Source organism: Bdellovibrio bacteriovorus HD100 (assembly GCF_000196175.1).
GTDB classification, from domain to species: Bacteria; Bdellovibrionota; Bdellovibrionia; order Bdellovibrionales; family Bdellovibrionaceae; genus Bdellovibrio; species Bdellovibrio bacteriovorus.
Map to the genome: position 1 here is coordinate 1777704 of NC_005363.1, position 922746 is coordinate 2700449.

The 922746-nt window shown below is 50.7% G+C and carries 864 protein-coding genes, 7 tRNA genes, 1 pseudogene and 2 riboswitches (2 of these 874 running past the window's edge); of the genes and pseudogenes, 424 read left to right on the forward strand and 448 right to left on the reverse strand.

All coding sequences use genetic code 11. From position 1 onward, the window contains the following. On the forward strand, nt 1–501 hold the 3' portion of the coding sequence (locus BD_RS08430; protein WP_011164309.1) for an enoyl-CoA hydratase/isomerase family protein. The gene continues 297 nt to the left of window position 1, outside the view; only the last 501 of its 798 coding nucleotides appear in the window; the start codon falls outside the window, past its left edge; its stop codon occupies nt 499–501. A 5-nt stretch (nt 502–506) separates the two neighbouring features. Then, nucleotides 507–3746 (forward strand): fused isobutyryl-CoA mutase/GTPase IcmF, encoded by a 3240-nt coding sequence (icmF, locus tag BD_RS08435; RefSeq protein WP_011164310.1) that lies wholly within the window; start codon nt 507–509, stop codon nt 3744–3746. Between the two features lie 72 nt (nt 3747–3818). Here the strand turns inward: icmF and BD_RS08440 are convergent, their stop codons facing one another. The 4 genes from BD_RS08440 to BD_RS08455 form a co-directional block, all read right to left on the reverse strand. After that, nucleotides 3819–5363, reverse strand: coding sequence for a sensor histidine kinase (locus BD_RS08440; RefSeq protein ID WP_011164311.1), 1545 nt, complete (start codon nt 5361–5363; stop codon nt 3819–3821). Nucleotides 5364–5518: 155 nt separating this feature from the next. Then, nucleotides 5519–5764 carry a GlsB/YeaQ/YmgE family stress response membrane protein gene (locus BD_RS08445; RefSeq protein WP_011164312.1) on the reverse strand — a complete coding sequence of 82 codons (246 nt, stop codon included), beginning with the start codon at nt 5762–5764 and terminating at the stop codon, nt 5519–5521. 146 nt (nt 5765–5910) lie between these two features. Continuing rightward, a complete protein-coding gene (locus BD_RS08450) occupies nt 5911–7524 on the reverse strand; it encodes a hypothetical protein (protein WP_011164314.1) in 1614 nt (537 codons plus the stop codon). A 140-nt stretch (nt 7525–7664) separates the two neighbouring features. Beyond that, on the reverse strand, nt 7665–9209 hold the full coding sequence (locus tag BD_RS08455) for an NAD(P)/FAD-dependent oxidoreductase (RefSeq protein ID WP_011164315.1): 1545 nt from the start codon (nt 9207–9209) through the stop codon (nt 7665–7667). Between the two features lie 108 nt (nt 9210–9317). On the opposite strand from BD_RS08455, the gene asd reads away from it, so the two are divergent. Continuing rightward, nucleotides 9318–10151 (forward strand): archaetidylserine decarboxylase, encoded by an 834-nt coding sequence (gene asd / locus BD_RS08460; protein WP_231839333.1) that lies wholly within the window; start codon nt 9318–9320, stop codon nt 10149–10151. Nucleotides 10152–10157: 6 nt separating this feature from the next. On the opposite strand, the gene BD_RS08465 is transcribed toward asd, so the two are convergent. Beyond that, complete coding sequence (locus BD_RS08465; protein ID WP_231839334.1) at nt 10158–11081, reverse strand: hypothetical protein; 924 nt, start codon at nt 11079–11081, stop codon at nt 10158–10160. A gap of 70 nt (nt 11082–11151) precedes the next feature. Further along, on the reverse strand, nt 11152–11514 hold the full coding sequence (gene queD, locus BD_RS08470) for a 6-carboxytetrahydropterin synthase QueD (protein WP_038449129.1): 363 nt from the start codon (nt 11512–11514) through the stop codon (nt 11152–11154). Between the two features lie 29 nt (nt 11515–11543). On the opposite strand from queD, the gene BD_RS08475 reads away from it, so the two are divergent. Next, complete coding sequence (locus tag BD_RS08475; protein WP_041583529.1) at nt 11544–12038, forward strand: 6-pyruvoyl trahydropterin synthase family protein; 495 nt, start codon at nt 11544–11546, stop codon at nt 12036–12038. On the opposite strand, the gene BD_RS08480 is transcribed toward BD_RS08475, so the two are convergent. Further along, nucleotides 12028–13086 carry a BP74-related protein gene (locus tag BD_RS08480; RefSeq protein ID WP_011164320.1) on the reverse strand — a complete coding sequence of 353 codons (1059 nt, stop codon included), beginning with the start codon at nt 13084–13086 and terminating at the stop codon, nt 12028–12030. The genes BD_RS08475 and BD_RS08480 overlap by 11 nt on opposite strands. A gap of 185 nt (nt 13087–13271) precedes the next feature. Here BD_RS08480 and BD_RS08485 point away from each other — a divergent pair, with 185 nt between their 5' ends. Together BD_RS08485 and feoB are read left to right on the forward strand one after the other, a co-directional pair. After that, the gene (locus BD_RS08485; RefSeq protein ID WP_011164321.1) at nt 13272–13502 is read left to right on the forward strand and encodes a FeoA family protein; all 231 of its coding nucleotides are present in this window, start codon (nt 13272–13274) and stop codon (nt 13500–13502) included. After that, complete coding sequence (gene feoB, locus BD_RS08490) at nt 13478–15394, forward strand: ferrous iron transporter B (protein WP_011164322.1); 1917 nt, start codon at nt 13478–13480, stop codon at nt 15392–15394. The genes BD_RS08485 and feoB overlap by 25 nt, the downstream gene beginning before the upstream one ends. Here the strand turns inward: feoB and BD_RS08495 are convergent. The 6 genes from BD_RS08495 to BD_RS18470 are packed head-to-tail and all read right to left on the reverse strand — an operon-like array spanning nt 15391 to nt 21257. Further along, nucleotides 15391–16557: a glycosyltransferase family 4 protein gene (locus BD_RS08495; RefSeq protein ID WP_011164323.1), complete on the reverse strand. Its 1167-nt coding sequence runs from the start codon at nt 16555–16557 to the stop codon at nt 15391–15393. The genes feoB and BD_RS08495 overlap by 4 nt on opposite strands. Further along, nucleotides 16545–17531 (reverse strand): dTDP-glucose 4,6-dehydratase, encoded by a 987-nt coding sequence (gene rfbB / locus BD_RS08500; protein ID WP_011164324.1) that lies wholly within the window; start codon nt 17529–17531, stop codon nt 16545–16547. Before rfbB ends, BD_RS08495 begins: the two co-directional genes overlap by 13 nt. Nucleotides 17532–17534: 3 nt before the next feature. After that, nucleotides 17535–18422 carry a glucose-1-phosphate thymidylyltransferase RfbA gene (gene rfbA / locus BD_RS08505; protein WP_011164325.1) on the reverse strand — a complete coding sequence of 296 codons (888 nt, stop codon included), beginning with the start codon at nt 18420–18422 and terminating at the stop codon, nt 17535–17537. Further along, complete coding sequence (gene rffA, locus BD_RS08510) at nt 18423–19559, reverse strand: dTDP-4-amino-4,6-dideoxygalactose transaminase (protein WP_011164326.1); 1137 nt, start codon at nt 19557–19559, stop codon at nt 18423–18425. A gap of 41 nt (nt 19560–19600) precedes the next feature. Further along, nucleotides 19601–20269, reverse strand: a complete 669-nt coding sequence (locus tag BD_RS18465) for a methyl-accepting chemotaxis protein (RefSeq protein WP_011164327.1) — start codon at nt 20267–20269, stop codon at nt 19601–19603. Next, nucleotides 20262–21257 (reverse strand): MCP four helix bundle domain-containing protein, encoded by a 996-nt coding sequence (locus BD_RS18470; RefSeq protein ID WP_330935308.1) that lies wholly within the window; start codon nt 21255–21257, stop codon nt 20262–20264. The genes BD_RS18465 and BD_RS18470 overlap by 8 nt, the downstream gene beginning before the upstream one ends. A gap of 190 nt (nt 21258–21447) precedes the next feature. Between BD_RS18470 and BD_RS08520 the strand changes: the two genes are divergently transcribed. The 6 genes from BD_RS08520 (at nt 21448) to BD_RS08545 (ending at nt 26867) form a co-directional block, all read left to right on the forward strand. Then, nucleotides 21448–22344, forward strand: a complete 897-nt coding sequence (locus BD_RS08520; RefSeq protein ID WP_011164329.1) for a hypothetical protein — start codon at nt 21448–21450, stop codon at nt 22342–22344. A gap of 123 nt (nt 22345–22467) precedes the next feature. Continuing rightward, complete coding sequence (locus tag BD_RS08525) at nt 22468–23202, forward strand: efflux RND transporter periplasmic adaptor subunit (protein ID WP_080558997.1); 735 nt, start codon at nt 22468–22470, stop codon at nt 23200–23202. Then, nucleotides 23202–23954: an ABC transporter ATP-binding protein gene (locus BD_RS08530; RefSeq protein WP_011164331.1), complete on the forward strand. Its 753-nt coding sequence runs from the start codon at nt 23202–23204 to the stop codon at nt 23952–23954. The genes BD_RS08525 and BD_RS08530 overlap by 1 nt, the downstream gene beginning before the upstream one ends. After that, on the forward strand, nt 23951–24691 hold the full coding sequence (locus tag BD_RS08535) for an ABC transporter ATP-binding protein (protein WP_011164332.1): 741 nt from the start codon (nt 23951–23953) through the stop codon (nt 24689–24691). Before BD_RS08530 ends, BD_RS08535 begins: the two co-directional genes overlap by 4 nt. Further along, nucleotides 24688–25794, forward strand: coding sequence for an ABC transporter permease (locus tag BD_RS08540; protein WP_011164333.1), 1107 nt, complete (start codon nt 24688–24690; stop codon nt 25792–25794). The genes BD_RS08535 and BD_RS08540 overlap by 4 nt, the downstream gene beginning before the upstream one ends. Then, entirely contained in the window at nt 25791–26867 is a 1077-nt protein-coding gene (locus tag BD_RS08545) for an ABC transporter permease (protein ID WP_011164334.1), read from the forward strand. Before BD_RS08540 ends, BD_RS08545 begins: the two co-directional genes overlap by 4 nt. Here the strand turns inward: BD_RS08545 and BD_RS08550 are convergent. Beyond that, entirely contained in the window at nt 26848–27348 is a 501-nt protein-coding gene (locus tag BD_RS08550) for a hypothetical protein (RefSeq protein WP_011164335.1), read from the reverse strand. The genes BD_RS08545 and BD_RS08550 overlap by 20 nt on opposite strands. A gap of 95 nt (nt 27349–27443) precedes the next feature. Continuing rightward, nucleotides 27444–27590 carry a hypothetical protein gene (locus BD_RS18245; protein WP_011164336.1) on the reverse strand — a complete coding sequence of 49 codons (147 nt, stop codon included), beginning with the start codon at nt 27588–27590 and terminating at the stop codon, nt 27444–27446. Nucleotides 27591–27655: 65 nt separating this feature from the next. On the opposite strand from BD_RS18245, the gene BD_RS08555 reads away from it, so the two are divergent. From BD_RS08555 to BD_RS08565, 3 genes are all read left to right on the forward strand, one after another. Next, a tRNA-Gly gene (locus BD_RS08555) sits at nt 27656–27731 on the forward strand. 128 nt (nt 27732–27859) lie between these two features. Continuing rightward, nucleotides 27860–28168 (forward strand): hypothetical protein, encoded by a 309-nt coding sequence (locus BD_RS08560; protein ID WP_038449153.1) that lies wholly within the window; start codon nt 27860–27862, stop codon nt 28166–28168. 29 nt (nt 28169–28197) lie between these two features. Continuing rightward, on the forward strand, nt 28198–28677 hold the full coding sequence (locus BD_RS08565; protein WP_011164339.1) for a VOC family protein: 480 nt from the start codon (nt 28198–28200) through the stop codon (nt 28675–28677). Between the two features lie 46 nt (nt 28678–28723). On the opposite strand, the gene BD_RS08570 is transcribed toward BD_RS08565, so the two are convergent. Beyond that, the gene (locus BD_RS08570; RefSeq protein WP_011164340.1) at nt 28724–29527 is read right to left on the reverse strand and encodes a TIGR02147 family protein; all 804 of its coding nucleotides are present in this window, start codon (nt 29525–29527) and stop codon (nt 28724–28726) included. Between the two features lie 186 nt (nt 29528–29713). Here BD_RS08570 and BD_RS08575 point away from each other — a divergent pair, with 186 nt between their 5' ends. The 3 genes from BD_RS08575 (at nt 29714) to BD_RS08585 (ending at nt 31668) form a co-directional block, all read left to right on the forward strand. Then, the gene (locus BD_RS08575; RefSeq protein ID WP_011164341.1) at nt 29714–29971 is read left to right on the forward strand and encodes a hypothetical protein; all 258 of its coding nucleotides are present in this window, start codon (nt 29714–29716) and stop codon (nt 29969–29971) included. 38 nt (nt 29972–30009) lie between these two features. Beyond that, on the forward strand, nt 30010–31476 hold the full coding sequence (locus BD_RS08580) for an anion permease (protein ID WP_011164342.1): 1467 nt from the start codon (nt 30010–30012) through the stop codon (nt 31474–31476). 105 nt (nt 31477–31581) lie between these two features. After that, nucleotides 31582–31668, forward strand: a tRNA-Leu gene (locus BD_RS08585). Between the two features lie 161 nt (nt 31669–31829). Here BD_RS08585 and BD_RS08590 read toward each other — a convergent pair. The 3 genes from BD_RS08590 to BD_RS08600 all read right to left on the reverse strand — a co-directional run bounded on the left by BD_RS08590 (nt 31830) and on the right by BD_RS08600 (nt 35300). Beyond that, entirely contained in the window at nt 31830–34451 is a 2622-nt protein-coding gene (locus tag BD_RS08590; RefSeq protein ID WP_011164343.1) for a delta-60 repeat domain-containing protein, read from the reverse strand. Nucleotides 34452–34639: 188 nt separating this feature from the next. Next, on the reverse strand, nt 34640–35056 hold the full coding sequence (locus tag BD_RS08595) for a hypothetical protein (protein ID WP_011164344.1): 417 nt from the start codon (nt 35054–35056) through the stop codon (nt 34640–34642). A 61-nt stretch (nt 35057–35117) separates the two neighbouring features. After that, a complete protein-coding gene (locus tag BD_RS08600) occupies nt 35118–35300 on the reverse strand; it encodes a hypothetical protein (RefSeq protein ID WP_144313820.1) in 183 nt (60 codons plus the stop codon). 179 nt (nt 35301–35479) lie between these two features. On the opposite strand from BD_RS08600, the gene BD_RS08605 reads away from it, so the two are divergent. The 4 genes from BD_RS08605 (at nt 35480) to BD_RS08620 (ending at nt 39350) form a co-directional block, all read left to right on the forward strand. Continuing rightward, nucleotides 35480–37015, forward strand: a complete 1536-nt coding sequence (locus tag BD_RS08605) for a sigma-54-dependent Fis family transcriptional regulator (RefSeq protein WP_050792941.1) — start codon at nt 35480–35482, stop codon at nt 37013–37015. A 154-nt stretch (nt 37016–37169) separates the two neighbouring features. Then, nucleotides 37170–38387, forward strand: a complete 1218-nt coding sequence (locus tag BD_RS08610; RefSeq protein WP_011164347.1) for a hypothetical protein — start codon at nt 37170–37172, stop codon at nt 38385–38387. 77 nt (nt 38388–38464) lie between these two features. Then, complete coding sequence (locus tag BD_RS08615; protein ID WP_231839335.1) at nt 38465–38761, forward strand: hypothetical protein; 297 nt, start codon at nt 38465–38467, stop codon at nt 38759–38761. Nucleotides 38762–38882: 121 nt separating this feature from the next. After that, entirely contained in the window at nt 38883–39350 is a 468-nt protein-coding gene (locus BD_RS08620; protein ID WP_011164349.1) for a hypothetical protein, read from the forward strand. On the opposite strand, the gene BD_RS08625 is transcribed toward BD_RS08620, so the two are convergent. The 5 genes from BD_RS08625 to BD_RS08645 all read right to left on the reverse strand — a co-directional run bounded on the left by BD_RS08625 (nt 39304) and on the right by BD_RS08645 (nt 43830). Continuing rightward, a complete protein-coding gene (locus tag BD_RS08625; RefSeq protein WP_011164350.1) occupies nt 39304–40389 on the reverse strand; it encodes a hypothetical protein in 1086 nt (361 codons plus the stop codon). The genes BD_RS08620 and BD_RS08625 overlap by 47 nt on opposite strands. Nucleotides 40390–40399: 10 nt before the next feature. Then, nucleotides 40400–41203 (reverse strand): DUF4423 domain-containing protein, encoded by an 804-nt coding sequence (locus tag BD_RS08630; RefSeq protein ID WP_011164351.1) that lies wholly within the window; start codon nt 41201–41203, stop codon nt 40400–40402. 108 nt (nt 41204–41311) lie between these two features. After that, nucleotides 41312–42070 (reverse strand): S1 family peptidase, encoded by a 759-nt coding sequence (locus BD_RS08635; protein ID WP_041583530.1) that lies wholly within the window; start codon nt 42068–42070, stop codon nt 41312–41314. A gap of 109 nt (nt 42071–42179) precedes the next feature. After that, complete coding sequence (locus BD_RS17970) at nt 42180–43310, reverse strand: sensor histidine kinase (RefSeq protein ID WP_011164353.1); 1131 nt, start codon at nt 43308–43310, stop codon at nt 42180–42182. 79 nt (nt 43311–43389) lie between these two features. Next, nucleotides 43390–43830 (reverse strand): hypothetical protein, encoded by a 441-nt coding sequence (locus tag BD_RS08645; protein WP_011164354.1) that lies wholly within the window; start codon nt 43828–43830, stop codon nt 43390–43392. 275 nt (nt 43831–44105) lie between these two features. Between BD_RS08645 and BD_RS08650 the strand changes: the two genes are divergently transcribed. After that, a complete protein-coding gene (locus BD_RS08650) occupies nt 44106–44849 on the forward strand; it encodes a DUF4423 domain-containing protein (RefSeq protein WP_011164355.1) in 744 nt (247 codons plus the stop codon). A gap of 58 nt (nt 44850–44907) precedes the next feature. After that, the gene (locus BD_RS08655) at nt 44908–45579 is read left to right on the forward strand and encodes an SOS response-associated peptidase (RefSeq protein ID WP_080558999.1); all 672 of its coding nucleotides are present in this window, start codon (nt 44908–44910) and stop codon (nt 45577–45579) included. Between the two features lie 5 nt (nt 45580–45584). Here BD_RS08655 and BD_RS08660 read toward each other — a convergent pair whose 3' ends face one another. Both BD_RS08660 and BD_RS08665 read right to left on the reverse strand, forming a co-directional pair. Then, a complete protein-coding gene (locus BD_RS08660) occupies nt 45585–45932 on the reverse strand; it encodes an FKBP-type peptidyl-prolyl cis-trans isomerase (RefSeq protein ID WP_011164357.1) in 348 nt (115 codons plus the stop codon). A 103-nt stretch (nt 45933–46035) separates the two neighbouring features. Continuing rightward, entirely contained in the window at nt 46036–46512 is a 477-nt protein-coding gene (locus BD_RS08665) for a hypothetical protein (RefSeq protein ID WP_226988126.1), read from the reverse strand. 148 nt (nt 46513–46660) lie between these two features. Between BD_RS08665 and BD_RS08670 the strand changes: the two genes are divergently transcribed. The 7 genes from BD_RS08670 (at nt 46661) to BD_RS08700 (ending at nt 51198) form a co-directional block, all read left to right on the forward strand. Then, on the forward strand, nt 46661–47410 hold the full coding sequence (locus BD_RS08670; protein WP_011164359.1) for a hypothetical protein: 750 nt from the start codon (nt 46661–46663) through the stop codon (nt 47408–47410). Nucleotides 47411–47542: 132 nt separating this feature from the next. Then, the gene (locus BD_RS08675) at nt 47543–47920 is read left to right on the forward strand and encodes a hypothetical protein (RefSeq protein WP_011164360.1); all 378 of its coding nucleotides are present in this window, start codon (nt 47543–47545) and stop codon (nt 47918–47920) included. A 416-nt stretch (nt 47921–48336) separates the two neighbouring features. Then, nucleotides 48337–48528 carry a hypothetical protein gene (locus tag BD_RS08680; RefSeq protein WP_011164361.1) on the forward strand — a complete coding sequence of 64 codons (192 nt, stop codon included), beginning with the start codon at nt 48337–48339 and terminating at the stop codon, nt 48526–48528. A gap of 63 nt (nt 48529–48591) precedes the next feature. Next, entirely contained in the window at nt 48592–48831 is a 240-nt protein-coding gene (locus BD_RS08685; RefSeq protein ID WP_011164362.1) for a hypothetical protein, read from the forward strand. Nucleotides 48832–48886: 55 nt separating this feature from the next. Beyond that, entirely contained in the window at nt 48887–49195 is a 309-nt protein-coding gene (locus BD_RS08690) for a hypothetical protein (RefSeq protein ID WP_011164363.1), read from the forward strand. 74 nt (nt 49196–49269) lie between these two features. Next, a complete protein-coding gene (locus tag BD_RS08695) occupies nt 49270–49935 on the forward strand; it encodes a hypothetical protein (protein ID WP_011164364.1) in 666 nt (221 codons plus the stop codon). Next, complete coding sequence (locus BD_RS08700; protein ID WP_157865678.1) at nt 49936–51198, forward strand: APC family permease; 1263 nt, start codon at nt 49936–49938, stop codon at nt 51196–51198. A gap of 8 nt (nt 51199–51206) precedes the next feature. Here the strand turns inward: BD_RS08700 and BD_RS08705 are convergent, their stop codons facing one another. Next, on the reverse strand, nt 51207–51578 hold the full coding sequence (locus BD_RS08705; RefSeq protein WP_011164366.1) for a hypothetical protein: 372 nt from the start codon (nt 51576–51578) through the stop codon (nt 51207–51209). 165 nt (nt 51579–51743) lie between these two features. On the opposite strand from BD_RS08705, the gene BD_RS08710 reads away from it, so the two are divergent. Beyond that, complete coding sequence (locus tag BD_RS08710; RefSeq protein WP_011164368.1) at nt 51744–53057, forward strand: TolC family protein; 1314 nt, start codon at nt 51744–51746, stop codon at nt 53055–53057. On the opposite strand, the gene BD_RS18170 is transcribed toward BD_RS08710, so the two are convergent. Both BD_RS18170 and pgsA read right to left on the reverse strand, forming a co-directional pair. Continuing rightward, nucleotides 53054–53194, reverse strand: a complete 141-nt coding sequence (locus tag BD_RS18170) for a hypothetical protein (protein WP_011164369.1) — start codon at nt 53192–53194, stop codon at nt 53054–53056. The two genes, BD_RS08710 and BD_RS18170, sit on opposite strands and share 4 nt — an antisense overlap. Nucleotides 53195–53203: 9 nt before the next feature. Next, the gene (pgsA, locus tag BD_RS08715; RefSeq protein ID WP_011164370.1) at nt 53204–53764 is read right to left on the reverse strand and encodes a CDP-diacylglycerol--glycerol-3-phosphate 3-phosphatidyltransferase; all 561 of its coding nucleotides are present in this window, start codon (nt 53762–53764) and stop codon (nt 53204–53206) included. 58 nt (nt 53765–53822) lie between these two features. Between pgsA and BD_RS08720 the strand changes: the two genes are divergently transcribed. From BD_RS08720 to tsaE, 16 genes are all read left to right on the forward strand, one after another. Further along, entirely contained in the window at nt 53823–54245 is a 423-nt protein-coding gene (locus BD_RS08720; protein ID WP_011164371.1) for an acyl-CoA thioesterase, read from the forward strand. Continuing rightward, nucleotides 54224–55186, forward strand: coding sequence for a class II fructose-bisphosphatase (gene glpX, locus BD_RS08725; RefSeq protein ID WP_011164372.1), 963 nt, complete (start codon nt 54224–54226; stop codon nt 55184–55186). Before BD_RS08720 ends, glpX begins: the two co-directional genes overlap by 22 nt. A gap of 15 nt (nt 55187–55201) precedes the next feature. Continuing rightward, nucleotides 55202–55495 carry a hypothetical protein gene (locus tag BD_RS08730; RefSeq protein ID WP_011164373.1) on the forward strand — a complete coding sequence of 98 codons (294 nt, stop codon included), beginning with the start codon at nt 55202–55204 and terminating at the stop codon, nt 55493–55495. A 201-nt stretch (nt 55496–55696) separates the two neighbouring features. Beyond that, nucleotides 55697–58327, forward strand: a complete 2631-nt coding sequence (locus BD_RS08735) for an RCC1 domain-containing protein (protein WP_157865679.1) — start codon at nt 55697–55699, stop codon at nt 58325–58327. A gap of 87 nt (nt 58328–58414) precedes the next feature. After that, nucleotides 58415–58900, forward strand: a complete 486-nt coding sequence (locus BD_RS08740; protein WP_011164375.1) for a hypothetical protein — start codon at nt 58415–58417, stop codon at nt 58898–58900. A gap of 65 nt (nt 58901–58965) precedes the next feature. Next, on the forward strand, nt 58966–59397 hold the full coding sequence (locus tag BD_RS08745; RefSeq protein ID WP_011164376.1) for a type II toxin-antitoxin system RatA family toxin: 432 nt from the start codon (nt 58966–58968) through the stop codon (nt 59395–59397). Continuing rightward, nucleotides 59387–59764, forward strand: a complete 378-nt coding sequence (locus BD_RS08750) for a hypothetical protein (protein ID WP_011164377.1) — start codon at nt 59387–59389, stop codon at nt 59762–59764. Before BD_RS08745 ends, BD_RS08750 begins: the two co-directional genes overlap by 11 nt. Nucleotides 59765–59820: 56 nt before the next feature. Beyond that, complete coding sequence (locus BD_RS08755) at nt 59821–60051, forward strand: hypothetical protein (protein WP_231839336.1); 231 nt, start codon at nt 59821–59823, stop codon at nt 60049–60051. Between the two features lie 72 nt (nt 60052–60123). Continuing rightward, nucleotides 60124–61473, forward strand: a complete 1350-nt coding sequence (locus BD_RS08760; RefSeq protein ID WP_011164379.1) for an NAD-dependent succinate-semialdehyde dehydrogenase — start codon at nt 60124–60126, stop codon at nt 61471–61473. 1 nt (nt 61474) lies between these two features. After that, nucleotides 61475–62425 carry a tRNA lysidine(34) synthetase TilS gene (tilS, locus tag BD_RS08765; protein WP_011164380.1) on the forward strand — a complete coding sequence of 317 codons (951 nt, stop codon included), beginning with the start codon at nt 61475–61477 and terminating at the stop codon, nt 62423–62425. 96 nt (nt 62426–62521) lie between these two features. Further along, complete coding sequence (gene ftsH, locus BD_RS08770; protein ID WP_011164381.1) at nt 62522–64459, forward strand: ATP-dependent zinc metalloprotease FtsH; 1938 nt, start codon at nt 62522–62524, stop codon at nt 64457–64459. Nucleotides 64460–64535: 76 nt separating this feature from the next. Further along, a complete protein-coding gene (gene cdaA / locus BD_RS08775; RefSeq protein WP_011164382.1) occupies nt 64536–65345 on the forward strand; it encodes a diadenylate cyclase CdaA in 810 nt (269 codons plus the stop codon). Next, nucleotides 65345–65767, forward strand: coding sequence for a CdaR family protein (locus BD_RS08780; protein WP_011164383.1), 423 nt, complete (start codon nt 65345–65347; stop codon nt 65765–65767). Before cdaA ends, BD_RS08780 begins: the two co-directional genes overlap by 1 nt. A gap of 1 nt (nt 65768) precedes the next feature. After that, entirely contained in the window at nt 65769–67142 is a 1374-nt protein-coding gene (glmM, locus tag BD_RS08785; RefSeq protein WP_011164384.1) for a phosphoglucosamine mutase, read from the forward strand. Nucleotides 67143–67179: 37 nt separating this feature from the next. Then, nucleotides 67180–67905, forward strand: coding sequence for a pyridoxine 5'-phosphate synthase (locus tag BD_RS08790; RefSeq protein ID WP_011164385.1), 726 nt, complete (start codon nt 67180–67182; stop codon nt 67903–67905). 1 nt (nt 67906) lies between these two features. Next, nucleotides 67907–68350 carry a tRNA (adenosine(37)-N6)-threonylcarbamoyltransferase complex ATPase subunit type 1 TsaE gene (tsaE, locus tag BD_RS08795; protein WP_011164386.1) on the forward strand — a complete coding sequence of 148 codons (444 nt, stop codon included), beginning with the start codon at nt 67907–67909 and terminating at the stop codon, nt 68348–68350. An 11-nt stretch (nt 68351–68361) separates the two neighbouring features. Here tsaE and BD_RS08800 read toward each other — a convergent pair whose 3' ends face one another. From BD_RS08800 to BD_RS08815, 4 genes are all read right to left on the reverse strand, one after another. Continuing rightward, the gene (locus BD_RS08800) at nt 68362–69009 is read right to left on the reverse strand and encodes a thermonuclease family protein (RefSeq protein WP_011164387.1); all 648 of its coding nucleotides are present in this window, start codon (nt 69007–69009) and stop codon (nt 68362–68364) included. 89 nt (nt 69010–69098) lie between these two features. Further along, complete coding sequence (locus BD_RS08805) at nt 69099–69596, reverse strand: hypothetical protein (RefSeq protein WP_011164388.1); 498 nt, start codon at nt 69594–69596, stop codon at nt 69099–69101. Continuing rightward, entirely contained in the window at nt 69593–71272 is a 1680-nt protein-coding gene (locus tag BD_RS08810) for a protein-arginine deiminase family protein (RefSeq protein WP_011164389.1), read from the reverse strand. The genes BD_RS08805 and BD_RS08810 overlap by 4 nt, the downstream gene beginning before the upstream one ends. A gap of 2 nt (nt 71273–71274) precedes the next feature. Beyond that, nucleotides 71275–72729: a hypothetical protein gene (locus BD_RS08815; RefSeq protein ID WP_157865680.1), complete on the reverse strand. Its 1455-nt coding sequence runs from the start codon at nt 72727–72729 to the stop codon at nt 71275–71277. A gap of 209 nt (nt 72730–72938) precedes the next feature. Between BD_RS08815 and BD_RS08820 the strand changes: the two genes are divergently transcribed. Genes BD_RS08820 through BD_RS08850 form a run of 7 tightly spaced genes read left to right on the forward strand, consistent with a single transcriptional unit; the run spans nt 72939 to nt 80848 of the window. Next, entirely contained in the window at nt 72939–74144 is a 1206-nt protein-coding gene (locus BD_RS08820; protein ID WP_011164391.1) for a cysteine desulfurase family protein, read from the forward strand. Then, a complete protein-coding gene (gene mnmA / locus BD_RS08825) occupies nt 74137–75219 on the forward strand; it encodes a tRNA 2-thiouridine(34) synthase MnmA (protein ID WP_144313823.1) in 1083 nt (360 codons plus the stop codon). The genes BD_RS08820 and mnmA overlap by 8 nt, the downstream gene beginning before the upstream one ends. Beyond that, entirely contained in the window at nt 75204–76547 is a 1344-nt protein-coding gene (gene mtaB / locus BD_RS08830; protein ID WP_050792912.1) for a tRNA (N(6)-L-threonylcarbamoyladenosine(37)-C(2))-methylthiotransferase MtaB, read from the forward strand. The genes mnmA and mtaB overlap by 16 nt, the downstream gene beginning before the upstream one ends. After that, nucleotides 76544–77248, forward strand: coding sequence for a ribonuclease III (gene rnc / locus BD_RS08835; RefSeq protein ID WP_011164394.1), 705 nt, complete (start codon nt 76544–76546; stop codon nt 77246–77248). The genes mtaB and rnc overlap by 4 nt, the downstream gene beginning before the upstream one ends. A 1-nt stretch (nt 77249) precedes the next feature. Continuing rightward, the gene (gene era / locus BD_RS08840; protein ID WP_011164395.1) at nt 77250–78161 is read left to right on the forward strand and encodes a GTPase Era; all 912 of its coding nucleotides are present in this window, start codon (nt 77250–77252) and stop codon (nt 78159–78161) included. Further along, entirely contained in the window at nt 78139–79488 is a 1350-nt protein-coding gene (gene der, locus BD_RS08845) for a ribosome biogenesis GTPase Der (RefSeq protein WP_011164396.1), read from the forward strand. The genes era and der overlap by 23 nt, the downstream gene beginning before the upstream one ends. After that, nucleotides 79481–80848 (forward strand): sodium-dependent transporter, encoded by a 1368-nt coding sequence (locus BD_RS08850; RefSeq protein ID WP_011164397.1) that lies wholly within the window; start codon nt 79481–79483, stop codon nt 80846–80848. Before der ends, BD_RS08850 begins: the two co-directional genes overlap by 8 nt. A gap of 10 nt (nt 80849–80858) precedes the next feature. Here the strand turns inward: BD_RS08850 and BD_RS08855 are convergent, their stop codons facing one another. Then, nucleotides 80859–81629, reverse strand: a complete 771-nt coding sequence (locus BD_RS08855; RefSeq protein ID WP_011164398.1) for an outer membrane beta-barrel protein — start codon at nt 81627–81629, stop codon at nt 80859–80861. A gap of 110 nt (nt 81630–81739) precedes the next feature. Further along, on the reverse strand, nt 81740–82294 hold the full coding sequence (locus BD_RS08860) for a glutathione peroxidase (RefSeq protein ID WP_144313824.1): 555 nt from the start codon (nt 82292–82294) through the stop codon (nt 81740–81742). 173 nt (nt 82295–82467) lie between these two features. On the opposite strand from BD_RS08860, the gene BD_RS08865 reads away from it, so the two are divergent. From BD_RS08865 to mpl, 5 genes are read left to right on the forward strand one after another with little or no spacing between them, the layout of a single operon-like run. Beyond that, nucleotides 82468–83772 (forward strand): hypothetical protein, encoded by a 1305-nt coding sequence (locus tag BD_RS08865; RefSeq protein WP_011164400.1) that lies wholly within the window; start codon nt 82468–82470, stop codon nt 83770–83772. After that, a complete protein-coding gene (gene purB, locus BD_RS08870; protein WP_041583531.1) occupies nt 83769–85052 on the forward strand; it encodes an adenylosuccinate lyase in 1284 nt (427 codons plus the stop codon). Before BD_RS08865 ends, purB begins: the two co-directional genes overlap by 4 nt. 3 nt (nt 85053–85055) lie before the next feature. Continuing rightward, a complete protein-coding gene (locus tag BD_RS08875) occupies nt 85056–85985 on the forward strand; it encodes a S66 peptidase family protein (RefSeq protein WP_011164402.1) in 930 nt (309 codons plus the stop codon). Beyond that, the gene (locus BD_RS08880) at nt 85985–87046 is read left to right on the forward strand and encodes a serine hydrolase domain-containing protein (RefSeq protein ID WP_011164403.1); all 1062 of its coding nucleotides are present in this window, start codon (nt 85985–85987) and stop codon (nt 87044–87046) included. The genes BD_RS08875 and BD_RS08880 overlap by 1 nt, the downstream gene beginning before the upstream one ends. Beyond that, entirely contained in the window at nt 87015–88457 is a 1443-nt protein-coding gene (gene mpl, locus BD_RS08885; protein WP_231839337.1) for a UDP-N-acetylmuramate:L-alanyl-gamma-D-glutamyl-meso-diaminopimelate ligase, read from the forward strand. Before BD_RS08880 ends, mpl begins: the two co-directional genes overlap by 32 nt. Nucleotides 88458–88511: 54 nt before the next feature. On the opposite strand, the gene BD_RS18500 is transcribed toward mpl, so the two are convergent. Further along, complete coding sequence (locus BD_RS18500; RefSeq protein ID WP_080559000.1) at nt 88512–89150, reverse strand: transposase; 639 nt, start codon at nt 89148–89150, stop codon at nt 88512–88514. A gap of 208 nt (nt 89151–89358) precedes the next feature. Here BD_RS18500 and mutS point away from each other — a divergent pair, with 208 nt between their 5' ends. After that, the gene (gene mutS, locus BD_RS08895) at nt 89359–91860 is read left to right on the forward strand and encodes a DNA mismatch repair protein MutS (RefSeq protein WP_157865682.1); all 2502 of its coding nucleotides are present in this window, start codon (nt 89359–89361) and stop codon (nt 91858–91860) included. Nucleotides 91861–91909: 49 nt separating this feature from the next. Beyond that, nucleotides 91910–94219 (forward strand): [protein-PII] uridylyltransferase family protein, encoded by a 2310-nt coding sequence (locus tag BD_RS08900; protein ID WP_011164407.1) that lies wholly within the window; start codon nt 91910–91912, stop codon nt 94217–94219. Nucleotides 94220–94274: 55 nt separating this feature from the next. Here BD_RS08900 and BD_RS08905 read toward each other — a convergent pair whose 3' ends face one another. Beyond that, complete coding sequence (locus BD_RS08905) at nt 94275–94469, reverse strand: hypothetical protein (protein WP_011164408.1); 195 nt, start codon at nt 94467–94469, stop codon at nt 94275–94277. A gap of 84 nt (nt 94470–94553) precedes the next feature. After that, nucleotides 94554–94817: a hypothetical protein gene (locus tag BD_RS08910; RefSeq protein WP_144313826.1), complete on the reverse strand. Its 264-nt coding sequence runs from the start codon at nt 94815–94817 to the stop codon at nt 94554–94556. Between the two features lie 240 nt (nt 94818–95057). On the opposite strand from BD_RS08910, the gene BD_RS08915 reads away from it, so the two are divergent. The 5 genes from BD_RS08915 (at nt 95058) to BD_RS08935 (ending at nt 98644) form a co-directional block, all read left to right on the forward strand. Beyond that, nucleotides 95058–95528: a hypothetical protein gene (locus BD_RS08915; RefSeq protein WP_011164410.1), complete on the forward strand. Its 471-nt coding sequence runs from the start codon at nt 95058–95060 to the stop codon at nt 95526–95528. A 99-nt stretch (nt 95529–95627) separates the two neighbouring features. Then, entirely contained in the window at nt 95628–96434 is an 807-nt protein-coding gene (locus tag BD_RS08920; protein ID WP_011164411.1) for a phosphatase domain-containing protein, read from the forward strand. Nucleotides 96435–96441: 7 nt separating this feature from the next. Beyond that, a complete protein-coding gene (locus BD_RS08925) occupies nt 96442–97254 on the forward strand; it encodes a hypothetical protein (protein ID WP_011164412.1) in 813 nt (270 codons plus the stop codon). Nucleotides 97255–97268: 14 nt separating this feature from the next. After that, nucleotides 97269–97703: a SufE family protein gene (locus tag BD_RS08930; RefSeq protein ID WP_011164413.1), complete on the forward strand. Its 435-nt coding sequence runs from the start codon at nt 97269–97271 to the stop codon at nt 97701–97703. Nucleotides 97704–97774: 71 nt separating this feature from the next. Next, nucleotides 97775–98644 (forward strand): trypsin-like serine peptidase, encoded by an 870-nt coding sequence (locus BD_RS08935; protein ID WP_011164414.1) that lies wholly within the window; start codon nt 97775–97777, stop codon nt 98642–98644. Nucleotides 98645–98716: 72 nt separating this feature from the next. On the opposite strand, the gene BD_RS08940 is transcribed toward BD_RS08935, so the two are convergent. Beyond that, on the reverse strand, nt 98717–99034 hold the full coding sequence (locus BD_RS08940; RefSeq protein WP_011164415.1) for a hypothetical protein: 318 nt from the start codon (nt 99032–99034) through the stop codon (nt 98717–98719). Nucleotides 99035–99205: 171 nt separating this feature from the next. Next, nucleotides 99206–99904 (reverse strand): YebC/PmpR family DNA-binding transcriptional regulator, encoded by a 699-nt coding sequence (locus BD_RS08945; RefSeq protein ID WP_011164416.1) that lies wholly within the window; start codon nt 99902–99904, stop codon nt 99206–99208. Nucleotides 99905–99986: 82 nt separating this feature from the next. Between BD_RS08945 and BD_RS08950 the strand changes: the two genes are divergently transcribed. After that, entirely contained in the window at nt 99987–100778 is a 792-nt protein-coding gene (locus tag BD_RS08950) for a DUF455 family protein (protein WP_011164417.1), read from the forward strand. Here the strand turns inward: BD_RS08950 and BD_RS08955 are convergent. From BD_RS08955 to BD_RS08990, 8 genes are all read right to left on the reverse strand, one after another. Then, nucleotides 100775–101791: a lipid A deacylase LpxR family protein gene (locus BD_RS08955; RefSeq protein ID WP_011164418.1), complete on the reverse strand. Its 1017-nt coding sequence runs from the start codon at nt 101789–101791 to the stop codon at nt 100775–100777. The two genes, BD_RS08950 and BD_RS08955, sit on opposite strands and share 4 nt — an antisense overlap. Before the next feature lies 1 nt (nt 101792). Further along, a complete protein-coding gene (locus tag BD_RS08960) occupies nt 101793–102530 on the reverse strand; it encodes a pseudouridine synthase (RefSeq protein ID WP_011164419.1) in 738 nt (245 codons plus the stop codon). Then, the gene (locus tag BD_RS08965; RefSeq protein ID WP_011164420.1) at nt 102527–102916 is read right to left on the reverse strand and encodes a 6-carboxytetrahydropterin synthase; all 390 of its coding nucleotides are present in this window, start codon (nt 102914–102916) and stop codon (nt 102527–102529) included. The genes BD_RS08960 and BD_RS08965 overlap by 4 nt, the downstream gene beginning before the upstream one ends. Further along, entirely contained in the window at nt 102913–103659 is a 747-nt protein-coding gene (locus tag BD_RS08970; RefSeq protein ID WP_157865683.1) for an SDR family NAD(P)-dependent oxidoreductase, read from the reverse strand. Before BD_RS08970 ends, BD_RS08965 begins: the two co-directional genes overlap by 4 nt. Before the next feature lie 302 nt (nt 103660–103961). After that, the gene (locus BD_RS08975) at nt 103962–104183 is read right to left on the reverse strand and encodes a hypothetical protein (RefSeq protein WP_038449220.1); all 222 of its coding nucleotides are present in this window, start codon (nt 104181–104183) and stop codon (nt 103962–103964) included. A gap of 172 nt (nt 104184–104355) precedes the next feature. After that, complete coding sequence (locus BD_RS08980) at nt 104356–105558, reverse strand: EAL domain-containing protein (RefSeq protein ID WP_011164423.1); 1203 nt, start codon at nt 105556–105558, stop codon at nt 104356–104358. 12 nt (nt 105559–105570) lie between these two features. Next, nucleotides 105571–107034 (reverse strand): peptide ABC transporter substrate-binding protein, encoded by a 1464-nt coding sequence (locus BD_RS08985; RefSeq protein WP_011164424.1) that lies wholly within the window; start codon nt 107032–107034, stop codon nt 105571–105573. A gap of 116 nt (nt 107035–107150) precedes the next feature. Beyond that, entirely contained in the window at nt 107151–108317 is a 1167-nt protein-coding gene (locus BD_RS08990) for an acyl-CoA dehydrogenase (protein WP_011164425.1), read from the reverse strand. A gap of 363 nt (nt 108318–108680) precedes the next feature. Between BD_RS08990 and BD_RS08995 the strand changes: the two genes are divergently transcribed. The 7 genes from BD_RS08995 to BD_RS09025 all read left to right on the forward strand — a co-directional run bounded on the left by BD_RS08995 (nt 108681) and on the right by BD_RS09025 (nt 114514). Next, nucleotides 108681–109343 carry a site-2 protease family protein gene (locus tag BD_RS08995; protein WP_011164427.1) on the forward strand — a complete coding sequence of 221 codons (663 nt, stop codon included), beginning with the start codon at nt 108681–108683 and terminating at the stop codon, nt 109341–109343. A gap of 146 nt (nt 109344–109489) precedes the next feature. After that, entirely contained in the window at nt 109490–110488 is a 999-nt protein-coding gene (locus BD_RS09000; protein ID WP_011164428.1) for a segregation and condensation protein A, read from the forward strand. Nucleotides 110489–110496: 8 nt separating this feature from the next. Continuing rightward, the gene (scpB, locus tag BD_RS09005; RefSeq protein WP_011164429.1) at nt 110497–111963 is read left to right on the forward strand and encodes an SMC-Scp complex subunit ScpB; all 1467 of its coding nucleotides are present in this window, start codon (nt 110497–110499) and stop codon (nt 111961–111963) included. Continuing rightward, nucleotides 111938–112513 carry a hypothetical protein gene (locus BD_RS09010; RefSeq protein ID WP_041583533.1) on the forward strand — a complete coding sequence of 192 codons (576 nt, stop codon included), beginning with the start codon at nt 111938–111940 and terminating at the stop codon, nt 112511–112513. Before scpB ends, BD_RS09010 begins: the two co-directional genes overlap by 26 nt. Further along, complete coding sequence (locus BD_RS09015) at nt 112510–113409, forward strand: HTTM domain-containing protein (protein ID WP_011164431.1); 900 nt, start codon at nt 112510–112512, stop codon at nt 113407–113409. Before BD_RS09010 ends, BD_RS09015 begins: the two co-directional genes overlap by 4 nt. Beyond that, a complete protein-coding gene (locus BD_RS09020; RefSeq protein WP_011164432.1) occupies nt 113410–113919 on the forward strand; it encodes a TlpA disulfide reductase family protein in 510 nt (169 codons plus the stop codon). A gap of 112 nt (nt 113920–114031) precedes the next feature. Beyond that, nucleotides 114032–114514 carry a hypothetical protein gene (locus tag BD_RS09025; RefSeq protein WP_011164433.1) on the forward strand — a complete coding sequence of 161 codons (483 nt, stop codon included), beginning with the start codon at nt 114032–114034 and terminating at the stop codon, nt 114512–114514. On the opposite strand, the gene BD_RS09030 is transcribed toward BD_RS09025, so the two are convergent. From BD_RS09030 to BD_RS09045, 4 genes are all read right to left on the reverse strand, one after another. Beyond that, nucleotides 114504–115424: a hypothetical protein gene (locus BD_RS09030; protein ID WP_011164434.1), complete on the reverse strand. Its 921-nt coding sequence runs from the start codon at nt 115422–115424 to the stop codon at nt 114504–114506. The two genes, BD_RS09025 and BD_RS09030, sit on opposite strands and share 11 nt — an antisense overlap. 92 nt (nt 115425–115516) lie before the next feature. Continuing rightward, nucleotides 115517–116515 (reverse strand): ribonucleotide-diphosphate reductase subunit beta, encoded by a 999-nt coding sequence (locus BD_RS09035; protein WP_038449231.1) that lies wholly within the window; start codon nt 116513–116515, stop codon nt 115517–115519. Between the two features lie 140 nt (nt 116516–116655). Continuing rightward, on the reverse strand, nt 116656–119061 hold the full coding sequence (locus BD_RS09040) for a ribonucleoside-diphosphate reductase subunit alpha (RefSeq protein ID WP_011164436.1): 2406 nt from the start codon (nt 119059–119061) through the stop codon (nt 116656–116658). A gap of 490 nt (nt 119062–119551) precedes the next feature. Next, on the reverse strand, nt 119552–120559 hold the full coding sequence (locus BD_RS09045; protein WP_231839108.1) for a TIGR01212 family radical SAM protein: 1008 nt from the start codon (nt 120557–120559) through the stop codon (nt 119552–119554). Nucleotides 120560–120598: 39 nt separating this feature from the next. Here BD_RS09045 and BD_RS09050 point away from each other — a divergent pair, with 39 nt between their 5' ends. After that, on the forward strand, nt 120599–121354 hold the full coding sequence (locus BD_RS09050; protein WP_011164438.1) for an MnmC family methyltransferase: 756 nt from the start codon (nt 120599–120601) through the stop codon (nt 121352–121354). Nucleotides 121355–121418: 64 nt separating this feature from the next. Continuing rightward, nucleotides 121419–122132 carry a substrate-binding periplasmic protein gene (locus BD_RS09055; RefSeq protein ID WP_011164439.1) on the forward strand — a complete coding sequence of 238 codons (714 nt, stop codon included), beginning with the start codon at nt 121419–121421 and terminating at the stop codon, nt 122130–122132. On the opposite strand, the gene BD_RS09060 is transcribed toward BD_RS09055, so the two are convergent. From BD_RS09060 to BD_RS09070, 3 genes are read right to left on the reverse strand one after another with little or no spacing between them, the layout of a single operon-like run. Further along, the gene (locus BD_RS09060; RefSeq protein ID WP_011164440.1) at nt 122133–124115 is read right to left on the reverse strand and encodes a C45 family autoproteolytic acyltransferase/hydolase; all 1983 of its coding nucleotides are present in this window, start codon (nt 124113–124115) and stop codon (nt 122133–122135) included. Then, a complete protein-coding gene (locus tag BD_RS09065) occupies nt 124112–124678 on the reverse strand; it encodes a LysE family transporter (protein WP_011164441.1) in 567 nt (188 codons plus the stop codon). Before BD_RS09065 ends, BD_RS09060 begins: the two co-directional genes overlap by 4 nt. Beyond that, nucleotides 124675–126195: a GH3 family domain-containing protein gene (locus BD_RS09070; RefSeq protein ID WP_011164442.1), complete on the reverse strand. Its 1521-nt coding sequence runs from the start codon at nt 126193–126195 to the stop codon at nt 124675–124677. Before BD_RS09070 ends, BD_RS09065 begins: the two co-directional genes overlap by 4 nt. Before the next feature lie 143 nt (nt 126196–126338). On the opposite strand from BD_RS09070, the gene BD_RS09075 reads away from it, so the two are divergent. Beyond that, complete coding sequence (locus tag BD_RS09075; RefSeq protein WP_038449244.1) at nt 126339–126845, forward strand: TetR/AcrR family transcriptional regulator; 507 nt, start codon at nt 126339–126341, stop codon at nt 126843–126845. Here the strand turns inward: BD_RS09075 and BD_RS09080 are convergent. Beyond that, the gene (locus BD_RS09080) at nt 126842–129748 is read right to left on the reverse strand and encodes an outer membrane lipoprotein-sorting protein (protein ID WP_231839109.1); all 2907 of its coding nucleotides are present in this window, start codon (nt 129746–129748) and stop codon (nt 126842–126844) included. The genes BD_RS09075 and BD_RS09080 overlap by 4 nt on opposite strands. A gap of 329 nt (nt 129749–130077) precedes the next feature. Between BD_RS09080 and BD_RS09085 the strand changes: the two genes are divergently transcribed. After that, nucleotides 130078–131487 (forward strand): hypothetical protein, encoded by a 1410-nt coding sequence (locus BD_RS09085; RefSeq protein WP_231839110.1) that lies wholly within the window; start codon nt 130078–130080, stop codon nt 131485–131487. 6 nt (nt 131488–131493) lie between these two features. Here the strand turns inward: BD_RS09085 and BD_RS09090 are convergent, their stop codons facing one another. Further along, nucleotides 131494–132804, reverse strand: coding sequence for a hypothetical protein (locus BD_RS09090; RefSeq protein WP_011164446.1), 1311 nt, complete (start codon nt 132802–132804; stop codon nt 131494–131496). Nucleotides 132805–132866: 62 nt separating this feature from the next. Further along, nucleotides 132867–133550 carry a PilZ domain-containing protein gene (locus BD_RS09095; RefSeq protein ID WP_011164447.1) on the reverse strand — a complete coding sequence of 228 codons (684 nt, stop codon included), beginning with the start codon at nt 133548–133550 and terminating at the stop codon, nt 132867–132869. A gap of 75 nt (nt 133551–133625) precedes the next feature. Here BD_RS09095 and BD_RS09100 point away from each other — a divergent pair, with 75 nt between their 5' ends. Continuing rightward, nucleotides 133626–134207: an NADPH-dependent FMN reductase gene (locus BD_RS09100; protein WP_011164448.1), complete on the forward strand. Its 582-nt coding sequence runs from the start codon at nt 133626–133628 to the stop codon at nt 134205–134207. A 306-nt stretch (nt 134208–134513) separates the two neighbouring features. Beyond that, entirely contained in the window at nt 134514–136379 is a 1866-nt protein-coding gene (locus tag BD_RS09105; protein WP_231839111.1) for a potassium transporter Kup, read from the forward strand. On the opposite strand, the gene BD_RS09110 is transcribed toward BD_RS09105, so the two are convergent. Continuing rightward, nucleotides 136376–137515: a patatin-like phospholipase family protein gene (locus BD_RS09110; protein ID WP_011164450.1), complete on the reverse strand. Its 1140-nt coding sequence runs from the start codon at nt 137513–137515 to the stop codon at nt 136376–136378. The genes BD_RS09105 and BD_RS09110 overlap by 4 nt on opposite strands. Before the next feature lie 402 nt (nt 137516–137917). Between BD_RS09110 and BD_RS09115 the strand changes: the two genes are divergently transcribed. Then, entirely contained in the window at nt 137918–138508 is a 591-nt protein-coding gene (locus tag BD_RS09115; protein ID WP_011164452.1) for a YceI family protein, read from the forward strand. 60 nt (nt 138509–138568) lie between these two features. On the opposite strand, the gene BD_RS09120 is transcribed toward BD_RS09115, so the two are convergent. Further along, nucleotides 138569–139483, reverse strand: a complete 915-nt coding sequence (locus tag BD_RS09120) for a bestrophin family protein (RefSeq protein WP_041583534.1) — start codon at nt 139481–139483, stop codon at nt 138569–138571. A gap of 221 nt (nt 139484–139704) precedes the next feature. Here BD_RS09120 and BD_RS09125 point away from each other — a divergent pair, with 221 nt between their 5' ends. After that, the gene (locus tag BD_RS09125; RefSeq protein ID WP_011164454.1) at nt 139705–140310 is read left to right on the forward strand and encodes a hypothetical protein; all 606 of its coding nucleotides are present in this window, start codon (nt 139705–139707) and stop codon (nt 140308–140310) included. Nucleotides 140311–140325: 15 nt separating this feature from the next. Here the strand turns inward: BD_RS09125 and BD_RS09130 are convergent, their stop codons facing one another. Next, nucleotides 140326–140616, reverse strand: coding sequence for a hypothetical protein (locus BD_RS09130; RefSeq protein ID WP_144313828.1), 291 nt, complete (start codon nt 140614–140616; stop codon nt 140326–140328). A 411-nt stretch (nt 140617–141027) separates the two neighbouring features. Between BD_RS09130 and BD_RS09140 the strand changes: the two genes are divergently transcribed. Then, the gene (locus tag BD_RS09140) at nt 141028–142005 is read left to right on the forward strand and encodes a hypothetical protein (protein ID WP_011164456.1); all 978 of its coding nucleotides are present in this window, start codon (nt 141028–141030) and stop codon (nt 142003–142005) included. A gap of 138 nt (nt 142006–142143) precedes the next feature. Here the strand turns inward: BD_RS09140 and BD_RS09145 are convergent, their stop codons facing one another. The 10 genes from BD_RS09145 to BD_RS09190 form a co-directional block, all read right to left on the reverse strand. Further along, on the reverse strand, nt 142144–142707 hold the full coding sequence (locus tag BD_RS09145; protein ID WP_231839112.1) for a M23 family metallopeptidase: 564 nt from the start codon (nt 142705–142707) through the stop codon (nt 142144–142146). 149 nt (nt 142708–142856) lie between these two features. Beyond that, on the reverse strand, nt 142857–144104 hold the full coding sequence (gene glyA, locus BD_RS09150; RefSeq protein ID WP_011164458.1) for a serine hydroxymethyltransferase: 1248 nt from the start codon (nt 144102–144104) through the stop codon (nt 142857–142859). A 101-nt stretch (nt 144105–144205) separates the two neighbouring features. Then, entirely contained in the window at nt 144206–144682 is a 477-nt protein-coding gene (locus BD_RS09155) for an RpiB/LacA/LacB family sugar-phosphate isomerase (RefSeq protein ID WP_011164459.1), read from the reverse strand. A gap of 3 nt (nt 144683–144685) precedes the next feature. After that, the gene (gene fabF, locus BD_RS09160; RefSeq protein WP_011164460.1) at nt 144686–145957 is read right to left on the reverse strand and encodes a beta-ketoacyl-ACP synthase II; all 1272 of its coding nucleotides are present in this window, start codon (nt 145955–145957) and stop codon (nt 144686–144688) included. Nucleotides 145958–145963: 6 nt separating this feature from the next. Next, nucleotides 145964–146200: an acyl carrier protein gene (acpP, locus tag BD_RS09165; RefSeq protein ID WP_011164461.1), complete on the reverse strand. Its 237-nt coding sequence runs from the start codon at nt 146198–146200 to the stop codon at nt 145964–145966. Nucleotides 146201–146315: 115 nt separating this feature from the next. Continuing rightward, nucleotides 146316–147065, reverse strand: a complete 750-nt coding sequence (gene fabG / locus BD_RS09170) for a 3-oxoacyl-[acyl-carrier-protein] reductase (protein ID WP_041583536.1) — start codon at nt 147063–147065, stop codon at nt 146316–146318. Between the two features lie 78 nt (nt 147066–147143). Beyond that, nucleotides 147144–148118 carry an ACP S-malonyltransferase gene (fabD, locus tag BD_RS09175; protein WP_011164463.1) on the reverse strand — a complete coding sequence of 325 codons (975 nt, stop codon included), beginning with the start codon at nt 148116–148118 and terminating at the stop codon, nt 147144–147146. 3 nt (nt 148119–148121) lie between these two features. Beyond that, nucleotides 148122–149117, reverse strand: coding sequence for a beta-ketoacyl-ACP synthase III (locus BD_RS09180; protein ID WP_011164464.1), 996 nt, complete (start codon nt 149115–149117; stop codon nt 148122–148124). Nucleotides 149118–149147: 30 nt separating this feature from the next. Beyond that, nucleotides 149148–149333, reverse strand: coding sequence for a 50S ribosomal protein L32 (rpmF, locus tag BD_RS09185; RefSeq protein ID WP_011164465.1), 186 nt, complete (start codon nt 149331–149333; stop codon nt 149148–149150). Between the two features lie 72 nt (nt 149334–149405). Beyond that, nucleotides 149406–149963 (reverse strand): YceD family protein, encoded by a 558-nt coding sequence (locus BD_RS09190; protein WP_144313829.1) that lies wholly within the window; start codon nt 149961–149963, stop codon nt 149406–149408. Nucleotides 149964–150136: 173 nt separating this feature from the next. Here BD_RS09190 and BD_RS09195 point away from each other — a divergent pair, with 173 nt between their 5' ends. After that, complete coding sequence (locus BD_RS09195) at nt 150137–151000, forward strand: alpha/beta fold hydrolase (RefSeq protein WP_011164467.1); 864 nt, start codon at nt 150137–150139, stop codon at nt 150998–151000. A 44-nt stretch (nt 151001–151044) separates the two neighbouring features. Here BD_RS09195 and BD_RS09200 read toward each other — a convergent pair whose 3' ends face one another. Next, a complete protein-coding gene (locus BD_RS09200) occupies nt 151045–151305 on the reverse strand; it encodes a metal-sensing transcriptional repressor (RefSeq protein ID WP_041583537.1) in 261 nt (86 codons plus the stop codon). A gap of 35 nt (nt 151306–151340) precedes the next feature. Between BD_RS09200 and slc39 the strand changes: the two genes are divergently transcribed. After that, the gene (slc39, locus tag BD_RS09205; RefSeq protein WP_011164469.1) at nt 151341–152663 is read left to right on the forward strand and encodes a ferreportin; all 1323 of its coding nucleotides are present in this window, start codon (nt 151341–151343) and stop codon (nt 152661–152663) included. 3 nt (nt 152664–152666) lie between these two features. Here slc39 and BD_RS09210 read toward each other — a convergent pair whose 3' ends face one another. The 4 genes from BD_RS09210 to BD_RS09225 are packed head-to-tail and all read right to left on the reverse strand — an operon-like array spanning nt 152667 to nt 155713. Then, on the reverse strand, nt 152667–153599 hold the full coding sequence (locus tag BD_RS09210) for an ABC transporter substrate-binding protein (protein WP_011164470.1): 933 nt from the start codon (nt 153597–153599) through the stop codon (nt 152667–152669). Next, nucleotides 153596–154357 carry an ABC transporter permease gene (locus BD_RS09215; RefSeq protein WP_011164471.1) on the reverse strand — a complete coding sequence of 254 codons (762 nt, stop codon included), beginning with the start codon at nt 154355–154357 and terminating at the stop codon, nt 153596–153598. Before BD_RS09215 ends, BD_RS09210 begins: the two co-directional genes overlap by 4 nt. Continuing rightward, a complete protein-coding gene (locus tag BD_RS09220; RefSeq protein WP_157865685.1) occupies nt 154354–155100 on the reverse strand; it encodes an ABC transporter ATP-binding protein in 747 nt (248 codons plus the stop codon). The genes BD_RS09215 and BD_RS09220 overlap by 4 nt, the downstream gene beginning before the upstream one ends. 1 nt (nt 155101) lies before the next feature. Next, entirely contained in the window at nt 155102–155713 is a 612-nt protein-coding gene (locus tag BD_RS09225; RefSeq protein WP_011164473.1) for a 2OG-Fe(II) oxygenase family protein, read from the reverse strand. Nucleotides 155714–155905: 192 nt separating this feature from the next. Between BD_RS09225 and BD_RS09230 the strand changes: the two genes are divergently transcribed. Continuing rightward, a complete protein-coding gene (locus BD_RS09230) occupies nt 155906–156238 on the forward strand; it encodes a hypothetical protein (RefSeq protein WP_011164474.1) in 333 nt (110 codons plus the stop codon). Here the strand turns inward: BD_RS09230 and BD_RS09235 are convergent, their stop codons facing one another. Then, nucleotides 156239–156772, reverse strand: coding sequence for a tyrosine-type recombinase/integrase (locus BD_RS09235; RefSeq protein WP_011164475.1), 534 nt, complete (start codon nt 156770–156772; stop codon nt 156239–156241). A 332-nt stretch (nt 156773–157104) separates the two neighbouring features. Here BD_RS09235 and BD_RS09240 point away from each other — a divergent pair, with 332 nt between their 5' ends. From BD_RS09240 to BD_RS09265, 6 genes are all read left to right on the forward strand, one after another. Further along, on the forward strand, nt 157105–157746 hold the full coding sequence (locus BD_RS09240) for a hypothetical protein (protein WP_231839114.1): 642 nt from the start codon (nt 157105–157107) through the stop codon (nt 157744–157746). After that, nucleotides 157743–159485: an arginine--tRNA ligase gene (argS, locus tag BD_RS09245; protein WP_011164477.1), complete on the forward strand. Its 1743-nt coding sequence runs from the start codon at nt 157743–157745 to the stop codon at nt 159483–159485. Before BD_RS09240 ends, argS begins: the two co-directional genes overlap by 4 nt. A 113-nt stretch (nt 159486–159598) precedes the next feature. Beyond that, on the forward strand, nt 159599–160729 hold the full coding sequence (locus BD_RS09250) for a Glu/Leu/Phe/Val family dehydrogenase (RefSeq protein WP_011164478.1): 1131 nt from the start codon (nt 159599–159601) through the stop codon (nt 160727–160729). Nucleotides 160730–160863: 134 nt separating this feature from the next. Further along, entirely contained in the window at nt 160864–161670 is an 807-nt protein-coding gene (locus tag BD_RS09255; protein ID WP_011164479.1) for a tetratricopeptide repeat protein, read from the forward strand. 12 nt (nt 161671–161682) lie between these two features. Further along, nucleotides 161683–162831: an outer membrane protein assembly factor BamB family protein gene (locus BD_RS09260; protein WP_011164480.1), complete on the forward strand. Its 1149-nt coding sequence runs from the start codon at nt 161683–161685 to the stop codon at nt 162829–162831. Between the two features lie 9 nt (nt 162832–162840). Further along, nucleotides 162841–163221 (forward strand): hypothetical protein, encoded by a 381-nt coding sequence (locus BD_RS09265; protein ID WP_011164481.1) that lies wholly within the window; start codon nt 162841–162843, stop codon nt 163219–163221. Here BD_RS09265 and BD_RS09270 read toward each other — a convergent pair. The 3 genes from BD_RS09270 to BD_RS09280 all read right to left on the reverse strand — a co-directional run bounded on the left by BD_RS09270 (nt 163199) and on the right by BD_RS09280 (nt 167615). Then, nucleotides 163199–165511 (reverse strand): Fic family protein, encoded by a 2313-nt coding sequence (locus BD_RS09270; RefSeq protein ID WP_011164482.1) that lies wholly within the window; start codon nt 165509–165511, stop codon nt 163199–163201. The genes BD_RS09265 and BD_RS09270 overlap by 23 nt on opposite strands. A 143-nt stretch (nt 165512–165654) precedes the next feature. Then, nucleotides 165655–166836 carry an aminotransferase class V-fold PLP-dependent enzyme gene (locus BD_RS09275; protein WP_011164483.1) on the reverse strand — a complete coding sequence of 394 codons (1182 nt, stop codon included), beginning with the start codon at nt 166834–166836 and terminating at the stop codon, nt 165655–165657. Between the two features lie 2 nt (nt 166837–166838). After that, nucleotides 166839–167615, reverse strand: coding sequence for an NADAR family protein (locus BD_RS09280; protein WP_011164484.1), 777 nt, complete (start codon nt 167613–167615; stop codon nt 166839–166841). Between the two features lie 135 nt (nt 167616–167750). On the opposite strand from BD_RS09280, the gene BD_RS09285 reads away from it, so the two are divergent. Together BD_RS09285 and BD_RS09290 are read left to right on the forward strand one after the other, a co-directional pair. Next, nucleotides 167751–169109, forward strand: a complete 1359-nt coding sequence (locus BD_RS09285; protein ID WP_011164485.1) for an MBL fold metallo-hydrolase RNA specificity domain-containing protein — start codon at nt 167751–167753, stop codon at nt 169107–169109. Between the two features lie 223 nt (nt 169110–169332). After that, the gene (locus tag BD_RS09290) at nt 169333–169917 is read left to right on the forward strand and encodes a hypothetical protein (protein ID WP_041583734.1); all 585 of its coding nucleotides are present in this window, start codon (nt 169333–169335) and stop codon (nt 169915–169917) included. Between the two features lie 62 nt (nt 169918–169979). Here the strand turns inward: BD_RS09290 and BD_RS09295 are convergent, their stop codons facing one another. The 4 genes from BD_RS09295 to BD_RS09310 form a co-directional block, all read right to left on the reverse strand. Beyond that, on the reverse strand, nt 169980–170516 hold the full coding sequence (locus BD_RS09295) for a hypothetical protein (protein WP_011164487.1): 537 nt from the start codon (nt 170514–170516) through the stop codon (nt 169980–169982). 1 nt (nt 170517) lies between these two features. Next, complete coding sequence (locus tag BD_RS09300; protein ID WP_011164488.1) at nt 170518–171237, reverse strand: YjjG family noncanonical pyrimidine nucleotidase; 720 nt, start codon at nt 171235–171237, stop codon at nt 170518–170520. A 56-nt stretch (nt 171238–171293) separates the two neighbouring features. Next, on the reverse strand, nt 171294–172013 hold the full coding sequence (locus tag BD_RS09305) for a substrate-binding periplasmic protein (RefSeq protein ID WP_041583538.1): 720 nt from the start codon (nt 172011–172013) through the stop codon (nt 171294–171296). A 96-nt stretch (nt 172014–172109) separates the two neighbouring features. Further along, complete coding sequence (locus BD_RS09310; protein ID WP_041583539.1) at nt 172110–173438, reverse strand: hypothetical protein; 1329 nt, start codon at nt 173436–173438, stop codon at nt 172110–172112. Between the two features lie 228 nt (nt 173439–173666). Here BD_RS09310 and BD_RS09315 point away from each other — a divergent pair, with 228 nt between their 5' ends. Then, complete coding sequence (locus BD_RS09315) at nt 173667–174236, forward strand: hypothetical protein (protein ID WP_011164491.1); 570 nt, start codon at nt 173667–173669, stop codon at nt 174234–174236. Here the strand turns inward: BD_RS09315 and BD_RS09320 are convergent. The 9 genes from BD_RS09320 to BD_RS09355 all read right to left on the reverse strand — a co-directional run bounded on the left by BD_RS09320 (nt 174233) and on the right by BD_RS09355 (nt 180119). After that, nucleotides 174233–175078: a D-alanyl-D-alanine carboxypeptidase family protein gene (locus tag BD_RS09320; RefSeq protein WP_231839115.1), complete on the reverse strand. Its 846-nt coding sequence runs from the start codon at nt 175076–175078 to the stop codon at nt 174233–174235. The two genes, BD_RS09315 and BD_RS09320, sit on opposite strands and share 4 nt — an antisense overlap. Nucleotides 175079–175106: 28 nt before the next feature. Further along, on the reverse strand, nt 175107–176078 hold the full coding sequence (locus BD_RS09325) for a phosphotransferase enzyme family protein (RefSeq protein WP_157865686.1): 972 nt from the start codon (nt 176076–176078) through the stop codon (nt 175107–175109). Nucleotides 176079–176139: 61 nt separating this feature from the next. Beyond that, nucleotides 176140–176577, reverse strand: a complete 438-nt coding sequence (locus BD_RS09330) for a hypothetical protein (RefSeq protein WP_050792913.1) — start codon at nt 176575–176577, stop codon at nt 176140–176142. 111 nt (nt 176578–176688) lie between these two features. Continuing rightward, nucleotides 176689–177723 carry a hypothetical protein gene (locus tag BD_RS09335; protein WP_041583540.1) on the reverse strand — a complete coding sequence of 345 codons (1035 nt, stop codon included), beginning with the start codon at nt 177721–177723 and terminating at the stop codon, nt 176689–176691. Nucleotides 177724–177735: 12 nt separating this feature from the next. After that, a complete protein-coding gene (locus BD_RS18175) occupies nt 177736–177879 on the reverse strand; it encodes a hypothetical protein (protein WP_157865687.1) in 144 nt (47 codons plus the stop codon). A 158-nt stretch (nt 177880–178037) separates the two neighbouring features. Further along, the gene (locus tag BD_RS09340; protein WP_330935309.1) at nt 178038–178484 is read right to left on the reverse strand and encodes a DUF2784 family protein; all 447 of its coding nucleotides are present in this window, start codon (nt 178482–178484) and stop codon (nt 178038–178040) included. Continuing rightward, nucleotides 178450–178761: a KH domain-containing protein gene (locus BD_RS09345; protein ID WP_011164497.1), complete on the reverse strand. Its 312-nt coding sequence runs from the start codon at nt 178759–178761 to the stop codon at nt 178450–178452. The genes BD_RS09340 and BD_RS09345 overlap by 35 nt, the downstream gene beginning before the upstream one ends. A 5-nt stretch (nt 178762–178766) precedes the next feature. Continuing rightward, nucleotides 178767–179672, reverse strand: a complete 906-nt coding sequence (locus tag BD_RS09350; RefSeq protein ID WP_011164498.1) for an alpha/beta fold hydrolase — start codon at nt 179670–179672, stop codon at nt 178767–178769. 48 nt (nt 179673–179720) lie between these two features. Beyond that, entirely contained in the window at nt 179721–180119 is a 399-nt protein-coding gene (locus BD_RS09355) for a hypothetical protein (RefSeq protein ID WP_011164499.1), read from the reverse strand. Nucleotides 180120–180270: 151 nt separating this feature from the next. Between BD_RS09355 and BD_RS09360 the strand changes: the two genes are divergently transcribed. Continuing rightward, entirely contained in the window at nt 180271–180972 is a 702-nt protein-coding gene (locus tag BD_RS09360) for a hypothetical protein (protein WP_011164500.1), read from the forward strand. A 61-nt stretch (nt 180973–181033) separates the two neighbouring features. Here BD_RS09360 and BD_RS09365 read toward each other — a convergent pair whose 3' ends face one another. Then, the gene (locus BD_RS09365; RefSeq protein ID WP_011164501.1) at nt 181034–183958 is read right to left on the reverse strand and encodes a M28 family peptidase; all 2925 of its coding nucleotides are present in this window, start codon (nt 183956–183958) and stop codon (nt 181034–181036) included. Nucleotides 183959–184021: 63 nt separating this feature from the next. Here BD_RS09365 and BD_RS09370 point away from each other — a divergent pair, with 63 nt between their 5' ends. Then, on the forward strand, nt 184022–184651 hold the full coding sequence (locus BD_RS09370; RefSeq protein ID WP_011164502.1) for a hypothetical protein: 630 nt from the start codon (nt 184022–184024) through the stop codon (nt 184649–184651). On the opposite strand, the gene BD_RS09375 is transcribed toward BD_RS09370, so the two are convergent. Continuing rightward, nucleotides 184648–185058 carry a hypothetical protein gene (locus BD_RS09375; protein ID WP_231839116.1) on the reverse strand — a complete coding sequence of 137 codons (411 nt, stop codon included), beginning with the start codon at nt 185056–185058 and terminating at the stop codon, nt 184648–184650. The two genes, BD_RS09370 and BD_RS09375, sit on opposite strands and share 4 nt — an antisense overlap. Before the next feature lie 92 nt (nt 185059–185150). Between BD_RS09375 and BD_RS09380 the strand changes: the two genes are divergently transcribed. Beyond that, nucleotides 185151–186317 carry a class I SAM-dependent RNA methyltransferase gene (locus BD_RS09380; protein WP_011164504.1) on the forward strand — a complete coding sequence of 389 codons (1167 nt, stop codon included), beginning with the start codon at nt 185151–185153 and terminating at the stop codon, nt 186315–186317. Here BD_RS09380 and BD_RS09385 read toward each other — a convergent pair. From BD_RS09385 to BD_RS09395, 3 genes are all read right to left on the reverse strand, one after another. After that, nucleotides 186294–186863: an RDD family protein gene (locus BD_RS09385; RefSeq protein ID WP_231839117.1), complete on the reverse strand. Its 570-nt coding sequence runs from the start codon at nt 186861–186863 to the stop codon at nt 186294–186296. The genes BD_RS09380 and BD_RS09385 overlap by 24 nt on opposite strands. A 78-nt stretch (nt 186864–186941) precedes the next feature. Beyond that, entirely contained in the window at nt 186942–188771 is a 1830-nt protein-coding gene (locus tag BD_RS09390) for a hypothetical protein (RefSeq protein WP_231839118.1), read from the reverse strand. A gap of 63 nt (nt 188772–188834) precedes the next feature. After that, entirely contained in the window at nt 188835–189569 is a 735-nt protein-coding gene (locus tag BD_RS09395; RefSeq protein ID WP_011164507.1) for a PilZ domain-containing protein, read from the reverse strand. Nucleotides 189570–189642: 73 nt separating this feature from the next. Between BD_RS09395 and BD_RS09400 the strand changes: the two genes are divergently transcribed. Then, nucleotides 189643–190611 (forward strand): hypothetical protein, encoded by a 969-nt coding sequence (locus BD_RS09400; RefSeq protein ID WP_011164508.1) that lies wholly within the window; start codon nt 189643–189645, stop codon nt 190609–190611. A 72-nt stretch (nt 190612–190683) separates the two neighbouring features. Here the strand turns inward: BD_RS09400 and BD_RS09405 are convergent, their stop codons facing one another. Together BD_RS09405 and BD_RS09410 are read right to left on the reverse strand one after the other, a co-directional pair. Next, on the reverse strand, nt 190684–191298 hold the full coding sequence (locus BD_RS09405; protein ID WP_011164509.1) for a L,D-transpeptidase family protein: 615 nt from the start codon (nt 191296–191298) through the stop codon (nt 190684–190686). Nucleotides 191299–191511: 213 nt separating this feature from the next. Beyond that, a complete protein-coding gene (locus BD_RS09410; protein WP_038449297.1) occupies nt 191512–193080 on the reverse strand; it encodes a hypothetical protein in 1569 nt (522 codons plus the stop codon). 111 nt (nt 193081–193191) lie between these two features. Here BD_RS09410 and BD_RS09415 point away from each other — a divergent pair, with 111 nt between their 5' ends. Together BD_RS09415 and ttcA are read left to right on the forward strand one after the other, a co-directional pair. Then, the gene (locus tag BD_RS09415; RefSeq protein WP_011164511.1) at nt 193192–194247 is read left to right on the forward strand and encodes a mechanosensitive ion channel family protein; all 1056 of its coding nucleotides are present in this window, start codon (nt 193192–193194) and stop codon (nt 194245–194247) included. Next, nucleotides 194231–195010 carry a tRNA 2-thiocytidine(32) synthetase TtcA gene (gene ttcA / locus BD_RS09420; RefSeq protein ID WP_011164512.1) on the forward strand — a complete coding sequence of 260 codons (780 nt, stop codon included), beginning with the start codon at nt 194231–194233 and terminating at the stop codon, nt 195008–195010. Before BD_RS09415 ends, ttcA begins: the two co-directional genes overlap by 17 nt. On the opposite strand, the gene BD_RS09425 is transcribed toward ttcA, so the two are convergent. Together BD_RS09425 and BD_RS09430 are read right to left on the reverse strand one after the other, a co-directional pair. Beyond that, the gene (locus tag BD_RS09425; RefSeq protein WP_011164513.1) at nt 195007–195483 is read right to left on the reverse strand and encodes a YcnI family protein; all 477 of its coding nucleotides are present in this window, start codon (nt 195481–195483) and stop codon (nt 195007–195009) included. The genes ttcA and BD_RS09425 overlap by 4 nt on opposite strands. A gap of 81 nt (nt 195484–195564) precedes the next feature. After that, nucleotides 195565–196176: a glutathione S-transferase family protein gene (locus BD_RS09430; protein ID WP_038451872.1), complete on the reverse strand. Its 612-nt coding sequence runs from the start codon at nt 196174–196176 to the stop codon at nt 195565–195567. Nucleotides 196177–196307: 131 nt separating this feature from the next. Here BD_RS09430 and BD_RS09435 point away from each other — a divergent pair. Beyond that, nucleotides 196308–196383, forward strand: a tRNA-Val gene (locus tag BD_RS09435). 115 nt (nt 196384–196498) lie between these two features. Further along, nucleotides 196499–197299: a M48 family metallopeptidase gene (locus tag BD_RS09440; RefSeq protein ID WP_231839119.1), complete on the forward strand. Its 801-nt coding sequence runs from the start codon at nt 196499–196501 to the stop codon at nt 197297–197299. Between the two features lie 2 nt (nt 197300–197301). On the opposite strand, the gene BD_RS09445 is transcribed toward BD_RS09440, so the two are convergent. Together BD_RS09445 and BD_RS09450 are read right to left on the reverse strand one after the other, a co-directional pair. After that, nucleotides 197302–197697, reverse strand: a complete 396-nt coding sequence (locus BD_RS09445; RefSeq protein ID WP_011164516.1) for a hypothetical protein — start codon at nt 197695–197697, stop codon at nt 197302–197304. 124 nt (nt 197698–197821) lie between these two features. After that, a complete protein-coding gene (locus BD_RS09450) occupies nt 197822–199105 on the reverse strand; it encodes an acetyl-CoA C-acetyltransferase (protein WP_011164517.1) in 1284 nt (427 codons plus the stop codon). A 125-nt stretch (nt 199106–199230) separates the two neighbouring features. On the opposite strand from BD_RS09450, the gene BD_RS09455 reads away from it, so the two are divergent. From BD_RS09455 to BD_RS09470, 4 genes are all read left to right on the forward strand, one after another. Next, complete coding sequence (locus BD_RS09455) at nt 199231–199785, forward strand: TetR/AcrR family transcriptional regulator (protein WP_011164518.1); 555 nt, start codon at nt 199231–199233, stop codon at nt 199783–199785. Between the two features lie 200 nt (nt 199786–199985). Beyond that, on the forward strand, nt 199986–201884 hold the full coding sequence (locus tag BD_RS09460; RefSeq protein ID WP_011164519.1) for a lipoprotein N-acyltransferase Lnb domain-containing protein: 1899 nt from the start codon (nt 199986–199988) through the stop codon (nt 201882–201884). Beyond that, nucleotides 201884–202282, forward strand: a complete 399-nt coding sequence (locus BD_RS09465) for a hypothetical protein (protein WP_011164520.1) — start codon at nt 201884–201886, stop codon at nt 202280–202282. The genes BD_RS09460 and BD_RS09465 overlap by 1 nt, the downstream gene beginning before the upstream one ends. A 105-nt stretch (nt 202283–202387) precedes the next feature. After that, nucleotides 202388–203398 (forward strand): LLM class flavin-dependent oxidoreductase, encoded by a 1011-nt coding sequence (locus tag BD_RS09470; RefSeq protein ID WP_011164521.1) that lies wholly within the window; start codon nt 202388–202390, stop codon nt 203396–203398. Here BD_RS09470 and BD_RS09475 read toward each other — a convergent pair. From BD_RS09475 to miaB, 12 genes are all read right to left on the reverse strand, one after another. After that, a complete protein-coding gene (locus BD_RS09475; RefSeq protein ID WP_157865688.1) occupies nt 203395–205059 on the reverse strand; it encodes a substrate-binding domain-containing protein in 1665 nt (554 codons plus the stop codon). The genes BD_RS09470 and BD_RS09475 overlap by 4 nt on opposite strands. A gap of 229 nt (nt 205060–205288) precedes the next feature. Next, nucleotides 205289–206218, reverse strand: coding sequence for a hypothetical protein (locus tag BD_RS09480; RefSeq protein ID WP_011164523.1), 930 nt, complete (start codon nt 206216–206218; stop codon nt 205289–205291). 13 nt (nt 206219–206231) lie between these two features. Next, nucleotides 206232–207404: a hypothetical protein gene (locus BD_RS09485; RefSeq protein ID WP_011164524.1), complete on the reverse strand. Its 1173-nt coding sequence runs from the start codon at nt 207402–207404 to the stop codon at nt 206232–206234. Between the two features lie 2 nt (nt 207405–207406). Then, on the reverse strand, nt 207407–210946 hold the full coding sequence (dnaE, locus tag BD_RS09490; protein ID WP_011164525.1) for a DNA polymerase III subunit alpha: 3540 nt from the start codon (nt 210944–210946) through the stop codon (nt 207407–207409). A 72-nt stretch (nt 210947–211018) separates the two neighbouring features. After that, the gene (locus BD_RS09495; RefSeq protein ID WP_041583542.1) at nt 211019–211987 is read right to left on the reverse strand and encodes a hypothetical protein; all 969 of its coding nucleotides are present in this window, start codon (nt 211985–211987) and stop codon (nt 211019–211021) included. A gap of 138 nt (nt 211988–212125) precedes the next feature. Continuing rightward, nucleotides 212126–213646 (reverse strand): glutamine-hydrolyzing GMP synthase, encoded by a 1521-nt coding sequence (guaA, locus tag BD_RS09500; protein WP_011164527.1) that lies wholly within the window; start codon nt 213644–213646, stop codon nt 212126–212128. A 2-nt stretch (nt 213647–213648) separates the two neighbouring features. Beyond that, nucleotides 213649–215112 (reverse strand): IMP dehydrogenase, encoded by a 1464-nt coding sequence (gene guaB / locus BD_RS09505; protein WP_011164528.1) that lies wholly within the window; start codon nt 215110–215112, stop codon nt 213649–213651. Nucleotides 215113–215189: 77 nt separating this feature from the next. After that, nucleotides 215190–215699 (reverse strand): gamma carbonic anhydrase family protein, encoded by a 510-nt coding sequence (locus BD_RS09510; protein ID WP_011164529.1) that lies wholly within the window; start codon nt 215697–215699, stop codon nt 215190–215192. Nucleotides 215700–215718: 19 nt separating this feature from the next. Continuing rightward, nucleotides 215719–216888 carry a patatin-like phospholipase family protein gene (locus tag BD_RS09515; RefSeq protein ID WP_041583543.1) on the reverse strand — a complete coding sequence of 390 codons (1170 nt, stop codon included), beginning with the start codon at nt 216886–216888 and terminating at the stop codon, nt 215719–215721. 58 nt (nt 216889–216946) lie between these two features. Further along, nucleotides 216947–219187, reverse strand: coding sequence for a cation:proton antiporter (locus BD_RS09520; RefSeq protein ID WP_011164531.1), 2241 nt, complete (start codon nt 219185–219187; stop codon nt 216947–216949). 18 nt (nt 219188–219205) lie between these two features. Beyond that, complete coding sequence (locus tag BD_RS09525; protein ID WP_011164532.1) at nt 219206–219763, reverse strand: bifunctional nuclease family protein; 558 nt, start codon at nt 219761–219763, stop codon at nt 219206–219208. 2 nt (nt 219764–219765) lie between these two features. Then, nucleotides 219766–221127 (reverse strand): tRNA (N6-isopentenyl adenosine(37)-C2)-methylthiotransferase MiaB, encoded by a 1362-nt coding sequence (gene miaB, locus BD_RS09530; protein WP_011164533.1) that lies wholly within the window; start codon nt 221125–221127, stop codon nt 219766–219768. A 94-nt stretch (nt 221128–221221) separates the two neighbouring features. On the opposite strand from miaB, the gene BD_RS09535 reads away from it, so the two are divergent. From BD_RS09535 to BD_RS09545, 3 genes are all read left to right on the forward strand, one after another. Then, nucleotides 221222–221848, forward strand: coding sequence for a hypothetical protein (locus BD_RS09535; RefSeq protein WP_011164534.1), 627 nt, complete (start codon nt 221222–221224; stop codon nt 221846–221848). Nucleotides 221849–221965: 117 nt separating this feature from the next. Beyond that, complete coding sequence (locus tag BD_RS09540) at nt 221966–225736, forward strand: tail fiber domain-containing protein (protein ID WP_041583544.1); 3771 nt, start codon at nt 221966–221968, stop codon at nt 225734–225736. A 96-nt stretch (nt 225737–225832) separates the two neighbouring features. Continuing rightward, nucleotides 225833–226588: a substrate-binding periplasmic protein gene (locus tag BD_RS09545; protein WP_041583545.1), complete on the forward strand. Its 756-nt coding sequence runs from the start codon at nt 225833–225835 to the stop codon at nt 226586–226588. 70 nt (nt 226589–226658) lie between these two features. On the opposite strand, the gene BD_RS09550 is transcribed toward BD_RS09545, so the two are convergent. The 3 genes from BD_RS09550 to BD_RS09560 form a co-directional block, all read right to left on the reverse strand. Continuing rightward, nucleotides 226659–227138 carry a hypothetical protein gene (locus tag BD_RS09550; RefSeq protein ID WP_011164537.1) on the reverse strand — a complete coding sequence of 160 codons (480 nt, stop codon included), beginning with the start codon at nt 227136–227138 and terminating at the stop codon, nt 226659–226661. Beyond that, nucleotides 227133–227230: riboswitch (purine riboswitch) on the reverse strand. Its footprint overlaps the gene before it by 6 nt. 257 nt (nt 227231–227487) lie before the next feature. Then, nucleotides 227488–228384, reverse strand: a complete 897-nt coding sequence (locus BD_RS09555; protein ID WP_011164538.1) for a hypothetical protein — start codon at nt 228382–228384, stop codon at nt 227488–227490. Between the two features lie 65 nt (nt 228385–228449). Next, nucleotides 228450–229430, reverse strand: a complete 981-nt coding sequence (locus tag BD_RS09560; protein WP_226988144.1) for a DUF4097 domain-containing protein — start codon at nt 229428–229430, stop codon at nt 228450–228452. Nucleotides 229431–229563: 133 nt separating this feature from the next. Between BD_RS09560 and BD_RS09565 the strand changes: the two genes are divergently transcribed. From BD_RS09565 to BD_RS09580, 4 genes are all read left to right on the forward strand, one after another. Next, complete coding sequence (locus BD_RS09565) at nt 229564–230739, forward strand: thiolase family protein (RefSeq protein WP_011164540.1); 1176 nt, start codon at nt 229564–229566, stop codon at nt 230737–230739. 5 nt (nt 230740–230744) lie between these two features. Beyond that, nucleotides 230745–231443: a CoA transferase subunit A gene (locus BD_RS09570; protein ID WP_011164541.1), complete on the forward strand. Its 699-nt coding sequence runs from the start codon at nt 230745–230747 to the stop codon at nt 231441–231443. 9 nt (nt 231444–231452) lie between these two features. After that, on the forward strand, nt 231453–232109 hold the full coding sequence (locus tag BD_RS09575) for a CoA transferase subunit B (protein ID WP_011164542.1): 657 nt from the start codon (nt 231453–231455) through the stop codon (nt 232107–232109). 145 nt (nt 232110–232254) lie between these two features. After that, a complete protein-coding gene (locus BD_RS09580) occupies nt 232255–233238 on the forward strand; it encodes a cyclic nucleotide-binding domain-containing protein (RefSeq protein WP_011164543.1) in 984 nt (327 codons plus the stop codon). Nucleotides 233239–233303: 65 nt separating this feature from the next. Here BD_RS09580 and pyk read toward each other — a convergent pair whose 3' ends face one another. The 5 genes from pyk to BD_RS09605 all read right to left on the reverse strand — a co-directional run bounded on the left by pyk (nt 233304) and on the right by BD_RS09605 (nt 238728). After that, nucleotides 233304–234791, reverse strand: a complete 1488-nt coding sequence (gene pyk / locus BD_RS09585) for a pyruvate kinase (protein WP_011164544.1) — start codon at nt 234789–234791, stop codon at nt 233304–233306. A 5-nt stretch (nt 234792–234796) separates the two neighbouring features. Beyond that, a complete protein-coding gene (locus BD_RS09590) occupies nt 234797–236473 on the reverse strand; it encodes a hypothetical protein (RefSeq protein ID WP_011164545.1) in 1677 nt (558 codons plus the stop codon). A gap of 86 nt (nt 236474–236559) precedes the next feature. Continuing rightward, nucleotides 236560–237297 (reverse strand): hypothetical protein, encoded by a 738-nt coding sequence (locus BD_RS09595; RefSeq protein WP_038449321.1) that lies wholly within the window; start codon nt 237295–237297, stop codon nt 236560–236562. 1 nt (nt 237298) lies between these two features. Further along, a complete protein-coding gene (locus tag BD_RS09600; RefSeq protein WP_011164547.1) occupies nt 237299–237973 on the reverse strand; it encodes a tetratricopeptide repeat protein in 675 nt (224 codons plus the stop codon). Between the two features lie 41 nt (nt 237974–238014). Next, nucleotides 238015–238728, reverse strand: coding sequence for a hypothetical protein (locus BD_RS09605; protein WP_144313831.1), 714 nt, complete (start codon nt 238726–238728; stop codon nt 238015–238017). Between the two features lie 171 nt (nt 238729–238899). Here BD_RS09605 and BD_RS09610 point away from each other — a divergent pair, with 171 nt between their 5' ends. Beyond that, complete coding sequence (locus BD_RS09610; protein ID WP_011164549.1) at nt 238900–239172, forward strand: HU family DNA-binding protein; 273 nt, start codon at nt 238900–238902, stop codon at nt 239170–239172. Here BD_RS09610 and BD_RS09615 read toward each other — a convergent pair. Both BD_RS09615 and BD_RS09620 read right to left on the reverse strand, forming a co-directional pair. Continuing rightward, on the reverse strand, nt 239165–239569 hold the full coding sequence (locus tag BD_RS09615; RefSeq protein WP_011164550.1) for a DUF4339 domain-containing protein: 405 nt from the start codon (nt 239567–239569) through the stop codon (nt 239165–239167). The genes BD_RS09610 and BD_RS09615 overlap by 8 nt on opposite strands. Beyond that, nucleotides 239566–241200 carry a ChaN family lipoprotein gene (locus BD_RS09620; protein ID WP_231839121.1) on the reverse strand — a complete coding sequence of 545 codons (1635 nt, stop codon included), beginning with the start codon at nt 241198–241200 and terminating at the stop codon, nt 239566–239568. The genes BD_RS09615 and BD_RS09620 overlap by 4 nt, the downstream gene beginning before the upstream one ends. An 82-nt stretch (nt 241201–241282) precedes the next feature. Here BD_RS09620 and BD_RS09625 point away from each other — a divergent pair, with 82 nt between their 5' ends. Beyond that, on the forward strand, nt 241283–242491 hold the full coding sequence (locus tag BD_RS09625; RefSeq protein ID WP_011164552.1) for a fused vitamin K epoxide reductase/thioredoxin: 1209 nt from the start codon (nt 241283–241285) through the stop codon (nt 242489–242491). Between the two features lie 34 nt (nt 242492–242525). Here the strand turns inward: BD_RS09625 and BD_RS09630 are convergent, their stop codons facing one another. After that, complete coding sequence (locus BD_RS09630; RefSeq protein WP_011164553.1) at nt 242526–243116, reverse strand: hypothetical protein; 591 nt, start codon at nt 243114–243116, stop codon at nt 242526–242528. 141 nt (nt 243117–243257) lie between these two features. Between BD_RS09630 and BD_RS09635 the strand changes: the two genes are divergently transcribed. After that, entirely contained in the window at nt 243258–244391 is a 1134-nt protein-coding gene (locus BD_RS09635; RefSeq protein ID WP_011164554.1) for a coiled-coil domain-containing protein, read from the forward strand. On the opposite strand, the gene BD_RS09640 is transcribed toward BD_RS09635, so the two are convergent. Further along, on the reverse strand, nt 244388–244714 hold the full coding sequence (locus BD_RS09640; RefSeq protein ID WP_011164555.1) for an STAS domain-containing protein: 327 nt from the start codon (nt 244712–244714) through the stop codon (nt 244388–244390). The genes BD_RS09635 and BD_RS09640 overlap by 4 nt on opposite strands. Before the next feature lie 124 nt (nt 244715–244838). Between BD_RS09640 and BD_RS09645 the strand changes: the two genes are divergently transcribed. Next, nucleotides 244839–247247, forward strand: a complete 2409-nt coding sequence (locus BD_RS09645) for an LPS-assembly protein LptD (protein ID WP_144313832.1) — start codon at nt 244839–244841, stop codon at nt 247245–247247. Here the strand turns inward: BD_RS09645 and BD_RS09650 are convergent. The 10 genes from BD_RS09650 to ffh all read right to left on the reverse strand — a co-directional run bounded on the left by BD_RS09650 (nt 247244) and on the right by ffh (nt 253147). Next, entirely contained in the window at nt 247244–247582 is a 339-nt protein-coding gene (locus BD_RS09650; RefSeq protein WP_050792914.1) for a hypothetical protein, read from the reverse strand. The two genes, BD_RS09645 and BD_RS09650, sit on opposite strands and share 4 nt — an antisense overlap. Nucleotides 247583–247614: 32 nt before the next feature. Beyond that, a complete protein-coding gene (locus BD_RS18505; RefSeq protein WP_011164558.1) occupies nt 247615–247908 on the reverse strand; it encodes a YraN family protein in 294 nt (97 codons plus the stop codon). 58 nt (nt 247909–247966) lie between these two features. Beyond that, nucleotides 247967–248584, reverse strand: a complete 618-nt coding sequence (locus BD_RS09660; RefSeq protein WP_048349745.1) for a ribonuclease HII — start codon at nt 248582–248584, stop codon at nt 247967–247969. Nucleotides 248585–248748: 164 nt separating this feature from the next. Further along, complete coding sequence (gene rplS / locus BD_RS09665) at nt 248749–249120, reverse strand: 50S ribosomal protein L19 (protein ID WP_011164560.1); 372 nt, start codon at nt 249118–249120, stop codon at nt 248749–248751. Between the two features lie 50 nt (nt 249121–249170). After that, nucleotides 249171–249755, reverse strand: a complete 585-nt coding sequence (locus tag BD_RS09670; protein ID WP_011164561.1) for an RNA methyltransferase — start codon at nt 249753–249755, stop codon at nt 249171–249173. Then, nucleotides 249748–250575 (reverse strand): tRNA (guanosine(37)-N1)-methyltransferase TrmD, encoded by an 828-nt coding sequence (gene trmD / locus BD_RS09675; RefSeq protein ID WP_011164562.1) that lies wholly within the window; start codon nt 250573–250575, stop codon nt 249748–249750. The genes BD_RS09670 and trmD overlap by 8 nt, the downstream gene beginning before the upstream one ends. After that, nucleotides 250568–251086, reverse strand: a complete 519-nt coding sequence (gene rimM, locus BD_RS09680; RefSeq protein WP_231839123.1) for a ribosome maturation factor RimM — start codon at nt 251084–251086, stop codon at nt 250568–250570. Before rimM ends, trmD begins: the two co-directional genes overlap by 8 nt. A gap of 108 nt (nt 251087–251194) precedes the next feature. Next, the gene (locus BD_RS09685; protein ID WP_038446499.1) at nt 251195–251434 is read right to left on the reverse strand and encodes a KH domain-containing protein; all 240 of its coding nucleotides are present in this window, start codon (nt 251432–251434) and stop codon (nt 251195–251197) included. A 64-nt stretch (nt 251435–251498) separates the two neighbouring features. After that, the gene (gene rpsP / locus BD_RS09690) at nt 251499–251747 is read right to left on the reverse strand and encodes a 30S ribosomal protein S16 (RefSeq protein WP_011164565.1); all 249 of its coding nucleotides are present in this window, start codon (nt 251745–251747) and stop codon (nt 251499–251501) included. Nucleotides 251748–251815: 68 nt separating this feature from the next. Beyond that, nucleotides 251816–253147 carry a signal recognition particle protein gene (gene ffh, locus BD_RS09695; RefSeq protein ID WP_226988149.1) on the reverse strand — a complete coding sequence of 444 codons (1332 nt, stop codon included), beginning with the start codon at nt 253145–253147 and terminating at the stop codon, nt 251816–251818. A gap of 230 nt (nt 253148–253377) precedes the next feature. Here ffh and BD_RS09700 point away from each other — a divergent pair, with 230 nt between their 5' ends. After that, nucleotides 253378–253647 (forward strand): hypothetical protein, encoded by a 270-nt coding sequence (locus BD_RS09700; RefSeq protein WP_011164567.1) that lies wholly within the window; start codon nt 253378–253380, stop codon nt 253645–253647. A 349-nt stretch (nt 253648–253996) separates the two neighbouring features. Beyond that, nucleotides 253997–254500 carry a hypothetical protein gene (locus tag BD_RS09705; protein ID WP_011164568.1) on the forward strand — a complete coding sequence of 168 codons (504 nt, stop codon included), beginning with the start codon at nt 253997–253999 and terminating at the stop codon, nt 254498–254500. A gap of 54 nt (nt 254501–254554) precedes the next feature. On the opposite strand, the gene BD_RS09710 is transcribed toward BD_RS09705, so the two are convergent. The 4 genes from BD_RS09710 to BD_RS09725 are packed head-to-tail and all read right to left on the reverse strand — an operon-like array spanning nt 254555 to nt 258110. Continuing rightward, nucleotides 254555–254809, reverse strand: coding sequence for a hypervirulence associated TUDOR domain-containing protein (locus BD_RS09710; protein ID WP_041583546.1), 255 nt, complete (start codon nt 254807–254809; stop codon nt 254555–254557). Between the two features lie 6 nt (nt 254810–254815). Further along, complete coding sequence (locus tag BD_RS09715; protein ID WP_011164570.1) at nt 254816–255589, reverse strand: ABC transporter permease; 774 nt, start codon at nt 255587–255589, stop codon at nt 254816–254818. Further along, complete coding sequence (locus BD_RS09720; RefSeq protein ID WP_011164571.1) at nt 255586–256503, reverse strand: ABC transporter ATP-binding protein; 918 nt, start codon at nt 256501–256503, stop codon at nt 255586–255588. The genes BD_RS09715 and BD_RS09720 overlap by 4 nt, the downstream gene beginning before the upstream one ends. Beyond that, nucleotides 256503–258110, reverse strand: a complete 1608-nt coding sequence (locus BD_RS09725) for a peptide chain release factor 3 (protein WP_011164572.1) — start codon at nt 258108–258110, stop codon at nt 256503–256505. The genes BD_RS09720 and BD_RS09725 overlap by 1 nt, the downstream gene beginning before the upstream one ends. Before the next feature lie 301 nt (nt 258111–258411). Between BD_RS09725 and trhO the strand changes: the two genes are divergently transcribed. Continuing rightward, nucleotides 258412–259464, forward strand: coding sequence for an oxygen-dependent tRNA uridine(34) hydroxylase TrhO (trhO, locus tag BD_RS09730; protein ID WP_011164573.1), 1053 nt, complete (start codon nt 258412–258414; stop codon nt 259462–259464). A gap of 85 nt (nt 259465–259549) precedes the next feature. Here trhO and BD_RS09735 read toward each other — a convergent pair whose 3' ends face one another. After that, complete coding sequence (locus tag BD_RS09735; protein ID WP_011164574.1) at nt 259550–260521, reverse strand: hypothetical protein; 972 nt, start codon at nt 260519–260521, stop codon at nt 259550–259552. Nucleotides 260522–260658: 137 nt separating this feature from the next. Between BD_RS09735 and BD_RS09740 the strand changes: the two genes are divergently transcribed. Together BD_RS09740 and BD_RS09745 are read left to right on the forward strand one after the other, a co-directional pair. Continuing rightward, nucleotides 260659–260735: transfer RNA gene (locus tag BD_RS09740), tRNA-Met, on the forward strand. 153 nt (nt 260736–260888) lie between these two features. Further along, nucleotides 260889–263984 carry a beta strand repeat-containing protein gene (locus BD_RS09745; protein ID WP_011164575.1) on the forward strand — a complete coding sequence of 1032 codons (3096 nt, stop codon included), beginning with the start codon at nt 260889–260891 and terminating at the stop codon, nt 263982–263984. Between the two features lie 4 nt (nt 263985–263988). Here BD_RS09745 and BD_RS09750 read toward each other — a convergent pair whose 3' ends face one another. Next, complete coding sequence (locus tag BD_RS09750; protein WP_050792915.1) at nt 263989–264285, reverse strand: hypothetical protein; 297 nt, start codon at nt 264283–264285, stop codon at nt 263989–263991. Nucleotides 264286–264510: 225 nt separating this feature from the next. On the opposite strand from BD_RS09750, the gene BD_RS09755 reads away from it, so the two are divergent. Beyond that, on the forward strand, nt 264511–265626 hold the full coding sequence (locus BD_RS09755; protein ID WP_011164577.1) for a calcium:proton antiporter: 1116 nt from the start codon (nt 264511–264513) through the stop codon (nt 265624–265626). 9 nt (nt 265627–265635) lie between these two features. Next, the gene (locus tag BD_RS09760; RefSeq protein WP_011164578.1) at nt 265636–265842 is read left to right on the forward strand and encodes a SlyX family protein; all 207 of its coding nucleotides are present in this window, start codon (nt 265636–265638) and stop codon (nt 265840–265842) included. On the opposite strand, the gene BD_RS09765 is transcribed toward BD_RS09760, so the two are convergent. From BD_RS09765 to BD_RS09775, 3 genes are read right to left on the reverse strand one after another with little or no spacing between them, the layout of a single operon-like run. Further along, nucleotides 265839–266336, reverse strand: a complete 498-nt coding sequence (locus BD_RS09765; protein WP_041583548.1) for a hypothetical protein — start codon at nt 266334–266336, stop codon at nt 265839–265841. The genes BD_RS09760 and BD_RS09765 overlap by 4 nt on opposite strands. 36 nt (nt 266337–266372) lie before the next feature. Then, nucleotides 266373–266813, reverse strand: coding sequence for a ribonuclease H family protein (locus tag BD_RS09770; RefSeq protein ID WP_226988150.1), 441 nt, complete (start codon nt 266811–266813; stop codon nt 266373–266375). A gap of 26 nt (nt 266814–266839) precedes the next feature. Then, nucleotides 266840–267454, reverse strand: a complete 615-nt coding sequence (locus BD_RS09775; RefSeq protein ID WP_011164581.1) for a response regulator transcription factor — start codon at nt 267452–267454, stop codon at nt 266840–266842. A 139-nt stretch (nt 267455–267593) separates the two neighbouring features. On the opposite strand from BD_RS09775, the gene BD_RS09780 reads away from it, so the two are divergent. The 5 genes from BD_RS09780 to lon all read left to right on the forward strand — a co-directional run bounded on the left by BD_RS09780 (nt 267594) and on the right by lon (nt 272828). Then, nucleotides 267594–268481, forward strand: coding sequence for a 3'-5' exonuclease (locus BD_RS09780; RefSeq protein WP_011164582.1), 888 nt, complete (start codon nt 267594–267596; stop codon nt 268479–268481). A 155-nt stretch (nt 268482–268636) separates the two neighbouring features. Further along, nucleotides 268637–269584 carry a histidine kinase dimerization/phospho-acceptor domain-containing protein gene (locus tag BD_RS09785; RefSeq protein ID WP_011164583.1) on the forward strand — a complete coding sequence of 316 codons (948 nt, stop codon included), beginning with the start codon at nt 268637–268639 and terminating at the stop codon, nt 269582–269584. A 31-nt stretch (nt 269585–269615) separates the two neighbouring features. Further along, complete coding sequence (locus BD_RS09790) at nt 269616–269978, forward strand: sensor histidine kinase (RefSeq protein ID WP_157865690.1); 363 nt, start codon at nt 269616–269618, stop codon at nt 269976–269978. Continuing rightward, nucleotides 269975–270382, forward strand: a complete 408-nt coding sequence (locus BD_RS09795) for a response regulator (protein WP_011164585.1) — start codon at nt 269975–269977, stop codon at nt 270380–270382. The genes BD_RS09790 and BD_RS09795 overlap by 4 nt, the downstream gene beginning before the upstream one ends. Nucleotides 270383–270446: 64 nt before the next feature. Continuing rightward, on the forward strand, nt 270447–272828 hold the full coding sequence (gene lon, locus BD_RS09800) for an endopeptidase La (protein ID WP_011164586.1): 2382 nt from the start codon (nt 270447–270449) through the stop codon (nt 272826–272828). Here the strand turns inward: lon and BD_RS09805 are convergent. After that, nucleotides 272803–274599 carry an SLC13 family permease gene (locus BD_RS09805; protein WP_041583549.1) on the reverse strand — a complete coding sequence of 599 codons (1797 nt, stop codon included), beginning with the start codon at nt 274597–274599 and terminating at the stop codon, nt 272803–272805. The genes lon and BD_RS09805 overlap by 26 nt on opposite strands. A 221-nt stretch (nt 274600–274820) precedes the next feature. On the opposite strand from BD_RS09805, the gene BD_RS09810 reads away from it, so the two are divergent. From BD_RS09810 to BD_RS09825, 4 genes are all read left to right on the forward strand, one after another. Next, nucleotides 274821–275486 (forward strand): PilZ domain-containing protein, encoded by a 666-nt coding sequence (locus BD_RS09810; RefSeq protein WP_011164588.1) that lies wholly within the window; start codon nt 274821–274823, stop codon nt 275484–275486. A 77-nt stretch (nt 275487–275563) separates the two neighbouring features. Further along, nucleotides 275564–275893, forward strand: a complete 330-nt coding sequence (locus BD_RS09815; RefSeq protein ID WP_011164589.1) for a hypothetical protein — start codon at nt 275564–275566, stop codon at nt 275891–275893. 1 nt (nt 275894) lies between these two features. Next, on the forward strand, nt 275895–276662 hold the full coding sequence (locus BD_RS09820; protein WP_011164590.1) for a nitroreductase family protein: 768 nt from the start codon (nt 275895–275897) through the stop codon (nt 276660–276662). 6 nt (nt 276663–276668) lie between these two features. Next, nucleotides 276669–277706: an AI-2E family transporter gene (locus BD_RS09825; RefSeq protein ID WP_011164591.1), complete on the forward strand. Its 1038-nt coding sequence runs from the start codon at nt 276669–276671 to the stop codon at nt 277704–277706. A gap of 61 nt (nt 277707–277767) precedes the next feature. Here BD_RS09825 and BD_RS09830 read toward each other — a convergent pair whose 3' ends face one another. Further along, a complete protein-coding gene (locus tag BD_RS09830; RefSeq protein WP_041583550.1) occupies nt 277768–279384 on the reverse strand; it encodes a fumarate hydratase in 1617 nt (538 codons plus the stop codon). Nucleotides 279385–279856: 472 nt separating this feature from the next. Here BD_RS09830 and BD_RS09835 point away from each other — a divergent pair, with 472 nt between their 5' ends. Further along, a complete protein-coding gene (locus tag BD_RS09835; protein WP_011164593.1) occupies nt 279857–281398 on the forward strand; it encodes an MFS transporter in 1542 nt (513 codons plus the stop codon). Between the two features lie 152 nt (nt 281399–281550). Next, nucleotides 281551–282522 (forward strand): universal stress protein, encoded by a 972-nt coding sequence (locus BD_RS09840; RefSeq protein WP_011164594.1) that lies wholly within the window; start codon nt 281551–281553, stop codon nt 282520–282522. Here the strand turns inward: BD_RS09840 and BD_RS09845 are convergent. Then, nucleotides 282519–283034, reverse strand: coding sequence for a response regulator transcription factor (locus BD_RS09845; protein ID WP_144313843.1), 516 nt, complete (start codon nt 283032–283034; stop codon nt 282519–282521). The genes BD_RS09840 and BD_RS09845 overlap by 4 nt on opposite strands. A 605-nt stretch (nt 283035–283639) precedes the next feature. Here BD_RS09845 and BD_RS09855 point away from each other — a divergent pair. Together BD_RS09855 and BD_RS09860 are read left to right on the forward strand one after the other, a co-directional pair. Then, entirely contained in the window at nt 283640–284266 is a 627-nt protein-coding gene (locus tag BD_RS09855; RefSeq protein ID WP_011164596.1) for a TetR/AcrR family transcriptional regulator, read from the forward strand. 61 nt (nt 284267–284327) lie between these two features. Beyond that, nucleotides 284328–285326 carry an NAD(P)H-dependent flavin oxidoreductase gene (locus BD_RS09860; protein WP_011164597.1) on the forward strand — a complete coding sequence of 333 codons (999 nt, stop codon included), beginning with the start codon at nt 284328–284330 and terminating at the stop codon, nt 285324–285326. Here BD_RS09860 and BD_RS09865 read toward each other — a convergent pair. After that, the gene (locus BD_RS09865; protein WP_226988152.1) at nt 285312–285791 is read right to left on the reverse strand and encodes a DUF4442 domain-containing protein; all 480 of its coding nucleotides are present in this window, start codon (nt 285789–285791) and stop codon (nt 285312–285314) included. The two genes, BD_RS09860 and BD_RS09865, sit on opposite strands and share 15 nt — an antisense overlap. A 237-nt stretch (nt 285792–286028) precedes the next feature. On the opposite strand from BD_RS09865, the gene BD_RS09870 reads away from it, so the two are divergent. Beyond that, on the forward strand, nt 286029–286241 hold the full coding sequence (locus tag BD_RS09870; RefSeq protein ID WP_041583551.1) for a hypothetical protein: 213 nt from the start codon (nt 286029–286031) through the stop codon (nt 286239–286241). 4 nt (nt 286242–286245) lie between these two features. Here BD_RS09870 and BD_RS09875 read toward each other — a convergent pair whose 3' ends face one another. The 3 genes from BD_RS09875 to BD_RS09885 are packed head-to-tail and all read right to left on the reverse strand — an operon-like array spanning nt 286246 to nt 287852. Then, the gene (locus tag BD_RS09875; protein ID WP_011164599.1) at nt 286246–286641 is read right to left on the reverse strand and encodes a DUF1634 domain-containing protein; all 396 of its coding nucleotides are present in this window, start codon (nt 286639–286641) and stop codon (nt 286246–286248) included. Beyond that, on the reverse strand, nt 286638–287453 hold the full coding sequence (locus tag BD_RS09880; protein ID WP_011164600.1) for a sulfite exporter TauE/SafE family protein: 816 nt from the start codon (nt 287451–287453) through the stop codon (nt 286638–286640). Before BD_RS09880 ends, BD_RS09875 begins: the two co-directional genes overlap by 4 nt. Before the next feature lie 9 nt (nt 287454–287462). Continuing rightward, nucleotides 287463–287852: a hypothetical protein gene (locus BD_RS09885; RefSeq protein ID WP_226988153.1), complete on the reverse strand. Its 390-nt coding sequence runs from the start codon at nt 287850–287852 to the stop codon at nt 287463–287465. Between the two features lie 50 nt (nt 287853–287902). Here BD_RS09885 and BD_RS09890 point away from each other — a divergent pair, with 50 nt between their 5' ends. Continuing rightward, the gene (locus BD_RS09890; protein ID WP_011164602.1) at nt 287903–289141 is read left to right on the forward strand and encodes an MFS transporter; all 1239 of its coding nucleotides are present in this window, start codon (nt 287903–287905) and stop codon (nt 289139–289141) included. Nucleotides 289142–289144: 3 nt separating this feature from the next. Here the strand turns inward: BD_RS09890 and arfB are convergent, their stop codons facing one another. Both arfB and BD_RS09900 read right to left on the reverse strand, forming a co-directional pair. Continuing rightward, on the reverse strand, nt 289145–289546 hold the full coding sequence (gene arfB / locus BD_RS09895) for an alternative ribosome rescue aminoacyl-tRNA hydrolase ArfB (RefSeq protein ID WP_011164603.1): 402 nt from the start codon (nt 289544–289546) through the stop codon (nt 289145–289147). Further along, complete coding sequence (locus BD_RS09900) at nt 289543–289992, reverse strand: OsmC family protein (RefSeq protein ID WP_048349861.1); 450 nt, start codon at nt 289990–289992, stop codon at nt 289543–289545. Before BD_RS09900 ends, arfB begins: the two co-directional genes overlap by 4 nt. Nucleotides 289993–290133: 141 nt before the next feature. Here BD_RS09900 and BD_RS09905 point away from each other — a divergent pair, with 141 nt between their 5' ends. Continuing rightward, complete coding sequence (locus BD_RS09905) at nt 290134–291717, forward strand: Rnase Y domain-containing protein (RefSeq protein ID WP_011164605.1); 1584 nt, start codon at nt 290134–290136, stop codon at nt 291715–291717. Nucleotides 291718–291845: 128 nt separating this feature from the next. Beyond that, nucleotides 291846–292271: a response regulator gene (locus BD_RS09910; protein WP_011164606.1), complete on the forward strand. Its 426-nt coding sequence runs from the start codon at nt 291846–291848 to the stop codon at nt 292269–292271. Nucleotides 292272–292338: 67 nt separating this feature from the next. Here BD_RS09910 and BD_RS09915 read toward each other — a convergent pair whose 3' ends face one another. After that, nucleotides 292339–292911 carry a hypothetical protein gene (locus tag BD_RS09915; protein WP_041583552.1) on the reverse strand — a complete coding sequence of 191 codons (573 nt, stop codon included), beginning with the start codon at nt 292909–292911 and terminating at the stop codon, nt 292339–292341. Nucleotides 292912–293118: 207 nt separating this feature from the next. Between BD_RS09915 and BD_RS09920 the strand changes: the two genes are divergently transcribed. The 3 genes from BD_RS09920 to BD_RS09930 all read left to right on the forward strand — a co-directional run bounded on the left by BD_RS09920 (nt 293119) and on the right by BD_RS09930 (nt 295931). Next, nucleotides 293119–294150: a hemolysin family protein gene (locus BD_RS09920; protein WP_011164608.1), complete on the forward strand. Its 1032-nt coding sequence runs from the start codon at nt 293119–293121 to the stop codon at nt 294148–294150. Between the two features lie 141 nt (nt 294151–294291). Next, nucleotides 294292–294768: a hypothetical protein gene (locus tag BD_RS09925; protein ID WP_011164609.1), complete on the forward strand. Its 477-nt coding sequence runs from the start codon at nt 294292–294294 to the stop codon at nt 294766–294768. After that, nucleotides 294765–295931: a cation:proton antiporter gene (locus BD_RS09930; RefSeq protein WP_011164610.1), complete on the forward strand. Its 1167-nt coding sequence runs from the start codon at nt 294765–294767 to the stop codon at nt 295929–295931. Before BD_RS09925 ends, BD_RS09930 begins: the two co-directional genes overlap by 4 nt. Nucleotides 295932–295949: 18 nt before the next feature. On the opposite strand, the gene BD_RS09935 is transcribed toward BD_RS09930, so the two are convergent. The 4 genes from BD_RS09935 to mutM all read right to left on the reverse strand — a co-directional run bounded on the left by BD_RS09935 (nt 295950) and on the right by mutM (nt 301119). Then, a complete protein-coding gene (locus BD_RS09935) occupies nt 295950–297170 on the reverse strand; it encodes a chloride channel protein (RefSeq protein WP_011164611.1) in 1221 nt (406 codons plus the stop codon). A 106-nt stretch (nt 297171–297276) separates the two neighbouring features. Beyond that, nucleotides 297277–299727, reverse strand: a complete 2451-nt coding sequence (locus tag BD_RS09940) for an acyl-CoA dehydrogenase (protein ID WP_011164612.1) — start codon at nt 299725–299727, stop codon at nt 297277–297279. A 226-nt stretch (nt 299728–299953) separates the two neighbouring features. After that, nucleotides 299954–300169 carry a hypothetical protein gene (locus tag BD_RS09945; RefSeq protein ID WP_011164613.1) on the reverse strand — a complete coding sequence of 72 codons (216 nt, stop codon included), beginning with the start codon at nt 300167–300169 and terminating at the stop codon, nt 299954–299956. A 137-nt stretch (nt 300170–300306) separates the two neighbouring features. Continuing rightward, nucleotides 300307–301119, reverse strand: coding sequence for a bifunctional DNA-formamidopyrimidine glycosylase/DNA-(apurinic or apyrimidinic site) lyase (mutM, locus tag BD_RS09950; RefSeq protein WP_038449462.1), 813 nt, complete (start codon nt 301117–301119; stop codon nt 300307–300309). Between the two features lie 221 nt (nt 301120–301340). Between mutM and BD_RS09955 the strand changes: the two genes are divergently transcribed. The 6 genes from BD_RS09955 to BD_RS09980 all read left to right on the forward strand — a co-directional run bounded on the left by BD_RS09955 (nt 301341) and on the right by BD_RS09980 (nt 306563). Beyond that, nucleotides 301341–302228, forward strand: a complete 888-nt coding sequence (locus tag BD_RS09955) for a hypothetical protein (protein WP_011164615.1) — start codon at nt 301341–301343, stop codon at nt 302226–302228. Further along, on the forward strand, nt 302228–302851 hold the full coding sequence (locus BD_RS09960) for a hypothetical protein (protein ID WP_011164616.1): 624 nt from the start codon (nt 302228–302230) through the stop codon (nt 302849–302851). The genes BD_RS09955 and BD_RS09960 overlap by 1 nt, the downstream gene beginning before the upstream one ends. Further along, nucleotides 302848–304266: a pre-toxin TG domain-containing protein gene (locus BD_RS09965; RefSeq protein ID WP_011164617.1), complete on the forward strand. Its 1419-nt coding sequence runs from the start codon at nt 302848–302850 to the stop codon at nt 304264–304266. Before BD_RS09960 ends, BD_RS09965 begins: the two co-directional genes overlap by 4 nt. Continuing rightward, on the forward strand, nt 304263–304652 hold the full coding sequence (locus tag BD_RS09970) for a hypothetical protein (RefSeq protein WP_011164618.1): 390 nt from the start codon (nt 304263–304265) through the stop codon (nt 304650–304652). Before BD_RS09965 ends, BD_RS09970 begins: the two co-directional genes overlap by 4 nt. 151 nt (nt 304653–304803) lie before the next feature. Then, nucleotides 304804–305448, forward strand: a complete 645-nt coding sequence (locus BD_RS09975; protein WP_011164619.1) for a hypothetical protein — start codon at nt 304804–304806, stop codon at nt 305446–305448. After that, on the forward strand, nt 305445–306563 hold the full coding sequence (locus BD_RS09980) for a hypothetical protein (RefSeq protein ID WP_011164620.1): 1119 nt from the start codon (nt 305445–305447) through the stop codon (nt 306561–306563). Before BD_RS09975 ends, BD_RS09980 begins: the two co-directional genes overlap by 4 nt. A 6-nt stretch (nt 306564–306569) precedes the next feature. Here the strand turns inward: BD_RS09980 and BD_RS09985 are convergent, their stop codons facing one another. After that, a complete protein-coding gene (locus BD_RS09985; protein ID WP_038451909.1) occupies nt 306570–308276 on the reverse strand; it encodes a sensor histidine kinase in 1707 nt (568 codons plus the stop codon). Nucleotides 308277–308370: 94 nt separating this feature from the next. Between BD_RS09985 and BD_RS09990 the strand changes: the two genes are divergently transcribed. Then, on the forward strand, nt 308371–309084 hold the full coding sequence (locus tag BD_RS09990) for a VC0807 family protein (RefSeq protein WP_011164622.1): 714 nt from the start codon (nt 308371–308373) through the stop codon (nt 309082–309084). A gap of 229 nt (nt 309085–309313) precedes the next feature. On the opposite strand, the gene BD_RS09995 is transcribed toward BD_RS09990, so the two are convergent. Next, nucleotides 309314–310063 carry a hypothetical protein gene (locus BD_RS09995; protein ID WP_048349747.1) on the reverse strand — a complete coding sequence of 250 codons (750 nt, stop codon included), beginning with the start codon at nt 310061–310063 and terminating at the stop codon, nt 309314–309316. Nucleotides 310064–310173: 110 nt separating this feature from the next. Between BD_RS09995 and sohB the strand changes: the two genes are divergently transcribed. From sohB to BD_RS10025, 6 genes are read left to right on the forward strand one after another with little or no spacing between them, the layout of a single operon-like run. Then, complete coding sequence (gene sohB, locus BD_RS10000) at nt 310174–311193, forward strand: protease SohB (RefSeq protein WP_011164625.1); 1020 nt, start codon at nt 310174–310176, stop codon at nt 311191–311193. A 13-nt stretch (nt 311194–311206) separates the two neighbouring features. Further along, nucleotides 311207–312175: an ABC transporter ATP-binding protein gene (locus tag BD_RS10005; protein WP_011164626.1), complete on the forward strand. Its 969-nt coding sequence runs from the start codon at nt 311207–311209 to the stop codon at nt 312173–312175. An 18-nt stretch (nt 312176–312193) separates the two neighbouring features. Then, nucleotides 312194–313177 carry an ABC transporter ATP-binding protein gene (locus BD_RS10010; protein ID WP_080559027.1) on the forward strand — a complete coding sequence of 328 codons (984 nt, stop codon included), beginning with the start codon at nt 312194–312196 and terminating at the stop codon, nt 313175–313177. 34 nt (nt 313178–313211) lie between these two features. Next, the gene (locus tag BD_RS10015) at nt 313212–314903 is read left to right on the forward strand and encodes a peptide ABC transporter substrate-binding protein (protein ID WP_050792917.1); all 1692 of its coding nucleotides are present in this window, start codon (nt 313212–313214) and stop codon (nt 314901–314903) included. A gap of 26 nt (nt 314904–314929) precedes the next feature. After that, a complete protein-coding gene (locus BD_RS10020; protein WP_011164629.1) occupies nt 314930–315901 on the forward strand; it encodes an ABC transporter permease in 972 nt (323 codons plus the stop codon). An 11-nt stretch (nt 315902–315912) separates the two neighbouring features. Beyond that, complete coding sequence (locus tag BD_RS10025) at nt 315913–317127, forward strand: ABC transporter permease (RefSeq protein WP_011164630.1); 1215 nt, start codon at nt 315913–315915, stop codon at nt 317125–317127. Nucleotides 317128–317130: 3 nt separating this feature from the next. On the opposite strand, the gene BD_RS10030 is transcribed toward BD_RS10025, so the two are convergent. Continuing rightward, a complete protein-coding gene (locus tag BD_RS10030; protein ID WP_226988154.1) occupies nt 317131–318027 on the reverse strand; it encodes a TIGR02285 family protein in 897 nt (298 codons plus the stop codon). A gap of 202 nt (nt 318028–318229) precedes the next feature. Here BD_RS10030 and BD_RS10035 point away from each other — a divergent pair, with 202 nt between their 5' ends. The 3 genes from BD_RS10035 (at nt 318230) to BD_RS10045 (ending at nt 320097) form a co-directional block, all read left to right on the forward strand. Then, the gene (locus BD_RS10035) at nt 318230–318703 is read left to right on the forward strand and encodes a hypothetical protein (RefSeq protein ID WP_011164632.1); all 474 of its coding nucleotides are present in this window, start codon (nt 318230–318232) and stop codon (nt 318701–318703) included. 73 nt (nt 318704–318776) lie between these two features. Continuing rightward, on the forward strand, nt 318777–319016 hold the full coding sequence (locus BD_RS10040; protein WP_011164633.1) for a Sec-independent protein translocase subunit TatA/TatB: 240 nt from the start codon (nt 318777–318779) through the stop codon (nt 319014–319016). A 58-nt stretch (nt 319017–319074) separates the two neighbouring features. Next, the gene (locus BD_RS10045; RefSeq protein WP_011164634.1) at nt 319075–320097 is read left to right on the forward strand and encodes an alkane 1-monooxygenase; all 1023 of its coding nucleotides are present in this window, start codon (nt 319075–319077) and stop codon (nt 320095–320097) included. Here BD_RS10045 and BD_RS10050 read toward each other — a convergent pair. From BD_RS10050 to greA, 3 genes are all read right to left on the reverse strand, one after another. Then, the gene (locus tag BD_RS10050; RefSeq protein ID WP_011164635.1) at nt 320057–320854 is read right to left on the reverse strand and encodes a glycerophosphodiester phosphodiesterase; all 798 of its coding nucleotides are present in this window, start codon (nt 320852–320854) and stop codon (nt 320057–320059) included. The genes BD_RS10045 and BD_RS10050 overlap by 41 nt on opposite strands. Further along, complete coding sequence (locus BD_RS10055; protein WP_144313845.1) at nt 320854–322755, reverse strand: AsmA family protein; 1902 nt, start codon at nt 322753–322755, stop codon at nt 320854–320856. The genes BD_RS10050 and BD_RS10055 overlap by 1 nt, the downstream gene beginning before the upstream one ends. Nucleotides 322756–322849: 94 nt before the next feature. Beyond that, complete coding sequence (gene greA / locus BD_RS10060) at nt 322850–323338, reverse strand: transcription elongation factor GreA (RefSeq protein ID WP_011164637.1); 489 nt, start codon at nt 323336–323338, stop codon at nt 322850–322852. Nucleotides 323339–323467: 129 nt separating this feature from the next. Between greA and BD_RS10065 the strand changes: the two genes are divergently transcribed. After that, nucleotides 323468–323731: a (2Fe-2S)-binding protein gene (locus BD_RS10065; protein WP_011164638.1), complete on the forward strand. Its 264-nt coding sequence runs from the start codon at nt 323468–323470 to the stop codon at nt 323729–323731. Here BD_RS10065 and BD_RS10070 read toward each other — a convergent pair. After that, a complete protein-coding gene (locus BD_RS10070) occupies nt 323728–324165 on the reverse strand; it encodes a (2Fe-2S)-binding protein (RefSeq protein WP_011164639.1) in 438 nt (145 codons plus the stop codon). The two genes, BD_RS10065 and BD_RS10070, sit on opposite strands and share 4 nt — an antisense overlap. Nucleotides 324166–324274: 109 nt before the next feature. On the opposite strand from BD_RS10070, the gene gloB reads away from it, so the two are divergent. Next, the gene (gene gloB / locus BD_RS10075; RefSeq protein ID WP_011164640.1) at nt 324275–325030 is read left to right on the forward strand and encodes a hydroxyacylglutathione hydrolase; all 756 of its coding nucleotides are present in this window, start codon (nt 324275–324277) and stop codon (nt 325028–325030) included. Here the strand turns inward: gloB and BD_RS10080 are convergent, their stop codons facing one another. Then, nucleotides 325031–326401, reverse strand: coding sequence for a TIGR01777 family oxidoreductase (locus BD_RS10080; protein WP_011164641.1), 1371 nt, complete (start codon nt 326399–326401; stop codon nt 325031–325033). A 9-nt stretch (nt 326402–326410) separates the two neighbouring features. Continuing rightward, nucleotides 326411–327718 (reverse strand): cryptochrome/photolyase family protein, encoded by a 1308-nt coding sequence (locus BD_RS10085; RefSeq protein WP_011164642.1) that lies wholly within the window; start codon nt 327716–327718, stop codon nt 326411–326413. A 48-nt stretch (nt 327719–327766) separates the two neighbouring features. Here BD_RS10085 and BD_RS10090 point away from each other — a divergent pair, with 48 nt between their 5' ends. Together BD_RS10090 and BD_RS10095 are read left to right on the forward strand one after the other, a co-directional pair. Further along, on the forward strand, nt 327767–329167 hold the full coding sequence (locus BD_RS10090; protein WP_011164643.1) for an ABC1 kinase family protein: 1401 nt from the start codon (nt 327767–327769) through the stop codon (nt 329165–329167). Continuing rightward, nucleotides 329168–329659, forward strand: a complete 492-nt coding sequence (locus tag BD_RS10095) for a TlpA family protein disulfide reductase (RefSeq protein WP_011164644.1) — start codon at nt 329168–329170, stop codon at nt 329657–329659. Nucleotide 329660: 1 nt separating this feature from the next. On the opposite strand, the gene BD_RS10100 is transcribed toward BD_RS10095, so the two are convergent. The 5 genes from BD_RS10100 to BD_RS10120 form a co-directional block, all read right to left on the reverse strand. After that, nucleotides 329661–330905, reverse strand: coding sequence for an EF-hand domain-containing protein (locus BD_RS10100; protein ID WP_041583553.1), 1245 nt, complete (start codon nt 330903–330905; stop codon nt 329661–329663). Nucleotides 330906–330924: 19 nt separating this feature from the next. Further along, entirely contained in the window at nt 330925–331911 is a 987-nt protein-coding gene (locus tag BD_RS10105) for a hypothetical protein (RefSeq protein ID WP_011164646.1), read from the reverse strand. Then, a complete protein-coding gene (locus tag BD_RS10110; protein ID WP_011164647.1) occupies nt 331908–332369 on the reverse strand; it encodes a hypothetical protein in 462 nt (153 codons plus the stop codon). The genes BD_RS10105 and BD_RS10110 overlap by 4 nt, the downstream gene beginning before the upstream one ends. After that, complete coding sequence (locus BD_RS10115) at nt 332369–335356, reverse strand: hypothetical protein (RefSeq protein WP_011164648.1); 2988 nt, start codon at nt 335354–335356, stop codon at nt 332369–332371. The genes BD_RS10110 and BD_RS10115 overlap by 1 nt, the downstream gene beginning before the upstream one ends. A gap of 227 nt (nt 335357–335583) precedes the next feature. Further along, nucleotides 335584–336516 carry a cation diffusion facilitator family transporter gene (locus tag BD_RS10120; protein ID WP_011164649.1) on the reverse strand — a complete coding sequence of 311 codons (933 nt, stop codon included), beginning with the start codon at nt 336514–336516 and terminating at the stop codon, nt 335584–335586. A gap of 89 nt (nt 336517–336605) precedes the next feature. Between BD_RS10120 and BD_RS10125 the strand changes: the two genes are divergently transcribed. Beyond that, nucleotides 336606–337514: a COX15/CtaA family protein gene (locus tag BD_RS10125; RefSeq protein ID WP_011164650.1), complete on the forward strand. Its 909-nt coding sequence runs from the start codon at nt 336606–336608 to the stop codon at nt 337512–337514. Here the strand turns inward: BD_RS10125 and BD_RS10130 are convergent. Then, on the reverse strand, nt 337507–338124 hold the full coding sequence (locus tag BD_RS10130; RefSeq protein WP_011164651.1) for an LON peptidase substrate-binding domain-containing protein: 618 nt from the start codon (nt 338122–338124) through the stop codon (nt 337507–337509). The two genes, BD_RS10125 and BD_RS10130, sit on opposite strands and share 8 nt — an antisense overlap. Before the next feature lie 79 nt (nt 338125–338203). Here BD_RS10130 and BD_RS10135 point away from each other — a divergent pair, with 79 nt between their 5' ends. Further along, nucleotides 338204–338593 (forward strand): thiol-disulfide oxidoreductase DCC family protein, encoded by a 390-nt coding sequence (locus tag BD_RS10135; RefSeq protein ID WP_231839125.1) that lies wholly within the window; start codon nt 338204–338206, stop codon nt 338591–338593. Here BD_RS10135 and BD_RS10140 read toward each other — a convergent pair. Then, nucleotides 338578–338997, reverse strand: a complete 420-nt coding sequence (locus tag BD_RS10140) for a (deoxy)nucleoside triphosphate pyrophosphohydrolase (protein WP_011164653.1) — start codon at nt 338995–338997, stop codon at nt 338578–338580. The two genes, BD_RS10135 and BD_RS10140, sit on opposite strands and share 16 nt — an antisense overlap. Nucleotides 338998–339146: 149 nt before the next feature. Here BD_RS10140 and BD_RS10145 point away from each other — a divergent pair, with 149 nt between their 5' ends. From BD_RS10145 to BD_RS10155, 3 genes are read left to right on the forward strand one after another with little or no spacing between them, the layout of a single operon-like run. Continuing rightward, entirely contained in the window at nt 339147–340754 is a 1608-nt protein-coding gene (locus BD_RS10145; protein ID WP_011164654.1) for a Na/Pi cotransporter family protein, read from the forward strand. Further along, nucleotides 340751–341098 carry a DMT family protein gene (locus BD_RS10150; protein WP_080559001.1) on the forward strand — a complete coding sequence of 116 codons (348 nt, stop codon included), beginning with the start codon at nt 340751–340753 and terminating at the stop codon, nt 341096–341098. Before BD_RS10145 ends, BD_RS10150 begins: the two co-directional genes overlap by 4 nt. A gap of 43 nt (nt 341099–341141) precedes the next feature. Next, a complete protein-coding gene (locus BD_RS10155) occupies nt 341142–342731 on the forward strand; it encodes a hypothetical protein (protein ID WP_011164656.1) in 1590 nt (529 codons plus the stop codon). Between the two features lie 69 nt (nt 342732–342800). Here the strand turns inward: BD_RS10155 and BD_RS10160 are convergent, their stop codons facing one another. Next, nucleotides 342801–344975, reverse strand: coding sequence for a heavy metal translocating P-type ATPase (locus BD_RS10160; protein WP_011164657.1), 2175 nt, complete (start codon nt 344973–344975; stop codon nt 342801–342803). A gap of 6 nt (nt 344976–344981) precedes the next feature. After that, nucleotides 344982–345263: a metal-sensitive transcriptional regulator gene (locus BD_RS10165; protein WP_011164658.1), complete on the reverse strand. Its 282-nt coding sequence runs from the start codon at nt 345261–345263 to the stop codon at nt 344982–344984. A 143-nt stretch (nt 345264–345406) separates the two neighbouring features. Here BD_RS10165 and BD_RS10170 point away from each other — a divergent pair, with 143 nt between their 5' ends. The 4 genes from BD_RS10170 to BD_RS10185 are packed head-to-tail and all read left to right on the forward strand — an operon-like array spanning nt 345407 to nt 350592. Then, nucleotides 345407–348532 carry an efflux RND transporter permease subunit gene (locus BD_RS10170; protein ID WP_041583554.1) on the forward strand — a complete coding sequence of 1042 codons (3126 nt, stop codon included), beginning with the start codon at nt 345407–345409 and terminating at the stop codon, nt 348530–348532. Next, the gene (locus BD_RS10175) at nt 348529–348927 is read left to right on the forward strand and encodes a hypothetical protein (protein WP_011164660.1); all 399 of its coding nucleotides are present in this window, start codon (nt 348529–348531) and stop codon (nt 348925–348927) included. Before BD_RS10170 ends, BD_RS10175 begins: the two co-directional genes overlap by 4 nt. Nucleotides 348928–348938: 11 nt before the next feature. Then, the gene (locus BD_RS10180) at nt 348939–350153 is read left to right on the forward strand and encodes a TolC family protein (protein WP_011164661.1); all 1215 of its coding nucleotides are present in this window, start codon (nt 348939–348941) and stop codon (nt 350151–350153) included. Nucleotides 350154–350163: 10 nt separating this feature from the next. Beyond that, a complete protein-coding gene (locus BD_RS10185; RefSeq protein WP_011164662.1) occupies nt 350164–350592 on the forward strand; it encodes a hypothetical protein in 429 nt (142 codons plus the stop codon). Between the two features lie 82 nt (nt 350593–350674). Here BD_RS10185 and BD_RS10190 read toward each other — a convergent pair whose 3' ends face one another. The 8 genes from BD_RS10190 to queA form a co-directional block, all read right to left on the reverse strand. Then, on the reverse strand, nt 350675–351244 hold the full coding sequence (locus BD_RS10190; RefSeq protein ID WP_038449502.1) for a DUF366 family protein: 570 nt from the start codon (nt 351242–351244) through the stop codon (nt 350675–350677). Nucleotides 351245–351249: 5 nt separating this feature from the next. Further along, nucleotides 351250–351945 (reverse strand): 7-cyano-7-deazaguanine synthase QueC, encoded by a 696-nt coding sequence (gene queC, locus BD_RS10195; protein WP_011164664.1) that lies wholly within the window; start codon nt 351943–351945, stop codon nt 351250–351252. Continuing rightward, nucleotides 351942–353669, reverse strand: a complete 1728-nt coding sequence (recJ, locus tag BD_RS10200) for a single-stranded-DNA-specific exonuclease RecJ (protein ID WP_011164665.1) — start codon at nt 353667–353669, stop codon at nt 351942–351944. Before recJ ends, queC begins: the two co-directional genes overlap by 4 nt. A gap of 9 nt (nt 353670–353678) precedes the next feature. Beyond that, nucleotides 353679–354617, reverse strand: a complete 939-nt coding sequence (secF, locus tag BD_RS10205; protein WP_011164666.1) for a protein translocase subunit SecF — start codon at nt 354615–354617, stop codon at nt 353679–353681. A 9-nt stretch (nt 354618–354626) separates the two neighbouring features. Beyond that, entirely contained in the window at nt 354627–356321 is a 1695-nt protein-coding gene (gene secD, locus BD_RS10210; protein WP_011164667.1) for a protein translocase subunit SecD, read from the reverse strand. Next, a complete protein-coding gene (gene yajC / locus BD_RS10215; protein WP_226988156.1) occupies nt 356321–356662 on the reverse strand; it encodes a preprotein translocase subunit YajC in 342 nt (113 codons plus the stop codon). Before yajC ends, secD begins: the two co-directional genes overlap by 1 nt. Nucleotides 356663–356862: 200 nt before the next feature. Beyond that, entirely contained in the window at nt 356863–358017 is a 1155-nt protein-coding gene (gene tgt, locus BD_RS10220) for a tRNA guanosine(34) transglycosylase Tgt (RefSeq protein WP_080559002.1), read from the reverse strand. 4 nt (nt 358018–358021) lie between these two features. Continuing rightward, nucleotides 358022–359062, reverse strand: coding sequence for a tRNA preQ1(34) S-adenosylmethionine ribosyltransferase-isomerase QueA (gene queA, locus BD_RS10225; protein WP_011164670.1), 1041 nt, complete (start codon nt 359060–359062; stop codon nt 358022–358024). A gap of 83 nt (nt 359063–359145) precedes the next feature. Between queA and BD_RS10230 the strand changes: the two genes are divergently transcribed. Continuing rightward, the gene (locus BD_RS10230) at nt 359146–359994 is read left to right on the forward strand and encodes a DMT family transporter (RefSeq protein WP_144313846.1); all 849 of its coding nucleotides are present in this window, start codon (nt 359146–359148) and stop codon (nt 359992–359994) included. Nucleotides 359995–360066: 72 nt separating this feature from the next. Beyond that, nucleotides 360067–360489 (forward strand): hypothetical protein, encoded by a 423-nt coding sequence (locus BD_RS10235; protein ID WP_011164672.1) that lies wholly within the window; start codon nt 360067–360069, stop codon nt 360487–360489. 530 nt (nt 360490–361019) lie between these two features. Here BD_RS10235 and BD_RS10240 read toward each other — a convergent pair. From BD_RS10240 to BD_RS10255, 4 genes are all read right to left on the reverse strand, one after another. After that, nucleotides 361020–362516: an FMN-binding glutamate synthase family protein gene (locus BD_RS10240; RefSeq protein WP_041583555.1), complete on the reverse strand. Its 1497-nt coding sequence runs from the start codon at nt 362514–362516 to the stop codon at nt 361020–361022. 145 nt (nt 362517–362661) lie between these two features. Continuing rightward, a complete protein-coding gene (locus BD_RS10245; protein WP_011164675.1) occupies nt 362662–363252 on the reverse strand; it encodes an outer membrane beta-barrel protein in 591 nt (196 codons plus the stop codon). A 27-nt stretch (nt 363253–363279) separates the two neighbouring features. Further along, nucleotides 363280–363822: an OmpA family protein gene (locus BD_RS10250; protein WP_011164676.1), complete on the reverse strand. Its 543-nt coding sequence runs from the start codon at nt 363820–363822 to the stop codon at nt 363280–363282. 50 nt (nt 363823–363872) lie between these two features. Next, nucleotides 363873–364421 carry a hypothetical protein gene (locus tag BD_RS10255; protein ID WP_011164677.1) on the reverse strand — a complete coding sequence of 183 codons (549 nt, stop codon included), beginning with the start codon at nt 364419–364421 and terminating at the stop codon, nt 363873–363875. 421 nt (nt 364422–364842) lie between these two features. Between BD_RS10255 and BD_RS10265 the strand changes: the two genes are divergently transcribed. The 7 genes from BD_RS10265 to BD_RS10295 all read left to right on the forward strand — a co-directional run bounded on the left by BD_RS10265 (nt 364843) and on the right by BD_RS10295 (nt 370583). Next, on the forward strand, nt 364843–365697 hold the full coding sequence (locus tag BD_RS10265; protein WP_011164678.1) for a YihY/virulence factor BrkB family protein: 855 nt from the start codon (nt 364843–364845) through the stop codon (nt 365695–365697). Further along, a complete protein-coding gene (locus tag BD_RS10270; protein ID WP_011164679.1) occupies nt 365675–367288 on the forward strand; it encodes an FAD-dependent oxidoreductase in 1614 nt (537 codons plus the stop codon). Before BD_RS10265 ends, BD_RS10270 begins: the two co-directional genes overlap by 23 nt. After that, on the forward strand, nt 367248–367682 hold the full coding sequence (locus BD_RS10275) for a BON domain-containing protein (protein ID WP_038449519.1): 435 nt from the start codon (nt 367248–367250) through the stop codon (nt 367680–367682). The genes BD_RS10270 and BD_RS10275 overlap by 41 nt, the downstream gene beginning before the upstream one ends. A 122-nt stretch (nt 367683–367804) precedes the next feature. Then, a complete protein-coding gene (locus BD_RS10280) occupies nt 367805–368062 on the forward strand; it encodes a hypothetical protein (RefSeq protein ID WP_011164681.1) in 258 nt (85 codons plus the stop codon). Nucleotides 368063–368090: 28 nt separating this feature from the next. After that, nucleotides 368091–368387: a hypothetical protein gene (locus BD_RS10285; RefSeq protein ID WP_011164682.1), complete on the forward strand. Its 297-nt coding sequence runs from the start codon at nt 368091–368093 to the stop codon at nt 368385–368387. 158 nt (nt 368388–368545) lie between these two features. Continuing rightward, a complete protein-coding gene (locus BD_RS10290) occupies nt 368546–369238 on the forward strand; it encodes a BON domain-containing protein (protein ID WP_011164683.1) in 693 nt (230 codons plus the stop codon). Nucleotides 369239–369464: 226 nt separating this feature from the next. Next, on the forward strand, nt 369465–370583 hold the full coding sequence (locus BD_RS10295) for a DegT/DnrJ/EryC1/StrS family aminotransferase (protein ID WP_038449523.1): 1119 nt from the start codon (nt 369465–369467) through the stop codon (nt 370581–370583). Here the strand turns inward: BD_RS10295 and ligD are convergent. Together ligD and ku are read right to left on the reverse strand one after the other, a co-directional pair. Further along, on the reverse strand, nt 370567–372891 hold the full coding sequence (ligD, locus tag BD_RS10300; protein WP_041583557.1) for a DNA ligase D: 2325 nt from the start codon (nt 372889–372891) through the stop codon (nt 370567–370569). The genes BD_RS10295 and ligD overlap by 17 nt on opposite strands. 5 nt (nt 372892–372896) lie before the next feature. Next, the gene (ku, locus tag BD_RS10305; RefSeq protein WP_011164686.1) at nt 372897–373727 is read right to left on the reverse strand and encodes a non-homologous end joining protein Ku; all 831 of its coding nucleotides are present in this window, start codon (nt 373725–373727) and stop codon (nt 372897–372899) included. A 199-nt stretch (nt 373728–373926) separates the two neighbouring features. On the opposite strand from ku, the gene kdsA reads away from it, so the two are divergent. Further along, nucleotides 373927–374781, forward strand: a complete 855-nt coding sequence (gene kdsA, locus BD_RS10310; protein ID WP_038449527.1) for a 3-deoxy-8-phosphooctulonate synthase — start codon at nt 373927–373929, stop codon at nt 374779–374781. 56 nt (nt 374782–374837) lie between these two features. Here kdsA and tsaA read toward each other — a convergent pair whose 3' ends face one another. Both tsaA and ileS read right to left on the reverse strand, forming a co-directional pair. Then, nucleotides 374838–375587 (reverse strand): tRNA (N6-threonylcarbamoyladenosine(37)-N6)-methyltransferase TrmO, encoded by a 750-nt coding sequence (tsaA, locus tag BD_RS10315; RefSeq protein WP_011164688.1) that lies wholly within the window; start codon nt 375585–375587, stop codon nt 374838–374840. Beyond that, nucleotides 375587–378757 carry an isoleucine--tRNA ligase gene (gene ileS / locus BD_RS10320; protein ID WP_011164689.1) on the reverse strand — a complete coding sequence of 1057 codons (3171 nt, stop codon included), beginning with the start codon at nt 378755–378757 and terminating at the stop codon, nt 375587–375589. The genes tsaA and ileS overlap by 1 nt, the downstream gene beginning before the upstream one ends. 220 nt (nt 378758–378977) lie before the next feature. On the opposite strand from ileS, the gene BD_RS10325 reads away from it, so the two are divergent. Beyond that, nucleotides 378978–379697, forward strand: coding sequence for a hypothetical protein (locus BD_RS10325; protein WP_011164690.1), 720 nt, complete (start codon nt 378978–378980; stop codon nt 379695–379697). A 30-nt stretch (nt 379698–379727) separates the two neighbouring features. On the opposite strand, the gene BD_RS10330 is transcribed toward BD_RS10325, so the two are convergent. Both BD_RS10330 and BD_RS10335 read right to left on the reverse strand, forming a co-directional pair. Further along, entirely contained in the window at nt 379728–380417 is a 690-nt protein-coding gene (locus tag BD_RS10330) for a carbonic anhydrase (protein ID WP_041583558.1), read from the reverse strand. A gap of 111 nt (nt 380418–380528) precedes the next feature. Further along, nucleotides 380529–380798: a hypothetical protein gene (locus tag BD_RS10335; protein ID WP_157865691.1), complete on the reverse strand. Its 270-nt coding sequence runs from the start codon at nt 380796–380798 to the stop codon at nt 380529–380531. A gap of 430 nt (nt 380799–381228) precedes the next feature. On the opposite strand from BD_RS10335, the gene BD_RS10340 reads away from it, so the two are divergent. Continuing rightward, nucleotides 381229–381723 (forward strand): Type 1 glutamine amidotransferase-like domain-containing protein, encoded by a 495-nt coding sequence (locus BD_RS10340; RefSeq protein WP_050792918.1) that lies wholly within the window; start codon nt 381229–381231, stop codon nt 381721–381723. Nucleotides 381724–381920: 197 nt separating this feature from the next. On the opposite strand, the gene BD_RS10345 is transcribed toward BD_RS10340, so the two are convergent. Next, a tRNA-Leu gene (locus tag BD_RS10345) sits at nt 381921–382003 on the reverse strand. Nucleotides 382004–382563: 560 nt separating this feature from the next. Here BD_RS10345 and BD_RS10350 point away from each other — a divergent pair. The 4 genes from BD_RS10350 (at nt 382564) to BD_RS10365 (ending at nt 387491) form a co-directional block, all read left to right on the forward strand. Continuing rightward, nucleotides 382564–383700 (forward strand): carboxylate-amine ligase, encoded by a 1137-nt coding sequence (locus BD_RS10350; RefSeq protein WP_011164695.1) that lies wholly within the window; start codon nt 382564–382566, stop codon nt 383698–383700. A gap of 29 nt (nt 383701–383729) precedes the next feature. Then, nucleotides 383730–384902 carry a hypothetical protein gene (locus BD_RS10355; RefSeq protein ID WP_011164696.1) on the forward strand — a complete coding sequence of 391 codons (1173 nt, stop codon included), beginning with the start codon at nt 383730–383732 and terminating at the stop codon, nt 384900–384902. 118 nt (nt 384903–385020) lie between these two features. Further along, nucleotides 385021–386031: a gamma-glutamyl-gamma-aminobutyrate hydrolase family protein gene (locus BD_RS10360; RefSeq protein ID WP_157865693.1), complete on the forward strand. Its 1011-nt coding sequence runs from the start codon at nt 385021–385023 to the stop codon at nt 386029–386031. 56 nt (nt 386032–386087) lie between these two features. After that, nucleotides 386088–387491: an aldehyde dehydrogenase family protein gene (locus tag BD_RS10365; RefSeq protein ID WP_011164698.1), complete on the forward strand. Its 1404-nt coding sequence runs from the start codon at nt 386088–386090 to the stop codon at nt 387489–387491. A 5-nt stretch (nt 387492–387496) separates the two neighbouring features. Here the strand turns inward: BD_RS10365 and BD_RS10370 are convergent, their stop codons facing one another. The 4 genes from BD_RS10370 to BD_RS10385 form a co-directional block, all read right to left on the reverse strand. Then, nucleotides 387497–389716 (reverse strand): cation:proton antiporter domain-containing protein, encoded by a 2220-nt coding sequence (locus tag BD_RS10370; protein ID WP_011164699.1) that lies wholly within the window; start codon nt 389714–389716, stop codon nt 387497–387499. A 137-nt stretch (nt 389717–389853) separates the two neighbouring features. Further along, nucleotides 389854–391473, reverse strand: coding sequence for a S8 family serine peptidase (locus tag BD_RS10375; protein WP_226988158.1), 1620 nt, complete (start codon nt 391471–391473; stop codon nt 389854–389856). 334 nt (nt 391474–391807) lie between these two features. Continuing rightward, nucleotides 391808–392533: a dolichyl-phosphate beta-glucosyltransferase gene (locus tag BD_RS10380; protein WP_011164702.1), complete on the reverse strand. Its 726-nt coding sequence runs from the start codon at nt 392531–392533 to the stop codon at nt 391808–391810. Then, the gene (locus BD_RS10385) at nt 392533–394623 is read right to left on the reverse strand and encodes a site-specific recombinase (protein ID WP_011164703.1); all 2091 of its coding nucleotides are present in this window, start codon (nt 394621–394623) and stop codon (nt 392533–392535) included. Before BD_RS10385 ends, BD_RS10380 begins: the two co-directional genes overlap by 1 nt. Nucleotides 394624–394740: 117 nt before the next feature. Between BD_RS10385 and BD_RS10390 the strand changes: the two genes are divergently transcribed. The 4 genes from BD_RS10390 to BD_RS10405 are packed head-to-tail and all read left to right on the forward strand — an operon-like array spanning nt 394741 to nt 397027. After that, nucleotides 394741–395298 (forward strand): thioredoxin family protein, encoded by a 558-nt coding sequence (locus BD_RS10390; RefSeq protein ID WP_011164704.1) that lies wholly within the window; start codon nt 394741–394743, stop codon nt 395296–395298. After that, nucleotides 395295–395717 (forward strand): FixH family protein, encoded by a 423-nt coding sequence (locus BD_RS10395; protein WP_011164705.1) that lies wholly within the window; start codon nt 395295–395297, stop codon nt 395715–395717. The genes BD_RS10390 and BD_RS10395 overlap by 4 nt, the downstream gene beginning before the upstream one ends. Beyond that, on the forward strand, nt 395718–396611 hold the full coding sequence (locus tag BD_RS10400) for a hypothetical protein (protein ID WP_011164706.1): 894 nt from the start codon (nt 395718–395720) through the stop codon (nt 396609–396611). Nucleotides 396612–396619: 8 nt separating this feature from the next. Then, nucleotides 396620–397027 carry a FixH family protein gene (locus BD_RS10405; RefSeq protein ID WP_011164707.1) on the forward strand — a complete coding sequence of 136 codons (408 nt, stop codon included), beginning with the start codon at nt 396620–396622 and terminating at the stop codon, nt 397025–397027. On the opposite strand, the gene BD_RS10410 is transcribed toward BD_RS10405, so the two are convergent. Further along, nucleotides 397024–397347, reverse strand: a complete 324-nt coding sequence (locus tag BD_RS10410; protein ID WP_038449553.1) for a KH domain-containing protein — start codon at nt 397345–397347, stop codon at nt 397024–397026. The two genes, BD_RS10405 and BD_RS10410, sit on opposite strands and share 4 nt — an antisense overlap. A gap of 299 nt (nt 397348–397646) precedes the next feature. Here BD_RS10410 and BD_RS10415 point away from each other — a divergent pair, with 299 nt between their 5' ends. Then, the gene (locus BD_RS10415; RefSeq protein ID WP_038451922.1) at nt 397647–398210 is read left to right on the forward strand and encodes a HutD family protein; all 564 of its coding nucleotides are present in this window, start codon (nt 397647–397649) and stop codon (nt 398208–398210) included. Here the strand turns inward: BD_RS10415 and BD_RS10420 are convergent. Genes BD_RS10420 through mbhE form a run of 7 tightly spaced genes read right to left on the reverse strand, consistent with a single transcriptional unit; the run spans nt 398207 to nt 405119 of the window. Continuing rightward, on the reverse strand, nt 398207–399880 hold the full coding sequence (locus BD_RS10420) for a glycoside hydrolase family 13 protein (protein ID WP_011164710.1): 1674 nt from the start codon (nt 399878–399880) through the stop codon (nt 398207–398209). The genes BD_RS10415 and BD_RS10420 overlap by 4 nt on opposite strands. Nucleotides 399881–399907: 27 nt before the next feature. Further along, the gene (locus BD_RS10425; RefSeq protein ID WP_011164711.1) at nt 399908–400237 is read right to left on the reverse strand and encodes a cation:proton antiporter; all 330 of its coding nucleotides are present in this window, start codon (nt 400235–400237) and stop codon (nt 399908–399910) included. Beyond that, nucleotides 400234–400491: a monovalent cation/H+ antiporter complex subunit F gene (locus BD_RS10430; RefSeq protein ID WP_041583559.1), complete on the reverse strand. Its 258-nt coding sequence runs from the start codon at nt 400489–400491 to the stop codon at nt 400234–400236. Before BD_RS10430 ends, BD_RS10425 begins: the two co-directional genes overlap by 4 nt. Further along, on the reverse strand, nt 400488–400826 hold the full coding sequence (locus BD_RS10435; RefSeq protein WP_011164712.1) for a Na+/H+ antiporter subunit E: 339 nt from the start codon (nt 400824–400826) through the stop codon (nt 400488–400490). The genes BD_RS10430 and BD_RS10435 overlap by 4 nt, the downstream gene beginning before the upstream one ends. Next, nucleotides 400823–402283: a complex I subunit 5 family protein gene (locus BD_RS10440; protein WP_011164713.1), complete on the reverse strand. Its 1461-nt coding sequence runs from the start codon at nt 402281–402283 to the stop codon at nt 400823–400825. The genes BD_RS10435 and BD_RS10440 overlap by 4 nt, the downstream gene beginning before the upstream one ends. Next, on the reverse strand, nt 402280–402576 hold the full coding sequence (locus BD_RS10445) for a sodium:proton antiporter (RefSeq protein WP_011164714.1): 297 nt from the start codon (nt 402574–402576) through the stop codon (nt 402280–402282). The genes BD_RS10440 and BD_RS10445 overlap by 4 nt, the downstream gene beginning before the upstream one ends. Then, a complete protein-coding gene (gene mbhE, locus BD_RS10450; RefSeq protein ID WP_330935310.1) occupies nt 402573–405119 on the reverse strand; it encodes a hydrogen gas-evolving membrane-bound hydrogenase subunit E in 2547 nt (848 codons plus the stop codon). The genes BD_RS10445 and mbhE overlap by 4 nt, the downstream gene beginning before the upstream one ends. Between mbhE and BD_RS18250 the strand changes: the two genes are divergently transcribed. Continuing rightward, complete coding sequence (locus BD_RS18250; protein WP_162145200.1) at nt 405052–405228, forward strand: hypothetical protein; 177 nt, start codon at nt 405052–405054, stop codon at nt 405226–405228. The genes mbhE and BD_RS18250 overlap by 68 nt on opposite strands. Nucleotides 405229–405387: 159 nt before the next feature. Further along, complete coding sequence (locus BD_RS10455) at nt 405388–406467, forward strand: DUF3943 domain-containing protein (RefSeq protein WP_157865694.1); 1080 nt, start codon at nt 405388–405390, stop codon at nt 406465–406467. Here the strand turns inward: BD_RS10455 and BD_RS10460 are convergent. Beyond that, the gene (locus BD_RS10460) at nt 406464–407069 is read right to left on the reverse strand and encodes an HAD family hydrolase (RefSeq protein WP_011164717.1); all 606 of its coding nucleotides are present in this window, start codon (nt 407067–407069) and stop codon (nt 406464–406466) included. The genes BD_RS10455 and BD_RS10460 overlap by 4 nt on opposite strands. A 99-nt stretch (nt 407070–407168) precedes the next feature. Between BD_RS10460 and BD_RS10465 the strand changes: the two genes are divergently transcribed. The 4 genes from BD_RS10465 to BD_RS10480 all read left to right on the forward strand — a co-directional run bounded on the left by BD_RS10465 (nt 407169) and on the right by BD_RS10480 (nt 412269). Continuing rightward, nucleotides 407169–407768 (forward strand): class I SAM-dependent methyltransferase, encoded by a 600-nt coding sequence (locus BD_RS10465; protein ID WP_011164718.1) that lies wholly within the window; start codon nt 407169–407171, stop codon nt 407766–407768. Between the two features lie 141 nt (nt 407769–407909). After that, on the forward strand, nt 407910–411437 hold the full coding sequence (locus BD_RS10470) for a hemagglutinin (RefSeq protein WP_231839129.1): 3528 nt from the start codon (nt 407910–407912) through the stop codon (nt 411435–411437). 82 nt (nt 411438–411519) lie between these two features. Continuing rightward, complete coding sequence (locus tag BD_RS10475; protein ID WP_011164720.1) at nt 411520–411945, forward strand: hypothetical protein; 426 nt, start codon at nt 411520–411522, stop codon at nt 411943–411945. 9 nt (nt 411946–411954) lie between these two features. Further along, nucleotides 411955–412269, forward strand: a complete 315-nt coding sequence (locus BD_RS10480; RefSeq protein WP_011164721.1) for a hypothetical protein — start codon at nt 411955–411957, stop codon at nt 412267–412269. 45 nt (nt 412270–412314) lie between these two features. Here the strand turns inward: BD_RS10480 and BD_RS10485 are convergent, their stop codons facing one another. The 14 genes from BD_RS10485 to BD_RS10550 all read right to left on the reverse strand — a co-directional run bounded on the left by BD_RS10485 (nt 412315) and on the right by BD_RS10550 (nt 424587). Then, complete coding sequence (locus BD_RS10485; RefSeq protein WP_011164722.1) at nt 412315–412611, reverse strand: hypothetical protein; 297 nt, start codon at nt 412609–412611, stop codon at nt 412315–412317. Between the two features lie 22 nt (nt 412612–412633). After that, nucleotides 412634–414712 (reverse strand): copper-translocating P-type ATPase, encoded by a 2079-nt coding sequence (locus BD_RS10490; protein WP_011164723.1) that lies wholly within the window; start codon nt 414710–414712, stop codon nt 412634–412636. A gap of 203 nt (nt 414713–414915) precedes the next feature. Beyond that, nucleotides 414916–415197 (reverse strand): hypothetical protein, encoded by a 282-nt coding sequence (locus tag BD_RS10495; protein ID WP_011164724.1) that lies wholly within the window; start codon nt 415195–415197, stop codon nt 414916–414918. Between the two features lie 123 nt (nt 415198–415320). Further along, nucleotides 415321–415623, reverse strand: coding sequence for a hypothetical protein (locus BD_RS10500; RefSeq protein WP_038449577.1), 303 nt, complete (start codon nt 415621–415623; stop codon nt 415321–415323). Next, complete coding sequence (locus tag BD_RS10505; protein WP_041583560.1) at nt 415610–416059, reverse strand: hypothetical protein; 450 nt, start codon at nt 416057–416059, stop codon at nt 415610–415612. The genes BD_RS10500 and BD_RS10505 overlap by 14 nt, the downstream gene beginning before the upstream one ends. Before the next feature lie 117 nt (nt 416060–416176). Continuing rightward, nucleotides 416177–416250: transfer RNA gene (locus BD_RS10510), tRNA-Cys, on the reverse strand. A 62-nt stretch (nt 416251–416312) separates the two neighbouring features. Beyond that, nucleotides 416313–417764 carry an ATP-binding protein gene (locus BD_RS10515; protein WP_038449581.1) on the reverse strand — a complete coding sequence of 484 codons (1452 nt, stop codon included), beginning with the start codon at nt 417762–417764 and terminating at the stop codon, nt 416313–416315. 82 nt (nt 417765–417846) lie between these two features. Then, nucleotides 417847–418725, reverse strand: coding sequence for a site-specific tyrosine recombinase (locus tag BD_RS10520; RefSeq protein ID WP_011164726.1), 879 nt, complete (start codon nt 418723–418725; stop codon nt 417847–417849). A 93-nt stretch (nt 418726–418818) separates the two neighbouring features. Then, on the reverse strand, nt 418819–419445 hold the full coding sequence (locus BD_RS10525) for a hypothetical protein (RefSeq protein ID WP_011164727.1): 627 nt from the start codon (nt 419443–419445) through the stop codon (nt 418819–418821). A gap of 125 nt (nt 419446–419570) precedes the next feature. Continuing rightward, a complete protein-coding gene (locus BD_RS10530) occupies nt 419571–420341 on the reverse strand; it encodes a hypothetical protein (protein ID WP_038449586.1) in 771 nt (256 codons plus the stop codon). A 432-nt stretch (nt 420342–420773) separates the two neighbouring features. After that, nucleotides 420774–421961 (reverse strand): SpoIID/LytB domain-containing protein, encoded by a 1188-nt coding sequence (locus tag BD_RS10535; protein WP_080559003.1) that lies wholly within the window; start codon nt 421959–421961, stop codon nt 420774–420776. Between the two features lie 92 nt (nt 421962–422053). Further along, nucleotides 422054–422806, reverse strand: a complete 753-nt coding sequence (locus BD_RS10540) for a slipin family protein (RefSeq protein ID WP_011164730.1) — start codon at nt 422804–422806, stop codon at nt 422054–422056. 12 nt (nt 422807–422818) lie between these two features. Next, on the reverse strand, nt 422819–424093 hold the full coding sequence (locus BD_RS10545) for an NfeD family protein (protein ID WP_011164731.1): 1275 nt from the start codon (nt 424091–424093) through the stop codon (nt 422819–422821). Then, complete coding sequence (locus BD_RS10550; protein WP_011164732.1) at nt 424090–424587, reverse strand: hypothetical protein; 498 nt, start codon at nt 424585–424587, stop codon at nt 424090–424092. Before BD_RS10550 ends, BD_RS10545 begins: the two co-directional genes overlap by 4 nt. A 148-nt stretch (nt 424588–424735) precedes the next feature. Between BD_RS10550 and BD_RS10555 the strand changes: the two genes are divergently transcribed. Further along, the gene (locus tag BD_RS10555; RefSeq protein ID WP_011164733.1) at nt 424736–424939 is read left to right on the forward strand and encodes a hypothetical protein; all 204 of its coding nucleotides are present in this window, start codon (nt 424736–424738) and stop codon (nt 424937–424939) included. Here the strand turns inward: BD_RS10555 and BD_RS10560 are convergent. After that, entirely contained in the window at nt 424936–426132 is a 1197-nt protein-coding gene (locus BD_RS10560) for an MFS transporter (RefSeq protein ID WP_011164734.1), read from the reverse strand. The genes BD_RS10555 and BD_RS10560 overlap by 4 nt on opposite strands. 77 nt (nt 426133–426209) lie before the next feature. Here BD_RS10560 and BD_RS10565 point away from each other — a divergent pair, with 77 nt between their 5' ends. Continuing rightward, on the forward strand, nt 426210–426614 hold the full coding sequence (locus BD_RS10565; protein ID WP_041583561.1) for an Ig-like domain-containing protein: 405 nt from the start codon (nt 426210–426212) through the stop codon (nt 426612–426614). On the opposite strand, the gene murJ is transcribed toward BD_RS10565, so the two are convergent. The 3 genes from murJ to uvrB are packed head-to-tail and all read right to left on the reverse strand — an operon-like array spanning nt 426615 to nt 432128. Further along, nucleotides 426615–428177: a murein biosynthesis integral membrane protein MurJ gene (gene murJ, locus BD_RS10570; RefSeq protein ID WP_011164736.1), complete on the reverse strand. Its 1563-nt coding sequence runs from the start codon at nt 428175–428177 to the stop codon at nt 426615–426617. It abuts the gene before it with no gap. Beyond that, a complete protein-coding gene (gene uvrC / locus BD_RS10575) occupies nt 428174–430066 on the reverse strand; it encodes an excinuclease ABC subunit UvrC (protein WP_011164737.1) in 1893 nt (630 codons plus the stop codon). The genes murJ and uvrC overlap by 4 nt, the downstream gene beginning before the upstream one ends. Further along, nucleotides 430053–432128: an excinuclease ABC subunit UvrB gene (uvrB, locus tag BD_RS10580; protein ID WP_041583562.1), complete on the reverse strand. Its 2076-nt coding sequence runs from the start codon at nt 432126–432128 to the stop codon at nt 430053–430055. The genes uvrC and uvrB overlap by 14 nt, the downstream gene beginning before the upstream one ends. Before the next feature lie 124 nt (nt 432129–432252). Here uvrB and BD_RS10585 point away from each other — a divergent pair, with 124 nt between their 5' ends. The 3 genes from BD_RS10585 to BD_RS10595 all read left to right on the forward strand — a co-directional run bounded on the left by BD_RS10585 (nt 432253) and on the right by BD_RS10595 (nt 435653). Next, nucleotides 432253–434559 (forward strand): penicillin acylase family protein, encoded by a 2307-nt coding sequence (locus BD_RS10585; protein ID WP_231839131.1) that lies wholly within the window; start codon nt 432253–432255, stop codon nt 434557–434559. Between the two features lie 11 nt (nt 434560–434570). Continuing rightward, entirely contained in the window at nt 434571–435086 is a 516-nt protein-coding gene (locus BD_RS10590) for a DUF3617 domain-containing protein (RefSeq protein WP_011164740.1), read from the forward strand. Nucleotides 435087–435161: 75 nt separating this feature from the next. Continuing rightward, nucleotides 435162–435653: a hypothetical protein gene (locus BD_RS10595; protein WP_011164741.1), complete on the forward strand. Its 492-nt coding sequence runs from the start codon at nt 435162–435164 to the stop codon at nt 435651–435653. Between the two features lie 81 nt (nt 435654–435734). On the opposite strand, the gene cysS is transcribed toward BD_RS10595, so the two are convergent. From cysS to recG, 7 genes are all read right to left on the reverse strand, one after another. After that, nucleotides 435735–437183, reverse strand: a complete 1449-nt coding sequence (gene cysS, locus BD_RS10600) for a cysteine--tRNA ligase (protein WP_011164742.1) — start codon at nt 437181–437183, stop codon at nt 435735–435737. 12 nt (nt 437184–437195) lie between these two features. Beyond that, on the reverse strand, nt 437196–438668 hold the full coding sequence (gene gltX / locus BD_RS10605; protein WP_011164743.1) for a glutamate--tRNA ligase: 1473 nt from the start codon (nt 438666–438668) through the stop codon (nt 437196–437198). A gap of 146 nt (nt 438669–438814) precedes the next feature. Continuing rightward, on the reverse strand, nt 438815–439309 hold the full coding sequence (locus tag BD_RS10610) for a CarD family transcriptional regulator (protein WP_011164744.1): 495 nt from the start codon (nt 439307–439309) through the stop codon (nt 438815–438817). Between the two features lie 213 nt (nt 439310–439522). Further along, nucleotides 439523–441658 carry a S8 family serine peptidase gene (locus BD_RS10615; protein WP_011164745.1) on the reverse strand — a complete coding sequence of 712 codons (2136 nt, stop codon included), beginning with the start codon at nt 441656–441658 and terminating at the stop codon, nt 439523–439525. Nucleotides 441659–441743: 85 nt separating this feature from the next. Beyond that, complete coding sequence (locus BD_RS10620; RefSeq protein WP_011164746.1) at nt 441744–442148, reverse strand: hypothetical protein; 405 nt, start codon at nt 442146–442148, stop codon at nt 441744–441746. A 118-nt stretch (nt 442149–442266) separates the two neighbouring features. Next, complete coding sequence (locus BD_RS10625; RefSeq protein WP_157865695.1) at nt 442267–445269, reverse strand: RCC1 domain-containing protein; 3003 nt, start codon at nt 445267–445269, stop codon at nt 442267–442269. A 274-nt stretch (nt 445270–445543) separates the two neighbouring features. Further along, entirely contained in the window at nt 445544–447631 is a 2088-nt protein-coding gene (gene recG / locus BD_RS10630; RefSeq protein WP_041583743.1) for an ATP-dependent DNA helicase RecG, read from the reverse strand. Nucleotides 447632–447873: 242 nt separating this feature from the next. On the opposite strand from recG, the gene BD_RS10635 reads away from it, so the two are divergent. From BD_RS10635 to BD_RS10650, 4 genes are all read left to right on the forward strand, one after another. Continuing rightward, nucleotides 447874–448818, forward strand: coding sequence for an HD-GYP domain-containing protein (locus tag BD_RS10635; RefSeq protein ID WP_041583564.1), 945 nt, complete (start codon nt 447874–447876; stop codon nt 448816–448818). Continuing rightward, nucleotides 448819–449196, forward strand: a complete 378-nt coding sequence (locus BD_RS10640; protein ID WP_011164750.1) for a hypothetical protein — start codon at nt 448819–448821, stop codon at nt 449194–449196. Between the two features lie 110 nt (nt 449197–449306). Continuing rightward, nucleotides 449307–450038, forward strand: a complete 732-nt coding sequence (locus tag BD_RS10645; RefSeq protein ID WP_011164751.1) for a hypothetical protein — start codon at nt 449307–449309, stop codon at nt 450036–450038. A 105-nt stretch (nt 450039–450143) separates the two neighbouring features. Next, the gene (locus tag BD_RS10650; RefSeq protein WP_011164752.1) at nt 450144–451403 is read left to right on the forward strand and encodes a U32 family peptidase C-terminal domain-containing protein; all 1260 of its coding nucleotides are present in this window, start codon (nt 450144–450146) and stop codon (nt 451401–451403) included. A 31-nt stretch (nt 451404–451434) separates the two neighbouring features. Here the strand turns inward: BD_RS10650 and BD_RS10655 are convergent, their stop codons facing one another. The 3 genes from BD_RS10655 to BD_RS10665 form a co-directional block, all read right to left on the reverse strand. After that, on the reverse strand, nt 451435–451929 hold the full coding sequence (locus BD_RS10655) for a hypothetical protein (protein ID WP_041583565.1): 495 nt from the start codon (nt 451927–451929) through the stop codon (nt 451435–451437). Then, nucleotides 451920–452669 carry a ParA family protein gene (locus BD_RS10660; protein WP_011164754.1) on the reverse strand — a complete coding sequence of 250 codons (750 nt, stop codon included), beginning with the start codon at nt 452667–452669 and terminating at the stop codon, nt 451920–451922. Before BD_RS10660 ends, BD_RS10655 begins: the two co-directional genes overlap by 10 nt. 97 nt (nt 452670–452766) lie before the next feature. Further along, nucleotides 452767–453579 carry a S1 family peptidase gene (locus BD_RS10665; RefSeq protein ID WP_226988166.1) on the reverse strand — a complete coding sequence of 271 codons (813 nt, stop codon included), beginning with the start codon at nt 453577–453579 and terminating at the stop codon, nt 452767–452769. Nucleotides 453580–453778: 199 nt separating this feature from the next. Between BD_RS10665 and BD_RS10670 the strand changes: the two genes are divergently transcribed. Genes BD_RS10670 through BD_RS10680 form a run of 3 tightly spaced genes read left to right on the forward strand, consistent with a single transcriptional unit; the run spans nt 453779 to nt 457341 of the window. Further along, nucleotides 453779–454261: a DUF3465 domain-containing protein gene (locus tag BD_RS10670; RefSeq protein ID WP_231839133.1), complete on the forward strand. Its 483-nt coding sequence runs from the start codon at nt 453779–453781 to the stop codon at nt 454259–454261. Continuing rightward, nucleotides 454258–455145 (forward strand): trypsin-like serine peptidase, encoded by an 888-nt coding sequence (locus BD_RS10675; protein ID WP_011164757.1) that lies wholly within the window; start codon nt 454258–454260, stop codon nt 455143–455145. The genes BD_RS10670 and BD_RS10675 overlap by 4 nt, the downstream gene beginning before the upstream one ends. 54 nt (nt 455146–455199) lie before the next feature. After that, nucleotides 455200–457341, forward strand: coding sequence for an ATP-binding protein (locus BD_RS10680; RefSeq protein ID WP_011164758.1), 2142 nt, complete (start codon nt 455200–455202; stop codon nt 457339–457341). Here BD_RS10680 and BD_RS10685 read toward each other — a convergent pair. The 4 genes from BD_RS10685 to BD_RS10700 are packed head-to-tail and all read right to left on the reverse strand — an operon-like array spanning nt 457275 to nt 461067. Then, the gene (locus tag BD_RS10685; protein ID WP_050792919.1) at nt 457275–457727 is read right to left on the reverse strand and encodes a YiiD C-terminal domain-containing protein; all 453 of its coding nucleotides are present in this window, start codon (nt 457725–457727) and stop codon (nt 457275–457277) included. The two genes, BD_RS10680 and BD_RS10685, sit on opposite strands and share 67 nt — an antisense overlap. Next, nucleotides 457718–458563 carry a sulfurtransferase gene (locus BD_RS10690; protein ID WP_011164759.1) on the reverse strand — a complete coding sequence of 282 codons (846 nt, stop codon included), beginning with the start codon at nt 458561–458563 and terminating at the stop codon, nt 457718–457720. The genes BD_RS10685 and BD_RS10690 overlap by 10 nt, the downstream gene beginning before the upstream one ends. A 49-nt stretch (nt 458564–458612) precedes the next feature. Continuing rightward, entirely contained in the window at nt 458613–460091 is a 1479-nt protein-coding gene (lysS, locus tag BD_RS10695; RefSeq protein ID WP_041583566.1) for a lysine--tRNA ligase, read from the reverse strand. A 52-nt stretch (nt 460092–460143) separates the two neighbouring features. Further along, nucleotides 460144–461067 carry a class I fructose-bisphosphate aldolase gene (locus BD_RS10700; RefSeq protein ID WP_011164761.1) on the reverse strand — a complete coding sequence of 308 codons (924 nt, stop codon included), beginning with the start codon at nt 461065–461067 and terminating at the stop codon, nt 460144–460146. A 178-nt stretch (nt 461068–461245) separates the two neighbouring features. Here BD_RS10700 and BD_RS10705 point away from each other — a divergent pair, with 178 nt between their 5' ends. Continuing rightward, the gene (locus BD_RS10705; RefSeq protein WP_011164762.1) at nt 461246–461806 is read left to right on the forward strand and encodes a NifU family protein; all 561 of its coding nucleotides are present in this window, start codon (nt 461246–461248) and stop codon (nt 461804–461806) included. Then, nucleotides 461793–463136 carry an MATE family efflux transporter gene (locus BD_RS10710; RefSeq protein ID WP_231839135.1) on the forward strand — a complete coding sequence of 448 codons (1344 nt, stop codon included), beginning with the start codon at nt 461793–461795 and terminating at the stop codon, nt 463134–463136. Before BD_RS10705 ends, BD_RS10710 begins: the two co-directional genes overlap by 14 nt. A 7-nt stretch (nt 463137–463143) precedes the next feature. On the opposite strand, the gene BD_RS10715 is transcribed toward BD_RS10710, so the two are convergent. The 3 genes from BD_RS10715 to BD_RS10725 all read right to left on the reverse strand — a co-directional run bounded on the left by BD_RS10715 (nt 463144) and on the right by BD_RS10725 (nt 469551). After that, complete coding sequence (locus BD_RS10715) at nt 463144–465903, reverse strand: hypothetical protein (protein ID WP_157865696.1); 2760 nt, start codon at nt 465901–465903, stop codon at nt 463144–463146. Nucleotides 465904–465988: 85 nt separating this feature from the next. Further along, nucleotides 465989–467353: an MFS transporter gene (locus BD_RS10720; protein WP_011164765.1), complete on the reverse strand. Its 1365-nt coding sequence runs from the start codon at nt 467351–467353 to the stop codon at nt 465989–465991. A gap of 110 nt (nt 467354–467463) precedes the next feature. Beyond that, nucleotides 467464–469551, reverse strand: coding sequence for an AarF/ABC1/UbiB kinase family protein (locus BD_RS10725; protein ID WP_011164766.1), 2088 nt, complete (start codon nt 469549–469551; stop codon nt 467464–467466). A 285-nt stretch (nt 469552–469836) separates the two neighbouring features. On the opposite strand from BD_RS10725, the gene BD_RS10730 reads away from it, so the two are divergent. Next, nucleotides 469837–472350 carry an NHL repeat-containing protein gene (locus tag BD_RS10730; RefSeq protein ID WP_231839137.1) on the forward strand — a complete coding sequence of 838 codons (2514 nt, stop codon included), beginning with the start codon at nt 469837–469839 and terminating at the stop codon, nt 472348–472350. A gap of 8 nt (nt 472351–472358) precedes the next feature. Here the strand turns inward: BD_RS10730 and BD_RS10735 are convergent, their stop codons facing one another. Then, complete coding sequence (locus tag BD_RS10735) at nt 472359–473150, reverse strand: MOSC domain-containing protein (RefSeq protein ID WP_041583568.1); 792 nt, start codon at nt 473148–473150, stop codon at nt 472359–472361. 156 nt (nt 473151–473306) lie between these two features. Between BD_RS10735 and BD_RS10740 the strand changes: the two genes are divergently transcribed. Beyond that, the gene (locus BD_RS10740; RefSeq protein ID WP_011164769.1) at nt 473307–473639 is read left to right on the forward strand and encodes a DUF4242 domain-containing protein; all 333 of its coding nucleotides are present in this window, start codon (nt 473307–473309) and stop codon (nt 473637–473639) included. Nucleotides 473640–473708: 69 nt separating this feature from the next. On the opposite strand, the gene BD_RS10745 is transcribed toward BD_RS10740, so the two are convergent. Then, nucleotides 473709–474680 (reverse strand): deoxyhypusine synthase family protein, encoded by a 972-nt coding sequence (locus tag BD_RS10745; protein ID WP_011164770.1) that lies wholly within the window; start codon nt 474678–474680, stop codon nt 473709–473711. Between the two features lie 143 nt (nt 474681–474823). Beyond that, nucleotides 474824–475876 carry a class I SAM-dependent methyltransferase gene (locus BD_RS10750; protein ID WP_226988170.1) on the reverse strand — a complete coding sequence of 351 codons (1053 nt, stop codon included), beginning with the start codon at nt 475874–475876 and terminating at the stop codon, nt 474824–474826. A gap of 142 nt (nt 475877–476018) precedes the next feature. Here BD_RS10750 and BD_RS10755 point away from each other — a divergent pair, with 142 nt between their 5' ends. Both BD_RS10755 and BD_RS10760 read left to right on the forward strand, forming a co-directional pair. Then, nucleotides 476019–476855, forward strand: coding sequence for a hypothetical protein (locus BD_RS10755; protein ID WP_011164772.1), 837 nt, complete (start codon nt 476019–476021; stop codon nt 476853–476855). A 155-nt stretch (nt 476856–477010) separates the two neighbouring features. Then, on the forward strand, nt 477011–477784 hold the full coding sequence (locus tag BD_RS10760; RefSeq protein WP_011164773.1) for a hypothetical protein: 774 nt from the start codon (nt 477011–477013) through the stop codon (nt 477782–477784). A gap of 8 nt (nt 477785–477792) precedes the next feature. Here the strand turns inward: BD_RS10760 and BD_RS18265 are convergent, their stop codons facing one another. The 3 genes from BD_RS18265 to BD_RS10770 are packed head-to-tail and all read right to left on the reverse strand — an operon-like array spanning nt 477793 to nt 479577. Continuing rightward, entirely contained in the window at nt 477793–477939 is a 147-nt protein-coding gene (locus BD_RS18265) for a hypothetical protein (RefSeq protein ID WP_011164774.1), read from the reverse strand. Further along, entirely contained in the window at nt 477936–478790 is an 855-nt protein-coding gene (locus tag BD_RS10765; RefSeq protein WP_038449626.1) for a tRNA threonylcarbamoyladenosine dehydratase, read from the reverse strand. Before BD_RS10765 ends, BD_RS18265 begins: the two co-directional genes overlap by 4 nt. Continuing rightward, nucleotides 478768–479577 carry a TatD family hydrolase gene (locus tag BD_RS10770; protein ID WP_011164776.1) on the reverse strand — a complete coding sequence of 270 codons (810 nt, stop codon included), beginning with the start codon at nt 479575–479577 and terminating at the stop codon, nt 478768–478770. The genes BD_RS10765 and BD_RS10770 overlap by 23 nt, the downstream gene beginning before the upstream one ends. An 80-nt stretch (nt 479578–479657) precedes the next feature. Here BD_RS10770 and BD_RS10775 point away from each other — a divergent pair, with 80 nt between their 5' ends. Next, entirely contained in the window at nt 479658–480716 is a 1059-nt protein-coding gene (locus BD_RS10775; RefSeq protein ID WP_011164777.1) for a hypothetical protein, read from the forward strand. Between the two features lie 55 nt (nt 480717–480771). Here BD_RS10775 and BD_RS10780 read toward each other — a convergent pair whose 3' ends face one another. Further along, nucleotides 480772–481410 carry a DedA family protein gene (locus BD_RS10780; protein ID WP_038449629.1) on the reverse strand — a complete coding sequence of 213 codons (639 nt, stop codon included), beginning with the start codon at nt 481408–481410 and terminating at the stop codon, nt 480772–480774. A gap of 132 nt (nt 481411–481542) precedes the next feature. Here BD_RS10780 and BD_RS10785 point away from each other — a divergent pair, with 132 nt between their 5' ends. Then, nucleotides 481543–482394 carry an RluA family pseudouridine synthase gene (locus tag BD_RS10785; RefSeq protein WP_011164779.1) on the forward strand — a complete coding sequence of 284 codons (852 nt, stop codon included), beginning with the start codon at nt 481543–481545 and terminating at the stop codon, nt 482392–482394. Here the strand turns inward: BD_RS10785 and BD_RS10790 are convergent. Further along, nucleotides 482391–483311, reverse strand: coding sequence for a hypothetical protein (locus BD_RS10790; protein WP_011164780.1), 921 nt, complete (start codon nt 483309–483311; stop codon nt 482391–482393). The two genes, BD_RS10785 and BD_RS10790, sit on opposite strands and share 4 nt — an antisense overlap. A gap of 149 nt (nt 483312–483460) precedes the next feature. Here BD_RS10790 and BD_RS10795 point away from each other — a divergent pair, with 149 nt between their 5' ends. Continuing rightward, nucleotides 483461–484648, forward strand: a complete 1188-nt coding sequence (locus BD_RS10795) for an endonuclease/exonuclease/phosphatase family protein (RefSeq protein WP_011164781.1) — start codon at nt 483461–483463, stop codon at nt 484646–484648. 71 nt (nt 484649–484719) lie between these two features. Here BD_RS10795 and BD_RS10800 read toward each other — a convergent pair whose 3' ends face one another. The 5 genes from BD_RS10800 to BD_RS10820 form a co-directional block, all read right to left on the reverse strand. Next, nucleotides 484720–485670 (reverse strand): hypothetical protein, encoded by a 951-nt coding sequence (locus BD_RS10800; protein WP_144313850.1) that lies wholly within the window; start codon nt 485668–485670, stop codon nt 484720–484722. 83 nt (nt 485671–485753) lie between these two features. Continuing rightward, a complete protein-coding gene (locus BD_RS10805) occupies nt 485754–486935 on the reverse strand; it encodes a THUMP domain-containing class I SAM-dependent RNA methyltransferase (RefSeq protein ID WP_011164783.1) in 1182 nt (393 codons plus the stop codon). Nucleotide 486936: 1 nt separating this feature from the next. Next, nucleotides 486937–487956, reverse strand: coding sequence for a hypothetical protein (locus BD_RS10810; RefSeq protein WP_226988171.1), 1020 nt, complete (start codon nt 487954–487956; stop codon nt 486937–486939). Nucleotides 487957–488016: 60 nt separating this feature from the next. Next, nucleotides 488017–490350: a hypothetical protein gene (locus tag BD_RS10815; RefSeq protein WP_144313851.1), complete on the reverse strand. Its 2334-nt coding sequence runs from the start codon at nt 490348–490350 to the stop codon at nt 488017–488019. Continuing rightward, nucleotides 490340–491707 carry a hypothetical protein gene (locus BD_RS10820; RefSeq protein ID WP_011164786.1) on the reverse strand — a complete coding sequence of 456 codons (1368 nt, stop codon included), beginning with the start codon at nt 491705–491707 and terminating at the stop codon, nt 490340–490342. The genes BD_RS10815 and BD_RS10820 overlap by 11 nt, the downstream gene beginning before the upstream one ends. A 120-nt stretch (nt 491708–491827) precedes the next feature. Here BD_RS10820 and BD_RS10825 point away from each other — a divergent pair, with 120 nt between their 5' ends. Next, on the forward strand, nt 491828–492874 hold the full coding sequence (locus tag BD_RS10825) for a glycosyltransferase family 9 protein (protein WP_011164787.1): 1047 nt from the start codon (nt 491828–491830) through the stop codon (nt 492872–492874). Continuing rightward, nucleotides 492871–494163 carry a 3-deoxy-D-manno-octulosonic acid transferase gene (locus BD_RS10830; RefSeq protein ID WP_011164788.1) on the forward strand — a complete coding sequence of 431 codons (1293 nt, stop codon included), beginning with the start codon at nt 492871–492873 and terminating at the stop codon, nt 494161–494163. Before BD_RS10825 ends, BD_RS10830 begins: the two co-directional genes overlap by 4 nt. Nucleotides 494164–494359: 196 nt before the next feature. Here the strand turns inward: BD_RS10830 and BD_RS10835 are convergent, their stop codons facing one another. From BD_RS10835 to BD_RS10880, 10 genes are read right to left on the reverse strand one after another with little or no spacing between them, the layout of a single operon-like run. Continuing rightward, nucleotides 494360–495382 (reverse strand): hypothetical protein, encoded by a 1023-nt coding sequence (locus BD_RS10835; RefSeq protein WP_011164789.1) that lies wholly within the window; start codon nt 495380–495382, stop codon nt 494360–494362. Nucleotides 495383–495384: 2 nt separating this feature from the next. Continuing rightward, the gene (locus tag BD_RS10840; protein WP_011164790.1) at nt 495385–496980 is read right to left on the reverse strand and encodes a tetratricopeptide repeat protein; all 1596 of its coding nucleotides are present in this window, start codon (nt 496978–496980) and stop codon (nt 495385–495387) included. Further along, nucleotides 496977–497684: an outer membrane beta-barrel domain-containing protein gene (locus BD_RS10845; protein WP_011164791.1), complete on the reverse strand. Its 708-nt coding sequence runs from the start codon at nt 497682–497684 to the stop codon at nt 496977–496979. The genes BD_RS10840 and BD_RS10845 overlap by 4 nt, the downstream gene beginning before the upstream one ends. Next, the gene (locus BD_RS10850; protein WP_011164792.1) at nt 497681–498841 is read right to left on the reverse strand and encodes a hypothetical protein; all 1161 of its coding nucleotides are present in this window, start codon (nt 498839–498841) and stop codon (nt 497681–497683) included. The genes BD_RS10845 and BD_RS10850 overlap by 4 nt, the downstream gene beginning before the upstream one ends. A gap of 3 nt (nt 498842–498844) precedes the next feature. Then, on the reverse strand, nt 498845–499975 hold the full coding sequence (locus BD_RS10855) for an AgmX/PglI C-terminal domain-containing protein (protein ID WP_011164793.1): 1131 nt from the start codon (nt 499973–499975) through the stop codon (nt 498845–498847). Then, complete coding sequence (locus BD_RS10860; protein ID WP_011164794.1) at nt 499972–500238, reverse strand: hypothetical protein; 267 nt, start codon at nt 500236–500238, stop codon at nt 499972–499974. Before BD_RS10860 ends, BD_RS10855 begins: the two co-directional genes overlap by 4 nt. Beyond that, nucleotides 500235–503225 (reverse strand): tetratricopeptide repeat protein, encoded by a 2991-nt coding sequence (locus BD_RS10865; RefSeq protein ID WP_011164795.1) that lies wholly within the window; start codon nt 503223–503225, stop codon nt 500235–500237. The genes BD_RS10860 and BD_RS10865 overlap by 4 nt, the downstream gene beginning before the upstream one ends. Before the next feature lie 52 nt (nt 503226–503277). After that, nucleotides 503278–503775, reverse strand: coding sequence for an ExbD/TolR family protein (locus BD_RS10870; protein WP_226988172.1), 498 nt, complete (start codon nt 503773–503775; stop codon nt 503278–503280). A 10-nt stretch (nt 503776–503785) separates the two neighbouring features. After that, nucleotides 503786–504241: an ExbD/TolR family protein gene (locus BD_RS10875; protein ID WP_011164797.1), complete on the reverse strand. Its 456-nt coding sequence runs from the start codon at nt 504239–504241 to the stop codon at nt 503786–503788. Between the two features lie 16 nt (nt 504242–504257). After that, nucleotides 504258–504962 carry a MotA/TolQ/ExbB proton channel family protein gene (locus tag BD_RS10880; RefSeq protein ID WP_038449640.1) on the reverse strand — a complete coding sequence of 235 codons (705 nt, stop codon included), beginning with the start codon at nt 504960–504962 and terminating at the stop codon, nt 504258–504260. Nucleotides 504963–505356: 394 nt separating this feature from the next. Here BD_RS10880 and BD_RS10885 point away from each other — a divergent pair, with 394 nt between their 5' ends. The 6 genes from BD_RS10885 to BD_RS10910 all read left to right on the forward strand — a co-directional run bounded on the left by BD_RS10885 (nt 505357) and on the right by BD_RS10910 (nt 512921). Beyond that, nucleotides 505357–506685, forward strand: a complete 1329-nt coding sequence (locus tag BD_RS10885) for a chloride channel protein (RefSeq protein ID WP_011164799.1) — start codon at nt 505357–505359, stop codon at nt 506683–506685. Further along, complete coding sequence (locus BD_RS10890; protein ID WP_011164800.1) at nt 506682–507053, forward strand: hypothetical protein; 372 nt, start codon at nt 506682–506684, stop codon at nt 507051–507053. Before BD_RS10885 ends, BD_RS10890 begins: the two co-directional genes overlap by 4 nt. 90 nt (nt 507054–507143) lie before the next feature. Continuing rightward, complete coding sequence (locus tag BD_RS10895; protein ID WP_231839139.1) at nt 507144–507614, forward strand: hypothetical protein; 471 nt, start codon at nt 507144–507146, stop codon at nt 507612–507614. Between the two features lie 213 nt (nt 507615–507827). Continuing rightward, the gene (locus tag BD_RS10900; RefSeq protein ID WP_011164802.1) at nt 507828–508961 is read left to right on the forward strand and encodes a hypothetical protein; all 1134 of its coding nucleotides are present in this window, start codon (nt 507828–507830) and stop codon (nt 508959–508961) included. Continuing rightward, a complete protein-coding gene (locus tag BD_RS10905) occupies nt 508948–512244 on the forward strand; it encodes a hypothetical protein (protein WP_011164803.1) in 3297 nt (1098 codons plus the stop codon). The genes BD_RS10900 and BD_RS10905 overlap by 14 nt, the downstream gene beginning before the upstream one ends. 65 nt (nt 512245–512309) lie before the next feature. Beyond that, the gene (locus BD_RS10910; protein WP_050792942.1) at nt 512310–512921 is read left to right on the forward strand and encodes a hypothetical protein; all 612 of its coding nucleotides are present in this window, start codon (nt 512310–512312) and stop codon (nt 512919–512921) included. A gap of 46 nt (nt 512922–512967) precedes the next feature. On the opposite strand, the gene BD_RS10915 is transcribed toward BD_RS10910, so the two are convergent. After that, on the reverse strand, nt 512968–514071 hold the full coding sequence (locus tag BD_RS10915; RefSeq protein ID WP_011164805.1) for an alkaline phosphatase D family protein: 1104 nt from the start codon (nt 514069–514071) through the stop codon (nt 512968–512970). 95 nt (nt 514072–514166) lie between these two features. Beyond that, nucleotides 514167–514907 carry a helical backbone metal receptor gene (locus tag BD_RS10920; protein WP_231839141.1) on the reverse strand — a complete coding sequence of 247 codons (741 nt, stop codon included), beginning with the start codon at nt 514905–514907 and terminating at the stop codon, nt 514167–514169. Between the two features lie 167 nt (nt 514908–515074). Here BD_RS10920 and BD_RS10925 point away from each other — a divergent pair, with 167 nt between their 5' ends. After that, complete coding sequence (locus tag BD_RS10925) at nt 515075–516367, forward strand: enoyl ACP reductase FabMG family protein (RefSeq protein WP_011164807.1); 1293 nt, start codon at nt 515075–515077, stop codon at nt 516365–516367. A gap of 4 nt (nt 516368–516371) precedes the next feature. After that, nucleotides 516372–517214 carry an MBL fold metallo-hydrolase gene (locus BD_RS10930; protein WP_011164808.1) on the forward strand — a complete coding sequence of 281 codons (843 nt, stop codon included), beginning with the start codon at nt 516372–516374 and terminating at the stop codon, nt 517212–517214. Here BD_RS10930 and BD_RS10935 read toward each other — a convergent pair whose 3' ends face one another. After that, entirely contained in the window at nt 517215–517943 is a 729-nt protein-coding gene (locus BD_RS10935; RefSeq protein WP_144313853.1) for a hypothetical protein, read from the reverse strand. Nucleotides 517944–518012: 69 nt separating this feature from the next. Here BD_RS10935 and BD_RS10940 point away from each other — a divergent pair, with 69 nt between their 5' ends. The 9 genes from BD_RS10940 to BD_RS10980 all read left to right on the forward strand — a co-directional run bounded on the left by BD_RS10940 (nt 518013) and on the right by BD_RS10980 (nt 525680). After that, nucleotides 518013–519155, forward strand: coding sequence for a phospholipase D-like domain-containing protein (locus BD_RS10940; protein ID WP_011164810.1), 1143 nt, complete (start codon nt 518013–518015; stop codon nt 519153–519155). A 45-nt stretch (nt 519156–519200) separates the two neighbouring features. Further along, the gene (locus BD_RS10945) at nt 519201–519806 is read left to right on the forward strand and encodes an ATP/GTP-binding protein (RefSeq protein WP_011164811.1); all 606 of its coding nucleotides are present in this window, start codon (nt 519201–519203) and stop codon (nt 519804–519806) included. Further along, complete coding sequence (locus BD_RS10950; protein ID WP_011164812.1) at nt 519806–521584, forward strand: hypothetical protein; 1779 nt, start codon at nt 519806–519808, stop codon at nt 521582–521584. Before BD_RS10945 ends, BD_RS10950 begins: the two co-directional genes overlap by 1 nt. Nucleotides 521585–521602: 18 nt before the next feature. After that, nucleotides 521603–522334, forward strand: a complete 732-nt coding sequence (locus BD_RS10955) for an SGNH/GDSL hydrolase family protein (RefSeq protein WP_011164813.1) — start codon at nt 521603–521605, stop codon at nt 522332–522334. A 149-nt stretch (nt 522335–522483) separates the two neighbouring features. Further along, nucleotides 522484–522957 (forward strand): hypothetical protein, encoded by a 474-nt coding sequence (locus BD_RS10960; RefSeq protein ID WP_011164814.1) that lies wholly within the window; start codon nt 522484–522486, stop codon nt 522955–522957. A gap of 17 nt (nt 522958–522974) precedes the next feature. Then, the gene (locus tag BD_RS10965) at nt 522975–523535 is read left to right on the forward strand and encodes a JmjC domain-containing protein (protein WP_038449659.1); all 561 of its coding nucleotides are present in this window, start codon (nt 522975–522977) and stop codon (nt 523533–523535) included. Next, on the forward strand, nt 523528–524706 hold the full coding sequence (locus BD_RS17975; protein WP_050792920.1) for a GNAT family N-acetyltransferase: 1179 nt from the start codon (nt 523528–523530) through the stop codon (nt 524704–524706). Before BD_RS10965 ends, BD_RS17975 begins: the two co-directional genes overlap by 8 nt. Before the next feature lie 133 nt (nt 524707–524839). After that, a complete protein-coding gene (locus BD_RS10975) occupies nt 524840–525070 on the forward strand; it encodes a hypothetical protein (protein ID WP_011164816.1) in 231 nt (76 codons plus the stop codon). A 217-nt stretch (nt 525071–525287) separates the two neighbouring features. Further along, entirely contained in the window at nt 525288–525680 is a 393-nt protein-coding gene (locus BD_RS10980; protein WP_011164817.1) for a hypothetical protein, read from the forward strand. 14 nt (nt 525681–525694) lie between these two features. Here the strand turns inward: BD_RS10980 and BD_RS18180 are convergent, their stop codons facing one another. The 6 genes from BD_RS18180 to BD_RS11005 all read right to left on the reverse strand — a co-directional run bounded on the left by BD_RS18180 (nt 525695) and on the right by BD_RS11005 (nt 534275). Continuing rightward, nucleotides 525695–525874: a hypothetical protein gene (locus BD_RS18180; protein WP_144313854.1), complete on the reverse strand. Its 180-nt coding sequence runs from the start codon at nt 525872–525874 to the stop codon at nt 525695–525697. 250 nt (nt 525875–526124) lie between these two features. Beyond that, nucleotides 526125–526838 carry a hypothetical protein gene (locus BD_RS10985; protein ID WP_011164818.1) on the reverse strand — a complete coding sequence of 238 codons (714 nt, stop codon included), beginning with the start codon at nt 526836–526838 and terminating at the stop codon, nt 526125–526127. Next, nucleotides 526835–529576, reverse strand: coding sequence for a PKD domain-containing protein (locus tag BD_RS10990; RefSeq protein WP_011164819.1), 2742 nt, complete (start codon nt 529574–529576; stop codon nt 526835–526837). Before BD_RS10990 ends, BD_RS10985 begins: the two co-directional genes overlap by 4 nt. Nucleotides 529577–529960: 384 nt before the next feature. Then, complete coding sequence (locus BD_RS10995; RefSeq protein WP_011164821.1) at nt 529961–531889, reverse strand: response regulator; 1929 nt, start codon at nt 531887–531889, stop codon at nt 529961–529963. A 100-nt stretch (nt 531890–531989) separates the two neighbouring features. Next, complete coding sequence (locus BD_RS11000; protein ID WP_041583569.1) at nt 531990–532460, reverse strand: hypothetical protein; 471 nt, start codon at nt 532458–532460, stop codon at nt 531990–531992. A 30-nt stretch (nt 532461–532490) separates the two neighbouring features. Then, nucleotides 532491–534275 carry a SpoIIE family protein phosphatase gene (locus BD_RS11005; protein WP_231839143.1) on the reverse strand — a complete coding sequence of 595 codons (1785 nt, stop codon included), beginning with the start codon at nt 534273–534275 and terminating at the stop codon, nt 532491–532493. Between the two features lie 166 nt (nt 534276–534441). Between BD_RS11005 and BD_RS11010 the strand changes: the two genes are divergently transcribed. From BD_RS11010 to BD_RS11020, 3 genes are all read left to right on the forward strand, one after another. Continuing rightward, nucleotides 534442–536610 carry a FecR domain-containing protein gene (locus BD_RS11010; RefSeq protein WP_011164824.1) on the forward strand — a complete coding sequence of 723 codons (2169 nt, stop codon included), beginning with the start codon at nt 534442–534444 and terminating at the stop codon, nt 536608–536610. After that, nucleotides 536607–538556 carry an ATP-binding protein gene (locus tag BD_RS11015; RefSeq protein ID WP_011164825.1) on the forward strand — a complete coding sequence of 650 codons (1950 nt, stop codon included), beginning with the start codon at nt 536607–536609 and terminating at the stop codon, nt 538554–538556. The genes BD_RS11010 and BD_RS11015 overlap by 4 nt, the downstream gene beginning before the upstream one ends. Before the next feature lie 170 nt (nt 538557–538726). Continuing rightward, a complete protein-coding gene (locus tag BD_RS11020; protein WP_011164826.1) occupies nt 538727–539308 on the forward strand; it encodes a superoxide dismutase in 582 nt (193 codons plus the stop codon). Here the strand turns inward: BD_RS11020 and BD_RS11025 are convergent. The 3 genes from BD_RS11025 to BD_RS11035 form a co-directional block, all read right to left on the reverse strand. Next, nucleotides 539305–539856, reverse strand: a complete 552-nt coding sequence (locus BD_RS11025) for a helix-turn-helix domain-containing protein (RefSeq protein ID WP_231839145.1) — start codon at nt 539854–539856, stop codon at nt 539305–539307. The genes BD_RS11020 and BD_RS11025 overlap by 4 nt on opposite strands. Nucleotides 539857–539933: 77 nt before the next feature. Beyond that, on the reverse strand, nt 539934–540338 hold the full coding sequence (locus tag BD_RS11030) for a response regulator (protein WP_011164828.1): 405 nt from the start codon (nt 540336–540338) through the stop codon (nt 539934–539936). A gap of 59 nt (nt 540339–540397) precedes the next feature. Then, entirely contained in the window at nt 540398–541174 is a 777-nt protein-coding gene (locus BD_RS11035; RefSeq protein ID WP_038451948.1) for a ChaN family lipoprotein, read from the reverse strand. Nucleotides 541175–541413: 239 nt separating this feature from the next. Between BD_RS11035 and rpmG the strand changes: the two genes are divergently transcribed. From rpmG to BD_RS11050, 3 genes are read left to right on the forward strand one after another with little or no spacing between them, the layout of a single operon-like run. Beyond that, nucleotides 541414–541593 carry a 50S ribosomal protein L33 gene (gene rpmG, locus BD_RS11040; RefSeq protein ID WP_011164830.1) on the forward strand — a complete coding sequence of 60 codons (180 nt, stop codon included), beginning with the start codon at nt 541414–541416 and terminating at the stop codon, nt 541591–541593. A gap of 6 nt (nt 541594–541599) precedes the next feature. After that, nucleotides 541600–542136 carry a dCTP deaminase gene (dcd, locus tag BD_RS11045; RefSeq protein WP_011164831.1) on the forward strand — a complete coding sequence of 179 codons (537 nt, stop codon included), beginning with the start codon at nt 541600–541602 and terminating at the stop codon, nt 542134–542136. Beyond that, on the forward strand, nt 542118–542765 hold the full coding sequence (locus tag BD_RS11050) for a hypothetical protein (protein WP_011164832.1): 648 nt from the start codon (nt 542118–542120) through the stop codon (nt 542763–542765). Before dcd ends, BD_RS11050 begins: the two co-directional genes overlap by 19 nt. A 76-nt stretch (nt 542766–542841) precedes the next feature. Here BD_RS11050 and BD_RS11055 read toward each other — a convergent pair whose 3' ends face one another. From BD_RS11055 to BD_RS11070, 4 genes are all read right to left on the reverse strand, one after another. After that, on the reverse strand, nt 542842–545901 hold the full coding sequence (locus BD_RS11055) for a hypothetical protein (protein ID WP_011164833.1): 3060 nt from the start codon (nt 545899–545901) through the stop codon (nt 542842–542844). After that, nucleotides 545891–547324 (reverse strand): hypothetical protein, encoded by a 1434-nt coding sequence (locus BD_RS11060; protein ID WP_011164834.1) that lies wholly within the window; start codon nt 547322–547324, stop codon nt 545891–545893. The genes BD_RS11055 and BD_RS11060 overlap by 11 nt, the downstream gene beginning before the upstream one ends. Before the next feature lie 168 nt (nt 547325–547492). Continuing rightward, nucleotides 547493–548233 (reverse strand): alpha/beta fold hydrolase, encoded by a 741-nt coding sequence (locus BD_RS11065; protein ID WP_011164835.1) that lies wholly within the window; start codon nt 548231–548233, stop codon nt 547493–547495. Next, on the reverse strand, nt 548220–549236 hold the full coding sequence (locus tag BD_RS11070) for a M14 family zinc carboxypeptidase (protein WP_011164836.1): 1017 nt from the start codon (nt 549234–549236) through the stop codon (nt 548220–548222). The genes BD_RS11065 and BD_RS11070 overlap by 14 nt, the downstream gene beginning before the upstream one ends. Before the next feature lie 138 nt (nt 549237–549374). Between BD_RS11070 and BD_RS11075 the strand changes: the two genes are divergently transcribed. After that, nucleotides 549375–550178 carry a DUF1338 domain-containing protein gene (locus BD_RS11075; protein WP_011164837.1) on the forward strand — a complete coding sequence of 268 codons (804 nt, stop codon included), beginning with the start codon at nt 549375–549377 and terminating at the stop codon, nt 550176–550178. 35 nt (nt 550179–550213) lie between these two features. Here the strand turns inward: BD_RS11075 and BD_RS11080 are convergent, their stop codons facing one another. Further along, entirely contained in the window at nt 550214–550861 is a 648-nt protein-coding gene (locus BD_RS11080; RefSeq protein WP_011164838.1) for an HD-GYP domain-containing protein, read from the reverse strand. Between the two features lie 171 nt (nt 550862–551032). Here BD_RS11080 and BD_RS11085 point away from each other — a divergent pair, with 171 nt between their 5' ends. Continuing rightward, a complete protein-coding gene (locus BD_RS11085) occupies nt 551033–551695 on the forward strand; it encodes a hypothetical protein (protein WP_011164839.1) in 663 nt (220 codons plus the stop codon). A 1-nt stretch (nt 551696) separates the two neighbouring features. On the opposite strand, the gene BD_RS11090 is transcribed toward BD_RS11085, so the two are convergent. Continuing rightward, on the reverse strand, nt 551697–552326 hold the full coding sequence (locus BD_RS11090) for a hypothetical protein (RefSeq protein WP_011164840.1): 630 nt from the start codon (nt 552324–552326) through the stop codon (nt 551697–551699). Nucleotides 552327–552628: 302 nt separating this feature from the next. Here BD_RS11090 and BD_RS11095 point away from each other — a divergent pair, with 302 nt between their 5' ends. Both BD_RS11095 and BD_RS11100 read left to right on the forward strand, forming a co-directional pair. Further along, on the forward strand, nt 552629–553024 hold the full coding sequence (locus BD_RS11095) for a hypothetical protein (protein WP_157865698.1): 396 nt from the start codon (nt 552629–552631) through the stop codon (nt 553022–553024). 114 nt (nt 553025–553138) lie between these two features. Further along, on the forward strand, nt 553139–553861 hold the full coding sequence (locus tag BD_RS11100) for a rhomboid family intramembrane serine protease (RefSeq protein WP_011164843.1): 723 nt from the start codon (nt 553139–553141) through the stop codon (nt 553859–553861). A gap of 70 nt (nt 553862–553931) precedes the next feature. Here BD_RS11100 and BD_RS11105 read toward each other — a convergent pair whose 3' ends face one another. From BD_RS11105 to BD_RS11145, 9 genes are all read right to left on the reverse strand, one after another. After that, nucleotides 553932–554837 (reverse strand): hypothetical protein, encoded by a 906-nt coding sequence (locus BD_RS11105; RefSeq protein ID WP_011164844.1) that lies wholly within the window; start codon nt 554835–554837, stop codon nt 553932–553934. Between the two features lie 55 nt (nt 554838–554892). Further along, nucleotides 554893–557994, reverse strand: a complete 3102-nt coding sequence (locus BD_RS11110; RefSeq protein WP_011164845.1) for a S8 family serine peptidase — start codon at nt 557992–557994, stop codon at nt 554893–554895. Next, nucleotides 557991–561392: a hypothetical protein gene (locus tag BD_RS11115; RefSeq protein ID WP_011164846.1), complete on the reverse strand. Its 3402-nt coding sequence runs from the start codon at nt 561390–561392 to the stop codon at nt 557991–557993. Before BD_RS11115 ends, BD_RS11110 begins: the two co-directional genes overlap by 4 nt. A 188-nt stretch (nt 561393–561580) precedes the next feature. Then, nucleotides 561581–562633 carry a hypothetical protein gene (locus tag BD_RS11120; RefSeq protein ID WP_041583572.1) on the reverse strand — a complete coding sequence of 351 codons (1053 nt, stop codon included), beginning with the start codon at nt 562631–562633 and terminating at the stop codon, nt 561581–561583. 149 nt (nt 562634–562782) lie between these two features. Further along, nucleotides 562783–563484, reverse strand: a complete 702-nt coding sequence (locus tag BD_RS11125) for a phosphatase PAP2 family protein (protein WP_011164848.1) — start codon at nt 563482–563484, stop codon at nt 562783–562785. Then, entirely contained in the window at nt 563481–564047 is a 567-nt protein-coding gene (locus tag BD_RS11130) for a phosphatase PAP2 family protein (RefSeq protein WP_011164849.1), read from the reverse strand. The genes BD_RS11125 and BD_RS11130 overlap by 4 nt, the downstream gene beginning before the upstream one ends. Nucleotides 564048–564058: 11 nt before the next feature. Continuing rightward, the gene (locus BD_RS11135) at nt 564059–564718 is read right to left on the reverse strand and encodes a hypothetical protein (RefSeq protein WP_011164850.1); all 660 of its coding nucleotides are present in this window, start codon (nt 564716–564718) and stop codon (nt 564059–564061) included. Nucleotide 564719: 1 nt separating this feature from the next. Beyond that, a complete protein-coding gene (locus tag BD_RS11140; RefSeq protein ID WP_011164851.1) occupies nt 564720–565328 on the reverse strand; it encodes a DUF3943 domain-containing protein in 609 nt (202 codons plus the stop codon). A gap of 266 nt (nt 565329–565594) precedes the next feature. Next, complete coding sequence (locus BD_RS11145; protein WP_226988177.1) at nt 565595–567643, reverse strand: hypothetical protein; 2049 nt, start codon at nt 567641–567643, stop codon at nt 565595–565597. Between the two features lie 144 nt (nt 567644–567787). Here BD_RS11145 and BD_RS11150 point away from each other — a divergent pair, with 144 nt between their 5' ends. Next, nucleotides 567788–568510: an FAD-binding oxidoreductase gene (locus BD_RS11150; RefSeq protein WP_011164853.1), complete on the forward strand. Its 723-nt coding sequence runs from the start codon at nt 567788–567790 to the stop codon at nt 568508–568510. Further along, nucleotides 568503–569402, forward strand: coding sequence for a DMT family transporter (locus tag BD_RS11155; protein WP_041583573.1), 900 nt, complete (start codon nt 568503–568505; stop codon nt 569400–569402). The genes BD_RS11150 and BD_RS11155 overlap by 8 nt, the downstream gene beginning before the upstream one ends. Here BD_RS11155 and BD_RS11160 read toward each other — a convergent pair. From BD_RS11160 to folE2, 7 genes are all read right to left on the reverse strand, one after another. Then, on the reverse strand, nt 569386–572727 hold the full coding sequence (locus BD_RS11160) for a hypothetical protein (RefSeq protein WP_041583574.1): 3342 nt from the start codon (nt 572725–572727) through the stop codon (nt 569386–569388). The two genes, BD_RS11155 and BD_RS11160, sit on opposite strands and share 17 nt — an antisense overlap. Beyond that, entirely contained in the window at nt 572720–573001 is a 282-nt protein-coding gene (locus BD_RS11165; RefSeq protein WP_011164856.1) for a hypothetical protein, read from the reverse strand. Before BD_RS11165 ends, BD_RS11160 begins: the two co-directional genes overlap by 8 nt. Before the next feature lie 208 nt (nt 573002–573209). Further along, nucleotides 573210–574241: a DUF475 domain-containing protein gene (locus tag BD_RS11170; protein WP_041583746.1), complete on the reverse strand. Its 1032-nt coding sequence runs from the start codon at nt 574239–574241 to the stop codon at nt 573210–573212. 98 nt (nt 574242–574339) lie between these two features. Further along, complete coding sequence (gene uvrA, locus BD_RS11175) at nt 574340–576940, reverse strand: excinuclease ABC subunit UvrA (protein WP_011164858.1); 2601 nt, start codon at nt 576938–576940, stop codon at nt 574340–574342. Between the two features lie 151 nt (nt 576941–577091). Next, nucleotides 577092–578369 (reverse strand): hypothetical protein, encoded by a 1278-nt coding sequence (locus BD_RS11180; protein WP_231839148.1) that lies wholly within the window; start codon nt 578367–578369, stop codon nt 577092–577094. 349 nt (nt 578370–578718) lie between these two features. After that, nucleotides 578719–579216: a Fur family transcriptional regulator gene (locus tag BD_RS11185; RefSeq protein ID WP_011164860.1), complete on the reverse strand. Its 498-nt coding sequence runs from the start codon at nt 579214–579216 to the stop codon at nt 578719–578721. Nucleotides 579217–579314: 98 nt separating this feature from the next. Beyond that, nucleotides 579315–580229 (reverse strand): GTP cyclohydrolase FolE2, encoded by a 915-nt coding sequence (gene folE2 / locus BD_RS11190; RefSeq protein ID WP_011164861.1) that lies wholly within the window; start codon nt 580227–580229, stop codon nt 579315–579317. A 174-nt stretch (nt 580230–580403) separates the two neighbouring features. On the opposite strand from folE2, the gene BD_RS11195 reads away from it, so the two are divergent. From BD_RS11195 to BD_RS11205, 3 genes are read left to right on the forward strand one after another with little or no spacing between them, the layout of a single operon-like run. Beyond that, on the forward strand, nt 580404–580973 hold the full coding sequence (locus tag BD_RS11195; protein ID WP_011164862.1) for a Maf family protein: 570 nt from the start codon (nt 580404–580406) through the stop codon (nt 580971–580973). Continuing rightward, nucleotides 580970–581374, forward strand: a complete 405-nt coding sequence (locus BD_RS11200) for a cytidine deaminase (RefSeq protein ID WP_011164863.1) — start codon at nt 580970–580972, stop codon at nt 581372–581374. The genes BD_RS11195 and BD_RS11200 overlap by 4 nt, the downstream gene beginning before the upstream one ends. 24 nt (nt 581375–581398) lie before the next feature. Continuing rightward, nucleotides 581399–582118: a substrate-binding periplasmic protein gene (locus tag BD_RS11205; protein WP_011164864.1), complete on the forward strand. Its 720-nt coding sequence runs from the start codon at nt 581399–581401 to the stop codon at nt 582116–582118. On the opposite strand, the gene BD_RS11210 is transcribed toward BD_RS11205, so the two are convergent. Continuing rightward, nucleotides 582115–583194 (reverse strand): endonuclease/exonuclease/phosphatase family protein, encoded by a 1080-nt coding sequence (locus BD_RS11210; protein ID WP_157865699.1) that lies wholly within the window; start codon nt 583192–583194, stop codon nt 582115–582117. The two genes, BD_RS11205 and BD_RS11210, sit on opposite strands and share 4 nt — an antisense overlap. 198 nt (nt 583195–583392) lie before the next feature. Here BD_RS11210 and BD_RS18185 point away from each other — a divergent pair, with 198 nt between their 5' ends. After that, complete coding sequence (locus tag BD_RS18185) at nt 583393–583533, forward strand: hypothetical protein (RefSeq protein ID WP_157865700.1); 141 nt, start codon at nt 583393–583395, stop codon at nt 583531–583533. A 31-nt stretch (nt 583534–583564) separates the two neighbouring features. Further along, nucleotides 583565–583801 carry a hypothetical protein gene (locus BD_RS11215; protein WP_011164866.1) on the forward strand — a complete coding sequence of 79 codons (237 nt, stop codon included), beginning with the start codon at nt 583565–583567 and terminating at the stop codon, nt 583799–583801. Here BD_RS11215 and BD_RS11220 read toward each other — a convergent pair. Further along, entirely contained in the window at nt 583798–584310 is a 513-nt protein-coding gene (locus tag BD_RS11220) for a hypothetical protein (protein ID WP_231839150.1), read from the reverse strand. The genes BD_RS11215 and BD_RS11220 overlap by 4 nt on opposite strands. A gap of 131 nt (nt 584311–584441) precedes the next feature. Beyond that, entirely contained in the window at nt 584442–585479 is a 1038-nt protein-coding gene (locus BD_RS11225; RefSeq protein WP_011164868.1) for a SurA N-terminal domain-containing protein, read from the reverse strand. Between the two features lie 109 nt (nt 585480–585588). On the opposite strand from BD_RS11225, the gene mreC reads away from it, so the two are divergent. The 6 genes from mreC to BD_RS11255 all read left to right on the forward strand — a co-directional run bounded on the left by mreC (nt 585589) and on the right by BD_RS11255 (nt 592189). Then, complete coding sequence (gene mreC, locus BD_RS11230; RefSeq protein WP_011164869.1) at nt 585589–586734, forward strand: rod shape-determining protein MreC; 1146 nt, start codon at nt 585589–585591, stop codon at nt 586732–586734. Then, nucleotides 586731–587267 (forward strand): hypothetical protein, encoded by a 537-nt coding sequence (locus BD_RS11235; RefSeq protein ID WP_011164870.1) that lies wholly within the window; start codon nt 586731–586733, stop codon nt 587265–587267. Before mreC ends, BD_RS11235 begins: the two co-directional genes overlap by 4 nt. Then, entirely contained in the window at nt 587264–589249 is a 1986-nt protein-coding gene (mrdA, locus tag BD_RS11240) for a penicillin-binding protein 2 (protein WP_011164871.1), read from the forward strand. Before BD_RS11235 ends, mrdA begins: the two co-directional genes overlap by 4 nt. A 2-nt stretch (nt 589250–589251) precedes the next feature. Beyond that, nucleotides 589252–590376: a rod shape-determining protein RodA gene (rodA, locus tag BD_RS11245; RefSeq protein WP_011164872.1), complete on the forward strand. Its 1125-nt coding sequence runs from the start codon at nt 589252–589254 to the stop codon at nt 590374–590376. 348 nt (nt 590377–590724) lie between these two features. Then, nucleotides 590725–591444 carry a lytic transglycosylase domain-containing protein gene (locus tag BD_RS11250; protein WP_011164873.1) on the forward strand — a complete coding sequence of 240 codons (720 nt, stop codon included), beginning with the start codon at nt 590725–590727 and terminating at the stop codon, nt 591442–591444. Nucleotides 591445–591628: 184 nt separating this feature from the next. Beyond that, nucleotides 591629–592189: a hypothetical protein gene (locus BD_RS11255; RefSeq protein ID WP_011164874.1), complete on the forward strand. Its 561-nt coding sequence runs from the start codon at nt 591629–591631 to the stop codon at nt 592187–592189. Nucleotides 592190–592256: 67 nt separating this feature from the next. Here BD_RS11255 and BD_RS11260 read toward each other — a convergent pair whose 3' ends face one another. The 5 genes from BD_RS11260 to BD_RS11280 form a co-directional block, all read right to left on the reverse strand. Then, on the reverse strand, nt 592257–592904 hold the full coding sequence (locus tag BD_RS11260) for an iron-containing redox enzyme family protein (RefSeq protein ID WP_011164875.1): 648 nt from the start codon (nt 592902–592904) through the stop codon (nt 592257–592259). A gap of 30 nt (nt 592905–592934) precedes the next feature. Beyond that, complete coding sequence (locus tag BD_RS11265; protein WP_011164876.1) at nt 592935–593612, reverse strand: hypothetical protein; 678 nt, start codon at nt 593610–593612, stop codon at nt 592935–592937. Nucleotides 593613–593745: 133 nt separating this feature from the next. After that, on the reverse strand, nt 593746–594417 hold the full coding sequence (locus BD_RS11270; protein WP_231839153.1) for a hypothetical protein: 672 nt from the start codon (nt 594415–594417) through the stop codon (nt 593746–593748). A 147-nt stretch (nt 594418–594564) separates the two neighbouring features. Further along, nucleotides 594565–594891 carry a thioredoxin gene (gene trxA / locus BD_RS11275; RefSeq protein ID WP_011164878.1) on the reverse strand — a complete coding sequence of 109 codons (327 nt, stop codon included), beginning with the start codon at nt 594889–594891 and terminating at the stop codon, nt 594565–594567. Nucleotides 594892–594962: 71 nt separating this feature from the next. Further along, nucleotides 594963–595985 carry an ANTAR domain-containing protein gene (locus BD_RS11280; protein WP_011164879.1) on the reverse strand — a complete coding sequence of 341 codons (1023 nt, stop codon included), beginning with the start codon at nt 595983–595985 and terminating at the stop codon, nt 594963–594965. Between the two features lie 138 nt (nt 595986–596123). On the opposite strand from BD_RS11280, the gene lptF reads away from it, so the two are divergent. After that, nucleotides 596124–597227 (forward strand): LPS export ABC transporter permease LptF, encoded by a 1104-nt coding sequence (gene lptF / locus BD_RS11285; RefSeq protein ID WP_011164880.1) that lies wholly within the window; start codon nt 596124–596126, stop codon nt 597225–597227. Nucleotides 597228–597399: 172 nt separating this feature from the next. Here lptF and BD_RS11290 read toward each other — a convergent pair whose 3' ends face one another. Genes BD_RS11290 through BD_RS11300 form a run of 3 tightly spaced genes read right to left on the reverse strand, consistent with a single transcriptional unit; the run spans nt 597400 to nt 600584 of the window. Continuing rightward, nucleotides 597400–598347: a DNA-processing protein DprA gene (locus tag BD_RS11290; RefSeq protein ID WP_011164881.1), complete on the reverse strand. Its 948-nt coding sequence runs from the start codon at nt 598345–598347 to the stop codon at nt 597400–597402. A 44-nt stretch (nt 598348–598391) separates the two neighbouring features. Beyond that, on the reverse strand, nt 598392–600029 hold the full coding sequence (locus BD_RS11295) for a LysM peptidoglycan-binding domain-containing protein (RefSeq protein WP_231839155.1): 1638 nt from the start codon (nt 600027–600029) through the stop codon (nt 598392–598394). 27 nt (nt 600030–600056) lie between these two features. Continuing rightward, nucleotides 600057–600584, reverse strand: a complete 528-nt coding sequence (locus BD_RS11300) for a tetratricopeptide repeat protein (RefSeq protein ID WP_011164883.1) — start codon at nt 600582–600584, stop codon at nt 600057–600059. 315 nt (nt 600585–600899) lie between these two features. On the opposite strand from BD_RS11300, the gene BD_RS11305 reads away from it, so the two are divergent. After that, nucleotides 600900–601802 (forward strand): ComEC/Rec2 family competence protein, encoded by a 903-nt coding sequence (locus BD_RS11305; RefSeq protein WP_041583575.1) that lies wholly within the window; start codon nt 600900–600902, stop codon nt 601800–601802. Then, on the forward strand, nt 601799–602530 hold the full coding sequence (locus BD_RS11310) for a ComEC/Rec2 family competence protein (protein ID WP_011164885.1): 732 nt from the start codon (nt 601799–601801) through the stop codon (nt 602528–602530). Before BD_RS11305 ends, BD_RS11310 begins: the two co-directional genes overlap by 4 nt. Before the next feature lie 10 nt (nt 602531–602540). Here the strand turns inward: BD_RS11310 and BD_RS11315 are convergent, their stop codons facing one another. Beyond that, nucleotides 602541–602792, reverse strand: a complete 252-nt coding sequence (locus BD_RS11315) for a hypothetical protein (protein ID WP_011164886.1) — start codon at nt 602790–602792, stop codon at nt 602541–602543. A 150-nt stretch (nt 602793–602942) separates the two neighbouring features. Next, on the reverse strand, nt 602943–604049 hold the full coding sequence (gene ald / locus BD_RS11320) for an alanine dehydrogenase (protein WP_011164887.1): 1107 nt from the start codon (nt 604047–604049) through the stop codon (nt 602943–602945). Nucleotides 604050–604348: 299 nt separating this feature from the next. On the opposite strand from ald, the gene BD_RS11325 reads away from it, so the two are divergent. Beyond that, nucleotides 604349–606001 (forward strand): hypothetical protein, encoded by a 1653-nt coding sequence (locus BD_RS11325; RefSeq protein ID WP_011164888.1) that lies wholly within the window; start codon nt 604349–604351, stop codon nt 605999–606001. 234 nt (nt 606002–606235) lie between these two features. Beyond that, complete coding sequence (locus BD_RS11330; RefSeq protein ID WP_041583576.1) at nt 606236–606490, forward strand: hypothetical protein; 255 nt, start codon at nt 606236–606238, stop codon at nt 606488–606490. Nucleotides 606491–606540: 50 nt separating this feature from the next. Here BD_RS11330 and BD_RS11335 read toward each other — a convergent pair whose 3' ends face one another. From BD_RS11335 to ruvC, 7 genes are all read right to left on the reverse strand, one after another. Beyond that, nucleotides 606541–607266: a hypothetical protein gene (locus tag BD_RS11335; protein ID WP_226988182.1), complete on the reverse strand. Its 726-nt coding sequence runs from the start codon at nt 607264–607266 to the stop codon at nt 606541–606543. 89 nt (nt 607267–607355) lie between these two features. Next, nucleotides 607356–608264 carry a UDP-3-O-acyl-N-acetylglucosamine deacetylase gene (gene lpxC / locus BD_RS11340; protein WP_011164890.1) on the reverse strand — a complete coding sequence of 303 codons (909 nt, stop codon included), beginning with the start codon at nt 608262–608264 and terminating at the stop codon, nt 607356–607358. Between the two features lie 21 nt (nt 608265–608285). After that, on the reverse strand, nt 608286–609290 hold the full coding sequence (locus tag BD_RS11345; protein ID WP_038449723.1) for an asparaginase: 1005 nt from the start codon (nt 609288–609290) through the stop codon (nt 608286–608288). Nucleotides 609291–609524: 234 nt separating this feature from the next. Beyond that, nucleotides 609525–612911, reverse strand: coding sequence for a Calx-beta domain-containing protein (locus BD_RS11350; protein ID WP_011164892.1), 3387 nt, complete (start codon nt 612909–612911; stop codon nt 609525–609527). A 109-nt stretch (nt 612912–613020) separates the two neighbouring features. After that, nucleotides 613021–614010 carry a Holliday junction branch migration DNA helicase RuvB gene (gene ruvB, locus BD_RS11355; RefSeq protein ID WP_011164893.1) on the reverse strand — a complete coding sequence of 330 codons (990 nt, stop codon included), beginning with the start codon at nt 614008–614010 and terminating at the stop codon, nt 613021–613023. Next, nucleotides 614007–614597 carry a Holliday junction branch migration protein RuvA gene (ruvA, locus tag BD_RS11360; RefSeq protein ID WP_011164894.1) on the reverse strand — a complete coding sequence of 197 codons (591 nt, stop codon included), beginning with the start codon at nt 614595–614597 and terminating at the stop codon, nt 614007–614009. The genes ruvB and ruvA overlap by 4 nt, the downstream gene beginning before the upstream one ends. Beyond that, the gene (gene ruvC / locus BD_RS11365) at nt 614594–615094 is read right to left on the reverse strand and encodes a crossover junction endodeoxyribonuclease RuvC (protein WP_226988183.1); all 501 of its coding nucleotides are present in this window, start codon (nt 615092–615094) and stop codon (nt 614594–614596) included. Before ruvC ends, ruvA begins: the two co-directional genes overlap by 4 nt. Before the next feature lie 85 nt (nt 615095–615179). Between ruvC and BD_RS11370 the strand changes: the two genes are divergently transcribed. From BD_RS11370 to BD_RS11390, 5 genes are all read left to right on the forward strand, one after another. Continuing rightward, the gene (locus tag BD_RS11370; protein WP_011164896.1) at nt 615180–616007 is read left to right on the forward strand and encodes a tetratricopeptide repeat protein; all 828 of its coding nucleotides are present in this window, start codon (nt 615180–615182) and stop codon (nt 616005–616007) included. Between the two features lie 66 nt (nt 616008–616073). Next, a complete protein-coding gene (gene efp, locus BD_RS11375; RefSeq protein WP_011164897.1) occupies nt 616074–616640 on the forward strand; it encodes an elongation factor P in 567 nt (188 codons plus the stop codon). 89 nt (nt 616641–616729) lie between these two features. Then, nucleotides 616730–617791, forward strand: a complete 1062-nt coding sequence (locus BD_RS11380) for a hypothetical protein (RefSeq protein ID WP_011164898.1) — start codon at nt 616730–616732, stop codon at nt 617789–617791. Further along, nucleotides 617788–621756: a translocation/assembly module TamB gene (locus BD_RS11385; protein ID WP_011164899.1), complete on the forward strand. Its 3969-nt coding sequence runs from the start codon at nt 617788–617790 to the stop codon at nt 621754–621756. Before BD_RS11380 ends, BD_RS11385 begins: the two co-directional genes overlap by 4 nt. Continuing rightward, a complete protein-coding gene (locus BD_RS11390) occupies nt 621753–624542 on the forward strand; it encodes an outer membrane protein assembly factor (RefSeq protein ID WP_011164900.1) in 2790 nt (929 codons plus the stop codon). Before BD_RS11385 ends, BD_RS11390 begins: the two co-directional genes overlap by 4 nt. A gap of 12 nt (nt 624543–624554) precedes the next feature. On the opposite strand, the gene BD_RS11395 is transcribed toward BD_RS11390, so the two are convergent. Beyond that, the gene (locus BD_RS11395) at nt 624555–625223 is read right to left on the reverse strand and encodes a hypothetical protein (protein WP_157865701.1); all 669 of its coding nucleotides are present in this window, start codon (nt 625221–625223) and stop codon (nt 624555–624557) included. Nucleotides 625224–625323: 100 nt separating this feature from the next. Continuing rightward, nucleotides 625324–625587 carry a helix-turn-helix domain-containing protein gene (locus BD_RS11400; RefSeq protein ID WP_038451964.1) on the reverse strand — a complete coding sequence of 88 codons (264 nt, stop codon included), beginning with the start codon at nt 625585–625587 and terminating at the stop codon, nt 625324–625326. Nucleotides 625588–625821: 234 nt separating this feature from the next. Here BD_RS11400 and BD_RS11405 point away from each other — a divergent pair, with 234 nt between their 5' ends. From BD_RS11405 to BD_RS11425, 5 genes are all read left to right on the forward strand, one after another. Continuing rightward, nucleotides 625822–626595, forward strand: a complete 774-nt coding sequence (locus BD_RS11405; protein WP_011164903.1) for an acyl-[acyl-carrier-protein] thioesterase — start codon at nt 625822–625824, stop codon at nt 626593–626595. Then, nucleotides 626592–627125 carry a DOMON-like domain-containing protein gene (locus BD_RS11410; RefSeq protein WP_011164904.1) on the forward strand — a complete coding sequence of 178 codons (534 nt, stop codon included), beginning with the start codon at nt 626592–626594 and terminating at the stop codon, nt 627123–627125. Before BD_RS11405 ends, BD_RS11410 begins: the two co-directional genes overlap by 4 nt. A 95-nt stretch (nt 627126–627220) precedes the next feature. Further along, a complete protein-coding gene (locus BD_RS11415) occupies nt 627221–628729 on the forward strand; it encodes an MmgE/PrpD family protein (RefSeq protein ID WP_011164905.1) in 1509 nt (502 codons plus the stop codon). Nucleotides 628730–629240: 511 nt separating this feature from the next. Then, nucleotides 629241–630140 carry a methylisocitrate lyase gene (gene prpB, locus BD_RS11420; protein WP_011164906.1) on the forward strand — a complete coding sequence of 300 codons (900 nt, stop codon included), beginning with the start codon at nt 629241–629243 and terminating at the stop codon, nt 630138–630140. Nucleotides 630141–630349: 209 nt separating this feature from the next. Beyond that, a complete protein-coding gene (locus tag BD_RS11425) occupies nt 630350–632164 on the forward strand; it encodes a methyl-accepting chemotaxis protein (RefSeq protein WP_011164907.1) in 1815 nt (604 codons plus the stop codon). Here the strand turns inward: BD_RS11425 and BD_RS11430 are convergent. Both BD_RS11430 and sugE read right to left on the reverse strand, forming a co-directional pair. Beyond that, nucleotides 632161–633966, reverse strand: coding sequence for a methyl-accepting chemotaxis protein (locus tag BD_RS11430; protein ID WP_011164908.1), 1806 nt, complete (start codon nt 633964–633966; stop codon nt 632161–632163). The genes BD_RS11425 and BD_RS11430 overlap by 4 nt on opposite strands. 131 nt (nt 633967–634097) lie before the next feature. After that, entirely contained in the window at nt 634098–634433 is a 336-nt protein-coding gene (gene sugE, locus BD_RS11435; protein ID WP_038449738.1) for a quaternary ammonium compound efflux SMR transporter SugE, read from the reverse strand. 23 nt (nt 634434–634456) lie between these two features. Further along, nucleotides 634457–634522: riboswitch (guanidine-III (ykkC-III) riboswitch) on the reverse strand. 134 nt (nt 634523–634656) lie between these two features. Here sugE and BD_RS11440 point away from each other — a divergent pair. The 3 genes from BD_RS11440 (at nt 634657) to BD_RS11450 (ending at nt 638735) form a co-directional block, all read left to right on the forward strand. Further along, on the forward strand, nt 634657–635676 hold the full coding sequence (locus tag BD_RS11440) for a lipoate--protein ligase (protein WP_011164910.1): 1020 nt from the start codon (nt 634657–634659) through the stop codon (nt 635674–635676). 200 nt (nt 635677–635876) lie between these two features. Next, nucleotides 635877–637007, forward strand: a complete 1131-nt coding sequence (locus BD_RS11445) for a metallophosphoesterase family protein (protein ID WP_011164911.1) — start codon at nt 635877–635879, stop codon at nt 637005–637007. 78 nt (nt 637008–637085) lie between these two features. Beyond that, a complete protein-coding gene (locus BD_RS11450; protein WP_011164912.1) occupies nt 637086–638735 on the forward strand; it encodes a hypothetical protein in 1650 nt (549 codons plus the stop codon). Here BD_RS11450 and BD_RS11455 read toward each other — a convergent pair. Continuing rightward, the gene (locus tag BD_RS11455; protein ID WP_011164913.1) at nt 638732–639100 is read right to left on the reverse strand and encodes a DUF1304 domain-containing protein; all 369 of its coding nucleotides are present in this window, start codon (nt 639098–639100) and stop codon (nt 638732–638734) included. The two genes, BD_RS11450 and BD_RS11455, sit on opposite strands and share 4 nt — an antisense overlap. A 185-nt stretch (nt 639101–639285) precedes the next feature. Here BD_RS11455 and BD_RS11460 point away from each other — a divergent pair, with 185 nt between their 5' ends. Next, nucleotides 639286–640452 (forward strand): bifunctional 2-methylcitrate synthase/citrate synthase, encoded by a 1167-nt coding sequence (locus tag BD_RS11460; protein WP_011164914.1) that lies wholly within the window; start codon nt 639286–639288, stop codon nt 640450–640452. A 50-nt stretch (nt 640453–640502) separates the two neighbouring features. On the opposite strand, the gene BD_RS11465 is transcribed toward BD_RS11460, so the two are convergent. Continuing rightward, a complete protein-coding gene (locus BD_RS11465) occupies nt 640503–641075 on the reverse strand; it encodes a hypothetical protein (RefSeq protein ID WP_011164915.1) in 573 nt (190 codons plus the stop codon). A gap of 110 nt (nt 641076–641185) precedes the next feature. Here BD_RS11465 and BD_RS11470 point away from each other — a divergent pair, with 110 nt between their 5' ends. Beyond that, entirely contained in the window at nt 641186–642253 is a 1068-nt protein-coding gene (locus BD_RS11470; RefSeq protein WP_011164916.1) for an alkaline phosphatase D family protein, read from the forward strand. Here BD_RS11470 and BD_RS11475 read toward each other — a convergent pair whose 3' ends face one another. From BD_RS11475 to BD_RS11485, 3 genes are all read right to left on the reverse strand, one after another. Then, nucleotides 642254–642838, reverse strand: coding sequence for an alpha/beta hydrolase family protein (locus tag BD_RS11475; protein ID WP_050792921.1), 585 nt, complete (start codon nt 642836–642838; stop codon nt 642254–642256). Between the two features lie 103 nt (nt 642839–642941). Beyond that, a complete protein-coding gene (locus tag BD_RS11480) occupies nt 642942–643328 on the reverse strand; it encodes a group III truncated hemoglobin (RefSeq protein WP_011164918.1) in 387 nt (128 codons plus the stop codon). A gap of 99 nt (nt 643329–643427) precedes the next feature. Further along, on the reverse strand, nt 643428–644387 hold the full coding sequence (locus BD_RS11485; protein WP_011164919.1) for a hydrogen peroxide-inducible genes activator: 960 nt from the start codon (nt 644385–644387) through the stop codon (nt 643428–643430). 197 nt (nt 644388–644584) lie between these two features. Here BD_RS11485 and ahpC point away from each other — a divergent pair, with 197 nt between their 5' ends. From ahpC to BD_RS11500, 3 genes are all read left to right on the forward strand, one after another. After that, complete coding sequence (ahpC, locus tag BD_RS11490) at nt 644585–645151, forward strand: alkyl hydroperoxide reductase subunit C (RefSeq protein ID WP_011164920.1); 567 nt, start codon at nt 644585–644587, stop codon at nt 645149–645151. Nucleotides 645152–645337: 186 nt separating this feature from the next. Next, nucleotides 645338–646903 (forward strand): alkyl hydroperoxide reductase subunit F, encoded by a 1566-nt coding sequence (ahpF, locus tag BD_RS11495; RefSeq protein WP_011164921.1) that lies wholly within the window; start codon nt 645338–645340, stop codon nt 646901–646903. A 111-nt stretch (nt 646904–647014) separates the two neighbouring features. Continuing rightward, the gene (locus BD_RS11500) at nt 647015–648994 is read left to right on the forward strand and encodes an alpha/beta hydrolase family protein (protein WP_011164922.1); all 1980 of its coding nucleotides are present in this window, start codon (nt 647015–647017) and stop codon (nt 648992–648994) included. Nucleotides 648995–649039: 45 nt separating this feature from the next. Here the strand turns inward: BD_RS11500 and BD_RS11505 are convergent, their stop codons facing one another. Further along, complete coding sequence (locus tag BD_RS11505; RefSeq protein ID WP_011164923.1) at nt 649040–649396, reverse strand: VOC family protein; 357 nt, start codon at nt 649394–649396, stop codon at nt 649040–649042. A 26-nt stretch (nt 649397–649422) separates the two neighbouring features. Here BD_RS11505 and pepN point away from each other — a divergent pair, with 26 nt between their 5' ends. Continuing rightward, a complete protein-coding gene (gene pepN / locus BD_RS11510; RefSeq protein ID WP_011164924.1) occupies nt 649423–652044 on the forward strand; it encodes an aminopeptidase N in 2622 nt (873 codons plus the stop codon). A gap of 290 nt (nt 652045–652334) precedes the next feature. Here pepN and folE read toward each other — a convergent pair whose 3' ends face one another. Next, nucleotides 652335–653063, reverse strand: a complete 729-nt coding sequence (gene folE, locus BD_RS11515; RefSeq protein WP_011164925.1) for a GTP cyclohydrolase I FolE — start codon at nt 653061–653063, stop codon at nt 652335–652337. A gap of 65 nt (nt 653064–653128) precedes the next feature. Next, nucleotides 653129–653806: a PilZ domain-containing protein gene (locus BD_RS11520; RefSeq protein WP_011164926.1), complete on the reverse strand. Its 678-nt coding sequence runs from the start codon at nt 653804–653806 to the stop codon at nt 653129–653131. Nucleotides 653807–653885: 79 nt separating this feature from the next. Between BD_RS11520 and BD_RS11525 the strand changes: the two genes are divergently transcribed. Both BD_RS11525 and BD_RS11530 read left to right on the forward strand, forming a co-directional pair. Continuing rightward, a complete protein-coding gene (locus BD_RS11525) occupies nt 653886–655049 on the forward strand; it encodes a hypothetical protein (protein ID WP_231839158.1) in 1164 nt (387 codons plus the stop codon). A 9-nt stretch (nt 655050–655058) separates the two neighbouring features. Further along, nucleotides 655059–655691: a hypothetical protein gene (locus tag BD_RS11530; RefSeq protein WP_011164928.1), complete on the forward strand. Its 633-nt coding sequence runs from the start codon at nt 655059–655061 to the stop codon at nt 655689–655691. A gap of 38 nt (nt 655692–655729) precedes the next feature. Here BD_RS11530 and BD_RS11535 read toward each other — a convergent pair whose 3' ends face one another. The 6 genes from BD_RS11535 to BD_RS11560 form a co-directional block, all read right to left on the reverse strand. Continuing rightward, nucleotides 655730–656209 carry a YceI family protein gene (locus BD_RS11535; RefSeq protein WP_011164929.1) on the reverse strand — a complete coding sequence of 160 codons (480 nt, stop codon included), beginning with the start codon at nt 656207–656209 and terminating at the stop codon, nt 655730–655732. Nucleotides 656210–656261: 52 nt separating this feature from the next. Continuing rightward, a complete protein-coding gene (locus BD_RS11540; protein ID WP_048349756.1) occupies nt 656262–657275 on the reverse strand; it encodes a hypothetical protein in 1014 nt (337 codons plus the stop codon). A gap of 92 nt (nt 657276–657367) precedes the next feature. Beyond that, on the reverse strand, nt 657368–658627 hold the full coding sequence (locus BD_RS11545; RefSeq protein ID WP_011164931.1) for a hypothetical protein: 1260 nt from the start codon (nt 658625–658627) through the stop codon (nt 657368–657370). A gap of 10 nt (nt 658628–658637) precedes the next feature. Then, complete coding sequence (locus BD_RS11550; RefSeq protein WP_011164932.1) at nt 658638–660050, reverse strand: hypothetical protein; 1413 nt, start codon at nt 660048–660050, stop codon at nt 658638–658640. Between the two features lie 25 nt (nt 660051–660075). Next, nucleotides 660076–660753 carry a hypothetical protein gene (locus BD_RS11555; RefSeq protein ID WP_011164933.1) on the reverse strand — a complete coding sequence of 226 codons (678 nt, stop codon included), beginning with the start codon at nt 660751–660753 and terminating at the stop codon, nt 660076–660078. Between the two features lie 3 nt (nt 660754–660756). Further along, a complete protein-coding gene (locus tag BD_RS11560) occupies nt 660757–662601 on the reverse strand; it encodes a hypothetical protein (protein ID WP_231839159.1) in 1845 nt (614 codons plus the stop codon). A 389-nt stretch (nt 662602–662990) separates the two neighbouring features. On the opposite strand from BD_RS11560, the gene BD_RS11565 reads away from it, so the two are divergent. After that, a complete protein-coding gene (locus BD_RS11565; protein ID WP_226988188.1) occupies nt 662991–663830 on the forward strand; it encodes an outer membrane beta-barrel protein in 840 nt (279 codons plus the stop codon). Then, nucleotides 663830–665470, forward strand: coding sequence for a BNR-4 repeat-containing protein (locus BD_RS11570; protein WP_011164936.1), 1641 nt, complete (start codon nt 663830–663832; stop codon nt 665468–665470). Before BD_RS11565 ends, BD_RS11570 begins: the two co-directional genes overlap by 1 nt. A gap of 51 nt (nt 665471–665521) precedes the next feature. Here the strand turns inward: BD_RS11570 and BD_RS11575 are convergent, their stop codons facing one another. Next, nucleotides 665522–666322 carry a S1 family peptidase gene (locus tag BD_RS11575; RefSeq protein ID WP_011164937.1) on the reverse strand — a complete coding sequence of 267 codons (801 nt, stop codon included), beginning with the start codon at nt 666320–666322 and terminating at the stop codon, nt 665522–665524. 226 nt (nt 666323–666548) lie between these two features. Here BD_RS11575 and BD_RS11580 point away from each other — a divergent pair, with 226 nt between their 5' ends. From BD_RS11580 to BD_RS11590, 3 genes are all read left to right on the forward strand, one after another. Then, entirely contained in the window at nt 666549–667217 is a 669-nt protein-coding gene (locus BD_RS11580) for a hypothetical protein (protein ID WP_011164938.1), read from the forward strand. 161 nt (nt 667218–667378) lie between these two features. Then, nucleotides 667379–669097 (forward strand): DUF2785 domain-containing protein, encoded by a 1719-nt coding sequence (locus BD_RS11585; protein WP_011164939.1) that lies wholly within the window; start codon nt 667379–667381, stop codon nt 669095–669097. After that, complete coding sequence (locus tag BD_RS11590; RefSeq protein ID WP_011164940.1) at nt 669094–669609, forward strand: hypothetical protein; 516 nt, start codon at nt 669094–669096, stop codon at nt 669607–669609. The genes BD_RS11585 and BD_RS11590 overlap by 4 nt, the downstream gene beginning before the upstream one ends. Before the next feature lie 57 nt (nt 669610–669666). Here the strand turns inward: BD_RS11590 and BD_RS11595 are convergent, their stop codons facing one another. Beyond that, nucleotides 669667–671175, reverse strand: coding sequence for a flavin monoamine oxidase family protein (locus BD_RS11595; RefSeq protein ID WP_231839160.1), 1509 nt, complete (start codon nt 671173–671175; stop codon nt 669667–669669). A 31-nt stretch (nt 671176–671206) separates the two neighbouring features. On the opposite strand from BD_RS11595, the gene BD_RS11600 reads away from it, so the two are divergent. From BD_RS11600 to mgtE, 4 genes are all read left to right on the forward strand, one after another. Beyond that, the gene (locus tag BD_RS11600; protein ID WP_011164942.1) at nt 671207–671836 is read left to right on the forward strand and encodes a 2OG-Fe(II) oxygenase; all 630 of its coding nucleotides are present in this window, start codon (nt 671207–671209) and stop codon (nt 671834–671836) included. Further along, on the forward strand, nt 671833–673626 hold the full coding sequence (locus tag BD_RS11605) for an ABC transporter ATP-binding protein (RefSeq protein ID WP_011164943.1): 1794 nt from the start codon (nt 671833–671835) through the stop codon (nt 673624–673626). The genes BD_RS11600 and BD_RS11605 overlap by 4 nt, the downstream gene beginning before the upstream one ends. Continuing rightward, nucleotides 673619–675481 (forward strand): ABC transporter ATP-binding protein, encoded by a 1863-nt coding sequence (locus BD_RS11610; protein WP_011164944.1) that lies wholly within the window; start codon nt 673619–673621, stop codon nt 675479–675481. The genes BD_RS11605 and BD_RS11610 overlap by 8 nt, the downstream gene beginning before the upstream one ends. Before the next feature lie 75 nt (nt 675482–675556). Next, the gene (gene mgtE, locus BD_RS11615) at nt 675557–676900 is read left to right on the forward strand and encodes a magnesium transporter (protein ID WP_011164945.1); all 1344 of its coding nucleotides are present in this window, start codon (nt 675557–675559) and stop codon (nt 676898–676900) included. A gap of 57 nt (nt 676901–676957) precedes the next feature. On the opposite strand, the gene BD_RS11620 is transcribed toward mgtE, so the two are convergent. Beyond that, nucleotides 676958–678844 carry a S8 family serine peptidase gene (locus tag BD_RS11620; RefSeq protein ID WP_011164946.1) on the reverse strand — a complete coding sequence of 629 codons (1887 nt, stop codon included), beginning with the start codon at nt 678842–678844 and terminating at the stop codon, nt 676958–676960. Nucleotides 678845–679014: 170 nt separating this feature from the next. Here BD_RS11620 and BD_RS11625 point away from each other — a divergent pair, with 170 nt between their 5' ends. Then, on the forward strand, nt 679015–679626 hold the full coding sequence (locus BD_RS11625; protein ID WP_038449775.1) for a DUF502 domain-containing protein: 612 nt from the start codon (nt 679015–679017) through the stop codon (nt 679624–679626). Continuing rightward, on the forward strand, nt 679626–681032 hold the full coding sequence (locus BD_RS11630; RefSeq protein ID WP_011164948.1) for a hypothetical protein: 1407 nt from the start codon (nt 679626–679628) through the stop codon (nt 681030–681032). Before BD_RS11625 ends, BD_RS11630 begins: the two co-directional genes overlap by 1 nt. 21 nt (nt 681033–681053) lie before the next feature. Here the strand turns inward: BD_RS11630 and BD_RS11635 are convergent, their stop codons facing one another. Beyond that, nucleotides 681054–686015: a tail fiber domain-containing protein gene (locus BD_RS11635; protein ID WP_041583577.1), complete on the reverse strand. Its 4962-nt coding sequence runs from the start codon at nt 686013–686015 to the stop codon at nt 681054–681056. Beyond that, the gene (locus BD_RS11640; RefSeq protein ID WP_011164950.1) at nt 686008–686229 is read right to left on the reverse strand and encodes a hypothetical protein; all 222 of its coding nucleotides are present in this window, start codon (nt 686227–686229) and stop codon (nt 686008–686010) included. Before BD_RS11640 ends, BD_RS11635 begins: the two co-directional genes overlap by 8 nt. A 250-nt stretch (nt 686230–686479) precedes the next feature. On the opposite strand from BD_RS11640, the gene BD_RS11645 reads away from it, so the two are divergent. Together BD_RS11645 and BD_RS11650 are read left to right on the forward strand one after the other, a co-directional pair. Continuing rightward, nucleotides 686480–687265 (forward strand): TIGR02147 family protein, encoded by a 786-nt coding sequence (locus BD_RS11645; protein ID WP_157865704.1) that lies wholly within the window; start codon nt 686480–686482, stop codon nt 687263–687265. Beyond that, nucleotides 687262–688335, forward strand: a complete 1074-nt coding sequence (locus BD_RS11650; RefSeq protein WP_011164952.1) for a hypothetical protein — start codon at nt 687262–687264, stop codon at nt 688333–688335. The genes BD_RS11645 and BD_RS11650 overlap by 4 nt, the downstream gene beginning before the upstream one ends. A 66-nt stretch (nt 688336–688401) precedes the next feature. Here the strand turns inward: BD_RS11650 and BD_RS11655 are convergent, their stop codons facing one another. Beyond that, a complete protein-coding gene (locus BD_RS11655) occupies nt 688402–688956 on the reverse strand; it encodes a hypothetical protein (protein WP_038449782.1) in 555 nt (184 codons plus the stop codon). Between the two features lie 160 nt (nt 688957–689116). Then, on the reverse strand, nt 689117–690661 hold the full coding sequence (locus BD_RS11660; RefSeq protein WP_011164954.1) for a M17 family metallopeptidase: 1545 nt from the start codon (nt 690659–690661) through the stop codon (nt 689117–689119). A 117-nt stretch (nt 690662–690778) separates the two neighbouring features. Here BD_RS11660 and BD_RS11665 point away from each other — a divergent pair, with 117 nt between their 5' ends. The 4 genes from BD_RS11665 (at nt 690779) to BD_RS11680 (ending at nt 693150) form a co-directional block, all read left to right on the forward strand. After that, the gene (locus tag BD_RS11665) at nt 690779–691747 is read left to right on the forward strand and encodes an endonuclease/exonuclease/phosphatase family protein (protein ID WP_144313980.1); all 969 of its coding nucleotides are present in this window, start codon (nt 690779–690781) and stop codon (nt 691745–691747) included. A gap of 51 nt (nt 691748–691798) precedes the next feature. Continuing rightward, complete coding sequence (gene apaG, locus BD_RS11670) at nt 691799–692188, forward strand: Co2+/Mg2+ efflux protein ApaG (RefSeq protein WP_080559028.1); 390 nt, start codon at nt 691799–691801, stop codon at nt 692186–692188. 115 nt (nt 692189–692303) lie between these two features. Beyond that, entirely contained in the window at nt 692304–692612 is a 309-nt protein-coding gene (locus BD_RS11675; RefSeq protein WP_038449787.1) for a hypothetical protein, read from the forward strand. Further along, nucleotides 692584–693150 (forward strand): GNAT family N-acetyltransferase, encoded by a 567-nt coding sequence (locus BD_RS11680; RefSeq protein WP_011164957.1) that lies wholly within the window; start codon nt 692584–692586, stop codon nt 693148–693150. Before BD_RS11675 ends, BD_RS11680 begins: the two co-directional genes overlap by 29 nt. Before the next feature lie 10 nt (nt 693151–693160). Here BD_RS11680 and BD_RS11685 read toward each other — a convergent pair whose 3' ends face one another. Continuing rightward, a complete protein-coding gene (locus BD_RS11685; protein WP_038449791.1) occupies nt 693161–693361 on the reverse strand; it encodes a hypothetical protein in 201 nt (66 codons plus the stop codon). Nucleotides 693362–693479: 118 nt separating this feature from the next. Between BD_RS11685 and BD_RS11690 the strand changes: the two genes are divergently transcribed. The 5 genes from BD_RS11690 (at nt 693480) to BD_RS11710 (ending at nt 699980) form a co-directional block, all read left to right on the forward strand. Beyond that, a complete protein-coding gene (locus tag BD_RS11690) occupies nt 693480–694172 on the forward strand; it encodes a TIGR02147 family protein (RefSeq protein ID WP_231839161.1) in 693 nt (230 codons plus the stop codon). Between the two features lie 8 nt (nt 694173–694180). Next, nucleotides 694181–694861 (forward strand): hypothetical protein, encoded by a 681-nt coding sequence (locus BD_RS11695; protein ID WP_011164960.1) that lies wholly within the window; start codon nt 694181–694183, stop codon nt 694859–694861. A 55-nt stretch (nt 694862–694916) separates the two neighbouring features. Then, complete coding sequence (locus BD_RS11700) at nt 694917–697754, forward strand: LVIVD repeat-containing protein (RefSeq protein ID WP_011164961.1); 2838 nt, start codon at nt 694917–694919, stop codon at nt 697752–697754. Nucleotides 697755–697882: 128 nt separating this feature from the next. Continuing rightward, nucleotides 697883–698647 carry a type IV pilus modification PilV family protein gene (locus tag BD_RS11705; protein WP_041583580.1) on the forward strand — a complete coding sequence of 255 codons (765 nt, stop codon included), beginning with the start codon at nt 697883–697885 and terminating at the stop codon, nt 698645–698647. Nucleotides 698648–698660: 13 nt separating this feature from the next. Next, entirely contained in the window at nt 698661–699980 is a 1320-nt protein-coding gene (locus BD_RS11710; RefSeq protein WP_011164963.1) for a hypothetical protein, read from the forward strand. A 46-nt stretch (nt 699981–700026) separates the two neighbouring features. Here BD_RS11710 and BD_RS11715 read toward each other — a convergent pair whose 3' ends face one another. After that, nucleotides 700027–703473, reverse strand: a complete 3447-nt coding sequence (locus BD_RS11715) for a tail fiber domain-containing protein (RefSeq protein WP_436628884.1) — start codon at nt 703471–703473, stop codon at nt 700027–700029. 308 nt (nt 703474–703781) lie between these two features. Between BD_RS11715 and BD_RS11720 the strand changes: the two genes are divergently transcribed. Next, nucleotides 703782–704225 (forward strand): pseudoazurin, encoded by a 444-nt coding sequence (locus tag BD_RS11720; RefSeq protein WP_041583582.1) that lies wholly within the window; start codon nt 703782–703784, stop codon nt 704223–704225. A gap of 228 nt (nt 704226–704453) precedes the next feature. Here the strand turns inward: BD_RS11720 and pdxH are convergent, their stop codons facing one another. The 5 genes from pdxH to BD_RS11745 form a co-directional block, all read right to left on the reverse strand. Then, complete coding sequence (gene pdxH / locus BD_RS11725; RefSeq protein WP_011164967.1) at nt 704454–705044, reverse strand: pyridoxamine 5'-phosphate oxidase; 591 nt, start codon at nt 705042–705044, stop codon at nt 704454–704456. A 3-nt stretch (nt 705045–705047) separates the two neighbouring features. After that, entirely contained in the window at nt 705048–705743 is a 696-nt protein-coding gene (locus BD_RS11730; RefSeq protein ID WP_011164968.1) for an FKBP-type peptidyl-prolyl cis-trans isomerase, read from the reverse strand. Between the two features lie 103 nt (nt 705744–705846). Next, nucleotides 705847–706986: a tRNA 2-selenouridine(34) synthase MnmH gene (mnmH, locus tag BD_RS11735; RefSeq protein ID WP_041583583.1), complete on the reverse strand. Its 1140-nt coding sequence runs from the start codon at nt 706984–706986 to the stop codon at nt 705847–705849. Next, on the reverse strand, nt 706976–708028 hold the full coding sequence (selD, locus tag BD_RS11740) for a selenide, water dikinase SelD (RefSeq protein ID WP_011164970.1): 1053 nt from the start codon (nt 708026–708028) through the stop codon (nt 706976–706978). Before selD ends, mnmH begins: the two co-directional genes overlap by 11 nt. Beyond that, on the reverse strand, nt 708025–708270 hold the full coding sequence (locus BD_RS11745; protein WP_011164971.1) for a Sec-independent protein translocase subunit TatA/TatB: 246 nt from the start codon (nt 708268–708270) through the stop codon (nt 708025–708027). Before BD_RS11745 ends, selD begins: the two co-directional genes overlap by 4 nt. 92 nt (nt 708271–708362) lie before the next feature. Here BD_RS11745 and BD_RS11750 point away from each other — a divergent pair, with 92 nt between their 5' ends. From BD_RS11750 to BD_RS11775, 6 genes are all read left to right on the forward strand, one after another. Then, nucleotides 708363–708773, forward strand: a complete 411-nt coding sequence (locus BD_RS11750; protein ID WP_011164972.1) for a hypothetical protein — start codon at nt 708363–708365, stop codon at nt 708771–708773. A gap of 35 nt (nt 708774–708808) precedes the next feature. Further along, complete coding sequence (locus BD_RS11755) at nt 708809–710926, forward strand: LTA synthase family protein (RefSeq protein WP_050792943.1); 2118 nt, start codon at nt 708809–708811, stop codon at nt 710924–710926. Continuing rightward, nucleotides 710907–711593 (forward strand): response regulator transcription factor, encoded by a 687-nt coding sequence (locus BD_RS11760; protein WP_038449804.1) that lies wholly within the window; start codon nt 710907–710909, stop codon nt 711591–711593. The genes BD_RS11755 and BD_RS11760 overlap by 20 nt, the downstream gene beginning before the upstream one ends. Next, nucleotides 711571–713028, forward strand: coding sequence for a sensor histidine kinase (locus BD_RS11765; RefSeq protein ID WP_011164975.1), 1458 nt, complete (start codon nt 711571–711573; stop codon nt 713026–713028). The genes BD_RS11760 and BD_RS11765 overlap by 23 nt, the downstream gene beginning before the upstream one ends. 86 nt (nt 713029–713114) lie before the next feature. Next, on the forward strand, nt 713115–713336 hold the full coding sequence (locus BD_RS11770) for a hypothetical protein (protein ID WP_011164976.1): 222 nt from the start codon (nt 713115–713117) through the stop codon (nt 713334–713336). A 128-nt stretch (nt 713337–713464) separates the two neighbouring features. Beyond that, nucleotides 713465–714349 carry a transposase gene (locus BD_RS11775; RefSeq protein WP_041583584.1) on the forward strand — a complete coding sequence of 295 codons (885 nt, stop codon included), beginning with the start codon at nt 713465–713467 and terminating at the stop codon, nt 714347–714349. Between the two features lie 15 nt (nt 714350–714364). Here BD_RS11775 and BD_RS11780 read toward each other — a convergent pair whose 3' ends face one another. The 9 genes from BD_RS11780 to BD_RS11820 form a co-directional block, all read right to left on the reverse strand. Next, a complete protein-coding gene (locus BD_RS11780) occupies nt 714365–715831 on the reverse strand; it encodes a fibrinogen-like YCDxxxxGGGW domain-containing protein (protein ID WP_011164978.1) in 1467 nt (488 codons plus the stop codon). An 18-nt stretch (nt 715832–715849) separates the two neighbouring features. Continuing rightward, complete coding sequence (locus BD_RS11785; RefSeq protein ID WP_011164979.1) at nt 715850–717277, reverse strand: fibrinogen-like YCDxxxxGGGW domain-containing protein; 1428 nt, start codon at nt 717275–717277, stop codon at nt 715850–715852. A gap of 4 nt (nt 717278–717281) precedes the next feature. Beyond that, complete coding sequence (locus BD_RS11790; protein WP_011164980.1) at nt 717282–721532, reverse strand: tail fiber domain-containing protein; 4251 nt, start codon at nt 721530–721532, stop codon at nt 717282–717284. A gap of 230 nt (nt 721533–721762) precedes the next feature. Next, on the reverse strand, nt 721763–725449 hold the full coding sequence (locus BD_RS11795) for an ABC transporter transmembrane domain-containing protein (protein WP_011164981.1): 3687 nt from the start codon (nt 725447–725449) through the stop codon (nt 721763–721765). A gap of 238 nt (nt 725450–725687) precedes the next feature. Then, complete coding sequence (locus BD_RS11800) at nt 725688–727499, reverse strand: PAS domain-containing hybrid sensor histidine kinase/response regulator (protein WP_011164982.1); 1812 nt, start codon at nt 727497–727499, stop codon at nt 725688–725690. A gap of 84 nt (nt 727500–727583) precedes the next feature. Further along, nucleotides 727584–728873 carry a putative Na+/H+ antiporter gene (locus BD_RS11805; protein ID WP_011164983.1) on the reverse strand — a complete coding sequence of 430 codons (1290 nt, stop codon included), beginning with the start codon at nt 728871–728873 and terminating at the stop codon, nt 727584–727586. A gap of 82 nt (nt 728874–728955) precedes the next feature. Continuing rightward, nucleotides 728956–729249, reverse strand: a complete 294-nt coding sequence (locus BD_RS11810) for a hypothetical protein (protein ID WP_011164984.1) — start codon at nt 729247–729249, stop codon at nt 728956–728958. Continuing rightward, entirely contained in the window at nt 729246–729977 is a 732-nt protein-coding gene (locus BD_RS11815) for a hypothetical protein (RefSeq protein ID WP_011164985.1), read from the reverse strand. Before BD_RS11815 ends, BD_RS11810 begins: the two co-directional genes overlap by 4 nt. A 98-nt stretch (nt 729978–730075) precedes the next feature. Then, nucleotides 730076–730921 carry an HNH endonuclease family protein gene (locus tag BD_RS11820; protein ID WP_011164986.1) on the reverse strand — a complete coding sequence of 282 codons (846 nt, stop codon included), beginning with the start codon at nt 730919–730921 and terminating at the stop codon, nt 730076–730078. Nucleotides 730922–731037: 116 nt separating this feature from the next. Here BD_RS11820 and BD_RS11825 point away from each other — a divergent pair, with 116 nt between their 5' ends. The 5 genes from BD_RS11825 (at nt 731038) to nrdD (ending at nt 735943) form a co-directional block, all read left to right on the forward strand. Beyond that, on the forward strand, nt 731038–732030 hold the full coding sequence (locus BD_RS11825) for a hypothetical protein (protein ID WP_011164987.1): 993 nt from the start codon (nt 731038–731040) through the stop codon (nt 732028–732030). A gap of 41 nt (nt 732031–732071) precedes the next feature. Then, on the forward strand, nt 732072–732773 hold the full coding sequence (locus BD_RS11830; RefSeq protein ID WP_011164988.1) for a Crp/Fnr family transcriptional regulator: 702 nt from the start codon (nt 732072–732074) through the stop codon (nt 732771–732773). 10 nt (nt 732774–732783) lie between these two features. After that, the gene (locus tag BD_RS11835) at nt 732784–733428 is read left to right on the forward strand and encodes a Crp/Fnr family transcriptional regulator (RefSeq protein WP_011164989.1); all 645 of its coding nucleotides are present in this window, start codon (nt 732784–732786) and stop codon (nt 733426–733428) included. A 152-nt stretch (nt 733429–733580) separates the two neighbouring features. Further along, a complete protein-coding gene (gene nrdG, locus BD_RS11840; protein WP_011164990.1) occupies nt 733581–734048 on the forward strand; it encodes an anaerobic ribonucleoside-triphosphate reductase activating protein in 468 nt (155 codons plus the stop codon). Further along, a complete protein-coding gene (gene nrdD, locus BD_RS11845) occupies nt 734045–735943 on the forward strand; it encodes an anaerobic ribonucleoside-triphosphate reductase (protein WP_011164991.1) in 1899 nt (632 codons plus the stop codon). Before nrdG ends, nrdD begins: the two co-directional genes overlap by 4 nt. Here the strand turns inward: nrdD and BD_RS18350 are convergent. The 7 genes and pseudogenes from BD_RS18350 to BD_RS11875 all read right to left on the reverse strand — a co-directional run. Beyond that, a pseudogene (locus tag BD_RS18350) lies at nt 735885–736946 on the reverse strand (NnrS family protein); the annotation flags it as partial. The gene nrdD and the pseudogene BD_RS18350 overlap by 59 nt on opposite strands. Before the next feature lie 85 nt (nt 736947–737031). Continuing rightward, nucleotides 737032–737169, reverse strand: coding sequence for a hypothetical protein (locus tag BD_RS18190; RefSeq protein ID WP_011164993.1), 138 nt, complete (start codon nt 737167–737169; stop codon nt 737032–737034). Between the two features lie 114 nt (nt 737170–737283). Further along, complete coding sequence (locus tag BD_RS11855; protein WP_011164994.1) at nt 737284–738732, reverse strand: methyl-accepting chemotaxis protein; 1449 nt, start codon at nt 738730–738732, stop codon at nt 737284–737286. 129 nt (nt 738733–738861) lie between these two features. Then, the gene (locus BD_RS11860; protein ID WP_011164995.1) at nt 738862–740691 is read right to left on the reverse strand and encodes a nitric oxide reductase activation protein NorD; all 1830 of its coding nucleotides are present in this window, start codon (nt 740689–740691) and stop codon (nt 738862–738864) included. Between the two features lies 1 nt (nt 740692). After that, nucleotides 740693–741463 (reverse strand): CbbQ/NirQ/NorQ/GpvN family protein, encoded by a 771-nt coding sequence (locus tag BD_RS11865; RefSeq protein ID WP_011164996.1) that lies wholly within the window; start codon nt 741461–741463, stop codon nt 740693–740695. Continuing rightward, on the reverse strand, nt 741460–742785 hold the full coding sequence (locus tag BD_RS11870; protein WP_011164997.1) for a cbb3-type cytochrome c oxidase subunit I: 1326 nt from the start codon (nt 742783–742785) through the stop codon (nt 741460–741462). Before BD_RS11870 ends, BD_RS11865 begins: the two co-directional genes overlap by 4 nt. 7 nt (nt 742786–742792) lie before the next feature. Then, on the reverse strand, nt 742793–743476 hold the full coding sequence (locus tag BD_RS11875) for a c-type cytochrome (RefSeq protein WP_038449822.1): 684 nt from the start codon (nt 743474–743476) through the stop codon (nt 742793–742795). A 162-nt stretch (nt 743477–743638) separates the two neighbouring features. Between BD_RS11875 and BD_RS11880 the strand changes: the two genes are divergently transcribed. Beyond that, on the forward strand, nt 743639–744367 hold the full coding sequence (locus BD_RS11880) for a Crp/Fnr family transcriptional regulator (RefSeq protein ID WP_038449825.1): 729 nt from the start codon (nt 743639–743641) through the stop codon (nt 744365–744367). After that, nucleotides 744309–744824 carry a hypothetical protein gene (locus BD_RS11885; protein ID WP_231839162.1) on the forward strand — a complete coding sequence of 172 codons (516 nt, stop codon included), beginning with the start codon at nt 744309–744311 and terminating at the stop codon, nt 744822–744824. Before BD_RS11880 ends, BD_RS11885 begins: the two co-directional genes overlap by 59 nt. Nucleotides 744825–744866: 42 nt before the next feature. On the opposite strand, the gene BD_RS11890 is transcribed toward BD_RS11885, so the two are convergent. The 4 genes from BD_RS11890 to nirK form a co-directional block, all read right to left on the reverse strand. Beyond that, nucleotides 744867–745124, reverse strand: coding sequence for a DUF2249 domain-containing protein (locus BD_RS11890; RefSeq protein ID WP_011165001.1), 258 nt, complete (start codon nt 745122–745124; stop codon nt 744867–744869). A 64-nt stretch (nt 745125–745188) separates the two neighbouring features. Beyond that, on the reverse strand, nt 745189–745791 hold the full coding sequence (locus BD_RS11895; protein ID WP_011165002.1) for an SCO family protein: 603 nt from the start codon (nt 745789–745791) through the stop codon (nt 745189–745191). 12 nt (nt 745792–745803) lie between these two features. After that, entirely contained in the window at nt 745804–746523 is a 720-nt protein-coding gene (locus BD_RS11900; protein ID WP_231839163.1) for a formylglycine-generating enzyme family protein, read from the reverse strand. Nucleotides 746524–746562: 39 nt separating this feature from the next. Next, nucleotides 746563–747978, reverse strand: a complete 1416-nt coding sequence (nirK, locus tag BD_RS11905; protein ID WP_011165004.1) for a copper-containing nitrite reductase — start codon at nt 747976–747978, stop codon at nt 746563–746565. 228 nt (nt 747979–748206) lie between these two features. Here nirK and BD_RS11910 point away from each other — a divergent pair, with 228 nt between their 5' ends. The 9 genes from BD_RS11910 to BD_RS11945 all read left to right on the forward strand — a co-directional run bounded on the left by BD_RS11910 (nt 748207) and on the right by BD_RS11945 (nt 757471). Continuing rightward, complete coding sequence (locus tag BD_RS11910) at nt 748207–750603, forward strand: heavy metal translocating P-type ATPase (protein ID WP_011165005.1); 2397 nt, start codon at nt 748207–748209, stop codon at nt 750601–750603. Then, a complete protein-coding gene (ccoS, locus tag BD_RS11915) occupies nt 750600–750755 on the forward strand; it encodes a cbb3-type cytochrome oxidase assembly protein CcoS (protein ID WP_011165006.1) in 156 nt (51 codons plus the stop codon). The genes BD_RS11910 and ccoS overlap by 4 nt, the downstream gene beginning before the upstream one ends. Continuing rightward, nucleotides 750752–752872, forward strand: a complete 2121-nt coding sequence (gene ccoN, locus BD_RS11920; protein WP_011165007.1) for a cytochrome-c oxidase, cbb3-type subunit I — start codon at nt 750752–750754, stop codon at nt 752870–752872. Before ccoS ends, ccoN begins: the two co-directional genes overlap by 4 nt. Then, on the forward strand, nt 752869–753033 hold the full coding sequence (locus tag BD_RS18075) for a cbb3-type cytochrome oxidase subunit 3 (RefSeq protein ID WP_011165008.1): 165 nt from the start codon (nt 752869–752871) through the stop codon (nt 753031–753033). The genes ccoN and BD_RS18075 overlap by 4 nt, the downstream gene beginning before the upstream one ends. A gap of 1 nt (nt 753034) precedes the next feature. Beyond that, nucleotides 753035–753592 (forward strand): cbb3-type cytochrome c oxidase N-terminal domain-containing protein, encoded by a 558-nt coding sequence (locus BD_RS11925; RefSeq protein WP_011165009.1) that lies wholly within the window; start codon nt 753035–753037, stop codon nt 753590–753592. 3 nt (nt 753593–753595) lie between these two features. Next, nucleotides 753596–755002 (forward strand): cytochrome c oxidase accessory protein CcoG, encoded by a 1407-nt coding sequence (gene ccoG / locus BD_RS11930; protein WP_011165010.1) that lies wholly within the window; start codon nt 753596–753598, stop codon nt 755000–755002. Continuing rightward, nucleotides 754999–755640 carry a sulfite exporter TauE/SafE family protein gene (locus BD_RS11935; RefSeq protein ID WP_011165011.1) on the forward strand — a complete coding sequence of 214 codons (642 nt, stop codon included), beginning with the start codon at nt 754999–755001 and terminating at the stop codon, nt 755638–755640. Before ccoG ends, BD_RS11935 begins: the two co-directional genes overlap by 4 nt. Before the next feature lie 175 nt (nt 755641–755815). Further along, complete coding sequence (locus BD_RS11940) at nt 755816–757138, forward strand: OmpA family protein (RefSeq protein WP_011165012.1); 1323 nt, start codon at nt 755816–755818, stop codon at nt 757136–757138. Between the two features lie 9 nt (nt 757139–757147). After that, nucleotides 757148–757471, forward strand: a complete 324-nt coding sequence (locus tag BD_RS11945) for a transcription regulator (RefSeq protein ID WP_011165013.1) — start codon at nt 757148–757150, stop codon at nt 757469–757471. Nucleotides 757472–757499: 28 nt separating this feature from the next. Here the strand turns inward: BD_RS11945 and BD_RS11950 are convergent, their stop codons facing one another. Further along, the gene (locus tag BD_RS11950) at nt 757500–758177 is read right to left on the reverse strand and encodes a protein-L-isoaspartate O-methyltransferase family protein (protein ID WP_041583586.1); all 678 of its coding nucleotides are present in this window, start codon (nt 758175–758177) and stop codon (nt 757500–757502) included. Nucleotides 758178–758220: 43 nt separating this feature from the next. Here BD_RS11950 and BD_RS11955 point away from each other — a divergent pair, with 43 nt between their 5' ends. From BD_RS11955 to gltS, 5 genes are all read left to right on the forward strand, one after another. Further along, nucleotides 758221–759177 (forward strand): hydrogen peroxide-inducible genes activator, encoded by a 957-nt coding sequence (locus BD_RS11955; protein WP_011165015.1) that lies wholly within the window; start codon nt 758221–758223, stop codon nt 759175–759177. A 154-nt stretch (nt 759178–759331) separates the two neighbouring features. Continuing rightward, nucleotides 759332–759838 (forward strand): Dps family protein, encoded by a 507-nt coding sequence (locus tag BD_RS11960; protein ID WP_011165016.1) that lies wholly within the window; start codon nt 759332–759334, stop codon nt 759836–759838. 34 nt (nt 759839–759872) lie between these two features. Then, nucleotides 759873–760619 (forward strand): ZIP family metal transporter, encoded by a 747-nt coding sequence (locus tag BD_RS11965; protein WP_038449845.1) that lies wholly within the window; start codon nt 759873–759875, stop codon nt 760617–760619. A gap of 104 nt (nt 760620–760723) precedes the next feature. Then, nucleotides 760724–762262 (forward strand): methyl-accepting chemotaxis protein, encoded by a 1539-nt coding sequence (locus tag BD_RS11970; protein ID WP_011165018.1) that lies wholly within the window; start codon nt 760724–760726, stop codon nt 762260–762262. A 39-nt stretch (nt 762263–762301) separates the two neighbouring features. Further along, nucleotides 762302–763486 (forward strand): sodium/glutamate symporter, encoded by a 1185-nt coding sequence (gene gltS, locus BD_RS11975; protein WP_011165019.1) that lies wholly within the window; start codon nt 762302–762304, stop codon nt 763484–763486. Nucleotides 763487–763560: 74 nt separating this feature from the next. Here gltS and BD_RS11980 read toward each other — a convergent pair whose 3' ends face one another. The 3 genes from BD_RS11980 to BD_RS11990 form a co-directional block, all read right to left on the reverse strand. Continuing rightward, nucleotides 763561–764826 carry a P-loop NTPase family protein gene (locus BD_RS11980; RefSeq protein ID WP_011165020.1) on the reverse strand — a complete coding sequence of 422 codons (1266 nt, stop codon included), beginning with the start codon at nt 764824–764826 and terminating at the stop codon, nt 763561–763563. Further along, complete coding sequence (locus BD_RS11985; RefSeq protein WP_041583587.1) at nt 764823–765578, reverse strand: DUF4423 domain-containing protein; 756 nt, start codon at nt 765576–765578, stop codon at nt 764823–764825. The genes BD_RS11980 and BD_RS11985 overlap by 4 nt, the downstream gene beginning before the upstream one ends. Nucleotides 765579–765685: 107 nt before the next feature. After that, on the reverse strand, nt 765686–765961 hold the full coding sequence (locus BD_RS11990) for a KH domain-containing protein (protein ID WP_011165022.1): 276 nt from the start codon (nt 765959–765961) through the stop codon (nt 765686–765688). 224 nt (nt 765962–766185) lie between these two features. Between BD_RS11990 and BD_RS11995 the strand changes: the two genes are divergently transcribed. The 3 genes from BD_RS11995 to BD_RS12005 all read left to right on the forward strand — a co-directional run bounded on the left by BD_RS11995 (nt 766186) and on the right by BD_RS12005 (nt 768720). After that, the gene (locus BD_RS11995) at nt 766186–767082 is read left to right on the forward strand and encodes a trypsin-like serine peptidase (RefSeq protein ID WP_011165023.1); all 897 of its coding nucleotides are present in this window, start codon (nt 766186–766188) and stop codon (nt 767080–767082) included. A gap of 61 nt (nt 767083–767143) precedes the next feature. Further along, a complete protein-coding gene (locus BD_RS12000) occupies nt 767144–768244 on the forward strand; it encodes an NAD(P)H-dependent oxidoreductase (RefSeq protein ID WP_011165024.1) in 1101 nt (366 codons plus the stop codon). Nucleotides 768245–768366: 122 nt separating this feature from the next. Next, entirely contained in the window at nt 768367–768720 is a 354-nt protein-coding gene (locus BD_RS12005; protein ID WP_144313855.1) for a hypothetical protein, read from the forward strand. Between the two features lie 73 nt (nt 768721–768793). On the opposite strand, the gene BD_RS12010 is transcribed toward BD_RS12005, so the two are convergent. Next, nucleotides 768794–769564 (reverse strand): S1 family serine peptidase, encoded by a 771-nt coding sequence (locus BD_RS12010; RefSeq protein WP_011165026.1) that lies wholly within the window; start codon nt 769562–769564, stop codon nt 768794–768796. A 276-nt stretch (nt 769565–769840) separates the two neighbouring features. On the opposite strand from BD_RS12010, the gene BD_RS12020 reads away from it, so the two are divergent. From BD_RS12020 to BD_RS12045, 6 genes are all read left to right on the forward strand, one after another. After that, nucleotides 769841–771370 (forward strand): carboxylesterase/lipase family protein, encoded by a 1530-nt coding sequence (locus BD_RS12020; RefSeq protein WP_011165028.1) that lies wholly within the window; start codon nt 769841–769843, stop codon nt 771368–771370. Nucleotides 771371–771490: 120 nt separating this feature from the next. Then, nucleotides 771491–772954 (forward strand): xanthine dehydrogenase small subunit, encoded by a 1464-nt coding sequence (locus BD_RS12025; RefSeq protein WP_011165029.1) that lies wholly within the window; start codon nt 771491–771493, stop codon nt 772952–772954. Beyond that, nucleotides 772945–775272, forward strand: coding sequence for a xanthine dehydrogenase molybdopterin binding subunit (gene xdhB / locus BD_RS12030; protein WP_011165030.1), 2328 nt, complete (start codon nt 772945–772947; stop codon nt 775270–775272). Before BD_RS12025 ends, xdhB begins: the two co-directional genes overlap by 10 nt. Then, nucleotides 775265–776056: a xanthine dehydrogenase accessory protein XdhC gene (gene xdhC, locus BD_RS12035; RefSeq protein WP_231839164.1), complete on the forward strand. Its 792-nt coding sequence runs from the start codon at nt 775265–775267 to the stop codon at nt 776054–776056. The genes xdhB and xdhC overlap by 8 nt, the downstream gene beginning before the upstream one ends. Beyond that, entirely contained in the window at nt 776053–777813 is a 1761-nt protein-coding gene (gene adeD / locus BD_RS12040; RefSeq protein ID WP_011165032.1) for an adenine deaminase, read from the forward strand. Before xdhC ends, adeD begins: the two co-directional genes overlap by 4 nt. Before the next feature lie 114 nt (nt 777814–777927). Beyond that, entirely contained in the window at nt 777928–778911 is a 984-nt protein-coding gene (locus tag BD_RS12045) for an extracellular catalytic domain type 2 short-chain-length polyhydroxyalkanoate depolymerase (RefSeq protein WP_011165033.1), read from the forward strand. Here BD_RS12045 and BD_RS12050 read toward each other — a convergent pair. Beyond that, nucleotides 778908–779321 carry a group II truncated hemoglobin gene (locus BD_RS12050; RefSeq protein WP_011165034.1) on the reverse strand — a complete coding sequence of 138 codons (414 nt, stop codon included), beginning with the start codon at nt 779319–779321 and terminating at the stop codon, nt 778908–778910. The two genes, BD_RS12045 and BD_RS12050, sit on opposite strands and share 4 nt — an antisense overlap. Nucleotides 779322–779460: 139 nt before the next feature. Here BD_RS12050 and BD_RS12055 point away from each other — a divergent pair, with 139 nt between their 5' ends. Both BD_RS12055 and BD_RS12060 read left to right on the forward strand, forming a co-directional pair. Next, nucleotides 779461–782292 carry a hypothetical protein gene (locus tag BD_RS12055; protein WP_011165035.1) on the forward strand — a complete coding sequence of 944 codons (2832 nt, stop codon included), beginning with the start codon at nt 779461–779463 and terminating at the stop codon, nt 782290–782292. Between the two features lie 21 nt (nt 782293–782313). After that, nucleotides 782314–784959 (forward strand): adenylate/guanylate cyclase domain-containing protein, encoded by a 2646-nt coding sequence (locus BD_RS12060; protein ID WP_011165036.1) that lies wholly within the window; start codon nt 782314–782316, stop codon nt 784957–784959. Between the two features lie 32 nt (nt 784960–784991). Here BD_RS12060 and BD_RS12065 read toward each other — a convergent pair whose 3' ends face one another. Both BD_RS12065 and BD_RS12070 read right to left on the reverse strand, forming a co-directional pair. Continuing rightward, nucleotides 784992–786989: a tetratricopeptide repeat protein gene (locus tag BD_RS12065; protein WP_231839165.1), complete on the reverse strand. Its 1998-nt coding sequence runs from the start codon at nt 786987–786989 to the stop codon at nt 784992–784994. 30 nt (nt 786990–787019) lie between these two features. Further along, nucleotides 787020–787937 carry a FecR family protein gene (locus BD_RS12070; RefSeq protein WP_011165038.1) on the reverse strand — a complete coding sequence of 306 codons (918 nt, stop codon included), beginning with the start codon at nt 787935–787937 and terminating at the stop codon, nt 787020–787022. A 251-nt stretch (nt 787938–788188) separates the two neighbouring features. Here BD_RS12070 and BD_RS12075 point away from each other — a divergent pair, with 251 nt between their 5' ends. From BD_RS12075 to BD_RS12085, 3 genes are all read left to right on the forward strand, one after another. Beyond that, nucleotides 788189–790864, forward strand: a complete 2676-nt coding sequence (locus tag BD_RS12075) for an RCC1 domain-containing protein (RefSeq protein ID WP_011165040.1) — start codon at nt 788189–788191, stop codon at nt 790862–790864. Nucleotides 790865–790989: 125 nt separating this feature from the next. Further along, on the forward strand, nt 790990–791610 hold the full coding sequence (gene udk / locus BD_RS12080; RefSeq protein ID WP_011165041.1) for a uridine kinase: 621 nt from the start codon (nt 790990–790992) through the stop codon (nt 791608–791610). Nucleotides 791611–791771: 161 nt separating this feature from the next. Next, entirely contained in the window at nt 791772–793478 is a 1707-nt protein-coding gene (locus BD_RS12085) for a GMC family oxidoreductase N-terminal domain-containing protein (RefSeq protein ID WP_231839166.1), read from the forward strand. Here the strand turns inward: BD_RS12085 and BD_RS12090 are convergent. Next, complete coding sequence (locus BD_RS12090; RefSeq protein ID WP_050792922.1) at nt 793475–795262, reverse strand: pyridoxal phosphate-dependent decarboxylase family protein; 1788 nt, start codon at nt 795260–795262, stop codon at nt 793475–793477. The two genes, BD_RS12085 and BD_RS12090, sit on opposite strands and share 4 nt — an antisense overlap. 205 nt (nt 795263–795467) lie before the next feature. Here BD_RS12090 and BD_RS12095 point away from each other — a divergent pair, with 205 nt between their 5' ends. The 6 genes from BD_RS12095 (at nt 795468) to mtnN (ending at nt 800537) form a co-directional block, all read left to right on the forward strand. Further along, on the forward strand, nt 795468–797531 hold the full coding sequence (locus tag BD_RS12095; RefSeq protein ID WP_011165044.1) for a TonB-dependent receptor family protein: 2064 nt from the start codon (nt 795468–795470) through the stop codon (nt 797529–797531). Between the two features lie 85 nt (nt 797532–797616). Further along, complete coding sequence (locus tag BD_RS12100) at nt 797617–798234, forward strand: hypothetical protein (protein WP_011165045.1); 618 nt, start codon at nt 797617–797619, stop codon at nt 798232–798234. Between the two features lie 80 nt (nt 798235–798314). After that, on the forward strand, nt 798315–798689 hold the full coding sequence (locus BD_RS12105) for an META domain-containing protein (RefSeq protein WP_011165046.1): 375 nt from the start codon (nt 798315–798317) through the stop codon (nt 798687–798689). Continuing rightward, a complete protein-coding gene (locus BD_RS12110) occupies nt 798686–799426 on the forward strand; it encodes a substrate-binding periplasmic protein (RefSeq protein ID WP_011165047.1) in 741 nt (246 codons plus the stop codon). Before BD_RS12105 ends, BD_RS12110 begins: the two co-directional genes overlap by 4 nt. A 32-nt stretch (nt 799427–799458) precedes the next feature. Further along, nucleotides 799459–799815, forward strand: coding sequence for a zinc ribbon domain-containing protein YjdM (locus tag BD_RS12115; RefSeq protein WP_011165048.1), 357 nt, complete (start codon nt 799459–799461; stop codon nt 799813–799815). Next, nucleotides 799815–800537 carry a 5'-methylthioadenosine/S-adenosylhomocysteine nucleosidase gene (mtnN, locus tag BD_RS12120; RefSeq protein WP_011165049.1) on the forward strand — a complete coding sequence of 241 codons (723 nt, stop codon included), beginning with the start codon at nt 799815–799817 and terminating at the stop codon, nt 800535–800537. Before BD_RS12115 ends, mtnN begins: the two co-directional genes overlap by 1 nt. 17 nt (nt 800538–800554) lie before the next feature. On the opposite strand, the gene BD_RS12125 is transcribed toward mtnN, so the two are convergent. Genes BD_RS12125 through BD_RS12135 form a run of 3 tightly spaced genes read right to left on the reverse strand, consistent with a single transcriptional unit; the run spans nt 800555 to nt 801839 of the window. Then, nucleotides 800555–801163, reverse strand: a complete 609-nt coding sequence (locus BD_RS12125; protein ID WP_011165050.1) for a M15 family metallopeptidase — start codon at nt 801161–801163, stop codon at nt 800555–800557. Then, nucleotides 801160–801555 carry a hypothetical protein gene (locus BD_RS12130; protein ID WP_011165051.1) on the reverse strand — a complete coding sequence of 132 codons (396 nt, stop codon included), beginning with the start codon at nt 801553–801555 and terminating at the stop codon, nt 801160–801162. Before BD_RS12130 ends, BD_RS12125 begins: the two co-directional genes overlap by 4 nt. Then, complete coding sequence (locus tag BD_RS12135) at nt 801552–801839, reverse strand: hypothetical protein (protein WP_231839167.1); 288 nt, start codon at nt 801837–801839, stop codon at nt 801552–801554. The genes BD_RS12130 and BD_RS12135 overlap by 4 nt, the downstream gene beginning before the upstream one ends. 199 nt (nt 801840–802038) lie before the next feature. Here BD_RS12135 and BD_RS12140 point away from each other — a divergent pair, with 199 nt between their 5' ends. Further along, entirely contained in the window at nt 802039–802428 is a 390-nt protein-coding gene (locus tag BD_RS12140; protein WP_011165053.1) for a hypothetical protein, read from the forward strand. A gap of 1 nt (nt 802429) precedes the next feature. On the opposite strand, the gene BD_RS12145 is transcribed toward BD_RS12140, so the two are convergent. The 6 genes from BD_RS12145 to BD_RS12170 all read right to left on the reverse strand — a co-directional run bounded on the left by BD_RS12145 (nt 802430) and on the right by BD_RS12170 (nt 807173). Continuing rightward, nucleotides 802430–803224, reverse strand: coding sequence for a hypothetical protein (locus BD_RS12145; RefSeq protein ID WP_011165054.1), 795 nt, complete (start codon nt 803222–803224; stop codon nt 802430–802432). Between the two features lie 109 nt (nt 803225–803333). After that, the gene (locus tag BD_RS12150) at nt 803334–803705 is read right to left on the reverse strand and encodes a response regulator (RefSeq protein ID WP_011165055.1); all 372 of its coding nucleotides are present in this window, start codon (nt 803703–803705) and stop codon (nt 803334–803336) included. After that, a complete protein-coding gene (locus BD_RS12155) occupies nt 803702–804124 on the reverse strand; it encodes an Hpt domain-containing protein (RefSeq protein ID WP_011165056.1) in 423 nt (140 codons plus the stop codon). Before BD_RS12155 ends, BD_RS12150 begins: the two co-directional genes overlap by 4 nt. Before the next feature lie 76 nt (nt 804125–804200). After that, a complete protein-coding gene (locus tag BD_RS12160) occupies nt 804201–804707 on the reverse strand; it encodes a hypothetical protein (RefSeq protein WP_157865706.1) in 507 nt (168 codons plus the stop codon). 149 nt (nt 804708–804856) lie between these two features. Continuing rightward, the gene (locus tag BD_RS12165; RefSeq protein ID WP_011165058.1) at nt 804857–805927 is read right to left on the reverse strand and encodes an NADH:flavin oxidoreductase; all 1071 of its coding nucleotides are present in this window, start codon (nt 805925–805927) and stop codon (nt 804857–804859) included. Nucleotides 805928–806030: 103 nt separating this feature from the next. Next, on the reverse strand, nt 806031–807173 hold the full coding sequence (locus tag BD_RS12170; RefSeq protein ID WP_011165059.1) for a winged helix-turn-helix domain-containing protein: 1143 nt from the start codon (nt 807171–807173) through the stop codon (nt 806031–806033). Between the two features lie 203 nt (nt 807174–807376). Between BD_RS12170 and BD_RS12175 the strand changes: the two genes are divergently transcribed. Then, nucleotides 807377–807751, forward strand: a complete 375-nt coding sequence (locus BD_RS12175; RefSeq protein ID WP_041583590.1) for a hypothetical protein — start codon at nt 807377–807379, stop codon at nt 807749–807751. A gap of 9 nt (nt 807752–807760) precedes the next feature. On the opposite strand, the gene ftsH (BD_RS12180) is transcribed toward BD_RS12175, so the two are convergent. From ftsH (BD_RS12180) to BD_RS12190, 3 genes are all read right to left on the reverse strand, one after another. Beyond that, the gene (ftsH, locus tag BD_RS12180) at nt 807761–809608 is read right to left on the reverse strand and encodes an ATP-dependent zinc metalloprotease FtsH (RefSeq protein ID WP_011165061.1); all 1848 of its coding nucleotides are present in this window, start codon (nt 809606–809608) and stop codon (nt 807761–807763) included. 114 nt (nt 809609–809722) lie between these two features. After that, nucleotides 809723–810205, reverse strand: coding sequence for a hypothetical protein (locus BD_RS12185; RefSeq protein ID WP_011165062.1), 483 nt, complete (start codon nt 810203–810205; stop codon nt 809723–809725). Continuing rightward, complete coding sequence (locus BD_RS12190) at nt 810202–811056, reverse strand: SDR family oxidoreductase (protein ID WP_011165063.1); 855 nt, start codon at nt 811054–811056, stop codon at nt 810202–810204. The genes BD_RS12185 and BD_RS12190 overlap by 4 nt, the downstream gene beginning before the upstream one ends. Nucleotides 811057–811157: 101 nt before the next feature. Here BD_RS12190 and BD_RS12195 point away from each other — a divergent pair, with 101 nt between their 5' ends. Together BD_RS12195 and BD_RS12200 are read left to right on the forward strand one after the other, a co-directional pair. Next, entirely contained in the window at nt 811158–811613 is a 456-nt protein-coding gene (locus BD_RS12195) for a hypothetical protein (RefSeq protein ID WP_038449902.1), read from the forward strand. Continuing rightward, nucleotides 811610–812977, forward strand: a complete 1368-nt coding sequence (locus tag BD_RS12200) for a GAF domain-containing protein (RefSeq protein ID WP_011165065.1) — start codon at nt 811610–811612, stop codon at nt 812975–812977. Before BD_RS12195 ends, BD_RS12200 begins: the two co-directional genes overlap by 4 nt. Nucleotides 812978–813197: 220 nt before the next feature. Here BD_RS12200 and BD_RS12205 read toward each other — a convergent pair whose 3' ends face one another. Beyond that, nucleotides 813198–813779 (reverse strand): hypothetical protein, encoded by a 582-nt coding sequence (locus tag BD_RS12205; protein WP_041583591.1) that lies wholly within the window; start codon nt 813777–813779, stop codon nt 813198–813200. Nucleotides 813780–813894: 115 nt separating this feature from the next. Here BD_RS12205 and BD_RS12210 point away from each other — a divergent pair, with 115 nt between their 5' ends. The 5 genes from BD_RS12210 to BD_RS12230 all read left to right on the forward strand — a co-directional run bounded on the left by BD_RS12210 (nt 813895) and on the right by BD_RS12230 (nt 818691). After that, nucleotides 813895–814281, forward strand: a complete 387-nt coding sequence (locus BD_RS12210; RefSeq protein ID WP_157865708.1) for a hypothetical protein — start codon at nt 813895–813897, stop codon at nt 814279–814281. A gap of 110 nt (nt 814282–814391) precedes the next feature. Continuing rightward, nucleotides 814392–815309 (forward strand): type I restriction endonuclease, encoded by a 918-nt coding sequence (locus BD_RS12215; RefSeq protein ID WP_011165067.1) that lies wholly within the window; start codon nt 814392–814394, stop codon nt 815307–815309. A 20-nt stretch (nt 815310–815329) separates the two neighbouring features. Next, complete coding sequence (locus BD_RS12220) at nt 815330–815752, forward strand: NfeD family protein (protein ID WP_011165068.1); 423 nt, start codon at nt 815330–815332, stop codon at nt 815750–815752. A gap of 15 nt (nt 815753–815767) precedes the next feature. Then, on the forward strand, nt 815768–816691 hold the full coding sequence (locus tag BD_RS12225; RefSeq protein ID WP_011165069.1) for an SPFH domain-containing protein: 924 nt from the start codon (nt 815768–815770) through the stop codon (nt 816689–816691). Between the two features lie 41 nt (nt 816692–816732). Continuing rightward, nucleotides 816733–818691: a DUF2075 domain-containing protein gene (locus BD_RS12230; RefSeq protein ID WP_011165070.1), complete on the forward strand. Its 1959-nt coding sequence runs from the start codon at nt 816733–816735 to the stop codon at nt 818689–818691. 128 nt (nt 818692–818819) lie between these two features. Here the strand turns inward: BD_RS12230 and BD_RS12235 are convergent, their stop codons facing one another. Next, nucleotides 818820–819473, reverse strand: a complete 654-nt coding sequence (locus BD_RS12235; protein WP_041583593.1) for a hypothetical protein — start codon at nt 819471–819473, stop codon at nt 818820–818822. Nucleotides 819474–819528: 55 nt separating this feature from the next. After that, nucleotides 819529–820632 (reverse strand): tyrosine-type recombinase/integrase, encoded by a 1104-nt coding sequence (locus BD_RS12240; RefSeq protein WP_011165072.1) that lies wholly within the window; start codon nt 820630–820632, stop codon nt 819529–819531. Between the two features lie 263 nt (nt 820633–820895). Here BD_RS12240 and BD_RS12245 point away from each other — a divergent pair, with 263 nt between their 5' ends. Further along, complete coding sequence (locus BD_RS12245) at nt 820896–821444, forward strand: hypothetical protein (RefSeq protein ID WP_041583594.1); 549 nt, start codon at nt 820896–820898, stop codon at nt 821442–821444. Between the two features lie 12 nt (nt 821445–821456). Here the strand turns inward: BD_RS12245 and BD_RS12250 are convergent, their stop codons facing one another. Then, nucleotides 821457–826175 (reverse strand): DNA primase small subunit domain-containing protein, encoded by a 4719-nt coding sequence (locus BD_RS12250; RefSeq protein WP_011165074.1) that lies wholly within the window; start codon nt 826173–826175, stop codon nt 821457–821459. 155 nt (nt 826176–826330) lie between these two features. On the opposite strand from BD_RS12250, the gene BD_RS12255 reads away from it, so the two are divergent. Beyond that, entirely contained in the window at nt 826331–827431 is a 1101-nt protein-coding gene (locus BD_RS12255) for an SIR2 family protein (RefSeq protein WP_011165075.1), read from the forward strand. 15 nt (nt 827432–827446) lie between these two features. On the opposite strand, the gene BD_RS18195 is transcribed toward BD_RS12255, so the two are convergent. Beyond that, nucleotides 827447–828094 (reverse strand): hypothetical protein, encoded by a 648-nt coding sequence (locus tag BD_RS18195; protein ID WP_011165076.1) that lies wholly within the window; start codon nt 828092–828094, stop codon nt 827447–827449. Nucleotides 828095–828407: 313 nt separating this feature from the next. Then, nucleotides 828408–828484: transfer RNA gene (locus BD_RS12260), tRNA-Met, on the reverse strand. A gap of 256 nt (nt 828485–828740) precedes the next feature. Between BD_RS12260 and BD_RS12265 the strand changes: the two genes are divergently transcribed. From BD_RS12265 to BD_RS12275, 3 genes are all read left to right on the forward strand, one after another. Continuing rightward, complete coding sequence (locus BD_RS12265; protein WP_011165077.1) at nt 828741–830180, forward strand: hypothetical protein; 1440 nt, start codon at nt 828741–828743, stop codon at nt 830178–830180. 90 nt (nt 830181–830270) lie between these two features. Then, complete coding sequence (locus BD_RS12270; RefSeq protein ID WP_011165078.1) at nt 830271–830786, forward strand: hypothetical protein; 516 nt, start codon at nt 830271–830273, stop codon at nt 830784–830786. An 11-nt stretch (nt 830787–830797) separates the two neighbouring features. Next, nucleotides 830798–831256 carry a hypothetical protein gene (locus tag BD_RS12275; protein WP_011165079.1) on the forward strand — a complete coding sequence of 153 codons (459 nt, stop codon included), beginning with the start codon at nt 830798–830800 and terminating at the stop codon, nt 831254–831256. 30 nt (nt 831257–831286) lie between these two features. Here BD_RS12275 and BD_RS12280 read toward each other — a convergent pair whose 3' ends face one another. Both BD_RS12280 and BD_RS12285 read right to left on the reverse strand, forming a co-directional pair. After that, nucleotides 831287–832012, reverse strand: a complete 726-nt coding sequence (locus tag BD_RS12280) for a HEAT repeat domain-containing protein (protein WP_011165080.1) — start codon at nt 832010–832012, stop codon at nt 831287–831289. Between the two features lie 5 nt (nt 832013–832017). Continuing rightward, nucleotides 832018–832995, reverse strand: a complete 978-nt coding sequence (locus BD_RS12285) for a hypothetical protein (RefSeq protein WP_011165081.1) — start codon at nt 832993–832995, stop codon at nt 832018–832020. 91 nt (nt 832996–833086) lie between these two features. Here BD_RS12285 and BD_RS12290 point away from each other — a divergent pair, with 91 nt between their 5' ends. The 3 genes from BD_RS12290 to BD_RS12300 are packed head-to-tail and all read left to right on the forward strand — an operon-like array spanning nt 833087 to nt 835844. Next, complete coding sequence (locus tag BD_RS12290) at nt 833087–834442, forward strand: dihydroorotase (RefSeq protein WP_011165082.1); 1356 nt, start codon at nt 833087–833089, stop codon at nt 834440–834442. Continuing rightward, nucleotides 834439–835017 carry an inner membrane-spanning protein YciB gene (locus BD_RS12295; RefSeq protein ID WP_011165083.1) on the forward strand — a complete coding sequence of 193 codons (579 nt, stop codon included), beginning with the start codon at nt 834439–834441 and terminating at the stop codon, nt 835015–835017. Before BD_RS12290 ends, BD_RS12295 begins: the two co-directional genes overlap by 4 nt. Beyond that, nucleotides 835014–835844: a DUF6279 family lipoprotein gene (locus BD_RS12300; protein ID WP_011165084.1), complete on the forward strand. Its 831-nt coding sequence runs from the start codon at nt 835014–835016 to the stop codon at nt 835842–835844. Before BD_RS12295 ends, BD_RS12300 begins: the two co-directional genes overlap by 4 nt. Here the strand turns inward: BD_RS12300 and BD_RS12305 are convergent. Both BD_RS12305 and BD_RS12310 read right to left on the reverse strand, forming a co-directional pair. Beyond that, nucleotides 835832–836647, reverse strand: a complete 816-nt coding sequence (locus BD_RS12305) for an enoyl-CoA hydratase-related protein (protein WP_011165085.1) — start codon at nt 836645–836647, stop codon at nt 835832–835834. The two genes, BD_RS12300 and BD_RS12305, sit on opposite strands and share 13 nt — an antisense overlap. Before the next feature lie 177 nt (nt 836648–836824). After that, nucleotides 836825–838366: a S8 family peptidase gene (locus BD_RS12310; RefSeq protein ID WP_011165086.1), complete on the reverse strand. Its 1542-nt coding sequence runs from the start codon at nt 838364–838366 to the stop codon at nt 836825–836827. 172 nt (nt 838367–838538) lie between these two features. Between BD_RS12310 and BD_RS12315 the strand changes: the two genes are divergently transcribed. The 3 genes from BD_RS12315 to BD_RS12325 are packed head-to-tail and all read left to right on the forward strand — an operon-like array spanning nt 838539 to nt 840982. Next, on the forward strand, nt 838539–839330 hold the full coding sequence (locus tag BD_RS12315) for an undecaprenyl-diphosphate phosphatase (RefSeq protein ID WP_011165088.1): 792 nt from the start codon (nt 838539–838541) through the stop codon (nt 839328–839330). Between the two features lie 2 nt (nt 839331–839332). Further along, complete coding sequence (locus tag BD_RS12320) at nt 839333–840475, forward strand: mechanosensitive ion channel family protein (RefSeq protein ID WP_011165089.1); 1143 nt, start codon at nt 839333–839335, stop codon at nt 840473–840475. A 15-nt stretch (nt 840476–840490) separates the two neighbouring features. Further along, nucleotides 840491–840982: a hypothetical protein gene (locus tag BD_RS12325; RefSeq protein ID WP_011165090.1), complete on the forward strand. Its 492-nt coding sequence runs from the start codon at nt 840491–840493 to the stop codon at nt 840980–840982. Between the two features lie 54 nt (nt 840983–841036). Here the strand turns inward: BD_RS12325 and BD_RS12330 are convergent, their stop codons facing one another. Then, nucleotides 841037–842236: a coiled-coil domain-containing protein gene (locus BD_RS12330; protein ID WP_157865709.1), complete on the reverse strand. Its 1200-nt coding sequence runs from the start codon at nt 842234–842236 to the stop codon at nt 841037–841039. Between the two features lie 475 nt (nt 842237–842711). On the opposite strand from BD_RS12330, the gene BD_RS12335 reads away from it, so the two are divergent. The 4 genes from BD_RS12335 (at nt 842712) to rdgB (ending at nt 845537) form a co-directional block, all read left to right on the forward strand. Further along, nucleotides 842712–843236: a hypothetical protein gene (locus BD_RS12335; protein WP_157865710.1), complete on the forward strand. Its 525-nt coding sequence runs from the start codon at nt 842712–842714 to the stop codon at nt 843234–843236. A gap of 112 nt (nt 843237–843348) precedes the next feature. Next, a complete protein-coding gene (locus BD_RS12340; protein WP_011165093.1) occupies nt 843349–844134 on the forward strand; it encodes an N-acetylmuramoyl-L-alanine amidase family protein in 786 nt (261 codons plus the stop codon). A gap of 71 nt (nt 844135–844205) precedes the next feature. Then, nucleotides 844206–844937 carry a ribonuclease PH gene (gene rph, locus BD_RS12345; protein WP_011165094.1) on the forward strand — a complete coding sequence of 244 codons (732 nt, stop codon included), beginning with the start codon at nt 844206–844208 and terminating at the stop codon, nt 844935–844937. Then, on the forward strand, nt 844938–845537 hold the full coding sequence (rdgB, locus tag BD_RS12350; protein WP_011165095.1) for an RdgB/HAM1 family non-canonical purine NTP pyrophosphatase: 600 nt from the start codon (nt 844938–844940) through the stop codon (nt 845535–845537). Between the two features lie 60 nt (nt 845538–845597). Here the strand turns inward: rdgB and BD_RS12355 are convergent, their stop codons facing one another. Beyond that, the gene (locus BD_RS12355) at nt 845598–846008 is read right to left on the reverse strand and encodes a hypothetical protein (RefSeq protein WP_011165096.1); all 411 of its coding nucleotides are present in this window, start codon (nt 846006–846008) and stop codon (nt 845598–845600) included. Between the two features lie 436 nt (nt 846009–846444). On the opposite strand from BD_RS12355, the gene rsgA reads away from it, so the two are divergent. The 6 genes from rsgA to BD_RS12390 all read left to right on the forward strand — a co-directional run bounded on the left by rsgA (nt 846445) and on the right by BD_RS12390 (nt 852739). Continuing rightward, nucleotides 846445–847554, forward strand: coding sequence for a ribosome small subunit-dependent GTPase A (rsgA, locus tag BD_RS12365; RefSeq protein ID WP_231839169.1), 1110 nt, complete (start codon nt 846445–846447; stop codon nt 847552–847554). A gap of 110 nt (nt 847555–847664) precedes the next feature. Beyond that, the gene (locus BD_RS12370; protein ID WP_173362281.1) at nt 847665–848609 is read left to right on the forward strand and encodes a ribose-phosphate diphosphokinase; all 945 of its coding nucleotides are present in this window, start codon (nt 847665–847667) and stop codon (nt 848607–848609) included. A 59-nt stretch (nt 848610–848668) separates the two neighbouring features. After that, nucleotides 848669–849307 carry a 50S ribosomal protein L25 gene (locus tag BD_RS12375; RefSeq protein ID WP_011165099.1) on the forward strand — a complete coding sequence of 213 codons (639 nt, stop codon included), beginning with the start codon at nt 848669–848671 and terminating at the stop codon, nt 849305–849307. Between the two features lie 211 nt (nt 849308–849518). After that, entirely contained in the window at nt 849519–850082 is a 564-nt protein-coding gene (gene pth, locus BD_RS12380) for an aminoacyl-tRNA hydrolase (RefSeq protein WP_011165100.1), read from the forward strand. 35 nt (nt 850083–850117) lie between these two features. Next, nucleotides 850118–851218 (forward strand): redox-regulated ATPase YchF, encoded by a 1101-nt coding sequence (gene ychF, locus BD_RS12385; protein ID WP_011165101.1) that lies wholly within the window; start codon nt 850118–850120, stop codon nt 851216–851218. Between the two features lie 51 nt (nt 851219–851269). Beyond that, nucleotides 851270–852739: an amidase gene (locus tag BD_RS12390; RefSeq protein WP_011165102.1), complete on the forward strand. Its 1470-nt coding sequence runs from the start codon at nt 851270–851272 to the stop codon at nt 852737–852739. A 1-nt stretch (nt 852740) separates the two neighbouring features. Here the strand turns inward: BD_RS12390 and BD_RS12395 are convergent, their stop codons facing one another. Genes BD_RS12395 through BD_RS12405 form a run of 3 tightly spaced genes read right to left on the reverse strand, consistent with a single transcriptional unit; the run spans nt 852741 to nt 856839 of the window. Next, entirely contained in the window at nt 852741–853565 is an 825-nt protein-coding gene (locus tag BD_RS12395; RefSeq protein WP_011165103.1) for an ABC transporter permease, read from the reverse strand. Next, nucleotides 853562–854449 carry an ABC transporter permease gene (locus BD_RS12400; protein WP_041583757.1) on the reverse strand — a complete coding sequence of 296 codons (888 nt, stop codon included), beginning with the start codon at nt 854447–854449 and terminating at the stop codon, nt 853562–853564. Before BD_RS12400 ends, BD_RS12395 begins: the two co-directional genes overlap by 4 nt. Nucleotides 854450–854490: 41 nt before the next feature. Further along, nucleotides 854491–856839: a transglycosylase SLT domain-containing protein gene (locus BD_RS12405; protein WP_231839170.1), complete on the reverse strand. Its 2349-nt coding sequence runs from the start codon at nt 856837–856839 to the stop codon at nt 854491–854493. Nucleotides 856840–856932: 93 nt separating this feature from the next. Here BD_RS12405 and radA point away from each other — a divergent pair, with 93 nt between their 5' ends. The 3 genes from radA to BD_RS12420 all read left to right on the forward strand — a co-directional run bounded on the left by radA (nt 856933) and on the right by BD_RS12420 (nt 859851). After that, the gene (gene radA, locus BD_RS12410) at nt 856933–858324 is read left to right on the forward strand and encodes a DNA repair protein RadA (RefSeq protein WP_011165106.1); all 1392 of its coding nucleotides are present in this window, start codon (nt 856933–856935) and stop codon (nt 858322–858324) included. Nucleotides 858325–858349: 25 nt separating this feature from the next. After that, nucleotides 858350–858742: a Crp/Fnr family transcriptional regulator gene (locus tag BD_RS12415; protein ID WP_011165107.1), complete on the forward strand. Its 393-nt coding sequence runs from the start codon at nt 858350–858352 to the stop codon at nt 858740–858742. A 65-nt stretch (nt 858743–858807) separates the two neighbouring features. Further along, nucleotides 858808–859851: a substrate-binding domain-containing protein gene (locus BD_RS12420; protein WP_011165108.1), complete on the forward strand. Its 1044-nt coding sequence runs from the start codon at nt 858808–858810 to the stop codon at nt 859849–859851. Between the two features lie 30 nt (nt 859852–859881). Here BD_RS12420 and BD_RS17980 read toward each other — a convergent pair whose 3' ends face one another. The 3 genes from BD_RS17980 to glpK all read right to left on the reverse strand — a co-directional run bounded on the left by BD_RS17980 (nt 859882) and on the right by glpK (nt 862880). Further along, nucleotides 859882–860604 carry a beta-sandwich domain-containing protein gene (locus BD_RS17980; RefSeq protein ID WP_050792923.1) on the reverse strand — a complete coding sequence of 241 codons (723 nt, stop codon included), beginning with the start codon at nt 860602–860604 and terminating at the stop codon, nt 859882–859884. 74 nt (nt 860605–860678) lie between these two features. Beyond that, nucleotides 860679–861395 carry a PilZ domain-containing protein gene (locus BD_RS12430; RefSeq protein WP_011165110.1) on the reverse strand — a complete coding sequence of 239 codons (717 nt, stop codon included), beginning with the start codon at nt 861393–861395 and terminating at the stop codon, nt 860679–860681. Between the two features lie 3 nt (nt 861396–861398). Further along, nucleotides 861399–862880: a glycerol kinase GlpK gene (gene glpK, locus BD_RS12435; protein ID WP_038449973.1), complete on the reverse strand. Its 1482-nt coding sequence runs from the start codon at nt 862878–862880 to the stop codon at nt 861399–861401. Nucleotides 862881–862907: 27 nt separating this feature from the next. On the opposite strand from glpK, the gene BD_RS12440 reads away from it, so the two are divergent. Then, nucleotides 862908–863678, forward strand: coding sequence for a lysophospholipid acyltransferase family protein (locus BD_RS12440; protein ID WP_011165112.1), 771 nt, complete (start codon nt 862908–862910; stop codon nt 863676–863678). 17 nt (nt 863679–863695) lie between these two features. On the opposite strand, the gene BD_RS18255 is transcribed toward BD_RS12440, so the two are convergent. The 9 genes from BD_RS18255 to gpmA all read right to left on the reverse strand — a co-directional run bounded on the left by BD_RS18255 (nt 863696) and on the right by gpmA (nt 872652). After that, nucleotides 863696–863875, reverse strand: coding sequence for a hypothetical protein (locus BD_RS18255; RefSeq protein ID WP_038449975.1), 180 nt, complete (start codon nt 863873–863875; stop codon nt 863696–863698). A 13-nt stretch (nt 863876–863888) separates the two neighbouring features. Next, on the reverse strand, nt 863889–864296 hold the full coding sequence (locus BD_RS12450) for a hypothetical protein (RefSeq protein ID WP_144313862.1): 408 nt from the start codon (nt 864294–864296) through the stop codon (nt 863889–863891). A 125-nt stretch (nt 864297–864421) separates the two neighbouring features. Continuing rightward, on the reverse strand, nt 864422–865666 hold the full coding sequence (gene hutI / locus BD_RS12455; protein WP_041583596.1) for an imidazolonepropionase: 1245 nt from the start codon (nt 865664–865666) through the stop codon (nt 864422–864424). A 49-nt stretch (nt 865667–865715) separates the two neighbouring features. After that, nucleotides 865716–866159, reverse strand: coding sequence for an Hsp20/alpha crystallin family protein (locus tag BD_RS12460; protein ID WP_011165115.1), 444 nt, complete (start codon nt 866157–866159; stop codon nt 865716–865718). Nucleotides 866160–866298: 139 nt separating this feature from the next. Continuing rightward, a complete protein-coding gene (locus BD_RS12465) occupies nt 866299–867453 on the reverse strand; it encodes an EF-hand domain-containing protein (RefSeq protein WP_011165116.1) in 1155 nt (384 codons plus the stop codon). 24 nt (nt 867454–867477) lie between these two features. Beyond that, nucleotides 867478–868455, reverse strand: a complete 978-nt coding sequence (locus BD_RS12470; protein WP_011165117.1) for a pilus assembly FimT family protein — start codon at nt 868453–868455, stop codon at nt 867478–867480. Beyond that, entirely contained in the window at nt 868452–868940 is a 489-nt protein-coding gene (locus BD_RS12475) for a type II secretion system protein (RefSeq protein ID WP_011165118.1), read from the reverse strand. The genes BD_RS12470 and BD_RS12475 overlap by 4 nt, the downstream gene beginning before the upstream one ends. Beyond that, nucleotides 868937–871642, reverse strand: coding sequence for a hypothetical protein (locus BD_RS12480; RefSeq protein ID WP_157865962.1), 2706 nt, complete (start codon nt 871640–871642; stop codon nt 868937–868939). Before BD_RS12480 ends, BD_RS12475 begins: the two co-directional genes overlap by 4 nt. Nucleotides 871643–871905: 263 nt before the next feature. Beyond that, nucleotides 871906–872652, reverse strand: coding sequence for a 2,3-diphosphoglycerate-dependent phosphoglycerate mutase (gene gpmA / locus BD_RS12485; protein ID WP_011165120.1), 747 nt, complete (start codon nt 872650–872652; stop codon nt 871906–871908). Between the two features lie 165 nt (nt 872653–872817). Here gpmA and BD_RS12490 point away from each other — a divergent pair, with 165 nt between their 5' ends. The 3 genes from BD_RS12490 to lpdA are packed head-to-tail and all read left to right on the forward strand — an operon-like array spanning nt 872818 to nt 878216. Beyond that, the gene (locus BD_RS12490; RefSeq protein WP_011165121.1) at nt 872818–875523 is read left to right on the forward strand and encodes a 2-oxoglutarate dehydrogenase E1 component; all 2706 of its coding nucleotides are present in this window, start codon (nt 872818–872820) and stop codon (nt 875521–875523) included. Nucleotides 875524–875544: 21 nt separating this feature from the next. After that, nucleotides 875545–876804 (forward strand): 2-oxoglutarate dehydrogenase complex dihydrolipoyllysine-residue succinyltransferase, encoded by a 1260-nt coding sequence (gene odhB, locus BD_RS12495; protein WP_011165122.1) that lies wholly within the window; start codon nt 875545–875547, stop codon nt 876802–876804. 2 nt (nt 876805–876806) lie between these two features. Next, entirely contained in the window at nt 876807–878216 is a 1410-nt protein-coding gene (gene lpdA, locus BD_RS12500) for a dihydrolipoyl dehydrogenase (protein WP_011165123.1), read from the forward strand. Nucleotides 878217–878329: 113 nt separating this feature from the next. Here lpdA and BD_RS12505 read toward each other — a convergent pair whose 3' ends face one another. The 5 genes from BD_RS12505 to BD_RS12525 form a co-directional block, all read right to left on the reverse strand. Next, entirely contained in the window at nt 878330–880849 is a 2520-nt protein-coding gene (locus BD_RS12505; protein WP_041583597.1) for a hypothetical protein, read from the reverse strand. A gap of 8 nt (nt 880850–880857) precedes the next feature. Further along, nucleotides 880858–881109 (reverse strand): hypothetical protein, encoded by a 252-nt coding sequence (locus BD_RS12510; protein ID WP_231839171.1) that lies wholly within the window; start codon nt 881107–881109, stop codon nt 880858–880860. 116 nt (nt 881110–881225) lie between these two features. After that, a complete protein-coding gene (locus tag BD_RS12515) occupies nt 881226–881675 on the reverse strand; it encodes a hypothetical protein (protein WP_226987807.1) in 450 nt (149 codons plus the stop codon). A 93-nt stretch (nt 881676–881768) separates the two neighbouring features. After that, a complete protein-coding gene (locus BD_RS12520; RefSeq protein ID WP_041583599.1) occupies nt 881769–882188 on the reverse strand; it encodes a hypothetical protein in 420 nt (139 codons plus the stop codon). After that, nucleotides 882158–883597 carry a hypothetical protein gene (locus BD_RS12525; protein ID WP_011165129.1) on the reverse strand — a complete coding sequence of 480 codons (1440 nt, stop codon included), beginning with the start codon at nt 883595–883597 and terminating at the stop codon, nt 882158–882160. The genes BD_RS12520 and BD_RS12525 overlap by 31 nt, the downstream gene beginning before the upstream one ends. Nucleotides 883598–884024: 427 nt before the next feature. Between BD_RS12525 and BD_RS12530 the strand changes: the two genes are divergently transcribed. Beyond that, entirely contained in the window at nt 884025–885908 is a 1884-nt protein-coding gene (locus BD_RS12530) for a hypothetical protein (protein ID WP_011165131.1), read from the forward strand. Nucleotides 885909–885916: 8 nt separating this feature from the next. On the opposite strand, the gene BD_RS12535 is transcribed toward BD_RS12530, so the two are convergent. The 3 genes from BD_RS12535 to BD_RS12545 are packed head-to-tail and all read right to left on the reverse strand — an operon-like array spanning nt 885917 to nt 888221. Beyond that, nucleotides 885917–886480 (reverse strand): hypothetical protein, encoded by a 564-nt coding sequence (locus tag BD_RS12535; RefSeq protein ID WP_011165132.1) that lies wholly within the window; start codon nt 886478–886480, stop codon nt 885917–885919. Beyond that, on the reverse strand, nt 886477–887496 hold the full coding sequence (locus tag BD_RS12540) for a hypothetical protein (RefSeq protein WP_011165133.1): 1020 nt from the start codon (nt 887494–887496) through the stop codon (nt 886477–886479). The genes BD_RS12535 and BD_RS12540 overlap by 4 nt, the downstream gene beginning before the upstream one ends. Then, nucleotides 887487–888221, reverse strand: a complete 735-nt coding sequence (locus BD_RS12545) for an outer membrane protein assembly factor BamD (RefSeq protein ID WP_011165134.1) — start codon at nt 888219–888221, stop codon at nt 887487–887489. The genes BD_RS12540 and BD_RS12545 overlap by 10 nt, the downstream gene beginning before the upstream one ends. 147 nt (nt 888222–888368) lie before the next feature. Between BD_RS12545 and BD_RS12550 the strand changes: the two genes are divergently transcribed. The 3 genes from BD_RS12550 (at nt 888369) to BD_RS12560 (ending at nt 890914) form a co-directional block, all read left to right on the forward strand. Next, nucleotides 888369–889658 carry a hypothetical protein gene (locus tag BD_RS12550; protein WP_231839172.1) on the forward strand — a complete coding sequence of 430 codons (1290 nt, stop codon included), beginning with the start codon at nt 888369–888371 and terminating at the stop codon, nt 889656–889658. Between the two features lie 9 nt (nt 889659–889667). Next, nucleotides 889668–890363 (forward strand): hypothetical protein, encoded by a 696-nt coding sequence (locus BD_RS12555; RefSeq protein ID WP_011165136.1) that lies wholly within the window; start codon nt 889668–889670, stop codon nt 890361–890363. A gap of 194 nt (nt 890364–890557) precedes the next feature. Further along, nucleotides 890558–890914 (forward strand): hypothetical protein, encoded by a 357-nt coding sequence (locus BD_RS12560; RefSeq protein WP_231839173.1) that lies wholly within the window; start codon nt 890558–890560, stop codon nt 890912–890914. Between the two features lie 3 nt (nt 890915–890917). On the opposite strand, the gene BD_RS12565 is transcribed toward BD_RS12560, so the two are convergent. The 6 genes from BD_RS12565 to BD_RS12590 form a co-directional block, all read right to left on the reverse strand. Next, nucleotides 890918–891718, reverse strand: a complete 801-nt coding sequence (locus tag BD_RS12565; protein WP_011165138.1) for an ABC transporter ATP-binding protein — start codon at nt 891716–891718, stop codon at nt 890918–890920. After that, a complete protein-coding gene (locus tag BD_RS12570; RefSeq protein WP_038450002.1) occupies nt 891718–892539 on the reverse strand; it encodes an ABC transporter permease in 822 nt (273 codons plus the stop codon). Before BD_RS12570 ends, BD_RS12565 begins: the two co-directional genes overlap by 1 nt. 6 nt (nt 892540–892545) lie before the next feature. Beyond that, the gene (locus BD_RS12575) at nt 892546–893577 is read right to left on the reverse strand and encodes an ABC transporter substrate-binding protein (RefSeq protein ID WP_011165140.1); all 1032 of its coding nucleotides are present in this window, start codon (nt 893575–893577) and stop codon (nt 892546–892548) included. A gap of 292 nt (nt 893578–893869) precedes the next feature. Beyond that, a complete protein-coding gene (gene hutU / locus BD_RS12580) occupies nt 893870–895516 on the reverse strand; it encodes a urocanate hydratase (protein WP_038450005.1) in 1647 nt (548 codons plus the stop codon). A gap of 66 nt (nt 895517–895582) precedes the next feature. Beyond that, nucleotides 895583–897118, reverse strand: coding sequence for a histidine ammonia-lyase (gene hutH / locus BD_RS12585; RefSeq protein WP_011165142.1), 1536 nt, complete (start codon nt 897116–897118; stop codon nt 895583–895585). A 211-nt stretch (nt 897119–897329) separates the two neighbouring features. Beyond that, complete coding sequence (locus BD_RS12590; RefSeq protein ID WP_011165143.1) at nt 897330–897851, reverse strand: outer membrane beta-barrel protein; 522 nt, start codon at nt 897849–897851, stop codon at nt 897330–897332. Nucleotides 897852–897985: 134 nt separating this feature from the next. On the opposite strand from BD_RS12590, the gene BD_RS12595 reads away from it, so the two are divergent. Further along, nucleotides 897986–898525, forward strand: a complete 540-nt coding sequence (locus tag BD_RS12595; RefSeq protein ID WP_011165144.1) for an NUDIX domain-containing protein — start codon at nt 897986–897988, stop codon at nt 898523–898525. Here BD_RS12595 and rpe read toward each other — a convergent pair. Genes rpe through lptG form a run of 4 tightly spaced genes read right to left on the reverse strand, consistent with a single transcriptional unit; the run spans nt 898471 to nt 901770 of the window. Beyond that, on the reverse strand, nt 898471–899103 hold the full coding sequence (gene rpe, locus BD_RS12600) for a ribulose-phosphate 3-epimerase (protein ID WP_011165145.1): 633 nt from the start codon (nt 899101–899103) through the stop codon (nt 898471–898473). The genes BD_RS12595 and rpe overlap by 55 nt on opposite strands. A gap of 1 nt (nt 899104) precedes the next feature. Further along, a complete protein-coding gene (gene fmt / locus BD_RS12605) occupies nt 899105–900061 on the reverse strand; it encodes a methionyl-tRNA formyltransferase (protein WP_011165146.1) in 957 nt (318 codons plus the stop codon). Beyond that, complete coding sequence (def, locus tag BD_RS12610) at nt 900058–900663, reverse strand: peptide deformylase (protein ID WP_011165147.1); 606 nt, start codon at nt 900661–900663, stop codon at nt 900058–900060. The genes fmt and def overlap by 4 nt, the downstream gene beginning before the upstream one ends. A gap of 27 nt (nt 900664–900690) precedes the next feature. Then, the gene (gene lptG, locus BD_RS12615) at nt 900691–901770 is read right to left on the reverse strand and encodes an LPS export ABC transporter permease LptG (protein ID WP_011165148.1); all 1080 of its coding nucleotides are present in this window, start codon (nt 901768–901770) and stop codon (nt 900691–900693) included. 54 nt (nt 901771–901824) lie between these two features. Between lptG and BD_RS12620 the strand changes: the two genes are divergently transcribed. Genes BD_RS12620 through BD_RS12645 form a run of 6 tightly spaced genes read left to right on the forward strand, consistent with a single transcriptional unit; the run spans nt 901825 to nt 906363 of the window. Further along, nucleotides 901825–902925: a response regulator gene (locus BD_RS12620; protein ID WP_157865713.1), complete on the forward strand. Its 1101-nt coding sequence runs from the start codon at nt 901825–901827 to the stop codon at nt 902923–902925. Between the two features lie 50 nt (nt 902926–902975). Further along, complete coding sequence (gene nadC / locus BD_RS12625; RefSeq protein ID WP_011165150.1) at nt 902976–903800, forward strand: carboxylating nicotinate-nucleotide diphosphorylase; 825 nt, start codon at nt 902976–902978, stop codon at nt 903798–903800. After that, complete coding sequence (locus BD_RS12630) at nt 903800–904555, forward strand: biotin--[acetyl-CoA-carboxylase] ligase (protein WP_011165151.1); 756 nt, start codon at nt 903800–903802, stop codon at nt 904553–904555. Before nadC ends, BD_RS12630 begins: the two co-directional genes overlap by 1 nt. Nucleotides 904556–904566: 11 nt before the next feature. After that, the gene (locus BD_RS12635) at nt 904567–905118 is read left to right on the forward strand and encodes a thioredoxin family protein (RefSeq protein WP_011165152.1); all 552 of its coding nucleotides are present in this window, start codon (nt 904567–904569) and stop codon (nt 905116–905118) included. 4 nt (nt 905119–905122) lie between these two features. After that, nucleotides 905123–905659: a GyrI-like domain-containing protein gene (locus BD_RS12640; protein ID WP_011165153.1), complete on the forward strand. Its 537-nt coding sequence runs from the start codon at nt 905123–905125 to the stop codon at nt 905657–905659. After that, complete coding sequence (locus BD_RS12645) at nt 905659–906363, forward strand: cell wall hydrolase (protein ID WP_011165154.1); 705 nt, start codon at nt 905659–905661, stop codon at nt 906361–906363. The genes BD_RS12640 and BD_RS12645 overlap by 1 nt, the downstream gene beginning before the upstream one ends. Here the strand turns inward: BD_RS12645 and BD_RS12650 are convergent. Further along, nucleotides 906360–907079, reverse strand: coding sequence for an SIMPL domain-containing protein (locus tag BD_RS12650; RefSeq protein WP_226987810.1), 720 nt, complete (start codon nt 907077–907079; stop codon nt 906360–906362). The two genes, BD_RS12645 and BD_RS12650, sit on opposite strands and share 4 nt — an antisense overlap. Before the next feature lie 181 nt (nt 907080–907260). Between BD_RS12650 and BD_RS12655 the strand changes: the two genes are divergently transcribed. Next, on the forward strand, nt 907261–907905 hold the full coding sequence (locus BD_RS12655) for an OmpA family protein (protein WP_011165156.1): 645 nt from the start codon (nt 907261–907263) through the stop codon (nt 907903–907905). 150 nt (nt 907906–908055) lie between these two features. Next, on the forward strand, nt 908056–908376 hold the full coding sequence (locus BD_RS12660; RefSeq protein WP_011165157.1) for a hypothetical protein: 321 nt from the start codon (nt 908056–908058) through the stop codon (nt 908374–908376). A gap of 41 nt (nt 908377–908417) precedes the next feature. Here the strand turns inward: BD_RS12660 and BD_RS17985 are convergent, their stop codons facing one another. Both BD_RS17985 and BD_RS12670 read right to left on the reverse strand, forming a co-directional pair. Next, the gene (locus BD_RS17985; RefSeq protein ID WP_050792924.1) at nt 908418–908780 is read right to left on the reverse strand and encodes a KH domain-containing protein; all 363 of its coding nucleotides are present in this window, start codon (nt 908778–908780) and stop codon (nt 908418–908420) included. Nucleotides 908781–908908: 128 nt separating this feature from the next. Then, entirely contained in the window at nt 908909–909319 is a 411-nt protein-coding gene (locus BD_RS12670) for a hypothetical protein (RefSeq protein ID WP_011165159.1), read from the reverse strand. A 245-nt stretch (nt 909320–909564) separates the two neighbouring features. Between BD_RS12670 and BD_RS12675 the strand changes: the two genes are divergently transcribed. The 3 genes from BD_RS12675 to BD_RS12685 all read left to right on the forward strand — a co-directional run bounded on the left by BD_RS12675 (nt 909565) and on the right by BD_RS12685 (nt 911844). After that, entirely contained in the window at nt 909565–910197 is a 633-nt protein-coding gene (locus tag BD_RS12675; protein WP_038450015.1) for a hypothetical protein, read from the forward strand. A gap of 133 nt (nt 910198–910330) precedes the next feature. After that, complete coding sequence (locus BD_RS12680) at nt 910331–911083, forward strand: DUF4423 domain-containing protein (RefSeq protein WP_157865714.1); 753 nt, start codon at nt 910331–910333, stop codon at nt 911081–911083. Next, nucleotides 911080–911844, forward strand: coding sequence for a hypothetical protein (locus BD_RS12685; protein ID WP_011165162.1), 765 nt, complete (start codon nt 911080–911082; stop codon nt 911842–911844). The genes BD_RS12680 and BD_RS12685 overlap by 4 nt, the downstream gene beginning before the upstream one ends. A gap of 46 nt (nt 911845–911890) precedes the next feature. Here BD_RS12685 and BD_RS12690 read toward each other — a convergent pair whose 3' ends face one another. Then, nucleotides 911891–912469, reverse strand: coding sequence for an HD domain-containing protein (locus BD_RS12690; protein ID WP_011165163.1), 579 nt, complete (start codon nt 912467–912469; stop codon nt 911891–911893). Nucleotides 912470–912685: 216 nt separating this feature from the next. Between BD_RS12690 and BD_RS12695 the strand changes: the two genes are divergently transcribed. The 6 genes from BD_RS12695 (at nt 912686) to BD_RS12720 (ending at nt 917944) form a co-directional block, all read left to right on the forward strand. Continuing rightward, on the forward strand, nt 912686–913165 hold the full coding sequence (locus BD_RS12695) for a hypothetical protein (protein ID WP_038450018.1): 480 nt from the start codon (nt 912686–912688) through the stop codon (nt 913163–913165). Between the two features lie 81 nt (nt 913166–913246). Further along, entirely contained in the window at nt 913247–914869 is a 1623-nt protein-coding gene (locus tag BD_RS12700) for an FAD-dependent oxidoreductase (protein ID WP_011165165.1), read from the forward strand. A gap of 14 nt (nt 914870–914883) precedes the next feature. After that, nucleotides 914884–915291 carry a DUF3703 domain-containing protein gene (locus BD_RS12705; protein ID WP_011165166.1) on the forward strand — a complete coding sequence of 136 codons (408 nt, stop codon included), beginning with the start codon at nt 914884–914886 and terminating at the stop codon, nt 915289–915291. A 92-nt stretch (nt 915292–915383) separates the two neighbouring features. Continuing rightward, nucleotides 915384–916592, forward strand: coding sequence for a hypothetical protein (locus BD_RS12710; protein WP_011165167.1), 1209 nt, complete (start codon nt 915384–915386; stop codon nt 916590–916592). Nucleotide 916593: 1 nt separating this feature from the next. Continuing rightward, entirely contained in the window at nt 916594–917085 is a 492-nt protein-coding gene (locus BD_RS12715) for a hypothetical protein (protein ID WP_011165168.1), read from the forward strand. Nucleotides 917086–917161: 76 nt separating this feature from the next. Further along, the gene (locus tag BD_RS12720) at nt 917162–917944 is read left to right on the forward strand and encodes a substrate-binding periplasmic protein (RefSeq protein WP_011165169.1); all 783 of its coding nucleotides are present in this window, start codon (nt 917162–917164) and stop codon (nt 917942–917944) included. A 67-nt stretch (nt 917945–918011) separates the two neighbouring features. Here the strand turns inward: BD_RS12720 and BD_RS12725 are convergent, their stop codons facing one another. Next, complete coding sequence (locus BD_RS12725; RefSeq protein ID WP_011165170.1) at nt 918012–920270, reverse strand: aconitate hydratase; 2259 nt, start codon at nt 920268–920270, stop codon at nt 918012–918014. Between the two features lie 85 nt (nt 920271–920355). On the opposite strand from BD_RS12725, the gene BD_RS12730 reads away from it, so the two are divergent. The 3 genes from BD_RS12730 (at nt 920356) to BD_RS12740 (ending at nt 921761) form a co-directional block, all read left to right on the forward strand. After that, nucleotides 920356–921063, forward strand: coding sequence for an NAD-dependent deacylase (locus BD_RS12730; protein WP_011165171.1), 708 nt, complete (start codon nt 920356–920358; stop codon nt 921061–921063). A 172-nt stretch (nt 921064–921235) separates the two neighbouring features. Further along, entirely contained in the window at nt 921236–921460 is a 225-nt protein-coding gene (locus BD_RS12735; RefSeq protein WP_231839342.1) for a type II toxin-antitoxin system YoeB family toxin, read from the forward strand. Then, entirely contained in the window at nt 921450–921761 is a 312-nt protein-coding gene (locus tag BD_RS12740) for a helix-turn-helix transcriptional regulator (RefSeq protein WP_011165172.1), read from the forward strand. Before BD_RS12735 ends, BD_RS12740 begins: the two co-directional genes overlap by 11 nt. Nucleotides 921762–921840: 79 nt before the next feature. Here the strand turns inward: BD_RS12740 and BD_RS12745 are convergent, their stop codons facing one another. Both BD_RS12745 and BD_RS12750 read right to left on the reverse strand, forming a co-directional pair. Further along, a complete protein-coding gene (locus tag BD_RS12745) occupies nt 921841–922164 on the reverse strand; it encodes a hypothetical protein (RefSeq protein WP_011165173.1) in 324 nt (107 codons plus the stop codon). Between the two features lie 173 nt (nt 922165–922337). Beyond that, complete coding sequence (locus BD_RS12750) at nt 922338–922610, reverse strand: peptide methionine sulfoxide reductase (RefSeq protein ID WP_011165174.1); 273 nt, start codon at nt 922608–922610, stop codon at nt 922338–922340. Nucleotides 922611–922739: 129 nt separating this feature from the next. Between BD_RS12750 and BD_RS12755 the strand changes: the two genes are divergently transcribed. Further along, on the forward strand, nt 922740–922746 hold the 5' portion of the coding sequence (locus tag BD_RS12755) for a hypothetical protein (RefSeq protein ID WP_011165175.1). It continues 524 nt past the right edge of the window; 7 of the gene's 531 nt are visible here — the first part of the coding sequence; its start codon is at nt 922740–922742; its stop codon lies beyond the right edge, outside the window.

Sequence of the window (922746 nt, forward strand, 5' to 3'; positions counted from 1 at the left end):
CTTTTGAAAATCCCGGTGATCGCTGCGGTGAACGGCTTTGCCCTGGGGGGCGGCTGTGAACTGGCGCTGGGTTGTGATTTCATCTATGCCGCTGAAAATGCGAAATTCGGTTTGCCGGAAGTTTCTTTGGGATTGATCCCAGGCTTCGGTGGCACGGTTCGTATGGCGCGCGCGGTGGGTTCCCGTCGTGCCCGTGAGTTGACTTATACCGGTGGCATGATCACCGCGGCAGAAGCTTTGTCTGCAGGTCTGGTGAACAAAGTCGTTCCTCAAGCGGAACTGATGAACACTGTGATGAAAACTGTTGAGGCTATTTTGGCCAAAGCGCCGATTGCCGTGGGTTCTGCGAAGTTCTCCATCAATCAGGCTTGGGACATGGACGTTGAAGAAGCGCAGAAAAATGAAGCAAGAATCTTTGCGGAACTTTTCACTTCTGAAGATGTTAAAGAAGGCACGGGTGCCTTCATCGAGAAACGCAAAGCTGAATTTAAAGGTCGATAAGACATATGGCATACACACCGAAGAATCCGATCCGAATTGTCACTGCAGCCGCTCTGTTTGACGGCCATGACGCCAGCATCAATATCATGCGCCGTATCCTTCAGGATATGGGTGCGGAAGTCATTCACCTGGGGCACAACCGCTCGGTGAGTGATGTGGTGAAGGCCGTGTTGCAGGAAGGCGCCCAGGGCGTCTGCATCAGCTCCTATCAAGGGGGCCACATGGAGTACTTCAAGTACATGAAGGATCTTCTGGATGAAGCCGGTGCCGGTTACGTGAAAATCTACGGCGGCGGCGGCGGTGTGATTGTCTTTGATGAGAAAAAAGAACTTGAGGCCTATGGCATCGCCCAGATCTTCCACCCGGAAGACGGTCGTCGCATGGGTCTTGAGGGCATGATTGAAATGATCATCAAGGGTTGTGATTTCGACCTGCTGGAAAAGCAAAAAGAATTCAAAACCAAAAAGAACATCTTTAACGGCGACACCGTTCCTTCTGTGGAACTGGGTGTGGCTTTGACCGCGATTGAAAACGGTCACAAGGATTTCTCTTTGAACGCCTTTGGTCTGGAGTCTTTCAAAGCCAACAAAGAACCTCTGGTTTTGGGTATCACCGGGACCGGTGGTGCGGGTAAGTCCTCTTTGATTGATGAAATGGTGCAAAGATACCTGAATGCGTATCCAGACAAGAAAATCGCCGTGGTGTGCGTGGATCCATCCAAGCGCAAAACTGGTGGTTCCCTGCTGGGGGATCGTATTCGTATGAACTCTTTGTCCCGCAACCGCGTGTTCATGCGCTCGGTGGCGTCCCGTGGTTCAGGTCGCGAGATCGCTTCTTCTTTGCCGGACATTCTGAAATTTATCCGTCAACTGGACTTTGATTTCGTTATCGCCGAAACCTCTGGTATCGGTCAGGGGAATATGGCGATCACGGAAGTCAGTGATATGTCCATGTACGTGATGACCTCTGATTTCGGTGCGCAATCACAGTTAGAGAAGATTGACATGATCGATTTCGCCGACCTGGTGGCGGTGAACAAAGCCGACCGTCGTGGGGCGCTGGATGCTCTTCGTGATGTGACCAAACAATATAAACGTTCTCGCAAGATCTTTGATGAAAAGGTCGAGGTTCCGGTCTTCCTGACTCAGGCCTCCCAGTTCAATGATGGTGGCGTGAATAAATTGTTCTTCCGTTTGGCTGATATCCTTGAAAGCAAGCAGCCAGGCAAATGGGTTGTCAATGCCCAGTACAAGAACAACATCCTGTCTGCGGAAGAGCATGTGATCATTCCGGCAGACCGTCAGAACTATTTGGCGGAAATCACTTCCACCATTCATAAATACAAAAAGCGCACTGAAACTCTGGCGGAAAAAGCGTCCCAGCTGGGTGGTTTGCAAAAAGTCGCGCCTTTGTTGAATGCAGATCCTGCGACCGTGAAAAAAGTGGAAGCGGACCTAAGCTCTGAGTTCACTGCGGAAGAACTGGATCAACTGAAAAACTTCGAAGGTCTGATCAAGACCTATTCCGGTGATGAACTGGTGTTCAAAGTCCGTGACAAAGAACTGCGTCAGCCAATGGTGCGCGAATCCCTGTCCGGCACTAAAATCCGCCGTGTGGTTGTTCCTAAGTTCAAAGACTGGGGCGATCGCTTCCGTTATTTGAAACTTGAAAACGTGCCGGGGGAATTCCCGTTCACGGCCGGCGTGTTCCAGTTAAAACGCGCCGATGAAGACCCTAAGCGTATGTTCGCGGGCGAAGGAACTCCAGAGCGCACGAATCGTCGTTTCCACTATCTTACAAAAGGCGAGACGGCACACCGTCTTTCCACGGCATTTGATTCCGTGACCTTGTACGGTCAGGATCCAGATCAGCGTCCGGATATCTTCGGTAAAGTCGGGGAGTCTGGTGTTAGCATCTGTACTTTGAACGACATGAAAAAGCTGTATGCGGGCTTTGATCTGATCAACCCGAATACTTCCGTGTCCATGACTATCAATGGTCCTGCACCAATGATTCTGGCCTTCTATTTCAATACTGCGATTGATCAGCAGGTTGAAAAGAAAGAAAAAGAACTGGGTCGCAAGCTGACTGAAAGCGAGTGGAATGATCTGGCCGTCTGGACCCTGCAACAGGTTCGTGGGACGGTTCAAGCTGACATCCTGAAAGAAGATCAGGGTCAGAACACCTGCATCTTCTCTATCAACTTCGCCTTGAAGATGATGGGCGACATTCAAGAGTACTTCGTTCGCAGCAAAATCCGTAACTTCTACTCTGTCAGTATCTCCGGATACCACATTGCGGAAGCGGGCGCGAATCCGATTTCTCAGTTGGCGTTCACGCTGTCCAATGGTTTCACGTTTGTTGAATACTATCTGGCGCGCGGTCTGAAGGTGGATGACTTCGCTCCGAACCTGTCCTTCTTCTTCTCCAACGGTCTGGATCCGGAATATTCCGTATTGGGCCGTGTGGCTCGTCGTATCTGGGCTGTGGCGATGCGTGACCTGTATAAGGGCAACGATCGTTCTCAGAAGTTGAAGTACCACATTCAGACGTCGGGTCGTTCCCTGCATGCGCAGGAAATTGACTTCAATGACATCCGCACGACTTTGCAGGCGTTGATTGCTCTTTATGACAACTGCAACAGCTTGCACACGAACGCGTACGATGAAGCCATCACCACACCGACGGAAGAATCTGTTCGTCGTGCGATGGCGATTCAGCTGATCATCAACCGTGAATTCGGCATGACCATGAATGAAAACCCAATGCAGGGTTCATTCTTCATCGACGAGCTGACGGACCTGGTAGAAGAAGCGGTCTTGAATGAATTTAAAAAAATCAACGAACGCGGTGGCGTTCTGGGTGCAATGGAAACGCAGTACCAGCGTTCCAAAATCCAGGAAGAGTCCCTGTACTATGAGCGCCTGAAACATGATGGCACTTTGCCGATCATTGGTGTGAACACCTTCATCGATCCAAAAACGATGGCGGCCGATTACGTTCCACCTAAGATTGAACTGGCGCGCGCGTCTTACGAAGAGAAAAACGCTCAGCTGGATAACGTCCACAAGTACCAGGAAGATCATGCCTCCGAAGGTGCCAAGTCGTTGCAGAATCTGAAAGACACCGTCCTCAGCGGCGGCAACATCTTCGCAGCCCTGATGACCGCAGCAAGATATTGCAGCTTGTACCAAATGACTCAAGCCCTGTACGAAGTCGGTGGCCAATACCGCCGTAACCTCTAAAAGGTGCCTGGTTGTTTTTTCTGGCAATAATGCGTTAGAAGCTCAAAGGGCTGCCATTCGGCGGCCCTTTTTTTATTTGGAAGTTGGCAGGGTGATCTTCAGGGTGGCCCCTTGGATTTCGTTGCCGCTAAGACGGTTTTCGATGTTCAGAGTGCCGTTGTGAAGGTCGGTGATGGCCTTCATGATCACGGAACCCAGGCCCAGCGAGAAATGTCCGTTCTTGGTGATCTTTCTGCCGCGGAATTCCCGACGCTGACCGAAGGTTTTCAAGGCTTCTGCATCCAGACCCTGGCCGTTATCGGAAATCTCGATGGTCAAAGAATCAGAACTTTCATGAATGCGCACGTCCACGGTGGACTCGGCATAGCGTTCGGCATTTTCAAGGCCATTGCGGATCAGACGCTGGATCAAGTGGCTGTCACCCAGAACCGGTGGCACGGTGCCACCTTCAAGGCTCCATTTGATTTTTGAGTCGCTGTGCTGGCGATGGCGGACTTCCTGGGTCAGCAGATTCATAACGTCTATGCGCTCGGTGCTGGCTTTGAAGTGTGGTTCATCCAACGAGGCGATGGTCATTAACTGCTCAATCAGATCCTTGAAATAGTCAATTTCGCGAATCAGGACATCAAACAGCTCTCCGCGTTTTTCCGCGGACAGTTTGTCATGGTGGATCTGCAGGGTCTCAAACGAAGTTTTTAAGCTGGTCAGCGGGGTGCGCAGATCATGTCCCATTTCCTGCAACAATTGTTTGCGGGTTCTTTCGGTGGCGTGGATACGACCCACCAGTTTTTCGATTTCTTCCGCCATCCGGTTGAAGTCCAGCATCAGACCTCCGAATTCGTCCAGGCGGTGAATTTCAAAACGCGCTTTAAGATCGCCTTCTTCCAAGCGATGAAGAACCGAACGGGCTTCCAGGGACTTCCTGCGCATATAGAAAAACAGCGACGCGATCGCCAGAATCAGCGCAATCACGATCATCGCGGAAGTCAGTATGGCTTGAGTGATGATCAAATTCCCCAGCATCGGGCGCGGGGGTTCTTTGATGATCAGGTAAAGCTCGGTCTCGGTGTTCAGGCGGATTACAATTGTAGGGTTGCCAATGCGGAAGAAGTTTTCCGTGGTGACAAATTCTTTGCTGGAGGTCGGGTGCGGCAGGTCTTCCCAAGCCTGCGCCAGAGCAGGTGAATGCTTATAGATCAACACCTGACCCTGACCATTTACGATCCAGGAATCCATATCCATGTGCGGAGGTCGAGGCCCCCGATGATCCGATCCGGGGCCTCCGGGTCCTTTAAAGGGCGGGTGAGGAGGCCGGCCTTCACGTGGAGGAGGTGGTGGTGGCATCATCCCAGCCAAAGGCGGCGGCGGGGGCCCCATCATCGGCGGGCGGAAATCGCGGTCCATGCGCAACAGGTCTTTGTGTTGCGAAACCTGGTCTGCGGGAACCTTCTGCAGTTTCTGTTCGATAGATGAAGCATAAAAGCGCAGGAATTCATCACGGAATCTGGCACCTTGAATGGACATGATACGATTCATGAACAACAAAGAAATCAGACTTAAAACCACCGCGATGGTGATGCTGAAAAGCGAAACTTTGATGAGAGCATTTTTGTTCATGGCTGAGACACCTTCATGAAGAGTATCGGATGAAAATTCATTCCACTCATCATAAATTTAAAGCCACAATTGTTGAGTGTTTGTGGAAAGCCCCCAACTTCAGCCGAAGACGGGCCTGAACCAGAGTCTTTGTCTTGTTTTGGGATGAAAAAGGTCTAGCGTTTGGTCAGCATGCGGGCCAGGAACAGCACAATCATCGCTCCCAGAACCGACGCGATAAAACCAGCCCCTTCACCCACTTCGTACCAGCCCAAAGCACTTCCAACATAGGTTCCCACCACCGAGCCTATGATTCCCAGAAGAGTGGTCATAATGAATCCGCCGCCATCTTTGCCCGGCATCAGGAATTTCGCAATTAAGCCCACGACAAAACCGATGATGATGGTCCAGATGATGCCCATGACTTCCTCCCTGGTGGAAGTTTGATTTTAGAAGTGGGCTTCGGGGAAGTCAGAAAGTCTTCAGCGCTTTTGTGGAAGAACAAGGCTCAAATAAAAACGGCCCCGTTCCCATAGGTGGAGGAACGGGGCCGTAACCTTCAGGACCGTTAGAAGGTTTTATTCACGATAAATTGAACTTTTTGAGAACCCAGGTACTGAGCGCTGTCACGACGAACCACAAGGTCCATGTAAAGCTTAGTGCCTGCCGCCGGATTTACCGGGATGGCTTTCAGGGCAATACCCAGCTCGCCATTAGCCAAAGTGATGGCCTCACGAGTGAAATTCTTTTCGGCCAGCCATTCGATTTTACCATTGGAAAGTTTTTTCCAGACAACCAATTTGTACTGGGACTGAACCTCTTCCAAAGCAGCGGTCTGATCGCGGATGATCACCACGCGTTCAGCGCCGGCACCATCAATACGAACCAGTTGAACCATGGCAGAGTTCTTCAAAGACTGAACCTCGTCCTGATCCAGCTCTTTTTTCTCGTAGCTGGCAGTCTGGTCAAAGCTCAAAGCACCTGAAGCGACATTGGCGCCGTGGCGTTCTACATGCAATTGCACCGTGTATTTGCCCTCACGAGCCAGACCCGGGACTGCCACTGCAAATGCTTTTGCTTCAGTGGATTGCAGGCGTTGTTCGAACAATACGGCCTGGCTTTGCTGATCGCGAACTTCCAAAGTATACACGGAAGTCACACGAGGAGCGGCCACGGTTTCTGTGAACAGAATCTGTCCCTGACCTTTATTGAACTGCAACTTCAGGCCAACAACGGATTTTGTTCCGGCGTTGGATTCGTTCCATTTCGGGGATGTTTTCAGGACGAAGACTTTTTCACGACCATCCTGACGAACTTCAGCAATCTCGTAGGCAAAGATCGAAGAGTTCACTTTAATCTGAACTTCCGGAGCCGCTTCAGTGCCACGCAGAACAACCTGAACGGTTTCTTTTTCGCCAGCCAGCAAAGCTGCTTCCTGAGGGAAGATTACAGCCACTGGTTGAGTGTACTGATGATCAAACACTTCACGGTAACGAGTCACGCAGCAACGAACTTCGTCACGGTATTTAGTGACAGTGCGGGTGCGGGCTTCAGAGCGGTACTTGGTCACAGTGCGAGTGCGCTGTTCCTGACGGTAGCGAACTTCATCACGCCATTTGGTCACCGTGCGAGTTTTGCGAACGCGCTCGTAACCGCATTCACGGTCGGTGTAGGGAACCTGACGGCAGGAAGGGATATCCCGGCAAACGCGAGGACCTTCGGTGCATTCGTTGCGGGTTTTACAGATGCGCTCACCGCGGGCGTTGGTGCCACACTCCGTGATCGGTTGGCAGGTGCGACCACCAGGCTCACACAGTCTTTCGTTGGAGCATTCTTGGCGATATTTAGTGACGTTGCGACACTGGTATTCAGAGTCCCAGTATTCCTCATAGTCGGTGTAGGAAACACGCTCGGTGTAAGGAACCTGTTCGTAGTAGGTCTCAGTGGTCTGATAAGGAACATCTACATAGTAGGTTTCTTCAGCCTGATAGGGAACTTTCTCGGTGTAATTGTCCTGATAAGGTTCCTGTCGATAAACGTTTTTGGAAAGTTCACCGCGAACAGTCAGTGCGGTGTCAGATGTGCGGGTCAGCAGGTCTTGGGTCTTCTCTGTCGGAGCAGCGATGGCTGAAGCTCCGATCATCAGAGTCACAATGACTCCGATTAGTGGTTTAAAGTGCATGTTTCCTCCTCCAATTTGGACAATCGAAGGAGTTTGCAATCATCAAGCCAACCCAAAAGGTACCTGCTTACTTTTGCTGAAGCAGCGCATAAGAAAAAGTCACCAGGCACCTTTTGGAGGAAGGCTTTTGAGGGGATTTCTTATAGTTGTGCGATGATCTTTTCGGCGATGCGGATGCCGTCGCAGGCAGCCGAGGTGATTCCTCCGGCGTAACCGGCGCCTTCACCTGCAGGGTACAGACCTTTGTGTGATACGCTTTCCAAGGTTTCATCGTCACGGGTCACGCGAACCGGGCAACTGGTACGGGACTCGATGCCGTACACTTGAGCCTCTTCAGTTAAGAAGCCCTTCATGCTGCCTTGGAATTTTTCAAAACCTTCGCGCAGGCGAGTCACCATGTGCTTTGGCAGCAGTTCATCCAGACGAATGTTCAATGCTCCCGATGGGGAAGACCCCGGGCGCAAGGCGCGTGGACCCGTCTTGGAGTTTGTCCCTTGCAGGAAGTCCATCAGGTTCTGAGCCGGAAGTTCCCGTGTGCCACCAGCAGCCACAACGGAATTAAAAGCGCGGGTTTCAAGTTCACGGCGCATCTTCATGCCACCAAAAACGTCATCCCCAAAGTTTTTGTCGTGGTCAATACTGATCACGATCGCCGCATTCGCATACGGAGAGTTGCGGTTGTAGTTACTCATCCCGTTGCAGACGATGCCGTCGGCTTCAGTGCCGGAAGAAAGAACGTAACCCCCCGGGCACATGCAGAAGGAATAGACCCCGATGCCGGTTTTGTTGTCGTGATGAGCCAGTTTATAGTTGGCTGCACCCAGCTTGGGGTGTTCAGAGAACTGGCGGTATTGAATTTTATTGATGGAAGCTTGTGAGTGCTCCACGCGAAGCCCCATGGCGAAGGACTTACCATCCAGTTTCACGCCAAGGTCACGCAGGTGATTGATCATGTCTTCGGCCGAGTGGCCGGTGGCCATCACAACGTGCGGGGATCTGAATTCAGTGCCGTGTTCAGTGCGAACACCGACAACTTGTGTGCCTTCGGTCAGAACCTCTGTGACCTGGGTGTTGAAATGAATTTCGCAACCATTGGCGCGCAGGAATTCACGCAGTTTTGGAATGACTCGGCGGATACGGTCTGAACCCACGTGCGGATTTGACAACCACTGGATTTCTTCAGGGGCACCGAACTGCACCAGGCGATTCATCACATAGGGAATGTGCGGGGACTTGATACGGGTGATCAGCTTGCCATCGGAATAAAGACCTGCACCACCTTCGCCGAAGCAAACGTTATTGCGCGGGTCGAGTTTGCCATAACGCCAGTACTGATTGATTCCTTTGATCCGCTCGCCGCTGTCAGAGCCGCGCTCAAACAACACGCAAGGCACGCCTCTTTCCACAAAGCGCAACGCCGCAAACAGACCCGCCGGGCCGGTGCCGACGATCAGGGGTTTTTCTTTGGGGTTTTCAATCTTTTCAAGTTTGAATTCCGGCAGTTCCAAAGTTTCGCCTTTTTCGGCGACCTCGACGGTATAAACGAAATGCGGGGAGTGGGAACGGCGAGCATCCACGGATTGGCGCAGAATGCGATAAGGACCATGTTCAGGGACAAGCCACTGCAATTTTTCTTCTAGGTCGTTATCAATAGGGATTTCAAGATTCTGAATAATCTTGGACATTCTGCCTCCGGGACCTTTTTAGGGTCCAAATTAGGGTCTGATTTCAATACACTGTACTAGAAAGTCCTTTAGGTGACAAAGGGGTCTATTGCAGATATAAAGATTTCTATGTCAGCAATTACCAGAATTCTACCAAAACGTCGTCTTAGCCGCTGGGTCGGTCACTTTATGCACTGGAAGGGCCCTTCTTTGTGGGCACGCCTGTCTATCCGGGGCTTTGCGTGGCTTTATAACATCGATCTGGCCGAGGCGGAAAAGTCCTATGACCAATATCCCTCCATTGGTGAATTCTTCGTTCGCCGCTTAAAAACCGGCATTCGCCCTGTGGGCACCGGTTGGGCGGTTCATCCGGCTGACAGTAAAATCACGCAGGCCGCTGCCATTGATAACGGCACTTTAATTCAGGCCAAGGGTCTGACTTACAAGCTGAAGGACTTCACGCAAGATCCGGACTGCGATAAGAAATGGGCCGGCGGCTTCTTTATGACCTACTATCTTTGCCCGACGGACTATCACCGTGTGCATTCTCCGGTGGATGGAAACATCACCGATGTTCGTTATATGCCAGGTGAATTGTGGCCGGTGAATGAGTGGAGCACAACGAACGTTCCGGATCTGTTCTCCGTGAACGAACGCGTTCTGGTGGAGATTGAAACGGATCTGGGGCCTGTGGGTGTGGTCTTTGTTGGCGCCACCAACGTGGGTCACATTGTGCTGAGCTTTGATGAAAAAATCCGCGGAAATCAAAAAGGCCCTCATATCTTTGAGCACAAACACTACAGCCCCGAGATCCCGGTACACAAAGGATCTGAGCTGGGTATGTTCCGCATGGGTTCCACCGTGGTGATGTTGTATCCTCCGAGCTTCCGTCAGAAGTTTGAAGGTCACATGAATCTGGGGCCATCCGTGCGCGTGAATGCCGATCTGATCAAAAATCCATAAATTGGATCACGGGCATTTTTGAAAATTACGACAGGTTTTAGAGGAGGTGTTTTGTACCTCCTCTTTTGTTAGAAGTCTGCGACGGTTGTCGAAATGATATTGAACGGTGTTTTTAAACACCTCGCGCGACCAGGGTAAAATCGGCTTTGCCGCATCAGGATGGCCGCGAACATCCCATTCCCGGTAGGGGCCACCGACCCAGTGGAACATTTTTTCCGGATCCCAGAAATTTAGAACAATGTGCTCTTCGTGCGTGGATGCCCAGGGACGGTCTTGGCCGCGCAGATATCCCAGGAAGCTGATGCGGGCCCGTTCTTGTTTCACGCTCAATAGCTCCAAGGGGATGCGCAGTTTTCGCTGCCAGGCTTTGCGCAGGTTTTCAGAATCCAGCCCCAGAATGCGCAGGAAGCTTACGGCAAAAGCCGAACATCCGGCACCTTGCCCCAGCAGTGGATCTGATCTTAATCCGCCGTAGATATTGATCAGCCCCGTGGTGTGATAAAGATCCACATAACGGCGCAAACGGGCGCATTGATCTGAAGTCAGAATCAGTCGGAATTGTCGGGCGTAACCTTTTTCAATCAGCGGTTTTAGCCAGGACAGAATTTCTTGTTCCGAGTAGCTGCGCCCGGTCTGATTGATCAGCATGGTGTCCAGGGAAACCCCCTTCACCAGAAAGTCCCACAGATAGGCACCGTTGGATTTAATCGACGTCATGCCCCGGTAAACAGGTCTTTCCCGGCCACATTGCAGTCGGATGTTCACGTGGGAAATCGGATGGGGATAATCTTTTCCGTCGACTTTGGCGTTGAGGTTTCTGGTCATGCTGCGCACCAGGCGTCCCGGACTTTGCCAGTTCAAAGGTTCTGGCGCGCGATAAATCAGCAGATCCAGATGATCCGCGAAGCTTTGGGGTGGAAAAAGGAGCAAAAGAAAAATCAGAAGTCCCTGCATGGGGCCCAGTATTTCATGGGGTTCATTTGCAGGGACAGAGGCGTGCTTAAATTACAGGGTAAGAGCACTCGGTGGCCGGGGTTTCAGCCACTGTGACTTTCACCAGCGTTGGCAGAAACGGGCGGGCTTTGTCATACAGCCATTTTGCCAAAAGTTCGGAAGTCGGGTTTTCAAGTCCTGGAACTTCGTTCAAAACGCGATGATCAATCTGGTCTAACAGGGGCTTCATCAGGGCCTGGATGTCGTTGTAATCGATCACCCAGCCAATTTTGGGATCAAGGTCACCCACCAGAGTCAGGATCAGTTTAAAGCTGTGCCCGTGCATACGAGAGCATGGATGGCTTGCCGGCAGGTGAGGCAGGAATCGCGCCGATTCAATTTGAAAATGCTGTTTCAGTTCGAATTTCATGCTAATACTATAGTCATTCCGAGGTGAGTATGTCCACGACCACATTGCATTTGGCAAAACAAAATTTCAAGTTCTCTGCCGCGCACTTTCTGATCTTTGATGAAACACACGCGGAGCGCCTGCACGGACATAACTATCAGGTGAAAGTCGACATCAAAACGCCTTCCGAAGAAGAACTGCATTCTGACGGTTACTTCCTTGATTTCAATGTATTTAAAAAATACATCAAGGCCCGTTTGGATCAATGGGACGAGATGGTGCTGTTGCCAGAAAAGCAAAAAGACATGAAATTCAAAAAAAACGGCCCGTCACTGGAAGTGACTTTCCGCGAGCGGTTTTATGCTTTCCCCGCCAATGAAGTCACCCTGCTGTCAGTGACCAACACCAGCGTGGAACAATTGTCCCGCCTGCTGGCAGAAGAATTCTTTGCTGAGTTCAAAAAGTATGGCGTGAAAAGTGTGCGCGTTTATGTTGCGGAAACCGCAGGGCAGGGCGCCTCCACGGTCGTGCCATCTAGGGCTTAAGTTTGCCGCTGGAAACTTCAGAGGCTGACAGTTCGCGCACCACGCGATAGCGCCAGAAGCAGATACGTCCGCCTTCATTAAGTTTTTGCTCCAGACGCTCTTCGGTCAATTCAGGACTGCCATCGCAATCGATATGCGCAAAGTCCGCAAAGGCATCCACACGGTTCACCGACCATGAATAAGGGGCCTTGTCGCGGGAAAGAAACGCACGGTTGAATCCGCCATTTCCCAGTTCAATTCCAGCCACCACGATTTTTTCCAAATTCGGGTTGCGAATCTGCTCACGAGCTGTGGCGATGGTTTCAGGTTTATCCAGAGCAATCACAAAGGCTTCATCAGCTTGCGGATCTTTGGTTGAAACCAGGAAGTAAGTTTTGGTGGTATCCGCCGGCAATGTCACAGGTTTTAACGCCACCGACGGGCTGACCTGTTCGCCCGAGCCGTTGTCATAACTAAGCACCGAATGCAGGCGTTCTGCTCCTTGGACTTCAATACGGGCCACGGTTTGATTCAAGTTCCACTTGAATGCTGATGTATCATAATACTTCTCAAGTGTGATTTCCTTTTCGCCAATTACGGCGCCCAGGCGGTTGAAGGCTTTCAGGCGAACAGAGTTTGGTTTCAAGTAAAGGTTCAACAAGTGAAGCTTCACACTTTGCACGGAAGACGGCAGCCAGTGTGTGACTTCCGGTGAAGTGGTGTCAGTTAAAGGAGTGCTAAAAGAATCATCGCAAACACTTGAAACTTGAACGACATTTTTATTCCAGGCTTTAAGGGAAAAAGCCTGGGCTTCCGGCAAGAAGCTGGTGCCGCGGATTTTGATCTGGGATTTGGCCTCCAGGTCGTGATGACGTTCATCGATTTCAGCGCCATAGCGCACCTGGGTCCACACGCGCTGGGGTTCGTTGGTTTTGTTGGTTACAAACAGGGTCAGGTGCTCTGGAGCGCACAGCGAGGGGCTGTAGAATACCTGCGAGGCTCCGGCCGTGAAGGAGGTTGTCAGGATCAAGCTGCCAATACCGATTGAAGTCTTAATACCAAAATCCATATAGACTTCGGATCGGTAGGCTGGTTTTGAACTTAACCAAAGGTCCTAAAAACCAGACTTAGGCCCCGATAAAGTGAGGTATTTTTAGACTCATTTTCAATTGGCTTTCAATGGTTCAAGGGGCCGTCAAAGGACTTCCCTTTAGCTCCTAGACCCCTTAACTAACCATATCGTCAGGGGAAAACATGAATTTACACGACATGACAATCAAGTCGGGACAGTCCGTAGAAATCACCGGTTTTGCTGGTGAGGATGTTTTGCGTGAACGTCTGCACGAAATGGGTTTAAGAGTCGGCTCTATCATCACTATTTTGGGGAAAGCTCCGTTTGGCGGTCCCTTGCTGATTCGTTTCAACACAAGTTTCCTGGCTTTGCGAAAAGAGGAGGCGTCATGCGCGCTGGTGATGCTGAAGTAAAAGTTGCTGATAAATGTGTGGCCCTTGTTGGCGCACCGAACTCTGGTAAGACTACGCTTTACAATTGGCTGACGGGGTCCCGTTTCAAGACTGTGAACTATCCGGGGGCCACCGTTGAGTTCTCTTTGGGGCATCTGGCGTCTCATCTGGGGGTGGGTCTTCAGGCTATGGATACGCCGGGGACTTACAGTCTGCATCCCAAAAGCGCGGACGAGTGGGTGACTCTTCGCTCGATTTACGAAAACCCGAAAGTGGATAAAATCGATGGCATCATTGTGGTGGTGGACGGCACTCAGTTGTCCCGTCACCTGCAACTGGTGATGCAGATGAAAGAAACCGGTTTCCCGATGATGGTGGTTGTGACCATGTCGGATCTTTTGCGCCGTGAAGGTGTTCATCTGGATGTGGCTTATCTGGAAAAAACCTTCGGCTGTCCGGTATTGAACTTTGATGGACTGCTGGCCGGTGGCTTGCTTGAGATTGTGGCGGAGGCAAAAAAACTGGGTTCTTCCCAAAAGCCTTCACGCCCCGTGCCGTGGAGTTTTGCCCAGCAGGAAGAAAAACTGAAAGAGTGCGAGCGCATTGCGCAGGAAGCTCTTCAGCATAAAACAGATCATGCGCAAGAGCGTCTGAATCGTATTGTGGCGACAACTGAAAAGCTGGATCGGGTTCTTCTGCATCCGTGGTTTGGAATTTTGTTCTTTATTCTGATCATGGGCGGTCTGTTTGCCAGTGTCTTCTGGTTGGCGACGCCGTTCATGGATTTGATCGACGGCTGGTTTACAAGTGTTGCGGAAACTGTGGCGAACTGGGGACCGGGCACACTGTGGGCGGATTTCCTGGCTAACGGCGTGGTGACCAGCTTTGCCGCATTCATGGTCTTTGTGCCGCAGATTTTCATTTTGTTTGTGGCTATTGGTTTGCTTGAAAGCACCGGGTATCTGGCGCGTGCGGCAACTTTGATTGATCGTCCGTTCTCGGCCCTGGGGATGAGTGGTCGTTCGTTTGTTCCTTTGCTGTCAGGCTTTGCCTGTGCGGTGCCGGCGATTATAGCCACCCGTAACATCCCATCCACCAAAGACCGCCTGATCACGGCCTTTGTGGTGCCTCTGATGAGCTGTTCGGCGCGTCTGCCGGTGTATGCTTTGTGTATTGCGTTCTTGTTCCATGGTGAATCGGCGCTGTATGCCGGTCTTGCGATGGCGGGACTTTATCTGGGTTCTATCGTGGTCGGAGCCCTGGCGGCAGGTATCATCAGTAAATTCATCCCGCGCACGGAACCGTCTTTCTTTATGATGGAACTGCCCATTTATCGCAGACCGAAGGTGCGAGTGATCTTGCGTCAGGCATGGACGCGCACTTTGTCATATGTGAAGCGTGCAGGTCCGATCATCTTTACCTTCGCAGTGATTATCTGGGTGGGGACAACCTTCCCGAATTACCAGACTGAAGACGCTCATCAAAAGCTGGAAGAAAGCTACGTGGGACGTGCTGGTAAGTTCATCGAACCCGTGGTGCAGCCGATGGGTGTGGACTGGCGCGTGGGTGTGGGCTTGATTTCAGCCTTTGCCGCACGAGAGGTGTTTGTGTCTTCTATGGCGGTGACATTCAATATTACCGACACCGATGAAGATTCCCAGCAGCAGGCTTTGTTGACCCAGATGAGCAGTGCCACCAATGCCGCCGGTGAAAAGATCTTCACGGTCAGTTCGGTTATTGGTCTTATGATCTTCTTCCTGATTGCCCTGCAGTGTATGTCCACGGTGGGTGTGCAGATTCGTGAATCCGGTTCCTGGAAGTTTGCGATGATGCAACTGGTGGTCTTTAACGTCGCAGCCTACGTTTTGGTTGTGGTGGTCGTACAGTCTCTGAGATTCCTGGGCGTTCCTTAACGGACGCCCTTCATCAAATCTTTGTACAATTTAAGTGTCTGCTCTTGGGTGCTTTGCCAGCGGTGCTGGTGCAGGGTCCAAACGCGGGCTTTTTTGCCCTGTTCACGGGCCATTTCTGGATTCTGTATATAAAACTTCAAAGCCTGAGCAAGACTCTTTGGATCTTTGGGTTGTACCAGATAGCCGCGTTCATTTTTGCCGACCTGTTCGGTTGTTCCGCCGGCATCAGTGCCAATCACAGGCTTTTCCATCAGCATGGCATCCAGAACGCTCAACGAGTATGTTTCGTTGTAGGAAGCCAGGATAAACACGTCCAGGGCATCAATGTACGGGATGTAGTCGCGTTGGAAAGGAATGCGATGCAGGTGTCCTTTCAGGCGCGGTTCCTGCTGTTTTTGCTCAATCCAGTTTTTTAATTCCAGTGATTGCGCCTCATAGGTCACCTGACCGTTGCTGTCGCGGCTTTCAATCGTGGGGTCACCCACGATCACCATATGAATCTTTTGAACTTCGTCATCAGTCAGGTGATCCAATGCTTCGACCAGTTCTCGAACGCCCTTGCCAGCGTCCAGGCGGCACAAAGTTCCAAAGGCAAGCTCGGCAGGTTTAAAACCCAGCTTTTCACGCAAGGCCAGTCGGCCTTCGGGGTGCGGGTTGAACTCTTCTGTTTTTCGCCCGTAGCGCATCAAGGTCAGTTTGGATGGTGCAATCGGGAAGTTCTTGCGAGCTTCGCTTAAAACAAATTCCGAAGACGAACACAAAGCATCGACTTTGGAAAACATCCAGCGATGGAACAAGTCATTCTTCGCCGGGGCGTTCATGTACAGATTATATACGTGCTTGGGTGTGGATGAATTCCAGCGCGCCAGTACGCAAGCCCACATGTCCAGACGGGTGTGGGACTGCAGGTGAGTGATTCCGTTTTCGCGCACAATCTTGCGAATCAAACGGGCTTCCTGCAGTTTGGAGATTTTTTTCTCGGGGAAAGTGATGACTTCCACCGAGGTTTTCTTTAGCTCTTCGGCCACACGTGAGTGGGCCGAGCACAGCACACGCTGATTCAGGCCGGTTTCAGCCAGCTTCTGAATCAGTTCGGTCGTGTAAATTTCAAGCCCGCCCCAGCTTAGGGACTGGATGCAATGAAGAACCTTTATTTCGCCCATAGGGATTTAAAGTGCTCAATGGTCTTGCCAAGGCCTTCTTCTTCAAAACGCACGGTCGGATTCCATCCCAGTTCTTTCTGTGCTTTGGAATAGTTGATCGCATAGCGGAAATCATGCCCCTTACGATCGGTCACAAAACTCAACAAAGACTCTGGCTTGCCCAGGTGTTTTAGAATTATCTTGGCAACATCCAGGTTCTGGCGTTCCGAGTTTCCACCCAGATTATAGACCTCGCCGGCTTTGCCTTTGGTGAAGGCCAGCCATACACCTTCGTTGTGGTCATCCACATAGATCCAGTCGCGGATGTTCATGCCCGTGCCATAGATAGGCAATTTTTCGTTGGCCAAAGCACGTTTGATCATCAGCGGGATGAATTTTTCTTCCACCTGGTAAGGACCATAGTTGTTGGAGCAGCGAGTGATTACGACTGGCATTTTATAGGTTTCAAAGAACGCACGGCACATCAGATCCGCACTGGCTTTGGAAGCGCTGTACGGGCTGTTCGGGGAAATTGGAGTTTCTTCCGTAAAGGCCGGATCTTCCATTTGCAAAGTGCCATAGACTTCGTCAGTGGAAACTTGCAGGTATTTGAAGGCCGGGTTCTCTTCAAAAAGATTCAAGCTTTCTTTAAGAAGATTCAAAGTGCCCAGAACATTCGTTTCAACGAAGATGTTCGGGTTTTCAATCGAGCGATCCACGTGGGATTCGGCCGCAAAATTCAAAACTCCGCTGAAGTTGTATTTCTGGAACAGTTCGTGAACCAGCTTGGTGTCACGGATGTCGCCTTTAACAAAAGTCAGGTGCTTGTGTGCATCCAGTTCGGGCTGAATGTTTTCCAGGCGGCCGGCATAAGTCAAAGCATCCAGAATGACAAAGTCATACTGAGCCTTGATGCTGTCGCGGCAGGTGATGGTCTTGATAAAGTTGGATCCGATAAAGCCGGCACAACCGGTCAGCAGAACAGTCTGTTTCATGAACTAGATTTCCTCAGTGATGATTTTTTCAAGGTAACTGCGGTAAGAGCATTTCGGCAGATCAGCCGTGATCTTTTGCAGTTGGTCCAGAGTGATGAATTTCATGCGGTAAGCGACCTCTTCCAGGCAGGCCACTTTCATGCCCTGACGTTCTTCGATGGCGCCAATGAATGAAGCCGCATCCAGAAGTGAACGTGGAGTGCCCGTGTCCAGCCATGCCAGGCCACGATACATCATTTCCACTCCCAGAGTGTCTTCATTGTGATAGCTCAGGATCAGGTCCACGATCTCAGTTTCACCACGCGGGGAGGGCTTCAGGGCTTTTGCACGTTTAGCCACAGTTTTGTCAAACAGGTACAGGCCCGGGATGGCGTACTGGGATTTTGGAGCTTTGGGCTTTTCTTCGATGGATTTAACTTTTTTGGTGTTCTTGTCGAACTCAACCACGCCATAAGCAGAAGGATCCGCCACATAGTAGGCAAACACACGGCCATTCAGGCCACCAGCTTTTTCTTTCTGGGCCTTGATTGCATCGCGGAAGAAGGTCAGGTCGCCATAGAACAGATTGTCCCCCAGCATCAGGCAGACATCGTCGTTCCCGATAAAGTCTTCACCCAGCACAAAGGCTTCCGGCAGACCATTGGGCTTTTCCTGAACCACATATGAAAGTTTGATGCCGAATTGGGAGCCATCACCCAAAAGTTTTTTAAACAAAGGCTGATCGTCCGGGGATGTGATAAGCAGAATGTCTTTGATTCCGCCCAACATCAGAATGCTCAGCGGATAATAGATCATCGGCTTGTCATAGATGGACTGAAGCTGTTTGGTCATGACCCGGGTCATTGGGTAAAGGCGAGAACCGGCTCCGCCGGCAAGAATGATACCCTTCATTTATTTCCCCTTAAAAAATTTATTAACTTCGTCCAGGACGAACTGAGCATCCGCCGCTGTCATGTCCGCCCACAAAGGCAGTCGCAGCAAACGGGCTGAGTGATCATCAGTGACAGCCATGCTGCCGCTGACTTTGCCGTATTTCAAACCCGCCGGAGCAGAATGCAAAGGCACATAATGGAATGTGGACTGGATTCCGGCTTCTTTCAGGTGGGTCCATAGCTCAATGCGCGTCTGCATAGTAGGTAGCAGGAAATAGAAGATATGCGCGTTGGCTTTGGCCTCCGCAGGCACGGTCATGCGCTGGACTTTGCCAGCAGCTTCCAGATCCGCCATGCCGGCATAGTACTGCTTCCAGATCGCCATACGGCGGGCCGTGATTTTTTCGCCCTCTTCCAGTTGGGACAAAAGAAAAGCAGCTGAAAGCTCGGACAGCAGATAGGAAGACCCTTTGTCCTGCCAGGTGTATTTGTCGACTTGGCCGTTCAGGAATTGCTGGCGATTGGTCCCCTTGTCGCGCACGATTTCAGCGCGCGCCACCAGACGGGGATCGTTGATGGTCAAGGCACCGCCTTCGCCGCAGACGATATTTTTGGTTTCATGGAAGCTGAAAGCGGCCATATGGCCCCAAGCTCCCAAGGCTTTGCCCTTGTAGGAAGCAAAGATGCCCTGAGCCGCGTCTTCAACCACCCAGATGTTGTTCTTGTTCGCAAGGTCCATGATTTTGTCCATCTCGCAGCCCACGCCGGCATAGTGAACCGGCATGATCACGCGTGTGCGGGCGGTGATGGCTTTGGCAATGGCATCGACATCGATGTTCATGGTCTTGGGGTCCACGTCGACAAAAACCGGGATGGCGCCATACAGGGCGACAACGTTGGCAGTGGAAGTGAAAGTGAAAGATGGCAGGATGACTTCATCGCCCGGACCGATATCGGCCAAAACCATGGCCATTTCCAGAGCCGAGGTGCAAGACGGGGTGATGACGGTCATCAAGGTTGGAAGGTTCTTGTTGAACCATTCCGTGCATTTTTTATTGAACTGACCTTCTCCACTGAGTTTTTTGTTGGAGATGGCTTGAGAAATGTACTTCTCTTCGTTCGAGCTTTTAGGCGGTAGATTGAATGGAATTTTCATGCTCCCCCATAGTAGCGCAAGCACCAAAGGGGAGCAAAGAATTAAAAGCCGTCGGTGGTGCCTACTTTGCCACGGGGCTCGTCATCATCAAACGGGATGACGGAGCTGCTCTGTGACTTTTTCTCCACGCGCGGAGTCGGGACAGCGGACTTGGTTGTTTTCTTCGCAAACGGAATGACCTTTTTGTCGGCAGAAGGGCGGGCCGGAGCCGCTGCTTTTGCGACAGGGACTTCGTGCTGGCCGGATCCTTGGATCACTTCATTCAGGCTGAAGACCATGCCCTGCATTTGCTGGGCTTGAGCACTGATTTCCTCCGAGGAGGCCGCGATTTCTTCCGAGGAGGCTGCGTTGGCCTGGGCCCCTTGATCCAGCTGGTTCATGGCTTTGCTGATCTGTTGGATGCCGGTGGTTTGCTCAGAGCTTGCCGCCGCAATTTCATTGTTCAGATCGGCCACCTTTTTCACCGAGGTGACGATGGTCTGCAAAACTTCTCCAGAGCGGTCGGCGATTTGCGAGCCACGATCGACTTTTTCAACGCTGTCTTTGATCAAAACGTTGATGTCTTTAGCGGCACTTGCGGAGCGTTGCGCCAGCGCGCGAACTGCCTCAGCTACCACAGCAAAGCCCTTGCCTTGTTCACCGGCGCGAGCGGCTTCGACAGCCGCGTTCAGCGCCAGAAGGTTGGTCTGGAAGGCGATATCGTCAATCACGCTGATGATTTCCTCGATCTTTTTTCGAGGACTGGGAAATATCGTTCATGGATGAAATCAGCATTGTGATTTCATTCTGACCTTGTTCTGCCGAGTCTTTGGAAGACTGTGACAGCGTTGCGGCTTGTTTTGCGTTGTCCGAATTCATTTTCACCATCGAGGACATTTCTTCCAAAGAGGCGACGGTTTCTTCCAGGGACGCTGCGGCCTCGGTCGAGGACTGGGACAGTGTTTGGCCTGCGGCCGTCAACTGGGTGATCGCGCCGGAAACCTGTTGACCAGCTTCAGAAAGACCTGTGGCAATCGCGCTGACGGTGTTGGAAACGCGATAAGCGATCCACATTAAAATACCGAACACCAAGGTGGCACAAAGAGCGGAGATCAGCATCAGCAATTGTGTCTGAAACTTGCGTTCCTCTTGTTGTAGCTTGTCATTCGCAATCGAGATCTCGCGGTAAAGCTTCATGTTGGCGGCGATGGCGTCCTGGTAGGCGATGGCCATCACATGCCATTCACCACCGTTCATTGCGGTGTGAACTTGTTTGTTGGCGACAGCATTATTTTGATCAAGCAGATAGATCATCTGTTCTGTTAACTTATAGAAGGAGTCTTTGATGGACTTGGGTTTTTCCCAGTTTTTGGCTTCTTCTGGAGTGAACTTGGTGGAAGCATAAACTTCTTCGAACTTTTTAAACTCATCAAAGGCACTGCGCGCGCGTTTAATGAAACTTTCGCGGGACTTCTGGTCTTCATCATTGGCCAGGGCGGCCCAGATAAAGTAGCCAATACGCGCTCGCTGCATACCCAACTGACCCAAGGCATCCATATTTGGAACGACTTCTGTGTAGGCGCCTGTCAGCATGGTCCCAAGGCTGTTCATGGAACGCCAAGAAATGGTAGTGAGGACAGCGAATGCTATCACTGGCAAGATTGCAGAGAACAACAAACGCCCGCGCAAACCGCGGAACCAAGATGAGGACGAATTCATGAACGACTCCTTAAATATGGAAAAACTATGCAGGATTCTGATCGTCAAATTCATTGCGGTTCTTTAATCAAAAGAGCTTGTTGTAATGCAGGACTAAGGTGCAGTGCTTCATAACTTATTTAAATGTTTGAGTTTGTCCGCATCATGTTGATACGCTTTTTGAACGTCTAGACTCAAGGAGGGGAAAGTCATGACAAAAACGACACTACGTCGTGCGTTAGCCGGTGTTGCATTGGTTGCAACTGTAGGCTTCACACACCAAACAGCGACTACGGAATCTGCGACACTATGCTCCGGATTCGTTCCAGAGAACAATTTGTACATCCCAGAAGGTGTTTTCACCGTGGGTGGTATCACAGAACAACAATTCAACCAGGTTTTGGACCGTCTTGAAAGATTGTTCGCCAAGGACGTTGAAGCGATGGGGGATCGCTTGAAAATCAACCGTCTGTGGAGCGACGGGACTGTTAATGCTTCTGCGCAAAGATCCGGCAACACGCAAGTGTTGAACATGTACGGTGGTTTGGCTCGTCACCCGGCGACAAACATCGAAGGCTTCGCTTTGGTGGCTTGTCATGAGTTCGGTCACCACAACGGTGGCGCTCCAAAAATGCAAAGCTGGTTCGGTGGCGCCTGGGCGACCAACGAAGGTGGCTCTGACTACTACGCTTCTTTGAAGTGTTTGCGTCGTTTCTTTGCTGAAGACGACAACGCCGCGATCCTGAAGGATCTGCAATTGGATCCAACAGCTGAAGCCGCTTGTACGGCTCAGTTCCCGGATGAACAAGATCGCCTGATCTGCCTAAGAACTTCTTTGGCTGGTCAATCTGTGGCGAACCTGTTCCAGGCTTTACGTAAAGAAACTTCCGCTCCAACATTCGGTACGCCGGATAAGAACGTGGTTTCCCGCACAGACGACAGACACCCAGCGACTCAGTGCCGTTTGGACACTTACTTCGCAGGTATGTTGTGTGTGGCTAAAGAAAGCGAAAAGCTAAGCAATTCTGATTATAAGTCAGGTTCTTGCTATGCTCCTCGCGATACAGCGGGTGTGCGTCCTCGTTGCTGGTTTGCTCCAACCAACTAGGATTTTCGACATTTCCTAAAAAACCAAAAAGGCCGGGGACTCCCGGCCTTTTTTTTATTGTGTGTCAGCACGAAGCCCTGGCCAGATTTGCGCCGTTGGTCCCTGAGGCGATAGGCTTCGTTCATGTCCCGAAAAAAGCTGGTCCCGCTTCTTATTATCTGCGTTCTTCTGTTACTGGCTTATCTCATCAAAGCTTTTGTTTTTTCCCGTGAGTTTGCGTATGCCGGCACCGTGGAGGTCACCAAGGTGGATATTCCGGCGCGGGTGTCCTCGGTGATCTCTGATTTTCCGGTGAAAGAGGGACAGATCGTGGCCCAAGGGCAGTCGGTAGTGACGCTGGACTGTGAAGAGATCCGTCTGGGTTATGATCTGGCCCGCAAAAACTATGACCGGGCTGTGGCACTTTATCGCAGTGGCAGTATCGCTCAGGACAGTTACGATCAGATTAAAAATAAAAAAGACGAAATTGAAACCCGTTTCAAGTGGTGTGAAGTGACTTCCCCCATTAAAGGGACGGTGCTGACCACTTACTTTGAACCCGGGGAAATGGTTTTGCCAGGGGCAAAACTTTTGACCGTGGGGGATTTGGATGAAGTTCATGCATACTTCTATCTGCCTCATGACCGCATCGCCCTTCTTAGAATGAATCAGAAAGTCACCGCACATCTTCCAGAAATGGATGACAAGGAATTTGAAGGAGTTGTGGCCTATATCAACCCCGAGGCCGAGTTCACTCCGAAGAATGTGCAAACCCGCGATGAACGGACGCGCCTGGTGTACGCCGTGAAGATTCGTTTTGCAAACAGCGAAGGCATTCTTAAGCCCGGAATGACCCTGGAGTGGATGGCGGAGGACTGATGTCTGGCTCCATCTCCATCGAGGTTCGGGATCTCGTTAAAAAGTTGCGCACGACAGAGGCCCTGAAGGGATTGAGCATGAATTTTTCTGCCGGGGTGATTCACGGGGTGATCGGACCGGAGGGGGCTGGAAAGACCACATTTTTGCGGCATCTTATGGGGCTTCTTAAAGCTGACGGGGGGGCGATCCGTTTCATCAGTGAAGGAAAGAAGACCGAGTTTTCCCAATTGCGTGAACGCATTGCCTATATGCCCCAGACTCAAAGCCTTTATCCAGAGCTGAGTGTTCATGAGCACCTGGAATTTTTCCGGACGCTATTTCGTTTGCCTGACCAGGAATACAAAACCCGCAGGGAAAAGCTTTTGCGAATGGCCCGGCTGGAAGAATTCACCGATCGCCTGGCCTCGCAGCTTTCCGGCGGGATGTACAAAAAGCTTGGCTTGATTTGTTCTTTGCTGGCTTCTCCGCAGGTTCTGCTGCTGGATGAACCCACCAACGGGGTTGACCCCTTAAGTCGCCGTGACTTCTGGGAGCTGTTGTATGAACTGGTCAAGGGCGAGGATGTTCTGATTCTGGTCACGACCTCGTACATGGATGAGGCGTTGAAGTGCGAAGTGGTTCATCTTTTGTTTGATGGGAAATCCCTGCTTGAAGGACCGCCGTCTGAAATACTGCGCCAGAAAAATTGCCGCACATTTGATGAGGTCTTTTTGCAATACGATGCCCAGAGTGATCTTCAGGAGGCTCTGTGAACAGCGTCGAGGTTCGGGATCTTTCCGTGAAGTTTGGAGACTACTATGCGGTGAAGAATATTTCCTTCACCGTCCGGCGCGGGGAGATCTTTGGATTTCTGGGGGCCAATGGGGCGGGTAAGACCACCACCATCCGGGTGCTGTGCGGCTTGTTGTTGCCCAGTCATGGTGAAACCAGGGTCTGTGGACTGGATGTGCAGCAAAACTCTTTCGCGGTGAAAAAGAAGGTTGGCTATATGTCGCAGAAATTCACCTTGTATGATGATATGACCGTGGCCGAAAACTTTTCATTCACCGGTTCTTTGCGCAAGATTGCAGATGCGCGGTTGAAGGAACAAAAAGACCGTCTGTTGCAGTTCATCCATTTTAGGGCTTCAGAAAACACCCTGGTAAAAGATCTGCCGGGTGGAATCAAACAGCAGGTCAGTCTGGTCTCGGCTCTCTTGCATGATCCCGAGATTGTTTTCCTGGATGAACCCACGGCGGGTGTCAGTCCCGCCTACCGCCAGCGCTTCTGGTCCCTGATTCAGGAGCTGGCCACCTCTGGAAAGACCGTGTTTGTGACCACTCACTATATGGACGAGGCGGAACGCTGTCAGCGCATTGCCTTGATGCGCTCCGGAGAGTTGATTGCCCTGGAAGCCCCGGAGGGTCTGAAAAGAAAGAACTTCCCGGATCGTGATCCCCGTGATGTCAGTCTGGAGGAGGTCTTTATCGCAGAGGTGGAGGGGCAATGAAACTTCGGGCGATAATGGCCATTGCACAAAAAGAGGTTTTTCACATTGTGCGCGACCCTTTCACATTGGCTTTGGCGCTGGGAATGCCGGTGATCATGGTTTTGTTTTTTGGATTTGCCATCGAATTCAATATGGAGCGGATTTCGCTGGCGGTGCATGATTCCAGCAAGACTCAGAACTCGTGGCTTTTGCAAAGGATCTTTACCAGTTCCGGGTACTTTCGTTCACACGCGGTGTTTAGTCCCGCTGAAGCCCAGCAGGCCTTGGATGAGGGGCGTGCGCATGCCGCCTTGTTGATTCCACCAGGCTATGCGCGGGATTTGAAACCGTTTCAGGAAAGTGCGGTGCAGATTCTGGTGGATGGAGCTGACAATTCATCGGCGGGCTCCATTCTGGGGTATCTGGGAGGCATTCAAAAAAGTGCGAACCGGGCCGAGTTTGGAGCCTTCCGTGAACCGATAGAACTTAAGACGCGTTTTTTGTTTAATCCGGAACTTAACAGCCGCTGGTTTGTGGTGCCGGGTCTGGCGGCGGCAATCATCGCGATTCTTTCCATTTTGCTGACGGCACTGACTGTGGCGCGGGAATGGGAAAATGGCTCGATGGAACTATTGCTTTCCACGCCGGTCAGTCCCGTGGAAATCATTCTGGGAAAACTTCTGCCTTATTCACTGATGGGCCTTGTGGCGGTGCTTTTTGTTTTCCTGATGTCGCAAGTGGTGTTTTCGGTGCCCTTTCGCGGGAATTTTCTGTTGTATCTGCTGGCGTGTTTGATTTTTCTTTCCACTTATCTGGCGCAGGGTTTGTTGATTTCAGTCATCACCCGCAAGCAGCAGATGAGCATGCAGTTTGCGATGCTTTCAGGGTTGCTGCCAACAATTCTGCTGTCGGGATTTATTTTTCCGGTCGAGCACATGCCGAAGTTTTTCTTTTATTTTACCATGCTTTTACCGGCCCGGTGGTTCATTGAAATCAGCCGGGCGTTGTTTTTACAAGGGGCCGGTTTCTTCAGCATCCTGCCATCATTTCTGGCCTTGTGCGGGTTGTTTGTTTTGATGATCACTCTGGCGACAAAAAAGTTTAAACGGGATGTGGAGCCTTGAAGACGCTGCTGGGTTTTATTAAAAAAGAATTTCGGCAAACCTTGCGTGACCCACGAATGCGCATTCTGCTTTTTCTGGCCCCTTGTGTGCAACTGACGATTTTTGGTGTGGCCTTATCCACAGAGGCCAATAACATCCGGCTGAGTCTGGTGGGGGCTCCGAACGATTCTTCGCTGCAGGAGTTGCATCGTAAAGCTCTGGCGTCGGGGTGGTTTGTTCCTGCAAAACCCAGCTTGAGTGATCCCTATGAACAGATTCAAAAAGGGCAGGCTGATGCTGTTTTGATTGCGCCCACAGGAGGTCTGGATCGGGCCTTGGGGCGTAAAGAGGGGGAAGTGCAGCTTTTGATCAACGCGACCAATGTCACCCGCGCGCAGGGCATTGAGCGCTATATGGGAAGTATTTTGCGATCGTTGCATCCACAGGATCCGCCGCTGCAGTTTGATGTGCGTGTGCTTTATAATCCCGCAATGCGCTCGGCGCTGTTTTTGGTGCCGGGGGTGATGAGCATGCTGGTGTGCCTGATCACAATTTTGCTGACCAGCATGTCTATCGCCAAGGAAAAGGAGCTGGGCACTTTTGAAACCTTGATTTCCGCCCCGGTGTCGCCTGAGGAAGTGATTCTGGGTAAGACGGTCCCTTTTGTGCTTTTGGGTTTAAGTAACATTCCGCTGATTGTGGGGGTGGCGGTGGTGTTGTTTGGTATGCCCATGCGCGGAAGTCTTTGGATGTTGCTGTTGGCGGCTGTCGCGTTTGTGTGTTGCACCGTGGGAATTGGGCTGTTCATATCGACCGTCGCAAAAAATCAGCAGCAGTCAATGATGGGCGGATTTTTGTATCTGTTTCCATCGGTGCTGCTGTCGGGAATGGTCTTTCCGGTTGAAAATATGCCCTGGGCGCTGCGGATTTTTTCTTATATCAATCCGCTGACTTATTTCATTGAACTCTTGCGAAACATAATGCTTAAGGGCGGGGACCTGCGCCTGATCGCGGTGAATGTTCTGATACTTGTGGCGATGGCTGTCCTGGCCATCACCGCAAGCTGGCGCCGGTTTAAAACGACGCTGTCATAGGATGTTGTCCAGCGCCCGGCTGTGGCCGTGACAGGGTCGACAGGCGCTCTAGATCCAACTCGATCACATCCAGCGTGCCGTAGCTGTCTGCGCGCAAGTGGATTGAAATGTGATAAAGATCATCCGAGGTGCGTTTCATGATCATGACTTCACCGTACCCATAAGAGTCGCGTTCGAATGCCGCGTAGACATCGCCTTTTTCGCAGTACCGGCTGTGGGGGTGGTTGCGGGTTGAAACAGGCAGGCCAAAGGATCGTACATATTCTTGTTGTCCCTCCCAGCGTGAGAAGTACAGGGCGGTGGCATCACTCATCGGATGCACGGTCATCTGCGAATATTCACACAGGGATTCGTGGGGTTTGGCCCCCAGGTTTTCGCAGGAAAGGACGCGGTAAGTTCCTTCCATGTTGGTGAAGAGAGACGCGCTTGCAGGCAGAGTTGCAACGAGGAAGGGCAGTGTCCAGATCCAAAGCTTGAGCATAGGGGGTCTCCTAAAATATGTTTAGGGCCCTTTTATGTGATTGAACGTCAGAGTCATCTTTTAAGCAGGCAACCTAGATGACGATTTCGACAGGTCTATTGAGGATTGCTCAACACTGGTGGTGGAGCCGGAGTCTTTTGTTTTTGATGCTGACCCCAAATATAGCCCGTAAAATAGGCAATGCAGCCTATGAGAGCAAAAATCATCCATTTTTTGATGCGACCAACCAATAAAGTTTTCATTTTTTTGATTTTTACCCGTTGACAATAGGGTCAGGCAACAGTAATTTTGTGTCTCTCGAAACGATGCGGGAGTAGCTCAGTTGATAGAGCGATGCCTTGCCAAGGCATAGGTCGCGGGTTTGAGCCCCGTCTCCCGCTCCAATTTTTCTTTAAATTGGAGTGACCGCATCCGAGACATTCAAAAAAAACTTTAAACCCCTGAAGAAAACTTCAGGGGTTTTTTTATTCCCAAAATCCCGTATTCTAAAAATCAACAAAGGAGCGTCCTGGTGGGGCTGTTGGAAATGATCTATGCAGTGATATTCAGTGTTGCGGTTGTGATCTATGTTGCATCCACTGTTCAGTATCGACGTCTGATGGGCGCAATGGAAAAGATCGCACAAAGATCCGGCCTGCGTCTGGAGGAGTCCCTGCAGGGGGTGAAAAGAGCTCGCGAGATTCACTCTGCCGTGGGGTCGGCTTCTTCCAAACAATTGCTGGATAAAATCGAAGCAATGATCCCGGCCTTCATGCTGCGTTTTCGCGTGGTCGTGGGGCTTGGGGTTGTCGGTTTGGTTCTGGTTCTATTTAAGATGTGAAAAATAAATCACGTATCAAGGAGAGTTCCATGACGGAGTTAGTAACTTGTGTTTGGTTCGATCACGGCGAGGCCAGCAAAGCCGCGGCTTTTTATGCAAAGACATTCCCGAATAGTGAAGTGGGGCGCGTAAATACAGCTCCCGGTGATTTTCCCGGCGGCAAGAAGGGCACGGAACTGACGGTGGAATTCACCGTGCTGGGCCGCAAGTTTGTGGGTCTGAATGGCGGCCCGGTTTTCAAGCCCAATGAGTCCGTCAGTTTTATGGTCATCACTGAAAGTCAGGAAGAGACCGATCGCTATTGGAACGCCATTCTGGAAAACGGCGGGATTGAAAGTGCCTGTGGATGGTGCAAGGATCGCTGGGGCTTTTCATGGCAGATCACGCCCCGGATTCTGCTGGAGCTGACAACGAGTTCTGACAGTGCAAAGGCCCAGCGGGCTTTCGAGTCCATGATGACAATGACCAAGATCGACATCGCCACTCTTGAGGCGGCTGTGCGAAAGTGAACCTTTAAGCTTGATAAAAAAAGGCGCAGTCTCCTGCGCCTTTTTTTTAGTGTGGTTGTACGTCGGTCATTTCAAAGAAGCTTGTTGAAAGTGCGAACAGAGAGTCTTTGTTTTCGCTGTTCTGAAGTTCCTGCATCACTTCCAGGCGGAACTGGCGAATTTTTCCAGCAATCTCTTTGGCCTTTTCGCGGCTGGTGGGAACCATGGTGCAGCCCATGTCCCAGCGGCGTTTGTTGTCAGCACTCATCGCCTCAGTGGCTTTGGTCTGCATCTGCATGAAATAGTTGCGGGCCGCCTCGGAAGATCCACCATAGCTGGAGGAATACTTGGCATCATTCGAAGTCCATTTTCCGTCAGCAGTCTTTTCAATCAGCTTCATGGCCTCAAGGCGCTCCAAAGCTTTTTCTGTGACATCGGTCAGAAGGCCCAGGCGCTGGGCAATATTTTGAATTGTCGGGTCAAAATCTTTCAATTTCAGGATTTGAGTGATGGCGGTATAGTACCAGTCAGAAATCACCGCAAATTGATCTTCACCAATTTTTTCAAAGACCTCTTCCCGGGCATTCACACGTTGTAACGCCATCTCGCGAAGCACGGCGCTGCGGGCGTGTTCAGACAAAGCCAGATCCACAAAGAATTCACGCTCGGAAGGGGATAAGTTCAGTTTTGTTGCAAGATTGACAGCGCGGCTTTCAGACAAGCCGACTTTTCCGTTTAAAATCTCAGACAGGCGAGAACAAGGAACTTCCAGATCACGAGAGAAAGCGCGAAGGGAGTAGGAGGGATTTTTGCGCTGGCGTCGTTCCAGTTCTTTCAGGATAAAGTCTCTGTAATGATGTTTTTTGGTCATGAGAGCTCCTCTTTAGTGAGGCTCTTTATATATATGAATTTTGCTGTGTCCACTAGGGGAGCGACTCTAGTTCTGCATTTTGTTCCAAAAGTTTCCACGAGATTCCGGTTTTGGAACCTGTCGTGAATCTAGACACTTAAGTAAGAATTGCATGGAGAGCTCGGTTGCGTGTTGAGGACGCTTTAAATGCGATACGAAGGTGCTTTCACATCGCAAGGGTGCCTTTTGAATTCATTGAAATCGACTGTTGCTGTTGCCGTGGTTTTGCTTTTGTCTTCGGTGGCTTTTGGTAAAGATTGCACAGTTTTGGTGTCGTCCCACTATCGCGATGAGCTTCGTGAAGTCATTCGCAGTGAACTTTCCGGTCAGGGTGTGACAGCGCTTTTTGCCGATGAGCTTCAGGTGCAATGTGGTGAAAAACTACTTCCTCTGAGGGGGGCTTAAAGCATATCCTGTTTGTAAATTCCAAACCGGGGATATGAATGAAGCTGCCTCATGTGAAGATTGTGCCGGCCGTTATCGCATTTTTTGTGACCTGTCTTTTTTGGTTCGTGATTTCCCCGCCGGAAGGGGTCGACCTCAACGCCTGGCGTTTGCTGGGGATCTTCGTCGGCACCATCACAGCTATCATTGGTAAAGCGCTTCCTATCGGTGGTGCTGCCATGATCGGGATCCTGCTGGTGGGTATCACTCAAGTGACCAGTCCCGGAAACCCGGGTAAAGCCATGGGCGATGCACTCAGTGGGTATTCAAACACTCTGATCTGGCTGATTGGTATTTCGTTCTTTATTTCCCGCGCTTTCATTAAGACCGGCCTGGGTTCCCGCGTGGCTTATTACTTTGTTCGCGCCATTGGGAAAAAGACTCTGGGGATCAGCTATGGGCTGTCTTTTGCCGAGTTGGTGCTGTCGCCAGTCATGCCAAGCAACACCGCTCGCGGCGGTGGCGTGCTTTACCCAATCAATCGCTCCATCTCAGAATCCATGGGATCACGTCCGGATGAGGCGACAAGGTTGAAGGTCGGCGCCTTCCTGACTTTGGTGGCCTATCAGATCAACGTGATCACGTCTGCGATGTTCATCACGGCGACCGCGCCCAATCCTTTGGTGACGGCGGGGATTCGTGACATTGCCAAGATCGATGTGTCGTGGGCGCAGTGGGCGATGGCGGCCTTTGTTCCGGGCTTGCTGGCGATTCTGATCATCCCGTGGGTGTTGTTTAAGCTTTATCCTCCTCAGATCAAAGAAACTCCGGATGCTGCTGGTTATGCCAATAAAAAATTGCAGGAACTGGGGCCGCTCAGACTGGATGAAAAGATACTGATTGGCGTCTTCTTCCTGCTGCTGTTTATCTGGGCTGGGGGCCCTGAGTTGTTGTCGTCAGATCCGCTGTTTAAGGTGGATGCAACCGCTGGAGCGTTTGTGGGGCTTGGGGTGCTTCTGTTTAGCGGGGTCCTGACTTGGGATGACCTGCTGAAAGAAAAAGGCGCCTGGGACACGGTGACTTGGTTCTCGTCCCTGGTGATGTTGGCGACGTTCCTGAACAAGTTGGGCGTGGTGGCCTGGTTCTCTAAAACTGTCGAATCCTCGATCGCGCACTGGGGCCTGGGGTGGATGGAGGCGGCCGCTATTTTGGTTCTGCTTTATGTGTTCATCCATTACTTCTTTGCCAGCAACACGGCTCATATTTCGGCGCTGTTTGCTTCGTTCTTTGGGGTCGGGGTGGCCTTGGGGGCTCCGCCATTGATGTTTGGTCTGTTTCTGGGCTTTGCTTCCTCGTTGTGTGCCTCTTTAACTCACTACGGGACGGGGTCGGCTCCAGTGCTGTTTGGGTCTGGGTATGTGACAATGGGAGAGTGGTGGAAGTGGGGCTTTGTGGTGACACTTCTTAATCTGCTGATTTTCGCTGGTGGTTGTGCTGTTTGGTGGAAGGTTTTGGGGTATTGGTGAGTCTAAAAGCCTAAAACTTGGGCAACTTGCAAATCCTTTTATGACCTTCTGCGAAAACTGTTTTCAAAGCGGGGGAAAGCGTACAAGATGGTTCTTCATTCCAGCGCGCGGGTGGTGGAATTGGTAGACACGCAGGTCTCAGAAGCCTGTGGGAGAAATCCTGTGGGGGTTCAAGTCCCCCCTCGCGCACCAAACAAAATAAGCCGACTTTGTCGGCTTTTTTTTGTTTTATCTGTCTGCACTCCAGCTTTGCTGGAGTAGGTTCTGAAGTTTCCCGCCTTCGATGTTTGTTTTGGGGTTTGTCGTTTGCTGCCGACGGCAGAAAACTCCGTATGAGTCCTCTCCTGCGATCATTATTTAAATATCGACAGTGAGGTTTCTGTTTTGCTAGGACTCCAATCGTTTTTTATGCAGTGGAGTCCGTGAACACTTGAGAAAGAGCAATTATTAAAATAAACGGGATTCGGCACCTCGGTCACAAATGTGGTCGATACTGGTGCTGAAGTGATATTTATTTTGCTGAAGGACATTAAGAAGTTCTCGTCTTCAGTTTCCGTGTAGTTAGCAGCAATAATGTTCTTACGGACTTCGTCGTAATAGAAATCGGCACTATGCCAGATTCTGTCTGTCAGATTTCCACCCGGGTGCACAAGGCCATCTTCTCCAAAACTCGTGTCCACCGCGCCTGTGTTCGTAAGCTTCACTAAAGCACTCACCCCAAAGTCTTCGTTTTGTTCATAGACCGAAACATAAAGATCGCCATTGAACAGATGCATTTTGTTGATCTCAACGAATTCTGTAAATTGTCCGGAAAATTCAGTTTCTGCAAGAGCTCCAGTTGAATTGAAGTCTGTGTCCGGAGAGAGGTCTAAATTATACCGTCGTATGATCATGGTCTCGCTTCCCGGTGCGTCGCCACTCATAAGGTAAACCTTGTTATGGATATCATCCACTATGATCGTGGGCTCGTTACTGCGCCCATTGTCCGCGGGGGCAAGGATCTTAATCGTATTTGATGTTTGGGGATCTTCCCAGGGCGCTCCGGTCTGCGAGTGGACTTTCCAAAGGGCGGTATGAGGTTCTCCGTTAGCAATATCAAAGATATATGCTGTCACATAGAGATGTAGATCAGGTCCCATCGCCATTTGACCGTTTCTGGTTGAGGTCTCGAAGTCCTCGTCCCAGGGCAATTCCATGATGCCTCCGACGCCAAAGTTCGAATCCGGACTGCCATCAAGTGAGTACTTGAAGATTCTGAGATTTAATTCGTAAGAATTGCTGTCAAAGTACTCAGCCAACAAATAGATTCCATCACTGATGATCATCTTTGCGGCGAGAACTCTTTTGACAACGAAGAATCCTGAGTCACCAAAATTAGTGTCTGAGTTTCCATTGGGAAGTGTTTTATGAATTACCAAAATGGGGCCGTCATTGCCGGTCTGTGCAGAATAAACGGCATAAAATGCGCCATCGTGGAATTGTGAGTGCGTTGGCTCCAAGTTGACTATTTGCAGATACTTTTCAGAGTTTTCTTTGAATCCGTTCTCTCCATAGGTGTTGTCCATGGTTCCTGAGGTTAAAAGCTTTGCAGAAACCAGATTGCCTTTTTGGCTCGTCGATGCATCTCTGATGACGAAATTATTGAAAACTGTAATGGATTCGTCACTGTTGAAGACGGCAGCACGGGGATAGTCCCAGGCATCTCTTTCGAAATCTATAAATGCGATTCCGGCGATTCCGTAAGATGCGTCAAGGCTTCCATTGGGTAAAAGCTTGGCGATAAAGGTGTAATTTGAATCGGCGGCATCCAGAGAGGTGCCGTGGATGAATATGTTTCCTGCAGAGTCGATAGCCAATATTCTCACATAGTCGGCTCCACCGCCAAATCCCGCGACGTCTTTTAACCTTTGTACGCCGTCGCCGTCAAAAGTGTTATCTAATGTGCCATTAAGATTGTATCGCAAGATAACTCCATCCAGATCTGGGAAATTGGGGCCTTCGCCTGCGATATAAATTTTATTGTCGTGAATTTTGATGTCGTGGAACGTGTCCCAGGCCTGGGCGGGGCTGTCATAGCGTACAAGGCCTGAATTACCCCAGGTACCGTCTATGGCACCCGTAGCTAGAACTTTATAGATTACGCCAGAGTATCCCGAAATGTCGCCATAGATCTGCCCGGTGATATAGAGTGAACTATCAGGAGCAATAGAGGCGGCACTCAAATGCATATCCCGAAAATTCTCCCCAACGACAACAGGAGGATTGAAAATCAGTCGGCCATTGTTAGCGTAGTTGGTGTCAAACGTACCGTCTTCTTTAATTTTAAAGATATACCCTAGGTATCCAGTGCCATTAAAGTTGCCGGGACCTATTATGAAGTATCCTGAGGCATCTGCCAGAATTCCTCTGACATAGATCGGCTCGGTTAGCTCAAAAACGAAAAGTCCGCTGTTGCCAAAAGTGAGGTCAAGGCTTCCAGATGAACTAAATCTGGCTATCGCAATGGCGTAGTTACGTCCGTTGGCATTCCAGTCACCTTCCAGACTCCAGCCCACAAGAATGTTTTGATTGGAATCCTCACTGACATAGATCGCATTGAATCCGTTGTATGTTGGAACGGTTGGTAGCGAGATGAGACCATTGTTACCAAACGCCGTGTTGACACTGCCGTCAGGGCGAATTCGCATCACGACGGGGCCACTATTCACTACAGCAGCGACAATTCTGTCGCCCGAGGCACTCAGGATGGCGCGTTCCACGGATTCAGTGGCGTCGAATTCATAACTCCAGTTTATTGCACTGGTTTTTGATAGTTGTCCTAAAAAGTTGCTTCCGGAGGGAGCGGAGGGGGCTTCGGCAGAACCTGTTAAATCGGTAAAGCTCGCGCTGAGAGTGCAGCCAGCAAAAACGAAGACTGTTACAAAAAATAACAGAAAAGCACGCAAATAGGTGTGCAAAGTTCCAGATACGTCCATGCTTGCTTTTCGGCTTTTTATTCGGCTTTCATTATTTATTAAGGATTTATTGAGTTTTTCTCATTGTACTGTCTCAGGTTGGGACGGAGGGGTTTGTGTACCTTTGGAGGCAAGTTTCTGGGTCGCAGAACATGACCCAGAAACTTGCTGAGGACCAAAACAATTTAATCAATTAGACCGGCGCGGACTTATTTTTTCTCGATGGCTAAGACCAATCCTAAGATTCTGCTTTCGTCGTTATAGCGAAGGATGATGTTCGACTTTGGAGACGAGAATTCATTCAGTAGATCTCCCATGGACATACCCAGGCGAAGAGCGCTTTCTTTGGTCAGGACTATTTTGCCTTTTTCAGTGACGACGACGATCGCAGGGGAAGCATTTATCAGATCCCCTGACTTGTTGTAAAAGTCGGCGTTGCTAACCAGCGTGGCGCTTTTGACTTTTCCGTTCAAATACCCAGAATTAGGTTTCTTTGCCTGCTCCAGACAAAAAACATCCGAAACGGAGGGTTCGCAATTAAACCCCAGATCCATGACCTTCACCGTAGAGGCCAGGGATGTAGAAGAAATAGCCAATAGACAAAAAGCGGCAATCGACGCTCTCATAAGACAACCTTTGTTTTAATTTAAACTCAATCAGTCGTCTAAAGTGCATGAACCGTGCTCATTACTTGGCCTCAAGAGCGGTCAGAAACTGCTTCTGTTTTTTGTAGGCTTTGAACAGTTCATAGTACTGCTTCAGCTTTCTTTCCTTGATGCTTTGTACGGTTTCTTCGTGGGCTTCCTGCCACAGGAATCTTAGTTCACGGTCCATGCGATCAAGTTGTTGGGGAACGTTGTCTTTGTTCATATTTAATCCTTTTGTTTGTTTCCAAAGTTTCATGAACTTAAGTTGCGAATCCCGGGCCTAAGCGTAAGGGCTTGAAAACTTTTAGGTCTTAAAATGGAACGCCCACAATCGGTGGCTTAAATGTGGAAAGTGTTGTTGGCAGCCTACTTTGGTTGGCAGGATCTGCCGATAACAAGAACATGTCAAAATCACATGAGCTTCTTAAGTTTATAGGGGACTCCGCGCAAATTTTCTTTGAACAACAGGCAGGGGAAAGTCTCATTTCGCGAATTTTGGATCTGTGTATTCAGGCCACCGGCGCCGATCGCGGGACGATCTTCTTTGACTCGCAAATAAACCTGGAACAGCACTTCAAATACCTGAATAGTTATATTGCCACCGGCATCCGCAATCAGACGATCGTGATCAACACAGATCAGGGTATTGCCGGGAAGGTGTTCCGTACGCGCAAAAGTTATTTCTCAAACTGTGTGGCCCAGGACAAGGATTTCTATCTTGGCGTCGACAGCAAGACCGGATATCAGACGGAAAAAGTTCTGGCGGTTCCGTTGCACTGGAAAGACGGGAAAGTCATCGGTGTGATCGAGGTTCTGAATAAGGCCGATGGTGACTTTGATGAAACCGACCAGCACGCCTTGGAAGCTTTATCCATGCTGGCGGCGGTGGCTTTTGAAAACTATGAAGTCCATCAGAAGAACGAAGAATCCGAATCGGCCATTGAACACCGCAAGAACATCTGGCGCAAAAGTATTTCTTCTGTCAGCTTGCACTCCAAAGCTCCCGAATTGCAAAAGATCTATGATCACATCGGGGACTTCGGTAAGTCGGACTCAAATATCCTGATCACCGGGGAAAGTGGTGTCGGTAAAGAGGTGATCGCAAGACTTGCGCATCACCATTCCAGTCGTCGGGACGGACCTTTTATCGCCATCAACTGCGCGGCGATCCCAGAGTCCCTGTTTGAGGCCGAACTTTTTGGTGTGGTCAAAGGGGCGGCGACGGGGACCGTGGCTCGCCAGGGGCAGATTGAGCTGGCGCACCGGGGAACTTTGTTCCTGGATGAAATCGGCGAAATGCCGGTGGAGATGCAGGCCAAGCTCTTGCGGGTTTTGCAGGAAAGAAAAGTGCAAAGGCTTGGTTCCACTGAGTCACCGAAGGCTGTGGACTTCCGTTTGATCTGCGCGACCAACAAACATATTGAAGCGCAAATTCAGCAGGAAAAATTCCGCGAGGATCTTTTCTATCGTATCAATGTGGTGAATCTGCAGATCCCGTCGTTGCGTGATCGCAAAGGCGATATTCCAGAGCTGGCTCAGGCCATTTTGGAACAGCTTCATAACAAGCGTGGTTGGAAGCTCAAAAGAATCAGTCCCGAAGCATTGGACCGCTTGATTGACTATCACTGGCCCGGAAACATCCGGGAGCTGGAAAATAAAATTGAAAGTGCCTGCCTGTCTGCGGGGGATCGCGCGGTTTTGTTGCCGGATGATTTCCAGTTTAAAGCCCGACCACAGTTAAGTGTGGTGCCGGACGCCCAAGAAGATTCACTGAAGCGGTTTGAGAATTTAAGCTTGCGTGAGGCCCGCGAGGCCTTCGAAGCTGAGTTTGTTCAGCGGGCTATTCAGGGTTCATTGGGAAATAAATCTGAAGCGGCCCGCCGCCTGGGTGTTTCCCGTGAAGGTCTCAGAAAGATACTTATTAAGAAACCCGCCTAGATTCCACCGGCAGTTGGCGCCAACCTGGCAACCACGGTGGGCGTCTTGATTTAAGATTGTAGTGAAATTGTGGACTTAGCCGTTGGCCGGATCCTTGCCTTAAGGAAAGTAGCGCAGACGAAATTGCGTGAAACTTTAAACAAGGAGAGAGTTCGTGTTATTCAATAAAGAAATCAGAAAAGTCCTGTCCGTAGCAGTTCTGTTCCACGTCGCAACCCTGGTGGCCTGCCAAGGTAAAGTCGATGAAGTCGTTGAATCCCCATCCATCACAGTTTCTTCGGACAAGCCCTCCACAGTTGTTGGCGCGGTCCAGGGAGTGATTGTTGAGGTCGGTAACGGTCTGGTCAGTGACGGGTCATCTCAAAGTGTGCAAGGTAAAATTCAAGCGCAGAATGTAAATGCCTTGTGTAACGAGCACGCCATGCCTTTGGATGAACAAGGTGGCTATATGGACAGTCAGGGGCCGGATTATCCTTCGCGTTTGTTTTACTGTAAACTTGCGCAAAACAGCGGATCTCCGGACTCCATTCCGGGTTCGTTCCAGCAGATCAAAGCCATTTCCTGTATGCTTGAAAAAGTGGGCATCGTTTACGACGATCAGGAACGTCAGGTCAGTGTGACTCCGGACACCTCCTGCTTCACGGCGCAGCAGCTGGAGAATATGCAGATCCAGGCCATGACTATCTCTGTGCGGGCTTCAAAGCCGGCCTTCTTTAATACCTACTATGACTCTGGGATTTCCATGACGATTCCGGGAATGGGTTTTTATCGAGTCGCAGCGAAGCTCAGTGGTACTAAGATGGAGTTCTTGACTCATGAAGATCAGACTTCTGTTCAACCGGATAAAACCGGGACTTTTGCTGCCAGCTTTGATTTGCTGACAGGTGAGTTGAAGTACGAAAGTCGCGGCGACCGTTTCCAGTGTACGGAACAAGGTGGTAATTGCGGTTGGTCCCGTCACGAGCGTTTGTTGGCTCAGGTGGGTATGACCAATGGTGAAATCACGTCTGTGTCTAAAATCGAAGCCATTGCCGGTGAAATCTATGGTGACGGCAACTGGTACTCGGCCCGCGTTTCCACGATCAAGGGCAGTCTTGCAAATGGTTTGAAGGCCCGTTATTTCATGGTGAACTCCAACACCAGTGCAGATCTGGGGGATGCGACGAAGTACTCTGAAGTTGTGAACAACCGTTGCTACACTCATTCTTCAGATCAGGCGGATTGCAGCGCGAATCCAGGTATTGAATTGCCACAGGAGGCCAGTTTCAAATTCAACCTGCATCCAAGCACGCAGTACACTTCGACTCAAGCCTGGGTTTCCCAGCTGACGGGCTTAAGCTTCACGGGTGTTAATTTCAATGATGTTCAGTAATTTACATTCCAAAGGGGGCTTCGGCCCCCTTTTTCTGGTCTTTTGGGTTCTTGGAAGGAGCTGATAGCATGGAGTCTATGAAAAATTCATTGATGCAGTTTTTTGTCTTTTGCAGTTTGCTTTCAGGATGTGGTCTTAAGGTGATCAATCCCGCCGATCAAAATCCCAACAAGGGAACTCTGGCTCTGGATATGTCTGGCGATGGACCCAAGCTGGTGGAAACATTCACGTGCAAACTGGTTTCGCAAGGCAGCCGATTCTTTGGCTTTGGCAAGAGCGAAGAAGAGGCCCGCAAGGATGCCATGGGCAAGTGTCAAGGCCGGACACTTTTGTCTTTCTGTGAGAAGGAAAAGATCACCTGCGAAAAGAACTAAAAGTGTTGCAGGCCGCTTAGTTTGCAACGACATTATTACCTGAACCTGCCGAATGGCAGGTTTTTTCTTTATTCGGGTCTGAAACGTGGTTATTCCTCCATTCACATTCTTGGAGGAAACTATGCGTGTTCTTGTATTGCCTTTCATCGCTTTGTTTGCTTTTGCGGCCCAGGCCCAGACAATGTCTTTGGATGCCCCTGAATATGCCAAGCACTTTTGTGTAAAGCAGGGCGATGTGCAGAATCTTGTGGTACCCTCTGTTCGCGCCGTCATCAGAAAGGCCTACACCACCCAAGTCCTTCTGGATGTGCTGGACGCGGATTGCAAAGGCCACAAAGTGATGCCAAAGTCCTCCAATCGTTTTTCCAAACCTTCTTTGATGGACTTCAGTGAGGTGCGCGCGATCGCAGCATCACCTCGTATCTTCCGGGCCAATGAGTTCTCTTATCAGGTAGTTTTGGAGTTCTATTCCGACGTTCTGGCCATGGGCGAGCGCAACTTTCTTTTGAAGCTGTACGCTCACGATGGCAGTGTTTATCAGATTACTGTGACGACCCGTGATGGGGGAACATTTCTTCAGGCTTACTAGGTACGGGGCCGCTGTACTCCGGGCTTTCAATAATCCCGGTGTGCAGTTGACCATCGGGGCAGAAGGTCACAGCCCCATTCAGATTGGACAGCAAGACTGTTTTGCCGTTCAGGATGAACGGGGTTTTGCTTTTTACAGAGCCTGACATAAGGTTTCCGTTGGGGTGGAACTTTAAAAGGAGCGTTCGTGACAAGGGGCCATCGTGGGATATCGGCAGGGACTGGCCATTGAAGGTGAAGACATAGTTGTCGACACTTGTATACAGGAAGGACTCAATCTTTCCATTGGGGTGGAAGTTCACATATTTGCCTTTGATATTCTGACCGTGCAGTTCGCCGCTCCAGACCATCGCCGTTTTTAGATTTCCATCTTCATGGTATTGAGCCGCTTCCAGTCCCACGGCATATCCGTGATAGTCGACGTGTTTCAGACCGGCCGTACGCACCAGATCCAGCATCATGCGGCTGTCGAAATTCTTCATCAGACTGGAACTGACCACCTGATTGAAATAGCGCACGCCCGGGGACGAGGTAAATCCTGACTCTATAGCTTCGCGATAAATCAGCTCATGCAGAATCAGTCCGGCTTTGTCAGCTTCGCTGAGTCTTTCAAAAAGACGCACATCAATCACATAGCGCTGGTCACCCGGCATGATCAAGGCGGTGGGACGCTGGATGGCGATTTGTTGAATATTGCACACCTCCGGGATGATCACCACACCGGAGTCCCGGATCGGCAGGAATTTGCCGATAAAGAACCACTGGGTTTCAGCATCAAAGGTGTGGAACCACTTTTTGTACATCTTGGCTCGGGTCGGGTTTACGTTTTCCAGGCGATGCAGGACGTAGTAAACCTTTTGCTGGAAGCTCATCGAATCATTGCCAAGATCCAGGGCAATGCCTCGTTGTTCTTCGGCTTCATAGTAGTCCAGCAGGCGCAGTGAATCCCCGCAGGAGATCACATTACCTCCATTGCCGACCCAGTCGCCGCCAGCCACGGACATCAAAGAATAAAAAAGAAGATGAATCAATGCCGCCATGATGAAACTCCTATTTTGCTTTCGGGGGAAGAAGAGGGAAACACTGCAGGTTCACGCGATAAAGCTCGCCCTTTCTGGATTGTTCGTCCAGTTCGAACACATCATCGCGAAATTTCAAAGTCAGTTTCTTAAGTTTTTTATAGCGCTTGTCATCCAGAGCCACAGTAAGAAAGGAGTAGTCCCGTTCCTGTACCGGCACCCGCGCAATCATCTGTCTGGCAAGCTCCAGAGAGTTCAAGTGCGCCTGCTGCAGCGAGCGGGAGGGGATGTCGTGCGGCGAATACAGGTTTTTGTGAGTGCGTTCCCACACGGGGCCCTTTCGGGTGATGACCTGAAGGTCTTGCAGTGTTTGCAGACACGCGTTCACGCGCTCTGCCGGGATTCCGGTTTTATTGGCAATCCATGTCGTGTTGCTTTTGAAGTCTGCCAGCCGAAACACCGCCAGAATCACAAAGTGCTCCCATTCGTCAAAGAGCACGGCATACTGGCTGGGATCCAGTTTGAACGAGGATTCGGCGGGTGGTTTGTTGACCCCGAGACTTAAGAGAAACTGTTCCTGATCTTTGGGGGTCAGCGAAAGTTTTTGCATGACTTTCGCAGCTTCCTGCAGCGGAACCAGGCGTTTTCCTTTGATGATTGAGGACAGGGTGCCGGGATTCATCTCCAGAAACTGCGCATAGGAGCGCAGGGAATAGCGTTTGTTTCTGGTTCTCTTGGCCAGAAACTGCTCCTGAAGTTTGAGTGCAAAATAAGGCAGATTCTCAAGTCCCGACATAAGGGTCGCAGAACTAACAGCCTCTTTAAGTTCGATCAAGATTACATTGGAACTCGGTCCAAATCACCATAGCTTTGGAATTATTTGCCACTCACTATTGAAAAGATGATGTGAAACTCAATATTTCGCAAATGTAAGGAACTAAGTTCAGCGAGGGAGGATGCTTTCAATCCATGGTTTTAAAGTGGCTGTGCTCAGGTAAAGCCCGCGATAAAAGCACGGGTCTATGTCAGGTTGATTTTTTGGGAATTGCACCAAAGAGGCAATTCCCACTTGAAGCCATTCGTTTTCACCGCCAATGAAAGCGGGCCCTCCGGAGTCTCCTGAGCAGATTCCTCCGGTTGTGGATTGGTCCACAGTGAAAGTGAGCTGATCCGAAGAGATTTCGTAGATGGACAGTCGGGACTTTCTTAAGGTGCCCATCTTGCCAAGGCTATTGTTGATTCCTTTGTGTAATCCAAAACCGACGGCCAGGACTTCGGTAAAATCCAAGGTTTGATCGGGAATTTTGGTGATTTTCACTTCCGTCGGCAATGCGTCTTCCAGAAGCAAGATTGCAGCATCCAAAGTGGGATGAAAAAGAACTTCCTTAACATAATGTTTCGAGGTCTTTGTTTCATCTTTATAGACCACCGTGCGTGTAATATCGAAGATGTTCATGCAGTGGGCCGCAGTTAAAACGGCCAGATGATTCAGGGCTGTCCCTGAGCATTTGAAGAGACTGACGCCTGTGTCGGTATTGCGAATAGTTTTGATCTGCACGAGATGTCTGTACAGCCCTTCGGTGCTGGCTACGGCTTCACCGTCTATAATGGCGCTTTCAGTAGAAGGGAGGGCGCGACTGGGGGTCGGTCTTTGGCAGCCCAGGACGACTAGGCAGACTGCAATTAAAACGATGTGATTCATAAGATCCCCTTTTTTTTCTTGAGGGGACATTACTGCAAACAATTTCTAATTTGAACGCCAAGTCGGCAAGTGTGCAAATTTTATTGGTCGTACAGGTTGTGCGTCCGATTTACCCGCCGAGAGTGAAGGTGAAAGTGGAGCCCATTCCTGGCGTCGAATCCGCCCGGATTTTGCCATGGTGTAGTTCTACGATTCTTTTGCAGGTGGCAAGTCCGATGCCGGAGCCCTGATACTCTGAAGGTGCGTGAAGTTTTTTGTAAAGATCAAATATTTCTTCCTTTTTGGCGGGATCGAAGCCAATCCCGTTGTCTTTGACGATGAATTCCCAGTTTCTTCCAGTGAAGTTGGCACTGATTCTGATGTCCGGTGGTTTGGGGCTTCGAAATTTCAGCGCATTAGCAATCAAGTTTTGAAACAGTTGTGTAACCAGCGGAGCATCACAGAGCAGGACCGGCAGCGGTTCTATTGTGATGCGGGCCTCAGTCGCCTCGATCTGGTCATGAAGGTTCTCGACGGCCGCTTTGGCCAGCTGATCTACGGGAATGGATTCAAACACGCGTTCTGACGACCCGAGACGGGCGTACTCAAGCATGGTATCAATCAGGGTGTTCATGCGATGGGCGGCGGCGCTGACTCGACTGAGCATTTGCCCCCCTTCCGGGCCCAGTTTTTCTTGGAATTCCTCGTCCTGAAGGGAATCCACAAAACCAATGATAGTCGCAAGAGGGGACTTTAGATCGTGAGCCGCGACAGCCGCAAAGTGGGTCAAAGCGACATTGCTGGATTCTGCGCTGGAGAGGGCATTGTTCATTTCTGCATTTTGTGCCAGTACAAACTCTTTGGCGGCGGCGGTGATGGCGGCGTCGATAGCCTGATCCAGCAGGGTGCGATCTTCGTGGGACAGTTGACCTGTGCTGAGCAGAACTTCCACGACCACCTCCCGCAAAACACTGAACTCCTTCAGCAGAGCGGCAAGATGGTAACCTTGCTGAGCGGCTCGCTCTTTATCCTGCTGGTGGGCGAGATGGGCGGCCTCCTTCGCTGCAATCGAGGGGTCTTTGCGGGCCAAGACGGCACTAAGGTGGTCCACGAAGTTTCCAAGCGACTGCTGCAGGATGGGGGCTGTTGTTGAGTCAGGAGCAGAAGAATCTGCCCAAACCCGGGCCGTCCATATTTTTTCGATGGATTGTTTGTTTTGTCGAAGCAGTTCAGCCGAGGATGCAGAGTGCGGCTCAATCATGGGCTCACCTATAGGCCAGATGTTTCCCTGAATAATCCGCTATTTTCCGAAGATTCCCAATGTGTTTGTTGGCATTGAGTTAGGGGCTTTCTGGGTGGCAGTCCTTGAAGCTCAGGTTGTGGTTTCGGGTTCCTGACTGATAGTAAGAGTTGACGATGTAGTAGCCATCTTTTTTCTCTTGATCATAGCGGAAGTCCACGGTCAGGTAGTCAAAGCCGTGAGCTTCTTTGTCCAGCTGGCAGGTGGTCAGAATCTGATGGATGCCTTTGAATTCAAAAACACTCTGGTCGCATCTGTCGGTTTTTGGATGGATGGTGATCCCGCCAGTCAGATTTTCTCCTTGCAGCTCCTCCGATTTGAAGATGTTGCCGCTTTCATCATAGATATCATGGCGGAGTTTCTGAAAATCTTCTGATAAAACGACTTTTTCGTTGTCCCAGTTTTCGGAAGTGCAGACGATGTTTGCGGCCCCGGTTGCAGGGCTCGCGGCTATTATCAATGCAAACAGTGTTATTTTCATGGGACCCGCCTATTTTGAAACGTGCCTCTATCGTTGTAGGGCGTGTGTTGAGAGTCAATGCTGAGATCTGGCGAGTGACATGGTGTCATGGGATATTACCAGCAATTTGCAATAAAAACTGTTTCTGCGTTTGATGTGAACATGTACTGTTCCGTGAATATCGTTGAATGAAAGTATTGTTCCCTGACCGGGAGGCGAGGAACTAAACGATCACATAAGACTTGCAACTGGTGCCAAAAAAGTTAAAAAAATCTCAAGGTATTTTTTGGAGTTGTATGTCGAATCCGTTCGGTAATTTTTTGAAAAGCAAGCTCGATGAAATTCAAAAACGAAATCCACGTTTTTCTTTCCGTTCCCTGGCAAAAAAAGTGGCGATATCTCCAGGATGTCTGAACGAACTTATGCATGGCAAAAGACCTTTGAGTGAGTTTTATGCCAGTAAAATTGTTCTGGGCCTGGAGCTGGGAGTGGAAGAGCGAAATCAGGTTTATGCAATGATAGCCACCCGTTCCCGTAAATTTGGAGTGCAGAAGCGCCTGACAGAGCAGCAGTTGGAGTTGATCTCCAGCTGGGAGCACTTTGCGATTTTAAACCTGATGCGTATTCGCCAGTTTCAATCCAATGAAAAATGGATCAGTCAACGGCTGGCCATCCCTCTGGAGAAAGTGCAGCACAGTCTGGATCTGTTGATGAATCTGGGATTTATCAAAATGCAAGGGACCACATTCGTGCGCACCGTGGCCAGTCTGGGGACGACGTCAGACATTCCCAGCCATGCGCTGGTGCAGGCGCACGTTTCAGATATGCAAAAAGCCATTGAGGTGCTCAAAGTCACCACGCCGGATCGCCGGGACTATTCTGCGATCACCATGGCTTTTAATCCTGACAAGATGACCGAAGTCAAAGCTCTGATTAAAAAATTTCGTCAGCGTCTTTCCCTGCTGGCGGAAGAAGGCGAGCCTTCGGAAGTCTATAATCTGAACATTCAGTTCTTTCCGTTGACCGTTCCTGTTCGCTAACCTGCGCTTGACTTGATGTTGGTGTCTTTTGGTGTCAGAATCATGTTCGAGGTGGGTGATGTGCGCCAGGTATGGATCTGCGGATGAATTCAATTTGTTGATACGGACTTATCATCTGAAGTTGCCAGAGGTGATGGTTCTGCCTCAGGAAATCATTTATCCCCACACTCCGGCCCCGGTCATAGTGAAAGGCCGGGAGGGGATGGGGGTAAGGATGATGAATTACTCCCTGATACCCTCGTGGTCTGACGTGCGAAAACCCAAATTTGCCACTTATAATGCCCGCATTGAAGAAGTCCTGAACAAGCCCTCCTGGCGTGAGCCATTCAAAAGCCGCCACTGCCTGGTGCCGGTGAAATTCTTTATTGAGTCTGTCTATGAAGGTCCCTACGCCGGTCATAATATTGCCATTGCCGCCAAAGATCAGCATCTGCTCAGTGCGGCTGGTATCTGGGATTCTTGGACGGATCGAAGAACCGGAGAAGTGGTCGAGTCTGTGGCCATACTGACGGGCCCTCCTCCAGAGGATGTGTTGGCTGCCGGCCATGACCGCTGTCCCATTTTTCTGGCTGACGCTCATTGGGAGGAGTGGCTTTCCGCGCACAAGACCGCTCAGCAATCCGTGGACTTTTTAAAGAACACCCGCGAAGTGATAGAGTTTTCTTTCACAGAGCGGGAGGTCCTGAAGAATCACTCCCGTCAGATGTCTCTGTTTGAGGATGGCGAGTAAAACGCTTATTCGCGCGGACGGGCCTCGATCAGCTCGACATGAAAAATAAGATTGGAATGGGGCTTGATGAATTTTCCGATCTGACGTTCGCCATAGGCCAGGTGGGCTGGCACATAGATGGTGCGTTTACCACCTTCTTTCATACCCAGAAATCCGAGGCTCCAGCCGGCGATGACTTTCTTGGAACCCACGACAAATTCAAAAGGACGTCCATGATCATAGCTGGAGTCAAACTTGGTTCCGTCCTCCAGAAATCCTTCATAGTGGCAAAACACCAGGGCGCCTTTGCTGGCGGTCTGGCCGGTTCCAATAACGGTGTCAGTGATTTTTACTTCAGGCAGTTCCGATGTCATGGGGGACATCCTACGAAAAGTGCGGGTCCGGGGCAATCGTGAAAATAAAAAAAGGCGCTGACTTTTCAGCCAGCGCCCAGCATAAGACCTTGTTTAAAAAGTCCTATTTGCAGGTTTCGATGTATTTGTTTACGGAAGAAACCGGACGCTCACGTCTCCAGTCAGCCTGCTCGTATTTGTACTGAGTGTAAGAAGTGGAGTACATGGTGTCTTTCATGACAGAGCTCACGCAGCGTGGGTAAGCAGAGTCATTGCGGTTCCATTTTTGGCAAACTTCTTTTTTGGTGAAAGCAGAAACAATTTTGGTCGTCGCAGGAACGGTAACCATTTTGCGGCCGACACATACTTTTTTAGGACGAGTGGAGTCAGAGTAGTCTGTTTTTACAGAGTCGCAAGTTTCAACAGTGTGCTGAGCCACGAAGATTTTGAAAGAATCCTTGTTTGCATTCAGGCAGATTTGCTGAGCTGTAACATAGCCACGAGCTGGGATGTAGGGGTTGGAAGAGCTGTTGTAAACGATTTCAGTGGCAGCAGTAGCCAAAGTCGGCAACATCATAAGCATAGCGATCATCAGTTTCATAAAAACTCCTTTTGTTTTGATGTCGAGATGTTTGACATAGATAAATTTCCCAGACAAGCCGTGCTCCATGAAAACCTTTCACTGCCCTTGTGAACGTTCACTAAACCTGTGAACGGTTGGTGGGACCTTGAGGTATAAGGGTCCCACGATGAACAAGTCTGATATTCTGAACTACAAGGATTATCGCGCCTTTCTGGCGGACTATAACAGCTGGCGCAGTGAAAACCGCGCAGGCTGGAGTCTGTCCGTGTGGACTCGTCATCTGGGTCTTTCCTATCCGTCCGCTCTGTCGATGATTCTGAATCGCAAGCGCCATATCGGCGACAAGCTGCTGGAAACCATGTGCCAGTACTTTGAGTTCACCGAGCTTGAAAAGAATCACTTCGCCAATCTGGTAAAGTACGAAAAATCCATCGAAAGCAGCACACTTCGTATCATGGTCCTGAATCATCTCGACGGGGATAAGAAAAACTCTCTCGCCCGCTATATCGTGCGCGAAGGTCTTCGTATGCCTCGCTTTGAGGACGCCGAAAGTCTGGCCGAGTTGCTGGGGCCGATTCTGGGGATGAAGACTTCGGAGGTTCTGGCTTTGGAGCCCGGTGTTCCGGAAAAGCCCGATCCCAAGTCTATGCACCAGGAAGTTCTGGGTCTGCTGGAACGATCCTTTGATTTGGTTCCCAAAGAGTCCCGCCAGTATTCGACCAACTTCATCCGCATGGAACGTTCGCGCCTGCCAGAGGCTATTGCACGCCTGCGGGCCTTCCAGCGCGAGTTCATCGCAGAGTTTGACTCGGAGGCGGGGGAGTCCCTGGTGTGCTTCCAGAACGCCGTTTTTGCAATGCTGAAAGAGTCTGCTCCGGGCGAAGAGACTTTGCCTTCTTCCAAGAAACTGACCTGATCGTTCCGCGAATTTCCGCCTATATTGCGCTTTTCAGAGCTGCGGCATCTATTGAGCCGGGCATCTATTGTTCGTATAGTTTTTGGCGTGAATAGAGAATTGGAAATTTTAACGAAAGGTTTTCCTGTGAAAATGCTTCTGACTGCTTTTGTTTCTTTGTTGTCTTTGTCTGTGACGGCGCAAGCCGCTGTTATGCAGGTGGACTGTGTTGGTGGTGACACCCAGATTACTGCCAACCTGATTGTTGAAGGTCGCAAGGTGACAGGTTTTGTGGCTGCGGCAGGTGCCGGCGTTGAAGCTTTCCAGGCAGATGCCCATGGCTCCTACATCTTCTACAAAGCGGGTGAGTACTACACAGATTTCGATCTTGAGATCATCGAGTTCTGGGGCATTTCCGGTGATCAGTCTGTAGGCTACAAGTCCTACACCGATAAAAACGGCAAATTTGTTCAAACTGTTCTTGTGAATAAAAAAGCCGTTAATGCCCAGTGCATGATCGGTAAGCAATAGTCCTTCGAATGCAAGGATGACTTTAATTAAGGCGTGGGGGACCCCTCTGCGCCTTTTTTATTGGTTTTCAGTCATGCAAAACACGCATATCTGGATTCCGACTATGCAGTCGCTAGGCGAGGCCCTTTTTGTTATCTTGCTTTCAAGAAGCAATTACAAAAAAAGGAGGCTTCCATGATGGGATTTATTGAATCTCTAAAAGTGAAACTGTTCGGACCATCCGTACTAGAATGCCTGGCACATTTAGACTAGGCCCACTTTGGCCGTAGACTGTGGCCGTGAACAAGCCCGCTAAAAACAGCGGGCTTTTTTATTTTCTGGATACTGGACCTTTGATATCGCTGCTTTTGTACACCGGTCCAGCACCATCTGACTCTCCGGGGCTTATCATAGGGTAGGTTTAAAGGGAGGTCTTTATGGCAACCAATAAAAACTTTAACGAAAGAAACGCGGAAAAAACCGGCAGCACAAAACAGCCTGCCAGCAAACCCGCAGAACGAACCGAAAGAACTGAAAGAACACAACAGCCTTCCCATAAAGAAGGCGATAACAGAAGTTCCCGCTCAACCACAGAAAGATACTCACGCGATGAGGAATCGGAAGAGTAGTGACTTTTAGTTTAAGGCAATAGAGAGGCACCCATAGCCTCTCTTTTGTTGTGGAGGTGTCTTATGAAAGAAGCAATGTCTGTGGCGCCAGCATCGCGCCGCCTGCCTCTGACCGCACTGTTGGGTATTTTTGGCGGAGCTGCGCTGGGGTATTATGCCTATCGCAAATACAAACCCTCGGGCCGGCAAGAGCAAGAGCATCCTCATGAAGAGCACGAGGTCGACACTTCTTCCGAGGATTCATTTCCGGCCAGTGATCCGCCATCGTGGAACAGTGGGCATGCGACCCGCTGGGAGGATTAGAGGGCTTGCGTCTTTTACGGTGAGATGAGAAGCTTTTGCTTTTGGAGGCGTTCTTATGCGGATCCGGCAAGTGGGTTTTTCATCACGTCTGAAGGCTCATCGCAAACTTCTGACTCTGGAAACTTTGAAATTTATTGTCGAGTTCTTCAAGGACCGCGATGCCCGGATGGCGGCGTTGCGGTCGGGTGTGCCTGAAAGCTACGCCTCCCGGCAGGGGCAGTGGCTTAAAAAGCATCCCATCGTACTTGCTGCGATGGAGGCGGATCTGGATGAACGTGACATGCTGAAGCTGGAAAAAGCCCTGGCAGAGATCGACCGCCAGATGGAAATCTGCAAAGAGATTCTGGGCCTGCAGGACTTTTAGTTGTTATTGTATTTTCCCCGACAGGCTACCGCCTGATTATAATGTCACTAAACTGAGGGCAAAAGAGGTGACCTATGGCGCACGGCTTTTTCTTTTCAACGACCCTCGGTGTTCTTCTTTTCAGTTTGCAACTTTTCGCCGCCACTCCCAAGGAAGCAGAGCTGGTTCTGGATCAGGCTCATCAAAAGATGATTCTGCTGGTAGAGGGCCTGTTTAATTCCGGGCAGATAACAGAGATCGACAAGCTGCTTCTGGTTTCGGATTTGAATGGCTATAAGACTGCTTACAAAACCTATTCCAGCGCAGCGGCGCAGGCTCACACCTATCTGAAAAACAAAAAACAGCGCGAGGACCATTACGCCAATAAGATTCTGTACATTGCCTCTAGGCTGGAGAATCTGGCTGCGAATCCCGCCGGAAATATCACAGACGTCACCGAAGAGGTGACTGACTTTGTGCCAGCGGACAGCAAGTGTGGCGTGCCGGTGGATCTTCCCTGCGTGGCCCACGAAGTGGAGCTGCGCATGGACACGATCTATTTGAATATCAACAAGCGGAATTCCAAGGTGCGGGCCAAATTTAAAAGTGTTGCAGATCGTGGATTGCATGCCGCTGAACTTTATGCGCGCATACTGGCTTCGCTGCGCACTGATGGCGGGGCTATGTATCCAACCGAGTATATCTACGGTAAAGACCGTCTGGTCATGAGCGTGAAGCAGGAAATTGAAGAGGGTTACTAGGTGAAAAGAACTCTGGGACTTGTGATGTTGGTTTTTTATGCCACGGGCATGATCCTTGGGGCGGGGGTGTATTCGGTGATCGGTAAGGCTGCCGGGGTAGCTCAAGAGGGATTGTGGCTGAGTTTTATTTTGGCGGCGCTGGCGGCTGTGTTGACGGCTCTGTCCTATGCTGAACTTGCGACACTTTTTCCCAAGGCGGGGGCGGAATATGTTTATATGAAAGAGATCTTTCCGCAAAGAAAGATCCTTTCTTTTCTTTGTGGTTGTCTGATGATCTTTGCCGCTATCATCACGGCTTCGACGGTGTCGCTGTCATTTGCCGCTTATACTCAGGACTTTTTCAAGGCCCCGGAAATGCTGGTCGCCATAGTCTTGCTGGGTTTTTTCACTCTGGTGAACATCTGGGGGGTGCGCGAATCCGGATGGGTGAACATTGTGTTCACCCTGGTTGAGCTATCGGGGCTGGTGATATTTATTTTTGTCGGTTTACGGCAGCCCGATTTCGGCAAAGTCCTGTCAGTTCCAGTTTCCTGGGGCGTGGTGACCGGAGCGTCTTTGATTTTTTTTGCTTACCTGGGGTTCGAGAGCATGGTGAATCTGGCTGAAGAGGCAAAAAAGCCTGATAAGAACATTCCCCGCGCGATTTTGCTCAGTCTTTCGCTGACCACGGTCGTCTATGTGGCGGTCAGTCTGGCGGCGCTGGCGATGATGAGCCCCGGGGATTTGCAAAAGTCGGATGCTGTCTTAAGTGCAGCCCTGCAAAAACATTCTCCAGAGGCGGCAAGGGCCTTGGCGGGGATTGCGTTGTTTGCCACAGCCAACACGGTGATGATCGCCTTGCTGGGGGCCAGTCGAATCAGTCTGGGGATGGCGCGGGGAAGGGATTTGCCGAAGGTTTTTTCCAAAATATTACCCCAACGGCAAAGTCCGTGGCTTTCTTCGTTGTTGGTTTTTTTGCTGGCATTGTTGTTCTTGCCATTAAAGAAAATCGAAGTGCTTGCCAGTGTTTCTTCGTTTGTGACGATCGTGGTTTTTATCATCATCAACGGAGCGGTGGTGTATCTGCGCCGGAAAGAGCCTCAGCGAAAGCGCCCTTTTCGGGTGCCAGGGGCCGTGGCTGGATGGCCGGTGCTTCCCATACTGGCGGCAGGTATGGCGTTATTCTTTTTGTTTAACTTTGAAGAGCAGGTGTACTACGTCGGGGTGGGGATTGTGATCTTTGTGCTTGTGGTTTATCAGGCGCTGCATTTTCGCCGCGCCTGAAGGGGGCCTTACTTGGCTTTTTCTTTTTTGCAGGTTGGATAAATCGCCTGGCCTGACCAAGTTCCATCTTTGCAGGTTAAAGTGTCAGAAATGCAGATTTCATCTGCTGGTACAGAAGGCTTAAGCCAGCCGGTGGCTTTTCCGCCGTCAGGAATCGTACCCAGTGGAGTGTCGCAGCTTCGTTTTTCGCTGATCACGGGGGCTGATTTTGAAGGTGACGCTTCAATGGCTGTGGGCGCCGCGCCCTCATACAAGCGTGTACCGCCGCCAGGAGGCGGTGAGGCTTTTGGCAGCTCTGTTTCAGATGCAGACGGGGCCTTGGGTTGGCTGGAGCAGCCGGCAACTAGAATCATTGTGGCAATCATGATGAGTGTTTTCATATTCTTAGTGTGCTTTCAATCATGGCAAATTAACAAGTTCCAATTTGTGTTTTCACGTTGTTCGCAGGTCCAAAGTTTGAGTCCGGCGCAGATGTTTGCGTGCGAGCTGACAAAGGGATTTCTTGGCTCTTGGTCTTCACTGGAAAATGACTTGTACTCAAGGGCATGCGCCATAGGTACTTTTTTAAAGCCCTTGTTATATTTTTGTTGGGAGTCCCGGTCCGGACTCAGGCTGCGGGACTCTATCTGCAGGATGCTGTGAATGAAGCCCTTTTAAATTCACCCAAAGTGCAAAAATCCGAATCTCAGTTCCGCGAATCCAGCTGGAAAAAGACCGAGTCCTATTCTGGCTTTTTGCCGACACTCTCGGCTCAGGCCAGTTACCTCTTTGACAAGAAATATGCGCTGATCGATGTGAATATGAACGGGGTCCCTTTGGAAATCCCCCAGGTGGTCCCGACCACGAATCTCTATTTGACTGCGCAGTGGTCCGTCTTTGATGGGTTTGCCAGCACCAACCGCTATCTCAGTGCCGAGGCGTTTCAGGAGTCGGCAAAAAATGAATTTGACTGGGTCCGCTTTCAGATCCAGCGCGAAGTGACGATGCTTTTCTATAAGGCTCTGGCTGCCAAAGAACTGCAAACCGTGGCCGAGCAGAACGTGCGGGCTTTGGAGGATCATTTGAAAGATGTGCGCCTGTTTAAGAAAGTGGGCTCATCCACCGACTATGATGTTTTGCGCGTTGAAGTTCAGATGAGTGAGGCGCAGTCCGAACTTTTGCATGCCACAGACAATGTTGAACTTTCCCGGGGACGCCTGAGTGAAGCTTTGGGCCGGGAGCAGGATGTCGCATGGGTGGAGGGCACTTTGCCGCGCTTAAGTCCGGAGTTGGTGGCGAAGCTGGATAAGGCCACGCTTGAAGACCGCAAAGACTTGCAGGCTTTGCGCCAGCGCGCCGAGGGCTTTAAGTACCAGGAAGATTCAGCGGAAAAGTTCTGGGTTCCGCGCATTGCTCTGATGGGGCAATACCAGTACTACAACAACCGCGATGAACGTTTTGATGACTATGACCAGTTTCGGGATGCCTATCAGGTTGGTGTGACTTTGAACTGGAATCTGTTTGATGGAATGACCTCGATTTCACGTTCAAAGCAGAGTATCGAGCAGAAGTATCAGGCTGAAAAGACCCTTCGTCAGGCGCAGTTAAAAAGCCAGCGGGATTTTGCTATGTGGAAGAAGCGGTTTCTGTATTTCTGTAAAGTGTATGAAGCCCGGCTGAATGACGTTTCCAAATCAGAGGAAAGTGTCCGTCTGGCGCGGGAAGGGCGCAAGGCGGGGGCCCGAACCAACACGGATGTGCTGGATGCAGAGGCGGAACTTTATCGGGCCCGGGCGGGGGCGGTGAATGCCCAGGTGGGCGCCATTGAGGCGATCGTCAGCCTGGAGCTTAGTACCGGTCAGCAACTGGTGAATTTTTAGCGAATGGCAGAAATAATTGTGGCGCTGGCGAATTGGATCGGGCTTTGCGGCTTACCGGAAGACAGCTTCACCCAGCTGCATAGAAGCAAAGCCAGGAAAATGAAGAACCAGTTACTTGGGGTTAGCTGCAAAAGCATATAAGTCCATTAGTCTTTACGACTTTTTAGATAGCCTAAATAGTACTCAACTCCGCTTGTTATACTCAAAATGACGCTCACCCACAAGACTCCGTACCCGATTTTGTCCAAATACGGGATATGGGGCTCTAGGTTTCCAATAATTACAATAGGGATGGCCACCATCTGCATGGCGGTCTTCCATTTGCCCGCGGGTTTGGCCGCAATAATGATTTGATCTGCCGCAGCAACGGAGCGGATGCCCCCGATAAAGTTGTCCCGGGCCAGGATGATGATCACCATCCAGGCGTCAATTTTGCCCTGAGCCAGTAACATGGCCAGAACGCTGGTGACCAGGATTTTGTCGGCAATTGGGTCCATGAATTTGCCGAAATTACTGACGGCGTTGTATTTGCGGGCATAGTAACCATCATAGTAATCGGTGATGGAGGCCAGAATGAAAAAGCAGGCAGCAGCGACATTCCATCCAAGAGTGTTGGGCCACATCAGTGCCACAATAACAGGCACAAAGAACACCCGGCTCAGGGTGATTCTTGTTGGAAGATTCTTCTGAAATTCTGTTACTGCCACAAACTCTCCAATCGCTTCGCGCTGGACTAAAGGTAGCAATTTAGACTAGAAAGAATCAATGTTTATTCATCGCCACAAAGTGCAGTTTTACGAAACCGATCTTATGGGTATTGTTCATCACAGCAATTACCTCAGATTTTATGAGGAAGCCCGCGTTGCCTGGGCCCATGCTCACGGTTTGTTGGATTACCAAAAGCCGGGTTCGGCGAGTCATTTTGCGGTCTATGAAACTCAGGTAAAACATATGAAACCCACTTTCTTTGGGGACGACCTGGAGATTGAAGTGCAGGCGCGCTGCGAAGGCAACCGACTGGTATTCCAGTACCGTCTGCATGGACGCGGTAATGAAGTGTGTTCTGTTGCAAAGACGGTTCACGTCCCCCTGGGGTTGGATTTAAAACTACTAAGATTCCCGGCAGATATGAAAGCCATTGTGAATAAAGAATTGGAGAAAGAAGCATGGATCGAAACCTGGCTTTAGAATTCGTACGTGTGACCGAAGCAGCTGCTCTGGCTTCCGCCCGCTGGGTGGGACGCGGCGAGGAAAAACCTGCGGACGCAGCAGCCGTGGACGCCATGAGAAAAGCTTTCGACATCATCAACATGGATGGCACCGTGGTGATCGGTGAAGGAGAGCGCGACGAAGCTCCCATGCTTTATATCGGCGAAAAAGTCGGCACCAATTCAGGGGACGCTCCGGCGTTGGACATTGCTTTGGATCCATTGGAAGGAACCACGATCTGTGCCACCGGTGGTGTGGGTTCTATTTCTGTGATCGCGGTCGCTGAAAAAGGAAAATTCCTGCACGCTCCGGACACCTACATGGATAAAATCGCCTGTGGTCCCGCCGCCAAGGGCGTGATCGACATTGATAAATCTGCGACTGAAAACATCCATGCTGTTGCCAAGGCTTTGGATAAAGCGGTGAATGACCTGACTGTTGTAATTCTGAACCGCCCTCGTCACGAGGCTTTGATTGCTGAAGTGCGCAGAACTGGAGCCCGTATTCATTTGATCGGGGACGGAGATGTTTCCGCGGCAGTGGGTGCGGCGTGGCCTGATTCCGGCATCGATCTTTTGATGGGTGTTGGTGGTGCGCCGGAAGGTGTGATCTCTGCGGCTGCCATGCAGTGCCTTGGGGGGGACTTCCAGGGCCGCCTGAAGTTCCGCAATGAAGAAGAACGTGCTCGTGCGACTCGCATGGGGTTGAAAGATCTGGACAAAAAATTCACCGTGGACGAACTGGCTTCCGGTTCTGTGATGTTTGTGGCGACTGGTGTGACAGACGGGCCTTTCCTGAAAGGTGTTCGCTTCCTTCCGGATGGTAAAGCCAAAAGCCATTCTGTGGTGATGCGTTCGCAGACCGGCACCATCCGCACCATTGAAGCCTTCCACGATCTGTCCCGCAAGCCGAGCAAATAGGCAGGGTTTTTAGAGATGGCGACGTCGCTTCACTGTTTTAACTGCAATAAAGAGCTGACATTCCCCGGGAATGTCGGCCGTCGCGATGAATGCCCTCATTGTCGTTCGGATGTTCATGTTTGCAAAAACTGCGAACACTACGACGTAAAAGTTTATAACGAATGCCGCGAAACTCAGGCTGACGTGGTCCGCGAAAAAGACCGCGCCAACTTCTGCGATTATTTCACGCCTCGCAAAGGGGCGAATTCTGCGGAAGATAAAAAAGCAGCCTTAAGAGCCGCGGCTGAAGCGTTGTTTAAGAAAAAGTAGCCGATTCAGGTTCCATTGAAAAACGTCTCAAAGTGATTCAGTTTTTTTATGGCCTGGAGCCCATGCAACAGTACTTCTGTCATTTAATGCTCCAGAAATCCAGTTTGTCGTTCAATATGCCGAAATGTGAGTATGGGCCTATTTTGTACGTGCAGGACTCACCTTTACGGCGCTATTCTTTTTTTCATCTCATTCTGGCTGATGGGTTGCACCCTCTCGGCGTCGTTGACCTCTGAAGGTGTATTTTCATCGCCCCAGGATATTCAAATCGTTGAACAGGCCGGCACCCAGTCCTTTTCCAAACTGGACAGTTTTAAGAAATTCAAACTGATTTCTCAGAAACCGATTGAGGCCTCGACCCTGGATGCCTCGGACCTCATTCAAAGTGGTACGGCCAAGGGGCTGGTGATTGTGGTGGAGCCTTCAGATTCTCCACTGGAGTATGATGTGTTTGTTTCAGTGTCTTCTCAGGAGGGCACTGTGGTTTTGGAGTTGCAGGAAGGGGCTGTTGATTTTCAGGATGGCACCCAAAACACCGCCACTCAGTCCGAAGTGTCGGTGAGCACCTTTGCTTCCAAACAGTCCCGCCTGGCTTTGGGTGAAGAGTACCTTTGTTATGTTGATAAAGATAAAAAGATCCGCTGCCAGGGAAGTTACTACGGTGGACAAACCGGCATCGGTGACAGCAGCTATGGTGAGATGTACACGGGCCAGTTGGTGAACACCTCTTTGATCACGGGCTCTGGGAATTTCGTCAAAGCTTCCGGGGCCAGTTATTCCAGTTGTGCGCTTTCGCAAGAAGGCCTGCTTTATTGCTGGGGGGATAATTACGCGGATGAGCTGGGGGTTGGTACCGGAACGATAGAGGTGCTGCAGCCGACACCTGCTTTGATGACGAATGTAACCGGAGAGGCGAAGTTTGTAGATTTTGCGATGGGATATGAATCCGTGTGTGCGATTTCTGCGGCGGGGGATTTGTATTGTTCAGGGGCTGTTTCCCCGGCCTTCCTGGGTCTTTTGACCAAAGTGGATCTGGCGGGGTTGGGAGCTTCCCTGGGCAAAGTGGTTCAGGTGGCCGTGGGTGAAGGTTTTGTCTGCGGTCTTTCAGAGTACGGCAAAGTCTTTTGCTGGGGAAAAAATGATTTGGGGCAATTGGGGAATGGGACCTTGGTGGACAGCGCACTTCCAGTGTCACCAGACTACTCGGGGCTTTCCGGTGTTCCTAAGTTTATCCATCTGGCTTCTGGCGGCAGTCATGTCTGTGCGGTGGCTGTCGAGGGGCAGATGTATTGCTGGGGAGCAAATGCTCATGGGCAGCTTGGAGATGGAACCAAGACCGATCGCTCCACCCCAGTCTTGGTGGCCAATGGCGCCTTGCCTGTAAATGAAAAGTTTCAGGCTGTGACAGCCAGTCATGAGGGGTCTTGTGGCACCTCTGCGCAAGGGCAGATTTACTGCTTCGGTCAGAATTGGCACTTCCTTTCCGGGAATGGCAGCTCTGCTGAAATCTTAACCCCCACGCTGGTAGACAATTCGAACCTTCCTGGAGGAGTGAACTTCCGGGAGGTCTTTATGCATGAAGGGCGCACCTGCGCTAGCTCCAGTGAAAATAAGCTTTACTGCTGGGGAAGTCCCTACAATGAGGCGTCGTTCCGGGATCACGAGGCCTTTGCTCCGGTTGAGATAAGTACGGAGGTGTTGCCGTCGGGTCAGTATTGGGCCGATGTCAGTTCCGCCGAACTGGAGTTGGGTTTGGTCCTGCGTTCTTCAGATGGGACCGCTTATGTGTGGGGACGCGGCCGTCCTGGCACTACAGATACGGACTTCGTTCCAAAACCGTTGGACACGTCCACGATGAGCGGCAGCACTAAATTTAAGAAACTGGCCATGGGTAATTGGGCAATCTGCGGTATTTCAAATGACGACATTCTTCATTGCATGGGCAATGGAACGAGTGTGGGGCAGGGCGGGACGGCGACCAGTCAGGCGACCCTGGATCCGGTGGACACGACTGGGATGACTGGGGCGACCACTTTTGCTGATGTTGATATGGGCAAGTACACCGCCTGTGGCGTGGCGACAGATGGTGTGGGCTATTGTTGGGGAGGCGCCGGTTTTTCTCCGTCCTTGTACAACTCGATCCTGGGGAATGGTTCTTCGACCATTAGATACCGACCTCATCCTGTCAATGTGACGGCGATTCCAGGCTCCAAACTTTTCACAAAGATTGTTGCCGGAGAATATCATGCCTGTGGTTTGATGACAGACCAAAAGGTGTATTGCTGGGGGAACTCGGTTTATAGCCGGTCCGGGCACAGCAGTGCGTTTTCCGTCTATACACCTCAGGCCTTGGATACGTCAGGAATGACGGGGTCGACTTTGTTTGCAGATATCCACGGGGACGATGAATCTTTTTGTGGTATTTCCACAGACGGAATCACTTATTGCTGGGGTGATTCCAGCGGTGGGCAGTTGGGAAATAACAGTCTGGTCACTTCAAACACACCGGTACCCGTTTCTGTCGCGGGGCTGGCTTCAGCACCGGCTCCTCTGATGGTGAAATCCTTCGCTCGTTTTAGTTGTGGAATTTTGGACTCGGCGATCAATATTTACTGCTGGGGCGAAAGTGTGCCGGCGGGTTTGTCGCCCGCGACCAGCGCTGTGCCCGTACTGATCAACAAGGGTTCGATGGCAGGCACTCCCGTCAGTATCACCGGAGGCAAAAATCTTTACGTGAAAACTTCAGCCAATAAAATTTACTGCATTGGCCGAGATTGCAATCAAGGCGTGGAAAGAATCATTCCCACCCGCCAGTATTTCGAAAACTACTAAAAAGGTTCCTGGTTCTTTTTTAGGCCCACACTGCGTTAACTATTTTTGGTTCTTTAGTCTGTTCGTTTTTTGGATATGCTTTAAGGCATGAAAAAACTGATCGCATCCATTTTTGTTTCTGTTCTGATGTTGGGTTCCACGGTCTTTGCATCGGCCTCCCAGTGGGAAAAACTAAATCAAATCATCAAAGACTCGGGCACGGTTTCAGAAACCCAGTTTGGGATTTATCTGACCTTGTCCAGCATTGTTCCTATCGGCAGTGAGGGCGCGCGCCAAGCAGATTATCTGAGTGCCGTGGGCGGATATGATGAGCAGGGTCAGTTTCATGCGGGTCATTTGGAAGGCGTTTCCGAACAATGGCTGATCAATGGTGATGGCAATTGGTCTATCGATCAATGGTTGTTCCGCGTTTCAGTGGATGGCGAGATTGACTGGATCGCGCATTATCACATGTTGCAAAAGCCCAACGGCACGATGATCAGCCATGATTCATTGATCGTGGACGATGGCCAGGGTGAATCCAAGTGGCATTCCTGGGTCGAGGATTGGTACGCACGCACAGGTGCGATGTAACATAATCGTTTTTGGTCTAGGCCTGCTGTTGACTCGATGCTTTGAAATCGACACACTAAAGGCCTATGGCAAAAGCATCCACAACCGAAGTTTTCAACTGCAGCGTCGAGCAATTCTTCAATATCATCTCTGATTACGGCAAGTATCATGAGTTTCTGCCGGAAGTGAAAAAGTGCACGGTTCTTAAAACCGAAGGCAATCGCAAATTGGTGGAATACAATGTTTCCGTCGTAAAAAGTTTCAAATATTCTTTGTGGATGACGGAGTCCGCGCCCAAAAGCATTTCCTGGGAATTTGCATCTGGCGATGTGTTCAAAACATCTGTAGGCTCATGGAAGCTGGAAGACGAAGCTGGTAAAACCCGTGCAACATACACAGTGGAAGCCACCTTCAGCATGTTTGTTCCGGGTCCGATTGCCAATGCCCTGGTCAGTGTGAATCTTCCGAATATGATCAGCAGCTATCACAAGCGAGTGAAACAACTTTATGGCAACTGATGGAAGCAAAAAAGACGACAAGGACAATTCGGGGGACCTGAAAGGTCTTCTGGGTGACACGGTAAAAAAGGTTTTCACCGCCGGTGTCAGCGCGGCGTTCATGACCGAAGAAAGCCTGCGGGCCTATGTCTCTGAGTTGAAGCTTCCCAAAGAAGCCTTGAATTTGCTGATTCAAGGGGCGCAAAAATCCAAGGACGAAGTCACTCAACGGGTGACCAAAGAGATCGTCGGGATCATACAGAAAATTGACTTTGTCAAAGAGGCCTCCAAATTCGCAGAGACCCACAAATTCAAAATCACTGCCGAAATCGATATCATCAAAAAGGATGCATCGTCCTCCAAAGACGAATCCGACGAAAAAGCCTAAAATACAAGCCCAAGGTCTGTCTCAAGTTGAGACGGACTTCTGCCGAAGAGTTCAGCATGGAACAACTTATTCTTAGTCTGATCTCTGTCGTTTTATTCTGCCTTTGCTGTCACCAGTTCATTCGCACGATGGTAAAGCCCATTCCCATGCTGGCGTCGGAAAGACCCTATGCCCGGGGTGCCATGCAGCTTGGCAAGTTCTATAAGTCAGTGGCCTGGGGGACGATGACCATGGCGTTTCTGGGCGGCCTTGTGGTTTCCTTCCAGCAGGTTTTTCTGACTTTGTAGTTTGCACCTTTGATGCGCCGAGAGAGGCGCATCTTTCACTCTTGTGGCAGCCTTGAATTTTCGGAGGTTGTCATGAGCGCTTTTAAAACCGTCAATCCCGCCACAGGCGATGTTCTTAAATCCTACAATCATCTTTCCTGGCCAGAGACAGAAAAAAATATCGAGCAAGCCGCCAAAGACTTTCAAATCTGGCGCAAGGTTTCGTTTAAAGATCGCGCGGAAGTGCTGCTGAAGCTGGCGCAATCCCTGCGCACTCATAAGTCTGAACTGGCGCAAATGATGAATCAGGAGATGGGAAAGCTCATCGCCGAAGGGAAAGCTGAAGTCGAAAAGTGCGCCGTGACTTGTGAATACTATGCCAAAGAGGCTGAATCCATGCTTAAAAATCAGCTGGCGGCCTCGTCCCCTTACAAACATGCCGAAGTCAGCTTTCAGCCGGTTGGGGTGGTTTTCAGTGTCATGCCGTGGAATTTTCCTCTGTGGCAGGTGATTCGTTTTGCCGCTCCCGCATTGATGGCCGGCAATGTGATTCTGCTGAAGCACGCGGATTTGACGGCGGGCACTTCAGAGTTGATTGGCAGAATCTTCAATGATCTGACTTCAGAATATAAACTATTGCGAAATATTCAGGTCAATCATGAGGTGGCCGCCCAGGTGATTGCTCATCCCGTTGTGCACGGGGTGACCTTTACCGGCAGCAGTCAGGGCGGCCGGTCTGTCGCTGTCGAAGCTGCCAAGAATTTGAAAAAAATAGTCCTGGAGCTGGGGGGCAGCGATGCTTATCTGGTTTTGGAAGACGCGGATGTTGAGGCCGCCGCCAAGGCGTGTGCGAAAGTGCGTCTGGTGAACTGCGGGCAAAGCTGCGTGGCGGGGAAAAGGTTTATCGTGAACGAAAAAGTTGCCAAAGACTTTATCCATCACTTCACTAAAGAGATGAAAGAGGCGGAACTGGCGCCGTTGGCTTCCGTGAAGTTTCAAAAATCCATCGTTGATCAGGTGGAAAAACTGAAAAAATGGGGCGGCAAAGTGGTTCTGGGTGGTTCTGCTCCGCAAGGGGCGGGGGCGTTTTATCCGGCCACGGTGGTGGTTTTTGAAAAAGATCATCCCGAAGTGCACCGGGAAGAAATCTTCGGTCCGGTGGCATCTGTGTTTATTGTGAAAAACACGGAAGAGGCTTTGGCAGTGGCCAACTCATCGCCTTACGGTCTGGGGGGTGGAGTCTTTACTCGAGACGTAAAAAAGGGCAAAGAGCTGATTGAAAAAGAGTTGCAGGCCGGTTTTGTCGTGGTGAATGATTATGTGAAGTCGGACCCGAGGATCCCGTTTGGCGGAATCAAAGAATCTGGCTACGGCCGCGAATTGGGTCATTTTGGAATCATGGAATTTGTGAATATCAAAACCGTCGCGGTAGCGGGGGAGTAGAGTGAAACTGTCAAAGGCCAAGCAGGATCTGGATCATCATGTATGGAAGCTGATCAAACTTCATTCGCTTCAGGATAAAAAGATTCTGGTGGCGCTTTCCGGTGGCACCGATTCGGTGGCTTTGCTTCGCAGTTTGACGAAGGTGCACAAAAAGAATCTGCTCGGGGCCTGTTATTTTCATCATGGAGAGGACTCGAACCAGGAATACCGCAAAGAAGCCCAAGAGTTTTGTGAAAAGCTTTGTAAGAAGCTCGAAATTGAATTCTACCCATTGCGCGCCTCGCAATTGGCTAAATCCGAAGCTGAATATCGCGAGCTGCGTTATGAGGCCTTGGATCGCCTGAAAAAGGAGCAAGGGTTCGAACTTGTGGCCACGGGGCACCATCGGGATGACCTGCTAGAGACGCGTCTGATTCGTTTGATTCGCGGCACAGGGGCTCAGGGGTTTGCGGCAATGCATGTTTTGCGGGATGGTCTGTTTCGTCCACTTTTGGAGATTTCCAAGAAAGAGCTTAAAAAGTATCTGCGCGAAGAGCGTCTGCGAAGCTTTGAGGACCCAACTAACAAGGCCCTGGACCCTTTGCGTAATTGGCTGCGGGAGGAGTGGCTGAAATCCCTTGAAAGGCGCGCCAGAGGCTCGACTGCGGCCTTAGCCCGGTCTTTGGAGACCATTGCTCAAGAGATTGAAAATCGCCCCTGGGGAGATTTGCTGGGGCAGAATGAGGCTTATAAGACACAGGGGTTGCGCAGGTCTTTTTACCTCACATTGAGTCCGTTTGAGCAAAAAAGATTGCTGGCTCAGTACCTGTTTTCCCTCGGGAAACGAGATTTTTCGCAATCTCACCTTGAAGAAATTCAAAAGCGCCTGGACAAGTCGCAAAAAGTGATCACATTCAAAGTCGCTGGGTGCCAATGGGAAGTTAACGCAGAGCAAATCAAGGTCCAGTCCTGATTTGAGAGGACTGGTTTCTCACTCTAAAGTTTCTTTTTTTGAGAGGGCATTCATGCTACCCTTTGGGGGTATTACCTTCGACTGAAAGGAACTGAAATGCGATCAACCCAGAAAACGCTGGCTCTATGGTTCTTCCTGATCATCATGGCTGTGTTTCTATTTCAAGCCTATGAGAGCAAGCAACAAAAAGCGATTGCTGACTTTAATTTTTCCAAATTCACTGAAGCCGTAAAGGCCGGTGAGGTGGCGACGGTCACCTTCCGTCAGGACACCAGCGAAGTTGTTGGTGAAATGAAGCCGGAGTTTGAAAAGAAATACAACGGCACTCACTTTTCCATCGTCGGGAACACCCAGGATGAGGGTTATAAATTCCTGCAACAACATGGCATTACGCCCAACTATGAGCGCGCTGACAATGGTGGCTTCTTCCAGTCATTGCTTGTGAACTGGCTTCCATTGATTCTGATCGTAGCGATGTTCCTGTTCATCATGCGCCAGATTCAGGCCGGTGGCGGCAAAGCCATGTCCTTTGGTAAATCCCGCGCCCGTCTTCTGACGGAGCATAAAAACCGTGTGACCTTCAAAGAGGTTGCCGGAGTGGATGAAGCCAAAGAAGACTTGCAAGAGATCGTGAGCTTCCTGAAAGACCCTAAAAAATACACCAAGCTGGGTGGCCGCATCCCTAAAGGGGTTTTGCTGGTGGGTTCTCCAGGGACTGGTAAGACCTTGCTGGCTCGCGCCGTTGCGGGTGAGGCGGGCGTTCCATTCTTCACAATTTCCGGTTCTGACTTCGTCGAAATGTTCGTCGGTGTCGGTGCCAGCCGTGTTCGTGATTTGTTCGAACAGGGTAAAAAGAATGCTCCATGTTTGATCTTTATTGATGAGATCGATGCTGTCGGTCGCCATCGTGGTGCTGGTATGGGTGGTGGTCACGATGAGCGTGAGCAGACTCTGAATCAGTTGCTGGTCGAGATGGATGGTTTTGAATCTTCTGAAGGTGTCATCATGATCGCGGCAACCAACCGTCCTGACGTTCTGGACCCTGCGTTGCTTCGTCCAGGTCGTTTCGACCGTCGTGTGATCGTGAACAAACCGGACCTTAAAGGCCGTGAGCAGATCCTTGCGGTTCACATGCGCAAGACTCCACTGGGGCCTGATGTGGATGCTTCCAAAATCGCACGTGGTACGCCGGGCTTCTCGGGTGCGGATCTTGAGAACCTTGTGAATGAAGCTGCTCTGGTGGCCGCTCGTTCTGACAAGAAGTATCTGGAAATGGAAGATTTCGAAAAAGCGAAAGACAAAGTCACAATGGGTGCGGAAAGACGCTCTATGGTGATTTCTGATGAAGATAAAAAAGTCACTGCGTACCATGAAGCCGGCCACACGCTGGTGGGTAAAAAGCTTGTTGGCTTGGATCCAATCCACAAAGTGACCATCATCCCTCGTGGTATGGCTCTGGGTGTGACTCAGACGTTGCCTGAAAAAGAAAGCGTGTCTTTGTCCAAATCCAAAGCTGAAAACATGATCGCCTTCCTGTTTGGTGGTCGTGCGGCTGAAGAACTGATCTTTAAGGACATCACCACTGGCGCCGGCAACGACATCGAACGTGCGACTGAAATCGCCCGTCGTATGGTGTGTGAATGGGGTATGAGCAAGCTGGGTCCTTTGGCTTATGAAACCCGCGACAATCCGGTGTTCATGGGTATGGGCTATGGCAACAAGTCCAAAGAGTACTCTGATGCAAAAGCGCAAGAGATCGACACTGAAGTCGAAAAGATCATCAAGCACGGTTACGATATTTCTATCCAGATTCTGCGTGACCACCAGGATGCTCTGGAGCGCCTGACTCAGGCTTTGCTGGAGTACGAAACCATCGATGGTCATGAAGTCGATATGCTTGTGAATGGCGCGGCAGTTGCGGAAATTGAAAAATACCGCAATGCCAAAAAAGATTCCAACGCGGCCATTATGAACGCGGCGGAAAAGAAAGGATCTGGAGATCCGGTGGGTAACACCGGCCCGGTGACGATCTAAAAATTCTGAAACCCAATCTGCCGACACTCCGTCGGCAGAGCCTTTTTGACGACAACATTTTTACAAAGGCATCTTGATGTTGCAGCAGTTTGTCGACAACCTCGTGTTTATAGTTCAGCACTTGCGGGTGCAGGATGCTATCGACATGCTCCTGGTTTGGATGGTTGTTTATCGCATTCTGGTTCTGATCAAACGAACCGGGACGATCCAAATGCTTTCCGGCCTGGGGGTTCTGGCGATCGGATACATCCTCAGTATCTGGCTGGAGCTTTTCACCTTTAATTGGATTCTTGAAAAATTCTTCTCCAATCTGTTTGTGATCGTGGTTGTCCTGTTCCAGGGCGAGATTCGTCGTGCGCTGGCTCATATCGGCAGCAACCCGTTCTTCAGTGATGCGTCTACAATCCAGGAAACTCAGGTGATTGAAGAGATCGCCAAGGGTATTATCCTGACTGCTCAAAAGGGCTTCGGCGCATTGGTGGTGGTGGAACGTGAAATCGTCATCGATTATCACATTGAATTCGGAACCGAGATGGATTCCAAGGTGTCCGCGGAATTGCTGGCTTCGATTTTCCACCCGGAAAGTCCGATGCACGACGGAGCTGTTTTAATTCGCAATGGTAAAATTCATTCTGCCGGTTGCTTCCTGCCACTCAGTAAAAATCCGGCTCTGGATAAAAACCTGGGGACCCGTCACCGCGCGGCTATTGGTTTGACTGAAGAAACTGATGCTTTGGTGTTCGTGGTTTCTGAAGAAAACAAATCCATTGGTATCGTTCAAGGGGGGCACTTGAGTCCCAACGTGGAATTGGGTGACATCCGTAAAGCTCTTTATGAAACCTTCGGTCTTAAGTACAAGGCCTTCTCTCAGCAAGGGGAGGTCTAATGAGACGTCGTTGGTCGAATGTTATCACCGAGAACTTCAGCTACAAAGTTGTGGCGTTGTTTATTTCGTTGATCCTGTGGCTGACCATTTTGGGTCGCCGTGATTTTGTTCTAAGTAAAAATATTGATATTGAGCTGATCACCGCTCCGGGCACCCATGTGGTGGCTCAGACAACGGATCATATCAAGGTGAAGGTTTCAGGTCCTCGTTCTTCATTGAAAAAGTTCCTGGAAAGTTCCCTGGCTCAAAGTATCACACTGGACATCTCGCAAAGAGGTGAAGGTGTGGTGAACGTGGACATCCCACTCAGCAAAATTGAAGTGCCGCTGGGTGTGCGAATTCTGGGTGTCCGTCCAAATCAAATTCAAGCTGAAGTGTTGCAGATAAAGGAAAAGCCCCGTGACGAACAAGAAAGCCGATAAAGTGGAAAAGAAAACAAGACTGTTTGGAACTGATGGTATTCGCGGGACTGCGAATCAGTATCCGATGACTCCGGATATGGTTGTGAAGATCGGTCAAGCCATTGGTTATCTTTTGCGTAAAGAAGCTGAAGAAAAATCCTCCAGCGTGCGCAAAGTGGTTATTGGAAAAGACACGCGTTTGTCCGGTTATATGATCGAGCAGGCCTTGGCTTCTGGTTTGAACTCCATGGGTGTGTTCGTGCAACTGGTGGGACCACTGCCGACTCCGGGTATCGGTTACTTGACCAGAACGATGCGTGCGGCGGCGGGGATCGTGATCTCGGCGTCTCACAATCCATTCCATGATAATGGGATCAAAGTGTTTGGTTCTGATGGTTTTAAAATCTCTGAAGAGATGGAGCGTGAAATCGAGCGTCTGGTGCTTGAAGAAGACCTGACGCCACTTCTGCCTCCAAGCAAAGAAATCGGCCGCACTCGCCGTATCGAAGACTCCCAGGGTCGTTATATCGTTTACGTGAAAGGCACATTCCCTCTGGAGTATACTCTGGATGGTATGCGTATCGTATTGGATACGGCCAACGGGGCTTCATACAAAGTTGCTCCATCCATCTTCCAGGAGCTGGGTGCGGAAGTCATCCAGCTGGGTGATGATCCCAATGGCACAAACATCAATGACAAAGTCGGTGCTTTGTATCCACAAAAGCTGGCTGAATCCGTTTTGCACTATCGTGCGGACGTGGGCATCAGTTTGGATGGGGATGCGGACCGTGTGATCATGGTGGATGAAAAGGGCGAGATCGTAAACGGAGACCGTATTTTGGCGATCTGTGCTTTGCACATGAAAGAGCGTGGCTTGCTGAAAGGTGACACTCTGGTGGCAACTCAGATGTCAAACTTCGGTCTTGAAAAGCGCATGAATGAAGCGGGCATCAAGCTTGTGAAAACCGGCGTAGGTGACAAGTACGTGGTCGAAGAAATGCGTAAACACGGTTACAACCTGGGTGGCGAGCAGTCTGGCCACATCATCTTCCTGGATCACACCACAACGGGGGATGGCTGTATCGCGGCGTTGAGTGTTCTGGCGGTGATGAAACAAACTGGCAAGAAGATGAGCGATCTGAATCACGTCTTTGAGGACGTTCCGCAAATCCTGATCAACTGCCGTGTAAAACGCCGTGCCGAGCTTTCTGAGCTTGCCGGCTACAATGACATGATTCGCAATATTGAAAAGAAACTGGCTGGCAATGGCCGCGTCTTCGTTCGTTTCTCTGGCACCGAGCCGGTGATTCGTGTGTTGGTCGAGGGAACTGAAAAAGCTCAGATCACTCAATTCGCGGAAGAAATCGCCTCTTTCCTGGAAAAAGAACTGTCTTAATTAAAGGGGGATGGCAGTTCTGCCATCCTAAAAATCTATGAAACATAAAATTCGTTTGGGTGTAAATGTGGACCACGTGGCGACGCTTCGTCAGGTGCGTGGTGGGACAACGGCTTATCCTAATTTGCTGGATATGGTGAAAAAGTCCGTCAAAGGTGGCGCGGAACAAATCACGATTCATCTTCGTGAAGACCGCCGTCATATTCAATTGGAAGATCTTAAAGTGCTTTCCAAGCATTGTTCAGTGCCGCTGAATCTGGAGATGGCAGCGACCTCTCAGATGGTGACTTACGCCAAGAAATACCGTCCAGACTGGGTGTGCTTCGTCCCGGAAAAGCGTGCTGAGCTGACAACTGAAGGCGGCCTGGATGTAAAGAAAGGCTTTAAGAAAATGTTCCCGATGGTTGAAAAGCTTCAGCGCATCGGTATTGAAATTTCCATGTTTATTGAGCCTTCCCTTGAGCAGGTTGAAGCTTCTTATGAGATTGGTGCGGATGCCGTTGAATTCCACACCGGCAAATGGGTGATGCTAAAAGGCGCTCGGAAAGCCGCTGAATGGAAGCGTCTTTGTGATGCCGCTGAATGGGCGCACTATCTGGGTTTGAATGTGCACGCAGGCCACGGGCTTGATTATGAGCACTCCAAGCTTATCAATAAGTTGCCGCATCTTCAGGAAGTGAATATTGGGCATTCTCTGGTGTGTTATGCACTAGAGCATGGTATGGAAGAATCTGTTCGTAAGATGAGAAAAATCCTGAAATAATATGACCATTCTGAATTCCCAACACATCCTAAAAAACCTCCAGGAGCTGAAAAGCTTCTGGCAGGATTTTTTGCCGCACCTGAATGACCGCTGTATTTTGCTGATGAGCGGGGATGTCGGTGCGGGTAAAACGACGTCGGTGCAAATGATTGCCGGCGAGTTGGGAATGCGCGATGTTCAGTCACCAAGCTTTGCCATTCATCTGCGCTATGAAAACGCGGAAGGCAAAGCCATGGATCACCTGGATCTGTATCGCCTGAAAGATGATGATGATCTGGAAAGTTCCGGTTTCTGGGACCTGTTTGCCCAGAAAAATTCACTGATTATTATCGAATGGGCGAACCGCCTGGATTTCGATTATCTGCCACTCAACTGGCAGCGCATCGAGGTGCGCTTCGAAAAACTCAGCGACACCGAAAGAAAAATCACCACCCGCCAAGTCTAATAGGTGATGCGTTAGTTGTAGCCGTTTTGATAGGCCATTTCATAGTTCGGGAAGAAGACTCGTTTCCAGACGGGGATCTTGTTGATCTCTTCTGGTGGGACGACCTTTTTTAGTTCCAGATCGCCGACTGGATTTCTGCCCACTTGCTTTTGCACACGCATGCGGAACTGATAAGGCTCTTGGGTGTCGCGATAGTCGTTCGAGAAGATGCCCAGACGGTTGTCGTAAGCTTCTTTGGAAGCTTTGCTGTAATCACTCACCACACGTTTTTCAAACGGGTAGATGAAGTAAATCATACCCCAGCCGTTTTTAAGCATTTCGATATTAAGTTCAGTTTTACCATTCAGCAAGCGACCCAGGATGCGCCCGTGTTTGTCGATCTGGCTGTCTTCGCTTAAGGTGATGATGCCGTCGGCCGGAATCAGGGATCGCAGGAAATCGCGCGCGGCCAGAGCTACATCGCCTTGGGTTTCTTTCATAAAGTCCACTTCCGGAGTGTCCACGCCCATCAAGCGCACTTTAACTCGGGTGTTGCTTGAAACATCCACCGCTGTCAGAGTGTCGCCGTCATGGACACTCAGAACTTTAATGCGTGTGCCTTGGGCCCAAAGAAGAGAAGGAAGAAGCAGGACAATGAAAAGAACTGAAAGGTTTTTCATGGCCCTGAAAAGTAGCGGATTTAAGGTGAAAACTCAATAGTGGCAGGGGGATAACGTATTAATTTCCCGGCCTATTTTGTGAGACGGGCTTATCTTGTTCCTGAGCCGTTTTTAGAGGCTGCCGCTGGAGGATGGAACTTATTTCCAATTCCGTGGCTCTTCAGGTTGTTGACGGTTTCTTTGCACTCTGAACGAGCCCCGCGGTGACGCCAGGACAGTTGGGCTGATCCTTTGGCATCTGGATGAGCATCAACAAACAGTTCTACGCGACGGCGCAGGTTGCGATGAAAAAGCTTTTCCTGAGGCGAGCATCCTGCCGGTGTCATGCTGAAGATGATCCTTGCGATGCGACTGCGAGAGGCATCCTGAACCGTTTCAACGGCCATCGGGCACACCACGGTTTCAGATTCAGACTTGATGGTGATTGTGGCGTGGTCCAGGTCCTCGATATTAATTCCTGCAGAAAGGTTTTTAGCTTGCAGCCACTCGTCCTGCAGCTGACAGGAATACATCAGTTTTTTGCTCTGAGCTTCAGCGGTAAAAATGAATCCGAAAACGAACGTGGCCATCAGAATGGAGCGGATCATTTGGTGCCTCCTTGAGGGCGGCAATAGCGCATGGTGTGGCTGGAACAGTGCAGATTTCCATTCATGGAATGGGCAAAATGCGTGTCGATATAGTCAGTTTTAAGACCGAGACCTTTGATCGACGAATCGATCTCCGCTTTAAATGCCGGGTTTACAGGTTCCGGCAAAATGAAGGTGTCTTCCACAATATCCCCATTGGTGGGGTTGGGGAAAATAGAGTCCGCGGATCCATTCACATATTTCGGCGTATTGCTGTCATAGTCCATCTCCCCAATGAAAAGATCGGGAAGCTCCACGGTTTTGGGGCTGCATTGCGGATAGGATTTTTTAACCTTTGCCAGCAGTTCTTTTTTGAATTTCTGAGTCGCTTCTTCAATGGAAGCATTGAATTCTTTAAATTCAAAATCCTCTTCGATCAGGTCGGCCAGGTCCTTGTTGGTCATATTATAGCAGTCCATGGCATCCTGGATGCTGGAAGAACTCTTGATCATCCCGGATTGGCGCATCAGCGCACGGCGACGGTTTAGGCGAGCGTATTTTTCTTCACGGCGGCTGCGCTCCAGGGCAGGATCGTCTATGCCACCTTCAGAAATTCTTTCCAGATATTCCTGCATACGACGGGATTCAGCATCTTTTAGTGGTTGAACCGTGGCACCAGCAGAAACGGGTGGCAGAATGATTTCAAACAAGAACTGACTGACTCCGCGGGAACGTTTTTCGCGGGATTTTTCCGGATTGCCACCATTGTTTTTCAGGGCTTTGCTGTAAGAAAATTCCTGACAAATATAGGTGTACGGGGTCTGACTCATTCGCGCCAGGGCTTCATCCGGAGTCAGGTGCGAAAAATCAAAGGCTCGGCCTTGCGGGTTTTTCTTAAGCAGGTCCAGTCCCTTTTTGGGGCTGGCAAAGGCCAGACTGAAATCGCAAGGGGCTTTTTGTGTTGGATCTTTCAGGGTTTTGAAGAACTCATCAGTGTGCCCGACACTTAAAAAATCAGACGGAGTCAGTACGGCCATGGCGGGGTTTTCGCAAGTGACTTTGGCGTATCTGTCCCATTCGTCACCCTCGAAGTGATCAGATCCAATCAGGCAAAGTCCATTGACGGCTTCGATATTGCCGCCACTGTGCCCGGATTTGTACGGGTTGTTGGTCAGCTTTTGCCCCTCCTGAAAAGAGCAATCCTTGCTGGATTGTTTTATCAAGTCAGCAAAGGCGTTGCCGTGGCGGCCATAGCCTTGGACTTCGCGCAAGACGGGCTTTCCGGTCTTGGCATCAAAGAAGCTTTCAAAGTAATCCTGCTGCCAGTTCCAGCGACTGTTGGTTTTCACGCGGCTCAGGCCGGAAATCCATTGCTGGGCGGTGGCCTGATTCGGAGCCTGTTTTTTGATCTCCCGCACGACTTCATCCCAGGTTTCATCAGTCACGGCCAGAAAGAATTGCGGTGGCTTTTGAGATTGGGCTTTTAAAACTTTGGTGACGTATTCTTTGACGTAGCGGGGGCCACCCATATCGTCAGACACGGTGGCGGCCATTATCGGAAAATTTTCAGAAAGCAGTTTGCTGCCGCCAGCAGGACACAGTGGAACATCGGCGGCCATCGGGTTGTGCTGGGAGCAGGAATTTGCAGAAGCCTCAGTCAGAAAGAAACTCAGGAGGATCTGCAGGAAAATGGTCATGATTATGCCGCCTGCAGACCTTTTGTGAATTCACCGGAAAGCTTTTCAGCCAGAGTCAAAGAGACCTTGTTGTAAGCCGCTTTTTCTGCAAAGCCCATCAGCATGCCCACCAGTTTCTCATTGATAATGATGGGAGTGACAGTCACGTGATCGGGGATGCGACCCTGATTCCAGCCATCAAAGAACTTCTCGTTGATCGCATTCAGGGAGATATAGCCGTGATACGGTTTTTGAGTTGTCGCCACGATATTGAAAATACTTGGAGTTTGCAGTGGGAAGCGCATGGAAGTGTCCTTCATGCCCTGGAAATTTTCATCCCAGGCAAAGGCGGTCATCTGCGTTTCCTGTTCGTCCAAAGTCAGGATCATGGACTTTTCAAAGTGCACTTTCATCTGGCTTAAGATCGTTTTGATTTTTTCATTCAGCAAAGCGGCATTTTTCTTTTTGATTTTTTCCAAAGCAAAATGACCACTGGCCACCGGATTGATGGTTGGCTTGGCCACACCCGCCGGACGTGGAGTGATTGCAATGGGTTTGTTGCTGAAGCTGTCCTCAAATGGCGGTGGCATTTCAGCTTTAGGCGGAGGCGGTGGAGGCGTTGCGCGTTTTGGCGCAGAGCTTTCCACGGCGGTCGCCGCAACGACTGGCGCTGATTCCGTCGGTACTGTCGCAGCAGGCGCCGGCGTTAGCGGAGTCAGCGGAGACAGAGGAGAGATCACAGTTTTAAGCTCAGTCTCGGGAGTTTCAGAGGAAACGGCCACCGGCTCAAGAACCGGAGCAACTTGCGCAGGTGCTTCCGCGGATGGACTCAAAGCCTCAAGACGAATCACGGTCGGACCGTCAAACAGGCCATCGAGTTTTTCGCCACCAGTTTCGCCCAATTGAAGCTCATCCTCACTTAGAGGCTGGAATTCCGGAGCTGCTTTGGAGTCGGTTTTTACGCCCAGATCCTCGAAAGAGAAGCTGTCGGAAGCTTGTTTGGTCGTGGTAACAACGGAAAGATCGATACCCTCTGGGGCTTCTTCGGCCACCGGGGTTGCCGCAGGGGCTTGGTGTCTTTCCGGGTGCAGCAGGTTCCAGGTGGCTTCCAGATTTTCATAGGTCGCCAGAACCAGAATACTGGAAGGCATGGAAGGAAAATCCTGCGGCGGCTGAAGACATGCTACGATGAGGGATCCATCCCACTCCGCCACAGGCAGACACTCCGCAGACCACGGATAATGGGTCGCCCACTTCGCGAACATTTCCTGGGACACGGGAGTTTCTGTAAAAAATCGTGACTGAAGCAAAGGCAGTTTATGGTGAGTCATTGCCCAACGAAGATAGTCTTCAGAGCTCAGGCGTTGCTCCTTGATTGCGTAAGCCAAGAGGCTCAGAGGCGTAGCGCTTTGTTCAAAGGCTTCGGTAAGTCCTTGAAGTTGCTCTTTAAAATGTTCAAACCATAAATGATGACTCATCCCTGTGTTTATCGGAATTCCTGTTAAAAACCTGAGTGAAAACTGAGGTCTAGTCCAGTTAAGCCCCGAAAAATCCTCGGTCGGCCCGGAAAACAGGCAGAATCGGGGTGTAGAAATTTCCCGATCTGTTAACGCAGTGGACACCCTAAAAGGGCAAATTATCTTAGAGGTTCTCAATACTTAAGAACTGTGATAGGTTCCGGCAGCTTATGATACAGACCAAGGTCCTTCATTATTTCGATCACAACGCCACGACTCCGGCGTGCAAAGAGGTTTTGGAATCTCTGCCCGAGTTCGCGCAAGCTTGGGGGAACCCAAGTTCCATCCATTGGGGTGGTCGGCAGCCGAAGAATATTCTGCGTGACGCGCGCAAGGCTGTGGCAGAAATGGTGAATGCAAGTCCGCTGGAAATCATTTTCACTTCCGGTGGCAGTGAAGCCAACAACACCGTTTTGAAAGGTCTGCTGGAATACTACCAGACAGCACAGTTCCTGACTCCGGAACAGCGCAAACGCACTCACTTCATGAGTTCTGAAGTGGAGCACCCAAGCATCATGAAAACCATGCAGCACCTGAAAGATCTGGGCGCACGCGTGGATTTCATTCCGGTGAATCGTCAGGGGCAGATCGATCTGAAATTCTATGAAGAACATCTGAGCGAAGAGACCGCCCTGGTGTCCGTGATGTTTGCCAATAACGAAACCGGCACATTGTTCCCGATCAAAGAGATGGCCGAGATGGCACATAAAAAAGGCGCGCTCTTCCACACGGATGCAGTTCAGGCCTTCGGTAAAGTGCCGGTGAACCTGAAAGAACTGAATGTCGACTTCGCTTCTTTCTCTGGTCATAAATTCTATTCCGTCAAAGGAACTGGGGTTTTGTATGCGAAGAAGGGTAACAACGTCACACCTTTGATTCACGGTGGAGCGCAGGAAAGACATCGTCGTGGTGGCACTGAAAACACACTGGGCATTGGTGCTCTGGGTGTGGTGGCCAAACGTGCGCCGATGATTGCGGAAAAAGCCAAAGCCTTGGCTGTTCTTCGCGATCACATGGAAGCGCGCATTCTTTCTGAAATTTCCGAAGTGACGGTGACTGCCGGGGAAACTCCGCGTTTGCCGAACACAAGTTCATTGGTACTGAAGGGGGCTGACGGGGAAACCATGTTGATGTCTTTGGATATCAAGGGCTATGCGGTTTCCACCGGGGCTGCTTGTTCTTCCGGGAATCCCGAGCCAAGCCCGGTGCTTCTGGCCATGGGTCTGACCCGCGATGAAGCGCAGAACAGCCTGCGTGTCAGTCTTGGCTGGGACAGCACTCTGGAGCAGGTGGATTCGTTTGTAGATACATTGAAAACAGTAGTGGATCGCTTGCGATCCTTGAACGACGACAAAGGAGAGACTTGTCATGTCTAAAGGGAGAGTCCTTGTTGCTATGAGCGGAGGCGTGGACAGTTCCGCCGCGGCTGCGCTCTTGGTCGAACAGGGTTATGAAGTTATTGGAGCCACGATGCAGGTCTGGGATTATTCCACCTGCGATATCGAGGAAGGAAACGGCACATGCTGTTCCAGTATCGACGTGGATGACGCTCGTGCCGTGGCCGACCGTCTGGGTATTCCGTTTTATGTGATCAACTGCGAAGCAAAATTCCGTGCCGCGGTTATTGATCCTTTCTTGAAAGCCTACCTGGAAGGGCAAACACCGCTTCCATGTGTGAACTGCAACACCTATTTGAAATTTGATCACTTGGTTAAAAAAATGCGTGAGCTAGAGTGCGACTATATCGCCACTGGCCACTATGCCAAAATCGTTTATGACGACAAAGGCAAAGCCTCTATCCACACATCCACGGATGACTGGAAAGATCAGACTTACTTCCTGTTCACGATTGATCCAGAGCTGGTGCCGAAACTTTTGTTCCCGGTGGGCGACATGAAAAAGCCGCAGGTGCGTGAGTATTCTGAAAGCCGTGGACTGGTGACTGCGCGCAAGAAAGATTCTCAAGGAATCTGCTTTGTCGGTAATCAAGGGTATCAGAACTTTATCAAAGACCACGTGAAGTCCGAAATTCTGGCCAGCAAAAAAGGTCTGATCAAGCGCTTCCCGGAAGGTCAGGTGATGGCTTCTCATGAAGGCATTCACAACTACACCTATGGTCAATCCAAAGGCCTGGGCATGGATTACCACGAAAAGCTGTTCGTGATTAAAATAGATGCCTCTGACAACACGGTCTGGGTGGGCGAAGAAAAACATCTTTTCGCCAACGAAGTCGATGTGGTGGATCCAAAGCTGCTGGATGAAATCCAGGACGGCGAAATCATGAATGTGAAGATTCGCTATCAGCACAAAGGGGCTCCGGCTCAGGTTATTAAAACGGCCAGCGGCTTCAAATTGAAATTCACAGAGCCTCAGCGTGCGGTGACTCCGGGTCAGGCTGCCGTGTTCTATCGTGACAGACAGCTCGTGGGGGGCGGATGGATCACTCTATGAAGTATCAGGTCCACACTTTCGGCTGTAAGGTGAACACTTATGACGCCGGCCTGATCCAGAAAAACCTGAACGCCAGTGGCTTCATGCCGGTGGTGTCCGGCCAGAAAGACGCGCGCATTCACGTGCTGAATACCTGTGCCGTGACTGCGGAAGCCACGAAAGAGGCCGTTCGCTACATCCGTCGTTTGAAAGTGAAAGATCCTTTCTGCACGATCGTGGTGACAGGCTGTGCGGCGCAAGTTGATACCGGGTCATTCTCGAGTCTTCCAGGGGCTGATCTTATTGTGGCCAATTCCCACAAAAGCAGTCTGCCGGATCTTTTGAACAAGCATTTCCGTGGTGAACTGACTGAAAAAGTCTTTAAATCCAACATCTTCAAAAAAGAAGATCTGGAAGCCGGCGGTGGTATTGAAAAACAACACACCCGCACCTTCCTGAAAATTCAGGATGGCTGTAACAGCTTCTGCACCTATTGCATTATCCCGTATGCTCGTGGGAAAAGCCGTTCTATCCCGGTGGCGGATCTGGTGAATCGTATCAATGATCTGTATGCGGAAGGCTCACGCGAAGTGGTGCTGACCGGTGTGCATATTGGGGATTACGAAGACCAGATCGGGGACCGCAAATACGTGATGGAAGATCTGCTGGAAAATCTTCTGGCAAAAACCAAAATGCCACGTTTCCGTCTTTCAAGCCTTGAGCCGGTGGAAGTGTCTGAGCGCCTGCTGGATCTTTATCAGGACTCACGTCTGTGTCCGCATTTCCACATGAGCATTCAAAGTGCCAACACGGATGTGCTTTTCCATATGAAGCGCAAATACACGCAAGAAGACGTGCAAAAATCTCTGCGCGCGATTGCGGACCGTGTTCCAGGCAGCTTTGTTGGGATGGACGTGATCACGGGTTTCCCAACTGAAACCGAAGAGCAATTCCAGGACACTTATAACTGCCTGAAGGATCTGCCGTGGACCAAGCTGCACGTATTCCCGTACAGCGAACGTCAGGGCACTCGTGCGGCGGCCATGGATGTTTCTGTGTATCCGCATGTGCGCGCGGAAAGAGCGGCCCGTCTGCGCGAACTGAGCATCGCCCGTTACACGGAGCAAGCCCAGAATCAGATCGGCAGCACCAAGCGTGTACTGGTCCTGAAAAATGCCGCCAAAGGCGGACAGGGTCTCAGTCATGATTACTGGCCAGTGGATATCGCAGGTGCGGAAAGCTTCCTGGATCACTGGGCAGGGCAGGAAGTTGATGTGAAAGTCACAGGCTATGATCATTCCAACAAACAACACATGGAAGGTCATCTGATCGGCGAGGTGCTCTCATGATCGATCAGGGGCGAAAGAGTCTGGAAGAGCGTGTAGGACATCAATTTAAAAACCCGGCACTGCTGGAAAGAGCGTTGACCCACAAGAGTTTTGCCAACGAGCTGAGAAACACCGTTGAGCACAATGAAAAGCTGGAATTTTTGGGTGACGCTGTTTTGGATCTGGTGGTGGGAGAGTTTTTGTATGAAAAATTCCCGACCGACACCGAAGGTGGTTTGTCAAAGAAACGAGCCAGTATTGTTAATGAAGAGGTTCTGTCCGAACTGGCATTGGAAATGGGTTTAAATAAACTCATGCAACTGGGAAAGGGTGAAGCCCTGACCGGGGGCGCGCAGAAGCCGCGCCTGATAGCCTCTTCGTTTGAAGCCATTGTCGGGGCGTTGTACCTGGATGGTGGGTTTGAAGTGGCTCGCAGCTTTATTCGCCAGGAGTTTGTTCCTTTGGCGGACCGGGTCTGCGGGCATGAGGACTTCGAGCGGGATTATAAAACCCGTCTGCAGGAACTGGTGCAGAAGTCCTCGAAAGAAACGCCACGCTATGAAGTGCTGGCGGAAGAAGGACCTCCGCATGATCGTGAGTTCCTGGTTTGTGTAAAAGTAAAAGAAGATGTCTGGGCTCAAGGGCGGGGCCGCAGTAAGAAAAACGCCGAACAAATGGCGGCAAAGAATGCCCTTGAGATGAAGTACAAGGAGACGAATTAAGATGAGTTACAAAGCTGGATTTTTAGGTCTGATCGGACAGCCGAACGCGGGGAAGAGCACATTGATGAACTTCCTTGTGGACGAAAAGGTCTCTATCGTCTCTTCAAAACCTCAGACAACCCGCCGCCGCATTCTGGGCATCTGGAGCACAGAAAAAGGTCAGGTGATCTTTGTTGATGCACCGGGTTTGATCAAAGCTGATGAAGGTTTGAATGGTTTCCTGGCACAGGAAGCCCATGATGTTATCAACAGCTCTGATGCTTTGCTGGCGATCATTGCCGTGGATGAGGAAAAACCGGAAAACGCAGAAAAGGTCATCGACCTGGTTTCCAAAAGCGGCAAACCATGGATCGCCGTGATCACCAAAACGGATATCGAGGAAAAAGCCCACCGTGTGATGATTCTTCGCAAGATGGTCGAGGACAAGGGCGGCAAAGCCTTCTCTGTGTCCGTGAAAGATTCCAAAAACGACCAGGAAGAGCGTGAAGCACTTCTGATTGAGTTCATGGAATTGCTGCCAGAATCTCCGGCGCCTTTGTATGACACTGAGTTGTTTACAAATGAAAACGTGCGTGAAATGGCCGCGGAAATCGTCCGTGAGCAGTGCTTTGAGGCCCTTCACCACGAAATCCCGTATTCTATCGCGGTTCGTATCGTGAAGTTTGAAGAGGACGCGAAGCCGGTTCCAAAGATCTATGCAGAGATCGTGGTGTCCAAAGACAGCCACAAGGCGATCGTGATCGGAAAAGGCGCCAGCGTGATCAAACAGATCGGTATGGAAGCCCGCAAGGAAATTGAAAAACTGATGGGAGAGAAAATCTTCCTGGACCTGAACGTGGCATCCAAGCCCGAGTGGTTCTCCAATAAACGCATGATGAAGGAGCTTGGATATGTCGTCGACTCTAAAGACTGATTTCTCGCCGAAAGTGGCGATCATCGGTCGCCCGAATGTCGGTAAATCAACACTGTTTAATATCATCACTGAAACCCGCAAAGCCGTGGTGAAAAACCAGGCGGGGGTTACTCGTGATATCATGATCGAACCTGTCGATATCTGGGGCAAACAATTTGACCTGATCGACACGGGCGGTATCACCGAAGCTGGCGACATTTTCTCCAAGCTGATCAAAGAACAGGTGACTGAGTTCCTGCACTCTGTGGATTTGATCGTGGCGGTGATGGATGGTCGTGTGGGCCTGGTGCCTGAAGACCGTGACATCATTCGCGTCGCCAAACAAACCGGCAAACCGTTCCTTCTGGTGATCAACAAGGTCGACAGTGACCAGGATCAGGACATGGCCAAAGCTGACTTCTATGAATTCGGTGTGGACGTGGTTGCCGCTTCTTTCGAGCAGCGTCGTGGTCTGGCTGAAATCCTTGAGTGGGTGGTAAAACAGATCCCTGAAAATCCAGGGACTGTGAAAGAGGGCATGAATATCGCCATCGTCGGTAAACCGAACGTGGGAAAAAGCTCTATCTGTAATGCGATCCTGGGCTACAACCGCATGATCGTTTCTGATATCGCGGGCACCACAATTGATTCTGTCGATTCCCCCTTCGTTTATAACGACAAAAAATACACCCTGGTTGATACCGCGGGTCTGCGTCGTTCGGCAAAGCGTGAAGAGGATCTGGAGATCATTTCCGCCTTCAAATCCCAGGAAGCCATTCGTCGCGCGGACATCGTGCTGTTGATGGTGGATGGAACTGTCGGCCCGACAGACCAGGATGCGCGCATCATGCAGGCGATTCTGGAGGATCACAAAGGTGTGATCGTCGTGGCGAATAAATCAGACTTGGGTGGGAAGGAAGTTCCTGAATACCGCAAGACTTTCCGTGAACAGGTGGAGCGTGTGTTCCACTTCTTCACTGACGTGCACATTGTCTTCACCAGCGCCAAAACCGGTTACGGTCTGGAAGACCTGTTTGAGATGATTGAAAAAGTCGCTCATCAGATGACCTTCCGTGTTCCAACGGCAGAGCTGAATGACTTCTTCTTCGAAACCATCCGTAAAGCTCCGGCTCCGGTTTGGGGTACGACGAACGTGAAGTTCTATTATCTGACTCAGACCTATCAGCAGCCTCCGGCATTTATCGCGTTTGCGAATCATCCGGATGGTGTGACGAACTCCTATCGCCGCTTCCTGATTAAGCACATTAAAACGAACTGGGACCTTCACGGGATGCCGATTCGTATCTTCTGTATGAAATCACGCCGTGGTGGATCGGATAATGGCTAGTAAACGCGGCTCATGGAAAACACGCTATGGATTCTATCTTCTGGCCATCGGCTCTGCCTGTGGTTTGGGGAATCTGTGGCGTTTTCCCTATGTCGTGGGCGAAAATGGGGGCGGTGCCTTCATTTTGCTTTATGGTCTGCTGGCTTTGGCCATCGGCGCTCCGCTGTTGATTGCCGAGCTGATGCTGGGTAAAGGCACGCGCCGTTCGGTGATCGTCGCTACCCAGCAGATGAGTGCCAAGACCGGCGTGAATTTCCGCTGGGTCGGGCGACTGGCCGTGATGGTCAGTATTGTCGTCTTGTCTTATTACTCAGTGATCAGTGGCTGGGTTTTGCACTTCTTAACCCAATTCCTGGTGTCTTTATTTTCCAGCCCCGAACAACTGACTGACAAAACCAATCTGGCAGCTTTGATGTCTAACGGCTGGCTGCAGTTGATGCTGGCCAGTGCGCACATCCTGATCACGGTGGTTGTGGTCGTCAAAGGGGTGCAGCAGGGGTTGGAGCGCTGGATCGGGTACACCATGCCGTTATTTGCGGTGCTGGTTATTATTCTGGTCATGCGTTCTTTCTCGCTGCCTTCAACTCCGGAAGTGTTGCGCTTCCTGTTTTATCCGGACTTTTCAAAGCTGAGCTGGGATTCCATCAATCACGCTCTGGGGCATGTGTTCTTCACGCTTTCAGTGGGCTTTGGCACGATGGTGACCTTTGGTTCTTACATGCGTGAAGAAGACCACGTTCCGACCGCGGGTTTCCGTGTGACGATCGTGGATACAGTGATTTCCTTGGTGGCCGTGGTGATGATTTTCCCGGTGGCGTTCCAGGCGTCCAATGTGCCGCTGACGGATCCGGCGTTGATGTTTGAGGTCTTGCCGAAGTATCTGTTGGGAATCCGTGGGGGCACGCTGTTTGGTCTGGCGTTCTTTGCGTGTCTTTATATGGCAGCGCTGAATGCCAGCATTGGTTTGCTGGAAGTTGTCGTGTCCAATTGGGTGGATGCCAAGAAAGAAATGGAGCGTGGCAAGGCGACCTGGTATTCCGGGGCGATTGCTTTGATGCTGACGGTTCTGCCGGCGCTTTCAAGTTCGATCTTTAAAGACATCCGCGTGGGTGGCCGTTCGTTGATCGAAAATCTGGATTCATTGCTGATCAACTGGCTGCTGCCGTTGGTGGCGCTGGGTATTTTGATCGCCTTCAATCGCGGGGTTTCAGACAAGGAAAAAGAGCTGGGCTTTGTCGACAAGGACAAGTTCGTCAGCTATTCAATGTATCCGCATTGGATGTTTGTTTTGAAGTGGGCAGGCCCGGTGGTGATTATCGTGGGCCTTTTGCTGCAAGTTATTGGGGTTTTTGTCAGTTAGACGGGGATGATTAGAAGTTCATCCCCAGGATCACCAGGAAGTTATAGAAGTCACCGGTCAGATTCTTATCCAGCTTTTCAGTTCCATCCACGTAGGACTTGTTCTCGTCGCTGAAGTTCACATAGTGATAAGTCCCTTGCAAGCCCAGGTAGGCTTTTTTGCGCATCAAAGGGATCTCCAGACCCGCACCGATATCAAAACCCATTGTTGAGTCACGGCTGAAGCCATCAAGGCCCGCAATCGTGTAAGTGCGATAGAACTGACCCAAACCGCCCAGGATGTACGGATTCAGATCCGCAAGGCCTCGGGTCACGTTCTGGGTGTTCATGTAGTATTTCAAATCAAAGTTCACGGCGGTGATGGACACGTTTCCTTCGTAAGTTTTGGATTGGTTATTTACGGAGAATTTCACCGCGTGATCACCCGTCTGGAAGCCCAGGCTCATCGCCAGACGCAGATCAAAGAAGTAAGTCAGGAAAATACCAAAAGTCGGAGCCGAGGAATACGCATCAGCAAAGTTGCCGGTAAAGCCGCGCATACCGCCGGCAAGACCAATTGTAAAGAAGCGGCCGTTACGGAAGAAATTGATGTCAGCTTCTTCGTCGGATTCTTCTTCAAATTCAGAATAATCAGTGAATGGATCGTAAGCTTCGTCCGCGTCAACTTGGGAAATCAGATAGGATTTGTGATCAGACTGGGCCAGGGATTTTGAGGGTAGGCTAAGCCCCAAAGCAAGTAAAATCAGAAGGCTGTATGTAAGTGATCGAGCTGTGGTTTTCACAAGGTCCCCCTCTTGATATTATCGAATCAAAAGGGGCAAAACTTCAAAGCAAAGTATCAAAACGGAGTCCAGAAATCTGCGGATTGTCTCGCTTTGGGACACCGGCCTTTTTAGAGGGGTTCGTTCAGGGCTTTTTCCACGGATTTTGTGATGGAGTCCGAGGATGGTTTGGTGATGGAACTCCAGCGTTCGACCACCTGACCTTTGCGGTTGATTAGGAACTTTTCAAAGTTCCAGGCCACGTCTTTAAAAATCAAACCCGGTTTTTGTGTCGTCAGGAATTGATAAACCGGCTGGATGTCTTTACCGCTGACCGGTGCTTTATCAAACAACGGGAAGGTCACGCCAAATTCCTTGGCGGCAAAAGTCTGAACTTCGTCGTTCGTTCCTTTTTCCTGTTTGAAATCGTTGGAAGGAAAACCCAGAACCACGAAACCGCGGTCTGCGTATTTTTTGTACATTTCTTCCAGCTCTTTCAGTTGGGGAGTGAACCCGCATTGTGAGGCGGTGTTGACCACCAAAACGACCTTGCCCCGGTACGTGGAGAAGTTGACCTTTTTGCCGGAAAGCGAGTTCGCGGAAAGATCAAAGAAGCTCGATGGTGTGTCCTTGGCCCAAGCAAAGGAAGTGCACAAAATTAGGGCGATAAGAGTAAAAATACGCATGGTTTCCCCCTGATGAGCGTATTCTAGAGGGGGCGGGGGTAAATCACAAGAAAAAGCCCTGGGAAAGCCTTTGGATGCAGTGCGCACCTTTGACTTTATCAATTCGTGATTTTCTAATCATTAAGAGCCTTTAGGATTCTAATTCAATTCAAAAACAGGAGATTATCTCGGCGATGGAACTGGGCAGTCCCGTTATCTTGATTTCAGCATTTGGTCGCGGTCATTGGCTGGCGGCGGCCTTGGCGAAAGAAGGTATCAAAACAACTCTTGTTGATGTGTCTTCAAAGCTGGGCGTGTGGCCCTCTGAAGATGTTGAAGGTCCTTTTGGATTTCTGCGCAACGAACGCGTTTCTGAGTCCCAGCTCGAGCGTCTGTATGCGGATGATCCTTACGATGAAGTTTCCAACGGTTTTACGTTGTGGCTGAAGGAGGGTCCTTTTGAATTTAAAGGTCCGGTCAGCAAGTACAAACTGGATCAGTCTTCATTGGCAGCACCAGTCAAAGAAATCATCGCCGGTAGCAGTGCGGATAAAGCTGCGAAAAATCTTTACAAGCATCTTGAAGCTTTGAGTTTTGATCAGAGCTGGATTTTGCATCTGGCACATCAGTGGGCGGGCACCACTTATGCCCCGAATGCGCGCGGCGCTTCTGTGGGGGCGGCAGTTCCATTGTCATCTTCGTTCCTGGTTCGTCAGGCGACTCGCAATGGTCTTGAAAAATCCCTGACCTGGCTTGCCAGCAAAGGGGTTGAAGTCATGCGCCCGCACCAGATCATGGACGTGTCCTTTGGGGGTGGCAAGTCCATCACCGGGCTTGAGCTGTCCGGTGAAAAGCAGGGCTTGTTCCGTCTGGAGCAGATCATCTGGATGCTCTCCAGTGAAGAGACTTACTTCCTGAATGAACGCCTGGGGAAATACTTCTTCCCGGAAGGGGCTTTAGAGCCTGAATGGTGCTGGGTTCGTTACCGCGTGGGTCTGCAACAATGCTTTGAGCGCGATCGCCTGCCACTGCACACACTGGTGGTGGATGATCTGTCTTCGCCATGGACTCATGAAAACATGATGGTCCTGCAAAGAACCTCTTTGGCAGACCAGTTTGATGTGTGGATGCGAATTCCGACCGTGCAGCGATTCAATAAAGAATATCTGACTGTGCGCAGTGACCGCATGAAGAAACTTCTGACAGCGCGCATGTCGTTGTCGGAACCGCAGATCCTGAGCTTCCCGCAGGAATATTATTATACCTATGCTCAGCTGGGGGCTTCCCGCTTCCCGGTGTTCGGTGAAAAGCAGACGTCCCGTCGTGGACGGGCGGGTTTTGGCAATCTTCATCTGGACGGGCCCGAAGTGTGGCCCCATTACAGTTGGGGCGCATACTTTGACAATCATGAGCGCATCCAGTTGCAAATTGTGAACTGGTGGAAAGAAAAACTTCTGAAAGAGCAAAAAGAGAAGAAGCGAAAGGAACAAAATCCGTGATTGAGAGATACACCCGCCCGGAAATGGGCCTTCTTTGGGACGCCGACCACAAGTTCGGAAAAATGATGGAAGTTGAAATTGCGGTGGCGCAGGTTCAATCCCAGCTTGGCATCATCCCCAAGAACGCAGCCAAGATCATCGCTCAAAAAGCTCGCTTCAACGTAAAAAGAATCTCTGAAATCGAACGCGAAACCAAACATGACGTGATCGCCTTTGTTTCAAATCTGGCAGAAAACGTCGGCCCGCAGGGAAAATTCATCCACTACGGCATGACGTCTTCGGATGTTCTGGATACGGCCTTCAGCTTGCAGGTGCGCGAAGCCGGAGTCGTTCTGATGAAATCCATCGTCGCTCTGGAAAAATCCCTGAAAACCCTGGTGACCAAGCATGCGGAAACCCTGTGTGCCGGACGCACCCACGGCATGTTTGCCGAGCCGACCACTTTCGGATTCAAGATGGCGGGCTTCCTGGCTGAAGCCCAGCGCAATAAAAAACGTGTGAAAGCCGCTCTTGATAATATGATGATTTGCAAACTCAGCGGTGCGGTGGGGACTTATTCTTCTCAAGCTCCAAAAATTGAGTCTTTGGTGGCTAAAAAGCTGAAATTGAAAACTGAAACCATCGCAACTCAAGTGATCCCGCGCGACCGTCATGCCGAGATGCTTTCAGCCCTGGCTTTGTTCGGAACAGGCCTTGAACGCCTGGCCGTAGAGCTTCGTCATCTGCAGCGCAGTGATGTGGCCGAAGTGACTGAAGGCTTTACCAAGGGCCAAAAGGGCTCTTCAGCGATGCCTCACAAGAAAAACCCAATCAGTGCGGAAAACATAACCGGCCTTTCCCGTTTGCTGCGTGGTTATGCCATTGCCGGATTTGAAAACGTGGCACTTTGGCACGAACGCGACATCAGTCATTCCTCAGTGGAGCGCGTGGTGTTCCCGGATGCCTTCATCGTGGCGGACTATGCCTGTAATCGTATGAGCATTCTGTTGGATGGTCTGGATGTGAACAAGAAGCGCATGATGGACAATATCGAAAGTTCGCAAGGACAGATTTTTAGCTCCCATGTGTTGCTGGCGCTGATTCAAAAAGGAATGATTCGTGAGGAAGCGTATGCTTTGGTGCAGCGTCTTTGTCATTCTCTGTCTTACGGAGAACATCTGAAAGACAAACTTTTGGTGGACGATCAGATCCAGAAGCTTTTGAAGCCCAAAGAGATCGACGAGATCTTTACCGGCAAAAAACACAAAAAAGCCATCAAAGACATCATCAAGAGAGTATAGACAATGAATTGGAAGTTTTTGAAAGAAAATGATGTGATTGATGTGGTGGCCCCGGGCTATCCTTCCAAACCTGAAGAGGTGGAAGGGGCGCGTGCGTTTCTGGAAAAATGGAATCTGCAGCCACGCATTCCCAAGGGCATCATCAAGCCGCACTTCCTGCACGCTCACGAAGACGAGGCGCGCTGGCAGTTTATGAAGGCCGCCATTGAATCCAAGGATTCCCGGGTGATCTGGTGCTTGCGAGGTGGCTATGGCAGCAATCGTCTGATTCCTTTCCTGGCTAAAATGAAGAAACCGAAAGAGCCGAAACTTCTGATTGGTATCAGCGACATTTCGTCTTTGCACACTTTTGTAAATCAGGAGTGGGGCTGGTCCAGTCTGCATGCACCATTGTTGGACCGCCTGGGACGAAATCTTGTTTCTGCCAAACATGAAAAAGAAATTCATGACATTCTGTTTGGAAAAACCCGCCAGGTTGAATTCAAAAAACTGAAACCTATGAATGAGGCTGCTCGTCAGGTGAAAACCCTGAAATCCAAAATCGTGGGTGGCAATCTGACGGTTTTGCAGTCCACACTGGGAACACCGTGGCAGGTCGATGCGGATCGCCGCTTGTTGTTTGTCGAGGACATCGGTGAGCGCGGCTATCGCATTGATCGTATGTTTGAACAGTTCCGTCAGGCCGGCATTCTGAAAAAATGTCACGGCATTGTGCTGGGTGATTTCATTGGGGGCAATGAGCCCAATGGCACCGAAGATAAAACTCAATTGGTCTTTAAACGCTGGGCTGCGGATTTGGAAATTCCGCTCTTTAAGGGTCTTGAAGCCGGACATGCTCCGGTGCAAAGACCTGTGCCCTTTAATACTCCCTGTGAACTGGTGATGGCGAATAACCGCACCGTTTTGACAATCGATACCGGAGGACGTCCATAATGAAATTTTCTGTATTGGAAAAAAATCTGATCACTCAACTTGAAGACCGCATTCGTGACACCACTCCGGGTGTGATGGTGCGTGCTTATCAGGGCGGCCGTATCATCTGTGATGTGGCGGTGGGTAACACTTATGCCTATTATGATCTGGCAAGTTTGACGAAAGTGATTTTCACGACTCAGGCCATGGTTCAGGCTTTTGAGGCGGGCAAGTGGAACTTTGAAACCAAAGTGGCGGACCTTCTGCCGTGGTTTGCGCACAAAGAAACCCGCATCACCGAGCTTTTGACCCACAGTTCAGGTCTGGCTTGGTGGTTGCCGTTGTATCAGGAGATCAACACCTCTTTGCCGCGTGATAAACGCCGTGAACAGCTGCAAGGCATGCTGCAAAATCTGAAAATTGAAAAGCAAGACACGGCGGTTTATTCCGATGTGGGCTTTTTGGTTTTGGGCTTTATCATTGAAAAGATTTACGACAAATCTTTGGATGATGTTTGGACTGATATCAAAAACAAATTCTATCTGGGCACAACATTGGAGTTCCATCCGGATAACAAGGCCGCTCACAAGGCTTCTTTGTATGCGCCGACCGAGGAATGCCCGGTTCGTCGCAAGCTGGTCCAGGGTGAAGTGCATGATCTGAATGCGTGGGCGCTGGGTGGGGTTTCCACTCATGCGGGTCTGTTTGGCAGTATTGATGATGCAGGCTGGTTCTCGTTGCACCTGCGTTCGCACTTGATGGGGATTGCCCGCTATTCCATCCGCCAGAAAACAGCTCAGCTGTTTGCCAAAAGAGCTTTGCCGGAAGGCAAAGGGGACTGGGCCATGGGTTACATGATGCCAACGCCGGGTTCTGCAAGCTGCGGGACTTATTTCTCTTTGGATTCTATTGGGCACACAGGCTTTACGGGAACTTCCGTTTGGTATGATCCAAAGATGGACTTGAGTGTGATCATTCTGTCCAATCGGGTCCTGTACGGATCTGATAACAAAGCCTTTGGCAAATTGCGTCCGGAAATTCATAATTGGATTGTTGAAAACTACAGAAGAAGTGGACTTTAAGATGAATATCAAACCAGGCAGTCACATTCACTTGATGGGTATTTGCGGGACGGCGATGGCCTCCATGGCAGGTCTTTTGAAAGACCGTGGCTTTAAAATCACCGGCAGTGATTCCAATCCGTATCCTCCGATGTCAACCCAGCTGGAAAGTCTGGGCATCAGTATCATGAAAGGCTACAAAGCCGAAAATCTGCATCCGAAGCCGGACTTCGTGATCGTGGGGAACGTGATTTCTGCGAGCAACGAGGAAGCTCAGGAGCTGATGAAGCTGGGCATCCCGTATACTTCTTTGCCAAAAGCGATGGGTGAATTCATCATCGAAAATCGTGAAAGCGTTGTGATCTCCGGTACACACGGGAAAACCACAACAACTTCCATGATGGCGTGGGTGGCAGAAAATGCCGGAGTAAAACCGGGTTTCCTGATCGGGGGGATTCCGAAGAACTTCTCTCAAAGTTTCAAAAATCCGGAAGACAATTACTTCATCATCGAAGGTGATGAATACGACACGGCCTTCTTCGATAAAGTTCCAAAGTTCATTCACTATCGTCCAAAACACGTGATCCTGACTTCGGTGGAGTTTGATCACGCGGATATCTATAAAGACCTGGATGACGTGAAAAAATCCTTCGCTCGTTTGATGGATCTTCTTCCTGAAAATGGAACGTTGCTGGCTTGCGCGGAAGACGCCAATGTGATGGAGCTTCGCAAGCTTACCAAGTGCAAAAACTCCTTCACTTACGGCTTTGGCGCTGAGGCGGATTTCCGTGCGAAGATCATGTTCCAAAACGCCAATGGTCTGGGCTTTGAAGTTCATCACCGTGGCGAGATCATGGGCCCTTATGCTATGCAGATCACGGGTGAATACAACGTCCTGAATGCCACAGCTGTTGTGGCGATGTCCAAGATGCTGGGCTTCTCTGAAAACCGCATTCAGATCGCATTGGAATCCTTCGAAGGTGTGAAGCGCCGTCAGGAAATTCTGGGTGAACCCAACGGTATTTTGGTGATTGAAGATTTCGCCCACCACCCAACAGCGGTGCGTGAAACAGTGAAAGGCATTCAAAAGAAATACCCGGGCCGCAAAGTGTTCTCGGTGTTTGAGCCAAGAAGTGCGACGTCCCGCCGTAAAGTCTTCCAGAAAGACTATGTGGAGGCGTTCAAGGGCTCTCACGAAGTTCTTCTGGCAAAAGCTTTTGATCAGACCAAAATCGACGAAGAAAACCGTTTCTCCACGCATGAGCTGGTCGATGACCTCAAGAAAACCCATGTGACCGCAGCGGACTTCGATACAGCTGACGACATCGTCGCAGCCTTGAAATCCAAAGCCCACAAAGGCGACGTCATCCTAATCATGAGCAACGGCGGCTTCGACGGCATCTACACCAAACTCCTAAAAGCCCTCGAATAAAAAAGGTACCTGCTTACTTTTGCATAAACGCCGCGTCGGTCTTCTCTCCTGATCTTAGTAAGGTAGAGAAGTGAGTCGATGCGGTCGCTGATTCTTTCTAATTGTAGGAATTTTAAATTCCGATTTTCGAAGAGCCTTTTGTACTATCTCCTTGTCTCGTGGATCCGGAGCTGCGTTTAGCCAGGACAAAATTGAATCTGGCGATTCAAAGAGTGTGTTGTCCGGATAAATCGGGAAATTCAGTCTGTGCATGCCCAGCGAAATAGACAGAGTTGAATGTGGGTAGTCCTGAACTTTACTGCATAGGCCTGCCTCGACGGGATTTCTATAAACGTACTTGTAGGCATGTAGATAGTGGAGCGGATTGCTGATCAAGGTCTTGTGATACCTGCTCCCGTAAATTTGGTTGATTATTCCTGCCTTGGTACTCATGTGTCGGCTGGTCTCTTTCATGAAGTAATTCATGGCTTCGCCAAGATTCTGCTGTGGATCCCGTACGATCATGTGAAAGTGATTGTCCATTAAGACAAACGATAGAATTTCAATTCCATAAGCATGAGAAATAAAGAAGAGATAGTCCTCCATTATGGACCAAACCTCTGAACGCGCTATAGGAAACCACTCGCGGTTTCGGGCGCGAGCAACTATGTGATATGGGTGATCGGCCGAGGCCGGAACTATCTTTCTAGGCATGGCAAGGTTGTTTTGCAAAAAAGAGGTTAAATCTGACGGCAAAATAGGCAAATTCTGGAGCGATAGAGTGTCTGGATTTCGGCGCAACGCTTCTGCAAAAGTAAGCAGGTACCTTTTGAGGGGCGCGGTGCGTTATTTGGGTTTTTTGGGTGAAAGTGGGGCGGGGTTTCGTTAGTTTTTTTGGCCTATGTCGAATCTTACGCCGCTCATGAAACAGTTCTGGGACATCAAGTCTGTCCACCAAGATAAAATCCTTCTTTTTCGTATGGGGGACTTCTTTGAGATGTTCTTTGATGATGCTGTGAAAGCAGCTCCGGTGCTGGGAATTGCGCTGACTCAAAGAAATAAAAAATCCCAGGACGAAACGCCGATGTGCGGAGTGCCTCATCACTCTATCGCAGGTCCGATCAATAAACTTCTGGCCGCGGGATTCAAGATCGCCATCTGTGATCAGTTGGAAGATCCGAAACTTGCCAAAGGTATCGTGAAGCGTGGTGTGACCCGCGTTTTGACGCCGGGGATGGTTTATGACTCTGACACTCTGGACGGCACAAAGCCGCACTATCTGGTCAGTCTTGATTCCGAATCTTTAAGCTTCCTGGATACAACAACGGGCGAGGCATTCTTCTTCCGCTCTAAAAAGACCACAGAGCTCTTGCGCTTCCTTCAGATTCTGCCGGTGGCGGAGATTGTGATCGCTAAAGAAGATGAATCCCTGCTGACGGGTGTGGATGGTGTGCTGATCAGTCACCACGAAGACATCGCAGATCTGCTGCATCCGCTTCTTAAAAACGAGGCGCCGATGTCGGCAGCTCGTTTGGTTTCTTATGTCGGCAATATGTCTGGCGAAGAATCCCTGGCGACCATTTCTCCGTTTGTGATGCGTGATCTTGAGCACCGTCTGGAAATCTCCAGCACGACACTTCGTCACCTGGAAGTTTTCTCGACCTACAAAGGTGAAGGTCTGGGCAGCTTGTTCCACGCCATCAACCGCACGCAGACCTCTGCGGGCAGCCGTTTGCTGCGTCAGTGGTTGAGCTTCCCTTTGCGTGACCTGAACGCAATTGAGCAACGACTGAATTCAGTCGAGTTCTGGCGCAATCATGTTCTGGAGCTTAAACGCGTTCGTCAGATCCTGGGTCAGATGGGTGATATCGAAAGACGTCTGGGTAAGATTTCCCAGCCTCAGTGCAATGGTCGTGATCTGCTGGCTTTGGCGGGCAGTGTGCACGCCGGAATCAGTGCTTTGGAAGTCCTGGTTCACGCCACCGGTGGCAAGGCGAACTTTGAGGGTCTGCGCGAGCTGGCTTATAAAATCGAGCGCACTCTGGTTGAAGATCCACCTTTGGCGACCAAGCAGGGTTATTTGATCCGTACTGGTGTGTCTCCGGAACTGGACGAGCTGATTGAGCTTTCCACCAATGCGCAGGCCATGGTGTCTCGCATGGAAGCTGAGGAAAAAGAAAAGACCGGTATTTCCAGTCTGAAGATCCGTTACAACAACGTCTTTGGCTATTACATCGAAATCACCAATTCCCATAAAGACAAAGCGCCGGCGCACTATCAGCGCAAGCAGACTTTGACCAATGCAGAACGCTATTGCACAGATGAACTGATCGAACTTGAAAGAAAAGTTCTTAGCGCCAACACCAAGCGTGCGGATCTGGAATTTGAATTCTTTGAAGCTCTTCGTAAAGAGATCCTGGCTCAGTGTCCGGGACTTTTGGCTTTGGCGCACGAGTGCAGCGAAGTCGACGTGGTGGCAAGCCTTGCATGGCTGAGCCTTGAGGAAAAATACGTCCGTCCGAAATTCTCGGCTGACGGTTCTTTGAAAATGAAAGCCAGCCGCCACCCGGTGGTTGAACAGACCGTGAAAAAGAACTTCGTTGCCAACGATCTGGAGCTTCGCCAGCATTCCTGCCTGTTGCTGACAGGTCCCAACATGGCCGGTAAATCGACATTCATGCGTCAGGTGGCTTTGAATGCCATCTTGGCACAGATGGGTTCTTTCGTTCCGTGTGATGAAGCTGAAATGCCGATCTTTGATGCGATCTTCACCCGTATCGGGGCGAGTGATCAGTTGTCTGAAGGTCTTTCCACATTCATGGTCGAGATGACTGAAACATCCGCGATGCTGAAAAATGCCACCAAAGATTCTTTGGTGATCCTGGATGAAGTGGGTCGTGGGACCAGCACCTTTGATGGTATGTGTCTGGCGCAATCCATCCTTGAGCATCTTTTGAGTGACGTGAAGGCTTTGACCTTCTTTGCAACTCACTATCACGAACTGACGTCTTTGGATCAAAGCTTTGGTCAGATCACCAATGCCCACATGACAGTGGCAGAAAGAAACGGCGAGATCCGCTTCCTTCATACCCTTGTAAAAGGCCCGGCGTTGAAATCCTACGGGGTTCAGGTGGCCGAGCTTGCGGGTTTGCCAGCAACCGTCACCAAGCGTGCCAAAAGCCTTCTGCGTGACATTGAATCCAAGCGTGTTCAGGCCAGCAGCCAGTTGTCGCTTTTGGATTCTTTGACCGCTGAAGATCCGTACATCGAGGCTGTTGAGGTTGTGGATCCGGAAACGGCCCGCCGTGGTGAGACCATGAAGTCCCTGATGGAAGAGCTGCAAAAGTTCCCACTGATGCAGACAAGTCCTCTGGATGTTATGAATCAGGTCGCTAAATGGAAAGAGATCGTCGAGCGCGTTTAGACTTGAGTCGGCTGGCAAATTCGGTGATCCTTTAAAGTCAGAGGACTTTATGGCCCACAAGACGTTTTTGACAGCCGAGCAGTTTCAACAGGCGCAGGAAATCCTGACTCCCCCTCTGATGACACCGGACGGGGATGTGCGCCAGGTGTTTTGTTTTTCCTCGGAAAGTCTGTCCCACTGGCTGGGCACCAAATTAGAAGAAATACTGAAAGAAAACCCACAGTGGCGCGACACCCATCCCATCATGCTGGGGTCCTGGGCCCGGGGGGAACTAAGTCCTAAATCCGATATCGACATCCTTTTTTGTGGCGATGAGGCGCAAGTCAAAGCCTTCACCGATCATCTGCATGAGCGTGGTTTAAAGCTTCGCTATCGCATGCCTTTGAATATGGAAGACTGGACCGAAGGGGTTGAGGCCTTCGACATTCTGGCGCTGTTAAAAGCAAAGCCTTTGACGGCCGAAGGGGCCCGAAAGCTGTTTGAACAGCAAAAGAACATCTGGGCCCGTAAAAAGCATTTTCGTCGCATTCTGCTGAAAGCTGTTAAGGACGAACGCAAGAACCGTGAAAAGCGTTTTGATTCCATCACCAACTATCTGGAGCCCAGTATCAAATTTGGCCCCGGAGGTTTGCGGGATCTGGAGCAGGGTCTGCAGATCTATGAACTGTTCGCGGAAAAGTTCAACAATCCCGGCCACGCCCTGAATGTGCTTCAGTACTATCGCAGTTATTTCCTGAGCTTGCGGCAGAAGCTTCATCTGGATGGTCACGGTGATATTTTATCCAGTGCCGTGCAGTTTGATCTGGGAAAATGGATGGGCTTTAAATCCCATAAGGACTTCATGCGCAGCCTGCAAAGAGGTCTGTCTCGTGTGAGCTTCTATTCAGACTGGATTGTTGAAGTTGCCGAAGCTTCGGAAAAAGACCTGCGCAAAATTGAAAGTGGCACTTTTAAAAAGTTCGAGGATTTTTTAACTGCGTTACATAAGAGTTCGCGCGTTCTGGTGCAAAAGAAAGTCCGCGAGAATCTGGATTCTCTCATCCCGGATAAGTTGGTGAAAACCATGGCCAAACGCCGCGGTAAAGCACTGGATGAAGTTTTGGATGTGAAAGAATCCGACGAGTTCCTGGTCAGCGTGTTTCGTTCCCGCCTGATCGACAAGCTGGTGCCAGAGGTCCGCCGTCTGGTGGGTTATGTTCAGCACGATCAGTATCACAGATTCACGGCAGATTCCCACATCATGCAGGCTTGTCGTGAAGTAAAACGTATCTATAAAAAGCCCTCTGAATTGGGGCCGATGAAATTCATCAGCAAGGATCTGACCAAAGAAGACTGGAAGATTCTGACCTGGTCCTGTTTGTATCACGATCTTGCCAAGGGTCTTGAAAGTGCCGAGCACCATTCAGACTTGGGCGTGATGATTGTTGAAAGAGATTTCAGAAGCTACGGATTTTCAAAAGCTTTCACCGATGAAGTGAAGTGGATGGTGCAAAACCATCTGGAGCTTTCGCAAGCCGCCTTCCGCAAAAACCCGAAGGACCCCAAGGTCTGGCAGGAGCTGCGTGAAAAAGGAATTTCTGATGCGCGTCTTCTTCGTTTGGCGCTGTTCACGGCGATCGACATTCGCGCCACCAATCCCGAAGCGTGGAATGACTGGAAAGCGAAACTTTTAAAGGACTTGGTCTTAAATCTTCAATCCAAACGTGCGCAGAACTATTTTGATTTCGAGTCGTTAAAGAAACGCAAGAAGTTGAATCTCAGTGCTGAAGTGGTGGAAGAGCTGGGCCTTCAGCTGCTTGAAAGTGTTTCTTTAACAGATCTGGTGGATGACTTGAAGAAAGCCGAAACCAGCGAGGTCTCGTTAAAACCACGCATGCTAAAAACCCGCAAAGGCGAGCTGTGGATCCGCTTCCACGAGAAAAAAGACCGTCGTGGTCTTTTGAGTGACTACGTAGGCCAGCTTTATTCTTTGGGTCTGGGGATTCGACACGCCTCCATTCATACGCTGCCCAAGGTCGGCGTCTATGACTGGTTCCAGGTGACCAGTTCCCGCAACCTTGCAGCTCTGTCCAAGATGATCGAAAATGCGTCGGTGCAAAGCAAGCCCGTGCCGGCGGTGAAGTTTGATACGATTCAGATTGTCAGTGCGGATGATAAGGAATGGGTGGTCAGCTTTAAGGGGGCCGATCAGCCGGGGTTGCTCGCATCTGCCGCCAAAGCCTTGAGTGATGCGGGGATGAGTATCAAGTCCGCCCGCGTGCACACGTGGGGTCGTCAGGTGGATGATATTTTTGTAGTGAAGCCATCAGGCGATGCCCAGGAACTGGTGAAGAGTCTTTCTGAAAAGCTCGGATCTTAGTAGCCCCTAAAAACAAAAAGAGCCCTCTGGGGGCTCTTTTAATTTCAACTACAGACTAGTTGTTTTTCTTTTTCGCCGCACCAGTGATACCGGTGTGGTTTCTCCAGTTGTACTCTGGATCTGTTTTGGTGCGGTTGTGCCAAGCTTCCCATTTTTTCTTAGGAAGTTTGTGAGAGACCTGACCCTTTTCATCAAAGATGTCTGGATCTTTACCTACCAAAAATTGACCGATGGACTTCAGAATACCCATTTATAACCTCATTGAATTGCTATCCCAATATAAGCGAGCAAGGGGGCTCGAGCAAGATAGCAAGGTTTATGAGTGCGGCGCGTCTTAGGAGCGTGGGTTGGCGCAAACGTCGATGATATCCAAACCACGGTCTTCGGAAACCTTGCCAGCACCTTTGTAGAAGCTGAAGCACTGTTGGGCGGCTTGTTCGTAAGCTTCTTCGTAGCTGCCTGCGGATTTTTTAAGTTCCAGAGTCTGGCCGGAAAGTTTGTATTTAAACGTGTATTCTTTAGAGGCGGCATCGCGGCTGCTCCATGCGAAGGAAGTGCAAGAGAAAGCCAGGATTGCGATAGTGATGAATGTTTTCATAAGTCCCCCTTGGTCAGGTTTCATGTTCTTGCTTTTACATAGAGCAAGGGGTGCGCCATATAACCGGCCCTCATGCCATAAAAATGCCTTATAACATACTGAAATAACTGATCTATTTCATCTCATAGTGAGGCGTCTCAAAGGGGTATAAAGGAAGTCGACAGGTGACATGTTAGGGAATGCGGTTGATAAACTTTTGGACACTGCTAAGCTTTGATAAAAACCAACAAGGACGTTTCTATGAGAGTTTTTCTTTTTGCGCTTTTGCTTCTGACAGCGACGACATCTCAGGCCGGAACCCGGGGTCAGTTTTTGGGAATGCAGCTGATCGTGAATATCGCGTCGGTCATGTATGACGGCTCCAATGACAGTTCTCCGCATGTGCTTTTCGAGGCGATGAACCGGCCCGAGCAGGACTCTATGGTGGGGCGTGGAAAGGTGCTGGAAGCTCCTCAGAAAGTGCTTAATTTCATCTGCGCCCGTAAAGGTGAAAACAACTATCATTGTGCCATCTATATCCACCAGTCGCCGCTGGCACGTATTGGACCGGGAATGGCGCATTTCGAGGCCCGTGGGGCTGAGGCTCGCGCCCTGTTTGAGCAGTTCCACACCCAGGACAATCGCTTTTCCTTCCGTGATGGCGATGGACTGTTCCTGATTGAGGCCACACCAGAGCGATTTGTGATGAAATTTAACGCGAACGGCGTTTAGTTTCGCACCATTTCCTGTAATTACTTTGCCCCCGAAAAAGGCCCTTTGAGTGAGGGCCTTTTCTGTTATAGAACCTTCGCTAGCCGGAGGTTTAACCAAATGAAAACATGGATTGCTTTTATTTTGCTGTTTGTGGGCTTGTCAGCCCAGGCGCGCACTCTTTTGGTCAGTGATGTCGATGACACGATCAAGCTGGCTCATATCAAAGATTTGTCCGAGGCCGCCAGATACGCTTTTGACTCCAAAAGCCGTTTTGCCGGTATGAGTGAGCTGTATCACCTGATCGCCAAAGATCAGCCGGATCTTGAGATCGTTTATCTGTCCCGCGCACCGGACTGGTTCATGGGGCGTACTCACAGAAAGTTCCTGGAAAACGGCAACTTCCCGGATGGCGAGTATATCAACCGCACCAACTATGATTCAGATGTTCATAAGATCTACACACTAAGAGAAGTCATGGCGAAAGTCCGCCCTGACAAAGTCATCTTTGTTGGTGACAACGGTGAGCAGGATCCAGAGATCTACAAACAGATTTCAGAAGAGTTCGCCGGTCGTGGTGTTGAGTTTCATCAGTTCATTCGCGTGGTCTATCCTAAAACCAACATTCTGCTGGTCCAGGCCGAAATGATGCTGGAAGGCCAGACGGCGTTTGTGACTCCGGTGGAAGTGGCGCTGGATCTTGAAAAAGCCGGCATCCTGAAATCTTCTTCCGTGCAAAATCTGATCAAGGCCGTATTGCCGAAAATTCTGGATGAGCCCAACTACACCGCGGAAGGCGAAGTGGCGTTCCCGTATTTTGTGAACTGCCGTGATATGGTGTGGAAGTGGGATGATGCGATCACCCGTTTTGATGGCGTGAAAAGCGTTAAAGACCGTATCGTGAACCGTTGCAAGCTTCGCCCTTAGGATAAAGATGTTATTAAAGTACCAGCTTCCCCGCATTTATGAAAACATCCTGCCGCGCGAGATTCTGAATTTCGCGCCGGAAGAAAAAAAGGCCACCTGTGATGCCTGTGCGATGTCGCGCCCGCAGAACAAGGCCAAGATTCATTATCGCGCGGATCTGAAGTGCTGCACCTTCCATCCTTTTTTGGCGAACTATATGGTCGGGGCGACCTTCCTGGACAGCAGCGCCACCGAAGCTCACCGCATCTTCCGCGACAAGATTGAGCGCCGTGAATACGCACTTCCGATTGGTTTGGTGGCGCCGGTAAAATACCAGGTCCAGTTCAACAACCGTGAAGAAGGTGACTTCGGTCAGCGTGAAGACTGGCTGTGCCCGTACTACAACAAGGAAAGCCAGAACTGCAATGTGTGGCGCAACCGAGGGGTTGTCTGCACGACGTTCTTCTGCAAAAGCTCTTACGGGAAGACGGGTCTGAAATTCTGGGAAAAGTTCAGTAATTATCTCTGGTATGTGGAGCTGGCCCTGTTGGAAGAGGCCCTGGCGATGCTGGATTTTTCCCCGCGCCAGGTGATGACTTTGTTGGACTATCACAATCGATTTGACGGCACAGCGGCCGAAAAAAAGTCCTGGGTGATCCCGGAAAAGCTCTCTCGCGAGCTGTGGAACGGGTATTATGATGATCAAGAGGGCTTTTACAAAAAGAGCTTTGAGATTGTGGCTAATTTGGATAAAAGTGCCTTCCATGAATTGATCGGCGAGCAGGGACAGTCTCTGGAAGAAGAGCTTTTCACCATACTTCCCAAGCTGAAAAGTGAATAAGCAGGGTTAGAGATATGACTATTCAAGAAAAACAAAACAAGGTTATCCAGGACTTCTCCGCTCTTGCGCAGTGGGAAGACCGCTACAAGAAGATCATCGACATGGGTAAGGCTTTGCCAGAAATGCCCGAGTCTTTGAAGACCGAGCAGAACGTGGTGAAGGGGTGCCAGTCCCAGGTCTGGTTGTCGGCGTCCTTGAATGATCAAGGGCAAGTTCACCTTCAGGGGGACAGCGATGCTTTGATCGTGAAGGGACTGGTGGGTTTGTTGTTGAATGTTTATTCCGGCGCCACACCTTCAGAGATTTTGGCGACGCCACCCGAGTTTTTAAAAGCTTTGGGGTTTGAAGGAAATTTGTCTCCAAGTCGCGCCAACGGTCTGCACTCGATGTTGAAGCAGATTAAGCTCTATGCGACGGCTTTCGATTATTTGTTAAAAACAAAAAAATAGTTGTTTTTCCCTGTCACATTACACAAACTTGTAATGGTGGATGTTCATGATGAGCGTCCAGAGGGGACAAAGTGAAAAGGAATTCATTGGTCGCGTCCATCAGTGTCGCGGTTGCAGCAACGTTCTCAGTCGGTTTTGTTAATATCACTCCAAAAGTTATTTATGGCGAAGACAACCGTGTGGACGTGTATCAGGTCCAGCGCGCTGACATTCGTGAAATCGCGGATTCCACTGTGGCTTTGATTCCATCCCGTGCTGTGGTTCGTGATGCTCAAGGCAACTTCAAAATCAACACCACAACTTACGGTCACGAATTGGATCTTTGTAAATCCGAGCCGTTCTTTGATCAGCCGACAGCGGCAAATTGTTCGGGCTCTTTGGTGGGTGATGATTTGATCGCAACAGCCGGTCACTGTATCAGCACCAAAGATTGCGGCACGTACAGTTTTGTTTTCGGCTTCCGCATGCTGGATGCGAAAACAGCTCCACAGACGATTTCTGCTGACGATGTTTACACTTGCAAAGAAATCGTGGCTCGTGAATACACATCCGCTCAGGATTACGCATTGGTTCGTTTGGACAGACCGGTTCGTGGTCACCGCGTATTGGCGATCCAATCGACTCCAGTACAACCAGGTGATGATATCTATGTTGTGGGTCACCCATCCGGTTTGCCAACCAAGATTGCTGATGGTGCGAAAGTTCGTTCCCAAAAGAACGGCTACTTCGTAACTAATCTGGACACTTATGGTGGCAACTCTGGTTCTGCTGTCTTCAATGCCCGCACGAATGAAATCGTGGGAATCCTTGTTCGTGGTGCACAGGACTTCGCCTATGACCGCGTAAATCAGTGCACAGTCAGCAACCGTTGCACTGATGATGGTTGCCGTGGTGAAGATGTGACAAACATCTCTTTCATCTCTCAGGCTTTGAAACAGTAATAGAATTTAAGACTTTAAAACGAAAAACCCACAGCTTCCTCCGAGTTGTGGGTTTTTTGTTTTTTCAGGCCGCTACTGATATCTCAGAGGTCGGCCTGGTTCAGCAGGATCCGCGGGTCTGATAGGCTGAGCTTTAATAGCTCCTTCAGCAGGGCAGTCGCGGGTGCTGCTTTCAAGTCGGGCCATATCACTCAGTTTGTCCCGATGAGCTTCTCCGGCACAAGGCAGAAGAGGGGATTCTTTCTGAGTGTTGGCAGGTTTTCGTTTCAGTTCCTCACTTGTCACTGTGGTGCTGGACGCGTTCTTATCAGAGGACATGCGCTCAGGAGCCCCTTTGACAAATTGAGGAATGATCATCAGAAGAGCCGTTAACCACAGGGCAAATTTCATAACGACCTCCTTTGCAGTTCCATTATAGCGCAAACAGGCCAGGGGAGTTTCTCAGGTGAAAATAGATGGATTTCGAGATGTGAGTTTGCCGAAAGGCAGACTTTAGGATAGCCCTTGGTCGGGTGAAAATAAAAGGGGAGGTTGTGAAACCTCCCCTTTGGGTATGCCCTGTTAGATTGTCGCGTGAACGCGGTGAGTGTCGTCCATATCATCAAGATAGTTCAGGAACTCTTCCACGTCTTTTCTTTGTTCGTCAGAAAGCTCGGTGATGTTCTTGGCTTTATAGGACAACTCCCCTTTGGTGACTTTCCAGCCACGGGAAGTCAGGGCCTCACGAACGGCATCAAGGTCGTCAGCCGCAGTGAAGAACTCGTAAGTGCCTTCGTCTGCGAAGACTTCGTTGGCGCCTGCTTCAATAGCCTCTTCATCTGGATCGAAAGAACCTTCTTTGGTGCCTTCAATCAGGCCCACGCGCTCAAACATCCACGCCACGGAACCCGACTCACCCATGTTCCCGTCGTGAGACTTGAAGGCGTGACGCATGTCCGGAGCCGTTCTGTGTTTGTTGTCCGTTTGGCATTCCACGATCACACCGACTCCGTGAGGGCCGTAGCCTTCATAAGTCAGCTCTTCGATCACCTTGCCGTCATCCAAAAGTCCCGCACCTTTTTTGATGGCGCGTTCAATAGTGTCATTCGGGCAGGAAACTTTCTTGGCAGCATCAATCGCCATACGAAGACGAGCATTGGCATTGGGATCAGGGCCACCAGCTTTTGCAGCAACAGCAATCTCGCGCGCAAGTTTGGTGAATATTTGGCCTTTTTGTTGAGCTTTCTCAACTTTACCGGCGGTTTTCCATGATTTACCCATATATCTCCTTCTTAGGCTTGGGACTTATTGCACCAAATCAGTAAATATTTGGCAAGAAAGGGAGCGGGATGTAAAAGGGGCTATGTTCAGTTTTTTGGTCCCGGATGTGTGGGAAAAAATAGACAATATTGAAAAGTCCTGTGAGGAAGCCTTTAAACTCACTCAACCCTGGACACAGATGCCTGAAGATCCGGCAAGGGACGTCCTTTTGCTGCACCCGAAGCTTCACCCCCCGAAAAAGGGCTTTTCTTCTGCCGAAGGGCAGGCTCGCATGCTGCATGACCTGGCCAATATCGAACTTCAGGCCATGGAGCTGGGTGTAAGAACCCTGACTGAATTCCCCGACGCCCCCCAGGGCTTCAAAGAAGAACTGGTGGCCATCACCGTGAATGAATCCGAGCATCTGCGCATGTGCCTGGAAGGCATTGAATCCCTGGGTTTCAAATGGGGGGACTGGCCGGTGCATTCAGCACTTTGGCGCGCCGTCAGTGTGGAAGACACTTTGCTGGATCGTATCCTGATTGTGCATCGCTATCTTGAAGGAAGTGGTCTGGATGCAGGGGATACATTGATCCGCCGTCTGGAAGGCCTGGGATCGAATGGTCCGATTCAAAAGATCGTAAAGCAGATCAACCACGATGAAATTGGGCATGTGAATTTTGGTTCGGAATGGTACCGCGAAATTTGCCGTCAGAAAAAAATGGATGCGGGCGAGGACTTTTTCACGCGCATGGCGGATTTGCGTCTGCGCCTGCCAAAGCGTATTGAGCCGGTGAATCGCGTTTTGCGCTCCAAAGCCGGTTTCACGGATGAAGAGATTCAGTATTTTGAAAACCTGCGCCTTGATTTCATGAACAAAGATAAAAAAGTCTAATCCAGATCCCGATAATACGACAGAGTCAGGGAGGCGAAGCTGTGGAAGTTTTCACGTTCCTCAAACTCTGGCGACACGGTGACGAATCTCCAGATAAAGCTGAAATTCATGTATTGTAAGCCGTAACCAAATTCGGTTTCCGCCACAAAAGGGATGCGTGTCACGTGCGGCCCATTGTGAAAAACACTGCCATCAATAAAAATATTGTGCCCGATCAGATTGCCGCGGGCGGCGCCGTAGACATAGGCTCGCCAGGGCAGCTCGGAATTGCTTTCCCGAGGATCTTTGATCATGTCACCATCAGAGGCTGAAGGTCGGGTGGGACCAAAATCATTGGGAATGTTCACCCCCAGGCGGCCAATTACGCCGGCATGAGCGGCGATCAGGGCATTTCCCAGCGAGGCCCCCGTATAGGGAATCACATCAAACATACGGCCTGTGGTTTTATCCAGGACGTCGACAAAGCGGACTTTTTGAAAATAGGAAAGTTGGATGATGGGTTCTGTCTCAAGCTGGTTGTCCCAGCCTTGAGCTCTGGGAACTCCGATCAGGTCATGGAAATCATTCTGCACCTGCTCACCCATGGCCGGCGGGCCGACGACTCCCAAATCCAGCTCTAGACTGTGGCTGTGGGTTTCTGTTCTGTAGTTGGCCGTGAAGCCCAAGTACAGCCAGGCGGCGTAAGGGCGGTCATCCAGGATGGGCTCTGTTTGGTCCGTGTCCTCTGGTGTGTAGATTTTCTGGTTCAGCGAAATGCCGAAATTCGTGGTGGATTGGGCCAGTTCTTTTTTTAGCGTTTTGGACCAGTCGGTGAGTGTCGGGGCCCAGCCAGGAATAGTGTCTTCGGCATAGACATAGGAAAAACGAAACCCGTTGGTGTAGCCATCATCAGAGTTCGGGCCCCCCAGTCTGCGGGTGTCATTTTCAATCGTGGCGGTGTAGGATTCACCTTTGCTGGCGGCGATAGCCAGCGGGCTGAATCCTGCTAAAACAAACACCGCCAGCAATAACACCCTAATCAAGATGCTCATCCTCTTCAAGGAAGCGCCATTGACCTTCAGGTAATTGGCCCAGACGGATTTTTCCGATGCGCACCCGCTTAAGACCGGTGACCTTCAGGCCCACCAGTTCGCACATGCGGCGGATCTGACGTTTTTTTCCTTCCTGCAGAATAAAGCGCAGCTGATCTTCATTCAGCCATTCGACTTTCGCAGGTTTGAGTTTTTTGCCGTCCAGAGACAGGCCGAAATTCAAAAGCTTCAGTTTGTCCGGCGGCAAGGTTCCCTGAACACGCACGATGTATTCTTTTTCGACTTTGGATTCTTCGCCGATGATTTTTTTGGCGATGCGTCCGTCCTGGGTGAACAGCAGCAGCCCTTGCGAATCAATATCCAGGCGGCCAGCCACAGCCAAGCCTTTGAAGTGCTCCTCTTTCAGGCGGGTTTTGGAATTTCCGAACTGATTTTGCGGAGTGATCAGTTTGATTGCCGGTTGATAAGGAGGTTCCGGCTGGGCGGAAACATAACCCACGGGTTTATTCAGTAAAATCGTCGCCAGTCTTTTTTGTTGTTTCAGCGCCTGGGCCTCCAGGGTGATCTTCACATCCGGGCTGACCTTGGTGCCCAGCTGACTGACAACCTCGCCATTGACCATGACAAGACCACGGGAAATATAATCATCAGCTTCGCGGCGGGAACAGATGCCTTTTTCAGCCATCAGTTTGGAAAGGCGTACTTTGTTGTCTTCGCTCATAGGCGGATCTCCGTCCAGATGTTGTCCATCTCGTAAAGGCGCAGATAAGAAATCTCTTCGGACTTCACCTGACTTTTTAGTTTTTCCAGAAAATAAAGACAGATGTTTTCTGTCGTCGGGATGTTTGTTTTAAATTCCGGAATCACAAAGTTTAAATGCTCGTGATCCAGAACAGCGGTCAGGTTGTTTAAAACAGACTGATAATGCTGCTGTTGTTGTTTCCAGCTGTCGTTCTGACAATGAAAGCCTGCTTCCAGCATATAGTTGTGCCCATGTCCGTACTGTGTGTAACAGCGGCCAAAGGTTTCGCGGTTTTTATGCTCGTCCCATTGGGGTTGAGCATAAAAGTGCGCAGCGCTGAAAGGGCTTTTCAGGGTGATAATCATGTCAGGTTGATCCCGCCATCCACGGACAGCACCGCTCCGGTGGTCCAGGATGAAAGATCCGAACCCAGGAAATAAACCGCACGGGCAATGTCTTCCGGTTTGCCGATGCGACCCAACGGTTGTAAACCGCCCATCTTGTCCAGCGTCGCTTTTTTCTGATCTTCCGGCAAAGCATGGAACTGGTGAATCGGGGTGTCGACCAGACCTGGACACACGCAGTTGGCGCGGATATTCAGTGGTCCGCCTTCCAGGGCCAGACTTTCTGTCCAGTTCACCAAGGCGGCCTTCACCGCCGAATAAGCAGACGTCGGGCCTTGAGGGCGCAGCCCCAGTGTCGAGGAGATATTCACGATGCTGCCGCCACCTTGTTCTTTGAAGTACGGGAAGAAAGCGCGAACAATGCGCAATGGTCCCAGCATGTTAACTTCAAACTGACGGCTCCACAGTTCATCACTTCCGGATTCAGTGGTGTTGCTTTCATAGATGCCGGCATTGTTCACCACGCACTCCACGCGGTGGATTTTAGCCCCCATAACCTCGCCCAGGCGTTTGTTCAAAGCCGCTTCATCAGACAGGTCACAGGAAACGATGGAAGCGCCACTTCGGCATTTCAAAGCCACGTCCTGCAGGCGCTCTTTGTTGCGACCCATAAGATAGACAAAGTATCCGTTTTTGGAAAATTCGATCGCGGTGGCAGCACCGATGCCGCTGCTGGCGCCGGTGATAAGGACGGCTTTTTTCAAGTTGGACCCCCGAACCCCCACTCCGACTTCGTCGGAGCGTAAATGGATTTGAACTGGACTTATGGTAGCAAAAGTAGGGGCCGAAGAGAAGTTATGTCCATGCGCGAAGCGACGTCTATCGGAATAAAGTTCTTCTTTGTCGGTCTTTTGATCTTCGGGGCCTTTTTCAGCCATTTTTAACCCCGGCCACGCCGAGGAGGCTGGAGTGCCGGCAGGCACGCAAGCTGGACTGGCGTCATACCAAACAAAAAAGCCGGGTGGGAGCCCGGCTTTTAACGGATGAATTCGAAATAGGAACGGCGTTAAGCCACTTTTTTGGCTGCCGTGTAGTGATAGAACTTCTTGTCGAAGTCTGGTGCCTTCATGCCTTCTTTAGTGATCAGGCCGGCTTTAAACCAGTCAAAGTGCTCGGCGCAGAAACCTGCTTTTTCAGATTTCTTTTTGCAGCCTTCGCCGCAGCAACGGGCAGATTCAAGGGAAACGACATTGTTTGGGATCTGTTTATCAAATTTTTTGTCAGCCATACGTGTGACCTCCAGATGAAATCTTAAGCTGGTTGATTGTCTTAAGACATAAGACTTATCGGCGAAGGTCTTGCGGACTTTAGGAAATCTTCTCAAGTTTAGAAGTCTCAGTTTGAGACACGTATTGGCGATTTTACGAAGGAATAAGGCCTCCTCTTCAGAGGCCTTGCGGTTAGATCAGCTTTAAGAAGCGGCCCAGATCAACGGGTTTAGAGAACAAATAACCCTGACCAAAACGAGCGCCCAAGGTTTCAAGCACCAGCGCTTCTTCGTGGTGTTCGATGCCTTCTGCGATGACTTCAATATCCATGGCGTGCGCCAAGTGGATGATCGAACTGACCACGGCTTTGGATTTTGGATCACTCAGGATCTTCATCACGAATGAACGGTCGATTTTCAGGAAGCTGATCGGCATCTGGGTCAGGTATTGCAGACCCGAGAAGCCGGTCCCGAAATCATCAATGGAAATTGCATAACCCAGGCTGCGGCACTGGTTCAGAGCATCAATGGCGATCGCGCCATCCATCATGATTCTTTCGGTCATCTCAAGTTTGATGTTCTGAGTGTGCAGGTCATGCTTTTCACGCAGATCCTCCAGGTTGTTCACGAAATCAGAATGCGTGAACTGACGGCCGGAGATATTGATGCTCATCATGAAATCATCAGCCATGCGCTCTTTTTTATTCAGACGCAACTGATCCTGAATGGTGCGCAGATCCTTCAGGGCCTGATTGATAATCCAGTGACCAATCGGAATCACCATCGATGAATTTTCGATGATATCGATGAAAAGATTCGGGGAAACCAACCCATGCTGCGGGGAGTTCCAGCGCAAGAGCGCCTCGCAACCCGTGATGGTTTTGTTTTTCAGATTCACGATCGGCTGATAGAACAGTTCAAATTCCTTGTTCTGGAAAGCCTGGAAGATCTGGTTTTCAAGTTTGATCTGATCAAGGGCACTCTGAGTTCCATCGTCGCCAGCGCCCGAATTGTCGAATTCAACCTCAGAGATGCGAGAACCACCAGGGCCGCCGATATTTTTTCGGCGCAGACGTTTGAGTAAAACACGCATCAGAAGCTGAACGACTTTGTCAGCGGTGGAGACGCGTTCCAATACCTGTTGTTTGGTGACGATGGCCAAGCGGACATCTTCCAAAGCGCGCACACTGGCAGAGCGGTTTTGATTGTCGATCAGGGCCATTTCACCAAAGATTTCGCCTTCCCCCAGGATGGTTAGGGGAATTTCCTCTTTGTCTTTGGTGAGATAAATCAGCACCCGTCCTTTTTCGATGATATAGGCGCAGTCACCTGCATCGCCTTCGCTGAAAATGATCTGATCTTTGTGGATGTCGACGGACTGAGCTGCTGCATTCATATGAGTTTTATTCTAGGGTCTTTGGTGCAGGTTGGACAAGTCCAGCTGATTCATTTGATTCAGTTTCCATCCCGTGAATTCGGGCTTGGCCAGCATCGAGAAATGAATGGCTCCCAGCGGAATCAGCAGGTGTCTTTGCATCAGGAAGTCCATGCCGGCCTGACACCATTTCTTTTGCTCCTGGGGTTTTTCCGCCTTCGCAAGTGAGGACAAAATGTTTTCATACTCTGTCGACTTTAAGCGGATGTAGTTTTCCGGGCTCAATGGCGCAAAGGTCTCTAAGGCCGCAAGGCAGGTCGGACGATCCGGAGCCACACCTTTACGGAACACCGCCGGAGGGTTCTGCTGCAGGATTTGCAGATAGACTTTGTTTTCGCGGGACTCCAGATGCGTTTTCAGGCCTGCGTTTTTCAGCCACTGGTTTTGCATCCATTCGGTGGCGCGTTTGTGATCTTCACCGCCAAGACTTGAGAACATCAAAGTAAAGGTTGAAGTGTTCTGAATCTTGGGAACTTTCTTTAAGTCAAAGTCGTAACAAGGCGCTTTTTCCGGAAACCAGGAATCCGGAACCCCCATGCAACCGGGGCGGCCTTCAGAAGAGAAAATCTTCTGAAGCTCCACGTAGTTCAAGGAATACGTGAAGGCTTTTCTTAGGTCTTCTTTGTCGGCCAACTCGGGTCCAAACCCCAGATAGTCCAGACGGGTGACCGGAATCCAGTGAAAGTCCGGGCGCTTTTTATGGCTGGGAATGAACAGCGTCGGAAGTCGGCGCAGGAACTGCAGTTCGTTCTTTTCATAAAGCTGCAAAGCCACGGTGTCTTCTTCGATGAACAAAAACTCCACATTCGGACGCTGCGGGTGTCCGCCCTGATAGGCCGTGTTTGCGGCCAGGATGATCTTTTGCCCTTTTTTCCATTCAGCCAGTTTGTACGGGCCGGAATACGCGCCAAGATCTGCCTTGGTGGGTGCCAGTAAGAAGCTTGAAAGATTGTATTCAAAATCAGGGTCTGGTTCCTGGAATTCAAAACGCAAAGTCAGGGCATCCGGCGCCGAAACTCCCAGTTCGCCGGCTTTGGCTTTGCCAGCATAAAAATCCTGAGCCTTTTTGATTTTGAAAAGCAAATCCGCGCGCGGAGCTGCGGATTTGGGATCGAGAATCTTTTTATAGGTGCGCAGGAAGTCTTCGGAAGTCAGAGGTGTTCCATCGCTCCAGCGCAGATCTTTTTTCAGGCGGCAGGTCAGGTTCTTTTTCTTGTCACGGGTGCAACCGCTGCCAAGATCCGGAACCAGGCCCTTTTGGTCATCAAAGGTGAAAATATTGCGATACAGATTTCCCAGCAGGTAACTGGAGGCTGAAGTCTTTTGTTTGTTTGGATCCAGGCTGCCTGGCTCATTGGCAAGATGCAGGCGAAATGCCTTGGGGTTGGCAGAGGCAAAAACGGGAAAAACCAGAAGAAGTGCTAGGATGATTTTCATGCTTTTAAGACTAACTTAAGGGCGGGATGATTAGAAGCACGAAAATGACCGGGAAAAATCATAAAAAAAACGGCAGGGGATGCCTGCCGTTTTTGGGTTTCAACTGAGGGATTGAACTATTTGTCCAATTCCATTTTTGCAATCGTTTGCAATTGCATGTTGGTTGTACCTTCGTAGATCTGACCGATCTTTGCGTCACGCCAGAATTTCTCAACTGGATATTCTTTGGTGAAGCCGTTACCGCCGAACAAGTCGATGGCTTTGGAAGTGATTTTCTCTGCCGCGCGGGAAGAGTAAAGTTTCGCCATAGCAGCGGCTTCGATGAAGTCCAGGCCCGCGTCTTTCAGGCGAGCGGCATTGTAAACCATCAAACGAGCTGCTTCCAGCTCTGTGCGCATTTCTGCCAACTGGAACTGAACGCCCTGGAAGTGAGCGATTGGTTTGCCGAACTGTTCACGACCTTTTACGTAACCCAAAGCCGCTTCGTAAGCGCCTTGAGCGATACCGATCATCTGAGCGCCGATACCGATGCGGCCTTCGTTCAGTGTTTCAATTGCGATTTTGTAGCCTTTGCCGACTTCGCCCAAAACGTTTTCTTTTGGAACTTCGCAGTTTTCAAACAGCAATTCGCAAGTGGAAGAAGCGCGGATACCCAGTTTGTCTTCTTTTTTACCAACTGAGAAGCCTTTGAAGCCACGCTCAACGATGAACGCCGTGATGCCTTTGTAGCCTTTTTCAGGCGCCATGTTGGCAAAAACGATAAAGATGTTAGCTTCGTTACCGTTGGTGATCCACAATTTGGAACCGTTCAGAACCCATTTGTCACCTTTGTCTTCTGCTTTCAATTTCAATGCGAAAGCATCAGAACCGGAAGAAGATTCAGACAAAGCGTAAGCGCCCACGTCTTTGGAAGCCATCTGGCCCAGGTATTTGGATTTCTGAGCTTCAGTACCCCATTTAAGGAAGGCATTTGTTGTCAGAGTGTTTTGAACGTCTACAAGAACGGAAACAGAACCGTCCACGCGGCCGATTTCTTCAACTGCCAGGCAGGCCATGAAGAATGTGGAGCCAGCGCCGCCCCATTTTTCAGGAGTCTCGATACCCATCAAACCCATTTCGAAAAGCTTCGTCAGGATTTCTGGTTTCATCTTGGCTTCTTCGTCCATGTGAGTCACATGAGGTTTGATTTCGGATTCTGCAAAAGATCTTACAGCATCGCGGAACGCCATTTCATCTTCAGAAAGTACAGTCAGCGCCGGACGCGCATGAGTCATATCAGACATCTTATTTCCCTTCGATCGGAAGCCCAGCCCTAGGAGCCTTACCGCCTCATTGGCTTCGGACAGTCCTCGCGGACGCCATTCCCTTTGGGAATGTGGCTGCTGCGGAACTCGCCACTGAGCCAGTAAGGCTCCTAGGGCTGGGCTTCAGTTCTTGTTAAAACGTGTTCAGAACCGTTTTAAATCTGTTTTAAAACTGTTTGTAAAAACGGGGGTCACGGTAACGTTTTTGGCAGATTTATTCAAGACCTTGGAATGATGGGAGCTTTTCTCTTAACAAGCTGTGTTAAGCTGAATTGCACTTTAAATGTGCAAGTGTTTTATCGCACTAGACATGAGTCTAGGTGTGTTTTAGCGTGAGGTTGTATGGATATGATGGAAATCGGCGCCAAGATTGGTGTCTACTTTATTCCTTTTCTTTTTGCACTTTGCTTCCACGAGTTTGCGCACGGTTGGGTGGCGCGTCTACGTGGGGACAACACTGCGGAGCAGATGGGTCGTTTGACTCTGAATCCGGTGGCACACATGGATTTGATCGGGACGTTGATTCTTCCGATCGCGGCCATTGTATTTTCTTCGCCGATCTTTTTTGGTTGGGCGAAACCGGTGCCGGTGAATTCCCGCAACCTTAAAAACCCTCGTGTGGATATGTTCTGGATCGCTTTGGCGGGTCCACTTTCGAACATCCTGCTGGCGTTTGTGGGCGCTTTTGCGATTGCTCTGGTGGCCAAGTACTACTCTTTCGGCATGTATGCCAAAGGGGCGGTGGCGATTCTTCAGACCTTTATTGTTACCAACATGTTCCTGGCTGTTTTCAATCTTTTGCCGATGCATCCGCTGGATGGTGGCAAGGTGCTGGCGCGCTTCCTGCCTGCCAGCTTGAATTATAAGCTTGAACAGAATGAACACATCACCAGCATGGTTTTGATGGTGCTGGTGTTGACGGGGATGTTGCGCTTCCTGGCTGAGCCGGTGATCTGGAGTTCTCAGCACCTGATCAATCTTGCATTGAATGGGGTGGGGGTTTAAGGCTTTGCTGCGGCGCAAACGCGTCGGGTGGGGCCTTTAAAGAGTTGTTGAATAATCCAAAGCCGCTTGATTCAATCTTCGGCGTTTGGACGGGGACTGCGAAGTGCGTTCCGGTTTTAGTGAAAGGGTAGAGGGGACCATCTTTCATGAGTATTACAGTACAGTTGCCTAAATTCGAAGGACCTCTTGGACTTCTTCTTTACCTTATCCGTAAAGAGGAAATGGACATCATGGATATCAAAGTCCATGAGATCACCAAACAATACCTTGAATATATCAAATTGATGAAAGAACTGGATCTGGAAGTTGCCGGAGAGTTCGTGGCCATGGCTGCGACTCTGATCCAGATCAAATCCCGCATGCTTTTGCCTCAGTACGACGAAAACGGCGAAGCTATCGAAGTTGAAGATCCGCGCAAAGAGCTGGTTCAGAAACTTCTTGAATACCAAAAGTACCAGGAAGCAGCGAAGCTTCTTTACGATCGCCCGCTGGTGGGTCGTGATGTGTGGTTGCGTGGAACCCGTGAAAAGCTGGATGAAAAAGAAGAGGAAATTGTTCTTGAGGACAACGCCCTGTTCTCTTTGATCGCCAGCTACCGTCGTATTTCCCGTGCAGTTAAAAAGAAAATTCACCAGGTGGCGGCGAAAGCCCAGTCCATCTCCAGCCGTATCCTTGAAATGAAGGATCGTCTGATTGTCGGTCAAAGAACCACAATGATGGAGATGGTGACGGCAACGGAAGACCGCGCCCGCCAGGCCCTGATCACCTTCCTGTCTTTGCTTGAACTGGGTAAAATGGGCTTTGTGGGTCTGTATCAGACCGAAGCTTATTCTGACATCTGGGTTGATACCAAAAAACCGATCGAAACTGACGTTTTGAGCCGGGTTGAAGAGTACGATTCCATGCGCGCTGATGAAGTTGCGGCAAAAATGATGGAAGAAACCAAAAAGATCGACGCTGACGAAGATCTTTTGGCGGAGAATGAAGAAACTGAAGAAGAAAACAACCAGCTGCAAATGGACTTGGGTGCTGGTCTCACAGACGACATCGCTTTTGTTGATACAAATGTCGATGATATCGCCACGGACGACGAAATCTTGGCTGCTGAGAGTGAATTGTTTAAAGATGACGTGACGGAAGTGTAGAGGGGACCATGTCTGAAGAAAAAGACGATTTGATCAACGAAGAAATGAATCACGCTGAAGAATCTGAAGGCTTCGAAACTGAAGCTGACGTTGAAACTGACGAGCTTTCCGCCGATGGCATTGAGTCCGACGCCTCTGTATTCCTGCAGGAAGAAGAGGAATCGGAAGGTTTCCTTCCGGAAGTGTCTGATGATGAAGTGGACGCCCTGGAGGCCACTGCAGAAGAAGACGAAGTGTCTGTCGACGGCACGGAGCTTGACGGTTTTGATTCCGCTGAAATTGAAGAAGTGGAATTCGTCGAGGAAGAGCGCCTTGAAAGCATCGTGGAAAGCGTGCTGTTTGCTTCAGACAGACCTGTAAGTCTGGCTTCTTTGAAACTACTGTTCAAAGGGACCAACATCCGTGGTGACAAGATCCGCCGCGCCCTGGATCAGCTGGCCGTTGAATACGCTGGCGGCCGTCGTGGTGTGACCCTGGAAGAAGTTCCGGGTGGATACCAGCTGCGCACTAAAATTGACAATATGGAATTCCTGAAGCGCACATTGAAAGCGCGTCAGTTCAAACTTTCCGGCCCGGCTTTGGAAGTTCTTTCCATCGTGGCCTATAAACAGCCGACCGTGAAAGCGGAAGTGGACGAAATCCGCGGCGTTGAATCCGGTCACTTGCTGCGTGCTTTGATGGAGAAAAATCTGGTTTGCTTCGAAGGTAAATCTGAACTTCCAGGCCGTCCTATGCAGTACGGCACCACCAGAAAGTTCCTGGAGATCTTTGGTCTGAGAAGCTTGAAAGAGCTTCCAACCCTGTCCCAGATTGATGAGCTTCTGCCGGATGGTATTGATGAACAGCAGGCGGAAGAAAAACCGACTCTTTCCACCATCACCGATAGCATGTCTGAAACTTACATTGGTTCTTACTCTCAAGGAGAGGAAGAGCTGATGAAGATCCAGGAACAGCTGGAGGACATCGCGACTTCTTCCAACTTCTTTGAGGAAGAAAAGCGCCGTCAGGCTGAAAAACGTGATCAGGAACGCGCTCAGAACATCCGTGATGCTTTGGCATTCGGCGAGCCGGTTTCCACTCGTGATCAAAACTGGCTGACGAAGTACGATGAGGCTTTGGCTGCGGGAACCACTTTGGTGGCCATGGCAGCTGAAAAGAAAGCCGCTGCTTTGGAAAACATGAAAAAGCCGGCAGTGACTGCTGAAAACGGCGAAGAAATCTCTGAGGAAGGATCTGAAGAGACTTTGGAAGCTTCCATGGACGAATCCGAGAGTGAATCTCTGGACGAATCCACCGACGGGGATGATTCCGAGCTGGAAGAAGCTGTCGTAGCATTTGATAACGACGAAGATCTGGATGAGGCTTCAGACGATCAATTATTCGCTGACTCTGATGATGAATCTTCCGAAGAAGAAGAGTTGCCATTCCTGGGTGAGGCGGACGACATTGATGAAGAAGGTGAAGCTTCTGTTTAAGACTCTTCTGAGTCTTTGGATCGTATATAATATCTTTGTGATGTTGGTGATGCCCAATGTGGGTGCCTATTTCGGGCGGGTGACTGCAAACGTGGTCACCCCCTACGCCAACACGGTGGGTTTGAATGCCGGGTGGAATTTCTTTTCCCCCGAGCCAGCCCATCCCATGTATCTGAAATACACAGTCAATTATCTGTACACCGAAGGTGAAAACGCCGGCGAAGAGGCCAAAGAGCCGGTTTATGGTTTTTTCCCTTTGGAAATCGCCAAGGATGACCGTCCTTTGCCGAACATCACCCGCAAGCGTGAGTGGGCTTTGATGCGCTATATGGTGCTGGATCCCAAGCGCCTGCGCGTGCTGATGGGGCCGTGGTTCTGCCGTCAGTATCCGGGTGCCACTTCGGTGGATATGGAGCACGTGATAGAGACCATTCCATTCCTGGATCAGGCCGTGCGTTTCCGTGAAGACAGCGTCAGTGATCTGTCCAAAGAGGTCCAGTACATTCGGGAATCCTATTCCTGCGCGGGTGGGGATGAGGAGAGTTTATGATTAAAAAGCTCTGGGCTCATTGGGATCAGTTCTGGTTTGCACCGCAAAGTCTGCTGGGGCTTGCCTCTATGCGGGTCATGTTGTGTGCGACTCTGCTGTATATGAATCTGACCCGTTTCTATAATTTGGAATTTTACACCGATTCCAGCTGGATTCCGCGCAGTCGTGCGCTGGAAGTGATGCCGGAACTGGGGCGGCCGTTGTTCTTGTGGACGTTCTGGCCGGACAGCATGAACTTTGTCATGAATCTGGTGTTGGTGGTGCTGTTGGCGCTGCTGACTGTGGGGATTGGCGGCCGCTGGTTGATGTGGATTGCCTGGATCATCAATGCCGGTTTCCTGCAAAGAAACTACGCTGTGAACTTTGGTGCGGATGTGATCGGGGCTTTGTTCCTGTTTTATATGTCCTTCACGCAAAGCTGCGAACGTTTGAGTGTCGTGAATCTGGTGCGCAGAAAAAAGACGTTCCAACTCAGCGACACGGTCAGCTCGATGATGATTCGCATGATGCAGGTTCAGATTTCTGTGATCTATGCTTACACCGGGTGGGAAAAACTCAAAGGTGGCAGCTGGTGGGACGGAACCGCTTTGTGGAGTGTTCTGGCAAATCCCCAGATGACCACGATGGACTTTTCCTTCCTGCGCCACTTCCCGTGGGTGATCCCGGTGATTGGTTATGTGACGATTCTGTTTGAGATTTATTTCCCGGCGATGGTGGCCTGGCCCAAGACTCGTTACCTGTGTTTGTTGTTGGGACTTTCGTTCCACGCGGGGATCGGTGTGTTTATGGGGTTGATCCCTTTTGCCACGGTGATGGTGTCCACGTACTTCCTGTTCCTGGATCCGCAGCTTCTGGAAAAGACGCTTGAGAAAACCCGCTCTGTGGTGCGCCTTTAAATGAACAAAGCCCTGATTGGAAAAATCGTAAATGGACTGCTGGTTGTGGCAGTCTTGTGGGTTCTGATCAATCGCCTTCCGGGTGTCATTGAAAACTTCAGAAAACAAAATCAGCCTGCGCCGTCCTTTGCCGTGCCTTTGCTGGATGGAACCTTGTTTGAATCAGAAGAAACGGGGAAGGCTCTGGTGGTGGTTTTTTGGGCCACATGGTGCGGCCCTTGTGAAGTGGAGCTTTCTCGTCTGCAGAAGCTGATTGATGATAAAGTTATCCCGGCGGACTCGGTCCTGGCCGTTTCCAGCCTGGAGGATCGCCATCTTGTTCAGAAAACCGTGGATCAGCGGCGTTATAGTTTCCTGGTTGGGGTGGATATCAGCGGTCAGGTGGCCGGTCTTTATGGAGTTCGCGCCACGCCGACGACGGCTTTGCTGGATAAGAATCATCAGTTAACCTGGATCACGACAGGGTTGAGTCCGTTGTTGGAAGTGAAAATCCGGGGGCTTTTTAAGTAAAACCGCCTTTATCGCAATTTGGGACGGGGAAAATGTCTCAAAACTGGACCTGATGAAAAAACTCGTTTAAGCGTCCCTGCACCTCATTTATTCTATAAAGGTGGGGGAGCTCATGAGATCAGTACGATATTTTGCAGGACTTTCAAGTCTTTGTCTTCTGTTGGCGGCCTGTCAGCCAGTTGAAGGCGATTCACTGTTGACTGATAAACAAAATGATTCCAGCACTCATACGCTGGATAAAACTCCCAAATCAGAAGAACTGACAGTTCAGCTTTTCTCTCCCACGATCAACATGAAAAACACAGACACCAAAGCCGAAATCACCGGCGAGTGCTATGTTTCGACTTATCCTTCCCACAGACTGATTGTGATGAATGGCTCCACACAAATGAGCCTGGTGGACACAAATCCGGCAACGGCAGCCAATGCCAACTATGCCACTTGTAAAAACGGGCGCTTTAATTTCTCGTTGAATATTGCATCTTTGGCTTCCGGCGTTTACAGCCTGCGAATCATCATGCAGGCCTTCGATGCGGATGGAAATGCCGTGATGAACGAAGCCCGGGCGGCTCCGACGTTCACTCTTACAAAATAAAATTGAAATCGTTTTTTAGTTTCAAAGGTGCTTCCTGATCCTTGGTTTCAAGAATCAGCGTGTCCTTCAGTTCCAGATCGCGGATGAAGTCGGCGCGTCTGTGCAGTGGAATTTCTTTTCCGGTCACTGTTGAGAAGGTCGAATTAAAGGGAGTGCCCAGCAGTCCCTTTTCCTGGTGCTCCACATTGGTCAGAACCTCAAGAATCTCCAACGCCAGTTCCTTCTGGGTGGAGTTTGCCGGGATGGCGGCTCCCCAGATTAAGAGGGCGCTTAAGAACGGGTGCGTGCCTCCGCGGAAGTCGCGATTCAGCGGCGTTTCAACAGCACCCTCATCACTGGTTTTGCTCAGTTGATCCAGTTGCAGGGTCAGGATTCGTTTGCTGTTAATTTGCTCCAACAAGCCCTGTTCTTTCCAGGTCTGAAAGTGTTTTAGCAGCAGATCTTCATCCGCCAGCAGAAACAAGAAGGTCTCTTTTTTGTTTTTCAGATAATCCAGGAAGGTTTCATCCAGTGGAGTATCGATCCCGGTCTTCATCCAGTAAATGGGCAAAAAAGTGAAGGTCTCGGGGTTGCGGCTTTTTACGAAATCCGTCGACACTCGTCGCAGCAGTTCCCCTTGAATGCCGGCCACATTGGCCAAAAGATTCTGGTGCGCCAGAGTGTTGGCCCAGTACGAAGGCAGAAAGATCAAATCGGCGGAAGGACTTGCCACCACGTTGGCCAGCATGGATTCCCAGTCACGGGTCACTGTGACGGAAAAACGCACATGAAGTTCTTCTTCCAGTTCCTGACGCAAGTTCATCGGGAACAGGACTTCATCCGTGGTCAGAACTGAAATTTTCCGGGGAGTGCTGAAGTAGCTTCGAGAAATGCCTTGGGGCAGGACTCCGTGCAGAAATCCCACCCCCATGCAGATTAGAAAAAAGAAGATCCAAAGAATGTTGCTTTTCAGATGAAGTCCAGTCTCCGCGCCTGCCGGCGCTACGACATCCTAGCCGTAGGCTAAAACGCTTCGTCGAAGGCAACTGCGCCGGATACGCCTGTTTGGTATGCGGAAACGCGTCTTTCGAAGAAGTTGGCAAGTTCTTGCATGTCCTGAAGTTCCATGAAGATGAACGGATTCTTCACGTTGTAGCGTGGAGCAATGTTCAGGCTTTCAAGGCGTTGATCAGCGCAGTACTCAAGATATTGTCTCATGTCTTTCGCAGACAGGCCGGCAACACCCAGGTTCAGTACGTCGTGAGCAAACTCCATCTCGCATTCGATGGCGTCTTCAAGCATTTGCACAACCATGTCTTCCATTTGCTGGTTGAACAATTCTGGCTCTTCTTTGCGAGCTGTTTTAACAACTTCGATCGCGAAGGCCATGTGCATGGACTCATCACGGAAGACCCAGTTGGTACCAGACGCCAAACCAGCCAAAAGACCTTTGGAGCGCAGGAAGTAAACGTAGGCGAAGGCTGCATAGAAGAACAGACCTTCAACGCAAGTTGCGAAGCAGATCAGATTCATCAGGAAGCGGCGACGATCTTCGATCGTGTTCAGCTCTGTCAGTTCGTTGATGGAATCAATCCACTTGTAGCAGAAGTCGGCTTTCTTTTTGATGGACGGAATGTTTTCAACAGCTGCGAAAGCTTCCGCGCGCTCATCTGGATTTGGAATGTAGTTATCCAAAAGTGTCAGATAGAACTGAACGTGCAAAGCTTCTTCATAAAGCTGACGGGACAAGTACATGCGACCCTCTGGAGAGTTCACGTGCTTGTAGAGGTTCAACACCAGGTTGTTACCCACGATAGAGTCACCCGTTGCGAAGAAAGCCACCAAACGACGGATCAGATGTTTTTCTGATTCAGTCATTTTGGAGTGCAGGTCCACAAGGTCTGTAGAGAAATCAACTTCGTCCACAGTCCAGGTGTTCTTGATCCCGTTTTTGTACATTTCGTAGAAAATCGGGTATTTCATCGGGCGCAAAGTCAGGTCAAAGCCAGGATCCAAAATCATAAAAAACTCCAAAAAAAGTACGCGCTAAAATGCGCTGGTTTAGCTTGTGGGACTGTCGTCCCGTCAGCTCTCCGCAGCTGCCGCTGCAGGTTCGGCTTCGGGGGCTTGTGCCCCCTTAGCACTCCGCGGGCAAGCCGCGATTACTGACAAGCTTCGCAGGCTTCTGGGTTTTCCAGGGAGCATGCGATGACTTCTGCGTCAGAGTAAGACTTCTTGGCTTCTTGAGCAGGAGCTGCGTCCATCATGCTTTCAGAAGCTGTTGGATTTGCAGAGTTGCTGGAAGCTTTCACAGTCGTTTTTGCGATTTTGGTCGCAGGACGAGAGCGAAGGTAATAAGTCGTCTTCACACCTTTTTTCCATGCATACATGTACATGGAGGAAAGTTTGCCGATAGTCGGGCTTTCCTGGAACAAGTTCAAAGATTGAGCCTGATCGATGTAGGCGCCACGGTCGGCAGCCATATCAACCAAGGACTTCATCGGGATTTCCCAAACAGTGCGGTACAATTCCTTGATTTGTGGAGGAATCATCGCCACGTCCTGGATAGAGCCGTCCTGAAGTTTGATTTCGTTACGAACTTCCTCAGTCCAGATGCCCATCGCTTTCAAGTCACTCACAAGGTACTTGTTGATCTGCATGAATTCTCCGGAAAGAGTCTCACGCTTGAACAAGTTGGAAACTTGCGGCTCGATCGCTTCGTAGCAACCCACGATGGAAGCAATAGTTGCTGTTGGAGCAATCGCGATCATCAAAGAGTTTCTCAGGCCGTGCTTTTTGATTTTCTCTTTCAACTTCTCGAAACGCTCTGGTTGAGAAGGTGTCACACCCCAAAGGTCGTATTGCAACAAACCTTTGGCTGCTTTTGTCTGCTCGAAGGCGCCGTGAGGGCCGTGTTTTTCAGACAATTCACAGGAAGTAACCAATGCATTGTAATAGATCTCTTCCTGAACTTTAGCAGAAAGATCACGAGCCGCTGCAGAGTCAAACGGAAGCTTCATAAGGAACAAAGCATCCTGCAGACCCATCACGCCCAGACCCACTGGACGCCATTTGTGGTTGGAGTCCTGAGCTGTTGGGATCGGGTAGAAGTTGATGTCCACAACGCGGTCCAGGTATTTCACAGCCGTGCGAACAGAACGAGCCAGTTTTTCGAAGTTGAACTGACCGTTTTCCACGTGGCGAGCCAGATTCACGGAACCTAGGTTGCACACTGCAGTTTCTTTGTCAGAGGTCACTTCAAGGATCTCTGTGCACAGGTTGGAAAGGTGGATCACATTTCCAGCTTCGCCAGTCTGGTTGGCTTTCAAATTCGCATGGTCTTTGAAAGTCATCCAGCCGTTACCAGTCTGAGCCAATGTTTTCATCATACGGCTGTACAGGTCGCGAGCTTTAAGTTGTTTAATGTAAAGTTTCTTTTCTTCGGCTTCAACGTAAGCTTTTTCGAACTCTTCACCGTAAGTGTCCACGAAATGAGGAACCACTTTCGGGTCGAACAAAGACCACATCGCATCAGCTTCAACGCGCTTCATGAACAAGTCTGGAACCCAGTTTGCCAAGTTCAGGTTGTGCGCACGTTTTGCTTCGTCACCCGTGTTGTCGCGAAGTTCAAGGAACTCCTCGATGTCACCGTGCCAAGTTTCAAGATAAACGCAGGCTGCCCCTTTACGTTTACCACCCTGATTGACCGCCGCAACGGAAGAATCCATTGTTTTCAGCCAAGGGATGATACCGTTGGAGTGACCGTTGGTTCCTTTGATCAAAGAACCACGGGAACGAACGCGGGAGTAAGCCACGCCGATACCGCCGGCGAATTTGGACAGAAGGGCGATGTCCGTGTATTTCTGATAGATGGCAGACAAGTCATCGCTTGGAGAATCCAAAAGATAACAAGAAGACATCTGCGGACGCATGGTTCCGGAGTTGAACAAAGTCGGGGTGGACGGCATGTAGTCGTGAGAGGAGATCAAGCGATAGAACTCGATAGCCTCTTCCACGGATTGCGCCAGACCGCAGGCAACACGCATGAAGAAGTATTGAGGAGTCTCAAACACCTGACGAGTTGTTGGGTTTTTCAACAGATAACGGTCGTAAACAGTTCTTAGACCGAAGTATTCGAAACGGTCTGTTCTGTACGGCTCGATAGCTGCGCAAAGAGCTGCCTTGTTGGTTTCAACGAATTTGTAAGTGTGCTCAGCAAGAAGACCTGCCTGATAGCCGAAGCTGACAGAGTCCGCGAAAGATTGGATCTTCTGAGAACGAACTTCTTCGTCAATATATGTGGAAAGAAGGCGGGCCGCCAGACGGGAATACTCTGGGTCTTCGCCGATCAGCAAAGAAGCTGTCTGGATGCAAAGGTTATCCAATTCCTTTGTGGAAGCGCCGTCGTAAAGACCGCTGATCGCCTTGGTGGCAACACGCAAAGGATCCACCTGAGTCAACCCCTGGCAGTTCTTGGTTACGCGCTCAACGATTTTTGTCACGTCCACTGGCTCCAGTGTGCCATCGCGCTTTTTAACTCTCATGATGTGAGCTGTTGTTTCCAACATGGCTGTATCCCCTCTGCCCAGTTCCGTTTGGGCAAAAAAATCCCGCCCCAAGATCTTCACCCCTCGCAAAGACTTAGGTCTGGTTAAATGCATATATAAAGTTGTATGGTAATTGGTGAGAACGAAGTTGCTAATCCTTAGCTGTTTCCCTTGAATCCCCCTTAGTTGCCTTTCGGCTTGCCACTATATCTAGTGGTCTCTAATTGGTGACATATCCATATGCCGGGTATCTCTCTCAATTCCGATCTTGTAATTCTTTCGGAGATGTTTCAAGAACAATTTTAAAAATAACGCCGATTTTTTTGTGACGTTGCCCATCAAATAAGCAGAAAAAGACTTCCCCTTGACTCATCTGTCGTGCAAACAAAACTGGCAAGAGCTTGTAATTTTACCTCGTAAAACTAAAGTCCAGTGCTGAAACCTTAAATTTGGGGGCTTAAAGCTGAAATTTCCCTGTACTGATCTTACACAATCTTAAATTGTGCAGAAACTAGGCACGGACTGCGTCTGTTCTTTGGGATTTTTCGAACAAACGTTTCTGCAAAAGCAGGTCGGACTCGTTCAAAGCGGCAAAGTTTTGGGACTGGTAAGAGCCATGGGAGCGCAAAACATCGATAATATGCTGATGTATTCCCATCTTGTTTCTTGTCCACTCGGGGGCCACAAGTTCATCCCAGCGCGAAGAGTACGCCGCCAGACGGTGCAAAGCCAAACGCGGGGAAAGATGCTGCAGGAACAGCTCCACACGGCGTGTGTAGGTGTCTTTGTCGATCGGTAGGAATTCACCCTTGTGATACATCTCTTCCAGAGGTGTGTTTTTCAGAACGTGCAGGTTGTGCAGTTTTACGTTGGTGATCGGCAGATCGTTGCAGATCTTCGCGGTTTCAATGATCTGTTCATCAGTTTCCGTGGGACTTCCAAAGATCAGATGAATGCCCAGATCCACGGTCGTGGAGGAAGCGATTTTGTTAATGGCCGCGATGGAATCTTCTGCCGTGTGCCCCCGGCGCATGAACTCCAGCTGATCATTATAGAAGCTCTGCACACCCAGTTCGACCGCCACAAACGATTTTTCGTGATACTCCTGCCACAAGTCCAAAACAGACTTGGAAAGGCAGTCCGGACGGGTGCCCACGGTGAAGCCTTTCACCCAGGGGTAAGACAAAGCCACATCGAAATTGTTTCTAAGAGCGGACACCTTGGTGAAGGTGTTGGTGTAGGCCTGGAAATAGATCAAAAACGCCTTGGCGTTGTACTTGTTGCTGATAATACCGTGGTACTTTTCGATCTGTGCACGAAGTTCCATGGAAAGGCTTTCGGCGTTGGCGGCAGAACCCCAAACATCGCAAAACACGCAAGTCTGCATGCCTTTCAGGCCACGGCGGTTCGGGCAGTCGTCAACAACAGCAACTGGCACCTTATAAACCTTTTCACCAAAGAGTTTATTGTAGTGCTCACTGATAGTATGATAGGGAACCCCTAACCAGCCTTTTTCCATAGGCACTTTTACAGGTTTTTTCTGCGGGAAGTCAATCAAATGAAGTCTTGGGCCGATATTGGATTTGAAATTGAGATCACAGGTGATGAAAGTCCCAGTTTACGTCTGTTGGAATCCATCGATGGCGCCACGGATCGCGGCGAAACCATGCATCACTCGGGCGGAGCCTGCTCTGAAACGCTGATGATCTATGGGCAGCCCGCAGCGCAGGTTCTGCAGAAAGTCCAGAAACCTCATTTTCTGGTAGTGGGCCTGGGGCTTGGTTACATTGAACTGGTGATCGCCCGTGAAGCTTTACTTATGGGAAAAACCGCGGCTGATGTGGGATTGATCACAAGTTATGAAAGCGTGCCAGAACTGCGCGAGTTTTTTGTTCAGTGGCTGCATGAGGATCGTGCGAATCTTCATCCGGAAGTGCTGCAGACCTATGATCAGGTTTTGCAAAGTATTTGCCGCCACACGGATCTGGATCCGCAGGATCTTAAGTTTTTCTTGAAAAATCACTTCTCTGACATCAGTAAAATCAGCGGAGCGCTTTCTGCCGACGTGGAGTTGGTGTCGAAATATCACTGCATATTATATGATGCCTTCAGCTCCAAGACGTCTCCGCATCTTTGGGAGGAAGAGTTCCTGAATAAGATTCTGCGCGAAGGGGCTGAAGAGAAAAGCCTTCTGACAACCTATGCTTGCAAGGGCAGTTTGAAGCGCGCTTTGAAATCCCAGGGCTTTGAAGTGGTCCTGCGTGAGGGGTTTCAAGGCAAACGCAACTCCACTTTGGGTCTTAAAAGCATCTAAATTTGTAACGTTACCCGGGTTGAAAAGACCTTGCTAAATACCATCAATAAATCTTTACTTAGTTATGTCTTTGTTTGCGCACGTAACAGCTTTGCTGATTTTGACGTCGGTGGCATCGGCCAAGCCGATAGTTCTGGCGACGTTCGCCATTCCCTTGATGGTGGAAAGTCCCGAGCGCGGACTTTTTGTGAATCTCACCCGCGAAATCGCGAAACGCAATTCCCGACAGATTGAGATCCTGGTTTATCCCACGGGGAAAACCCTTTTGGCATTTTCCAACAATAAAGTCGACGGTTTCTTCCCGGCTCTGGATGTGTATGTCCCCCAGGCCACGGCCAAATCCACCGCTTTCTATCGTAAGGTGGACTATGTCTTTTACAAAAAGGACAAACCCCTGAGAAGCCTCAAAGATCTTGAAGGCAAAAAGGTCGGTCTGACCTTCCGCTATCCTTATGTCAGAGAGCTCATCGGCAATAAAAAGATCCGCTTTGAAATGGCGGCCGACGATGTGCTGAATATGAAAAAGTTGGGCAAGGGACTGATTGATGCTTTTGTCGTGGAAGAGCGTTCAGGGTTGAAGGCACTGCAACTCAGCGGACAGAAGCAGATTGAGTTTGATCGAAACCAGCCTCTGTCAGAGCAGGTCGTGTACTATGCGTTTCAGGACAACGAAGACGGCAAACGTCTTGCCGATATTTTTTCTAGGACCATTGAGTCCATGAAAAAAGACGGCAGCCTCGATCGGGTCCTGACTGAGACCGCCACCACCCCACCTTAGCTATTCCACAGTTCCCAGACGGATCTCGGCATCAAGGACAATGTACAATTGTGCCTCTTCGCCCAAACTCCACTGCAAATCATAGAGTTCACTTTGGCGAGGGTATTTGGAAATCAAACCTTGTAACAATCCTTGCGCTTCCTGACGGAAAGCTCCTTGGGCAGCCCGGGATTGTTTTGCCTGAGGCTTCAGGGTTTCCGCGCGGAATCTCCACAGATCCAGCTGGAAGTTTTCATAGTCATGAAGACCTGAACCCAAACGCGCAGAGATCGTATTCAGACGCTCTTGTGCTTCCGTCAGATCGGTGTAGGCGATATCGCGCTGACCGCTCATGATGTTCTTCGCCGCGCGCAGAACCTTGATCCGGGCCCACATGAATTCATACGGGAATTCAAACACGCCATCTTGAGCGGCTGTGGCCGAAGCAGTTTCAAGCAACGCCAGGGTGCGATCCAGACCTGCGATAGAGCTGTGATCCTGTTCATTGGCGAGATAAGCCTGAATATAGTACTTCATGGAGTCATACCAGGCAGGCTTCGTTGGGTCTTCCCACGCTTTGGTGGTTCCCAGAATCTCGACCGGAGCCTTTTGTCCTGGACCCAGCAGGCGGAAGCCCACAAAGTGAGAACGGTTGGTCGGGTAAGTTTCAGCCACACTCATCCACCATTGCATGCGACCTGGTTGCATCACGTGCGTCGCTGCTGTGTACAGTTTTGTGGTGGTGCGACCAAAGGATCTGGCGCCCACCAGCTCGTCGGTGTGACCACTTAAACGATTGATCACCCATTGGGCATCAATTTTTCCGAAATCTTCATTCAGTGTGCGTTCGACATGGGCCAGACGCGCACGGGTTTCCAGGGTTTTATTCAGGCTGTATTCATAGCCTTCCTGGCTGGTTTTGCCACCCAGGAAATGATTGCTCTGGCCCAGGAATTTGTTCTGGGCACGACGAGCCACCACCACGGTATCTCCACTCAACTCTATGGAAGCGGATTCGTCGGTTTTGGCGTCTGAGATAAAGAACGTCCACGCCCCAAAGCCCTTGCGGGTCTGGATCATGGCAATAGCTTCATTCAGGTTGCGTGCTTTCAACAGAACGGAATGCAGCAGGTAAGGGGCGATGTCGGATTCACCACGATCATAGCGAATCTGGGTGCCCTCGGTTTGCAGCTCATGCAAGCTTACGGAAAGACCGTGGCTGTTGATGCCACTGATGCCGCCGGCATAGTGCAGGCCCGCAGAGCCCAGACCCACCGACGTGGTTCCGTTTTTCTGACGGTTGATCACGATGACCTGTTCAGGTTCATAGAAACCCAAAAGGCCTGTGTCGAAGTTGCGACCATGAAGAAGGGCTCCATCTCTGGAGCTGCTCGCAGATGCACTGATCCCTGTGCAGCCCATTTTAATGGATCTCAAACCCTGAGCCAGCAGCTTGAAGGGCTTCGCCAGAGTGTTCCCGATAAAATAAGGTGCACAAGAGGCAAAAACCTTCAGGGCTCCTTTGCGGGGGCTTTCATCCATCTGTCTTTGCATGGAATCAGCAAAGATAGAGAATTCCACCATGTAATTGCTTTCTTCAAACGCGCCCCAAGACACCTGGCTTCCGGCGTCTTTTAATCCGCGGTGCAGATTCTTCAAGCCCGTTTTGAATTCATCAGAAACGCTGGCGCGATAGTTGTCGATCACACATTTTTTAATCAACAGAAGTTGGTCCTGGGATTTTTTGTCCAAAGCTGAAAACGCGCGTTCGGTTCTGACCTGAACACCCTTCAAGACACCAGCCTCGATTTCTTTTTTCAGGAAATAGCCATGGAAATAGGCGGTCTCGGAAAAACCACCCTTCAGGTCCAGCACATGCACAGATTTAGAGGCTCCCGGAGCCTGACAGACAAAGTGTTTTTGACCTTGCAGTTCATTTTTAAGAACACAGTCCGCAAAAGCCGAACCGGGAAGTAAAAGAGCCAGAATAAGAAGACGCTTCATAGAATCCCCACAGAAAGGTAAATTGAAAAGCAGAAGAAACCGCAGGCAGCCACGATTTCGATTTTTCTTAAGAATTTTTTAATAGGTCCGTGCAGTCTTTTTAGCCCCCACAAAAGAGCCAGGAAGCTGACTACGAAGGTCAGAAGATACACGACAACTCCCAGCCACAGGGACTGCGCCTCACGCAAGTGAACGAACAAACCGGCATAGATCAGGACCAGATGGAAGTTGGAAAGTGTCAAAGCCAGACTCTTGGTGAATCCCTGATGGGGGATTTCAAGTGACGCTGGCTGCTCTTTGGAAAGCAGAACTTTCAAAGAGTAAGCTGACAGCACCAGGGCGGTCATTGCGGTCAGGGTGACCTTAAGCCATTCCTGGTGAAACAACGGGCTTTTTAGCAGGGCCATTGCCAGAAGGATGTAGGCCACATCCCCCAGTAAAAAGCCTGCAATCGAGGACCAGGGCCAGGTGCGGCGGGACACCAGGCTGCGAATGATACTGAAGCTTGCCGGCCCCAGCGCAAACGCAGATAAAAATCCCACCGAAATCATCCACAGAATCATTGGGCAAGTCCTGTCTGTTCCAGATTGGTGCGGATGAAGTTCAGATATTCTTCCGCGGTCTCGAATGTGGTTTTCATTTTGAACTGACCGCGGCTGCGGTTTTTTTCAAAATACGCCTGCAGATAGTCTGCATTCATGATCTGCACTTGTGCTGGGCCCAAAACACCCACTTCGCGGCAGTCATGGTAGTCGCCATTAAGCTTTTGCATCTGTTGATCCAAAGTGGCTGCCAAAGATTCCACGTTAATGTTCGCTTTTTCTGGAACGAACAGTGTCCAAAGATAAGCCGCTTTGCCGTTATTCAGAACCGGAGACAGGAAGAAGTGGCGCATATCCACATTAAGAGAGTTTTTGGTATTCAAATAACAATCCAGAATTTCATCATCGCTGACTTTCTCTGCGGCCAGGTTCATGCCAGTGGACTTGCGGCCGACAAACTCAAACACCAGATCGCCGTTGTTCAGGTCAAAGCTAACAACATCTTTCATGCAATAGTGAATCATTCCATTCGGAGTGCCGACGTTCAGATAGTAAGCCACGCCCATTTCGATCTGGTGCAGGCCCACGTTCTTTTTTGGTCCATTGACCGGAGTGAAAGAATAAATCAGGTCCGGGTTCAGGAAATAGCGCTGACGGCCGTTTTCATACTTTTCGTATGGCAAACCGATAGCAGCCTCTGTTGCCGCATATACGCCGTAATAGTTCAGTTCATGGCCCACCAGACGGTCAATACGCTCCTGGTATTGTTTGATCGGGGTGGCTGCATAAACGAAGACTTTCAGGTTCGGCCAGATTTCATTGATGTGAGTCTTGCCGGTTTTTTGCAAAACCGCCTCAAAGATAGAGATGATATAAGTAGGGATTCCGCTCACCACTTGAATGTCCTGCTGGATGGATTCGTTAACCAGCATTTCAATCTTTTTGTCCCAGTTGGAAATAGCCAGCACCTCCCGGCAAGGGAAGGTGTTTTTGGCCAAAGCCTTTGGAACACGGGTGGACAGAATCCCGGAAATGTAACCAAATTTAAAACCATTTTGCGAATACAGGTACGGATCAGATCCGAATGTCAGGCGTCCTGCTTGAAGCAGATTGATGTTGGGCTCCAGAGTCGACAACTTGCTGGCGATACGCTTCTGGGATTTGATGAACATGCGGATCATGCGTTCATTATAAGGTACTCGTTTGGAGTCCTTGCCAGAGGTGCCGGAAGAAAGACCGAAATAGTCCGCTTTGTCTTTAAATAGAATGTCTTTATGACCTGCGGCGATCATGTCCACATACGGCGCATATTCGTCGTAGCTCAACACGGGAACGTGGTTCACAAACTCTTCATAAGAGTGAATGTGGGACAGGCGCAGGTCCTTATAGATGCGGGTGCCGGTCATGGCGCGCTTCAGACTGGCAAAGTTCTTCTCTTGTTTAGAGAGCAGGTCTTGATGATTCACGGTCATTCTTTGACCGTATGTTTTCAGGTATTTTTGACCCAGGGACTGGACAACATGATTCACTGCGAACATAAAAAACTCCTTCGTTGGAATGGAGGCAATCTATTTCGATTTAGGGCCGTTGTCGCTTTAACGCGTTGACAGTAAATGAGGGTTTTTGTCGAATTCGCCACCTTCCATTGACAGAATTCGGGAGTTTTTGTCAAAATTGCAGGATGGCAACTCAATCGAAGGAAGAAATCTATTTTGCGGTCTGTAACGCTATCCTGAAGATGGAAGTGGCCAAAGGCCATTTGCAATGGACCTTGTCTGATATCTCCAGGGAATCCAACGTCACCCGGTCCTTGATTTACTACTATTTCGGGAAAGAGAAGGACAAGGTTCTTGAAGAGGCCTATAAATTCGTCATCTCTCATATCTTCAATATGGAGCGCACCAAGACCGTCGGCATCCGAGAGCGCCTGCGCGACGTCCTGCGGGACGTGAAAAACATGCCGTACCTGTTCGTGCTTTATTATCTGGAGAAAAATGCCGGGACCCAGTTCGGCAAAATGATCAACGAGGCCGAGGCTTTGTTGATGAAAGCGATGAAAATCGAGTTCCCGACTTTAAGTGAAATCCAGATCCTGGAGATTTATTTAAAGGAGCTTGGAGCCATCGCGTTCCAGCTGCCGCCGGAACGGGTCGATGATCTGTTTGCTGATTACATCAAAAAGAATTAGTCCTCTGCCAGCGCTTTCGGTGTAAAGCGCGCAGCCGTCAGGCCCTGGTCAATCTTCACCTGGGACAGGACGATGACGGTGGCTCTTTTATTCTGCACATTCTTGATACTGATTTTGGAGGCGCGCATCTTGCCGCCTGCGACTTTTTTGTATCCGGTAAAGTCCAGGGTTTTCAGAAGCTTTCCCTGTTTGTCGAAGCATTCCACCTTCACCGGCACATAGTCTGTGGCTGAAACATAGCTGATGATTTTGGAATAGGACGGGGAGGTTGTGTTTACATCTGACTCGACAATCAGGTATTTCTTTCCGCCAATCTCAGCTTCTTTTTTGATGACGTTTTGTGCGCCCTGATCACGGTTGAAATCAAAGTCTTCGGTTGAAAGCTCTGAACCCAAAATGCCCCCCTGGCCTGACTCTCCGGTCAGGCGGCGAGTTTGTTTGGTGGAGGGAAGGTATATCCACTTGTCTTCCTGCTCCCCCTTTAAGGTGGCCAGCAGGGCGGTGCCCTTGAGGTCCTGGGGTTTTTGCATGCGCACCAAAAGATAATGTTCTTTTTTCTGCGGGCTGAAGCGCCAGATCTTCATTTCGCGGTCTTTGCTTGAGCCATCCGCTTCGATGATCTTCATCTTCACCAGAAACTGTTCATCCCGGGAGCGCAGACGCTGACTCATTTCCTCTCCCAGTTTTTCCGTAGTCAGAGGTTGGGCGTGTGTCGGGATCGGGGCCAGTGCCACAAATATTGTCAAAAGGATCATTGCGGATGTTGCCATGACTTTCTCCTTTTTCCACGGTACGGGAGCCAGCAACCAAGGGCAACTTTTCAACAGCGTTGGAAGAAGAATCAAATCCCCCACCAGACCCGCGAGCATTGACAAGAGCATGTAAAAGCCAAAGATCCGGTTCATGGCAAAATACGAAGCCAGGAACACGGAGAAGCCGGCAAGCAGGGTCAAACTTGATATCAGACAAGGATTCCCTTCTCGCCACAGGGTCTTTTCGATTTCGAGTTCTTTGCTATTAGACTTTTTCTGCATATAACGAAGGCGTTCGAGCAGATACACTGTGTTGTTAAATGCCAATCCCAGGGCGATTGAAAAGATAATGGCAATACTGGGTTTGATGGGAGTTTCTGAGATCGCCAAAAACCCCAGCAGGGCCGCCGGCGGGACCAGATTGGGGATGCAGGCGACCAGAGCCCAGCGCACCGAGCGGAAGACAAAAACCAGCACCAGAGCAATCGCAATCATCGAGTGCCAGAAGCCAAAGATCAGTTCCTTGGAAAGCTCATTGTTCAGATGATGAATCGTCGAACCCATGCCGGACACTTCGACAGACATTTGCGGGAAGGCGTTGGTGGCCTTTTCGCGGATTCGCTCCACTACCTGGCTCAGTTGATTCGAGGGCAGATCAAAGGTGCGCACAGAAATACGGGTATTGGCCGAATCGGTGGTCAAAAAGTTTTTCAAGGGGCTGGCACTGCTTAAGGAATAAAGGAAGAAAATCTCTGCTGTCGAAGAGCGGCTGGCGGGCAGTCTGGAGTGGTGCAAATTGGCCGCCGCCACCAGGTCCGGCAGACCCACGACGCTTCCCACACCCTCAATCTCTCGGAGTTCCACTAAAAGCTGATCCAGCCTTGCCATCAGTTGTGGGTCGTTCCAGGAATCGGAAGGCCCTTTGACTTCAACATCCACTGGAATCATCCCACCCAGTTCGCGGTCGATGGTTTCAGTCGACAGGCGCACCTGATGATTGGCGGGAAGGTCGTCAAACAAACGCGCTGACCAGGACAGTCCTTGCCCTTTGATAGCCAGAGCAGAGCAGACCAGGACAATCAGGAAAGCCCATATGCCGGAACGACGGAATAAATACAGTCCCCAGCGCGCTTTGGCCCAGGCCCAGTCGCGGGCTTTGGGTCCCTGCATGAAATAGAGCATGGGGAACAGCATCAGCGTGGTGACCAGCCAGCCGATCACGATGGCAATTGCCGCCGTGACACCATAGTCGCGAATCAGAGGGACCTTGGTCATCAGCAGACTTAAAAAACCGATCATGGTGGTGGTCGAGGCAAAGAAATTGGGTCCCAACAGGACTTTGAAGGTGTAAATCACACGTTCCTGGTGAGTCAGGTGGGGCTGGTTCTTTTGTTCTTCGGCGTACCTTAATAAAGTATGAATGATCAGTGAGACCACATCCACCGTGGTCAAAATTGGAATCGTGCTGGAAAGAACAGAAAACGGAAAGCCAGCCAGAGCCATCACCGCAAGAACCACAATGTTCGCACAAAGAATAATGACAAAGGAGATAATCAGTGGGGACCAGTTGGCAAAGATCAGCCCCAGCACCAGAAAGCAGGCGATGAATCCCAAAACCACAAAGTTGCGTATCTCAGTCTGTAGCAGGACGCCGACATCCGTCTGTACGGCGGGGGTGCCGCCGATTTCAATGTGCGCAAATGGCACAGCTGCTGTGGCGGTGACTTCCAGGTTCTGGCGCAAATGCAGAAGGTCTTTGGTGTTCAGGGCTTTGATGTTTACAATGACCGACGCCGTGCGGGCATCCTGTGATATCAACGTTGGAGAGATCAGAGGGTTTGCCAGCGTCTCACGACGCCAGTTTTTTTCCGGAAGATTTTGCAGCAGGGGGCCGACGCTCAGGCCGTCACTGTTATTGACGGCGCCTTGGACGGTGGCCAGGCTCAGAGTGTTTTTCACCCCCGGAAAGTTGGCAAGAAGTTCTGTGAGTCTTTTCAGATTTTCAATTTTGTCTTTGGCGAACCAGTTTTCGCCCGGGTCTTTGATTTTGGCGGTCACGATGAAGGGTTGGGCCTCGGACAGCTGAAAGACCTGTTTGGTGTGTTCATCTCTTTGCAGAAGTGGATTATCCGTTGGAAGAAACTGCTTCAAACTGTACTGCGTTTGTAAACCGGGAAGCGCGAACAGACTAAGGATGGTGGTGAAAAAAACAAAAAGAAGAGTAGAAATGCAGAGTGTTTTGACGGAAACTTTTGAAAATAATTTGGCGATTGTCGTATTTATCATTGGAATGTCTTCTTTCGATTCTGCTTAAAAAAGTTCCTTTAGATTTTTCAGTTGAAGCCGTAACTTAGAAACAGATGCCTGACATGATGAGGAAACGAAGTTCTATGATGACAACAAAACTATCGGCCACGCTACTCACATTCTTAATAACTGTACCCGCACTTTCTAAAACAGTTGTTGAATCAGAGTTCGAATTGAAACTACCTAGACAATTTCAACAAAGTTTAATTGAAGAAAAGTGGAAAACACTCACGACTCGGGAGTTCTCCGCAAACTGGCAATTTCCTGATCAGCGGGTTGTAAGTCAGGCCATCCCGGTTGATATCAAAGGCATCGCCATCGATATCAAGACCCGCCTTGAAAAGCCCTCCCTGAGCGGATCCCAGAGCGCGCTGGAACTGTCCTCCAAAGGTCTGGCAGCGCAACTGAAGATTGCAGAAGTCGTGGTGGATCACGTGGTCGAGCGCAATGTGGGCGGCATTATCGGTCGCTTTCGTGTCCAGGCGCAATGCAAGGATATCGTTCTGAACATGAAGTCAGGCGAAGGTCAGTTTGCAATGAAAGTGACTCCGAATGTGGGCGGCACTCAGGCCGGTGCTAATGTGGATACGGTGTCCTTGTCCTGGAACCCGGGGGCCTGGGTGGTGGCCGGGAATGTGCAATGTTCCGGAGCGGAAGGTTTTTCCGACATCTTGATGAATGAGGTGACCAAGATCACCAATGACTCTGCCAGTTTCGTTGAGCCCCAGAAAGAGCTTATTAAAAGTTATGTGCAGAAATATCTGGAAGGTGCGACTTTTGATTTTTCAGGAATCCGGAAACTGGTGCTGGCTCGTCCGGATATTGAAGTTTCAATGAGGGTCCACGACTTCAAGGACCTCGGCACGGAAGGTTTGCTGGCTAAAGGAACTCTGGAGGTGATCTTCACTCGTGTCGCTGAAGACTCCCACAAGGTTTTGAAGCTGGACAAAGAGGCTGCGGCAACGGCAAGTTCGGCATCTTTGCGACTGCCCAAGGATTTTATCAATGTGGTGTTGGGAGAGGCTTATAAAGGAAATACGTGGATGCATCAGATCAGCTCCAACCGGCTTCCGGGTTTTTCCACCATCATGGGTTCGCGCTTTGTGCAGTTTTTTATCTGGCCAGAGTTGATGAATTATTCCAAGTCTGCGAAGTTCCTGTTTGATTTATATTCTGACAAGGACGTGCAGATCACGGGAACCGGCCTGCAGTATTCGGTGAAGGCTTCCATGTACGCCAGGATGCAGGCGCCAAAATCCGGGGCTTATATTCCGTTTATGAACTTCAGTTTGCCATTCACCTCCAAGGTGACTTTGAAGCTGGATGGCGGGAAGGTGCAGGCGAAGTTTGTGAATCCGACTCTGGGAATGACGGGGATGTATGATTCGACGTATGTCTCCCGTTACAGCCCATCCCGTCGTTTCAAGTCTTCAACAATCCGGGATCGGATAATTGATTCCCTGTGGGGGCAGACCGTCAGCATGACCTTGCCGGAGATTCCGGTGGCAGAAGGTTTGTCGTTGCAGGTGCAAAAAATGCTGACCACGGATTCGTCGGATCTGGTGCTGCAACTGACGCCATGAAACAGATTAGAAAGAACGACTGAGCGACACTGAATACGAGTCGTTCTTTCCATAAACCCCTAAAGGTGTTTCGGCGGCTCCCTGAATCAGGTCCGCCGTCACGCTCACAACCCAGGCATCAAGGAAGCGACGGCTCAGGCCGTACTGTTGATAGGTGCTGCCATGAATGCTGTCATAGAGTCCCAAAAGATTGAAACCCCAGACTTCCTTCCATGTTATACGTCCGCCGGCCATATAGGCGCTTCGAAAAATTTCTGTAATCGAAAGATTCGAGTCGTTTTTCTTTTCTGTATTCACAAATGAATATTGAAGAATTCCTATCAGCAGACCGCTTTCTCCCAGCGGGAAGGTTTTTTCAAGGCCCAGCACATTTTCATTGGTCCACTCCTGCAGGTTGGGATTGTCTTCAAGGCTTTGTGTGTAGCTGCCAACAGCCTTAAAAAGCATGTTCCACTGATTCATCACCAATGAAAGTCCCGTCTGGCGGATGCGATAGTTATAGGTGTTCAGCAGGACATCAGGATCCACGTCGATCACGGTTTTCGGTGAAACCTGCACAATCGTTCCGGTGACCACAGGTTCCACGAACGGAAAGCTGGCAGCCCCTTCATATCCGGAAAGGGCCACATCGACAAACTCCCCCCGGCGCTGCAGGCGGAAGGCATAGTTGTTATCCAGGGCATTCCCCAGGGTCTGCCGGGATGAGTAGTCATAACGAAGATTGTCGGGAAGATTCAGCAGCAGATCATTGTCGGCCGTCTGGGGGACGAAAATTTCACGGGGAAGCCAGCGGCTTTCAGTGCCCGGCAGGATCGAGCCGCGATTTTGAGGGATGTAAATCAGATCCAGCTCCCAGTTGCCCATGCTTTGTGAGTACAACAGCGACAAGGCTCCCAGCTTGCGGCTGCGCAAAGGATCAAAATATTGTCTTGAGTTCACGATATCCACCGGATTGTAGCCGTCGGTCACTCCCCAGGTGATAAGATTATATCCCGCCTGCAGGGACGTGCTTTCAGTTTGATAGCGGATGTGGGCTTCGGAAGGATCAAAGAAATAGCGTTCTTCTTCAGAGTTGTTGTTCGGAGTCGCGACAAAGACGGGTTTTGCGAAGAAGCGCCAGGACTCCAGATACTTCCAGTGATAAATCGGGATCAGCTCCAGATCGTAAAGCTCGGAATTGGTGTCTTCGCCATATTCTTCCGGATAGGCCGTGGCTTCAAGTTTTGAATCCAAATGCAGGCTCCACTCTGTTTTGCGGGCGGCAAAAACAGAGCCGGGCAGGAAGAGGATGACTAAAATGGGAAGCAGCCATGACATTCCTGATAGATCATCATAGCCCCGGACTTTTTTCCATTTAAAGAACTTTGATAGATGGCAGTTTAAACCATGGCAAACTTGCGCACGTATTCAATGATAGAGCTTTTGAATTCTTCCGGCAGGCCGACAAATCGGAGTCCCGCATAGCCGTCATTGCCGACATAGACCACTTCGCAAGTTGTGTTGATCGTCACAAACAGATTCGGGCTGGTCAGAGTGCCTTTGAATCGTTCCCCAATTTGCAGGTTTTGGGCATCATTGACTCCCAGGCCCCCTTCACTGATGGAAATCACCCGGCAGCTGAATTCGCCTTTGGGACTTTCGCAGGCCAGGGTGCCCACCATTGGCACGCGGGGGTGGGACCGGCGACTGATGCCGAGGTCATCCACGATACGGGGAATGGAATAGATTTCCTTCCACACATTGGAGTTGTCGGAGCAAACATCCACTGTGGAATAATCGGTCATGCCTTTGAGAAAAGAAATCAGGGCGGAGTATTTCATCGGTGGATGGTCTTTGCCTTCCACACGAACTTTCCAAAGTCCCTCGGGTTCATTGGCGGCCACCGCCACCTGGCTTGAGTCTTTCACGGCCTGGCGCCATTTTGTCGGCGTCATCCATTCGCTTTGGCCGCGCCCCCAGATCTGAGCTTCTTTGGCGGAGGCCACACGGGATTCCACTTCCTGAACATCGAAAGGGCCGTTGACCTGTCCATCTGTAAGCACGAACCAGTTTTTTGGATTCACGATGAAGCTCCTCGCAGTTGAGTCTTGTGTTTTATTACAGCGAAAGGTATATGACTTTGTCTAGGAGAATTACTCATGAAATATATCATCGCCGGTACAGACCGTCCCGATTCCAACACTCTTAAAGTTTCCAAAATCATCCAGGGAATCTACAAAGAGCTGGGCGAAGCTGTTGAGATCATCGATCTGAAAGAGCTGAAGCAGCATTTGCATGACGACATTCACTATGGCAAACCTTCGGAGGCTTTGCAGCCCTACATCAACAAAGTTCTGGGCAGTGATGGTCTGATTGTGGTGTGTCCAGAGTACAATGGCTCTATGCCAGGCATCTTGAAATATTTCATTGATCACTTGAAGTTCCCGGAGTCCTTTGAATACCGTCCTGTCTGTTTTGTCGGTTTGGGTGCGATGTTTGGAGCTCTTCGTCCGGTGGAGCATCTGCAGGGGGTTTTCGGATACCGCAATGCCTTTATCTTTCCAGAACGGGTCTTTATGATGAATGTCTTTAAGATCATCAATGCTGAAGGGCAGTTGACGGACGAGCTGATGAAGTCCCTGTTGGTCAAGCAAGCCAAGGGGTTCCAGAAGTTCGCAGAGGCCTTGAAGACCTACAAATTAGATGCGAACTCGTTTATTGAGAGTAAGAAGTCGACGTAGGTTGTCGGCTGGCGATCAGTCGGTCGTGAACGCGGCCCTCAAAGTAGATCAATCCCAGGATCAAGAGGGCTGCCAAAAACCATTTCGAGCGAAAAAGTGCATTCCGTGCCATAGATCTATGGTCTCAAAGAGCCTAAAATAAAGGCAACTGAACTTCGTGTAATGTGGGCAAGATGCGTCAATCTTGCATGGGGACTGCTGACATCACGGATGAACTTAACTAGACTAAAACCTTGTTTCGACAACTTAGACGGGGTTTTTGGTATCGAAAATTCAGGCCATCACAAAAATAGTTCCAATGTTTTAATGCTCGCATTAGGCGCCCTTGGTGTGGTGTTCGGCGATATCGGTACAAGTCCTCTGTATGCATTGAAAGAGTGTTTCGGTCACTATGGTTTGGCGCCCACGCCAGAAAACGTGATCGGAATATTGTCTTTGATCTTCTGGACGCTGGTTCTTGCCATCTGTATCAAGTACATGGCGTTTGTCTTAAGAGCAGACAATAAAGGTGAGGGGGGGATTCTTTCCCTGATGGCTCTGGCTGTGCGCAGTCAGCAGTCCAAGGATGTTTCGCGCCGGCGCTGGACCATGACGATCATCGGTCTGTTTGGAGCGGCCTTGCTTTATGGTGACGGTATTATCACTCCGGCGATCTCAGTGCTTTCGGCGATGGAAGGTCTCACCTTGGTCGCTCCACAGTTTAGTCCTTACATTATTCCTCTGACTATTTTTGTGATGAACGCCCTCTTTCTGATGCAAAAGTACGGCACGGCTCGTATCGGCGTTATCTTCGGTCCGATTCTTCTGATTTGGTTCACTGTTCTGGGCTTGTTGGGTATTCGCGGGATGGCGAAAAACCTGCATGTCTTTGAAGCTCTGCTGCCACATCATGGGATTGAGTTCCTGATGAACAATGGGATGGCGGGTTTCCTGGTGCTGGGGTCGGTGTTTCTGGTTGTGACCGGAGGCGAGGCCTTGTATGCGGACATGGGGCATTTTGGTAAACGACCAATTCGTCTGGCGTGGTTCTTTGTTGCTTTACCAGCCTTGGTATTAAACTACTTCGGTCAAGGGGCTTTGCTGCTGAACAATCCTGAGGCTGTATCCAATCCTTTCTATATGCTGGCGCCAAAATGGGCTCTGCTTCCGATGGTCATGCTTTCTACGATGGCCACGGTTATCGCATCCCAGGCGTTGATCACCGGGGTGTTTTCCATCACTCGTCAGGCAATCCAACTGGGTTTCTGTCCGCGCGTGAACATCATTCACACTTCCAGTCAGGAGATCGGTCAGATCTACATTCCAATTGTGAACTGGTCCATGTTCATCGGTGTGATCTGGCTGGTGTTGACATTTAAGACCTCCAGCAATCTGGCGGCAGCCTATGGAATTGCTGTGACTGGTGCGACGATGATCACCACAATCCTGGCGTTTGAAGTGGCTCGTCAAAAATGGAAATGGAGTCTGCTGAAGTCTTCGGCCATTTTTGGCAGCTTCCTGGTGATGGATCTGGCCTTCTTTGGTGCCAACGTTCATAAGATCCCGCATGGGGGCTGGGTGCCGTTGGTTATTGGGGCGATCATTTACCTGTTGATGACGACCTGGCAAAAGGGCCGTCAGATTTTGTTCCGACGTCTTAAAGAACGCTCCATGCCTATTGAAGACTTCTGCCAGAAGCTTCTGCGTGAGCCTCCACTGCGAGCTCCGGGCACGGCGATATATATGGCCGGTGACCCTTGGGGTGTTCCAGCACCGCTGCTGCATAATATGAAGCACAACAAGGTTCTGCATCAGCGCGTGGCGATCCTGACGATTCAGACCAAAGAAGTGCCGTTTGTTTCCAAGCGCGATCGCATTTCCATTCAGGAAGTGATTCCGAATATCTACCGCATTATCGCCAACTATGGCTTTATGGAAATCCCCAAGATGAAACATATTCTTGAGGCCTGCCGTCAGCGCGATATCAACTTTAACGTGAATGAAACCACGTTCGTGCTGGGACGCGAAACCATCATCGCGGAAAAAGGACCGAATCGTCCGGGCGAAGCAGGGATGGCACACTGGCGTGAACGTCTGTTTGCCATCATGTCCAAGAATGCCCAGCGACCGACGGCGTTCTTCCGCATCCCGCCGAATCAGGTGATCGAAGTGGGAATTCAGGTCGAGATCTAGTCATCATGGAGCAGGCGAACAACCTGCTCCCGGACATTGATGCCATCCTTGTATCCAATTTCTATCAGATCTGCCGAATAGGATTTTTCAAACAACAGAAAGCTGGCAATCTCGCTGGCTTCCTGCAAAGTGCCCAGGCCCCGCAGCAGATAGCGAATCATCGGGGGCAGGTTTTCTGTTTTCATCGAAGCGATTTCACCCAGGTCAATAGAGGGTGAAATCCACAAGTGTCTTATGGGCTTTACCGATACATGCTCCAGCTCGCTGGCAGAAATTTTTTGCAGATTTAAATTAATCCTTTCAAGGCGTTCAATGTCGGCCTCCAGACCATCCATCATGACAGTGTTCAGTATAACGCTGACGACCCGGGCGATGGAGGGGGGCTCATGGGTGTTCACATGCTTTGAGGCAAAACAGATGTCCTGTTTTTTTCGCACCCCAATGGCGATCAGTTTGCGCGCGCCCATGTAAATGGCCGGCGCACAAGGGGACTGGTTGCGAATACTGCCGTCACCAAAAAATCTGCCGTCCACGGTGGTGGGCGGAAACAACAGGGGAATCGACGCCGAGGCTATGACATGATCCGCGGTGATCTTTTCAGTGAGTCCGACTTTGCGCACGCGGGTCCAGGTGGGGATGTTGTCCTCGCCTTGAATGAAGGTGACGGTTGAGGTGGTGAAATAGTCCAGAGCCGAGATTGCCACCGCCCGGAATCTTTTGGCGTCGATATTTTTTTGAATATTGTTAAAGTCACAGTTTTTTCTGATGAGCTCGTGCAACGGTTTGGTCTCGAGCAGCGAGCGATGGGGTGAGGATTTTTTCATTCCTCCCATGGAAAGATCCATCAGCCACTGAAGGCCTCCTTTGGACAGCGAAAAAATATCGCTGACATAAACCTGTTCCGCACTGATGCCGGTCCAGAGCTCCGTGAGTTTGGCTGTCGCATTGCCAATATGGCAGTTGTCGGCCGTGGTTAAGAAGGCGGTGTTGATGGCTCCGGCGCTGACTCCGGTGTAATAAGAAAAAGGATAAGCAATACCTTCTTGCCGGCTGATTTCTGCCAGCGCGTTGATAACTCCGGCTTGATAGGCGCCGCGTGCGCCGCCACCGGATAGGACAAGACCGAGGGAAGACAAATGGGCCCCCTTTCATTCTTCATTGATTTTAAGAGACATCACGGGGCGCGGACAGACGTTTTCTGGACTTGCAGAAAAATACAGATAAGCGATACTGAGCGTGAACAAGGCCACAGTAATCTTAATTCGGTTGCTGGTCCCATTGAAGGGAAACCTGCCTTGTAAAAGGGAGTCAGTTCGACTCCCTTTCTATTTTCCCCGCCGCCGCGTGAAATTCCCAAAGACCTGAAGCAGCATCCTTAATTCGGATTGAATATTTAGGAGTGCATTGAATGCAATGTCCTGTGTATTGGATTTAGGGAGAGGTTTTCTTTTCTGTATTGATCTCTGTTACATTATGCGGGAAAGTTTTGATGGTTAACAGTGATGTTAAATAACGGGAATTGCGAAGGAGAAAATGCAATGCTTAAAACTGTTTTTGCTGCGTTCGTATTTGTAGTTGCTGCTCATGCACAAGCGGCTGATGTTTATAAAATTGATACCAAGGCCAGCACTGTGGCATGGAAAGGCACCAAGAAAGTGGGCGACTCCCACAATGGTGGTATCTCCGTGAAAGAAGGCCAAGTGACTGTCGATAAAGGTCAGTTGACTGGTGGTAGCGTGGTTGTTGACATGACTACAATCACAAACGAAGACGTGAAAGATGCGGGTTATAACAAAAAGCTGGTAGGTCACTTGTCCACTGAAGATTTCTTCAACGCCGGCAAGTTCCCCACGTCCACTTTCAAGATCACGTCCGTGGCTCCATCCAAAAACAAAGGTGAAGTTCTGGTGAAAGGTGATTTCACAATGATCGGTGGCACACACCCTATTGAGTTCCCTGCAAAAGTGACTGTTGATAAAGGTGTTGCAACGGGTGAAGCTGTTGTGAAAATCGACCGCACCAAATGGGGTCTGAAATACGGTTCTGGCAACTTCTTCAAAGAACTTGCGGGTGACAAAATCATCAACGACGAGTTCGAGCTGACATTGAAACTTGTTGCGAAGAAATAGTTTTTTCCAAAAAGAAAAACGAAAAAAAGGCATCACGAAAACCCGTGATGCCTTTTTTTATTAGTTGAACACGTACTGGCCCTCGTGATTGCGTGGCAGGGCTTTTTCACCGCGCATTTCCTGCACGCTGGACTCGATGGTCTCGCACATTTGATTCAATGCCAGGTCATTGTCTTCGGTCCCAAAGGGCTCTTCGATCTGGTTTACAATGGCATCCAAAGCCATAAACGTATAAGCCACAAAAGTGCAGATTGCCGGTGTCATCCAGCCAATACTGTCCATCAGGCCGAAAGGTAAAAGCACACAGTAAATGTATACAGTTCGATGCAGAAGGACCGCATAAGGATAAGGAATCGGGGTGTTGGAGATGCGTTCGCAGCCCCCCAGAATCTCGGACATGTCGTTCAGATTCTTGTCAAACATCCCAGCCGTGATGCTGTCGATGCGCCCGGCATTCTTCTGATCTGACACCCACTGGCCCAGATGGCGCAGCAGCACGGCCGGTTTATACTCGACCTGGGAAAGTTCAGAGGCCAAGTCCGGGGTCAGGCGTTTCAAGTCCGTCGTTGCATCGGTCTTTCGCAACTGGTGTTTGGTGCAATAGGCAAAGGCGATGAGCAGCTGCAGGAATCTGCGGCTTTCGCTGTCGTTGGCGGTAAGTCCGGTGAGTGTCAGTGCCTGGCGGGAAAGTGAGCGTGAAACATTCAGCAGCGAACCCCAAAGTTTTCGCCCTTCCCAGAAGCGATCATAGGCGGCCGAGTTGCGAAAACCCAGAAAGATCGCCAGTGCAATACCCATCAGCGTGAAAGGTGTGGGATTCAGGGAAACCTTCACTGAAAAAAACACGCCGTGGAAGTAAAGAACCAGAGCGGAAAGCAGAAAGATAAAAACAAGGCGCGGCAGGATCTCGGGCAGAACCGAGCCCTTCCACACCAGCAGCATTTTGAACCAGTTGTATTTGGGCCGAATGACCATTGTGAACACCTCGATCAAATAAGCGTAGGCCCCCAGAGTGTGTCTGTCAAAGAGCTGGGCGACAGGGGGCGCAAAGTGTTCAAACCGGGGTGGGGTGTTTTATCCTGAGACGTGTTTCAAGCTGAGAATAAGGAAGGATTTCCGCAAGTTCTGCGTTTGGGGCTTTTGGCTGAGGCTTTGCATTTTCAAAGTCTGAAGTCCCATCGAACAAGGAGTGGCCTATGAAGAAAACCAAAATGATCTTTGCAGCTTTGCTGGCAGGCAGTCTGATGACGGCGTGTGCGAAGAAAGACTCTGAGTTCGCCGCCCGCTATGCAAAAAACAAGATGGGTGCAAGCGTTGTTGATGGCGCAAAAACCCAGGAGGCGGGTGAGCAGGCCGCAGCCCAAGGGTTGGAAGCCGACATTGTTGGAGTCAAAAGATACTGGACACCGCAAGGGCAGCCCGGTCCCCGCGTGGTGATGGCAACCATCCTGATCAACAACACCGAGTTCCCGGTGACCAGTCATCACTACAGCACCGAAATCGTGGATGGCAGCGTGGATGTGAACGGGTACAATGTTCGCTATCATGCCATGTGCGGAAACGATGAATGCAATCCCTATTATGCGGCGATGGAAGTCTATCAGAACGGGCGCATTGTGATTCAGGAAGGCATCCGTATTTACTTTGATAAAACCAAACCCGAGCACCAGGATCTTTATCAGTGGCTTTCTCCGGGCAATGAACTGCCTTTAATGGGTTCAAGCCAGGCGGACCCTCGCGGGATGGTCGGGTACTTGAATCAGGCTGTCACAGGCGGCAGTTCTTCAGGCCTGATTAAGTAAGATTTTTTATAGAAGCTATTTTAAGGAAGAGTCTCTTGCGGCGCTCTTCCTTTTTTCGTTTTGGATTTGCTGATCCAACAGTTCGGACAGGAAGTTGTGGCGGCTCTTCACCTGGCTGTCGATCTTGGCCAGGCGGCTGGCGAGATTATTAAACAGCTTCTCGACCTCGGAATCGTTTTCCAGTCGTCCTTCCTCTTCTTTAATCTCTTCAATAAGGCGCTCCACAATGAACAGGGCGCCGTTGAGGTTGACTCCGACATCATGCAGAAAAGCCCGTTCGCGGCTGAGTTCTTGAGCATCGGCCATAAGAACCTCCTTCATATTAGTATTCAAAGGGCTGGCAGAATCGGCAACTTGTAGGTTTACATGGGCCAAAGTGGCACTGAATTTTCTTCATATGCTTCTGTCATTTGAACAGGTTGAAAGTGTAATGATACAAAAGGATACCACCTCAAATTGGCAAAAATGTCCTCAAATCAAATTTAAGTGGGGATGGCGCAACGATTTTTTAAAAATCCGTCAAGATTTGCTTTGCCGCTCGACCAAAGTCATGGCACCTTACTTGCTTATTGGCCTATGTGGCTCCAATTTGGGACCATTTTTGGCAAAAAGGATCTGGGGGATAATCCGGGGTCTGAACGAGATGATTGAAAATTAAACGTCGAAAGACGGAAAAGAAAAAAGAAACATAATTAACCATTATCGAAAGGGAAAACAGTGAAAACACAAATTTTGATGTCACTGATTTTGGCGGGGTCTTTGGTTTCTGTTGCTGCTCAGGCAGAAGAACAAAACCAAAATGCAAACACTAGCACTGTAAAAGTGTCTGATGTTCAAAAGTCTGAAGAGAAAAAAGAAGACATTGACCAGGAGATCACGAATGCTCGTATGCGTTCTGAGCTTGGTTCCAAGTCTCAATGGTCTTTCAAATCCAGCCTTGGTTACAACGGCGGCTCTTTGCAAAAACCTTTCGATTCTATCCGTCCTAACTACCGCGCTTCTGCGACAATCGAGTCTTTGACTGCTTTGTCCGGTAACGTAGGTGTGAACTACCGTGTATCCAAAGGTGGTAACCTTTCCTTCGGTACTGGTGTAGTTATCATGGCTCCACTTGAAGGCGACATCACTAAGGATTTCCAAGATCCTCGCGCTTCCAGAAAAGGTGCTGATGTAAAACGTACTCAAGTTTCCACTCCATACATGGACTACAGCCACGGTTACCGTGCAATGGACATGCAGATGATCTCCAGCGTGACTTACTCTCACTACACTGAAGAAGATCAAACTGATTACTACAACCTGATGGGCAACCTGTCTGTAAGCCAAACTGTGCTTGCTGACTTCGGTGATTCCAAATGGCAAGGTGGCGTGTCTTTGTCTCTTGATAAAGATATCGCTAAAGGTTCCTTCGACGTTGCTGGCGACTCTCGCTATGACTACGGTGTAGGTCTGTTCCCGTTCGCTGAATACGCTTTCAACGACGACTACTCTTTCAGAACAGTATTTGGTTATTTCCAATTTGCTAAGTACGAAGAGCAAGGTGACCTGATCCAAATGGAGCCATACCAGTCTATGGGTGTTGGTATCTCCGTTACTCGTGACATCTACGTTTATCCAAACGTACAGTTCACTCCAAAAGACATTCGTGCAGACAGAACAAACGTAGCAGTTTCTGCTAACTTGAACTTGTTCTAATTCCTGACGGAAATTTGGAAAACTAAAAAGGCTGCCCTCCGGGGTGGCCTTTTTTATTTCTTAAACATAAAGACGTTCATCTTGGACGTTTCGGAAAATAAAAAACCCGCTTTTATGAGCGGGTTTTGTTTTTAAGATTTACAACTGAGCGGTGACTGAAGGAAGCAGCGGAAGCGGGTCTATCGGTCCGCGGTCCTTCCTGACTTCAAAGTGCAGGTGAACCCCGGTGGCGCGTCCTGTGCGGCCCATGGCGCCAACAACTTCGCCCTGACGGACCTTCTGGCCCTCAGAGACCAGGATCTTGTCAAAGTGGGCATACAGTGTTGCCCAGCCGTTGCCAGATTCGATCAGGACCATCTTTCCATACCCACGGAACTCACGACCTGCATAGATCACTGTGCCGGCCTGGGAGGCCAAAATAGGCGTTCCTTTAGGTGCTGCCAGGTCAATGCCCAGATGCGGACGACGCTTGTTGGGTAAGAACCCACGGGTCATGCGCGCACGATCCACAGGCCAATCAAAGGTCAAAGACTGTTCGATACGGGGGCTGTGATCTGAAGCGGCCACGCGGGCGCTATTGCCGCCGTTGGGTGCCAGATATTCGCGTGAAAGGGGTGTGTGAAAAGTCGTACAGGAACCCAAAGTTCCCAACGTGACAATGCATCCTGCAATTTTAACGAGCTGATTCCATCCTGGTGTCATGGATTGAGTATACGACATAAGCCCTTGGATCCAAAGAATTTTTTGACCAAAGACCAGCTTAAAATAAAGGCATTTTCACTATTGAAAACACAAAAAAAGCCCCCAGATTTCTGAGGGCTTCGTAATACTTTGTCAGTTTGAGACTGCGATTAGTAAATCGGGAACTGCTTGCAAAGCTCTTTTACTTCTTCATGCACGCGGTTTTTCACACCAGCATCTTCAGCGTTATTCAGAACTTGGCCGATCCATTTCGCAATTTGCTTCATTTCCGCTGGACCCATTCCACGTGTGGTCAAAGCGGGAGTTCCGATGCGAACACCACTTGTGACAAATGGAGAGCGCTTTTCATTTGGCACAGTGTTTTTATTCACAGTGATGCCAGCTTCATCCAAAGAATTTTCTGCCAGCTTCCCCGTGATTTCTCGATCGCTCAGATCCACCAGGATCAAATGGTTGTCAGTGCCGCCGGTCACAAGCTTGAAGCCTGCAGACAAAAGCTCTTCTGCCAGAACTTTTGCGTTGCTAACCACTTTGCCGGAATAATCTTTAAACTCTGGTTTAAGAGCTTCGCCGAAGGCCACGGCTTTACCCGCAATCACGTGCTCCAACGGTCCACCCTGGATACCAGGGAAGATGCGGGAGTTCATGGTCTTGGCTTTTTCTTCTGAGTTCGTCAGGATCATGCCGCCACGAGGACCGCGCAAGGTTTTGTGTGTGGTCGTGGTGATGTAGTCAGCATAAGGAACCGGGGACGGGTGATGGCCTGTTGCCACAAGACCTGCAAAGTGAGCCATGTCCACCAGCAGTTGAGCGCCGACTTCGTCTGCGATCTCTTTGAATTTTGCAAAGTCCAAGGTGCGCGGATAAGCACTGTAACCCGCAATGATCAGTTTCGGCTGAACCTCTTTCGCTGTAGCGCGGATTGTATCATAATTCAAACGACCTGTTTCCGGATCCAGCTTGTACGAAGCTGCTTTGAACAGCATCCCGCTGAAATTCACCGGAGACCCGTGAGTCAGATGCCCGCCGTGAGAAAGATCCATGCCCAAGATAGTTTCACCCGCTTTGCAGGCCGCCAGGTAAACACCCATGTTGGCCTGGGATCCAGAGTGTGGCTGGACGTTGGCATACTGAACGCCGAAAAGTTTCTTTGCTCTTTCAATCGCCAGGGATTCAACTGTGTCCACGTTTACGCAGCCGCCATAGTAGCGTTTGCCTGGATAGCCTTCAGCGTACTTGTTGGTCAGGATAGAGCCCTGAGCTTCCATCACAGCTTTGGAGGTGTAGTTCTCAGAAGCGATCATTTCCAGTCCGAACTGCTGACGTTCAGATTCTTTGTTGATGGCGGCCAGAATTTCCGGATCCACTTGGGCTAAGCTGAGTGAAGTTGAATGCATAGACGGACTCCTTAACGCAGGTTCAAACCGCGCCTTGATTTTAGTCGTGATGTTAAATCAGATGATGAAAGTATCCCTTGAAAGACAGGAATTTAAAAGTCTCAACAACCAGTGTCGCTTGAAAGCTTGTCGACGCGCTGTTGGTGGCGTCCACCGGCGAAGGATGTCGACAGGAACGTTTGCAGCATCTTCACCGCATCATCAGGGGATGTGAAACGTTCGCTCAGGCAAAGAATGTTGGCGTTGTTATGTTCCCGGGACAGACGGGCGATGTCGGTATTCCAGCAAAGCGCCGCACGGATTTGTGGGAACTTGTTGGCGCGAATGGCCATACCCTGGCCGGAGCCACAGATCAAAAGACCCAAAGCCGGGCCTTTTTGAGAATCAATCAGGTTGTTTTTTTGATTTTGAAGCTCCACTTTAACAACTTCACGGCACACCTGATCGGCATAGTCCGGATAGTCGACAGAGTCAGCGGAGTGAGTGCCCATGTCCTTCCATTGGATATCTGGAAGAGCCGCCATCACTTTAAGTTTTAAATCCAACCCAGCGTGATCGCAACCAACATAGACAATCATTTCTTATCCTTCGTATTTAGAGAAGATCATGGAGGCGTTGGTTCCACCGAAACCAAAGCTGTTGTTGATGACATTGGTGATTTTACCTTTACGTGCCTCATTAGGAACGTAATCCAAATCACAGTCTTCACTTGGATTTTCCAAGTTGATCGTTGGAGGAGCCACCTGGTCGCGAATTGCCATCACACAGAAAGCAGATTCAATTGCGCCAGCTGCGCCCAACGCGTGACCCATCATGGACTTGGTGCTGGAAACCCAGACCTTTTTCGCATGATCACCCAGCAGGCGTTTGATTGCCGCGGTTTCAAGGCCGTCACCCACCGGCGTACTTGTGCCGTGAGCGTTGATATAGTTGATGTCTTCCGCTTTCAGACCGGAGTCTTTCAAAGCCATGGACATCGCCGCATAACCACCAGCGCCTTCCGGAGCCGGGGAAGTCATGTGGTAAGCATCGGAGGAAACTCCGTAGCCTGTGATTTCGCAAAGAATATTGGCGCCACGTTTGACCGCGTGCTCAAGGGATTCGATGCAAAGAACCGCCGCACCCTCTGCCAAAACAAATCCGTCACGGTCTTTATCCCAAGGACGGCTGGCTTTTTCAGGAGCATCGTTGCGGGTGGACAGGGCGCGCATGGAAGCAAAGCCTCCAACAGCCAGTCCGCAGATCGTGCTTTCTGCGCCACCTGCAAGCATCACATCAGTCACGCCGTCGCGAATATAGCGAACCGCATCTCCGATAGAGTGAACACCTGAAGCACACGCGGAAGTCACAGAATAGTTAGGACCTTTCAGTCCCAATGAGATCGTCACCTGACCCGCGGCCAGGTTCGTGATCACAGAAGGGATGAAGAACGGACTGATACGGCCCGGTCCTCTTTCCTTCATTTTTATGGCGGTTTCTTCGATGTTCGCAAGACCACCGATACCGACACCAATAATCACTCCCGCTTGATTCTTCACTTCTTCGGTCAGTTCCAGCTTGGCCATTTCCACGGCCATTTTGGAAGCTGCGATCGAGTAGTGAATGAACTCGTCCATTTTCTTTTGCTCTTTTTTCTCGACGTATTGGTCTGTGTTGAAACCTTTTACTTCGCCGGCAAAAGTCACATCGAAGCCTGTCGTGTCGAATTTGGTGATCTTGGCGATCCCAGATTGACCACGGATTGCGGCAGCCCAGCTGTCCTCAATGGTATTACCAAGGGGAGTGACTGCGCCTACTCCGGTGACGACAACTCTTCTTTGTGGTTTGGATGGACGTTCAAATCGGGAGTTCATAATGAATTAAGCTTTTCCTTTTTTCTCAAGGTAAGAAGCTACGTCTTGAACTGTCTTCAGCTTTTCAGCGTCTTCGTCAGGGATTTCAAGATCGAATTCTTCTTCCATTGCCATCACAAGTTCAACGATATCCAAGCTGTCTGCGCCCAGATCGTCGATGAAAGAAGCTTCCGCTTTAACTTTATCTGGATCTACGCCAAGTTGTTCAACGATGATATCTTTAACCTTTGGATGAATAGCCATTTATGCCTCCTAATAGTGCGTTCAATATTACTTAAATTACAAGTCTAGTCTAGTGTTAGAACTCTATCATGTCGCTCCTAGGCGATATGAAGTATTCGCGAGTTTATTCGCGAGCTTAGTTCATGTGCATTCCGCCGTTCACATCCAAGGTGTGACCGGTGATGTACTTGGATTCGTCGCTCAAAAGGAAGCGCACGGCTTGCGCCACGTCGGATCCTTCGCCGATTTTTGCCAAGGGAATTTTCTCCATCATTTTGGATTTCACATCTTCAGAAAGAACATCTGTCATTTCCGTTGCGATGTATCCAGGGGCCACGTTGTTCACGCGCACATTGCGGGAACCCAGCTCCAGCGCCACGGATTTGCTAAACGCAATCGTGCCGGCTTTGGAAGCGGCATAGTTTGCCTGACCGGCGTTGCCAGTCTCACCAATGATAGACACGATGTTCACGATGGAACCTTTGCGCGCTTTCATCATGGGTTTGGTAAAGGCTTTGGTCACCAGGAAGGTGCCGCGCAGGTTGGTGTTCACCACAGAATCGAAATCTTCTGATTTCATGCGCAGAAGCAACCCGTCTTTGGTGATGCCGGCATTGTTCACAACGCCGTCGATGTCGCTCCATTTTTCCAGAATGTGATCTACAGCAGAGTTCACAGATTCTTCGTTCGCGATGTCCATTTTGATGTAAAAGTGACCTTCGCCGGTCAAAGAGTGAGCCACCTGTTGAGCGGCCTCTTCGCGGGAAGAGTAAGTGAAGGCAACTTGAGCGCCTTCATCAGCAAGAAGCTTAACGATAGCAGCGCCAATTCCGCGGCTGCCACCAGTGACAACAATTTTCTTTCCTTGAAGCGACTTTCCGCTCATGTGCAAAATCCTTTTAAGCAATAACCTGTGTTGTTTTCAGCACACTTTGACCGAACTCCGAATAAAGCTCAAGAAATTTTAATGACTCGTAGCTTTCAGAAATTCTTCAATAATTTTCACATCTTCGATGGAAGTTGTGGTCATGACTTTGAAGAAATCTCCATCAATTTTTTTAAGCAGACCTTGAAGGACTTTACCAGCGCCACACTCGATAACTTGAGAGTGACCCATGCCTTTAAGAACTTCCATGCTCTGAGTCCAGCGCACAGGGGCTGACACCTGACGAATCAGATTTTCACGCAAGATGGAACCATCGGTTTCAGCTTTGGCGTGGAAGTTTTGAATGATCGGGAAGGCCGCCGTTTCAAATTTCATCGCGGTCAGGACTTCTCTCATCTTGTCTTCGGCCGGCTTCATCATTTCACAATGGAAAGGCGCTGAAACCGTCAGTGGGATGAGCTTTGCGCGTTTTGGCGCTTCCGCAAAAATCGCTTCTGGCTTGAAATTGTCCTTCAGCCAGTTGATGGCTTTTTGAGAACCAGAGATAACGATTTGTCCTGGAGAATTGAAGTTGGCAGCTGACAGAGGGCCCACGCCGGAGTTTTTCACAACGTAGTTACACAGTGTCTCGACCTGATCAGGCTCAAGGCCCAAGACAGCGACCATTCCGCCTTGACCCACAGGAACTGCAGACTGCATCGCCTGACCACGGGTTTTCACAGCACGCATGGATTCGTCAAAACGAGTCACACCGGCTGCAACAAGGGCCGCGTATTCACCGATAGAGTGACCGGCCGCCACAGAGGCTTTTACGCCGAACTCTTTCGTCAGCACACGTTGAGTGGCTGTGGAAACCAGCAGCAGTGCCGGCTGTGTGTTCTCGGTCAAAGCCAAGTCGGCTTCAGAGCCCTCGAAGCACAGTTTTTTCATGTCTTGTTTCAAAGCTTCAGAACCTTCTTCGAAAGTTTCTTGAGCGATCTTGAAGTTTTCAAACAAAAAGCGGCCCATGCCAGGTTGCTGGCTGCCTTGTCCTGGGAATACAAGTGTAAACATTTTTTAGTACCTCAATAGAATACTGCCGGAAGTAAGACCTGCACCGAAGGCGGTAAGCAAAATAGTCTGACCCCGTTTGATCTTGCCGTTTTTAACAGCCCAATCGAATGCAAGAGGGATGGAAGCAGCGGATGTGTTACCAGTTTCCTGAAGGTAGACAATCACGCGTTCCATTGGGAATTTAAATTGATCAGCAACCGCTTCAATAATGCGCTTGTTGGCCTGGTGAGGAACAATCCAGTCGACCTGTTCAGGTGCAACCTTGTTGTGCTCCAGAGCCTCCTGGCAACAGGACGCCATCGTGCGAACCGCGTTCTTGAAGATATCACGGCCCTTCATGGTCATGAAGTTCAGACCTTTGTCGATAGCCTCGTGAGATTGCGGGATTTTGCTGCCACCGGCTGGAAGGATCAGAAGATCCGCCAGAGTGCCGTCGGCACGCAGGTGAGAGCTTTCAATAACGTTTGTCTGGCCTTCGGCTGCACGGGACATGACCCACGCACCAGCACCGTCTCCGAAAAGAATGCAGGTTTCGCGGTCTTTGTAGTTCATGTAGCGGGAAAGGACTTCCGCACCGATAACCAGGATGTTTTTATACATGCCTGTGCGGATGAATTGGTCGGCAATGCTGACGCCGTAAAGGAAGCCGGAGCAAGCTGCGTTCAAATCCACAGCCATGATGTTTTTTGCTCCAAGTTTCGCTTGGACAAAGCACGCAGTGGACGGCATCTGATGGTCACCAGTGACGGTGCCCACCAGAATCATATCGATATCTTCGACTTTAAGATTAGCGTCTTCCAGAGCGCGCTTGGCGGCGATGACACAAAGATCAGAAGTGGCCTGATCTTCAGAGGCGATATGGCGGCGTTCGATCCCGGTTCTTTCAACGATCCACTGATCGTTGGTTTCTACCATTTTTTCCAGATCCTTATTTGAAAGAATCTTTTCCGGTAGATAGGAGCCTATCCCTGAAACTCGAGATCGATACATTCCTGCCATGGAGTCAACCTATTCTGTTATGAAGCGAGATTACTTCGCTGCGCTGATTTGTTTGCCTTTGTAGTACAAAGCACCGTCAGCACCTTTGTGTGCGCGGTGAGGGCGAACAAGTTCACCAGTCTTTTTTTCTACAGCGATAGCTGGAGCAGTAAGACCGTCGTGAGAGCGGCGCATGTCACGCTTGGAGCGGGATGTTTTCTTCTTAGGAGTTGGCATTTCAAACCTCGTTTTAAATCAGTATTTAGCAAAGCACGTTAATTTAACCAAAGAACAATAAAAATCAACAATTTAATTGAGTTTTAAATTCTTTAGAGCTGCAAATGGATTCTGCGGCTTTTCCACAGGCATTTGTTCGTTGTAGATAAGACCTTGTCCTGACTCGGGAATTCTGCAATCTGAGGGTTTCCCGTCTTCGCCAATTTCCGGACATGCCGGATTAAAAGGCGCAGCAAGAGCCACCACTTCATGCAGGAATTCGCTCATATCAAAGACCATGTTCTCGTATTCAGAAACCTCAGGACCGCCCTCTGGCAGATCGCTGACGTGGTTCACCTTGGAATACTTGCTGGCGCGGGGCTGTTCGCGCTTGGGGATCAGGATTTCGTGGAATCTTTCGTTGACCGGCAGATTGAAATCATTACCGCAGCGGGAGCAGACTTCCGGGGATTTGGTCTTGATTTTCCCGGTCAGCTCGAAGTCCTTGGAATTCAAAGGTTTAATGAAAAACTCAGCATCGTAGACGTTTTTGCCCACGATGTCGGCCAAAACCGCATTGGCTTCGCCAGTTTGAGTGGTCCAGTGATAGGCGCGGCCTTCTTCTGGGACTTCAGTCAATTTGATCTTCATAGAAACTCCTCGGGTTCCCCAAAAGGCCTCTCGGGGCCCACAGTGCATTGTAATAGGGGAACGGAAGTTTGTAGTTAATTTGAAGCGGTTGGTCAAGGACTGATTTCGTCCAGTGGGCCTTGCGGGCCCCCACGGTGGGAGTAGGCTTTAATTGGAAGCAAAAGGGGGTCTATATGGCTACTTTAAAACTGCATGGACATGAGTATTACTATGAAGATCATGGCCCCAAAGACGCCCCCTGCATCGTGCTGAGTCCTCTTGTTTATACAGACACCACTGTTTATGAGCCCATCGCCCGCATCCTGGCGGATGACTATCGTGTGATCACCTATGATCACCGCGGCTTGGGTCGCAGTGAACACACTGTCAGCCCCAGCCTGGAAAGCAGCGCCAAGGATGTGGCCGCGCTTATTGAGCAACTGGGTGTCGGACCCTGCCACTTTGTAGGGAACTGTCTGGGAGCCTATATCGGCCTTCGACTGGCCATCCATCGATCTGACCTGTTGAAAAGCTGCACTTTGATGGGTGCGGTCGCTGAAGGTGAAAGTGACGAAACAATCAAAGCCATGGAAGGCTTTGTCGCCAATATCAAGAAAGAAGGTATGAAAGCCGGAGTCAATGACTTCGCCAAAATGTGGTTCGGAGACACTTTCCGCGCCACGAAAGATCCTATTCAAGTCAGCCGTCGTGAAAAATGGCTGAGTCATATCAAACACATGAAACCAGACGAAATGGATTCGGCTTTGCAGATCTTCCGTCGCACCGACATGAGTGAAGACCTGAACAAAGTCCATTGTGCCGTTCTGGTTCTGGCCGGTGACGAGGATTCACCTTCCAATCTGGAAGCTTACCGCCGAATGGCGAAAGCTCTTCCGGCTGGTGAATACAAAACCATCCACCACGCGGGCTTTGCCCTTGTGATCGAACAACCTGAAGAGGTCGCCGAAAACATCCGCACCTTCGTGGGCAAAGTGGAACGTCATCTGCAACATCAATACAAACAAGCTCCACGGGACTTTGACGCCCGTATGATGTGATGAAGTTGAGCTCCAAAGCCCTCTCGAAAGAGAGGGCTTTCTTATCAGATATACTTGGTGATTTCCTTGATTTCGTCCAAATCAAGTTCCTCGTGGTTGCCATCCAGGCAGTGCTCAATGTGATCGTGAATATAAACGCTTTTTGCTGCTGACAAAGCCTTGGTGACGGCATGCAGTTGGCGGGCCACATCCACGCACGGGCGTTCGTCAGCAATCATTTTAATAACAGTTTCCAGGTGGCCTTTGGCGCGTTTCAGGCGTTTTGAGACATCCTCGTGACTTGCGTGTTGCTTTTTGTGTGACATGAATCTAGCATCCCCTCCCGGGGGATAGGATGTCAATGAAAGTCCAGAGCTTGTTGCGAATTGAAACCCAACTGTTGTTGGGAAGATTGTTAACCAGATCCGGGGATCAGGCCTGGGACTTTGTGGTGCCATTTGCTTTGTTGGTGATCTTTCCTGGGAAGCTGCAGGTCGCGGCGTTTTACTATCTTATAGTGAAGATCGGGACCTTTCTTTTGACCCCTTCCAGCGGGAAATGGATCGACACTCATCCGCGCATTCAGGTGGTGAAGTGGGGAGTCTGGCTGCAGTTCTTTGCCATTCTTGCCGGCATGGTGTTTTTTGGAATGCTGGATGGTCTTGTTCGTGCGGGCGGCCGTGAGTCGTGGCTGTTGTCTGTCCTTTTTATCGCTCTGGCTTTGTCGGGGGTGATGGCTTCATTGGGGTCGCAGATCACAGACATCTCAGTTGGGAATGATCTGGCGCCATCCCTGGTGGCCCCGGAAAAACTGACCCACTTCAACAGCTGGTTGCGCCGAATCGATCTGGCCACCGAGGTGGGGGCGCCCATCCTGGCCGGAGCTTTATTTGCATTTCACCCAGAACAACTTCCGCTGGCTGGTTTGTTCCTGATTGGTCTTTGGAATCTGGTTTCTTTTGTTCCTGAATACTTTCTTTTGCGGAATGTGATTCAAAGGTCGGGCTTGAAGATCAAGGTTCTGACGGAGGCGCAAAGCTGGAAAGACACTTTTCACATCAATCTGCGCGGCTCTTTCAGCGATCCTATTTTCTGGCTGATCTTAAGTTATGCGTTGTTGTGGCTTTCGGTGTTAAGTCCTCATGGGGTTTTGCTGGCAGCCTACCTGAAGGATGAGATGAGACTTCCCGAAACAGAGATTGGCCTTTTCCGTGGGTTGGGTGCCGTCTTTGGTTTGATCTCCACTGTGAGTTTTCCCTATCTGGTCCGTCGCCTGGGATTGATCAGCAGTTCAAGATGGCATCTGGGATTTCAGGGAGTGACACTGGGAATTGCAGTCACCGCTTTTGCGATGGGATCGACGGCCTCGGTCTATGTGTTTTTGGGATGTATTCTGCTTTCGCGGGTGGGTCTTTATGGGTTTTCCAACGGGGAGTTTGAACTTCGCCAAAGACTTATCCCTGAAGGGCGTCGCGGGGAATTGAACTCGCTAAGTTCTTTGACCACAACGTCTGCCACCTTGATTTTATTTTCGGCCGGCAGTTTGCTGCCACAAACGGAAGACTTTAAGTATCTGGTTTATGTCTCACTTGCCGCCGTGCTTTTGGCAAATGTGGTTTTTATCAAATGGTCCAGCAGGCAGGGCGTGGTGACATCAGGCGCTGCTGAACCCGTTGAATCCTGAAGTTTATTTTACGTAAAGGTCTGCGGCTTTTGGAGTGGACTTGATCAGTTTTAGTTTTTTCATCTGCTGAACCAGGGTGTCCCAGCGGTCATCGGTCATGGAGCCCACAGTAGTACCAGCTGTTTCAATCAAGGGCTTTTGAATATCGGCGGCCTTGTTAAAAGTCTCCAGATCAATGGCTTTGTTCAATTTGGCCATGTGTTCATTGGTGGCTTTGGGATCTTTCAGATAGTGCGCCCAGCCTTCGCGCGTGGCTGCCAGAACCTTTTGTACCAGCTCCGGTTTGTTTTTCAGGGTTTCTTCCGTGGTGGCTAGTACCACCAGGTAAGGATTAAAACCTTCATCCGCAATCAGGAAGTTTTTAACTTTGGCGCCGGCTTTTTCGGCGCTCAAAGGCTCAATGGTGATAAAGCCCTGCTGGGAAAAGGTCATGTCGTTGACAAAGTTGCTAACTCCACCCAAATAAGGCACGACACGGACTTTGGGCTTTCCGAATTTTTGCACCAAATACTGATAATATGGCAGCCCTGATTGCATGGACAGGAAGCCTTCGTTGGTGAAAACATCCTTCAGGCTTTTAAAGTTTCTTTCTGCGTGGGTCATCACGATGTAAGGGGATTTTTGATAAACCGCGAACAGGGCTTTGACCTTGTTCACTTTGTTTTTGTCCTGGGAAATGATCAGTTCATCGGCGCTGACGATGGCAAAATCAACTTTGTTGTTTGCAAGCATCTGCACGGTGGGTGTTCCAGACCCGCCCTCAAGCACTTTTACATCCAGACCTTGCGCTTTATAGAAGCCCTGCAAAGAGGCGGCGTAGAACCCACCAAACTCAGGCTCCGCTTTCCAGTTCAGTGCCAATGTCACAGGAGTGTTGGCAGCAAAGGCTGTCGATGTCATCAGCATAGAAAATAAAAGGGTGATAATGGTTTTCATAATTCTCCTTGTGTGGAAGAGGCCAGGGGGCGGCGGCTAAGTATAAATTTATGAAGCAAAGCCCAGGTGCCCATTAAAAGAAGTCCCATCAGTGATAACAACAAAAGGGCGCCAAAGACAATATCGACCCGCTGTTGGGTGCGCGCAGAATCAATCAGAGCACCCAAACCCCCGCCAGCCACAAACTCCCCGGCGATGGCACCGATAATCGACAGACCGGTCGAGATTTTAAGGCCGGAATAGATATAGCTGTAAGCATGGGGAAGTTTTAACTTCCACAGAGTCTGCATACGAGTGGCGCGGTAAATCCTGAATAAATCTTTTTGTGATTCACTGACACTTTCAAGACCCATCAGGGTGTTGGCGATAATCGGGAACAGTGAAACAATAAAACTTGAAGCAATGACGGTGGGGGCACCAAAGCCGAAATAGATCACCAACAAAGGGGCAATCGCAATGATTGGCACTGTCTGGAAAAACACCGCAAACGGCAAAATCGCCCGCTTCAAGGTTTCCGACATTGAAAACACAAATGAAATCAAGCCGCCCACAAGAACACTTAAACCCAATCCCGCAAGAACATTGATCAGGGTTTCTTTGAAGGCCACCGCAAAATCAGCGCGAAGCTCCTGCAAAGTTGCAACGATCATGGAAGGGGAGGGAAGCAGGGTCTCACTCACCCACCCGCCACGAACCAGAATTTCAAGACTTAAGGTCAACACAATAAAACTGATAAAGGCCGGCAGAAAACGTTTCATGCGCGCAGCCTTTCAGAAAGCCCTTCAACGATCTTATTGAAGCCTTCGGAGGTTCTTAAGTGTTCCTGCCGTCTTTCTGGCAGCGCCAGTTTTTGGTCAAAGACGATGGGCGCTCCCGGCCCTTTGAGCATCACCACTCGTTCAGACAAAAATGCGGATTCAAACAAAGAATGCGTCACAAACACGACCGTCATACGTTCGGAATGCCAAAGCTCGTGAAGCTGGTTTTGCATTTCAAAGCGGGTGCTTTCATCCAAAGCCGCAAAGGGTTCGTCCATCAACAAAAGCTTTGGGGAATTGACCAGCGCACGCGCCAAAGACACACGCATCTTCATCCCGCCGGACAATTGATGCGGGAAAAGATGCTGGGCCTCTGTCAGGTGGACTTTTTTCAGTGCCGCCTGGACTTTGTTTTTGCGTTCTTCATCCGGCAGGTTTTTAAAAGCATGATTCAGTTCAAAAGGCAGATGCACGTTTTCATTAACGGTTCGCCACGCCAGCAGGTTGGGTTCTTGAAAGACAAAACTGGAAGGGGCGTCAGGCAAGGTCAGTTTTACACTGCCAGAACTGGTGGCCTCAAGTCCTGCCATAAGTCTTAACAGTGTGGACTTGCCGCACCCTGAAGGTCCGACAATTGAAATGAACGAACCGGGTTCGACCATCAGGTCCATGTTTTCAATCACAGACCTTTTGCCGAAGCTTTTGTTCAATTTTTCAATTTGAATCCCCTGGGCTCCGCTCACTTTACACCCAGTCGTAGTTAAAGCTGATGCTGATGCGTTCTTTGTCCGAATCATTTTTGGGTACTTCATGGCGCAGCCAGGATTCAAACAGCACCACATGGCCTTCCTGAGGCTCTAGTGAGTGATAGCGCTGGTTGTGTACCTTGGCGTTGTGTTTGCGTGGTGGTGACGCCATAAACGAATCCAGACGCGGGTCCTCGAATTTGATCGCCGAGCAGTTTTTCGGCGTCTGAACATAATAAGTCCCGCTGATTACAGACAGTGGATGCAAGTGCATGGTGTGAATAACGTCGGTGGGCATAATGTTCACCCAGCACGAAGACATGCGCAGTTCTTTCGGGTCGATGTCCATTTCAAGATGTTTTACGAACTTGCGAACGTGCTTGTTGATTTCTTTTTCCAGATCCCCAAAGGTGGATGAAAACTGGTGCAATTGGCTCATGGAACCGTAAGAGGTGAAGCCGCCTTTGTAGTTCTTTTGCGACCAGACCTGACCTTCTTCATCGACTTCGGCAATTTTCAGGGACTCTTGCTTGAGGTCCTTGTTCAGGGATTTGTCTTTGCTCGCCAAAGGAGCATAGTAAACGAAGGTGGGGAAGAGTGTTTTTATCATTTTGAGACACCTAAATGCTTGTAATTGCGTGCTTTCAACATAGGTCTAAATCTGTGTCATTACAAGAATTGATAACTACTTCTTTGACAGTTGTAAGGGGCTTTTGCGGCGGAGCGACCTCTAAAGCAATAGAATCGCTGCCCGGGTGGCATCCCCCTTGCTTTATAAGTCTGTATCAGCAAGGAGCTAAGTATGAAGAAGCAAGTAGTTATCGCCGTAATGACCCTGATCCCAGCAATCAGTTTTGCCAAGATCTCGGATTTCAACGCTTTGATCAGCGAGAATTCCAAGGCGCAAAACGAGCTTCATAATACGGTTCAACACAACCTGGAAGCGTCCCGCGAACAAGCCGCAGCGGCGGAAGTGCGCGAGCGTATCGTGGTGGTGGAAAACTCCGGCTCTTCTTATAATGCTCCAACTAAAAAAGACCTTTTGGCCTTCAAAAAGGAAAAGATCAGCCACCGCGCTTCGGAAGAAAAGCAGTTTGACCGCTTGGCTTCTGAAATCCGCGGTATGGAAGAGTAATTAAAGAATCAACTTACGTAGCTCTTGCTGAGAATATACGTAATCTGCATAAACCATGGTGTTGGTGATGTTTCGATGTCCCAACGCCACCTGGACCAGTCGCAAATCCTTCGTTTTCTGATACAGCTCAATCGCAAACGTGTGCCTTAAAGCGTGAAACTTCTTTGGTACGGGGCGATACATTTCCCAGACCTGATAAAGCCGATTGTACGAAATAGGAAAAACCGACGTTCCGCCCTGACTTTCGGCGAAGCGATGAAGTCGGCTGAAAAGATCGGAATGAACCGGAATTTCGCGGTCATTCGACCCCTTTAGGCCTCTAATGAATATGCTTTCATCGTAGGGGTTCAAATCTGCCCGTTGGATATTGAGAACTTCCTGAGCCCGGGCCCCGGTCCGCAAAGCCGTCCAAATCATCAAACAATTGCGGGGATCCTTGTCCTGAAAATCCGTGAGGATTTTTCGCAAACGTTCTGATTCGGGTGCGAGAAGATACTTGTTCTTATTAAGTTGATACCGAGGTGCCGTGGCCATAACTCATCATTCAAAAGTCGAGATGGCTTTGACAAGGGGATAATCGCAACGCGTCGCATCCAAATTGTTGATAGGTAAATAATTTGTGTTTAGTTGCGATGCGCCGATCATATACACGGTGCGCCATGAGACAACACCCAAATATGCTGCGTAAAAATAATCAATAAAAACAGATACTTAATACTAATGCTTATAACTATAAGCTTTAGGCGGATTTGAAAAAGGGGTGCCCAGGGTACCCTTGGAAAGATTCTTTTGTGGTTTCAATGACTTAGCTTGACCCTGTAAAGACCCTTCTGGAAAGATATCTGTATTATACAACGCTATTTATTGTGAATAACAACACAAATATTGCGAAATACAACGGTCCAGAAGGGGTTTGTATGCAGGATGAGATCCAGGGTCCAGGTGAGGATCAGCTTCAAAAGGGGGCGTTTGACGAGGGGTTTATCGAGGATGATTTGAACCCCCGATCCAAGACGTCTTTGCGTATGAATTACGAAGCTCAGGTGGCAGTCATCCAAAGGCAGATCGGCAATCTGGAACAAATTCGGGGGGATTTAGGGCTTTCCCAACGCAAAATTTCGCAACTTTTAATGGTCGATCCATCCAGTTGGACCCGCTGGGTAAAACAAGGCGATGAAGCTCCCCCGCATATTTGGAGAGCTTTGCAGTGGTATTTGGCCCTGCGGGAAAAGATCCCCGGGCTCACGCCGAATTATTTCCTGGGTTCCAGCCCCCAGGTTCTGCATCAAAAAGCCCTTCAGGAAGTCGATTTGGAACGTCAGGCCCGCCGCGAAGAGATTGAAAAGCTGTCTTTAGAGCTTCGTGGAGTGTTTTCTGAGCGTGAAAAGCTGAAATCAGAGCTTCAGGAATTGAAAAAAGACCTGAAATTCCACAGAAATATCAGTATAGTTGTCCTTCTTATTGGTCTGGCTTGGGCTGGCGTATTTTTCTTCTGGAAAGGTCTATGATTAAACACGACTCCATTCGATTGCTTGCGACGAACTTACTTAAAGATGCGATTGGCCGCGCTTATCCGGATTTTTCTGCTTCTGAAGACGATATTTATAAGGCTTTGGTAAATCCCCCAAAATCAGATCTGGGTGACCTGGCTTTTGGTTGCTTCATTTTGGCGAAGGCATTGAAAACTGCTCCTCCACAAGTGGCCACGGCAGTTGCCGCTCAAATGAAAGGGGCCACCGCGGTAGCGGCGGGTCCTTATATTAATATCCGTTTTGACGAACAAACTCATGGTGAACAGGTGTTGGCGACGATCCTGGATGGCAGCTATTTCAAAAAGCCGCTGATGGAAAAATCCCCTAAAACCATGATCGAATATTCCCAGCCAAACACGCACAAAGAACTTCACGTGGGTCATATGCGCAACCTTTGTTTGGGCGACGCGATTGTTCGCATGCTTCGTTATAGCGGCCGTGAGATCGTTTCTTCGACCTTCCCGGGCGACATGGGTACGCACGTGGCGAAGTGTCTTTGGTACATGAAAAAACACAATCAAGAGCCAGTGCCTGAAACTGAAAAAGGCGAATGGCTGGGCCGCATGTATTCCAAGGCCAATTTGCTGTTGGAAGATCAAAACGGCACACCTCAGGAGGACATCAACCGCCAGGAGCTGACGGCAATCTTGCATCAGTTGGAAGGCAAAACCGGTCCTTATTATGACCTGTGGTTAGAAACCCGCGAATGGTCCATCGAATTGATGAAAAAGGTCTATGCCTGGGCGGATGTGACTTTTGATGAATGGTACTTTGAATCTGAAATGGATTCTCCGTCGGCGGCTTGGGTGAAGCAACTGTATGCTGAAGGCAAGCTTGAGATGTCTCAAGGGGCCATCGGTAAAGATCTGGAGTCTGAGAAATTAGGCTTCTGTATGCTTTTGAAATCCGACGGCACGGGTCTTTACGCGACGAAAGATTTGTTGTTGGCAAAACACAAGTTTGAAGATGTGAAGATTGAAAAAAGTGTTTATGTCGTCGACATGCGCCAGGCTTTGCACTTTAAACAGGTCTTCCGCGTTTTGGAAATCCTGGGCTTTGAGCAGGCGAAAAACTGCTTCCACCTTCAGTACAACTATGTCGAGCTTCCGGATGGTGCGATGAGTTCCCGTAAGGGCAATATCGTTCCGCTGCGTGAACTGGTTCACCGCATGGAAGATCACGTGAAGACCACGTACCTGAGTCGCTATAAAGGTGAATGGTCTGAAGAGGATGTTGAGAAGATCGCCGGCCAAGTGGCCAAAGGTGCTATTTTCTATGGCATGCTTCGTATGGATACGAACAAAAAGATCGTCTTTGATATGAACGAATGGTTGAAACTGGACGGAGAGTCCGGTCCGTTTGTGCAATATTCTTACGCACGTATTTCCAGTCTGGGGCGCAAGTTCCCGCGCACGGCCGGTGCAAAAATTGACTGGAGTCGCCTGAATCACGCTTCTGAAAGACAGCTGATGCAGTCTTTGGGGGGCTTTAACACGGCGGTCGCGGCGGCAGCGGAAAACTTCAAGCCTTCAGCGATTTGCACTTATTTGTATGATCTGGCGAAGAGCTTTAACGTCTTTTATCACGAGTGCCCGATCGGCACAGAAGCTGACGTGGCAACGCGCGAAGCTCGCCTGGCATTGAGCGAAGCAGTCGGTTTGACTCTGAAAAATGGTCTGGCGGTTTTGGGTATGCCTGCACCGGAAAAAATGTAGTTTTAGATGAGAAAACAGGCCTCCAAATGAAAATCTGGAGGCCTCCGCTTATACCCCGCATTAACGCTAGTCTTTTTACTCAATTGGACCCATGATCGTCCGGCAATTCAAAAATGAAGGAGCCTACATTGGGAACTTTTGAGATTATCTCTAAGCATGGTGATCATGAGCAGGTTGTTTTCTGTAACGACCCTCATGTTGGTTTGAAAGCGATCATCGCTATTCATAACACCTCTTTGGGGCCTGCACTTGGCGGCACCCGTATGTGGAACTACAAGAACGAAGACGAGGCTCTTGTTGACGTTCTTCGTTTGTCCAAAGGTATGACTTACAAAGCTGCTGCTTCCGGCCTGAATCTGGGTGGTGGTAAAGCAGTTATCATCGGCGATCCTAAGACTCAAAAGTCTGAAGGTTTGTTCCGCGCTTTCGGTCAGTTCGTGAACTCTCTGAATGGTAAATACATCACTGCTGAAGACGTTGGTACGTCTGTCCAGGACATGGAGCACATCTACATGGAGACTCCTTGGGTGACTGGTATCCCTAAGGATTTCGGTGGTTCCGGCGATCCATCTCCATACACTGCACACGGTGTATTGATGGGTATTAAAGCTTCCGCTAAAGAAAAATTCGGCACAGACTCTTTGAAAGGCATCCATATCGCCGTTCAAGGTCTGGGTAACGTGGGTTCCAACCTGGTGAAATACCTGGTTGAAGAAGGCGCTGTGATCACAGTGGCTGATATCGACATGAACCGCACCAAAAGCGTGGCTGACAAGTTCGGCGCAAAAGCGGTGAGCTCTGACGACATCCTTTTCACTGAGTGCGACATTTTGGCTCCTTGCGCCCTGGGCGCCATCGTGAACGATCAGACGATCACGAAGCTTAAAACCAAAGTTATCGCTGGTGGCGCGAACAACGTATTGGCTGAAGCCCGCCACGGTGACCAGTTGAAAGAACTGGGCATCTTGTATGCTCCAGACTATGTCATCAACGCTGGTGGTTTGATGAACGTCTTCGTTGAGCTTGAGGGCTACTCTCCAGAGCGCGCCTTCGAAAAGACAAAACGCGTTTACGACAACATCCTTAAAGTTTACGAAATCGCAAAACGTGACGGTATCGGTACCCACACTGCTGCGGACCGTCTGGCTGAAGAGCGTATCAACACAATTGGTCGCCTGAAACAGCGCCACCCGGGCAAATCTTCCCGCGCGTTCACCACACTGCGTGAAGTGCACAACAGATAGTTTTAAAGGGGTCGAAAGACCCCTTTTTTTATGCGCCGAGTGATAGCATTCATTACGGCCCGTTTTCTTGACATCCCCTCGGGACCAAAGAACAATCTTTCCTCGTAAGTATTTATTAACAGCGAGGAATTATCTTGAGCACTAAAATTTCTAAAGACGATTTGAAGTCCCCGGATCAGGTCACTCAAACTTTGAGAAAAGGTTTTGTCTGGACCACTGGTCACTCCAAAATTGTAATCGCAGCCGTTGCTGCCTTCATCGTGTTGGGTGTGGGTTATTCCATCGCCACTTACTTGTCTGACAAAAAAGAAATAGCTCAACAGGAAAAATACTTCCTGCTGGAAAAAGCCTATAGCGCGAAAAAGCAAGGCTTTGAAGAAGCCGCTCGTGCTGAGCAGATCAATGCTCAAAGCAAAGACAAAAAGAACGTTCCTGCCTTCGATCCGGCTAAAAAAGCTTCCGGCGACCTGCAGAAGGACTACGGCACGATCGTGGCGAACTTTGAATCCTTCATCAATGACGCTCCAAAGACCAAAGCGGCTCAAATGGCAGCTTTGAACCTGAGCGAAATCTATCTGACTTACAAAAAAAACGATGAAGCTTCGGCCGTATTGGCGAAAGTCGAGCCGGGCCTGAAAAGCGGTGATGTTCTGACAGCTTTGGTGCTGATGCAGACTGGTAATATTCAAGCGGACAAAGGTGACTGCAAAGCGGCTGTTGAAAAATGGCAGAAGCTGGCTGACACCAAGGCTTTGGCGTTTGCTCATGATGAAGCTAAATTGCGCATGGGTCTTTGCTTTGAATCCATGAACGATCTGGCAAAAGCCGAAGCGCTTTACACTGAGATCGCTAAAAAAGAAGACATGAACACAACTGACTTCGCGGCAGCCAAAGAAGCGCAGAAATACCTGCGTTTGCTTAAAGCCAAGAAGAACCTTTAATCCGGGGAATTCATGAAGATTGTCCTGTTCGGAACTCTATTGCTGACACTGGTTGGATGCACCACTTTAAACTCGGGTTTGGAGAAATGGAGCTCTTTAAACAACAGCAAGCGTGAGTACGAGGTCAAGGCCGCGTGGATCCGTCGCACCACTGAAAAAGACAATCTGGGCTTCCGCAAGATCAACCGTATGACGCCGGTTCTGGCCGGCGATCTGGTGATCCAGGGGAATGGTCTGGACGGTATCGTGGCCTACAGCCGCGACAACGGTCAGGAACGCTGGAGACTGCCGATTGAAAACGGTGCTGAACCCAGTGCAACCCTGATCCGGGATCGTCTGTTTGTGGGTGCCAGCGATGGAAACTTCTATTCCATCGAGGCCAGCACGGGCACCGTCCAGTGGACGTTCAACACCAAGTCTGAAAATCTGGCGGCACCGCTGCTGGAAGACGGCATCGTGTACTTCCTGGCGGGCAACAGCGTGTTTTATGCGCTGGATGCAGCGACCGGACGTCAAATCTGGTTGCACTCTCGCCAGGACACGTCCCAGTTCTCTATCCGCGGGGGCAGTCAGGCCGCTTTAAACAATGGTATTTTGTATGTGGGCTTCTCTGATGGCTCTGTGGTGGCGTTGAATGCGAAGACGGGTTCTTCCCTGTGGGAAGTTCAACTGAACCGCAATAAGCGTTTCCGTGACATTGATGCGACCCCGGTGGTTGAGGGCAATCAGCTTTATGTGGCGGGTTATGACGACAAGCTGTATTGCCTTTCTGTCGACAAAGGTGAAGTCCTTTGGCGCATCGAAGGTGGCGGCTATAGCGGTGTCACGGTGGTCGGCGACAAATTGATCTATCCAACGACCAACGGCGAAGTCCAGGCTTTGAACAAGGCTTCTGGCGACAAGTTGTGGTCTTATAAGCTGAAGGACGGCATTGCAACGCAGGTAAGAACCTACAAAGGGGTCCTTGTGTTCGGTGAATCCCAAGGCTCTTTGCGCTTCCTGGATGCCAATGCCGGCACCGAAGTGGGATCTTTTGAGCCGGGTCGTGGAATCCTTTCCTCCCCCCAAGTGGATGAAAAGGCGGGCCGAGTTTACTTTATTTCCGGCGAAGCGAATTTGTATGCGATCGACGCCGGATGGATCAGAACCCCTTACTTTTAGGAGTAAGTCATGAAAAAGCTTTTGTTGGTTTTGTCAGTTATGGGATCTTTGGCAGCGTGCAGTCACGGGAACTGCCGCGCCCAGAAGGAAGCTCAGAAAAACGCCCCTAAAAGCGAGGTTGTTGTGGAAAAATCCAAAGCCACGGATCGTGTGAAGGTGTTTAAGTACGACGGATCTTTGCAGTGCGGTCAGGGTAAAAAAATCGCCCCGGCTGAAATGCAAAAAGACCTCAAGGGTATTGAGGTCTTTTCTTCATCCAATCAGAATGACGGGATGATGCGTATTCAACTTTGCGGAAGCCCGACAGGCAACGCCAATGTCTACGAGATCGATCGTAAGGACCTGGACGCTGCCCTGAAGCTGGGCTTTAAAGAGTGGTTGGCTGAATAAGCAAACGCTCTTTGATTCTTTCTGTCGGGAGAGGACCTTCTCCCGGCACGTAGCGACCATCGATCACCATCACTTCATTTGGTTTCTCAACGTTTCTTAGAAGCGTTTCCATTACTTTACCAGCGGCATCCAGTCTTTGGATCAGCATCACCGCATCTGGATCTGTACCACCGATACCCATAACTTCTGCCTGACGGCCGTACGTGTAGGCGAATTCAGGGTCGAATGCTTTCAGACGGCCCAGATCCACGTCTTTCATCGCTCTGTAAGAAGCCACGTTGATACGGGACTTCAACTGGGACTGAAGAGCTGGATCCATGTGCTTGCCGTATTCACCAACAACCATCGCACCCATTGCGAAGGCTTTACCGACCACTTCACGTTTGGAAGTGGAGTAACCATAGGACACACCGTACTTCGGACCGCTTCTATGGTGGTCAATGGCCATTTCAACCATGTCACCATTCAGAGACTCTTTGTTATACAGAGCAAAGTCATTCTTGATCGCCTCGACCAGCGGAGTGCCGGAACGAAGTGCTCTTAATACACTGTTGGACACCAGGTGAGATGTTGGTTTTTTGAAGTAATCCAACAGCTCTTGACGAGTCGGCTCTTTGGTTCTGTTGGAAAGACCGCGCCATACCAGCAGCTCTTTGTCATACCAACGGTTCATTTTTGCATCCCAAAGGGCTTTGGAACCGGAACGATTTACACCGAACAGATCAATAAAGTCAGGATCCACCAGGCGCAGGCCGATCTGGCGTTCGCCATCTTTATCGTGGATGTAGCGCACTGTTTTTGATCTGTAGTATTCAACGAACAGGTCTGCAATACGGGACATGGCACGCAGACGGTTGTTCTGGATCTCAACTTTCAGTTCAGGGTGGGCCTGAACCAGGGTTTTGATGAAGGCGTTGAACTGCTCACTGTCAACTTTTGCTTGAGCGTAGTTTTCAACGACTTTGGTTTTGCCCTGTTGTTTCAGGGAGATGTTCACCATTTCTGGCAGGCCTGGATACAGCAACTCTGGAGAGTGCTCTACAGTCAGACCATTTTTCACACGGAACAGAACATCGGCTTGCAACTGGGCGTTGTTAACAACACCTTTGTGAACGTATTCGCGCCATTCTTTCTGGGAAACCTGAACATCCAGGAAAGGATCCACCAGGCGAACTGGAGGCAGGCCTTCTTTTGTCAGAAGATAGTTCATCAACAAACGAGTCGTACGGCCGTTGCCATTCAGAACCGGGTGGATTGCCACCAGGTCACGCTGAAGGTCCGCTACGATGTCGATATATCTGTGTTCATTAATACCGATTTTAACTTCGCCCAAAGCGGCGCGCTCAGCATTGAATCTTTCGAAACGCTGTTCGACCAGAGCTTTTGTGAAGGCTTGCTCCAGGGCTGCAGGACCTTGACCTTCATAGGAGGTGCCGTGCTGCTGGCGGTATTCCATGACCTGCTTGTAGACTTCCGGGTGGGAAGTTTTGATCAGATCAACAGTCTCCTGCTTTGGAGTTGTAACAAACGGATAGTGAATGCGACCGCTTACCAAAGTCGTGTCGCCATTTTCCACAACCATGTCACGTTTGGAACCCCAGATCTTCACTTTCTTCCATACGCCTTCGTTCAAAGTGCTGCCTTCGCGAGCGCTTTCGACAAAGTCCAGATATGGATTTTCTTTCACGATCTTGGCTTCATTCGGTGTCATTTTGAATGCGCCAGCAACGTTGCCCATCCAGTGGCCATTGCGCCATACACCCAGTTGATCTGGACGGATGCCTTCAACGCCGTTTTCCATAATGCGTCTATGGATCTCTGGCAGAAGTTCTGCTGTGATTGGAGGTTGTTCTTTTCTTAGGAAGTTGTCGCGAGCACTCAGGAAACCTTTAAAAGGAGCCGCTTCGCCTTCGTTCCAGCGATCATAAATCTTGGAGAAGTCCATCGCTTCGCGTTTGCCTTCAAGGAAGTTCGGCAAAAGCTTGTCAGCGGTGTGCGTGTAATCGAAGAACTCAACGGAAGCCAGCAGATGTTCGATCTGGGCTTTGCGCTGGGATGGAATCTTTTCCAGAGTGGCCCAGAGTTCAGACTTAATTGATTTGAATTGCAGGAGTTCGCGTGGTGTTTCCGGCTGTTTCGCTTCAGAACGCAGGCCGAAGTCCACACCGCGGGCTTTAACCTGAGGATCTGTAAAGACATATTCACACATCTGAGCGGCTTGCGCCGGGCTCATGAAGCTGATTGTCAGCAACAGGGACAGGATGAACTTAAACATGTTATGCACAGGCATAATAACTCCTCTTATTCAGAAGATTACTAAAGCAATGCCCGTGCTAGGTCATAAGCACTACAATGGACTTGAACGGGGAGGGGGAAAGGACTCCCCGTCTCATTCTGAGAAAGAAGCAATTTGCGTCGACAGCCGTCGATGGATTAGACGAACTTGGAAAGCGTTGAAATAGCGGAATCAAGTTCTTCCCTGGTGTTATGAATATGCGGGGTCAGTCTTAAAACAGGCCACCCGGGAACCCTTGGCAGGCCGACCTGCAGCTGTGGTTTCGAATGACGGACAAACAGGCCGTCAAACTCGATCCCGGGGAAACTTCCGACCTTGTAACATAATAGACTTGAAGCAATATCTGAATGCCGGCCTTTAAGTGATTTGATCTTGAATTGATTTAAGCCGTCTTCAAGATAGTTCATACGTTTTTGAATTTCAGTTCTGATGAATTCAGATCCAGCCTGATCCCAGAAATCAAAGCACGATTCCAAACCATACAGGCTTGCATAACTCATTGAATGCGACCACAGCATGCGTGCTGCAAACGGATGATCACAATAAGCACCCATACCAGGCAGAATCTTTTCTTCGGTGGTCCAAGATCCATAAGCCGGCTGCATCTGATCCTGAAACAAAGGATTCACCCAGCCAAATGCGGTGCCTTTGGGACCCATAAACCATTTGTGCAGATTCCCGGCATAATAATCGACGTTTTTAAGCTCGTTTGTGAAGTTTAAATCCAATAAACCTGGCGCATGAGCCCCATCAACCACCAATAAAACGTCTCTGGCTCTTAAAGCTGTCGCCAGTTTTTCCAAAGGCATGGTCAGACCGTTGCCAGTAAAGACATGGCTGACAACGAAGACGCGGGTTTTGTCCGAGATTTGCGAAACGATCTTTGAAACCGCTTCATCCGCCGAGATTTCATCATACATAAAATCCGCGTTGATAAAGCGCACAGAAAGACGGTCTTTGCGGGCCTTGAAATGCAGAATGTTAACAACCGCACCGTATTCAAAGCTGGTGGAAAGAATTTCGGAGTCTGCAGGCAGTTGCAAACCCATGATAATTTCATTTAATGCCAAAGTGACATTGGGGCGAAGAAACAGATCCTGAGGTCGGGCTTTGATGAAACGCCCCAGACGCTCTTGCAGGGCCCACAGACGAGCCCAGGCTGCACCATACCCAGTAGATGTGTTGTGTTCAAAAGTGCCCAGCTCGGCCTTTTGCTGATCAATAACAACCGAAGGACACAGCCCCAAAGTGCCGTTGTTGAGATTCACGAAAAACGTGTCTTTGTACTTCTCAAAAGCGGCGGAAAAATCCTGAAACATAATTACTTATTACGACCTTTGCAGGTTTTCAAAGACAGATCTTCGCCGGTCACCAAAGACAACTGATTGTTTTTCAGCTGTTCGCGGATATCCATCCACAGCAGATAGTAATGCCATTCGCGGGGGGATTTTTCCGAAACTCCATGGTCGGGGAGAAGTTTCAGATCATTTGTCTTCACCAGAACATCCAAAACTTCAGGATTCTGGCGCAGTTTTTCGATCAGAGCTTCGAAGATCAGATTGTAATGTTCGGCTGGTTCTTTGGTCGCAAATGGAAACACCTTGCCTTCAAAGGTCACCCAGTTGGCATCGTTTTTTTCCATCAGGAAGTTGGCATAACCACCGGCACTTTTCGCGGCATAGCCATTCATCTGGGAAACTTGTTCGCGCGTGTATTTCCAGTTCTTGGCCCACGCCCAGCGCGGATCATTTTCAGTCTCTGGATATTTCATCATCTGCCAGAAGGCTTCAACCGTTGGATAACAAACACCATGGAATACAAAAGAAGCTTCGGCAAAGTTTGAAAGCAGGCCCAGCTCGTTTCTTTTGCTTAAAACAACTTCCATGCGGCCGGCATCTTGCGGAAGGATTTCCCAGGATTTGGCTTCTTCACGCGGAACTTCTTTCCACCAGTGTGCAGGATACGGAGCTTTCCAGGAGTCGTCTGATTTTGCGGCAGGTTTTACACCTTGGGTGGGCTTTTTATTGCTGGAATCAGAACAAGAAACCAGAAATGCTGTCAGAAGCACAAACAAAGAAACAAATGTCGTTTTAGCCATAAATCCCCCTTACGCAAAAACGCCCGCAAAGACTAGCGGACCTTCCGCGTGAATACAATTCTGACCGCGCGCATAAAAGGTCAAAATACGGTCAGATTTAGGGCTATTCTAAAGAAAAGCAACAAAGGGGAGTCTATGGAGATCGGATTTTTAGGAGCTGCCGGCACTGTGACAGGGTCCAAGTTTCTGGTACATAATAACGACACCCGAATTTTGGTCGACTGTGGCATGTTCCAGGGCTTTAAGGAACTTCGAGAACTCAATTGGGAGGATTTCCCATTTGATCCACGCGATATTCAGGCTGTCGTGCTGACTCACGCCCATCTGGATCACTGCGGAGCTTTGCCTTTGTTGGTTAAAAAAGGTTTTAAAGGTCCGATTTATTGTACTGAACCGACACTGGAGCTGACGAAAATCATTCTGCTGGATTCAGCCAAGATCCAGGAAGAAGATGCGGACTACGCCAACAAAAAAGGCTTCTCAAAACACAGTCCGGCTCTGGCGTTGTATACAACGGAAGATGTCGAAAGAACTTTGCCGCTGCTGCGGCCCGTGAATCTGCATACTCAATTTGAAATCGGCTCCCTGAAGGTTTGTTTTTACAGCAGCGGCCATATCCTGGGGGCGGCTTCAGCAACGATTTCAAACGGCGAAAAAAGCATCCACTTTTCCGGTGATTTAGGCCGATATAATGATCCTTTGATGCCAGCTCCTGAACCACCGGCCAAAGCTGATTATCTCGTGATGGAATCAACCTATGGTGACCGCGATCATTCTCCGAAAACCTCCAAAGAAGTTCTTAAAGAATGCATCTTGGAAATCGTGAAATCACGGGGAGTCCTGCTGATTCCAAGTTTTGCTGTGGGTCGTGCACAGAATCTGCTGTTTGAAATAACGGAGCTAAAAAGAGACGGGGAGGTCCCCGCCCAAATCCCCGTTTATTTTAATTCTCCTATGGGCCATGAAGTCGCCCTCCTTTACGAAAAATACCACCCATTCCATCGTCTGGGTTCCGGTCAGTTCGCTGAGGTTATGTCAGAAGTTCATACGATTAAAACCGCTGAAGAATCCAGGGCCCTGAATGATGATAAATCCGGGCCCAAGATCATCATCGCAGCCAGCGGTATGTTGACTGGCGGCCGGGTTTTGCATCATTTAAAAGCTTTTGGACCTGATTCCAGGAACATTGTTTTACTGGCAGGATTCCAAAGCCCCGGAACCCGTGGATTCAGCTTGTTGAATGGCGCCAGAGAAATCAAAATCCATGGTCTATATGTGGAGATAAACTGCAAAGTGATTCCATCTGATTCATTTTCAGCTCATGCAGACAGAAGTGATTTGATGACCTGGTTAAAACAGGCTCCAGAGATCCCCAAAAGGATGTTTTTAGTGCATGGGGAACCGGTGGCGGCCGATGAGCTTCGAAAACGCATCGATAAAGAATTAAAATGGTACGTTACAGTGCCTAGAATGGGTCAGATTATAAGCACTTAGGGGTTTTAGCCCAAAAAGACCCCTCTACTTACCGTTACATAATATAACTTATCAGAAGATTATATATCCCACTTCAACCGTGGGTATTCCCATCGAATTGACCCATAACCAGTTCTGGAATTACATTCAAAAGCATCTCTTTAAAGGCTTAATTAATATGGAATCTTGTCCACTTTGTTCAAATCAATCTCAACTTCATTCCGAACCGTTGTTTCCGGCTTGGATGAATGCTTCTGAAAACCCGACTTTGAATATCTGTGGGACCTGCCAAACACGCTTTGAACGAAATGCCATCTTCACGCTGGAGATTTTCAAAGAGCGCGCATTCTTGAAGAAAACCAATGAGCCTGATTATTACGACACTTTCTATGGTTCAGAACTTCATCTTAAAAGATCCCGTATCGCTTTGTTGTATTTCCTGGTGGGATTGAATTTGAAACAACATTTGATTCTGGCAGCTCAGGGCGAAGACCTTTTAGGTGGCAGCTTTGAACGTTTATCCCATGATTTTAATGGCCGTTTTATCGAAGAAAACGACTATCACCTTTGGGCCGCATTCAATCCAGAACATGTTGAGACACTTTCAGCTCCGGTGCGCACCCGTATTGAAGGTTTAAACGCCACGGAATCCTGCATTTTGGGATATCATTTCTTCCTGATCACAGATCAGCGTCCATTGCCTGCAAAGTCTTTGATTCTGCAACTGGAACAAGAACAAGAACTGACCATTATGCATGCTGGAATCGAAAAAGACCTCTATGAGGACTTCGAAGCTTTCATGGAAGAGTTCATCAGCCGCAAAAAATAGTTTTGTATCAAACGGGGATAGTGAGCAACATCTCTCCCCGTCTTCCCCTGCTGATTTTATTCTTAAAAAGCTTCGGGATTCAGGAAGATTTCCTGTCCATCTGATGTGATCGCTTTTAAGTATTCATCGCCGGCATTCAACCCCAGACTGACTGTGGCGACTTCATATAAATTCCCGTGCTGGTCTTTCAGGATTAAATGCTCAATGGGACCAGAGCCTGAATCCAGGGTTTTAATTCCATGTTTTGTTACGGCGATCATTTTTACGATTTCAAAATCCAGATTTGAACCCGCATCCACGGTCTCGGTTTGCAGGTTTTCAATCTGATACCGGTAATGGCTAGCGTGTTTTGCTTCAACAATCTTGTTGGTGATCGCACCCATTTCAGCCAGGCACTGATATTCTTTGTCGATCCCGCGCAAAACAGCTGCCGGACGAATCAAACGGACTTTTGCACTGGAAAATTGGGCCGGGACCGCTTGAATTTCTTCAGTATAAACACAGGTTCCAAGCAGGGATCCATAGTAGCAATAGCGCAGACCCAACAACAGGCCGGCCACAATCACGATCCACAAGGCGATTTTCCATTTGAATTTCACTCTAACTCCCACGTCCCTGCCCAGTTGAACCTGGACCCAGCAACTTTCTTAGTTCTGAAAGATGAGTGATCTCCAATTGTGGAGCGACTTCATGAGGTTCAATTTTGGTCTTTGCTGGATTAAACCAGCAGGAATCAATACCGAAATGATGTGCTCCCAGGATGTCCGTTTCCAGCTTGTCTCCAACCATCAAGGTCGATTTTTTATCAAACTTGCGGGCCTGCTTGACGGTGTATTCAAAGAATCGGACATCGGGCTTGGCATAGCCAGCCTCTTCAGATACAGCCATAAAGCTGATAAACGGAGCCAGTTTGGAGCGACTGAGGCGCTGAACCTGGGTGGTTTGAATCCCATTGGTGATAATTCCAAGTTCTCCTTTGCCACTTAAAAAATCACACAGTTCCACGGCGTGATCGATCAGCACAACAGCTTCCGGCAACGCATCCAGATATCTGTTCGCGGTCAATACAGGATCGATTTCAATGGCGTGGATATCAAACAGCTTGCGGAAGCGTTCGACCTTTAAAAGATCCTTGGTGGTTTTTCCCTGTTCAAATTGCTTCCATAAAGCGGCATTTTCAATTTGATAGGTGCGAAAAAGGTTGTCCAGATCTGTTGTCAGCCCGACAGAATTCATCGCCGAAACAAAGGACAGTTTTTCAGACGCTTTAAAGTCCAGCAAGGTGTCGTCCAAATCAAAAAGAAACAAATCGTATTTCATACATTGATCTTAAATCACTCCGAGTTATCAGGCTACTCGTTTAAAAGGGATCCAGATCAATCTGCGTATCGATTGAAAACAAATTTGAGGTCTCCGTTTTCACGGATTCTTTTCAGGGATTTATTAAACAGATCCCTCATTTTTTTATCCCGAAAGGCCACTGAATACTGGGATTTTTCAAACAAGGCGTGTTTTTCAACTTCTGGCAAAGGTTGGTTGGAGGCTTTTCGAAGAATTTCCTGGTTCATGCGGAAGGTGCGCTCTTCACAGATGATTACATCCACCCGGTCCATCATGAGCATCTTTATCTGCCTTCTTTGCTCGGCATACTCCTGATAGTCTGAGCTTTTACTGATGGCCGCGCTAAACTCCGGGCCCAGAAAATAACGGGCATTTTGAAAAGCAATGACACTTCTTTTGCCCAGATCACTTAATGCATTCAACCGAAAGGATTTCGACTTCAGGGTCCAGGCGAAATTCTGAAATGTGATATAGGAATCCGACAAATGGAATTTAGGCATATTGGTGATGGTCGCCATGGCCGCAACACGTCCCAACTCCAGACTGCGCACCGAACGTGCCGGAGGCTGAAACACCGGGATCATCTCATAGCCCATATCCAGAAACACCTGGCGCAAAAGTTCCACTTCCAGACCACTGGATGTTTCATGAATGACATAAGGAGGTTTGTCGAGAGAAAAAGCCACCCGCAGCAGGGGAAGTGCCCAACCCCAGGATGACACAAGTAAAATTGCAACGAACAAAAGGGTCTTCAAGCAAGACCTCCAGAATTCCATTATCTCTCTGAAGGCCCGGACATTGAAGAAATAATCAGCTTTTAAACATTACAATTTGTCTGGCAACAAGGGATCTTAGATCTTTCGCGAAACTCGAATGGCCACCTGAAAATCTTCATGGTTTAAACCATTCACTTTGTTGGCGCTGTCAATGTAGTCTTCTGCCACCTGAATTTGCAGGATGATATTCTGGTTTTCCCGCACCAAAGCCAGACCAAAGCGACGGTCCGGACGGAACATGGCCATTCTGGCCTGACGGTCCACAAAGCGACCTTGAGTGTTCTGGGTGTAGTCGGCCTCATCAAGATAAGAGCTGTTCTGGGATCCAAAGGCCAGTAAGGAAGTCTTGCCTTTTAAATCAGAATCCACACGGGTCAACCCAATTGAAACATTCGAAGTCAGACTAAGATCCATAGCTCCATCATAGTGTTGATATCCGCGGCTGATATTTTTCTGAACATTCGCCCCCAGCCCGAGGGCGAAATGCATCAGCCACTGCCGGGCGACCTCACGGGTGAAAGACAAGTTGGCATAGGTGCCAGCGCCGGCCTGCTGAAATTGGGAGGCCACTGGCACCTGCCCCTGAACTCCGGCATTTAAAGTCAGCAGTTCTTTGTCGCTTTCATACAGCTTCTTAAAGTGGGAATAGTCCACCAGCAGGGGAAGGACATAGGTCTCCCCGTCTTGCATCTGAAACGACTCCCCGCCGGAATCCCGCATGTCCACAACCACCCGATCCAGTCCTTTTTCGTGACGGGCATAAGGATCATTCAGATTTCTTAAGGAATGGACTTTTTCGATAAAGCGGTCCGAGACCGGATACAGAGCCAGATTTCCGGAAGCACTGCCTGCAATGCTTAACAAACGCAGACTGAGTTTCAACTGCCGCACCTGATCGCCTTGAGTCAGGGAAATCTCTGTCGCTTTTCCCAGGTGATCCACATAGTGATAGCGGGCCCCACCGTCTTTGCCTTGCAAAGCTGCGGGGTGAATCATCGTGTTGGCGACCGAGGTCGTGACCGAAGTTTCAGACTGAGGGGCGGATTGAGTCCTGAACTGATTGGGCAGGCGGAACAATAGAAACACCGCCGCGTGGGAAGGATGCTGATAGTTGGGATGACTTAATCTCTGCAGAGTCTGATCACTGATTTTTTGCTTTTTAATGACCACCGGAACCTGAGCCGAGTCCGACTCATCCACAGAAATCTGTGCGCGAAGCTGGATGCGTTCCAGGGATTTTTTAACATCGCTGTCGAACAAGGCATTGTATTTTTGCTGCTGTTCAAATGCGATGTTTTCCGGTTGATTCGGATCAAGAATGTTTTGCGCCTGAAAGCCTTGGGCACCGCAGACCTCGGCACTGAGCAGACCGGCCACCAAAAGCATGATTTCTTTTTTTAACACAACAACTCCTGACGTTGGCAATCAAACAGATGCAAAGTCAGAACCGCCATCCCAAGTGATTTAAACAACCCCGAAGTGTCGGCGAGATAGACACAGACACATTTACGTCCCTGTGTCCCCATACCGAAGCCACAGTGGGAACAGACACAGTCCAACGTCCAGCAAACTTCATCTTTGTTGGTTTATTGCCGATGAATCATAAACAACCGGACTCAGCGGGAGGTTTATATGAAAATTCAAATCCTGACAGCCTTTTTGGCCTTGGCAGTAAGCTCTGTGGCATCCGCCCGTCAGTTCACTCTGGTGAAGGGCTCGGGCTATGCCATTGAACCTTTGTATGGGTATGAAACCGTCTATCGCAGCAGCCCAAGTCCACATATCGCCACACGCGCCATGTACGGGGTGCGTCTGTCTGCAGGCGTGGATTTGCTTTCAGGAGAAGCGGAATACTCCAGAGCTTCTGACACAGAAACCTTTTCTTCCGCCCCGGAAAAGATCTATCACGAGGATGAAAACTACAAACTGGGAATTCGCTCCACCTACAGATTCAATCAGTACTTCTTTTCTTCCGCGCGCCTGGGGGCTCAGGCCACCAAAGGTTTTGAAGAATCCACGTCCAGTGGCGTGACAACAAGAAAGGAAAAAGACCTGAAATACAATCCCTATGCCGGCGCCCAGGTCGGATTGAAACTTGGCGTATTTTCAGTGAATCTCAGCGCCACGATGGTTTTCAGGGACTATTCCGACCTGTCCAAAAATGATGTGCAGCACACGCTGTCTTTTGGTGTGGGCTACTAAAAGGATTCTTTAAAAGTGCTGGGCTGACTGAAGGCGAACTCCAGCAGGGCCCGGCCCGCGACGAAGCGATCCTGATTGCTGGGCGCCCCCAAAACAACCGCAATATAACGCTCGGACTTTTTATCCGGGCGTTTGTTTTTTCGCGCACTGACCATCACACACCAGCCTGCCGCTTTGATATGTCCCGTCTTCATGCCATCCACCGGCAGTTTCGAAAACAGCAAGTCATTGGTGTTTTTCTTGTGAAAATCGCGAAAGGTCAGCTCTTTACTGGACGAGTATTCAAAGTACTCGGGGAACTCTTGAGAAATCCGCACTGCCAACAACCCCAGATCTTTCGCGGTGGAATAATGTTTTTCCGTGTACAGCCCTGAAGAGTTGGCAAACAGACTTTGAGTCATCCCCAGTTTTTGCGCCGTCTTGTTCATTTGCTCTGTAAAAGCTTTCTGACTTCCTGAAACGACTTCGGCCAGAACAAGGGCCGCGTCGTTGGCGGAAGCCACAATAAGGCCGCGCAGAAGCTCTTCCACCGTCACGAACTCCCCGACCCTCAAATACATACTGGACTCTTCCGGGCGTCGAATGATCGCCTGCTCAGAAACCTTCACCCGATCCATGCGGGAAAGCCGTCCCTCGCGAATCTCGGAAAAGACCATATAAGCCGTCATCACTTTGGTTAAAGAAGCCGGGGGAAGTCTTTGATCTTTATTAAGTTCTGCCAGAATCTGCCCACTGGAGGCATCCAGCAAAACCCAGGACAGGGCCTTCACCGAAGGCAGGGCTTGCGCCTTCAAATACAAGAAACACACCAAAAGAAGAAGCAACCCCCTCAGGCATTCCATAAAGCCATCATACACCTTGCGGAATATTTTAAAGGGTCTTTGTCAGTTGTGCCCAGACTTCAGAGAAGGGTTTGTAAGGGGTGTCGGGAATAAACACGCGGGCGCGCTCATTGCCATGAAGATAGATTTCTTCCTGAGCCCAGACATAGTGATCACAATGACAGCCCCAGGCTTTCGCACCATCTTCAAGTTCTTCCTGAGGCAATGGATTTAAAGCCATATAAGCTTCCAGAAAGGCCATGGTCAGATCCCGCTTCAGATCAAACATGTAAGACGCCACACGAGCCACTTCAAAACCACGGGGCATATACACCGCTTGGTCCCAGTCGATCACGCCACAGACAGTTTCTTTTTGAAAAAACAAATTTCCCTGATGATAGTCTCCATGCAGAACTTGAGCTGAATACTTTGGAACATAAGAATGCAGACACGCAGGATTTCGCATCCACTCTCGCTGATCTTTAAGCCGGTACAGGACCCATTGATCCGCCTCGGACTGATGAGGTCTTTGCAAAAGGGCCGTTTCAATCTTATCCAAACGGGCAATCCATTCCCGGGCATCCCAGTTCAAGGAGTACTTGCGATAGCCGGCATCTGGCAATGGTTTTAAGATCTTATGAAGTTGAGCTAACATGGTTCCTGAGGCCCGGGCATGGACCTCCGTCAGATCCGTTTTTTTCACCTGGTGCCCCGGAGCTTCAAAATACAGGGCGCCATACTTTCCCTGATATTCAATCAATGAAGTTCCGAAACGCGATGGCAGGGTTTGCACAGCTGGCAGATTGTGAGCCGCCACATATTCGATCAATGCGTGCTCCCGCAATACCCGTCCACGATCTTCGGTCTTGTAAAGACGCAGATAAAAATTCCCCAGACTGGCTTCAATGCGGAAGACCTGGTTCACAGCACCATTTAAAATCTCCGTCACGGACCTCACGCCCCCCAGGGGCCAGAAATCCAGAACGGGTTGCAGTCTTTCAATTTCATTCTGTGAACTCATGGACCTCAGGATAAAGGGGATGGGGGCCAATTTCCAAGTGCTAAAAACACAGGATTTCGTTTTATTTGTTCAAGGGGATGTGGTTATTGGAAATCACCACACCCGTGATGGGATGGACAAGTTCCAGATGAACATGGGGTTTATGCGGGCTGTGATTGCCGATCAGCGAGCCATTGTCGATTCGAAAACGGCGACGACCATCAGCACTGACAAAGACACCACTGTTGTCCTTGCCGATCTGGCGGTAACCGGCTCCCAACCACCGCTCGCCCGCTGCCAAAGCCTCGGCCTGATTGATGCTGTAGCGGCTGGAGAAATTCCCGGCCCCCTCCAGGGTTTCCGTCAGAACTCCATCGACCTTACCCTGTGAAACCAATTCGCCACTGAAGGCAAAAAGATCCCCGCAACGAGGAGCTGCCTGCAAAGCTGCAGGCACCCCCATAACAAGAGCCGCACTCAGCAGCAGGGAAATCGATTTAAGCACCCAGGACAATTTCATCAACAAACCTCAAGACTTCTCAAGCTTTGCCAACTTCATGCCACGCTCCCGGCACCCATGACAGTCCTCACCTGCCATAAAATAGGCAGCGGGACAATTTGGGCCCAACCCCTAGAAGGAATTCAGCGTCAGATCCGCCAGAGAGTCAATTGTCCAGGTGAACGAGGTCCCCAGTGTCACGTTGCTGGGTGCTGCGATATTGCCACAGCCCGCACTCGTGTTGTTGGTGGCAAGACTGATGCACTCACTGCTGCCTGAGGCAATGGCCGTGGTGTTATCCAAGTTGGCGTCCCCCTGATCGAAGATATAGTGAACCTTGACCAGGCCTGTAGAGGCATTTCCCTGCAACCCAAAGGCAGAACCCTCGTCGTTGCCGGCGCTGTTGTCCTGATTTCTGAAAAGGAAAAGATCATAGTTGGTTTCATCGTTGGTCTTGAACTGGACTGCGGCTTTCTCGGTGTAAGAACTGCCAGCATAGCTCATATAGAAGTCAAGGAAGCCATCTTGCCCGGTCACATCCCGCAGGAAGTGCAGCTCCATGTCGCGGGCCCCATCATCCTCTGAGGCCGTCAAACGCACATAACCGGAACTGACGCCTGAGCTTTCACAATTGAACTCGGTTTTCAGCATCGGAACAGAGTTCACAGAAATACTCACGGATTTACTATAACTTCCGCCCCCATGCGAACCATAGTGGGCCGGGATGGTCTTGGCAGGAGTGCTGAAGCTGATGGTGAATGTCTCGGCGCCCTCTGTTGCCGAGGTGGAACCACTGCTGGGAATAGAGGCGCAATCCGTGTAACCCATCTGATACAGGGCTCCCCCAATACCTTGTGAACCCATCACCTGTTTGATCACCCCAACAAGCCCTTCAGGACCAGGGCCATTGGGAATGGAGTAATCCGCTGTGGGACCCACCACCATAAAATACAAGAACCTGATAAAGTCAGCACGACCACCGACAGTTCCCAGATTCATCGTGCTGGGATCCAGAACCGTTGCTGCCATGGCCTTTTGCACCTGCAGAGCACTGCTTTCAGCAGCACGCAATCGCGCACCCACAGAGTAGTTGGAAAGATCTGATTTGACCGACAAAGTCAGTGGCAAGGACAATGCTGCCAGACTTAGAAAAGCTAATTTTCTCATAGACACCTCATCCTAAAGGCAAGAGCTTTCGCCGCATTTAACATCGACCTCAGGCAGCGGACTGCCAATCAACTCTGCGGGTTCGTCGACTTTTTCTGCGCAGGCAACCAGCCCGCTCAACAACACAGCTGCCAGTATCAATCGTAGATAATTCATTCTTCCTCCTGAATGATGGTTGTTAGGACCCACAACTAGTCGGCTCTCGCCCATTCAGGCTAAAGACAAAAGTAAAGCCTTTGCGAAAATGTGATTTGATTCAACAACTGGAGTTTAGATTCATTGCCTGAATGAAAATATCGTCTTTATTTTGGGACTTATTTTGAGACAAAAGAAGTTCCTGCTTTTGCAGAAAACTTTCTCCAGGTGCGCCACAGGCAACCCAAAATTGAAACAACAAACAAAAATAAAACGACACGATTCACATCGGAATCCGCATAGGAAAAACCCAGCTTCTGCAGAATGTATTGAATATAGGAATCGGGAAGCGACAGCTCACCCCGTTTTGATTTGATTTGCCACTGCCATTCCGTCAAAAAGCAGTAGCCCCACCCATAGCGATACCCCAACCCCACCCAGGAAATCAGAGTCATGGCCAGCGTGATTTGCGCCAGCCACAAAGTTTTACGAAACCACCACAGAAATAAATTGCTGAACATCACCCCAAGATGAAGAGCATGAAGAAAAATATCCAGAACGGCCAGAGGGTCAATCGGAAGGACCTCTTGCTTAAACCGGAATTTCGACGATGGAACGAATGCCAGTTCGCGCCGTCATCGCATGCACCACGGCCCGCAGGCCCATGATGGTCTTACCTTGAGTCCCGATCACTTGCCCCAGATTTTCTTTGGCACAATTCACGCGGTACACCGTGGTCTTGGGCCCCACATAGGTGCTGACTGTCACTGTGTCAGGGTGATCCACCAGCAATCGCACCATGTGCTCAATCAGCTGACGAATCTCCTCTCGATATTTTTCCTGGTCAATATCTGCGCCTTTGCTTTTACGTTCTTCATACTTAAAGGCTTCGATGTCATTCATAGAACCTAGTCCCCCATGATGAAATTGGCTGTGCCTATACGCTTAAAGTTGCAATGTGGTCCCGGGACTGGCACCCAGCTAAACAGGAAGGAAAACGACTGAGCCCTTTTGATAAAGGCGGCAGAGCCCTCCTGGAATCCATAACCATCATTGCGCCCGATGGAAACAAAGAACCTTGGCTTTTTGCCCTTGGGGTACTTTTTGATCAGCTTCAGCGGATCATGATTATCCCAGTCCTTTTTATCCACGAACACGGATTTAGAAATACGCAGCATTTTCTCAACTAAAAAACGGAAAGCACCGGTGCGCCGGATGTACGCATCAATCTCCCGGTCACTGGCAAAGGGACCTATGGTCGCAATGGCCGGACACAATAAGGCCACCCGCGAAAACATGCCCGGATTCTTCAGCGAAATCGCTGCGGCATTAAATCCCCCCATGGATTGACCGATCACATGGCGCTGTCCACCTTGCAGCCCTCCGACCTTTTTCTCCAGATAAGGCATAATCACCCGGGTGAAATAAGGAATCAGAGGAAATCGTTTGTTATTAACCAAAAGCCACTGCGGACCAAAAGACACCGAAATGATCCGAGGCCGATATCCGCGAAGCTCCCACCAGTCCTGTATGGTCCTGGTTCCCAAAAACTGGCGGTGCCAGGTTTTCTCTGAACCATTCAGTCCATGAAAGAAATAGACTATATCGCTGTTGTTCGCGCTGCCTGGATCCCGGTAACAGTACTTAAACCGAAGGCCCTGCAATTCCTCAGAATCACAGAAAAACCTTCCACGGCGAAAATCAACTTCCGGAACATCCGCTTCTGCCAGCAGATAATCCTCGGTTACATCTTCAGACGCATGAGTACACAGTGAAACGCACAGAAGGAGAAAAGCTAGAGTCAAACTCTTCATAGACCCCCCTCTACACAGAGGAAAGGGTCGCTTGAGGTCTATGAAAAATCAATTTGCAATATCGAAATCTTCGCGAACTCTGTGCTTAGACACGAGAACTTGTTCGCCCGTGTTCAGACAGCGCAGATAGAAGTGATTGAAGCCTCTGTTGGTTACCACAAAACGGCGAGGCTCAGCAGGAGATATCTTTTTGGCAAGAACAGATCCCACATCCAGATTCTCGTATTTACTTAGAAGCTTGCCCGCCACATGGGCTCGCAGAACATGGATCAAAATGGCACCACAGACAAACACAAATGCCGCACCCAGCGCAACCGCCCAATGAACTTTTTCATCCATCAGCCAGGTGAACGACACCGGTGCCATCACCGAAAGCAGCACCAAGGCTCCGGTCAAAAGGCGTTCTTGTCTTTGATATTTTTTGAATTCTTCCACAAAAGAGGACATGTGCAGGAAACCTCGCTCCTCAAAGAGACCCTTATAAAATCACAATCGGTTAGTACAGATCGAGTCCAGATTCTGTTATTTTCCTTGCCGCTCTGCCTCCCCAGCTGACAGCCTGAATTGGCTGGGTTCTGCTTACAACAAAGAGGTGCACATGAAATTGCTTTTGAACGTTCTTCTTCTTTCCACCGTTGGATCGGCTTCCGCAATGGCTTTCGACTCCCAGGCAGTTTGTCAGGATATCGTTGAGAGACGTGGCAGCATCCAGGTCCAGATGATTTCTTCCTCTGATGGCGACAACTGCTATGTCTCCGTCCACAACCGCAAAGCTCAGGGACTGCTTTACCGTGATTATCTTTTCACGGCGGACGGTGAACTGATGATTTTCAACTCTTTGGGATATGGGGATGAGTCCTCGACCACGGGAGCTCGCGAATTCTTCCTGTTCCCAAGAATCAATCCGGTTCCCACTTTTGAATGGAATGATGAAACCCGCCGCCTGATTGTAACGACAGTCAACGGCAACAAGGCTTCTTTCGACTATGAAGACGCCGAACTGGTTGAAATGACCGGGGCTGAAATCAAAAGAGCCGCAGAAATCCGTCCGGACAACCGCGGTGGCGTTGAAATCAATAAATATCAGGGGCTTAAACTGGACTCCGGCTTTAAATTGGGTTCCGCACCGACAGCCGTTTCCGGAAACAGCTCAGTTTTCACCGATAAAAACGGTAAAACCTGCAGCGTGAAGAATTATGAAATCTTTAAATACACGTCCGACGGGGATGTGCGCTTCAAGTTCTCTGACAACGGACTAAAAAGCTTCCTGAAAAACCGCTGCTCTTCGCTTACTTTCTAAAATACCTCTCTTGATAAAACAAAAAAGCCAGTCCGGGGATCCTGACTGGCTTTTTTATTTTCTATTCTTTCAGCTTCGGAGTGATCTTCAGCTCCAGAATCCTGCCATCACGAAGAACTTTCATAATTGTCTCCTGGTTGGGTTTCACAGATTGCAGGGTGTAGACATAGTCATACAGGTTTTCAATCTTGGTTCCGCCAAACTCGGTGATGATATCCTTGTCTTTCAATCCCGCTTTCTCAGCAGGACTGTCTTTGGATGCACCGGAAATTCGCACCCCTTTAACACCTTCCTGGGAATAGTCCGGCACTGTGCCCAAATAAACCCGGAAGCTGCGGCCTTCCATGCGGTTCTGAGCGCCGGCCACTTTCACGTATTTCACCATTGGCAGTTTGGTATCAACCAAAAGGTCCGTCAGGCTTGCCACGGCTTTTAATACGCGGGCAACACCTTCATAGTTCACCAACTCAGGAATATCCCGAGGACTGTGGTATTCAGCATGGGAACCTGTAAAGAAGTTCGCCGTCGGAACTCCAGCCAGATAGAACGCCAAAGAATCCGTTGGCAAATACGGGTCCTCTTGGACGATCATTGGAACCGCACTGCGCACGCCCACTTCTTCCGCCAGACGAGTCCAGTTGTCCGCGGACCCTAATCCCTGCAAAAAGACGCGATCTTTGAATCGGCCGATCATGTCCATGTTGATATAGGACGTAATATTATGTTTCGCCATGTTTTTGGTGAAATGGGACGATCCCAGATTTCCCAATTCCTCGCCGGACCAGATGCCGAAATAGATATTCTTCTGCAGCAGCCCCGGCTTCGACGCTTTTAGATTTGCATAATAGTGCGCAAGCTCCATCACCCCGGACACACCAGAAGCATTGTCATCAGCGCCCACATGGGCTTTACCAGCTTCTCCGGTTTTAGCCAGACTGCTGCCGAATTGACCGTGACCCAAGTGATCCCCGTGGGCACCGATCATGACGGCGGACTTAGCACCCGGCACAGCCAATTTCGCCACGACATTGATGCCTTGAGCTTTCTGGAACTGCAAATCCACCTGCGCTTTGATATAGGCCGATGGAATCGCAAAACCTTCAAGTGCTTCGCCTTTATCCAGCTTCATCTGCAAAGAAATCAGATCCTGACCGGCATAACGAATCATCTCCTGCGCGGCCGGCGTCGACAGACGCAAAACGGCCAGAGTGCTTTCAGACAGTGACCCTTCAAATTTGATCTTGCCGAATTTATCCGGCAGACCGCTTTCAGGTCCGTTGGTCACAATAACACCCACGGCACCTTCATTTTTTGCCACCGTCACTTTGTGCTGCAAACGAGAATACATATTTAAGTAATGACGACGTTGCGGAGGCACATTCGCCGGAAGATCCGACAACACCAGCACCCATTTGCCTTTAACATCCAGACCTTTGTAAGAGTTGTATTCAGCCTCTTTGTCGCTGGCCGGAGCTTTAATGCCGTAACCTGCAAACACCACCGGGGCTTCGCGGAAGTCTCCGGTTTTAGAGAAGGACACCGGCTCGAAATCTTTGGAAACGGTGTATTTCTTTTTAAATGAACCCACCACTTCAAGGGAGTTGGCAGCACCCAGACCTACACCTGAAGTGAATTCGAAGGTTTCAAAGAACGACCCCTTCGGACCTGCTCCCGTCAAACCCCAGGACTTCAAGAGTTGCGCGAGCTTTTCGGTGTAAATCTTTTCTTCGCCTGTGCCAGTGCCACGCCCCTGAAGCTGCGGGGAGGCCAGATAGTAAACCCATTTCTTGATGTCTTCGACTTTCACTTCCGGACTCAAAGAGCCCGCCGCCGGATCCTGAGCTGGCAGTCCCAAAAGCTTTCGGGCCTGAGCATCATCCCACTTCGCGATAAAGATCTGCGAATCACCCTTTTCATTTCGATGAGTCCAGGACAGACTGTTGCCATCCGGAGTGAATACCGGAAGGCCGTCAAAACCCTCATCCGACGTCACACGCACTGGGGCTTTTTTGCCTTCTGCATCGACGATGAAAAGTTCAAAGTTGTGATAACCCAGAACACTGGAACCAAAGATGATGTAATCCCCTGATGGATGGAAGTACGGAGCCCAGGACATGGACTTCAGCTTCGTGACTTGTTTCTGCTCAGAACCATCCACGTTCATGGTGAAAATTTCAGCCGTAGACCCATTCGGGGAGAAGCGTCGCCAAGTGATTTTCTTGCCATCCGCACTGAAGAACGGACCGCCATCATAACCCTTGGAATCGGTCAGACGCTTCACTTGGGTGCCGTCAGCTTTCATGATGTAGATGTCCATCATATAGGAAGGATCCTGCTCAAACAGCTTCTTATCCTCCCCTTCCAGTTTTTCGCTGTAACCGGCGCGATTGGAGGCAAAAGCGATCCATTGACCATCCGGAGAATAAGACCCCTCGGCATCGTAGCCTTTTTCACGGGTCAGGCGTTGGATGTTTTTTCCGCTCAGATCAGAACTGAAGACGTCGTAGCTGTCATCAAAGCTCCAGGAATAGCGGGCTTTAACCGCTTTTTTGCGGTTGTCATATTCCTCCTGGGTTTTCTTTTTCGTCTCCAGATCCAGATGAGTGGAAGAGTAAAGCACCTTCTTCATGGACGGGTGAATCCAGCCGCAGGTGGTTTTACCGTGACCTGGAGAAACTCGCGTCGTGTCCCCGGTGATCAGATCCAGAATATACATCTGATAGAACGGATTGCCGGGCTCACGCTCACTTTGAAAAATCATCTTTTTGCCGTCCGGACTGAAATAACCTTCACCTGACTTAGGACCTGTGAAGGTCAGCTGACGGGCTTCCCCCACCAAGGTGTGCGGCTCATTGGAAAAGGCCCCTGAGGCGGCAGTCTCAGTTTTGGAAACAGCGGACTTGGTGTCCTTCATCTGGCACGCCACCAGGCCGGAAATTAGCGAGAAAATGCAGGCACTTGTAAGAAGAACTTTCACTTTTTTCATAGTCTGTGTAGGCTAAAAGCAGGACCATCTTAAGTCAAACCCAAGCGAAGAAAAGAGAAACTCATGCGCCGCACGTTTCACTTGGCTCTCATCTGTCTTTCACTGACCGCCTGCGCCACCTCGTCGCCTTACAAGCTTTCCAGTCTTAGTTACTCCGAAGAAGAGCTAAAGCCGAAAGCCACCCGCGGGATTGCTTCCGTTGAACACAAAGAAAAGTCCTATCTGTCTTTGGATCTGCCTTACGCGGCCTTTGAAAAAATGCGCCATGAGGTGGAGAAAAACCAGAATGTCCAACTTCAACATCGCGGCGAAGCCCATATCACGGTGATTTCCCCGGTCGAATTCACAAAACTGAAAAAAAGAATCTCGATGAAAGAGATCAATGCCCTGGCTGAGCGCATGGATATGGCTAAAAGCCCTTATCACTTGCTGTGTGTGGGTAAAGGGGCTGTGAAAGAAGATGCGACCTATTACGCGGTGGTGGAATCAGACCGTCTGTTCCAGATCAGAAAAGCCGTGCATGTGCTTTACACCCAAAAAGGTGGCAAAGCCGAGGACTTCAATCCTGAACAGTACTATCCACATGTGACATTGGGTTTTACAAAGAAGGATCTGCACCTGGAAGATGGTGTGATCAAGGACGCAAGTTCTTGTATCTATTCCCTGCGCCCGTCTGAATCGGTGAAAAATTAGTAAGTGCTTGAAAGAGCTTTGTCCAAGCCCTGAGTTGTCCCGGCACCAGGGCCCAGCCACAACGTGGTTTCCTCAATCAAAGAACCATCCGAGAACTTGCAGACATTGAATGTCTGACCGTCCGTATCCTTGCCTTGCAGAACTTCCGCATCGAAAGATCCGCAGATCCCACCGCGCGCCGAAGAGGCATTGCGGTTTTTATAGGCCACTACCGCCTCTGGAACACCGGCTTTGGATTTAAACAAAAACAGGGCTTCAGCGCCCAGCGCGGATTCACCAAAGAAACACATGGCGTATTCCTCAGAGCCGGCTTTTAGAACCCAGAACTGCCCCGCCTCGATACGGCATGTGCGCATCCAAGGGTTGTTATTGGCAGCAAAAGAGGAAACTCCCGCAAAAATGATCATGCTAGCAAGCAATAAAATTCTCACCATTCCCCCATTAGTTTTGATAAGATAGGTTTTTCTTATAACAGCGAAATTGCCGGGGCAAGCACTCAATGCCGAACTTTCAGAAATTCGAAACCTTTGACAAACTGACCACCGTGCCTTGTCCCTACGCCCCGGACTGTGGCGGATGTCAGCATATCGGCGTGCCTTACGGACATCAGGCTCAGAACAAAATAAACGACCTTTCAGGGCTGTTTACCGCCGCAGAGGTCGCATTTCCAAAGCCCCTCAAAGTTCTTTCTGCCGGCCCCGCCCATTTGCGTGACCGTTTGGATTTCAGCCTGCAAGACGGCCGCCTGGGGCTTTATCGCACGGATCGTCATGAGATTCTGGATATCGAAGTCTGCGCCCAGCTCAGTCCGGCACTGCAAGGATGGCTGTCTGAGTTTAGAAAAATCCAGTGGCCCTTTAAGCGTGGCTCGTTCCGACTGCGCGTCGGACCGGAAGGACAGCGTGGACTGTGGATTGACCTGGCCAATGTGGATATCAAAACCCTTTTGGATGAGCAGAACATCCTGCGTTCTTTGCAACAGCAGGCTTTTGTGGAAATCGGCCAGCGCCGTAAAGTTCCGGTTTGGACCGGAAATGAATTTAAACTGCGCGATCCCGAGCACCACGTGTGGTTCCAGTCCTGGATGAACGACATTCCCGTAAATCTGTACTGTCAGGTGGCGAGCTTCACTCAGCCCAGCCACACCGCCAATAAGATCATTTGCGATGTGATTTACGATTGGGTGAAACGCTATAAAGCCCAGCGCCTGATCGAGTTCGGCTCTGGCATCGGCAACCTGACCTTCCCGGCTTTGGCGGGGGCAGAGAGTGTTCTGGCGTGTGAAATCGACGAACTGTCTCTGCAAGGCCTGGAGCGCTCTTTAAACGAGCTTCCGGCAAGCATGTCCCATCTGAAGGATCGCGTGACTATTTATCGCAGGGACTTCCAGAAAAAACTGACTCAGGATTTTTCTCAGTTTGATGGGGTGCTGGCGAATCCACCAAGATCGGGCCTGATGGGCTTTTTGAATCCGCTAAAAAGCCTTGCGCCCGAACAGCGGCCCGAGTTCTTTATTTATATGTCCTGTTATCCTGAATCCATGGCCCGGGATCTGGTGACCCTGCAGGAATGCGGATACCGCATGCAAGAGGTCTATATCGTCGACCAATTCCCGCAAACGGATCACTATGAGGTTTTGGGACTACTTCAAAGAGAAAAGGCGTAAGCCTGAAAGCGCGCCAGCCAGATCTTTTCCGGCCAACAGTGAAAGCAGCGGCAACGTCACAATTCCGGTGATTAAAATCAAGGAACTGCGCAAAGTCACACGGAAGATATAACTGATTTGCAGACGCTCATGAGGCTGCCCCAATCGCAGATCACACGCCCATTCCCCGATAGTGGAACCCATCAGGCTGCGCACTGTGATCATATACACCCAGGCAAACATCACAAAGACTTCAGCAAAGAATGTCAGCTGATGCTGACTGTGGAACAAATGATTCAAGAGCGCACCCACCGGTGTTTTCACGATCATCGAAAACATCAGCATGAACACGCAACTGACCGCAATCAGAATCAAAGCATCAATGAAAGACGCCAGCCACGACCACAGCGCAAGTTTATAACCCTTGCGGCGTGCGGAAGGTCCGCCATGAAAACCCGTCCCCTGTTCAAAACTCAGATCCCGGCGATCCTTGAACAAGCCGTTCACTCGTGACGGAGCCGGCGTTGCCGGCCCACGACGACGCGGGGCTGGGCCCCTTAACGGCACAGGGGCTTCCCTTTTCTGGGGAGCCCGCTGTGGAATGTTTTTCTCTTGATGCTTGTCGATATTCACTTTTTAAGTTTCCTAACGAACCCCACCCGCACGGATGGAAGTGTCAGTAGTTGTTCCGCCCTCGGAATCCGGGGTCGGCGGAGGCACCACCACGACCGGCACACACACGTTGTTGATCAACTGGTTCGGAGCCGGGCACGGAGCCGTTGGTGGAGGATCAACCACCGGAGGTGTCGTCACCGTCGTTGTTGCCGTTGGCTCTGGTTCCGGAGCCGGTGCTGGTGGCACATACTCTGGAGACTTGGAGTCAGATTTTGATTTCTTGCTGAACAACCACCAGAAAGCACCCAGGGCCAGCAAACCGATACCGACTGGGATGATCCAGTTTTTATTACGGCACCAGAAGCCACAGCTGTCGTCTTTGCCGACTTCTGTTTTACCACCTGGCAGATCCCCCTCGCCACCGGCTTCGATCACCAGACAGCTTGGACGGGATTCACTTTCACTTGGTTCACTTTCTTTAGTTCCCTCAGGACATACGCAGCCTTTGCCGCCTTCGCCTGGTACGGAACCTGGTTTTTCAACAGAACAATCGCCACCAGCAATCGGACCTGGAGGATGCGGAGGCTCTGGAGACACCACGAAGGACTGCAGGGAGAACGCACGGGTTTTGATCTCGTTACAAGCGGACATTTGATCATCACGCTGTTGCGCAATTTTTTGAAGTGGCGCCTGACCACACTCTGCTACGGCAGAGTTGATGAAGTTTTGCAGATCCCCCAGGTAAGAGGAAATTTGATCATACTGCTCCTGAGAAATCTTGCCTTCTTCGTTCAACACCAGATTGATATCCTGGCCTTTCACTTTTTTCAGGTAAGATTCGATGATACGCTTCTTGTCCTCGCCTTCGGATTTCGCATCACCTGTGCGCAACGGGGATTTACCATTACAAACGCGGGTTGCATATTTCACTTCAGAGCGGGACACGCAGTGAGGTGCGCCGTTGGCACTGAAGCCGTAAACCATCGGGTTACAGGAAACACCATTGTTCAAACAAGTGGCGCTGTTAACTTCCATTTTGTTTTTCAAATCGATCGCACCCTGCTTGCTGCCGCCGCAGGAGCCGTTTTCACCGTAGATCGACAGATAACCGGCCACGATACAAGGTTTACCCGTCAGGCTTGCCGCCTGAGCTTCTTCCCCGAACAGGAATGAGGCCGCCCACTCGTGACGTTTGTTGATTTCATTCAACGCCTGAGTGCCGTATATTTTAGTATAAACTTTCTGAGCGGACTCCAAAGCCGCACGCATGCGCACGAAGTACTCCGCTTTCTGACGTGGAGTCAGACGCGTGTATTCTTTGTAGGTCAGTACAAAGTTTTTGCTCAGAGGTTTTTGTTTGCCTTTTTTCAGAGCCTTGCCCACAACAGGATCCAGCTTCGCCATTTTTCCGGCGATCGCATTGAAGTTGTTATAGTTCATCAGCTCTTTACGCTTGAAGTTGACGCCGTTTACTTTCAGTGGATTTTCTTCATCGCCCGTGAAAGTCAAAGTGGAGGTCTGACCAGCATGAGTCAAAGTCAAACGCACTTGTTCTTTTCCGTCAGAGCCTTTGTAAGTGGACGCTTCCACAGCAGGCATCATTTCATGACGATTCAGTTCAACCCATTGATCCATCTGCTTTTGCAGTTTGTGCGGATAAACGTGGCGAACCATGCGGTAGAATTCACCGACGGTCATTTTCTTTGTCGTGAGCCCTGTTTCTTTCAGGTATTGATTGATCAGCTTCTTCTGATCCTGTGCCGCCGCCCCCTGGGCGACTGGCGCCATACACATCGTGAATGCCGATGCGCTGGCTGCAAGACTTTTCATCAATGACTTCGGATTCAACTTCCATCTCATAACGACCTCATGCTTTTGAGTCTTTTCGGTACACATTCTAAAAAACTTAAAAAGAACCCGGACTTAACTTAACTTTTCCCCGTTTGTCTCAATCTGAGACCGCAACCAGTCCTGCAAATATAACCGGTCCCGCTCTGTAAGTTCTTTAAACTTCAGGCGAAGCACGTTATCGCGATATTCCACGACTCGACTTTTGACCTTCATATTACGAATGTCCGGGAAAATCACATCCACGAAACGCAACCCTTGGGACCCCTCAAGATCCCGCTGCAGGCGCACGCGCGCGCCACTGACAGAAATCGATTCTGTGACACCATCAAAGATATCCTGAGCCACCACATTTACCGGAGTACGAAAATCATAGCGGGACGCCGCCGGAAACAACCACTGCGCACGGCGGTCCAGATATGGAAAGCGGAAATAAAACGCCAATAACAAAACAAAGGCCGTGATCAGGCACGACATGAAAAGCTGTCCGTGAACCAGCAGACCACTGTCGGAAAACTCGCCATTACCCCAGCGGTACAAGTTGATGAACAGCACCAGCATCAACGTGCCGATAGCCAAAGTCCATGTCGCCTTATGAGCGCGCAAAAGCAAAACCCCGGTCAGAAGCAAAAGCCCCAGCCACATCCAATCCAAATTTGAAACTGATTGCGCGAAAGAGACAAAACCGCTTTGTGAATTAACATATTCAGAGCTTACAAAACTGATCAGAAGATTACCCAATGGAGCCAGAATAAAAAGAATCGCCATCAGGTACATTCCCGTTGGCCTTTTTAGCTGTTCTTCCCCCATGAAACCTCCTCAAGTATGTTAAACGATAGCAACTTGACGGGGCATCAATTCTTGCGGTCTCTGGACCTTAGTTATGACAAAAACAGCAAAACAAATCCTCATTTTATTGGTGTCCCTTTTATCAACCCACAGCTTTGCCGCCCCGACCGGGAAAATCTCGGACTCCCTGGTGGAAAATCTGGCCTGTGACCGGATTTCGACCGATGAAATCTATCGACGCATCCGCCCCGAGTCTTTAGGCAGCAGCTATCACACTCTGTCAGTGAACTGGCCGTTTTCAGCCGGGCTGTATGATCTGGCGGCGTGCTGGTCCTTGTCGCGCACGCAGCGTCTGTTCTTTTATCTGTCGCGCTGGAATCAGCACAGCGATCCAACGCCTCAGCAGACAACTGAAATCCTGGATATGGTGCGCGGCAGTCGTCCGTACGCTTCAGGCAGCGGACTGAAAGAAACGGCATTGAGTGAATTTAAAGTTTTCAGCCAAAAAGATTCCCAGTGGCGCACTAATACGCCGTTGTGGTCGCAGATGCAGTACGGGTTTTCCCAGAATTTTTCAAACGGCAAAACAATGTACCGCGCCTGGAAGCATGAAATTGAACACTATCAAAAAGAGCGCTTTCATGAGTTTGCAAAAAACCTGAAATTCGTGATTGGTGATGACGCCCGCAGTGGTCGCAAGAACCGCCAGACCCGTGATGTGCTTTTAAGAAACCTTGAATCCCACCGTCTGACTTTGCTTTTGTTACGCCCCACCCGCACCGCCCAGCACATTGTGGTGGCCAAGTCCTTTGAAATTAAAAGCAACGGCCGGATCGAAATCCGCGTCTATGATTCCAATCAGCCTCTCCGGGATCAGATCGTGGTTTTTGATGGACGCGAGAACGACTTCTATGCACCCGACATCGTGCGAGGGCTGCCTCGGGTGAAGAACGCGAACGACGCTATCGGTGTCTTTATCGTGGATGAATACGAACGAAGCCTGGTCGACACGGCCTTACTGAAACACTACAAAAAAGCTTGCTCAGCCCCGACCGGAACGTAAGCTGAAGCAGAAATAAAAAAGCCACCCTTATCAGGTGGCTTTTTCTTTGAAACGTACCGAAATATTTGAAATTTAGTTGCCGGACATTTTGCAGATTTCAATCAAAGTCTTTTCTTTGACAAGAGAATAAATCTCTTCGATCTCCGGATTGGTCACGGCCACACACCCTTGGGTCCAGTTCATTGGATGGATCAAACCCACCGCCTGGCCCTTGCGCTCTTCCGAAGGCAGACCGTGGATCATAATATCGCCACCCGCGGATTTTCCCTGCGCTTTTGCAAACTCCACATCCGCTTTGTTCGGATAGGAAACATGCAGAGCTTTTGTGTACTGACTTTGAGGATTTTTATAGTCGATAGAGTACAAACCTTCCGGCGTCTTGTTGTCACCCTCGAACTGTTTGTGACCGACAGGGTTTCTGCCGAAGGCCACCGGGTACACTTTCAACAGAGTCTCGCCAGAGATCAGATAAAGCTCTTTACGGTCTTTAGAGACCACAATTCTTTCCACCTTCAACTCTTCAGCCTGAAGACGGTCCACGCTTTCACGGCTGCGATCCAGAAGTTTGTCAACCTGGGAAATGTCTTGGCAATAGCGGAAAGACTTATCCAGAGCCTTGGAACCGGCAGCAAAAGAGTTTGTAGCAAACAGACTTAGAGCAATAAGGGGAAGCAATGTCTTTTTCATGACGAGAGTTATATCACACTCAGCACCCGTTCACATCCACCCCTAAAAGATATTTTTTTGTAATGACTTTTCAGTCGTAAAAACCAAATAAAAAGGTCCCCGTGATTTTCACGGAGACCCCTATTGTCACTCTGTCAAAAAGTTATTCATTGGCGCCAGCCGGCAGAGCAGCAGGCCCGGTCGGGCCGAAAGCTGAAGCAGCATCGCCCGGGACTATCTGCGAAGTGAAGAGCAAGAAGATATACAAGCTTCACGGGCCATTTTCACTCGTGGAGCCATACAGTCCGCAGTGCCCTTGTGGCGAATCACTGACAACGTACCCACGTTCGGAGTGTAGGTCTTGTTGTTCACCTTCGCCAGACACGCATAGTAAGCGTACTTTTCCAGACCCGTCTGCATTTTCGCACTGGTTGGCAGGTACACACGAGCATCAAAGAAATTGATACCCACGCCACCCACGTTCGGAGAGCTCTGCGCGACAGTAAAATCAAAACCGCTGGATTTGATTTTCGAGCAATCACTTTCGGTTTTTGCCGAAGCAATACCGAATGGATCAGAACCCGCTTTATCGATCAATAGAACGTGACCATAAACTGCCACGATGTCACCGGCTTTCAGGGATGTCGAAGGTGTCACAGAGATCTTGCTCAAACAAGTCAGTCCGTTGTTCTGAGGCTCAACATAAGAACTGGAGCCCCACGCCCAGGAGTCTGAAGCCTTCAGCGCCCGACCCGCCTTCAAACGAAGACCCGCGGTCGCCATGGAGGTGTAAACGTAGCCAGAACAGTCAATGCCCAGAACCTTGGTGCCATCACCGTTGTTCTTGAACATATCGATCGGAGAATCGGCGGCAGTTGTGCCGTAAGGCTTACCGCCGTAATCGTAAATCAAAGGATTTGATTTAACCGCAAAACAACCTTCACCATATCCTGACACACCCTTGATATAAGGATGAGTCGCCTGAACCTTGGAAAGGCTCGCGATCTCTCGCTTGCTGCCGACACCGTCGGAGTGCTTGCCCACGATAGAGATACCAGAGATCGTGGGCGTCTGCGCATTCAGATCCGGCAAAGCCACGCTTTGACAGGTCTGATAAGAAGTCGCAAAGGCCCAACGGGCGCCGAATACAGCCAAAGGCTCCCCGGCACTCAAGGCCTGGGCTTTATGATATTCGTAATCACGGTTTGGCTCCGGAGTCGGCTCTACGACATTGCTGCCACCTGAACCCGTACCGGCGTCAGTGCTGCCGGAATCAGATCCCGCGTCTGTGCCTGCTGTGGAGTTGTCGCCGGACGGACAATTCAACTCAAAGCTTTCCACTGTTTTTGAAAGCTGAGTGAAATTGCCACGCACTTTATCCTGCATGTAGCTTCTGAAGACCGTGGAACGGTCCCCAACGTCAATCGCCGACAGAAGCATCAAAAGCTGTTCCGGTGTCTCTACACGCTCACCCTTGGGAGCTTCCTCAAGCAAGGATACAACCAGCTTGTCCAGCTGGGCTTGCAGCTTTGCCTGATCTTCACTTGTCATGCCTGGGTTTTCAGCAGCCAGCTTTTGCACCTGATCGCGCATGGCCTGCTTCAGTGTTTCGGAAGCCGGGATCTCTTTTTGCTCAATCAGATAGGCCTTCAGACCGTCCCAGAGCTTCATCTCGAGCTTGTTGTCTTTGCAGGCAATGTCATTCCCCACCTGCGAAGCGATATTGTTCATGGCCTCATACCCTTGCGGTGCGCAGGCCGTCATCATCATCCCTAAGATCAAAACCATTCCATGTGTTTTCATAGGGAACTTATCGGCAGGCTGACTTGGACAGATTACACTCGGAATGAATTTTAGACTCGACTAGACTAAAAATTAGTCACTATAATCAAAGTTCACGAAGGACATATCAGCATGGCAGAAAAGTTTATCAAAATTCAGGCACTCTATGGACTCCTTGAACTTGAGCCTTTCATACTTTTGGGGGCGCTGATTGCCATCACCTGGATCTTTTATAAGTTCTTCCTGAAGGAAGCTTCCGATGAAAGACATCGCAGCATCCGCAATCATTTCCGCACGTTGCTTCGCCACTATGTGATTTTGGCCTTTTTGTTTTTGCTCTTTATTTTCATGCAGACCTCGGAACCCCAGATCGGACGTTTTGCCAAGTTCATCCCTTATGTCGCCTTCCTGACTTTTATTTGGGGGAACGTGGTGTTTGTGAAAACATCCCGTCTGATCGTCCTGCAGTACCTGTTCCTGGGGTCGATGAAGCACGGTGTTCCGCTGCTTCTGGTGAACATTTTCTCTCTGATCCTGTCGATCGTTTTGGTGTTCTGGGGCATCACTCATGTGTTTGGCCTGGAGGTCGGACCGCTGCTGGCGACGTCGGCGGCGGCCTCGGTGATTCTGGGTCTGGCGCTGCAGGACACTTTGGGAAATCTGTTTGCGGGTATTTCTTTGCAGCTGGATCGCAACTTTGAAATCGGCGACTGGCTGGAAATCACGAGCGGTATTCAGAAAGCCACCGGCCAGGTGCGCGAGATCACCTGGCGCTCCACCACGCTGGTGGGTTTTTCAGATGAGCTGATCACCTTCCCGAACCGTTTTATGGCCAATGCTCAGATTTCAAACTTCTCCCCGCCGGACAACCCTATCGTCCGTCGCCAGATCTTCCGCCTGGCATTTGGGCAGAATATTGAACTGGCCAAACAGATTCTGGAGCGCACCGTTGCTGGAGTCGGCGAAATCCGAGGCATTCCGGCACCTTGGGCCTATGTCAGTGACACCAACGAACACTGGGTGGAAGTCAAAATCATCTACTTCATTGATAACTACGGCTCTCAATTTAACATTGGCGACAAGGTTTATGTGCGTGGGATTGAGGCGCTGAAGGCTCAGGGCATCAAATTAGCTCGACAAGTGGTTGAGCTTTCGGATACAAACCAAGGCCATGAAATCAGCCGTTAATTTTGAACTTCCCCTGGCGGTAAAAATCCGCAAACAGATCGTGCAGGCCTTGAACGACTTCAACATGATTGAAGACGGCGACAAGGTCATGGTCTGCGTTTCCGGCGGCAAAGATTCCAGTGTATTGCTGGCCCTGCTGACCGAAATCCAAAGACGCTCTGAGCGCAAATTCCAAATCGAAGCTGCCATCCTGGATCAAAAACAACCCGGCTTTGATGTGTCCAAATTCAAAGTTTGGGTGGAAAGCCTGGGCGTGCCTTTTCATATCGTTGAAAAAGACACTTATTCCATCGTGAAAGAAAAAGTTCAGGGCGGAACGTTCTGCTCCCTTTGCTCGCGTCTGCGCCGTGCGATTCTTTATGATTTTGCGCACGCCAACGGCTTTACCAAACTGGCGCTGGGTCATCACCGCGATGACGTCGTTCACACGGCCTTGCTGAACATGTTCTATGTCGGCACCACGGCGGCCATGCCACCAAAACTGAAATCTGACGACGAACGCAACATTCTGGTCCGCCCGCTGTGCTATGTTTCTGAAAGAGATATCGAAGAGCTGGCCGCCGAATGGGCCTTCCCGGTGATCCCGTGCAATCTGTGCGGATCCCAGGACGGACTGAAACGTCAGCGTATCAAGAAGCTTGTTCGAGACCTCGAAAAAGAGATCCCGAACATCTATGCCTCCATCCAGACTTCCATGACGAATATCAAACCAAGTCAGCTGATGGATCAGGATTTGTGGGACTTTAAGAACCTCAAGACCTAGTGGCCCGAGGCTCCTGCAGTGACTTTCAAGCTTGCCGCCGGAGCAGCCAGTTCGTGTTCGTCCTGGCCTGGCGCCGGGATATCAAACCAGTCAATCTGACCTTTTTCACAGACCTGCGACACTTTGAAATACAAGATTGAATTCGCCGGGGCTGTGATTTTTGCACGAATCACAAATTCATCGTAAAACGCATCCGGCAGATTTCCGCCGCTAAATTTCACTGCCGTGGCAACACCGTTATTGTCGGTTTCCACCGCCACATCCCAGCCTGGTTTCGGCATGGGTTTAGGCGTGGTGAAGCCCTTGGGCAAATGCACCGTCAGAGACGTGGTGGCTGTGGCATCACAGCCATGAGGAACGCGCACAACAGCCTTGTAATAGCTGCCAGCAGCGGCTTGAGGGTTTTCCAGGGACACATGGGCCAGGGCTTGAGAGCCCAGTAACAAAGACAGAACAGGGATCATTTTAAGCACAAAGGCCTCCTTGATGGATCGATTTTTAATCCACTTCAAGAAAGCCCACAATGCAGCAAACAGTTGCGTGAAAAAAGCCCCTTAGGCCATGGCCTTTTGGACTGCAGGGCGCGCTCCCACCAGCTCGGCCCAGCGCTTAACTGCCGGCTTGTCTTCAAACCAGCCCGGCTGGGCGTGAATAAAGCCTGCCACCCAAGGATAGGTCACCATGTCGGCAATGGTGTACCCCTCGCCGGACAGATATTTGTTCCCGGAAAGCTGGATTTCCATAACTCCCACCAGGCGGCGCGCCTCTTTTTCAAAACGCTCAATAAAACCGGGATTGGGTGGAGTCAGCGTGTTCAGCCCATAGTAGTAATTGCCAAAGATGGGACCGATGGCCGACATCTGAAACATCACCCATTGCATGGTGCGGGTCTTTTCCGGCAGAGACTCGCCCAAAAACTGTCCGTGTTTTTCAGCCAGATAATAAAGAATAGCACCACTTTCAAAAACCGTGGTTTTACCTTCCGGCCCCTTGTTGTCGATGATTGTCGGAATCTTCCCGTTGGGGTTCATTGCCAGGAACTCAGGCTTTTTCTGCTCCAGATCTTTCAGGTTCACCTTGTGCAGGTTGTAGGGAAGACCCAGCTCTTCCAAGATGATGGTCACCTTTCGGCCGTTGGGGGTGGAAGCGGTGTAAAAATCGATCATAAAAGAACTCCTTAGCTGGAAGATCCCCAGTTTAAACCTGCTTTCCTTAAAACGGGACCCCTGACCCCCCGCATCCATGATTGCTGGACCCCACTTCTTGGGATACATTTTTATCTCTTTATACCACACGTGCGGATATAGCGTAGTTGGTAGCGCGCTTCCTTGACATGGAAGAGGTCACTGGTTCAAGTCCAGTTATTCGCACCAATTTTCCCTTTCTGTTTTCAAGCAAATCCAAGTCAGATCACAAAGCGTTTCAACAAACAAAAGCCTTTGCGGCGGCAGATTGATTTTTGCAAGTTTCCTGCGCTATCTTAGTTTCATGAAAACATTGAGACTTATCGCCCTGCTAATGACTTCCATGCTTATCAGTTGCTCCACTCTGGCACCGAAAGTGAACGAGTCGGATATCAACGCCGAAGCCGCGAAGGCCTATGCTGAAATCAAAGCCAAATCCAAAATCTCCACCAACAAAGAATGGACCGCGATGGTTCAGCGTGTGGCCGATCGTATCGCCAAGGCCTCTGGTGAAAACTTCCAGTGGGAAGTCGTTTTGATCGACAGCCCCGAGGTCAACGCTTGGTGCATGCCTGGCGGAAAGATGGCTGTTTATACCGGCATCATGCCCGTGCTGAAAACCGAAGGGGCACTGGCGGCGGTGATGGGTCATGAAGTGGCTCACGCAACTTTGCGCCACGGGATGGAAGGTTATATTCGCGCAAAACAACAAAGTTATGCGGGGATCCTGATTGCGGGCGCCACCGTCGTGGGTGGACAGTTGCTGTGTAAAACCGAAGAGTGCCGTAAATGGAGCGCCCTGGGCGGAGTCGCGGCAGGTTTTGCCCTGACATTCCTGGAAAGAAAGTTCAGCCGCGGGGATGAAACATCTGCAGATAAAAAAGGTCAGATCTATATGGCCAAGGCCGGGTACGACCCGAAAGAATCTTTAGTGCTGTGGGATCGCATGAACGCCGCCAAACAAGGCGCGGCCCCACCGGAGTTTATTTCCACGCACCCGTCTGATCAGACCCGTAAGAACAATCTGAAAAGCTGGCTGCCGGAAGCCGAAGCTGCTTACGCCCAGTCGCCAAGCAAATACGGCCTGGGCGCAGCGATCAAGTAATCCTACCTACAGGACGCGGTGAAGATCACATCCTTTGCCGCGAACTGAACATCATAACGATCTTCAGACTTGTTATGTTTCATCACCAGACGACCCGCCTCCAGATAAGCGCCACCGAAAGTGTCCTGTAAATCACTGACTGACACCAACGCATCCAAATGCCCTGCTGTCAAAGACTGACTTAAAGAAGAATTATCAAATGATGAATTCGTGTAGGATGTTTTGCTTTCGCCGTCCATTGAATAAACCGTCACCGTCAGACGCTCATTCCGCCCCTCAAGGGATTCCACGCGAATATCCATATCGGCAATATCACCCATACGACAGATCATGGTGGTGTCTGCAAACGCAGCCGCGGAAAGTAAACTGATCAGAATAAAAAGGGACAGATTCATCATATATTTCTCCTGCATTGTGTGAAGGCCAGGGAATATAGACAAAGCTGTCGGAAAGATCGAGTTAGGAGATTTTAATAAAGGTGGTCCGGGCAGTGGGAGGTCCTGCCCGAAAGAGAAACAATTACTATCTTTCAATGATCGCAGCCACACCCATACCACCCGCGGTACAGATGGAGATCAAGCCACGGCCGGAACCTTTTTGCGCCAGCATCTTGGCAAGACTGGCTACGATTCTTCCGCCGGTTGCCGCAAATGGATGTCCCAAAGCCAGACTTCCGCCTTTGACGTTCATTTTAGAACGATCAATGGAACCCAGTGCTTTGCTCCAGCCCAGTTGCGTGCGGCAGTATTCTTCGTCTTCCCAGGCTTTCAAAGTGCAAAGAACCTGACCAGCAAAAGCTTCGTGAATTTCATAGAAATCAAAATCCTGCAAAGTCAGATTGTTACGACGAAGCAGATTCGCCACTGCGCGAGTCGGCGCCATCAAAAGACCTTCGCCTTTTACAAAGTCCACCGCAGCATAATCTGCATCGACAAAGTAGGCCAGCACGGGAAGGTTTTTCTCTTTGGCAAACTCTTCACTGCCCAACAAAACTGCGGACGCACCATCCGTCAGTGGAGTGCTGTTTCCCGCGGTCAATGTGCCGGTGCCATTGAAATCAAAGGCCGGCTTCAGCTTTGCCAATTTTTCCAGGGTCGTGTCCGGACGAACAAAGATGTCCTGTTTCAGACCTTTGAAATCAAACACCAAGTCTTTATAGAAACCTTCGGCATAAGCTTTGGCGGCATTCTGATGACTGTGATACGCCAGTTCATCCTGCGCCTCGCGCGTGATCATCCAGTCTTTCACCATCATCTCAGTGTGATCACCCATGGACTTGCCAGTGCGTGGCTCCTGCACGTTCGGGAAACGTGGCTTTAGATACTGAAGTTTTAGTTCGGCGAACTTTTTCAGACGGCCGCCCAGAGTCTTTTCTTTTTGTGCTTCCATCATGATCCAGGAAAATTCATGCGGTAAAACACCGGCGATATCACTGTTGGTATCAGTCCCGCCACCGATTCCGCTTTCGATCTGGCCCGAGGCGATCTTCAAAGCAATTTGTGCGACCGTCTCAAGACCCGTGCCGCAAGCGCGTTGTACGTCATAACCCGGCGTGTGCGGGTCAAGTCCTGCCCCCAAAACCGTTTCCCTGGCCAGATTCCAGTCCGAGGCGTTTTTCATCACCGCCCCCAAAGACACATCCCCCAGAAGGGCCCCGCGAAGCTGGGTCTTGTCGACCAGATCACGCACGGTGGCTGTCATCAGCTCACGATTGGAGGTGCGTGAATAATTCGTGAAGGATTTTGTGAACGGAGTTCTGGAGCCGGCCAGGATGGCGACGGGTCTCATGGTTTTACGGTTGCTCATATCTACCTGTCCTGTTCTGGTACCTATTCTGGTTACCTGCAGTTATTCTGCTTGATACCTACCTACTGATAGGTAGATAATATCCCTGTTGGAGCCCGAATGCAAGGGCTGAAAAGGAATAGAGTATGGACACTAGAACTCGCGCCCTGGACCTGGGACGCCATTATCTGCAAACCCTGGGCTTTAATGGCTTCAGCTTTCAAACAGTCGCCGATGCCCTGGGGATCCGCAAAGCCAGTCTGCATTACTATTTCGCCTCAAAAGAAGACCTGGGCATGGCCCTGATTGAGGAATACCAAAAGTCTTATGCCGACTGGGCCGTAAAAAGAGAGCATCTCTCTGCAGAAGAAAAAATGGAACAACTGATCCAGATGTTTGTCAAAATCGGGGCCGATCACAAAATCTGTCCCGGAGGCGTTTTGTGCGCGGACTTTGGCAGCGTTTCAAATCCGATGAAGAAAAAACTGCTGCAGTTTCATCTGGGACAAAAAGCCTGGCTGGTTCGCACTCTCAAACAAGGCATTCAGGAAAAAACTTTCCGAAAAAATCTGCCTGTGGAAGAAACCGCTGATCTGATTCAAGCCAGCATTCAAGGAGGCCTGCAGGTGGCGCGCATTCGCGGTGAAATGAAAAGCTTCAAGACTTTGGGAAAGACACTGATTCAGAACCTTAAAGCTTGAGCAAACTCAGCAGTCCGTAGGACTCTCTCTCTACGCCCTGCACCGCAAATCACCTATCATTTCCTCTTAGTAATTCCATAATTTACAAAACTTTTGTTACCACCCCTTGGCACCCCCTTTGCTCTAAGGACACTGCTTGTGTTTTTTGGAGTCATTGTGCGACCAGCCCACTTCCGTGGACTTTAAGGAATGGTATTCATATGAAATACAGATCTATTACAGCTCTGGGCCTAGTGTTTTTCGCAACGATCTGCTCGAGTGCTGCGTCATTGAACGCCGACTCCGAGGTCAATACGACACTGATCCGGGAGTTCCTTTCAAAAACGGAAATGCGTCTGCCACCACAAGTGATCAAGTTCGTGGGGCCGCAGACAGTGGACTTTAAAGACATGGGCGCGCTGCCTGGGGATCTTTGCAGCAAGGATGTGAACTATAAAGATCTGGTTAAAAGCAGCGTTCTGAAATTCCGCAAGCGCATCTATTTGCACAAAGGACTTTTGCCATACTTGAACGGATCCAAATCCCCCTGCGGAAACAACAGCATTCATAACATCGCAGCTCGTGCATTGATCTTTGAAATTTCCCGCCTGTATGACCGCTCGGACAAACACTGGGACAATGCCACCGACAAGGCCGCGCTCTCCAGTTGTGAATTTCAGCATGACACCGATCGCCAGAACGGCAATCTGGCTCCGATCTGCCAATACTATCTGAAAAGCTCTTACCGCGTTTCCGGATCCCCGTCTTACAAGAATCTTTCTGACTTTAAGGGGAACCGCATTCAAAGCAAAAACGAACTGCCTGTGCGTGTGGGAAATATCAACGAGCTGGATTCGCCGGACGAACACTTTGCTTACAACTTCACCCAATTTTTGACGGATCCCAGCTATCAATGCCGTAAACCTTCTTTCCACACTTACTTCCAGCGCCTGACAGGTTTTGTCCCGTTTACAGCCGACAGCTGCGCCTCCGTCACTCATCTTTACACCAGCACCGGCGCATGGAAGATCGACATCGATCCGGCCAAAGTTTACGAAGTGCATTTCCTTTTTGCCTCGAAAGGTGAAGAAATGATGAGCCGCTGGGGACATTCGATGCTGCGCCTGGTGGTGTGCGCCCCCACACGAAAAACTGTGGGACCCGAGTGTCTGGCGGATGTGGCTTTCCATGTGGTGTTAAGCTATCGCGCCAACATTGATGATGTGATTGTGAATTACTGGGACGGTCTGACTGGAAAATATCCTTCCCAGATCATGACCTTTGCCATGAGTGAAGTGATTGATGAATACACCCGCGGTCAATGGCGTGATCTGATCAGTCTGCCGCTGAAGATATCTGCCACAGAAAAGAAAATTCTGGTGGAAAGCGCCCTGGAACATTACTGGAGCTATGCCGGAGACTACAAATTCCTTTCCAACAACTGCGCATCCGAAACAGACCAGTTGATGCGTTCGGCTTTACCGAAAAATCATTCGTATCAGGATACGTTTGCGGCAAGTCCTCTGGGCGTGTATCGCAATCTGAAATTGCACAATCTGGTGGATGAAAGTCTTTTGAATGACGAAAAGGACGCCAAACGCAAAGGCTACTTTTTCCCAAGCCAGAAAGAATCCCTGGACAGGGCCTTTAATCACATGCGTCCGTTCTTCCTGGGCTATCGTGATTTGTCCGAGTGGGCAGAGCATTCCAAATCCTTAGAGCGCAACAAAGTCTATCAAACTCTTGAGACCTTCGAAGATATCGGCAACGCCTACATCCTGGAAAAATACGCCAATCTGGTACAGCAAGGACTGCAGGGAAAACTGATCGCCCGCCTGCTTCAAGGCGACAACCGCGAAGCTGCGTTTGTGCAGATCATTGCCGGCATCAACCAAGCCTCACAAAACCGACTGCCATGGAAGCTGGCGATAGGGGGTTACGGAGTCCCCGTAGCGGCGGAAGTGGTTTCTGATGAAGAAGTCATCTTGCGCCTGCAAGATGGCATCAAATGGGGTGGCGCTTACAAAGAATTGGTAATGAAAAAGTTCCCGGGCATCGACCAGGAACTTGTTGGAATTAAACAGAACCTAGAACTACTAACAAACCGCAGGAGGTTTTAATGAAAAAACTAGTACTGGTCTCTTTGTTGATCATGGGTATCGGCATGGAATCCGCAATGGCTCGCCCTCACCACAGACCGCGCCCCGAGCACGGCCGTGGCCACGGTGGTCATCATGGTCACAGCGATTTCGGTGATGGAGTCCTGGCAGGCTTGCTGCTTTCCACATCGGCTCTATTCCTGAGCGACATCACAGCCAACCATTCTCAGGCAGTTTATCTGCACGCAGATCAGGACGCGGCCACCTTCCTTGCTGAAGGTGGCGAGCCGACTCCGGCATTGGCGCAGGCCATGAACTATGAGCGTGATTTCCTGGCGCGTGCGCAAGTGGAAGCTTCCGCTGAGCTTTCCGATCAGGAAGTGGCTTATTTGGTTATGAGAAGATCTGAAAGCCTGTAATTCAGGTTTTTACTTCGGACCACGAAAAAGGGACTGAGAAATCAGTCCCTTTTTTTATTGCGGATACGAGTTGTTGTTTCGGACAGACAGGACTATAATGTGCCTATGTCTGATACTAAAAAGCTTTCTGAAATTCAGCTCTCTGTCCTGGACCTTGCGCCCATCATCGACGGTAAATCCGTCGCGGACTCTTTTCACAACACTCTGGATCTGGCTCAGCACACAGAAAAGTGGGGATACAACCGCTATTGGCTGGCCGAACATCACAACCTGGATGGTATCGCCAGTTCTGCGACCTCTGTGCTGATTGGGTATGTGGCAGGCGGGACCAAAACCATCCGCGTGGGCTCTGGCGGCGTGATGCTGCCGAATCATGCGCCGCTGGTCATCGCCGAACAGTTCGGCACGCTTGCGCATTTATACCCGGGTCGCATTGACCTGGGGTTGGGACGTGCCCCCGGCACGGATCGTCTGACCATGCACGCTTTACGGCGCGATATGCAGGGAAATGAAAACGACTTCCCGGAAAATGTGCGCGAGCTGATCGGATACTTCGCAAAAAGCCATGGACATGAACGTGTGCGCGCCATCCCGGCAATGGGAACCGAAGTTCCGGTGTGGCTGTTAGGGTCCAGCCTTTACAGTGCTCAACTGGCGGCAGTCATGGGGCTTCCTTATTCCTTTGCCGACCACTTCGCCCCGGAACAAATGGAAGAGGCGATTCATGTCTACCGCTCGGGTTTCCAGGCTTCACGGTATTTAAAGAAACCTTATGTGATGGTGGGCTTGCAGGTTGTCGCCGCCGACACCAGTGAAAAAGCCCAGCGCCTGGCTACCACCTTGTATCTGCGATTTTTGGGAATTATTCGCAATCAGCGCGTGAATCTGCTGCCCCCAGTAAGCAGTATGGAGCAGATCTGGCGACCAGGGGAAAAAGAAATTGTCTTAAGCAAATTAAGCAACGCCATCATCGGCGACAAAGACGAAGTCAAAGCCGGCCTGGAGCGATTTATCCAGCGCACCGGGGCTGATGAGGTGATGATTTTGTCTGATATGTACGATCACGCTGATCGCCTGCGCTCTTTTGAACTGACCGCTGAAGTCTGGAAAAGCTAGTCCTGAGACATCAGGTGCCAGTCTTTCAGATTATACTTGTTCAAAATATTGTCCAATTCACCACTTTGCCGGGCCTGCAGGAACCAGTTCTGAAGGTGCTGGGGAACAGAACCAAACTCGGGCTCTTTAGGCACACTCACCAGAACCAAGGAGCTGAATCCGGTCAACGACGTAGGCACCAGTTTCAGATTCACACCGGCCTTGCGACCCATGGAATAGCTGAGCAGATTATAGTCCCCCAGCGCCAGATCCACGCGACGATCATTGATCATCTTGATCATTCGATCGGCCACATCTGACCCCGTCAGTTTGATCACCCGGGATCCTCCGGAAGTGGAAAACACTTCCGCACTGCCTTCACTCCCCACATCAGCATAGACGATTTTTTTAGTGGCAATGGATTCACTGTCAATCAGAGAGTCTTTATAGTTCAGAGGCACCAAGGCCCCCAGATAACTCATCCCCAAATCCGGCCCCACGACGCGGATGTTCGAAAGATAGCGAACCATATAAGACGGTACGATAATGTAATTCACCTTGCGCGACAGAAGGTTGGAAACCAGACGGGTGTTGGCGATACTTTCCATCTGCAGGATAAACCCCTGCTTTTGGGCGATGTCTTTCAGAATATCATAGATATATCCACCCCACACACCAGGACCTTTTTCGCACAAATATGGGCACAACGGAGCCACGCCGATCTTCACAATCACCCGGTTGGACGACGATGTCGGAATCGAAGTGGTTTTCACCCGGACCGGAGTTTTTTCCGGCGTCACTGTCACATATTTTGACGAAGGACGCCCCATCCAACCCGGATAGTCCTTCACGGACTGGGCTGTCACTGGAAATGTGGGCACAAGTTTTTTGGACGGAACTTTTTCTTTTTTAAGATAAGCAATCAAACTTCGCGCGGTCTCACGCCCCAACTCTGCACAAAACTGGGCAGAATCGATGATCGTCAGTCTTTTGTTTTTGATATTTTCAACCGACTCAGGATCGCCGTCAAAAGTGGCATGACGAATCTCGGTGCGCTTTTTTTCCCAAAGGGTCTTCACGATCGTGATGCCGCCCCCGTCATTGACAGTCAAAATCAGATCCACACTTCCTTTTTCCGGGAAATCCTTCAGGAACTGCTTTACTGCGACCTCACCCGATGCCGGATCCACGGCCTGATAGCGCTTCAGAACTTTGAAATTACGATTGTGTTCGCGAAGAGAATCAAAGAACCCGTCAACCCGGTCCATCGTCGAAGACACCTGCGGGTATTCGAAGACCACAATACGAATTGTGCTGCCTTTATCAAAGACTTTTTCGATATAGTCGCCATTGTCGCGGCCACCCTGATAGTTGTCGCTGGTTAAAAACGAAGCCAGGTTTCCGTTTACGATATACTGATCATACGCGATCACTGGAATGCCCTTGGAGTTGGCCTCTTGCAGACCACGAGCCAGAGCCGAATTGTCTGTGGGTTGAATCACAATCACATTTGGATTTTTTTTAAGGGCCTCATCCAGCTGGGTTGTCTGATTCAGGATCCCTTTGCGTCCTTCACCAGCCACATAAGGTATTACTTTGATTTTTTCAGAGTTGGATTTGTTGAATTTTTCAATCTCTTCTTCGAAGCCTTTTCGCATGGCGACCTGGCCTTCAATCTTCATACTCCAGTACAAAGCAGGAACATTCCACGTCGTTGAAGCGTGTGAAGAAAAAGAGAAAATAAAAGCGCTGATAAAAAAACAAAACGTATTTGTGCCCACACAGCGAGTATATCTGATGCGGGTATGGGCTCCAAACAAGCAATTTAGAATTGCGACCTGTTAATAAAAGAAAATAGAATGTGTTTATACATAAGAGCGGAACACTGATGTTCCGCAAATATCCGCGACACTAGTACAGTTCAATGCGATCATTCTCTCTGAATCCAGAGCCAGAATGAATCACCGCAATAGATCCATCGTTACCAAAGTAACTGATAACCTCGAGTGTTCCTTTGAGTCTGCCTGGAACACGACCAATATGGCCCCCACTTTCCGGATCATACACATCATCACCGTCTTCGGTGACTTTCAAAAGATCACCGACTTGCAAACCCGAAATTCTGCCAACGTTCAGATAAATCCTGTCGCCATTGATCGCTGCGATACGACCTTCCCAGGTGACTTTATCCAAAGAGGCCAGCACCTGTGGCGTGAAGTCGAGGAAAGCATCTTTCACCAGCACCGTGATCATGTCCGGGTTGTTAGCCAGGAACTTGTCGGTTTCGACCCTTTCCGCAACACGCACACCCTGTTCTTCCACGGTGACTGTTTTTACCGTGTTAAACACTTCGCGCCCCGCACGTCCCGTCACCACACGCACTTGGGCCACCACTTCAAATGCCGTGGTCAAATGACGAACCACGCCCACATTGTCAGCTTTGCGCTTGATACGAATGTCGATGATCTTTCCTTCAAGAACAGTGTTCACACCCAGAGCCTGCGCCGCTTTGGCAACTTCGGACAACTTGTACTGACCGTTCTCGATCATCTTGGCCAGATCCACTTTCAGCTCACGGCTGTCCAGGGCGATGACTTCGCCGGTGCGGTTTAAATCCGCTATGAAGGCCGCACGAGCCTGATCACGCAGCTCCTGCGGGCGTTTGTCGCCAGCATCCAGGAACGGCAGAACCATCATACGCTTACGAGGGGCGGAATCATCCTTGCGCGCCTCATAGTTCACGTCCTTGATTTCCCGGCGTGTGGTCGGATTTGCACTGCGATCCAGAGTTGCACACGCAGTCACACAGAAAACAATTGCCAGACAAAATAACTTTTTCACCAGGAGTCCTTTCCTACTGAGCCCACTTCAAAACAATCTCATTTTGTCCTTCAGACACACGGGAAAGCCTTTTCCCGTCGAGATCCAAAGACTCAAGCTTGCCCACCAGTTCGGAAGCCGGCACCGAGGTGTCGACCTCAAAACTGACGCTGTCAGCACTGACCAGACGCTCACGGATGTTTTTCACCTGAGTCAGCTGCGAACGGATTTTTTCTTTCATGCCCTCCAGAACCGGCAGCGGCTGACGCCCCTGAATGGTCAGGCGGATCATGGAAGTTCCCAGAGAACCTCTTTGCCAGGCGTCCATCACCTGTACGGCCAGGTCATTGGCCGTGCCTTCCAGAACTTCACGCAGTTTTTTATCAATGGCATTTTCGAAGGAACCACTGTCCGTATCAAAGCGCCGGGAGACGTCGGCAATGGCACGGCCGTTACTGACCTGCAAAGCCGTCATTTTGATTTCAATGCGGAAGTTGTTGCGCTCCCCTTTGGTCAGGTTGACTTGTCCATCAACCACGACCGGGGCATTAAAGTACTGCGCAAAGAACTGAGCGTCCTCGCCACCAATTTTTTCATTCTGGAAGTCCGCCGGGACACTGGCCGCCAGCCCCGCTTCAATCGGTTTGATCAGATAAAAATTATTTTTCTGGAAAGCCCCGCGCAGGGCTTCTTCCAGCAGGCGGCCTTCCTTGACTAGAAACCCCTGAGGATTCTTGTCCAGCGGCAACCACCAGCGATAACTGCGACCTTCAACACGGTCCTGCCAGCTGACCAGCGGAAGCACCACTGGCACCGCCTCATTTTCATTCAAAAGAGAATTATCCTGAAGCATCTGCTTCAGATCCTTCAATGACACTTTCATCGCCACGGACATCTTGAACTCATCGGCGTTTTGAGTCAGCGCCGATGGTTTTGTAAACGGGATGTAGCGTGCGGAGTTGCGGATGATTTTATTCTGGATCAGGGTTTTATTTTTCAGGAAGCGGTCGTTACCGATCAGCTCCTGAATGATTTCTTCAGAGACTTTCTGGGAGGCCTCATCCTGAATGACTCTTTTCGCCACCTGCGGATTGGTTTCTTTGGAAACCCCGGAATAGGTGCGATCCACCAGTTCTGCCTGCTGGGCCAGGGCGGTGCCATTCAAGATCATCATCAACGCTGCTGCAACCACACTTACTAAACGCATTCCTAGCTCCTCAACTCGATAAAGTCCGTTCTTCCAAACAGGGAATGAACACCTTCAAAGAATTCATTGTTCACATTGATCCCCTGCGCCTCTTCCATCTCCATCAGGACACGACGGTTGAGCTCGCCCAACTCGATTTCCAGACTGACCGAGGTTGCTCCCGGATAGTCCTTCATCAAAGACTGCAAACGAGGGTAATCATCAGGATTAATCTTATCCAATCTTAAGACCATTCGCTTGGTTTTTTTAAGGATATCTTCCAATGGAGAGACCGTATCAACCATGATTTTGGCGGATCCTTCCTCCACTTCCAGACCACCCCCGACCAGGACCGGCCTTTCATCGCGCAACTGGGCTTCAAATCGCGCATAGGAATCCGGGAAGATCACCAGCTCGCAGCTGCCCGTCAGGTCCTCGACCTTGCCGAACGCCATGCGAGTTCCCTTTTTAGTGATCAGCTCACGAAGCTCTGTGATTAGCCCCGCCACCACGACACGTTTTTTACCCGCATCACGGTTCTTCCAGTCTTTTTTGGCCGCCTTCAGAGCTTCCGCCTCAGGACTGCCCGGAGCCGGCATCTGCGCCGGCAGATCAATCACTTTGCACGTTGTCCAAAGCTCGGAAAGCGTGTCAAACCCCTTCAAGGGGTGATCACTCAGGTAAAAGCCCAGAACTTCCTTTTCGTAAGTCAAAGACGCCGTTCGTGCCCAGGGTTTTACTTCTTCCAAAGTCACTTTGGTTTCCGTCGATGGTCCCAGGTCAAACAACGAAGACTGCCCCATTTCACGGTCTTTTTGCAGACCGATGGCACGATCCAGATATTTCTGATAGCCGGCAACCAACTGCGCACGGTGCGCCCCGAAACCATCAAAAGCCCCGGCCTTGATCAGACACTCGATCACTTTTTTATTCACACGACGGGTGTCGATGGAATTAAAGAATTCATCCAAAGAGTTGAATTTTTTCTCGGGCAGATTATTGCGGGCCTCAATGATGGCCTCGACCGCATTCTGCCCCACGCCCTTGATCGCCCCCAGGCCGAAGTAAATTTCATCGCCATGAACATCAAACAGATAATCCGAGAAGTTCACGCTTGGCGAACGCACGGTCAGACCACGCTTGGTGGCATCCTTGGAGTATTTTACGATCTTTTCCGTATCCGAAAGCTCGGTACTGAGAAGAGCGGCGAAGAATTCCGCCGGGTAATGACATTTCAGCCAGGCCGTCTGAATGGTGACGACCGAGTACGCAGCGGCGTGGGATTTATTGAAACCGTAATCGGCGAACTTGTACATCAGATCAAACAGATCTGATGAACGTTGTTTATCATGCCCGCGTTCAATCGCCCCTTTCATGAAGCGTTCGCGGTGCTGATCCATCTCCTCTTTGATCTTCTTACCCATCGCACGACGAAGCATATCCGCTTCACCCAGAGAGTATCCGGCAATGCGCGAGGCGATACCCATAACCTGTTCCTGATAGACCATGATCCCGTAGGTCTCGGACAGAACTTCACGGGTGTCTTCCAAAAGGTATTCCACCGGCGCCTTACCGTGTTTACGATCGGTAAAGTCCGGAATGTTCGCCATTGGACCCGGTCGGTACAACGACGTGATCGCAGTAACATCGGCAAACGAAGAAGGACGGATTTTACGGGTGGCATCGGTGATGCCCTCACCCTCAAACTGGAACACCCCGGCGGTATCCCCGCGGGACATCATTTCGAAGGTCGCCGCATCCGTCATTGGAATCATCTGTGACTGGATTTTTTTGCCACGGTTTTTCAAAATCAGCTTCAAAGCATGATTGATATGGGTCAGGGTCTTCAGACCCAGGAAGTCAAACTTGATCAGACCGATTTTTTCGGCGTGCTTCATGTCGTACTGAACAACCTGCTCGCCGTCAGCACCCTTATAGAGCGGAGCATGACGAACCAGCTGTCCGTCGGCGATGATAACCCCGGCGGCGTGGATACCAGCATGGCGAACCATCCCCTCCACCCGCTGCGCCAGATCCATCAGTGTGTTCACTGTTGGATTCATCTCCATCATCTCGCCAATACGAGGTTCCATTTCCATGGCCTCTTTGAGATTGATGCCAAGTTTTTCCGGAATCAGTTTTGTCACGGCATCGACTTCCGGGAAGGTCATCCCCAGAACGCGTCCCACGTCCTTGATCGCGGCACGGGCCTGCAACTTACCGTAAGTGATGATCTGGGAAACAGACTCCTGACCATACTTGCGGGTTACATACTGAATCACCTCCTGGCGACGATCCTGACAGAAGTCGATATCGAAGTCGGGCATCGAGATACGTTCTGGATTCAGGAAACGCTCAAACAGAAGGAAATTAGGAAGCGGATCCAAATCCGTAATACGCAAAACATAAGCAACCAGAGAGCCGGCACCGGAACCCCGCCCCGGCCCCACCGGAATGTCATTCACCTTCGCCCAGTTGATGAAGTCTTGGACGATCAGGAAGTAACCGTTAAAACCCATACGATCGATAATACCCAACTCATATTCCAGACGCTTGTCGTACTCTGGAATTTTGTCTTCCGGTATCATCTCGCCACGCGCGGCGGCCTCTTCAAAGCGCACCAAAAGGCCTGCTTTGGCTTTGCGGGCGATGTCTTCCTTCAACGACAAACCATCGTCTGTCGGGAATGTTGGAAGGTGATAGATCGGTTTTCCCTGATCATCTTTCAGCTTGAATTTAACATCGCAGCGTTCAGCGATTTGCAGAGTGTTGGCGATTGCTTCCGGCACATCAGCAAAAAGCTCGGTCATCTGCTCTGGCTTTTTTAAATAAAACTCATCCGTGCCCAGACGGAAACGGGATTCGTCACTTAAAGTTTTATTCGACCCGATACAGATCAAAACTTCCTGAGCCATCTGATCATCCTGAGTCATGTAGTGCACGTCATTGGACGCCACGACAGGAACTCCGGTGATCTTGGAAGCTTCCAGCAGGAATGGATTCAGACGATCCCATTCCGCAACACCGGTGCGGCACATTTCAAGATACAGACGATCGTTGAAGATTTCTTTCAGCTGACGAATTTTCGCCAACGCCGCATCCGGACCTTCACGCAGGAAGGACTCTGCAACTTCACCGCGCAAGCCGCCCGTCAAACAGATCAGATTTTCGTTGTACTGCTGAATGACTTCGTAATCGATACGAGGCTTCCAGTAAAAGCCCTCTTGGTAGCCGATGGAAGAAAGTTTACACAGATTACGATAACCATCATTGTTCTGCGCCAGAAACACCAAGCGGCGTGGCCCGGTGTTGACCTGATCACGATCCTGCTTTTTTTCAAGACGAGAACCTGGCGCGATGTACGCATCCAAACCCAGAATTGGTTTTACGTTGTTATCCTTACAGGCAAAGAAAAATTCAACAGCACCGAACATGTTGCCGTTGTCAGTAAGGGCCACCGCGGGCATCTGCATGGCCGCTGCTTTTTTGGCAATGGCTTTAACCCGGCATGCGGCTTCCAAAAGGGAATATTCTGAGTGGACGTGTAGATGAACAAAAGACATGACAATTTCATATCTTAGCCCCCTTTTTGTTTCAATAAAAGGGGGTGTTTAGGTCACACTTCTCTCGGCGCGTTAAAAGACCCCAAGTTGCACCAAAGGTTGAATGGAAACTCCGCCCGGAATTTGAGCAGACCCCAGATCCAATCTGTCGTTTTTAACGGGAATTTTGATGGTTTTTGAGCCCAGACCTGCATCAATCGTGACTGTGAGAATAACTCCAGAAACCTGCGCCGGATGGGTCGCCCCATCGATATTCCAAAGTGTCGCCTGATCGTCGCGGAATTCGATTTTATCACTGTTCGGAGCTGCCGGGTCTTTTTCAAGTTTTACATCCAAAACACTGGCCGCATACCCATCAGCCACTTCCATGTCCACCTGCAACTTTTGACGAAGCATTTCGTTGGCGTACTTGATCAACAAAACCGCACTTTTCCCAGGAGCTGGCGCCACAAAGTCACGATCGCGGGTGCTGTCTTGAGAAAGCAAACCGAAGTAACGAATGGCCAGATCCGAGTTAGGAACCTCCAAAGAAAAGGGCTGAGTCACTTTCTGGCGATACTTGAAATCATTGAAGGACATCAGCAGGCGTCCATCTTCAAGATTGAACAACCTATACCCCGTCATCTCGGCACAACAACCTCCCAAGCCTGAAACCAGCACAGGATAACTATCATGCACATTCAACTCGGTGGCCGCTTCTGTTTTACCCCACAAAACCCGCTCCAGACGCTCGCCTTTACGAACACTCCAGGAAATGCTTCCGGAAATACCTTCCGCATTCAAATATTCCTCGGTGTTTTTTGCGCTGCCAATCAGATACAGCTGATCCCCATCCACTTCCGAATAAGAGCGATAAGTCTGATAGTCTTGAGAAGTGCGCTGAATCACACGACTGCCGTCTTCGGCCTGCTTCAATTTAAAACTGGAGATGCCCGAGCTTTCATAAAGAATCTGCCCCGCCGCCGCGAGCGCCGCCATACAGGAAAGAACAATAAGTAAAGTAATACCCTTGGAAATTTTATGGATGTGTTTTGTTTTCATCCAAAGAAGGCTAACAAAACCAATCCCCAATCAGGAGTTACACAAAAATCATGACAAACAAAAAAGGTACCTGCTTACTTTTTCCGAAGCAGCGCATCTAGCACAGCGCTTCGGAAAAAGTAAGCAGGTACCTTTTGGTTATTCCCACTCGATGGTGCCGGGGGGTTTGCTGGTGACGTCGTAGACGACGCGGTTGACGCCTTTGACTTTGTTAGTGATCAGATTGGAGACCTCACGCAGGAACTGGAATTCGAAAGGATACCAGTCTGCGGTCATGCCGTCACTGGAGGTGACTGCACGCAAGGCCAGAACGTGATCGTAAGTTCTGGAGTCCCCCTGCACGCCCACGGTTTTTACCGGAAGCAAAACACAGAACGCCTGCCAGATTTTTTCGTAAAGGCCGCGGCGGCGAAGTTCTGAAATATAAACATCATCTGCTTCTTTAAGAATTTGCAGTTTTTCTTTCGTCACTTCACCCAACACACGAATTGCCAAGCCCGGCCCCGGGAACGGATGACGCCACAGCATTTCTTTTGGAAGTCCAAGCTGTGCCCCCAGAGCGCGCACTTCATCTTTGAACAATTCGCGAACTGGCTCCACCAGACCCAATTTCATTTTTTCCGGCAGACCACCCACATTGTGGTGCGACTTGATGGTCACACTGCCGCCCACTGACGACACACTTTCAATCACATCCGGATAAAGTGTTCCTTGCGCCAGCCATTTGATCGGAAGTTTGTGATCATAGCTTTTATCAAAGACTTCAATAAACACACGTCCGATGGTTTTACGCTTGTCTTCAGGATCAGACTTTCCTTGAAGGGCTGAAAGAAACTCTTCAGAAGCATCCACACCGCGCACATTCAGCCCAATGCGATGATAAGACTCAAGCACTGCTTCGTACTCGTTTTTACGCAAAAGACCGTTATCAACAAACACGCAGTGAACACGCTCAGCACCCAAAGCCTTGGTCAGCAGAGTCGCCACCACCGTGGAATCAACGCCGCCACTTAAACCCACCAGAACATGATCCGTAGGTCCGACTTTGTCTTGCGCTTCCTTGATCAAAATATCCTTGATGTGAGGAGCATCCCAGTCCGCCGGAGCTTTACACATGCCTTGCGCGAAATATTTCAACAGATCCATTCCGTGATCGGTGTGCGCCACCTCGGGATGGAACTGCACCGCCAAAACGCCGGGACCCTGCATGGCTGCGGGATGATGGCCGTCGGAATTTGCGATGATTTTAAAACCCTCGGGGGCTTTTTCAACCACGTCGCCGTGACTCATCCAAACTTTTTGTCTTTCAGGAACACCCTGGACCGGACTGGACCATGTTACATAATTCAGACCATACTCACGGTGTTCAGCGCGAGTCACCTTGCCGCCTAACTGGTGAGTCAAAAGCTGCATTCCATAACAAACGCCCATCACAGGACTTATGTTACGAAGTTCAGCCACATTTCTTTGCGGTGAACCGGCTTCATAAACTGAATTCGGACCGCCGCTTAAGATGATGCCGTAAGGATTTTTCTTACGGATTTCTTCCGTGGGATATTCGAAGGAATGAATTTCTGAATAAAAACCCATCTCGCGCAGACGACGGGCAATCAATTGTGTGAACTGGGAACCAAAATCAAGAATGACAAAACCACGCATAATTATGACTCAATTCGATAGTTAGGTGCTTCTTTGGTGATGCTGACATCATGCACGTGGGATTCACGAAGACCCATGGCAGAAATCTGCACGAACTTCGCCTTGCTCTGCAGCTCATCTATATTGCGGGCGCCGACATAACCCATTCCGGATTTCAAGCCACCGATCAATTGATGAATGACTCCGGAAGCAGATCCTTTGTAAGCGACCTTGCCTTCGATGCCCTCTGGAACAAGCTTGTCATTTTCTTCGACGTCCATTTGGCCATAACGGTCTTTGGAACCTTTGGACATCGCCCCCAGACTGCCCATCCCGCGATAGACTTTGTATGTACGACCCTGGAACAAGATTGTTTCGCCCGGTGATTCTTCAGCCCCCGCCAGCAGGTTTCCGATCATCACGGAATTTGCACCCAAAGCCAGCGCCTTGGTGATGTCGCCAGAGAATTTGATACCGCCGTCAGCAATAATTGTTTTACCGCGGGAACGCGCAACCTTCGCACATTCCATCACCGCAGAAATCTGCGGCATCCCGACACCGGCCACCACACGCGTGGTGCAAATACTTCCAGGTCCCACACCAACTTTGACAACTTCAGCACCGGCGTCCAGCAAGGCTTGCGTGCCATCAGCCGTCACGACGTTTCCAGCCACAACAATCACATCTTTATGTTTCTGGGAAATATACTTTACCATTTCGATCACGTTTTTAGAGTGACCATGGGCTGTGTCGACACAAAGAACGTCGACATCCGCCGCCACCAACGCCTCCACGCGGTCACGGGAATCAGGCCCCACGCCCACCGCAGCCCCGACAAACAGACGACCATGTTCGTCCTTGGTGGCTTGAGGATAATTTTTAGCCTTTTCAATATCCTTGATCGTGATCAGACCTTTTAGTTTGCCTTTGGAATCCACCACCGGCAGCTTTTCAATGCGGTGTTTTTGCAGAATCTTTTTTGCTTCATCCAAAGTTGTGCCCATTTTCGCAGTGACCAGATTTTCTTTGGTCATCAGATTGCGAATCGGCTGATTGAAGTTTTCCTCAAAGCGCAGATCGCGATTGGTCAGAATTCCGACCAGCTCACCATTGACTGTGACTGGAACACCGCTGATGGAATATTTTTCCATCAGGGCCACAGCTTCTTCCACCAGATGATCCGGCCCCAGAGTGATGGGATCCATGATCATGCCGCTTTCATATTTTTTTACCTTTTCAACTTCCAGGGCCTGTTTGTCGATATCCATATTTTTATGAATGATCCCCAAACCACCATGTTGAGCCATGACCCGCGCAACGCGGTTTTCAGTCACCGTGTCCATCGCCGCGGAAATGATCGGCGTGTTCAGATATTTACCACGGGCAAATACAGAACGAGGTACAACATCCGTGGGAGTGATTTCAGAGTATTGGGGAAGAAGAAGAATATCGTCAAACGTCAGTGCGTAAGGGACTTCACGATCCATAACAAAGCTCCTAGAGGCAGGTTTTTGTTATTCTGAGCGGAAATCCCTTTGAGTTCAAGCAAAACAAGGGCGATTATTTAGTACCAGGTCTTGTAGAGAAGATAGTTGTCAGCGGACTTTTCAAGCAATGCCACCTCTTCATCCGTCAGCGCCCGCTTGACCTTGCCCGGGCGCCCAACAACCAGACTGCGTGGTGGAATTTCAGTTCCTTCAGTGATCAGGGTTCCTGCACCAATCAAACAATGCTCGCCGACTTTGCAGCCATCCATGATAATAGAACCCATACCGACCAGAGTGCCGCGACCAATCTCACAGCCATGCAGCATCACCAAATGCCCAATAGTCACGCGGTCATGGAGCGTTGTTCCCCATTTTTCATAGGTTCCATGAATGACGGAACCATCCTGAACATTGACCTCTTTGCCAATTCGAATCGGCATCACGTCACCGCGAATCACAACATTGTACCAGATTGATGAGCCGTCGCCAATTTCCACATTGCTGATAATGCGGGCGTTGTCCGCCACAAATACTTTTTCACCAATCACCGGAGACATGCCGCGTGCATTCACTAACCTGTTGCTCATAGAACACCTCTGCACTAAGCTAAAGTTTCGCCCCTAAAGAATCAACCTCTTCGTTGGCGCGCGCAAAAAAATCGGCAATTTTTTCCTTTTCTTTCATCCCATCTGAAAAACCGATATCAATCAACTGACGACAATAAGTGGGCGTGAACATCAGGTAACTGAGCATCTCTGCTGATTCATCCAACGACCCTGGCCCCCGTAACAGATAACGGATGATGCGGGGAAGCTCATTGCCCTTCTTTTTCGCCAATTCGGAAAAATCGACCGACGGGGAAATCCACAACGCCTCCAGCTCATGCCAGCTCGAGCGACGGCGCTCCTCGCTGGAAAGTCCCCGCAATCCTTCATTGATCTGCTGAATGCGCTGAATGTCTGCTTCCAGCCCATCCATCATCACCGCGTTCATCAGCACATTCGCTACCCGGGCCACGGTGGGCATTTCTCCGCCACTGGCGTGATGATAACTGTAGAACGTGTCCTGCCTGCGACGAACTCCAATGGCCAGCAATCGACTGGCTCCCAGATAAATCGCCGGGCCACAAGGTGACTGATTGCGGATGCAGCCGTCACCATAGTAGCGGTCCTGAATTTTTACCGGTGGAAACAACATGGGGATCGCGGAAGAAGCCATGATATGTTCAACCGACAGCTCCACCTTTTCACTGCGATGCATACCCCGCTCCCAGGTTTTCAACTCGGGAAGACCTTGAAAAAAACTGACAGTTGAAACCGAGTCATAATCAAGCGCTGACACCGAAACCGCCCGCAAAACCCCACTGTTGATTTTTTTCTGAATCTCACCGAACTGACATTTACCCAGGATAAAGTTATGCAGCGGGTGCGTGGACAATAGCGAACGAAGTCCTGAATCCTTTTTGCTCCCCCCAAGGGAAAACTCCGTCATCCATTGCAGTCCACCCCGGGATAGCGCCATCAAATCCGCATAAAAAACATTGTCACTGTCGATCTTCGACCACAGATTCACCAGATTGTTGCTGCTTTCAATAAACGACGATGGATTCCCGGCCAGCAGAGCCACATTGATGGCACCAGCACTGACTCCGGAATACACTTGAAAAGGATCGTCCAGCCTTTGACGGGAGCAAATATGGGCGATCGCCGCAAGCACACCGGCTTGATAGGCCCCGCGGGCGCCACCCCCGGAAAGCACAAGACCCAGTGTTGGCATAAACACCCTCCCGAGTGTTCATGCTAGCTTTAGCCAACGAAGAGGTAAAGCAGTGCGATTAAACTGTCACCTGACTTTGCTTTTTATCAGAAACAACCCAGACAAGGTCGTTCTCCCGCAAAGTGAAACTGGCCCGCGGACCCAAAATACGCTGCGGTCCACGCTCGATTCCCACGACCATGCCATGATAGGATTCACGGATACCGCTTTCACGGATCGTTTTATCTTTGAACTTTGAATCATCCAACACAACAAAAGAGGAAAGACGATAATCATCCTGGCGAGTGGTCATCTCCGGCTCAAGCACCTGCGCGGCCTTTTCTCCTTCCAGGAAGGTATGGAAACTTTGCAGTTCTTCTTCACTTCCGAAACAAATCAGTTTGTCATGAGGCCACAATACGAACTCCCCATCCGGGGCAAAATAGCGTTTGGCACCCCGGAAGACCGCCGCCACCGTGACCCCATAGTTTTCCTTGAACGACAGATCCCGCAAAGTCCGGCCCACCAGCGACGATTCCGCCGCAATGTCGTAGTTCCCCAGCGTGGTTTCCCATGGCAGGAAGTTTTTTGCGACAGAACTGCTGACCAGTTCTTTGCGCTCTTTTTCTGTAAGGTTTTTCTGGAAATTCTTTTCTATAAACTGATACAGCCGCTGAACCCACAACTGACCAGCCAAAGCCGCAACCCCAATAACAGCCACAATCACACCGGAAGCGACTTTCAAAGTCGCAAACTGACTGACCAAAACCCCCAACAAAATCACTGCCAGCGCCAGGCGTCCGACAAAAAGTCCCGCCTGAAGTCCGCGCAGTTTTTGCAGCTCTTCAAGTTCGCGCTGGGCACGCAAGGACGGACCACTCATCACGATCCCCCAGATAAAGGGCGCTGAGATCAGCAGACAGATAAACATGGAAATTCCACCAGCCCATGGACTTTCCTGCAGATACTTTTGAATCTCCAGATTCACAACCGCTTTGAAAGCCGCCATAATGGCGATCACCATCACAGTGTTCAACAGGATTTTCATCCCGTAAGTTTTCATTATAAGAGTTCCGGCTTTCTGTTCCCCGGCCTGACTAAAGGACGCATGGTACTGATCTAGATTGCGCTTCACACCCTCTGGAAGCCTTGCCTCGACCCAACGATAAAAAGGGTCCGCCACTTTTATCAGGTATGGAGTTGTAAAGGTCGTCACAGCAGACACCGCAATAGCCAGCGGATACAGGAAGTCACTGGTGACTTTCAGACTGACCCCCAGGGCCGCGATGATGAACGAAAACTCTCCGATTTGCGCGAGACTCATCCCCGACTGGAAGGCCTGCTTGCGGCCCTGCCCCGACAAAACCGCCCCCAGGAAGGTGCTCACAAACTTTCCAACGATAGTCACCAGGGTCACCAGAATCACCAGGTCCCAGCGTTCAATAATGACCTTCGGATCAATCATCATCCCCACAGAGACAAAGAAGATCGCGGCAAAAAGATTTTTCACCGGCTGAAGCACATGCTCCATCTGGTGACCCTCCGGGGTCTCAGCCAGCAAAGATCCCATCACGAAAGCCCCCAGGGCCGGGGAAAACCCCACACCCGCTGCGATCATGACCATCATAAAACACAAACCGATGGACACCAGCAGCAGGGTCTCGTCTTCCAGAAGACTGCGGATCTTGCGCAGAAAAATCGGAATCAGGAAAATCCCGACAACAAACCAAAGGGCAATAAAGAACAACAAACGAAGGCCCGAAAATGCCAGCTCTGCGGTTGAGAACGTGTCTGAGCTGGCGATCGCCGTCAGCAGAACCAAAAGCAAAATGGCGACGATGTCCTCAACCACCAGGATTCCGAAAACAAGTTCAACGAACTTTTTACCCTTCATCCCCAGTTCCTGGAAGGCCCGCACAATGATCGTGGTGGAGGAAACAGAAAGAATCCCGCCAAAGAACAAACTGTCGATATTGTTCCAGCCCAGCAAGTGCCCCACCAGATATCCGAGAGCCACCATGAATACGACTTCAAAGACCGCGGTAAAACTTGCCGACCCGCCAACTTTAAAAAGCTTTTTGAAACTGAATTCCAAACCCAGACTGAAAAGCAGAAAGATCACACCGATCTCAGACCAGACCTGAATGCTGACCTTGTCAGTGACAGTGGGTAAAAATGGGACGTGCGGACTGACTAAAAAACCTGCAATCAGATACCCCAGCACCTGAGGCTGACCAAGTTTTTTGAAAAGCAGCGTGGAAAGCGCTGCGATCATAAGAATAAAACCAAGATCCGTAATCAAATGAGGCAGATGATGCATGCCTCATAGTTACAAAAACTAGTTCAAATATCCAGAGCCTTTATCCATGAGACCGAAATTCTGGAAATTTTGTGCGCCGCCCTCGACTTCAGCATTCATCACACGGGAACGTCCAATAAAGCTCTTCGTCGCAAACAGAGGCACTCCCAGATACAGACACAGGGACATCGCCTCATCGGCGCGCAACTTCAACGAGTTGGTCTGCGGATGACCGCTGATGTAAAGTCGCAGATACTGATGGGCGCCTTTGATTTCGACAAAAACCGCCTGTTTTATTTCGATGCCCAAAGAATCCAGCATCAGCGCGGTGAACTTGTGCGGTGACGACTCCAGAATCATTTTGTTACTTTGAGACAGCGCCACCCCCGCATCAATGGCACTGACGGCCACAGGCAAAGTGTACTGATGAGCCTCGTCCTTCAAAAGCAAAAACGGGCGCGTCGCATCGGTGGTCACCGACAGCCCATAAGGGAACAGTTGCACCAGTTCTTTTTGATGGAAGGTTTCCTCTTCCCGGGATTCATTTGAAAACACGATTTGTGCTTTAAGTGAGTTGAAATTCTGGATGTCTTTCATGATTAAATCATTTCCCCTCTAAACACTGCCGGGAACGCCTTGGTGATTTTCACATCGACCGTTTTACCGATCAAATCCGCGGTTCCCAGGAAGTGCACCAGCTTGTTACCAGTGCTTCTGCCTTGCATTTTTCCGTGATCCCGGTCCACGTTTTCAACCAGGACCTTCATGGTGGTGCCTTCGTAGCGCTTTACGCGCTCAAAGGCCATGGCCTCATGCACATCAAACAGACGATTCAAACGCTCATTCTTCACATCTTCCGGCAGCTGATCTTCAAACTTTGCCGCCTTGGTGAACGGACGCGGTGAATAGCTGAACGCAAAGATGGTTTCAAAGCCGACTTCAGTCACCATGTTCAATGTGTCCTGGAAGTCCTCTTCAGTCTCACCTGGGAAGCCAACGATGATGTCCGTTGAAAAGCAGACATTCGGCAGCCCCTTTTGAATCATCGCAATGCGCTCCAGATACTCTTCGCGCGTATAGTTGCGGTTCATGCGCTCCAGCACCTTGGTGCTGCCCGCCTGAAACGGCAGATGGATGTATTCCATGATCTTGTTGGAGTGTTCGGCCATCACATCGACCAGCTTCTGATTAAAGTCCTTGGGGTGTGAAGTCGTGTAGCGGATGCGCTCAACGTCGGTTTCTTTGGCGACCTTCGCCAGCAGATCAGCAAAGTCGATGCCTTCGTCACCCTGGTAAGAGTTTACATTCTGTCCCAGCAAAGTGACTTCTTTCACGCCGCGTTTTACCAGATGTCGGATGTCGGTCAGGATGTGCTGAACCGGGCGCGATTTTTCACGCCCGCGTGTGTAAGGCACCACACAGAATGTACAGAAATTGTCGCAGCCCTTGGTGATGTTCACATAAGTGGCCACACCAGGATTGCGCACCAAAGTTTCAATGTGATAAGGCGAACGGTGTTCAAAGCGGGAGTTCACCAGCCTGCGTTCCCCGGCAAAAGACTTCGCCACCAGCTGCGGCAGACTGTCGATCTGATCCGTGCCGAAAACAAAGTCGATCATTGGCTGGGTCTTCATCAGATTTTCTTTTTCCTGCTGACCCACGCAGCCCCCAACGCCGATTTTCAGTTCAGGGTTTTTGCGTTTCATGTATTTGTAGGTGCCAACTTCGGAATAAACCTTGTGAACAGGTTTTTCACGCACACTGCAGGAATTGATAATAATCAGCGAAGCCTTTTTAGGATCCGTCACCGGCACAAAGTTCTGCATCTCAAGCAAAGCATACATTCGCTCGGTGTCGTTCACATTCATCTGACAACCATAGGTTGAAATATAGACGCCACGACCCATCCCGATATCGGGATTTTTCTCAACACTTTCAAGATTTTGGGTGATGTCATCCACGAGCTCTTACCTCTTGTGTCATTAGGGAAAGTGAGTTATAGAGGACCGTCTTAAGAATGTCAAAAAAAGCCCGAACCTGATGGAGGCCTTCGTCATGATCCCAAGACTGAAAAGTTCAAAAAAATGGACATCCTTTCCCAAAGAATACTCAGATCAGATTCAGGCTGTTTTTAAAGAAAATTTCGCCCAGTATCTGGACAACGCACAGTTGATCATTGAAGGCCGCATCTATCAGGAAGAAATTGTGCTGCGCGTTGGTTATCTGGAAGAGGGCCGCCTGGCCCAAGCCAATTTCGAAGTTTCCATGAGCTATTCCCAAGAGCAACAAGACGCTGTTTCCCGCATTCATAACTGCGTGGATGCCGCGGCCAGCATGATGCTGGAGTTCCTGGAAAACGAAGGTGAAGTGGACTTCCCGTACACCTGGAAGGAAGTTCCGTTCCAGGGCAAAAAAGTCTATCTGAAATTCTCTACCGAAAATTCCAATCTGGAGGCGGAAGCCAACAAACTTCTGGGGTTGAGTGAAGATGACATGCTTCACGACACTGACGAAGAAGCGGATGAAGACGCCTTGAGCCGCGCGGAACAGAGTGAAGAACTGTCACCTCCTCGCGATGACGAGGACTATTCCGAGGACGAAGTTTCCGATGAATCCGAGGAAGACTCCGAGGATAAAGGGCCAAAGATGTTCGGTGGCAAAGGGAAAAAGCAGCTTCACTAGCTTTTCTCTTCCGTCTGGGGGATTTGGTCTCACTTTGAGACGCCCCCTTCATTAAAATTTTTCCAGATAAATCAAACAGATGTCCTTAAAAGGCGAGTTCTTACCGATAAGTTGAGTATGAAAACTCGCAAATACGGTACGTTGATTGTTGGTGTTTTAACAGCCTCTTTGTTGCTCGCTATTTCAGCATCAGCAACACCAAACTCTCTCACCTATCAGGGACGGATTTTGAAGGCTGACGGCACCCCACTGGAGCACAGTAACGTCAGTTTTCAATTTGAAATCACCAATCCCAATGGCCAGTGCATCATCTATCGCGAGCAAGTCGATCACATTGATCTGACCAACTCTGGCGGAGTGTTCGATGTACCCATCGGCACGGGATCACAGAGCCATCCGACCGCAGGCACCTTCAGTCTGCTTGATTCATTTAAAAACACCGGCAGCCTTTCCTGTGATGGTGGTGCCACGTACAATCCAGCGGCAAACGACCAGCGCCGCCTGCGCGTCAGATTCCATGACGGTTCTGGCTGGAAGACAATTTCCCCGGACAACGAAATCCGCTCTGTACCCTATGCCGCCTATTCCCTGTCAGCGCAAAAGCTGGGCTCTTATCAGTCCTCGGATTTTGTCTTGAAAAACACCGTCACCGCCTGTCCCGCAAACAACTTCCTGACCTTTGATGGCACCAGCTTCACTTGTGCACCAGTGACTGGCGCGGCTGGCGGTACCGTGACGGAGGTCACCTCGGCCAACAACTATCTGACTGTCGCCACTGGCGACTCCACACCGCAGCTGACCGTGAACGTTGGCACCACCGCCAACACCGTGGCCGCTGGTAACGACGCCCGCTTCAGTGATGCCCGCATTCCTACAGGAAATGCTGGTGGCGACCTGAGTGGCACTTACCCAAATCCTTCTGTAGCAAAAATTCAGGGCGTGGCTGTTTCCAACTCTGCCCCGACCTCAGGGTATTTCATGAAGTTTTCCGGCACCGAGTGGGCCAGCGCTGCAATCGCCATCGGTGATGTGACAAATCTGACAAGCACCTTAAGTGGACTCCTGACCACCGCCTCCTTCAACACCGCTGTGGGCAGCGCCAACTGTGCGGCCTACGAAACTGCTTACTGGAGCTCCGTTGCCGGAAAATTTCTATGTCAGGCCATCAATGTGTCGGTGGCCGGTGATATCAGCGGCTCCATCGGCGCTGTGAGTGTGGATAAAATCAAAGGCGTCAGTGTCGATGCCACAGCCCCAACATCGGGCCAGGTGCTCAAATACGACGGAGCCAAATGGGCGCCGGCGACAGAAGTCAACGGACCCATCGCCGCTGCTGATATCCCAGCTCTGGACTGGAGCAAAATCACAACTGGTAAACCGACGACGGTGTCAGGTTATGGAATCACCATCACCTCAAGTGATCTTCCGACCATACCGGTCAATAAGGGCGGAACGGGCCAGACCAGTTTCATCAATGGTGAGTTGTTGATTGGTAACTCGACTGGAAACACTTTGAGCAAAGCCACTTTGACAGCCGGGTCTGGAATCTCGATCACCAATGGCAACGGCAGCATTTCAATTTCCGCCACGGGATCTGCGCCCACCGGCAACGCTGGCGGAGACCTTGGCAGCACTTATCCCAATCCGACCGTGGCAAAGATTCAGGGATATGAAATTGCTTCGACGGCTCCGACGGCCAATGCCTATTTGAAATGGGACAACGGCACCAGCAAATGGACTCCGGGTTTTGTGAAACTGAGTGAACTGCAAAACCTGACTGGCGGAAGCGCCTTCAATGCCGCCGGCTGTACAGCAGCTCAGACTTTGAACTGGAGTTCGATCACTGATAAATTTGAGTGTCAGAACATCTCTATCGCCAACACACAAGTCACAGGCCTTGGCACAGCCTCCACAAGAGCGGCCGGAACCGCCGCCAACGAGGTGCTGTTGCTTGATGGCAGTGGAAAACTGCCAGCCAGTGCCCTGCCGTCCACTTTGGGACAATGGCAGGTTTCAGGGACAAAGTTGTACTACGATGACGGAGTCATCGTCGCCGGTGGTGTCGGCACCACCTACACAGGCACAGAGCATCCATTCATTGTAAAGGGAGACCCTGGCGTTTTTGCGCGATTCTTACTGGATCGTGGTGGCAACATGACAACCATGTATACGAATGGTGTCAGCTTTAACATGGGGAAATGCACAAACACAGCCTGCACCGGCACCAATGACTTTCTGGCCATGGACTTTGCGACCAACCGAACGGATCTGGGTACAGGTGGATCCAACAACGAGCTGAGTGTTACCAACGGCGGCTATGTCGGCATTGGCTCCAATTCCCCTTCCTACAGACTTGACATCCAAACTTCAGATGCGTTCCAGCAGCGCCTGTTCCATGCTTCAGACGCCGATTATAACGGAGCCGCACTGATGTTGACACGAACCCGCGGGACCATCGCATCCGGCACTGCAGTCAATTCCGGAAATACCATCGGTGGTCTGTACTTCCGCGCCCACGATGGATCCGGCACCGGAACCACCAACGCCGCCATCGAAGTCAGTGCTTCGGAAACACAAAGCACCACCAATCGCGGCAGCAAAATGATTTTTGAAACCACAACAACCGGATCTGCCACACGCACAGAAAAAATGCGCATAGATGGCTCTGGAAAAGTCGGCATCGGAACCACGTCTCCAAGTTATAATTTGCAGGTTAATGGCACTGGTGATTCAATTGTCGGCGCCTTTGGCGCAGATGCCAATCAGAGTGGTTACACCATGGGCGGCAGCACCACCAACCGCTGGGCGATCGTACAAGACACATCCGCCAACAACAGAACCTTGAATATCTGGCGCGACCATTCTGGCGTCAGCGGCAGCACCGGCAATGTGATGTCCATGCACTCCAGTGGAAATGTCTCTATCGGTGAATTCGGAGCAGACTCGCACCGCCTGAACGTCACCGGGCCTGCAACTGCTTCTGGTGTTCGCATTTCAAATGGCAGTTATGCCGGTTACCTGACGACCCCAACCAGCTCTCCGGGACTGATCCTTTCCGGGGGCACCAAATACACAGGATCAGCCTGGATCGCGGAAAGCACCACCGCCTCGGCATTGGCAATCAGTCCGAGTGGGATTGTGTTTTATGGATCCAACGGACTGACCCCCGGAAGCCCCAACACCAACACCCTGCGCATGATTGTGGGTCAGAACGGACAAGTCTCTATCGGCGCTTCGGGCACAGCCTTTCAAAGCGGTCTGCTGACCATGGGGGATTACAGCCACGATCAGGGAATATTCACCTTGCGCAGGTCCGCGGCCAGCGCCAACCTGGATGTGTATGTTCCGTACGAAGGCTCTGATGGCGGCAAGTATTTCGGTTATGGCTATCAGGCCAGCACCGGCATGTTCCGCTTCTGGGACAGCACCGCCGGTCAGCGCATGAACTTCACGAATTCTTCCGGAAACATGTGGATCGCAGGAACCTATTCCAACGGTTCGGACCGTCGTTTCAAAACTGACATCGAAGTGATTCCGGATGCTCTGAATAAAGCCCTGCAGATTCAGGGTGTGACCTATCACTGGAAGCCCGGAGTAAATCCGGACCCAAGCCAGCAAATCGGGGTGATCGCACAGGAAGTGGAAACAGTCTTCCCGCAGGCTGTCAAAACAGATGCGGATGGCTACAAGTCGGTGACTTACGGAAATCTGGTGGCACCGCTATTCAATGCCTTGAAAGAATTCTACGAAATGTGGAGCAAGGACTCACAAAACACCCACAGAGAAATCGCCTCACTGAAAGAGGAAGTTCAAACATTGAAGCAGCAAAATGAGCTGTTCAAAAAATTTGTCTGCGAAAAAGAACCACAAAATCCAATCTGCAAATAGACAACATTGGCCGCGGAATTTTTATTCTGCGGCTTTTTTAGTTAGCACACACGCAGCTAATCGCGATAATGAAAGAAGATGTTTGAAGGACTCAGGATGCTGCAATTACTTCTAATACTGACACTCACCTGTTCCGGGAGTTTCGCCCTTGCCACAACCATTGTTATCAATGGCGAGGATGACTGGGCCCCGTACTCATCGGCATCAGCCGACTATAAAGACGTCATCGGCCTTGCTCCGGAAATAGTGAAAGCCGCATTTAAAAGCCAGGGCATCACTGTCATCACCCGCCCCGTCCCCTTTGCCCGCTGTATTTATGAAGTCGAAAAAGGAAAGTCTTTGGGATGCTTTGACACCATCATCAACCAGGACACCAAAGATAAATACATCTTTCACAAAACACCGATGTTTGAAGCAGAAATGGTGGTCTATGGTCGCATCCGCGACGGCAAACAGAACGTGACTTTGAAAGACATGGAAAACAAAGTCGTCGGCACCACGAATGGCTACACTTATCCGACAGATTTTTTACAGAACAAAAAGATTCTGCATTCGCCCAGCCCTACCGAAAAATCACAACTGGAAAAACTGGCCAGTGAACGGATTGACTATGCCGTTGTGTGGGGGCTGACCGGAGAGCATCTGCTAAAAATTCATCCTGAACTGTCCAGGAAAGTCCGCCCTGTGGGTCGCCTTTCAAAAGACGGTCTTTACCTGAACTTTTCAAAGTCCCACAAAGACGGAGCCCACTATGCCGAGGTTTTTGAAAAGGGCCTGCAGACCATTCGTGCGGATGGCACCTACGACCGGATCACGAACCGTTTCCACAACATTCATCCGGTCGACCCTTAAAACGAAAAAAGCCCGTGCCTTATTCAGACACGGGCACCCCTCGACAGAGAGAAGAATTTTATTTCGGATCTTACAACTCGCGAACGCGAGCTTCGATTTCTGGAACTTCATTCAGGTGATTTTTCGCCTGGATGATGATCTCAACAGCGTCTTTCTGAAGCAAACGGCCGGCAGCCATTTTTTCACAGATCAGAGCTTCCAACTTGTCAGTGATTTCGTAAACAGATTCATGCTGTGGCCACAGATTTTTAGCATCGTTGCTGCCACCGGCACAAAGCGGGATGTAGTGATCGATCTTGAACGCCTGACGCTTCATAGAGCGCGTTCGGTAACCGATCTGGTCGTATTTTTGGAAGATGCCAGCCTTCTGGGAAGAAGACACATCACGTTCACAGTATTTAATTTTTTCTGGGTAACGGTATTCAGAAGGACGGTTGCAAAGTGCCCCCGGTGTCAGGGAAGCATCTGGTCCCTTGGGGAAGGCTTCGTAAGCCTGGGACATGGAAACAGAGAACAAAAGAACAACAAAGAGAACTGCGCTCTTCAACATATATTCGCTCCAAATAGACTGCCCTTTACGGTGGCAGGTAGAAACGTCAGACCCTATCTCCGACTTATATTTGTGTAACCGCGGTTAGTAGTAACGGCGAGATTTCCTCTTTGCAATAAAAAACTAAGGCCCCTAACGCACCCAGCCTATGTCCCCACACAAAAAAAAAGACCCACCCTCATCAGGCAGGTCTTTCTAAAAATTCTATTCAAGAACAACTTTAAGGCCGTTCAAAAGGGTTCAGCCGCAAGGCGGAGGCCCCTTTTCGCAACGGAGGCGTGCTCCAAGCACGTCGGAGAGAAGAAAAGGGGCCGACAACGCAGTCGGATGGGCCCTTTTCAACGGCCGACTAGTACTCGTCGTCTTCGACTCCGGAGCCGGATCCTTCGCCCATTCCTCTTACTTCTTCGATGAACGCGCTATTATCCTCTTCAAAGTCATTGTCGCTCGCTGATTCGTCGATTTCCAGCTCTTGGATGGCAGCCAGGAAGTCTTTTTCGGTGCGCAAATCACGGCGGATCATTTCCAGGAATTTGTCCGGATAACGAGAGGTTAGCTCTTCCACATAACGCTCAAGTTTACCATCCTGAAGGATCTTCTTACGAACTTGGATTTTCTTCCAGAACATCAGGTAGTGGTAACGGCAGTAAGCATCCACGGCAGCGATCTGATCGCAATCGCGGGCACGGCAGTAACGGCGGCCTTCGGCATCCGTCAGAACCACTTCTTCGTCAGACTTGGCTTTTTCCTCGGCAACCCACTCTTCATCAACCTCGATCTCCTCTTCGGATTCCTCGACGGCTTTGAGTTCTTCCTCGTACTCGCCAATTTCATCACCCATCAGGTCGTCATCGGCGATAAAATCGTCTTCCAGCTCGCTTTCGTCCTTTTCCTTCTTCGCTTTGCCTTTTTTAGGGGCTTTTGCCTCTTTTTTAGGCGCAGCTTTTTCAGGAGCAGGTTGCGGGGCTGCCTTTTTCTCGGCTTTTTTGGCCGCTTCGACCTTGGTTTCTTTAACCTCTTTGGTCTCTTTGGCTGCTTTAACCGGGGCTTTAGCCGGTTTTACTTCCGGCTTTTTCTTCGCCTCAGGCTTTTTAGCCGCCTTAACAGGGGCTTTATCGGCCTTTTTCTTTACAACAGCCTTCGGAGCCGGCTTTTTTGGAGCTGGCTTTGCGGCTTTTGCGGGCGCTTTTTTAGCTGGTTTTGCAGCGGCTTTCGCCGCGGGCTTCTTTTTAACGATTTTTGCCATAGTTCTACCTGGTAGTGCTTTAGATGATCATTTCATCTGTCAGACATTTGAGAAAAGCTGTCAACTCATTTCACTGAAATAGTGCCATCTTGACTGCGCACAAAAATGCTTCCTCTAGGTGCGTCGCCACGAAGACGCCCACGCACACTTTTTTCCGCACTGAGCTTCGTCACACGAAGTTCCGAAGGAACAACAATTTCGCCTTCCACCGTCATCAAATTCAAAGAAGCTCCCGAACCCGGAGGCGTCTGAATGCTGACTTTGCCGGACTTGGACTTCACATCCACTTCAGAATCCAGAGTCATGCCGATAGTGATGGCAGCATCCTGATTCTGACCTTCGATGCGCCCCTGGAAGCCCTGAATATTCAGACTGCCTTTGCCGCTTTCAAACTGAATAGTCCCGTTGCTTTGGTTGACCTTGGCGGCCGACTGCTGCGCCGACACGGTCAGGAAACCACGCACTTTTTCAATGTTCATCTGACCCGAGAACAGGGACGCTTCCACATCCCCCTGGATGTTCTTCAACGTCATACTGCCAGAGTAAGAGTCCGCCTCCACCTTGCCCAGATGATCAGACACGGAGACGTCGCCTTTTTGCACGTAGACCTGCAACGTCCCTGCGCCGTTAAGTGCCGCAACGCGGCCTTGAGTCAGGCTCACTTTAAGGTCTTTATTCCACTTCTGCGCCACGACGGATCCGCCGCGCAACTGCACTTCTGTAGGCATTGCCGGGCCGGTGATTTCGATTTTTTTCAGTTGTGTATTCGCTTTTGGCAAGATGTTCAGCCAGGTTCTTTTCCCGCTGTATTCATTCATGCGCACTTCGATGATATTATTTTTCTTTTCGACGATGAACATGCCTTCGGCGCCGGACTGCTCCACTCCGGAAACCCGCAACGCGGCACCCGGCTGCGCCACCATCTGAACCTGAGCCTCAAGTCCTTTGAGGACCAGACGATCCCCCTCAGAGACTGGCACGTCGAAAGTCGCCGCCATCACTGGCTGAAATACGAGGTGGGCAAGAATGAAACTAATCGCTGACATGCGTTGACTCCCCTGCCCCATCCCGGGGGCTATTGACTCTGTTCCTAAAATATAAAAAAGTATCCGGGCATTTACAATAAGGTATTTATAAAGCTTCGGGCGGAATGCGCCCCAAGACTAATTGAGGTGAAAAATGGAAAATGTCGTAATTGTGAGCAGCGTAAGAACCCCTGTAGCTTCTTTCCAAGGAGGCTTTGCCTCTGTTCCTGCACCAAAACTGGGTGCAGCAGCCATCAAAGAAGCCATCACTCGCGCAGGTGTTTCTGCTGACGAAATCGATGAGTGCATCATGGGCGAAGTCCTGACTGCAGGTGTCGGCCAGGCTCCAGCGCGTCAAGCGGCGTTGGGTGCAGGTTTGAAAAACTCCACTCCGTGCATGACCATCAACAAAGTGTGCGGCTCCGGCCTTAAATCCGTGATGCTGGCAGCAGACTCTATCGCTTTGGGACACACTAAAATTGCAGTGGCAGGCGGTCAGGAAAACATGACTTTGGCTCCACACTTGCTTGAAAACTCCCGCTCCGGTTACCGCATGGGTCCAACGCAAATGACCGACTCCATGATCAAAGACGGCCTTTGGGATCCATACAACAACTTCCACATGGGTAATGCAGCGGAAATCTGCGTGAAAGAGCACAACTTCACTCGTGAAGAACAAGACGCTTTCGCGATTGATTCCTACAAAAAAGCTCAGGACGCGTGGGCGAAAAACGTTTTCAAAAACGAAATCGCCCCGGTTGTGGTTGAAGGCCGCAAAGGTGCTGTGACCGTGGATAAAGACGAAGAGCCGTTCAACACGAACTTCGACAAAATCCCGGGTCTGAAACCTGCATTCGACAAAGCCGGCACCATCACGGCGGCCAATGCTTCCAAAATCAACGACGGTGCTGCAGCGCACGTTTTGATGTCTGAGTCTGAAGCGAAAAAACGCGGCATCAAACCTCTGGCGAAAATCGTGGCACACGCTACATTCGCTCACGAGCCAAAATACTTCACAACTGCTCCAGTGGGCGCGATCAAAGCCGCTCTGAACAAAGCCAACCTGAAAGTGGGCGATGTGGATCTTTGGGAAATCAACGAAGCCTTCGCCGTTGTGACTCAAGTGGCGATGAAAGAGCTTGAAATCCCGGCTTCCAAAGTAAACATCCACGGTGGTGCTGTGGCTATCGGTCACCCGATCGGCGCTTCTGGCGCGCGTATCCTGGCGACCTTGGTTCACGCTTTGCACACTCACAACAAACGCTACGGCCTTGCCACTTTGTGCATCGGTGGCGGCGAAGCGGTGGCACTGATCATCGAGAAAGCGTAATCATCATGAGCAAAAAGGTGTTTAAAGACGCCAAGAGCGCGCTCTTTGACGTCAAGGACAACATGACTCTGGTGCTGGGAGGCTTCGGCCTTTGCGGCATCCCGGAAAACTGCATCACTGTTTTGAATGAAATGGGTGTGAAAAATCTGACCTGCGTTTCTAATAACGCGGGCGTGGATGATTTCGGCCTGGGTTTGCTTTTGCAAAAGCGCCAGATCAAAAAAATGATTTCTTCCTATGTCGGCGAAAACGCTTTGTTTGAAAAGCTTTACATGAGCGGCGAACTGGAATTGGAATTCTGCCCACAAGGCACTTTGGCTGAACGCATTCGTGCGGGAGGCGCAGGGATCGCTGGTTTCTACACTCCGACAGGAGTGGGCACACTGGTGGCTGAAGGCAAAGAGATCAAACAATTCGACGGACGCGACTATGTTCTGGAAAAAGGCATCAAAGGTGATTTCGCCTTTGTGAAAGCGTGGAAGGGTGACAAGTTCGGCAATCTGATCTTCAGAAAAACCGCACGCAACTTCAATCCGATGGCGGCAACAGCCGGGAAAATCACCGTGGCTGAAGTTGAAGAACTGGTCGAGATCGGCGAACTGGATCCGGATCAGATTCATACTCCAGGTGTGTACGTTCAGCGTATCTTCCAGGGCACTGACTATCAAAAACGCATCGAACAAAAAACAGTTTCCAAGGGATAGGAGAGCAAAATGCCATTAACAAGAGAGCAAATTGCTCAACGTATCGCTCAGGAAGTTGAAGACGGCTATTGCGTGAATCTGGGTATCGGTATTCCCACTTTGGTGGCGAACTACATCCCTCGGGATAAATTCGTTATGTTACAGAGTGAAAACGGTCTTTTGGGTATGGGTCCATTCCCAAAAGAGGCTGATATCGATGCGGACCTGATCAACGCCGGCAAACAAACTGTGACGGCACTTCCGGGCGCCAGCTTCTTTTCCAGCGCTGACAGCTTTGCGATGATTCGCGGCGGTCACGTGGACCTGACAGTATTGGGTGCGATGGAGGTTGATGAAACCGGCAGTATCGCAAACTGGATGGTGCCAGGCAAAATGGTTAAGGGCATGGGCGGCGCAATGGATCTGGTTGCGGGCGCACGAAATGTGATCGTGGCCATGCAACACACGGACAAGGAAGGCAATTCCAAACTTCGCACCAAGTGCACGCTGCCTTTGACGGGTGTTAAGTGCATCAAGAAAATCGTCAGCGATTTCGGCGTGATCGAAATCACACCTGAAGGTTTCGTTTTGAAAGAATATGCTCCGGATCTTACGCCGGAAAAGGTTCTAGCAGCCACTGAGGGCAAAATGAAAATCGCCCCAGACTGCAAAGCGATGACATTCTAACTTCACTTCAAGACGGCTTCCCACAAGAAGCCGTCTTAGTTTTAGACACTTCCCGTTCGCACACCCACCAAGGTCTAGCACCTCATTGCTCTGTCTGAAAATCCCATAGATAATAAATCTTCACGTACTTGCGAGTGGGGTTTTCGTGGCAGAAGCAAAAAAAGTGGCAAAAGACACCTATCTATTCAGAGATGGGGACGCTCCGGATGCCATGTATATCGTTAAGACCGGTGGTTTTGCCATCACCAAAAGCAAAGGCAACACAGAAGTTGTCATCGCAGAAATCCAGCCTGGCGCGATGGTCGGCGAAATGGCTTTGTTCGACAAAAAACCCCGCAGCGCCAATGTGAAAGCCACCAAAGATTCTGAAGTGATCGCACTTCCCTATGACTCTTTGAACAAACAGATGGACCAGCTGCCGGTGTGGGTTCGCGCCATCATGAAAACGCTGAATGAAAAACTGCGTGATGCAAACCAGAAAATCCGCCTGCTTGAAAACACCAATCCCGATGAAGAGCGCTTCCCGCCTCACATCGTGAACAAGTACATTTCCATTCTGAATCTGGTTGGAAACAAGTATGGAAAACCGGAAGAAGGCGGGGGCTTGAGCTTCTCGTCTGTTCTGATTCGCAATTACACAATTCAGATCTTTCAGGAAGCCACCAATAAAATGCAAAGCATCACCAACGCATTAACAGATCTGGGCTATCTGACTCAGGAAGACCGTGGCGACGGCACACAGAAAATCACCAACCTGAAACCACAGGAGCTGTTTGGCTTTGTCGACTGGTACAACGAATGGCTGTTCAAACAGGACAAAGACCGCCTGCCGGCTTTAACTGAAGCTGAGGTCAACATTCTAAACGGCATCCTGCTATTTGCCCGCCGTGCCCAGCCGAACCACAAGGGCTTGTACAAAGTCGATCTGACCGATGTGCAGAACGAATCCATGAAAGAGCTGGGTCAACTGATCCGCGCGGACGATGTGAATTCTTTGATTGAGAAAAAATATCTGACGGAAAAAATCATGGATGAAAAAGGCGTCTACATCATGGTGGAACTGCCTTACGTTGAACCTTTGGCGCGCAATTGGACCATCGTGAACAATCTAAAAAAGAAACTTCGCTAGAACGCGGAAAATAAAAAAAGCCAGGGAGTCCCTGGCTTTTTTTTACTTCATTTTCTCAAAGAAACTTATTCAACAACCGGCTCTTCCTGACAACGCAGAGGCAACTTGTCATTAGGAAGCTTCGCCACGTTTTCCCCGCCCACTGTGTGCACATAGATCGAATTGGTTTTTGCACCACAAGCAATCGGCTGACCCAATGTCAGAATCACACGGTCCCCGGTTTTACCCAAGCCATGGGACACCAACAACAGATCCACTTCACGCAGGATATCTTCCATCGTCTTATATGGCTTGATCGCGTGGGTCTGAATACCCCAGCCCAATTCCATGCCATTCAAAACATCCAGATGCTGAGTCACGGAAATAATGCGCGCCTTCGGACGGAAGGCCGAAATGATATTTGCCGTTTTACCGGAAGTCGTCAGACAGATGATCGCGGTTGCATTCAGCTTCAGCGCACTCAGTGAAGCACTGGCGGCGATAGACGCCGGCGTGCTCAGAAACTCGTTTTCAAGAGAGATTTTATAATACTCTTCTTCGTTGCGTTCCACCTCAGTGATGATCTCGTGCATAGTGCGGATACACTTGAACGGATATTTGCCGCTGGCAGATTCCGCCGACAGCATCAAAGCATCAGTTCCATCCAAAACGGCATTGGCCACATCCGTGATCTCAGCTCGGGTCGGACGAGGGTTTTCAACCATGCTGTCCAGCATCTGAGTCGCCGTGATCACCGGCTTACCCAGTTGATTGCATACAGAAATAATACGCTTCTGATAGCCCGGCAGACGGCTTTGACCGACTTCCACTGCCAAATCCCCGCGCGCCACCATGACAGCGTCACTCAGGCGGCAGATTTCTTCCAGATTTTCGATCGCTTCCACCATCTCGATTTTGGCTACGATCTTCGCATTGGAGTTCCCGGCCTCGATCAATTCACGCAGCTTGCGGATATCACGGGCATGACGAACAAAACTCAAAGCAATATAATCAACTTTATTGGCAATACCGAACTGCAAATCCTCCAGATCTTTTGGAGTCATGCAGTCCACAGGCAGATTTACACCCGGAAGATTCATGCCTTTGCGGTCTTTCAGAATACCGCCATAGACAACTTCCACGTCGATTTCCTCACCGCGAACCTGCAAAACCTTCACTTCCATCAGGCCGTCATCCAGAAGGATGCGCGTGCCCGGCACGCAGGCCAAAGGCAGCTCTTGGAAGTCGGACGGAACCAATCCTGGTTTCCCCAGAACTTTTGCCGTCGTTACCACCAGTTTTTCGCCAGGTTTAATTTCGATGGAGCCATTTTCAAACTTACCAACGCGGATCTTCGGCCCCTGAAGATCTTGAAGAATCGCCACCGGAGCCTGAAGCTCTTTAGAGAGCTTGCGCAGGGAATGAACCACCTTCAGGTGGTCTTCATGACTTCCGTGCGAAAAGTTAAGGCGAGCCACGTTCATGCCCGCCTTTATTGCTTTTTCCAGATTTTTCTCATCACGTGTCGCTGGCCCAATAGTGGCCACAATCTTCGCTCGACGATCTGCTAACATTTGAACTACGCCTTCCTGCTATATGAACTCATCTTCACAGACAAGTTTTGCATATCTTCCTGATGGCGTCTATTCATTCTATCAAGTTGATCTTGATGCGAATTGTTCAATTGAGCTATCTTAGCCTCGTACTTCATTTGCATGGATTCTTTTTCCATTTTACCGGACTTATCCCGCTCATCCACACGAGTTGCGTACATTTTCTCGATGCGCTTCAATTCACGATCCTGACTGTCTTTCAGGGCAGCCAAGCGATCTTCATAAGTCTTAACAGTCTGCTCCAACTTGGAGTTGAAGCTGGCTTCCATAGTTCTGAAGCGCTCCGTCATGTTTTTATTCAAGGCCAGATGATCCGCGCTGTTTTTCTCGCGCACCACGTCCATACGTTCCATGTAGTTCGACTTCATGACATCCAGAGAATCATTGTAATAGCGCCCCAGCTGATCCTGATTTTTGTTGGTCAGATCGATCACTTTCTTAACCCGTGCTTCGGCGTTATTCGCCACCTGGGTGACCTGATCCTTATGGGCTGTCAGCAGGTTTTCTCTTTCCTCGCGATGACGAGTGTTCATGATGCTGACCTGGGATTTATTTTCGCGGTCCGTGTTACGCAATAGCTTCTGATTTTCAGTCAGAACTTTGCCAATGCGCTCGTCATTGATCTCTTTCATCCGGTCCACCGCGTTTTCACGCTGTTCCTCGGAAAGACCCAAACGCTTTTCATAGGCCTGCGTCAGATTGCGGCGCTCAATACCACGCAGACGTTGATTTTTGGAAATTTCATTATTGAACTGACTGTTCAAACGCTGAATCTGACTGTCGCGGGAGCGAATCTGGCTGTTAATTCGCCCATTCACAGAATCGCGGAAGTTCTGATTCTGTTCATCCATCAGATTGGATTTTTGAGCCAGGGTGTTTTCGTATTTGTCGCGAACGGCCACACGCTCCTGATCCATGATTTCCTGCTTCATTTGCAGGTTGTCGCCGAACTCTTCCTTGCTGTTGGTCACATAATCAGAGTACTTCTGGGACCAGCGGGAATTATCCGCCTCACGCTGACGCTCGGTTTGTTTCAGACGAGCCTCATAGGACTTGCGCATCTCACGCTCATTGCGATCTTTTGAACGCAATGTCTCGTCGTGACTGCTTAAAATGGCATCTCTTTCGCGCTCGTGGGCTTCATTCAGCTTGCGAGCGTTTTCATGAATGGCTTTTTGCGATTTGGTGCGATTTTCCTCGATGGCCGTGACAAAACGCTCATCACGATTGCCAATTTCAGAATTCAACTGACCCACCAGATTTTGTTTCTGGGACTCATTGATTTCTTTTTGCTTTTTTATGGTGCTTTCGTAAGCTGCTTTTTGCTCTTCCCGGGCATTGTAAGCCTCTTCGGTTTTATTGCGCAAAGACTCACGATAAGTCTGACGGACTTCATCGATCTTCTTGGAGTTTTCATAGTCACGCTCACTCAAAGACTCGCGGCTGCGGTCTTTCAATTCAGCGATACGACCTTCATATTCATCAGTGATATTCTTGATTTCTTCGTGATGACGCTGCTCAAGCCGCTTCAGCTCTGCATTACGGCGTTTGGCATTTTCGCTTTCGCGATTCTCATACTCTTCCCGAGTCTTACGAATTTTTTCGTCCTGACGCGCACGATCCGATGATGAAATAGAAGACATCCTATCCTCCCAGACCTCAGATTAACATGAGGCATGGGAAGAAACTTCAAATGACATGGAATGCAAATTAAAATCAGGACCAGAGTCTAGCGCTCAAAGACACGCTGACGATAAAGCTCTTTCATTCGCTGCAGTTCCGCGGCTTTGCGCTGGCGGCGGGCTTCTTCGGCCTTTTCCTGAGCCTCAACAGAGGCGATCTTTCTGTCCGTCAAAGTCTGATAGAGTTGACTGGTTTTCTGGGCCAGATCACCCCAGTTGTCACGGTACAGGCGCACCTCTTTTACAAACTCCTCTTTAGTGCCGCGATACAAAGAGTTCCACATCGGCAGATGCTCTTTCATATCAATTGGCTGAATCATTCCGTACTCGGTCTTGCCCTGGGAATTCAGCCCGGAAACCCAGACCTCGAAACCCTCGGGAATCTCCAGCGTTTTACCATCACGAAGAGTCACCTTCAGGGAGGCATTCATATTGCGAATCAAAATGCGGGAGTCCTGAAAAATCACCCAGTACTCACCCATGGACGCCTTCGTGCTGGCATAAAGACTTTCCACCTGCAGGTTCTTCCCTGCTTCCACCCAGACAGCCCCTTTCACCAGGCGCCACTGATCCGGCGTCAGACGAACCAATGCCGAGCCCGCGGTGGCATGCAGTTGTTTGTTGTCCTTTTCAAAATGAAAAGCCGATCCGGTCACCTGAATCGCGCAGCTTTCCTGGGATTTCAGACAGGCCGAAGGCTGCTCAATCAGATCCCCGGCGGCCCGCACCCGGACCTCCATCTGGAATGCCATCAAGAACAACATCAAGCGCACGATTTTCTTCATACTACTCAACACTTTGCGCCAGTTTGCGCGCCTGTTTTTTAAGGTTTTCATTCTTGAAGTTTTTAGCAACGGTTTTATAGATTTCCGCCGCCTCTTCTGTCTGACTGTTGATTTCACTGATTTGCCCCATGCGAAGCAAAATGAAACCCGTCAGATCATGCTGTGGATACTGGGTCACCATTTCGTCAATCTGCCCCAGGCTGCTGCGATAGTCTTTTTTCAGGAAGTAACTTTCGGCAATAAAGAAACGCGCCTCAACACTGTGTTGGGACAACGGGTACTTTTCCAGAAGCTGGCCAAATTCACGGATAGCACGATCATACTGCTGACCGTTAAAGTAACGCTTTCCCTTTTCATAAATCGCACCGGAAAGGTCTAAAGTCTCTTCACTGGCCGGAGCCCGAACCACAGCCGAAAGATTGTGAAGTTCATACTTGGCTTGAAGTTTTTTGTCATTCGGAAGAACCTGCGCCACCGTTTGCTGGAAGTCCTTCAACTGATAACTTAAAAGAGAGTTGTTGAATTTCTCTTTTTCCACCTGTTTTTGCAGGGATGCCAGACGCATTTCATACTCTTCATGACCATTGAAATGCGCCACGAATGTGGCATACACTCCCATGAACCCGACAGCCAGGCACAGGCAGAAGACGACGAATAAAGAGTTCTGATTTTTCATGTCTCACTTATCGGCAAAAACCGATAAATATTGAGACTGTCTTATTTCGAGACGGACTTCTGGTCGTAGGTATAGACGATCTCAGCGTCCAGATCCTTCCACTTGCCATCCTTCTGAATTTTCGGCGCCACACGCCCCTTCATGACCTGCAGCTTTTTGTCCGCCTGGGAATACCAAAGATGGATTGGATCGACGATGGCAGCGATGATGAAACTTGTGGGCTTCATACGAAGCTCCATCCACTTTCCTGTGGCCGTGTCTTTTTCGCCGACCTTTTGCAAAGTGAAACCGACCGTCTCCAGGCGATCCCAAACTGCGAAGCGAACATCCAAAGGTTTGCCAGCAGCCAGAGCATCCCAGCTTTTTTCAACAAAGGCGTTGAAATTAGGAGTGCTCAACACAAAGCCGCTCAACTTTTCATCCGCACTTTTCTTTTTTCCACCCGGGCCCTCGTATTCAAAATAAATACGGCCGTCGCGAACCTGGAAGCGGCCCTTTTCACCCGTTTGCTTGCGGTCAATTTCATAAGAAAGCACATCGGCTTCTTTGATCAGACCCTTTTCACTCACAACAACCTTGCCCTCGGTATCACGGAACTCCGTTAGCGTCTGCAACCCATCGGTCTGGGGGGCAAGATCCACATTCAGAGTAAAAAGAGTTTTTTGGCGATTTGATTTCAAATCATACAGAGTTGCGGAAGAATACGTTTGCGCAAATCCAAAAACCGGAAACAAAAGTGCAAGAACGAATACCATAAAACCCCCGATCGAAAGTCCATAGTACCCAATAGATAAGAAAATAAAAAGCATGACACTTAACAGCCATTATTTTCTGCAATACATCCTGGACCGAAAAATTTCATTTAACTTGACCATCCCGACCATGAAAATTAGGGTAAGTTCCTTCGGGATGAGGATTGAAAAGCTATGAATAAAGCCCAATTGGTGGAACTGGTCGCAGAAAAAACAAAGACAACCAAAAGTCAATCCGAACTGATTCTCGACGCCACTCTGGAAGCCATTCAGGAAGCTCTCAAAGACGGTGATGAGGTCAAACTGGTTGGCTTTGGCACTTTCTCCAGAAGCTCCCGCAAAGCCCGCCAGGGACGCAATCCCAAAACAGGCGAAACGGTCAAAATTCCCAGCGCCTACATCCCCAAGTTCAAACCGGGCAAAGACTTAAAAGACGCCCTTAACTAAACTCTGGGCGATCCAAAATTCGCGACCAACCACTCATTCCGGATTTCCAGATATAATTCTGAGCGCTGACTCGCTGACTGCGCAAAGATTCTTGTATCTCGCGCACAGAATAAGGCCCTTCTTGCACCATGGCCTTGCCGTCATCTGAAGCTACCAAAAGCACCCACTCTTTATCATCTGCCGCGATATCCATCCCCTGCACATACCCTTGCGTGGCCGGAAACAGACTGCGATCAAATCCCCACTCCCAAGCGGACTTCCAACTGCCGTCCGCATCACAAGAAATCAGGTCATGAGGTCCGATATCACCCTTTAGTATGAGCTGACGGATTTCCTCAACACCAACGGGCCCCTGGGGCTTCAAATTTTTATTGTAGTACCAACGGTCATTTTTCATAGCTTTTCCTTTTTACTCAGGAACGGTGCCGGCAAGGACTCGATCACTTCCAACGCTTCATAGTAAACCACATCAAAATGCGGATTGCCCAACGGCTTTTTCAGGAAGGTCGCCAAAGTGGCCGCCTTAATCAGTTTTTTCTGATATCCGCCAAACAAACGCTCTCCCATCATCCCACCCAACAAAGACGCTGCCAGAACATAGCTCCACTTTTTACGCGGACGCGCCTGCAGACGATGTCCAGGGACACCTGTGATCACCATCAATTCATGCATTTTCTGAGCGAGCGCCAGCTGCAAGGCCTCTTTCCCCAAATCCGAAGGCCCGCGCGTGGCCAGACTGGCCTTGATATCCGCAATGGTGTCGGTCTTGCGCTTGTGGTTGATGATTTTGGAACCAAAATAGGCCACCGCCTGCTTCCAAATCAGACGCAGAAAATCTGCCGGAACATCCATGGGGATCTGCTTCTCGCCACTGACCTGGGCATGCACGAAGTGCATCGCCAACGAGGCCGCGTGATTCACGGTTCCCCGCGCCAGATAGGCTGCGCCGATCTCTGGTAAATAGAAAGAATTCTCATCTGCAATCATCAGCTCAATCCAGCGCAATTTTTTGGGGTCATAGTGCTCGCGCACCTGACTCCAGAAAGAGCTGTCCCGGGCCGTGTACACCGACAGATTGGAGGTTGAAACAGTCAATCCCAGCTCCTCGGAGATGATCTTCACATAGCGGCCGACGTGATCCGTATAATCCAGCAGATCCTCGTCGTCGTCGTCGTCGTCATCATCGTGCAAACCCAAATCGTAAGTCTGCTCCAGATACATCAGATAGTTTTGCCACTTCACCCACGGCGGAACACTCATCAGGCAGAAAATGTTCTGAGACAGGCGCACCAGATCCGTGCTGGCTTCCAGTTCCCGATTCAGCAACTGGAAATAGATCTTTTCAGAGTTCTGGAAGATGCGCAGGATGCGTTTTGCAAATGGAGCCCCCAGAATGCGGACGATCTCAGCGGGAATATGCTCTGCTGCCAAATGCAAATCCCCGTAGATAACGAAAACCAAATGATCAGGATGGGCCTTCACCAATTCAGCAATCTTTTTGCCAGCAAAGACATCCCGCGACTTTAAAGTCGTCGCATTGCGCTTTTTATAGCTGCGATTGATGCCGCGGACAGCGACTTTGTTTTTTTGCGCCCAGCGCAACAAAGGACGATAGTACTCCCATGGAAAACCCCACTTGGTCTGCCATTGCACTGACTTAAGAAAATCACGCTCTGACATCTTACCGGACATATAGCGGTCGATTTTCTCCTGATCTGCAGCCTCAAGAAACTCGACTGCCAGGATGGTTTTGCGGTCCTTTGGAATATGACGAAGGATGCGGGCCTGGGCTTTTTGCGACTGGTGAAGGGCGTGAAAATCCCCGACCATAACGACCTGAGAATGGCTCATCTGTTCCCAGAGAGCTTCTTTGGTGGAGGCCGTCCATTTCTTGGCGAACTCCTTTTCATAGACCTTTTGATAGCGCATCAGCTCAGGAGTGTCCCGCCCCAACCGATGCCGCACCTGCTTTTCCATCTGCAAGTACAGGTCTTTCCGAATACGTATCCATTTTTGTAGGTCGTTCAAGCTGTCTTCCTTGAGAGCATTCCAAAGTATTTTTACATAATTTCGATTGATTTCAAACACGATTCTAAGATTCAATGAGGTCATGAAAAACACAGTCAGCAAATCCAAGTTCCTGCTTATCGCGATGATTGCCACCCTGATCGGCGTGGGTGTTCACATCTATTTGACCCTGCACTACTATGACATCAAATTTGGCCTGTCCGCGGGCGACTCCATGTGCAATATCAACGAAGTGCTGAACTGTGATGCTGTGACTGCCAGCAAATTCTCTGCATTGCTGGGAGTACCAATCGCACTTTGGGGTGTTATGACCAATCTGGTGCTGGTGTACTTCCTGGGTGTCACCCGCTTCAACTTGGTGCAGGATCCGGATCGCACGTCCCGCTACGCTTTGTTGCTGTCCGGCGTGACAGTTCTGGCCTCCGTGGTGATGGGATTGATCTCGGTCACGGCGATGAGCAATCTTTGCATCTTCTGCATCAGCGCTTACGTGCTTTCCCTGGTTGGCTTCATCTTCACATGGATGGGCGCCGAAGACGTGACTGCTGAAAACATCAGCAATGACATCAAAGACATCTTCACCTCCGAAAGATGGGTTGCCGGATTCCTGCTGGCGATTCCCGCCTTCGCTTTCCTTGCAAATATTATGTATCTGGAAAGCCATGGCCTTTCTGACATGGAAAAAATGGCCAAAGAAAAAGTGGCTTATTGGCAAGTGGCTCCTCAGCAGAACTTTGACCTGACAAAGGGTCTGAGCATGCAAAAAGGAACTGACGAACCCGTGATGACCATCGTGGAGTTTGCTGACTTCCGCTGTGGCCACTGCAAACACGCAGCCGCTCCTTTGCACAGCTTCACCAAAAACCACCCGGATGTGCGTTTGATTTACAAACCATTCCCTCTGGATGGCACGTGCAATGAGGCGATGAAAGGTGGCGGCGGAGACGGCATCTCTTGCGGTCTGGCATTTGCGACATTGTGCTCTGAAAAAATCGCCCAAAAAGGCTGGGTGGCGCACGATTATATCTTCGACAACCAGGAAGAAATCACGCGCATGATGAACCTGGATAAGAATCTTGAATCCATCGCAAAAGCAACCGGCATCCAACTGGAAGAACTGAAAACCTGTGTGAAGGGAACTGAGATTCCTGAAATCGTGCGCAACACCGCCAAAGAAGGCGAAGTGGCACAGATCCGCGGGACTCCGGCGATCTTTGTAAATGGCAAGCTGCTGGACGGCGGCCAACTGATCCCGGTCCTTGAAGCTGCTTATAAAACATTGAAAAAGTAAGATGAAAAACGGCCTCCAAGAGGCCGTTTTCTTTTTAGAATCCGATCATCTCTGCCAGCACATTGGCGAGTTTTCCAAAGCCGTCATCAAACACCAGCACACTGGTTTTTGCCAGGCCATTGACGATATCCAGCCAGAACGCCAGAATGATCACAGCCAGCGAGGCGAACCACGCAGCCTTCACCACATAGATGGTGGAACGAACATCCTGAATGCGCAAATCGCCCTGAACTTTCTCAACAATCTTCAGAACATACTGAAGTTCACGGAAGTGTTCTTTGAATTTCTCGCGAAGCTCCTGCTGTTTCGCACGCGTCAGGGAGTTGATCCCCGGAAAGCTTCTTTTGGCTTTAATTGCATAGATCAAATCGATGGAATGATTGATGTATCGAGTGACTTTATCCTGAAAGTTCGGATACTCGGAAGGCTTTTCCAGGAAGTCTTTCAGCTCTTCGATGGCGCGATCGTATCGCTCATCCAAAACCCAAGTCAGGATGTTGTAACGCAAAGACTCAGGCCGGCCCAAGTCCGACTTGTCGACATTCATATCGAAGAAGGCACCATCTTCCCTCTTCTTGCTTGGATCCGCGCCATTGGCAGCGTCTTTTAATGCAGGTACTGACATGAGTATCTTTTCGGCTGTTTGGTGGCGATATTAAGGTCTTTTGTTACTACCTAGGTCCAGTCTTAGTACCTTGGTTTGACTAATTATGTCTCATCCTGAGAACATGGACCTAGGGCGACCTAGACTTCATGGAGGAGGGCTATGGAAACCGAATCTTTCCAGACCGCGAAACTTGGACATTTAGACTTTGATTCACCCCGGGAAAACCAGCCGGTGGGCAAGATCCCATTGCCTGACGAACTGCCCCGCCAGAATGATTTCAGCCATCTCCCAAAAGAGATCCTGAAGTCCTCCACTGTTGAAAATCTGATTTCACAAAATGAAGACCTGATGGCCCGCCTGAAGGTGACTTTGCGCCGCTTGTCCCTTTTGGAAACTGAAAATCAGAAGTTCAGCGAAGAAGCCAACAAGGCCCGCCTGTCCCAATCCTCTGTGACTGATCAAATTCTGGTCTGGAAGGAAAAGGACAATCTGTGGAGACAAAAAGTCGACCAACTGGAAAGAGAAAAAGAAATCCAGTCTGAAAAACTGCGCGCACTGACCGAAAAAACACAACACATGGCCACCGAACTGGCGCGCCATGAAAAATATCATGAGCGCATCAAGACCCAGGTGAAGCCTTATATCTCGGAACTGAAAGAGTACTCCCGCACCCAGGATTTGCGCCTGCAGGAGCTGGAAAATGCCTCCAGCCACAAAGAAGCCCAGCTGCGCGATCTGCGTCATCAAATCATCGAGGTGACCAAGAATTCCCGCTATCAAGTGGAAGCTTCCGAGAAAAAAGCTCAAGAGATGGTTCACTTCTATGAAGAACAGATTGAACGTCTGACCAAGGAAGTCGCACAGCTGCATCAGATTCAGGAAGAACTTGAAGTAAAATCCATCAAACTGCACAGCGCTTTGGAGCGCCAGGACACTTTGGAAAACGAAGTTGTCACCCTTCGTCGCAGCAAAGAAGAGCTCAAAGACCGCTATGAGCAGGAAATCTCCCGCCAGCAGGAACGCATCAGCGAGCTGACCCGCCAGAATCAAAAACTGGGTGTCGAGCATGCTGATTTACAAATCCGCGTGGTGGAAGATCAGGAGAAAATCCAAAGACTTGAAAAAGACCACTATCAGGCCCAGGAACAACTGGAAAGCCTGAGATATATGTGGACTGCCAAGAATGAGGAAAACGAAAAACTCAAGGTTGCAGCCGCTGCTTTGGAGCGTTTGAACCTTGAGCTAAGTCAGAAACTCAACGAATTGCGTAAACAGGACGGGCCCACAGCTTAAAAGCTTTGCAGGGCCCCTTCGATACTCTCGTGCACTTCCAGACTGGCACACTCAGAGAACGAGAAAAGACGCTGGAAGTCCGGAGTCAAACCCGCGATCTTCACACTCATGCGGCTCCCCGCATTCAATTCATTCAAGACACCAAAGAAAGACTGAATCCCGGAAGACCCCACAAAATGCAGGTTTTTCATGCAGAATACGACTTTGCGGTCGGAGAAATTCTGCAGGCAGGCTTTTTTAAAGGACTGAGTTTTTTCGATTTCAATGCGACCGCTCAAAGACACAACAGTGATGTCACCGTCGAGCACGAGTTTGACTTCCATGTTAAAACCTCTTCAACCTAAGTTAAGTGTTCTAACTTAACGGCCAAAATCTATGACATTTTGAGTCCAAAAAGAGACTAGTTTCACCTCGACAAAGGCCCTAAAGCATCCCTAGAATACTTTGGTGCTTCGAAGCTGGATCGTCTTGATTTCATTTTTGCTGGTGACAGTGATGTCATCTTCTTTTGCCCTGGGTGCAGAACCCATGGCGAAGATCCATGATATGTTGATCAACGCCGACAGCATGTACCGCGACACCGAAAAAGAAGTCGTGGAGCTGGAAGGCAACATCCAGATCGTCTACAAAGGCCAGCACATCAAAGCCGACAAAGCCATCACCTCGCTGCGCTCCCGCCAGGTGGAACTGTACGGCAATGTCGAAATCATGGACGCCAAAAACACCATCGTGGGTGATCAGGTGTTCCTGGATTATGAAAACAACACTGGCATGATCTATAACGGTTCGGTGCAATCCGGTCCGATCATGTTCTCGGGCGACGTTTTACAGAAAACCGGCGAATCCGAATTTGTTGTGAGTTCTGCTGATTACACTGCCTGCACCAACTGCCCGGCATCCTGGAGTTTCTCCGGCACCACCGTGCGCGCCGAACTGGGTGGCTATGCTTACATCAAAAATGCCGTTCTGCGCTTTGGCCATGTTCCGGTTTTCTGGATGCCTTATCTGATTGTCCCGCTGAAAAGTGACCGTCAGTCCGGCCTTCTGACTCCGACCTTCGAAGTTTCCGACAAAGGGGGCTTTGCGATCTCCCAACCTTACTTCTGGGCGATTTCCCGCAGCACCGATGCGACACTCGAAGTAAAAGACTATGCCAAGCGGGGCCTTAAAGGTCTGGTTGAATATCGCTACATGCTGAATGAAAGTTCGGGTGGCACGATGAACTTCGGCACCATCTTTGACCAGGCGTTTGCACAAGATGATCGTTTGAATTTATACCGCCCGGCCACAGAAAAAGGCGATCCTCTGGAACGCTGGTTCCTGCGCTATGACCACTATTATGACATGCCCGATGGCATCGTTCACCGCGCCCAATTGAACTTGGCCAGCGACCTGCAATATCCGAAGGACTTCCCGACTGAGACCATGAACCATGGTGACTCGGCGATGGAAAACCGCATGTCTTTCACCAAGAACACTCTGGATCAGCACTACAGTGTCGATTCATCGTACTATGTGAACATGCTGCACGGAAACCCACAGGAGGGAAATGAAGACGCCGTTCACCGCATTCCTGAACTGCGCTTCTCGCAGACCCAGGAAAACATTGGCGAGACCAATTTCATTTATTCCCTGAATTTAACCTATGTGAATTTCACCCGTGCCGGTCAAGCCTATGACGACATGACCGAACAAACCATCAATGGGAACAAGATCCGCTTCCCGACTAACACCTGCAACGACCCGCGCTGGGAGGATAATCCCAACTGCCGTCGTGTGTATGATGGATCTTACAATCCGGGTCTGGATCAAATCCGCACCGGCCAGCGTCTGGATTTCATGCCGGCCCTTTACTACCCGATTAAGTTTGGCGAAGGCCTGGATGTGATTCCGGCAGTCAGCTATCGCGAAACCCATTATGGATTCAACATCGACGAAGACCAGTACCTGGCTCGCCGCTATATCCGCACAGAAATCGGCGCACGCACAAACCTGAGCCGCATCTATGGCGACACTGTCAACTCCAAGGCCACCCGCTATAAACACGAAATCATCCCGGAAGTGACCTACACGCGCCTGCCGTGGGTTTCTCAGGATGACAACCCTTTCTTTGGCACGGGCTCGATCTCGGATGCGCCCTATACGGCCCGCGACAGTATCACGGATCTGGATATCGCCAGCGACTATGGCGTACAGTTTGACTATTACGACCGGGTCTATGACAGAAATCTGGTGACCCTGGCTCTGATCAACAAAATCACCGAAAAGCGCTGGATTGGCGAACGCCCCGAATACCGCCAGGTGGGCTATCTGAAGCTGGCACAATCCTATGACGGCACCCAGGAAAACAAAGTCGGGGTAAAAGAACCCTGGTCCGATCTAACCGCCACACTGGATGTGCGCCTGGATCGCTTCCAGACTTATTCCATCTTCAATTACTTCCCCTATCAGAACGTGACCAATGCGTCTTCGCGTGTGCGCTTGCTGAACGATATGGGGCAGTTCTTCCAGGTGCAGCTGACCCGTCAATATAAAATCTCTCCGGGGCAAGCTGTGAATACCAGTGATCGCCAGGAAGATTACACATTCTCGGCGGGCTTTACTTCCAGATTCATCAACTTAATGGGCAAGTTCGTATACGACGCCAACTGGGCTGAATCCACCACGCGCGACCAAGTAAAGTCCTGGGCCTACATTGCGCAATTCAAACCACCAGGTGATTGCATGATGATCACCTTCATTCACGATCAGGTGACCGGTGGTGACACGAATTTCAAATTGAATTTCGAATTCACATTCGATGGAAATCCAAAACCGGCCCTGCCGCCGGAAGCTTTGGATTCATACGGATTCTAAAAGTCCAGAACTGTGGCAAAAACTTGAGCACCCTCAAGCTGACCTTTTTCAAAAGTCGGCGCGATGGCAAAGTCCGGCTGCTGAGACAAATCCGGCTGTTTGTTCATAGAGTAAACCCCGTAAGCGACTCCCGCATACAGACCCAATGAAGCTCCGCGAGCCACGTTGTTCCAGCTCTGGCTAGGCTTGTCTTCAACCGCCAGACTGACGACACCGACTGCCGCCCCACCCAGCGTTCCCCACGCACAACTGGTCAGGAAGCGCTTCAGGCTTTGCGCCTGGACGGATTGAGTTTGAAGCAGAACCAGAATCAAAAGTGGCAGGATTTTTCTCATAAGACATTGTCCCCCGAAAGCGGGGTTTTCAGTCAATCACTGATATCTTCAAAGACCGTGATCTCACCGTCTTTTGTGACAAAGGCCCAGTGAATTTCAACCAGCACATCCCAGCGCGCCGCCAGAAAGAGCATCGCGCGCACCAAGCGGGCTTTTTGTTTTTTGGTGATTCGGAAAGGCTGAAAATCAGACAGGTTCGTGGTTTTAACCTCCACCATCAGCAAAGTCTGCCGGGGAGTTTTAAAAAGCAGATCCACTTCAGCAAAAGGAGTCTTCACCCTCTGTCCAAGCAAATGACAGCATTTAAGCTGATAGTATTTGATCACCAGGGCTTCAGAATAAAGTCCCCGTTCATGCGCCCAGTACGTCGGACGCCCGGAGCTGTTAAACGTATTCTTTGACGCCCGCGAAGGATCTGCGGTGAGCGATACACGGCCCGTGGTCGACGATGCTTTGTTTGTGAACCGGCGTGGAGTAGCCTTTGTGAATTTCGAATCCATAGTGCGGATACTTCACTCCCAGATCTTTCATCAGACGATCCCGGGTCACTTTCGCAACAATGGAGGCCGCCGAAATTGGCGCCACTCGCAAATCACCTTTCACAATGGTGCTTTGCTCAAAACCTTTTAGATTCGGAATCTTTTTGTTGCCGTCCACCAGGACGTGACCGCTCTTCACTCCCAACTTTTCCACCGCGCGTTTCATCGCCAGCAGTGAGGCATTGAGAATGTTGATTTCGTCGATCTCTTCCACAGAAGCAGAACCGATGCCAACAATGTGTTCTTTTAAAATCAGATCCGCCAGCTCTTCCCGGCGTTTTTCGGACAGAAGTTTTGAATCCGTGACCAGATCATTCAAAGCATCAGACTTGAAGATGACTGCTGCCGCATAAACAGGTCCCGCCAAGCAACCGCGCCCCACTTCATCCACACCAATAATCGGAGCCGGAGAAAAGTCGCGCCATTCAATTTTTGGGAACTCTATTTTTTCTTTTTTTGCCATGCGGATGCCTCGATGCTTAAGGCCTGCAATGATAGAGGGAAACAGCAAGACTGGTCACTCAAGATTTGAGTGCGTCAGACGCTGATACTGTTCAGAAAAAACAAAAGACCCGGAATCGTAAAATCCCAGGTCTTGTGCATAAAGCTGTATTTAGTTTTAAAAAACTACTCTGCTTTGGAGGAAACCAGCTCAGATTCAATCTTAGCTGCTTTACCTTTAAGAGCGCGAAGGTAGTAAAGTTTAGAACGACGTACTTTACCTACGTTTACGATCTCAACTTTATCCAAAGCTGGAGATGCGAACGGGAAAGTTCTTTCCACGCCAACACCAGCGGACATTTTACGAACTGTGAAAGACTTCGCAGCACCAGATCCTTGGATCTTAGTTACGATACCTTTGTAAAGCTGAACACGCTCTTTCTCACCCTCTTTTACTTTAACGAATACGTTAACAGTATCACCAGAGTTGAAGGACTGAATGTTTTTGTTAGCAGCTTTAACACTAACGCGACGAACGAGGTTTGTTTCTTTAGCCATTGCTTAAAATCCTTATAGCAGTCAATTTTCACAAAAAGTAAAACAAGGGTCTACCATGGACCCATGACACGGTCAAGACAGATACTTACGGCAGATCTTACTGAAAGATGCCGATAATCTTTGGGGGGAGCACCCCTAATGCTCTCCAGAACCCCTGACGAGGATCTGATGAGGTCTTCCGTCAAACCGAAGCCTGTTCCAAATAACATAAAAACTGGCTTTTTGGCCACATGCATTTCGTTGCGCAGCTCGGCAAACGAGTACTTATGCTTCGCCCACTCCGTACGGGCCGTTGTCGCGATCGTCAGAGCTTCCGGGACATTCCAGTCCTCAAACGCTTTTTCGACGCTCTCAACCGCCTTTACGTTCCCCAGGGCGGTCTTTCTCATGGGGTTGAACTTCGACCCCTGGCCGGTGCGCCAGTGATCCAGAACACGATCCACGAACATCAGCTGCTCTTTCATGGGATGGATGATGTAATATTTTTCCACTCCGAAGACAGTCGCCGCCCGGGCGATGTCATGGATATCGAAATTGGTGATATTGGTGGCCACCGTTTTTTGTTTGCTGTCGCGGACCGGATAGTGAACCAGTCCAATCGCCAAACGGGGCACGTAAGGTGTTTCTTCAGCCATTGAAGCTTTCCTCATTCAGATCCTCAAGACCCAAAACTTCGCGATCCTGAGGGGATAGTTGCTGCCAGAACTTAAAGAGCTCCTTCAGGGGCTCTGCCGTTTTTTTCTTTTTTAGGGCGCGGTATTTTTCCCGTTCTTCCGCCAGATAGATGATGAACAGATCCGGGCGTTTTTTTAACGTCACCAGCGCCGAAACTTTTTCTTTCCAATCAGCGATCAACTTGTGATTGCCGCTCAAAAGAACTTCGGGAACATCCTGTCCTAAGTACTCGCGAGGACGGGTGAAATTGGGATGCTCCAGAAGACCTTCTGAAAAACTGTCTTTGTCCGCTGAATCCACATGCCCCAGCACACCCGGAATAAAACGCGACAGCGCATCGATCACCACCAACGCCCCCAGCTCCCCGCCGGAAAGCACATAATCCCCGATGGAGATCTCTTCATCGACATAGGTGTTGATGATTCGCTGATCGATTCCGCCGTAGCGGCCACAGATCAAAACCAGATGCTCTGCCTGGGACAATTCTCGGGCCTTGTCATCAGTAAGGACTGAGCCCTGCGGAGACAGGTAGATGACTTTGGAATTCTTATGTTGCACTTTTTGAATGGATTTTTCGAGGGTCTCAGACAACATGATCATGCCGTCACCACCACCGAAGGGACGATCATCCACAGTGCGGTGCTTGTCGGAGGCAAACTCGCGCGGGGTGTGCGCCTGCACCGACAAAAGATCACCCTTTAATGCCTGCCCCAGGACGCCGTGAGACACCGCGCCCTGGATCATCTCAGGGAAAAGAGTGATCACGTCGATTTTAAGCATTTTCGATATCAAAAAGCCCTTCAGGCAAATCCATCACGACAGCCTGATGTTTGAAGTCGATTTTTTTGATGAAAGCATCCACGAACGGAACTTCCGCAGTTTTGCCATCAGTCGTTTCAACCACCAGCAAATCCTGAACACCGTTAGAGGAAAAACCAACGATTTCGCCCAGTACGGTTTGTTCTGGGTTCTTCAACTTGAAGTTTTTAATCTCAGACAGGAAGATGGTTTCACCTGGTTTGGACACCATCAGTTCGTCGTCGATGAAGAACTCCATGTGCTCCAGACCTTCAGCGGCAGTGCGATCCGCCACTTCAGCGGCTTTCACGATCAGACCTTTTTTGAAAGGCTTGGTGCGCTCAACAGTGAAAGTTTTGATTTCATCTGAATCCTTGGCTTTTAGACCGAAGGTTTTCATGCGTTTTGCCCAGGCAATTTCACCAGAGAAGACCAATACATAAAGGTCTCCTTTAAGGCCGTGAGCTTCGCGGATTTTTCCTACCAATTTCATTTTTGACTCCAGCAAGACAGACTTAAGTCTGTCAGCACAAATAAGAAAGGGGTCACCTGATTGGTAACCCCTTCCATGAGAATTAACTCTAAATTTACTTAAACCAAACTATTCAACGATATCCAGGTGATAACGCTTGTTAAGCTTGGTGCCAGCTGCGCGGATGATAGTTCTCATTGCAGCAGCAGTTTTACCTTGCTTACCAATCACTTTACCAAGGTCTTCTTTATCAACCTTTAAAGCAAGAAGTGTGGTTTGCTGACCAGGGATTTCATCAACTTCGACATTTTCAGGTTTGTCCACCAGGGACTTCGCCATGAACTCAACGAGGTCTTTCAAGCTATCCATATTTACCCCCACAGATAGTACCTACCTGATCTAGTTTAGCAAAACCAAGTAGGAAGCCAACAACTTATTTAGCTTGAGCCAATTTGATCACGTGTTTTACGCGATCTGTAGGTTGAGCACCTTTTTTGATCCACTCTTCAACTTTAGCCAGATCAAGCTCAATCTTTTTGTCGTTACCTTTTGGAGATGGAATGTAAGTTCCAAGAATATCAAGGAATTTACCAGTCACATAACGACGGGAATCCGCTACAGTAACGCGGTATTTAGGTTCATGCTTAGCGCCCATACGAGCCAAACGAATTACAACTGCCATTTCTAAACCTCATGTATCAAAAACAGTAAGTCCAAGTTTGTACTTGGATCGTGGTTAAATATCAAGCCCTAAAATGGAAACTTCATTCCGCCCCGGCCCATACCCATTTTCATCATACCGCCCATCATCTTTTTTGCATCCTCAAACTGCTTTATAAGCTTGTTCACGTCCTGAACTTGAGTTCCGCTCCCCTTCGCGATCCTTTGACGACGCGAAGCGTTTAAAATCTTATGGTTATGACGTTCCTGGTAGGTCATGGAGCGAATGATCGCTTCAATCTTTTTCATTTCTGCATCCGGAGGGGTCATATTTTTCAGCTGTTTGCTGAGCTCCCCCATGCCCGGTAAAAATTTCAAAATACTTTCAAAGCCGCCCATCTTCTTGAGCTGCTGGATCTGAGTCAGGAAATCCTCCAAAGTGAACTCATTCTTCATGAGTTTCTTCGCGGAATCACGCGCAGACTTTTCATCGATGACTTCCTGGGCTTTCTCAACCAAAGACAGGACGTCGCCCATATCCAGGATACGGCCGGCCAGACGGTCCGGGTGGAAGACTTCCAACGCCGTGACTTTTTCACCGATACCCAGGAATTTAATCGGAATCCCGGTGACTTCGCGGATCGACAACGCCGCACCACCGCGCGCATCCCCGTCCACCTTGGTCAGAACCAAACCGGTCAGATTCAAGCGCTTGTGGAAGCCCTCAGCCACATTCACGGACTGCTGACCCAGCATCGCATCGGCCACCAACAGAATTTCCTGCGGAGTCCAGATCTCTTTCAAACGGCCCAGCTCGCCCATCAGGTCTTCATCGATCTGCAGGCGTCCCGCGGTATCGACGATAACCACCTCGACCATATTGTCGCGGGCCCATTGTTTGGCCTTTTCCAGAATTTCTTCAGGCTTCATGCCCACTTGGGTTGGGAAAGTCGGAATGTTGTTCTGCTTACCCAAAACCTGCAACTGGTCGATCGCCGCCGGACGATAGATGTCGGCCGGAACCAGACCCGGTTTTTTATTCAGCTTCTGACGGATATATAGAGACAATTTCGCAGCAGACGTGGTTTTACCCGCCCCCTGCAAACCCACCAGGAAGATCACGCTGGGATTTTCACGGACATTGATATCAACCGCGCCGCCACCAAGAACGTTCACCAGTTCGTCATGGACGATCTTTACGAACATCTGGCCGGGATTGACGTTGGTCAGAACATCCTGACCCAGGGCTTTTTCCTTCACCTTGTCGATAAAGGTTTTCACCACTTTGAAGTTCACGTCGGCTTCAAGAAGACTCAGACGGATTTCCTTGATGACTTCCTCAATATTGGCTTCGCTGATCTTATGCTGACCGCGGACCTTTTTAAGGCTTGTCATGATTTTATCTGATAGATTCTCAAACATGTGAAACTCCTGAAGGATCATTCTTTATAACAAGTCCGGCGGAATGACAAAGAACCACACTTAACGCGGCGCGCCCCGAGTGCGGGTTTACAACTTGAAATACTGACGCCCCATCGCCAGAAAAAACAACCAGGCACCTTTTCTAACTGGGAATAATATACTCCGGCGGAGCGTCAATCCATTCTTTCTCCATGCTTTGTGTGTATGAGAGTTCGCAAAGGGGCACTTTTATGAAAAAAATTGTACTTGTTTCTGTATTGGGGACTGCTGCAATCGCAAATGCGCAGACAGGACTAAGAACGACTCACTCTACGACAATGGAAGGTCTTCGCGACGCCCGCAAACAAATGGAAGTTCAGACTGAAAATTCCATCTTGGAAAAACTGGAAGCACAACGCATGGAAGACGAAAAGAAACGTTTCCGCGAATTCGACTCTTTGAACTTCAGCGTGGTGAACGACGACACACAAACGTCCGCACCGACGACTTCATCCTTCTAAAAAACCGGATTTTCGCGGATTTTTTCGAAACACTTCCTGCGCATTTTTGCCAAACGATTGTTTCACAAAATCCCGCGACTGCGATCTCGATTTAACTGAAAAATGGGCGTAAAACTTGCGCCCATTTTTTATTTCTTTTTTGAACCTCTACACGTTTGAAATGGTTTTTTTGTTGGAATTCTGTGGATACACACGGAAAGCCACGGTTTTTTCGTGTCAGTTGCCAATTACATTTTTGTATTTAGACCGTTCCACGAATTTCTTACTAGGTTTTGTCGTGCGCTTTTGGAGTGTTTTGCTCCTTTTGCGAAACAAACAATAACCACACCAATTTTGGTAAGGAGTTCCAATGAAAAAGGTTCTATTCACGATGGCCGCAATGCTGGTTTCTGTCAGTGCTCACGCCGTTCACCAGGGCAGTTCCTGGTCTGAAATCTTTGCGTCCCGTCACGCGGTTGTGACCCACGGATATGCATTGGGCGGCATCAAGCTTGAAAATGCCTGTATGACTGACACTGAAATCCGCTCCATCACACCAACACGTGAGTGCGCAGAACTGGTGCCTCGCCAGGTGGGCAATCCAAACAGTGAGCAAGGTGGCTACACTGAGTGGGTTTGCGCCCGCTATGAAACTACAACCTTGGCTGTTTCCCGCAGCTACGAGCAACCGGTGTGTGAAGAGTTCACTTCTGCCAACGGTGAGCAAACTCCAGAGTGCACCCGTTTTGGTTCCAAAATCGTGACAGTGCCACGCACTATCGACACCCAAGTAATCATCACTCGCGGTGAAGCGGACCAGTCTTTCTGGAAGCGTTTCACCTTCCCTACTTGTGAAGGCGTTTATCCTCACTAAAAAACAAAAAGCCCTGAAGTTTCGTCAGGGCTTTTCCAGTTTCCAAGGGTCGATTTAATTGTCCGCAAAAATCTTGAATGGACCCTTGGTTTTCTTAAGAGGTTGCAGTTCGGTATGCAGCTTCAGGGCCTCATTACCCGCGTCGGACTTAACAAGATAAGCCGGCTTTTCCGGACTGCCATGGCGGGTGATTTTTTTGCCTTTAATGGTCCGGGTGACTGATTCCAGATACACTTCTTCAACTGTACCTGTAATGGCTCTGCCGAGCCACTGCCATTGAATTTTGTCGTGCACTTTAAAGGGCTTCATAAACACCTACCAGCGCTGGAAAGAGCCTTTGCGCAAAGAAACCAAAGCCACCGCATAGAACACACCAAATCCGATCAGTGAAATCACGGCGGCTGTCCAGACATTCACATCACTCACGCCCAGTATCCCGTAACGAAGTCCATTGATCAAATATAACAACGGATTCGCCTTGGAAACAGTCTGCCAGAAGGGATGCAGATGTTCGATAGAAAGGAATACTCCCCCAAGATATGTCAGCGGCAGCAAAATGAAGGCCGAAAATGCCGAAAGCTGATCAAAGGTGTTCGCCCAAAACGCGATGCTGATCCCGATCATGCCAAAGATAAGTCCCGCCAGAACAACAAAGAACAAAGCCGCCAAAGGATGGGCCACCAGCAGCCATTCACCCTGCTGATAGTACATGAACAGTGAACCCACCCCATAGGTGATCACTGCCACAATACTGCCGCGAACCAAGGCCCCCAGACTCATGGCCCAGATGATCTCCTGATCTGTGATCGGCGCCACACGCAGATCCTCCAGATCGCCAGAGAATTTCGAAGACACTATCGACGAGGATGAGTTCTGAAAGGCGTTATTGATTAACCCCATCATCATCAGACCCGGGATCAGGAAACTCAAATAGCTGACACCCTGATGGGAGGCCATCTGCTGGCCCAAAGACACACCAAAGATCAAAAGGTACAGGAACGACGAAATAAACGGCGTGATCACCGTCTGCACCAGAACCTTCAAGAAACGCGCGATCTCGCGCTGAAAAATAGTCACAAATCCGGTCATGGCGACACCTGCGGTTCTTTTTTCGCAACAAGTTTCAGGAAGGCATCTTCAAGACTGCCCTCCTCGATCTGAATATCAGCAATCTGGGCCGTGGGAATGCTGACTTCGTTCAGGAACTGCCCCACCGTTTTATTCTGCGGCACTACGAAACAGTATTCCTTTCCGTCAACCTCGACCAGATAGTCGGATTGAATCGGTTGTTTTTCAGTCAATAGCACACGGATTTTTTTATGCGTGTATTCACGAATGATCGCTTTGGTGTCCCCCAGGACCACCAACGAGCCCAGATTGATGATTCCGACGCGGTCACAAAGCTGCTGGGCTTCTTCCAGATAATGCGTTGTCAGCAGAATGGACATACCTTCGTTGCGCAGCTCCTGCACAAACTTCCACAGGTCCTCGCGCAAACGGATATCCACACCAGCTGTCGGCTCATCCAAAAGCAAAAGTTTGGGATTGTGCACGAGCGCTTTAGCAATCATCAGACGGCGCTTCATGCCCCCGGACAACTGCTTCACTTTTTTATGGCGGTGTTCATACAAAGACAGCTTTTCAAGAAGAAAATGAATGCGTTCTTTATTGTTGCGCAGACCATAGTATCCGGAATGGAAGGTCAGAATTTCTTCCACATCAAAGAATCCGGAATTGATGATTTCCTGGTGCACGACACCGATTTGTCTTTTGGTGAACATCGGGTCTTTAGCCACATCCACACCAAACACCTTCACCGTGCCGGAACTTGGCTTTTCAAGAGTGGTGATGGTCGAGATGATCGTGGTTTTTCCCGCCCCGTTCGGACCGAGAAGTCCAAAGATCTCTCCCGGTTTTACGGTGAAGGACATTCCTTTCACCGCTTCCACCGTGCCGCCTCGGTAGGTTTTTCTTAGATCTGTAATCTCTAATGGCAAAATCATTATCTAGCTCTCGATATGCTAGTGTGGAATTCAACTGTTGGGTTTTCGCGTTTTAGCCAGTTCAAGTCCCATTCCTGATTTACCAGAACAACCGGGTTGTCCTGCAGGTCACGGAACATGTTGGCGCCGCCCTTAAGATCCGTAACTGGTTTTCCGTCTTCAGTGCGCGGCCAGCGGGCCACACCGTATGGCAGACGGCTCAACTTCACTTCCAGGTTGTATTCATCCTGCAGGCGACGGATCAAAACTTCGAACTGAAGTTCACCGACCGCGCCGATGATCGGATCCTGATGACCAACGATAGGATCGATAAACAACTGAATCGCACCCTCTTCAGACAAGTGATTCAGGGCCTCGTTCATCTTCTGACGTTTCAAGGCATCACGCACGGACAGTTTGCCGAACAGTTCCGGTGCAAACTTGGGAATGTCTTCGAAATGAACTTTACCAGAAGCATACACACAGTCCCCGATGGCAAAGTTTCCTGTGTCACCCACCCCGACGATATCGCCCGCGTAGGCATCATCCACGGTTTCTTTATCAGCGGCGACGAACTGACTGGCGTAAGAAAGTCTAAGTTCTTTGTCATGACGGGAGTGTTTCACCTTCATGCCACGCTCAAATTTACCAGAACAGATACGGATAAAGGCAATACGGTCGCGGTGACGCTTGTCCATATTGGCCTGAATTTTAAAGACAAAACCCGAGAAGTTCGCGTCACATGGATCCATGTCCTTACCGTCCTTCAAATGGCGCGGCTGGGGACCTGGAGCGTACTTGGTGAAGAACTGCAGGAATGTATCCACCCCGAAGTTCTGTTTGGCAGAACCAAAGGTCACCGGCGAGATCGTGCCGTTCAGGAATTCGTTCACATCAAATGGCGGCAACGCACTTTCAATCAGATCCAGCTCTTCCAGGACCTGGTCCGCGGATTCCTTGTCCAGATAGTCGTAAAGGATTTGATCGTCTTTGCCTTTTTCAAATGGAATGATTTTGTAGTCTTCCACTTCTTCACGGCGCTGATCGTAGATCCAGATTTCTTTGGTCAGACGGTTGTAAATACCACGGAAACGCTGACCGATACCCAGAGGCCAGGTCACCGGATAACATTGCATGTTCAAAGTCTTTTCAACTTCATCAATCAAAGTCAGAGGATCTTTCCCCTCACGATCGAGTTTGTTTACGAATGTGAAAATCGGAATCTTGCGCAGGCGGCAGACTTCGTAAAGTTTTTTGGTACGTTCTTCCACACCCTTGGCAACGTCGATCAGCATGCAGGCGGATTCCACGGCCATCAAGACTCGATAAGTATCTTCAGAGAAGTCTTTGTGCCCCGGTGTATCCAACAGGTTCACACGCAAACCATCGAAATCAAAAGTCATCACGGACGATGTGATAGAGATCCCTTTTTCGCGCTCCATGGCCATCCAGTCCGATGTCACAGCCTTGGTCCCCTGCTTGCCCTTTACTTCCCCGGTTTCGTGGATCACGCCCCCGTGATAAAGCAATTTTTCTGTCAGCGTGGTCTTACCCGCATCCGGGTGAGAGATGATCGCAAACGTGCGGCGACGCTGAATTTCTTTTTGGATCTGAGGAGTGACTTGCATTGTGGAATCTTTCCTTTGAAAACTCCTTTTTACGGGGAAATCCGACGGGTTACAAGCATTTGCCGCACTGCCCTTGGCGCTAGAAACCCTCCTTGGGTGGATTTGGGCCCAACCTGACGGCGATCATGCCCAAAACCGGGCAATTCATACAGACTTCTCCTCGTTTTCCGGACGGATTGCAGAGGCCCCCTTGCGCCAAACCGCAAAAGCCCTTATAACCGTCCGACTACTTTGAACTCCCCTTGGTTTGGAGCCAAGCTACCCGGACGCTCGCGCGCCGGCAGGACACGAAGGTGACACAATGTCTGAATCGCTGAACTATTATGTTACGGCCTATTATCGTTTTACTAAACTGGCGGATCTGCCAGCCATCCAAAAAGCTCTGGAAGACAAAGCTGAAGAACTTAACGTCAAAGGACTCGTGATCCTGGGCGATGAGGGCTACAACTCCACATGCGCAGCTTCTTCGATCGAATCCTTCGAAGCCTGGAAAACCTTTATCCGCGAGTACTTCAATTCTCCGGATCAGTTCTTCAAAGATTCAGAATCCACGAAGTCTCCGTTCCGTCGCTTCAAGGTCAAAGTCCGCAATGAAATCGTGACCACGGGTATTCCTGGCGTGATGCCTCCGGAAGGTGTGAATCATCACCTGTCCCCGACAGAGTGGAACAAGGTCATGAAAGAAGAAACTGATTACGTCATGATCGACACGCGCAACTGGTACGAGTACAAAATCGGCACCTTCAAGGGCGCGCTGAATCCGAACATTGAAAAGTTCACCGAATTCCCGCAATACATCGAGGCCCAGGGCATCCCTAAAGACAAAAAGATGCTGATTTTCTGCACCGGCGGTATTCGTTGTGAAAAAGGCATTTTGGAACTTCAGGACAAGGGCTACAACAACGTCTTCCAATTGGACGGCGGTATTCTGAATTACATGAAAGAGTACCCGAACGATCAGTTCGAGGGTGAGTGCTTCGTCTTTGATCATCGCGTGGCGGTGGATCAGAACCTGCAACCGACCACCAAATTCGGCTTGTGCCCGCACTGCGGCCAGCCTTCCACGATCAAGATCGAATGCAAACGCTGTGATGCCCATGAATTGATCTGCGAAGACTGCATCAAAGTCGAATATGCCAAGGACACGTGCTCCAAGAACTGTGCTTACCAGTTGGAAAAACATCCGGCCCGCAAAGGTCAAAAACAACTGGTGCCTTTTGAAATCGAAAAAATGAAGGCTGAAGGCAAGGACACGGGAAGCATTCCTCAGATCCGTGTCACTCGCACAAAGTATATTTCACTGAACAAAAACGGCGAAGCGGAAACCCGCTCCACCAAAGAAACTGCTGAGTAGGCGCCAGCCACAGTGCTGCAGCGGCGGTAGCAGGCGACAGCCACAGTGCTGTAGCGACGGCAGTCGCGAAAGCTGAAGTAGCTATCTATTTTCCTGAGGGGGCTTTCTGAGCCCTCTCAATATCCCGCGCAAACAAACTGACAACCCAGGAATCATTCACACCCACACGGGTGCTGTTGAACTGCACTTTCACCTTGGAGCGATAAGCGGGGTCATAACCGATCGCCTTGGCATCAAGACCTGCGCTATTTAAGAACTTGGACATCTCTGAAGCCGCTTCGTCAGCGTTGAACTCGCCCCCGGCATTGATGTTTTTTTCCATCTGATCACAGAAATCCAACGTCGCCGAATCGCGAGCCAGCTCAGGTTTCGCAGCCACGGCGCGCGCCAGATAGTGCATGTTGTAGCTTTTTTGCAGAATCTGATCCATGTCGGCCGTGTGCTTTTGCAGGTAATCTCCGGCGCGATAGATCTCGTAATAGAACTCTGCTTTTTTCAGCAGACCTTGATCATTTTGTGCATCTGCATTCATGATCTGCTCCACCACCTGTTCCATTCCCGGCGCGCGGAAGATAAAACGCAGGATCGGCGCAGCCGTTTCAACCATCGGGTCATGATTCCCATCCGACAAACTGCTGAAGAAGTATTTCGCCGAAGCATTCTGCGGATCACGCAAAAGACCGCTTTGCGCTGCTTTTTCAAGGTTGCGACAGCCATCTACCAAAGGTTTGCGCGGGTCCGCAAAGTCCTTCAACAAAACATCCACGGTGTCTTGTGCCAGCTTTTGTCGTGCATTCAAGGCTGGTGTGGCAGCTGGTAAGGCTGCCGCTGCTTCTGCCACGTCAGCAGAGTTGTCGGAATAGCCTGCGACTGTGGACTTCCCAGGCTCATTGCTGCTTGCATGAGCAGTTTTTTGCAGAGCCGGCGGAGTCAGGGCTTTTTTAAGATCAGAAGCTGAGGGAAGTTTGGAAAGACCCCAGAACAAGAAGCCCAACAGACCCACTGCTGAAATCACAAAGCTGATACCCAGAACTTTTAACAAGTTTTTCGCATTCATATTTACGCCTCCTGCAACACAATCGAACTGAATCATGAAATGCGAGCACTGACAATGATACGTGGTGCTATATTAGAATTATTAATAATGAGGGGTTGACCCCTCGGCGCTTTGCACCTATACCTATGTTTCCTTGTCGCGGGGTGGAGCAGTCTGGTAGCTCGTCGGGCTCATAACCCGAAGGCCGTAGGTTCAAATCCTGCCCCCGCAACCAATAAAGGCTCGATGGTAAACCATCGGGCCTTTTCCATTTCTGGGTCTCACTCTGAAACAATCCCGCTCCGACCATGAGACAGACTCGAGATAAGCACCCTTAATATCACAATTGCCACTTCATCTTTGCTGACCTTTTACCGAAAAGGACAGCATGAGGCCCTTGAACGTACCATTTGCCTTCATACTCCTCGCTTTCTTTGCGACCGGATTTGCGCATGCAACACCGGGCACTTTGACGTATCAAGGACGCATCAAAAACACACAAGGCTCTCCGCTGGAATACAATGGTGTGATCTTTGAATTTTCCATCACAAATCCTCAAGGCACCTGTGTCATGTACCGCGAAACCTCCCCCGCTCTGGATATGCGCAATTCCGCGGGGGTGTTCGATGTTCCCATTGGTGCCGGAACTAAAATCTTCCCTGCCATTCCCGCCTTTAAATTACTGGATGTTTTTGAAAACAGCGGCTCTTTCAATTGCGAGGGCGGAGGCTCCTACGCACCGGTCGCAGATGATAAAAGACTTCTGCGAGTGCAATTTTATGATGGTGTTGGCTGGCGCCTGATCACTCCGGATGCCGACATCCGCTCGGTCCCCTTTGCCGCTCAGGCGAAGGTGGCCCAGTCGGCCCACAAACTGGGGACTCTGCTGCCGGGTGATGTTCTGGAAAAAGCCAGTCTACCACTGTGTCCCGCTGGCCAATATCTTCGTCACGTCGCTCCTGCTGGGACTTTCCTGTGCGAAACGGCCGTGGTCTCCGGCGCGAATGTAACCGGCAATATCCCGGGCACTGCCGCTGGATTCAGTGGCAGTTTGGCGGGGGATGTGACCGGAGCGCAGAGTGCCACCTCCGTGGATCGCATCAAGGGAACTCCCGTTCTTAACTCCGGCCTGGCCGCGGGTAAAGTGCTAAAATACGACGGAACCAACTGGGCACCGGCCGATGACAATTCCGGCACCGCGAACGCGATCACTGCCATGACTGGTGATGTGTCGTCTGCGGGCAATCCGACGGCAACTGTCACACTCAACAGCAATGCAGTCACGACAGCCAAAATTCAAGACGGAGCGGTCAACTCCGCCAAGATTGCAGATGGTAGTATTGTTAATGATGACATCTCTGCAGGGGCTGCAATTTCAGACTCGAAACTTGCCACGATCACGACCTCTGGCAAGGTGTCTGGAGATGCCATCACAACTGGCACCATCGGAGGCTCCACCGCTATCAACACCAGCGGTCTTATCCGCACCTCGGGTGGTCTGCGGCTGTATTCTGGCACAAACTATATCGAGCTGAAGGCTCCGACCCTTGTTCAGAACAGCAGCTATGAACTCCCCACTGCAGATGGCGGCAATGGTCAGGTGCTCACCACAGACGGGACCGGCAAGCTGTCCTGGACAACGATCGTCAACTCCGGCGGCACAGTCACAGGTGTGACCGCAAACGCCCCCTTGGCAAGTACTGGAGGGACTGCGCCCGTGATCTCTCTGAATGATTCCGGCGTGGGCGCAGGCACTTACTCTAAAGTCACCGTTAACAGCAAAGGCCTGGTCACCGGTGGAAGCAATCTGACAGCAACAGAACTTCCCAATCTCGCGGGTGATGTGACATCCACCGCGGGACTGAGCAACAGCAAAGTTGAAAAGATTCAGGGTGTTTCTGTGGCGTCGACGACACCGGTCATAGGGCAGGTGTTGATGCATGATTCCAGCAAGTGGAACGTGCAGTACTTCGGCTTTGGGCAACTGCGTTCCACAGTCACAGGCAATCCACAGATGCCCGCAACCTGCGCCACAAACAACAAAACATTAAACTGGAGCGCAATCACAGACACCTTCACGTGTGTGGATATCGCCATTGCCAACACCCAGGTGAGCGGATTGGGAACAGCTTCCACTAAAAACTTTGGTGCCGCTGCCGGCAATCTGGTCGAACTGGATGGTTCAGGAAAAATCCCGGCCTCGCTCCTGCCCGCTTCAGCCTTTGCTGATGATCTTGGAAATCATACGGCGACGACACACTTGAATTTGGCCACCTTCAATATCACCGGAGCAGGCAAAGTCTTTCTATCGGATGGCGCCGCGAATTCTCCATCGCTGACATTCACCGGCAGCCCCTTGACAGGATTCTTTAATTCCTCAGGAGCTCTGGGCTTAAGCACTTCCGGCTCGGAACGGATGCGGATTGATACCAGCGGCAATCTGGGGCTGGGGACCGCGGCCCCAACTTCCGCTTTACACGTCGAAAGAACTCAGGATGCAGACACAACCGTCCAAGTCCGCAACACCCATGACACCGGAACTGCGGCGGGAGCACGGTTCATTGCGAGCAACGAAAAAAGTGGCATTTGGTTTGGTATCTCTGGAACCTCCAACACCAATACGGGATTGGGCAGCCCGGGAGATGCTTACATCTATAATGCCGCAGGCACAGCGACTGGGAAGAACCTGAATGTTATTAACAATCAAACCGGCAACATTCATTTCTTTGCCGGATCAACAGCAACCGGCACACCCCGGATGACCATCACGAACACGGGCCTTGTGGGAATCAACACTGCGGCTCCCCTGCAGAAATTGCATGTTGAAAATGGAAATATGGTGATCACAGGAACCGCGCCTGCGTATCAGTTGAAAGAAAACGACACCACGGACCAGAACTGGCAGATGGGCATCAATAACGGCAACCTGCGTTTCGCGACCCAAAATGATGCTCTGAACTCTTCATCGGACAAAGTGGTCATTTCACAGGCTGGAAATGTCGGTATAGGCGCCACGGCTCCGACCGCAAAATTGGAAGTCGCGGGAACCATTCATTCCACTTCCGGCGGAATTAAATTTCCAGATGGTTCCGTGCAAACAACAGCAGCCTCTGGCGCCGCCACGTGGACAAGCTTGGGACTGACCAGTTTGGGTGCCGTTTCCATGACCACCACCACTGAGCAAAGTTTCACGCTCCCCGTTGCGGCCCAAACCGCCTCACAAATTCTGGTGTATCTGCGCTGTCACAGCGGAAATGCCTCAACAACCGGAGCGGACGACATTCGGATTTACACCAAAGAAGGGGCTGCAACTTACGATCACTATCTGCTGATGTTCCCTTATGCGGGACAAGGGGCTGTCGGTTACAATTCAGATTCATTTTGGCTTCCCAAAACGTCCGACAACAAAATCTATCTAGCTCATTCCATGGCGCCCGGCTCCGCGAATAGCGGCTGCAACTTTTATATCACCGGATACAAATAAATGCCTAGTTTCTGGCGCGTCTCCATAAAACATGATTCAACAGCTTGAAACGCTCCACGACACCTTGGCTTTCTAGACATTGCAAGGCCACCTCAGTGATTTGAATGGACTCTTGCTGGGCCCCCCAGCGGATCCAATACATATGAACGCCTTCAAGGGTGTCTGCTGCCTGGGGATTGCGCTGAAGGGTCTGAGTGATTTCACTCATTGGAAAACGCAGCATGCTGTGACTGCAATCCACGGCCATTGCGTTTCCCGCAAACCCAAAAAACACCACCAAAACCAAGAACATCTGCTTCATACAAACTCCTAAGTAAATGATTTCGTGGATTTCATGATTTTGGTCAATATCGTTTTCATTTTTTAGTAAATCTCTCACTATTTATCCAGCCTGGAGATATCTGCCTATCGTGTGGGCATTATTGTTCTCAAATAGTTAATTTCTTGGATTATTTTGGATTTATACTTGCGCTAAAGGACCCTCCCGTTCTAAGCCTTTTATTCAACCCTTCACAGGAGGACATCTATGATCGTGAGCGCAGCCCAATTCATCCGCAAAGGATTGGAACCCCAGCATTTGATTTCCTCGTTAAGTTTCGTGGTATTTCTGCTTTCCAGTGTTTTTGGTTCGGACAATCTGTGGATGTCCATCACCGCATCCGTGTTTCTGGGGGTGGCTGTGATGTCTTCCGTGCACCATGCCGAAGTCATTGCCCACAAAATCGGCGAAGGCCTGGGGACCCTGGTGCTGGCCCTTTGCGTGACGATCATTGAAGTCGGACTGATTGTGTCACTGATGAACCAGTCCACCGTCAGCGCAGATTCTGCCGTATTGGCTCGTGACACAGTGTTTGCGGCGGTGATGATTATCACCAACGGGATGGTGGCCCTGTGCCTGATTCTGGGGGGAATGAAGTACAAAGAGCAAGAGTTCCAGGTTCAAGGCTCAAAAAGTCTGATGGTCGTTTTAATGACCCTGGCCCTTTTGGTGTTCGTGCTTCCAAACTTCACCACCACAACTGCAGCAGGCACCTACAATCCCCCACAAATGATCTTCATCGGTATCATCTGCGTGGTCTTGTATCTTTTGTTTATTCTTTTCCAGACCACCACACACAAAACATACTTCGAGGCCGTGGACACCAAAAGTGATATTTCCCCGATTGAGTCCACCCATGAAATCACCAAGACCGATGCGTGGCTGAGTTTCATTTCCCTGTCTGTCAGCCTGATTGCGGTGATTGGTCTGGCGAAAATGATTTCACCTTTGATCGAACAGGGGGTGGATTATGTCGGGGCTCCGAAATCGATGGTGGGTCTTCTGATTGCGGGTATTGTGCTTTTGCCTGAGACCTGGGCCGCCATCAACGCCGCCCGTGCCAATCGTCTGCAAACAAGCTTGAATCTGGCGCTGGGTTCCGGTATCGCCAGTATTGCGCTGACGATCCCGACGGTGATCGCTTTCTGCCTGTACACAAACCAGACGCTGATGCTGGGTCTTGACCCTAAAAACATGGTCTTCCTGATCATGACTTTCATGGCGGGCACAATCACTCTGGGAACAGGCAAGGCCACCCTGCTTCAGGGCGCTGTTCACGGTGTAATTCTATTAACTTATTTTGTGATGTCCTTCATCCCTTGAGAGGCAATTATGAGCGAAGACAGATTCGTGGATATTGAAATCAAATTGACCCATCAGGAACAAAAACTGGAAGAGCTGAACCAGGTGCTTTATGAACAACAAAAGACCATCGACAAACTGGAGACCCTGCTGCAGGGCCTGACCAGTCGATTGAAAGAAGTTCTGGGATCAGAAGGTGACGAGATTCGCGGCAACGAAAAGCCGCCTCATTACTAAATATCTTTTTCAGAAGCCTGATAAAGCGGCAGAGCCGGAAGAACAACCCCCTGCTGCTTCAACAGCTCCGGATCACGCAGCTGGATTTTGATGGAATTAAATCCATGACGGTCGATAAAACGAATCACGGTTTCATCACCTTCAGCCTGCGCCCCGGACACAAACAGGTGCATATCAAACAGCGGGCGCACGGCTCTTAGACGCAAAACTCCGTCAGAGACATCCCAAAGCCCCTGCCCGTCGCCCAGCTTGTCCACTTGATAATAGAACTTGCCATTGGCGAAAAGCGCCATGCGCATTGGATATTCGGAACCGGTTTCAAGAAGCTTTACCTGATCCAGTTTCTCTGCGGCACTGGACATTTGGTCCGACTGATTCACAAAGCGGCCATAAAATTCCGCATCACGTTTATTTGCTGTCATGGAGCTCATCGGAGAACACGCCGCAAACAGAGTACACAAAGACAACGCCAGGAAGATTTTGAATTTAAGCATGAAATAATGATGACCTTCAGCAGGGTTCAAGTCAACTCAGGACCCAGACCGCGCCCGAACACAAAGCACGTCACATCGTTCGTTGTGCTTAATTCCTGAGTGCGCCTTCACCCATTTCCACTGAACCTTCCGCACGGTCAGCAACTGATCCAGCTGTTTCAGTTGATTCACCTGAGGAATCGGCTGACCGCGGGACTTCACCCAACCCAGCCCTTTCCATTCAGGGACCTTTTGCAGCGTTTCGATCAGGACACGTGAATCTGTGTAAAGCACAATGCGGGATTTTTCCGGCAAAGAAGACAGAGCTTCAATGGCTGCCTGAAACTCCATTTGGTTGCTGGTGGGTCTTGTCTGCACCCCGCTGGCTTCGCGAAGCACCCGATTACGACGGACAACCACATAAGCCCAGGCCCCCCGGCCGTTCTTAACGCTGCCATCTGTGTACACTTCAAAGCGCGGCAGAAAAAAACTGCGCACCTTAAGAAATAATGACTGAATTGATATTAGGATAAGCCCTGCTTTGTCACCCACATGGCGACTTCCACGGAAGTATTCACTCCCAACTTGGTCATGATATTGGTCTTGTGGGTTTTGATTGTCTGATCAGAACAACCCAGCACTTCGGCAATCTCTTTATTCGAGCGACCTGTGGCAATCATTCTTGCCACTTCGATTTCTCTTTTAGTCAGAACCTCGACACCGGCTTTATCGATAGCCTCGCGAATATTGGCAGAAAGAAAGCGCTCTCCTCTTTTCAGAGCCAGAAGCGCTTTGGGCACATCCTCAAGCAGAGATCCTTTGCTGACAATCGCCACCACCGGAGAGTTCCAGTAAGTTTTCAAAATGGCAGACTCCAAAGACTGCGTAAAAACCATCACACGAATGGAGGCATTAAACTTGCGGATAAAATCCAAAACTTCAAAACCGCTGGACCCCCGAAGAAGATGATCCAGCAAAACCACCGAAGGGTTTTCGGCTTGTATCATCTGCAGCGCGTGCGCCGCGTCCTCCGCCTCGCCCACCACCGTAAAAGCGTCAGAAAGACGCTCCACTTCAGTTTTTAAGCCAGCGCGGACTATCGGATGATCATCAATAATCAAAACTTTTTCCAAACTCATAATAAAATTGTTTACGCCCAGCCCAAAAAAGTCAATTCAGGGTCCCTCCGTTTTTCGCCGCATCGCTTCGCCACAGGTGCCCCGTGACAATTGGAATCAGCCCCTTCTAAGATAGGCGCGATTTTAAAGGAGTTGTCCCTTGGCATTTCGTTGGATCGGCAAATCAGCAGACGGTAAATCAGTTACTCTCAAACACCTTGAGGAGTGCAAACTAAACACCCCCCCTTATGCCACCACAAGCTGGGTTCGGGACAATGCCGACATCGTTCGTGTTGCCGCCATCCTGGATGTTGAAACCACAGGTCTAAACCAGACCGAGGACACCATAATCGAAATCGGTATTCGCCAGTTCCTTTTCAACAAAAACTCGGGCGAAGTCCTGGCCGTCACCAAGTCTTACTCCAGCTTCCAGGACCCGGGCAAACCCATCAGCCCCGAAATTCAGGCCCTGACCGGGATCACCGATGAAATGGTCGCGGGCAAGCAGATCGACTGGACTGCCGTGGATGCTCTTTTAAATGAATGCCAGTTGATCATCGCTCACAACGCGAAGTTTGACCGCCCGTTCATCGATCGCAGATCCAAAACATCCCCTGAACGTGTGTGGGCTTGTTCGTTTAAACAGGTTGAATGGTCCGACAAAGGATTCACCAGCCCAAAGCTGGAACTTTTGAATATCTACCACGGATTCTTTACAGATTCCCACCGGGCGATCAACGACGTGGACGCTCTGCTTTACTTGTTAAGCCTTCCTGATGCTGAAACCCAGAAGCCTTATCTTTTTGAACTGATCAGCAATGCCCGTCGTCCCATGACTCATGTCATTGCGACATCCGCGCCGTTTGAATCCAAAGACCACCTGAAGGGTCGCGGCTACAACTGGGACAGCATCAATCGTTTCTGGTCCAAGATCATTTTCAAAGACGAAGTCGCGGACGAAACCAAATGGCTGGAAGAGACCGTGTATTGTGGCCCCTTCGGCGGCATGACCCGCGACATTGCCCTGGTGGATGGGTTTAAAAGTTAGCTAGCGCCAAAGATCGCGGGACGAACGTGTGAAACCTTAGCGCAAAGAGCGTACTGTCCGTAAATCCGGAAAAGATCATGACTTTTAACAAGCGTGCAGACCAAAACGATCTTTCCCATACCAGAGTGATAAAATAGTGAAGCTGGGGGCCAGCTATGGAAAACAACACACTTCAATCTTTGGAGGTCATCAAGGACATCTACAATGTCGATCAGTTGCTTTCCGGTAAAGAGTACATCCGCGAGCTTGTGCACCGACTTGCTTCTGCCCTCGACGTGAAATACGTGATGGTGGGCCATGCCATTGAACCCGAGCGCAAAGCCATCCAGACCGACTTTTTGTGGGCGAATCAGGGATTTGCTGACAATGTCGTCTATAGCCTGGAAGACACCCCTTGCACCCAGGTTCTTTGTGGAACCCGAGTTGCCTGCTTCACTACGAATGTCCAACAAATGTTCCCGAAAGATCAAATGCTGAGGGATATGAATGTACAGTCCTATCTGGGAGCCCCTTTTTTACACACCGACGGGCGTCTGATTGGCTTGCTGGTCATTATGGACGACAAACCGTTTAAGAACTTGGAGTTACAAACGGCCATCGTCGAATTCTTCGCCGCACGCATCAGCACCGAATACCGCCGGTTGACCGCAGAGGATTCCTTAAAAAGAATCAACGAAAGTCTTGAGCGACTGGTCAACGAACGAACCAGTGAGCTGCAAAAGGCCTTTGCCTCGTTACAAGCGACCCAAAAACAACTGATCTCCCAGGAAAAGCTTGCGACCATCGGACGAATCACCTTCGGTATAGCCCACGAACTGAAAAACCCACTGAACATCATCATCAATGCCTCTGAACTTCTTCTGGATGACGACTTGGATAAAGAATCCCATACGCGCGCAGTTGAAATGATCCAGCACCACAGTGTGCGCGCCAGCGAAATCATCACCAACATGCTAAGACAGGCGCGGCAGGACACCAGTCAAGAACCAGAATGGGTTAACTTTTCAGTTCTGGTGGAGCGGGCATTGGATATGTTCTTGCGCTCGATCACTGACATTGACCTGAAAACCGCACTGGTAAAAAAAAATAAAAATCGAACCTGATATACAGGCACGCCTTGTGGACGCCCCGGCCATGGAAAGGGTCTTTATCAACATTATCGACAACGCCCTATATGCCCTGAATGAAAAATTTCAGAAAAACCGCGCCACCTTTATTCCAGAACTGCAAGTCGAGCTTCTGCCAGGCAAGACGTTGTGCCGCCTTTCGGTTCGCGACAATGGCACCGGCATCCCGCAAAACCACCTGCCCAACGTCTGTGATGAATTTTACACCACAAAACCTCCGGGTGAAGGCACCGGCCTGGGACTTTGGATAGCCAAACAAAATGTTGAAAAAAACCGCGGTTCATTCCGTATTCTGAGCAAAGAAAACGAGTTCACCCAAATCACGATAGAGCTTCCCAGCGCCCCCCGCACTGTGGAGGTCAGTTTATGAATGCTCCAGCACCTCTGGATGTCGTTGTGGTCGATGATGAAAGCAGCGTCGGCGCTTTGTGCGAAATGAAGTTCAGAAAACCGATTGAAAAAGGAAACATTCGCTTTCACTTTTTCGAAGACGCCCAATCCTGCCTGAACTATCTGGAAAACTCCCAAAGAAATCCGGGCTCCGAAGTTTTATTTACTGACATTAATATGCCGAATGTGTCCGGCTTTGAACTGCTTACCAAGGTCAAGCAACGGTTCCCGGATATTGATGTCTATATGATGAGCGCCTATGACGACGAACTCAGCATTAGAAAATCCCTCAACCTTGGAGCGCAGGGCTATATTACGAAGCCTGTAAACTATAAAGAACTCATATCCCGTATCGAAAAAGAATATGGAGTCACCCTGGCTTGACGTTTTTCAGATCGTGCTCATCTTAAAGCTAGCCCCCAAATTATGGGGAGAAATGAGGTCACACGTGTCATACGTCTCTGGTTACGTCCCAGTCATTCCTCTGAAGAATTCCGTACTGTTTCCTGACATCAGTATGCCTTTAAGAATCGGACGTGAAAAAAGTATAGCCGCTTTACAAAAAGCCCTGCGCGACAATCACTGGGTGATATTGCTGACGCAGAAGAACCCCAATGCGTCAGTGGATAAAATAGAAGACCTGTATCAGGTCGGAACTCTGGCGAAAGTCGAATCATTCCGCATGGAGGAAGACGGAAGTTACAATATTTTCGTAAAAGCCCACCAGCGCGTTCGCCTGATTCACAGCCGGGATTCTGAAGGCCACATCGAAGCTCAAACCGAAGCCCTGGAGGACTCCGGACGTCTGGATAAAAAGACTGAAGAAGCCCTACTTTCCTCTTTGCGCCAACTCAGCGATGACCTCTTGGACCTTCTGCCCGGGAACACAAGGCAGATCCGTGAGATGATTGCTGAAATTGAAGATCTGCAGACACTCGTAAACATGTGTGCCGCCTATGCAGACATCAATATATCGGACAAACAGGAAATTCTGGAAATTCCACTGTTGAAGGACCGTGCCCTGAAGCTTTTGGACCGCCTGCAGGAATTGAAAGAGCGCCTGAAAATCCAGCGCGGCATCCGCGACAAACTGCAGGAAAGCTTCCAGCAGAACCAAAAAGAAAGCATTCTGCGGGAACAAATGCGCGTGATCCGTGAAGAACTGGGTGACCACGAAGGCGAGGACCTTTTCGCCAAATTCAAAGACAAAATAGACAAAGCAGGAATGCCACCGGAGGCTTTGGAACTTGCCAAGAACCAGTTGCGCCGCCTGGAAACCTCCAACTCGGCGTCACCGGAATATCAGATGATACGCACGCATCTGGAACTGATGACAAGCCTTCCCTGGAACCAGTCGTCAGCACAGCAGGACATCGATCTTGAAGCCGCTGAACGCGTGCTGAATGAGGACCACTATGGTCTGGAGAAAATCAAAAAAAGAATTCTGCAGCATCTGGCAGTCATGAAGCTGCGCAAGTCGCAGCAAGGATCCATTTTGATGTTTATCGGACCTCCGGGCGTGGGTAAAACATCTTTAGGAAAAAGTATCGCCCGTGCCTTGGGTAAAAAATATGTTCGTGTGGCCCTGGGAGGCGTGCGCGATGACGCGGAAATTCGCGGGCATCGTCGCACCTATATCGGTGCCCTGCCAGGACGAATCATAGCCGGAATCAAAAAAGCCGGCGAAAATGATCCGGTCTTTATTCTGGATGAAATCGACAAACTGACCCGGGGCTTCGGCGGTGATCCGGCCAGTGCGATGCTGGAGGTTCTGGACCCAGAACAAAACAACACGTTCCAGGATCACTATCTGGACACACCGTTTGACTTGTCGAAGGTCTTCTTCATTGCGACAGCGAACTCGTTGGAGGGCATACCTCTGCCGCTGCTGGATCGCATGGAAGTGATAGATCTGAGCGGTTACACCGTCGACGAAAAACGCCAGATCGCACGCAGCCATCTGTGGCCGAAGCAGTTGAAAGAACACGGCTTGGAAGAAAATCAGCTGCAGATCACCGACCAGGCACTGACCAAACTTCTGACCCACTACACCCGCGAAGCCGGTGTGCGTGATTTACAAAGAAAAATCGCCAGCATCTGCAAGCACATGAGTCTGAAAATCATCAAATCCGAAGGCCTGCCGCTGCTGGTTGAGGAACAGGATCTGGAGGACATCTTCGGAGCCGAAAGATTCTCGGCCGATATGATTGGCAGCCTGCTGCCACCTGGAGTGGTGACGGGACTTGCCTGGACACCTGTGGGTGGCGATATTCTGTTTATCGAGTCCGCTCAGATGCCCGGCAAAGGCAATCTGCTGCTGACTGGTCAACTGGGTGAGGTCATGCAGGAGTCCGCCAAGATTGCGCTGACCCTGCTGAAGTCGCGCCTGCCTCTGCTGGATCCGTTACTGGACTTCGCCAAGAAAGACATTCACGTGCACGTCCCTGCCGGAGCTATACCGAAAGACGGGCCTTCCGCCGGAATCACCATGCTGACGTCAATGGCATCCATGCTGCTGAACAAGCCGGTGGATCCGAAGGTGGCCATGACCGGAGAGATCTCTTTACGAGGCAGTGTCATGCCCGTGGGCGGGATCAAGGAAAAGGTCATTGCCGCACACCGGGCCGGTGTGCAGGAAATTCTTCTTTGCAAAAGAAACGAAAAAGATCTGAGAGAGATCCCCGAGGACATTCGCAAAGACCTGCGCTTCCACTTCGTTGAGGATGTGAATGAGGTTCTGAAGATCACGTTGGGTGTCAATGTGCCCAAATGGGATCAGGTGCAGCTGCCTCCGCCATCCCCGCTTAGTTCCACAGATGCAGGGACATAAAACTGGTAACCACCGCAATCAGGGCCGTGAGCGGAAGACCGATTTTCAGAAAATCGACGAAGCGGTAGTTCCCCGGCCCCAAGATCAGTAAATTCCCATGGTGCCCGATCGGAGTCAGGAAAGACGCAACGGCTCCGACGGTCACACAAACCACCGCCGCTGTTGGAGAAACACCGGCGTTTTTTGCAAATACAATCGCAATGGGCGCAATCAGAACGGTGGTTGCAGCGTCGGACAAAATCTGGGTCAACAGGCCGGCTGCCACGAAGAAGGTCATCATAATAACCCAAGGGTCCCAATGCGCAATCAAACGCGCCAGACTTTCGGCAGACAAGGTGGCCAGACCTGTTTTTTCCATGGCGATCCCCAAGGGGATGACCCCTGCGATCATCACAAAAATCTTCACTTCGATGGATTCATAAGCCTGGCGCACGGAAAGACATTTACTGAGAACCATCGCCACAGCCCCCATCATGAACGCAATATGCGGAGGCAGAGTTTCAGTCGCGGCCACCAGGACCGACGTCACCATGATAAGAGCCGCGGTCTTGGCCTTGACCCGTTTTTTAGGCCGCACATTCATCGGGAACAACATCAGAATCTGACTGTACTTGGCATTGATTTCATCCAACTGATGTTCATGTCCCCAAAGAATGACCAGATCCCCTTCACGCAGACGCACCTGAGAAAGCTCGTGATACAACCACCCCCCACGACGCCAAAGACCGATTACAATCACCCCCATGGTGCGCACGAAATCGATTTCACCCACACTTTTCCCGACCAAAGAGGACTGCGGAAGAACCAAAGCCTGCACAATCATGGGTTCGGCCGTTTTGCTGCGCTCGTCTTCGCTGCCGACAATTTCTTCTCCGTACTTTTTCACCGTTCTTAATGCCAGGCCCATTTTTTCATCCATGGAAGCCAGCTCATCCGGCGAGGTTTTGACCAGGAGCACATCATGCTCCTGCAGTTGCACTTCCGCTTCCAAGGTTGAAATCCGGGCCCCGTTTCTTTTTAGGCCGACAACCTCAAAGAGCTTTTCTGTTTCTTTCTGAAACTGCGGCAGGGCCATACCTGCCCAACGTGAGCCCTGGGGGACCACCAGCTCCGTGAATAGCTCATCAATACGAAATTTTTCATCCTGCTGATCTCGCCCCGACGTCTTTGGCAAAACCCAAAGCAAAAGCAGAATCAACACAAAACCGACCCCAACCAGAACGGCTCCCAAAGGGGTCACGGAAAAGAGGCGCAGTGCGGGTTCGCCAGAATGTTTTAGCACGTTGTTAGCCAGCAAAAAGGCCGGCGCACCAATCAAGGTCAACGTCGTTCCCAGCGAGGCCGCCGTGGCCATGGGAATCAGCAGCCGGGACGAAGGCAGGTTTTGCTCACGGCACAGTCGCATCACTATGGGAAGCATCATGGCCGTGACCATTAAATGATGAGTAACCGCAGACAGCGCCGCCACCGTCGTCATGATTACGAGATTGGCCGTCCACTGATTCTTTCCCGCAACCCGGCTAACAGCATTGCCAATGGCATCGGTAAGGCCTGTAGCCGAAAGACCCGCTGAAAGGACGAACACGGCAACCACAATCAGGGCTGGCTCGCTGGAAAAGCCGGCAAAGGCGTCTTTGGGATCCAAAATGCGGGTCACCGCCAAAGACAGGATGATTAAGAGTGCCGTCATATCCACACCCAGCTTTTCACTGACAAATAAATACAGCGCCAAAGCCAGAATGATTAAAAACATGATTTGATGCAAATCCATCCAGAGATTATGGTCCCGACCCTGGCCAAATCCAAATTTCAACTGGGCAAGGTCACTCTTCCGCCCTTTTCGCAGGTGTCTCATTCTGAGAAACAGAAACTTAACACTGTCAGTAATTCATAGACACCTGTTCAGGCACTTCGTCTGAAACTCGATCTGCGCGGCTCTGGGCATTGGCTTCATGCTTGCTTCTGGGTATCTGCACAAGGGGGCACTTTAGAATGATGAACACACAAATCTATATCACCGGTACCAACCGCATTCCTGCACAACTGAAAAACGAAAAGAGTTTTGATTGCACACTGATCGACAACCCTTACTCTTTACGACCGGCACTGCAAAACAGCGACGCCGAAAAGATCATTGTCGTATTTTTGCCGTTTTTGGAGGTCCGGCACTTTGACCTGTACAGCTATCTGCAAAAGACCACCCGCAATGTGAAGACCTTCTTTGTGGTGAACGAGCTTTCCAGTTCAATGAAAATCCGCCTGAAGTCCCGCAATGATTTTGTCGTGTTGTGGAAAACCGAAGAAGCCAATCTGCTGAAAGACATCCAGGCCCACCTCAGCGGTCGCCAGTTGGAACTTCGCCAGGACAAGCGCGAAATGCAGGAAAGCAGGGCCATGGTCAGCCCTTCCCTGCTGCCCCTGGGAATAGAAAACCGCGGTTTTCAACCCATCATGGGAGGTGCCTTTGAGAACATTTCGCTTAACGGCTCTTGCCTTAAAATTAAGGCTCCATTCTATACGAAAAAAGACTTTGTCAACCTCACCTACCAAAACAAAGAAGGTGAATATGTCAGCGTCGAGGGACAGGTCCGCTGGTCGCGGTGGAACGAGACTGAGCAAGCTCAGGAACTGGGCGTTCAATTTCTGACCCAAGCCTGACACTGACGCTGTGCCTTGAAAGCACTGCCTGTTGCCTCCCCCTCTAAACTGTGCGTTGATTGAGAGGTGGAGGCCTTATGAAAACACTGATTCTTGCAGCAATTGCAATTCTTATGTCACAGTCAGTATTTGCCAAAACCATCCAGGTCACAGGCCGTGGATCGGAGTATTCTTATTGTAATGCCAACAGCGGCAGTTTCTGTTTCAACAGCATTAAGCAGCGCTCTGAAAATGAAGCCGAACGAGACGCCCGCTGGACTTGCGAGATGACCCATCGCGGACGTTCACTCACCTACACCACTTTCACCAACACTTTCTGCAACCCCAACTATCTGCCACCGCGCCACGATGGAACCTGGATCAGTTGTCGCAGTGATGCACGCATGCAGTGCGAGGTTCAAAACTAAAATGTCCGACAACATTTTCAGCAAAGCTCCTGACATTTTGTATTCCGAACCCGCGGTGGAATGTGACTTTGGTGAATTCACCAAAGTCATCGAAAGCCGACGTTCTGTGCGCCACTATACCAATGAACCGATTCCCGACGCTGTCGTCGAAGAATGCCTGCGCCTGGGGTTGCTGGCGCCGAACTCATCCAACCTGCAACCGTGGGAGTTCTACTGGGTAAAAAGCCCGGACAAACTTCAGCGTTTGAAAGAGTATTGTCTGAACCAGCCCGCCGCCCGCACGGCTCCAACTTTGATTGTCTGCGTAGCCCGTCCGGATCTGTGGCAGCGCGGTCAGAAGATCAACCAGATTTATTTTTCCAACCGACAGGACACACCAAAGAGTGTTCATGCCTACTATAACAAACTGGTGCCTTTTGTTTACGGCAATGGTCCCCTGAACATACTGGCCCCGTTTAAAAGCCTGGCGGTTTTTTTCCTGGGGATGTTTCGTGTGATCCCGCGCGGCCCTTTCGGTCGCAGCGGAAATCTTTTGTGGGCGACAAAAACCACCGCTTTGGCCTGTGAAAACCTGATGCTGGCTTTCCGCGCGGCCGGATATGACAGTTGTCCGATGGAGGGTTTTGACGAGGTCCGGGTAAAAAAACTGCTGAATCTGCCTTCGGGCGCCGCTGTCACAATGATCATCAGTGCCGGAAAAAGATCAGAAAAAGGCATCTATGCCGAACGCATTCGCGGCAGCCAGGATTTATTTATCAAGAAAGTGTAGGACGTCATGCTGAATTCCTTTAAAGACAAACCCCAAGCTGTGCACTGGTTCTTTCTGATTCTGCTGTTGGCAGCGTTTCTATTCATCAACATTCCATTTTTAATGCCACTGACCCTGGCGGGGGTTTTTGCGCTGGGCCTGAATGACTGGATTGAAAAACTAAGCGCCAAAGGACGCCTGGGAAGAAAATCTTGGTCGCTGATTTTCATGCTGCTGGGAATGTGCTTGTTCCTTATCCCACTGTCTTTGGCCATTTACCGCATCGTGGTCTATGCCAGCCAGCCCAAGAACATCGAAACGGACCAGATCTTATCCCAGGCCCACAATCTGAAAAATTATGCGATAAACATGCTGCAAAAGCTTTCAGACTTTACCGGCACCGATCTGGCCGGACCTGCCCGTGAAGTGATGGAAAATGTTCTGCACAAAATCGGAAGCGGAGCTATTGAGTATTCCACACAGTTTCTGGGACAGCTTCCAGTCATTTTACTCATGATTTTTGTGTTCCTCATTTCAATGACTGTGATGCTGATGAAAGCACCTGGCATCAAGGAATTCACCCTGCGCTATAGCCCACTGAAAGCAGACACCACGGAAAAGCTGATCGTGATCACCAAAAAAAGCTGCTGGCTGACCCTGTTTTCAACTTTGGTGATTGGCCTGATTCAGGCAAGCCTTATTGGCGCCGGCAGTTTGATCTTTGGCGAGGGTGATTTCTGGCTGGTTCTGACAGTCACATTCTTTGTGTCTTTCATCCCCGTGATTGGTGCCGCACCGGTGGGTTATCTGCTGTGTGTGCTGGCCTTTATTGGTGATCGCACTGGAGCGGCCATTGGTCTTTTCATCGTCGCAACCATTGCCGGCAGCATCGACAATATCCTGAAGCCATTTTTCATCGGTGGTGATCAGGACATTTCGCCGGTCATTGGTTTTACCTGCGTGGTGGGCGCCATCATCATGATGGGTCTTCCGGGGTTGCTCATTGGCCCTGTAGTCATGAATCTTTTTGTCGGCATTTCACCGATCCTGCTGAAAGAAACTTAGACCCCTAAGAGCAGAGCCTGGCGGGGACGACGAGCCCCCCGCTGAGCTCCCAGTCTCGCTGTTAAAGTTTTCGGATAACGGACTTGAAGAAGTCATTTCCTTTGTCATCGACGATGATAAAGGCCGGGAAGTCTTTGACTTCGATCTTCCACACAGACTCCATACCCAGTTCCGGGAAATCCAGCACTTCAACTTTTGTGATGCACTCTTTGCCCAAACGGGCCGCCGGGCCGCCAATAGAGCCCAGATAGAAGCCACCGTACTGTTTGCAGGCTTCTGTGACCTGCGGGCTGCGGTTCCCCTTACCCAACATGATCATGGAGCCTCCCAGCGCCTGGAACGTCCCCACATACGGGTCCATTCGTTCACTGGTCGTCGGCCCGAAGGAGCCGGAAGCGTAGCCTTTTGGCGTCTTAGCCGGGCCCGCGTAATAGACTGCATAATCCTTAAAGTACTGAGGCACACCTTCGCCGCGATCGACTTTTTCTTTCAGTTTCGCATGAGCGATGTCGCGAGCCACGATCATGGGACCGCTTAACATCACCCGGGTCGCCACTTTTTGCTGGGAAAGAACCTTCAGCGTTTCCGCCATCGGTTTGTTCAGATCAATTTCAATTGCTTCGGCGCTGGCATCCTTCAGGTGATTTGGCAGGTACTGCTCTGGATGAAGCTCCAATTGTTCCAGGAAGATACCGTCGCGGGTGATCTTGCCTTTGATGTTACGATCCGCAGAACAGCTGACGCCCACACCAATCGGGCAACTTGCTCCGTGGCGAGGCAGTCGGATCACACGCACGTCGTGCACGAAGTACTTGCCACCGAACTGAGCACCGATGCCCGTTTCACGAGCCCACTGCTCGACTTGTTTTTCCATTTCAAGATCACGATAGGCCCGTCCGCCTTCGCTGCCTGTCGTCGGCAGACCATCCAGATAACCTGCAGATGCGTATTTCACGATCTTCAGCGTTTCTTCCGCCGACGTTCCACCCACGCAAAAAGCCAGGTGATAAGGAGGACAAGCCGCCGTGCCCAAAGAGTTCAGCGTTTCGCGCACAAACTTTTCAAAACCTTCCGGATTCAGAACCGCTTTGGTTTTTTGATACAGATAGGATTTATTCGCACTGCCGCCACCTTTAGCCAGGAACAGGAAGTTGTACTCTTCGCCCTGCTCGGAATAGATGTCGATCTGGGCTGGCAGATTGCTGCCGGTATTTTTTTCTTCAAAGAAAGAAATCGGCGCCATCTGAGAAAAGCGCAGATTGCGTTTTTGATAGGTGTTGTAAATCCCTTTGGACAGGAATTCCTTGTCATCAGCCCCGGTGAACACGCGCTCCCCTTTTTTGCCGACAACAATTGCAGTTCCCGTGTCCTGACAGGAAGGGAACTCCATCTGCGCCGCGATCACCGCATTGCGCAGCAGATCCACCGCCACAAAGCGGTCATTTGGTGAAGCTTCAGGGTCCTGAAGGATTCTTTCCAGTTTTTCCAGGTGCTTTGGGCGCAACAGGTGCGAAACATCGCTCAAGGCCTCTTGAGCGAGCAGTTCCAATGCTTCAGGTTCAACAATCAGAACCTCGCGCTCGCCGATTTTTTCCACGCGCACGTGATCGGAAGAGATCTTTTTATATTGAGTCGTATCTTTTTGCTTTTCATAGAGGGGGAAGTATTTAAATGACATGCAACTGAAAGTAGCATTGCGTCGTGTTCGCGCGCAACCCTCGGTAGGCTGTGTTAGGTGGGCTATTTGGGTGGGACTTTGTGAGCCGCGATTGCGGCGGTTTTCTTGGGACCGGGTCTCTCTTCGCTGGAGAGTGGTCAGGAACCTACCGAGGTTAGAAGGCTTCGTTTGTGACGTCTCCTTCTGAAACACAACATATCGCCCTGGACCTATAAGCACAAAGTCATAATTTTTACCGATTCCATAAGTTTTGCTTATGGATAAATCAGGGGTCCGATTAAACAGATTTGAGGATATTGATCATGAACTTTTTGCAGCGTATCACAGAGAGGGAGAAATAAAACCCCTCTCTGGAACCAGTTTCCGGGCTCCCTAACACAATCTTGAAATAACTTCGGGGCTCCCGGCGGCTCTTTAGATTGCAAAGTGGCTGATTTTCCTTTAGCTTCCTCGAAATTTTACCGGAGGTTCCATGGCATTATTACTGGTCAGCGCCTGTCTGTTCGCGGTTATCTTCTTGTACTTCAAGAACAACCCGCTGGGACATTCACGCAAGTTCATGATTCGTCGTTTCGTTAACTGGTTCCCTCTGGGTATGACATATGCATTCTTGTATATGGGCCGATACAATCTGAACGTTTCCAAAAACGCCCTGGGCGACATGATGACCAAGGAGCAGTTCGGTATCATCTTCGCGGCCGGCACGATCACTTACGGTCTTTCTTTCCTTCTGAATGGACCGATCGTTGATAAAATCGGCGGAAAAAAAGGGATCATCATTGCGGCCCTGGGCTCATCCATCATGAATCTTTTGATGGCCGGTGCAACGTACCTGTACATGATGGGCACACTGAAAACCAACATCGTGGTGGCATATTCAGTATTGTTCGCTCTGAACATGTTCTTCCAATCCTACGGTGCCGTTTCCATTATTAAGGTTAAAGCATACTGGTTCCACGTTCGTGAACGCGGTGTTTTTGGCGCGATCTTCGGTACTTTGATTTCCTTCGGGGTTTACTTTGCCTTCGACTGGGGTCAGGCGATTGTTGAAGCTTCCAAGCTGCAGTTGGGCCATGAACCTACAGCCTTCCAAAGCTTCATCCGTCACATCTTCGCGATCGACACGGGCGTGACTAATGCGACCTGGCTGGTGTTTGCCATCCCGGCCTTCCTGCTTCTGTGCTGGGCTTTGATCGACTTTGTTCTTTTGAAAGACTCCCCGGCTGAAGCCAACTTCGGCGATTTCGATACAGCTGACGCATCTTCTGACTACGACGATTCCAATGTTAAAATCACTATCGGCTTCATGCTGAAAAAGATCTTCACCAACCCGGTGATGATCACCATCGCCCTGGTGGACTTCACTTCTGGTGTTCTGCGCAACGGTATCATGCAATGGTATCTGGTGTTCGCCCACGAGATGAAAGACAAGGACGCGGTGTTCTTTGAAGGCTCTCAGTTCTTTATCAAAAACTGGGGTCTGTTGCTGTGCATGACCGGCATCTTCGGCGGTTTCATGGCCGGCATCATCTCTGACCGTATGTTCCAGTCCCGCCGTGGTCCTCCTGCGGCAATCAACAATTTCATCATGATCCTTTTGTTGATCGTGATGGCATTCAATCTGATGAGCAACCCGACGGTTGTGGGTATTGCCGCGATCATGATTACTCTGACAGTTATCGGCGTTCACTCTTTGATGTCCGGTACTGCAGCTGCTGACTTCGGTGGTAAGAAAATGACGGCAACGGCTTCCGGCATCGTGGATGGTTGCGTGTACCTGGGCTCTGGTATCCAGTCCCTGGCGATCGGTTACCTGTCTCACAAGAGCTGGTCTTACTGGCCGTTGTTCCTGATCCCCTTTGCGGTGATGGGTCTTCTTCTTTCCTTGCGCATGTGGAATGAACTTCCGAAAGCGACCAAGAAATACATCGAAGAGATCGAAAAAGCGGAAGAGAAAGCTCAGAAGCTGGGCACCACCACGGTGGGCAGCTCTGACCCGACTCCGACCACATAGGACCTTTCTGGTTCGAATTAAGAAGCCTGCCTCTCCCGGCAGGCTTTTTTCGTTTAAAACCCTGTTATTCGCCACATTGATTCCCGACAAGCTCTAAGCCGAGTTCTTTATTGCATCTATTCTTCGCGGCACAATAAAGACCGGGAGGTTCTATGAGAATCATCTGGGCTTTGGATGCTTTTGAAGACAACAAAGAACTCAACCAGCGCATGGCTGACTATCTGACCCATCTGCACCAGACGCTGCAGGCGGAAATTGAACCTTTGTACCTTTTGCGTGAAAACGAAATCGTGCTGCCCACCTACGAAGTCCCTGCCTGGGTCACAGATCACTCCAAAACTGCCGAATCGCTCTTTAAAGAAGTCCTGAGCGACTACAACCTTCCCTTCCTGTTAGAGCCTAAGGTCATCCCTCACGCCTCACAGTCGCACGCTGGGGCCGCAGAAACCCTGTCCCACTATGCCCTGCGCACCGGGACTGACTTGATTGTCGTCGGCAGCCATGGCCGCGAAGGCTTCCAGCGTTTTATTCTGGGAAGTTTTGCTGAAAGCCTGCTATTGCAAAGCGAAGTGCCTGTCTGCGTGGTGGGGGCGCACACCACAAAAACCCGCTCACCGAAAAACATCCTGTTCCCGACCGAGTTCGGTGAGCATTCCAAGGACAACTTCCGGCATGTTCTGGAACTGGCGAAAAATCTGAAATCCGGCGTGACTCTGCTGCATGCCATTGCACGCCCTATAGAAAGCCTTTTTGATCTGGACACGCGCCCGCGCATATACAACTTCAAAGGGCAGATGCTGACTCTGGATCAAATCATCGAACACACCATCGAAGAACAATCCCACCGCGCCCAGCACTGGGTCGACTGGGCCCACAAAGAAGGCGTGGAAGCGCAATTCATTATTGATAATTCATTCCGTGGTGTGGATGAACTGGTGATGGAAGCCATCGACAGCACCGAAGCGGATCTGGTGGTGATGGAAGCCCAGAGCGGGCCGATGAGCGCCGCCCTACTGGGAAGCTACACCCGCAACGTGGTCCGCAAAGCCCACTGTCCGGTGTACGTGCTGACCCGTCACTTCTATGACAAGAAAGAGGACCGCTTTGTCGAGCCGTCCCCTTAGTTGCGCACCTGGGACGGGCGCATGGATTCTGGAAGTTTCTTATAAATATTATTCAAATGAGTTTTCAAAGTCGCCTTTGAGATGAAAAGCTTCTCGGCGATGTTTGCGTTGGTCATACCCTGAAGCACCATCTGCATGATACGGATTTCACTTTTGGTCAGACCTTTTTCGCGGAAATAAACTTCCTGCTTCTGGAACTTTTCTTCACTCTCATCCAGAGGATAAAGCATGGTGGTGATCTTATCCCCGTCATTCACGATCAGGGCATCCACCTTGTGACCTTCAATTTCAGTGGCTTTGAAAAGTTTCATACCTTCGGAGATGGCGGAACACTCCTCAATCTTTTTATAAAGAGTCATGCACGTCTTGGTGCACTGCTCACCCAGCATATTGCCACAGGTGTTGATGCTGTTTTCATTCTGATAGAGAACTCGCTTGTCCTGATCTTTCACGCACAAACCCAGCTTTGTCCCCAGATTTGCAAAGTGCCTTAAATCATTCTGGCCGTCCACACGCCACCTCCGTCCATGCCATACTCGCCGAAAGCCGCCCTTCAAAACATGATGCCCATCATAGGATCCAAAATAATTAAAGACCCTCTCCGATTTACGAGTCCTACAAAGCTTACTAACACTCGTGACTTCACATACTTAGCACCCTTACCAATCGCCCGTATAAATGTGAGGTGAAGGCCCCACAGGGGCATTGCGCGCAGCGATGCACGCACCATCAGCTTGCAAAATATTGGATCCCCAAATGCCCTTTTGGGAATCATATTCTGCGAAATTCCATAGGAAGTCTTAAAAATTTCATTCACAAAGTCAGAATAAAAACTTAGAAACAGATCGCATAAAACACGTTTTTCAACATAAACATAACTAAAAGCTCTTATTTATACCGCTTTTTGATTACGATAGAGCAATACTTCTAATGTCTAGGGGTGTAGGATCAGAATAAGACGATAGTTTGAATTTTATGTTAAAGAGCGGTCAAGATGTACCTCTGGGGAGGACGTCGGTACCGCCAAATGATACTTGCTGAACTAGTATTGAATTACGAACCCTCTTGGCCGAATATGAACCTGAGCCAAGTTTATAACCTCAAAAAGGAGGAATTTATGGGTGCAGCTCCACAAACTCACACGAGTCCTGAAAAGAAGTACATGCTGAAAATCCCCGTCCAGAAACGCTCCAAAGAGACGGTGGCCAGCATTGTAGAATCCTGCGCACGCCTTCTGGTTCAAGAGCCCTACCACGCTATCACTACTGACAAGATCGCCGAGATGGCGGGCGTCAGCATCGGGTCCTTGTATCAGTTCTTTGCCAACAAAGAAGCCATTGTGGCTGCGGTGATCGACGATCTTCTGCAGAAAGATCTGGCATATATTGAAGAGAAGCTGGCTCATCTTCAAACGCCGGACCTGGACGCCAAGATCCACGCCTTCATCGACATTGGATTCACGCGCTTCCACGACAACCGCCCGCTCAGAACCGCCCTGCAAGGCGTTCAAGGAATGCTGGATTACTGGGAAACACGCCGTGTGTTCTTTGAACACTATCAAAAAGCGGTTTTGGCACATATGCCGGTTTACCAGGGACGCGATCGCGATATGATGGCCCTATTCGTCGTCAGCTGCTTTAACAACATCCTGCAATTGGGATTGTTGGGACCGCAAACTGTCGAACGCGAAGAAGCGATCAAAAAAGAAGTCTTCACTCTGTTCAGCAGATACCTGAAGCCTTAAGAAATTACTTGCGTCCTCCGAGCCTCCCCGTATTCTTTATGAAAGCAGGGAGGCTTTTTTTATGCTCAAAAAGATCAAAACCAGTTTCACCGACACCATGGGCATCAACTATCCCATCATCGCCGCCCCGATGTTTCTGGTCAGCAACACCGATATCGTCGTCGAAGCCAGCGAGGCCGGCGGAATCGGCACCTTCCCTGCCCTGAACTACCGCCCGATCGAACAATACGCTGAAGCTCTGAAAAACATCAAAAGCCGCACCAAGAAACCCATTGGCGTAAATGTCATTGTGAACAAAAGCAACACCCGCCAAGGCGAAGACATCAAAGTGGCTTTGGATCACGGCGTGGAAATGTTCATCACCTCCCTGGGAAGCCCCAAATCTGTGATCCAGGACGCCCACAAAAATGGCGCCAAGGTTTTTTGCGATGTCACGAATCTTGAGCACGCCCTGAAAGTTCAGGACATGGGCGCGGACGGCGTGATTGCTGTGGGCGCGGGCGCTGGCGGACACGCCGGACCGATTTCTCCGTTGGTTTTGATTCCGTGGTTGAAAACCCGACTGCAGATTCCCATCATCGCTGCCGGGGGGATCGCCCACGGCTCAATGATCTCAGCCTGCCTTGCACTGGGTGCTTCCGGCGTCAGCGTGGGAACACGATTCATCGCCAGTCGCGAAGCCCAGGTGGACCAGTCATATAAAGACGCCATCGTGAACTCGACACCAGAGGATATCGTGATGACCACACGAGTGTCCGGTACACCGGCTGCGGTGATCAACACCCCTTACGTGCAGAAAATGGGAACTGACCTGCCGTGGGCGATGAAAGTCCTGAAGGACTACAAACTGACAAAGAAATACATGGTGCCTTTGATTCATTTGATGGGAATGAAATCCCTTGAGGCAGCGGCCACCAAACCCACTTGGAAAACCGTGTGGACTGCCGGGCAGTCTGTGGGCCTGGTGGAGGAGATTCTGACGGTGAAAGAGATCTACGCCAAACTCATCAATGAGTATGACGAGAGCGTAAAAAGCCTTTCCCAGCTAGGTCTTGAGTGATCTGTTTCTGACTGAAAGCGTGAGCTCATAAGTCATGATGGGCTCTGTCTCGCTGACAGAAGGGACAATTGCATACCCTTTCATTTTTCTTTCGATGCGGTTCGGATTGGTTTTGGACTCTTCAATCAAAGAGTTCACCAGTTCGACTTCATCACAAATAAAGTGCACATCCCCATCGCCGCGCTTCAGATACTCGCCTTTAAAATCCTTGAAAACAAAGTCGATCTTCTGTTTGCTTTCCGAAATCGCAAACACGGCCGCTGCCGCAATGGAAAGCTCGGCGCCAATTCCCAACGCTCCAAAATACATCGAATTCAGATGATTCTTCGTGCGGTATCCCAGCGGGATTTTAATCACGAAGCGCTTTTTACCCGCTTCCACCACGCGTGGACTGACAAACAGAACCAAAGGAATTTTAAAAAGACCGTAAAGATGAACGAACAGTGTGTATTTGAGATTTTTCATATTCATGTCTTGATAGTAGGACTCACGCCCAGAGATGGACCAGCGTTTTTCACTGAAGCCTCGACCTTTTGACAAAACGCACCATCAGGAGTGTAATGAAATCAGACAGGAGCTCCGTGAATTTTCCCCTTCATGTTCTCATTCCCTCCTTCTCACGGACTCCTGCCCCGTTTATTGACCCCTTGACTATTCGCCTTTAAAGGAGAGGATAGAAACAGCAAGGGGTTCTTTATTAGTATGGAACAAACTCCACCCAAAACCAAATTTCTGGATCGCTGGACGCCGCGGGTTCTTCGTGAGGCAAAACAGATTTTTCGTGAAAGTGGGATAAAAGGAGTGATCCGTCGCTACGGCTGGAGATTCTTTGCAGTGTTTTTTGCTTATTACCTGATCCGGGATGTCACCCTGTACATTCTTCTGCCGTGGTACCTGGCGAAGAACCTGCTGTAAAATACTACAGCTCAATTCCCAGAAGAAAACTTCCCACCAAGGCAACAAAGACCGCCAGCGCCATGATCGCAAGACCCTTGTCTTTTTGTTTCAGGAACAAAATGGCGGTCATCAACACCCGCACCAATGGCAGACACACCAACACCACCAGCCCAAACTGGGCAATCAACAGCGCACGATCATTCATTACCAAAGCCCACTGAATGTTTTCAATTAAGGGACGAGGCTCATAGACTGTAAAAGACTGCAGATTGTCACCATCGCGCCACCACATCCACAGCCAGCCCGCCAGCAGAAAGATCCCGGCGAACAAAACCCCGCCCCGAAGAATCTGACTGATGGTCAGCTCCAGATCATGTAAAGAATCTTTTTCAGGTGTTGCCTGCGGCGCTGGCGTCATTTCAACCCCTTGATGATCATCTGAATGGAAACAATACTTAATACCACCACAAAGATCTGGCGAATGCGCACGGCCGGGATTTTCACCATCGCTTTGGCGCCCACAAAAGACCCCACAATGATCCCCACCGCCACGGGTGCAGCAATTTCAGGGCGAACATCTCCACGCAGAAGATACGCCCCCGCACTGGCAGAGGCCGTCACACCAATCATAAAATTGGAAGTCGCGCTGGAAACCTTGATCGGAAGTTTCATCGCCCCGTCCATGGCCAGAACCTTAAAGATGCCACTGCCTATTCCCAGCAGGGCTGACATCACACCGGCACCAAACATCGCAAATAAACCCAGTGGAACGTTCTGCACTTTGTATTCAACCAGACGGTTGCCGCCTTCAGGATACACACCATCCAGCTTCAATTTTTCCGCCCAAGGGTGATTGACCGTGGCAATATGTTCACCGCGCTTTCGCAACATCATCAATGCGGAAAATAACAGGAAGGTTCCAAACAAAAGGAAAAGGAATTGAGCTTTGATAAATGAAGAAATCAAAAAGCCGACGATCGCGCCACTGACGGTCCCGACTTCCAGAAACACAGCCAGGCGCAGATTGGTCAAAGAATCTTTCAGGTAACTTGCCGCCGCACCGGATGAGGTCGCCACAATCGAAATCAAACTTGCGGCAATCGCATAACGAATATCGACGTGGTACACAAGCGTCAGAACCGGCACCACAATAATCCCGCCACCAAGCCCCAAAAGAGCCCCGAGGAATCCGGCAGCCATGGAAGTGAACAGCAGCAGTAACTCAAACATTGTGTCTGCTTACTTAGCACACTCGTGCAGTTTTACCAGACGAGCACCGAAATAAGTGTCTTTCTTTGTGAACTGCCAAGGTGGATAAGGCAGGAAGACCGCTTCCGCACACTGACCCGGCTGAGCCACTGCCCACTGACGGTCTTCGGAAGACGCCGTGAAGATTTCGTTTGTTTTAGTGTCCTTAATACCGATCGCAAAAGAGAACACCTGAGACGTGATATTTCCTTCAGCGCGTGTGACAAGCGCCACAGGGATTTCAACACGCTCAACACTGGTGATTTCACCAATTACAGTTTTAGAGAAGATCACACTGTAGTTAGCCAGCACCGCCCACAGGATCAAAACAAGAACCACCAAACCAATAACAAACTTCGTAAACTTCCAAATAGTTGCCATATCCATGGCTTATCGGTAAGTTTTAAACACGTCAACAAAAAGGACCCCCCGTGTTTTCCAAACAAGAAAAGTTCCTTCTCGCGATCCTGGCTTCCATACAGTTCAGTTCCATCGTGGACTTCATGATCATGATGCCGCTGGGGCCGCAGTTGATGCGCATGTTTGCAATCAATCCGCACCAGTTCGGACTCCTCGTGTCATCGTACACCTTCTTTGCGGGCCTCAGCGGCTTTGCCGCCTCTTTCTTTCTGGACAAATTTGATCGCAAGGCCTGCTTGCTGTTTTTCTTCGTTGGTTTCTCTGTCGGCACCGTGGCCTGCGGTCTGGCGCCAAACTATGAGATGCTGCTTTTGGCCCGCGGCCTGACGGGTGTCTTTGGCGGTGTCCTGGGATCGCTGGTTCTATCCATCGTCAGCGATGCGATTTCTTACGAGCGTCGCGGCAGCGCCATGGGGGTCATCATGACTTCGTTTTCCATGGCGTCCATTCTGGGAGTTCCCTTCAGTTTGTTCCTGGCGAATCAGTTCAACTGGCACGCTCCGTTTATCTTCCTGGGCTGCACTTCACTGCTGCTTTGTGTGGTGATCTGGTTCAAAGTACCGTCCATGAGCAAACACCTTGAAGGCGGTGTTAACAAAGAGCCGATGTGGAACACAATATCCCGCATCGCCAACAACAAAAACCAACGCCGTGGCTTGTATTTCATGTCATCTGTGATGTTCGGCCACTTTGCCATCATCCCGTTCCTGTCCCCGTCACTGGTGGCCAACGCAGGATTGAGTGAATCTCAACTGCCCTTGATGTACATGATTGGCGGAGCCTTTACGATCTTCAGCTCGCCATTTATCGGCCGCATGGCCGATCGCTATGGCAAACACAAGGTCTTCTTGTGGGGCGCTTTGGTGACGTTGATCCCGTATTGGGTGATCACCAATCTGGGGCCCAGCCCTCTGTGGGTGGTGCTGGCGATTTGTGCTTTCTTCTTTGTGGTTTCCGGCGGACGCATGATTCCGGCGACAGCCCTGGTGTCCGGCACAGCAAAACCGCAAAACCGCGGAAGCTTCATGAGTATCGTCAGCTGCGTGCAGCAACTGTCGTCAGCGGTTTCAAGTTACATCGGCGGATTGATAGTCACAACCGGTGCCAACGGAAGGTTGGAACACTATCCGGTGGTGGGTTACATTGCGATTGCTTTCACCTTTGTGGCAATCTTCCTGTCCCGCCGTATTGAGGCGGTCGAAGGCGGTGGCCCAGCTTCCGTCGAGCCTGTGGCAGAACCTGTGATCTAGCTTTTATTTTACTTTTTGCCGCAGAGTTTTGGTTTCAGAATGTTTGCGTTTGGTATCCAGACGCTTGCGCACAGAACTGCGGGAGGGCTTGGTGGCCACCCGTTTTTTCGGAACAAACAGTGCTTTTCTTAAAAGCGCATGAAGACGCGCAATGCATTCAGAACGATTCTGATCCTGATCACGATGCACATCACTGCGAATCAGAATATCCCCGTCCTCGGTCAACTGCGCGGCCAGTTTGGCCTGCAGGCGCAGTTTTAGTTCATCACTGATCACCTGGGAACTCATCAGATTCCAGCGCAGAATCGCCGCCGAATTGGTGCGATTGACATTCTGACCTCCCGGTCCGCGGGACCGGGCATAGGTGAAGTCAAGTTCGGCAAATGGAATCTGAATGTCGATCATGCCTTGGCGCTTTCAAAATCAGCCTGTCCCTCACCGATCTTCACATCGTTCAGGTACACTTCGTAATCAATCGGAGAGGCTTTCACAACCATCGCGCTGACGCCGCAGTACTTGGTCATGGACAAAACCACCGCTTTCATCAACTGCTCGTTTTTCATTTCGCCTTTTACGAGAAATTTCAGCTTTACGCGGTCGAAAATGGACGGATAGCCCGCCGTGGTGTCGGTGTCTGCATCCACACTGCAGGACTGAAGCCCGACTCTCATTTTCTGCAGGATGGAGATCACGTCCATTCCGGTGCAGCCGCAAATACTGGCCAAAAGCAGTTCTTTCGGGGATGGCCCTTGGTCCTTACCACCATCACTGCGTGAGTCCATTGCAACCTTGTGGTCGCGAATCTGCGACTCGAAGCCAATACCCCCGACCCACTTTGTTTGACACGCCATATGACCCATTAAAACCTCCTGCAGTGCGCTTGGAAAGTAGCCTACCGTCCATAACGCCAGAAGTAAAGGCCCCCATTACCGCGCAAAGGTTTGCAATGACCTTCCTTTGGGGAGTACAATAACAGGGTTAGGAGTACCCTTATGATTGCAATGATTGCTACAGCCATAATTGGAATTGTCGCCGGTGGTGGTTTGGGCTGGGCCTTGCACAAATTCTTCAGAGCGCGCACGCTGCGCCTGGCCCGTGAAGAAGCCCAGGATATTTTGGATGAAGCCAATGAAGTCGTTGAACTTCGCAACCTGGAAGAGCGAGAACGCATCCAGGAAATCGAAATGGAACTGTGGACCAAGGTGGAACCCGAGATGCTGAAGTCCGAAGGACGCATCGAGGATCTGCAGGAAGTCGCGAACGAAAGAAAAGCCAAAGCCGACGCCATCGTTCAGGAAGAAAAAAAGAAGCTTCAGGATCGTGAAGCGGACGTCAAGGTTCAGGAACAGGCCCTGCGTGGTCAGGAAGCTGAACTTGGAAAACTCAAGGAAGCGCAAAAAGCCCTGAACCAGGAACTGGTTCAGAAGCTGACAGAGCGCCTGGGAACTTCCGCAGAAGAATTCAAGACCCAGTTGAAAAACCAGATGGAAGAGGAATCCCGCCGTCGTGCCGCGCGCATGATCCAGGAAACCGAAGCTGACACCAAAGAACACGCTGAATCCGAAGCCAAGCGCATTTTGAGCCTGGTGATTGACCGTTTTGCCCGTCCTTACTGCGCCGAGCGCGGTATTGGTGCCGTGAACTTCCCGGATGCCCACATCCGCAAGCTGTTCTGTGATCCGGCGGGCAACAACATCAAGGCCGTGCAGGATGCCTGCGGTTGCGACATCATCGTGGAAGAAGGCATGGAAATGGTCGGCGTTGCCGGCTTTGACCCTGTTCGCCGCGAACTGACCCGCCGTACTTTGGAGCGCATCTTCAAAGAAAAGAAAAATATCAATCCTGACTTCATCAGAAAAATTGCTGAAAACCAGAAAAAGGAACTTTTCAAAAACATCAAACACGATGGCGATTCTTTGGCCAAAGAGTTGAAACTAGAAGGTTTGAACGCCGAGATCCGTCAGATGATGGGTTCTTTGCGCTATCGTTATTCCTTCACTCAGAATCAGTATTTCCACTGCGGTGAAGTGGGCTGGTTGGCGGGCCTGATGGCGGCCGAGCTGGGTATTGACATCAAGAAAGCGCGCCGCGTGGGTATGCTTCACGACATCGGTAAATCCATGGACCACACTGTCGAGGGCGGTCACGCCGTGATCGGCGCTGACTTTATCGCGGCACGCGGTGAAGCACCTGACGTTGTTCATGCCGTGAAAGCCCACCACTTTGACGAACAACCCAGCACCGATCATGCGTTCCTGGTGATCGCGGCCGATGCGGTTTCCGGGGCTCGCCCAGGTGCGCGCCGTTCGACAATCGAATCTTACAATCAGAAAGTTTCTGAACTGCAGGATATCGCCCGCAGTTTCCCAGGTGTGACAGACTGCTTCGTATTGAGCGGTGGTCGCGAATGCCGAGTGATGGTGAATGGCAAAAAAGTCGATGACACTCAGGCGATGGATTTGTCGCGCAAAATTGCGGCACGCATCGAAGAAGAGTGCAATTACCCAGGATCAATTAAAGTGGTCGTGGTGCGGGAAACTGTTGTCACTGAACAAACAAGGAAAGAACTCGCATAAGCAATGTGAGTTCTTTCTGTCTTTAAACAGACCTTCTATTAAAATCCCTTCATGCTAGCTCTTTTAGAAGATTCTCCGATCTACTTCGGTTTCAATTACTGAAGTAGCGACACACAGGGAGAATATTCATGGTCTTAGAAACTAATCTCGAAAAACAACGCACACCTCGCGTTCTGGTGATCGACGATAGCTTGGATTCTGTCAAACTCATGTCCCACATCCTTGATCACTACAAATGCGATGTCACGATGGCTTTCGACGGTCAAGATTCCATCCCACTTCTTGCGAACAGACATTTTGATTTGGTGATTTTGGACTGGCAAATGCCACAAATGGGCGGTCGTGACACTTTACTTTTGATGGATCGTCTTTTGACAGAAAGAAAGGTGCATAAGATCCGCCGGCCTATTCCGGTGGTGATTTACACCGGTCACAGCGAAGAAGAACTGGATCTGCCACTGGTGCGAAACTTCACCTATATGGGCTTTATCAACAAACGCCAGGCCTTCAGTTCCATGATGAGATCATTTAATTTTATTTTGCGTTCTATCTAAGGCAACTTAGGAACGCACGCAACGGGGCCTCGGGCGCAATCTCCGGGGCCCCAGAACTAACCGCCGACTAAGGCTTCGCGCACTGCCCTTGACTCTGGCAGCGGATCATTTCATAGCGGTGCTGATGCATCTCTTTCAGGGTGTATTCAAGCTCCACCTCAAACCCCTGAGCGGCAGAACCTTTCTGAGCGATAGAGAAAAACTCTTTCACAAAGGCAAACTGTTCTTTTTCAAAAGTCTGATTGGACGACGTGGAACGGAAGAACAGCGGTTTTCCAGAGCGGTTGTATTTAAGGAAACGAGCTCTTTGCTCCTGGGCTTTTTGCAAACCGCCACGAACATCTTTCCAGCATTTTACTTCGGCGATTTTCAGAACCTTGTTCAGATTGCTATCAAAGATCACAACATCCAGTTCACCAATCGTGCGGGAACCATCACCGTAGGCGATGCCCACTTCCACCTTGTACTGTGGAGCCGGATACAAACGCTGCATCTCCAGGCGGGCCACTTCTTCACAAATCGCACCAGAGTCTTCATAGCTGCGTGGAATGTCTTTGAGTTCAGCGAAGTCCTGAGTCCAGTCGGCAGACGCCGTTGAAACAGACAGCAAAAGACCAAAAATAATTGATAAAACCTTCATAAGCCCCCCTCGAGGCCCCCGTTTTGCCGAGTTGCGCCAACAAAAGCAACTACATTGTCCACGAAGCATATGACGCGATGCTTTTATAACCACCTGTCCTTAAAACGCAGCGCCCCTTTCCGGCAAGGTGACTGGCAGTGTATGGTCTGAAACCTATGGATCCTGACCCTTACCCGAAATACTCGTCCCTTTCCCGCAGGAGCGCACATGACTGAGTTCATCGTTGTCGCCGCCTGTCTTTTCATTAATATGCTTCTTTCTGGTTCCGAGATGGCTTTTGTCACCGTCAACCGACAACAGCTCAAACGCCTGGCACCGACACATAAAAATGCGCGTCGTCTGTTGAAATTGAAGGAAAACCCGGAACGGACCCTGTCGGTCATCCAGATTGGGATCACCCTGGTGGGTGCAATCGCGGCAGCCGTGGGTGGTGCCGGAGCTGAAGAGGCTTTAAGCCCGTGGCTGATGAGTGCCTTCACTCTGTCTGAACAAACCGCAGAGGCGGTGGCCATTGCCATGGTGGTACTGCCCATTTCCTACTTGAGCGTCGTCATTGGTGAACTTGTCCCAAAAACCCTGGCCCTGCGCAACCCGCTGGCCATTGCGCTTTTCACGGCACAAGGCTTGTACTTTGGCGAAAAGCTTCTTTCCCCGGCTGTGACCATTCTTGAATGGTCCACAAATGTCGTGCTGAAGCTGTTCACCTTTGGAAACTTCCACAAAGCGCCAAAAGAAACCCATATTGAATTTGAGGATCTGCCACAACAAACCAAACAATATGTGGTGAATCTGGTCAGTGCCGACAAGAAAATGGCCCGGGAAATCATGCTGCCCTGGAAAGATGTCATCTTCGTGCGCAAGACCGACTCCATCGAAGATGTTGAGACCATCATTATGAACTCCCGCCACACCCGGTTGCCGGTTCTTGATGGTGAAGAGGTTATTGGCCTTATCAACACCAAAGAATTCCTGACCGCGCGCCGCTACGGTGAATCTGAGTGGCAAAGCGTGATCCGTCCGATTCTGCGGTTTAAGGCTTTTGAACCTCTGTTCCGAATTTTGCTGAAAATGCAGGAACAAAAATCGCACATGGCGATCATCTATGAACAACAACACCCGATGGGTCTTGTGACCATGGAAGACATCTTCGAAGAAATCATCGGTGATGTCTTTGACGAAGATGATGATGGTCTGATGAAAAAGATTCTGGCATCCAAGTCCCGCCGTCGTCCGATTTAAAACAGTTTCATTTCAACAAAAGCCCAGGACCTTCCCGGGCTTTTTTTTTACACTGGACCTGGCAAGAGTGTAATATGCCACTTTCCATACAACTGAAAATTTTTCCCCTAAAATAAAAGAGACAGAAGAAAGGAGCATGCGATGACTCTTTTTCCGCTGGCACTCATACTGTTCTTTTCAACCTCCCCCAGCATTGCCAGTGAGGTTTCGGCCCCTCTTGCAGACTATGGCTCCATCACTTTAAGCGACGACAAAAAGGGACTTCAACTGCGACTTTCACTGAATGCCCCGCCGTTCACAATGTATTCATTCCGCCTGGTGAACAACTGCCAACAACAAAAACCCGAACATTTCCGTACACGACAGCCATTAGCCGGATCCATTATTACCAACCGTGAAGGATACGCCCAGTCCACACGGACCTTTCATCGAGAGACAATCCAGCGACTGCGACAAAGCGGTCTGAATGCCGTCGTGTTTTTTGTGCATGACCACAAAACACTGCGATTTCTTACCTGCAGCGAATTCAGAACCACCTTTATGGATCCTGAATACAACTGGTGGAACGAACAATTTTCCCCACTTCTTATACCTAACGAAGAAAGTCCTCGGCAATGAAGCGTGCGGCGCTGCTGACCGCCATTCTTGTGTTGGGACTTGTCCTGTCACAACTTCTGCCTGTTTATCTTGGCGAGATGCCACCGCATTATCCTGAAGCCCTTCAGTTGATGACCATGACACTGTTGGCATTCATCATGATACAGGTCGGACGAGAGTTTGCCATCGACCTGAAGAACAGACATCAGTATTTGGTGGACTATGGGGTGGCGGCCACCGCCGCCGCATTCCCCTGGATCTTTTGCACCCTCTACTTTCTGGCTTTTCTTATGCCGGAACAAACTCACTCATCCACACCCCCGTGGATCGAAGCACTGCTGGCGGCGCGCTTCGCCGCCCCCACCTCTGCCGGAGTGCTGTTTTCAATGCTCGCCGCCGCTGGTTTATCCGCGACGTGGACTTTTCGCAAAACCCGCATTCTGGCTATTTTTGACGACTTGGACACGGTGCTGTTTATGATTCCGCTTAAAATCCTGCTGGTAGGCTGGGCATGGCAGATGGGTGCAGCCATCTGCACGATGGCCGTCCTGCTTTTGTTAGGCTGGAAATTCTATCGCAGGCTGCGCTGGCCGTGCTCGTGGCCCTGGATAATTTTATATTCTCTGACTGTCACAGCCCTGAGTGAAATAACTTATGTCCTTACACGGGATGAACAAACCCGAGTGGGCATGCACATCGAGATACTTCTGCCTGCATTTCTTCTGGGCTGCGCACTTTCCACAAAGCATCCCAAAGATGTCATCGTGCCGGGCGAAAATCCGCCCGGCCTAAAAACGGAAGAAAAAGTGGGCTTAACAATTTCAGCGGCTTTCATGCTGCTGGTTGGACTTTCTATGCCGGCAGCCACAGGGGCAAATCCAGCCATTGTGCTGAACATGGAAATCCCCACAATCCTCTTGCATGTGCTGGCTGTCACGGTTGTCGCCAACCTGGGCAAAATGTTTACACTGTTCTGTTATAAGAAAGAAGCCAGTTTCAAAGAGCGCCTGGCTGTGTCCATAGCGCTATTTCCCCGCGGTGAGGTCGGCGCAGGAGTATTGGCACTGTCCCTGTCCTATGGAATTCAAGGACCGTTTCTGGCAATCGCCTTTTTATCTCTGGCCCTGAATCTGATTCTGACCGGAGGTTTCATTTACATTGTAAAACGTCTGATCTCTGCCTAAGTCCCGGATCTTCTGCTTTTAATTTTTCCGGCAAAACATCCATAGAAGCTGATCCCGCTTGCTACGCACGATCTTTTGATTCTTGTAGATTCCCAGATGTCCCGAAACAAAGTAAGCCACCACACAAGCCAATAAAGCGTAAGGGGCTATGCTCCAGCCAAAGATTTCACATGCCATCACTGCACACGCCAGCGGCGTGTTGGCGGCAGCTCCAAACACAGCGGCAAACCCCAGGGCCGCAAGCAAAGAAATCGACAGTGGCAACACCACAGAAAGTGCGCTTCCCAGGCCGGAGCCAACAAAAACCAGAGGAATAAACTCCCCACCCTTAAACCCCGAACCCACTGTCAGACCGGTGAAAAGAGTTTTATAGACAGGATCCACGAAGGACGCCGCTTGCGTGAAATAGTCCTGAATGACCGGAATCCCCAGACCCACGAAACGAAAACTTCCTTCCAGATGAAAGAGCAGCACCAACAAAACCCCGGCCACCAAGGGTTTCAGCACCGGATGCTTTACAAATCTTTTCTGCAGTCGCTCAACCAGATGTGTGAATCGCATGAAGACATTGGCGGCAAGACCAAACGTAAGCCCTGCCCCGAAGACCGCCACAAAACCCAGCGCGCTGTATGAAATCTCACCCACCGGACCAAACACCGAGTGCGGAGCCCCCAACAGACGGCAGATATAAAAAGCGACAAACGAAGCCACCAGACATTCCGCCACTGCAAACAGTCGAAGTCTTCCCACCTGAATCACTTCAAGGCCGAACAAAGCTCCTGCCAAAGGGGCACCGATCGCAGCACTAAATCCCGCCCCAGCGCCGGCAATCAAAAGCACCTTGCGATCTTCTGGCGACATTTTTATGAAGTGATTGAACTGATCCGCAAGACTGGCCCCCATCTGCACAGCGGTGCCCTCACGCCCCGCAGAGCCCCCGAAAAGATGAGTCAGAACTGTGCCCAAAAGCACCATCGGCGCCATTCGAAACGGAATGATATTGGAAGGGTCATGGATTTGTTCCAGAATCAGCCCGGTGCCCTTGTCGGTGTTCTGCCCATACTTGGAGTAGGCATAACCAATCAATGCCCCTGCCAGCGGCAAAAGCCAAATCAGCCAGGGGTGAGATTCGCGCCACAAGGTCGCCGCGTTCAGAGTGATTAAAAACACCGCGGCGGCCATTCCGGCCATCACTCCCACACCTGCACTCAAAAAAAGTCTTTTGATCTGAAACTTCATCTCTAAGGACTGACGCTAGTCCTGACGATAAAAACGGTCAAGGCTTTGAAAAAGAAAAACCCCCGTGGTTTGCACGGGGGTTTCAAGTTTTTGAATCAGCTCCGCCTTAAGAGTGACGGGACATGTATTCTTCCTGAGAGAAGTCATCCACCAGGATTGCGTCGTAGCGAACCGCATCGGATTCCTGGATCAACTTCAGTTCATCCTGAGTGATCACATTCTTCTGAAGGGCTTCATCCAGCAACAAGTGAACTTTCTTCTTAGGCAGAACACCTTCGCGGATGGCTTTTTTCACTTTTTTCTCTGCCGCTTCAGCTTTGTTCGTCACAGAGAACGCGTGTTCCAGACGACCGATAGCTTCGTTGCGGTCTGTTGGCAGATAGATACCATCAGACAGACGCTCACGAATACCACCCTCTTTCAACATCGCAGCAGCGATGCCGTGAGACCAGCCATCAGAAGCTTGAGACCCTACAGAGTTGATACGAGACCAAGCACCGATCCAGCCTTTGAAGAACCAACGCAGACCCGGGATTTTCAGGTTGTCGAAGATGCCATCAAAACCAGTCTGGATGTTCGCCATACAACGCTTCAGGTTGTAGTGAGCAAACGCCAGGTCTTCTTCACGACGACCTTCGTACTCGAAACGACGAAGAATTGCTGTCGCCATGTACATGTTCGCCAGGATATCCGCGAAACGACCGGTGATTTTTTGCTTTGCTTTCAACTGACCACCCAAAACACCCATCGCCACGTCAGACAACAACGCGAACGTTGCAGATGTCCAAGTCAAACGACGAACGTAAACTTTCATTTGCGGGTGAACATCCGGAGTGGATGCCAGGAAACCGCGAGAGCAAGACAACAGAACCGCACGGCATGTGTTACGAATAACGTGACCGATGTGACCCCAGAACGCTCTGTCAAAGCCTTTCAAATCACCCGCTTCCGCAGTTTTAACTTCCGCGTAAGCAAATGGATGGGCACGAAGAGCCCCCTGACCGAAGATCATCAAAGTACGAGTCAGAATGTTTGCACCTTCCACCGTGATACCGATTGGAGTCGCAATATAGATTTCTGCCAACACGTTGCGAGGACCCATAGAGATACCCGCTCCACCCATGATGTCCATGGAATCGTTGATCACTTGGCGGCCCATTTCAGTCGCATAGTATTTTTGCATCGCCGTGATAACACCCGGCTTGATACCTTTATCGATCGCGCCCAGGCAATAACGTCTCATGGCTTCAAGCTGGTAAGCGGCAGCCCCGATACGCGCCAAAGGTTCTTCAACACCCTCGAAGCGACCGATGGACATACCGAACTGACGACGAACCAAAGAGTGCGCAGACACAACACGAGCAGCCAATTTCGCGCCACCCGTTGCCTGAGCTGGCAAGGAGATACCACGACCTGCAGCCAGACACTCCATCAACATCAACCAGCCCTTACCGGCTCCGGCAACACCACCGATGATGGCATCTTCGGCGTTAACGATAACGTCTTTACCTTGAGTCGGACAGTTATAGAACGGAATACCCAGTGGATCATGACGACGACCCAAAACAACACCTGGAGTGCTGGAAGGGATCAACGCACACGTGATACCCACGTCTTCGCCTTTGCCCAGCAGATTTTCAGGGTCGCGCAGACGGAAGGCAAGACCGATCGTTGTAGAGATTGCCGCCAGTGTGATCCAGCGTTTATTCCAGTTCAATTTGATTTGCAGTTTTCCATCCGGACCTTTGAAAAGTACACCGGTGGAAGTGATGGAACCCGCATCCGAACCCGCCGTTGGCTCAGTCAAACCAAAGCAAGGGATTTCGTCACCCGTTGCCAGACGTGGAAGATAGCGGTTTTTCTGAGCGTCAGTTCCGTAGTGCGCCAGAAGCTCTGCAGGACCCAAAGAGTTTGGAACCATCACCGTGATTGCTGTGGACAAAGAACGGGAAGAGATTTTCATGATCACTTCCGAGTGCGCCAGCGCGGAGAATCCAAGACCGCCGTACTCTTTCGGGATGATCATACCCAGGAATTTTTCTTTCTTGATGATATCCCAGGCTTCTTTAGGGATGTCTTTGTCTTTGTGGATTTTCCAGTGATCCAAAACCTTGCACAGGTTGTTCACCGGGCCGTCCATGAAGGCTTGTTCTTCCGCCGTCAGTTGCGGATAGTCTTCTTTCAGAAGATTGCCGAAATTCGGGTTGCCAGAGAAAAGATCTTTCTCAACCCACACAGCACCAGCATCCAGTGCCGCTTTTTCTGTGTCAGAGATTTTCGGAAGGAACTGCATCTTCTTCATGAATGCCAGCAAACCGGATGTCACCAGGGCTGCACGCAGCGGCGTGATCAGGAAGATGATGGCGATGACAGCGTAAACCGCCAGCAGCCAGGTTGGCGCACCAAAGCCGACAAGAATTGCGGCCAGGGCTATCGCCCACACAATCAGAGGGCTTGAGAAAAAGCCCACAAACAACAGAAGTACCACAGAGCCCAATACCCACAGGCCCGTGTAGTTCTCCAAAAACATTCCATAGAATGAGCTGATAGAATCCACGATGAATCTCCTTTATTGAAATACACCAATAATTAGACTCAATAATGTGAGCATGTGCAAGCGCATCTGGCCCGATATCATTATATACACGGAATATGAGGAGAAATTGATTTAATCTTTGGGAGCAGAACTAAGCAACTTGGGTGATCCGGGGGGATGGAGAAAAAGCAAAAGCCCTCTTGCGAGGGCTTTCGTCGTAAACTTAAGTACTAAGCCTAAAGGCTAATTACTTAGTTTCGCCAGCAGGAGCTGCTTCAGTTGGAGCTGCAGCAGGTGCAGTCTCTGTAGCTGCTGGAGTACCTTCAGCAGGAGCTGCTTCAGTAGCAGTTGCTTCTGCAGCAGGAGCAGTTTCAGCAGGAGCTGTCTCTGGTTGGTTTTTAGAGCAAGTGAAGCCAGTTGTGAAAGATAGTGCAAGCAAAGCTGCTACTACGATTGCTTTCATTGATGATCCCTTCGTTATTTATTTAAGCTGACCTTGTTGACTTTATTGCCAACAGTGGGTCCGCGTTTGTTTTAAAACTCGACTAAGGCCTAAGTTACACAAAAATTGGCCCGCTTAGCAAACGAAATTTTGCAAAATTATTTTTGGCAACGCGAACACCAGAAGGTGTTTCGCCCGCCCAGAACTTTCGATTTCACCTGTTGCCCGCAAGTCACACAAGGCTCTTTGTCCCGACCGTAAACCCGAAAGCTTGTCTGAAAATAACCGCTTTCGCCAGAGGCCTGGGCAAAGTCGCTGATCGAAGATCCACCCGCCTTGATGGACTGAGATAAAATTTTTTTAATCTCGCCCACCAAAAGCGAAGCTCTTTCCAAGGACAGCTTTCGCGCCGGCAGCGTGGGCTTGATTCCGGCGGCGAACAACGCTTCGCTGGCATAGATATTCCCGACACCAACGACAACCTTCTGGTCCATTAAAGCCACTTTCAGAGCGACATCCTTGCCGCGCAGCTTTTCCCACAGCAGCGGTCCATTGAATTCCGCCTCTAACGGCTCCGGCCCCAAATCCGCCAATTTAGGATGTTTTAACGGGTCTTGAACAAAGTCAAAACAACCAAAACGCCGCGGATCGCGGTAAGCCAGGCGCAAGTCTCCGGAAAAATGCAGATATATATGGTCATGCAGCCGTTCATCTCCCGGCACCGCCACCCGCCAGGTTCCGGTCATTCCCAGGTGCGACAGCATGGCGCCTTTGGGCGTCCAGAGCAGCAAGTATTTGGCGCGACGCTCGATGGAGGTCAGCGGCTGACCAACCAGAGTGCTTATTTTTTTAGCAGGAATAGGCTCGCGCAGGTCTTTGCGCATCAGTTCGACTTTTTCCAAAATTGGCTGGTCTTTTAATATGGTCTCCAGGCCCCGGCGGACGACTTCGACCTCTGGAAGTTCAGGCATCACTCACCTCTTTGACGACCTCAGCCTATCATATTCTATGCTTTTGGACTCTTTCTAAGAAAAGAGAATGCACCATCCGACTTTCGGACACTTACGCAAGATCGTAACTATTTGTTTTTACTTGCATATAATCATCCAAAGAACCCTCACCAACCCCGGCACCAACCTTGCGATAGGGATTTACCAACAAGCACACCCAACCCAAGGAAAGGTCCTTAAATATGAAAAACGCCCTTATCGCCAGCCTCTCTGTTCTTCTCGCAGCCCAAACCGCCCTTGCCTGGAGCATCAGCATCGGTGGAACCACCATCAAAGGCGACGACCCGCAAATTGTCAAAGACGCCGAAAAAGCCGTAAAACACGGCGCCAATCAAGTCGCCAACGGCGTTCGAGATGTCTTTGCTGTCGTTGGCAACGCCACAGGCCTCACTGACGTGATTGATTCCAACACAGAAACTTTTGCCAATATCGGTCGTGGCTACGCATGCATGGCCACACTTTGCTACAGCGAGGTGCTTAGAAAAAAACAACTGGATGAAGCCGAAGCCGAGGCAAAAAGAGGATACGACCGCTATGTTGCGGAAAGAGTACAAGAGTACGAAACCTCCACCACCCAAGAAAATCGCGAAAAAGCTCTGAGTGCCTGGAAAATGGCCGAAAGCCGCTACAACATTCTCCTTGAAAGACACAAACTGACCATCGCAGAAATTGAAATCACACGCACTTTCCTCACGGGAGTTAATACAGAGATTAATTTCCGTAAAAAGCTGGCGGAACTCAAAGTGACCGGACGCCCTTTGAAAAATCGCGAGATGATTCCAGCATCTGAACAGTTCGCAAAAAGCTATAACCAAGACTACAATGCCGCCTTAAACAAGCTCAATGACGACATTGCGATGCTCAGTCAGGCAACGAAACGCACGCATGCTCAACTGATGGCGGAATTCCTGCGCATTATAGAACTCGATGTTCTTGCGGGCATGGCAAAAAACTCGATAGCACAATTTGAAAGACTCCAGCAGGAGATTCACAGCCTGAACATGTCTGTAGTGGATGCCGCAGCGGACTCACAAGCGTCACGCCATGCTTACGAACAGGAGCAATACTAATGAAAACCGTGAGCGCTTTTCTGCTGGTGATCCTTTTTACAAACATCACCCACGCCATGGGTGACCTGGAGCGAGGCATCCTTTTCTTCTCCAACATGTATTCGTTCGGGACTTTGCTGCCGGAAATCGAGGGCCGCATCGCTATAAAAAAACTCGAATACGAAAAGAAAAAAGTCGAGTTCAGGCAGCAGCTCGAATTGAATCGCCAGGAGTTGCGCAAGCAGTTCTTGCAAAGCGAAAGAACCCGGCAACAGGAGCACCGAGCCTTTCTTGTTGAGCAAAGACAACTTGTCCAGGACAAAAATTCCTCTTTTGCCAATACCGTCAACCTGGCCCAGGAGCTTTTCCTGGGAATCGTTTCCAGGCAGTCTTTGGCCGAAGAGATCCAAGCTCGGGCTTCGCAAGATCCAGACTTAACTGAGCAATGGGCGGCCTTGCTCATGGATGCACAAATAAACACTCCGCTCGCGCAGCTGAACATTGAAGAAGTCGAACGCCTGATGTTCACCGCACTGGATCTTCAATCATCCTTGGAAAGCGTGATGGAAAATATCCAGCTGCAAATTGAGTCCGTGGACTTTGATCTGCAGCTGATCGAACAAAAGCTAGGAACTTTACAATGAAACGATGGATCAGCCTCTTTCTGGCACTGACACTTCCATTTCAAGGCTTCGCAGCACATGTGCCCGCGTACACCGTGATTGATATTCAAATCAATCACGAAACCCCACTGACAATGGATTTCAAAATTCTTGGGAACCCGACTGACACCTATGAAATGCAGAAGCCCTACTACTTCCATGCCGCCGGTCGCTACTACACGGCTATCTACCAGGGAAGAGACCCAAAAGGCACAACACGCTGGAGCCACATTGATCCGAGCGCCCCCCCGGAGATGATCACTCAGGAGGAGACAGCGTCACCACCTCAAACACCACCGCCTACGCTGGACCAAAATACACATATTTCTGAGTCTGGAGGCGACAGCAGCACACACGACAACGCTATGGGTTCTGCGATTCAGACGGGCCTTGCTCAGGCGATCTACAAGGGTCTAATTTTCACTCCTGAATTCGAGGCAGAAATAGCCAAACTGAATCGGGAAATCTCCGCCAATCAAGAACAAACCTATCAAAACTATGAAGCACTTCGCAACTCTATGGCGGAATCCCACGTAAAGTTTGAGCTGGCGTTGACTGATTTTCAAAAAGCCTTGACTGAAAATGCAGCTCCAAAAACAGACTTTCAGTATACGTCTCCGGACCCCGCCCTGGTAAGTGAACTGCAAAACATTGAAAGCATACTGCGTTCGGTCCGCACCAGTAATCCTGCTCGCCGCGAATCCCGGGACTGGGGTCTTCGAATGGTGCGCCAGTCCGATCAGGCCTCCACGACGGGTGATACAGAATCCGCTGAGGCCTTCAAAAAGTACTCAGAAGTCTTCGCCGATCTTTCTGTAGGACTTGATCCCATTACGGGACCTCTGCGTGATGTGTACGAAGCCTTCACTGGGAAAAATCTGATTACCGGCGATACGCTGGACAGTTTTGACCGCACCTTCGCTGTCGTTGGAGCCTTGAGTTTCGGCTTTGGATCCAAGATCGGGAAAGGTCTTAAGATCTTTAACAAAATTAAAAATCTGGATTTCATAAAAGCGGCGGCGAAAACCGAAGCAGTGGTTCATCATATCGAGCGCAATGCTCCACAAAGTCGTGCCGCCTATGATCGGTACATTCGGGATCTAAGAAAAACCATGGACCGACCGACAATTAAAGATCCCGAACTGCGCTTATTTGTGAATGAACGTTATTGGAAGAACACTTCCACAGTCGGCAATGGCAGTACGGCTGCTGCCATTCGCATCGAGCGTATTGAGAACCTGCCGGTCAAAGGACGATACCACACCCAAAAAGGACAAAACAGCCTTGTCCATTTTGAAAAATGGCTGAAGAATAATCCCGAGGGTGACGCCAGTGATCGTGCGGCGGTTGAAAATATGATTATGGAACTTCGCGATGCTCTGGAGGGCAATCTATGAAAACTGATAAAGACTGGGTTGAGCTGGTACTGTCCCGCATGAAAAGGGGCCAAGAACATTTACAGCCTCAGATGGAAAAAGCTGTGCAAGAACAGATCGACATGCCCGAGCGACTGTGGGTGTACTATGCCCTTAGTATCCTGATGAGACATCCCGAACAAACCCGCTGGGATCTGCTTATGGCAGAACTGGAATCCCTTATCCAAGACGAAACCCAAGGGGACTTGTGCGAAATCATTTATCAGGAAGTTCTGGAAACTTTCGCCAATGCCATTTCCAACCAAAGCTTTGAACATCACTGGATCACTCCCCACATCGGCCCTTTATCCCGCGACTATATTCAGGCCTATGACAAATTCATGGGGGGCAAAACTCCGGGATTCTAAGATCCTGTCCCAATTCCAAGACTGAGGACAGCCACCCCCACGCATTCTTCTCTGTAAGCCCTTGTTCTTACGATGTTTTATAAATTTCACCTGTCAAGCTCCTTTGTGTCCGACCTTTGCAATAAGAACGGTCATCACCAAGGAGCCTTCCATGAGCAAATATCTTATTTCCCTTATCTGCCTGACTCTGACCGCTTGTGCGCCGCCATCTGAAGACCTCAACGACATCAAAAAAACGCACTCCAAACCTCAGATGGGCTTCTCCGGCCTGGTGATCATTCAACACTCTGAATTAGATACGGCTTCACCTCAACTTCCCCCGCAAATATCCGTGGACTTTGAAAAACAAACTTCTACGGGCAGACACTTGATGCTGTATAAATCCCCGGTCCGCCTTCAATTAATAAGCACATCAAGTGACTTTGTCTCCCTCGGTTGCAACGAAAGCACCGATATCGAACAAATGCCGGACTTTATAAATGTGGATACACTTAAAATTTGCGACCGTCATCAGATCACCCACAACAACCTGAATATCGTTGCCAACAGGGTCATCCTGGACAACGCAAAATTGGAATTCATCCCGACCCAATCCAAACAGGGTCACAATCGAATCGAAATTGTTGCCAGAACCTTTTGGCTTGAAGGACAAAATAAAATCACTCTTATAGGGAGCAAACTCCATGACGGTCGTTCTTTACCGCCTACTTTGTCTTTAGATGCAGGAACGCTCACCGGAGCGGGCCACCTGAAGGTGCTTTCCAAAGCCAATATCTTTTCTGTGAGTATAAAGTGAAGAAAATCATTTTAGCCCTGATGGCCTTTCTGATCTCAACTCAGGCCTGCGCCAAAGAAAACTCGGCTCTCCAATCAGTCCTGGAAGCCATGACCCGACAGTATCTGGACAGCTACGTGCGCTCGACCGTCATCAAAGAACTGGAAGAGTACGCTGGCAAAGCATTAGCCCAAGATCTCTCCGGAAAGGTTTCTACAGTTCTGGCCGTGGTCAATCTGGTTGATAACGTAAAACTATACAACGAGGCCGAATCCGAAAGTCAGCGCTACCAGACACTTTCTCAGGCGGTTGCCAACGCCGTAACACTGATTCCCGCGGTGGGTCCCGCATTGGGTGCACTGGTACAACTTACAGTGGTGGCTCAAGGCATGAGCGCCGCTTTGATTTCCAAAACTTACGCCCTGAAAACAGCGCAGCTCATTGCTGAAATCACTGCCATTGAAAAAAGCACCTCTGCAATAATTCTGGAGGAGTTCAGGAAGGAGGAGGCCGCCTTTACAACACTGATCGCACGGTCCGCAGCCCTGACTGCTTTAATCAATCAAAACTCCGCTCTGCTCAAATCGCAGTGCTATGGCTCCGACGACATTCACATTCCCAATCCAAAAGAATGCCTGAAAAGCTCGCTGTTACATAAAAACCTGCTTTACACGCAAATTCAGACCATGAGCCGTATAGTGAATTTCCAAGGCCGCTTTATCATCACGGCCACCGGAGTTTCACCGGAAATGCGTGAAAGCATGAAGCAAATTCTGACGACGGCGGAAGAAAGCTTTAAAACAATTCACAGCGTGATTCAGCAAAACATTCAGTCCATCAATGAAGACCAGGTCGTGGCCTTACGCCTCAAAGCGTCCCGCCGGGCCCGCTTTTATCGCTGCGAACGACTGATTTCGAGGGAATTGGCAGAAATCCACGACTCTCGCTTAAAAATTCAAACCAACGAAGAAGCCAGATTTTTCTCGGAGATCTCAATACAACACAGCCAACAGAACCTGATCGAACTGACGGACTATTCCTGCCGGGACTCCCTTCCCGAGCTTGATCCAGAGCTGTACAAACTTCTGCTTCAGGAAGGTCTCGGATCACTATCCTTATCACCAGCCCCAAACTGAAACATACTAAACTGGAAAACCGATAGGAAAACGAACCGAAACCCGGGTGCCCTGCGTGACATTCGGGTCAAAGATCAAAACACCGCCCATCTGATTCACAAAGTCCCGGGTGAATTTTAGCCCCACCCCGAAGCCTTCATCCTGCGACGACCTCGCCGAATCTGAATCTGACAACGAAGCCACGACTTCCGCAGATACCCCCGGCCCCTGATCCTGAATAGTCAATTCAACCTGATTTCCAAGGATCAAGCCGGTCACCTGGATAGTGCCACCCTCAGGACTGAACTTCACGGCATTCGACAGCAAATTTCTTAAAATCGTTTCGACCACGCGGACAGAACCCCACAACTGAACTTCGCCGGCCGGCAGGTCCACGTTCACCTCGACATTTTTTTGCAGAATCTGAGGAGCCAGATGCCCCACCGCTGCATAGACACGCGTCTTCAGATCAACGCCGCCACGACTTTCGCCTTCATGACTCCAGACCAGAATATTTCTCAACAACTCCAAAGAGGCCTTGTGCGCCTCCTGCACGCGAGCCAGCGCATCCGGAGTCAAAACACCGTCTTCACGGGATGCTCCCCCCAGCAGCAACTGCGTACCTGCCAGCGCTCCCGTCAAATCATGCGCCAGCACCGTCTGCACCCGCTTGTTGAATCTGTGCATTTTTAAGATTTCCCCATTCAGATCTTTCAGGGCTTTGTTGCTTTCCTCAAGCTCGGTCACATCATTCAACAGATACACCTGAGCCTGATTTTCCTGACCGTCACCTTCTAAATTGTGACGGCGGATCTGATAACTGATCCCATGAATCTGAAAACGCTCGGCCCCGGAAATGATGTCCCGAAGAACCGGGATTTCTTCCGCAGGACGTCCCTGCCAGCTTTCTTTAAGACCCAGCATTTCCAGTGCCGCCGCATTGCCACCCCAGTATTCAGAGCGCGCATTTAAAATCACTACAGGCCCCGGAAGCTGCTCGAAAACTTTTTGCTGCGCCAAGGAAGTGATTTCCAGAACGTCGCCCTTGTTCGCCGCATAATGAAGACCCCATATAAAGGGCCACAGGGCCGCGATTTTCAACTGGCGCAAATGCAGATCTGCGGGGCTCAGCAAAACCAGGCCTTCAAGAGCAAAGGGCCATAAGGCTGCTGCCAAAAACACCAGGGCATATTTCCAACGGCGCCCTTTTAGGGTGCATACAGCATAGACCAGGAACGCAAACCCCACTGCGATCGCCACGGCCCCGAAAGCAAAAGTCGCCAGCACCCCCGGCCCCCGGGTGAAATCCACAAGCCCACTCATTCCCGGGATCAAATGAAAGTCGTAATACATCCATTGAGAAGCCGCAGAAAGTCCGGCCATCGCCATTAAATTGCCGACAATCATCAGCGCCGGAAAGGCAAAGATCACATACCAGTACTGACGAAGCTTCGCCGACACCCTTGGTAAAAACAGGCCCGCCCCCAGCAGCGCCCAGGACGGAAACAACAAGGGCAACCCCAGCATCCGCACATGGGTCATAAAAATCTTAAATGCCATGTTATCAATGGCAAAAACACTGATGATGGAAAAAGCCCACAGGGCATAGCCAACTTCAATAATAAACACCAGTCTATGAATGTAAGACCTGCGATACGCCCAGGAACGGACGGCAAAAACAGAACTGATTAGAAAGCTGAGCGCCGTGGATAAGAAGACCAATATGATTACCATCGGCAAATTGTACCCGGCCGGGCTTTGAGCGCAACGATTCTTTATGCACAGCGCCGACTTGCCTTTTTCAGCGAAGCCGACAAGGATGCTATGCATGTCAAAACAGGAAGCACCACCAAAAGAAAACGGCCTTTTAAATATCGTCTTTAATATCGTACTTCCGGTGTTGATCCTGAATAAACTGTCCAAGTTTATCGGACCTTTCTGGGCACTGGTTTTGGCGTTGGCCTTCCCGTTGGGCTACGGCGCCTATGACTTGATCAAACGCAAAAAGTTCAACGCGTTTTCAGCCCTGGGGCTTTTGAACGTGCTGCTGACCGGCGGTTTGGCGCTATTGGGCCTGCACGGATTCTGGTTCGCAGTCAAAGAGGCCGCGTTCCCGGCCTTGGTTGGCTTGTTCGTTTTGGGATCGGCCTTCACCAAAAAGCCTTTCATCGAAACCCTGTTCCTGAATCCCGCACTGATGAAGGTGGATCTATTAGAAGAACGCCTGAAAGAAAAAGGGAAACAAAAAGAATTCCACGACCACATGAAGAGCGCCACCGTCTGGCTGTCGCTGTCATTCGCCTTCAGCGCCATCTGCAACTTCGTCCTGGCCCGCAAGATTTTCATCAATATTGATTCAACACTGTCTGCTGACGCTCAGTCCACAGTGCTCAACGAACAGATCGCCCAAATGACCACATGGTCCATGGCCATCATCATGGTCCCATCCATGATCTTCCTGCTAGGCATCTTCTGGTACCTCATGAGAGGCATCAAACAACACTCCGGCCTCTCCACCGAAGAACTCCTAAAAGAAAACTAAAGCACAAAGGCCTTCGACACTTTGACTTCCAGGCTCAAAACGGCAAAGCCGTTTTGGCCCCCGTCCCCTTTGGCACAAATGCCAAAGGCATTTGGCCCGCCCCCCCCCAAAAAAAACCGGGAACCAAGAAAGCTGCAACTTGCCCAAAATCAAGGCGCAAGGAGAAAGGCGTGCTAACAGCACGCCGCCGACGCAGCAACGCAGAGTTTGGGCAAGTTCCAGCTTTCGCTTAGAAGTCGCCGCCGCCTTCGAATGGTGGTGGTGGCGGTGGTGGTGGGAAGTCTGAATCGCCCCCGAAACCTCCTCCGAAGTCATCGCCAAATGGCGGTGGAGGTGGTGGTGGCGGTGGTGGTGGAATATCACCGTAATCTTCTGGCATATTTGGCGCCGGCACATAGCCGCCGTCGCCTCCAAAATCATCAAATGTTGGAGGTGGTGGGAAAGAAGGACTGCTGGAACCCCCACCGAAACTGGATCCACCGGATGACCCCGAACTGCTGGCACTGGAACCGAACTTGGGTTTACCGCCGAACATGGCGCGTTTGCGATAGTCGTAACGTGGGCGATCTTCAAGCAAGCCCAATTCCTGAGATTCAGACGGCAGGTTCTTCGCCCCGCGATCCAAAGATTCGCGGCGCGCACTTTCGGCCGCATACACTCGACGCTCCTTTTCATAGGATTCGTCCCAGCGTTTCTTAGCAGCCGCATCAGCCTGAGCTTCCGGTCCGTCTTCGGTCATCACAATCGACTTTTTGTTTTTCTTGTACTCTTCAAGCTGGCGGTCTTTCTGACGTTCCCACTGCTCTTCTTCTTCGAGGTAGGCGCGCTCCCCTTGCTGTCGGGCCTGCTCAAAACGATCTCGCGCCTTATGATGCTGAGCAAAACCCTTCAGACGAGCCTCTTCCGGGCTTTCCCCCCATGTGGTGGAAGCAACAAAACTAAGCAGAAGAAGTGAGGTCAGACGCCCTGAAGGTTTCATTCGTACTTCCGAGTCTATCAGGGCTCCCGCTTTTTTTTGAGCAAACAAAAAAGATGCTCGACCTTTGTCTGTTTTCTCAATAACGTACCAACTTGCCCCTAAGGAGTACTATGGACGCATTGCAGAGCATCGGAGTTTTCGCAGCACAGACATTTATGATCCTTTTCGCCGTCCTTGCGGTGATTCTGGTCATCGCCCTGCTGGCTGCCAAAGCCAGCCACAAACCCGAGATCCAAATCGAGCTTCTGCACAAGCGTTACAAGAACTTCCGCCATCTTTTGAAAGCTCACACGGTCACCAAGTCCGAACGCAAAGAGCTCAAGAAAAAGTTGAAGGAAGAACGTAAAGCCCTTGATTCCAAATCCAGCAATGGCGACAAAAAAATCTTTGTTATCGACTTTGACGGCGACGTGAAAGCCTCTGCCGTTGAAAACCTGCGCGAAGAGGTCACCGCCATCTTGACCCTGGCCACCCCGTCTGACGAAGTGGTCGTTCGCGTGGAAAGCCCCGGCGGCGTGGTTCACGGTTACGGCCTGGCAGCAAGCCAGCTTTTACGCATCCGTGAAAAAGGCATTCCACTGACTGTTTGTGTGGATAAAGTGGCGGCCAGCGGCGGCTATCTGATGTCCGTGACTGCGAACAAAATCCTGTGTGCGCCATTTGCCATTGTTGGTTCCATCGGTGTGGTGGCCCAGCTTCCAAACCTGCACCGTCTTTTGAAAAAGCACGATGTGGACTACAAAGAATACACGGCCGGAGAGTTCAAGCGAACTGTGAGCCTTTTGGGTGAAATCACTGACAAGGGCGAAGAAAAGTTCAAACAGCAGCTTGAAGACACGCACACCCTGTTTAAGAGCTTTGTCAGCCGCTTCCGTCCTCAATTGAATCTGGCTGAAGTGGCCACCGGCGAATACTGGTACGGCGAACAGGCTTTGACAAAACTTCTGGTCGATGAAATTCGCACCAGCGATGACTACCTTCTGACCCTTTCTGAAAAGCATCAGGTAGTTAAAGTAAAATTTGAACACCACGAAAGCTTGAGCGACAAGCTGACCGGCGTTTTGGGTAAAGCTCTGAAAAAAGGCGCCCTTTCTGCTGTGGAAGAACTTGAAACAAGACGCTTTCTTTAAGAGGACTTAAATAGTGGCTATTCAACCAATACTTGAAGTTAAGAATCTGGAAACCACCTTCCATACGAAGATGGGTCCGGTCCGTGCCGTCAACAACGTCAGCTATGACATTTATAAAGGTCAGACTCTGGGGATCGTGGGCGAATCTGGCTGCGGCAAATCTGTCACTTCCTATTCTTTAATGCGTCTGATTGAAAAGCCCGGCAAAGTCACCGGCGGGCAAGTCCTGCTGAATGGCCGTGATATTTTGAAACTTTCTGAACCCGCCATGGCCGAAGTCCGCGGTGGCGAAATGGCGATGATCTTTCAGGAACCGATGACGGCCCTGAATCCGGTCCTGACCATTGGCTTCCAGATGGATGAACAAATCATGAAGCACAAAAAGTGCGGACCGAAAGAGTCCCGCGAACGTGCCATTGAAATGCTGCGTTTGGTGGGTATTCCGTCCCCGGAAGAGCGTTATGAGGCTTATCCTCACCAACTGTCCGGCGGCATGAGACAAAGAGCCATGATCGCCATGGCCCTGTCCTGCGATCCGACCTTCCTGATTGCCGATGAACCAACGACCGCGTTGGACGTGACGATTCAGGCCCAGATCCTGGAGCTGATCCAAGGACTGCAGGAAAAACTGAACATGACCGTTCAGTTCATCACCCACGACCTGGGTGTGATTTCCGAAATTTCCGACCGCGTGATGGTGATGTACGGTGGCCAGACCTGCGAACAGGCCGACACTTCCGAGCTATTCCTGAATCCAAGCCATCCTTATACAGCGGCCCTTATTTCTTCTCGCCCAAAATTTGGTGAACGCGTCAACCGCCTGGCGACGATTGAAGGCAGCGTGCCGGCTCCTTACGAGCTGCCAAAGGGCTGTCCGTTTGTGAACCGTTGCTCCCGCGTGAAAAGTGAATGTGCCGGCACCAAGCCGCCATTGGTAGAAATCAGACCGGGTCATAAAGTGGCCTGCTTCAACCCTCTTTAAAGGTTCGAGAATATGCAGATGAACGAAATCATTCTTGAAGCCAAGAACATTAAGAAACACTTCCCGATCAAAAAGGGACTGTTGTTGCGTGAAGTGGCCAGCGTGAAGGCTGTGGATGACGTTTCCCTTTTCGTGCGTAAAGGTGAAACTCTGGGTCTGGTGGGCGAATCCGGCTGTGGCAAGTCCACACTGGGCCGCACTCTGATCCGTCTTTATGAACCCACCGCCGGCAACATCAATTTTGATGGCCAGGATTTCCTGAAACTTAAAGGCGAAGCTTTGCGCAAAAAACGCAAAAACATGCAGATGATCTTCCAGGATCCGTATGCATCTTTGGATCCACGCATGACTGTGGGCCAGATCATCCGTCAACCGATGGACATCCATAATGTCGGCACCCAGGAAGAACGCACTCAGCGTGTACTGGAGCTGATTGAAGTGGTGGGTCTGCGCAAAGGTCACGTGAATCGTTACCCGCATGAATTTTCCGGCGGTCAGCGCCAGCGTATTTCCATCGCCCGCGCGATTGCTTTGAATCCGGAACTGATCATCTGTGATGAACCGGTCAGTGCTTTGGACGTTTCAATTCAGGCGCAGATTCTGAATCTTCTGAAAGATCTGCAGGAAAAGCTGAAACTGACTTATGTGTTTATCTCCCACGATCTTTCCGTGATCGAGCACACCTGTGACCGTATCGCCGTGATGTACCTGGGCAAGATTGTCGAAATCGCCCCGCGGGATGAGCTTTTCAAAAATCCTCAGCACCCGTACACGCAGGCTTTGATCGGTGCGATTCCGCGCGTGGGTCATGGCAAAAAGAAAATGAAAAAATCCCTGGGCGGCGAAGTGCCAAGCCCCATCAACCCGCCTTCCGGCTGTTCTTTCCACACAAGATGTCCTTATAAAATGGACATCTGTTCACAAAAGACCCCGGTTTTGGAAGGTCAGGCAAATCATCAGAAAGCGTGCTGGCTGGAAGCCGCGCCGAAGATGTCGGTTTAATTTGTTAACAAAGTTAATCAACAAGGAGAAAGTGATGTTGAAAAAGTTTGCGAAAGGTCTCTGCGTGGTTGCAGGTTTGGGCATGAGTGTCCAGGCTGTGGCAGCTCCGTCCAACACCGAACTTAAAATCGGTATCTCTCAGGAATTCGAGACAATGAATCCGCTGATCATGTCCATGTCTGCTTCGGCTTACATGTACCGCATGGTGGGCCGCTCTTTGGTGGTTCTGACTCCTGAAGGCAAATGGGTCACTCAGCTTGCCAAAGAAATCCCTTCTTTGGACAAAGGCACTGCGAAGATTATCGAAGAAGGCGGCAAAAAAAAGATTGTAGCCAACTGGGAAATCATCGAAAGCGCCAAATGGGGTGACGGCAAACCAGTTATCTGCCAGGACTTCATCACTTCCCACACTATCGCGACCAGCCCGACTGTGAGCGTGGGCGAAAAAGAACAGTGGACTCAAGTGGAAAAGATCGACATCGATCCGAAAAATCCAAAGAAGTGCACATTCAAATACGAAAAAGCCAAATGGGACTTCTTCACTCTGGCTCAGTTCTTCCCGGTGCCAACCCACCTGGAAAAACCTGTCTTTGACAAATACTCCAAGCAAAAAGAAGGCTACGAGAAAAATTCCAATTATGTTCGCAACCCGACCAATCCGGGCCTTTACAACGGTCCTTATGTGATCAGCGAAGTCAAATTGGGTTCTCACGTTGCTTTTGCAGCCAACCCGAATTTCTATGGCAAACAGCCGAACATCAAAAAAGTGATCGTGAAGCTGATCCCGAACACCGGGACCATGGAAGCCAATCTTCGTTCTGGCACCATCGACATGATTTCCACTTTGGGTCTGGACCTGGATCAGGCGCTTGCTTTCGAAAAGAAAAACAAGTCTGAAAACCTGCCTTACGTGGTTCACTTTGTTCCGTCTGTGACTTACGAGCACATTGATCTTCGTTTGGACAATCCCATCCTGAAAGATGTGAACGTTCGTAAAGCGTTGTTGTACTCAATCAACCGCGAAGACCTGGTGAAAGCCCTGTTTGAAAACAAGCAACAAGTGGCTTTGCACAATGTCTCTCCGAAAGACCCTTGGTTCACAGCTGACCCGAAAATCATCACTGTGTACCGCTATTCCAAGCGTGAAGCCGGAAAACTTCTGGATGCTGCTGGCTGGACAATGGGCAAAGACGGCTACCGTTATAAAGACGGCAAGAAGCTTTCCATCATCTTCCAGACAACTGCGGGCAACAAAACCCGTGAGCTGGTTCAGGTTTACCTGCAAAACCAATGGAAACAGGCTGGTATCGAAGTTCTTGTGAAGAACGAACCGGCACGTGTGTTCTTCGGTGAAACCATGTCCAAACGCAAATTCGAAGGCATGGCTTTGTTTGCCTGGGTTTCTTCTCCGGAAAACAGCCCACGCTCCACGGTCTATTCCAAAGCCATCCCGAACAACAGCAACGGCTGGTCCGGTCAGAACTATCACGGATGGACCAACGCCACCGTTGATAAAAACCTGGATGCTCTGGATCTTGAATTCAACGCGAAAAAACGCGCGGACCTGGTTCATGAAATCCTGAAGCTTTACACCGCGGAAGTTCCGGTTCTGCCGCTTTACTACCGCTCTGACATTTCTGTAACTCCGAAAAACTTGAAGGGTTACAAAATGGCTGGTCACCAGTTCTACGAGACAAACAACATCGAAGACTGGAACTTGAACTAGATCCCTGACTCTGGAGGACCCCTGTTATGACTACATTCATCACCCGCCGCATTTTGCAGACACTCGCTGTGATAGTGATCCTGTCCTACGTGTGTTTCTATCTGATGAGCTTGATGCCCGGTGACCCGGTGGACATGATGGTGGCCTCCAATCCCAAAATCACCGCTGAGGACGTCGCCCGTCTGAAGTCGTTGTACGGTTTGGACCAGCCGGTCTATAAACGTTACGCCAGCTGGATGGGCTCCATCCTTCAGGGTGATCTTGGCTACAGCCGCACCTATCGTGTTCCGGTTCAGGAGCTGATGGGTCCGCGCCTGTGGAACACCTTCCTACTTTCTGCAATCTCTCTGATTCTATCCATTGGCATCGCCATTCCGCTGGGCGTGATCTCGGCATTAAAACCGGGAAGTCGAACAGACTATATAGTGAATCTGTTCTCGTTCGGGGGCATCTCCATCCCTTCATTCTGGCTGGCCATTGTATTGATTATTCTTTTTGCCGTGAAATTCCCCGTCCTACCGGCCGGGGGCACACAAACCATCGGAGCCTCTGATCTGGGCCTATGGGCTGACATCAAAGACCGCTCCATTTATCTGATTCTTCCAGTTTTAAGCCTGTCCATTCAACAGATCGGACGTTTCTCGCGCTTCACACGTTCAGCAATGCTCGAAGCCATGCGCAATGACTTTATCCGCACCGCGCGCGCCAAAGGCCTGTCCCGCAAGACGGTGATCTGGCAGCACGGCTTCCGCAATGCCCTGATCCCGCTGATCACGATCCTGGCGTTGAGCTTCTCGGGATTGTTCTCCGGTGCCATCCTTACTGAGACTGTTTTTGCTTATCAGGGCGTGGGTAAACTTGTTTACGACTCCATTATCGGTAATGACTACAACGTGGCCATGATCTCTTTCGTGATTTCTGTCAGCATGGTTTTGCTGATGAATCTGGTGGCGGACATCATGTACGGCTTTGCGGATCCTCGCATCTCTTACCAATAGGATCATAGTATATGAGCGAAATGACCATGAACGAAATTGAAATCGACTCCAACCAACTGTCAGCCAAGGACCGCGCGGAACTGGAAAAAGCCCAGCCGATGTGGAAGATGGTTCTAACCCAGTTCCTGGATCACAAACTGGCGGTGGCCGGGGCTGTGATCATCAGCATCTTCCTGATGGTGGCCATTTTTGCCGGAACCATCCAGTCGGTGACAGGACTTGATCCGGATGTCCAGAATGTGGGGAACCGCTATCTGGCACCGATGACGACGGCGTCTGTGGGCCTGGATGTGCGTGAAACTGAAATCGAACGTTTCATCACCGAACATCCGGAAGCGGCCGATGCCGTACAAAAAGCCCTTGTGGAAAAAGGCATCGTGGCTGTTGCCGAAGTTGACGCCATCTACGAACTGGGTGCGCAGGAAGTTTCGAAAGCGCTGTCAGACCTGAAGAGCTTAAATATCGCTGAAACGGCGGGTTTGATTTCTTTGTTCAATAACTTTGAAACCTTCCATCTGTTCGGCACCGACGAACTGGGCCGCGATGTTTTCATCCGCCTGGTTTACGGCACCCGTGTTTCCATGGGTGTGGGTGTTTTGGTGGCTTTGGCATCCGCACTGATCGGTCTTTTAATCGGCAGTATCGCGGGCTTTTATGGTGGCATGATTGACACCTTCCTGATGCGTGTGACAGATGCACTTTTGTCCCTGCCGCATATTCCGGTGCTTATCGTAATCGCGGCAATTGATTTATCGAAAATCCCGTGGCTGAAAGCCATCATCAGCACCTCGAATGAAAGCATCTTTAAGATGATTATCATTCTGTGCCTGTTCTCGTGGATGGCCGTGGCCCGTCTGGTGCGCGGAAGTATTTTGTCCATCCGTGAACGTGAATTCGTACTGGCTGCGCGCACACTGGGTGCCAAAGACAGCACAATCATCATCCGCCACATGTTCCCGAACGTGATTGCGCCGATGCTGGTGGCAATCACTCTGGGTGTGGGCGAATCCATTTTATTTGAAGCCGCCTTAAGCTTCCTGGGTCTGGGGATCATGCCTCCAACCCCAAGCTGGGGGAACATGCTGAACAATGCTCAAGAGCTGATTTATCAGGCCCCATTCCTGGCGGTTCTTCCCGGTCTGTTGATTTTCCTGACCACTGTCAGCTTCAACTATCTGGGTGACGGCCTGCAAGACGCCATCGATCCAAAAGCGATCCGTCGCTAGCTCTTACTGAGGGACCGTCATCCACGGTCCCTGCGCTCTTTTTTGATAAAACTCATCTAAAAGTTTACGATTTTTCTTTTGCAGGTCAGGCTCCAGCCATGACTCCACTGCCCGTTGATATTCATTGGTCAGCGCCAATTTCTGCAACAGCTGATCCACCTTGCGAACAACATCCCGCCCCCAGGGATTTTTTGTGCAAGCCAGATGAAAAATGGCGGAAGGACGCGACTCTTTCACAGCTCTTGTTAAAAGCGGTTTTGCCGGGAAAATCTTTTCGTTATAGGCCCGCACCACGGCCTCGTACTCAATCATGTAATCAAAACGTTTTTTCTCCACCATTTTCATCAATGAGGTGTATCCGTCAGTCACACTCTTTTTCAGGGTCAGGTGCCCGTCCCGGGCAGAGACATCCTTCAGCAGACGATCAATCTCCGGACCATACGAGCGGTCTTTCACAAACACCCCGCGCCACATTTTATTCTTTATGAGTTCTTTCAAAGACACCTCTGGCGGAGATCCTTCCAGCACTTTTGCTCTTGCAGTCACCAGAACATATTCAAGAGGAACCTGAAAAGACAGCGCCGTGAAATAGGCCAGCTGTTCCCGCTCCGGAGTCATCAATGCCGAACCCGAACAGATATTTTTATCAAGCTTCCAGAGCTCTATCGTCTTGGGCATATCCGCCTGAACGTCGGTCAGCTGATAGTCTTTCAGATTCTCCTCCAGAATCCGGCGCAAACGATCCACCCGCCCCATGTTCGCATTGGACCCCTCCTGAATGTAATAAGGTTCCCAATCAGTCACGGCCCAGGGGATTGTGATTTTTTCTGTCTTCATCAACGGGGGCTGTGCTTGCCCCACACCCAGCAAAAATGCAAAAAATATAGAGGTCAGTAACATGGCGTCCTCCTCTGGATTCAATTTACTCCCCTGACAGGAAGTCACCATATGTAATTTGACCCTTCTTCGCGTTCAGGATGTGCCGACAAAAGACTGATCAAGGATGTAAAAATGTAAGATCCCCCGTCCTCAAAGCCCCCTTGGCTTGGCGCAAGCCCGGCACGGATCTTGTTATAGGGGGCTATAGATAAATGGGGTTGATATGAAAACCGTATTCTCTTTCTTTGCCACTATTATGTTCTCGCTTTCAGCCATGCCACAAACTGCTGCAGAGCTGACCTGCCGCGCCCAGGCCAAAGAGATAGCTCTCCAGACCTACTCTTCCTGCATTACAGAGGCACGCAACACTCAGGTTGAGGAAATCCGAAAAAACTATCAAAAAGAGCTCGCTGATCTGAAGTCCAAATACGACAAAGAGCTTAAAAAGATGGGCAATGGCAGTGCAAAAAAGACCTCCAAGGCCCCTCCAGCCGCTCGCGAAGTCCAGGCACCTGTGCCAACCAAGGGCATTGCAAAACAGCTCCCAGGCAAGCCTCAGAGCTCTGAAGCCATCCCGGTACAAACTGTGACTGAAGGTACAAAAGTCGTTGCTGTGGGCAGCGAGGAAGCCGACGGCCTTGAGCAAGAGGCGGCCGACGCAGACCAGGTCGAAATTATCGATATGCCAGTGGAATAACCCAGACAAGCATTGATTTTCCTCCCAGACAGGTCTAAAAAGTGTACACTTTAAGAAATTTGGGAGGAACCCCATGGGTGAGTTTAGCCTTACGCACATTCTGCTTCTTGCAGTTATCTTTTTGATCTTCTTCGGTCCAAGCCGTCTGCCACAATTGGGTCAGTCCATGGGTAAAGCCATCCGTGGTTTCAAACAAGGCCTGAATGAAATCGACGTTGATGCCAAAGACATTCACGACAACCAGCAAGTTTCCCATCAGAATAAACAGTCTATGGGTCAAACTCAGAAACAAGGCGAAAACCAAAACTCCTAAGTTTTAGTTTTTTTGTTTCTCTTAAAAGCCTTCCTGGAGCTAAACTTTACTTAGAACCATGAAGGCTTTTTTATTTTATTCCCGCTACAGTCTTGCTTATCTCTTTGCCCTGCTGGCATTGCTTGGGGCTGCCTTGGGTGGCGCGTGGACTTTCCTGGGAGTCATCGGTCTTTTTGTTATCCACCCGATCTGGGATCATATCTTACGCACAAAACACATCCCCGAAGTTCGCCCCAAAAGCCGCCTGCCTGAGGCCTTGTTGATTTTTGCACTTCCGTTCATGTCTGTGTTTCTGTTTACCGGAGTAATTCATTCTCTGGATGCCACAGCCTTGGAACTGACCGGGCTGATTCTTTCTTTCGGTGCCATCACCGGAGTGCTTGCCATCAACACCGCCCACGAACTTGCCCACCGTCGTGAAAAAACCATGCGCGGCCTTGGTGTGGGACTGCTGCTGCTGGCGAATTTCGCTCACTACGCCATCGAGCATGTGTATGGCCATCACAAGAATGTCGCAACTCCGGAAGATCCCGCCACCGCCCGCAAAAATGAATGGATTTACACCTATCACTTCCGCTCTTTCTTTGGGGGTCTTTGGGACGCCTTCAAGCTTGAAAACAAACGTCTGAACAACAAGCCCCTGTGGCACCGGGTTCGCCACCGTATTGTGTGGTATCTGCTTTTACAGGTATTGATGTGTCTTGCAGTATTTGGCCTTTACGGAAATGCGGCCCTTGTCTTCTGGCTGGGACAGGGGGTTGTGGGAGTGCTTCTGCTTCAGACTGCGGACTATATCGAGCACTATGGTTTGGTGCGCACCAAAAAAGAAGACGGCTTTTATGAAGGCACCAAAGCCCCGCATTCATGGGACAGCTATCAGGCCGTCACAAACTACACTCTGATCAATCTGGGGTACCATTCGCATCATCATCTGAAAGCAACCCTGCCGTTCACCGAACTGCAAGAGCAACCGGGAGCACTGAAACTTCCCCATGGTTATTCAGCCATGGCACTGCTGGCTTTTGCGTCGCCTTTGTATTTTAAGAAAATGAATCCGCTGATTTCTCTACATCAGAAATAATGCTGATGGCACCAGCCTGCAGATAAGCTTTGCCGCGATCCGGATCATTCACCGTCCATAATGCCACCGGAATGCCGCGCTCTTTATAGGCGCGCACTTCTTTCGGCGTGATGAAGCGATAATCCAAATTCAAAGCGTTCACCCCGATATACGGAGCCAGCCAAAGCTTTTTAAGGTAGATTTTATTTTCCGGATCACTTTCCCCCGTCGCCAGCAGCGCCCGTGGCACTTGCGGCAAAAGGTGACTTAAGCGCCAAATTGAGATGGGATTGAAACTTGAAAACATCACACTCTTTTCGCGCTGATACTTTTGCACCAGTCCTGCCACGTGCTTTTCCAGACGCGAATCAAATACAGTGTTGCTCTTGATTTCAATATTGATGGAATCCGGAATTTCTTTGGACGCCAGCACTTCTTCCAAAGTGCAGGCCCCCGCCCATTTTTTCAGATCCGCCGCCGTCACCTCGGACACGCGCAGATCCTTTCCGGCAATACGCTTCAGATCCCCATCATGAAACACCACCGGCACTTCATCCTGGGACAAACGCACATCCAGTTCAAACATCTGAAAACCCATTTCCCGGGCCTTCACAAAAGAAGAATAGGAATTTTCCTGAGCCCCGGCTTTCCAGAATCCACGATGAGCCTGCCAAGCCGGAGGTCTTACCCCTTCCATCGGCCAGGCTTGCGCCTTCCAGGTTCTATGGCGATACAGCAAAGAAACTGCGACGGCCAGCCCCACCAGCAAAACGATCATTAACGCCGCGCCTTTTCTTCCACAAACTGCGGAAGTTCACGCGTGCCTTGAATCTGCCAGCGCCGCTGGATTCTGCCATCTTTCACCTGCACATGCCCTTTCAGGCGGGCCCCTTCATCCCAGGAACCTTCCGTACTCAGTTTGCCCGTGCGTGAAGCCTGGGCCTGGAATCCCTTCCAGGAAAATTCTTTAGAGCTTTTCGCCCCAAGCTGCCCGGTCAGACCTGTCAGATTCAGAACTCCTTCATGCCACCACGAATTCAAAGTCACCGGGCGCAACACTTCGGCCGTCGGTGAATTTGGAGACACCTTCATTGACTGCACCTGGGCGTTCAGCAGAACCTCCCCCTTGCTCCAGTCAAAGGAAGCCCGAGTTTTCCCCAAGGCCACACCTTCCACATCCATGGAATTCAAACGCAGCAACCCTTTCAAGGACTGCACCTTGCCTTCACCAAAGCGCAGATCACCATCCAGACTCATCAACCCGATCTCACCACCGTTGGTCATCAATTTTTGCACCGGCAGTGCCAGCTGCAATTCATCGATATGGGTTTTCACCGCCACAGTCTTAAAATCACGATCTGCGCGCAGACTCAAATCCCCGACAAAGACGCCGCCACGGGGCTCTACACGTTTAATCTGAAAGCTCCACTGATCCTGATCCAGGGCAATGTCTCCGACCATGCTTTCAATCACCTGCAGCTCACGCTGGCCTTTGTTGGAAAAAACAAACTCAAGACCCGCGTGTTCACCACTCATGCGCATTTTCTGGTCCGAGACCACTTCCGCACGTCCCGTGAAGCTGCCCAGATGGCCCAATATGCTGGTTTGTTTGGAGCGATTCAAAAGCACCAGCAATTTTTCGATATCCAGTTTTTTCACATCGATTTGAATAGGCTCATACTTCAGGGGCTCGATGGAGCTGATGTTGATTTTTTCAACATGCATCTCTCCCAGATCACCTTCCATGCGCAGGTCGCGGATCTCCAGGGGCAGAGTGCGGATTTCATCCACCGGACCCACCATGCGCGCCTTGGAGGACATCCACACCTGACGACCATTAAGATCCCGCGACGCCAGCTGATACTTTTGCAGAATCGCCAGAATCTGACTGAGCGGAATGTGCTTCAAATCAGTTTCAACCGCCAGCAACTGATCGCCCAGGGTGTAGTTGGCAATCACACTGTAGTGCCCTTCACGCCAGTTCCCAAAGAAATGCGCCTGCACGGCGGCTTCCGGGGACTCCTTGTATTGCAAATAAAGATTTGCATGCGACAGATAGTCCCCGACCTGACTGTCTTTCATCAAGTGGGTTTTGGCAGTGACTTCAATGACTTTCGGCTCAAAGGATTTCACCTTCACCGCAAAGTTCATCAGCTCGGTGGAATACTGTGGATGTTTGGCGGAAGTGATCTTCAGCGTGCCCACAGAAACGCCACGGACATCGTTGCGGTATTTTTGACTTTGTTCTGATGGCGACAGCATCACCGCCGGTCTTGGACGACTGGCCGGGATCTGCTCGGGGTCCGTAGGGTCACAGTTTTTGAAGTCCTCGCGCAAGATCAGATTCACACTGTTGGCTTCCACCACACGCACCGGGGCCTTGCCCTGAATCAGATTCAGGAAAGACAATGGCAGACGAAGTTCATCAATTTCCATCACCGGCGATGCCCAGCAGGTCTGCGCAGATTCCATGCGCACATTGGTGATGATCACTGCAAAGCGCGGCAGAATGCCGTTGCTCAGACTGACATAGGCAGAACCAAAGCTGACTTTGACGTCCTTATGAATGTGACTTGCGGCTTTTTCAATTCGTGCTGCCAGCCTTGATGGCGACAGCAGGGATTTCGTGGTGTAACCAAGAAGAAACGCCAGAATCAGACCCGTCAGAAGAATGGTCATTCCAGGTTGTTCAGCTATGAGATGTCGGTCTGAGAGGCGTCTGCGCGAGTCCATGACCTATTCTCACAGAGAAGGTCATGGACCGACAAGAAAATTACTTATACTCGAAGGAGATGATTTCAAACTCTTTATCGCCTTTAGGACTTTGCACCGTTACGGTGTCAGAGTCTTTTTTACCGATCAGCGCGCGCGCCAAAGGAGACAGGATGGAAATCATGCCCTTTTTCACGTCCGCTTCATCCACACCCACGATCTGGTATTGGAAGGTTTCTTCGGACTCAGTGTCTACGATCTTCACAAACGCACCGAAAACAATACGATCCGCTTTGATTTGCGCTGTATCGATAACATCAGCACCAGCCAATTTGCCCTGAATTTCAGCAATACGACCTTCGATCATAGCCTGGCGCTCTTTAGCGGCCTCATATTCGGCATTCTCAGAGATATCGCCTTGTGCGCGAGCTTCTTCGATCGCCAGAATCACGGACGGTCTTTCTTCCAACAGAAGCTTTTTCAACTCTGCATCCAGCAGCGCTTTTCCGCGGATGGTCATAGGAAGTTTATCAGGTGTAGCAATAGCCATTTCAGCTCCAGTGTTAGAAGGACATTTGTTTTACAGGATTCTGGCGGGCTTTTCAATGCACTTATGACGCTTAGCAATACTAAGGGTTCTGAAGTATCCTTTTCGGATGCGGGGCATTACAATTAGGCCATGGGCGCCAAGAAAAAGACTGAAATCATCTGCCGTTGCAATAACGTGAGTCGTGAGACCATCGAGCAGGCCATTAAAAACGGCGCCACCACCCTGAACGACATCTTTGACACAACCTCAGCCGGGGTTGGCCCCTGCGGGGGCTCTTGCCGCCGCAAACTGGGACCTCTTTTGGACTATTACCTGAAAAACGGGACCTTCCCCGACAAGATCACTGAAGACCTCAGCGGAAAAGCTCCGGCGCCCCAAAAAAAGGACACTTAGGCGGTCTTTTTACCCAATCTGAAATCGATGATTTTTTGAACCTCGGGACGACAGGTCCCGCAGTTGGTGCTGGCATTGGTCTGACGACTGACCACGTCCGTGGAATGTGCGCCCGCTATGATGGCCTGATCCACGGTGTGCACAGAAACAGAACGGCAGTGACAAAGCTCTTCCTCGCAATACGGGAAAGCCCACTCGCCACGCAGACGCAAAATCATTTCACGCAACAACAAACTGGAATGATCCTGCCCTTCCGGCACCGGCCACTTCTTCAGGTCCGCCCCAAAGTTTTTGCGCATAGTCTGCATCATATCCATAAATTGGGAACAACCCATGATCGAAACCTTTTCAACCGCTCCGGGTGCCTGGGCATTATCCCCCTGGCATTGCACTTCAATAAAATCACGGCCCTCGAGCTCTACTTTGATCTTCATAATAACCTCTGATTTTAGTGTAAAAATCCAGATTCCCCAAGGCCAGTTGTGCTGCTAATCAAACCCACCTTGGTCTTGTCGAAGCCCGCCCCAACTGCAAGAATAAGACATGGCAAAAAAAGAACATGTCGAGCTGGTTCCCATCTTTGATGACAACTACGTCTTTATCCTGACTGATGATGCCACCCAAAAAGCTGTGGCAGTGGATCCGGGTGATGCGGGCCCGGTCATTGACTTCTTGCGCGCAAATAAGCTCGACCTTGCCGCAATTTTACTGACTCACCATCACTCCGATCACATTGGCGGAGTGGGTGAGCTGAAGGCCGCCTTCGATTGCCCCGTGTATGCCCCCCAAAAAAACCAGAAACAGATCCCCGTGGCGGATCAATGGCTGAAAGAGGGTGATTCAGTCACTTGCGGCCCGTGGGACTTCACCGTTATGGAACTTCCCGGTCACACACTGGGACACATTGCTTACTGGAATCAAAAACACAAATGGCTTTTTTCAGGTGATGTGATCTTTGGACTGGGCTGCGGAAGACTGTTTGAAGGGACCTTTGAGCAGGGTTATGAAAGCCTTCAGCGCATCAAAAAGCTGCCACCACAGACGCTGATCTATTGCACTCATGAATACACTAAAAGCAATCTGGAGTTCTGCCGTATTCTGACGAATCAGGACAACACGCCCATCACCGGAGATTCAGAGGCATTGGAGCTTTATGCCAACGAACTTTCCAATCGCCGGGAACTGAACCTGCCCAGCGTTCCGTTGAAGCTTTCCATCGAGGAAAGCGTCAATCCGTTTTTGCTGGCCCGGGACGTGGAGCAGTTCCGCTATCTGCGTGAACTGCGCAACCGTCAGTGATCAGTCGGTCTTCGTGGGCAGCGTTCCCATATTGGCGATATAGCGGCGGCGGAACGCAAAGATGTTTTCAACATCCTTTCTGACAAAACGGTTTGAAACCAGCCATCCCAAAAAGCCCATCGGCATGCGGTAACGAACCCGGTCCACCAGCAAGGTCCCGCCACAGAACGGACGGAATTCATGTGTGTGATGCCACAGCCGGTACGGACCTTTCAACTGATTGTCGACGAACTTAAAAGGCGGCTGCCATTCGTCGATCTCGGTTTTCCATTTGGCCGGAACGCCATGAATTTTCAGACGATAGTCAATCAGCGTGCCCTGACCGATTTCCGGCGTCGACATTTTCTCGATCAGAAAATTCAGGGTTGGTGGTGTGATGCGCTCCAGATTGTGGGCGTCTTTGAAAAACGGAAAAAGTTTTTCCGGCGGAGCCGGCACAAACTGCTCGGCAACGAAGATCTCTTCCCCCATTTTAAATGGCAGACAAATTTCACTCAGAGCTTCCAAAAGATTTTCATAGTGGAACTTGTACCCCAGACTGAGCGCCTTTTCCGGCTGCATACGCACCGAAGCCACCAAGGATTTAGCCAGCTCTCCGAACAAAATATTCAAGGCAAACAGCGGCACGGCCGGCCCCAAACGAGTCCCCAGGGACTGCACCAGTGTTTCTGAAAACTCGCGATTGGTCACCGGATGCGGGGCCCCGCCATTCAAGGCGCCTTCAACTTCATGATGTTCCAACGCAAAAACATACAGTCCGACAATGTCTTTCAGATGAATCCAGCTCATCCATTGTTTGCCGTCCCCCAGGATTCCACCAACACCGCTGCGGAACGGGAACAGCATCTGATCCAGAGCCCCGCCTTGTCTTGCCAGCACAATCCCCGTACGCACAAAAACCGAGCGCCCCGGAGCTTTGGCGGCTTCGGACTCCCACTCTTTGCAAAGATTTGCCAGGAAATCATCTCCATGCGAAGCATACTCGGTCAGACTTGTGTCTTTCTGATCCCCGTAGATCCCCATGGCAGAGGAGGTAACAAAACACTTTAAATCTTCTGGAAGACTTTGCACCAAATGGCGCGTTCCGATCACACGGGACTGGTAAATGCGTTTTTTCTTATCCTCTGTCCAGCGTTCACCGGCGATGGATTCACCCATCAGGTTGATGACAGCCTCAACTTTGGCCAGACGGGAGTCATGCAGAGGACCGGCATTCAGGTCCCCCTCTATGATCTCACAGGGAAATGGCAGCAGTTCGCGGGCCTTGGCTTGATCGCGACTGACAACATATAGATCATGACCTTTTTCAGCCAAAACCTTTCCCAACTCCCGCCCAATCAATCCGGTCGCACCCGTAATCAGAATTCGCATGACTGTCTCCTACTTTTTCAGAACTTTGGTGAAGGCCTGCAAACAGCGCCCTCGGGCTTCGTTGTGATCCACCATCGGCTGCGGATATTCATCCGTTCCATATTCTGGAACCCATTTTTGCACATACTTGCCATCAGGATCAAACTTCTCAAACTGGGTTTGCGGGTTGAAGATTCTAAAGTACGGAGCCGCATCACAGCCCGACCCCGCCGCCCACTGCCAGTTGCCATTGTTGGCTGAAAGATCATAGTCCAAAAGTTTTTTGGCAAAGTACCGCTCCCCTTCATACCAGTGAATCAACAAATGCTTGCACAGGAAGCTTGCCACCACCATACGCACCCGGTTGTGCATATAACCAGTGGCATTCAGCTCACGCATTCCCGCATCCACCAGGGGATAGCCGGTGCGCCCTTCGCACCACTTTTGAAAGTCGGCCTTGGACTTGCGCCAGGCGATCTTGTCGTACTCAGGCCGGAAACTTTGATTTTCCACCTGCGGAAAATGCCAAAGTATCTGCATAAAGAAATCACGCCAAATCAGCTCACTCAACCATACAGGGGAATACTTTTTCGCCTCACGCGCAAGCTCCCGCACGCTCAACGTTCCAAAACGCAAGTGCAGCCCCAGGTGCGAGGTGCCCTTTTCGTCGGCCGGAAAATCCCGCGTGGCGTGATAGGTCTTCAGCATCTTGGTGGAAAGATCCATGGGCGGGAACTCGATATTACTGCGCTCAAAGCCAAGGCTTTTCAGTGTCAGCAGCGGTTCTGCTTTTTTGACCTTGGCATAACTGCTTTCATACAGATCATTGGGATAGGACTTCAGATAAAACTCTGACAGGTTGGCCAGCACTTTGTTTCTGTAGGGTGTGTACACCGTGTAAGGCTTGCGGGCATCCGTCAGAATCTCATCTTTTTCAAACAAACACTGATCCTTGAAAGTCAGAAACTCAATGCCGGCTTTAGCCGCCCAAGCGGCGACCTTTTCATCACGTTTGCGGGCAGCAGGCTCATAGTCATGATTGGCGTAAATGGCCTCGACTGCCATTTCATCCGACAGGGTCTTAAGAACCTCCAACGGCTTTCCATGGCGCACAATCAAATCTGATTTTTTGGCGTTCAATTGCTGTTTCATGTCCTGAATCTGCTCATAAATGAATGTCACCCGCGCATCCGCCGGGTCGTCGAGATTCTCCAGGATCTCAGAATCAAAGATAAACAGCGGTAACACCGCAGAGCGTTCTTTCAGAGCATGATACAGCCCCGCGTTGTCATCTAGACGGAGATCGCGGCGGAACCAAAAAAGTGTGACTTTTGACATAGGAATAAAAGTTTAACATTTCGCCTACTTAAGGTAAATTGGGATTCTATGGATGAAAAAAAGTCTGCCAAAAAACATACAAAAAAGATTGAGAAGATCAAATCCTCGGTCTTTTCACGCAGCCTTTCTTTGGCCAAACTGACCATCCAGGCCGGAGCCTCCATCGCCCAGCACGGGGTCACCACCGCCTTAAAATCCAAAGAATCCAAAGAAGAAACCTGGAAGCAGCTTTTGCAAAGCCAGGCTCAAAACATCAGTGCCGAGCTGGGCGAACTCAAGGGCAGCCTGATGAAGGCCGGGCAGATGCTTTCCATGTATGGCGAACACTTTCTGCCGCCGGAAGCCAATGAACTGCTGAAATCCCTGCAGCATGACTCCCCACCCCTTTCATGGGAGGCCATCGAGCCGACCTTAAAAAAACAATTGCCCCCGGAAAAGCTGGCCCTTCTGGAGATAGAGAAAGAAGCCCTGGCTTCGGCTTCCATGGGCCAGGTTCACCGTGCACGCATCAAAGCCACCGGCGAAAGCATTGTGCTTAAAATCCAGTACCCGAATGTGGATCGTGCTATCGACAGCGATCTTCGGGCGATCAAGACACTTCTGGGGACCTTGAAGCTTCTGCCAAAGGACTTTAACATGGATCCGGTTTTTGCCGAGGTCCGTGAAATGCTGGTTCAGGAAACCGACTACGAACTGGAAGCCCGCCTGACTGAAGACTTTCACAACCGCCTTGCTGGCGACAACCGCTTTGTCGTTCCGAAAGTCATTCGTGAGTTTTCAGGCCCCCGCATTCTGGCCACCACCTTTGAACGGGGCCTGCGCGCCGATGATTCCCTGATCCAAAGCCTGCCACAGGAAAGACGCAATCGCCTGGCTCTGAATTTTCTGGATCTTTATTTCAAAGAGATCTTTGAATGGGGTGTGGTTCAGACCGATCCTCATGCCGGCAATTACCGCATCCGCATTGATCCCCAGGGACGGGACCAGTTGGTACTTTTTGATTTCGGCGCAACCCGTTCCTATGATCTGGATTTCCTGGCTCCGTACCGGCGCATGGTCAAAGGTTCTCTTTTGAATGACCGGGATCTTTTCATGAAGGCCGCCATGGACTTAAAATTTGTCCATGACAATGATGACCCCGTACTGAAGCAGGTCTTTGAAGAATTCTGCTTTGAAACGGTCGAACCCTTCATCGAGTACACCGACCCCCGTAACAACCAGGGCCAGATCGCCGCTGACGGAACTTACGACTGGAAAAACACAACATTGCCCCAGCGACTTTCCCGAAAAGTGTTTCAGATCATCCGGGGCTTCCACTTTCGCACACCACCACGCGAAATCATCTTCCTGGATCGTAAGACCGGCGGGGTGTTTATCTTCCTGGCGGTTCTGCGCGCCAAAGTGCGTGGGCGTGATTTGCTTCTTAAGTACATTGAAAGGATCTCTTAGATGAGATTTCTGGCGGCGTTTTTTGTTTTCATTATGGCCAGTTCTGGCTTGGCCAAAGAAATGCCCTCGACGGCTGTTTTCAAACGCCTGCCGACGGTGACTTTGGGAAAAAGCGATATCAAAACGCTGAAGGATCTTCAGGGCAAAGTCGTTCTGGTGGATTTCTGGGCTTCCTGGTGTGAGCCCTGCAAGGCGGCCCTGCCCCACTATAACAGTCTGTACAAGAAATACCGCAGCCAGGGACTGGTCGTCATCGGCGTGAACGAGGACGAGGACCTTGCCGAGCGTGACGCCTTTCTTAAAACCGTGAAACTGGATTTTCCGCTGTTTCACGATCAGGGGCGACTGGTGCTGGAGGACTTCAAAGTCCTGGCTCTTCCGACGCTTTATGTATTTGATAAAAAGCTAAAGCCTGTGGTTTTTTATCGTGGTTACGATGAAAAAAACTCACAGGCTTTGGAAAAGAAAATTCAGGAACTTTTAAAACAGTGACTTATCTTTGGCTGAGCTTGGTTTCTGCAGGCGCAAGCCAAATGTCCACAATCTTTCCTTTTTTGATTTTCTTGCCGTCTTTATACCAGAAGTCCGCGCGCTCGCGGGCCTCGGCATAGGCGCCAATCGGAGTCACCACGCCCTTTTCATAATTCAAAGAGATCTTGGTGACTTTGCTGTGCAGCGGGATCATCTCCTCTTTCTGGGAAATGCCATCGCCGTTTTTATCCTGCCACATCACCAGTTTTTTGAATCCCTTGTCACGGTGATCAACCACGCCGTCTTTGTTGGTATCAAAGGCTCTTAGCACTTCAAATCCATTCACATCTGAAGCGTTGTCACCGAAAAGCTCGTCTTTTTGGTCAATCTTGCCGGACTTGTCACGATCCAGGGCCACGAACCAGCCTGGAGCATTGGCTTCAGGCCAGTGGGTTTTGCCAATCGGATTCAGCGGGAAGTCACTCATGTTGTTAAAGCTCGGTCTTTGATCATCAAAGAACACCATCAGAGGTGACCAGTACCCACCACAGAAGCCTGTTTCACCCGGGAAGGCCACGTTGATGTCCACCACCGATTTATCCGCTGACACTGAGATCCCACCAAAGGACGCTGTGATGGCACCGTCTTTACCCATGTAATCACCGCATTTGCGGGTGGGTGTATAGGACGAATAACCATACTGTCCGTACACGGCGGCAGAGCCGTCACAGTTCACCTTTTGCACGAAGCTTGATGACTTCAGGGACACATCCCCTTTTTCAGGGATCATCACCTGACCCGAATCATCCACGCTGACCGAAGTTGGAATTTTGGTTTTCATCACCACGGCATTACCAAACAACGCCGCCGAGCCCGACGCCCCGGTCACAACAAATTTATCCTGCGCCATGGGCGCTGGTGTGGACGTTGTCATCCCGGTTTTCAAAACCAGATCACTTGGGTAGTGCACGGTAAAGGCATAATCCCTGCCTCCCAGCACCAATGTGAATTGCGCAGTGATAATGGCTGATGCCGCCAGTGGATTTGTCACCCCCCGCAGATTCGTGGGGAAGCAGGAGTTGTTCAGGCGGACCGTCACAACATCTTTGGCCGAACGGCTGACCATTCCAGACGCCGGCGCCGCCGTCACTGTTTCCCCGGAACTGGCGCTGTTCACGGACATCGGGAAGTCTTTGTCTTCAGCCTGAGCCGCGCCAGAGATTAACATCCCTGCGATCAAGATCACTTTGAAATTGTTGTTCCCCATAATTTCCCCCAAACACCAACTACAGACTTGCCGTCGTCGTTGTATTAACTTTCTTAACTTTAAAATAAATCATTCTTTTCAGAATCGAGTCGCGGCGAAGGCTTAACTCCTCCACCCGGTCCGCCAGCAGAACCGGAGTTCCCCAACCCCCGCCCGCATAGGCCACCTTGTACAGTCGCGCCATGCGCTTGCTGCTGCCGGTGTCCTTCATTTCTTCCAGATAGTACTTGATCAGATGAACCGCCCGCAGACGGATCAGGCTCTGGCCACCACCGATGGAAGGTGCCCGGCGCAGGAAAAGATCCGCTGAAGCCATATATTCGTCAGTCTCTGGATGTTTCATGTTCACAAGTGAACTGATACTGGAGTCTGAGACCGTCGTTATGCCATAGACCGTTCCCACATAAATAGGACTGCGAGGAGGCACCTGCATGTTTGGCACCCCGCCGACCAGCGGGCGCAGGCGGGCTGGGGTATCCAGCATCACCGTGCGACCGTTGCTCCACATGGCGGGTCTTTGTGAAGCGACCTTGTCTTTGTAATTCAGGCCTTTAAACTCAAGACTTGCCGCCACGTTGAAGTCGTCCGGAGCCGGCCCCACTTCATAAGCCAGCACAGGGTCATAAACCAAGACACCGCCTGCCGCTACATCCTGGGTCATGATCACAAACTCTTTTCGTCCGGTGAGCTTCAGTGTGACTTCCCGTTCAAGACCATTTTTTATGGCATTGGCAGGAACATCCGGGTAGTAGTCAAAGAACTTCTTGCCGGAGTCATCCAGCACCGTGAGGTTGTTGTAGGATGGGTCGACGTTATTGAAGTCACCAAACAGAATACGCTCTGCCAGCTTGGTGTCGATGGAATCTTCAAGATCCTTCGTCATCTTGACCTGGTCCCGGGTGACAGACAGTTGCGTCGTCACCACAACACTGGTCAGAATGGCCACCAGGCCCACGCCGATCACTAGTTCGACTGCGGTTAAACCGCGATTGTTTAAGTTCTTCATTTTGCACTCACCACGAAATGATAGTCTTTAAAGGCTTCACCCTTTTCGATCCAGGACTTGTGAGTCACACGCAATGTGACTTTATAAAGACCCCGAAACTCAGGATACGGCTGGATCACATAGCCATAGGTGCCCGCACAGGTGCCACAGTCCTTGCGCAAAGCGACCTTCCCGTTATCCCAGGCCATCGGCAGTGTTTCCGGATTTAAAAGTTCAGAAACACTGCGGTTGGAGTCATAGTTGATTTGATAGTTTTCAACGCCCGACTTGATGTTTTCGGCGATGTCATTGACCTGCTTGTCCGTAGAGGACAGCAGCAGGGTGTTTTTGGTGGTGTTTCTCAGGGAAACCATGCCGCCAACAAAGGTCAGCCCCACCATCGTGATCAAACCAAAGCCCACAATGGCTTCAACAATGGTCTGACCTTTTTGATTTCTGATCACGTTCTGCATTTTCATTAGATACCTCCCTCACGGGATTGTTCCACCACGAAGAAACGCACCAGTCGGCGCTTACAGGTTGTATTCGATGCTGTGGTTCCAGCGGCAATACCACAGTCTGGATCCACCGCCGTCCACTGGAACGGATCGGCTTTGGCACGCAGACTGATGGTATTACAGTTCATACGGTCCGCCACCGCTTTGATGGACGGGATCGGATGCCAGATCGGTTCGTTGTTTGTGGCATTGCAATCCGCCCCGCTAAAGGAGCGCAGAATACGCGGACTTCCCGCCGCCCGCAGTTCACGCGTGGCCTGCGGATGATAAACACTGCTCCAGTTGATCCCGGCCTTGATTGCCGACGGATCAATTTTCATACGCCCCACAATAAAGGTGCCGATGATTCTCAATGGAGCACTGCGCTTCTCAATGATCAGTTCGTCACAGGTCATGAAACCCGTCACAAAGGTGGAGCTGGCCTTGATCACGCACTTACCGACGATGGATCGAACCTGGAAGGTCGCATTATTGATAGTCATGTTGTCAAACTCAAAGGCCGACAGGGCCGGATCAGACTTGATAGTACTGCCACTGTCACCGGCAAAGTTCCAGGAGGTGCGTGCCGTTGCGGCAAAGCTCACATCCCAACCGGCACCGCCAAAGGCCGCTGACGTCATCGTGCCGTAGGCCTTTGAACACTCGGTCATCATTTGTTCAAGGTCGTTGGTTTCAGCCAGCTGAACCGCAGAGCCTCCGGATGGTGTTCGAGAAATGGCTCCTGGGAAATTCAGCTGGGTTTTGCTGCTATTAAAAGTCATGTTGATATAACCCATCAACTTGGTGTTGACGTTGTTGGGATCAATCGGGTTGCTTTTATAATAAGTACTGTCGTAAGCCAGAACCCCCAGGAAGGGCTCGGAGTAGTTCCCGTTCTTGTCGATCATGTTCTGAACATTTGTGGCACTGATGTCCAAGTCCAGTTTGTCGAAGTAATAGGATTTACTGGCACGAGAAACCTCCACCACAATTTTTGGCGGATTGGTCTTCTGCAGCTCATAGGTGTTTAATGCCGTCTTATCAGTGTCCAGCTGCTTTGATGCCAGATTCACAACTGAGGATTGCGCAGGGATCTTGTTGTTTTCAAGATCACTGATGAGCTTTTTCAGATCACTGATCGCTTTTTCAAGCTCCGCCACCAGCTTCTCATCACGATAGTCAATTGTAGTCCCGCCAGTGCCAGTGCTGCCTGTACCTGTACCTGTTCCCGCGGTTTCGGTGCCTGAGTCTTCAACTTTGGTTTCTGTTTCCAGTTTCTCCACAGTCTTGGTGCCGGACTCAGTGCCGGTACCGGTACCAGTTCCAGTGCCCGTGCCACTTTCAGTGGACGTGGGCTTCACTGGTTTTGCCATTTCTTCTGCCAGGTCTGCCTGCTTGTCTTTTAAATCCGCACGATAGGCGGTCAAATTTTTTGTCAGGTCGGTTTCTGCCTTCACGGCCGCATCATAGGTGGCCTGGGAAGTTTTGATTTTGTTTCTAAGTGAGGTCTCAAAAGCGGCTGATCCCACTTCCGGTGTGAACGTCACCGTCCCCGAACGTGGTACCTGAACTTCAACCGTGCGGTCACCGACCGCCATGATAAGCTTCACCACCGCATCATTGTAATCAGCGGCATCCACAACCACCTTGCCGTTGCCCCATTTGGTTTTATCAACCGTCAGCGCGTTACTTTGACGGCTGAAATAGTTCCAATTGGAAAGATACAGGCGATAGTCGGCACTGTTGTAGCCGGAATCCAGCATGCGCGCACCCAGTTCCGATTTATAGATACTGGTCACGTCCGCCTGCTTCTGACTCATGTCCTGACACATTTGCATCAGCGTTTTATCAACATTCACACTCTTGTTTTTATCCGCAAGATAAATCAGGCCCGCATCCAGACCACCGTCATTCTCAACCCCCTTCAGGAAGCCCCCGAAAGTGCGAACGTCAGCCCAGAAGCGATCCCCCATTTGACCGGAGTTTCTTGGTGAATACTTGCCCTTGGCCGTCATGATGTCACCGTTACCCATATATACACGGTCAGCAAACGTGACTCCGGCATAATTGATCGAATCCGGCGTCGCATCGTCAGCAGCTTCGTCCGTTGGCAGATAGATGTTGCGGTTCACAAACACCGGACTTTGGAAAACCAAACCGGAGCTGCCCGCAAGCTCTTTGCGGCTGGTGAACTTATGCAAAGCCACGTCCCCGGCATTCATAGTCGAATCCCAGGCGCGGTCCATATACAAATCCTGAGGAATCAGCAAAGCAAATGAACCCACCTCGCGTGGATAGATGACGATCTGAGATCTCAGGGTCAGCTCTTTGTTGCCCACCTTGATAGGGGTGACATTGCCCAGCGAGTCCACCAGATCCGCACGGGCATCGACGTACACTTCACGACCGGCCTTCGGCAGGTTGATGCTTTCATTGCGTGTCAGGGTCACTCGCACTGCGGCCACCTTGACCACTTCACCCTTGTCATTGCGAACCGATTTCAAACTGTTAAGCACCGGGAAAAGCGGATGTGAGGTCGTCGCCTTATCCACTTCCAACAGGCGCACGATTGTCTTCAAACGGATTTTATTCTGAGTCAAAGCGCCGGCTTCCATCGGACCGACGTTCTTTCCATCACTCACCAGCTGGCGAATGAAATTCTCCTGCTCGGTGGACATGATCAGACGCTCAACACTTCCCGTGTGCGCCAGATTACACTCTGCCCCCAGGTCATTCATCAGCAAGTTGTCATTGGAAAAACAGTACTTCTGACGGACTCCGAAGATGACGTAATCCATGGCGCTGTTCAAGGCGAATCGCAGGTTTACGACATTGGAGGTCTTACTGACCTGCTGCCTTTGCCCGATCACGTAATTGGTTAAAAAGTAAAAAGACGTGCTCATCACCGCGGTGGCCGCGAGGATTTGCAGCAATATATTACCTTTGGTGTTACGTACCGAATTCAGCATATAAATGGTTCCTTATTTTCTAGGCCCGTACCTTTATCGGTAATTATGTGAAAAAACTGATGGAAATCGCAAAGTTTTATGAATTTGAAATGTAGCTTCGTCTCACTCTGAAGCGAAGTGTGCCGACTGTGGAAAGAAGTGATTCCAAATCTGACTCAGACAGAGATTCGGAAAAAGAAAAGCCCGGCAGTGCCGGGCTTAAAAATATGTTTCATTTATAAACAGTCTTAGTGGTGTTCCGGATCCGCGCAGTTCGTGCCGTCAGATTCTGTTTCGATGGTGGCTTCGATAATACCAAAATCACGCACTCTTTTTTTGACCTGATTTTTGACTTTTTCAATATCCACAGGGCCGGCACTGCCGGCCACAACCACGTGTCCGGTAAAGATGTGATTTTCTCCGTCCAAAGACCACAAATGCGCATGGTGCACGCCGACAACATGCTCCACTTCCAGTATGGCCTTTTCAACATCCAGCACCTGAATATGACTTGGTGATGCCATCAAAAATACCTTCAATGCCTCGCGCAGATTGCGAACCACATTGTACAGAATCCACGCTGCCAGAACGATCGCCATGCCCGCATCCAACTGTGGCACATCAAAGAACTTCATAACCAGGGCACCGATCAACACCATCACCCAGCCCAGAACATCTTCGATCATATGCCACATCAGCATCTTTTCATTCAAGGATTCACCCTTGGACACACGATATGCGGCAAAACCATTCACCGCCACCCCCAAAAATGCCAGCAGGATCATGCCGTCGGCATGCGGCTGCTGCGGGGCGAACAATCGCGGCACCGCCTCGACCAAAATAAAAATCGAACCCAGCACCAGAATCAATCCGGTGATCACCGCCCCAAGGGTGGAGAAACGACGGTATCCATAGGAAAATTTGCCATCACTTTGTCTGTGCGACACTTTTTCCAGAATGATCGCCAAAAGCATCGCAATGGCATCACCAAAATCATGAAGTGCATCCGACAAAATCGCCACACTGTTCGTCCAAAGACCGCCAATCAGTTCAATCACCGCAAATGTCAGATTCAGCACCAGTGCAAAGGTCATGCGCCCCACAGCCGCGCCGTGGGAGTGGTGATGATGGTGTCCATGGGAATGTGAATGGTGGTGATGCGCGTGCTTGGATTCAGACATAGCTCATTTAACGCTTTTCTGGGATTGGAAGTCAATCGAACAGCCTTGAATTGACCCCCTGATACGGTCGTGATAGTTCAAAAGTCACTATGAAACGCACTCAATACAAGCAATTTGCATTTGGCCTGCTCGTTTACACCCTTCTGGTGATCCTTTGGGGTGCCTGGGTCAGAATTTCTCACTCTGGAGACGGCTGCGGCGACACCTGGCCACTGTGCCATGGGCAACTGATTCCAGAAGCTGAACGTGGAAAAACCTGGGTTGAGTACGGTCACCGTCTGATGTCCGGAATTTACGGCCTGGTGGTGATTTACTTCTGGTGGGTGGCACGCAAGCTTTATCCCAAAGGTCACTATGCCCGCAAAGCCGCTCTGGCCACTTTGATCTTCACCATTTCTGAAGCCCTGCTGGGAGCCAAGCTGGTTTTGTTCGGCCTGGTCACCACAAACGATACACCTTATCGCGCTTTCATCATGGCTTTGCACCAGATCAACTCTTTCCTACTGACCGGATCGGTGGCGCTGACTTATGCGGCGGCCTTGCTGACTGAAGATCTGCGAATTCCAACAACTCAGGATCGTCGCTATCGCCTGATGCCGTGGGTGATTGTCATAATCGGAATCACCGGCGCCTGGGCCTCCCTGTCCAACTCCCTGTTCCCGACGGACAATCTTCTGCAAGGGTTGATGGATGATTTCTCAAGCGAATCCCACTTCCTGGTCCGCCTTCGTGGGTTCCACCCGGTCCTGGCTTTGTTGGGTGGCGGCGGCCTTGCGCTGTTCTTCTGGCTGAAGGCGCAGACCACGGAATCCCAACTGGTGCAGAAACGCTCCGTACAAATGAGTCTGTTGTTAATTGCGGGAATTTTGTTTGGAATTGCGACGCTGCTTCTGCATGCGCCAGTGTGGATGAAAATCGTGCATCTGGCTTTGGCTCACACGATCTGGGTGGTGTTGCTGCAATGGGTGTTCTTCATCCGCAGCAACAAACTTACGTAGTCAGTTCGTTGGACTCCATCAGACGGTGCAGGAAGTGCACCTTCTCGTTGATGTCGTCGTATTCCAGAACCATCTGCTGCAAATCGTAATCACGCACCAGATAGGATGCAAAACTCCCCACAATCTCTTCGGGGTGGGTGAGGTTTCTCATAAAAATATCCCTCTGAGCCGGGTCCGGAATATGCGTCTGGATCCAGCGGGTCAGAATCTTATGCAGGGAATTCAGCTCCAACCTTAGGCTGGGCTCAAGCACGGTTTTTTCTGGAATGATCTGTCCCTCACAAACCATGTACGGAGTCCCTCGATCAAGGACCTTGCCCAGACGTAACTTGCCCTGCCCCTGAATAAAGACCAAAAGGGTCCCGTTCAGGCGCTCTTCGATAATCTGAGCATACCCGTATCCAGCGACCTCACGCACAAAGGGAACGGTCTCTCCTGGACGCACTGGAGTGACTTTAGAAGGATCTTCAATAAACCCCACAGCAATCGGGGTCTGGGTCTCGACAGCTTCCTTGATCATGGAAAGATAACGGGGCTCAAAGATGTTCAGAGGCTTAGTTGTCCTTGGGAACAAGGTCACATTGACTAGAGGAAAAAGAAAGACTTCCATGCGAACACGACTCCTCTTGCTTGAACTTTGATTATAAGGACTGTAGCCTGTAATTGCTATGGAAAAGGTGGATATATCAATGCGAAATGTGGTCTTTTTTGATGGCGTCTGCCACCTTTGCAATGGTTTTGTCGATGCTGTGATCAGCAAGGACAAAAACCACACTTTCCTCTTTGCACCTTTGCAAGGAACGACCGCGGAAGAAGTTCTGAGTGCTCAGGACCGGACCAATCTTGATACAGTGATTTACTTTGAGTCAGGCAAACTTTATTACCGGTCCGCTGCCATTTTGAAGATCCTCACCGGCCTGGGTGGAGCTTACAAACTGTTTGGCCTGGCCTGGATCATCCCCGGCCCCTTGCGGGATGTGCTTTACAAACTGATCGCTAAAAACCGCTATTCCTGGTTTGGTGAACGTGAGTTTTGTCGCCTTCCCACCCCTGCAGAGCGCTCTTATCTTTTGCCGTAACCATTCAGAATCTTCTCTACAAACGGACGATCCGCTGCCGACAGGGACATCACATCAATTTCTTCAGCTCGCTGCCATCTGAAGTCATCATGCTCGGTCAATACCAGATCCTCGCCACCCTTTACTGACGCCCAATACACCCGGAGACGAATGGTCTTGGACGGATAAGCAAAGTCCACTTCACCAATCAGGTCATGCACCCGGATATTGAGGGCCAGCTCCTCGGTGATCTCTCGGGCCAGGGCCTGCTCCGGAGCCTCTCCGGCCTCCACCTTCCCACCCGGGAACTCCCAGAACCCTGCCCCCGACTGATCCGGGCCACGGCGAACCACAAGAATACGCCCCTCGGGGTCTTCCTGTCTTTGAATCACGGCGGCTACAACTAACACCGGCTGCTTGGTCATGAGATTTCCTTCTGTAAGACCAAAGTATATAAGCGGTTTTTGAGTTTTTTAAGGATTTGTTTTACCCTAAGAAAGATTCACGCGCAGTATTGGTGCTTCCTAAATATGAAGCCCCTTGATAACATCAAAGTTTTGAGGGAACACGCATCATGATCGACTCGGGCAACTCGTACTTTATTCTCCTCGTCAGCGGGGTGGCACTCTTCCTTTACGGAATGAGCATGGCCTCCAGCTCTTTGGAGAAACTGATGGCCGGAAAAATCACCGGCCTTTTAAATCATCTTTCGCAAAGTAAATTTCTGGCCATTCTGACCGGGGTGGTGCTGACCACCCTGATGCAAAGCTCGGGGGCGGTGACCTCCATGCTGGTGGGCTTGGGCTCGGCCCGCGTGGTCAACCTGCGCCAGGTGATGGGGGTCATCATCGGCACCGCCATCGGCACCACGCTGACGGTTCAGTTGATCTCTTTGGATCTGACCCAGTACGCCCTGCCGGTGTTCACCCTGGCTTTTGCTTTCTATTTCAAGGCCAAAAAAACAGTCTTCAAAAATCTGTCCCTGGTCTTCATGGGGTTTGGCCTGCTGTTCTTCGGAATGAAGCTGATCTCGATTTCCTCCCACCACTTTGCGGAAAATCCAATGTTGACGGAGGTCTTCCAAAGTCTGCGTGACAATCCGGGTTATTCACTGCTGATCTCAGTCGTGTTCTGCGCCTTCGTACAAAGCTCGGCAGTGACGATTGGTCTGGCGATGAGTTTGGCGACCGTCAAAGCGATCACCTTCTACGATGCGATGTTGTGGGTGTATGGTGCCAATATCGGAACCACTTCCGTGGCCCTGATTGCAGCGGCTGGCGGCAATTACATCGGCCGACAGGTGGCTTGGGCGCACTTCTTCTATAAAACCTTAAGCGTGGTGATCTTCTACCCGTTTACGCAGATCTTTATCGACTTCCTGATGACGTTTGACACCACTCAGACCCGTTCCATCGCCAATGCGCACTTGATCTTCAACGTATTGTCTTCAATCATCTTCTTCCCGTTCATCAACAAGGGTGCCGAGCTGATTGAAAAAATGTTCCCGAAAGCGGCGTCTGAAGAGTTCGGAACCGAGTTCGTGAACATGAACAACTACCAGAGCTCCGCTTTGGCGATCTCTTATGCCAACCGCGAAATCATGCGCACGGCGGACATCGTTCTGGGCATGATCAAGGACTCCATTCGTCTGTTTGAAACGAATGACCCGAAGGACTTTGACTCCATCAAAGACCGCGATAATAAGGTCGACTTCCTGTATCGCGAAACCAAGATGTTCCTTCTGGACCATGCCAACAAGTCCACGACGGTGGTCCACCAAAACGTCATGAACATGATCATGTTCCTCAGTGACGTAGAGCGCGCCGCTGACGCCATCGACATCAACATCCTGGCTTTGGCGATCAAAAAGAACGCACTGAAGCTGGAGTTCTCGGACGAGGGCTGGGCCGAAATTCGCCAGATGCACGAACAAGTGGTGAAAGTGGCGTCCATGGCCATCAATGCCTATCAGAACAAGGAACTGGCCGAAGCCGCTATCCAGCTGAAACGTGATCTGGCCAAAACCGAGATCTCTTTGCGTGAAAACCACATCAGCCGTTTGAACAGAGGTTTAAACACTTCAATCAACACCAGTTCGATCCACTTGGATTTGCTAAGTGAATACCGTCGAATTGCAAGTCTTCTGTGCAACCATGCCTACAATCAAAGGTCCCAGTCATGATGAATAACGCCATTGCCCCGATCGGCCTGCTGATCATCTCCAATATCTTTATGACATTTGCCTGGTACGGGCATTTAAAGACATTGAAGTCTTCCGCCCTGTGGCTGGTGATTCTGATCAGCTGGGGAGTGGCTTTCTTTGAATACGTGTTTCAAGTGCCGGCCAACCGCCTGGGGTCTGACCACTACACTTTGCCTCAACTTAAGATCATCCAGGAAGTCATCACCATGGTGGTCTTTGCAGGTTTTTCGGTTCTCTATATGAAACAGTCCCTGAAGCTGGACTTCCTCTGGGCGGGATTATGCCTGGTTGGAGCGGTTTATTTTATTTTCCGCAATCCTTAGAAATAAATCCCGTTTTTGCCTCATTTTAGGATACGATTAAAGTATGAAGTTCATTTATGTCCTGGAAGATGATGAACGTATCCAGAAGGATCTATTTGAGACCTTAAAAAATATAGATTCCGGGCTTTCTATTCGCTTTTTCCTGAGCCTTGCAGAATTCCATGAATGGCTGAAAATTTCCGTCACTGAGGGCCCCAAAGCACTGGCCACTGGCGGCCGCCGTTTTGCCGACGACACGTCTCCGGATGTGACACCGGCAAACACCCACGAACTGCGTCTGGTGATTGCAAAAAATGAATTCCTGGGCGTACAAAACATGGGTCTGATCAAACGGGCCCGTGAATTCTTCCTGCGCAAGAAAATGTGCTCACCTCAAGAACCCACTGCTCTGATTATTACCGCTTTCGACAGCCCGGATTTTGATATTTCTCTGGCGGAAGAGCGCATTATCAATAATGTGATATTCAAACCCTTCGACAAACTGATTCTGCGCCAGCACCTGGAGTTTGCCCTGTCTGGCCATCACCCGGTCAGCTCCACAGCCGTGGCTTCGATGCAAATCAGCTCTACCATCGAAATGCTGAAGGAAGTTGAACTGCACGGTATTAATGAAATTGGCTTCTCCACTGTAAACAACCACGAGATTCGCATTGGCGCTATGACCAAGTATTACAGTGAATCCTTCACCACCGACCACAAACGTTCCGTACTGGCCTATTGCCATTCCTGCAAAGAGATCTCACCAAAAGAGTTCCTGTGCGAGTTCCTGTTTTTTGGCGCTGACAATCAACAACTCACTCAGATCCGCAAAACCATTCTGACCGACAAGGGCCACACCCTGGAAACAGTGAAAAACACTCTGGGCAACAAAACCCGCATCCTGCTTCTGGATGAAGATGTGCCACTGTCCATTGAAATGAAGACCTTCCTGAGTGAACGATTTGAAAACACCGAGGTCTTCACTTACTCCAACTACGGACAGATGCTGTCAGACCTGGCCAACAAAGAAACCCCGAACCGTCAGGAACTGCCGGCGCAATTTGACATGATCTTTGTGAACTACGCAGACTTTGAAGTTGAAAAGCAGAAAAAATGGGAGCAGATCCAGCAATACCTCAAGGACCGCTGCAAGACCTATAATCTTGAATTCAGCGAGCCTCCGGATCTTTACATGATCTCTCGCAAACGCCTGGTCACCGACGAAGTGAAGGTGTTGTCCACGTGGGTGAAAGAGATCTTCTTCACGCCTCTGGACAAAACCTATATATTTAAAAAGCTGCTAAAAACAAGAACATCACTGGTGAATAAAACCGAAACCACCATCGCCGGCCACAAGGACAACAGCGCCCTGAAAGTGGCAAACCCGGTGGAAATCACGCAGATTTCTGAAGCGGGACTGATCATGAAGTACTACCGCGAAATCAGTATTGGTGCCTTCCGTGAATTCGTCCTGTGGCGCCCCGAAGAGCTGGAAACCCCGGAAATCATCGGCACCGTCAACTACACCGAAAAAGACAAAGGCGGCGGAGACTATTTCCTGAACCACTTCGTCTTCTTCGGAATGAAAGACTACTACCTAAAACACATCCGCCTCTGGCTGCGCGAAGCCTACATCAAAACCAAAGAAAAATAAGTGCCTGGTTGTTTTTTCTGGCAAGCCAGCGTTAAACGCGGCCTAGCCAGAAAAAAGAACCTGGCACCTTTAGATCTTCTTTCTTTTCAGCAACAACGAGTTGCTGACTACAGAGACTGAGCTCATGGCCATGGCGGCACCCGCGATGACAGGATTGAGCATTCCTAATGCGGCCAGTGGGATACCCAGAACGTTATAGATAAAGGCGAAGAACAGGTTCTGGCGGATTTTCTTTAACGTCAGGTGCGAAAGCTGAATGGCTTGCGCCACTGATCTCAGATCGTTTTTCATCAAAGTGACGTCCGCAGTTTCAATGGCAATGTCCGTGCCCGAGGACATCGAGAAACTGACATCGGCCATGGCCAGCGCTGGCGCATCGTTGATCCCATCACCCACCATTGCCACCCGCAGCTTTTTGCGCTTCAAGGTCACAATCACATTGGCTTTGTCGGCTGGCTTCACACTGTGTTTAAAGTCCGTGATGCCCGCCTGACGGGAAATTTCGCGGGCTGTGCCTTCATTATCCCCGGTCAGCATCATCACTTTCACGCCGCGCTTTTGAATTTCGGCAATAGCCTCTTTGGAACTTTCACGAATTCGGTCAGCCACAGCAATATACCCGAGCACGCGGGCTTCATCCGCCAGCACCATCAAAGTCTGGCCCTTGCTCTCGAGCTCTTTCAACAAATCCTGATTCAGAGAAAACTCCGGAGCCACCCAGGCACTTCTTCCCAGCTTCAGGGATTGATTGCCGATTTGCCCTTCAACTCCCTGACCCATCACGCTTTTGAAGTTTTGCACTGTGTGCAGGCTCAGCCCCTCTTTACGGGCTTCTTCCAAAATGGCGTGCGCCAGAGGATGCGAGGACCCGGCTTCAAGGCTTGCAGCGAAAGACAGCACCTGATTGCGATCCTGCCCGGCAGTCACATGAATTTCAGTCACCACGGGTTTTCCCTCGGTGATTGTGCCCGTCTTATCCAAAACCAAGATGTCAATTTTTTCTGCCAGCTCGAGAGCTTTGGCATCGCGGAACAAAACACCGGCCTGCGCCCCCTTGCCAATGCCCACGACCACCGCCGTTGGCGTGGCCAGTCCCAAAGCACATGGACACGCAATCACCAGAACTGACACTGACGAGATCAAGGCCATAGTCAAATCACCGGTCCACAGCCAGGTGCCAATGAAGGTCAAAACACTGATACCCACAACGACCGGCACAAAGACCGCAGAGATCTTATCCGCAAGTCGCTGAATGGGAGCCTTGGATCCCTGGGCGGTCGTCACAATTTTGATGATTTGCGCCAACTGCGTCTTGCTTCCCACTCCTGTGGCCTTGATACGCAGGCTGCCTTCCTGATTCAGCGTTGCCGCATACACCCGGTCATCAATACCTTTTTGTACCGGCATACTTTCCCCGGTCAGCATGGATTCGTCGACCGAAGAAACACCCTGCACCACCAATCCGTCCACGGGAATGGATTCACCATTTTTCACAATCACGATGTCACCGGCAACCAGTTCGGTGATATCCAGGGCAACGACTTCTCCGTTTCTTTCCACCATGGCTTGTTTCGGCTGCAGTCGCAGCAGGCCTTCCACCGCTTCTGAAGTTTTGCCCTTCGCACGGCTTTCCATCAGTTTACCCAGCAGGATCAGGGTGATCACGGCCGTGCTGGCCTCGAAGTAAACGTGATGATGATGCCAGTCCATGACCGTCATCACCGCGCTTAAGCCATAAGCCATCGTAGTTCCCAAAGCCACCAGCACATCCATGTTGGCACTGCCGGATTTCAACGCGTAATAGGAGCCACGATAGAATCTCCAACCAACCCAGAACTGCACCGGCGTGGCCAGAATCCACTGCACCCAGCGCGGGATCATCTCATGCGCGGCCCCGGTCAGCATCATGGCCATCTCGACCAAAAAAGGAGCTGTCAGAATGGCAGAGACAATGAATAGACGCAGCTCTTTACGGTATTCCGCGGCGGCCTCTTCCTTTATCTTTTGTGCATCGACCTCTGAATTCACCTCAAAAGCCTGATATCCGAGCTCCTGGATTGTTTTAATCAGATTTCCCACAGTCAAAGGGCTGTCGCCCAGATTCACCTGGGCCTTTTCAGTCGCAAAATTGACTGTCGCCGTGACTCCCGGCAAACCATTCAATGTCTTTTCAATTTTACCCGCACAATTCACGCAGGACATGCCAATCAATTGCAATTCGGCGCTGTTACCTTGAGTTTCCATAACACCCTACTTACTGACGAGATTCATAATCTCGTCGATTTTTCTTGAGACTTCTTTTTCATCTTTGGATTTAATTGCGGTTTTCACACAACCGTGGACATGGGTCTTCATAATCTCGTTTTCCATCGCCTGCAGGGCTTTGGCTGCCGCCCGGATCTGAAAGACTATGTCAGGACAGTAACGACGCTCTTCAATCATGTTTTGGATGCCATCCAACTGACCGCGGACACGGTTTAAACGCTTTAAATGACCGCTGTGGTCGGGATGCTGGCCGGATTCTTTTTTCATGACACACCTCGATTTCAGTTCCAGTATATACCCCCCTGGGGTATGTATTTCAAGAGGCTCTGGTGAAAAAAATATTTCCTCATGTTGTCACAAGGGCGTATACCCCCTCCTAGTAGGGTGTGCGGAGGCATTAAAGTAGACCTATGCTTGATAGAATTATTAAATACTCTCTGACTCATCGTCTCATTGTGATCGCTGTGGCTGCTTTGATGGTTGCCTATGGAGGCTGGGCCCTGGTGCACCTGCCTGTCGATGTTTTCCCGGATCTGAATCGACCCACAGTAAATATTATGACCGAGGCCCATGGCCTGGCGCCGGAAGAGGTTGAGACTCTTGTCACCTTCCCGCTGGAGACCGCCTTGAATGGCTTGCCGGGTGTGGAGCGGGTTCGCTCGTCATCAGGTGTGGGTTTAAGTGTCATCTATGTTGAGTTCGGATGGGACACAGATATCTATAGAAACCGCCAGATGGTTCAGGAAAAGATCGCCCTGGCCAAAGAGAAGCTGCCTAAAAATATTTCCCCGACTTTGGGGCCCATATCCTCTATTATGGGCGAAATCCAGTTTGTGGGATTAAGCTCGCCGGACAATAAAGTCTCAAGCATGGAGCTGCGCACACTCGCCGACTGGACGCTTCGTCCCCGCCTGATGAGCATTCCCGGTGTTTCCCAAGTCATCTCCATCGGCGGTGGCGTTCGCCAATACCAAATTCTTATTTCCGCCGAAAAGCTGCAAAAACTGCAGCTGACCATGGATGAGGTTGAACACAACCTTTCAGATGTTTCGCAAAACTCCACCGGTGGCTTTATCGATCTTGAAGGACAGGAATTCCTGATTCGCAATATTGGTGCGGTGAAAGAAAAAGAAGAGATCATGAATTCGGTGGTTGGTATGCACTTGGGCCGCCCGGTTCTGGTGAAAGAAATTGCCGATGTCGTTGAAGGCCCCCAGACCAAACGTGGCGATGGCAGCATCAACGGCAAACCCGGCGTGATTCTGACCGTCCAAAAGCAGCCCGGCGCCAACACTCTGGAGCTGACCGAGAAAATCGACGAGGCGTTAAAACAATTCGCCACGACCCTGCCTGAAGGTGTGGAGCTGCAACCCAACCTTTTCAAGCAGTCTTTATTCATTGAAACCGCCATCGACAACGTAAAAATGGCCCTGCGTGACGGGGTCTTCCTGGTCTTCATCGTTCTATTCCTGTTCCTGATGAACTTCCGCACCACTGCGATCACGATGACGGCCATACCGCTGTCCTTCGTATTGACCGCCATTGTATTTAAGTTCTTCGACCTGTCAGTAAACACCATGACCCTTGGAGGCTTGGCGATCGCCATCGGGGAACTGGTGGATGATGCCATTGTGGACGTGGAAAACGTCTATCGTCGCCTGCGCGAAAACAAACTTCTGGCCAATCCGCGAAATTCCCTGGTTGTGATCTATGAGGCGTCTTCCGAGGTTCGTAACTCTATCGTGATTGCGACTTTGATTGTGGTGTTGGTGTTCGTGCCACTATTCAGCATGGGTGGCATCGAAGGCCGTCTGTTTGTTCCGCTGGGAATCTCCTACATCGTTTCATTGCTAGCGTCCATGGTGGTTTCCCTGACTGTGACTCCGGCCCTGTGTTCTTACTTCCTTTCCAAGGGCGAACTGCTTGAACACAAAGATGGTGCTTTGGTGCGCTGGCTGAAAAAACATCAGGAGCAATTGCTTAACAAAACTTTGGACAACCCCAAACCGGTGCTGTGGGCGTCGGGCCTGTTGTTCGCAGGATCAGTTGCGCTGTCCTTGCTTGTGGGACGCGACTTCCTGCCACACTTCAATGAAGGTTCCGCCGTCATCAGCGTCATTGCCCCGCCAGGCATCTCGCTGCCTGAATCCAACAAAATCGGCACCCAGGCCGAGTTGCTTATCATGAAGACACCAGAAGTCATGACCCTCTCTCGCCGCACAGGCCGAGCCGAGCTGGATGAGCACGCCGAAGGCGTCAACACCTCTGAAATCGAAGTGGATTTCAAGGAAAAAGGACGCCCTCGAGAGCAGGTTCTGGAGGAAATACGCAAAAATCTCGAAACCATCCCGAACGTGGGCGTCAACGTGGGGCAACCCATCTCTCATCGACTGGATCACCTGCTTTCCGGCGTCCGCGCACAAATCGCCATCAAAGTCTTTGGACCGGAGCTTTCCACTCTGCGCGCCAAGGGCGCGGAAGTATATCAGGCCATCAAAGACGTTCCGGGCCTGGTTGACCTTCAGGTCGAACAGCAGGTTCTGATTCCACAAGTCAAAATTCACCTCTTGCGTGACGAGGCCGCCCGCTATGGCATCACCGTTGGGGACCTGGCCCAGCTGCTTGAAAAAGCTCTGCAGGGTGAAGTCGTCGGACAAATTCTGGAAGGCCATAAAACTGTTGATGTCTTCATGCGCTTTGATGACAAGTCCCGCACGGATCTGGAGCTGATCAAACGCACGCCGGTGAAAATCATGCCGGATGGAAGCCGCATCACTGTTGAAAAAGTCGCTGACGTGTACGAATCCACGGGCCCCAACATCATCCAGCGTGAAAACGCCCAGCGACGCATTGTCGTTCAGGCCAACTCGACCGATCGTTCTTTGGATGCAATTATTGGCGATATCAAAAAGAACATTGAAACCAAAGTTGAAATGCCCGCCGGATATTATGTCGTGTACGGCGGACAATTCGAAAGTCAGCAGCAGGCCTCTGCCATGATGACTGTCCTGGGGCTGATCTCAATTCTGACGATCTTCCTTATTCTGTATGCGCATTTCAAATCGACGTTTATCTCCATCCAGATCATGCTGAATATCCCCATGGCCTTTATCGGCGGCATCATTGCTATTTATGTCACGGGCGGAACGCTGAGCATTGCCAGCCTGGTGGCCTTCGTCACCCTGTGTGGTATCGCCTCCCGCAACGGTATCATGATGATCTCGCACTATCTGCACCTGATGAAGCACGAGGGCGAAGAGTTCTCCAAGCACATGGTCGTGCGCGGATCACTGGAACGCCTGGTTCCAGTCCTAATGACAGCGCTGACTGCGATCCTGGGCCTGTTGCCTTTGGCACTTTCCCCAGGAGCCCCGGGCCGCGAGATCCTGCATCCGGTGGCCATCGTGATCGTCGGCGGCCTATTAAGCAGCACCTTGCTGGATATGTACCTGACTCCAGCTATTTTCTGGAAGTTTGGTAAAAATTCCGCTTTAAAACATATTGAAGAAACTGAAAAACAAGGAGTCCTTTCATGAAACGCACCCTGAAAAGCCTGATCCTTCTGGCATCTCTGTCACTGTCTCCGCTGGCGCTGGCCCACGAAGGCCATGATGTGCCCGGCACATTGAAAGCCCAGCATGGCGGCATTCCAAAAACCGGAAAGCTGCTCAATATGGAAATGCTGGCGATTGAAAACAAAGTGCAATTCTTCCCGCGCGCTCACGAGGGCGAAAGTGTTGACATTAAAAAGATCAAAATCACCGGCACCGCCAAATCCCCTAAGGGAAAACCGGCGACACTTCAGTTCACACCGACCGCAAATTCATTCGACACGACCGTGGACTTTCAGGGATCCCACCGCGTGAATCTTGAGATCAAGGTCGACTATGAAGGCAAATCCGACACCTTCAAGTTTCTGGTAGAGAAGTAAAAGGAGTTCCTATGAAGTGGCAATGGGGTTTGATCACCCTGTTCTTCAGTCTTAGTGCGACTGCGCAAAATCTGACCAGCCTGCAACAGCAACTGGCCAGCAACAATCCGGAATTGCGCGCAAGCATTGCTCGCCAACAGGCCGGCCAAAGTCAGGTCAAGGCCCAGTGGAGCCCTTTCCTGCCCGAGCTTTCCGCTTCTGCGGGATACGGCAAAGAGAATACTTTGCACGACAAGGACGATGGATACGTTGGCTACCTAAGCGGCCAGTGGAACATCTATCGCGGCGGTCAGGACTGGAAACAGAAAAGCATCGCCACACAAGAAAGCCTCATCGCGGATCTCGATCTCGAGATCACATCCCGCCGTTTGCACCGCGAACTGGGGGAGGCCTACTACGAGGCCCTGCTGAACACGCATTTCATTTCAGTCGACTCAGAAAAGCTGCAATTCCTGCACAACTTGCGCGCCATGGCTCAGAAAAAAATCAATGCCGGCCTGACTTCCAATGTGGATGCCATAGAGCTGGATCTGGAAGAAAGCACCCTGTCAGCTGAGATCGAGACCCATAAGACCGATCTATTGGTCTCCAAAGACAAAATCAAAATCCTGATCAACAGCGACAGCGCGGTTCAACTGACTGCGCAAGAGTCCTTCCCACGCGTCAGTGAGGCTGACTTTTCAAAATCAGAACTCACTCGCAATCCGACCCTGCGAAAGCAAGAGGCCCTGGAGCAAAGCTCGCAGCTTCGTCGCCAGCAAACTCAAAGCGAATACCTTCCCAGCATTGACATCAATGCCCAGTACGGCCGCCTGGTTCCTCAGTATGAAGACCCTTTGAAAGGGACCGAGTCCCGGGTTTCACTTCTGATGACCTGGACTCTTTTCTCTGGGCTTGAAACACGCTTTAAAAGTGCCGCCGCCGCAGACATCGAAAAAGCCCAGGGCTTCGAAAAAGCCGGCACCCGCCTGCAACTGGAGACACAAGTTTCCAGCCTGCGCAACAAGGCCCGCGAACTTTTGCAACTGCGCACGTTACTGGAAAGACGCCAGACACTGACTCAGAAATACTATGACCTGACGCTGTCTGAATACCGCCGTGGTGTTAAAAACTCTGCGGACCTTGCCAGCGCCACCAACAGCCTTTTTGACAACCGCACCCGCCTGCTGGAAGTCCAAAAAGAACTTGCGATCCTGAAACTGAAATTTGACGAACTGACCCTTTAAGGAGAACACCATGAAATTGCTAGCAACTCTTATTCTACTTCCCGCACTGTCCTGGGCCCATGGCGAAGACAAACCGGGCCCTCACGGCGGTCACATTCAAATGCCCGGCGCCTTTCACACTGAAATCACCGTGGACAAAGACCAAAGCGTGCACGTTTATCTGCTGGATATGAACTTTGCAAATCCGACCATCAAAGATTCCTCTGTGGCTGTGACCGCAAAGAATAAAAAGTCCGAAATAAAATACACCTGCTCCGTGATGGGCAATGACCACTATCACTGCATCCCGAATGGAAAAGTCCCGGCCAAAACGAATTTGATTGTTCAAGCAACAAGAGAAAAAGCCGTAGGCAACGAAGCCGTTTACAAACTGCCTCTACCAGCCTTCAAAGAATCGAAAAAGGAATCCAAAAAAGAAGACCACTCCCACCACCACTAAGCAAAAACGTGCTGGGCCTAGGCGGCTCAAAAAGACCCAGATGCAAGGCGGAGGCGAAGTCAGATGGGCCTTTTTCAGCCGCCTAAGGGACGGGGCGGACTTTTTGGGTGGCTATGGTAATGGATTCGAATTCGCGACGGAACAGGGACATCAGGTCTTCAGCCACGCGCACTGGATCCAATTGCAGATCCTGCAAAGACAGGGTTTCAACCGGAGTGCCCTTGTTGGTGACGTTCATCGCGAAGTGAACCATCACGGACACTGGCGAACGAGTCGCAATGCTGATGCTAAGTTTTTTGGTATCCAGATAGATATCATCGCCGTCACGGCGAACTGATTTGCCGGTCAGAAGACCCTTCCCGTGAGTCTGCACATAGTCTTTCGCAATCGAAGCAAACAGGCGCTGCAAAGCCACGCCTGAAAATAAATCCCTGTCAAAGACCTCGATAATAAAATGAAGCATTTCATCGGACTGGATCACCGCTTTTTCAAGCAGATCCTCACCATCCACCATGTGATCAAATGGGATAGAACAAGCCCCCACCCACGACACAATGGAGGGCCCCAGAATTCCATGATCCAGATACGCAAACAAAGAACGTAGCTGGGAACCGTCATAGGCAAATTTCTTTTCAATAAATGAAGTTTCCATCCGCACTACTCCTTAAAAAGATGTTTCACATCAATGTTGGCTGAAGCAAAAGCCCGTTTGGAACGAAGACAGGATTCACACTGCCCGCACCACTTGTCACCCGAGAAGTAACAAGGCCAGATCAGCTCCCAGGGAACTTTCAGGCCCTGCCCCAGGCGAACGATATCCGGCTTTTTCAAGTGAGCCGTATAACAGCCCACCGTCACGTGATTGGACGTGGAATACCACAGGGACTTAGTCGCTTGTTCCAAAAATTCACGGGAATTGTCCGGGAAGGTGGCAGCCTCTTCGGCATTAAATCCCGGGATCACGGCATCGGCACCCAATGCTTCGGCGTAAGCCGCTGCGATATTCAAAAAAATCCCATTGCGATTGGGAACCCAGACCGACTTGGCCGTCTCTTCAGATTTTTGCTGATTGTCGATTTCAACGGCAGATCCCGTGGGAACGGCCTGATCCTCGACCAGCAAAGAAGACTTGTTAAAATCCTTGAACCACGGAAGCTCGACAACTTTATGCGGAATCCCCAGATGCTTGGCGATGTTCGCCGAAGCTTCCAGTTCTTTCTTGGCGGCGCGCTGACCGTAATTGAAAGTCAAAGCCAGAACAATTTCATGATGGTGTTTGATAGCCTCGTAAGCGTTCACCGTCGAGTCCAAACCCGCCGACAAAAGCACTACGACCTTTTTGTTTTTTTTCATGTGGCTGCCTTTAAATCCCGAATAAGAATCTGAACTGTCTTTTGCCCGGCAAAATAGTTCCACTGCAGTTCACCCAGAACATGGTAGAACCCTGGCACATTCGTCAAGGTATCCAGCTGGCGCGGTGTCGGCGTGAACAACAAAGCTTCCGCGGAAGCCCCGCCATCGGCATCAGCAATCTTCAATCGAAGATGACCGCCCTTCAGCTCGCGCTTGGACAAAACCTGAACATTGGTAAAATGAATCAAAGGAATCGAGAACCCCGCCCCGAACGGACCGACGAAATCATACCACTTCATCAGAGCTTCGCTGACTTCGGAAAGCCCGGCTTCAACATCATAGAAGATTTCAAGCGGTTTTGGCTTTTCGCGCAAATCCGAGAAATGATCCGCTAGTTTCCCCACGAAAGTGGAAACCTTGGTTTCAGCAATTTCAAAACCCGCCGCGGCCGAGTGACCTCCGAAACGACTGAGCAATTCCTGCGCCGAAGACATCGCTTCCACCAGGCAGGCTTCCTGACCTTGTGGCAAACGGGCACTGCCCACGATCATGCCATCATCACCCACCGCACCCACAAAGGCCGGTTTGTTATAGACTTGGGTCAGCTTGGTCGCGATCAATCCAAGAACGCCTCGATGGAAATTTCTGGAAGCCACAAAGACGAAATCCTGATGAGGCCAGCCTTGAAGTAATTGTTGAGCTTCAGCTTCCGCATCCCCCTGCAACTGCACGCGGGTGGAATTATTCTTCATCACTTGTCGAACCATATCGCGGGCTTGGCTTGGATCATCCAACAGGAATATATCAATCGGAAGAATGCCGGATTCCATGCGCGAAAGCGCATTCAGTTTTGGAGCAAAACGAATTGCCACATCCTGACTGGTCAATGGGCGTCCGGTCAGATCCAATTCTTCAAGCAATGCTCGAAGTCCGGCGCGCTTGGTTTCAGCCAGCTTCACCAGGCCGTGTTTTACCAGCACGCGGTTGTCATCCACCAGCGGAACCATGTCTGTCAGAGTGCCAATGGTAAAGTAATCTAGTACCTCTTTTAAATCCCAATTGTTTTTAGGCAGTTGTGGATGATCGTGGAAGTGACGTTTCAATCCACGCAAAAGATAGAAGGCAACACCGGCACCACAAAGATAACCCAATCCCGACGGACAATCGCCTTGATTGGGATTCACCACCACAAAGGCAGAAGGAATGGTATCGGCAGGCAAATGGTGGTCGGTCAGAATAACATCCACACCCAGTTCATTGGCTTTATCAATCGCCGCGTGCGCGGTGATACCAACGTCTACAGTGATGATCAGACTGACACCTTGCTTTTTCAGTTCTTCCACAGCATGGGCATGGAAGCCGTAACCTTCAGCCAGACGTTTGGGCTGATAGTGCAAAACATCGGGGAAACCCAAGGCCAGCATGCCGGTTTTCAGCAACGCCAGACCGGAAGTTCCATCCAGATCGAAGTCAGCATAGATGCAGATTTTTTCTTTATTCAGGTACGCCTGACCCAGGCGCTCAAGAGCTTGAGACATCCCCTTAAGTACAAGAGGATCTTTCAAATCAGCGAGCTTCGGGAAAAGAAGCTTCTCAACATGGGAAGCTTCGGCAAAACCGCGGGCTGCAAGAACCTTCGTGATGAGCTTCGGCCATTGCCCCTCGACATTCGAGGGGATGACTGGCTCATTTTCAGATTCCCGCAGCGTCCACAAAGGATTCATGAAAAACCCTTAAGCCGCTTTAGCTTTTTTGAACTGGAGCTTGTCCATCAAAAGTACGAAAGGAGCCGCTACGTAGATAGAAGAGTAAGTACCGAAGAAGATACCAACACAGATAGAGAACGCGATGTCTTCAACTGTGCCATCAGCAAAGATGTAAAGGCAAAGAGCAGATACGAAAGTGGTCCCGGACGTGATCAAAGTACGCACCAACATTTCGTTGATGGACTTGTTGATAACGAACTTAAAGCCCTTGTCGTGGTTACCAGTGTCAACCTCACGAATACGGTCAAATACGACGATGGTGTCATTCAGAGAGAAACCAATCAGTGTCATGATCGCAGCCAGGATGGACACATTCACTTCTTTACCAACAAGAACGAAGACCGCCAAAGTGATCACCGCATCGTGGAACAAGCAAAGCACTGCGCCCGGAGCGAACTTGTAGTCAAAACGAAGTGCCACGTAGATCAGGATCACCAGCAAGCAATAGAAGACTGCCAGCAAACCGTTACGCTTCAACTCTGCCCCCACTTGAGGACCCACAGTATCAATACGACGGATGTCCGGATTGGAAGCAACAAACTTTTCTGCAATGATACCACGAACCTTACCCAAGTCCGCATTCAGGATTTCATTGGTTTCTTTGTCCGTTTTACCTTCACGGCCCTGGAAACGAATGATGAATTCGTTGCCTTCACCGAAAGATTGAACACCCACTTCACCCAAATCCAAACCCGCGACAGAATCACGAACCTGATCAATGGTCACACCCTGGTCAAACTTCACCTGGATCTCAGTACCACCTTTAAAGTCGATACCGTAGCTGATGCCGTGAACTGCAAGATAAATCAAAGAAGCAACAACCAGGACCAGGGACACGCCCCCGAAGAACCAGGCTTTACCGACGAAATCAAAACGTCCAAAGGATTCTGTATTTTTATTAGACATATATACCTACTAAACCGACAACTTCTTAAGGTTGAACTTATTCACCAAAGTATCAACGATCACCTTGGACACAAACACGTTTGCGAACATGGACGTCACGATACCGATCAAAAGAGTGACCGCGAAACCACGCACCGGCCCTGTACCGAAGTACAACAGAACCACAGCGGTTGCCGCCGTCGTCACGTTGGCATCGATGATCGCAGACATCGCACGGTTGTAGCCTTCAGCCACAGCCACCTTGATTCCATGCCCCATTCGCAGTTCTTCCCGGATCCGCTCATTGATCAGAACGTTGGCATCAACTGCAAAGCCCACTGTCAATGCGATACCCGCAATACCTGGCAATGTCAGAGTCGCACCGAAAGTCGTCAACAAAGCAAAGATACCCAGGATATTCAGACCCAACGCCACGGAAGCCACAACACCCATGGATTTATAGTAAGCAATCATGAAGATAATGATGATCGCCGCACCAACATAAGAACCCAGTTTGGCTTTACCAATCGCATCGGCACCCAAAGTAGGCCCCACACGACGCTCTTCAAGTTGCTCCAAAGAAGCTGGCAACGCACCCGCACGCAGGGAAGTGGAGATCATTTTCGCCTCTTCCATCATGCCGTTACGGTCACGTCCGCCACCCAAAGTGATCACCGCTGAACCACCCGCGATACGATCACGGACACTTGGTGCAGATTTAACGATCTTATCCAAAACGATGGCCATTTGTTTGCCCACGTTATTGCCAGTCAGATCCGCGAACTTCTGAGCACCCGCAGAGTTGAATTGCAGGGACACTTGTGGAGAACCGTATTGGTCATAACCCACGAAAGCGTCATCCAAAGCGCCGCCCCCAAGGTCTGTGTCAGTTTTCAGAAGATAAGGGATGGCACCCGCATCGATAGTCGTCGCATTCGGAGCTTTTTCAAAGTAAACAACCGTTTTTTCAGGAAGTTTGCCAGCCAAAGCCTCGTTCACGCGAGTCACATAATCTGAATACTTGGTGTTTTCCATGTTGAAATTGCCGGCTTTTTCAACTTCGGCAATCATCACCTGAAGTTCCTGAGGTGTCTTTTCATGGGACACGATCATGAAATCCAGTTTCGCAGTTGTGTTGATAAGCTGTTTCGCTTTTTCAGCGTCAGCCATACCCGGCAACTGGATCAGGATGCGGTTGGCACCCTGCTGGGAAATCGAAGGCTCTGCCACACCGAATTCATCGATACGGTTACGGATGGTTTCGATGGACTGCTGAATAACACGATTTTTGTAGTCATTCAGGTAAGCATCGAAGTAACGAGCCGTCACAGATGTGTCTGTAGAGCTCACAACCTGCAAAACAGTTGAATATTTGTCGGAAATGAATTTCTCAACAGCAGCTTTACCAGCGGCATCAGCCACCACAACCTGAACCTCTCCGGATTCTGGCTTTTCGGACTTAACGTCAGCATAGGCCACGTTATCCTTGGTCATTTCCGCTTTAATGGTGCTGATCAGACGAGTGGTGCTTTCTTTAACCACCCCATCCACGTCCACACCCATAACAAGGTGCAAACCACCCTGAATGTCCAGACCATAATTCAGCTTTTGCTTCGAAGGCCACCAGGACACTTCCGACAGATTTACCAAGTTAGGCAATACCCACACCAAAGATGCGGCAACGCCCAATACTGCTACAAACGTTCTCCAGCGAAGACCTTCCATTATTTCTTTTCCTCTTGAGTTGCTGCTTTCTGAGATGTTGCGATCTGGCTGCGAAGCATTTTCACCTTAACACCGTCTGCGATCTCCAAAGTCACAAACTGTTCAGTGATGCCTTCTACACGGCCCAGGATGCCGGAGGAAGTGACAACTTCGTCACCTCTTTTGATTTCAGTCAGGAACTTCTGGTGTTCTTTCTGACGCTTGGACTGAGGGCGAATGATAAGGAAATAGAAGATGACGAAGATAAAGATGAACGGCACAAACATTTCGAAAGCCGATGGCTGGCCGCCAGGAGCTGCTGATTGTGCATGAGCTGTGGATACAAGAAGTCCGTATAACATTGATTCCTCCATAAACTGACAATTCTAACTGACGTTAAAATTCAGCATTATTCTTGGGAAGAATCAATACTTTAGTAGAAAGTCGATCAAAAAGGTTCGGATGCAAGGCGGAGGGCCTTCCCGCAGCGCAGGCGTGCTCTCTGCACGCCGGAGTGAGGACAAGGCCCGACAACGCAGCAGGCGGGCCTTTTTCATCGGCTTTAAGAATCTTTCTTGGCGAAGCGTGTTAAGCAGAAATCACGATACTCTGCCCAACGGCCCTGGGCGATAGCCTCACGCGCTTTTTCCATCACTTTCATATAGAAATGAATGTTGTGGATGGTGTTCAGACGGGATCCCAGGATTTCTCCACTCATGAACATGTGACGCAGGTAAGACTTGGAATAGTTCTTACAAGTGTAGCAATCACATTCCGGATCCAAGGCTGAAGGATCTTCCTTGTACTCAGAACGTTTGATGCTGACCTTGCCGTTCCAGGTGTAAATTGTCCCGTTGCGTGCCACTCTTGTAGGCATGACGCAGTCAAACATATCCACGCCGGAATCAATTGCGATAATCAAATCTGTCGGCGTTCCCACGCCCATCAGATAACGCGGTTTATTGGCTGGCATTCTTGGCGCCACATCCGGCAGCAACGCATGCATCAAATGCATCGGCTCCCCGACACTGAAGCCACCCAAAGCATAACCCGGAAGGTCCACGGAACAGATCTGCTCCATGGATTTCAAACGGTGCTTCAGGCTCAAACCGCCCTGTACGATACCGAACAACAGACTTTCCTTACGGGTCATCGCCGCCTGAGAACGCAGCAACCAGCGATACGTCAACGCCATGGATTTTTCGATCTCTTCATCGGTGGCCGGATACTTCAAGCACTCGTCAAAGGCCATGATGATGTCTGAACCTAGGTCCATTTGGATTTCCATGGATTTTTCAGGAGAGATAAAGTGCTTCGCGCCATCAAGATGCGAACGGAACTCCACACCCTCTTCAGTCATGTTGCGAAGCTGGGACAAGGAGAACACCTGGAAACCGCCAGAGTCCGTCAAAATCGGACCATGCCAGTTCATGAACTTGTGCAGGCCCCCCATGCGCGCGATGGTTTTTTCACCAGGACGCAAATGCAAGTGATAGGTATTCCCCAAAACAACCTGAGTGCCGCAGTCTTTCAGTTCTTCCGGCGTCATGGCTTTCACTGTGGCTTTGGTCCCCACGGCCATAAATACAGGCGTCTGCACCGGACCGTGCGCCGTCATCAGCGTGGCACGACGGGCATGGCCGTCAGTCGCGTGAACTTTGAATTCACCCAGTTTCATAGTTGCATCTGTTGCTGTGGAATTGTGACCGTCCAACATAACCTCACCCTTCGTGAACTGCCGACTTTGCGGCCGCGACCCAAACTGTCAGATCGCCATAAGAAAAGAGCCGGAACTTTCGCTCAATGGCCCATTGATAGCAAGCTTTTACTCGATTCAAGGAAGAAAATCCGGCGACCAAAGCCACCAAAGTCGACTGCGGCTGATGGAAATTCGTCATCAGACAATCGACCACTTTGTACTGATATCCCGGCTGAATCAGCAGCTTGGTAAAACCACTGAAACCAGTTTCGGACATCGCGCCCAACAGACCTTGCGCCGCACTTTCCAGCGAACGACTGGTGGTGGTGCCCAGCGACCAGATCTTACGACCTTCCGCCTTGGCTTTTTGCACTGCCGACCAGGTCGCCGCAGAGATTTCGACATACTCTTCGTGCATATCGTGATCATTCAAATCTTCCGCCGTCACCGGCAGGAAAGTTCCCAGACCCACATGTAAAGTGACTTCCAGAACTTTCACTCCGCGGGATTTCAGACCTTCGATATCCTCTGCAGAAAAATGCAGGCTCGCCGTCGGAGCCGCGAAACTGCCCGGATTTTTATTCCACGCCGTTTGATACCAGGATTCATCAGCATCCACCGTGTGGCGCTGTTCACGGGCTTTTTGAATGTAGGGAGGCAGTGGCAATTCAGCCACTTTTTGGAAGTAGTCTTCGCTGACTTCCTGACTCAGCCGAACGGTTTGCGGGCGGCCTTTTTGCTGCAAAGTCATCTGCACACCCAAAGGAAGCTCCAGCACAGAGCCAATTTTAAATTTCTTGGACGGGAACAAAACCTCCCAGTCCGTGGCATTGATCTGTTTCAGAAAAAGGATTTCAACGTCGCCCGAAAATACCCGGCGTTTCAGAACACGGGTGTTATTCACGACCAGCACATCGCCCGCCGGAATTCGCGACAACAAATCCTGCAGACTGATTTCCTGGGGCTCCAATTCACCTTCCACCCACATCACGCGGGACGGCCGCACAGGGGACGTGGCAATAAGCTCTTCAGGGTAGGAAAAGTCCAAATCGGTCAGTTTCATAGGTGGGCTTTGATACCATAAAACGCCATGGCGCGGCAGTTTTTTGTGGCCCGGCCCTATGGAAAGGGTTTAAAACAACAACCATGACTTTAGGACCCCTGTTACTTTTACTCTCTGCCCTGCTCCATGCAGCCTGGAATGGCCTGGCCAAAGCCTCTAAAGACAAGGAAAGCTTCCTTTTTCTGACCATTTTACTGAGTGGTTTGCTGACAGCGGCCAGCCTGCCAATCAGCGGGACGGGGTTCATTTTTCCAGACAACCGCGCCTTTGCCATCGCTGTTCTTTCAGGCGTTTTTGAGGGGTTCTATTTCCTGACGTTGTCCAAAGCATTGCGAGCTTCAAGCCTTGGGAAATCCTACGCCATCATGCGCGGAGGCGCCATGGTGCTGGTGTGGATGTATTCCACCGTACTTTTGGGGGAACGGGCCCACGGACTGCAGTTCCTGGGAGCTGTTTTTGTGCTTTTGGGAATTCTGGCCATGAATTTTCAGGATCTGCTGAAAGGAAAACGGCAGAATCTGAAAAACGATATCTGGGCCTATATCAGCGCAATCTTTATCGCTGGATATCATCTGGCCTATCATGAGGCCCTGACCGAGAACACCGATCCAAAACCTCTCTTTTTGGTGGCAATGATCGTATCACTGCCATTTCTGCTTTACGGAATCCGCAGTGCTCCTTGGCAGCGCTTAAAAGCCACCATGACTTCACACCCGGCCCGGGTTCTTTTGTGCGGCAGTTTCGCGACGGCTTCGTTTTTAATTTTCCTTTACGGCCTCAAAGTTTCCGCACCGGGGTTTGCGATTTCGCTGCGCAACTCCTCGATCTTTTTTGCGGTTCTCTTTTCGGTATTCTTAAAAGAGTCCCTCACCCGAACCCAAATCCTGGGGGCGACCACCATCGGACTTGGCGCTTTGCTGCTAAGCCTTTAAAAAAATCTGGACTGTTTGCGGAGTTCAGCGTCTCCTATCATTGTTATTTCACAACAAAAAGGAATGCTTCAAATGAACAAGGTCTCTCTTCGCTTAGGTCTGATCACAGCAGCCACTCTTTTCACCGCAGCCTGCGCCCACCACCCGGATGTTCGCGCCGGAGCTGACGGCGTTCACCGCGTCGTCATCGCCAGCGAAGACACCGAACAGGGCTCCCGCGAAGCCATCCGTCAGGCAAACAGCTTCTGCAAAGAACGCAACCAAACAGCCGCTTTCATCAACGAAAACTCCCAATACAAAGGCGACTATGATGAAAAGACTTATAAAACCGCAAAAAAAGCCAGCAAAGCAGCCCAAGTCCTGGGCAGCGCGACCTATGTTTTGGGTGGCCAAACAGAATCCACCGCCGGCGGGATCGTAGGCCTAGGCGGCGCCGTCGCCGACGGAGTTCTGGGTAACGGCTACAACGTCGAAATGAAATTCAAATGCATGTAAAAAAATGGGCGGGTCGTTGATCTGCCTTTAACACGACGATTTGGGGCCCGAGCTAGGCCCCTGTCGGCGCGCCGTTCGGCACGGCATCCTGCCTCGTCGCTTCCGCCTGCGGCGGAGGGCCATCCAGGCCCCGCGAAGGCCTCTCTCTGGCCGCCAGGGTCCTTCCTCGCTCCCCAAATTTTGCTATTTACGAACGAACAACGCCCCTGATTTTCGGCGCCAACCTACACAGCTCAGTGCAAAAACAAAAAAATATAAAACAGAGAGTCACGCGCGCGGGCACGTTTAAAAAAACGAAAGCCAAACTGTTTTTAGTAATGAGGGCCTTGAGCAGAGGTCTTTAAGCCTGCCCGAAAGCGGGCCTTCGGTGGCGCATGGGGGAGGTGGGCCCTCCTGTTGGAGGGTGCCGACCTCGAACCGGGACGCAGTCCCGGCACCGATTGAGCATGGACGGTGCCGCTGTAGCGGCAGGCTTAAAGGCCTCTGCTCAAGGCCCGCCCCCGCTCGAAGTATTTGTATTTAGATTTGTTTTAAACGCCTGGATGGATTTCGGCGTAGGTCTTAATGGTGTCGTCTTCGACACGTTTGTACAGGTGGCTGCGGTTCAAGTCTTGGTGACGGGCCACACCCATCGCGCCGATCACGTGGGCTACGGATTCCAACGTTTCCTGATGGAAATTCTTCACACGCACGCGCTTGGTTGGGATGTGCAGACCGCGAACCAGATTTGGATCTTGAGTTGCAACACCCGTCGGGCATTTGTTGTTGTTACAGCGAAGGGCCTGAATACAACCCAAGGCCAGCAGCATGGATCTTGCCGCGTATGTCGCATCTGCGCCCAGGCACAACAACTTGATGATATCAAATGCCGTCGTGATCTTACCGGTGGCGATGACTTTGATTTTGTCCTTCAAGCCGGCTTTTTTCAGCGTGTCGACAACGATCACCAAAGCATCCATACCTGGCATGCCGATGTAATTGGTGAATTCCAGCGGCGCAGCACCTGTTCCACCTTCGGCTCCATCCACGACGATAAAGTCCGGATAGATTTTTTCAACGGACATCAGGCTGACCAGCTCTTCGAACTCATTGCGGTGGCCAAGGCACAGTTTGATCCCGATAGGCTTCCCGCCGGAAAGTTCACGCAGCTTTGTGATAAAGGCCAGCATGCCGCGGCTGTCGCTGAACGCCTTGTGGCCCGGAGGTGAAATCACATCCTTACCCATTGGCACGTTACGGATATTGGCGATTTCCTGGGTCACTTTTTTCCCGGACAGCATACCGCCATGACCGGGCTTTGCGCCTTGAGAAAGTTTAATCTCAATCATCTTCACTTGTGGGTGAGCCGCGTTTTTCTTGAACAATTCCGGATCAAAATCACCGTCATGAGTGCGGCAACCGAAATAACCCGTTCCGATTTGCCAGATCAGATCGCCGCCCGGCTCCAAATGGTAAGGGGAAATACCACCCTCGCCGGTGTTGTGCGCAAACCCCCCGTCTTTGGCGCCACCGTTCAAAGCCAGAATGCTGGCCGTGGAAAGAGAACCAAAGCTCATCGCAGAAATATTCAAAAGCGACATGGAATAAGGCTGTTTGCACAGATCCGTCCCGATCGTAACACGCAGATCTTTGCGATCGACATGCTTTGGATACATGGAATGAGTCACGAACTCATAGCCTTGCGCATACACGTTGTGCTGGGTTCCAAATGGAACCGTGTCCAACACTTTCTTTGCACGCTGATAAACCACGGAACGCTGTTCACGGTTGAACGGTTTTCCATCGGTGTTGGATTCGATAAAGTATTGATTTATTTCAGGTCGGATGGATTCCAGAATATAACGGAAGTGACCAAACACCGGGAAATTCGCCTTGATGGCATGACGATTCTGATGGAGGTCGCGGAACCCCAGCAGGAAGAAAGGCACAAACAAGAACAGGGAATAAAGTCCTGGTGTCCAATAAAGATAGAACAACACATTCAGACCCACTGCCACCGCAAATGCGATATAAAACTCTCTTCTCATTTCAGCCTCAAGACCCTCTCGCCTAATAAACTGTGTGCTTGCCGACAAGTATCGGACACAAAGCACAGCCAATCTAGTCCAACTGGACTGAAAAGGCAAAAGGGAAAGACCCGGCTGACACCGGGTCTTTCTTTCATCTTAAAACTTAGAATGTCAGAGGAAAGCTCACACTGAGCAGACCGACCTTGTTCTTGAACTTGCCAAGCTCCCCGGTCACGGGACCCGCCTGTTCCAGCTTGGAAGTGTCGTATTCCAGGTCCATATACTCAAGGTTCACACTGACGATCAGGATTTTGATGCCAACCCCCACTTTGGGCCCCTTGGCACCTTCAAATTTCACGTCAACGCCTCCATCCTCTTCCGGATCCAGATCGCCTCCAAAGATGTATCCACCCCAGATGCGAAGCCCCACCACCGGCATTTGCGCGCCGATCACCGCACCATAAAGGGTCGATGTCGCTTCGGCCGAATAGTCCGTGGACGCCGAACTTTCAAACTTAGGTTTGGAATAAGACCCATCCAGTCCGACAAAAAAGATGTCATTGGCGTGGTAACCCAACTTCAAATTAAAGCCCAGCCCCTGACCTGTTCCGGTGGAGTCATCCAAGGGCGCAGGCCACTCCAGCTCGTTATCCCCTTTTTCAAAGGTGATTCCGGGCTCTATATAAAATCCTGCGTGGGCCGGCACACCTGCCACAAGTGCCCATCCCAGAACTATCGCACTGAATGCCTTCATAAAGCCTCCCTACCAATTCACATGTGGCTATTTCATATAAAGCATAATGACAGCTTTGGATGACTTGGCTTTTTGATTGAAGAAGCCTGTCTCATCCTGAGTTCGCGGTGCCGCGCCGCTGTCTTCCATCGCCGTTTTGGTTTTGGCCGTGTCCGTGTGCATGAACTTCTGAAGAGCGTTTGGGCGCTCTGTCATATTGTAAGTGTTTACGGAACCAACTTTTAGTTCATCCTTGATAAAATTCTTCACCACCCGGGCACGGTCATTGGCCAAGGTCACATCCTGTTTGGAAGCCTTTGCACCTTCAGTGGGATATTCACGATCGGCCCAAACCGCCACTTTCAATTCATCAATTTTGCCTTTTTGCTTGGCTTCACTCACCATTTTACGAATGTCCTCTTTGGCTGAATCCGTCAAAGTGGACTTCCCTTCATCGAAAGAAATTTCTGAAACCATTTTTGCGCCCAGGGTTTTCCCGGCAGACTCCGTGGCACTGTCCACCGCCCAAGATGTGCTTGCAGAAACGACCACCGCCAAAACCAAAGAGCCAATCACAGATTGAATATTCATTTCATTCTCCTTTGTTGTTGTTTAAGTCTACAAATGACAGCATTCCGAGCTTATTCCATAATCACCATCACAATTGATTTGGAGGCTTTTGAAGGAACCTTTGCCATTTTGTCAGTCGTTGGGATTCCCGCTGTCTCCAAATTCTTTTTAATACGGGAATCCGATGTATTCAGCATGTCCTCCAACAGATTCGGTCTTTCCGCCATGCTGTACAGATCCACATCCGGCGATCTGTCATAAGACTTGATATAGTTTTCTATGGCCTTGTTTCGTTCCTTCACAAGCTTGACCTCCGCCGAAGACAGTTTTTTTGTCTCGGTGGAAGGATAGTCCTTGTCACCCCAGGTGATGACTTTGATTTCCTTGATAGTGCCGGTTTTCTTCGCTTCATCGATCAAACGCTGCAAATCACCTTTGGCGTCAGAGCTCAAAGTACTGGAGCCTTTGCTAAATCCAAATTCCGTCACATGGGAGGCTTCTTCCTGAACAGCCACGGTTTTCGCTTCGGCGCTGGGCAAAGTTTCAACCGTCTTTTTTTCTTTGTATGAACAAGACACGGCCGCAGCAGCAAACAATGCAATCATCAAATAAGTTCTCATGGTGGATCCTTTCTAAAAGTTGTTGAGCACCTGAAAGACTAAGATCTTTTTTCCACCGGGCCTACTTGTTCAGTCATGTATATGAACAACCCTTCGCAGATGTAAGCATAAAATCTTTGCCCCCACATTCTGAACTCCGCTTAATAATCCAAAAAGGAGCATGACATGACCCCACCTCGACCCAACGAAATTCCAGTTCCACAAGACCCTCCATCCCCTCAGCCACGTCCGTCCCCGGTAAAAGAACCACCTCCTGCCAAGGTCGTACCGGAAATTGATCCAGGCGGGCCCAGAGAAAATCCATCCAAAGATCCGGGCACGCCCCCGCCTGCGGAAGGATGACTGAGTGTGTTTATTTGCAAAGACTTTTACCTTCCTCCCACCCTTCATGGGTCCGATAATCGAGGAGTGAGGGCTTTGCATGACGAAAGTGAAGAATTTCGTATTCACATTCGCAGAAAGATTCAGTGACTGCCACACCATGACCTGGGCAGCCTCGGTGGCTTTTTACACCTGCTTTTCACTGGCTCCGCTGGTGATGATCTCATTGGCAGTTGTCACCAACCTGGGACTGGAACTGCAGCTGGCTTTTATGAACGAAGTGCGGTCTTTGGTGGGACCGACTGCCGCTCAAGCGATGGAAACGGTGGTGAGAAATGCCAACGACCGGGTTGACCTGCGGTCATTGGCCGGATTGTTGGGCACCGTCACTCTGGTGCTGTCGGCAGGATTGATCTTTGGCGAAATGCGCGCAGCCCTCACTGAAATCCTGGGACACAAAGTGGAAGAAGAGGAGCTGAGTTTTCTTCACGCCACGATCACCTACTTGAAGAGCCGTCTGTTGCAAATCGGTCTGGCCTTCGGATTTATTTTTGCGATGATGGTGTCCCTGCTGGTCACCGCTGTGCTCAACACCGTGGTTCGCGTCGGCATACTGGAAAAGGGTGGAGGCGCTTTTCTGGTCAACATTGTCCTCTCTGTTCTTGTTTATATTTTACTTTTCACCGGCATCTTTCATTTTTTACCCGTGCCCCGACTGGCGCTGCGTGACGCCTTTCACGCCGGAGTGATCACGGCCTTGCTTTTTGTGATCGGAAAAGAAGTGGTCGGACTTTATCTGGGCGGAAGCTTCATCACTTCCTCCTATGGGGCCGCTGGGTCCATCGTCGTCCTGCTTGCCTGGGTCTACTATTCGACTTTGATTGTTTTTATAGGCGCACATTCGATTTATTCCTGGAGAAAGGAGATCTCCCATGCTGCCACATCAACAGAATAACCCGTCATTCTGGCAAAACACCAAAGCACCCGAGTTCCCGCCTTTACTGGAAGACACATCCACAGATATCTGTGTTGTCGGTGCCGGCATAGCGGGGCTGCTGAACAGTTATGTACTGCTGAAGAATGGCTTTCAGGTGACAATTCTGGAACGCGACACTCTGGGACACAACGAAACCAGCCGCACCAGCGCCCATCTTTCCAATGTGCTGGACGAGGGATTGTCCCGCCTGCTGGACAATCTGGGAGAAGAAAACGCCCGAAAAGCCATAGCCAGCCACAGTGATGCCATTGACCTGATAGAAAAAATTGTTGCAGAAGAAAATATCGACTGCGACTTCCGCCGCATTGATGGCTATCTTTACCTGAGCCACGAAAGCAACAAAGACTATCTTAAGGAAGAAGGCCAGGCCGCCGCAAAGCTGGGCTTTAAGGATGTGGAGCTTCTGGCATCACCTCCTTACTTCGCCGAATTCGGTCCGGCTCTGCGCTTTCCCCGTCAGGCACGCATCCATATTCAGAAATTTATAAACGGTCTTTTGCAAGCCATCGTCGCCATGGGCGGAAAAGTCCACAGCCAGTCCCCGGCCGTGGAATTCAAGGATGGCGGCCTGCCTTCCGTCAAAACCGAAAATGGCCAGTACGTATACGCCAGACATGTGGTGGTCTGCACGAATGTACCGGTCAATGACCGCGTGCTAGTTCATACCATGGAAGCTGCATACCGCACCTACATCATTGGCATCGAAGTTCCGCACGATGCCTTCCCGGACATTCTGATGTGGGACACCTCACACCCCTACCACTATGTCCGAAAGATTGAAAATCATTCTGAAGGCAAAGACCTGATGCTGATCGGTGGCGAAGACCATCGTGTGGGCCAGGAGGATCACCCGGAAAGCAAATTCGAAACGCTTCATGACTGGGCGCTGTTCAATCTCGGCATTTCCGGACCGATTGCCTATCAATGGTCCGGGCAGATTATCGAACCCGTGGATGGCCTCGCCCATATCGGGCGCAATCCGGGAAACCGCAACACTTACATCGTCAGTGGCGACTCCGGGCATGGGCTGACCCATGCGGCCGTGGGAGCCATGGTGATCCGCGATCTGATTCAGAAACATCCCAACGACTGGGCCCATCTTTATTCACCTTCCCGGTTCAAGATGAAAAATCTGGGAAAGGTCATCTCTGCCAACATGAACGCACTCACCCAATACCGCGATCGAATCATGCTGCGGGATGAACTTAAAAATATCACCGCCCGCCCCGGCGAGGGAAGGCTGGTGCATCAAGGGGCAAAAACATTTGCTGTCTACACGAATGAAAAAAATGAAACCGCCACCCTCAATGCCGTGTGCCCTCATCTGGGCGGTATCGTGCACTGGAATGAGGCGGAAAAAACCTGGGACTGTCCGTGCCATGGCTCCCGTTTTGCCTGCACTGGCGAAGTGATCAACGGCCCGGCAATTTCGGGACTGAAAACAGCCGTTATGAAAAAGACACAGGAAAAACCGGCGTCCATCGCCATGCCTGATGAAAGGACAGAATATGAAAAAGCAAAGCCGCGTGACACCTCTGCGGAAAGATAAGCGCCCTGCCCGTGAAGCCAGCGTCCATTGCTATCATGACCTGGATTCTCAAAAAGAGCTGCAGTCCAGCCGCCCGGACATTGCCCGTCAGCGCCAGGGCACCACCGGCTGCACCCAGAGTTTCCGTCCGGCGCTGGATGATGCACGCTTCGGTTCATCCTCAAGCAAGGACACAGAACTCAGTGACAAAAATATCAGCCAGGAGGTCCGGCAGTCATTGGCCATGGAAGCTGACATCGACGTGGCTGATGTGGAAGTGGTCGTGGCCCATGGGGAGGTCACACTCAGGGGTGTGGTTGCAGACCGCAAAATGAAAAGATTCGTGGAAGAACAAGTGGCCCGTTGCTCGGGGGTCAAAGACATACACAATGATCTTCACTTCAAACGAAAGTAGGTATCCAGGGACCCCACCAAGGTCCCAGGTCCTGCATGGTCTCTGACAGAAACAACGAAGTTCTATACTCTGCCGAGCGGCCCCGCGCGACAATGGAGGAAAACCCAAGCAAGGAGGATTTTATGGCAGCAGAGTATGCAGGGAACTCTTCCACGCACTATGGCAGCCCCAAACAAAGAAGACCCACAACACCGACGCACAAACCATCCCTGGCGGAATCTTCACCGCTGAGCTTCAGCAACATCTATCAGCAGGCCGGAGGAATCCTGGAAAGCGGGCGTAAGTACGCAGTGAAGCACCCGTACCAGATTATACTGGGAGCTGTAAGTGTGGCGGGCGTCGGCGCACTGGCGGCATATATTTTAAAAAGAAGACATTAATCAACAAACCACCATCAGGAGGCACTCTATGAAACTCACAGCACTCGTTATCCTGTCCATGCTGCTGCCATCACTTTACGCTCAGGCGCAGTACAGATCTTCCGAACCCCAGTATCAGTCGCGCCCGATGCCCACCGGACCTCAGGAACGACGTCCTCAACCCAACCCCCGCACTTCTCGTAGCACATTGGATCAGGACTGGGATCGACGTCAGGACGAAATGATCCGTCGGCAGGAACAGATCGACAGAGAAATGCGCGGTCGTCAGGCGCCACGTGACATTGATTCACAAAATCTGATGCCGGATGGAAGAAGCTGGGATTAGACTGAAAACTGAAATTCCAAAAAGTATCAAGAGGGCCTTCCTGCAGAAGGCCCTTCTTGTTCCAGGTCAAATTTGTTTTATAAAACATTACATAAAGGAAGATGGTCATCCCGACAGGCTCCCATCAACATTATCGCTCCAACAACAAAGGAGTTCAAATGAGACACGACCCACGTGAGCCACGGAACGTGCGGGGCGAAAGCCACCGCCGCGATGAACAACGCCCCTTCCGTCGCGAAGCTTCCCCGCGCAGAGACTGGTATGAGCAAGACGAAATGGACGAACGCTCCGGCTACCGCGATGAAGGCTATCGTCCCTCCTCGGAATATCGCGCATCCGAATATCGCGACACCTCTGATTATCGTCGCGACTTTAACGACTCCAGTCCTGACTACGGCCGCACTCAGGAGTCCCGCGAGTTGTCGCGTGGCAGCCGCGCCATTGACGGCAACCGCCATGGTTCTTCTTATGAATCAGCCTCCAGCGGCCGCAGTGAGGAACGCTCTCGGTACTTCGGACGTGGTCCCAAGTCCTACAAACGCTCTGATGAACGCATCAAGGAAGATGTGTGTGAAATGCTGACTCGCGATAACAACATCGATGCGGAAGGCATTGACGTTGAAGTAAAAGATGGCGAAGTCACTTTGACGGGAACTGTTCCCGAGCGTCGCATGAAACATTTGGCGGAAGACTGCGCCGAAGGCTGTTATGGCGTCAAAGACGTCATCAACAACATCCGCGTCAGCCGCGACACAGCCTCCCCGGATCGCTCTGATCGCACTTCCGGCATGGGAGCCAAGAAGTCCTCTTCATCGACTTCATCGACCTCCCCGAACGCACCAAACCACTAAAGAGCAAAGGGAGGCCGTCGTGGCCTCCCTTTATGAGCCCCCCTATGGAATATGCTGCATTTTAAGCCTTTACGGGCAAAAGTGTGTTGCGAGAAAGCACCACAGATCCCGTAAAAAAAGATACAGTTCTTGGATGCACGGCCAATAAATTTCCAGGATGTTGCAACTTGCCAGGACCTATTGGATAATTTTCTCATCGATTAAACACTATCCTCGAGAGAATATTATGAGCATTCAACAAGTTCCTTTTATCACCCTGAATCGTTTTGAACCTGGTTTCCGTGATGAGTTTCTAAGCGGCGTAGCCAGCCTTTTTGATAAAACTCAATTCGTAGGCGGCCCGATCGTCGGTGAAATGGAAGCCAACCTTGCTGCATACACAAAATCCAAACATGCTATCGGCTGCGCCAATGGCACTGACGCCATCCAGATTGCCTTGCGTGCAGTGGGCGTTAACAAGAACGACAAGGTCCTTGTGCCTGATATGACTTTCTGGGCGACATTTGAAGCCGTTGTCAACGTGGGCGCCAACCCTGTTACTGTGGACGTGAACCGTGAAACATGCCACTGGGACCTTGCCACTTTCAAACAGGCTGTTGAGCAATTCAAACCCAAAGCAGCCGTGATGGTTCACCTTTACGGCTGGGCTTCTGCTGACACCCTGGAAATCCGCAAGTTCGCCAAAGAAGCTGGCGTTCTTCTGATCGAAGACGGAGCCCAGTGCTTCGGCACTGAGATTGACGGCCAGTCCATCCTGGGCACTGCTTTGATCTCCACCACCAGCTTCTATCCGGCAAAAGTTCTGGGCGCATCCGGTGATGCGGGTGCCATCTTCACTACCAATGACGAATATGCAAAGAACTGCCGCACTTTGATCAACCACGGCAGAACGGACCACTACTCCCACGGCATGATCGGTTGGAACTCCCGTATCGGGGCTTACGAATCTTTGTTCCTGAACATGTCCTTGAAACACATCGATGCGCGCATTCAAAGCCGCATGAACGCCGTGAAGTTCTATGAAGAGTCCTTGAAAGGACTTCCTCTGAAACCCGTGCGTGCGACTTCCAAAGTAAAGGAAAACGGTTACTGCGCCGTTGCGATGATCGAACCTTCTTTGCGCGCTTCTTTGATTGATTCGTTGAAAAAAGCCAACGTGGGTTACGGCACCATCTATCCGGGAGCCATGAGCCATCAATCCGGTTCTGCGGGCCACCTGGCTGGCAAAATCGACAACGGAAATGCCCATCATATTTCTCAGGCTGTATTGAATCTTCCTTGTTATGCTTACATCACACAGGAAGAGCTCCAGTACGTTTGCGACACAGTTAAGAAGCACTTCTAGCCTTCTGCACTGGCAGAACCGGGGCCCGGGCGAAATAGTTCGCCCACGGGTCCCGCCCCTTCTTCAGAATCTGCAATGCCCTCTTCAGGGTGACCGCATCGCCACTTTTATATTTTTTCAACTGAGTCCAAGCCACCGGCAAAGCCACCGAGCTTCTGTCGCGCGCGCGCAATGAATAGGGCAAAACACTGGTCGAGCCCTTGGAATTGCGAAGGTAATCAATAAAAATCCGTCCGACACGAATCTTCTTTGCCATCTTGCTGACAAACCGATCCGGAAAACGATGCTCCCAATTCAATGCCAGGCTGTGCGTGAAGCGCTTCACTTCCTCCCACGAAGGGCCCGGACGGAACGGGACATGAATATGCAACCCCTTGCCTCCGCTCAGCTTCACAAAGCTGCGAAGCCCCAACAACTCCAGATCTTTCTTTATCAAGAGGGCCGCTGAAACCACCTCACCCCAGGCCACACCAGGCCCCGGATCCAAATCCAACACAAACTGGTCAGGCTTTCCCGGAGCCTCTGCTCTGCTGTTTCGACTGTGAATTTCGTAGGCCCCCATCTGCACCAGTTCCAGAAGCCCGCGGGCATCTTTCACATACAAAGCATCATCTTTTTCAAAGACCGCAATGGTGTCAGCCTTCGCGTTGAGATGCTTTTGAAAAAAACACTTTCCCGCAGATCCATCCGGACAGCGCACTAATGCCAACAGGCGATTTTCAAAGTACGGCCGCATCCGCTCAACCATGGCGATATAGTATTCAGCCACCTCAAGCTTGGTGATTCCTTCCGCGGCAAAAAGCACTTTGTCGGGATTGGTCAGCAACAGGGCATCCGAAGTCACTTCCGGTGCGGGCTTGTCTTTGCGAAGCTGCACAAACACCGGCGCCCGCAAATGCATTCCATGAGTCCAACTGGCAAAGGAAACCTCGGCCAGCAACTCGGGCCGCACCCATACGGCACCGGACTTCGGCGGGTCTCCTGCCGAGAAAGGTTTTTTGGCAACTTTGATACGATCCAACTGTTTTTTAATTGAGGTTATACTGTTCTGACTAAAGCCCGTCCCCACTTTTCCCACAAAACGAAACTGTCCTTTTTCATAGACACCCAAAAGCAACGCTCCAAAATCACTGCGACTGCCGCGACCTGGAACATAGCCGCCAATAACGAACTCCTGCCGGTTTAAAAACTTGCTTTTCACCCACTCACCTTTGCGACCGGAGATGTAGGTGCTATCAAGCTTTTTCGAAATCACTCCCTCAAGCCCCTGACGCCGCAGTTTTTTCCACGAGGCTGCATTCAACTTGAGCTGCTGACTGAGTCGAAGATTTTTGTGTTTTCCTTTTAAAATTCCCTGAAGCTTCCTCCGTCGCTCTTTCAACGACTGATCCCGCAGGTCCTCGCCGTTTAGCATCAGCAAATCAAAAGCGACATATGTCAGCTCCTGGTCCGGATCCGAATCAAAGTAGTTTTGCAGTTTTTGAAAGTGACTTCGCCCCTGGCGATCCAAAACCACAACCTCACCATCAAGGACCGCGGACTGAACATTCAGAGTGGCCAGACTTTGAACGACTGTTTCCATCTTACCGGACCACTCATGCCCGGCCCTTGTATACAGTTTCACCTTCGCCCCCTGCAGATGGGCCTGAATGCGATAACCGTCCCACTTGACCTCGTGCCACCATTGGGGTCCCCGGGGTGGCTCAGCCACCAGCAATGCCAACATGGGCTGAACAAATGAAAATGAGGTTCTGGTGTGAACTCGCCGCCGCACGGTGGATTTATCTCCGATCAGCGGCGCCTCATACCCCGCCCGGGCGAAGCGGTCTTCCCGCTTCACCAAAAGCCACTGCACCTGCCGCCCCTGCATTCTGGTGCGAATCAAATCCCAGGTGCCCTTCAGTCTTTTGCCTTTAAGTTCAAACTCCAGATGACCTTTTTTAAATCCTGCCGCGACCGGAGCTTTCGGAATCCATGTTCCTGTATCCCAGATATACACAGGACCGGCCCCGTACTGCTTTTCCGGAATGACACCTTCAAAGGTACCGTACTCCAAAGGATGATCCTCCACCTGCACAGCAAGACGTTTTAAGTGTGGATCCAGACTGGGCCCCTTCGGAACCGCCCAGCTTTTCAAAACCCCCTGCCATTCCAGCCGAAAATCATAATGCAAGTGAGAGGCATGATGTTCCTGCACGACAAACATCAACTGCTCTTTTGTCGCCTTTAACGGCTTTTTCGTTTTCCGGGCCGGCGGCTCCCGAGTCTTTTTAAAATCTCGCTTGCGGTGATATTCCTTCAGTGGCATGCGACTTAGGCTCTTGCCCGCACTTTACGGCGGGCGGTTTTCTTTTTGGCCATCAGGCTTTTTTGCAGCAGGGGCATCAGATCAATAACGTTGTCAGTGGTGGCGATTTTTTCTTCTTTCGCCTCACTGACCCGATGACCCTGCCCGCCTTTGACTTTGCGCTGGATGGTTTTCATCACATCCTGATAGTAGGTGTCCTTGTATTGTTCAGGCTTCCATTCGCTGGTCATGCCTTCAACCAGCTCTTCAGCCATCTTCAGCTCTTTGGGGCTATAAGAAGGCTTTTTGGCCGAGGCCGCCAGAAAGTGAACCTGCTTTTCACTTTTGACCTCATGGGAAAAGCGCAGAAGCTCAAGCACCAGATAAGGACCTCGTGGCATGATCAGCGCAAGGTGCTGCTTGATCCGGATGACCAGTTTGCCGATAGCGACCTTGCGGGTGCCTTCCAAGGCGTCGCGCAAAAGGTAATAACCTTTCTCGGCCCCCTTTTGTGGGACCAGGTAATAGGGCCGGTCAAAGAACATCGGATCCACTTCATCCAGCAGGACAAAATCTTCGATATCGATGGTTTGGGTGGCTTTGGCATTGGCTTTTTTCAGCTCACTTTCAGTCATGATAACATATCGACCGGACTGGTACTCGTAGCCTTTAACAATACGATCACTGGGAACTTCCTTGCCCGTTTTGGCATTGACCTTCAGATAGCGGATGCGCGCCAGGTCCTTTTTATCCAGCATGGAAAAATGGACCTCTTTTTCACTTTGAGCACTTTGCAGGCTCACGGGAATGTTCAAAAGTCCGAAACTGATAGAGCCTTTCCAAATGCTTCCGGCCATAAAGTTCTCCTTTTAAAAAGGACAAACCATCCCCGGATATTTGAAAAGTTTTATACGTCGGATTTGCCAACAAGCCCGGCGGATCCGTCCAGTCCAGTGAGATAAAACAACTCCAGGGTCCGCCCCAGGCCTTTTTCGGGGGCTTCTCACCTCGAATATTCGATGTCAAAAACCACCAAAGGGTGCTATGGTGTTACCCATGCAAAATAAAATCGTGAAAATCGGAAATATCGAAGTTGCCAACGACAAACCCTTTGTTTTGTTTGCGGGCCTGAATGTCCTGGAATCCCGTGATCTGGCGATGCAGGTGTGTGAGCACTTTGTTAAAGTGACTGACAAACTTAAAATTCCGTATGTATTTAAATCCTCTTTCGACAAAGCCAACCGTTCCTCCATCCACTCTTACCGTGGACCGGGCATGGAAGAGGGCTTGAAGATTTTTGCGGAGCTTAAAAAAACTTTCGGTGTGAAAGTCATCACCGACGTTCACGAAATCCATCAGGCAAAACCTGTGGCTGAAGTTGTGGACGTGATCCAGCTTCCCGCCTTCCTGGCCCGCCAGACAGACCTGGTTGAAGCCATGGCCCGTACCGGTGCGGTGATCAACGTGAAAAAGCCCCAGTTCCTGAGCCCGGGTCAGATGGGTAACATCGTTGATAAATTTGCAGAGTGCGGTAACGACAAGATCATTCTGTGTGATCGTGGTACCAACTTCGGTTATGACAACCTGGTTGTAGATACATTGGGCTTTAACATCATGAAGAAAGTTTCCAAAGGCAGTCCGGTGATTTTGGATGCGACTCACGCCCTGCAGTGCCGGGATCCATTCGGAGCCGCTTCTGGCGGCCGCCGTGGCCAAGTGGCAGAGCTGTCCCGCGCGGGTCTTGCTGTGGGCTTGGCAGGCCTGTTCATCGAAAGCCACCCAAATCCAGACAAAGCCCTCTGCGATGGACCATCAGCATTGCCACTTTCCAAAGTGGAGCCGTTCCTGCAACAAATGAAAGCTCTGGACGATCTGGTAAAATCCTTCCCAGAACTGAACACCGAAAACTAAAAGGTACCTGCTTACTTTTGCTTAAGCAGTGCGCAAAAGCCCCATCACTGGGGCTTTTACTTTTTCAGATCCTGAATGTCATAGACATAAAGCCCCGACTCGCGAAGTTCATACTTCACATCATTTCCCAGAACATCAATGCCATATCGCTGTCCCCACGATGCCGAGTCGGTCACCGGGTTTTGACGTTTTTGGAACGCGGGACGAGGATCAAGCTCCATCACATCCACAATCAAAGCACGCAAATTCTGCGCTCCTTGAGGATCACGTTTTAGAATTTCATTTTCAGCTTCATCCGAAAAAATAACCGGATAACGAGGAATAGGTGCAGACGCCCAGCCCGCGCTGGCATGAGGAATTGAATCTGCATAAGCGATGTAGGGTTTGATATCCAGCACCGGCGTGCCATCCACAAGATCCACACCACCGATATGAATCTCAGGGCCACCTTCGGCATCAAAATCAATCTTTTCAACTACGACCGCCGAAAGCCCGATCGGATTCGGGCGGTGCGGAGAACGCGAAGCCAGAACACCGACTTTGCGGTTGCCCCCCAATCGTGGCGGACGAATGCTGGGTTTCCAGCCCTTGCCACCATGATCATGAAAGACAAAGACAATCCAGATATGAGTGAATTCTTCCAGCGAACGCAGAGCGGTTTTCAAATCCGGATCGGGGTTGATTTTAATCACCCCTTTGGCCTGCGCCGCAAGCCCGGGCTGGCGCGGAACTCCGAATCTGTCTTTGAACGGAGTTCGCACCACACCTATTGCCGAAAATTCAAAAGCATCTCCCAGCTGTTTCATTATCTTGGCAGGTTGGTCACGCCGATTTTGATCACCTGACCGTCAATGTCTGATGTTTCGGTGTGTTTGCCGTTAGGCTCTGCCGTCAACGCCAGGATGTTCAGGTTTTTCGTCAGCGTCTCGCCCGTAATCATGTCCTTGTGGGCATTCAATGCATCCAGCAAAGCACCGTCACACGCGATTTCCAAAGTGATCTTGTCATCCATCTGGAAGTCCGCCGTTTTACGGGCGACCTGGATCTTACGCATGATTTCTCGAGCAAGACCTTCACGTTCCTGCTCTGGAGTCACGGTCGGATCCACCTCGATGGATACGATCTGATGAACGGACAAATTCGCATTGTCACCTTTAGGTGCACGACGGATTTCCACATCAGACAGACTGATCTCTTCACCTTCGATAACAACAACACCGCCGCCTTCAAGCTTCAGGATGTTTTCCAGGGACATGGACATGATGCCCGCGCCCACAGCTTTCATCTTAGGTCCCAGACGTTTACCCAACACCGGGAAGTTCGCCTTGGCCGTCACCTGAACGAATTGATCTTCATTCGGGTTGTAGACAACTTTGCGGAAGTTCAGTTCGTCCACGAAGAACGGTTCGAACTTTTTCAACGTTTCCAGAAGTTCTGCACTTCTGTGGATGATCTTGATTTCATTCAGCGGGATTTTTGCTTTCACGCCGATTTTTTCACGGTGATTACGACCCAGGGTCACCAACGTATCCATGGCTTTCACGGCTTCTTCCAGCTCAGGACGAAGCATGGAAAGATCTGCCGTCGGGAAGGATTCCAAATGAACAGAATCTTTCTTGTCTTTCAGAACCTGCGCCAGATTCTTGTAAGTCACTTCAGACATGAACGGAGCAAACGGCGCCATCAAACGTGACAAGGTCACCAGAACCTCGTGCAAAGTCTCGTAAGCATAGCGTTTGGTTTCCGGCATGCCGTCTTGCCAGAACAAGCTGCGGTTGAAGCGGATGTACGTGTTGGTCAGGTCCTCAATGAACTGAAGCAAGTGAGGCACAACGTTGTACAGACGATAGGCGTCCATTTCCTTGTGCGTGTTTGCAATCAGACCGTTCAGACGGGACAAAACCCACTGGTCCAGAATGTTCGGTGACTTCTTCGCATCGCCCTTTGGAACAAAGCCATCGATATTGGCATAGTTCGCAAAGAAGGAATAAGAGTTCCACCATCTTAGCAGAATCTTACGAACGATGTCGTAAACGCCTTTTTCAGAGAACTTCAGTTCCTGGGCTTTCACCACCGGAGAATCGATCAGGTACAAACGCAAAGCGTCCGCACCGTGCTGATTCAACACTTCCATTGGATCCGGATAGTTTTTCAAGGACTTGGACATCTTGCGACCGTCTTCAGCCAGAACCAAACCGTTCACCACCACGTTTTTAAACGGAGCCTGATTGAACAACGCCGTTCCGATGATGGAAAGCGTGTAGAACCAACCGCGCGTCTGATCCAGACCTTCCGCGATGAAGTCTGCTGGGAAGGCTTTCTTGAAGTCTTCCACAGACGTTTCAGGATAACCCCACTGCGCATAAGGCATGGAGCCGGATTCAAACCAGCAATCCAATACGCCATCCACACGCTTCAACGGCGACTTGCCCGTTGGAGATGGAATGGTGATTTTATCCACGAATTCGATGTGCAAATCGTCGACCTTCTGGCCGGATAGTTTCTCTAGTTCGGCACGGGAACCGATACACATCACTTCGCCTTCAGCATTTCGCCAGATTGGCAGTGGTGTCCCCCAGAAACGGTTGCGCGAAATCGCCCAGTCACGAGCACCCTCCAGCCAGTTGCCGAAGCGGCCATCACGCAGATGATCCGGAACCCAGGAAGTCTGTTTGTTGTTTGCAATCAGCTCTTCTTTGATTTTTTCAACGGCCACAAACCATGAAGACACCGCACGATAAATCAGTGGCGTGTCGGAACGATAACAGAACGGGTAACTATGCTGAATAGTGTCTTGCTTAAACAGGTTCCCGCGTTTTTTAAGATCCGCGATGATGTCCTTGTCGGCTTCCTTCACGCGTTTTCCAGCGTAGTCAGGCACTTCCATTGTGAACATACCGTCGTCATCCACCGGATTGACCATCGGGATGCCGGCTTTCGCACAAGCATAGTAATCTTCTTCACCGAACGCAGGCGCCATGTGCACCACACCCGTACCACTTTCAGTGGTCACGTGATCAGAAGAGATAATGCGGAACGCGCCTTTGTCAGCGCGATCGCCGAAGTAAGGGAACAAAGGTTCGTAAGTCAGACCCACCAGCTCTGTGCCCTTCATCATCTGAAGAACTTCCACTTCCTCATCCGCTTTTTTGAAGACAGAAGAAAGCAAAGCCTGCGCCATGATCAGCTTGCGGCCCGTGGCTTTTTCTTGAACCTTGACGTATTCGATGTCATTGCCAACCGCCAACGCCAGGTTGGAAGGCAATGTCCAAGGAGTCGTCGTCCACGCCATGATCGCCGTGTCGGGCTGATTCACCAACTTGAACATCACCGTGATCGCCGGATCCTGAACCATTTTGTAGTTCTGATTGGCTTCAAAGTTTGAAAGCGATGTCGAGATCCCTACAGAGTAAGGAACGACTTTGTAGCCCTCATAGATCAGGCCTTTATTGAAGAGCTGCTGGAACACCCACCACACGGACTGCATGAAAGACACGTCCATTGTGAAGTACGGATTTTCCATATCCACCCAGCGCCCCACACGGCGAACCGTGGTTTTCCATTCAGTGGAGTAACGTTTTACAATCGAACGACAGGCGTCGTTGTAATTGGCGACACCCATCTTGAAAACGTCTTTGCGACTTTCAATTTTATGAGTCTTGTTGATTTCATACTCGACCGGAAGACCGTGACAATCCCAGCCAAAACGACGAGGTACAGTGTAGCCCTTCATCGTCCAGTAACGAGGAACAACGTCCTTCAACACACCCGCCAGCAAGTGACCATAGTGCGGAAGACCGGTTGCAAACGGAGGACCGTCATAGAAGCTGTAGGTTTTTTTGCCTTCAGGATTCAATGATTGCGCAAAAATTTTCTCCTGATCCCAGAAGTCCAAAATGGTCTCTTCCTGCTTGGCAAGATTCACATCTGGTTTTACGGCTGAATACGGTGTCGAACGTGTGTTTGCATTTGTCATAGGTCCTTAATAACTATCAGGTTTTCAAGGAACTTGCACGCCTAGAAGCCCGCTTTCCGGGACCAGCTTGCAGTTTTGGCAATGCGTCAGCCGCGGGCTCCCCGGTCGCCGCCAAAACTGACACTTCACGGTGCTTGTTTAGAGGATGAACAGGGTCCTTTTCGCTGGGACTGCATTATTTGAATCTGGCCATGGAACGGATTCTGCTAGTTAAAGCCCGATGACTAAGCTGGTTTTCCTGACTCTTATTCTGATTTCCACAGTGGCGTTCGGTAAATCCGAGCAGGCCACCTATAGCGATTTACGCCCCCGCCTGCTTTTACAGGCCACCGCCGACCTGTCCCAGGTGGTCACCCAGCCCGAACTTCTGCAACCACCAGAAAAAACCGTCGATATGGCCCTGACTGAATACGACCAGTCTCCCATCCGCAAAGGCCGCTTGTATCGCGTTAGTTACGTTCACTCTTTTGATTCCTATGGCCTGAAAGACCACAAGAAAGTCGACACCGTTTACACGCTGTCCTTGGTGGAGCTGGGTAAAAACCTGCAACCCACCGGAGTCACTTATTTTGTGGGAGCCAAGGCGGACCCTGAATCTGTGATTGGTAATTTCAATAAGATCCCCGACCAGCTTTACAGAAGCCCGACCCTGCAAACCGGGCGCGCAGCCGTGCGAGATCACGTGGTGAATTCAGCATCGGTGATCCTTAATGGCAGAACCATTGCGGCCTACAACAAGTTTGAAGTCATCGCCATCAGCAAAGAGTACATCCCCTTCACTCTGGCCTTCAAATACACGCTGAAACTGCGTGAAGTCAGAACCAAGAACATTTACACGCTGGCGGCGCCAGAGCGCCAAAAGCTTCCACTGTGGGCACACCTAGTGGCCCCAGGGAACGAGCGCGTGATCAAGTTCCCAGGTGGCGAGCTTCACTACTAGCGCGAAGCCTACTGATTTTCTTTTGAAATTTTAAGGCAAATTCGTGGCGCGAAGACCGTTCAGGGTGACTTCATCAAATACGTGAGTGGCGTCGTTGTAGTTCCACAGGTGACCGTTTTCCAGGTCGAAGTAAACCCCGAAAAGCTCCAGTCCGCGGTTTTTGATCGCATCCTGAATGAACGGGAACGAACGTAGATTCTGCAAAGAAATCACGATGGATTCTTTTTCACAATCGCGGCAATGCGTGTCCAGATCCCCATGTGGATCTTTCTCAAGAACCTTCAGCTTCGCTGTTTCGGCGATGGTCATCCACTGCGCCACAAAGCCGCCCTTAAGGACGTTTTCAGGCTGGAACAGGGAGCGGATACCACCGCACTGACGGTGCCCCAGAACCACGATGTTTTCGACTTTCAAATTGGCCACGGCAAATTCGATTGCGGCACTGACCCCGTGGAAACCCATATTGGATTCATACGGTGGCACCAGATTGGCGACGTTGCGAACCACAAACATTTCACCCGGAGAAGAAGAGAACAAAATAGCCGGATCAACACGGGAATCGCTGCAGGCAATCATCAATGTCTTTGGACTTTGACCGATGCTGGAAAGGTGTTCGTACAGGTGAGAATCCTGATTGTTAAAGAATCGCTGCTGAAAGCGATGAAAACCAACAACCATCTTCAGAATTTCTTTTTTAAGAGTGCGTTCCTGTAAAGCCATGGGATTTCTGTACCACCGGATTGGACAGGCGAAAAGAATTTTATACATTCTACATCAAAGAAAACCCGGCCCACCTAACCAGTTGCGTCGCATGCGTCCAAGCACTCGAAATCACGTCGACTCCTGCTTATTTTTTAGGGTCCGTCGCACCGCCTGACAGAGCGACCGGATGGCATAGGCCTTAAAGTCATCGGCCGGATCGCAGGCGTCTTCGAACACGACTTCGATGCTCTCCAGATAGTTGCAGATTTCCTTCATCGAAGGGTCCTCTTCCGCCCGGGATAAAAGGGTGTCAGAAATGGACAATGCATGCCACCAGCGCTCCCAGTTTTCGACCTTGCTGGATTCTGTTGTCAGCACTTCTTCTTTTTTCATATTCATCCGATTCCCATAAAACAAAGGCAACCGCCCTGCTTCAAATTAAAGAAGCAGAACTCCATCCATAATTTTTTCCGATTTGACCAAGAAGCGGAAGAAAGGCGAGCCCAGCTCAAGCCTTTCTTCGCAAAACTACTCTGAGACAGAAAAACTAATTACAAACATAGGCTGACAGTATCACAGACCCGAAAAAAAGTCCACACTCCTACAGTGCAACTTCGAGAGGTGAAAATTCATCGACAAATTCATGTTCACGCGCCGGCAGTAGTGCTACATTTTTCAGATGAAGTTATTCTTATCTTCCTACCAAATCGGAAATGCGCCAGAAAAACTGACTGAACTTATCGGTTCAAATAAGAGGGCCGCACTTATCATGAATGCGACCGATCCTTTTGGGAACGAACAAAGACCGGACTATGTATAAAAATACAAAATGGCCTTCGCAGAGCTTGGAATCGAAATGGAAGAACTGGATCTGCGAAACTACTTTAATGCAAAAGCCGATCTGCAATCTGCTTTATCTAATTATGGATTGATGTGGGCCGCAGGCGGAAATACATTTGCCCTACGATGGGCGATGAACAAATCCGGTCTCGACACACTCCTCCCGAATTTATTACAGACATCGGATCTGGTATATGGTGGATTCAGTGCTGGCGCCTGCGTCTTAAGCCCGACAATCAAGGGAATTCATCTAGCCGACGAACCAGAAAAAATCCCCGCAACCGAACTACGATGGGAAGGCCTCGGGCTCATTGATTTTTGCATAGCCCCACACTATCGTTCCAACCACCCAGAATCCCCAGCAATGGAAAACGTCATAGCCTACTACAAAACCCACAACATCAAATACAAAACCCTCCACGACGGCGAAGCCATTCGCATCAACCAAGGAAAAACAGAACTCGTAGGACACCCAACCCCCTGAGCTTCCACCCACGCAGTGAACGGCCCTCTGCGCGCAGCGCTCTTTGGGGCTCTTGCCCTCATTGGCAAGTTCCGCAGGCCTTTGCAGTAAACTGAACCACCCAAAGACGCCGACGAACCCAAAAGCGACCTAAACAAGTAAAATAAAGAAAAGAGCGAGGACTGTCCGAAGCCAAGGAGGACAAGAGCCCCAAAGAGTGGTGCGCGGAGAGGGACTTGAACCCTCACGCTTGCGCATACGCCCCTCAAACGTACGTGTCTACCAATTCCACCATCCGCGCGCACCTATAAGAAATTCTGATAGAGGGAACAACTAATTAACCATTTTGACCCCTCAGAGTCAATAGGATGCCCTTTGAGCCCCGGCCAGTAACTAGACCTTTTTTTGCCCACAAATTTAGCAAAAAAGATTAACCCCAACCCCACCCCTCCCTGTCATATCAATAAGAGCACGGACGCTCTTACAACGGAAACAAGGGGACGCTAGGATGGCACCTCAGGAATCCGAGGCCAAGGAAGGCCGCAAAAAGTAAAGGAAGGAGAGTACATGACAGACTTACAAGATGTAGCGATGTTCTGCCTCTTCTACTCGGGAGTCGTGATGTACGCTCTCTGGATAACGGTGGCACGAAGCCCCGCCCGGGTTGAAGCAAGGAAGAGACGATACTGAAACTAAAAAATTATTTTGGGCGACTCAGTGAAGGTTTGGTGGTTCCCTTCACACGAGTCCGGGGGGCCGATGAGGCCCCCCATTTTTTATTTGAGCGCACCAAGTCATAATATTCCCACATTTTCTCCATTAAAATTTGCCCCGGAGGTCATAACTCCCTAAGGTGATTTTATGACTAAGCCTCAACCCATTCCTTTTGGAAAATCGGACTTATTCTCGCTGGGTGTAGAAGTTGAGCTTCAAATCATTCACCCGGAAACCCGCAACCTCTTTCCCATCTCTCCGGATATCCTGGAAGAATGGTCCTTACAAAGCCCGCATCTGAAACCTGAAGTGTTTCAAAGTATGCTGGAAATCGACACCCCGATCTGCAAAAATGTGCAGGAAGTGGAATATGAGCTGCTGCTGACCAGCCGCGAGCTTTTGCGTATCTGTAAAAAACACGGAGCCCGCCTGGCCTCCAACGGCACCCACCCGTTCGCGAAGTGGCATCATCGTATATTTTACCCATCGGATCGCTATGAGTATCTGCTGGAGCGCAACCAACACATCGCGCGCCGCCTGATGATTTACGGTCTGCATGTGCATCTGGGAATGAAAGATGGTGATCACTGCATCGCCATGATGAATGAATTCCTGTACTATCTGCCGCACATGCTGGCAATGTCGGCAAGCTCCCCGTTCTGGACCGGGCATGACACCGGCCTGGCCTCATCACGCATCACCGTGTTTGAAGCACATCCAGCCGGAGGCACCCCGTGCCGAGTCGAAAACTGGGCTCAATTTGAAGACATCGTTCAAAAACTGACCCGCAGTAACTCCATCGGAAGTTTCAAAGATATCTGGTGGGACATCCGTCCAAGCCCGAACTATGGAACTTTGGAAATCCGCATCTGTGACGGCGTTCCGGGCATCCGTAAGACCACGCGCCTGGTGGCGTTCATTCATCTGTTGGCGAAACATCTGCAAAAACGTCTGGAACAGGGGATTCGCCGCCAGACGCCGGATGACTGGATGGTGCGCGAAAACAAATGGCGCGCTTCCCGCCATGGCCTGGATTGCGAAGTGCTGATTGATAACGACGGCATGACAAAAAATCTGCGCGAAGACATCAAAGATCTGTTGGCTGCGATGAAAGAGGATGCCGCCGAGATGGGCTACACAGAATATCTAAAACAACTGGTGGAAGAGGATCTGACCCATCCTTCCTATGAAATCCAGCGCGCGCTCTTTGAAAAAACGGGATCGCTCGAGCACGTCGTCGACTCACTTTGCGACGTCTTTGAAAAGGATCTCGACGTCGTCTGATGGCAGGACCCTTGCTTTGTTAAGACATCATGCAAGGGTTCTTTTTCAAAACCTTTATAAAGCTGTTTAAAACCGCCTTTGTCACATTCGTGGTCAGCCTGTTGCCGTTCTTCGCTGCTGCAGAGAACTTCGACACCTGCATGGACCACGCCCTGAAAAGCTCTTTCCCGCGCATTGCCGTGGGGGAAAAGTCGCGTCTCTTTGTGAGATGCTCCACTGAAAAAAGCCAGCCCGAGGCCGGGCAGCCACGCCCGCGCTATACAACCTCTGAAATCAAAGCCCTCAGCCAGGCCTTTGAAAACATCACGGACTGCCTGGAGATTGATCCTCAGTGGCTGTTTCCGAAGCTGATGATGGAAAGCGGTTTTCATGTGCAGATTCAGAATCCCAATGGGGATGCCGGCATCGGTCAACTGACCGGAAAAGCCATCGCCGATGTGGATCAGGTGTTGCCCGGGTATAAAGAACAGATCTTTAAAAGCAGCAAAAAATCCTGCCAGTGGATCAAATCCCGCACCCAGTACCGTGGCGCCAGCTTCTGGCGTCCGCTGCTGAAAGAAAGCAAATGCTCTTTGATGTCGAAGAATTCAAATCCGGTGAAGAACCTGCTTTATGCGGGGATCTTCCACAAAATGAACGAAAGATACGTCGACAACGAATTCGCCAAACGCAACATCCCCGCTTTGCTGCGTGAAGCGGGCTATCCTCGCCAGGACTATGTCCAGCTCAAACGCATTCTGATCACTCTGGGATATAACACCGGAGGCGCCGTAGCGGTAAAGAATCTGCAGGATTATCTGTTCAGCCGTATTGATTTCATTCGTCGTAAAAGCCAGGAATTCAACATTCAGCTGCTGGGAAGCCTGACAGCAGAAGACCGCGCCCAGGCGCTGTCTTACGTGCAGGCCAAAGACTTTGACTTCAAAAAAGGCCTGGGAGAATTCCAAAAACACAAAAACAGTCTGAAACAACAACTGCGTGAACAAAACCGCCAGCTGAGCGATGAACAAGTCGATGTGGCAGTTTCCCGCGTCTTAAGAAACGTGTCGGCGTCAATGTACAGCTTCCCCGAATGGCTGCAAGTGTGGCAAAGTCACGGCGGGCCCGGATATGTTTCAAGTCTTGCCCAAACGGCCGTGCACCTTGAAAAGCGCTTTGGTCGCACATGTTCAAATCCCGACAACTATCGCGTGATTGAATAACGAAATTGGGCGCTGTCTCACTCTGAAACGCTCGGTCCAACACAGAATCAACCATAACAAAGCTCAGCCCCACAAAGCAGGCATCGCTTTTGAATAGAACTCTGCTATGGGATACAGCATGTGGATTCTATTATTGGTTCTAAGTTTTGCCAGATTCGCCTGGGCTACGGGTGATCTGGTTCGTCTTTATGAGTGGAGTCCGGGAAACACCCTGGCGCCCATCATCCTTCCGGTGAAGTCCGGCGAAACACCACAACAGGCCGCCACCCGCTATATGCGCGAGCTGCAAAGACAACCCGAACTGATGGAGCTTTTCGAAGGCAGAACTCCAGACTTGGCTTTGTCAGGCTTTAAACCATTGAATGAAAACTCCCGCGAATCGCGTGCACTCTTAATTGCCAATCTTCCCAAGGATTACGGCATGAATTCCCAGCGCGTGATCAACTTCAAAAAAATCTTTTCGCAAAGCCGCCAAAGTTCATTCATTCTGCCCATGAACGCCAATCTGGGACTGAGCCTTGAAGAAACCCGCGATCTGTTCAAACAAATCTCGGAAAAATTCCCATTCATGGTGGCCATGGGTGGTGATGACGTTGAGCCGACTCTTTATAAAAAACAAAACACTCACTCCCGCAACACCATCCCGACGCGTGATCAGTTCGAGATTCAACTGATCAAGTCTTATGTTGCACAAGAAAAAGGCTTTCTTCTGGGCGTCTGCCGTGGTTCGCAGATTTCAGCGGTGGCCTTGGGTTATCAACTGATGCAGGATGTGCCATTCCATGTGGGTGAGAAAGTCAGCCACGGCAATGACTGGCATGAAATTCAGGTGCATAAAACCAAACACAACCTGCTGGGATCCCTGGTGCCGAACGCCGAGGGAAAACTCGTGGTGAACTCCCTGCACCACCAGGCCGTGATCTATAAAGAAAATGGCCCGCTGCAATTGGCAGCACAAGGGCACGATGGTGTGACCGAAGCGACAGAGTTCAAAAATGGCCGTGGACTTTTACTGCAGTTCCACCCGGAACTGATGGGCAACGAACTGGGCTCAAAGATACTGTGGCGTATCGTGCAACAAAAAAATGTTGTCATGCCGTCTCGCTGCTCCAAGATCTTTGCGTTGTAACAGGGCCGCCTGCACTTAGAGATTGCCTCCTGCGGCCAGTGTTCTAACATAAAGACATGCTGGAACGGATCTTTCTTCATCAAAAACAGTTTGCACTTAAACTTCGTGGCGAAAGCCTGGATGTCCGCATCGAGGCGTTGGAAGCTCTTGAAAAATCCATCGAGCTGCACAAGCAGGACATCATCGACGCCCTGAAGAAAGACTTCCAAAAGCCTGAAGCCGAAACCCTGCTTTCAGAAATTTATCCGGTGTTAAAAGAAATCACCTACGCCAAAAAGAATCTTTCTCGTTGGGCGAAGGGCCGCCGCGTTCCCACTCCGCTGACATTGTTTGGAAGCAAAAGTTATATCGTCCCTGAGGCTCGTGGCGTGTGCCTTTTGATTGCGCCCTGGAACTACCCATTCCAGCTGGCCTTCTCCCCTCTGGTTTCAGCCATTGCCTCCGGGAATTGTGCCATCATGAAACCCTCTGAACAAACCCGGCACACCAGCAGTATTATTAAAAAAATCACTACCGAAGCCTTCCACCCGGATCACGTCTTTGTTGCTGAAGGCGGTCCTGAAACCACACAGGAGCTGCTAAGCTTCGCCTTTGATCATATCTTCTTCACGGGCAGCACTCGCGTGGGAAAAATTGTGATGACCGCGGCCGCAAAAAACCTTGCCAGTGTGACTCTGGAACTGGGAGGCAAATCCCCGACCATCGTGGATGCCACAGCCAATCTGGCTGAAGCCGCAGAAAAAATCGCCTGGGCAAAATTTATCAATGCCGGCCAGACCTGTGTTGCGCCGGACTATCTGTTTGTACACGAAAGTGTTCAGCACAATTTCAAAAAGCATCTGATTGCAGCTCTGGAAAAGTTTTACGGCAAGTCCGCAGAGCAGCGAAAACAATCCCCGGATTTTGCCCGCATGATTTCTTTCAATCACTCGCAGCGCCTCAAGGACCTGATTGACGAAGCTGTCAGCAAAAATGCGAAAGTCTTCTTTGGTGGCGAGTCCCAACCGGAAGAACACTACTGCGGCCCGACTCTGATTGAGGGTGTGGATCCGCACTCTCTGATCATGCAAGAAGAGATCTTTGGTCCGATTCTGCCGGTCATGACTTTCAAGGAAATCTCGGAAGTGATTCATTTTATCAATGAGCGCCCCAAACCCCTGGCCCTTTACTGCTATACACACAGTCAGATGAACATGGAAAAAATTGAAAAGGAAACCAGCTCCGGGGGCCTGGTCTATAACGACTCTGTGATTCACTTTGCGAATCCACACCTGCCCTTTGGTGGCGTCAATCACAGCGGCATGGGAAGCTATCACGGAAAACACGGCTTCCTGGAGTTCTCCCATCAAAAAGCCGTGCTAAAGCAGTCTTTCCTGGGAAAACTTCTGCGAGTGATGTACCCGCCTTATACAGAATTTAAAATGACGGCTCTGAAAAACCTGATCCGATTCAGTCTTTAGTAAATCTAAGTCAGTTGCAGGATCTTTTCGCGATCGCCCACAATCCACAGCAAATCCCCGCGCTTCAGCGTTTCGCTGGAGTCCGGGTTTAAAATACGACCACCTTCGCGCTCAATCCCGACTACTAGGCCGTGAGTGATCTCACGCAGTCCACATTCACGAATACTTTTATTCAGGAACGGTGACTCCTCGGTCAGCAGGTACTGCTCAAGGCTGTACTCGGCCTCGGGCTCTGTCAAAGCCACCTCCGGAACCTCGGACTGAATAAATCCTTTAAACAAAATTAACTGCTCATCCGTCCCGATGACAAAGACATGATCGTGAGGCATCAGGCATTCCACCCGTCCCGGTGCCGTAATACGACGGCGCCCGCGTTCAATCAGAGCGACAGTCACCCCGTACTTTTCACGAATCGAAAGCTGATGCAAAGGCACACCGACATAGGGTGCCTCTGGCGGAATCAAAAATTCTGTGATGTGCGCATCCCAAGGGGCCAGCGAACGGCTGTTCTTACGGGCGTGAACCTTTTTAACATCGTCATTCAGATTGGTTAAAAAACGTCTTTCAAACCATCCGTAAATATCCTGCAGCTTTTGCGATAAAACGTATCCCACCACCACAACCATCCACAGGGTGATTGCCACGGCCCACATCAGCGGCACAAACTGCCCTACCATCGCCCCCAGCAAACCCACCGCCAGCATGATTCGGGAAACCAGGAAGACATAGTTGTGGCTGCCCTTACCCTGCTCGACCAAAAGGGCCTCGAACTGTTTGGTGCGCCCGAAGGCCAAAGCCCACAAAAACGGCGCACTCATCACCAGGGTTGCACTCAAAGTTAAGAACTTGGCCGGCCCTTCTTCCATCTGACGCTCCAAAAGGAATGGCAGGAACACCCGGGCCATGGTCAAAAACACCGCCACAACAACGACCGCGTTCAGAAGAACTTTCAGGACATAGGCACGCACCTGCTCACGCCATTCGCGGTTTCCGGACATGGAAAACGAAAGCACACTGTAGCTGTCGATGGACTGGATAAAGCGGGCCGGTAAAATTTTTTCAAGCCACGCATAGGTCTTTTCCGCAGAGCGGGCCATATAAGGAGTCGTGAATGCCGTCAGCACCGACACCGCCACCGCAATCGGATAAATCTTTTCACTGATAACCTTAAGACTCAGACCCAAGGTCGCGATAATAAAGGAAAACTCCCCGATCTGCGCCAGACTCATCCCGGACTGCAATGAGGACTTGAAGGTCTGCCCCGACAGCACCGAACCTAAAGTGACACTTAAAGTCTTACCCACAACGACCACCGCTGAAAGCAGCAGCACTTCTTTCCAGTAAATAGAAATCACCTGTGGATCAATCAGCATCCCGACCGAGATAAAGAACACAGCCGAGAACAGATTCTTGATCGGAGCAATCAGGTGGTGAATGCGCTCCCCTTCAATGGTTTCAGCCAAAATGGAGCCCGTGATGAACGCCCCCAAAGCGGAAGAAAACCCGACGTTGCTGGCAAAGACCACCATCATCAGGCAAAGCCCCACAGCCACCACCAGCACAGTTTCTTCAGACAAAAGCTTTTGCGTGCGCTTTAAGAAACTTGGCAAAAGGAAGATCCCCGCCACAAACCAGATCGAAAGGAAGAAGGACAGCTTCAGCACCGCCCCCAGCATCTCGGTGCCCGAAAAGTCCCGGGTCAGCGCCACAGTGGTCAGCAAGACCATCAAAAGAACGGCCACTAGGTCCTCAATGACCAGAACCCCAAAGACCATCCCCACGAATTTCATATTCTTCATGCCCAGCTCTTCCACTGTGCGGATGATAATGGAGGTTGAGGAAATAGAAAGAATTCCCCCCAGGAACAAGCTGTCCATGGTGCTCCACCCCAGCAGGCGGCCGGTGGTGAAACCAAAGAGGATCATCAAAGAGACTTCAAACAACGCCGTGAAACTGGCCGATCCCCCGACGCGTAATAGTTTTTTAAAGCTGAACTCAAGCCCCAGGGCGAACAAAAGGAAGATCACACCGATTTCAGCCCACAGATTGATGCTGGCCACCCCGATCACTGTCGGGAAGATCGAGATCTTCGGCCCCACCAGAAAACCAGCGACCAGATATCCAAGAACTATGGGTTGATTGAGTTTTTTAAATAGAAGAGTAACAAGCCCCGCAGTACCAAGAATCAGGGCCAGGTCGTGAATCATCGCCGGTAAATGCTGCATAAATAAATTATGCCCACACTTCCACTCAAGGCACTAAAAAAGTACCAGGTACCTTTTTCCGAAGCAGCGCGCCAGAAAAACAAAACGGCCTTCCCGAAGGAAAGCCGTTTTTAAAAGATCGGAATTTGAGGCGAAAATTACTTCGCGTCGATCGCAGCTTGAACAGCCGCTTCCGCATTCACGATACCAGCGCCCAACTCGTTAGCAGAGTTTGGAGACAGTGGAGTCGCAGTGCGCTTCAAGATTTCTTTCACTTGAGCACCAGTCAAAGCTTTGTTCGCAGCTTTCATCAAAGCAACCACACCAGATACGTGAGGAGTCGCCATGGAAGTCCCGTCGAACGGAGCGTAGTCAGTTGCCATAGTGTGCAAAGTTGCAGTTGCTACTTTACCGGAGTTGATTACACGAACCATCTCTAGACCAACAGTTTGTTCGATCATGAACACACCTACTGGAAGAACAGAACCGTCATCAGTCAAAGCACCCTGGATCAGGCCCGGAGCGTTGTTGTAAACAACCACACCAGCTGCACCCGCTTTGATTGCGTTCTTAACTTTGTCGCCGAAAGTGATTTCACCGCGAGAGATCAAAGCGTATTTGCCTTTAACGTCTACTTTAGCGAAGTCTTCTGGTTTACCCAAGTTAGCGTGAACAAGTACGTTCGTTTCTGGAGTCAGGATTTCTCTTGCACCCTGGAAAGTGGAAGAAGCCACTTTTACAGTTTTCTGACCGTTGGAAACGGATACTGCAGATTCACGACCTGTGCCTTGTGGTACGGAAGAAACAACCGCAACACCCGGAGCAACTACAGCCAATTCTGGACCGTATTGAGAGAAGTCTGCTTTGTTCAGGTTTACGTCAACTGCGCCTACTGCGATAACAGTGGACAAAGCTGCAGGGTAAGAAACGCGGTTGGAACCGTTGTTACCAGAAGCCGCTACAACAGTGATACCAGCTTTATCAGCGGCAGCAACTGCAGTTCTTTCAGCAGGAGTGGACCAAGCGCCACCCAAAGACATGGAGATCACGTCCACTTTTTCCTGGATACCCCAGTTGATACCTTGAGCGATTGCTACGTTGGAGCAACCTTGCTCAGAGCACACGCGGCCCGCAAGAACTTTTGCTTTAGGAGCAACACCAGTGAAACCTGTGTTGTCCAGAACACCAGCGATAGTACCAGCTACGTGAGTACCGTGACCTACTTTATCAGAGAAGTCAGAACCGTTGCTGTCGCCAGTGAAGTCTTTACCTTTTTCGAAGTTAGCAGCCAAAGACGGGTGAGCTTCATCAATACCAGTGTCCAACACCAATACGCGAGCGCCAGCACCGCGGCCGGATTTGTTCCAAGCCTGAGTCGCTTTTACTGCATGGATACCCCATGGAGTTTTTTGACCCAATTTAGGCTGAGATTGACGGGATTGACCCAGGAAACCTTTTACTGGAGCTGGAGCGTCGTGGAAGATTTCCTTCTCAACGTAAGCCACTGCTGGATTCGCCTTCAATTTTTCAATTTGAGCGTCGTTGTCAGTATTAACAACTAGTGAGTTCAAATTCGCAAGACTGTCCTCAAGTTGACCTACGGCTTGAGATTGCACTCCCAAGTCCAAGCCCTTAGACGCATAAGACCCCTTCATCTTATAAGCCATGTGAGCTTTATTGAAAGACTGTTGGTCTTTCATGATCACTAGAACGCGCTCTGCCTGAGCTGATGTCGCGAAAAGCACTGATACGATGAGTGCAAACACGTTGAATTTCATTACAATTCCCCCCATATCCATGGACTTCAACAATTGAAGTCCTCATGGAGAGGCACTTCATTTCAGCTTGAAAGATTTATCAAGTACTCTTTTGGAACCACCTAAATATTTTTTTGGCACCAAAAAAGTGAAAAAATCTGTCATGAGGGAGGGGGTTCCAAAGTGGCACCCCAGTTCGATTTTAGGACCAGAGCGGCCTTTAGTATTAGATTCTCTTATAGATACCATCATTTATTTGGAATTAGCTGCACAATATTAAATCAAAGTAAATGACAGTTTGCGTCGTCATCTTTTTGTTCATGAGCAGTTCTTGTACAGCCGAAGAGCCCCAGCGTTAGGCCTTCTTAAGGCGACGGCGCATCTGCCGAATAGCAAACAGCATCTCAATGCTGTCGTGGACAATGCGCACACGAGACGATTCTTTGTGCTGCCAGCGAATCGGCACTTCACGAACGCGCAGACGGAATTTTTCCATGAACAAAATCAACTCCACATCCCAGGCGAAACGCTCGACGGAAAGCAGCGGCAGAATTTTTGTACGAAACACCTCTTCGTTGCGCACAAGCTTGAATCCGCACTGTGTGTCCTTATATGGAAGGCCGATGAAAAAGCGCATGATGCGATTAAAGATTTTTCCCATTGTCTGACGAATCCAGTGCTGACGAACCTCAATCAGACTGTCCGGCAGGGCGCGAGATCCCATGATCAGATCCGCACTATCGGAGTACACCAGAAGCTTGTTCAGTTCTTCCCATGGTGTTGCCATATCCGCATCCGCCACTAAAATCCAATCTCCGCGGGCTTCAATAAGGCCTTTTTTAACTGCCGCCCCTTTGCCCCGATTCTCCTGCAGGCTGCAAAGACGAAGCAAGGGCCACTGGTCCCGGCCACTTTCAACAACCTCCCGCGTGCGATCGCGGGAGCCATCGTCTATCACCAGAACTTCACAGATTTCAGCCTTCAGCTCCCCCCTATCAGACAGCTCACGCAGCCGCTGCAAGGTGCCCGGCAGGCGATCTTCTTCGTTGTAAGCGGGAATGACCACTGAAACTTTCAGCATCAGTGGCCATGATTTCCATTGGAGGATTTTGGCACAGTCGAGCCCACGGGCAGGAAGAAACTTAATGGACTGCTGAAGAATCTTTTCATCACCGCCTGGCGAATGGCTTTACGCTGTGGCGGATTGATGCCACGGGCTTTGATCGCCACCCACAGTGCCATGCCAAAGCTGACTAAAACGTTCAACGCCCCAATAAAGAAGATTCCAATCACGGCACGCCAGAAATCCCAGGTTTTCATAAAGTCCACACCCAGAACCGGCAAAGCGCCCCCCAGAGTCCCCGAAGACAGAGTCACGTGGCGCACATCCAGATGCAGGCCGATGAATTTCATGATCTCCGGAGTCATCCCCAGCAAAATACCCAAAGAGATATTCCCGACAAGACCGGAGATGTTGTTTTCAAAAAACACGGCAACGCTGCGGGCCCCACGCTTGCCAAAAACCGCTTTCAGCGTCGGACTGCGTGCCAGGGTTTTGCGCAGGGAATTCAGCGCAAACCAATTGTCCGCCCAGCCGGCAAACAAACTTGAGAACCACAAAAGCACCCCGGTGAAGGCGGCGAACAACAGGGCCGGGCCAAATATATCGACAGACTTAAAGGCATACACAGCCTTTTCATGGGACATCAAATGCCCGCCAAACAGCACGAAGAAAAGAGCATCAATCAGGATCACACAGGGAACCACAAACATGACATTCCCCGCGATCGCCGCCACCTGTGAACGGATCAGATGAGTGATGTCCGTCACCAGATCATTCATCCCCTTTTCACTGTCCACATCCTGCATTTTTGCCGCCAGCGCCGGCGCCGTCATTGCTGGCTGCTTGGTCCCCAGGGTGAAACCGGCCAGATGGATGGCCACAAAACTCAGGGCATAGTTCATGGAGGCAAAAACCCCTTCCATGAAACTGGAAAGCCCCAGTGCCAGAATCCCGGTCTTAACATAAACCGTGATCGCCGTCAGCGCCCCGCCCCCGCCCGCAGCCTGAAGCATGCGGCGGTATTCATCCTTGGTGCGGGTGATGTAGTGTTCTCCCGTTTCCGCCGCACGTTCAACCACTTTACGCGCCAACAAAGACACGTTCTGGGAAAGCAGCGACGAAATGCTGCGCAGATCCTGATTTTCCTCAATCAGCTTTGAAAGGAAGCTGGTGACTTTTTTGGAGTCCACGCGTTCATTCAGCAGAATTTCAAGCAGACTGTCGACCCGCTGTAAATAGGTGCGAAGACGCGCCATCTGGAACACCAGATTGACGCTGACGCCGTACTCATCCAGATGTTTGTGAACTTGCGCCATTTCACGACGACACTCCCAGATGATCATGCGGAAGCGCGACGCCTTTTCCAAAGCCAGATTGCGATCCCCGGCATGATAGGCATTCATAAATTCTTCCAGACCACGCACCAGCGCAAAAAACGCCGAATCGCGGAAGTTGGGTTTGTCCAGACGATAACGAATCGCCGGAGACAACCCGATCGCACGCACCTGAATGACCAGATAAACCAGGGCATCTTCCAGATCCATGCCGAAACGGTTCCAATCTTTTTCATCGGTGCCAACTTCATAATTGAAAAGCTCCACCAGACGTTCAAAGGTCGCCGGATCAATGGAAGCCACCCACAAGGGATCTTCTTTTTCCGGGAACAGAGCCCAGAACAAATACCCCAGTTCATGATCCAACGGCGGGGTCGGCAGCATCTTCATCATCAGACGATCAGAAAGCTCACTCCACAGACCCAATTCCCTTGGCAGACCGGTTTCAGTGTACAACTCCAGCCCGCTGACTTCGTGAACCACGGTTCTTAATATCACCGCGACTGATTTTTTCCACAGCGGGTTGCGCTCCAGAACCATCAGCAGATAGCGCAAACGCGCCACTGGCAGACGACCGGTTTCTTTTTCAATATGTGCATCCACAGCACCTTCATAGCGAACCCACTGCAGCAGCCGAACCAGCCACTGGAGCTGATCTTCCAACTGTTTTTGTTCTGCGGCCGAACCTAAAAGCACATCCAGGTCACTGTGAACCTTGCTGCTTCTTTTGTACTGAATGAAACGATTTCGGAAGGCTTTGATCTTTGTAAACATGTAAAAAGTTTACAGAATACCCCCTCAAACGCACACGGGTTTCTGCCTGAAGCCGCATCGCATAACGCAACCTTTTGTGGCATTTCTCCCCCTACCTCACCGTGCTAAAAATTCGCCATGCGAAGCAATTTGATTTTTGCCTTTTTTTTGTTGTTCTCTCAAATCTCCATAGGAGCTGAAAAGCTTACGAACCTGTCCGGAATTGATGTGCTCACAAACGAAACAAAGACCTTCACCATGGAAAACCACAAAGCCACCGTCATTGTGTTTCTTTCTGCGAAGTGCCCTTGTTCAGCCAGCCATGAAAACCTGCTGAAAGATCTGGCCCAGCAGTACAAAGACTTCCAGTTTGTAGGCATTCATTCCAACTCGGACGAAACCCTGGAAGAAACACAAAAACATTTCCGCGAAGCCCACCTGCTGTTACCGGTGATTCGGGATTCCCGCAGCCAATGGGCCAACAAACTGGGAGCTCTGAAAACTCCCCACGCCTTTGTTCTGAGCCCCACTGGAGAAATGCTTTATCACGGTGGTGTGACGGACAGTCATGTGGGCCCCTCTGCAAAAAAGCACTTCCTGAAAGAAGTCCTTGAAGACCTGCACGCGGGGAAACCGCCTCGCCACAAAGAGGGTCGCGCCCTGGGGTGTTACATTCAGCGCGCGGATGAGACATGAAACATCTGATGGTACTGCTAGCACTGACCCTTTGCGCGTGCGCCCGTCCCGATTATCTGCCAGAAACACCGGTTGTGAACAACGAACAGAACGACCCGCAGTCGATGTGCCCGATCTTTTTCAGCAAAGAAAATATCTGCGCTGAACTGACCTGGAAACAAAGCCCCACCAGCACGGACTTTTCCGAGTTTGAACTTCGCTTCAACCGCGCTGTGGCAGCGGAAAATCTTTCGGTGATTTTATGGATGCCATCCATGGGGCATGGCTCGTCACCAGTGAAAATTGAATCGCTGGGTGATGGAAAGTTCCGCGTCTTCAAGGTCTTTTTCATCATGCCTGGCGACTGGGAAATTCGCATCGTTCTGAAAGACACCCAGACAACTCTGGATCAGGCCTTTGTGCCGCTGGTGGTGCCTTAAATGAAACTGTTGGCAGCACTTTTATTTCTTTCAGGATCTCCGACCTTGGCAGCCAGCTGCTGTGGCGGCAGCTTCTCATTTCCGGCTTTGATTCTGGGGGATGACAGGGCTCAGATCACCGGCACCCTAAGTCAGTCTGAAATCACCGATGATGTCCTGGCCAGCGGCAAGTGGATCCGCCGTAAAGATGACAATCGTGCGCAGATGATAAAACTGGAAGGGGCCGTGCTTTTCAGTGACAGTCTTCAAGGGGGCTTTTCGCTGCCGATGCATTCAAAAAACAGCAGCACCTCAAACACCAGTTCCGGCCTGGGTGATGTGTCTTTATATTTGGGCCATGAAACCTTCCCCGAGCTGACTTACTCGGTCTGGAAACCACGCGGGGTGACCTTTCTGCAAATGACGGCACCCACAAGTCCGTCTATTTATGACAGTGCTTTGAACGCCTCGGACATACGTGGCCGCGGCTTTTATTCTTTAGGGGCTGGACTTGCTCTGATCAAAGCGTGGAAAGTGTGGGACTTTAACTTCAGTTCTGAGATTCACAAATCTTTTGCAAGAACCGCTTCGGGCGAGGCCTATAACGGCGAAGCCACCATCCGTCCGGGCTGGGGCACGACACAAAGCCTGGGGTTGGGCTGGAACCGAGGGGACTTCCGTTTGGGAAGTTCATTGGCCTTTTTGTATGAAGAGCCCATTGTCATCAGCGGTTCAACCAGTTCCGATGGCCATGCACAGAAGAATTTCACATTGAGCATTGCTGGAAGTTACATGATCAATCTGGAATCCGCCGTGACGGTCAGTTACGCCGATCAAAGCCTGATTGGAAATCCTGTTAATTCAAGTTTATCAAACACCATTAATCTGAGCTACCAACAGCGGTGGCCCCGTTAGGAGATTTTATGTTTAAGAGTTTCTTGCTTGCTGCAGGCCTTGTACTGGCATCTGCAACCGCTTCCGCCCAACAACCTGCGGACTGCCCGCTGTACTTCCCAGGCAGTGAACTTTGCGCCTCTGTGAAATTTGCGCAAGCTCCGACCGAAAGCGCAGACTCTCCGTTTGTTCTGAAGGTTTATGACCACACCAGCACGGCGTCTGCACCGGCACTGGTGGATCCAGCTCAAATGAAAGTGGACTTGTGGATGAACATGGGTCACCACGGACACGGAACTTCCCCGGTAAAAATTGAAAAACAGGAAGTGGGAACTTTCCTGATTTCTGAAGCTTACTTTGTAATGCCGGGTCAATGGCTGATCCGTGTTTGGATCAATGGTGAAAAAAGCGAAATGACAGTTGTGGTGAAGCCTTAGGCTTCAACCACAAAGTAAGGAATTTCCACGATGGCCCGGATGCCTTTGCGGGCCAATGTTGCCGAGATCACAGCGCGAATGCCACTGATGTTCTTGCCTTTGCAGCCGATCACCTGCCCCAGGCACTTCTGATCGCACTCCACTTTATAAACGGTGGTCTTGTCGCCAACCATGTAGCTCACAGAAACCGTCTCCGGATAATCGACCAATCCTCGGATCAAAGTCTCCAGCAGGCTTCGGCCACTTTCTCGATCTTGGTCTTGGTTAGGACTGATCTCAGGTCTTTTACGAATGACTTTGATCTCTTTGAGGCCAGACATTTGTTTCACTCCAATTATATCAACAAGAAACATTTCGGTTTTGTAATATTCAAACTAAAGGGTGAATCACCAAATGTAATTCAAATTCTTTCAAGACCCCCACCAAGTGTTAGGCACTTTCTAGAATTTTCTCAAAGCGGATCAATGTTACCGAGAAATGCGGGTTTGCTTAGCGCCAAGTAGAATGGTTCGCGAAATTCTTCTCGAGTTTTTATCGCAGTGTTCAATCCACACAATCTGTGTAATTTAAATCGCGAGTTTTCTTGGACATCTTGAGAGAAGTTTTTTTTAATGAAGTGATGATTCAACTTCTCAGAAGCTCCACCTATCAGCGCATGCCTTGGAAGAACGGACTTGGAGTCACCGATCAGATCGATCTGGCCTTGTCCGAGATTAAAAGCAGTCAGCCCTATTCCTGGCGCCTGAGTTCTGCCTTGGTGACAGCTTCCAATCCATTTTCAATCTTTGAAGGGTACCATCGGTTGTTGAGCGTGGTGCAAGGCGATGGCCTGGTTTTGAATCAAAGGCCGCTTCTGCCCTTTCAGGTGTGTGAGTTTTCAGGTGATGACCACACAGATTGTCAGCTGATCGGGTCCGCAGTCAGGGACCTGGGCTTGATCTTCAATCCCAAGACCCACCAGGCCCGCATGCAGTTTCACTCACTGCCCGCCATGAGCGAAACCGTGTTGTCACTGCCAGAGGAAACCCAGTTCTTCTATTTAGCGAAAGGAAGAATGCGTATCGCTGACCAGACGGCAGCAGCGCAGGACTGTTTCAAGCTGACCCACGAAACCCAGGTCAAAATCCAGAATACAGAAAGCGAGACGCTGGCCTATTACCAGATCTCGCTTTCCCCGCTTTAATTAATTTTGTAAATGCGGCTTTCAAACGGACGAAGCTCCCCGCCCGTGATTGAGCTGTGATCAGCCACGGCATAGTTGGCCATTAAAAGATTCGCAGAAGACAAACTGAATCCCGGCAGGTCAAACTTCGCAGGCTTGCCGGTCATGTTGGCCATCACCAGCATTTTTTCATTTCCGTCGGTGCGGGTGTAAGCATAGATCTGATCGTGCTTACTTAGAACCTCGTCATAGACACCATATATAAACACTGAATGGGCTTTGCGTAAGCGAATCAGATTGCGATAAAAATTCAGAACAGAAGTTGGATCCTTGTCCTGGGCCGCCACGTTGATGTTCTTGTAGTTTGGATTCACCTTCAACCAAGGACGACCCGTGGTGAAACCACCCTGTTCAGAGGAGTCCCATTGCATAGGAGTTCGGGCATTGTCACGAGAGGCACTGGCAAGGTCAGCCGTGATCTCGGCATCTGTGGCCCCTTGCTTGCGGCGGATCGTGAAGATGTTTTTCGCAGAAACATCGTTAAAGTCCTCAGGACCATTAAACACCGTATTGGTCATGCCAATTTCCTGGCCCTGATAAATAAACGGTGTCCCCTGCATCATAAAGTACATGGTCGCAATAGAGGTGGTGCTTTCGCGCCAGAAATTCTGAATATCACCCCATTTGGAGGTGATGCGAGGCACGTCGTGGTTTTCCACGAACAGTGCGTTCCAACCACGGCCCTCAAGACCTTTTTGCCAGCGACCCAGGACAGATTTTAGCTTCGCCAGATCCACCCGGCGCTCAGGATTCGCATCCCACAGACCCACGTGTTCGAACTGAATGATCATGTTGAATTTCTTCTGCTCTCTGCCCACCCACTCTTCTGCATTTTCCGCCGACACGCCGTTGGCTTCAGCCACGGTCATGATGTCATATTTGTTGAAGGTGTTGGTGCAAAGATCTTTCAGATATTCCTGAATGCCATTCACGTTCATGTGTTTATCATAGGACGGCACATACTCTAGATTGTTCGGGTTGGGCATGTCAGCCAGGCCTGGTTCTTTGCGGGCATGGCTGATGGCATCCACACGGAATCCATCAATGCCCTTATCCAGCCACCAGTTGATCATGTCATAGACGGCCTTGCGCATGTCCAGATTTTCCCAGTTCAAGTCGGGCTGTTTGCTTGAAAAAATATGCATGAAGTACTGCTGGGTCAGTTCGTCATACTTCCACGCCGATCCGCTGAAAATACTTTCCCAGTTGTTGGGCTCTTTACCGTTTTTACCATCCCGCCAGATGTACCAGTCGCGCTTGGGATTGTTTCTGGAGCTGCGGGACTCGATAAACCAAGGATGTTCGTCGCTGGTGTGATTCACGACCAGATCGATGATCAGCTTCATGCCGCGAGCATGAACCTGCTGCAAAAGCTGGTCAAAGTCCTTCATCGTGCCAAACTCGTGGTGAATATCCTGGTAATCGCTGATGTCATAGCCGTTGTCATCCTGCGGGGATTTGTACATCGGACAGATCCAGATGACATTGATACCCAGTTCTTTCAGGTAATCCAGCTTGGAAATCAGACCTTGCAGGTCCCCCATACCATCGCCGTTGGAATCCTTAAAGCTGCGAGGATAGACCTGATAAACGACTGCTTCTTTCCACCAATTCTTCTGAACTTCGGACACGGCTAAGACCCCTTGTGAGTCTCGAATTTAAACTGACGGCTCGTCGGACTGCAAATCATTTCTCTTCAGCTGAAGCGGGATAATCCGGGAGTTGCGCACCCGCACTCGCGCCATCAGGTACGAAGATACCGGAATGCCCAGGAACAGCACCAAGGCCGCCAGCAACAGCAAGCCCCCCATCAAGACATCACCAAAATGCACGGCGGCGCCCGCACATAGCAGAACCACACCCAATGTCGAAGATTTGGAAACGGCCGCCATCCGCGTCAGCGTGTCAGGGAATTTCACTGCTCCGACAGAGGCCAACAAAATCAAAAGGCATCCCAACAATAACAGCACCTGCACAATGACGCTCATAACAGATCCTTTTTCCGTTCCAGTAAAAACACAAAGAACGTATTTGAAAGAAAAGACAGCGGAGCCAGCACCAAAATCAGGGAAACCGCGTCCTCGCTATTGCTGAAAACCGCAAACAACACCGCCGAAGCAATAGCAATGTTGTTCAAAAGATCAAAAATCATCACCCGGTCCATCCAGTCCGGCCCCTTGATACAGCGGTACATGGCCAGCCCGGCCGACATAATCAAAGCCGAGATCATTATATAAATCATGACTTCACCTCCCCCAGAATCAAACGCAGCTTGTGTTCAAAGCGGGATTTTAAAGTTTGTATATCCTTGTCGGCGTCATGGGTGTGCAGCAGGTGCACATACAACAACCCCAGATCCTGCCTCACTCGAACCACCATGGAACCGGGAATCAGAAATATAATCAGCGAAAGCCACCAGATGCCCCATTCACTTTTGATATCCAACGGCAGACGCACGATCGCAGGCTTCATATAACGATTGGGACGAAACACCCAGGACACCACCTGCAGCACAGCCACACAGAAGTCCCACACAAACTTCAACAGCACTTCCAAGATCCACACAACACGCATCATCCACGGCCTCCGTCCAAAAGTTCCTGGGCTATTCTTTCAGTCAGGTTCACCAAGGGTTGAAAGCCCAACCCCACACCTAAAATCAGCAGGGTCATCGTCAACAGCGGCACCCCCAGCCAGCGCACGCGGCCCTGCCGGTCGTTCTCTGGCAGTGACGACACCGCGGGCTTCCAGAACACACCATTCCAGATCTTAAGCATCGACATCAGGGTCAGAAGACTGACCACCAACGCCATGGCCACCGCAAGCCACCGCTCTTCAATCAAGGCGGCCTCCAAAGTCAGAACCTTCGCCCAAAAACCTGACAACGGCGGAACACCGACCAGCGACAACGCCGAAAAAGCAAAAACCAACCCCAACAGCGGACGAGCCTTCCATAACCCGCCGGACTCTGAAACAAAACTTGTGCCGGTGACTTTTTCCATTGCGGCCACGGTGAAGAACAAATTCGTTTTCACCAGCATGTGATGAATCATATAAAACACACAGGCCGCGATCCCTGCCGATGTTTCCATCGAAAGACCCAGGACCATGTAACCGATTTGTGAAGTGCTGTGAAAAGCCAAAATGCCTTTCATGTTGTCACGAGAAAGTGCCCCCAACACCCCCAGGATCATCGAAATCAACGCCAGGACATATAAAAGCGGCAGCAGTCTTTCACTTCCGGGCAGGGTCGACACGGGGACCAGGATGCGCATCAGGGAATAAACTCCCACCTTGGTCAGAAAGCCGGCGAAAACTCCGGCCACGGCGGTCAACGTCACCGGATATGCCGCCGGCATCCAGAAAAAGAACGGAAACAGCGCCGACTTCACTGAAAACGCCATCACCAGACAACACAGCCCGACGACCACTCCCAGATTCTGGCCATAGGTGCGCTGGTACTGAATCAGATCCCCGATATCGAGGCTGCCCGCGGTGTTGTAAATAAAGGCAATGCCGATCAAAAATGCCACAGAGGAAAGAATGCTTAAAACCGCGTACTTGTAAGCTCCGGTGACGGAAGTGCGATAACGACTCATCGCCACCAGAAAAAACGAGGCCGCCAGCATCACTTCGTACCACACATACAAATTAAAAAGATCTCCGGTGGAAAAGGCGCCAAACACACCCATCATCATAAAGTGAAACAAAGTATAGTATCCACGCAGTTCCCACTGACGATTTAACAGCGCCTGCATGCACAGATTCCCCACCAAGGCCACCAGCGAACTTCCCACCAGCATCAGCGACGAAAACAAACCCACGGCAAATGAAATACCAAAGGGTGACTGCCAGTTCCCGATCTGCACAGTTTGCCCACCGCCCTCATCCACCAGCAAAAATAAATGCACAGCCACTGCCAGGGCCGCCACTGAGCCCGCCAAAGACACGCCTCGCAACAAAAGGGAATTTTTTCTGCACAAATAAGTCAGCAAAGCCGTAATAAAGCTGATAAGCACCGGAGCCACAATCATTCCGAGTCCTCCGGCAAGAAGTCCGCATCCCGGGACTTGGAATACTTAAGCCCCTGACTGGCCAGCACCAACAGCACCGCCATCATCCCCAGGCCGATCACAATCGCCGTCAGAATCAGGGCCTGACTTAAATGATCATCCCCTTGCAGGCCTCCACTTTTCAGAATCAGCAAATTCACCGCGTGCCCCAGAACACTCAGTCCTAAAATCAGAGTCAGCCAATCCCGGGACAAGACCAACCAGACCCCGGCGGCAAAAAGCAGGGCAATGCTCAGAGAAAGAAAATCAATCATACATCCCTCCTCAAGAAAGCAAAGAACAAGCTTGTGCCCATTCCCAACACCAGCAGATAAACACCCACATCAAACAACAAGGGCGTCCCTAGAAACGCCAACGAGCCTGGCAACCACACCGCCGTCAAAAAGGGTTTTCCCAGCAGCACGGGCACCCATCCGGCGACAAAAGCCACAACCAGTCCGGTGCACACCCAGCTTAAGGGTTTCAGGACCAGCACCCTGCGCGCCCACTGTTCCCCAAAAACCAGACCGTAAAACGTAAATGAAATTGCCAGCACCAAACCTGCGATAAAGCCACCACCCGGCGCATTGTGCCCGCGCAAAAGAAGGATCAGAGAAATTAATGTGAACAAAGGCGCCATCACCCGAACCGAAGTGTGCAAAATAGTGGACGGCCGCAAAGTCAGGTTCAGACGTCGCCTTCTTAACAGCATGAATTGAACACCCATGGCAACAATTCCCAGAACCGTGATTTCACCAAAGGTGTCCATCGCGCGGAAGTCGACCAAAATCACATTCACGACATTCAGACCTTTTCCCAGAGGATGGGCGTTCTCCCGATAATAATCAGCCACTCGGGAAGAAAGTTTTCCGTCGGCCATAACTCCGCACAAAAGCAATGCGCCGACAAAGGCCCCCGCCGTCACAATCCCACGTACACTTCGGTACACCACACTGAATCCAGACGGATTCGGCCTGAGAAAAACCAGAGACAGAGTCAACACAACAACAGAAAGCGTTTCGACCGCCATCTGAGTCATGGCCAGATCCGCGGCGCCCACACTCAGGTAAAACAGACTGATGCCGATCCCGACGACGCCCAAGCCCACCACTTTTAGTAGCGGTTTCACACTTAATAGCATCGGGAGCAGGCCCAGCACCACCAGCACAAACGGAATCATCTGAAAAAGAATCAGTTCATCTGTTTTTAGAGATGGCACATATTCCTGCAAAGGCAGAACCCACGGCAGGATCAGACAAGGCACCATCAGCATCCACAGAATATAAAAACTCAATCGCCCGCTTTGCAGCCGGTCCATGATCTTTTTTGCCAGTGTTCCCATATAGCCGACTCGTGGAGACGGCTTGTACAATCCCTTCAACCATACAGCCGCTTTCGTGACCACCCCGGCATACCGGGCGGCCAGAAAAGTTCCCAGCCCCAGGGAAATCAGACTGAGAATCAAAGCCAGATTCACCCCCGTCCACATTTCAAGATTCAACTCCACGTTTCTCAGTACGATGGAAGACACCACCGGGTTCAGAAAATATTTGTTGATATCCGCCAGAAAAAAACCGGCCATCCAGCCACAAGAAGCCAGCAGCAGAGGTGGCCCCCACATGGTTGTGGGCACCTCACGCAGGACCTGCCGGTCTTCCTGGCGCGCAAAAATCACGACAATAAGCCGATAACCCACGACGATCGACATGATACTGGCCCCCAAAAGTGCCAGCACCAGAAACGAGCCCGGGAACTTTAACGCCAGAGCGGATTTAAACAGATACTCTTTGCTTAAAAAACCCATGCTGAATGGAAGACCCATCATAGAACCCAACGCCATCAACAGTGCCAGCGAAGTCAGGGGCATGCGACGATAAAGACCCGAAACATGGTCCAGACTGCGCCCGCCCATTTGTTTGTCGATGTTACCAACACACATAAACAGACTGGCCTTGTAAAGAGAGTGCGCCAGAATGTAGGAAAAAAAGGCCTTCCAGGAATAGGCTTCATGCAATCCCACCAGCATGCACATCCCACCCAAGGAACTGACCGTGGTCCATGCAAAAAGCTGTTTCAGGTCGGTCTTGGTCAACGACACAATCATACCCCAAATCAGTGTCGCCGCCCCGACAAGACCCAACGTCATAAGCCAATCCAGATTCTGATCAAACAAAGGACTGAACCTTGCCAGTAAAAACACCCCCAGCTTCACCATCGTGGCGGAGTGCAAATAACAACTGGCTGGAGTGGGAGCCACCATGGCCCCAGGCAACCAGAAATGAAAGGGAAACTGGGCTGACTTGATCATGGCGGCAATCATGATCATCAGCATCGTCAACTGACTGTGTTGGTATTCAGTGCGACCATAAAGAATATCCAGCAACGAGTTGCTGCCCGAGGCCTGGGACAGCATCAGCAAGGCCAAAAGCAGACAGAGCCCCCCGGCTATATTCAGGACCAGCGCCTGCTTGGCACCTTTGCGCACGTCTGGATCCGCGAATTTGAATCCAATCAAAAGAAAAGAACACAGACCTGTGGCTTCCCAAAAACCGTAAAACACGAAAATATTGTCAGCCCAGAGGACCCCGAGCATGCACCCGGTGAAAGCAAAAAAGAGCGGAAAAAACCGGCGCCTTTCCACAGTTTTAAAGTAAGTTCCGGCATACACACAAACACAGGCCCCGATCCCACTGACGATACAGGCAAAAAAGTCTGTCAAACCATCACGGGGAAAAGGCCAGGATTGTTCGATGAAGGGTTTTAAACTTTCCCCAAAGGCCCCCAGATACGGCAGCAAAAAAATCACTCGCCAGATCACAGCCGGCAGACGCAAGCACAAAGAAGCCGTGAGTGCCAAAAGAAAGAAAAAAATCACCCAGTACATCAGCATCCGCACCTCTTATGTTTACTGTCTAAAGTGTTCCTAAGATGCGGGTTTTGAACAACTTTGAATGGAAATTCCGGGATAAAATCAAAGGCATTTTTAGGGACCCGAAACTGTTCCTCTGGCCCCCCTTTTGCTCTATGAAAACTTTGAACTTTTCGGTCTCTGGAAGTGAGGTCCCATGCACCCTCTAATGCGATATATGGCATTTGGGCTGGTCCTTTTGCAGTTGCAAGGCGCCAGCGCCAGCAATTTTCGTAACTCTGCCAGCGGCTTAACACCAGAGCCCTTTTATCAGTCCATCCCCCAGGCAAAAGATCCTGTGGCAGAACTCATTGAAAATCCTTATCACAAGTATTTTACCAGTGCAGACATTGAACGCATCAGTCAACAGATGCGCGAAGAAGAGCGCCACAAGCAGCGTCTGATCAAAGGGCAACTGATCATGGTCGACACCCGTGATCAGGAGGCCTGCCTTAAAATTCAGGATCAACTCTACAACAACAGGAACATGAAGGCTGTCAACGACATCAGAGGCCTTTGTGTGCAGGACAACACTAAACCTATTGCCAGCGTGATGGTGCTGCGTGAATCCAACGAAATTGAGTGGCAACGCGAAGTGGACATCAGCGGTCTGACCTCGGATCAATCCAATCTTTACACCAGCACCCGCAACGTGGCCTTGGGGGCCGTGGGCGTGGCAGGTTTGCTGTACATGATGCCCGAGAGTGTGACCAAGTGGGACAAAGAGAAAATGAAAGATCTGGGCAAGAACTGGCAGGAAAACGTCAAGGAAGGTCCGGTGATGGACAAAGATGACTGGGCCATCAACTATATCGGCCACCCCTATTCCGGCGCAATTTACTATCAGGTGGCCCGTCATGCCGGTGTGGGCCCCATGGGATCTTTCGGTTACTCAGTTCTGATGTCGACGTTCTTCTGGGAATATGGTGTTGAAGCCTTTGCGGAAAAGCCCTCCATTCAGGATCTGTTCATCACACCGATTATTGGATCCATCATGGGTGAATTGTTCTATCGTGCAGAAATGAAAATTCAGAAAAATGGCGGTAAAGTCTGGGGCTCTAAAAAAATCGGCTCGGTGCTGATTGTTCTGATGAACCCCATGGGGGCCTTCAGCGACCAGATGAACAAACTCTTTGGCAGCAAGGTCATCAAAAGCGCCAGCGCCCGCTGGGTCGTGCGACGCCACACCAATTCTGGCGGGCATCCTTCCGTCGAACGCGCCCCCATCTGGGGCTTTGAACTGCAGTTTAAGTTCTAATTTGAAAAATGCCGCTGAAGGATTTCCAAGGTGGCCGAAACTGAATTGACCGAATGAAACGATCTAAACCCCAAACGCCCGGCCGCATCCACATTGGCTGGGCTGTCATCGATAAATACAATTTCTGACGGCGACAATCCCACTTCAGTGGCGGCGGCCATATAGATTTCAGAATCAGGTTTTCTGTGCCCCAGTTCAAAGCTGGTCAGGATCCGGTCGAATCGTTTCATGACTGGGAACTGTTTCATAAAATAATCATAGTGAGGACGATTGGTGTTTGAAAGCGCATACAGCGGAACTCTCCCGGCGTATCGATCAAAAATCTGATCCACTTGCGGAAGCGGCCCCAAGATCAACTGATTCCAGGCTTCTTCCAGAGGAGCCTCGGGCGAAAGCTTTAATTCACTTCTGACGAAGGCAAAGAACTCTTGCGGAGTTGCATTTCCCCGCTCCAGCTCCAGATGAATCTTGGCACTTCCCAGCACGGACCATATCTGGTCCTGCTGGGATCTATCGAAAACCCCCAAGGCTTCAACTGTCTTTCGCCAGTTGATTTCCAAAACAATACCGCCAATATCCAAAAAAATCGCTTTTGCCAGCATACACTGACAGTACCATCATTGGCCGAAAAAATACTACTGTTCACAGGTTGCATTAGAAGGTTTTGACAGCGAATCCAGGACGATCCCAGACTCTAAGCTGTGGAACCAACTGCGGAAACCCTTCAACCTGAAGCCCCTCAAAGCCCCCAGCAAGCACTGCTGCAGGCTGATGCCACCGCTTTCCCGGCTTTCTGGCAGAATCTGCAAAATCAGAATGTTCTTCTGGTGGGCTGGGGCACCGGCAAACTGGCAGAAAGCCTGCTGGACAAAGGCAACACCGTCACGTGCATTGAAGCCTCAGCGGATCTGATTTCAAAGGCGAGGGAGTTTACAGACACTCACCCCATTCACATGATTCATGCGGACCTTGCAAATGCCGCAGAGGAATCCGGACATGCAAAATTTCCGGTGGTGATCACAAGTCTTGTGGCAGAACCGGTGCGGGACCTTGCCCGTTTTTTCAAACAGGTGACGAGCCTGCTGAGCTTGCATGGCACCTTCTATATCTCAGAAATTCATCCAGAATCAGCTCCTCCCGCCAATCACATTCACCATGAAGAAACCGTCAACCTCACCGCCCAACAAACAGGACTTGATCTGGAGCGCACAGAAATTTTCTATGGTTCCTCGGATCTCAGAGCGCTGACCCAAATGTGGGAGTATCACCTTGAGACAGAATTCCCCCCTGCGGAACACTAATGTTCAGCGTGCCTAAGGATTGTTCTTAAAATTCAAAGCCGGGCACCGATAAGAACTAAGATGTTTAAAGGCACGTATTTCCTAAAGAAATTATCATATTTAAGATCCGCCTCATTGCAGGCCGGATTTTTATTTTTTGTTATGTTTCTTTCAGCGTGCACGGCGGAACTCGAGATTTCTGACATCCAATCTTCAATGCCGCTCTTCACGCAAAAACCCACGGCGTTTTCTTCCTCCACTTCAGCAACCTTTCATTTCAAAGCTGCCAACAGTGTGATCAAGTCCTACAAATGTTCTTTGGATCAAAGTGATTGGTATGATTGCACCAGTCCCCACACCTTGAGCGGTTTGGCACATGGTACACATGAATTCAAGGTGCAGTCGTTGGAGGCAGAAGGCACCCTTGCCGGGGAATCGTCCTTCCAATGGACCGTCGACACGGATCAGCCGACTTTGAATGTCACACAAACACCGACGGCCCTGAATAATTCAAGCACCGCCGTCTTTAACTTCGCAGCCGGCGATGCGACTTCACCGATTGCGGGTTATCAGTGCAAACACACCAGTGGCAGCCAGCCCACAGGAAACTTTGAAACCTGCAGTCCTCTGGTGCCATTGGTGGGCCTGATTGAAGACGTGCACACCTATTCAATCAAGGCGGTGGATGAGGCCGGCAACCTTTCGGCTGAATACACCTACAGCTGGACAGTGGATTTGACGGCACCGGCAGTGCAAATCACGGCCAAGCCCGCGACAGCGACAACCAGCGACTCGGCCACTTTCAACTTTACCAACACCGAAATCGGCGGCGCTGTTTTTGATGGTTATCAGTGCAAGATAGACACTGAAGACTACGTCGATTGCGTGACGGGACAATCCTATCCATCCCTTTCGCAAGGGGCGCATAGTTTTTCAATCCGCGCCAAAGACACAGCCGGAAACACCAGCGTGCCCCTGACCTACAACTGGATCGTGGATTCAGGAGCGGTGACCCTGTCGGCCTTCACCATTGCCAACAATGCTCCAACCATTGGACTTGCTTACACAACAACGCAACTGACCGCTTCTTCGGCCTTTGCTGCCATCACCAGCATGAGGTTTTCAGAGCTGGCGGATTTCTCTGACGCCGCGTGGGTTCCGTATTCAGCCGCGGGGACAACCACTTTGAAAAATCCCGGCGGCTTCAAAACAATCCATGCCCAGGTCAGAAATGCTGCGGGAACAGTCAGCAACACACTAAGTGACTCGGTGACATTGGATTTGGGGAACCCTCCGTTGGTTTACCTCACGTCCCCTGTCGGCGGTCAAACTTATGCACCTGGTGCCACCATCAACATCGAGTGGTCCTGCAGTCCGGGGGCCGGGCCGATTCCTCTGGCGGCAAACCCGATCAGCTTGATCGAATACACCGTGGATGACGGCATCAGCTATCACACCATTGCAACAAATCGCCCGAACAACCTCAGCGCCACCACCGGAAATCATTCTTGGGTGGTGCCATCGCTGACCCCGGCGGGCCAGACCATCAGCGCCACGACCCCGTTAAAGTTTCTGATTTCCTGCGTATCGGATGCCGGAGTCGTCACCAGTGCTATTTCAAATGCAGTGAATTCGCAGTGGACCGTTCTAATAGGTGAACCCGGAAACCTAAGCAACGGCGTGCATATGAACGCCGCAGACCTGACGGCCAATGCCACAACGGGAATGTACGGTTTTTTTGCGGATTCCTTAAATCGAATTTATTACACCAAGTTCAACAGTATTTCGACAGTGAATTCGGAAACCGGTTTGGTTTCAACTTGGCTGGGGGAACCCTTCAACCCGCTTTGCGATATTGGAAGTGGAAAATTCACAAGCCCCATGATTCTGGATATCAACGAATCCGATGAAATGCTGGTTCTAAGCCTGCCGTGTTCCCAGTTGGCACGCATTCGTATTTCCGACAAAACAGTTCTGTGGAGCAAAACCCTTCCCACAATCACCATCAACAGCAATGTCCTGAACAAAGAACAGGCTTCCAGCATCCGATACGTAAAAACAGGGCATCTGTTCTATTTCTCAAATGAAGCGTTCTGGATGGTGGACGTAAACTCAACCGCGAAAAATCCAGTACTGGTCATGGGCACTCCGGGCACCTGCGGAACCATGGGGGCTGTTGATACCATGGCGGATGTTTCTCCGATCCCCTGCCCAACCTCAGACTTGTACCTGACACTTGTCAGACCGGACCTGAACAAAATCTGGATTCAAATCAACGGTTCAACTTTTGAACTGCAACAACAAGGCACCTACGGAAAGTACAAGATCGCCCAGGTGGGGATGACCACCGGCACCTGGAACACCTTCTTCAATCGCTGCACTCAAGTTTCAGGATTGCCAGGGAAGCTTTATTGCCTGCGCGCTCAGTATGAGGGCAACAAGATCGCTTACTTCGACCTGGCGACAGAAACCTGGTCCGCAAGCTTCAATCTGGACAAGCACTATAAAAACATGTCGACCATCTTTTACATGGGCGCCGCCAAAGACTTTATCTATGCTTTTTCCACCACCACCAACGAGCTCTTCAAAGTCGTGGATGACAGTGGCTCGTTCACCAGCACGATGGTGGCCGGAGTCCCGTTCTTCACCTTTGGCAACGGCACAGATCCTTCCAAAACGGCGTTCACACAAATTTCCAGCATCGCCTATGAGCCGGCTTCGCAATATCTGTATGTGCGCGGTCCGCGCCATCTAAGACGTCTGCACGTCAACACGACTGTGCCCGGCTCTGAGACCATCGATCACATCGCCACGGGCTACCATGCCTCTGCAGGCAACAGTTCTGCCTATGCCTCGCTGACTATTTCAGGTACGGGCATTGCCGCTTTCTCGCAAATCGCAGGCACTCCGGCCAATCTGTGGAGTTCTTATGGCATGAGCACCTGGGATGCGAGCACTTTGGAATACAGCCTGACTGTCGGGCCTTATTATTATCAGGCCACCTCTGCGGCCAGTGCCTACCCCGCGGTGGACGTCGGGCAATTCAACACCATGAACACCGGCTATAACCTGCATTCATACCGCAAGATCGCAACGTTCCTTCCCAACAACAAACTGTATTTCTATGGCTCCTCAGGCCTGCTCGACGAAGCCAATCTTTGGATCTTTGAATCCGACAAAGACACCGGGAAAATCACGCCTGTGGTTGGTGGCGCGGGGGCGGCAAACTATGTGGGAACTGATCATGGCCAGAATGCCTGGGGGGCATACTTAAGCGATATCTCTGGCCTGCAAGCCAATGCCGACGGTGATCTTTTGATCTTTGACGGCTGGAGATTGCGTAAAGTCACCATTGCCACCGAATCCGGCAGCCCTAAAATTTACGATGTCACCAACTTCGCGGCTTTGCCGAACAAGCCCACCATCGCCTCTTGGACCCACGCCGTTCACGACAATGCCACGGGCTGGAGCTATTTCGTCACTCAAACCGAAGGCACCACTCAAGGCCAAGTGTGGGCCGCACATCCGGATGAAGGCTTTGTGCAGATTCCGACCGCGGGCTGGGTTTTGCCATCTCGTCTAACCACATTCCGCCCTATCACTCTGCAAGTGACTCCACTGGGGTTGCTGCTGCTGGATACCACTAAAAAGCGAATTCTTAAAACCGCTCTTTTCCCGACACCTCTGTAATACTCGTGTCTCAATTTAATAAGTTCACTCTAAAACATAAATTAATTTAGTTTATTTCCGATAAGAACAGTCGGAGGACTTTATGGAGCAGAAGCGCAAGCCCCCCACATTGTTCTGGCCAGAAATCAACGATCGCATTGACGCCGAAGCCCTGGTCCGCCGTGCCGTCGGCATCTGCATCTTTATCGCTGCTATGGGTATCACCCTAAGCCTTTTATACAAGTACCAAGTCATTGATATACCTATGGCCAAAGACGCCTGGGGCAGTGCCTTGATTTACGGAGTCTTGGCCTACTTTATCTCGGAGCACTCCAAAGCGGCCGGCTGGATGGCCCTGATTGTTTATCTGGGCGATCGTGTATACACCATCAAGTACACGGGTGTCGGCGGCCTGGCGATCGCCGTCATCTTCACCTGCAGCTTCATCGCCTGCATCCGCGCGCTGGACTACATTAAGAAGAATCCGACGGACAAACCCGAACAAGAAAACATCCCGAAAGCGAGCTAAAGGACATCCATGCAAACCACCGAAGTCACCCTTGAAAGAGCCGTTAAAATTCTTGTCAGTTGGTCGTGGAGAATGATGGTGCTGATGCTGCCGGTAATGATCATCACCGGTGTTCTGATGTTCTTCATTATGCCCACCCCAGAACCCGGCGCCACGCCGGAAGAAATTCAAAAGAACATGCCCTTGGGTCCGTTCTTTATCATGTGGTTCCTGATGATGTTTGGTGGGATCCTTGCCCATGCCATTTCCATCCAATGGCTGATGAAAGTGCGCTGGTCGGACTTTCATTTGGTGGCAGTGGAGTCTTCCCGAAAAACAGAATAGACAAGGGAAGTCTCTCACTGCAACCAACTACCATAACAAGGCGCCTTACTTCTTTTGTTTTTTGGGAGCAGGTCCTGCTTTCATCATCTTTTCACACTCCCCATGTGCCATCTTGGCTTTGCACTCTTCCATTGTTTGGTGGCCGCACATCTTTTCATCATTATGCATTTTCATACACTGACTCATCATCTCATGCATATCCATCATCCCGGAACCTTTTGCCTTCATAGGCATCCCCTTTTCGTCAGGATGATGCTCCTTATGCTGCTGATCAGCCGCAATAGAGGTTTCAAAACTCAGGCAGGCCAAAACAACAATAAAGCTTCCTATAAACGCTTTCATATGATGATCCTTTCAAATTAGGTTATGAACTTTTGTTTTCAGATGAAATTCCTAATGATCTGGCATTAACGGCAACAATAACAGTACTCACCGACATAAGCACTGCCCCCACCGCCGGATTCAGAACGACTCCCATTTTATAAAGAGCACCTGCTGCCAAAGGAATCGCGATAATATTGTATCCCGTGGCCCACCACAGGTTCTGAATCATCTTCCTGTAGGTTGCCTTGGCCAAAGTGATAATCGCGACGATGTCCTTTGGATTGCTTTTAACCAGAATGATGTCCGCCGTCTCTATAGCAACGTCAGTTCCAGCACCCACCGCAATTCCAATATCCGCTTGTGCCAACGCCGGAGCATCGTTGACGCCATCTCCGGTCATTGCCACAATCAGCCCTCGCTTCTGAACCTCGGAAATCTTTTCAGACTTCTGATGAGGCAAAACCTCCGCAAAGTATTCGTCAAGACCAATCTCGTCGGCGACCCACTTGGCAACCAGTCCGCTGTCTCCAGTCAGCATCATGCACTTTATGCCCTGATTCCGAAGAATACCAATCGCCTCCTTCGACTCAGATCTGATTATGTCAGCCAATGCGATCGCTCCGATCAGCTCTTTATTGCATATAACAAAGATGACAGTCTTTCCCTGCACAGAAAGTTGGTCTAGATCCTTTTGAGCTGACTTTGGAATCTGCATCTGATTTTCGCGAAGATACCCAGGACTCACCACAAGAATATTTTTCCCGTCAACATCTCCCATGGCCCCCTTGCCCGGAACCGCCCTGAAGGAAGACACTGGCCGGGTGCCGTCCACCGCAGCAACAATCCCTTTGGCGATGGGGTGTTCAGAATGGGCCTCAATCGCCGCCGCAAAAGAAAGCACCTCGCCTTTTGAAAACTTCTCTCCAAATGAAATTATATCTGTAACTCCAAATCGCCCTTCGGTGAGTGTTCCCGTTTTATCAAAGACTATGGCGTTCACATTGCGCGACCGTTCAAATGCCGCCCGATCCCTGATCAGCAAACCGCTTGTCGCAGCAATGGATGTCGACGCTGCCACGACTAAAGGGACCGCCAAACCCAAAGCATGAGGGCATGCAATCACCATCACGGTGACCGCCCGTTCGATTGCGAATGCCAAGCTTTGATCTGATAAAGCCAACCAAGCCACCAATGTCAGCACCCCACCCACCAACGCGACAAAAGTCAAAACAGACGCCGCCCTGTTGGCCAGATCCTGCGTCTTTGACTTGCTTTCCTGGGCTTGCCGAACAAGTTCAATGACCTGATTAAGGTATGAATCGGCCCCGGCCTTATGGATCCGAAGCGTCAGCGAGCCTTCCCCATTGATGGCCGCACCAATAACCTCATCACCTTCCTCTTTGGGAACCGGCTTGGATTCGCCTGTCAGAGCGGATTCATCCACCGATGATATTCCGTCCACCACAATGCCGTCGGAGGGTATTTTTTCACCGGGCTTCACCAAAATGAGATCGCCCGGAACCAACTCCTCTATCGGCACCTCCAGAGTCGATCCATCTTTCACGACCTTATGAGCACTTGAAGGCATCAACTTTGCCAATTCTTCCAAAGATCTGGAGGCACCCAAGATGGATTTCATCTCAATCCAATGCCCGAGCAGCATGATATCAATCAGAGTCGCCAATTCCCAAAAGAACTCCATTCCCGCCAGTCCCAGAACGACTGCGGTCGAGTACACATAGGCCGTACTAATAGCAATAGCAATCAGGGTCATCATCCCCGCAGCTCTTGCCTTTAGTTCACTGATAAATCCTTTTAAAAACGGATACCCACCATAGAAAAAGACAACAGACGAAAGAGCCCAGCTGACGTACAAATCCCCACGAAACCGAAGCGCACCACCAAGCCCCGCGAAATGTTGTATCATTGGAGAAAGAACTAGAATTGGGAGAGTTAAAAAAAGACAAATCCAGAATCTGATACGAAAATCATCAACCATTTCCGAACGGGAATCATGACTGTGAGCAGGTTGCAAAGACTTGCCAGCAGATTTTTTGTCTATCGCGGAAGTCACCTGCCTCTGTCCGCCGGAATGGTGGTCGTGATGATGTTCCATCATTTATATACCCCCCGAAAATAGTTCCTTACGTGCGGGGACTGCGCAATCTGTTAGTTTGCAGATTCGTGAGCAGACATCTTGTCTTTTTCCGGAGCCGTGCTGCGCACTCTTGGACCAAAGCTCTAGGCAGAGTATTTTTAATTGAACCCTAAAATGCAAAAACCCGCTATTAAGCGGGTTTTGTGCTTCTGTCCTGGTTCAGGCTATTGGCAAGATCTACTTTTCTCAAGACAGTCACTTACACACTGTCCAAACTGCTCATCTGCAGCACCATACTGGACCAACAAATCACAGTGATTTGCACAGGTCATTTGTTCGTCGATTGAATAAGAAATATCAGCAAGACATTTGTTGTATTCAGTCTGGCGATATTCTTCAGTTACCTCGGGAATACTCAGTATCAATTCACAATCAGCCTTTGTCAGATTTGCTGCAGAGGAGATTTGTGCGAAAAGAATGGCAGAAACAACGATCACAGTTTTCATAATAATCCTTTTTTGAATGTAGGCCATCATGTAACTGCTTTTACATCTCATCGCAAATACAATTCTATTTATAGTAAAAACGAAAGGAGAATTACCGAACAGCAATGGAGGCGAGATCCACTCTTAAAGAACGTATTTTAACGTTGGAATTAATAAAACACTGAGAATAATCAGAAGATAACCGACGAAATATCTGTGCTTTTCCCGAGGAAGCATTCTCTGAGGTCCCCATTCAATCAGAAGTCGACTTCTAAGCTTTGAATTTACTTTTGCGGAGATCACAAACCAGCCGCCGAGAAAGAGCAGTAGAGCCGGAACGAATCCTTCTAACCCAAAATACGGAATGAATAATGCCGGTATGCCAAAAATAACTGGCATACCCAAAAACCAAGCTTGAACTTTAGCTTCTTTTTCAAAGTTGACCATATTGTGCAGCTCCCCTACGCGGGTTATCGACTTTATGTGCGTATAGGGGGCTAACTTGCTCCTCCAAATGCTCTTTCAACTTGTCCTTATAGGCCCAGGCAACAATGAATACTCCTGCGGCAATCAACAGAATCAGAGCAAAGATGACCTTAACAATTTGAGGTTGTACCGGACAATCCATGCGATCTTTTAGCAAAGTTCGGACTTCACTTTCTAATGGAGCAAATTCCAATACTTGGTTCCGGAATCTTTGATATTGGGATGGCATCAACGGCACCCACATTGATACAACCATCCCTTTTCGACGTAGCACCAGACGATCGCCTTTTATAGCGACAGACCGAATATCGTCCCACTTTACAAAATCATTTCGAAATTTTACTCCGGCAATTCCCGCCGCGGGCATATCCAATAAGTACTTGGGAACCATCGTCATATGATTGAGGATATCGACCTGTTTAGAACATTCCCAACCAAGTTTCAGTCAATGGACCATTCTGAGATCGGAAAGGGGCTTAAAACGCAAAAACCCGCTGTTAAGCGGGTTTAAAGTTGGAGGTGACGAGCGGATTTGAACCGCTGTAGCAGCTTTTGCAGAGCTGAGCCTAACCCCTCGGCCACATCACCATGTGCATTTTCTTATGCGAAGGAAGGACCAAATTAATCCCTCCCCCCGTTTAAGTCAATATTTATCCCCCAAGTCGTTTTAAAGCTTCAAACGGAAGGTGGGTGATCTTTAAGGCTTCCTCAACATGAAGCGGATGAAGCTTTTCAGCCTTCATCAGGTCGGCCAAACTCCTCGCGACCCGGAGCGTCGCAAGCTCCCGACGCCGAGAGGACAGCTCTTTCGGGAACAGCTCGCGCATATAAAACCCCGGCAAATCCTGGGTCAGCTCTTCCCAGCTCCAGCGGGCGGCCACCCTTAAAAACCGAGGATCTTTTCCGGCCATGGCGGCCCGAAATGCCCGAACCTCTTCCAGCTCTTTTAAAAGACTGATCCCGGTGACCGTCCCGCCCTCTTCCCGCTTGCGGGTGAAAAAGGTGATCTGAAAGCGATCCACCAAAGGCCCCGACAGGCGCTCCATATAGGAATGGCATTTCTTAATCGAACGCCCGCAGATGACCTTGGCCTGCGGCACCCAATCCCCGCAGGGACACAGGTTCGTGGTCGCGACCACCAGGGTGTCGGCCGGATGCTCTTCCACGTACCTTCCGCGACGAATGCGGATGCGGAAGTCTTCCATGGGTTCTCGCAACGCCTCTTGCGCGCGCGGGTTGAACTCCAACAATTCATCTAAAACCATCATCCCCTTGTGCGCACGGGTGATGTCGCCTTTAAACGGCGGCACTCCCCCGCCGATCAATCCCAGCGGCGAAGTCGAATGGTGAGGATGCACCAGCGGGCGCCAAGACAAAGGCGCCTCGGCACCGCCTTTGTTGTTCTGACGGATTTCATGCATCTCTTTTTGCGTGGGAGCCGCCAGCAAGGCGTGCAGCGCTTTGGCGATCGTGCTTTTTCCCGAACCCGCAGGGCCAGCCAGCAGTACGGAATGCTCGCCAATGGCGGCAAGTTTTAAAAGCTTTGCCTGACGTTCTGGGAACTCCAGATCAAGACCAAACGACGGACGTTCAATTGAATACTCGCGCGGAGCATGGGCCACGATCTCGGGCGCTGTCACGGATTTTAACTCCCGCAAACACGAACGCGCAAAGGGTGATGAGCGCCCGTCCCCGTCTCCGGTCCACACGGTCAATGGAACTTCGGGATCAAAGTCTTCATGCAGATCCCCCGGTTCAAACACCTCCCCTCCAAGGGAAAGCTCTCCATACACCAAGGCTTCCCCATCCAAGGGCTTTGGCACTTGTTCTGTTTCCCACAAAATGCCCAAAGCCACGGCCAGCTCCAACCCCCGCGAAGTTTTCTTTAAGTGCGAAGGTCGCAGGTTCACCAAAATCTGCTGCGCTTTCGGGAATTCATAGCCCTGATTGCGGATGGCGCTTTTAATACGATGGATGCTTTCTTTGATCGCCTGATCCGGCAAGCCTAAGAATTGAATTTGCGGCAACCCTGGGACGAAGCTCAGCTCCACTTCCACAGGCACCAGACGGTCGTTGTTTCGAATAAGTGATTGGATTTTCATGACAGGGCCCAGAAGCAAGTTCAGGCCCGCTATAGAACAAATAAAAAAGGCCCCTCAGAGAGGAGCCTTTTCGAAAGCCGGACTATTTATCCGCATCCACCATCTGTGACAGCGGATGGTGTTCTTCGATGGTTTTGGTCATCGTGTTGGTGGTGACGTTGGTGTAAATCTGCGTTGTCTGGATGCTAGCATGTCCCAGCAGCATCTGAATGGATCGCAGATCCGCTCCGCTTTCCAGCAAAGCCGTTGCACAACCATGACGGAATCGGTGCGGATTCACCGGCTCAGCAAAGCCTGCACGCGCCGACCACGCCGCCAGCCATCTCCACACATCCACGCGGGACGGACGATGACCACGGTCGTTGATCAAAATAGACGGGCTATTTTCTTTCACCAGAGCCATTCGGTGTTCTTTCAAATAAACTGTCAGATTTTCTGCCAGCTTTTCAGTCAAAGGCACCAGGCGTTCTTTATTGCCCTTACCCAAAACCTTGATCCAACGGTCCGTCTGATTGAAATCAACCACATTCAGACCGATCAGTTCAGACACACGGCAGCCCAAACCGTACAGGAACAACAACGTCAGCTGGTTGCGTGCGGTTTTCACGGCATCCGGCACTTCTGCCGCATCAAAAAGTTGCTGGAACTCTTGCGGAGTCAGAACCTTTGGCAAGCCCACTTTCACTTTGGGTGGACGAAGCTCACGCAGCTCCGGGCATTTCATCCCGCGGGTTTCACAGAATTTGAAGTAAGTGCGCAAAGAAGAGATCACACGGGCCTGAGAGCGTGTGGAGAGCTTATTTTTCTTCATAAACTCATAAAAGCCCGGCACCGTTTTACCGGTTTTACGGTACTCAAGATAGAGTTCCAAATCGCGGCGATATGCCATCACCGTATTCTGGGAGCGTCCTCGTACATTTTGCAGTTCATCAAAGAAGTCGATCCAAAGAGGTAGTTCCATACCCTTATTAGACCCAGACTTTCATCCATACGCAAGAAAAAACCCCAGGTTTCCCCGGGGCTTGGTGATTCGTTTGTTTGGATTTGGTGAGGATTAGTAGAAGGAACCGAAGAATCTGCCAGAGCAAGCGTAACCATTGACTCTGGTCACAGAAACTTTAGCGAACAGACGGGTTCCGGAAGTGAACAACTGACCGTTTTCGATCTTCACTTCGATGTTACCCACGTTGCTCAGCATTGCCGGCACATTCACATCGCCGCCAGCCAAGCCCATAGTTCCAGTCGTCAAAGTCTGCAAATTGTAAGTCCCTGCTGGCAAAACACAAGGAGTCAACTGAGCCCCCGTGATTGTATCCACATCCAGCATCTGCTTGGTCACAACCATCTGACCCTGAATCGCGATTGGCCCCTGGTAGTTGTTGTAGTTGTTACCGGAGGCATTTTGCTGAATCAGGTTCGCTGACACGATGATCTGCATGTTCTGCAAAATGATCTCTGGATTGCTTGTCGAAGACTGCGATTGGAAAGTCGTCAGCACAACCGGTGCTGTGATATTTCCACAAGCTTGCGACAGACAGTTCAAACCCACATTGGTGTTTGTCCCGCCGCCACCACCGCCTTTTCCGCAGGCGGCCAAAGCCAGTACCATACCCAGCGCTGCGAAAGCTCGTGTGAACATCTTTGCTGGAAAACTTAAAGTTTTGTTGTTAAGTCCTTCCATTTTTTCTCTCCTGGTTAATTAATAAATTCTTTTTTTAAAATTCTTAAACTGCTTCAGCCTGCGCGCCCGTCCACACTCCGGCTTCGCCGGAGTAGCTGCGCTTCGGCACTGCCGGCCGGGGCCGACTATTTAAACGCTGCGGATTTCGCCAAGCCAGAGAATGTTCCAAGCTTTTTGAATCCGTCTGCCGGGTACAGGCTGGTCTTGTCAATCACCGCGGAAGCGCGGCAGTTGTATGGACCAGAGCGGATGTACCAGCACTTTCTGTAAGGAGACTGTTGTACGTAGGACTGTGCGAAGTTCTTGTAGTAGACAGAACCTGTTACATATCCGCCGCCTTGACCGTCACCTTGATTCACAACGTTATCCACGATCAGGACAATGGCACCTTGAGCATCCTGGAAGTAAGCGCTGAACACTGTCTTGCTGCCGTATTTGAACCAGTAGTTATAGTTATACTCCAGCATGTTGTTGTCCTGCAGACCGCTCAGTTTCTGATTGGTGCCAGAACCGGACTCAAACACACCTTGATACTGATAACCTGTATCCACATAAGAGATCTTCACAGAACCGGCATAACGGCCGCTCTCAAGCTTTTGCAGATCCACGGTCAACTTATAGTTGGATGGATTGTTCAGCGGGTGAGATGCCACATAGTTACTGAACTCAGTAAATGATGTCGGTACGAAATCAACCGTGTTGCTGCCAGAAGTGGATCCGGAAGAAGATGAACCAGAACCATCTGGGGAAGTTGGTACGCTGCCATCAACTCCACCATCAACAACTGGAGTGTTGGTGTTGGATCCAGTCTGGAACTGATTGCTCTTACCACAACCAACGCCCATCAAAGAGAACGCCGCCAGCAGGAAGATCAGTTTAGAGTTGAATGTTTTCATATCAGCCTCACTTAAAAGGTCCGGTTGATTGATGGACCTCTCACCAAGACTCTGTTGCGATGCTTGTGCCAACCCTGCCAAAAGGGCCTAACTCCATGATCTAACTGGGATTTTACAGCTAATCTCAGGGTGGTACAAACACCAGTAATCGTCTAATCCTTGAGGAAGGTGCGCAAAAGGGGCACCACTGTCACATCCTGAGCCGCCTAAAACTTCGACGAAAAAAGAAATATTTAAGATTTTCCCTCATCTTACCGAAATGGGATGTATCAATTTAAACAAGGAATTATAGATGACTGTTACAGCAACAAACGCATTGATCCTGGGCGCAGTATTCATGTTTGCTGCCCGCGTTTTCTTGGCATTCTAAGAATAGAACTTCCAAAAAAACTTTATCCGCGAACTCTTGAAATGGGCTTACAGGCCCTTTTTTTATTTCTGAACAGTCTCTTGCGCGACCAGCGTCGCACCACTCAAACCCGCCAATGGATAATAGTGTTTTAAAATCTGACGGAAGGAATATCCCTTCTGCCCCAGAGCGCGACTGCCCCACTGACAAAGACCCACGCCATGACCAAAACCCCGGCCCTCGAACAGGAACCGATCCCCGGTTTTCTTCATATCGAACAAAGCACTGCGCAGATCCTGAAAACCCAGCGCCTGACGGAATTCATTGGCTGAAATCACCTTGTCCGGCAGGCCATTGAATGCCACACGCACAGACTTGATCCTTTGATCCGCCGGGTTTCGTTCAAGCTTCAGTTCACTGAAGTCCTCAACCTTCAAACGCTTTTGCAAATCCATTTTCGTCAGTGCCAACTTCCAGTGCCCCCGCGGGTTCGTGGGACAAGAGCTGTCCACCACCACACCGGTGTTCACACCATAGTTCCAGACATTCTTGGACGTCGTGGTTTTGCCACCGCAGTCGGAATGATAGAAGGCCTTCAGCACGCGGTCCTTATTCCCCAAAAGCTTGATTCCTTTGGTCGACTCCACGGCCTGCAGCGCTTTTTGAATCAAAGGGCTTTGGCGGTCTTCCGCCACCACATGACGAAACACCTGATCCAGCACACTGCTTTCAAGATGATAGGCTTTGTCTTTGCGTTCATTGATCACCGCCAGGGCATAGGATCTTGCCGCCACAGCCTGAGCCTTCAAGGTTTCCAGAGGCCAGGACAAGGGCATTTCGCTGGCCAGAACCCCGGTGATGTATTCATCCAGTGGCATCACGCCGATGACATCAATATGTCTTTCAGAGTTCAAACTCAGCAAAACCCGGCCCGGCAGAGCCTGCGATCCGGCTCGCAGATTGTGCCCCTGGATCATCAGGTACTTGTCGGTAAAAAGGTGTTCAGGGTCTTTGTTGTTGATACGAAGGGCCCAGATTTTTTTGGAGCCTTTGGAAAGAACTCGAACTTCGGCAGAAGATGAATTGGGAATCGCCACCGGACGGAAATTCTGGGTCAGGTTCTGAAACTGCAAACCCGTCCCGCTAAAGGCAATTTTACCCGCCAATGAGCTTAAGCGCACACGCACAATTTCTTTATCTTCCGCGCGGGCCTCTGATGTGAAACTGACCAAACCAATGCTGAAGATCAACGCTGCAAAAACGAGCTTCACTGTTGTTACTCCATCCGTAGAGCAAAAAAATAGGGATAAAGCGTCTTGCTTTACCCCCTCTATTAAACCAACAGTGGTCCAGCGATGAAAGTCTAGTTTTCCTTTTTCGTCATCTCCATGAACGGTTTAATCATGTCTAGAGGCAACGGGAACAGGATCGTGTTGGATTTATCACCAGCAATTTCCGTCAAAGTCTGCAAATAAGCCAATTGCAGGGCTGATGGAGATCCCGCCAGAGTGTTGGAAGCTTCCTGAAGCTTCTGCGCACGCTGTACTTCCCCTTCCGCGCTGATGACTTTTGCACGACGCTCACGCTCAGCTTCCGCTTCGCGGGCCATGGCTCTTTGCATTTCTTTTGGAAGGTCGATTTGTTTCACTTCAACCATCGTCACTTTGATTCCCCAGGATTCAGTCGCCTTATCCAGGATCACCTGCAAAGCGGCATTGATCTTGTCACGATGCTCCAGCACGTCATCAAGATGGTACTGACCCATCACAGAACGCAAAGTGGTCTGCGCCAGCTGACTGGTTGCAAAGTAGTAGTCTTCGATTTTAGTGATCGCTTCCATCGGAGAAATCACTTTGAAATAAACAACCGCATTCACCTGCATGGACACGTTGTCTTTTGTGATCACGTCCTGAGGCTGAACGTCCATGGTGATAGTACGGGTGTCGATCTTGATCATGCGCTCAACGAACGGAATCAACAGAATCAAGCCCGGACCACGCACGCCCACAGCCTTACCCAGACGCAAAACCACGCCGCGTTCCCAGTCATTCAAGATCTTGATCATCGAGCTGCCAATAATGCCGCCGATGACGATTAAACCAATTATAAATTCCATGCTGCTATCTCCTTATTTGTTTTTTTTCACATTCAACGTCAGACCCTGGCGCCCGGTGATGTGCACGCGGTCCCCGGGGGCTAGTGAGTCTTCAGACACAAACTTCCAGATCTCTCCGATGATCTCAACTTGACCGCTGTGTCCGTTGCCTTCCACCGTCATCACGATGCCATCACGGCTTTGCATCTGCGCATCCGTATCCTGGGTGCGCAAGCGAATCGTCTTCACTGCAAGATACCCCAAACCCAGGAAGAAGATCCCCAGAACCCCCACCACAGAAACAATCAAAGAAATTGGCAATGTATACCCCGTTGTCTGCGCATCAAATAAAAACACACTCCCGACAAACACGGCAATCAGTCCGCCAATACCCAATGCACCAAAACTAGGGATGAACATCTCCGCAATCAGGAAGGCCACGCCCAACAAAATCAAAGCCAGTCCTCCCCATGCGACATCCAGTTTATGGAAAGCCACCATGGAAAGCACCAGACCGATCCCCCCGATCACACCCGGCGCAATCAAGCCCGGATTGGTGACTTCGACATACAACAAAGCCAAACTTCCCATAAACAGCAGGTAAGCAAACTCGGGATCCGCAATAAAACTCAGGACTTTGTAACGAAGATCCGGCACAAATTCGCGCAGGTCATGAACCGCCACAACAGAGGGCTCTTTCTTTTCTCCCACCACAACTTTGCGCCCCTGCGCCTGTTGCAGAAACTCCAGTTCCGTGGCGGCCAGAATATCCAAAGCCCCTTCCGCGTGCGCGACTTCGCTGGAAAGTGATTTGGCCTCGGTGATAATTTCTTTAGAGAACTTCAAACTGCGGCCGCGAAGTTTCGTCACACCTTCCATCCAGCTGACGGTGTCGTTGATCAGTTTCTTGCGCAGATCTTCCGGCGTCTTTTCACCCGTTCCCAGAATCGGTGTTGCAGCCCCAATATTGGTGGCAGTCATTCCACCATTCACATGACAGGCCTGCAGAATAATGGCCCCCGCACTGCCAGCATGCCCCCCGCGAGGAGCAATCAGACACAAGTACGGAACTGGTGAAGCCAGAATGCGTTCAACAATCAAACGCGTGCTTTGCAGACTGCCCCCCGGAGTATTGATACGCAGATAAAGAGAGCTGCATTTATCCTCAACGGCCCGCTTTTCTGCGCGCTCCAGATAATCAGAGGTGCTGGCCGAAATGGCCTCGTTGATGGTGATCGCCGTCGTACAGTCCGCTTTGGCAACCACCGACAGCAAAGACACAAACAGGATCAGCATCAAAGACTTCATACTCCGAGCTCCTTCATTACTTTTTGCAGGTCATTCCACACGACTTTTTTGGCGGCCGGGTCTTCCAGCAGATAGGCCGGGCTGTAAGTTTCAAGCCACTTGCCCGGACCCTTAAAGATCAGCTCACCGATGTCTTTCGGGAACGAGCTATAGACAACCACCACTTTGCTTTCACAGATTTTCGCCAGTTCTGAGGGCAGTTGCGAACGGTCTTCCACCGTGCAATCCAGCTCAAGCACCTGCAGATTGCGCAGCTTCATCGCCGCCTTCATCTTGGAGTAAAGATCATTCACTTCCGGCAGGAACAGGCTTTCTTTACTCTGCGTCAGGATATTTAAAAACACCAACTCATAATGGCGAAGTTCCGAGACCGTGAACGGCCCCTTGGCAGTGAAAAACTGCGTCTTGGCAGCCTCAGCCCCGGCTTGTTCCGGAGCGAGCATGACATTTTGCAGACCAAGAACGTCTTGAAGATACTGGATGTAGTCTTTCATGGCGCCGATTGTATCTGGACCTTAGTTCGGAGACACCAAAAACCGGGGTTAATGCACTGCCAAAGGGAGCCAAAACCCGCTTTTTTGTCTCAAGTTGAGACAAACTTTACCGATAAGAAAGATATCACGCACAAACAGGAGGCATCACATGGAAGTATTCAAATTCAACATCATCCCGACTGAAGAATTCATGAAGCGCGAAGCCTTCCGCAAAGCCATCAACAACTGTGAAGCCTGCGGCACAGCTCTGGAATTCAGCTATAAACAATTGAATGAATTCGCAGTGCTTTCCGAAGAAGCATCCTGCCCGTGCTGTGCTTTGATCAAAGAAGAAAATCATCGCGTGCACTAACCGCGCGCGAAGTCTTTAAGCCCTTTGTAAAATCCGATCAGCCCCAATCCCACGGAAGCCATGACCAGGGCCACGGATGTGGAACCCACACGCGCCACGGCTCCCCAGGAAATCGCTCCCAGTGCCATACCGGCATAGAACACCGCCAAGAACACCCCCAGCATTGTCGCTTTCAATTGCGAGGTGCCGGTGATCTGCCTGGAGCTCATGTTCATCAAAGTCGAAAGAACCAGCCAGCCGACTCCGCCACAGAACATCGCTGCACACATCAGCATGTAACCGGGCGCAAGGCCCAGCAATAAAATCCCCACCGCATAAATCACATACGATCCAGCCAAAGACCTTTGCGTGCGATCCGGATGCATGATCTTTCCCGACAAGAAGGCACTGACACAGGCACCAAGCCCCAGGAATCCCAGAAGCGATCCGTATTGCAATGAACTCAGTTGCAGCTCAATACGCCCGCGCGTAGGGTAAAGCGCCCACAGGGAAGACGCAAAAAAGGTGACAAGAAAAATCTCCACCCACAGTTTCATGTTGTGCAAAGAAAGAAGCGGTTTCCAGTCACTGTCTTGAATGCGAACCTTTTGCTTCTGTGACTCCACTGTCTGCGGCACCGGCCACTTCCAGAAAAACAGAATCAACCCCAGAAAGGAAATACTGTTCACCATAAACGCACTGCTGGGACCAAAACCACTTAAGATACCACCGCCCAGCGTAGGCCCCAGAACCCGGGTGATATTAATCCCCATATAGTACACCAGCACCGCTTGCGCCTGCATGGTGTTGGGAACAAGGTCGGTCAGCACCGACTGAAATGCCGGGTTTGCCAGGGCAAAACCCACACCCATGATCAACGACAGCCCCAGCAGGCTGACTTCGGTGACTTGCTCTGTCCAAACCAAGTACGCCAAAAGACCCGCGGCAAAACACATCAGACATTGCGCGAACAAAAGCAATTTTCGACGATGCCCCAGATCCGACAAATAACCAGAAGGGATGCTGAAGAACAGCACCGGCAAGCTTCCGGTAAAGGAAAGCAAAGAAATAATCAGAGGTGATGTCGACAAATGTGTCATCACCCAACTGGCTGCCACATCCTGAATCCAGGTCCCCAGATTCGACAAAAAGGCACAGATCCAGAAGGATCGATAGATTGAAATTTTCATCGGTGACCAGACTGATTCGTTCATGACAAGAACAGCATACTCCTGAAAAACTTTGCGACCAATCTCTTCTTGGGAAAAAATAGAGGTGTCAGGAGGTGCTTATGAAGCTTCTACTAAGTATTTTCCTTGCCGCAAGTCTTAGCCTGCCGCTGAGCGCTGGGGCCGAACCGATGGAAGTGACGGTCACTCCATCCACGATAGAGACACAATCGCATCAATACTACTACTACAACTTTGGCAGCGTGCGTGTGAATTGGAGTCAATACGCTGATATCTATCTGCGCAACACAGGACATGAGCCTTTGTATGTTCGTGGGGTCTATATCAGCGGTGCCGCGTTCTGGGCCTGGAGCCAATGTCCGAACTATCTGTATCCGGGCCAAAGCTGTTTGACCCGTGTCGAGTTCCGCCCTTGGTATGAAGGCTATTTCAACGGTGCACTCAGATTCGCATTCCCGAACGGCAGCATTGTCGTCGAGCTTTATGGCTGGGGTGTGCGCTGGTGATTAACGAATACGGCGCAGAACTTTCTGCAACAAACTGTGAGCTTGCTCTACTTTCAAAACAAAACCCAACGTGAAGTAGAGCAGGCCATAGACGGACAGTGCCACTGCGGCACGCGCAATCACGTGAATGGAAGCATCCAACAACCCTTTGGCAACCAGGGCTCCGGCGCCAGCACCCAGCAACGCCATCAGCCACACTTTACCCTGGAACTTTAAAGACAATCCGGTGCGCCCAATGCGTTTGTTCAAAGACTTGCGCAAAAGATAGAACTCAATCCAGCCCGCCATCCCGGCGGCCGCAGTCAAACCCACCGTGCCCCACTGAGAATCAAACCCCAAAGCCTGAGGCACATAGAACCCCAGCATCGCACCCAAAAGCGTCGCAAAGATCACCCGCACAATCGCAAACTGCAGCGGTGTCCTGGTGTCCTTCAAAGAAAAGAAAGTCGATGAATAAAGACGGCCCAATGTGGAAGCCAAAAGCCCGACCGTGTACCCCACCAGGACCATCCACACATAGTGGGTGTTTTGCGCCGTGAATTCACCGGTCTGGAAAACCGCACCGACAATCAGGTCCCCCAAAATCAGGAACCCCGCCACCGATGGAATAATAAAGAACGCAATCTGTTCAAGGCCCTTGTTCAAGCGTCCTTGCAGGTAGTGGCGGATTTCTTCGTCAGAACCCGTCGCCTGGGACATCGCCGGCAGCTCGGCCGCTGACACACTCATGCCAAACAAACTGACTGGCAAAAGGTATAAAGTCTGTGCGTAAGCCAAGGCGGACACAGCTCCGGTTGGCAGCAAACTGGCCAGCACGTTATCGATGTAGGCACTGACCTGAACCACACCGCGAGAAAACACCACGGGCACAAAGTTTCTCACCACCAAACGAACGGAAGAAAGCTTTAAATCCAAAGACGGAGAAATCTTTTTCCCCAAACGCAAAGCCGAAGGCAACTGCACCGCAAACTGCAGGAAGCTTCCCGCCACCAGGCCCCAGGCCACAGTCACGGCCAGATCAAACTGCCCTTGCTTCCCACCCCACATCACCAAAGCTGCGATGATGGCCAGATTCCAGATCACTGGCGCCACATAGGACAGGAAAAACTTGCGATGAGAATTTAAAATACCCAGGCACCACGCCGACATCACCAAAAAACCCGTACCCGGGAACAGGATCTGTACGATTTGAACAGTCAGGTCCCGCTTTTCACCGGTGAACCCCGGCGCAATCACATCAATCAAAAACGGTGTCGCCAGAACACCCAACAGCACCAGCCCTGACGTCATCAGGAACAGCAAACTGCCGATGACCGAGGCTACCTTGGCGGCGTCTTCATCGTGTTTTTTTGCCAGTAACTGGGCATAGACGGGAATGAAGCTTGCCGACAGCACGCCTTCACCGAAAAGATTTTGCAGGAAGTTGGGGATTTTCAAAGCGGCTTTAAAGGCATCCCCGGCATCCGAGTTACCGAAGTAGTGGGCAAAAACCCTTTCGCGGATCAAACCCGCGATACGGCTTAAAAATATCCCCAGTCCCACCAAGAGCGCATGACTCTTCACTCTTCAACCTCAGTTTCTTCTTCTTCACTTTCATTAAGCTGCAGCAAAATACGTTCTGCCAGGACCCGGTTAAAGCCCTTCAGTTTTGCAATTTCCTCTGGATCAGCCATTTTGATTTCATCAATAGAGTTGAACTGAGTCAAAAGAACTTTCTTTCTTTTTTCCCCCAAGCCGACGACGTAATCCAACTCACTTTCAAGCGACGTGCCTTCGCGCAGCTTGCGGTGATAAGTGATGGCAAAACGATGGGCTTCATCGCGGATGCCCGACAGAATATATAATGCCTCGGCATTGTGCTTAAAGATCACCGGATTGGAACGACCCGGCAGGAAGAAGCGCTCTTCGGTCGACTCCACTTCCTGCTTTTGGAAATCACTTTCTGTGCGCGCCTTGGCCAGACCCACCACCGGGATGTCCTTGCGCCCGATCTCTTCCAGTATCTTCATGGCCTGGGACAACTGCCCTTTGCCACCATCAATCACGATCAGCTGCGGATCATCATATTCTGTGTGTTTGAATCGACGGCTTAAAACCTCGTACATCGAGGCAAAGTCATTGATCCCCTGAACAGTTTTGATCTTGTAACGACGATAATGCTCTTTGGCGGGAACTCCGTCCTCAAACACCACCTGAGAGGCCACGGTTTCAGCCCCCTGGAAGGTGGAGATATCATAACACTCAATACGACGCGGACGTTCCGGCAGATTGAAACGCTCTTTGATCTCCTCCAAGCCCCGCAGCTTTTCTTCGGATTTCGAGACATACTTCAGGAAGTGAGACTTGGCGTTTTCATGGGCCATGTCGACCAGATTGCGCCCCCGCTCATCGGTGGCAAATCGAACCGTGGTTTTACTGCCGGAACGTTCCTTCAGGACTTCTTCCATCAGCTTGGTCAAATCGTTGCCAATATCCAATGGCAGCAGAACCTCGTCCGGGATGAAGTTGTCTTCATAGTACTGATTCAGGAAGTCCACCAGCCACTCACGCGGATCTTCGACGGCGTCGTTCGGGTCAAAGTGAGGCAGATAGTGTGGTCTAGTGCCGATCACTCGTCCGGCACGGATGTGAACGGTTTCAATCAGACAACCCCGTTCATCGCCATAGTAACCCAAAGCATCCTGATCTTTCTCGGAGGTGTCGTTGATGACCGCCTGCTTCTGCAAGATGGCTTTGATGGCCTCAATGGAGTCACGCAAACGGGCGGCGACCTCGAACTTTTCCTCGTCCGCTGCGCCCATCATCTTTTCAGTCATCGACTTGATGACCTTCTTGTTTTGCCCCTTCAGGAACAGCTTCGCCCCTTCGACTTCGTTGCGATAATCTTCCATAGTGATGTACTTCACACAAGGGGCTGTACAACGGCCGATCTGATAGGTCATGCAAGGACGTGTGCGGGATTTAAAGACCGCATCGGTGCAATCGCGGATTTTGAAGGTCCTGTTCAGAAACTTGATCGTGCCATGCACGGCCAAACCCGAAGTGTAGGGACCGAAATACAAAGACCCGTCTTTTTTCACCTTGCGCGCCAGATAAAGTCTTGGCGCCTGATCACCCCAGCTAAAACGAATGTAAGGATAGGCCTTATCATCGCGCAATCGGATATTGTATTTGGGGCGGTGTTTTTTGATCAGCGAGGCTTCCAGCAAAAATGCTTCAACCTCGGTTTTAGTCAGAATGTATTCAACTTCGCAGATGTTCGAAACCAGCAAACGCGTCTTGGGACTGTGGTCCTTACTGTCGTTAAAGTAGCTGCGCACACGGTTTCTAAGATTCTTCGCTTTCCCGATATAGATGATCTTGTCGGCGGTGTTTTTCATCAGATAAACACCACTTTGCGTCGGAAACTCTTTTACCTTGTCGCGAACTTCCTCGAACTTACTTGAGGCCATCCTTGACGACCTCCGCACTTTCCTGTTCGATCTCCCCGCTGCGCACGTTCAGCTCCACAATCTGCAGTCGTTTGATTTCGTCGCGGATCTTCGCGGCTTCCTCAAACTCGAGATTCGCAGAAAGCTCTTTCATGCGGGCGCGAAGTTTGGTGATCTCCTGCTGGATTTTCTCGGGCTGTTGCGCAAACTTCTGCATAATGGCGGCGGACTTGTTTTCACCACCCAATGGTGTGGAAACTGTTCCATCAAACATTTCGCCCAGACCATCACGGATGCGTTTTTTCACAGACTGAGGCGTAATACCATGGGCCTCGTTGTATTCACTCTGGATACGACGGCGGCGTTCGGTTTCATTGATGGCTTTTTCCATACTTTCAGTGACGGTGTCTCCGTACAGAATCACCCGGCCATTCAGGTTGCGGGCCGCACGACCGATGGTTTGCACCAGGGATCTTTCTGAACGCAGGAAGCCCTCTTTATCGGCATCGGTAATTCCCACAAGGCTGACCTCAGGGATATCCAGGCCCTCTCGCAACAAGTTGATCCCCACCAAAACGTCGAAAACCCCCAGACGCAAATCGCGCAGGATTTCCATTCGCTCCATGGTGTCGATCTCGCTGTGCAGGTATTTGACCTTGATGCCCAGATTTTCATAGTACTCGGTCAGATCTTCGGCCGAGCGTTTGGTCAGGGTTGTGATCAGGACACGCTCTTGCTTGCTGACGCGGATGCGGATTTCCTTCAGCAGATCATCGACCTGATGTTTTACCGGACGAACTTCCACGATCGGGTCAATCAAACCGGTCGGTCGGATGATCTGCTCAACAATAACCCCTTCGGATTTTTGCAGCTCATAAGTGCCCGGCGTCGCCGACACATAGACAACCTTGTCCATCATGGCTTCGAACTCCTGGAAGTTCAAAGGACGGTTGTCCAGCGCTGACGGCAGACGGAAGCCGTGTTCGACCAGATTCATTTTGCGCGCACGGTCCCCGCGATACATCCCCCCGATCTGGGGCACAGTGACGTGGGACTCGTCGATAAAAGTAACAAAATCTTTCGGGAAATATTCAAGCAGCGTCGGAGGAGGCTCCCCCGGCCCCCGCCCCGTCATGTGGCGGGAATAGTTTTCAATCCCCTGGCAGAAACCCATTTGTTCCATCATCTCGATGTCGTAATAAGTTCTTTGTTCCAGTCGCTGGGCTTCAAGCAGTTTCATTTCCTGATTCAACTGCACCAGACGATCGCGCAGTTCATCCTGAATGGTTTTAATGGCGCGTTTTAATGAATCATCACTGGTGACGTGGTGACTTCCCGGATAAATACCAATCTGGTCAAGTTCTTCCAGAATCTGCCCGGTCAAAGGATCAATCCAGGAAAGGCGCTCGATATAGTCGCCGAAGAATTCAACACGCACGGCGCGCTCTTCTTCATACGGAGGGAAGATTTCGACATTGTCGCCGCGCACTCGCACTGTTCCGCGCGAGAAGTCCACGTTGTTGCGCTGATACTGAATACGGATCAACTCACGCAGCAGGTGATCGCGCTTCATCGAGGTGTTGGAGACGATTTGGATCATCATGCCTTCATAGGCCTCGGGCGAACCCAAACCATAAATGCATGACACCGAGCTGACGATGATCACATCACGACGATCAAACAATGAACGTGTCGCCGAGTGGCGCATGCGATCGATTTGTTCATTAATAGCCGAATCTTTTTCGATATAGGTGTCAGTGGAAGGAATATAAGCTTCCGGCTGATAGTAATCGTAATAGCTGACAAAGTATTCCACGGCATTGTGCGGGAACAGTTCTTTAAACTCCGCATACAATTGCGCTGCCAAAGTTTTATTCGGAGCCAGCACCAGCGCGGGCTGATTCAAGTTTGCAATGGTGTGCGCCATCGTGAAGGTCTTGCCCGACCCGGTCACACCCAGCAGTGTCTGGTGCTTCAAACCTGCGTTGAAGTTTTCAGCAATCTGCTCAATTGCTTTCGGCTGATCACCGGAAGGTTTAAACTCGGACACCAATTGAAAGTTCTTTTTATATGCAGAGGCCATCCCTCCAAGGATAGCACGATCGTAAAAAAGTACCCGCCATTTTTTGGCCCTACTCTGCGTTATATGCGAGGTGGCAATTAAAGGTTTTCTTGCCTCCCCACCGGACCCCGCCGACAGTTGAGGGATGAAAACACTCAAACGAAGCCTTCTCGTATTCTTCATCCTGGTTACCGTCTTCTGCTTGGGGGTTTACTTCTTCATGCGTCAGTCCCTGCCTCCTATGGAAGGCACCTTGCCTCTTAAAGGGCTGACGAAGCCCGTGACCGTAATTCGGGATCAATACGGCATTCCTCACATCAAGGCGTCCACCAAAAAAGATGCCCTGAAAGCACTGGGCTTTGTCATGGCCAGTGAAAGACTTTTCCAAATGGAGCTGTCCCGTCGCATGACCCAAGGGACGCTGGCCGAGGTCTTTGGTGAACTGGCCCTTCCCAGCGACAAACTGTACCGCAGCCTGATGCTTCGCCGCTCTGTTGAGCGCATGCTTGAAAAGGAAAAAGCCGAAGGCCGCTTTGATCAGACCATGTGGGACGAGATGGAGGCTTACTTTGAAGGGGTGAATCAGTACATCAGCACTCAAAAGGCCCCTTATGAAATGGCTTTGGTCGGAATAAAACCCCAGCCCTTCTCACCATTGGATGCCTATATCATGACCGGTCACATGGCCTATAGCTTTGGTATTGCCTTGAAAGCCGATCCCCTGATGACCGAACTTGCCGGAAAGCTGTCTCCGGAATCCTTCCAGGGCCTTCGCAATGTGCCATTGAAAGCACCTCTAAAAATATCCGGTCTTCAGGGGGGATTCACGCCATTTGAACTGCTGACCGAAAATCTTTTCACGGCTTCCTTTGAAGGCAGCAACGCGTGGCTGATCGGACCAGGCCGCTCGCAGTCTGGCAAAAGTATCTTCGCCAATGATCCTCACATTGGTTTTTCTCACCCCGCAACCTGGGTTGAAGCGCATATTCAGACTCCAGAATTTGAACTTTACGGCCACTATCTGCCCTTGGTGCCGTTTGCAATCCTGGGCCACAGCCGGCAGCACGCCTGGGGCTTCACCATGTCGCTTTCTGACGATATGGATTTGTACGCTGAAACTCTGAACAAAGAAAAAAAGACCGCCGTCTTTATGGGTAAGGAAGTTCCTTATCAGGAATGGACTGAAACCATCAAAATCAAGGATGCGGACGATCTGGTGCTGAACATGATCGAGACAAATCACGGTCCCATCATGGATGAAACCCTGAAGCGCAAAGGTCTGGCGTTGAAATGGGCTTATCATCGCCCGGAAAACAATCCGATGAAAGCCCTTTTTGAAATGGGCAAAGCGCCGAACATGGCGGACTTTGAAAAGGCTCTGCAATACGGAACGGCCCCCGGCTTGAATGTCATGTATGCGGATGCGAAAAATATCGCGTGGTGGATCTTTGGTGATATTGCGATTAAGAAAAACCCGAACTCGGATATGATTTTGGATGGAGCTTCGGGCCTGGATGAATACGAGCGTGTGCTCGCATGGGCTGACAAACCCCACATGGTGAACCCTGAAAACGGTATCATCGTCACGGCCAATTCCCGCCCCGAAGGAATCGCTGAAAACATTCGCGGCGACTGGCAGTCCGACGACCGCTATCAAACCCTGGTGCGCGCCTTGGGCGAAAAAGACCTGTGGAGTGCTGATGACGTGCGCACCCTGCAAACAGATAACTTCAACTACAAAACCCGCGAGCTCCTGGACAAACTGAACGATCATCTGCAACTGGATGAAGCGCAGAATCTGAAATACGAAAATGAACTCAATGCCCTGAAAAACTGGAATTTGCGTTCAGACACCCAATCCGTGGAAGCCAGCCTTTACCACCAGTGGAACAACGAACTGGTATTGCTGCTGCTCAAAGATGTGCCGGAAGAGATGAAGGCCACCTATCTGACCACTCCCTATGCCTGGGCCTTTTATGAGCGCGCCGTTTTGGATGATAGCTCGCCTTGGTGGAAAGACCGCAATCAGGATCAACTGATCACGCAAGCCTTCCTGAACGCGATTGAAAAGGTGCAGGACATCCCCTGGGGGGAACTGCACACGGTGGAATACAAACATCCGCTGGGTCGCAGCTTCCCACTGGATCATTTTTTCAACCTGGGACCTTACCCGATGCCGGGTGCTTACAATGAAATCAACAACAACAAGATGCGCGGGCTTGGTGGTGACTTCCAAGTGGTGGCCGGCCCATCCACTCGTCGTGTGATTGACTTTGCCCGCCCACAAACCAGCTGGGGCATTAACCCTATTGGCATCTCCGGACATATGCTGTCACCATTCTACAAAGACCAGGTGCAGATGTTCCTGGATGGAAAATACCGCCCGCAATACATGGCGGCCGAAGACATTGAAAAAAACAAAAAGTACGAACTGACACTGACACCCCAATAACCGGAGGATCCATGAAGTTTTTGATTTTGCTCACCGCACTTTGCACAGCTTCCACAACATTTGCAGCCTTTGATATCAAACCAGGCCTTTGGGAAGTGAAAATGCAGATGACTTTGGACGGAAAGGCCTTTGATCCCATGGCTGAAATGAATAAAGCCCTGGAACAACTGCCACCGGAGCAAAGAAAAAAGATGGAAGCCATGCTGGCAGGATCTGACAAAATCCCCGTCACAAAAAACGGTTATCGCATCTGCTACACAGCTGACATGCTGAAAAATCCCAACAAAGTGATGGAAGGCACCAAGGCCTGCACCACCAAGATCACCACCCAAACAGCAAAAAAACTGGCGGGAACTTTTGACTGTCCTAAAGACGACGCCAAGGGTGACTTTGAGTGGAATGCCAAATCCAGCAATGAATACGAAGGGCTGATGAACGGCAAAACCAGCAAAGGCGGCAACACTCAAGTCCGCTATCAGGGTAAATTTATTTCTGCTGATTGCGGCAAAGTGAAGCCTGTACTTTAGCACCTGATTCGGTCTTGGACTTTCAGCCTTTTTCTTTGGATGCCATGCTAGTGGCATTCCATTGAAGGAGGCTATATGTTTACCAAATCTTTACTGGCAACTTTTACAACTGTCTTTGCCAGCGCCGCTCTGGCCTATCCCAATGTCGGCGACAAAGTTTCCTGGACAGGCACCCTAAGCACCGTCAACGGCGAAACCAACGCCGTTAAAATCACTAAAGAAGTCATCGGCCACGACGAGAAAAAGAACTCCTGGAAAATCAAAATAGAAGCCGTCGTCGGAACTGACACATCCAGCGAAACGATTGAGATCTCAGACCTCTACTCCCCTGAAAAATACAAAGCCCTGATCGCTGATTGCGAGAAAAACGGCGGAACCCTGGAAAAACTAAGCGCCCCGGCGGGCACCTATGATACCTGCAAGATGAGCATGACCATGGCCGATGGAACATTGGTCGAACGCTGGTGGGGCGACATCCCCTTTGGAGTTGTCAGCAAAAACACCCGCGACAGCGGCAAAATGCCGATCTCAAAACCGGATTTGAATTCGATTATCGCGGGGCTTTAAACTCATGACAGCGTCCGCCATCGTAGCGGCGGCGGATCGCATCAGAGCTTTCATACCGGTGGCGAATAATCAAAGAGCTGATTACTTCGTCACTTCCCAGAAGCTGCCTTCCGGAGTGTCGCTGACAGAAATACCCAATGCCGTGATTTTCGCGCGCAATTCATCAGACTTCGCAAAGTCCTTCGCTGCGCGAGCCTCACCCCGTTCTGCAACCAAAGCATCCACTGCAGATCTTTCCAGGTTCATTTTCTTCAGCAACATATCATCAAGCTTGATCAGGAACGCGTGAGCCGGCTCCTGGAACAAGCTCATCATCGATCCCATTTTACGAACGAAGTTATGGAAGGCCAGCGCTTTGCCTTGAATCGCAGGATTCGCTTTCATGCCACGGCGAACCTGGGCATTGAACTGACGAACCACTTCAAACATCGCCGCAAACGCGTCCGGAGTTCCGAAGTCATGATTCATGGCTTCTTCCACTTTCTTCCAGGCGTCTTGCGTGATTTTCGCAAAAGCAGCATCTTCCTGAGTCACTTCCGGAGTCAGATAGCTTTCAGCCATGGAAAGCGCAGAGTACACACGGGACAACCCGCCGACGGCGCGCTCAACGGCTTCATCACCAAAGTCACTCAAGGTGCGATAGTGCGCAGACAGGATCATCCATTTGTAGATCTCGGCGTTATACATCTCCAGGAATTCTCGCATGGTCACGATGTTCCCCAAGGACTTGGACATTTTCTGTCCGCCGAAGTTCAGCATGTTATTGTGCATCCAGTATTTTACGAAGGCTTTGCCGGTGCAGCCTTCACTTTGCGCGATTTCATTTTCGTGGTGCGGGAAGATCAAGTCCATGCCGCCCCCGTGAATATCGATTTGATCGCCGAAAAGATTTTTGATCATCGCCGAGCACTCAATGTGCCAGCCCGGACGACCCGGGCCCCAAGGAGATGGCCAGGACACTTCACCCGGTTTTGCCGCTTTCCACAGAGCAAAGTCCATTGGGTTGCGCTTTTTTTCGTCGACTTCCACTCGCGCTCCCGCCAGCAAGTCGTCGGTGTTACGACCACTCAGTTTGCCGTAGTCCTTGAAGGATTCGATGGAGTAAAGAACATCGCCTTGCGCTTCGTAGGCTTTTTTCTGACTGACCAGACTTTCCACCATGGAGCGGATGTCGTCCATGTGCTCAGTCACTTTCGGATTCATGTCGTGCGGGCGAAGGCCCAGGCTCGCAAAATCCTTTTTGTATTCAGCGATGTATTTTTCAGACAATTCCGTCGGACTCATACCCAGCTCGTTCGCACGGTTGATGATCTTGTCATCAACGTCCGTGAAGTTCAGGGCGTAGGTCACTTTGTAACCCAGATGTTCCAGCCAGTTGCGAACCATGTTAAAGACTACCGGCCCGCGGAAGTTCCCCACGTGCAGGAAGTTATACACCGTCGGACCACACACATACATTTTCACCTGTCCCGGCGTCAGTGGTGTGAAATCTTCAAGCTGCTTGCTTTGGGAATTGTGAATCTTCAACATAGTTTTTTATACCTACACTTTTGCCAGGGCCTGCTCTGCGCGAGCCACCAGCGAGGATTTTTTCATCAAAGGAACCAGAGTCTTCAATTCAGCTCCGTGAGGCTTCCCGATCACCGCCACACGAATTGGCATGAACAGGTGTTTGCCTTTGGAACCGGTCTGGTTTTTCACTTCGTCCTGCATCTTCAGGAATTCTTCCTCTGTCATATAGTCAGAAGGATGCGCCTGCAGCAGATTTTTCCAGGAAGTCAGAACCGCTTTCGTGGATTCCCACTTCAGGGTTTCATCGGCTTCCGGCAAGATCACATAAGACTTGTCATTCAATGGACGATAAAGCTCGATCGCATCAGCCAGGATTTCCATGTAGGGCTTGAACAAATCCAAAGACTTGCTTTGCCATGCCGGATCCGTTGGCAGATCCATGTTTTCACGAGCCAGGAATGGCGCGACTGCTTGCCACAACTCTGCATTTGGCAAAGCACGCAAGTGCTGCGCATTCATCCATTTGAACTTCACACGGTCAAAGATCGCACCCGACGGATTCAAACGGGAAATATCAAACACTTCCAGCATGTCTTTCACAGACAGGATTTCGCGCCCCTGAGGATCAGACCAGCCCAGCAACGCGATAAAGTTCAATACGGCACTGGCCAGATAACCTTCGTCTTTCAACTGACCGCAAGCCACCGCGCCTTTGCGCTTGGAAAGTTTTTGGCGGTCTTCATCCAGAATCAAAGCCATGTGACCGAACTCTGGTGTTGGCCAGTTCATTGCCTCATAGATCATCAACTGTCTGAGGGTGTTTGGCAGATGTTCTTCCGCGCGGAAGACATGAGTCATCTTCATCAGGTGGTCATCGACCACGCAGCAGAAGTTGTAAACCGGCATGCCGTCAGAACGAAGCAGAACAAAGTCCCCCACCATGTCGGATGGGAATTTGACTTCACCACGCACAAGGTCAGTGAAGATATAATCTTTCACCAGATTTTTGGTTTTAAAGCGAACCACGGCTTTGTCGCCGGTTTTCAGTCTTTCCAGGGCTTGATCCAAAGTCCAATCCTGGTAAGGCGACACCAAGTGCGCGAAGCTTCCGGCTGCGGCTTTTTGCTTTTCAATGTCCTCTTCGGTCATGAAGCAATAGTAGGCTTTGCCTTCTTTCAAAAGCTGATCGGCGATTTCTTTGTAGATGTGCAGACGCTCACTTTGACGGTAAGGACCATTCGGGCCCACGTCTTTCAACGTCACCGGGTCCACGCCTTCGTCCCATTTCAAACCCAGCCAAACCAGGTCATCCACCACCCCACGCAGAGATTCTTGAGTGGAACGGGCTTCGTCCGTGTCTTCGATGCGCAGGATGAACTCGCCGCCATTTTTCTTGGCAAAAAGATAGTTATAAAGAGCGGTTCTTGCGCCCCCCACGTGCAGATAACCCGTTGGGGATGGGGCAAAACGAACACGAACATGCGGAGAGATTTTCGAGGACATACGGAAACTCCAAAGCTGGGAAAGGCCCAAAATAAAAAAGGCCTGGTCTAAGAACCAAGCCTCGAATTTATTATGTTTTTCTGAAATCGTCCAGCCCACTTAACATTTACTAGGCTGGTCAAAAAGGTTCAGCCGCAAGGCGACTGTTAACCCGTGATGCCGAAGATCGCTTTTACTTCTTCTTCTTTGAACAGCTCTTCCTGGCTGGTCGCCAAAGTCAGCTCTTTCAGAAGCAGACTGCGCGCAGAATCAAGCATCTTGCGCTCACCGAAGGAAAGCTCTTTGTCCGCTTTCAAAAGGAACAAATCGCGTAAAACTTCAGCAATCTCGAATACGGAACCCGTTTTGATCTTCTCCATGTACTCGCGATAACGGCGATTCCATGTCTGATTGTCGATCTTGATGTCTTTTTCTTTAAGGATTCCAACAACTCGGGATGCTTCGGATTTGGAGATGATAGGACGCAAACCCGCGGACTTTACGTTCGTGGTAGGGATCATGATCTTCAGACCCGTGTCCACCAACTGCATGTTGTAGAACGTCGTCTTAGTACCAAGCATCTCTTTGGTTTCAATAGAAACCACTTTAACAACGCCGTATCCAGGATAAACTGCATTATCACCGACATCAAACGTCTGCATTCACGAACCTCCCCAAGGGAAAAGGGACACGTCCTAGGGCCTAGACCTTTGGACAGACTTGCAACCTCGACTGTTCTATCAAATTTGACACGAGTTATCAAACGGGAGCAGCGCATTGGAAATAATTTCAGAGCCCAACTCAAAACAAAAAAGGCCCGGAATTACCCGAGCCTTTTGCTAGTATTTACAAATACTTAGATGGCCTATTTCGACCTATTTAGCCGTATAAACTAGAGCGTAAGCTTGAGCCCCGTTCTTCCCTTGCGGAACTTTAAAGCCTTTTACAGTCAACTTGTAAGTGCCCGCCGGCAGGCCGGACTTTTCGATCATCTCAAGATTGTTGATGTGATCGTTCATGCTCAGGGTCTGACCATTTGGCAAAGTCAGAACCAAATCCAAGTCGTTCACCAGAGCTTGGGCCGCATTCGCAGAACCCGGAGCATCCGTCCAAACAAGGTTCGCATACAGGCTGCCTGGCGCATTCAAAGTGAATTCGTAAGAAACCTCAGCTCCTTGAGCCACACCCTGACGGTTGTCGACAAACTGAGTAGCACCGCCCAAGTTGGCGATGTTAGCCACATCCACGCGACCGTAACCTTCATCCGAGTTCGGGCGACGAGTCAGGATCTCTTGACCGCGAGCCGCGCCGATTTCACCGAACTGACCTGGGTACATATCAACAGCCGTGTGAAGCATGGTGGCTTTCATCAAAGCCGCCGATGGGTTTTTCATGCCCAATTTTTCAACAAGCACCTGACGAGCAATCGCCGCCGCCCCCGCAGCCAGCGGAGTCGCCATGGACGTACCACCAGACCAAACATAGTCTTTGTTGTAAGCGCCCCAAAGCGGAGAAGCGTCTTTTTCCTGAGAGAACACACTCAAAACGTTAGTCCCCGGAGCCACGATATCAGGCTTCGTACGACCATCTGTTGTCGGGCCACGGGACGAGAACATCGCCAAACCGTTGCCGTTATCAGAGATATAAGAGCTGTAGATCGGCTCTGAAGGCCATTCATCCTTGGCTGCGCGAAGTTTGCTGATAGGAACCTGAATACCACCGGATTTGGTGACGTTTTCAGAAGCGCCCACAGTCAAAACGTTCTTTGCCGTGCCTGGAGAAGCCATGGAGTTGGAATCAATACGGCCGTCTTTGTTCTTGTCTGCGCCGCTGTTACCAGCCGCAAACAGAATCAACATGTCCGGGTTCGCGTATGACCATTCATCCACTTGAACTGCGAAGTTGTCATAAGCACCGAAGGTACGAGCACCACCCCAGGAATTGGTGTGGATACGAGCGCCATCGGCGAAGGCTTTTTCAAACAAATCCCCTAGTTTGGATGGAACACTCAAGTTCTTCATCATTGGGGACCACATGCCTTCAGCAACCATGTTCGCCTCGTAAGCGCCGCCTTTCAGCAAACCTTTGGAAGCGGTCCCACGACCCATCACAGATCCGGCAACGTGAGTTCCGTGACCCATTGGATCAGACCATGATTTAGACCACAAACCAAAAGGATAACCCGAGATCACGCCGCCTGCGAAATCCTGATGGATCGCGCCGGTGTTACCGGAATCAAGACCCGTATCCGCCATGGAAACAGTCTGACCTTTACCTGCGTAGCCCATGGCCCAAGCTGCATCAAAGTTCATCAAACGAGTGCCGGACTCATCGCCCGTCAGGTCTGAATAATCACCCGCTGCAGTTGCAGAAACCTGATCTGCCAGATCTTCATCCATCGCAAAGTGCAGGGATTCAATCACTGGAGCCGGCTGAACGTGCTCAACACCTGTCAAAGCAGCCACCGCCGGAACAAGTCCGCGAGGAATCAAAGCAGTGATGTGCTTTCCATCAACAACTTGAACCGCTACTTTAACATCCATTTTTTCAATTTTAGAGGCGATCACTTCCACTTCGTGGGATTTGAAAGTGTTCACAAGGACTGCAACCATGTTGTCTTTAGTAAAGACGCTGGCTGGAGCAAAGGAGTTGCTGACTTTATAATTGCCAGCGTATTTCACCACAGCCTGAACACCAGGGTGGTTGGTTTTGAAAGTCACAAGATCAGAGTAGATCCCACGAACAACCAAAGCATCATCCGGAAGATAGCCGAACACTTCAAACTGAGCCTTCAAAGCTGCTTTGTCTTTTTCAGTAACCGCTTTTTTGAACTGAACGATGTATTCAGTGGCTTTGGCTTCCATCATCCAGGAAGCAGCGTAGTTGCTGGTAAGTTTGTTGGTGTCGATAGCGCCAGCATTGAATTTCAATACCGTGCCTGCTTGTGCCGCGCTGACAGAAAGAACTGCCGCGACCGTAGAGACCGTGATGCCCTTCACAAGATGATTCATAATACCCCCTCTGAGTACAAAATCAGATCACGACCGAAGTCCAGTCGCAAGGGGTACTTAGTATATTGATGCGCTGAGTGATTTTTTAAAGACGATGAGCCATCACAGCCAGAGATAGATTCCCTGCCGTGCGACCTTTGGAGTTCATGCCAAATTCCATCTCTTGATTGTCAGGAGCAAAAATCTGAGCGCGTTCCGCGAGTTTCTTTTGCCCACGAACACGTTTGGTCACGGTCACATCCATATAGAGACCGTCTTTTTTATTCACTTGGGATTTGCGCGCAAACACTTCCACCAGTGTTTCGCTTTGTCCATCGTCAGAGATTTCGCTGATAAAGCTTTTTTTGCCGGATTTAGCAACCGTATTGATTGAAATAGGAGAAGCCCCCTTCAAACCGACACGCATGTTCACCTTATAAGAAGGTGCCGCCGCCAATGACTGAAGAGAGAATAAAACTGTTGCCGTAACTACGCTGAAGATCAATTTCATAAGAGCACATCCTTGTGATCTGTGAAAAGGATGACAAACAAAATTCACGGATGCAACAGCAAAATGTTCCGTATTTTTTTGCCAACTGACGAAGCTTCCCACTTTCGGATGAACCTCGTTAGTCCATGAATACAACTCCGGCCGAATCCCCACCCACAGCGGCGTCTCCCCAGGTGACGACACTGCCGTTGTCCTTCAGCGCGGCAAAAGCCCCTTCGGTGGCATAGACGACCTTCACTCCTGAAGTGAGCTTACCAGCTTGAGCACCGGGACTGCCCCCGTGAGCCCCATCACCCCAAACAACAACAGCACCGTTGGATCGAAGAGCGGCAAACGCCCGGCCGGAAGCAACCACCTCTTTAACATAGCTGAGAGAAGAACTGACAGCTGAAACATCTGCACCGGCGGCAGCATCACCAGCTGTCTGGATCGTTCCATCATCCAACAAGAATGCGGTGGCGGCCAGGTTTGTAAAGGCACGAATGAAGCGATTTGAAAAATTCGCATTTAAAGTTCCATTGCCGGCCCCTGTCGAGCTTTCTCCCCAGCTGACCATGACACCGTCAGCCTTGTTGGCAAAATATCCTTTACCTGTCGAAGTGACTCTTAAAACATTCGATGACAACGAAGCACTCACCGAAGAGCTGTTGCCGCCAAAAAGAGAATCTCCCCAAGTAACAACCGCTCCCAATGGCTTCAAAGCCGCAAACGCTCTATCTGAAGGGATCACATCCACAATCCCACTTGCAAGGGAAGCGGACACAGACGAAGAGTCCCCGCCTGCGGCAGAATCACCCCAGGTCACAAGGCTGCCATCATCTTGCAGAGCCGCAAACGCTCTTTTGTTGGAATAAATCTGAACTGTTTTTGATGTCAACGCCCCAAGCACGGAGGCACCATCGCCCCCGGCGGCCGCTTCACCCCAGGTCACAACACTTCCATTGTCTTTTAATGCCGCAAAGGCCGTGTCGGTTGAATAAATCCGAACAACCCCCACCAATTGGGCTGCGACCGCGGAACTGTCACCCCCAGACGGCGAGTGCCCCCAGGTCACAACAGTCCCATTCGCTTTTAAGGCGGCAAAACTGCGACTGTTCGCATGGATCGTCTTCACTCCGGAAGCCAGCAAAGCACCTGCGGTATCGACGTTCCCACCGTAGTCACTGGCTCCCCACGCAACCACCGAACCATTTGACTTCAGCGCCGCAAACGCACGCTCTGTAGAGAACAGATCTTTTACCCCAGCCGCCACCGCCGCACTTGAGAAATTAGCAATGTCGCCTCCCCAACTGACAACGGAACCATCAGACCTCAAAGCGGCAAAGGCCTTTTTGGATGCGATAACCTTCTTGGTCGACTTAAAGGGCCCACTCAATGACGATGAGATCGCACTGGTGTCGCTATCCAAACCCCACGACACGATGGTTCCATCATCTTTTAAGACAGTAAATGTACCGTAGTTGGAAGTGAGTTTGACGACTCCAGCCCCAAGAGAAGAGCTGACCGTTGAGGTATCGCCGCCATAACTCGCATTGCCGGACGCCACCACTGAACCGTCGGATTTAAGAACCGCATAGGCGCCCGCGGTCGTGGTTTCCAATCCCACGCCATCGGCTGCCGCCAACTCTGTGGCCGCTCCAGTACCGCTAGAGATGCTGTAAACCGCCCCGTTGCTTTTATAGGCAAAGACCCGGTTTCTGGCCACGAAAATGTCCGAGACACCCGATGCCAGCTCTGGAGGTGATGCGGAGAATGGCGTGTAGCCTCCCCAAACAAAAACAGCACCACTGGAGCTTAAAGTGACAAAAATACTGCCAGCGCAAACAATTTTGCGATTCTTTTGCAGCTGAGCCAAAAACGCTGACGGGTCGCCACCGGCCGTCGCCTTACCCCATGTGATCACCGAGCCATCTGCCTTCCGCCCGGCAAATCCACCTTCATTATTGGCACAGATCAGCTCGATAACACCTGGAGGAGCCACTGCATCTGCTCCATAGGCCGTGCTGCCCCAATGATATATAGATCCATCCACACGCATGGCCGACCAGGCATTTCTCTTACCAGCGGCGGCAATAACTCCGGAGCCCGGAGAAGAAATAGCAACCGGAACCGAACTCTCGTCACTATATCCACCCCAAACGGCAGCTGTTCCATTGGCCTTTAATGCCAAAACACTATCCCTTGCCGCTATAAGTTTGTGCACACCACTATTGGCTGACGTTACTGAAGTCGGAGGATTTCCTCCAGAGTGAAAGTAGCCCCAACCAAACACAGTTCCATTGCTTCTTAGACCGGAAAAGGCCTCTTCATTTGATACCATCGAAACCATGTGCTGCGCTGACGTGACATCCGAAACCGCTCGCGAGCTTCCCCAGTTCACCAGAGTTCCGCTGGATTTTAATACGGTAAATGCATCTTCATAGTTCGGCGCGAGCACCGCACTGATTCCTGACTTTACCGCATTCTGAGTTGCCACACTCATATTCGTCACAGCGGCATTCCAGCCCCACGGAACAAAAGAACCATCCCCAAGCAAAACCCCGGAAGTCCGTCTGGAGTTGAAAATATCCACCACTTTATAAACCTTCACAGGAATGACGAATGAACGCGCATCACTCACAAAGTTTCCGGCACTGTCTTCGTAATAGACGCTGACGCTAATATTTCCGGCGCCTGAGCTGGCAACCACAAGATCCGCGCTCCAAACTCCCCCGCTGCAGGCAACCGTGTTATTTGTCGGATAGTTAAGGTAAATATCTGTCCCGGTCTCGTCACAAGAACCACTGACAATAAAGCTGTTTGCATCAGCAACCGAGCTGCCGGCCACAGGACTGGTGATTTCGATCACCGGTGCGATGTTGTCGACTGTAATCAAAAACGGAGACGTTGTTTGAACACTCGACTTTCCATCGTTGCTTCGCGCAACCCCCGGTGCCACACCAACACTTACAACTCCATTGCCCGTGCAGTTATAAAGTTCGACGTAATAGCCTTCAGAGTCGTCAAAATACACCTCGCAGGTCGCCGCCCCACCATTGACCACGATATCAGACTGGTCAATCTCGATGATGTCTGCATTTTCAAACTGCAGCTCCATCCCGACATAATTGTCTACGTTCACAGTTAATCTTGAAGGAGTGTCAAAGGTGACCGTAGGAAATATCTCAGTCCCACTATCGGGCGTTAAGTTTTCAATTAATTGAGAAGCCTTCTCTGCAACCAGAGATGCATCCAAAGAGCACCCCACTGACAACAGGAAGAAAAAAGATAGAATCAGAATCCGAGACGTTCTAAATAAAACATGATCCATAGATCACTTATCGGCACATCACGGAACAATAACAGTGGTTTAAACCAATAATACCAGGTCCCTGTGTTTCAGAACGAGACTCTGGCTATGCAATGCCGGCTAGGGCCGCAGGGCCGTGCTCACGCAACAGCTCTGCCTTCAGACCCTGGTTTTCAACGTAGGAAAGTCTTGGATCTTTTCTTAGAACCTCGAAAGCGGCTTCACGGGCTTCCTGTAAAATCGCCATATCCCGCACCAGGTTCGCAAGCTTAAACCCGGAAAGACCCGACTGTTTGGTCCCCATGAATTCACCAGGGCCGCGCATTTCAAGATCGAATTCGGCGATCTTGAATCCGTCGGTGGTTTTTTCCATCATCTCAGTGCGGGCTTTGCCTTCTTCGGAAACGGCGTAACCCATGATCAGAATACAGAAGCTTTTATGCTCGCCCCGTCCCACCCGGCCGCGCAACTGGTGCAGCTGCGAAAGCCCAAAGCGTTCGGCGTGTTCGATGATCATGATATTGGCATTGGGCACGTCGACGCCGACTTCAATGACGGTGGTTGAGACCAGCACTTGAATTTCATTTTTACGGAACTGATCCATGACCTGATCTTTTTCGTCAGGCTTCATCTTCCCGTGTAACAGACCGATCTTCAGCTGCGGATAAAGCTCTTTCAGCTTTTCGTATTCTGACACTGCATCTTTCAAATCAATCTTTTCGCTTTCCTCCACCAGAGGATACACGATATAGGCCTGACGGCCTTTTTGGATTTGCTCCAGCATGAACTGCAGGGCTTGAGGGCGCTTGCTTTCAAAGGTCGCGCGCGTCTGAATAGGACTGCGGCCCGCCGGCATTTCATCAATAATGGAAACGTCCAAGTCCCCATACACGGTCATCGCCAGCGTTCTGGGAATGGGTGTCGCGGTCATCACCAGGAAGTGCGGCGAGTTGCCTTTGTTTTTCAAAACCCCGCGTTGTTCAACCCCGAACCTGTGTTGTTCGTCGATAATCACAAGGCCCAGATTCGCGAATTGCACTTCGTCTTCAATCAATGCATGGGTGCCGATGATCAAATCAATTTCCCCCGCACCCAGGGCCGCCAGCAGCTGCTTTCGCTCCGAGGCTTTGGATTTACCCACCAGCAATCCCAGACGGATGCCCAACGGCTCTAAGACCTTTCGGGCGTTTTTGAAATGCTGTTCGGCTAAAATTTCAGTCGGCGCCATCAAACAGGATTGGTAGCCGCTTTCGGCGGCATAGATGGCAGCCATAAAGCTCACAAGCGTCTTTCCGCTTCCCACGTCCCCCTGAACCATTCGGTGCATGGGATGACCTTTTTCCAGATCCGCTTTGATTTCGGTGAAGACGCGCTTTTGTGCACCTGTCATTTCAAATGGCAATGACTGAAGCAAAGCCCGCATCTTTTCACCGGAGTTTCTGATTTGCGGAGCCCCTTCTTTTTGGAAGCCCGCTTTTTTGGAAGCCAGATAAAGCTCCAGCCAGAAGAACTCATCAAAGATGATGCGTTTTTGAGCTGCTGTTTTAAACTCGGAATATTGCTTGGCCTTATTGGGATCCGGGAAGTGGATGTCCTTCAGGGCGTCTTTGCGCGGGATCAGGTTGTACTTTTCACGCATCCACTTCGGGAACGCCTCTTCCGGCCATTCTTCGATTTGCGCAAAGGCCGAACGCACCAGCTTCATGATCTTGGCTGTGGCAAGGCCTTCAATTTCAGTGTACAGCGGAATCAGCGCATCCTGGGTTTCTTCGTCAGGTTCCACATCCTTGATGTCAGGATGATGGAATTCCAAACGGCCGCGGTATTCGGTGACTTTTCCCACCACACGAACTTCGGTGAAGGGCTTAAAACGTTCAAAGTAACCTTTGTAAGGCACACGGAAGTACTTGCAGTGAATCTGACCGGAAGCATCCCTGACCAGAACGTCATACATCTTGCGCGCCGAGCGCCCCATGTTCACGCTGTGAACGGCAACGACCGTGGCCTTGATGCTGACAATGTCATCCGGGCGCAGGCTTGAAATGTTTCTGGCCGCGCGCTGATCCTCGTAGGCTCTTGGATAGAATTCAAAAAGGTCCCCCAAGGTTTTTAAACCTTTACGGGAAAACAGATCCCCCAACTTGGGACCCACACCTTTTAGAAACTGAATTTGCGTATCCAGACGAAGAGCCATGCAGGGATTATGAACCATTCACCGGGATTTCGGCAACTGCCGAACCCCCGGCAACGCAGCCTGCCGGGAACCCGGCGGGAGCTGTTTCACCTCGTGCCCCGGAGCGCGAGTTTCACTATTGCTCGTCCCGCATTGAAACGTTGTGAGGGGCATTCGCCCCTCTGACTCTAGACCAAGGACCGAGGTGTTTGTTTATTGCGGATTTAGTTCCTTCAAATCCCCTTCCGTGGCAGAATTTTCCTATGGATTCCACGACTTACTTCCGCATTCGTCTGAGCACAATTCGCCCTGATAAAGTCACCAGTTTTGACATTTACATCCTTGTGGATGGTAAACATATTCTTTACTTACGTGCGGGTGACAAGCTGGCTTCCGGTAAAATCAAAACTTTGCACGGACGTGACACGGGCGATTCCTTCTTCGTGCGCATAGAAGACAAACAGACTTATCGCGACTGGGTGAAGGAAGAAATGAACTCGGACCTTCTGAACCCGTTTGATAAAGCCAAGATCCTGCGGGAATCCTCGGTTGCGTTGATGGAAGATCTCTTTGAAAATCCGGATGTGAACAAGGCGCTGGATGAATCCCGCCCGATTATCACCGATTTCATTGACCTGATGGAAAACGCACCGGAAGCCATGGGCTTTATGATCTCGTTGTCCGGACATGACTTCTATACCTACAATCATTCTTTGGACGTCAGCATTTATTCTTTGGGTTTGGGTAAAGCTCTTGGCTATGATGCAAAAACTTTGGAAGAGTTGGGTGTAGGTGCCCTTTTCCACGATATTGGTAAACGCAGCGTCAGTCTGGACATCCTTTGCAAAAAAGGCGGCTTAACAGATGCCGAGTGGGAGCAAATGAAAATGCACCCGCAGTACGGTTTGGTTATCATGAACAACCACCCGAACATCAGTGATGCAATCAAGGCCGCCTGTTTTGAGCACCACGAATCCTGGGCTGGGAACGGTTATCCTCAGCAACTGGTGGCGGAAGAAATCCACCCGTTTGCAAGGATCGTCGCCATCACCGACACCTATGACGCCATGACCACACAAAGATCCTACAACGTGCCGATGACACCGATGGATGCTGTCGCCATGATGAAGGAAAAACTGGCCGGTCGTTATGATCCCGACATGCTGAAAGCCATGTATTCAGTACTTTTCAAAATAAAGGTCGCTTAGATGAAGCTCGTTTTACATTCCCTGGTTCTTATTGCCTGCGTCCCGCTGATTGCCATTGCCCTTGAACCCACGAATCCCGCTGGCTTTTGTGAACGCTTCATCGGCGAAAAAGAAATCAACGAATGCCACGAGCGCACCAAATCCGAAAACGTCGACTGGTATGCCGCGACGGTCTGCCACCTGCAACAAGACGACAAAGCCTTCTGGGCATGCTGGGACAGCATCCAAGGGCAAACCTACAACCCGGCTGAGCTTTCTAAATGTGGAGAGAACACCGAAGCCAGCGACACCCAACGCCAAAGCTGTATTGATGCCGCCCGTGGGGGTCGTAAGCCTGCGTCCGTGGCTCCGTTTCAGCCTTTAAAACTTAAAAAATAGGACCCCACATTCTGGGGCTGTCGAAAAAACTGACAGCCCCTTGTATTTTATTCTTCGGCACTGAATCAAATCCCCCGTCTTCAGCAAAATTTGATAGAACCTTTGCCACTATGAAAAAGCACTTCGTTTTCTTGGCAATTTTGGGACTTTCTTTGGTGGGCTGCAGCTACCCAATGGAAGAATTGGGTCTGTTCAAAACCGGCGGTCTTGAGGTTAAAGGTTTCAGCAAATTCCAAAACGAAAAAGTCAGCTTCGATGTGGTTAAATCCACCGCCCTAAGCACATGCCTTGAGTGCCACACTTCCGGTGGTCGCAGCATGAACACGGCCGAAAAGGTACTGGCGCAAAAAGATGCTATTTTGGGTGCGATCAACAAAGGCTCTATGCCGCCTCGTTCAGCGGGTTACAAGCCGCTGACAGCCTGTGAAAAACAAATCCTTGAAACCTGGATCGACGATCAGGTGCGCAGCCGTTCTGACGTTCAGAAGGTCGGCGAACTTTCCAACTGTGGTGATGCCGAAGCTCCAGTTCAGAAACCTGAAACAGATCTGGCGACGCTGGAATTAAGTTTTGAAAACCTGAAAAAAGAAATCCTGGGTCCGAAGTGCATGGTCTGCCATAGCACTGAGACCGCAAAACGCACGATCCTTGAAACGGTAGCGGACCTTCACAAGCATAAGCTACTGGCGGCTACAGCCGAAGAAAGTGTCTTGTATCAAGTGACGGTGCCGGGGATGAATAAACGCTTCATGCCTCCGCAAAGAGGCAACACGATGCTGGCTCCGCTAACGGAGGCTGAGCTGAGTTACCTGAAAAGATGGATTGAGGCTGGGGCGAATTAATCGCCTCCAGGCTCCACCCGGCGGGTTGGTTTTTCGGCCGCCTCTTGAACTCCTGCCCGGTTCCTCCTAAAAGTACGAAATTACTTTTAGTGATGGAGAACAAAGATGAGTCCCGAACTCTTGATGCCGGCAGGCTCCCTGGAAAAACTTAAATACGCTTACCGCTATGGCGCCGATGCCGTCTATGTTGGCGTCCCCCTTTTCAGTCTGCGCGCCCGCGAAAACGAAATGACCATCGAAGACCTTCAGGCAGGAATTGCCTTTGCGCGCGAACACGGCAAGCAGATCTACGTCACGGCCAACATCTTTGCCCGCAATCTAAAACTCAAATCCTTCCGTGAAAACTTTAAAAAATGGGTGGACCTGAAGCCCGACGCCTTCATCATGAGTGATCCAGGCTTGATGATGATCGCCAAGGAAGTCGACCCAAACGTCAATATCCACCTGAGCGTGCAATCCAACTGCATGAACTGGCAAAGCGTGAAATTCTGGCAGCAACAAGGCGCCACACGCATTATCCTCAGTCGCGAGCTGCGCTTGGAAGAAATCCGAGAGATTCACGAACGTGTTCCTGGCATCGAACTTGAGGCCTTCGTGCACGGATCCATTTGCATTGCTTACTCCGGCCGCTGCCTGTTGTCCCACTACATGAGCTATCGCGATGCCAATCAAGGGGTCTGCGACAACAGTTGCCGCTACGGCTATAACATTCACAAGGCCGAAGGCAGTAAAGACGACGAATTCTATCTGGAGGACCTGCGCGACAAGGGGCAATTCTATCAAATTGACGAAGACGAACACGGCACCTATATCATGAACGCGAAGGACCTTTGTGTCATTGAGCACCTGAAAGAGCTGCGCGATGCGGGGATCTGCTCATTCAAAGTGGAAGGACGCACTAAATCTCTTTATTACGCTTCAATGATTTCCAGAGTTTACCGCAAGGCGATCGATGACATGATGGCGGGACGTGAATTCGACCCAAATCTTTTGAAGGAACTGTCCAAGGTCCCGAATCGCGGCTATCACACGGGTTTTGTTACTGGCAATCTGAGCCATAATTCCCAGGAGTACCGCCATTCGACCTCCCGCAACTTCACGCAAAGATTTGCAGGCGTCGTTTTAGGACAATCAGAAAATCCAGAATTTGTAAAAGTCGAAGCAAGACACCGTGTGCGCACGGGGGACACAGTCGAAGTCATTTCCCCCCAAGGAACACAAACAGCCACGGTCGGCCGTATTTTGAATTCAAACTACGAAGTCGTTCCGCAGGCAGGCGGCGGAGGCTTAACTTTCCATTTGGAACTTCCTGTCCCTGCTACTCCTGATTCTCTCATCAGCTTGATTGAATCTGGGGGGTTCTAAGCCCCAGGAAACTTATTCCCGGCCGAAACGACTACTCCAGCTCACCCAGCAGGAACTTCATCTGCTGATAGTCTTGAGCGGTGCCCAGAAGGCCTTGGGATTTGATAGTTGCGGTTTTCTTGATTTCAGAGGACTTGGGTGCCTTGGGTGTTGCCTTCTTCGCCTTGGGCACGGCAGAGGCCTTTACAGTCGTGGCAGGGTCCCACTTTTCAGAGATGGCGCCGCCAGCTAGCGCCGTCTTTTCTGCTGTGGACAGCAGTTCGGCTCCGGCCGAGATCAGAAGGAATCGGTACTTGATCTGCTCATTTTGATTCAACCAAAGCTCGGCACTGTGGCGCACGGATTTTTTCGTCGCCACAGTTTTAAGAGCAAACTTTTGCTGCACCCCGAAGCTGTCTGTCACTTCAAGATACAACGATTCCCCTGGCGCCAGACTCGCATCCAATAGCTCCACGTTGGTGATCAGTTTATCACCAACGGGCTGGGTTGAATCTAGAAACAAGGGGTTGTGCTTTTTCAATTCCACATTTCCTGAGCAAGACTTGCCAAAGCAAGGCCCGCCGGGTTCTTCGGAGAGAAGTCATTCACTGGCAAATGCTTGTGGTGAGCTTCTTCAACCGCGATGGATTCAGGAATAAAGTTGTTAAACACCGGGATGGAATAGTTGGTGCGAAGATCCTGGATGACCTTTTCCACAATACGGCGGTTGCGGTACTTGGAGATGATGATCCCACGCACGTTGATGGTGTGACCAAGACCGTTCTTGATGCTTTTCAAAGTCTCAAGGATCAGATCAATGCCCATCAACGAGAAGTACTCTGGACAGATCGGAATCACGATGTCCTTGGAGGCAATCAACGCATTCACGGTCAAAAGACCCAAAGACGGAGAACAGTCGATCACAACGATGTCGTATTCTTCTTTGATTTCTGCCAAGGCTCTTTTCAGGATGCTTTCACGGCCAAACTTCGTGGACATGGAGATTTCAATACCGCTCAGCATGATTTCAGACGGAATCACATCAATGCCGAAGGATTCAGAAAATACCACCGCGTCCTGCGCCTGCACTTCACCGGTGATAACGTCATAGATTGTGTCTTCGAAGTCTTCATCGCCAAAGATCGCGCGAGTGGCGGAAGATTGAGGGTCCAGGTCGACCAGAAGAACTTTTTTGCCTTCTTTCGCCCACTGAGATGCCACGTTGATTGCGGTGGTGGTTTTTGCCACGCCACCTTTTTGATTGATGAATGATACGATGCTGCCCATACACGATTCCCTTCGTGGTAGATAAAATTCAACACCTAAGTCTAGCTGTTTTATTTGGGCAATGTGAAGCGCGATTTCGATTTCACGACGCGGCTGCTTAACGATCCTTCAACAACAACTCGGAGGTCTTTTTGATCCAAGGAAGGTAAGCATCCACACGCGAGTAAACGGAATAGTCATAACACTTTGGCGAAAGCGGCGTTGCCGCTGTGTCACCCCGGCTGGTGACCCCCATCAATTGAAGTTCGCCATTTTTCTCGATGTAAGCCGGGCCACCCGAGTCCCCACTGCACACACCTTTTTTCGCGGACTGATCGATCAGAATCTCATTTTGTCCATACTGGGCCACACCGACTTTCAATTTTGTGGTGCGAAGAATTCCTGATCCTTTTTTTACCCCCAGAGTCCAACTCAGTCCATAACCGGCCACCACAACTTCGGCGCCCGCCTTCAGGTCTTTGAAGTCGGCAAACAACGGTGCCGGAGCATAGCCGACCGGAAGATATTCACCCCTGATTCGGACCAGTGCGATGTCAGCCGTGTCATGCTTGCGGCCACGATTTCGTTCGTAGTCTTCATGACGGAGGGACTTAATGGCGTAGCGCGAATTGTGCGCATTCATTTTCTTGATGTCATCTGTAAAGAACACCAGCTGATGCATGGACCCTGGAATTACACAATGAGCCGCCGTCAAAATCAGATCTTTTGTGATCAAAGTTCCGGTGCACAGCACACCAGTACCTTCATTATAAAGCCCCACCGTGGAGCGCATGATCCGGCTGCCTGGCTCAACTTTTTCCCCGCCCACGACGCCGAGAGAGTCATCCGCCAGCACTTCCGCGGTGTTCTGCTGCCCACAGGCCGCAAGCATCGTCACTGCCAATACAGTCAAAGAAAGTTTCTTCAGCATCACACACCTCGCGGTTTTGGTACCCTGTTTTACCAGATTTTCAGAGGGAAAAGTGAAGAAATCCACAGAGTGACGTTTATTGTTTTTCGCCCAAAAGTTCACCAGCAAAAACGGCCAAACTTTAGACACCGCCTGAAAGCTTTTCCAGAGGGGAAATGGTCATCAGAACGTCCCCAAAATCCTGTTATATTCAGCACCTATGAAATCGCTTATTTTCTTTCTTGTTATGATCTCGTGTTCGGCATTTGCGGGCGATCGCATTCCTCAATGTTTCGATCGCAAAGACCGTATGGAATTTAACGAAAGTCAGGTACTGACCTGGCGCGAGTTCATGGAAAACAAGTTCACCGCCCGCGCCTTTGTGGACGGCACCCTGGTGCGCCTGATGGAAGACCGTCAGGGCCATGTGCACTTTGAAGTGGACCTGGATGAAAACCTGAACACCGACGATGACCGCGTTGAGGTGATCTATAACGTGAAATACGGCAAACTTCCTGAATACCAACCTGGGGACCGTATCATCGCCTGCGGTGACTTTGTCGTCGACAAATACTCTCCACACAAGGCCGTGATCCATTGGCTGCATATCAATCCGAAAAAAGGCGGTCCTCACGAGGACGGCTTTATCGCCATCAACGGACAAGTGGCCGGCCTGACCAACACCAAAGGATCTAAAAAATGAGATCCCTTGTCTGCGCCCTTCTTGCACTGACCTTGGCCGCCTGCACGGGCTCGGCTCCTGAATCTTTATCCAAGACAGAAGCTCCCGGCGCAATCTATAACGGGGACACCCGTGAAGACGTCAGCACGTCCTCTTCCCCGGAAAAAGAACTGGTCAAGGCCACGGCCGTGTTGGTTCATTCTTACCGACTGGCGCAGGCGCAAAATTCAGTTGTTAAACTGAACTCAACACCGCTGGAACAGCTGTACCCCTTGTGCCCGGATGAAAAATTTCTGACTCAGCCGACCTTGGGGTTTTGTTCAGGAACTTTGATTGCCCCCAATCTGGTACTGACGGCTGGTCACTGCGTGGAAAACCAGAAAGACTGCAACGACAGTCACTTTATTTTTGGTTGGACCGAAGAGAAATCCCGCCAAGGGATGCTGCCTTCTTCTGAAATTTACAACTGCAAAAGCATCGTGAAGTTTGATTTAAACATCAGAAAGAACATCGACTATGCCATCCTGGAACTGGATCGCCCCGTTCCCGGCGTGCGCCCGGCAAAAATCGCCAAAGAGGTTTTGCTGAAAGCCGATCAAACTCTTTTAAGCCTGTCCCACCCCCTGGGACTGCCGGTGAAGAAGGACTACGCACGCGTGCTTTCTGACATTCCAGAAATGCACACTTTCAAAGTCCAGGTGGACACGTTCTCTGGCAGTTCAGGGTCTCCGCTGTACAATGCTCAAGGCGAAATTGTCGGAATTCTTTCTCGCGGCATGGATGACATTCTTGAAGATGACATCTATCGTGTGCAAAAAGAAGGTGGCTGCATCAACTTTAACGCCTGTGCCGTGGGCCTGTGCTTTGGTCAAACATACTATAAAGCACCCCGTATTGACCTTTAGCATTTTCAGTCTTCCCTTTTAGCCACCATCCACCTTTGCACCTAAACTGTTTGCATGAACCAAAAGCAACTGCCGTGGTGGACCTGGGTCTTACCGTTTATCATTTTACTGGGAGGCACTTTCGTAAGCCTCACCTTCAAGGTGTCGCAGGGGATTTATTGGATCTACTTCCCCATCAACCTTGGCGTGATCATGGCGCTGTGGTGGGGTCCCCGCGTTTTTGCTGCGGTGTTTTTAAATGCCTTGGTTGCCATTTCACTGTTTGAACTGCCCCGCCCGATGCTCTATCCCCTTTATGCCCTGCCGGAAACTTTAGAGGTGATTTTCTCCTGGGTGCTGGTGCGAGAGCGTTTTAAAGACGTCAGCGCCTGGAAACCCAGCCCAAAAAATATCAGTCTCTATTTTGTGTACGGGCTGCTGATCCCGTCGTTGATCTGCTCCGTGGCCATTCAAGGGCTCTTTGTTTTAACTGGCATCCAGGACAAGTCTTTGTTCGGCTGGAGCACCCTGATCACGACGGTCGGAGACCTGACCGGTGCCATCTTTCTCACCATCCCGGCATTGATCCTGATTTCCCCATGGCTGCGCAAGCGCAACCTTTCATTGTTCGCCGTCAAGCCTCTTCCTCCCACGCATTGGGAAGTAGTCACTCGCAAAGAAAAAGCCCTTTTTGCCGTGGTGCTTGGAGGCATGCTGGTGCTGGCCCTTTCATTTCACATACCCCAAACCTGGTATGTCTATGGCATCCTGATGCTGTTATCAGCAGCCTGGTACGGCATGTATGCAGCGTTGGTGGTCAACACCTGGGTGGTATTTCTGAATATCATTCTGCCCAAGATAGCCAACCTGCCCTGGTCCAACAGCTTTCTGGAAGTGCAAACTCCAGCTACGCTGCTGACCCTTTGTTTCTGCTCTCTGATCACGGGGTCGGCGGTGACTTCACTGACCGGAAAAATCCGCGAACTGAATGAAACACAAGGACAACTGAAGTCCGCCAAAGACCAGGCCGAAGAGGCTTCTCGCGCCAAATCCGAGTTCCTGGCACGCATGAGCCATGAAATCCGAACTCCGCTGAATTCTGTTCTGGGAATGCTCGAGCTGCTGCGGGAAACACAGCTTTCCAAGGACCAGGAACGGTATTTGACCTTGTTTAGCCACGCCGGTGAAAACCTCAAAGCGCTGATCAATGACCTGCTGGACTTTTCAAAGATCGAAGCTAAAGCCCTGACTGTTGAAAACGTCAGTTACAATATTCACAGCACCGTCCGCAGCGTCTTCGACATTCTGCAAATCAAGGCCGAAGAACAGGGGCTGCACTTTGAGTTGCACATTTCCAAAGATGTGCCCCCGCTGCAATGGGGAGATCCCACCCGGCTGCGCCAGGTGCTTTTCAACCTGATCGGAAATGCGCTGAAGTTCACCAACGAGGGGTCGGTCAAGGTAAAGCTGGAGCTGACCAAAGATGCCCCCGAACAACTGCTGATCGAAGTGCAGGACACCGGCATTGGCATCCCTCGTGAACGACAATCCAAGCTGTTTTCATCCTTCGCCCAAGGTGATCCCACTATCGCACGAAAATACGGAGGCACGGGCCTGGGACTGGTCATCTCAAAAAACCTGGTCGAAATCATGGGTGGCACCATGGAGATGAAGAGCCTTGCCGGCCGCGGAACCACTTTCAAAATTTTACTTCCGCACCAACCGGACTTCAGCAGCAACATCGAGAAAAAAGCCAAACCCGCCATGGTCTGGAGCCAGCTTCCAGCGGACAAACGCTTCCGACTGCTTCTGGTGGATGACTCTGAAGACAACCGGGTGCTGATGATTCACTATCTGAAAAGTCTGCCCTTTGACTGCGACGAAGCCGTCAATGGACAGGAGGCCTTTGAAAAATTCAAAGAACGCAAATACGACCTGGTCTTTATGGACATGCAAATGCCCATCATGACCGGTTACAAGTCCACGGAACTGATCAGATACTATGAAAAAATGAACAAGCTTCCACACACGCCGATCATCGCCCTGACGGCGACGGCCGTGGTGGAAGACCTGCAACGGGCCGTCAGCAGTGGCTGTGATTCTTATGCGGTAAAACCCGTCAAGAAAGCTGAAATTTTAGAGATTCTGGCTCAAAACTTGACGACGAAATCGCCAACCAAGGAAGCCTTTAAAGAACCACCCTCACCCAGTATTTGAGAGCGGATTTTGCCGCGAACACGTTTTTTGGACAGCAGTTCCTGATAAAAAGCCTCTTCGTCGTCTTCAGACGGAAACTCGCTGACAATATCAAAATCAGTTTCCACCGGGCGCAGATACTGGATCTCACCCTTGGCAATGACGATGTTTTCGGTATCAAGTCCCCGCTGTTTTAACCCTGCCAAAGCCAAAGCATAGGCTGCCAAAACGGCGGAGGCATACAGACTGCCCCCAAAGGCTGTGCCTTTATGGTTTTTATTTTTCTCAAGCGAAACACGAAAGTGCACACGCGAAGAACCGATTTCTTTAACCTCAATGCCAAGATGCTCATACAGAGTGATCTTGTCTTTCAGAATCTGAATCAGTTCCTGCGGGTTTACTTCCATTGTTCATAGCCCCCGGCAAAGTTGGTGGCCTTTTTATAGCCCAGGTAATTCAAAGCATACACCACCGCCCCCGAGCGCACACCGTGATTGCTGACAACCAGAATGCGGCTGTCTTTAGCAATGTTCTTTTCATAAAGAGCGCGTTCAATCTTTTTGGACGGAAGGCCTTTGTCGTCAAAGAAATCCCGCCATTCGATATTCACCACCGACGCCTTCACGGATTTTTCGGTGGAAAGATTGCGCAGGGAATATTCCTGTCCGGAACGCACATCCAGCACGATCACCGGCTTTTCATTTTGCGTGACCTCCGCCTTGAACACTTTCAAAGGTGTATCCAGGTTTTCCGCCACTTCCGGCTTCCAATAGGGTTTGTTTTGAACCTGAGGCGCTTCACGGTTGGGATTCGTGTTCATTTCGCGATAAGAAGTGTGAACCAGAGTATAGACGTTTTTCACACCCAGTACTTTCAGCGTCCACGCCACACGGCCTTCTTCCCCAGCCCCTTGCGCACCTTTGCCCAGCACCACCACCGGCGTGGACGGATCTACGCCAACCAATGAAAGCCTGCGCGCAATCGCAAACAGATCGTTTTGCAACAAACCACGGGACTTGGGATTTTGTTGAGAAAAGTCCTCCCAACGAACATTGATAGAACCCGGCACATGCGCCAGATTAAACTCAAACGCCGGCCGAGCATCCAGGATGACCGTCTTGCCTTTAATCAATTGTTCAGCCGTGACATTTTCACCCATCACCGGCTCTTGCACAGTCACCTTCGTCGGCTTCATCTGACACGCAGAAAGCACCACAAATGCTGCAATCAAAACAAACTTCATAACATACCCCTGAAAAAACAAAAGGGAGCTTTCGCTCCCTTTTTGCAGACTATTTTGTAATACGCATTGTTGGGAAAAAGATGATGTCACGGATACTTGGTCTATCCGTTAGCAACATCACGATACGCTCGATACCGATTCCCACGCCACCTGTTGGCGGCATACCAGCGTCGATCGCCAGCAGGAAGTCTTCATCCATCGGATGCGCTTCTTCGTCCTTCGCACGGTTGGCTTCCTGTTCTTTCAAACGGGCCAACTGATCTTCCGGATCGTTCAGCTCAGAGTAAGCATTGCCGATTTCCATGCAGGCTGCGAACGGTTCGAAACGCTCAACCAGTCTGCTGTCGCGACGGTGAATCTTCGTCAGCGGAGAAATCTCCACCGGGTGATCCATCACGAATGTCGGCTGCACCAGGTGCTGCTCTGCTGTCAGTTCAAACAGTTCCATGATCATTTCGCCGCGTTTACCCGGCTCATCGATATCGCCACCGTTTTTACGGATGGCCTGGAAGATTTCCTGATCAGTTGCCTTGTCCGGATCAATGCCCGCGTATTCTTTAACACCTTCATGAACCGTCAGACGTCTCCAAGGAGGAGTGAAGTCGATCTCTTTACCCTGATAAGTCACCTTCATGCTGCCGGTGATTTTCAAGGCCAAAGAAGAGATCAGTTCTTCGAACTGTTTCATCTGATAGTTGTAGTCCGTGTAAGCCTCGTAGAACTCAAGCAACGCAAATTCCGGGTTGTGAGTGCGGTCGATACCTTCGTTACGGAAGTTTTTGCTGATTTCGTAAACTTTCTCGAAACCACCCACGATCAGGCGTTTCAGATAAAGTTCAGGGGAAATACGCATGTAAAGCTTCATGTCCAAAGCTTTGTGGTGTGTGGTGAACGGAGTCGCCGCAGCACCGCCGTAAACCGGCTGCAATGTCGGGGTTTCCACTTCCATAAAACCACGGTCATCAAGGAAGCGACGTACTTCTTTGATGATCTTGGAACGAGTTTCAAACACCTTGCGGGAATCCGCATCGGTCATCAAATCCAGGTGTCTGTGACGATACTTGATTTCGATGTCCTGAACGCCGTGGAATTTCTCTGGCAACGGCTCGATGGTTTTCGTCAGAATCTGGAAGGATTTTGCGTAAATCGAAAACTCACCTTTTTGGGATTTGAAAACAAACCCCTCAATACCGACGATGTCACCCAGATCCACCAGCTCGAATGCCATGCGGTCCTGTTCAGACAGCTCCTCAGTTTTTACATAGACCTGAACGGAACCCGTCTGATCCTGAAGATTGAAGAAAGACGCTTTCCCCATCATACGCAGGGTCATCAGACGGCCAGCAATGCGATAGGTAAATTCCGGCTTCTTTTCACCCGCCTGCAAAGTCGCAGCATGCTCCGCAGTCACTTCAGAGATCTTCGCCTTGTTTTCAAAGACGTATGGATACGGGTTGATGCCTTTTTCACGAAGCGCATGAAGTTTTTTGCGCTTCTCGGCTCTTAGCGGATTTTCATTGATGCTCATAATTACTCCAGTTACGGGGCCCGCGGGCCCCTCCACTCTGTGCGCCCAGCGCTTATAGTTTTTTACCTGCGAAGGCTTCCATTACTTTGTGCAAAAGTTCCAGAGCTTCTTTTTTCGGACGTTGGAAGGCATTGCGGCCCATGATGGAACCGAAGGCGCCACCTTGTGCCAGTTCGCCCACTTCTTTCAACAAATCATCAGTGCTCTTGGCTTCGCCGCCAGAGAAGATCACGATGCGTTTGCCGTTGAAGCAGGACTGAACGATGTGACGAGTGCGGTCCACCTGAGAGGACACTTTGATGCCTTGTTCTTCGTAAACTTTTTTCGCTGCGGCCTGTTCAAGGTGTGCAGAGGAAGGTTTGACTTTGATGATGTGAGCGCCCAACTGAGCCGCGATGTGAGCCGCATACGCGATCACGTCGATGCCAGTTTCGCCTTCTTTGGAAAGCTGCTCACCACGAGGGTAAGACCAGATGATCACCGCAAGACCGGCTTCTTTAGCCGCGCGTGCCGCCTGAGCGATTTCTTCGTATTGGTTTTTGCGTTCTGCAGAACCCGGATAGATCGTGAAACCGATACCCACGCAACCCAGTCTCAAAGCGTCGTCGATGTAAGACGTCATCGCAGAGATCGGAGCCTTGTTGGCATAAAGAGAATCCGAGTTGTTGATTTTCAGGATCAACGGGATTTCACCAGCATAGTCACGGGCGATAGCTTCAATCGCACCCAGTGGAGCCGCGTAAGCGCTGCAACCGGATTCAATAGCCAGCTCTACGTGGTAAGCCGGGTCATAGCCATCTGGATTTTTCGCAAAAGAGCGAGCAGGTCCATGTTCGAAGCCCTGATCCACTGGCAAAATCACCAATTTACCGGTGCCTGCCAACTTACCGTGGTTCAACATGCGAGCCAGGTTCGTCAATACCCCTGGATTATCAGCTCCGTACCAGCTCAAAATCTCTCTAACTCTTGGCGTCATCTAGATCTCCTATAACCTATGAAGAAAACTCAAATTAGCGAGCCGCTTGTCTTCTGGGCTCGCATTAGCGGGGTAAATTTATGAAGTTTTTCAAGTTTAATCAAGCGCGTCTCTGCGATTAACACGCTTGGCAGAAAACATGCTGTGGTATAATGTTCGTTGTCCCTGTGAGGTCTGTATGAATACGAGTGAAAAAACGCCTGTCAGCTTCGAACCAACCCCTAATCCTGCCACGATGAAGTTTTTGCTTCACAAAAAGGTCACGGATCAGGGCTTTGACTGCCCGACCGTTCAGGAGGCGGAACGTTCGCCATTGGCTGCCAAAATCTTCGGCTTCCCATGGACCAGCTCCGTTTACGTGGGCCCGGACTTCATCACTGTTACCAAGCAGGACTGGGTGGACTGGGAGCTTTTGGCGCACCCTCTGAGCGGCCTGATTCAGGAGCACCTGGATCGTGATGAGCCCGTGGTTGTGACTTTCGTTGAAGCCGAAGAGGACAACGAAAACGACAGCCCGATGGTTCGCAACATCAAATCGGTTCTAAACCGCGAAATCCGTCCGGTAGTGGCTCTGGATGGCGGCGACATTGTCTTCCATAAATACGAAAACAACGTGCTTTACATTCACATGAAAGGCGCGTGCTCCGGTTGCCCAAGCTCCACGGTCACCCTGAAAGAGGGTATCGAGGTTCGCATGAAGGAACTGTTCCCGGAGATCGTTGAAGTTGTCTCAGTCTAAATTCATCCACGAAAGTAAAATGCTGGCCCGTTTGTCCGGGCCTATCGTCATTGGTCAGGTTGGACAAAACCTGATCACTCTGGCGGACACCATCATGGTGGGAGCTCTGGGCTCGGTGGCCCTGGGGGCTTCGGCATTTGCCGGAAGTGTCTTTATTGTGTTCTTAATTTTCGGCCTGGGAATGCTGGCGCCGGTGACAGCACTTTTTGCGCGCATGCAGGGTCAGGAAAACTATCCCTACGGCGGAGTCCTGCTTCGCCATAGTATCATCGTTGCCCTGGCCATCAGCGCTTTCATCATCGGACTTTTATACGCCCTGCTGCCGAACCTGAAGGTCTTTGGGCAAACCAATGAAGTTCTGGAGATGGGTGCCGCCTTTTTTGAGATCACCATCTGGTCTGTGCTGCCAAGCCTGCTTTACCAGTCTTATAAACAGTTCACCGATGGCATCGGAAAAACCAAAGTCGCCATGTATGTGATGATCTTTGGTGTGGTCCTAAATATCACCGGAAACTGGGTTTTGATTCACGGTCTTTATGGTCTCCCAAAACTGGGTTTGAATGGGGCTGCCTGGGCTACCCTGATCGCCCGCTGCCTGATGGCCTTGATCATGGTTACTTATGTGCACATTCACCCGCACTTTAAAAAGTATCTTGTCGAGCGCTGGGTGCATCGCTTTGACCATCATCTGCTTAAAAATATCATCCGCCTGGGGCTTCCCAACGGCTTCACCTATCTGTTTGAAGTGGGTGCCTTTTCTGCGGCGGCCGTGATGATGGGATGGTTTGGCGCGACACCTTTGGCTGCGCACCAGATCACCATCAGTCTTGCCAGCACAAGCTTCCTGATCACTTTGGGTATTGGCATCGCCGCCAGCATCCGCGTGGGCTATGAACTGGGCCGTGGCGACTATTCCCTGGCAAGATTTGCAGGCTTTACGGCGATCAAGCTGGGTGCGGCTTACATGAGCTTGTGTGCGCTGGGCTTCTTCTTCCTGCGCGAATGGTTCCCGACCTTCTACGTGACCGATCAGGACGTGATTGCGTGGGCAGCGAAATTCTTTATCGTGGTTGCGATCTTTGAGATCTTTGACGGCATTCAAGCCGTGGCGATCGGCGCTTTGCGCGGCATGAGCGACACCCAGTGGCCCAGCATCATCGCTTTCTTTGCGTACTGGGTGATGGGTCTTCCAGGCGGATATCTGCTAGCATTCCATTTGGGCGTGGGCCCTGTGGGAATCTGGATTGGCCTGCTGCTGGGATTGATCTTTGCTTCAATTCTTTTGACGTGGAGATTCCACATCCTGAGCAAGCGCTTTCTGAAGAATTAGAGCTCAATTACGGATGATAAACGCAGCGATATCCGCCGTTGGTCAGGACCGATGTAACATCAGCAGCACGTTTGGCACTAAAGACCCCGGCAGAATTGCCATCTCCAGTTCCGCCCCCGCGCCAAACGCCCGTCACCGCTGAATTGCTGAAGTCGATTTTACCAAAACCACAATACTCAGGTCCGCCCACACCACTGCAGGTCACGGCCGTTGTACCAAATGCCAGATTCAGAGCGTCACCAGTGTTCTGCGCTGGGTACACATAAGCCGGATTGTAGTTAATGCCATTGGTGTCTTTGATCGCTTCCATCGCATTACCAGCAAAGTCCCAGATGGTCTGACCATAAGGCAGCGAATGTGTTCTTCTTAACGCATTGCTGGCACAAAGAGCCGTATTCGGCGCGCAGACATCCCCGCCCGTGGCTGACACTGGAGAGCCGGATTGATTGTTCCCACGATGCAAAAGCCCCGATCCATAAGTGCCGCTGGCCCAGTTTCCTGCCTGTTTCGCAATCAGGTCCGCCACAGCCCGCCATTCACTATTGGTGACCAGGTCATAACCTGCACCCAACGAACTGCATCGCGACACCGCCCCCATATTACTTAAACTTTCAGGAACATGATCCGCGATAAAGCGCGGGCGAGCGGAGCCATCGTTCTTGGCTTCATATTGACCTATACAGAACGGACTTGCGACGATGCCGGCATTATGAACATAGACAAAATCCGGCGGACACGAGAACGCCACAAAATTATTTGTCAATGTGCTGCTATAGTTCCCCATCGGGTCTTTCAGGCGCAGGCTCAGCGAATAAGTCAAACCCGGCTGTAGAGGCGTGGATAAAGAGGAGAATTTCACCGGACTTGCAACCTCGCTCCAATCACGAAGGATAGCGCCGTTGGACAGCTGTTGCAGGCGAAGTTCCGCCGTCAACACATCAGGATCTGATGGGAAGGTGAAATTCACAAGAGGTGCTTCTGTGTACAATGGAGCGACCGCACCCAGAGTGAATGATGGCGGATTACTTGGCCCCAGAGCATCCACTTTGACGTTGGATGCTTTAAGCCCATTGGCACCCGCATCCGCCGGCAAAGTCATTGAAGCCTGCACAACATCATTGGCCCTGTCCACCAGACAACCGGTGCAACCACTGAAGGTCGTGGAACTAACTCCCAGAGGGAAAGCATAGTTACCTGGTAACACCACATAGCTGAATTGCAGTGTCCGAAGATCCGCTTGCAGCGACACCGCCGTCACCAAAACTCCCGTATTCAGGACGATGCCTGGCATGACTCCGCCAACGACCCTCAGTTCACGGTCATACTCGACGCGAACAAGGACCGTTGTACCACTGCCAAAGTGGGCCCCCGGAAAAGCAGCATAAACCCGGGTGATTTGCGGAACCGGGAACTGGGTCGTAAATATAAATCCATTATTCGAAGCAGCTGTTTTATTGCCGTTCACATCGACGGCCATAGCATAAATAGTATAGGTCGTGCTTTGAGCCAAAACACACGAAGAAAGATCCACCGCCGAGGCTGCAATACTGCGCTCACAAATCGTTGTGGTGCCAGTACTGTCTTTTATAAATGCTTCGATATGATCAAAATCCGACGGCATCGTGAAATCAATCACCGGGCCTTTGTCGCGAAGGAATCCATCTGCCGTCACGTCTGCTCCGGCCATCGTGCGAACCCCTGTGATCGTAAAGGCCCCAGGCCCCACAAGATCCACAATGATATTTACCCCAGCAGCATACCCGGGATTTCCCGCGGCATCCGTCTGCATAGCCTGGACTGCTGGCATGCCATTACTGACGGCCACGTCGGCAACAAAAGTGCGAACGGACGAACAGGTCACATCGCGAACAACGGCATCAATATTAACTTTTACAGGCAATAAATCTTCAGAACATGTGCCGCGCACAGTGATCGTTCCATCAGCGTTGACCGCAGACTGGGTGAACTTGGTATTGGCTGTCGGCGATGTGATCACCACCTCGGGAACTGTCACATCGACAAGAACATCTTTCTGCTCAAAACCAAAAACCCGGTAAGCCCCTGTCGCCATATGGTTGACTGAAATACTGGTCACACCATCGGCTAAATTGTTTTTCAAGGTCACGACCACGGCAAAGACACCACCCGAACAATTGGCACTTTGCGATCCTCCGTCAAAGGGACCTGTCAGACTCACCACTCCGCCGTCGATTTGGCAGGTGCCACTGACCTCATAGTTCTGATCACCCAACTTGACGATATTAATGCTGTCCGCGCTTAAGGTGACATTGGGGGCAAAGATCACCAGGGACAATGTGCGATTAAAAACGTAGGTCTCACCTTCAAGATTTTTCACATACCAGCGGATTTGAAAGTCGTGAACAACATCCCCCGCGGCCGCCGGAGCTGAATAAGGGAAGATATACTCCAAAGGCAACTTGAACGAAGCTTTGCCTTCGGTGGCACAGTTCACCTGCGCGTCACTTGCCAGGGCTGTGACGTCACGCCATATTTTTGTCTGCGGGTTTTCAGCTTCAATCTTTTCGATAGAGCGATCGCAGGAAATACTCAAGGCAACGGAATCATCGGTGGAAGCCAATTCAAATGTGCCCGCACCGCTCAGGTTGTCGATGGTGAACTCGCCCTTGCCGTTGATGGTTTTGTCTAAAAACCCCATCTCCAGCGTGCGCTCGGAACAGGCAGAGACCAAAATAGAAAAAAGCAACAGGCCTGCTGCTGCTTTGATCTGCTTTAAACTTTTGATCACTTCCCACCCTACCAACGTGTGCATACATCACATATCGGTAACATTAGAAAGCGACGTGAGTATCAGAATGAGACTTTAAGTCCAGTTAATGCCAGCGAACGTTCCGGTCTTCTTTGATAAAGATCATTCCAATCACAAACGTCATCAATGCAATTCCGATCGGATAAATCAAGCCGGCAAAATGGTTCCCCGTGGCCGCCACAATTGCCGTCCCAATGAATGGCACCAGTCCTCCGAAAACCCCATTTCCGATATGATATGGAAGAGACATCGAAGTATAGCGAATTTGTGTCGGAAAAAGCTCGACCAGAAAGGCGGCAATCGGCCCATACACCATTGTCACATAAAGAACCTGTATAAAGACCAACAAGGTCAGCATCATGACATTTGGATTCACCGCCGTAGCCAAAGGATCAGCGGGGTTCCATCCAGAGTAAAACTCCATCGCGCGATAGATCGGATAATACGTCAGTGCGGCTATCAAACAACCGGCCATCATGATGTTCTTGCGCCCGATCCGGTCCGACAGTCCACCAAAGACAATAAAGAACGGCGTCGCAAACAACAACGCCACCGCGATGATCTGGTTGGCCACCACGAAGTCCACCTTCAGCACCGTCTGCAAATAATAGAGGGCATAGAACTGCCCCGTGTACCACACCACCCCTTGTCCGGCCGTGGCACCCAACAAGGCCAGTATCACCAGTCGACGATTTTCCGGATGCAGAAAGCTGTCACGCAGCGGGCTTTTAGAGGATTTTCCTTCGGCCTTCATCTGCACAAAGACCGGCGATTCCTCCATCCGGCGGCGAATAAGATAAGAGACCAGGACAAGAACCACCGACAACAGGAACGGAATACGCCAACCCCAGTCTTTAAAAGCCTCTTCACCCATAGTCAGCCGGGTGAGTAAAATCACACCCAAGGACACAAACAACCCCAGAGTCGCTGTGGTCTGGATGAAGGAGGTATAGAATCCACGCTTGCCATCAGGACTGTGCTCGGCCACGTAGGTTGCTGCCCCCCCGTACTCGCCCCCCAGGGCCAGACCCTGGAGCAATCGCAAAATCAACAGCAGAATCGGCGCAAAAATCCCAATGGTTTCGTACCCTGGCAGCAGACCAATGGCGGTGGTCGCCAGTCCCATAATCAACAACGTCACCATGAACGCATACTTACGCCCCACCACATCGCCCACCCGGCCAAATACCAGAGCCCCGAAGGGACGAACTATAAAACCCGTGGCAAACGTGGCCAGGGTGCTTAGCAATGCCACGGTTTCATGACCTTTAGGGAAAAATTGAGCGGAGATAATAGTGGCAAGACTGCCGAAAATGTAAAAGTCATACCACTCAATCAGAGTTCCGGCACTGGAGGCCCCGATGACTTTCCAAATTTTACTTTTATCCAAGACGGCTTTGCCCGCATCTTTGACAATAGCTGTAGCCATGAACGTTCCCCTCCTGATTTTCACCATTGTGATCAAGAGCCGGGAACAACAACAAACAAATTCAATGACGATTTCAAAGTATTAATTAAGGGACTGTCGAACCGCAGCCCCTAGTTGAACACCATTTCGCAACGAACCACCGCCGCTGGCGAAGCCGTTTTTACCGGAAGAACTTTCGGCGACAGGCCGATCATGTCTTTCATTTCAATCCAGCCGAGCTTCACAAGCTCCCGGTGGGACATTTTGCCCTCGATCGCCAAGGCCTTGTAAACGCGGGCCGGATTTTTAATAGCCATACTCTTCATCAAAGAGCTGATGGACATGGCGCTGCCCGCATCCGCCAGCAGCTTATTGACGATCACGATACCACGATTCAGACTGACGAACTCATACGGCAGACGAAGTCCCAGATCCATCACCCAAGCGGTCCACATTTCCATCGTCAGTGGCTGCTCATAACCGTGGCGGATATTGTGCATCTTGGCCTCGATCATAAACTGCAGGCGGCTTTGGGTGACCGTGCTCTTTTCCTTGTCAGCGATATTCCAGAAAGCACGCGACATGATTTCAGAATTCAACAATTCAGTGCCAGCGCCCAACAGCATCACTTGGGTTTGCATGTCCCGAGTGATCACCCCACCCATTCCGTAATCCAGAATGTTGACGATGATCTTAGGCTCGGTCACCTGGATCATGAAGTTTCCCTGGTGCAGGTCCGAATGATAGAATCCACCACCAAACATCACTTCCTGCGCCCAGACGCGGGCCATTTGTTCGATGATCACTCGTTTCATGTCCGGAGCAATTTCCTTGTACATGGCCACTTCTTTATCCAGTTTTTTACCGATGACCAGTTCCTGCACCATGAACTTGGAACCCTTTTTACCGTCATAAATTTTTGGCACATGGAATTGGATTTCGTTTTTATAGTCTGGCGTGTTCATGAACGCCATTTTTTCATAGCGAGTCGCCGCAAGCTTCTGGCGGGCCACGGTGTCTTCCTGACTTAGTTCAGCCAAAACAGTGTCGGTGATATCCTGCACCACCGGTGTCAGTTTCGGAGCACCCGTTTTACGGAATTCAGGGTTTGAATCCAGAATTTCAGCCACATCCATCAGAATGCGTTTGTCTTCTTCCACACGATCCGCAATCCCTGGTTTGATAAAACGCACAACCACGTCACGGCGCTGCCCATCGATAATGACTTTTGCACGATGAACCTGAGCCATCGTCCCCACGCCCAGGGCTTTTCTTTCAAAGTAGGTGAACTTGTAATTGCCATTTTCAGAGTTCAAAAGCTTTTCCACCTGCGACCAAGGCACCGGGCGCACCGAGTTTTCAAGACCGCGGAAGACTTCCACCATATCCGGCCCCAGATCTGCCTGACGTGCGACCACCTGAAGCAGCTTTTGCAGTTGCGGACCGCTGTTTTGAACCATCAGTTCAAACTTTTTCATTTCCGGCATGTTCAGATCGCTGCCCAGATAAGAAGACACGATCAACTTTTTCGAAGCCGGGCTTAAACGTCTGAAATACTCACTGAACATGGTCTGCAGGAAGATCTTCATCGTGGCGTCCTGCTGTTGACCCAGCTTGGATTCCGCGATTTTTTCACCCACGCGATCCAGTTCTTTCATCTTTTCAGTTAACAGCGCATCACTTTCAGCCAGCACCCAGCGTTCCGCCAGCTTTTGACCTTCAGGATTCTGTGCCAAGGCCATCACTTGCGCGGCTACAGCCTCCATCGGCAACTTTTGCTCCAGCTGATCCTGAGGGACCATGTCTTTTAGTTTCTGCTGCTGCCACTCAAGATAGGTTTCAATCTGCTTTTGCACCCGCGCACTGTCAGAAGTGTACGTGCGCATGGCTTTCGCACCACGGGCTTCGATCATTTCCAGATCCAAAGCCACGCTGTGAGTGTTGGGCCATTCACCTTTATGAAGTTTCAGGAATTCATCGAAATTGCGAACTTTGACTGTTTCCACTTCCGTCTGATAAACAGAGGAAAAATAGTTTTTGGCTCTTGCCAGAATCTGCTCTTTATTTTCCGCAGTTTCCCCTTGGGCCATCAGTGCATAGGTCAGCGCCAGTCTTTCTTCAAAAGACAGATGCAGGCCGACTTTCTCTGGCGTCACCGCCCAGGCAAAGCGACCGAGGACTAATACCAATAAAACCAAAAGCCTCAAATGTCTTAACATGACACACCCTTAAATTAGATAATTCAGTGATTTAGCTGCATACATCGGACCCGGCGGATTTTGGGTTTTATGGGAGCTGATATGGATAAGAACTTGTCAGCGCGCCGAAAGTGTCAGTTCCGTCGTCGCAAAATGAGACACATCGATTAAGTAGCTGCAATAGAAGCCACATCCACTTTCAGAAGGTAAACCTGCCTTGAGATTACCTCAGCTTGAACCGATCAATAATATATGAGTATTTCTGCGCGTTTTATGATTTTTTTTACTCAAAGAGCACTTCCCATAGTGGGTCTATTGTTTTTTGCCGCGACAGTCACTGGCTGCACGTTGGAAGCTGACATTCTGGATCTGACACTCAAATCTGAAACCGCGCCTTCAAGCCAGATGCATAACTTCGGGGTGTCTGGCGTCTTAAAAATCAATGGCTCCAACAAAGTAAACATGAATCCCCGGCTGCTGAACACTCAAACCGACGGCAAGATCATCGTCGGACAGATGTACCAGCAAAATACCTATGACTATACCAAGCCGCTTGTTTTTAGACTCAATCCCGATGGCTCTCTTGATACAAGTTACGGGAAAGATGGTTATGTCGAGCTTCCCGGCGGCACCCTTTACGGCATTGTGGACATGAAAACTTCTGCTGACGGCACATACATCCTTTTTTCCAACCCTACTTCAAATGGCTTCAATGTTCTGAAACTTTCAACTTCGGGGCAAATTGATCCTGGCTTTGGAACCGACGGCGTATACAATCACACAGAAACTGGCAACACCGTTTATGGCCGGAAAATGGCGATCACGGGCTCTGGACAGATTATGGTAGCGTCCTATCGACTGGACACCCAATACAAGGCCACAACTTTGCTGATAAACGCCGACGGCACCCTTGATACGAACCACGGTAGCGGAGGACTTCAAATCTTCCCGAACGCGGCGGGTGCTGAAAATCCGGTTGATATATTGTATGTCTCTGACAGCGAAATCTATCTGCTCAATCACGTGCAGTCCGCGGACCGGGTGAAGTTGCGGAAGTTCAATATCAACGGCGTCGAAGATGGTGGCTTTACGACCTCCTACCCTTCAACGGCGGCCGTCGACACGATTCGCTGGATCGGCTTAAGAAAAATAAACAATGATCGTCTGGTTATTTTCGGAAACACGGCCACTGCGGGCGGCTCAAATCAACGAGACCAGGGCTTGCTTGTCGTCTGCAACCTCAACGGAACCCCTGACACCGGCTTTAATGCGACCGGGACTCTGATGTTCACCCACGCTTCATTAAGCTATGGCGTACTTGATGTCAGAGGTGTTCTTGACGGAAGCTCCAACAACGACATTCAAATTGCCTATACGGAAACCCAGCGACTGTCCTTTCCCTATGACAACTTAAGAACATTTAGCAAGGTTCTTCTTTCCCAATACAACTATAACGGGACCCTGGATGCCTCCCACGGCACAGGTGGCACGATCACTTACAACGGCAGCGATAATCTTCGCCTGCTACGCTTTGCTCCGGCTGGTGAAATCATCACGGCTGGTCAAGGCACCACCCTTGAGCCACTTTTCTATTCGGCTTTGATTCGACAGTTCGATGCCTCGATGAATCCGGTCCCCGGCTTTGCCAGCGCAGGAATACACGAGTCCATCTTCGCCGCAGCCGCCGACAACGGCACACCAGACACGCAATACAAAGTTGATAACAGCACCTTTTTGTATGCGGGAAGATTCGAGGCCCGATCGGCAAAAGGCTTCATTGTTAAAACGGACAAATCCGGTGTCATTCAGACTGAATTTGGTGACGACGGCTATCTTCGTGATATTTTTCAGAACGACTATGAAAAAATATTGACCCTGAAACATTTGGCCGACGGCAGTATCATGGTGTGCGGCGAATCCACAGGAACAAAGTTTTCAATTGCAAAATTTCATCCCGACGGCAGCCGAGATTTAAGTTTCGGGATCAATGGGATTTACACAGAAACCATCAACAACGGCAGCAATGCCTATCCCTGGTTCTGCGCATTTCACGACAATGGCGAGTCCGTGGGAATCCTTAGCAACGGTGACAACATTATCACTGCAAAAATTCTGGAGGATGGGACTCGGGACATGAGTTTCGGAGGCTCAGGGTTGAACGTGATCACGATCCCTCCAGGCGATGTCTATGACCTGATTTCGATGAAACAAGCCGCCGATGGCCGTACGGTGATAGCAGGTCTTTCATATGATGGCTCTATGGAACCGGCCCAGTTCCTGTTGATGATAGCAGCAAATGGCTATGTCGATTCCAACTTCAGCGGAGATGGCTATGTGGAACTTCGCATGGACACCGATTCAGAACACGCCACAATGGGGCTTGAGTTTGCCCCGGATGGGCGACTCTATACGGTGTTTGATGGCTATGAGATGCCCTCGTGGGACGCCATGATCTTCATCAACTGCTATAAACCCGACGGGACCCTGGACCCGTCATTCGGGTCTGGAAACGGATATATACAAACCACTACGGACTTTTGGATCGACACCAATATCTGGGGTGCGGATGCATTGACCATTGATTCAAAGGGAAATCTGTATGTCTTCGGTCTTGATTACAGCCAAAACCTTGTCATGAAGTCATGGCAAAGTGACGGATCAGAAAATCTGAGTTTTGGAACCGGCAGCGTTCAAACCCTGAACTTCCCTATGAGCAAGTACCGGAGTCTGAACGATGTGCTGTGGGACTCCAATGACAAATCTTTTAAAATACTGGATGGTACAGCCTATCGCCTGGACATGTCCGGGGAACTGTTCTGACAGCCCGGCTATTCAAGAACTTCCAGGTTGTCACCCAGCTTGATGACTCCGGTGTTTTCCGGGATCCACAACGTGCCAAAAAAGACAGAGCTGCCCTCACGACGATAGCCCGCTAACGTCTTCAGGGGGTCTGGTCCCGTCGCCACACCCGTGGCCTGATCAATCGTGGTGATCGTGCAGCGTGAACAGCGCTTCGGTTGCGAGAAAACCACATCACCCACGCGGATTTTCTTCCACTTGTCCTCTTCAAAAGGCATTTGTCCGGAATAGATGATATTACCGCGAAAGCGGTCCACACCCACAGGCTCAGCCAGTCGTGAATTCAGCTCTTCCAGACTTTTCGTGTTGATCAATTGCACGGGACGACCGTCGGCAAAACGCACCTCAGGCTTCCACGCCTTGTCGGTGGAAAGAACACGGCGCTGGGAATACGGCGCATAGCGGACCAGGCGGCAGTTCACCCCCAGATACTGGGACAGCGCCTGGGAATACAAATCCGGTTCCAAGGCCGCATCAAAGGTGTCATTCCAAACCTGAACCTTTACCTGACGCTTAAAAGAATTGTTTGTGGAGATTTTAAAGAACATCTTCTGAAAACCCACCGTCAGGGCTGTGTCTTCATAAAACACCTCCACCGTCGCAAGCTTCGGCAAAGTTCGCTGAGAAATGAATTTTCCGTTTTCATCCACAAGCATCCACTGGCGATCCCCCACCGGACCTTCATGGGTCATGGTCATCTGGTTGATCTTCTGCGCACGTGCGGACTTCAGGGGATAGATACAAAGCTGTTCAATCTTCATATCCCCATGCTTTCCCGTACCTGACACTAAATCAAGCGATGACTAATTACGTCGCTGCACACATTTAATCGATACAGTGTTCATTTACATGGAAAGAACAATTCCTAAAACACCCTGCGAGGTGAAGAATAATGCCAAACTAATAAGGGAGGAATTATGCCTAAATATGTAATCGAAAGAAAAGTACCTGGAGTAGGCCACAGCACCCAGGAGGAAATGCAGAAAATGGCCCAGGTTTCCAATGATGTTCTGAAAAAACTGGGTGGTGAGATTCAATGGCTGGAAAGCTTTGTTACCGATGATTCAATCTTCTGCATCTATGTGGCTCCCAACGAGGAAATCGTGAAAAAGCACGCCCAAATGGCGGGATTCCCAGTGGATCGAATACTCAAGGTCGAAACGGTCATGGATCCGGCCTTCAGTGAATCTGCGATCCCGGGTCAAATGGCATCCAAAGAAAAAACCTACGACAAAAGCATCAGACAATAGCAGTTCACCAAATAAAAAGGGCTCCGGAAACGGAGCCCTTTCGAGTAGTCAATTTCAGATTTCCCTAGACTATTTACCCATTACGTAAGCAAAGATCAAAGGTGCAACGATAGTTGCATCGGATTCAACGATGTAGCTAGGAGTTGTTGGAGACAATTTACCCCAGGTGATTTTTTCGTTCGGGATCGCACCAGAGTACGAACCGTAAGAAGTTGTGGAATCAGAGATCTGAGCGAAGTAACTCCACAAAGGAATGTCTTCGTGACCCAAGTCTTGTTCAAGCATTGGAACAACGCAAATTGGGAAGTCACCAGCGATACCTCCGCCGATTTGGAAGAAGCCCACGGGAGCTCTTTTGGAAGCCGCCATGTACCACTCTGCCCAGGTTTTCATGTACTCGATACCACCTTTAACAGTGGTGGATTTTTTGATGTCACCTTTGATGATGTGACCAGTGAAGATGTTACCCAAAGTGGAATCTTCCCAACCTGGAACAACCATTGGAAGGTTCTTTTCAGCCGCAGCCAACAACCAGGAATTTTTTGGATCGATCTGGTAGTACTGTTCCAATTTGCCGGAAAGAAGGATTTTGTACATGAATTCGTGCGGGAAATAAGACTCACCTTTAGAATCCGCATCCTGCCAGTATTCAAGAACCACGTTCTCGATACGACGGATGGCTTCTTCTTCAGGGATGCAGGTGTCAGTAACACGGTTCAAGTGTCTTTCCAGAAGCTTTTGTTCGTCAGCTGGAGTCAAATCACGGTAGTTCGGGATGCGCTCGTAGTGATTGTGCGCAACCAGGTTGAACACGTCTTCTTCAAGGTTCGCACCTGTGCAAGAAATCGCATGAACTTTACCCTGGCGGATCATTTCAGCCAAAGAAAGACCCAGTTCTGCTGTGGACATGGCACCTGCCAAAGTCACTAGCATCTGGCCACCGTTGTCCATGTGAAGTTTGTAGCCTTTAGCAGCATCTTTCAATGCAGCAGCGTTGAAGTGACGGTAGTGATGATCGATAAACTGAGTAATAGGACCCATGATTTCTCCTGAAAGTTTCTAGCTTTTATCAAGTGGCATGGAAACTACCAGAAACAAAAGAAAACACAAGTCTAAAAAAGTCAGTCCTTCTGGAGTGTTAACTCACCCCAGAGATTCGAAAATGCCAATTGAAAAAAACGACACTACTCTGAGGGTTTACGCGCCAAAAGGGCTTTGGCAAAAAATCCCTGATCCTTATGCAGCCCCTCAAAACCGGCCGCTGCAAGCAGCCCTTCCATCGGATTCTGAGTGTAGTTTTTGTAGAACGGCTCATGGAAATCCACGGGAAACTGCTCTAACGCCCATTCAAAGTCGTGGGTGTCCTCGGCCTGCAATGAGTCCACAAGGCCATAACATCCCCCCGCCTTCAGCACCCGGAAGCCCTCCCGGATCACCTGACGGCGGATTTCGTGAGGCAGCTCATGGAACAGGAAGCAGGAGTAAACAAAATCAAACTTGGCATCCTGGAACGGCAGGTCTTCCGCCGCCCCTTGCACAAAATCCAGGCGATCAAATTCGTGCAAATTATCCTGGGCCTTTTTTAAGTAGGGATAACTCAGATCCAGAACAGTGATTTTGGCCTTGGGATACGCAAGCTTCATAAAACGAGTCAGTCGCCCGGTCCCCGCGCCCACCTCGAGGAAATGCAAGCCTGTGCCGTCACCCGGATGAACCTGCTTCACCAGAGGAATGATCAAACGTCTCATGGCATCCGCAGATCCCGAGAAAAGAATTTCGACCTGATGTTCGTAAAGCTCCGCAGATTCCCGGGTCAGATAGCCCCCGGTCTGAAAGTGGAAGTTTCGTTGATAGTATTCCGGAAGATCCTTCATGAAGTTTTCGGCTTCGGCATCAAAATCGTGCGCGGACTTGTCTTTACGGCGCTTGGCAATGGAATAGCCGTCATAAATGATGCGCGGATAGCGCATAAAATGGCGGGCGACAGTTTCAGGCTTCAAAACCTCAACCGGATAAATCCCCTGCGCGATGTTTTCGCTGTCTTTTTTGAGCAGTCGGAAAAGCTCGCGGTACGCCAGGCGCAGTTTGTGTGGCTCCAGGGCCTTGTGGGACTTCTTGGCCCCCGTGGTGATAAACTCAAACAACGGCAGGGTCCACTGCTGGGCTGCGAAGCCCGCGGATCGCGCCAACGAGTATCCAAGTGTGATTTTATCCTGATAAGGAATCTTGATCTTCATAGACAAGGCCTCCACCAATTATTTTACCGCCGGACTTTGAAAAAAAACAAGAAGCCCCCCCTTGTGATTCCCGGTGTCACTTTGGTTTGGCACAAAGGTTGTAAGGTCTTTCTTGCCTTAAAATGCTGTCACCACAAAGGAGATGTTTGTGCTTTTCAGAACCGCCACTGTCAGTTTGTTGATGTCCCTGTGTTGTTCCATCTCTCTGGCCGCTGACGACGCCAAAGTCAGCCGCAGTCTTGAGGAAATCACCGTTGCCAAAGAGCAAACCCGCTTGGTCATGGGCCAAGTCTCCAGTCCAGACCAAAAAGAACGCCTGCGCTATGTGAGCGACCGCTTAACTTCCGCTGAAGAACTTCTGCGCCAGGCCCTGGGGGGTGGCGGATCTTATCCTCCCCCGCCGTCTTACGGATCGGTGGAGCTGTTCCGCTCCGACTCCTGCTCTGGCAGTCTGATTGGCACTGTCAGTGCGGGTTCCAGCTGTGAAAGATTTTCTTCTGCAGGCGACACCTGGGCTGTTCGCATCAATGGCCAGTGCCTGAATATCTCAGATACTTCATCCGTAAAAGCCTGCGAATCATTCAAAGGCGGAGCAGATCCTCGCGCCATCACAATCTTCACTTCTGACTCCTGCTCGGGCAATGCGATCGCCGCTGTCAGCGCAGCTTCTCGATGCGAAAACTTCGAAAGTACTGGTTCCAGCGCCTGGGCCGTGAAAATCGATGGCAAGTGTCAGAACATCAGCGACACCGCACCCGCCAAGGCGTGCGAGGCCTTTAAAGGGGCCAGTACACCGGGCGCTGTGAAAATCTTTAACTCTGATTCCTGCTCTGGGAACATGGTGGCCGCGGTGGACTACAACACTCGTTGCGAGAACCTCAGAGGCCTGCCGGCGGCGTGGGGAATTGAAATCAATGGCCGCTGTGAAAACATCAGTGATCTGGATATTGTATCAGCCTGCGAACGATACAGACCGTAAACAGCATCGCTCGAAGGCCCGCCCCCAGCTTGTGGCGATCTATGATGTCTCAAGCTGGGTCGTTCCCATCACGACCGGGAACGAAATGCGCGGGTTCATACTGGTTATCCTATTAAAGCCTCGCGATTGCTCCGACAAGTTATACCGGAGGCCTTATGAACTTTCGGTACGTTCTGCTCTGTCTTTCATCTGTCTTTTTTTCAACCGGTTGCGTGCTTCAAGCGCACCTGATTCCAGCCGTTGCCAACGTGGAAAGTGAAGTCAATCTGGGCTCGTCGCAAAGCGGATTCACGGCCGTATTCAAAGCCAACAACACACCCCTGTTTGGAATTTATGATGAAAACACGACAGCCGCTGTGCTTACCGGCATTTGCAAGCCCGGCAATCTTGTCATCATTTTGGGGGCTTACGGAGTCACGCAAAAAAATTCTGTGTTTTGTCCTGAGAATGGCATCTGGTCCGTCGACTTTGATATGAGCAACCTTGCGGGTTACAGCTCCAGCGACTCGATGCAACCGATCACCGCGGGCACTCGAGGAACTTCAAATGTTTCCGTCGACATTCGCTTCACATACTCGCCGACAACGATTCCGGCCGCAGGCGCAGAATCCAGTATCAGCAATCAAAATGGAAAGAACTTTCTATTTCTGTATGTTGGCGGCACAACCAGCACCGGAGGATTTTCCCAGGCCATCTCACACATCGGGCTGACGCAGAAAGCACAGTATCAATACCGCATGGAAATCTATCGATCCGGATCGGCTCTTGTGAACCTTGGAGCCAAGGAAAGCATGAAAGATGCCATTGAAGTTCCCGGCTCGTACACATGGCAAAATGGCGACACCGTGAAGGTGACGCCATTTGATTCTTCCGGAGACAAAGCCAGTATCAATATCGCGATACCAAATCCGGCCGGTGTCGGTATTTAATTTGGAATTTAGTTTTGAACAGAGGCGGCTGCAACAGCGGCCGCTTTTCTTTTGGCTTTGCCCTCTTTATACCAGTGCCAGAAGGTGGCACCCAGGAAGCCAAAGCTGAACAGAATAATCAAAGTTATCAGGATGAACCAGGCTAGAACGATCATGCTTTTGCCTCCGCCCAAACTTGAGCATGGATTTCATTCACGATATGAGAAGCCATGGCCAAACCAAAAGCCCCCGTCACATAGCTCGCAGTTCCCCAGATCACGTTACGGCTGTCACAGCTGTGCAGATCGTTTTGACCTTTCGGGCAAACGCATTTGAAACCCTGACCGTTGTCGTATTTCAGCTCCACCGGCTGAATCGGAGTTTCATCCGAGAAGATGCAAGGAATGCCGAAATTCTTTTCCGGGAAATCATATTTCTGGCGCAGCATTTTTCGTACTTGAGCGGCCATGGGATCAACATACGTATCAGCCAAGTCCGCCTTCTTGATGCGAAGTGGATCCATCTTCGCCGCAGAACCACCGGAAGTGATGACTTTGATACCACGCTCGCGGCAGGTCGCCAGCAAGTGGGTTTTTGCCGTCAGGTTGTCGATGGCATCCACAATATAGTCCGGCTTATGGGACAACATCATTTCCGAGTTTTCAGCGTTGTAGAATTCCGGAATCACAGTGACGGTGTTCTGCGGGTTGATTTTGCGCAGACGCTCGCCCATCACTTCGGCCTTCTTTTTACCCACCAGGCCTTGCAAAGCATGCAACTGGCGGTTGGCGTTGGTGATGCAGATTTCATCGAAATCGATGATCGTCAGCTTGCCGACGCCCGAACGAGCCAGGGATTCCGCAGCCCAAGAGCCCACGCCGCCCAAACCAATCACCATCACGTGAGTGTTGAAAAGGCGTTTCATCACCTCGTCTCCAACCAGGCGCCCCATACGATCGAAACGGCGGTGCAAAACGTACTCAGTTTCTTGAGGTTGAGGCAAATTAGGTGATTGTGTGGTTTCCATGAAAAAGTCTCCGAAAGTTTGCAGTAGTGATATCTAATATTTCCAGAGGATCAAGTGATTTTAGCTCCCCTATAGTTCTTGCCACCTCCCAGATGCTTTCTGGGGGATTTAAGCGGCCTTTATAGGCAGGAGGCCCCTGATCCGGGCTGTCACTTTCAATTAAAAGCTGTTCCAGGGGGATTTCACGCACCGCCTGATGCAGCTTCTGATTGTCCGGGCGACACACCGGGCCTCCAATGGACAGCATAAGGCCCCTTTGCAGGAACTCCTGCGCCTTATAAGCACTGCCATTGAACGAGTGTACCATGCCTTTTTGCTTTGGCAGCCCCCACACGTCCATGATCTTAAGACTTTCCTCGTGGGCCTGCACCAGATGCAAAACCAAGGGCTTCCCCGTGATATGTCCCAGTTCCAACTGTTGCTCAAATACGCCAATCTGCCGCTCCATGGAGTCTTTCATGATATTGGGGCGGAAATCCAAGCCCAGCTCCCCCAAACCGTCGGCTTCGGGCAGTGCCTGCGCCAGCAGATCCAGAGCCTGCTCACATTCATCATCATCGTGGGCCGCAACCCAGTACGGGTGCAGTCCAAAACAAAGGCCGATGTGGCTGGGATAACGAGCTTTGATTTCACGCTGGCGTTGCCAGTCCTCGGGATCAACCCCGCCCTGCATAAAGAAGGCGATGCCCTTGGTGCGGGCCTCGTCGATAATAGTATCCACCTGTCCCTGCCATCGCAGGTCCGCAAGGTGTCCGTGAGCATCGATCCAATAGCCAAATCCAACCATAGGTCTAGGTTATATCCTGAAAACCCGGACTCGAACAAGGCCGCAGTTCAACCGATAACAACAGACATGTAGGAGTATGTATGAAGCATAAAAGCTTGCGTTTGGGTTTTGATGTCACCATGGAAAAGGGTTCCACCTGGAAACCTGTGAAGGTTCAATTCTGGAATCAACCATCTGCTTACGATAAATTCAAAGCCTCTGAGCCGTTCAAGTACATGTCTGACGCCTTGGTAGGATTGTCTTTGGTCAAATTGAATCACTACATCAAAAGCCCGGTGGCAACTCCCCACCTGGATTATAACTTTGCGAGCGAAGCCTGGAAGGCATTGGATCCACACACCGAGCTTTACGAACGCTCTTTGCCACGCGTGCGTGCATTGCAGTCTCACATCGCGGTTGTGAATCCGGAACTGTGTGCCGAGTTTGAATCCAACTTCAATGAACACTTTGAAACGGCCTTGAAACCCTGGGGTGTGGACCTGACGGCTTTGTGGCCGCTTCTGGACAGCTTCAGCTGGTTTGAAACCAAAATGGGTCAGCCATTGATGTACAACTTCGGTTTGAACTTCTCTAAACCGTTTGTCGACAAACTTCAGTATCTTTACTCTTTCCTGTACAACCTCAGAAGCCTGGTGGCTGTGGATCACAACGCTCACGTTGAAGACCCATCCCATGAAGGTGTTAAAGTGGACGCCATCACCGACTATCTGCCGCGCGCGGAATATGTGGTGAATGATGCCTTGTTGTACTGGAACTTCAAAAAGTTCTCTCAGCCGTTTGCGGGCCCTAAAACTCCGGACAGCCGTGTGGAAAAACTGCTGGTGAACCCGATGGAAAAAGCCTTCCATAAGTATTCCCACAATGCCTGCCACCTGGTGGACAATCTGCCGAAAAACTTCATCGAATCCTTGAGCCCGATGGAGCTGGAAGAAGCCTTCTATCTCGTTCAGATGGACTGGCTGCTGGGTTCCCCTGCTGGTTTGCTGTTCAAAATCCGCGAAGAGATCTTTGCCCTGCAAAGTGGCTATGAGAAAATCTTCTGGAAGGACGTGGAGCCTAAGTTCCACTCAAAACCCGTCAGCCTGCACCTGTGCTGCGAGGTGACTCCGGAAGCGGTCTTCGGCAGCAACGCTGCATAAGATGTTTGCTTGCATTAAAAACTAAAAAGCCCAGCTTCGAGCTGGGCTTTTCTTTTTAGCGACTGGCAGCGCGGGCCGCCCAGCGCTGATGGATTTTCTTGGCGACAAAGTAAATAACCAAAAGACCGATGATTCCGAAAAGAACCAGCTTGAACTGACGCAGGTACTTCAGGATCGGCTCTCCGTAATGCGCCAGCAGGTAAATCTGAGTCGGCACGCTGATCAAGGCCGCGATACCGTCGATAACCAGGAACTTCCACACTGGGTATCTCAACATCCCGCAGGCCAAGTGCCCTGGGAAACGCAAACCCGGAGTGAAACGGAAGATACCACAAGCATAGGCGCCGTATTTGTGAGTCCACTCTTCCACACGTTTCATCATGTGCTCAGGGAAGAACTTGTGAACTCTGGGGTGATACAGAAGCTTTCGTCCAAACACCCTTCCTATCACATAGATCAGGGTGTCACTGGCCACGACGGCCGTAAAGGCTATGATGGCGGCGGTATGAACATTGACGACAGGGGCGCCCTCATAAGGGGGCGGGAAATGCGCAGGGTGGGCACCCATAAAGGCCAAAATACCCACGCTAATCAGGGTGACTTCTTCCGGCAGCGGGAAACCAACGGCAGATAATGCCATCATCGCGATCAAACCGGCGTAAACCATCCCCGGCTGATACGCAAACTGAGACATCCATTGAAATATTGGCTCGTTAGCAAACTCCAAGCTGCATCTCTCCTTGAGGACCTTACTATGGATGAAACTGTCTCACTTGAACACCCTTGCTACACCGTGCTATGAGTGTTTCTAACAGAAGATTGAAATATGCAGAGTGCCAGAGGATTTGAATACGGAGTTAGACATATATTAAGCCCCCAAGCGGGTGGGCTTTGTGATGTATTATTAGGCAATCTGGAACTTGATCGTGAACAAATTGAGTTTCTTCTGCATCTGGGTGCCATTTACCACAATCATCAGCGCACGACAGAAGATTCCTCGGTTTCTGTTGGCGACTATATCAGGGTCCACACTAAACCACGCCGATTCACCGCCAACGACGGTCAATGGAGATCCCGTATCGTCTTTGAGAACGAACACTTTGTCGTCACCAACAAAATCTCGGGCCTGCCGGTTCACGCGAGCGTTGATAATCTGCATGAAAATCTTCAGTCGTACTTGCAGCAGACTCTCCATCAAAACGTCTACGTCACTCACCGTCTGGATGTGCCCACGCGCGGATTGATTGTCTATGCGAAATCCCCTGAGTTTCAGACCGAGTTCAACAAATTGCTGATCGCGCGTGAAATGAACAAGATCTATCGCGCCCGCGTCCAGGGGCACAGCCTTTCCACCGGATTGCTGCAACATTATATGGAGCCCTCCCCGCGTGCACCGAAAGTGGTCAGCAAAGAACTGCAACCCAAGTGGCAGGAATGCCTTCTTGAGATTCTTGAGTTTTCAAAGCTAGAAAACGAAATGAGTGAAGTGCGCATCAAGCTTCACACCGGGCGCACGCATCAGATTCGCGCGCAGCTATCAGCAGAAGGTCATCCCATTGTGGGCGATGTGGCGTATGGAGCTGTGAAAGTCTGGGACGAGGAAAGAATCGAACTTGAAGCCTGTGAGCTGGCGTTTACCAACCCGCTCACAGGGGAACATCACGAATTTAAAATCTAGAACAAGAACGCGTTGGTCATTACGAAGTACTGGGTGTTTTCCGGCTGACCGAAGGCAATGTCTTTGCCACGGTAGGAATTCAAAGTCGTCGTATTAGTTGCCCCCACCAGGAAACTGATGCCACGAACCGGGCGAATACCAAGGCTGATTTGATAAAACGCTTTGGTTACGTGACGAGGCTCGATGCCTTCGATTGTGGAAGAGTGATACCAGTCTTCTTCAATCCCGATACGAGGTTTGAAAGAGAAGTACTTGTTGATATCAGCAACCACTTCAAGGAAGTGCTCCAAGGAAGCCTGTTTGTTCGCCTGACGAGGGTCGGAAACATAGTTCCCGTCATCGAACTGAGGCATGTCATAGTTGAAGCTCGCCGTGCGGCTCTGCCAGTAGTAATCCGGTTTGATGCCGTAGCTGATGGAAGAGAATCTGCCAATAGAATATTCCAGATAAAGTTCCGCACGGAATTTTGCGATCAGGCCGGAGTCTTGAGAGAACTCACTGGTAGGAAGGTAAACTTTCGCGTTACCAGAAAGGTCGATGTCGCCGATATAACCCAAGTCATACATGGAATAAACCAGATGCACATCTGACAGCATGGTTTCAGACTTCACCTGATCGCCGTATTCATTCTGACCTGCAGTATTGAAAATGAACGGAACACGCAAAGAGGCTTTTTCATCTGCGTTCACTTTGTAGTTCATGCTGATGTAGGTGTAAGAGTCCTGAGAGCGGCCGTCAGTTTGTTCCTTGCCGGGCTTCATGTTGGCCTGGGAAACCACGTTGAAAAGGGTGAAGTTCCAGTTTCTGCGCAAAGTATCGCCGACAGACATCACCATGCTTTCTTCGCGCTCTTGAGCTTGAGCGAAAGGGGCAAGACAGGAGAAAACAAGGGAAAGTGCCAGGGCCTTTTTAAACATGGAAGCTCCTTAAGGGATCAAATTCGCTGGAAATATGCCATAGTGCGCCACGTTACACAATAGCGAATATTTAGACAGTATGAGTCTCAATAAATTCCTAAAACTCTTTCAACTTGAGTCCCCTGTCCCCTTCCCTTACAACTGAGGACATGAAAAATTTACTGCAACTTAAGAACCTGACCCTTGCTCTTCTTCTGTCCCTTCTTGTTGGCTGTGCCGTCACCTTCAAAAAGGCCGAGTTTAGCCTACCACCGAAGGCCGCTGACGAGGTTTCCGTGATGTCGTTCAACGTCGAAAATCTGTTCGACACGACCCACGATGAAAACCGCAATGACTACACTTATATGCCATTGGCGGTGAAACAGAAGGATCCGAAAATCGTTCAAGCCTGCAAAGACACCAACGACAGCTCTTACCGCGTGTCCGAGTGCCTTTCCACGGACTGGAGCGAGGAGCAGCTGGATAAAAAGCTGCAAAACCTAAGTAAGGTTGTACTGGGGGTAGACGGCAACGGCCCTGACGTTCTGATGCTGATCGAAGTTGAGAACGAAAACGTTCTGAACATCTGGAATAAAAAGTACCTGCAAAAAGCCGGTTACAGCACCGTGGTTCTGATCGAGGGCCCGGACAAGCGTGGTATCGACCTGGGCTTGATGTCCCGCCTGCCAGTGGTTGGAAAACCAGTCCTGCACCCGATTCCTTGGAAACCCAAAAACGATGAAGACAAAAAATGGATGGAAGCATCCCGTGGCGTTCTGGAAGTGACTTTGAAGGCGCCAAATGGCGATCCTATCACCTTCCTGACAGCCCACTTCCCGTCCCAGGCCAACCCGACTTACTGGCGTCAACAAGCTGCAGAGTTCGTGGCTAAATTGATCAAAGACAAGGGACCTGACACCATGGTTATTGCTGGTGGTGACTTGAACATCACCCACGAGGAAGAAAGCAAAGAAAACATCTTCCGCGACACCTTCAGCCCGGTGGGTGACGTTTCCCACTTCGTAGGCTGCAAAGAGTGCCCGGGCACCCACAACTATCGTAAGAGCTGGTCTTTCCTGGATGCGCACATCTATTCCAAAGCGCTTCTGGAAAAAGGCTCCGGCAGCTATAAAATGGAGCCAGGTACAATCGACGTGATCCGCTACGATGAAGTTCACTTGAAAAAGGGCAAGTACCCCCTGCGTTGGGACTATGACCGTCAAATCGGCGTGGCCGATCACTTCCCGCTGTATGTTCGTCTGAAGCAGCGTGGCCCGGCGAAAGCCCCGGTGAAGGATGAAGCTCCTGCCAAAGCAGTAAAGCCCGCTAAAGACGCTAAAAAGACGAAAAAGAAGTAGTCTTCAGAAGCTCAAAATAAAAAAGCCGCGAGAGATCGCGGCTTTTTTTATGCTCTGAATTTGAGAACTGATTAGTAGATCAGCATCAAAGAAAGATCGATGGTTGGGCGGGAACCACAAGCACCGTAAGTGGATTTGAAGCTGGACTGAGTCACTTCAATTCCTTCAGCGGTGGAGATCATGTTCTTAGGGTTTTTACCCTTCATCACCGTATCAAAGATCGCCACGTTGCAAAGACCCTGAAGCTCAACAGCCATTTTGCCGGCTTTCAAAGATGAGGTCCACGGTTTGCCGCCTTCTTTGATATAATCAAGTTTCGCGTCAGCATTTTTCACTGCTGCTTTTCCTGCCAGAAGCTCTTCCAAAGAAACTTCCAGTTTTTCAGAGAACTCGTACTGTTCACGAGTCGCTGCATTTTTCAGACGGCCATTGATAACACCTTTAGCCGTGATGCTGACTTTCAAAACGCCGTTTTCGTTCAGCGCTTCAACAACAGCTTCGTCTTCGTTCATGTTCACGAAGGTCTTTTCCAGATTCTTCTGATCCAAAGAGTTGCGGGATTTTTTAGAAACAGCCTTCACCGTCGCCACTTGACCATCAACGTAAGTCACATCGATGTCCCAGGTTTTAGTCAAAGTGTTCGCGAATTCACCTTTGGATGTTGTGTAGGCAGTGACAACTTTATCAGCCACCAGCTTCACTGTGTCGCCGCCGTCATCACGCTTGGTCACTTCCGCTTTATAAACAGACTTGTTAACGTCCTGGGAATCCAGAGCGTAACGAAGCACTTCCAAACCTTCCAGCTGCTTACCCACGATAAGTGTGGTGCTGGAGAAAGAACCGAACTGGAACTTGAAGCCCTGTTGACCGGCTTTTTTGTTCTTATTGTTCTTGCGCTCATTCTGCGCGATGATTTTTTTACGAACGGCATCGGAAGTAACCGCTTCGTCTTTCGGCGTACATGCTGTCGTCAAAAGTGCAGATGAAATAAATAGGACTGAAAGTAGTTTGGCTGTTTTCATGGAAAAGGAATGTAGCCGGAAAGGACGTTTTCCGCCAGTGGGTCCGTCGATTCCTTCAATAATTCTAACCAATTCCTGAAAATTTACAGACGTGTCAAAACTGTGAACAGGCAGCGCAAGCCGCCATTGTTGATTTTAACCTCTTTAAGCAGTTTATAGCCGGCTGGCACCGTCCCAAGACGCTCTTTTTCAGGGTAAAGAATACCCAGTTTCAAGGGCTTATGACGCTCACAGAGAAGCTTGGCCAGGGCCTTCAGCCCCCCGCTTCCGGCCACCGGAAGACGCTCTCCGTAAGGCGGATTCACCACCAACCACGAAGGCCCCACATCCTCACTGGCCTCCAGAGAATTGCCATGAATAAACTTGTGAGGCGCTTTCACAAATGCCGCCTTTTGCACGGCCTGAAGCTGACGTTCCACTTCGCTGAAGTTTCCCTCCGCGGCCGGGATCATATCAGCATCAATATCAAAACCCACATAAGCCTTAAACGGATGAGTCGCAGGCAGCTTATAGTTCAAAGCAAAACTGGAAGACTGGAAAAGCTTCGGGGCGCGCTTCCATTTTTTGAAGGCAAAGTCCCGAACAAACTGCCCGGCCCACAGGGCGCGCGCCTCGCACAGAAAGGTGCCTGAACCCATCATTGGATCCAATAGAGTGATTTGCGCCGTCTCTGCCGGGTTGCTGTTGCCGATGATTTCCTTTAACAGGATCGCCGCCAAAGTCTCACGCAGAGGGGCTTCCCCTTTTAGTGTGGCCCAGCCGCGCTTGTGCAGATGTTCACCCGTGGAATCAAGACTGATCGTGCAATTGTCATCATCCATGCGGATGTAAATGCTGGCGCAGGTTTCTTTGCCTTTAACACCTTTAAAAATTTCAGTCAGGGCGGCTTCGGCACTTTCCTGCAGGCGCTTTTCGTTGTTCAAACGGCTTTTTTGCGCCGCCACTTCCCACTCGACATGGGCGTGAGGCAGAAAATCGATCCACGGCAGGGCTTTGAATTTTTGATAGAACTTGGGAAGATCTTTCGCTTTGAATGAAGTCATTCGCAGCAACACACGATTGGCCGTCTTCAGGAAGAAATTCAGCTGCAGACCAATGAACAATTCTGTCTCGAATTCAAAACCGCCCTCAAGCACCGTGACTTCCGGAAACGGCAAAGAATGAGGTTTGGCATCTTTCCCCAAAAGGAACGGCCAAACTTCTTTCATTTCAGCCAAAGCCAACTTTTCAAAATCCAGCGGTGTCGCAACAAAAAAACGATTCATTTTAGAATCTCCAATACGCGTCGAACAGCAGATAGTAGCCGTCTTCGGGGGCGTATTTTAGGGAGGTGATGTCGGTGGAGTTGAGCGAGAAGCTCAGATGGAATTGATCCCAGATTTTGACATAGCTGAGATAGCCCCCGACCGCTTTGGATTCGAAGTTGTACGACGGACCCAACAAAACACGGTCCCAGTTGTCGAGGATGAATTCATAACCCGTCTGGAAGGAGCTTGTTCCAAGGGACTTGATCGCAGTGGTGTTGGCGGCATCTTCAAAACTGAACAGCGCCACGGACAAAAGCGTGTGCGAGATCACACTTTCAGAAGAAATTGAATCCCAGTAGATATTTAAATTCAGCGTGGAACGATTTTCATTCGGAATGCGCGCAAAGTTCAGACCGCCGGCAAAGTTATTGGAAGCGGACTGGTAAAGACGTGATTTGATCGTCGCATTGTAAGCCCCCAGAATGTCCGCCGGGATGATCGAAGAAACCGTCAGCCACTCTTTCCAGCCATAGTTCACCTGACCGTACCAGGTGATCAGGAATTCATTCTCCCACAGGGTTTCTGCGGTCTCACCGACTGCGATACCTTGCGTGAACAAAGGCTTGTACTTGGACGAGGTTTCTTTGGTGCCTTTTTTGATGATCAGATCGGTGGTGCCCTTATAACGATTGTTTTCAGAGCTTAAATCCAGATGCATGACCTGATCGCCGATCTGGATAAAGTTCATGCGGGACTGGCGCTGCAGTTCGCAGATCAGCTCATAGGTGCCGTCTTGTTTGTTCTCTATGCCGGTAATCTCGACGAAGCCCACGATGCCCACAGAAGGCGTCTGGGACTCGATGGCGACCATTTCGCCGATGTACCAGTCACTGGCCGTTGTGATCACACGCAGGGTCTTATTGTCGATGAAGGAATCAATGCGCCCGCGGGCCTCAGGCAGGGGTTTGGGCATTTCCATCGCGGGTTCGCGCAGAATAATAGGAACCTCTTCATCCATCGAGGATGAAGCCTGTGCCATAAAAGACACAAAACAGGTTGTCAGCACCAGAACAAGCCGCAGCATGTCCCGGAGCCTAACCTAGTTTTCAACCTTGTTCAATTGGTCCTTGAGGGTGCCGAAAAGACGGGCGATTTCCATGCGCTGAGCATCGTCAATGCCCCACATCTTTTTAAACTGGAAGCTGGCTATGCCACCAGCCCCCGGGATTTCGCCATAGAACACCAGATGCGCAAACCCTTCCTTGATCAGGAATTCATAAGTGCCCGGGTTCACCTTTTTAAAGAAGGACATAAATCTTGGCGCCGACGCATAGACCTCATCCACCGAAAGACCCTGGTTGTGGTCCGTATCGTAAATCACCATGATGGTTTCAATATAATGAAGGATCGTGACCATCGTGCGCACGTTTGCCGTTTCAATCAAACCCGGGCGCTGGGTTGGCGTCACCGAAGCCGCCAGCAGATAATCAAAGAACTGCTTCCACTGCTGGGCATTAAGGCCCCTGACATAATTCACCATGCCCGGCATGTTATTGAAGTACACACCGATATGCTTGCGCAGTTGTTCGCGGAAGCAGTCTTCTTTGTAAAAGTTAAAGCCAAAGACGTCCTTTTCCGGAGTCGCACACTGAGCCAGCTTCATATGATCAGACACGGCATTGGAAGTCCCAAGCCCCGCCGAGAACAGCGTGGTCACAAATTCGAAGGTTTCCTTCTGATCCATGCCGTCGTTGCCGTTACCGCTGAAGGTGAAGAAGTTCGCCTCCAGGAAACTGCGGGAACCGGAGTTCGCCGAACGCGGATCAAAGGCTTTCAGATCCAGACCCAATTCCTGGAAGTCCTCATACCAGGACACCAGACCCTTTTCGCTCATCTGGGACTGACTGAGTCGGCCGCCGACATTGTCAGCATAACCCAACATCAGCATGCGCGACAGAACACGCATCAAGTTGAACTTGGTCAAAGCCGCCCAGGTCTGTTTGGTCTGACTGGCCGAGGCTGAAATGATCAAACGCCCATCGGCATTGAAGTTCACCATCGTCGGGTTCTTGATCAAATCGCCAATGTCCGCCCACGCGTCTTCCAAGGCCTTTTGCTCAAAGGCGTCATCGGTCAGGCCTTTTTCAATCACATAGGATTTGTTGAACTTGTTATAGTGCTCAACCAGTTGTTTTTGCGTGACTGCACCACCCAGCGCATCCATCGGGATGTTGTCGATGAAACTCTGATGCAAGCGGAAGATATTCAGTTCGCGTTGAATGCTCAGGATGTGCTTTTTCTCCAAACCCAGCAGACTGCGGGAGTCCGCCATGCGCGCCGGATCAAGGATCTTCATCAAAACAGCCTTGTAGGCCTTGATCAAAGACTTGGGCCGTATCAGGTCCGTGGCTGAAGGCAAGATCTGATTGATCAGATTGTCGATGTCTTCAACCGGAATGCGGCCCGATGTTTTCATCTGATGAGAATTCAAAAGAAGCTCCAGCCCTTGCGCCAGGAACTGACTGGTTTGACGGACCTTTGCTGCGTTGGTGAACTGAAGGTCGCCAATGACATAGTGGTACTTCAATGCCAGTTCGTACAGATCCAACAGCGTATCAAGACTTTCACTCCACTGATAAAGTCCGGCGAAATGTGCACGACGGCCCATCAATACGACTTTGACGGATTCCACCATCGGAACCCACTGGCTGTATTTTTGGTAAGGCGCAAAAGGCTCTGCACCACGGATGAATTCGGCAAATCCGGACAGGGCTTTTTTGGCGTCATCAAAGCTGTAATCAGACTTGGCGATCTGGGTTTTTTCCAGCAATCGTTGCAGGGAACGGCGCAACTGATCCACCGCTGCGGAAATCTGTTCCCACTCGGTCTTGTCGTTCTGATTTTGATTCAAAAGCAGTTTCACATGAGGAGACAGCTCGATGGATTCATCACGCAACAGGCCCAGAATTTCCACCAGACGCACGATTTCGTCCTTGGTGATATGACTGGTTGAGCCGCCCAAAAGCGCACGCTTGATTTTCATCAGCTCAGCGGCAAATTCCGGAGTCACATTGTTCTTTTTCAGGAAGTACTTGCCAAAGAAACGGCGCATTTCCTCGACGGTGTAGGCATTATCCAAAGATCCGAAGGTCTTTTTATTAAAGTAAGTCAAAGCATCCGTCATACAGTCAAAGCCCTGACGGATTTCAGACTCTTTCGCCTCTCCTACTGAGAACTTTTCCAAATGCTGCGGGATCACCTGAAGACAAGCAAAACGAGTATCCGAGAACTCAATCACCTCAGGTTCAGCCTTTTTCCCATTCAGGAAATCACTGCAACCCACGGAAGACAGACCAAATGCCGACACCAAAATCAAAGATGCAGCCCTCTTGGAAACGGCCATAAAAGCCTTGTTACGAGCTCTAGAAGACATAGGCGGCTCCTAACATCAGGCGGTCGTTGTTTTCAAATTGCGCGATATCGTTTTGGTTTTCCTGGCTTGCCGGCTCGGCCTTGACCATTTGCATTTCGCCGATGAAGGACCACAGGCCCGACAGGCGGAATCGGGCGCTGACACGTATCAGGTCAAACTTGTTTTTCTCTGAATGCGTATAGCTGACCTTGGTGATCAGCTTCTTCGTGCGTTTAAAGCTGAAGTTCCCCATCAAAGACAACTGTGTTGCCTGCTGATAAGGGTAACGGGTCATCAGAGGTGCGCGGTTTTCATTGGCAAGTTCGCCCTCTTCAGTGACCTTACCGCCATAGATTTCCAGGTGCTGCAAGGCTACACCGAAATAGGAATTAGTCCACTCGACAAACGGGCTGACCAAAACGGCGTCTTCAAATGTCGGATGGGTCCACTTTTCTTCAAAGATCTCATCTTTACTTGGCCTGTCATACAGACCACTGACGCCCACGCGCAGGCGATCGGATTTATAGCTGATATCACCACCCACCAGCGAGTGATAGAAGACCTGAGGCTGCAGATTCACGGCCCCTTTTAGTTCAGCGACATTCAGATTTCCCTCGTAACCGATGGCCAATTGATTGGATGGTTTATAGGTGTAAGCCAGTTGCCCGCGCAACCCTTGCGGATCGCCAAAGGCCAGTTTCATACCAAAAGAGTTTTGCAAGACAACTTCAGTTTCGGAGGGCTTTTCGAAAGTATAATCAATGGCCGTGGCCTCTTCCCAGATTCGGATGCTTTCTGGAGGACGGCGGAACCAGGGGTTCCCCTTCACAAAGCTGCCATTTTCAATATCAAAACTGGGTCCCTGATCCGGAATAAAGATCGGAGAAGCAAACAGCAGAAGCGTGTAATACGGCTTATCCACCTGCCAGAAAATCCCGGTCAAACCCTGGCTTTCGGCGTTCAAAGGATTCCATTTGAACAATGGCTCCCACACACCCAGATCCCAGCGGGCATCCAGTTCATTCCACAGCATTTTCTTGCGTCCCATATAGAAATTCTCAGTTTCACTGAGGCGCGTTTCCAGATAGAACTCGGAAATATTGAGGTAATTTAGCAACGGGGCCCCGATCGCCACCCCACCGGAAACGTCCATCTTAAATGGCGCCTCGCTGAAGGTGTCGCTTTTTAACTGGGCTCCGACAAACTGATAATTGGTCTTTTCCGCGGCCTCAAAGGTCGGGCTAATGAAAGAATCCGAGAATAAACGCATCTCGGTCTGCACCTGCGCAGACGCAAAAAACGGGGTCAAAACCAGCAGCATGAACCCGATTAAAGATGTGTTTAGGGCCCCCAAAACGGGGACTTGTTTGAAAGCCATGGGCCTCCCATCAATGAGCTTTACTTCAATGCCCGTGCCCGGCCAGAACGCCTATAGGCGAATACCCTTTCCACCTTTTAAACAAGTGACCTTTTTCGGCGCCTTTGCTAGATTAGTCCCATGTTGGTACGGGACCCTAATAGTGCTAAATTTTTAATCATTCGCTTTTCCAGCTTTGGAGATGTCGTTCAGACTTTGAGCGTTCCTTCGGCTATCAAAGAAACCTATCCCAATGCCGAGATCCACTGGATCACCCGCAAGGACATGGCTCCTTTGCTGAAAAACCATCCCAACATCCAACGCATCTGGGAGTTTGATCGTAAGGCGGGCTTATCAGGCCTGATCAAGCTGTGTCTACAAATGCGCAAGGAAGGCTTCACGCACATATACGACGCCCACAACAACATGCGCTCCCGCGTGATTTCCTGGATTCTGCGTCCGCTGGGAATCCTGGGTGTGGGTCCGAAGTTCATCCGCCGTTCGATCCGTCGTTGGAAGCGTCTGCTGCTGTTTAAGTTCCGCATCAACACATTCGAGATGCCCTTCAACGGACAGCGCGATTTGCTGGAACCCCTGCAGCCCTGGGGCATTTCCCGCAGAGCGCCGGCAGCTCCGCAAATTTTCCCCAGCGAAGAAAGTTTCCACAAAGCCCGCGAAGTTCTGGGGCATTATGCCGGCTCCGTGGCCCTGGCTCCGTCCGCCGCGTTCTTTTTAAAACGCTGGCCGAAAGAATACTGGCAAGAGCTGATTCTGCTGTGCCCGGATCAGCGTTTTGTTCTGTTGGGTGGACCGGAAGATTCCTTTATCGAGGACATTAAAGCCGCGGCCCCTGAGCGAGTTTTAAATCTGGCTGGCAAGTGCTCTTTGCAAGTCAGTTCCAGCGTCGTGGGCTTGTCTGCGGCGTTGATCAGCAACGACACCGGGCTTTTGCACGTGGCCGAACAACTGGGGCAAAAAACCATCGCGTTGATGGGCCCTGCACCCTTTGGGTTCCCGTCCCGTCCGTCCACAAGAATTCTTGAAATTGAACTGAAGTGCCGGCCATGCAGCAAGCACGGTCAGGGCCCTTGTGTGAATAAGTTCAAATATCACCAGTGTCTGGTCGACATCACCCCACAGCAAGTGGCGATGGAACTAAAACAGCTGCTGCAACGGAACCAGCCATGAGTGCTTTGATTTTCTATTTCTATAAATTCGCCATCGTCCCTCTGGCTTATTTACTTCTGCAGCTTTTGCGCCCGTTTTTGCAAGGCAAGCTGCGCGAGATGATCGAGGACAAGAACAAAGGCTTTTATAAAATCAAGAAAGCTGGCAGCGAAGCTGATATTGCCCAGGCACGCCCTTTCTGGATTCACGCGGCCAGTGGCGAAATTGAATATGCCCGTCCGGTGATCCGTGAACTAAAAAAACAACACCCGAACATTCCGGTTCTGGTGACGTATTCTTCCCCTTCAGCAAAAAAGATTCTGGAAAGCCTGCATGACGTGGATGTGTGGTGCGCCCTTCCCTGGGATCTGGATTTCCAGATGCAGGACTTTATCAAACGCTGGAACCCGCGGGTTTTGCTTTTCTCGCGCACCGATGTGTGGCCCGTGCTGGTGTCAGTGACTCGCAAAATGGGGATTCCGTCGGCGCTGTTTTCGGCGACCTTTGCGGATAATTCTTCCCGCCTGAAGGGAATCACCCGCCATCTGACCCGTTATTCTTTGAATCATCTTTCAGAGATTCACTGTGTGTCGGCGGAAGACATTCAGAATCTGGATACACTGGGGCTGAAAGTCCCGATGCTGGTCAGCGGTGACACTCGCTTTGATCAGGTCTTCCACCGTCTTGAAAATCCAAAAGCTTTGAAGAATCAACTGATCCCAAGCCCTGAAGACTTTGTCTTTATCGCAGGCAGCACCTGGGGCGAAGACGAACTTGTCCTTTTGCCGGCCTTGGAAAAGATGAAGGGTATTTACATGCGCGTGATCTTGGCGCCGCATGAAACCACGCCCGCCCACCTGGAACATCTGGAAAACCAGATGAAAGCTTTGGGACTTTCTTATGTGCGTTACTCCCAAACGGAAGAATGGCCGGCAGGAAGTATTCTGCTGGTGGATCAAGTCGGCATTCTGGCTGAACTTTACACTTGGGCCGACATCGCCTTTATCGGCGGATCGTTCAAGAAACAAGTACACAGCGTGATGGAAGCTCTGGCCGCCGGATTGCCAGTCATGGTGGGACCACATCATCGCAATAACCGCGAAGCTTTGTTCTATCAGAAAAAGAATTATTCATCCGGCATGATTGTGCAGGTGGTTCATTCCTCGGCGGACATCGCTGTGCTGCTGCAAAGAATGAAAAAGCAACAAGAACAGATCCCGCACATCAAAGAGGAGATCAGATCCGAAATCGGCAAGAACCGAAACTCCACGCAACGAGTTCTTTCAGCCATTGAAAAAGTCATTTCCTGACAATCACGCGTTGACTACAACGCAGTCCGCCCTCGTAGCGATGGCGGACCGCAGAATTCACTCATCACGAACCGGCTAAAATCAGAATTAATACATCAAAAACAAAAAAAGACCGAACATTGCTGTTGGTCTTAGTTTGTTCATGCATTTTAGAAAGACCCCAGCAAGTGGGGTCTATTACTTAATTTACGCAAGTCTATTCAATGTCGATAGCTTCGAAATCAATCGTCAAGCCAACGCCGGGCCCCTGATAGTCCCACTTGATACCTTCAGCCAGCAGGATGGAACGAGTGGCAGGCTCGTAAACCCAACCTTCCGTCACACTGTTTGGAATCACTTGCGTTCCGTATTTCACCACGATGGTTTTTTCATTCGGAGTACGACTGAGTTTCACTGAACCTGCCGTGCGACGAACGATATCACGGGCAAATTCCGCCAGCTTCACACCAAAATCCGGAGCACAAAGACTTAGAACATTAGTCTGAACTTTATCACCATTAACCACAGACCCCAAGAACTCCTCAAGCTTGCCATCAAGTGACTCGCTGGAAGGACAGATATCCTCCTCTGCCAGTTTGTTGATAACACCATAGGCAAGAACCTTGTTAGGATCGCCTTTTTTGGTGTTCAGGAACTGCTGGAAGTCCTTCGGCGACAGTGTCGATTGCTCTTTGGCATCCGTGATGAAAATCACAGCAAGGAAGGCATCCTGACGATAAAAGCCGGCATTCACCCCCACATCCAAAGGCGGACTTAACGCCGCCACCACCGGAGAAAACATCATCTCACTGACGTCCCCGTCCAAACCCACCATCATCTTACTGGACAAGATACTAACCAGATTCGGAGTCGAGTTTTGCACAAACGACGGAGTCCCGACAAGTTTCCCACAGGCATCTGGCTTGTTCGAATACCGGCAAGCCATATCTGTCGTCAAAACACCGATGTGATAATCCAGGATGGACACTTTGGAAATACCATCAGCAAAAGCCGCCGCATTTCGACTCAAATTGCTTTGGGCATCGTCCATACTGGCCGAGTTATCAATCACGAACAGAATATCCACCTTCGGATTGAAGATGGCGAAGTCCGCTGGTTTTTCAGAGACTTCCTCTTTGTTGATTTTAGCCTTGGGGATCAGTTTTGTGGATTCGTTTCCACAACCGGACACCATTGCAAAAGCCATCAGCAGGCTCAAAGCCTTGATCGAAGACTTCATCCTTACTCCTTCACGCTGTCTTTAGCACAGCCTTTTTTCACATCGACTTTGAAGTTGGACAATTCGTCGAACCAGATTTCTTTGTCGTTAGCGAAACTCATCGCATATTTACCAGAAGCGCCCGTGGAACCTTTTTTGGTTTCAACTGCTCCGGCGTGTTTGATGAACTTGCTGGCGGAATCCACCTGCTGAATCATCTCAACTTCCACGATGCGCAGACGCTGCATCACTTGTTTGGAATCTTCCAGCTCGGCTTTGGCCAGTTCCTGCACGCGCTGGTAACCAGCACCTTGGGTCATGTCGGCACGGGTTTTCACCTGATTTTTCAGGGTTTCAAACTGGCCCTGCAAATTTCCGAAGGTCAAAGAACGCGCATACAGCTTTTCAGCCAGATCCGCCTCCTGATTCATGTACTGGTGTCTTTTCACCAGCAGATTCAAAACCTCGTCACGGGACGCCATGGCTGGCAAAAGATGAGCCTCTTTACCCAGCTTCGCTGTGCCCACCGGGCCTTGAGCCAAAGCCTTCATCAGATTTGCCACCGCCGGTTGATGAGGATCTGCGCTCAGCTTTTCAAGGGCAATCAAGTGTTCGCCGAACTGACCTTTGATGGATTTCATCGTCGCCAGAACGCCGGTATAATCACACACTTTCAGACTGGTGAAAGAACTCAGCAGGTAAGACTCAATACCCACCCAGCCTTTGAAGTGTGGGTAGGTCAAAGTCTTGGTGATCGCCATCGCGTTTTGCGGCTCGCCTTTTCTCATATAAGCCCAGGCCATTTCTTCCTGTGCCTGGAACCAGTAATCAGACTTCTTGGTGATCTTTTCGTAATACTTCAAAGACGCATCCAGGAATCCGTTTTGGTACAGCAAACGTCCCGCCGTCAGGGTCATCAGATCCTTGTCGATCGGGTTGTTTTTGGCTTTCATCAAGTGCGCCAGAACCTGAGCGGCCTTGGAAGAATCCCCTTTGATCCCCAGATTCAGAACCAGCTGCCATTGCAGGATGTTTCTTTCTTTGGAATCAACCGGAGTCTTCTTGATCAGCTCAGTCAAAGCGGCGATGTCTTCAGTGACATAGCTTTTTTGCAGAACCACGGCCATTTCCGCCGCCTGACCGAAAACTTGAGTCCAATAAGGATTCCAAGTCACCTGAGCCATGCCCCAGACCGGATCCTTGTCGTTCAGGTTTTCCTTCCACAGACTGATCACCGTGGCATCAATCTTTTCAGGATTGGAAATTGCCAGCAGGTTTTCAACACCTGTCAGCTTCAGACCGTTTTTATAATTCAGGAAAGCTTCCAGAGCTTTCCCGGTTTCAGTCATCTGGAAAGCCGACTGATTGAAAGCCTGGCTCCACTGGAACAGGGCTTTTTCATAGTTTTTTTCCACCAGGAACTGGAAGAAGATGTTTTGCTCAGCTGAAGACGGGTTCACCGCCTTTTTCAGCTTGGCCACTTCTTCGCTTTCCACGAATTGAGCTTGGGCAGTGCTTGTTTTGCCTTCAAGAATGCTCATCAGGTCGTCTTCAGCAAGAGCGACGCTGTTCACACCCACCAGCAAAGAAGCCACTGTCAGGGACTTAATCAACATCATAGCATCCAACCCATTTGCACAGAGGCAACGTTTGTCATCATGTTCTCAGTTTTATCGTAGTATTCAGCTTTGTACTGCTGAGCGCGGTACTCGATACGAGTCGTCAGGTTGTTGCTTAGCCAAAAGCCAAAACCCACACCCAAAGTGGCTGCCGGAGAAGTCCCAGTGGAAAGTTCCATCTGGCCATAACCCGCAGTCAAGTAGGTGTCAAAGTGAGCCACACCCAATTTACCGAAGCTGAGCTTCCCTACAACCGGATACCAGTTCACCATGCCCAAAGTTTCAGACTTTGGATACACAACCTGCGGGAACAGATATTGTGGATCTTTCGGATTGGCCGCCGCCGCCTGATCGGCTTTGGAAACCATGGCTTTTCCTTCCGGAGTCAACGTGTTGAAGGAATAGTTGTACTTCACACCCACACTCCAGCTTGGATTGATGTGGTAGTGAGCATTCAGACCCACGTTGTTGGTTTTGTTGTAGGAATCCCCGCCGAACACGCCGGAAAATTCTGGCGCCAGCTCCACACGCTTGGTGCGATTGATGAAACGGTTTTGCACCACTTCATTTTCAACTTCGGGGTTCAGGGCTTTGGCTTTCATGTACAAAGCCTCATTGCCACCAAAAGAATCCACTTCCTGCTCGACCTGAGCATAGGAAACAGAAGACAAAAGAAGAGCAAAGATAATGCTTACTGATTTCATGGGTTCGCCGCCTTTACATTGATACGAAGAGTGTGAGTGTTGGTTGCGGTCTGGATGGAGCGTGGGGAAACACTTTCCACCTTGATATTCACAGTCAAAGTTTTTGCCGCTGTGGTCAGGTCCGTTTTAACCAGTCCTGTGCAGTCCAGCTGAGAGCTGGTGCCGTAGGCTTTTTTGCACGTCAATGAACTGCCTGGCAATACCGTTGACAGATCGTCCATGGACACCAGGCGGATATTGGCAAAGTTCGCCGGGTCATAGATAGAGAATGCAATCTGCATGGATTCACCTGCCGTAAGGCTCGGAACACTTTCCATCGTCATTTTTGTCGGGCGCAAACGCGGTTCAACAGTCACTTCACGTTTGTAGAAGTCGGATGCCACACCGTGCTTGGAAACCGCCACCAGACCAAAACAATAGGTGCCGTAAGTCAGGGTGTCAGCGTTGTTCAGATTTACAGTCACAGTGCCTGTGTACTTGCCTGTGGCGCCAGTCACTTCTTTGATGTTCTTCACTTCAACAAAGTGGGAAATGGAATCTGAAGAATAGCTCGGGACACAGTCGCGCACCTGGATAGACACGTTTTCCTTTGCATAGGCGTCGATGTCTTCCAAAGTCACGGTCATTTCATAGGTTTTGCCTGTGATCCAAGTCCCCGTGCTGCCTTCAAGCGTATTTACGATTGGCTTGGTGTAAGTGTTTTCGATGATGAAGCGAACTTCATGATTTCTTACAGACACCGTTGGATGCGTCGGACTGGCATTCGTCGCCAGAACCACTTTCAAGCTCATGCCCAGATTCGGCAAGCTGCCCAAAAGAGCTTTTGCCGGAGTCCAGGAAAACTCCCCTGTAGCTTCATCAAACTTCGCACCCGGGAAATCCGCCAGATTCAGGATCATCATTTTAAAGGTCACACCCGGAATCATCACACGGCCGCCGACTTTGAACTGAACTTCGGAGCCCACACGCGCATTCACGCGGTCAGGAGCATCCACCAAAAGCCCATCCTGAGGGATTGGCTTTTCCGGAACCGGTTTGTTTGTATCCGGCAGGTGTCCGTTACGAACCTGATCGGAAGCATTTGCCAATGGATCCTGCTGCATTTCGCAAGCAGTAAGGAACAAAACGCTGGTCAATAGTGCCAACAATACTTTCATTTTTTACCCCTGACCTTGTCTGCGCAAAACGAATGGATAAGTTACTTTTACATCCACGCCCCCTTGAGGCAGTGGGAACTTCCAAGTTTTCAAACGCATGGTAATACAATCTTCAACACCCTTGTTCGCCATGGAAGAGCTTTCCACGGACGCGGACTTCACCAAACCGTTGCCGCCGATGGTAAAGCCCATCGCCACACGACCACTCAAGCTCGGAGTCCCTTGCAGGGCCTGCTCGTAACAGAAACGAACCTGACCCAGGTTGCGACGAATGACTTCATCAATCGCAGAACGATCCAGACCTTGAGCCACTTCAGCTTCTGCTCCCAATGGAACTGGAGCACCGCCCGCAGAACCCACCAAGGACAAGCTGCCGTAACCCGCTTGACCGCCGCCTTTACCTTTGGTGCCGTAACCGCCACCACCGGCAATGTTAGCTCCAGGTCCCAACGGAGCCGATGTGATGCCTTTGCCGTACAAAGACGTCTGCACACCACCGCTGCCACCCGTGCCACCCAAGCCGACACCGGCTGTGGTGTTCACGGCACCCAGATTCAAACCACCACGCTGTTTGCCGGAACGAAGGCTGCCCAGGGCAGACAAAGCACCGGAACGCTTCACCAGTTCCGCACGTTTCACCGGCATTTTGGTTGCGGTTGGATCCGCCATCATATTGGTGGTCGGAGCCACCGTGCGCTTGCGCTGTTCTTTGGCCTGAACGATCTTCACGACTTCCTGTTTTAGTTGTTCAGTCACCTTCGCGTTCTCTTTTGGAGCCAGCTTGAAGATGGATAGAAGCAACAACAAGATGACAAAGGCCATCAATACAGAGGCTTTTAAATCTTTTTTGTCATCAGTACGAACCAGCAAATCAGCCGGAACGGCTTTGACTTCCTTCACCAGGCGCATGGAGCCGAACTTGCCCAGTTGGACTTTCTGGTCTTTCATTTCGTCAAAATCAAGATCCGCAATAACCGAGAATTTGATTTTGTTTTTGTCCAGAGCTGCTGTGTTCGTCACAACTTCCAGGCGTTTGGTGTCAAAGCGCTGGATCACCTGCGCTTTTTTCTCCGTCACCGGAATTTGGCGGGTCACATTGCCCAAATTGTCTTCAATAACCAGTCTTAAACTCATGGATTTTTCACCTCACCAAGGGTCGCAGATTGTTTCATGCGATCCTTGAAGTCTGCTCTGACGCCGATAAGGCTGTTCAGAACCTTGTCTTCTTCCACCGTGGTCACGGCCTCATCAGAAAAGTGATACTGACCGCTGACCAGAAGGTCCTCGAAGTTCACGTCCTGATTCTTTTTTGGTGCCATTTTATCAGATGCCGCTTTTTCAGGAGCCGCCTGGACGGAGCCTGCCATCACAAGCATCATCAATACGTATTTCATCATTGCTGCTTCTCCTTCACTTCGGTGTCTTTCTTAGCCAGTGTTGCCAGACGACCTTCCAGGTATTCCACCATGGATTTGCGCTGGGCTTTTTTCTCAAGAACCAGAGCCTCTTCGATGGCGCTGGCCATGAATGGATTCTGCTTCAGATGGGTGCGGGCTTTTTCAAGCTCGACCAGAGTTGGTTTTGTTTGTGCGGACTCTTCCGCCTTGATTTGCGCTACCGCCGCAGTCCAAGTGGCTTTTTGAGCCTCTGGCGCAATCGCGGCCACCGCTTCCACTTCCTGGGAAGTGTACTGAGCCCACTCGGTGTTCTGAGTGGCAAAGGCTTTGTAAGATTCCAGAGCGCCGGTTTGTGCCCAGAATTCTTTGACTTTGGTTTCAGCCATCATCGCCGTGTTCTGATTCGGAGCCACTTGCTGAGACAGGATCGTCAGATATTCGTTTTCCTGTTCCGGAGTCAGACCGGAAGGCATTGGCAAAGACAGAGCTTCATTATAGAAGCGCGTGTTTTCCCTGGCCACCAGATCCAGAGCCAGCAACTGGGAAGACCAGTCCCCGGTGTTGATCGCACGGTTTGCCAGAGCTTCCGCCTTTTCAAGCAGCTTCACACGGGCTTTTAATCCTTGTGCGATCGTGTTTTGGTTTTTGGTGTCGATCGTCTGCGCCATCAATGGAGCGCTCAGCGCTTTCAGATCCGCCAGGAAGACGATCTTTTCGATCATCACAAACGCATCTTGTTTGGAAGCGCCTTTTTCCTTTAAAGCCAGATCCAGAGCTTTGCGATCTTTGGTGCGACCGTAAACTTCCAAAGCGGCACGGGCATAAAGGCCGTTGTTGCTTTTAAAGTACATTTTGTAAGTCTCAAGATCCTTTACCGGATTTTTCGACAAACGAATCAACTGGGACGCGATCAAAGGCTTTTTGCTGTCGTCTTTGGACTGCTTCAGGTACTGAGCGTAGTACTGCTGAGGATCTTTGTCCGCCAGCTCAGAATACATCGCAAGCTTCAGGACCTTGTCATCCGCAGACAGACCGGCAAAGTTCATCTGCTCTGCCGTTTTCAAAGCAGTCGCAAAATCCAGTTCCAGTTCTGCGAACCAGACTTTGCGACCCAGCGCGAATTCACGCTCTTCCGCCGTCAAAGTCTTTTCACGCAACAGATCTTCGATGGCCACGCGGGCTTCGGTGATCTTGTTCAGTTTTTCGCTCAGAAGAATTTTGTTCTTCAAATATACTTTACGGTCTTCAGCACTTGCCGAAGCCGCATGGAAAGAACCCAATGCAGCCAAGGCTTGTTCAGGCTGGCTTTCCGCCAGTTTCGCCGACTGAGTCAGGATGGACTTTTGCTGGATCTGCTGGAAGTCGGCTTTCTTGTCAGCAAACTTGCCCGCGTATTCTGCGGACCAAGCCATGATACGTGCATCGTCTTTCAACAATGCCAAAGCATCCAGTGAAAGTTCCGCGGCTTGCGTGCGAATCGCAGCACTGCCTTGCGGGTTCAAAGCCAGTTGTTTCAACTGGTCCGCCGCAACGGCATAGTCGCCTTTTTGATAGATTGCATAGGTCTTCTGATATTGAACATCGAAGGACTTCTGTTTCAGAACCGAGTTCTGAAGATAGTCATCCTGAGCCGCAACTAACAGACTTGCATCTTTGGATTTTTCAGCATTTTCGATGCCCAAAAGCAGGTTCTTCTCAAGCTTTTCAGCTTGGGATTTCTTTGCCGCCGCATCTTTTTCAACATTGTATTTAGCCAGGATCACTTTATTCGCCAAAGCAGTCCACTGGGAGGCTAAAACATAATTACCCGCCGTCGCAGCCGCCTGAGCACCCCACACATACATGTCTTCATCTTCAGCAAACACCTGGAAATATTCCTGGTACGCGGTCAGAAGCTCTGCACTTGGTTTGCTGTTTTCCAGACGGTTCCAGCCCACGATGAACTGACGAAGACCTTTGGCTGATTCTTCGCAGGTCGCTGTCGTACAATCCGTGGCGCCCCAAAGACCCAAAGCGGTCTGATAGGACTTTGCCGCCGCTTGAGTGTTTTTAAGATCAAAGTTCAACTGCGCCATACGCACCTGGGCTTCCAGACGCATTTTTGGATCGCTTTGTTTTTGATAGACATAGTCCCAGGTTTTCAAAGCCTGGTCTTTTTGCCCCAGACGCAAGCCTTCGCGGGCCAGCATCGTCACCTGTTGCAGTTTGAACTGTTCCGGAGAAAGGCTGTACAGAGTTTCTGCATCGCCATCCTTGATTCCGCGCGCAGCCATGAAGGTCGCCATATCGCGGGAAACTTCTTCCAGGAACTGCACATCCGCCACACCACGGGACGCCGCCATGCGGGACTGCAATTTAGGATTTTTCAAAATGTCCTGAAGCTGAGCGATCGAGGCATCCATGTTCCCCTGACGGAAAGAGCACCAAGCGCGACGGTAAGCCGCCAAACCTTGAGAACTCGCCCCTTCAGTTGCCAGGACCTTGTCATACAAACCCGCGGCCTTCGCGAAGTCTGACTGGCGGAAAGCCATTTCGGCCAAAGACAGATTGGCTTCAGCCATCTCGATGGGCGTGGTCATGCCACCATTGGTAAGCATGGCCTGATAGCTTTTTTCCGCAAGGTCATTACGGCCTTGAAGTTCGTAAAGATGGCCCATTTGCAAGTGAACCTTCGCCACAGAAGTGGGAGGAACTTTGCTCAGCGCTTCTGTATAATAAGTCAGTGCTTTATCACGATCTTTTGCACCCGCAGTGCAAACTGTGCAGCCGTCGGCCAGTTCTTTCATGGAAAGCTGGCGACTGCGTTCAGCGTGAAGATCCGCCAGTCGCAAAAGCACAGCGGCTCGGGCCGGATCTGCCGGCGCCAAGCCCAGTTGTACCTGAGTCAGTTTTTGGATCAGAAGGTCTTGAGTCGACCCTGAGGCCATGGCGTGAGGGGCCGCAGCCACTCCCATTGTCATGGAGAAAATTAAAAGTCCTTTTTTCATTGTCGAGACCCCCTCTGTCTCTAAACTACTTTGGCAGATTTTATTTCATTCCCTATTTCATCACTACGGCAAACTTGATATCGCTGTAGCCCGCCTGATTCATCCCCAGAATGATCTGGTTCAAGAAGTCGTACTTCACACGACGATCCGCCTGGATGGTCGCGGTTCCCGGGAACTCCGTATTCGGATGCAGTTCCTGGTACTTTTTGCGAAGCTCAAGCAGCTCGGCGGTGATCGTGTTGGCATTCACCAGTTTATCTTCGACGAAGATTTTGCCGTCTTCGACTTTGATAACCGGATTTCTTTCCAGTACGTCTGCCATGTGTGCTTTGGGAAGTTCCTGCCCCTTGCCGATCATCAGAATGTCGCCTGTGCTGGAGAAATTCATCAAAAGGAAGATCACAAGAATAGAGAAAGCATCAATCAGTGCGGTCAACAATAGATCCGCAGCGATTTGCCTTTTCATTTTGGCGCCGCGCGGAGTGATCGTGGATTGCCCCTCGATCATCCCGGTCAGCACTGAATGTTTTAAAATTCCATCAGTAACCACAAAACCCCCACTATAATGGAGAAACGCCAAGATCTGTCATGCCGGTTTTCTTAAGCTTGTCCATCACGTCGATGATTTCCTCATACGCGGTGGAAGCTGTCGGCTGAATCAGTCCTGTGTTCAAAGATGGCTCGACCTGTTTTAAGTTGGTCAAAGCCTTTTCCAACCCTGCCCAGTTCACTTGTTTGCCCTCGTGAGCAACGCGAAACTTGCGCAAAGACGCCGGCACCAGAGAGCTTTGCTGCACCTCCAGATCCAGATCTCCGGTGGCGGTCATGCGAATCCAGACCAGGGGACTTTTCTTAGTGTCCTCCTGAGCCTGTCCGCCAACCGCCTGTTTCACGTTCATTGATCCGACGTTCAACCACACAGCGGTGATCAAAAGGAAACAGATCGATACCGACAGCAAGTCGATGAACGGAATAAGGTTGACCTCAAAATCCAGATGCTTCTTGGAGTGTTTCATAGAACCCCCTTAAAAATTAAGCATCCAGCTCAGCAGCGCGCTCGGATTTGGAAGTTTTGATGTTGTAGGAAGTCATTGGCTCGTAAGAGTAGCTCAACCAGTTGTAGACTTTCAAACCGGCTTGATTCAGGTCTTCTGCCAGACGATTCGCACGATTCTGAAGGATTGCGTAAGCAACCAGAGCCGGGATCGCAGTGATCAGACCGTAAGCTGTCGCATTCATCGCCTCAGAGATACCCGCAGAAAGCAAAGAAGCTTTTTCAGCAGGATTCGCAAACGCCACGGCCGCGAAAGAGCTGATCATACCAGAGATCGTACCCAACAACCCTGTCAGGGTCGCCACGTTCCCGAACATAGTCAGGAAGCCTGTGCGGTGATCCAACGCTGCGTTTTCCTGAATTAGAACTTCATCCATTTTACCTTGGATTTCCTCTTTACCACCCAGGTTGCGAGCCGCTGTTGCACCTGCTGCAATCGCGCGAGCCACTGGATTTGTCGCCATAGCTGCTTGGGATTTGGAAATCACAGCATCCATTTCGCCGCGACGGATGGACTCTTCAAAGCCCATCGCAAAGTCAAATTGAGTGATTTTACGACGAACGAACAAAGCGTAAGCTCTTTCGATCATGATTGCGATAGATGCGACTTGAATAAGCAAGATTGGCCACATCCAGAAACCACCGTGTTCGAATGCTACAGCCATTTTTGTCAGAAACTCCATTGTTACCCCCTCATTAATGTAACATTTCAATTACAGACCATGGTCCAGCAAATCGTAAAGAGACAAATGCAAGATGACACAACACAATATTATTTTTAGGTCAGGGAATAGTTGGCGAAACGAACGATTTACTCCTCCAAGCAAGTCGCAGATGGTCCTACTGTACAAACAAGTTTCTCGAATGAAAAATTGCTTTTATGCAGTTTCCGATTTCGCGCTTCTCCACCCCCACTGCCCTCGCCACACATGGCGGAACAAAATTATTTTTATGTTGGTGCATATTATAGATATAAATCCATGACACACCGTTTCGATGCAAAGCCTCATGCATTGACCCCTCAAGCACACAGGCAGAAGTTCTGTCGCACCGTCTGAACTGTCCGGGAGTTTTTTAGTGTATTCAAATGAATTGAAGCAACGTCGTCGCATTCTGCTGATCTGTGTTTTGAGCTGTCTAGTGGCTATCGCCAGTGTTCTGGTGGCAAAGCTGCTGCTTTTGGGAATTGCCCTGTTCACCAATCTTTTTTATTTCCAAACATTCTCTGTGGCAGAAAGCAATCCCGCAGACAACACCCTGGGAGCCTGGGCTGTCGTGGTGCCGGTCATCGGTGGTTTGATTGTTGGAGCCATGGCAAGATTTGGATCTGCCAGCATTCGTGGTCACGGAATCCCTGAAGCGATGGAAAATATCCTGCAAAAAGAAAGTCGCATCCCCCGTCGCATCACATTCCTAAAGCCCCTGTCATCAGCCATCGCCATTGGTTCGGGCGGCCCCTTCGGCGCCGAAGGCCCGATCATCGCCACTGGCGGCGCCTTGGGGTCCTGGCTGGGACAGATTGTGCCCGTCAGTGCCTATGAAAGAAAAATCATTCTGGCTTCCGGCGCGGCAGCAGGCATGACTGCGATCTTTGGCACACCATTGTCGGCGGTCTTGCTGGCCATCGAGCTGCTCCTTTTTGAATACCGTCCCAAATCTTTTGTTCCCGTGGCGCTGGCAACAGCCGTGGCGGCGACATTGCGTTCGGCCTTTATGCACACGGAAGCTTTCTTCACCATGCCGCCTATTCAGGTTCCTGACATGACCGGGCTGCTGACGTATCTGGTGTTTGGCGCTGTCATGGGATTACTGGCGGTCGTTGTCACGAAATCCATTTACTGGGTGGAAGACCACTTTGAAAAAATCCCCCTTCACTGGCTGTGGTGGCCCGCACTGGGTGGCCTTGCTGTGGGCATTATCGGCCTGATTGAGCCACGCTCCTTGGGTGTGGGCTATGGCAATATATCACTGAGTCTTGCTGGCAGTCTTACCGTCGGCGCCGCAGTAAGCATCTTCGTATGGAAGTTCCTGGCCTGGGCCATTGCGCTGGGAAGCGGAACGTCCGGCGGGACCCTGGCGCCACTACTGACATTGGGCGCCGCTTTCGGATTTATCATTGGAACGCTGCTGGCTCGATTTGTTCCCGAACTGCACACGGATGTAAACACCATGGCCCTGATCGGAATGGCAGCCCTGTTTGCGGGATCTTCACGAGCACTCTTGGCATCCGTACTGTTTGCTCTGGAAGGAACCAAACAACCCGTGGGCCTGGTTCCTTTGTTGGGTTGTTGTTGTATTGCTTATTTGATTTCAACCGTGATTATGAAAAACTCTATCATGACTGAAAAAATCGCACGCCGGGGCCTGAAGGTTCCCCATGAATACTACGGAGGATCCCACTCATGAGTCAGCAACGCATTCAAGCCACTGCCGGCAGCGATCATGTCGAGTACGGCACCGCCGACATCCGCTCGTATTCCCCGCGTGAGGTTCTGATCAAGTCATTGCAAAAGCTGGGAATGTTCTGGGGCCTGGCGATTTTCAGTATTCTGCTTCCAGTGGTGCACTTTGTTCTGACGCCGTTATTTTTTATTCTGGGAATCTATCTGTCCGTGCGCGCGCGTAAATTCCGTCACGAGATCTTGTCGGGCTCGATCCACTGCCCGCACTGCAAGACGCCAGTGACAATTGGCAAAGCCGCTTTTTTTGAGGAACACACGGAAATCTGCCAGAACTGCGCATCGGTTGTCCGTATTTCAATACCTGAAGCCTAGCTGGCCATAAATCGTCACTGGCATTATAAAAATTCACCTTGCTGAATTTTCACGGGCACCATGAGGGCGACTTTGATAGATTTTGCCCTTATGGCAAAAATCCTGATCGCCCTTATCATCAGCCTTTCTTCAGTTGCGCAAGCAGCAGACCCACTCTGCTATCAAAAAGAGCGCAACCCGAACACCCGTCAGGCCTTTGCCAGCGCTGATGAATACGATGCCTTCCGTGGTGACTGGGCTGACCAGAATCCTGGCACTGGAAATCCATTTTCTTTGATCAAGGCTTACAACGTTTACAAGAGTGAAAAAAATAAGGCAGAAAAGATGGGCACAGACAAACTGGCTCATTGTTACATTGGTTGTCGCATTTCTCAGGAAACCAGCTATCACACGGCTGACTATGTGGGCTGGTTGAAAGAAGATCGCGACATCACCGACTGCAACTACAACACCCGCTTTGATGAAGACGACTATAAGGCCACTGCTCGTGGTGCCCAGTTTGGCGAATCTGCCCGAGACGCTGCCGCATGTGAAAGCTCTTGCAAACAGGTCTATAAATAAACTGTCTCAATTCTGAAATTAAGAACTTCCTTCTAAATCGACCTCTTACTGCCCCCATTGGGGATTGTGAGCCCTTGTTGGCTTTTTTTCCTGGCTGTGACAATTGAGGGCACACTGTCCAAGGCCTTTCTATTAAGTCTTATATCTTTGAAATGGTAACGCCAAACCCGCGCACGGAACTTGAAATGATGTGTGTAGGAATATGGGGTTGGCATGAAAAGAACTGCATTATCAACACTTTGTCTCATTCTGATACTGACGGCGCAAAGCTATGCGCAAAGTCAGATCAGCGCAGCTATGCCTGAGACCAAAGAAAGCAGCCGCTTCGATGCCGAGTGGAGACTGCGCCTTGCAGGCTCTGACGTGCACGATGAGCGCAGCCAATCCAAAGTCGTTGATATCCGCACAGATATCAAAGCCAAATACCTTCTAAGCCGTTCCTTGCAGTTGGACATCCAGCCTTCTTTGCGCCTGCAATCAGGCCAAACCCAGAGCGTGGATGGTGCCGACAGAGCTGAAAACAAGATCATTCTGAACCAGGCGGCAGCTCACTATCTGCCATTCTCGGCGTTGCGCCTGTCAGCGGGTGCCTTGAATCAACGCCACATGCACACAAATCTTCTGGTGGATGGCATCGCCTTCCCCGCAGCTCGCCTGGAAGCCCTGATGAAAGCGGGCCTGACTAAAACAAGCCTTTCTGTGGAATCCGCAATCCCGACTTCAACTTCTTTGAGCACGAACACCAAAGAACTTGAAAAGACTCCGTCCTTGAACACAGCCGCATTGAAGTTCCAAATGCAGGCCGCCCAGAACCTTTTCTGGAAGTCCTCTGTTGGATACTTCATGTATAACAACCTGCCATCTGCGGTGGCTCAGCAGTCCAATTTGCTGGGGAACGAAGTTGAAAAGCTTTCTGAAGCCCAGTACGCCTTCATGTATAAATACGAAGGCATTGAGGCCGCGACTGAATTTGAATTCCCGGTGTTTTCTCTGTTTGATTTCAGAGCTGGTGGCGAGTACTTGCAAAACACCAAAGCTCCATCCGACCAGAACACCGCAACCCGTTACTTTGCCGCGGGTGAGTTCCACTTCGGCAAAAATACGGACCTGGTCATTGAAGGCAGTTATTTCTCCATCGCTCCGGAAGCAGCGGTGGCTTACTTTAACGCCGGTGGTTTTGAAACCAACCGCGTGGGCTATTCCGCCGAAAGCTACCTATCCTTTAAAAAGGAAGGTTTCAATATCGGCGTGAAATACACGGATTCAGAAGTGATGTTTAATCGCGCCCCCCAATCCCGCGAGAAGACTTTGATGATCAAGCTGGAGACTTTCTATGCAAACATCTAAACTGACAATCCTTAAAGCCATCTTAAGTCTTTACGCTTTGTCACTGGCAGGATGTAATCTTCCTTCTCCGCAGGACAAAGAAAGCACGGGCACAGGGGCTGCGACTTTCACAGCGCAACCAATGGCTGACAAATCCAAAGCTTTGGAAGTCAGTGTTCAGGGTGACTTTGCCCTGCCGTCCTCTAAAGTTTTCAATCTTCAGGCATGTATCAAAGACGTTGCATACGACAAGGTCGTGGCGGGTCATGATTTCATGGTGGAAGAAACACAGCAGAAAGTTACAACTGACAAAGCCGGCTGCCTGACTTGGGCTGAGCGCGTGAGCTTTAACTTCCTGGCAGAATCCCAGTACATCCGCATCGAAAGAACCATCAAAGGCACGGGCGTTCACCGCGGTTCTCAAAAAGTGGCTTATGCGATCAACCCTTGGTCCCATGGCGAAACTTTAACTCCGGTTTTGAATCCGGATGATGGCAACAACATCCCTCGCCTGGTGGACAACCAGGAACAAGGCAAACTGGCTTTGAAAGGCCTTTCTGCCGACAACGCTCAAGCAACACGCCCTTTGTGGGTGGAAGATGGTCGTCTGTTCGTCACAGAACAGAAAATGACTGCCGATGGTGTGACCCTGCTGGTGGAAATGCGCCCGAATCCATCCATTCAACTGACCAAAATGAACGGCGAAATGTTCCTGCGCGCCCTGACGGCGGGATCTTTCAAAGCGCGCATGAAGCTGATCCATATCTATCAGCACGACAACCAGGAAATCCGCCGCCAGATGTCTGAGACTCCGATGATGGACGTCAAAATGGAAAACGGTTCTTTGGCGATCAAATCCCCGATGCACCTTCCAGCTTTGCCTACTCGCGGTCAAATCATGCTGGGTCTGGAGCTTTCTCCGGTGAACGGTCCCCAAGGCCTGACGGCATTTGATGGCGTTTACTTCCTGGGTGAATACGATCAGATCAAAGGGTCTTCTTTCCTGAAACTGAACACGATTGTGGCTCAAACCAAGGGCTTCAAGATCAGCAACTATGTAAATGCACAGATGCAGGAAGTGGCGCAGGTCACACCGGCTGGCAAAATGAACGAAGACACTTACCAGAAACCAAAAATTGAAGTGTCCCAATTGGAATTCCGTTTTATCCGCGTGGGTTCTGAAACGACGTCCACTCGTGAAGTGTTCTATAATATCAAGGCCTGCGTAAGAAACGGCCTGGATCAAAAGAACACGCGCGCTCACACATTCAAAGTCACTAAGTTCCGTCAAAACGAGGCAGAGACTTCTTCTTCGGTGTCCTTGAAGACTGACAACAACTCATGCCTAAGCTGGGATGAGAGCATTTCCTTCAAGTACTTCGATTGCCAGCGCTATTTGAAGGGTTATGTTCAGATCGAAAACGAAGACCTGGGCATGAAGGAAAAACTGGAAATCATCGTGAACCCATGGGAATCCTGGGGTCAGGTGGCTCGTGACATGCGCTATGTGGATCCAACTGAAAAGCTGATCCTGAGCTGCGAAAAAGAAAGCCGCCCACGCACGCAAATCCTGCTGGACAGCTTCAGCTACAACACGTTGTCTTACAACTACAACGTGGATGCACAACTGAACCTGACTGTGACCAAAAAAATCCAGTTCAAGATGGACCCTCGCCTGCTGATCTATTCAAGCTTGGCCAACGGCCGCGCGGAAGCTCAGAAACTGCGTGATGGTGTTTACTTGATGAAGCTGGCCATCGTGCAAAACCGCGACTATGACCAGAAGAACACTTATGTTACATCCGCAGACCGTTTCGTAAACGTGATGAACGGCCTGATCAACACGGACGTGACTTTCCAGACGCAGGATCTGAAAGCCCTGGGTAACCGCAACAACATTCTGGTGGAACTGCACCCGGTGGATGAATCAAAAGTTGTGGTTGAAAAAGGCGAAGTGCGCCTGAAAGATGCTTCCCAGCACGTCGACACTGCGATTGATGCGGGTTCCGTTTTGGAAAATCCGACCTTCATTGGTCCGATTACTTTGAACATTGATGAAACCACCCGTCCGCTAAGAATTATGGACCCGGCAGCGATCAGCACTTACCTGTTGAAGGGTAAAGGCGAAAACAACACGTCTGAAAAGAACGTGGTGGCTCGCATTGTGGCGGAAGGTTTGAAAGTAAAAGCAGAAATCACCAGCAACATTAAAAACCGTTCTCAGGCGGCTCACTTTGCCAAAGAAAACAACCTGGATCTGCTGGCTTTGCCAAACCTTGAAAAAGAGCAGCCGCTGGTGAAAGCGCTGGTGGGTTCCACCAATCTGGCGGACCGTCTGATTGTGACGAAGTCTGATTTGTATTCACTGGTTTCCACGGGCAAGTTGTCCAACGAAGCGGCACAAAGAATGTGTGCTTTCTGGGCCAGCGACTACATGAGAAAAATGTACGCGGCCAAAGGTGGCGCGATCATGCCTAATATCGCTCCGGCGTTCGGTATGGACTGCTTCCATGCGGTTAAAAAAGACGTTTCCAAGTTCTTCATGGTTGAAAAACAGATGTTGATCAAAGAAGTCGGCAACACTCAGTATCTGAAAGGCCTGAATCAGGGGCTGACGGTGGGCACAAGCTTCTCTTTGAGCGCTTCTCACTCTAAATCCGTGACTTCTTCCACGAGTGTGTCTGCGAAGATCGGTCTGTCTAAAAAGTTCATGGATCTATTGTCTGTCAGTGCGGACCTGGGATACACCATGTCCTGGGCCACTACAGACGCGAAAGCTTCCAGCAACTCGATTTCTGTGAACGGCTCCACTTCCATGACGGTTCAACAGAGCCAGATGAAGGTTCGCGTGAACAAATACGAGCAGTGCGCGATCGTGCGCCTGAACCCGACTTTGTTCATCAAGGACACGAAATCCTGGTTCGGCCGCAAGGACTATCTGATGGTTCTGAACTCACAATTGACCGAGGCTGAAAAGGCGGCGGCAGTCACTCGTGGTATCATGGTGTGTGACGGTGTGACTCACACTGAGCCAATGGACATCACTGAGAACTACTACCTGATCGCTCAGGAATCCAGCAGTTCCCAAATGCAGGACAGTGGGGATTCCCGCAACCGCAACTTCTTTATCGCGCTGAGATCCACGCAAGACTTCAACCGCTTCGTGATCGCCATGCGCGGGAACGCCGGCATGCCTCAGGGTGCGGAAAAAGACGAAGATCCTCAGGTTCAGGCCACCAAGATGATGGAGCAGCTGTTCCAGATGCCTGCTCCAAGCTATCCGGGCATGTACCTGGTTAAATAGTCTCAAATCGGGAATTCCTGAACCGCCGCTTGGTGGTCCTTGGGAATTCCCTTTATCCTGAAATCATGAAAATAATTCTGATTGCTGGCTTATTCTTATTTGCGAATAACGCTTTTTCCTCCCAGGAACTGGCGCAAATCATCGCCTGCCATGAAGCTCTCGACGGCAAATCAGATTCTCGCACCTTTAAACTGGAAGTCACCTCCCCCACCCCCTTCACTTTAATCTCCGGGAAGAAAATCTATTTCATCACGGATCAATCCGTCAGCGCCCTGGAGCACAAATATGCCGGACAAAGCATGACAGTGAAGCTGGAAGAAAAAGGTCAGGTTTTCTATCGCACGATCAGCTTTCAAAAAGACGGAACCATAGGCAATGTCTCCTTTGATGAAACCACCCCTGAAGCCAAAGCCCAGGCAGTGTCGGCCCGGGCGCAACTGGATCCTGACTCCATCGCTTTGTTAAAAAAAGAACTGCTGCGCCAGATGAACAGTGTCACGGGTGAATATCAGAACAAATACGATCCCGAAGACACTCTGCACGCGTTGAATATCTGCCGGCAGATAAAGTCCAAAGAACTAGAAGAGAGTATCGACAAACAGAGTGCCTTTTATGAAAAGCTGCTCCGTCGAAAGGCTTCGTACAAATTCCAAAAAGACAAATCCGGCCACAAATAAAAAAACCCGCGGATTTCGCGGGTTTTTAGTTTCAGACTTTTACCAATTACAAACTCAGCTTCATTTCCTGCGCGGTCTTGCCGCTTTCATCCACCAGTTTCATGTGGACTGTTTTATTTTTCCAGTCCCACTCCAGCAGACCGAAGTTAAAGGCCTCTAAGGCGCCACCCACATAGTGGAAGTCTTTTTCACGGTTTGTGATATCGCCGTTCAAAGGACCGACAGTCAGATCATACAGCGGCCCATAACCTTCCAGCAGATCCACTTTGCCGACAGAGCCAAACCCGCGGTTGCCGCTGACGATCACCACTTTTTTGGCATTGGTGGCGCGCAAAGTATCAAAGAACTTCTGGCGATCCAGCGGGAACAAACCCCAGCGCTCCTGACCGCCGGTGTTGGCCGCCATCTGCAGCGGAGACACGATCACACGGTATTCAGCCTCTTTGCTAAGTTCGCTTTCCAGCCAGCTCCACTGCCCGGCTCCCAACAGTGAATCTGAACGGTTCCAGTTTTTCTTAAACTGGCCATCCACCCCCGTGTCCAGCCAAGGGGTTGCATAGAAACGCGTGTCCAGCATGATGATTTGCACACGCTGCCCCGGCGCCCCCAGGATCACCGAGTGTTCGACACCCTTGGCGGATTTAGGCTGAAGTTTCGTGATATAGCTCCAATAATTCAGGAAAGCTTCGCGACTTTCGTGTTTGCCTTCATAGCCAGAATCCCCATGACGAAGACCGAAATCCAACCCGTCCCACACCGCCATGAAAGGCGCTTTACCACGCAACTGGCGATAGCCTTCGATTTGATCCAGCTTTTTGTACTGCGCCCCCAGTGGTTTTTCATCATAGCGCACAGAACTGACGCTGTTGCCGGTGAAGACCACGACATCGGGATTTTTCGCAGAAACCTGCTGCCACAGATTTTGTTCCTGATCCTGATGTGCGCAGCAGACAAAGGCCACACGCTGAACTTTTTTAACTGATTTCAGATCTTTCTGCGGAAGTTCAGACTGATAGTTGTTTTCCGCCTGCATGCGCATCATTTTCAAGGTCAGCGACTCGGGCGCCTGGCTTTTTTCAGCACACGAGGTGGCAAGTATGGTAGTCAAAGCCAACAGGGATACACGGGCAGAAAACGACGTCAGAGTCATGATGCAGATCCTTCCTGATGTTCACACAACAAAATCATGAGATTTTATTCTATATCACCATCCGGATCTGTCACGAGAAGTTGAACACACCAGACCTACTTTTGGGGATAGGCTTCTTTCAAAAACTCAAGACTGCGAACACCGAACCAGGAATAGGATTCCCCGTTGACGATCGCTCCATCAATATCCAGCGCCTTCAGGTCAGAAATCTTTTTCTGAAAAGGATAAGGCTCGGAAGAAAATAAATAAAAGGCGTTCTTGAAGTCTTCCAACTCCACCACCGGATACTTGTCACCTTCGGGGAATGCGGCCACCTTGGCTCCCAGTTTTTCCAGCACCGAGCCGATGTAAGTCTCGCGGCTGACACTCATCCAGGGTTTTTTCCAGATCAGATAAAGGACTTCGTCATAGCTCTTTCCCGGTGGGCGCACCCACTCCAAAAAGCCCGGGATCTTTTGCAGATCCCACTTCAGCGGCGCGGCCTCGACCAGATCCAAGGCCTCCACCGACATTTCCATCAACTGGGGATTTTCAAAGTGCTCCCCTAGGCGGGCCAGCTCTTTTTGCAGGGACTCGAGGGAATGCACATGGGTCGCCAGATAAGGCACCGGGCATTCTTCGGCCATTTCCAGGGGGTTTTCTTCCTGATCCAGCAGCACCAGATCAGGCTTTAAATCCGCCACCAGATCCCAGGACACATCTTTGGTGCCCCCGACAATCGGGATGTTTGTGATCTGCTTCGGAGGATGAATGCAAAAACGCGTGCGTCCAACAACCTGAACACCGGCTTTTAAAAGTGTCTCGGTCCATGACGGAACCATACTAACAACTCGCACAATAGTCCTCCGAAAGCCCATTCTAAACGCCCCCCATCTCCCAAAGCAATAAAAACGGCCCACAACATAAGCACTCTGCGGTGTATTTTGAACTGCCTCTAGTCAAAACTTGACCCCGCTGGCAGAGAGGACAAGTATGTTTTTTTTCTATTTTGAATGAGGTATTTATGACGCAACTTTTCCCTCTGAACGAGAAGCCATCCTTGAGCCCGTACAAAAAAGGCGATGTCCTGGTCCTGTTCGGCGAGCTTTTCACTCGTGGATATGCCAACGGTTTGGTTGAAGAGGCTGAGCGCCGTGGAATGACAATTGTTCGTGCCACCGTGGGCCGCCGTGAAAAAGACGGTACTTTGCGTGCCCTGAATGCCGAAGAAACCGCCAACATCCCGGCTCCGTTCATCAACGTGCCGATGGAGGCCGGCTTTGACATGGAGCCAGATTCTAAAGGCGTGACTCCTTGCCAGCAGTTGGAAGGCGTCAAAATGAGCGAATGGGACAAGGTCCAATTGGACTGGTCTTCCATCGAAGAATCCCAGAAAAATGGCACCGCCCGTTTCAAAAAAAACACCGAACTTTTCCTGAATGAACTGGAACAATACATCCCGGCGGGTGCCAATGTTCTGTTTGCGCACCTGATGGCGGGCGGCGTTCCGCGCACGAAAGTGATCATGCCGGTTTTGAACCGCGTTGCCAAAGGCACCGGGGATCGCCACATTTCTTCCCAGGCTTTGATGGATTCTGAAATCGGAAAGCTTTGCCTGAAAAACTTCCAGGACGTCACCGCGGATACCTTCAAGCATCTGGTTGATCTTTCCACCCCACTGCGCAAAAAACTGGAAGCTTCCGGCAGCCACGTTTCTTACACGGCTTACGGATACCACGGCACCGAAGTACTGATCCGTGGCCAGTACAAATGGCAGACTTACACGTGCTACTTCCAGGGTTGGGCAAAAATGGCATTGGAAAAACACGCCGAAGACTTTGCAAAACAAGGTATTCACTGCTGCGTTTACAACTGCCCAGAGATCCTGACGAACTCAAGCTCCATCTTCCAAGGTGTTGAAGTATCACTTTACCCTTTGATCGCAGCTATCCATAAAGACGCGGGTGACAAGAAACACGCTGAACAGGTTCTGAACGACTGCAAGGCGCTTCTAAAAGATGACGTAACACTTGAACAAATCATCAAAACCACTGACGACTACTTGACCAATGATCTGACTTTGGAGTTCACCAAATTCGAAAAATGGCCTCAACACTCCCGTCAGGATCAAATGGAGTACATGCTGAAAAACTCAGATGCCCTGTTTGATATGCACAAAGACCCTAAGAACCTGCTGACGGCCGTGTTGTCTGAAGTGGTGTTTAAATCCTGCGGTTATGTGATGCTTCACGACTCCTGGCAGCCAAAAGCTCCGGTGGCGTGGATTGGTCACGACCTCGTAGCCCGCTGCATGTAATCGTATGTCAGTTCAAGCCGGAGAGAGTTGGAGTTACAACAAGTACAAGTTCCATGGAATGTCGCTGTCGGGAATCCGCACGGCGATTTCCATGCCCGAACTCTCTTTGAGCTTTGATGTCGCACAAGGCTATCCTTTCCTGATAAACTTAAAGCAATTCTTTATCAGTCACGGCCACCTTGATCACGCAGCTGGGATTCCTTACATCATCTCACAGAGAGCGATGAACTCGCTGCCGCCTGGAAAGTTCTATATGCCGGGCACGCTGGTGGAGCCTTTGGATAAGATCATGAAGCTCTGGGAGCAGATTGAAAACCACCAGTACAAGTACGAGTTCGTTCCCGTTAAAGCCGATGACGAAATCCCGCTGAACCCCCAGGCCTTTATCAAGGTCTTCCCGACCACTCACCGAATCGAGTCCTACGGTTACACCCTGTTTGAAGTTCACAAAAAACTGAAAAAAGAGTACCTGGGGTTGAAACAGGACGAAATCGTAGATCTGCGCCGTCAAGGACTTGAAGTCAACGAAACCACCAACATTCCAGTGGTCAGCTTTACCGGCGACACCCAGATCGAGTTTTTGGATTCCCGCCCCTGGGTTCGCCAAAGCAAGATCCTGATCATGGAATCCACCTATCTGGACGACAAAAAATCCGTCGAACACGCCAGAACCTGGGGTCACACCCATATTGACGAAATCATCCCGCGCCTCAAGGACATTGAGAGCGAGAAGATCGTTATTATTCATGCTTCCAGCAGATATTCAGACAAAGAGGCTTTGCGCCTGCTTCAAGAAAAAATCCCGGCAGAATACCGGGATCGTGTCGAACTGTTTCCAGGTCGCTAATTAGAACAAATCGCCCAGATCCAGCCACAATTTACGGGTCTTCAACTTTTTCGTGCGGAAGTGCTCGACCCACTCAGAAGACGTACGTTTTTGCCAGTTGCTGGCCAGATTTGCTGTAAAGATCAACGGACTGTATCCCTGACCCACGATATCGCGTGGAGCCCGCAAAGCCGTCAGCATTTCAGGGCCATAGAAACCAATCACCGGGAACAAACGGTCTCTTTCACCCAGCTCACCGATGATCAAAGCACCATGCACTTGGCCTAGAATCGTGCGGCTTAGAGGACTGGAGGCTTCCGCAGGACCCGGGCCGCCTGCCGCACCGACAACAACAAGGCCGGAGTCGACTTTCTTATTCAGCAGCTCCACCAGCTCTTTGTTGGCTTCGTTGGCTCTCATATTGAAATCAAAGAAAACAAAAGCGGCGTTGTCCGGCAGGGATTCCACACGCTCGTGCAAGGAGGCCATGTCGACTTCGCCTTCTTTGGTGTACGGAGTGTAGTTCAGAATCTCGCAAGTCTTACAGGATTTAACGTAATCAGCAAAAACCGGCTTCACCTTAAGTTCGAAATCTTCCGCCTTGCCTTGGCCGAAGTAAATAACTGTGGTTTTAGAGGACGGTACCGCCGCCTGAGCCCATGTTGCTCCGCAAAAGGTAAGACTCAGAAGGCTGCCCGCCAAGATTTTTTTAAGACTTTTGATGTCCAGAGATATGTTGCTTAATGCCATAAAGTGAGTGTGCCCTCCCCCTTGCTTTGCTGTCGACTTTTTTAATAATTTAATGAACAATTGCGACATATGGAGTCATGGAGCCAAGTTCAAATTTTTCACTCAGGTGACGACTTTTTCTCAAGTCTCATTCTAGATATAAGACAGGCTCGTCGTAGCGTCACCATTGAATCGTACATCTTTGCTGAAGATAAGCTGACTCAGTCGATTTTGCATGAATTGACAAATGCGCGCCAGCGCGGCTGCACCGTCAAAATCGTCGTCGATGGCTTCGGCTCCTACACTTCAATCCCTTATCTGGACCGCTTTTGCACGGACAACGGCCTGGAGCTTCGGGTTTTTCATCCGCTGCCTCACCCGCTGATTTGGGCGCACCAGTTTGTGATGAAATATTCCTGGCGCGGGTCTTTGATATTTAAACGCATCAATCGCCGCACCCACCGCAAGATTGCGATCATCGATGAAAAACGCGCCTATCTGGGCAGCATGAATTTCACTCAGGAACACTGTGTGAGTTATGTCGGCGAAAAAGCCTGGCGGGACACCGGCGTGTGGGTGGAAGGCGAACCCGTCAAACGCCTGGTGCTGGCTTTTCAGATCTCGTACCTGCGCACCTTCATGAAGGGCCTTTTAACGTGGGTGGGCCGCTGGCGCATGAATGAGGACGTTGCCCACAATGTGCTTCGCCTGAACACCACCCAGCGCACACGAAAAAAACTTTATCGCGATCTGCTTCGCCGGATCAGTCATGCCGAAAATCGCATCTATTTGACCACAGCCTATTTCCTGCCACGCAGATCCTTGCTGCGGGCGTTGCTGAAGGCCGCCCAGCGCGGAGTCGACGTTCAGCTGCTGATTCCCGGAAAATCCGACGTTCCGATGGTCAAATGGGCGGCTTTTTATATTGTCCGCCTTTTGATTCAACGGCAGATCCCGATCTTTGAGTATCAGAAGTCGATTTTGCACGCCAAGACGATGATCATCGACAACGAGGCGTTCGTAGGCTCTTTCAACCTGAATCATCGCAGTATTCTGCATGATCTTGAGGTCGAAGTGATTCTGCAGGAACCCTCCATGGTGCAGAATATGCTGGAGCAATGGCATCAAGACATCGCCAACTCCAAACCTGCCTCAGAAAAGGATTTTGCCACCCCTTCTTGGCTAACCCACATCCTGTATAAGATCGCCTTCCGATTGCGTTATATGCTCTAGTTTTTTGTTTTGACCTAAGGACCTTTTATTAGGGACCATAGAGGTATGAATTCATACGTCAAAGTCGCGATCACCGGAGGCCCTTCAGGGGGAAAAACCACACTTATCGAAGCTCTGAAAAAAGAGCTGGGCCAGCGCTGTGCCATCGTGCCGGAAGCGGCCAGTATTTTGTATCGCGGAGGTTTCCCTCGTTACAAAGATCCCCAGACCGTGGTGCATGCGCAAAAAGCGATCTATGCGACTCAGTTTGAACTGGAAGCGATGATTTCTTACGTCAGCCAAAAAAGTCTGATCGTCTGTGACCGTGGCTCCCTGGACAGTGCTGCTTACTGGCCGACCTCTTTGGGCAGTGATTTCTTTACCAGCATGAACACCACCAAGGAAAAAGAACTGGCCCGTTATGACTGGGTCATTCACCTGGACACAGCGGCAGCCGATGACTATGACAGTTCAAATCCCATCCGCACTGAAACCTATCAGGAGGCCTGGGACCTGAATGACCGTATTAAAAACGCCTGGGACGGACATCCCCGTCGTGTGGTGATCACTCACAACGCCGACTTCCTTTCCAAAATGACAACCTCCCTGGCTGTGATCAAAGCGATCATGGCCCATAAAAGCGCTGAAGAAATCAAGAAGGAGCTACTGTAATGAAATCCGCCCTGCTTGCATTGTTAAGTCTTTCGATCGCCCTGCCTGTGGCGGCTCAAACCCGCACAAGCCGCCTGAAGCCCATGTATTTTCAGGCCGACAAAAACAATCTGCAGGTTCTGCCTCAGCGCTTTGAATACACCCTGATGGATGAAAACCGTCTGAAAGTCGGCGACATCCTGATTGACACAACGGAAGTCACCTTCCAAGTGGAACCTTCCCCGTCCAAAAAAGGTTCTTACCGCATCCGATTCTCTTGGCCGGCAGGCCTGATCAAGGATGGCGAGCTGGCAGTGAAAAACAATTCCGGCAAAGCCATCTTTAACGCCGTTCTGGACAAGAACAACATCAAACTCACCACCGACACCCTTCCCGCCGAAGAGGGAGACCTGCGTTCAGAAAAAGCGGAATTCGTGGTGGAAGAAATCGAAAACAATCTTGTCGACGACATGAAGTATCTGCCATTCATGACGTTCTGTATTTACCGCGAAAGTGAAGAGACTCGTTTGTATCTTTGCTCCAACGAACTTTACCTGAGTTCCCAACAAGGTCAGATGACTGTGAAGGCCCGCACCAGCACGAAGAAAGCTTCACAGATTGAAATCAACGGCAAGGTCGTGGGCAATCAGGGGATTATCTATCTGAACGACCGCAGTGAAAACGTGGCGTTTAAAGCCGCGACCCGTTCTGGCGCCTTCCTGGAAATTGAAACCCGCAAAAAAGATGTCGATTTTAAAGATGTCGTGGTTTCAGACGATGGCGAAAATCTGATCCTGACAGCTTCAGGTGCTGAGCCTGTGGATGCAAAGAAAGTAAAGAAGCTTTCGGCCACGGAATGGCAGATCTCTTTGCCGAAGTCCCGTCCCGTGCTTTACTTAAAAGGTGATGGCGACATTCCAATGCGCCAGGAGTTCTATATCCGTGGCCAGTTGCCACGCGAAAAGAACCGCCCTTATCTTTCCAATCGTTCGGCCGTGCGCACGTATTCTTCATCCTTGAGCTTTGCTGGCGTGGCACCAGAAGGCGTCACGGTAAAAGTTCTCGATACTGACAAAGCCGCTCGTCTGGAAGGCACCAAGAAAAATCAATTCGTTTGGACCATTGATGACATCCCGGCCGGGGTTGAAAACCGTCGTTATCTGGCGGTCACGGCGGACAGCCACACGTTTGTTGCTGGCAACGACGTCTTCCGCGGGCAGCCGTTTGGACTGGGCCTGGGAGCGCGCTATCAGACTCCGTCAGGCATTGCGTTTGGGACTATTGAGTTCCAGTGGTGGATTGAGAACTTCCTGTGGATGAATTCAGACTGGACCCGATTCCACTGGGGATTGTCGATTGAGCGCCAGCAGCACCTGACCGAAAACGATGATACCGCCAAGGTCGATCTGACCACGGTAGAACTGATGTGGCGCGCTCACGAAGGCTTTAACCTTGTGGATGCCACTTGGGGTCTTACAGTACCACTGCAAATGGTGGCCGGCGAAAGTTCCAGTGCCACAGCTTACGGGCTGGGGGCTTATATCATCAAAAAACCAGGCCGCTGGTTGCGCCCGTTCATGGATTGGTCGGAATACAAGCTGCAGTACTATGCAGGTTCTTCTGGAAGCGACTTCAAAGTGAAGTCGGCTTACAACCTGAAAGCACAAGCTTACTTGCAGTTCTCTAACCAATGGTACTGGCGCTATGGCGTGGATTTGGCGGACTATAAGTTCGATCCATCCGCAACCAAAGAAGACATGCAAATCGGCCTGTCCACCAGCCTTTACTGGAAGTTTTAATTTCTGACGAAGGACTTTATGAAAAGCACACTTTTGACTTTGACAGTTTTGCTTTCATTCTCATCGGCCTTTGCCGAAGGTCCTTCGCGCGTTTTGCTGTTGGGGGATTCCCACGCTTACGGCCGTTACGGCTCGGTGCTGGATGCGCACTTCAGAAAGGGCGACACACAGGTCACATCTTTATCCAGTTGCGGATCGTCCCCGTCCACGTGGACCACCAGCTCTGAAAACTTTAAAAGCACCAACTGTGGTTTCTGGAAAAAGAACGCCAAAGGTCAAGAAACCCGCGTGACCAGTCACCGCCTGCCTTCGTTCGGTGAGGAACTTGCCGCCACGAAACCGGATCTGACCGTGATCACCTTGGGAACAAATTTCCTGGCAAGCCCTGGCAATATCAAAAGCGAAAAAGCCCACGTTGAAAAGATGATGAAGCAGATCAATGCCGCAGGTTCTGCGTGCATCTGGGTAGGACCTCCAGACTTAAAAAAAGACCCCTTCAAAAAGAATCTTGAACTGGGTGTGAAGGAATTAAAGTCCTGGGCTGACGCCAACAACTGTCAGTTCATTGATTCCACCAAGCTGACGAAATATCCCGGCGGCAAATCCGATGGCATTCACTATGGCCCGAAAGACTCGGCAGCCTGGGGTGAGGCTGTGGTGAAGGAAATCACCAAGTTGAATATCACCCCACCAGTCAAAGCGGCTGCCCCGAAGGCTGCGGATGCTCAGAAAAAGACTGGGACCAAGTAAGGGTCCTTTCGTCCTATTTCCCAGAATATAGAATCCACAACCGGACAATCCGGACGCCAAATCAAATATAAGCTGTTTATAGCCCTAAATTCCGGCGGCACGGACCGCGCAATACCCTCCTCACACAAACACTTTCCTGAGGAGGAAATATGAAATCCAAAGCAATCACGTCCACACTGTTCGGTATCCTGAGCCTACAAAGCCTTCTGGCGCCAGCCGCTCAAGCTAGCGGCTTGAACCAATTGAATCAAGATGGCCTAAGGCAGGAAACTGAAACAAGACAAAATCCAGCCCTGGCTGAAAGAATTATCCAAAAACGTATTGTTGGCTTCGATCCTAAACAAGCCGTCGACACCCTAACTTACCTATATCAATCCGGTGTCGAGCAGTTTGAAAATGATGGTTCCGTTATTGTTACTTTGGAGATGGTGCCAGAAATCATGCAAACCGCAGCTGTGGACGGGATTGAGGTTCGCATCCTACAGGCCCAAGGAGCGGAAGCACGTATCAAGTTTGCCGCACATGATGAAAACAAGTTCGACCGCAGCCGCATTGAAGAAGCCAAGGAACTGGCCAATACCTATCAACTGAAATGCGATATGGACGGAAAAGTAATGATGTAACGAATAGGAGCAGAGTCATGAACGCACTAGAAATCCTTTTGAAATCATCAAAGTTTCCATCTTCAGAAGAACTCAAGGCACGCACCATCCATGACTCTGCTTTTAGCAGGAAGACTCGTCACGTAAAAACAGAAGCGGACATATTCCAAAGCAGTCTGTTCGAACTAAAAGATGGCACCTGGTCTTTTAATTCAATCGAAAATGATTTTCCATGCATCAATGCCCTGTGTGAGGAAATTGAACTTCACACAGGACTCAGAGTTCAATGTAATGCCTATTTCACCCCTTCAGCGGCACAAGGCCTTCCAATCCATTACGATCTACACGACATCTGGATTGTACAAACGGAAGGTTCTAAACTCTGGAAAGTCTGGAAGTCCTTTAGAAAAGAAGTGTCGTTACAGACCCTGCTTGCTGATGAAAAAGAAAACCTTCAGGCATGGACTGCAGGAACTCCATCTAGGAATTTGCGGCTTGAAAAGAATCACACATTATACCTGAAAAAAGGTGAACCCCATGTTGCAACAACGACCACTGAAAGTTCCCTCCATTTTTCATTTGGAATATACAATGAATAAAGAAACAATCCTTCACGCAATCTACGAAACACTGACTGATCTGCCTCTGATCTATGCCTATGTTGGAGGATCATTCAACACCCCCCTCCGTCATCCCGACTCTGATGTGGATCTCTTCCTGATCTGGGAGACGAAACCATCGAAGACAACTCGCAAGGAAATTCTGAACCGATTGGAAACCAACTTGAAAAACAGAGTTGAATGGACTCACCTTGATAAAGACGGAGACATCATGCTTGATGCCATCAAAATTAAAAACCATCAGAAGGTGGAAATATATCACAATAGTTTCAGGGCTTTTGAATACACGCTGAACAATCAGGAACTACTGGAAGGCTTATCTTTCAGTATTTACAACCGGCTACCCTTGATTTCCCAACCGACGATTGAAAAATACATCGAAAGTTACAGAAAAGCTTGGATCAAGGAACTCAGAAATTTGCATTTTTCAATTATGTCTGCCTATCAAAACAAAAAAGCAAATCAAAACACTCAACTTGAAATTATCAAGATGTTTTCAATTCACAAGTACGGGGCCGTGCCTTCAAAAAAGCATTTTGATAGAACTGCAAATGAAATACCTGACAAGACACTTCTAGCCTCTAGCATCTCTTCATGGATTGAAAAACACCGACAGACTCTCAACATATGGGGAAAGGCATCTCCGGTTGAAATGATCGAAGTGAACTCGACTACCGTGCTTCAAAAACAAAAATCTGACTTGAGCCTGGCCATCTTTGAAAAGGTCAAACAGCAGAAAGAGCGCCTTGAGGAATTTCTGACTTGGCCTGTTCACATCAACACCCTCGAAGATCAAATGCGCTTCTCAGACAAAGCGGATTTTCAATGGCAGGAAGGCCAGGCCTATCACTTCCAAATCCTTGAAAACAGTGTCTTCGCGGGGGCAATCTCAATTCATTCCATGAACTACCTAAACCGAAGTTTTGAATTCGGTTACTGGGTGGACAAAGCTTTCGAAGGACGAGGTCTCGTACATCAAAATCTGCAAGCTTTAATCGCGGAAATGGCAAATAAAGGCTGGAAACAGGCTAAAATTAGGTCTTCGCAGGGAAACATCCGGTCGCAAAAGGTGGCCGAAAAGCTGGGTATGAATTTAGATTCAAGAACAGAACACTTCAACACCTACAGCCTCCAACTGAAAATGTCCTAATTCCCTGACATGAGACCGGCCACACGGAAAATTCGGACGCCATATCTAATACAAGTGGTTTATATCCCGAAAGTCCGGCGGCACGGACCACGCAATACCCTCCTCACAACAAACACTTTCCTGAGGAGGAAACATGAAATCCAAAGCAATCTTTTACGCATTTATCGGTCTTCTAATGGCTTCCAACGCCCAAGCTTCTGACTTGGAACTAAGTAACAAGCTTGAACAAAGCCAGAAGCTTGCCGCCAATTCCTGGAGCCAGGCCGATGCCCACGACGACAAACGCATCGAAGAAAAAGAGTCCGAAAAGATTCCTGAATCCCGCAAACACTTCTATTCCCCGCGTGAACATGCTTGGTACTAATGAAATCACAGGAGTTTCACGCTGAAGCTGTATTTCAAAAAATACAGGCGCAGAAAGAAAGACTGAAGGAGTTTCTAAACTAGCCAGCACACATCAATACAAGCATCTCTGTGAAGATTCTACTGTCCAGACTTTAGACACTGTCAATTTTGGCCGATTGATCTCGCTATTTGAAGCCTCCTCTTGTATTCCTTAGGCCCTACGAAAGGGCTTTAATATGAAGGCAGCTTCCGGTCTTTTAATCCTCTCTTTTATGTTCGCGGATGTCGCATTGGCCAAGGTCAATGTTCTTATTTGCTCCATTGGACAAAGCTATACTTTCAAGGTCTATGAGGGACAAAATATCGTGGATCTTTGGGAAATGGCCTCCAGCATGGGGCGCCCGATTGGTGAAGATACTATCATCAAAAAAGAAGAAGGCCCGGGCACTTTAATGATCACTTTGAAAAATACCGGTGTGATCAAACTTGATTTCAACAACATCTACAAAGAAGGGCGCGGCACTTGGAGTCACAACGGGACCTTGGATGCCAAGCTCGCGGATGAGCCCTATTATAACTCCAATGGGGTTGCCGAAGTTGAGTCTTGCTATACTGAGACCTATCGATAATTACTAAATTTGCTTCAGTTTTTTTCGACAGCAGTGACCACCACAGGATCGACTAAAATCACACCGGGTTTTCCGGCGACCTTGGCGGTGCCAAGACCATTACAGCAATTCCCAAAAAGTACTTCTAAATCGAATCCATTTCCAGACTCGATATAGAGTAAATCAGCAACATAAGTAAAATTGATATCAAACAACTTCGCAATCCAACAGCTAATACTTGTAATTATTCTCACCCAACAAGTGGGCAATTGAAGTCAATCAGAGATAGATCAATTGGCAAGAATCCAAAGTGGACCGCCATTGGACTTCTGCCAGCACATTATAGCGACAAGCACTATTACAATTAAAAGCAACACCTTCTCGATCATGTGCTTATAAGATACTCATCGGCATTAAATAGAAATAACTTTATATAAGAGTTAATTCTCTATCCAGATGGAATAACTACTGCCCCGCCCGAAGCATTGCTGACTCACCCAGGTTGCTTTCCTGCTGGTGTTTTACATTCGCCCAGATCTTTTGACTGACCGGGCCTGGAAGAAGACTGTTGATAGTGGATTCTGCCGTTGGATCTGCGGCCGCCCAGTTATGAAGAGCTTCTGCCTTCACCCCTGCCAGCACTTTGCGATCCATTTCATTCACAGCACTGTTTTCCACTGTGGCATCTGCGACCACACCCTTTAAAACTTCTATCGCAGCGGATTTCATCTCGGTGTTGAGGGCTTCAAATACAAAATCCAAAGCCGAATTTTGCATCTGCTGGGACTCTTCGTCGTTGGGAGCGGTCTTCAACAAAGCTTCCAAACTTTTCAGGAACTCTTCATCTTTCAACAAACGGCGTTTGACGATCTTGTCAGGCTCCAGCAACAAGGCCTTACGGCTCAGGTCCGCGTACTTTTTAAGATCACCGGCCTGTTTGAATTCCTTAAACACCACCGGCATTGGCTGCGAAGATTTAATCACGTCCATCGCAGCAGGTTTCGTCCCTGCTGCGATGGCGGTCTCTTTTTCAGATTCAACGGGGTTTGCCGCCGGAGCTTCCGGAGCCGGAGCCGCTTGGGACTCCGTCTCTGGCTTGCTCTTTTCACTCATCACGATCAAACCCACACCCAGGACTGTTATTGCACCTGATAGCATCACTAGTATTCTGATTCTCATTTGCCAAACACTCCACGGGTCATGTTGTTACGGAAGATCGTTCTGTTCATTTCCTTCGCCCCGGCATTCTGGAAGAATGCGGATCCGTTCAGGTATCCATTTATCAGCACCACGTTTTTGTGAGGCGCATTGGACTGAACAAACACGTTGTAAACCTTACCGAAGTACTTGATCTCGTTGATGGAGACAATCGCATCCAGTGTTCCACCACTTTGAACCAAGGACTCTCCGACTTTGAACTCTTCAGCCACTTTCATGGACCCATCCTGACTCAGGATCGGGTGATTTTTCGTCACACGCAGTTCACGGCCGGACTTCATTTTGAACACCAGGATCTCGTGGTCGCCGTCCACCAGTTCGGTCACCCACTGATCCACTTTGGTTTTCACAACCGCATTCTTGTTCAAAGAATCCGCGGACTGCATTGTACCCACATAAGCGGACTGTGAAGTCAGAGCATCAAAGAAGGACATGTATTTCAGTTTCTTGCTTACGACCTCTTCAGCCAGAATCTGCTGCTCTGGAGTCGCACATGAAGACACGCACACTGTTGCCACGTAAGCCGTCGCAGGCATTGTACATGGAGCATTGGCTTTCTTCGGAGCGATCCATGCTTTTTCAGGATTGTATGCACGATCCATGAAGGTCGCATAGATTTCCTGACCGGAAGAACCCAGACCCACTTTTTTACCGCCGACAGTCACTGTCACGTTGGCAAAGCTGGTCAGGAATTCCTTGATCACTGGCAGCTCGTCCTGACATTTCACCATCCAGTCGTAGCGCCCTTTAGCTTCGGTGTTGCTCAAGCTGTCGTGAGAACAACGACGCGCTACGTAGTCACGGCAGTATTTTTCCTCAACCCAAGCACCTGGAACCGCCACTTCGCTTTCCAGCTGAACAGAGTGATCGATACAAGCCATGGTTTTAGTCGTCACAACCTCACGGGTTTTGACGATCACACCAATTTGGTTCGCCGGACAAGTTGCAGATGAATTGGCCTCTTCGATTGTCGTTACAGAGGACTGACTGCGAACCGCTTCAGGGTTGGCATCACACAGACGCTCTTCCACTGGTTTCACTTGGTCCGCACAGCGGCTGTCATCAACAGTCACACCTTTATCGTCCACGCAGACGAAGATACGGTTTTGTTTGCCGCCGCAATCCGCGGTACAAGCCGTAAAGTTGTCCGTAGGAGCGTATTTGTAAACCGGGCATTTCCCTGCTTCTTTCATCGTGCCCTGACGAGTGTTCGAGCTGATGATCTGACCGTCAGTACAAGTCTGGTCAGAGATTTCGTTATAAAGGTCAAAGAAGCCCTCTTCATTGAAAGAACATTTCAATGGAACTTTCGTTTCACCCGTGATCACACCCGTTTTTACAGTGCCGTGGGAACCGAAGCTGCCGCAACCCTCGTGACAAGTCACCTGGTTGTGCGTGCTGGAGCCGGACAATACACCGTTATTACAAGTGCGGGATTCACTCACGCTGGAGCAAGAACCCACTGGAGTCGAGTTGGAATATAGAACCTGGGAAGCCCCGTGCGCCAGCAGACTGCCATCAGGCAATTTACAAGACTGACCTTCACAAGAACCTTCGTTGGTGATTTCTTTCGTGCGAGACACTTCCACCCAGTTCAGTTTTTCAACGACAAGTTTACATTCTTCAACCACACGGTCACGGTAAGAAACAGTCTTTTTACCATTCACACCGCAGGCCACTTCTTCAGACACCAGTTCACCCTGGGATTCACGGGTTGCACCCGCAACGGTACAAGCATTTGGATCCACTGGAACTTCTGGTTCCGGATCAACATCAAGATCCTCGATCACACGAATGGAATGATCCAAAGTCACCCAAGGTTCCTGATTATCACCCAGGTACAAAGTCGCCGTCACAGCATAAGTGCCCACCGTCTGATAAGCATGAGTCACAGACTGATTCGCCGCCGTGCCACCATCACCGAAGTTCCAGCGAACAGCACCGACTTTATTTACCAGACACGCTGGCAGATAAACGTGCATCATCGTAGCGATTTTCACTTTCGCTTCGTTGGCACCTGAAATACGCAAGTCCTCCAGGCAGTCCATATCATCAATCACCGTCATCACAGTCACACGGTGGCTGGCAACAGTCACTTTGCCATCGGCGTCAGTCACTGTGGCCTGAACCTGATATGTCCCAACATTAAAGAAGGAGTGTTCAACTGTTCTGGCGTTGCTGACAGTCGCAGTGCCGTCATTAAAATTCCAAACGATGGACTGAGCGTCCACACCGGAAGGAATCACAACCTCAAAACTCATAGGGTTAAAGACAAAACCGGCTTGTGGACCAGAGATCTTAAGATCCTCTTTCACAACCGTCGTCACCAAAGACAAGGAGATGTCTTCAGATCCAGAAGTTTTCTCCTGCGCAGTCACCACATAGGTACCGGCCAATTTAAACGTCGACGTCATCCCGGACGCCGAAGTTTTAGTGCGACTGGCCCCTGCCACCTTCCATGTGACATCAGAACTGCTCACACAGTTCCCGGCCTGATCCAAGGAGTAGCTGACAGTGCTTCCTGCTTCTGTAGCTGATTTACCCACGATGCGAACGTCTTCGCTGGATGCTTTGGAAAGCTGACCGGCACAGTAACTTGCCGCCTCCATAGTATCTGCTGAACCTTCACTCAAAGCGCTTTTCTGACATCCTGCTAGAACGATTAAACTCAGGGGCAGTAAGACTCTTCCGTAGTTCATCGTGCGACTCCTTGCTTACGTCCATGTTTGCAAGTCGCAATTAAAATCTCCATACTTTTACAACATTCGAGTCATAATGATTTAGCTGTTTATCAACGCTTTAGACACTTTAAAGAACATTTTTTGAATGTTCCTTTTTCTGTAAAATCTTTGATCATTCCCCTAAGAGAAGACCTCAGTTGTTTTGGGATTCTTTAAAAAGAAAAAGCAGATGAAAACAATTGCCGGGCTGAGGGCTTTGGGACTCTGCCCGAAGGTGGGCCTTCGCCGGCGCAGGATGCGCGAACCGGGGCAAAGCCCCGGCGGCGATTGAGCACGAACGCGTGCCCACCGCAGCGGCAGGGTCCCAAAGCCCTCAGCCCGGCAATCCCCGTTTACAAAGATTTATTTCTTTTTAAAGAAGCCCGAAACAACCTGTTTAAGGTCGACGTTAAAGACGTCCTGCTTTTTATTAGCAGCCGCCAAGACAGAAATTTCCCGACGAGCAGGAATGAAGGAAGGATCCAGCGCCACACTCTTTTCGAAGGATTTGCGTGCGGCCACCATATCGCCTTTGGTTTTATTGAACAGACCAATCACAAACGGGAAAAGCGTGTCATAGCGCTCATCCGGCGGAACCTGCATCAACTCCAGTTCCACTTCTTTCAGAACGAAGTTCTTCTTGGCTACTTCGACAGAACCCAGTTTTGCCCAAGAGCTGTACAGATGCAGCTGCTGGGTTTGCGGATTCAACTTGGAAACCTCAGCCAATAGTTCCAGTGCTTTTGCGTACTGGGTGTACTGCAGGGCTTTTTTGACTTCTTCCATCAGGGAATTTGCGCGAAGTTTGGCTTCGGCTTCATTTCGTTGAGTAGCCTGACGGATCTGATCAATTTTGTTGGTGTCTTTAGATGCCGTCATCGCGTCTTCCGCAAGCTTGCGCACCTTATGCCATTGGGAATAGACTTCCGACGCCGTGTCAGTCGGTTCGTCCCCCAGCAAGGTCATAAAGTCAGACAAAATGGATTCTGCAGAACCACCACCGGTCCCCGTTTCCATGTAAGCGACGATTTCATAAGAATTCTTGTTTTCAAGCTCTGTGGCGATCTTTTTGATGACTTTCAGTTGCTCAGCCGGACTTGCGAAAGCCGCACGCTGGGCAAAGACAATCAGTCCCTTGGTCAAAAGGAAGTGAATGGCCTTGTAAACGGCCACCTCATTATAACCTTTGATATCCAGAAGCTGCGTCAGAGTGATCTGGTTGTTCAGCTTCACCGTCAGACCTTCCAGGGATTTCACCAGAGACATGCTCAAGGCCGGATGATCATCGCGGAAAGTCGGACTTTTCACGATGATGTTACCGGACCACATCACATACAAAGACTTCAGCCAGTTGACTGAAATCTTGGAGGCGATCCAATCATGCAGATAGAAAGACAGACTGTCAGCATCGATGCTTGGATTGCTCATCTCAACTTCCGCAGACGCAAAGTTCACGCGGATTTTCTGATCAACGATCGTGCGCACCAGACGGATGTTCATTTGCTCCATCAGGATCAGGTCAAAGGCATGGGGGCTTAGCTGATTGTTCTGAATCAGATAGTCCCCAATACGGCGGTTGTTTTTTACACGCAGGGCTTCCTGCACATCCTGCGGAGTCGCGTAACCACTCTGAATCAGCATCTCGCCCAGGAAGGTGGTTTTATCGTCCACGTCCACACCCACAATATTCCCGTTACAGAACGAGATACCGGACACGGAACCGTCGGCATTATAGATGTTCAAATAACCACCGCTCTTGGTTTCCACCAGCAGTGAATACAGGAATGGCAAGTCAAAGCCGCTGACCTCTTCAATGGACTCAATCACCTTTCTTTTCTGGCGGTTGGTCACTGTCGGGTTGGCGAACATCTGATACAGCAGCTTGCGCGCGCTGGATTCTTCGCGGCGCGGAGCTTCTTCTTTTTTAACGATCTTCAGCACCTGCTCCATGTCGAACGGCTTTTTCATGAAAGCCACGGCCTGGGTGCTTTGAGTCGCTTCCTGAATGAAGGACTTGTCGGTATAGATACCGCTCATCAGAACGACTTTGAACTTGGAAGAAGGATAATTGGCGCGGGCTTGTTTGATGAAATCAAGGCCCGTCATCTGTGGCAGCAAGCAGTCACAGAACAGGAATTCGATGTTGGAATTGCTGGCAAGAATGCTATTGGCCTCGTCCGGGCGGGACGCGACAAAGACAGAATGACCAGCGCGGCTTAAAATTTCTTTTAAGGCCGATCTGACCGACTCGTCGTCTTCCAATATCAAGATCTTAGATTTGCCTGATTCCACGCTTCCTTGTCGGCTCTAAAGGCCCTTCCATTTAGGATAAAAGCAAAAAGCGGGGCTGTAATACAGCACCCGCCTTAAGAACTGGACCTTTGTCGGTGGATTACTTCTTAATAAATTTGAAATACTTCGATTCAATGACGTCCATTTCCATTTCGTTCCCCTCGTCATCTTTCACTGATGCCGGAGGATTCACGCTGCCCTCACTGAACTCTGTCCCATAACGGAACAAAACGTTCTTTTCAGAGCCGGAATCATCATTGTAGTAAGGGACAAAGAACGAATTCACTTTACCCGAAGCTGGCAGGAAGCCATCAACCATGTTGATCTGATCCACAATCACCTTCGGGCAGTTGCTGAAGCTGATTTGCGCCGGGCCCGCCGTGCCCATCCATTTGATCCATTCACGAATACCGCAGGAGTTGATGCTCTTCAGTCCGCTCAGCTCCACTTCAATCTGTGGATTGCCGCCAAGGCTGAACTGAGAAAAATCAACGTCCTCATCAATAGTGCCTGCCATTTGGACAGTCAGCTTATCTGCGGCTTTGTTCATTTTCACATCGAGTTTACCCATAGTTCCAATCTCCTCGTTCACAAAATAACTTTAACTAAGACCTTCATTTTTCACTACAAAAAACGTGACGTCATCGATTAAGGGCGCGCCTTGACGATGGGCTTGGAAGCTCATTGCAAAACGCTCCACCGAATCATTAACGCCCGGGAAATCCTTGTTAGCGGCGATCAGAGCTTTGATAAACTCACGCTCGCCCCACGCCTCTTTACCCGGGTTCTGGATATCAGGAATACCGTCTGTATAGAAGAATACCAGATCTCCCGGCTCAACCTGAATGGTTGTTTGTTCGTAAACCGAATCACGGGACTGTCCCAGTCTGGGATTGTTCACTTCATTTAACGGAACAAGGTCTTTCTTTTTTAGTGTGCCGCCCTCATTTTTTTTCATCAGGAACGGCGCCTCGTGCGAAGCATTGCAGTAAGCCAGCTCCCCCGTGTCCAGATCAAAAGACGCCAGGAAGAACGTCATCATGATGCGCCCCTTGGACACATCATAGATGGAACGATTCAACAGCTCCAACGCTTTGGCCGGAGTGATATTCAGACGTTCGATGATTGTGGACGCTGATTTTGCCGCACTGGTGATCAAGGCCGCTGGTGCCCCGTGCCCCGTCGCATCCCCAATCCACAAGAAGATCTTGTTACCGATCTGACAGTAGTGCCACCAGTCGCCACCGCACTCGCTGGCCGGCTCATAGTAACCTGCAATCGACAACGGACCGATCTTGGCCTGCGTTTCCGGGAACAGGGTTTCTTGCACGGTTTTCGCGGTTTGCAGCTCGGATTCCATACGCGCTTTTTCCGCTGTTTGATCCAGCAGACGCGACACTTCCGCCGCTATGATATTGAAATTGTCAGCCAGGCTTCCGACTTCGTCATTGGACTTCACATCGACGCGGATGTTGAAGTCCCCTTCCGCCACCTTTTTGGTGGCATCGAACAATTGTGTCAAAGCTTGAGTCAAACCGCTGGAGGCAAACAGACTCAAAATCACCGTCACGGAAATCAAAATACCGAAGAAGATCAAAGATTTTCGAATCAGGATCTGAACTGCGCCCAGGGCTTTTTCTTTTTCAACCGTGGTCACCACTATCAGATCACCAAAACCCGCACGCGAGAAAGAAACCAGCAGCTCTTTGCCATCGACCGCGCGGTCGGTCTCGGCCCCTTGAGCGATCTGTTTGTTCGTGCCTTCCAGGAACTGCGGACTGACGGTGGATTGCAGCTTCTGCCCCGGCATTCCATCCGGTCCAAACAGCACCGTGCCGTCTGAAGAAATCAGATACATCTTCTGAGACATCGCCGCACGGAACATCTCGGAGGCTTCACTCATTTTCACGATCACCAAAAACACCGTGTTGCGGGTGTTGGTTTCATCGCTGACTTTTTCCATTATGAAAACACGGTCATCACTGAAGGGAACCTTCACCACACGGCGAGCGGCCTCCACTTCGGCAAAGTAGCCGGACATCTGCGCCTGCAGACTGCTCAACACGCCGTCAGTTTGACTGGGAACTTTTTCAAGCACCGCGGCCTTTTCATAGGCACCCGTGGCGGAAGGCTTAAAGACCACAATGGCTTCCAGATTGAATTCATTCTGGAAGATGGACTCGCCCACAGAAGAAAACTTCTGCTGACTCAGGTAATCCTGGAAGATCGGTTTGGTCGTTCCAAGCACGGCATTAAGCTGTGTCTTAATTTGAGCCGCCATGGTTCCGGACATGCTGCTGGAAGAATCAAAGACGTAAGCGATCTTGTCGTCTTCAAAAATTTTCAGCGCCAGAACCAAATACACTGTAAGTGTAATGAGTGGCAACGAAGTGAGTAGCAGAAGAATCTTATATCTTATTGATAATCCACGTTTTTTCACGACTTCAGTATGCCTGTTCCGTAACTGGCCGAAAACTAATTCTCACATAAGTTGGCCTAAGGTCCGTAAATCTCTTGTCATTTCCAACCGATAAGGTTTGAGCAGGAGTCTTATGTCGCGCTTTGGACGAACAGAAAAAATGATCTTTACCGGAGCCCTGCTTGTGCTCATGGTCTTCTCGTACTTCTTGTACGACGACTCTTTATTATTCCCAAAATCAAATACCGGCGAACTGGAACTGATTGGCTCTGTGGCTATTTCCCAAAATGACGTGCGTCGCAAAAATCTGGATACATTCAGTTGGCTTCCCGCTTCGCGCAAAGACAATGTCTTCCAGAATGATTCTATCTTCACGGGGGACCGCTCCGAAGCCACGATCCAGCTTCAGGATGGAACCCAGATCCGCATCGAACCGAATTCTTTGATCACCCTGAACCTTAAAAACGGTCAGATGAATCTGGATCTGCGTTACGGAAACCTGGTCGGGGAACTGGCACAAGGTTCTTCCCTGACGATCAAATCCGGCACCGAAGAGTTCAAACTGGAAGGCTCCCCGACAAATACGCAGGAAAAGCCTAAAATCAAATTCAACAAAGCCCACAGCGGCACCGTGGATTTGAAACTGCTTTCCGGTGACGTAAAATACATCGACAAGAAAAAACAGGCCGTCAAAGAACTGCCTAAGAACGCTGTCGTTGCAGTTAAAAAAGACGGCGAAATCAAGCCGGTTGAAAAACCAACCTTGCTAGTGAAAACTCCGGACAACATGAACTGGCTTCGTGTGAACCCGGATGATCCACTGCCATTTGAATGGCAAGGTAAAGGCGACATTGCCCGTTATGAGCTGGAAGTTTCTCCAAACGAGGACTTCAGCTCTGTGGCCCTTTCAAAAACAACCAACGAACAAAGAGTCGCGGTGACAGAACCTCTGCAGCCGGGCCCTTATTTCTGGCGTTTGAAAACCTATGATCGCAACGGCGAAGTCGGTGTTGTGTCCCCGGCCCAGCGCATGAGCATCACTCACCTGGCCGGTCCACAGATCGTGACGCCAGTTCAAGCCGCGCAAATCAATCTGGAACTGAAAGTAAAACCTCAGGAAGAACTGGCCACCACCACGGAAGTGCAGTGGAAAGCCATGTCCCAGTTGAAAAACTTCACTTGGCAGGTGGCAGCCGATCCGGAATTCCAACAGATCATCAAAGATGGTCAGACGGATTCTTTGGCAGCGGTGACTCCTCGTCTTCCAAGCGGGACTTACTGGGTGCGAGTCCAGGGTCAAACCGCCAGCAACAATGTGTCTCCATGGTCTGAACCTGTTTCGTTCACGTTGAATCTGGCGGCGCACAAAGAAGAGCGTCCAAACAAACCAGTACTGATCACCAAACAAGTGGATTTCAAAGCTCCAACAGGTGAAAGAAACCCAGCTTCCCCGGAAGCTCCGAAACTGGCGTGGAAACCGGTCCTTAGAAGCAAAGGCTATCAGCTGCAAATTTCCAAGGACATAAGCTTTGCCGAAGCAGAGAAATACGACATCACCCAGAATCAAGTGGCCTGGTCACAGTTCCGTCCGGGCAAACACTACTATCGTGTTCAAGCCAAAGGCATCAATGGGCTTAACAGTGAATTCAGTGAAGTGGGAACCATCGACGTCAGCGTCGGCGGCCTGACTTTGAATCCTTTGAAAACTATCAATGCCATCGGCCAGGCTCCGGGTCCCAAAGAAACCCCGATCAGTTGGAGCGAAGTGCCGTTCGCCAAGTCCTATCTGGTGCAAATCGATAAATCGAAAGAATTCACGGCTCCTCAGCAAATGGAATACTCCACCACCGGTGGCAACCTGACGCTGCAGGATCCGGGCAACTATGTTGTGCGTGTTCAGGCTTTGGATGAAGCCAACAAACCACTGACTGAGTTCTCGAATATTCAGGAAGTCATGTACACCTTCCGCACCCCCCTGGTGGCACCACCTCTGATGGAGCCGTTCAACAACGCCTCTATCTTCCTGCAGACCGAGATGGAACCGTTCATCTGGCTGGAATGGAAAAAGGTGGAAGGAGCGACTTCCTACCGCATCGAGATTTCCGACAAACCGGACTTCTCCCGCACCCTGATTGCAAAATCCCTGGCCGGCAACCGCTTCCTGATCAAGGAAAAGGTCCCACTGGGGAAAATCTACTGGAGAGTTCGCGCCGAAGCCAAAGGTGACGCCGAAATGTCCGAGTGGGCTGAAAAACGTGAGTTCACCCTTTACCATCAGAAGAATGAGACCTTCGTAAAATGAGAATCCAGTACTCCCTCTTCGACACCCTTTTAGAGCCCGTTTTTGTTCTGACTGCAGATCAGAAGGTTGTCTATTGCAATGAAACCGCCGCGATCGTGGCCGGTCTTTCCATTCGCAAGATCACAAGAGGCATGAAGTTCAATGAACTGTTCCAATTCAGCGAACCCATTGAAGCTCTGGACAATCTGATCGGTGTCTCGGATGCGACCCCGTATAAAGAGGTCAATTTCAAGGCCCTCCACGCGGAAGAAGGCAAGGTGCAGATCACTCTGCAGCCGATCTTTGATTCCATGGGTGACAAGAACTGGATTGTCTTTGTTCGTGACGTGACTTTGGAAGAACGTCTGCAGAAGAAATACCGCGCTGAACTTGAGCAAAAAGAAGGCGTCATCACAGCGCTGGAAGAAGCCAAAGTTCAGCTTGAAAACTACAGTAAAAACCTGGAACAGATGGTGGCTGACCGCACGCGCGAGTTGTCCCGCCTCAACACAACCATGTCCGCCCTGCTGGACAGCCTGGGTCAGGGTTTCTTTATCTTTAATGCTGAAGGAAAAATTCTGGATGTATCCTCGAAGGCCTGCGAAGCCACAGTGGAATGCAAACCAGATGGTCAGCTGATCTGGGATGTCTTAAAACTTCCTGAAAACAAAGTGGAAGGCTTCAAAAAATGGATGCAGACCCTGTTCATGGAGATGCTGCCATTTGAAGACCTGGCGTGCCTGGGACCTGAAACCTACCCACACACCAAAGAGCGTAATATCGCCCTTGAATACCACCCGCTTCGCAGCAACGAAGGCGTGATGGAAGGCGTGGTGGTCGTGGCATCTGATATCACTTCGCTGGTCGAAGCCCAAAAACAAGCCGAGCGCGAAAAAGAACACGCAAAATTGATCATTCACATGATCAAATCCAAACGTGAAATTCACCGCTTCATTCAGGAAGCTCAGGGCTTGCTGGGTCAAGTCCGCGATGAAGTCAGCAAAGACGACGGCCCTTACGACACAGAAGAGCTCTTCCGCAGTCTGCACACCCTGAAAGGGGGCGCAGCGCTGTTTTCGATCAAAGATGTTGCCGAAGCCTGCCATCAGGCCGAGGGACTGCTTGCCGAACTGAAAGTGTCCTGGACTCATCCGGGCTTTATCGCCCTTCGTGGCAAATGTTTTGAAGTCGAAGAGTTCTTCCACAAGTTCCTGGATCAGACCAAAGAGATCCTGGGAAGCTCGAACATGCCTGAAGAGCGTCAGATCGAAGTCGCTATCAGCAAACTGAACCATATCGCCCGCAAAGTGGGCTCACTGCCTGGTGGCGGAGTCGTGGCGCAGGAACTGTTGCTGGAACTTGCGATGGAGCCGGTCGCTGGATTTATCGAGCCTTACAACGACGTGATGCTGCGAGTGGCTGAACAAACAGACAAAATGGTCTCCCCGCTGAAGATTCACAACGGCAACATAATGGTGATTCCGGAAATTTACAGTGGTTTGTTCTCGACCTTCGTGCATGCCTTCAGAAATGCTGTGGATCACGGTATCGAAATGCCGGATCACCGCGTGGACATCGGCAAACCTGCCGAAGGCCAGGTGGATGTGACCTTCAGTCTGAATCACAATTCCCCAGGGTCTTATTTGTTGGTACAGATCAAGGATGACGGTGGCGGTATTGACCCGGCCCGCATTCGCGAAAAGCTTACCGGCAAGGGCCTGGATGCGTCCGCGGAAACCGATCAGCAGATCATTCAGCATATCTTCGACAGTCAGTTCTCAACCCGCGAGCAAGTCACGGACATCTCCGGCCGTGGTGTGGGTATGGACGCCATCAAAGTCGCAGCTGAAGAGCTGGGCGGCCGCGTATGGGTCGAATCCACCGTAGGCCAGGGCTCCACCCTGTTTGTGGAGGTCCCTTACATCACCGAATTCCAAAAAGACAAAAAACTGCCAACCGCCGCCTAGGTGCCTAGTTGTTTTTTCTGGCTACACAGCGTCGCGTGACGTAGGCATTTTAGCGTCATTTCTGCCAATATATCGTCCCTTTGCCAATATAAAGACCAACGGGTTCCCTCATCCCCGCCCACCATCTATTCTGATCATGGAAATTCAACCTGAACGACAAGGAGACCCCCATGACTTTCGAACTTCCAGCACTTCCCTACGCTAAAGACGCTTTGGCTCCGCACATGTCCGCTGAGACATTGGAATACCACCACGGTAAACACCACAAAACCTACGTTGATAACCTGAACAAACTTGTTCCCGGCACAGAACACGAAGGCAAAACTTTAGAGCAAATCATCATGAGCAGCTCTGGCGGCGTGTTTAACAACGCAGCTCAGATCTGGAATCACACGTTCTTCTGGAACTGCCTGTCCCCAAAGGGCGGCGGCGAGCCTACCGGTGAACTGGCGCAAGCCATCGTTCGCGATTTCGGTTCCATCGAAAAATTCAAAGAGCTGTTCGCGGATGCCAGCATCAAACAATTCGGCTCGGGCTGGGGCTGGCTAGTGAAAAACAAAGAAGGCAAATTGGAAATCCTTAGCACCAGCAATGCCGAAACCCCGATGACCAAAGGTCACACGGCGATTCTGACTTGTGATGTGTGGGAACATGCATATTACATCGACTATCGCAACAGCCGCCCGAACTTCCTGGCAGCCTTCTGGAAGCTGGTGAACTGGGAATTTGCTGCAAAAAACTTTAAAGGCTAATATCTTGGTGTCATCGTCACGACGCTCAGGCCGATGGCTTTTGTAGCGCCCGTGTTGACATAGTTATGGGCTGAATCCCCCGGGAATGCCAAAACATCTCCGGGCTTCAGCTCAAAACTTTCCCCGCTGACCACCACGGTCATCTGCCCCTGCACACAGTGCAAATACTCTTTGGTGCCGCTGGAGTGCGGAATGCCGCCCATACGAGCCCCCACTTCCAACTCCATGCGATCAATGGCCATCCCCGGAATCGGGTCCGGCAAAAGTTTGTAAACAGTGACGTTGCCCTTGGCTTTTTTATTGGCGGGAATTTCATCCTTGCGAATCAATTTTGTCTGGGATCTGGGCGTCGCCAGCAGTTCTTCGAATGAAACCTGCAAGGCCGCGCAGACCTTGGCCAGGTTCACCAGCGAAGGATTTCCCATCCCGCTTTCCATATTGGTCAACGTCGATCGCGGCACCCCGGCGAGTTTCGCCAAGGCAGCTTGAGTCAGTTGACGTTTTTTACGAAGTTCAGTGATTTGAGCGGCAAGGTTTTGGGCTAACACATCAAACGAAGTCATGCCCTATGGTAGATGTTTGGATCCAAGAGTGCAACGCACGCGCGCAGCACTCTTTAAGGAATCTATTTATTGTGTTTGCTGTAAGCAGCTTTCAGCTTGTCTTCAAAGATCTTTGCAGAGAATGGTTTCACGATATACTGGGACACACCCGCAAGAACCGCTTCGGTGACCTGATCACGCTCGGACTCTGACGTCAAAAGCACAAAGGGCAAATTGGCAAATTCCGCCGTGGCGCGAACTTGCTTTAGCAGTTCAAGGCCCTTCATTTTCGGCATGTTCCAGTCAGAAATCACCAGTTGGATTTGCGTGCCGGGAGTGTTGTTTTGAATAAGGATTTTAAGACCGGCTTCCCCGTCTTCAGCTTCCTGCAGGTTCTTATAGCCCATGGCTTTAAGCGTGTTCTTCACCAGATCACGAATGGAGGGCATATCATCAATAACTAGGATGCGGGTCTCAGGGGGGAACATAGACGAGGTCTCCTCTATTCCCCTATTCTAGAAAACCTGTGGTGAATCTCAAAGATTCTTTACAATGCTGGACTTTGAACTGGTGCCAGCCACAGATAATCAGCACGGGGACCGTCCTGAGTGCCCGGGTTGATTTCAGTCGCGATTTCGTCCTCAGTCAGACCTGACGTATTCACTTGCGAGAAGGTCAGCACCGGGAACTCGGCCCCGCGCACACGCAGACGATCTGGCAGACCGCCCCCATACTGCACATGGAAATCCCCGACCACAATCACCAGTACCTGGTCGGGATGAGAACGTATGAACTCCACTGCCTGCCACGCCATCGTGTCATCCCAGATGGACTGAGACGTAAAATAGCGCTCGCCCGCTTCCGGATTCGGCAGGTGCGGCATCATGGAAAGGAAACGGCGTTTGTAGCCGTCGTTCCCCAAAGAGAACTGCGGCGGCATCAATTTCAGATCCTCCGGAGTCAGCGCCGCCAAGCCACCTTTAGACACCTTGCCCGTCAAAGAGCGCGGAGCATTCAAAGCAATCGTCTTGGCCCCCTCAGAAAGGTTCGGGAACACGCTTTGTTCGCGATAATAATCATAAGAGGGATTGCCCCATTTGATTTGAGAGAGGAAGTCAGCTTCGCTTAAAAGCCCCTGACGATAAGAGTCCACGGCCGGCTGATCAGTATATGTAAAAAATTCCATCCCGACAGAGACCTTCAGGCCCTGAGCCCGAAGTGCCTTCATAATAGAGACTTGCTGGTTTTGGTGTTCTTTGAAGCCGTGATTTTCGCCGATAACTACGATAGACCCCGGAGTGACCGGGCGGACGGCTTCGGCCAAATTGACCGGTTGGAGGTCGTTTCCACGCAAAATGCCACTAGTTTGAGCATGTGCACAGGCCAACATGAGCAGGGAACTTAAAAAAAGGCCGAAAGTCTTCACGATTCCTCCTCTAGACGCGAATTTGTCTGTTGAAGTTTCCTTTTTCCTTTGATACCTTGAGCCCCTTTGAAAAGGTATTGTCATTTTTTCTATACAACGCGTGGCAGTACAAATGGTTCAATTTAAGGGGTATCGCAATGGCTAAAAAGACAGGAAGAATCATCGTAACTCTTGAGTGCACTGAAGCTCGTGCTGAAGGCAAACCTGTTTCTCGTTACACTACGACTAAAAACAAAACTAAGACTCCAAGCCGTCTTGAGAAGAAGAAATACAATCCGAATCTTAAGCGCCACACTGTCCACAGAGAAACGAAGTAATTCGTAATGATTCTGACGGATCAGCAAATTCTGGATTTCATGAAGGAAGGCGCCATTAAAGTGGAACCTTTCCGCAGAGAATGCCTGGGTACGAACTCTTATGACGTTCACCTGGGTAAGACTCTAGCCGTCTATGAAGACGAAGTGCTGGACGCCAAGAAGCATAACAAAATTCGTACCTTTGAAATTCCAGAAGAGGGTTTCGTGCTGATGCCGGACACTCTCTATTTGGGCGTTACTTTGGAGTACACTGAGACTCTGAAGCATGTCCCATTTTTGGAAGGCAAATCGAGCGTAGGCCGTCTCGGAATCGACATCCATGCCACTGCTGGCAAAGGAGACGTCGGTTTCTGCAACTATTGGACTCTGGAAATTTCCGTGAAACAGCCTGTGCGTGTTTACACTGGAATGCCGGTTGGTCAGTTGATATACTTTGAAGTGAAAGGCGACATTTTAACTCCTTATAATGTCAAACCTTCCGCAAAATATAACGACAAACAACCAATCCCGGTAGAGTCCATGATGTGGAAAAATTCATTCTAAAATCCCTGCTCATACTTGGTTTCCTGGCTACCGCCGCCTGTTCTTCAGGGGGCGAGGTCGAGGATATTTCCGGTTTAGACAGCTATTCTGTCGTTTCCGGCTCATTCAGCCAGGCTGACTCAACCGCGCTGCACATTGCAGGCACCACAGGTGTTGTTCGCTTCACCTCTACGTTGCCAGGCATCAGCTCTTCCCGCTCTATTTCCCTGAAAGCTTCTTTAAATAACGTCACTTTGAGTGATGTGAGCGCCGTTTTTTATGCGAGCGACTCCAGCGTCTCGGGCTCCACAGGGATTGTGGTGACCTTCAGCCGCACCGGCGCCAGCGTGAACGCCTCGATCACCTTTAATGGTCAAACCCGCACAGTCACAAGCTCCGACATGGGCTTTTACATCCCGAACAATATTGATGTGGTGATTGACGTTCACAACGTCGGCACCAAGTCCCGCGTCTATATCTGGAGACGTGACAACCTGGTCTATGCACCGACCAGTGCGGATGTGGATTCAAATTCGGATGTTTCTTCAGCTCTTCCCACTGCGGTGGGCCCCGGGACTTTTGCCGGTTTGATTCTGAACTATGCGACCGTCACAGCGGCGCAAGTGTCGACTCCGAAAGTACTCGATTAAAAAGTTTCACGGACTGTTTAAGCAATAAAAAAGCCCCTTTTCAGGGGCTTTTGTTTTTTCTGATTTTGGTTCCGAACTAAAGCTGGCTTGCGGCCTTTTCAAGAGCATCCTGAGAGGCTGGCTCCTGTACCAACTTGGCGCTGGGGCTTTTGCTGACCTGTTCGGCGATATAACCCAGGATCTGAGCCAGCTGCACGCGGTCCGCCCACACGTCCCACTTGTCCTGCTTGCCCTTCCACTTGAACAGGAATCTTGCCTGCTCCATCAGCGTCGTTGGCGGTTTGCCATAACGAAGAATGAAGGTGAAGACATCGAGCAGGTCTTTTTCTTTCAGCACGCCGCTTTTCAGCTGATCGGCGGCAAGCTCTTTCAGAAGACCTTTAAACGCCGGATAAGCCTTGATCGCTTCACCGGTGGAGATAATGTTGTCTTTGTTCTTATCAAAGCGGGCAAAGACCATTTCCACGTACTGAATCACGTGCGGAGTCAGGGCAATGTCCCCCATCTTCGCCAGATTTTTGTCGTTCGGGACGTAACCTGCCGCCATAAAGACATTGTTCATATAATAAGCCCACTCATCGGCAGAGGCCTTCTTCATGAACTTGATGTATTCCGGCGTGGCCGACATGATGGCCGGCATGGCGTCCTTATAAGCCGCGCGAGCACAGCTTAAAGTCACCAGACTGTTGTCAGTCACTTCTTCATCACGGCCGAAACACTTCTTCACCAGTTCTGTGCGCAGACGCGAGTTGATGCCCACACCCGACCAGATCATACCGATCAGATCCGTGATTTCAGTCTGAGAAGCCAAAGAGTTTCCATCGGAATGCGGAACAAAGATATTGGCTTCACGGAAGCGCGAAGAAGCAAATGAGGTGCTCTTTGGATCTAACAAACCCATTTCCACGAAGATGGATTTAAGTTCGTTAAAGGCCCCTTCCACTTCCGGCAACGTCGCACCCTGGAACGTGTTAATGCGGTTCAGGTCGTTGGCAAAGGAACGAATCAGCAGTCTTGCCACCGCCCGGTTGCGGTTCAGGTCACGCAAGCTCTTGAACGTGTAAAGCTGTTCAAACTTGTTCGAAATAATCACAAAACCGCGATAGTCCGTGGTCATAGGAACCGGGCTTTGCACCGACAAGATCAATTCCGTCAACGCCGCCTGCAATGGCAAGGCGTGAGCATCCAGGTTCTTTTCGGTTTTCTTCAAGACAGCCAGCAGATCTTTGGCGGTCAAACCCTCTTCCGGCTTCCAACCTTCGGCCATCTGGGCAAACATCAGCTCGGTGTCGATCCAGATTTGCATTTCCTGACGGCCCACTTCGACGGAAGTCAAAGTCAGGGCATCAGGCTTGTGACCGGACAAACGGGCTTCTGGCGCCACCAGCATGTTATTCAAAACCACGCTGACCAGTTTGTCGGCAGATTGCTCATTGATCGCACCTGGCAACAGCTCCAAGCGGATAAAGTGCTTCACAATCTTGTTCAATTCCACACGAGTGAACTGGTTCTCTTTTTTCACCAGCAACAGATCTCGCAGGATGTTCAGTGTCTGATTGCCGAAGACAGAGAAGTAGCTCAGATTCACCGGCTGCTGCAGGGATTCGCCCATCAGGAAATACTGATAGTAAAGGAAGTCTGAATACGCACGGGCCGCAAAGCCCAGCAGCACACTCCAGTTGGATTTGCGCAAAGAAGAATCATTTCCGCCCAGAACCATGTTCTTGGCATCAATCACCAGCGGCAGATAGCTTTTTACCTGATCGGCCAGGCCGCGCCCGTCTTTGGGTGGGTACAGGATTTCAATTTCCCGCACGATATTGTTCAGGTCATTCAGGTCATAAGACCCTTCAAACAACACACCGGCTTCGCGCACAGTGGCTTCCAGAACAAACTGGGATTCCATGAAGAGCTTTTGCGCTTCATCGGCATCATACATATCCGGATCCCACTCTCGGCCGTAAATGGAATAGAATGGCATGAAGCGTTCAATCAAAGTCTTAATACGGCTGACTTTCAATCGTGCCGTTTCAAAGTCGGTCGTTGTCAGGGAATCAACACTGCCACCAAAGAACAGCTGTTTGACCTTCATCCCCTCGAACACAAGGCCCGAGGACACTTTAAATTCCGGCCAGACGATTTCCAGCGTTTTTAACAGGTCAAAGACCTCATCCCGGGACACGACACCTTCAGGCTTTTCCGCCACCAGATCCTGGAACACGGACAAGACGTCTTCCACCGTGCGCGCCAGATAACCCAAACGATAACCGGTGCCGGTTTCAGGTACGGATTTAATAAAGTAATGATAGCGCAGGAACTGAACATAACCACGCGCGCCCAACAAGGTGAAGCGGCGCCATTCGTTTGGCGTGATGGAGTTTTCATCCCCGCCAGCCAGGGCCTTTTTCACCTTTTTGATGACCGGCATATAGGTTTGAATGACGGAAGGGAATTCCCACTCTTCACCAAAGAACTGCCCCACCTCTTGCATCAACACAACAAAGTCTGACAGGTTGTAACCTTGAGCATTTTGTTCAATCAAAGACGCCAGCATACGTGCGGCATTTTGCAGTTCTTTATTGGCTTCTTCAAAGTGACGGACATCACTTTGCATGTTCGGACTTTCAGAGACCTCCCAGTTCAGAGAGATCACTTTCATGTACGGATTCAGGTTCACTGTGATGGTGCGAAGACTCTTGACCAAAGCGATGGTTTTATCCAACTCACCGCGGGTCAGATATTCACGGCTGCCGCCCACAAAGACCTGCTTCAGTTTCATAAACTCGGTCTGCAGCTGTTCAGAGATGATCACTTTTTCTTTGGGATCCAGGAAGTTCTTTTCCAGGAAGGTCGCAAGCTCCTGAGCCGTGTAACGGTCTGAGCTGTTTCCGCGCACATAGCGCTTGAACTTTTCAACGGCACTGCCGATGCAGTCCCAGGCCGCTTCCAGTTCTTCTTTATTGGCATCGCCCACAACAAAGGCTTTGGCCACAGGCTTGGCATCCGTCAGACACTGGGTCCCGCCAAATTCCTGCGACTCCGGCGGAGGTGGTTCCTCGCCGACTTTCGAGTCACAGGACGCCAGTCCCGCAACCAGACACAATGCCAGAACGGCCTTTAAACATTTAGAAAACATAAGTCATGCCCCCGTAGAAACGGTCGTTCGCGCGGTATTGATTGAGGAATCCGGATGGATCGTGCTTTTCATCCTGCACGCCCAGGACGTCTCCTCCGACGACCACGGCCCACTTTTGGCTCGGGTAATAAAGAAACTCGGTGTTTAGCAACGAGCCCCTTTGATCATAATCATACAAATACTTGAAACGGGTTACGAACGGACGACTGAAGAAGCTTGCCAGTTGCCCTTCAACGCGGAAAGAAAGCGCATTGGTGAACTTCAGACGCTCGTCGAACATCGTAAAGTCATCCGGCTGACCGTCAGCCAGAATGTCGGTGATGCCACCGCCTTCGACCTTCAGGTACTCCACCTGGAAAGCCAGCGTCTTGGTGAAAATATCCGCCAAAGAAAAATCAAAAGCCGCGGCATAAGCCCGGATTGGCTCCAGTTTTTGGATGGACCATTCCGGATCCGGGCGCTTTTCCATCGGATCATCTTCAAGATAGGAAACCGAGGCTTTCATACGGCCCACGGTGTACCCCACGTCGATGGATTTCACGATATGATGAGTGACATCCGGAGACACCGTCACATCGACCTTTTCCTCAGAGATGTCCTTGAAGTTTTTGCGTTTCAAAATCAACTCGTTCACGGGCAGATAACCGCCGCTGACGACCACCCACGGGCCCCGCTCTTTGTTCCCCAGTCGCCCCATCAAAGCGGCCCCGCCATTGGCTGTCAGCTTGGCTGTATCAGGAATGTCGAGCTGGTACTGAATGGTGTTGATGTTGTTGTTGAAGTCATAGTTACGGGAAGGAGCACGATACCAGCGGCTGTCAGAAACCAGGCCGCCGCCCTCTTCGCGAATATCAGGTCCCATGCTTGGGATGAACAACGGCGTGGCAAAGCCCACGATCTCCCATCCGCTGGTGTTGTAATCCAGGAACAGACCCGTCAGGCCCTGCTCTTCCGGGCGAAGAGTGTCGATGGCAAATTTCGGCTGCCACAAGCCCAGCTGCCAACGGCGATCCAGTTCACTCCAGTCCTGCTTCTTGCGTCCCGCAAAGGCACGGAAGGGGGCTTTTTTCGAAGCCACATAAGCTTCTGAAACGACGAAGTGAGATTGTCCACGGGTGAAGAAGGTTCCGCCAGAGACGTCGGCGGCAAAGTCGATCCAGGAGGTTTCCTTAAGACCGGAAAGGCGAGCGGAAAGAAGTTGGCTGTAGGTCAGATTCGGTGATTCCGGGATCGGGGTCATGTACTGCATGCCCTCCATCCTGATCTGACCATACACCGTCGCCGGTTTCGATGAGACTTGCGGCTGTTGGATAGAGCTCACCCCTTCGGCTTGAGGAATTTTCAAGCTCGTCGATTGTGCCTTGGACTTTGAAACCACCACAACGCTCAAAAGCATCGCGGCCAAATAGGTCCTACTACTCACATCCGCCTCTGGATAAAAGTCTAGGGGATAGAAAATAAGAAAAGGCTGTCGGAGTCAACGGAGCCACGCGTTGATGGGCTCTAGAACGATTATATGCGAGCTGATGGTAAAAAAACCTCGCTCTGTTTGAAAAAACTTCCTTCGAAATCCTGTGTAAAAACAGCCTTTTTAGAGCAAGTGCTCCAGCAGCCATTGCGGGTCGTCAATCGGCACATCATGCCCCGCCCAAGGATGCATTTCCGCGCGCACTCCCCACTTTTCAGCGATCTTCAAAGTGCAGGTTGGCGAAACCAAACGATCCCCATGACTTCCCAACAGGCGAACATCACCCGGGGCGGAATCCGGGAAACGATAACGAGAGGCCGCGAACATCTGACGAATCACGTTTTGCGGATTCATCGGGTAACGTTTTGTATACTCAATCATCGCACCGATTTCCTCCTCGCGCCGCTCGTGGCTGTTGGTGATCATGCCCAGAACTGTTTTCTCCCAGAAGGTTTCATCTTTTTCCCGGCCGATCAGTTTCAGACCTTTGGGAATATTGCCGGCAATAAAACGGCGATAGAACGGCGAAAAGCCGCCAGAGCTTGTGCACACCAGCGTGGCTTTGCTGATCTCATGAGGATATTCCTTCATCCATTCCACAGTGATCATCGCTCCCAAAGAAACCGACAGCACCTGAAACGATTCGCCTTTTTGCACATAAGAACAACGCGCGCGCAGGTCTTTGACGTATTCAGAAATCTTGATCGGACTGGTTTCCTCGTGGCGGATTCCATTGCCCGGCAGATCCAAAAACTCGAATTTATCATTCGGAAAATGCTGCTGGATTTTTTCAGAGAAAGAGCCCCAGTGTCCCACCCCTCGCGCCAGTCCGCGCAGCAATAACCAGTTTCTAGACGTTGCCATACCAAAGCTCCCTGGCCCGGGTGTCAAGCTGCCGGACCTGTTCCTGATTCTGCGTTGCCCATGCCTGCGGTGAATTCACCGCGCGGATTAAAAACTCCATCAGCGTGTTATGACGGCGCAGTGTGCGTTTGTGACGATGACCTTTGAGCGGATTGAACGGGCCTTCCGCGCTGAAAATCTGCCACGGATTTTTCTTCACCCACAACCACGACCCCATCTCCAGACACAGCGGCACATAGATTCCACTCTTGGAATTAGCGCGATGATTGTCATACAGATAATCCCACAGATCCCCGTGGGTGGTGTAGTTCTGGGCTTGAGGTTCAAAACGATAAAAATGATGCGGATACGTGCGATCCAGAAGATCTTTTAGCGCATAACACAGATGCAGCTCCGGATACGGCTTCACGGTCTTGGCATAGGGAAACCACAGACGATCCTGCAAACCAAAACCCGAATGCAGATCCAGGGTCATGGCCAGTTGGCTCTGGGCAATTTCTTTTTGCACACAGTCCACCAGGGCTTGCGCTTCCAGTTGCATCGGCGCGCCCTCTTCCCCGCGATACCAAGGCAGTTTCTTGCTATAGCGATGACCGCCCAGCAAAAACTGTGGATTGTCAGCATCGATGGGGGCATTTCGCATCAAATCGACACCATGAGGATTGCAGCGGGTTTTGCGATAAATGCCCACCGGATTCACGGTCGGGATGAAGAAGATGCGGACTTTTTGAAGTGTTTGCTGAATGCTTTCATCCCACTGGGACAGCTCAGCCAAAGAACTCATCAGGGCCACGCAGACCTGGGCCCCAATGCGCTCCAACCCGTGCACACCGCCGACAAACCCCAGCACCGGAGCCTGAGGGTCCTGACTGCCAAAAGAGACTTTGTAGATTGGAAAACGCAGATCTTCGAACTGACTATGAGTCAAAATCTCCGCCCGGGCGGTGGAGCCCAGTTGCGCGATCTTTTTCTCGATTTGCTGGATCTCAGGCAATGTTGTCATTCTTTTCCCCAGAGCCCCCTATTGTTCGCGATAATTCCACCGTGTCCAACGCTTAACGCTCGCGGCCATTAAAGGATTGCACCCCCCACTCAAGAGGGGTAATCTCGTCAGTGCTGAATCAATACTTAGGAGATCGCCATGATGAATCTGGACACTCTGCTGCAAAAGATGTGGGTGGATTACTGCCAACTGAACCCTGCGGCAAAACGCATTTATGACATTTTCACCGCCGAAGGTGAAACGGTGCTGAATGACCACATCGCTCTTCGCACCTTCAACCACCCGCGCCTGGGGATCGAATCCCTGGCAAAACACTTCAAAAAACTGGGTTACGTTGAAAAAGGCGAATACACGTTCGTTGAAAAAAAACTTTACGCCAAACACTACGAACACCCGAACATGGACAATCCAAAAATCTTCATCAGTGAACTGGAGCTTGAAAAGGTCTCCCCGTTCATCCGTGAAACCGTGAACCAACTTGTGGCACAGGTTCCGGATTCTGTGATTGAAAGCGAAACTTTCGCCATGGCGGGACGCCCTTGGAAAGTGAACTGGGAAACTTACGCAAAACTGGCAGAAGAATCCGAATACGCGTCCTGGGTCGCGGCTTACGGCTTCCGTCCGAACCACTTCACGGTCAACGTGAACAAACTGAACAAGTTCAACGATCTGCCGACTTTGAACAAATTCGTTCAGGAAAAAGGCTATACGCTGAACAAATCCGGCGGCGAAATCAAAGGGACCAAAGCGGACTATCTGGAGCAAAGCTCCACCATGGCTTCTGAAATCCCGGTGAAATTCGATGACGGCAGCACCCACAACATTCCGGGTTGCTACTATGAGTTCGCGAAACGCTATCCGCTGGATAATGGCCAGCTGTATCAGGGTTTTGTCGCCAAATCCGCTGACAAGATCTTTGAGAGCACGAACAAACAGAAATAGTTCAAATGAAAAAGGCCGGGAAACCGGCCTTTTTTTTATGCGATTTTTTTGATCAGATAATTCAGAGTGTCCTGATCCTGCTTCTGGTCCTTCCAGTGCTCGTGCGCCTTCAGGAAAATCTGCACCAGCTGCGGATCGAACTGAGTGCCCGAACACCGTTTCAGCTCTTCGTACACCACTTCCATCGGCAGACCTTTGCGGTAAGCGCGGGTTTCTGACATGGCATCACAGGTGTCAACCACCAGGATAATACGCGCAATCAGCGGAATCTCGTCGCCATTCTTTTTATCCGGATAACCACGGCCATCAACACGTTCATGGTGTCCACGAATGCCCGGCAGAATCTCGGCAAAGAACTCATGGGTTGCCAAGGGCTTGATGATCTCTTCGCTCAGCACCGGATGGCACTTCATCATTTCATATTCCTGATCTGTCAGCTTGCCCGGCTTGGCGATGATCTCTTGAGGCACACCAATTTTGCCAATATCATGGAAAAGACCGGCAAATTCAGCCAGCTTCTGCTGATACTCATTTAGACCTGCATCGCGCGCCAGCTTGCGGGACATCTCCCCGACACGGCAGCAATGGGCGTACGTCAAAGGGTCCACGACCTTCAATGACTGCATCAGCGCCTGGGCGGCATCGTAAGCCCAAGTTGGAATGTTTCCCCAGGAAGAAGACATGGCACTCCCTTTGTTCCCCTGTTTACCATCTTTTGTTCGGCTGAACGCGCCATTTACTTAAACTCGAGAAAGTTTTACGTCTCATCTTGAGACAACTTCTCGTTGACAGCTTTGCCTGCGATTGAAAGACTTTGGTCTAGATATCCATCTTGTATGACTTGAAGAGGTGTTATGAAAAAGTGCTTTCTTTTGATCCTTTTGCTGGCTTTCTCAAGCTCCGCCTTTGCGCAAAAAATCAAAGTACGCAAAGTCAAAGGCAGCCAGGCCATTATTGACTTCTCTGGCGGCAGCCTGGCCCCGGGACAGGTCTATGAGCTGGCCCCGGATGAGTTTGGCGACACCACCATGAGTCAGTCCATGCGCCGGTACCTGATTGCGGTTTCCTTTGATCTGACCAACACAAAGTCTGATGCCGCAGGCGCAGAGAACGAAACAGATATTGCGATCGCGGGCCGATTTGGCTGGAACTATGCGACCTACGAATTCGGACCTTTGGCTTCCTACGCAGCAGACGCCACCGGCAGCCTGACCAGCACCCTGTTCAAATTTGGTGGCTGGGCCGATTACAACATGATCGCCAACACTCCGGGTGAAATCTTCATCTATGGTTTGGGCGGCCTGTTTGACATCGGTCAGCTGGATAACGGAGCGGGCTCCAAACGCGACATCATGGAGTTCTTCGTGGGTCCGTTTGTGAAATGGTTCCCGACTGGCAGCAACGTGGGCTTCCGACTTGATGGTGGATACGTTTATCAAAAACAGTCCGGCGGCGTTGCTTCCGATAACGTGGTGTCCGGCATTGCGATGCAAGCCGGTTTGATGGGTTATTTCTAGATTAAATTTTGCGCACACCCTGGGCGACTAAAAAGCCCAGGATCTTGCCTTCGCGGTGCAACGCCGAGCCCACTTTCGGGTGAATCAAAAAACGGCGTTTTTCATCTGAATTGTTTTCCCACACTTCGTGTTCGGCGATGTCAAATTTCAGAGTGCCGGGAATACGGCCCTGCAAAGTCTGCAGACACATCGAAAAAATTTTTTCCGTCACCTCGGGATCGCGCCCAAAAAGCTTCCACCACTCGACGGAATAAAGCTCTTCCACGGAATAGCTGCTCATTTCAAAAAAGCGCAGATTCCGGAAGATTTGAAAACCTTCGTCGGTGTAAATCTCGACACAATCTTCAGGTTTCACGGTCAGGAAAAAGTCCGAGGCAATCGAAAGGCCCCAGCGCTCCAGGGCCCGGCGGCAAAAACGCTCGGAGTCCTTTAAAGAGGCCTGCTCGGCCTGCGCACTTTCGCAGATATCAACGTAATCACGCAGGGTCTTGTATGCGCGGTCTTGCTGGCTGGGTGTCAGCGAGTTGAAATACTGCAAAGTGCTGTCATGGTAAGGGTGGATGCTGACGCCTTCCTTGCTCAGCACCTGACTTAACTTCTCACAAAGCACTTTAAAATCCGCGAAGCCCATAAATCCTCTTTGCAACGTAAAAACAGGATACTGGTTGTTTCAACAAAGTTTCCAGGCTCTGTCATGACCAAAAACTCTCTTCATCAGAATACATCCGAGTGCTCGCAGAAGGTTCACCCGAACGGGCTATCGCTGACAAAAAATGTCTGAATAGACACTCTATTGGGTCTCAAATGCATCAGGATTCAATTAGGGCAGGCACCCCCTTTGCTGGATAGAGGTGTCGAACCTTTGCCAATATTTAACTGGAAATCGAAACTGATCCGCGGTTCAACGAAGCGGAATAAAACAGGAGTTCGTAAATGAAAAAACTGATGATTCTGTCTTTGTCCATGTTGTTCACCCTGCCCGCTTTGGCCAAAGGGATTTCGTCATCGGAAGCCAACAACAAAGCTCTGGAAGTTCTGATCAACAGCGCAGGCTCCATCAAACTTGAGGGCGATGTTCGTCAAGATGAAACTTTGTCGGGCATTCTTTCCCGCGCGATGCTGGCTGCGGGCAAAGGCGGCGCCACCATCAAGAATGACTGCGTCTTTATCAGCCGCGACGGAATCTATGAATGCCACCTGGACATTCAACATCAGATCGAAGGTGTCAACGTGGGTGAAACCGTGATCGCTTACGAAACCTTTGCCGACGTCAATGAAGTCCCCGAAAAAATGCTGATTCAAAAAGTCTACGTTTCCCGCGGTCACTAAGAATACGCTTTAAATTTCGACACTCCCGAGGGGTCCTGATCAAGGACCCCTCTTCTTTTTTGACCCGCCTTGACATCCCTGAATCCAGACTCATCCTTGGGTTTCGGAGGTTAGATGGTATCTACAGCCCCACACAGTTTCCTGGTCGTTCGCAGAACGTGGCTTAGCCGTCGCCCTCACTTCCGCGCAAGTCTTATAGCCGCTTGGAGTGTCTTTGCCCTGATCATGATGTCCGTGGTCTATTGGCGCAATTGGGGCGGCCTGGGAGCCCTTTTACCGGCCTCGGGGGAAGCCGTCTTTAAGAACCATGAATACTGGCGTCTATGGTCGGCCCTGTTTGCCCATGCGGACCTGGGGCATCTGGCTTCGAATTCTTTGGGCATCTTCGTTCTGGGGTATTTCCTGAGCGGTTATTTCAGTCTGTGGTTCTTCCCGGTGGCGGCATTGTTCATCGGTGGTTTCACCAACTATCTGACGCTTTTAAGCTATGACCCGGCAGTAAAGCTGGTCGGCATCAGCGGCGTGGTTTATTGGATGGGGGCTGCGTGGTTGATTTTATATCTGTTATTGGATCAGCAGCGGACCAAGACGCAACGACTGCTGCGCGCGTTCGGTGTCGCCCTGGGGGTGTTCTTCCCCGCTTCGGCCTTTGACCCTTCAGTCAGTTATCTGGCGCACTGGTACGGATTCCTGCTGGGTCTGGCCAGCGGAGCTGTTTATTATTTCGTTAACCGGAAGACTTTCCTGAAAGCTCTTATTATTGAGCAGGTTGTTGAGGACTCCCCCTCCGAAGACGGCTTGCAAGAATCAAAGAATGTCCCCCCCGAGATTCTTTAGTTCACAAAAAAGAAAGAGGCTCCTTTTGGGAGCCTCTTCTTTTACAACAACATTTAAAGGATGAAGACAATTACCAGTTGAAGCTGGATTCGTCGTAACCCCAGTTAGCAAGAGCTTTTTTGTACATGCCCTTCATGAACTTCTGAGCCTGGTGAGGCTTCAAGCCCAATGCCGCAGCAGATCTGTTAGTCAGGTCTTGCATGCCAGAGTTGTCACCGAAGGAAAGATCTTTAGCAGCAGCCAAAGCGTCAGAGAACTGAACACCGAAGACAGCTTTGAAAGTCTTGTCCATGTCTTTTTCAGAAGTCGTACCGCGCTCAGCAGCCGCAACCGCCCAAGAATTCAATGCAGAAGCAACCGCAACCGCTTTGTCTTGTTTGAAGCCGTATTCTTTCATCAAACGATCAGAAGCCATTTTAACAAGCTCTTTATTTGCATCAGAGTTCAAAGCAGCAAAGTTTGTGTCTGAAGCAGAAGAGGAAGTTTTGTCGTTGATAGCTTGACCGTAGTTGGATTCACCGGAGTTCGCATTGTAAAGAACGCCGTTTTTACCCAGCCAGTAAGTACCGTTGGTGATATCTTCCCAGTAGAAACCAGTTGTGCCCACACCGATCGTAGTGCCACCAACGTAACCAGCAAATTCGCTTACGTTAGCATAGTACTGGAACACGCCCAGATCGTTGTAAACTGCCGCTTTACCGGAAGAATCGAATTTAACATACCAAAGGTCGTCAGAACCGTAACCGCCTCTGTTGTAGTCAGGATCGTCTGTTACTTTGATACGCTCGCCAGTGGATTTCAGGAAAGTACAGCCTGGAGAAGCCTCCTGAGTTTGGCACACGTCACCGTAGACTGTTTCATATGGGTAGTAGATAACCGGTGCAGATCCGCCGCCACCGCCGCCTCCGCCGCCACCGCAGGCAGCAAAGCTAGTTGCAACTACAGACGCAAGAACTACGCGCATAACATTTTTCATGATGGTTCCCCCTTATAGGTTTTGTTAAAAATCGAACTCTTATATTCGTTTTTGTTTAGTAAGTTAAATTAACTCTCAGCAATTTATCGCCGCAGTAGTAATCGAACGAGTGGGCTCCTTTAACTCCGTCAAAGACCGGTGTATCCATGGGACGACAGCCTGTCGAAGACTTGAATCTCAAGCGCGCTGGTGACACCAGTTCGATCGCAGATCCATCCCTTGCAAAAACCGGTACCAACATTTTGACACCACGGCTGAGTTCCGAACTTTCCGTGGTAAATAGCGCTGGAATCTTCGTTGATGCGTCGCGCGCATTCTTTAAAGTCAGCGGGAAGTACAAATTTGTCATCAACATGTCCGGGAAGAACGTGTAACGCTCGAAACTTTTGCTTACTACACGGGTCGTCACAAGGTCGTGATACTGAATTTCGGAGTTCGTTAGAACAAAGGCTCCCTTACGCTGCAGCCCCGCAAACACGGCGCGCACCCACAAAGCGGAGTCAAATTGGGACCGCTCCGCCCCCAGCTGCTGGTCTAACAGCTCCCAGTTCTTGTTATCAAAGACCGACAAACGCTGCTGACGGTTCAAACCTTCACCGAACCAGAAGCTGCCCGCGAACTCGTCCTTGCCGTAATCCAGGGCATGAACCTTGTCGACACGGGTGTCGAGAATGTTGCGGTAAGTGGTCTGATGGGCAAACAGATCCAGCTCCATGAAGTTTTCAATACGGCCTTCCACCACCTCGGCGATGGCGAAATTATATAGATAACTTGGCTTGGCTTCGGTTCCCTGGTTTTTTGCCAGCAAAACCGGCACACGTCCCGCCACCATCTGTTCACGGCGCGGTTCGATCACGTCGATGATCTTGTAACCCTGATGCTCTTCCAGGGCCTTCAATTCATTTTTTTCGTTCAGGAAATAGAAACGGGTCTGTGGCTTTTCATAGTTGTCCGGATTTTCCCAGCGCTCTTTCAAACCACGTTTTTTGGATGGATCTTTACCACCCCCCACCCACGCCGGGCGTTTGGTGCCACCGATTTTTTGCCAGTACATCTGATAAGGTGCCGGAGCCAGCTCTGCCGCGTACTTAAACGTCTCGAGCAGTTTCATGGCTTTATCAAAGACATAGAAAGTCATTGGCGAAGCTTCAGGTTCATCCAATTCGGATTTGTCTTCCAGGATGCCCATCACGTATTCGCTCTGACCATCACCATTCAGATCCAGACGAGTCAGAACCTGTTCACGCAGATTGTCGGCTTCACCTTCAGGGCGGATTTTTGTGCCACCCACAGCTGTATAAGCGCCGTTGCCGTTATCAGCCACCAGCCACAGCTGCCAGGTGTTGTTTTGCTGGCTCAGGGCCAGGTAATCACGCTGTTCCGGGTGGTTGTCCAGATTTTCATCCAAAGGCAGGAAGGACACGCGGGCTCTTGGCATGCCAGTGATATTGAATGTTTTGACGTCGGAAGAAGCCATTTCTGGCGTCACACTGACGACGACTTCACTTTCAAAGACATAACGGCGGGCTTCAGCATCACCGACGCGCACATCCACGGTCAGATCCAATTCACTTGGAATGCGGGACTGGGACGGATCCTGGGAATCCACCAGGCTCATCATCACCACGTACTTACGCACTTCATTCTGCTGCCATACACCTGGGTACGGAGCGGCTTCTTTGATCGCCGTGATCCACGGGCGTACCGCATCCACATGAGGCTTGATGAACTGAGCGTTCATTTTCACTTTGCCGATTTCAACGGCCTGCCATTTGTTCACAAAAGAGATTTCGAAACTCAGGTCCTTGCTTTTGCGGTCCCAGTTGATTTCGACTTTTTCTTTGTCAGCAGGAACAATCAAAGGTTGCACGGAAACCTTCAGGGACTGTTCAACGTCCATGTTACCGGCCACAGAATATTTTTTGTAAATTTCCCTTTCCGGGCTCAGGACTTGTCCTTGTTCATGAGAGCCGCCAGAAACCAAAGACAGATTTGATTTCAAAGGGCGGGCCCCCAGTACAAGTCTTGCGTAAATCTCATCAGCAGGAACACCGCGAGCCATCAGCTCGGCCACAGCCGCCGCAACATACGGAGAGGCCTGGGATGTTCCAGAAAGGAATTCATAACCTAAAGTCGAACGGAAACGCACCGGACGTTTGCTTTCAGGGTATGTACTTAAGATGTTCACACCCGGAGCCACGATATCCACACCGCTGCCAAAGTTAGAAAAATGCGAGAACGCGCCATCAGGGCCGGCCGCTCCCACGCAAATCACATTTGGATAAGCGCACGGACGAAGAAGCGCACGAGTCGAGTCATTGCCGGCAGCAGCCACGATGATCACACCGCGGGCTTGGGCTTCCGCGATCACTTTGCGCATGAAATCAGAATCTTTCGCCTGAGGCCACCCCATAGAGAAGTTGATCACCTTGGCGCCAGAGCGCATCGCATAGATCACACCACGACCAACCATGTCCCCCAGACTGCGGGTGACACTTTCACGGCCGGTCTCTTGTGGGGAATCATAAATAGACAAAGGCTTCATCGGCTCAGAAGGTTGAACACCGATCACCTGCACCGGCAGGATCTCGACGTTTTCACTCAAACCCCGCACACCAATATTGTTGTCGACTTCCGCCGCGATAATACCGGCGACGTGAGTCCCGTGACCCTGGTCATCGCCAAAGTCCGGACGGCCCATGATGCCGGCGGCATTCACGCCCCCCAGCAAGCTCCAGCCCTGACAATCCAGTGGGTATCCGTTTTTATCCTGATCCACTTCCGGATTGTTCAAATCCATCCATTTCTTTTCACAGGTCTTGCGGTCGCTGTCAGCCACGCAGGCTTCAAATTTCGCCAAAGCCCGGCACTCAGATTCATTGCGACGGATCACACCCTTCAGATCCGGGTGATTTTTGGCGATACCAGTATCGAGGACTGCCACAATGACTTTGTTTTTGGCTTTTACCGGGGAAGGCAAACGCACGTCTTCCTGCGCACGCGCAGGAATTTTATAGGTGTGCAACGGATCCAAGTCGATCATTTGCGGCACACCCTGGTTGTTCAAACCCCATTGCTTGTCAGCAAATGGATCGGCGGCCTGCACTTGGCCCGCCAGGAAGCTCATCGAGATAACGGAAAGGATCAAGGATCTCATCGGAAGCTCCCCAGGGATTTATCCAGTTCGATTGGAGAAATACGGGTCTTCGTCGCAAACATCTGAATCAGCCCGTTGGCGTATTCGATGTTCTGCTTCGGATCACCCAAAGTGTTGGAGAAGTATTCAATATCCCCGTCCTCATCACCGGCGCGGAAACCGTTGATACGAACGAAGTAGATGTAGTTGTCCTTACCCAGGAACTTCAAAAGCTGAGGCAACGGAATCGCCTCTTCCAGAGTGTAAAGGACATTTGTCATCCACTGTGTCTGGGATTTTTTGTCTTTCGGGTAGCTGGCAGAAAGCTTCAGCAGTCTTTCCATCCACGGCAACATACAGTCAAAGTAGGTTCCGTTGACCCAAGAGCCCTGATAATTCATCGTTTTTTCTTTTTTATGGGCATCCTGCTCTTCCTGACATGCCGTGATGAAATCGGATTTACCGCGTTTGAAGTCCCCGTTACCCAATACAGTCACCATATCGTTGAACATCTCCTGATCGTGAGGGCGGGCTTTGCGGCCCATTTTCTCGCTCAGTTTCTGGAACAGACGACCAATGAATTTGGCTTTGGGAACGGACTTCCCATCCTGATCCGGCTGCAGAATCAGATCTTTGATCTTGTCCAAACCACCCGGCAGGATAGAAAGGTTCGCCGTGATACGGTAGAAGTCCACCGCAGTCACGTTCGAGAACGCTTCTTTTTCAATCAGGCGGTAAGATCCCACCGGAGAGTTTTTAAGCTCGCCCTGAACCTCGTCGATCAGTTTCAGGAATTTTTTGCGGTTTAAGTGCCAGCCACCCCACACGCGCTGAACAACACCCACGGATGGATACTGTTTCGCATTGGTGGTCAGATCCGCTTCGGTGGTCACAGTTCTCCAGTACGCTTTCCCGTACGGAGTGTTGGCCGGATTTGGATCGTCAGAACGAGCCAGATCCACACGGCCTTTCGGCCACCACTTGTTCATCAGACCTTCAACCCAGTCGAAGGCAAAGCCCAGCAAATCACGACCGATCAGTTCGCCGCGCTTGTTAGAGAACAGCGTCACTTCTTCGTCTTTTGGATCCAGATCCGGAGCTTCCGCACTGCGCGGGTAACGGATTTTCAAAGTGTGATCTTCATTAAATGAATTCACACGCATCGCGAAGAACTTGTTACGGATCTCGCGGGTTTTCAGATTGTGGTCGATCTCAAACTTGCGGTGATTGAAGTTGGCGTACAACAGTTCCGGGTCATTGCTCTTGAACAATGCACGCAATGCCGGTTTCAGATCGTTGCGGGTCTTGATAAAGTCTTTTACGAACTTCGCTTCCTGGTTTTCAGAATCAATGTATTCCGCGTACTCCGGATTGTAATCAATCACGAAGGCATCCGTGCTCAGTTCCGCCCAGGTCGTATTGGCGCGAACACGCATCACGTTGATGAAATAGTTGATATCCAGGGTCATCCCCATGGCTTTGCTGTTCTGGGAACGAACGTAAACCTGCACGCCCTCTTTGGTGCGCATGAAGCTGGTTTGTCTCAAGATTGCGCGGTTGGCGTCCACACCCACTGCAACAGTGTTCAGGAAGTTCAATGGAGAAATACCCATCAGAACATCCAAAGACGACGACGCTTGAGCGTAAGCCGACAACGCGATGGAATCTGTCACGGTGAACACTTCACCTTCACGCAGTTCACTTAAGAAAGCATCCAATGGTTGACGGGCTGGTTTGCCTTCTTCCTGGGACTTGATAGGGTCCTTTTCATCCAGCACCGCAGAAAGCTTGCTCATGAAACGTGGAATCAGCAGATCTTTCCAGGACACTTTCGTGCCTTCCTGGATGGAATTCAAAGGGCGCACGTGAGTGTAATCACGCATCACCATGATGTTGGCACCTGCCATTGGTGTGATCTTAGGCACCCCGTCCAGAGTCATGAAGTAACCCAGACGACCCGCCACAGACACGTTATCCACCAGCTGAATTGGCGCCGAACTGCCAAAGTAAGTACCCGTCGTCACGTGACGAGTGGCCCCCAGATTGAAGCCTCCCACCGGGCCGCCCCATGCTTCCACTTTTTGGTAAAGGGGCTCGTACGGACGCTCACGGATGTGCTCCAGAACACGCTGAGTGATCTCGTCACGACGGTTTTGAAACAAATCGGAGGTAGAAAGTAAATCCAGTTTTTCGTTGATGTGGTTCATCACAGTGCCAATCACAGCGGATTTCGCACGGATGCCCATGTAACGCTCAAGGTCCCCGTCCTGGAACGGAGATTGACGGTCCCCGTGGGCAAAACGCTGCGGGTAGCCCGGAACGAATTCCTGAGTGACTTTACCGTCTTTCACCAGGCCAGAGCGAGACGTGATGTTCAGATCCGGCAATGGCAATGCGGAAGAGTTCTTCACATTGAAAAGTTCCAGCGCATTGTGAGCACGGTGCAGAAGTTTTGCCAGGATCAGGTCTTCAAGTTCCTGAGGATAAGCACCGGCACGCACGATTTCCACGAAGTCGCTGTAACGAAGTTCCGCCATACGGCGAACCAACCAGCGCACGTCCTCAAAGCTTGCCGCCGAGAAGGATTCCGCGGACGGATGATTGATCACCACGTGACCGGAAAGAACCGCACCGAACTTGGCGCTGAATCTGTTCACGGATTCTGGCAAATCAACCAAAGCAAATGGCAGGATCAAAGCGCGGTAAGCTCTGTAACGGGAATAGCGTTGCACGGCTGGCAGCTGATTAGGATTGTTTGGATCTGGAGCATAACCCCACTGGATGTCGAAGTATTCAGCCACAGCCGGTTCCAGAACCGCGTCTGAGAACACGACCGAGTGATTTTGTTTGTTGTCTTCCGTCACCCAGCCACGGCTTTCAAAGTCTGAAATCATGGATTCCTGGGCGTTCTTCAGGAAGGATTCTTTTTCAGCTTCGGTTTTGAAGAACACACGCAGGTTGCGGTAGTACTTCGGAGACGGAACATAGTAGCCCAGCTTTCTTAGCAAAGCCGCACGCATCAAAGTTGTATGAGTCAAACGGGACAGGCTTAAACGATAGAACAGATTCGGATTTTCCAGCGACTGCACGCGGGACATGTATGTGAAAGGCAACGCGGCTTCTTCAGACAGGAACTGCACTCCGTTCTGAGCCACCGGGTAGCTGCCCGGAATGTCTTCCACACCCGGATAGACGCGGTTTTGCCACATCTTGTTTTCAAGCGGATTTAACAGACTGAGATCTGTCCCTTGATTGGCAAGGGCTGCGGCCTGACCGACATCCAAAGCTGTTCCGGAGCTGTTAACCAGATCCATCGCCGGCTTTTTTACAGAGTTCAATGGCAATGAAACACTCTCGGCACTTGCGATGGAGAGCGCCATCAAACACAGGGCGCAGACTATAACTATTCTGAGAGACATAGCTTTTCCTTATCAAAAGGTGACAAAGTGGTGTCAAAAGGGCCTTACACGGACCCCGTTCCCGGAACAGCAAGGAACGGGCCACAAATTGTCAGTCATTTAGAAATAAATTCCCGTTTAACTGCTTCAGAAACGAAATGACCGCCTTGCACGGCGGTCATCTGTAGCTTTTACAAGCTCTGCTCAAGTTATCGGCACTTCACGCGATAGTAGGCCAACATCGCGTCTTCAAGCATTTCGCGCTCATCTTCATCCACAACATACACGCCCAACGAGCGGCTGGTGTTTTCAAGAACGAAGCGACTGACGATGTCTGGTGCATAGAAGGCGCTGTTTTTCACAGAATAATAAAGCAACTGGTCTTTCGAAGGCTGATTAGAGTCGTAAACAGTGAAAGTAATCATGTCTTTAGTGGCCTTGTAAGACTTCACCATCACGATGTGCTGAGCCGTCCTGCCCGCACGCAGATTCACCAGAGTCAGGCGCTTGGTTTCAGCATTACGGCGCATGGTCGCCACGGTTTCCTGATTCTTGCTGGCGCTGCGATCGCCGGACCCTGCGCCCATACCAATGTTGGAGGCACGGAAGAAATGACGGGCCTGGTTTTCCTCGATCTCGGCACGGAAATGTCTGTGAACGTTACGGCCATCCACGTTTTCAACGTGACCTTCCAGCAAGCGCATCCACAGACTGTTGGTGTGCCACTTGTCTTCAGCCAGAGAATTGGATGGAACCGGGAAAACGCTGTTGGCTTTTAAAGAACGCGTGATGATACGTTCTGAACTGGATCTGAGTGCATAGTTATCATTGTTACGATTGTCGTTAACCAGCTCAAGAGTTCCACCGCGGATCTGATTCAACAAACCAGGGGAAATCTGATCCATGCGCAAACTGGTAGGTTCGTTATAACGGGCCATATAAGAGATCATGCGCTGGGTGCTGCTAAGAGCCCAGCACCCTGCAATCGTCGCCACCCCACTTCTGAAAGGCCAGTTCGTGATAGGCATATTGCGAGATTCATGAAAGGCATCATCTTTAATACGATAGTAAATACCTTCGATACTGAGCTTGTTACAGGTCAGATCCTGCACCAAGGAATCCGTGACTCTTTTGTTAGAGATAAACTCCGAGGCGGAAGTGCTTCTCTTCTTACCCCAGGCATAAGCTCGGTCTGCCGTCGCGGCCATGGCCGTGGCAAAGGCACATAAAAAAAGCACAGCGGTCTTTACTAGCTTCAACATACAACGTCCTTTCATTTTCAACGTCGAATGCTAAAGCAATTCACAATCCATAGTGGTTCCATGTTTAATTCCTGTTCAGCTGTCTAAGACCTGAACAGGTGCCCTAAATGGTAGTTCGAAATTGGCGACTGGACATTGGGAAGGAGGTCTTAGAATTCGCGGCAGAAGCTGAGGCCCACGCTCCCAGCCCCAACTGTCGGGACTATATTATAGTCGCTTTTGCCGGTGTTGAGGGCGCTCGCCCGGCCCCAATAAATGCCCAGGGCGGCGCCAGCCACCACATCACTTGTCCAATGGATGTTTTCACTGACTCTGGAGGCCGCCACGAAAGTCGCCAAGGCAAAGGCCGGAATACCGACCTTATAGCCGTAGGCGTACGCCAGTGATGTCGCCGTGGCATAGGACGAGGATGCGTGGCCTGATGGGAAAGACAGATAATCTCGCCCGCTGGGACGTTCACGACCTATCAGAGAGGCCATGGTGATATGGCTGGCGGCGGTGAGAGCCAGGGCTTTGCTGTGCGCCAGCCCGTTTTGGGGATCCAGCCACAACTGCGCCAAAGCAATGGCAATGCCCGGCCCGCCGCTGCCCAGATAGGCACCTATATCCGCGGTGTCTTTATCCATGATCAGTTTGTCGGGATCGAGATTGTTTTTATAAACAGTCTGATCATAGTGCCTTGCCGTCACAGTCGCACCGGCCCCGATCAGCAAAATCAACTGCCCCCCACTGTCGAAGGAATTAGTGATGGTGGGTTTTAATTCCTGATGCCACAACCAGGATAAAGTTTTTTCTTCCGCTTGTGCGGCTGAAGAAAAAAACAACATGAAAGCGACAATAAGGTTTTTCATGATGGACCCCTCTGCCATTTCATCGGGATCTGTTTTGCCATTAGCCCCAGTGCGGTCCCCAGAAGGCCGCCAAGAAGCGCACCAGCTGCGACGTCCGCTGGGAAGTGCACTCCGCAATACACGCGGGAATAAGCTGTTAAAGACGCCAGTGCCAACAATGGGACTCGTGCTTTGGGATAAAACACACCAATGAATACGACCAACGCAAAGGCATCCACGGTGTGACTGGAAGGGAAAGAAAATCCTCCCTGCTCTGGCCCGCGCAGAATCACCAGATCAGCAATGTCAGAGCGATACGGCCGGGCCCGTTCAAATACGGGCTTGACCAGATCACCCGACAAGAAGTCAGCAAAGCTTGCGACCACCACGGCAGACACAAGCACCAGCACACCTTTCAGTCGGGTCTTCGTAAACAACCACAGCAAAATCGTCGGGAGCACCATGAACAAAAACCACGGGGATTTCTGAAAATCTGTCCACCACGGAAAAAAGACATCAAACAGCGGGTTGGCCGTGGTGCGGTTGATGAATAAGAAAATCTGCTGGTCAAGTTGTTCCCACATGGCAGAACTCCTTAAAAGGCCAGGATGCCGAAGGTGACGGCGATACTGTAAATGCGCGCGTTGTTCGTGACCTGATTGCGGGAAAGCACCAAGGGCACCTCCCCATCCATCATCACGTCCTCTTCACTTTCCAGTGTCTGGGCGGTGGCAGCGATTTCGGTGAACCACACCTGTCCCTTGGAATTCTTTTTCAGAATGCCCCAGCCCAATCCCACAACCGGGCCGTCGAAATGAATGCGGCTGGTGCTGGGATCAGAAACCCCTTTCGGGGTTTCACCATTTAAAAACAAAACAGTGGGCGCACGGCCGACGAAGGCACGGGCATAAGGAGTTCCCTCCATCCTTTCATAAAAGCTTGGCAACTGTGTTCGAAGACCCACCGTCAAAAGCGTGTCCCACAGCAAAAAATTGTCTTCCATGCGGTGGAATTTGACGTTGGCACTCCACTCTACGGCCCACTCGGGATGAAACACATAAAGCAGATCCGTCTTCAGGTTGACCCCCAGGCCACCGTCCACATGATCATCGTCGGAAGAGTACACCGCAGTATTAAGCCCGCCACCCGCCAGCAGATGCAGGCCTTCGCTCCAGTGGTCAGCTTCAAAGTCTGCCGCCCGTGCGCTGAACGACAAAATTATTGTGAACAGAAATACAGACACCGATTTTTTCATATCAGTACCTCCAGGACAGATTCAGTCCCAAAGAGTCCGTGCCCACATTGGGCATCGCCGCCAATTCCTGCGGATAGTTCGACAACAAGGTGAAAGGATTCAGAGCATAACCCAATGCGCGCATCCACGCGGAATCCTGCCCGCGCAGACGATGACTTACGCGTTCAAAGCCCATCCCTACAAGAGTTCCAAAGACCGGTGTCTGATAAATATCCTGGATGCTCGGAGGCTCAGTGTAGGTTTCCACCGCAAACTCGAAAGCCAGCGAAGAAAGGAATGTCCAGGCGAAGGCCTCGGTTTCGCTGTAACCGCGATAGCGATAGAAAAGATAGTAGTACTGCCCGGCCAGAGCGTGTTTGAAGATGTTGTAGTCAAAGCTGTCTTTGTCGAATTCAGGACGACCTGGATAATTGATGAAGTTGTCCCAGGAGCCATGGTCCGCGATGGTTTTTTCCTGCGTGAGCAAATAAACGCTCCACTGCGCCACATACACGGCACCAAAATTCAGCGCATAATCACCGGCCGTGTGTGGAGGGGTTGATGTTGTTTCTGCCGCAAATCCTTGAGCGGCAAAGAGAAGGGTTAAAAGGACGGCAATGAGGGCTTTCATGAGAAACTCCGCATATCGCGAAACACCATGTGAGTTCGGACTCCGAAGTATCTATCTGTAATTGTTGATCAAATATCAACAAAAGCTCACTTATGTATGTACGCGATTACTTACTTATATGAAAATAAAATTAACGGATTGAACATAAGTAATCAAGCAATTACTTAAAAAATGAGTATTGGGGGACGAAGCTTCGCGTGAGCAGAATAAAAAAAGGAAGGCTTTGGGGGCCTTCCTTTTTTGTTTTGATTTTACAATTCAACAGCTTAGAAGTTGATTCCGAGACCTACGGTTCCATAGAACGTATTCAGCTCGGCTTTCTGATTTACAGACTCATCAGTGAAACCATATCGTTTCATACCGAAACCTGCCTCCCCGAAGTATCTCTCGGACCACAACACTTTACCGTGGAAGTTCAGAGACATCGGCGCATTCAGTTTCACATTCGAGTCCATGGAGCTTGCGTAGTAGATAAATTCCATGTCCACCCATTTTGGATATCGCATGAACGGAAGAAGGTTGAAGAAATCATCAAACACCTTCGGCATGGAGCGCGCCCAGAAGGCCCCGACCCCCAACATCGGCGCCTTCAATTGATCAAAGGTCACACTCTGATAGGACACCATCGCCCCGACGGATTCATCACGCCCCCAAAGACCTGGTGTCGCACGGTATTTCCAGTCCACCGTCATGACACTCAGTGGAGCGGTGTTGCCAGCCGCATCGACTTTCAACTGATTGAAGGACTGGAAGTACTTCGCACTGAAACCCCAGCGCTGACGGGACAACCAATAGTTGGTCCAACCGAACAGATCCTCGAACCACTGATTGTAGGCCACTTCCCCCATGAAGATGAATTCACCGGAAGCCTGCACCGCCGTGAAACGACCGGAAAGCTCGCGAGGATAGCCCTTATAGATCTCATAGTAAGACTTGTAGGTCTTGCCGTCGATATCGACATTCAGGTACGAACGATTGATCTGACCACGCTCGGTGGCTTTGAATTCCCACACGAAAGAGGCTGGATCCTGCGGATTTTCCTTCACGGAATTCTGCTCGGAGCTGACTTGCGCCACCGGCTGCTTGCGGCCTTCCAGCTTGATGCCGTCAATGTATGTGCCCGTCGGGGTTCTTTTGCTTAAATAGACGCGGGACTGAGTGCGCGGAATTTCAGACAACTCAAATTTCTGCTTGAAGATACCCCCGCCCTGGCCCGGCAGATAAATTTTTGGATCGTCTTTCTTGATCGCCGCTGCCCAGAACTTGCGTGGGTCCCCGATGGTGGATTCAAAGCCCAGCATCTTGGTCAAAGAACTGTATTGATCCGGATTCAAAATCACCGAACGGCCTACCGGGCGCGTGTCGTAACCCACGATGCGCAAAACACCCGGCTTCTTGGTGTCCGAGATATCCATCAGTTCCAGCTTGTTCGGCAAAGTCACAAATTCATAGGACTCTCCGGTTCCCAACTCTGCAAAGAAGGAACTTGGCATATCCGCAGCGACGGGCACTGAATTTTTCAGAGCCGCCTCTTCGTTATTCACCAAAACTCGCGGAGTCACCGCATCGGCGCGCACTTTCCCCATCACCACGTTCTTGCCGCTGGATTTGGAGCCGTAACGCTGAGAACACATTTTCGTGGAGTTGCGACCGTCTGTTTGAGTCACACAGAAACGGAAGGATTCTTTCTGACCCCAGAATGGCGCTTTTGCCGATTCCACATCCTGAATCGCAAACTGGGAACCAAAGATACCGGCACGAACCACGTCTTTTGACGGAACACCCTTGGCAACCAGTTCCTTTCTCCATGTATCCAGCTGTTTTTGCCACTGGGTGCGATCCGCTTCGGTGAAGGAATAACTCCAAAGCACTGTTCCCGTGCGAGAAATCATCTCGATGGTTCCGTGACTCATCAGCTTTTCAGGCCACGCCATCACCAAAGCGACTTTGCCGGCTTCACCGCTGCTTAAAATTTGATTAATTTGCGAATGCGTTTTACCCAAAGGCAAAAGAGCGAAGAAGAAGTTCTTTTCATTCAGCTGCACATTGCCGATTTTCAGGTTTTTCCCACCGGCAGCACTCAGGTCGTATTCCATTTCCAAAGGAGGAAGGATCACGCCGTTATCCAGCTGGTCAAAATAGAGGGGTTTGTTGAAGTCCCGAGTGGCCGCTGTTTTTAGCAAGGAGCGTTGAGGCGCGGGAATCTCTTCCGTCGACTCAGGAGCTTCTGCAGGTGCTGGCGTTGGAGCCGCTGCGGGTGTTCCCTCTGGTGTTTGAGCGTGTGCAAAGGACGCAAAAGACAATAATACGGACAATACAAGATGCTGCGCACTATTCACGATATATACCTCACTGCTGTGCTTCAATTTTATTGAATGCGAGGTTTTGTAACAAGCTAAAATATTGGACTGTCTGGGTTTTTCGGTTTATGAAGACGGGACTGATTATGAAGGAGCCTTATGTCTGCCGCTCGTACTATCTATCACATGAGAGTTGAAGAAATCATCGACCACACCCCGACCGTGCGTGAATTGGTCCTGAAGACGGAAACTCCGAATGAATTCGGCTTTAAAGCGGGCCAATTCGTCATGCTTCATGTGCCTCAGGGCGAAGCAAAACCCGCTTTGCGTGCTTATTCTATCGCCTCTGATGACCGCACCAAAAACGGATTCCGACTGCTATTTAAGTTCGTTGAAAATGGCTTGGCCTCGACCTTCGTTTGGCAACTGAAGGGCGGAGAGCTACTGAACTTCACCGGCCCGTTCGGAAAAGTCTTCTTCCAAGAGCCACCGACCGAGCAAATTGTCTTCCTGAACACCGGCACCGGCTTGTCCCAACACTTGTGCTATCTATTGTCCAAAAAGGATCAGTACCCGAATCTTCGTTACCGCATGCTGTTCGGCGTGCGCACCGAAAAGGACATGTACTATCAAAAAGAGATCGAAGAGCTGCAAAAAGCATTGCCTGACTTCAAGTTTGAATTTGTTCTAAGCCGTCCCCAAGACGACTGGAAAGGCAAAAAAGGCTACGTACAAAACTTCATCTCTGAATTTGATTATAAAAACATTCCGACGACGTTCTACCTTTGTGGTAACGGCGGCATGATCAAAGACGTTAAGCACCAGCTTCTGGAAGTGGATGGTTTTGACAAAACAAGAATCTGGGCCGAGGCGTTTGACTAAAAATCGCGCGGCCGTTGAGCTGATCTTCGCCGGAGTCCTTTGGGGCTTCGGCTTTGTCGCCACCGTCTGGGCTCTGGAGGCTTTTTCTCCGGTAGAGACCCTGTTCTTCCGTTTCGTTATCGCCTCTGTCGTGGGCGAAATTCTGTACCTGATCCTCAAAGGCCCGAACTTCACCAGCCTGCGTGAAGAGATCTTCCGTGCCCTGCCCGCCGGGCTTTTGCTGGGCGGAATGCTGCTTTTGCAAACCATCGGCCTGAAATACACCACCGCCACCAAGAGCGGATTTTTGACCAGTCTTTATGTGATTTTGGTGCCACTGTTCAATGCGTGGTTGTTCAAGTCTCCAAGCAGCTGGAAAAACTATGCCCTGACGGCCCTGGCCCTGGCCGGGACATTCGTTCTGGTGAATGCCAACTTAAGCGGTATCAACACCGGGGACCTGTGGACCCTGGGCTGTTCGGTGTTTGCGGCCTTTCATATTATTTACATCGGAAAAATTTCGAACAAGGTCGGCAACGCTTTTCGTTTTAACAATTTTCAATCGGCGTGGTGCCTGCTGGCACTGACACCTTTGTTGCTGACTCAGGAGCGCTCGGACTGGAACCTGCTAAGTTATAAACCCCTGCTGGGAATTTTATGCCTGGGGCTGGGTTCCAGCATTATCGCTTTTTACCTGCAAATCCGCACGCAAAAAGTCCTATCAGATTCCACCGCCAGCATGCTGTTTTTGCTGGAATCACCATTTGCGGCACTGTTTGGTTTTTTGATTTTAAGCGAACGCCTAAGCTGGTTCCAGGCCTCCGGAGCCGTGATTATCATGATCGCCTCTGTCCTGCAGATCGCGGTCGACCCCGGACAGAAGCCGCAAGAAACCACTAGTCCACGCGTTTGATTTGCATGGTGCCATTATAGGCGGGAACCGCATAAACGAGGTCCGCCGCCATGGTGTTCACTGGGGCACCGCAAGTAATCAGATCATTGGCGCTAAGGGTGCCCATAAAATTGCTTTCCGTATAGCTGCCCGAGTACGCGGTATGACTGTGATTCCAAAGAACATCGTTGCGACTTTCCAGTGCGGTACGATCGCCATTTAAGGCGATCCCCACATAAACACTGTTCCCGCTGGTCCCGGCTCTTTGCACACAGCGAATTTCATAAGTCCCGGCCTTCAAGATGCGACAGCCCGTGGTGCTGGTGGTGCAATCAATACTGCTGCCCACATGATATCCCGAGTTCCAAACATTGATGTAGTTTGCACTAAAGGACGTTGGGCCTCTTTTAATCCCCCAGCTGCGCACGCTGGTGATTTCACCGCTGACAGCAACGTTCCCCTGCACATTCAACTTTTCTGTGGTGGTGGTGGTTCCGATACCGACGTTCCCGGTATTGCTGATCCGCATGGCCTCGCCAGCGCCACCAACATGAAACTGCAAATTGGTTTTAACCGCTGTGGTGAAGTTTTCTTCCGCAACAGAAAGAATCTGACCGGACCCCATCCACGCGGTTCCGTTCCAACCACGGAACAACACGCCCCCCAGTCGGTCACCGGTCTGCACCGCTGCCGGCGCCGAAGCAGTGCCCCGCGCACGCAGCATAATCAGCGACGAGGTCTCAGTTGCCCCGTAAGTTCTGATGTTAAGATCATCCCGGTTGTCATCTCCCGTGGCATTGTTCACGATATCCAAACCACCCACAGGCACTGCCGTACCGATCCCCACGTAGCCGCTGTTGTTGATGCGCATTCGCTCAGTCAACGCATTCGTGTTGTTGGCGGCTGTCATAAAAGCCAGTGCTCCGCCGGCCCCGGTTGTGGTGGTGTTTTGTTCCGCATAGGAAATAATTCGCGTCGATGCCGAAGTCGCCCGGGCGCCGCTTTCATTTGTGCCGTAAAAATTCATCTGCCCCAGGCCTTTGCCGGACAAACTCTGCGCTGCCGGAGTCCCTTCCGCGGCAAAATAAGTGCGGAAATCAAGTCCCGCCCCCGCACCCGTCCCCGCATCATCGCGACGCTGGATATAGATGGAAGCACCTTCATAGCTTGTCCCAATGACATCCAACGCCCGCGTCGGCGCACTGTTGCCGATACCGACAAAGCCGTTGTTGTGAATGCGCATATGTTCTTTGCCCGTAGAGGCGTTGTAGGACTTAAACACCAGCGCGTGGGTGCCGGCATAGTTTTCATGTTCCAAACTGAAACCATTTCCCGGCAGCCCGCTGGACGCCCCATCGGAGGCAAAGCCCAGCACACCGGTGACTTCACCCGCGTCGGCCTGCCCGTTGGTGTTGTCACCGTTGATGATCAAATAAGCGGTGGCCGGATCATTGATGCGCACTTTGCTGGCCACATCCAGATTCACTCCCGGAGAAGCCACGCCCACGCCGACATTCCCCGTCGCACGGGAAACATGGCCACCCGACGCTGTCCACAGAGCATCCGTGATTGAGGTTGGCAATCTTGCCGCTGCCAGTGTTCCCGAAGTGATGTTAGCTGCATTGGTCGTATCCGTCGTTGCTGACGCCGCCAAGGAGGGAAAGTTTGAAATTTGCGCTGTCGTGACAGAGATCGCCACACAAGACAGCGTGTCCCCCACAGAAGACCATGTCAAAGTCTGCCCCGCCGTGCAACCGACCCCTGAAAGAGCCGCCGCGCCCGTGACCGAAGACCTCAGATCCATCATCGACACAAACCCCGGGGTCCAGGTGTCTGCGCCTGCATAACGCAACATCTGGCCTGTAAGCGAGCCCGCCGCACTGACAGCCTGCCCGCGAATCCCGACAACATCAGCATCCGCCAGTGTGCCGGACAAATCCCCCGCCAGCGCTGTGCTGGCCTGGAAAGCCCCCGTGATACGCGTGTCATTGCCTTGCGCTGCGGTCCCGGCAGCGGTGCCATAGCTGACCGTCAGCTGATTGGAACCGTTCACACTCAACCCCGTGCCCACGGTGTTTTTCGCAAACGCCTGCACGGTGGGGTCCACCTCGGCGGAAAGCCCGGCATCCGCAGCGCACTTCCAGCCACCCGCACCGCTGTTCAATGTCGAATCATACTTCAACAACTGATTGTCAGCGCACGCGGAGTTGCCAGGTTTGTAGTTTAGGTACAAACCCGCTCCATTTAAAATCTTATTCACTGAAATTCCGGCCAACATCGTATCAGCGAAGGTGCCGGTGGTGATTTGTGAAGCACTCAAATCAGGAATCTGTCCCGCGGCCAGACTGATCTGCGCAGACGGGATTTTCCCGCCGGCATCCAGTGAGGCCAGTCCATTGTTGGCACCTTTTTGAGCGGTGATACGCGCATCCAAGGCGGCGTTGAAGTCTGTGATATCGGCCGCTTCCAAGGTCACATTTCCGGTTTTCCCCGCCACTTGCGAAACTCCACCCGTGACCGTTTGCCAGGTGCCGTCCCCACGCAAGTAGGTTGTTGCATCAGCAGTCCCCGTTGGTGTCATTGCCGCCAAGGGGCCCAGCCCCAGATTGGTGCGGGCGCCAGCAGCGGTTGTCGCTCCTGTTCCGCCATTGGCGACAGCAACGGTTCCTGAGACATTGGTGGCCGTTGCGGCATTGCCAGAGATATTGGCACTTAAACCCGTACCGTCGGCGGTGAAACGATTCAAAATTTCATTCAGCTTTGAAAAGCGGCTGAAGATGCTTTCGGCATTTCCCTGAGTCAGACCCTGTCCCGCATTCACATTCACCAGATCCGTATCTGACTTCCCGTTCAGGGTTTCAGAGTTCACGGCATAAGCCATCGAGCGCAAGTTAAAGTCTGCCACCACCGGAGTAGAGTCAATCATCAGACTCATGCGGAATTTTCGCGCGCCACTGCCCGCAGCCGGATTGAAAGACGTCACTGCCCCATTGACCGTGCCATCCAGATTCAGACAGGTCAGCCCCGAGAGCGTGACGGAATTATCCATCACCTTGGCCATTGTGAACGACGGATCATAGCCCCCGGTGGCACCGGTTCCCAAGGCCAGATTGATATACCCGTTGGAGATGTTCACACCTGTGAACTGTTCTTCACGCAGAATGCAGTTGTTCGGAGAAAGGATGCGGGCATTCACCGTCACGCCCACGCGCGTGGGATACTCACCACTGGGAAGTTTGATGACGCCTTGAAAACTGATGCCTTTATGGCTTTGTGCGAACACTGTTGGCGACACAGAAAGCAAAAGTGGTACAGCTAAAACACGCAAGAATGCTGACTTACTCATAGAAGGCCCCTTCCACCTGCACGCCATTGGCCAGAACCTGTTTTTCCGATATTTCGCCGAAACTGCCGGTGATCACAACGCCGTTTCCGGTGGTCACGATTTCACCTGCGACAAAGTCGGTTTCAGTTCTTTGGGTTTTCATATCCGGAGCCGGCGGATCTTTGAGAATTTCAGGAAGCAGGGAGATATTAGCTTCCATCGAGCAGGCCGTTAAGGCCGCAACCAGGGCCAAAGCCATCAATGCTCTTGCTGTCATTTCATAGACTTGCGCCATAGAGTCCTCGCACAGTGACGTTCCATTGAGACACTCTATTTATCGGCGGATTCTATGTATTCCTATATATAAACAAGTCTTCGGTACGGGGATCGATCGTTCCAGTTTGTTCCGTGATTTTTCAAACTGAGACGCTGTGGGAGTAAGCTCGAACTCTCAATGAAAAGGGCAAAAAAAAGCCTGCTTCGCAAAGCAGGCTTTCTGAGAATTAATGTGAAGCTTCGACACTGCCCTTTTTCAGGGACCAGATGAACGAAGTCAGGATGATGATACCACCGCTCAGGCCTGTGAACCATTCCGGGATATGCAGGAACGGATCCGCCAGCATGATCATCGCCAGAAGACCAATGGCATAGAAGGCGCCATGCTCTAGGAACGCGAACTTGGTCAGCGCTTCTTTTTCCACGAACATGATCGTCAAACTACGCACGAAGAACGCCCCGATACTCAGACCGATCATGATAATGAACAGGTTGTGAGTGATCGCAAATGCACCAACCACACCGTCAAAACTGAAGGACGCATCCAGGACTTCCAGATAAAGGAACATGCCGGCGCTGGCTTTGTGCACGTCTTTGATCTGATCGTCAGATGCTTCCAACCAGGAACCGATGCCATCCACAATCACATAAGTGATCAGACCGGCCATACCGGCCATCAGGAACGGCAACGCTTCTTCCTGCTTCAGGAAGTTCGTGATCAGGATCAGAATGATCAGGCTGAGGCACACTTCAATCGCTTCGACTTTGCTGCCGATATAACGAGTTGGTTTTTCAATGAACGGGATCCAGTGCAGATCCTTGCTGCCGTCATAGAAGTACTTCAAAGCCACCATCAACAAGAAGCTTCCACCGAAGGCTGCCACTTGCAAGTGAGCATCCAGCATCATCTTGGCATAATCATCCGGCTTGGTCGCAGCAATCACCAGTGCTTCCCAAGGGTTGACGTCAGCCATAAAGGTCACGATCAACAGCGGGAACACCAAACGCATCCCGAAGACCGCGATCAACATACCCCAGGTCAGGAAGCGATGACGCCAGACCGGAGTCATCTCTTTCAAGACAACCGCGTTGACTATGGCATTATCAAAGGACAAAGAAATTTCCAGAATCGCCAGGATCGTAGCAATGAACAACGCCTGAAGACCCGCTCCCACTGTGCCGCCATAGTAATGGCCGACAAAGTAAGAGGCGATCAAACCAAAGAAGGTGAAAACAAAGGAACCTGTAAAGTATTTCATTCCCACAGATTTCCCCGATTCAGCCCCAAGAATCAAGGACCGCTTCCGAGGACACGGGATGTCAAAAGACCCGGTAGCTGCCGGGTCTTTTCAGAGGTTTATTTTAATAAAGGCTTTAGGAATTTGCCTGTTTCACTGGCAGCGACCTTCGCCACTTTTTCAGGTGTTCCGGCCGCCACGATCTGGCCGCCGCCCTTACCGCCATCGGGCCCCAGATCGATCACGTGATCCGAGGACTTCACCACTTCCATGTTGTGTTCAATCACCAGGACTGTGTTCCCCTGATCGGCCAGCTCCTGAATCAGCTCCACCAACTTACGGACGTCATCAAAATGCAAACCCGTGGTCGGCTCATCCAAAATGTAAAGCGTCTTCCCGGTACCACGGCGGGAAAGCTCTTTGGAAAGCTTCACACGCTGGGCTTCACCACCCGACAAGGTTGTCGAGCTTTGTCCCAGGGTCATGTAATCCAGCCCCACCCGGTGCAGGGTCTCAAGCTTACGATAGATCTGGGTGTGATTGCGGAAGAATTCCAGGGCTTCACCCACGCTCATTTCCAGAACGTCGGCGATGGACTTGGATTTGTATTTAATGTTCAAAGTCTCGCGGTTGTAACGGCGACCCAGACAGGTGTCGCAGGTCACAAAGACGTCACTTAAGAAGTGCATCTCCATGCGGATCTGCCCGTGCCCCATGCAGGTTTCACAGCGCCCGCCTTTGACGTTGAAACTGAAGCGGCCTGGTTCGTAGCCACGCAGCTTGGAGTCCGGAAGATTCGCAAACAGATCGCGAATCATCGGGAATAACCCCACATAAGTTGCCGGAGTCGAGCGCGGCGTGCGCCCAATCGGTCTTTGATTGATGTCGATGACCTTGTCGATCTTGTCCAGACCTTCGATTTTCTTATAAGGCGAAGGTTGCGCCAGTGCCTTATAGAAATGCTGCGCCAAAATCTTGTAAAGTGTGTCGATGATCAGCGTACTTTTTCCAGAACCGGAAACACCGGTCACAGTCGTGAACGTCCCCAAGGGGATTTCCAGATCCACGTTCTGCAGATTGTTCCCCGTCGCCCCGGTCAAACGCACAAACTGCCCGTTGCCTTTGCGGCGTTCTTTCGGAATCGGAATGCGCATTTCGCCGTTCAGATATTTCCCGGTCAAAGAATTGGGATTGGCCGCCAGCTCGTCCGGAGTCCCTTGCGCCATCATCTCGCCGCCCAGCACCCCGGCACGAGGCCCCAGATCGACCACGAAGTCAGCATAACGGATGGTGTCCTCGTCGTGCTCCACCAACAAGATGGTGTTCCCACGCTCTTTCAGTTCGCCGATGATATCCAAAAGTCTGTGATGATCGCGCGGATGCAAACCGATGCTCGGCTCATCCATCACGTACAGACAGCCGATTAAAGATGATCCCACTTGAGTCGCCAGACGAATACGCTGCGCTTCGCCCCCGGACAGAGTGCGCGAAGGACGGCTTAAAGAAAGATATCCGGTGCCCACGCGGATCAGATAATCCAAACGCGCCAGAATTTGTTTTACGATTTTTTCAGCGATCAGCTGATCTTTGGCTTTCCATTGAAGTTTGGCGACCCAGTCACGCAGCTCCAGCGCGCCCAAATCAGACAACTCGGCTATGGTTTTTCCACCCAGACGGATATTCAAAGCTTCATTTTTCAAACGAGCGCCGTGGCAGTCCGGGCAGTCGTTCAGAACCATTTCTTCGCCTTCTTCGTCATCATCATCCGAAGTTTTTTTGCCTTTGTACTTGTAAACGACTTTGTCCAGTTTCTTGCCGCCGACTTCACCGTCAGAGAACTGTTCTTCCTCTTCAAGGTCGATAGTTCCCAACCCATGGCACGTCGGGCACGCCCCGCGCGGGTTGTTGAAACTGAACAAACGCGGTTCAATCTCAGGGAAGCTGTAACCACATTCAGGACACGCCGAATGCAAAGAATAACTGGTGCGCTCCCCGTCCAAAGTTTCGATGATCACGCGGCCATTGGCCATGCTCAGCGCGGTGTTGATGCTTTCTGAAAGACGCAACTTCAGCGTGTCTTTCAGAATCAGCTGATCGACCACCAGATCGATATCATGTGTTTTGGTTTTGGCAAGCTTGGTAGCCTTGTCGAGTTCAATCATCTTGCCGTCGACTTTGGCTTTCACGAATCCTTTTTTGGCCCAGCGCTGGAATTCGGCCAGGAACTCACCTTTTTTGCCGGACGCCATCGGCGCCAGAACAAAGAACTTAGTGCCGACACCTTTTTTAAAGACCTCTTCGATAATCTGCTGCGGGGTCTGACTGCTGACCGGGATGTGGTGAGTAGGACACTCGGGGATCCCAAGCTTGGCGAAAAGCAGACGAAGATAATCGTAGATCTCGGTCACCGTGCCCACAGTGGAACGCGGATTGGTGCTGACAGATTTCTGATCAATCGCAATGGCCGGAGAAAGCCCGGTGATGGAATCGACCTCCGGTTTTTTCAGCTGTTCAAGGAAGTTGCGCGCGTAAGCAGAAAGACTTTCCACATAACGACGCTGACCCTCAGCATAGACCGTATCAAACGCCAACGACGACTTCCCGCTGCCACTCAACCCCGTAAACACGGTGATCTTATTGCGCGGAATAGTCACACTGACATTCTTCAGATTATGCTCTTTTGCACCCTTAACTACGATTCCATCTTCAGCATGCGACATAACTCCAAAGTCTAAGCCCGAGATTCACAGAAAGAAAGTCGAAAAAGAACAAGCCAAGGCTGGTCAAAAGGGTCCATATGCAAGGCGGAGCACGTCGCAGTGAAGCGAAAGGCCTGACAACGCAGTCAGATGGGCCCTTTTCAGCAGCCGATTAAAGGCCGAAGCCGCATTTTCGTTTTAAATAAGAGTCAAAGTCGGAGTCCGAGAAATATTTGAAGTGCACGGGAGAGTTCTGAGCCTGATTCGGCCACAGATCGCGCACAGGGACTTTGCAGGATTTGCCTTGTTTGGTCACCGTCGCCGTGCCGTTTGCCAGCAGACGCGGCTCTTCGCCCCGACGATCGACCCGGACCATGACGCCGTTACCGCGGTAAGAAACCTTGGCCGGTGCCAGAATTTTACCTCCGCCAGTCATGGGACCGTCTTCAGAAAAGGCGCCACCGATGACTTCACGGGTTTGGGCATTATAAGTCACGGTTTCCCCGGTTGGCAGAGTCACGATCTGACGGTTCCCTTCCACACGGATGTGCGGCAGAGTTTTACGCGGGAACAGCATGATGTAGCTTTCCTGCGTATGGCTGACTGTCGCATTGGGAGAATCACTGATGCTGATTCCAATATCCTGACGGGCTCCGGCTTCGTATTCGAAAGACCATTCGCGAATGCGGTACTCTCCCTTGGAAACAACTTTATTCGGCCCCATGTTTCGAAGTTTGAATTTGCCCTCGGCGGTATCCCCTTCAAAGACACAGCTGTCATAAGTCCCAACAGTTCGACAACGTGTCGGACGAATACCATAAGGATTCACCGTCCGAGTCGGAGGACGCAGCACTGGCGCATCGGACGAAGCCCGCGCCGTGAACTGGCTGACCACTTTCGCGGCATCATTGGCGATCGCATCGCGAGCTTGCACTTTGGCCACTTCACAGCCATCACAAGGTTTGGTCTCTTGAACTTTTTTATTGGCATCACGAATCTGCTGATTCAGTTCCTGAACAACCTGCTTTTCTTCCGCCTTTTCAGCCGCCGCAGGAACGCGCAAAGCCTCGGTCTTGCGAGTGGTCTCAGCAGACTTGGCCTTTTCAACATCCGCCGAAGCCAAAGCCTCGCCGGCCGCCTCAGCATTTTCAAAAAGCTTCATCCCCGGATCCGAAGGCTTATAATAGACCCAAACCTTCTCACCCTTGTGCTTCCCGGAAAGCACTTCCACCTTCAGGCCATAATTGCCCGAACTAAACTGTTTTGTTTCTTCAATTTTCCCCCGAGTCCCCGGAGGCATGACAAACTTGACGTTACGAGTGGATTTCAAAAAATTGGCCGAGTAACGGGCATTAAAGTAGCCCTCGAGCTCTACAACCCCGCCACTACTCACGCCCAAAATAAGAGGAATCAGCAGGAAAACTCCCCACCGCTTTATAGCCAACTTCATAAAGAAGTTATCGGCCGTTTCAAAACAAGACTTAATAAATTCCCAAAGATTTACAAAACAAAAACAACCCCGACCAAAGTCCCACAGCGACAACGAAGCAAATCCACTCCACTCAATAACGCAGTGTAGGTGTAAAAAGTCACCAGGCACCTTTTAAAAATGCGATGGCGAAGCCGAGCCCGGTCCGGGCGGCCGCGAAGCGCAGCCGGTCCCCAACTATAGAGGTCGTTCAAAAAGGTCCAGATTCGAGGCGGAGGTCGGCCCTCGCAGCGCAGGCGTGCTCCGAGCACGTCGGAGCGAGAAGGCCGATCTCCAACGAAGAAGATGGGTCTTTTTCAACGGCCGTTTCTTAAAGATTCTTGGCTTGGCAGGAGGGGCAAACGCCGTACAACTCCAGGATATGATGGGTCAGCTTAAATCCAAACTGATTCGCCACCTTTTCCTGCAATCCTTCAATCGCCTTATTCTCGAACTCGCAGATCTTGCCGCACTTCACACAGGTCAAGTGATCGTGGTGACCCTTCGGCGTCAGCTCGTAGCGAGCCGGCAAGCCCCCCATGCGGACTTCCGTCACGAAAGTGCCTTCCGTCAGGGTTCTCAGGAAGCGATAAACAGTGGCAAAGCCAATGTCCGGATTTTCTTTATTCAGTTTTTCGTAAAGCTCTTGAGCTGTGACGTGGCGGCGACCTTCATGCAGGGCTTTTAAGATTGCCATGCGCTGGCTGGTGACCTTCAGGTTCAAGGCACGGATGATGCGCTTCAATTCAGCTTCGTCGAACTGATCGGCGTGAACGACAATGTCGTCATCGTGCTGTCTTGGAAGAAATGGAACTGTGTCTTTACCCATGGGTCACCTCAGGGCTTCGTTATAGGTGAAGGCCCCGGAGATGTCCAATTTATTAAGAATCATTTTCATTTGGTTTCCAGTAAGGTGACACTGGAAGACTAAAAACTGCGTAGTTTCAATCCTTTAGAGATATGAGAAACGGCATTGTGCGGGTGCAGGCTCTCAACATGGCTGAATTCTGCCACGTAGTCCAAAACATCCGCTTTCGCATCCAAAGCTTCCTTCACTCGGCGGGCGGCGTCCTCGCAGAACATCAGGTTCTGTCCGTTACGAAGGGCGAACTCCTGCTCGTCCTCACGTTTCACGGCACCTTGAACCGCTGTTTGCAAAGCCTCTTCGACGATGTCGATCAGATCGCCATAGTTGTAGTTCGCCCCCACTTCCGCCTTCACGCGGGCAAAACTGCGTTGTGCATGCGGAGTCGCCACGATCCCTTGCGGAGTTCCCAGCCAGGAATGAACCACATCGAAGTCCAAAGGTTTGTCTGTTGAGAAATTCTGTTTGAAGCCATCCTGGATCAGTTGACGGGACAACGCCGCCGACGCCGGACAGGTGCTGGAGTACGTCACCACCACTTCAACGAAGTAACTGATCTGGCCTTCCTCATTGAATGCCGAAGTGATCACCGGATAAGAGCGCCAAGCCTGGTTGTTACTTTTCAAAGCCTTGCGAACCAATGGCGCTTCAAACTGCACTTGCACCAAGGCTTTCGTGGAAAGATCTTCGTGGGTGCGCAGGAATTCAGAGGTCACCGTGCCCAGCAAACCCAGAGACAGCTCGGACTTGGTCAGAAGCTCTTGGGACAAGAGATACAAACGGGACATGTGGATGCCACGGGAAGGTTTTTTATCAAGACTGACTTTCGCATCCACACGCGCAGGAATGCGGTAAACCCCGTCTGCCTGCTTCAGCATCACCGGCAATTCGATGGCTCCCATACCGACCCAGTCGATCGGGGCAAAACGTTCAGAGTGGGTTTCTTTGGCTACGTCAGGAAGAGATTGTTTCGTCATAAATTTATATCCAATTCACGGGTGGTCTTATCGCAATTTCCTGTAAATGGCTCTCACTTTTACCACCCAGCGAAGCTTTTTCAGTCAGGTGCTGTCCCCGGGGCCGTGAAGCACCGCAAGACAGCGCTTTAATATGGGTGTCGCCCCCGATAAGAAGCGATATATTGAGCCCCTATGCCACAAAAGCAACTGATCCTCGCAAGCACCTCGAAATACCGCCAAGAGCTTCTTTCTCGATTGGCTTACAGCTATTCCGCCCAGGCGCCTTTGGTTGATGAAGAAAAAGAAAAAGACCCGTCCCTGGCGCCCCAGGCCCTGGCAGAAAAACTGGCGGATCTGAAAGCCGCAAGCCTGAAGGCCGCAGACAAAGTGGTCATTGGCGGAGACCAGCTGGTGTCTTTTGAAGGCCGCATTATCGGCAAAGCCCACACCCCGGAACGCGCCATCGAGCAGCTGATGTCCATGCAGGGAAAAACCCACGACCTGATCACCGCGATCTGCGTGTATGACGGCGACAAAAAAATCGCCTATACCGACATCACCCGCATGCACATGAAGAAAATGACCCGGGCGCAGATCGAACGCTATGTCCAGCTGGACAACCCGATTGATTGTGCCGGCAGCTATAAAATTGAAAAACACGGCATCATGCTGTTTGATAAAATCGAAAGCCAGGATTTCACCGCCATCCAAGGATTGCCCTTGATCGAGCTTGGCAAAATATTAGAGAATGCAAACCTATGAACGATACACAGAAAAAACTATTTGAAGCCGCCTGCAAAGCACAGAAAAAAGCCCACGCCCCGTATTCCGACGCCCTGATTGGCGCCGCAGTGTTGATGAGTGATGGACAGATTTTTAATGGCTGCAACGTCGAAAATGCCTCTTACGGCGGCACCGTGTGTGCTGAACGTGTGGCTATCTTTAAGGCGGTCAGCGAAGGCGCACAAAAACTGATCAAGGAAGTGCTGGTTGTCAGCGACGCTGAAAAACCATGGCCACCTTGTGGATTCTGCCGTCAGGTGATTGCAGAATTTGCCAACGAACATACGGTAATTCACACCGCGAATCTGCAGGGTAAAATCAAGACCTTCCAGTTCCCGGAAATCTTCCCCGAAGCCTTTACTCCAAAGCATTTGGATTAGACAATCAGGGAAAAGGGAAATTCAATGCCATTGCTAGTGCTGGTTTTATTTCTTTTTTCCCCGTGGGCAGAGGCCAGGAAAGTGGTCTTTGCCTCTGATCCTTATCCGCCGTTCATCTATGAGGAAAAGGGCGAAGCCAAAGGCACAGCCATTGAGGCTCTGGAAAAAATCCTGGACATCCCCCGCAAGGACATCGAAGTTCGCATCATTCCCTGGAAGCGCGCTCTGAAGGCCGCCGAACAAGGGCGCGTTGACATTATCGGTCCGATGCAGATCGACCACAAAAAAGACTATCTACTTTTCACCAAAAAAGTTTTTCATTCTGAAGAGGCCGTATGGACCCTGGCTTCCAGCCAGTACTTGAGTCAGCTTGACTGGAAGACCACCGAAGAACTGCGCAATCACAATCTGGGGTATGTCCTGGGCTATGAATACGCCGAGCCTTTCGGCACTTACCTGAAGTCCCCGCTGGCCAAAAAAGTCGAGGTTCAGGATGTGATTCAGGGAATGCGCAAGCTGCTCTCCGGCGAAATCAGCCTGTTCATCTGCAACACGCAGGTGCTGGAGTTTTACGCCAAAAACGAAGGCATTCCGCTGAAAACATTCAAGCGTGTCGGCCCGCCGATTATTGAAGAATTTGGAGTCTTTGGAATTTCTCACAAAGCCCGACTGGCGCGGGATCTGGAAAAGATCAACGCGCGCATCATGAAACTGCCACCGGCGGCAAAGTCCGGATTGAACTAACGGAAGCTTGAGAAGTAATTCCAGAACGCGCCGGACTTGGTCTGCAGCTGTTCGGTCATTTTGCGCAAAGCCTCAAGGTAGGGTTTAAATTCGGGTTCTTTCGCCGCCGCCAGGATTTTTTCAGCCTTGGCAAAGTTGTCCAGCGCATAAGACCTGCGAAGTTCCAGCCCCAGAGCATTGGTTTCAGAAGTTTTCGGATCCACCGAGAACTCCACCCGCACACCATAGTGATCTGACAAAGGACGACGTGGAGTCCCCTGCATGTTCACCTGCCCGTCCAGCACCTGTAATGTTGTCGCAGACTGACCAACGTTAGAATAAAAGATGTAGTCAAAAACCTGATCACTGAACAACCATCCCAAGGGGTTTCGTGCGCAGTAGGTGCAGTATCCTTTTTTAGGATATCCGCCCATGGCATCTTCCATGGCATCCCGCGTGGCCAGGGTCGCCATCACAAAGCCCCGCTCAACACTGTCGACATTGGCATTGAAATCACCGGACAAAAGCATCTTCAGATCCTGATGTTTCATGCGCCAGCGCAACAAATCCATCACTTGCGTCAAGCGCACAGCTTCCGAGGTTGGATGCAAATGAGTATTGATAAAATAAAAGTCCTCGTCGATGCCAAAGAACCCGGATTTCACGACGTGGAAGGCTTTGCGCACATTGAGCGCCTCGCGAACCGAGTCCAGCACCCCACCTTCGTTGTTCACCGCAAAGGCATGGGTTTCGGTGCCTTTCACATCCCCCATGAACAGGGACATCACGCCGATGCGTTCTTCCTTGTTCGGGGCACTGATGCTGTATTGTCTTTTCAGATCATTTTCGATTTGATTGATTTGTGAATCATTCCAGACTTCCTGCAAGTGAACGACGTCACACTTGGGGATGCCCTGCAAAAGTGCTGTCATGCGCCCTGTGCGCTCTTCGATTCCCTTGGCGTAAACGGGACCATAGGCATTGAAATTCTGCAGACAGAATCTTGGAGGACGGTTGTCCGGAACCCAATATTGCTCGGCAAATGCCTGAGCCGACATCAGTAGGGCACCACCCAATAACCATGCTTTTATTTTCATAAAGAAATCCTCGCCAGCGGAAAATTTAGGGCATTCGGAAAACGATGTTTCAAGAGTCGTGCAAAGCCGAGGAAGCTTTATATTGAAGGGCGCCCCCTGAGGGCTGTCTAAGAAATCGACACCGCTCCCGAGCGCGGCCCCCTCATTGCGCTTTGGTAATTGGAGTTCCCGGCGGACTTCACTTACAACTGAACCTACATGAGCACCACACTTCCGGAGCAAGGTGCTGCGGTCTATGCACTTCGCCAGATATTCAAAAAGAACGGCTTTGAACTGAAGGGTCACCCCCTGGGGATTCGCCGAAAGAAAAGATCATCCGATCCAATGGAACAATCCTGAAGATCTGCTTCCCTACAAGATTGGCAACGTCATGGGATATGAACTGTCCCGGGTGCTGGCTCCGGCCCACAAAAAGAAAAAGTTCCAGATTGAAAACGTCTCCAGCGATGAGCTGAACCTGCTGAAGCTTGCCAATAAACGCGTGGATCTGGCCTTCAAAAAAACAGGCAAAGGAAAAGAACACCTGAATGTGTTCAACAAAATCATGAACAAAGAGGAGTTCCACCGTTTGGTGGAACTCTACTTCAAAACTCACCTGCAGAACTAAATTGTCAGACGAACATTCTGTGCCAGCAACTGGACGCTGACATCTTCAAGAGTGGATCCCGAAGGCAGCTTGAAGCCCTTCAGGGGTTGCAACTGAACCAACAGGTTCTCCAATCCGGAAATCTTCAGACCTTTTAACAGACGAAATCCCTCGTGCTGATATTCGCCCTCGCAATCAAACACCCGCCGCCAGGAAAAATCCAGGCGCACCAATTCGCATGTTTGATCTTTGGGAACAAGCTCCAGGAAATGGGAATAGACGAAACGCTGCTCTTCCGGGGATTGCTTAGCGTTCCATTCAAAACTCCAACCGCGTTCTTCACGGAAAGTCAGGCTGCGCAACACGGTCCCCGCCCCTTCGGCGTTTTCCGCCAGCTTCAGGCGGGCCACGGCCATCACTTCTGCCAGGGCATGATTCAGGCTGGCACTTTTGGAAACGAACAGATCCCGCTCCAGTTCGGCCTTTAAGGCCCCCAGCCACTGATCCACGTCCATCAGATTCACACTCATCCCGGACAACGGGTCAATGTGACCGCTCTTGGGTGAAAACCCGGCGGCCAGGTAAAAAAGAAAACCCCGTCGTGATGACAGGGCTCCTTTTAAAGTGATTCGAATGGGAATCTCTCTGACGAATTGAAGCATTAGTTCAACTGCAAAGCTTGAGTGTTCATAGTCACGTGGGACTTGGAACGGAACATATTGATCCAGGCCTCAAACATGCCGTCGCCACGACGTTTTTGCATCATCTCTGCAGACATTGGCTCCAGAGTTTTCACTTCTTCCACTTTGCTTTCTTTAAGCTTCAATACGTACTTGCTGTTGCCGTCACGAACCAGACGCTTCAACAGCGGCTCGGTTTTGCTCAACTCAAAGACTGCTTCCGTCGCCACAGAGCTGGTGATTTTCGGGAAGGTCTCTGAACCCAGTTCCACCAGGCCGGTTTCTTCCCAAGTTGCTTTCAGTTCTTTCAGTTGCGCGTTAACGGCAGCTTCATCACCTTTTACCAGAGCTTCATCCAAAGCTTTGATTGCAGCGTCGGCTTTTTCTTTAGTCAAAGCCTTGGTTGCCGCTTCAGAGTCGATTTTCACAAAAAGAACGTTGATCTTCGCCGCGCGCAGATCCTGGATCTTTTTCAGCTCCACCGCTGTTGGCTGAGTTGCCAATTCGAACAGCGCACGCGTGCGAACATTGGAGATGTCTTTACGGACTTTATCTTCAAAGTTAGCCGGAGTGGTGCGGGTTTGTTCGATATAACGCATGTAGAAGTCTTTCTGGAACATGCCGTTTTGCTGGAAGAACGGGATGTCTTTCACGATAAAGTCGCGAACTTCCGCGTCTGTCGCCAAAATGCCGCTCTTTTGAGCAGCCTGGGACACAAGCTCCATGCGCACCAGATTCTCAAGCGCTTGCTGGCGCAGCAACTGACGCTGAGAGCCAAAGTCCATTTGATTGCCGAACAGGTTTTGATAGTACTGCTGGATGCGGTTTTCTTCCTGCTGGAAGTCCGCCAGAGAGATCAAAGTGTTGTTCACGCGAGCCACAGAACCCACGCCCGCACCCATCTGACCGGGCATACCGAAGAAGACGAAAACCATAATGATGGCACCGAAAATCACCATCGCTGTCACGCTCTTCGCGTTGATTCCGCGCTTCATCTTATCTGCCATATTTTCGCTCATAACTTTTCCTTCCTTAAACAAGCTTGCAAAACAAACCGCTTCATTACCCAACGAATTTTGCAAATATTCAAGGGGAAATTGTTGTATTCCTTAGCGGTTTTTACTAGCGTTGAGAAATATTAATACAGCGAAGCCAAAAGACCCTGAACGACGCGATGCTTTGGGCGCTTCTAAACGCTTTGCTGGACTGCTTTTACTGGTTTTAAAAAAAGAGGAACGACCTTTGAATTTCTTCAACTTTGATCTCAAGAAACTTGTGATGATAGGGATTGTCCTGGCACTGCCACTGATTTCGATCAACATGCAGCAGCGTCCTCAGGAATCCAACTGGCTGGCAAAACCATTCAGCCTTCTGGGAAGCGCGGTTTCTGAATCCTTCTATGGCTTCAGCTCCGGCGTTAAAGGCACCACAGCCATGTATCTTGATCTTATCAACATCAAGAAACACAATGAGCACCTGACCAGCACCAACAATGAACTTCAGGCACGTCTTGAAAAAATGAACGAGCTGCTGATCGAAAACGACCGCCTGCGCGGTCTTTTGACGTTCAAAGAACAAACCAAAATGTCCCTGATGGCAGCCCAAGTCATCGGCCGGGACCTGGTGATTGATCACAACACCATCACCATCAACAAAGGAACCCAGGACGGCCTGAAAGCCGGCCAGGCGGTGATCACCACCGGCGGGGTTCTGGGTTACATCTTTAAACCCGACACATTCACTTCCCACGTCATGCTGATCACCGACCGCTATGCGGTGGTGGATGGTATCGTGCAAAGAACCCGGGCCCACGGGATTGTCGAGGGCAAATCCCAGTACACCAGCAGCCTGCAGCTGAAATACGTGGAAAGAACCGAAGACGTTCAGGAAGGCGACCTGGTCGTGACCGGCGGCCTTGACAACATCTTCCCGAAAGGCTTCCCGGTGGCGGTGGTTGAATCCGTTGAAAAGAAAACTTTCAGTGTCTCCCTGAAAGTCGACCTGCGCCCGGTGGTGGATCCTTACAAAGTCGAAGAGGTCTTCATCGTGCTTCAGGGTAACAACGAAGATTTTGGCGACAAGTTCGCGCCTGCGTCCGCAACTGCTGAAACTCCGGCGGACGGGTCCGCTCCTGCTGCCGCGGCGACTTCGGCTGCGACACCTGCTGCGACACCGGCGGCCACTCCAGCTGCAACTCCTGCGGCGGTGAAGCCTGCAGCGACTCCGGCCGCAAAACCAGCGGCGACTCCTAAACCTCAGGAGAACAGACAGTGAAAATCCGCTGGAATGCCCTTTTGAATTTTCTGGTTTTCCTGGCGGTGCTGATGCTGCTGGCTGGATTTCAGACAACCTTCTGGTTCCAGCTTTTCGGGAATGTTCCCTCCCCGCTGCTGTGGCTGAATCTGATTGTATATATGATCCTTTATCGCAAACCGTTCCCGGCGATCTTCACGATTTACGCCATGGGCTTCATTTTGCTCACATTCACAGCCATGCCGCTGAAGATGATGTGGATCAGTCTCATTATTCTCTTTACCTTGGTCTATGCTATCAAGAGTCGCGTCTTTTGGTCCGGCTCAGGATATTATACGATTATGTGTGCATTCTCTGCCGTGGCCTATCACCTGATCTATTTCTTTGGATCGATGGTGCTGGAGAAAAACCCCGCGAGCTTTGAGATTGTCGATCGCCTTGTACAGATCATCCTGACTCCCTCGTTTGCATTCCCGATGTACTGGCTGCTGGCCAAGATCGACAAAATCACTCAGGACGAGCTGGTTCATGAGCCCGGAGGATTGGAGCTATGAGTACATACGTCAGTAATCCGGATGAGGCAAAAGAGTACCTTGGCCGGTACAAGATCTTTTATTTCGCCATCGGCTTTGCCCTGACCATCTTCACGATGCGTTTGTGGTATCTGCAGATCATTTCTGGAAATGAGCTGCGCGAGTTCTCGGAAAAAAACCGTATCAAACAAAATAAAATCACCGCTCCCCGCGGACTGATGCTGGATCGTGATGGAAAAGTACTGGTGGAAAACCTGCCGGGCTTTGAAGCCATCCTGTCCCCGCAGTACATTGAAAGCCTGGATGAGCTGGCAAAAACCGTTGGCCCGGTCTTGGGCATGGAACCGGACAAGGTTGTTCTGAAAGTTCAGAAAAGCCGCCGTCAAAACGGTCCGTTTGCACAGATCCGCCTGAAAGAAAACCTAAGCCGCGAAGAAGTCTTCCGCCTGAAACGCATGCGCCTGGACACTCCGGGGCTTGAGATCCGCGAATCCATCGTGCGCTTCTACCCGCTTCGTGAAAATGGCGCCCAGCTGTTTGGTTATGTGGGCGAGATTTCAAAACGTCAGTTGCCAGTTCTGAATGATCTGTACAAAGGTGCACTGAAATTTGATCAGGGTGACATCATCGGTAAATCGGGTCTGGAAGAAACTCTGGAAAGAGACATTCGTGGTTCCGACGGCGTCAGCTTCATCCAGGTCGATGCCCACGGGCGCGAAACTGTGACCCAGACACCAAACATTTACGGTGAGCAGATCAAGGACATGACACCTGTTCACGGTAACAACGCCATTTTGACGATTGACCGTGATATCCAGGAAGCGGCCTTTAAGTCCTTCATGAGCTTGAATCGTATCGGTGCGGTTGTGGCGATGCGAACCAACGGTGAAATTCTGGCGTGGGTCAGCACCCCGTCTTTTGATCCGAATGAGTTTTCTACCGGTATTTCTGCGCAAACCTGGTCAAAACTGATCAATGATCCGTTCAAACCTCTGCGCAACAAAGTCATCCAGGATCACAACGCCCCGGGTTCGACTTTCAAACCTTTGGTGGCAGTTCCGGCTTTGCAGGAAAAAGTGATCACCCCGACAACGATTGTGTCAGCTCCGGGTGTGTTCTACTTCGGCCGTCGTCCTTACCATGACCACTTAAAAGGCGGTCACGGTAACATCACGGTGTTTGAGGCTTTGGAAAGATCTTCCAACGTGTTCTTCTATAAGATGGGTATCGCGCTGGGTGTTGATAAGATGTTCGACTATATCAGTCTGCTGGGCATCGGTCAGAAAACCGGTATCGAGCTGGCGCGCGAAGTTTCCGGAACCATGCCGAACTCGGCGTGGAAAAAATCCACTGTCGGCGAAGAATGGCAGCCGGGGGAAAACCTTTCCACGGCGATTGGTCAGGGCTTCGTGAACGTGACTCCGCTTTCCATGGCGATTGCTTACAATGCCATCGGCACCGAAGGGAAAGTCGTAAAACCATTCCTGCTGAGAAAGATCATCGATCAGGACGGAAAAGTCCTGCGCGAAAACTTCCCGCAAGTGGTTCGTGATCTGCAACAGACGCAGCCGAACGGCGTGCACATTTCTGCAGAAACGTTCAAAACAGTCAAAGAAGGCATGCGACGCGTGGCCAATGGCGAGCGCGGGACTGCAAAACGCTACAAAGTTCCAGGCGTGCAAATGGCCGGCAAAACCGGCACCGCACAGGTCATGGGCTTCTCTGCGGATCAGATCTATGCGAAGTGCGAAAGCCGCCCGATTCACATGCGTCACCATGGTTGGTTCATTGCGTTTGCTCCGGCAGACAATCCTGAAATCACCATCGCCGCATTGGCTGAACACTCCTGCCACGGAAGCTCCGGGGCCGCACCGATTGTTCGCGACATTGTTGAAGCTTATTTCATGAAATATCACCCTGAAGTGATCGAAGCGGCGTTGAAAGCCACTGGTGGCAAACGCGCGCAAGCTCCGGCAGCCGCGCCGGAAATTGAAGGAGAATAAGAGTGTTTACCTCTTTGCATGTTGAAGAAAGAACCCTCTTCAAGAAATTAGACATCAATCTGATCATTGTGATTCTGGCCCTGAATGTGATCGGCCTGATCAATCTTTGGAGTGCCACCCACGGCCCGACAACCCAGGACGTGGCGTCCCTGTTCATTTCCCAGATCATGTGGCTGATCGTGGGTTGGACGGTATTTTTGGTTGTCACCATTGTGGATTATTCCATCGTCACACGCATTGCTTTGATTGCGTATGTTCTGAATCTGGGCGCGATCCTGTATGTGACCTTCTTTGGTAAGGTTGCTTTGGGGGCGCAGCGCTGGATTGACCTGGGTTTCTTCCGTTACCAGCCATCTGAAACCATGAAGCTGGCCTTGATCATGCTGATGGCAAAGATCCTTTCCACACGCAGCACTCACGGTTCAGGCATGGGCTTGAAGGAACTGGCTCTGCCTTTGATTGCCCTGCTGGTGCCGTTTGGTCTGGTCGTTGAGCAACCGGACTTGGGAACGGCGATGATGCTGGCAGCGATCGGTGGATCCATGCTGATTTTTGCAAAGATCCGCAAGACCATTCTGGCGACGATCATTGCGTTGGGGATCATCGCGATTCCGATCGCGTGGAAATTCGTCTTGCATGACTATCAGAAAAACCGCGTTTTGACGTTCCTGTCCCCGACCAGTGACCCGCGTGGTACGGGTTACAACAGCATTCAGTCAAAAATTGCTGTGGGCTCCGGCCGCTTCTTCGGAAAAGGCTTCATGAAAGGCACCCAGTCCCAACTGGAGTTCCTGCCAGAACGCCACACGGACTTTATCTATTCCGTCCTCAGCGAAGAACACGGCTTTGTCGGCTCCATCGCCGTGGTGGGCCTGTTCTGCTTCCTGTTCATCACGGGAATCCGCATTGCCTCCAACGCCCGCGACAAATTCGGGGCTCTGTTAACGGTCGGAGTCCTCTGTTACATCTTCTGGCACATGTTTGTGAACATCGGAATGGTGATCGGACTCTTGCCAATCGTAGGGGTTCCTTTGCCGCTGCTGTCCTACGGTGGCTCCAGCATGCTGACCACCATGGCAGGCCTTGGTTTAGTGTCGAGCGTCGCTTACCGCAGATATCTGTTCTAGAATTTCCACAACCCGAAAACTCATCAAGCTCTGAAGCACCCCTTCAGAGCTTTTTTTATTTCGAGGCCAGGTCCGCCCGCCTCCGGCAAGTCCCCGTTTTCAAGCACAATTTCCCTCGCAATTTCCACTCAACACACCTGTCTCGCGGTGACTGTCTCATTCCCGGAATTCATCCCAGATCGACTAACCACTAATCAGACAGTGTTCATACTTTGATTGACACCCCCCTGGGCCAGCTTCAATCAATAGCCTTTGAATGGTGCTTCAAAGCAAGATCTGAAACATTCCGCACACATGGCCGTTCGGCACGGCCCTTGAACTATTCCTCTGTAACAGGAGGACGCGGATATGAAAACGAAACATCTCAAAATCGGAATCGCCTTTATCACCGCTTCGCTCACGTCGGTTCTGTTTAACAACTTCTCTTTCACCCAGTGGCAGCGCCCTGAGGTGCCAGCGATGGAAAGCGTGAACGAAGCTTCACGCATTTCTCACGCGAAAGAGCTGCTGGGTGGCGGCTATAAAGGCAGTGACGCCCAGAAAATCGAAGGCCAGAAGGCTTTGAATGAGGCTATTTTGAACAAGGTTCAAACTCAATTACCGGCGAAATTCAAATCCCAGGCGCGCACTATTGCCCGCACCGTGATTTCTGAAAGCGCCAAATACGGCATGGATCCGGTGTTTGTTCTTGCGGTGATCAAGACAGAATCCAAATTCAATCCATTGGTTGTAGGCCGTCATGGCGAAATCGGTCTGATGCAAATCAAACCGGACACCGCTGAATGGATCGCAAAAAAGTTTGATCTGCCTTTCAACGGCAAAAAAACTTTGCAAAGCCCTTCTGCAAACATCAAGATCGGCATGGCTTACATGAACTATCTGCGCGCGAAGTTTGACAAGAAGGCGATGAAGTACGTCAGCGCTTACAACATGGGTCCGACAAACGTGCGCCGTCTGCTGGCAAAAAACGTGAAGCCCGTGGAATACAACTCCCGCGTGATGAAGAACTACAGTGTTCTATATTCAAATATCACCAGCAAAAAACCACACACTGTGGCTGCCCTATAATTTCGCCCGGGTGTTCCACGAGATATACGGAACACTCCTGCCCCGCAGACTCTCCAGAGCACAGACTGCCCAAGTTTGTCTCTGCACCAGAATCCATACAGCCTCGGGCGCCTCAATCACAATTTAATGGATTCTCGCATTGGAACGGATATCGCAAGGTTTTCTCTTATCAGGAGAAAACCATATGAAAAAGAGTCTGACGGCCCTGGTGGCCCTGTTCCTATTAAGCAGTATTGGTCACGCAGCCCCTTATTACACCGGAGTCGGCTGTAACGAAGAAGGCACATCTTGCACCTTCGGGAAGCCCTCTAAACGCGTTTTACAGTGGTCCCGCAAGGGCACTGTGGATGAGCTGGGTTCCCGCTGCGAGAAGTTCTTCGACAATATCGACGCCCGTCAGCGTGTGATTGGCTCCCAGCGGGCTATTGATCTGAAATACAAAAACTTCACCTTCAGCTGGGTTGCCGGGGATCTGGATCAAAACGGCCACGCCAAAATCAAATGTCATATTGAGCTGCACTCGGAAATCGCAGACGTGAAAATCGTGGGCGAAAAAGTGAAGAGCCTGTACTGGGTTTGTGAAAACGAAGAGAGCTCTGGCATCTGCAAAAACTACGAATCGGACTGCGAAGCTCTTCGCCAGCAGACCCTGAAAGATCCAACGGTTCTGGATGCAACAATCTATCGTGGGGCGTCCCTGCTTCAGGGCAACATCTGCGACGTTGTTGCGGCTCGCTTCAAATAGTTCTGATATCTCTTATCTCTCACGAAAAAAGCCGGAGTGTTCCTCCGGCTTTTTTTGTTTCTGCACTTTAAGCGGCGTTACGCGCTCGCGCGCGGGATATTTCGCGGCATTCATTGAGCATCTGATCGTAATAGCTCAGTGTCTGCCTCAGGTTCTGCATCACCACCACCTGATCTTCCGGGGAAAGACTGGCGATCTTAGTCAACGCCTCTTCGGTGTGCCCCACGTCCTCTTCCGCATGCACGCGGATAAAGTGCGCTGCTTTGGGACCCCAGGCTTTTTCAATGCGTTTATTCATGTAATCACCAAAGTGCGCCGCCAGTGCCTCCAACCCCAGAATGTATCCAAAGAAGGCCATCGGTGAATGGTGTTCAATGTAATAGTACTGTGTCTGGTAAAGCGCGCAGGTGCCCGGCATTTCCGGCCACTCGTCCATTTTGCTGCCCAGGGTTTTCAGGTCATTCACCAGCAATTTGTCGTGGCCTTTTTCTTCCGCACAATGGGCCAAGAAGCGGTTGTGGAACTCGGGCGCACCAAACGGCGTGCGTGCACCGGCCATGGCCAGCAGGCGCGTGGTGTGGCGGGCGAAATAGAAAGTCTGTGACACCCAGGCGGAATAGGCGTTTTTATCCTCCCACGGGAAGGCCTCAATTTGCTTTTTCGAGGAGTTCAGAAGCGTCATCAGTTCATCGTTCACGTTCTTATTATTCGGCATGTTTTACTCTTTTCAGGTTTGAAAAAACCATTAAGCTGCAATTTTAAGTTTTCTGGAAACTTCATTAAGACAATTCACATGCGAGCGCTTTTCCGCCCACAGACTTTCCACGAGAGCTGCTGATTTCGGTTCCGCCAAGGGAGTCACCTCTCCTTTGGCCGTCATCAGAATTTCACACTCATAGTTCATCTTCATCACACTGCCAAAATAGGCTGTGCCACTTTTCTCGGCCTTGCGCCGCACATGCAGATCCTTGCGGGCCGTCCCGACCCAGCAATCCCATGGCGAAGCGTCCATCACCTTGCTTCCCAGCGCGATGATGATCTCGGCCCAGTTCACCTCCGCACTGCGGGAGCGGTATTCAGGGATCACAGTCAGGTACTCCATGCTCATCAAAGTATTGATGCCACGGCTCTTGAATTTGTCGATAATTGCCTGATCAAAGGCTTTCATATAATGATGATCACGAAGGGCGTCCGAGCGCAGATCAAAGGCGCTGTACAAATGGAAACCGAAAACTTTTCCGTTGTCGGTCAGGCAGACAACAATGTCATTGCGATGAAAATCATCCGGATTCAAAGGTTCGCCGACCTTCCCCAGCACCTCTGAATAGACCCGCCTCCATACTTCGTAGACGTCGTTGCTTAATTTTACTGTTTCGGGGTTCAACTCGCGTGGATTGAAAAGGTGATACTGAAACTTACCCATACACTCTCCTTCCGGCAGAGTGTTTCGGACGTTCCAGCTGTGAAGTTAATAGTGTTTACTAATTTAAGACGTTTGATTCTGAGAACCTGTGACTTGTGTGCTGTGTTTCTCAAAAAATCACATTGCAAAAAAATCAGTTGCGGATCATTTCAACTTTCTCAAGAACGATCACACAATCAGGGCGCTTGTTGCGGTAAACCGGAGCCATTCTGCGAATTTCGCAGTTCATCGTCAAACGCTCCGCCGAACGGGCTTCGCGCAGTTGATGAACAGGAACATCCGGAACAAATGTGCCATCCACTTCACCATTGAACACCAGATTGCAGGCATCGATGATTTTCTGGGTGACAGCTTCTTCTCTTTCAAACAAAGACCACCACTCGTAGGTGTTCAGTTCTTCAAGAGTGTAAGAACAGCAATCAAAGAAGTTGAAATTGCGGAACAACTGCACGTGTTCTTTGGAATAGATTTCGATGATATCTTCATTCTGGATATGACTGAACAAATCAGAACTTGGAACCAAACCCAGACGACGGAAGGCCTTCCAGGTGAAAGAAAGACTGTCGTTGATTTTGTAGCCTTCCGCCAGCTGGGAATGACACAGCTCCTGATAGAAGCGTACCTGCTCTACGGCGTGCTTTTTCTTATCCAGTGGCAAACGGGAAAAATAAGGAAGACCCGGAACATACGGGCGCACGGTTTTACCTTCAGCTTTCAGCATCAGGGAAATATCCATGGCAATCGCCTTGAACTCTTCGTTCAGTACTTCGTGTTCATTGTCTCTTACATAAATTTCTGGGTACATGACTTCCTCGACAGGCCCTGCAAACATTGTTTGGGATCCTGTGAAGTATCATAGTGAAACGCAGGACTCTTGTCCAATTCAAACAAAAAAAGGCCCCACATGGGAGCCTTCTTTACTTAGTTCTAATAATTCTAAACAGAGATGCGATTAAACGTTCTTGTTCAGGAATTCCAGAATAGCGTCTTTCGGGTGGTTACCAACAAGTTGGCCCACTTCGCTGCCGCCTTTGAACAACAACATCGCAGGAATACCGCGGATGCCGTATTTGCCAGGAACGCTTGGATTCTCGTCCACGTTCACTTTTACGATTTTTACTTTCGCACCCAACTCCTGTGCAACTTCTTCAAGCTTAGGAGCCAAAGCACGGCAAGGTCCACACCACTCGGCCCAGAAATCTACCAGTACTGGAGTCGAAGAGTTTAGAACTTCTGCATCGAAAGACGTGTCTGTAACTGCTTTAGTAAATGTGCCCATGAATGGCCTCCGTAATATCTACACTCTAATGTGATCACGGAAACCTTATCGTCAAGCCCGATGAGGATCAATTACTTTTTGAAGAGGGCTTTGGTGAACTCTTGGCGCAACTTATCGAGTTCGTTGATGTTTTGACTATCCCAGTCAGCTTCAAGAGCTTTTTGACGACGACGCGCCTCAACTCGGGTCACGGTGCTATTTGGAGACAATTTCACATCCTCCACAAGCTTCGCATACTTAGCCATCTTTTCTTGAAGTGCTTTCTCAGCGTTTTTTAAGTTCTCCTGAGCCCGCGCCACCAACTGAGCCTGCTCGTCTTCCTCACTCCCCAAGCCTGTGCCCGGAAGCGGGATCTCTACCTTTTCGACCTCAGGCGCACCGCCACCCAAAAGCTCTCGTTCAAAAGCCTTCAGATCGACATCGGGAAACTCCGAAGTCCCCTCTGCTGCTGCGCCGCGCTCAGCATCCGCTGCCGCCATGCGATCACCAAAACGGAAAGACGGTTTTTCCCTTTGCTCTTCGTCAGTTACAAGCAGGCCTTCAGAGTTCTCATCAATTCTTTCGGTGCGCAGGGATTGCTCGCCGCTGGCTTGAACCTCTTCAGTAGAGCCCTTGATATAGATCGCTTCATCCTCTGGAGTCGGCTTTCCACCACCCGTGACCGTAGTCCCGGTCTTCTGAGGGCTTTCGACATGCATGGCTTTATTCAGGCGCTCTAACAACACCGCCTCATCATGCCCCAACATACGACCGATCACCTGCACCAAGCGCACTGGTGGCACCGGGGATTCCAATACCATGTCGACGCGGATCTTTATCAGATCCTGCGGATTGGGCTTGAAGTTTGCCGGAAAAATAAGCACCGACTTCCCCTGCCAGCGGCTCATCTCTTTCAGACGTTTTCCCACGCCGAGAGAACTGACTTTGCCACCCTTACCAGCGCCGACAACAAGATCCGGATTGAATGCCAGCATCTGCTCAGCCACAGCGTATTCGCTGGACAGACCGATGACATCAAAGCCCACCTTTTTCAAAGTGCCTTCAACAGACATCAAGTCAGCATAATCCTCATAGACCAAAAGAATCTTGTTCATGGTTCTATTGTCAGATAAGCAGAGTCATGGGTCAATAAGGCTTCTTCTGGACAATGGGCGCGATGACCTTGGGCTCAAGGCACTCTAGAATAGGTTCTACACACGGAGCCCCACGGGCGACCAAAACGGAGACCAGATTTGAGTATTTTTAACGGAAAAAAAGCCGCGCAGTACATTTTCTTTGAGATGCTCCCGAGTTTTATTTTGGGATTGCTGGTGTTCGTCTCCATTATTTTGATGTTCCAGGTCCTGCGTTTGACGGAATTCGCCCTGGTCCACGGCGTGGCCATGAAAACCATCGCCGAAATCATCGGTTACGTCATCATTTCCATGCTGCCGATTCTGTTCCCCATGGCCTTGCTGTTCTCGGTTCTATTGACCTATGGACGCCTCAGTCAGGATTCTGAAATCGTGGCCATGAAAGCCTCGGGCCTGCCGATGGGCACATTACTGCTGCCCGCCCTGATTCTGGCCACTTTGGTGGGCGTGATTTCAGCCCAAATGTCCTTCAACATCGCCCCTTGGGGGAACCGTCAGTTCGAGGTGCTTTATTCCCGCCTGGCCAACACCAAAGCCGCTGCCATCATCAAGGAAGGCACTTTTGCTGAAGGCTTCTTTGACATGGTCATTTACGCCAACGAGGTCAACACCGACAAGGGCCTGCTGAAAAAGGTCTTTATCTATGACGAGAAAAACGGCGACGTGCCTTTGACCATCATCGCCAAGGCTGGCGAAATTGTTCCCGATCCCACGCGTCCGGGCCATGAGATTTTGCTGCAACTGAATCAGGGTGAAATTCATCGTCAGGCCAAAACCCACACCAAGATCAGCTTTGACACTTACGATGTGCGCTTCTCGGAACCCCAGAACATCGAGGAAAAAGCCAAGTCGCCGCCGTCTTTGACTTTGGAAGAAGTCCGCAACCGCCTGAAAGAGGACATCAAAGACAAAGAAGTCCGTCGCACTCTGCAGAGCGAATATCACAAACGTTGGGCGATTTCGGTTCTGTGTATCGTCTTTGCGATGATCGGCGTGGGTTTGGGAACAACCACCAACCGTCGTGCAGCCAAAGCCGGCGGCATGATTCTATGTATCGGCATCATCATCTTCTATTGGATTTTGTACGTGGCGGCAGAAGGTGCTGCCCGCAGTGGCGCATTGCCAGCGGCACTTGCGATCTGGACACCGAATGTTCTTTTTGCTGCTTTGGGTGTGGAAACTTTAAGAAGGAACTGGAACTAAGATCGGGCCTGAAAAATAGAGCGATGCAGTAGCATCCTTACTACCACGGTCGTCCCTGACCACATCGCCCCTCCCTTACTTCAAATGGTAGGGGCAATACCTTGAGCTTGCAAAAGGTTTTTTTAGATCATTTCATTTTTTTCCCAAGCATTTTGGTCACTTAGCACGCCCACTACAGGTAGTGTTGAGGCTCGCAAAGCGCACCTACCCCTGCTGGTGATATTTGTTCACCGGCAGTTTCAGATTGAAAAAACATGAGCAAGTCTTGGGCATCACGAACCGACTGCGCACCGTCCATTAACAAATCCAACGCCCCTTGAAAATGCGGATCCAAAGGGTGCCCCGGAACCACCCACACAGGTCTTCCGATCTGCGCTGCTTGGTGTGCGGTGATCAGCGTTCCGCTGCGACGACGAGCCTCCACCAACAGACTGGCGCGCCCCAAAGCGGCAATCAATCGGTTGCGATGATGGAACAGGTGCTTGTGCATCTTTTGCTGATGATCATACTCACTTAAAAAACATCCGCCTTGCTCTATCACAAGCCCCATCCACTCTTTCAGATTCGCGGGGTAAATTTCACCCAAACCCGAAGGCAATACCACCACCGTGGGACAGAACTTGCGCAAAGCCACACTGTGGGCCTTTTGATCCACACCGCGAGCCCCACCACTGACAATGCAAGGTCGCTGCTGCTCACAGAAAAGCCCCAGCTCTTTTTCCATCCACAACAGTGAATCCGCTGCAGGCTCCCGGCTGCCCACCACCGAAAGAGTCCTGGCATTCAGCCAAGCCGGGGAACCGCGATAACTGAGCGTCAGCGGAGGATCCGCCATCTGGTAACAAAGCTCCGGATACAAAACCTCACCATAAACGACAAAGTTCACTCCCTGCATTTTTAGCTGCAAACTTTCTTCGCAGTGTTTTTTGAACAGTTCATGGTTCTTCGTCATGGCCTCCCCCAGCTCCGGCCAACGGAAGCGAAGCCCGGTCAGAACCTGGTCGGCAGAAAGCCGGCCCTCCCGGGCAAGCTCCAGAAACAGAGCATGGATCCCGTCACGTTCAACAGCATACAAGGGATGACTTTTTAAAATTTGCGAAATGGAGTAAAGATCGTTCATAAGAAAAAAGGCCCTGCAATTTGCAGAGCCTTTTTAAAAGGGCCTTAAAAATCAAGATCGGAATCATCCAGTCCGCCATCCGGCGCCGGGGCATCCGCCGGTGTGCTTGGGGCGTCTTCAAATTCCTTTTCAAAGTCCTCGTCTGCCTTAGCCGGAGCTTCCACGACCGGCGCTTCACGCAGGGCCTGAACCACTGGCTTACCGACATAGTCACCCACCAGAATATTATCAGAGGCTCGGATAACGTAAGCTGTGGCAAAGTTTGGCGACACTCGCACAATCTTCACAGAACCCACCACACGGTCATTCATAACAGCTTCATTTTTCTTGTTACGAACGCGCTCGTCTGCAAATACGGACAGCGTCTGCCCTTCCTGCAACCCTTGAGCAGAACCACCATCCAGGAACACCAAAGTGCTGTTGCCGAAGATGTTGCGTTTCTTATCAAACTGCCCGCCCATGATTTTTGCGCCCACACCAGACACCATGCCTGACGGAGACGGATCAATCATCGGCAGTTTTCCTGGAGTCAGGATCGCCCCCACATCCACCGGCTGAATCGCCTTTTTCACAATCGCGCGATAGATGTTTTGCTGATCGTTCACTTTTTCCAGAACTTCAATCTCACCCTGCAGCTCCACCATTTGCCCCTGACGGTCTTTCACCAGAGGGTCTTTCACCATGGTCAGGTTTTTCTGAGCTACAAAATCCTTGCCGCCATTGCTGTCCAGTCGCACATAAATGTATTGGAATTCACCGGCAGTTTTCATGTCCATCTCAGTGGCGGTCACACGCCCCACGCCCTGAACCGGCGCATCCGCCAGATAGTATTCCAAATACTCGGGCGCTGTCGGGAATTGGGTTTTCGGAAGTTCGATCTGCAGTTCCAGCTTGGGATCGTTCATCGCCCCCATGCGGTAGCTTGGCAGACTGTTGGGAAGAGTCTTCAGCAGCGGCGTGCGTTTCTTCCCGCGTGGCAGCGCCACAGCGCCAGTCTTGGCACCAGCTTCAGGCTTCACATCCGTCACAACTGTCGCATCCGCCTTGCCTGTGGTATCGGCCGCCGCCAGATCCAGAGTCGGTGCCTCATCCGCGGTGCCTGGGAAGAATTGAATGTTCATCTTCGGGTCAATTTCGTGTGGATTCAAAACCGCGCCGTTATTCAAAGACCAAATTTTCGGCCAGAAGTTCGGATCACCAAAGAACGTTGTGGAGATCCCCCACAGCGTGTCCCCTTTTTGCACCTGATAGATTTCCGCCTCGCGGTTGCCAACGGCTTTTTCCCAGAGTTCTACCGAAGTGGGTTGTTCATTGTAGTTTTTGTAGATGCGGTGGAACTCGGCCTCACGGGCATAATCCGGTTCTGACCCCACAGCTCCCGTGGCTGGGACAGGACTGAATGTTTCAACTGTTTGGGTCTCCGGAGTGGGAGCCGGAGGAGCGATGTCCTCCATCGTCGGCTCGGGGCTGGCTACTTCCGGAGCCGGAGGTGCCGGCACGTCAGCGCCCGGTTCAGGGATTTCCTTAAACTCAGGCACGCTCGGCTCAACCACTTCCTGCTGCTGGCTTTCCAGCACGTCCAATGGATCCGACTCCCAGGTCGCATCCGGTGGGTTGTCTTGCGCCTGCGCCAGCATAGCGGTCAGGATCAGGGCCATCATTACGGAGAACTTCTTGTTCATCACTCTTTGCATCCTTGCCGTGATTTTTTATTTCAGAATCTTCAACTCAGCATCTGCACGGAACGATTCCGGACTGCCCGGATAACGGGAGCGGACTTCCAGCAGGGCCTTGCGTGAAAACTCGGGCAAATTCATTTTTTTGTAGGTCATGGCTTTGGCAAACTTGGCTGCAGCGACTTTATTGCTGCGAGGATATTGTTTTTCAATTTGCGCAAAGTACTTGATGGCTTCGGCATAGTTGCCGTGATCCACCGCCATGCGTCCGGCGACGAACAAAGCATTATCGGCGTAAGAGCTCTGTGGATAACGAGAAAGAAGGCTTTGCAGACGGCTCTTAAATGCAATTTCATCATCCGCCTGATAAGCGCTCACCATTTCAGCATAGAGGCCAATGTCACTTTCTTTCGAAAGGTCCTTTCCCGTCAGCTCCACCAATAGAGCTTCTTGGCTTAATTCGCGGGAAGAACTCTTCGCACTGATGTTGGCTGGCTTCGCGAACGAGGCCAAAGGCAGGCTTAAAAGGACCGTTGCTGCTAATAGTCTAAGTTGCTTCATCTATCGACACCTCTTGATCTTTTACTAGTATGACACGCCTTGAGAAGTGCAAACAAGCAGGAGTTATCCACATAAAATGTTGAGTTATTGTAATGCTAGACCTTAGACCTATTTGTTTTCAAGGCTTTCAGCGATTTGCACGCATCTTAAGCATGACATAAAGTAATGATATTACTAGGTTTAACTGCATTAATGCCCTGTAATTACGCTGCTGAATTTCAGATCTTAAAATCCGTCCCTCGAAGACGCACGGACCCAATAACAGACTATTTTAGAAATCCACTGCGTTATGAAAATTGCTAAGTGCTTAGAACCATGATTATTCTTCTAAGCCTTGCCCTTTGCTTAAGCATTGCCGCTCCTGAAAGTTTGCTGATAAACACAACACATCTGTCACAGAAATTTCAGGAAAAGTGTGTTCATTTTCTGCCAAAGAATTCACTAGAGCCGCAGTCCCTGGCATCTCTTCTTTGTGGTGAAAAAATCACAGACACCGATTTGCAAAAAAATCTTCAGCGCACATCGCTGATTCACATCTTTGTTATTTCAGGATCTCATCTGATTTTGCTTGATGAACTCTTAAGCATCTTGCGAATTCCACTCTTTGTAAGAATCCTGTTTCTGGCCTTTTACTCTCTGGTCGTTGGCTGGCAACCGCCCGCAGTGCGGGCACTTTTGGCGCTGATCACACGCCACAGCCTGAAACATTTTCGTCTGCATCTGCCACCTGATCTGGGGGTGCTGGCAGCGGGGCTGATCACTCTTTCACTGTTTCCGGCGTGGTGGGATTCGCTGTCACTGCTGATGAGCTGGTGTGCGGCCTTGGCTCTGTGCTGGGGCTCTTTGTTGCGCGTAAAGCCTCCCCTGGCCCGCCTGCTGCTTTCTCAGATTGGCATCTTTGTCTTTATGAGTGCGCCCTTGTGGGGCCTGGGAAGCCTGCACCCTTTGAGTCTGATTTATAATTTACTCTTGGCCCCGATTGTCAGCTATATGCTTTTGCCATTGGCTTTTCTGGTGACACTGATGCCTTCCGGAGTCTTTGTTTTTGACACCGTGATGGATTTTTTCCGACAGACCCTGGCATTTTTGTCAGAGCCCATTGTGATGCATAAAACCCGTCCTCCCTCTGTGACGGCACTATGGTGGTGGATCGTGTTCTGGCAGGTCGTGATGCATTTTCTGCGTGTGCACTTGTGGCAGGGCCGGGATTCACGATGAGCCTTATTTTCTTTCTGCTGATTCTTTTCAGCGCCTCGCCAGTGAAACATGCTTTGAGCGGACACTATTATGTCGTCTGGAATGTCGGTCAGGGCCAATGGATCAGTGAAATTTCCGCTGTGCGCTGTCGGCACTTTGACATGGGCGGCGAATTCTTTCCGTGGAAACGCATTCACTTTGCCTGCGCGGAAAAAGAAAACCAGGTGTTTTTGTCGCATTGGGACTGGGATCATATCGGGGCGCTGTCAAAGTCATTTCAACTCAAACAATTGCACGGCCTGTGTCTGGCACTGCCACCCTTAGGGAAGTCCTCACGCTACAAGCAGCAATTGGTCAGTGCCTTGCCGCTGTGTCTGCAAAAAGATCTGCCGGTGTGGACGCCAGCCCTGCACAAGGACAGCAATGCCGAAAGCCACATCCTGCGTTCAGGGCCCCTGCTGCTGCCCGGGGATTCACCCAAGTCACAAGAGCTCTTGTGGCGGCATCGTCCCTGGATTGCCGCCACACGGGTTTTAATTCTGGGCCACCATGGCAGCAAAACCAGCACCTCGCAGGAGCTTCTAGATGTCCTGCCAGGATTGAAACTCAGCATTGCTTCAGCCAGATGGCCTCGCTATCGTCACCCCCACCCGACCGTGGTGGCACGGCTAAAGCACAAGAAGGTCCCCCTGCTGAAAACCGAAGACTGGGGCAACCTCTGGCTGGAGCAAGTCAACACCGCGAAATGAAGGTTGCAAACTAAGGCTCTGTCCGCTCATCACCGATTTTTTTGCAGATGACGCCGCACTTGTTAAAAACATTCTTCACGCGGTCCCAGCAGTACTTGTTAATGGCTTCGGTCCCGCGCGGGCAGGAGATCCGGGTGCGCACAGGGATCGGTTCGATCACAAACTCGCCCTGAATATGTTCGATCTGAGTAACTTCGACCTGATCATCGGCGAAGGCCGAAAGACTGATTGCGACTGTAAAAAGCAGAATCCATTTGATCATTGTTCATCCTCCATGGGGCTGGGCCCGATGAAGAATCTTAGAAAAGCTTTTACCAGAATCACCACGGGAAACTGAGCTGCCTGCAAGAATGCATAAAAAAACCCGCATCCTTGCGAGATGCGGGTTTTAAAGTTTCAGAAATTTTAAACCTTAGATTTTGTAAGGTTTGTATTCCATGTGAAGGTCGCGTGCGACTGGCTCGTAAACAACGTGGCCACCGTATACGTTCAGACCTTTCAACAATGCAGGGGATTTCGCAACTGCATCTTCCACACCCATCGCTGCGATCATGGAACCGTAGCGCAGAGTTACGTTCGTCAATGCGTAAGTGGATGTTCTAGGAACAACGCCTGGCATGTTTGGAACGCAATAATGGATCACACCGTCAACTTCGTAAGTTGGGCTGGTGTGGGAAGTTGGACGGCACGTCTCAATACAACCACCCTGGTCGACCGCAACGTCCACAACAACAGAGCCTTTAGCCATGCTGGAGATCATTTCTTTGGAAACCAACGTCGGAGCTTTGTGACCCGTGATCAGAACGCCACCAACCACCAGGTCCGATTCCTTAACAGAATCTTCGATGTTTTTCGCGTTAGAGAACAAAGTCATGCAACGGCCCTGGAAGATATCATCAAGATATTCCAAACGTGCTGTGTTCACATCAAGGATCGTTACGGAAGCGCCCAAACCGACAGCCATTTTCGCTGCGTTGGTACCAACCACACCACCACCGATGATGGTGACTTTAGCTGGTTTAACACCCGTTACGCCACCCATCAGGATGCCTTTTCCACCGTGGTCTTTTTGCAGGTAGAAAGCACCGATCTGAGTCGCCATACGACCGGCAACTTCAGACATTGGAGTCAACAATGGCAAAGAGCCGTTGTCCAACTGGATGGTTTCGTAAGCGATCGCTTTCACTTTACGTTCACAAAGAACTTTCGTCAGCTTCGCTTCTGCAGCCAAGTGAAGGTAAGTGTAAAGGATCTGATTTTCTTTCATCAGTTCGTATTCGTCTGGAAGAGGTTCTTTAACTTTTTGGATCATGTCCGCTTTTGCGTACACTTCTTTTTTGGTGTCGATGATTTTCGCACCAGCTTTTTCGTACTGTTCGTTAGAGATACCAGAGCCCACGCCCGCATCTTTTTCAACGATCACAGTGTGGCCTTCGCTCACATACTGACGCACGCCCGCTTCGGTCAAACCAACGCGGTTCTCAGAAATCTTAATCTCCTTAGGAACACCGATAATCATGATTTACTCCTGTTATTCCGGTTTTGAAACTCCGCAACTATGCCAGATCCGTAATAAAAAGCAAGAACCCCAAAAAAAGGTGCCCGGTGACTTTTTACACCCACAACGCGTCATTGACGCAGCGTAGACGTAAAAAATCACCAGGCACCTTTTAGCCTTTAATTGGGGGAGGCTTTTTTATGGGAGTTGGGACGAAATCTGTCACGGAATTCAAACAAATGGGCATTTTCTACTGTACAAAATCCTGACAGGCGCGGATTTGCCGGAGTTCGAGTATTCTTCGGGCCTCGGAGAATAAAATGAAATTAGCAGTACGTGTTTCCGCAATATTACTGTTGTCCCTGAGCGCCCAGGCGCAAAGCAAGGATGCCGCCACCCAATGGCGCATCACCCAGCCTGCGTGGACTGAATACCACGAACAGCAATTCGGCCAGTTCGTCGCCCGCCTTGGGGATGCCGTGGAAAAACGCCAGTGCGGCAAAGTGAACACCTGCATGCTCAGCACCGCCAACATGTACTTTGGAACAGACCCATCGGGCCTGAAGTACTATTCAGACTGTGCGGATCTTCCTTACTATCTGCGTGGTTATTTCGCATGGAAAAACGGTCTGCCATTCTCTGTCACGGCCGAGGTCAAACCAAGTCCTCTGAACACGGACAAGGTGAAAGACGTTCGGTACTCTTCACAAGGCAACATGGTCACGAAACGTTATGATGTCCTGACTAAAAACGGGATCTTCAAAAATACCTATCCAAATGCTTTGGAAATTCTGAACGATGTGGTTCCGGGCCTGACTTATTCCGCCACTCTGCGCATGTCCGGCGCCGAAGACTCTGAACTTTACACCGACTTCTATCCGGTCAAGATCGACCGCCAGGGCATCCGTCCCGGCACCGTGATCTATGATCCCAACGGACACGTCGCGGTTGTTTACAAAGTCACTGACGACGGCCGTGTGTTCTATATTGATGCTCACCCGGACAATTCTTTGACGATGGGTATGTACACGCCAAAATTCGTGCGCAGTAATCCAAACCAGGGTGCGGGCTTTAAAAAGTTCCGTCCTTTGACCTTGGTGGATGCAAAACCGGACTCTTCCGGTGCTTATGCCGGCGGAAAAATCGTGGCCGCGAACAATAATCAGCTTCGCGACTACAGCCTGGAACAGTTCTATGGCACCCAGCCAGACAATGCCGGCTGGAGCAAGGGCAAATTCCTGTTCCGTGGCCAGCAAGTCACTTATTACGACTACATCCGCCTGAGCCTGACTGAAGGTGAGGCCCACATCGATCCACTGAAGGACATGGCGCAATTGACAGACGATATCTGTGTCAGCCTTAAAGACCGCGTCGCCGCTGTGGATGCCGCAAGAACGTCCGGTGTTTCCGCGAAGCCTCACCCGGAACGCCTGCCGGTGAATATCTTCGGAACTGATGGAGAGTGGGAAAACTACGCCACCCCTTCCCGTGATGCCCGCTTGAAAGTGGCCTTCATGGATCTTGTGACGTCAACCCGCGCGAACATTGAAAAGTACAAAAAGCGTGATCCGTCCATCCGCTACAATGGTGGCAACCTGGCTCAGGATCTGTTCAATATTTACGCGCAAAAAGCACAGGCTTGCCAGTTCTCGTACACGACCACGTCAGGCCGCACAGTGATGATGAACCTGGAAGCTGCCAGACAAAGACTGTTCGCAATGAGCTTTGACCCATATCACTGCATTGAGCTTCGCTGGGGAGCCCGCATCGAAGCGGAACTGGCCTCCTGCCAGGATGATTCAAACAAACGCGCGTGGTATGAGCGTGAACAATGGTTGCGCAACCAATGGGAACGTCGTTATGACGCTCGCATGGACTACAGTCTTCAAGAACTGACCGGTCCACTTCCGGGCGTCGGCATTGCGACTCCGCCGGACGTAGACATCGTTGGTTACTTGAAGTCTCAGAGATAAGTTTACTCCCAGGCGGGAGAGCGGGGCTGCGCTGGTCTCGCCGGCCTCCTGCCTGCGACTTCGCGACACGCCGTCCGGGCTCTGCTGTGGCCCGCGCTGCGCGCGGGTGCGCGCCGTCGTGCCCACCGCCTCCCCACTCTCCCGATGCAAATTACGAATCACCTTGTAGAATAAATAATTTCAAAGATGTAACTGCGGATTTACGAATGCCATTGAAAACGGTAAAACACCGTCATGATTTTGGCTTTAGTGACAGCACTTCAACTTCAATGCGGCATTCAACAAGCAGGCGAGCAATCGCTGAGCTACGGGACTGTCATCTATGTCACCGCAGAAAATCCAGCACCACAACTCGCTTACTTTGAATTAACCGGCGACGATTTCACCAGCCATCCTTACTGCGAATTCATTCAATCAAAAATGAACAGCGGCGAAACCTTCACGATCAAACTGGACAAATCCGGCAAAAAGATCCAAGGGCTCAAATAAAAAAGGGCTGGCAACGCCAACCCTTTTTCTGTTCATTTTCACTGATCTAACTAGAAGGTACGGCTGGTCGAAGTCCCGCATCTATTATAGCCACTGATCGTCAGCGACTTCGAGGCCCAATCAGACGGCCATGCTGGTGTGTTCAGGCAATCCACCGCAGTGCCGCCGAAGCTGCACTCCAAAGATCCTACACCTGCGCCGTTATCAAAGACGATAAGGGCGTCGGACGCGGCTTTGGTGGGATCATAGATGAATGTCGGCACATAGCTGCCGCGCGTGTCACAGATCTCGGTCGCCATGTCTGAGGAATAGTGAGAGCCGTAAGCCGAGGAATCCACTCGGATGCCCAGACCCGTCGTGTCGGCATAAGAGTAGTCAGAGATTTTCAGGATATACAGGCGCATGTTCTTCGCCGAATTATAAGACGCCTTTACCGTCAACGACACATAGATATAGCCGTCGATTTCAGTGAACAGACCATAATAAGAAGCCAGCGCATAGTCATCCCCCGGCACCATCCAGATATAGTCTGCGGCACTTCCCATATAAGAAGGCTTTTGCAACTTTAACGTGATAGCCTGACCAGGAACCAGTGTCACCGGAGTTCCTGAGTTTGGATAACTCAAGATCCCTGAACTGTCGGTGCTGTTGGAATTGTTCTTGTCAGTGGATGCGGAGCCAGAAGAGCTTGGCGCGCAGTTTTGAAAACTCAGGGTACAAACGACGAGGACAGCAAACACAAAGGCACTGCCCCAGATTTTTTTATGATTCTGCATACATTCCCCCACCAGAAGCACAGTATTGCTACTTTACCATTATACTGATCGGCAAATGTTGAGAAAAAATGGAATCAGTCTGATTCGTCTCAGACTGGGACAGTCCAGCCTGTATAACGGCGAACTTCGTCGGAAATATCCGCACCCAGTTCAACGTGACGATAGCTGGTTGGAGAATCCCAGATCTTGCGCACCAGTTTATTCATGACATCATGGCCGGCTTTATAAAGAACCACATGACCCATCAATGGCATTTCCAGAGTGACCAGATCCCCCAGAGCATCCAGACACTTGTGACGGACGAACTCATCCGCCCAGCGCAGCCCTTCCGGGTTCACCACGTTTTCGCCATCTAGCACGATGCAGTTATCAAGACTGCCACCTTTGGCAAGACCGCGGGACTTCAATGCTTCGACATCCTTCATGAAACCAAAGGTGCGGGCATTGGCCACATCACGACCGAAAGACTGCTCGTTGATATCCAGGTCGATAGTTTGTTTCCCGATGGTGGGATTTGGGAAATCAATGGTCACTGTCAGACGCAGACCGTGATAGGGAACCACGTAGGCGTGTTTTTCGCCCTCGCTGAAATAAATGGGCTCAGTGATATAACAGTACTTGCGCGGCTGATCTTGTTCGACAATTCCAACTGCCAGCAATGCCTCCAGGAACACACGGGCGCTGCCGTCACCGATGGGAATCTCGGGACCATCGAGTTCAATAAACAGATTGTCGATGCGCAGGGCAGACAAGGCTGAAACACAGTGCTCGATCGTCGCCACAGAAAACGCCGGGCCGCCAATGGTGGTCTGATGGGATGTCGCTTGCACGTTGCGGGCTGTGACTTTCAAAGAAGGACTGCCAGGCAGATCCGTGCGAATGAAGTAAACCCCCGTATCAGCCGGAGCCGGGCGGAAGGTCAATGTACAAGGATCGCCGGAATGAATCCCGATCCCCTGAACCACAGTCTTTTTACGAATAGTTTTTTGCAAGAACATCTTGCTTTCAATTTAGCCTAACTAAGAGCCCTTCGCAATGCGGATTTGCCCGACCACGTCACCACGCCAGTTTGTGACAGGAGACATGGTGAATTTGGAAAGCGCCTTGAATTCACTCTCATTCAAGCCCCCCAACTGCAGCAAAAGCATCGCCGTGGCAGCCTGAGCCGCCCGCCCCGCCCCGTCTGCGGCTTTCACCGCGAACGCCACCTTCTTTTCCGGCAGCACACCACAGAAAACACCTTCAGCCCCGCCCTTGATCACGGCACGACCTTGTGACTTTTCGATCACAGCTGTGGCGAAATTGTCACTGCCGGAAATATAGAACGGATGGGACCGGACCGCGTGCAAAATACGCTCTGCCGCGACTTTGCGCGCTGGTGCCTCTTTGGGGTTGATAAAGGTCGACATCCCGATAGCCATGTTTTGCAGCGGAACGCCGTAAGTCGGGATGCCACAACCATCCACTCCATAGGGAACCTTCGAGTGATCAATGCGCATGGTTTCACTTAAAACCTTGCGCAGTCTTTTCTGCGCACTGTGCTCGTACTTTTCATAGCCCGTCGGATCCTCGCCCAGATGCAGACAGGTCGAGATAATTGCCGAGTGCTTCCCCGCACAGTTGTTGCAGAGCACGGTGGGCTTTTGACTTTTACGAATCATCTCGTGGGCGCTGGCTTCGTCGTAAGGCAGATGTGGACCGCAGACATACTGGGCTTCTTTCAAGCCTGCCTTTTCCATCCACTGCGAAAGCGCCGCCAGGTGATCTTTTTCACCGCGATGAGAGGCACAGGCCAAAGCGATGTGTTTGGCTTCAAGATTGAATTTATCCGCAGCGCCGGACTCGATCAGCGGCAACGCCTGCAGCATCTTGATCGCACTGCGAGGCATGGTCAGGTACTGCGGGTGGCCCCAGTACTGGACAAGATTGCCGACTTCGTTCACGACAACGGCCATCACCTGATGCTGACTTTCCACCACGGAACCGCGCAACACCTCAATGATCAAAGGCTGTTTTGATGCCATATCTTTTTCTCCAAACAAGCTGCTCAGGATTCTCAAAACAACACGATTCCGACAGAGAATTCTGCAAAAATATCGCCCAAACATCGCAGGCGAACCGCTGATAAGTCTATCAGGATGCTGGGGACCCCAACATAAAAACCTGCAACAGACTCAAAATACGACAAACGACAAAGCCGGCGTGATGCCGGCCTCGAATAGTAATCACGTTTTAAGGATATCCCTGCCCTCTGATTTCTACAGTCCCCAGACCGTGCGCGGGAATGGGAAGCGATCTGCGGTTCCAACAACACCTTTGTTATTGTCACCCATGCACTTCATTTCACCCGTTTCCAGAACGAAACAGGTGCTGTCACTGCCCGCAGAGACAGCACGAACACCTTCTGCAACCACGGTTGCGGGACCGGAAGAATAACATTTATCAACTGTCGTCCCTATCCCAAGTTGCCCCTTCGGGTTATGCCCCCAGCAAACCAAACGGCGCTCTTCACCCACGATCGCGCACATATGTGAACGCCCCACAGAGACTTTCTTAACATCCGTCAGCAATGTTGCGGGAGTGTCGCCGTTCGTCCCCAGACAAGCCAAGCCACTCCCCCAGCACTTCAAGTCCCCGTTTTTCATGACGGCACAAGAGCCCGGACTGGTTTCATGTCCCCCCATAGAGACGGAGTCAACCCCGGACAACAACGGAGTCGCTGGTATCGTTGTTCTATCAACAGTGTCACCCAATCCCAGCTGCTTTTGGGTGTTATCCCCCCAACAGAACAAATCATCATTGGTTGCGATATAACAGGCTGCCTGGTAAGACGTTTCAACATCCCGAACTCCGGACGACAAAACCAGATTTGGAAGAGTGTTGCTGCTGGCACTTCCTGGCTTGCTCTGGCCACTGTTGTTGTCACCCCAGCAATTCAGACCGCCGGTCGTCAACAGCGCACACCCACCGTCATCATTCAATGCCACCTTGCTGACATCTTTACCAATCACAATCTTCGGAGTTTTAAAACTTGTGAAGGCAGGACTGACCCCCAAACTCAAGTTTGCGGAGTTATATCCCCAGCATCTCAGCTCGCCGTAGGTTGAAACTGAACAGCTGCGCTCTCGCCCTGTGGCGATCTGTCGCTGATTGCGCGACAAGGCTTGAGTCGGAACCAAGCGAGGCAACAACGTTCGATCACCCACTTGCCCCACCGAGTTTTGCCCCCAACAAAGAACCTCGCCCGAAGACATCAAAGAACAGGCCGAATAGTAGTTTTCATGGAACACATTGCTGACTGAAACTGATTCAACGCCCGCAGGAATGACCGTCACAGGCAGTGTTTTATTCACTGGCAACGGCGAGGCCATCCAACATTGAACCGAAGAATCCAGCATCAATACACACCGTGGATCCAGACCATCCGTTGGGCCATATCTATTCGACATTCGCAGCAGGTTTTTAACTCCGCCACTGATCAATTGTACCGGTGCCGACGCTGCCACAATCGGATTGCCGCCTGGGATTCGGCCCCCAGAGCCCCACGTCCATACACTGCCGTCATTTTTCAAAGCTATGATCGACTCTTGCGATGTCATCATATCTTTATATTCGGAACTCATCTCCACCGGAACAGTTGAACCCGCCCCGCTGGTTCCAGGGGTCAACTGACCGTTACTGCCATTACCCCAACAATAGTTCTTGCGCACTGTCGGCGCACCTTCATCTTTTTGCACACAGATGTTGTCGTTGAAAAGGTCATAGGAAACAATATTGGTTGCCAACGGAGTCGCGGGCACAGTTGACGTGCTTCCTGAAGAGTACCAGGTCGATCTGTTACCCCAGCAGAAAAGATTTCTTTGCGACGGAGTTACGGAATCCAACTTAACAGCACACAAGGTGTTTCCGGTAACAGCCGCGATAAGACGCATTTCCTCCACCTGCCCTGTGACAAGCTGTGGAGCTGCCAGAGTGCGCGAAGCATTGGTCGATCCCGTACCAAATATACCGGAATAGTCATCGCCCCAACACATCAGGTCTTTATTGGTTTTTAGGTAACATAGCGCATTCGAGCTGACCGCCACTTGAGTGACTCCGGAATTCACATACTTCGTTGGCTGCAGCACTTTTCCACCGACGGATCCTGGCAGGGCACTCGCATTATCCCGCCCCCAACACCACATCTCGCCTGAAATATTCGCTGCACAGACGGTGTATCCGCCCACCTCAAAATGCGCCACATTCTGCATAACAGGTGTGGCTGAAGGCTCATTCGTGTTGACCACAGTTCCATCGCCAAGCTGGCCATAGTCGTTGGCACCGAAACATTTCAGGTCATTGTTGTCGTACAGTGCACAGGCAAAACCAACACCCTGTTTAAAGGACACAACCTTGGGTGCCACAACAGCGGAATCATCATCCCGGATCAATACCTCATGCACCGAGAGCATCCCCCCGTTTCCGAGGGAGTTTTTCGCCAGAATCAGACGAATCCGCTTTTCAGGCTCTGCCACAGCATCATCAAGAATGGTCAGCGGAATATATTTAGTCGTTTCACCAACGGCAAAGTTGACTTCTTTGGATGCCAGGTTGAAGTCCTCCGCACCAGCGTCACCCATGACCGCGATTGTAACTTTAAAGGCGATCGGAGCGGGACCACTCAGCACCACCGGAATGTTCAAAATGCCCGCATCTTCATTCACAATCTGACTGCTGGATACAAAGGATGCCGTCAAAGCCGACGTGTAAGTCAGAATCCCGGTCGTGTCTTTGACTGGCAGATCTGTCACCGCCACTTCATTGGCGGGATTAGTGACAGTGGCGCCATTCAGTTCAATGGCCGCAGGCATTTCAATACCGTCCGTATCATCATCACCGACAACAACCTCATATCGGAAAAGCAATTCCGATGGGGATACCTTAGTCACATAGTTGGCGATACGATTATTACTGCCAATGCGAATGGTGATGCGCGGATTTCCCGTCACGGTCACGGGCTGATCGTATTTTACGATGACCTCCAAACTGGTGCCATCCAGGTACACGTCAGTGTCCGGGGTGCTCAGTCTTTTCACCTCAGGGATGGTGCGGATCAATACCGGCGTACTCTGCGACAAAGACTCTGCCGCCCCTGGAGCTGGCAGCGTCAGCAGATTGGCGATTTCATCAGCGGTGCCTGTGACATCTTCTGCGGGCTCAATAGAGCCGCCGTTTAAGTTGATTGCCTGCGTGCCCGTGTAATCCAACGTCAACGCCGAATCCCCGGCCACAACAGCATACTCAAATACCAGGATGTCCGTGCCCGAACCGGAAACATAAGTTGCCAGACGTTTGGTCGCACCGGTTTCAAGCTCCAGAGTTGGCGTGCCCGTCACATTCACCGGACCACTGAAGTGAACTTGAATAGGAACAATCCCCGCTGTCGTATAGCGAGGCAAAGCCAAAGTCGAAACCGCCGACGCCCCCGTGGTGTCAGCATCGACTTTCAAAATTTTTGGGTATTGCAATGGAGCAGGACCAGGCTCAGAGGGGGCCAGAATAGATCCGACCTTGCCAAACATCTCAGCATTCAGATTTCCACAACCGGCACCGGCCAGTATCAGAAAAATCGACGAAAGAATGCGGAAAACTTTCGATAACTCCATCGACGCCCCTTTAAATCAAAGTGTTCCTTAGACTCTATCGGGTGTAACAATGAGCTTCTGAAGCTTCAATATGAGATTTTAGAACGTTTCCGCGAGATTCCGAAACTCGCTATTTGTCTGCGAGGACTGAGCTTTTCGCAAATTCCGTGATTACACGTCCACGCTGGGTTTTTTGAATGAAACCTTCCTGAATCAGGAACGGCTCATACACCTCTTCCAGGGTGTCGCGCTCTTCACTCAAGGCCGCCGCGATCGTATCGATCCCCACCGGACCACCGGCGTACTTATCCTGTATCAGGCTGAGAATACGGCGATCCATCAGGTCCAAACCGTACTGATCCACGCCCAACTGGTTCAGGGCATACACGGCGATATCCTTGGAAACAACACCGTTGCCTTTCACCTGCGCATAGTCACGCACACGCTTCAAAAGTCTGTTCGCCACCCGCGGAGTTCCGCGCGAACGACGGGCCACTTCTTCAGCGCCTTCTTCGTCGATTTCAACTTTCAGGATTTCAGCTGATCTCATCAGAATCTGGCGAAGGGCATCTTTATCATAGAACTGCAAACGCTCGACAATGCCGAAACGGTCACGGAATGGTGGATTCAAAAGACCCGCCCGCGTGGTCGCCCCCACCAAAGTGAACGGCGCCAAAGTGAACTTCATGGAGCGCGCGCCCAGGCCTTCGCCGGTCACGATGTCGATGTAATAATCTTCCATCGCCGTGTACAGATACTCTTCCACGTGACGGCTTAAACGGTGAATTTCATCGATGAACAAAACCGAGTGCGGTTTTAGCGACGTCAAAATCGCCGCCAGATCACCTTTCTTATCGATCGCCGGAGCCGAAGTCATTTTGATCTCGGCACCCATGTCGTTGGCGATGATTTTGGAAAGTGTGGTTTTACCCAAACCCGGAGGCCCGCACAGCAACACGTGATCCAGGGATTCGCCACGGTGTTTGGCCGCCGCAACGAAAACCTTCAATTTTTCCTTCACATCATCCTGACCGGGGAAGTCCTCGAATTTCTGGGGACGCAGTTCGTTTTCCCAGCTCTTTTCGCCTTCAACCGGATCGCCTTCAAGAATACGACTCATGACAAGCCTCCAGACAGGGTCTGGAAGCCTTTGCGGATGCCATCTTCAACAGCGATGTCCGCCGGCAACGAGGAAACAAACTGATCCACCAACTGGGATTTGTAGCCCAAATTCAAAAGGGCTGAAGTGATCTGAGTGTGCGCCACGGATTTGGCTTTCGCCACCACGCCACCTTCTTCGATGGACACCAGCTTGCCTTTCAGGGTCAGAATGATCTGTTCGGCGGTTTTCTTGCCCACTTTTGGCAGGCCCGACAAAGCTTTCGCATTCCCCGCTTCGATCATTTCATGAATTTGCGCCGGACGGCCGCCGGAAAGAATGCTCAGGGCCATCTTCGGACCGACACCGTTAACTTTCAACAACGACAGGAACAGATTTTTTTCCTCTTTGTCGTGGAAACCGAAAAGTTGCAAAGCGTCTTCACGCACGTGAGTGTGAATCCAGACGATGATGTCGTTCCCCAAAAGCGCCTGCAGATCCCCCAGCGTGTTGCTGGAAGCGTGGATTTCATAACCCACCCCACTGACGTCGATCAAAGCGGAGTCGTTCATCACTTCAATAATTTTACCGCGCAAATATCCAATCATAAACTCACCGCTCTTTGCATTAGGGCTTTCTTTTTCATTTCAAAGGCATGGTAACAAGCCATGGCCAGGGCGTCCGAGGCATCGATGCGGCTGATGGTTTTTAAGCTCAGCATGACTTTCAAAATGGCCTGCACGTCCTCTTTGGAGGCACCACCGTTGCCGGTGACACCTTTTTTGACGGACCGGGTGGCGTATTCCTGAACTTCAGCGCCGCCCAGGCCAGCTTCGTACATGATCACACCGCGGGCATGCCCTAGCTTGAAGGCACTGTCGGCATTTTTACCCAGAAAGATTTTTTCGATGACGACCTGTTCGGGTTTGTATTTTTCCATGACTTCTCGGAACGCAGAGCCCAGTTCGGTCATCCGGCGCGGGAAAGCGTCGTCACCGTCCATGACGATGACGCCGTGATTGATGTGCTCAATCTTTCCGTTCGCCACGCGAACAACACCGAAACCTGTAATGCGGGAACCGGGATCGACCCCAAGAATAACCAAAGACAACCACCCTGTTTTTAAACTCTCGCCCCTATTTGAAGCTGAAGCTATTGCTTAGTCAATCAATCTGCTTTAGTATCTCTCTATGCCCAAAATTGAAGCAAGCACCATCGAAAAGTACCAAAGCCTCCTCGAGAAAGATCCGAATTCTCAGGTTTTTGCTCCGCTGGCCGAGGCTTATCGTGAAATGGGAATGCTGCAAGAAGCCCGCAAAACCGTGACTGCGGGCGTTCAACGCCACCCGCAATTTGTGGGTGGACTGGTGACTTACGCCAAGGTCTTGCGCGATTTGGGAGAGCTTTCCAAAGCTCTGGAGACACTGAAAAAAGCCACCGCCTTGTCTTCCGAAAATATTCTGGCGCACCAGTTGATGGCCGAAGTTCATCTGGCGCAAAAGAATCCGAAGGATGCTTTAAAGTCCTTTAAAATGGTTTTATTCCTGAATCCAAATTCCAAAAGTGCCCAAAAAGCGGTGCAAAAACTGGAATCCCTGACAGCGGACGAATACGACGAAGACGTCTTTGCCATGACGAAACTGCCGGAAGTGAATCTGGAAAGTTCAGCCACCCCGACGGGGCGCGAACCTGATTTTGGCATTGAAGAAGTGGTCATCCGCCCCACTCCGGTCACCACCAACAAGGCGCTGGAACGCATGCTGTCCCTGATTGATGCCTTCATTGTGCGCAACGATCTGGAAAAAGCCCATGCCTTACTGAAGGACACCCGCTTGGAATTCGGCGACCATCCCGAGATCCAAAGACGCATGAAAACCCTTCAGGTCCGCTATAACGACACTGATGAGGCCATCCCCCTAAAACCCATCCAACCCCGTGAGCAGTTGATCCGTGAACGGAAGCTGGAAGTCCTCGAGATGATGCTTCGCAAAATAGAAGACTACCGCGCCCAAGGTTGACCTCTGACGCCCGTTTAGGACATTATAGCCCTTCCTTGATTTATCTTATTTAGGAAGGATTTTACAATGTACGAAACGTCAGACTTTAGAAAAGGTCTTAAAATCATGCTTGAGGGCAAGCCTTACGTGATCGTGGATTTCCAACACGTTAAACCAGGTAAAGGCAATCAGTTCACCCGCACCAAGCTAAGAAACATGCTGACGGGTCAGAACCTTGAATCCACTTTCAAATCCGGTGAAAAATTCGAAGTTCCAAACGTAGAAAACAAAGAGATGTCTTTCTTGTACAAAGACGACACTGGCTACAACTTCATGTCTCAGGAAACATTCGAACAAATCGCCATGTCTGAAGAAGATCTGGGCGAAGCAAAATACTACCTGACTGAAAACCTGAAAGTTGTGATCTTGTTCTACAACGAAAAAGCCGTTGCTTGTGACGTGCCAAAAGCTGTGAACCTGACTGTGGCGCAGACAGACCCAGGCATCAAAGGTGACCGTGTGACTGGCGCGACCAAACCAGCGACGATGGAAACCGGCCTGACAGTAGGTGTTCCTTTGCACATCAATGAAGGCGATGTTCTTCGTATTGACACCTCCACAGGTGAGTACGTAGAGCGCGTCAGCCAAAAGTAACTAACGCCTCGTATTAAGTCTCCGCAACCACTGAATTTTATCGCAAAATAATGAGATAAAGTTTCAGATGAACTGCGGAGGCTTTTTTCTTGTCCACATATATTGAGTTAGAAATCCAGAATTTACTCAATCAAGGCTCAGATCAAAATATCGATCTGGCTGAAGTGGCAACTCGTCTTGTCTCCAGCATCGAATCCTCCCCGGATCATTTTACTCTTGATAACATCACCGCCCTTTCACGTTTTCTGATTCAATCCGGAAATGAACTGGTGCTGGTTGAGTTTGTTTTGCGCCATCTTGAAAATGAATCCTTCCCGATTCCCTGGCCGTACTTTCTGGAAGCGCTGAGCGCCTTTAGCGAAGAGCTGGATGAAAAATCCGTGCGTGCCCTGATTGACGGTATCGAAGAAGACGGCGCCCAGGAAGAAGCGTCCCGTTCCCTGGCTTTGCGCCAGACGATTCAATCTTTGGGCGAGTGGCGCAGCAACCGCAAATACAAAATTCACAAAGACTATCTGAACAACAAACGTCTGTTGCTGGATCAGTTGATTACATTGCGCACGCAGCAGTTGTATGAACAGGAAAAATCCCTGCTGGCTCGTCTGCAGAAACTTTATCCGGGCGACAGCGACATTCGCCGCGAAGTGAACGAACACAAGCAGCGTTATGCGCTGGAAATTCTTTCCCGCCGCACACCACGCTCGCGCGGAGTGAAGACAGAAGATTTCTCTCCGAAAGATCCGGAAACAGAACAGGCTCTGCAGGTGCTGATGCAAAGTATGCATGAGCACGCAGAAACTGATCCGTCCATGGCTTTTGATTTCGCCATTGCCGCTTATATGCTGGAAAGTTATGAAGACGCGCTGTCTTTGCTGTCCTTCAGCGATGAATCGGAGACTTTGATCTGGTTCCGTCTGGAAGTGCTGCTGAAGTGCCGCCGCTTCGTGGAACTGCTGACAGATCTGGCGAAAGTGGAAGTCGTCTTTGCCCATGAACCGGAAACTTTCTTTGCCACGGCTTATCTGCGCGCCCAGGCGCTGTGGGGGCTGGGCCAAAAACACACTGCCATTGAAGTGATGGAAGGATTGCTGGCAGCGCGCCCGCATTACCGTGCGGCCAGTGCCCTGCTCAGCATCTGGGGTGGCCAGTGAGAAGGGCTTTTTGGATTTTACTGACGCCACTGGCGTGTTTTCTGGTTTTATGGGCGGTAGGGTCCACCTATATCGCACCAAAACTGGAAACCTGGGCGCTGAACAAAATCCAAAGTTATTCCGATGAGAATCTTCCCGTCAGCATTCGCGCCAAAAAGTTGTCACTACGATTCTTGCGCCCGTCCGCGGCGATAGAAGGAATTGAAATCCGCGGCAAAGGTGAATTGGCTGATTCCCTGCCGTTGATTGAAATTGGCAGCGTGCGTGCCTTTGTCGATGTGTTTCATCTGATGGGGGGCCGACTGACCCTATCTGCGGTGGTGGCGGAATCCCCGCGCGCGCAAATCAATATCGATCCTTTCCTGAAAGATGACTCTCCGGCCAAAGAACTTCCCATGGATGAAATCTTTGCCATCCTGGAAAAGCTGCCGCTGCAACGGGTGTTTTTGCAGAACATCCTGCTGAATGTTTCTTCAAAACAATTGAAACTGAATGTGGATGTTGAAAGCGGTGATCTGCTTTTGACCAATATGGGGAAAAACCTGACGGCCAAAGCCAACATCCCGTCCCTGCAGGTCAAGCTTGGCGGCATCGGTGATTTTGCGGGATCTTTGGACACGCACCTTTACCTGACCCGCCAGTCCCTGAAGATCATCCAACTGGGTGTGCGCCTGGGGGAATCCGAAATTCTGACCCGCGGGGAACTGACTCATTTTTCCAAAATCGCGATCAAACCTTCCGGTGTTCTGGATCTGAGTGCCAAGGTCAATCTAACGGACATCTACAACGAAGTGAAACGCCTGCGCCCGGACATCAAGCTGCCGGTGATCAACGGCGAGCTGGTCACCGAAATGGATGCCCGCTTCAACGGTCTGGAGGATGTCAAAGCTTCGGCCGACATCAACACCCGCTCAGTGACATTGGGAAAACTGGAACTGGGTGATGCGCGCGTTCAGGGTGAATACCAAAATGGCGTGATCAGTCTTTCTGAAATGCAGGTGAATCATCCGGCCGGCGAAGCGACTTTGACCAAGTCCCAACTGGAGCTGGACGGCAATTACGGCTTCAAGTCCCTGATCACTGTTCATAGCCTGGATCTGTACAAGCTTTTCCAAAGCCTGGATCTGGCGAACATCCCTGTGGGCATCGGGCTTGAAGGTGAACTGCCGTGCGAGGGTCGCATCCGCCCGACGTTCCAGGTGACTTGCACCAATGCTTCTATTTCCGGCAAAGACCTGTGGGTGAAAACCGACCTAAAGCCCAACACAAAACCTTTGGTGAATATCGACAGCATGAAAGCCAAAGGTCAGTTCCAGGTCACCACCCAGAGTGTAACCTATGCTGCTCTTCTGAACGTCGGCAGCAGTCAGGGCACCACCGACGGTGTGATCGATTTTAACAAGGGCTTTAAAATCAATTTCAAAACCGACAAACTGGATCTTAAGAACATCCGCAATCTGGCCAACTTGAAGATGATCGGTGCCGCCAGCATTTCAGGATCCACTTCGGGGGATTCCAATGCGGCGATCTTTGACATGAAATTGAATGCGCGCAATTTTATTTTTGAAGACTTTGCCCTGGGAAATCTGATTGCTGATCTGAAGTACCGCAAGGGACATCTGATCTTTGAGGACATTGCCGGCGCCATCAACAAGACCCAGTATCTGGGTGATCTGAATGTGAATCTGAACAACGAAACCCTGAGCGGTGACTTCAGTGTTCCAACTGCCGATATCGCCGATGTGGCGCAGGTCTTTGAGCCGATTTACAAACTGCCCATTCAGGTTCAGGGTGTGGGCGCCGCCAAAGCCCATGTGGAAGGCCCTCTGAATTTCTGGAAGCTCAATTACAAGATTGAATCCGCCTTTAAGAAAGTTTTCATCGGCCTTGAAAGCTTTGACTCGCTTCAATTTAATGCTTCCGCCAACCAGGGAAACATCAAGGCTGACAAGGTTGTTCTGCAAAGAGCCAATTCCACCGTCACCCTGCAGGGGGGCATCTCCTCTGACAAGATCATGAATCTGTATGCAGATGGAAAAAACTGGCGTCTGGAGGAATCCGACATCATCAGCAAGATCAATTCCAACATCACCGGGAACCTGAACTTTGCCGCTGAACTTAAAGAATCCGTGACGCAGCCACAGATTCTTTTAAAAGGCGCCATCACCGACACCCTGTTCGAGGATCAGGAAATTCCCAACTCCAACCTGATTCTGAAAATCAGCCGTCAAAGTGTTGCCGGCCAGATGACCCTGTTCGGGAACAAGGTCAAGGCCGACTTCCAGGTGCCTATTGCCAGCAGCCGCACGCCGCTGGTGATGAAGGTCACCACCAACAACTGGAACTATTCCACTTTGCTGGGCCTGATTGGCGGTGCGAACCTGGCCAACGAATATGACTCGGCACTGACTTCCACCGTGGACCTGAGATCCGACAGCGGCGAGCTGTTTAAAGCCACAGGCAAAGTGCACATCGACGCTTTCACCTTGAAACGCGGCCCTTTGAGCTTTGCCAACAACGGCCCTATCGACATCACCATGGATCACGGTGTGGCCAGCATCCGCAATTTCACCCTGCAAGGCCCGAACAACCTGATCCAGATTCTCGGCACCAACTTTACTGCCGAGAATCTGAACGTGGGTGTGACCGCCAATGCCGACCTTCGCCTGCTGCAGATCTTCACGCCTTTCCTGGAAGACATGGGGGGACCGATCCATGTTTCCACGAATGTATCGGGCTCTGTCATGAAGCCTGAGATTCTTGGTAACGCCAATGCCAAAGACACTTTTGTGAAAATCAAAGGCTTCCCGCATCCGCTGGAAAAAGTGTCTGCTGAAGTCGTGTTCTCGCAAAGTCGCATCCTGATTAATTCCATCAACGGGCAGATTGCCGGCGGAACTTTGACTGGTGACGGTGGCATTCAGATCAACGGCATCAAAGACATCCCGACCACCATCCGTGCGCGTTTGGAGGGTGTGACCTTCAATGTGCCGGACAAGGTTCGCAGCAGTGGCAGTGCCGACTTGCTGTTCTCGGGCCGCTGGTTCCCGTTCACTCTTTCCGGGACCTATCATGTGACCAGCGCCATGGTTGAAAAAGAATTCACCGAAGATGGTGGCGGTGTCACCGGCGTTCGCCAAAGCCTGTACCTGCCAAAACTTCTGCGCGAGGGTCAGTTTGAGGCCATCTTGCTGGATCTGCAGATTCTGCTTAGCCGCAATATCGTGATCAAAAATTCCCTTATTGATGGCTCAGTCACGGGTCAACTGCAGGTCAAAGGCCCGCCAACCAATCCGGTACTGCTGGGTAAAATCAGCATGGAAAGACGTTCCAAGATCATCTTTAAAGACAAAGTTTTTGATGTTCAAAGTGGCGTGATTGATTTCAATGATCCGGATGAAATCAATCCCAACCTGTACATTTCAGCCGCGTCCCGCATCAATGAATACGACATCACCCTGCTGGCGCAGGGACCGTCCAAAAGCCCGACCATCCTTTTGAACAGCGTCCCGCCGCTTTCAGAGCAGGACATTATTTCCCTGATTGCTTTGGGTGTTACGTCGTCGGCGATGGATCAGAACCTGCAATCCCGCCAGCAGGCAGAACAGCTGGGCGTGGAAATCGGCGGCGCGGTTTTGGCAAAACCAATCAACAAACAGCTTGAAAGCACCCTGGGCCTGAACCTGGCAGTGACGTCCCAGTACGATTCCACCCGCAACATCTCGGTTCCGAAGATCACCCTGAGCCGTCGCCTTTCAGAAAAAATGAAAGTGTCTGGCAGCCGTCCGGTGGGTGACACCCAGTCTTACGACATCAAACTGGAATACATCCTGAACAGCAACTTCACTGCCATCGGATCTTTCGAAACCCGTGGCACCGAGGAAAACACCAACGTGCAGTCCACGCAGCAGGAATCCCAAAGCATCTTTGGCCTGGATCTGGAATTCAAAAGGGAGTTTAAATGATCCGCACACCCCTTTTGAAACCAGCCTTGATTCTGGCCCTGTCTCTGGGACTTCCCGCCTGGGCGGTGAAGAAGAATCTGAATTACTCCCCCCTGCCACAGGAACTGCAGCAGGATCTGGAAAAAAGATTCCCCGACGCCAAAAAAGAACGCCTGAGTCAGGATCAGGTCGACGAAATTCTGCGCTTTATGCAGCAAAAGCCTCAACTGCAGCGCCTGCGCGTCTTTGATGACGGCAACGGCAGTCCGTGGCGCATGGACTTCCAGCTGACCCGTCGTATTTCCCAAGTTCAGTGGGAGGGCAATAAGACCATTTCGACTTCCGAAGCTGCCAGCCTGTTTGGCGTGAAGGCCGACGACGTCTTTGACCAGCAGACCCTGATTGAAGGCGGGGAAAAACTGCGCCAGGCCTATCGTGACATTGGTTTTTACAACGCCGTGATCGATATCGAAATGCCGCCGGAAAGTCCTGAGTCCGTTTCAATTCTGGTGCGCGTGAATGAAAACAAAAGAACCCGCGTTCACAATATCGTGCTGCAAAGCCCGAATGAGGATCTGAACAAACGCCTGATGAAAGAAATCGACGGCGCCCTGAATGATCCCTACACGGACTCAACTCTGTCCAAAATCCAGAAGGACGCCCGTGAATACCTGTCCCAGAACCGCTATATCCGCGCGGATCTGGTGGGGCCGACGGCGGATTTCAATGCCGACGAATCCCAGGTGACCTTGACCTATCGACTGGAAAAGACTGAAAAGTACAACTTTGACTATCAGGGGGTGCGTTTCTTAGCGATCCGCGGAATCGAAAACGCCCTGGATCTGGACAACTATTATTCCGCCAGCCCGTCGGTCAGCGCCGAGTTGGCCGCCAAGATTCGCAGCTATTATCTTTCCAAGGGTTACGCCCGCGCCGAAGTCAAAGCGGATGAATCCGAACTGCGTAATTTCCAGCGCAAGGTGACCTTCCACATCGATGAAGGCCCGCAAGTGAAGGTGCAAAAATACAACCTCACGGGCCGCTATAGCAAAAAAGACAGCTACTATATCAACTTTATCGAAGAGCACAGCTCGGCCATCGTTGACAGCGGCTATTACAACAAGGACGACATTGACGCCGGCCTAAAGAATCTGATTCTGGAACTGCAAAACAACGGTTACCTGCAAGCCAAGATTCTTTCCACCCGCACGCAGTACAACAAGGAACGTGACGCCGTCACGATTTACATCAATCTGGATGAAGGCCCCCTGACCGTAGTGGAGTCCGTCACCTTTACCGGCAATCAGGCCTTCACACCGGAAGAGCTTTTGAAGGTCACTCGCCTGCGCCCGGGGCCTCTGAAGCTGGGACAAATCGAAGAGGCCGTGGCCCGTCTGAAAAACCATTACCGCGAGCAGGGCTATATTGAAATGCTGCTGTTGAATGAGCGCGCGGATCTGGTGACCTATGATGAAACCAACACCAAAGCCACCCTGAATTTCAAAATCTTTGAAGGCCCGCAGGTGCGCGTGGCCTCTATCATTCTGGAAGGCAACACCTTTACTACCGACTATGTGATCCACAAAGAACTTGAGTTCGACAAGGGTGATCTGCTGACGCCTTCAAATCTGGAGGAATCCGTCGCACGTCTTCAAAGAACCGGCTTCTTTGGCTCAGTTGAAATCCGCACGCTCGAGGAAAAAACCAACGTCGCCAACCGCACGGTGCTGGTGAAAGTCACCGAACGGGATCCCGGGGTCTTCAATTTTGGCGTGGGCGCAACCAATGAAAGAACCCTGACATTGCGCGGATACACCGGGATTGCCTATCGCAACCTGTGGGGCACGGGCCGCGGGATTTCCCTGCGCCTGGAAGGAAACTACAACGTCGCTGACATCAAATACCTGGAAAGTCGCGTGGTCCTTGGCTATCTGGAGCCTTATATTTTCAATTCCCGCGTGCGTGGCCGTATCAACGTCACCCGCTCCAGCACCGTGACCGATTACGACATCAAGCAGGTGTCGGATGTGCGCTCGACCACCTACTCTCTGGAAAAAGATTTCACGTCGCGCATCCTGGGAATCTGGGATCTGTGGTCCTTGGCAACCATCCGCGACTTCGGTTTGGATGACTCTTATCCATACGATACGCTGGAGCAAAACATCGCCACCACCGGCCCGCAACTGGATCTGGATTTCCGCGACAATCCGTTCAATCCGACCCGCGGCACTTTCACTCGCTGGAATGCTGAGTTCTCCACTCCGGAAATCGGCAGCAGTCCAACAATCGAATACTGGCGTTCCACTTTGAGTTTCACCCACTATTGGACCGTGGGAAGCCTGTCCAAACAACCTGTCGTTTGGGCCAATCAGGTGCGCGGTGGATATTTGAAAAATCTGAGCAAAGACGGTGGTGTACCCTGGGATAAAAAGGGCTTCACGCTGGGCGGTCAATCCACCGTGCGTGGTTATGAAGCCGGAACCCAGGAGGTCTTCCCCAACCGTCAGGATCTGGGCTTGAGCGACACCGATCCGACGTACTATCTGACCACGGATTCAACCATGTATCTGATTAAATCAGAGCTGCGCTTCCCGGTTTGGGAAAGTCTGGGTGGAGCTTTGTTCTATGATGGGGGTTCCGTGAAGATCCATGATCTGCACTTTACGGATCCGTATCGTGATTCAACCGGATTTGGCATTCGCTACAATACCCCCGTGGGGCCATTAAGTCTTGAATGGGCTTGGAAGCTGGATGCACGCCCTGGTGAAGAACCATGGCGCTTCCATCTGTCGATCGGTACGTTCTAAAGACAGAAGATCCTAAATTGTGAAGTCGTTAATATTCCACACACAGTCTTCGATGGCGATCAGTCCTTCGACTTTGCCATCTTTGATCAGGGGCTCCAGATACAGGCGGGTCATATACATCTGCAGTCGCTCCAGCGACACGCGCTCTTGAATCTTATGAACTTCCGTGATGATCACCGGCTGATTCAATCGGCCTGACAAAATATAGTTGGCTTGCTCCAAAATACGCAAGGTCACTTCTTCCGCGCGGGAATACAGATGAGGCCAGCTGCGACAGAAAACGTCTTCGATAGTATAGCTGCAAAATTCAAAGAAATTGAATGAACGGAAAAACTGCGTGTGCTTGTGGGAATAAAACTCGACAATACGCCCTTCCACATTCACCAACTGATCAAGCCCCTCAGGACTGATTTTATATCCGTAGTAGTCCAAGGCTGTTTTTACCAGGAAAGGCATGTCCTTGATCCGACGTCCTTGACGGTGAACTGACCGGCAAACCTCAAGATACTGATTCATCAAATCCGTGGAATGAGCCTGCTCATCTGGATTCAATTGCTGAAAATACGGCAGAGTTTCTTGAGCATACGGACGTACAGACCAGCCCTCCTGCTCCAGCATAGAGGACAGCTCTTCACAAAGAAGTCTAAATTTTTGCAGATGTCCTTGGGTTGCCACACTCATGCCGCGCCGCTCTCGAAACAAAATCGTATTTATGCCGTTTAAACAAAAAGAGCCCCCAAAGGAGCTCTTCGACAATCAAGTTTCTAAAAAACCTGGTAACTTAACGTGCTTTGCTGCTAGCGAACTTGCGGCGAAGATCCTGAGTCACCTCATGGATGGTCGCATTCAAGGTCACTTCGAAAAGATCGTCAGCAGAAACTTTGTAAAGCTCACCCAATCTTTTCAATGCGTTGATTGGAGGATGAGAAACACCGCGCTCCCAGTTGGAAATGAACTGTGGCGTGGAGTAACCCAATTTGTCAGCAACGTCTCTCTGAGAAAGACCTGCCGATACACGTTTTTGCTTCAAAAAATCAGCTAACATATTTTTTTGTCTCATGTGATTTCCACCTAACGATGAATTTATTTATACACATCATGACGAGTGTGACAAGCCCTTTGCATTCAAAAAGCTTTCAAAATATTCTCATCCAGATAAATACATTATAGCTTATTTGATCTAAATTACTTCCTGTTTTTTTGCAATTTCTAATCTTTTCTGTGTTTGAGATATGAGCCAATTCTTGTTTTGTAGCAGAAAAGATTGAAGGATATGAGAATGACAAATATTAGCAACAGCCCCTGGGTTGAAAATTTCCACATTACAAGTCTATTAGTAAACCCGCTGGGACGCTTGGGTCTGTATGGATTGTTAAATCTGCTGCAAGAAACCGCCTGGATTCATGCCGAGAAAATGGGCTTCGGCCTGCTGGACATGGAAAAACAAGGGCTGTTCTGGGTTCTGACCCGACAAAGCCTGCAAATGAAAACCTGGCCCCGCTTCGGCGAAAACATCCAGATTCAAACTTGGCTGCGCGCCCCCGAAGGAGCCTTCGTGGCGCGGGAATTCGCAATTCTGAATCAGTCCGGGGAAGAGATCGGATTGTGTTCCACAAGCTGGCTGGCTCTGGATCGCCAAAGTAAAAAAATACTGCCAGCAGACAACCTGCGCCCGTGGGATCAGATTGCCCATGCCCGCTCTACAGGAATCAATCCGGAAAAAATCCCGGTGACGGGCACCTACGAAAAAATCGCCAAATACCGGGTGCGCAATTCGGATCTGGATATCAACCAGCATGTGAACAACACCAAATATGCCCAATGGATCCTGGATGCCATCCCCTATGATCTGCACAAAAGCCTGAAGTTGAATACCTACTCCGTCAACTTCCTGGCGGAAACTCACCTGGGTGACGAAGTCGAAGTTCACCGCAACTGCTCCAGCCCCGATGTACAACTGGCCAGCCACGGCGCCAGCGCCTACAAGGGCCTGCGCGTGGGTGATGAAAAAGTCCTCTTCACCGCCGTTCTGGGCTGGGAGAAACGCAAGTGAAACCTCTGATTCCCTTTACCAAGACACCGCTGACCAACACTTTGCAGGTTCATGGTGAAGTGACCCCGCTTTCTGACAGCCGTCTGCTGGTGGAGTTTATAATCACCGGCTCCACGGATGCCATCAAATGGCCTGAATCTTCCAATCTTGAGCGCCGTGAAGACGGCCTTTGGAAACACACCTGCCTGGAAGTGTTTCTTGGAAATGGCGCGGCACCCGAATCACCCTATCTGGAGATCAACTGCGCCCCGAACGGCCACTGGAATGCTTATTCCTTTAGCAAATACCGAGAAGGCATGGCTCCGGCCACGGACACCCGCGTGCGCCTGCAACCGCGCAATTCTGAGGACGCCGAAGCGCGTTTTCAAATTGAAATCGACAGCCGCAAACCATTGGAATTCACCTGCTTGGGACTGACGGCGGTGATTGAATTCGTCGATGGCACCCTGAGCTATTGGTCCTTGTTCCACCCCGGACCGCAGGCCGACTTCCACAACAAAGCTGGCTGGACCGCTCTTTCGACGCATTGAGCGAACCACCTGTTCCCCGTGGTCATTCTTGACCCTTTCTGGAGCCCAAGATAGCTTGGGCTGTTTCATTTTCTTAATCCAGAAAGGACCCATTCATGAAGAAACATACAGTTCGTGTGTACCCATCTAAAGAGAAGTTGGATCGCAAAGACCAACTGGCTTGGAAAATTGCTGAAATCGCAACTGACAACGCCCCTATCAAAGCTGACGTCGTTGACATGGTTATCAATCGTATCATCGACAATGCCTCTGTAGCGATTGCTGCTGCCAACCGTCGTCCGGTGGCTTCTGCGCGTGCTATGGCGATTGCCCACCCACGCAATGGTGGAGCAACTGTCTTCGGTATGCCGAATGACCAGAAATTTGACTGTGAATGGGCTACTTGGGCGAACGGCACGGCTGTTCGTGAGTTGGACTACCATGACACTTACCTTGCCGCGGACTATTCTCACCCGGCGGACAACATCCCTGCTATTCTGGCAGTGGCTCAGCAAATGGGTAAAAACGGTAAAGAGCTTCTAAAAGGTATCGTGACTGGTTACGAAGTTCACGTGGACCTGGTTAAAGCCATCTGCCTTCACAAGCACAAAAAAGATCATATCGCTCACTTGTGCCCGGCAACGGCTGCGGGTATCGGCACTTTGTTGTCTTTGCCAACTGAAACAGTTTTCCAAGCAGTTCAACAAGCGGTTCACGTGTCCTTCACGACTCGTCAGTCCCGTAAAGGTGAAATCTCTTCCTGGAAAGCCTACGCTCCGGCACACGCTGGTAAACTGGCTGTAGAAGCGGTGGACCGTGTTATGCGTGGCGAAGGTGCTCCATCTCCGATCTACGAAGGCGAAGACTCTGTTATCGCTTACATGCTTGATGGCAAAGACGGTAAATACGAAGTTCCACTTCCAGAAGTGGGCGAAGAAAAACGCGCGATCCTTGAGACTTACACTAAAGAGCACTCTGCAGAGTATCAGTCCCAGGCGTTGATCGATTTGGCTCGCAAAATGAAGCCAATGATCAAAAACTTCGACGACATCCAGTCCATCGTGATCCACACGTCCCACCACACTCATTACGTGATTGGTACTGGTGCAAACGATCCACAAAAAATGGATCCAAATGCATCCCGCGAGACTCTTGATCACTCCATCATGTACATCTTCGCCGTGGCGTTGCAGGACGGCACTTGGCACCATGTCAACTCTTACGCTCCAGAGCGCGCTCAGCGTCCGGACACTGTGGCTTTGTGGCACAAAATCTCCACTGTTGAAGACAAACAATGGACTGCTTGGTACCACGAGACAGATCCAGACAAAAAACGCTTCGGTGGCCGCGTAGAAATCACAATGAAAGACGGCTCCAAAATCGTGGACGAGCTGGGCGTAGCTGATGCTCACCCTGCCGGTGCCCGTCCGTTCAAACGTGCGGACTACATCCGCAAGTTCGACATTCTGACTGAAGGTATCATCACCAAAGCAGAACGCGATCGTTTCATTGGCTTGGTTGAAAATCTGGAAAACCTGACTGCAGAACAAGTTCAGCAGTTGAACGTTCAGATCCCAATCGAAAAGCTTGTGAACAACAAGAGAGACACTAAAGGTATCTTCTAGTCGTCGCGGGAACGCATGGAGGGCGAAGCGCAGGGCCGGAACTTTACGGGACACGGCCTCCTGCCTCGCTGCTCCAGCCTCCGCTTCGCTCCGGCTGGGGGCCATCCAGGCCCCGCAGAAGTCCCTTCAAGGTCCAACCCTGCACTCCGCCCTTCACGCTTTTTGCAAATCAAGAAGATCCCTTCAGCGTCTATCTTGAGGTTAACTTGGAATCGCGTGTGATAGGATTAACTGCTGAACCGGCTTAGCCGGGATTGAGAGACAAGCATGAAACGTCGTGCTTGGCTCTGAATGAAGAAAACATAAATAAAGACAAACGACCCAGGGGCTGCCTTGGGACAGGGGGAGGGCTCCTTGAGCCGTTCGCCGAGTTCCGCAGCAGCTCATCCCGAAGGGATGGCGTCCGCGAGGATCGAAATGCCACGATGGCATTTCGACGCGAAGTCCGAAGGATGACCAGCAGGATGCTGGTCACACTGTCCGAAGGGTCGCGAGGAAAGAAGAGGCTTGTATGTTGTTTCCTGAAATTACTCCTACGCAGAAACGTAAGAACTTTAGAGATGCTTTGAAGTCTGGCAAGCTTTTGCAGATGCCGGGGTCTTGGTCTCCGCTGGTTTCTATGGCAATTGAAAAAGCGGGATTTGATGGGGTTTATATTTCTGGGTCTGTGCTTTCCAATGATCTGGGGTATCCTGATATTGGTCTGACTTCTTTGACTGAAGTGGCTCAGCGGGGTCGTCAGATCGCCCGCACGACAAAACTTCCTACTATTATTGATATCGACACTGGTTTTGGTGAACCGATGTCTGCGACTCGCACGGTTCAGGAAATGATCGAGATGGGTCTGGCGGGTTGCCACATTGAAGATCAAATCAATCCGAAGCGCTGTGGTCACCTGGATGGCAAGGGTCTTGTGACTCGTGATGAAGCAGCCCGTAAAGTGGCGGCGGCAGCTCGCGGTAAAAAGATGGATGAAAACTTCCTTTTGATCGCTCGTACAGATGCGCGTGCTGTTGAGGGTTTGGATAAAGCCATTGACCGTGCGAAAGCTTACATTGATGCCGGTGCGGATTGCATCTTCACCGAGGCTTTGGAAAACGAAAAAGAATTTGAAACTTTCCGCAAGGCTGTGAATGTTCCGCTTTTGGCGAACATGACAGAATTCGGTAAAGGTCGTCTGTACACTTACGAAGAGCTTTCCAATCTGGGCTACAACATCGTGATCTATCCGGTGACGACATTCCGTCTGGCGATGGGCGCGACAGTGGCAGGCTTGAATGAAATCAAAGCCAAAGGCACGCAAGAGGGTCTTTTGGACAAAATGCAGACTCGCAAAGACTTGTATGCGCTTTCTCGTTATGACGAGTACAACTCTTTCGACACCAGCATTTTCAACTTCACTTTGAAGTAGCTAAAAGGGAGGCCCCAAGCCTCCCTTTTTTTTTATTTGGCACCTAGGCATTTTCAGACTCTAAAAGCCCTCATAATTTGCAATAAACTTGGCGTTGGGCGCGAGCTCGCGGACAATCAGGTCACACAAATCAAGACGCAAACTTCGACCAGAGTCTTAATTGTTTTTTCAAAGCGGTCAGAACTCACAATCTCTTCTAAGATAGATCAATGAAGAAAGAGTTCTCTTTACAGACGAAAATCGCCCTGCCTATTCTTACAATCACTTTCATCGCACTGGGGCTGCTGACCTATTTTTCAGCTTCGCGAAGTTTTCAAACGGCGCAGTCAGACGCCGAATTTAAGGTCACAAAGTCAGCAGAGGCTTTCGCCAACGCGTTCAAAGCGGACTTGGATGCAAGCCTTATGGTGGCGCAACAAGTGGAAGCGTATCTGGACACCGTTAGAAAGCAAAACACCAAACCGCGGGCCGAGGTGAATGCCGTTCTAAAAAACATGCTGACCCAGGCGCCATCGGTCTTCGGGCTGTGGGCCACTTTCGAACCCAATGCTTTCGACGGACAGGATGCCCACTATCTGGGGCAGCCGGGTTATGAAAAAATCGGCGGCTTCGGACCTTACTGGAATCGCTCGGGCGAAGGCGGATCCCTGACCTGGGAAAATGATATCAACTATAATGGCGAATTTTATCTGGCGCCAAAAAATGCGGGCCGCCGGATTTTGACCGAGCCCTACTACGACGAAGTCAACGGACAGAATCTTTTAATGAGTTCGGCAGCGGCCCCCCTCTTTGAAGGCGGAAAACTGATGGGTGTCGTCGGTGTCGATCTGCTGCTTTCCCAACTGGACAAGCAGATTTCGGCAGTGAAGCCCTATGAAACCTCTGTCGGCTTTCTGATTTCTGACCGCTTTAACTATGTCACAAACCCGGATCCAAACCTGGTGGGAAAGCCGGTTTCACTGCCTTTCTCTCAGGAAGATTTCAAACAGGCTCTGCTCGATGGTCGTCTTTTGCTGAAAACTGGCAAGGACAGCCAGTCCGGTGAAGAGGTGCTGAACCTGCTGGTTCCCGTCTCCATCCCCTATTCAAAAGCATTCTGGGGTGTCCTGATATCCACTCCGGTGAAAACTGTTCTGGCCAATGCCTACTCTTTGCTGTGGAGTCAGCTTGTTGTGTTCCTTGTCTGTCTGCTGGTGATGGGTGTTGCGGTGGTTCTGATTTCCCGACGGATCTCCCAGCGATTCACAACCCTCACCGCAAGCCTGGAGCAGGCGGAAAATGTGGTCACTGCCGCGATCGACCAGCTAAGCCGGGCCGGACAGAATCTGGCACAATCGGCCACCGAGTCGGCGGCCTCCATCGAGGAAACCGTCGCCAGTCTGGAAGAAATGACCTCCATGGTAAAAATGAATGCCAACAACGCCAAAGAAGCCGCCCGCCTGTCCTCGGACTCCAATCAAAGTGCAGAGCGCGGCAACACCGAAATGAGCGCCCTTGTCAGCGCCATGGATGAAATCTCGGACTCCTCCAGGAAAATCGCTGAAATCAATGGTGTCATCGACGACCTGGCATTCCAGACGAACCTTCTGGCACTGAATGCTTCGGTCGAAGCCGCCCGTGCCGGCGAACACGGTAAAGGTTTTGCCGTGGTGGCTGAAGCCGTCAGAACCCTGGCGCAAAGATCCGCCACTGCCGCAAAAGACATCAACAGCCTGATCAATGACTCCATCGAAAAAGTCCAACGGGGCAGCCACAAGGCTGAAAGCTCCAATACAAATTTGAAGGAAATCGTGGATTCCGTGCGCAAGGTCAGCCATCTGAATGTTGAGATTTCTTCCGCCAGTGACGAACAATCCACCGGAATTCAACAAATCAGCAAAGCCATGAATTCCCTCGACCAGGCAATTCAGACCAATGCCGCCTCGGCCGAAGAAATTTCAGCCACGGTTCAGGAAATCCTGAACCAGGCCCATGTGATGAAAAACGTGGTGACTGAAATGAACACGGTGGTTCACGGCAGCTAAGCCGCGCTCAGCACCTTGACGGTCGAATTCATCACTTCGGATTTTTCACTGATATGCGCGGCGGTGTTCACAATCTCGCCGGCCTCAGCGGCATTGCTTTGAATGACCTGATCCAATTGATTGATGGCTACATTGATTTGCTCAATACCTGCAGACTGCTGCTGGCTTGCGCTGGCAATTTCTGAGTTCAGCGTTGCCACTTTTTCAATACTTGAGGACATCTGCTTCAGCACATCGCCATTGGCCCGAACCAGCACGGTCCCCTGCTTGACCTGAACCACACTTGTAGAAATCAACTGCGTGATGTCCTTGGCCGCCACCGCCGATCGCTGCGCCAAAGACCGCACGGCCTCGGCTACAACCGCAAAGCCTTTGCCGTGTTCACCGGCGCGGGCGGCTTCCACAGAAGCATTCAGTGCCAGCAGATTGGTCTGAAAGGCGATATCATCGATAATGGAAATGATCTCTTCAATTTTCTGACTTGAAGATTCAATCTGAGTCATGGTCTGCACCAGCTCCAGGATTTTTTCCTCGCCAGCTTTTGCCAATCGCGCAGAGTCCCCGGACAGCATCGCCGCGTTTTGTGCGTTGCCGGTATTCAGGCGCACCATCGAGGTGATCTCTTCCAAAGACGCCACGGTTTCCTCAATCGAGGCCGCCGCGCGGGTGGAGGATTCCGCCAGCTGTCCACCCGTGGAATTCAAATGCTGAATGTCCTCGGTGATCCCGGCAGAGGATTCACTCAAACCCTGGGACAAAGTTGAAATCTTTTTCTCAGAGCGTTTTGCTCCAAAATAAACCACCGACATCAGCAGCAACAACCCGACCAGGGAAAAACCCAGCTGTCTCCATAACGAGGCATAGGCCCCCGCCAGAATGGTCTTTTCGGGAGTGCGAATCACCAGCGTCCACTTCTGGGAAAGATCATAGATGGACACAGGCATCACCAGGAAAAACTCTCTGCCACGCTCGGTATCGATATCAACGCCGCCAACTTCATGCTTTTGCAGCAAAGCCTGCAGGGCACTATCGGCTTTAAATTCCTGCATCACCTCATCCTGGTTCGGCCCTGCGACCACCATCATCTTGTCAGAAACAAGGAAGGACTGGGAATCAGCAAAAGGACGGATCTCTGCCACCAGCTCTTTGATTTTATCAAGACTGATATCAATACCCACCAGGCCCTTGGCGGTCCCGTTCTGCACAACCGTATAGACCGCGGAAGTCATCACCAGTTCTTTGCCGTTAACGGTGTCCTTGTAAGGCTCCACCAGCATGCTCTGTTTGTTTTGCATGGGCTGGAAGTACCAGTCACCCAGATCCGGCGTTTCTTCATTCAACAGGGTCTTATAGATGATCTGATCACCCTGACGGACCCACCACGGATACACCCGGCCGGTTTTTTCATGGAATTCGGTATTGGCAAACTGCGCATCTTTGCCGTCATAGGCATTGGGCTCCCACGCCGACCACGTGGCCAGATACTGGGAGTCACTCTTTAGAACTTCACGCAACAGCTGATAACTTTTCTTCCGGTCCTGCTGATGAGTTTCAGTTTCCATGGCCAGATGGCGCCCCACCACTTCGGCCTGGGCAAAGGATTTATCCAAATAGGATTTAATCTGCTGGGCGTATTTGCGTCCCATCTCTTCAGACATTGCGTGCGCCGATTTTTTGGCGTCTTTGAATGAATCCTGCACAGCCAGGAAGGCAATGCCTCCCAGAACCAGTGTGCCGACAATAGCGATAGGTAAAGTTAACTGTTGAGTGAAAGAAAGTTTTCTGAATCCACGACTGAACATACAACAACTCCAGAATTATCCGACCTCGAAAGATTCGGATAAAAAACTGGCCACAAAGAGAGGACCATGGTCCAGATCCTCTCTGAAATTGGATGGATTTTCAAATTCCTCCCCCGATGGGATGAAGGACTTTAGTGCCCGCCTGCCGTCGCTTTCAGGCCAATGATGGAAATCAGCAACAATGCTAGGAAGAACAGGCGAGCTGGTGTCGCGGCTTCGTTGAACAGGAAGATTCCCAGAATAGCCGCACCCAAGGCACCGATTCCCACCCACACGCCGTAAGCGGTGCCTATGGGAAGCACGGTCGCCGCCCGCGCCAGCAAAAACATACTGCCGGCCAAGGCCACCAAAGTAAGAACACTGGGAACAAGTTTTGTGAAACCTTCGGTGTATTTAAGGCCGATGGCCCAACCGACTTCAAGAAGACCTGCGATTGCCAAAATGATCCATGCTACTGTGTTAGACATACCAACACTCCTTTCGTTAGAAAAAAGCGTCGTCTTGTCCTGACCGGGTACGTCGCACATCGTCCGGGCACCTCAGTCGCAGAAACTGAAATACCAAACTATTAAAGCGCAAAAGCCAAAAAAAGTAAAGATCAGACTCATTTGGAAAGATCTGGCTTGATCCCCCCTTTCCTGCACCGCCTCACTCTTGACCCATCCCCTCGGGCGGACTAGGTTCAGACCCATGCAAAAGCTAAAAGTGTTTCTGTCAGACAGTTTGAATCCTCACCTTAACCTGGCCACGGAAGAGTGGATCTTTCACAATCTGGATCCGTCCCAGCAAGTGCTGTTCTTGTGGCGCAATGAAGAAACCGTGGTCATCGGGCGCAACCAGAATCCCTGGTCTGAATGCAACCTGGCCAAAATGAAAGATGAAAAAGTTCACTTGGCCCGTCGCACGACCGGCGGTGGCGCTGTCTTTCATGATTTGCAAAACACCAACTTCACATTCCTGTCGCCCAAAGAATCCTATAAGCGCGAAAACAACGTTCAGATCATTTTTGATGCGTTGAAAACCTTTGGTATCCAGGGCGAAGCTTCAGGCCGAAATGATCTGCTGATCCCATTCCCCGACGGTCCCCGCAAATTCAGTGGCAGCGCTTACCGTGAAAAGAAGGACCGCGCCTTCCATCACGGCACTTTGCTGTTGAACACCGATCTGACCCGCCTGGGAAATTACCTGACACCCAATCCGAAAAAGCTTCAAGCCAAAGGCAAAGAATCCGTCCGGGCCCGCGTAGCGAACCTGACCGAGGTGTCCCCGGGAATCAATCATGATCAGATCGTGACCACGATGGTGAAGTCCTTTGAAAACTTCTATGCCGGGAAAGCGGAAGTTGAGTCTTTGACCATGGAAAGTCTGAAGCTGATTCCGGAACTGAAAGAGCAGTACGAACAGCTCAGTTCCTGGGAATGGTTGTATGGCAACACCCTGGAATTCAGCCACAAGATGGATGAATACCTGACCCTGGGGTTCTTTGATTTCCATTTCAAAGTGGAAGACGGACAGATCAAGGATTTGAAAATCTATACGGACTGCCTGTATCCACAGGTGATCGAGGACTTGACGGAAAGTCTGCGCGGCAAAGCTTATCGTGGCGATGCGGTTCGTGAGGCCCTGATGAGTGTGCGCGGCAAACACACTGAACTGAATCTGGGACTTTCCGAAGTGGAAGAATGGCTCTGCAAAAACATCGAAATCTAAACAAACAGAACCGATCCTGCAGCTTGCGGGATCGGCCCTTCATCCCGTTTATTACAATCACTCCCGTTCACTCTGCAATTTCGCAAAAACTGTCTAGAGCTACAGCAAGAAATTCAACTTAGACCTGAGTCCATTTTACATCCTCACATTCAGCATTAATTTGGCTTAATAAATCGGACCTTTGTTACGATACATACTGTATGAAAACAAAAGTCACCGCCTCCTTCAAAATTCTTGCGGCCTTTTTGCTCGTTTCGACTCTCGCTGCGTGTGCCCCCTCAAACTCTGACGTCCTAAGCACAGCCCTTCCAGGCACGGACACAGACAATTCCCAGTCGGTACCGGGGACGGAAGACCCGTCAACACCGACACTTCCTGAACCTGATGATGAAATCAAAGACAGCGCAAAGTCCCTGAAGATTCATGCTTTCGCTGACATGAACATCGACACCAGCGGCACCTATGCCAATGCCACGATCTCGATTGTCAAATCCATGATTTCGCGCCAGCCAGCGGCGATTCTGGGTGTGGGTGATTACATCGATGGCGAAAAGAAAAGCCTTTCCGACAGCACCTATGTGAACATGTGGAACCAGTTCTCGAAAAAAGTTCTGTCGTTCATGCGCGATGCAAACATTCCATTCCTGCCGACGCCGGGCAATCACGATGCCTACTATGCGCAGGAACGCCGCCTGTATGATTCTTTCTGGGGCAAAAACAAACCCAACGTGGAATATGTCGATGATGACAACTTCCCGTTCTATTATTCCTTCATCAAAGAAGACGTGTTCTTTGTTTCCCTGGATGATGCCAACTATTCCAGGCTTTCCAACCGCACGGCCCAACTGGCCTGGTTGAAAGAGCAATTGTCCTCCGCCCGTGCCAAAGGGGCCCGGGCACGAGTTGTCTATGGCCATATCCCGCTATACTCGATTGTCAGCAGCAAAGCCAACAGCTCGACGGTCTACGAAAACGGGGTCCTGGCAGGAGAACGCCGCACCGCTGGCAGCAACACTCTGGAGTCCATCTTGCTCAGTCACAATGTGGACCTGGTGATCTTTGGTCATTCCCACGGATTCTATTCAGGCCACTACACTTATCCGGATGGTAAAAAATTACAGGTGGTTTCCATGCCGTGCGCGGGCAGTTCGCCACGGTACTTGGTGGGCACCAGCATTCGCACTCCGCAGGGATACGTGGAACTTGTCTTTTCTGAAACAAATCAGCTGACCATTCGCTATTACAATTCATCTGGCACTCTACAAAGCCTTAGTTCCCTGCCCGCAGCGCTGACTTTGGATTCCAAGAATGGCGTGAAGTACGTGCGCTAATTTGGCTTGCAATAAAGTAACTTGGTTTTTGATTTCGGCAGTCCTAGTCTCCGTGTTTCACAATACGGAGACTTATCCATGCTTGCTGCATTTCTATCTTTGGCCCTGATCAGTTCAAATGCCTACAGCTATCTCGATCCTCAATTCGATAAGCACGCTGTTAAAACCTACAATATTGAAGTTTCAGGAAAAGCGATTCCGGAAAAGTGTTATGTCCTGCAAAGACTTCCTGGAATGGAAAACAAAATCAACAAAGACGAAGACGCCCTCTGTGCCATGAATTTGTACGCCACTCGGGGCGATCATCCCAAAACACAGATGTACTATGCCTGTCCGAAGGTCAACAGCACTTCGGTGGCGGTGGAATACTACACCATCCCCAAAGGCATGAGCGAAGCTCAATTCCAAAAAACGATCTGCCCTCTGACCCGTTCCGCAAAAAAAGCCTTGAAGGCTAAGTCCGGCTATCCCGACAAAGAGGCCAAATTCAAATTTGCCGCACCTGGAGTTTCCGTCGGAAGCATTCTGGGCTATTCCCGCCTGACTCAACTGTTCAAATCTGTGGATGTGCCACCCAGTGTTCTGCGCACAGTAGATATGGACACCGTGTTGAATCACGCGCTGGCCGGCCGCTATCTGGGTCTGCAAATGGGTAACACCTATTTGAATCAATACTGGTACGATCAGATCGGCCACCTGGTTCGAGCCAAACACGGCAACGTGTCGCAACTGCCAGATGTCTATACGAAGCCACCTTACGGTCTGGGCATCGTGCCAGCTTCCTTCTATAAAGATGGCAAACGCCGAGGACTTTCAGCCAATGCCACCGCCTACTGGACAACACGCATCCTGACCGAGGACAAACGACAGGTCTTTGGAGTGCTGGCGGAAAATCCGGGCAACGAAGAACTGTACGCGGAAGCATTCGGTTTGAAATCAGACAAGACCCGCATTGATCAATTCCGCAACAGCAGCGTGTTCTGGCCCCTGCTAAAAGATCCCCGTCCGATCGCACAAGTTCTGGGCGGCACTGAGATGGCCAAAGTCGGTCAGCGCATGCAGGGCATGCAGGATTCTTCCGACATGCTGGTGATGGACTTCCTGCTGGATCAGGCCGATCGCATCGGGAACATCCACTACAAGCGCCGCCAGTTCTTCAAAACGGCTCAAGGGAAAGTGGATGATATCTCTGACAAAAAATACAAAGAGCTTCTGGCGAAACCGGCGAACACGCTGACTCCGGCGGAAGCGGAAGTCTTAAGCGCCATCAAGCAGACTGGCGTCTCTTTGAAGGTCATGCTTCTAAAAGACAATGATGGTGGCTTTGACCTGAACACCGCTAAAAAATACAGCCTGATTGCCGATGTCAAAAAAACCTCTGACACTTACGACACCTGGAAAGACAATGCCGATCTGTTCCTGAATGCGACTATGGTGGTGAAACATTTCAGCCCTCAGACCTACAAAGGTGTGATGCGCTTGTATGGGCAGGTCTTTGGAACGCCCGAATCCCAGATTGCGATGGAAACGTATTTCCGCAACTCCCTGCAGTTCACGGCGGCGGAATACAAGATCTTCAAAAACAATTTGCTCAGCTTGTACCGCGCTCTTTACAAGAACTGCAAAAGCGGAAACCTGTTCCTGGATCTGGACATGAAGGACTACTTCTCAAACAATCCGAACCCGGTGCTGACGACAACACCGGGCGTGTGTGAAGGGCAGTTCTAGATAAGGAATGGTCCCAGGGCGATGGCAGCCGGTACGATTTGCACCAGCGCTGCCCGCCACAACCGGCGTGACGACAAAATCAGCACCAAGCCTGCCGCGATGATGGACACCAATCCATAGATCACCAGGGTGGTGCCCGCAGCGCGAGTGACCTCGCCTGTTCGCAAATGCAAACCGAGCAAAATCGCCACCGCCAAAAACAAGTTATAAAAACCCTGATTAAAGGCCATCAATTTGGTGGTCGCGGCTTCGGCTTCTGTGACGCCGAAAGTCTTATTGGTGCTTTTACGCCCCCAAAGCAGGCTTTCCAGAGCAAAAATGTACACATGAATAAGTGCCGGAACGAGAGCGAATGATATTTCCATAGGCTAAGTGTGCGGAGCCCTTCCCCGTTCGTCAATCCCGCCGCTGCGCAAAGCAGAGTTCCCGCACCAACTCTTGACCGGCTCCGGGGCCCGCGCTAGCTTTGGTCGTTAATCATTAGCAATATAACGCACCGATTCCTGAATGCCTTGGGAACTCGCCTGCGCGGATTTCGCCGGAGGAAAAAATGGCTGAGTATATCAATCCAGATTATGTTCCAGAACCAGAGAAAATGAACGTTAAAAAGGGTCTTGATGGCGTTGTTATGGATACGTCTTCTGTATCCAAAGTAAACCCTCACACCAATTCTTTGATCTATCGCGGTTACCCGGTTCAAGACCTGGCTGAAAACTGCTCTTTCGAAGAAGTAGCCTTCTTGATGTACAATGGCGAGCTGCCAAATGCAGGTCAACTTGCAGAGTTCTCCAAAAAAGAACGCAGCTACCGTGAAATCTCCACCACTTTGTTGAACGTGATCAAAGCACTACCACAAAAATGTCACCCAATGGATTCCATCCGCACGGCTGTGTCCTTCCTGGGCGCTGAAGATGCACGTATCTGGGATGCTTCCCCTGCAACTAACATGGACAAAGCCATGATGTTGCTTGCGAAAATCCCGACTATGGTGGCTGCGGACTACCGTTTCAAAAAAGGTTTGGATTTCATTCCACCTAAAGCTGACTTGTCTATCGCGGAAAACTTCTTCCACATGTGCTTCGGTAAAGTTCCACAAAAAGAAGTTGTTAAAGCTTTCGACGTTTCTTTGATCCTTTACGCTGAACACAGCTTCAATGCTTCCACGTTCACGGCACGTGTTGTGACTTCCACTCAGTCTGACATCTACTCTGCAACTGTTGCAGGTATTGGTGCCCTGAAAGGTCCTTTGCACGGTGGCGCGAACGAAATGGTTATGCACATGATGAAAGAAATCGCTGATCCTGCAAAAGCAGAACAGTGGATGCTGGATGCTTTGGCGCAGAAGAAAAAAGTCATGGGCTTCGGTCACCGCGTTTACCGCTCTGGCGATTCCCGCGTTCCAACCATGAAAAAGTACGCTCAAGTTATGGCTGACGTGACTGGCGAACAAAAATGGATGCAGATGTACACGGCTTTGGAAAAAGTCATGGTAGACAAGAAAAAGATCTACCCGAACCTGGATTTCCCAGCGGGTCCTGCTTACTACATGATGGGCTTCGAGATCGACTTCTTCACACCGATCTTCGTGATGGCTCGTACCACCGGCTGGTCTGCACACATCATGGAGCAAACTGCTGACAACCGCATCATCCGTCCTCTTTCTGAGTACGTGGGTGCCGAACAGCGCAAAGTGACTCCAATCAGCGAGCGCAAATAGTTTTTAACCAAAAGTTAAAACGAAAAAAGGGAGCCTCTGGCTCCCTTTTTTTAGTTCAGGGCGATCATTTTGGAATCGTAGCGCATTCTTTCTTCGTTATAGTCCGCCAGCGTTCGCTCGGCTTGCGCGGCAAAGGCCGGATCTTCACTGGAATGTTCCAGCGTTGTGCGAGTCGTATTCACTGAAAGCACATAATCACTTTTTCTGATCAAGTTCTGGAAATCAAATTCATACAGCTTCTTGAACTGCCCGTGACTGGAGCGACGAAGCTTCATCAGCTCGGTCATGGCCTGCAGATGGCCCAGGACACGCTGCGAGTACTCGTCCTTCACCGCATCGAAATCAATATTTTTCTGCCAGCGCTGAAACGCGCCCATCGAGGAAATCTCCAGATAGCGGCCGATTTGCAGATCCAGGCCTTCAGCAGATGTTTTGGCTTTGTTCAAACCCAGCAGCAGCTTTTGTTTGGATGCCAATCCATGTACAGCGGCGCCCTTTGTCGGCTGTCTCACCGTGAGACTTTTGCGCTGAAGTGAAGCTAATGACAGTTCGCCCGCCAGAAGGGTCAGCCCCACAAAGAAAATCGCCAGAGTTCTGCTGTAAAGTTTCATTTTATTCGTCATGCCTAAGAATCAATACAAGGCTCGTGCCGTGTCTGAATTTGAGACAAAAGATGGTTGCCAAAAACCCCGGGGTTTTATGAAATACCCCTGAACTGTTTCAAGGAGACTGAATGAAGCGAATGATTCTGCTGGCGCTGGCTCTTTCTGCCTGCACTCACAAGACCCCGGACAAAGCCACCCATGTTCAGCATCTGGCCACCACCTACGTGTCCACCCTGCCGTCTCGGGGCATCGACTATTCTGCGAAAATAGAACGTGTGGCCTTTGGCTCCTGCGCCAATCAGGACGAACCCCAACCGATCTGGAACACCATCGCGGCCACCCACCCGGATCTGTTCCTGTTCACCGGAGACAACATCTATGGCAGCTGGTCCGGTCAGCAACCCCTCGCCGAACAATATCGCAAGCTGGATCTGTTTCCCGAATATCGTGCCGTTCGCGAAAAGGTTCCTTTCATGGCCACCTGGGATGATCATGACTTTGGACAGCGTGACGGCGGCCAGGAATGGGCCGGCAAAGATGCCGCCCGTCGTGATTTTATGAACTATTGGACCTACACCCGCAACAGCATGCCGCTGGAGCAAGGGGGCGTTTATCACAGCAAAATCATCGGACCGAAAAAACAAATGGTTCAGGTGATTATGCTCGACACTCGTTATTACCGCAGCCCCTTAAAAGAACGCCCGGGCTTTGAAGGCAAAGCGATGAACTATATCCCTCAGGATGAAGGCACCATACTGGGCGACCCGCAATGGGAGTGGTTTGAAGCCCAACTGAAACGGCCGGCCGATGTGCGCTTCATCGTCAGCAGCATTCAGCTGATTGCCGATGACCCGCAATTTGAAAAATGGGGGAACTTCCCGAAAGAACGTCAAAGATTCTTTGATCTGATAAAATCCACCCGCGCCAAGAATGTGATCGTCATCAGCGGCGACCGTCATATCGCCTCCATCGCCAAAACAGATCTGAAGGGTTATGGCCCGCTTTACGATATCACTGCCAGCTCTCTGAATCGTCCGAATAAATACCCGGACGCCGACAGTCACTATGTAGGCTTGACCTACAATCAGGAAAACTTCGGCCTGGCAGAAATTGACTGGAAAAAGAAAACCGTAACCATGCAGATTCGCAGCATGGAAAATAAAATTGTAAACTCAGTCGAAATCAAACTGAAGTAACTACTTGTCCGAAACACTCCAGTCAGGTCTGACGGCGGATTCCTGCGAAGGGCCGCCGTTAAACAAAGTGCGCGCCCATAAAACGATCTCGTCCACCGCTGAATCCAGATGGGTTTCATCCACCACCTGAGTCGGAATATCCAGCTGGTCCAACGCCAGATTGCGACTGTCATCCATGGCACTTTCCACAATCACAAGGCCTTTAAGACTGCAACCCTCCCGGCAGACCTGCGCCAGATATTCGGCCCCGACACTGACCCCCACACCGAAGATGCGCTCTTTATCGACGCTGGCGTGATTCTCCAGAAAGTCCAAAGCCGCGCGGATGTCCTGAAGGCGCTTGCTGGGGGACTCCCAGGGCTGTGGTGCCAGTTCGTCTTCACTAAAATAACTATGATCCATGATCAGGGTGATAAATCCCTCGGCACTGACCTCCCGGGCCAGTCTTTCGGTCACCTGAGCCGTGGCCCCCGTCATCGAACCTTCAAAAAGACAGGCCGCAAAAATTTCAGAAGATTCTTCGGGTAAAAAAAGAGTCCCCTCCAGCATGCGACCTTGAGACGTAAAATCGACAGTGAGCTTCATCGCGAACCTCCCGCTGTCTATAAAAGTAAAACGAGCTTGCAGAAGGCACACAGGTATTCAGACTAAAATGTCGCAAAACAGCAGACAGCCCCGACGGAGGTCTTTACTCCAGACTGAGCAATTGCAGATTGATCATAAAATTGCGTGCAATACGATAGGCGCGCTCTTTGGCTTCATTCGCCTTAAGACCCACGAAATGTTCATCGACGGTCTCAACAAAAAGTCGCAGCCACTGTTCAAAGTGCCCGCGTTCCAAATTCAATTTTGTATGCGGCGGAAAAGGCCGCCCACGATAAGAGTCTTCACCCAACAGTAAATCCGACCAAAAATTGTAAAGCTTGGGCAAATGTTCTTCCCAATCCACTTTCGCCACATCCGTAAAAATCGGGCCGATATAACCATCGGCGCGAACTTTCGCATAAAAGCTGTCCACAAGAACCATGACGTCCTCGCGGCTTTCCAGGGGCTTTCTTGAAGTGGGTGTCGTCATAAAATCCTATTCTTTACAGTGAAACCTATCACAGGTTTCGGCAAATCACAGTCGCAAACTCGGTGGTGAATCCCAAATACACCAAGGGGTTGGACGCTTTTAAGCAATCGGCAAAACATCCAGATCCTTTGGACGAATCTTGCGCAGTTCTTCCGGGATCGATTTCAGAATGGCTTCACCCAAAGCTTCAATCAGTTCATTCTTGTAGTGCTCGCGACGATACACCAGTCCGATTTCGCGGGCCGGAATCGGCCTTTCAAAAGGAACCAAATGACTGCGTGCACCCACTTGTTCTGTCGCCAGATGCGGCAGCAGGGTGTAGCCACCGTACAAATCCACCAGGTTTTTCAGGGTTTCAAGGCTGCCGCTTTCAAATTTGTACCGACGCCCCTGCCCTTTGCCTTTTTTCACCGAGCAGATATCCAGCACTTGATTGCGCAGGCAATGGCCTTCCTCCAGCAACCAGATGTCCTCCATGCCCAGACTCTGGTATTTGATTTTCTTCATGTGGGCGTACTCGTGATTCTTTTCACACAGCACATAGAACGGCTCATAGTACAGAGGGAACTCAAACATTTTCGGCATCAGTGTGGGCGTCGCCAAAACGCCGACATCAATATCATCGCCGTTCAGGGCTTCCAAAATCTGGTCGGTCTGCATTTCTTTGATATTCAGATCCACACCTGGGAACATCTCTTCCACCACCGGCAAAAGTCGAGGCAATAAATAGGGAGCCACCGTCGGAATGACACCAATAGACAAGACTCCTTGTTTGGCACCTTTCTGCTCATGCTGAATAATACTCTCAATTTTCCTGGACTCAAAAAGGACCGTCTGAATTTGGGATATCAGTTTTTTACCCATATGTGTCAGCAAAATGGGTTTTTTGGAGCGGTCAAAGATCACCACTCCCAAATCCTCTTCCAGCTTCTGTATTTGCATGCTGAGCGTGGGTTGGGTCACGTGGCAGGCCTCAGCCGCCTTGGCAAAATGACCGTACTTATGGACAGCCATAACGTATTCCAGCTGCGTCAAAGAAAAGTTCACTTTTGGGCTCATAAGGGCTCCTCAGGCCCTATTATGCCGCAATAGACAAAATCTATCAATGCATATTTATAATCGATTTCCTTAAAAAGGGTTGATCCCGTACTCTCAAAGACGAAAGATGTCCACTAACAATTAAACCTGCTGGTGGACCTGAATTTTTATTTAGGCCCTAAGGCCACAACCTAACCACTTTATTCGAAGGAGAATAAATGCAAACTATCATCAACACGAAAGTGCCAGATTTCAAAGTTCAAGCTTTCCATCACGGTGATTTCAAAACTGTGACTCAGAACGACCTGAAAGGTAAATGGTCCATCTTCTTCTTCTACCCTGCGGATTTCACATTCGTATGCCCTACTGAATTGGGTGACATGGCTGACAAATACGCTGAGTTCCAAAAAATCGGCGTGGAAGTTTACGGTGTTTCCACTGACACTCACTTCACTCACAAAGCATGGCATGATGCTTCTGAGACGATCAAAAAGATCAAATACCCAATGTTGGCAGACCCTACCTTCCAATTGACTCGCGCATTCGGCGTGCACATTGAAGAAGAAGGTTTGGCTTACCGTGGTACTTTCCTGGTGAACCCAGAAGGTAAAATCGTTTTGGCTGAAGTTCAGGACAACGGTATCGGCCGTAACGCTGATGAATTGTTCCGTAAAACTCAGGCAGCTCAATACATCGCTGCAAACCCAGGCGAAGTTTGCCCTGCGAAATGGACTCCAGGCAAATCCACTCTGAAACCAGGTCTTGATCTGGTTGGTAAAATCTAATTTAGATTTTAATTAATGTGCGAGTCCCCGCCTATGGCGGGGACAAGCCAATAACCGCGAAACAGAAATTAGCTGAAAGCTGCAAATGCAAAGCGCGGGAGAAGGAAGCCGTACTCCTGTACGGCGACGCCGACCAACGCAGCAGTTGCACCTTTCAGGTAATTTCCCCCCCCGAACGGAGGTCACATGTTAGACTCTTCTCTTCTTGAACAACTAAGATCAGTCTTCGGCTCTTTGGAAAACACTGTTGAGCTTGTCTATGAAAACAGCTCTCACGAAGATCAAAAAGATCTTTTGGACATGCTTCAAAGTGTTGCCAGCACCTCGGACAAAATCACACTGACACAAAATACCTCCGGCACTTCTCCGATGCCTCAGTTCCGTATTGACTATAAAGGCAAGCACACGGGCATCGTGTTCAAAGGTATTCCCGGCGGTCACGAATTCACTTCGTTGATTCTGGCGATCCTGAACACCGATGGCAAAGGCAAGCTTTTGGACAGCGTGATCGCGGACCGCGTTCGTCGTCTGAACAAAAACATCACCATTCAGTCTTACATCTCTTTGACTTGTGAAAACTGTCCTGAAGTGGTGCAGGCTCTGAATCAGATTGCTTTGATTCACGGAAGCCTTCGCCATGAAATCATCGATGGCGGCTATGTTCAGGACGACATCAAAACTTTGGGTATTCAAGGTGTTCCAAGTCTGGTGGCGAACGCAAAAATGTTCCATTCCGGCCGCATCCAGCTTTTGGATCTGGTCAGCAAACTGGAATCCACATTTGGTGTCGACGCGAATGCAGCACCATCCGAACCTGTGAACAAAAACCTGGGTCACTTTGACGTCCTTGTGATCGGCGGCGGCCCGGCAGGGGCTTCCGCTGCGATCTACACGGTTCGTAAAGGTCTTTCCACGGCCATGATCACTGAAAAAATCGGCGGTCAGGTGCAGGAAACCAAAGGCATCGAAAACCTGATTGGTGTGACTTACACCGAAGGCCCTCAACTGGCAGCCCAGTTGAATCAGCACATTGCCAGCTATCCGGTGAAGGTTCTTGAAAACCGTCGCGTGAAAAAGATCCACACGGAAAGCAAAGTCAAAGCCATCGAACTGGAAAGTGGCGAACACCTGACCGCCGACGCGATCATCGTCACTACGGGGGCGAAATGGCGCGAATTGGGCGTGGAAGGTGAGAAAGAATATCTGGGCCGTGGCGTGGCTTACTGCCCACACTGTGATGGTCCATTCTATAAAGGCAAAAAGGTCGCTGTGATTGGCGGAGGAAACTCGGGCGTGGAAGCGGCAATCGATCTGGCCGGCATTGTTCGCGAAGTCGTGGTATTTGAATACAACGATCAGCTGAAAGCCGACAAGATTCTGGTGGATAAACTAAAATCCCTGCCCAACGTGTCCATCGTGACCAGCGCCAAAACTGAAAAAGTCATCGGTGACGGCAACAAGGTTCAGCAGATCCAGTATTTGGATCGTTCCCTCAATAAAGAGGAAAAAATGGACCTGGATGGCATCTTTGTGCAGATCGGCCTTGTGCCGAACAGCCAGTTCCTGAAAGAAACCGTGGAGCTGACCAAGTTCGGCGAAATCATCGTCGATGAAAAAGGTCGCACTTCAGCCAAGGGCATCTACGCAGCTGGCGACGTCACCACGACGCCGTACAAACAGATCGTGATCGCCATGGGTGAAGGCGCCAAAGCCGCCCTGGCCGCCTTTGAAGACCGTATGTACCATTCTTAATCCATGGGCCCCACCCTCCTGGGGCCCATTTTCTATTGCGCGTAATCGCGCTCTTTCTTGACTCCCCCGGCTGCTGTCCTAGGATAATCCTGCAAAACAGGAGTCCATTTAATGAAAACAGCACTGAAAATGCCATTTTTAGCAGCTCTGGTTCTTTCCATGAGTGCCTGCCAAACATTCACAAAGAAGGAAGCCGTGAACGCTGAATACATTCCTCGTGAAGTTCTTTTCGGAAATCCGGACATCACCGGCATCAAAATCAGCCCTGACGGAAAATATGTCGCCTATCTTTCCGCACACAAAGGTGTTTTGAACATCTGGGTGCAGGACTTTGGCAAACCGGAAACCGCAAAACCAGTCACTCACGACACCAAACGTGGCATTTTCCGTTACAATTGGACCTACACTCCGGGCACGCTGATTTTCAGTCAGGATGTGGCGGGGGATGAAAACTTTGGCCTTTACACTTTGAACGTGGCGACTGGGGATCTGAATGAGATCACCAAACCCGGCAAAGTCACCTCGCAGATTGCCGAAACCAGTCACCTGCGCCCGAACGAAGTGGTCATCATGACCAACGAGCGTGATCCAAGATTCTTTGACTACAAAATTTTGAACCTTGCCACGAAGGCCACCACGGATCTGTTCACCAACACCGAAAACTATGCTGGGATCATATTTGACAAAAACTACCACCCGATTCTGGCCAGCAAATCCAACAAGGATGGCTCATCCACAATTTTCCTGTGGAACAGCGCCAACAAGAAATTTGTCAAAAAAACGGTCGTTCCTTTTGAAGACAGCATGACGTCCACCGCAGTGGACGTTTCCCATGACGGCAGCAAAGTTTATCTGCTGGACAGCCGCCAACGTGACAAGGCCGCTTTGGTGGAATGGGATCTGAAATCTGACAAAACCAAAGTGGTGGCGTCTGATGACCGCTCCGACATTCAGGGGCTGCAGATGCACCCGCAAACCGGAAAGCTTTTGTGGGCCTCGTCCTATTATCTGAAGCGCGACATTCAGTTCTTCGACAAGGACTTCCAAAAGCACTTTGAAAGCATCGAAAAGAAACTCGACGCCGAAGTGAATGTGACCTCCATGAGCCTGGATGGAAATCAGTGGGTGCTGTTCGCGGATTCCACAGACAAACCTGTGGCCTTCTATTTCTATGACGTGAAAACTCAAACCCTGAGCCAGCCGCTGTATCACACCAAAGCCATGATTCCTTACGGCCACCGCCTGAGCGCGATGGAGGCGGTGGAAATCCCGTCCCGCGATGGTTTCCAGCTGGTTTCTTATCTGACTCAAGCCCGCAAGCAGGCGGGAAAATCCATGGTTTTACTTGTTCATGGCGGCCCTTGGGGGCGAGATGATTACGGCTACAATCCCTACCACCAGTGGCTGGCCGATCGCGGATACAATGTTCTGAGTGTGAACTTCCGCGCCTCTACAGGTTTTGGGAAGAAGTTTCTGAACGCCGGCGACAAACAATGGGGCCGAAAAATGCACGACGACCTGATTGATGCAGTCAATTGGGCGGTAAAAAATGGTTACGCTGATCCAAATGAAGTTGTCATCATGGGGGGCTCTTACGGCGGTTATGCGGCTTTGGCAGGACTCACTTTCACGCCGGACACTTTTGCAGCGGCCGTCGATATCGTGGGGCCTTCCAATCTGGAAACTTTGCTCAACACAGTCCCGCCTTACTGGGAAAGCTTCCGGGCGAATCTTTACAAACGCGTCGGGGATCCAACGACGGCTGCTGGTAAGAAACTTCTGAAAGAGCGCTCGCCGCTGACCCACGTGAATAAAATCAAAAAGCCTTTGCTGATTCTGCAAGGGGCCAATGATCCGCGTGTGAAAAAAGCTGAAGCCGATCAGATCTACAACGCCATGGTGGCTAAAAAAATCCCGGTGGAATATGTTCTTTTCCCTGACGAAGGCCACGGTTTTGCAAAAGCCGCCAATAACATGGGGGCCAATGCCCTGACCGAAGAGTTCCTGCAGAAGTATCTGAAAGGACGCCTGGAGCCGATTGAGGCTCACGTGAAAGCCTCTTCCGCGCAAGTGATTACCACGCCTCAGTAAAACATGAATAAATAAAAAGCCCCGGGAAACCGGGGCTTTTTATTTTTAAAGTTCGCAAAGTTCGATGGAATGTCCGTCAGGATCCAGCACAATGGCCTTTTTGCCATCGGGCATGTCCGTAGGGTCTAAAATGCACATGGCACCTGGTATTTTAACGAGCTCCTGCACGGTTTTTTCCAGATCCGTGATCTGAAAACCCAGCTGCAGGCTTGGAATCTGAGATCTCTGCGGATTTTGAATGCTGTATAAAGAGAATTCGACGCCATTGTGAACGGCGCGATGGACTTCACTCCCCTTATCAACCTTTGACGCTGTAAACTGAAAGCCGATAATTCGATAAAAACCCAGCATGCCCTGTAGATGCGAGGTGTTTATTGTGATAGAAGTGATTAACAAACTCATCCGTCTATTATCTGAAGCGAGGCCGTATGAAACAAGAAAAAATTTATCTTAAAGACTATAAATCCCCTGCCTTCACGGTGGACTCCGTAAACCTCGACTTCAATCTGAACGAAGACTTTTGTCGAGTCGTGGCCAAAAGCCAGGTCCGTCGCGTTCATCCAGGTGAAATGCGCCTGAATGGCGAGGAATTGAAACTGATTTCCATTAAAATCAACGGCCAGCAGCTCAATGCCGACCAGTACCAGATCACCGAGGAAGAACTGATTGTTCCGTCAGTTCCCGACAGCTTCACCCTGGAAATCGAAACTGAGCTGCAACCGCAGAACAACACGTCCCTGGAAGGACTTTACAAATCCAACGGCATTTTCTGCACCCAGTGCGAGGCTCAAGGCTTCAGAAAGATCACTTACTTCTTCGATCGTCCGGATGTGATGACGTCTTATTCTGTGACCATCGAGGCTGACAAAGCCAAGTACCCGGTACTGCTTTCCAACGGTGATCGCATCAAAATTGAAGACCTGGGTAACGGCCGTCACAAGGCCTTCTGGCAGGATCCGCACAAGAAACCTTGTTACCTGTTTGCACTCGTGGCCGGTGATCTGGGCGTGATCCGCGACACTTTCACCACCATGAACGGTCGCAAAGTGAATCTGGAAGTCTATGCAGCTCACGGCAAACAAGAACGCTGCTGGCATGCAATGGACTCTTTGAAAAAATCGATGAAGTGGGACGAAGAGGTCTTTGGTCTGGAATACGACCTGAACGACTACATGATCGTGGCGATTGATGACTTCAACGCTGGTGCCATGGAAAACAAGGGTCTGAACATCTTCAATTCCCGCCTGGTGCTGGCTGATTCCAACTCCGCAACGGATGTGGACTTCCACAGCATTGAATCCGTTGTGGCTCATGAATACTTCCACAATTACACCGGCAACCGCGTGACTTTGCGCGACTGGTTTCAGTTGTCCTTGAAAGAGGGTCTGACGGTCTTCCGTGACCAGGAATTCTCTGCCGACATGACTGATCGCGGGGTTCAGCGTATCGAAGACGTTGATGCTTTGCGCGCGGGTCAGTTCGCTGAAGACGCAGGTCCCAACGCCCACCCTGTCCGCCCGGAGTCCTGCATGGCGGTGGACAACTTCTTCACCATGACGATCTATGAAAAAGGGTCTGAAGTGATCCGCATGATGCAAACCATTGTGGGCCGCAAGGGCTTCCGCAAAGGCATGGATGAATACTTCAAACGTCATGACGGCCAGGCCGTCACGACCGAAGATTTCGCAGCGGCGATCTCCAACCCGAACAACAAGGACTTCACGCAATTCCGTCGCTGGTACAACCAGTCCGGAACTCCGGTGGTTTCCGTTCAGGAAAACTTCGATGCTGCCAAGGGTGAATTCCATGTGACTTTGGAACAAAGCTGCCCGCCGACACCGGGCCAGCCGACAAAAGAACCGTTCCACATCCCATTGATGATGGGCCTATTGGACAAATCCGGCAAAGAGTTGTCACTCAGTTGCGACAAAATCACCGTGAACACCGACGGCAAAAACCTGATGGAGCTGAAAGAACAGAAAGAGACTTTCGTGTTCAAAGGCCTGAAAGAGCGTCCGGTTCTTTCTGTCTTGCGCGAATTCTCTGCACCCGTAAATCTGCGCTGGGAAGCCTCTGAAAATGATCTGTACTTCCTGATGCAAAACGACACGGATTCTTTCAACCGCCGTGAAATGGCTCAAAAACTGGGTCTGCGTCTGTTCAAAAAGATGATCCAGCAGGCACGCGCAAAAGAAACCCTGAAAGTGGACGACCGCTTTATCACGACCATGACCGCGATCCTGGCCGATGAGTCCATGGATCCTGCCTTCAAAGCCAAGATGCTGCAACTGCCAAGCTATGCTGTTCTGGCGCAGGAAGAAGCGGTGCTGGATGCCGAAGCCTTCTATCAGGCGCGCACGACTTTGCGCAAAGCCATCGCGGCTGCGAACCGCGCTCAGTTGTTGAACATTTACCGCAAGTATCACGGGGTTGAACCAAAAAGCCGCGAACCAAAAGTTTTTGGCCACCGCGCTTTGAAAAACCAAGCCCTGGCTTACCTGGCAGACCTGCATGATCCAGAGATCATGGAGATCGTGAACAAACAATACTGGGATGCTCAGAACATGACAGACCGTATGACAGCGATGTCTATTCTGGCGGACTCTGATTCTGCTCACCGGGAAAAGGCGCTGCAGAACTTCTATGAAGAGTGGAAAAATGATTCCGTCGTGATCAACAAATGGTTCACAGCGCAAGCCACCACCACCTCGCGCAAACAGGTGCTGGAGGATGTCAAAGCTTTGACAAAACACCCGGCGTTCAACATCACGAACCCGAACAATGTTTATTCATTGCTGCGTGCGTTCGGCGCAAACCTTGTTCGCTTCAACGACCCGAACACCAACGCTTACGAGTTCTATGCTGACAAGATCCTCGAGATCGATCCAAAGAACCCGCAAGTCGCTGCCCGTTTGTGTGCGGCCTTCAACTTCGTTTCCAAGCTGGAACCAGCCATGAAGGAAAAGGCCCTGACTCAAATCAAACGCATGGTTGCGGTGGAGTCTTTGTCCAAGAACTCTCGCGAACTTTTGCAATCGGCTTTGACTTAGTTGGTTGCCTAGGACGGCGGGCTCGGAATCGATCCGGGAGTCCGCCGCTTCAGAGGGCACGCGTCCGTGCTCAGTCGGTGCCGGGGCTTTGCCCCGGTTCGCGCATCCATGCGCCACCGAAGGCCCTCTTGCGGGCGGTCTCCCGGCTCGCTTCCGTTCCCTCTGCCCTCTTCAATCAACTAATCCAATGCGACCTTAAAATGCGCATAAAAAAAGGGAGTCGAAAGACTCCCTTTTGCTTTTGCATTTTTTTTGCCGCGCTATTGCCAGAAAAAAGAACCAGGCACCTTTTAGTACTTCGTTCGGCAGTGTTCTAGGAACTCTTCGCGGGTTTCCATTCTGGATTTGAAGTGGCCTCTTAGGTCGCTTGTGCTGGTTGTGCTGGAAGTGTCTTCGATGCCTCTCATCATTACGCAGTAGTGTTTTGCGTTGATGTGGACTGCGATGTGTTCGGTGTCCAAGATGTATTGAAGGCAGTCGGCGATTTGTTTTGTCAAACGCTCCTGCACCTGAGGACGGCGGGAGAAGTACTGCACGATACGGTTGATCTTGGAAAGACCGATTACTTTTTTATTGGGGATGTACGCCACAGTTGCGAAGCCGTCGATGGGCAGGAAGTGGTGTTCGCAGAAAGACAGGCAGCCGATACTTTGCACTACAATCATTTGATCGTAGTTCATCTTATTGTCGATCACAGTCATTTTCGGGAACTTCTTGGGATCCAATCCTCCGAAAACTTCGTTCACGTACATTTTGGCAACACGCTTCGGTGTTTCGCGCAAAGAATCGTCTTTCAGATCCAAGCCCAGAGTGTTCATGATGTCAGTGAACTTTTCGGTGATACGTTCGATCTTTTCTTCGTTGGTCAGACCGTTGTGGATCATCGGTGTTGGGCGAACGTTTTCCAGAATCTGCTTTACGGACGCTGACACGTCCGCAGCATGGGATTCCGGCTTTGCTTTTACACTTTTAGTGCTGGTTTTCTGGGGGGTCTTCTTTGTTGTTTTTGCCATCGTCATTCCCTGCTCGAAAAGCCCACTTATGCCCTAAAATCGGCAGGTTCGCAAAGCTCAAAGGCTGTTAATTAAGTTTTTTGTAGATTTTGGCTGCCCAGCCATTGGCGCAGCAGGTCTTTCTCTGACGACGACAGGCCGTCAAAGTGGATTCTGAGGACTTTGTCCTTCACATCGATGACCTTGGCTTTGCACTGAATATCGTTGATCTCTGACAGCACCAGCGTCAGCAATTGGTCTTTTTTGAAAGACTCCACGCCTTCCGGAACAGAAATGCGAGCTCCTGTATAGGACAGATCGACGGTTTCGCCACTTACTTTGCCATTCAAAACAACAGGTGTGACCACAACAAAGCGATCTCCTGTCGGCGCAAACCAATTCTGACGGCGATCCAGGTATGGATAACGGAAGAATGAAAACACTGTGCCCACGATAAAGAGCACCAACAGACAATCCAGCACCCTTGCTGTGCTGATCGCCGGGTCCACCACGCCAAAGCCCTTAAACAGGCTGACCAGCGTGCTGACCACAAAGATCCCGCATAGGATCATCCCCACAACCCAGGACAGCTTGTGGCGGATCATCAGCGTCAATCCGGCGCCAAAGACCGACACCCAACCCACCCAATTCAGAACCGCAACTCCGGTTCTTTGCATCATGATAAGGTCAAGCACAGGCGTGAACATAAGCACAGCAGCAGCCATTTCCACTGCACGAGGACGCTCTAAAGCTGGTGATTTTGTTTCCATAGGAAACTTATCGGCCAGAGCTGAGTCAGGGTATAGATTTTTATTGATTATCTCGCTTCAATCCTTAGAATTTCTCATTGTGAGACATATAAATTTTCAGCACGTCATTTTCATCCTTGCGTCCCTTATTTTGACCAGCCGGGCTCAGGCCTATCCTGATTTTATCGGGTACAGCTACTCTTCCTGCGTTACCTGCCACTACAACGGTCTGGGGGGCGGCGCCCTGAATGATTACGGTCGTGCGTTGTTTGCCACCGAAATCACCTCCCGCCAGGTCTTCCCTAAATCCATGGAAGAAGAGGAAATCGCCGAGATGTCCGGTTTCCTGGGTAAAAAGAAGCTGCCTTGGTGGGTGCGCCCCGGTTTGAAGTATCGCGGTCTGTGGTTGCAGATGGAGCCGGGGGCCACCGCCTCCACCGAGCGCTACATCAACATGCAAAATGATGTGAATCTGAATTTCTTCTTCGACAAGAAACAGAACTATGCCCTGATTACCACGGTTTCCTACACCGGCATTGAACCCTACTATGGCAAAACCAACACCTGGTTCATGCGCGAATACTATCTGCGCTGGAAACAAAGCAACAACTTCTGGCTGTATGTGGGTCAGATGGATAAAGCTTACGGGATCCGCAACGTCGATCACTCGGCCGTCAGCCGTAAAGCCATCACCCTGGGGCAGTTTGACCAGTCGCAAGGTGTGATCGGCCACTTCACTTATCCGGATTGGGATGTGGCCGTGAATGCCTTCGTCGGCAATGCCGCCCAGGAAGACCCGCAAAAGCAAAAAGGCTTCTCTGTGGCGGGTGAATACCAGGTCTATGAAAAGTTCAAAGTCGGTGCATCCGTGCTGACGTCCCAAAGTGATTTGCAACAGTGGAATCTGGCAGCCCTGACCACGCGTATGGGTCTATCAAAGGGTTCTGCGATCATGGGTGAATTCGGTCTGCGCCAAAAAAAGGATAAAATTGCAGACTCTGAAGCGGAGCTGGGCACCTACGCCATCGTGCAAACGATGGTAGAGATCAATCGCGGCTACAACTTCCTTTCGATTCTTGAGCACACCAAAGGTGATATCAACAAATCCTCGGCCGAGGCGATGAAATGGAGTCTGGGGGCAATGATGTTCCCGCTTCCCCGCACCGAGTTCCGTGCCATGGCCACCAATGGCAAAACTTATTCTGACACCGGTGGCGCGGATGATGCCTGGGCTCTGCAAGGGCAGATCCATATTTCCTACTAAGGGACACATATGAAAAAATGGATGTTCGTTTTAATTGCCACTCTTCTGACCCAGAATGTTCTGGCGCAGGAGGAAGCCGAGACTGAAGAAGCTCCGGCCGCCGAAGCGGCGCCGGTTGCCACCGCAAAAAAACCGGCGGTGCGCGCGCGCGAAAACTGGGGCTTTAGCCTTTCCACACTGCAGTGGGACGAAACCCTGCGTGTTCAAGACGGCATCACCAGCACAAAAGTGCCGGCCAACTACAATGCCATCACGGTCACCATCATGAAAGAAATCACCTACTATCGCTGGGGCTGGAGTGCCGGGGCCTTTATCGGTGCCGGTCGCGCCAACGGCGGATCCGATGCAGATCCTTACTTGAGCGACAAAGTGGCCTTCACCACTTACGGGATTTCCCCGCGCGTGTTTTACCGCCTGTCCGGCCGAATCAACGCCGGAGTGACAGGAATGCTGTTTTATAAAAATATCGACTGGCCGAAAGAAACCAGCACACAAACCATTGATTCGGGCCGCAGCCTGAATGTCACAGGCATTGCCGACTTGAATATTCGCCTGTTTCAGAAGTGGGATTTCTATACCGGGATTGGTCCTCTGACTGAAGGATCCACCCTTTGGAAAATCGGTGTGAACTACCGATTCTAAAAAGACAAAGGCCCCTTTTCTGGGGCCTTTTTTTTGATTTACTTCACCGGAACAGTCACTGCCAAAGTGACTTCGTCTTCAACACCAACACCCATATAGTTGATGTCTTCGATACCAAAGTCGCTCAGCTTCAGCTTGAATTTTGCCTTCAAAGTCTTGCCTTCAACCTTGTAAACGCCGGAAATATCTTTCTCAACGCCACGAATTTTGATTTTACCCGTGCCCTTGCCGCCTTTACCCTTGGCAGAAAGTAAAACCGCCTCTGGGAACTTTTCGGTCTCCAGGTGCTTTTGCGTGTGCTTGTCACGCAGCTCAACGCCGGTTTTCAAAGATTTCAGATTCACGACAATGTTTTCCGCAGAAACTTCGTCACCGTTCACCACGGCCTGACCTTTGACGTCAGAAGTTTTACCTTTGAAGTCCCCCATCGGATTCAAAACCACATCCATTACCACACTTTGCGCCATCGCTGCTGTGGAAACACCCATTGTGACAATCAATGCTGCAACAAATTTCATTTACCCTACCCCTTTTAACTTTTGGTGATTGTTTAATATACAAACTATTTACTTATTCAATGCTGTCGATCCAGTCAGCCACGGCCTGCGCCTCTGCTGAAGACATAGAGCCGGACGTCGGCATATTGCGCGGCCCCGGACCCACCGTCGCACCCGTCAGACGGTAGTAAAGTTTTGATCCCGCAAGATCCTTGGCCTTTACAAGACCACGGGAAAGCGCTTTGGTCTCTGTCAAGTTGCGGAAGTCCCCGTATGACGAGCTGTTATGGCAGCTCAGGCACTTCGCATCGATGACGGCTTTGGCCGCCAGGAATTTTGGATTCTCTTCCACGACTTCCTTGCCTTCGTTGATCAACGCCGGATCAAAGATCACGTTTTCAATCAGATTGTTGGTGGCCACATAGCGGGACATCACATTCAGTTCGCCTTTGGTCAGCGCCAGACCGTCCGTGGCAGAGCCGCCATAGACGACATACTCATAGATCTGACCGCCGGTTCCACCCGTCGCCACACTTTTCACGGTGAAAGCAAAATCTCCGGGAGTTCCGGTCTTTTGAATTTCAGCTGTCTGAACAACCCCATTCACCTGCAGGCTCATCTCGGTGGGTTTCACACCAAAGCCTGCCGCAATCACCATCTTACTGCCTGTGGATGGCAGATTCACTTCCATAAAAGAGATGTTGCTTGCATCCGGTGCTGCGCGCACCACGCGGATCTTACCCGCAGCGATATTGATGTAAGCATCCTCTTGATTGGCCCCCGCAGACACTGAAAAAACTTTCCCCGTCATGCTGGTATCCAGCGCCACCACAAACGACAGTTGATCCGCCATGAAAAGGGCTTTGTTGACATAGGAAGGATTGCCGGGTTTGGACCAGAAAGAAAGTTCGCTGGAGGACAAAAGTTTTGGCAGGGACTTCTGATCAAGTGCCTCGCGGGAATCAAAGATCCCCTGTTCGTAAAGAACCTGATCCTGCAAAGCAAAGTCGCTGCAGTTCTGGAACCCCAGAATCATCGCCAACCCCGCACTGCCGACCGCAACGGTCTTTAAAACCCCTAACTTCATTCGAACTCCCCCAAAAACATACAGAACTCTTATCGGCACCAAACACGCAGAACCCAAGCCTTCCGTGTTTGGTTCCCTGTCTCAATCTGAGACTATTGTGGCATTTGCAGATCCACCCATTTCTGCACGATGGCTTTCATGGAGGACGACATCAGACCACTGCGCGGCATCGGAGCATTCGCATCGTTGATACGACGAATGATTGCCGCTGACTTGGCCTTGGAAGCTGCATAATTGCTTAGGTCCAGGCCCCCGTCAGCCCCTGCACCTGAGTGACAGCTCAAACACTGAGTTTTGAACACATTCACTTTGGAATCATTTCCCACCAGCATCGCGTAAGTCACGTTTGCCGGAGCCTCATCCACCGGCACCACCACGTTCGTGCCCGTACCACAAGTCGCCGTTGACTCGGCTTTTTCTATGGATGTGAACTGCAATGCAAACTTGTCTGTTGTTTTGGTTGTGTTCATCACCAGAAGCTGGGCATTCCCCACTGGCGCCAAGGCCAGCGGCGTCCCTGGGCACACCACTGCATTGATATTGCGGTAAACAGTGGCCGAATCCAGCATCTTGTCATTCACATAGAAGAACAGACCTTTCACCCGGTACTTGGCCGTGCCGGAAGTGATAGAAATTGTCGGGCTGCGGGCCGCATAGCCCACTTCACTGCCGCTGACTTTCGCGACCTGGAATTCCACGGACATTTTCAAAGGGAAGGTCGCAGCTTTGGCTGGCATGTCCGCCGCCGTGCTGTAGTTCCATTCGATCTTGGTCCATGTTGCCGGGTTGGCTTTGCTGTTCACAATCGTCGCGTTCGTTTTGTTGGCGGTCACAACGGATTTATCCACACCATCATCACCTTTGCAGGAAAGGAAGGCGGACTGAGCCGCGGCCCATTCCTGTTTCAGACTGGCGATCGCCCCATTGTGATGAGTGCCTGTGTAGGGCGGATTGTGCGCCGGATTCACAGCATTATCAGAAATCGAAGTGTAACCCTTGTCTTTGAAGACCTGATAGGACATCAGCGAGTTCTTCGAAGCAAAGGCCGGCGCTTCGTGTTCACCGTTATGGCAGCCTGCGCAGTTGTTTTTCAGGAAGACGTAATAGCCGGAGCCGAACTTGGCATAGAGCTGATCTTCACACAGGTCCCCTGTGCTCTGCTCACCCTCTTCGGTCTCGCCCTCATCGGATCCACCCACCAAATCGGAGCTGCCCTGGTTGACCAGCTTCACCGTTTGTGTGTCGATCTGAAAACCCTCGCCCAGACTCTGAGCGCAGTTTTGGAATGCCAAGACCAGGATCAGTCCCCCGGACACAGCCCCCAGAACCTTCAAAGATTGAAGTTTCTTCATTCGCTTCCCCTTAAGCTACGTGAAGTTTAACAACTTTTTCAACATCGTCCGCCTGCAAGGTGGCCGGTGCCAGTTGTTTGAACATCCCCATCTTGTAATTCAAATTCAGATAGTTCGCCAGAATTGCCGCCGCCACATAGTCCGGACGGGAACCCACCAGCGTGGAAGTATCCACACTCTGATCCGTCAGATAGTGACCGATTTGAGTCCCGCTGGAAGTCACTTTGCCTCTTGGATCAAAGGCAATGATGAATTGCAGTGATGACGAATAGTCACTGGACCAGATACTGGATGAAGTGTCAGACACTTCGGAAGAACAGGCGCCGTCAGTGGTAACCATAATGAACAATTGCTTGTTCATCTGGCTGGCAAGCTCCAGCATGTTGCCGATCTGAACTCCCGCCGCGAAGTCTTTGGCATCCGCCGCAGTTCGCACACCCGGCGAGTGATAATCATAACCACCCAGAGTAATACGGCCATGAGCGATATTGCCGTTCAATGCATTATAAACCACGCCCGCCGTCACCGCCGTGGCGTTGTTGGCAGCCGTCGCTGTATTGATTTTGTAAACATTCTGCACGATGGTGTCTTTGCGAGGATCCACCCCCGTAGCGCCACCTGCCGCAATAATATCCCCGGACTTCACACCGGCCTCTTGCAAAGCCAGTTTCAATCCGTCATTTTTTGAGTTCAGTTTGGCCACCTGGGATTTCGTCATCTTGGAAACAAACGACGCCAGGGTTCTTTTTTGTTTGGCATTCAAAATGCCATTGTCAGCCAAAACACTGGAATAGTTCAAAGCACCGAACATGTTATCCAGGCTCGCCAGCTCCAGAGAGGAGTTTGGCGAAGAAAACACGGGACGGATATTTTCAGCCCCTGCGCCCTGATGCACACCCGGCAAAACTTTGCCGACAAGGCCTGCTCTTTCCAGCGGACCGGAAAGATCATAGAACGGGCGAAGAGCCGCCTGACCGTTGGTGTCGTTGGCAGTGTCTGTGCAAAGAGCCACAAGACGTGCTTTACCCAGAGTCGCAGTGCTGGCAACGGATTTAATGCCTTTGTGCAGTTGGGAACTGGAAGCAAAGTCCGCCCCCATCACTTTCTCTGTGGCAAAGCCGGCTTTGCCCAGGCCCAGTTTGGTGTAAGCTCCCAAAAGACTGCCGCCCTTGTCTTTTACGACAAAGTTCCCGTGCAGGGCCGCCCCGCCACTCAGGCTTAAAGTCACAAATGGGATCATCGGGTCGCCTTCGGCCGCCACGGCTTTGCTTCCCATGGTCAAAATAGAAGTCACCGCCCCTGGCACCGCGACACGGGCTGCGAAGGACAAAACTCCGGTTTCAAGCAATTCCCGTCGTGAAAGCTTCAGGCTGGACAGGTCGGTTTTTTCATCCAGGACTTTTTGCAGTTTATCGTTTTTCATATTCCCCCCAAATCCCCGTTGTCCGTTACAGAAGGTAAGATTCCGGCACGGACAACATGCCTGAACAGATAAAGACGGCCAGTTTGTCAGACTCTGTCGCTTTCCCCAAAGCGGCTGAATCCAAAGTGCTGTAGTACTCATCCACAGCTTGTGTGATGAAGGCTAGCTCTTCACTGGATGGCTTGCGCATCCAAAAGCGGTCGATCATCAGAATGTACGTGTTGATAGCGCCCATTTTTCCATAAGTGCCGGGACCTTTCGCAAAATCCAGATACTTAAAGATGTCACGAGGGCCCTTTTTTTCTTTATTCACGGCCTGCTGACAAACCACGCCCGCCAGCGAAGTCGTGGCGATAATACTTGGTGAATTCACCAGAGTCAGATCATTCTGAGGAACCAGCAGATTGCGGCGATAATTGATCTCGGCATTCACAGTTCCCATATTGATGTCGGTGCTTTTCAGATTCAACAGCGACATCATGGACTCCAGCGTTTGTTTCGCATCCACCGGCGCCCCATCTATATCCGACTGGGTTTTGTTGCTCACACTGCTGTTGCTGCCATCGACGCTGCCCCCGTTTAAGGTGACCTCTTCAAGGCTGGCAAAGTCAGTCTGCTGAGCACAGTTCTGAAAGGACATTGTCACAAACAGGAAAGAGAAGCTCACGCCAATCACTGCGCCAATTTTTTTCTTAGCATTCATGGTCTACTCCTCTTTCACCACGCCACAGACCGGGTCCAGGGCGACTTCAGTATAAAGACTTTTCAAATTATAATTCACGGCTTCAAAGCGGTCGCCCAGACGAACCAGCGTCGAGTACTGCGTGGACTCCAGCTTTTTCAGGCACACACTTTCATAAACGCGTTTGGCCATACACTGGGAAAAACGACGGCTCTGTGAAAGCATTTTACCAAAATCCTTCACGCCCTGACCGCCACCGGCATTGCCACCTCTCCAGCCGAAGAAAGTGGACTTACTGCCCAATACCGCGTTGTTGACGAAGTTATCGCTGTTCACCACGAAACCATACGGGTAACTGCCCTTGTTCATTTTTGCCGCCACCCCGGTGCTTGAATCAAACACATTGCGTGGGAACAGGCGAAGCTCTTCCCGGGCTTCCAGATAAGGAGTCACCAGATTGATATTGGCCGGACGACCTTTGTTGATCAGCTTGCCCAACAAGCGGGTTCTTTCAGCCTCGGAGGCTCCCGAAAGGCTGGACTCATAGTGAATATACATCAAAGACATTTCTCTTTTATTGTCCAGGTTGCAGATCAGGAAACGTCTTTCACGCTCCTGGTCAGTGATATTGGCGGTGCCGAAATGATTCACACACGTTGTCGTGTACATGTTCTTGTATTCATCAGTGGTGCGCTTCGCCTTGATGTCAGCCAGAACGCTGGCTTTTTTTGCACTGAAGTCCGCGGCAATTGCATTGGCAACCGCCGGATCACGAATCGTGTCCAATGTGCCCATCAATGTACCGCGGGCCGTGGCCTCTGCGGTCCCGCGTTTGATCAAATACGCCAGACGGGTCGTAAACCAGGTGGAATTTTCCTGTCTGTTCACCAGATCCGGAAGAATGTCTGCCGTTACTTTGGCAATATAGTTGGTATTATAGGTGTTGTAGTCAGCCTGAATGCCATGCTGATTGAAGAAGTCCCCGTTCATCTGGGAATATGTGCCGGTCGCGCCACCCGTGGTGAAGTTAGTGTAGTCCATCTTCGCAAAGGCACCACGCATACCATCCATCACGGAATGGCAGCTCTTACAGCTGGTCAGATATTTGTTGTGATCCCCCGCCGGGAAACGTTCCACGTCACGGCCCACGTATTGGTCAGAAGCAGATGAATCTGCCGCTTCCGCCATGGACACACACAGGAACTGTTTCAAAGAAAACTCAACGGCACGACGGTTGGTACCACCGCTCAGGTTTCTTTCTGCAAAGGTGCGGGTCGTAAACACACCGGCTGGTTCAGGATTGTTGTCCAGGCTGACCATCTCATAGCTCTTCTCTGACTGCAGATACGGCGTGCTCCACGCAGACTTCACCATCTTTTGGCGCGGCTGCTGAACCAAGGCTGTCTGCAGGTTCATATAAGAAGTTTCAACAGGCGTGTAATTGGCCTGATTGAACATACGGGTTCTTTGATCAGTCTCGTTGGGAACACCTTTAACATCATAAAAATAATCGGCCGTCAGAATGTCCCGGAAATCCTTGCCATCACGAACCACACCGACGATCAACGCCGAGAAATCGTTGAAGGGAACTTTCACGGATTCATCTTTATTTGAAAGCTTCAGGGACAGATTTTTGATCTGCACATTCAAAAAGTCTGAAGTGCCGGTAATATAGTTCGCAGCACCGCGGGTGTCCCCTTTTGCAATCAGCTCCGCCACTTGCTTAAGCTCGGGCTTGGTGGACGACACCTTAACGCCGGTCATTCTCTCATAGAGTTTCTTGGCCTTGAGCATGTCTGACTCTGCCGCATGAGCGTTTACAATAGAAAACGCTGACGCCACGACAACAAGATATTTGTAGCCCCTCATACTCAATTCCCCCTTGAGTGATTACATTATCGTCTAATTTGGGAAAAATTGTGATGCTCCGGCAGAAAATAATCGTTCGACAATCCCTGTAGAAGACATTGACGACGAATCAGAGAGAGACACTTTTACCGTCTGTCCACATGTAAGTACCTGACAACAGGAATTCAGAATCCCCGGTTGAGACATTTTCCTGCCCCGGGAATGTGAAAACTAACTGTTCCCCACGGGAAAAAAAACTGCTTCCTGGTTCCGCGAGTGCTTCAAGCCGAGACACAGACGCTGTGAACCCGCGTTTTTCAGAGATTTATTCCGCATTTAGCCCCCCGTCCCTGCCGACTTGGGGAACATCTTTTCCTTTAGTTCCGTTTCAAATTGTCGATAAAGTCATTATGAGATTTTTGCTTGCAACACTATTGATATCATCTTTGGTTTCACCAGCTTGGGCACTTAAAACAGTTGTCGTCAAAGGCGATCGCGCCTTGATTGACCTGGAAGGCGAAGACCTTCAAGTGGGTGACAAACTCGGGGCCCGCAATGCCGAAGGCAAGGCTCGCGCTCTGCTCGAGGTAAAGCAAATCAAAAATGGCAAAGCCGTCGCGGCCGTCCTGAAAGGGCAAATGAGTGCGGATCTGACTGTTGCAAAAATCGGCGGCAGCAAAGCGGCCGCCCCTGCCAAAGCCGCCCCGGAAAAAGCGGGCAAAAGTAAATCCTCCTGGGGTGTGACTGCAGGTTATGCCATGAACAACATGACCGTAAAACCCAGCGCCAGCTCTTCGGTGGCTTTGAGTGGCAGCAGCATCAATGCTTCCGCCTTCTATCAGATGCCGCTGGATGGAAACATCAGCGCCCGCATTCTGGGTGGTTATGAAACCCTGAGTGCCAAAGGCAGCTCGTCCACCGTCAGCTGCTCCGGCTCTGATTGCACAGTGGATATCAGCTATCTGGGTGTTGAAGCCCTGGTTCGTTATTCATATCTTCGCAGCACCAAGTTTGATGCCTGGGTGGGCGGTGGTCTGGGCTTCCTTTTCGCTATTGGCAAATCCAGTAACGTTCTGGATACCAGCAAAATCAGCACGAACCAAACCATCGTGGGGTCTTTGGGTCTGGATTATCATCTGGATCGCAAAAGCTTCATCCCGGTCCAGCTGGACTATGCCATGTTCCCGGACAACAACACATCTTCAGCAAATCAGATCATCCTCCGGGCTGGATGGGGCTGGCAGTTCTAATGAAGAAGGTCTTCTTTTCTTTGATCGCCTTCATTGCGGTGTCGGCCTACTATAAAGACAAAGAAGGCCAGGCCGACTTTGCCTCCACCAGCCGCACTTTCACTCCAATCAAACTTCCTGCCCTGCCAAAGAGTGGTTTGAACAACTTCAACACCGCTGCAGAAGCCTACAATTTTCAGGAGTCCCAGCACGAAAGAAACGTCTTTCACTGGACGCCGGGCTTTCCCGTCTATATTCCAACTTTTGACAGCCAAAACCGCCCTTACCTGCGCCAGCATGAGCGCAGTCAGACGACCGCTCTGACCAGCGGTTTTGTCCGCTATGATGGTGGCGGCTGGACGGAACTGTCCCTGGGAACTGACTTTTTAAAAGATCTCCTCCCGAAATCCAACATTGAAGAGTTGACCCGCGCCAATCGCCAGGACCTTTTGTGGGATCCAAAAATGGCGGTCTTTGACCGGGACGACATCATGTACACGCCTTTGCGTATCAAAGATGGCAGCAAGAAAAACTATGTGGTGGCCTATTCCAAAGACTACGGTCGCAGCTGGAAAGCATTGAGCCTTCTCACTGAAACGACTTTGCCTGAATGGTATGACCTGGAAAGACCCGCATCCGTCGAGCCTCTGCCCGGTCCTCCGGCGTTTTTATACTATCAAGCCACGGGCAAAGCCCCAGGGTATGAAAGCGGCTTTGAGTACTGGCAAGGCACTGTCGGCAAATTGACTTTCCAGACCACCCGATTTGACAACGGAGAGCTGGTCAAGGACCTGCCTTTGGTACTTTCTGAAAGTGCGCAGCCCATCGGCTATCGCAGTGGCAGCGGCGTGAAAATCCTGCGCTCCAAAGACAAGTACTTTATCACCTGGCTGGAAGCGACACTGGATCACAAGATGGAAAAAAACGAGCGGGGCCGTGTGACAAACTCCAGGCCTGACAAGGCTGGCAATCCCTACTCTGCCATCTGGATTGCGGAAGTTGACATTAGAACCCGCAACTTTAAAAAAACCGAGATTCTGAAAACCTGGCCTTTGAACGACAGTCACAACCAGCCGGCTATTGTGCGCAGTCAGGATGGAACTTTGCATGTGATCGGGGGCGCACATGGTGCCCACTTCACTTACACACGCAGCTTAAAACCTGAATCTATCGACAGCTGGAGTCCCGCCGAGTATGTCAACACCACCGACAGCGGTTACTCGGCCAACTTCAACATTCCGGGTGTTAAAGGCGGCAGTCAGACTTACGTGTCTTTGGTGATTGACCCGCAAAACCGCCTGCATCTGGCTTACCGCCTGTGGGCCCATGACAAGTCGGTTTTCGATTTTGAGTATTTCGGGGCCCTGGCTTATCAAAGTGCCGAACCTGATAGCGGTGGAAAAAACTGGAAATGGTCAGAGCCAAAGATTCTGGTATATCCGAACGCTCAAGAATACACGCACTACTATCAGGTGCTGACGATCGACCGCAAAGGCAGCCTGTATCTGGAGTACAGTCAGATGCGGCCCTATGCACCTTACTATTTTAAATCACCCGGTGGCGAGGCCATCAACACTTCCCCCATGCTGAATTCAGCCCTGCTGAAATCCGAGGATCAGGGGAAAAACTGGTTCCTGGTCGTTGATAAGGATTTCAAATAAAAAAAGCTCCCGAACGGGAGCTTTTTATCTTTCAGACTTTTTAAATCTGAACTATTTGATGGACATCAACAGTGCAGATGTTTCAGCGATCCATGGTGTATACGCATCCACACGGCTGAAGATCGACATCATGAAGCAGTCTGGAGTCAAAGGAATCGGCAAAGAGTCACCACGGCTGGCAACACCCATCAGATAAAGACGTCCGTCTTTCTGAACATAGGCAGGACCACCGGAATCCCCGCTGCAGATACCTTTACGAATGGACTGATCCAGCATAATTTCGGTAGTGCCGTACAGGGAGCGTTTCACCTTCAATTCAGTCGTGCGCAAAGTACCGGCACCTTTTTTAACACCCCAAGCCCAGTTCAAACCAAAACCTGCCACCACAACAGTGGAACCCTTTTGCAACTGATTAAAGTCTGTGTACAAAGGAGCTGGAGCATATCCTGCTGGCAGTGCACCTTCAAATCGAACCAACGCCACGTCGGCCGTGTCTTCCACACGTTCAGGATTGTAGTCCTTATGCTGAAGAGCTTTCACCGTCTTACGAACCTTTGCAGGATCAAGCCCCTTCATTTCCTGACCGAAGAAAACAATCAGCTTGTCAGAGTTCGGATCCACGCAGTGAGCTGCCGTCAGAACCAACTGCGGAGCAATCAAAGTCCCCGAGCACAAAGCACCGGCTTTTTCGTCGTAAAGACCGACTGTAGAGCGAGCGATAATATCGTTGGCAGAAACCTTATCGCCACCAATAACATCCTGACCTTGCGCCTGAATTTGAGCGGCATTTTGATCCGCACAGGCTGCCAACATCGCCGCAGAAACCATCATCAAAGAAATCTTTTTGAGCATTTGAGCACTCCTTTAAAAGCGCTCCCCTTCTATCAAAAAAAGCCCCGCAGTGCCTCCTATTAAAAGTGTTCCCAGATGTTTTTACCCTACCGTCCTGATTTTTGACAATTTTGCGCCCACCGCCACTCCCACAACAGCCCAGATCGCAATGGCTCGCCAACGGCGATGGTCCCCGCTTTGAAGTATTTCAATCCGTTCAAAGGTTTACACTCCAAAGGATAAGAAAATGAAAATGACTAAGATTGCAGTGCTTTGTCTGATGTTCGGCTCTTCCCTGTCCCAGGCGGCGGGACTTGATGTCTCCCAACTTCAAAACTGCCTGCATCAGGAACAGTCCCTTTACAGCTCCCAGCATCCCCTGAAAGCCCAGTACCTGCTTCAGGAAGTGGAAGGCTCTGTCCGTGATCTTATTCTGACGGCCTCTTCGCACAAAGAACACACCGCCGCCGTGCAAGAGATCCTGAGAACATCTGCCTCTTGTGCTGAGGCCCGCACGCGCGCTTTGAGCTTCTCCAGAACCCAGGATCTGGCGGCGCTGCCGATGCTGCAAGCCCTGGTCGATACCAAAAAATCCAATCTGGAAGAACTGAAACTTTGGGATGCCGAAGCCCGCAAGGCTTTGAAAGAGGCCTCTTACGTTCAAGCCGAAAGTTCTTTCCAGGCGGACCGCCACCCGTCTCTGGCATTGTTCATGGCCTCGGGTGAAACGACTTCCATCCTGGAAGGTCAGTTTGAACTGGCCGCTGACAGCACAATGAAAACCGCACTGGCAGCTTTGGCGGGTGCGGATTCCAACGCCGATCTTCTGGAGGCTCGATTGTCTGAAAGAATCCGCGCTGAAGCAGAACAAAAAATGGAAAAGGCCCTGGCATTGAGCGCGGGCCTGCTTAAATAGATCCAAGGCGCCGTGAAAAGGCGCCTGTATCAATTTTGGACACCGGCCGAAGCTTCTGCCCCCTATAGATTGCTTCTGAGGGTGTCTCAAATTGGAACCTGTTTTGCAAATGGTTGCAGAGGCTGAGGCCGAAAGGCCCGTAAACATGAGGACGGAAAAAAATGGCACGTAGGTTTCATACATCCAAGATGCTGATCCCACTTCTGCTGACCTTGCAGAGTCTGAATGCCTATGCGATTACGGATGCCAATCCGCAGATTGCAAACAAGCATCTGATGCCCAATGCCGTGCGTGTGCAAATCACCCAGCGCGGGATGAAATACTTCGACAATCGCCTGAGCGACATCCTGGGCAATTTGGGAGTGAAGCTGGATGAAGGTTACTTCCCGGCGATGAGCTACACCGCTGAAAAGCCAATCAACATGGACGACTTCATGGATGCCAATCCTGAGATGGTGAAGATGTACCAGCAGGTGCGCGGCCTTCTGACTCAGTGGCTGGTGGGCTTCTCCATGAACGATCACCAACCGACTATTGAAATCGGCGAATCAGGTTACGTGGCAAAGTTTTCGCGTTTTGGTCTGGTGACAGACGAACTTCTGATGGAAGCTCTGGGTAAACGTGATGGGGCTATCCTTGCGATTGAACTTGAGGTCAAAAAACTGACGATCTCCACCCAATCCGTGGTGGCGTGGGATACTCAAAATGAATTCCTGGGTAAAGCCGGCTTTGAAGATGTGACTTTGCAGGCCGCCGATGAGGAAATGCCTCTGAAAATCCGTCTGCCTTTTTACCTGCGCATGAACGCCATGGGCGGACTGGAATTTGAAGCTCTGGAAATTTCCAACAACTTTGACTCCATCCCCCTGGGGCTGAAGTACGGTCGTCTGATCGTTCCGCAATTTGCAGTGGAAGTGAACGGCAAGAAGTTCTATGTGAATAATGCGGAACTCGAAAAGCTGTTCCAAGCCCAGGCACCAATGATTCTTGAAAAAGTTCGCGGAAGCATCGGCGACTTTGCCCGCACTCAGTTGCCGGCAATGCTGAATCAGAAAGCCAAAGAGTTCCTTGGTGGATCTTTGGAGCAGGTTCAGGATATGGCGGCTCCGGGCCAGGAACCGACGGACACCCGCCCGGCCTTCAAATGGGGCTTGCAGCTGCAGAACCTGAATCTTAAAAAATCCCTGAACGTGGATCTGACCACCTACGTGGAAGACCCGGTCAACAGTCGCAGCGCTCCGGTGAAGTCTCACGCCTCCCGTGGGGCTCCGACATTCAATGCTGTGGCTCAGGAAAACTATGACATCGGTCTGAGCGTGGACCGCGCCCTGATCAACCGCGTTTTGCAGTTGGCCTTTGAGCGCAGAAACTTCGAACAGATCAAACAATCTGATGGTTCCGTTTTGAAACTGGTCGCGACGCCTTTGATCGACTATGTAAAAACTCCAGCCGGTGTGGCGGTGAAGCCTACAGAAACCTTCGTTAAATTGAGAGTTTCAGTCGAAATTCAGCCCGGCAGCATGTTCCTGAAAAAGACCATCGTTGTCGACTTCGATATCATTGCAAAATTGCGCCAATTGAGTGATAAGACCGGCATGCAGATGCTGTTGCACTCCATCGACACAGACAGCCTGTACTTGGATGACAAGTACATCTCTGTGGCTGGCAAGCTCTTCAAGGGCAAAGTCCGCGAAGGAGTGAAGGACGAGCTGAAAAAGCGCAGTGCAAACTGGGCCACAACGGAAGAATCTCTTCCGGGTGGGCTGCCACTGCCACCGCAGATTTTGGGAATTAAACTGGATATCAATCGTGTGATGATGGATCCAAATGGTCACCTGATCATGTATCTGGATTACGCGAAAACAGGAGCAAACAAATGAGATCCCTCAAGCTAATTATCATCAATGCTTTGACTCTGATCATCGGCCTGGGCCTTATGAGTGGTTCGGTGTCGCAAAGAAGTGCAGAAGCCGCACGCTTTGAAACGATCCCCTCCCTTCAGGTCAACAAGCTGGGCAACTATCGTGGTCAGTACCTGACGGTTCTTTACGCTGTCGGTTCCCGTCCATTCATCTCGACAGAGAATTCCTCCATCTCTATTTCCCAGGTGAAAGAGGCGCGCACAGTTTACATTTCTGCGGACTCCATGAGCCTGCCATCCGTACAGGTGGAAAAAGAGGGCTTCCGCCCTTCTTACAACATCGTGGTATTTGTGGTGTCCCCGCAAGCCAACTACAGCTGGGTGAATGCAGATGGTTCCGTGCCTCAGGGCATGACAGCCACAGGCAACCGCCTGAGTTCTTTGATCAACGCCATCAACAAGACAGATGTTGATGGTTTCATTTCGGCTCAGGGCGAAACGGGTACTTTGCAGATCAATCTGGTGAAATAGTTCTGAACTGTAAAATCTGAAAAAGGAAAAAGGCCCTCAAGCAGGGCCTTTTTTATTTTATCCCAAAGTCACAGCCGCCGCCGCCTTCTGCCCGGTTTCAATCGCCCCTTGCAGGGTCCCGGCAAAACGCAGGCTGGTGTGTTCTCCTGCGAACAACAACTGCCCGTTCAATTCCGGTTCGCCAGCAGCCCCGCGGTACTTCATGTACTGACCCGGTTTAAACACCGCCATGGACCCCAGGGACCACTTGCGCTGCTTCCAGTTCACCATCTGATCACGACCGTTGAATTTCGACGGCACTTCGCCATAGAACAAGCCCAGATCTTTCAAGGTGTCTTCGGTGGCAGATGCCCCGGCCTTCAAACCGGCACTGCCCCCGCGCTGCCAGGTCAAAAGCCCCTGAGTCCCCGGTTGCGAACGCCCGGAATCCCAGATCTTTTCACTTGTGAAGTCGCCCGTAAAATTCCCCAGATTCGCTGGCGTGGAACCACTGCGGTTTTTCCAGAACGGAGCTGCAAACGGGATCAATCCCTTGGAATGAGTCGCGTACTCTTGCGTGCGCACGGCCTCTTTTTTCAGGCTGGAGATATCCAGATCCATAAAGCCCTTCACTTCACGCAATTTTGAGAACGGGATGGTGCAAATCACATTGCGTGTGCGGAAGGTTTCCTTGCCTTGGGGCCCCTGGAAGATCAGCTCAAAGGTTTCATTTTCAAAGGACATTTCCACCAAGGCCATGTTCATCTTCACCGAATAGTCCGGAATCACTCCGGCCACACGGGACGCCAGGGTCTGCATCAGATTCGAAAGTCCGCCTTCCATGCGATAAGTCGTGCGGGCGCCCAGCAACGAGCTGCCTTCGGCATCCACGGTGGAAAGGAAGTGCAAAGAGGACTGATCGACGGCATCCAGCCCAAACCGGCTGACGGCCTGCACTTCGATCAACTGACGCAGCACCGGATCCACTTCCGAGGACCAGGACTCCAGCAGGTCTTTCAAAGACAAGGTGTCATAGTAAGCGGCGCGCTCGTACTGAAAGGCGTTTTTGTAACTCAGCACCACGTCCTGATCGCGATACAGATCCAGGCGCACGCGGCGCAGTGGCGTCTGCAAGCTCTTCATTCGCGGCAGCAGGTCTTTCACGCGGTACTGCTTGCCATCAAAGGAAAACAGATGTGCTTCCACATCCGTTGGCGTTTTGATCTCGCGCACAGGCAGATTCAATTCTTTGGCAAGGCTCAGCAGCTGCACATGGGAGTTGTCAAAAAACTCGGCCCCCAGCTCGCCGACGGGACCGGAGTCGCCGAACACGGGAACACTTTGCACGCGGCCCCCCACACGTGAGGACGCCTCAAAGATACGGAAAGGGATTTTCTTCTTTTTCAGTTCAAAAGCCGCCGCCAGGCCCGCCGCGCCAGCGCCCAGAATGACAACTTCACTGCGCAGATCGCGGGCATCCCCCATGAAGAATCGCTCAGCACTGGCGCAGCCGCCCCATGCCAAAGCCGAAGACCCCAAGGCCGAGATTTTTAAAAACTCGCGACGAGTAAAAGAACTTTTTGCCATCAATCCCTCACCTGCATAGAATGGCAACACTTTGAAGCAGAATCAAATCAATCTCACAAATCTCGATAGAATGTTTGATGACCTCGCGGACCATCACTGGGCCGTCGCCAGCGAGGTTTTCTCAGAGGATTTTTGTCTGGCGCTCGCCCAAGAGTGTCAAAATCTGCATTCTGCCGGAGCCTTGAACAAAGCCTCCATCGGTCATTCTGCCACTAAGACCGTGAACGCGGAAATTCGCGGTGATTTCACTCTGTGGTTAGAGCAGGACACGGGCTCCGATTTACAAAAACAATTTCTGGCTCAGCTTGAAGTTCTGCGCCAAAAGCTGAATGAGAATTTTTATTTGGGTCTCCAAAGATTTGAATCTCACTTTGCCCTGTATCCTCCCGGCGGAGGATATGATAAGCATATCGACAACCACCGCGGTTCCGGCGCAAGACGGATCACTTTCATCCTCTACCTCAATGCCCACTGGCAAAAAGGTGACGGAGGAGAACTGAGTTTGTACAGCCCCGAAGATGAAAACCTTCTGTTGGCGCAAGTGCAGCCCCGCCTTGGAACTTTTGTCCTTTTCCGCAGCGATCTCTTTCCCCATCAGGTGGAAAAGAGTCATTCACCCCGGCTCAGTCTGACTGGCTGGTTTAGGAACGACGCATCATGAAGTCACTGTTTGCAGAAGTAGTTTTCACTCGTATTCACGCCCGCATCACCGTTCTGATCTGTTCTTTGGTGGCGGCGGTTCTGGGTTTGATGGGACCCTTCTTTCAGAAGGAATTCATCGACCAGCTGACAGGAGTCGAAAGCAAGCTGCACTTCATCCAGTTTGATCACACCCTGTCCTATATCATCGGCGCTTTCTTCTGCGTCTTGCTGGCCCAGGCCTTCTCGCAGCTGACAAACTTCCTCAGCGTCCGCGAAGCCCTGCACATGCAAAAAGTCTTTGCCAAACGCCTATACAACAAAACCCTGCATCTGCGTGTCGACACCATGAGCGGCCGCCCGGTGGGGGAAATTGTTTCCCTGTACGCCACCGACGTTCAAGGGGCCACTGTGTTTTTGGATCAGACCCTGCCAGCCGGAGCCTCCACACTGTTCCCGCTGATTCTGGCGCCGTTTGCAATATCTTTGTTATTTGATATTCCCCTGTGGCCCACGGTGCTGGTGATGCTGGGGATTTCCTGCTTAAACACTTTCATGGCGTTTCGCCAGTCCAAGTTCTTTTTCAATTTCAAACAACTGGCAGCAGAACGCATTGGCCTTGTGAATGAGTGGATTCAGAACATCCGCACCATCCGCATCTTAAGCTGGACCCATCACTTTGAAAGAAACATTTTCGCCAAGCGAGAGATCGAAACACGCAACCGTGTTTCCATGGTTACCAATGGCCAGATGATGAACTCGATCTCCACTTCCATCACGTTCTTCCTGAATGTGGTGGCACTGGCGACGCTGGTGTTTTACTCCAAACACACGCTGACCAGCGGAGAACTTTTGGCTTTGCTGTGGATTGTGGCCGTGTTCCTGACCCGCCCTTTCCGCCAAATGCCGTGGTTCTTTACCTTTGCCTTTGACTCCTGGACATCCCTTCGCCGCCTGGAAGAGTTCTTCTCGACCCAAAACAATGAAACCAGCCAGACATCACAAGAGCGCCGTCATGCGGAATTGGCCGACAAGTATGCCCTGCAAGTGCGCGGGCTGAATCTGACCGTGGCGCAAAGAAAGATTCTGAAGAATGTGGATCTGGATATCGCCCACGGGGAATTTGTCGCCGTCGTCGGCGAAGTGGGTGCTGGAAAATCCATGCTGCTTTTGTCCCTGCTGAAAGAAACCGGTGCGCACTTTGACTTCTATCACCTGGGTGGCAAAAACGCCCTGAATGTGCCTGTCGATGAGGTTCGTGCGCACTTTGCCTATGTCCCGCAGGAAGGATTTATCATGAACGCCACTTTGCGCGAAAACGTGGCCTTCCTGTACGACATCGAAGCCGAGCGCGACCCGATGGTGGAGGAATCCCTGCGCCTGGCACAGTTTGACCTGGACACCGAGCGGGTGGAAAAAGGTCTGAACACCGAAATCGGAGAACGCGGCGTGAATCTTTCCGGCGGCCAGAAACAGCGTGTGGGACTGGCGCGCGTGCACTATCACGAAGCGCCGATCATGCTGCTGGATGATTGCCTGAGTGCCGTGGACGTCGACACTGAGCAGAAGTTGTTTGAACAGCTTCTGCTGGGAGCGTGGGCGGACCGCACCCGCCTGTTGGTGACTCACCGCCTGAGTGCGCTTCACCGTGTGGACCGCATTCTGTTCATGGAGGACGGTCAGATAATTGACTCGGGCACTTATGAAGAACTGCTGGCGCGCAACGAAAAATTCCGCGAATACACGACGAGCGTTGCCAAAGAAGCCACTGAAAAAGAATCCGCAAAGAAAGCGGAGGTGTCCCATGTCTAGTGCTCCAATCAAAGCCAAATACCTCAGTGATGGCGACTCCAAAAAAGAAGGCGGATACAACAAGTCCATTTTCGAAACACTGAAGTTCGCCTACAGCCCGTTCTTCACCCGTATCATTCTTTGTCTGATCCTGGGGATCACCGGGCGGGGTTTGCTTTTGGCCAACACCAACGTCATCGGCTATTGGGTCGACACCATCGTCGGCAAAGAAAATATTCTGTCGGGATTAAGTTCAGCCCAGCTGATCACATTGCTGGCCGTGATGGCGGTGGCAGGTTTTCTTCTGACCATAACCTTCCGAGTCAGTTTTTCGCGCCTGTCGGCACAGGCCATTTCGTCGTTCTATGATGAAGTGACCCTGCGCACGTCCCGACTGCCGATGAGTTTCTTTGACAACACTCCGGCTGGACGGATCATCACCCGTTTTTCCAGTGACTATGGCAACGTCTTCCGTCTTTTCGGCGGACCCTTGGCCGAATTTATTTCCATCATCTTTGACCTGACCATGATGATCCTTCTGATCACCGTGGCCAACCCGGTGTATCTGATCTTCGTGGTCTTCATCGCCGTTCTGAACTATCTGATTTACAAACTGAATCAGGAAAAGCTGCGCACAGCCCGACGCGAACTGTCTGCCAGCCGTTCGCCAAGTATTGCGCACTTTGCGGAAACCACCCAAGGAGCCAGCACAATCCGCTCGTTCCGCCGTCAGCAGTCTTTCAGCGAACGTTTTGAACGCCTGGACAGCCATTTCCTGACGCAAAAAATGGACACCACAAAAAGTCTGCTGAGCTTTTCTTTGCAGATGAACAGCCTGACCGCGCTGTTGCTTTTGGTGACCGGCGTTTCTGCTTATTTTATGGTTGAAAAAGGCTGGGCTACGGTCGGATCTGTCGGTGTGGCCTTTGCCTTTATTGCGCTTTCGGGCAACACCGTGCAGATGTTTTTTGAATGGTTGACCCAGTTTGAAGAGGCCATGATCGGTGTTGAGCGCCTGGATCAGTACATGCGCATGAACATCGAACAAGGCAGTTTGCTTCCGTCCACCGCCACTTTCGCGACCGGACATCCGACTTATTCTCCAAGTGTTGAAAAGTACCTGTCCACGCGCCGTCTGACCGAAGAACGCAATGCCTCTGTCCAAGTACAGGACGTGTGGTTCCGCTATCGTGAAGACCTGCCGTGGGTTCTTAAAGGTGTCAATTTTGACGTGAAGGCCGGTGAACGCCTGGGCATCGTGGGACGCACGGGCTCTGGAAAGTCCAGCCTGATTCAGGCTCTATTCTATTTGTACCCGATCGACAAAGGCCAGATTGCCATCAACACCCATCTGCCGAAACTGACTGCAGCAACCAATGGTGTGGATCTGAACCTGTACCGCAAATCCATGGCCTTTATTTCCCAGGAGCCGATTCTGTTCCAGGGGACTTTGCGTTTTAATCTGGACATTGATGGCACATTGTCAGAGGAAAAACTGCTTTCTGTTTTGGCTCAGGTGGGTTTGCGCGAATGGGTGCTGGCTCAGCCCGGCGGGCTCGATATGCGCATTGAAGAACGGGGCAAGAATTTGTCTTTGGGCGAGCGCCAGCTGCTGTGCATGGCGCGCTGCCTGCTGCAACAAGCCCCGATTGTCATCATGGACGAGGCCACCAGCTCGGTCGATCCCCAGTCGGAAGAGATCATGGTGCGCGCCACAGAAGAATTCTTCTCTGACCGGACCCAGATCATTATCGCTCACCGTCTGTCGACTCTGGCGAAATGCGATCGAATCTTATGGTTACAGAATGGCGAAATTAAAGCTCTGGGTCCGACATCGGAAGTGCTGCCACGCTTTAAAAATACAGAACTGGTCTAACAATTAGGGTTGCCCCCGCCGATGATAAGGGGTATTTCATCGGGCAAAGTATAAATCTTAAACTGGTGGGGCGACATGGACAGCAACAACAACCAGAACAACATCGAAGTCCAGGATCAAGACTCAGTTCTCAGTCTGTCAGAGAGCTGGTCTGCCCTTAGTCCGGCTGAGCGCCGCAAAAACTTCAAAGATCTGCCCCGCACCGAAGCTGAGGAACTTTTCCTCAGCCTTAAGACCCACGATCAGGCCGAACTTATCGAAGAAGCGACTCATCTTGAAAAAAGATCCTGGATCCGCCTGCTGGCCCCCGATGACGTGGCCGATTTGATTCAGGAAATGGGTGCCGATCACCGTGAAGACATCCTGTCTTTGCTGGACCCGCAAACCAAACGCGAAGTCACCGCCCTGCTGGCTTATGCTGAAGATGCCGCCGGGGGCTTGATGAGCTCCCGATTTGTGCGCCTGCGTCCTGACATGAGCGTGGATGAAGCCATCAGCTACATCCGCATTCAGGCCAAAACCCACGTTGAAACGATTTATTACGCTTACGTGCTGGACTCTGACCAGAAGCTTCTGGGTGTCGTTTCCTTCCGTGAGTTGTTCCAGTCCTCCCCTGAAAAGAAGATCGCCGAGATCATGCATACTGACGTTCTGAAAGTTCCCGTCGAAATGGACCAGGAGCAAATCGGTCGCATCTTCTCGCAACAGGATCTGATGGCCGTCCCGGTTGTTGATGAAAACGGTATCATGAAAGGTATCGTCACGTTCGATGACGTGGCCACCGCCATCCAGGAAGAAGCCACCGAAGATATCCATAAAATCGGGGGTGTTGAATCCCTGGATGCCCCGTACTTGAAGATCTCCATGCTGGAGATGCTAAAAAAACGCGGCGGCTGGCTGCTGATCCTTTTCCTGGGACAAATGTTCACCGCAACGGCCATGGCCTTTTTCGAGGACGAGCTTTCCAAAGCCATGGTTCTGTCGATGTTTATTCCGCTGATTATCAGCTCAGGTGGTAACTCCGGATCCCAGGCTTCGACATTGATCATCCGTGCGATCGCTCTGCGCGAGGTGCGTCTGCGAGACTGGTGGCGCGTCCTTGGCCGAGAAATCATGGCCGGCGCCTGCCTGGGCTTGGTCCTTGGCGCCATCGGTTTTATCCGAATCATGCTGTGGCCGAATCGTGAAACACTTTACACCGTTCACTACATGCATGTCGGCCTGACCGTCGCTGTCAGTGTGGTCGGCGTTGTGTTGTGGGGAACTATTTCCGGATCGATGCTTCCGTTCCTGCTGAAAAAAGCCGGCTTCGACCCTGCTTCGGCCTCGGCCCCGGCCGTCGCGACACTGGTGGACGTCACAGGCCTGGTGATCTACTTCACCGCTGCCTCTTTCTTCCTCACTGGCATCCTCTTCTAAAAATAAAAAAGGGAGTCTTTCGACTCCCTTTTTTTATTTCTTATTTTTCAGCACTCACTAAGTCTTGATTAAACCACTGGTCCAATCGCGGATCATTGCAAGAGTTCCGGTTCGTGCATTTTCGAATGCAACCCCGTAGGCTTTGTTCTCTTCGCACCAGACCACTTGTCCCTGCACCTCGATGACTTCGTGGCCATCCGGGCTTTGGATGCGCATGGTGACGATACCGCCTTTTTCCAGCGCCTGATCGGTATTAAAGGACAAACCACCCTGAGAAATCGTGTTCACAGAACCCACCAGCTCACGGTCACCGACCTGAACGCGGATTTCTGAACTCATCTTGAAGCGATCGTGCTTACGGCGCGCTTTCGGATCACGGGCCCGCAAAACCTGCCACAAGATCAAAGGCACCATCAACAATCCGAACACCACACCCGCAGCCCCACCACCGGACCCACCCTGGCCAGAACCCGGCCCCTGGTTGATCACGGATCTTACAAGACCGCACCCGCCCCCGCCGGCTCCGGCGTCTGAGGCCACAGAGCGCTCGGACAGATAGGACGGCTTATAAGAAGGCTGGGAAGATTGAGCCGAGGCCATGCTTTGTGCCCCGGTCAACAGACTCAAAGCATCGATGCGCGCGCTGGAGGAAACTATGCCGTTCAGGCTGTACACCTGATCAGCCGACTGAATCACCAGTTGTTTCAACTGATAACCGGACAGCCCCGGCGCTTCACGCAAAGCCAAAGCTGCCATGCCTGCCACAAACGGCGCAGCCATACTGGTCCCGGACATCTTCAAAGTCTCGTTGCCCGGAACGGTACTTTCAATATATTCACCCGGACTTCCCAGATGAACTGTGTAGCTGCCATAGTTCGAGAACCCCGAGCGGTCATCCCACTTGGACGTCGAAGCGATGGCAATATTGCTTGGAACATCGTAATTGGCCGGATACATCGGAGCCGAGTCATTGTTGCTTCCATAGTTCCCGGCCGCTGACACCACCAGCACGTGATGGTCATAGGCATAGGTGATCGCATCATGCAGCGAGCGGCTGTAACCCGAACCACCCCACGAGTTGTTGATCACCTTCGCTCCGTTGTTCACGGCATAATAGATGGCCTTAATGGCATTGGCTGTAGAACCGGAGCCCCCGGCCCCCAGGAATTTCAAAGGCATGATCTGAATTTTGGATTCAGCCAAGGGACGTGCAAAGATATTCTGCCCCGCCCCCACAACGATCCCGGCCACGTGAGTTCCGTGGTCATCGTCGTCATAGAAATTTCCGGTGTTGGAGATAAAGTTCCAACCGTTAATATCATCCACAAAACCATTCTGGTCGTCATCGACACCCGGAGTTCCGCTGGCCTCGATCTGGTTGATCCAAAGCGCACCGGTACCACCCGTGCCATTGGCATTGTAAGGCTTGAAAACGTCATGAGCTTTATCAAGCCCCGTATCCACGACAGCCACAATCACTTTGCCATGCTGGGCATCCAGCGCAGTCTGATACCCCCAGGAGTCCGCCACACGCGTGTCCGCCGTGGACTGGGAATAAACAGACGGATTGGAGGACACATAACCAGATGCCACAACCTGTTCATAGGACAGGCGCTCGACAGGCCCGTTGGGCTCCACTTCATTCTTTTTCAAAACAAAATTGGGTTCAATATACTCAATATCCGGGTCGTTTTTCAGGGCCTCAAAGGTGGCCTTTTCATCAACGTCGGACTTCATGGAAACCTGGAAAACTCCCAGCCCCGGAAAGGCGGCTTTGAGGTTGGCCTTCCCCTGCAATTTGGTCTGAGCCAGGCCCGCACCTCCGGAAGAGGCTTTGAACTTGATCAGATATTCCCCAGGAACGGCTTCAGGAGCTGTCTGAGCCCCTGCATTCCACCCTATCAGAACCAAAGATATAAATAGACCTCTTAGAATCGGCGTCACCGGTTCTCCTTTTCCACTCAGTAAACTATTCGGCCGGAAGTCGAGGATGATTTAGACAAATTATTTTTATTCTGCGTCTCAGTGTGAGACACCCTAAGAGCTTGAAGGGATTTGACTTAGCTGATATTTATTTCATGCCGATAGGACAACCAGGAACAGGACATCTAGCTATGAAACAACTTCAGAAGATCTTCTTGCAGGGCCTCGTTACATTTCTGCCCATCGCTCTGACTATATATATTATCTATGCCGGCGTAGCGATCGTGGACAGCTTCCTTGGGGATGCTCTTCGCCAGATTCTTCCCGTTTACATCCCGGGACTGGGCTTCCTGATTACACTTGTCCTGATTCTGCTTTTGGGCCTGCTGCTGAACAACCTTCTGGCTGGCGGCATCTTCCAGAAGCTGGAACAAAAGCTGACCAAAGTTCCTTTCATCAAAGCCATCTACAGCCCCCTGCGTGATCTGATGAATTTGTTTTCAAAGGGCGGCGGTCCGGGTGGTTTGCAGAAGGTTGTTCTGGTCGACATCAGTGAGGGCGAAAACCCGATCCGCGCGATGGGCCTAGTGACCCGTGAAAACTTCAAAGATGTTCCTGCCATTGAACAAAATGCCGGAGATCGCGTCGCCGTTTACATCCCCATGAGCTATGGTTTGGGTGGATTCACACTGATGATTCCAAGAAACCGCATCACCCCACTGGATATGCCAATCGAAAAAGCCATGAGTCTTGCCATCACCGGCTGGGTGAAGGCTGAAAAAAACGAAGGTGAGATCAAGTAATGTCGGATTCATCTGAAAACACCCTGAGCAAAGCCCGCAAAATCAATCAGGACACCAGTCGTTATGGCGTTTTTGCTGAAATCGGTGCCGGCCAGGAGGTCGCCCGTCACTTCTTCCAGGCCGGAAAAGCCTCACAGACCATCGCCAAAACCATCTCTGCCTATGACATGGTTGTCAGCGATGACATCTACGGGAAAGAGCAAAACGGTCGCTATGTGTGTGAACCCCGCCTGAATAAGATGCTGACTCACGAATACGATCTTTTGATCGATCGCCTGAGCGGTCCGCGCGGAGCCACTTCGCGTTTCTTTGCTCTGGCCAATACAGTTGCGACAGCTTCCTCCGGCAGCAACAAACAATCCCATGGCTGGATGGGCGTGCGTTTTCAATCAAATCCGGGTGGACCGGCAAATGATATCATTCTGCACGTACGTATGCTCGATCGCCACCGCCTGCAGCAGCAAGAGGCTTTGGGCATTTTAGGTGTAAACCTGTTGTATTGCGCATTCTATCACCTGGACAAACCAGAGGACTTTATTTCCCGTCTGGCGGAATGCCTTAAAGACGATCAGATCATCATTGATGTGATCAAATTCTCTGGCCCCGAAGTGAAGCACTTTGACGTGCGCTTGATGAATCTGGAGCTGGTTCGCCGTGGTCTGGCCGAAGCGATCTTATTCTCGCCTAAGAACGAAATTCTGAATGTGTCGGACGCCATCTATGGCAAGTCGCTGTTAATTCAGCGAGGGACTTATCGTCCGGTGACAGTGACTCACATGGATGTTCTGAAAAAAGGCCTGGAACAGATCAAGGACGATGTCCTGAAATCCGAGGGCAAGGCCCTGGATGTTCTGCCGATCATGGAACTGACCATGCACAATCTGACCACCGACGGGCATGTCAATGAAAAGGACTTCCTGGAGCGCGTGGAAACTCTGACCAATCAGGGTGTGCATGTTTTGATTTCAAACTTCTTCCTGTTCTATGGCTTGAAGCGCTTTATCCGCCGCTACAACCCCCACTTTATGGCGCTGGTTGTGGGTGCAAGCCACCTGAATAAACTTTTCACCGAAGAGCACTACAGCGATCTGCAAGGCGGCCTGCTGGAAGGTCTGGGCAAATTGCTGGAACAAAAAACAAAATTGTACATCTATCCCCACAAGACGCCGAATCTGTGCCTGACGGCGAAGAGCTTCTTCCCCGCCCCGCACCTGCGCCATGTTTATGCCCATTTCGTTGAAAACAAGCAGATCGTGGATATTTCCGGCTGTGATGAAACCGGCGATTATCTGCATTCAATTGACGTGATGAAAATGATTGAATCCGGAGATGCGAAGTGGGAGCAACTGGTGCCCCCGGGCGTTCGCGATTTGATCAAGTCTAAAAAGCTGTTTGGTTTGAAGTAGAAATTCACATGGATAGTGCGTCTATTTAGCATTGAGAGCCTTCTCAATCTTTTCAAGACGTTTGGTCATTTCTTCATTTTTGCGCTCCAGCTCTCTGATCTTCAGGTCTTTGGCAGCATTGGCAGCCTTAACATCCAGAAGATCGCGATAAAGCTCCTGCACAGCTTTAATAATCGGAGCGATCAGCTCTGTGTATCTAACACTGTAGCTGTCGCTGTCTTCGTTGTGGGTCACAATGACATCACTTGGCTCCCCTTTAGCTTTGGCAATAGCCAGCTCTGCTTCCTGAGCAATGACTCCGTAATGCTCTGTAGCTCCTTGATTTTCATCTTTCCACGTCCATGAAACAGGACGTAGAGAGTTAACAAAATCCAGTCCGAGATCAGAGTCTTTTACATTCTTTTTCAAACGAGCGTCGGAACTCACATCAGGGGCATTTGAGAGATAGATATTGTTCCATCTTAGCGTGCTGGACCCGATGTTCTTTGATGCCGTTATATCTGGAGTGATGTTACCAGCAACTTGCAGCTTCGAAGTTGGACCTGTAACGCCAATACCAACATTACCCGCCGAGTCGACCCTTAAGCGCTCTGCGCCATTCGTAGTGACCGCAAGAGTGGCTGCATTTGGAAAAAAGAGTCCCGCAGCAGAGCCTGATCCAATGGCATGCTCAACAGCCGTACCATTGGGTAGAATAATTGAAGTAGAATAGTAAGCACTCCACGGAGTGAAGCCGACAGCAAGAGTGCCATCTGTAACCACCCCGACTCCTTCACCACCATAGTGATACAATCCTGTATCAGAGTTGGCAGAAAACGAGATTGAAGGAGCCGCTAGGCTTCCGTCGGCCACGCGTAAACCTCCTGCAACTTCAAGCTTTGCACTTGGGGTGATTGTCCCGATACCGACATTTCCTGTGTCAAATTTCCCGAACATCAGAGGTGTTTTGGCTGTCATGGAATTATTGGCAATAATAAACGTATTCGATCTCTGGCCCCCATCAACGCCGGCCTTGTAACCAAGGAAGACATTCCCATTCCCCGCCGTTAAACTTCCCGTATTTGCATTGTAACCGGCCTGGAAACCCAGCGACACCCCATAGCGAGACGCATGAGCTTGAGCACCAACCCCAACAGCTTCTGACGTAGAGTTAGAATTCCATCCGATGGAAACACCACTCGCCGCTCCGTTGGCAAAATAACCCACTGCAGTCCCTTGGAAGTTGCCGTCCGCAGAATCCCCGACGGCGACTCCTGACGTCGGGGCATAGGAAGCATGACCAACGGCAACCCCATTGGTACCGCCATCAGCATACAACCCCACAGATGTGTTATCCGCAGCCAGAGTCAAGTTGGGAACTGTAGCACCCCAGCCTGAAGAGATGTCCTTACAGTTTGCTCCAGCCTCATCACAGATCTCTGTCGCGCGAATGCCACCATTCACATCCAACTTAGACTGAGGCGTCGTCGTACCAATACCCACATTTCCATTATTCGCAATTCGCATGCGCTCTAGGTTAATTCCGGACTCTTTGGTCCAGAATAGCATATCATACTGGGCCGAAGCCGTATTCATAGTCCGCATTTTGATTCCACCACGATCATTTCCTCCCAGGCGGAACTCAATCTCGGCCGTATTGCCGGCCAGATCCGTGCTCTCATTGGATATAGCCACTCTAGTGTTAGTAGCTGCTTTGCCAACATAAAGCGGATAGGACGCTGAATTGTCATAACCGATACCAACAGAGAGTCCTGCGTTCGTATTGTTCCAAAAAAGCTTGCTGGCCCCAGACATCGCACCAGCGTTGTTAAACTGAATTTGCATGTCGGCCCCCGCAGGTGCGGCAGATACCCCCGTCAAGCCAGATCCGTCACCTTGGAAGGCCGTGGCTTTCACTGTACCGACAACATCCAATTTTGTTGTCGGCCCCGTCGTGCCAATACCAACGTTTCCGGAAGCACTTATCGTAAGCTTGTCTGAAAATCCATTAGTTCCAAATCGCAGGCTTCCACCAATTTTACGATTACTGAGGACCACGTCATTCGTGGCATAATCAACCAAAAACCCATCATTTACACCATCGCCGACAGTAGAATTGGTCAGTTGAATTCCACCACCACTGACGTGAAGCTTTCTTTGTGGACTTGTTAGTCCAATCCCCACGTTCCCCGTGTTGTAATAGATATCACTTCCCGCGGACGTCCATTTTGACCCCGTCGGGATTGGCGAGTTACAAACCAATGAGCTTGTCCCATCCGAAGTACACATGCTGTTGGCGGTGATGCCTGTTAGACCAATCAAAGGAACCTTGCCCGAGATTGTGCCGGTGTCTTTCGTTCCGGCTGTACCAATCCCCAAAGCTGTTTGTGCCCCTGCTTGTGTCGTCGCGCCGGTTCCGCCATTCGCCAATGGCACGGTGTCAACGCTAAAGACTGTGCCAGCCAGTGACAATCCTGTCCCTGCGGTGTAAGTGGTATTAGTATCTGTATCGGCAGAAGGCTCCCATGTGGAAGTTCCGTTGTTCCATTTTAGCACCTGACCATTCGTAGGTGCCGTTGCAGCAACAGAGCGATTCTGCAGTTTTTCAACTTTCATCACTCCAACAGTTCCTGTCACGTCGCCAGCAAAGGTTTGATTCCCCTGAAGGGCCGTACCGGCTGTTGTACCATAAGTCACCGTCGGTACCGCTGCCCAGGAAACATCCGTTCCATTTGTAGTTAAGTACTTACCTGCATTGGTGGATTGTGATGGCAACACGGCATTCGCAGCACCCGCTTGGGTCGTCGCCCCCGTACCACCATTAGCAATCGACAAGGCAGTGCCCGACCAATTGCTGTTGTTCACAGTTCCAGAGGTCGCAAGTGAACCCAACGTCATCCAACCCAAATTACCAGAACCATCCACGGACATCACCTGATTGGCGGTGCCTTGAGTGGCTGGCAAACGCAGAACATAGCTTGTTCCGATCGCTGCATTCGGTCCCGTCAAAGTGGCAGTGTTGGCCGAAGTCCCTTTGTATTCAGAGCCCTTGGTATTATCGAATATCAAATTTCCCGTAACCGAGTCACCGGCTTTGTTCACCGGAGTATAACCCAAAGCTGTCGTAATATCAGCAGCAGCCACTGCCGCTCCGCTGGTCACGCGGCCTTGAGCATCCGTCGTGACTTTCGTGTAAGTCCCTGCCGTGCCGGTCGCCTTCAGCGTCGGATTCGGATAAGTACCTGTCAGATCTCCACCCGCAGATCCAGATGGAGCACCGTTCACGCAAGAAAAGCTTGTTCCATTGAACGTGACATACTGATTTGCACCGCAGGTTGGGATGGTTTTATACTCCAGAGCGCTTCCCGCCCCATTCATTCCCAGCAATTGATTAGCCGTGCCTGCCGCGCTCAAGCCTGTACCACCTTTGGTCACAGGCAGAGTTCCCGTGACACCTGTACCTGCAAGACTGAGTTGAATGTCCTGACACTCAAACTTGTCTGTGATCGACGACCAACCCATTGTTTGGCTGGCAGTACAACTTGCAACATTGAATGCGGAGCCGGTTCCCAAGCTGTCTTTCAGTTCTGACAGCTTCACATAGTGGGGAACCCAACCAGTTCCATCCACATACTTCAGGAACTTTTGATCATCTGTCGCCAAAGCTTTCGCCACAGGGATCTCGTTGATTTTTACAACTTTCGGATTTGGCAAAGTTCCGCTTAGATCCTGCCCCAAACTGGTAGACTCCTGAAAAGCCCCCGTCGGAAGGGCCACCCATTGCAATTTACCAGCACCATCAGTTTGTAAAACCATGTTGGCATTCGCCGCATTTGTCATCGCAGGCCATTCAAGACTGTATCCAGCCCCGCCCGCAGGGTAAGTGAAGGTTAAATAATTTGATCCATTCCAGATTTTTAGGTTTTGCCCGGCAAGATTCGTAGCCGAAACATTCGTGCTCTGCACGTCCACAGTCAGGGTGCCTGAGGTGATTTTATTCGCAGGTAGCGCCGGGATATCACTGTCAGCCAAGGTCGTCCCCGTCGTCACGCGACCATATTTGTCAGCCGTAACTTTGGTATAAGTTCCTTGCGTATTAAGTTCTTCAAGGCTCAGAGTGGCTGCTCCTGCGGTGGCACCTCCGGCCAGACCGGCCCCCGCCACGACGGAGGTGATAGTTCCGCCACCGGCAACAACGGGCTGCCACGAGGCGTTCGTTCCATCCGTTTGCAAATAATAGTTGGTCTTTCCGGTTTGAATGGGAAGCAGATTCTGCAAGGCCGCCATTGAGGTTGTGGCTCCGGTGCCCCCTTGGGACACGGGGACTGTGTAAGCACTGTCCAGACTCTGCGCCACGACCGCCGTCAAAGCGCTGGTGGCAGTGACTGTTCCATCCGGATTTACGTTGGATAATAGATTTTCAAGTTTCGTCGTTTGCGCCAGCACCTTTTCAAGATTGGTCTGTGTAACCCCTTTCCCCGGGTCCACCTGCAGGAAATCACTTTCCTCCTTACCATTCAAGGTTTCGGAATTCACGGCATAAGCCATCGCACGCATATTAAAGTCAGCAAGCACGGGGATGCCATTAACAGCCAAATCAATTCGAAATTTTCGAACCCCACTGCTTGCGCCAGGATTGAAACTTCCACTGACACGCCCGCCCCCTGCCTCTATGCATTTTAATCCGCTTCGAACCTTGGAATTATCCATAACCTCGGTCATCGTGAAACCAGGATCATCTCCATCCGTGACTCCCTGACCGATGACCAGATTGATGTAACCATTGACTATGTTAACGGAACTGAATTCTTCTTCTCGTAAAATACAATTGTTCGCGGACAGGACCAATCCACGCACGCTGACACCTGCAGCAGAAGGATAATCCCCGCTGGGAAGTCTGATCACCCCCTGGAAGCTGATGCCTTTGTGGGTTCCCCCCGCAGCCAACGTGGATTGGCCTGCAAAACAGACTGCAATGGCACACCAATGAATGAATTTATTCATAGAACGCCCCTTCAATAACAACATTATTTGTCAGCACCTTTTGCTCGGAAATTTCGCCAAAGGCTCCGCGAACAACAACGCCACTCGCGGTCGTCACCACTTCGGACGCCACAAAATCCGGCTCGACTCTTTGAGCATCCACAACTGAGTTTTTATTCAAGTCGATGATCGAAGCCTCGATTCCGCAGCCAACAAGAAAAGCTGCGGCGATCATCGCGGTAATACATCTAAAGAAATCGGCCCTGCTGCAAACGTCCATAAGCCACCTCACATAAATGTATCGGAAAGGTATAAGTGGCAGCTAAGACCTCAGCGCCAAAAAGCGCTCCCATGGCGCGTCTATGGGGGAGCAAAGGCCACTTTAAAACTCGAGCGCTCCCAATTCCCCACCTCTGGGAGCGGCATCAGAGGCCGATTCCAACAAAATAATGACATCACCAGATGGGTTATCTATAAAAGATGTAATGTCGCCTCATTTGATTTTAAAGAGAATTATTAAAGAGAAACAGGCCCACAACCCTCGTGTGTCGCTGCGACGAATCGCTGCAAGGATGGGGATCTCTTCCGGGCGGCTGTCAGAGATTCTCAGCGAGAAACGCCCTCTCACCGCCTATTACGCCGATAAGTTTTGTGCCGCACTGAATCTTCCAGAATCGGATATCAGTGCGCTGAAAAGATCCCTGGCGGCACCGACCGACAAACAAACCTTTGGGCCGGTTTTAGAAGAGCACGTTGTTGAAAAGCTCGCTGACTGGAAACCCTACGCCCTGCTAAGCTTCTTCCAAACAACGATCTACGCTTCCCTTCGCCATCAACACGACACTCGCGAATCCCAAATTCAGGAAATATCAAAGCGTCTTAACCTAACAACACGGGAACTGACGGTGTTGCTCGATGCCATGACTCAGACCGGACTGATCGAGTGGGATAACAGCGCTTGGCGCCCGACTCATAATGAGGCCACGACCGGTTACGACATTCCCAGCCACGCACGAATGCAGGGCCTTATTGCCGACTTGCATCTGGCTCAAGAAAAAATCAAGAACATCAGTGTCCATGAACGGGATTTCAGCTCCATGACGCTGACCATGGATCCCAAAGATATTCACAAAGCAAAAAAGCTGATCCGTGATTTCCGCAGGAACTTTGTGCGCGTCATGGAAAAGGGTTCTAAAAAAAGCGTCCACCAGATCAGCATTCAATTCTTTCCCATTGTGAGCTCAGATGACCCGTCGAAGGAGTCTTTATGAAAAGTCTGATTTTTATTTTGTTGGCCTTTTCCAGCAAGTCCCTGGCCCTGGACTCCCGTCCTCAAGGCTATGAAAGAGGCAATGGTGGATTTTTGATGACCTGCTCAAGCCAGAGCTTTTTGGGAGCGGGCGTTTTCTCGGTGGATCATATCGAAGCCACCTATCTGCATGCATTGCCTGCCGCCGAATCCCTGAAGCTTTTGCGGGATGAAGTCGAAGTGGTTCGGTATATCCTGAACAAGCTGCACACCGTAAATCCAACCCGGGCGGAACTGTACACACAGTGGCTTCAGGAACTTTTGAATTCCCGGGAGTTTGTAAAGAACTTTGCCTTCATTCCCCTGCCCGACAGCAGCACCACCATGATTCCGGAATACTGCAAACAGGAGCAGGCAGCGATATTCATCACCACACCTGGAAAATCCAAACTGCGTTTCCTGTTCAATCAAAACCTGTGGGAACAAGCCTCCACCCTGGACCGGGCTTACCTGCTGCTGCACGAGCTGATCTACCGCGAAGCCCTGCTTGGTGAAAACAACCACACCAACTCTGTCGCCGCGAGATACTTGAATGCCTGGCTTTTTCATTCAGTGGAAGACCTAAACCAACAGGATCTGCTGGAGCTGCTGCGGTCGCTGCATTTTTCCCGCGGCGACTATAATGGTGTGACGTTAAGACTTTTTGTGCGAACACCCTCGGGAAACCTCACTGGTCTTCGCCTGGCACCGATCATTTACTTCCCGGGTTCCAGTAATATCCGCGTGGCTCCGCTGGCTGATTCCTTTACCGTTCGCATTGGCGAAGACATCTTCCACAGAGTCTGCAACGAAAGTTTTATCAACGAGAAGTTTCCAAGCTTTGTGGAGTTTTACCCTTCCGGAAAAATCAAAAAAATGGTGTTTCAGGCGACAGATGGAAACGTCCCGTCCAGCTACACCCCGGGATATCTCAAGACCCAATGCTCTTACAAAGGAAAGAACAAACTTGAATTTAATGAAAACGGGGAACTGACAAGTGCATCTTCGGTCCCTGAATCTCTGAGTGATGCTTATCTGGCGGACGTGGACTAGGAAGCCTAAAAAAAATGGCAGACATCCTTTCAATGCCTGCCATTTTATCAATTATTTTCTTTATTTTTAGAATGTTTCGCAGCGGATGGAACCCACACAGTAGGATGGGTGCACCTGATCGCCACACTGTTTACGAGTATTGTATTCAGCCTCTATCAATGATTTCCCCTCCCCTTTGAAAGTTTTTGCGTAACCTGTATCAGTCAACATACAAATAGCGCCTGCAATCGGACGATCCTGGCGTGGATCAGAGCACTTCACCGCCCCTTGGCAGTAGCTGGAATGCACCGCTTTACCACAGGCTTCGCGAGCCGCCGCTTCCGCCTCAAGTTTTATGCGGCCTTTACCCAAAAAGACTTTGCTGTATCCGGTGTCGGTCACCATGCAGGCCACCTCCGCGGCGACTGGCGGGTAAGGTTCCGGTCTTTGATTGTATTCCAGATTGGAAACGCGCTGGTTGATCTGACTGATGATGCCTTCCAGCTGATTCACACGGGTTTCAAGAATGCGGATGCGTTCCAAAGAGCGTTCTTGACCTCGCTCTTGTGCGCCCGCGCTGTTGGCAAAAAGAAAACAGGCAGCTGACAGACCCAATACCAAAGAATTTCTAATAAGTGACATCACAAAGACCCCCAGGTGTTTTACCTCTTCGCCCCATCGAAGAAGGTGAAAACAACTAGAGCAAGATCAAGGCCAACGCTTTCGGTGTCAGAGTGCCACCAAAATAAAAAAGCAGCGGCATTTCTGCACGCTGCTTTTTACATACTTTTTCAAGATAAAATTACTTGGACACGCGAGAGTTCAAAAACTCAATCAAACACTGAACCGGCTGACCGCTGCCGCCGCTGGCAAGCAACGCTCCATGAGCCTTGTCCGTCCAGGCATACACATCCAAGTGCGCCCATTTTTTTCCGCGCACGAATTTCTGCAGGAACAACGCGGCCGTGATGGCGCCGCCAAAGCCACCGCCAGAGTTTTTGCAATCCGCAAACGGTGAAGACAGGTCACTCCAGTATTTTTCAAACAAAGGCATGCGCCAGTTCAGATCCCCGGAACGCTGACCGGCTTTGGTCAAAGCCGCTGCCAGTTCATCATCGTTCGAGAACAGACCCGCGATTTCAGCCCCCAGGCCCACCTTGATTGCGCCTGTCAGGGTCGCAACGTCGATGACCAGTTCAGCTTCTTCCGCACCTTTTTGCGTGCAGGCCACATCCAAAACGTCAGCCAAAACCAAACGGCCTTCGGCATCGGTGTTGTCGATTTCAACTTTCATCCCGCTGCGGGCGGTGATCACGTCCCCCGGACGGAAGGATTTTCCATCCACCGCATTTTCAGCCAAGGCCAGATAGAAATCCAAAGGACCCGGATAGTTGCTTTCCGCAGCCCACTGAGCCAGGGCGATCACACTGGCCGCGCCACCCATGTCTTTTTTCATCAGGCGCATCGCTGAACTTGGTTTGATGTCCAGGCCGCCGGTGTCGAAGGTGATCCCCTTGCCGACAATGGCCACGGGCTTCAAAGCCGACTTCTTTGTCGGACGGTATTTCAGATGAACCATGCAAGGGCCGTGTTCCGCCCCCTGCCCCACAGCCACATGCAGACCCATTTTTTCAGAAACCAGTTTTTTGGTGTCCCAAACAGTGACTTTGGTGTTTTTCGGGAAGCCCAGGCGTTTGGTCGCCATTTCCGCGAAAGATTTTGGATTCAGGTCGTTCGGTGGCAAATTCACCATGTGACGGGCTACGTTGACCGCGCGGGCACGCAGCATTGCATCCTTCGCAACAGCCTTGTCCCAGGTACCCAGAGTTTTTCTCAACGCCACTTTTGGCAGATCAGCCAGCTGCTTGCCGTCAACAAACTGACGGAAGTTGTAAACTGCCACATCCAAACCCACCAAAGCGCCCAGATCCTGAGCTCCTTCAGTGCCATGGAATTCCATCTGAACGGCTTTCAGGTGGTGGGCTTTCAACTGGCTCACCAAAGTACCGAACTGATCACGGGCCCAGGAATAAGCCGCTTCATCAATCAGACCGTCATGGCCGACACTGGCTTTTTTACGCGGGCGAAGAATCCAAACCGGGCCGCTGCTTCCCGCAAAATACACAACCTCACGGTCGTTCTGCTTCAGGGACTTCACCTGCCAGTCCAAGGCATGCTCTTCAATCAGGGAAGCGAACTTCGCAGAGTCATCCACTCCCAGGAAATAGACAAAGCCTGTCATTTCATTTTTTACTTTAAGTTCTTTGCCGAAGTCGAAAGTTTCAATCCAGGAATGGAATTGAAGCTTCCCCGCCGCCTTTGCTGCTGGAGTCGCTTTTTTAGCCACTTTAAATCCTCACTTTTAGTTTGTGATTAGGGTGATATTCCGTAGAATCATAATATGACGTGGACAGAGACCACAAACCTAAAATTTTGCTTACTCAATGCAGAGAACCTGTTTTTGATGTTTGATGGAATCCCGTCCAAGGAGGCTCTGAACCTGAAAGAAGCTCACTGGCAGCGTCTATCCACCTCGGTCTATGAAAACAAGCCTCTGAAAAAGACTCAAGACATCGCCAAAGCCCTTAAAGAGATCAACGCCGACATCATCATGCTGTGCGAAGTGGGCGGGCTTGAGTCACTGAATAACTTCAACCTTCTCTTTATGGATGAGGCCTATTCCCCTTGTCTGATTGAGGGAAACTCTGAGCGCAATATCGACGTAGGCTTTTTGATCCGCAAAGGGCTGCCGTTCTATTTTGACCTTCAGTCCAACAAACACCGCCTGATCAATTACCTGTATCCGCACGAACGCGACAGCCTGGCCCACGGCTATCCGGTCAAAGGCGGCAAGATCACCACCAGCCATAAATTTTCCCGGGATGTGGTGGAGTTAAAGCTTTTCAAAAGCGACCGGGACAAACCCTTCATGATCATCCTGCTGACGCATTTAAAGTCCCGACTGGATCCGGAACGCATCGATCCAAACGGTTTTGAACGCCGCCAGGCTGAATTGCGCACTTTGATTGAAATCTACCAGGAACTGGAAAAGACCCACCCGCAGGTGCCGGTCATGGTGGCGGGTGACTTTAATGGCAATGCGGGGCTCACCGGAACCGATGAAGAGTTTAAAGACATCTACAACCTGACTTCGCTGCGCGACGTGTTGGAAGTGGCGCAGCTAGAAATCGAGGAGCGCGCGACCTTTTATCAAGTCCGCAATTCTTCGCGGGCCGACGGGCGGCAAATTGATTTTGTCTTCATCCCACCTCTGCTGCATCCCTATCTGAAGCCGGCTTCAGCCCATGTGCATCGGTACAAAGATGAGTTCGGCATGGCTCACGACATTCCCCGCAATATGGATGCCAAGTTAAGCCTGCCTTCGGATCATTATCCTTTGGTGTTCGAAATTGAGAAGCTTCCTTTGAAATAAGAAGCCAACATATTGACGTTTTTCACGGTCAAATTTATTCTGAATGTCACTATGGCAATGCAAAAAACTTCAATCCCTGATTTCCAGATCACCGCGAAAGTCGTCTACGTACCGTCTGAGTCGCGTCCTGATGAAGGCTACCATTTCTTTGCCTATAAAATTACTATCACCAACACAGGATCAACCCCTGCCCAACTGATGAGCCGTCACTGGGTCATCACCGATGCGTTGGGTAAAAAAGAAGAAGTCCGCGGCCCTGGTGTTGTCGGATTACAGCCTAAAATTCAACCTGGTCAGACCTTTGAATACGACAGCGCCTGCCCACTGACAACCTCCACCGGCAGCATGGTGGGACGCTATTTCTTCGTGGGCGAAAGTGGCGAAAGCTTCTCTGTGGAAGTTCCCGAGTTCTATCTGATTGCCCCTTTGGCACTGCATTAAATCCCTGCTGTTCCTAATTCGCTTTTGAACATTACATGGTCCAGTTTTCAGTTTTTGGCTGGAAATTGCGAAGAAACCCGTGCTAAACCCTCTGGCAATTCACGGGGGGCGATGAATGACGTGGTTTAAAAATCTCAAAGAGCTTCTGGGCCTTGAAAAACCCGATATGTGCCTGTGCATGGTCGTCTCTGAACAAGAAGGTGCTGAGATCTGGGTTGAAGGTCAAAGAACCAACTATTTCACCCCCAAACTGGTCGCGATCAAAAAAGATCATCCGGTGAAAATCACCGTGAAAATGATCGGGCACGAACCACACACAGCTGTGGTGAAAAGCTCGCACAATCTGACCTATTACTATTGCAACCTGGAGCGCATCCCGCTTAGACTCGTCAGCAATGAAGTCTATAGATCTGCCCATCGTTAAAAAAACAGCCCGCCTGATCCTGCGCCCCCTGGAAGCCACTGACTATGAAAACTGGGTGCAGGCCTATTCCAGCATGCGTCCTCCGCAAAATGAATGGGATGAAACGAACTGGGCAGAATCCGAACTGACCCCGAAGAAATTCAAAGAGCTTCTGAAGTCCGAAAAGGACCAGCGCCACCGCGATCACTTTTATTCCTTCGGTGTGTTCCTGAAAGACGACGGCACCCTGATCGGCCAGGTCAGCCTGATGGATATTTCCCGTGCCGTTTTTCAGAACGCCTATGTCGGCTATCGCATTTTCAACAACTATTGGGGATATGGCTTTGCCCAAGAGGCCACCCGCGGCTGCATCGACATCGCTTTTAAAAAATTGAAACTTCATCGTGTGGAAGCCGGTATCGCGCCGACGAACAAAAGATCCATCAAGGTGGCCAAGGCCCTGAAGATGCGCAAAGAAGGCTTAAGCAAACGCCGCCTGCTGGTTCATAAAAAATGGCAGGACATGGAAATCTGGGCACTGACCAAAGAGGAACTCTAACGACACCGGGTTATTTTTCTGGTTTGCGCAGACGCGCCTGAATCCGGGTGCGGTTTCGTTCGCTTAGAACTGTCTCTCCGGCCAGAGCCCGGGACAGCACACTCGGAGCCACCCCCAGAAAAACCGCCAGGGCTCGCAATGAATAGCGTGGATTTTTAGCGCGGCGACGCACAAGCTCTTCCCGGATATGCAACACTATTTCATCACTCATGAACAAAACTATGGCAAAGTTCCATAGACTTGTTCACTTTTTAACTTAAATAACCTAAATTTTAGCTCCCTCACTCAGCACTGGGAGCACCTTGGAACATCTGGAATTTTTAAAGCTTGTGCGAGACGAATTAGAGCGTCGGAAAATGTCCCGCCGCCATCTGGCCCTGAAGGCACAAATCCCCTCAGGTCGAGTGTCCGAAATCCTGAACGGCACACGCCCCCTTTCGCCCTACTATAAAGGCAAGATCACTCAGGCCCTGAAGCTGGATCCCAAACACTTTGTCCAAACCACGAAGAAGCGCGCAAAAATGCACCATCCCGACCGAATGCTCAGTCAGGACGAACTGCATTTTATCCGCGACTGGTACCACCTTGCCATTTTGAGTCTGGTGAAAACTCCAGACTCCAATCTGGACCCCGCGTGGTTCGCAAACCGTTTGGCCATCACGACCACCCAGGCGCGGTCCGCACTGAAACGCCTGCAGAAACTTAAATTGATCGAAGAACATCAGGGACGCTTCGTCAGAACCAACACCTTTCTGACCACCAGCAAGGACATCCCCAGTTCCGTGATTCGAAGCATGCACCTGCAGTTGATGGATCAAAGTCGTTCCTCCCTGGATAAAACCCCGGTGGAATTTCGGGATGTGTCGCACATGATGATGGCGATTGATATGAGCAAACTACCCCAGGCCAAAGAGGAAATTCGCGCCTTCAGAAAAAGAATGGCCAATATCCTTGAAGATGGAAACGCCGAGCAGGTTTATCTGCTGGGTGTTCAACTTGTCCCTTTGAGCAAATTAAAATAGGAGATTTTATGCACGCATTGGCAACTCTATTTATTCTGATTCTAGCCCTGCCTTACCAATCTTTTGCCGGCGACGAAATCTGCAACGGCGGTGACGTGATTGTATGCCCCCGCAAGACACCACGCCTTTTGGATCTTTACGAAAGAGACGTGATCTATTCTTACGGTGCTCATCCGCAAGAAGCCATGTGGTCGGCATTTAAACCTCTGCATATCAAAGACACGGTCGCAGAGCTGATTGAGCCACTCAAAACCACAGCCCCGGCACTGCACACCTGTCTATCAAGCTACATCGACAATGAATCCTTTTGGGAACAGATACGTTACCTGCCCGGCCATGAAATGCACAACGTGAAGGATGAAGTGTCCTATGTCGTGCCCGTGGGATGCGAAAAGAAACAAGTGGCCTTGCAGTTCCGCACACCACTGCACAAGGCCCCCCGCTATCTGATCAACCACGATATTTGGACCAGAATGAACAGCTTCCAGCAAGCCGGGCTGATCGTGCATGAAATTCTGCTTTTCAATGCCTTGCAAAGCCCCCACTGGAAAGGCAATACTCCCGCAGTTCGCCAGGCCACCGCGTTCCTGCTGTCTGAACAGCCCTCGGTGCTCGATCCGGCCGCCATGACCCAGGCGAACAAAGATCTCAATTTGATATGTCAGCCCTTCATTGCTGATCTAAAATAGAGGAAGTGTTGCATTTGCCTCATATGATTTCCTCGAGATTCCGAGAGAGAGACATATGAGAACGTTTCTAAAAAAATCCATCCTTGTACTTGCTATCCCTGTGCTAACCTCTTGCGGGCTTGTTAATGCCGAGCTGTTCCTGCCAAAGACTCTGGATCTGGGCAGTTCAGAACCTCCAGTCCCGCTCCTGCCACCACCGCCACCACCAGCCGTCTTAAAACAGGACGCCTGGGGATATGGCGGGACGATCTTCGATGTTGCGATCAGCGGCAGTCACATTCTTGCGGGAACGTCCCGCGGAATCAGCATCTATGATGTCTCCAGTCCCTACAGCCCCTCGGAAGTAAATCTGCTGAAAAGCTATAAGGTCAACAAAGTCAGTCAGGTCGGAACTCAGCTTTTTGTCTCTTATAACAACGGTATTCTGGAGCTCTATGATATCACCACAGCTTCGTCTCCAACTCTGCAGTCTTCTCTGACTTTGACCAACCCGTATCGCGCAGCCACTCAAGGCACCATCGCTTATATTCCCGATGGCGCCAGCGGCCTTCGCGTTGTGGATTTTTCTGATCCTGACAATATGCAGTTGGTGACCACCGTCGACACCAACGGCACCGCCGTGTCGGCACAGATCGATGGCGGGTTCTTGTATCTGGCGGACAAAGGACAGGGGATTAAAATCTTCAACCTCGCGACTCCGACAGCCCCGACTTTACTGGGAAGCTTTGTCACTGGTGGCGATGCCATGGACATCAAAGTCAAAGGCAACTATGCTTACGTCGCTGTTCAGTGGAACAGCCTGGACATCATCGATATCTCCAACAAAGCCGCCCCTGCCCTGTCCTTGAGTTATATGGATTACTTCAACTACAACAGCGGCTATCAGCAGCTTGAAATCCGCGGCGATACTCTTATGGCCATGGATTACTACAATGGTCTGATTTCCTTTGATATCTTCAATCCCATCAACCCTGTGGTCACGGGTGGAGCCAGCACGTTCGCGACACTTTGGTGGGGACTTCCCTATGGTTTTATCTCCAACAGCACTCACCTTTTTGTGGCTTCTGAAACTTACGGACTGGGGGCCATTGATATTTCAAGTCCCGAGGCTCCGCACATTCCCTATACCTATCGAGTTTTGGAATCATGGACCAACTCTGTGGATGCCGGCGGCACTCGCGCCTTTATCTGCGAAAACAACTGGGGCCGCCTGACGGTTGTGGATATCAGCGACCCAAGCAAACCGCTTTACCTTGGCGAGACACCACAAGGCGTGTCCGCCTGCACCCGCGAAATCATCTATGACAACAACTATGTCTATGCCACCGTCGGCAACAGCGGCATGAAAGTCATCAGCGTCAGCAACCCAGCCAGCCCCGCTGTCGTTGCCACAATCGACAGCGGCAGCAATGCACGCAGACTGATGAAGTCCGGCAACTTTGTCTATGTCGTCTACAGCTCCTTCCTTTATATCTACAACGTCACAACGCCGACGGCGCCCACCTTGGCCGGCAGTTACGCCTACAGTGCCGAAGATGTCTTTGTTGAAGGCAACTATGCCTATCTGGCTGGGCCCGACACTCTTCGTATCGTGAACATTTCAAACCCCGCCAGCCCGACCCTGACAGGGACTTACAATTATCCCACAGGCACCCGCACAACTTACAGCGTAGTTAAAAACGGAAACTATGTTTTTGTGGGGGGAAATGAAAACATGGGTGTCATTGATGTTTCAAATCCTGCGACACCGACACTGGCTTACAAAAACTCCGGCTCTTACGTCCCGGAAAACATGGTGATTCTTAACAACAAACTTTACACCTGCAATTACAACTTAGGTGCAAAGGTCTACGACATCACCACTCCCACCCTTCCAACCTTGCTAGAGGCCTATCATCTGGGGGGCTGCCTGGGAATTCAGGCCCGCGATGGCAACATCCTGATTGCTGACGAAACCATGGGGCTAAAAATTCTTAACGATGCTTCGAAGCCCTACATGAAGATCAACAAACCCAACACCATCATGAGTTTGTCGGCTTTGGAAACCTCTGCCACCAGAACCTATTTGTCCGACAGCTCTATGGGGCTTATTGTCCTGGACAACAGCACACCGGAGCAACCGACCTATTTGGCGCGCATTGAATTGAATGCGATTTCGGCACCACCGACTGAGGACGGTACCACACTCTACGTTTCGGACCAGTTTCTGGTGAAAGCCTTTGATATGACCGACCCGGAAAATCCCGTGGCTCTGTCCCAGGCGGCCCGCATCGGCACGGGCTATCTGAACGACATTGTCAAAATTGGCAATATTCTCTATGTCCGTGAATCCAACAGCGGCTTGAACCTGTATGATGCGACAAATCCGGCCAGCTTAACCGCTCTGACCTCGCACCCCGTGGCCAATATTCGCCACATCACGCACTCCGGAAGCCTGCTCCTGGCTGCCAGCCAGGCTGACGGACTGCGCGTGATCAGCCTCAGTACACCTACCAACCCGACGGTGATTGGAACCTATAACTCTCCAGGCACAGCAGTTCATTCTGTTGTCGACGGAAACATGGTCTATGTGGCGGACTCGGGCTCAGGCTTGCAAATCGTCAGCATCGCCGACCCCAACAATCCAGTCGCTGTCGGCAACTACAACACTCCGGGCACAGCCCAGATGGTGGCAAAGAAAGGCAACTATGTCTTTGTTTCCGATGCGGGTCATGTCGAAGTCGTTGATGTCACCAACCCCGCGGCTCCGACCCTGAAGCGCACGATCAACAAAAGTGAATTCGGCGGCTGGAACGCCAAGGGCGTACGTGTTCAGGGAGACCGACTCTACATCCAACTTTACAACGGATATGAAGTGTTCGACATCTCTGACATGGACAACATACATCAGTAGTATGAAAATTTACCGCGAGGGAGATGGTAATTCTTTTGCTGCGAACAAAAGAATTTTATTTCCCTCGAGAACCTGACTTTTCCTTCCGATACAGACCCGGACCTCTCATGACCGTACCCGAGGGACAAATGCACGCGTTAAGAAATCAAAATGGCTTCAGCTTAATTCAGGCTCTGCTTTCTTTGGCACTTCTGGGAATAGCCGTCAGCGGCTTCATGACCTTGATCGCAAACAACTACAAACACGAAACGAACCTGAATACACTGCTGGAGGCCCGTGAGCTTTCCGGGGAACTTGTCGAGCTGACCAAATCTGCCAACTGCGGCATCGTGGATCTGGAAACGCCGATTCCCATCACCTCCGACACCTGGACTGACAATAAGGATATCCCTCTGGGCAAAGGAATCTCGGGTCGATTTCTGGAACTAAAAAACGGAGACTCTTACGGCCGCTTCAAAATCGAAAACATCAGCATAGCCCCCTACTATGACCGCAAGAACCGCAACCAGCAATACATTGCAATCGAAGGGGCCAACGCGACTGATTTTGGCAACAGCCGGATTATCAAAGGCTCCCTGCGACTGGACACCACCGCACAAAACAATCCGAAATCGGCCATCCGCGCGGCCACTTACCTTTATCTGGACAACGACCGTAAAAACATTATCGGCTGCTCTGCCGGTCTTGAGAATACCGACCTGGCCGCCATCTGCTCAAGCTTTGGTGGAGTCTGGACTGAAACTGAAGCCCGATGCCAACTGCCGTGCCCTCCGGGCCTGGATGAACAAAACGGCCTGTGCGTCGCCAAAAGCGTTGATTCCGACGGAGAAGATGTCTTCTGTCACGTCAATGAAAAATGCAATGTCGCTAACAAGTACATTTTAGGTATTTAAGAAGGAGAACCCCATGAAAGTCTCGCACGTTCTGTTCTTCATACTTGCTCCGGCCGCCCTGCAAGCCGAAACCCTGACCGATGGAAGGCCCAAGGATTGCTCGTACTCTGCCTCCGTCAATGGGGTGGCGCGCACACTCAGTGTGGCCTGCAATGACTTTGACCTGAACTACAAGAAAAACTATGGTGGCGCGTGCGTGTATAAAGACGGTAGCTGGCAGTACGGAAATCTGATGTACGATGCCAAAGCTAGCAAACACAAATTCGTTGCCCGCCGGGTTTGCGATATCGGTGTGGTCGTGGTTCCTCCGGCGGACACTCTGAATATCAAGTCCCCTCGTATCGGTGACTATCTTGAAGGTAAAACCCAGATCGTCAGCCTGACGAAAAAAGTCTATACCTCCCACCTTGCCTCTTCACCGTTAAAGGCCAGCGAGTCCCCGATTCTTTGTTATCGCAAAGAAAGCCGCGGCGTCGCGATGAACGGTGTGGCCTGCAGCCGCGAACCGAACGATCCGAACTACTGCGAATTCGCCGCAACCCCGAGCAAGTCCTATAAAGGCAACTGGTGGATGCAGTATCGTGGTAAAAACAAAACCAGTCCGGTCATTTGCCTGGGCGGAGTCAAATCCACCGACGCCAATGAAGCCGCTGAAACTTATTCGGAAAATCAGTTGCTGGTAAAGGTTTCGAACAAAAACAAAACCGATCTGCTGAAGGACCTGTCCCTGCCAGCCGTGGGTGAAGACAATCTGCTGGATTTCAAAATCGCCTCGTGCTCCATCACAGACAAAAAAACCGTGCGCGTGACCTGCTTGAACCAGGAGGATGCCGGCTTTGATGTCTGGGAAGACAATTCGGAACTGGTAAAATCTCAGCTGACTTCAATACTCGGGAACAACAAAGGCCTGCACACGAAAGAAACGAAAGCCAGCCTTCTTGAAAGAGATCTGCGCAATCCCGCGAAACTAAAAAGCCTGACAGCCGAGCGTATTGCCGCCATGGAGGCCGAGCTCAGCCAGGTCAAAGATGCCATTGTCGATCTGAAACTAGAAATTGCCGAAGAGGTTGATCAAAAAATAGCAACCCTGCGCCAGGCAAACGGCGAAAAAGTTCCGGTACGCCAGACCCCTGCAATTTTGGCAGGTCATTGTCATATTGACTGGAGTCCGGCCATGGGCCTTGTAAACGGGAAAGTGCAGAACTTCGCTGACAACGACCGACTCAAAGGCGCGTATGTCTATTACAAGAAATCAAACTCAAAGACCTTGGACAAGATTTACTGCGACTCTGTCGAAGTAGTTCAAAAAACCGAAATCCAGGCGGCCAAATAATTGGTACCAAATGATCCCGGCACTGCAAATTTGCTGTGTCGGGATTTTACTGATTCAATCCCAGTCTTTGTTCGACGAGCTTCAGACGATTTTGCAGCATTTCATTCTCTCTCTGAAGCTCTGCGACTTTATCCTGCAGTTCCCTGATCTGAACCAGGTTCATCTCACATTTCATATTGACCGCTTTCGCAGCCTCAATTAGTGGCGGGACCAGCTTGCTATAAGCAACGGCTTTAAATCCCTTGTCGTCCGTGCGAACCGCCTCCGGAAACACTTTCTCAACTTCCTGAGCGATGACGCCTATATCGTGGCGCTGTTCAAAGTTCCAATCAGGATACTCCTCACTGCGCCAGTCAAAGTAAACACCGTTCAAACGCAGGATCTTTTCCAGCGCCCCCTCTATCACGGTAATGTTTTTCTTAAGTCTTTGATCCGAAGTGTTCACATACGCCGCAGTCCCGGCAACAGTCCCGTTGACATGCATCTTATAGGAAGGACTTGTCTGGCCCACACCGACATTTCCTGAGCTTGCGACGACCATTTGCTCTGCTCCGGCCACAAGCACCCGGAATCTGTTGTTATAGTTATCCAGCACCACATCTGATGTCGCCCCCGCACTTCCTGCAGCTTGAAGATAAATCTCTCCGCCCTCCGCTGTCGCCGCTTGCGGATAAACTTCCAGACGATTCTGAATACCACCGACCAGCAACATGTTTTTCAGAGGATCAGTGCCACCAATTGTAAGACCTTTGGTATTTTTGAACATCACACCGTCAGGCCCAACAGCTACATGCGAAGCTGAAGTATGTGTGGCCTGCCAATCACTTCCGTTCCAATAGGACCCTGACGAAATAATCAGGTTGGCCCCGTAAGCTGAATATCCAAGGGATGCAAAAGAATTGGCATCATAGCCATCCCCGATTCGCAGATGTCCCCCAGCTCCGAATGCTCTTTTGATTTCCAAATCCGCTGCGGGAGTCGTCGTGCCAATCCCCACATTCCCGTTCAATACAGTCCGCCCCGTTCCACTGGGAGTTAACGTGATATTCTGATTCGTTCCACCGGCAGCAAAGGTCAGTGCACCAGAACCAGTAATAGATCCCGTGGTTGAACCAGTTCCACCCCGGGCAATCGGCAAAGTTCCCGTCGTCAATTTGGACGTGTCCAAAGCCGGAATATCCGCCGCAGCAAGCGCCGCGCCGGCGGTCACCCGTCCTTTGGTATCAACGGTGACTTTGGGATACGTCCCAGCGGTGACTCCTGTCGCAGTCAGAGTTGGATTCGGATAAGTGCCAGTCAGATCTCCGCCTGCGGCTCCACCAGGGCTCACTCCGGAAATCGTGACGTTGGAAGCCGCCGTCAATCGGCCTTGAGCATCCACCGTATATGTCGGCACCTGCGTTGCGGAACCATACGAGCCCGCCGTCACTGCGGTGTTCGCCAACGAAATGGTCCCTGTCGTGGTAATCGGTCCGCCAGTTAAGCCCGTGCCTGTCGCCACGCTGGTGACGGAAGTCGGATTCGACCCTGCAGTCACTCGACCTTTAGTATCCACAGTAACAGACTTATAAGTCCCTGCAGCAACTCCCGAGTCCGCCAGTGTCAGTGCCGTAGTTCCTGCCACTGAAGTCGCGTCTCCGGAAAACGCCGGCATTCTTGCCGCCGCAAAGGTGCCGGTCGTAATTTTTGAAGTATCCAGTGCTGGAATATCCGCCGCAACAAGTGCCGCGCCGGCCGTCACCCGTCCTTTGGCGTCCACGGTGACTTTGGGATACGTCCCAGCGGTGACTCCTGTCGCAGTCAGAGTTGGATTCGGATAAGTGCCAGTCAGATCTCCGCCTGCGGCTCCACCAGGGCTCACTCCGGAAATCGTGACGTTGGAAGCCGCCGTCAATCGGCCTTGAGCATCCACCGTATATGTCGGCACCTGCGTTGCGGAACCATACGAGCCCGCCGTCACTGCGGTGTTCGCCAACGAGATGGTCCCCGTGGTGGAAATCGGTCCACCCGTTAAACCCGTGCCTGTGGCCACGCTGGTGACTGTGCCCCCGGCGCCTGCCGCTGAGGCAATCAGATCCCACACGCTTCCCGTGTCACGATAGATTCGTTTGGTATCACTGGCCACGTACAAACGACCGGCAGTTCCAACCGCGGGTTTGCTTGCATCCAAACCTGTTTGCAAACTGGGCGTTCCTGCGACATTGGTCACGGCATTGGTGATACCATAGCCCGCCAATGTGGTGGGCAGATCCGAAGTGATCTTCGTCCAACTCAGTGCCGGAATATCCGCAGCAGTGAGTGAACTCTGCCCTGCGGTCACGCGCCCTTGGGCATCTGTTGTCACTTTAAAATAGGATCCACTGGTTCCGACACTGGCCAAAGACAAAGTTGGTGTGGTGCTGCCATTGCTGACCACAATCTGCCCCGCAGTGCCCGACACAGTTGTTACACCCACGTTGATTGTCTGACATTGAAAATTAGCGGACACGGAATTCCAATAAGCCGCCTGATTCGCACCACAACTGGCAGAGCTGACCGCCGCATTAAATGCGGACTGAGTCAGATACGTACTCAGTGTCGCTGACAGCCCATTAACATCACTGGTATTGATCCCGGCCGGAGCCCACTGAGCACCATTGTACTTGAAGTAATTTCCAGAGGCCGGCACCGAGTTCGCAACGGCAACTCCCTGCAAAGCCACCACAGAGGGCGCCGGATAGGTTCCTGAAAGATCTCCCCCGGCCGCTCCTTTCGGAGTGCGCGCATCCGTGAGCCTTGCATCGTCACCGGCCGCAACGGTCCCACTGACCGTCCCCACCTTCAGCGTCAGAAGTGGCGTTGAAGTTCCGTTGGCCACCGTCAAATAAGAGTTGGCGGAGGACACCTGGGTCACAGTACCGCCACTGGCACCACTGACACCTTCACAAACAAGATCACTTCCATTCCAGGACAGGAAAGAACCCGAACCACACACCGGCAAAACATTTTTCAATAAAAAATCAGAAGCTGAATAGGCCCCCAGTTTCGCTGCGGAAGACGCATAGGCGGCATAGGGAACTGTGCGAATCACTGAATCAGGCGTGATTGTTTTCCATCCGGTCCCGTCGTGAAATTTCACCCGCAAACGACGCCCGTCATTGAAGGCTGGCGAATAGAGGCTGCCTCCATCACAAACAAAAGGAGTCGCATTATTAAAGGTATCGAGCAAATTAAATCCTGCATCCGCCGGATATTGTCGGGCTCCCGAACCGATCGCCACATCGAAAACTCCTCCGGAGTTCACCATGTTGATGCCATTAACTTGCTCACGGTAAATCACACAAAGTCCGTCAGGATTTGTGATTTCAAAACTAAAACTGACATTTTCATATTCAAGAGGATAACCGTTATTCTTAAGCACCCGCCCCTGATAGGTCAGAAACTGCGGCGCCGCTGACAAGGTCAACGGTCCAAAAAAGAGACACGCAATCAAGTACGTTCCGAAGTGTCGCATCATAGTGCTAATTCTTTCGGCAGCCTCATCACATGCCAAAAGGGTCAAAACATGAAATCAATGTCACATTCAATTGTCTGAAGCTCCATCCGCTGGTTAATTGCTGCTCGGGCGAAAAAGCGATCCTTACTCAAATACACGCACTTCCCTTACTTAGGAACCTAGCTACTCATTGCTATTTTTTACGGGTTGATCCCTGGGCGAAAAAAATATTCGGAAGCACCATGATGCTCATCATGAAAGAAAGAATACAGCTTTGACCAACTCAAAAAACAAGAGCGAAATCCCCCCTATGAAAGAGGTGTTCTATGAAAAGAAATCTAAAACTTATTGCGACTGTTATCCTGCTTAATGGCGCCCTGGCGGCCAATGCCGCCACTCACGAAATCAAAATGCTCAACAACGGCAAAGAAGGCATCATGGTCTTCGAACCGGCTTACCTGAAGGCCGCCAAAGGCGACACCATCAAGTTCGTCCCCACCGACCCTGCCCATGACGTGTCTTCTGTGGTGATCCCAAAAAGCGCCAAAGCCTTCAGCGCCCCATCAAACAAACCCCTGACAATCAAAGTCAGCGAAGAGGGTGTCTATGTCTACGAATGCAAAGCCCACCTGCCCATGGCCATGGTCGGCGTCATCCAAGTAGGCAACCCAACCAACCTCAAAGAGGCGCAAGACAAAGCCAAAGAACTGGCCAAAACCTTCGCCATGAACAAAGACCGCCTGGACAAATATTTAACGCAAGTAAAGTAATCAACTGTCCGCCCCACGGACATTTGACACAAAGCTAAGTAAAAAATCACCAGGCACCTTTTTGGGGGCGTCGACAAAGTACAAGGTCTGACGCCCTTCTTTTAAAATAGAAAGCCCCTACCTGTCCCATCGGCAAGTTCCGCAGCAGCTCATCCCAACGGGATGGCGTCCGCGAGGACTGTTCGCAGCCGAGGGGGCAGGTAGGGGCTTTCTATTTAAAAGAAGGAGCTAAGGGCTTCGTAAGAATGTCTTCCAGCCACCGTCTTCTGTGCGCTGGTAAATGTGGCGTTCGTGCAGGCGTCCGCCCAGGCCGAACCAGAACTCGATTTCAGTGGGGATGACTCTCCACCCGCCCCAGTGTGGCGGACGTGGCACAACTTGGCCGTCGAATTGTTTTTCGTATTCTTGAACCCGGCGGGACAACCAGTCCAGTGCGGGGATCGTTTCGCTTTGATGACTTGCCCAGGCTCCGATTTGGCTTAAGCGCGCCCGTGTCGCGAAGTAAGCGTCACTTTCTGCGGCGGATATTTTTTCAGCCTTACCAGTAATGCGGATTTGCTGCCAGATCGCGGGCCAGTGGAAATTCAGACAGACAATGGGATTAGTCTCGATGTCTTTGCCTTTATGAGAATTGTAGTTCCCATAAAAAACAAAGCCCCCCTGCGATACCTCTTTTAAATAGACGATGCGCACGGAGGGCACACCCTTTTCATCCACGGTCGCCACCGACATCGCGTTGGCTTCCGGGATCTGCTTTGCGACCGCCTCTTTCATCAGGCGGTCAAAATGCTCAAAAGGGTCTTTGTTAATGTCGAACATTAATTACTTTTTCTTTTTAGTGTCTTGTTTAACGATGTCGATCAACTCAACTTCGAACACAAGCACAGAGTTTGGCGGAATGCCAGGACGACCGGATGGACCGTAAGCCAGCTCAGGTGGGATGAAAAGCTTGGCTTTGCCGCCAACTTTCATCAACTGAAGAGCTTCTGTCCAACCTGGGATCACGCCACCAACTGGGAATTCAGCCGGTTGACCACGATCGTAGGAAGAGTCGAACTGTTCACCGTTAGTCAAAGTCCCTTTGTAGTGAACTTTTACTACGTCTTCTTTTTTAGGAGAAGCGCCAGTGCCTTCTTTTTCAACGATGTACTGCAAACCGGAAGCAGTTGTCTTCACGCCCGCTGCAGATTTGTTTTTCTCCAGGAAGTCTTTACCAGCTTTAGCATTGCCTTCAGCTTGTTCCTGTTGTTTTTTCATCGCCATTTCTTGAAGTTTCATCATAGCAGCTTGCATGTCTTCTTTAGACATTTCGTTTTTACCCGCTGCTGCGTCTTTCAAAGCCATCGCCAATGCATCTGCATCGAAGTCGATGTTTTGTTGTTTCAAGTTACCACCGATTTGTTGACCGATAGCATAGCTCGCTTTTTTCATATCAGTGTCGAGCTTAACTTTCTTTTGGCAAGCTGTTGTGAAGGCCATCGCCGCAACAACCAGACCACCCAGAACCAATTTATTCATGCTGTCTCCTCTTAAGGGGTTTTGTTTTAAATACTAAAGGCTTTATCTTGCGCTCGTTTCTATTATTTTCAAATAGATAACGCGCAGTGAAATGAGGCTAAGTTCACGTCAGACTGTGGACGAACTTTTCAGCCTCAAAGCGGGTTCCCTTGAACAGCACCGTGACATGGCGACGTTCCAATGAACCCAGATACATCGGGTCGTAGTAATATTGCAGAAGCTTTTCTATCCACACCTTATTACCGGAAAGCTCCGCGTGATTTAGGTAAGCCAGCTCGGCCTTTTCCAAATCCGCCATCACTTCCTGTGCTCTCAATCCCCCCAGCTTACGCTGAATCGCCAGCAAAGACTGACGATACCGAGCAAACAACTGCAGCGCCTGCGCGCGCAGGATGTCGTTTTCTTCCGCACAACGGGGTGCGGCCTCAAGGCTTTTGCCTATGGAGGAGTTCAGAATGTAGTCGTCAAAAACATTGTCCACACGCACGGGCAAAGGCTCATCAATCCAGATCACTGGCGAAGACCTCAGGCGAATAAAGAACGTGGCCGGTTGAGAGATTCGCCCGATCAGGCGACTTTCATCCTCCACCAGAGGTTTTATTTTTCCATGAATTTTGTCCTCAAGAAGCAGAATTTCACGGGCAAGATTGTTCTCGTAGTCCACTTGCGTGGGCTGCGGAACCTCCCAATTTCCAAAGGCCGAGCCCCGATGACGGGCCAAAGCCTCAAGATCAATCACCGGACAACCTTTCAAGCCGCGCAGAAAATGAGTCTTCCCGCTGCCCGTCGGACCCGAAACAGAAATCAGCTCCTGGCGCACCGAGAACTCTTCAATTTGTTTGATCAGATAGTTGCGGGCGGCTTTGAAACCACCAACCAGCAACGGGCGCTCAACACCGGCCTCTTTCAGCCAAGCCTGGGAAATGCGCGAACGCTGTCCGCCTCGGAAACAGTAAAACACCGCCTCGGGATGGGCTTGGACAAAGCTTTTCCAGGCCGCCACCCGCTGCTCTTTCACCAGGCCAGACACCAACTCATGCCCCAGCTTCACCGCGGCTTCATTGCCCTGGTTTTTGTAAACCGTCCCGACCTGGGCGCGTTCGTCATCATTCATGACCGGCAGGTTCACCGCACCAGGAATGGAGCCTTGCGAAAACTCCACAGGGGCACGCACATCCATCAATGGAATGTTCTGTTGAAACAGGTTTTTTAACTGATCGGGTTTGATATTCTTAAGGCTCAAAGATCACCGCTTTATCCTGGCGAGGCAAAACCTCTCCAATGATTTCAGCAGATTTGAATTTTGCGCGCAAGGCCTGAACCATATCCGCACTAACCTCACGGGAAACAGACAACAAAAGTCCACCGCTGGTCTGCGGATCATGCAGCAAATGCTGCTGCAATGACTCAAGACCCGCCACAGAAATGGCTTCTTTCGTGTATTCGGCATTCGAACGATGCGCCTTGGTCAGAAAACCTTTTTCCAGGAAGGCCAACGCCTTGGCAAAGCGCGGGATTTTACTGAAAGAAATACGCAGACTGACCTGGCTGGCATTGGCCAGTTGCATGCCATGACCGGACAAACCAAAGCCCGTGATATCTGTGGCTGCATGGACTTCGTTTTTCAAAACCGGAGTCATATAGTCCACGGCATTGTTCACAGTGGCCATGCTTTGCAGGGCTTCCATGATATCGGCTTCCTGCACTTCCTGACGCTTCAAGCCCGCCGTCAATGTGCCCGTACCCAGGGGCTTGGTCAGAATCAGATGATCCCCGACTTTGGCGCCGGCATTGGTCCAAACTTGTTGCGGATTTACAAAACCCGTCACCGAAAGGCCGAACTTCAACGTGTCATCATCAATGGAATGCCCGCCCACGAAATTGGCGTCCGCTTCCGCGATTTTGTCGCTGGCCCCTTGCATGACATCGACAATCACTTCCTTGGGCAAAGTGGCCAAAGGAAACGCCAAAATACCCATGGCGGTTTTTGGTTTTCCGCCCATGGCATAGACGTCGCTCAGCGCATTGGCTGCGGCAATTTCGCCAAACAGTTTTGGGGTGTCGACAATGGGAGTGAAAAAATCAAGGGTTTGCACGAGGGCGATTTCGTCGTTGATCTTGTAAATCGCCGCATCGTCAAAAAGACCGCCATCCACCATCAAGGCCGGATGCGCCGCCGGAAATTTCACCTGTTTCAGAATTTCGCGCAGCTCAGAGGCGGCCACCTTCGCAGCACAGCCCCCTTTTTGCACAGTCTGAGTCAGGGAAATTTTTGTGGAAGTCATGAGTTGTGAGTTTCTTTTTTCTCTTCAGTCTGTGGCTGCTGCTCATTCACCGGTCTTTGCGGATTCTGAGTGATCTGCTGTTTAGCTTCCTTTTCGTCCGCTGCAGGATCTTCATTCAAACCCTTCTTGAAGCCACGGATGGATTCACCCAAAGAACGTCCCAAATTGGGAAGTTTGCTTGGTCCAAAAAGAAGCAAAGCGATACCACCGATAAGCAGGATTTCTGTCCAACCCAAATTCATAAGGTCTCCTCGTTAGAACACCGAAACCCTAGCATAAGGCCTATTGCGCGGCAACAAAAGGAGGTGCATTATATTGAGAAAGGGGAAATACGATGCTGAGTTTCATCATGTTGCTGGCCCTGGCTGGTAATGCACAGGCCCAGAACCCACCTAAAGCCAAGAAAATGAACACGTCCATCTATGAACAGGAAGCGGAAGAGGAAAAATCAGAGAGTTTTTCCGCCAAAGTCCGTGTTGTCCGAGAGATTTCAGAAGAGGTCGAGGTCTTCTTTGAAGGCGAGAAAGCCAAGGGGGCCTACACCCTGCCCCGTTCCCTGCCGCAATATGGCGCACTGCTAAAGATCCTGGAAAAATCCCGCAAACCCGGGGGCCCTCCGGTACAGATCACTGCCGATGGCGATAAACGCATCAAATCCGTCGAGGCCTCGGCTGCCCCGAAATCCACGGTCATCGTGCCTGAGGACCCTAACAAGAAATGGGACTTCGGTAAAATTCCAGATTGATCCTGAGCCCGGGAAGTGAGATTTTCACTTCCTCAATGAAAAACGCACGGGCACAGTGGTTCAATCAATCTTGGCTATACCTTAAGCGCATTCTGATCGTGAATGTCGCTTTCCTGATTATCGGCTCCATCTGGCGCTGGGCTTTTATGACGACCTTCGGGGATTCCCGGGAGCTGTCCCAACTGGGGGCCGCCGTTTTTAAAGCCTTTGTGCTGGGCTTCCGCTTTGACAGCACGGTCCTGTTTTACATCAACGCCATCCCATTGCTGATTTTGCTGTTCTTAAGCTTCTTCACTTTCTGGCAGGGGTTTGAACCCGCCCTGACCCGCATCTATTCCCGCTTCACTGCTTTTCTGGTTCCTTACTACACGGTGATGCTGTTTATCGTGATGTTTATCACCGCGGTGGACTTTGGCTTTTACAGCTTCTATCAGGACCGCATCAACGTTCTGATTTTCGGATATTTTGAAGACGACACTGTGGCCATCACCAAAACCATCTGGCGCAACTATCCGGCCGTGTGGATCTTCCTGGGGCTGGGGCTTTTCACCTATCTTTTGTGGAAAGGTCTTAAGATCAACTTCACCCAGGGACGAGAGTGGCTTCCTTGGCGCGTGCAAAAAATCTCTTATCCGGTGTTTGTACTGTTCTTCTTCGTGCTGTTTGTTCTGAATGGCGTCGGCGCCCGTGGTTCTTTGGCGCTGTTTCCACTCAGCGAAATGGACACCGGGATTTCCAAAAGTATCTTCGTGAATCATTTAAGCTTTAATGGCGTGCGCGCATTCGGTCGTGCCATCGAACTGAAAGCCCAGCAGATTTCCCAATGGGACAGCAATCTGCGCCACTATGGTTATGGTGGCAATTACCGTCAGGCCTTTGCAGATTTCTATCAGATCCCGCTTGAACAGGTTCCAGCCGACCCGCTGGATCTGATGAAACGTCAGACTCCGAAAAACGAATGGGCTGCAAAAAACCGCCCGCATGTGCTTTTGCTGGTGATGGAATCCATGGGGGCCTACTGGTTTAACTACGACCACCCGGAGTTCAACCTGCTGGGTGACTTCAAAAAACATCTGACCGAGGACACCTATCTAACAAACTTCCTGTCCAGCACCAATGCCACAATTGGCAGTTTAAGCTGTCTGATGATCGGCTCGCCACAAAGACCGATCGGCGAGTTTTTGACAGAAAGTGATTACCTGCAGGTGCCGTTCCGCTCCAGCACCGCCAGAGTTTTCAAAAGTGCCGGCTACAAGGCCCGCTTCCTTTACGGCGGAAATCCCGGCTGGCGCGAAGTGAACAAGTTTGCAATCAAGCAGGGCTTTGACACCGTCGAGGGTGAAAGCGAAATGACCGAGGCCCTGGGCGGCCTGAAAGAACGCCACGACTGGGGTGTTTACGACGAGGAGCTTTTTGACTACGTCTATAAAACCCTGAACGAAAGCACCGAACCACAGTTCCTGCTGACGATGACCACGACGAATCATCCGCCCTATCAGCTGCCCGAATCTTATCAGTTGCCGGACCTGAAAACCCCGGACGAACTGAAGTCGCGTCTGATTGGTGATGCGGCTCTGGCTGAAAAACGCTTTAGAACCTATCGCTATTCTTCAGACCAACTGGCAAAGTTCATGACAAGGCTTAAAAACTCGCCTTTGAAAGACAAAGTCATCGTCGCCATCACGGGGGATCACACCTTCTGGATTGTGAACTTCACTGAACAAGAGCTTTTGCAGAAAGGCTCTGTGCCGTTCTATCTGTATTTGCCTGAGCCTATCCGTAAAAAACTGGATCCCGAGTCCTTCGGTTCGCAGGCGGACATTGCCCCGACTCTTTACAACCTGGCCCTGTCCGAAGTTCCATACTCCGCTTTGGGACGTGATCTTTTTGATAAAAACGGTGACTTTGCGGTGAACGCTTTCAACTTGATTGCCGACCGCACCGGCGGGGTTTTGACAGCCAGCAAGCCAGAAAATGACATCCCTTTGAACTGGGAAGGCCACTATGACCGTCTGGTCCGTGGTGAAAACACGGACCACAAAAAACAACTCGCCATAAAATACAAATCCTTGATGAGTGTCCTGGATTACTATTTCATGAAAGAAAAGCAAGATCAGAAAGGACTCGCGGATCATGCGGATTCTAGTCGTTGAAGATCAGATAAAAATGGCGAACTTTTTAAAAAAAGGCCTGAATGAGGTCGGCTATGCCGTGGACCTCGCCGAAAGTGGATCAGCCGCTGAATCTTACATGGCCCAGGGCGATTATGACCTGGTGATACTGGATGTGATGCTGCCCGATCAAAGCGGCATCGACACCGCCCGCCACATTCGCCGCGACGGCTATGAAGGCCCGATTCTGATGCTGACGGCCCTTTCCACCACCAAAGACAAAGTTCATGGACTGGATGCCGGCGCTGACGACTATCTGACCAAACCCTACTCTTTTGATGAGTTGCACGCCCGTGTGCGTGCGCTGCTTCGCCGTAAAGCCCCGTCCCAAGGCGGTGCGACCAGCAATATCCTGAAGTATGCGGACCTGGAACTGGATCTGATCCAGCGCAAAGCGCGCAGAAATTCCCAGGAGATCTCTTTGACCTCCAAAGAGTTCGCCCTGCTTGAATACTTTATGCGAAATCCGGAGCGTCCTTTGGGGCGGGTCTCGATCGCTGAACATGTCTGGGACATTCACTTTGATTCGGAAAGCAACGTGATTGACGTCTATATCAATCTGTTGCGCAAAAAGATCGATGTCCCGTTCCCGAAACGTCTGATTCATACGGTGGTGGGGACAGGATATGTTCTTAAAGAAAATCTATAATTTCTTTCAAAGCTTCAGCATTCGTCTGCGCCTGTCGCTGATCTTCGTGCTGATCTTCGGCGCGACCACGGTCTTTTTTAACATGTTCCTGTTCCAAATGATGATCGACACCCTTCAACAGGATTTCGACGACGCACTTTTCAACTATTGCGTGGACGTTTCGGACGGGATTGAAATCGGCATCAAGGGCGATCTCAGTTTTCCGCCTCTAAGACTGGATCACGGTAAAATCCTGCCCTTCCCGCTGGGAACAGCCCTGATTCAGGTGCGCCACAGCTCCGGCGCCGTGCTGGCGCGCGTGGGGAATTTCGGTGAATTCAATCCGCCTTACAAAAAGGATTTCGAACGCATCTGGAAGGGTGAAGAAGCCACCTACCGTACCATCGAACACATTCGCAACATTCCCTCTGCCGAGGCCGATTCCTACCGTCTGATCTCCTTCCCCCTGGATAACGCCGCCAAGCCCCAGTTGATGCTGCAGATTGCGGTGCCCATGACTTTGATGGAAACGCAGATTCAAAAGCGCCTGACGCTGTTGCAACTGGGTATTCCGTTTGTGTTGTTCATCGCCACCCTGGGAGGAATGTTCTTGTCGGCTCGTGCGCTGAATCCGGTGAATAACATCATCAAAATTGCCAAGGAAATCAAAGTCACCGAACTTTCCAAGCGCGTCCCCGTTCCCAATGCCAACGATGAAATCAAACAGCTGTCACTGACGCTGAATGAAATGCTGGATCGTATCCAGCAGGCCTTCCAGTCGCAGGAGCGCTTCGTTGCGGACGCCTCACACCAGTTGCTGACGCCGCTGACGATCATGCGGGGTGAAATGGAGCTGCTGCAAAAAACTGAAAAGCGCGATGTGGATCAGTTCATTAAAAGTGCGCTGCAGGAAGTGGACAATCTGTCCAGCATCGTGCAGGAGATGCTGCTGTTGGCCCGTGTGGACGCCGGGATTGGCGCATTAAATCTGGAAGATCTGGATTTTGATGAGCTGGTGTTTGAAGCCCTGGCTCGCTGTGAAAAACTGGCCAAGTCCAAGGATATCAAATTGAAAGTCACGATTAACAATGAAACCGGCGAAGAGCACAAACGCATTCGCGGTGACAACGATCTGCTGACGAATCTGATTGTGAACATCGTGGAAAATGCCATCAAGTATTCTCCGAATCAGGAAGTGGTTTCAGTCACCGTAAATCACGGCAATGAAAACACCGAGCTGCTGGTGGAAGACAACGGCCCCGGCATCCCGGAAGAACAGTTACCGTTCATCTTTGAACGCTTCTCACGCGGGTCCAACATGGAGACGCGTGTTAAAGGCTTTGGTCTAGGTTTGGCGATCGCACAAAAAATCGCCATCCTTCACAATGCCAAGCTAAGTGCCCAGAATCACTCAGGGACCGGCGCGAAGTTCGGATTTGAAATTAAAAACATTTAATCTGCTTTTAATCAGAGATTTAACCCCGTTTGTTAGCCTTTTCTAGTTCGCAATTGAAGCTAACAAAGAACCATTAGGAGGTTACTATGAAATTCGCTTCTATCTTGATGACTATCGCTTTCGCAGGTGTTGTTGCTCACGCTAACGAAACTGCTCCAGCTGCTACTACAACAACTGCTCCAGCGGCTCCTGCTGCTGAAGTTAAAGCTGAGAAAAAAGCTGCTAAGAAAAAGCACGCTAAAGAAGCTGCTCCTGCAGCGGCTGCAGCTCCAGCGGCTCCTGCTACTACAGCTCCTGCTGGTCACTAGTCTTTTGCGAAAGCAAAGATGTGATAAAGGGAACCTCCGGGTTCCCTTTTTTTTTATAAACTGCCCCCTTTCTCTGTGGTCTGAATCCCTGTCCCAACCAGGCCAAACAATTGCTCTTACTTAAGGGCATGAATCTAAAATGCCCTTATTGCCACCTTCAAAGAGATCCCAAAGACGCCAACCGGACAATCCGCAGGCTCGGCCGATACTATCGCAAATCCGACGGCCAAACGCTTACCAGACTCTGGTGCGTTCGATGCGGAAAGAGCTTTTCAGCAGCCACCCAAAGCCGCTTAAAAGGCCAAAAAAAACGCCATCTCAATAAGCTGATCCGCGACCTACTGACCGGCGAAATGAGCCAGCGTGAAATTGCAAGGGTTCTGAAAATCAACCGCAAAACCGTCGTTCGCAAATTTCGCTTTGCCGCCGCCCAGGCAAAAGAGCAACTCAAGAAGCACAATCAAAAATTCGCCCCCAGTGTGGAGGTTGAGTTTGATGATTTGGAGACCTTTGAGCACACCAAGTGCAAACCCCTCTCGGTGACACTGATGGTGGAATACTCCACACGAAGAATTCTGGGTTTTGAAGTGGCGCAGATGCCAGCAAAAGGCAGAATTGCCGCTTACTCGAGGAAGAAGTACGGTCCGCGCAAGGATTTTCGCCCTCAGGCAAGAGCGAAGTTGTTTACAGAAGTGCGCCAGTTTATTCATCCCAATGCCATTATCAGGTCGGACTCAAATCCGGCTTATCCAGGTGATGTGCAGAAGTACTTTCCGAAAGCAATTCATACTACAGTGCTGGGAGGAAGAGGGGCTGTGGTCGGTCAGGGAGAGTTAAAGAAGCTTCGCTGGGATCCGATTTTTTCATTGAATCACACGTTTGCGATGATGCGGGCGAATATCAATCGATTGATTCGCAAGACATGGTGTACGACGAAAAAGCCCGACCAGCTGGCCGGGCATATTGCAATTTATGCTTTAGAGCATAACAGGAGGATAGCCGCCACACAGTGAGGGGCCAGTTTGTGATTATTTCACCCAAAGCTCCACGCGCGGAACACCAATCGTCCCCGCCCCCGTAACCGTATCACAAGCCGGAATCCCCACCGGAGTCCCATACCCCGCCGGCGCCATCATCCCCACCGCATAGAACCAGTTCGAATGATTGGCAGAACCGTCAGCCAACGCCGTGTTGCTGGCACCATTGTATTCCAGACCGCCCCAATAGTTCGAGGTGGATTCAATCGCCACGGCCACGTAGCCTGCCACCGGTTGTGACGTGAAGTTGCTGGTCTGAGTCCACCAGTTACGAATGGCACTTCCCGAACCGGGCCAATTGATTTTGAGCTCCAGCTTGCCAGATCGATAGAACCCGGCCACACGACCCATGATCGAATAACGGCCCGCCAGCGGCGATCCTGAGTTGTAGCTTAAAGTCTCTGCGACGTTGGCAAACACTCCGTCTGAATAGTTATGGTTCAGAATTCGCGTCCAACCACCACCATCTGTCGTCATATCACAGTAAACCGGAATAGCTCCCCCACCACCGGGATTGATCGTGTACAATCCCGAACCGATAGAAGCTCCGGCATCCAGGATGGCTTTACAAGAGTTGTAAGTGGTATAGGTGTCGTCCTCTTTGATCCACAGATTTACTTCCGCCACACCAACATTGCTTCCAAGCATCGAACTTGCTGCCGGAATACCCGCCGGGGTTCCATAGGCCACTGTCGATCCGATGGCGTACCACCAGTCAGAAATCTGCACCGAACCATCCAGCAAGGCCTGATTGTTATTGATAGGACCATGAGTTCCGTTTCCCAACTCCAAGCCACCCCACTTGTCCGTGATGGCCGTCGCCATAATTGGCGTCCATCCGGCGACGACCACGTCGCTGAGCGGGTTCGTGCTCTGAAGCCAGATATTTTTATTGGAATACCCGGGCCAGGTTTGGCGGAAACGATATTTGCCGTTCGTGGCAAAATCCGGAATCTTGGTCAGTTGAGAATACAGATTTCCCGTCGGAGCTCCTGTATTCTTAGACTGCGCATCAGCCGTGCTGGCGAAATAACCTCCAGCCACGTTGTGACGGAAGATGCGGGTCCAGCCGCCCCCGTCCGTCGTCATATCACAATAGGCCGAGTACTGCGCGTTGGCCCCGGTCCCATCGGAATCAATCGTGTAAGTCCCATCGGCCGGGCTTCCCATCAGCTCTTTGATTTCTTTGCAGGATTTTGGATAGCATTGCGTGGCTACGATAAATGCAGGTTTGGAGGCTCCAACAAAGGACGTCCACTCGGTCGAAGTCTTCGTCGGCACGAACAAGTCACTGCTGGCGTGATTGTTGTCGATGATATAGCAAGACCCTTGAGTCGAAACGTATGGAACGTAAATACGTGTGGATCCACCAACTGGAATACGATAGCCCTCGCTGAGAGTGTTAATTCCCAGCACAAAAGGCGCCATCATGATCATCAGTGCAATTCGCAGTTTCATATCTGTTCACGTCCCGTTTTAACGAAGATAGAATTTGAAGTTACACGCATTCCCTTTACCACTGTAGCACACTTCTGTCGCCTTGTACGTCGGCACGATCCCCTCGTTCCCGGAGTTGAATGCTATGTTAAACGCATCAGAAGAGTTATAATTATCATTGGCATTTTGCCCTGCACATCCTGCCGTTCTGCTGGTGTGGCGCAGATTCCCGGTACACTTGGTATTGTTATAGTTCCAGTTGCCGCCAGCCAGATCAATGATCGGTGCTCCGCTGTTGTAAGACGGGGAAATAAACATGGCATCCGTCGTGTTCACTGCTATCGAAAACGCTTCAGGATTCACGGAAGCCTGCTGCGTCGCCATTATGTGCTTACCTGCCGCCGCCAGATTGTATGTATTCACAAAGAAATCATTCGGTGTTGCGCCCGTCACAGTGCCGTTGGAGTACGCCACCAGAGTCCAGCCCCCACCGGATGTGGTCATGTCGCAGAAGACCTCATAAGGCGCTGTGGCTCCGGCTCCATCAATATCAATGGTATAGATGCCATCCCCCTTGGAAGCGCCGGCCGCCAAAATCGCTTTGCAGGAACTATAGATAGTGTGCGTGTCATCTTCCTTCATCCACAAATTCACTTCCGCCACACCGTGACTGGCACCGAGCACATCGGAAGCCGGAATCCCGACCGGAGTGGTTCCCCAAGAAACATAGGCCCCAACGGAATAGAACCAGTTCACGTGATTGACCGAACCTTCCAGATACGACGAAGTCTGCGCTGGGCCATGAGCGCCGTTCCCCAATTCAAGTCCACCCCAATAGTTGGTGTAGCCCTGCACAAAGACGGTCTTGTATCCGGCAACACTCACGTCGGCCGTGGGATTGGTGGTTTGAAACCAGATGTTTTTCAAGTCTTCTCCGGGCCAGGTCAGACGGAACTGATATTTGTTCCCCGGAGTTTTAAAGTGATCGATTTTATTAAGAATGGAATACAGATCCGCTGTCGGAGTGGTGGTATTTTTACTGCTGGCATCCGTCGCATCGGCAAAATATCCGCCGGCGATATTGTGTTTGAAAACACGCGTCCACCCGCCACCATCGGTGGTCATGTCACAGTAGACCGGATAAGGAGAACTGCCCGTGGGATCAATATAGTAAATTCCATCCCCTTCAGAACCATTGTTGTTCAAAATATCCAGACAGGAACCACACTTGGTCAAAGAGACATTGGTGATCGTGGCGGCCCGAAACGCCGTCCACTCTGCTGCCGTTTTGGTGGGAACAAAAAAGTCCTTGTCGGCCGTCGCATTGACCACTTTCTTACAGACGTTATGGGCATGGATGGCTTTGGTGGTGCCACGATTCACCCTGTGACCTGTGTCCTGGGTGTTCAGTGCCACCAGCAAAGGTGACACAGCTAGAATGAAGGCGATCTTTCCGATGATCTTCACAGTCTTATTTTCCGTTCAGCAGAGCTTTTTCAAGACGTTCCAGACGTGCTTTCAGCTCCTGATTTTCCTGCTCCAGTTTTTTCAAACGGCTGTCGGAAGATTCATTCACACTGGCCAGACCACGGGACACCTGGGCAATCTGCCCTTGACACAGGGCTTTGTCCTGCAGGCGCTCGGCGTGCTCTTGCTTCAGCGCTTCAACCAGAATCGCCACGATATTGCCGTACTGAACGGACTTGAAGCCGGAAACTTTGTCGGTGCGAACCAATTCAGGATAAACGGCTTCCACTTCCTGGGCAATGAAACCCACGGTTTTTTCGCCGTTGTTTTTCCAGACGAAATTCACCCCGCGAAGCTTCAGCAGATTTTCCAAAGCCATCGGCAAAGTCACAACATCTTTCTTCAGACGCGCATCGGAAGTATACAGATAAGACGCGGCTTTCACGTTGCCGTTGACTTCCAATGCCTCACTTGGTGCCGTGGTGTTAATTCCAAATCGACCCGTAGACAGGATTGTCATCTTGGCGGTGTCACTCAACCCCACCTGCATGGTGCCCATCAGACTGTTGGTGATACTCTGCCCGATAGTGATACTATTGCCAGCCGAAACAGTATTACTTCTGCCGACCACAAGCGAGTTTCCGGAATTGGATACTGAATTGGACCTTCCGAATACATCCAAACTGTAGGAGAAGTTCATCGCCGTCGTTGATATCGCGTTGCTGGAACCAATAATATTCATGACGCTGGCGTTACCACCACCCGAATTCGTGATCGAGTTCGAAGAACCAATCACCCAGTTGGAGGCATTGGTGAAGGTCGTATTCCCGCTCCCGATGATGGCTGAGCCATTCACATGCAGAGGCGTGATTGGAGCTGTGGTTCCCACCCCCAAATTCCCGGCTGCACTGATTCTTACTTTTTCAACATTGCTGGTGTCAAAGATGATATTCCCCGCGACACCATTGCTGATAAACAGGTCGTCGGAACCACCACTGCTAAAACCTATGGTGCCCTTCCAGGTTCCATTACGAAGCATGTCGATGGAAGGAATGCCTGATGCAACTGTATCCAGAATCAAAGAAGCCTGCGCAGCACTGGTGGTTTTAATCGCCACTTTGGCATTGGCATCCGTCGCCTGACCAATGCCCACGTTTCCGGAAGTGTCCACTGTCATGCGTACAACGTTGCCAGTCTCTAACTGCAGACTCTGAGCATCGTTTGTTCCCACCGTCGCCGCGGCCCCGAAGCTGTTACCGCCGTTGACGAACACATCCGTCAAACCGTAACCACTGGCTGTGGTTGGATTTGTTCCCGCAGTCACGCGGCCATAGGCATCCACCGTCACGGAACGATAGGTTCCTGCGGTGCCCACAGTCGGAAGATCCGCAGCCGCAATGGTGCGGAAGGCTGGCGCCCCTGCACCACCTGAAGAAGGACCCGCGAAGAATGAGTTCTGCGCCTGATTGGCAAAGTTAGCCGCCGTTACAGAAATCGACTGACACAGGAATGTGTCGGTCGCGGCATTGTAATACATCGTCTGCGAAGTCGAACACGCCGTGCTGGCGAACACGCCACCAAACGGAGTGATGGTCGAGCGCAAATCCCCCAGCTGCAAGAAGGCTGGAGCATACTGAGTGGTCCCATTATAGCGCAGCACCTGGCCCGCGGCCGTCGGCGCTGTGGCACTGACAGCTGTGCCCTGCACTTTTGTCACAGTGAAGGCCCCCGCATTGGTCATGGTCACATCACCGGAAGGCGCCACCGCCGTTGCCACACTGGAGCCATTACCCACACGGATATTGCCCGGAGCCAGAGTCGCAGAAAGTTTATTGTTGAACGTCGTCCAGTCAGCAGAAGACAGATAACCGTTCTGAGAACCGTTAGCCACCTGAATGCCGATGTTCGGTGCGCTGGCTGTCCCGGAATTCACAATCGGAGAAGTCACGGCCACACCACTTGTCACCGCAGGGGATGTCCAGGAAAGGTTTCCGGAAGCATCTGTGGTCAGCACCTGATTGGCAGCACCGACAGCCGTTGGGAATCTCAAAACATAAGAAGTTGAAACCGCGGTTGGCGCCTGCAGGGTCACCGTGTTGGATCCACTGTCACGCAGAACCACAGAACCCGCACTGACTGCTCCCGCAGCAAAATTGCCGGAAGCATCACGTCTGACGATCGCACTGGCCGTATTCAAATTCGTCGCCGCGTTCGCCGCCACCGTCGCGGTATTGACATTCGCCGCCGTCGAGCCGCCAACAGAGTTGACGGTCGCACTGACCGTGCCGTTCCCGGAAGCGGTCACATCACCGGTCAATGCCGTGATCGTACCACCGGCGCCAGCGGAAGAAGCAATCGCCACCCAGGCACCAGAATTATACTGATAAATGACTTTTGTATCCGATGCGAAATAAATCGCCCCCGCCGCCGGGCTGGCCGGCTTCGCAGCGTCAGTTCCAGACTGAATGCTTGGAGAACCACCGGCATTGGAAACCAGGGCATCCGTGATCCCGTACCCCGACAGCGTCGTCGGTTTGCCCGAGGTGATTTTAGACCAATCCAGATTCGGAATGTCTCCCGCGGCAAGACCGGTCGAAGCTGTCACACGCCCTTTGGCATCGTAAGTGATTTTCGTGCCAGTTCCCGCAGTGACTACCGTCGCCAGCGTCGGGCTTGGATAAGTGCCCGTCAGATCGCCACCTGCAGCCCCTGATGGAGCCCGGGAATTTGTCAGACGCGAATCATTCCCAAGAACCACCTGCGCCGCAGTTGCATCACCCGCAGCCGGAGCATCTTTCACCGCCGCCGTTCCCAAACCCAAATTGGTGCGGGCGGTGGCCGCAGTCGCCGTCAGCTCACTTAAATTATTGGCAGGATTCAGCGGAGTGAAACCCAGGGCATTTTGTTTGCCATTAAAGGTGTTCCAGTCCACAGAAGAAAGATAACCGTTGGTCGTCGTGTTGGCCTGAGAAATCGAAATCACCGGAGTTGTCGTCCCCGTCGCCACGGAAATTGGCGACGTCCCCGTCACATTCGTCACGGTTCCACCGGCATTGCTGTCAGCCGCGGCATACCAGCTGGTGCCATTGAATTTCAACACCTGTCCCGTTGTCGGAACCACGGTGAAGTCCAGAGGATAACCTTTGATCTGCCCCACAACCGTTGCACCTTGGGTGCCGGTCACGTCCCCTGCAAGACTTCCTGTGAAGTTTGCAGACACCGAAGCTGAACCCACCGCCAAAGAAGTCTGATTCGTACACTGCCAGCCCAAAGCCACTGACCAGGTCAGCAGTTGATTGGCGCCGCAAGAAAGCGGAGCCAACGTCGCCCCCGTGGAAGAATCCGTCATCACCAGACGACTGATACCAGGGTTGGCAAAAAGTTTTTCTGTCGAAACCGCACCTGCCGCCAGTTTTGGCGTGGTCACGGCATTGTCAGCAAGGCCCGGATTCGGATAAGTCCCTGTCAAAACTCCGCCGGCTGCTCCTGTCGGAGTACGGGCATCACTGAAGCGCGCATCATTTCCGGCCGCAACAGTGCCGGCCACGGTGCCCACATTCAGAGTGATCACCGGATTCACATTGTCAGCTGAAACAGTCAAATAAGGGTTGCTGCCCGCCGACGCGGCCACGGACTGAACCGTACCACCACTGGCACCGGAAACACCGGCACAGCCAAATTCCTTAGTTGCCGCATTCCAGGTCAGGAAGCTGCCTGCGCCGCAATCTGCTCCGGCATTGACTTCGGTTTTCATCACAAAGTCAGTGGCCACATGCGACCCCAAGGTCGCCGCAGAGGAAGCAAATCCAGCAAAAGGAACTGTGCGGATTTCATTGTCCGGAGAGATCGTCTGCCACTGAGAACCATCATGGAATTTTACACGAAGGAAGCGACCATCCGTCAGACCCGGATTGTAAGGAGAGCCCCCGTCGCACGTGAATGGGTTGCCGTTGTTAAAAGCATCCAGAATCGTAAATGTCGGCGCAGCAGGATAACTGTGCGAAGCCCCGATCTTAACATCGAAGACCCCGCCAGAATTTGTCATGTCGATGTGATTCAGCTGCTCACGATAAAGAACGCAGACTTTGTTCGGCGCCAGGATTTCAAACTGAAAGGCCACCGCGCTGTATTCCAGCGGAGCTCCGCTGCTTTTAACGATGCGCCCCTGATAAGTCAGAGCCGCGGGGCTGGCTTGGGCCACCGTAGTTAAGAGGCTGACAAAGAAAAGTGCCGTTAACGTTCCGTAGTTTTTCATACGTTATATATCGGCATGATAAACCCGACTCTAAATTACATTCACAAAATCCTTTTGAGATTTCACTATTTACGAACCATTGTTCGCTTTTTAAGCAGGCTTTCATCCCGTTTTGATCCAACTTCCCCGACTTAAATTGAGAAACCAACGGGACCATCGACGGGCCCGCAAAAGAAAACCCCCGGACTTTCGAAGCCCAGGGGTCCTGCAAATACACATTCGGAGAAATTTTAAACAAGACTTTCTTCGATCTCTTCCTGCGAAAACTCGGTCGGACGGCGAATGGATTTCACTTCGCCGGCCGAGATTTCAACGATCTGATCGCAGTCCGCGATCGTTCCCAGTCGATGGGCAATGATCAACATCGTCACACCCGCAAAAGAGGTGCGAATGACCTTTTGCAAAAGCGCATCCGTCTGCACATCCACGCTGGCGGTGGCTTCATCCATCACGATCACCCGCGCCTTGGTCAGCAAAGCTCTGGCCAGACACAGCAACTGACGCTGTCCCTGACTTAAGTTCAACCCACCTTCAGACACCGCCGAGTTCATTCCATCCGGCAAACTTTGCACATAATCCCACATGGAAGCATGTTTCAATGCCCCCATCACCTCGTCATCTGAATACTCGTTATAACGATCCAGATTATTGCGAATGGTGCCCATAAACAATGTCGGGTCCTGTGGAATGATCGCAAGGCTGCGACGCAGTTTTTCCAGCGGCACACTGGCAGTGTTCACACCGTCAATGCTGATGCTGCCTTCTTCCGCCTCAATAAAGCGGAACAAGGATTGGAAGAACGTGCTTTTTCCAGAACCCGTGCGACCGATGATACCCACGCGGCTTCCCGCCTCGACTTTGAAAGTGATTCCTTTCAAAACCTGTGGCAGATGGCTCGCATAGCGCACCTTCAGACCTTCCACTGAAATCTCACCAAACTCCGGCCATGTCGGGCGCAGTGGTTCTGGAAGAGGTTTCAGTACCGACACTTCCCCTGGCAGATTCGAGAAGAACTTCAGTCGTTCAATCGAAGTCATGCGCGATTCAATATCCGCAAAGATACGAACACCCCAATTCAGGAATCCCCAGAACGACAGCGAATACAACGTCACAAGCCCCGCGGTCCCGGCATCCATCACGCCGTAATAGGCCGACAAGCTGACCCCCACGGCCGTCGCCATGGAAATCAGGCCCCCGACCAGCGGAATGCGGGACGAGAACCAGCGGTTGATCATAACGTGCGAATAGAACATGCGGTTGCTGTGCGAAAGTTTCGCATAGAAATTCTGCATGAACCATGGCCCTTTGTTAAAGCTGCGAATGACCACCAACCCCTGCAGGCTTTCCTTGAAGTGGGCATAACGTGGCGATCTGGCGACACTGTCAAAGCGCTTCACTTCACGAGCCGGACGGCGATAATCCCGTTGCAGCACATAGTAAAGCGCCATCACCGGAGCGATCACAAACACCATCAAAGGCATCAGACCCAGAATCAAGACAATCGACACAATCACCTGCAGCGCACAGTGAACCGCCGAATCAAAGCTCCATTGCAGGTACACATCCACCGACTCCACATCACGCGAGAAGCGCTGAATAATACGCCCCACCGGAGTTGAATCAAAGAAGCGCACCGGGGAACTCAAAACACTTTTCAGCATTTTGTCGTGCATGTTTTTACCGGCGCGAATACCACGATCCAGCCAGAACAGGTGATTCAGCAATGAACCTACCAGCACCAGCACGCCAATCAGTCCGTAAATCCCGATGGCCGTCAACGCCACCCACTCGGTCTGATGACCGGAATAATAAGAAAGCCAGGCTTTCTGCGCCAAAGGCAGAAGTGTTGCTGCCGTTGCTCCCAGAAGCAGCGTCGCCAAAATCAAAGGTTTGGTAAATTTACCGTCACCACCCAAGGAACTGATATAATCCCAATACACCGAACCCTTCACCGCCCCGACTTCGCGATCCTCGTCTTCGGTCACACGGGTCGTTTTGGCTTCAAGCTCGGTGTTGATGGACGCGGCTTCCTGAGCGGTTTCGGCCGGGCGCACTTCGTGCCCTTCACCTTGAGTTTTGCCGTGTTCTTTATAGAACTCTGCAAATGGTGCACATGTCTTCACCAGCTCACTGAAAGTGCCCTGCCCCTGCACTCGTCCGTGCTGGATATAAATCACCTGATCAAACTGCGCCAAATGCTCCAGTCGGTGCGTGACCACAATGCGGGTCACGTCTTTCCAGGCGCCAAAAATCAGGCGCTCACAAAGCAGGTTTTCCGTATCCGCATCCACTGCAGACAACGGATCATCCAAAAGCACGATCTGCGGTTTGCGCAAGAAGGCCCGGGCCAGGGCCACACGCTGTTTCTGCCCGCCGGACAGGTTCACACCCTTTTCACCGATCTCGGTGCGAAGTCCCCCGGACCATTCTTTCAAGTCGCGGCTCAGGCAGCTGTTGTGCAAAGCCCGACGCAGCTCTTCTTTGGAAACCTCTTCACCGAACTGCAGGTTTTCCAGCAGTGAAGTGTTTACGATGTATGCTTCCTGCGGCACATAGGCCATGCGCGGACGTCCCGGCATTTCAGGCACAAACTGCAAAGAACCTTCACGCGGAGCCACCTCGCCCAGTAAGGACATCAAAAGCGAGCTTTTTCCCGCCCCCACAGGTCCGACAATGGCCAGTGAACTTCCCGCCGGCACATGAACGTTCACATCGTGAAGCACATCAGAAACAGCCCCGTCATGACGAAGGCTGAAGTGCTGCATCTGCAGACCCACGGCCGCGCCATCGGTGCGCTCTTCAGTCGAGATTTCAACTTCGTCCTCGTTCAGATAGTCCAAAATACGACGAGCACCGACTTTGGCATTCGTTGCACGGGAGATCAGTCGGGACAAATCACCAAATGGACCTTCCAAAAGACCGAACAAAGAAATACAGGTGAAGATCACCGCCGCATCCAGCTTTTCCCCGCGCCAGGCATGCACCGCCAAGGCCACAAACAAGACCAGCGTGGACACCGCCAGGTAGCCCAGACTTGAAACCACTTCGGCTTTGGCCAAACGACGACGGCTGGTCAGTTCCTTTTCACGGACTTCGGTGACTTCCTTGGCAACACTCTTTTCCCAGGCAAAGTACTTCACCACGCGGATCGCATTCATCGCCTGAGTCATCAGGGTCACCCGGCGGTCCCGGTGTTCCATCATCTCTTCATCCAGATGCGTGAATTTTTTCGCCACGTAATTGGTTAATGGCGCCAGGATGAACAGCACAGCCAATGCCGCCAGTGCGGACCAGCCAATATAATAGAACAGCATCGCCACGACCCCGATGATCAGGAAACTTGCGGAAATCAAGTCACCAAACACCATCGGGAAGTCAGACACATTGTCACTGTCCGAACTCATGTGATTGACGATATCACCGACCTGATTTTTCTGGCGCGACTTTTGACTGAGCTTCAAACTGTGCTTGAACAGACGCTCATTCAAAATATTGGTCGTAACCTGGTAGGCCTTCAAAGAATTGAAGAAATAGTGCTGCATGCACAGGCCCGACAAAAAGCCGCAAAGACCCAGCGCCACACCATAAATCAATGCCGTCGGCAAAGTCTCTGCCGTCACACCGGCGGAAATAGTCCCGATAAAACGATTCACGAACACCGGTGACAGCAGCGCCAAAACGGAGCTGGCCAGATACCAGATATAAGCAGGTCGGGTGAAATCACGCAAAGCGCGGATCAAAGAAAACAGCAGAGCCCGTGGGGACTTCCAGCTGATTTCCTGCATATCTACCTTAATATGCTGAGGATTCAGTTCCTGCGGCAGTGCCAGCAGATCACTTTCCTCGATATTTTTCGTTTTCGCCAACTTCACCAATGGCGTGACATCAGTGAACAACAAACGTCTGAAAAAATTCATAACGAATCCATAACTGCCCCAAACGGGCGTAAAAAACAGTCCAATATTTAATTGTGCAGAAGAATAAGATCAGTTCTTAAATGAACAAATGACCTTAGAACTGTGACAGAAGAAGGCCCATCAGTGAGCTGATATTCATCATAATCATGTGGTCCTCCTCTCTTGTGTGAGATGTTCAAAGCCTATCCAAAGAAAAAGGGCTTGTCTAGCCCCCTCCTAAAATAAAAACCAAAGACTCTTATTTTGATCCCAGAGGTAGCGTAAAGTAGAAAACCGACCCCTGGCCGATTTCACTGGTAACACCAATAGTTCCGCCCATTTTCTCGACCAGCTGCTTGCTGATACTCAAGCCCAGGCCCGTGCCACCGAAGCGGCGCGTGATCGAGGAATCCCCTTGTGAAAAACGTGTAAAGAGCCCCTGCATTTGCTCTGGTGCCATGCCAATGCCCGTGTCCTTAACCCCAACCCACAACTGATGGCCGTTCACCTTCAATTGCACCCGCACCTCGCCGTGAGTGGTGAATTTCAGGCCGTTGCCAATCAGATTGATCAGCACCTGCTGAAAGCGCGTGGCATCGCCAAGAATCTTTTCGGGCACCTGAGGATCGATTTCCAGCTTCAGATCCAGCTTCTTTTCCACGGCACGGATCATCAAAAGCTCCAAAGCCCGGCGCACGGATTCCCGCACGCTGAACGGAACTTTTTCAATCACCATCAAACCCGACTCAATCTTGGACAGATCCAGAATATCGTTAATCAGGTTCAAAAGACTTGAAGAGGCCCGGGTCAGAATTGTCACAAACTGGCGCTGATCAGGACTGAGCTCCGTGTCCAGCAAAAGCTCCGACATACCCATGATCGAGTTCATCGGCGTGCGAATTTCGTGACTCATGTTGGCCAGGAACTCCGACTTGGCACGAGTGCCGGCTTCGGCCGCCTCTTTGGCACGCTCCAACTCCTGCTGGTAGCGGTGCAGCTCGGTGATATCGGTGGAAACCCCGGCGATCGCAATTAGATGACCATCTTCGTCCCGCAACGGAAACTTTTCTGACAGATAATATTTTTGTGAGCCATCATGGAAGGTCAGCTTTTCTTCGTAGCTGCGCGGCTGCTGCTCTTGAATCAACTGGTTGTCTGAATCGGAAAACCTGCGTGCGTCCTCGACACCGAAGATCTGCGCATCTGTTTTGCCAACCAGCTCAACACTTCTTTTGCCGACCAGATTTTCAAAAGTTGGACTGACCAACAGGTAACGTCCCTGCAAATCCTTGACGTAAACAATGGCCGGAGACGACTGCAAAAACATCCTCAGCAAAAACTGCTGATAGCGCAGCTCTTTTTCAACATGCCGCCGTTGGGCGACGTCGTACATCAGACCATAGATCTGCACGATGCGCCCCTCTTGCCGCAGCGCTGTCCCCATCACACGGGCCGGGAACACCCGCCCCTTGCCGGAACAAACCGTCACTTCCACGTCATAGTCCGTCCCCTGCTCCATCAGACGGCGATGAGTTTCCATCATCAAGGAACGGTCTTTTTCGGCGATCATTTCAAATCCACGCAGACGGTCCAAATCATAGGTGTCCGGATCCACCTCGAAAATATCATACAGAGCACGGGACCAGAAATGTTTGCCTGTAGTCAGATCCATGCTCCAGGTCCCGATCGGCGCCTCGGCGTTGGCCTGACCCAAAATCTCAGTGAAGATTTTCTGCGGAGTCGTATCCTTCACAACACACAGAGCCTCGTTGGTGACCGGATCAAACTGATAGTTCCAGGACAGGAATTTATAGTGACCATCCTTGCAGCGATAGCGCAGCAGGAAGTTGCGGAGCACATCCCCTTTTCTGATTTTTTCATAACGACTGACAATGTTTTTGACGTCTTCGGGATGAATCAACTCATTGAAAGGAATTTGCATCAACTCTTCATGGGACCATCCCAAAACTTCCGACCAAACATGATTCAGTTTTGCCGGACGCCAGTCTTCGCCAAAGACACCAATCATGTCATTGGACAATTCAAAGAGGGCTTCGTAACGAGATTCCATTGAGAAATCTTAACAGGGTAAAAATCAAAAAAGCCACCTGATAATCAGATGGCTTCCAAGTTAGGACCTCAGTTTACAAATGTCTTACAACAGCCATAAACAAACAACGGCCACAGTTGTGGGCACCAAAGCAGCAACAAGAAGATTCAAAGGCTTGATCCCACCCGGGAATTTGTGGCTTAGAATAGAATAACCGGCCGCATTCGGCGCGTTGGCTATGATCGTCAATCCCCCCCCAGCGATTGCCCCGGCCACCAGCGCGTATTTGCTGGAATCACTCAATCCTTCCACCTGGGACCCGAGATAAGTCAAAGCCGCGTTGTCGGTGATCGCTGTCAATCCCACAGCACCTTTAAACAACAAAAGATCACTCATGCTGCCCAGCAAGGGCGCCAGCCACCACTTCTGGAAAGCGCCAAACTGAATGATACCGCCCAGGAACATGGCCACCAGCAGACTTTCTTTCAAACGCAAAGAATCCTGATAGCGCTGGGTCACCGCAGCCACCCCCAGGAACAAAAGGAAGATCCCCATAAAGGCATTCTGATAGTGCGCAGTCACCACAATCCCTGTCAGGAACAACAAGTGCACCAAGGTCACCGGCACAGGAATCGCCGCCTGCGAACCCGCCAGACGAGTTTCCACCTCACGCAAAGTGATACACCCCTCGCTCAACTGCTTGCGGAAGACCGCAATCAAAAGAGCGGTGTTGATCACAACCGCGATCGCACTCTTCCAGCCAAAGTTACTCATGACAAAGGTAAAGTCCCAGTTCCATTTCCCCGCCACCATCAGAATCGGAGGCGCGGCAAACGGAGTCAGCGCCCCGCCGATGGAAATATTCACGAACAAGACGGCAATCAGGCCATAAATCAACTTGCTGCTTTCTTTCTGCAGCATCGAATTCAGCATAAACGCCGTCACTGTCATTGCCGCAGGCTCAGTGATAAAACTGCCACTGAGCGGCCCCAGAATCAGCACGACAAATATATCTGTCAAAACCGCCGGTGTGCGGAAGACTTTTTGAATCAGGGAAGAAATGAACAAAATCCCCTTGCGTCCCGCCGCCAGCACCGGGCGCGTCGAGCACACCACCATGATGGCAAAAATAAAGAACGGTTCAATAAAGTTCAGATTGCTCTGATAATCCATAGCCGATGTCCAGCCCTCCAGGCTGATAAAGATGGCCATGAACAAGGCGGCCCAGATGGCAAAAACCGCCTCAATCTCCCCCAGCAGGTGCAGGAAGTTGCTCCATAGTGAATCTTTGGGGAAGTGATGAGACCAGGCTAAAATTCGCCCCACCATAAAGGTGTGAATGACTGCCAAACCAAATAGAATTGTTCCGATGAGTTCAATCGTTGTGTATGTCATTCGGACATATTACACAGAGACAAAAACCCCTGCCAAACAGAACCGGAAAAACCCGTGCGATTTTGCCCCGAGTCCAAGTCCGCTACTTCTTGACACAAGCGCCTTGGCGGCAGGCTTGATCGGGCGCGCAGAGGATTTCTTTTTCCATGATTTCCCCCTGCTGACAGGCAAACTCCAAAAGCTTTTGCGAATCCAGACAGCGGTCAAACTCTTTCACCACCTGACGATAGCAGCTGTCCCCCAGGCAATTCTCATCACCCAAAGAATAAATGACTTTGCCCGCGGCCTCCGGGATCAACCCCTGATCGGAGTCCTTGCAGACGCCGGCGTGAACCACGGATGTCGACATCACCAACACAATCAAAAGGGTTCTCATTGTGCCACCTCACAGCTGAATGTTTTGGTCAACTTGGCTTGAGTCTGCCACTCGCGGTCTTTTTTCGGAGAACCGCACTGCACAGCCAGCTCCAGATCCACAGCACACTCGCCTTTGCCAGCGCTGCGGGTTTTCAGACGAATGACGGATGAATACGAGCACGGCGACTTGCATTTTGAGTCCTCAAGGAATGAGCCCAGTTCATTTTCACCCATCAGGGTTTCTTGCGCGTAGGTCGTGGCCGCTTCCTGGCATTTTTTTGAATCCGCACGCAGGCGGAATGATTTTTTGAAATAGTCGCCGCTTTGGCCGATGGCAAAGCGCTGTTGTTCCTGGGAGCTGAGTTTCAGCGCCGTGTATTGATCCGGGCAGGAAGCGTGTTTAACCACGGCAGTGGGTTGCGTGGATATCTCAACCACCGGAGCATTGATGCGCGAACAGCCCCCGGGACACCCTCCGGCTTCCGCCAGAAAGGCTTTTTGCATGCCTTCCATTTTCTCAAACAGAGACTTCATTTTTCCGGAGGCACTTAAAAGCCCATAAGTGATTGCCGGCACCGACTCGGTTTTCGCCGGCGCATTGACTTTACAGTGGGTCTGATTGGATTTATTAAGCTCATCGCAAAGACTTTGCAGATCCTTGACAGTGCTTTTGGAGTTGGGACAGGTTTCCTGTGCTCCCGCCCCGAGGGCTCCGAATAGGCCGAATAAGAAAAGAACTGTTTTCATGAGGCTCTTATCGGCACCCGGAGCGGGGATTTGAGGGGGATCAGGAGAAAATCCGCTCCTTATTTGTTTCTTAATCTTTCCATATTCTCAGAGTGAACCTATTCGCACAGAGCCATATTCTCATTCATAAAACGGCGCTGATTCTGCAAGTCCCCTTCGCTATAGACAAAATCATTCAAGTCACAGCGGTTTTCACTGGCCAGTCGCAAAACCGTGTCCTTTTCCGGCGGTGTCAGCCCCAGCGACCAGATCATTTTCACCTTCAACCACTGCACCAGATACTGACAACGATAGCCCGGATTCGGCGGCATGTATCCTTCCGGAGTTTTGTCACTCTTGGAAGCGTTCTCTTTTCCGAAAACAGACAGAAGATGGAATTCATTCCCCAGATAATTGGAGTAAAGACAGCGTTTGGTGCGGCTCCACTTGTGAGCGCCGCTGATATAGGCATTTTTCAACGGCACAAAGTGATCAATCTGAATATCGCTGGCGCGGGAATACTGGCGATCACCATACGGATCCTGCCACTGCCCCGTGGAAACTGTGCAGCCGTTGGAGGCAAAGCCCACAGGCACCTCTGAATCACGCATCAGAACTTTGGCGCGCGTATTGTAGCAGTCTTCATCACGGTGATCATTCAACCAGCCACCAAAATGTTTGGCGCGGTTGTAGCGCTCCCCGACATTTCCGTATCCGTCGGTGTGATGATCAAAGCGCACCAGAGAATAAAAACGAGTGCGAAGCTCGGTGAAAAATTCTTCATTTTGCTGCAGCAGGTTTTGAGCCGCGTCCCAAGGACCGGTGAAGTTTTCGGCAGGAGAGGAAATGGATTCCCTGACTGTGTAATAGTCATCGAAACGGGGGTTGGCGAGATTTTCTTCTGCCAGGGCCTTTGAAGTTCCCGAGGTGGCCACCAACATCATCACAAGAAGCGTTTTCTTCATGAAGTCTCCAAATCCTTTTAGAGCATCGTTGTTTCCTTATTAGAAAAGGATATTAGGGCCTTGGCAAAGAGTTTATTTGTTAGACTTCTGTTAACGGCTCCGCTACAAATCCGATTATGTTACGCGTCGGCCGATTCCGTCATCGTCTTCTGGAGGACGAATTCCTGAAAAACACAAGCCCGCTGGCCCACAAGTGCCTGCAGGTTTTTATGCGTCTGTGGCAGAGCAAATCCTTGTCTGATGCGGAAATCGCGGCAATTTACATTTTGGTGTTCAGCTTTTTACGCCGCCCCAAAGACTTTCTTGGAGGCCCGCACAACAAACCCCTGGCCCACCTTCCGGCACATTCGCGAATGAGCTGCCAGAGCTTTTACGAATTGTTGCAAAAAGAGCTCCCTGAAGACCTGCGTCAGGCAAAGTCCCTGCTCCGCTTTCAGCGCCCCGATGATCTTTTAACCTATTTCTGCTCCCACAGCTGGCGCTCTATTCCGCTGTCCGTGGCTCAATCCCTGATGGCCTGGGAAAGCGGGCTTTATCCCTTGCGCCTGCTGTCTTATGTGCCCACACCCAAAGAGGTATTGAGCATGCAGACCGAAGGCCAACGCTGTGTTTCGATGCTTCAGGACCTGACGGAAATGCAGGAATTTGTTGAGGAAGGGCGCGATGTCCTGGGTTTTATCGTGCATGACTTGATTCACGCGGACCATTTCTTTGCCGACCCGGCCAAAGCCCGTGCGCAAATTGAATTCAGCCGTCATTTGCTGGTGGTCTTTGGCTTCAGAGAAATTCAGACCATGTTGCAGACAGATCCGGTTTTCAAAAAAGAATTTGAATATCTGATGTCCGATATGAACTCTTTCCCACTGCATCTGCTGAAAACCTTCAAGGCCGTCCTTTTGGGTTACTTCAAACGGCGGGAGGGCCTGGCCATGACTGCAGCCCTGCCTGAAGCCTCAGAGGCCGAATTCCAGCGTTTGTTTGAGTCCAGCTTAAAAACCTGGAAACTGCCGGACGAAGCTCACCATGCGGCCCTGCGCCTGAATACGCCCCTATTCCAAGGTCTCGACGACAGTCTTTTGTTGCACTCAGCCTTACTGCAGTATCAATAAACTTTCATGACGAAAATGGGTTTTTCTGATAGACTGCCTCTATGTCGATCAAAAAAGAATGCGGCCCTCAGCCCAACCTTGAATCCTGCAAAACCTGTGGCAACCGCTTGGACAGCATTTTGTGCTCCAATCCGGATGTACTGCTGATGGTTGAAAAAGCCCGTGTTTCCTGCCGCTTCAAAGCCGGCCAGATCATTTTTTATTCCGGCAATGATCCTTTGGGTATTTTCACCATCCAGTCTGGTCTGGTTAAATTGGAAGTGATCTCAGCATCCGGCGCGGCTCACACCCTGCGTCTGGTCGGACCGGGCGGCACCCTGGGCTATCGCTCTATGTTTGCCAATGAGCCTTACCACGCTTCGGCTGTGGCGGTGGAAGACTGCGAACTGTGCTTCGTTCCCAAAGCCGAAATCATGAACATCTTCAAAAGTTATCCTGAACTGGCCATGAAGCTTCTGTCTCATATTTCCAAGGACCTGCGAATGGCCGAGGAAAAATGGATGGACCAAATGGATAAGGGCGCTTCCGAGCGCATCGCCGAAGCCCTGATCTTCCTGCAAGATCACTTCGCACATCAGAACTGGACACGCCGGGAAATCGCCCAGTGGGCCGGCACAACTCCAGAAACCGTGATTCGCACCTTGTCTCAGTTTGAAAAAGACGGCCTGATTGACCAGACAGATGGGCGCAGCATTCGCATTCTTTCCCGCGACCGTCTGAAAGACCGCGCGGAGATTCGCTAAGGCGGCCTTTATGGAAAAACGCTTCATCGACAACTGCCCGATCTGCTCCACCCAGGAAGAAGACGTCACTGAACAGATTCTTTCCGTCATTCAGAAAAAAACCTATCCTAAGAACGCCCTGCTGTTTGAACAGGAGGACGAATCCAAAGGTTTGTTCCTGATCACCAAGGGCACTGTGAAAATCTCAAAGATCTCTCCGAATGGGAAAGAGATCGTGCTGGGTCTTCTGGGCGCCGGAAAAACTTTTGGTGAAGGCAGTCTATTGGGACAGGATCGCCAGGCTGACACCGCAGCGACCACCGAACCCACAGAAGTGTTCTATCTGCCAAAAAAAGAACTGCAAAACATTCTGCAGAAAAACCCTCTGCTCTATCAATCTGTGGTGGCCTCTTTGGTGCGCTGGATGGCAAACCTCAACAACGTCATTGAAAACATCAACACACCTTCTGCAAAAGAGCGTGTGTGGTCCTATCTGTGCCGCCTGCAAAGCGAGCAAAACAAACCACTGCTGCAGCTGAGTGGAAAAAAACACGAAGTCGCGCTGATGCTGGGTCTCAGACCCGAAACCTTTTCGCGCGCACTGGCTGAACTCGAAAACGAAGGCCAGATCAAAATGAATCACAAACAAATTCAGATTCTGCAAAGTCCCAAATAATCCCCGTTGATTCTCTGGACCCTACAATTCAGCTCTCTTCTTTTGATTTTTTTTAAAAATCTTTTGTGATGTGATCTCGATCATGCTTTCGCCACTATAGGGGTGTCACCGGGTTTTGCGCCGCTATCCTATATCTAGTGGTGGAGACCAGCATGAACATCTATAAGCACGACATCGTCTTCCAGGAAGTCCCAAATCATATCTCATTGGCGTTTTATGTTTGTGGCTGCCCGTTGAAATGTCCGGGGTGTCATTCTCCGGAACTTTGGACCGAAAAGACCGGCACTCCCCTGACGCCGATCATGTTTCTTGAACTGGTGCGACGCTACCGCCAGCGAATCTCCTGCGTCCTCTTCCTGGGTGGAGAATGGCGCCAGGACGAACTCCTTGAATTTTTAAAACTCGCGCATCAGGAAGATCTCCTCACCGCTCTTTATACGGGGCTGGATCACATCCCGCATGAACTGCAACAACACCTCGACTTTTTAAAAACCGGCCCGTGGATCACTGCCCGCGGAGGCCTGTGGTCGCCCACCACCAATCAGATCTTCAGGGATCTGCGTAGCGGTGAAACTTTAAATCATCTTTTTCAACACAACACAAAGGAGCCCTCCCTATGATCCGTCTCACAGAAGAGCAGATACAGAAAAAAATCGAATTTGTTCAGCAATACAAAGCCGCCAGCAATGCCGCTGAAGGCTCCAAGCTGGATGCCAACGCCAACGTCACTCTGAAAAACATCGCCACACTGGAGGCCGAGATCAACAAGGACATCAACATCCAGATCAACCGCAGTCTGGTCGCCGGAAAGATCGCCGATCTCTTTGGTCCGGATCTGGCAAAAGAATATGTGCGCCAAATTGAAAGTCATGAAATTTATGTGCATGATGAAACATCTTTAAAGCCCTACTGCGCTTCGATCTCCATGTACCCCCTGCTGTTGCAGGGACTTAAAGATCTGGGTGGCGAATCCAAAGCTCCGCAGCACCTGGAAAGTTTCTGCGGCTGTTTTGTGAATCTGGTTTTTGCCGTGTCAGCGCAGTTTGCCGGCGCCGTGGCCACCGTCGAATGGCTGATGTATTTTGACCACTTTGCACGTCTGGATTATGGCGACGATTACCTGAAAACGCATCGACGCATTATCAACAATCACCTGCAGCACGTGGTTTATGCCCTCAATCAGCCCGCCGCGGCCAGAGGCTATCAGTCAGTGTTCTGGAACATCTCGGCCTATGATGAATACTATTTCAAATCCCTGTTCGGCGATTTTGTTTTCCCGGACGGCGATCTTCCCCGCTGGGACAGCGTCAAGAAACTGCAATCTCATTTCATGAGCTGGTTCAATGACGAACGCAAGAAGGCGATTCTGACTTTCCCGGTGGTCACAGCCGCCATGCTTGTTGATGACAAGGGCCCGCGGGACCTGGATTTTGCCACGATGTGCGCCGACGAACTGAGCCGCGGCAACAGCTTCTTTATGTACATGAGCGATTCCGCCGACAGTCTGGCCAGCTGCTGCCGTCTGCGCAATGAAATCTCGGACAATACGTTCAGCTATTCTCTGGGGGCCGGGGGCGTCGCGACGGGATCCATTAATGTGATCACCATCAACATGAACCGCCTGGTGCAAAAAAATCTGGATCTGGCCGAGATGGTGGACAAAGTGCAAAAGTATCAGGTCGCTTATCGCCAGCTGATGCAGGAATATTTCGAGGCCGGCTTGTTAAGTGCCTATTCCGCAGGCTTTATCACCCTGACAAAACAGTTCCTGACCATCGGGATCAACGGCATGGTGGAAGCGGCCGAGTTTTCCGGCCTAAGCGTGGAAAACAGCGCAGCCTACAAGGACTTCGTGCGGGAAAAACTGAAAGTCATCTATGATGCCAACCGCAAAGCGCGGGAAAAATACGGTTTCATGTTCAACACCGAATTTGTTCCGGCGGAAAATCTTGGGGTGAAAAATGCCCAGTGGGATCGCAAAGACGGATTGTTCGTACCAAGGGACTGCTACAATTCCTATTTCTATGTGGTGGAAAACGACGGCGTCAATCCGCTGGACAAAATGGATCTGCACGGCAAGGAAATGATGCAATATCTGGATGGCGGCTCCGCCCTGCACTTGAATCTGGAGGAAAGACTGACTTCCGACGGATTCCTGAAACTGATCCGTGCGGCGGCTTTGTCAGGCTGTAATTACTGGTGTGTGAACATTAAGATCACGATCTGCAACGTTTGTGAACACATCGACAAAAGAACTCTGTACAAATGCAGCGAGTGCGGCAGTCAGGACATTGACCACGCCACCCGGGTCATAGGCTATCTGAAGCGGGTCTCAGCCTTCAGTAAGTCCCGCCAGATCGAAGCGGCGAAAAGGTTCTATCACCCTACGCCTTCACCCGTATCATCTTTGGCAGGAACAACCAGCCCCAGACGATCAAACCCAGAATCCAGGTATACGCCGCATAGACCAGATGGGACTGATAGATGTGCGGAGCAAATCCCGCTGACAACCTAGTCAGTCCGGCAAATCCCATCAGAAGGGCTCCAAGGAACAACCCCTTGGAGTTCTTCTCCCAGATCATGTCATGCTTTCCGTGGGACAAAGTCACACGCGTCGCAATCATGAAAGTCATCAACCCCAATCCCGAGACCAGAATCACATGCAGCAGATGCACGCGAAAATCCAAAAAGGCCACAGTGCCCCACTGTCCCAGCAGCAGCATCCACGCTGAACCCCACAGCCACCAGCTTTGGAAGGCACGACGCTGCGGCAGGTGGTGCAGCTTCCAGAATTTAAACACGATAAAGCTCATCACCAGGGCGCGCAGAATCTGACCGGACAGCGGCTGCACCAGGACTTCAAGCACAAAACTTCCCAGGAAAGCCACGGCCAGAGCCGAATACAATTTGATCTGCGGAGTGTACTTGGAAGACTCGGTTGGCAGCGGAGCCCAGCCCAGCAGGGCCGGAATCAAACGGCTTCCCACACCCATTACCAGACACAGTACATACGCCTGCAGGAAGAACGTGCGCGCCAGTTGATACAACTCACTGGGCACATTCACAAACTGCCCCAGCAGCAAAGTAAGGCTGCCCACCAACCCGGCTCCAAGGCCGACACCGACAAACAGAAATGAATCCGGCGGATTGTTTTTACGATTCAAAAACCGACGGGCCATATAAGTAATCAGGAAAACAAATAACGCTGTGACGGTGAAATAAAAGAAAGTTTTGCTGCCTGGAATCAGGCTTGCGAACAATAGACCAATCAACACCAGCGACGCCCGCTGCTCATTTTTAGTGGGACCAAAGCTTGCGGTGAATTTCGGGGCCGCGGTCATTAAAAAGCCCGCGACAAAACACAGAAAGAAGCCACCCGACATGATTTCAGGATGATGCAGTCCCGGATAGGTCACCAGATTCCACGGAAACAGAATCCACAGCAACACACCCCACACAGCCATCACCCAGCCCGCTGGGAAGAAGTATCGGTATGCATCCATTGAAGTCGTATTCATATTAGCCTCGCTCCACCCTCTTGAGGGGTTGATTCGACACTAACACTCTTTCCCGGCTCGAAACATGATCGGGATCAATAATGCACTAGCCCCCGGCCAGCCATAAGCCTATCAGGGAGGCGCCACAGATCACCATGGAACCACCCACGATGCCCACGCTGGCACCGACAACCATTAAGCTTCCAACAACACCGCCCACGAAAATATTCTTTGCCAATTCCATTTTTTATTCTCCGATGAATAATCCGAGAATAATGGCGGCCAGCGTGGCAAAAACATGACCGAAATCAAGAGCCGCCGGTTTCACCCGGGAAATCAGCAGCCCTGCTGATGGGGATCATGCCCCCAGAACCATCGTGTTAAGATCCACGGTCAGCTGCTGGGTTACGCCGGCAAGCCCCCCGATCTCTCCACTGCTGGCGGCGACTTCTTCCGCGGACGCGGCATTGGACTGCGATGCCTGATCCAGCTGATTCATGGCTTTGCCAATCTGTGCGATCCCGGCACTTTGTTCGACAGAGGCCGCGGCAATTTCATTGTTCAAATCCGCGACCTTCTTGACTGATTCAACGATGTTTTTCAAAACCACACCGCTGTTGTCAGCAACAACACTGCCTTGTTCAACCTGTTCCACCGAGGCTTTGATCAGCACGGTGATGTCCTTGGCGGCCACCGCACTTCTCTGCGCCAGCGAGCGCACGGCCTCTGCCACCACGGCAAAACCCTTGCCCTGCTCCCCGGCGCGCGCAGCCTCCACGGCAGCGTTCAAGGCCAGCAAGTTTGTCTGAAAGGCGATGTCATCAATGACCGAAATGATCTCTTCAATCTTCTTGGATGACTTGCTGATTTCACTCATGGATTCAATCAGGCCCCGGATCTCGCGCTCCCCGGCCTCGGCGGATTCACGCGAGCTTGCCGACATGGCCGCGGCCTGTCTTGCATTGTCAGCATTGACCTGCACCATGGACGTCAACTCCTCCAACGAAGCCACCGTCTCCTCCAAAGAGGCAGCCGCTTCCGTCGAGGACTGCGACAGCGTGATGCCCGCTTCACTGAGCTGGGACACAGAGGAAGTCACATCCCCGCTGGCTGAAGACAGACGGTCGGCAATCAAAGAAATGCCCCTGGCAATACGGTTTGAAATCAAAAGAATAATTGAGATGATCACGATGCTTGCCGTGGTGTTGATGATCCCGGTCCACAGGTACACGGATTTCTGCAGGCTCTCGGACTCAAGCCCCTCCTGACGCGCCCGTTCCTCATAGGTCCTGGCAATGGTCTGGTTGTTTTTACCAATCAAAGTGCCCAGCTGCCAGACCTCACCCAAAAGAAGGGCGCGCGCCTCGGTCAGTTCCTCGGGTTTGCCACTTTCCACCAACGCGATGGCTTTTTCAAGAAGCCCCAGATAGTGATCTTTGTTCTGTTCAATAAACTGACGACTCTCTTTTTCCTGTTCAGAATGAATCGGATTCTTTTGGTAAATTTCAAAGTTCGTGCGCCAGTCACGGATCGCTTCCCGGGCAATTTCCAAGCGCTCTTTCTTCAGTTCGGGATTGTCGGTGGAACTCAATGCCACAAAGATGCTGTAGCCGTATCTGTTCCGGGCAATTATCAGACGATCCAAGGCCGTGGTGCTGGGAATGATCTGATCATGGGCCGAATCAAGCAGACTTCCGACGCGACTGATGCCATCAAAGGACACCCACGAAGCGACTGAAAAACCCACAACCGGCAAAAGCGCCACCGCCAACAACCTGCCCCGAATACCCTTGAACCACGCCTTCATCTCTTCCTCCGTTTTTAGTGCGTGCAATAAGTCGGTCCGATTTATGGGTAGCTTTACGTTTTTCTGATCTACCCCGGGGGATGAAAAAAACAACTCGACCACACGGATGTTACAGCACCATGGGGCAGGTTAACTGCGAATCTTCAGAAGGAACTGGATCAAACTCTCGGGTAACCGGGAAGGATCCGGTAATATTTCAAAGGAATAAAACATCTGGGGGAAGTAGTGCTTGGCGGCCTTTTCAATCGCAAAGGCCCGCGTGCTGATTTGTGCGCTTTCCGCCTCCATGCACGCCTTGCGCATATCTTCGATGCCGTAGCGGCCTTCATAGCCATCATAGTCTGTAGGTTTGCCATCGGTCAGAATAATGAGCACTTTTTGCCGTGCCGAGCATTCCCTCAGGATCCGTGTGGCGTGACGGAGGGCCGGGCCCAAACGTGTATAACCCCGGGGCACAATCTGCTGCGCCCGGGAAAAATACGCGCTCCAGTCCTCGCCCTGATCCTTTAAAATTTCAAAGGCGCATTTGTGTCGGGTTTCGGAAAATGCCCCCGCCACCAAGGTGTTGTCCGGGCCTGAGGGCTGCAACAGACCCCACAGGCCGACCGCCTCCAGCTCAGTATCGAGCACGCGCCGGTCACTGACATAAGAATCCGTGGAAAGGCTCAGATCCAAAACTATCACGATCTGCAGATCACGTTCGCGCTTCACCTGAGTCTGGTACAACCGGCCGGGGGAAGGGATTTTATTCTGCACATCTCCCACATGCCGAACCAATGCATCCAGATCCAGCTCCGGTCCATCCAGCTGACCTTTGCGCCATCTGCGCTGGTTGCGAACGGCCGCAAGCTGCTGCTGGCAACGACTGATCAGACCACTGTGCTGTTCTTTCAACTGCCCGGCCAAATCTCCTCCCACAGTCACTTCGGGATGACTGACCAGAAGTTTACAATAGTCCTTCAGATACTGCTTCTTTTTAAAATGCCATTCCGGGTAATGGACTTCTTCGGTGGATGTGATCACCTCGCTCAGGTCCTCACGCACAGAACCTCCGGCGAAATCCGATTTGAAAAACGAAGCCGCCGATTCTCCAGAGCGGGTCACCTTGCGCGGCATGATCTCTTGCAGAGCTTCAGCGTGTTCCTGTAGCTGATCGGAACCGTCAGCCACCCGGCTCCCGCCCTGATAGTCATCCACCGTTTCCATCTTTTCAAAGGAATGTGTCACCGGATTGTGCTCTTCCTTGTCCAGATCCACTTCTTCTTTTTCAAAGTGGGTCTGCATCACAAGTTCAGATTCTTTCTGCGATGTTCGTGGCTGGAGGGAGCTTTCCCCCTCCCGTGAAAAGTGGCTCGGCCCCCGGCTGGCCAGCCCACCCCACAACAGCCAAACGTCGTCAGGAAACGGTTCATTGCGCTTGATTTTTTGAACATCCAACGAAGGTTTCAAACCCTGCGGATGCAGCGGGTTCAGCAAAACCAATGCCTCGGTTCCGGCCCGCGTGACCGGGGTGTTTTTTAAATGAAAAAAGAAATCCTTCGTCAGTTCCCGGTGAAATTCGGCAAAAGCCGGATAGATCTTTTCAATAATTTGCGACAACGGCTGGCGCATTTTGGAAAAATGCACCGCGCGGGCATAACCATTCATGTCGGCGTCAGGCCAGCACAAACCAAGTCTTTGCGCCGCAGCCAGATGCAGCGCCTGATGAATGTATAAATCACGATTGCGTTTTTTTTCCGGAAAAAATCCGATGGACTCGGGAAGATACAAGACCCGATCGCTCACCCCGCTTTGGCGTGAGGCATGGATCTCGAAACTTTCCTCAAAGAATGGCTGCACCACCAGGGCCAGGGCCTTGTCGCAGTCCTGCAGCCCATAGCGACTGGATTGCGAAGCCCTTGTCTGTCTTCGCCGATTCCAGCGCACCGCCATTTCAAAAAGCTTCTCGGTTAAATCCATATCACATGCTCAAATGAATTAGATCCTTCAGGCCTTCCAGCACCTGAACGTCATCAGACAGGCACTGACCAACACCAAACAAGCAAGCCTGGCGCAGAGACATCCCGGACTTGAACAGACGGGCCGCATGCACCAGCAGGCGCGTGGACACGGTCTCTTTCAACTCAAGGTGTCTCTGCCCGCGGATCTTATTCCCCAATTCAACCAGACGCTGACAGGTTTTCAGATCAACCTCGGTCACCCGATGCAGAATTTCAGTTTCCAATTCCGGCATTGGGTAAGACAGACTTAAAGTGACAAATCTTTGACGAGTGGACGGTTTTAATTCCTTAAAGCCCCGCTGGTAGCCGGGATTGAAACTGGCCACACACATGAATCCGGCAGGCGCCACCAGTTCTTCGTTGGTGCGATCCACATACAGTTCGCGACGGTGATCCGTCAGCGGATGCAAAGCCACAATCACGTCTTCCCGGGCTTCGGCGACTTCATCCAGATATAAAATCGCCCCTTCACGCACGGCGCGTGTGACCGGCCCATCCTGCCACACAGTTTCATTGCCTTTGATCAGAAAGCGCCCCAGCAAGTCAGCACTGCTGGTGTCTTCATTGCAGGCCACTTTCACCAAAGGACGTTTCAGTTTTTCGGCCATGTGGGCGACCAGCTGACTTTTTCCACAACCGGTGGGTCCCTTGATCAACAGCGGCAGCTGCTGCTCATAACAGCGTGTGAACAGATCCACTTCGTTGGCGACTTCCCGGTAATAGACACTCATTTGACTTCACCTGCAGGTTTCCCGAAGCGGATGAAGTTCCAGACATAGGCAACAATCCCCACTGAAAACAGCGATGCGGCCAGCACCAGTCCCAGGAAGTGAACTTCGACCTCTTTTTGCACGGTCAAAAAATCCATGCCCAATTTTCTTTCCAGGTACACCTGCGCGATCCCCGCCACTCCAAAAGCCAGCGTCATCGCAATCATGCCGATGTTGGAGGTCCAGAAAGCGAACACATTCATACGGGAATCCTGCAAGTTCCGACCGGTCAGTTTTGGCATCGCATAGGCGATCAGCGCCAGCACCAGACAGGCATACGCTCCCCAAAATGCCAGATGTCCGTGCATCGCTGTCACCAGAGTTCCATGCGTGTACAGGTTCACCTGCGGCAGAGTGTGGGCAAAGCCCAGGAAGCCCGCACCGACAAAGGAAAGAATCGCGGTTGCCATTGTCCAGGCCATCGCCATTTTGTTGTCAGGATTTTTCCCGCCTTTGCGGGCCATGGCCACGGCATAGATAGCAAAACCCAAAAATGCCAGCGGCTCCAAAGCCCCGAACAAACCACCCACCAGCAGCCAGTATCTGGGTGTACCGATGTAATAGTAATGGTGCCCGGTTCCCAGAATCCCGGACAGGAAGGTGAAACCGACAATGATATAAAGCCATTTCTCGATAACTTCCCGGTCCACGCCGGTCATTTTGATCAGCAGGAAGGACATGATCGCCCCCATGATCAGCTCCCACACACCTTCCACCCACAGATGCACCACCCACCAGCGCCAGTAAGAATCCAGCGTCTGGTGATCCGTGTTGATCATGCCCGGCAGATACAGCAGTGCCGCCATCAACAGGCCCAGGAACAAAACCATGCTTGTTGTGGTGTAGCGTTTGCCCTTCCAGATCGTGCCACCGATCAGATAAATAAACAGCAGCACATCGGCCACCACCAGATAGTCCAAAGGACGTGGGATTTCCAGGAACTTACGTCCCTCCCACCAGTTCATGTGAAAACCGATAATGGCAACCACACCCACGGCCACCAAAGCCCCCAGCTGCACATACGCCAGCTTCGGGTGAATCAGTTCGCGGTCCGCCTCTTCAGGAATGATGTAGTAGGCCGCCCCCATAAAGCCCGTCAACAGCCACACCACCAGCAAATTCGTGTGCGTGGCGCGCGCGGCATTGAAAGGAATGATGTTATGCAAACCATCGAAACCCATATGGGCAAAGCCCATGATGAATCCATAAACCAGCTGCAGCGAAAACAGCAGCATGCAGGTGGCGAAAAACCAGTACGCTATTTTTTGTGTTTGATACTTCATGATGTCCTCATTTTATCTGTGACAGGTAAGTCACAAGTTCCTGGATCTGCTCGTCTGTCAGGGGCAGTTTTGGCATCTTGGAATCCGCCTTCACCGCCGCAGGATCTTTCAGCCAGTGAGTCAGGTATTCACCGTCACGACGACTGCCGATCCCATCCAGCGTTGGTCCGGTGTTGCCGCCAGTGCCATTCATCGTGTGGCAGGCTACGCAAACCTGACCGTAAATCTGCGGCTGGGCCACAGTCGCCTGCACGGCAGCGGCACTGACCGGCTGAGCCAGATCGGGTTTCGGAGGGAAGCCATTCAAATCCATCGTGCCGATCCATTTCAAGAAGGCCGTCAGATCATTGATCTCTTCTTCGGTGAAGTGATAGTTGGTCATCTTGCGGTCATTGGGATACATGGCCTGCGGGTCGCGCAGCATGGATTTGATAAAGATCTCTCCGCGCCGTTCCCACACTTTGGTCAACTCCGGCGCGTAATACGCGCCCTCTCCCAGGATGGTGTGACACCCCATGCAGTTGTTGCGATCGAAAAGATGTTTACCGCGCACAACTGCGTCGGTCATTTCGATCTGATTGGTCTGTTTGGGAATCCGGCGGAAGGTGTCTATGGTCAGCAACACGAAGGCCGCTGAGCAAAGAACCGTTCCCACTACAAAAAACTTCTTTGCCTGTGATTTGGTTAACATGTTGCTCCTGTGCTGTGGGCATTTTTCAGAAGAAATAACACTGCACCCGCCCGCCAATCTTTGATCCAGATCAAGAATGATCACTAAATGATAAAAATCCCAGAGTTGATCCGGATCATGTTTTGGCCCTTAAAGTCTTGGCATTCTGTGCAAGAGGACCTTATGTCAGACAAGATCAGCGTACTTAAAAAACAGGATTTTCTTCGCCAGTTCACCGAAAAGGAATTGCGCGAGATCGCACCCTATTTCGAGCTTATACACTGCACTCAGCGGGACACGTTGTTTGAAAAAGGCCAGCCGATCGAACACATCTATCTGGTGCTGTACGGGTCTTTTAAGATTCAGGAGTCCATTGACCGGGATGCAGTGAAAATATTCAACTTCCTCAGTCAGGGTGAGTTCCTGGGCGTAGCCATGGCCGGACTTCCGAACCCCCGCTATCCGACTTCCGCCGTCTGTAACGAGGACAGCACTTTACTGAAAATACCGGTGGGGTTGTTCTTTGATCATCTGATGCAGATCCCGGAACTGCGCCGGCGTGTGAACCGCCAGATCTCCGAGCGTTTTCTGGAGTTCCAGAACGACATCTGCAAGTCCCATAAACTGGCACCCCACCGGGTGGCGGACTTTCTGCTGCGCCTGCTGGCTCGGCAGGGATCACAAAGCGGTTATATCAACATCCCGCTGACCCGAAATGATATTGCCGAACGGATCGGCAGCCAGAGTGAAACCGTGATTCGTATCCTGAGCCAGTGGACCAAGAACGGCTGGATTCAAACAACCGACAGGCATATTGAAATTTTAAACCGACAGGCGTTGATGGAGGTGGAAAGTGAACGACCTTCTAAAAAAGCTTCGCGAGGAGCATCAGACCATCTTGAAAATGTTTGAGCAAAAAGCACCGATCCTGGAGATCCTGCATTTTGTGGAGGCGGTTCATCACCCCCTGGAGGAACAGGAGCTGTTTCCGAAAATCGCAGCGCACCCCCTGCTCAGCCAGGGCGGACCGCTGTGCACCTACTTCCGGGGCATGGAGCTGGATCTGGCCCCGCAAAGCGAACCTCGTCGACGCCTGAAGCTGCTGCATGAACAGGGCCTGCCCCAGGCCTCAGCCTATCCGTCGTTTGAATGGCTGAACGCGCAGAACCCGCTCAGCCTGCCCATGGATGAACATGAACTGGGTCATCACCTGGCCGAGGCCATTAAAATTTTATTAAAACCCGAAATGCGGGAAAAATATCCCGGGGCTTTGGACGCTTTAAAGTCCGACTATGAACAGCTGTTGCGCCGGCATATTGCGAAAGAGGATGGATGTCTGTTCGTGTTATGTGAGAAACTGCTGGCGTAAGCCCTGTCGCAGATTTTCCGCAACAGGGGCTTGCAATTGGGGCTACTCGCAGAATCCGCAGCAGCCTTCTTTTTTCTTTTTGGTCAGGCGCAGTTTCCAAACGTTCGGACCTTTTTCCAGATACTCGTCGACAAACTGGTTGGGGCGGGATTCCCCGAACTGGCGAAGCAGTGGCAGTGGATCGTGGTTGTTCACGATCACCAGGCTGTCACCGCCCTCCAGATTATCAAAGCTTTCAAAAATATAGGAATGTCTGTGCATAGGCTCGATCTTTTGTGCCTCGATTACGAACTCTTTCATACTAGTTCCTCCTTGTTGGTAAGACCACTTTAAGCCGTCTCACCCCCATTGGCCTTGATTCAAATCAAGGGATGAACTTTATCAGGTCTTTTGGGTTTCCTGCCGCGCCGACTTGGCGGCCGCGTGGTACACCTTCAGCATCCAGCACAGTAATAATAAAGGAGTGGTCATAGTCACCGCCTTCGACTTTGCTGTATTTGATGCCCAGAACGCTGGCGATTTCGCGGGGTTCTTTGTCAGACTTGGATGTCAGCAGATTCCACTGTGTGCTCAGTTTCTTTTTCTTCGCATAGTCCTTCAGAACCTTCGGAGTGTCCTTGGCCGGATCAAAGCTGACCAGCACAAAGCGCACATCTTTCTTACCCTGTTCGGCCAGGGCTTTTTCCAGTTGCTGCATTTGCGCCAGGATCAGTGGGCAAGTATAAACACAGCTGGTGTAAGCCATGGAGATGACCACAGGCTTGCCACGGTACTTTTCCAGTTGAAAGACTTTTCCGTCTTCGTCCAGCAAAGAGGAATTCAGATTGTAAATGGATTCATCATGCAGCGGTTTTGATTTTTCCGCTGCGGGTGCGGCTTGATGATGGTGATGATCATGATCCCCTGCCTGAACCGGGCCCGCCATCAAAAAAGCTATCGCCACAAAGTGAACTTTTGAAAGTTTCATAACGTCTCCTCGTTATTTAGCGCAGCGAAAGCCCAGGTTTTGCACTGTGTACCGGGCTTGCAAACTGCTGCGAAAAGCAAATCTCATAAATGCGGCATAATCGCCGGGATCCGCAGCGCCGGAAGCCCCCGCGCCACAAAACAGGTTTTTATCCAGTCCACCATCGGCCCGGGATTCCCCGGTGACCAGCGCGGTGTTAAAGTCCTCGACCCACTCCCAGATCAGGCCGTGCATATCATGCACGCCAAACCGGTTGGCACTGCCCTTTTCGACGGAAGCCAACGGCCATTCTGCGCCGCGACCATACCATTCCAATATCAATTCACGGATTTCGGTGCGATTTTTATAGGGGGATTGTGCAACGTATTCCCATTCGTTGGTGAAAGGAAGTCTGCGCCCTTTCCAGGCGCAGTATTCCCGGGCGGCAAACCAGCTCACCCGCACCACCGGGGAATTCGCCATTGATTTATCACCGAACTCCAGATCCGCCGGCCAATAGCTCAGATAGCTGCTGTCGGCAAAGATCTTTTTCACCCCGGCTTTGCGCCACTGGGGATTCTGGCGCACAAATTCCAGGTACTCGGCATTGGTGACCGGACGCATGTCGATCTTAAATTCCGCCACCTTGATGCTTTTCTGATTCAGCTTGGCTGGCATTTTGTATTCACCAGCCGGGATCAGCACCTCGGGGGCGGCTTGTCCAGCACAGGAAAGAAGGACGGCTGTCAGCATTATCCAATTTTTAAGACCGTCCATTCTGAACCTCCGTAGTTACTTTTTACCCGCAGCCCGAACTGCTTTGACATCAGCCGGAGTCACAACTTTTTTGGAGTTGCCCCACATGCTGTAGATGTAAGTCAGTACGTTCGCAGCATCTTCATCCGACAGAATCTGCGCCGGCATCACTGAGTTGTACTCTTTGCCGTTGACCTTGATCGGGCCCTCAAGACCGTGAATCACCGCAGAAATCGCCTTATCCTTGTTTTTCAGGAAGTCCGACTTCGCCAGTGGAGGGAACGCACCCGGCAGCCCCTGACCATTGCTCTGGTGACAGGCAAAGCAAGAGGATTCATAGATACGTTTACCGCCAGACAGTCGTTCTTCCAGAGTTTTGGCTGGGATCTGTTTCGGAGCTTCCGCACCAATTTCCTGGATCACACCACCCTCAGGCAGATAGATACCGTCTTTGGTTTTTCCGGAATAGACTTCATGGTCTTCTTTGCCTTCCACTTTCAGCATCCCGATGGCGCCTTTATTGAAGGCACGGAAGATCGAGTGATCCACCAGAATGAAAGTGCCTGTAGTATCCAGTTTGAATTCCACAATGGCAGATCCACCCGCCGGAATCAAAGTAGTCTGGACGTTTTCATTCACCAGCTTGCCACCTTCAACATAGACCTTGTCAAAGATCTCACCAATCACGTGGAAAGAGGACACCAGATTCGGCCCCCCGTTACCCACAAACAAGCGGACCTTTTCACCAGTTTTGGCTTTCATGGCGTTATCGCCCACCAAAGACCCGACGCTACCGTTAAAGACCACATAGTCGGCTTTTTCCTCGACCGCTTTAGTCATGCTGAACGGCTGCAAACCCGGAGCTCCATATTTACCCTTAGTATAGAACTCACTCTGCAACACATAGAATTCACGGTCCACTTTAGGCAGACCTTCTTTGGGTTCAACCAGAATCAGACCATACATCCCGTTGGCGATATGCATGCCCACCGGCGCAGTTGCACAGTGATACACATACAGCCCCGGATTCAGTGCCTTGAAACTGAAAGTGGAGCTGTGACCGGGAGCAGTGAAGGATCCCTCCGCACCACCACCCTGTCCAGTCACAGCGTGCAAGTCGATATTATGAGGCAGCTTGCTGGAAGGGTGATTGTGCAGATGGAACTCCACCTGATCCCCTTCACGGATACGGATGAATTTACCGGGAACCTTGCCCCCGAAAGTCCAGAAAGTATAGTCCACCCCATCGGCCAGGCGGAGCTTCACTTCCTTGGTTTCAAGGTTTACGATGACCTTGGTTGCATGTTTGCGAGTGATTGGCGGTGGCACTTCAGGTGCATCAGTCAGCACCGCCACCTCTTCACCCTTGATATTGTCAGCCAGGACCGGCATGGGAGCCAGGCAGGCGATCGCTCCAGTTAGCAGTAGTCTTTTGTAGTTCCAGTCTTTCATCTTTTTTCTCCTTGATGAATACAGTCATTCTCGGAGAAATTCCGGGTGAAGTACATGACGGCCGTCAACCATTGCCCAATCTTGACCGATTTTTTTCAGAAAGTTCACCCGCCGCTGGACCACCGCAGAATAAAACAACCAAAAATTGACAAGGATCAAGGTGACCCGGACCAATTTCTAATATAGTGAGAAGTTTCAGGTTTCATTAGGAATCGAAAAATCAAGACAATGCAACGATTTACAGCACCTGTTCCGCTTGCGGAAAACAGATTCCCCGACTATTTTCTGGAACATGATCCCGATCATATCGGGGTGGGCATGCTGATGGCACACTTGAGACATCCTGGAGACACCATGAACACAGCAAATCTACACGAATGCGCCTACTGCAGAGCCGGAACCACCGAGCCCGTGTACTGCTGTTCGGCGTGCGAGACTCTGGATCTGCATGTGCGACAAATTCCGGTGCTTTCCGAACAACAGAATCCTTATGCTTATCTGGATCAGCCCGAGTTCCGTCGCCTTTACAGCCACGACAAACAGGATTTCAACTTCCTGTTCTTTGCCGAAGGACTGCACTGCTCCTCGTGCGTGCATCTGCTGGAGAAACTACCCGAATTTTATGATCGCATTGCCATGGCCCGAGTGAACTTCGGTCAAAGCACTGTTGCGGTGAAACTGGCCGAAGGCGGTTCTTTGGCGCAAGTGGCCCATGTCATTGCGGAACTGGGATACAAACCTTCACCGCTGGCCGCCCAGGACAATCTGGCCGCCCGCTATCAATCCGAAAACCGCAGCTTTTTAAAAAGAATCGCGGTGGCGGGCTTCTGTGCCGGGAACACCATGCTGTTTGTGATTCCGGTGTACTCAGGGCTTGCTGGCACCTGGGCGACAGTATTTAACTGGCTCAGCTTTGCCCTGTTCCTGCCGATCCTGCTTTACTCTGCCCAGCCCTTTTACAAAGGCGCCTGGAATTCCCTGAAATACAAAGTCATCAATGTCGATCTGCCGATCGCAATTGCGATGCTGTCCGGCTTTGCCCTTTCCACCGCCAACCTGGTTCGTGGTGACGGCGACATCTATTTCGACAGCACCGCCAGCTTCATGTTCTTTATCCTTTCAGCGCGTTATCTGCTCAAACGCGTGCAGCAGAACTATCTTTCCCCGTCCCGCATGAAGTCCTTTTTCCAGATGGAAAAATACGAGCGCATCAGCGGTGATACCTCCGCTGTGATCCCGTGGTCCTCTGTGAACGCCGGCGACGTCCTGAAACTAAAACAGGGCCAGAGCCTGCCCTCGGATGCCACGTTGCTGTCTTCCCACGCCACGCTGGACATGTCCTTATTTAACGGCGAGTCCCTGCCCAAGGTGTTTTCTTCCGGGATGACATTGTTCGCCGGAACCAAAATTCTGGATGACGGAGTTCTGGTGCGCATGAACCTGCAGTTTTCTGAATCCAAACTGGGTCAGCTGCTGCAGCAGCTGGATCACGGGGCCTTGAAAAAAAGCCGCTTTATCGCCCTCACCGACCGTCTGGCCCAGTGGTTGATAATCACGGTGTTTTCTATCGCGGTGCTGTTCTTTATTGCTTACGCCAGCATCGATATATCCGAGGCCTTCAACCGCTCTTTGGCTCTGATCGTCCTGGCCTGCCCTTGTGCACTGGCTTTTGGTTCGCCACTGACTTTCGGACTGGCCCTGAAAAAATCCCAGCGTCTGGGGATTTTATTGAAAGATGCCACCAGTCTGGAACGCATGCTCGAAGTAAAAAACATCTTCTTTGACAAAACCGGCACTTTGACTGAAGGCCACCTGTCTTTGTCTCACTCCGAGCCGGCGATAATCTCTCCGCGCCTGCAGGCCAATATTCTGGCGCTGGAAGCCACCTCTTACCACCCACTGGCCTTTGCCCTGCGCCAGGCATGGCCGCATCCTGAATTTATGCCCGCGGTGCAAAATGCCCAGGAGATCCTGGGTAAAGGGGTCAAGGGACTGATCGACGGAAAACTTTACGAGATCCGCCATCTTTCAGAAAGCACTCACGAGGACGAAACCGCCATCGAGGTTCTGTGTGACGGCCAAAGCCTGTGCCGCCTTTATTTCCTGGATGAGCTTCGCCAGGACTCTGCCCAGGCGGTGCAAGAGCTGAATAAACGCGGCATGAACTGCTTCCTTCTTTCCGGCGACAAAAAAAGTCGCGTGTACCAGGCCGCAAACCAGTGTGGTATTGCCCGTGAGAACGCCCACGGCGAACTATTCCCGGAAGATAAAAAAGACATTCTCATTCGCCACAAAAACACCTGCATGATCGGCGATGGCGCCAACGATTCACTCAGCCTGCAGGCGGCGGACGTCGGTATCGCCGTGAAAGGCAGCGTGGACTTGAGCCTGAACAGTGCGGATGTGTACTTCACTCGCGGGGGACTTTCCCCGTTCTTTGATCTTTTGAAAATCTCGGAACAAACCCAGAACGTTTTGAAACGCAATCTGGGAATTTCACTGACTTACAACACCATCGGTGGAATCCTGGCCCTGGCCGGATTCATCGATCCGCTGATGGCGGCGATTCTGATGCCCATCAGTTCCGTGGTCATCATTCTTTCATCCTTGTGGGGGTTCCGATGAACATCATCATGATCATGATCCCCATGGCGTTAATTCTGGGAATTGGCTTTGTCTCCGCCTTTCTCTGGGCCACCTCCAAAGGTCAGTTTGATGACCTCGAGACACCAGCACACCGTATTTTAGATGACGAAAACGAAAGGAAAAAATCGTGAACACATCGGGAAATCTCATCGAGAAAATTTATTACGATGACGATATTGTCAAAAAGTTCGTCCTGGCGACCATGATCTGGGCCGGGGCTGCGTTTCTTTTTGGCTTGATCGCAGCATTGCAGCTGGCCTACTGGCCAATGAACGCCAATCTGGAATGGATCACATTCGGGCGCCTGAGACCGCTGCACACCAATGCGGCGATCTTCGCTTTTGCCGGGAATGCGATCTTTGCCGGGATCTATCATTCCAGCCAAAGACTGCTGAAAACCCGCATGTTCTCAAATCTGCTTTCCAAGATGCACTTCTGGGGCTGGCAGCTGATCATTCTTTCTGCCGCCATCACTTTGCCTCTGGGGTACTCCCAGTCCAAGGAATATGCAGAGCTTGAATGGCCGATCGACATCGCCATCACTGTGGTGTGGGTGATCTTCGCCATCAACTTCTTCATGACCATCCGTCAACGCCGTGAAAAACACATGTATGTGGCGATCTGGTTCTATATTTCCACAATCATCACTGTGGCAGTCCTGCATATCGTGAACTCCATCGAGATTCCGGTGACATTCCTGCAGTCCTATCCGGTCTATGCCGGGATTCAGGACGCCCTGGTGCAATGGTGGTACGGACACAACGCGGTGGCCTTCTTCCTGACCACGCCGTTCCTGGGTCTGATGTACTACTACGTGCCGAAAGCGGCGAACCGTCCGGTGTACTCTTACCGCCTCAGTATCATTCACTTCTGGGCTTTGGTATTCATCTATATCTGGGCCGGTCCACATCACCTGCTTTACACATCCCTTCCTGAATGGGCACAGACTTTGGGAATGATCTTCTCCATCATGCTGTGGGCGCCTTCTTGGGGTGGCATGATCAATGGTCTTTTGACTTTGAAAGGCTCCTGGCACCTGCTGAAAACCGAACCACTGATCAAGTTCTTTGTTGCGGCTTTGACTTTCTATGGGATGTCGACTTTCGAAGGACCGCTGCTGTCCATCAAATCCATCTCTGCAGTCGGTCACTACACTGACTGGATCGTGGGTCACGTTCACTCCGGTGCCCTGGGCTGGAACGGGTTCCTGACTTTCGGTATGATTTATTATCTGGTTCCACGCTTGTGGAGAACTGAACTGTATTCCAAAAAACTTCTGGAAAACCATTTCTGGATCGGCCTGACCGGCGTGCTTCTGTACTACACTTCCATGGTTGTGGCCGGCATCACTCAAGGTTTGATGTGGCTGGCTGTCGGTGAAGACGGTACCTTGGTGTATCCGGACTTTATCGAAACTGTCGTTCGTATCGTGCCTCTGTACTGGGTTCGTGCCCTGGGTGGATTCCTGTTCATCGTGGGCTTTGCGATGATGTGTTACAACATCTTCAAAACCATCCAGAAAGCTCCAAAAGAGCAGTACGACGCTTCTGTCGAAGTTCAGAAATCCGGTTATGACGAACTGACCAAGGGTCACCGCAAACTGGAAGGCATGGGCTTTGTGTTCTCGGTTCTTGCCTTCCTGGCAATCGCTGTGGGCTCTGTAATTGAGATCTACCCGACTCTGTCCCTGCATCGATATGTGAATCCGAACAATATCGTGGATCCGTATTCTCCACTGGAGCTTGCAGGCCGTGATATTTACATCAAAGAAGGCTGCTACGTCTGCCACTCCCAGCAGATCCGTCCGATTGCTTCTGAAGTACTACGCTATGGTCCGGCATCTACCGTGGAAGAATCCATGTACGACCGTCCATTCCAGTGGGGCTCCAAACGCACCGGTCCGGACATTTCCCGTCTGGGCAAGAAATATCCGAATCTGTGGCACTACAGTCACATGATCGATCCACGCGCGGTGACTCCGAAGAGCATCATGCCGGCCTATCCATGGCTGGCTGAAAAGAAAACCGACTTCCTGGTTCTGCGCAAGAAGCTGTCCGTGATGAAACAACTGGACGTGCCTTACGAAGAGGATGTGATTGCCAATGCCGACATCCACGCCCAGAAGCAAGCCAAGGAAATCGCGGCGGATCTGGAAGCCAACGGCGCGCCTAAAGGTCTTGAAGACAAGGAAATTGTGGCCCTGATTGCTTACCTGCAGTCCCTGGGGCAGAAAGGAAAAGCCCAATGAAATCCGAAGGACTGAAGTATTTCACTGACACGCACCTGACTGCGATGGGCCTTTTGATCTTTTTCCTCTTTTTTGTGGGTGTGCTGATCTGGGTTTACCGCAAACACAGCACAGAGATTTACAGCCATATGGAACAGATTCCATTGAAAGACGGAGAGTAACATGAGCGACAACAAGGAAAATTTCCACGAATACGACGGGATTATCGAACACGACAATCCCCTGCCAACCTGGTGGCTGTGGACCTTCTTCCTCACCATCATTTTCGCCTTCATCTACTTCATCCACTATCAACTGGGTGGCGGTCCGACTTTGCAGGACGAACTGAAGGTGGCGATGCAGGAGATTGAGAAAACCCAGGCCGCTGCGGCCACAGCCTCACCGATGGAAACCGAGGAGTCTTTGCAGGCCGCCTTTGACAAAGACGGCGTGCTGGCCCTGGGTGCCGCACAGTACACTGCAAAGTGTGCCTCCTGCCACGGCCAGGAGCTTCAGGGTTTGATCGGACCGAATCTGACTGATAAGTTCTGGTTGCATGGCAAAGCCACCCGCATGGACATCGTGAAAGTTGTCCGTGACGGTGTTCCTGAAAAAGGGATGCCGCCGTGGGGCCCGGTCATGAAAAAAGATGAAATCTATGCTGTGTCGGCGTTTATTCTGTCCAAAAAAGACAGCAACCCAGCTGGCGCGAAAGAGCCTCAAGGCGAGGCCGTGGAGTAAATCATGTCGGGACTGGATGCCGGAAAACTGACAAGTGTGGACGAACATGGTGATCGGTTGAATATCATCCCCGCAGAAGTGCGGGGCCGGTTCCGCCGTCACCGTGACTGGACTCAAATCGTTCTGTTGATTATTTTCCTGATCCTGCCCTGGACGACCTTCAACGGGCATCAGACCATTTTGATGGACATCCCCAAACGGGAATTCGCCCTGTTTGGGATTTTGTTCAAAGCCCACGATGCCCCGCTGTTGTTTTATATTGTCGGCACTTTGACATTGGGTCTGGCCTTTGTGACCTCGATCTGGGGTCGAGTGTGGTGTGGCTGGGCATGCCCTCAGACGGTATTTATTGATGCCGTTTACCGCCGCATCGAAAAATGGGTCGAAGGCACCTACATCCAGCGCCGTCAACTGCGCGACGGTCCGATGAACTTCACCAAAGTTCGAAAACTTTCTTTAAAATGGTTCCTGTTTTTTGCCGTGTCTTCTGTGATTGCCCACAGCTTTATCGCCTACTTCGTCGGCGCACAAGAGCTGCTGGCAATGACCCAAGGCTCACCGGCCCAGAATATGACCTATTTCGTTCTGGTTTTGTTCTTCACCTCTGTGATCCTTTTTGACTTCGGCTGGTTCCGCGAACAGTTCTGCGTGATCATGTGCCCTTACGGACGCATCCAGTCCGTACTGCTGGATCAAAAATCGCTGGCTGTCGTTTACGATGTCAACCGCGGCGAACCCCGCAAAGGCACCACTGAGCCCAACCAAAAAGCCGGCGACTGCGTGTCTTGCAACCGCTGCGTGCAGGTCTGCCCTACAGGCATCGACATCCGCAATGGGCTGCAGATGGAATGCATCACCTGCACCGCGTGCATTGATGCCTGCGATGAGATCATGGAAAAAGTGAAAAAGCCCAAAGGCTTGATCCGCTATGACACCCTTGATGGCAGCAAAATTTCTTTGGCTAAACCGCGTTCGATCATTTACATCCTGGCGATTGTCGCCTTGATTGGCGGCCTGGCCTACGCCGTCAGCACCCGTGAACCTGTGCACATCGCCGTCTTGCGGGGCGCGGGACTGCCGTACTCGTACGTAAAAAACAGCGACGGACAAGAGGTGCTGCTGAATCAGTTCCGTCTGCACATTCAAAACCAGGGGGCCTTGCGCGCCCGCTATATGCTGACACTGCCCCAGGAACTTCTCGATCAAGGGGTGCAGGTGCAGGTTGCGGAAAATCCCATCCATCTGGCGCCGGGTGAATCTCGTGAATGGTATTTCTTTGTCCGAATTCCAACCGTACAGATCCCCGCGTCCGGCCAGTTGAAAACCGAAGTCCGTGTCCAGGATGAACTGGCTCCGGAAGGCTTCAGCACCCGCCGCGAACTGATCCTGGTCGGACCGAGGTCCCAATGATGTCTGCTGCACTTCTGGCATTGGGAATTGTCTCTTCCAGCTTCTTCGGCAGCTGGCATTGTGCCGGAATGTGCGGTCCTGTCGCCACCTTGATGAGCGCCCGCAACAGTTTACTCAGCTATCACCTGGGCCGTCTTGTTTCCTATGTCACTCTGGGGGTTCTTGCCGGGGCTCTGGGGCAGATTTTCCTGAACAGTCAGTTTGTGACCCTGCGCTGGATCTCGGCGATACTCCTGGCTCTGGTGTTGGTGGGTTCGGGGGCACGACTGATTCTACCGCCCTCCTGGCAGCAACGTCTTTCAGGAAATAAAATCTCTCACTCCATTCTTGGTGTGATCAAACGTCTGCAAGCCTTCCATGTTGGCAAATCCGGTTTTGTCGTGGGCCTGCTGACAGCTCTGCTTCCCTGCGGCTGGTTGTACACTTACGTCACAGCCGCCATCGCCACCCAAAGTCCCTGGGCTGGAGGTTTAACTCTGGGCCTGTTTTGGCTGGGCGGCTTGCCGGCACTCAGTGCTGTTCCAATGATGGTTCGCCAGGGAATTCAACACGCCGGTCTTCTCCAGCAGCGCATCGCTGGTGTTGTGCTGATTGTGGCCGGATTGTATTCTCTGGGCAGCTTCATGCTGATGCATTGATCCTTTCAAATTTCCGTTTAGCAACAAACACGACCTTTCTTTGGGCGAGACCGCTTGTTAGTACGCAGCGATTCGGCCGTTCCCGGTTGTTTTCCTTGAAAGCCTTCCTTCCGCGGGATTAGCGTTAAATCAAGAATTAAAACCCATTCGTTTACATCTCTGAAGGAGGCGTTCTATGGTTTCCCGGACTCATAAGATACTAGCATCTGTGGCTGTTGCCGGATTCATTGCGGGCTGTGCCAGCAAACCACCCAACGTGCAGTCGATCTCTTCCAGTGCCAATCCCACGGCCGAGATTGAAAAAACCGAAGCCATGATCAACGAGGCCCGATCCAAACAGATCGATGTGCTGTCGCCAGAGAATTTCACCGACGCCACCAAAGCACTGGACAAAGCAAAACAGAAAAAAGACAAAGACAAGCCGAATGCTGAAATTCTGGAACAGGTGGCCTACTCACGCGCGTGGTTGAACGAAGCCAACACCCGTGCCGAGATCGCCCGTACATCGATGCACCAAATCACTGATGCCCGCGAAGGTGCCATGAAAGCCGGCGCCCCTAAACTGTATCCTAAAGAATGGGAAAAGGCCGGCAAGGATCTGGAAAAAATCACAGTGGCAATTGAAAAAGGCAACCTGAGTCCCGCTGACAAACGCGGTGAAGAAATCGTCAGTCGCTATCGTGACCTTGAACTCAAATCTGTGACCAAAGCCTATCTGGGAACAGCCAAAGACAATCTGGACACGGCGAAAAAGGCCGGTGCCGACAAAAGTGCACCGAAGTCCTTTGGCATGGCTGCGATGAAGTATGAAAATGCGGAAAAGCTGATCAAAGCAGATCCCCGCAATGCACCCGTGATCGCACGGGCTTCACAGGATGCCACCCGGGAATCCCAACATCTGATGGAGGTCACCCGCAAAGTCAACGCCGGGAACTCTGAAGAACTGGTGCTGATGGCTGAACGTCAGCAGCGCACGATCTCCAACTTGCGCAGCGAATACTCCAGCACTGAACAAGAATTGCAAACGGTGCAATCCGAAGCGGAACGGCAGCGCATGGAGCTGGAAAAGCAGCAGACACTGCTGAACCGCGCCCAGGCCCTGCGCAGTCAGTTGAAACCCAATGAAGCGGAAGTCTTCACGGAAAACGGCAAGCTGATGGTGCGCCTGAAAGGCCTGCAATTCCCTACCGCCCAATCCAATCTGGGACCTAAAAACCAGGCTTTGCTGAAAAAGGTGGAAGGCGCTTTAGCCGGAGTGACTCCGAAGAAAGTGATCATCGAGGGCCACACTGATAATGTCGGCAGCGCAGAAGCCAACCGCATATTGTCTGAAAAACGTGCGCAATCCGTTGAAAACTTCCTGGTTTCCCAGGGAACTCTGCCAGCAGAAAAAGTGGAGTCCGTGGGAATGGGTTATGACAATCCTGTTGGCAACAACAACACGGCCGCAGGACGAGCACAAAATCGTCGTATTGATCTTGTGATCGAAACCGAGTAGGAGGTGCATATGGCATCACAAATTCCTGGTCAAGGCTGGCAGGAACTGAAACGGGAGCTCATGCAAAAATGGCGTGAGCTTTCGGAGAATGACCTTGAAAACACCAAGGGCAATGCCCAGTCTATCGTCGATCTTCTGGAACGCAAAGTGGGAATGGCCATCGACGAAGCCAGCGAAAAGTTCGCTGAAATCGCATCGCACTATCACCTGTACGATGAACCCGAGGAAAAGCCCGTGAAGGCTGACGCAGAAAAGAAAGAGCGTGTGATGGAGCTTAAACCAAAAGCTCCGGCGAACCGTGACCGCAAACCAAAAGATGATTTCCTGGGATGAGACCCTGCTCACCCACCGGAGGCTTGATTCAAAGACTTTGTTCTTTCGAATCAGGCCCCGCTTTTTCCCGCACCACATTGACAAAAGAGCATGGCACCGAAGTCACCACATGAGGCTCGGACTGCACCTTGTGAATCAGCTCCAGCATATCCGGTGAACCGCGGTTTTTTCGCACAAACACCATCCATCCAGATTCTTTTAACTGTTCAAAAACCTTCTGCGGAAACTCGGAAGACCCAGCGGTGAAAATGACCCGGTCGTAGGGGGCATTGGCCGCATCCCCCTCAAAGCCGTCTCCGGCCTTGACAAGCACCTGAGGCAAATTGCGTTCACGCAGAATCTTTTGGGCCCGCTCTGCCAGTTCAGCAATCACTTCAACGGAAACCACCTTGCCTGCGGCCCCGACAATTTCAGCCATCATAGCCGTGTTCCATCCACTGCCGGTTCCCAGCTCGAACACCTTTTGACCAGGACCCAGCTTCAAAAGATCCAGAATGCGCAGAACAAAACTGGGTTGTGAGATGGTGGACACATAAGGAGGATTGTTGAAAAGCACCAGCGGATGATCTTCGTAGGCTTCTTCCACTGTGTATTCCGGCACGAATAAATGGCGGGGTTGACTGTAAAAAGCCTCCACCACTTTTTCAGACAGTGGCAGTGCGCGCTTCAAGACACTTTGTTGATAGTGTTCCAATGACAAGCCCATGATTAAGCTTGCAAGCTTTTTTCCTGAACGGCAAGCTTGTATCATGACACTGACTCAACTCGAATACATTCTTGCCGTCGCCGACACAGGCAGCTTCAGCCACGCTGCCCGCCAATGCCATGTCACTCAACCCACGCTGAGCATGCAAATTCAAAAGCTGGAAGAGGAACTGGGTGTGATTCTTTTTGATCGCACCAAACAACCCATCCGCCCCACCTCGGTCGGCGAAGAGGTCCTGCAGCAGGCCCGCCTGGTGGTCAAAGGTTCGCAGCACTTGAAAGAGATTGTGGATGATGCCAAGGGATCTCTGCGCGGCGAACTGCGCATTGGAATCATCCCAACACTGGCACCATATTTGTTGCCGCTGTTTTTAAAAAAAATCAAGGACGCCCACAGCCGCCTGCATCTGACTTTCGAAGAGCTGCAGACCGAGGTGATGATTGAGAAGATCCGCAATCACAGTCTGGATCTTGGCATCGTCGTCACCCCGATTGATGATCTGAACATTGCCAATCACGTTTTGTTCTATGAGCCGTTCAATGTCTATCTGTCCAAGGGCCATCCGCTGCTGACACAGAAAACTCTCGACGAAAAAGACCTGTCTTCGGAAGACGTGCTGTTGCTGAATGAAGGCCACTGCTTCCGCGAGCAAAGCCTGTCCCTGTGCCGCAACAAAAAAGTCCCGGCGGCGATGGAGCGCAGTTTTTCTTTTGAAAGCGGCAGTCTTGAGACACTGAAAAAACTTGTCGATCAGGGCGAAAGCTTCACCCTGCTGCCTTATCTTGCCGCGATGGATGTCCAGGACAAAAAACGCCTTAGACCCTTCTCCGACCCTGTCCCAACCCGGGAAGTGAGCCTGGTGCATGGGCCTCACTTCCAACGAAAGGCTCTTTTAAAAGCCCTCATTGAAACCATAAAGAGAAACCTGCCCGAAGGACTGTCCTCCACGCGAAGTAAAAACCAGTTGAAAATCGACAACCCTTTAGGTTATCTCAAATAGTTTTCATCTATGCCTCTAGACAGCATATAGACATTATCTATAGGTCCTATAGAAAAAGAGAACTGTTCACCTCCCCCCTGCAGGCTTATCCTGAAGTCAGGCAAGAGCGGGGTTCCCCCCAGGGACCCCTCTGACAGTGACAAGGAGGAATATTATGAGATCACAAAACGCCCATTCCCTGAACGAAAGCAAATCCACAACCAATCTGAAATCCGTTGAAACCAGTTCGGACGCAGTGATTGAGACTTTGAAAAAATCTTTGGCCGATGAATATCTGCTGCAACTTAAGACCCAGAACTTCCACTGGAACGTGGAAGGACCTTTGTTCTTTTCTTTGCACAAATTGTTTGAAGAACAATACGGTCAGCTGGCCGAGTACGTCGATCGCACGGCGGAAGTCCTCCGCGCTTTGAAAACCAAAGCTCCGGGCAGCTTCAAAGAATTCCGCGAGTTGTCCTCCATCCAGGAGGCTTCTGACAAAATGAGCGCGAACCAGATGATCGAAATGCTCAGCCAGGATCACACAAACCTGGCCATCGCTCTGAAATCCCGACTGGAAACAGCCGAGGACGCGGAAGAAACCAGTGCCGTGACTTTGTACGAGGATCTGATCGGCTTCCACGAAAAAGCCGCTTGGATGATCCGCAGTCATAAATCCTGATCCCGATTGATATTATCGAGAAAGGATGCAGAACATGGGCAGCGCACTGATGGGACTACTGGCAGGAGGAATCACCGGGCTTTCAACGATGCTCGGTGCTCTTCCCATTTTGAAAAACAAAACCACCGGCTGGAATCCTTGGCGCAGTCTGAATCTGGATTTCGCCATCGGGATGATGCTGGCGGCGGCCGCCTTTAATCTGATCGGGCCTGCTTACTCAAGCACACACAGCTCCTTCGGGGTGTCTCTTGCCCTGGCGCTCGGTGTGGCTTCCATCTATGGACTGAGCCATCTGATTCATAGAGTGTCGCCCTCCGAATGGTCTGTTCATCGAAGAGCCTGGCTATTCGTGACAGCCATGATGCTGCACAATCTCCCCGAAGGTTTGGCTTCGGGAGCTGCGCTGAGCGCTGATACCATTTCCGCCGCCAACGGCTGGACCGTGGTGGGTGCCATCGTCTTTCAAAACTTCCCTGAAGGTCTGGCCACCGCTGCGGCTTTCCTTTCTATCGGCATGTCCCGCAAAGTGGCCTTTTTTGGCGCGGCCCTGACCGGCGTGATGGAGATTCTGGGTGGTGCCTTGGGAGGCATCTTCACCGGCATCACTTCCGCATCCCTGCCTTTCATTCTGGCCTTTGCCGGTGGTGCGATGATCAGCGTGACCCTGGAAGAGATCTTCGCCAAGATGAAAGAAACCCGCATGACTTATTTGTGGCAAAAACAGTTCGTCGCCGGCGCCCTGTCCGTCATTGTAATGAACTGGATCATCAGTCAGTCTTAAGATGTTTCAAGTTGAAACATCTCATATGAATAATAATTTATTTTATGATCTGCATCATCATTCCTGCCCGCCCCCCCTGCTTACACTGAAGGGGCACAGGAGGTGTGTGCTTGAAGCTGATAACAAAAATTATTGCGATCGTTTCTCTTGCGGCAGTTGTCTCAGTCATCGCAGCCACCCAGGTTTCCCGAACGGAAGTCCACGACCAGGGTGAAAGGGATCTTGTCGACAAGAGCCGTGCCATTCTGGATCAGCTCGAGGGCACACGCGACTATGTGGCGTCGCAAGGCGGACTGGCTGATTACATCAATGATATCGGCCGCCGTCACCCCGATGGAAATGTGCCCAAAGAACTCAAAATGAACATTCTGCGCCGGGTGCCCATCTTTGCCTCTATCAAAGTGGGCCAGGAACAGTCCGAACGAAGTGGTTACAACTTCCGGGTCTTTTCACCAGAACCCCGCCGCGAGGAAAACCAGGCCAAGACGGATGAAATGCTGATCTACAACCGCTTTCTTAACGAACCCGGCCTGAAAGAGATCGTGTCCAGCACCGATGACTCGGTGATCGTCTATCGCCCCGTGCGCCTCTCGGAAAAACAAGGATGCCTGATCTGCCACGGCCACCCTTCACAAAGCCCCTTTGGCAATGGCAAAGATGTGCTCGGCTACGACATGGAAAACTGGGGGGATGGAAAACTTCATGGGGTCTTTGCCATTACCAGCAGCATGGCTTCGGCCAATGCCGCCAGCAGTGATTCTGTGAACAAAATTCTGCTGTATTCTTTCGCCGGCCTGATTCTGAGTGTTCTCCTGGCCTGGACCGTACTGCGAAAACCACTGGAAAATCTGCGCACCGCAGTTTCCAACATTAAAACATCCAGCTCTCACCTTTCAGCCACCAGCTCTGAAATCTCCAACGCCTCTCAAGGACTGAGTTCTTCCGCCACCGAAGCGGCGGCAGCCCTGGAGGAAACATCAGCCTCAATTGAAGAGCTGACAAGCATGGTAAAGATGAATTCTGACAACGCCCAAAATGCCCGCCTGCTGTCCACGTCTGCCATGGAGGCTGCGGCCCGGGGTGAACAAAACATGCAGGAACTGATCTCCTCAATGCAGACCGTCTCGGTCACCGCCAAAAAAGTGCAGGAGATCACCGGCCTGATTGACGACATTGCCTTCCAGACAAACTTACTGGCCTTGAACGCCGCCGTGGAGGCCGCCCGCGCTGGAGAAAACGGACGGGGCTTCTCGGTGGTGGCCGAAGCCGTGCGCCAGCTGGCCCTGAAGTCAGCGCAATCAGCCAAAGAAATCTCGACTCTGATTTCTGATAGCGTCAGCCAGATCGAAGTCAGCTATAAAACAGCTCTGCAGGGCGGAAAAACTTTGCAGGTGATTTTACAGGAGTCACAGAAAGTTTCGGCACTGAACAATGAAATTGCCCAAGCCAGCGCCGAACAATCCACTGGCATCGACCAGATTTCCCGGGCGCTGCACGATCTGGACAAAGTCACTCAGAACAATGCCGCCTCCTCCGAAGAGACGGCCGCGGCCTCGGTGGAGTTGTCAAATCAGTCCCAGCAGCTCGACAGCATGGTGGAGTCCGTTGAAGTCGTGCTGAACGGACACCCCAAAGCCAGCTAAAGGATGGACAGGGGCGACGGGTCACGCTAGGCTTTTGGCATGACACTAACAGCATTTCAAACCGTCGCCCTGGCAGCTCTGGTCGTTTATTTCGGCCGGTACATTAAAAGCAAGATCCATGTTCTGGATAAATACAATCTTCCGTCTCCGGTGATTGGCGGCTTTCTTGTCGCTGTGGTGATTTCAGTCCTGAAGGCCCAAGGCCTTTTTGTGCTGCAGTTCAACAAAGCATTTGAAGAAGCCCTGATGATCACCTTCTTCACTTCAGTTGGTTATTCGGCGTCTGTTCGGCTGCTGAAGGAAGGCGGTCGCGCCGTTGTGTTCTTCCTGCTTCTGACCATCGGCGGACTGCTGGTGCAGATCGTGGCCGGAATCGGTCTGGCAAAAATGATGGGCGAACATCCTTTGATGGGGGTTCTGACCGGAGCCGTCTCTTTAACCGGAGGCCCGGGCACGGCCTTGGCATTCGGTCCGGTCTTTGAGGCCGCTGGAGTCGAAGGGGCTTCTGTGATTGGTGTGACCACCGCCATGGGTGGCATTGTGCTGGGAGGACTGATCGGGACACCACTGGCGACCTATCTTATCAACAAAAAGAAACTCAAACACCCGGTCGACCACGACCGCGGAGCACAACACGAGTCCATGATGCTGAAGTCCTTCGCGGGTCGCGATCTGCTGATGCATCTTTTGGCACTGACCCTGATTATGGGAATCGGCACCACGATCAGTTCATGGATCAGCTCCCTGCAGATCACACTGCCCATCTATATTGGTTCGATGGTGGTGGCGGCCCTCTTCCGCAATATCGAGGACATCAAACCGGTCTTTAAAATCTCTCCGGAATGGATTGAAGAAATCGGCTCTGTCGCCCTGACCCTTTTCATTGCCATGGCCATCATGAGTCTGCGCCTGGAGGAACTGAAAAACGCCGCCCTGCCTATTCTGGTATTCCTGACCGTGCAGGCGATCCTGGTGGCGGTCACGGCCCTGGGGCCTGTGTTCTGGGTTGGAGGCAAGGACTATGAAGCGTCCGTGATGAGTGCCGGATACGTCGGTTTTATGATGGGAACCACTGCCAATGCCATGGCCAACATGCATTCACTCAGTCAGCGCTACGGCCACGCTTACAAAGCCTTCCTGGTCGTGCCACTGGTGGGATCCTGCTTTATTGACTTCATAAATGCAGCCCTGGTCACTTTCTGCATCAATATGTTTGGAAATTAAGTCAGCTATTGTCCCGTTTAAAAACAAAAAAAGCCCGCTGTTTGCAGCGGGCTTTTTTTTGATCTTCTTAAAACCTACTGGGGAAATCCGCAGCGGGACTTCAAGGACTCATAGATGCGACCGTCCAAAGCTAAACCAAAGGTGTCATGTCCGGACTGAGCCACAATAACCCCTTCACCAGTGGAATCACGGATCCAGCTGCGCTGATGATCCGCATAGTAGTTGCCGATGCAAACCTGGGAAGGTTCTCCGCTTTGATAGAAGGTGACGTAGCCACCAGGACGAGTCGAGCGCAAACTGTAATCAACATGATTCAATTCAAGCTGCAGGGTTTTAATCTGACTTAGCAGGCCCTGTTCATTATAAATCAATTCAGACGCCGTCGCCTGACCAATGGCTTCCTTCGAACGTAAAACAAATCCAGCGGAAGTGCAGCTCATCAAAATGTGCTTCACCTTCCCACTAGGCCAGAAAGTGATGACTCCGCCCCCACGCTCGGGAGCGTTTTCCTGGGCGGTTCCACAATGAACTGGCATGGGCCTCCCGCCCGGCCCATATAGATAGAAGGATCGCGCCAGAGTCGCCAACGTGACAATACCCATGTCATTGAATGCAACTCTGTAGGACTGACCACGGCCCGCCTCCTGCCCGGAGTGCAGCAGAATGTGGTAACCATTTGCATCTGCCAACTGCAGACCGGATCTTTGCAACAGATCAATGTACTGAGGCAAAGTCACATCACGCATCATGGTCGAATGCAGGAATCCGTTCATCAGACGAACCCCATTGGACGTCTGGAAGTTGTTTTCAGGCTGCAGACCTTCACGATAGATGAACTCATGCAACACCAGCGCCGAGCGCTGTGTGTTGGTCATGCGATCCCAAACATCCTTATTGAAATAATAGCGATGTCCCTTGATGCTGGGGCGTTTGTACTGAACGGCGCCCTGAACCAGAGTGCAACCCTTCGGCAAAGCCCCCCAACCGCGATCCGGGATGTCGGTAAACTCTGTGCCTTTCAGGAACAAAGCTTCACGATCAAAAGTCTCCAGGAACGAGTAGTACAAACTTGCACGGGTGGGATTGATATCCGCCAGACGGGCAATCATCTCGCGCAGGATTTTTTTGTACTCAATACCTTCAATGACATCCATTTCGAAAGTCTGAATCTCGCGGGCTTCAAACAGATCCAGCACTTCATACCGCTGACTTTCGAAGCGGTTTTCGCAATAGATCACACTGCCGCCGTTGCCCTTTTCATCGCCGCCGATAAATCCGGCATGGGCCAGCGACCCCGCGAAAGAAAAAAGAATCAGAGGTAACAGGGACTTTTTGATCATAGCGGCTTCTCACTTTCAGTAACAGTCAGAGGGAAAAACTGAATATTCAGGTTGTAAACTTCCGTCATATCACCTTCCTCCACCAGCATGGAAAATTTGCGGCGGAATTTTTTAATCAAATTCTTCGCTTCTTCCATCTTGTGCGGATTGATAGCCATGGTGATGGCGGAATAATCACGACGATCGATCGGGGTTCTTTTCAGAACCTCGATGGCTTTATGCATATCAGAAACGTGAGCCTGGACCAGGGCTTCACTTGGAATATCAGTGGTCGTGGCCAGACTGGCCACGGAACGTGCGATGGAGTTTCCTTTGCGTTTGATAAAACCCAGATCCAAAAGCAGTTCCAGACTTTGCTGAACTTTTTCCAGAGGCAGCGCCAGACGCTCGGCAATCCATTCCGGCTCGGGCTTGAAGGTTTTCATGCGGATCAGGTTCAGGATGGCGAAATGCTCCCAGCTGGCGATCAGTTCCAGCTCTTTTTCCGCCAAAGTTTTTTGTGCAGCAAATTTGCGGGAACGCGTGGAGATCAAAGAATAAACTTCGTTGCGCTCCTCAGCACCCAGCTCCAGACCCAGAACAATTTTGTTGGCGTAAAATTCACTCAAAGGGCGCTTGCCGTGCATCAGCTCGTTCAAACATCCTGGCGAGATGCCAACTTTCTTGGCCAAAGAGCGAAAAGAAAACCGAGGGTTCTTTTTTTGAATTTCCTCGAGCTTATTTTTTAACAGGGCACCGAATTGATTAGACACAAAATCCCCCACCGACCTGAGGGATTTTTTACATTTAATACCAAAGTTGCAAGGTTAAAATAGACGAAGAGTTCCGTACCCTAAACAAAGGGAACGCTGCAATAAAACTAGATGACAAGTTCGATGATCGCGCGAAATCCGTGATTGCCGGCCATGGCACCAATAATGTTACGAAGCGACGTGATATTCTTTCCTTGGGAACCGATCAATTTACCACGAAACTCCTGCGGCAATGTCACCTTGTACACCGTGGTTTTGTCGCCTGCGGCAAAGGTTACTTCCACCTGTTCATAGCAGGAGGTCATCTCTTGAATCACACTTTCAAGAACCTTCGCCAAACGATCTCTGATATCCGCATCCTGAGTCATAGTCTCCGCCAACATGTTACGATCTCCGTCCTCTCATTCTGTTGATCCCCCGGCCCAAGAGCAACCCTGTCGCATCAACCCTAGGCCGGAAAGTGTTCCACCAAGAATATAGGAATGCTCAAGTTTCCCTCTGGTAAGACCTAAAAAAGTGGCAATCGGGTTAACCTTTTTTTGTTTCTGCAGCGTCATTCAATACCGGGACAAGGTCGTCCCCCAATCCCATCAAAGGAAGATAACGGATGCAAAAAACAGTTTTATGTTTCTCTTTATTCGTGCTCTTAAGTGCCTGCGAAAACAGCACTCCGGACAAAAGCGCGGCGGGAACGCCCCAAGAAACCCCGCAGCTGCAGGAAAAAGTCATCTATGGCAGCGATGATCGCAAAGACCTCTACGAAGTAAGGTCCGCCCTGCAACGGCGCCTGGCCGACTCCACAGTGGCCCTGATCAAGGAAGAAAACCTGCAGGAAGGCGCAGACTTCACGCGCATTATTGCTCAAACATTCCGCAAATCTTACAACCTGTGCCCGTCAGAACGCTTCGGAGAACAGGAAAACGCCGCCTTTTGCTCAGGCTCCTTGGTTGCGCCCGATGTCATAGCCACCGCCGGCCACTGCGTGCGCTCTGTGCGTGATTGCAGCGAAACTCGGTTCGTCTTTGGATATGCCGTGAAATCCGCAGGCGTTCAGCCCCGCGAAGTCCCTTCCAGCGAAGTCTATCGCTGTGCTGAAATCATTCATACAGAAGTTCTGGCCACCGGATCTGACTTTGCGCTGATTAAACTGGATCGCGCAGTCGCGAATCACGCTGTTCTAAAAACCCGCAAACGCGGAAGCATCAAAGTCGGAACATCCCTGGTGGTGATTGGACATCCTGTGGGCCTTCCGACCAAAGTCGCCGCCGGCGCAAAAGTGCGCAGCGCCACAGAATCTGAGCATTTCGTCGCAAACCTGGATACCTATGGTGGAAACTCAGGCTCCGCAGTATTTAATTCTTCCGGCGTGATCGAAGGCATTTTGGTCCGCGGTGACACTGACTTTGTGTATCAGGGTTCTTGCACAGTTTCCAACCGCTGTGACAGCGCTGAGTGTCGCGGTGAAGATGTCACTCGCATCACCCGCATTCTGCCCTATCTTTGACCTTCATCAGGTTTGCATGACATTCCTTTCCTGAACCGTTCTTTTTGGTTCCAATGAAGAGATGTCACAACCTCAATGGCACAAACTGGGTCCGGTGGAGCTGCTGAAGGAAAAACCCTTGCAGCAACTGGAAATTCACCGGACCAAGCTGGCTCTTATTTTCAAAGACAATGAATTCACCGCCATTTCGGGCGTGTGCAATCACGTGGGTGGACCTTTGGGGAATGGCACTCTCGAGGGCGACTATGTGGTCTGCCCCTGGCACTATTACAAGTTTCACTATCGCACCGGCTTAGGAGAGCCCGGCTATGAAGCCGACCGCGTTCCGGTGTACAGCTTAAAAATTGAAAACGACGACCTGTGGGTGGACCTAGCCAGTGCCACGCCCCGAGGACGTCTTCATCACGACCCCCATCCTCTGACCCGTCCCGTGGTGCGCGAGCCGGGCCCTTTGCGGATCGTGGGGATCTCAACAACGGTGATGGACAACGCCCATCCCCGACTTTCGACTTCGGAACTGTTACTGCAAGAAGCTTTGAGTCACGCCCAAAGAAAAGGATATGAAACGCGTTTACAAAAAATCCGCGAACTGAAATTCCGCCACTGCGAGGGGTTTTACTCCAAAAGTGCCCACGCCTGCACCTGGCCCTGTTCGATCACCCAAATGGATCCCGACGACCAGCTGGATCGTGTCTATGAGGACCTGATTCACTGGGCCGATGTGATGATTGTGGCAACACCGATTCGCTGGGGATCGGCCAGCTCTTTGTATTACAAAATGGCCGAACGTTTTAACTGCATTCAAAATCAAATCACCACTCACAACAATCAACTGGTGCGCAACAAGGTCGCCGGATTCATCATCACCGGAGGCCAGGACAATGTGCAGGCCGTGGCCGGGCACCTGATGGGCTTTTTCTCAGAACTGGGGTATCACTTGCCCCCGTTCCCGTTCATCGCCCATTCCCTGGGATGGAGCTCCGAAAACATGGAGCACAACATGCGCTATGTGCAACACAGCCGGGCCCTGAGTGAAGCGGCCCAGGAACTGGTGGACCGCTGTGCCGAGCTTTCCTGCGCGCTCCTGGAAACTTCAGCTCATGTGCTGCAGCACCGGGCTGGACGTAAAGCCTTCAATGCCAGCAAACACCGTGACCGCTAAGTCCCTGCACGGCACCGTCGATCTTATTGACAGCCCAAATCCACCTGATTCTCTATCGCCCCGGAACCGCTCTTGCACCCACTGATGGCATGCGGACCACGTTTTTAACTTTTGCAGCCTTAATGTTCTTTCAAATCATGGCACCTGACTTTGCCAGGGCCTGCAGTTGCATTGCAGATCCCTATTCAAAAACCTATCAGCTCTATAAAAAGACCTGGTACGGCACCCAGCGCAAGTGGAGCTGTGTCTATACTTGCCAGGACTCCCAGCAAAAGCGCACCGAAGTGACCGGCTATCATTCAGACTGGTATGTCACTGACAAGGGCCTGGAAGGCATCTGCGATGGCCTGCACTACGTGAACATCTACAATGCCCACCGCGGGGATTTTGTCTGGAAGTTTGAAGAGGCGCGCTGGTTCAACCCGGCACAATCGACGTCGGCCGATCTGAAAAAATGGTCGCAAAGCTGTCGCTAGAACTTCCCTGCGCAAAAAACAAAAACCCCCGGGGTTCCCCAGGGGTTCTTTTGAATTCAACTTTGAAATCGAATTACTGAGCCGTGTTGTTGATCCACTCGATCGCGTTGCTGACTTTGGCATAAACACCAAAGTACTTCGCACGAGCACAACCCTGACCCCAGCTCACAACGCCCACCAGATACGTCTGGTTGTTTTCGTCCTGAGCCACCAACGGACCGCCAGAGTCACCCTGGCAAGAGTCTTTACCACCACCCTCGTAACCAGCACAGATCATGCTGTCCGTGATGCCGTTGTTGTAGGCTTTGTTACAAGCTTCAGAAGAAACCAATGGAACGTCCACTTTTTGCAATTTCGTCGGCAAAGAGTAAGAACCTTCACGAGTCGCACCCCAGCCAGCCACAGTTGTCATGATTTCAGAACCGTCTGTTGGCAAAGCGATCTCTGCAGGATTCAACGCCACTGGAGCGTAAGAAGAATCCTGAGAAAGCTCGATCAATGCAAAGTCATTTTCCATTGTGCGGGCATTGTAGTTCGGGTGAGCGATAATTCTTTTTGGAGCGATGGATTCTGCATTCACCGCGTTGGTACGGTCATGCAGGCCGATCACAACTTTCTTCACAGTGCCACCACGAACACAGTGAGCTGCTGTCAATACCCAGTTCTTCTTGATCAAGGAACCGCCGCAGAAATGGCTGCCGCTCTGCAAAGACACGATGTATGGGAACTCACCGATGGAAGCCTCAACGCCACCAACGATTTTAGCCCCTACAGAGCCAGATTTCGCGAATACTGGAGCAGACATCATCATGAGGCCTGCGATAACAAGATGGTTCATTTTCATTTTATTCCCCTCTGGTCTTGAATCCTTCAAAACCTGTATCAATCGTTGTCTGTTTTTTCCCAATGCTCAAAGACTCTCGGCGACCCACTTTGGAACTGGCCTTTTTTCGGACCTTTGCAGAGGGGAAATTATTGCCCCCGAACATTTCTTCCTCGACGGTAATTACCGATTTTTTTAAAAGAACTTGCCAAGCCTGCATGATTTTTATGAAATTCGATTTCTTTATTCTTGGAAGATCCTCCGAAGCTCGCTAAGACTGAAATTGACGGAGGCCCCATGCGATCACTTGCTTACTCTGCTCTTTTGCTGGTCTTGTTTACCTGCTGGACTTTGAACTCCCACGCAGCGGCCCCTTTCGCGCGATTGGCTGATGGTAAAATCCAAGGCCTTCGTACTGCTCACAACACCGAAGCCTTTCTTGGAATCCCTTATGCAGAACCGCCGGTGGGTTATCTTCGCTGGAAAGCGCCCAGATCCCCGGCCCCTTGGATTGGCACTCTCAACGCCACAAAACTTCCTGTCGCCTGCCCTCAAAAAGGAAATTTCTTTGCCAATGTGCCGCCAGAAAAATTCGGAACTCCGGTTGGCAACGAAGACTGTCTGTATCTGAATGTATGGAAACCCTTCGCGGCGAAAAAACGCCCGGTGGTTTTGTGGATTCACGGCGGATCGAATTTCAAAGGCACGTCCGCGGATCCTCTTTATGACGGCGCATGGCTGGCATCATCTTCGGATGTTGTTTTTGTCAGTGCCAACTATCGACTGGGCATGCTGGGCGCACTAGCGCACGAGGCTTTGAACAAAGGCAGCAAGTGGGACAGTTCCGGCAACTATGTGACTCTTGATTTGGTCGCCGTTCTGAAATGGATTCACGCCAATATTGAAAGCTTCGGCGGAGATCCTGACAACATCACCATCATGGGTCAATCCGCTGGCTGCATGAATGTGTGGGGGCTTTTGCAAACGCCCCTTACCAAAGATCTTTTCCACCGTGCGGTTTGTTCTGCGGGTGTGCCGAATGCCTATCCTCGCTGGGTGGCGGAAACCCGTTCTGAAGACTTCATCGAAAATCTGGTGGTGAATGCCGGCTTGGTGAAAGAAAAATCCCAAGCGGAAGCGTATCTGCTAGCTAAGGGCACCAAGTGGATCCGTCAGTTCCTGTATTCCCGCACCACCGAAGAACTGGTGCAGGCCCAAGAATACATCGTGCCGTTTCAGCACTTCAAAGATGACGCCGTTTTCCCGCATGGGGTGGAGGGCATCTTATTCGGGAACTTCCACCGCGTTCCGCTGATCTTGGGTTTAACCACCGATGAAGCGACTTATCTTTTGGGTGGCGCCCTGATCAAACCCACCGACAAAGAGCTGTGGTCCCTGATTCAAAATCCTCCAGCAGATCTGAAAGAGGAAGACCTTATCAAAGACAACAAGGTGACTCTGTACCACTCCAGCACTGCCGCCGGGTCCCTGGCGATGCAGATGACGATGGAAGAAATCTTCTGGGCGGTGAAAGCTTACAACCCACAGACCTATCGTTATTCCTTTGAATGGAAAGAAACCCCCTCCCCGTGGAAAGAAGTTTTTGGCGCTGTGCACGGCATGGATGCGATGTTCTACCTGGGGAACTTTGAAACCGAAAAGCCCAGCTTTGCCCGATTTGCATGGACGGAACAGAATCGTCAGTCCCGGGAGGCCTTAAGGGACTCGATGGCACCCTACTTCAAATCCTTCTTCTGGGACGGAAATCCCAACACCCAGCTCCCCGCCCAAGCGCCTGTCTGGGACGGCCGAATGGTCTTTAAATAGACTTGAGGCGGCTTAATGGCTCACATTTGAATTTTTGAGGACATTGAGGCCCCCAAAAGGGGCTAAACTCATAAGGGAAATTCTATTGTCATGGGACCCCTTTTATGAGAACCAATTTAGATGTCTGAAAACAAAATTCGCAACGAAATTCATGTCTTTATCAACGGCGCTGAACACCGCATCTCAGGTGAAAAAGCCTTCCTTCCGCTAGCCCAGTACTTACGCTATCACAGCTCCCTTCCAGGAACCAAAGTGGTGTGCGCAGAAGGCGACTGCGGTGCCTGCACGGTGCTTTCGGCAAAACTTGAAAACAACACCTGGTCTGAATTCCAAGCCATCAATTCCTGCATCGCCCCGATGTACCTTTTCGACATGGGCTCACTGGTCACAGTGGAAGGTCTTTCTGAGCAGGAAAACTTGAGCGAAGTGCAAAACAAGATGCGCGAATTCCACGGCGGTCAATGCGGTTACTGCACGCCGGGAATGGTGTGTTCGTTGTCTTCACTGGCAGAAAAAAGCGCGTGTTCAGGAAAAGCCATCACCGAGAAAAAAGCCCGCAACTTCCTGACCGGGAATTTGTGCCGTTGCACCGGATATGAACCGATTCTGGCGGCTGCGACCAATCTGGATCTGTCAAAATGGAAGTCTCTGTCTGACAAGTACTTGACGGACAGTCAGAAAAACCAATTCCGACCCCTGGCCTCTGATTCTTTGATGATTGAAGCCGGCGCCAAAAAATTCACCGCCCCGGCGAACTTCCAGGTAGCGACCGAGCAAAAATCCAAATCCCCACAAACTCGTCTGGTGGCCGGTGCCACTGATTTGGGCGTTTTGCACAACAAAGGCAAAGCCTTCATGGATGACGTGATGAGCTTGCACAAAATCACCGACACCAATGAAATCAAAATGACCGCTGACGGGGTGTGGGTCGGAGCCCGCGTCACCCTGACAGCCCTGGAAAACTTCCTGGAAGACAAACTGCCAGAGCTTTCGCGCCTGCTGCGCATCTTCGCTTCACCGCAAATCAAAAACCAAGCCACTCTGGTCGGTAACGTCATGAACGGCTCCCCGATTGGTGACAGCATCCCTGCCCTTTTGGCGCTGGATGCAGAAGTGCACTTGCAGTCCACCAAAGGTCTTCGCAAAGTGGCTTTGCCAAAGTTTTATAAGGCCTACAAAGTCTTTGACGTGACTGCGGATGAGATTGCCACGGGGATTCTGATCCCGGTGCCGGGACCTGAATGGAAGTCCAAGTTCTTTAAAGTGTCCCTGCGTAAAGACCTGGATATTTCTGCGGTGACCTTTGCCGCTTTGCTAAAAGTCGATGGCAATACCATCAGTGACGCCCGCATCGCCATGGGCGGTGTCGGCCCCACAGTGGTTCGTTTAAGCGAGATTGAATCCGCGATGAAGGGACAAGCCTTCAGCGAAGACACCTTTGCCCGTATGGGTGAAAAGGTGCGCACTTTGATCAAGCCTATTTCAGATCTTCGCGCCACGGATGAATACCGCCTGAAGGTCGCCGAGAATTTATTCAAGAAATGCCATATTGAACTTCAACAGGAAATGACAGCATGTCCGTAGGTCAAAACATCCCTCATGATTCTTCCCGGGGCCACGTCACTGGTGGCAGTGTGTTTATCGACGACCGCCCGATGATGGCGGGCGAAGTCTTGGTGTTGCCAGTGGGTGTTCCCGCGGCCGCCGGTCGCCTGAAGTCTATTGATTATTCCCAAGCCCTGAAGTGCCGCGGAGTATTAGCGGCCTTCACGGCCAAAGACCTTTCCCACAACTCCTGGGGCACCATTGTGCCGGAACAGCCTATTCTGGTTGCCGACAAGATCGGCCACTATGATGAACCGGCTGTGCTTTTGGTCGGCACCGACATGGAAGACCTGTTGCGCGCGAAAAAACACGTGCAATTTGAAATTGAAAAAGAAAATGGCGTCTTCACCATTGATGAAGCCATCAAACTGGATCGTTTCATCTATAAAGCCAACGCCTTCAAAGTCGGCGATGCCGACGCCGCGATGGCCCAAGCCCCGCACCGCCTTAAAGGCGCCTTTGAGTGCGGCGGTCAGGAGCATTTCTATTTAGAATCCAACGCCTGCATTGCCTATCCGATGGAAGACGGACAGATCGAAGTTCACGCCAGTTCCCAGCACCCGACTGAAACCCAACATGTGGTGGCCGAAGCCTTGGGCCTGAGCTTGCATGAAGTCGTCTGCGTCGTTAAACGCATGGGTGGCGGCTTTGGCGGCAAAGAAAGTCAGGCCGCCCCATTTGCGGCGATGGCAGCATTGGTGGCAAGTAAAATGAAACGCCCGGCTCGTTTGTGTTTGTCGAAAGACGACGACATGATGATGACCGGAAAACGCCACCCTTTCAAAAACTACTATGAAGTGGGCTTTGACAACGACGGCCGCATTCTTTCTTTGAAGGCGCACCTTTACGCCGATGGGGGCGCTTACGCCGATCTATCAAGCTCGATCCTGGATCGGGCGATGTTCCACGTTGATGGCGCGTACTATCTGCCCGCCGCACACATCGAAGGTGCCGTGGTTCGCACCAATCTATATTCCAACACCGCCTTCCGTGGTTTCGGGGGCCCGCAAGGGACGATGACCATTGAAAGCATTATCGAGGACATGGCCCTGCACCTGAAAAAGGATGCCCTCGCCATCCGCGAACTGAATTGTTATCAAAAAGATCACAACAACGTGACCCACTATGGTCAGGCGTTGGGACACAATCCTCTGCCAGAACTTTTTGCGGATCTTAAAAAGTCTTCGGACTATGAAAAGCGCCGTCAAGAAATCGACGCCTTCAATGCCAGCAGCAAAACCGCGGTGCGTGGCCTGTCCATGACTGCGACCAAGTTCGGTATTGCGTTTACTGCACGCTTCCTGAATCAAGGAAATGCTTCGGTGAACGTTCACAAAGACGGCACCGTGCAGGTTTCCACCGGCGCCACCGAAATGGGTCAGGGTGTGAACACCAAGATCCAGCAGGTCGTGGCTCACGCCTTTGGTATTCCAGCCCACGACGTCAAAGTCATGGCAACCTCGACCGAGAAAAACCACAACACGTCACCTACGGCGGCCTCGAGTGGATCTGACATCAACTGTGCGGCAGCTTTGAAGGCCGCCGTCGGGATTCAGAAACGTCTGGCATGGTTGTTCCAAAACATTCTGGCTGGCACACCGATGAACGACATCGCCGAATGCCCGCCTTTGGATGAAGCCAAATTGAAATTTGAAGAATTCCATTTTGAAAACGGACTTCTGACTCACAAACCCTCCAGCAAATCCATGACTTGGCTTGACGCTGTTAAACAAGCTTACTTCAACCGTCTATCTTTGGGCGAGTACGCTCACTTTAAAACCGAGGGCCTTGGTTTTGACAAAAAGACCAGCCAAGGGACGCCGTTTAAGTATTTCACCAACGGTGTTGCCGTCAGTGAAGTGCAGGTGGATCTGTTCACAGGTGAGTATAAAGTTCTTCGTACCGACATCCTGATGGACCTGGGCCGCCGAATCAATCCGGGTATCGACAAGGGCCAAGTCACGGGTGCGTTCGTGCAAGGCATGGGCTGGGTGACTTCTGAAAAACTTTTCCACAACAAAGAGGGAAAACTTTTAAGCCACTCCCCAACCACTTATAAGATCCCGAACGTGCAAGACACGCCAAGGGTGTTTAATGTGGAATTCATTGAAAACCACGAGAACCGCGAAAACGTCCACCGCTCCAAAGCCGTGGGGGAACCGCCGTTCTTATTGGGAATCAGCGTATGGACTGCTTTGAAAGACGCCGCTAATGCCAAAAGCAAAGGCCTGATTTCGACCCTGAAGTCCCCGGCCACCCCGGAAGAAATGCTGATGGAGATCGCCCGTCATGAGTAAAATGAACTTTGAAGACTATCTGTCCGCGATGAAGTCCCTGCAGGACGCTGGAAAGTCCTTTGTCAGCGTGACACTGGTAAAACAACAAGGATCCTCGCCCCAAGACGTGGGCGCTCGGGCGCTCGTGTCGGCCGACGGATTGGAATACGGCACCGTGGGCGGTGGCAAAGTTGAAAAACGCGCTATTGAAGAAGCCCAGAAAATGATCCGCGAAAAGATCCATCATCACTACGCCGACTGGAATCTGCAAAAAGATATCGGCATGACCTGCGGTGGTGTGGTCAGCTTCTTCTTTGAATTCTTTGAATACAACCACCCGTTCAACATCTGGGTGTTCGGTGCCGGCCACATTGCCCAGGAACTGGTGCGCCTGTTGATGCGTCTGGATTGCAAGATCACGTGCGTGGATCCGCGCCAGGAATGGATCGACAAACTTCCGACCTCCAGTCGTCTGACCACAATTTGCACCGAGGACATGAAGGGCCTGGTTTCCCGCATTCCGGAAAAGTCCTTTGTGACTTTGATGACCATGGGCCATGGCACTGACCTGCCTATTTTGGTGGAAGTCATGAAACAGCGCGATCGCTTCGCTTATGTGGGTAACATCGGCAGCGACCAAAAAGCCCGCCGTTTGCGTCAGGACTTGATCGATGCCGGCATTGCTCAAGAGTCACTCGACAAGTTCCACTGCCCTATGGGAGAAAGCTTTGGCACCAACGCGCCAGTGGAAATCGCCTTCAGTATTGTGGCGCAGATTCTTAAAACAAGGGATTTGGTTCTATGAGTTTAAGCAACAAGAAAACCCAAAAGATCGCCTCCGACCTTCTGCCGGCCCGCCTGTCCCAAGCACGGGGCGATGGCACCTTGGATCTGCTCATCACGAATGTGCAGATGCTGGATGTGATCACGGGTGACATCTATCCCACGTGCATTGCCATCGGTGGTGAACATATCGTCGGAGTAGGGATGGAGTATCAAACCCAGTCCGCCCGTCGCACTTGGAACGCCCTGGGGGCTTTTGTCACCCCGGGCTTTATCGACGGTCATTTGCACATTGAATCCTCGATGATGTCGCCTTTTGAATTTGAAAAAGCGACGCTGCCGCTGGGAACCACCACCGCCATCTGTGATCCGCACGAAATCACCAACGTTCTGGGTGGCCGGGGTTTTAGCTGGTTCTTGCGTTCTTCTGAACTGATGCACCAGAATCTTTTTGTGCAGATGTCTTCCTGTGTTCCAGCTCTTCCGGGTTTTGAAACCACCGGCAGTGACTTCCCATTGGAAGAAATGAAGTCCTTCAAGGATCACCCTTCCGTTTTGGGTCTGGCCGAGATGATGAACTTCCCCGGCGTGATTCACGCCGATGAAGAAGTCCTGGCAAAAATTGAGGCCTTTGATGATCTGAACATGGACGGCCATGCGCCCCTTTTGCGCGGTAAAGCCTTGAATGCGTACCTGCTGGCGGGAATTCAAAACTGCCACGAAACCGTGACGCTGGAAGAAGGCCGCGAAAAGCTGCAAAAAGGCATGGGCCTGATCATTCGCGAAGGCAGTGTTGCCAAGAACCTGCGCACCCTGGCTCCACTGGTGAATGAATTCTCGTCCCCGCAGTGTTTGCTGTGTACGGATGATCGCAATCCATTTGAAATTGCACACGAAGGACATATCAACTATCTGATCAAAGAACTGATCAACAAACACGGCGTGGCTGTGCATGTGGCGTACCGTCTGGCGACTTATTCCGCCGCCCGCCACTTTGGTTTGAAACGTCTGGGGCTGGTGGCACCGGGCAAGAAAGCCGATCTGGTCTTCTTGAAGGACCTGAAAGCTGTCGATATTCAGGAAGTGATGATCGGTGGGAAGTTTGTTTCTGAATTAAAACTTCAGGATTCATTGCAGGAAAAACTGCAGACGTCCCAACCACCTCTTGAAAACACCATGAAGCGGTCCCCTCTGACAGAAAAAGAACTGACCGTGAATCTGCTTCCGGGTGTTTACAACGTGATTGAAATCGTGCCTCACGAAATCATCACACAACATCTGACCGTGGCTTTTGACGGCCAAAAGTTTGCTGAAAGCGATGTGCTTTACATGGCCAACATCGAACGCTATGGCAAAGGTTTGCCTCCGGCGTTGGGACTTGTAAAAGGCATGGGGCTAAAAAGCGGCGCTCTAGCCAGCTCTGTGGCGCATGATTCTCACAACATCATGGTCATCGGGACCAACCCGGCGGACATGGTTTTGGCCGTGAACACATTAATCAAATCTGGCGGCGGCTTTGCCGTGGCTGATCAGGGTGAAATCAAAGCCCTGGTGGAACTGCCAATCGCGGGTCTTCTCAGCCTCAAGAGCGCCGAAGAAATCAAAGACGGCATCGCCGACCTTAAAACCGCCTTCCGATCCTTGGGAGTCCATTTAGATGAACCGTTCATCCAAATGGCTTTCCTGGCTTTGCCGGTGATCCCGACCTTGAAGCTCACTGATCGTGGGTTGGTGAATGTCACCAACTTCAGCTTCATACCCTTACAAGTAGAGGCTTAGGTCCTTGAAGCAATTACTCTAAAGCCCCTTTCTGACAGAACGGGGCTTTTTCTTCTCGACAGTCCAGCAAATTCCGTGATTCATTCGGGGTGATTTCTTCATCAGGAGGTCACCATGTTTGAAACATTATGCGCAATGCTAGTGCCCTTTTGCATTCAGGCTTCGGATCCTGCCACCGAGAACTTAAAAGCTTACAACATTGATCCCCACAGCATCACCATCTCCGGAGTTTCCTCCGGTGGCTTTATGGCGGTGCAAATGGATGTGGCCTTTTCCTCTGTCTTTTCCGGGGCCGGGGCGGTCGCTGGCGGCGTTTACTGGTGTTCGGAAGGTGACTCCAAGAAAGCCCAAAGCCAATGCATGGGAAGCCCTGAAAAAATCGACAGCCGTTTGATGATTGAAAAAGCCCGCGAGCTGGCGGCTCTGGGTGAAATTGACTTGCTGGAAAACCTACGCACTCATCGCATTTATATTTTTGCCAGTCCCAAAGACTCTGTGGTGAAACTGGGGAACAGCGACAAGCTGATGGAATTTTACGAAAGTTTTGTTCCCGCAAGTCAAATTCACCGCGTGACCACACCAGAAACCGCCCATGGCTTCCCGACTCTGTCCAATGGCGGCCCGTGCTCAATGGCCGCGTTGCCCTGGCTTTTGAAATGCAACTTTGATACAGCCGGCGACATTCTTTCACACTTGTATTCAGACTTGGTCCCGCGTGGGTCCGCCGTCACAGAAAACCTGCACAAGTTCACACAAACTGATTTCGGAGACAGCAAAACTCCGCTTTATCGCGATGGCTGGATCTATGTTCCCGAAGCTTGTGAAAAAGGTGCCCGCTGCAAACTGCACGTGGCCTTGCATGGCTGCCAGATGAATCCGGATTTTATTCAAGATAAGTTTGCCACCCAGGCCGGATACAACGACTGGGCGGAAAGCAACAAAATCGTTGTGCTTTATCCGCAGTCGGCCCGCGACAGCCGTGGAAATCCTTATGCCTGCTGGGATTGGTTTGGTTTCACCGGACCTGATTACGTCAGCAAATCCGGCGCACAGATGTCAGCTCTGATGAAAATGATCGAGCGCGTGCGCGGACTTTAATCCGCGTTCTCGGAAGACTCCGGTTCTTCGACGTTTCTCATATGATCCGCCAGACGCAGCAGCGAATGCAAAAGCTCGCTGCGCAGGGGCTCGGCGATATTCAGCTCATCAAAAGCCTGCACCATGCACATCATCCACTGATCGCGCTCGGACTTTCCGATCTTAAACGGGAAATGGCGCATGCGCAGTCTGGGGTGTCCGTACTTTTCCACGAACAACCCAGGCCCGCCCAACCAGCCGGACAGAAACATAAACAGCTTTTCCTCGGAGCCGCGCAGATTCCCCGGGTGCATGTCGCGAATGCCCTTGGCTTCAGGAATGGTGTCCATGATTTCATAGAATCTCTTGCACAACTGGCGCAGGACTTCTTCGCCACCCAGCAATTCGTACGGTTTTTTCTCTTCAGACATTACAAGAACTTACTACTCCCGGACCAAAGTGGCAACTCGCATCACTTTGAGACATCTTGAGACTTAATTGAGGCCGAGATTTCTTCAGATTCCCTGTGAAAAAGCCGATAAAATCCTACACGCCGTGGAGTCTAAGTTCATGAAAAAATTAAATATTCAGCACGTCACTTCGATCCTTTCAATGGCCTTCTTACTGAGTGCCTGTGATCGAATGGCGGTGGATGACAGTAAAGTTTCTCTCCGACTTCCCAAAACAGTTTCCGGGAAAGCCGGGGCGCAATCTGTTTCACAACTGAAGCACATTGCTGTGCAGGTCACGGCAGCAGACATGACGACCCCCGTGGTGCTGATTCTGGATTCCCACGACAGCCAGACAGTGCCTTCGGAAATCACCCTAGAGATTCCTTCCGGTGACAACCGCCTGATTCAAGTGCTGGCGGCTTACGGCAGCGGCAGCAACGACGACAATGCAATGATCTACTACGGCGATGTGACTAAAAACCTGCTTGGCGGCACGGACACCGCCGATGTTCCCCTGGACAACCTCAGTGGTGCGCTGCCTGAAGAAGAAGGTCGCGTGTACGGCCGCTATCTGACCGGTGTCAATCAAGGCCCCAGCGGCGAGCTGAAGATGGTCTATCGCCCGGCAGGAAAACCTGGCATCGTGGTGGATCGTCAACAGATTCTGGGCGGCTGGTTTGAGGCCACCGTTTTCAAAAATGTGCCTGTTGATTATGTCCTGCCCGATGGCAGCCTGCTTGGTCAGCAGTGGACACTGGAGTCTTTGCCTTTGTCAAAACACCTGATGCGTATCCGACTTCCCGCCCACTCGGAAAAAAGATGGGAAGGCAATTCGAACTACTGGCAGGATCGTGGTGCAGACAACAAGTTCCTGGGATTCTTTGCATCCCAAGCCACGCTTCTGGATGATAAAAAAGTCTGTGCTCCCGCCAAAACTGCGAAGAACAGCGGGGATCTCTACTTCGGCAACAAGTATCTGGGACATTCCACATTGAATGTCATTCCAATCAAGGCCTTCTTCACGGGCACCACCCCACAGGTGTCAGCAAACTTTGCCTCCATCATGGGCGGCCTGGATATCAGCGCCTGCTCTACCCTGCCTTTGGCAGAGGAATTCAAACGCTATCTGGTTCTTGATAACTCGAACCTTGGCAACGAATTGTGGGAATCAATTGAAGGACTTTCAGGCCTGCGCGGAGGCATTGCAGCCCCTCGCATAAAATCCATCGATGGCATCACATCGTACCGCAATAGCTATAAGTATGGCGGCAATGCCAATGGCAGCTTCCTGGAAGTGCCTCTGCTTCCCGGCATCAAGGATTCCGTGACAAGCTATCAGATCTACAAAGCCACTACGGGCTCCATGGCCCCGATGGGTTACGACAATCGCTGCGAACCCGAAGATTTGCAGCGCCATGGGTGGATTCTGCTAAGAACCAACATTCTTCCGGAAGGCCCCGGCGACTCTGTGCAGTTCACTCTGGGCAACATTGGTTTTACTCCCGATCAAAACAGCAGCTACATGCTGTGCCTGAGCAAGAACAACATTCCCTTCGGATCACAGATCTCGTTTAGCAGTTGGACCTTCGCCGGACAGCCAGCCGCCGCCCTGAATCTGACAATGTCATCAAGCCCCTATGGCTACGCCTCTTATCCTTTGGTCAATGAGTGCCGCCGTATAGAGGTAAACTTGTCCAACACCTCAGGACCTGTGATGAACTTGAACGGCGTGTCCGTATCACTTAGTGCCGGCGGGGAAGCCGTTCTTTATGCCGATGCCACTTGCAGCACCACGGCCTCCACAAACCTGAATGTCACACTGCCTGCGGGCACCACATCCCTGCCCGTTTATGTGAAGTCCGCCAGTCCAAGCTCCTATCAAATCACGATCGACAGCAACTCCGGCGGACTCACACCCCCGGCGGCTTTGCCAATGACCGTGATCGATGCCCCAACGACGGTCCTCCAGGTGGAGCTTTCTACGAACAATTCTGACATGTACGCGGGGTACCCGGCCGAACTGAAGATTTATAGAAACGGCTGCTTCCCGATGAAACTTCGCCTGACGAACTCGGGGATTTCCGTAGTGTCTTCCGGTTCAGCCAGTCTTTCCTGGTACAAACTTGACGGAACAACATCCGCCACTCCACCAACGGGAACACGCTTGATCAACAACTGCATCAGCCGCAGTGCGATTGGCTCTCTGAACTTCAGTGCCACGTCCATCGCGGAATTTGCGATCGAAGTGGGGGCTGATCTTCCGACCAATCTGATTTTGAAAGCTGATGGCTTCAGTGCTTCCGCACAAATCGTGTTCAACAATGCGCCGCTGGTGCATCACTTGTCCTTGCGCTGGCCCAGCGGGTCTTCCGAAACTCCGGCCGTTGGCTCCTGCCAGGCACTGGAAGTCGTGGCCAAAGACGCCGCCGACCAGGATCTTCCGATCCCTGCGGGGCAGAGGCTGAGCTTTATGCCTTCAACTGTTTATCAGGGAATCACCCCAGGACCGCTGGCCGAGTTCTTTGATGGCAGCGACTGCAGCTACAATTCCAACAACTATACTATTTCATCTGGCGAAGTCAGTCGCACGATCTATGTCAAAGCGATCAATGCTTATGCTGGCTATATCAGCTACAACTCTGAACACACCGAGCGGACTCAAGGGTACTCTACGGACTTGATCAGCAAGCTGGCACTCAGCCCGTATGTCCTTCCTTTGTCCGTGACGGTGCCGGATCCGACGATCCTGGTGGGGGGCTTTGCGACCTTCTCGATCGTGGGTGGTGTGCCCCCGTACACCGCGCAGGTCCTCACCGGCCCCGGATCGGTTTCAGTGGTCGGCTATCCTCCCCACGCAATTCAGGTGACAGCCAGCGGAGTGGGCACCATCCAGGTGTCCGTCACCGACAGCAAAGGGACCGTGCATTTAGTTAATTTAACCGGGCAATAAGGCAGCAGAAGTACACACAGCATGAAAACAGAAAAGATCAGCATCCTGATAGGCATCACCGTTTCGGCCCTCTTTATGTGGTTCGGCTTCCACTATTTCAAATACGTGGACACCCCTGCGATCCAGCGCCCCTACAGTCCATTCTTAGAGGGCATTGAGGTTCTGGACCTGCGCTTTAACGACATCAAATACAAGCTCCGCCCGCCTTCCCAAAGCCAGGCTCCGGTGGCCCTGATCGCCATTGATGATGCCTCTGTGCGCGAGATCGGCCGCTTCCCGTGGAGCCGTGAAATGGTCGCGGAGATGACCGACAACTTATTAAAACTGGGCGCCAAGTCCGTCAGCTTCGATGTGATCTTTGCCGAACCTGAAACGTCCAACCCCCAAGCCGACACGGCCTTTGCCAAAGTCATCGCCGACAACCCGGACCGTATCGTTCTGGGGACTTTCAGCGAAAACCTGATCGATTTCCAGCCGCACCAGGATCTGTGTGTGGCCGAGGCGTTCCTGGCCACCGGCGGAGACCAACTGGTTAAAATCAACCCCAGCTTCGCCATCGATGAAGAAACCCATGCGATTGATGACCTGAACTGGGCCCCACTGTTCACCACCCTGTTTCAAACCATTCAGGAACGCGAGCAAAATGACCTGCTAAAAAGCCTGGGAAAAAAATCCCCCGAAGAACTTTCCACCTTCCAGAAAAACAATCTGAAGGCCCGTCAGTCTTTGGCTTTGTTCGAATACTGCAAAACGTGGCTGACCAAACACGATATTTTCCTGTCCCCTGAAAACATCGCTCAGGTTGAAACCCTGTATCACGATGTGGTGGCGGAAGCGCCTGATCTGAAAAATCTGAAATTCGAGGACCTGCGTTCGCGCATTCGCAAAGCTTATAAAACCCATCCCATTCCCCAATATGGTGAATGGACCCCGAACACGCTGGAGCTGCAAACACCTGCGAACTACACCTCAAGCTTTATCGCCCAGCTGGATGCCGACGGTTATGTCCGCCGTTATCCCCTGTTCTTCCGCTCAGGTCACAAACTGGGCACAAGCTTTATTCCGTCCATGGCTCTGCAAAGCTTCCTTCTGTCCGGCCCCTATCGCGCCGAACTGAAAATGGCCACCGCCAAAGACGGCGAAAAAAGTCTGGAGCAGTTTAACATCTATGACACCTCCAAAGAACCAGAGATCAAAATCGCAAGTTACCCGGTGGACGGTTCCGGCCAGTTGCTGATCAACTATTATGGCCGTCAGATGTCACTGCCCTATGTCTCCGCCAAAGAGCTGTTCAACGACGAAACGACCGTGAAGGTCACCACCAGCGTGATGAATCAGGAATCCAAACAGCTGGTGATTGAAACCAAAGAATACGACAAAAAAGAATTCTTCAAGGACCGCAGCTTGATCGTGGGTGCCACGGCGGTGGGCCTGTATGATCTGCGCAACACGCCGCTGGAGGCCAACTATCCAGGGCCTGAGCTTCATCTGACCATGCTGGCGAATCTTTTTGACAAACACTTCCTGAAACAGTGGAACCAGGAAGCCCAGTGGCTTCCTGTGGTGTTGTTTGTCGGCGGAACTGCGCTGGCAGTTGCTTGGGCGCTGCTGGGATCACTGTCATCCCTTCTGGGTTTTGTCATCTTCATCCTTGCCCTGGGGGCATTGGATCTTTGGCTCTTTATCAAGAACAACCTGCTGGTTCACTCCTTCCTGATCTATGCCTGTGCTTTTGCGGGCTTTGGTGCGATCCAGGTCTTTAAGTACTTCACCGAGGAAAAGAAGAAGAAGGAACTTAAATCCACTTTCTCAAAGTACGTGTCCCCGGCTGTCGTGGATGAGCTTTTAAAAGATGCCGCCAACCTGAAACTGGGAGGCCGCCGAGAGCGCATGACCGCGTTCTTCTCAGACGTGCGGGGCTTTACGACCATTTCGGAAAAATTGCCGCCCGAAGAGCTGTCCCGTGTTCTGAATCTTTATCTGACACCGATGACAGACATCGTCTTTAAAAACAGCGGCACTCTGGACAAATACATGGGTGATGCGATCATGGCCTTCTTCGGAGCCCCGGTGAAAGACCCGCATCACGCGGCCCATGCCTGCCGTTGCGCCCTGGAAAGTCTGGTAAAACTCAAAGAGCTGCAAAAAGAATTCTCGGACAAGGGTCTGCCCCATATCGATATCGGGATTGGCATCAACACCGGGGAAATGAGCGTGGGGAACATGGGTTCCAACATCGTTCAGAACTACACTGTCATGGGGGATTCCGTGAACCTGGCTTCGCGCCTTGAGGGGATCAACAAAGAATACGGCACGCGCATTGTGATCAGTGAATTCACTTACAATGACGTCAAAGAGGCCTTCACCGCCCGTGAAATCGACCGCGTGCGCGTCAAAGGAAAGCTTGAGCCCGTGCGCATCTTTGAACTGGTGTGTGAAGGTGCCGCCAAAGACAAAACCGCAGAGCTGATGGCGTCCTTCCAGATGGGATACGACCTGTACCATCAAAAACGCTTTGCCGAAGCCAAAGAAGTTTTTGAAAAAGCCCAAACCAACTGGGGTGCGGAAGAACCCGTCAGTCAGCTTTATATCGAACGCTGCCAGGAGTATCTGGACTCTCCCCCACCGCCGGACTGGGATGGGGTTTACGTCATGAAAACGAAATAAAAAAAGCCACCCGTAAGGTGGCTTTTTCAATTCTACTTACCCAGGATGCTGTGGGTGAAGGTGAACAAGCTTGTCACTACAAACTTGTTATAGTCGTAAGAGTCCTCATCCGAGTCCCCCGCGTTGTATTGCAGGCTTAAGAGCATATTCACATTGCGCTTGAGATCCTTGTTGAAGGCCGCCGTCACAATGGGATTGGTATCAATCCTCGGGCTGGTGGCTTCGTCATAGTTCTGGCTGGAATATTCGCCACGCAGACTGCCATTGAACTTCCACCACGCCGGGAAGGCATAAGTCAGGCCCAGGGCCGACCGTTTATAACGATAGTTGCGCCCTTCCGCCTGATTGATCAGATAGGAAGCATCCAAGGTCAGGGACTTTTCACCCTTCAGATCCAGAATCCACGTCGGCAACAGCGTGAACCCGTAGCGTAGCGCTGTCTGGTCATCATCCCCTACGGACGTTGCCAGCAGCGAACGTTCGTGGGACACATCCAACCGGCCCGCCATCAAAAAATCACTTTGAATCGGCGCTGACAAAGTCGTGTTCACACCCAAAGAACTGATGGCTTCTTTGCGCGTTCCTCCGGTGGGGCTCATAAAGATGCTCTTATAGGTGGGCACCAGCTCCCAGTTCAACGAGCGTTTGGCGTATTCAAACTCTTTATGGAAGGGAAGACTCAGGTCAAACTGCAAAGGATCGGCCGTCTGCAAAGTGGCGTTGTCTTTAAAGCTTGTGTCGGTGCTGTAGTAATCAGACACCCCGATCTGAGTTCCAAAGTCCGAAGTCGGTGTCCGGTTCCAAATCGCCAACGCACTGGCGCCAAAGTTCAGACGATAGGCTTTTACGTCCGTACTGACGTTATTTTCCGCGACGTTTAAAACGTTGCCATCATAGATAGCGCCGATGAATCCGGTGAAACGATACTTCTCTTTTTTGCTTTCATAGAAGGACTGCAGCTTGTCGATCTGGGCCAGCAGGTCTTCGGCGGCACGGTCCATCTGGGGGTCCTGGGAATTGTCCAGGACATACTCCATGCTGGTGCGGGCTTCCGGGAACTTTTGCTGCTGCATTTCGATATTGCCGGCAAAGAAGGACGCTGTCGGACTCAAAACCGGATCATTTTCAGAGCGGATATCAATCAGCTTTTTACGGGCCTTGTCGTAGTCCTTCAGTTTCAAAAGATTCAGGGCCACATAATAGTCTTTTTCCAAAGAAAGCTCCATCGGCACATCGGCCATGGACAGCGTCGCCAGGGATTTGTTGTGATTTCCAACTTTATAAAGACTCACCCCATAGCGGTAATAGTAGGAATCTGATTCAGGATCCAGATCCACCGCGGCGGCGTACTTCTTTTCTGCCTCGACAAAGTTTTTCTGGGTATAGAGCTTGTCAGCTTCGTTGACCAGGGCCGTGGCTTCTTCTTTTTTACGTTTTTTCTCAGCAGCACTCAGGACAGCCTGCTGCTCCAGCAGCGCCGCTCTTTGTTTCGCCTGCTCTTCTTCCAGCATCAGCTGGGTTTTTTCCTGAACACGCTTTTGCTCGCGATCCTGCTTTTCAAGTCTGCGGATGGTTTGCGGCGACATCACTTTTGCTGTGGCCGTGGGCGCTGGTTTTGCCCCCAGATTCTTAGCCGTCGTCTTTTCATTTTCTGCCACGAACTTTGCCAGCTCATCGGCGGATTTAAACAGCACGATGCGCTGAACGGCTCCCCCCGGAACGGCATACGCATAATACGGAGCTTTCCCCGGTGCTGCGAACTCCAGGACCCGAGGACGATTGTCCCCGATAAAGAACTGAATGATAAAGAAGCCCGTCAGGGGCCCACCGGCCCCACCGCGGCGATTCAGCATCACCTGCGCCATCTTGCCGGATTCCGCATCCCGCACGCGCAGAGGCCGGGCGTCTGCCCCGCCCTCGCCGTCCTGCAGTTCAATTTCCAAAGATTGTGTCTGAGAGATTCGTGCATCCAAAGCATAAGCTGAATTCACGATCAAAGTGCCTGCTAATCCCAAAGCTGCCAGTTTCATACGCTGCATTCTCGATGGTTGAGGTGAATATTAACGCGGACGTGGTGTGATGATGACTTTGGTTTTTCCGTTAAGAGTCCGAGTGACATCCTTCAACGTGTCCTGAGTCGGCGCTTTCACCACTGTTGGAGGCGCCAGCACCGGGGCCGCGATCGGCTTGATTTCCTGAGCCATGCCCAGATCCATGTCCTGGCTGTCAATCATCGAAGTGGGTGCCGCAGGCTTGTCAGTGCCCGCCAGCGGAGCTTCCGACGCCACATCACGGGTGTTTGTTCCCGCCTCAACGGTTGCGGTTTCCACAGGGGCCGTCACCGCTGACGCCACTGAATCGCCATCAATTTGTTTTATTTCCTCTTTCGGCAAAGCCTTCGGAGTTTCTGGTGCTGCATTTGGTGCCGCCGTGGTCATCTCGCCCTTTTTAACCATCACGGGATTTCCGACCATTTTACCTTGCGCATTCACTGCCGCCAAAGACACGGCTCCTTTAAAGGTCACAATCGAAGTCATCTGGGTCTTTACATCAAACCCGGCCTGGAACTGAGTTCCCCGCACACCCGCAACCGCGGTTGGCGTCTTGATCTGGAATTTGCTTTTTTCGCCGTCATAGGTTTGTTCAACGTTGCTGCGAATCTTACCGCCAGAAAGTTTGATCTCGACGTTCTTTTTGCCGGTGGCAGCGTCATTCTGATATTGAGTGATTTCAATCGTCGTGTCCGGGCTGAGATTCAGAACGTTGCGGTCCGACATCACGATCTTGGCGCGGGAATCAGCGGCCGTCACGACCTTGTCGCCCTCATATACTTTGGCACCGACTTTGGCTGGAGCGGTTTTTCCTTCTGTGTGAATCTGCACTCCGCCTTTCACAACCATAAAGACACCATACATTTTGTCAGCGGCATGAACCTGAACACACAATAAAAAACAAACAAAGCCAACGACTTTTGCCATTTACGCCATCCTCTAATTATTAAGTACCTCTATAGTTTAGATGAGAAATTCTTGGATTAGAAAAACACTTTGTCACCCGTCTCGGTTTTAGACTGAGGTCTCAGGAATATCACTGGACAATAGGCGTGTTCTGCAAGGTTCCTTTCTGCAATGAAATTTCCCAGACCCAAACAGAGACTGTGTGCGACGCCTTGAAACGGGACGTGATTTTCAGTATTTAGAGGACCTGACAAAAAGCCGACAAGGTCAGTATGAAAAAGAATCATGTTATTGTGATCATGGCCCTTTGGGGACTTACGGGATGCGATCGTCTTTCATTGGATGAATCTTCCAAGGTGAAAATCACCTTCCCTTCCACTCAGACTCTTTCTTCCAAAGTCGAAGCCATGACCACCAGTGGTGACAGCCGCCCGGTACCCACGGGATTTTCCGGAGACCGCCCGATCAACTGCTACATCATTGGCGCCAGTGGTCCTGAAGAAAGCATGCGCAGAAATGTCTGCACCCGCGATGACGGCACCATGACACCCAAACACATCGGTGAATGGGTGGGCGGCGTTCCAGCCGGTGGTTCCATCACCATGGACGTGACCTCAGGGAAAGACCGCGTGATCACCGTTGTGGGCTTTTATGCGCCCGAAGGCACCTGCAAAGACTTTAAAAGCACTTCCGGCCCCAGCGATCTGATGTCGAAGCCCTATATTCTGGGCGAAGTCGGCAAACTGCAACTGTATGCCGGCGAAGAAAAGAAAGTCGACATCGACATCACTTACGACCCGGAAAAATGGTTTGATTCCTGTGACGGTCCGGACTTCCCGGATGATGGCCCGCATGACGGCCCCGGGGGCAATGTCATTCCCACAAAACTTGCCATACACAAGGACTACTTCCCGGCGAACACTCTGACCGCCAATACCTGCAGCAGCTTCGGTGTTTCTTTGCGTGACAATGAAAACCGCGAAGGCTCTTTGGCGTCAGAAACCGTGTTCTCAGTGGCGGCCAACGGCACTCCCCTTGAAATTTACAACTCTTACGATGAATGCTCTCAGAACATCGGCGGCTATTCCACGGCGGTCATCCCGATGGGGGCTCGGTACCAAGATGTGATCGTCAAAGGTCCGTCATCGCCGGGCGCTTTGACAATCTCCACCACGATTTTATCATCCTCTGCCGTGCTGGCAAACCCGACGGCAAACTTCCAGAATATCAGCTCAGGAGACAAAGGCTTTGAACTTGAGGGGGCCCGCTCCATTCTGCCGGATTTGTGTTATCCGTATAACATCAGCCGTCGCTACGTGACCGGCTCCTATGACTACGGCACATCTTCGGCACCAATCACACTGGCACCCTCCAGTGGCTTCACTGTTTACAGTGACTCCACCTGCTCGACTCCGACAAACAGCGCCACGATTGCTCCTTACGCCAAGTCCGTCAATGTCTGGGTCAAAATGACCGGCGCCCAGGGGCAGAACACTCTGACTCTGTCTGGTTCGGGCTATCTCAGTCTGACTCAATCCGTGTATCGCGGCAGCGGCACCAACGCCCCTTGGGGGTTTGAAGTCCGCGGTCATCGTGATGGCCCGACTCGGGGGCAGTGTTATAACTCCGCTTATGAAGCGATCCTGGTGAATCAGTATCACACCGCCGTGCTGGCACCTGCTGCCATGGAAGTGAATCTGGGGCCGGTGAACACAGAGTTCTTTGCAGATAGTGGATGTATGACTCCGACCAGCTCCACTGTTTCTCTGCCTGCGGGTCAATACTCGCTGCCGTTCTATATCAAAACCCATGTCTCTATGATGGTTCCATTATCCGCCACGTCCCCGGGACTGAGCCTGGGCCTCTATGATGTCAATGTGCGAGGTCCTCTGGGCATGGGGGCGAACAACATCCATGTTTCCAACTACAACGGTGTTTGCGCCAAAAGCCCTTACGGCACCTACTGCTGGGGGAATGACAATGGCTCGCGCATTTTGAATGGCGCCTCTTCCATGCCCCAATACGTCAGCCCTGCTGGCGTCGACTGGGACTACATCAAGATGGGCTCTAATTTCGCCTGCGGCATGACTTTGTCCGGCGAGATCAAATGCTGGGGCCAGGGCACCCAAGGGCAATTGGGGAATGGCTCTACTGCGGCGGTCACCACTCCGACGGCGATTTCCGGCGGCGACTATTACATGCAACTTTCTGTCGGCCCCAGCCATGCCTGCGGCATCACCATGTCCAATGTGTTGAAATGCTGGGGCGCCAACAGCGCCAGCCAACTGGGGGATGGAACCACGACCACCCGCCTCAGCCCTGTGATCATTGATTCGGGCACTTCCTACAAATTCGTCTCGACCGGAGGCACCCACACTTGCGGTATCACGATGGCCGATGACTTAAAATGCTGGGGCAACAATCTGGGTGGCAAACTTGGCAATGGCACAACCACCAACTCGATGACGCCGATCCTGATTGATTCTTCGATCAAGTACATGACGATTTCAGCAGGAACTGTCAGCACCTGCGGTATCACCCTGCCGGGATCTCTGAAGTGCTGGGGAGAAAACAGTTTTGGCAACGTCGGCAACGGCACCAGTGGCGGCAATGTCCTGAATCCTGTGGAAATCGATACCGGCGTCAATTACACGTCCGTTTCCGTGGGTGAACAAATGGCCTGCGGCATCGGTGATGGCCAGGTGAAGTGCTGGGGTTTGAACTCTTATGGCCGTTTGGGCCTGGGCGGAGCTGCGGGTGATCAGAATACGCCCGTGCCTGTTTCGATGCTGAGTGCCTGGGGCGCCCCGATGCAAGTTTCCACGGGCTCGGGCACCACGTGCGCCACGACCTCCAACCGTGTGGTGTGCTGGGGCGAGGGTATGGAAGGCGAATTGGGTATAAACACCCCGACGAACGCAACATCCCCGATGGAGCTGATCTATTAGGATTGGCGGCGGCGCGGTCCCCTGTCCATCAACTGGACAGTCAGGCATTTACTTCATCCCCTGCTTCCGGCAGTTGAAATCCTTCCTGTAAATAAGGAAACTGCCCCGATCACAGGGGATGATTTATGCAAAGACCTCACATCATCGGTGTTGCTGGTGGCAGTGGCTCCGGCAAAACACACTTCGCCAAAGAGCTGCAACAACTGCTGGGCGAAGACAACTGCTCCATCATCTACCAGGACAACTACTACATCGACCAATCCGCAAAATTTGACGGCGATGGCGGTTCGGTGAACTTTGATCATCCCTCCAGTCTTGATTTCACTTTGCTCGCACAGGGCTTGCGTGCCCTGAAGTCCGGCCAAAGCCTGAACATCCCGATTTATGATTTTGTCACTCATTCCCGCAAAAAAGAGACCCTTCCAGGCGAACCCAAAAAAGTCATTATCATCGACGGAATCCTGATCCTACACTCTGAAGAAGTCCGCCAGGAACTGGATGAGGCCATCTTCTTTGACACCCCCGAATCCCTGCGCTTTGAGCGCCGTCTGAAACGTGATGTTCACGAACGCGGCAGAACGCCAGAGGGAGTGCGCAAGCAGTTTGAACTGCAAGTGCGCCCCATGCACAATCAGTTTGTCGAGCCCTCCAAAGACCACGCTCACACCATCATCAAGGATCTGGGCGACTACAGCCAGGCCCTGAAACAGTATCAGCAGAAACTTTCAAAAGCCTTCCTGCAGTAAAGGCCACCTGAGAACTGACAGACACAGGACTTTGTCCGGTGACTGTTGGCAGGGTCTTGCACTCACCGATTCCCAAACCCTGAAGTCCACCCCTAATCTGAAGACAGGGGGCAGTTCGGGTGAAATCTTATTTCTCACGTCGATCCTTTCTAAAATCCTCGATGGCTGCGGGAGCACTGGGGCTTCTTAAATCCGAAGACGCTTCGGCCGCCCCTGAAATTCACCGGGTGAATCTGACCATGGACTACACCCGCCTGGCGGATTCCTTTTCCGAACTTGAAAGCTTTTATGAGGTGGTCGTCATCGGCTCCGGCTATGGCGGAGCCATCATGGGCGCACGCTTAAGCCCCCACCATCAAGTCGCCATCTTAGAGCGCGGCCGGGAGTGGCGCCCCGGCGAATACCCCGAGACCTTTCACGAACTCAAAAAACAAATCTATTGCGACAGCCAACCGCTGGGGCTGTTCTCGTATCACACCCATCGTGACATCGATGTTGTCTGCGGCAGCGGCCTGGGAGGAACATCCCTGATCAATGCCGGGGTGGTGATTCGTCCGGATCGGGATTTGTATTCAAAAAAAGGCTGGCCCCAGGAAATTCGCACGGAGGCAGACCAGGGAACTTTTGAAAAATACTATCAGCGCGTTGAAAAGATGCTCCACATCCAGTCACACGATCCACGCAAAACAAAGATCCGCAAAGCCGAAAATCTGCACCACAGCAGCGAGGCTTTGGGGGACCCATTCACCTGGGCGCGAATTGCTGTGAACCTTCACGGCCCCCATCGCAATGAATCCGGCGACACTCAGCCGAAATGCCATATGTGCGGCAATTGCAGCACGGGCTGCAACACGGGAGCTAAAAACACTCTGAATATGAACTATCTGCCCATGGCGAAAAAACACGGCGCCCGAATTTTCACCCAGATGCAGGTCAGCCACATTGAGCGAAACAAACAAGGGAACTATGTTGTCAGAGGCACCCACGTCTCTGCAGGCACGAAAAGGCCTTTTCGCATCGAGGCCCGCAATGTTGTGGTTTCTGCCGGCACCATGGGGTCGAACCAAATCCTGTTGCGCTCTCAGAAGTTGGGCAATCTGAAGTTTTCGCAAGAACTGGGGCAGCACTTTTCCGGCAACGGGGATTTGCTCGGACTGGGTTTTAACGGCGACACCGCGACGGACATGCTGGGAAACTCGAGCGCGAAAATATTCCGGCCGGGTATGATTTCCGGGGCCACCATCTATGGAATCGCCGACTATCGCCAGCGAAAAAACATCTTTGAAAGATTTTTGATCGAAGAAGGCAACATCCCCGGAGCCCTGGTGCAGCTGGCAAGACGCCTTACCACCTTCGTCAAAGCCCCAACCTCGCCGTCAAAGATCTATCGGGCATGGCTTGATTTTATTGACAGCAAGGACTTTGAAAAAGGTTCGATGAATCATTCGATGGTCTATTTTGGCATGGGCCACGACCGGGGCCTGGGACGCCTGGTCCTGAACAGTCAAAACCGCGTCGTGGTTCAGTGGCCCGGCGTGCAGCAGGATCCGATATTCAAGCGCATGATCGCCAAGATAAAACAACACGTCAGCGTCAATAACTCCACCTACGTCAAAAATCCGCGCAGCACTTTTATGGGCGGGAACAACCTGATCACCGTGCACCCGTTGGGCGGATGCTCCATGGGCGATTCTGTCACTGCAGGCGTCGTCAATCATCTGGGCCAGGTCTATCACCCCGAGGGCGGTTTGTACGAAGGTCTTTTTGTGATGGACGGATCGATCATCCCCACCGCCGTCGGGGTCAATCCCCTGCTGACGATTTCTGCCTTGGCGGAACGAGCCGCCGAGCACATCGAACTTCGCTAACGCAAAAACGACGCTTCGACAGCCGAGGGGCTTAGTTTATTTAACAACTCCACAAGCCGGGATACAAACTGGGTCTTTGATTCCTTGTTCAAGAAGAACGGATTCATGATGGTCATACGAAACAAAACCAAACCGGAATCATCCATCTCGATGTTCCACCGCTGGCAGTGGCTTTCAATCAGCTTCTGGTATTCAGGTCTTTTTAAGACTGTCTGAGATACCATAAATTCCCGCGTCACATTGACCGCCTGAACCAGTCTCCCCGTTTGGCGATTCACTTCCGACAGTTTTTGGGCTGAACCCAGATGAACCAGCGAAAGCAGATTCAGCTCCTGAGACTGCAAAATCCTAAGATCTTCACACTGTTCCTGGATTTCTTCCTTCAGCCTGTTCCGAGCCAGGATGGTCCGGCCTAAGATTCGCCCGTATCCGCCGGAATCCATACCAATGGTTTTGGCCGTCATCCACGTGGCCGTAGCCCCCGCCGCAGAGCGGGACCCTTCCAGGGTCTTCATCCACCGATCAATGCCCTTGGTTGGGGATTGGATGTATTTCGCATCAAACGCCGAGACCCGATAGTGAATTTGATCCGGAACCACGAAAGCACCACAGGCATACGGTACATACCCAAGCTTGTGGGGATCCAGAGTCACAGAGTCCGCCTTTGCCATCGCCGCCAGAGCCTGAGCAATAGCCGGATCAAGATTTTCACTTTTACCGTCCTTCAAAAGACTGCAGAAGTATCCACCATAGGCCGCATCCACGTGATGCCACAGATGCTGGTTGTGCTGAGCTTTCAGTTGCCCAAGATAGTCTTGAACGGCATCCACCGGATCACACTGCCCAAGTTCTGTTGTTCCGGCCACCGAGACCACCATCAGAATGGGACGATCCTCGGCCAGCGCCTTTTCAACTTCCGTGCGCAAAGACTCCACATCCAAAATCCCCTGCGCATCCAAAGCAATCGGTCGGAAGGCCGTTTCTCCAAAACCCAATAGAGAAACACCTTTCAGCCACGAGTAATGCTTGGAGTCCGGAACCAGAACAACCGGCCCTTCATAGGGATGACCAAAGGCCTCTTCATAAACTCTTGCGACCTTCCAGGGACCCTGGGCCACCGCACTGTATTGTTTTAGTTCCATTTCAGGAACCTGATATTCGCGCAGGTATTTTTCATAGGCCTGCCATCCCATATGAGCCGCTTCCGAAAACTTCAGCTTCGTGAACCCTTTCAGATTCAGAAAACAGCCCAATGACAGAAAATGATCCATGCGATACCGGGCCCGCCACAGAGCCTCGATATTGGCCACCGTGCCGCCGGAAGTAAAATGCCCGGTGGCTTCACTCGCATCAAATCCGATCATCTTTGCCAGCTCCAGAATGGCTTCGTTTTCAATCACCGCCCCCACGCGGGCGGCTTCAGTCGAAATGTTATTGGGATTGTGCAAAAGAGCGACAAAGTGTCCGAACAGGGCCGGCAAAGAGATCTCTGAATACATGTGCCCGACGTACCGGGGCGAAAACTGCGGAATCTCGGCCTCAAAGCGATGACACAGGTCCTGAAGGACCTGTTGTGTCTTCTCACGGCGACTTTGAAACTCTCCACTTTTTTGATCTGATCGGGAGATGGCCTTGCCATCGTCAGGAAAAAGATCCTGCCTCCACTGAAACCAATGATCCAGAACAGCCAGCATCTCATGCCGAACCCAATCCGCATTTTCAGACTGCGGTCCCAGAAAAAAACTTTTTAGCGCCGCTTCTTCAGGTGAACACTTTTCTGCCATAGTACCTTCTTCCCGCGAATGGCGACAAAAAGAAATGACCAAGATCATGTTTCTTCGTTTTTAGAGTTTGAAATCCACTCCGGGGGCGGAGACTGCGGACGGAAGCCCTTTCAATTGGTTGTTATTTGTCCAGATTCCCGAAAGGAAATTTGTGATTCACCAGACTAAAAAGTAATTTCCGCAAATACCTTTCAGGAGACAAAGCATGAAAATCTTTTCGATCTTATACATAGCCGCTGTGACCTCCACAGCCTTCGCACAAGAGGCCCCAGCCACCAGCCCCGATGTCGTAAATCTTCCGACAATTCAGGTGCTCAGCGAGAGACAGGAGGAAGTGCTAAAAACCCCTGGTGCCGTCACCGTGGTCACCCAGGATGAACTTAAAAAAAACAAACCAACCAGTGCGCAGGATGCCGTCAAAAGAACCGCTGGCGCCAACGTGATCGAAGCCGAAGGTGTGGCCTATATCGGGATGCGCGGCCTAAGCCCGGACGGAAGCCGCAAGGTTCTTCTGCTTGAAGACGGCGCTCCTCTGGCACTGGGGCCCTATATCGACTCTTCAGCATACTATGCGCCGATCGTTGAACGGATGGAACGCATTGACATCCGCAAAGGCAGCAGCTCGCTGGCCTTTGGCCCTTCCACCATTGGCGGAGTCATCAACTATCTGACCAAAAATCCCACAAAGGATCATGGCAATGCGGTGACATTGACAGGTGGTTCCCGGGATTATAAAGCCCTCTTGATCGAAGGCAGTTCCGTGAAAGACGGCACCGGATTGTTGTTAAATATTTTTGCCAAGGACGGAAACGGTTCCCGCGACAACAGTCATTTCAAAACTCAGGATGTGCTGGTGAAGTATGGTGGGGCGCTGTCGGACAAAAGTTATATCGGCATCAAATTGAGCCACTATAAAAGCGAAGCACAACTGACTTATCTGGGCCTGACCCAGAAACTGTATGAAGAGGACCCTTATCAGAATCCGGCGAAAGATGACATTCTTTATATCAATCGCTATGAAATGAATCTGACCCATGACTATCAGATCAACGGCGACTCCCGATTGGCGACGCTGTTTTACGTCAATCAGACCGCGCGAGACTGGTGGAGACAGAATTTCTCAAAGGACGGCGCGGGCAACATCAGTATGACCGCCGGGAACAAAGGGCGCAATCGCACCTTTGATGTCGCCGGCATCGACAGCCGCTACTTCCTGAACTGGAATGCGGGTGAAGTCACCAACGACCTGCAAGTGGGCTTGCGCCTGCACACCGAAGACATGCGCAACGTCGAGGTCAAAGGCGCCACCTCCACGTCCCGATCCGGAGTCATTGATACTGACGACAAACGTTTTGCGGATGCACAGACATTGTATGCTGAAAACGCCTTTAATCTGGAACGCTGGACCATCACACCAGGAGTGCGCATTGAATCCTATCGACAAAGCCGGATGATCTATCGAAAATCATCTGCCGATTTCAATCAGGGATCTGCCACCAGAAACACCGAGTATCTGGGCGGCATGGGTGCCGCTTATGAGCTGACAAAGCAAGAGTTTCTGTTTGCCGGAGTTCACCAGGGGTTCGCTCCTCCAAGAGTGCAGGATTCCATCGACAACAATGGCCAAGCCGTGGATTTAAGCGCGGAAAGAAGCGTGAATGTCGAGCTTGGGTATCGCAGCCAGCGGGACAACTTCCAGATGGAAGCAGCCCTGTTCCAGCTGGATTTTTCAAACCAGCTGATTCAGGCTACAGAATCCGGCGGGGCTTCAAGCACACTGACAAACGGCGGAAAAACTTTGCACCAGGGACTTGAACTTTCAACCCGCTACAGTCCCGAGTTTGATCGCTCTTTGATCATCGACGTCAATGCCACTTACCTGCCCGTGGCAAAGTTTAACAGCACCCGAATTATTTCCTCTGAAGACCGCAATGGCAATCGCCTGCCCTATGCCCCCGAATACATGTTCAACGCGGCCCTGGGATACAAACGTCAAGCCTGGTTCACTCAGCTGCAATATGCCTTCGTCAGTGAACAGTACGCCGATGCTGAAAACACGGTGGAAGGTTCCGTGGATGGAATGCGTGGTGTGCTGCCGGCCTATGGGCTGTTTCACCTGACCGGCGAATACCAGGCAACACGGGATCTGACTTTGGAGCTGTCAGTGCGAAATCTGGCGGACACCACCTACATCGCCTCAAGGGCCCCTCAGGGAATCTTTCCTGGGATGCGCCGGACCGCCTTTCTGGGACTGAAAACAGAATTCTAAACATGCTTTAAAAGCTCTGATGCAATTGCGCGGAATTTACAGTATCCTTGTAACAGGTACTCAAACTTCAACGGAAGGATGAGAAATGGCAGAACCAAAGTCCTATGCCACAGGCATCGCCAATTCACTGTTGGATCTGGTCAGTCAGATCCCCGACTCTCCACACAAGGCATCCAACACTCCGGTTAAAGATTCCGCGCAAGTGATCAAGTCCGCCTCTTTGCGAGCGGCCAGTGTGTCGGCGGCGTTGGCCATTCCACCGGGGCCCTTTGGCATGATGACAATTCTTCCTGATTTGATTTTGATCTGGCGAATTCAAGCTCAGATGGTTTCAGATATTGCGGCCATTCATGGCAAAACAGGATTTTTGACCAGAGAAGCTTTGCTGTTTTGCCTGTTCAAACACGGCGCCAGCCAACTTTTCCGCGACATCGTCGTGCGCGTCGGTGAACGCTATGTTCTGCGCAAGACCAGCCTGCGCATGGTGCAAAGATTGTGTGAAAGACTGGGCCTGCGGGTCAGCCAACGAATGCTGGGGGCGACGATCTCGCGCTGGATTCCAGTGGCCGGAGCCGTTGCCGTCGGCTGGTATACACGCTATGATACTCAACAGGTCGGTCAGTCGGCCCTGGATTTATTTTCTAAAGACATCGACACCGATGAAATGAAAGATGTCACCGAGTCAGAAAGGAATCTGCCTTGAAAAAAGCAACCCTGTTACCCCTGATCTGCCTGTGTTTGTGGGGCTGCGCCCACAGCGAAACGACCCCTGAGGAGACCCGCATGCAAAACACCTCGGCCCCTGCTGCCAACTTCAAAGACATCCGCTGGGAACTGGTCGAGCTGATGGGGCAACCCGTGAAATACTCCAACACGGATTCGCAAAAGGTCTACATTCAGTTCAACAGCGGCGACAACCGCGTCAACGGCAATGATGGCTGCAACAATTTCACCGGAGCTTATGAAGAAACTCCGGGCCAGCGTCTGTTCATCTCAAAGCTGGCTTCCACCAAAAAATTCTGTGTGAAAATGCCGACGGAAGATAACTTCGGCGAAGTTTTGCAAGGAGTCGACAACTACACCGTGGATGGAGACCACTTAAGCCTGAATAAAGCGCGCATCGCGCCTCTGGCCCGTTTTAAAGCCGTCAGCAAATGAAGCTTTCATTGATTCTGCTGGGGGCCGCTCTGTGGGCGACACCGCCCGTGCAGGTGCCCTCGAAATTCTCAGGCCACAAAGGCAAGGACATCGTCTATCAGGGGCTGACTGAGGACTTTGTCCCCTTCAACTATCAGGAAGATGGCGACGTGAAAGGTTCGGCCACGGAGGTCGCAAAAGAGGCCTTTAAACGCGCAAAGCTCAAAGTGTCCTTTGCTGTGTGGCCCTGGGCCCGGGCCTATAAGGCGGCCCTGGAAAAACCCAAACACTTTGTCTACTCCACCTCTCGCACGCAAGAGCGCGAAAAACTTTTCAAATGGGTGGGCCCCATCGTGAAAGATGAAGTCCATCTGGCCTGCCTGGAAGGGGCTGACTTCGTCCCCCACCCGGACTTTACCACCTTCAAATCCCACACCGTCGCGGGCCAGTATGGTGACGCCCCGATTGAGTTTTTGCAAAAGCACGGCTTTAAAATCACCATCTATCGCGAAGAAGACGAACGCATGCAGGCCTTTAAAAAGGGCCGCATCCCGCTGGACATCGTGACGACGGGAAGCCAGAAATCCTATGAAACCAAATGGAATGTCAAATACAAGAAGCTGGCCTACTTGTACTCTACAGATTACTGGCTGGCATTTCATCCCAGCACGCCTGATGCCGTCATCGAAGCCCTGAACAGCGCCTTGGAATCCATGCGCAAAGACGGCACCCTTAAAAATATCACCGCTAAGTACTAGCTTCCGCGGCCTTGATATGTTTTAACTGACCTATGAGTACTGAATCCAAATGCCCTAAATGCAATTCCGAACATGTTTATCAAGACGGCAACCTTTGGGTTTGCCCAGAGTGCGCCCACGAATGGAGCGCCCACGCCTCTGCCGCTCCGGTGGAAGAAGAAACCGCTGACAATGTAATCAAAGATGCCAACGGCAACATTCTTCAGGATGGTGATACAGTCGTGGTGATCAAAGATCTGAAGATCAAAGGATCTTCGTCGGTGGTCAAAGTTGGAACCAAAGTAAAAAACATCCGCCTGCAATCCGGTGGTGACGGTCACGACATTGCCTGCAAGATCGATGGCTTTGGGGCGATGAACCTCAAGTCAGAGTTCGTAAAGAAGGCGTAATGACCCGAATTCTGATTCTGACCGCCATGAAAGAAGAACTGAAAGACGTCGCGGGCCTGCCTGCGACGCCCACAACTTCTTTGGCGCCTTTTGCAGTCCCGGTGTGGAAGCTGCAAAGGAATGAAGCAGAAATTCTTATCGCTCAAACCGGCATCGGCCCCATCAATGCCAGCTCGGTTCTGACGTCATTTCTTAGCAACCACAAATTCGATGTCGTCCTGCTGCTGGGTTTGGGGGGTGCTGTTGATCCGGCATTAAAGCTTGGTGATGTTTGCATCGCCACAGACGTCATTCAGCACGATGCCGTCTGCTCGTCTGATCACGGTCTGGAATACATGGCCAGTGGTGAACTGCACCTGTCCCTGCCTAAAGAAAAGCGCAAACCGCTCAAGATCAAAGCTTCAACGCATTGGAATCAAAAGATCGACAGCCTTTTGAAAAACCAGCCCGGCACCGTACACCATGGAATTGTTTTATCCGGGTCCGAGTTTGTCGGCGGCACCGTTCGCAAGAACTTGCTCAAGCGCACGTTTGCTGATGCCCTGTTGGTTGATATGGAGGCGTGTTCTGTCGCTTATCTTTGCGAAAAAGCCCAGGTGCCTTTTGTGATCGCAAAAACAGTGGCTGACACCACCCACAGCAAACCCACTGAGGAATACGTCAATTTCCTGACTTCCAGTCAGAAAAAAACCGCCGACATCATCGACGGCCTGCTGGCTTAATCCGAATTTTTTTTAGTCTATTCCAAGACCGGATGTTTGCCGTGCACTTGATCTTTGGGAAGTGCATTAAAGTGCCACCACTCGTGCTCCAGCACTTTGAATCCCTGATCTTCCATCAGACTTCGCAACAGCAGGCGGTTTTGCAGTTGGGCTTGCGTCAACTCGCCGGACTGCAAAAACTGCTTTTCCAGTTTCGGCTGAGCCAGGTCGCGGAAGTCATCAAAACCTGTGCCCATGTCCAAAGCGACGCCCTCTTTGGTTTGCAGGCTCAAATCCATCGCCATGCCAAAGTTATGAAGCGAGCCTGGATAGGGGGCCGCCACATAGTTCTGAAAAGGTGTTCCCGCCAGATGATCATAGAACTGCGCCTGAATGCTGCGTGGACGAAGGGCATCCCAAACCAGAAACTGCAAATCCGGATGCTTTTCACGCAAGACCGCACAGGCCTTCATGAACATCTCATAGGCCACGGGGGAAACAAAACAACGGTCAAAACCTTTATAAATATCCACATTCATAAAGTTGTCGTCAGTGGCGTATTTCATATCCAGAAAAACTTCCGCAGAAGGTTTGATCTCTTTGAAGTTTTCTTCGATCCAGGCAATTTGATTTACAAAAGAAGTCATGACTTAACCGTACCCGACGAACGGGCCTTCCTCAAGAGCTTGTCGGCAGAATAAACCGTTGCGATAGACACAAAGGCCGCCGCCCCCAAACCACCGCCAAAGCCTCGCGCAAAGGGAATCAGAAAGAAATAGATCAGACCATAAATCTGACTGGCCAGGAACACTCGCTTCCAGCCCATGCGCGATCTATCGGTCATCCCGACGAAGGTGGCTCCAAAAAAGGCGGCTTGTAAAACCCCGACAAAGGGAAGATTGAACAGGGCCAGGATTCCCGCAAACACCAACGTCAGTCCACTGGACGCTCGCACAGTCGGGACATGATAGCGATGAATTAAGAAAAAAGTCAGTTCTGCGCCCAAGAACGATAGCAGCATCACCAGAAAGATCATCATAGCCAGTGCCTCATCGCCCACCCCAAGAGGGATGAAATAAACGCAATCAACCCCAGACGACCGCCCATCCCTTTAAAATAGGGACTGATTAAAAAGTAAAGGGTTGAGCCCAACACCGAGACCCACAGAATCTGCCAGGGGCCGGCTTCCACCACCCGTGAACCCATGGCAATAAAAGCACCCATGTAAATGGTGGCGTGAACATGGGTCCTTTCAATGCGTTTGGTGTCCGGGATGAAGGTCCCCAAAAAACCCGTCAATGCGGCAGCCACCACCGCGCGCATCTGAAACTGAGACTGCAGAAAAAAACAGAAGAAACTTCCCGACAAAAAGGCACTGAACTTTAATGCCCAAAGCTCAAAATATTTTAATGACCCGACCAATGAAAACCTCGATCCGAAAAAGGTACCAGACCGCTGTTTGCTTGCATACTGCGAAATGTCGGGCGTGGGCTTAGAATAAGGCTACAAAACAGGAGGAGTTATGAGAACCCTTGGCGCCTTCTTAATGGCAACCTTTATGGCCTTCCCCACTTTCGCCGCTGAAACCACCACCCCGGCTCCCCAGGACATCAGCTATTTAAGTATTGAGTTTGGCGAAGCCCCTTTGGATGAAACAATCTGGGTGGAAATCGGTATCAATGCCCCCAGCGACAAAGCTCTGAAGATCGATGAACTGTCGATCTTTGGGGAAATGTACACCGCGACCACCAACTGCGGCGACACCGTCGATCCGGATAAGTACTGCGTGATCGATCTGTACTTCACCCCCAAAACACTGGGTGAGCACTATGGCGAGATGTACATCGGAACCAGCGAAGGCAACATCCTGCTAAAACTTTATGGCTCCGGAGTCGAAGCCGCCCCGGAATGATTTAGCGAACACAAAGATAATTCAACCGCTCTGTGGGGTTAAGATTCGTGGCGCTGATGGATTGACTCCACGGCGCCACATACACGCGGGCTGATTCCACCGACCAATAATCCGAACTCACGCCGTTATGGCCGACAGAAACACCTCCGCCATAGTCTCCGAGCGTGGCCACGGCCACCAGTTCTTTTTCCGTGCTCACACGGCCTCCACGCACTTCACAGGCGATCAGGCTTTGTTTGTAAAGTTCAGACATCTTTGCGGCTGTCGGTCGGTAAATCGCGCCCTGATAAAGCAGCGTCAAATTTTTGCCATAGATCCTGGCTTGGGTTGGAAAGCGGGTTTTTTGAAATTCATGAAAAACGTCCTGCGCCAATGTTTCGGTGATTTCAAAAGCGTCACCTGCGGCCTCAAAACTCTGGGTTTCACCGGTGGCCAGATTTTCCACCGTCACGGTGGCATGCATCCCCCGATGGCCAAAAGCCCGAAGCGTGTAGGTTCCACTGATCAGGATGTCACAGGATTCCTGGGGCACTCTTTCCACAAACCGCAAATGGCGAACTGAAGGGTTGTGAAGACGATAGAGCTGATCCAGCTGCGACTTAAAACTGACCTCCAGCGTGTCCCCCAGGGCTTTATCCCGCACCGGGTGCTGCGTTGTCAGTTCGACAAACTGAATGCGCGAATAAACTTTGTAGCCCCTTTGAGGCAGAGGCAAAGGGCCCTGCGAAGCCGTTGCCGCCATCGACGATAAAACAATTAAAACGCCTGTCACCAAGCAAGAGATAAATTGATTCATAGAGGCTCCTACAAGGCCTGATTATGCCTCGTAGAATCAATGAAACTCAAACTGTTATAGGACACCCAGGGCAGTGAAAATCACACCGCGACATCTCAAAATTAGATTCTTATTCTTTGCTGTGCTTTCGCAGAACAGCTTCAAGCGTGGCCATGGTCAAAGGCTTTGCCAGGAAGTCCGTCATCCCGACCTGCACGCAGCGGTCCTTTTCTTCGGCGATCTCGCTTGCGGTCATGGCGATGATGGGCAAAGTTTTAAACTTGGGATTTGCGCGGATAGTCTGGGTGGCAAGAAATCCATCCATCTCCGGCATGTGGCAGTCCATCAGTATCAAGTCAAAGGCCGTGGCCTGAAGCTCTTCAACGGCTCGCTTGCCATTTTCCACCATGGTGATGTTATGCCCAAGTTTTACCAACATGCCGCGAACAATCAACTGATTGACGGTGTTGTCTTCGGCCACAAGAACATGCAAGGGCTTCATGGCAGGTCCTGAATTTCTTCAAAGGATTTCATCAAAAGCTTCAGTTCAAAGGCAAATTCCTGGATCTGAATTTGAAGAATGGCGAACTGCTCTTTGAGCTGTTCGTGACTCCAGTCTTCGGTGTGGATCTCTAAAATCCGCGCGGTTTCAGCCACATCCGGTCGGTGGAAATTTATCAGGGAGCCTTTTAGTTTGTGAGTCGCGGCAAAGGCTTTCTGACGATCCAGGTTTTCGATGAACGCCTGAAGCTCTTCAAGTTCTTCGGCGTACTCATACAAAAAGGCGTCTGCCGCGGCGGAAAAGATCGAAAAATTCCCCAAAAAACGCGTGTCCAGCATCTGACTGAGAAGCCTCGGATCCAAACCCGAGGCCACCACCTCAGGGCAAAGTCTTCTGATTTTTTCTTCAGTGTGGGTCATGCGGCATCCTTTATTAAAAGCATACCGCAAACAACGCTGGCGACAACAAGTATCCTGAAGTGATCCGGATGAAAAACTAGAACTGCGCTTTCTTAAGAGTCTCTTTGACTTCGATGGACGTTTTCAGCTCGCCATCACAGAAGTCACCACCGCAGGCTTTGCGCATTTTGTCTTCGTCGATGAACATTTGGTTCGTGTCGATCGTGTAAGTGATATCCTGGATTCCGGCTTCGTCACGATACACTTGAGCTTTGATTTCATAGATGCCGGCAGATTTGCGAACCGCCGATGCAAAAGACAGAACATGATCGATGGGGAAGCTTGTCGAAACATTACCCATTTCAGCAAAGGCCGTAAACGTCAGATAGATGGAAGCTGTCGGGCTGACATCCGTGGATTTACCATGATCAGTCACAACCACACTCACTGTTTTTGTGACAGAGTCCCGCTCCACCTTCGCCAGTTGCACAACCTGGGACACAGACGACACTGGGATTTGTTTGTCGTCAGAGGCAATCGATTTCGCCTGGGCAGAAACAGAGGTCAGCAAAGCTGCGATCGGAAGCAATAGAGCCTTTTTCACGGGGATCTCCTTGGGTTTGTTTGATGGACAGCAAGGTAACTGTTCCGTTGCCAAACCGAAAGAGGGCTTATGATGGATTGCGAATTTGTACAAAAAGGACTGCCCAAATCCGTCGTTTTGGCAGTCCTTTTAACGAAATTACCCAGAGCCTATGTCAGAACTGCAAGGTCCGCGGGGTTAAAGCCTTTAAGCTCGTTTGTGCGCGCCTCTTTGACTTTTTTCACCCACTGCGGATCCGTCAAAAGCGCCCGGCCCACAGCGACCAGGTCAAAGTCCCCGCGATCCAATCGGCGGGTCAGCTCTTCAAGACCACCGACTTCAGCCCCCTGCCCGCGGAAGCTGTTTAAGAAGTCCCCGCCGCTCAGACCGATGGACCCCACGGTGATGGTGGGTTTACCGGTGATTTTCTTAGCCCAGCCGGCGAAATTCAAATCCGAATCCGCGAACTCAGGTTCCCAGAATCTTCTTTGAGAGCAGTGGAAGATATCCACGCCCGCTTCAGAAAGTGGCAGCAGCCACTCTTCCATTTCTTTCGGAGTCGTTGCGACCTTGGCGTTATAGTCTTGTTGTTTCCACTGCGACAGGCGCAAGATCACCGGGAAGTCCGCACCCACTTTCGCACGAACGGCTTTCACCACTTCCACGGCAAAGGTATTTCTAGCCGCGATCGTGTTTCCACCAAAACGATCCGTGCGGGTGTTCATCCCCGGCCAGAAGAACTGATCAATCAGATACCCGTGGGCCCCGTGCAGTTCGACGGTGTCAAAGCCCAGGTTCTTGGCATCCAAGGCGGCTTGGGCATAGGCGTTGATGGTGTTTTGAATGTCTTCCAAAGTCATCTCGGCCGGACCTTCAAACGCGGCCTTAGGCAGCCAGCCTGAGGAGCTGGGTTTCATTTTTCCCATGTGCCAGATTTGGGGTGCCATCTTGCCGCCAGCGCTGTGAACGGCTTGGATCACGGCTTGCCATTGATGCAGGGACTTTTCTCCGTGAAAGTGCGGGACGTCTTTTTCATTTGAAGATGCGGGACGATTGATCACGGTGCCTTCAGACAGAATCAATCCCACCTCGCCTTCGGCGCGGCGTTGATAGTACTTGGCGACGTCTTCGGTCGGTACACCATCGGGGGATTTTTGGCGTGTCATGGGCGCCATGACGATGCGATTTTTTAAGGTGAGGCCTTTGAATTGAAAGGGCTGGAAAAGGGCATGGTTGTTCATCGAAGCTCCTTAAGGGAAAGTCCTTGAAGGCTTAATGTTACTATTATTGTTGCATTATGAAAAGGCTTATTTCCTTTGGGAGCAAATGGAAGTCGTTCTCAGATTATTTCTCCAACTGGAACTTTTCAAAACGATGCAGTTCTTGTTCGATCAATGTTTTATTGGCTTTGGATTTGTTTTTCCCCAGCCAGCTCCATTGCTGAATCAAGAGCTCTTGATTTTGCCGGTCTGCTTTAAGATCAATCACTGTGACCGCCTGATCCCCGATGATCACCGGCAAGGCGAAATAGCCGTACTTGCGTTTTTCTTTCGGGACATAGGCTTCAAAACGGTGGTCGTAATCAAAGAACATGTGAAAGCGCTTGCGCTGAATGACCAGCGGATCAAACGGCGACAGGATGTGGGTCATGTCGTTGGCTTCGGGCATTTCGCTATCAAGTGTCTCGGCTTCGATCCAGAAGGCTTCTTTTTCAAGGCCTTTGATTTGGACTGGGACCAGGCTCCCCTTTTTGACCCGGGCTTCGATGCGCTTCAGGATTTCCTTTTTGAACGGCGCTTTGGCCATATAGGCGGCGGAATCAAGACTGATCACACCTTGGGATCTTAAGGCCCGGTCAATATAGTATTCGCACACTTCAGCCGGTGTTGCGGCCTTGGGGCGTTTGTCCCACGCAAAGTGACGGTCGGTCAGGTCGTACTTTTTCAGCATGCCCTGACGTTCAGCGATGACCAGGTCCCCCCCGTTAAATCCGCATTGCAGGAATTTCTTTGAAGGCTTCTTGCTGGCCCAAGCATGCGTCTTTTCAACCAGCACGTCATCTGTCACGTCGCGAATACTGATCGGGCCTTGTTTTTTGATAGTGGCTAGGATCCCCTTCACGTCTTTTTCAGTGACGGAGGAATACCATTCAGACGGATTGGCCTTGCGACGGTTCATGTCGTTGATGAAGTATTTAAAATCATCAGTGGCGATGTACGCCAGGGCATGGGTCCAATATTCAAAGATCGTCTTATCTTTGCTTTGTGCCTGATGCAGGTGCAAGCGTCTGTAGTCCGGGATGCGTGAAAACAGGATGTGGTGATGTGAGCGCTCGATCACGTTGATGGTGTCGATCTGAACATAGCCCAGGTGTTTGATGGCTTTGACGGTGGCTTTGGGCCCTTGGCCGAAGGGTTTAGGTTCGCAGAGGCCTTGGGATTTCAGCCAGAGGGTGCGTGTTTGGGCTTTGGTGAGGCTTTTCGACATGGATATCTTCTATCATCCCAAAGCCGGGCAGATACACTGTTGGCTCAACGCAAAACTATCACCTCAGGCAACACCGGACGCTTTTTTGCCCCTTCGTTGAGGCTTTGACGGCCGCCACGGGATCAAATCCAATTAATTCGTTCTGTGGCCGGCATATTCATCGCAAATCCCTTGTTCTGAAGAAAGAAAAAAGGGAGTAATTTATGAAAAAGCTAATTCTAGCAGTTCTATTGATGTCTAGCGCTTCTGCATTCGGAGTCTCTAGTGAAAGCCGTCTCCTTGGTTCTTGGTACGGTCTCGGCTTGGAAATGGAATACTCCATCGATGGCACCCTGACGACCAAGTCTGAAATCGACACAGAAAGTATGTCGTGCAAAGAACGCCCCGTGGAGCTCGCAGACCTCAAGAGTCCCGCCGCCAAAGGCACCGAAGTCGTTCTTGACTGCAAAAATACCAATGGAAACAAAGAATCCTATCTCATTAGCTACTACACCTCCGCGAATAATGAGTCTTGTATGACGTTCACCGACGCGAGACCAGCCAACTTCGTCTTCCGACACCTGTTCTGTAGAAAATAGATTCGACTTTCAAACGCTTAAGTCGCGCTCCCTCTGGGGCGCGGCATTTTTAACCACCAGGTCGCGCATCAGAAGTTCGATTTCGGGTTCACTTAATGTTTCCTTTTCAAGAAGTTGGGCGGCCCCTTTTTTGAGAATACTTAAGTTCGCCGCTAATGATTCCCGTGTTCGTAAGGCACACGCCGCCACAATCTGACGAATCTCCTGATCAATCTCTGTGGCGCTTTTTTCGCTGTAGGTGCGGCTTCGATAGCCTGCCCCCGGAACCTCAAGAAAATTTCCCGTGGGCTGTTCAAAAACGATATTCCCCAAAACCTCACTCATCCCATAGCGAGTGACCAACGCTTCAGCGATGTTCGTCACACGCACCAAGTCATCCGAGGCCCCTGTCGAAACTTCTCCAAAAATCAGTTCTTCAGCGACTCGTCCGCCCAAAAGAACACAGATCTTGTCCAACAGTTCCGGCCTAGTCATCAGATACCGATCTTCTGTCGGGCGCTGCATGGTGTACCCTAAAGCCCCCAAACCTCGGGGGATGATTGAAATCTTCTGCACCTTATCCACGCCCGGAAAAAGGCAGGCCATAATGGCATGGCCCATTTCATGGTGAGCCACAATGGCTTTCTCTTTTTCATTCAGCAGACGACTTTTCTTTTCAAGACCTGCCACGATCCTTTCGATCGCCGCAACAAAGTCCTTTTCATTCACAGTTTCGGCCTTGCGACGAGTCGCCACCATCGCCGCCTCGTTGATCAAGTTGGCAATGTCCGCTCCTGTAAACCCTGAAGTCAGATGTGCGAGGTGTTCGACATTCAAAGCCTCATCCGCCTTGATCTTCTTTAAGTGCACCCGCAGAATCTGCTCCCGCCCGGTTCGATCCGGACGATCGACCAAAACCTGGCGGTCAAAACGACCGGCCCGCAAAAGCGCTGGATCCAACACCTCAGGCCGATTCGTGGCGGCCAGAATCACCACGCCCGAGCGAGAATCAAATCCATCCAGCTCGGCCAGCAGCTGATTTAAAGTCTGCTCTTTTTCATCGTGTCCGCCAAAAGAGCCCGCCACGCCGCGAACTTTGCCCAAGGCATCCAACTCATCAATAAATATTATGCAGGGAGCATTCTTTCTTGCCTGTTCAAAAAGATCCCGCACCCTGGCGGCCCCGACCCCGACAAACATTTCTACGAACTCAGAACCGGTGATTGAATAAAACGGAACTTGCGCTTCACCCGCCACCGCTTTGGCCAAAAGAGTCTTCCCTGTCCCCGGAGGCCCCACCAGAAGAATTCCTTTCGGCATTCGCGCCCCCAGGCGACCGAATTCTTGGGGGCTCTTCAAAAACTGGACGACTTCGTACAGTTCCGCCTTGGCCTCTTCCACGCCCGCCACATCCCCGAAAGACACCTTCACGCCGGTTTCGGCATACAACCGGGCGCCACTTTTACCCACGGACATCAATCCGCTCATCCCGCCTTTTTCTGCAAACTTGCGACTGAAATACAAAAAAACCGCCACAAATATCAAAGCAGGAACGACCCAAGACAAAAGATCACGAAAGAAGGTGTTTTCAATTTCTCTGCGATAGGTCACGCCGGCCCCGGACAGCTCCTTGGCAAGTTCGGGCTCGACCCGGTTGGTGACAAAGCTCTTAAACCCATTTTGGGGCTGCTTGAATTCGCCGCGAATGTGGTTTTCTGTCACTATAAGATTTTGCACATCACCTTGCTTCACAAGACTTTCATACTGACTATAAGGAATCTGCTGCACAGTGCGTGAGCCAAACCAAACGCTCTGGAGCCAGAAAATCCCCAGAATCAAAAAGAAGATCCAAAAGAAATTGCGATTGGGTTCATTCAAAACAAAACCCCCACTTGATTTCCATTTTGCGATTTCAACGGCACGAAAACCAGATTTGCATTCGATTTTTGTCAGAGTACTTTGGGGTGTGCAAACGCTCTAGACCTCGGTCCACTACTTTGGCATCACAACCGTCATATCCATGTAAGGACCTCGTGGAACTTCTCCCGGCAGTAAGCCGGCTGGAACCTTATTGGTGCTCGGTCCCAAAGACTTAACGAATCGATACATCGCCCTCAAGTCTTCTTTCGTCATGGCGTTCAAGGCATACCAGGGCATCGGAGGACGGGTCTTAAGCTTCTTGGCGTACTGAACAAACTCAGCCTCACTCATCCCTTGGACTCGTTCTCGCAAATTTGTGGGATAAGTGGTTCCCCAGGGCCCTTTCCAGCCGACTTGATCTCCGATCAACCAATCTTTTTCAGGAACATCTCCATTCTTCATTCCAAAAAATGGAGTATGGCAGTCATTACATCCAATGGTCTTAACAAGATATCGGCCGCGCTGAATTTCATCTTCGCGGGACTTTGCCTGGGACAACCCAGGCAGAGCCAAAAGAGCAAAAACCACCGATGCACATAAGAGTTCTTTTTTCATAAGGTCTCCTTTTTCCAATCCAAAACAGTTTCTTTCACAAATCTTTCAAATGATTTAGGCGGATGATTCAATATCTTCTCTTGTTGAATATAATCAGCCACAGTCGCTTTCAGCCCCTGTCTTTGGAAAAACATATACATCTGCTTCCAGTCGTTCAGGAGCCACTCTGGCAAATAAGATTTGTTGTTTTCATACCATCGTTCCAGATCATCTCCGCCATACTGAATCGGACGCCCCAAGTAATGCCCATACAATTCACAGGTCTGATTTACGGTTAAAGACTCAGGTCCGATCAGGGGAAATATCTGTCCAGAAAGCTCCTCTTTAAAAAGGGCCTGCACCAAAGCGTCGGCAATATCGTTGGCATCGACGCGGCTGAGACCGATATTTCCAAACGGCTGCGGATAAACTCCGTGATCTAAAAGCGATGACTTAAAGAAGTAGTCATTTTGATAGAAATTATTGGGTGAAATCGTCGTCCACTTTAAGCCTGACTTTTCCAACTCCTTTTGAATTGCGATCTTTGAGGCAAAATGAGGTATGGCTGGAGCATCTTCCACCCGATGGATAGACATGAAAACAAGATGCTTCAGACCGGCTGCTTTGGCACTCTGGACGAAACGAACACCGGTTTCAAGTTCCTGGGGACTGGCTGGCGTGATAAGAACTGCCTTTTCGACATTCTTCAATGCGGACAAAACAACATTGGCATTGTCAAAGTTAAATTGAATCTGCCCTGCTTTCTGGGGCTGCCGACAGCCCTCAAGGACTTCAACTTGAGACCGATTTCTCAATTTGGTAACAACTCTAGAACCTATGGTCCCTGTGCTGGCCGTGACTAGAATTTTCATACGAACCTCCGTAAACCACTTTACGGCTGTTGCAAAACTGCGTTTCCTAAATATTTACTAAGATCTTACGAAATAAATCCTAACCTGCTATCTTGGGTCCTATGTTGAATCAAGAATGGTCCGAATTTCTGGAAAATGGTGTCGCAATGACTTTAAGCTGTTGCGACTCGGAACTTAAAAGCAAAGGCGCCAGATGCATCGGGGCCGTCGTTGGTCTGGACCGTAAGACTGTCACATTTTACATTCAGAAGGACTCGGCATTACGAGTTCTGCCCATACTCAAAGAGCAGAGTCATGTGGCAGTTGTTGCCTCCCTTCCTTCCACTTATAAAACGCTCCAGGTGAAAGGAAGATATGTCTCCCATCGCGAAGCCGATGCCAGAGATCGCATCATCCTCGAACGATATCGAGAATTGTTTTTCTCCGAAACCGATAAAGCTGGCGTTCCTTCTTCTTTGATGAGACTGATGGTCAGCTTCCCTAGCATCGCCGTCGACGTCGAGGTCACTCACTTGTTCTTAAGCACTCCGGGCCAACATGCGGGGACTCCGTTATGATCAGCCCATCCAGTTTCAAAAATGCGTTCTTGGGCGTTATCCCATCGACAATTTTGACAGCGTCACCTGAGGGCATTCCGAACGTCGCCTATTTAAGTCAGGTGTATCTGCTCAATGAAACCCAGCTGGGCCTGACCACCCAGTTTTTCAACAAAACCAAAAGCAATATCAGCACAAACCCCCACTGCACCGTGCGAGTTTATGACCCTGACAACTTCTGCGCCTATGAAATCGAAGCGAAATTCAGCCATACCGAATCAGACGGCCCCTTGTTTTCACAACTGGCCAAGAAATTTGATGCGATTGCGGATTACTCTGGCGCTTCTCACTTTTTCAAACTGCAATCGATTGAAGTCCTGAACATTGTAAATATCGAAAAGATTGGCAATGAAGCTTACTCTAGCGAAGAGGCCTCTGTTCCCCTGCCGACACGCCGGACCGCTATTGACCTGGATTCCCTTCAAAGAGTCTGCGAAAGGGTCAGCGAAGCTAAAACCTTGGAAGATCTCTTTGATTCAATTCTAAAGGCCATTGACTGGGAATTTGGACTGAGACACTCCATGATTCTGATGAAGCAGGGCGATACGGACAGGCTCTACACTATTTCAACACGGGGCTATGATCAGTTCGGAGTTGGCTCTGAAGTTAAAATCGGAGAAGGTGTCATTGGCCGAGCCGCCGAGATGAAGGTGCCCTTTGCTCATGCCTCGCTGCCCCGGGAAATCCTGTATGCCCGGGCCACAGCCCCTTCCCCACACCAAAACAGTTCTGATTCAGTCGTACAGTATGCGATCCCTTTGCCGGGGCTGAAGACGTCTTGCAGCCAGATGGCGATCCCGATTGTCTTGCGCGGCGAACTTTTGGGTGTCCTGTTTGCGGAAAGTGAAAACATCTACGAGTTTCGCGACAGCGATGAAAGCATTCTTAAAACACTGAGTCATGTCTTGGCCCTTGCCATTCAGAATCTTCAACTGAGTCACGACTTTGAAATTGTCGATGCTGCTTCACCGGCAGTGGCGGGTCCGAAAGTGCGCCCGTCCAAGGAAAAGTTGATCTTTAGCTATTTCCAAAAAGAGGACTGCATCTTGCTCAATGGGGAATATTTGATACGCAATGTCCCGGCCCGCATTTTATGGAGGATGCTTAAAGAATACCAGATGCAGGGAAAAACCGAGTTCACCAACCGTGAACTCCGAATGGATGCCTGGCTGCAGCTTCCCGAGGTCAAAGACAACCTCGAAACCCGTTTAATTCTGCTGCGCAAGCGGCTGGAGAAAAAGTGCCCGCTGGTTTCTATCATCTCCAGCGGGCGCGGTCGCATTGCTTTGGTTGTTTCGGGGGACATCACTTTGTCAGAAAACTAAGGTCGGCCAAAATAGCCCTAAGGTAGGAAGCACCGAGCTTCCCCTAAGCCCGCCTTGGTGCAGTCACTGCGGTCTTTCTTTTCACAATGCCAGATCTACAAAGCTGTCGGGGTCACGGTTTCAAAGTAGTTGTAGTGAATCAAGTTATCATTGGAGAAGTCGCGAATTTTGATCGCATGCCCGGAAAGATTCCGAGGGCCTGGGCGCTCAGCAAATATTCCTACATACTTCCCACGTAGACGGATAAAAATGCAGCCACAAGGATGAAGATGACAATTATCGCTGTCAGAATATACCTTCCACTGCCTGGCAAAGCGTACAAATCCATCGCAAAGGCTAAGGGATAAATATCTAATGGACCAACGCTCCCCGCCCCCGGAATTTTATGAGAAAGGAATTTCCCAAAACTGTTCAGTTCTTCCCACATCCCAAGCTCATTTTCCCTTTGCAGGAGCGAACGTCCGAGCGAAATATGATCACTAGAAATACTAATCAAACCAGTCTGAACTCTGTGGTAGAAAGACAATTCCTTGTTTTTAACCAGCCCATCTTGTCTCATCGCCACACGAAGAAAATTCAAAAGACGCTGGTGATCTTCTTTTTCTACGTCAGCTAATATCTCCCAGAGGCTATCAGTGGAATGCCCATGTAAGAATTTATTAAGCATCAACCTTTGGCGGAATGTCGCGCCGTAATTTCCAGCAATCACAGAAAACCAAATTCGCTCTTTGCGATGAATGGAATCATCTTCGGCAAGCATCAAGGCCACGACTTTTAGAACTGCGAAATGGTTTTGATTCATACAACCAGCATACAAAAGTCATATCTACTTCACAAACTTTCCCACAAAATAGCGAGGACCAAATCGTAAAAAAATCTTTACAAATGTAATAAATCTGAGCCCAAGTGTCCCATTAATGGAACTCTCTAAATATATTTATAAACATACCGAAGTATACCATCAAGTACGTTTCAAGGAGCAAATGGCTATGACCATAGAAAAGCTAGCAGCCTATTTCACAGTAGTGTCCATTGGCATCACCTTTATATATGGTGCTCCCACACTGCTAGCTATTACCAAAAGTGAAAAATCCACTACCATCGAAAAATCAAAAGTAGTCACTCTCAGCACTCCAAAGACATCCAAAAGAAGTCTGAAGCACAATCCTCAATTGAAGTATCAAAGAACCTTAGCAAATCAAGAAATAGAAACTGCGTCGCCGCCCACTTCTCGCAGCGAGCACGATCAAGCCATCATCGATCGAGTCAGAATGGGATTGAAAAATGGCGAGTACACAAAATAGCTGTTTCCACAGCTGTTAAAGATCTATCAAAACAATGTCTGCTTTATATTTAAGCACGCCTAAACTTTTGGCTAAACAATCCGAAATGTAGCCCACACCAAGGAGCCACGATGTCTAGAGAAACAAAACAAGATAGAATCATTCGCAACCTACTTGATCAAGCAACAGAACATCTGCATGAGCTAAAGAGTTTGGATGCAAATCCAAATACCAAAGAGCTTGATGTCGAACGTTGGGCGCAAAGCTTTCTAAGAAACTGTCTTGGCTACTCTGCTTCAGCGGGTTACGCCATCCGCGCGCAGGAAACAAAGGGCAAAATGCGCCCTGACCTTGTGGTGCTTTATCAAGATAAGCCTATCTTTGTTGTGGAAGTGAAGAAAATGGGGTTTGACCTGAATAAGTCCGACTTCCGTTGCGGTAAAGTTCAACTTAAAGAGTATCTAAGTCTTATAGGTGACGTTCGCTGGGGTATTTTGACCAATGGTTGTGAGTGGAAGCTTTATGATTTCTCCCTGCCTGAATATGGCGGCATTGAGATCGCTAGCTTCGACCTGAAGTCAGACGATGTTATCGAAGTCTCCAAGAAAGCTGTAGAAGAACAGGCTTATGAGTTCTTTGACTTCCATGAGAGCTCCTACACAACCTCCACATGGCCTGAGCTTTCTAAGGAAGCTATGGCCTTTTCTCCTGAGTCTTTGGCGAAAGCCATTTTATCAGTAGATGTAGTTCGGTATGTCGCAAAATATGTTCGCGGAGAACATGAGTTTAAAGCAAATCACGAAATTCTGACCGACCGCCTATACTGGCTACTTGAGCAAGGCCTCAATGACGCCATCAAAGGTTGGAACGACACTAAGGCCGCCGAGATTCACAAGTTTGTGAAGTCTCAAAAACGCGCTTCTCGCAAAACCAAAAGAACACGTAAGTCTGCTGCCGCAGTTGATGACCATGGTCCAACAACGCCGCATATGGATATGCAACCACCAACAACGGCAGAAGCCAGTACGGAAGACAAAACAGCTTCCTAATTCTTTCTGAAGGATCAGCGATGGAAACATGGATCATGTGGTTTGTCTTAGCTGGTTTAGTGCTGGGACTAGAGCTTCTCACTGGCACTTTCTACTTGGTGGTCATCTCAATTGGGATGGCTGCGGCGGGCATCTCCGCCCTACTGGGGGCTAACGTTAGCTTGCAAGCTATCATTGCCGCAGTCATATGGGTGGTTTGCACCCTAATTCTGCGGAAGTCTCGCTTTGGAAAACCTCGTCATGTGCAAAGTGAATCTGATCCCAACGTCAATATCGACATCGGGCAAACAATCAAAGTGGATGCCTGGAGTTCAGAAAACACAGCTCGAGCAACGTATCGTGGCGCCATGTGGGACGTTGAGCTGATCAGCGGAGAAGCTTCCGCTGGCACCTTCGTCATTCGTGAAGTTCGTGGTAATCGACTTTTTGTAGCAAAACCTTAATGGGAGACATCTTAGATGGACCTGCAGTTCTTTACTCTAATTTCAGTTGTGATTCTTGTGGTAGCCGTAATCTTTGTACTTAAGACCGTTTACGTCGTCCCTCAGCAACATGCTTGGATCGTCGAACGCCTCGGCAAATACCATACGACGATGGGGCCAGGGTTGCATATCGTTGTCCCCTTCATTGACCGAGTTGGATATAAGCATGAGCTGAAGGAGATTCCTTTAGATGTACCTCCTCAAGTTTGCATTACCAAAGACAACACCCAATTGCAGGTTGATGGTATTCTATACTTCCAGGTGACCGATCCAATGCGCGCTTCATATGGTTCTTCAAACTATATTGCCGCGATCACGCAGCTTGCACAGACCACTTTGCGTTCTGTGATTGGTAAAATGGAGCTGGATAAGACCTTCGAAGAACGTGATCACATCAATACGACAATCGTGAACGCAATTGACGAATCCGCCGCCAACTGGGGCGTCAAGGTTCTGCGCTATGAAATCAAAGATTTAACGCCACCAAAAGAAATTCTTCATGCGATGCAGGCCCAAATCACGGCCGAGCGTGAAAAGCGCGCCCTGATTGCGGCGTCTGAAGGTCGCAAGCAAGAACAGATCAATCTTGCTTCGGGTGAAAGAGAAGCCGCCATTGCTAAGTCTGAAGGTGAAAAACAGGCCTCAATCAATAGAGCCGAAGGTCAGGCGGCTGCGATCCTAGCAATTGCGGAAGCCAGCGCTGAGGCCCTAAGAAAGACGGCCGCGGCAATCCGAGAGCCTGGTGGTGCGGATGCGGTTAGTTTGAAGGTGGCTGAGCAGTATGTGAATGCATTTGGTGAGTTGGCTGCTACCAACAACTCAATTATCGTTCCGGCGAATTTGAGTGATATGAGTGGGTTGATTGCTAGCGCGATGCAGATTGTGAAAACGCAAAAATAAACACATGGGGCTTTGCGGCCCCTCTTCTTTGCCGGAGCACCATGAAGCGCGCCTATTACTCCAATGATATTTCTCGATTCCTTGTCGATGCCCCATCCAGCATCCTTGGATTACTGAGCAAAGCACATGATTTTACCTTAGAAGAACAGCAAAAGAATGCCTGGGTAAAGCAGATCGAGATTCTCCAGACTTCTCTTCAGGGAATACCTGGGCACGTCTATTTTGAATATTCTATCCCTCGTGTCGGCAAACGTGTTGACCTGATAGTCATCTCTGGAAATGCTCTATTTTCAATTGAATTTAAGGTTGGTTCTAGTCAATTTGATTCATATGCTGCCGATCAAGCAATGGACTATGCACTTGACCTAAAGAACTTCCACGAAGGAAGTCATCAAATAGACATCTTTCCCGTACTGGTCGCGACAGAAGCAACCCATACTGAAGCCTTGCCCTCTCGCTTTGATGATGGCGTTTGGTCTTTAACTAGGACAAATTCTCAAAATCTATCCACTCATCTGCAGGCTCTCAAAACGAATGCAAAAGGACCTGAGATTGATCTTTTGAAATGGGACGCCTCAGGGTACAAGCCAACTCCGACAATCGTTGAAGCGGCAAAAGCCCTTTACTCAGGTCACCAGGTTGAAGAAATTAGTCGTTCCGATGCCGGCGCTACCAACTTGTCCATTACCTCTGCGGCATTAAAAAAGATTATTGACGAATCGATCTCGCAGAAAAAGAAAACTATTTGCCTTGTTACTGGCGTCCCTGGTGCGGGGAAGACACTAGTCGGCCTTGACCTAGCAACTTCATGGAATAATCCAGTTGCAAACCAACATGCGGTTCTTTTGTCTGGCAATGGTCCTTTAGTAGAAATTCTCCAAGAAGCATTAGCAAAAGACGAGGCAAATAGGTCCAAAGCTTCAAGCCCCGTTAAACTTAGTGCTGCCCGTGCAAAGGCAAAGTCATTTATACAAAACATTCACCACTTCCGAGATGAAGGTCTTCGAACCGATGCTCCTCCACCCGAAAAAGTAGTTATTTTTGATGAAGCGCAGAGAGCTTGGAACAAAACACAAACCACCAAGTTCATGAAGACGAAGAAAGGTGTAGCAGACTTTGATCACTCAGAACCTGAATATCTCATTAAACTTATGGATCGCCACGCGGACTGGGCTGTAATCATCTGCCTTGTCGGCGGTGGCCAAGAAATCAATACAGGTGAAGCTGGTATCTCTGAGTGGTTGGATGCAATTCACAACAAATTTCCCCACTGGCAAGTGTGCCTCCCGTCAACTACCTCATCGGCCGACATTCCAAATATCGAGAAATTTGTTCAAGCCTTCAGTAGTCGCCATCACGTCGACAAAAACCTTCACCTTACGGCATCAGTTAGATCGTTTAGATCCGAACGAGTTTCTGACTTCATGTCAGCCCTTCTTGATAAGGACATCGACAAGGCCAAGGCTCTCTATTCCGAAATCAAAGAAAAGTACCCGATCAAGCTGACACGAAGCCTTGAGGAAGCAAAGCTTTGGCTGAAAGAGAAGTCTCGTGGCAATGAGCGGTATGGCATTTTGGCCTCTTCGGGTGCTGGGAGACTCAAAGCCCACGGCTTGGACGTAAAATCTCGTATAGAGCCAGTTAATTGGTTTCTGAACGATAAGAAGGATGTCAGATCTTCATTCTTCATGGAAGACGTTGCAACCGAGTTTCATGTGCAAGGCCTGGAGCTAGATTGGACGTGCGTTGCATGGGATATCGACTTTATTCTGTCCTTAAAAAAAGAGACTAAGTTCCGCAGTTTTGCGGGTACAAAATGGAACAACATCAAAAGCAGTACTGATCAGTCCTACTTAAAAAACAAGTACCGCGTGCTATTGACTAGGGCGAGACAAGGATTGGTTCTCTTTGTGCCGAAGGGGGATCCCCATGATGGCACTCGCCCCCCTGGAGACTATGAAGAGCTCTTCTCCTATTTACAGTATATCCTTAATGACTAGCTGCTTACATGGGACATTGAGAGCTTTCGGAAACTATCAGAACAAACAACTGGGGTGAACTTCGACATCCCCCTAATTTCAGCTAGTTAGACTTGAATTAACCATCTAGTTGCACCCAGATTCATAGCCTAAGGATTCATCCCCTGCTTTTTCTGATATTCTCCCAGCTCAGGCTCCTTTAAATTGGTCTGAAATTTCATAATCAAATTTCTCAGCCTTTTCTCGAGGGCATTCTGATAGGTGCCCGCTATCTCGTCCTTCAGTTTGAACTCTGGGTCTTCTTCCCGGCTAAAACGCTCAGCACCCACAAGAGAATCCATATAAATACTAGTAACTTCTGACGCCTTAACCGCAATGCTGATTTTACTAGAATCCCCGACTTTACTTAGCTCCCTTGGCCCCATATGAAAAGAGCTTTGAATTAGGGTTATGAGATGCTCAGCTTTGACCATATCGTCGGAAAACTCTCTATGAGCTAATTTATTCCTGATTCCATTGAGCTCCCTCAACAATCTAAATAAAGGAAGCTTGTCGTGATCCGGAGTCACACTCTCCAACAACAACAGTTTTTCACTAAAGCCCATTTTCGTTTTTGATTCGATATAATGCTTAACTTGCGGGCATAAGCTTAGAATTAGCCTCTCCATGTTGATTTCAATTCTATTCTGGTAAAATAGAAACTGCCCAAGTGCTCTGCTTAGCTCATCAGATGGTCCGGGCCTTTCAACAGCTCCCTTGATTCGATCCAAAGCTTTTTGCACCAACTTATTTTGATCTTCCATGCTCGTGCCTTTCAAAATAGTTCCGTAATTGCGAACTCCATTTTATATTACATTCCTAAATTGTTTCGAGCTTTTTAATGGCGATCACTTTAAATTCTATCTCACAGGGTAGTAAATCGAGCACATCTGTAGGCCCCTGTATATCTACACCTGCCAGGCGAAAATAGTGCTGAAAGCTTTTAGTATTCTCCCAACCACCAAGCTTCATTGTTGTTACAATGTCCAAGCCACCGACGAGGCACTGCACCGCAAAACAAGCTCGCGTTGCATGAAAAGTAATCTCAGGAAGTCCCAACGCCTGACAAAAGCTCCGAGACACTTTAGATGCGTCTCCACGCCTCCACGACGTTATCCTAGGGAGAACATAGCCCGTCGATGCGGTCTTCAATTTTAACTCTTTTAAGAGCATTTCGAGCGCGGCATTAATAGGGATCTGCCTGGAATGTTTGGTTTTGGTCGATTTGTCGCATCCGAGCCTACTTGAGAATGAAATATCAGTCCATCGAAGCGCCCACAACTCCCCTGATCTACACCCCGTACTAACTGCCACCGCCCACAAATAATAATATTCGTGACCGATTTCTCGTGCTTTTCCTAAAAAGAGTTTTATTTCGTCACGATTAAGTATGGGCTGCATCTTAGTTTCAACCTTGGGAATTGCCACCCCTCGTCCTGGGCTTTCAACATGGGCAGGAATAATGCGTTCTAACTGGGTCCAGTCGAACAGTGTATTCACGGCGCTGCGAACAGACTTCATCCGTCCTTTCGACAACCCTTTCTTCTCCATTTCGTTAAAGATCAACCTCATCGACATTGGACGTAATTGTTCGACAGGAAATTGCATCCAAGTTTTGGTTTGCATCTGAAGGGCATTATAAATGTCCCGCTTGCTCAAGCTTTGTTCATAGGGGCCATTCATTAAAACATCCTTGCTCCAACGCGACAAAATATCGCGCCAAACAAGTCCGTTTCGTTCTTTTTCAAGACGTTGAGCTTCCGCTTCTTTTTTAAGCTTTTCGTATTCGCGCTTAGCTTCTACATTTGTTACAGCTCCAAGATCTCGCTGCAATCGAACATTAGCTCTAGCGATGCGACTTCGAGAGGTAAATTGAATCTTGAAACATACCTGCCCATCTCTTTGATATACTCTAATTGCCATGTGGTCTCCTTTGTCTAGACAGACCGGAGTTCATCCAACCATTCGAATATCAAAGAACGGACCTTTTTTTCCCACAATTACCCCAAAGTGGTAACCATTTCATTTGCTAGCCTCTTTTAAAACCGATACTTTTCATATGCCACAGGAGGACCTCGTGATCGAAGAAATGTTTTTACCCCTATATCTCCATTACGACCATGGCTTTACCGCAATGGCTGGCTCATTTGAGCGCATAGCCAAAGAATCAATCAAAGAAAAAAGTGGTGATTTCAATCGCCACCTCCCCATTGCTTTTAAAAGGCGCGATTGTTATTTTAAATAAAAGGTTAAACTTAACAGACGGCAAAGAAGACTCGATTTGCTCTATTTCAAAGGGGGCCGATCGAATTTCATTTAAAAAGGTTCACTCTCTAAGCCAGCTCTTCGAACATTTCCGAGATTTAGTAATCACACACCAAAGTCAGCTAAGAGATATCGCAAAAACCGATTGGACGAAAATCCCTGAGCATATCGAGATAGATATTAAACTCGTTGAACAGGTTGACCGAACATCCACTTTCTTTCGCTATCCAGATCCTATGTCGCCAACAGGCGACAAGGTAAAATCTGGTATGCAAGAAAGAAATCCAGAAATACGTCCACCAAAGCCCACAATTTCTTTATTTGTCGATAGTCCTCATGGAAATAAAATGTATTCTTTGGATCATCAACCCATGAATGATGTAGTCCAAGCTCTCTTCAGACTAGCAGAAACACTAGCTGGCGCCGCCCTTGGTCTTCGCCACGAAATAGGTGAAAATCGTCTGCGTTAAGTGCGCCAACGATTAAAACATCGAGGCAATTGCTAACCAAAGAGCTTCAATTATCTTCTCCCAAAACTTCGCTATAAGACCAAGGCAAATGAAAGATAGGAGATAAAGAAGCAACACCTTCTTCCAATCGAGCTTGGAGTCCCCGAACCTTTTCCTTGGGTAAAAGATCAATCCCGAAGGATAACAACTAATAACATGCTTATCATGAGCGGTTGTAACAAAACCGTGCTTCTCTAAAAGATCATGGGTATCGACCTTCCATGAGTGCAACCTTGAGAAACTATCCTTCAAATACGTCCCAGTCTCCGGTCTAAGATAGTCAACTATCTTGTCAAAAAATAAAACGCCGAATATCTCGATACCATCCGACCTCACCACATCATACTTAAGATGAATATTTTCAAAATTCGTTGAAATTTGTTTTTGTCGCTCAGCCTCATCTTCAGCAAAGGTTGGCTCTACATCAATAACTTTTCTAATCTTTTGAAGCTTCAACTTTCGAAGCCTCAAAGCCCCCAACTCATCGAAAATATCATTAAATCGACGCTCCAAAAGATCTTCATACACTTTGAAGTTAGAAAGATCGGGTGAAAGATAGTTCACTCTCAATAGTTTCTCAAGATCGTCAAAAAAAGAATTAATTTCTTTTTCCAAAGATTGCTTACTACCGCTCGCAATATCATAAGTAGAGCCCAGTTCCTCCATTGAGTTGCGAATTTGTACGAGGCCAACAAGGGCTAAAGTGACTACTGCGGCCCTGTCAGACATTGAATACTTATCAATAGATTTGTATAAAAAAAGCAGACTATATCCTGTAACCAGATCGATACTTGGAAGATTTTTAGTTTTAAATTCTTTGTGAAGCTCAATATCTTCGCGAACGAAACGATATAAATTTTGATTTATACCTTCTCTTTTATCAGGAACAATACCTAAGATGTGTTTCGCATTCTGAAGAATTTCGTAATTCACAAACATCACAGATGAAGTGCCCTGTCTTAAGCGGACTTTACGATGACGCTTATACAGATCTCTAAAAATAGAATAACAGTAGAAGTTTACAAGATCCGCACTCTTATTCGCCTCTCCTTTCATAATCCAAGATCCGTAGCGCTTAATACTACTAATTTTAGAGGCAACATCTGATGGCTTTTTGTTAAAAAAGCTAGCTTTGCTACTATCCTGCAACGTATTTAAGAATTCCCACCCGCCTAGTCCATATGAAAATGATTTTGCATCATTAACGCCACAAGCAGCATTGAACTCCATTATGCGGCGACCAGGTAAGATAGATTTTTTTCGGTTTACAACCTTAACAACAGACTCATTCTTAAAGGTATATGTTCCATTGATAGTATCCTTCAACACTTGACTTACATCTAATGGAATTATCTTGGTGGTGTTTCTATCTCGAGCCAGCCCTAGGTTCTTGGCAGACAATATAAGATCGACCAGACGATCTTGATCTTGAAACAGAAATAGCTCTGCACCCAGAATATCATCGAAACTGTTGGATGAATCGAGGTATGAAGACAGATCATCTATATCAATTTTAGGAAATTTGTAAACAAGTGCAATTTCCTTAGTCTTCTCATCTATATGAAGCATTACCTCACCAAGCTTACTAAGTGAGTTAAGTTTTTTTGCAGCAAAAATCATTTTCTTATTTGAAATACCAGGAAAATTTACGAGATTCGGAAAAGAGATAGTATAATAGTTTTCGCCATCACCAATGATTTTCATTGAGTTGACCTTATTCACAATCTCGATGCGATCAGGCTCTCGTTTCGTCATTTCAAATATCATTTTTTTGAGAAGTGCTGTATGCCCCTGGATGAAGTCATCTTCTTGCCTGCTAACTAGTTTTTGATCTAAAAAAGAATCAAAATCTGCCCAGAAAACTTCTTTCACCGGATGAATGCTATAATCGTAGGCTACTTTAAAAAATGCATAACGTTCAGGCATACTCAACCCGTCATGCATTTTAATAATCTGATCAACAAAGTATTTTACTTGAAAGTTAAATATTGTTCCTGACTCAACACAAATCTTTCTGAAACCATCAGGAGAAATTTCCATTTGCTGCAAATCTCGTACTATTCCTGCAAGATTTTTATGACCGACATCTGCACCGACTCCCCATATCTTTTCATCAAACACTCGATTATCGTCAACCAAGTACTCGATCTCTTTTAGAAGCATATCAAAGAGAAGAGATTTATGCGATGAGCCGCTCAAATCAACCTTCAAAATCTCGGTCCCGATAGCTTTGACGCGTGCGGACCCATCCAAACAAAGTTCTCTCACCAATAAACTTAGAATATTCTCCTGACAATCTTTACGTCCGTTCATATAAAGTTTGAGAAATAGCTCTTTCAGCTCTCCTATTTCCTCGTGCAAAGAAATTACAAACCCCAATAGTAGCCCGCTAAGACTAGTCCGCAATTTATGAGATAAAATAGGACTTTCTAAGAATTTACAAATCACACTGCCAAGACTGAGAATCTCTTCTTTAAAATTTACTCCATCCATGACGAGCTCAGGTATGCGCCACTGCATAGCTGATATGTCTCTCTCTAAATCCTTTATATTTACCCCGGAATCACCAGATAAATACTTTTTTAACCGCGAATCAAACAGACGCGTAATAACTCTTAAGAGTTCTCGCTTTTCATCGGGATCAACCTTGCTTAACTCGGACTCAAATCGAACTTGATACTTATAAAGGTCATTATCTAATTGATTCTGTCTATACTCTTCTATCTCGAATAACGATACTTTTTCAGATCCATCTTCTTTATGAAAAGAAACTTCAAATTTCTCCTCCAGCTCATTCAAAAGACCTTGAATGCGAGAGAGAACACTATGATCTTTAATAAAAAAATGAAAGTCGTCGCAGTATCTCACCATCTGAAAGTCATTCGGCGAAACTGAGTTTGAAATTTGAGCATCTATCTTAAGGAGAAGTCTCGAAGCAATCACATGCGCTATCAAAGGTCCTTGAGGCAAACCTGTATCGCGAGCTACCGCGGCTCCATCTCTGTAGTTCTTTAAGGAAGCTTTGGACGTCGACGACACAACGTCAATAATTCTAGCGTCTTTAAATATTTCGCCTATTAGTCGTTTTGCGTGCTCACTCGTAATTTTAGGATAAAAACTCTTCAGATCCGTTGACAGCACAAGCGCGTGCGGCGTTGTTTCTGCTATAGATTTCAAGGTATTTCTAAAATCTGAATATTCAGCTCTCCACGATCCAATTAGAGCTTTCCCCGAAGTATCACTCTGCTGATATCCGAATGAATGGACACTCGGATTTTTAATATTCTCTACTTTAAATTTTTTATTATTTCTCAACCCTTTTTCACAAAACAGACTACTTAGTAATTCAGTTTCAAACCCAACACGAACCAGATCTCTTTGGGCATTCTCTTGTTTTAACACTTTAATCAAAAGACCGGTGGATTCTGGAATTGCCAGACGTCGGAGATAATCTGACACACCGATCGCAAAGAGATCGACCTGATCAAGAAATTGCTTAGCATTAGTCCAGTCGAAAAAATCAGTAGTTGTAGTATGATAATTCAAAAGCTTAACTGCTACATTTTTGATATTTTCGGAAGATGCGAGATGATCCCACGAATCCACATCTGACGATCTTTTTGATAAGTATCCTGGGTATTGAATCTCAGATTTTGTTTTACCTTTATATCTATCGCAAAGCTCTTTACAGATTCCCTTTTCGTGCAACATTTCGCATGTTCCAACGAAATTTAGCCCATCAATCTTTTCTTGAGTTATTGTCCTTTTGTACTTTTCGGTTTTTGACAAAATCTCATGCACCAATTTGTCTCGCAAATCGGAATCTTTCAGAGCTGACGCCAAAGCCAACCTCTCATTATGATCAGCATCGTGCGTTGATATAATTTTCGAGCCTAACTGACGTAAAGCGCGACATGAGTAGTATGATACGTACGCATTCGTATCATTGCTTTTCGATATGCGAGATTTTTTTATCGTTCTCTTCTTTCGCTCTCTTTCAACTCCAACATCTTCGTTCTCTACGGAAAGATTACCTAGTAGCTGACTTAGAAACTCATTTTTTCCGTCCGATATTTCAAATCTTGAGTAAAATTCCGTCGTGACAGGCTGAGACCGCTTTGCCAGAGTAAGAATATTTGACAGCCCCGCACCCAAGTCATTGAGAGTTAAGGGTGTCTTATAAAGACCCGACTTATTATTGATAGAATATTCTGCACGCATCATTCGATGAGTTCCAAATATGGAATCATCCAGGTATTCAGACATGCTAGGAACAAGTTCGGAAAATATCTTCTTTACTAGATCTTTTTGTTGCTTAGGTGGGAACAAATCGGAATCTGGAATAAATCCAAAAATTGCCTTCGTATTAAGTAGAATATGAAAGCCTTTGCTTCCGCTAAAAGCTACAGAAAAATCTTTATCGAAGGTTAGACCTTTCTCAATAAATTCTTTTACGATCGCTATCGTAACGGTCAAAGATGCCTCTAGGTCCTTTGAGTCAATATCGATAAAAAGAAACGGGTAAAGCGTCTTATTGCCATCATAAAGCTGTATCGAATAATAAAATGCCTTTTTTCTCTGTCTAGCTTGCTCAGATAAGTTCAATAGATAGCTAACTTCACTCTGGTTCAATTTTGACCAAACTTCATTGCCTTCCGCTCTTACGTGCGATGTCTGAAAAATAAATCTCATCTGCTGCCCTTCAAAGTGAGTTATAACTTTTCGGACAAAATAAACAAAAGTTTACTATTCCTTAGTCTAGACCCTGCCAACAGGGGCACGCTGCGTCGTATCGCCAATAATATGGGCAACTATGCTAGCTTGATTGCATCTCAGAAGGGACACTCATGACAAAATTGAGTCAAAATTTACTAATCATCGGAGCCGGTGCACATAAGCCATATCGTTTTCCAACCAGCAATGACATCAATAAAAAATTAAAAGACCTTCTTACTGCCGGAAAAATTATTTTTGTAAATGAGACGTCGTCCTCACATAAGTCGCAAGCTTTTTTAGAAAAACAAAGACTTTGCAGAAAAATTATGGATATGAATTTGCTGCCTGGAGCCGAAAAATACGGCTCCAATTCAAAAGACATATTCATAGGGCAGCAACTCGATGAATTCATCAAATCATTTGCAGCTTCAAGCGCTACCTCGATTGACTCTTATCTTTCCCGCATACACCTATCGAAGAATGACTACAAAAGAACTGTTTACCCCACGCTTGGTAAGTTTCTTCTGTCTTATTTAATCTCGAACATCGAGAATCAAGAACCAATCGGCTGCCAAGATGCAGACTGGATACAGTTTCTAATTAAAGAATATATAGAGCCATCACCAGATGAATTCTTTAAATCACCCCCCAAAATAGTAACATTCAACTATGATCGACTTCTCGAAAGATACATCTACGAACATTTGATCGAGTTTCATCACATGCCCGAAGAGGAAGCGAAGACTCTCGTTGATTCACTAGATATTCTTCATGTTTATGGTGATCTGGGAGCCTACACCGAATGGTCTCCTCAGAGCGATTCTTTTTATACCGAGGCATGTAGTCGTATCAAAGTAATCGGCGAAGACCGAGATGAAAACTCCATCACCGATGTAAGAAAAAAAATAAAAAATATCATCGAGGAAGCAACTAAAATATACTTCCTTGGCTATGGATTCGATCCTATTAATAATGATTTAATATTCAAATCTCTCAAAGAGGACTGGCGCAAAGGAAAATATATATTCTCCACAAATATCGGCATTGGGCAGAGAGATCGGACTCGAATTTACAATCAGATTGGTTTTTTACCAGCCTTCCTAAAAAAGAAGTCTATTCATGGAGACGTAATGTGTCTGGATTTACTCAAAAATTTAGTTCCATTGGAAAAAAGCATAAAGCCCAAAAGAAAGATGATCGTCAAATCCAAACCGTTTGTTTCCGAGTGGTAAGTGAACTTGAAAATACTACTTTCTATAGTGGTTAACTAACTGTGGAACCAAAAATCCTTCCTCGGGGGTCGCATGAATCAAGCGTTTAACAAACGGATACAAATATCGCTCGGTCCCATCGACGGTCAGCTCGAAACTTTGCAAAGGAAAATCGGGTTGCATTTCCGAAAACATAAATCTTGGATCACTATAACTTACGCAAAATGAAACAATACAACTATCCCTTTCAGGAAGAATTTGATTTACTTCGACCACAACTCCAGGAACATCAGAATTAAAATTCGCGACAGTCACGACCGGCACCCTTTGCATCGGATGCCGATACCTAATATGAACCTCATAAAAACTTCTTGTGTAATCTCGAGATGCTTTTAAAACCGTGTATCTTGAACTGTCGCGATAGAGAACCATAGACTTTTCAAAGTAATGCATTCGCCGACCACGAACTTGCCTAAGTAATTGTAAAAACAAAGTTCCTAAGAAAACACAGAATGACACCATCATGGGTTTATCCAGCCAAATATCTTTTAGTTGCTCGGAAAACACTGATCCCAAAAGTGTTAATAAAGCAAAAATAACAGCTTTAACTTCCGCGAAACGAAAGATATGTAAAGCAAGCTCTGGCAACGACCGCAAAGTTCCACAAAAATATGTATTTGACATAAACTACTAATAAATACTCGAATTTCGGAAAGCAATGTCTCAATTAAATTAACTTTACATAAGAGTCACAAATAGTCGTCAATAGGCATTGTCGGTAGAATTGCGAATGTATAGGTGACACCTTTCATATCGACACCAGGCAATTTTGAATGCTGAACGCGGCTAAGGCGATCCTAACCTCCGACGGGCCAAGCCCAGCCTTCCGGGTTAAATTAGTTGAGATAAAAAGAGAAGAAAATTGGGGTGATCGTCGGGATTTGAACCCGCTTTGGAAATAAAAAAAGGCAGCTCAAAGGCTGCCTTTTTAAAAAATTGGTAGTGAGAGGCGGACTTGAACCGCCGACCTACGGATTATGATTCCGTTGCTCTAACCAGCTGAGCTACCCCACCACACAGTAACGCCAACTTATAAGGAACGAAGTCCCCACTTGTCTGCGTGAAGCAAGATTTTTAGTTGTGAACACGCAGGAAGTCAATAATGGGCTTTGCGTTATATTTCGAAACTTAAATTTTCGTACTTAGCCCGCCTTAAGTCTTGACCCTGTGGCTTTTCCGCAATGCAATTACAGACTGTGACAGATTTTGGGTCCCAAAGACAGGGACCGCAACATGGTCCTTATATAAGGACCACCACGGAGGGATACTTATGAAAAAGCTTATGATGGCACTTGCCGTCCCAGCGTTGTTGGCAGGCTGTTCTGACAAGAAAACGCCAAAAACCGGTGATTCTGAAGGCCTTGCAGGCCTGTTCTGGCAACAAAGTGCTAACGTCATTTCCGTTCGCACCTTTGATGACCAGCCTATTAAAAATGCTCAAATTTTGATCGGTGATGCCCTGAACTCCCCGTTCAGCGGGAACTTCCTGACCACAGACGCTAACGGCCAGGTTGAAATCCCGGCCGGCTGGAACACTGGCATGGCTGTGACTGTTCAAGCCCCGGGCTTTATTCGCTCTACTTATATGAACCAGGAACCAGGCGCTTTGACCTTCAAACTGCGCCCGTCCGTGACGACCACTCAATATGAAGTCAAAGGTGTGACTTCCGGTCTGCCGGTTCAGGACAAAGACGGTTATGTGGATTTCGGTTTGGTGATGCCCGCGTTCTCTAAAATGGCGCTGCTTTCCTTCGACATCAACAACGTGATCAGTCCTCAATCTGATCGCATCGAAGCCATGGGTCAGGACATCGATGTTCCAGCCAACATCTCCCTGCCTCGCCAAAGCGAGAAATACGCTCTGTTCACGATCACTCTGGATAAACCGAACTATCGCATTTACTACGGAAACACCGGTGTGAACCGCGTTTTTGCGGCTCGCGGCAGATTCCCATTCAAATCCACCGTGGACGCCCTTCGCGGCGGAGCTGAATTCTATGAGCTGATCAACAGCTTCACCATCAACGGTGGAGCTGTTCGCGACATCGACGTGAAATCCGGCAGCACCCGTCTGGACATGCCAACGCGCGAGCTGAACTTCAACGCCAAACAAGACGTGATGGCCCCGGCATTCCGCAGTGATGAGATGTTCATCGCAGTCGGCGTAGCCAATCAGTCCGGCTATCTGATCCCAACAGACGTGAAAAAGATCGAAAACGGCAAAAAACTGGGTCTAAACACCCTGCCAGGGTCCGAGCCGATGGTTCTGGGCGTATTGAAGAAAACCTCTGAGATGAAGTCCGGTGGCGACCGCATGAGTGCGACACTTCTTCCGTTCGCGGCAGGCGTAGCACCTAAGATGCTGCCTTTGATCCCGGATCCGTCCCTGCAATCTGGCGAGATCCTGATGCCTAAGTTTAATACGATTGATGGTGTCAGCCCGATTGCGACTTACTCTGTCCTTTCCAAGGAAGAGGAAGTGGTTCAAGGCTCTGCAAAAGTGAAAGTCCTGAACCCACAATGGGAAGTTTATGCTCAGAACTGGCTTGAGCGCATGAAGCTGCCACAATGGCCGAATGACTCAGTTCCAGCCGGCAAAAAACGCTGGGAAGTGAATTTCGTCGGAAGCCAGACGGCAACGACGGCTCCGGTGGGACCTCAGATGATCGAATCTGCGACTCACGTGACCCACAGCTCTGTTTCCTTCTAAGACACCTTAAGCCGCTTCATCCCGAAGCGGCTTTTTTTTCGCGCCAAAAAGCTTTCCAAAAGCGCCAAGTTGCTGTTAGATTTTTCTTAGATGTCTAATCCAGCGCGCATTCTATCCAAAAAAGTTCTGATGGGACTTGTGATTATCACAGGATGCACATTCGTGGGTTGCAGTCTTTTTGACAAAAAACCCTCTGCCCACCAGCGCATGGGACAGATCAACAAACAAAAAGTCTTCTTTGCTTCTTACGACAACGTCTGGCGTGCCGCGCACGCGGTTTTGAAATACCCGATTGCCCAGGAAAACCAGGACACCGGCGTTATCGAAACCGAATACATCAAAGGCGTCGACGGCTGGATTCCACCGAACGAACAGCGCCCGCCTTCCAGTGGGATTCGCTACAAACTGACCTTGATCTTTGCCAAAGGTAAAACCGAAGGCCGAGAATCCACCCGAGTCACCATTGAAAAGCGCATGGAGATCCTGCGCGACTTCTTCAGCGAACCTGAAACGATGGAAACCGACGGTCTGGAAGAAAAGATCATCTTCTATCGCATTGAACGAGAACTTATCGTCAACGAAGCCTTGAAAAAAGCGGGCTTCTAGGATTTTTGACCATGAACAAACTTAAAAAATTAGCGATCCTTGCCAGTGTTTTGTTGCTTCAACCGATCATGACCCCAGACTCTGCCGCTTGGGCGAAAAGAAGAACTCCGCCGAAAGCTTTCAGCTTTATCGCGGAAGGGGGCAAGGCTTCCCAAGGCGAATGTGACGGCGAACGCAAGATTCCTCGCTTAAAACGTCTGAAAGAATTCTCTGGGGCAAGCTCTTACATGGGGTCTGAGCTGCAAGATCCAGAAATCAAAGGCAAACCAGGTGAAGAAATGTGGAAGCACTTCTTCAGAGCCAAACCTGCCTGCAACTCGGTTCTGGCTAAAACCCCTTCTTCGGTGAACGACAACCTGGCCAAAGCCAAACCGGACGTTTCCAGCGAAGAGGACTCGGAAGAGGCCGCAGAAAATGCGGATGAAAAGCAGGAAATCGAAAACGCAGAGGCAGAACCTGCCACTGAATAAAGAAAAAGCCGGGGTGACCCGGCTTTTTTATTAGTTGTTCTTCTTAATATAGTCTTTCCACATGTCGACCAGGGCTGTCTGCTTGATCGGTTTGTCGCTTAAGCGAACCCCGGTCAGGCGCTCAAGCCCCCGCACCGCTGGCAGATGAACCCTAGTATCCGAATCTGAGAGCAGATCCGCAAAAGTCTTCAGCTCGCGATCCATCGGTTTTTTTGCCAGGACATCCACGATCTGATGGCGGATCCACAGACTGTGGGCGTTTTTGAAGTTGTATTTCTGGTTCAGCTCTTCCCACAAAAGGTCACGAACTTCCGGAGAAGAGCTCTTTTCCAGAACCTCCACCGCCGCGGAACGAACCACCAGGGCTTTATCTTTGATCAGCTTTTGCGCGAGCTTCTGGGCTTCGTCGGTGTTCACTTCACTCAGCGCAATCAGCGCCGCGTTTCGCATGAACCACTGACTGGAATCCCCTGCACGCACCAGATCCGGCGTGGATTTAGGGCCGCGGGCTTCCGCCGCCGCCATCAAAGCCTTCCAGCGAAGACTCATGGGTTGAGCCTCGTTGAACGCCAAAGACACAAATTGAGTGTAGTATTTTTCACCTTGAACCTGGACCACCATACGGCGGTTTTCACCAGGAAGCTTCAGCAGTTCCAGGGCCGAAGTTAAAGTGCTGGATGAACCCTTGGGCCCTGCTGCCAAAGCACTTGAAGAAAGTCCCGCAATCAAAACAGAGGCCACAAGAATCTTATTCATAGCTTTTAACTCTTTTTGGTGACGAAGTTTTCAAACTCACTCATCAGCTGGTTGGTTTCATCGCCGTTCTTGGCGGCTTCTTCGCTGCCATCACCGGCTTTTTCAGCGGCCTTGTCCAAAGCGCGCTGACCTTCCACCGCTGCTGCAAATTCTTTCATCAGATCATCATCGATCAAATCAGAACCGCCACCACTGTCCGCCGGAGCTTCCGGAGCAGGTTCTGCCGCCACTTCTGCTGCCGGGGCTGCCGGTTCCGGAGTTGGTTCTGGAACTGGTTCCTTAACCGCCGCCCCTTGTGCCGCCGAAGCCGCAGGCGAAGGAGCAGCCTTCAACGCTTCCAGTTGTTTTTTCAGATCTTCATTTTCATCGCGATAGCGGGAAAGATCGGCGATGTCTTCGCTGATGATTTCATATTCCGCCAGGCGCGCTTCCAGATCACGAAGCTTGCCGTTGAGTTCTTCTTTTTCCGCCGAAGACATTCCGCCTTCACCGCCGCCAGCTCCACCGCCTGCGGAGGCGGCTTGCGCTGCAGCAAGAGCTTCTTGCAATTGCGCCTGAAGGGTTTCAACTTTCTGATGATTTTCAGACAACGAAAGACGCAATTGCGCCACTTCCGCTGCGGACTCTGCCGCGGCTTCACCGGCTGCTGCGCTTGCCGAAGCTGCTGCCGCCGCCGCGGTGGCTTTCTTGGTCGTCAGCGGGGATTCGTCCATTTCAACATCCACACCCAGGTCTTCCGCCGCCGCACGGGATTTCGCCGCCGGTGCCTGAGCCTGACTGTCGAGGATCTTTTGCAGCGTTTTCTCAAGCTGAGCCGCATCAATACCCTGACCGTTTTCTGCAGATATGGATGAAGAACCTTTCTTCGCGAAAAAGGCCCGGAAGGCCAAGAACAACGCAAGAAGGATGATGAGCCCTAGAAGGCCCTCAATGATCGAGGTATTGTGGTGATCCCAAAAGGACAGAAATTTATCAATTGTCACAATTCAAATTCTCACCCATCCCAAGGGCCCCGTCAATGCTGGACCTTTGAAGGTATTCGGGTTAGCGTGATTCCATCTCGAGGTGATACTTATGTCTCAAAAGCCCTATGACCTGATTATCCAAGGCGGGATCTGCCTACTCCCCCACCCCTCTGAAAGTGGCCTTATCGAGCACCAGGCCGACATCGCCATTACAGATGGACGCATCGAAAAAATCCGCGACTCCATCAACGAGCCCGCCCTCAGAATCATCAAAGCCCACGGGCTGCACGTCCTTCCCGGGGTTATCGACAGCCAGGTGCACTTTCGCGAACCCGGCCTGACTCACAAAGAAGACCTTGAAACTGGCACCCGCGCGGCGGTTTTAGGGGGAGTCACCAGCATCTTTGAGATGCCAAACACCAACCCTTCCACCACCACCAAAGAGGCTTTCGAAGACAAACTGCAAAGAGCCAAAAACCGCGCTCACTGCAACTATGCTTTCTTTATCGGTGGAGCCCATGACAACGTCGCCCATATCGCGGAACTGGAGCTGATGCCTCACTGCTCGGGCGTGAAAATCTTTATGGGAAGCTCGACCGGGAACTTATTGGTCGAGGACGACGAAACCCTGGAACAAATCCTGAAGCGCGGCCACCGCCGCATCATCTTCCACAGCGAAGATGAAATGCGCCTGCGTGAACGCAAGCACATTGCCACTGACATGGCCGACCCCCACTATCACCCGGTATGGCGTGATGTGGAAACGGCCGTGAACTCGACCACCCGTCTTTTGAGACTGGCCCGAAAAACCGGACGTAAGATTCACGTTTTGCACGTTTCCACCGGCGAAGAAATGGATCTGCTAAAAGACGCCAAAGACATCGCCACGGTTGAAGTGCTGCCTCAGCATCTGACTTTGTATGCGCCGGATTGTTATGACAAGCTGGGCACCTATGCCCAGCAAAATCCGCCGATCCGTGAAAAACGCCACATGGACCGCATCTGGAAAGCGCTTTTGGATGGCACCGTGGATGTGATTGGTTCAGATCACGCGCCCCACACCCGTGAAGAAAAAGACCGTCCCTACCCGGCAAGTCCGTCCGGGGTTCCGGGTGTGCAAACTTTGGTGCCGATCATGCTGAATCACGTGCACGACGGCCGACTGTCTTTGAAAAAGTTCACCGAACTTGTCACCGAAAATCCTTGCCGCGTCTTTGGTGTCAAAAACAAAGGTCGCCTGCGCCAAGGTTTCGACGCTGACATCACGATTGTGGATCTGAAAAAAGAGATGACGATTGATAATTCCTGGATCGCCAGCCGCTGCGGATGGACTCCGTTCCATGGCATGCGTGTGACCGGATGGCCAACGCACACGATTGTGGGCGGAAAACTTGTGATGGAAAATGATCAAGTCGTTTTGCCAAGCCAAGGTCAGGCCGTGGACTTCTTGGAAACCCGTTCATGACTCCAGCTCCGAAAAAAACTGCGGCGGGCCTGTTCTTTGGCGGCCTGCTGCCGGTTATCGCCTTCACCCTGATTGAAGAATACTATGGAATCATTCCCGGTCTGATTGCCGGGATGATTTTTGGTTTGGGTGAAATCATCTGGGAACTTTACCGCCACAAGAAAGTTCAAAAGATCACCTGGATCGGCAACGGGATGTTGCTGGGCTTGGGGGCGATTTCTTTGATTTCTTCCGAAGGCATTTGGTTTAAACTTCAGCCCGCTTTGATGGAAGGGGCCTTTGCGATTGTGCTTTGGGGCTCGCTGATCGTCAAAAAGCCGTTGTTGGTTTATCTTGCAGAACAGCAGGGGCAGCAGTTTCCGGAGATCATCAAATCACGCATGGCCGGAATCACCTTCCGCACGGGTGTTTTCTTTGCCATTCATGCCGTCTTGGCAACGTGGGCGGCCCTCGAGTGGAGCACCACCAACTGGGCGCTGTTAAAAGGCCTCGGCCTGACCGTCAGTTTTATTCTGTATCTTGTCATTGAGGCTGTTCTGCTTCGAAGGATCGTTCTAAAACAAAGATCAGAATGAAAAACCTGATCTTGGGAATTATCTTATTACTGTGCACCGGGTGCGGCCAGCTGGACATGATGGTCCGCTGGGCTGACATCACCGCCACGTCCCGCGCGGATCGCTATTTTGATCTGACCAGCGAACAAAAATCCGAACTGAAAGAAAACATCCAAAACGACATCACCAAGATGCGCAAAGAGATGTTCCCCGAAGTCGCAAAAACCTTCCGCAGTCTGGAACCAGAAATCAAAAAAGAACAGATCAACAAGGACCTGGTCGCCAAAAACTTTCTGGAGATTCAAAGTTATTTCAAAAAAGGCACGAACTACTTCAAAGACTCGGCACTTAAAACTGCCGGCACCCTGACAAAAGCGCAGTTTGAACACTTCGCCAGGAAAGTCCGCGAAGACATCACTGAAACCCAGGAAGACAACGAAACCCCGGAAGAAGCGCTGAAGACAGCCTACAAACGCTATCGCCGCAGTTTGGAATTCTGGATCGGCGGGATTTCCGTGAAACAACAAGATGAAATCGAAAAATTCTTAAAAGCCCACCCCTATCCGTGGGAGCTTCAAAACAAAAGCCGCGAACACACGCTAAAACTTTTCCTGGCGGCCAGTCATAATCCCCCGGCCTTGCAAAAGTTTGTGGCGGACTATTTTGTCGACTATGAAGCCAGCCGCCTGCCGGAATTCACCGAAGCGCTGAATAAACACAAAGCCGCCTTCCAGGCTTTTCTGACCGAGCAGTTCTGGCAGAGCTTAAGTTCCTCGCAAAAGAATGTGCTAAGGGATAATCTGATATCCAGAGCCGAGGATCTGGACAAGATCGCTCAGCGCCCCTGAAACTCGGGCGCTTTCTTTTCTTTCATCGCTTCCAGGGCCGTGAAGTGATCCTCCGTGCGCTGAGTGATCCCCTGATAAGCCGCCGCCAGATCCAAGATCGTGGCAAGATCGTTCATATACGCCATCTTCATGGTCTTTTTCGTCATCTGCACCGCCACCGGCGCATTGCCAGCGACTTTGTCCGCCAACTTCTCAGTTTCAGCCATCAAAGATTCCACCGGCACCAGATAGTTCAAAAGCCCCCAGTTCAACGCTTCAGCCCCTGAAACCAGATCCCCGGTCAAAGACATCTGCATGGCCTTACTAAAGCCAATCACCCGCTGCAGGAAGAAACTGCCCCCGTCCCCTGGAACCAGCCCCAGTTTTACGAAGGTCTCGCCAAACTTGGACTTTTCAGTGCCGATGCGCAGATCACACATCATCGCCAAATCACACCCAGCCCCAATCGCCGGCCCATTGACCATGGCAATCACCGGTTTAGAAAGCTCTTCAATACACTTAGGAATCTGCTGAATACCATGCATGTAACGCATACGAAGCTCATTCGATTCCCCAGCAAACATGCCCGTCTTGTTCTGCATAGCCTTCACATCACCACCAGCACAGAACGAGGTTCCTTCACCAGTAATAACAATCACCCGCACCAAAGAATCAAAATCCGCAAACCTCAAAACCCGAGTCAACGATTCCACCATCTCAAGCGAAATAGCATTACTCTGCTCCGGATTAGCAAGCGTAACCCAAAGCGTATGATTTTTCTTCTGAACCGAAAGATGCGTAAAAGCTTGAGAATAAAAAGACAAGATTCCCCCTACCCTCGACGCTACCGAAGCGACCTAGGAGATGTCAAATGCAAGGCGGAAGAAGGAGGCGTACCCCTGGTACGTCGACGCCGACCAACGCAGCAGTTGGCATCTCATAGGCCGCTCCCTCTTAGAACGAAAAAAGGCTCCCCTGAGGGAGCCTTTTTTTGTTCGTCACTACTGACAGAATGGTAGGTCTGGTTTGATTTGGCAGATGATTTGGCAGATCGCTGGATCACCAAGTGGACATTCGCCAGGTTGACCTGGGTCAGGCAAACCACCACCGTTGTCTGGCGGAGGATTGTTGCCGCCACCGGAAGAAGCACCCACGTGGATGTTCAGAGTGGAAGCCGTTTTACCGTCAGCATCAGTTACTGTCACAACAGTGGAACCGTTGGAAGCTGCAGTCAAAGTACCGTTGTCAGATACAGAAGCTACAGAAGAGTTGCTGGAAGCAAATTTGAATGGCGCTTTACCGTGAAGAACAGACAAAGCCAGAGTCTCAGAAGGTTTGATAGTTGCCGCAGCCGGAACTACAACCATTTTCTTGGACATAACAGCTTCAACCGCTTCGTAAGCGTCAACGCGGCAGTTACATGCAGTTTCGATGGAAACTTTAGCACCTGTCGTCTGAAGGATCGCGCGGATTTGCGCACCAGTCAGAGAAGGATCTTGAGCTTTCATCAAAGCCACCAGACCGGAAACAAGCGGAGTTGCCATGGAAGTACCAGACAAGTTGCCGTATTTGTTTTTTGGAAGAGTGGACATGATGTTCTCACCCGGTGCAGAAACGTGAACAGTCGCTGTACCGTAGTTAGACCAAGATGGTTTCGCATCTGCAGGGCCGGAAGCCGCTACTGTGATGGAATTTGGGTAACCGTTGTTCGCTGGGAACATTTCAGTTTTATCGTTGTTTTTACCGTCATTCGCAGCCGCTGCGATGAAGATAACACCTTTGTCGTCAGCACGTTTTACGGCCTCAAGAAGCGGAGCTGCTTGAGAACGAGGAACGGCCGCACCCCAAGATGCAGAAATGATCTGAGCGCCTTTTTCAACAGCGTAGTCGATAGACTTGATCGCGTTGTTCAGGTCACCAGAACCGTCAGCACCCAGGAAGCGCAAAGGCATCATGGAAACTTCAGGAGAAAGACCTACGATACCACCGTCGATCAGACCCGTCGCGCCAACCGCACCCGCACAGTGCGTACCGTGACCTGGGTTTTGGAAGCCCGTCAGATCCATTGGATCAGCGTCGTTGTCGCGGAAGTCATAACCAGTGATCATGTTCGGAGCCAATGCCGGGTGAGTGTAATCAACACCAGTATCGATAACCGCAACGATCACGTTTTTGGAACCTTTGTTACCAGCGCGCTGCCAAGCTTTTTCAGCTTGAACTTTTGCGATAGCCCATTGCTCTTTCAAAGCAGCAGCGTCAACTGGCGCTGTGAAAGCTCTGATTTTGAAGTTAGGAACGATGTACTCAACGCCTGGTTGAGACAACAAAGAAGCCAAAGCCTGAGCTTCGTGTTTCTTGTTCACATCAACCAACACCAAGCTAGCAGTGTCGTTGTGATCCATCATTTGGATCGTGGACACCTTAGATGTCGTCATTGTATTCAGCATGTTGAAAGCGCGAGTGTTCGAATATTTCACCAGGTATTCGCCAGCGAACGCCTGAGAACCAAACAGAACCGCACCAACTAGTAATGCACGTTTCATAATTAAACCCCCTCCGTGGTGAAAAAATAATATTCACCTTTCTTAAGCATTGAATACAAAAATCTTAAACAAATCTTAAATTTTTTGACACAACCCATCGAATATTGAACCCACCGGCGTTCTTTTCAATGATGTTCGCGACTGTTTTTTTGCAGCGAAAGAGGGTTCATCTATGAGTTATCTGCACGCGATCATCCTTGGCATTGTCGAGGGGATCACCGAGTTCCTGCCCATTTCTTCCACGGGTCATATGATTATTGCCAGCTCTATGATGGGCATCGAAGACAGTTCTTTCACAAAGGCTTTCGAAGTCATCATCCAGTTTGGCGCGATCATGTCGGTGCTGGTTTTGTATTGGAAACGCTTCCTTCCTCACTGGGGATTCTATCGCAAGCTGTTCGTGGCATTCCTGCCGACGGCAATCATCGGTTTCGTCGTAAAGGATGTGGTGGAACACCTGATGGGCAGCGTGCAAGTGGTTGCCTGGTCGCTGATTATCGGTGGAGTGATCCTGATTTGGGCCGACAAAGCGTTTGCTCATCTGACAATGATGGGCCGAAAAACCGATGATCTGACATACAAAGATTCGGTGAAACTCGGACTGTTCCAGGCCATCGCGATGATTCCGGGTGTTTCGCGTTCTGGTGCGACCATCATGGGCGGATTGACACTTGGCATGAATAAAAAAGAGGCAGCGGAGTTTTCATTTTTCCTGGCGGTTCCGACAATGGCCGCAGCCACGCTGTACAAACTGTTAAAGATCTACAAGACGATTGAGCCTGCACAGATCAACTTGCTGCTGGTGGGCTGCGCTGTGGCCTTTGTTGTGGCGATGATTGCGATCAAGTTCTTTATCGGTATAGTGTCGCGCTATGGGTTCCGGGGCTTTGGTTACTACCGAATTGTTCTGGGTTTGGTGATTTTGATTCTGCTCTATACAGGGCATGATTTGCAGATGGTGTAAGTATGAAAGAGCTGTCTTCCATGGAAAAGTTTTTGTTCGAAGAATCCCACTGGTTCAATCCAGAGGTGGTTGAGGTTCTAAAATCCACCACCTTTGTGATGCCCAACTGGAAGTGGGCCTTCCTGGCCCTGGCCATCGCAGTCGGGCTTTTGATTCGCCCGGTGCTTCACCTGATCCTGAAAAGCCTTAAGAAACACAACCCCATCACAAAAAAGTACCCGAACACTTTCTGGGCTTACTTCCTAAGAACCGAAACCGACCGTCCGATGGCCTGGATCCTGGTAATCCTGCTGTGGTTTGCGGCCGGTGATGCCGCCGAGCTCACGGGCAAGTTTGCCACTTACTATGAACACTTCATGCGCGGCCTGATTGCCATCTTCATCATTCGTTTGGTGTATTACCTGGTCGATGCCGCGTGTTCCGTCATGGCAGACTATACTTCCAAAACCTCGAGCACCTTTGATGACCAGTTGGTGCCGTTTGCCTCAAAGGCTCTAAAGATCTTGGTCGTGGTGATGGGCTTCCTGATCGTGCTGCAAAGCTTTGGACTGAATGTGATGTCCTTGCTGGCCGGTCTGGGTTTGGGGGGCTTGGCCTTGGCCTTGGCGGCGCAAGACACCGCTGCCAATCTGTTTGGCTCGATCACCATCTTGTTTGATCGTCCGTTTCAGGTTGGCGACTGGGTGAAGATCAAGGACATGGAAGGCACCGTTGAAGAGATCGGCTTCCGCTCCACCCGTGTCCGCACGTTCTACAACTCTTTGATCACGATTCCGAACGCCATGATGGCCAAAGAAACGGTCGACAACATGGGTGTTCGTCCTGCTCGCCGCGTGCGCCAGGTGCTGGGTTTGGTCTATGAAACCGCGCCCGAGACGATCGAGGCCTTCTGCGACCGCGTTCGTTACTATATTAGATCGGACGAAAAGGTTATTGCGGACACCGTGACAGTTCACTTTAATAATTACAACGCCTCTTCTTTGGATGTTCTCGTCAACTTCCACTTGAAGGTATACACTGGACCCGAAGAGCTGGAGCATCAGCAAAGAATCTTTATTGAGATTTTGAAAATCGCAGCCGATATGAAAGTCAGTTTTGCTTACCCGACTCAAACAGTTTATAGTCAGGTGACCACGGTCAAATAAGGAGACCACGAAGCCATGTCAGTCAAAGTCGACCACGTTATTTTAAAAGACCAAAACCTGGCTCGAGTCAGCCTGGGTGGAGTGCTTGAAAATGATGAAAAGGCTTTGGCGGAACTGTCTATTCCGGCGACTTTGGATCTGCACCTTCACCTGGAGCAGCTGCGCGGGATCAACTCTTTGGGGGTCCGTGCCTTCGTCAACTGGTCCTCTAAGTTAAAAAATCCCAAGATCATGATTCACGATGCCCCGAAGGCCTTTGTGGATCAGATCAACATGGTGGATGGCTTCCTGCCAGCGCAAGCGCGCATGCGAAGCTTCTATGTGCCCTATTATTCCGAAGCCACCGGCGAAGAAACCCAGGTCCAATTCACCATCGGTATCAATTTCTATCTTTACGAAGGCCAGTGGAAGTTTTTCTTCCCTGAAGTCCACGACAGCCGGGGCAACCTGATGTCAGTGGACGTCCAGCCAGAGCGCTACTTCCGCTTCTTGAATAAGATGAAATAAAAAAACCCACAAACTGAGTTTGTGGGTTTTTCGTTCTTGGTCTTAGCGTAAAGACTATTTCTTTTTCTTCGGCTTCAAGCCGGCATCCAGGCGGATTTTAACCGCTTCCAGACGGGACTCTTCGGCCTCAAAGTTGGCTTTGGCCGTGGCCACCTTGATACGGATTTCTTCAGCTTCGTTCTTGGCAGAGTCCAGACGGCTTTCCAGCTTTTCACGCTCTTTTTTGGCCTTCTCAGTTTCTTCCGTCAACCGTTTCAGTTCACTTTCGGATCTAGCCACTTCAGATTCGTATTCGGCAATGGCTTTTTTGGATCTGGCAATTTCCAGATTCGCTGTCGCCTGCTCTTTACGAAGATTGTTGCGGTTGCCTTCCAGTTCCTGACGGGCCTTGGCCGCCTGCTGTTTCAGCTTTTCTTCCTGCGACTTGGTTTCTGCCACCTTTTTGCGCTCGGACTCAGCTTCTTCTTTGGCTTTCTTGGAAGCATCAACGGCCGCCTTCAGCTCGTCTTCAACTTTTTCAATCATCGCCTTGGCTTGTTCATCCTGCGCCTTCAGGCGGGACATCTCGGCTTCCGCGCGGGCACGATCGGCTTCGGCTCGGGCGATCTCTTGTTTGGCTTTGGCTTCACGAGCCTTGGCTTCGGCCACCGCTTTTTGTGTCAGCAGTTTCGCTTTGGACAGATTCTGTTCGGCCTTCAGGGTTTCATTCTTCGCGGCTTCAGCTTCTTTCGTCGCCGCTAGGCCCGCTTCAGTTGCCGAGTTGGCCTGCTTTTCCTGATCTTTGGCTTGGTCACGCAGTTCATCGGCTTTGCTTTCCGCCTGCTTGCGCTTGGCTTGAGCTTCGTCGCGAATCTGGATGGCTTTTTGAGTTTTCTCCTGAGCGGCCTTGATGCGCGCCTGGGCAGACGCCTGCTCTTTTTCAGCGGCTGTCTTAGCTCTGTCATGTTCGTTGGTTTCAGCCTTCAGCTTTGCAGACTCACGCTCGGAATCCGCCTGTTCCTTTTTGGCGTCATTTTCCAAAGAGCGGGCCTTGTTGATGGCGGACTGGGACTCGGCACGGATTTTATCCCGGCGCTTGCGATCTTCTTCCGCGCGTTTTTTCGCTTCGTTGGCTTCGGCTTTGGCGGCCTCCGCGTCGGCGGTGGCCTCTTCGGCTTCAATTTGCGAGCTGTCGACTTGTGCGTACGCTGCCAGAGGCATGGTGCCGGTCATAAGAGCTGCCAAGAGAAGTGTTCCCAGTGGTTTTACCTGCATTGAAAATCTCCTTCGATGATTCATCGATGTTCAATAGCAACTAGGATATAGGGATTTTAGGCAAAAAAAAAGCGACCAGGATTGGGGGGGGAGGGTCCTGGCCGCCATGGGGGGTTGCCTTGTACTAAAGCAACGCAGATGCCATGCCTACTTGTTTGCCAGATCCGATTAAACTCGCAGCCAGCCCAGATCCTATGTCGAGGTTTTTGACAGAAAACGACAATTGGCGGAAGGTTCCGTCATATAAACGCATCTTTGTGGGAGATTTCCCTCTGACCAAAGCCTGCAAACGGACTTAGATTTTTTTAGTTTACCTGTCCCAAAACAAGACTGAGCTCCGTCGACTCTGGTCCGGATTTGTCTTTAAACCACGCTGGATCGCTTATTCGAGCGATGCCCAAATCCAGTTCGTTGCCCCACTGTAAACAAAGAAAACCAAGAACGGTTTGAAAGGACAAGAGTGAAACACCTAAAAATGAGTTTGAACATCGTGATCGCAGCTTCTCTTCTGACAGCAGTGGCGTGCTCTAACAGCAGTTCCAATCCCGGCTCCACCACCGAGCCTGAACTGACGGGATATTGGAAAGGTGAATGCATCATCGACAATGGCCGCAGTGGTTATAGCGATTACGCCATCCTGCATTTCGCTGACGACGGCACTCTGACAAAAACCACTTACAAGTTCGATGGCACCACCTGCTCTGGTGAACCTATTTCAGCCAATGGCCCAACCAACGGCACTTTCACTCTTGGCACTGTAGTTACAGAAAGCCCGCTGACTCAGGAATTCATGTCCTTCCTAAGTTGCACGGAATTCTATTCCACCTTTAAAATTCAGAACAACACCCTGTACGTTGCCAACGCGGGCGGTGACGGTTCTACGGCGGAGACTCGTGCCACTGATTTTACCGATGCTGACGAGCTCACTCCAATTACCGAAGCAGACATCCCGGCCCTGCCTGAACCAGTCAGCGTTGAACCACAACTGTGCCTGAAGTGATCTTTCAAGGAGCCTGCCTCTGCGCAGGCTCCCACCCTGACCCACGGCTAGGTTCCCGCTCTGAACCCGTCTGGACTCGACACACCCAAGACTTCTTTCTTATTCTGACAGCATGAACTTTCCGTTTCTAAAACGAAGCCTCGGTGCTTTGCTTATTCTTTGTTCCCCTTCTGCGTTTGCTCTGCACATCATGCTGGATCCCGGCCATGGTGGGGTCGACACCGGAGCTGTCTATGGTGGAGCCAAAGAAGCGGATCTGGTTTTGAAGGTCGCACAAAAGCTGCAGACTCTTTTGGCCAAAGATGAAAAGTTCAAAGTCACCATGACTCGCACCAACGACCGCAATCTGTCGTTGCCTGAACGCGTGAAGATGGCCGAAGGCACCAAAGCGGATTTGTTCGTCAGCCTGCACGCCAATGCCGCGTCCGATCAGCGCGCCAAGGGTGTGGAGTTCTTCTTCCAGAACAATCTTCCACCGGATGAAGATGCGTTGTTTTTAGCCAGCCAGGAAAACCAAATGGTCCTTAACAGCCGCGAGTTGCACGACATCTCTGGTGGTGACGAACTTTCCAAAAAAGGCGACGTGGCGGCGATTGTGGAAGACCTGCACCGCCAAAACCGTCTGAGCAGCAGCCTGCGCCTGACTCAGGCCCTGACGCAAGTGTGGGGTACGGACAATAACGCAGCTCAAGCCACCATCAAGCAAGCCCCGTTTTATGTGATCTCAAAAACGACAATGCCTTCGGTTTTGATTGAAATCGGCTTTTTGACCAACCCGCGTGAAGCCAAAAAACTGGTCAGCGCCGAATATCAAAACGATCTTGCTCAAAAAATCTACACAGCCCTGCAGTCCTACAAAGAAAAGATGGACAACCACACTGCAAAATCCTTAAATTAGCTTGTTTTAATCACCCCAAAACTAAGACTAAAAAAAGGCCCCTCTCTGAACGGCCTTACTGGAGTTTTCTTATGCGTGCTGACGGCCGCCTGTTTGATCAACTTAGAAATATTAAAATCACCCCGAATGTATCCGAGTACGCTGAAGGCTCTGCCATCGTGGAATTTGGTCGCACCAAAGTTCTTTGCACGGCGACTTATGAATCCAAAGCGCCTAGCTGGTTGCTGGGCACCGGTGCCGGCTGGATCACCGCGGAATACGGCATGCTGCCAAGATCCACGCACACCCGCATCCGTCGTGATAAATCCATGACCGGGGGTCGCACTCAGGAAATTTCTCGCCTGATCGGACGCTCTTTGCGTGCGGCAGTGGACTTAAAACAACTGGGTGAAAAACAAATCATCATCGACTGTGACGTATTGAATGCCGACGGCGGCACACGTACGGCTTCGGTGACCGGCGGCTTTGTGGCGCTAGCATTGGCTCTTAAAAAACTGCATGCGGTGAGTGAAATCAAAACGTTGCCTTTGATCAACTATGTTTCCGCGATCAGCGTCGGCCTGCATGAAGGTCAAATCCTGCTGGATCTGAACTATGATGAAGATTCTGCCATTGGAACGGACATGAACTTTGTAATGACCGACAAAGGTCAGTTCGTCGAAGTTCAGGGCACCGCCGAACACGTGCCGTTCACTCGCGATCAGCTGTTCAAAATGATGGATGTCGCTGAAAAAGGCTGCCGTGAACTCTTCATTCACCAAGCGTCCGTGATGGGCGAAATCTACAAGATCGCAGGAGCCTAAATGGAACTTTGGATTGCCACCGGAAACAAAGGGAAACTGGCTGAATACAAACAACTGCTGCGTGAACTGCCGGACTTGAAAGTCTTTTCACAAGGCGACATTGCGTCCTTCACTCCCCGTCCAGAGGACGGAAAGACCTTTGAAGACAACGCGCGCATCAAAGCCAAAACTTTGCGTGCGGTGAAAAACAATGTCTGGGTGCTGGGTGAAGATGCCGGTTTGGTTGTTGAAGGTCTGAACGGCTTGCCAGGAATTCATTCGGCTCGTTATGCGGGACCGAAGGCTTCGGACAGCGAAAACGTTTCCAAACTTTTGAAAATGATCACACTCAGACCCATGCCGAACAAGAATGCGAAGTTCGTTTGCACGACGGTGGTTTACACTCCGACGGGTGAAGAGTGGGTGTTCAATGGCGAGATGAAGGGCACGATTGCTTCCAAACCTGCAGGCTTGCATGGTTTTGGCTACGATCCGGTGTTCATTCCGGAAGGCCAGACTCAGACTTTGGCGGAACTGGGCACAGGTTATAAGAGCCTGCTTTCCCACAGAGCGATGGCTTTAAAAGCCTTCCTGGAAAAGCTTCAGACCGTAAACCCATAAAAAAAGTTCCCACGACTTCTCGTGGGAACTTCTTCAAGGCATTCAATAGCTTTCCAGAAACTATTCGCCACCCATTGTAAGAGTGCAAGAAAGCGGACTCTTATTCAAAATAACTCGCCCACCTTTGATGATCGTGATGGTCTCGTTTTTCAGGTCCAACTGGAAGGTGCGTTCTGCGATGTCGCTGTACGCTTCAACGAAAATCCAGTTTTGCATACGTTTGTCATTGCCGGAAACGCTGAATTGTATTTCATCGGTTCCAAATTTCAATTTAGAATCACCTGATTTATCTTCTTTGTGACGCATAAATGGATACAGTTTACCATCGCGACCCACTCTGTGGTCGATTTTCAGATACTGACCGACGTTTTTATACTCATAGCTGCAGGCAAGCTCAGTCACCGCGTGAGCCGCTGTGGAAAAAGTAGAAATAGCAAGAACTGCCGTGGCAATTGCAGACATCATTTTCATAATATACTCCTTTATTCATTTGGCCTTCGCCGAATGCTTGTTTATTTAAAATGGCTTTGTTTACAAAGTGAGATCTTGCAGCATTCGGGCCTCTGCATACCAGCCCCGCCCAAGTAGCGATAAATTGGACTACAGGGCTTTAGAGATGTCTTTCGGCTCGCTCCGAGCTGTGGCTTAAGTAACTGCCACAGCTCAACTTTTTCACAGTTTTTCGGGCCAGTGACGTTTTGGGTTACTCTTAAACTTGTCTTTGCCATTGCATCAGGCTTAAAATCGGTCCATACTTTCTCAAGCACACCCAACAAGGAGGGCCTATGATTGTAAAATCTCTTATCGCTAAAGCCGCTCTCCTTGCGTCTTTCTAGTTTTTTCATTTTTAAAACTTATTCTGCGCATGAGAGCTCCTGAATTTTAATTTTATTCAATGGAGTTATCCGTGACTATTTCATCAATCTTTCCCCTGTGGGGATGGAACGCGCTTTTACAGGCGCAAATCGAACTTCGACCGCTTAAATCGCACGAGGTCGTTGGACGTATTATTAATCAAGAACGCGAAATGTACCGTGTGGTGTTTTTTAAAAACGACCATGAAGGCAAGGCCCTGGCGCAGCTTTCAGGAAAATTTCGCTATGAACATTCTGACCTAAACTTGGAATATCCCGGCGTGGGCGACTGGGTGATCTGCGAGCTGCATTCCAATGATGAGCATGCGGTCATTCACGAGGTCCTGTCCCGCCAAAGCTGCTTTTACCGCAAGGAACCCGGCAGCGGGGCCCGGGCGCAGATCGTGGCCGCGAATGTGGATGTGATCTTTGTGGCGGTGTCGGCCAATCAGGATTTCAACCTGAAACGCCTGGATCGCTACATGAGCCTGGCGTGGGAATCCAACGCCTCGCCGGTGATTGTGCTGACCAAAGCCGACCTGGCCGAAGACCTTAAAGGCCTCATCGCCGAAGTGGAGGACCGCCATCCCGCAGTCCCCGTGCACGCAGTGAGTGCTTTGGATCCTGAAAGTCTGGAGCCGCTAAAGACTCACCTGCTGCCCGGAAAGACCGTGGTGCTTTTGGGGTCGTCCGGGGTTGGTAAATCCACCCTGGGGAATTTGCTTTTGGAAAAGGAGCAGATCAAAACCCAAGGCATCCGCGAAGACGACGACAAAGGCAAACACACGACCACTTCAAGGTCCTTGTATCAACTGCCATCCGGCGCCCTTTTGATGGACACGCCGGGCATGCGAGAGCTGGGGCTTTTGGATCATCGGGAAGGTTTTGAAAACCTCTTTGACGACATCCTGGAACTGGCGACCCATTGCCGGTTTAAGGACTGCCAACATCAGACCGAACCGGGTTGCGCCGTGCAGGCGGCTTTGGCCTCGGAAGAGCTGGAAGTGGGACGTTGGGAAAGTTTTCAAAATCTGGAACGGGAACTGCGGTATTTTGAACGCAAAACCAACCCCGAAATCGCCCGGGAGGAGCGTCAAAAATGGAAGAAAATCACCAAGAGCCTGCGGGTGCGCGTAAAACAGAAATCCAGAGGGGAAATCTAGGTATTTCCCACGGCAAAGGGGGTCAAAAAAGACCCCCTTTTCGTTGGACAAAATCTGGACCCCTTGCTAGCTTCCTTTAAACGCACTTTTGACTCAGGAGACTACGAGTGATGAAGGGCCTAAAGATCTTTTCCGCCAATGCCAATCCCACATTAGCCAAGAAAGTAGCCGAAGCCGCAGGAGTTGAGCTCGGATACTGTGAAGTCAGCAGTTTTGCTGATGGCGAAATCCAAGTTGAAATACACGAGAGCGTCCGCGGGCAACATGTGTTTGTTGTCCAAAGCACCTGCCCTCCTGTAAATCAAAACTACATGGAGCTGTTTGTGATGCTCGATGCCCTTCGCCGGGCCTCCGCCGCCTCCATCACCGCCGTGATCCCGTATTACGGTTACGCCCGCCAGGATCGAAAAGTGGCCCCGCGCGCCCCTATTTCGGCCAAATTGATGGCGGACCTTTTGACAACCGCGGGAGCCGACCGTGTGGTGTCCGTGGACCTGCACGCCGCCCAAATCCAAGGTTTCTTCAATGTTCCGGTAGACCACTTGTTCGCAATTCCGACTTTGGCTCGCGCTTGGCGGGATGCCTACGGCCAGGGCTCCGAGTTTGTTGCAGTGAGTCCAGACGCCGGCGGGGTCGAAAGAACCCGGGCCTTTGCCAAGAGAATTGAGTCCTCCATGGCGATCATCGATAAACGCCGTTCCGGCCCTAATGAGGCCAAAGCCCTGCACCTGATCGGGGATGTGACTGGCAAAACGGCCGTCATCGTGGACGATATGATCGATACGGCGGGAACTCTTACACAAGCAGTTGACAGCCTGTATAAGAATGGGGCAAAACGTGTGTTCGCCGTTGCAACCCACCCTGTTTTGTCAGGTCCTGCGATCAATCGCCTGAAGGAAAGCCCTATTGAAAAAGTATGGGTCACCGACACGATCCCGCTGTCTGAAGCGGCGAAAAACTGCGGAAAAATTGAAGTGGTTTCAGTAGCTCCGGTCCTGGCCGAAGCCATGAAGCGAATCCACGGAAATGACTCCGTAAGTTCATTGTTTGACTAACTAACCCACCTTCGGGTGGATATTATTAACTTCCTCTATTGGACTAGAAGGATAAATACATGAAAACAAGAATCGACCTAACAGTTGAACCTCGTGAAACTGGTAAACACAACAGCCGTGGCCTGCGCACTAGCCGTAACGTTCCTGCTGTTATCTACGGAGCTGTAACTCCAACTAACGTTTCCGTTGGTGAAAAAGAAATCGTTAAGTACAACACTCGCGCTTACGAGAATGCTCTTTTCAACTTGAAATCTTCTGACAAGACAGCAAACGGCATCGTTGTTCTGATCAAGTCTGTAGACGTACACCCATTGACTCGTCGTCCACAACACGTAGACTTCTTCGCTTTGGATCTGAAAAAAGCGGTTCGCGTTAACGTTGAAGTACGTCTTGAAGGTAAAGCTATCGGTCTTTCTGAAGGCGGTCTGTTGAACGTAGTTCTTCGTTCCGTTGAGGTTGAGTGCTTGCCAACTGAAATCCCTGAGTTCTTCACTGCTGACATCTCTAACTTGGCAGTTGGTGACGCTCTTCACGTTTCCGACATCAAAGTTTCTGGTTCCGTGAAAATGATCACTGGCGCTGAACAAACTATCGCGGTTGTTAACGCTCAAGAAGAAGAAGTTGCTGCTGCACCTGCTGCTGCCGCGGCTCCTGCTGCTGCTGCTCCGGCTGCAAAAGCTCCTGCTGCGAAAAAGTAATTTCCAGCAAAGATTTGAATTCCAAAGAGGCAGCTCACCAGAGCTGCCTCTTTTTTTGCCCTACCCCCACTTCAAAGGCTGATCAAAAAGGTTCAGCCGCAAGGCGGAGTAGGCCCTCGCAGCGCAGGCGTGCTCCAAGCACGTCGGAGCGAGAAGGCCGCCCGACAACGCAGTCGGATGGGCCTTTTTCATCGGCCGTTATGGAGGAAAAATGTGGTTGATTGTTGGTCTTGGCAATCCGGGTGGCGAGTACAAGCTGACCCGTCATAACATCGGCTTTATGGCCGTGGACTTTCTGATGGAAGGCCTGGGAAATCCCCCGATCAAAAATCAGTTCAAAGCCGAAATCGCTCAGGCGAAAATCAAGGACCACCCGGTTATCTTTTGCAAACCCCAGACGTACATGAATCTGTCCGGCGAATCCGTACAACCCCTGATGGGATTTTATAAAATCCCTCTGGAACGCCTGATCGTCATCCACGACGAAATTGACCAGCCGTTTGCGCAGATGAAAATCCAGAAAAACCGTGGGCACGGCGGCCATAACGGCATTAAAAGCATTTCAGGGCTGATGGGCTCGATGGACTACACCCGACTGCGTTTGGGGGTGGGTCGCCCGGCCAACCCGAATATCCCCGTGCCTGATTACGTCCTGGGTAAGTTCACCAAGGAAGAGTTCGCGCAGATGCCGGATTTCCTGAACAAAGCCGGCGATGCTGTGGAAAGCATCATCCTGGATGGAATTCAAAAAGCTTCGACAAAATTCAACACTTAGGCTAGATTGAGCCGTCATTTCGCAAGGAGTTTTCAATGGCACTTCAAGTCGGTATCGTAGGTCTTCCGAACGTGGGTAAGAGCACGCTTTTCAATGCTCTGACATCTGCCAAGGCTGAGGCGGCCAACTATCCATTCTGTACTATCGACCCGAACGTGGGCGTGGTGACAGTTCCAGATCCTCGCATGGATAAAATCACTGAATTCATCAAACCTCAAAAAGTTGTTCCGACAACTATGGAGTTCGTGGATATCGCGGGTATCGTAAAAGGTGCGTCCCAGGGTGAAGGTTTGGGAAATCAGTTCCTGTCCCACATCCGTCAGACAGACGCGATCGTTCATGTGGTTCGTTGTTTTGACGACCCAAATATCATTCACGTGGCGGGTTCTGTGGAGCCTATCCGTGACATCGAAATCATCAACACTGAATTGTTGCTGGCAGATTTGGACTCTGTTGAAAAGCGCCTTCAGCGCACGGAAAAACAGGCGAAAAACTCCACTGACAAAAAGCTGAAACTGGATGTCGAAGTTGCCAAGAAAATCAAAGAAGCTCTGGGCAAGGGTCTTCCTGCCCGCGCTGTGGTTTTGGACGAGATGGAGCAAGTTGCTTTGAAAGAGATGCACCTTCTGACCGCCAAGCCGGTTCTTTACGCGATGAACGTCAACGACGCTGACTTCGCAGCCGGTGGCAATGACTGGACAAAGGCTGTTGAAGCCCGCGCCGCTGAAGAAAACAACAAAACCATCCTGATCTGTTCTGCGATGGAAGCTGAAATCGCTTTGTTGCCGCCAGAAGAACGCAAGGACTTCCTGGATGCACTGGGCGCGGAAGAGCCAGGCTTGAACCGCCTGATCCGCGAAGCTTACACACTTTTGGGGCTTCAGACTTACTTCACCGCAGGTGTGACGGAAGTGCGTGCATGGACGATCCGTGCAAACACCAAAGCTCCTCAAGCGGCGGGTGTGATCCACTCTGACTTTGAGCGTGGATTCATCAAAGCTGAAACTTACCACTGTGAAGACTTGTTCAAGTACAAATCTGAGCAAGCAATCAAAGACGCTGGTAAATACCGCATCGAAGGCAAAGAGTACGTTGTGAAAGACGGCGACGTTTTGTTCTTCAAATTTAACGTTTAATTTCTTCTTAAGAAGGGAAAAAGGGGCCGCAAAGCCCCTTTTTTATTTTGTATGAATGAACTACTGAAATTATCCGCATTAGATCTGCATAAAAAAGTTCAAACCAAAGAAGTCTCCCCGTCTGAAGTTCTTGAGGCGCACATCACGCGCATCGAACAGGTGAACCCGGCCTTGAATGCGATGGTCGAAGATGACTTCGTCCGTGCCAGAAAATTGGCGCACGAACAGACTGAAACTTTGGCGAAGAACAATTCGGATCTTCCGCCACTGTTCGGTGTTCCTTTCACCGTCAAAGAAATGTTCTCTTACCAGGGCATGAAACGCACCGGGGGCAGCATCCATCACAAAAATGACGTGATGGACTGGGACGCCACAGTTGTCGCGCGAATGAAAAAAGCCGGTGGCATTCCCATGGGCACCACCAATGTGCCGGAACTGGGATTCTGGTTTGAGTGCTTCAATCCTGTTTACGGTCGCACCAGCAATCCGTATGACCTGGGCCGCACCTGTGGTGGCAGCAGCGGTGGTGAAGGTGCCTTGATCGGCGCGGGGGCTTCTCCGCTGGGTCTTGGCAGTGATATCGGCGGCAGCATCCGCATGCCGGCGTCCTTCTGCGGGGTCTTTGGTCACAAGCCGTCTCGCTATTTGTTGCCACTGACCGGCCACTTCCCGTTTGAACAAAATGACTTCCGCACGCTGTTGCTGGATCAAAAGTATCCGTACACGTCTATGGGGCCGATGACCCGCAAAGCCGTGGATCTGGCGCCGATGATGAAGATCCTGATGGGTTCTGATGATATCGATCAGCACACGCTGAAAAATCCGACCATGGAAGAACTGTCCCAGGAATGGAAAGGCCGCAAGGTTTTGATTTGTCCTAACCCCGTCTTCCACCGCGCGCGCGGAACGGATGATGAAATGGTGCAAGTGGTGAAAAACTGCGGAAAGCTCTTTGAGGAACTGGGCGCCCACGTTGAAGAACTGGATCCAAGATTCTTCGTCCGTTCTGCCGAACTGTGGTTTGCGGCGGTGAAAAACTCGAAGAACAGAAACTTGTATGAAACCCTGATGGGTCCCACCCAGCATCTGTCGATTGGGAAAGAAATCCTGCAGCTGACTTTCGGTAAAGGTAACTACACCCTGCCAAATCTGCTGGTGTCTTTGGCTGAAATTTTTGACACCCGCAAAAAAGACTTCACTGAAGAAATGCAGGCCTTGGCCAAGATGAAATCCGACCTGGATGAAAAACTGGGAGCGGACGGAATTTTGATTCTGCCTCCGCACCCGCGTGTGGCGCCGAAACACAGAGCTCCGCTATGGTCCCCGTTTGATTTCATTTACACGGCGATCTTTACGACTCTAGGACATCCAGCGACGTCCGTGCCCATGGGCCTGAACGAAGACGGTATTCCATTGGGAGTTCAAGTGGTCGGTCCTTACATGAAAGACCATCTGACGCTGGCGTGTGCGGAATTCCTGGAAACGACTTTCGGCGGCTGGCAGCCGCCCAAAAACCTATAGCTTAAATACGGTATTTGGTGCGTAGATGATCCAAGATGATGTGGAAGCTCCAGACGGTCAGGAACAACATCAGGCTTGGATACAAGATCAGATGCGGGAAGCTTGAAAGAGTCTTCCACCCTTCGCGCACCAAAATTCCCCAGCTTGTATAGGGGGGATGAATTCCCAGGCCGATAAAGCTCATGAAGCTTTCATACAAAATATTGGTCGGAATCTGCATCGCCACCAGAATCAGCAGTGTTCCCAGCATATTCGGAAGCACATGGCGAAGCATCACGTGCACACGGCTGCCACCTAGTGAAATTGCCGCTTCCACGTAGGGCTTGCGTTTGATTTCCAAAACCATGCCGCGGGTGACGCGCGCAAGACTCATCCAGTGGGTCACCGCAATACTGATGCACAAGCCGATCAATGCCCGAGTGAGCGGATCTTCAAATGGAAGCAGCAACTGCAGACTTAAACACATTACCGACACCAGAATGAAACTTGGCACCGCCATCAGGATGTCACAAAAACGCATCAAGATGCGATCGACAATCCCTTCGCTCCAACCGGCAATGGCCCCGTAAACAAAGCCCATCATAAAAGCCAGGAACGAACCCACCAGGCCCACCAGCAAAGAAATGCGCCCGCCCATCAACACCCGGGCAAACAGATCCCGACCCAGGGTGTCCGTGCCGAACCAGTGTTCTGATCCGGGCGGTAAAAGAATGCTTTCGACGTTTTGTTCAAGCCCCGAGCTGTTCAACACCCACGGATAGAAAACCGTGGCCAGCACCAGAGTGGAAAGGAACAAAATGGCAAAAACCAAAAGCACCTTTTTCATGCGCGCTCCTGCAGGCGTGGATCCGCCAGCTTCAGCAGCACATCAATAAAGGAATTCACCACAATCAACAAAGTTCCATAGAACAACGTCAGGCCCACAATCAAAGTGTAATCCCGGTCGTTCAAGGCGGCGATAAATTCACTGCCCAAACCAGGCACGGCGAACAAAACTTCGACCAGGAAAGAACCTGACAGCAGCGACACAGTCAAAGGACCGACATAACTTAAAAACGGAATCAGCGAGTTTTTAAGTACATGATGAATCAAAACTCCCCACACGCCGACGCCTTTGGCTTTGGCGGTGCGGGCATAATCCTGCTGCAGATTTTCATTCAGGGAGTTTTTCAACAAACGAATCAAGGAGGCCAGCGGTCGCACACTTAAAGTCACCACGGGCAAAATGTAGTGCGCTGGAGAAGACAAGAACGCCACGGGCAAAAGATTCCAATAAAAACCAAAGGCGTAAATCAACAGAGGCCCCCAGAACAGGCTGGGTAAGGACAAGAACGCGATCACGGTCTGATCGACCAGATTTTCAAACCAAGTTTCACGGAATCTTACGGCGGCCACGGCGATCACAAAGGCGCCCACCAAAATCACACAAAGCGCGATGGCATTTAACGTCAGTGTGTTACCCAAACCCTGGCCGATGATTTCCACCACCGTGCGATCGGGTTTCGACATCGAGACACCCAAGTCCCCTTGCACGACGGACAGAAGATAGTTCCCTATTTGGGAAGGAAGGCTTTGTTCCAGTCCCCAGTGTTGCGCCAGCTTTTCGCGCACCACGGGATTCAGGGCCGTCTCTTCATCGAAAGGACCGCCCGGAAGAGCTTTCAACAGCACAAACGTCAACGCCGCTAGGACCCCTAGCGACGCTGTCATTTCCACTGTTTTTTTAAAGACGAACCGAAACGCGTTGTCGATCAAATGTCATCCCAGTTTTCTTTCCCCGCCAGTTCGGCCTGGAATTTCACCGGAACCGCGCCTGCCATGTATGGGAAAAGATCTTTCTTGTTGCCGTACAATTGAGAATAAATATAAGCGTTTGAAACCACACGTTTCACATAGTTGCGTGTTTCCAGAAACGGGATGTGTTCAATGAACTCATCGGTTTCCAAGTTACCGAAAGACGACAACCAGTTTTTCACGCGGTGCGGACCGGCGTTGTAACCTGCTGCCACCAATGGAATCGTGTTTTCAAATCGATCCATCAGACGTTTCAAATAGCGGCTGCCGATCTTCACCGAAGTTTCTGGTTGCAGCAACAAAGGCGCTTTGAATTCTTTTTCACCCAAAAGCGTCGCCACTTTGTGCCCCGTGAATGGCATGACCTGCATCAGACCCAACGCCCCCACCGGAGAAATCGCATCGCGACGGTAATGGGTTTCTGCACGCATGATCCCCCATACCAGCTCTTCTGGCACGGCGAATTTCTTGGTGTATTTTTCAACATGCTCAGAATATGCACGCGGGTATGCAAACTCCCAAAGGTAACGAATGCCTTCCACACCGTGCGCCGCTCTTTGACCGCCGAAATTAATCTGGGCGATGTAAGAAGAACGGTTGTAGTGACCGGCAGTATTGTATTCGCTCATCAACGTGCGCAGATATTCGCGGTTGGAGGTCTTTCTTTCAATGTCATAAAGATCCCAGCGCGCCCATTCGTTTTCACCCAGGATCATCATGTCGCGGGCTCTTTCAAAACGTTTCATCAGGGCCGGGTTCGAGAATGTGGTCACCTTCTCGCCGCTGGAGTCCGGAACTTCATCTTCAGAAGTTGCCACTTCCACGGATTTCAAATCCGGGTTGTCAGCAGCTTCCGCTTCTTCTTCCTCACCTTTTTCGTCATCCGCAGAATACTGGGTCAGAACCAGTGTTTCTTCCGATTCAGAATCATCCCCACGATAGCTGTCAGATGAGTAAGGCATCAGGAACTCGCCAGCGGAGAATCTGGAAATCACACGCGGCTGCGTTGGCAGACTGGATTCAGCCAAACGGGGCACTTTCACTTCTTCCATTTTCTTCAGACGGCTTTGCGCGGCGATAGAGTAATAACCCAGCAAAGGATCTTTCGCCAAAGAAGACATCATGGCCTTGGCTTGCTCGACCTTCCCCTGACGGAAAAGGCTCATCGCCATCCAGTAAGTCACGCGGTCTTCCGGGAAGGACTTCCAGGCTTTGCGGTTTTTCTTTTTCGCCGCATTCAAGTTCCCCAGAGCTTTGTAAGCGCCCTGATAGTCCCCTTTAAGATATTTCAACCACGCCAGGTGCCACTGGGCATCGCGGTTCAGACCGGAGCTTGGATACGCCTTCATGAACTCCTGGAAACGGCGGGCCGCCCCGTCGTAATCCTGGAACTGATAAGACAGGAACGCGGACTGATACAAAGCCTGACGACCTGTTTTGGATTTCGGGCTGAGCTTGTAAGCGGAATAATAAGAACCCACCGCCAATTGCACTTCACCCGCTCTTGCTGCAGAGGACGCAAACAGAATCAGGAAGTCGAAGTTTCTTTTGTTCGCCTCATAGTAAGGCTTCAGCAATTCGACCGCTTTAGTGACTTCACCCTCTTGCAGATAGAACTGTGCCTGAAGTTTGTCAGCCAGGTACTTGTCAGACTTGGCCACTTTGGATTTCATGATATTGATTTCGCCCTGGGCTTTTTGATCCAGACCAGCCCATAGCAGGTAACGAACGCGCGTGCGGAAATCTTCCGGCGTGACTTTGCAGTCTGTCGGTTTGCCTTCAAATTCATTGATGGCCAGGTCCACGCTCCAGTCCGCCACTTTCGGGTAAGCCGGATAGCGTTCGTACAATTTCACCAGCCATTTGCACATTTGGCCGTGACGGTTCAGACCTTTTTCCGCGATCGCCAGATTGTAAATCACATCCGGATAATCTTCGGTGTTGCGGGTTCTTTTTTCAAGTTTCACAAACTGCGTGCTGGCCAGTTTGTAGTTCTTCTTTTCAAGCGCGATCTGCCCCATCAGGTTTGACGCCTCGATGGACATTTTCACGTTCGGGGAAAGATCCAGAACTTTTTTAAGCTCCCCTTCCGCATCATCCCATTTGGAAGTTTTCATATAGGATTGCGCCAGATAAAAGCGCACGTATTCTTCCAGAGTGGTTTTCTCTTTCAGAATATCCTGAAGTGCGGGAATGGCCTGATCGTATTTCGCTGCGCGGAACTGATCCAGGGCCTTTTTAAAGGGCTCAAGGTCATTTTTAGTAACTTGGGCGCCGGCCACCGGACCGAGCAAGAGAGAAAACACAATACATTTCAGGGAGACCTTCATGTCCACCACTCCAATACGAAAAGTTGTACAGTCCTTGTAACCGTCATTTAATAATGATACCGAATATCTATGGCAAAATCGAAAACTAAAACGATCTATACCTGTCAAAATTGTGGGGCCCAAAGACCAAGGTGGGAAGGCAAATGCTCTGACTGCGGCGCGTGGAACTCTTACGTTGAAGAACTGCAGATGCCGGAAGTGAAAACTCGAGGATGGTCTACAGGGTCTGGCGAACGCGAAAGCACAGGGTCTAAGCCAGTCGCGCTGGACCAAAGGCTTGAAGAAGTGAAGTTGGATCGTTTTGATACAAGTTTTGAAGAGCTCAATCGCGTGTTGGGCGGCGGTTTGGCCAAGGGAAGTTTCGTGCTTTTGGGGGGATCCCCGGGCATTGGAAAGTCCACTCTTTTGCTGCAAATGGCCGGTGGTTTAGCCAACAACAAGCACAAGGTTCTTTACATTTCCGGAGAAGAAAGTGTCTCTCAAACCGGGTCCCGGGCTCACCGCCTGGGCATCCGTTCGCCCCTGATTGAAGTCGGCTGTGAAAGCAATCTGACGGCCGTGATGGAAATGGCGCGATTCAAAAAACCGGATGTTCTGGTTGTCGACTCTATTCAAACGATGTTCCTGCCTGATTTGCAGGCAGCGCCGGGCTCTGTTTCCCAGGTGCGTGAATGTGCCGGGCACTTGATGGGCCTAGCCAAGCACGATGGCATCACCGTGATCCTGATTGGTCACGTCACCAAAGATGGCAACATCGCCGGTCCTAAAGTTTTGGAGCACATGGTGGACTGCGTGCTGTCCTTTGATGGCGATATTTCCTACAACTTCCGCCTGCTGCGCTCTTTGAAAAACCGTTTCGGGGCAGCTCACGAGCTGGGTGTGTTCCAAATGAACTCCAAGGGGTTGGAAGAGGTTTCCAATCCGTCAGAACTGTTCTTGGAAGAGCGCGGGGATCAACTGATTGGTTCTGCCGTGTTTGCTTCGATGGAAGGCACAAGACCTTTACTGTGCGAAGTTCAGGCGCTGACTTTATCAAGCCCCATGGCGATGCCCCGTCGCACGGCTTTGGGTATTGATATCAACCGTCTGCATCTTTTGACCGCCGTATTGGATCGTCACCTGGATGTGCGCCTGGCCCATAACGATATCTTTATCAATGTCGTTGGTGGTTTGAAGCTGGTGGAACCGGCTTCGGATCTGGCGGTGGCCGCAGCCATCTTGTCGACAGAACACCGTCGTGATCTTGACGCCAAGACTTGTTACTTTGGCGAAATCGGCCTGACTGGCGAAGTTCGTGGTGTATCCTTTGTTGAACAACGAATCAAAGAGGCCGACAAGCTGGGCTTTAAACATTTTGTTATTCCGTTTTCAAACAAACGTCACCTGGAAGACGTCAAGCTTTCCAAGGACAAGAAGATTTCGTTTGTCAAAAACGTGCATGATCTGAATAAAATCATCTAAGGACCCAACAAAAAGGATTTCTGGCATGGACGCACAGAGCGCGATCGTAAAAGAGACATACAAACCCGGTGACTTCATCTTCTTTGAAGGTGACATCGAAAATCACTTTTACATTGTCGAAAGCGGTGTGGTGAGTATTTTCACCAAAGATCAAATGGGCAAACGAATTCCCATTTGCGACATCGTGGATGGTGAATCCTTTGGCGAGTTCGCTTTGATTTCCAAAAGCCCGCGATCCGCTTCGGCCCAAGCCGTTACCGACGTTGTGCTGGTGAAGGTATCTGAAGAGGGGTTCCAGCAACTTCTGTCAGAATTACCCACCTGGGCGGAGTGCATGCTGAAGTCCTTTACGGACCGCTTGCAGAACATGACGGAAAAGATCCGCGAAGCCGAACAGTTCCGCAGACGAGAGTCCTAAAAAACCAAAAAATTGTAATTTCATTGAGTTGGTTATTTTCTTTTCCTGCTTGTATGCTGGAGAAAATGCTTAGCTCATTTAAACATCTTTTTTTAACAGCTTTGCTTTGGCTTTTGCCACTGTCCTTTGGGCAGGCTTCCGCCCTGGAGGTGCCTGTCTGGAGCGGGCCTGCCTCGGGCCCAAAAGCGCAAGAAGGGCGCAGAATCATTTTTATCGCCTCGGATCTTAAGAACGGCGGCGCGGCCGCCGTCAGCGAAGGCTTTCTTTCCGCCGGGCGAATGCTGAAATGGAATATCACGATTCGAGATGGCCAGGGAAGCCGCGCCAAGATCCAAAAAGCCCTGAACGAAGCCATTCAAGCCGGGTCCGATGGAATTGTTCTCGGGGGTTTTGACGCCGCCGACTTCCGCGCCGAGATCAAAAAAGCCCAATCCGCCCATATCAAAATCGTGGGCTGGCATTCAGCCCCCCGCCCCGGCAGCTCCTCCCTGATGTTTTCAAATGTGACGACAGACCCTTTGACCGTGGCCGAAAAAGCCGCCCGGTTGGTGTGTGAAGGTTCTGAAAAATCAGGCGTCGTGATCTTCACTGACAACGATTTTTCAATTGCCCGGGCAAAAACCCTGCACATGAAAAAGTATATTGATGATCACAAGAACTGCAATGTCCTGGAAATCATGGATGTGCAAATCTCCAAAGCCGAACATCTGATGCCGGGGGCGGTCGCCCGACTGAACGAACGCTTCGGCAAAAAGTGGACTCACAGTCTGGCGATCAACGACATCTATTTTGATCACATCAACTTTCCCTTAAAAAACATCGGTCGCAAGGATTTGATCAATGTCTCGGCGGGGGATGGTTCCGCCACGGCTCTGCACAGAATCAAATCCGGACTGTCCCAACAAGTGGCCACCATTGCAGAACCCTTAAAAGCCCAGGGCTGGCAGGTCGCAGACGAATTAAACCGCGCCTTTGCCGGAAGCGGTGAAAGCGGATATACAACGGAACCTTTGGTGATTACACAGGAAGTTTTGAAGAACTTAAAAGATGGAAATCTGGATTCAAAGATGAACTATAAAGAAGCTTACTCGAAAATCTGGTATCCCTGAGGCCCGAAAGACCCCAGGGATTTTTTTTGACTAATAACGAATTGGATAGATGGAAGGTGCACCGTAGCTGGACGTCACCGTCACATTCAGATCCGCATTCCCACCCATGGATTCAGCACGCAGATCAATTGCCACAATACGCTCCCCTGCCGTCAGATACTCTGAAGTCAGGCTGTAATAGAAAGTACCCGTGTAGCTCAACTGACGAAGCTGGATACGACGGCCACTTTGAGTGATCGCATAGGTTTCATGCAATTGAACACCGTTGAAATACGGATTCACACGAACATAGTCCACATAGGAAGCATAGTTGAACGCCACACGCAGCCACTCGCCACCACTGCGACGGGAAACTCCATAGAAACGCACTGTGGATTCACCGTAGTTGTTCGGTGGATGAGGCGGGTTTGGATACGGCGGATATGGATCCGGGCGGTGTGGAGGATATGGCTGTGGATAGGGATCCGGACGAGGACCCGGTCTGACTGGAGGACGATCCGGACGAATACCACCGTGGCGGCGGTCGTCTCTGCGATCATCACGTCGATCGTCGTCATAACGGCGGTCATCACGGTCATGGAATTGGTCAGGTCCGCGGCGATCATCGTGACGATCGTTGCGATCGTTGTCGCGGCGGTCATCACGACGCTCGTCGTTGCCACCACGATCACCCGGGCGGATTTGCGCTCCGGCTACGGGACTTTGCAGCAAAACGGCTGCGGTCAAAAGGGCACTCAGCAATGGTAGTTTCATAAAGACTCCTTTTTTTGAAGACGAAGGAGTTATTCCAAGATCCGTGCCTGGCCAAAGTGACACCAAAGGGCCTTCTATGAATTTATTTCTTGGGGTACTTTAAAGAACAGTTCGCGCTGCAGATCCATCATCAGACTCAATAGGCGCGTCTCCAGGATATTTGTGACGTTCAGGAACTGCAAACCAGCAGTCTGAATGATCTGCCCATCGACTTCCCGCTTCTGGGCAAAACGCACCTCCACATCAAACTCCATGGCGCGACGAACACCGAGGCGCAAGGCCCCTTTGATCTGATCCCCGATTTTCAGCTCAGGCACAGTACCCTTGAATTCAATCTTCAAGCCACCGGCGCTGACGTCGCGCACCCGAGTTTCGACAAAATGCACCTTCCCACCGTGGTGAAGAATGCTGAAAATGGCTTCGTATTTGCCCGGGATATCAATGCGGGCGTTGGCCCTTCTTTGCAGCTGGAACAAATCCACATCGGTCCTAAGAACCGCCCACCCGACACTGAAACTCAGTTCGGTTTGCAGGAAGTAGCGTTCGCTCTTAAAAGGAAAGTTCACCACAACCTTCTGCGGTTGGGTGACATTTTTCGAGTCCGCCGTGTGATGACACAGCAGCGTTTCGTCCTTGTCAGTCTGAACCGCAATCAGGTGAAAGACCTCTTCATTCACTGAGCCCTTCATTGACAGCTGCAGCTTATCGTCGGCGATCTCCCGAAAAAGCATTTTCTTTTCCGACACTGCGACTTTTTTAAAAATGGTCTGACCCGACAGCGGTGTGGCCATGATTTACACTCGCTCCAGCGCCTGTGCCCAGCGCTGCAAACGTTCTTTGCGGGCTTTCGGGGTCATCTTTACTTTGAATTCTTTGTTCACTTTCCAGACGCGTTTGATCTCTTTCAGGTCTTTCCACACACCAGCCCCAAGACCCGCCATAAATGCGGCCCCCAAAGCTGTCGTTTCAAGATTTTGGGGACGAACCACGTTGGCTCCGCAGTAATCCGCCTGCATCTGCATTAACAAATCATTGGCCGCCGCACCTCCGTCGACACGGACTCCGCGCAGCTTTTTTCCCAGATCTCTTTGCATGGTGTTCAGGATATCCACGTTTTGCAAGGCCATGGCTTCCAACGTCGCGCGCGCAATGTGGGCTTTGGTGCTGCCACGGGTAAGACCGCAAATCAGGCCACGTGCTTCCGGCTGCCAGTGCGGAGCCCCCAGTCCCGTCAGGGCGGGAACAAATTCCACCCCATCAGTGCCGTCGACTGTTTTTGCCAGAGCTTCAACATCCGAAGACTGCTGGATCAACCCCAGGCCGTCGCGCAGCCACTGAACCGCAGCTCCACAGACAAAGGCGCCACCCTCCAGTGCGTAAGTCATCTCCTGATTTTTTAGTTTCCAGGCAATCGTGGTCAGCAATTTGTTTTTCGATTTCACGGCTTTTTTGCCGGTGTTTAAAAGCAGGAAACTTCCGGTGCCGAAGGTGCACTTGGAATCTCCGGTTTCAAAACATGTCTGCCCAAACAAGGCCGCCTGCTGGTCCCCCACAATACCTGTGATTGGAATTCCGTCGGGCATAAAACCCAGACCTTGGGTCACACCAAAATCAGAATTGGACGGACAGATCTCTGGCAGGATGGCTTCAGGCACACCAAAGATTTTCAAAAGGTCCTCATCCCACCACCCGGTGTGGATGTTCATCAACATCGTACGGGAGGCATTACTGACATCTGTCTTATGTGAATGCCCTGCAGTCAGTTTCCACAACAAGAAGCTGTCGACGGTGCCGGCCAGAGCCTGCCCGTCTTTGGCCTTCTTTGCCGCGTTCGGGACATTCTTAAGCAACCACTGAATTTTGGTGGCTGAGAAATAAGGATCCAGCACCAAACCCGTCTTGGCGGTGATGATCTTTTCTTTTTTGTTTTTCTTGAGCTTTTCACACAGATCCTGCGTGCGGCGACACTGCCAGACAATGGCGTTATGCAGGGCTTTTCCGGACTTCGCGTCCCAAAGCATCACAGTTTCACGCTGATTGGTGATGCCAATCGTGCGAATCTGCGATCCTTTGATTTTTGCTTTTTCCAGCGCCAGACGCATGGACCTTTGCGTGGAATACCAGATATCTTCAGGATCATGTTCAACCCAGCCTGGTTTCGGGAAGATTTGTTTGAATGCCTCACGAGCCTCGGCGACAAGACCTCCGGCTTGATTGATAATGCATGTTCTTGAGCTGGTTGTCCCTTGGTCAATGGCCATGATAAAAGAAGACATAAACACTCTCCAATCGATGTATTAATAATGAAGAATTTCCTGAAGAAACCCAACGAAAAAATCTTTGGCTTACGATCTCTGGATCGTGACACTTTGATTTTCCGTGTGCTGCCGCGTTTTCTGCTGGAGATCCTGCGCAAGTACTTCCGGCTGGAGATTGAGGGTGTTGAAAACATCCCGCGCCGCGGGGCCGTGATCCTGGCCCCCAATCACTCGGGTTACACCGGTTTTGATGCCTTCTTGCTGGGCCACGTGGTGCAACAAGAAGCCAAACGCATTCCCCGCGTGCTGACACATCACTTTTGGTTTCTGACCGAAACGACCGCCATCCCTGCGAACAAAATGGGTTTCACCGAAGCCACTTATGAAAACGGCATCAATGCGCTGAAAAAAGGAAATGCGATTGTTTTGTTCCCGGAAGGCGAACAGGGCAACTTCAAACCCACGACCGAACGCTATCAGCTGCAGGAATTCAAGCGGGGCTTTGTGCGTATGGCCCTGGAAGCCCAGTGCCCGATTGTTCCGGTGGTGATCTTAGGTGCCGAAGAAACTCATATTAATTTGAAAAAGCTCAAATTCACCAAGTTCTTGAAGGGCTCGGTGATTCCTTTGCCTTTGAACGTAATTCCCCTGCCCGCCAAGTGGCGCATTCGCTTCCTCGAACCAATCACTCTGCCCTACAAGCCATCGGCCGTAGACGACGCGGATCTGGTTCACGAAATCGCGCAAGACATCCAGGAACGGATGCAAACTGCGGTTGAGGAAGAAATCCAAAAACGCGGCAACGCTTTCCTTTGATTTGAAAATTTTCGGGTTTACTTCTTATCAGGCAAGTCATCAGCGATGACTTGTAAGATATTCTGCCATTTCGCCACGAGGATGCCTTCATTGCCTTCTTCCCGACTGACAAGTCGGCTTACCAGCAAAGCAGCAAGACTGACGGCTAGGACGAGGAGGAGCACGTACTCCACCACGATTTGACCTCGTTTATTCATGTTTAAGATTGTATCACACTTCCGCAGGAGCGGAAGCCTTCAACATCGCGGCTGGACGCCAGTTTTCCATTGTGAGACGCAGAGACTCGACCAGCAGGTCCAAGTTCTCATCTGCGATCGGCCCGCGCAGGCCAATCACCACATCATCATGCCACTTCTCTACTTCCAGAGGGCTGATGTGTTTGGCGGCATCTTCAAAAGATAACAAGAAGCTGTCTTCTGTCGGGTAAACCATCACTAGGATGTTTGCCCCGGCCGCCTTGGAAACCTCTTTGGCTTTCGCCATTTCCGCACTCAGTTTTTGCTGAATCAGGAAATAGATTTTCAAAGCCAAAGCTTCGTGGAACTGGGCAAAGTAGATACGAACAGGGCCATCAAAGATGGCACTATTAAAAGCAGGATTAAAATATTTCGACTGCATTAACGTGGTGTATGACGACCTCATGTTGTAGCTCCCCCCTCCACAGACACACCCCAAGACTAGGAAGAAAACCCTTCCTAATTCAAAGGAAATTTTAAGAATCTTAAATTTTCTGACGCATCAGATTATTTAAGAGTGCCAAAAACCTTCTTTCCTCTCGAGAAAACCACCTTCTCAGAGGCTTCACCCACACTGTAAAACAGCGTCTGCCAGTCTTGATCTATGCATAAAATATCAGCAGACTTACCCACTTCCAGCGAACCCACTTCATTTTGCAGATTCAAAGCATGCGCCCCACCCACTGTGTAGGCCGCAATGACTTCCGGCAGACTCATCTTCATCTCCAGTCGCGCAAGCAAGCCCACCAGATTCAAATTTTGTGTCGGCGACGTGCCCGGATTAAAATCCGTGGCAAGCGCCACACGCACACCCGCATCGATCATCGCGCGAGCTGGTGGGTATTTGGTCTTGGTGTAAAGATCGGCGGTTGGCAAAAGCACACCGGTCACTTCGCTTTGCGCAAGCTTCCTGATTTCTTTATCTTCGATCTGCAGAAGGTGATCCCCGGACAGCGCCCCCAGGCGCACGGCGATCTCGCTGCCACCACTTAAGGACATCTGATCGGCGTGAATCAGAATCTCGAAGCCCAGCTCTTGCGCGCGACGCAGATACTTTTCAGAAGCTTCCGGCGGGAAGAATCCTTTTTCAATAAAGACATCCACCCGACGAGCCAGCTTCTTTTTCGCGACCACCGGCAGAACTTCGTCAGCCAGAAAGGTCAGATAGTCTTCATAGGACTTAAATTCCGGCGGCAAAGCATGTGCGCCCAGGAATGTGTTCACCGTACGAATGCCTGACAACTTTTGTGCCGCCTGCAGCATCTTCAGTTCATCTTTCAGGTTCAATGCATAACCTGACTTGATTTCGACCGTCGTCACCCCTTGGGAGACGAAGTGATCCAGACGCCTCTGCCCGGCTTTCACCAGATCATTCAGGCTGGAGGCACGGGTCTTTTTCATGGTCGAAAGGATCCCGCCCCCTTTGGCGGCGATTTCCTGATAACTCACACCCTGATTGCGCATTTCAAATTCTGCCGCACGATCACCGGCAAAGATCAGATGGGTATGACATTCCACGAAGCCCGGCAGCACCGTGCGTCCCCTCATGTCGTAATCACGCAGAGCTTTCTTTCTGGCGAATTCTTTGGGAAGTTTCTTCTGCGGGCCTACCCAGACGATTTTGTTCTTTTCTATGACAACGGCCGCTTGTTGCAAAAGGCTGAGATCTTCTTCTTTGATACGGCGGCCCTGTTTTGCAGCGGCGCCCTGAAGAGTCAGAAGTGTCGATATATTTTTAAGCAAAATACCCATGTGCCTATTCAAGCACATGGGTCCCAAGGATCAAGTTAAAACAGAGATCCTACATAATCTTGATACTATGACTGCGCGCACCTTCTGCTTTGGGCACTGTGATCTGCAAAACACCATCCTCAAAATGCGCCTCAATTTTTTCGGAGTTCACTTGCACTGGCAAGGTGAAAGAGCGCTGGAAGCGGCCATAGGATCGCTCGGAATACCCACCTTCGGATTTTGACTCGCGGGTGCGTTCTCCAGAGATTGTCAGGATATTGTCATTAAGCTCAACTTTGATTTCATCCTTCTTCATACCCGGCAGGTCCGCACTGACCAGATAGGCATTGTCCTTTTCTTCCACATCCACAGAGGGCGAGAAATCAAATCCCGCTCGAGTCAGGGCACTGGATTCACCCCGGTCGAACTCATTGATAAAATCCTGAAACTGACTGAAGAGATCCGAAGACGGCAGACGACGACCGCCCCAGGGACTTAAACTTCGCATTGGCATGGCATCCTCCTTAGTGAGATGCCTTAAACGTAAGAAGACTGTGGGAAAGCGTCAAGAATGCGCAAGGGCCAGTGTCAAAAGTAAAAAGCCGGAGTGCTGTCAGACACTCCGGCTTTTCTGTTTTGATTATCAATAAGACTTATTTCATTTTTGGCGAGAACCAAAGGTCGATCACACGACCTTCTTTCTTTTTGCCTTTTTCAACAAAGACGAAAGTGCTCTTTTCACGAATCTGGGCACGGTCCGCGATGCCACTCACTGCCGAGTCATCATATTTCAGGGACACGGATTCAATGCGGGATTTCAGCGGTACAAGCTCGCCTTTTTGCACTTTACCATCGCCGTTTTTATCAAACCACAGCGAAAGTTTTGCAAAGTCCTTGTCGTTTTTATCGATCACATTGTCTTTGTTCGAATCAAACTCACGCAAGGCTTCAAAACCGTTTTTAAACTTGTCTCCCTGATTCCCAAACAGTTCATCTTCCGTTGTGATCTGACCATCACCATTGCGGTCCACCGCAATGAAGGCCCCCGGTGCACCGGCTTCAGGCCACATGGTCTTGCCCGTTGGATTCAGTGGGAAGTCCGTCACCGCCGTGAAGTTTGGCATCTTTTCATCGAAGAACACCATCAGAGGTGAGAAGTATCCGCCGCAATAGCCATTCTCACCCGGGAAGAAGGCGGACACACTGTATTGTTTGCCGTCTTTGGAGTTGCTGGTGTAAACGGACGCTGACAGCGGACCATTGTAACCCATGTATGCACCGCCCTGCTTTTGGCCCGGCGCAAATACCTGGTCAAAGCTGACGGCTTCAAGCTTGGCTTCAAAGTCATTGGAGATATTACCTTCTTCATCCACGGTCGTGGTGAAGTTCACCGGAAGGATCACACGCACGCTGTTACCAGCATACTGAGCTTTGACCCCGGCCGTGACGTCCGAAACCTGCGTCACCTGTGCGTCGTTACCCGCTTGGGTCACGACATTGGCCGGATACTTCACGGTGTATGTTTTAAGTGCGCCCTTTTCCCGCAAGGTCAGCTTTACTAACACGCTTGAAACCGGCGAAAGTGGGTTGGAAACGTGTCGCAGATTTGTACCGAAACACGTGTTGGAAATATTCACAGTAATTCCATCGACCGAAGCCCTGGCGGCTTGGCCGGAAAGAACAACCCCTTGAAAACCTGCTGAGCCCCCGGCTCCCGAATTCACGGCTGCAGGCTGTTGTTCAGTCTGTGCATTCGCAGTGGATGACACCACCATGGCTGTTGCACAAGCCCATCTTAACCAAAACATACAAGCCCCCTTTTGGTTTCCCTTTTATTTCTTATCCTTGCGCACGATTTTGAAATAAATCAAAGCATCGTGTGCACTTTTTCTGGAAAACTCCACTTTCGCAACATCCGATGCGAAGAGCTGTCCAGGGCCAAACGTGCGACCGGTGTACATTGACCGATACACATTGACCGTATCCCCCTTGGAATCCTTCTGTAGATAATACTTGATAATACTGACAACTTTCAAGCGCACCAAAGGGGCGGCGCCTCCCATTGGCGGTATATCCCTTAAGAACTTATCTTCATCACCGATTGTCTCAGATGGATACATCGGATTGGTGGTGTTGATGAAGCCCGGGATATTCAAAGGTAACAAACGTGTGGCCCCCGGCGCCTGCACACTGCCCAGGAAAATCGGTGATCTGGCCGGTTTACTATAGTCCGGACCCGATGCCGTCATCTGACGAACCATGGTTGGTGTGTCCAGCATAAGGACATTGCCCACCTGCCAGAAGCGGCCCAACCCTTGAGGATCGGAAAACTGCACGATGCTGTCCTTATTCAATGAAACAAACGTCAACGAAGCCGCCACAAACGGATCACCGGGTGGTGTCCCGACTTGATAGGCGTTCGATGGAGCATACATCATCGAACCGCCCATTTTCTCATTGGTCGCGATAAAGATAAATTCGTTGCGGCGACCCGCTTCAAGCGTCAATTTTCTGGGCGCATTGTCCACTGCGGACTGGGTCACATCGGGAACATAGTCAAAGAACTGACGGCCATTGTCGTCAGTGATAATAACGTTATTAAATGATGGCTCGGAATACTTCAGATCCCGCAGAATCATTCGCTCTGCCAGGATATTGTCGACCTTGTCTTCGATCTCGTTTGTAATTTCTTTTTTAGTCTTTGCAGTAAAGACAAAGAAAGACGCCGCGACCATCCCCATGATCCCCATGAGGGCCACACCGACAATCATCTCTGCTAAAGTTAAACCGCGATTGTTCTTGATCATCATTGTGAGTTCACCACGAATTGATAGTCCACATAACCATAAGACTTGGCATCTCCCGCCACAGCCGCTTTTTCACCTTGCGCCCAGTCCCGGTGGGTCAGACGCACGGTCACCAAATACAACCCTTTCATACCCGGATAGGCCTGAATCACAAATCCGTAGCGCCCAGGGCAACCCGGGCAGTCTTTCGCCGTCGACATCATGCCATTTCCCCAAGCCATTGGCAGATCACCAGGATTCAAGGCGTTTTCACGCTCTTTGTCGGAGGTGAAATAGTTGATCTGGTACATACGCACATTCGGACGGATATTTTCGATCACGTCATTGATTTGTTTGTACAGCGAGTTTTTGGTGCCACTGTCCATGGCGACCTTCTTCATACTCAGAATCCCTGAGATAAAGAACGACCCCACCAGCGTGATCATCGCCAGACCCAGCAGAACTTCCAGAATGGACATACCCTTTTGGTTTGATGCTATTTTCATCATATGCCGGACTCCCTGGAGACTTCGAGAACATAGAATCTCATCAGACGATTTTTACACATCGTCGAGTTGCTGTTATTGATCAGACCGCAATCCGGGTCCACCGCAGTCCAGCGGAATGGATCGGCCTTGGCACGCAATGACAGCGAATTACATTTATACAGATTCGAAACATCACGCATGCTTGGATACGGATGCCATACCGGATAACGGTTGATGGTCGTACAATCCTGCGCGTTCAGGCCTTTCAAAATCCCCGATTGACGAAGCTCAAACGTCGCCATTGGATGATAGATTGTGCTCCACACGATACCGTGCTTATAGGCTTGCTCGTCAATTTCTATCCCCTGAGAAACAATAATACTGCCAATGATTCTCAACTTAGACGAGCGGCTGCGAATCACGAGTTTTTCACAGTTCAAGAACCCAGAAACCAGATTCGCTGAAGACTCAATGATACAGGTCTTCGCCATCGAAACAACATGGAACACCGCGGTCCCCATTCCGCCCGGAGGTGCATAGGCATTGCCCCCATCAAGGATCAAATCCTTGCGATCTTCATACTTGTTGGTAAAGGACCAAGAGTGTTTGGAGTTTGGCGCAAAGGACTTGGACCAGTCCGTTCCTGCGAAGGCTGACGTGTTGGTACCCAAAGTTTTACAAGCCAGATCCAGATTCACGTAAGGATCTTCCCCTTCCGGCAAGCCTCCTTTGGACTGTCCACGGGAATCCAGAAGAGTTTGCGACACATCAAAGCCACCACCATCCGGATTAAACACCAAAGCTCCGCGGTTGTTATTGGACCACGGACGCATGGAGTAACCTTTATAGTAGGCCACATCAAAGGCTTCAAATTCGAAGGACACCGGAATGCGGTCCCCGTTGGAGTTCACCAGCACATGGCCGTTTTCAAATTTGATTTCCAAATCTTTGAACGACGCATTGGTGTTTTCCGGATTGTCGCCCGCTTTCACCGGATTCTTCATGGTGATATTGATTTTAGGCTGAATGCCCATATTTGAGCGCACTTCACTCAAGTTGCCGCGCAATTCAGACACGCGCTTTTCTGAGTTTTCCACCTGTTGTTCTTGGCGGTTCTTTTCTGCTTCCGCATTTCTCAAGTCATTCTGGGCATTATTCAAATTATAACGAGCTTGCGACACGCGGGCCGGATCGGCTGGCACACGGTTGCGCGCCCGTTCCAGATCATCTTCAGCTTCGTTAACATCACGACGGGCTCTTTCGACTGCGCGGGCGGCCTGATTCAGGTCGCGACGGGCGTCATCCAAGCCGGCTTCCGCAGCACTCAACTGGCGTTCGATGCTTCTTTCCAAAGGACGAAGGTCAATTTTTGGCTCCAGGGTCACGGTTCCGTCCAAAGGGACCTCCCCTTCGACTTCCAGATTTCCAAAACGCATTTTAAATTTACTGACCGGCGTTGCACGGCTGGTCAATCCCCAGTCCTTCAAAAGGTCACTGGAGAAGAAGTTCCGTACCGTCGGTTTATCAACCTCTTTGGTTTGCGGATTGAACAAGTTTCCGTCCGTCAATGCCAGGCGATAATTGTACTTGCTGCCGCTTTTGCTTAACAGCGCACCCGTCAACTGACTGTTCGCGGTGGTGTTCAGATTGTATTTGCGATCCTCGTGACGTTTACACAGCGCCATCAGGTTCGCGTTGGGGTTTCCAGCCCCTGTCGCATAGCCGGACAAATAATCCAGCCCCAAGTCACGCTCTCCGTCGACTTCAACCCCTTTTTGGAATCCACCAAACTGACGGATATTAGACCAGAACTGATCGACCTGATTTCCCGCGGAACGCGGTCGAAATTCAACATTTTCACGTTTGATAGGACCATAACCCAGAATGACTTTGTCTTTGAAAGTGACTGGCGTATAGACCGTATCACCTTCAGCAATATCCACCGCCAGATCCGGAGCTTTTGGCAAATGAATAGCACCATTTACAAACACCGGAGACTCAAAAGTGAGCCCTGGATATTTGATAGTTTGTTCACGGGAACCATGTTGTTTGAAGTAAGCCCCGCCAACCCCAAGATCGGATGCGGATTCTTTGTCCAGACGCAAGTCTCCGGCCACGAGCAAAGCAAAACTTCCCACTTCACGCGGGTACACACCAACAAAGGATGTTGTTTCAAGCTTGCTGGATCCAACTTCAATGACCTTCTTCTGACTATTCAAAAGTCTCACGACAACTTTAAGATAGACCTCACGGCCATACTCGGGAATCGCCGCGCGCACATCACGTGTGATTTGAATTTGAATGAACTCAACTGTATAACCCTTCAAATCAGCCACGATCTTGTAAACCGGGTGCATGGTTGAAAAGTTCGCCAGGTTAATTTCCTGACTGATCCCATCTTCCAACGGCACTTTTTCAGGATTCGCAATCCCGATCGCACGCAGGAAATCCACGGACTCCTGCTTCATCAACAGGCGCTCGACCGAGCGCGGGTGACTCAAAATTTCAACAGCCTTCGGTGGTGTGCTGGCACCGCAGCTTTCCTGCATCCAGGATTCAGAAAAACACCAGCGCTGACGGATACCGAAAAGTGTGTAGTCCACCATCGAATGCAGCGCCAAACGTGCGGTGATGATCGACGCGGTCTTGGTCACCTGACTGCGATGTTTGATAACGGTAGGAGAAAGGAAGTAAATCATCACGCCGACAACGCCCACAGCCACAAGGGCTTGGACGAAGGCACTTCCTCGATTGTTTAAGACGGAACGTCCCATTGATCTGCAAGATTTCACGGTGGTTTCTCCCTGTATCTTGTATCGACATTTATCGTATCAAACTTAAGATTTCAGAGTATGGAGCGCCCCGTTTTTGACCAGGTGATGTCTCAGATCAAAACAGTTTTTGTATCAATTTTGGCTTGTTTACATAAAAAAAGCCCACGACCTGACGGTGGTGGGCTTTGGGAAGAAATTTGCACTGGAAGGAACTACTTCGCCTTCCCCTGGTTGGCCACGGCCTCAATCGCCGCCTTGACCTCGTCCGGATCGCCAATGAACTCCTTTTTCAGGACCTTCAAGTTTGCGTCCAATTCATACATCATCGGGATCCCGGTCGGCATATTGACGCCCATGATCTCGTCCGGGGTCATGCCCTCCAAATGCTGCATCAAGGCACGCAAACTGTTCCCGTGGGCCACGATGAGCACATTTTTGCCTGATTTTACAGCAGGTGCGATCGTGCCGTCCCACAACGGAAGGAATCTGGCCACGGTGTCTTTCAAAGACTCGTTGCTAGGCAAAAGTTGAGCGTCAACATTCTTGTAACGAGGGTCATGGGAAGGATGACGAGGGTCGCTCACTTCCATCGGAGGTGGCGGAGTGTCGTAACTGCGACGCCAGATCTTCACTTGCTCTTCACCATGACGAGCTGCGGTCTCAGCTTTGTTCAGTCCCTGAAGGGCTCCGTAGTGTCTTTCGTTCAAACGCCAGTCTTTGTGGACTGGAAGCCACACCTGATCCACTTCATCCAATACGAAATTCAGAGTTTTAATCGCTCTTTTCAGCACGCTTGTGTATGCAACGTCGAAACTGAAGCCTTTTTCGCGAAGAGCTTTGCCGCCCTTTAGAGCTTCCGCTCGACCTTTTTCAGAAAGATCTACGTCCTGCCAGCCAGTGAAGCGATTTTCCTGGTTCCACACACTTTCGCCGTGTCGAATTAGCACCAACTTATACACGCTTAAACTCCTTCATTTTGGATAGAAAAAGAGCTATCATGACAGGGCTTTAAATAACATCAAAAGCTTGGCGTTTTGCTACGCATTAAGGCGTGTCAAACCCCGAAGATTTTGAAAAATTAGCGAGCGCTAATCAACTACCAAATGCGACGTTTGAGGTTAATCGTGAGCAACAGTGGCATCAACAGTGCGAATCTAGAATATATCGAACAACTCTATGCTGATTTCAAAGCGAATCCGGATTCTCTCGCAGTTGAATGGAAAAGTTTTTTTGAAGGTGTTGAGTTTGCCCAAGGTGGCAAATTCGGAATGTCCGACAAGGAGCTGGCCGTCTTCCAACTGATCCAGGCGTATCGCGCTGACGGACACACTGAAGCCAATCTGAATCCACTCTATGCTCCACAAGCGGGTGAGCTTCTTTCTTTGAAACGCTTCGGTCTGACAGAAAAAGATCTGACAGCAAAATTCCAAATCGGTTCTGTGATTGGCAAAGCCAATGCCACGTTGGGCGAAATCATCAATCACCTGAAAGCCACTTACTGCGGAACTCTTTCTTTGCAGGCAGCCGACGCTTCGCCGAAAGAAGTGCAATGGCTGACCCAGCAGTTTGAAAACAATCCGGCGAAACTGGCTTTGGCTGACAAGAAAGACGCCCTGTCTTCTTTGACCAAAGCTGAGACTCTGGAAAAATTCGTACACACCCGCTATGTGGGAACCAAGCGTTTCTCTGTCGAGGGTGCTGATTCCATCTTGCCGATGATGGACACTTTGGTGAACAAAGGCACTGCCCAGCAGGTTCAGGAAGTTTTCGTGGGCATGGCTCACCGTGGACGTGTGAACATTCTGGTGAACTTCTTCGGCAAGCCTGAAGAATATGTTTTCGGTGACTTCAATGGCCCACTGGAACTGGCAGAGCCTATCGAAGACTTCGACAACGACGTGAAGTACCACTTGGGTTATGTCACTGAAAAGAAAACCCCGACTGGCACTTGCAAAGTCACTTTGGCTTACAACCCCTCTCACCTGGAAACCGTGAATGCGGTGGCTTTGGGTATGGCTCGTGCGGCTCAGGATCAAATCGGCGCTTCTGGTAAAAAGAATGTCGTTCCGGTTCTGATCCACGGGGACGCGGCGTTTGCCGGTCAGGGCATCGTGCAGGAAACTCTGCAGATGGCCGGAGTCCACTCTCACTCCACTGGCGGCACGATTCACATCATCATCGACAATCAGGTGGGTTTCACCACCAGCGGCAAAGACACCCGTTCCACCCGTTATGCATCCGATGCGGCGAAGATGACCTTCACGCCGGTTCTGCATGTGAACGGTGACGACGTTGAAAGTGCTGTTCGTGCCATGGACATCGCCCTTCGCTATCGTCAGGAGTTCGGCAAAGACGTAGTCATCAACCTTCTGTGCTACCGCAAGTACGGCCACAACGAAGGGGACGAACCAGCCTTCACTCAGCCACAGATGTATGAGCTGATCAAAACTCACGCGACTGTGCGTGAGTTGTTCGCCAAGAAACTGGCAGCCGAAGGATCTGTGGACGCGAAGACTTCCGAAGACCTGTACAACCAGGCCATGGATCGTCTGCAGAAAATCTATGAAGACACCAAGAAGAACCCGCCTAAGCTTAAGAACTTCAAGTTCGAAGGCAACTGGAAGGGACTTCGCAAAGCCAAGGACGCTGATTTTGAAAAAGCAGCGGACACAAGCTTCGACCTGGCAAAACTAAAACAGATCGGTGAAAAAATCGGCAGCTACCCTGCTGACTTCACTCCGCATCCGAAACTGATCAAACTTCTGGAAGCCCGTAAAGCCATGGGTGCCGGCAAAGAAAACATCGACTGGGGCATGGGCGAGCTTTTGGCTTACGGCTCTTTGCTTTCCGAAGGCACCTCCGTTCGTCTGACCGGTGAAGACTGCGTGCGCGGCACGTTCACTCACCGTCATGCGGGTATGTATGATTTCAAAACTGGCAAAGCTTACTTCCCACTGGCGGATCTGAATCCAAAAGCCAAACTGCTGGTGGCTGAAAGTATCCTGTCTGAGTACGGCGTGATGGGTTACGAGTACGGTTACACCGTTCACGATCCAAAATCCCTGGTTATGTGGGAAGCGCAGTTTGGTGACTTCGTCAACGGCGCGCAAATCGTGATCGATCAATACCTGGCTGCGGGCGAATCCAAATGGCAGCAAATGAGCGGCTTGGTTCTGCTTCTGCCACACGGCTATGAAGGTCAGGGCCCAGAGCACTCCTCGGCCCGTCTTGAACGCTTCTTGCAGCTTTGTGCCCAGAACAACATGCAGGTTGTGAACCTGACAACACCAGCCCAGATCTATCATGCTCTTCGCCGTCAGGTGTGCCGTGACTTCCGCAAACCATTGGTTGTGATGTCTCCGAAATCCCTGTTGCGTCACCCACGCGCGGTATCCTCTATTGAGGATCTGGCAAAAGGCCGCTTCCAGGAAGTGATTGCTGACACCATCGACAAATCCAAAGTGGACACCGTGGTGTTTGTTTCCGGCAAGCTTTACTATGAGCTTCTGGAAGAAAGAGAAAAATCCAAAAAAGAAAACGTGGCTTTGGTTCGTCTGGAGCAGATCTATCCATTCCCTGCAACTCAGGTGACGGAAGTTCTGAAGTCCTACCCTAAAGCGAAGACTTTGGTTTGGGCACAGGAAGAACCTAAAAACATGGGTGCCTTCCAGAATGTGTACTTCAAGTTTGTTGAGGTTGTATCCAAAGCCGGCTTGAAACTGGGCTTTGAATACGTGGGCCGTCCGGAGAGATCTTCTCCAGCGACGGGTTCCGTCTACAGACACAGAACTGAACAAGCTGAGATTATTAAAGCAGTTTTTAATAGATAATTTTTATAAAAGGACGTTGCCATGAAACAAGAGATTAAAGTTCCCGCGGTTGGGGAATCCATCACAGAAGCAACCATCGGCAGTTGGACTAAAAAATCCGGCGACTTTGTAAAACGCAATGAAGTTCTTATGCTTCTTGAGACTGACAAAGCCAGCGTGGAAGTTGTCGCGGAAAACGACGGTGTTTTGACTATCAACCCAGGCTGCGAAGCCGGTGCGGTTGTTCAGATCGGCGCGACAGTGGCGACTCTTGATACAGACGCAAAACCAGCTGCGGGCGCAGCAGCTCCTGCGGCTGAGACTGCAAAGGCAGCTGCTCCAGCTTCCGCACCTGCCGGTGCTGCAGCTCTGCCGGCTGCCGCCGGGAAAGACGCTTCTGCGCACTTGTCCCCTGCTGTTAACAGAATCGTAAATGAAAAGGGTCTGGACCCTTCTGCGATCCAAGGCACGGGTAAAGACGGCCGCCTGACTAAAGGGGACGTTCTTGAGGCGCAGCCGGGCGCAAAACCTGCCGCTCCGAAAGCTGCTCCAGCTTCCGCGCCGACCGGCGCTCCAGCACTGCCCGCTGCCGCGTCCAAGCAGGGCGACAAAAAGCTTGTTCCGATGACGACCATCCGCAAGCGTATTTCCGAAAAACTGAAAGAAGCGCAAAACACGGCAGCTCTACTAACCACTTTCAACGAAGTGGACATGGGCAAGGTGATGGAGCTTCGTTCTAAATACAAAGACAAGTTCAAAGAAAAATACGGCGTGAACCTGGGCTTCAACGGCTTCTTCGTAAAAGCCGTTGTTGAGGCACTGAAAGACTTCCCTGCAGTCAACGCATGGATCAACGGCACAGACATCGAGTACCACAACTACTACAACATCGGTATTGCGGTTTCCACAGAGAAGGGCTTGATGGTTCCGAACGTGAAAGACGCGGATACACTGTCCCTTGCTGGCATTGAACTGGCGATCCGTGATCTGGCGGCAAAAGGCCGTGATGGTAAAATCACTCCGAATGATCTGGGTGGCGGCACCTTCTCTATCACCAATGGTGGTGTGTTCGGTTCTTTGCTTTCCACGCCGATTTTGAACTTCCCGCAGTCAGCTATCTTGGGCCTTCACAAAATCCAGGATCGTCCAATGGCGATCAACGGAAAAGTGGAAATCCGCCCGATGATGTATCTGGCTTTGACTTACGATCACCGTATCATCGATGGCAAAGAGGCTGTGAGCTTCCTTGTTAAAATCAAAGAACTTGTCGAAGATCCTGAAAGATTGCTTCTAGAGGTATAATCATGGCAGACACTCAATTTGACCTAATTATTATTGGTTCCGGTCCCGGCGGTTACGTAGGGGCCATTCGTGCAGCTCAACTGGGTCTTAAAACGGCCGTGATTGAAAAAGATAAAACTTACGGAGGCACGTGCCTGAATGTGGGTTGCATCCCTTCCAAGGCCCTGCTTGAAAGTTCTGAGCACTATCAAGCGGCTCAGCACGACTTGGCTGCTCACGGTGTGAAGGTTTCCAAAGTGGATTTGGATCTTCCAACCATGCAGGCTCGCAAGGACAAGGTTGTAAAAACAAATACCGAAGGCATCGCCTTCTTGTTCAAAAAGAACAAGATCACTCCATTCAACGGCATGGGTAAAATCGTCGCCGCTGGCAAAGTGGAAGTGAAAGGTGCTGACGGCAACACTCAAATCCTGACGGCCAAGAACATCGTAATCGCAACCGGCTCTGTTCCTGTGGAACTGCCGTTCTTGAAGTACGATGAAAAACGTATCGTTTCCAACACCGGCGCACTGGCATTGGATCAGGTTCCAAAGTCCATGATCGTTGTGGGTGGTGGCGTGATCGGTCTTGAGCTGGGTTCTGTATGGCAGCGTCTGGGTGCCAAAGTCACTGTGATCGAATATGCCAACCGTCTGGGCGGCACGATGGATCAGGACTGCATGAACGTGCTTAAAAAATCCATGGAAAAAGAAGGCATGAGCTTCCTTCTTTCCACGAAAGTGACTGGTTCTAAAGTTGGCAACGACGGCGTTGAAGTGACTTATGAATCTTTGACTGACGGCAAAGCGTCCTCCATGAAAGCGGATGTTGTGCTTGTTTCCACGGGTCGCAAAGCATTCTCTGCGGGCGTTGGCTGCGAAGAAATGGGCATCCAAAAAGACCCTCAAGGTCGCATCATCGTGGATAAACACTATCAAACCAACGTGCCGGGCATCTATGCCATCGGTGACGTTATTGCCGGCCCGATGCTTGCGCACAAAGCGGAAGAAGAAGGCGTGGCATTGGCAGAAATCCTGGCTGGTGGTGCGGGTCACGTGAACTACGACACGGTTCCAGGTGTGATCTATACTCACCCGGAAATTGCTTCTGTTGGTATCACGGAAGAATTCGCCAAAGAAAAAGGCCTGGAAATCAACGTGGGTAAATTCCCGTTCATGGCCAACGGCCGTGCCCGCGCGAAAGGGTACACCGAAGGTTTCGTAAAGATCATCGCGGACAAGAAAACAGACAAAATCCTGGGCGCTCACATGGTGGGTCCAAGCGTGTCTGAGCTGATCCACGAAGTGATCGTGTGCATGGAGTTCGGCGGCAGCAGCGAAGATCTGGCAAGATCCTTCCACGCCCACCCTACTTTGTCTGAAGTTGTGCGTGAAGCCGCTTTGGCCGTTGAAAAACGTCAACGCCAGATGTAGCCGCGACAGCGGGCAGAGCTTCGGGCCCAGCCCGGCAGCCACGTAAGCTGAAGCAGCAAAACAAAACCCACAGTCACCGACTGTGGGTTTTTCTTTTCCACGTATTCAACCAGCTACAGCTTCTTCAAATAGATTTGCATCTTATCCTGCCCAGGCACCGTAATATCGGCACGGCAGTTTTTCGTGGCCGTCAGCGTCTGCGCCTGAACATAAAAGGTCAAATTCGTCTGGTCCGTGGCATAAGAAAACAACCCGGTCATTTGATAGATTTCACTTTCATAGGCCCCTGCCATGCCCGAGAAGTTTGTGCCGTCCCAAAGACGATAACGACAGTAAACCCCGGCATCCACCGGATACATCGAAAAAATTAATACAGTCAGCTCATAATCTCCCGCTGGAAGATTTGCGAAACGAATGCCCGGAATCTTGCCTTCCGTTGGAGCCGAAGCCAGTCCCGTCACCGTGGCCGTGTTACATGCCACCACGTTTGAAAAAGAGGCAAACGAAGTATTGGCATGCTCCCACTGGCACCCCGCTTTTCCCAGCATCGTCAAAGACCCCATCAGGGTGCTTGTCCCCGGGATGTTCACGTTACAGATAATGCCAGTTCCGGTACCATCCGAAGTACACATCTTGTTCGCTGTCATACCACCCACACCCAAGACCGGGACATTGCCTGAGGCACTCCCCGTTGTCGCCACAGCCGCAGTTCCCAAGCCCAAAGCTGTGCGGGCATTGGCCGCTGTCGCAGCCCCCGTACCGCCGTTTGCAATTGGTAAAACTGAAGTTCCCACAACATCCGCAGAAGCCAAATCAATAGCACCGAAGGTCGGCGCACCGCCACCTGCTGGCACACGTAAAACCTGATTGGCCGTCCCCGCTGACGTCGTCACTGGCGAAGCCCCCGCACCACCGCCCAAAACAACACCGTTTTGAACGAGAGCTGCCGAAGATGCCATCGTCGTTCCCGAGTTATAATATGGAATCCCGCCAGAAGTTCCCGCTGTCAAACCTGTACCGCCCTTCGTGACTGGTATGGTCGGCAGCACAGAAGTCCCCACGGTCCCTGTCGCGATATTGCTGGCATTGATATTCGTCAAAGCAGAACCATCCACAGCGGGCAATTTCGAGTCCGCCCCCAGCTTCACAATCTGATTTGCGCCGGTCCCCGTATTCACACTGGCTAATCCGGATGCCACCGTCATCCCCGAGACGTCCGCACTGGTATCAAAGCGCACAAGACCTTTTGCGGCGTAAGAGGCATCTCCCGGCGTAGTCCCGCTGGAGTCGACCGAGCAATCCCAGGTTTTCGCCGTGTTATTCCATTTTAAAATCTGCCCGTCAGCGCAGGCAGAGGTGCTGGCCGCCACCGTCAGTTTTGCAGCTCCATCATAGTAACGAAGCGCTTTCAAGTCCGAATTGTACCAGGAAAGACCTTTGTGACCGGCATTCAGCACCAGCGCATCTTCCTGCGCTTGCGTGAAATTACCCAGCAACAAAGTCTTCGTCGCACCCATGGTGATGTGGCCGACAGAAAGAACATCCTCGCCACCCATATTCAGATCGCCCGTCATCGTACCGCCGTTCAAAGGCAATTTGGGATTGGCGGTGTCCGCCGCACTGACCCGAGCATCCACCGCGGTGTTAAAGTCAGACATCTGACTGGCCGTGATGCTGATGTTAGAGCAGGCAAAAGTGTCCGAAACTGAATTCCATATTGAAACCTGACTGCTGGTACACTGCTGCAGCAGACTCATTTGCAGGCGATCATCCAGCGCCGTCTGCAGGCCGGCAATCTGGGAAATCGGCAAACTGCCGACACTTAAAACGCCAGCGCCATTGACCGACAGACCTGAACCCACTTGGACAACACCGGTGCTGGCCGCTGTCGCCACCGGCACAGCACCCCCTGTATCAGTCACACACGAGAAACTGGTTCCATTGGATTTTAAAACCTCACCCGCAGCACAAGTCGGCAGCGCCGATTTTGCAAAGGCCTGAACGGTCGGATCATTTTCGTTGTTAGGAACTTCCGTCGCAAGATCTGCGATCTTTGCGTAACTTGCGGCTGAGACTCCCCCCAACTTGTCGGCATCCCGGGCCTTGGCGGCCTCTTGTGCGACCATGGCATAAGGAACTGTACCGATCTGATGGTAAGGCAAGATAGCGCGAGGACCACCAGTACCGGTATCAAAGACGATTTTCACTTTGCGGATGTCACCGGCGGCGGGAGTGTAAGAGCCCGAGCAGACAGTGGACTCAGCCCCCTGATGCTGAGAGGTCAACCCATTAGCAACAGCCGAATCATTGGAAAAGACCTTCAGAATATTTTCCCGTGTCTGTTCCTGCCCGGCGGTGGCATAAACGTTCATCGCGGCAGTTCCCGCACCAATCGTCAGCGCAAAGCTGCCATCAGATGCAGAAAGATCTTTGTTCAGATGTTGCTCTTCATACAAAAGACAGTTGTCGGGGCTTAACACTTTGACGGTAAAATCCACACTGCCCGCATTCAACGGAAGCTCGGAAGCCACATCCAGAATGCGCCCGGAAATTTGAATGCCCTTAGGTCCACTGGCCCAAGCACCTGTGACAGAGATACTGAATGTCAAAATCGCCAGAAGCTGCTTCCCCATAACGTTCCTCACATGACTTGAAAGCGTATGTTTATTTCCGCCTGATAGACTCCGTCTTCGGTATAGGATTTGTCTGTCGTGGTGACTTCACCCACCACGCCTTCCACCCGGTATTGACCGGATTCATCCTTGGCGCTGATTTGTCGAGAAGGAGTAATAGCCATCTTGCCGGGAACAGAACGCAGAGGAACTGGCGCATCCTCTAGCGAAACAATGGACGCCTCCATCGAGCAAGCCGACAGAAGACTCCACAGTATCAAGGTGAGACAAGTTTTTACAATAACGCGCATTTGGAAAATCTATCGGATTTTCCAAAGAAAGCCTCAACTGTATTACGTTTAATTAATCCCGGATCGATCAGGCGCGGGCCAAGGGCCTACTGACACAAAGATTCTAACACCTTCCAACCCGGCAAGACTGCAGGCTCGGTCGGAGACTCTTCCGCGGTGGGTTCGTACTGATTGATCAGTTCGTATTCGTACTTCGCACAGTCTTTCTTTTTGAACTTTTTTTCAGCAGGGAGGGATTCCAGAACGGACACCAGCAAATCCATGTGTGCCTCGTCCTGCGCCCCTTGCGGCACGCTATTGTCCCTCAAAGATCGAATCTGAAGGACAATGCGGTTCATGGCCCGGTAGCGCTCTTTGTTGTTCTTGGCTTTGGAGACTTCTTTTTCCAGCATCTCGGTATAGGATTCCACCTGCTGGCGCACACTGCGATTGCTGCGAATGGCGACCTCGCCGGCCCCCAGCCCTTCCGGTGGGATAATGGCATGAGCGTCCAGACTGCAGACCATAACTGCTGACAAGACCCAGATCGTTTTCATGCGCACCTCCAGCCCCTTTTATCTTATGATTCGAGATGTTTTTCAATCTCTAGCAGGGCTGAAGGCACCATATTAAGTGATTTTTTAATCTGCTTACTTACAGATCAGATCAACGACATTGAAAGCCTTGTCGACAAAGGGCTCTTTTTGATCCTTTGCATAGGATTTCATCATGTCATTCACTTCCTTTTTATAGTCCTTGCATTTGGACGCCTGGAATTCTTTCTTCTCTGGCAGGAACGCCAATGAATCCATGAACAGACTCATATTGATTTCTTTCTCTTCGGCCTGGCGAGGATTTTTTGATCGCAACTCGCCCATTTCCCGGAAGCTTTTCAGGAAGACATCGTAACGCTTGGTCACGTCCTTTTCCTTCTTCAACTCCCCTTCAAGTTTCGTGATCTTTTTGTTGAACTCAGCAAAAACGTCCACTTTGGCCGCTTGTGCCACATTCACAGAAAGACCGGTCATCAGTACCGCAATTACAGTTCTAAGAATTTGTTTTCTGTGCATGTGCCAGCTCCTAGTGCTTTGTCCAATACGCGTGCCTGTGCTTTGACTGCCGGGATATAAAGAGAATCTTTATATGCAAACAGATATTCCGCCAGCGTCAAAGGGGTCTTTTTGCCAATGGCTTTCACACGGGCTTCCCCGGTTTTAGCCTTCATCTGCGGTCCTGTCGGCCAGTAATTCATGTCAAAGTCAGCCTTTGTGATCGGATACTTTTTCAGTGTCGCGATACGATATTTCAGCCACTCTCGATAGAAGACCGGAGGACGACCCGGACCCGAGTTGTAAGCCATTACAAAGATCATTTCTTTGATAGACTCTTTGTCGAAGCTGTCGATACCAGCGTCTTTCATCAGCTGTTCGACACCCTTGAAATCCGGATTCTTGGCATCCGTGGAACGATTCCACGCACCGTTGGAATTTCTTTTGGTCGCATGATAGAAAATACCGTAATAAACCATACTTCGCAGCGGATTCGGCGGTGTTGAAATCGCATGGCAGCGCTGAGAGTCCTCGGACAGAATTTCTGCGGCTTTGGCGGGAACTGCTCCCGGAATGCTGCGCAGTCTTTGGCAGGATTCTTTGGTGCTGTTGTTGATACGGCCTTTGAAGTTTTCAAAGTTCTGAGCCACATCCGCCAACGCCTGATCCGTGAACTGACCGATACCACCGTCATTCACCAGACCAAACGCATTCACATGCAGACCGCTTTCATTGGAAAGTTTTGGCGCAATGAATTTTGCCGGCACTTCCAGACAGTCCGCCACATCAATCAAAGAGTTATAAACCAGATTCACATAGTTTTCAGTCACGCAGGCCTTGTGACCATAACGCTCTGGAGTCCCTGTGTCCTTGTCACACTTGGCGAACAACCAAGGGTCTTTTTTATAGTCTTTCACGTCTTTGACTTCACGCTGATTTGTCGGAGGGGCCGTGCGGTTGAACTCAATGTCCGCCTCACGCTTTTCTTCCGGCGTCAGGGCGCGGTCTTTCCAGAAGCGCTTCATGATATAAAGAGCACATTTGCGAGGCAGAATTTCAGCCGTCTTGGAATAGTCACGTCCCCCAGCGAACAACCCTTTCGGGTCCGCTTTTTTGAAGGCTTCAAACTGCTTTTGCAGGTAGTTGCGATCCGGGCCGCAGTTTTCCGGTTTTTCGAACGTGATCATGTTTTCCACATCACCAAAATTACAGGTGCAGGTCATGTCGTCTTTGGCCGCCGTCGTGCCAATTCCTGTCAGGGATTTGTTCACGGTCTGCAGTTTTTTAATCACCTGCTCTTCAGCGCTGGAGGCATAATCGCCAGAGCCCGCAGTTGGACGAGTGACTTCATACCAGCCAAACGCAGTGAATGAAACCAGGCAACAGAATGTGTAAAACCAAAAGGATGTCCTTGAACGTTGCACGATCATCTCCTCTTTCCATATTTATCAATGTCTTATCTGTTTAAATGCCCGAAAACTGAATGCACTAAAGTCCAGTTCCGTTCATCCGATAAGTATTAAGAATGCTTAAACTGTCTTTTAGTCTTTTGAGTGCGTTGCTGGTCTTAGGGGGATGTTCTGACGTCACCCCGCAGGTCAGCTTTTTAAAAGGGCAAACACCCTCTCCGAGCACCGGCAGCCCCACAGGGGGCTCATTTATAAAGACAGATCTGGCAAGTCATGGGGTCTCCACATCCCCGGACGGATTCAAACTGGAAGCCACTGTTTCGAAAGAAGACAGAAGCACCCAACTTGTCTCATCTCAGGGCTACCTTCTAATTCTTAATGAAGATACCGACTAAATTACGGTCAAAATCCTAAGGATTTATCTAAATAACTCCGAATATATAGTGGAATGAAACCAAAGCACGTTCGTTATCCTTTGTTGATAATCTCGCTTTTGTTTGCCGTCGCCGCAAAGGCGGAAGGCTATCATGTTTCAGGGAAGATCCTTCGCCCTGACGGCACTCCTGTGGAGTCCAACGCAGTCAGTTTTAATCTGGAAGTCCTATCCCCCGACACCACCTGCGTGGTGTACCAGGAAACCATCAACAATCAGGATTTGAGCAGCTCCAAAGGCCGCTTCAACCTGGTATTGGGTTCCGGCACACGGGTTTATTCCAGTGGTGACGTGCCGCTGGAAAAGGTCTTTGCCAACAGTGCGGCTTTGTCTTGTAAAGGCGGTGCCAACTACAATCCGGCATCCAATGACGAAAGATCTTTGCGCATTTCTTTCTATGATGGATCCAGCTGGCAAAGTTTCTCCCCGCAAAAACTGAAAGCCGTTCCATTTGCAACAGAATCCAAAAACGCCCAGTCCGCCGCCAAACTGGGCGAATACAGCGCCACCAGTTTGTTGCGTGTCGATGGCGGCACAGCTCCGGCGATGTCACCGGCGCAGATGACGGCCTTGCTCTCAGTGGTGGCAAACTACGACCAGTTCCTGACGGCGGAAAATGATCCGACTGTACAGGGTTTTGCAAAGTCCACTCTGCCCACGTGTGCCGCTGGGTACACCTTGACCTCCAACGGTACGAATCTGGCCTGCGTGCAGGATCAGACCGGTGCGACCTTTACTTTACCAACGGGCGCTAACGGTCAGGTTCTGAAACACGATGGGACTCAATGGAAAGCCAGTGCAATGGCTATCACGGACATCAGCAATCTGAATGCAGAACTAAGCAGTAAAGTAAATAAAGCCGCGTTTCCAAGTTGTTCTGCTGGAGAAACGCTCCACTACAATTCCGTCACGGACACCTGGAACTGTCAGGCCCTTTCACTGGCCTTGGCCGGCGATGTGACCGGGACAGCTTCCGCGAATCAAGTGACTCGACTGCGCGGGGTCAACATCTCGTCTACGGCTCCTACCGTCAATCAGGTGCTTCGCTATAATGGGACTGACTGGACTCCAGCGACCATTCCAACGGGCACCGGCACAGTGACGTCCATCGCCGCAGGCACTGGCCTGAGCGGAGGAACCATCACTTCAACCGGCACGATTTCGTTGGCGAACACCAGCGTAACTCCGGGAACCTATGGCAGCGCCACTCAAATTCCGTCCTTCAGTGTTGATGCCCAGGGACGCCTGACTGCCGCCGGTGGCACCACCGTCAATATCATCAGCGGCGTCACCAGCGCCAATGCCTATATCACTGTCGCTAACAGCAGCACCGCTCCGGTGATCACGGCCAACGTGGGCACCGCCGCCAACACTTTGGCGGCCGGAAACGATGTGCGCTTCACAGATGCTCGTACACCAGCCGGGGCTGCCGGTGGGGATCTGAGCGGAACTTATCCAAATCCAACAATTTCCAAAATCCAGGGTAAAACCGTGAACGTAGCCGCTGGATATTTTGACGGTGGATCTTTGATTTATGACTCTGCAACTTCAGCGTGGAAAACAGCCGCGCCTTGTGACTCGGGATGGACCTTGATCAACAAGGGGGATCCGTTCTGCGCAAAACAGCAATCTGTCACAGGGACCAACTTCGCGACTTCCATGACCCAGTGTCTGAACAATGGCGGCAAGCTGTGTGACCTGCAAGAGGCCGTTGGTATGTGCCAAACAGGATTCATCCCCAGCAACACAACTCTTTGGATCAGCCAGCTGGCGGACAATTCCAGTGCCCATGTCATCAATTGCACCAGTGGATCCTGGTCTGCGGGTTTCTATGGCTTTGGTGTCACCGTGGATGGATCCAATCCGATTCTTCCTTACTGCTGTAAGGGCCGCCGCTAATTAATAATTTAAAAACTGTAGGTCACCGCCAACAGAGTGTTGGCCCCGCCCAGGAAGTAGAACACAGAACGCACGTCGCTGTTTTCTTCCTGCGTGGCACTGTAAATGTTCGCCACCGCCAGCAAGGCATGCGTGGCCACGCGGATCCATTTGCGCTTTTCTTTTTCTTCGCGCTCTTTCAGCAAAAACCGCTGCAATACTTCATTCTTTTCCGCCAAGGACAATGAAGATCCATCAATCGCATAAAAGAACGAATCCATTTCGTTGCCGGTGTAGTAATAGGTCGCACCCAACCCTATCGCCGCCAGCCCCACATTGGACGTAATGGCAAAAATCGTGCGACTGAAGATTTCCTCTGACTGCTGATAGCCGATCGTGCCACCGATGGCCGCGACCGCACCGGAAATCATATAGGCTAAGCCCGCCTGCTCGTCTTCTTTTTGTTGATTGTGAACAAAGGCGCGGAATTCATTCCAGTTGGATGGACCGGAATAGTCCACGTCGCGGCGATCGCCAGCGAAGGACTCCCCGCTTAAAAAAACCAAAAAGATCACGAAGACAAGAAATCTCACAGGCTCACCCCGAACTGCACAAACACGGCTTTGTTCGTGCGCTCACTCCAATAAGAAAGGCCCGTGGAAAAACTTTTGTACGTCGCCAAAAATGCCGCGGCCTGATCGTACTGGGAGGCGCTGAGAACGCCTTGCAAGACTCCCAACTGATAGGTCACAGCCCCACGAACGGCATCCTGAAAGTTTTCAGTGTCGTTGTGAACCTGGAGCTGCATGCCGACTTCTAACAGCCCCAGCGGGACAGCGGGTTTTACGGAAGCCCCCAACAAGCCCTGAGGGCGGATGGGATACTGCTCGGACTTTTTGTCGCTGACTCCCCATTGGGAAAGCATCGCTGAAATCTGCGGCTCCCACGAAGTGTCCTCCCAGGCATACAAAAGACCCGGTTCGACATACAGGATATCCTGATTGTGAATTTCAAAAAGTTTGTCCCGGTCCCCGGCCACCGCCTCAACCACAGAAAAATAGTTACCGACATACTTCACATGCGTGTAGCGCAGCTGCAGACCCGCATAGAAATTTCCGGAGGTGAAACTGGCAAGCTGCGCTTTAATGCTTTGTTCTTCCGAAGCAATCATGTCCACCATGGGTAACGACGCGTTTTCAAACTGATATACATACACCAGACGATAGGGCTCTACCGAAACACCCCAGGTCGGACGCTGAAAGGAGGCTTCGATGGAAATTTCTCCGTCGACCGCTTCGCGGCGGGAAAACATTTTCGCAACGGACGCCTCGTCGCTGTTACCGTTTAACAACGCCTCCGCCTCGCGCAGATACTCCATGTTACTGCCTAAAAGCAGATCGGTATCAAAACGCGGGGATTTTTCTTTCGCGACATAAGCCGGATTGCACGGAAGTCCCCGGCGCAGACTGTCCATGGAATAGCAGGCACTTCCCAGGGATCTTGCCAGAAAGCGGCTGCCGCCATCACGAATGGCCGGCGAATAGGTCGCGGCCTTCGCGATCGTCGAAAGGAGTATCAGAAAGATCGACAAAAGAAGTCTTAGAAGCATATTTTTTCCTGGGGCCATGGGACGCCTTCGGCTTCTTTCTTAAAACGTTGCAGATCTTCGGTGTAGCGGCTGAATTCCGCTTTTTTCCCGGGAAACGCGGAAGTCAGATCCTGACTGATCAGAATCAGGTGCTCCAGCAACTGCAAAGCCCAATCATAGTAAGGCTGGACCACGTCTGAGCAGATCTTCTGAGTGCGCACCACCTGCCAGTTCAATAGCCCTTCATTGACGACGGACTTTAAAAGCACCACCCGCAAAGTCGCGGCATAAAGGCGCGCCCCGGCTTCTGGTTGCTCGGCCAGCACCTGCAAGGCGCGGGTTAAGTCTTCACGGCCCGAGGCCCTTACTTCCGGGATTTTCTCCCACTGGGCAGCATAGCGGCCCAGTGACTGCATCAACTCTTGAGTCTTCTGATCCATGCGAGCTGCGTTCAACGACACGGTCTGAGGCTTCAGATTACGGACCGCCACAAAGGAATAGATCTTTTCAATCCGCACCCCCGCCCGGCCCGCATACGCGGAAGCCAGCGCCAGTCTCACGTGCAGATGCGGGTCTTGCTGCTCGAGCTTCGTCAGGTACTCAATCGCCTCATCCCAATGACTCTGATCAATTAGCTGATGCCCCTTGGAAAGGCGGCTTTCCCGAGTGACAGGCTCCTCTTTTGACTGACAAGCCAAAAGAGACAAAATGACCGCAATAAGGGTGAGTTGGATGAGTGTTCGCATAGATAACGCAGCATACTAGCGAGCCGCGGTATAAAATTCGAGATGACACACGACGCACTATAATAATTCCATTGATCCTTACCTGCCAGCAATATACCCCTGCCCCGGTGTAACACTCGAGGGGGTAAAATGCTTCGTACACTCTTAATGTCTGTAATGTTGATGATGGGAACGACGGCCAATGCGGCTGTTTGGACGGAAGTCAATGAATGGTCCCCAGCCTATGAAGACCGCTTTGCGGAGTGGGTTCGCACGGAATGGCGCACGGACTTCTTCTCCCGCAAGTCTTTGCGTAACGGCCAAAGCAATCCTTATTATGGCCTTCGTGTGGACTGTGCCGACACAGTTTATTCCATGCGTATTATTTTTGCCTATGAAAACCGCCTGCCGTTCGTGGCTCAAGACCCGACTGCAGCTGGCAAAACCATCTCCAACAAAATGAGCCGTTGGGACGGCCAAAGCGAAAATCAGCGCGTGCGCAACTTCCTTTGGTACATCTATGGTGTGATGTCCACGCGTTCTCTTCCGAACGACACCTATCCGGTGGCGATCAGCCGCAACACCATCCGCCCAGGCAGCCTGCTGGCGACATCGAAAAAGAACCACCACTCCTGGACAATCAAAGAGATCCTGCCGATCGGCGTTCCGTACCTGGTTTACAACTCTGTTGTCGGTGCGAACTCTGGCTTCGGCCTGCAAGAACGCCAGTCCTGGCCAAATCCTGACTGGGTGTTTGAGGGTGATTACTCTGTGAACAGTGGTGCGGGCTTCCGTTACTGGAGACCAGCATCTGCGTTGAATAAACCCGTGTGGCAGACGCCGGGTTACAGCGATGAACAGTTCAAAATTCCTTTGAACAAATGGGTTCGTCACATGCAAAACCGCCTGGCTCTGCGCCAGGAAACAGACGACCAGTTGGTCGCTCGTCTGATCAAGACCACGTGCTCTGGTTTTGCGGATCGCGTGACTTCCATCAATGAAGGTGTGGATTACCTTAAGCGCAACAACAAGTGCATGGACTATGCAACTTATGACACTTACTCCACGCCAAACCGTGACCGTCGTATCTTTGACGACTTCATGTCTTTGCGTCGCGCGTACAAAGAAATTCTGCAAATCAACGGGGGCAACCAGCTGAGCGCTTCCACAAAAGCTCAATTGGACAAAATCTTCCCGGCGATCTCTTTGTCTGCAGCCCAGGAAACTTCCCGCATGGCCGCTCAGACCGTGACTGCTGCTTCCGTCTGCGTGGTGGATTACCTGCCAGGCCGCAAGATGGATCTGGCAGAGTTCAAACGACGTCTGTTCCAGGGCCTGATTTCCAACAATCCGCATGACAGTGGTGAGTACCGCTGGGGTGAGGCTCGTGGACCTTCGCAGCGTGCAAGAAGCTGCCAATCATGGGACCATTGGGCTCCAGATTTAACTCAGGAATAAAAAGGAACTATGAGATCGACTAAACTTAGCACATGGATCACTTGGGCCTTGGTGCTTTTCGCACTGGGTGTGGCAACGGACTATTACTTCCTGCATATTCTTTTCCATCAGAAGCAGCAGGAAGCTTTGCAGATAGCGGAAGGAGAGCAAGCCGCAGCGACGGCAGCAACTCCAGCGACCACTGCGGGCGATGACAGCTTCCTGGGTGAAAAAGGCAATGCGCAAGTTCAGACCGATTCCGGCAAAGACACCTTCCTGGCGTCTTTGCAGGCCTGTGCCCCGGAAGTGGCGGCTCAAGCCATCGCCACGCCGGAAGCCCTGATGGAATACCTGCAAAAAAGTGTCGGCATTGCCAAAGAGGAAATCTCTCTTGAAAACTACCACCTGACTTTGCCGGATGGATCTTTGCGCCGCGTGCACTTGATCACGGCGGACAACACCAATGCCAAAGACAAAGTGGAAATCCGCTTCTTCAAATTGGATGCTGAAGGATACCCGGAGCGTCTGCCTCTGAAAGGCGATGAAACTCTGGAGTCCCTGCTGGCTTTGGGTAAAGTCAGCCGCCACGAAGTGAAGTCCGTCTTGGAACTGAAAGACAAAACCACGGTCAACCTGGAAAAGCATGACAATGTCGTGTTCGAGTTCCAGTACAACAACCACGGTAAAATTCTGTCTTGCCGCTATAAGGAATGCCTTTGCCAATAAGACTTAGGACCTGCTCTTAGGTCCTGACAGGCATTAATAATCCGTCACGATATTTCAATCCACAGACCCTCTGTTAAGATTAAACCTAGAGGGTCTATTGCATGACAAAAAGCGGTTCTTTTTTGCACAGCCGGAGCTTGTGGGTCTATTACACCCTCTTTTTTTCGGGTTCCCTGGTCTTGGTATACCAAGCATTGAGTTGGGAGATCATTGGGGATTCCGTTAACTTCCTGTGCCTGCTGTTCGTCATGAATGGCCTGCTGGCGCGCAGATTCATCCACATTCTGGAAAACTCGGTGCTGATGACTGTGGGGTACATCCTGCCCCTCTTGATTCGGAACTGCCTGAAGCTGTCCTACACCGAAGCACCCTCAATCAAAGAGTTCCTGAATCTGGCTTTTGTTTCCACCACGACGACACTGGTTTTGGGAATTGGTTTTTCTTTCCTGGGAATGCTGCTGCATCACTTCGGACACAAGCTGCATCAAATGAGCCGAAGCCGGGTGACCACAAACAACAGCGTGACCACCGGCTCCCCTGCTGACGAATAAAAATCAGTCTCCGGTAGAGCCCGTCATCTGGGCCATCTCAAAGCGGTTTTGTTCCGCCATCACCATCTGCGAAAGTTCACGCTTCAGATTGTTGAAATCAACATCTGCGGGATTGCGCGGACGCGGGATTTGCACCATCACGTCCTTTTTTACGGTGCCCGGGCGATAGCTCATCACAATAATTCGGTCCGCCAGATAAATGGCTTCTTCAATACTGTGGGTCACAAAGACCACGGTTTTTTTCAGCTCGCTCCAGATCTTCAGAAGTTCATCCTGAAGGCTTCGGCGGGTCAATGCATCCAAGGCCCCGAACGGCTCATCCATCAGCATGATCGGCGGATCCAGCGCCAGCACGCGGGCAATAGCCACACGCTGTCTCATCCCCCCGGAAAGATCTTTCGGGAAGCGCTTGCGGAAGTCCGTCAGCTTAAGCGTTTTCAAAAGCTGCTGCAGCTTTTGTTCGATTTGATCTGGCGGGGCGTTTTTGATCTTCAGACCAAAGGTGATGTTGTCCTCGACCGTCATCCATGGGAACAAAGCGTATTCCTGAAACACCATGCCGCGGTCCGGGCCGGGCTCCACGATTTTGTGTCCACCGACGAACACATCGCCGTCTGACGGCGCAGAAAATCCGGCGATGGCATTCAAAAGCGTGCTCTTGCCACAACCTGACGGCCCCAGCAGACACACGAACTGACCTTCCGCGATATTGAAATCAATATCCTTCAGGGCAATCACATCCTGCTCGGAACCTTTAAAGACTTTGGAAACATGTTTGATTTCAATTTGTGTTGGATTCGACATTATTCAAGACCTCGATGCCAGCGCAGCAGATAGTTATTCAAACGGCTGACGACAGTGTCAATCGCAAGCCCCAACAGACCGATAGAGAACATCCCGGCGATAATCTTGTCGGACCAGAAGTACTCGCGTGCTTCCAGAATGCGATATCCCAGACCGTTGTTCACCGCGATCATCTCAGCCACGATCATACAGATGAAACCTGTCCCGATACCGATGCGCACACCGCTAAGGATGTACGGCATCGCCGCAGGCACGATGATTTTTCTGAACATCAAAAAGGATCCCGCACCCAGATTTTTGCCGGCCCGGATATAGATACTGTCCACTGCACGCACGCCCACGATGGTATTCATCAGGACCGGGAAGAACGCCCCCAAAGCAATCAGGAACACCGCCGGAGGATTCCCCAAACCGAACCACAAGATCGCCAAAGGAATGTAGGCAATCGGCGGGATCGGACGCAGAACCTGAATCAGCGGATTCATGTAATCATAAATACGCTGGCTGGCCCCCATCAAAAGACCCAGCGGCAAAGCCAGGCCCCCACCGATCACAAAGCCCAGGAATACACGATAGAAGCTTTCCCAAAGATCGCGAATCAGTTCGCCCGAGAAATACCAGGCCAACTTTGAGCCTTGTGCTGGATCGTAAGCTTCTAGCGGCATCAGGTACTGATACCACTTTACAAGGACCGCCGAAGGTGCCGGAAGCACCTGAGGATTCACCCAACCGGCTCGCACCACGACTTCCCACAAAATCACCACAATCGCCGGTACCCAGACACCTTTGAGTTTAGACAGCAATCCCTGATCCTTCTTCATACTCACCTACTTCACGCCCAATGCCTTCTTGGCATCCGTCAACAGATCCAGCTTCACCCAGTCAGCAGCTTTTGGCGGCTTCTGCATGCGGCCCACGCCGTACTTCACCATAAAGTCTGTCGTGATCTGCATATGCTCTACTGTCAGATCGTATGTGTACGGAGAGTTTCCGATGGCATCCTTGAAGTCCTGGGATGTGATCTGGTTTTTAAACATTTTTTCGATGACATATTTTTCAGCCAGCTCCGGCTTTTCGATGAAGGCTTTGGTTGCCTCCACGAAGCACTTCATGAATCTTTCCGCGACCGGTTTTTTGGTGTTGTACATCTTTTCAGTCATCACCAGGGTACGGACAGGTTCGCCCATTGGAGTGTCATAAGGCTTCAACAGCTCTACGCCAAAGCCCTTGTTGATGGCCTGGGAAGCCTGCGGCTCACTCTGTGCCATGGCGTCGATGTTCTTCGCCTGAAGCGCCTGATTCAAATCAGCAAAGGCCATGTACACGATGCGAACATCTTTCCCCGGCTGATCGGACCAGGTCAGGTTGTGCTTGGCCAGCTCTGCCAGAAGTAAAAGTTCCTGCGCGCCCCCACGAGCTACGCCGACTTTTTTACCCTTGAAGTCTTTTACGGACTTGATGCCCAGATCCGGACGGATCACAATGCGCGCACCACCTTGCGCAAACCCGGCAACGGCAAAGATAGGCACCCCGCCTGAACGGCCGGCTATCGCCGCATCCGCAGCACTGGCCGCCACATCGATTTCACCCGCGATGATCGCAGGCATGATATCAATGCCCTTGGCAAACACACGCTCGGTCACCTTCAAATTGTACTTGGAGCAATACTCGCTCATGTAACTGATGGCGCCATAGTGAGCGAACTTCAGATTTCCAACTCGCACGACATCCGGAGTTTGGGCTTTTGCTTCAAAGTTGAATACAAACAGAAGCAACAAAACAAAAAGACTTAGCAGCAGCTTCACTGCTTTCATATTTACAGCGCGAGAGATCGCAACTGCTTTCGCTGTGGATTTCATAGGAGTCCTCCTAACAAATTAAAGAGCGTCATATAATAATGGTCTGATGATTAGCAGAGGTTGGCAAGACTTTCGGGTCTCATTTGAGTACGATGTGAATATGAGAAGAAAATCAGAGAGGACTCACAAAATTTATTTTTTGTGAAACTACATAAAGCTTCAGAGTCCGAAATAAAAAAAGGCGTTGAAGAATTCCAACGCCTTTGAGCAATTCATTTATGTGATCGCATACAGTGCGAAAGCTACTTCAGCTTTCGCACCTGCCGGTGCTGCAGCACTGTGGCCGCAGGCCCTACAACCAAAGACTGCGAACACCGCGCTCTTTGGCAATGTCGTGAGCCAATTCATAACCTGCGTCCAAATGTCTAAATACACCCATTGCAGGATCGGCAGTTAACACTCTTTCCAAGCGACGTGCGGCTTTCTCCGTACCGTCCGCAACGATCACCTGACCCGCGTGCTGGCTGTAGCCCATGCCCACACCACCACCGTGATGCAAGCTGACCCACGTGGCACCGCAAGCGGTGTTCACAAGCGCATTCAGCAACGCCCAGTCACTGACAGCGTCAGAGCCGTCTTTCATCGCTTCGGTTTCACGATTTGGTGATGCCACAGATCCGCAGTCCAAGTGATCACGACCGATAACGATCGGCGCTTTCACTTTACCTTCGGCCACCAGCTGATTGAACATCAAGCCCGCTTTCGCACGCTCTCCGTATTCCAACCAGCAAATACGTGCTGGCAAGCCCTGGAAGGCAATGCGCTCTTCAGCCATGTCCAACCAGCGCAGCAGGTCTTTCTTGTGCGGGAATAGTTTTCTCATCGCATCGTCAGTGACTTTGATATCATTTGGATCACCCGACAAAGCCACCCAGCGGAACGGACCTGAACCTTTGCAGAACAAAGGACGGATGAACGCCGGAACGAAGCCTGGATAGTCGAAGGCATTTTCAACGCCCGCTTCCTGAGCGCGCGCGCGCAGGTTGTTACCATAGTCAAACGTCACAGCACCGCGATCTTTCATCGCCAGCATGCCGCGAACGTGTTTTGCCATGGAATCATAAGCCGCTTTCAAATAAGCTTTTTGGTCTTGTTCGCGGAAGGTCTTCGCGGTCTCTACCGTGTAACCTTCTGGGATGTAACCCACCAACGGATCATGCGCAGATGTCTGATCGGTCAAAAGATCCGGAGTGAAGTTCTTTTCGATCAACTGGTGGATCACCGTCGCCATATTGCCTTGCAAAGCGATGGATTTGGCTTCGCCCGCCGCCGTGTACTTCTTGATGCGCGCCAAAGCGTCGTCAAGGTCTGTCGCCACTTCATCCACGTACTTGGTTTCAAGACGTTTTTGGATACGAGTTGGATCAATTTCAACGGCCAGAACGCAAGCACCGGCAAAGACACCCGCCAACGGTTGTGCGCCACCCATGCCACCCAGGCCCGCTGTCAAGATCACGCGGCCGGTAAGATTGCCGCCAAAGTGCTGACGACCGGCTTCCACGAAGGACTCATAAGTCCCCTGGATGATCCCTTGAGTTCCGATATAGATCCAGGAACCCGCCGTCATCTGACCGTACATCATCAGACCTTTTTTATCGAGTTCGTTGAAGTGCTCCCACGTGGCCCACTTAGGCACAAGGTTGGAGTTCGCCAGAAGCACGCGAGGAGCGTCTTCGTGTGTTTTCAGAATACCGATAGGCTTACCGGACTGAACCAAAAGAGTTTCATCGTTTTCAAGCTCTTTCAAAGCTTCCAGAATCTTGTCGAAAGATTCCCAGTTACGAGCCGCTTTACCGATACCACCATAGACAACCAAATTTTCCGGGTGCTCAGCAATCACCGGATCCAGATTGTTCTGAATCATACGGTAAGCCGCTTCTTGCAACCACCCCTTACACACCATCTTGTTGCCCGTAGGGGCCTTAACTACTCGAGACATATTCCCTCCCAAAAGGTACCTGCTTACTTTTGCTTAAGCAGTGCGACAGATATTAACTTAATAAAACTACCATTCCAGTTTGCCGACCGCGTTTTCCACGACGGCCATCAGTTCTCCAGACACCATCATGGCTTTGATCGCCTCGACGTCTTTAGAGAAAATGCGGTCTTCTTTTGCAAACGGCACAGTCTTGCGAATGTGCTCGTGTGCAGCCTTCACCGCAGCAGACGGTTTCAGCGGAGCCAACAAATCCAAAGCCTGAGTTGCCGACAACAATTCCATCGCTACGACATTTTCTGCGTTACGCAGAATCTGTGCGAACTTACGGGCAGCAATCGTACCCATGGAAACGTGGTCTTCTTTTTCTGCCGACGTCGGGATGGAATCCACGCTCGCCGGGTGCGCCAATACTTTGTTTTCGCTCACCAAAGAAGCGGCTGCCACCTGCACGATCATGTGACCGGAATTCAAGCCCCCGTTGGGGGTCAGGAACGGAGGAAGCTCACTCATCTGGGTGGAAATCATTTTGGAAATACGGCATTCGCTGATGCTCGCCTGGGAAGACAACGCAATCCCCGCAAAGTCCATTGCGTGCGCCACTGGCATCCCGTGGAAGTTACCGCAGGAAAGAACTTTGTTCGCATCCGCAAACACCAACGGGTTGTCCGTGGAAGAATTCGCTTCAGTTTCCAAAACCTTCACCGCATATCTCAAAGCGTCTTTAGCGGCGCCGTGAACAGCAGGCATACAACGCAAAGAATACGCATCCTGAACACGCGGATCATTGACGGCGTGGCTTTCAGCGATCGGGCTGGTTTCGCCCATAAGTCTAATCAAATTGCGGCCGGTCTTGCCTTCACCGGCGTGAGGGCGGCTGGCTTGAATCAATGGATCAAATGGTTTTCTGGAACCACGCAGGCCTTCCAAAGACATCGCACCGGCAAGATCCGCCAACCACAACAGGCGGCGATTTTCCCACAAAGACAAAAGACCGATGGAAGTCATCACCTGACAACCGTTGATCATGGAAAGACCTTCTTTGGCTTTCAGCTCCAGCGGAGTGATGCCTTTTTGTTTCAACAACTCAGTCACATGCACCGGCTTGCCGTCAGCACCCCACGCTTCGCCTTCACCAATGATGGTCAACGCCAGATGAGAAAGCGGAGCCAAGTCCCCAGACGCACCCACAGAGCCCTGAGAAGGAACCACCGGGATGATGTCGTTGTTCAGGAACTCAAGAATTTTTTCTACAACCAGTGGACGAATGCCGCTGTGGCCTTTAGCCAAAGCATTCGCACGCAGAACCATCATCGCGCGAGTTTCCGTTTTCGTGAACGGAGCCCCGATACCCATGGAGTGGGAGCGAATCAGATTTCTTTGCAGCTGTTCAATTTCAGCATCCGAGATGCGCACGGAAGAAAATGCACCAAAGCCGGTATTCACACCGTACATTACTTCACCACTGGCAATACGACCCTCGATATAGTCGCGGGACTTTTGCATATTGGCTCTTCCAGAAGCAGAAAGCTCCGCTTTGATGGAAGGGTTGTGAGCGATTTCATATAGGTTTTCGAGCGTGATATTCTCACCAGTAATTTGCATATTCAGAGCCTCTCTTAAGAAGCCCGCATCCTAACGCAAACACTCTAAAACTGGCAAAGAATCGAAAAGGTGCCTGGTGACTTTTTACGTCTACAGCGCAGCATTTTCAGCCCTTTTTGACGCGGCGTAGGTGTAAAAAATCACCAGGCACCTTTTAAACGAAAAAAGCCACTCCAACGGAGTGGCTTTTGGATTGGAATTTGATTGGTTTTTAGAACTCCAGAGGCAGGGATACGGAAACAACAACGGATTCGTTTTTAGCGTCGATGTCGATACCGTCAACTTCGTCGAATGTTTCTTTCAGGTATTCCACGTTCAAAGACAGGAATGGCAGACCCGTGAAGCCTACGCCCAGCTTTGTGCTTTTACCTTTCATTTTACCGCTGTCCTCAAGATCGATGTCGTTCATGAAACCGTAACCCAACCATGCGCGAACCAGGATCGGGAAATCAAGACCGACAACACCGTATACGGTAGTTCTTTTCGCAGACTCATCAGGTCCGGAATCCAACTCAGATGTTCCACTGATACCCAAAGTCCCATCAAGACCCGCCCAGAACATCACTGGGGATCTGTAAGCCAGGCGCAAACCCAACTGAGTTCCATTAATTTTCCCATCTGGATCTGTGGTTTTACCCATTTCGTAACCAAGATACGGCTCTAGCAGAATGTCTGCGTGAGATACGCTCCCGAAACCCATAACAATCGCCAACGTGACCAAGAGCTTTTTCATAAAGTCTTCTCCTTTTGTAACCCAAAAAATTTAGGCATCCTTTAGAATTTTGAAGAGACTCTTTCGCAGGGTCAACGACTCAAGTCCCACCCTACCGAAAGCCCAGTCCAGATACACACGACCTTGGAGCGCTTATGTTACGAAGTTACAAAGATGACCGCGAATACTACGCCTCTTTGCCAAAAAAACGCATCGGGGTGGGCGTACTTCTTTTCTATAAAGGTGAGCTTTTGATCGTACAACCCACCTATAATCCGGCCTGGATTTTACCTGGTGGCACTGTCGAAGCCGAAGAGTCCCCCAGCGAAGCTCTGCAACGGGAGCTCAAAGAAGAACTGGGATTGAATATCCAGGCAGGCTCGCTGCTGGCGGTGGACTATGTCAGCAACCGCGACGTCAAAGGTGAATACATGCAGTTGCTTTTTTCCGCCAAAAATCTGACCGAATATCAGGCGCAAAACATCCGCCTGCCCATGTATGAAATAAAAGATTTCAAATTTGTCGCCGTTGAAAAGGCACTGGAAATGCTCACCCCGATTGTCAGTCGCCGCGTGCACAGCGTGATGCTGGCGCAAGAACAGGGGCTGGGGGCTATTTATCTGGAAGAGGGTCGTCCGTTTTACGACCCTTTAAGACTGGCAATCGCCGATCCGTACTCTTTGCCAAAGACATAACTGCCGGCAACGAACACATCCGCCTCGTGGCAAATCTTCGCGGTTTCCGCATTGATTCCGCCATCGACTTCAATCAGGCAGGACAAATTCTCCGAGGAAATTTCCTGACGCAGACGAGTGATTTTCGCCACCTGATCATTCATGAAGGACTGCCCACCGAAGCCCGGCTCCACCGTCATCACCAGCACCAAGTCACACAAAGGCAACAGAGGCAGAACCTCTTCCACCGCCGTGCGTGGGCGCAATGTGATTCCGGGTTTGGCGCCCAATTCACGAATGCGTTTCAAAGTGCCTGCGGCGTCTTTGGTGGACTCCACGTGAATGGTCAGATAGTCACTGCCCGCTTTCACGAATTCTTCCACATAGCGCTCTGGTTCTTCGATCATCAGATGCACATCCAACGGAAGCGGCGACACTTTTTTCAGCGCCTTCACCACCGGGATGCCAATAGTGATATTCGGCACAAAGCGCCCGTCCATCACATCGACGTGAATCCAGTCAGCGCCCGCCTGTGCGACCGCCTTGATCTCTTTTTCAAGATTGGCAAAGTCCGCCGACAAAATGGAAGGAGCCACCATCTTAGACGCCAAGTTGATCCCCCACTTTCAAAGCATGACCTTTCAGGAAATCAGCAATCGCCATGCGGTTGCGGCTTTCAGGCTGAACTTCAAACAGTTGCAAAACACCGTCACCGGTCGCAACAGAAATATGATCTTCATGAACAGCGGTGATCGTGCCGGGCTTGGCACTGCCGATAGAGCCGCCGTCACGAGTGACCGTGGCTCTGTGCAGTTTCAGCTTTTTCCCCTGCAAGAACGTGTAAGTGCCCGGGCCATAGACAAAGCCGCGGATCTTTCCGTCGATCGCTTTGGCAGACGTGCTCCAGTCGATCTGGGATTCCATCTTTTCGATTTTTTTCGCCAGCGTCACCTTGGATTCATCCTGAGGTGTCGGCGCCAGATTGCCACGAACATAGTCCATCAGTTCCACTTGCAGAAGTTCTGCACCCAACTGGGCCAGCACATCGTGCAACTGCAATGCGTTCATGTCCGGGGTGATTTTCACACGACGAATGCCGATGATGTCACCGGCATCCAATTTTTTGACCATCTTCTGCAGGGTCACGCCGCTTTCGACGTCACCGGCTTCGATGGCTCTTTGGATCGGAGCCGCCCCACGCCAGCGTGGCAAAACAGATCCGTGCACATTCACGCAACCAAAGCGGAAGGAATCCAAAAATTCCTGGGTCAGAATCTGACCGAAGGCCACAACCACCGCCACCTCAGCACCCCAGGTTTTGATTTCCTGAAGCATCAGTGGATTGGCTTTCAAGGACTCCGGCGCCAGAACCTTCAGGTTGTGGGCTTGAGCCAAAGCTTTTACAGGACTTGGAGTCAGTTGGAGTTTACGACCGGCAGGACGGTCAGGCTGGGTGACAACACCCACGACCTCAAAGTGCTCATCAGACAACAGAGCTTTCAAAGAGGTCACGGCAAATTCAGGGGTTCCTAGAAAACAGACGCGGACCTTGCTCACACTTCACACTTTTCTTCGTCAGCTGTTGTAGCATCCCCTTCTTTTTCTTTTTTCACAGGGTAGCCGTACTTCTTGATTTGATTTTTGATTTTGTTGCCCTTGACGAAGCTCAGGTGATCGATGAACAAAGTGCCTTCAAGGTGATCCATTTCGTGCTGCATGCAGATCGCAAGCAGACCGTCGGTTTTCACGATGTACTCTTTGCCATTCACATCGAATGCTTTCATTTCGATGTAGTTGTAGCGCTCCACTGTTTCGTAATAGCCCGGGATGGACAGACAGCCTTCATCGAAAGTGGTCTTGCCTTCGCCTTTGACGATTTCCGGGTTGATCAGGATCAGCGGCTGTTTTACTGCGGCTTCCAGTTCAGTCATTTCTTCGTATTTATAGCGGCGGCCTTTTTCGTCTTTGGGACGAGTGTCGATCACGACCATGCGAACCAGCTCGCCTACTTGAGGGGCTGCCAGACCGATCCCGTTGGCGTGGTACATGGTTTCAACCATGTCTTCGGCCAATTTGGCGATTTCAGGTCCAAAAGTCTTCACCGGCTGCGAAACTTCACGCAACTTCGGGTCTGGGAATGTGAGGATTTTCATGATCATAAGGGCCTCCGGGAGGCCCCCATTATATCAGCGTTTCAGCTTTTTGAGAAGAACGAAGGCCACACCCAACATAACTATGTTGGGGGCCCACGCCGCCGCCACTGGAGGCAGGGTCCCGTGCTGCCCTAAAGTAATCCCTGACGAATAGAACACGTAATAGGCGAAAACCAGGGCCAGACAGATCCCGACATTCAGCATGGTGCCCCCGGACCGGGCCCGGCCCACACTGAAAGGAATACCCAGTAAACACATGACCAGGCCGGCAAAGGCGAAGCTGATTTTGGAATGATAATCCACCTCATAGGCCACGGTATCCAGGCCCGCCGCCTTGTTCTTGTCGATGAAGTGTTCCAGCTCTTTTTGTGACATCATATCGGCGGTCTGACCGGCACTTTGCAGGTCCTTGGAATCCTCGGCCATCACGATGCTTTTCGTTTTAAATGGGCTGGTCAGCGGGAAGCTTGAGTCCTTGTTAAAGATCGTCACTGTCCCCTGCTCCAGCAGCCACTGCGCCCCCTGGATTTTGACCTGAGCGGCGGTGATCATCTGCACCAGATCCCATTCGTCGCTGAAGAAGTACATCGTCAGCCCCTGGGCCCCGTCCCCTTTGGCATTGAGGGTTTTGATATTGAAGATCGAGTTTTTAGAGCGGTACCAGATACGGTCCGTGCGGATCGTGGAAAAACGATGCGGTTCTTTTTTCAGGTCGTAGTACAGGATGTAGTTTTTCTGTTTGGTCGCCCGAGGCAGAACCCGGTCGGCCGCCATGTACCCCAAAGCTGAAATCACCGCCACCAACAAAAGCATCGGCACCGCGATACGAATCAGGCTCATCCCGCTGGCAAATAACGCAACGAGTTCATTGGCTTTATTCAGACTGGTCAGGGTCAGGATCACCCCCAGCAAACAGGCCACCGGCAACAGTTGCGAGATAATTCCGGGGAACGAATAGAGGTAATAATTCACCAATGCCGAGGGAGCGACATCCTTGTAGTTGACCATTGTGGACATCGCGTCAACCGCGGTGAAAAGAGTCAGAAACACCAGAAGGCCACCCACGAAGTAACCTACGAAGAGCCAAGCTGTATAACGATCGATCCTATTCACGGCAAATCCCTTAAACTCATTGACTGGCGGCGGAAATCCAATTTAACTTTGATTATGGCTTTACGCGTCTTGCTTGCAGATGAGAGTTCCACAATCAAAAAAGTAATGCAACTGGCATTGTCTGACTTCGGGGTTGAAGTTAAATCGGTCCCCGTGGGCCTTGATGTATTGCAAGTAACTAAGACCTTCAAGCCGGATATCGTGTTCGCCGATGTGTTGTTGACCAAACGTTCAGGCTACGAAGTTTGTGCGGATCTGAAAAACGACGCTGAAACTGTCAATATTCCGGTTGTGCTGATGTGGAGCGGTTTCATGGAAATCGACGAAGCCAAGGCCACCGAATGCCGTGCGGACCGTCGCTTGGAAAAACCTTTCGATGCCGACCACCTGCGCTCTCTTGTTTCAGATCTGGTGCAAAAAACGAAATCCAATCCAGTTTCCAATTTCCTGACTTTCCCGGAAATGCCAGAGTTTGAAGAAACTCCAACTGAAAACACCCCTGCAGCAGAGCAGGAAGTTTACGCTATTCCAGAGGAAAAAAGCGATTTCCTGAACATCCCGGAAATCGACGCTGAAGAGGCCAACCTGCTGGAAGTTTCCGGCGAGGAATTCGCGGCCGTGCCGTTGACCAATCCCAAAGCGGAAGACGAACACGACGAAGGCGGCTGGGCTCATCAGGATCTGACCAAATTCAAAATCCAGATCCCTGAGGCGGACGGCAATGACTTTGCCTCCAAATTTGTGATCCCTCAGGATGACGAGCTTTCCGGCCACATCGAGATGGATGGCGACTTTGAAGAGATTAGCTTTGTGAAATCCGCTCCGGAAGTGACCAAAACCAAAGCACCTTCGGCTGCTGCGGACTCCTTCATTTCCAACGTGGAAAAATCCGTCAAAGATCAAATGATGGAAACCCTCAAAAAGGGTGCAACAAAAAGCACCTCTACGGGTGCGGCTCCGCAGCCCGCTTCTAATGCTAAGCCCAATACTCAATCCAAGATGGACTTAGACCCCAATATGATGGAAAAGATTATCCGTGAGGAAGCTCGCGAAGTGATCGAATCCATCTGCTGGAAGGTCCTTCCGGAGATTGCTGAGCGCATCGTGCGCGAAGAAATCAAAAAGATCCTCCGCGAAACTGAAAAGTCCATTTAAGAGGCCGTCCGTACAGCGTCGACCTCTTTTGCAAGTAAGAGGTCTTAATTATGACGTTGCTGGAGCTGATCCGCGCTGCCATCAAAGAAGACATGCCTCATGGCGATGTCACCACTGAATCCCTGGCCCTAAAACCCCGTATGGGACGCGCCCGCCTGAAAGCAAAGGAAGACATCGTTCTTTCCGGTGCCATGGCATTTGAACAATCCATGCAGGCTTTGGAACCCACCTGCCGTATCAAGTGGCACTTTGAAGAAGGCGATGAAATTCTTAAAAATCAAATCATCTGCACGATCGAAGGCGATCTGGTGCAAATCCTGAAAGCCGAGCGCGTGGCCTTGAACTTCCTGGGTCATCTGTCCGGGATTGCCACCCATACCCGCCGCTTTGTTAAAAAAATCGCGGGCACCAAAACCAAAATTCTCGACACCCGCAAAACCACTCCGGCCTTCCGCGATCTGGAAAAGCGCGCCGTGGTTCACGGGGGCGGCGTCAATCACCGCATGAATCTGAGCGATGCAATCCTGATCAAGGACAACCACATTTCTGTCATGGGTGGCATCACCAATGCGATCAATCGCGTGCGTGAACACAGCAATCTTCCGATTGAGGTGGAAGCGGGCACCGTGGAGGACGTCAAAGAAGCCGTGGCCATGAAGGCGCACCGAATCCTTCTGGACAACATGGATAACGACACTTTGAAAAAAGCTCTGGAGATCATCCCTGCTGAAGTGGAAACCGAAGCCAGCGGCAACATGAATCTGGACCGTGTGGCTTCTGTGGCGGCCTTGGGCGTGAATTATATCTCTGTCGGCGCGCTGACACATTCAGCTCCGTGCGCAGACGTCAGCCTTGTCTTCCAGTGGGAGGACTAATGGCGAAGGACAATCCGGTTTCTGACATTCGCATTGGACAAGTCACTTCCCAGTGGGCCGAAGGCAATCACTTGTACGTGGCTTATCAAAAAGAAATGACCAGCACCAACGCCATCGCCAAGGAAGAGGCCTTTGCCGAAAACCTGATGGAAGAATCCTTGTGCCTGTATGTGACGGACCACCAGACCGCGGGTCGTGGCCGTGGCAAGAACACCTGGATTGATGCACGCCCGGGCAGTTCTCTTCTGAGCTCGTGGTCTTATCTTTTGGGTGTAAAACCCCAGCCGACCACATCCTGTCTTATTGGGCTTGCGGTGTATCGTGCGTGCTCGACAACCTGGCCGTTTTTGGCCTGGAATCTGAAAGCTCCCAATGACATTTACATCGGCGACAAAAAAATTGCCGGCATCCTGCTTGAAAACGTCGCCCAAGGTGATGAGGTTCGTTTGATCGTGGGATTGGGTCTGAATGTCACGGATTCCCCGGAAGACGTCGACACTGCCACCAGCCTGATTGAGTCCCTGCCCGTTGGCGCCCCGCTGTTGGGTCAGGACTATATGGCGTTCCTGGATCGTTTGATGTTTGAACTGACGGATGCTGTTTCACACGCTGAAGAATCCTTAAGCCCGACAGACCAGCTTTCTTTGCTGACGGCCCTGAACAAACATCCTTTGCTGAAAGAAAAGTACACAGGGATGGAAGCCGACGGCAGTCTGTTGGTTGGTGATAAAAAAATCAACTGGTCCACTTTGTAAGGAATCACGCAATGGCACTGACTTTCACACCTTTTCCGGATCTTGGAAACAAATGCCCCGACTTCACCCTGCCTGCGGTGGATGGCAAAACCTATTCACTGAAAGACTTCAGCAATGGTCAGCCGTTGGTGGTGATGTTCATCTGCAATCACTGCCCCTATGTGCAGGCGATTGAAGACCGTTTGATCCAGCTGGGTCATGATCTGAAAAAACAAAACGTGAATGTGATTGCCATCTGTGCCAACGACGAAGAAAGCCACAACCGCGAAGATTCTTTCGAGAATCTGCAAAAACGCGCGCAAGAAAAAGGCTATCCGTTCGTTTACCTGCATGACAAATCCCAGGCGGCGGCTCACGCCTTCGGAGCCGTGTGCACGCCGGACTATTTTGTGTACGACAAAGACCTGAAGCTTGCTTACCGCGGACGCCTGGATGATTCGTGGAAAGAGGCTGCAAAAGTGACCAAACGCGAGCTGTTTGACGCCGTTCAAACACTTTTGAAAAACGAAAAAGTATCTGAAGAACAAACAGCCTCTATGGGCTGCTCTATCAAGTGGGTTTAAGACGATGAAGTATATTTTGGTATTTGTTGCAGTAACGATGATCTCTTTCGGCCTTTTCCTGGCGAACTATCTGGGTGCCTTTAAAGGTGTTGATATTTCTGAATCCGTTCAGGGTCCCTTCAAGATCGTCTATGTTGAACACGTGGGCCCTTACCACAAAGTGAACAAACAGCTTGAGCGCATTGAAAAGTACATGACTTCCCAGAACATGACCTGCGGCCGCACCTTCGGTGAATACCTGGATGATCCACAAGTCGTGGAAGAAGCCCGTTTGCGCTCCAAAGTGGGCTGCATCATCACGGGCGAGCCACCACAGCTGGTGGAAGGCCTGCAAGTGGGTGAAATCCCACAACGCAAGTACGTGATGGCGGTGTTCACTGGGTCCCCTGGTATTGGGCCGTTGAAAGTGTATCCTCGCGTGAATGACTTCATGCTAAAACAAAACTTGAAACAGACCGGCGCCGTTATTGAGATCTACGAGATCCACTCCATCACCGAGAAAAACGCCATGACCACCACTTACCTGTTCCCGGTTCAATAATGAAGGCCGTGATTTTATCCGCACTGCTGCTGACATCAGGGCTGGTTTTTGCCGACGCCCCTTGTCCGACCAGCTGCCAGGGGCCGTCTTCGACCCCGGATAAAATCACCCTGTCCAAAATTGATTCCGCTCCGGCCTGCCTGACGCGCAAGAATGACGAAAGCAACGAAGAGATCGTTCAGCGCGAAAAGCTGACGGACTTTGAAGTGCTGGCGCGCTTGGTGTTTGCGGAGGGCATTTCGACCAATCTGGACAAATGTTCCAAATACGAAGATTCGCTGTTTGCAAGCCTTGCGTGGGGTGTACAAAACCGTGTGGCACTAGCGGAAGCCCAGCCCCGTTACGCCAAACAATTTGGCAAGGGTCTGCACGGGGTGATCTTCAAGAAAGCCCAGTTCAATCCGGCGGTCTCGAAAAAATCATCTTATTCAAAACTTTTCCTGTGCCCAAGTGAACACCCGCAATGGCAAAAGTTCTGGGAGCTTTCCAAAAAAGCGGCCGATCAGGCCCTGCTGCACCCGCAGAAAAATCCACTGCCAAAATCTGTAACTCATTTTTATTATCCGCAAAGCACTCAGGCAACGAATCCGCCCGTGGCGTGGGCTGACCTGAACAAGGATGCCGCCAAAAAGGCGTTCATGAAGGACGTCAAAATTGAAGGCACCCGCTATAGCAACGAGTGCATTCAATTCTTTTCTTATTAATTAATCTCGTATTCTGCTGTGACTTCAACACGAACTTTGATCTGACCTGCAGCCACATCAGTGGAAGCGGCTTCCGCCATCATTTTGGCGCCGCCAAAGTTTCTGAACACCGGTTGTGGTGGCAAGCCGCCAGACACGCCGTGGCTGATCTTGGAAACACCTTTGATCTTCACACCAGCCGCCTTGGCGATTTCATCAGCCTTGGTGCGGGTCGCACGAACAGCTTCACCCAACGTGGCCGTTTCCGTCTGATCACGCTTGTCAGAATCCCAGGACAGTGACGAAACGTTGACACCCGCATCCATGGTCTTTTTGTCGGCAACCAGGGCATCCAGGAAGTTCCCGGCGTCTTCGACTTTACGCAAAGTCACCGTCAAAGACTGGGACACGCGGAAGCCGACCATTTTATTCTGACGAAGTTTTTGGTCGTATTCATATTCCGGATTCAAAGAATAGTTGTCGGTCTGAATATCCTCTTTTTTAACTTTGAAATCTTCCAGAGTTTTTCTGACCTGCTTAAACTGGTTCGCCGCCAGTCCTTGAGCTTGCTTAGCGGTGGAGGCCTTGCTCCAAACTTCGATATTGAGGTTGACCATATTTGGGTCCAGTCCTCTTTCTGCAAAACCACTCACGATAATGTAGCGACTGTCGGCCAAAGCCTGGGCCCCGGATACCATAGAGACAGCCATAAGGCCTGCCAAAACGTACTTCTTCATTCTTCTCCCCTTTCCTTGGGTCAAAGCACTAGCATAAGGGACAGTTTGTCCATGGACAAGCTGCTTCAGCTTCTGCGGCTGGCGCCGCGCCAGCTCTGCCGGCTGGGCCGAATGCATTAACAATTGCGAACTAACAAAGTTCGGTCATAATTGGAGGCTCAACTTTCAAGGAGTTTCCCAAATGAAAAAGATGCTTTTGATCGGCACAGCAGTAGCAATGATGCTTTCTGGCTGCGCAACTACACAAGAAAACCCAAACACAGCTAAAGGTGCTGGTATCGGTGCGGCGATTGGTGCTGTTGCAGGTGCGGTGATTGGTCACCAAACTGGTAAACGCAACGAAGGCGCTTTGATTGGTGCGGCATTGGGCGCTGGTATCGGCGGGACTGTGGGTCACCGTCTGGACAAACAACAAAAAGAACTGGCGAAAATCGCTGAAACCAAAAGAACTGAGCAGGGTCTGATCACGAAGCTGAAAAGCGACATCCTGTTTGACACTGGCAAAGCGGATTTGAAACCAGCAGCACAAACTAACATCAATCAGTTGGCTGCGATCATGAAGAAATATCCAGAAAACATTCTGACCGTAAAAGGTTACACTGATGACACTGGCTCTCAGATGGTGAACAACCCATTGTCTGAACAACGTGCAAAAGCCGTCAGCGCTCAATTGGTTGCTGCAGGCGTTCCTGCACAAACAGTGACTTCCATCGGCATGGGTGCATTGAACCCAGTGGACCCAGCAAAAACGAAAGAAGCGCGTGCGAAAAATCGCCGTGTGGAAATCGAAATCACTGTGGACGAATCCAAAGTTCCTAAGTCTTAATTTCCCAATAAAAAGGCCCGATCTCTTCGGGCCTTTTTGCTGACTCTCAGCACAGACTTCACGTGTATGTTACCACTTCATTTGATCCCATTATCTAGATAGCAAAACTGTGCCCTACACTTCTCTTTAAATCTTTCAGAGGAGTTTTCCATGGCATTTGGAATTGTTCATTTTTTCCCGAACGGCACCCAACAACAATACGACGCCACACTGGCCGCCGTGCATCCGGACCGCAGCACGTTGCCAAAGGGGCAGCTCTATCACGCCGCAGGTAAGTCCGAAGGCGGATGGACCGTGATCGCGATCCACGATTCAGCGGAAAGCTGGGAAGAGTTCCGCAACGACATTTTGATGCCTCGTCTTTCCAAAGGCATCCAGGGTGGCTTCACGACGCCTCCCCAAGAGCAGAGCTTTGAAGTCTACTATGAAAAACAAATCCGCAAAGGGCCGGAACGCGAAGCGCATATTTAATATCCAAGCGGGGCCCTGTTTGAGTTTGAAGATTTTTTCAATCAAGTCTTTCTGACAAACCGAGCCTCGTCTTTAATCTGCAAGACCGCGCGAAATCCCGCGCTGCCACACATTGCGGCCACCAGGCATCTCATGGATTCAATGGTGCGCCCCTTCGAGCCTACAATTCTGCCAAAGTCGGCGGACACGGTGTCGATTTCATACAGAGTCGTTTTGCTTCCGACACTGACTCGGACCGTGGTTTGACTTGGTTCTGCGACAAGGCAGGACAGCATCTCTTGAAGCACGAAACGGACCCTTTCTCGCACGTCAACGGGGTCTTTATCCGAGTCCCCACTTTGCACCTGAGAACCAAGACCGTTTCTTCTGATCACCACGACATCATTACCGTCACCTTTTCCCACCACGTCCCCCCTGTCCCATTAGATTTGAGAATTGGAACAAAGAAAAGTCCGGCAAAAAAACTATCGTTGCTCAGAAGTACTGGGCAACGGTGAGGCCTTCGTAGCCCCACCGTTCCAGTTTTTAAATTTTAGTTGTCGCCACGATCATGGCCTCCGCCATGCCCACCGTGTCCACCGTGACCACCATGGCCGTGACCTCCGCGACCGCCTTTACCACCGCGATCCCCACCGCGCCCTTCATGGTCACGATAGGGTTTGCAGACGCTACCACAACGATAGAAGCCACGGCCCCAGCCGCCCCAGCAGTACTTCGCTGTTTCTTCATAGTGCGCTGGGCATTCAGAGCTGTTCGAAGGTTCACAGGCGCCAAGAACCTGCAGGTCTTCGGCCGTGGGTTGCGGTGGGCAATAACCACTCAGCGGCTGCAGAACAATCGTTCCATCCGAACCAATCGCCACGGTGCCTTCCTGCGTTTGCGCCTGCGCGAAGGAACCCATCAGCATGAAACTCAGTACCAGAGATGAAATAACTTTTTTCACGATTTCTCCTTAATGTTTTTTTCAGGGCGACATTGCCCTTGGATCGGCAGCCTATTTTTGCAAATCAGGAATTTCCAGAAAAGTTCGACGGATCTGCGGTTAAACAGCGAGCATTCAAAATTTTGAGCAACACCCAAGATATTCAAAAAAGTCGTGTTGCTGACGAAAAAAGCGCAACGGAATAGAAGGCCCTCGCACTCTCCCCGTTTGACACCAAAACTTCAAAAAAGAGATTGTACCCGTACATGGATCTCTCACTACTTCTGCAAGACGAATTCGAAAAAAGAAGACGCAAAAATCCACGCTACAGTCTGCGGGCCTTCGCCAACAGTCTGAACATAGATGCGGGAAGCCTGGCCCGGGTCATGAGCGGGCAACGTGTCGTCAAGGATGCCACCGCCCGACAACTGATGACGGGTCTGCAGATACCGAATGAACACCAGATCCTGGTGCTCAGCCACCTGGAAGCCAGCCGACGCAAAAAGAAAGAACAGGATGAAATGAGTTTCCTGGCCACGAGCTCTATTGAAGAGGCCGTCGACAAACTGAATATCTATATCCTGATCAGCCTTGAAAGCGGGCCGTTCTGCCAAAAAGAAAACTTTCCCCAGCTGGCCCAGCTTCTTAACATCAGTATTGAAGAACTCCAAAAACGCCTCTTGGAGCTGGAGCGATTGGGGCTCTTGTCAGCAACCGACACTCACATGGTCTGCGCCAGCAGCAGTATCAGCAATATGACTTTGCCACTGAATCCGGAAGACCTGCCCCGCGTGCGTGACATTCTCAAGAATGCCCGAAAACGGATCAACGTTCTGACCTCCCGAAGCAAAGGAGACAAAGTCCTCTTCAATATCTGCACGGCCGCCTTCCCCGTCTGAGCACACACCTTCTTCTGAAGAATTTACAGGCCGTTGCTCAGTTTTTTTCAAGCAACGGTATTAAAATCCCCTTTCTGCCTCTTACAAATAACGTAATTGACAATTAATTTACGCTCCATAGAAGATGCGCCCCATGGAACTAGCGGCACTTTTAAGAACTGAACTCGCAAAAAGGCAGAACAAGAATCCTCGGTACAGCCTTCGGGCGTTTGCCAAGAGTCTTGATCAGGACGCCGGAACACTGACACGGGTGATGAGCGGCCAAAGAGTCGTAAAACAGCCTACGGCCCTGGCCGTGATGCAGGCGCTGAATATTGATTCAGGAATGCAGGACCAGATTCTGGCCAGCCTTTCCAGCAGCCGCAAACAAAGAACACCAAAGACCGCCAAGATGCAGCCCGTTTCCGTGGCTGACTTTGAGAACATCTTTGAAACAACCAACATTCATCTTCTGGCCAGCCTGCGCCTGAAAAAGTTCAGACCCAAACGCAATTGGGACAACCTGGCCCGCCACCTGCGTCTCGCACCGGAAGAACTCGAGTCCCGCCTGATCAGTCTTGAAAAAATCGGTGCCATTGCCATCAAAAACTCGACTGTGGAAGTCATCAGCAAAAATCTCAGCACCCTGCCCATTCCGTTCACTACAGAAAGACGCAAAGCCGTGCAGAAAGACTTCCTGGATCAGGCCAAACGCGCCATTGACGAGGTTCCCTTTGAACTTCGGGACAACTGCACCCTGACCATCCCCATCAGCGGGAAGGACCTTGCCAAGATCAAACAGATCCTGCAAAAGGCCCGGACTCGTATCAATGATCTGTCTGAAAAAAAATCGACCCATGACCATATCTATAACGTCAGCATGGCTGTTTATCCGGTGATTCTATGACAAAAAAATTCCTGTGCCTTGTGCTTGCTCTGACTTTCGTGTCGACCGTGGCTTCAGCCCAAGTTCAGCGCCCCGGCGGCATTGAAACCAATGGCGGTAACGCTTATGCCGCAGAGTTTTTCAGCATCCTGGACGATCTGCTGTCTCAGTTTGGCCAGAAAATTCTGTCAGAGGGCGATTCAACTGTTGTCGCCAAAGTGCGAGCCACCAGATACAGGATCTCGGTAAAGTCCGAGACACGTGTGCTGCTTGGCGATGTCGAGGTGAGCGCCATCAACCAGCCTGGCTTGAACCTGATCATCTTGTCTGAGGACGTCTGGAGCCGTCTTAACGCTGATCAAAAGCGCCTTTTGGTGTTGCATGAAATCCTGCCTGTGGCGGGATTTGATGATAAGAACTACCACCTGTCGTCGTCTCTTTTGGCGGTGCTCACCACGACTGACGCCACTGCCGAACAGATAAAAGACCTGATCGGCATGTGCCAGAAGTACCGCATCGCCACTTTTGATCTGGAGCTTCTGAAAAGCCGAAAAGATCTTAGCTATATGATTCACGTCGCCGCTTTGCGCGGATGTCATCCGTTTATTGAAAAAGCGGCTCAGGCAGAGTGGGATGTGGATTCCTGCTGGAACGAAAAAACCGCCTACCAAAGACTTGTAAAGTCGGTCGACGTTCTGCTGCCCGCAGAGATGCAAGATCGCCTGGACACCGCAGAGCTGCTGTTAAGACTGGGCGCAAACGAAGAATTCAACTGTAAGTAAGGGGCGCTACGGAAGCCCAGAACAGGGCTTCCGAATGGATGCGAGCTTATTTTTTCAAAAGGCTTTTTGCCAGATCCAGGAAGCGGGCCTCGGTGACTTCCGACGGCCAAGGGATGATCGGGAAATCAAACGGCTCATCTTCTGAAATATTCCAGGACTTCAGATCTTTGGTGATCAGGTCACGGACTTCCGTCGCCAGCAGGCGGCGGTCGATCTGCTTCACCACTTTTGGCAGTGGGTATTCCAGGTTGAAGCGTTTGGAAATCGCCCAGTGAATGCGGGATTCGATGATTTCAAAATCCGGCAGCAAAGCCTTCACCGGAGACACCAGATCACCCACATAGGCTTCGGTCGCATCATGGAAAAGCATGTGCAAGGCGATCTCTTTGGTTGGGGAAACTTCCGCCCCCAGGCAAGAGTGCTGACCCACGCTGTAGAAGAAGCGTGTGTGCCCATTAAATCTTGCCTGACGAGCCAGCGCGCAGGCGATGTCTTCAATCATAATCGCATCCGGATCCGGCTTCAGAATGCTGAAGCGGCTTCCCGACAGGGTCACAACCCAGGATTTTTCCACGATTTCAGGACGATTCAAATTTTCCGGCAGAATGGGCATTTCGATGTTCATGGGTTGGTTGCTTACCTTATGGTTTCAGCAGTTGCATGAAGAATCCGCGCGAGGCGCCGCGTCAGGGTAGGAATTTCTCGGAACAGTCAAAAGACAAAACACCCCCCATTTACCGGACGGTAACTTGAGAAAACTGTGTGCCCTGCCAGAAGCTGCCTCCATCTCTTTGCGCAAAGAGGACAAATAAAATCGAACACAAAATGGAGACCCTTGAATATGAAACGCATTATGACCCTTTTGATCACTTTGATGTCCGCTGTGCCTGCTTTTGCCGCTGTGAACGCCAACTCTTCCTGGGAAGAGATCATGCGTGACCGCTATGCGATCGTGAAGGCCCCAACGATTTACATGGGCCGCGCGATTGACTACACCTTCGCCTGCCAGGACGGTGACCGTCTGCGCACACAAAAGCCCGTGGACACCACGGTCAGCCGCACTCGTGGTGACCGCGAAGAGATCATCGTGATCGACCGCGATTATCTTTCCACACCGATCAACTACACTCACGAAGTGGAAAACTGCTTCTGGAACAACAACCAGCGCCGCTGCAAAATGGAAACGGTCACGGGCTCTTACCCACTGACAGTGAACATCCCGGTTTACAAGCGCATCTCCAACCGCAACGTGGAAAGATATGAGCTTATGTTTAGAAAATCTTACACGGTTCCTCAGTGTGACACTCCGACTGTGGACTAAGAAAATTTCAATACCCTTTCAACAAGAGGAGTTCTAGGAACTCCTCTTGTCTGTTGAGGGCCCCGGAATTAATCAATCGCCATGCAAAGACGTGATTTTCTAAAAACCAGCTTGTCCGTGGCAGCTCTTTCTTCTCTTCCTGCATCCTCTCTGGCCAAAGGCTCGGAGTGGGTCAATGACCAGCTGACGGACGACTGGCCGATTGCGCGCCTGAAGGAATCTGAAAACAACAGCATTGATTTCAATGGTGATGACATCAACCGCCCGCACGATGCCTTCTGGAACATCGACGGCTATATCGAGAAAAAAGGCGGCGAACCCAAGTCCTTCTCTGAGGACCTGGATGTCGTGATCGTGGGGGGCGGTATTGCCGGCCTTTCCACAGCTTACTATTTGCGCGACAAAAAAATCGCCTTGCTTGAAATGGATTTCCGTCTGGGCGGAAACTCCAAAGGGGAACAGTACAAAAATTCTGTCTATTCCACAGGCGCGGCTTATTTGGTTGAACCAGATCAGACAGCCCCACTGGGAAGTCTTTTGACGGAACTGGGCATCTGGGACAAAGCCCGTCGTGAAAGCTCTGATCACACCACGGTTCTTTACAACAACAAGTTCACGTCCCCGTTCTGGAAAGGGGCCACAGACAAAGCGGCCGCTGACAACTTCAACAAGGTCTTTAAGCGCCTGGCTGAAATCGGTGCGGAAGCGGACTTCGACTATAACGGAGAGTTGGCTCGTTCGGTGGATCACCTGAACTTCGAACAATGGCTGGCAAAAGAATTCGGCGACGTGCACAAGCACTTGCTTGAATACTTCCAGCTGTACGGATGGAGCTCGTTCTGCGGATCTACCGACGAACTGTCGGCGTACCAGTACCTGGGCTTTATCTGTGCAGAGACCGGCACGTTGATGGCCTACCCGGGTGGTAACGCTTATGTTGCACACAAGATGGCGCAAAAGATCCGCAAAGATGCCGGTGACAAATCCCTGCGTGCAGGAAGCATCGTTTTGCGTGTGACCACTGAAGGTGATTCCGCTGTGATCCTTTATGAAGACGCCATGGGTGTTCTGAAAAAGATCCGCGCCAAACAAGTGGTCATGGCCTGCCAAAAGTTTGTCGCCAAACGTCTGTTGCCACAGATGCCAAAAGACCAAGCTGACGCAATCACCATGCTTCCGTACCGCGCGTACCTGGTTGGCAACATCCTGACGAAAAAGAACTTCCAAAGTCCAAGTTATGAACTGTACTGCCTGAAAGGCCAAGTGCCCCCGTCACCAACACCGATGAGACGTGGTGACCGCAGCTTCACGGATGTTTGTTTCGGCACTTGGGCCCAGGAAGACAAAGTCGATCACAGCGTGCTGACTCTTTATCACGGCATCCCTTACGATGGGGCCCGTCAGTTCCTGTTCAATCCGGCTTCCCACGACAAATACAAAGCCAAGTATCTGCAGGATGTGGAACCGATTCTGCAAACCATGAACCTCGGCATGAATGACGTGCACGGCATCCGCCTGACTCGCTGGGGCCACGCTTTGCCGCTGTCTCGCGCGGGTCTGATTCAAGACGGTTTGCCACAAAAAGCATCTGAGTCCATCAACGGCATCATCCACTTTGCCAATCAGGACAACTGGATGAACCCCTGCTTTGAAACGGCTCACCACTGCGCGATCGAAGTGGCGACAAAAATCAAAGGCCAGTAAGGCTAAACCCACCCATGTTCAAGCTTGGCAACTGCCGTTGCCAGGCTGATACTGTCTTTAATGAAGGCGGTGTCGTGTCTCCGGAAGTCAAAGGTCATTTTCAGAACGAATTAAACAAAGCATTCGAGTTTATTAAGTCCAAGGATTTTCATTCCGCATGGACGGCATTGGCCAGAGCCCACATCCTGGGGCAATTCGATGCCATTCCCCATTTAAAAGTTCACTGGCACATGTTCCGCCTGGGGCTTGCCTCAATGAACACGCAAGAGATCCTGGGACAAATTCCTCGAATGATTCTGGCGATTCCTGGCTCTCTGACAGGCAAAGCCCCGAAGGGAAACACCGGGCTTTCCAACGTCGGAATATTTAAGCCCATGGACATCCCAGAGGACCTTCAAAAAATCCTGAATCCGAGACTGTAAAATCCGTCATATTCCTGACCTACAGCCTGTATTAATTTGAGAATGCAGGCGCTTTTTTCTAAAGATCACGGGCGATAGAACGATATAGATTTATGCGTTTTATTGCCCTTTTGCTTTTTATGACGACATCGGTGAATGCCTGGGCTGATGGCAAAGCCTATCTTGACCTGGAAGAAGACCAGATCCTTTCTGTCTTCAACAAACCCGGAATGAACTGGAAGAACTGTTCGGGCGATCCCAACTGCCGCCCCGTCGGCTGGCCGGATCGTGATGCGGCCGTTGAAGTGATTTCCAAGCCCCGCAAATTGAAAGTCGAAGACCCCTACACGGGACAGATGCAGGACGAAGAATACGTTCAGATCAAGTATTCCTACACCCGCGAACGTGACGGCATCACCTACACCCAACAAGGCACCGGCTGGGTCGATGCCGCCTATGTCAGCCGCAGTAAAACCAAAGCCGTCTATGGTGCCGCCGACGACAAATCAGAGTACTGCCCGCCCGTTCAGAAATCCACCACCGGTGGCGGAGCCAAGGAAGTTCAAAAGAGCATATCCGGCATCCAATCCGCCATTGCCAACAAAGGTGTGAAAGAAACCGCCGCGGCATTGAAAGGCTTTGTCGGGGCTTGTGTGATCAATCCGAAAAATCCCCCGGCCGCCTACAAGGGGGAAAACCCGTTTGATTCCTACGTGCTGCCCCACCTGAAAAAACAAGCCGTTCCCAAAGTGGCTCGTGAAGATGGCAAGATGATGACCCAGCAGGATCTGATCACCATCGATGCTCTTTCCCGCACCATGTATGCCGAGATGGCCCGTTGTTATAAACACGGTCTGCACTATCCTATGGCCGTGGCAAAGATTGCAGTGAATCGCGCCAACACCGAAAGCCGTCACAAGGAGTTCATCAAAGGATCACACAACAGCGGCAAGAGTGATCTGGCAAAAGTGGTAACAACACCTTCCCAATTCAATCTTTGGATGAAAACCCACAACGGCAAAAAGAACGGCCCGCTGGCCCACGCCCTGTGCCCGCCCGCCGACAAAAACAAACTCTTCTGGAGTGGCGCAAAGCCCAGCAAGGAAGAACAGGACATCTGGAACAACACCCTTCGTATTGCCACAGAGGCCGTGCTGTTTCCCAAAAAGTTCAAGGCCCGAACGTCACAGCTAAAACAATTCCACTATACGTCTGGCATGGACAGCTTTTTTGGAATGAAACAGGTCTTTCCGTGGATCGCGGATCGTAAAGTTTCCAAAAATGCCTGTGTACAGGTCTGGGATGCCGGCGTAAAGTTGTAATATGAGCCAACAAAATTCCAACTATGTGTTCCTGATGGATTGTGCTGACTTTGCTGAAGCCCAGGTGGTGAAGTCTTATCTGACCTCCCAGGGCTTCCATCCCCGTGTGCGCGACGAACAAACCCGCGGTGTGGCGCCTCACTTTGGCCAGTTGTTGGGTAAACTCACATTGGAAATCCCCGAGCACGAATACATTGATGCTTCTTTGCTGATGGAAAGCCAGGAAAAGCCCCGCGTGCAGATCGTGACTGAAAGCGCCTACGACACGCAAGGCATGGCCAAAAAGGCTTTGTGGAACGCGATCCTCGGTTGCACTCTGGTGCCACTCATCTGTAACTTTTATTCCATGATGTTGGGCTATCGTGTGCTTCGCCATGAGGTTCCGCTAAGCAAAACCAGTCGCAACCGACTGCTCTTGGCCATCGTTTTTAACTCGATCGGTTTCTTCCTTTGGCTGACCTTTGGTCCGCAAATACTGAATCTAAAAATCTGAGTTCACAAAATCTGCTTTACTGGCTCTGGACCTCGCCGCTGTCAAATTCCGATTAAGAATACGTTACACTGATGGCATGAAGCGATGGACCGCCCTGACTGCCTTGATTTTTATTGCCTTATCATCTGTAAATGCCCGCGCCCTGGTGGTGGTGGGCCAAAACTATGAGCCTTACTATTTTCACGACGGCACTTCCGGCATCAACGGTGCCTGTTATGAAATCGTGCAAAGACTCTGCAGTTTTGAAAAAGCTCACTGCAAATTCAAATTTGCACCTGTGCGCCGATTCATGGCCATGTTGAAAACGGGCGAAGCGGATGTTGGTTGTCCACTGGGTCGTTCAGCTCCGCGTGAAACCGCATTTCATATGCACACGCTGTTTCGCGCTCGCTATGCTTTTTTTGGACTGCCTGAAGCCACACACAAAATCAAAAGCTATACTGACTTAAATGGACTTAAAGTTGGCGTGCTTTCCCCGGCGATGACAGAGATCAGCCTGCAGCGGATTCATGAATTCACAGACAAGGCGTTCACGATTGAACCTGAAAAAACCATTTTCAACTCCCTGTTGAAGGCCGAAAAGAAAGCCTATGCCCTAGCCTATGGCAATCGCGACGTGGCTTTGCGCTGGATTGAAAAAACCCGCAGCAAACTGCGTGAGGTCCCGGAACTGGGAGAACCGGTGGCATACTCCATCGCCTTTTCAAAAAAGAACATTGATGAAAAACGCTTTCAAAAGATCCAGCAGTACCTGTCTGTTTTACACAAAGACGGAACCCTAGAGCAAATCGCCCGCAAGTACCGCCTGACTCCGGCAGAACATTTCAGCTATCCGCAGGTCACAGACCCCAACCCCTGACCAGAAATAAAAAAACCCTGATGTCAGACACCAGGGGTTTTGTTTTTTTGAAATTGTCAGCGACTGATTACAGACCGCGGATCAGATTCAACGCACTTCCCGCGCGGAACCATTTCAACTGTTCAGCGTTGTAAGTGTGTTTCAGCTCGATAGTCTCGGAAGAGCCATCAGCGTGTTTGATGTTCATTTTCACGTTTTTACCTGGAGCCAGATCTTTCAGATCAACCAGGGAAACACGGTCTGCTTCCTGAACTTTGTCGTAATCTTTTGGATTAACGAAAGTCAAAGCCAGCACACCTTGTTTTTTCAGGTTCGTCTCGTGGATACGAGCGAAGGATTTCGTGATAACCGCAGAAGCACCCAAGTGTCTTGGGCACATTGCCGCGTGTTCACGGGAAGAACCTTCACCGTAGTTTTCATCACCGATGATAACCCAGCCTTTACCCGCTTTTTGGTAAGCACGTGCCACCTGAGCGAATTCTGCTGTTTCACCAGTCAGTTGGTTTTTACCTTTACCGATTTCACCTGTGAACGCGTTATCCGCACCCAACAACATGTTGTTGGAGATGTTGTCCAAGTGACCACGGTAGTTCAACCATTTACCACCCGGAGAGATATGATCCGTCGTGCACTTGCCTTTTGCTTTCGCAAGAACCAATTGATCAACGAAGTCTTTGCCATCCCATTTGGTGAACGGAGAAAGAAGCTGCAAACGATCAGAAGAAGGATTCACTGCCACTTGAGCGGTAGCACCTGCTGGTTTCTGATAACCTTCAGTGTCGGCGATGAAGCCTTTAGCCGGCAACTCTGGAGCCACTGGCGCCTGAAGTTTGATTTTGCCTTTTGGACCTTCCAGCTCGTCAGTCGCCGGGTTGAAGTCCAAACGACCTGCCAGACCCAATGCCATAACGATTTCCGGCGAAGCGATGAACGCCAGAGTCTCTGGATTCGCATCGTTACGTGCGCGGAAGTTACGGTTGAAGGAAGTTACGATCGTGTTTTTCTCGCCCGCCTTGATGTCGTCACGTTTCCACTGACCGATGCAAGGACCGCAAGCGTTCGCCAACACTGTCGCGCCCACTTCGTTGAACGTCGCCATCTGGCCATCACGCTCAATCGTGTTCTGGATCTGAGTGGAACCCGGGGAAACCAGGAACGGAGACGTCATTTTCACGCCCACTTCCATAGCTTGTTTCGCCACGAACGCCGCGCGACCGATATCTTCGTAAGAAGAATTCGTGCAGGAACCGATCAAAGCAGAGGAAATCTTAACTGTGTAACCTTTCTCAGCCACTTCTTTTTTAAGTGCAGAGATCGGACGAGCCAAGTCTGGAGTGTGAGGACCCACCAGGTGTGGTTCCAAAGCAGACAAGTCGATTTCGTAAACTTCGTCGAAGTATTTACCTGGGTTTGCCACAACGTCCGCGTCTGCAGACAGGATGTCTTTGTGACCGTCAGCGATAGCCGCCAGTTGATCACGACCTGTGGATTTCAGGTAAGCGCCCATGCGCTCGTCGTATGGGAATACAGAGCAGGTTGCACCCAGCTCAGCACCCATGTTGGTGATAGTTGCTTTACCAGTACAAGAGATGGAGGACGTGCCTTCACCGAAGTACTCGACAACCTTATCCGTACCACCTTTTACAGTCAGCATTCCGCACAGTTTCAGGATCACGTCTTTTGCAGACGCCCAACCGCCCAGTTTGCCTTTCAGGTGAACACCGATCAGCTTAGGATTTTTAACTTCCCAAGGCAGACCCACCATCACGTCAGAAGCATCAGAACCACCAACGCCCACAGCACACATACCCAAACCACCCGCATTCGGAGTGTGAGAGTCCGTACCGATCATCAAGCCGCCTGGGAACGCGTAGTTTTCAAGGATGACTTGGTGAATGATACCAGCGCCTGGTTTCCAGAAGCCGATGTTGTAACGGGAAGAAGCTGTCGCCAGGAAGTCATAAACTTCTTTGTTGGTTGCATTGGCAACCGTCATGTCTGCGCCCGCACCTTTGTAAGCCTGGATCAAGTGATCGCAGTGTACTGTGGAAGGAACAGCTGCTTCGTCTTTACCAGCCAGCATGAATTGCAACAAAGCCATCTGCGCTGTCGCATCTTGCATCGCCACGCGGTCTGGTCTCAACAACAAGAAACTTTCGCCACGAACCAATTCCTGGTTTTGTGGATCGTCCAAGTGACCGAACAAAATTTTCTCCGCCAATGTCAAAGGGCGGTTCAAGCGATTGCGAACAACAGCCAGTCTTTCAGCTGTCTTCTTGTAAACGTTCTGCACCATATCCGGTGTAGTTTCGATTTTCGAAGCCATTGTAATTGCCTTTCGTTTAAGAACGCCCCATCCTAATGAAAATCAGTTGAAATCTCAACGAATCCAGCGCGTTGCGCGAGGCATAATGGACTTAAGGCTTTTTAAGAACATCGTCATCCTGACGGGCGCGGGAATCTCGGCCGAGAGCGGGATTCGCACGTTCCGCGACCAGGACGGCCTGTGGGAAGACCACCGCATCGAGGATGTGGCAACCCCTGAAGCTTTTGCTCGAAACCCGGCTTTGGTTCAGCGCTTTTACAACCTGAGAAGGGCTCAACTGAGGGACCCGAATCTGGCTCCCAACCCGGCCCATCAAGCCCTGGTCGACCTGGAAAACCTTTGGGAGGGAAACTTCCTGCTGGTCACCCAAAACGTCGACAACCTTCACCGACGCGCAGGCTCTAAAAACCTGCTGCACATGCATGGGCGCCTGGACCGCGTCTTTTGCCTGCATTGCGACGAGCATTTCGAGTGGCTGCTGGATCTGGCGGTGGATCAACCCTGCCCCCATTGTGGGCGCAAAGGCGGTGTTCGCCCTGATATCGTCTGGTTTGGTGAAATGCCCCACCACATGGAGGAAATCTATGAGGCCCTGGACAAGGCTGATTATTTTATCTCGATTGGAACCAGCGGCAATGTCTATCCGGCGGCGGGCTTTGTGCGTCTGGCCTGGAAAGCGAAGAAAATAGAAATCAATCTCAAAGACACCGAGATCTCCCCCGCGTTTGACGAGCACTTTGTCGGCCCGGCCTCCACGGAGGTTCCTCGGTTTATCACCCAATTTCTGGAGTGATCCGTGCTTCGGCTCCCTTAAATTCCCAATGAGATACCAGACAGCTCAATTGCAGGCTCTGACCATGCAATAACTACCTTGCAACTTGTACTTTACGTCAAATTGACGTAAAAAGGAGTCAAGGGTGACCAGAATTACATTCACCAGTAAGTTTGAAAAACAACTCGAAAGAGTGCCCGAAAATATCCGCATTAAAGCACATGCGTGGATTTGGTCTGTAAAGGAAGCTGGTTTAAGAGTCACGCAAAAGAGCCCCGGCCTGCATGACGAACCCCTTAAAGGCAGCCGAACTGGTCAACGATCCGTTAGATTAAACCGCTCTTACAGACTGATTTATCGGATGATAGAAAAACAGATCCATATTGAACTTTTGGAGGTTCACAAACATGAGTACTAAAAAAGGATCCGATGCACTTGAAATGATGGAGGCTAAATATGGGCGCCTGTCTGTGGCAGGCCTGCTGATCTCATGCAGAACTTCTGACGAACTTTCCCAAACCCAATTCGCAAAGAAACTGGGGATGTCAGTACAAAGCCTCTGTGACCTGGAAAAAGGCCGCAGAATCCCCTCTCCAGGAAGAGCCGCAAAGATCGCAAAAAAAATCGGCTATCCCGAAATCGCGCTTGTAACGCTGGCTGTTCGGGATGCCCTTTATGCGGAAGGCTTCAAGTACAACGTTAAGCTTGAAAGCGCCTAGATAGGCCTGCAAAAAAGAGGCTGGTCAAAAAGGTCCGACAACGCAGTCAGATGGGCCTTTTTCACCAGCCGGCTAGAACTTACCAGCCAGAGTAGCAGCGCTGGGAAGTGATCACTTTGTCAGAGTCACGAACCATGTACAGGCAGCTTTCATAAGCCATGTGAAGCTGGATGCGCACGTGAGGGATCACGTCGCCTTTTGGTGTGATCACGCGAGACGGTTGAGCTTCAATGTCCAGGACTCTCGCGAAAGTGCAAAGCTCGTCGTAAGAGAAGTCCTCTTGAGCCGCCACAACCTTGATCGCCGCTGTATAACGGTCGCTGTGCTCCCATTTCGTGCAAAGGTTACTGGCAAAAGCCGCAGAAGACGCCAACAAAGTCAAAGTCGCCAATAGAATACGCATTTTGATTCCTCCTTAGGAAAACGGCCCCATGCTTAAAGGACATCATCCTAAAGTGCAAGAACACCCCAAGCCCCACCTCTGAATGAAAGCTCAATGAGACGCCCGCTCACCTTATGCACTGTCTCCTCGAAGCGACGTCGCAATCAGTCAGAAGTTCCAGCAAATCCACCGTGTCAGTAGCCCGGAGCCCCAGCTTCTTTGGCGCCACCAGCCTCGCGCTCGGCTTCTTCTTCGTCGGTTTCAAAAAGCTCGACGTAATCCTGATAGCCATTTTGGGAAAGATCGCGAACCGGGATGAATTTCAGGGCGAAGGGATTCACCCAATAGTCGTTATCTGCCCGAAGCAAGATCGGCTCGCCGGTTTTGGCGTCGACAAAGATGCCTTCGGGCTCCAGCCCCTCGATATCATTCATGTGGCGAAATGGCGAAAAATCGGGAGTTGCCATAACAACCTCCTTCTTTGCCTCTGATTATCCCCCCGCCTGCAAGGGAGCCCAAGGTCTTTTGCTCTGCCATTCTGCACCAGTCGCCCTTATTTTTGTTGGCAACGAATCTCTGTTCGATAGTCTAGGGTCATGATGC

Coding starts and splice junctions, on each gene's coding strand:
- icmF (WP_011164310.1), top strand. CDS start 507: ATGGCATACACACCGAAGAATCCGATCCGAATTGTCACTGCAGCCGCT.
- BD_RS08440 (WP_011164311.1), bottom strand. CDS start 5,363: ATGAACAAAAATGCTCTCATCAAAGTTTCGCTTTTCAGCATCACCATC.
- BD_RS08445 (WP_011164312.1), bottom strand. CDS start 5,764: ATGGGCATCATCTGGACCATCATCATCGGTTTTGTCGTGGGCTTAATT.
- BD_RS08450 (WP_011164314.1), bottom strand. CDS start 7,524: ATGCACTTTAAACCACTAATCGGAGTCATTGTGACTCTGATGATCGGA.
- BD_RS08455 (WP_011164315.1), bottom strand. CDS start 9,209: ATGTCCAAGATTATTCAGAATCTTGAAATCCCTATTGATAACGACCTA.
- asd (WP_231839333.1), top strand. CDS start 9,318: ATGTCAGCAATTACCAGAATTCTACCAAAACGTCGTCTTAGCCGCTGG.
- queD (WP_038449129.1), bottom strand. CDS start 11,514: ATGAAATTCGAACTGAAACAGCATTTTCAAATTGAATCGGCGCGATTC.
- BD_RS08475 (WP_041583529.1), top strand. CDS start 11,544: ATGTCCACGACCACATTGCATTTGGCAAAACAAAATTTCAAGTTCTCT.
- BD_RS08480 (WP_011164320.1), bottom strand. CDS start 13,086: ATGGATTTTGGTATTAAGACTTCAATCGGTATTGGCAGCTTGATCCTG.
- BD_RS08485 (WP_011164321.1), top strand. CDS start 13,272: ATGAATTTACACGACATGACAATCAAGTCGGGACAGTCCGTAGAAATC.
- feoB (WP_011164322.1), top strand. CDS start 13,478: ATGCGCGCTGGTGATGCTGAAGTAAAAGTTGCTGATAAATGTGTGGCC.
- BD_RS08495 (WP_011164323.1), bottom strand. CDS start 16,557: ATGGGCGAAATAAAGGTTCTTCATTGCATCCAGTCCCTAAGCTGGGGC.
- rfbB (WP_011164324.1), bottom strand. CDS start 17,531: ATGAAACAGACTGTTCTGCTGACCGGTTGTGCCGGCTTTATCGGATCC.
- rfbA (WP_011164325.1), bottom strand. CDS start 18,422: ATGAAGGGTATCATTCTTGCCGGCGGAGCCGGTTCTCGCCTTTACCCA.
- rffA (WP_011164326.1), bottom strand. CDS start 19,559: ATGAAAATTCCATTCAATCTACCGCCTAAAAGCTCGAACGAAGAGAAG.
- BD_RS18470 (WP_330935308.1), bottom strand. CDS start 21,257: ATGAATTCGTCCTCATCTTGGTTCCGCGGTTTGCGCGGGCGTTTGTTG.
- BD_RS08520 (WP_011164329.1), top strand. CDS start 21,448: ATGACAAAAACGACACTACGTCGTGCGTTAGCCGGTGTTGCATTGGTT.
- BD_RS08525 (WP_080558997.1), top strand. CDS start 22,468: ATGTCCCGAAAAAAGCTGGTCCCGCTTCTTATTATCTGCGTTCTTCTG.
- BD_RS08530 (WP_011164331.1), top strand. CDS start 23,202: ATGTCTGGCTCCATCTCCATCGAGGTTCGGGATCTCGTTAAAAAGTTG.
- BD_RS08540 (WP_011164333.1), top strand. CDS start 24,688: ATGAAACTTCGGGCGATAATGGCCATTGCACAAAAAGAGGTTTTTCAC.
- BD_RS08550 (WP_011164335.1), bottom strand. CDS start 27,348: ATGCTCAAGCTTTGGATCTGGACACTGCCCTTCCTCGTTGCAACTCTG.
- BD_RS18245 (WP_011164336.1), bottom strand. CDS start 27,590: ATGAAAACTTTATTGGTTGGTCGCATCAAAAAATGGATGATTTTTGCT.
- BD_RS08565 (WP_011164339.1), top strand. CDS start 28,198: ATGACGGAGTTAGTAACTTGTGTTTGGTTCGATCACGGCGAGGCCAGC.
- BD_RS08570 (WP_011164340.1), bottom strand. CDS start 29,527: ATGACCAAAAAACATCATTACAGAGACTTTATCCTGAAAGAACTGGAA.
- BD_RS08575 (WP_011164341.1), top strand. CDS start 29,714: ATGCGATACGAAGGTGCTTTCACATCGCAAGGGTGCCTTTTGAATTCA.
- BD_RS08580 (WP_011164342.1), top strand. CDS start 30,010: ATGAAGCTGCCTCATGTGAAGATTGTGCCGGCCGTTATCGCATTTTTT.
- BD_RS08590 (WP_011164343.1), bottom strand. CDS start 34,451: ATGGACGTATCTGGAACTTTGCACACCTATTTGCGTGCTTTTCTGTTA.
- BD_RS08595 (WP_011164344.1), bottom strand. CDS start 35,056: ATGAGAGCGTCGATTGCCGCTTTTTGTCTATTGGCTATTTCTTCTACA.
- BD_RS08600 (WP_144313820.1), bottom strand. CDS start 35,300: ATGAACAAAGACAACGTTCCCCAACAACTTGATCGCATGGACCGTGAA.
- BD_RS08605 (WP_050792941.1), top strand. CDS start 35,480: ATGTCAAAATCACATGAGCTTCTTAAGTTTATAGGGGACTCCGCGCAA.
- BD_RS08615 (WP_231839335.1), top strand. CDS start 38,465: ATGAAAAATTCATTGATGCAGTTTTTTGTCTTTTGCAGTTTGCTTTCA.
- BD_RS08620 (WP_011164349.1), top strand. CDS start 38,883: ATGCGTGTTCTTGTATTGCCTTTCATCGCTTTGTTTGCTTTTGCGGCC.
- BD_RS08625 (WP_011164350.1), bottom strand. CDS start 40,389: ATGGCGGCATTGATTCATCTTCTTTTTTATTCTTTGATGTCCGTGGCT.
- BD_RS08635 (WP_041583530.1), bottom strand. CDS start 42,070: ATGAATCACATCGTTTTAATTGCAGTCTGCCTAGTCGTCCTGGGCTGC.
- BD_RS17970 (WP_011164353.1), bottom strand. CDS start 43,310: ATGATTGAGCCGCACTCTGCATCCTCGGCTGAACTGCTTCGACAAAAC.
- BD_RS08645 (WP_011164354.1), bottom strand. CDS start 43,830: ATGAAAATAACACTGTTTGCATTGATAATAGCCGCGAGCCCTGCAACC.
- BD_RS08650 (WP_011164355.1), top strand. CDS start 44,106: ATGTCGAATCCGTTCGGTAATTTTTTGAAAAGCAAGCTCGATGAAATT.
- BD_RS08655 (WP_080558999.1), top strand. CDS start 44,908: ATGTGCGCCAGGTATGGATCTGCGGATGAATTCAATTTGTTGATACGG.
- BD_RS08660 (WP_011164357.1), bottom strand. CDS start 45,932: ATGACATCGGAACTGCCTGAAGTAAAAATCACTGACACCGTTATTGGA.
- BD_RS08665 (WP_226988126.1), bottom strand. CDS start 46,512: ATGAAACTGATGATCGCTATGCTTATGATGTTGCCGACTTTGGCTACT.
- BD_RS08670 (WP_011164359.1), top strand. CDS start 46,661: ATGAACAAGTCTGATATTCTGAACTACAAGGATTATCGCGCCTTTCTG.
- BD_RS08675 (WP_011164360.1), top strand. CDS start 47,543: ATGCTTCTGACTGCTTTTGTTTCTTTGTTGTCTTTGTCTGTGACGGCG.
- BD_RS08680 (WP_011164361.1), top strand. CDS start 48,337: ATGGCAACCAATAAAAACTTTAACGAAAGAAACGCGGAAAAAACCGGC.
- BD_RS08685 (WP_011164362.1), top strand. CDS start 48,592: ATGAAAGAAGCAATGTCTGTGGCGCCAGCATCGCGCCGCCTGCCTCTG.
- BD_RS08690 (WP_011164363.1), top strand. CDS start 48,887: ATGCGGATCCGGCAAGTGGGTTTTTCATCACGTCTGAAGGCTCATCGC.
- BD_RS08695 (WP_011164364.1), top strand. CDS start 49,270: ATGGCGCACGGCTTTTTCTTTTCAACGACCCTCGGTGTTCTTCTTTTC.
- BD_RS08705 (WP_011164366.1), bottom strand. CDS start 51,578: ATGAAAACACTCATCATGATTGCCACAATGATTCTAGTTGCCGGCTGC.
- BD_RS08710 (WP_011164368.1), top strand. CDS start 51,744: ATGCGCCATAGGTACTTTTTTAAAGCCCTTGTTATATTTTTGTTGGGA.
- BD_RS18170 (WP_011164369.1), bottom strand. CDS start 53,194: ATGCTTTTGCAGCTAACCCCAAGTAACTGGTTCTTCATTTTCCTGGCT.
- BD_RS08720 (WP_011164371.1), top strand. CDS start 53,823: ATGTTTATTCATCGCCACAAAGTGCAGTTTTACGAAACCGATCTTATG.
- glpX (WP_011164372.1), top strand. CDS start 54,224: ATGGATCGAAACCTGGCTTTAGAATTCGTACGTGTGACCGAAGCAGCT.
- BD_RS08730 (WP_011164373.1), top strand. CDS start 55,202: ATGGCGACGTCGCTTCACTGTTTTAACTGCAATAAAGAGCTGACATTC.
- BD_RS08735 (WP_157865679.1), top strand. CDS start 55,697: ATGGGTTGCACCCTCTCGGCGTCGTTGACCTCTGAAGGTGTATTTTCA.
- BD_RS08740 (WP_011164375.1), top strand. CDS start 58,415: ATGAAAAAACTGATCGCATCCATTTTTGTTTCTGTTCTGATGTTGGGT.
- BD_RS08745 (WP_011164376.1), top strand. CDS start 58,966: ATGGCAAAAGCATCCACAACCGAAGTTTTCAACTGCAGCGTCGAGCAA.
- BD_RS08750 (WP_011164377.1), top strand. CDS start 59,387: ATGGCAACTGATGGAAGCAAAAAAGACGACAAGGACAATTCGGGGGAC.
- BD_RS08755 (WP_231839336.1), top strand. CDS start 59,821: ATGGAACAACTTATTCTTAGTCTGATCTCTGTCGTTTTATTCTGCCTT.
- BD_RS08760 (WP_011164379.1), top strand. CDS start 60,124: ATGAGCGCTTTTAAAACCGTCAATCCCGCCACAGGCGATGTTCTTAAA.
- ftsH (WP_011164381.1), top strand. CDS start 62,522: ATGCGATCAACCCAGAAAACGCTGGCTCTATGGTTCTTCCTGATCATC.
- cdaA (WP_011164382.1), top strand. CDS start 64,536: ATGTTGCAGCAGTTTGTCGACAACCTCGTGTTTATAGTTCAGCACTTG.
- BD_RS08780 (WP_011164383.1), top strand. CDS start 65,345: ATGAGACGTCGTTGGTCGAATGTTATCACCGAGAACTTCAGCTACAAA.
- BD_RS08790 (WP_011164385.1), top strand. CDS start 67,180: ATGAAACATAAAATTCGTTTGGGTGTAAATGTGGACCACGTGGCGACG.
- tsaE (WP_011164386.1), top strand. CDS start 67,907: ATGACCATTCTGAATTCCCAACACATCCTAAAAAACCTCCAGGAGCTG.
- BD_RS08800 (WP_011164387.1), bottom strand. CDS start 69,009: ATGAAAAACCTTTCAGTTCTTTTCATTGTCCTGCTTCTTCCTTCTCTT.
- BD_RS08805 (WP_011164388.1), bottom strand. CDS start 69,596: ATGATCCGCTCCATTCTGATGGCCACGTTCGTTTTCGGATTCATTTTT.
- BD_RS08810 (WP_011164389.1), bottom strand. CDS start 71,272: ATGACCATTTTCCTGCAGATCCTCCTGAGTTTCTTTCTGACTGAGGCT.
- BD_RS08815 (WP_157865680.1), bottom strand. CDS start 72,729: ATGAGTCATCATTTATGGTTTGAACATTTTAAAGAGCAACTTCAAGGA.
- BD_RS08820 (WP_011164391.1), top strand. CDS start 72,939: ATGATACAGACCAAGGTCCTTCATTATTTCGATCACAACGCCACGACT.
- mnmA (WP_144313823.1), top strand. CDS start 74,137: ATGTCTAAAGGGAGAGTCCTTGTTGCTATGAGCGGAGGCGTGGACAGT.
- mtaB (WP_050792912.1), top strand. CDS start 75,204: ATGGATCACTCTATGAAGTATCAGGTCCACACTTTCGGCTGTAAGGTG.
- rnc (WP_011164394.1), top strand. CDS start 76,544: ATGATCGATCAGGGGCGAAAGAGTCTGGAAGAGCGTGTAGGACATCAA.
- era (WP_011164395.1), top strand. CDS start 77,250: ATGAGTTACAAAGCTGGATTTTTAGGTCTGATCGGACAGCCGAACGCG.
- der (WP_011164396.1), top strand. CDS start 78,139: ATGTCGTCGACTCTAAAGACTGATTTCTCGCCGAAAGTGGCGATCATC.
- BD_RS08850 (WP_011164397.1), top strand. CDS start 79,481: ATGGCTAGTAAACGCGGCTCATGGAAAACACGCTATGGATTCTATCTT.
- BD_RS08860 (WP_144313824.1), bottom strand. CDS start 82,294: ATGCGTATTTTTACTCTTATCGCCCTAATTTTGTGCACTTCCTTTGCT.
- BD_RS08865 (WP_011164400.1), top strand. CDS start 82,468: ATGGAACTGGGCAGTCCCGTTATCTTGATTTCAGCATTTGGTCGCGGT.
- BD_RS08875 (WP_011164402.1), top strand. CDS start 85,056: ATGAATTGGAAGTTTTTGAAAGAAAATGATGTGATTGATGTGGTGGCC.
- BD_RS08880 (WP_011164403.1), top strand. CDS start 85,985: ATGAAATTTTCTGTATTGGAAAAAAATCTGATCACTCAACTTGAAGAC.
- BD_RS18500 (WP_080559000.1), bottom strand. CDS start 89,150: ATGCCTAGAAAGATAGTTCCGGCCTCGGCCGATCACCCATATCACATA.
- mutS (WP_157865682.1), top strand. CDS start 89,359: ATGAAACAGTTCTGGGACATCAAGTCTGTCCACCAAGATAAAATCCTT.
- BD_RS08900 (WP_011164407.1), top strand. CDS start 91,910: ATGGCCCACAAGACGTTTTTGACAGCCGAGCAGTTTCAACAGGCGCAG.
- BD_RS08905 (WP_011164408.1), bottom strand. CDS start 94,469: ATGGGTATTCTGAAGTCCATCGGTCAATTTTTGGTAGGTAAAGATCCA.
- BD_RS08910 (WP_144313826.1), bottom strand. CDS start 94,817: ATGAAAACATTCATCACTATCGCAATCCTGGCTTTCTCTTGCACTTCC.
- BD_RS08915 (WP_011164410.1), top strand. CDS start 95,058: ATGAGAGTTTTTCTTTTTGCGCTTTTGCTTCTGACAGCGACGACATCT.
- BD_RS08920 (WP_011164411.1), top strand. CDS start 95,628: ATGAAAACATGGATTGCTTTTATTTTGCTGTTTGTGGGCTTGTCAGCC.
- BD_RS08925 (WP_011164412.1), top strand. CDS start 96,442: ATGTTATTAAAGTACCAGCTTCCCCGCATTTATGAAAACATCCTGCCG.
- BD_RS08930 (WP_011164413.1), top strand. CDS start 97,269: ATGACTATTCAAGAAAAACAAAACAAGGTTATCCAGGACTTCTCCGCT.
- BD_RS08940 (WP_011164415.1), bottom strand. CDS start 99,034: ATGAAATTTGCCCTGTGGTTAACGGCTCTTCTGATGATCATTCCTCAA.
- BD_RS08945 (WP_011164416.1), bottom strand. CDS start 99,904: ATGGGTAAATCATGGAAAACCGCCGGTAAAGTTGAGAAAGCTCAACAA.
- BD_RS08950 (WP_011164417.1), top strand. CDS start 99,987: ATGTTCAGTTTTTTGGTCCCGGATGTGTGGGAAAAAATAGACAATATT.
- BD_RS08960 (WP_011164419.1), bottom strand. CDS start 102,530: ATGAGCGAAGACAACAAAGTACGCCTTTCCAAACTGATGGCTGAAAAA.
- BD_RS08965 (WP_011164420.1), bottom strand. CDS start 102,916: ATGATTATCACCCTGAAAAGCCCTTTCAGCGCTGCGCACTTTTATGCT.
- BD_RS08975 (WP_038449220.1), bottom strand. CDS start 104,183: ATGGCTGACAAAAAATTTGATAAACAGATCCCAAACAATGTCGTTTCC.
- BD_RS08980 (WP_011164423.1), bottom strand. CDS start 105,558: ATGAATGCAGCAGCTCAGTCCGTCGACATCCACAAAGATCAGATCATT.
- BD_RS08985 (WP_011164424.1), bottom strand. CDS start 107,034: ATGAAAATCATCCTAGCACTTCTTCTGGTTTTTCCCGTTTTTGCCTCT.
- BD_RS08990 (WP_011164425.1), bottom strand. CDS start 108,317: ATGTCTGATATGACTCATGCGCGTCCGGCGCTGACTGTACTTTCTGAA.
- BD_RS08995 (WP_011164427.1), top strand. CDS start 108,681: ATGGATATGATGGAAATCGGCGCCAAGATTGGTGTCTACTTTATTCCT.
- BD_RS09000 (WP_011164428.1), top strand. CDS start 109,490: ATGAGTATTACAGTACAGTTGCCTAAATTCGAAGGACCTCTTGGACTT.
- scpB (WP_011164429.1), top strand. CDS start 110,497: ATGTCTGAAGAAAAAGACGATTTGATCAACGAAGAAATGAATCACGCT.
- BD_RS09010 (WP_041583533.1), top strand. CDS start 111,938: ATGAAGAAGGTGAAGCTTCTGTTTAAGACTCTTCTGAGTCTTTGGATC.
- BD_RS09015 (WP_011164431.1), top strand. CDS start 112,510: ATGATTAAAAAGCTCTGGGCTCATTGGGATCAGTTCTGGTTTGCACCG.
- BD_RS09020 (WP_011164432.1), top strand. CDS start 113,410: ATGAACAAAGCCCTGATTGGAAAAATCGTAAATGGACTGCTGGTTGTG.
- BD_RS09025 (WP_011164433.1), top strand. CDS start 114,032: ATGAGATCAGTACGATATTTTGCAGGACTTTCAAGTCTTTGTCTTCTG.
- BD_RS09030 (WP_011164434.1), bottom strand. CDS start 115,424: ATGGGGGTGGGATTTCTGCACGGAGTCCTGCCCCAAGGCATTTCTCGA.
- BD_RS09035 (WP_038449231.1), bottom strand. CDS start 116,515: ATGATTTTGGATCCTGGCTTTGACCTGACTTTGCGCCCGATGAAATAC.
- BD_RS09040 (WP_011164436.1), bottom strand. CDS start 119,061: ATGTTGGAAACAACAGCTCACATCATGAGAGTTAAAAAGCGCGATGGC.
- BD_RS09045 (WP_231839108.1), bottom strand. CDS start 120,559: ATGGAAAAAGGCTGGTTAGGGGTTCCCTATCATACTATCAGTGAGCAC.
- BD_RS09050 (WP_011164438.1), top strand. CDS start 120,599: ATGAAGTCTTGGGCCGATATTGGATTTGAAATTGAGATCACAGGTGAT.
- BD_RS09055 (WP_011164439.1), top strand. CDS start 121,419: ATGTCTTTGTTTGCGCACGTAACAGCTTTGCTGATTTTGACGTCGGTG.
- BD_RS09060 (WP_011164440.1), bottom strand. CDS start 124,115: ATGAAGCGTCTTCTTATTCTGGCTCTTTTACTTCCCGGTTCGGCTTTT.
- BD_RS09065 (WP_011164441.1), bottom strand. CDS start 124,678: ATGATTCTGTGGATGATTTCGGTGGGATTTTTATCTGCGTTTGCGCTG.
- BD_RS09070 (WP_011164442.1), bottom strand. CDS start 126,195: ATGTTCGCAGTGAATCATGTTGTCCAGTCCCTGGGTCAAAAATACCTG.
- BD_RS09075 (WP_038449244.1), top strand. CDS start 126,339: ATGGCAACTCAATCGAAGGAAGAAATCTATTTTGCGGTCTGTAACGCT.
- BD_RS09090 (WP_011164446.1), bottom strand. CDS start 132,804: ATGTCATGGCTGCTTCCCATTTTAGTCATCCTCTTCCTGCCCGGCTCT.
- BD_RS09100 (WP_011164448.1), top strand. CDS start 133,626: ATGAAATATATCATCGCCGGTACAGACCGTCCCGATTCCAACACTCTT.
- BD_RS09105 (WP_231839111.1), top strand. CDS start 134,514: ATGCTCGCATTAGGCGCCCTTGGTGTGGTGTTCGGCGATATCGGTACA.
- BD_RS09115 (WP_011164452.1), top strand. CDS start 137,918: ATGCTTAAAACTGTTTTTGCTGCGTTCGTATTTGTAGTTGCTGCTCAT.
- BD_RS09120 (WP_041583534.1), bottom strand. CDS start 139,483: ATGGTCATTCGGCCCAAATACAACTGGTTCAAAATGCTGCTGGTGTGG.
- BD_RS09125 (WP_011164454.1), top strand. CDS start 139,705: ATGAAGAAAACCAAAATGATCTTTGCAGCTTTGCTGGCAGGCAGTCTG.
- BD_RS09130 (WP_144313828.1), bottom strand. CDS start 140,616: ATGGCCGATGCTCAAGAACTCAGCCGCGAACGGGCTTTTCTGCATGAT.
- BD_RS09145 (WP_231839112.1), bottom strand. CDS start 142,707: ATGACACCAGGATGGAATCAGCTCGTTAAAATTGCAGGATGCATTGTC.
- glyA (WP_011164458.1), bottom strand. CDS start 144,104: ATGCATTCAACTTCACTCAGCTTAGCCCAAGTGGATCCGGAAATTCTG.
- BD_RS09155 (WP_011164459.1), bottom strand. CDS start 144,682: ATGATTGTCTATGTTGGTTGCGATCACGCTGGGTTGGATTTAAAACTT.
- fabF (WP_011164460.1), bottom strand. CDS start 145,957: ATGAACTCCCGATTTGAACGTCCATCCAAACCACAAAGAAGAGTTGTC.
- acpP (WP_011164461.1), bottom strand. CDS start 146,200: ATGGCTATTCATCCAAAGGTTAAAGATATCATCGTTGAACAACTTGGC.
- fabG (WP_041583536.1), bottom strand. CDS start 147,065: ATGAGCGGAAAGTCGCTTCAAGGAAAGAAAATTGTTGTCACTGGTGGC.
- fabD (WP_011164463.1), bottom strand. CDS start 148,118: ATGTTTACACTTGTATTCCCAGGACAAGGCAGCCAGCAACCTGGCATG.
- BD_RS09180 (WP_011164464.1), bottom strand. CDS start 149,117: ATGGCAGGAATGTATCGATCTCGAGTTTCAGGGATAGGCTCCTATCTA.
- rpmF (WP_011164465.1), bottom strand. CDS start 149,333: ATGCCAACTCCTAAGAAGAAAACATCCCGCTCCAAGCGTGACATGCGC.
- BD_RS09190 (WP_144313829.1), bottom strand. CDS start 149,963: ATGAAGATCAAATTGACTGAAGTCCCAGAAGAAGGCCGCGCCTATCAC.
- BD_RS09195 (WP_011164467.1), top strand. CDS start 150,137: ATGGCTACTTTAAAACTGCATGGACATGAGTATTACTATGAAGATCAT.
- BD_RS09200 (WP_041583537.1), bottom strand. CDS start 151,305: ATGTCACACAAAAAGCAACACGCAAGTCACGAGGATGTCTCAAAACGC.
- slc39 (WP_011164469.1), top strand. CDS start 151,341: ATGAAAGTCCAGAGCTTGTTGCGAATTGAAACCCAACTGTTGTTGGGA.
- BD_RS09210 (WP_011164470.1), bottom strand. CDS start 153,599: ATGAAAACCATTATCACCCTTTTATTTTCTATGCTGATGACATCGACA.
- BD_RS09215 (WP_011164471.1), bottom strand. CDS start 154,357: ATGAAACGTTTTCTGCCGGCCTTTATCAGTTTTATTGTGTTGACCTTA.
- BD_RS09225 (WP_011164473.1), bottom strand. CDS start 155,713: ATGATAAAAACACTCTTCCCCACCTTCGTTTACTATGCTCCTTTGGCG.
- BD_RS09230 (WP_011164474.1), top strand. CDS start 155,906: ATGAAGAAGCAAGTAGTTATCGCCGTAATGACCCTGATCCCAGCAATC.
- BD_RS09235 (WP_011164475.1), bottom strand. CDS start 156,772: ATGGCCACGGCACCTCGGTATCAACTTAATAAGAACAAGTATCTTCTC.
- argS (WP_011164477.1), top strand. CDS start 157,743: ATGATTAAACACGACTCCATTCGATTGCTTGCGACGAACTTACTTAAA.
- BD_RS09250 (WP_011164478.1), top strand. CDS start 159,599: ATGAAGGAGCCTACATTGGGAACTTTTGAGATTATCTCTAAGCATGGT.
- BD_RS09260 (WP_011164480.1), top strand. CDS start 161,683: ATGAAGATTGTCCTGTTCGGAACTCTATTGCTGACACTGGTTGGATGC.
- BD_RS09265 (WP_011164481.1), top strand. CDS start 162,841: ATGAAAAAGCTTTTGTTGGTTTTGTCAGTTATGGGATCTTTGGCAGCG.
- BD_RS09270 (WP_011164482.1), bottom strand. CDS start 165,511: ATGCCTGTGCATAACATGTTTAAGTTCATCCTGTCCCTGTTGCTGACA.
- BD_RS09275 (WP_011164483.1), bottom strand. CDS start 166,836: ATGTTTCAGGATTTTTCCGCCGCTTTTGAGAAGTACAAAGACACGTTT.
- BD_RS09280 (WP_011164484.1), bottom strand. CDS start 167,615: ATGGCTAAAACGACATTTGTTTCTTTGTTTGTGCTTCTGACAGCATTT.
- BD_RS09285 (WP_011164485.1), top strand. CDS start 167,751: ATGGAGATCGGATTTTTAGGAGCTGCCGGCACTGTGACAGGGTCCAAG.
- BD_RS09290 (WP_041583734.1), top strand. CDS start 169,333: ATGAATGCTTCTGAAAACCCGACTTTGAATATCTGTGGGACCTGCCAA.
- BD_RS09300 (WP_011164488.1), bottom strand. CDS start 171,237: ATGAAATACGATTTGTTTCTTTTTGATTTGGACGACACCTTGCTGGAC.
- BD_RS09315 (WP_011164491.1), top strand. CDS start 173,667: ATGAAAATTCAAATCCTGACAGCCTTTTTGGCCTTGGCAGTAAGCTCT.
- BD_RS09320 (WP_231839115.1), bottom strand. CDS start 175,078: ATGGAATGCCTGAGGGGGTTGCTTCTTCTTTTGGTGTGTTTCTTGTAT.
- BD_RS09325 (WP_157865686.1), bottom strand. CDS start 176,078: ATGAGTTCACAGAATGAAATTGAAAGACTGCAACCCGTTCTGGATTTC.
- BD_RS09330 (WP_050792913.1), bottom strand. CDS start 176,577: ATGAAATTGTCCTGGGTGCTTAAATCGATTTCCCTGCTGCTGAGTGCG.
- BD_RS09335 (WP_041583540.1), bottom strand. CDS start 177,723: ATGAGAAAATTAGCTTTTCTAAGTCTGGCAGCATTGTCCTTGCCACTG.
- BD_RS18175 (WP_157865687.1), bottom strand. CDS start 177,879: ATGAATTATCTACGATTGATACTGGCAGCTGTGTTGTTGAGCGGGCTG.
- BD_RS09345 (WP_011164497.1), bottom strand. CDS start 178,761: ATGAATGACATCGAAGCCTTTAAGTATGAAGAACGTAAAAGCAAAGGC.
- BD_RS09350 (WP_011164498.1), bottom strand. CDS start 179,672: ATGAAGAGTTTGACTCTAGCTTTTCTCCTTCTGTGCGTTTCACTGTGT.
- BD_RS09355 (WP_011164499.1), bottom strand. CDS start 180,119: ATGTCCTCTTTTGTGGAAGAATTCAAAAAATATCAAAGACAAGAACGC.
- BD_RS09360 (WP_011164500.1), top strand. CDS start 180,271: ATGAAATTGCTTTTGAACGTTCTTCTTCTTTCCACCGTTGGATCGGCT.
- BD_RS09365 (WP_011164501.1), bottom strand. CDS start 183,958: ATGAAAAAAGTGAAAGTTCTTCTTACAAGTGCCTGCATTTTCTCGCTA.
- BD_RS09370 (WP_011164502.1), top strand. CDS start 184,022: ATGCGCCGCACGTTTCACTTGGCTCTCATCTGTCTTTCACTGACCGCC.
- BD_RS09375 (WP_231839116.1), bottom strand. CDS start 185,058: ATGATCATTTTTGCGGGAGTTTCCTCTTTTGCTGCCAATAACAACCCT.
- BD_RS09380 (WP_011164504.1), top strand. CDS start 185,151: ATGCCGAACTTTCAGAAATTCGAAACCTTTGACAAACTGACCACCGTG.
- BD_RS09390 (WP_231839118.1), bottom strand. CDS start 188,771: ATGAGATGGAAGTTGAATCCGAAGTCATTGATGAAAAGTCTTGCAGCC.
- BD_RS09395 (WP_011164507.1), bottom strand. CDS start 189,569: ATGGGGGAAGAACAGCTAAAAAGGCCAACGGGAATGTACCTGATGGCG.
- BD_RS09400 (WP_011164508.1), top strand. CDS start 189,643: ATGACAAAAACAGCAAAACAAATCCTCATTTTATTGGTGTCCCTTTTA.
- BD_RS09405 (WP_011164509.1), bottom strand. CDS start 191,298: ATGAAAAAGACATTGCTTCCCCTTATTGCTCTAAGTCTGTTTGCTACA.
- BD_RS09410 (WP_038449297.1), bottom strand. CDS start 193,080: ATGAAAACACATGGAATGGTTTTGATCTTAGGGATGATGATGACGGCC.
- BD_RS09415 (WP_011164511.1), top strand. CDS start 193,192: ATGGCAGAAAAGTTTATCAAAATTCAGGCACTCTATGGACTCCTTGAA.
- ttcA (WP_011164512.1), top strand. CDS start 194,231: ATGAAATCAGCCGTTAATTTTGAACTTCCCCTGGCGGTAAAAATCCGC.
- BD_RS09430 (WP_038451872.1), bottom strand. CDS start 196,176: ATGATCGATTTTTACACCGCTTCCACCCCCAACGGCCGAAAGGTGACC.
- BD_RS09440 (WP_231839119.1), top strand. CDS start 196,499: ATGAAAACATTGAGACTTATCGCCCTGCTAATGACTTCCATGCTTATC.
- BD_RS09445 (WP_011164516.1), bottom strand. CDS start 197,697: ATGATGAATCTGTCCCTTTTTATTCTGATCAGTTTACTTTCCGCGGCT.
- BD_RS09450 (WP_011164517.1), bottom strand. CDS start 199,105: ATGAGCAACCGTAAAACCATGAGACCCGTCGCCATCCTGGCCGGCTCC.
- BD_RS09455 (WP_011164518.1), top strand. CDS start 199,231: ATGGACACTAGAACTCGCGCCCTGGACCTGGGACGCCATTATCTGCAA.
- BD_RS09460 (WP_011164519.1), top strand. CDS start 199,986: ATGAAATACAGATCTATTACAGCTCTGGGCCTAGTGTTTTTCGCAACG.
- BD_RS09465 (WP_011164520.1), top strand. CDS start 201,884: ATGAAAAAACTAGTACTGGTCTCTTTGTTGATCATGGGTATCGGCATG.
- BD_RS09470 (WP_011164521.1), top strand. CDS start 202,388: ATGTCTGATACTAAAAAGCTTTCTGAAATTCAGCTCTCTGTCCTGGAC.
- BD_RS09475 (WP_157865688.1), bottom strand. CDS start 205,059: ATGAAGATTGAAGGCCAGGTCGCCATGCGAAAAGGCTTCGAAGAAGAG.
- BD_RS09485 (WP_011164524.1), bottom strand. CDS start 207,404: ATGCGTTTAGTAAGTGTGGTTGCAGCAGCGTTGATGATGATCTTGAAT.
- dnaE (WP_011164525.1), bottom strand. CDS start 210,946: ATGTCTTTTGTTCATCTACACGTCCACTCAGAATATTCCCTTTTGGAA.
- BD_RS09495 (WP_041583542.1), bottom strand. CDS start 211,987: ATGAAAACAAAACACATCCATAAAATTTCCAAGGGTATTACTTTACTT.
- guaA (WP_011164527.1), bottom strand. CDS start 213,646: ATGCGTGGTTTTGTCATTCTTGATTTTGGTTCCCAGTTCACACAATTG.
- guaB (WP_011164528.1), bottom strand. CDS start 215,112: ATGGATCGTGAAGTCCCTTACGCACTGACGTTTGACGATATTCTTCTT.
- BD_RS09510 (WP_011164529.1), bottom strand. CDS start 215,699: ATGAGCAACAGGTTAGTGAATGCACGCGGCATGTCTCCGGTGATTGGT.
- BD_RS09515 (WP_041583543.1), bottom strand. CDS start 216,888: ATGCCAACACTGGGTCTTGTGCTTTCCGGGGGTGGCGCCCGCGGGGCC.
- BD_RS09520 (WP_011164531.1), bottom strand. CDS start 219,187: ATGCATCATCTGCCTCATTTGATTACGGATCTTGGTTTTATTCTTATG.
- BD_RS09525 (WP_011164532.1), bottom strand. CDS start 219,763: ATGAAAGACATCCAGAATTTCAACTCACTTAAAGCACAAATCGTGTTT.
- BD_RS09535 (WP_011164534.1), top strand. CDS start 221,222: ATGATCCCAAGACTGAAAAGTTCAAAAAAATGGACATCCTTTCCCAAA.
- BD_RS09540 (WP_041583544.1), top strand. CDS start 221,966: ATGAAAACTCGCAAATACGGTACGTTGATTGTTGGTGTTTTAACAGCC.
- BD_RS09545 (WP_041583545.1), top strand. CDS start 225,833: ATGCTGCAATTACTTCTAATACTGACACTCACCTGTTCCGGGAGTTTC.
- BD_RS09550 (WP_011164537.1), bottom strand. CDS start 227,138: ATGTTGAAGAGCGCAGTTCTCTTTGTTGTTCTTTTGTTCTCTGTTTCC.
- BD_RS09555 (WP_011164538.1), bottom strand. CDS start 228,384: ATGGCAAAAATCGTTAAAAAGAAGCCCGCGGCGAAAGCCGCTGCAAAA.
- BD_RS09560 (WP_226988144.1), bottom strand. CDS start 229,430: ATGTCAGCGATTAGTTTCATTCTTGCCCACCTCGTATTTCAGCCAGTG.
- BD_RS09565 (WP_011164540.1), top strand. CDS start 229,564: ATGGAAAATGTCGTAATTGTGAGCAGCGTAAGAACCCCTGTAGCTTCT.
- BD_RS09570 (WP_011164541.1), top strand. CDS start 230,745: ATGAGCAAAAAGGTGTTTAAAGACGCCAAGAGCGCGCTCTTTGACGTC.
- BD_RS09575 (WP_011164542.1), top strand. CDS start 231,453: ATGCCATTAACAAGAGAGCAAATTGCTCAACGTATCGCTCAGGAAGTT.
- pyk (WP_011164544.1), bottom strand. CDS start 234,791: ATGTTAGCAGATCGTCGAGCGAAGATTGTGGCCACTATTGGGCCAGCG.
- BD_RS09590 (WP_011164545.1), bottom strand. CDS start 236,473: ATGTCTTCTATTTCATCATCGGATCGTGCGCGTCAGGACGAAAAAATT.
- BD_RS09595 (WP_038449321.1), bottom strand. CDS start 237,297: ATGAAGAAAATCGTGCGCTTGATGTTGTTCTTGATGGCATTCCAGATG.
- BD_RS09600 (WP_011164547.1), bottom strand. CDS start 237,973: ATGAAAAATCAGAACTCTTTATTCGTCGTCTTCTGCCTGTGCCTGGCT.
- BD_RS09605 (WP_144313831.1), bottom strand. CDS start 238,728: ATGGTATTCGTTCTTGCACTTTTGTTTCCGGTTTTTGGATTTGCGCAA.
- BD_RS09610 (WP_011164549.1), top strand. CDS start 238,900: ATGAATAAAGCCCAATTGGTGGAACTGGTCGCAGAAAAAACAAAGACA.
- BD_RS09615 (WP_011164550.1), bottom strand. CDS start 239,569: ATGAAAAATGACCGTTGGTACTACAATAAAAATTTGAAGCCCCAGGGG.
- BD_RS09625 (WP_011164552.1), top strand. CDS start 241,283: ATGAAAAACACAGTCAGCAAATCCAAGTTCCTGCTTATCGCGATGATT.
- BD_RS09630 (WP_011164553.1), bottom strand. CDS start 243,116: ATGTCAGTACCTGCATTAAAAGACGCTGCCAATGGCGCGGATCCAAGC.
- BD_RS09635 (WP_011164554.1), top strand. CDS start 243,258: ATGGAAACCGAATCTTTCCAGACCGCGAAACTTGGACATTTAGACTTT.
- BD_RS09640 (WP_011164555.1), bottom strand. CDS start 244,714: ATGGAAGTCAAACTCGTGCTCGACGGTGACATCACTGTTGTGTCTTTG.
- BD_RS09650 (WP_050792914.1), bottom strand. CDS start 247,582: ATGAGAAAAATCCTGCCACTTTTGATTCTGGTTCTGCTTCAAACTCAA.
- BD_RS09660 (WP_048349745.1), bottom strand. CDS start 248,584: ATGGCAAAAAAAGAAAAAATAGAGTTCCCAAAAATTGAATGGCGCGAC.
- rplS (WP_011164560.1), bottom strand. CDS start 249,120: ATGGCTAAAGAAACAAACCTCGTTCGTCGCGTTAGTGTTAAAGCTGCT.
- BD_RS09670 (WP_011164561.1), bottom strand. CDS start 249,755: ATGGCTGAAGAAACACCTTACGTGCCCCGTTTGGCGATTGGACTGGTT.
- trmD (WP_011164562.1), bottom strand. CDS start 250,575: ATGCTTAAAATCGACGTGATCACTCTTTTCCCTGAGATGATCCAGGGC.
- rimM (WP_231839123.1), bottom strand. CDS start 251,086: ATGAAATTGGTAGGAAAAATCCGCGAAGCTCACGGCCTTAAAGGAGAC.
- BD_RS09685 (WP_038446499.1), bottom strand. CDS start 251,434: ATGGATAGCTTGAAAGACCTCGTTGAGTTCATGGCGAAGTCCCTGGTG.
- rpsP (WP_011164565.1), bottom strand. CDS start 251,747: ATGGCAGTTGTAATTCGTTTGGCTCGTATGGGCGCTAAGCATGAACCT.
- ffh (WP_226988149.1), bottom strand. CDS start 253,147: ATGTTTGAGAATCTATCAGATAAAATCATGACAAGCCTTAAAAAGGTC.
- BD_RS09700 (WP_011164567.1), top strand. CDS start 253,378: ATGAAAAAAATTGTACTTGTTTCTGTATTGGGGACTGCTGCAATCGCA.
- BD_RS09705 (WP_011164568.1), top strand. CDS start 253,997: ATGAAAAAGGTTCTATTCACGATGGCCGCAATGCTGGTTTCTGTCAGT.
- BD_RS09710 (WP_041583546.1), bottom strand. CDS start 254,809: ATGAAGCCCTTTAAAGTGCACGACAAAATTCAATGGCAGTGGCTCGGC.
- BD_RS09715 (WP_011164570.1), bottom strand. CDS start 255,589: ATGACCGGATTTGTGACTATTTTTCAGCGCGAGATCGCGCGTTTCTTG.
- BD_RS09720 (WP_011164571.1), bottom strand. CDS start 256,503: ATGATTTTGCCATTAGAGATTACAGATCTAAGAAAAACCTACCGAGGC.
- BD_RS09725 (WP_011164572.1), bottom strand. CDS start 258,110: ATGCAAGTCACTCCTCAGATCCAAAAAGAAATTCAGCGTCGCCGCACG.
- trhO (WP_011164573.1), top strand. CDS start 258,412: ATGTCTGAATCGCTGAACTATTATGTTACGGCCTATTATCGTTTTACT.
- BD_RS09735 (WP_011164574.1), bottom strand. CDS start 260,521: ATGAATGCGAAAAACTTGTTAAAAGTTCTGGGTATCAGCTTTGTGATT.
- BD_RS09745 (WP_011164575.1), top strand. CDS start 260,889: ATGAGGCCCTTGAACGTACCATTTGCCTTCATACTCCTCGCTTTCTTT.
- BD_RS09750 (WP_050792915.1), bottom strand. CDS start 264,285: ATGAAGCAGATGTTCTTGGTTTTGGTGGTGTTTTTTGGGTTTGCGGGA.
- BD_RS09755 (WP_011164577.1), top strand. CDS start 264,511: ATGATCGTGAGCGCAGCCCAATTCATCCGCAAAGGATTGGAACCCCAG.
- BD_RS09760 (WP_011164578.1), top strand. CDS start 265,636: ATGAGCGAAGACAGATTCGTGGATATTGAAATCAAATTGACCCATCAG.
- BD_RS09765 (WP_041583548.1), bottom strand. CDS start 266,336: ATGCTTAAATTCAAAATCTTCCTGGCGTTGTCTTTGTGTACTCTGTTT.
- BD_RS09775 (WP_011164581.1), bottom strand. CDS start 267,454: ATGAGTTTGGAAAAAGTTTTGATTATTGATGATCATCCGATAGTCCGC.
- BD_RS09785 (WP_011164583.1), top strand. CDS start 268,637: ATGGAAAACAACACACTTCAATCTTTGGAGGTCATCAAGGACATCTAC.
- BD_RS09790 (WP_157865690.1), top strand. CDS start 269,616: ATGGAAAGGGTCTTTATCAACATTATCGACAACGCCCTATATGCCCTG.
- BD_RS09795 (WP_011164585.1), top strand. CDS start 269,975: ATGAATGCTCCAGCACCTCTGGATGTCGTTGTGGTCGATGATGAAAGC.
- BD_RS09805 (WP_041583549.1), bottom strand. CDS start 274,599: ATGGATTTGCATCAAATCATGTTTTTAATCATTCTGGCTTTGGCGCTG.
- BD_RS09810 (WP_011164588.1), top strand. CDS start 274,821: ATGATGAACACACAAATCTATATCACCGGTACCAACCGCATTCCTGCA.
- BD_RS09815 (WP_011164589.1), top strand. CDS start 275,564: ATGAAAACACTGATTCTTGCAGCAATTGCAATTCTTATGTCACAGTCA.
- BD_RS09820 (WP_011164590.1), top strand. CDS start 275,895: ATGTCCGACAACATTTTCAGCAAAGCTCCTGACATTTTGTATTCCGAA.
- BD_RS09825 (WP_011164591.1), top strand. CDS start 276,669: ATGCTGAATTCCTTTAAAGACAAACCCCAAGCTGTGCACTGGTTCTTT.
- BD_RS09830 (WP_041583550.1), bottom strand. CDS start 279,384: ATGTCATTTAAATACTTCCCCCTCTATGAAAAGCAAAAAGATACGACT.
- BD_RS09835 (WP_011164593.1), top strand. CDS start 279,857: ATGGCATTATTACTGGTCAGCGCCTGTCTGTTCGCGGTTATCTTCTTG.
- BD_RS09840 (WP_011164594.1), top strand. CDS start 281,551: ATGAGAATCATCTGGGCTTTGGATGCTTTTGAAGACAACAAAGAACTC.
- BD_RS09855 (WP_011164596.1), top strand. CDS start 283,640: ATGGGTGCAGCTCCACAAACTCACACGAGTCCTGAAAAGAAGTACATG.
- BD_RS09860 (WP_011164597.1), top strand. CDS start 284,328: ATGCTCAAAAAGATCAAAACCAGTTTCACCGACACCATGGGCATCAAC.
- BD_RS09865 (WP_226988152.1), bottom strand. CDS start 285,791: ATGAAAAATCTCAAATACACACTGTTCGTTCATCTTTACGGTCTTTTT.
- BD_RS09870 (WP_041583551.1), top strand. CDS start 286,029: ATGGAACAAACTCCACCCAAAACCAAATTTCTGGATCGCTGGACGCCG.
- BD_RS09875 (WP_011164599.1), bottom strand. CDS start 286,641: ATGACGCCAGCGCCGCAGGCAACACCTGAAAAAGATTCTTTACATGAT.
- BD_RS09880 (WP_011164600.1), bottom strand. CDS start 287,453: ATGTTTGAGTTACTGCTGCTGTTCACTTCCATGGCTGCCGGATTCCTC.
- BD_RS09885 (WP_226988153.1), bottom strand. CDS start 287,852: ATGGCAACTATTTGGAAGTTTACGAAGTTTGTTATTGGTTTGGTGGTT.
- arfB (WP_011164603.1), bottom strand. CDS start 289,546: ATGATCGACATTCAGATTCCATTTGCCGAACTTGACTTCACCTATGCC.
- BD_RS09900 (WP_048349861.1), bottom strand. CDS start 289,992: ATGGCGTGTCAAACAAAGTGGGTCGGGGGTATTGGCTTCGAGTCGCAG.
- BD_RS09905 (WP_011164605.1), top strand. CDS start 290,134: ATGATTGCAATGATTGCTACAGCCATAATTGGAATTGTCGCCGGTGGT.
- BD_RS09910 (WP_011164606.1), top strand. CDS start 291,846: ATGGTCTTAGAAACTAATCTCGAAAAACAACGCACACCTCGCGTTCTG.
- BD_RS09915 (WP_041583552.1), bottom strand. CDS start 292,911: ATGAAGGTTTTATCAATTATTTTTGGTCTTTTGCTGTCTGTTTCAACG.
- BD_RS09920 (WP_011164608.1), top strand. CDS start 293,119: ATGACTGAGTTCATCGTTGTCGCCGCCTGTCTTTTCATTAATATGCTT.
- BD_RS09925 (WP_011164609.1), top strand. CDS start 294,292: ATGACTCTTTTTCCGCTGGCACTCATACTGTTCTTTTCAACCTCCCCC.
- BD_RS09930 (WP_011164610.1), top strand. CDS start 294,765: ATGAAGCGTGCGGCGCTGCTGACCGCCATTCTTGTGTTGGGACTTGTC.
- BD_RS09935 (WP_011164611.1), bottom strand. CDS start 297,170: ATGAAGTTTCAGATCAAAAGACTTTTTTTGAGTGCAGGTGTGGGAGTG.
- BD_RS09945 (WP_011164613.1), bottom strand. CDS start 300,169: ATGAAAGCAATCGTAGTAGCAGCTTTGCTTGCACTATCTTTCACAACT.
- mutM (WP_038449462.1), bottom strand. CDS start 301,119: ATGCCTGAACTTCCAGAGGTCGAAGTCGTCCGCCGGGGCCTGGAGACC.
- BD_RS09955 (WP_011164615.1), top strand. CDS start 301,341: ATGAAAAACGCCCTTATCGCCAGCCTCTCTGTTCTTCTCGCAGCCCAA.
- BD_RS09960 (WP_011164616.1), top strand. CDS start 302,228: ATGAAAACCGTGAGCGCTTTTCTGCTGGTGATCCTTTTTACAAACATC.
- BD_RS09965 (WP_011164617.1), top strand. CDS start 302,848: ATGAAACGATGGATCAGCCTCTTTCTGGCACTGACACTTCCATTTCAA.
- BD_RS09970 (WP_011164618.1), top strand. CDS start 304,263: ATGAAAACTGATAAAGACTGGGTTGAGCTGGTACTGTCCCGCATGAAA.
- BD_RS09975 (WP_011164619.1), top strand. CDS start 304,804: ATGAGCAAATATCTTATTTCCCTTATCTGCCTGACTCTGACCGCTTGT.
- BD_RS09985 (WP_038451909.1), bottom strand. CDS start 308,276: ATGGTAATCATATTGGTCTTCTTATCCACGGCGCTCAGCTTTCTAATC.
- BD_RS09990 (WP_011164622.1), top strand. CDS start 308,371: ATGTCAAAACAGGAAGCACCACCAAAAGAAAACGGCCTTTTAAATATC.
- BD_RS09995 (WP_048349747.1), bottom strand. CDS start 310,063: ATGAAACCTTCAGGGCGTCTGACCTCACTTCTTCTGCTTAGTTTTGTT.
- sohB (WP_011164625.1), top strand. CDS start 310,174: ATGGACGCATTGCAGAGCATCGGAGTTTTCGCAGCACAGACATTTATG.
- BD_RS10010 (WP_080559027.1), top strand. CDS start 312,194: ATGAACGAAATCATTCTTGAAGCCAAGAACATTAAGAAACACTTCCCG.
- BD_RS10015 (WP_050792917.1), top strand. CDS start 313,212: ATGTTGAAAAAGTTTGCGAAAGGTCTCTGCGTGGTTGCAGGTTTGGGC.
- BD_RS10020 (WP_011164629.1), top strand. CDS start 314,930: ATGACTACATTCATCACCCGCCGCATTTTGCAGACACTCGCTGTGATA.
- BD_RS10025 (WP_011164630.1), top strand. CDS start 315,913: ATGAGCGAAATGACCATGAACGAAATTGAAATCGACTCCAACCAACTG.
- BD_RS10030 (WP_226988154.1), bottom strand. CDS start 318,027: ATGTTACTGACCTCTATATTTTTTGCATTTTTGCTGGGTGTGGGGCAA.
- BD_RS10035 (WP_011164632.1), top strand. CDS start 318,230: ATGAAAACCGTATTCTCTTTCTTTGCCACTATTATGTTCTCGCTTTCA.
- BD_RS10040 (WP_011164633.1), top strand. CDS start 318,777: ATGGGTGAGTTTAGCCTTACGCACATTCTGCTTCTTGCAGTTATCTTT.
- BD_RS10045 (WP_011164634.1), top strand. CDS start 319,075: ATGAAGGCTTTTTTATTTTATTCCCGCTACAGTCTTGCTTATCTCTTT.
- BD_RS10050 (WP_011164635.1), bottom strand. CDS start 320,854: ATGATCGTTTTGCTGGTGGGGCTGGCCGTCGCAGTTTCTTTGCTGTAT.
- BD_RS10055 (WP_144313845.1), bottom strand. CDS start 322,755: ATGACCATTCTTCTGACGGGTCTGATTCTGGCGTTTCTTCTTGGTTAC.
- greA (WP_011164637.1), bottom strand. CDS start 323,338: ATGGCTATTGCTACACCTGATAAACTTCCTATGACCATCCGCGGAAAA.
- BD_RS10065 (WP_011164638.1), top strand. CDS start 323,468: ATGGGCGCCAAGAAAAAGACTGAAATCATCTGCCGTTGCAATAACGTG.
- BD_RS10070 (WP_011164639.1), bottom strand. CDS start 324,165: ATGAAGATCAAAGTAGAGCTCGAGGGCCGTGATTTTATTGAAGTGCAA.
- gloB (WP_011164640.1), top strand. CDS start 324,275: ATGGCAAAAAAAGAACATGTCGAGCTGGTTCCCATCTTTGATGACAAC.
- BD_RS10080 (WP_011164641.1), bottom strand. CDS start 326,401: ATGCGAATTCTGATTACGGGTGCGACCGGATTGATTGGGCGGGAGTTG.
- BD_RS10085 (WP_011164642.1), bottom strand. CDS start 327,718: ATGTCAAAAGTCACACTTTTTTGGTTCCGCCGCGATCTCCGTCTAGAT.
- BD_RS10090 (WP_011164643.1), top strand. CDS start 327,767: ATGGATGAAAAAAAGTCTGCCAAAAAACATACAAAAAAGATTGAGAAG.
- BD_RS10095 (WP_011164644.1), top strand. CDS start 329,168: ATGAGATTTCTGGCGGCGTTTTTTGTTTTCATTATGGCCAGTTCTGGC.
- BD_RS10100 (WP_041583553.1), bottom strand. CDS start 330,905: ATGGGGAACAACAATTTCAAAGTGATCTTGATCGCAGGGATGTTAATC.
- BD_RS10105 (WP_011164646.1), bottom strand. CDS start 331,911: ATGAAGAACTTAAACAATCGCGGTTTAACCGCAGTCGAACTAGTGATC.
- BD_RS10110 (WP_011164647.1), bottom strand. CDS start 332,369: ATGAAAATGCAGAACGTGATCAGAAATCAAAAAGGTCAGACCATTGTT.
- BD_RS10115 (WP_011164648.1), bottom strand. CDS start 335,356: ATGCTGAATTCGGTACGTAACACCAAAGGTAATATATTGCTGCAAATC.
- BD_RS10120 (WP_011164649.1), bottom strand. CDS start 336,516: ATGTCTGAATCCAAGCACGCGCATCACCACCATTCACATTCCCATGGA.
- BD_RS10125 (WP_011164650.1), top strand. CDS start 336,606: ATGAAACGCACTCAATACAAGCAATTTGCATTTGGCCTGCTCGTTTAC.
- BD_RS10130 (WP_011164651.1), bottom strand. CDS start 338,124: ATGGAAGTCTTTCTTTTTCCTCTAGTCAATGTGACCTTGTTCCCAAGG.
- BD_RS10135 (WP_231839125.1), top strand. CDS start 338,204: ATGCGAAATGTGGTCTTTTTTGATGGCGTCTGCCACCTTTGCAATGGT.
- BD_RS10140 (WP_011164653.1), bottom strand. CDS start 338,997: ATGACCAAGCAGCCGGTGTTAGTTGTAGCCGCCGTGATTCAAAGACAG.
- BD_RS10145 (WP_011164654.1), top strand. CDS start 339,147: ATGATCGACTCGGGCAACTCGTACTTTATTCTCCTCGTCAGCGGGGTG.
- BD_RS10150 (WP_080559001.1), top strand. CDS start 340,751: ATGATGAATAACGCCATTGCCCCGATCGGCCTGCTGATCATCTCCAAT.
- BD_RS10155 (WP_011164656.1), top strand. CDS start 341,142: ATGAAGTTCATTTATGTCCTGGAAGATGATGAACGTATCCAGAAGGAT.
- BD_RS10160 (WP_011164657.1), bottom strand. CDS start 344,975: ATGGAAACTCAAGGTAACAGCGCCGAATTGCAATTGATTGGCATGTCC.
- BD_RS10165 (WP_011164658.1), bottom strand. CDS start 345,263: ATGAAAAAAGAATCCGGCCAGCATCCCGACCACAGCGGTCATTTAAAG.
- BD_RS10170 (WP_041583554.1), top strand. CDS start 345,407: ATGCTTGATAGAATTATTAAATACTCTCTGACTCATCGTCTCATTGTG.
- BD_RS10175 (WP_011164660.1), top strand. CDS start 348,529: ATGAAACGCACCCTGAAAAGCCTGATCCTTCTGGCATCTCTGTCACTG.
- BD_RS10180 (WP_011164661.1), top strand. CDS start 348,939: ATGAAGTGGCAATGGGGTTTGATCACCCTGTTCTTCAGTCTTAGTGCG.
- BD_RS10185 (WP_011164662.1), top strand. CDS start 350,164: ATGAAATTGCTAGCAACTCTTATTCTACTTCCCGCACTGTCCTGGGCC.
- BD_RS10190 (WP_038449502.1), bottom strand. CDS start 351,244: ATGGAAACTTCATTTATTGAAAAGAAATTTGCCTATGACGGTTCCCAG.
- queC (WP_011164664.1), bottom strand. CDS start 351,945: ATGAAAAAAAACAAAAAGGTCGTAGTGCTTTTGTCGGCGGGTTTGGAC.
- recJ (WP_011164665.1), bottom strand. CDS start 353,669: ATGAATCCTTTGTGGACGCTGCGGGAATCTGAAAATGAGCCAGTCATC.
- secF (WP_011164666.1), bottom strand. CDS start 354,617: ATGTCTAATAAAAATACAGAATCCTTTGGACGTTTTGATTTCGTCGGT.
- secD (WP_011164667.1), bottom strand. CDS start 356,321: ATGGAAGGTCTTCGCTGGAGAACGTTTGTAGCAGTATTGGGCGTTGCC.
- yajC (WP_226988156.1), bottom strand. CDS start 356,662: ATGTTATACGGACTTCTTGTATCCACAGCTCATGCACAATCAGCAGCT.
- tgt (WP_080559002.1), bottom strand. CDS start 358,017: ATGTTGGACGGTCACAATTCCACAGCAACAGATGCAACTATGAAACTG.
- queA (WP_011164670.1), bottom strand. CDS start 359,062: ATGAAACTGACCGATTTGGACTTTTCCTACCCTGAAGAGCTTATTGCC.
- BD_RS10230 (WP_144313846.1), top strand. CDS start 359,146: ATGACTTTAGGACCCCTGTTACTTTTACTCTCTGCCCTGCTCCATGCA.
- BD_RS10235 (WP_011164672.1), top strand. CDS start 360,067: ATGAACAAGGTCTCTCTTCGCTTAGGTCTGATCACAGCAGCCACTCTT.
- BD_RS10240 (WP_041583555.1), bottom strand. CDS start 362,516: ATGAGAAGAGAGTTTTATATCGCATTTGCGGTGGCAGTGGGTCTGAAT.
- BD_RS10245 (WP_011164675.1), bottom strand. CDS start 363,252: ATGAAGGCATTCAGTGCGATAGTTCTGGGATGGGCACTTGTGGCAGGT.
- BD_RS10250 (WP_011164676.1), bottom strand. CDS start 363,822: ATGAATATTCAATCTGTGATTGGCTCTTTGGTTTTGGCGGTGGTCGTT.
- BD_RS10255 (WP_011164677.1), bottom strand. CDS start 364,421: ATGAGAACTTATTTGATGATTGCATTGTTTGCTGCTGCGGCCGTGTCT.
- BD_RS10265 (WP_011164678.1), top strand. CDS start 364,843: ATGACGAAAGTGAAGAATTTCGTATTCACATTCGCAGAAAGATTCAGT.
- BD_RS10270 (WP_011164679.1), top strand. CDS start 365,675: ATGCTGCCACATCAACAGAATAACCCGTCATTCTGGCAAAACACCAAA.
- BD_RS10275 (WP_038449519.1), top strand. CDS start 367,248: ATGAAAAAGCAAAGCCGCGTGACACCTCTGCGGAAAGATAAGCGCCCT.
- BD_RS10280 (WP_011164681.1), top strand. CDS start 367,805: ATGGCAGCAGAGTATGCAGGGAACTCTTCCACGCACTATGGCAGCCCC.
- BD_RS10285 (WP_011164682.1), top strand. CDS start 368,091: ATGAAACTCACAGCACTCGTTATCCTGTCCATGCTGCTGCCATCACTT.
- BD_RS10290 (WP_011164683.1), top strand. CDS start 368,546: ATGAGACACGACCCACGTGAGCCACGGAACGTGCGGGGCGAAAGCCAC.
- BD_RS10295 (WP_038449523.1), top strand. CDS start 369,465: ATGAGCATTCAACAAGTTCCTTTTATCACCCTGAATCGTTTTGAACCT.
- ligD (WP_041583557.1), bottom strand. CDS start 372,891: ATGCCACTGAAGGAATATCACCGCAAGCGAGATTTTAAAAAGACTCGG.
- ku (WP_011164686.1), bottom strand. CDS start 373,727: ATGGCCGGAAGCATTTGGAAAGGCTCTATCAGTTTCGGACTTTTGAAC.
- kdsA (WP_038449527.1), top strand. CDS start 373,927: ATGCAAAATAAAATCGTGAAAATCGGAAATATCGAAGTTGCCAACGAC.
- tsaA (WP_011164688.1), bottom strand. CDS start 375,587: ATGAAACAGCTGGGAGATGCTTTTGAATTTTCGGCAATAGGTGTGGTG.
- ileS (WP_011164689.1), bottom strand. CDS start 378,757: ATGACAAATGCAAACACACGTTCGACACCGTATTCAGCCGTAAAACCA.
- BD_RS10325 (WP_011164690.1), top strand. CDS start 378,978: ATGACTAAGCTGGTTTTCCTGACTCTTATTCTGATTTCCACAGTGGCG.
- BD_RS10330 (WP_041583558.1), bottom strand. CDS start 380,417: ATGGCTTTACAGGAACGCACTCTTAAAAAAGAAATTCTGAAGATGGTT.
- BD_RS10335 (WP_157865691.1), bottom strand. CDS start 380,798: ATGAATATGAAAAAAGAAGAAGTGCTGACAACAGAATCCAGCAAGGTC.
- BD_RS10340 (WP_050792918.1), top strand. CDS start 381,229: ATGGCCTTCGCAGAGCTTGGAATCGAAATGGAAGAACTGGATCTGCGA.
- BD_RS10350 (WP_011164695.1), top strand. CDS start 382,564: ATGACTAAGCCTCAACCCATTCCTTTTGGAAAATCGGACTTATTCTCG.
- BD_RS10355 (WP_011164696.1), top strand. CDS start 383,730: ATGCAAGGGTTCTTTTTCAAAACCTTTATAAAGCTGTTTAAAACCGCC.
- BD_RS10360 (WP_157865693.1), top strand. CDS start 385,021: ATGTGGATTCTATTATTGGTTCTAAGTTTTGCCAGATTCGCCTGGGCT.
- BD_RS10365 (WP_011164698.1), top strand. CDS start 386,088: ATGCTGGAACGGATCTTTCTTCATCAAAAACAGTTTGCACTTAAACTT.
- BD_RS10370 (WP_011164699.1), bottom strand. CDS start 389,716: ATGCAGCATTTACCGGCGATGATTCACGACCTGGCCCTGATTCTTGGT.
- BD_RS10375 (WP_226988158.1), bottom strand. CDS start 391,473: ATGAAATTCAACGTGTTTGCACTCATCGTATCAGTGCTTTTCGCGACA.
- BD_RS10380 (WP_011164702.1), bottom strand. CDS start 392,533: ATGCTGAAAGTTTCAGTGGTCATTCCCGCTTACAACGAAGAAGATCGC.
- BD_RS10385 (WP_011164703.1), bottom strand. CDS start 394,623: ATGTTTACAAAGATCAAAGCCTTCCGAAATCGTTTCATTCAGTACAAA.
- BD_RS10390 (WP_011164704.1), top strand. CDS start 394,741: ATGCGAAGCAATTTGATTTTTGCCTTTTTTTTGTTGTTCTCTCAAATC.
- BD_RS10395 (WP_011164705.1), top strand. CDS start 395,295: ATGAAACATCTGATGGTACTGCTAGCACTGACCCTTTGCGCGTGCGCC.
- BD_RS10400 (WP_011164706.1), top strand. CDS start 395,718: ATGAAACTGTTGGCAGCACTTTTATTTCTTTCAGGATCTCCGACCTTG.
- BD_RS10405 (WP_011164707.1), top strand. CDS start 396,620: ATGTTTAAGAGTTTCTTGCTTGCTGCAGGCCTTGTACTGGCATCTGCA.
- BD_RS10410 (WP_038449553.1), bottom strand. CDS start 397,347: ATGTCTGGCCTCAAAGAGATCAAAGTCATTCGTAAAAGACCTGAGATC.
- BD_RS10415 (WP_038451922.1), top strand. CDS start 397,647: ATGATTCAACTTCTCAGAAGCTCCACCTATCAGCGCATGCCTTGGAAG.
- BD_RS10425 (WP_011164711.1), bottom strand. CDS start 400,237: ATGAGCGTCATTGTGCAGGTGCTGTTATTGTTGGGATGCCTTTTGATT.
- BD_RS10430 (WP_041583559.1), bottom strand. CDS start 400,491: ATGATTTATATAATGATCTCGGCTTTGATTATGTCGGCCGGGCTGGCC.
- BD_RS10435 (WP_011164712.1), bottom strand. CDS start 400,826: ATGATGCGTGTTGTGTGGATCTTGGAAGTGCTGTTGAAGTTTGTGTGG.
- BD_RS10440 (WP_011164713.1), bottom strand. CDS start 402,283: ATGATTGTGGCTCCGGTGCTTATCAGCTTTATTACGGCTTTGCTGACT.
- BD_RS10445 (WP_011164714.1), bottom strand. CDS start 402,576: ATGATTGATTTTCTTTCTCTGAGCATTGCCCTGCTTTTTGCCGCCGGG.
- BD_RS18250 (WP_162145200.1), top strand. CDS start 405,052: ATGAAGGGTTTTAAACTTTCCCCAAAGGCCCCCAGATACGGCAGCAAA.
- BD_RS10455 (WP_157865694.1), top strand. CDS start 405,388: ATGGCATTTGGGCTGGTCCTTTTGCAGTTGCAAGGCGCCAGCGCCAGC.
- BD_RS10460 (WP_011164717.1), bottom strand. CDS start 407,069: ATGCTGGCAAAAGCGATTTTTTTGGATATTGGCGGTATTGTTTTGGAA.
- BD_RS10470 (WP_231839129.1), top strand. CDS start 407,910: ATGTTTCTTTCAGCGTGCACGGCGGAACTCGAGATTTCTGACATCCAA.
- BD_RS10475 (WP_011164720.1), top strand. CDS start 411,520: ATGGAGCAGAAGCGCAAGCCCCCCACATTGTTCTGGCCAGAAATCAAC.
- BD_RS10480 (WP_011164721.1), top strand. CDS start 411,955: ATGCAAACCACCGAAGTCACCCTTGAAAGAGCCGTTAAAATTCTTGTC.
- BD_RS10485 (WP_011164722.1), bottom strand. CDS start 412,611: ATGAAAGCGTTTATAGGAAGCTTTATTGTTGTTTTGGCCTGCCTGAGT.
- BD_RS10490 (WP_011164723.1), bottom strand. CDS start 414,712: ATGATGGAACATCATCACGACCACCATTCCGGCGGACAGAGGCAGGTG.
- BD_RS10495 (WP_011164724.1), bottom strand. CDS start 415,197: ATGAAAACTGTGATCGTTGTTTCTGCCATTCTTTTCGCACAAATCTCC.
- BD_RS10500 (WP_038449577.1), bottom strand. CDS start 415,623: ATGGTCAACTTTGAAAAAGAAGCTAAAGTTCAAGCTTGGTTTTTGGGT.
- BD_RS10505 (WP_041583560.1), bottom strand. CDS start 416,059: ATGACGATGGTTCCCAAGTACTTATTGGATATGCCCGCGGCGGGAATT.
- BD_RS10515 (WP_038449581.1), bottom strand. CDS start 417,764: ATGAAAATCCAATCACTTATTCGAAACAACGACCGTCTGGTGCCTGTG.
- BD_RS10520 (WP_011164726.1), bottom strand. CDS start 418,725: ATGGAACTACCTCTTTGGATCGACTTCTTTGATGAACTGCAAAATGTA.
- BD_RS10525 (WP_011164727.1), bottom strand. CDS start 419,445: ATGGAAGGACTTAACAACAAAACTTTAAGTTTTCCAGCAAAGATGTTC.
- BD_RS10530 (WP_038449586.1), bottom strand. CDS start 420,341: ATGAAAACATTCAACTCTAAACTGATCTTCCTGCTGGCGGCGTTCTCT.
- BD_RS10540 (WP_011164730.1), bottom strand. CDS start 422,806: ATGGAATTTATAATTGGTTTAATCGTCATCGGCGGCATTATTGGCAGC.
- BD_RS10545 (WP_011164731.1), bottom strand. CDS start 424,093: ATGAAGTCTTTGATGCTGATCCTGTTTGTGTCTTTGCTGTCGGTGGTT.
- BD_RS10550 (WP_011164732.1), bottom strand. CDS start 424,587: ATGAAAGACTACATCCAGTATCTTCAAGACGTTCTTGGTCTGCAAAAT.
- BD_RS10555 (WP_011164733.1), top strand. CDS start 424,736: ATGGAAGTATTCAAATTCAACATCATCCCGACTGAAGAATTCATGAAG.
- BD_RS10560 (WP_011164734.1), bottom strand. CDS start 426,132: ATGAACGAATCAGTCTGGTCACCGATGAAAATTTCAATCTATCGATCC.
- BD_RS10565 (WP_041583561.1), top strand. CDS start 426,210: ATGAAGCTTCTACTAAGTATTTTCCTTGCCGCAAGTCTTAGCCTGCCG.
- uvrC (WP_011164737.1), bottom strand. CDS start 430,066: ATGGCCTCAAGTAAGTTCGAGGAAGTTCGCGACAAGGTAAAAGAGTTT.
- uvrB (WP_041583562.1), bottom strand. CDS start 432,128: ATGGCCTCTGCATATAAAAAGAACTTTCAATTGGTGTCCGAGTTTAAA.
- BD_RS10585 (WP_231839131.1), top strand. CDS start 432,253: ATGAAAACACTCAAACGAAGCCTTCTCGTATTCTTCATCCTGGTTACC.
- BD_RS10590 (WP_011164740.1), top strand. CDS start 434,571: ATGAAGTTTTTGATTTTGCTCACCGCACTTTGCACAGCTTCCACAACA.
- BD_RS10595 (WP_011164741.1), top strand. CDS start 435,162: ATGTTTACCAAATCTTTACTGGCAACTTTTACAACTGTCTTTGCCAGC.
- cysS (WP_011164742.1), bottom strand. CDS start 437,183: ATGTTGAAGATTCACAATTCCCAAAGCAAGCAGCTTGAAGATTTCACA.
- gltX (WP_011164743.1), bottom strand. CDS start 438,668: ATGTCCTCGAAAATCTCTCCGCATGTTCGTGTTCGTTTTGCCCCATCC.
- BD_RS10610 (WP_011164744.1), bottom strand. CDS start 439,309: ATGCAGACGTTTGATGTCGGTGATAATGCAGTTTATCCTGGATACGGC.
- BD_RS10615 (WP_011164745.1), bottom strand. CDS start 441,658: ATGAATCATCTTGTGAAGGGCATCACGGTCTCTACGGTCGCGGCAGTT.
- BD_RS10620 (WP_011164746.1), bottom strand. CDS start 442,148: ATGAAATTGATCTTCAGCGTAGTTACGGCAACAGTTTTATTCTCTCTT.
- recG (WP_041583743.1), bottom strand. CDS start 447,631: ATGGCTCTTCGTCTGGATACGCAAATTCAGTTTCTAAAAGGTGTGGGT.
- BD_RS10635 (WP_041583564.1), top strand. CDS start 447,874: ATGGATTCCACGACTTACTTCCGCATTCGTCTGAGCACAATTCGCCCT.
- BD_RS10640 (WP_011164750.1), top strand. CDS start 448,819: ATGAAGCTCGTTTTACATTCCCTGGTTCTTATTGCCTGCGTCCCGCTG.
- BD_RS10645 (WP_011164751.1), top strand. CDS start 449,307: ATGAAAAAGCACTTCGTTTTCTTGGCAATTTTGGGACTTTCTTTGGTG.
- BD_RS10650 (WP_011164752.1), top strand. CDS start 450,144: ATGAGTCCCGAACTCTTGATGCCGGCAGGCTCCCTGGAAAAACTTAAA.
- BD_RS10660 (WP_011164754.1), bottom strand. CDS start 452,669: ATGGGCAGCATCGTATCATTCATCAATCAAAAAGGTGGCGTGGCAAAA.
- BD_RS10665 (WP_226988166.1), bottom strand. CDS start 453,579: ATGCTGAAGAAACTTTCTTTGACTGTATTGGCAGTGACGATGCTTGCG.
- BD_RS10670 (WP_231839133.1), top strand. CDS start 453,779: ATGAAATCGCTTATTTTCTTTCTTGTTATGATCTCGTGTTCGGCATTT.
- BD_RS10675 (WP_011164757.1), top strand. CDS start 454,258: ATGAGATCCCTTGTCTGCGCCCTTCTTGCACTGACCTTGGCCGCCTGC.
- BD_RS10680 (WP_011164758.1), top strand. CDS start 455,200: ATGAACCAAAAGCAACTGCCGTGGTGGACCTGGGTCTTACCGTTTATC.
- BD_RS10685 (WP_050792919.1), bottom strand. CDS start 457,727: ATGGAAGTAAACCCGCAGGAACTGATTCAGATTCTGAAAGACAAGATC.
- BD_RS10690 (WP_011164759.1), bottom strand. CDS start 458,563: ATGAAGTTTGTTTTGATTGCAGCATTTGTGGTGCTTTCTGCGTGTCAG.
- lysS (WP_041583566.1), bottom strand. CDS start 460,091: ATGAGCATCAATGAAAATCCGCTAAGAGCCGAGAAGCGCAAAAAACTT.
- BD_RS10700 (WP_011164761.1), bottom strand. CDS start 461,067: ATGACGCCAAGAGTTAGAGAGATTTTGAGCTGGTACGGAGCTGATAAT.
- BD_RS10705 (WP_011164762.1), top strand. CDS start 461,246: ATGAATACGAGTGAAAAAACGCCTGTCAGCTTCGAACCAACCCCTAAT.
- BD_RS10720 (WP_011164765.1), bottom strand. CDS start 467,353: ATGGCTACAGCTATTGTCAAAGATGCGGGCAAAGCCGTCTTGGATAAA.
- BD_RS10725 (WP_011164766.1), bottom strand. CDS start 469,551: ATGTTAAGACATTTGAGGCTTTTGGTTTTATTGGTATTAGTCCTCGGT.
- BD_RS10735 (WP_041583568.1), bottom strand. CDS start 473,150: ATGAAGATTGAACAGCTTTGTATCTATCCCCTGAAGTCCGCACGTGCG.
- BD_RS10740 (WP_011164769.1), top strand. CDS start 473,307: ATGCCTAAATATGTAATCGAAAGAAAAGTACCTGGAGTAGGCCACAGC.
- BD_RS10745 (WP_011164770.1), bottom strand. CDS start 474,680: ATGGGTCCTATTACTCAGTTTATCGATCATCACTACCGTCACTTCAAC.
- BD_RS10750 (WP_226988170.1), bottom strand. CDS start 475,876: ATGAAGATCAAGATTCCTTATCAGGATAAAATCACACTTGGATACTCG.
- BD_RS10755 (WP_011164772.1), top strand. CDS start 476,019: ATGTTTGTGCTTTTCAGAACCGCCACTGTCAGTTTGTTGATGTCCCTG.
- BD_RS10760 (WP_011164773.1), top strand. CDS start 477,011: ATGAACTTTCGGTACGTTCTGCTCTGTCTTTCATCTGTCTTTTTTTCA.
- BD_RS18265 (WP_011164774.1), bottom strand. CDS start 477,939: ATGATCGTTCTAGCCTGGTTCATCCTGATAACTTTGATTATTCTGTTC.
- BD_RS10765 (WP_038449626.1), bottom strand. CDS start 478,790: ATGGAAACCACACAATCACCTAATTTGCCTCAACCTCAAGAAACTGAG.
- BD_RS10770 (WP_011164776.1), bottom strand. CDS start 479,577: ATGGTTGGATTTGGCTATTGGATCGATGCTCACGGACACCTTGCGGAC.
- BD_RS10775 (WP_011164777.1), top strand. CDS start 479,658: ATGAAGCATAAAAGCTTGCGTTTGGGTTTTGATGTCACCATGGAAAAG.
- BD_RS10780 (WP_038449629.1), bottom strand. CDS start 481,410: ATGTCTCAGTTTGCGTATCAGCCGGGGATGGTTTACGCCGGTTTGATC.
- BD_RS10785 (WP_011164779.1), top strand. CDS start 481,543: ATGCAGAGTGCCAGAGGATTTGAATACGGAGTTAGACATATATTAAGC.
- BD_RS10790 (WP_011164780.1), bottom strand. CDS start 483,311: ATGTTTAAAAAGGCCCTGGCACTTTCCCTTGTTTTCTCCTGTCTTGCC.
- BD_RS10795 (WP_011164781.1), top strand. CDS start 483,461: ATGAAAAATTTACTGCAACTTAAGAACCTGACCCTTGCTCTTCTTCTG.
- BD_RS10800 (WP_144313850.1), bottom strand. CDS start 485,670: ATGAAAACAGCCAAACTACTTTCAGTCCTATTTATTTCATCTGCACTT.
- BD_RS10805 (WP_011164783.1), bottom strand. CDS start 486,935: ATGAATCGTTTTTTTGTTGCGACACCGCTGGATTTTGAAAAGTTGGCT.
- BD_RS10810 (WP_226988171.1), bottom strand. CDS start 487,956: ATGGCACAGGCTTCATCCTCGATGGATGAAGAGGTTCCTATTATTCTG.
- BD_RS10815 (WP_144313851.1), bottom strand. CDS start 490,350: ATGTCTTCTAGAGCTCGTAACAAGGCTTTTATGGCCGTTTCCAAGAGG.
- BD_RS10820 (WP_011164786.1), bottom strand. CDS start 491,707: ATGGCTTTCAAACAAGTCCCCGTTTTGGGGGCCCTAAACACATCTTTA.
- BD_RS10825 (WP_011164787.1), top strand. CDS start 491,828: ATGTTGGTACGGGACCCTAATAGTGCTAAATTTTTAATCATTCGCTTT.
- BD_RS10830 (WP_011164788.1), top strand. CDS start 492,871: ATGAGTGCTTTGATTTTCTATTTCTATAAATTCGCCATCGTCCCTCTG.
- BD_RS10835 (WP_011164789.1), bottom strand. CDS start 495,382: ATGAAGTCTTCGATCAAGGCTTTGAGCCTGCTGATGGCTTTTGCAATG.
- BD_RS10840 (WP_011164790.1), bottom strand. CDS start 496,980: ATGATGTTGATTAAGTCCCTGACAGTGGCTTCTTTGCTGGTGGGTGTG.
- BD_RS10845 (WP_011164791.1), bottom strand. CDS start 497,684: ATGAAATCAGTAAGCATTATCTTTGCTCTTCTTTTGTCTTCTGTTTCC.
- BD_RS10850 (WP_011164792.1), bottom strand. CDS start 498,841: ATGAAAGTATTGTTGGCACTATTGACCAGCGTTTTGTTCCTTACTGCT.
- BD_RS10855 (WP_011164793.1), bottom strand. CDS start 499,975: ATGAGTTTAAGACTGGTTATTGAAGACAATTTGGGCAATGTGACCCGC.
- BD_RS10860 (WP_011164794.1), bottom strand. CDS start 500,238: ATGATGAAATACGTATTGATGATGCTTGTGATGGCAGGCTCCGTCCAG.
- BD_RS10865 (WP_011164795.1), bottom strand. CDS start 503,225: ATGAAAAAAGGACTTTTAATTTTCTCCATGACAATGGGAGTGGCTGCG.
- BD_RS10875 (WP_011164797.1), bottom strand. CDS start 504,241: ATGAAACACTCCAAGAAGCATCTGGATTTTGAGGTCAACCTTATTCCG.
- BD_RS10880 (WP_038449640.1), bottom strand. CDS start 504,962: ATGGAGTTTCTGACAAAAATGGCTGTAGCATTCGAACACGGTGGTTTC.
- BD_RS10890 (WP_011164800.1), top strand. CDS start 506,682: ATGAGTCAGCAACGCATTCAAGCCACTGCCGGCAGCGATCATGTCGAG.
- BD_RS10895 (WP_231839139.1), top strand. CDS start 507,144: ATGGCAAAAATCCTGATCGCCCTTATCATCAGCCTTTCTTCAGTTGCG.
- BD_RS10900 (WP_011164802.1), top strand. CDS start 507,828: ATGAAAAGAACTGCATTATCAACACTTTGTCTCATTCTGATACTGACG.
- BD_RS10905 (WP_011164803.1), top strand. CDS start 508,948: ATGCAAACATCTAAACTGACAATCCTTAAAGCCATCTTAAGTCTTTAC.
- BD_RS10910 (WP_050792942.1), top strand. CDS start 512,310: ATGAAAATAATTCTGATTGCTGGCTTATTCTTATTTGCGAATAACGCT.
- BD_RS10915 (WP_011164805.1), bottom strand. CDS start 514,071: ATGACTCTGACGTCGTTTTCTGCCCGTGTATCCCTGTTGGCTTTGACT.
- BD_RS10925 (WP_011164807.1), top strand. CDS start 515,075: ATGACGCAACTTTTCCCTCTGAACGAGAAGCCATCCTTGAGCCCGTAC.
- BD_RS10930 (WP_011164808.1), top strand. CDS start 516,372: ATGTCAGTTCAAGCCGGAGAGAGTTGGAGTTACAACAAGTACAAGTTC.
- BD_RS10935 (WP_144313853.1), bottom strand. CDS start 517,943: ATGGCATTAAGCAACATATCTCTGGACATCAAAAGTCTTAAAAAAATC.
- BD_RS10940 (WP_011164810.1), top strand. CDS start 518,013: ATGGAGTCATGGAGCCAAGTTCAAATTTTTCACTCAGGTGACGACTTT.
- BD_RS10945 (WP_011164811.1), top strand. CDS start 519,201: ATGAATTCATACGTCAAAGTCGCGATCACCGGAGGCCCTTCAGGGGGA.
- BD_RS10950 (WP_011164812.1), top strand. CDS start 519,806: ATGAAATCCGCCCTGCTTGCATTGTTAAGTCTTTCGATCGCCCTGCCT.
- BD_RS10955 (WP_011164813.1), top strand. CDS start 521,603: ATGAAAAGCACACTTTTGACTTTGACAGTTTTGCTTTCATTCTCATCG.
- BD_RS10960 (WP_011164814.1), top strand. CDS start 522,484: ATGAAATCCAAAGCAATCACGTCCACACTGTTCGGTATCCTGAGCCTA.
- BD_RS10965 (WP_038449659.1), top strand. CDS start 522,975: ATGAACGCACTAGAAATCCTTTTGAAATCATCAAAGTTTCCATCTTCA.
- BD_RS17975 (WP_050792920.1), top strand. CDS start 523,528: ATGAATAAAGAAACAATCCTTCACGCAATCTACGAAACACTGACTGAT.
- BD_RS10975 (WP_011164816.1), top strand. CDS start 524,840: ATGAAATCCAAAGCAATCTTTTACGCATTTATCGGTCTTCTAATGGCT.
- BD_RS10980 (WP_011164817.1), top strand. CDS start 525,288: ATGAAGGCAGCTTCCGGTCTTTTAATCCTCTCTTTTATGTTCGCGGAT.
- BD_RS10985 (WP_011164818.1), bottom strand. CDS start 526,838: ATGAGAATCAGAATACTAGTGATGCTATCAGGTGCAATAACAGTCCTG.
- BD_RS10990 (WP_011164819.1), bottom strand. CDS start 529,576: ATGAACTACGGAAGAGTCTTACTGCCCCTGAGTTTAATCGTTCTAGCA.
- BD_RS11000 (WP_041583569.1), bottom strand. CDS start 532,460: ATGGGTAAACTCGATGTGAAAATGAACAAAGCCGCAGATAAGCTGACT.
- BD_RS11010 (WP_011164824.1), top strand. CDS start 534,442: ATGTCGCGCTTTGGACGAACAGAAAAAATGATCTTTACCGGAGCCCTG.
- BD_RS11015 (WP_011164825.1), top strand. CDS start 536,607: ATGAGAATCCAGTACTCCCTCTTCGACACCCTTTTAGAGCCCGTTTTT.
- BD_RS11020 (WP_011164826.1), top strand. CDS start 538,727: ATGACTTTCGAACTTCCAGCACTTCCCTACGCTAAAGACGCTTTGGCT.
- BD_RS11030 (WP_011164828.1), bottom strand. CDS start 540,338: ATGTTCCCCCCTGAGACCCGCATCCTAGTTATTGATGATATGCCCTCC.
- rpmG (WP_011164830.1), top strand. CDS start 541,414: ATGGCTAAAAAGACAGGAAGAATCATCGTAACTCTTGAGTGCACTGAA.
- dcd (WP_011164831.1), top strand. CDS start 541,600: ATGATTCTGACGGATCAGCAAATTCTGGATTTCATGAAGGAAGGCGCC.
- BD_RS11055 (WP_011164833.1), bottom strand. CDS start 545,901: ATGTTTTCTAAATGTTTAAAGGCCGTTCTGGCATTGTGTCTGGTTGCG.
- BD_RS11065 (WP_011164835.1), bottom strand. CDS start 548,233: ATGGCAACGTCTAGAAACTGGTTATTGCTGCGCGGACTGGCGCGAGGG.
- BD_RS11070 (WP_011164836.1), bottom strand. CDS start 549,236: ATGACAACATTGCCTGAGATCCAGCAAATCGAGAAAAAGATCGCGCAA.
- BD_RS11075 (WP_011164837.1), top strand. CDS start 549,375: ATGATGAATCTGGACACTCTGCTGCAAAAGATGTGGGTGGATTACTGC.
- BD_RS11080 (WP_011164838.1), bottom strand. CDS start 550,861: ATGTCTTCTTCCTGGGGAAACATTCCAACTTGGGCTTACGATGCCGCC.
- BD_RS11085 (WP_011164839.1), top strand. CDS start 551,033: ATGAAAAAGTGCTTTCTTTTGATCCTTTTGCTGGCTTTCTCAAGCTCC.
- BD_RS11090 (WP_011164840.1), bottom strand. CDS start 552,326: ATGGGCTTCGCGGATTTTAAAGTGCTTTGTGAGAAGTTAAGTCAGGTG.
- BD_RS11095 (WP_157865698.1), top strand. CDS start 552,629: ATGAAAAAACTGATGATTCTGTCTTTGTCCATGTTGTTCACCCTGCCC.
- BD_RS11100 (WP_011164843.1), top strand. CDS start 553,139: ATGGTATCTACAGCCCCACACAGTTTCCTGGTCGTTCGCAGAACGTGG.
- BD_RS11105 (WP_011164844.1), bottom strand. CDS start 554,837: ATGAAAAATGTTATGCGCGTAGTTCTTGCGTCTGTAGTTGCAACTAGC.
- BD_RS11110 (WP_011164845.1), bottom strand. CDS start 557,994: ATGAGATCCTTGATCCTTTCCGTTATCTCGATGAGCTTCCTGGCGGGC.
- BD_RS11115 (WP_011164846.1), bottom strand. CDS start 561,392: ATGTCTCTCAGAATAGTTATAGTCTGCGCCCTGTGTTTGATGGCGCTC.
- BD_RS11120 (WP_041583572.1), bottom strand. CDS start 562,633: ATGTTGAAGCTAGTAAAGACCGCTGTGCTTTTTTTATGTGCCTTTGCC.
- BD_RS11125 (WP_011164848.1), bottom strand. CDS start 563,484: ATGAAAAACCTTATTGTCGCTTTCATGTTGTTTTTTTCTTCAGCCGCA.
- BD_RS11130 (WP_011164849.1), bottom strand. CDS start 564,047: ATGTGGGAACAACTTGACCAGCAGATTTTCTTATTCATCAACCGCACC.
- BD_RS11135 (WP_011164850.1), bottom strand. CDS start 564,718: ATGAAAAAATCGGTGTCTGTATTTCTGTTCACAATAATTTTGTCGTTC.
- BD_RS11140 (WP_011164851.1), bottom strand. CDS start 565,328: ATGAAAGCCCTCATTGCCGTCCTTTTAACCCTTCTCTTTGCCGCTCAA.
- BD_RS11150 (WP_011164853.1), top strand. CDS start 567,788: ATGTCTGCCGCTCGTACTATCTATCACATGAGAGTTGAAGAAATCATC.
- BD_RS11160 (WP_041583574.1), bottom strand. CDS start 572,727: ATGAGTAAGTCAGCATTCTTGCGTGTTTTAGCTGTACCACTTTTGCTT.
- BD_RS11165 (WP_011164856.1), bottom strand. CDS start 573,001: ATGGCGCAAGTCTATGAAATGACAGCAAGAGCATTGATGGCTTTGGCC.
- BD_RS11170 (WP_041583746.1), bottom strand. CDS start 574,241: ATGAAATACTTTACAGGTTCCTTTGTTTTCACCTTCTTTGGTTTGATC.
- uvrA (WP_011164858.1), bottom strand. CDS start 576,940: ATGTCGCATGCTGAAGATGGAATCGTAGTTAAGGGTGCAAAAGAGCAT.
- BD_RS11180 (WP_231839148.1), bottom strand. CDS start 578,369: ATGAAGTTGGCTATAAAGCGGTGGGGAGTTTTCCTGCTGATTCCTCTT.
- BD_RS11185 (WP_011164860.1), bottom strand. CDS start 579,216: ATGGGTAAAGACACAGTTCCATTTCTTCCAAGACAGCACGATGACGAC.
- folE2 (WP_011164861.1), bottom strand. CDS start 580,229: ATGACGAAACAATCTCTTCCTGACGTAGCCAAAGAAACCCACTCTGAA.
- BD_RS11195 (WP_011164862.1), top strand. CDS start 580,404: ATGCCACAAAAGCAACTGATCCTCGCAAGCACCTCGAAATACCGCCAA.
- BD_RS11200 (WP_011164863.1), top strand. CDS start 580,970: ATGAACGATACACAGAAAAAACTATTTGAAGCCGCCTGCAAAGCACAG.
- BD_RS11205 (WP_011164864.1), top strand. CDS start 581,399: ATGCCATTGCTAGTGCTGGTTTTATTTCTTTTTTCCCCGTGGGCAGAG.
- BD_RS11210 (WP_157865699.1), bottom strand. CDS start 583,194: ATGAAAATAAAAGCATGGTTATTGGGTGGTGCCCTACTGATGTCGGCT.
- BD_RS18185 (WP_157865700.1), top strand. CDS start 583,393: ATGAGCACCACACTTCCGGAGCAAGGTGCTGCGGTCTATGCACTTCGC.
- BD_RS11215 (WP_011164866.1), top strand. CDS start 583,565: ATGGGATATGAACTGTCCCGGGTGCTGGCTCCGGCCCACAAAAAGAAA.
- BD_RS11220 (WP_231839150.1), bottom strand. CDS start 584,310: ATGAGTGTGAATCTGATGGACGTGGATCAGTGGCTGGGGGCCTTAAAG.
- BD_RS11225 (WP_011164868.1), bottom strand. CDS start 585,479: ATGAGCGAAAATATGGCAGATAAGATGAAGCGCGGAATCAACGCGAAG.
- mrdA (WP_011164871.1), top strand. CDS start 587,264: ATGAGTACATACGTCAGTAATCCGGATGAGGCAAAAGAGTACCTTGGC.
- BD_RS11250 (WP_011164873.1), top strand. CDS start 590,725: ATGAAAACGAAACATCTCAAAATCGGAATCGCCTTTATCACCGCTTCG.
- BD_RS11255 (WP_011164874.1), top strand. CDS start 591,629: ATGAAAAAGAGTCTGACGGCCCTGGTGGCCCTGTTCCTATTAAGCAGT.
- BD_RS11260 (WP_011164875.1), bottom strand. CDS start 592,904: ATGCCGAATAATAAGAACGTGAACGATGAACTGATGACGCTTCTGAAC.
- BD_RS11265 (WP_011164876.1), bottom strand. CDS start 593,612: ATGGGTAAGTTTCAGTATCACCTTTTCAATCCACGCGAGTTGAACCCC.
- BD_RS11270 (WP_231839153.1), bottom strand. CDS start 594,417: ATGTACCCAGAAATTTATGTAAGAGACAATGAACACGAAGTACTGAAC.
- trxA (WP_011164878.1), bottom strand. CDS start 594,891: ATGGGCACATTTACTAAAGCAGTTACAGACACGTCTTTCGATGCAGAA.
- BD_RS11280 (WP_011164879.1), bottom strand. CDS start 595,985: ATGAACAAGATTCTTTTGGTCTATGAGGATTATGCTGACTTGATGTCT.
- BD_RS11290 (WP_011164881.1), bottom strand. CDS start 598,347: ATGAACGATCTTTACTCCATTTCGCAAATTTTAAAAAGTCATCCCTTG.
- BD_RS11295 (WP_231839155.1), bottom strand. CDS start 600,029: ATGAACAAGAAGTTCTCCGTAATGATGGCCCTGATCCTGACCGCTATG.
- BD_RS11300 (WP_011164883.1), bottom strand. CDS start 600,584: ATGAAGCAACTTAGACTATTAGCAGCAACGGTCCTTTTAAGCCTGCCT.
- BD_RS11305 (WP_041583575.1), top strand. CDS start 600,900: ATGATTATTCTTCTAAGCCTTGCCCTTTGCTTAAGCATTGCCGCTCCT.
- BD_RS11310 (WP_011164885.1), top strand. CDS start 601,799: ATGAGCCTTATTTTCTTTCTGCTGATTCTTTTCAGCGCCTCGCCAGTG.
- BD_RS11315 (WP_011164886.1), bottom strand. CDS start 602,792: ATGATCAAATGGATTCTGCTTTTTACAGTCGCAATCAGTCTTTCGGCC.
- ald (WP_011164887.1), bottom strand. CDS start 604,049: ATGATTATCGGTGTTCCTAAGGAGATTAAGATTTCTGAGAACCGCGTT.
- BD_RS11325 (WP_011164888.1), top strand. CDS start 604,349: ATGAAATTAGCAGTACGTGTTTCCGCAATATTACTGTTGTCCCTGAGC.
- BD_RS11330 (WP_041583576.1), top strand. CDS start 606,236: ATGATTTTGGCTTTAGTGACAGCACTTCAACTTCAATGCGGCATTCAA.
- BD_RS11335 (WP_226988182.1), bottom strand. CDS start 607,266: ATGCAGAATCATAAAAAAATCTGGGGCAGTGCCTTTGTGTTTGCTGTC.
- lpxC (WP_011164890.1), bottom strand. CDS start 608,264: ATGTTCTTGCAAAAAACTATTCGTAAAAAGACTGTGGTTCAGGGGATC.
- BD_RS11345 (WP_038449723.1), bottom strand. CDS start 609,290: ATGGCATCAAAACAGCCTTTGATCATTGAGGTGTTGCGCGGTTCCGTG.
- BD_RS11350 (WP_011164892.1), bottom strand. CDS start 612,911: ATGGAGTTATCGAAAGTTTTCCGCATTCTTTCGTCGATTTTTCTGATA.
- ruvB (WP_011164893.1), bottom strand. CDS start 614,010: ATGAGTCGTATTCTTGAAGGCGATCCGGTTGAAGGCGAAAAGAGCTGG.
- ruvA (WP_011164894.1), bottom strand. CDS start 614,597: ATGATTGGATATTTGCGCGGTAAAATTATTGAAGTGATGAACGACTCC.
- BD_RS11370 (WP_011164896.1), top strand. CDS start 615,180: ATGCCCAAAATTGAAGCAAGCACCATCGAAAAGTACCAAAGCCTCCTC.
- efp (WP_011164897.1), top strand. CDS start 616,074: ATGTACGAAACGTCAGACTTTAGAAAAGGTCTTAAAATCATGCTTGAG.
- BD_RS11390 (WP_011164900.1), top strand. CDS start 621,753: ATGATCCGCACACCCCTTTTGAAACCAGCCTTGATTCTGGCCCTGTCT.
- BD_RS11395 (WP_157865701.1), bottom strand. CDS start 625,223: ATGAGTGTGGCAACCCAAGGACATCTGCAAAAATTTAGACTTCTTTGT.
- BD_RS11400 (WP_038451964.1), bottom strand. CDS start 625,587: ATGTTAGCTGATTTTTTGAAGCAAAAACGTGTATCGGCAGGTCTTTCT.
- BD_RS11405 (WP_011164903.1), top strand. CDS start 625,822: ATGACAAATATTAGCAACAGCCCCTGGGTTGAAAATTTCCACATTACA.
- BD_RS11415 (WP_011164905.1), top strand. CDS start 627,221: ATGAAGAAACATACAGTTCGTGTGTACCCATCTAAAGAGAAGTTGGAT.
- prpB (WP_011164906.1), top strand. CDS start 629,241: ATGTTGTTTCCTGAAATTACTCCTACGCAGAAACGTAAGAACTTTAGA.
- BD_RS11425 (WP_011164907.1), top strand. CDS start 630,350: ATGAAGAAAGAGTTCTCTTTACAGACGAAAATCGCCCTGCCTATTCTT.
- BD_RS11430 (WP_011164908.1), bottom strand. CDS start 633,966: ATGTTCAGTCGTGGATTCAGAAAACTTTCTTTCACTCAACAGTTAACT.
- sugE (WP_038449738.1), bottom strand. CDS start 634,433: ATGTCTAACACAGTAGCATGGATCATTTTGGCAATCGCAGGTCTTCTT.
- BD_RS11440 (WP_011164910.1), top strand. CDS start 634,657: ATGCAAAAGCTAAAAGTGTTTCTGTCAGACAGTTTGAATCCTCACCTT.
- BD_RS11445 (WP_011164911.1), top strand. CDS start 635,877: ATGAAAACAAAAGTCACCGCCTCCTTCAAAATTCTTGCGGCCTTTTTG.
- BD_RS11450 (WP_011164912.1), top strand. CDS start 637,086: ATGCTTGCTGCATTTCTATCTTTGGCCCTGATCAGTTCAAATGCCTAC.
- BD_RS11455 (WP_011164913.1), bottom strand. CDS start 639,100: ATGGAAATATCATTCGCTCTCGTTCCGGCACTTATTCATGTGTACATT.
- BD_RS11460 (WP_011164914.1), top strand. CDS start 639,286: ATGGCTGAGTATATCAATCCAGATTATGTTCCAGAACCAGAGAAAATG.
- BD_RS11465 (WP_011164915.1), bottom strand. CDS start 641,075: ATGACGAATAAAATGAAACTTTACAGCAGAACTCTGGCGATTTTCTTT.
- BD_RS11470 (WP_011164916.1), top strand. CDS start 641,186: ATGAAGCGAATGATTCTGCTGGCGCTGGCTCTTTCTGCCTGCACTCAC.
- BD_RS11475 (WP_050792921.1), bottom strand. CDS start 642,838: ATGAAGCTCACTGTCGATTTTACGTCTCAAGGTCGCATGCTGGAGGGG.
- BD_RS11480 (WP_011164918.1), bottom strand. CDS start 643,328: ATGACGACACCCACTTCAAGAAAGCCCCTGGAAAGCCGCGAGGACGTC.
- BD_RS11485 (WP_011164919.1), bottom strand. CDS start 644,387: ATGAGCCCAAAAGTGAACTTTTCTTTGACGCAGCTGGAATACGTTATG.
- ahpC (WP_011164920.1), top strand. CDS start 644,585: ATGCAAACTATCATCAACACGAAAGTGCCAGATTTCAAAGTTCAAGCT.
- ahpF (WP_011164921.1), top strand. CDS start 645,338: ATGTTAGACTCTTCTCTTCTTGAACAACTAAGATCAGTCTTCGGCTCT.
- BD_RS11500 (WP_011164922.1), top strand. CDS start 647,015: ATGAAAACAGCACTGAAAATGCCATTTTTAGCAGCTCTGGTTCTTTCC.
- BD_RS11505 (WP_011164923.1), bottom strand. CDS start 649,396: ATGAGTTTGTTAATCACTTCTATCACAATAAACACCTCGCATCTACAG.
- pepN (WP_011164924.1), top strand. CDS start 649,423: ATGAAACAAGAAAAAATTTATCTTAAAGACTATAAATCCCCTGCCTTC.
- folE (WP_011164925.1), bottom strand. CDS start 653,063: ATGACGATGGCAAAAACAACAAAGAAGACCCCCCAGAAAACCAGCACT.
- BD_RS11520 (WP_011164926.1), bottom strand. CDS start 653,806: ATGGAAACAAAATCACCAGCTTTAGAGCGTCCTCGTGCAGTGGAAATG.
- BD_RS11530 (WP_011164928.1), top strand. CDS start 655,059: ATGAAAAAATGGATGTTCGTTTTAATTGCCACTCTTCTGACCCAGAAT.
- BD_RS11535 (WP_011164929.1), bottom strand. CDS start 656,209: ATGAAATTTGTTGCAGCATTGATTGTCACAATGGGTGTTTCCACAGCA.
- BD_RS11540 (WP_048349756.1), bottom strand. CDS start 657,275: ATGAAGTTAGGGGTTTTAAAGACCGTTGCGGTCGGCAGTGCGGGGTTG.
- BD_RS11545 (WP_011164931.1), bottom strand. CDS start 658,627: ATGAAGAAACTTCAATCTTTGAAGGTTCTGGGGGCTGTGTCCGGGGGA.
- BD_RS11550 (WP_011164932.1), bottom strand. CDS start 660,050: ATGAAAAACGATAAACTGCAAAAAGTCCTGGATGAAAAAACCGACCTG.
- BD_RS11555 (WP_011164933.1), bottom strand. CDS start 660,753: ATGAATGCTAAGAAAAAAATTGGCGCAGTGATTGGCGTGAGCTTCTCT.
- BD_RS11560 (WP_231839159.1), bottom strand. CDS start 662,601: ATGAGGGGCTACAAATATCTTGTTGTCGTGGCGTCAGCGTTTTCTATT.
- BD_RS11565 (WP_226988188.1), top strand. CDS start 662,991: ATGAGATTTTTGCTTGCAACACTATTGATATCATCTTTGGTTTCACCA.
- BD_RS11570 (WP_011164936.1), top strand. CDS start 663,830: ATGAAGAAGGTCTTCTTTTCTTTGATCGCCTTCATTGCGGTGTCGGCC.
- BD_RS11575 (WP_011164937.1), bottom strand. CDS start 666,322: ATGCTCAAAAAGATTTCTTTGATGATGGTTTCTGCGGCGATGTTGGCA.
- BD_RS11580 (WP_011164938.1), top strand. CDS start 666,549: ATGAAAATGACTAAGATTGCAGTGCTTTGTCTGATGTTCGGCTCTTCC.
- BD_RS11585 (WP_011164939.1), top strand. CDS start 667,379: ATGGCACGTAGGTTTCATACATCCAAGATGCTGATCCCACTTCTGCTG.
- BD_RS11590 (WP_011164940.1), top strand. CDS start 669,094: ATGAGATCCCTCAAGCTAATTATCATCAATGCTTTGACTCTGATCATC.
- BD_RS11595 (WP_231839160.1), bottom strand. CDS start 671,175: ATGGCAAAAAGTTCTTTTACTCGTCGCGAGTTTTTAAAAATCTCGGCC.
- BD_RS11605 (WP_011164943.1), top strand. CDS start 671,833: ATGAAGTCACTGTTTGCAGAAGTAGTTTTCACTCGTATTCACGCCCGC.
- BD_RS11610 (WP_011164944.1), top strand. CDS start 673,619: ATGTCTAGTGCTCCAATCAAAGCCAAATACCTCAGTGATGGCGACTCC.
- mgtE (WP_011164945.1), top strand. CDS start 675,557: ATGGACAGCAACAACAACCAGAACAACATCGAAGTCCAGGATCAAGAC.
- BD_RS11625 (WP_038449775.1), top strand. CDS start 679,015: ATGAAACAACTTCAGAAGATCTTCTTGCAGGGCCTCGTTACATTTCTG.
- BD_RS11630 (WP_011164948.1), top strand. CDS start 679,626: ATGTCGGATTCATCTGAAAACACCCTGAGCAAAGCCCGCAAAATCAAT.
- BD_RS11635 (WP_041583577.1), bottom strand. CDS start 686,015: ATGAATAAATTCATTCATTGGTGTGCCATTGCAGTCTGTTTTGCAGGC.
- BD_RS11640 (WP_011164950.1), bottom strand. CDS start 686,229: ATGATCGCCGCAGCTTTTCTTGTTGGCTGCGGAATCGAGGCTTCGATC.
- BD_RS11645 (WP_157865704.1), top strand. CDS start 686,480: ATGTCGCCTCATTTGATTTTAAAGAGAATTATTAAAGAGAAACAGGCC.
- BD_RS11650 (WP_011164952.1), top strand. CDS start 687,262: ATGAAAAGTCTGATTTTTATTTTGTTGGCCTTTTCCAGCAAGTCCCTG.
- BD_RS11655 (WP_038449782.1), bottom strand. CDS start 688,956: ATGTCACTTATTAGAAATTCTTTGGTATTGGGTCTGTCAGCTGCCTGT.
- BD_RS11665 (WP_144313980.1), top strand. CDS start 690,779: ATGTTTGATGGAATCCCGTCCAAGGAGGCTCTGAACCTGAAAGAAGCT.
- apaG (WP_080559028.1), top strand. CDS start 691,799: ATGGCAATGCAAAAAACTTCAATCCCTGATTTCCAGATCACCGCGAAA.
- BD_RS11675 (WP_038449787.1), top strand. CDS start 692,304: ATGACGTGGTTTAAAAATCTCAAAGAGCTTCTGGGCCTTGAAAAACCC.
- BD_RS11680 (WP_011164957.1), top strand. CDS start 692,584: ATGAAGTCTATAGATCTGCCCATCGTTAAAAAAACAGCCCGCCTGATC.
- BD_RS11685 (WP_038449791.1), bottom strand. CDS start 693,361: ATGAGTGATGAAATAGTGTTGCATATCCGGGAAGAGCTTGTGCGTCGC.
- BD_RS11695 (WP_011164960.1), top strand. CDS start 694,181: ATGCACGCATTGGCAACTCTATTTATTCTGATTCTAGCCCTGCCTTAC.
- BD_RS11700 (WP_011164961.1), top strand. CDS start 694,917: ATGAGAACGTTTCTAAAAAAATCCATCCTTGTACTTGCTATCCCTGTG.
- BD_RS11705 (WP_041583580.1), top strand. CDS start 697,883: ATGCACGCGTTAAGAAATCAAAATGGCTTCAGCTTAATTCAGGCTCTG.
- BD_RS11710 (WP_011164963.1), top strand. CDS start 698,661: ATGAAAGTCTCGCACGTTCTGTTCTTCATACTTGCTCCGGCCGCCCTG.
- BD_RS11715 (WP_436628884.1), bottom strand. CDS start 703,473: ATGCGACACTTCGGAACGTACTTGATTGCGTGTCTCTTTTTTGGACCG.
- BD_RS11720 (WP_041583582.1), top strand. CDS start 703,782: ATGAAAAGAAATCTAAAACTTATTGCGACTGTTATCCTGCTTAATGGC.
- pdxH (WP_011164967.1), bottom strand. CDS start 705,044: ATGTTCGACATTAACAAAGACCCTTTTGAGCATTTTGACCGCCTGATG.
- BD_RS11730 (WP_011164968.1), bottom strand. CDS start 705,743: ATGAATAAATTGGTTCTGGGTGGTCTGGTTGTTGCGGCGATGGCCTTC.
- selD (WP_011164970.1), bottom strand. CDS start 708,028: ATGACTTCCACAAAAATTTCCCTGACTCAGACTGTGCAAAAAGGGGGC.
- BD_RS11745 (WP_011164971.1), bottom strand. CDS start 708,270: ATGAATTTGGGTTGGACAGAAATCCTGCTTATCGGTGGTATCGCTTTG.
- BD_RS11750 (WP_011164972.1), top strand. CDS start 708,363: ATGCTGAGTTTCATCATGTTGCTGGCCCTGGCTGGTAATGCACAGGCC.
- BD_RS11755 (WP_050792943.1), top strand. CDS start 708,809: ATGAAAAACGCACGGGCACAGTGGTTCAATCAATCTTGGCTATACCTT.
- BD_RS11760 (WP_038449804.1), top strand. CDS start 710,907: ATGCGGATTCTAGTCGTTGAAGATCAGATAAAAATGGCGAACTTTTTA.
- BD_RS11765 (WP_011164975.1), top strand. CDS start 711,571: ATGTTCTTAAAGAAAATCTATAATTTCTTTCAAAGCTTCAGCATTCGT.
- BD_RS11770 (WP_011164976.1), top strand. CDS start 713,115: ATGAAATTCGCTTCTATCTTGATGACTATCGCTTTCGCAGGTGTTGTT.
- BD_RS11775 (WP_041583584.1), top strand. CDS start 713,465: ATGAATCTAAAATGCCCTTATTGCCACCTTCAAAGAGATCCCAAAGAC.
- BD_RS11780 (WP_011164978.1), bottom strand. CDS start 715,831: ATGAAACTGCGAATTGCACTGATGATCATGATGGCGCCTTTTGTGCTG.
- BD_RS11790 (WP_011164980.1), bottom strand. CDS start 721,532: ATGAAAAACTACGGAACGTTAACGGCACTTTTCTTTGTCAGCCTCTTA.
- BD_RS11795 (WP_011164981.1), bottom strand. CDS start 725,449: ATGAATTTTTTCAGACGTTTGTTGTTCACTGATGTCACGCCATTGGTG.
- BD_RS11800 (WP_011164982.1), bottom strand. CDS start 727,499: ATGGAATCTCGTTACGAAGCCCTCTTTGAATTGTCCAATGACATGATT.
- BD_RS11805 (WP_011164983.1), bottom strand. CDS start 728,873: ATGACATACACAACGATTGAACTCATCGGAACAATTCTATTTGGTTTG.
- BD_RS11810 (WP_011164984.1), bottom strand. CDS start 729,249: ATGAGAACCCTTTTGATTGTGTTGGTGATGTCGACATCCGTGGTTCAC.
- BD_RS11815 (WP_011164985.1), bottom strand. CDS start 729,977: ATGAAAACAGTTCTTTTCTTATTCGGCCTATTCGGAGCCCTCGGGGCG.
- BD_RS11820 (WP_011164986.1), bottom strand. CDS start 730,921: ATGAAGAAAACGCTTCTTGTGATGATGTTGGTGGCCACCTCGGGAACT.
- BD_RS11825 (WP_011164987.1), top strand. CDS start 731,038: ATGTTACGCGTCGGCCGATTCCGTCATCGTCTTCTGGAGGACGAATTC.
- BD_RS11830 (WP_011164988.1), top strand. CDS start 732,072: ATGTCGATCAAAAAAGAATGCGGCCCTCAGCCCAACCTTGAATCCTGC.
- BD_RS11835 (WP_011164989.1), top strand. CDS start 732,784: ATGGAAAAACGCTTCATCGACAACTGCCCGATCTGCTCCACCCAGGAA.
- nrdG (WP_011164990.1), top strand. CDS start 733,581: ATGAACATCTATAAGCACGACATCGTCTTCCAGGAAGTCCCAAATCAT.
- nrdD (WP_011164991.1), top strand. CDS start 734,045: ATGATCCGTCTCACAGAAGAGCAGATACAGAAAAAAATCGAATTTGTT.
- BD_RS18190 (WP_011164993.1), bottom strand. CDS start 737,169: ATGGAATTGGCAAAGAATATTTTCGTGGGCGGTGTTGTTGGAAGCTTA.
- BD_RS11855 (WP_011164994.1), bottom strand. CDS start 738,732: ATGAAGGCGTGGTTCAAGGGTATTCGGGGCAGGTTGTTGGCGGTGGCG.
- BD_RS11860 (WP_011164995.1), bottom strand. CDS start 740,691: ATGGATTTAACCGAGAAGCTTTTTGAAATGGCGGTGCGCTGGAATCGG.
- BD_RS11865 (WP_011164996.1), bottom strand. CDS start 741,463: ATGAGTGTCTATTACCGGGAAGTCGCCAACGAAGTGGATCTGTTCACA.
- BD_RS11870 (WP_011164997.1), bottom strand. CDS start 742,785: ATGAAGTATCAAACACAAAAAATAGCGTACTGGTTTTTCGCCACCTGC.
- BD_RS11875 (WP_038449822.1), bottom strand. CDS start 743,476: ATGTTAACCAAATCACAGGCAAAGAAGTTTTTTGTAGTGGGAACGGTT.
- BD_RS11880 (WP_038449825.1), top strand. CDS start 743,639: ATGTCAGACAAGATCAGCGTACTTAAAAAACAGGATTTTCTTCGCCAG.
- BD_RS11890 (WP_011165001.1), bottom strand. CDS start 745,124: ATGAAAGAGTTCGTAATCGAGGCACAAAAGATCGAGCCTATGCACAGA.
- BD_RS11895 (WP_011165002.1), bottom strand. CDS start 745,791: ATGAAACTTTCAAAAGTTCACTTTGTGGCGATAGCTTTTTTGATGGCG.
- BD_RS11900 (WP_231839163.1), bottom strand. CDS start 746,523: ATGCTGACAGCCGTCCTTCTTTCCTGTGCTGGACAAGCCGCCCCCGAG.
- nirK (WP_011165004.1), bottom strand. CDS start 747,978: ATGAAAGACTGGAACTACAAAAGACTACTGCTAACTGGAGCGATCGCC.
- BD_RS11910 (WP_011165005.1), top strand. CDS start 748,207: ATGCAACGATTTACAGCACCTGTTCCGCTTGCGGAAAACAGATTCCCC.
- ccoS (WP_011165006.1), top strand. CDS start 750,600: ATGAACATCATCATGATCATGATCCCCATGGCGTTAATTCTGGGAATT.
- BD_RS18075 (WP_011165008.1), top strand. CDS start 752,869: ATGAAATCCGAAGGACTGAAGTATTTCACTGACACGCACCTGACTGCG.
- BD_RS11925 (WP_011165009.1), top strand. CDS start 753,035: ATGAGCGACAACAAGGAAAATTTCCACGAATACGACGGGATTATCGAA.
- ccoG (WP_011165010.1), top strand. CDS start 753,596: ATGTCGGGACTGGATGCCGGAAAACTGACAAGTGTGGACGAACATGGT.
- BD_RS11935 (WP_011165011.1), top strand. CDS start 754,999: ATGATGTCTGCTGCACTTCTGGCATTGGGAATTGTCTCTTCCAGCTTC.
- BD_RS11940 (WP_011165012.1), top strand. CDS start 755,816: ATGGTTTCCCGGACTCATAAGATACTAGCATCTGTGGCTGTTGCCGGA.
- BD_RS11945 (WP_011165013.1), top strand. CDS start 757,148: ATGGCATCACAAATTCCTGGTCAAGGCTGGCAGGAACTGAAACGGGAG.
- BD_RS11950 (WP_041583586.1), bottom strand. CDS start 758,177: ATGGGCTTGTCATTGGAACACTATCAACAAAGTGTCTTGAAGCGCGCA.
- BD_RS11955 (WP_011165015.1), top strand. CDS start 758,221: ATGACACTGACTCAACTCGAATACATTCTTGCCGTCGCCGACACAGGC.
- BD_RS11960 (WP_011165016.1), top strand. CDS start 759,332: ATGAGATCACAAAACGCCCATTCCCTGAACGAAAGCAAATCCACAACC.
- BD_RS11965 (WP_038449845.1), top strand. CDS start 759,873: ATGGGCAGCGCACTGATGGGACTACTGGCAGGAGGAATCACCGGGCTT.
- gltS (WP_011165019.1), top strand. CDS start 762,302: ATGACACTAACAGCATTTCAAACCGTCGCCCTGGCAGCTCTGGTCGTT.
- BD_RS11980 (WP_011165020.1), bottom strand. CDS start 764,826: ATGATCAAAAAGTCCCTGTTACCTCTGATTCTTTTTTCTTTCGCGGGG.
- BD_RS11990 (WP_011165022.1), bottom strand. CDS start 765,961: ATGTTGGCGGAGACTATGACTCAGGATGCGGATATCAGAGATCGTTTG.
- BD_RS11995 (WP_011165023.1), top strand. CDS start 766,186: ATGCAAAAAACAGTTTTATGTTTCTCTTTATTCGTGCTCTTAAGTGCC.
- BD_RS12000 (WP_011165024.1), top strand. CDS start 767,144: ATGTCACAACCTCAATGGCACAAACTGGGTCCGGTGGAGCTGCTGAAG.
- BD_RS12005 (WP_144313855.1), top strand. CDS start 768,367: ATGTTCTTTCAAATCATGGCACCTGACTTTGCCAGGGCCTGCAGTTGC.
- BD_RS12010 (WP_011165026.1), bottom strand. CDS start 769,564: ATGAAAATGAACCATCTTGTTATCGCAGGCCTCATGATGATGTCTGCT.
- BD_RS12020 (WP_011165028.1), top strand. CDS start 769,841: ATGCGATCACTTGCTTACTCTGCTCTTTTGCTGGTCTTGTTTACCTGC.
- BD_RS12025 (WP_011165029.1), top strand. CDS start 771,491: ATGTCTGAAAACAAAATTCGCAACGAAATTCATGTCTTTATCAACGGC.
- xdhB (WP_011165030.1), top strand. CDS start 772,945: ATGTCCGTAGGTCAAAACATCCCTCATGATTCTTCCCGGGGCCACGTC.
- xdhC (WP_231839164.1), top strand. CDS start 775,265: ATGAGTAAAATGAACTTTGAAGACTATCTGTCCGCGATGAAGTCCCTG.
- adeD (WP_011165032.1), top strand. CDS start 776,053: ATGAGTTTAAGCAACAAGAAAACCCAAAAGATCGCCTCCGACCTTCTG.
- BD_RS12045 (WP_011165033.1), top strand. CDS start 777,928: ATGTTTGAAACATTATGCGCAATGCTAGTGCCCTTTTGCATTCAGGCT.
- BD_RS12050 (WP_011165034.1), bottom strand. CDS start 779,321: ATGTCTGAAGAGAAAAAACCGTACGAATTGCTGGGTGGCGAAGAAGTC.
- BD_RS12055 (WP_011165035.1), top strand. CDS start 779,461: ATGAAAAAATTAAATATTCAGCACGTCACTTCGATCCTTTCAATGGCC.
- BD_RS12060 (WP_011165036.1), top strand. CDS start 782,314: ATGAAAACAGAAAAGATCAGCATCCTGATAGGCATCACCGTTTCGGCC.
- BD_RS12065 (WP_231839165.1), bottom strand. CDS start 786,989: ATGAAACTGGCAGCTTTGGGATTAGCAGGCACTTTGATCGTGAATTCA.
- BD_RS12070 (WP_011165038.1), bottom strand. CDS start 787,937: ATGGCAAAAGTCGTTGGCTTTGTTTGTTTTTTATTGTGTGTTCAGGTT.
- BD_RS12075 (WP_011165040.1), top strand. CDS start 788,189: ATGAAAAAGAATCATGTTATTGTGATCATGGCCCTTTGGGGACTTACG.
- udk (WP_011165041.1), top strand. CDS start 790,990: ATGCAAAGACCTCACATCATCGGTGTTGCTGGTGGCAGTGGCTCCGGC.
- BD_RS12085 (WP_231839166.1), top strand. CDS start 791,772: ATGGCTGCGGGAGCACTGGGGCTTCTTAAATCCGAAGACGCTTCGGCC.
- BD_RS12090 (WP_050792922.1), bottom strand. CDS start 795,262: ATGGCAGAAAAGTGTTCACCTGAAGAAGCGGCGCTAAAAAGTTTTTTT.
- BD_RS12095 (WP_011165044.1), top strand. CDS start 795,468: ATGAAAATCTTTTCGATCTTATACATAGCCGCTGTGACCTCCACAGCC.
- BD_RS12100 (WP_011165045.1), top strand. CDS start 797,617: ATGGCAGAACCAAAGTCCTATGCCACAGGCATCGCCAATTCACTGTTG.
- BD_RS12105 (WP_011165046.1), top strand. CDS start 798,315: ATGCAAAACACCTCGGCCCCTGCTGCCAACTTCAAAGACATCCGCTGG.
- BD_RS12110 (WP_011165047.1), top strand. CDS start 798,686: ATGAAGCTTTCATTGATTCTGCTGGGGGCCGCTCTGTGGGCGACACCG.
- BD_RS12115 (WP_011165048.1), top strand. CDS start 799,459: ATGAGTACTGAATCCAAATGCCCTAAATGCAATTCCGAACATGTTTAT.
- mtnN (WP_011165049.1), top strand. CDS start 799,815: ATGACCCGAATTCTGATTCTGACCGCCATGAAAGAAGAACTGAAAGAC.
- BD_RS12125 (WP_011165050.1), bottom strand. CDS start 801,163: ATGACTTCTTTTGTAAATCAAATTGCCTGGATCGAAGAAAACTTCAAA.
- BD_RS12130 (WP_011165051.1), bottom strand. CDS start 801,555: ATGATGATCTTTCTGGTGATGCTGCTATCGTTCTTGGGCGCAGAACTG.
- BD_RS12135 (WP_231839167.1), bottom strand. CDS start 801,839: ATGCGCGCGGTGGTGGCTGCCGCATTGACGGGTTTTTTGGGGACCTTC.
- BD_RS12140 (WP_011165053.1), top strand. CDS start 802,039: ATGAGAACCCTTGGCGCCTTCTTAATGGCAACCTTTATGGCCTTCCCC.
- BD_RS12145 (WP_011165054.1), bottom strand. CDS start 803,224: ATGAATCAATTTATCTCTTGCTTGGTGACAGGCGTTTTAATTGTTTTA.
- BD_RS12150 (WP_011165055.1), bottom strand. CDS start 803,705: ATGAAGCCCTTGCATGTTCTTGTGGCCGAAGACAACACCGTCAATCAG.
- BD_RS12155 (WP_011165056.1), bottom strand. CDS start 804,124: ATGACCCACACTGAAGAAAAAATCAGAAGACTTTGCCCTGAGGTGGTG.
- BD_RS12165 (WP_011165058.1), bottom strand. CDS start 805,927: ATGAACAACCATGCCCTTTTCCAGCCCTTTCAATTCAAAGGCCTCACC.
- BD_RS12170 (WP_011165059.1), bottom strand. CDS start 807,173: ATGTCGAAAAGCCTCACCAAAGCCCAAACACGCACCCTCTGGCTGAAA.
- BD_RS12175 (WP_041583590.1), top strand. CDS start 807,377: ATGAAAAAGCTAATTCTAGCAGTTCTATTGATGTCTAGCGCTTCTGCA.
- BD_RS12185 (WP_011165062.1), bottom strand. CDS start 810,205: ATGAAAAAAGAACTCTTATGTGCATCGGTGGTTTTTGCTCTTTTGGCT.
- BD_RS12190 (WP_011165063.1), bottom strand. CDS start 811,056: ATGAAAATTCTAGTCACGGCCAGCACAGGGACCATAGGTTCTAGAGTT.
- BD_RS12195 (WP_038449902.1), top strand. CDS start 811,158: ATGTTGAATCAAGAATGGTCCGAATTTCTGGAAAATGGTGTCGCAATG.
- BD_RS12200 (WP_011165065.1), top strand. CDS start 811,610: ATGATCAGCCCATCCAGTTTCAAAAATGCGTTCTTGGGCGTTATCCCA.
- BD_RS12205 (WP_041583591.1), bottom strand. CDS start 813,779: ATGAATCAAAACCATTTCGCAGTTCTAAAAGTCGTGGCCTTGATGCTT.
- BD_RS12210 (WP_157865708.1), top strand. CDS start 813,895: ATGGAACTCTCTAAATATATTTATAAACATACCGAAGTATACCATCAA.
- BD_RS12215 (WP_011165067.1), top strand. CDS start 814,392: ATGTCTAGAGAAACAAAACAAGATAGAATCATTCGCAACCTACTTGAT.
- BD_RS12220 (WP_011165068.1), top strand. CDS start 815,330: ATGGAAACATGGATCATGTGGTTTGTCTTAGCTGGTTTAGTGCTGGGA.
- BD_RS12225 (WP_011165069.1), top strand. CDS start 815,768: ATGGACCTGCAGTTCTTTACTCTAATTTCAGTTGTGATTCTTGTGGTA.
- BD_RS12230 (WP_011165070.1), top strand. CDS start 816,733: ATGAAGCGCGCCTATTACTCCAATGATATTTCTCGATTCCTTGTCGAT.
- BD_RS12235 (WP_041583593.1), bottom strand. CDS start 819,473: ATGGAAGATCAAAATAAGTTGGTGCAAAAAGCTTTGGATCGAATCAAG.
- BD_RS12240 (WP_011165072.1), bottom strand. CDS start 820,632: ATGGCAATTAGAGTATATCAAAGAGATGGGCAGGTATGTTTCAAGATT.
- BD_RS12250 (WP_011165074.1), bottom strand. CDS start 826,175: ATGAGATTTATTTTTCAGACATCGCACGTAAGAGCGGAAGGCAATGAA.
- BD_RS12255 (WP_011165075.1), top strand. CDS start 826,331: ATGACAAAATTGAGTCAAAATTTACTAATCATCGGAGCCGGTGCACAT.
- BD_RS18195 (WP_011165076.1), bottom strand. CDS start 828,094: ATGTCAAATACATATTTTTGTGGAACTTTGCGGTCGTTGCCAGAGCTT.
- BD_RS12265 (WP_011165077.1), top strand. CDS start 828,741: ATGAAAAAGCTTATGATGGCACTTGCCGTCCCAGCGTTGTTGGCAGGC.
- BD_RS12270 (WP_011165078.1), top strand. CDS start 830,271: ATGTCTAATCCAGCGCGCATTCTATCCAAAAAAGTTCTGATGGGACTT.
- BD_RS12275 (WP_011165079.1), top strand. CDS start 830,798: ATGAACAAACTTAAAAAATTAGCGATCCTTGCCAGTGTTTTGTTGCTT.
- BD_RS12280 (WP_011165080.1), bottom strand. CDS start 832,012: ATGAATAAGATTCTTGTGGCCTCTGTTTTGATTGCGGGACTTTCTTCA.
- BD_RS12290 (WP_011165082.1), top strand. CDS start 833,087: ATGTCTCAAAAGCCCTATGACCTGATTATCCAAGGCGGGATCTGCCTA.
- BD_RS12295 (WP_011165083.1), top strand. CDS start 834,439: ATGACTCCAGCTCCGAAAAAAACTGCGGCGGGCCTGTTCTTTGGCGGC.
- BD_RS12300 (WP_011165084.1), top strand. CDS start 835,014: ATGAAAAACCTGATCTTGGGAATTATCTTATTACTGTGCACCGGGTGC.
- BD_RS12310 (WP_011165086.1), bottom strand. CDS start 838,366: ATGAAACGTGCATTACTAGTTGGTGCGGTTCTGTTTGGTTCTCAGGCG.
- BD_RS12315 (WP_011165088.1), top strand. CDS start 838,539: ATGAGTTATCTGCACGCGATCATCCTTGGCATTGTCGAGGGGATCACC.
- BD_RS12320 (WP_011165089.1), top strand. CDS start 839,333: ATGAAAGAGCTGTCTTCCATGGAAAAGTTTTTGTTCGAAGAATCCCAC.
- BD_RS12325 (WP_011165090.1), top strand. CDS start 840,491: ATGTCAGTCAAAGTCGACCACGTTATTTTAAAAGACCAAAACCTGGCT.
- BD_RS12330 (WP_157865709.1), bottom strand. CDS start 842,236: ATGCAGGTAAAACCACTGGGAACACTTCTCTTGGCAGCTCTTATGACC.
- BD_RS12335 (WP_157865710.1), top strand. CDS start 842,712: ATGAGTTTGAACATCGTGATCGCAGCTTCTCTTCTGACAGCAGTGGCG.
- BD_RS12340 (WP_011165093.1), top strand. CDS start 843,349: ATGAACTTTCCGTTTCTAAAACGAAGCCTCGGTGCTTTGCTTATTCTT.
- rph (WP_011165094.1), top strand. CDS start 844,206: ATGCGTGCTGACGGCCGCCTGTTTGATCAACTTAGAAATATTAAAATC.
- rdgB (WP_011165095.1), top strand. CDS start 844,938: ATGGAACTTTGGATTGCCACCGGAAACAAAGGGAAACTGGCTGAATAC.
- BD_RS12355 (WP_011165096.1), bottom strand. CDS start 846,008: ATGAAAATGATGTCTGCAATTGCCACGGCAGTTCTTGCTATTTCTACT.
- BD_RS12370 (WP_173362281.1), top strand. CDS start 847,665: ATGAAGGGCCTAAAGATCTTTTCCGCCAATGCCAATCCCACATTAGCC.
- BD_RS12375 (WP_011165099.1), top strand. CDS start 848,669: ATGAAAACAAGAATCGACCTAACAGTTGAACCTCGTGAAACTGGTAAA.
- pth (WP_011165100.1), top strand. CDS start 849,519: ATGTGGTTGATTGTTGGTCTTGGCAATCCGGGTGGCGAGTACAAGCTG.
- ychF (WP_011165101.1), top strand. CDS start 850,118: ATGGCACTTCAAGTCGGTATCGTAGGTCTTCCGAACGTGGGTAAGAGC.
- BD_RS12390 (WP_011165102.1), top strand. CDS start 851,270: ATGAATGAACTACTGAAATTATCCGCATTAGATCTGCATAAAAAAGTT.
- BD_RS12395 (WP_011165103.1), bottom strand. CDS start 853,565: ATGAAAAAGGTGCTTTTGGTTTTTGCCATTTTGTTCCTTTCCACTCTG.
- BD_RS12400 (WP_041583757.1), bottom strand. CDS start 854,449: ATGACAGCGTCGCTAGGGGTCCTAGCGGCGTTGACGTTTGTGCTGTTG.
- radA (WP_011165106.1), top strand. CDS start 856,933: ATGGCAAAATCGAAAACTAAAACGATCTATACCTGTCAAAATTGTGGG.
- BD_RS12415 (WP_011165107.1), top strand. CDS start 858,350: ATGGACGCACAGAGCGCGATCGTAAAAGAGACATACAAACCCGGTGAC.
- BD_RS12420 (WP_011165108.1), top strand. CDS start 858,808: ATGCTTAGCTCATTTAAACATCTTTTTTTAACAGCTTTGCTTTGGCTT.
- BD_RS17980 (WP_050792923.1), bottom strand. CDS start 860,604: ATGAAACTACCATTGCTGAGTGCCCTTTTGACCGCAGCCGTTTTGCTG.
- BD_RS12430 (WP_011165110.1), bottom strand. CDS start 861,395: ATGGCCACACCGCTGTCGGGTCAGACCATTTTTAAAAAAGTCGCAGTG.
- glpK (WP_038449973.1), bottom strand. CDS start 862,880: ATGTCTTCTTTTATCATGGCCATTGACCAAGGGACAACCAGCTCAAGA.
- BD_RS12440 (WP_011165112.1), top strand. CDS start 862,908: ATGAAGAATTTCCTGAAGAAACCCAACGAAAAAATCTTTGGCTTACGA.
- BD_RS18255 (WP_038449975.1), bottom strand. CDS start 863,875: ATGAATAAACGAGGTCAAATCGTGGTGGAGTACGTGCTCCTCCTCGTC.
- BD_RS12450 (WP_144313862.1), bottom strand. CDS start 864,296: ATGCAGTCGAAATATTTTAATCCTGCTTTTAATAGTGCCATCTTTGAT.
- hutI (WP_041583596.1), bottom strand. CDS start 865,666: ATGGGTATTTTGCTTAAAAATATATCGACACTTCTGACTCTTCAGGGC.
- BD_RS12460 (WP_011165115.1), bottom strand. CDS start 866,159: ATGCCAATGCGAAGTTTAAGTCCCTGGGGCGGTCGTCGTCTGCCGTCT.
- BD_RS12465 (WP_011165116.1), bottom strand. CDS start 867,453: ATGTTTTGGTTAAGATGGGCTTGTGCAACAGCCATGGTGGTGTCATCC.
- BD_RS12470 (WP_011165117.1), bottom strand. CDS start 868,455: ATGATGATCAAGAACAATCGCGGTTTAACTTTAGCAGAGATGATTGTC.
- BD_RS12475 (WP_011165118.1), bottom strand. CDS start 868,940: ATGATGAAAATAGCATCAAACCAAAAGGGTATGTCCATTCTGGAAGTT.
- odhB (WP_011165122.1), top strand. CDS start 875,545: ATGAAACAAGAGATTAAAGTTCCCGCGGTTGGGGAATCCATCACAGAA.
- lpdA (WP_011165123.1), top strand. CDS start 876,807: ATGGCAGACACTCAATTTGACCTAATTATTATTGGTTCCGGTCCCGGC.
- BD_RS12505 (WP_041583597.1), bottom strand. CDS start 880,849: ATGGGGAAGCAGCTTCTGGCGATTTTGACATTCAGTATCTCTGTCACA.
- BD_RS12515 (WP_226987807.1), bottom strand. CDS start 881,675: ATGAAAACGATCTGGGTCTTGTCAGCAGTTATGGTCTGCAGTCTGGAC.
- BD_RS12520 (WP_041583599.1), bottom strand. CDS start 882,188: ATGCACAGAAAACAAATTCTTAGAACTGTAATTGCGGTACTGATGACC.
- BD_RS12525 (WP_011165129.1), bottom strand. CDS start 883,597: ATGATCGTGCAACGTTCAAGGACATCCTTTTGGTTTTACACATTCTGT.
- BD_RS12530 (WP_011165131.1), top strand. CDS start 884,025: ATGAAACCAAAGCACGTTCGTTATCCTTTGTTGATAATCTCGCTTTTG.
- BD_RS12540 (WP_011165133.1), bottom strand. CDS start 887,496: ATGCTTCTAAGACTTCTTTTGTCGATCTTTCTGATACTCCTTTCGACG.
- BD_RS12545 (WP_011165134.1), bottom strand. CDS start 888,221: ATGCGAACACTCATCCAACTCACCCTTATTGCGGTCATTTTGTCTCTT.
- BD_RS12550 (WP_231839172.1), top strand. CDS start 888,369: ATGTCTGTAATGTTGATGATGGGAACGACGGCCAATGCGGCTGTTTGG.
- BD_RS12555 (WP_011165136.1), top strand. CDS start 889,668: ATGAGATCGACTAAACTTAGCACATGGATCACTTGGGCCTTGGTGCTT.
- BD_RS12565 (WP_011165138.1), bottom strand. CDS start 891,718: ATGTCGAATCCAACACAAATTGAAATCAAACATGTTTCCAAAGTCTTT.
- BD_RS12570 (WP_038450002.1), bottom strand. CDS start 892,539: ATGAAGAAGGATCAGGGATTGCTGTCTAAACTCAAAGGTGTCTGGGTA.
- BD_RS12575 (WP_011165140.1), bottom strand. CDS start 893,577: ATGAAATCCACAGCGAAAGCAGTTGCGATCTCTCGCGCTGTAAATATG.
- hutU (WP_038450005.1), bottom strand. CDS start 895,516: ATGTCTCGAGTAGTTAAGGCCCCTACGGGCAACAAGATGGTGTGTAAG.
- hutH (WP_011165142.1), bottom strand. CDS start 897,118: ATGCAAATTACTGGTGAGAATATCACGCTCGAAAACCTATATGAAATC.
- BD_RS12590 (WP_011165143.1), bottom strand. CDS start 897,851: ATGAAAAAGCTCTTGGTCACGTTGGCGATTGTTATGGGTTTCGGGAGC.
- BD_RS12595 (WP_011165144.1), top strand. CDS start 897,986: ATGTTACGAAGTTACAAAGATGACCGCGAATACTACGCCTCTTTGCCA.
- rpe (WP_011165145.1), bottom strand. CDS start 899,103: ATGGTGGCTCCTTCCATTTTGTCGGCGGACTTTGCCAATCTTGAAAAA.
- def (WP_011165147.1), bottom strand. CDS start 900,663: ATGATCATGAAAATCCTCACATTCCCAGACCCGAAGTTGCGTGAAGTT.
- BD_RS12620 (WP_157865713.1), top strand. CDS start 901,825: ATGGCTTTACGCGTCTTGCTTGCAGATGAGAGTTCCACAATCAAAAAA.
- nadC (WP_011165150.1), top strand. CDS start 902,976: ATGACGTTGCTGGAGCTGATCCGCGCTGCCATCAAAGAAGACATGCCT.
- BD_RS12630 (WP_011165151.1), top strand. CDS start 903,800: ATGGCGAAGGACAATCCGGTTTCTGACATTCGCATTGGACAAGTCACT.
- BD_RS12635 (WP_011165152.1), top strand. CDS start 904,567: ATGGCACTGACTTTCACACCTTTTCCGGATCTTGGAAACAAATGCCCC.
- BD_RS12640 (WP_011165153.1), top strand. CDS start 905,123: ATGAAGTATATTTTGGTATTTGTTGCAGTAACGATGATCTCTTTCGGC.
- BD_RS12645 (WP_011165154.1), top strand. CDS start 905,659: ATGAAGGCCGTGATTTTATCCGCACTGCTGCTGACATCAGGGCTGGTT.
- BD_RS12650 (WP_226987810.1), bottom strand. CDS start 907,079: ATGAAGAAGTACGTTTTGGCAGGCCTTATGGCTGTCTCTATGGTATCC.
- BD_RS12655 (WP_011165156.1), top strand. CDS start 907,261: ATGAAAAAGATGCTTTTGATCGGCACAGCAGTAGCAATGATGCTTTCT.
- BD_RS12660 (WP_011165157.1), top strand. CDS start 908,056: ATGGCATTTGGAATTGTTCATTTTTTCCCGAACGGCACCCAACAACAA.
- BD_RS12675 (WP_038450015.1), top strand. CDS start 909,565: ATGGATCTCTCACTACTTCTGCAAGACGAATTCGAAAAAAGAAGACGC.
- BD_RS12680 (WP_157865714.1), top strand. CDS start 910,331: ATGGAACTAGCGGCACTTTTAAGAACTGAACTCGCAAAAAGGCAGAAC.
- BD_RS12685 (WP_011165162.1), top strand. CDS start 911,080: ATGACAAAAAAATTCCTGTGCCTTGTGCTTGCTCTGACTTTCGTGTCG.
- BD_RS12690 (WP_011165163.1), bottom strand. CDS start 912,469: ATGAACATCGAAATGCCCATTCTGCCGGAAAATTTGAATCGTCCTGAA.
- BD_RS12695 (WP_038450018.1), top strand. CDS start 912,686: ATGAAACGCATTATGACCCTTTTGATCACTTTGATGTCCGCTGTGCCT.
- BD_RS12700 (WP_011165165.1), top strand. CDS start 913,247: ATGCAAAGACGTGATTTTCTAAAAACCAGCTTGTCCGTGGCAGCTCTT.
- BD_RS12705 (WP_011165166.1), top strand. CDS start 914,884: ATGTTCAAGCTTGGCAACTGCCGTTGCCAGGCTGATACTGTCTTTAAT.
- BD_RS12710 (WP_011165167.1), top strand. CDS start 915,384: ATGCGTTTTATTGCCCTTTTGCTTTTTATGACGACATCGGTGAATGCC.
- BD_RS12715 (WP_011165168.1), top strand. CDS start 916,594: ATGAGCCAACAAAATTCCAACTATGTGTTCCTGATGGATTGTGCTGAC.
- BD_RS12720 (WP_011165169.1), top strand. CDS start 917,162: ATGAAGCGATGGACCGCCCTGACTGCCTTGATTTTTATTGCCTTATCA.
- BD_RS12725 (WP_011165170.1), bottom strand. CDS start 920,270: ATGGCTTCGAAAATCGAAACTACACCGGATATGGTGCAGAACGTTTAC.
- BD_RS12730 (WP_011165171.1), top strand. CDS start 920,356: ATGGACTTAAGGCTTTTTAAGAACATCGTCATCCTGACGGGCGCGGGA.
- BD_RS12740 (WP_011165172.1), top strand. CDS start 921,450: ATGAGTACTAAAAAAGGATCCGATGCACTTGAAATGATGGAGGCTAAA.
- BD_RS12745 (WP_011165173.1), bottom strand. CDS start 922,164: ATGCGTATTCTATTGGCGACTTTGACTTTGTTGGCGTCTTCTGCGGCT.
- BD_RS12750 (WP_011165174.1), bottom strand. CDS start 922,610: ATGGCAACTCCCGATTTTTCGCCATTTCGCCACATGAATGATATCGAG.